811 protein-coding genes, 8 tRNA genes, 3 rRNA genes, 2 other RNA genes, 6 pseudogenes and 3 riboswitches (2 of these 833 cut by a window edge) are annotated in these 922,746 nt (G+C 40.3%); of the genes and pseudogenes, 348 read left to right on the top strand and 482 right to left on the bottom strand.

What is annotated here, in order from left to right; all coding sequences use genetic code 11:
• The 4 genes and pseudogenes from M1F14_RS10460 to M1F14_RS10445 form a co-directional block, all read left to right on the top strand.
• A pseudogene (locus tag M1F14_RS10460) lies at positions 1–694 on the top strand (GTPase family protein) (it extends 224 nt beyond the left edge of the window).
• Positions 684–1,022, top strand: a complete 339-nt coding sequence (locus tag M1F14_RS10455; protein WP_181468649.1) for a hypothetical protein — start codon at positions 684–686, stop codon at positions 1,020–1,022. The pseudogene M1F14_RS10460 and the gene M1F14_RS10455 overlap by 11 nt, the downstream one beginning before the upstream one ends.
• A gap of 1 nt (position 1,023) precedes the next feature.
• Positions 1,024–1,632, top strand: a complete 609-nt coding sequence (locus M1F14_RS10450) for a Tox-REase-5 domain-containing protein (protein WP_232370494.1) — start codon at positions 1,024–1,026, stop codon at positions 1,630–1,632.
• Between the two features lie 138 nt (positions 1,633–1,770).
• Positions 1,771–2,448 (top strand): Imm52 family immunity protein, encoded by a 678-nt coding sequence (locus M1F14_RS10445; protein ID WP_181468650.1) that lies wholly within the window; start codon positions 1,771–1,773, stop codon positions 2,446–2,448.
• 608 nt (positions 2,449–3,056) lie between these two features.
• On the opposite strand, the pseudogene M1F14_RS10440 reads toward M1F14_RS10445, so the two are convergent.
• Positions 3,057–3,268: pseudogene (locus M1F14_RS10440) on the bottom strand (IS1-like element transposase); the annotation flags it as partial.
• Positions 3,269–3,542: 274 nt separating this feature from the next.
• Between M1F14_RS10440 and M1F14_RS10435 the strand changes: the two are divergent.
• Positions 3,543–4,541, top strand: coding sequence for an FUSC family protein (locus M1F14_RS10435; protein ID WP_042844947.1), 999 nt, complete (start codon positions 3,543–3,545; stop codon positions 4,539–4,541).
• 345 nt (positions 4,542–4,886) lie between these two features.
• On the opposite strand, the gene M1F14_RS10430 is transcribed toward M1F14_RS10435, so the two are convergent.
• From M1F14_RS10430 to M1F14_RS10420, 3 genes are all read right to left on the bottom strand, one after another.
• Entirely contained in the window at positions 4,887–5,030 is a 144-nt protein-coding gene (locus tag M1F14_RS10430; RefSeq protein WP_181468651.1) for a hypothetical protein, read from the bottom strand.
• Between the two features lie 223 nt (positions 5,031–5,253).
• Positions 5,254–6,348, bottom strand: a complete 1,095-nt coding sequence (locus tag M1F14_RS10425) for a Zn-dependent alcohol dehydrogenase (RefSeq protein WP_197679462.1) — start codon at positions 6,346–6,348, stop codon at positions 5,254–5,256.
• Between the two features lie 92 nt (positions 6,349–6,440).
• Positions 6,441–6,941, bottom strand: a complete 501-nt coding sequence (locus tag M1F14_RS10420; protein WP_042844948.1) for a DUF4334 domain-containing protein — start codon at positions 6,939–6,941, stop codon at positions 6,441–6,443.
• A 300-nt stretch (positions 6,942–7,241) separates the two neighbouring features.
• Between M1F14_RS10420 and M1F14_RS10415 the strand changes: the two genes are divergently transcribed.
• Positions 7,242–8,117, top strand: coding sequence for a LysR family transcriptional regulator (locus tag M1F14_RS10415; protein ID WP_181468652.1), 876 nt, complete (start codon positions 7,242–7,244; stop codon positions 8,115–8,117).
• 428 nt (positions 8,118–8,545) lie between these two features.
• Positions 8,546–8,740: a hypothetical protein gene (locus tag M1F14_RS10410; protein ID WP_042844950.1), complete on the top strand. Its 195-nt coding sequence runs from the start codon at positions 8,546–8,548 to the stop codon at positions 8,738–8,740.
• Positions 8,741–9,355: 615 nt separating this feature from the next.
• Here M1F14_RS10410 and M1F14_RS10405 read toward each other — a convergent pair.
• The 23 genes from M1F14_RS10405 to M1F14_RS10295 all read right to left on the bottom strand — a co-directional run bounded on the left by M1F14_RS10405 (position 9,356) and on the right by M1F14_RS10295 (position 26,450).
• Positions 9,356–10,603, bottom strand: coding sequence for a phage baseplate protein (locus M1F14_RS10405; RefSeq protein ID WP_181468653.1), 1,248 nt, complete (start codon positions 10,601–10,603; stop codon positions 9,356–9,358).
• 5 nt (positions 10,604–10,608) lie between these two features.
• Entirely contained in the window at positions 10,609–11,268 is a 660-nt protein-coding gene (locus tag M1F14_RS10400) for a DUF2612 domain-containing protein (protein WP_071548252.1), read from the bottom strand.
• Complete coding sequence (locus M1F14_RS10395) at positions 11,265–12,452, bottom strand: baseplate J/gp47 family protein (RefSeq protein WP_181468654.1); 1,188 nt, start codon at positions 12,450–12,452, stop codon at positions 11,265–11,267. The genes M1F14_RS10400 and M1F14_RS10395 overlap by 4 nt, the downstream gene beginning before the upstream one ends.
• Entirely contained in the window at positions 12,445–12,789 is a 345-nt protein-coding gene (locus M1F14_RS10390; protein ID WP_181468655.1) for a hypothetical protein, read from the bottom strand. The genes M1F14_RS10395 and M1F14_RS10390 overlap by 8 nt, the downstream gene beginning before the upstream one ends.
• Positions 12,786–13,478 carry a Gp138 family membrane-puncturing spike protein gene (locus M1F14_RS10385; protein ID WP_071548255.1) on the bottom strand — a complete coding sequence of 231 codons (693 nt, stop codon included), beginning with the start codon at positions 13,476–13,478 and terminating at the stop codon, positions 12,786–12,788. The genes M1F14_RS10390 and M1F14_RS10385 overlap by 4 nt, the downstream gene beginning before the upstream one ends.
• A gap of 3 nt (positions 13,479–13,481) precedes the next feature.
• On the bottom strand, positions 13,482–14,297 hold the full coding sequence (locus tag M1F14_RS10380; RefSeq protein ID WP_166697058.1) for a baseplate hub protein: 816 nt from the start codon (positions 14,295–14,297) through the stop codon (positions 13,482–13,484).
• Positions 14,290–14,586 carry a phage baseplate plug protein gene (locus M1F14_RS10375; protein ID WP_071548257.1) on the bottom strand — a complete coding sequence of 99 codons (297 nt, stop codon included), beginning with the start codon at positions 14,584–14,586 and terminating at the stop codon, positions 14,290–14,292. The genes M1F14_RS10380 and M1F14_RS10375 overlap by 8 nt, the downstream gene beginning before the upstream one ends.
• On the bottom strand, positions 14,586–15,116 hold the full coding sequence (locus M1F14_RS10370) for a phage baseplate protein (RefSeq protein ID WP_071548258.1): 531 nt from the start codon (positions 15,114–15,116) through the stop codon (positions 14,586–14,588). The genes M1F14_RS10375 and M1F14_RS10370 overlap by 1 nt, the downstream gene beginning before the upstream one ends.
• Positions 15,113–17,176, bottom strand: coding sequence for a hypothetical protein (locus M1F14_RS10365; RefSeq protein ID WP_181469358.1), 2,064 nt, complete (start codon positions 17,174–17,176; stop codon positions 15,113–15,115). The genes M1F14_RS10370 and M1F14_RS10365 overlap by 4 nt, the downstream gene beginning before the upstream one ends.
• Before the next feature lie 64 nt (positions 17,177–17,240).
• Positions 17,241–17,927: a hypothetical protein gene (locus M1F14_RS10360; protein WP_181468656.1), complete on the bottom strand. Its 687-nt coding sequence runs from the start codon at positions 17,925–17,927 to the stop codon at positions 17,241–17,243.
• Positions 17,928–18,074: 147 nt separating this feature from the next.
• Positions 18,075–18,533 (bottom strand): hypothetical protein, encoded by a 459-nt coding sequence (locus M1F14_RS10355; RefSeq protein WP_071548261.1) that lies wholly within the window; start codon positions 18,531–18,533, stop codon positions 18,075–18,077.
• 51 nt (positions 18,534–18,584) lie between these two features.
• Positions 18,585–19,037: a phage tail fiber protein gene (locus tag M1F14_RS10350; RefSeq protein WP_071548262.1), complete on the bottom strand. Its 453-nt coding sequence runs from the start codon at positions 19,035–19,037 to the stop codon at positions 18,585–18,587.
• A gap of 10 nt (positions 19,038–19,047) precedes the next feature.
• Positions 19,048–20,535, bottom strand: coding sequence for a DUF3383 domain-containing protein (locus M1F14_RS10345; RefSeq protein ID WP_181468657.1), 1,488 nt, complete (start codon positions 20,533–20,535; stop codon positions 19,048–19,050).
• Positions 20,536–20,545: 10 nt separating this feature from the next.
• A complete protein-coding gene (locus M1F14_RS10340; RefSeq protein ID WP_166696615.1) occupies positions 20,546–21,061 on the bottom strand; it encodes a phage gateway protein in 516 nt (171 codons plus the stop codon).
• Between the two features lie 486 nt (positions 21,062–21,547).
• Entirely contained in the window at positions 21,548–22,003 is a 456-nt protein-coding gene (locus tag M1F14_RS10335; RefSeq protein WP_226619128.1) for a lysis system i-spanin subunit Rz, read from the bottom strand.
• A gap of 32 nt (positions 22,004–22,035) precedes the next feature.
• A complete protein-coding gene (locus tag M1F14_RS10330; protein WP_181468659.1) occupies positions 22,036–22,197 on the bottom strand; it encodes a hypothetical protein in 162 nt (53 codons plus the stop codon).
• Entirely contained in the window at positions 22,179–22,649 is a 471-nt protein-coding gene (locus M1F14_RS10325) for a lysozyme (protein ID WP_181468660.1), read from the bottom strand. Before M1F14_RS10325 ends, M1F14_RS10330 begins: the two co-directional genes overlap by 19 nt.
• The gene (locus M1F14_RS10320; protein ID WP_042844233.1) at positions 22,649–22,918 is read right to left on the bottom strand and encodes an HP1 family phage holin; all 270 of its coding nucleotides are present in this window, start codon (positions 22,916–22,918) and stop codon (positions 22,649–22,651) included. The genes M1F14_RS10325 and M1F14_RS10320 overlap by 1 nt, the downstream gene beginning before the upstream one ends.
• Positions 22,919–23,025: 107 nt before the next feature.
• A complete protein-coding gene (locus M1F14_RS10315) occupies positions 23,026–23,532 on the bottom strand; it encodes a hypothetical protein (RefSeq protein WP_181468661.1) in 507 nt (168 codons plus the stop codon).
• A gap of 320 nt (positions 23,533–23,852) precedes the next feature.
• Complete coding sequence (locus M1F14_RS10310; RefSeq protein ID WP_042844959.1) at positions 23,853–24,359, bottom strand: hypothetical protein; 507 nt, start codon at positions 24,357–24,359, stop codon at positions 23,853–23,855.
• Positions 24,360–24,609: 250 nt separating this feature from the next.
• The gene (locus M1F14_RS10305) at positions 24,610–25,413 is read right to left on the bottom strand and encodes an antitermination protein (RefSeq protein WP_048607795.1); all 804 of its coding nucleotides are present in this window, start codon (positions 25,411–25,413) and stop codon (positions 24,610–24,612) included.
• A gap of 11 nt (positions 25,414–25,424) precedes the next feature.
• The gene (locus M1F14_RS10300; RefSeq protein ID WP_042844962.1) at positions 25,425–25,886 is read right to left on the bottom strand and encodes a DUF1367 family protein; all 462 of its coding nucleotides are present in this window, start codon (positions 25,884–25,886) and stop codon (positions 25,425–25,427) included.
• 393 nt (positions 25,887–26,279) lie between these two features.
• Positions 26,280–26,450 (bottom strand): hypothetical protein, encoded by a 171-nt coding sequence (locus tag M1F14_RS10295; protein ID WP_164975505.1) that lies wholly within the window; start codon positions 26,448–26,450, stop codon positions 26,280–26,282.
• A 455-nt stretch (positions 26,451–26,905) separates the two neighbouring features.
• Between M1F14_RS10295 and M1F14_RS10290 the strand changes: the two genes are divergently transcribed.
• Positions 26,906–27,658: a LexA family transcriptional regulator gene (locus tag M1F14_RS10290; RefSeq protein WP_071548264.1), complete on the top strand. Its 753-nt coding sequence runs from the start codon at positions 26,906–26,908 to the stop codon at positions 27,656–27,658.
• A 957-nt stretch (positions 27,659–28,615) separates the two neighbouring features.
• Here M1F14_RS10290 and M1F14_RS10285 read toward each other — a convergent pair.
• From M1F14_RS10285 to M1F14_RS10270, 4 genes are read right to left on the bottom strand one after another with little or no spacing between them, the layout of a single operon-like run.
• The gene (locus M1F14_RS10285; protein ID WP_042844968.1) at positions 28,616–29,002 is read right to left on the bottom strand and encodes a hypothetical protein; all 387 of its coding nucleotides are present in this window, start codon (positions 29,000–29,002) and stop codon (positions 28,616–28,618) included.
• Positions 29,003–29,044: 42 nt separating this feature from the next.
• Positions 29,045–29,281, bottom strand: a complete 237-nt coding sequence (locus tag M1F14_RS10280) for a hypothetical protein (RefSeq protein WP_042844971.1) — start codon at positions 29,279–29,281, stop codon at positions 29,045–29,047.
• Between the two features lie 11 nt (positions 29,282–29,292).
• A complete protein-coding gene (locus tag M1F14_RS10275) occupies positions 29,293–30,081 on the bottom strand; it encodes a MipA/OmpV family protein (protein WP_071548266.1) in 789 nt (262 codons plus the stop codon).
• A 24-nt stretch (positions 30,082–30,105) separates the two neighbouring features.
• On the bottom strand, positions 30,106–30,984 hold the full coding sequence (locus M1F14_RS10270; RefSeq protein ID WP_129466191.1) for an HARLDQ motif MBL-fold protein: 879 nt from the start codon (positions 30,982–30,984) through the stop codon (positions 30,106–30,108).
• Between the two features lie 79 nt (positions 30,985–31,063).
• Between M1F14_RS10270 and M1F14_RS10265 the strand changes: the two genes are divergently transcribed.
• Positions 31,064–31,978, top strand: a complete 915-nt coding sequence (locus tag M1F14_RS10265) for a LysR family transcriptional regulator (protein WP_042844974.1) — start codon at positions 31,064–31,066, stop codon at positions 31,976–31,978.
• A gap of 124 nt (positions 31,979–32,102) precedes the next feature.
• Here the strand turns inward: M1F14_RS10265 and M1F14_RS10260 are convergent, their stop codons facing one another.
• The 6 genes from M1F14_RS10260 to galE all read right to left on the bottom strand — a co-directional run bounded on the left by M1F14_RS10260 (position 32,103) and on the right by galE (position 39,603).
• Entirely contained in the window at positions 32,103–33,734 is a 1,632-nt protein-coding gene (locus M1F14_RS10260; RefSeq protein WP_042844975.1) for a sodium/sugar symporter, read from the bottom strand.
• Positions 33,735–34,020: 286 nt separating this feature from the next.
• Positions 34,021–35,025, bottom strand: a complete 1,005-nt coding sequence (locus M1F14_RS10255) for a substrate-binding domain-containing protein (protein WP_042844978.1) — start codon at positions 35,023–35,025, stop codon at positions 34,021–34,023.
• Between the two features lie 163 nt (positions 35,026–35,188).
• Entirely contained in the window at positions 35,189–36,229 is a 1,041-nt protein-coding gene (galM, locus tag M1F14_RS10250) for a galactose-1-epimerase (RefSeq protein WP_129466193.1), read from the bottom strand.
• Positions 36,230–36,258: 29 nt separating this feature from the next.
• Positions 36,259–37,419: a galactokinase gene (galK, locus tag M1F14_RS10245; RefSeq protein ID WP_042844983.1), complete on the bottom strand. Its 1,161-nt coding sequence runs from the start codon at positions 37,417–37,419 to the stop codon at positions 36,259–36,261.
• 93 nt (positions 37,420–37,512) lie between these two features.
• Entirely contained in the window at positions 37,513–38,565 is a 1,053-nt protein-coding gene (locus M1F14_RS10240; protein ID WP_042844984.1) for a UDP-glucose--hexose-1-phosphate uridylyltransferase, read from the bottom strand.
• Positions 38,566–38,577: 12 nt separating this feature from the next.
• Entirely contained in the window at positions 38,578–39,603 is a 1,026-nt protein-coding gene (gene galE, locus M1F14_RS10235) for a UDP-glucose 4-epimerase GalE (RefSeq protein ID WP_131680639.1), read from the bottom strand.
• Positions 39,604–40,246: 643 nt separating this feature from the next.
• On the opposite strand from galE, the gene M1F14_RS10230 reads away from it, so the two are divergent.
• Genes M1F14_RS10230 through M1F14_RS10210 form a run of 5 tightly spaced genes read left to right on the top strand, consistent with a single transcriptional unit; the run spans position 40,247 to position 45,529 of the window.
• Complete coding sequence (locus M1F14_RS10230; RefSeq protein WP_048607806.1) at positions 40,247–40,960, top strand: IclR family transcriptional regulator; 714 nt, start codon at positions 40,247–40,249, stop codon at positions 40,958–40,960.
• Between the two features lie 53 nt (positions 40,961–41,013).
• The gene (locus M1F14_RS10225) at positions 41,014–42,642 is read left to right on the top strand and encodes an OPT/YSL family transporter (protein ID WP_042844990.1); all 1,629 of its coding nucleotides are present in this window, start codon (positions 41,014–41,016) and stop codon (positions 42,640–42,642) included.
• A gap of 20 nt (positions 42,643–42,662) precedes the next feature.
• The gene (locus tag M1F14_RS10220; RefSeq protein WP_181468662.1) at positions 42,663–43,856 is read left to right on the top strand and encodes an aminotransferase class V-fold PLP-dependent enzyme; all 1,194 of its coding nucleotides are present in this window, start codon (positions 42,663–42,665) and stop codon (positions 43,854–43,856) included.
• Positions 43,857–43,859: 3 nt separating this feature from the next.
• Positions 43,860–44,582 carry a dipeptidase PepE gene (gene pepE / locus M1F14_RS10215; RefSeq protein WP_042844993.1) on the top strand — a complete coding sequence of 241 codons (723 nt, stop codon included), beginning with the start codon at positions 43,860–43,862 and terminating at the stop codon, positions 44,580–44,582.
• A gap of 2 nt (positions 44,583–44,584) precedes the next feature.
• Complete coding sequence (locus tag M1F14_RS10210) at positions 44,585–45,529, top strand: DUF1177 domain-containing protein (RefSeq protein ID WP_048607809.1); 945 nt, start codon at positions 44,585–44,587, stop codon at positions 45,527–45,529.
• Between the two features lie 53 nt (positions 45,530–45,582).
• Here the strand turns inward: M1F14_RS10210 and uhpC are convergent, their stop codons facing one another.
• Both uhpC and M1F14_RS10200 read right to left on the bottom strand, forming a co-directional pair.
• On the bottom strand, positions 45,583–46,908 hold the full coding sequence (gene uhpC / locus M1F14_RS10205) for an MFS transporter family glucose-6-phosphate receptor UhpC (protein WP_042844996.1): 1,326 nt from the start codon (positions 46,906–46,908) through the stop codon (positions 45,583–45,585).
• A gap of 168 nt (positions 46,909–47,076) precedes the next feature.
• Positions 47,077–47,706: an NAD(P)H-binding protein gene (locus M1F14_RS10200; protein ID WP_042844998.1), complete on the bottom strand. Its 630-nt coding sequence runs from the start codon at positions 47,704–47,706 to the stop codon at positions 47,077–47,079.
• 225 nt (positions 47,707–47,931) lie between these two features.
• Here M1F14_RS10200 and hemP point away from each other — a divergent pair, with 225 nt between their 5' ends.
• From hemP to M1F14_RS10155, 9 genes are all read left to right on the top strand, one after another.
• A complete protein-coding gene (hemP, locus tag M1F14_RS10195; protein ID WP_094301214.1) occupies positions 47,932–48,105 on the top strand; it encodes a hemin uptake protein HemP in 174 nt (57 codons plus the stop codon).
• 82 nt (positions 48,106–48,187) lie between these two features.
• Positions 48,188–48,460, top strand: coding sequence for a hypothetical protein (locus M1F14_RS10190; RefSeq protein WP_129466200.1), 273 nt, complete (start codon positions 48,188–48,190; stop codon positions 48,458–48,460).
• A gap of 82 nt (positions 48,461–48,542) precedes the next feature.
• Positions 48,543–50,543: a TonB-dependent hemoglobin/transferrin/lactoferrin family receptor gene (locus M1F14_RS10185; protein WP_181468663.1), complete on the top strand. Its 2,001-nt coding sequence runs from the start codon at positions 48,543–48,545 to the stop codon at positions 50,541–50,543.
• Positions 50,544–50,567: 24 nt separating this feature from the next.
• Positions 50,568–51,617 (top strand): hemin-degrading factor, encoded by a 1,050-nt coding sequence (locus M1F14_RS10180; RefSeq protein WP_042845003.1) that lies wholly within the window; start codon positions 50,568–50,570, stop codon positions 51,615–51,617.
• Between the two features lie 16 nt (positions 51,618–51,633).
• Positions 51,634–52,455 carry a hemin ABC transporter substrate-binding protein gene (locus tag M1F14_RS10175; protein WP_042845005.1) on the top strand — a complete coding sequence of 274 codons (822 nt, stop codon included), beginning with the start codon at positions 51,634–51,636 and terminating at the stop codon, positions 52,453–52,455.
• A complete protein-coding gene (locus tag M1F14_RS10170; RefSeq protein ID WP_042845007.1) occupies positions 52,452–53,453 on the top strand; it encodes an iron ABC transporter permease in 1,002 nt (333 codons plus the stop codon). Before M1F14_RS10175 ends, M1F14_RS10170 begins: the two co-directional genes overlap by 4 nt.
• Positions 53,454–54,245 carry a heme ABC transporter ATP-binding protein gene (locus M1F14_RS10165; RefSeq protein ID WP_395347456.1) on the top strand — a complete coding sequence of 264 codons (792 nt, stop codon included), beginning with the start codon at positions 53,454–53,456 and terminating at the stop codon, positions 54,243–54,245.
• Positions 54,246–54,552: 307 nt separating this feature from the next.
• Positions 54,553–54,765, top strand: coding sequence for a HEAT repeat domain-containing protein (locus tag M1F14_RS10160; protein ID WP_042845008.1), 213 nt, complete (start codon positions 54,553–54,555; stop codon positions 54,763–54,765).
• Positions 54,766–55,092: 327 nt separating this feature from the next.
• A complete protein-coding gene (locus tag M1F14_RS10155; RefSeq protein ID WP_042845009.1) occupies positions 55,093–55,311 on the top strand; it encodes a HEAT repeat domain-containing protein in 219 nt (72 codons plus the stop codon).
• A 96-nt stretch (positions 55,312–55,407) separates the two neighbouring features.
• Here the strand turns inward: M1F14_RS10155 and fghA are convergent, their stop codons facing one another.
• From fghA to M1F14_RS10135, 4 genes are all read right to left on the bottom strand, one after another.
• On the bottom strand, positions 55,408–56,235 hold the full coding sequence (fghA, locus tag M1F14_RS10150; RefSeq protein ID WP_042845010.1) for an S-formylglutathione hydrolase: 828 nt from the start codon (positions 56,233–56,235) through the stop codon (positions 55,408–55,410).
• An 11-nt stretch (positions 56,236–56,246) separates the two neighbouring features.
• Positions 56,247–57,359 (bottom strand): S-(hydroxymethyl)glutathione dehydrogenase/class III alcohol dehydrogenase, encoded by a 1,113-nt coding sequence (locus M1F14_RS10145; RefSeq protein ID WP_042845011.1) that lies wholly within the window; start codon positions 57,357–57,359, stop codon positions 56,247–56,249.
• A 17-nt stretch (positions 57,360–57,376) separates the two neighbouring features.
• On the bottom strand, positions 57,377–57,649 hold the full coding sequence (gene frmR, locus M1F14_RS10140) for a formaldehyde-responsive transcriptional repressor FrmR (protein WP_042845012.1): 273 nt from the start codon (positions 57,647–57,649) through the stop codon (positions 57,377–57,379).
• Positions 57,650–57,951: 302 nt separating this feature from the next.
• Positions 57,952–58,278, bottom strand: coding sequence for a DUF1090 family protein (locus M1F14_RS10135; protein WP_042845013.1), 327 nt, complete (start codon positions 58,276–58,278; stop codon positions 57,952–57,954).
• Between the two features lie 576 nt (positions 58,279–58,854).
• Between M1F14_RS10135 and M1F14_RS10130 the strand changes: the two genes are divergently transcribed.
• Positions 58,855–59,952 carry an acyl-CoA desaturase gene (locus M1F14_RS10130; RefSeq protein WP_042845014.1) on the top strand — a complete coding sequence of 366 codons (1,098 nt, stop codon included), beginning with the start codon at positions 58,855–58,857 and terminating at the stop codon, positions 59,950–59,952.
• Positions 59,953–60,334: 382 nt separating this feature from the next.
• Positions 60,335–61,279, top strand: coding sequence for an ATP-grasp fold amidoligase family protein (locus M1F14_RS10125; protein WP_042845015.1), 945 nt, complete (start codon positions 60,335–60,337; stop codon positions 61,277–61,279).
• Between the two features lie 68 nt (positions 61,280–61,347).
• Here the strand turns inward: M1F14_RS10125 and M1F14_RS10120 are convergent, their stop codons facing one another.
• The 3 genes from M1F14_RS10120 to prpR all read right to left on the bottom strand — a co-directional run bounded on the left by M1F14_RS10120 (position 61,348) and on the right by prpR (position 64,679).
• Complete coding sequence (locus tag M1F14_RS10120; RefSeq protein WP_042845016.1) at positions 61,348–62,490, bottom strand: MFS transporter; 1,143 nt, start codon at positions 62,488–62,490, stop codon at positions 61,348–61,350.
• A gap of 360 nt (positions 62,491–62,850) precedes the next feature.
• Positions 62,851–63,051, bottom strand: a complete 201-nt coding sequence (locus tag M1F14_RS10115; RefSeq protein ID WP_164975507.1) for a hypothetical protein — start codon at positions 63,049–63,051, stop codon at positions 62,851–62,853.
• 47 nt (positions 63,052–63,098) lie between these two features.
• On the bottom strand, positions 63,099–64,679 hold the full coding sequence (gene prpR, locus M1F14_RS10110) for a propionate catabolism operon regulatory protein PrpR (protein WP_105881231.1): 1,581 nt from the start codon (positions 64,677–64,679) through the stop codon (positions 63,099–63,101).
• A gap of 244 nt (positions 64,680–64,923) precedes the next feature.
• Between prpR and prpB the strand changes: the two genes are divergently transcribed.
• From prpB to M1F14_RS10095, 3 genes are all read left to right on the top strand, one after another.
• Positions 64,924–65,811 carry a methylisocitrate lyase gene (prpB, locus tag M1F14_RS10105; RefSeq protein WP_181468664.1) on the top strand — a complete coding sequence of 296 codons (888 nt, stop codon included), beginning with the start codon at positions 64,924–64,926 and terminating at the stop codon, positions 65,809–65,811.
• A 62-nt stretch (positions 65,812–65,873) separates the two neighbouring features.
• Complete coding sequence (prpC, locus tag M1F14_RS10100) at positions 65,874–67,037, top strand: 2-methylcitrate synthase (RefSeq protein ID WP_042845018.1); 1,164 nt, start codon at positions 65,874–65,876, stop codon at positions 67,035–67,037.
• 13 nt (positions 67,038–67,050) lie between these two features.
• Positions 67,051–68,505, top strand: a complete 1,455-nt coding sequence (locus M1F14_RS10095) for a bifunctional 2-methylcitrate dehydratase/aconitate hydratase (RefSeq protein WP_071548271.1) — start codon at positions 67,051–67,053, stop codon at positions 68,503–68,505.
• A 129-nt stretch (positions 68,506–68,634) separates the two neighbouring features.
• Here the strand turns inward: M1F14_RS10095 and M1F14_RS10090 are convergent, their stop codons facing one another.
• Entirely contained in the window at positions 68,635–69,675 is a 1,041-nt protein-coding gene (locus tag M1F14_RS10090) for a galactose-1-epimerase (RefSeq protein ID WP_181468665.1), read from the bottom strand.
• A gap of 210 nt (positions 69,676–69,885) precedes the next feature.
• Positions 69,886–70,815: a cation diffusion facilitator family transporter gene (locus M1F14_RS10085; protein WP_042845021.1), complete on the bottom strand. Its 930-nt coding sequence runs from the start codon at positions 70,813–70,815 to the stop codon at positions 69,886–69,888.
• A 300-nt stretch (positions 70,816–71,115) separates the two neighbouring features.
• Here M1F14_RS10085 and M1F14_RS10080 point away from each other — a divergent pair, with 300 nt between their 5' ends.
• Positions 71,116–71,553, top strand: coding sequence for a universal stress protein (locus tag M1F14_RS10080; RefSeq protein ID WP_042845023.1), 438 nt, complete (start codon positions 71,116–71,118; stop codon positions 71,551–71,553).
• 44 nt (positions 71,554–71,597) lie between these two features.
• On the opposite strand, the gene eco is transcribed toward M1F14_RS10080, so the two are convergent.
• On the bottom strand, positions 71,598–72,074 hold the full coding sequence (gene eco, locus M1F14_RS10075; RefSeq protein WP_042845024.1) for a serine protease inhibitor ecotin: 477 nt from the start codon (positions 72,072–72,074) through the stop codon (positions 71,598–71,600).
• Positions 72,075–72,339: 265 nt separating this feature from the next.
• Between eco and M1F14_RS10070 the strand changes: the two genes are divergently transcribed.
• From M1F14_RS10070 to M1F14_RS10060, 3 genes are all read left to right on the top strand, one after another.
• Complete coding sequence (locus M1F14_RS10070; RefSeq protein ID WP_042845025.1) at positions 72,340–72,552, top strand: DUF465 domain-containing protein; 213 nt, start codon at positions 72,340–72,342, stop codon at positions 72,550–72,552.
• A gap of 296 nt (positions 72,553–72,848) precedes the next feature.
• On the top strand, positions 72,849–73,211 hold the full coding sequence (locus tag M1F14_RS10065; protein ID WP_042845026.1) for a nitrous oxide-stimulated promoter family protein: 363 nt from the start codon (positions 72,849–72,851) through the stop codon (positions 73,209–73,211).
• Between the two features lie 905 nt (positions 73,212–74,116).
• Entirely contained in the window at positions 74,117–74,938 is an 822-nt protein-coding gene (locus tag M1F14_RS10060; protein WP_042845028.1) for an AraC family transcriptional regulator, read from the top strand.
• A gap of 211 nt (positions 74,939–75,149) precedes the next feature.
• On the opposite strand, the gene M1F14_RS10055 is transcribed toward M1F14_RS10060, so the two are convergent.
• From M1F14_RS10055 to xerD, 7 genes are all read right to left on the bottom strand, one after another.
• A complete protein-coding gene (locus M1F14_RS10055) occupies positions 75,150–80,531 on the bottom strand; it encodes a hypothetical protein (protein WP_232370495.1) in 5,382 nt (1,793 codons plus the stop codon).
• A gap of 20 nt (positions 80,532–80,551) precedes the next feature.
• Entirely contained in the window at positions 80,552–81,100 is a 549-nt protein-coding gene (locus tag M1F14_RS10050) for a hypothetical protein (protein WP_042845030.1), read from the bottom strand.
• An 845-nt stretch (positions 81,101–81,945) separates the two neighbouring features.
• Positions 81,946–83,463 (bottom strand): lysine--tRNA ligase, encoded by a 1,518-nt coding sequence (gene lysS / locus M1F14_RS10045; RefSeq protein WP_042845032.1) that lies wholly within the window; start codon positions 83,461–83,463, stop codon positions 81,946–81,948.
• 7 nt (positions 83,464–83,470) lie between these two features.
• Positions 83,471–84,572, bottom strand: a protein-coding gene (prfB, locus tag M1F14_RS10040) for a peptide chain release factor 2 (RefSeq protein WP_105881210.1) whose coding sequence is annotated in 2 segments (ribosomal slippage) — positions 83,471–84,493 and positions 84,495–84,572 — 1,101 coding nt in all. Because the reading frame shifts where the segments join, the coding sequence is not laid out codon by codon here.
• A gap of 119 nt (positions 84,573–84,691) precedes the next feature.
• Positions 84,692–86,425 carry a single-stranded-DNA-specific exonuclease RecJ gene (recJ, locus tag M1F14_RS10035; RefSeq protein ID WP_181468666.1) on the bottom strand — a complete coding sequence of 578 codons (1,734 nt, stop codon included), beginning with the start codon at positions 86,423–86,425 and terminating at the stop codon, positions 84,692–84,694.
• A gap of 9 nt (positions 86,426–86,434) precedes the next feature.
• A complete protein-coding gene (gene dsbC, locus M1F14_RS10030; RefSeq protein WP_042845413.1) occupies positions 86,435–87,139 on the bottom strand; it encodes a bifunctional protein-disulfide isomerase/oxidoreductase DsbC in 705 nt (234 codons plus the stop codon).
• A gap of 21 nt (positions 87,140–87,160) precedes the next feature.
• Positions 87,161–88,063 carry a site-specific tyrosine recombinase XerD gene (xerD, locus tag M1F14_RS10025; RefSeq protein WP_129466206.1) on the bottom strand — a complete coding sequence of 301 codons (903 nt, stop codon included), beginning with the start codon at positions 88,061–88,063 and terminating at the stop codon, positions 87,161–87,163.
• A gap of 117 nt (positions 88,064–88,180) precedes the next feature.
• Between xerD and fldB the strand changes: the two genes are divergently transcribed.
• Positions 88,181–88,699: a flavodoxin FldB gene (fldB, locus tag M1F14_RS10020; protein WP_042845038.1), complete on the top strand. Its 519-nt coding sequence runs from the start codon at positions 88,181–88,183 to the stop codon at positions 88,697–88,699.
• Between the two features lie 53 nt (positions 88,700–88,752).
• On the opposite strand, the gene M1F14_RS10015 is transcribed toward fldB, so the two are convergent.
• Together M1F14_RS10015 and sdhE are read right to left on the bottom strand one after the other, a co-directional pair.
• Positions 88,753–89,163, bottom strand: a complete 411-nt coding sequence (locus M1F14_RS10015; RefSeq protein WP_042845040.1) for a protein YgfX — start codon at positions 89,161–89,163, stop codon at positions 88,753–88,755.
• Positions 89,144–89,410 (bottom strand): FAD assembly factor SdhE, encoded by a 267-nt coding sequence (gene sdhE / locus M1F14_RS10010; protein WP_042845042.1) that lies wholly within the window; start codon positions 89,408–89,410, stop codon positions 89,144–89,146. The genes M1F14_RS10015 and sdhE overlap by 20 nt, the downstream gene beginning before the upstream one ends.
• A 249-nt stretch (positions 89,411–89,659) precedes the next feature.
• Here sdhE and ygfZ point away from each other — a divergent pair, with 249 nt between their 5' ends.
• From ygfZ to M1F14_RS09995, 3 genes are all read left to right on the top strand, one after another.
• Entirely contained in the window at positions 89,660–90,649 is a 990-nt protein-coding gene (gene ygfZ / locus M1F14_RS10005; protein WP_181468667.1) for a tRNA-modifying protein YgfZ, read from the top strand.
• Between the two features lie 11 nt (positions 90,650–90,660).
• Positions 90,661–91,281 carry an HD family hydrolase gene (locus tag M1F14_RS10000; protein WP_042845046.1) on the top strand — a complete coding sequence of 207 codons (621 nt, stop codon included), beginning with the start codon at positions 90,661–90,663 and terminating at the stop codon, positions 91,279–91,281.
• A gap of 160 nt (positions 91,282–91,441) precedes the next feature.
• Positions 91,442–92,332, top strand: coding sequence for a hypothetical protein (locus M1F14_RS09995; protein WP_225832977.1), 891 nt, complete (start codon positions 91,442–91,444; stop codon positions 92,330–92,332).
• 115 nt (positions 92,333–92,447) lie between these two features.
• On the opposite strand, the gene gcvP is transcribed toward M1F14_RS09995, so the two are convergent.
• The 7 genes from gcvP to M1F14_RS09960 form a co-directional block, all read right to left on the bottom strand.
• Positions 92,448–95,324, bottom strand: coding sequence for an aminomethyl-transferring glycine dehydrogenase (gene gcvP / locus M1F14_RS09990; RefSeq protein ID WP_042845048.1), 2,877 nt, complete (start codon positions 95,322–95,324; stop codon positions 92,448–92,450).
• Between the two features lie 878 nt (positions 95,325–96,202).
• Positions 96,203–96,595: a glycine cleavage system protein GcvH gene (gene gcvH, locus M1F14_RS09985; protein WP_042845049.1), complete on the bottom strand. Its 393-nt coding sequence runs from the start codon at positions 96,593–96,595 to the stop codon at positions 96,203–96,205.
• 45 nt (positions 96,596–96,640) lie between these two features.
• Positions 96,641–97,735 (bottom strand): glycine cleavage system aminomethyltransferase GcvT, encoded by a 1,095-nt coding sequence (gene gcvT / locus M1F14_RS09980; RefSeq protein ID WP_042845051.1) that lies wholly within the window; start codon positions 97,733–97,735, stop codon positions 96,641–96,643.
• A 544-nt stretch (positions 97,736–98,279) separates the two neighbouring features.
• Positions 98,280–99,509, bottom strand: a complete 1,230-nt coding sequence (gene ubiI, locus M1F14_RS09975; protein WP_042845053.1) for an FAD-dependent 2-octaprenylphenol hydroxylase — start codon at positions 99,507–99,509, stop codon at positions 98,280–98,282.
• A gap of 27 nt (positions 99,510–99,536) precedes the next feature.
• Positions 99,537–100,715, bottom strand: a complete 1,179-nt coding sequence (gene ubiH, locus M1F14_RS09970) for a 2-octaprenyl-6-methoxyphenyl hydroxylase (RefSeq protein ID WP_042845054.1) — start codon at positions 100,713–100,715, stop codon at positions 99,537–99,539.
• Positions 100,716–100,747: 32 nt separating this feature from the next.
• A complete protein-coding gene (gene pepP / locus M1F14_RS09965) occupies positions 100,748–102,070 on the bottom strand; it encodes a Xaa-Pro aminopeptidase (RefSeq protein ID WP_042845055.1) in 1,323 nt (440 codons plus the stop codon).
• A 158-nt stretch (positions 102,071–102,228) separates the two neighbouring features.
• Complete coding sequence (locus tag M1F14_RS09960; protein WP_042845057.1) at positions 102,229–102,807, bottom strand: YecA family protein; 579 nt, start codon at positions 102,805–102,807, stop codon at positions 102,229–102,231.
• A gap of 139 nt (positions 102,808–102,946) precedes the next feature.
• Between M1F14_RS09960 and zapA the strand changes: the two genes are divergently transcribed.
• The 3 genes from zapA to M1F14_RS09945 all read left to right on the top strand — a co-directional run bounded on the left by zapA (position 102,947) and on the right by M1F14_RS09945 (position 104,308).
• A complete protein-coding gene (gene zapA, locus M1F14_RS09955; RefSeq protein WP_042845059.1) occupies positions 102,947–103,276 on the top strand; it encodes a cell division protein ZapA in 330 nt (109 codons plus the stop codon).
• A gap of 110 nt (positions 103,277–103,386) precedes the next feature.
• Positions 103,387–103,568, top strand: a non-coding RNA gene (gene ssrS / locus M1F14_RS09950) — 6S RNA.
• A 149-nt stretch (positions 103,569–103,717) separates the two neighbouring features.
• Positions 103,718–104,308: a 5-formyltetrahydrofolate cyclo-ligase gene (locus M1F14_RS09945; RefSeq protein WP_042845060.1), complete on the top strand. Its 591-nt coding sequence runs from the start codon at positions 103,718–103,720 to the stop codon at positions 104,306–104,308.
• Positions 104,309–104,354: 46 nt separating this feature from the next.
• Here M1F14_RS09945 and serA read toward each other — a convergent pair whose 3' ends face one another.
• Together serA and rpiA are read right to left on the bottom strand one after the other, a co-directional pair.
• Positions 104,355–105,605 carry a phosphoglycerate dehydrogenase gene (gene serA / locus M1F14_RS09940; RefSeq protein ID WP_042845062.1) on the bottom strand — a complete coding sequence of 417 codons (1,251 nt, stop codon included), beginning with the start codon at positions 105,603–105,605 and terminating at the stop codon, positions 104,355–104,357.
• Between the two features lie 471 nt (positions 105,606–106,076).
• Positions 106,077–106,739, bottom strand: coding sequence for a ribose-5-phosphate isomerase RpiA (gene rpiA / locus M1F14_RS09935; RefSeq protein ID WP_042845064.1), 663 nt, complete (start codon positions 106,737–106,739; stop codon positions 106,077–106,079).
• A 317-nt stretch (positions 106,740–107,056) separates the two neighbouring features.
• Between rpiA and M1F14_RS09930 the strand changes: the two genes are divergently transcribed.
• Positions 107,057–107,971 (top strand): LysR family transcriptional regulator ArgP, encoded by a 915-nt coding sequence (locus M1F14_RS09930; RefSeq protein ID WP_042845066.1) that lies wholly within the window; start codon positions 107,057–107,059, stop codon positions 107,969–107,971.
• Here M1F14_RS09930 and M1F14_RS09925 read toward each other — a convergent pair.
• The 4 genes from M1F14_RS09925 to M1F14_RS09910 all read right to left on the bottom strand — a co-directional run bounded on the left by M1F14_RS09925 (position 107,968) and on the right by M1F14_RS09910 (position 111,074).
• Positions 107,968–108,702: an oxidative stress defense protein gene (locus M1F14_RS09925; protein ID WP_042845068.1), complete on the bottom strand. Its 735-nt coding sequence runs from the start codon at positions 108,700–108,702 to the stop codon at positions 107,968–107,970. The genes M1F14_RS09930 and M1F14_RS09925 overlap by 4 nt on opposite strands.
• Positions 108,703–108,859: 157 nt before the next feature.
• Positions 108,860–109,480, bottom strand: coding sequence for an arginine exporter ArgO (gene argO, locus M1F14_RS09920; protein WP_042845070.1), 621 nt, complete (start codon positions 109,478–109,480; stop codon positions 108,860–108,862).
• A 212-nt stretch (positions 109,481–109,692) separates the two neighbouring features.
• Complete coding sequence (mscS, locus tag M1F14_RS09915; RefSeq protein WP_048607929.1) at positions 109,693–110,565, bottom strand: small-conductance mechanosensitive channel MscS; 873 nt, start codon at positions 110,563–110,565, stop codon at positions 109,693–109,695.
• Positions 110,566–110,702: 137 nt separating this feature from the next.
• Positions 110,703–111,074 (bottom strand): YacL family protein, encoded by a 372-nt coding sequence (locus M1F14_RS09910; RefSeq protein WP_042845072.1) that lies wholly within the window; start codon positions 111,072–111,074, stop codon positions 110,703–110,705.
• Positions 111,075–111,266: 192 nt separating this feature from the next.
• Here M1F14_RS09910 and M1F14_RS09905 point away from each other — a divergent pair, with 192 nt between their 5' ends.
• Positions 111,267–111,644, top strand: a complete 378-nt coding sequence (locus M1F14_RS09905) for a VOC family protein (protein WP_042845074.1) — start codon at positions 111,267–111,269, stop codon at positions 111,642–111,644.
• Between the two features lie 71 nt (positions 111,645–111,715).
• Here the strand turns inward: M1F14_RS09905 and acnB are convergent, their stop codons facing one another.
• From acnB to nadC, 6 genes are all read right to left on the bottom strand, one after another.
• Positions 111,716–114,313 (bottom strand): bifunctional aconitate hydratase 2/2-methylisocitrate dehydratase, encoded by a 2,598-nt coding sequence (acnB, locus tag M1F14_RS09900; RefSeq protein ID WP_042845076.1) that lies wholly within the window; start codon positions 114,311–114,313, stop codon positions 111,716–111,718.
• A 973-nt stretch (positions 114,314–115,286) separates the two neighbouring features.
• Positions 115,287–116,714, bottom strand: a complete 1,428-nt coding sequence (lpdA, locus tag M1F14_RS09895) for a dihydrolipoyl dehydrogenase (RefSeq protein ID WP_094301215.1) — start codon at positions 116,712–116,714, stop codon at positions 115,287–115,289.
• 204 nt (positions 116,715–116,918) lie between these two features.
• A complete protein-coding gene (gene aceF / locus M1F14_RS09890; RefSeq protein ID WP_181468668.1) occupies positions 116,919–118,778 on the bottom strand; it encodes a pyruvate dehydrogenase complex dihydrolipoyllysine-residue acetyltransferase in 1,860 nt (619 codons plus the stop codon).
• 13 nt (positions 118,779–118,791) lie between these two features.
• Entirely contained in the window at positions 118,792–121,458 is a 2,667-nt protein-coding gene (gene aceE, locus M1F14_RS09885; protein WP_042845081.1) for a pyruvate dehydrogenase (acetyl-transferring), homodimeric type, read from the bottom strand.
• Between the two features lie 172 nt (positions 121,459–121,630).
• Entirely contained in the window at positions 121,631–122,401 is a 771-nt protein-coding gene (pdhR, locus tag M1F14_RS09880; RefSeq protein WP_042845083.1) for a pyruvate dehydrogenase complex transcriptional repressor PdhR, read from the bottom strand.
• Positions 122,402–123,024: 623 nt separating this feature from the next.
• Positions 123,025–123,927 carry a carboxylating nicotinate-nucleotide diphosphorylase gene (nadC, locus tag M1F14_RS09875; protein WP_042845085.1) on the bottom strand — a complete coding sequence of 301 codons (903 nt, stop codon included), beginning with the start codon at positions 123,925–123,927 and terminating at the stop codon, positions 123,025–123,027.
• A 106-nt stretch (positions 123,928–124,033) separates the two neighbouring features.
• Here nadC and ampD point away from each other — a divergent pair, with 106 nt between their 5' ends.
• The 7 genes from ampD (at position 124,034) to yacG (ending at position 129,624) form a co-directional block, all read left to right on the top strand.
• Positions 124,034–124,576 (top strand): 1,6-anhydro-N-acetylmuramyl-L-alanine amidase AmpD, encoded by a 543-nt coding sequence (ampD, locus tag M1F14_RS09870; RefSeq protein WP_405127781.1) that lies wholly within the window; start codon positions 124,034–124,036, stop codon positions 124,574–124,576.
• 271 nt (positions 124,577–124,847) lie between these two features.
• Complete coding sequence (ppdD, locus tag M1F14_RS09865; RefSeq protein ID WP_042845088.1) at positions 124,848–125,273, top strand: prepilin peptidase-dependent pilin; 426 nt, start codon at positions 124,848–124,850, stop codon at positions 125,271–125,273.
• Between the two features lie 12 nt (positions 125,274–125,285).
• Positions 125,286–126,683 (top strand): ATPase, T2SS/T4P/T4SS family, encoded by a 1,398-nt coding sequence (locus M1F14_RS09860; RefSeq protein WP_042845090.1) that lies wholly within the window; start codon positions 125,286–125,288, stop codon positions 126,681–126,683.
• 2 nt (positions 126,684–126,685) lie between these two features.
• Positions 126,686–127,873, top strand: a complete 1,188-nt coding sequence (locus M1F14_RS09855; protein WP_071548281.1) for a type II secretion system F family protein — start codon at positions 126,686–126,688, stop codon at positions 127,871–127,873.
• 165 nt (positions 127,874–128,038) lie between these two features.
• Positions 128,039–128,644, top strand: coding sequence for a dephospho-CoA kinase (coaE, locus tag M1F14_RS09850; RefSeq protein WP_042845092.1), 606 nt, complete (start codon positions 128,039–128,041; stop codon positions 128,642–128,644).
• Positions 128,645–128,652: 8 nt separating this feature from the next.
• Positions 128,653–129,411 carry a cell division protein ZapD gene (gene zapD / locus M1F14_RS09845; RefSeq protein ID WP_042845094.1) on the top strand — a complete coding sequence of 253 codons (759 nt, stop codon included), beginning with the start codon at positions 128,653–128,655 and terminating at the stop codon, positions 129,409–129,411.
• Between the two features lie 15 nt (positions 129,412–129,426).
• The gene (yacG, locus tag M1F14_RS09840) at positions 129,427–129,624 is read left to right on the top strand and encodes a DNA gyrase inhibitor YacG (RefSeq protein ID WP_042845096.1); all 198 of its coding nucleotides are present in this window, start codon (positions 129,427–129,429) and stop codon (positions 129,622–129,624) included.
• Between the two features lie 130 nt (positions 129,625–129,754).
• Here yacG and mutT read toward each other — a convergent pair whose 3' ends face one another.
• From mutT to secM, 3 genes are all read right to left on the bottom strand, one after another.
• On the bottom strand, positions 129,755–130,144 hold the full coding sequence (mutT, locus tag M1F14_RS09835; RefSeq protein ID WP_042845097.1) for an 8-oxo-dGTP diphosphatase MutT: 390 nt from the start codon (positions 130,142–130,144) through the stop codon (positions 129,755–129,757).
• 65 nt (positions 130,145–130,209) lie between these two features.
• The gene (gene secA / locus M1F14_RS09830) at positions 130,210–132,921 is read right to left on the bottom strand and encodes a preprotein translocase subunit SecA (RefSeq protein ID WP_042845099.1); all 2,712 of its coding nucleotides are present in this window, start codon (positions 132,919–132,921) and stop codon (positions 130,210–130,212) included.
• Between the two features lie 99 nt (positions 132,922–133,020).
• On the bottom strand, positions 133,021–133,548 hold the full coding sequence (secM, locus tag M1F14_RS09825; protein ID WP_042845101.1) for a secA translation cis-regulator SecM: 528 nt from the start codon (positions 133,546–133,548) through the stop codon (positions 133,021–133,023).
• A gap of 83 nt (positions 133,549–133,631) precedes the next feature.
• Between secM and M1F14_RS09820 the strand changes: the two genes are divergently transcribed.
• Positions 133,632–134,153: a DUF721 domain-containing protein gene (locus M1F14_RS09820; RefSeq protein ID WP_048607937.1), complete on the top strand. Its 522-nt coding sequence runs from the start codon at positions 133,632–133,634 to the stop codon at positions 134,151–134,153.
• Positions 134,154–134,189: 36 nt separating this feature from the next.
• On the opposite strand, the gene lpxC is transcribed toward M1F14_RS09820, so the two are convergent.
• From lpxC to leuO, 21 genes are all read right to left on the bottom strand, one after another.
• Entirely contained in the window at positions 134,190–135,107 is a 918-nt protein-coding gene (gene lpxC / locus M1F14_RS09815; RefSeq protein WP_042845110.1) for a UDP-3-O-acyl-N-acetylglucosamine deacetylase, read from the bottom strand.
• 100 nt (positions 135,108–135,207) lie between these two features.
• Positions 135,208–136,365, bottom strand: coding sequence for a cell division protein FtsZ (gene ftsZ / locus M1F14_RS09810; RefSeq protein WP_042845111.1), 1,158 nt, complete (start codon positions 136,363–136,365; stop codon positions 135,208–135,210).
• A 60-nt stretch (positions 136,366–136,425) separates the two neighbouring features.
• Complete coding sequence (ftsA, locus tag M1F14_RS09805; protein WP_042845112.1) at positions 136,426–137,682, bottom strand: cell division protein FtsA; 1,257 nt, start codon at positions 137,680–137,682, stop codon at positions 136,426–136,428.
• 29 nt (positions 137,683–137,711) lie between these two features.
• Entirely contained in the window at positions 137,712–138,518 is an 807-nt protein-coding gene (gene ftsQ, locus M1F14_RS09800; RefSeq protein ID WP_042845113.1) for a cell division protein FtsQ, read from the bottom strand.
• Between the two features lies 1 nt (position 138,519).
• Positions 138,520–139,440, bottom strand: coding sequence for a D-alanine--D-alanine ligase (locus tag M1F14_RS09795; RefSeq protein ID WP_042845114.1), 921 nt, complete (start codon positions 139,438–139,440; stop codon positions 138,520–138,522).
• A 2-nt stretch (positions 139,441–139,442) separates the two neighbouring features.
• Positions 139,443–140,906: a UDP-N-acetylmuramate--L-alanine ligase gene (gene murC / locus M1F14_RS09790; protein ID WP_042845115.1), complete on the bottom strand. Its 1,464-nt coding sequence runs from the start codon at positions 140,904–140,906 to the stop codon at positions 139,443–139,445.
• Between the two features lie 46 nt (positions 140,907–140,952).
• Positions 140,953–142,026 carry an undecaprenyldiphospho-muramoylpentapeptide beta-N-acetylglucosaminyltransferase gene (gene murG / locus M1F14_RS09785; RefSeq protein WP_042845116.1) on the bottom strand — a complete coding sequence of 358 codons (1,074 nt, stop codon included), beginning with the start codon at positions 142,024–142,026 and terminating at the stop codon, positions 140,953–140,955.
• On the bottom strand, positions 142,023–143,216 hold the full coding sequence (gene ftsW / locus M1F14_RS09780) for a cell division protein FtsW (protein ID WP_042845117.1): 1,194 nt from the start codon (positions 143,214–143,216) through the stop codon (positions 142,023–142,025). Before ftsW ends, murG begins: the two co-directional genes overlap by 4 nt.
• Complete coding sequence (murD, locus tag M1F14_RS09775; RefSeq protein ID WP_042845118.1) at positions 143,216–144,526, bottom strand: UDP-N-acetylmuramoyl-L-alanine--D-glutamate ligase; 1,311 nt, start codon at positions 144,524–144,526, stop codon at positions 143,216–143,218. The genes ftsW and murD overlap by 1 nt, the downstream gene beginning before the upstream one ends.
• A 1-nt stretch (position 144,527) precedes the next feature.
• A complete protein-coding gene (gene mraY / locus M1F14_RS09770; RefSeq protein WP_042845119.1) occupies positions 144,528–145,610 on the bottom strand; it encodes a phospho-N-acetylmuramoyl-pentapeptide-transferase in 1,083 nt (360 codons plus the stop codon).
• Positions 145,604–146,968, bottom strand: coding sequence for a UDP-N-acetylmuramoyl-tripeptide--D-alanyl-D-alanine ligase (murF, locus tag M1F14_RS09765; protein WP_048607942.1), 1,365 nt, complete (start codon positions 146,966–146,968; stop codon positions 145,604–145,606). Before murF ends, mraY begins: the two co-directional genes overlap by 7 nt.
• Complete coding sequence (gene murE, locus M1F14_RS09760) at positions 146,965–148,452, bottom strand: UDP-N-acetylmuramoyl-L-alanyl-D-glutamate--2,6-diaminopimelate ligase (protein ID WP_048607943.1); 1,488 nt, start codon at positions 148,450–148,452, stop codon at positions 146,965–146,967. Before murE ends, murF begins: the two co-directional genes overlap by 4 nt.
• Positions 148,439–150,205 (bottom strand): peptidoglycan glycosyltransferase FtsI, encoded by a 1,767-nt coding sequence (ftsI, locus tag M1F14_RS09755; protein WP_181468670.1) that lies wholly within the window; start codon positions 150,203–150,205, stop codon positions 148,439–148,441. Before ftsI ends, murE begins: the two co-directional genes overlap by 14 nt.
• An 11-nt stretch (positions 150,206–150,216) precedes the next feature.
• Positions 150,217–150,537: a cell division protein FtsL gene (ftsL, locus tag M1F14_RS09750; protein ID WP_048607944.1), complete on the bottom strand. Its 321-nt coding sequence runs from the start codon at positions 150,535–150,537 to the stop codon at positions 150,217–150,219.
• A complete protein-coding gene (gene rsmH / locus M1F14_RS09745) occupies positions 150,537–151,490 on the bottom strand; it encodes a 16S rRNA (cytosine(1402)-N(4))-methyltransferase RsmH (RefSeq protein ID WP_042845125.1) in 954 nt (317 codons plus the stop codon). The genes ftsL and rsmH overlap by 1 nt, the downstream gene beginning before the upstream one ends.
• A 2-nt stretch (positions 151,491–151,492) precedes the next feature.
• Complete coding sequence (gene mraZ / locus M1F14_RS09740) at positions 151,493–151,951, bottom strand: division/cell wall cluster transcriptional repressor MraZ (protein ID WP_042845126.1); 459 nt, start codon at positions 151,949–151,951, stop codon at positions 151,493–151,495.
• A gap of 697 nt (positions 151,952–152,648) precedes the next feature.
• Positions 152,649–153,659 carry a catabolite repressor/activator gene (gene cra, locus M1F14_RS09735; RefSeq protein ID WP_042845417.1) on the bottom strand — a complete coding sequence of 337 codons (1,011 nt, stop codon included), beginning with the start codon at positions 153,657–153,659 and terminating at the stop codon, positions 152,649–152,651.
• An 84-nt stretch (positions 153,660–153,743) separates the two neighbouring features.
• The gene (gene ilvN / locus M1F14_RS09730) at positions 153,744–154,235 is read right to left on the bottom strand and encodes an acetolactate synthase small subunit (protein ID WP_042845128.1); all 492 of its coding nucleotides are present in this window, start codon (positions 154,233–154,235) and stop codon (positions 153,744–153,746) included.
• Between the two features lie 2 nt (positions 154,236–154,237).
• Complete coding sequence (gene ilvI, locus M1F14_RS09725) at positions 154,238–155,965, bottom strand: acetolactate synthase 3 large subunit (RefSeq protein ID WP_042845418.1); 1,728 nt, start codon at positions 155,963–155,965, stop codon at positions 154,238–154,240.
• Between the two features lie 341 nt (positions 155,966–156,306).
• Entirely contained in the window at positions 156,307–158,139 is a 1,833-nt protein-coding gene (locus M1F14_RS09720) for a long-chain fatty acid--CoA ligase (protein ID WP_181468671.1), read from the bottom strand.
• Between the two features lie 342 nt (positions 158,140–158,481).
• Positions 158,482–159,450, bottom strand: a complete 969-nt coding sequence (gene leuO / locus M1F14_RS09715; RefSeq protein WP_181468672.1) for a transcriptional regulator LeuO — start codon at positions 159,448–159,450, stop codon at positions 158,482–158,484.
• A 901-nt stretch (positions 159,451–160,351) separates the two neighbouring features.
• On the opposite strand from leuO, the gene leuA reads away from it, so the two are divergent.
• The 4 genes from leuA to leuD are packed head-to-tail and all read left to right on the top strand — an operon-like array spanning position 160,352 to position 165,039.
• Positions 160,352–161,929, top strand: coding sequence for a 2-isopropylmalate synthase (gene leuA / locus M1F14_RS09710; protein WP_071548286.1), 1,578 nt, complete (start codon positions 160,352–160,354; stop codon positions 161,927–161,929).
• Between the two features lie 2 nt (positions 161,930–161,931).
• Positions 161,932–163,020 (top strand): 3-isopropylmalate dehydrogenase, encoded by a 1,089-nt coding sequence (gene leuB, locus M1F14_RS09705; RefSeq protein ID WP_048607947.1) that lies wholly within the window; start codon positions 161,932–161,934, stop codon positions 163,018–163,020.
• Position 163,021: 1 nt separating this feature from the next.
• A complete protein-coding gene (gene leuC, locus M1F14_RS09700) occupies positions 163,022–164,425 on the top strand; it encodes a 3-isopropylmalate dehydratase large subunit (RefSeq protein ID WP_042845137.1) in 1,404 nt (467 codons plus the stop codon).
• An 11-nt stretch (positions 164,426–164,436) separates the two neighbouring features.
• The gene (gene leuD / locus M1F14_RS09695) at positions 164,437–165,039 is read left to right on the top strand and encodes a 3-isopropylmalate dehydratase small subunit (protein WP_042845138.1); all 603 of its coding nucleotides are present in this window, start codon (positions 164,437–164,439) and stop codon (positions 165,037–165,039) included.
• Between the two features lie 81 nt (positions 165,040–165,120).
• Here leuD and sgrR read toward each other — a convergent pair whose 3' ends face one another.
• Positions 165,121–166,800: an HTH-type transcriptional regulator SgrR gene (gene sgrR, locus M1F14_RS09690; protein WP_048607951.1), complete on the bottom strand. Its 1,680-nt coding sequence runs from the start codon at positions 166,798–166,800 to the stop codon at positions 165,121–165,123.
• Positions 166,801–167,739: 939 nt separating this feature from the next.
• Here sgrR and mutH point away from each other — a divergent pair.
• The gene (gene mutH, locus M1F14_RS09685) at positions 167,740–168,423 is read left to right on the top strand and encodes a DNA mismatch repair endonuclease MutH (RefSeq protein ID WP_042845420.1); all 684 of its coding nucleotides are present in this window, start codon (positions 167,740–167,742) and stop codon (positions 168,421–168,423) included.
• A gap of 76 nt (positions 168,424–168,499) precedes the next feature.
• Entirely contained in the window at positions 168,500–169,231 is a 732-nt protein-coding gene (locus M1F14_RS09680) for a TerC family protein (RefSeq protein WP_042845141.1), read from the top strand.
• Here the strand turns inward: M1F14_RS09680 and M1F14_RS09675 are convergent.
• The gene (locus tag M1F14_RS09675; RefSeq protein ID WP_042845143.1) at positions 169,228–169,476 is read right to left on the bottom strand and encodes a Pathogenicity locus; all 249 of its coding nucleotides are present in this window, start codon (positions 169,474–169,476) and stop codon (positions 169,228–169,230) included. The two genes, M1F14_RS09680 and M1F14_RS09675, sit on opposite strands and share 4 nt — an antisense overlap.
• Positions 169,477–169,639: 163 nt before the next feature.
• Between M1F14_RS09675 and M1F14_RS09670 the strand changes: the two genes are divergently transcribed.
• The gene (locus M1F14_RS09670; RefSeq protein ID WP_181468673.1) at positions 169,640–170,515 is read left to right on the top strand and encodes an alpha/beta fold hydrolase; all 876 of its coding nucleotides are present in this window, start codon (positions 169,640–169,642) and stop codon (positions 170,513–170,515) included.
• Positions 170,516–170,580: 65 nt separating this feature from the next.
• Here M1F14_RS09670 and M1F14_RS09665 read toward each other — a convergent pair whose 3' ends face one another.
• Positions 170,581–171,360 carry an acetoin reductase gene (locus M1F14_RS09665; protein WP_042845147.1) on the bottom strand — a complete coding sequence of 260 codons (780 nt, stop codon included), beginning with the start codon at positions 171,358–171,360 and terminating at the stop codon, positions 170,581–170,583.
• Between the two features lie 353 nt (positions 171,361–171,713).
• Between M1F14_RS09665 and M1F14_RS09660 the strand changes: the two genes are divergently transcribed.
• A complete protein-coding gene (locus M1F14_RS09660) occupies positions 171,714–171,968 on the top strand; it encodes an SDR family oxidoreductase (RefSeq protein WP_048607953.1) in 255 nt (84 codons plus the stop codon).
• Between the two features lie 159 nt (positions 171,969–172,127).
• Here the strand turns inward: M1F14_RS09660 and speB are convergent, their stop codons facing one another.
• Positions 172,128–173,048, bottom strand: a complete 921-nt coding sequence (gene speB / locus M1F14_RS09655; RefSeq protein WP_181468674.1) for an agmatinase — start codon at positions 173,046–173,048, stop codon at positions 172,128–172,130.
• Between the two features lie 850 nt (positions 173,049–173,898).
• Positions 173,899–175,803 carry a biosynthetic arginine decarboxylase gene (speA, locus tag M1F14_RS09650; protein WP_042845150.1) on the bottom strand — a complete coding sequence of 635 codons (1,905 nt, stop codon included), beginning with the start codon at positions 175,801–175,803 and terminating at the stop codon, positions 173,899–173,901.
• A gap of 715 nt (positions 175,804–176,518) precedes the next feature.
• Here speA and metK point away from each other — a divergent pair.
• Positions 176,519–177,670 carry a methionine adenosyltransferase gene (gene metK / locus M1F14_RS09645; protein ID WP_042845152.1) on the top strand — a complete coding sequence of 384 codons (1,152 nt, stop codon included), beginning with the start codon at positions 176,519–176,521 and terminating at the stop codon, positions 177,668–177,670.
• An 83-nt stretch (positions 177,671–177,753) separates the two neighbouring features.
• Here the strand turns inward: metK and M1F14_RS09640 are convergent, their stop codons facing one another.
• Genes M1F14_RS09640 through M1F14_RS09630 form a run of 3 tightly spaced genes read right to left on the bottom strand, consistent with a single transcriptional unit; the run spans position 177,754 to position 178,931 of the window.
• Positions 177,754–178,164, bottom strand: coding sequence for a DUF6691 family protein (locus tag M1F14_RS09640; protein ID WP_042845154.1), 411 nt, complete (start codon positions 178,162–178,164; stop codon positions 177,754–177,756).
• Between the two features lie 4 nt (positions 178,165–178,168).
• Positions 178,169–178,606 (bottom strand): YeeE/YedE family protein, encoded by a 438-nt coding sequence (locus M1F14_RS09635; protein WP_042845155.1) that lies wholly within the window; start codon positions 178,604–178,606, stop codon positions 178,169–178,171.
• Between the two features lies 1 nt (position 178,607).
• Entirely contained in the window at positions 178,608–178,931 is a 324-nt protein-coding gene (locus M1F14_RS09630) for a helix-turn-helix transcriptional regulator (RefSeq protein ID WP_042845157.1), read from the bottom strand.
• 108 nt (positions 178,932–179,039) lie between these two features.
• On the opposite strand from M1F14_RS09630, the gene M1F14_RS09625 reads away from it, so the two are divergent.
• Positions 179,040–179,573 carry a SprT family zinc-dependent metalloprotease gene (locus M1F14_RS09625; protein ID WP_042845158.1) on the top strand — a complete coding sequence of 178 codons (534 nt, stop codon included), beginning with the start codon at positions 179,040–179,042 and terminating at the stop codon, positions 179,571–179,573.
• Positions 179,574–179,603: 30 nt separating this feature from the next.
• Here the strand turns inward: M1F14_RS09625 and M1F14_RS09620 are convergent, their stop codons facing one another.
• Positions 179,604–180,674, bottom strand: coding sequence for a magnesium transporter (locus M1F14_RS09620; RefSeq protein WP_042845160.1), 1,071 nt, complete (start codon positions 180,672–180,674; stop codon positions 179,604–179,606).
• Positions 180,675–180,747: 73 nt separating this feature from the next.
• A riboswitch (M-box (ykoK) riboswitch) is annotated at positions 180,748–180,920 on the bottom strand.
• Between the two features lie 578 nt (positions 180,921–181,498).
• Between M1F14_RS09620 and M1F14_RS09615 the strand changes: the two genes are divergently transcribed.
• Positions 181,499–181,735: a HEAT repeat domain-containing protein gene (locus tag M1F14_RS09615; protein WP_042845162.1), complete on the top strand. Its 237-nt coding sequence runs from the start codon at positions 181,499–181,501 to the stop codon at positions 181,733–181,735.
• 99 nt (positions 181,736–181,834) lie between these two features.
• On the opposite strand, the gene hcr is transcribed toward M1F14_RS09615, so the two are convergent.
• Positions 181,835–182,839, bottom strand: coding sequence for an NADH oxidoreductase (gene hcr, locus M1F14_RS09610; protein WP_042845164.1), 1,005 nt, complete (start codon positions 182,837–182,839; stop codon positions 181,835–181,837).
• A 77-nt stretch (positions 182,840–182,916) separates the two neighbouring features.
• Positions 182,917–184,569 carry a hydroxylamine reductase gene (hcp, locus tag M1F14_RS09605; RefSeq protein WP_042845165.1) on the bottom strand — a complete coding sequence of 551 codons (1,653 nt, stop codon included), beginning with the start codon at positions 184,567–184,569 and terminating at the stop codon, positions 182,917–182,919.
• Positions 184,570–184,913: 344 nt separating this feature from the next.
• Here hcp and clcA point away from each other — a divergent pair, with 344 nt between their 5' ends.
• On the top strand, positions 184,914–186,320 hold the full coding sequence (gene clcA / locus M1F14_RS09600) for a H(+)/Cl(-) exchange transporter ClcA (protein ID WP_048607958.1): 1,407 nt from the start codon (positions 184,914–184,916) through the stop codon (positions 186,318–186,320).
• Between the two features lie 57 nt (positions 186,321–186,377).
• Here clcA and tehB read toward each other — a convergent pair whose 3' ends face one another.
• The 5 genes from tehB to M1F14_RS09575 form a co-directional block, all read right to left on the bottom strand.
• Positions 186,378–187,265 carry an SAM-dependent methyltransferase TehB gene (gene tehB / locus M1F14_RS09595; RefSeq protein WP_042845168.1) on the bottom strand — a complete coding sequence of 296 codons (888 nt, stop codon included), beginning with the start codon at positions 187,263–187,265 and terminating at the stop codon, positions 186,378–186,380.
• A 133-nt stretch (positions 187,266–187,398) separates the two neighbouring features.
• Entirely contained in the window at positions 187,399–188,478 is a 1,080-nt protein-coding gene (locus M1F14_RS09590) for a linear amide C-N hydrolase (protein WP_048607959.1), read from the bottom strand.
• A gap of 172 nt (positions 188,479–188,650) precedes the next feature.
• Positions 188,651–189,424: a hypothetical protein gene (locus M1F14_RS09585; protein ID WP_042845171.1), complete on the bottom strand. Its 774-nt coding sequence runs from the start codon at positions 189,422–189,424 to the stop codon at positions 188,651–188,653.
• Between the two features lie 282 nt (positions 189,425–189,706).
• Positions 189,707–190,285, bottom strand: coding sequence for a YceI family protein (locus M1F14_RS09580; protein WP_042845172.1), 579 nt, complete (start codon positions 190,283–190,285; stop codon positions 189,707–189,709).
• 13 nt (positions 190,286–190,298) lie between these two features.
• Positions 190,299–190,856, bottom strand: coding sequence for a cytochrome b (locus M1F14_RS09575; RefSeq protein ID WP_042845173.1), 558 nt, complete (start codon positions 190,854–190,856; stop codon positions 190,299–190,301).
• Positions 190,857–191,239: 383 nt separating this feature from the next.
• Between M1F14_RS09575 and M1F14_RS09570 the strand changes: the two genes are divergently transcribed.
• A complete protein-coding gene (locus tag M1F14_RS09570) occupies positions 191,240–191,869 on the top strand; it encodes a glutathione S-transferase family protein (RefSeq protein ID WP_181468675.1) in 630 nt (209 codons plus the stop codon).
• 138 nt (positions 191,870–192,007) lie between these two features.
• Here M1F14_RS09570 and M1F14_RS09565 read toward each other — a convergent pair whose 3' ends face one another.
• Positions 192,008–192,628: a malonate decarboxylase holo-ACP synthase gene (locus M1F14_RS09565; protein WP_042845176.1), complete on the bottom strand. Its 621-nt coding sequence runs from the start codon at positions 192,626–192,628 to the stop codon at positions 192,008–192,010.
• A 208-nt stretch (positions 192,629–192,836) separates the two neighbouring features.
• On the opposite strand from M1F14_RS09565, the gene M1F14_RS09560 reads away from it, so the two are divergent.
• Both M1F14_RS09560 and M1F14_RS09555 read left to right on the top strand, forming a co-directional pair.
• Positions 192,837–193,805, top strand: a complete 969-nt coding sequence (locus tag M1F14_RS09560) for an FUSC family protein (protein ID WP_042845178.1) — start codon at positions 192,837–192,839, stop codon at positions 193,803–193,805.
• A 197-nt stretch (positions 193,806–194,002) separates the two neighbouring features.
• Complete coding sequence (locus M1F14_RS09555; RefSeq protein WP_048607963.1) at positions 194,003–194,644, top strand: NAD(P)-dependent oxidoreductase; 642 nt, start codon at positions 194,003–194,005, stop codon at positions 194,642–194,644.
• A 91-nt stretch (positions 194,645–194,735) separates the two neighbouring features.
• On the opposite strand, the gene iolB is transcribed toward M1F14_RS09555, so the two are convergent.
• From iolB to M1F14_RS09510, 9 genes are all read right to left on the bottom strand, one after another.
• On the bottom strand, positions 194,736–195,566 hold the full coding sequence (gene iolB, locus M1F14_RS09550; protein WP_042845181.1) for a 5-deoxy-glucuronate isomerase: 831 nt from the start codon (positions 195,564–195,566) through the stop codon (positions 194,736–194,738).
• Between the two features lie 1,035 nt (positions 195,567–196,601).
• Positions 196,602–197,495 carry a myo-inosose-2 dehydratase gene (gene iolE / locus M1F14_RS09545; RefSeq protein WP_042845183.1) on the bottom strand — a complete coding sequence of 298 codons (894 nt, stop codon included), beginning with the start codon at positions 197,493–197,495 and terminating at the stop codon, positions 196,602–196,604.
• 30 nt (positions 197,496–197,525) lie between these two features.
• Positions 197,526–199,430, bottom strand: a complete 1,905-nt coding sequence (gene iolC / locus M1F14_RS09540; RefSeq protein ID WP_042845185.1) for a 5-dehydro-2-deoxygluconokinase — start codon at positions 199,428–199,430, stop codon at positions 197,526–197,528.
• Between the two features lie 25 nt (positions 199,431–199,455).
• Positions 199,456–200,589 (bottom strand): Gfo/Idh/MocA family protein, encoded by a 1,134-nt coding sequence (locus tag M1F14_RS09535; RefSeq protein ID WP_071548299.1) that lies wholly within the window; start codon positions 200,587–200,589, stop codon positions 199,456–199,458.
• 611 nt (positions 200,590–201,200) lie between these two features.
• Positions 201,201–201,629: a PTS sugar transporter subunit IIA gene (locus tag M1F14_RS09530; RefSeq protein ID WP_042845189.1), complete on the bottom strand. Its 429-nt coding sequence runs from the start codon at positions 201,627–201,629 to the stop codon at positions 201,201–201,203.
• A 54-nt stretch (positions 201,630–201,683) separates the two neighbouring features.
• The gene (locus M1F14_RS09525) at positions 201,684–203,090 is read right to left on the bottom strand and encodes a sugar porter family MFS transporter (protein ID WP_042845190.1); all 1,407 of its coding nucleotides are present in this window, start codon (positions 203,088–203,090) and stop codon (positions 201,684–201,686) included.
• A 391-nt stretch (positions 203,091–203,481) separates the two neighbouring features.
• Entirely contained in the window at positions 203,482–204,468 is a 987-nt protein-coding gene (iolG, locus tag M1F14_RS09520) for an inositol 2-dehydrogenase (protein ID WP_042845192.1), read from the bottom strand.
• 501 nt (positions 204,469–204,969) lie between these two features.
• Positions 204,970–206,907, bottom strand: coding sequence for a 3D-(3,5/4)-trihydroxycyclohexane-1,2-dione acylhydrolase (decyclizing) (iolD, locus tag M1F14_RS09515; RefSeq protein ID WP_094301216.1), 1,938 nt, complete (start codon positions 206,905–206,907; stop codon positions 204,970–204,972).
• Positions 206,908–206,919: 12 nt separating this feature from the next.
• Complete coding sequence (locus M1F14_RS09510) at positions 206,920–208,431, bottom strand: CoA-acylating methylmalonate-semialdehyde dehydrogenase (protein ID WP_042845196.1); 1,512 nt, start codon at positions 208,429–208,431, stop codon at positions 206,920–206,922.
• Between the two features lie 394 nt (positions 208,432–208,825).
• Between M1F14_RS09510 and M1F14_RS09505 the strand changes: the two genes are divergently transcribed.
• Positions 208,826–209,662, top strand: a complete 837-nt coding sequence (locus tag M1F14_RS09505; RefSeq protein ID WP_042845197.1) for a MurR/RpiR family transcriptional regulator — start codon at positions 208,826–208,828, stop codon at positions 209,660–209,662.
• A 250-nt stretch (positions 209,663–209,912) separates the two neighbouring features.
• Complete coding sequence (locus tag M1F14_RS09500; RefSeq protein ID WP_232370496.1) at positions 209,913–210,908, top strand: hypothetical protein; 996 nt, start codon at positions 209,913–209,915, stop codon at positions 210,906–210,908.
• Positions 210,909–211,050: 142 nt separating this feature from the next.
• On the opposite strand, the gene M1F14_RS09495 is transcribed toward M1F14_RS09500, so the two are convergent.
• The gene (locus M1F14_RS09495) at positions 211,051–211,305 is read right to left on the bottom strand and encodes a helix-turn-helix domain-containing protein (protein WP_042845200.1); all 255 of its coding nucleotides are present in this window, start codon (positions 211,303–211,305) and stop codon (positions 211,051–211,053) included.
• An 897-nt stretch (positions 211,306–212,202) separates the two neighbouring features.
• Between M1F14_RS09495 and M1F14_RS09490 the strand changes: the two genes are divergently transcribed.
• Positions 212,203–213,087: a helix-turn-helix domain-containing protein gene (locus tag M1F14_RS09490; protein ID WP_042845201.1), complete on the top strand. Its 885-nt coding sequence runs from the start codon at positions 212,203–212,205 to the stop codon at positions 213,085–213,087.
• 54 nt (positions 213,088–213,141) lie between these two features.
• On the opposite strand, the gene M1F14_RS09485 is transcribed toward M1F14_RS09490, so the two are convergent.
• The 15 genes from M1F14_RS09485 to napF form a co-directional block, all read right to left on the bottom strand.
• The gene (locus M1F14_RS09485; RefSeq protein WP_042845202.1) at positions 213,142–215,169 is read right to left on the bottom strand and encodes a TonB-dependent copper receptor; all 2,028 of its coding nucleotides are present in this window, start codon (positions 215,167–215,169) and stop codon (positions 213,142–213,144) included.
• A gap of 157 nt (positions 215,170–215,326) precedes the next feature.
• Positions 215,327–215,770: a DUF2946 domain-containing protein gene (locus tag M1F14_RS09480; RefSeq protein WP_042845422.1), complete on the bottom strand. Its 444-nt coding sequence runs from the start codon at positions 215,768–215,770 to the stop codon at positions 215,327–215,329.
• Positions 215,771–216,209: 439 nt separating this feature from the next.
• A complete protein-coding gene (locus M1F14_RS09475) occupies positions 216,210–217,280 on the bottom strand; it encodes a cytochrome c-type biogenesis protein CcmH (protein ID WP_042845203.1) in 1,071 nt (356 codons plus the stop codon).
• Entirely contained in the window at positions 217,277–217,834 is a 558-nt protein-coding gene (gene dsbE / locus M1F14_RS09470) for a thiol:disulfide interchange protein DsbE (protein WP_042845205.1), read from the bottom strand. Before dsbE ends, M1F14_RS09475 begins: the two co-directional genes overlap by 4 nt.
• Positions 217,831–219,762, bottom strand: a complete 1,932-nt coding sequence (locus tag M1F14_RS09465) for a heme lyase CcmF/NrfE family subunit (RefSeq protein ID WP_042845207.1) — start codon at positions 219,760–219,762, stop codon at positions 217,831–217,833. The genes dsbE and M1F14_RS09465 overlap by 4 nt, the downstream gene beginning before the upstream one ends.
• Positions 219,759–220,247, bottom strand: a complete 489-nt coding sequence (gene ccmE / locus M1F14_RS09460) for a cytochrome c maturation protein CcmE (RefSeq protein WP_042845209.1) — start codon at positions 220,245–220,247, stop codon at positions 219,759–219,761. The genes M1F14_RS09465 and ccmE overlap by 4 nt, the downstream gene beginning before the upstream one ends.
• Complete coding sequence (gene ccmD / locus M1F14_RS09455; RefSeq protein WP_048607973.1) at positions 220,244–220,456, bottom strand: heme exporter protein CcmD; 213 nt, start codon at positions 220,454–220,456, stop codon at positions 220,244–220,246. The genes ccmE and ccmD overlap by 4 nt, the downstream gene beginning before the upstream one ends.
• Complete coding sequence (locus M1F14_RS09450) at positions 220,453–221,193, bottom strand: heme ABC transporter permease (protein ID WP_042845213.1); 741 nt, start codon at positions 221,191–221,193, stop codon at positions 220,453–220,455. The genes ccmD and M1F14_RS09450 overlap by 4 nt, the downstream gene beginning before the upstream one ends.
• Positions 221,194–221,392: 199 nt before the next feature.
• Entirely contained in the window at positions 221,393–222,031 is a 639-nt protein-coding gene (napC, locus tag M1F14_RS09445) for a cytochrome c-type protein NapC (RefSeq protein ID WP_048607975.1), read from the bottom strand.
• 9 nt (positions 222,032–222,040) lie between these two features.
• On the bottom strand, positions 222,041–222,490 hold the full coding sequence (gene napB / locus M1F14_RS09440; RefSeq protein ID WP_042845215.1) for a nitrate reductase cytochrome c-type subunit: 450 nt from the start codon (positions 222,488–222,490) through the stop codon (positions 222,041–222,043).
• Complete coding sequence (gene napH / locus M1F14_RS09435; RefSeq protein ID WP_042845216.1) at positions 222,487–223,350, bottom strand: quinol dehydrogenase ferredoxin subunit NapH; 864 nt, start codon at positions 223,348–223,350, stop codon at positions 222,487–222,489. Before napH ends, napB begins: the two co-directional genes overlap by 4 nt.
• Positions 223,337–224,047: a ferredoxin-type protein NapG gene (gene napG / locus M1F14_RS09430; RefSeq protein ID WP_042845217.1), complete on the bottom strand. Its 711-nt coding sequence runs from the start codon at positions 224,045–224,047 to the stop codon at positions 223,337–223,339. Before napG ends, napH begins: the two co-directional genes overlap by 14 nt.
• A 6-nt stretch (positions 224,048–224,053) precedes the next feature.
• Entirely contained in the window at positions 224,054–226,540 is a 2,487-nt protein-coding gene (gene napA, locus M1F14_RS09425) for a nitrate reductase catalytic subunit NapA (RefSeq protein WP_048607977.1), read from the bottom strand.
• Positions 226,521–226,799 (bottom strand): chaperone NapD, encoded by a 279-nt coding sequence (napD, locus tag M1F14_RS09420; RefSeq protein ID WP_071548302.1) that lies wholly within the window; start codon positions 226,797–226,799, stop codon positions 226,521–226,523. Before napD ends, napA begins: the two co-directional genes overlap by 20 nt.
• Positions 226,789–227,280, bottom strand: a complete 492-nt coding sequence (gene napF, locus M1F14_RS09415) for a ferredoxin-type protein NapF (protein WP_181468676.1) — start codon at positions 227,278–227,280, stop codon at positions 226,789–226,791. Before napF ends, napD begins: the two co-directional genes overlap by 11 nt.
• 808 nt (positions 227,281–228,088) lie before the next feature.
• Between napF and nrfA the strand changes: the two genes are divergently transcribed.
• The 9 genes from nrfA (at position 228,089) to M1F14_RS09370 (ending at position 238,293) form a co-directional block, all read left to right on the top strand.
• A complete protein-coding gene (gene nrfA / locus M1F14_RS09410) occupies positions 228,089–229,525 on the top strand; it encodes an ammonia-forming nitrite reductase cytochrome c552 subunit (RefSeq protein WP_042845221.1) in 1,437 nt (478 codons plus the stop codon).
• Positions 229,526–229,572: 47 nt separating this feature from the next.
• Positions 229,573–230,142, top strand: coding sequence for a cytochrome c nitrite reductase pentaheme subunit (gene nrfB / locus M1F14_RS09405; RefSeq protein WP_042845222.1), 570 nt, complete (start codon positions 229,573–229,575; stop codon positions 230,140–230,142).
• A complete protein-coding gene (nrfC, locus tag M1F14_RS09400) occupies positions 230,139–230,810 on the top strand; it encodes a cytochrome c nitrite reductase Fe-S protein (protein WP_181468677.1) in 672 nt (223 codons plus the stop codon). Before nrfB ends, nrfC begins: the two co-directional genes overlap by 4 nt.
• Positions 230,807–231,763, top strand: coding sequence for a cytochrome c nitrite reductase subunit NrfD (gene nrfD, locus M1F14_RS09395; protein WP_071548303.1), 957 nt, complete (start codon positions 230,807–230,809; stop codon positions 231,761–231,763). The genes nrfC and nrfD overlap by 4 nt, the downstream gene beginning before the upstream one ends.
• A 24-nt stretch (positions 231,764–231,787) precedes the next feature.
• Positions 231,788–233,662, top strand: coding sequence for a heme lyase CcmF/NrfE family subunit (locus M1F14_RS09390; RefSeq protein WP_181468678.1), 1,875 nt, complete (start codon positions 231,788–231,790; stop codon positions 233,660–233,662).
• Positions 233,655–234,695, top strand: a complete 1,041-nt coding sequence (gene nrfF, locus M1F14_RS09385; protein ID WP_181468679.1) for a heme lyase NrfEFG subunit NrfF — start codon at positions 233,655–233,657, stop codon at positions 234,693–234,695. The genes M1F14_RS09390 and nrfF overlap by 8 nt, the downstream gene beginning before the upstream one ends.
• 321 nt (positions 234,696–235,016) lie before the next feature.
• Positions 235,017–235,415, top strand: coding sequence for a hypothetical protein (locus M1F14_RS09380; RefSeq protein WP_042845227.1), 399 nt, complete (start codon positions 235,017–235,019; stop codon positions 235,413–235,415).
• 490 nt (positions 235,416–235,905) lie between these two features.
• On the top strand, positions 235,906–237,258 hold the full coding sequence (yegD, locus tag M1F14_RS09375; RefSeq protein WP_048607984.1) for a molecular chaperone: 1,353 nt from the start codon (positions 235,906–235,908) through the stop codon (positions 237,256–237,258).
• A 90-nt stretch (positions 237,259–237,348) separates the two neighbouring features.
• Complete coding sequence (locus tag M1F14_RS09370) at positions 237,349–238,293, top strand: phosphotransferase (RefSeq protein ID WP_071548304.1); 945 nt, start codon at positions 237,349–237,351, stop codon at positions 238,291–238,293.
• Between the two features lie 60 nt (positions 238,294–238,353).
• Here M1F14_RS09370 and M1F14_RS09365 read toward each other — a convergent pair whose 3' ends face one another.
• The gene (locus tag M1F14_RS09365; protein ID WP_071548305.1) at positions 238,354–238,833 is read right to left on the bottom strand and encodes a DUF4822 domain-containing protein; all 480 of its coding nucleotides are present in this window, start codon (positions 238,831–238,833) and stop codon (positions 238,354–238,356) included.
• Between the two features lie 189 nt (positions 238,834–239,022).
• On the bottom strand, positions 239,023–239,877 hold the full coding sequence (locus M1F14_RS09360; protein ID WP_042845235.1) for a LysR family transcriptional regulator: 855 nt from the start codon (positions 239,875–239,877) through the stop codon (positions 239,023–239,025).
• A 109-nt stretch (positions 239,878–239,986) separates the two neighbouring features.
• On the opposite strand from M1F14_RS09360, the gene M1F14_RS09355 reads away from it, so the two are divergent.
• The 4 genes from M1F14_RS09355 (at position 239,987) to dmsD (ending at position 242,750) form a co-directional block, all read left to right on the top strand.
• Complete coding sequence (locus M1F14_RS09355; protein ID WP_042845237.1) at positions 239,987–240,457, top strand: multidrug/biocide efflux PACE transporter; 471 nt, start codon at positions 239,987–239,989, stop codon at positions 240,455–240,457.
• A 33-nt stretch (positions 240,458–240,490) separates the two neighbouring features.
• Positions 240,491–240,658, top strand: coding sequence for a hypothetical protein (locus M1F14_RS09350; protein ID WP_155405740.1), 168 nt, complete (start codon positions 240,491–240,493; stop codon positions 240,656–240,658).
• Positions 240,659–241,008: 350 nt separating this feature from the next.
• Positions 241,009–241,761, top strand: a complete 753-nt coding sequence (locus M1F14_RS09345) for an energy transducer TonB (RefSeq protein WP_042845239.1) — start codon at positions 241,009–241,011, stop codon at positions 241,759–241,761.
• 371 nt (positions 241,762–242,132) lie between these two features.
• Positions 242,133–242,750: a Tat proofreading chaperone DmsD gene (dmsD, locus tag M1F14_RS09340; protein ID WP_181468680.1), complete on the top strand. Its 618-nt coding sequence runs from the start codon at positions 242,133–242,135 to the stop codon at positions 242,748–242,750.
• 83 nt (positions 242,751–242,833) lie between these two features.
• Here dmsD and M1F14_RS09335 read toward each other — a convergent pair whose 3' ends face one another.
• From M1F14_RS09335 to M1F14_RS09315, 5 genes are all read right to left on the bottom strand, one after another.
• Positions 242,834–243,178 carry a DUF3088 family protein gene (locus M1F14_RS09335; RefSeq protein ID WP_052219313.1) on the bottom strand — a complete coding sequence of 115 codons (345 nt, stop codon included), beginning with the start codon at positions 243,176–243,178 and terminating at the stop codon, positions 242,834–242,836.
• Positions 243,179–243,233: 55 nt separating this feature from the next.
• Positions 243,234–244,340: a PLP-dependent aspartate aminotransferase family protein gene (locus tag M1F14_RS09330; RefSeq protein ID WP_220129031.1), complete on the bottom strand. Its 1,107-nt coding sequence runs from the start codon at positions 244,338–244,340 to the stop codon at positions 243,234–243,236.
• Between the two features lie 64 nt (positions 244,341–244,404).
• Positions 244,405–245,400 (bottom strand): D-cysteine desulfhydrase, encoded by a 996-nt coding sequence (locus M1F14_RS09325; RefSeq protein ID WP_071548307.1) that lies wholly within the window; start codon positions 245,398–245,400, stop codon positions 244,405–244,407.
• Positions 245,401–245,415: 15 nt separating this feature from the next.
• Positions 245,416–246,840 (bottom strand): Na+/H+ antiporter NhaC family protein, encoded by a 1,425-nt coding sequence (locus tag M1F14_RS09320; RefSeq protein WP_042845248.1) that lies wholly within the window; start codon positions 246,838–246,840, stop codon positions 245,416–245,418.
• A gap of 40 nt (positions 246,841–246,880) precedes the next feature.
• Positions 246,881–248,026, bottom strand: coding sequence for a PLP-dependent aspartate aminotransferase family protein (locus M1F14_RS09315; protein WP_042845250.1), 1,146 nt, complete (start codon positions 248,024–248,026; stop codon positions 246,881–246,883).
• Positions 248,027–248,577: 551 nt separating this feature from the next.
• Between M1F14_RS09315 and dbpA the strand changes: the two genes are divergently transcribed.
• Positions 248,578–249,951 carry an ATP-dependent RNA helicase DbpA gene (gene dbpA / locus M1F14_RS09310; RefSeq protein WP_181468682.1) on the top strand — a complete coding sequence of 458 codons (1,374 nt, stop codon included), beginning with the start codon at positions 248,578–248,580 and terminating at the stop codon, positions 249,949–249,951.
• A 58-nt stretch (positions 249,952–250,009) separates the two neighbouring features.
• Here the strand turns inward: dbpA and M1F14_RS09305 are convergent, their stop codons facing one another.
• Positions 250,010–250,453, bottom strand: a complete 444-nt coding sequence (locus tag M1F14_RS09305) for a PACE efflux transporter (protein WP_042845253.1) — start codon at positions 250,451–250,453, stop codon at positions 250,010–250,012.
• A 100-nt stretch (positions 250,454–250,553) separates the two neighbouring features.
• Here M1F14_RS09305 and M1F14_RS09300 point away from each other — a divergent pair, with 100 nt between their 5' ends.
• The 4 genes from M1F14_RS09300 (at position 250,554) to cfa (ending at position 255,741) form a co-directional block, all read left to right on the top strand.
• Positions 250,554–251,441, top strand: a complete 888-nt coding sequence (locus tag M1F14_RS09300) for a LysR family transcriptional regulator (RefSeq protein WP_042845255.1) — start codon at positions 250,554–250,556, stop codon at positions 251,439–251,441.
• A gap of 157 nt (positions 251,442–251,598) precedes the next feature.
• Positions 251,599–252,846: a cytosine permease gene (codB, locus tag M1F14_RS09295; protein ID WP_042845257.1), complete on the top strand. Its 1,248-nt coding sequence runs from the start codon at positions 251,599–251,601 to the stop codon at positions 252,844–252,846.
• Positions 252,839–254,134 carry a cytosine deaminase gene (locus M1F14_RS09290; RefSeq protein WP_042845259.1) on the top strand — a complete coding sequence of 432 codons (1,296 nt, stop codon included), beginning with the start codon at positions 252,839–252,841 and terminating at the stop codon, positions 254,132–254,134. The genes codB and M1F14_RS09290 overlap by 8 nt, the downstream gene beginning before the upstream one ends.
• 443 nt (positions 254,135–254,577) lie before the next feature.
• Entirely contained in the window at positions 254,578–255,741 is a 1,164-nt protein-coding gene (gene cfa, locus M1F14_RS09285; RefSeq protein ID WP_042845262.1) for a cyclopropane fatty acyl phospholipid synthase, read from the top strand.
• Between the two features lie 313 nt (positions 255,742–256,054).
• Here the strand turns inward: cfa and M1F14_RS09280 are convergent, their stop codons facing one another.
• Both M1F14_RS09280 and M1F14_RS09275 read right to left on the bottom strand, forming a co-directional pair.
• Entirely contained in the window at positions 256,055–256,246 is a 192-nt protein-coding gene (locus tag M1F14_RS09280; protein WP_225832987.1) for a hypothetical protein, read from the bottom strand.
• 17 nt (positions 256,247–256,263) lie between these two features.
• Entirely contained in the window at positions 256,264–256,887 is a 624-nt protein-coding gene (locus M1F14_RS09275) for an NAD(P)H-binding protein (protein WP_181468683.1), read from the bottom strand.
• 444 nt (positions 256,888–257,331) lie between these two features.
• Here M1F14_RS09275 and M1F14_RS09270 point away from each other — a divergent pair, with 444 nt between their 5' ends.
• The 5 genes from M1F14_RS09270 to M1F14_RS09250 all read left to right on the top strand — a co-directional run bounded on the left by M1F14_RS09270 (position 257,332) and on the right by M1F14_RS09250 (position 265,580).
• Positions 257,332–258,087 (top strand): Slam-dependent surface lipoprotein, encoded by a 756-nt coding sequence (locus M1F14_RS09270; RefSeq protein WP_042845264.1) that lies wholly within the window; start codon positions 257,332–257,334, stop codon positions 258,085–258,087.
• A 75-nt stretch (positions 258,088–258,162) separates the two neighbouring features.
• Complete coding sequence (locus M1F14_RS09265) at positions 258,163–259,617, top strand: porin family protein (protein WP_048608007.1); 1,455 nt, start codon at positions 258,163–258,165, stop codon at positions 259,615–259,617.
• A 25-nt stretch (positions 259,618–259,642) separates the two neighbouring features.
• Positions 259,643–262,606: a TonB-dependent receptor plug domain-containing protein gene (locus M1F14_RS09260; RefSeq protein WP_181468684.1), complete on the top strand. Its 2,964-nt coding sequence runs from the start codon at positions 259,643–259,645 to the stop codon at positions 262,604–262,606.
• Positions 262,607–263,178: 572 nt separating this feature from the next.
• The gene (locus M1F14_RS09255) at positions 263,179–264,738 is read left to right on the top strand and encodes a sulfatase-like hydrolase/transferase (protein WP_048608009.1); all 1,560 of its coding nucleotides are present in this window, start codon (positions 263,179–263,181) and stop codon (positions 264,736–264,738) included.
• Between the two features lie 122 nt (positions 264,739–264,860).
• Positions 264,861–265,580, top strand: a complete 720-nt coding sequence (locus tag M1F14_RS09250) for an oligogalacturonate-specific porin KdgM family protein (protein WP_042845267.1) — start codon at positions 264,861–264,863, stop codon at positions 265,578–265,580.
• Between the two features lie 216 nt (positions 265,581–265,796).
• Here the strand turns inward: M1F14_RS09250 and M1F14_RS09245 are convergent, their stop codons facing one another.
• The 11 genes from M1F14_RS09245 to agaR form a co-directional block, all read right to left on the bottom strand.
• Positions 265,797–266,864 (bottom strand): glycoside hydrolase family 105 protein, encoded by a 1,068-nt coding sequence (locus M1F14_RS09245; RefSeq protein ID WP_181468685.1) that lies wholly within the window; start codon positions 266,862–266,864, stop codon positions 265,797–265,799.
• 18 nt (positions 266,865–266,882) lie between these two features.
• Positions 266,883–267,638, bottom strand: a complete 756-nt coding sequence (gene kduD / locus M1F14_RS09240) for a 2-dehydro-3-deoxy-D-gluconate 5-dehydrogenase KduD (protein ID WP_042845271.1) — start codon at positions 267,636–267,638, stop codon at positions 266,883–266,885.
• 74 nt (positions 267,639–267,712) lie between these two features.
• Positions 267,713–268,543, bottom strand: a complete 831-nt coding sequence (gene kduI / locus M1F14_RS09235; RefSeq protein WP_042845272.1) for a 5-dehydro-4-deoxy-D-glucuronate isomerase — start codon at positions 268,541–268,543, stop codon at positions 267,713–267,715.
• 38 nt (positions 268,544–268,581) lie between these two features.
• Positions 268,582–269,754 carry an N-acetylglucosamine-6-phosphate deacetylase gene (gene nagA, locus M1F14_RS09230; protein ID WP_042845274.1) on the bottom strand — a complete coding sequence of 391 codons (1,173 nt, stop codon included), beginning with the start codon at positions 269,752–269,754 and terminating at the stop codon, positions 268,582–268,584.
• Positions 269,751–270,182 carry a PTS galactosamine/N-acetylgalactosamine transporter subunit IIA gene (gene agaF / locus M1F14_RS09225; RefSeq protein ID WP_048608013.1) on the bottom strand — a complete coding sequence of 144 codons (432 nt, stop codon included), beginning with the start codon at positions 270,180–270,182 and terminating at the stop codon, positions 269,751–269,753. The genes nagA and agaF overlap by 4 nt, the downstream gene beginning before the upstream one ends.
• Before the next feature lie 51 nt (positions 270,183–270,233).
• Positions 270,234–271,121 (bottom strand): PTS system mannose/fructose/sorbose family transporter subunit IID, encoded by an 888-nt coding sequence (locus tag M1F14_RS09220; protein WP_042845278.1) that lies wholly within the window; start codon positions 271,119–271,121, stop codon positions 270,234–270,236.
• Positions 271,111–271,881 (bottom strand): PTS N-acetylgalactosamine transporter subunit IIC, encoded by a 771-nt coding sequence (agaW, locus tag M1F14_RS09215; RefSeq protein WP_042845280.1) that lies wholly within the window; start codon positions 271,879–271,881, stop codon positions 271,111–271,113. Before agaW ends, M1F14_RS09220 begins: the two co-directional genes overlap by 11 nt.
• Positions 271,882–271,927: 46 nt before the next feature.
• Positions 271,928–272,422 carry a PTS N-acetylgalactosamine transporter subunit IIB gene (gene agaV, locus M1F14_RS09210; protein ID WP_181468686.1) on the bottom strand — a complete coding sequence of 165 codons (495 nt, stop codon included), beginning with the start codon at positions 272,420–272,422 and terminating at the stop codon, positions 271,928–271,930.
• Between the two features lie 32 nt (positions 272,423–272,454).
• Positions 272,455–273,639 (bottom strand): SIS domain-containing protein, encoded by a 1,185-nt coding sequence (locus M1F14_RS09205; protein ID WP_042845283.1) that lies wholly within the window; start codon positions 273,637–273,639, stop codon positions 272,455–272,457.
• An 8-nt stretch (positions 273,640–273,647) separates the two neighbouring features.
• Complete coding sequence (gene kbaZ, locus M1F14_RS09200) at positions 273,648–274,931, bottom strand: tagatose-bisphosphate aldolase subunit KbaZ (RefSeq protein ID WP_048608028.1); 1,284 nt, start codon at positions 274,929–274,931, stop codon at positions 273,648–273,650.
• 52 nt (positions 274,932–274,983) lie between these two features.
• Positions 274,984–275,760, bottom strand: a complete 777-nt coding sequence (agaR, locus tag M1F14_RS09195; RefSeq protein ID WP_042845288.1) for a transcriptional repressor AgaR — start codon at positions 275,758–275,760, stop codon at positions 274,984–274,986.
• Between the two features lie 524 nt (positions 275,761–276,284).
• Between agaR and M1F14_RS09190 the strand changes: the two genes are divergently transcribed.
• The 5 genes from M1F14_RS09190 to M1F14_RS09170 all read left to right on the top strand — a co-directional run bounded on the left by M1F14_RS09190 (position 276,285) and on the right by M1F14_RS09170 (position 282,266).
• Entirely contained in the window at positions 276,285–277,520 is a 1,236-nt protein-coding gene (locus M1F14_RS09190; protein ID WP_042845289.1) for an anaerobic sulfatase maturase, read from the top strand.
• Positions 277,521–277,544: 24 nt separating this feature from the next.
• The gene (locus M1F14_RS09185; RefSeq protein WP_181468687.1) at positions 277,545–279,152 is read left to right on the top strand and encodes a sulfatase; all 1,608 of its coding nucleotides are present in this window, start codon (positions 277,545–277,547) and stop codon (positions 279,150–279,152) included.
• Positions 279,153–279,216: 64 nt separating this feature from the next.
• The gene (locus M1F14_RS09180) at positions 279,217–280,692 is read left to right on the top strand and encodes a DUF2264 domain-containing protein (protein WP_042845291.1); all 1,476 of its coding nucleotides are present in this window, start codon (positions 279,217–279,219) and stop codon (positions 280,690–280,692) included.
• A gap of 111 nt (positions 280,693–280,803) precedes the next feature.
• The gene (locus tag M1F14_RS09175) at positions 280,804–281,658 is read left to right on the top strand and encodes a tagatose bisphosphate family class II aldolase (RefSeq protein ID WP_181468688.1); all 855 of its coding nucleotides are present in this window, start codon (positions 280,804–280,806) and stop codon (positions 281,656–281,658) included.
• Positions 281,659–281,687: 29 nt separating this feature from the next.
• Positions 281,688–282,266 carry a DJ-1/PfpI family protein gene (locus M1F14_RS09170; RefSeq protein WP_181468689.1) on the top strand — a complete coding sequence of 193 codons (579 nt, stop codon included), beginning with the start codon at positions 281,688–281,690 and terminating at the stop codon, positions 282,264–282,266.
• A gap of 217 nt (positions 282,267–282,483) precedes the next feature.
• On the opposite strand, the gene arsC is transcribed toward M1F14_RS09170, so the two are convergent.
• The 5 genes from arsC to M1F14_RS09145 are packed head-to-tail and all read right to left on the bottom strand — an operon-like array spanning position 282,484 to position 286,776.
• The gene (gene arsC, locus M1F14_RS09165; protein WP_181468690.1) at positions 282,484–282,909 is read right to left on the bottom strand and encodes a glutaredoxin-dependent arsenate reductase; all 426 of its coding nucleotides are present in this window, start codon (positions 282,907–282,909) and stop codon (positions 282,484–282,486) included.
• A gap of 10 nt (positions 282,910–282,919) precedes the next feature.
• Positions 282,920–284,209: an arsenic transporter gene (locus M1F14_RS09160; protein ID WP_181468691.1), complete on the bottom strand. Its 1,290-nt coding sequence runs from the start codon at positions 284,207–284,209 to the stop codon at positions 282,920–282,922.
• Between the two features lie 53 nt (positions 284,210–284,262).
• The gene (gene arsA / locus M1F14_RS09155) at positions 284,263–286,014 is read right to left on the bottom strand and encodes an arsenical pump-driving ATPase (RefSeq protein WP_048608035.1); all 1,752 of its coding nucleotides are present in this window, start codon (positions 286,012–286,014) and stop codon (positions 284,263–284,265) included.
• A gap of 13 nt (positions 286,015–286,027) precedes the next feature.
• Positions 286,028–286,393 carry an arsenite efflux transporter metallochaperone ArsD gene (gene arsD / locus M1F14_RS09150; RefSeq protein ID WP_048608037.1) on the bottom strand — a complete coding sequence of 122 codons (366 nt, stop codon included), beginning with the start codon at positions 286,391–286,393 and terminating at the stop codon, positions 286,028–286,030.
• A 47-nt stretch (positions 286,394–286,440) separates the two neighbouring features.
• Positions 286,441–286,776 carry a metalloregulator ArsR/SmtB family transcription factor gene (locus tag M1F14_RS09145; RefSeq protein ID WP_042845301.1) on the bottom strand — a complete coding sequence of 112 codons (336 nt, stop codon included), beginning with the start codon at positions 286,774–286,776 and terminating at the stop codon, positions 286,441–286,443.
• Between the two features lie 242 nt (positions 286,777–287,018).
• Here M1F14_RS09145 and M1F14_RS09140 point away from each other — a divergent pair, with 242 nt between their 5' ends.
• Positions 287,019–287,507 (top strand): isochorismatase family protein, encoded by a 489-nt coding sequence (locus tag M1F14_RS09140; protein WP_048608039.1) that lies wholly within the window; start codon positions 287,019–287,021, stop codon positions 287,505–287,507.
• Between the two features lie 203 nt (positions 287,508–287,710).
• Here M1F14_RS09140 and M1F14_RS09135 read toward each other — a convergent pair whose 3' ends face one another.
• The 3 genes from M1F14_RS09135 to M1F14_RS09125 form a co-directional block, all read right to left on the bottom strand.
• Positions 287,711–288,289, bottom strand: a complete 579-nt coding sequence (locus M1F14_RS09135; RefSeq protein ID WP_042845306.1) for a cytochrome b/b6 domain-containing protein — start codon at positions 288,287–288,289, stop codon at positions 287,711–287,713.
• A gap of 483 nt (positions 288,290–288,772) precedes the next feature.
• A complete protein-coding gene (locus M1F14_RS09130) occupies positions 288,773–289,456 on the bottom strand; it encodes a hypothetical protein (protein ID WP_071548316.1) in 684 nt (227 codons plus the stop codon).
• 522 nt (positions 289,457–289,978) lie between these two features.
• Entirely contained in the window at positions 289,979–290,416 is a 438-nt protein-coding gene (locus tag M1F14_RS09125; RefSeq protein WP_048608041.1) for a hypothetical protein, read from the bottom strand.
• Between the two features lie 1,537 nt (positions 290,417–291,953).
• Here M1F14_RS09125 and M1F14_RS09120 point away from each other — a divergent pair.
• Genes M1F14_RS09120 through M1F14_RS09110 form a run of 3 tightly spaced genes read left to right on the top strand, consistent with a single transcriptional unit; the run spans position 291,954 to position 295,121 of the window.
• Positions 291,954–292,802, top strand: coding sequence for an HlyD family secretion protein (locus M1F14_RS09120; RefSeq protein ID WP_042845314.1), 849 nt, complete (start codon positions 291,954–291,956; stop codon positions 292,800–292,802).
• 3 nt (positions 292,803–292,805) lie between these two features.
• Complete coding sequence (locus M1F14_RS09115) at positions 292,806–294,440, top strand: FUSC family protein (protein ID WP_181469347.1); 1,635 nt, start codon at positions 292,806–292,808, stop codon at positions 294,438–294,440.
• Positions 294,441–294,461: 21 nt separating this feature from the next.
• On the top strand, positions 294,462–295,121 hold the full coding sequence (locus M1F14_RS09110) for a MarC family NAAT transporter (protein ID WP_048608043.1): 660 nt from the start codon (positions 294,462–294,464) through the stop codon (positions 295,119–295,121).
• Between the two features lie 974 nt (positions 295,122–296,095).
• Here M1F14_RS09110 and M1F14_RS09105 read toward each other — a convergent pair.
• Positions 296,096–296,185: pseudogene (locus M1F14_RS09105) on the bottom strand (Arm DNA-binding domain-containing protein); the annotation flags it as partial.
• 577 nt (positions 296,186–296,762) lie between these two features.
• Here M1F14_RS09105 and M1F14_RS09100 point away from each other — a divergent pair.
• Together M1F14_RS09100 and M1F14_RS09095 are read left to right on the top strand one after the other, a co-directional pair.
• The gene (locus M1F14_RS09100) at positions 296,763–297,299 is read left to right on the top strand and encodes a GNAT family N-acetyltransferase (protein WP_042845323.1); all 537 of its coding nucleotides are present in this window, start codon (positions 296,763–296,765) and stop codon (positions 297,297–297,299) included.
• 38 nt (positions 297,300–297,337) lie between these two features.
• Positions 297,338–298,072 carry a bifunctional 2-polyprenyl-6-hydroxyphenol methylase/3-demethylubiquinol 3-O-methyltransferase UbiG gene (locus M1F14_RS09095; protein WP_042845325.1) on the top strand — a complete coding sequence of 245 codons (735 nt, stop codon included), beginning with the start codon at positions 297,338–297,340 and terminating at the stop codon, positions 298,070–298,072.
• Between the two features lie 484 nt (positions 298,073–298,556).
• Here the strand turns inward: M1F14_RS09095 and M1F14_RS09090 are convergent, their stop codons facing one another.
• Entirely contained in the window at positions 298,557–299,087 is a 531-nt protein-coding gene (locus M1F14_RS09090; protein WP_071548321.1) for a GNAT family N-acetyltransferase, read from the bottom strand.
• A gap of 394 nt (positions 299,088–299,481) precedes the next feature.
• Entirely contained in the window at positions 299,482–300,093 is a 612-nt protein-coding gene (locus M1F14_RS09085) for a hypothetical protein (protein ID WP_181468692.1), read from the bottom strand.
• Positions 300,094–300,382: 289 nt separating this feature from the next.
• On the opposite strand from M1F14_RS09085, the pseudogene M1F14_RS09080 reads away from it, so the two are divergent.
• A pseudogene (locus tag M1F14_RS09080) lies at positions 300,383–300,742 on the top strand (site-specific integrase); the annotation flags it as partial.
• A 15-nt stretch (positions 300,743–300,757) separates the two neighbouring features.
• On the opposite strand, the gene M1F14_RS09075 reads toward M1F14_RS09080, so the two are convergent.
• Positions 300,758–300,834, bottom strand: a tRNA-Arg gene (locus tag M1F14_RS09075).
• 187 nt (positions 300,835–301,021) lie between these two features.
• Here M1F14_RS09075 and folD point away from each other — a divergent pair.
• The 5 genes from folD to fruA all read left to right on the top strand — a co-directional run bounded on the left by folD (position 301,022) and on the right by fruA (position 306,334).
• Positions 301,022–301,879 carry a bifunctional methylenetetrahydrofolate dehydrogenase/methenyltetrahydrofolate cyclohydrolase FolD gene (folD, locus tag M1F14_RS09070; RefSeq protein WP_042845338.1) on the top strand — a complete coding sequence of 286 codons (858 nt, stop codon included), beginning with the start codon at positions 301,022–301,024 and terminating at the stop codon, positions 301,877–301,879.
• A gap of 17 nt (positions 301,880–301,896) precedes the next feature.
• Positions 301,897–302,109, top strand: coding sequence for a ribosome-associated protein YbcJ (gene ybcJ, locus M1F14_RS09065; RefSeq protein ID WP_042845339.1), 213 nt, complete (start codon positions 301,897–301,899; stop codon positions 302,107–302,109).
• A gap of 405 nt (positions 302,110–302,514) precedes the next feature.
• Complete coding sequence (gene fruB / locus M1F14_RS09060; RefSeq protein WP_166686108.1) at positions 302,515–303,687, top strand: fused PTS fructose transporter subunit IIA/HPr protein; 1,173 nt, start codon at positions 302,515–302,517, stop codon at positions 303,685–303,687.
• Positions 303,684–304,628, top strand: coding sequence for a 1-phosphofructokinase (gene fruK, locus M1F14_RS09055; RefSeq protein WP_042845343.1), 945 nt, complete (start codon positions 303,684–303,686; stop codon positions 304,626–304,628). The genes fruB and fruK overlap by 4 nt, the downstream gene beginning before the upstream one ends.
• A gap of 11 nt (positions 304,629–304,639) precedes the next feature.
• Positions 304,640–306,334 carry a PTS fructose transporter subunit IIBC gene (fruA, locus tag M1F14_RS09050; protein WP_048608053.1) on the top strand — a complete coding sequence of 565 codons (1,695 nt, stop codon included), beginning with the start codon at positions 304,640–304,642 and terminating at the stop codon, positions 306,332–306,334.
• Between the two features lie 672 nt (positions 306,335–307,006).
• On the opposite strand, the gene cysS is transcribed toward fruA, so the two are convergent.
• Positions 307,007–308,395: a cysteine--tRNA ligase gene (gene cysS / locus M1F14_RS09045; protein ID WP_042848089.1), complete on the bottom strand. Its 1,389-nt coding sequence runs from the start codon at positions 308,393–308,395 to the stop codon at positions 307,007–307,009.
• Between the two features lie 269 nt (positions 308,396–308,664).
• Between cysS and ppiB the strand changes: the two genes are divergently transcribed.
• From ppiB to M1F14_RS09020, 5 genes are all read left to right on the top strand, one after another.
• On the top strand, positions 308,665–309,159 hold the full coding sequence (ppiB, locus tag M1F14_RS09040) for a peptidylprolyl isomerase B (RefSeq protein ID WP_042848090.1): 495 nt from the start codon (positions 308,665–308,667) through the stop codon (positions 309,157–309,159).
• Between the two features lie 10 nt (positions 309,160–309,169).
• Positions 309,170–309,895, top strand: coding sequence for a UDP-2,3-diacylglucosamine diphosphatase (gene lpxH, locus M1F14_RS09035; RefSeq protein ID WP_042848091.1), 726 nt, complete (start codon positions 309,170–309,172; stop codon positions 309,893–309,895).
• 149 nt (positions 309,896–310,044) lie between these two features.
• Positions 310,045–310,560, top strand: a complete 516-nt coding sequence (gene purE / locus M1F14_RS09030; RefSeq protein ID WP_048608054.1) for a 5-(carboxyamino)imidazole ribonucleotide mutase — start codon at positions 310,045–310,047, stop codon at positions 310,558–310,560.
• Positions 310,560–311,642, top strand: a complete 1,083-nt coding sequence (gene purK / locus M1F14_RS09025) for a 5-(carboxyamino)imidazole ribonucleotide synthase (RefSeq protein WP_181468693.1) — start codon at positions 310,560–310,562, stop codon at positions 311,640–311,642. Before purE ends, purK begins: the two co-directional genes overlap by 1 nt.
• A gap of 119 nt (positions 311,643–311,761) precedes the next feature.
• Positions 311,762–313,000: a CynX/NimT family MFS transporter gene (locus M1F14_RS09020; protein ID WP_129466313.1), complete on the top strand. Its 1,239-nt coding sequence runs from the start codon at positions 311,762–311,764 to the stop codon at positions 312,998–313,000.
• A 129-nt stretch (positions 313,001–313,129) separates the two neighbouring features.
• Here the strand turns inward: M1F14_RS09020 and M1F14_RS09015 are convergent, their stop codons facing one another.
• The 3 genes from M1F14_RS09015 to ybbA form a co-directional block, all read right to left on the bottom strand.
• Positions 313,130–314,500: an esterase-like activity of phytase family protein gene (locus tag M1F14_RS09015; protein ID WP_181468694.1), complete on the bottom strand. Its 1,371-nt coding sequence runs from the start codon at positions 314,498–314,500 to the stop codon at positions 313,130–313,132.
• Between the two features lie 214 nt (positions 314,501–314,714).
• Entirely contained in the window at positions 314,715–317,162 is a 2,448-nt protein-coding gene (gene ybbP / locus M1F14_RS09010) for a putative ABC transporter permease subunit YbbP (protein WP_048608057.1), read from the bottom strand.
• Positions 317,159–317,845 (bottom strand): putative ABC transporter ATP-binding protein YbbA, encoded by a 687-nt coding sequence (gene ybbA / locus M1F14_RS09005; RefSeq protein ID WP_042848102.1) that lies wholly within the window; start codon positions 317,843–317,845, stop codon positions 317,159–317,161. The genes ybbP and ybbA overlap by 4 nt, the downstream gene beginning before the upstream one ends.
• Between ybbA and tesA the strand changes: the two genes are divergently transcribed.
• From tesA to M1F14_RS08980, 5 genes are all read left to right on the top strand, one after another.
• Positions 317,813–318,454 (top strand): multifunctional acyl-CoA thioesterase I/protease I/lysophospholipase L1, encoded by a 642-nt coding sequence (tesA, locus tag M1F14_RS09000; protein ID WP_042848104.1) that lies wholly within the window; start codon positions 317,813–317,815, stop codon positions 318,452–318,454. The genes ybbA and tesA overlap by 33 nt on opposite strands.
• Before the next feature lie 79 nt (positions 318,455–318,533).
• The gene (locus M1F14_RS08995) at positions 318,534–319,337 is read left to right on the top strand and encodes an SDR family oxidoreductase (protein WP_042848107.1); all 804 of its coding nucleotides are present in this window, start codon (positions 318,534–318,536) and stop codon (positions 319,335–319,337) included.
• 60 nt (positions 319,338–319,397) lie between these two features.
• Positions 319,398–320,255, top strand: coding sequence for a co-chaperone YbbN (locus M1F14_RS08990; protein WP_042848109.1), 858 nt, complete (start codon positions 319,398–319,400; stop codon positions 320,253–320,255).
• Between the two features lie 13 nt (positions 320,256–320,268).
• The gene (locus M1F14_RS08985) at positions 320,269–321,213 is read left to right on the top strand and encodes an SPFH domain-containing protein (RefSeq protein WP_042848111.1); all 945 of its coding nucleotides are present in this window, start codon (positions 320,269–320,271) and stop codon (positions 321,211–321,213) included.
• Complete coding sequence (locus tag M1F14_RS08980) at positions 321,210–321,689, top strand: NfeD family protein (protein WP_042848113.1); 480 nt, start codon at positions 321,210–321,212, stop codon at positions 321,687–321,689. Before M1F14_RS08985 ends, M1F14_RS08980 begins: the two co-directional genes overlap by 4 nt.
• Here M1F14_RS08980 and cueR read toward each other — a convergent pair.
• Positions 321,643–322,053 carry a Cu(I)-responsive transcriptional regulator gene (gene cueR / locus M1F14_RS08975; RefSeq protein WP_042848115.1) on the bottom strand — a complete coding sequence of 137 codons (411 nt, stop codon included), beginning with the start codon at positions 322,051–322,053 and terminating at the stop codon, positions 321,643–321,645. The two genes, M1F14_RS08980 and cueR, sit on opposite strands and share 47 nt — an antisense overlap.
• 117 nt (positions 322,054–322,170) lie before the next feature.
• On the opposite strand from cueR, the gene copA reads away from it, so the two are divergent.
• The 5 genes from copA (at position 322,171) to M1F14_RS08950 (ending at position 327,616) form a co-directional block, all read left to right on the top strand.
• Positions 322,171–325,113 (top strand): copper-exporting P-type ATPase CopA, encoded by a 2,943-nt coding sequence (gene copA, locus M1F14_RS08970; protein WP_181468695.1) that lies wholly within the window; start codon positions 322,171–322,173, stop codon positions 325,111–325,113.
• 151 nt (positions 325,114–325,264) lie between these two features.
• Positions 325,265–325,846, top strand: a complete 582-nt coding sequence (locus tag M1F14_RS08965) for an HdeD family acid-resistance protein (protein ID WP_042848118.1) — start codon at positions 325,265–325,267, stop codon at positions 325,844–325,846.
• A gap of 170 nt (positions 325,847–326,016) precedes the next feature.
• Entirely contained in the window at positions 326,017–326,814 is a 798-nt protein-coding gene (locus M1F14_RS08960) for a TraB/GumN family protein (RefSeq protein ID WP_048608060.1), read from the top strand.
• A 29-nt stretch (positions 326,815–326,843) separates the two neighbouring features.
• Positions 326,844–327,317: a Cys-tRNA(Pro)/Cys-tRNA(Cys) deacylase YbaK gene (ybaK, locus tag M1F14_RS08955; RefSeq protein WP_042848122.1), complete on the top strand. Its 474-nt coding sequence runs from the start codon at positions 326,844–326,846 to the stop codon at positions 327,315–327,317.
• Positions 327,318–327,328: 11 nt separating this feature from the next.
• A complete protein-coding gene (locus M1F14_RS08950; RefSeq protein WP_042848125.1) occupies positions 327,329–327,616 on the top strand; it encodes a hypothetical protein in 288 nt (95 codons plus the stop codon).
• A gap of 42 nt (positions 327,617–327,658) precedes the next feature.
• Here M1F14_RS08950 and ushA read toward each other — a convergent pair whose 3' ends face one another.
• Positions 327,659–329,329, bottom strand: a complete 1,671-nt coding sequence (gene ushA / locus M1F14_RS08945) for a bifunctional UDP-sugar hydrolase/5'-nucleotidase UshA (protein ID WP_042848127.1) — start codon at positions 329,327–329,329, stop codon at positions 327,659–327,661.
• Positions 329,330–329,585: 256 nt separating this feature from the next.
• Here ushA and M1F14_RS08940 point away from each other — a divergent pair, with 256 nt between their 5' ends.
• The 3 genes from M1F14_RS08940 (at position 329,586) to M1F14_RS08930 (ending at position 333,750) form a co-directional block, all read left to right on the top strand.
• Positions 329,586–330,809 (top strand): MFS transporter, encoded by a 1,224-nt coding sequence (locus M1F14_RS08940; protein ID WP_042848128.1) that lies wholly within the window; start codon positions 329,586–329,588, stop codon positions 330,807–330,809.
• Positions 330,810–331,095: 286 nt separating this feature from the next.
• Positions 331,096–332,847 (top strand): YbaL family putative K(+) efflux transporter, encoded by a 1,752-nt coding sequence (gene ybaL, locus M1F14_RS08935; RefSeq protein ID WP_042848129.1) that lies wholly within the window; start codon positions 331,096–331,098, stop codon positions 332,845–332,847.
• A gap of 111 nt (positions 332,848–332,958) precedes the next feature.
• On the top strand, positions 332,959–333,750 hold the full coding sequence (locus tag M1F14_RS08930) for a hypothetical protein (RefSeq protein WP_181468696.1): 792 nt from the start codon (positions 332,959–332,961) through the stop codon (positions 333,748–333,750).
• Positions 333,751–333,818: 68 nt separating this feature from the next.
• Here M1F14_RS08930 and M1F14_RS08925 read toward each other — a convergent pair whose 3' ends face one another.
• The 4 genes from M1F14_RS08925 to M1F14_RS08910 form a co-directional block, all read right to left on the bottom strand.
• Positions 333,819–334,169 (bottom strand): DUF1937 family protein, encoded by a 351-nt coding sequence (locus M1F14_RS08925; RefSeq protein ID WP_042848131.1) that lies wholly within the window; start codon positions 334,167–334,169, stop codon positions 333,819–333,821.
• Positions 334,170–334,277: 108 nt separating this feature from the next.
• On the bottom strand, positions 334,278–335,054 hold the full coding sequence (locus tag M1F14_RS08920) for a DeoR/GlpR family DNA-binding transcription regulator (RefSeq protein WP_042848132.1): 777 nt from the start codon (positions 335,052–335,054) through the stop codon (positions 334,278–334,280).
• Positions 335,055–335,089: 35 nt separating this feature from the next.
• Positions 335,090–336,319 (bottom strand): NAD(P)/FAD-dependent oxidoreductase, encoded by a 1,230-nt coding sequence (locus tag M1F14_RS08915; protein WP_042848135.1) that lies wholly within the window; start codon positions 336,317–336,319, stop codon positions 335,090–335,092.
• On the bottom strand, positions 336,316–337,716 hold the full coding sequence (locus M1F14_RS08910) for an NAD(P)/FAD-dependent oxidoreductase (RefSeq protein ID WP_181468697.1): 1,401 nt from the start codon (positions 337,714–337,716) through the stop codon (positions 336,316–336,318). The genes M1F14_RS08915 and M1F14_RS08910 overlap by 4 nt, the downstream gene beginning before the upstream one ends.
• 241 nt (positions 337,717–337,957) lie before the next feature.
• Here M1F14_RS08910 and M1F14_RS08905 point away from each other — a divergent pair, with 241 nt between their 5' ends.
• Together M1F14_RS08905 and eutH are read left to right on the top strand one after the other, a co-directional pair.
• Positions 337,958–339,397 (top strand): FGGY family carbohydrate kinase, encoded by a 1,440-nt coding sequence (locus M1F14_RS08905; protein ID WP_181468698.1) that lies wholly within the window; start codon positions 337,958–337,960, stop codon positions 339,395–339,397.
• Between the two features lie 20 nt (positions 339,398–339,417).
• Positions 339,418–340,662, top strand: a complete 1,245-nt coding sequence (eutH, locus tag M1F14_RS08900) for an ethanolamine utilization protein EutH (protein ID WP_042848141.1) — start codon at positions 339,418–339,420, stop codon at positions 340,660–340,662.
• A gap of 331 nt (positions 340,663–340,993) precedes the next feature.
• Here the strand turns inward: eutH and M1F14_RS08895 are convergent, their stop codons facing one another.
• From M1F14_RS08895 to apt, 9 genes are all read right to left on the bottom strand, one after another.
• Positions 340,994–342,307 carry an inosine/guanosine kinase gene (locus M1F14_RS08895; RefSeq protein ID WP_048608064.1) on the bottom strand — a complete coding sequence of 438 codons (1,314 nt, stop codon included), beginning with the start codon at positions 342,305–342,307 and terminating at the stop codon, positions 340,994–340,996.
• A gap of 105 nt (positions 342,308–342,412) precedes the next feature.
• On the bottom strand, positions 342,413–343,534 hold the full coding sequence (gene wzz(fepE) / locus M1F14_RS08890; protein ID WP_225832991.1) for an LPS O-antigen length regulator Wzz(fepE): 1,122 nt from the start codon (positions 343,532–343,534) through the stop codon (positions 342,413–342,415).
• 123 nt (positions 343,535–343,657) lie between these two features.
• Complete coding sequence (gene hemH / locus M1F14_RS08885; protein ID WP_071548528.1) at positions 343,658–344,623, bottom strand: ferrochelatase; 966 nt, start codon at positions 344,621–344,623, stop codon at positions 343,658–343,660.
• Between the two features lie 173 nt (positions 344,624–344,796).
• Positions 344,797–345,441, bottom strand: coding sequence for an adenylate kinase (gene adk / locus M1F14_RS08880; protein WP_004913624.1), 645 nt, complete (start codon positions 345,439–345,441; stop codon positions 344,797–344,799).
• Between the two features lie 192 nt (positions 345,442–345,633).
• Complete coding sequence (gene htpG, locus M1F14_RS08875; protein ID WP_071548871.1) at positions 345,634–347,502, bottom strand: molecular chaperone HtpG; 1,869 nt, start codon at positions 347,500–347,502, stop codon at positions 345,634–345,636.
• A gap of 1,116 nt (positions 347,503–348,618) precedes the next feature.
• Positions 348,619–349,218, bottom strand: coding sequence for a recombination mediator RecR (recR, locus tag M1F14_RS08870; RefSeq protein ID WP_042848149.1), 600 nt, complete (start codon positions 349,216–349,218; stop codon positions 348,619–348,621).
• Positions 349,218–349,547, bottom strand: coding sequence for a YbaB/EbfC family nucleoid-associated protein (locus M1F14_RS08865; protein ID WP_004260403.1), 330 nt, complete (start codon positions 349,545–349,547; stop codon positions 349,218–349,220). The genes recR and M1F14_RS08865 overlap by 1 nt, the downstream gene beginning before the upstream one ends.
• A 48-nt stretch (positions 349,548–349,595) precedes the next feature.
• Positions 349,596–351,518, bottom strand: a complete 1,923-nt coding sequence (gene dnaX, locus M1F14_RS08860) for a DNA polymerase III subunit gamma/tau (protein ID WP_042848152.1) — start codon at positions 351,516–351,518, stop codon at positions 349,596–349,598.
• Between the two features lie 111 nt (positions 351,519–351,629).
• On the bottom strand, positions 351,630–352,181 hold the full coding sequence (gene apt, locus M1F14_RS08855; RefSeq protein WP_042848155.1) for an adenine phosphoribosyltransferase: 552 nt from the start codon (positions 352,179–352,181) through the stop codon (positions 351,630–351,632).
• Positions 352,182–352,324: 143 nt separating this feature from the next.
• On the opposite strand from apt, the gene priC reads away from it, so the two are divergent.
• Together priC and M1F14_RS08845 are read left to right on the top strand one after the other, a co-directional pair.
• Positions 352,325–352,873 (top strand): primosomal replication protein PriC, encoded by a 549-nt coding sequence (priC, locus tag M1F14_RS08850; protein ID WP_042848158.1) that lies wholly within the window; start codon positions 352,325–352,327, stop codon positions 352,871–352,873.
• Positions 352,874–352,900: 27 nt separating this feature from the next.
• Positions 352,901–353,077, top strand: a complete 177-nt coding sequence (locus tag M1F14_RS08845; protein WP_042848160.1) for a DUF2496 domain-containing protein — start codon at positions 352,901–352,903, stop codon at positions 353,075–353,077.
• On the opposite strand, the gene mscK is transcribed toward M1F14_RS08845, so the two are convergent.
• The 3 genes from mscK to acrR form a co-directional block, all read right to left on the bottom strand.
• Positions 353,074–356,454, bottom strand: coding sequence for a mechanosensitive channel MscK (mscK, locus tag M1F14_RS08840; protein ID WP_048608072.1), 3,381 nt, complete (start codon positions 356,452–356,454; stop codon positions 353,074–353,076). The genes M1F14_RS08845 and mscK overlap by 4 nt on opposite strands.
• 106 nt (positions 356,455–356,560) lie before the next feature.
• Positions 356,561–356,914: a DsrE/DsrF/TusD sulfur relay family protein gene (locus tag M1F14_RS08835; protein WP_042848163.1), complete on the bottom strand. Its 354-nt coding sequence runs from the start codon at positions 356,912–356,914 to the stop codon at positions 356,561–356,563.
• 12 nt (positions 356,915–356,926) lie between these two features.
• Positions 356,927–357,577, bottom strand: coding sequence for a multidrug efflux transporter transcriptional repressor AcrR (acrR, locus tag M1F14_RS08830; protein ID WP_042848164.1), 651 nt, complete (start codon positions 357,575–357,577; stop codon positions 356,927–356,929).
• Positions 357,578–357,711: 134 nt separating this feature from the next.
• On the opposite strand from acrR, the gene M1F14_RS08825 reads away from it, so the two are divergent.
• Positions 357,712–358,899 carry an efflux RND transporter periplasmic adaptor subunit gene (locus tag M1F14_RS08825; protein WP_048608073.1) on the top strand — a complete coding sequence of 396 codons (1,188 nt, stop codon included), beginning with the start codon at positions 357,712–357,714 and terminating at the stop codon, positions 358,897–358,899.
• 15 nt (positions 358,900–358,914) lie between these two features.
• Positions 358,915–362,073: an efflux RND transporter permease subunit gene (locus M1F14_RS08820; RefSeq protein ID WP_042848167.1), complete on the top strand. Its 3,159-nt coding sequence runs from the start codon at positions 358,915–358,917 to the stop codon at positions 362,071–362,073.
• Positions 362,074–362,133: 60 nt separating this feature from the next.
• On the opposite strand, the gene M1F14_RS08815 is transcribed toward M1F14_RS08820, so the two are convergent.
• The gene (locus M1F14_RS08815) at positions 362,134–368,541 is read right to left on the bottom strand and encodes a TcdA/TcdB pore-forming domain-containing protein (protein WP_181468699.1); all 6,408 of its coding nucleotides are present in this window, start codon (positions 368,539–368,541) and stop codon (positions 362,134–362,136) included.
• 237 nt (positions 368,542–368,778) lie between these two features.
• On the opposite strand from M1F14_RS08815, the gene M1F14_RS08810 reads away from it, so the two are divergent.
• Positions 368,779–369,717, top strand: coding sequence for a filamentous hemagglutinin N-terminal domain-containing protein (locus tag M1F14_RS08810; protein ID WP_042848169.1), 939 nt, complete (start codon positions 368,779–368,781; stop codon positions 369,715–369,717).
• 75 nt (positions 369,718–369,792) lie between these two features.
• Here the strand turns inward: M1F14_RS08810 and M1F14_RS08805 are convergent, their stop codons facing one another.
• From M1F14_RS08805 to mazG, 5 genes are all read right to left on the bottom strand, one after another.
• Positions 369,793–371,178 carry a DASS family sodium-coupled anion symporter gene (locus tag M1F14_RS08805; protein WP_042848171.1) on the bottom strand — a complete coding sequence of 462 codons (1,386 nt, stop codon included), beginning with the start codon at positions 371,176–371,178 and terminating at the stop codon, positions 369,793–369,795.
• Positions 371,179–371,477: 299 nt separating this feature from the next.
• On the bottom strand, positions 371,478–377,432 hold the full coding sequence (locus M1F14_RS08800) for a TcdA/TcdB pore-forming domain-containing protein (RefSeq protein WP_181468700.1): 5,955 nt from the start codon (positions 377,430–377,432) through the stop codon (positions 371,478–371,480).
• Positions 377,433–377,662: 230 nt separating this feature from the next.
• Positions 377,663–378,964, bottom strand: a complete 1,302-nt coding sequence (gene eno, locus M1F14_RS08795; protein WP_042848174.1) for a phosphopyruvate hydratase — start codon at positions 378,962–378,964, stop codon at positions 377,663–377,665.
• Positions 378,965–379,029: 65 nt separating this feature from the next.
• Positions 379,030–380,667, bottom strand: coding sequence for a glutamine hydrolyzing CTP synthase (gene pyrG, locus M1F14_RS08790; RefSeq protein WP_042848176.1), 1,638 nt, complete (start codon positions 380,665–380,667; stop codon positions 379,030–379,032).
• Between the two features lie 569 nt (positions 380,668–381,236).
• A complete protein-coding gene (gene mazG, locus M1F14_RS08785) occupies positions 381,237–382,031 on the bottom strand; it encodes a nucleoside triphosphate pyrophosphohydrolase (protein ID WP_042848178.1) in 795 nt (264 codons plus the stop codon).
• Positions 382,032–382,393: 362 nt separating this feature from the next.
• Here mazG and M1F14_RS08780 point away from each other — a divergent pair, with 362 nt between their 5' ends.
• Positions 382,394–383,023: a hypothetical protein gene (locus tag M1F14_RS08780; protein WP_042848180.1), complete on the top strand. Its 630-nt coding sequence runs from the start codon at positions 382,394–382,396 to the stop codon at positions 383,021–383,023.
• Between the two features lie 60 nt (positions 383,024–383,083).
• Here the strand turns inward: M1F14_RS08780 and relA are convergent, their stop codons facing one another.
• From relA to dgt, 3 genes are all read right to left on the bottom strand, one after another.
• Positions 383,084–385,315, bottom strand: coding sequence for a GTP diphosphokinase (gene relA, locus M1F14_RS08775; protein WP_042848182.1), 2,232 nt, complete (start codon positions 385,313–385,315; stop codon positions 383,084–383,086).
• Between the two features lie 16 nt (positions 385,316–385,331).
• A complete protein-coding gene (rlmD, locus tag M1F14_RS08770) occupies positions 385,332–386,663 on the bottom strand; it encodes a 23S rRNA (uracil(1939)-C(5))-methyltransferase RlmD (RefSeq protein ID WP_166685760.1) in 1,332 nt (443 codons plus the stop codon).
• Positions 386,664–386,836: 173 nt separating this feature from the next.
• The gene (dgt, locus tag M1F14_RS08765) at positions 386,837–388,363 is read right to left on the bottom strand and encodes a dGTPase (protein ID WP_042848185.1); all 1,527 of its coding nucleotides are present in this window, start codon (positions 388,361–388,363) and stop codon (positions 386,837–386,839) included.
• A gap of 244 nt (positions 388,364–388,607) precedes the next feature.
• Here dgt and mtnN point away from each other — a divergent pair, with 244 nt between their 5' ends.
• Positions 388,608–389,300, top strand: coding sequence for a 5'-methylthioadenosine/S-adenosylhomocysteine nucleosidase (mtnN, locus tag M1F14_RS08760; protein WP_048608086.1), 693 nt, complete (start codon positions 388,608–388,610; stop codon positions 389,298–389,300).
• A gap of 71 nt (positions 389,301–389,371) precedes the next feature.
• Positions 389,372–390,202: a vitamin B12 ABC transporter substrate-binding protein BtuF gene (btuF, locus tag M1F14_RS08755; RefSeq protein ID WP_042848188.1), complete on the top strand. Its 831-nt coding sequence runs from the start codon at positions 389,372–389,374 to the stop codon at positions 390,200–390,202.
• Between the two features lie 580 nt (positions 390,203–390,782).
• On the opposite strand, the gene erpA is transcribed toward btuF, so the two are convergent.
• Positions 390,783–391,127, bottom strand: coding sequence for an iron-sulfur cluster insertion protein ErpA (gene erpA / locus M1F14_RS08750; RefSeq protein WP_042848258.1), 345 nt, complete (start codon positions 391,125–391,127; stop codon positions 390,783–390,785).
• Between the two features lie 212 nt (positions 391,128–391,339).
• On the opposite strand from erpA, the gene hemL reads away from it, so the two are divergent.
• Positions 391,340–392,629: a glutamate-1-semialdehyde 2,1-aminomutase gene (hemL, locus tag M1F14_RS08745; protein ID WP_042848260.1), complete on the top strand. Its 1,290-nt coding sequence runs from the start codon at positions 391,340–391,342 to the stop codon at positions 392,627–392,629.
• 473 nt (positions 392,630–393,102) lie between these two features.
• Here the strand turns inward: hemL and mrcB are convergent, their stop codons facing one another.
• Both mrcB and hrpB read right to left on the bottom strand, forming a co-directional pair.
• Positions 393,103–395,625, bottom strand: a complete 2,523-nt coding sequence (gene mrcB, locus M1F14_RS08740) for a bifunctional glycosyl transferase/transpeptidase (protein ID WP_181468701.1) — start codon at positions 395,623–395,625, stop codon at positions 393,103–393,105.
• A gap of 188 nt (positions 395,626–395,813) precedes the next feature.
• A complete protein-coding gene (hrpB, locus tag M1F14_RS08735; protein WP_181468702.1) occupies positions 395,814–398,273 on the bottom strand; it encodes an ATP-dependent helicase HrpB in 2,460 nt (819 codons plus the stop codon).
• 116 nt (positions 398,274–398,389) lie between these two features.
• Here hrpB and sfsA point away from each other — a divergent pair, with 116 nt between their 5' ends.
• From sfsA to panD, 7 genes are all read left to right on the top strand, one after another.
• Positions 398,390–399,100: a DNA/RNA nuclease SfsA gene (gene sfsA / locus M1F14_RS08730; RefSeq protein WP_042848192.1), complete on the top strand. Its 711-nt coding sequence runs from the start codon at positions 398,390–398,392 to the stop codon at positions 399,098–399,100.
• Between the two features lie 195 nt (positions 399,101–399,295).
• On the top strand, positions 399,296–399,751 hold the full coding sequence (gene dksA / locus M1F14_RS08725) for an RNA polymerase-binding protein DksA (RefSeq protein WP_042848193.1): 456 nt from the start codon (positions 399,296–399,298) through the stop codon (positions 399,749–399,751).
• A gap of 742 nt (positions 399,752–400,493) precedes the next feature.
• Positions 400,494–401,837: a polynucleotide adenylyltransferase PcnB gene (gene pcnB, locus M1F14_RS08720; protein WP_206074972.1), complete on the top strand. Its 1,344-nt coding sequence runs from the start codon at positions 400,494–400,496 to the stop codon at positions 401,835–401,837.
• A 20-nt stretch (positions 401,838–401,857) separates the two neighbouring features.
• On the top strand, positions 401,858–402,349 hold the full coding sequence (gene folK, locus M1F14_RS08715) for a 2-amino-4-hydroxy-6-hydroxymethyldihydropteridine diphosphokinase (protein ID WP_042848194.1): 492 nt from the start codon (positions 401,858–401,860) through the stop codon (positions 402,347–402,349).
• A gap of 58 nt (positions 402,350–402,407) precedes the next feature.
• Positions 402,408–403,199 (top strand): 3-methyl-2-oxobutanoate hydroxymethyltransferase, encoded by a 792-nt coding sequence (gene panB / locus M1F14_RS08710; protein WP_042848196.1) that lies wholly within the window; start codon positions 402,408–402,410, stop codon positions 403,197–403,199.
• Between the two features lie 31 nt (positions 403,200–403,230).
• A complete protein-coding gene (gene panC / locus M1F14_RS08705) occupies positions 403,231–404,094 on the top strand; it encodes a pantoate--beta-alanine ligase (protein ID WP_181468703.1) in 864 nt (287 codons plus the stop codon).
• A 140-nt stretch (positions 404,095–404,234) separates the two neighbouring features.
• Entirely contained in the window at positions 404,235–404,615 is a 381-nt protein-coding gene (panD, locus tag M1F14_RS08700; protein WP_042848200.1) for an aspartate 1-decarboxylase, read from the top strand.
• 57 nt (positions 404,616–404,672) lie between these two features.
• Here the strand turns inward: panD and M1F14_RS08695 are convergent, their stop codons facing one another.
• From M1F14_RS08695 to M1F14_RS08660, 8 genes are all read right to left on the bottom strand, one after another.
• Positions 404,673–405,212: a fimbrial protein gene (locus M1F14_RS08695; protein WP_042848202.1), complete on the bottom strand. Its 540-nt coding sequence runs from the start codon at positions 405,210–405,212 to the stop codon at positions 404,673–404,675.
• Between the two features lie 9 nt (positions 405,213–405,221).
• On the bottom strand, positions 405,222–405,767 hold the full coding sequence (locus M1F14_RS08690; RefSeq protein ID WP_042848204.1) for a fimbrial protein: 546 nt from the start codon (positions 405,765–405,767) through the stop codon (positions 405,222–405,224).
• A gap of 16 nt (positions 405,768–405,783) precedes the next feature.
• Positions 405,784–406,806 carry a fimbrial protein gene (locus tag M1F14_RS08685; RefSeq protein ID WP_042848207.1) on the bottom strand — a complete coding sequence of 341 codons (1,023 nt, stop codon included), beginning with the start codon at positions 406,804–406,806 and terminating at the stop codon, positions 405,784–405,786.
• Positions 406,807–406,821: 15 nt separating this feature from the next.
• Positions 406,822–409,296, bottom strand: coding sequence for a fimbria/pilus outer membrane usher protein (locus tag M1F14_RS08680; RefSeq protein WP_226619096.1), 2,475 nt, complete (start codon positions 409,294–409,296; stop codon positions 406,822–406,824).
• Positions 409,297–409,425: 129 nt separating this feature from the next.
• Positions 409,426–410,103, bottom strand: coding sequence for a molecular chaperone (locus M1F14_RS08675; RefSeq protein ID WP_042848213.1), 678 nt, complete (start codon positions 410,101–410,103; stop codon positions 409,426–409,428).
• Positions 410,104–410,152: 49 nt separating this feature from the next.
• On the bottom strand, positions 410,153–410,698 hold the full coding sequence (locus tag M1F14_RS08670) for a fimbrial protein (protein ID WP_042848214.1): 546 nt from the start codon (positions 410,696–410,698) through the stop codon (positions 410,153–410,155).
• A 710-nt stretch (positions 410,699–411,408) separates the two neighbouring features.
• Positions 411,409–412,179, bottom strand: coding sequence for an ABC transporter permease (locus M1F14_RS08665; RefSeq protein WP_042848215.1), 771 nt, complete (start codon positions 412,177–412,179; stop codon positions 411,409–411,411).
• Positions 412,176–413,117, bottom strand: a complete 942-nt coding sequence (locus M1F14_RS08660; protein WP_042848216.1) for an ABC transporter ATP-binding protein — start codon at positions 413,115–413,117, stop codon at positions 412,176–412,178. The genes M1F14_RS08665 and M1F14_RS08660 overlap by 4 nt, the downstream gene beginning before the upstream one ends.
• A gap of 257 nt (positions 413,118–413,374) precedes the next feature.
• Between M1F14_RS08660 and can the strand changes: the two genes are divergently transcribed.
• Positions 413,375–414,028, top strand: coding sequence for a carbonate dehydratase (gene can, locus M1F14_RS08655; protein WP_042848217.1), 654 nt, complete (start codon positions 413,375–413,377; stop codon positions 414,026–414,028).
• A 426-nt stretch (positions 414,029–414,454) separates the two neighbouring features.
• Positions 414,455–418,639 (top strand): filamentous hemagglutinin N-terminal domain-containing protein, encoded by a 4,185-nt coding sequence (locus tag M1F14_RS08650; protein ID WP_181468704.1) that lies wholly within the window; start codon positions 414,455–414,457, stop codon positions 418,637–418,639.
• A 79-nt stretch (positions 418,640–418,718) separates the two neighbouring features.
• On the opposite strand, the gene hpt is transcribed toward M1F14_RS08650, so the two are convergent.
• Both hpt and cueO read right to left on the bottom strand, forming a co-directional pair.
• Positions 418,719–419,255, bottom strand: a complete 537-nt coding sequence (gene hpt, locus M1F14_RS08645; RefSeq protein ID WP_042848219.1) for a hypoxanthine phosphoribosyltransferase — start codon at positions 419,253–419,255, stop codon at positions 418,719–418,721.
• Positions 419,256–419,382: 127 nt separating this feature from the next.
• Complete coding sequence (gene cueO, locus M1F14_RS08640) at positions 419,383–421,044, bottom strand: multicopper oxidase CueO (RefSeq protein ID WP_181468705.1); 1,662 nt, start codon at positions 421,042–421,044, stop codon at positions 419,383–419,385.
• Positions 421,045–421,284: 240 nt separating this feature from the next.
• Here cueO and M1F14_RS08635 point away from each other — a divergent pair, with 240 nt between their 5' ends.
• A complete protein-coding gene (locus M1F14_RS08635) occupies positions 421,285–421,632 on the top strand; it encodes a YacC family pilotin-like protein (protein WP_042848221.1) in 348 nt (115 codons plus the stop codon).
• 104 nt (positions 421,633–421,736) lie between these two features.
• Here M1F14_RS08635 and M1F14_RS08630 read toward each other — a convergent pair whose 3' ends face one another.
• Both M1F14_RS08630 and M1F14_RS08625 read right to left on the bottom strand, forming a co-directional pair.
• The gene (locus M1F14_RS08630) at positions 421,737–422,777 is read right to left on the bottom strand and encodes an AbrB family transcriptional regulator (protein ID WP_042848222.1); all 1,041 of its coding nucleotides are present in this window, start codon (positions 422,775–422,777) and stop codon (positions 421,737–421,739) included.
• Positions 422,778–422,962: 185 nt separating this feature from the next.
• Positions 422,963–423,589 (bottom strand): TetR/AcrR family transcriptional regulator, encoded by a 627-nt coding sequence (locus M1F14_RS08625; protein WP_042848223.1) that lies wholly within the window; start codon positions 423,587–423,589, stop codon positions 422,963–422,965.
• Between the two features lie 380 nt (positions 423,590–423,969).
• Between M1F14_RS08625 and M1F14_RS08620 the strand changes: the two genes are divergently transcribed.
• Positions 423,970–425,190: a Tm-1-like ATP-binding domain-containing protein gene (locus M1F14_RS08620; RefSeq protein WP_042848224.1), complete on the top strand. Its 1,221-nt coding sequence runs from the start codon at positions 423,970–423,972 to the stop codon at positions 425,188–425,190.
• A 12-nt stretch (positions 425,191–425,202) separates the two neighbouring features.
• Positions 425,203–426,030, top strand: a complete 828-nt coding sequence (locus M1F14_RS08615) for a phosphoenolpyruvate hydrolase family protein (RefSeq protein ID WP_042848226.1) — start codon at positions 425,203–425,205, stop codon at positions 426,028–426,030.
• Positions 426,031–426,086: 56 nt separating this feature from the next.
• Here M1F14_RS08615 and M1F14_RS08610 read toward each other — a convergent pair whose 3' ends face one another.
• The 3 genes from M1F14_RS08610 to M1F14_RS08600 all read right to left on the bottom strand — a co-directional run bounded on the left by M1F14_RS08610 (position 426,087) and on the right by M1F14_RS08600 (position 428,597).
• Positions 426,087–426,782 (bottom strand): hypothetical protein, encoded by a 696-nt coding sequence (locus tag M1F14_RS08610; RefSeq protein ID WP_181468706.1) that lies wholly within the window; start codon positions 426,780–426,782, stop codon positions 426,087–426,089.
• A 4-nt stretch (positions 426,783–426,786) separates the two neighbouring features.
• Entirely contained in the window at positions 426,787–427,524 is a 738-nt protein-coding gene (locus M1F14_RS08605; protein ID WP_042848231.1) for a hypothetical protein, read from the bottom strand.
• 176 nt (positions 427,525–427,700) lie between these two features.
• Complete coding sequence (locus M1F14_RS08600; protein WP_042848233.1) at positions 427,701–428,597, bottom strand: diaminopimelate dehydrogenase; 897 nt, start codon at positions 428,595–428,597, stop codon at positions 427,701–427,703.
• 197 nt (positions 428,598–428,794) lie between these two features.
• Between M1F14_RS08600 and M1F14_RS08595 the strand changes: the two genes are divergently transcribed.
• Both M1F14_RS08595 and M1F14_RS08590 read left to right on the top strand, forming a co-directional pair.
• A complete protein-coding gene (locus M1F14_RS08595) occupies positions 428,795–430,141 on the top strand; it encodes an MATE family efflux transporter (RefSeq protein WP_042848235.1) in 1,347 nt (448 codons plus the stop codon).
• Positions 430,142–430,351: 210 nt separating this feature from the next.
• Entirely contained in the window at positions 430,352–431,671 is a 1,320-nt protein-coding gene (locus M1F14_RS08590; protein ID WP_181468707.1) for a serine dehydratase subunit alpha family protein, read from the top strand.
• A gap of 106 nt (positions 431,672–431,777) precedes the next feature.
• On the opposite strand, the gene yjiA is transcribed toward M1F14_RS08590, so the two are convergent.
• From yjiA to M1F14_RS08570, 4 genes are all read right to left on the bottom strand, one after another.
• Positions 431,778–432,740 carry a GTPase gene (gene yjiA, locus M1F14_RS08585; protein ID WP_181468708.1) on the bottom strand — a complete coding sequence of 321 codons (963 nt, stop codon included), beginning with the start codon at positions 432,738–432,740 and terminating at the stop codon, positions 431,778–431,780.
• Between the two features lie 36 nt (positions 432,741–432,776).
• On the bottom strand, positions 432,777–432,980 hold the full coding sequence (locus M1F14_RS08580) for a YbdD/YjiX family protein (protein WP_042848243.1): 204 nt from the start codon (positions 432,978–432,980) through the stop codon (positions 432,777–432,779).
• Positions 432,981–433,082: 102 nt separating this feature from the next.
• The gene (locus tag M1F14_RS08575) at positions 433,083–435,236 is read right to left on the bottom strand and encodes a carbon starvation CstA family protein (protein ID WP_042848244.1); all 2,154 of its coding nucleotides are present in this window, start codon (positions 435,234–435,236) and stop codon (positions 433,083–433,085) included.
• A 430-nt stretch (positions 435,237–435,666) separates the two neighbouring features.
• Positions 435,667–436,116, bottom strand: coding sequence for a hypothetical protein (locus M1F14_RS08570; RefSeq protein WP_042848245.1), 450 nt, complete (start codon positions 436,114–436,116; stop codon positions 435,667–435,669).
• A gap of 862 nt (positions 436,117–436,978) precedes the next feature.
• Here M1F14_RS08570 and M1F14_RS08565 point away from each other — a divergent pair.
• The 6 genes from M1F14_RS08565 (at position 436,979) to M1F14_RS08540 (ending at position 442,245) form a co-directional block, all read left to right on the top strand.
• The gene (locus M1F14_RS08565; RefSeq protein WP_071548542.1) at positions 436,979–437,524 is read left to right on the top strand and encodes a fimbrial protein; all 546 of its coding nucleotides are present in this window, start codon (positions 436,979–436,981) and stop codon (positions 437,522–437,524) included.
• A gap of 77 nt (positions 437,525–437,601) precedes the next feature.
• Complete coding sequence (locus tag M1F14_RS08560; protein ID WP_048609192.1) at positions 437,602–438,276, top strand: molecular chaperone; 675 nt, start codon at positions 437,602–437,604, stop codon at positions 438,274–438,276.
• Positions 438,251–438,814, top strand: a complete 564-nt coding sequence (locus tag M1F14_RS08555) for a hypothetical protein (RefSeq protein WP_042848884.1) — start codon at positions 438,251–438,253, stop codon at positions 438,812–438,814. Before M1F14_RS08560 ends, M1F14_RS08555 begins: the two co-directional genes overlap by 26 nt.
• A gap of 5 nt (positions 438,815–438,819) precedes the next feature.
• On the top strand, positions 438,820–439,365 hold the full coding sequence (locus M1F14_RS08550; protein ID WP_071548544.1) for a fimbrial protein: 546 nt from the start codon (positions 438,820–438,822) through the stop codon (positions 439,363–439,365).
• A 335-nt stretch (positions 439,366–439,700) separates the two neighbouring features.
• Positions 439,701–441,071, top strand: coding sequence for a fimbria/pilus outer membrane usher protein (locus M1F14_RS08545; RefSeq protein WP_181468709.1), 1,371 nt, complete (start codon positions 439,701–439,703; stop codon positions 441,069–441,071).
• On the top strand, positions 441,049–442,245 hold the full coding sequence (locus tag M1F14_RS08540; protein WP_181468710.1) for a fimbria/pilus outer membrane usher protein: 1,197 nt from the start codon (positions 441,049–441,051) through the stop codon (positions 442,243–442,245). Before M1F14_RS08545 ends, M1F14_RS08540 begins: the two co-directional genes overlap by 23 nt.
• Positions 442,246–442,472: 227 nt before the next feature.
• On the opposite strand, the gene purT is transcribed toward M1F14_RS08540, so the two are convergent.
• From purT to M1F14_RS08525, 3 genes are all read right to left on the bottom strand, one after another.
• The gene (gene purT / locus M1F14_RS08535) at positions 442,473–443,651 is read right to left on the bottom strand and encodes a formate-dependent phosphoribosylglycinamide formyltransferase (RefSeq protein ID WP_042848889.1); all 1,179 of its coding nucleotides are present in this window, start codon (positions 443,649–443,651) and stop codon (positions 442,473–442,475) included.
• Positions 443,652–443,753: 102 nt separating this feature from the next.
• Complete coding sequence (rarD, locus tag M1F14_RS08530; RefSeq protein ID WP_042848890.1) at positions 443,754–444,680, bottom strand: EamA family transporter RarD; 927 nt, start codon at positions 444,678–444,680, stop codon at positions 443,754–443,756.
• A gap of 170 nt (positions 444,681–444,850) precedes the next feature.
• On the bottom strand, positions 444,851–445,798 hold the full coding sequence (locus M1F14_RS08525; RefSeq protein ID WP_181469348.1) for an aminoimidazole riboside kinase: 948 nt from the start codon (positions 445,796–445,798) through the stop codon (positions 444,851–444,853).
• 185 nt (positions 445,799–445,983) lie between these two features.
• Between M1F14_RS08525 and M1F14_RS08520 the strand changes: the two genes are divergently transcribed.
• Entirely contained in the window at positions 445,984–447,438 is a 1,455-nt protein-coding gene (locus tag M1F14_RS08520; protein WP_181468711.1) for a glycoside hydrolase family 32 protein, read from the top strand.
• Between the two features lie 84 nt (positions 447,439–447,522).
• Here the strand turns inward: M1F14_RS08520 and M1F14_RS08515 are convergent, their stop codons facing one another.
• The gene (locus M1F14_RS08515) at positions 447,523–448,518 is read right to left on the bottom strand and encodes a LacI family DNA-binding transcriptional regulator (protein WP_042848894.1); all 996 of its coding nucleotides are present in this window, start codon (positions 448,516–448,518) and stop codon (positions 447,523–447,525) included.
• 469 nt (positions 448,519–448,987) lie between these two features.
• Here M1F14_RS08515 and M1F14_RS08510 point away from each other — a divergent pair, with 469 nt between their 5' ends.
• Entirely contained in the window at positions 448,988–449,617 is a 630-nt protein-coding gene (locus tag M1F14_RS08510) for a response regulator transcription factor (protein ID WP_042848895.1), read from the top strand.
• 621 nt (positions 449,618–450,238) lie between these two features.
• Here M1F14_RS08510 and M1F14_RS08505 read toward each other — a convergent pair.
• The 3 genes from M1F14_RS08505 to M1F14_RS08495 form a co-directional block, all read right to left on the bottom strand.
• Positions 450,239–450,880 carry a helix-turn-helix domain-containing protein gene (locus tag M1F14_RS08505; protein ID WP_052219455.1) on the bottom strand — a complete coding sequence of 214 codons (642 nt, stop codon included), beginning with the start codon at positions 450,878–450,880 and terminating at the stop codon, positions 450,239–450,241.
• A 211-nt stretch (positions 450,881–451,091) separates the two neighbouring features.
• Positions 451,092–452,426: a 30S ribosomal protein S12 methylthiotransferase RimO gene (gene rimO, locus M1F14_RS08500; protein WP_042848896.1), complete on the bottom strand. Its 1,335-nt coding sequence runs from the start codon at positions 452,424–452,426 to the stop codon at positions 451,092–451,094.
• Positions 452,427–452,573: 147 nt separating this feature from the next.
• Positions 452,574–453,503 (bottom strand): PEP phosphonomutase, encoded by a 930-nt coding sequence (locus tag M1F14_RS08495; RefSeq protein ID WP_042848897.1) that lies wholly within the window; start codon positions 453,501–453,503, stop codon positions 452,574–452,576.
• Between the two features lie 287 nt (positions 453,504–453,790).
• On the opposite strand from M1F14_RS08495, the gene M1F14_RS08490 reads away from it, so the two are divergent.
• The 5 genes from M1F14_RS08490 (at position 453,791) to efeB (ending at position 457,796) form a co-directional block, all read left to right on the top strand.
• Entirely contained in the window at positions 453,791–454,348 is a 558-nt protein-coding gene (locus M1F14_RS08490; RefSeq protein ID WP_042848899.1) for an iron transporter, read from the top strand.
• 86 nt (positions 454,349–454,434) lie between these two features.
• Positions 454,435–454,770, top strand: coding sequence for a cupredoxin domain-containing protein (locus M1F14_RS08485; RefSeq protein ID WP_042848900.1), 336 nt, complete (start codon positions 454,435–454,437; stop codon positions 454,768–454,770).
• A gap of 11 nt (positions 454,771–454,781) precedes the next feature.
• Positions 454,782–455,630 carry an FTR1 family protein gene (locus tag M1F14_RS08480; RefSeq protein WP_042848952.1) on the top strand — a complete coding sequence of 283 codons (849 nt, stop codon included), beginning with the start codon at positions 454,782–454,784 and terminating at the stop codon, positions 455,628–455,630.
• Entirely contained in the window at positions 455,608–456,510 is a 903-nt protein-coding gene (locus M1F14_RS08475) for an EfeM/EfeO family lipoprotein (RefSeq protein ID WP_129467154.1), read from the top strand. The genes M1F14_RS08480 and M1F14_RS08475 overlap by 23 nt, the downstream gene beginning before the upstream one ends.
• 11 nt (positions 456,511–456,521) lie before the next feature.
• On the top strand, positions 456,522–457,796 hold the full coding sequence (gene efeB / locus M1F14_RS08470) for an iron uptake transporter deferrochelatase/peroxidase subunit (protein WP_181468712.1): 1,275 nt from the start codon (positions 456,522–456,524) through the stop codon (positions 457,794–457,796).
• A 163-nt stretch (positions 457,797–457,959) separates the two neighbouring features.
• Here the strand turns inward: efeB and M1F14_RS08465 are convergent, their stop codons facing one another.
• From M1F14_RS08465 to M1F14_RS08455, 3 genes are all read right to left on the bottom strand, one after another.
• Entirely contained in the window at positions 457,960–458,694 is a 735-nt protein-coding gene (locus M1F14_RS08465; protein ID WP_131680838.1) for a vWA domain-containing protein, read from the bottom strand.
• Between the two features lie 186 nt (positions 458,695–458,880).
• Positions 458,881–459,774 carry a hypothetical protein gene (locus M1F14_RS08460; protein ID WP_181468713.1) on the bottom strand — a complete coding sequence of 298 codons (894 nt, stop codon included), beginning with the start codon at positions 459,772–459,774 and terminating at the stop codon, positions 458,881–458,883.
• Between the two features lie 220 nt (positions 459,775–459,994).
• The gene (locus M1F14_RS08455; protein ID WP_181468714.1) at positions 459,995–460,921 is read right to left on the bottom strand and encodes a LysR family transcriptional regulator; all 927 of its coding nucleotides are present in this window, start codon (positions 460,919–460,921) and stop codon (positions 459,995–459,997) included.
• 145 nt (positions 460,922–461,066) lie between these two features.
• On the opposite strand from M1F14_RS08455, the gene M1F14_RS08450 reads away from it, so the two are divergent.
• A complete protein-coding gene (locus M1F14_RS08450; protein WP_105880874.1) occupies positions 461,067–462,839 on the top strand; it encodes an adenine deaminase in 1,773 nt (590 codons plus the stop codon).
• A 49-nt stretch (positions 462,840–462,888) separates the two neighbouring features.
• Positions 462,889–464,232: an NCS2 family permease gene (locus M1F14_RS08445; RefSeq protein WP_042848905.1), complete on the top strand. Its 1,344-nt coding sequence runs from the start codon at positions 462,889–462,891 to the stop codon at positions 464,230–464,232.
• 115 nt (positions 464,233–464,347) lie between these two features.
• Here the strand turns inward: M1F14_RS08445 and M1F14_RS08440 are convergent, their stop codons facing one another.
• From M1F14_RS08440 to mdlC, 3 genes are all read right to left on the bottom strand, one after another.
• Positions 464,348–464,752: a RidA family protein gene (locus M1F14_RS08440; RefSeq protein ID WP_181468715.1), complete on the bottom strand. Its 405-nt coding sequence runs from the start codon at positions 464,750–464,752 to the stop codon at positions 464,348–464,350.
• A 129-nt stretch (positions 464,753–464,881) separates the two neighbouring features.
• On the bottom strand, positions 464,882–465,646 hold the full coding sequence (locus M1F14_RS08435; protein WP_129467149.1) for an aminoglycoside adenylyltransferase family protein: 765 nt from the start codon (positions 465,644–465,646) through the stop codon (positions 464,882–464,884).
• Positions 465,647–465,764: 118 nt separating this feature from the next.
• Entirely contained in the window at positions 465,765–467,390 is a 1,626-nt protein-coding gene (gene mdlC / locus M1F14_RS08430; RefSeq protein WP_071548554.1) for a benzoylformate decarboxylase, read from the bottom strand.
• A gap of 774 nt (positions 467,391–468,164) precedes the next feature.
• Here mdlC and gltS point away from each other — a divergent pair.
• The 4 genes from gltS (at position 468,165) to M1F14_RS08410 (ending at position 472,180) form a co-directional block, all read left to right on the top strand.
• The gene (gene gltS, locus M1F14_RS08425) at positions 468,165–469,370 is read left to right on the top strand and encodes a sodium/glutamate symporter (RefSeq protein ID WP_042848909.1); all 1,206 of its coding nucleotides are present in this window, start codon (positions 468,165–468,167) and stop codon (positions 469,368–469,370) included.
• A 247-nt stretch (positions 469,371–469,617) separates the two neighbouring features.
• Positions 469,618–470,526, top strand: coding sequence for a LysR family transcriptional regulator (locus tag M1F14_RS08420; protein WP_129467147.1), 909 nt, complete (start codon positions 469,618–469,620; stop codon positions 470,524–470,526).
• Between the two features lie 56 nt (positions 470,527–470,582).
• Positions 470,583–471,824 (top strand): D-amino acid dehydrogenase, encoded by a 1,242-nt coding sequence (locus M1F14_RS08415; RefSeq protein WP_042848911.1) that lies wholly within the window; start codon positions 470,583–470,585, stop codon positions 471,822–471,824.
• Between the two features lie 2 nt (positions 471,825–471,826).
• Positions 471,827–472,180, top strand: coding sequence for a RidA family protein (locus tag M1F14_RS08410; protein ID WP_042848912.1), 354 nt, complete (start codon positions 471,827–471,829; stop codon positions 472,178–472,180).
• A 118-nt stretch (positions 472,181–472,298) separates the two neighbouring features.
• Here M1F14_RS08410 and M1F14_RS08405 read toward each other — a convergent pair whose 3' ends face one another.
• Together M1F14_RS08405 and M1F14_RS08400 are read right to left on the bottom strand one after the other, a co-directional pair.
• Complete coding sequence (locus M1F14_RS08405; protein WP_166687238.1) at positions 472,299–473,309, bottom strand: XdhC family protein; 1,011 nt, start codon at positions 473,307–473,309, stop codon at positions 472,299–472,301.
• A 9-nt stretch (positions 473,310–473,318) separates the two neighbouring features.
• Positions 473,319–473,882, bottom strand: coding sequence for an NTP transferase domain-containing protein (locus M1F14_RS08400; protein ID WP_042848914.1), 564 nt, complete (start codon positions 473,880–473,882; stop codon positions 473,319–473,321).
• Between the two features lie 195 nt (positions 473,883–474,077).
• On the opposite strand from M1F14_RS08400, the gene M1F14_RS08395 reads away from it, so the two are divergent.
• The 6 genes from M1F14_RS08395 (at position 474,078) to M1F14_RS08370 (ending at position 483,904) form a co-directional block, all read left to right on the top strand.
• Positions 474,078–476,873, top strand: a complete 2,796-nt coding sequence (locus M1F14_RS08395; RefSeq protein WP_181468716.1) for a xanthine dehydrogenase family protein molybdopterin-binding subunit — start codon at positions 474,078–474,080, stop codon at positions 476,871–476,873.
• Positions 476,870–477,421: a (2Fe-2S)-binding protein gene (locus M1F14_RS08390; protein ID WP_129467145.1), complete on the top strand. Its 552-nt coding sequence runs from the start codon at positions 476,870–476,872 to the stop codon at positions 477,419–477,421. Before M1F14_RS08395 ends, M1F14_RS08390 begins: the two co-directional genes overlap by 4 nt.
• Positions 477,418–478,653: a cytochrome c gene (locus tag M1F14_RS08385; protein WP_042848917.1), complete on the top strand. Its 1,236-nt coding sequence runs from the start codon at positions 477,418–477,420 to the stop codon at positions 478,651–478,653. The genes M1F14_RS08390 and M1F14_RS08385 overlap by 4 nt, the downstream gene beginning before the upstream one ends.
• A gap of 438 nt (positions 478,654–479,091) precedes the next feature.
• Positions 479,092–482,010, top strand: a complete 2,919-nt coding sequence (locus tag M1F14_RS08380; RefSeq protein ID WP_048608134.1) for a xanthine dehydrogenase family protein molybdopterin-binding subunit — start codon at positions 479,092–479,094, stop codon at positions 482,008–482,010.
• The gene (locus M1F14_RS08375; protein WP_042848919.1) at positions 482,007–482,573 is read left to right on the top strand and encodes a (2Fe-2S)-binding protein; all 567 of its coding nucleotides are present in this window, start codon (positions 482,007–482,009) and stop codon (positions 482,571–482,573) included. Before M1F14_RS08380 ends, M1F14_RS08375 begins: the two co-directional genes overlap by 4 nt.
• Before the next feature lie 11 nt (positions 482,574–482,584).
• On the top strand, positions 482,585–483,904 hold the full coding sequence (locus M1F14_RS08370; RefSeq protein ID WP_129467142.1) for a cytochrome c: 1,320 nt from the start codon (positions 482,585–482,587) through the stop codon (positions 483,902–483,904).
• A 162-nt stretch (positions 483,905–484,066) separates the two neighbouring features.
• Here M1F14_RS08370 and umoC read toward each other — a convergent pair whose 3' ends face one another.
• Complete coding sequence (gene umoC, locus M1F14_RS08365; RefSeq protein WP_048608137.1) at positions 484,067–484,492, bottom strand: lysozyme inhibitor LprI family protein; 426 nt, start codon at positions 484,490–484,492, stop codon at positions 484,067–484,069.
• Positions 484,493–485,032: 540 nt separating this feature from the next.
• On the opposite strand from umoC, the gene mutS reads away from it, so the two are divergent.
• Positions 485,033–487,600, top strand: coding sequence for a DNA mismatch repair protein MutS (gene mutS, locus M1F14_RS08360; RefSeq protein ID WP_042848921.1), 2,568 nt, complete (start codon positions 485,033–485,035; stop codon positions 487,598–487,600).
• 1 nt (position 487,601) lies between these two features.
• The gene (gene miaE, locus M1F14_RS08355; RefSeq protein WP_042848923.1) at positions 487,602–488,381 is read left to right on the top strand and encodes a tRNA isopentenyl-2-thiomethyl-A-37 hydroxylase MiaE; all 780 of its coding nucleotides are present in this window, start codon (positions 487,602–487,604) and stop codon (positions 488,379–488,381) included.
• Between the two features lie 63 nt (positions 488,382–488,444).
• Here miaE and rpoS read toward each other — a convergent pair whose 3' ends face one another.
• The 15 genes from rpoS to cysJ all read right to left on the bottom strand — a co-directional run bounded on the left by rpoS (position 488,445) and on the right by cysJ (position 504,864).
• Positions 488,445–489,431, bottom strand: coding sequence for an RNA polymerase sigma factor RpoS (gene rpoS / locus M1F14_RS08350; RefSeq protein ID WP_042848924.1), 987 nt, complete (start codon positions 489,429–489,431; stop codon positions 488,445–488,447).
• A 54-nt stretch (positions 489,432–489,485) separates the two neighbouring features.
• A complete protein-coding gene (nlpD, locus tag M1F14_RS08345) occupies positions 489,486–490,565 on the bottom strand; it encodes a murein hydrolase activator NlpD (protein WP_048608194.1) in 1,080 nt (359 codons plus the stop codon).
• Positions 490,566–490,877: 312 nt separating this feature from the next.
• Positions 490,878–491,504, bottom strand: a complete 627-nt coding sequence (locus M1F14_RS08340) for a protein-L-isoaspartate(D-aspartate) O-methyltransferase (RefSeq protein ID WP_042848927.1) — start codon at positions 491,502–491,504, stop codon at positions 490,878–490,880.
• The gene (surE, locus tag M1F14_RS08335; RefSeq protein ID WP_181468717.1) at positions 491,501–492,262 is read right to left on the bottom strand and encodes a 5'/3'-nucleotidase SurE; all 762 of its coding nucleotides are present in this window, start codon (positions 492,260–492,262) and stop codon (positions 491,501–491,503) included. The genes M1F14_RS08340 and surE overlap by 4 nt, the downstream gene beginning before the upstream one ends.
• Positions 492,240–493,298 (bottom strand): tRNA pseudouridine(13) synthase TruD, encoded by a 1,059-nt coding sequence (gene truD, locus M1F14_RS08330; RefSeq protein WP_181468718.1) that lies wholly within the window; start codon positions 493,296–493,298, stop codon positions 492,240–492,242. The genes surE and truD overlap by 23 nt, the downstream gene beginning before the upstream one ends.
• Positions 493,264–493,776, bottom strand: a complete 513-nt coding sequence (gene ispF, locus M1F14_RS08325) for a 2-C-methyl-D-erythritol 2,4-cyclodiphosphate synthase (RefSeq protein WP_042848930.1) — start codon at positions 493,774–493,776, stop codon at positions 493,264–493,266. Before ispF ends, truD begins: the two co-directional genes overlap by 35 nt.
• 9 nt (positions 493,777–493,785) lie before the next feature.
• Positions 493,786–494,538, bottom strand: a complete 753-nt coding sequence (gene ispD, locus M1F14_RS08320; RefSeq protein WP_071548561.1) for a 2-C-methyl-D-erythritol 4-phosphate cytidylyltransferase — start codon at positions 494,536–494,538, stop codon at positions 493,786–493,788.
• A 59-nt stretch (positions 494,539–494,597) separates the two neighbouring features.
• On the bottom strand, positions 494,598–494,894 hold the full coding sequence (gene ftsB, locus M1F14_RS08315) for a cell division protein FtsB (RefSeq protein ID WP_042848932.1): 297 nt from the start codon (positions 494,892–494,894) through the stop codon (positions 494,598–494,600).
• A gap of 161 nt (positions 494,895–495,055) precedes the next feature.
• Entirely contained in the window at positions 495,056–495,664 is a 609-nt protein-coding gene (gene cysC, locus M1F14_RS08310; protein WP_094301238.1) for an adenylyl-sulfate kinase, read from the bottom strand.
• A gap of 5 nt (positions 495,665–495,669) precedes the next feature.
• The gene (gene cysN, locus M1F14_RS08305) at positions 495,670–497,112 is read right to left on the bottom strand and encodes a sulfate adenylyltransferase subunit CysN (RefSeq protein ID WP_042848935.1); all 1,443 of its coding nucleotides are present in this window, start codon (positions 497,110–497,112) and stop codon (positions 495,670–495,672) included.
• A 61-nt stretch (positions 497,113–497,173) separates the two neighbouring features.
• Positions 497,174–498,082, bottom strand: coding sequence for a sulfate adenylyltransferase subunit CysD (gene cysD / locus M1F14_RS08300; protein WP_042848936.1), 909 nt, complete (start codon positions 498,080–498,082; stop codon positions 497,174–497,176).
• A gap of 14 nt (positions 498,083–498,096) precedes the next feature.
• On the bottom strand, positions 498,097–499,509 hold the full coding sequence (gene cysG / locus M1F14_RS08295) for a siroheme synthase CysG (RefSeq protein ID WP_131680846.1): 1,413 nt from the start codon (positions 499,507–499,509) through the stop codon (positions 498,097–498,099).
• 1,085 nt (positions 499,510–500,594) lie between these two features.
• Positions 500,595–501,329, bottom strand: a complete 735-nt coding sequence (locus M1F14_RS08290) for a phosphoadenylyl-sulfate reductase (RefSeq protein ID WP_181468719.1) — start codon at positions 501,327–501,329, stop codon at positions 500,595–500,597.
• On the bottom strand, positions 501,326–503,059 hold the full coding sequence (cysI, locus tag M1F14_RS08285) for an assimilatory sulfite reductase (NADPH) hemoprotein subunit (RefSeq protein ID WP_181468720.1): 1,734 nt from the start codon (positions 503,057–503,059) through the stop codon (positions 501,326–501,328). The genes M1F14_RS08290 and cysI overlap by 4 nt, the downstream gene beginning before the upstream one ends.
• Positions 503,059–504,864 (bottom strand): NADPH-dependent assimilatory sulfite reductase flavoprotein subunit, encoded by a 1,806-nt coding sequence (cysJ, locus tag M1F14_RS08280; protein WP_131680847.1) that lies wholly within the window; start codon positions 504,862–504,864, stop codon positions 503,059–503,061. The genes cysI and cysJ overlap by 1 nt, the downstream gene beginning before the upstream one ends.
• Before the next feature lie 345 nt (positions 504,865–505,209).
• Between cysJ and queD the strand changes: the two genes are divergently transcribed.
• Positions 505,210–505,575, top strand: a complete 366-nt coding sequence (gene queD / locus M1F14_RS08275; protein ID WP_042848941.1) for a 6-carboxytetrahydropterin synthase QueD — start codon at positions 505,210–505,212, stop codon at positions 505,573–505,575.
• A gap of 544 nt (positions 505,576–506,119) precedes the next feature.
• Complete coding sequence (locus tag M1F14_RS08270; protein ID WP_042848942.1) at positions 506,120–506,737, top strand: YagU family protein; 618 nt, start codon at positions 506,120–506,122, stop codon at positions 506,735–506,737.
• 67 nt (positions 506,738–506,804) lie between these two features.
• Here the strand turns inward: M1F14_RS08270 and queE are convergent, their stop codons facing one another.
• On the bottom strand, positions 506,805–507,476 hold the full coding sequence (queE, locus tag M1F14_RS08265; RefSeq protein ID WP_042848943.1) for a 7-carboxy-7-deazaguanine synthase QueE: 672 nt from the start codon (positions 507,474–507,476) through the stop codon (positions 506,805–506,807).
• 177 nt (positions 507,477–507,653) lie between these two features.
• Between queE and M1F14_RS08260 the strand changes: the two genes are divergently transcribed.
• On the top strand, positions 507,654–509,021 hold the full coding sequence (locus M1F14_RS08260; RefSeq protein WP_042848944.1) for an amino acid permease: 1,368 nt from the start codon (positions 507,654–507,656) through the stop codon (positions 509,019–509,021).
• 49 nt (positions 509,022–509,070) lie between these two features.
• Here M1F14_RS08260 and megL read toward each other — a convergent pair whose 3' ends face one another.
• The 11 genes from megL to gmhB form a co-directional block, all read right to left on the bottom strand.
• Entirely contained in the window at positions 509,071–510,258 is a 1,188-nt protein-coding gene (gene megL / locus M1F14_RS08255; RefSeq protein WP_071548563.1) for a methionine gamma-lyase, read from the bottom strand.
• Positions 510,259–510,273: 15 nt separating this feature from the next.
• Positions 510,274–510,666 (bottom strand): hypothetical protein, encoded by a 393-nt coding sequence (locus M1F14_RS08250; RefSeq protein WP_048608213.1) that lies wholly within the window; start codon positions 510,664–510,666, stop codon positions 510,274–510,276.
• A 13-nt stretch (positions 510,667–510,679) separates the two neighbouring features.
• The gene (locus M1F14_RS08245) at positions 510,680–511,867 is read right to left on the bottom strand and encodes an FAD/NAD(P)-binding oxidoreductase (RefSeq protein WP_042848947.1); all 1,188 of its coding nucleotides are present in this window, start codon (positions 511,865–511,867) and stop codon (positions 510,680–510,682) included.
• 250 nt (positions 511,868–512,117) lie between these two features.
• Positions 512,118–512,639, bottom strand: coding sequence for a DUF1287 domain-containing protein (locus M1F14_RS08240; protein WP_094301239.1), 522 nt, complete (start codon positions 512,637–512,639; stop codon positions 512,118–512,120).
• A 129-nt stretch (positions 512,640–512,768) separates the two neighbouring features.
• Complete coding sequence (locus M1F14_RS08235) at positions 512,769–513,560, bottom strand: endonuclease/exonuclease/phosphatase family protein (protein WP_042848949.1); 792 nt, start codon at positions 513,558–513,560, stop codon at positions 512,769–512,771.
• A 327-nt stretch (positions 513,561–513,887) separates the two neighbouring features.
• A 5S ribosomal RNA gene (gene rrf, locus M1F14_RS08230) occupies positions 513,888–514,003 on the bottom strand.
• A gap of 146 nt (positions 514,004–514,149) precedes the next feature.
• Positions 514,150–517,058: ribosomal RNA gene (locus tag M1F14_RS08225) — 23S ribosomal RNA — on the bottom strand.
• A gap of 336 nt (positions 517,059–517,394) precedes the next feature.
• Positions 517,395–517,470: transfer RNA gene (locus M1F14_RS08220), tRNA-Ala, on the bottom strand.
• Between the two features lie 155 nt (positions 517,471–517,625).
• Positions 517,626–517,702, bottom strand: a tRNA-Ile gene (locus M1F14_RS08215).
• 65 nt (positions 517,703–517,767) lie between these two features.
• Positions 517,768–519,307 (bottom strand): 16S ribosomal RNA (locus tag M1F14_RS08210).
• Together the 16S, 23S and 5S rRNA genes with 2 tRNA genes alongside form the textbook arrangement of a ribosomal RNA operon.
• Before the next feature lie 529 nt (positions 519,308–519,836).
• Positions 519,837–520,403, bottom strand: coding sequence for a D-glycero-beta-D-manno-heptose 1,7-bisphosphate 7-phosphatase (gmhB, locus tag M1F14_RS08205; protein WP_071548564.1), 567 nt, complete (start codon positions 520,401–520,403; stop codon positions 519,837–519,839).
• A 171-nt stretch (positions 520,404–520,574) separates the two neighbouring features.
• On the opposite strand from gmhB, the gene metN reads away from it, so the two are divergent.
• The 6 genes from metN to proS all read left to right on the top strand — a co-directional run bounded on the left by metN (position 520,575) and on the right by proS (position 526,219).
• Positions 520,575–521,606, top strand: a complete 1,032-nt coding sequence (gene metN, locus M1F14_RS08200) for a methionine ABC transporter ATP-binding protein MetN (RefSeq protein WP_042848958.1) — start codon at positions 520,575–520,577, stop codon at positions 521,604–521,606.
• The gene (gene metI / locus M1F14_RS08195; protein ID WP_042848959.1) at positions 521,599–522,252 is read left to right on the top strand and encodes a methionine ABC transporter permease MetI; all 654 of its coding nucleotides are present in this window, start codon (positions 521,599–521,601) and stop codon (positions 522,250–522,252) included. Before metN ends, metI begins: the two co-directional genes overlap by 8 nt.
• A 59-nt stretch (positions 522,253–522,311) precedes the next feature.
• On the top strand, positions 522,312–523,133 hold the full coding sequence (locus M1F14_RS08190; RefSeq protein ID WP_042848960.1) for a MetQ/NlpA family lipoprotein: 822 nt from the start codon (positions 522,312–522,314) through the stop codon (positions 523,131–523,133).
• 127 nt (positions 523,134–523,260) lie between these two features.
• Complete coding sequence (gene rcsF / locus M1F14_RS08185; protein WP_042848961.1) at positions 523,261–523,662, top strand: Rcs stress response system protein RcsF; 402 nt, start codon at positions 523,261–523,263, stop codon at positions 523,660–523,662.
• 7 nt (positions 523,663–523,669) lie between these two features.
• Positions 523,670–524,389, top strand: coding sequence for a tRNA (N6-threonylcarbamoyladenosine(37)-N6)-methyltransferase TrmO (gene tsaA / locus M1F14_RS08180; protein ID WP_042848962.1), 720 nt, complete (start codon positions 523,670–523,672; stop codon positions 524,387–524,389).
• Positions 524,390–524,488: 99 nt separating this feature from the next.
• Complete coding sequence (gene proS, locus M1F14_RS08175) at positions 524,489–526,219, top strand: proline--tRNA ligase (protein ID WP_181468721.1); 1,731 nt, start codon at positions 524,489–524,491, stop codon at positions 526,217–526,219.
• Positions 526,220–526,273: 54 nt separating this feature from the next.
• Here the strand turns inward: proS and chbG are convergent, their stop codons facing one another.
• The 7 genes from chbG to nlpE all read right to left on the bottom strand — a co-directional run bounded on the left by chbG (position 526,274) and on the right by nlpE (position 532,615).
• Positions 526,274–527,029: a chitin disaccharide deacetylase gene (gene chbG / locus M1F14_RS08170; protein ID WP_048606326.1), complete on the bottom strand. Its 756-nt coding sequence runs from the start codon at positions 527,027–527,029 to the stop codon at positions 526,274–526,276.
• 31 nt (positions 527,030–527,060) lie between these two features.
• Positions 527,061–528,416 (bottom strand): 6-phospho-beta-glucosidase, encoded by a 1,356-nt coding sequence (locus tag M1F14_RS08165; protein ID WP_042848966.1) that lies wholly within the window; start codon positions 528,414–528,416, stop codon positions 527,061–527,063.
• Positions 528,417–528,524: 108 nt separating this feature from the next.
• Complete coding sequence (chbR, locus tag M1F14_RS08160; protein ID WP_080750946.1) at positions 528,525–529,391, bottom strand: transcriptional regulator ChbR; 867 nt, start codon at positions 529,389–529,391, stop codon at positions 528,525–528,527.
• Between the two features lie 10 nt (positions 529,392–529,401).
• Positions 529,402–529,746 carry a PTS N,N'-diacetylchitobiose transporter subunit IIA gene (gene chbA, locus M1F14_RS08155; protein ID WP_048606324.1) on the bottom strand — a complete coding sequence of 115 codons (345 nt, stop codon included), beginning with the start codon at positions 529,744–529,746 and terminating at the stop codon, positions 529,402–529,404.
• 44 nt (positions 529,747–529,790) lie between these two features.
• Entirely contained in the window at positions 529,791–531,149 is a 1,359-nt protein-coding gene (gene chbC, locus M1F14_RS08150; protein WP_042849009.1) for a PTS N,N'-diacetylchitobiose transporter subunit IIC, read from the bottom strand.
• Between the two features lie 113 nt (positions 531,150–531,262).
• Complete coding sequence (locus tag M1F14_RS08145) at positions 531,263–531,583, bottom strand: PTS sugar transporter subunit IIB (protein WP_042848968.1); 321 nt, start codon at positions 531,581–531,583, stop codon at positions 531,263–531,265.
• Between the two features lie 375 nt (positions 531,584–531,958).
• A complete protein-coding gene (gene nlpE, locus M1F14_RS08140) occupies positions 531,959–532,615 on the bottom strand; it encodes an envelope stress response activation lipoprotein NlpE (RefSeq protein WP_181468722.1) in 657 nt (218 codons plus the stop codon).
• Positions 532,616–532,886: 271 nt separating this feature from the next.
• Between nlpE and rof the strand changes: the two genes are divergently transcribed.
• Positions 532,887–533,150 carry a Rho-binding antiterminator gene (gene rof / locus M1F14_RS08135; protein WP_042848970.1) on the top strand — a complete coding sequence of 88 codons (264 nt, stop codon included), beginning with the start codon at positions 532,887–532,889 and terminating at the stop codon, positions 533,148–533,150.
• 63 nt (positions 533,151–533,213) lie between these two features.
• Here rof and tilS read toward each other — a convergent pair whose 3' ends face one another.
• From tilS to rpsB, 19 genes are all read right to left on the bottom strand, one after another.
• Positions 533,214–534,563 (bottom strand): tRNA lysidine(34) synthetase TilS, encoded by a 1,350-nt coding sequence (tilS, locus tag M1F14_RS08130; protein ID WP_405127780.1) that lies wholly within the window; start codon positions 534,561–534,563, stop codon positions 533,214–533,216.
• 13 nt (positions 534,564–534,576) lie between these two features.
• Positions 534,577–535,467, bottom strand: coding sequence for a DMT family transporter (locus M1F14_RS08125; RefSeq protein WP_042848971.1), 891 nt, complete (start codon positions 535,465–535,467; stop codon positions 534,577–534,579).
• A gap of 139 nt (positions 535,468–535,606) precedes the next feature.
• Complete coding sequence (gene accA, locus M1F14_RS08120; protein WP_042848972.1) at positions 535,607–536,566, bottom strand: acetyl-CoA carboxylase carboxyl transferase subunit alpha; 960 nt, start codon at positions 536,564–536,566, stop codon at positions 535,607–535,609.
• Positions 536,567–536,578: 12 nt separating this feature from the next.
• A complete protein-coding gene (gene dnaE / locus M1F14_RS08115; protein WP_042848973.1) occupies positions 536,579–540,061 on the bottom strand; it encodes a DNA polymerase III subunit alpha in 3,483 nt (1,160 codons plus the stop codon).
• A gap of 11 nt (positions 540,062–540,072) precedes the next feature.
• Positions 540,073–540,666, bottom strand: coding sequence for a ribonuclease HII (rnhB, locus tag M1F14_RS08110; protein WP_042848974.1), 594 nt, complete (start codon positions 540,664–540,666; stop codon positions 540,073–540,075).
• Positions 540,666–541,823 carry a lipid-A-disaccharide synthase gene (gene lpxB, locus M1F14_RS08105; protein ID WP_071548570.1) on the bottom strand — a complete coding sequence of 386 codons (1,158 nt, stop codon included), beginning with the start codon at positions 541,821–541,823 and terminating at the stop codon, positions 540,666–540,668. The genes rnhB and lpxB overlap by 1 nt, the downstream gene beginning before the upstream one ends.
• 45 nt (positions 541,824–541,868) lie before the next feature.
• Positions 541,869–542,666, bottom strand: coding sequence for an acyl-ACP--UDP-N-acetylglucosamine O-acyltransferase (gene lpxA / locus M1F14_RS08100; protein ID WP_042848976.1), 798 nt, complete (start codon positions 542,664–542,666; stop codon positions 541,869–541,871).
• 1 nt (position 542,667) lies between these two features.
• Positions 542,668–543,120 carry a 3-hydroxyacyl-ACP dehydratase FabZ gene (fabZ, locus tag M1F14_RS08095; protein ID WP_042848977.1) on the bottom strand — a complete coding sequence of 151 codons (453 nt, stop codon included), beginning with the start codon at positions 543,118–543,120 and terminating at the stop codon, positions 542,668–542,670.
• 128 nt (positions 543,121–543,248) lie between these two features.
• The gene (gene lpxD, locus M1F14_RS08090; protein WP_042848978.1) at positions 543,249–544,286 is read right to left on the bottom strand and encodes a UDP-3-O-(3-hydroxymyristoyl)glucosamine N-acyltransferase; all 1,038 of its coding nucleotides are present in this window, start codon (positions 544,284–544,286) and stop codon (positions 543,249–543,251) included.
• Between the two features lie 3 nt (positions 544,287–544,289).
• Positions 544,290–544,784, bottom strand: coding sequence for a molecular chaperone Skp (skp, locus tag M1F14_RS08085; protein ID WP_042848979.1), 495 nt, complete (start codon positions 544,782–544,784; stop codon positions 544,290–544,292).
• Between the two features lie 89 nt (positions 544,785–544,873).
• Complete coding sequence (gene bamA / locus M1F14_RS08080) at positions 544,874–547,288, bottom strand: outer membrane protein assembly factor BamA (protein WP_042848980.1); 2,415 nt, start codon at positions 547,286–547,288, stop codon at positions 544,874–544,876.
• A gap of 42 nt (positions 547,289–547,330) precedes the next feature.
• Entirely contained in the window at positions 547,331–548,683 is a 1,353-nt protein-coding gene (gene rseP / locus M1F14_RS08075) for a sigma E protease regulator RseP (protein ID WP_042848981.1), read from the bottom strand.
• 8 nt (positions 548,684–548,691) lie between these two features.
• Positions 548,692–549,552 (bottom strand): phosphatidate cytidylyltransferase, encoded by an 861-nt coding sequence (cdsA, locus tag M1F14_RS08070; protein ID WP_042848982.1) that lies wholly within the window; start codon positions 549,550–549,552, stop codon positions 548,692–548,694.
• 12 nt (positions 549,553–549,564) lie between these two features.
• Positions 549,565–550,317, bottom strand: a complete 753-nt coding sequence (gene uppS / locus M1F14_RS08065) for a polyprenyl diphosphate synthase (protein ID WP_042848983.1) — start codon at positions 550,315–550,317, stop codon at positions 549,565–549,567.
• 186 nt (positions 550,318–550,503) lie between these two features.
• Entirely contained in the window at positions 550,504–551,697 is a 1,194-nt protein-coding gene (gene ispC / locus M1F14_RS08060; RefSeq protein WP_181468723.1) for a 1-deoxy-D-xylulose-5-phosphate reductoisomerase, read from the bottom strand.
• A 146-nt stretch (positions 551,698–551,843) separates the two neighbouring features.
• Entirely contained in the window at positions 551,844–552,401 is a 558-nt protein-coding gene (frr, locus tag M1F14_RS08055) for a ribosome recycling factor (protein ID WP_042848985.1), read from the bottom strand.
• A 108-nt stretch (positions 552,402–552,509) separates the two neighbouring features.
• Positions 552,510–553,238, bottom strand: coding sequence for a UMP kinase (gene pyrH, locus M1F14_RS08050; RefSeq protein ID WP_042848986.1), 729 nt, complete (start codon positions 553,236–553,238; stop codon positions 552,510–552,512).
• 243 nt (positions 553,239–553,481) lie between these two features.
• Entirely contained in the window at positions 553,482–554,333 is an 852-nt protein-coding gene (gene tsf, locus M1F14_RS08045) for a translation elongation factor Ts (RefSeq protein WP_042848987.1), read from the bottom strand.
• Between the two features lie 144 nt (positions 554,334–554,477).
• Positions 554,478–555,203 carry a 30S ribosomal protein S2 gene (gene rpsB / locus M1F14_RS08040; RefSeq protein WP_004257504.1) on the bottom strand — a complete coding sequence of 242 codons (726 nt, stop codon included), beginning with the start codon at positions 555,201–555,203 and terminating at the stop codon, positions 554,478–554,480.
• A 679-nt stretch (positions 555,204–555,882) separates the two neighbouring features.
• Between rpsB and map the strand changes: the two genes are divergently transcribed.
• From map to M1F14_RS08020, 4 genes are all read left to right on the top strand, one after another.
• Positions 555,883–556,680, top strand: a complete 798-nt coding sequence (map, locus tag M1F14_RS08035; RefSeq protein WP_181468724.1) for a type I methionyl aminopeptidase — start codon at positions 555,883–555,885, stop codon at positions 556,678–556,680.
• A 108-nt stretch (positions 556,681–556,788) separates the two neighbouring features.
• Positions 556,789–559,425 (top strand): bifunctional uridylyltransferase/uridylyl-removing protein GlnD, encoded by a 2,637-nt coding sequence (gene glnD, locus M1F14_RS08030; RefSeq protein ID WP_129466375.1) that lies wholly within the window; start codon positions 556,789–556,791, stop codon positions 559,423–559,425.
• Between the two features lie 62 nt (positions 559,426–559,487).
• Positions 559,488–560,315 carry a 2,3,4,5-tetrahydropyridine-2,6-dicarboxylate N-succinyltransferase gene (dapD, locus tag M1F14_RS08025; protein WP_042848990.1) on the top strand — a complete coding sequence of 276 codons (828 nt, stop codon included), beginning with the start codon at positions 559,488–559,490 and terminating at the stop codon, positions 560,313–560,315.
• Positions 560,316–560,747: 432 nt separating this feature from the next.
• Positions 560,748–561,128: a DUF3461 family protein gene (locus M1F14_RS08020; RefSeq protein WP_042848991.1), complete on the top strand. Its 381-nt coding sequence runs from the start codon at positions 560,748–560,750 to the stop codon at positions 561,126–561,128.
• 82 nt (positions 561,129–561,210) lie between these two features.
• On the opposite strand, the gene M1F14_RS08015 is transcribed toward M1F14_RS08020, so the two are convergent.
• Genes M1F14_RS08015 through M1F14_RS08005 form a run of 3 tightly spaced genes read right to left on the bottom strand, consistent with a single transcriptional unit; the run spans position 561,211 to position 562,785 of the window.
• Entirely contained in the window at positions 561,211–561,663 is a 453-nt protein-coding gene (locus tag M1F14_RS08015) for a flavodoxin (protein WP_042848992.1), read from the bottom strand.
• Between the two features lie 17 nt (positions 561,664–561,680).
• Positions 561,681–562,442 carry a tRNA pseudouridine(65) synthase TruC gene (gene truC, locus M1F14_RS08010; RefSeq protein WP_042848993.1) on the bottom strand — a complete coding sequence of 254 codons (762 nt, stop codon included), beginning with the start codon at positions 562,440–562,442 and terminating at the stop codon, positions 561,681–561,683.
• 7 nt (positions 562,443–562,449) lie between these two features.
• A complete protein-coding gene (locus M1F14_RS08005; protein ID WP_042848994.1) occupies positions 562,450–562,785 on the bottom strand; it encodes a YqcC family protein in 336 nt (111 codons plus the stop codon).
• Between the two features lie 248 nt (positions 562,786–563,033).
• Between M1F14_RS08005 and M1F14_RS08000 the strand changes: the two genes are divergently transcribed.
• Positions 563,034–563,930 carry a DUF535 family protein gene (locus tag M1F14_RS08000; RefSeq protein WP_042848995.1) on the top strand — a complete coding sequence of 299 codons (897 nt, stop codon included), beginning with the start codon at positions 563,034–563,036 and terminating at the stop codon, positions 563,928–563,930.
• Positions 563,931–564,457: 527 nt separating this feature from the next.
• On the opposite strand, the gene syd is transcribed toward M1F14_RS08000, so the two are convergent.
• The gene (syd, locus tag M1F14_RS07995) at positions 564,458–565,018 is read right to left on the bottom strand and encodes a SecY-interacting protein (RefSeq protein WP_042848996.1); all 561 of its coding nucleotides are present in this window, start codon (positions 565,016–565,018) and stop codon (positions 564,458–564,460) included.
• 144 nt (positions 565,019–565,162) lie between these two features.
• On the opposite strand from syd, the gene queF reads away from it, so the two are divergent.
• From queF to xni, 3 genes are all read left to right on the top strand, one after another.
• The gene (queF, locus tag M1F14_RS07990; protein WP_042848997.1) at positions 565,163–566,008 is read left to right on the top strand and encodes an NADPH-dependent 7-cyano-7-deazaguanine reductase QueF; all 846 of its coding nucleotides are present in this window, start codon (positions 565,163–565,165) and stop codon (positions 566,006–566,008) included.
• A 97-nt stretch (positions 566,009–566,105) separates the two neighbouring features.
• Positions 566,106–567,473 (top strand): nucleotide 5'-monophosphate nucleosidase PpnN, encoded by a 1,368-nt coding sequence (ppnN, locus tag M1F14_RS07985; RefSeq protein ID WP_042848998.1) that lies wholly within the window; start codon positions 566,106–566,108, stop codon positions 567,471–567,473.
• A 45-nt stretch (positions 567,474–567,518) separates the two neighbouring features.
• Positions 567,519–568,274, top strand: a complete 756-nt coding sequence (gene xni / locus M1F14_RS07980; RefSeq protein WP_042848999.1) for a flap endonuclease Xni — start codon at positions 567,519–567,521, stop codon at positions 568,272–568,274.
• Positions 568,275–568,324: 50 nt separating this feature from the next.
• Here xni and rlmM read toward each other — a convergent pair whose 3' ends face one another.
• The 3 genes from rlmM to M1F14_RS07965 are packed head-to-tail and all read right to left on the bottom strand — an operon-like array spanning position 568,325 to position 570,786.
• Positions 568,325–569,428: a 23S rRNA (cytidine(2498)-2'-O)-methyltransferase RlmM gene (rlmM, locus tag M1F14_RS07975; protein WP_048606315.1), complete on the bottom strand. Its 1,104-nt coding sequence runs from the start codon at positions 569,426–569,428 to the stop codon at positions 568,325–568,327.
• Positions 569,421–569,816, bottom strand: coding sequence for a DUF423 domain-containing protein (locus M1F14_RS07970; RefSeq protein ID WP_042849001.1), 396 nt, complete (start codon positions 569,814–569,816; stop codon positions 569,421–569,423). The genes rlmM and M1F14_RS07970 overlap by 8 nt, the downstream gene beginning before the upstream one ends.
• A gap of 28 nt (positions 569,817–569,844) precedes the next feature.
• Positions 569,845–570,786, bottom strand: a complete 942-nt coding sequence (locus tag M1F14_RS07965) for a transcriptional regulator GcvA (protein ID WP_042849002.1) — start codon at positions 570,784–570,786, stop codon at positions 569,845–569,847.
• A gap of 696 nt (positions 570,787–571,482) precedes the next feature.
• On the opposite strand from M1F14_RS07965, the gene csdA reads away from it, so the two are divergent.
• Both csdA and csdE read left to right on the top strand, forming a co-directional pair.
• Positions 571,483–572,688, top strand: coding sequence for a cysteine desulfurase CsdA (csdA, locus tag M1F14_RS07960; protein ID WP_042849003.1), 1,206 nt, complete (start codon positions 571,483–571,485; stop codon positions 572,686–572,688).
• A 30-nt stretch (positions 572,689–572,718) separates the two neighbouring features.
• Complete coding sequence (gene csdE / locus M1F14_RS07955) at positions 572,719–573,177, top strand: cysteine desulfurase sulfur acceptor subunit CsdE (RefSeq protein WP_048606312.1); 459 nt, start codon at positions 572,719–572,721, stop codon at positions 573,175–573,177.
• Positions 573,178–573,218: 41 nt separating this feature from the next.
• Here the strand turns inward: csdE and tcdA are convergent, their stop codons facing one another.
• Together tcdA and mltA are read right to left on the bottom strand one after the other, a co-directional pair.
• Positions 573,219–574,037, bottom strand: coding sequence for a tRNA cyclic N6-threonylcarbamoyladenosine(37) synthase TcdA (gene tcdA, locus M1F14_RS07950; protein ID WP_042849006.1), 819 nt, complete (start codon positions 574,035–574,037; stop codon positions 573,219–573,221).
• A 30-nt stretch (positions 574,038–574,067) separates the two neighbouring features.
• On the bottom strand, positions 574,068–575,189 hold the full coding sequence (gene mltA / locus M1F14_RS07945; RefSeq protein ID WP_048606311.1) for a murein transglycosylase A: 1,122 nt from the start codon (positions 575,187–575,189) through the stop codon (positions 574,068–574,070).
• A 232-nt stretch (positions 575,190–575,421) separates the two neighbouring features.
• Here mltA and M1F14_RS07940 point away from each other — a divergent pair.
• The 3 genes from M1F14_RS07940 (at position 575,422) to M1F14_RS07930 (ending at position 575,733) form a co-directional block, all read left to right on the top strand.
• Positions 575,422–575,498, top strand: a tRNA-Met gene (locus M1F14_RS07940).
• Positions 575,499–575,561: 63 nt separating this feature from the next.
• A tRNA-Met gene (locus M1F14_RS07935) sits at positions 575,562–575,638 on the top strand.
• Positions 575,639–575,656: 18 nt separating this feature from the next.
• Positions 575,657–575,733 (top strand) — tRNA-Met (locus M1F14_RS07930).
• 150 nt (positions 575,734–575,883) lie between these two features.
• Here M1F14_RS07930 and amiC read toward each other — a convergent pair.
• Positions 575,884–577,134 (bottom strand): N-acetylmuramoyl-L-alanine amidase AmiC, encoded by a 1,251-nt coding sequence (amiC, locus tag M1F14_RS07925; RefSeq protein WP_042845973.1) that lies wholly within the window; start codon positions 577,132–577,134, stop codon positions 575,884–575,886.
• Positions 577,135–577,495: 361 nt separating this feature from the next.
• Here amiC and argA point away from each other — a divergent pair, with 361 nt between their 5' ends.
• A complete protein-coding gene (argA, locus tag M1F14_RS07920; protein WP_071548571.1) occupies positions 577,496–578,839 on the top strand; it encodes an amino-acid N-acetyltransferase in 1,344 nt (447 codons plus the stop codon).
• Positions 578,840–578,961: 122 nt separating this feature from the next.
• Here the strand turns inward: argA and M1F14_RS07915 are convergent, their stop codons facing one another.
• The 13 genes from M1F14_RS07915 to rppH form a co-directional block, all read right to left on the bottom strand.
• Positions 578,962–579,531 (bottom strand): hypothetical protein, encoded by a 570-nt coding sequence (locus M1F14_RS07915; RefSeq protein ID WP_181468725.1) that lies wholly within the window; start codon positions 579,529–579,531, stop codon positions 578,962–578,964.
• A 64-nt stretch (positions 579,532–579,595) separates the two neighbouring features.
• Positions 579,596–581,443, bottom strand: coding sequence for an exodeoxyribonuclease V subunit alpha (gene recD / locus M1F14_RS07910; RefSeq protein WP_042845978.1), 1,848 nt, complete (start codon positions 581,441–581,443; stop codon positions 579,596–579,598).
• On the bottom strand, positions 581,427–585,056 hold the full coding sequence (recB, locus tag M1F14_RS07905) for an exodeoxyribonuclease V subunit beta (RefSeq protein ID WP_181468726.1): 3,630 nt from the start codon (positions 585,054–585,056) through the stop codon (positions 581,427–581,429). The genes recD and recB overlap by 17 nt, the downstream gene beginning before the upstream one ends.
• On the bottom strand, positions 585,053–587,950 hold the full coding sequence (gene ptrA / locus M1F14_RS07900) for a pitrilysin (RefSeq protein WP_181468727.1): 2,898 nt from the start codon (positions 587,948–587,950) through the stop codon (positions 585,053–585,055). Before ptrA ends, recB begins: the two co-directional genes overlap by 4 nt.
• A gap of 17 nt (positions 587,951–587,967) precedes the next feature.
• A complete protein-coding gene (recC, locus tag M1F14_RS07895) occupies positions 587,968–591,342 on the bottom strand; it encodes an exodeoxyribonuclease V subunit gamma (RefSeq protein WP_181468728.1) in 3,375 nt (1,124 codons plus the stop codon).
• Positions 591,320–591,706, bottom strand: a complete 387-nt coding sequence (locus M1F14_RS07890; RefSeq protein WP_129466383.1) for a prepilin-type N-terminal cleavage/methylation domain-containing protein — start codon at positions 591,704–591,706, stop codon at positions 591,320–591,322. The genes recC and M1F14_RS07890 overlap by 23 nt, the downstream gene beginning before the upstream one ends.
• Entirely contained in the window at positions 591,703–592,146 is a 444-nt protein-coding gene (locus M1F14_RS07885; protein ID WP_042845985.1) for a DUF2509 family protein, read from the bottom strand. The genes M1F14_RS07890 and M1F14_RS07885 overlap by 4 nt, the downstream gene beginning before the upstream one ends.
• Complete coding sequence (locus tag M1F14_RS07880) at positions 592,146–592,763, bottom strand: prepilin peptidase-dependent protein (protein ID WP_048606299.1); 618 nt, start codon at positions 592,761–592,763, stop codon at positions 592,146–592,148. The genes M1F14_RS07885 and M1F14_RS07880 overlap by 1 nt, the downstream gene beginning before the upstream one ends.
• On the bottom strand, positions 592,757–593,242 hold the full coding sequence (locus M1F14_RS07875; protein WP_225833046.1) for a prepilin-type N-terminal cleavage/methylation domain-containing protein: 486 nt from the start codon (positions 593,240–593,242) through the stop codon (positions 592,757–592,759). The genes M1F14_RS07880 and M1F14_RS07875 overlap by 7 nt, the downstream gene beginning before the upstream one ends.
• A gap of 316 nt (positions 593,243–593,558) precedes the next feature.
• The gene (locus tag M1F14_RS07870; protein WP_042845989.1) at positions 593,559–594,410 is read right to left on the bottom strand and encodes a thymidylate synthase; all 852 of its coding nucleotides are present in this window, start codon (positions 594,408–594,410) and stop codon (positions 593,559–593,561) included.
• 109 nt (positions 594,411–594,519) lie between these two features.
• A complete protein-coding gene (gene lgt, locus M1F14_RS07865) occupies positions 594,520–595,416 on the bottom strand; it encodes a prolipoprotein diacylglyceryl transferase (RefSeq protein ID WP_042845990.1) in 897 nt (298 codons plus the stop codon).
• 235 nt (positions 595,417–595,651) lie between these two features.
• Positions 595,652–597,898 carry a phosphoenolpyruvate--protein phosphotransferase gene (gene ptsP, locus M1F14_RS07860; RefSeq protein WP_181468729.1) on the bottom strand — a complete coding sequence of 749 codons (2,247 nt, stop codon included), beginning with the start codon at positions 597,896–597,898 and terminating at the stop codon, positions 595,652–595,654.
• A gap of 3 nt (positions 597,899–597,901) precedes the next feature.
• Positions 597,902–598,435 carry an RNA pyrophosphohydrolase gene (gene rppH / locus M1F14_RS07855; RefSeq protein WP_042845994.1) on the bottom strand — a complete coding sequence of 178 codons (534 nt, stop codon included), beginning with the start codon at positions 598,433–598,435 and terminating at the stop codon, positions 597,902–597,904.
• 112 nt (positions 598,436–598,547) lie between these two features.
• Positions 598,548–598,645, top strand: a riboswitch (TPP riboswitch).
• 52 nt (positions 598,646–598,697) lie between these two features.
• On the opposite strand from rppH, the gene thiB reads away from it, so the two are divergent.
• The 7 genes from thiB (at position 598,698) to M1F14_RS07820 (ending at position 611,691) form a co-directional block, all read left to right on the top strand.
• Positions 598,698–599,702 carry a thiamine ABC transporter substrate binding subunit gene (thiB, locus tag M1F14_RS07850; protein WP_048606295.1) on the top strand — a complete coding sequence of 335 codons (1,005 nt, stop codon included), beginning with the start codon at positions 598,698–598,700 and terminating at the stop codon, positions 599,700–599,702.
• Entirely contained in the window at positions 599,678–601,282 is a 1,605-nt protein-coding gene (gene thiP, locus M1F14_RS07845; RefSeq protein ID WP_181468730.1) for a thiamine/thiamine pyrophosphate ABC transporter permease ThiP, read from the top strand. The genes thiB and thiP overlap by 25 nt, the downstream gene beginning before the upstream one ends.
• Complete coding sequence (gene thiQ / locus M1F14_RS07840; RefSeq protein ID WP_042845998.1) at positions 601,275–601,985, top strand: thiamine ABC transporter ATP-binding protein ThiQ; 711 nt, start codon at positions 601,275–601,277, stop codon at positions 601,983–601,985. The genes thiP and thiQ overlap by 8 nt, the downstream gene beginning before the upstream one ends.
• Positions 601,986–602,047: 62 nt before the next feature.
• Positions 602,048–604,399, top strand: coding sequence for a DNA polymerase II (locus M1F14_RS07835; RefSeq protein WP_129466390.1), 2,352 nt, complete (start codon positions 602,048–602,050; stop codon positions 604,397–604,399).
• A gap of 389 nt (positions 604,400–604,788) precedes the next feature.
• Entirely contained in the window at positions 604,789–607,695 is a 2,907-nt protein-coding gene (gene rapA / locus M1F14_RS07830; protein ID WP_042846001.1) for an RNA polymerase-associated protein RapA, read from the top strand.
• Positions 607,696–607,830: 135 nt separating this feature from the next.
• Complete coding sequence (rluA, locus tag M1F14_RS07825) at positions 607,831–608,484, top strand: bifunctional tRNA pseudouridine(32) synthase/23S rRNA pseudouridine(746) synthase RluA (RefSeq protein ID WP_166685719.1); 654 nt, start codon at positions 607,831–607,833, stop codon at positions 608,482–608,484.
• A 468-nt stretch (positions 608,485–608,952) separates the two neighbouring features.
• Complete coding sequence (locus M1F14_RS07820; protein ID WP_181468731.1) at positions 608,953–611,691, top strand: winged helix-turn-helix domain-containing protein; 2,739 nt, start codon at positions 608,953–608,955, stop codon at positions 611,689–611,691.
• Here M1F14_RS07820 and M1F14_RS07815 read toward each other — a convergent pair.
• Positions 611,668–612,855: an MFS transporter gene (locus tag M1F14_RS07815; protein ID WP_181468732.1), complete on the bottom strand. Its 1,188-nt coding sequence runs from the start codon at positions 612,853–612,855 to the stop codon at positions 611,668–611,670. The two genes, M1F14_RS07820 and M1F14_RS07815, sit on opposite strands and share 24 nt — an antisense overlap.
• A gap of 192 nt (positions 612,856–613,047) precedes the next feature.
• Between M1F14_RS07815 and M1F14_RS07810 the strand changes: the two genes are divergently transcribed.
• Together M1F14_RS07810 and M1F14_RS07805 are read left to right on the top strand one after the other, a co-directional pair.
• The gene (locus M1F14_RS07810) at positions 613,048–613,830 is read left to right on the top strand and encodes an SDR family NAD(P)-dependent oxidoreductase (protein WP_232370497.1); all 783 of its coding nucleotides are present in this window, start codon (positions 613,048–613,050) and stop codon (positions 613,828–613,830) included.
• Between the two features lie 212 nt (positions 613,831–614,042).
• Positions 614,043–614,843, top strand: a complete 801-nt coding sequence (locus M1F14_RS07805; RefSeq protein ID WP_181468734.1) for a nucleotidyltransferase domain-containing protein — start codon at positions 614,043–614,045, stop codon at positions 614,841–614,843.
• 357 nt (positions 614,844–615,200) lie between these two features.
• Here the strand turns inward: M1F14_RS07805 and djlA are convergent, their stop codons facing one another.
• Positions 615,201–616,016, bottom strand: a complete 816-nt coding sequence (gene djlA / locus M1F14_RS07800) for a co-chaperone DjlA (protein ID WP_042846004.1) — start codon at positions 616,014–616,016, stop codon at positions 615,201–615,203.
• A gap of 181 nt (positions 616,017–616,197) precedes the next feature.
• Here djlA and lptD point away from each other — a divergent pair, with 181 nt between their 5' ends.
• The 6 genes from lptD (at position 616,198) to apaH (ending at position 623,050) form a co-directional block, all read left to right on the top strand.
• Entirely contained in the window at positions 616,198–618,570 is a 2,373-nt protein-coding gene (gene lptD / locus M1F14_RS07795) for an LPS assembly protein LptD (RefSeq protein ID WP_042846392.1), read from the top strand.
• A gap of 152 nt (positions 618,571–618,722) precedes the next feature.
• Positions 618,723–620,042 (top strand): peptidylprolyl isomerase SurA, encoded by a 1,320-nt coding sequence (surA, locus tag M1F14_RS07790; RefSeq protein ID WP_042846006.1) that lies wholly within the window; start codon positions 618,723–618,725, stop codon positions 620,040–620,042.
• Positions 620,023–621,018, top strand: a complete 996-nt coding sequence (gene pdxA, locus M1F14_RS07785) for a 4-hydroxythreonine-4-phosphate dehydrogenase PdxA (RefSeq protein WP_181468735.1) — start codon at positions 620,023–620,025, stop codon at positions 621,016–621,018. Before surA ends, pdxA begins: the two co-directional genes overlap by 20 nt.
• On the top strand, positions 621,015–621,824 hold the full coding sequence (gene rsmA / locus M1F14_RS07780) for a 16S rRNA (adenine(1518)-N(6)/adenine(1519)-N(6))-dimethyltransferase RsmA (RefSeq protein ID WP_042846010.1): 810 nt from the start codon (positions 621,015–621,017) through the stop codon (positions 621,822–621,824). The genes pdxA and rsmA overlap by 4 nt, the downstream gene beginning before the upstream one ends.
• Positions 621,825–621,842: 18 nt before the next feature.
• A complete protein-coding gene (apaG, locus tag M1F14_RS07775; RefSeq protein ID WP_042846012.1) occupies positions 621,843–622,220 on the top strand; it encodes a Co2+/Mg2+ efflux protein ApaG in 378 nt (125 codons plus the stop codon).
• 2 nt (positions 622,221–622,222) lie between these two features.
• Positions 622,223–623,050, top strand: a complete 828-nt coding sequence (apaH, locus tag M1F14_RS07770) for a bis(5'-nucleosyl)-tetraphosphatase (symmetrical) ApaH (protein WP_042846014.1) — start codon at positions 622,223–622,225, stop codon at positions 623,048–623,050.
• A 58-nt stretch (positions 623,051–623,108) separates the two neighbouring features.
• Here the strand turns inward: apaH and folA are convergent, their stop codons facing one another.
• A complete protein-coding gene (folA, locus tag M1F14_RS07765; protein ID WP_042846016.1) occupies positions 623,109–623,603 on the bottom strand; it encodes a type 3 dihydrofolate reductase in 495 nt (164 codons plus the stop codon).
• A gap of 248 nt (positions 623,604–623,851) precedes the next feature.
• On the opposite strand from folA, the gene M1F14_RS07760 reads away from it, so the two are divergent.
• Positions 623,852–624,466: a LysE family translocator gene (locus tag M1F14_RS07760; RefSeq protein WP_042846017.1), complete on the top strand. Its 615-nt coding sequence runs from the start codon at positions 623,852–623,854 to the stop codon at positions 624,464–624,466.
• A 253-nt stretch (positions 624,467–624,719) separates the two neighbouring features.
• Here the strand turns inward: M1F14_RS07760 and M1F14_RS07755 are convergent, their stop codons facing one another.
• From M1F14_RS07755 to nudF, 9 genes are all read right to left on the bottom strand, one after another.
• Complete coding sequence (locus M1F14_RS07755; protein WP_042846019.1) at positions 624,720–625,163, bottom strand: GNAT family N-acetyltransferase; 444 nt, start codon at positions 625,161–625,163, stop codon at positions 624,720–624,722.
• Between the two features lie 134 nt (positions 625,164–625,297).
• Positions 625,298–626,704, bottom strand: a complete 1,407-nt coding sequence (gene ftsP / locus M1F14_RS07750; protein WP_042846021.1) for a cell division protein FtsP — start codon at positions 626,702–626,704, stop codon at positions 625,298–625,300.
• 356 nt (positions 626,705–627,060) lie between these two features.
• Entirely contained in the window at positions 627,061–627,798 is a 738-nt protein-coding gene (locus tag M1F14_RS07745) for a 1-acylglycerol-3-phosphate O-acyltransferase (protein ID WP_042846393.1), read from the bottom strand.
• A 113-nt stretch (positions 627,799–627,911) separates the two neighbouring features.
• Positions 627,912–630,167 carry a DNA topoisomerase IV subunit A gene (gene parC / locus M1F14_RS07740; RefSeq protein WP_042846022.1) on the bottom strand — a complete coding sequence of 752 codons (2,256 nt, stop codon included), beginning with the start codon at positions 630,165–630,167 and terminating at the stop codon, positions 627,912–627,914.
• 39 nt (positions 630,168–630,206) lie between these two features.
• Positions 630,207–632,102: a DNA topoisomerase IV subunit B gene (parE, locus tag M1F14_RS07735; RefSeq protein ID WP_166696523.1), complete on the bottom strand. Its 1,896-nt coding sequence runs from the start codon at positions 632,100–632,102 to the stop codon at positions 630,207–630,209.
• 88 nt (positions 632,103–632,190) lie between these two features.
• Positions 632,191–632,772 (bottom strand): esterase YqiA, encoded by a 582-nt coding sequence (gene yqiA, locus M1F14_RS07730; RefSeq protein ID WP_042846025.1) that lies wholly within the window; start codon positions 632,770–632,772, stop codon positions 632,191–632,193.
• 7 nt (positions 632,773–632,779) lie between these two features.
• Positions 632,780–633,619, bottom strand: a complete 840-nt coding sequence (cpdA, locus tag M1F14_RS07725) for a 3',5'-cyclic-AMP phosphodiesterase (protein ID WP_042846027.1) — start codon at positions 633,617–633,619, stop codon at positions 632,780–632,782.
• A gap of 684 nt (positions 633,620–634,303) precedes the next feature.
• Positions 634,304–634,450: a hypothetical protein gene (locus M1F14_RS07720; protein ID WP_181468736.1), complete on the bottom strand. Its 147-nt coding sequence runs from the start codon at positions 634,448–634,450 to the stop codon at positions 634,304–634,306.
• A 204-nt stretch (positions 634,451–634,654) separates the two neighbouring features.
• Entirely contained in the window at positions 634,655–635,293 is a 639-nt protein-coding gene (gene nudF / locus M1F14_RS07715; protein ID WP_042846028.1) for an ADP-ribose diphosphatase, read from the bottom strand.
• A gap of 305 nt (positions 635,294–635,598) precedes the next feature.
• Here nudF and tolC point away from each other — a divergent pair, with 305 nt between their 5' ends.
• The 3 genes from tolC to M1F14_RS07700 all read left to right on the top strand — a co-directional run bounded on the left by tolC (position 635,599) and on the right by M1F14_RS07700 (position 639,281).
• On the top strand, positions 635,599–636,993 hold the full coding sequence (tolC, locus tag M1F14_RS07710) for an outer membrane channel protein TolC (protein WP_042846029.1): 1,395 nt from the start codon (positions 635,599–635,601) through the stop codon (positions 636,991–636,993).
• A gap of 413 nt (positions 636,994–637,406) precedes the next feature.
• Positions 637,407–638,111 (top strand): DUF1190 family protein, encoded by a 705-nt coding sequence (locus tag M1F14_RS07705; protein ID WP_042846030.1) that lies wholly within the window; start codon positions 637,407–637,409, stop codon positions 638,109–638,111.
• Positions 638,112–638,117: 6 nt separating this feature from the next.
• Positions 638,118–639,281, top strand: coding sequence for a glutathionylspermidine synthase family protein (locus M1F14_RS07700; RefSeq protein ID WP_042846031.1), 1,164 nt, complete (start codon positions 638,118–638,120; stop codon positions 639,279–639,281).
• Positions 639,282–639,365: 84 nt separating this feature from the next.
• On the opposite strand, the gene ygiD is transcribed toward M1F14_RS07700, so the two are convergent.
• Together ygiD and ribB are read right to left on the bottom strand one after the other, a co-directional pair.
• Positions 639,366–640,169 (bottom strand): 4,5-DOPA dioxygenase extradiol, encoded by an 804-nt coding sequence (gene ygiD / locus M1F14_RS07695; RefSeq protein WP_048606279.1) that lies wholly within the window; start codon positions 640,167–640,169, stop codon positions 639,366–639,368.
• A 236-nt stretch (positions 640,170–640,405) separates the two neighbouring features.
• On the bottom strand, positions 640,406–641,065 hold the full coding sequence (gene ribB, locus M1F14_RS07690) for a 3,4-dihydroxy-2-butanone-4-phosphate synthase (RefSeq protein ID WP_042846043.1): 660 nt from the start codon (positions 641,063–641,065) through the stop codon (positions 640,406–640,408).
• A gap of 157 nt (positions 641,066–641,222) precedes the next feature.
• Positions 641,223–641,372: riboswitch (FMN riboswitch) on the bottom strand.
• 321 nt (positions 641,373–641,693) lie between these two features.
• On the opposite strand from ribB, the gene M1F14_RS07685 reads away from it, so the two are divergent.
• The gene (locus M1F14_RS07685) at positions 641,694–641,954 is read left to right on the top strand and encodes a ubiquinone biosynthesis accessory factor UbiK (RefSeq protein WP_042846045.1); all 261 of its coding nucleotides are present in this window, start codon (positions 641,694–641,696) and stop codon (positions 641,952–641,954) included.
• A gap of 71 nt (positions 641,955–642,025) precedes the next feature.
• On the opposite strand, the gene hldE is transcribed toward M1F14_RS07685, so the two are convergent.
• From hldE to M1F14_RS07670, 3 genes are all read right to left on the bottom strand, one after another.
• A complete protein-coding gene (gene hldE, locus M1F14_RS07680; RefSeq protein WP_042846046.1) occupies positions 642,026–643,453 on the bottom strand; it encodes a bifunctional D-glycero-beta-D-manno-heptose-7-phosphate kinase/D-glycero-beta-D-manno-heptose 1-phosphate adenylyltransferase HldE in 1,428 nt (475 codons plus the stop codon).
• 99 nt (positions 643,454–643,552) lie between these two features.
• Positions 643,553–646,399 carry a bifunctional [glutamate--ammonia ligase]-adenylyl-L-tyrosine phosphorylase/[glutamate--ammonia-ligase] adenylyltransferase gene (gene glnE, locus M1F14_RS07675; RefSeq protein ID WP_042846048.1) on the bottom strand — a complete coding sequence of 949 codons (2,847 nt, stop codon included), beginning with the start codon at positions 646,397–646,399 and terminating at the stop codon, positions 643,553–643,555.
• Positions 646,400–646,411: 12 nt separating this feature from the next.
• Entirely contained in the window at positions 646,412–647,374 is a 963-nt protein-coding gene (locus M1F14_RS07670; protein ID WP_042846049.1) for an inorganic triphosphatase, read from the bottom strand.
• A 279-nt stretch (positions 647,375–647,653) separates the two neighbouring features.
• Between M1F14_RS07670 and M1F14_RS07665 the strand changes: the two genes are divergently transcribed.
• Both M1F14_RS07665 and M1F14_RS07660 read left to right on the top strand, forming a co-directional pair.
• On the top strand, positions 647,654–648,268 hold the full coding sequence (locus M1F14_RS07665) for a TIGR04211 family SH3 domain-containing protein (RefSeq protein ID WP_042846399.1): 615 nt from the start codon (positions 647,654–647,656) through the stop codon (positions 648,266–648,268).
• Between the two features lie 14 nt (positions 648,269–648,282).
• Complete coding sequence (locus M1F14_RS07660) at positions 648,283–649,524, top strand: multifunctional CCA addition/repair protein (protein ID WP_181468737.1); 1,242 nt, start codon at positions 648,283–648,285, stop codon at positions 649,522–649,524.
• Positions 649,525–649,567: 43 nt separating this feature from the next.
• On the opposite strand, the gene folB is transcribed toward M1F14_RS07660, so the two are convergent.
• Positions 649,568–649,927, bottom strand: a complete 360-nt coding sequence (folB, locus tag M1F14_RS07655; protein WP_042846051.1) for a bifunctional dihydroneopterin aldolase/7,8-dihydroneopterin epimerase — start codon at positions 649,925–649,927, stop codon at positions 649,568–649,570.
• Positions 649,928–650,035: 108 nt separating this feature from the next.
• Between folB and plsY the strand changes: the two genes are divergently transcribed.
• A complete protein-coding gene (gene plsY / locus M1F14_RS07650) occupies positions 650,036–650,692 on the top strand; it encodes a glycerol-3-phosphate 1-O-acyltransferase PlsY (protein WP_042846052.1) in 657 nt (218 codons plus the stop codon).
• Between the two features lie 279 nt (positions 650,693–650,971).
• A complete protein-coding gene (locus M1F14_RS07645) occupies positions 650,972–652,504 on the top strand; it encodes a PAS domain-containing methyl-accepting chemotaxis protein (protein WP_042846054.1) in 1,533 nt (510 codons plus the stop codon).
• A 41-nt stretch (positions 652,505–652,545) separates the two neighbouring features.
• Here the strand turns inward: M1F14_RS07645 and tsaD are convergent, their stop codons facing one another.
• Complete coding sequence (tsaD, locus tag M1F14_RS07640) at positions 652,546–653,565, bottom strand: tRNA (adenosine(37)-N6)-threonylcarbamoyltransferase complex transferase subunit TsaD (RefSeq protein ID WP_131680202.1); 1,020 nt, start codon at positions 653,563–653,565, stop codon at positions 652,546–652,548.
• A gap of 329 nt (positions 653,566–653,894) precedes the next feature.
• Between tsaD and rpsU the strand changes: the two genes are divergently transcribed.
• From rpsU to rpoD, 3 genes are all read left to right on the top strand, one after another.
• Positions 653,895–654,110 carry a 30S ribosomal protein S21 gene (gene rpsU, locus M1F14_RS07635; protein ID WP_001144069.1) on the top strand — a complete coding sequence of 72 codons (216 nt, stop codon included), beginning with the start codon at positions 653,895–653,897 and terminating at the stop codon, positions 654,108–654,110.
• Between the two features lie 170 nt (positions 654,111–654,280).
• Complete coding sequence (gene dnaG / locus M1F14_RS07630) at positions 654,281–656,026, top strand: DNA primase (RefSeq protein ID WP_042846057.1); 1,746 nt, start codon at positions 654,281–654,283, stop codon at positions 656,024–656,026.
• Positions 656,027–656,214: 188 nt separating this feature from the next.
• Positions 656,215–658,056, top strand: coding sequence for an RNA polymerase sigma factor RpoD (gene rpoD / locus M1F14_RS07625; RefSeq protein WP_042846059.1), 1,842 nt, complete (start codon positions 656,215–656,217; stop codon positions 658,054–658,056).
• A 60-nt stretch (positions 658,057–658,116) separates the two neighbouring features.
• On the opposite strand, the gene M1F14_RS07620 is transcribed toward rpoD, so the two are convergent.
• The 3 genes from M1F14_RS07620 to M1F14_RS07610 all read right to left on the bottom strand — a co-directional run bounded on the left by M1F14_RS07620 (position 658,117) and on the right by M1F14_RS07610 (position 661,455).
• Complete coding sequence (locus tag M1F14_RS07620; protein ID WP_042846060.1) at positions 658,117–659,577, bottom strand: MFS transporter; 1,461 nt, start codon at positions 659,575–659,577, stop codon at positions 658,117–658,119.
• A gap of 153 nt (positions 659,578–659,730) precedes the next feature.
• Positions 659,731–660,123 carry a hypothetical protein gene (locus tag M1F14_RS07615; RefSeq protein WP_048606243.1) on the bottom strand — a complete coding sequence of 131 codons (393 nt, stop codon included), beginning with the start codon at positions 660,121–660,123 and terminating at the stop codon, positions 659,731–659,733.
• Positions 660,124–661,455 (bottom strand): MFS transporter, encoded by a 1,332-nt coding sequence (locus tag M1F14_RS07610; RefSeq protein WP_042846065.1) that lies wholly within the window; start codon positions 661,453–661,455, stop codon positions 660,124–660,126.
• A gap of 99 nt (positions 661,456–661,554) precedes the next feature.
• Between M1F14_RS07610 and M1F14_RS07605 the strand changes: the two genes are divergently transcribed.
• Positions 661,555–662,454: a LysR family transcriptional regulator gene (locus M1F14_RS07605; RefSeq protein ID WP_048606242.1), complete on the top strand. Its 900-nt coding sequence runs from the start codon at positions 661,555–661,557 to the stop codon at positions 662,452–662,454.
• Between the two features lie 116 nt (positions 662,455–662,570).
• Here M1F14_RS07605 and M1F14_RS07600 read toward each other — a convergent pair whose 3' ends face one another.
• The 13 genes from M1F14_RS07600 to M1F14_RS07540 form a co-directional block, all read right to left on the bottom strand.
• Positions 662,571–662,870: an HdeA/HdeB family chaperone gene (locus M1F14_RS07600; RefSeq protein ID WP_042846068.1), complete on the bottom strand. Its 300-nt coding sequence runs from the start codon at positions 662,868–662,870 to the stop codon at positions 662,571–662,573.
• 233 nt (positions 662,871–663,103) lie between these two features.
• Complete coding sequence (locus M1F14_RS07595) at positions 663,104–664,399, bottom strand: MFS transporter (RefSeq protein ID WP_071548585.1); 1,296 nt, start codon at positions 664,397–664,399, stop codon at positions 663,104–663,106.
• Between the two features lie 94 nt (positions 664,400–664,493).
• A complete protein-coding gene (locus M1F14_RS07590; RefSeq protein ID WP_042846070.1) occupies positions 664,494–664,955 on the bottom strand; it encodes a RidA family protein in 462 nt (153 codons plus the stop codon).
• A gap of 9 nt (positions 664,956–664,964) precedes the next feature.
• A complete protein-coding gene (locus M1F14_RS07585) occupies positions 664,965–666,125 on the bottom strand; it encodes a M20 family metallopeptidase (RefSeq protein ID WP_042846071.1) in 1,161 nt (386 codons plus the stop codon).
• Between the two features lie 15 nt (positions 666,126–666,140).
• Complete coding sequence (locus M1F14_RS07580) at positions 666,141–667,208, bottom strand: alanine racemase (protein ID WP_071548586.1); 1,068 nt, start codon at positions 667,206–667,208, stop codon at positions 666,141–666,143.
• 11 nt (positions 667,209–667,219) lie between these two features.
• Positions 667,220–667,879, bottom strand: a complete 660-nt coding sequence (locus M1F14_RS07575; RefSeq protein ID WP_042846073.1) for a transcriptional regulator — start codon at positions 667,877–667,879, stop codon at positions 667,220–667,222.
• Positions 667,880–668,153: 274 nt separating this feature from the next.
• On the bottom strand, positions 668,154–669,254 hold the full coding sequence (locus M1F14_RS07570) for an ABC transporter substrate-binding protein (RefSeq protein ID WP_181468738.1): 1,101 nt from the start codon (positions 669,252–669,254) through the stop codon (positions 668,154–668,156).
• Between the two features lie 75 nt (positions 669,255–669,329).
• Complete coding sequence (locus M1F14_RS07565) at positions 669,330–671,531, bottom strand: TonB-dependent siderophore receptor (RefSeq protein ID WP_071548588.1); 2,202 nt, start codon at positions 671,529–671,531, stop codon at positions 669,330–669,332.
• Between the two features lie 228 nt (positions 671,532–671,759).
• Positions 671,760–672,530, bottom strand: a complete 771-nt coding sequence (locus M1F14_RS07560) for a class I SAM-dependent methyltransferase (protein WP_042846080.1) — start codon at positions 672,528–672,530, stop codon at positions 671,760–671,762.
• A gap of 13 nt (positions 672,531–672,543) precedes the next feature.
• Positions 672,544–672,894, bottom strand: coding sequence for a cupin domain-containing protein (locus M1F14_RS07555; RefSeq protein WP_042846082.1), 351 nt, complete (start codon positions 672,892–672,894; stop codon positions 672,544–672,546).
• Between the two features lie 47 nt (positions 672,895–672,941).
• Positions 672,942–673,682, bottom strand: coding sequence for an ABC transporter ATP-binding protein (locus tag M1F14_RS07550; RefSeq protein WP_042846084.1), 741 nt, complete (start codon positions 673,680–673,682; stop codon positions 672,942–672,944).
• Positions 673,679–674,698, bottom strand: a complete 1,020-nt coding sequence (locus tag M1F14_RS07545) for an iron ABC transporter permease (RefSeq protein ID WP_166685108.1) — start codon at positions 674,696–674,698, stop codon at positions 673,679–673,681. The genes M1F14_RS07550 and M1F14_RS07545 overlap by 4 nt, the downstream gene beginning before the upstream one ends.
• Positions 674,691–675,779 carry an ABC transporter substrate-binding protein gene (locus M1F14_RS07540; RefSeq protein ID WP_181468739.1) on the bottom strand — a complete coding sequence of 363 codons (1,089 nt, stop codon included), beginning with the start codon at positions 675,777–675,779 and terminating at the stop codon, positions 674,691–674,693. Before M1F14_RS07540 ends, M1F14_RS07545 begins: the two co-directional genes overlap by 8 nt.
• Positions 675,780–675,874: 95 nt before the next feature.
• Here M1F14_RS07540 and M1F14_RS07535 point away from each other — a divergent pair, with 95 nt between their 5' ends.
• A complete protein-coding gene (locus M1F14_RS07535) occupies positions 675,875–676,591 on the top strand; it encodes a Crp/Fnr family transcriptional regulator (RefSeq protein WP_071548590.1) in 717 nt (238 codons plus the stop codon).
• A 39-nt stretch (positions 676,592–676,630) separates the two neighbouring features.
• Here the strand turns inward: M1F14_RS07535 and M1F14_RS07530 are convergent, their stop codons facing one another.
• A complete protein-coding gene (locus M1F14_RS07530; RefSeq protein WP_181468740.1) occupies positions 676,631–678,691 on the bottom strand; it encodes a TonB-dependent receptor domain-containing protein in 2,061 nt (686 codons plus the stop codon).
• A 240-nt stretch (positions 678,692–678,931) separates the two neighbouring features.
• On the opposite strand from M1F14_RS07530, the gene M1F14_RS07525 reads away from it, so the two are divergent.
• Entirely contained in the window at positions 678,932–680,494 is a 1,563-nt protein-coding gene (locus M1F14_RS07525; RefSeq protein WP_181468741.1) for a S8 family serine peptidase, read from the top strand.
• A gap of 9 nt (positions 680,495–680,503) precedes the next feature.
• On the opposite strand, the gene M1F14_RS07520 is transcribed toward M1F14_RS07525, so the two are convergent.
• The 6 genes from M1F14_RS07520 to M1F14_RS07495 form a co-directional block, all read right to left on the bottom strand.
• Positions 680,504–681,124: an ATP-binding cassette domain-containing protein gene (locus tag M1F14_RS07520; RefSeq protein ID WP_048606227.1), complete on the bottom strand. Its 621-nt coding sequence runs from the start codon at positions 681,122–681,124 to the stop codon at positions 680,504–680,506.
• Positions 681,121–681,897 (bottom strand): ATP-binding cassette domain-containing protein, encoded by a 777-nt coding sequence (locus tag M1F14_RS07515; protein ID WP_042846095.1) that lies wholly within the window; start codon positions 681,895–681,897, stop codon positions 681,121–681,123. The genes M1F14_RS07520 and M1F14_RS07515 overlap by 4 nt, the downstream gene beginning before the upstream one ends.
• Positions 681,891–682,703: an ABC transporter permease gene (locus M1F14_RS07510; RefSeq protein ID WP_042846098.1), complete on the bottom strand. Its 813-nt coding sequence runs from the start codon at positions 682,701–682,703 to the stop codon at positions 681,891–681,893. The genes M1F14_RS07515 and M1F14_RS07510 overlap by 7 nt, the downstream gene beginning before the upstream one ends.
• On the bottom strand, positions 682,700–683,683 hold the full coding sequence (locus M1F14_RS07505) for an ABC transporter permease (protein WP_370661213.1): 984 nt from the start codon (positions 683,681–683,683) through the stop codon (positions 682,700–682,702). Before M1F14_RS07505 ends, M1F14_RS07510 begins: the two co-directional genes overlap by 4 nt.
• Positions 683,668–685,245: an ABC transporter substrate-binding protein gene (locus M1F14_RS07500; RefSeq protein WP_129466411.1), complete on the bottom strand. Its 1,578-nt coding sequence runs from the start codon at positions 685,243–685,245 to the stop codon at positions 683,668–683,670. The genes M1F14_RS07505 and M1F14_RS07500 overlap by 16 nt, the downstream gene beginning before the upstream one ends.
• 219 nt (positions 685,246–685,464) lie before the next feature.
• Positions 685,465–686,355, bottom strand: coding sequence for an AraC family transcriptional regulator (locus M1F14_RS07495; RefSeq protein ID WP_042846103.1), 891 nt, complete (start codon positions 686,353–686,355; stop codon positions 685,465–685,467).
• A gap of 564 nt (positions 686,356–686,919) precedes the next feature.
• On the opposite strand from M1F14_RS07495, the gene M1F14_RS07490 reads away from it, so the two are divergent.
• From M1F14_RS07490 to ureG, 7 genes are read left to right on the top strand one after another with little or no spacing between them, the layout of a single operon-like run.
• Entirely contained in the window at positions 686,920–687,756 is an 837-nt protein-coding gene (locus M1F14_RS07490) for an urease accessory protein UreD (RefSeq protein WP_042846104.1), read from the top strand.
• A 21-nt stretch (positions 687,757–687,777) separates the two neighbouring features.
• The gene (locus M1F14_RS07485) at positions 687,778–688,080 is read left to right on the top strand and encodes an urease subunit gamma (RefSeq protein ID WP_042846107.1); all 303 of its coding nucleotides are present in this window, start codon (positions 687,778–687,780) and stop codon (positions 688,078–688,080) included.
• A gap of 8 nt (positions 688,081–688,088) precedes the next feature.
• Positions 688,089–688,412, top strand: coding sequence for an urease subunit beta (locus M1F14_RS07480; RefSeq protein WP_042846109.1), 324 nt, complete (start codon positions 688,089–688,091; stop codon positions 688,410–688,412).
• 2 nt (positions 688,413–688,414) lie between these two features.
• Positions 688,415–690,118: an urease subunit alpha gene (gene ureC / locus M1F14_RS07475; protein ID WP_129466412.1), complete on the top strand. Its 1,704-nt coding sequence runs from the start codon at positions 688,415–688,417 to the stop codon at positions 690,116–690,118.
• Positions 690,119–690,140: 22 nt separating this feature from the next.
• Positions 690,141–690,629, top strand: a complete 489-nt coding sequence (ureE, locus tag M1F14_RS07470; protein WP_071548594.1) for an urease accessory protein UreE — start codon at positions 690,141–690,143, stop codon at positions 690,627–690,629.
• A gap of 21 nt (positions 690,630–690,650) precedes the next feature.
• The gene (locus tag M1F14_RS07465) at positions 690,651–691,316 is read left to right on the top strand and encodes an urease accessory protein UreF (protein WP_181468742.1); all 666 of its coding nucleotides are present in this window, start codon (positions 690,651–690,653) and stop codon (positions 691,314–691,316) included.
• Between the two features lie 10 nt (positions 691,317–691,326).
• Positions 691,327–691,944 carry an urease accessory protein UreG gene (ureG, locus tag M1F14_RS07460; protein ID WP_042846115.1) on the top strand — a complete coding sequence of 206 codons (618 nt, stop codon included), beginning with the start codon at positions 691,327–691,329 and terminating at the stop codon, positions 691,942–691,944.
• Positions 691,945–691,987: 43 nt separating this feature from the next.
• Here the strand turns inward: ureG and hypE are convergent, their stop codons facing one another.
• The 12 genes from hypE to hypF form a co-directional block, all read right to left on the bottom strand.
• Positions 691,988–693,013 (bottom strand): hydrogenase expression/formation protein HypE, encoded by a 1,026-nt coding sequence (hypE, locus tag M1F14_RS07455; protein ID WP_181468743.1) that lies wholly within the window; start codon positions 693,011–693,013, stop codon positions 691,988–691,990.
• A complete protein-coding gene (gene hypD, locus M1F14_RS07450) occupies positions 693,014–694,126 on the bottom strand; it encodes a hydrogenase formation protein HypD (protein WP_071548597.1) in 1,113 nt (370 codons plus the stop codon).
• Entirely contained in the window at positions 694,110–694,406 is a 297-nt protein-coding gene (gene hybG, locus M1F14_RS07445) for a hydrogenase maturation factor HybG (protein ID WP_042846117.1), read from the bottom strand. Before hybG ends, hypD begins: the two co-directional genes overlap by 17 nt.
• Entirely contained in the window at positions 694,397–695,449 is a 1,053-nt protein-coding gene (gene hypB / locus M1F14_RS07440) for a hydrogenase nickel incorporation protein HypB (protein WP_042846118.1), read from the bottom strand. Before hypB ends, hybG begins: the two co-directional genes overlap by 10 nt.
• Before the next feature lie 90 nt (positions 695,450–695,539).
• Positions 695,540–695,881, bottom strand: coding sequence for a hydrogenase maturation nickel metallochaperone HypA (gene hypA / locus M1F14_RS07435; protein ID WP_042846119.1), 342 nt, complete (start codon positions 695,879–695,881; stop codon positions 695,540–695,542).
• Positions 695,881–696,366 (bottom strand): hydrogenase-2 assembly chaperone, encoded by a 486-nt coding sequence (hybE, locus tag M1F14_RS07430; RefSeq protein ID WP_048606210.1) that lies wholly within the window; start codon positions 696,364–696,366, stop codon positions 695,881–695,883. Before hybE ends, hypA begins: the two co-directional genes overlap by 1 nt.
• Positions 696,359–696,853, bottom strand: a complete 495-nt coding sequence (locus M1F14_RS07425; protein WP_181468744.1) for a HyaD/HybD family hydrogenase maturation endopeptidase — start codon at positions 696,851–696,853, stop codon at positions 696,359–696,361. Before M1F14_RS07425 ends, hybE begins: the two co-directional genes overlap by 8 nt.
• Positions 696,853–698,556 (bottom strand): hydrogenase 2 large subunit, encoded by a 1,704-nt coding sequence (gene hybC / locus M1F14_RS07420; protein WP_181468745.1) that lies wholly within the window; start codon positions 698,554–698,556, stop codon positions 696,853–696,855. Before hybC ends, M1F14_RS07425 begins: the two co-directional genes overlap by 1 nt.
• Positions 698,553–699,740 carry a Ni/Fe-hydrogenase cytochrome b subunit gene (gene hybB / locus M1F14_RS07415; RefSeq protein WP_166685116.1) on the bottom strand — a complete coding sequence of 396 codons (1,188 nt, stop codon included), beginning with the start codon at positions 699,738–699,740 and terminating at the stop codon, positions 698,553–698,555. Before hybB ends, hybC begins: the two co-directional genes overlap by 4 nt.
• Positions 699,724–700,710, bottom strand: coding sequence for a hydrogenase 2 operon protein HybA (gene hybA / locus M1F14_RS07410; protein WP_131680188.1), 987 nt, complete (start codon positions 700,708–700,710; stop codon positions 699,724–699,726). Before hybA ends, hybB begins: the two co-directional genes overlap by 17 nt.
• Positions 700,711–700,712: 2 nt before the next feature.
• Positions 700,713–701,831 (bottom strand): hydrogenase 2 small subunit, encoded by a 1,119-nt coding sequence (hybO, locus tag M1F14_RS07405; RefSeq protein ID WP_042846126.1) that lies wholly within the window; start codon positions 701,829–701,831, stop codon positions 700,713–700,715.
• A gap of 605 nt (positions 701,832–702,436) precedes the next feature.
• On the bottom strand, positions 702,437–704,713 hold the full coding sequence (hypF, locus tag M1F14_RS07400) for a carbamoyltransferase HypF (protein ID WP_181468746.1): 2,277 nt from the start codon (positions 704,711–704,713) through the stop codon (positions 702,437–702,439).
• 417 nt (positions 704,714–705,130) lie between these two features.
• Between hypF and M1F14_RS07395 the strand changes: the two genes are divergently transcribed.
• A complete protein-coding gene (locus tag M1F14_RS07395; RefSeq protein ID WP_042846142.1) occupies positions 705,131–706,147 on the top strand; it encodes a linear amide C-N hydrolase in 1,017 nt (338 codons plus the stop codon).
• A 55-nt stretch (positions 706,148–706,202) separates the two neighbouring features.
• On the opposite strand, the gene M1F14_RS07390 is transcribed toward M1F14_RS07395, so the two are convergent.
• Genes M1F14_RS07390 through M1F14_RS07375 form a run of 4 tightly spaced genes read right to left on the bottom strand, consistent with a single transcriptional unit; the run spans position 706,203 to position 710,744 of the window.
• Entirely contained in the window at positions 706,203–707,684 is a 1,482-nt protein-coding gene (locus M1F14_RS07390; protein WP_042846143.1) for a TolC family protein, read from the bottom strand.
• 2 nt (positions 707,685–707,686) lie between these two features.
• Positions 707,687–709,555 carry an FUSC family protein gene (locus M1F14_RS07385; RefSeq protein ID WP_181468747.1) on the bottom strand — a complete coding sequence of 623 codons (1,869 nt, stop codon included), beginning with the start codon at positions 709,553–709,555 and terminating at the stop codon, positions 707,687–707,689.
• A complete protein-coding gene (gene mdtN, locus M1F14_RS07380; protein WP_042846146.1) occupies positions 709,542–710,582 on the bottom strand; it encodes a multidrug transporter subunit MdtN in 1,041 nt (346 codons plus the stop codon). Before mdtN ends, M1F14_RS07385 begins: the two co-directional genes overlap by 14 nt.
• A 3-nt stretch (positions 710,583–710,585) precedes the next feature.
• Entirely contained in the window at positions 710,586–710,744 is a 159-nt protein-coding gene (locus M1F14_RS07375; RefSeq protein ID WP_230233562.1) for a hypothetical protein, read from the bottom strand.
• Between the two features lie 670 nt (positions 710,745–711,414).
• On the opposite strand from M1F14_RS07375, the pseudogene M1F14_RS07370 reads away from it, so the two are divergent.
• The 6 genes and pseudogenes from M1F14_RS07370 to M1F14_RS07345 form a co-directional block, all read left to right on the top strand.
• Positions 711,415–711,558 (top strand): annotated as a pseudogene (locus M1F14_RS07370) (transposase); the annotation flags it as partial.
• Positions 711,559–712,320: 762 nt separating this feature from the next.
• On the top strand, positions 712,321–715,029 hold the full coding sequence (locus M1F14_RS07365) for a type VI secretion system tip protein VgrG (protein ID WP_181468748.1): 2,709 nt from the start codon (positions 712,321–712,323) through the stop codon (positions 715,027–715,029).
• A 1-nt stretch (position 715,030) separates the two neighbouring features.
• The gene (locus M1F14_RS07360) at positions 715,031–716,947 is read left to right on the top strand and encodes a phosphatidylserine/phosphatidylglycerophosphate/cardiolipin synthase family protein (RefSeq protein WP_181468749.1); all 1,917 of its coding nucleotides are present in this window, start codon (positions 715,031–715,033) and stop codon (positions 716,945–716,947) included.
• 3 nt (positions 716,948–716,950) lie between these two features.
• Positions 716,951–717,916, top strand: coding sequence for a DUF6396 domain-containing protein (locus tag M1F14_RS07355; protein WP_181468750.1), 966 nt, complete (start codon positions 716,951–716,953; stop codon positions 717,914–717,916).
• Positions 717,917–717,928: 12 nt separating this feature from the next.
• Positions 717,929–718,192, top strand: coding sequence for a PAAR domain-containing protein (locus M1F14_RS07350; RefSeq protein ID WP_006662121.1), 264 nt, complete (start codon positions 717,929–717,931; stop codon positions 718,190–718,192).
• Entirely contained in the window at positions 718,189–719,313 is a 1,125-nt protein-coding gene (locus M1F14_RS07345; RefSeq protein WP_181468751.1) for a hypothetical protein, read from the top strand. Before M1F14_RS07350 ends, M1F14_RS07345 begins: the two co-directional genes overlap by 4 nt.
• A gap of 370 nt (positions 719,314–719,683) precedes the next feature.
• Here M1F14_RS07345 and M1F14_RS07340 read toward each other — a convergent pair.
• A tRNA-Ile gene (locus M1F14_RS07340) sits at positions 719,684–719,760 on the bottom strand.
• Positions 719,761–720,119: 359 nt separating this feature from the next.
• Between M1F14_RS07340 and M1F14_RS07335 the strand changes: the two genes are divergently transcribed.
• Positions 720,120–721,193: a dihydrodipicolinate reductase gene (locus M1F14_RS07335; protein WP_042846160.1), complete on the top strand. Its 1,074-nt coding sequence runs from the start codon at positions 720,120–720,122 to the stop codon at positions 721,191–721,193.
• A gap of 60 nt (positions 721,194–721,253) precedes the next feature.
• Here M1F14_RS07335 and M1F14_RS07330 read toward each other — a convergent pair whose 3' ends face one another.
• Positions 721,254–721,850, bottom strand: a complete 597-nt coding sequence (locus tag M1F14_RS07330) for a GNAT family N-acetyltransferase (RefSeq protein ID WP_042846161.1) — start codon at positions 721,848–721,850, stop codon at positions 721,254–721,256.
• A 242-nt stretch (positions 721,851–722,092) separates the two neighbouring features.
• Between M1F14_RS07330 and M1F14_RS07325 the strand changes: the two genes are divergently transcribed.
• The 3 genes from M1F14_RS07325 to M1F14_RS07315 all read left to right on the top strand — a co-directional run bounded on the left by M1F14_RS07325 (position 722,093) and on the right by M1F14_RS07315 (position 725,732).
• Complete coding sequence (locus tag M1F14_RS07325) at positions 722,093–724,114, top strand: NADPH-dependent 2,4-dienoyl-CoA reductase (RefSeq protein WP_042846162.1); 2,022 nt, start codon at positions 722,093–722,095, stop codon at positions 724,112–724,114.
• A 150-nt stretch (positions 724,115–724,264) separates the two neighbouring features.
• Entirely contained in the window at positions 724,265–725,182 is a 918-nt protein-coding gene (folE2, locus tag M1F14_RS07320) for a GTP cyclohydrolase FolE2 (protein ID WP_042846163.1), read from the top strand.
• Positions 725,172–725,732: a carbonate dehydratase gene (locus M1F14_RS07315; protein WP_042846165.1), complete on the top strand. Its 561-nt coding sequence runs from the start codon at positions 725,172–725,174 to the stop codon at positions 725,730–725,732. Before folE2 ends, M1F14_RS07315 begins: the two co-directional genes overlap by 11 nt.
• Before the next feature lie 77 nt (positions 725,733–725,809).
• Here M1F14_RS07315 and sstT read toward each other — a convergent pair whose 3' ends face one another.
• Positions 725,810–727,063 (bottom strand): serine/threonine transporter SstT, encoded by a 1,254-nt coding sequence (gene sstT / locus M1F14_RS07310; RefSeq protein WP_048606197.1) that lies wholly within the window; start codon positions 727,061–727,063, stop codon positions 725,810–725,812.
• Between the two features lie 266 nt (positions 727,064–727,329).
• Complete coding sequence (locus tag M1F14_RS07305) at positions 727,330–728,289, bottom strand: TerC family protein (RefSeq protein ID WP_042846168.1); 960 nt, start codon at positions 728,287–728,289, stop codon at positions 727,330–727,332.
• A gap of 614 nt (positions 728,290–728,903) precedes the next feature.
• On the opposite strand from M1F14_RS07305, the gene M1F14_RS07300 reads away from it, so the two are divergent.
• The 5 genes from M1F14_RS07300 (at position 728,904) to M1F14_RS07280 (ending at position 731,465) form a co-directional block, all read left to right on the top strand.
• A complete protein-coding gene (locus M1F14_RS07300) occupies positions 728,904–729,572 on the top strand; it encodes a DedA family protein (RefSeq protein ID WP_042846170.1) in 669 nt (222 codons plus the stop codon).
• A gap of 236 nt (positions 729,573–729,808) precedes the next feature.
• Positions 729,809–730,114, top strand: coding sequence for a YqjD family protein (locus M1F14_RS07295; protein ID WP_042846171.1), 306 nt, complete (start codon positions 729,809–729,811; stop codon positions 730,112–730,114).
• A 6-nt stretch (positions 730,115–730,120) separates the two neighbouring features.
• Positions 730,121–730,528, top strand: a complete 408-nt coding sequence (locus M1F14_RS07290) for a phage holin family protein (protein ID WP_181468752.1) — start codon at positions 730,121–730,123, stop codon at positions 730,526–730,528.
• Complete coding sequence (locus tag M1F14_RS07285; protein WP_042846174.1) at positions 730,515–730,814, top strand: YqjK-like family protein; 300 nt, start codon at positions 730,515–730,517, stop codon at positions 730,812–730,814. The genes M1F14_RS07290 and M1F14_RS07285 overlap by 14 nt, the downstream gene beginning before the upstream one ends.
• Positions 730,815–731,069: 255 nt before the next feature.
• Positions 731,070–731,465, top strand: coding sequence for a DoxX family protein (locus tag M1F14_RS07280; RefSeq protein WP_042846175.1), 396 nt, complete (start codon positions 731,070–731,072; stop codon positions 731,463–731,465).
• 232 nt (positions 731,466–731,697) lie between these two features.
• Here the strand turns inward: M1F14_RS07280 and M1F14_RS07275 are convergent, their stop codons facing one another.
• Complete coding sequence (locus M1F14_RS07275; protein WP_042846177.1) at positions 731,698–732,591, bottom strand: LysR family transcriptional regulator; 894 nt, start codon at positions 732,589–732,591, stop codon at positions 731,698–731,700.
• A 123-nt stretch (positions 732,592–732,714) separates the two neighbouring features.
• Here M1F14_RS07275 and M1F14_RS07270 point away from each other — a divergent pair, with 123 nt between their 5' ends.
• The 10 genes from M1F14_RS07270 (at position 732,715) to M1F14_RS07225 (ending at position 741,758) form a co-directional block, all read left to right on the top strand.
• Positions 732,715–733,422: a pirin family protein gene (locus tag M1F14_RS07270; protein ID WP_042846179.1), complete on the top strand. Its 708-nt coding sequence runs from the start codon at positions 732,715–732,717 to the stop codon at positions 733,420–733,422.
• Positions 733,423–733,637: 215 nt separating this feature from the next.
• Positions 733,638–735,575, top strand: a complete 1,938-nt coding sequence (locus M1F14_RS07265) for a transcription antiterminator (RefSeq protein WP_042846181.1) — start codon at positions 733,638–733,640, stop codon at positions 735,573–735,575.
• A gap of 483 nt (positions 735,576–736,058) precedes the next feature.
• Positions 736,059–736,397: a transcriptional antiterminator gene (locus M1F14_RS07260; RefSeq protein WP_042846182.1), complete on the top strand. Its 339-nt coding sequence runs from the start codon at positions 736,059–736,061 to the stop codon at positions 736,395–736,397.
• A gap of 32 nt (positions 736,398–736,429) precedes the next feature.
• Complete coding sequence (locus tag M1F14_RS07255) at positions 736,430–736,795, top strand: SFCGS family glycine-rich protein (protein WP_042846184.1); 366 nt, start codon at positions 736,430–736,432, stop codon at positions 736,793–736,795.
• Positions 736,795–737,091 carry a DUF4312 family protein gene (locus M1F14_RS07250; RefSeq protein WP_042846186.1) on the top strand — a complete coding sequence of 99 codons (297 nt, stop codon included), beginning with the start codon at positions 736,795–736,797 and terminating at the stop codon, positions 737,089–737,091. The genes M1F14_RS07255 and M1F14_RS07250 overlap by 1 nt, the downstream gene beginning before the upstream one ends.
• A gap of 26 nt (positions 737,092–737,117) precedes the next feature.
• Positions 737,118–737,909, top strand: a complete 792-nt coding sequence (locus M1F14_RS07245; protein ID WP_042846187.1) for a DUF4311 domain-containing protein — start codon at positions 737,118–737,120, stop codon at positions 737,907–737,909.
• A 2-nt stretch (positions 737,910–737,911) separates the two neighbouring features.
• Positions 737,912–738,562, top strand: a complete 651-nt coding sequence (locus M1F14_RS07240) for a DUF4310 family protein (RefSeq protein ID WP_042846188.1) — start codon at positions 737,912–737,914, stop codon at positions 738,560–738,562.
• Positions 738,563–738,780: 218 nt separating this feature from the next.
• The gene (locus M1F14_RS07235; RefSeq protein ID WP_042846189.1) at positions 738,781–739,920 is read left to right on the top strand and encodes an amidohydrolase/deacetylase family metallohydrolase; all 1,140 of its coding nucleotides are present in this window, start codon (positions 738,781–738,783) and stop codon (positions 739,918–739,920) included.
• The gene (locus tag M1F14_RS07230) at positions 739,904–741,016 is read left to right on the top strand and encodes a DgaE family pyridoxal phosphate-dependent ammonia lyase (RefSeq protein ID WP_181468753.1); all 1,113 of its coding nucleotides are present in this window, start codon (positions 739,904–739,906) and stop codon (positions 741,014–741,016) included. The genes M1F14_RS07235 and M1F14_RS07230 overlap by 17 nt, the downstream gene beginning before the upstream one ends.
• 1 nt (position 741,017) lies before the next feature.
• Positions 741,018–741,758 carry a 2-dehydro-3-deoxy-phosphogluconate aldolase gene (locus M1F14_RS07225; protein WP_042846191.1) on the top strand — a complete coding sequence of 247 codons (741 nt, stop codon included), beginning with the start codon at positions 741,018–741,020 and terminating at the stop codon, positions 741,756–741,758.
• Between the two features lie 133 nt (positions 741,759–741,891).
• On the opposite strand, the gene M1F14_RS07220 is transcribed toward M1F14_RS07225, so the two are convergent.
• From M1F14_RS07220 to rsmI, 3 genes are all read right to left on the bottom strand, one after another.
• Positions 741,892–742,968, bottom strand: a complete 1,077-nt coding sequence (locus tag M1F14_RS07220; RefSeq protein WP_232370498.1) for a 4Fe-4S binding protein — start codon at positions 742,966–742,968, stop codon at positions 741,892–741,894.
• 410 nt (positions 742,969–743,378) lie between these two features.
• An RNA gene (rnpB, locus tag M1F14_RS07215) (RNase P RNA component class A) lies at positions 743,379–743,752 on the bottom strand.
• Positions 743,753–743,847: 95 nt separating this feature from the next.
• The gene (rsmI, locus tag M1F14_RS07210; RefSeq protein ID WP_042846193.1) at positions 743,848–744,720 is read right to left on the bottom strand and encodes a 16S rRNA (cytidine(1402)-2'-O)-methyltransferase; all 873 of its coding nucleotides are present in this window, start codon (positions 744,718–744,720) and stop codon (positions 743,848–743,850) included.
• Positions 744,721–744,781: 61 nt separating this feature from the next.
• On the opposite strand from rsmI, the gene M1F14_RS07205 reads away from it, so the two are divergent.
• From M1F14_RS07205 to dolP, 4 genes are all read left to right on the top strand, one after another.
• Positions 744,782–746,488 carry a penicillin-binding protein activator gene (locus M1F14_RS07205; RefSeq protein ID WP_042846194.1) on the top strand — a complete coding sequence of 569 codons (1,707 nt, stop codon included), beginning with the start codon at positions 744,782–744,784 and terminating at the stop codon, positions 746,486–746,488.
• Positions 746,489–746,534: 46 nt separating this feature from the next.
• Positions 746,535–746,909, top strand: a complete 375-nt coding sequence (locus M1F14_RS07200; RefSeq protein WP_042846196.1) for a YraN family protein — start codon at positions 746,535–746,537, stop codon at positions 746,907–746,909.
• A 282-nt stretch (positions 746,910–747,191) separates the two neighbouring features.
• Entirely contained in the window at positions 747,192–747,782 is a 591-nt protein-coding gene (gene diaA, locus M1F14_RS07195) for a DnaA initiator-associating protein DiaA (protein WP_004908326.1), read from the top strand.
• A gap of 9 nt (positions 747,783–747,791) precedes the next feature.
• A complete protein-coding gene (dolP, locus tag M1F14_RS07190; RefSeq protein ID WP_042846198.1) occupies positions 747,792–748,367 on the top strand; it encodes a division/outer membrane stress-associated lipid-binding lipoprotein in 576 nt (191 codons plus the stop codon).
• Between the two features lie 63 nt (positions 748,368–748,430).
• Here dolP and mtgA read toward each other — a convergent pair whose 3' ends face one another.
• The 3 genes from mtgA to arcB form a co-directional block, all read right to left on the bottom strand.
• Positions 748,431–749,153: a monofunctional biosynthetic peptidoglycan transglycosylase gene (mtgA, locus tag M1F14_RS07185; RefSeq protein WP_181468755.1), complete on the bottom strand. Its 723-nt coding sequence runs from the start codon at positions 749,151–749,153 to the stop codon at positions 748,431–748,433.
• An 8-nt stretch (positions 749,154–749,161) separates the two neighbouring features.
• Positions 749,162–749,812 (bottom strand): isoprenoid biosynthesis glyoxalase ElbB, encoded by a 651-nt coding sequence (gene elbB / locus M1F14_RS07180; RefSeq protein ID WP_048606189.1) that lies wholly within the window; start codon positions 749,810–749,812, stop codon positions 749,162–749,164.
• A gap of 232 nt (positions 749,813–750,044) precedes the next feature.
• Positions 750,045–752,390, bottom strand: coding sequence for an aerobic respiration two-component sensor histidine kinase ArcB (arcB, locus tag M1F14_RS07175; protein WP_042846202.1), 2,346 nt, complete (start codon positions 752,388–752,390; stop codon positions 750,045–750,047).
• Positions 752,391–752,690: 300 nt separating this feature from the next.
• On the opposite strand from arcB, the gene M1F14_RS07170 reads away from it, so the two are divergent.
• A complete protein-coding gene (locus M1F14_RS07170) occupies positions 752,691–754,097 on the top strand; it encodes an FAD-dependent oxidoreductase (RefSeq protein WP_042846203.1) in 1,407 nt (468 codons plus the stop codon).
• Positions 754,098–754,196: 99 nt separating this feature from the next.
• Here M1F14_RS07170 and sspB read toward each other — a convergent pair whose 3' ends face one another.
• The 5 genes from sspB to zapE all read right to left on the bottom strand — a co-directional run bounded on the left by sspB (position 754,197) and on the right by zapE (position 758,171).
• Entirely contained in the window at positions 754,197–754,688 is a 492-nt protein-coding gene (sspB, locus tag M1F14_RS07165; RefSeq protein ID WP_042846406.1) for a ClpXP protease specificity-enhancing factor, read from the bottom strand.
• 5 nt (positions 754,689–754,693) lie between these two features.
• Positions 754,694–755,347 (bottom strand): stringent starvation protein SspA, encoded by a 654-nt coding sequence (gene sspA, locus M1F14_RS07160; RefSeq protein WP_042846204.1) that lies wholly within the window; start codon positions 755,345–755,347, stop codon positions 754,694–754,696.
• Between the two features lie 536 nt (positions 755,348–755,883).
• The gene (gene rpsI, locus M1F14_RS07155; RefSeq protein WP_004258235.1) at positions 755,884–756,276 is read right to left on the bottom strand and encodes a 30S ribosomal protein S9; all 393 of its coding nucleotides are present in this window, start codon (positions 756,274–756,276) and stop codon (positions 755,884–755,886) included.
• A 14-nt stretch (positions 756,277–756,290) separates the two neighbouring features.
• Positions 756,291–756,719, bottom strand: a complete 429-nt coding sequence (rplM, locus tag M1F14_RS07150; RefSeq protein WP_004258237.1) for a 50S ribosomal protein L13 — start codon at positions 756,717–756,719, stop codon at positions 756,291–756,293.
• Between the two features lie 321 nt (positions 756,720–757,040).
• On the bottom strand, positions 757,041–758,171 hold the full coding sequence (gene zapE / locus M1F14_RS07145) for a cell division protein ZapE (RefSeq protein ID WP_181469350.1): 1,131 nt from the start codon (positions 758,169–758,171) through the stop codon (positions 757,041–757,043).
• 341 nt (positions 758,172–758,512) lie between these two features.
• Here zapE and zapG point away from each other — a divergent pair, with 341 nt between their 5' ends.
• The 3 genes from zapG to degS all read left to right on the top strand — a co-directional run bounded on the left by zapG (position 758,513) and on the right by degS (position 761,866).
• Entirely contained in the window at positions 758,513–758,917 is a 405-nt protein-coding gene (zapG, locus tag M1F14_RS07140; RefSeq protein WP_042846206.1) for a Z-ring associated protein ZapG, read from the top strand.
• Positions 758,918–759,290: 373 nt separating this feature from the next.
• Complete coding sequence (locus M1F14_RS07135) at positions 759,291–760,685, top strand: Do family serine endopeptidase (protein ID WP_042846207.1); 1,395 nt, start codon at positions 759,291–759,293, stop codon at positions 760,683–760,685.
• A 116-nt stretch (positions 760,686–760,801) separates the two neighbouring features.
• The gene (gene degS, locus M1F14_RS07130) at positions 760,802–761,866 is read left to right on the top strand and encodes an outer membrane-stress sensor serine endopeptidase DegS (RefSeq protein WP_042846208.1); all 1,065 of its coding nucleotides are present in this window, start codon (positions 760,802–760,804) and stop codon (positions 761,864–761,866) included.
• Between the two features lie 107 nt (positions 761,867–761,973).
• Here the strand turns inward: degS and murA are convergent, their stop codons facing one another.
• From murA to mlaF, 7 genes are all read right to left on the bottom strand, one after another.
• A complete protein-coding gene (gene murA / locus M1F14_RS07125; RefSeq protein WP_042846209.1) occupies positions 761,974–763,236 on the bottom strand; it encodes a UDP-N-acetylglucosamine 1-carboxyvinyltransferase in 1,263 nt (420 codons plus the stop codon).
• A gap of 52 nt (positions 763,237–763,288) precedes the next feature.
• Positions 763,289–763,543: a BolA family iron metabolism protein IbaG gene (gene ibaG, locus M1F14_RS07120; protein ID WP_042846210.1), complete on the bottom strand. Its 255-nt coding sequence runs from the start codon at positions 763,541–763,543 to the stop codon at positions 763,289–763,291.
• Positions 763,544–763,761: 218 nt separating this feature from the next.
• Entirely contained in the window at positions 763,762–764,052 is a 291-nt protein-coding gene (gene mlaB, locus M1F14_RS07115; RefSeq protein ID WP_042846211.1) for a lipid asymmetry maintenance protein MlaB, read from the bottom strand.
• A 1-nt stretch (position 764,053) separates the two neighbouring features.
• On the bottom strand, positions 764,054–764,683 hold the full coding sequence (gene mlaC, locus M1F14_RS07110) for a phospholipid-binding protein MlaC (protein ID WP_042846213.1): 630 nt from the start codon (positions 764,681–764,683) through the stop codon (positions 764,054–764,056).
• Positions 764,684–764,718: 35 nt separating this feature from the next.
• Positions 764,719–765,216, bottom strand: coding sequence for an outer membrane lipid asymmetry maintenance protein MlaD (gene mlaD / locus M1F14_RS07105; RefSeq protein ID WP_042846214.1), 498 nt, complete (start codon positions 765,214–765,216; stop codon positions 764,719–764,721).
• A 3-nt stretch (positions 765,217–765,219) separates the two neighbouring features.
• Positions 765,220–766,002, bottom strand: coding sequence for a lipid asymmetry maintenance ABC transporter permease subunit MlaE (mlaE, locus tag M1F14_RS07100; RefSeq protein ID WP_042846216.1), 783 nt, complete (start codon positions 766,000–766,002; stop codon positions 765,220–765,222).
• Positions 766,003–766,008: 6 nt separating this feature from the next.
• Positions 766,009–766,812, bottom strand: coding sequence for a phospholipid ABC transporter ATP-binding protein MlaF (gene mlaF / locus M1F14_RS07095; RefSeq protein WP_042846218.1), 804 nt, complete (start codon positions 766,810–766,812; stop codon positions 766,009–766,011).
• A 477-nt stretch (positions 766,813–767,289) separates the two neighbouring features.
• Between mlaF and kdsD the strand changes: the two genes are divergently transcribed.
• The 11 genes from kdsD to rnk all read left to right on the top strand — a co-directional run bounded on the left by kdsD (position 767,290) and on the right by rnk (position 774,933).
• Positions 767,290–768,258, top strand: coding sequence for an arabinose-5-phosphate isomerase KdsD (kdsD, locus tag M1F14_RS07090; protein ID WP_042846220.1), 969 nt, complete (start codon positions 767,290–767,292; stop codon positions 768,256–768,258).
• 14 nt (positions 768,259–768,272) lie between these two features.
• The gene (kdsC, locus tag M1F14_RS07085; RefSeq protein ID WP_048606186.1) at positions 768,273–768,833 is read left to right on the top strand and encodes a 3-deoxy-manno-octulosonate-8-phosphatase KdsC; all 561 of its coding nucleotides are present in this window, start codon (positions 768,273–768,275) and stop codon (positions 768,831–768,833) included.
• 16 nt (positions 768,834–768,849) lie between these two features.
• Positions 768,850–769,425, top strand: coding sequence for an LPS export ABC transporter periplasmic protein LptC (lptC, locus tag M1F14_RS07080; RefSeq protein WP_042846223.1), 576 nt, complete (start codon positions 768,850–768,852; stop codon positions 769,423–769,425).
• Position 769,426: 1 nt separating this feature from the next.
• Positions 769,427–769,990: a lipopolysaccharide ABC transporter substrate-binding protein LptA gene (lptA, locus tag M1F14_RS07075; RefSeq protein WP_042846225.1), complete on the top strand. Its 564-nt coding sequence runs from the start codon at positions 769,427–769,429 to the stop codon at positions 769,988–769,990.
• Positions 769,991–769,995: 5 nt separating this feature from the next.
• On the top strand, positions 769,996–770,721 hold the full coding sequence (gene lptB / locus M1F14_RS07070; protein ID WP_042846227.1) for an LPS export ABC transporter ATP-binding protein: 726 nt from the start codon (positions 769,996–769,998) through the stop codon (positions 770,719–770,721).
• A gap of 43 nt (positions 770,722–770,764) precedes the next feature.
• Positions 770,765–772,210, top strand: a complete 1,446-nt coding sequence (rpoN, locus tag M1F14_RS07065; protein ID WP_042846229.1) for an RNA polymerase factor sigma-54 — start codon at positions 770,765–770,767, stop codon at positions 772,208–772,210.
• A 22-nt stretch (positions 772,211–772,232) separates the two neighbouring features.
• A complete protein-coding gene (hpf, locus tag M1F14_RS07060) occupies positions 772,233–772,520 on the top strand; it encodes a ribosome hibernation promoting factor (RefSeq protein ID WP_042846231.1) in 288 nt (95 codons plus the stop codon).
• A gap of 93 nt (positions 772,521–772,613) precedes the next feature.
• On the top strand, positions 772,614–773,081 hold the full coding sequence (ptsN, locus tag M1F14_RS07055) for a PTS IIA-like nitrogen regulatory protein PtsN (RefSeq protein WP_042846232.1): 468 nt from the start codon (positions 772,614–772,616) through the stop codon (positions 773,079–773,081).
• Between the two features lie 117 nt (positions 773,082–773,198).
• Positions 773,199–774,050: an RNase adapter RapZ gene (gene rapZ, locus M1F14_RS07050; protein WP_042846233.1), complete on the top strand. Its 852-nt coding sequence runs from the start codon at positions 773,199–773,201 to the stop codon at positions 774,048–774,050.
• On the top strand, positions 774,051–774,323 hold the full coding sequence (npr, locus tag M1F14_RS07045) for a PTS phosphocarrier protein NPr (protein WP_042846234.1): 273 nt from the start codon (positions 774,051–774,053) through the stop codon (positions 774,321–774,323).
• 199 nt (positions 774,324–774,522) lie between these two features.
• Positions 774,523–774,933 (top strand): nucleoside diphosphate kinase regulator, encoded by a 411-nt coding sequence (gene rnk, locus M1F14_RS07040; protein ID WP_042846235.1) that lies wholly within the window; start codon positions 774,523–774,525, stop codon positions 774,931–774,933.
• Positions 774,934–775,272: 339 nt separating this feature from the next.
• Here rnk and pmbA read toward each other — a convergent pair whose 3' ends face one another.
• Complete coding sequence (gene pmbA / locus M1F14_RS07035; RefSeq protein ID WP_181468756.1) at positions 775,273–776,613, bottom strand: metalloprotease PmbA; 1,341 nt, start codon at positions 776,611–776,613, stop codon at positions 775,273–775,275.
• Positions 776,614–776,794: 181 nt separating this feature from the next.
• Here pmbA and yjgA point away from each other — a divergent pair, with 181 nt between their 5' ends.
• From yjgA to M1F14_RS07015, 4 genes are all read left to right on the top strand, one after another.
• Positions 776,795–777,340 (top strand): ribosome biogenesis factor YjgA, encoded by a 546-nt coding sequence (yjgA, locus tag M1F14_RS07030; RefSeq protein ID WP_042846237.1) that lies wholly within the window; start codon positions 776,795–776,797, stop codon positions 777,338–777,340.
• A 167-nt stretch (positions 777,341–777,507) separates the two neighbouring features.
• Positions 777,508–777,741, top strand: coding sequence for a hypothetical protein (locus tag M1F14_RS07025; protein WP_042846238.1), 234 nt, complete (start codon positions 777,508–777,510; stop codon positions 777,739–777,741).
• Positions 777,738–778,058, top strand: a complete 321-nt coding sequence (locus tag M1F14_RS07020) for a low molecular weight protein tyrosine phosphatase family protein (RefSeq protein ID WP_042846239.1) — start codon at positions 777,738–777,740, stop codon at positions 778,056–778,058. Before M1F14_RS07025 ends, M1F14_RS07020 begins: the two co-directional genes overlap by 4 nt.
• Before the next feature lie 88 nt (positions 778,059–778,146).
• Positions 778,147–779,736, top strand: coding sequence for a hypothetical protein (locus M1F14_RS07015; protein ID WP_232370499.1), 1,590 nt, complete (start codon positions 778,147–778,149; stop codon positions 779,734–779,736).
• A gap of 45 nt (positions 779,737–779,781) precedes the next feature.
• Here the strand turns inward: M1F14_RS07015 and M1F14_RS07010 are convergent, their stop codons facing one another.
• From M1F14_RS07010 to M1F14_RS06960, 11 genes are all read right to left on the bottom strand, one after another.
• Complete coding sequence (locus tag M1F14_RS07010; RefSeq protein ID WP_173424814.1) at positions 779,782–780,369, bottom strand: alpha/beta hydrolase; 588 nt, start codon at positions 780,367–780,369, stop codon at positions 779,782–779,784.
• A gap of 59 nt (positions 780,370–780,428) precedes the next feature.
• Positions 780,429–780,719, bottom strand: coding sequence for a barstar family protein (locus tag M1F14_RS07005; RefSeq protein ID WP_370661198.1), 291 nt, complete (start codon positions 780,717–780,719; stop codon positions 780,429–780,431).
• A gap of 12 nt (positions 780,720–780,731) precedes the next feature.
• Positions 780,732–781,220, bottom strand: coding sequence for a ribonuclease domain-containing protein (locus tag M1F14_RS07000; RefSeq protein ID WP_042846243.1), 489 nt, complete (start codon positions 781,218–781,220; stop codon positions 780,732–780,734).
• A gap of 101 nt (positions 781,221–781,321) precedes the next feature.
• Complete coding sequence (gene tldD / locus M1F14_RS06995; protein WP_071548617.1) at positions 781,322–782,767, bottom strand: metalloprotease TldD; 1,446 nt, start codon at positions 782,765–782,767, stop codon at positions 781,322–781,324.
• 5 nt (positions 782,768–782,772) lie between these two features.
• On the bottom strand, positions 782,773–783,624 hold the full coding sequence (gene nit1 / locus M1F14_RS06990) for a deaminated glutathione amidase (protein ID WP_048606184.1): 852 nt from the start codon (positions 783,622–783,624) through the stop codon (positions 782,773–782,775).
• Positions 783,624–787,415 (bottom strand): AsmA2 domain-containing protein YhdP, encoded by a 3,792-nt coding sequence (gene yhdP, locus M1F14_RS06985; protein WP_181468757.1) that lies wholly within the window; start codon positions 787,413–787,415, stop codon positions 783,624–783,626. The genes nit1 and yhdP overlap by 1 nt, the downstream gene beginning before the upstream one ends.
• A 24-nt stretch (positions 787,416–787,439) precedes the next feature.
• Positions 787,440–788,909 carry a ribonuclease G gene (gene rng, locus M1F14_RS06980; RefSeq protein ID WP_042846247.1) on the bottom strand — a complete coding sequence of 490 codons (1,470 nt, stop codon included), beginning with the start codon at positions 788,907–788,909 and terminating at the stop codon, positions 787,440–787,442.
• A complete protein-coding gene (locus tag M1F14_RS06975) occupies positions 788,906–789,493 on the bottom strand; it encodes a nucleoside triphosphate pyrophosphatase (protein WP_166685155.1) in 588 nt (195 codons plus the stop codon). Before M1F14_RS06975 ends, rng begins: the two co-directional genes overlap by 4 nt.
• 36 nt (positions 789,494–789,529) lie before the next feature.
• Complete coding sequence (gene mreD / locus M1F14_RS06970; RefSeq protein WP_042846252.1) at positions 789,530–790,018, bottom strand: rod shape-determining protein MreD; 489 nt, start codon at positions 790,016–790,018, stop codon at positions 789,530–789,532.
• 37 nt (positions 790,019–790,055) lie between these two features.
• Positions 790,056–791,024 carry a rod shape-determining protein MreC gene (gene mreC / locus M1F14_RS06965; protein ID WP_042846254.1) on the bottom strand — a complete coding sequence of 323 codons (969 nt, stop codon included), beginning with the start codon at positions 791,022–791,024 and terminating at the stop codon, positions 790,056–790,058.
• A gap of 81 nt (positions 791,025–791,105) precedes the next feature.
• Entirely contained in the window at positions 791,106–792,149 is a 1,044-nt protein-coding gene (locus tag M1F14_RS06960; RefSeq protein ID WP_004908213.1) for a rod shape-determining protein, read from the bottom strand.
• A 604-nt stretch (positions 792,150–792,753) separates the two neighbouring features.
• Here M1F14_RS06960 and M1F14_RS06955 point away from each other — a divergent pair.
• From M1F14_RS06955 to accC, 4 genes are all read left to right on the top strand, one after another.
• Positions 792,754–793,734: an oxidoreductase gene (locus M1F14_RS06955; protein WP_042846256.1), complete on the top strand. Its 981-nt coding sequence runs from the start codon at positions 792,754–792,756 to the stop codon at positions 793,732–793,734.
• 233 nt (positions 793,735–793,967) lie between these two features.
• A complete protein-coding gene (aroQ, locus tag M1F14_RS06950; protein ID WP_042846258.1) occupies positions 793,968–794,432 on the top strand; it encodes a type II 3-dehydroquinate dehydratase in 465 nt (154 codons plus the stop codon).
• An 18-nt stretch (positions 794,433–794,450) separates the two neighbouring features.
• Positions 794,451–794,921 (top strand): acetyl-CoA carboxylase biotin carboxyl carrier protein, encoded by a 471-nt coding sequence (gene accB, locus M1F14_RS06945; RefSeq protein WP_042846260.1) that lies wholly within the window; start codon positions 794,451–794,453, stop codon positions 794,919–794,921.
• Positions 794,922–794,933: 12 nt separating this feature from the next.
• A complete protein-coding gene (gene accC, locus M1F14_RS06940; RefSeq protein ID WP_042846261.1) occupies positions 794,934–796,280 on the top strand; it encodes an acetyl-CoA carboxylase biotin carboxylase subunit in 1,347 nt (448 codons plus the stop codon).
• Positions 796,281–796,355: 75 nt separating this feature from the next.
• On the opposite strand, the gene M1F14_RS06935 is transcribed toward accC, so the two are convergent.
• The 4 genes from M1F14_RS06935 to M1F14_RS06920 are packed head-to-tail and all read right to left on the bottom strand — an operon-like array spanning position 796,356 to position 801,607.
• Positions 796,356–797,606 (bottom strand): anaerobic sulfatase maturase, encoded by a 1,251-nt coding sequence (locus tag M1F14_RS06935; protein ID WP_181468758.1) that lies wholly within the window; start codon positions 797,604–797,606, stop codon positions 796,356–796,358.
• A gap of 31 nt (positions 797,607–797,637) precedes the next feature.
• Positions 797,638–798,354: a GntR family transcriptional regulator gene (locus tag M1F14_RS06930; RefSeq protein WP_181468759.1), complete on the bottom strand. Its 717-nt coding sequence runs from the start codon at positions 798,352–798,354 to the stop codon at positions 797,638–797,640.
• Positions 798,355–798,402: 48 nt separating this feature from the next.
• Positions 798,403–800,172 (bottom strand): sulfatase, encoded by a 1,770-nt coding sequence (locus M1F14_RS06925; RefSeq protein ID WP_181468760.1) that lies wholly within the window; start codon positions 800,170–800,172, stop codon positions 798,403–798,405.
• 13 nt (positions 800,173–800,185) lie between these two features.
• The gene (locus tag M1F14_RS06920; RefSeq protein WP_042846264.1) at positions 800,186–801,607 is read right to left on the bottom strand and encodes a PTS transporter subunit EIIC; all 1,422 of its coding nucleotides are present in this window, start codon (positions 801,605–801,607) and stop codon (positions 800,186–800,188) included.
• Positions 801,608–801,756: 149 nt separating this feature from the next.
• Here M1F14_RS06920 and M1F14_RS06915 point away from each other — a divergent pair, with 149 nt between their 5' ends.
• From M1F14_RS06915 to M1F14_RS06820, 20 genes are all read left to right on the top strand, one after another.
• The gene (locus M1F14_RS06915) at positions 801,757–802,113 is read left to right on the top strand and encodes a YidH family protein (RefSeq protein WP_042846266.1); all 357 of its coding nucleotides are present in this window, start codon (positions 801,757–801,759) and stop codon (positions 802,111–802,113) included.
• A gap of 8 nt (positions 802,114–802,121) precedes the next feature.
• The gene (locus tag M1F14_RS06910) at positions 802,122–802,421 is read left to right on the top strand and encodes a DUF202 domain-containing protein (RefSeq protein WP_042846268.1); all 300 of its coding nucleotides are present in this window, start codon (positions 802,122–802,124) and stop codon (positions 802,419–802,421) included.
• Between the two features lie 144 nt (positions 802,422–802,565).
• Complete coding sequence (locus tag M1F14_RS06905) at positions 802,566–802,808, top strand: YhdT family protein (RefSeq protein ID WP_042846269.1); 243 nt, start codon at positions 802,566–802,568, stop codon at positions 802,806–802,808.
• Positions 802,798–804,252, top strand: coding sequence for a sodium/pantothenate symporter (panF, locus tag M1F14_RS06900; RefSeq protein WP_181469351.1), 1,455 nt, complete (start codon positions 802,798–802,800; stop codon positions 804,250–804,252). The genes M1F14_RS06905 and panF overlap by 11 nt, the downstream gene beginning before the upstream one ends.
• Before the next feature lie 21 nt (positions 804,253–804,273).
• On the top strand, positions 804,274–805,158 hold the full coding sequence (gene prmA, locus M1F14_RS06895; protein WP_042846272.1) for a 50S ribosomal protein L11 methyltransferase: 885 nt from the start codon (positions 804,274–804,276) through the stop codon (positions 805,156–805,158).
• Positions 805,159–805,475: 317 nt separating this feature from the next.
• Positions 805,476–806,459 (top strand): tRNA dihydrouridine synthase DusB, encoded by a 984-nt coding sequence (gene dusB / locus M1F14_RS06890; protein ID WP_004908195.1) that lies wholly within the window; start codon positions 805,476–805,478, stop codon positions 806,457–806,459.
• A 7-nt stretch (positions 806,460–806,466) separates the two neighbouring features.
• Positions 806,467–806,763, top strand: a complete 297-nt coding sequence (gene fis, locus M1F14_RS06885; RefSeq protein WP_004258438.1) for a DNA-binding transcriptional regulator Fis — start codon at positions 806,467–806,469, stop codon at positions 806,761–806,763.
• A gap of 1,485 nt (positions 806,764–808,248) precedes the next feature.
• Positions 808,249–808,587, top strand: a complete 339-nt coding sequence (locus tag M1F14_RS06880; RefSeq protein ID WP_042846274.1) for a helix-turn-helix domain-containing protein — start codon at positions 808,249–808,251, stop codon at positions 808,585–808,587.
• A gap of 90 nt (positions 808,588–808,677) precedes the next feature.
• A complete protein-coding gene (locus tag M1F14_RS06875; RefSeq protein ID WP_042846276.1) occupies positions 808,678–809,199 on the top strand; it encodes a fimbrial protein in 522 nt (173 codons plus the stop codon).
• Positions 809,200–809,264: 65 nt separating this feature from the next.
• The gene (locus M1F14_RS06870; protein ID WP_155405707.1) at positions 809,265–809,792 is read left to right on the top strand and encodes a fimbrial protein; all 528 of its coding nucleotides are present in this window, start codon (positions 809,265–809,267) and stop codon (positions 809,790–809,792) included.
• 70 nt (positions 809,793–809,862) lie between these two features.
• Positions 809,863–812,430 (top strand): outer membrane usher protein, encoded by a 2,568-nt coding sequence (locus tag M1F14_RS06865; RefSeq protein WP_181468761.1) that lies wholly within the window; start codon positions 809,863–809,865, stop codon positions 812,428–812,430.
• Between the two features lie 181 nt (positions 812,431–812,611).
• The gene (locus M1F14_RS06860) at positions 812,612–813,397 is read left to right on the top strand and encodes a fimbria/pilus periplasmic chaperone (RefSeq protein WP_042846414.1); all 786 of its coding nucleotides are present in this window, start codon (positions 812,612–812,614) and stop codon (positions 813,395–813,397) included.
• 50 nt (positions 813,398–813,447) lie between these two features.
• The gene (locus tag M1F14_RS06855) at positions 813,448–814,059 is read left to right on the top strand and encodes a fimbrial protein (protein ID WP_042846278.1); all 612 of its coding nucleotides are present in this window, start codon (positions 813,448–813,450) and stop codon (positions 814,057–814,059) included.
• 16 nt (positions 814,060–814,075) lie between these two features.
• Positions 814,076–814,600 (top strand): fimbrial protein, encoded by a 525-nt coding sequence (locus tag M1F14_RS06850; protein ID WP_225833058.1) that lies wholly within the window; start codon positions 814,076–814,078, stop codon positions 814,598–814,600.
• Between the two features lie 9 nt (positions 814,601–814,609).
• Complete coding sequence (locus tag M1F14_RS06845) at positions 814,610–815,110, top strand: fimbrial protein (RefSeq protein WP_129466440.1); 501 nt, start codon at positions 814,610–814,612, stop codon at positions 815,108–815,110.
• Between the two features lie 10 nt (positions 815,111–815,120).
• Complete coding sequence (locus tag M1F14_RS06840; protein WP_181468762.1) at positions 815,121–815,618, top strand: fimbrial protein; 498 nt, start codon at positions 815,121–815,123, stop codon at positions 815,616–815,618.
• Positions 815,619–815,626: 8 nt separating this feature from the next.
• Positions 815,627–816,145, top strand: a complete 519-nt coding sequence (locus M1F14_RS06835) for a fimbrial protein (RefSeq protein ID WP_042846284.1) — start codon at positions 815,627–815,629, stop codon at positions 816,143–816,145.
• A gap of 19 nt (positions 816,146–816,164) precedes the next feature.
• Positions 816,165–816,695, top strand: coding sequence for a fimbrial protein (locus tag M1F14_RS06830; protein WP_181468763.1), 531 nt, complete (start codon positions 816,165–816,167; stop codon positions 816,693–816,695).
• A 34-nt stretch (positions 816,696–816,729) separates the two neighbouring features.
• On the top strand, positions 816,730–817,719 hold the full coding sequence (locus M1F14_RS06825) for a hypothetical protein (protein WP_181468764.1): 990 nt from the start codon (positions 816,730–816,732) through the stop codon (positions 817,717–817,719).
• A gap of 381 nt (positions 817,720–818,100) precedes the next feature.
• A complete protein-coding gene (locus M1F14_RS06820) occupies positions 818,101–818,592 on the top strand; it encodes a nucleoside deaminase (RefSeq protein WP_048606135.1) in 492 nt (163 codons plus the stop codon).
• Positions 818,593–818,717: 125 nt separating this feature from the next.
• Here M1F14_RS06820 and M1F14_RS06815 read toward each other — a convergent pair whose 3' ends face one another.
• The 8 genes from M1F14_RS06815 to M1F14_RS06780 all read right to left on the bottom strand — a co-directional run bounded on the left by M1F14_RS06815 (position 818,718) and on the right by M1F14_RS06780 (position 828,563).
• Positions 818,718–820,265: a methyl-accepting chemotaxis protein gene (locus M1F14_RS06815; protein ID WP_181468765.1), complete on the bottom strand. Its 1,548-nt coding sequence runs from the start codon at positions 820,263–820,265 to the stop codon at positions 818,718–818,720.
• Between the two features lie 370 nt (positions 820,266–820,635).
• Entirely contained in the window at positions 820,636–821,883 is a 1,248-nt protein-coding gene (locus tag M1F14_RS06810; RefSeq protein ID WP_042846290.1) for an aromatic amino acid transporter, read from the bottom strand.
• A 63-nt stretch (positions 821,884–821,946) separates the two neighbouring features.
• Positions 821,947–823,350, bottom strand: a complete 1,404-nt coding sequence (locus M1F14_RS06805; RefSeq protein WP_042846291.1) for a tryptophanase — start codon at positions 823,348–823,350, stop codon at positions 821,947–821,949.
• 543 nt (positions 823,351–823,893) lie between these two features.
• A complete protein-coding gene (locus tag M1F14_RS06800; protein WP_042846292.1) occupies positions 823,894–824,550 on the bottom strand; it encodes a DUF799 domain-containing protein in 657 nt (218 codons plus the stop codon).
• Complete coding sequence (locus tag M1F14_RS06795) at positions 824,547–824,900, bottom strand: DUF4810 domain-containing protein (protein ID WP_173424815.1); 354 nt, start codon at positions 824,898–824,900, stop codon at positions 824,547–824,549. Before M1F14_RS06795 ends, M1F14_RS06800 begins: the two co-directional genes overlap by 4 nt.
• A 9-nt stretch (positions 824,901–824,909) precedes the next feature.
• Entirely contained in the window at positions 824,910–825,584 is a 675-nt protein-coding gene (locus M1F14_RS06790; protein WP_042846294.1) for a CsgG/HfaB family protein, read from the bottom strand.
• A gap of 598 nt (positions 825,585–826,182) precedes the next feature.
• Positions 826,183–827,313, bottom strand: coding sequence for a hypothetical protein (locus M1F14_RS06785; RefSeq protein WP_042846295.1), 1,131 nt, complete (start codon positions 827,311–827,313; stop codon positions 826,183–826,185).
• Positions 827,310–828,563: a hypothetical protein gene (locus M1F14_RS06780; protein ID WP_042846296.1), complete on the bottom strand. Its 1,254-nt coding sequence runs from the start codon at positions 828,561–828,563 to the stop codon at positions 827,310–827,312. Before M1F14_RS06780 ends, M1F14_RS06785 begins: the two co-directional genes overlap by 4 nt.
• A 272-nt stretch (positions 828,564–828,835) precedes the next feature.
• Here M1F14_RS06780 and M1F14_RS06775 point away from each other — a divergent pair, with 272 nt between their 5' ends.
• Positions 828,836–829,555, top strand: a complete 720-nt coding sequence (locus M1F14_RS06775) for a UTRA domain-containing protein (protein ID WP_042846298.1) — start codon at positions 828,836–828,838, stop codon at positions 829,553–829,555.
• Between the two features lie 85 nt (positions 829,556–829,640).
• On the opposite strand, the gene M1F14_RS06770 is transcribed toward M1F14_RS06775, so the two are convergent.
• The 7 genes from M1F14_RS06770 to hutU all read right to left on the bottom strand — a co-directional run bounded on the left by M1F14_RS06770 (position 829,641) and on the right by hutU (position 838,976).
• The gene (locus M1F14_RS06770) at positions 829,641–831,323 is read right to left on the bottom strand and encodes an electron transfer flavoprotein-ubiquinone oxidoreductase (protein WP_042846300.1); all 1,683 of its coding nucleotides are present in this window, start codon (positions 831,321–831,323) and stop codon (positions 829,641–829,643) included.
• Between the two features lie 10 nt (positions 831,324–831,333).
• Positions 831,334–832,284: an electron transfer flavoprotein subunit alpha/FixB family protein gene (locus tag M1F14_RS06765; RefSeq protein WP_048606123.1), complete on the bottom strand. Its 951-nt coding sequence runs from the start codon at positions 832,282–832,284 to the stop codon at positions 831,334–831,336.
• A 15-nt stretch (positions 832,285–832,299) separates the two neighbouring features.
• On the bottom strand, positions 832,300–833,055 hold the full coding sequence (locus M1F14_RS06760; RefSeq protein ID WP_166685164.1) for an electron transfer flavoprotein subunit beta/FixA family protein: 756 nt from the start codon (positions 833,053–833,055) through the stop codon (positions 832,300–832,302).
• Between the two features lie 161 nt (positions 833,056–833,216).
• Positions 833,217–834,656, bottom strand: a complete 1,440-nt coding sequence (locus M1F14_RS06755; protein WP_042846304.1) for a cytosine permease — start codon at positions 834,654–834,656, stop codon at positions 833,217–833,219.
• Between the two features lie 274 nt (positions 834,657–834,930).
• Entirely contained in the window at positions 834,931–836,070 is a 1,140-nt protein-coding gene (locus tag M1F14_RS06750) for an acyl-CoA dehydrogenase family protein (protein WP_042846305.1), read from the bottom strand.
• Positions 836,067–837,251, bottom strand: coding sequence for a CaiB/BaiF CoA-transferase family protein (locus M1F14_RS06745; RefSeq protein ID WP_042846307.1), 1,185 nt, complete (start codon positions 837,249–837,251; stop codon positions 836,067–836,069). Before M1F14_RS06745 ends, M1F14_RS06750 begins: the two co-directional genes overlap by 4 nt.
• 57 nt (positions 837,252–837,308) lie before the next feature.
• Entirely contained in the window at positions 837,309–838,976 is a 1,668-nt protein-coding gene (hutU, locus tag M1F14_RS06740; protein WP_042846308.1) for a urocanate hydratase, read from the bottom strand.
• Positions 838,977–839,544: 568 nt separating this feature from the next.
• On the opposite strand from hutU, the gene M1F14_RS06735 reads away from it, so the two are divergent.
• Positions 839,545–840,444 (top strand): hypothetical protein, encoded by a 900-nt coding sequence (locus M1F14_RS06735; protein WP_181468766.1) that lies wholly within the window; start codon positions 839,545–839,547, stop codon positions 840,442–840,444.
• Positions 840,445–840,516: 72 nt separating this feature from the next.
• Here the strand turns inward: M1F14_RS06735 and livF are convergent, their stop codons facing one another.
• The 5 genes from livF to M1F14_RS06710 all read right to left on the bottom strand — a co-directional run bounded on the left by livF (position 840,517) and on the right by M1F14_RS06710 (position 845,400).
• Complete coding sequence (livF, locus tag M1F14_RS06730; RefSeq protein ID WP_042846311.1) at positions 840,517–841,218, bottom strand: high-affinity branched-chain amino acid ABC transporter ATP-binding protein LivF; 702 nt, start codon at positions 841,216–841,218, stop codon at positions 840,517–840,519.
• The gene (gene livG, locus M1F14_RS06725; protein ID WP_042846312.1) at positions 841,218–841,997 is read right to left on the bottom strand and encodes a high-affinity branched-chain amino acid ABC transporter ATP-binding protein LivG; all 780 of its coding nucleotides are present in this window, start codon (positions 841,995–841,997) and stop codon (positions 841,218–841,220) included. The genes livF and livG overlap by 1 nt, the downstream gene beginning before the upstream one ends.
• Positions 841,994–843,265, bottom strand: a complete 1,272-nt coding sequence (locus M1F14_RS06720; protein WP_042846314.1) for a high-affinity branched-chain amino acid ABC transporter permease LivM — start codon at positions 843,263–843,265, stop codon at positions 841,994–841,996. Before M1F14_RS06720 ends, livG begins: the two co-directional genes overlap by 4 nt.
• Positions 843,262–844,188: a high-affinity branched-chain amino acid ABC transporter permease LivH gene (gene livH / locus M1F14_RS06715; RefSeq protein ID WP_042846319.1), complete on the bottom strand. Its 927-nt coding sequence runs from the start codon at positions 844,186–844,188 to the stop codon at positions 843,262–843,264. The genes M1F14_RS06720 and livH overlap by 4 nt, the downstream gene beginning before the upstream one ends.
• A 102-nt stretch (positions 844,189–844,290) precedes the next feature.
• Positions 844,291–845,400 carry a branched-chain amino acid ABC transporter substrate-binding protein gene (locus M1F14_RS06710; protein WP_042846321.1) on the bottom strand — a complete coding sequence of 370 codons (1,110 nt, stop codon included), beginning with the start codon at positions 845,398–845,400 and terminating at the stop codon, positions 844,291–844,293.
• 379 nt (positions 845,401–845,779) lie between these two features.
• Between M1F14_RS06710 and panM the strand changes: the two genes are divergently transcribed.
• Positions 845,780–846,205 carry an aspartate 1-decarboxylase autocleavage activator PanM gene (panM, locus tag M1F14_RS06705; RefSeq protein WP_181468767.1) on the top strand — a complete coding sequence of 142 codons (426 nt, stop codon included), beginning with the start codon at positions 845,780–845,782 and terminating at the stop codon, positions 846,203–846,205.
• On the top strand, positions 846,192–846,578 hold the full coding sequence (locus M1F14_RS06700) for a VOC family protein (RefSeq protein WP_048606112.1): 387 nt from the start codon (positions 846,192–846,194) through the stop codon (positions 846,576–846,578). The genes panM and M1F14_RS06700 overlap by 14 nt, the downstream gene beginning before the upstream one ends.
• 131 nt (positions 846,579–846,709) lie before the next feature.
• Here M1F14_RS06700 and rpoH read toward each other — a convergent pair whose 3' ends face one another.
• The 4 genes from rpoH to ftsY all read right to left on the bottom strand — a co-directional run bounded on the left by rpoH (position 846,710) and on the right by ftsY (position 851,487).
• Positions 846,710–847,585, bottom strand: a complete 876-nt coding sequence (gene rpoH, locus M1F14_RS06695; RefSeq protein ID WP_042846326.1) for an RNA polymerase sigma factor RpoH — start codon at positions 847,583–847,585, stop codon at positions 846,710–846,712.
• 256 nt (positions 847,586–847,841) lie between these two features.
• Positions 847,842–848,819 carry a permease-like cell division protein FtsX gene (gene ftsX, locus M1F14_RS06690; RefSeq protein ID WP_042846328.1) on the bottom strand — a complete coding sequence of 326 codons (978 nt, stop codon included), beginning with the start codon at positions 848,817–848,819 and terminating at the stop codon, positions 847,842–847,844.
• On the bottom strand, positions 848,812–849,477 hold the full coding sequence (gene ftsE / locus M1F14_RS06685; protein WP_048606110.1) for a cell division ATP-binding protein FtsE: 666 nt from the start codon (positions 849,475–849,477) through the stop codon (positions 848,812–848,814). The genes ftsX and ftsE overlap by 8 nt, the downstream gene beginning before the upstream one ends.
• 6 nt (positions 849,478–849,483) lie before the next feature.
• Entirely contained in the window at positions 849,484–851,487 is a 2,004-nt protein-coding gene (gene ftsY, locus M1F14_RS06680) for a signal recognition particle-docking protein FtsY (RefSeq protein ID WP_181468768.1), read from the bottom strand.
• 276 nt (positions 851,488–851,763) lie between these two features.
• Between ftsY and rsmD the strand changes: the two genes are divergently transcribed.
• Both rsmD and M1F14_RS06670 read left to right on the top strand, forming a co-directional pair.
• The gene (gene rsmD / locus M1F14_RS06675; RefSeq protein WP_048606105.1) at positions 851,764–852,345 is read left to right on the top strand and encodes a 16S rRNA (guanine(966)-N(2))-methyltransferase; all 582 of its coding nucleotides are present in this window, start codon (positions 851,764–851,766) and stop codon (positions 852,343–852,345) included.
• A gap of 10 nt (positions 852,346–852,355) precedes the next feature.
• Complete coding sequence (locus tag M1F14_RS06670) at positions 852,356–852,652, top strand: DUF1145 family protein (RefSeq protein WP_181468769.1); 297 nt, start codon at positions 852,356–852,358, stop codon at positions 852,650–852,652.
• 4 nt (positions 852,653–852,656) lie between these two features.
• Here M1F14_RS06670 and M1F14_RS06665 read toward each other — a convergent pair whose 3' ends face one another.
• Complete coding sequence (locus M1F14_RS06665; protein WP_042846338.1) at positions 852,657–853,007, bottom strand: DUF2500 family protein; 351 nt, start codon at positions 853,005–853,007, stop codon at positions 852,657–852,659.
• 120 nt (positions 853,008–853,127) lie between these two features.
• On the opposite strand from M1F14_RS06665, the gene M1F14_RS06660 reads away from it, so the two are divergent.
• From M1F14_RS06660 to M1F14_RS06650, 3 genes are all read left to right on the top strand, one after another.
• Positions 853,128–853,757, top strand: coding sequence for a lysoplasmalogenase (locus M1F14_RS06660; protein ID WP_042846339.1), 630 nt, complete (start codon positions 853,128–853,130; stop codon positions 853,755–853,757).
• A 152-nt stretch (positions 853,758–853,909) separates the two neighbouring features.
• Positions 853,910–856,282: a zinc/cadmium/mercury/lead-transporting ATPase gene (locus M1F14_RS06655; RefSeq protein ID WP_071548626.1), complete on the top strand. Its 2,373-nt coding sequence runs from the start codon at positions 853,910–853,912 to the stop codon at positions 856,280–856,282.
• A gap of 195 nt (positions 856,283–856,477) precedes the next feature.
• The gene (locus M1F14_RS06650) at positions 856,478–857,437 is read left to right on the top strand and encodes an Rpn family recombination-promoting nuclease/putative transposase (protein WP_181468770.1); all 960 of its coding nucleotides are present in this window, start codon (positions 856,478–856,480) and stop codon (positions 857,435–857,437) included.
• A gap of 59 nt (positions 857,438–857,496) precedes the next feature.
• On the opposite strand, the gene tusA is transcribed toward M1F14_RS06650, so the two are convergent.
• On the bottom strand, positions 857,497–857,751 hold the full coding sequence (tusA, locus tag M1F14_RS06645) for a sulfurtransferase TusA (RefSeq protein ID WP_042846344.1): 255 nt from the start codon (positions 857,749–857,751) through the stop codon (positions 857,497–857,499).
• A 168-nt stretch (positions 857,752–857,919) separates the two neighbouring features.
• On the opposite strand from tusA, the gene M1F14_RS06640 reads away from it, so the two are divergent.
• The gene (locus tag M1F14_RS06640) at positions 857,920–858,588 is read left to right on the top strand and encodes a 7-cyano-7-deazaguanine/7-aminomethyl-7-deazaguanine transporter (RefSeq protein ID WP_048606101.1); all 669 of its coding nucleotides are present in this window, start codon (positions 857,920–857,922) and stop codon (positions 858,586–858,588) included.
• A gap of 318 nt (positions 858,589–858,906) precedes the next feature.
• Here the strand turns inward: M1F14_RS06640 and glpC are convergent, their stop codons facing one another.
• Genes glpC through glpA form a run of 3 tightly spaced genes read right to left on the bottom strand, consistent with a single transcriptional unit; the run spans position 858,907 to position 863,040 of the window.
• Positions 858,907–860,100: an anaerobic glycerol-3-phosphate dehydrogenase subunit GlpC gene (glpC, locus tag M1F14_RS06635; RefSeq protein ID WP_048606099.1), complete on the bottom strand. Its 1,194-nt coding sequence runs from the start codon at positions 860,098–860,100 to the stop codon at positions 858,907–858,909.
• Positions 860,097–861,392 carry a glycerol-3-phosphate dehydrogenase subunit GlpB gene (glpB, locus tag M1F14_RS06630; protein ID WP_181468771.1) on the bottom strand — a complete coding sequence of 432 codons (1,296 nt, stop codon included), beginning with the start codon at positions 861,390–861,392 and terminating at the stop codon, positions 860,097–860,099. Before glpB ends, glpC begins: the two co-directional genes overlap by 4 nt.
• Positions 861,382–863,040, bottom strand: coding sequence for an anaerobic glycerol-3-phosphate dehydrogenase subunit A (gene glpA, locus M1F14_RS06625; protein ID WP_042846352.1), 1,659 nt, complete (start codon positions 863,038–863,040; stop codon positions 861,382–861,384). Before glpA ends, glpB begins: the two co-directional genes overlap by 11 nt.
• A gap of 439 nt (positions 863,041–863,479) precedes the next feature.
• Between glpA and glpT the strand changes: the two genes are divergently transcribed.
• Both glpT and glpQ read left to right on the top strand, forming a co-directional pair.
• The gene (glpT, locus tag M1F14_RS06620; RefSeq protein WP_042846353.1) at positions 863,480–864,829 is read left to right on the top strand and encodes a glycerol-3-phosphate transporter; all 1,350 of its coding nucleotides are present in this window, start codon (positions 863,480–863,482) and stop codon (positions 864,827–864,829) included.
• 104 nt (positions 864,830–864,933) lie between these two features.
• The gene (gene glpQ, locus M1F14_RS06615; RefSeq protein ID WP_042846355.1) at positions 864,934–866,001 is read left to right on the top strand and encodes a glycerophosphodiester phosphodiesterase; all 1,068 of its coding nucleotides are present in this window, start codon (positions 864,934–864,936) and stop codon (positions 865,999–866,001) included.
• A gap of 67 nt (positions 866,002–866,068) precedes the next feature.
• On the opposite strand, the gene epmA is transcribed toward glpQ, so the two are convergent.
• Positions 866,069–867,046: an elongation factor P--(R)-beta-lysine ligase gene (gene epmA / locus M1F14_RS06610; protein ID WP_042846358.1), complete on the bottom strand. Its 978-nt coding sequence runs from the start codon at positions 867,044–867,046 to the stop codon at positions 866,069–866,071.
• Between the two features lie 821 nt (positions 867,047–867,867).
• Between epmA and frdA the strand changes: the two genes are divergently transcribed.
• The 5 genes from frdA (at position 867,868) to M1F14_RS06585 (ending at position 871,933) form a co-directional block, all read left to right on the top strand.
• Positions 867,868–869,664 carry a fumarate reductase (quinol) flavoprotein subunit gene (frdA, locus tag M1F14_RS06605; RefSeq protein ID WP_042846359.1) on the top strand — a complete coding sequence of 599 codons (1,797 nt, stop codon included), beginning with the start codon at positions 867,868–867,870 and terminating at the stop codon, positions 869,662–869,664.
• Positions 869,657–870,391: a succinate dehydrogenase/fumarate reductase iron-sulfur subunit gene (locus tag M1F14_RS06600; RefSeq protein WP_004258616.1), complete on the top strand. Its 735-nt coding sequence runs from the start codon at positions 869,657–869,659 to the stop codon at positions 870,389–870,391. Before frdA ends, M1F14_RS06600 begins: the two co-directional genes overlap by 8 nt.
• 14 nt (positions 870,392–870,405) lie before the next feature.
• Positions 870,406–870,801, top strand: a complete 396-nt coding sequence (gene frdC, locus M1F14_RS06595) for a fumarate reductase subunit FrdC (RefSeq protein ID WP_042846360.1) — start codon at positions 870,406–870,408, stop codon at positions 870,799–870,801.
• 15 nt (positions 870,802–870,816) lie between these two features.
• Positions 870,817–871,170: a fumarate reductase subunit FrdD gene (gene frdD, locus M1F14_RS06590; RefSeq protein WP_042846361.1), complete on the top strand. Its 354-nt coding sequence runs from the start codon at positions 870,817–870,819 to the stop codon at positions 871,168–871,170.
• 364 nt (positions 871,171–871,534) lie between these two features.
• The gene (locus M1F14_RS06585) at positions 871,535–871,933 is read left to right on the top strand and encodes a hypothetical protein (RefSeq protein WP_042846363.1); all 399 of its coding nucleotides are present in this window, start codon (positions 871,535–871,537) and stop codon (positions 871,931–871,933) included.
• Positions 871,934–871,990: 57 nt separating this feature from the next.
• Here M1F14_RS06585 and tetR read toward each other — a convergent pair whose 3' ends face one another.
• The gene (gene tetR, locus M1F14_RS06580) at positions 871,991–872,593 is read right to left on the bottom strand and encodes a tetracycline resistance transcriptional repressor TetR (RefSeq protein ID WP_000113092.1); all 603 of its coding nucleotides are present in this window, start codon (positions 872,591–872,593) and stop codon (positions 871,991–871,993) included.
• 80 nt (positions 872,594–872,673) lie between these two features.
• Between tetR and tet(59) the strand changes: the two genes are divergently transcribed.
• From tet(59) to M1F14_RS06555, 5 genes are all read left to right on the top strand, one after another.
• Positions 872,674–873,876, top strand: a complete 1,203-nt coding sequence (gene tet(59) / locus M1F14_RS06575) for a tetracycline efflux MFS transporter Tet(59) (RefSeq protein ID WP_048606094.1) — start codon at positions 872,674–872,676, stop codon at positions 873,874–873,876.
• A gap of 79 nt (positions 873,877–873,955) precedes the next feature.
• Positions 873,956–874,537, top strand: coding sequence for a TetR/AcrR family transcriptional regulator (locus tag M1F14_RS06570; RefSeq protein WP_048606093.1), 582 nt, complete (start codon positions 873,956–873,958; stop codon positions 874,535–874,537).
• A 227-nt stretch (positions 874,538–874,764) separates the two neighbouring features.
• Positions 874,765–876,912: a TonB-dependent siderophore receptor gene (locus tag M1F14_RS06565; protein ID WP_181468772.1), complete on the top strand. Its 2,148-nt coding sequence runs from the start codon at positions 874,765–874,767 to the stop codon at positions 876,910–876,912.
• An 18-nt stretch (positions 876,913–876,930) separates the two neighbouring features.
• Entirely contained in the window at positions 876,931–878,064 is a 1,134-nt protein-coding gene (locus M1F14_RS06560) for an ABC transporter substrate-binding protein (RefSeq protein WP_080750897.1), read from the top strand.
• Positions 878,064–879,179: a hypothetical protein gene (locus M1F14_RS06555; RefSeq protein ID WP_181468773.1), complete on the top strand. Its 1,116-nt coding sequence runs from the start codon at positions 878,064–878,066 to the stop codon at positions 879,177–879,179. The genes M1F14_RS06560 and M1F14_RS06555 overlap by 1 nt, the downstream gene beginning before the upstream one ends.
• 96 nt (positions 879,180–879,275) lie before the next feature.
• On the opposite strand, the gene sugE is transcribed toward M1F14_RS06555, so the two are convergent.
• On the bottom strand, positions 879,276–879,590 hold the full coding sequence (sugE, locus tag M1F14_RS06550; protein WP_004258648.1) for a quaternary ammonium compound efflux SMR transporter SugE: 315 nt from the start codon (positions 879,588–879,590) through the stop codon (positions 879,276–879,278).
• Between the two features lie 269 nt (positions 879,591–879,859).
• Between sugE and M1F14_RS06545 the strand changes: the two genes are divergently transcribed.
• The 3 genes from M1F14_RS06545 to M1F14_RS06535 all read left to right on the top strand — a co-directional run bounded on the left by M1F14_RS06545 (position 879,860) and on the right by M1F14_RS06535 (position 883,542).
• A complete protein-coding gene (locus M1F14_RS06545) occupies positions 879,860–880,768 on the top strand; it encodes an EamA family transporter (protein ID WP_048606088.1) in 909 nt (302 codons plus the stop codon).
• A gap of 361 nt (positions 880,769–881,129) precedes the next feature.
• On the top strand, positions 881,130–883,223 hold the full coding sequence (gene cstA, locus M1F14_RS06540; protein WP_094301223.1) for a pyruvate/proton symporter CstA: 2,094 nt from the start codon (positions 881,130–881,132) through the stop codon (positions 883,221–883,223).
• A 121-nt stretch (positions 883,224–883,344) separates the two neighbouring features.
• Positions 883,345–883,542, top strand: coding sequence for a YbdD/YjiX family protein (locus tag M1F14_RS06535; protein ID WP_004258665.1), 198 nt, complete (start codon positions 883,345–883,347; stop codon positions 883,540–883,542).
• An 84-nt stretch (positions 883,543–883,626) separates the two neighbouring features.
• On the opposite strand, the gene efp is transcribed toward M1F14_RS06535, so the two are convergent.
• Complete coding sequence (gene efp / locus M1F14_RS06530; RefSeq protein ID WP_042846375.1) at positions 883,627–884,193, bottom strand: elongation factor P; 567 nt, start codon at positions 884,191–884,193, stop codon at positions 883,627–883,629.
• Positions 884,194–884,236: 43 nt separating this feature from the next.
• On the opposite strand from efp, the gene epmB reads away from it, so the two are divergent.
• Positions 884,237–885,265 (top strand): EF-P beta-lysylation protein EpmB, encoded by a 1,029-nt coding sequence (gene epmB, locus M1F14_RS06525; RefSeq protein ID WP_042846377.1) that lies wholly within the window; start codon positions 884,237–884,239, stop codon positions 885,263–885,265.
• A gap of 47 nt (positions 885,266–885,312) precedes the next feature.
• Here the strand turns inward: epmB and M1F14_RS06520 are convergent, their stop codons facing one another.
• The 7 genes and pseudogenes from M1F14_RS06520 to M1F14_RS06490 all read right to left on the bottom strand — a co-directional run bounded on the left by M1F14_RS06520 (position 885,313) and on the right by M1F14_RS06490 (position 891,104).
• Positions 885,313–885,657, bottom strand: a complete 345-nt coding sequence (locus M1F14_RS06520) for a DUF4156 domain-containing protein (protein ID WP_042846381.1) — start codon at positions 885,655–885,657, stop codon at positions 885,313–885,315.
• Positions 885,658–886,075: 418 nt separating this feature from the next.
• A pseudogene (locus M1F14_RS06515) lies at positions 886,076–886,255 on the bottom strand (transposase); the annotation flags it as partial.
• Between the two features lie 326 nt (positions 886,256–886,581).
• Positions 886,582–886,839: a colicin E3-like toxin immunity protein gene (locus M1F14_RS06510; protein ID WP_166696485.1), complete on the bottom strand. Its 258-nt coding sequence runs from the start codon at positions 886,837–886,839 to the stop codon at positions 886,582–886,584.
• A 9-nt stretch (positions 886,840–886,848) separates the two neighbouring features.
• Positions 886,849–887,880, bottom strand: coding sequence for a colicin E3/pyocin S6 family cytotoxin (locus M1F14_RS06505; protein ID WP_226693188.1), 1,032 nt, complete (start codon positions 887,878–887,880; stop codon positions 886,849–886,851).
• A gap of 556 nt (positions 887,881–888,436) precedes the next feature.
• The gene (groL, locus tag M1F14_RS06500) at positions 888,437–890,080 is read right to left on the bottom strand and encodes a chaperonin GroEL (protein ID WP_042846383.1); all 1,644 of its coding nucleotides are present in this window, start codon (positions 890,078–890,080) and stop codon (positions 888,437–888,439) included.
• 51 nt (positions 890,081–890,131) lie between these two features.
• On the bottom strand, positions 890,132–890,425 hold the full coding sequence (locus M1F14_RS06495) for a co-chaperone GroES (protein WP_042846384.1): 294 nt from the start codon (positions 890,423–890,425) through the stop codon (positions 890,132–890,134).
• A gap of 163 nt (positions 890,426–890,588) precedes the next feature.
• A complete protein-coding gene (locus M1F14_RS06490) occupies positions 890,589–891,104 on the bottom strand; it encodes an FxsA family protein (RefSeq protein WP_181468774.1) in 516 nt (171 codons plus the stop codon).
• 440 nt (positions 891,105–891,544) lie between these two features.
• On the opposite strand from M1F14_RS06490, the gene aspA reads away from it, so the two are divergent.
• The 6 genes from aspA (at position 891,545) to M1F14_RS06460 (ending at position 896,834) form a co-directional block, all read left to right on the top strand.
• Positions 891,545–892,969: an aspartate ammonia-lyase gene (gene aspA / locus M1F14_RS06485; protein ID WP_042846386.1), complete on the top strand. Its 1,425-nt coding sequence runs from the start codon at positions 891,545–891,547 to the stop codon at positions 892,967–892,969.
• Positions 892,970–893,113: 144 nt separating this feature from the next.
• Positions 893,114–894,436 carry an anaerobic C4-dicarboxylate transporter gene (locus M1F14_RS06480; protein ID WP_048606083.1) on the top strand — a complete coding sequence of 441 codons (1,323 nt, stop codon included), beginning with the start codon at positions 893,114–893,116 and terminating at the stop codon, positions 894,434–894,436.
• A 673-nt stretch (positions 894,437–895,109) separates the two neighbouring features.
• Positions 895,110–895,403 carry a helix-turn-helix domain-containing protein gene (locus tag M1F14_RS06475; RefSeq protein ID WP_042846388.1) on the top strand — a complete coding sequence of 98 codons (294 nt, stop codon included), beginning with the start codon at positions 895,110–895,112 and terminating at the stop codon, positions 895,401–895,403.
• Between the two features lie 268 nt (positions 895,404–895,671).
• Complete coding sequence (locus M1F14_RS06470) at positions 895,672–896,250, top strand: transcriptional regulator (RefSeq protein WP_042845447.1); 579 nt, start codon at positions 895,672–895,674, stop codon at positions 896,248–896,250.
• A 126-nt stretch (positions 896,251–896,376) separates the two neighbouring features.
• Positions 896,377–896,452, top strand: a tRNA-Phe gene (locus tag M1F14_RS06465).
• Between the two features lie 130 nt (positions 896,453–896,582).
• Complete coding sequence (locus M1F14_RS06460) at positions 896,583–896,834, top strand: DUF6538 domain-containing protein (protein ID WP_181468775.1); 252 nt, start codon at positions 896,583–896,585, stop codon at positions 896,832–896,834.
• Between the two features lie 31 nt (positions 896,835–896,865).
• On the opposite strand, the gene M1F14_RS06455 is transcribed toward M1F14_RS06460, so the two are convergent.
• Positions 896,866–896,988: a hypothetical protein gene (locus M1F14_RS06455; RefSeq protein WP_257786029.1), complete on the bottom strand. Its 123-nt coding sequence runs from the start codon at positions 896,986–896,988 to the stop codon at positions 896,866–896,868.
• Between the two features lie 232 nt (positions 896,989–897,220).
• Between M1F14_RS06455 and M1F14_RS06450 the strand changes: the two genes are divergently transcribed.
• Positions 897,221–897,538 carry an MGMT family protein gene (locus M1F14_RS06450; RefSeq protein WP_042845448.1) on the top strand — a complete coding sequence of 106 codons (318 nt, stop codon included), beginning with the start codon at positions 897,221–897,223 and terminating at the stop codon, positions 897,536–897,538.
• Positions 897,539–897,685: 147 nt separating this feature from the next.
• On the opposite strand, the gene M1F14_RS06445 is transcribed toward M1F14_RS06450, so the two are convergent.
• Positions 897,686–899,257 (bottom strand): AbgT family transporter, encoded by a 1,572-nt coding sequence (locus M1F14_RS06445; RefSeq protein ID WP_042845449.1) that lies wholly within the window; start codon positions 899,255–899,257, stop codon positions 897,686–897,688.
• Between the two features lie 457 nt (positions 899,258–899,714).
• On the opposite strand from M1F14_RS06445, the gene M1F14_RS06440 reads away from it, so the two are divergent.
• Together M1F14_RS06440 and M1F14_RS06435 are read left to right on the top strand one after the other, a co-directional pair.
• A complete protein-coding gene (locus M1F14_RS06440; protein ID WP_042845917.1) occupies positions 899,715–900,095 on the top strand; it encodes a DUF1992 domain-containing protein in 381 nt (126 codons plus the stop codon).
• 192 nt (positions 900,096–900,287) lie between these two features.
• The gene (locus tag M1F14_RS06435; RefSeq protein ID WP_048606024.1) at positions 900,288–900,695 is read left to right on the top strand and encodes a DUF2628 domain-containing protein; all 408 of its coding nucleotides are present in this window, start codon (positions 900,288–900,290) and stop codon (positions 900,693–900,695) included.
• A 101-nt stretch (positions 900,696–900,796) separates the two neighbouring features.
• Here the strand turns inward: M1F14_RS06435 and M1F14_RS06430 are convergent, their stop codons facing one another.
• The 18 genes from M1F14_RS06430 to M1F14_RS06345 all read right to left on the bottom strand — a co-directional run bounded on the left by M1F14_RS06430 (position 900,797) and on the right by M1F14_RS06345 (position 916,013).
• A complete protein-coding gene (locus tag M1F14_RS06430) occupies positions 900,797–901,498 on the bottom strand; it encodes an AraC family transcriptional regulator (protein ID WP_042845451.1) in 702 nt (233 codons plus the stop codon).
• A 177-nt stretch (positions 901,499–901,675) separates the two neighbouring features.
• A complete protein-coding gene (locus tag M1F14_RS06425; RefSeq protein ID WP_042845453.1) occupies positions 901,676–902,011 on the bottom strand; it encodes a tRNA-binding protein in 336 nt (111 codons plus the stop codon).
• Positions 902,012–902,216: 205 nt separating this feature from the next.
• Entirely contained in the window at positions 902,217–902,543 is a 327-nt protein-coding gene (locus M1F14_RS06420) for a multidrug efflux SMR transporter (RefSeq protein WP_042845455.1), read from the bottom strand.
• Between the two features lie 21 nt (positions 902,544–902,564).
• Positions 902,565–902,981, bottom strand: a complete 417-nt coding sequence (locus tag M1F14_RS06415) for a multidrug efflux SMR transporter (protein WP_042845457.1) — start codon at positions 902,979–902,981, stop codon at positions 902,565–902,567.
• Between the two features lie 62 nt (positions 902,982–903,043).
• A complete protein-coding gene (locus M1F14_RS06410) occupies positions 903,044–903,706 on the bottom strand; it encodes a hypothetical protein (RefSeq protein ID WP_230683840.1) in 663 nt (220 codons plus the stop codon).
• Between the two features lie 41 nt (positions 903,707–903,747).
• Positions 903,748–904,392, bottom strand: coding sequence for a phosphate propanoyltransferase (gene pduL, locus M1F14_RS06405; RefSeq protein ID WP_048606020.1), 645 nt, complete (start codon positions 904,390–904,392; stop codon positions 903,748–903,750).
• Positions 904,389–904,826 carry a BMC domain-containing protein gene (locus M1F14_RS06400; protein ID WP_181468776.1) on the bottom strand — a complete coding sequence of 146 codons (438 nt, stop codon included), beginning with the start codon at positions 904,824–904,826 and terminating at the stop codon, positions 904,389–904,391. Before M1F14_RS06400 ends, pduL begins: the two co-directional genes overlap by 4 nt.
• 21 nt (positions 904,827–904,847) lie before the next feature.
• Complete coding sequence (cutD, locus tag M1F14_RS06395) at positions 904,848–905,798, bottom strand: choline TMA-lyase-activating enzyme (RefSeq protein ID WP_042845465.1); 951 nt, start codon at positions 905,796–905,798, stop codon at positions 904,848–904,850.
• Positions 905,799–905,876: 78 nt separating this feature from the next.
• Positions 905,877–909,308: a choline trimethylamine-lyase gene (gene cutC, locus M1F14_RS06390; protein WP_048606016.1), complete on the bottom strand. Its 3,432-nt coding sequence runs from the start codon at positions 909,306–909,308 to the stop codon at positions 905,877–905,879.
• A 57-nt stretch (positions 909,309–909,365) separates the two neighbouring features.
• Positions 909,366–910,496, bottom strand: a complete 1,131-nt coding sequence (locus tag M1F14_RS06385; RefSeq protein WP_071548630.1) for a 1-propanol dehydrogenase PduQ — start codon at positions 910,494–910,496, stop codon at positions 909,366–909,368.
• A gap of 7 nt (positions 910,497–910,503) precedes the next feature.
• Positions 910,504–910,761 (bottom strand): EutN/CcmL family microcompartment protein, encoded by a 258-nt coding sequence (locus tag M1F14_RS06380; RefSeq protein ID WP_004259057.1) that lies wholly within the window; start codon positions 910,759–910,761, stop codon positions 910,504–910,506.
• Positions 910,762–910,787: 26 nt separating this feature from the next.
• A complete protein-coding gene (locus tag M1F14_RS06375; protein WP_181468777.1) occupies positions 910,788–912,422 on the bottom strand; it encodes an acetaldehyde dehydrogenase (acetylating) in 1,635 nt (544 codons plus the stop codon).
• A 68-nt stretch (positions 912,423–912,490) separates the two neighbouring features.
• Positions 912,491–912,769 carry a BMC domain-containing protein gene (locus tag M1F14_RS06370; RefSeq protein WP_004259063.1) on the bottom strand — a complete coding sequence of 93 codons (279 nt, stop codon included), beginning with the start codon at positions 912,767–912,769 and terminating at the stop codon, positions 912,491–912,493.
• Positions 912,770–912,783: 14 nt separating this feature from the next.
• Complete coding sequence (locus M1F14_RS06365) at positions 912,784–913,068, bottom strand: BMC domain-containing protein (RefSeq protein WP_042845468.1); 285 nt, start codon at positions 913,066–913,068, stop codon at positions 912,784–912,786.
• 20 nt (positions 913,069–913,088) lie between these two features.
• Positions 913,089–913,367: a BMC domain-containing protein gene (locus tag M1F14_RS06360; protein ID WP_004249182.1), complete on the bottom strand. Its 279-nt coding sequence runs from the start codon at positions 913,365–913,367 to the stop codon at positions 913,089–913,091.
• A 657-nt stretch (positions 913,368–914,024) separates the two neighbouring features.
• Entirely contained in the window at positions 914,025–914,543 is a 519-nt protein-coding gene (locus M1F14_RS06355; protein ID WP_042845470.1) for a FidL-like protein, read from the bottom strand.
• Positions 914,540–915,382, bottom strand: coding sequence for a transcriptional regulator (locus tag M1F14_RS06350; protein WP_071548631.1), 843 nt, complete (start codon positions 915,380–915,382; stop codon positions 914,540–914,542). Before M1F14_RS06350 ends, M1F14_RS06355 begins: the two co-directional genes overlap by 4 nt.
• Positions 915,383–915,434: 52 nt before the next feature.
• Entirely contained in the window at positions 915,435–916,013 is a 579-nt protein-coding gene (locus M1F14_RS06345; protein WP_042845473.1) for a TetR/AcrR family transcriptional regulator, read from the bottom strand.
• A 308-nt stretch (positions 916,014–916,321) separates the two neighbouring features.
• Here M1F14_RS06345 and M1F14_RS06340 point away from each other — a divergent pair, with 308 nt between their 5' ends.
• Positions 916,322–916,882, top strand: coding sequence for an NADPH-dependent FMN reductase (locus M1F14_RS06340; RefSeq protein WP_042845475.1), 561 nt, complete (start codon positions 916,322–916,324; stop codon positions 916,880–916,882).
• A gap of 80 nt (positions 916,883–916,962) precedes the next feature.
• Here the strand turns inward: M1F14_RS06340 and potD are convergent, their stop codons facing one another.
• The 4 genes from potD to potA form a co-directional block, all read right to left on the bottom strand.
• On the bottom strand, positions 916,963–918,012 hold the full coding sequence (gene potD / locus M1F14_RS06335) for a spermidine/putrescine ABC transporter substrate-binding protein PotD (RefSeq protein ID WP_042845476.1): 1,050 nt from the start codon (positions 918,010–918,012) through the stop codon (positions 916,963–916,965).
• Positions 918,013–918,179: 167 nt separating this feature from the next.
• On the bottom strand, positions 918,180–918,965 hold the full coding sequence (gene potC, locus M1F14_RS06330; protein ID WP_181468778.1) for a spermidine/putrescine ABC transporter permease PotC: 786 nt from the start codon (positions 918,963–918,965) through the stop codon (positions 918,180–918,182).
• Positions 918,962–919,825: a spermidine/putrescine ABC transporter permease PotB gene (potB, locus tag M1F14_RS06325; RefSeq protein WP_042845478.1), complete on the bottom strand. Its 864-nt coding sequence runs from the start codon at positions 919,823–919,825 to the stop codon at positions 918,962–918,964. Before potB ends, potC begins: the two co-directional genes overlap by 4 nt.
• Positions 919,812–920,921, bottom strand: a complete 1,110-nt coding sequence (gene potA / locus M1F14_RS06320) for a spermidine/putrescine ABC transporter ATP-binding protein PotA (RefSeq protein ID WP_042845479.1) — start codon at positions 920,919–920,921, stop codon at positions 919,812–919,814. The genes potB and potA overlap by 14 nt, the downstream gene beginning before the upstream one ends.
• An 879-nt stretch (positions 920,922–921,800) precedes the next feature.
• On the opposite strand from potA, the gene M1F14_RS06315 reads away from it, so the two are divergent.
• Positions 921,801–922,746, top strand: partial view of a fumarate hydratase gene (locus M1F14_RS06315; RefSeq protein ID WP_042845480.1) — the 5' portion only. 701 nt of this gene lie beyond the right edge of the window; 946 of the gene's 1,647 nt are visible here — the first part of the coding sequence; its start codon is at positions 921,801–921,803; its stop codon lies beyond the right edge, outside the window.

The following is a 922,746-nucleotide window of genomic DNA, read 5'->3' as shown; positions in this document are numbered from 1 at the left end:
TATGACGATGAATAACCATACACTTACCTTTATTGATTTACCCGGTGTGGGGGAAAGCCTTGAGCGAGATAGAGAATATCACCAGCTCTATCGTAACTTATCGCCAGAACTGGATTTAATCATCTGGGTACTCAAGGCGGATGATAGAGCGTGATCTTCTGATGAACAGTGTTATCGCTTTCTCACTGAACAATGTGGTTATCAACCAAGTCGCTTTCTATTTGTGCTGAACCAAGCAGACAAGATAGAACCCTGTCGCCAGTGGAATGAACTGAGCCACCAGCCATCCCCAGAGCAAGCGGCTAACTTAGAATTGAAGCAGCAAGTCGTGATAACCGCATTTAAGCCGCATCATCCTGTGATGACAGTTTCTGCGATCGAAAACTATCAACTCACTGAATTGGCAGAGCAATTAATACAGGCGTTACCAGCCAAGGCCAGTAGCGGTGTCGCTAGGCAACTGAGCACCACTTACCGGACGCAACCCGTAGAAACTTCGGCACGTAACGATTTTGGGCAATGTGTCAGTGATATTGTGGATACCTTAATCGATATCATTCCCTTGCCACCACTGATAAAACATACGATCAGCACTGTCAAAAATAGCATCGTAACCACGCCGCTCATTGCATGGTATTACCGTTTTCAAGGACGATTTTATGCATTACAAGGAGGCGGCTTAAATGCAGTTTAGCGAAGAACAATTAAAGAAAATTCAAAATATTGAACAGAGTGATTATGTGACTCAAGTGAGTGCTGATTTTTATAAACACCATTTGAATAAACTCCAGAACCTCGAAACATTGAATAAACGTTTAGAAGATGCATTTCAATATGTTCTCTCCCTCGGTTTTACTCAAGAACCGTTAATTCGGTCATTTTTATTTTACGAAGCTTGCTGCCCCGACTTTTATTTAAAGCCAGAAATTAGAAATATGCTTGAGGAAAAAAATCGCGTGCCAGAGCAGCAGTATCAAGATTTTTTACGGATAGCCATGAAATTAATTGAATGGAGAACTTAACATGCCAATTCCATTAATAGTTGCCGGCGCAGGGTTAATGACTCTGGGCGGTCTAGCCGCAGTGACTCAAGAAGCCTCAAAAATCGGCTTTCCCTCTTCGTCAGGAAGCAGTGATGATGAATGTGGTAATGAAAGTATTGCGATTGGTGGAGGGATAGATGACGACGGTGTAAATGGTCAACGAGGGAGTGGACAAGGATCAGTGACAGGAGCCGTTGCTGGTTCATCGATTGGCGTTGCCGCAATTGAAGCTAGTAAAGGGTGCAAAGACTGCCCTGCTATCCCTTATATTATCCCTCATAAAAATTATATAACCAATACACGTTCTCCAAATGCTTATGAGTATCAGGCGAGAATATGTAATACGGTGATAGTAACGGCTGATTCTCCAGAAGGACAACTTAAATATATTGATGAATGGAAGTGCACAATCCCAGTTCCAACAAGAACCAAAAATCCTTTAGTGGAGTTTGACGGTTGGGTGCCCAGTGAATGTAACTTTATTGAAACGAAAGATAATTATGATTTTTTCTTCAATAGCCAAGGCGAGCCAAATATATTTATGGGTGAGCATAATAAAATCCTTAAGCAAGCCGGAGAACAAAATTGATTATGCTTTACCAGTTTAAAAAAAGGTCATTTATTGATTGGCATTTTTCACATAAAAAAATGTTTGAGCTTTGTGAGGAATTATTAGAACCATTACCACAAGTACGAACACACTTTTCACCATAATTTTGAGGTAGTTATGAATTTATCAATTAAATTAGATATCGAGCTACATGAAGAAATGTCAATCCCCCTATTAATTGATATTTTTAGTCATATGATTTTAACCTATGAGTCGATCACTCATGAAAATGAAGACGCATGGTATTTAACAGGCGATACTTTAGAAAAAGCATTACAAAAGAAAGCTTTTAACCAATATACACCAACCGATTTATTGAAGAATATTCCTTATTTTGATTGGGCAGAATCTATATGGGCTAATGAAAACAAAGCATTAGATATAAAACATACCAGTTGTGGGCTGATATATAATCTAGAGTTTAAGCTACGTAATATTAATGTACCTAGCCAAGCAGCTATAGTTAATGCACTAAATTATTATTTAGATGCATATAGAATAATTTGCATACGAATTGATACGAATAAATATAGATACAATAAAAAAAATGTATTCCCTGACAGATTACCTGTTGGTTGGATGCTTTTTCTGAATAAAAAAATAATACCAGAACAACTACCTATGGCGACTCAACTTATCGATATTGAAAATGATAAAAATAGTGGCACACTGATTATCAGTACTCACCACGTATTCGATGGTTCAGATAAAGACGATATCAGAAAAGCCAATGAGATAGAAATTCAATTAACAGCATTAGGGTTATTGCCTTTAGTCAAGGAAATTTATAGCTAATACTGTAAAGAGAAATAGAGTAGTTCTATAAACACTGAATCTACAAAATTCTCGTTAATCTCTTACTTTATGTTAAGATGGCAAGCTAGATTTTGAGCCTGCCATCAAAAAAAAGTAAAATAAACTTTAGGCCCAAATCAAAAGTTGAATTGAATTTTATTAATTTAAAATCAATTTGATACAAGCTTAATTCAGACTCCGCCAGCGCATAGAAGATTTCAAAAAATCTCAATGACCTCTCAATGATGGCGGGAATCTATTTCGCACACTATCAGCGATACGGGATCTTTATACGGGAATGCTTCTACTATTTAAATACAGAATCATCATATCCGTATATTCATAAAAAGATGCTTGTCAATTAATATACTCACCTCCACATAAAATATTACCTCATCCTAACGGGCGAGGCGGGTTATTTAGAAACCCGACGGAAAATTCAAACAACAATTTGAAAAATTTAAAATTGTTGTTAACACGGGTACGATTTTAAAATTACAAAAAAGTTGTAATGATTTATAGCATCTACACCCTAAAAACGGTCATGCATTCAATATGTAGACCATCATAATAGATCGTGTTCGCGTTCAATAAATATGCTGGGGGGTTCTGGCAGTATCACAAATACCTGCATTATTCACCGTGAGGTCAATAATTTTATCCTTTTTCCCAGATTGGCAAGCCCGATATTCATAATCTACTTGGAATCTTTGGCGCAGGCTTGGCAGCGATAGCATTGATGCTCAACAATTCGCTATCCATGTTTTTTAACTAAATGCGTTGATTGACAAAATGCGCATTTTACATCGACTTTGAGCATAAATATCTCTATCTTACAGACTGTTCACCGAATTGAATACGAGCTCCAAAAACACATCTCTCATAAAATACCAGTAATTCAATTATTCTCATTGAAACTGAAGAGTGAAAACTATAGTGTATGAAAAAAGTATTTACGCTATTTATTGGAAATAATAGAAAATATAGTACTATACCTTTTAACAGGCTCTTTTCATGTGTTTTTTGATTTAGTCATAATTTGAACATCGAGCAAACTGAGCCCTTGCTTTTTCATTTAGTAACTAGGTAAATCTATGATTAATTTTTTAGAGAGCTTTTATTTCACATTATGCCTCGTAGTAAGTTTTATTATTACTTATTACATTGCTGGCATTGATGCAACACTATGGAGTTCACTCTCAACCCTGCATGGCTACACGATATTTAATAAAGCTAGCCAATATAAAAATATCACCTATTCACTACTGTGTTCTTTTTTTGTCTTTATAGGTTCTGCCTTGGGCTATTTTTTGGGTTTCGGCAGCCTATTTTTGGTAATTCTCTTCATAGCACCTTTTATTTACTACCAGTTTTACAATATAGACTCCTCATTGGATATGTCATTTAAATACTTCATGATTTTTTATATCATAGGGGCGACACTCAACAAATCGAGCTTTGATGGCCTAGTAATAGGCTTACTGATAGGAACAATCATAACTCTTGTATTTTGCTACACCATCAGTAACCGTAAAAAAATTACGATGTTCCAAATAAAAAAGTATATATCACTAAAAAAAGACAAATTATCATATAGCCTTATTTTTCAGTCACTAATCTATTCTTTTGGGTTGCTTTTATGTGTTTTGACCTCTAGAGCAATTAATATTGACCATTTCTTCTGGGCACCACTGACATATATATTTGTGTTAAATCCTAAATTAACTAACATCATTAAGTTAACTAGAGATCGAGTTATTGGCACATTACTTGTTGTTTTTATTTTATATTTTACGTTTAATTTTACTGCCTTTATGCCGTATGTTGGCTTTGCTTTGATATATCTATTTGCTTTTCTAATCCCGATAAGTAACAGCAAAAAAAACAACGTTTTTGGCACATTTTGCCTTACAGGACTTGTTTTATCCTTAATAGAAATGTCAATTTACTTTAACCATATCGATTACCATCTTTTACTTGAAAGAATAATGGAAACATTGATTGGTGGTATATTTGCGATTATATGTAGCTATTTCCTTAAACTAGCAACACAAAAACAATCCGTTAGCCATATACGAAAAATACATAAATGAATATCTAAAAATGACTAAATTAAAATTACTCAATTTAAATTTAGAATTAAATTGCTATTATTAATAACTATGCCAAATTAAAACCCATTATTATAGACGCAAAGGTAATTGTTCAAGAATACTATAAAATAACAAATAAGTGCCTCGGTATAACAAGGTAATTTTAGAATTTAAAACAAAAATTCTTAGATTAGAGGAAGGTGACGCTCGTTAAACTAGATAGCAGGCAAGACGGTATAAATAGACATAAAAATAACCTATCGGTGCGTTGGGATTTACTTTAACGTTTTCGATAGTTGTTGAACCATCAGTCTTGGTAACCGTGGTGTACAGCACATATCAGATCTACAGACGTCGCCTTTTCTCCGGACCAACACAACCAGTTGGCTTTGTCACTATCACATTATCATCGGATGATTGAGCTTGTGCTGATAGTGTACCTGTGCCCAAAGCCAATGAAATCCCTATCGCGAAGTGGTGATTATTCATGAAGGGCACCTTAATATTTCATGCAGTAAGATAATACCTTACTGCATGATTTTATGTGATTTTAAGTTTTTCAGATCGTTTTAAAGGCCTTATAAACACAGGCTAGAAGCCGTGATTTACATTGCCCTTACAAGCCCCCTAAAATAACAATCTCATTGCCAATAAAGGTGCAGGATGTATCCGTTTGACTGAAATCTATGATGCGGCTTCCTTATGAGTTGGGTCAGAAGCGGGTGATTACACTTCGTGCAATGCCGCCATTTTTAAGCTCCTGATAAGCTTCGTTAATTTCATCGATATCGATCTGTTTGGAAATGAGGTCATCCAAGTTAAAACGTCCTTGTAAATAAAGATTGGCATACATAGGAATATCATGCTTAATATTCGAAGACCCCATGTAAACCCCTTTAATAGTTGCCTGATTAAGCAACACGTCCTCCAAGGCATCAACACTAATGGGGTTATCTGGCTTCGGCATACCAATCACATAGGTAGTACCTCCCTTTCTTAACATCTTGACAGACTGCTCAATGGTAGATTTTGCACCTACCACCTCGAAAGCATGTAAAACTCCGCCATTCGTCATGGTACGAACCGTTTCAACATGATCACCATCTCCCGCCAATACGAAATCAGTCGCACCAAACCGACGAGCGAGTTCCTCTTTAGCCGGTTGAGTATCAATGGCAATAATACGTGTAGCTCCAGCAAGCCGTGCGCCAGAGATGACGTTAAGACCCACGCCACCAACACCAATCACAGCGACCGTATCTCCTGGTCTGATCGCAGCGGTGTTAATCGCAGCTCCGGCTCCTGTTACGCAACCGCAGCCTAGAACTGAAGCTTGAGGAAAAGGTAACTCTTTGGGAACCTTGGCCAGCTGATTCTCATGTACCAAAGTGAATTCTGCAAAAGCAGCAGTACCAAACATCGGTAAGACTGGCTCACCATTAAGGGTTAGACGCTGTCCCTCCCCTGCACCTCGCATAGTTTCCTCAGGATGTTCGCATTGGTAAGTTCGTCCGTCCAAGCAGGCTTCGCAATGGCCGCAATATTGAACCAGAGAACCAACCACATGGTCACCAATAGCGAACTCTCTGACCTCAGGGCCTATCTCTTTGACAATTCCAGCTAGTTCATGCCCTAGTACGGCTGGCAGCGGAAAGCCGTAGTTATTCTCTGCAATATGTAAGTCCGTATGGCAAAGGCCAGATGCTTTGACCTCCACCAGAACCTCGCGCCCTTTCGGGTGGTCAATCTCAATATTCTCAATCGAAAAGAGCCCGTTAGGCGTATTGAGTACAGCGGCTTTCATCATGGATTCTCCTATCCAAATTTCAAATCACTCAACACTGCTTTTGAGCTTGTTCGCGGCGAGCAATAGCCGCGTTTGCCCACATAAACAGTTTTTCACTCTTCCACGTATTCGACTGGGAAACTATCTACCTTTTCAAGATAGAAAAAGTAGTACTTGCCGTTATCAACAATATCAGGGGAGCCCTCCAACGATTTACCATCCATGACGCCGAGCAGTGTGTTTTCATCAACTTTACGTAAATGATCGAAGATAGGTACACCATCGTAGATCATGGTAGTCGAGACTTTTCCACGGAATTCTACATCCCAAAGCGAGGCTTCACCCTTCATTGCCTGACTTGAAAATAGGCGATTTTGGTCGTCATAACAGATAAGTGGCACTGCGTCCATCTTGCTACGATACCACTTTCCGTACCATTTCCTTTCTATCAGAGCACGATTGCACCAGTGCCCTGTATTGAAATCACCGCCTTTCCAGCGCCCCAGAACTTCATCTGTAGAAACGGGTGAAAGCGAATCAAAGAATTCAAACAGAATTTCGTCATTGAGGCGTTCCGTATTCTTAAGTTGGTCGAACCTCTGTTTCGTGTCCATGCATTCCTCCAAATTTGTTTATTTCACACTAATGCTAACAATTGTGGCCGTACGCCAAACCAATTTACCAGTAGTGGATTAGTACAGATTTCGATGGAAGTATCCCTCTATCAAGAAGCCATGTCTAAGACGAATTTTCTCGTAATTAAGTCAAATTTCGTATAAATAACAATATACATGCTAACAGTATAGCGGTTAAGATTTCGTTATAATTCCAATAGGATTTAGTTAAAATGCGACGGTCATTAAACATTACGCTACAACATGCAGATCTCTGCGATATAAATGAGGAATTGCTCAATGAAGCTTGATCCGCGCCTTGTGGTGCAGTTTGCGATAATCGCTGAGGAAGGTTCATTCACTCGAGCAGCTGAGCGTTTACATGTAGCTCAACCGTGGCTGTCTGCCCGATTGAAAAAGTTTGAGGAGCAGTTAGGGTTTCCCCTATTTACTCGGAACACACGTAATATTGCCTTAACCAAACAGGGCTACGAGCTACTTCAAGCAGCACGCGGCGTACACGCATCAATGATGCTGACCGAAGCTCTTGCGTCCCAATTGCAACATCGAGATGAGCGTCACCTTAGGCTTGGTTCTCCTCCTTACGGCAACCACATTGTTCGCAGACAAGAGCTGGTCGAACAATTTGCGTTAATTTATCCCGATATCAGTGTTGAACTCGATATTGGCTGGAGCTCAGGGCTGATTGATCGGGTTCTGAAGGGGGGTTTAGACCTTGCTTTTGTGTTGGGTGAAGTACACCATTCTGAAATTGAGACAATGTTACTCTGTGAGCTCAAGCTTGAACTACTGATGTCTGCCAATCATCCCCTCGCGAAGGTCAATAATCTGAAGCCTGCGGATCTTAAGGGCCAGACTATCGCAGTGTTTACACGGGCACTCCATCCGGAACTGTTTGATTCTATTTTCACTGGATTAAAAGCCGCAGGTGCCACGCTCGTTCAGTTTATCGAGTTCAATCAAGCACTCTTAGATCGTACTCACTCAGCGGAACCTACTATGGTGGCCAGCTTTGGACTGAGATATGACTACCTAAATGCTGCTAATATTATCGGAAAGACTCTCGATGATAGTAACTCGATTCCTTTTTCCCTAATACGAAAGATTGGTCATGCGTCTGAGGAAAGTCAGCTTTTTTGGGATCTTTCACTTTAAGTCTGCAAAATCTAAAGGACAATCACAGTTTAATTTAGAAGAGTCTCAAAGTTTTACATAGTATTTATTTCTATTCTGGATCAGTTGAGTACTGTGTGATTAATGAAGGGCAGCCGAATAGTAGTACTAAACTAGCTTGGTTGCTGGATTTCAACATTTCGGTTCCCATCTCTATGCAATTGGCTGATCAGCCTGAGAGGCAGGTCAAACAAGAACATGTTAATGTGATATGTTAATAACGAACAGCCTTAACTGGCATCTTATAAGTAAGATAGGAAATGTTGACATTCAAAATAATTTAAACCGACTTGCTTAAATATTAAATCTTACGAGTTATATTATTACCATCAATTTTCTGCATTTTTTCTTATCGCATATAAAACCTAAATACCTTAGACTTAATCATATTAAATTTAAGGGGACTCAAAGTGGCATTCACTATTACTTATCTTTTGTTTTTTGCTTTTTTATTACTCGTTCTTGCTTATTGGAGTTTTTCAGCGCTACTCCCTAAATCGCCGCCAACCAGCCTTAGCTGCCTTTTTGCTAGGACAATCATTGGTGCTGTTTTGGTCATAGCTGCTTTATATGTGATTATTGTTGTTACCTCAATCTCTATCTAACCGATTATAATAAGGTTACTTTACCGAGAGTGTCGTTATTTCCAATAGCGCAGAATAGGAAAAAACAGGGTCTATAGGCATAAAGATAATAAATGTTAACCAACCTATGTTTACCATATCATAAGCAAAATTAATATACATAATATCTCCTTGTATTTGGCAACGGTATTTCACTGTATTAAAGTAATTAAAACAATAAGACAAACACTGAATTAATCATTTACATCTCGATTAATAGTCAATAATACGTAAAATTAAGGAGTGGGAAGTAGAAAATAATATTAACGACTGGATGCACTATGATGAAAAAAATTAATATTATATAAAGATGAAATATTCAGGCTATTTTAAAATATCGCACAATATTCTCTAATAGAAGAAAGTATACTAAATTTTATACGTTTTTAATCATTGATTCCTTACATGTGATAGAGCATCCCATATTAATATTTGTTCAGAATACAATTACGACAGTTTTAAGTTCATAGTTGATACAAATGTATTTGTATCTAAAATTAACAGTGAATGATTAGAATTATTTAGTCAACTAATTGATTTATATAAACAGCAATCAAAAAGTGGCACTGACTGCGCCACTTTAGCTTCAATAATTACTTATGAGATACGATACCAACCCATTAACATAATATAGGCGTTGGTTACTGTAATTACAGCAGCACTACCTTTATTACCTGTTGTTCCTGAGATTGTATGGGTATGGGCACCTATTGCGACGGTGTGGGTATGGGCGCCAGAAGAACCTGTTGTTTGTTCCTCTTGTACCCACGCAATTCTCCCTCCATTTGTAGCGTTAGGCATTGTTGTTAATCTTTTTACCCCTGTAAATGTATGAGTATGAGCTCCAGTACTATTTGTCGTTTTCGTCCCATAATCAAAACTACTGGTTGTTGCTGAGAAGCTATGATTATGTGCAGGTAATTGTGCTTCCGTTAACTTAATCGAATCACTACCACCACTATTTAACACGTTATTACCACTCGAATTGGCTAATCGAATCGTTTTATTTTCACCAATATATTGCCACTTCGTGCCAGGAAATAACGTATTTGGGTTTTTATTTTGAGCAAACCACACCACAATACCAACTGGGTAAATTGTATTAAGATTAACCGCATTTTGTAAGGCGTCAGTCACTGCTTTTTGACTCATGACCGCCGTTGTTGAACTGCCCGTTGCCTGAACAACACTGCTGATATTAAGCTTAGTATTTAGGCCGTTAGTTAAAGCACTATTCGTCGCATAATCCCCCGCAGGCTGATAACTGCCTTTGGGTTGATATCGCCCATCTGCTTCTGCTTTGGTGTAGCTTTCCCCCTTAAGTGCGTAGTTCCCAGCAGGGGCATAGTTACCTTTAGGTTGATAAAGAGTATCGGACTCCACTTTTGAATAGCTATAACCAGCAGGAAGATAATTACCTAATGGCTGGAAACGCTTGTCGGATTCGGTTTTATTATAAACATTGATATCGCTGGCAGTTAAATCTGCTTTTAATTCATGCCATGCTGCTCCAGCAGCTGGTTCATTGCTATTATTCTCAACTTTCGACTGCCATGCCTTATTTTTATGATAAACAATGGCGCGGATCGGGTATGGTTTAGCTTCTGCTGCCCATTTAGGCAGCCCCAAACTTTGCAGCTCACCAATCGCCTCCGTAATATCGTGAAACATACCGTTCATCTTTTCACGTTCAATATCTTTCGCCGCAGGGTCCGTTATTTGGTCGCGCTCATAATCATAACTATAGCCCTGCGTGTAAGATACTGCGCCATCCGCTTGTACATCATCAGGAATAGAAGTTCTGTCCCCTTGTGTTGCAAAGGGGATTTTAAATATTTTTGTCATGGATTTTATGCTCCGAAATTACTACTGAGGAAGTTTTTACGATGTTGGCCGTGACCGAACGATTTCTTCGTCACGATACGATATTTAACCCCAACCCCAGATGGGCGAGGCATTAGGTCAAAATTTTCAAGAAGCACCCGTAAACGTTCGTCAGGATTGAAACTAAACACATAATACAGATAACTCATATCCAGCGGGTCTAGCACGAACACTTTGCTATCTGCTTGCCAGAAAAACTGTTTAAGGAACTGATTTATATTGGTAACCGTTGGGCTTCGCGTCAGGTTAAAATAACGCATACGCACAACCAGACGCTTTTGCTCAACTGTCAGGGATAAGGTGTAATCGGTATTACGCCGAAAATTAGCGTTAAAATTGGCTTTCTTTTTGCCAAAACCAAAACCAATTTTCGTTATATCACTAGGAGAAACATCAATCCCCAGTGGTACATCAAGAATACGTGCCCAAATATTTAAACCTAACTCATTAGCGGTATCAATATTGAACACATCACGATACCAACCACTCCAAAACTGCGTTGTCGCACGTTCAAAGTAATTCGCTTTATATTGTGCTAATGCCTTAAGATTTTCAGCATCTTCATACTGCCAAAGAATGGCACGCAATAAATCTGAATGGAAATCAAACGATTGGATTTTCGTCATACCATCACCACTTGTACTGCACTGCGTTTGATTCTTGCCACCTCATTCATATTTATTTTATAGTTATTCGATGACCAAGCTTTGCCATCGGTTGAAAGCTCAACATGCGTAATAAATAAGCGAGGCTCAACCGCATTAATACCCGCTGATATTTCAAATGGCGAAACATCTCGCCCAACCACTAAACCCCCCTCACCATCGATATCCCCATTAGCCCATGACTCAACCGCAGCTGGGATAATGGTTTGTGCATCAACGGTAGCTTTTTTTACTGTCACACGACAAAACAACACAATCTCTTTCGCCCGATCAAACTTAACGGGATAAGTTTGGCCGCTGATTGTGTCTAAAACATTAACTTCTTCATTGCCATTAAAAGCTGCTCCGAGCGTTTTTGTACGTAATAGCGAACGAGCAATCGCATCTTTATCTCCCCCTTCAACACACACATAAATACTATGAGGCACTAGGGTGATCCCCTCAAAAACCATCGGCTGACTGGTATGATTTTCTCTATAAGCAAGGGAACGCACACCTTCTAGTTCATATAATGCAGAGGTAATCGCTTCACCCACGCTGACCGTGTTCTTAGCTAATGTCTGCTTACGCCGCCGCCTTGCCTGTAAGTCTGATTCCGCATTTCTCCCCAGTATTGCATTACTCGGGTTATAAACGGTTTCCCAACCTAATACGGAGCTAGCCACTTTATTCAGTTGCCCAATCCCACACTCAATCGCCCCCGTTTTAATGGCGCGCATATCCCCTGTAATAGTGCCATCCTTACCAATAATCAGAGTGTTGGTGGTTTCAAATAAATCACCACTCAGCGTTGCTGCTTGCGACCCTTTAGGGATCAAGGTGTCGGCAGTACCGGTGAATTTAACCTGTGTCAAAAATGAATGGGTCGCATCAAAACGCTGACCGCCCATTAACGCCCATATTGCATCGAGAAATATACCACCGGCTAAATCAGGGTTAATTTGATTGGCTAGCTCGGCATTATTTCGTGCGATTGCATCCCGATTCTCAACTTCCATGGTGATAAGTGTACCTTGCGGCGTTTCAGGTGACACATCGAGTTGTTGACCAAAGAGGTTTTTAAATTCATTTTCGACCTCATCACGTAAAGTGCTGGTATCAGGCACAATGACACCTTGTGATGTAATATATTGATAATCAGCCATTAAGTGTTATCTCCCCATAAATAGTTTGGATCACCGCGGTATAATTCAATGTGTTATCCGCCATCACTGCCGAAAATGACACCACGGAGGTCACATCATCCAGTTCCCCCATTCGGCTGCGAAAAGCAGACTCAAACAAAGGCACGTCCACTTGCCGCCCAAAGGTTGTTTTCCAATACGGGAGCCCCGAATTTAGCTTATGTAACATTTCACCGCGTATCGCTTTGGCGTAATGCTCGCAACGGTTTTGCGTTGCTTTTTCAGCGTTTGCTATCGCTAAGTTGCCACTACTGCCAATATAAATATCGTTATTGTCGTTAACATCGAAGGTCATCATATTGGGGCTCCTGTGTTGCTATTACCGCTTTGAATACCACTATGTTTATGCGTTGAGCCAATATCCTTACCATTATGTTTCATCGTGCCACCGTTTGAGTCGCTGTTTCCATTCACCGCCTGGTTACCATTGATCGTGACATTACCGTTAAAGGTGGTTTCAGGCACATTAACCTCAAAAATGGGTGAATCTAATACAGCTTTTCCTTCATGTAATGACAAACATACTGAGCCATCCATAGACTGAATGACTAGCGCATCGGTATTTTTTCCATCAATCAGCCAGCCTTTAAGTGTGTCCGGATAAAACATAGCATCACTAAAAGTATGTAAGCGCGCTGTATTCGGTTCATCTTCTAAACCGCCCCGTTGAAAGACTAAGCTGATATCGCGGTCATTGGCTTTGAGCCAACCAAAATCCCCTGCTTTAATGGGCATTCGGATAAAAAAACCTCCTCCTCCAAAGCGGAAAACCGGGATGTTCGCTACCGAAGCACGCCCAATTTTTTTCCCCTCGGTAGAAACCATCATCACTAACGGTTTGATAACAGCTCGATTGGTTTTATCGTTATAACTCACCACTGTAGCCGGTAGCATGTCATCAATATTCATCAATAAGTTACGAAACGCAGCCATAAACTGCCCTGCCAAGCTGCCTTCGCTAGCAATATCATTATTTGGTTGGTTCATGGTTTATACTCTTTTGCAGATCGCTTGATAAAAGAAAGGGTCGTCATGGGAAGCAATATCGAACTTGAGTTGCTCAATAATATAATCACCGTTTAAAGCAGGGTTAAACTGACTTTCAAGGCGTAACATTCCCCCCAATGTGGAGCCACTATCAATCAAATAAGTGACATCGACGCCTTTTTCATTAGCTTTAGGAATACCTACCATGCCTGTTTTTTGATTGAGAATACGCAGACGGCCGTTTAATGCTTTATCCCTATCTTTCACATAGAGAGTGTCATCATCAATAAACGCTTTAACATTCGCGGCATCTTGTAACCGCTCCACTTGCTTTAACGCGGAGCCACAAAAATACCAATTAGCAATATTCTTATCGGTAGCCTGGAAATCCAATTTAACGCCACAATCTTGGGCGATATTCTTGGCTAGTTCACTCATTTTGCTCATGGCACCGGCCGATGAAGACACGATATCCCGTGCGTTACCATTGTTAGTTTTCGCTTTTAAGGTGAGAGTTACCTCTGGCGGAGAGGCAATTTCTGCGCTGACGATATCCCCGACATAAATGCGAAATACCCCCGTACTAACGCGCCCTGCTTCTAAAATTAATCGGTGTGGTTTTTTCGCTTTAGCATATGGGCTGGTTTCCGTAAGTAACATATTGCGCGTATCCGCATTCAATCCGTCAATATTCACCGTACATTCATTTTGTAACGAATTAGCATACTTGGTGCCATTAGCACGAATACGCAGCCCTTCATACCACTGTAGTCGCTCATTGACTTCAATGCCGATACGAATACGGCGTAAATCAATCATCGTCATTCCCCCACCACACCAGATAGTGAGATTTTCCAAACTGTTCCCACCACGGGTATTCATCATTATCAGTGATAAACACAAAATTGCCGCCAGCAGATAGATAGCGATAAGGGATCAAAGGTTGATTAGGTATAGCTCGAATGCCTCGCAATAAAACGACATCATTGCGTTTAATATCACAACAGATTGTATTTCGTGCCACCTTGAAAGTGAGTTCCCATTCCTCTCCGCTAAGGCTAATGCGTACGCGTTGATTCGGTACAGTATTTAATGGAATTTCTTGCATTATCCTCCCCCTAGTTTTAAATCACCGTCGACCATTTTTGCCGCTGTCGATTTTTTCTTTTGGTCAGATACTGTGACCGTTTGAACTTTCCCTCGATTTACTGTGCTAGATTGCTCTTTTTTAGTCACTTTTCGTGGCGGTAAATCCCCATACTCAGGCTCAACCGTTCGCCACTCAGTAAAACGTAAAGTGAGCTTAATTGCGTCTGCCATATCTGGAATTTCAGTGTGATTGAAATTGACTAACAGCATGGGTTGATAAGTTTTAACGCGAGTCTGAACCCCCACTAATTGATGTTTATCATAAGCTTGCTGCATGATTTCAAAGGTGCTTTTCATCTCGCCAGTCAGTATGAGATCCATGCTAATCTCAACGGGTTGCTCCACAATATGGTCACTGCGTGTTTCTCCTGATTCAACCGCAAACTGTGTTGCTTTATGTCCATCGCTCACATTAATTTGCATTGGATTAACCGTTTCAAATAATGCCGTGAAATTATCTGTATTGAATATTTTAACTTCAGTGATCATTTGCCTAGCCCCGAATTCATTTGATGACCAAGGTCTTGGCAATGAGAGGCAATAGCATCCTTGCTATCTCTCGCCATACCTTGAGCATCTGTAGCTTGTGTTTCCACTTTAATCTCACCAATTGAGATGTTAGTTTCATTGGTCGAGTTGGATGTGTTATTTATAGCCTGACTGGTCATTGAGTTTAGTGGATTAGATGAAATGCTACTTATGTAGTGATTTGCCCCTTGCAGCAGTTTCATCGCATCCTCTTCCGATAACTGAGGCGATTCTGGCAGTCGGTGTTCAATCGTACCGTCCGCTGACATTTTACGTTCAACCGTTTGGGTGACTTCGGCATCATCAAAACCAAACCAACCTTTAACTGTGCTCCAACCTTTTTTAATGGCATCAAGACCGTCATTGATCCAGCCAAGGTACTGCTTAATTTGAGCCCAAAGCCATTTAAAAATCCCGACAACGGCATCAGAAGCAGTATCAAACACATCTTCAAACGCCTTACCCCAGACTGAAAGCCCATCAATAAATTCATTAAGCCATGTCCACAGTTGTTTAACACCACCAATAATCAAATTAAAGGCAGTAACAGCCGCATCGGAAACTGCGCTAGAGACAGCAATAATAAAGTCAAAACACGCTTTAAAGGCTTCCCATAACGCCATAATCACCGTTTTTAAGGCAGGGTATTTATCCAATATGCGACCTATCATGGAATCATTACCGTCAATAAAATTCATGATATCGTCATAAACCAGTGCGAAGGCAGCGGCAAGGAGCACGACAACTGCGCTAATCGCTAAGATAGGCCACATAGCGGCTAATATTGATATTCCTGCGGCAGATGCTGCGGTACCAATGGCAATAAAAAACCCCGTAACAAAACCTTGATTGTCACGGCAAAAATCTACAAAAGCTTCTCCCCAAGCAAGCACTTGGGTAAGTGCAGGTAAAGCCGCATTCATAATGCTGACCATCACACTATTAAATACCGTTTTTAACCCGCCAGTCACTTGCTTGTATTTTTGCGCTTGTAATACTAATTCCTTAGTTACGACGCCATTTTCTTTTTGCTTTTTGGTTAATGCTTCGAGTTCAGTCCGCCCTTTTAAGATGGATTCAATGATTTTATTATCGGTAATACCGACTTCTTTAATGCGCAATATGGCTTCTTTTTTGCTCAGTCCTTGTACGGCATCTGATAAACGATACACCCCTTCCATCGCATCAATAGAATCACCTTGCATATCTTTTAAGCTGATTTTTAAACTGTTAAATACCTCAGCTTTGCCCGACGACGTATCTTGTAAGGCTACACGGATACTGTTAGACATATCCATCAAGGTATCGCGGGCCCCTTGTGCATCTCCTCCCATCGACGTGACTACCTTGCCAAAAGCATCAACCACTTCAACGGGCAAATTTAATGCATCTGCTGATTGCGATAATAAATTAATGTCTTCAGCAGCCGACTGAATAAAGGAGGCAATATGACTAATGGTTAATCCCCCCCCAAACATATTGGCTATTTTGCCTAAAAACCCAGATAGTGAGTGGGCTGCTTTATCATAATGGTTCGCCACACCATCGGCTGATTTAGCAAGCTGATCATTGTTATTAGCAAGATTTTTCGCTTCGTTTGCCGCCTTACTCGTCACCATGACCTGATCAGCCAATGAACCTTCCGTGCGTTGAATATTAGATTCCAACGCTTGTATGCCGGTGACCAATTTCTTGTTGTTTTCAATAGAAAGCACATTTGATTGATGAAGTGATTTGACATATTCAAGATAGTTTTTCATTTCATCCAAATAGGCCACCATTTCTTTTTTAGGCGCATCAAGGTGGAGCTCTACTTTTGCACTCTGCGCCCCCACTTGCAGTGACAAAGTTACTTGGGAAAGAAAATCGGTTAACGAAGCGATCCCGCCTTTTGCATTTTCGCTGACTCGTTTCATATCGGCGATAATGTCATCCGTAGAACGCCGGATTTTTTCAAAGGCACTATCCGCTTGCTTTGTATCAAACTCAAAGACTTGAACAAACGTATCCATTAACGACATAAATCACCTTTTTTAGACATAAAAAAACCGCCTGAGAGGCGGTTTAAATTGTTATATATGGCAATTATTCCTTCAATTGTGTGAGCAGTTGTTCTAAATACTCTGCCTTCACTAAAACTGACGTAATCTTGCCACTTTCAATCATCGAATTAGAAACATCTGATAATCTGAGTTTAATCTCTTTGGCTTCAATTTTAACTCTGCCTATTGAGATCGGTGAATTTTTAGACTCTATACCGGTCATATATACACCGATTGCTGCAATGTTCGAAATGGGTTGTTTCCCTTTTTCCAAAACCAGCGTCATCGCAAGATTTAATTCGCCAGGAGAGGTTTTCTTTGCACTTGCTAATCTCTTTGCTGCATCATCGTCTAAAACAATACCTGCATAAGTAATTTTATTAGAGAAAACATAAATTTCAGTATCTACTGTTTTTGCTTCCCCAACAAAACTACCAATACCAACTGGTACAGAAAAACTAGCATAAGAATTAAACTTCTGCTTATAACATTCTTTAAATTCAACGGTTTTAAATATAGTGGGAAGCTTTTCCTTTATCTGGATTAAGCTCTTAGACTCTTTTCTCGAATCCTCAAAGTCATTACATGAAGGAACCTCTACATTAATATTTCCCTGCACTATTTTGTGATCTAAGGAAAGAAGATCGTCCGTATTAACTTTAGCTACCACATCCACTTTACAACCAGAAAGTAATACGATAGCCGCTAATACTGCAATAGACTTTTTCATATATTCACCAATAAGTTAATGACATATTAAGTAAAGCACACTATGGAGAACTTTAAAGTCATATCACTCATTTCTGTGATGTTGCTAAAGCTTCGTTATAACGATTCGTGATAGCAATTTCCCACAGATCCAGTGCTTCTTCTAAATCTACTGAGTTTTTGAGTTCGGTGAAGGTGGCGAGTCGCTCGCTGATGATGACGGCAAAGAAGCCATCAGCGTTTTTATAATCGACGGGAGTGAACCACTTACCTTGCTGAGTAGGTAATGGAGGAAACCTTGACTCCCGTCGTTGCCGAAAAAACTGGTGTTATATTTCAGCATTTCCAACTCTAGGCGGATCAACGACTCACCATCAGGTATATGGTTATCAATCAATGTTTGGGTTTTAAGCAGAATTTCCTCATCATCGATAACTACACACACATAAGCCATCATTTTTAACATGGCTTCTTTGCTGACCTCATAGTCACCAATTTTAGGGGCATTAGATAATGGGTATTTGGCTAGGATTTCACGACCAACCGTAGCAGGTAACCGACTAATCACAAAAATTTTTTCAACGCCATCAACATCTTTGATGGCCACTTCTTTAGGCTTTATTAACATGGTAAATACCGATAAAAAAGGCGGGATTCCCCGCCATAAATGGATGAAAAATTAACGTACGCGTGTACTGTCAAAATCCTGAAACACAAAGGTATAGGCTTTGGATTTCAAACGCCCTGCCGAGGCGGCTGAGTTGCCACGACTACCGTTCGTAATTTTGCCGTTACGCGCTGTCACCGTTGAACCATCACCATAAGATGCGACAAAAGTAATGACATCCCCTGCATGGCGACGACCTTTTTTGGCGATGTTGGCCTCGAACAAAATAGACAGGTTTTGGTCTTCTTCACTACCCGCTAATACGTTGATGGTGACCGTTTGTGGGGTCGGGGCAGACCAGCTCACCAAGTTGCCATTAATATCCATACCCGTTTGTGCAATATCCACCGCCGGTAAATCTAACGGGTCGGCATCATCCGCAAAAGAGGTAATTAAAATTCCCGCAGGAAAGGTTTTGCTCGCTTGAATAGTGAAACTCAAGCCTGTTGCAGAAATATCACTCATTATCAATTCCTTATACTAAGTTATGTGAGCCTTCGACTTTACGTACCCAATCACCTTTTCCGTAAATCAGCACGTATTTCATGACGTATTCAGGTAAACCATTTTCCCCTGTACTTTCAACAATCTGTGCGTTGTACCAATAACCTTTGTCCTGCACGTCATACCATGCAAGGTCATCCCCAGACGCATCAGCAATCGCCAATGTTTGTACTTCAGTCAGCGTTTTACCCGCTAAAATTGTGCCGTTATCCAATGCCTTAGTAACAGCCCCTGCAATAACCATCAGTGCACGAGCTTCACCATCTTTGTTGGCTGGTACACCGCGAGTCGCGAGTAACACACTAAACCATTGCTGCGCAATATAAGCTTTTAACCACTGCTCATTGGCATGCACACTCATATCCAGCGGGTTCGATGGCCCGCCACACAGAAAACCACGTTGATAAAAGCGAATCTGTGAACCAGCAACCGCGGTTTCACCGTAGTAGTTCACACGAAGCTTATCGTAGCGATCCGCATCTTTATCGGTAGTGACTTGGGCAGGAAACGCAATACTAAACTGGCGGAACATGTAATTTGTCGTCGCATTAGTGCGGTCGTAATCCGTTGCCGCCATAACTGCCATGGGTAGAGCTTGGATAAAGAAACTATCATCCGTTTTGAGGTTTAACCCAACAGAAGCCGTTCCCATCAAGGCTGCACTAAAATCTTCAACCTTATTTTTACTAACATTAAGGTGTAACTGGTACTTGACGTTTTCACCCGAAACATACTGAGCTAAAGCAACCGCTTGTTCTAATGGCATTTCGTCAAGGAATGTCGCGCTACCAAACGAATCTGAAACTTGCTCGGCAACAATGAAAGCCTCTAAAGGCGTTTGCGCGGGATTCCCCTCCGATGCCGTACCGGAAGAAAGCCCCATGGCTTCAGCCAGCGCAGAATACTCGACACTTATCGATGCACTTTCCTGAACACCGCCACTGAGTTCAAACGCGCTTTCCAGTGCATTAAACGTCAGATAGCTACTGGAAAACTGCGGTTCACTCTCAGCATTAAGCTTGCTTTGAATTGTAGACGCGATATCCGAATACGATTTTGCTTCTGATAAATCAATATCTTTATAGCTTTTAGTTACAGCCCCTATCGTGACCGATAGCGTGCCATCGGTAATGATTTTTAAATCCACTAATGCGGCCGCTTTTGCACCAAAGAGCGTAGGCGCACGCCCTACTGGCTCATAGGCGGCAATTTGTAATTCTTTGGGTTTACTGACTGGTGCAGGGCTGACATAGCTAAAATATTGCCGCGCAAAGTGAGCCTCTGGCGCATCAATACCTAATAGCTCATCGACTTGGCCACTGGTAAATTCCAATACTTTACCCGTAGGAATTTTCGGATTGGTGGAAAATAAACGTGCAGTCAGTTTGCGCATCGGAACAGCAGACGCACCAATGACCGCCGATGCAATATCAACGTATCGTGTTTGTTTAATTGGCATAGTAAAAACCTTATATGCGGTGGAGATTAGGATACAACGCACTAATGGCCGCTGTATCAGGGAAGAGAGAACGTTTAAACGTCACATTAAAATCAAATGAAATGGTTTGTTCATAGTCACCATGTTCGTTCACTATGTAAGGTTGGCGAATATCAGTTGCACGCTGCACACCAATGCCTTGCTTTCTCAATGCGGTGACAAAGGGAAGTGAATTGATGACCATTCGCACCATCGCGGCAATATCATTCGCTGTATACGACCCTAATTGAGTAATAACTGTCTGAACTTGGTATGTTTTTTCAGATAATAGGTTTTCTTGGTGATTGGCATTTTGCCCCTGAATATTGTAGTTGCGCCCCTGCCAACCATGACCTCTTTCATTAATAGAAAAGAACATCACCATATTGTCTTCACTGCCAGGCTTGATAGGTTGGAACCCCGCTTTTACAGGGATATCAAGCCCTATTTCTGTTAACTGCCGCACTAGCTGTTTGTAAATAGCACTATCAATATCATTGTCCGTCATCGTTACCGACCTCAATGCCAATGACCGATATCAAACCGCCCTGTTCATACCAGAGTGCATCACTGATTACAGCGTATTTTTATCGTTGAAAATAAGATAATTAGGTGATGTAGCGCACTGAATGCCTTTGGTATCGAGGGAAGTCTAAAATCGGCAATAAATTGAATATGAATCAACACCCATTGATTGGATATATGGGTTATCTATCGCTTGTTAGCTGCCACGAACTTCAATAGAAATGTGACGTGCCGCAACACGGTATCAATAACCAAATATTATTTGTCCTCCTCTGTAAAATTAACTGCCTGTCGCATCTGCTGCGTATCCCCCGTGGTTTAGCAGGTGATTTGTCTTGGCTGTACTGCCTGATACCGGCTTTTTCTATTGGACTATCCAAAGCCAGTGTGTTTAAAAATTTAACAGCAAGCTTTTTTTAAACATAAAAAACCTCGCTTTAGCATTTAATATATTGTTTTAAATCACTATTTAGTGATATTGAGCACACCCTAGTGTTACATAATCCTGTAACCCTTTAATAATTTGCTCTGACTGCGCAATTCGCTCTCTGAGTAACCAATAATTTCGGATAGCGGAGTCAGTAGGTCTGGCGGTTGTTCCATCATCCACGCGGGAGGTGGAATTGGTTTCGACTTTCGGACAACTGGCTCTGATGTACACCCGCTCAGGATTGCGCTCAGCAGCAATACGCAACTTATCAATTTCAGCATTTGCATTTGTTAGCTCTTGGATATGTTTAGTATCGAGTTTATGAAGCGCTTGAACGCGCTCTTGATAATCTTCATTGATTTTAACTTGCTCAGCTAGTTCAATGAGTAGCTTGGCATTCTTGGTGTTAAGTTCGCCTATCTTCTCGTACTGCTTCCACATTCCCCATATGGCCACCCATGCAGCGACAAATAACAATGCTCTGACTTTATTCATGACGGTTACCATAGAGAAGATTAAAAGTTAACTTATCGGCCCTTATAATGGTCGATAGCTTTTTGGCAACGCTTTTCTAAGCTGGCTTTATCAATGCCACAAGTGTTGCCTGTTAGACGATAAACACCGAACGCAATCATTGCTATCGCAAATAGCACAATGCAAATTGCAGCGGCTACAGGCTTCCATGACATATCACGGCCTCCGCTTCTCTGCGATTCACTAACCCACGCCATACCTTACCCCCCGCGTAAACCCATCTTTTTAGTTCTTCACAAGCACCGTATTGGTCACCTGCGTTAAGCTTTTTCAACATGGTCGACTTAGCAAATGCGCCAGTGCCAACATTAAAAGCAAATGAATAAAGCGCGGCTTTTGTATGCTCATCAACAGGGACTTTAACTAGGCGGTCTACCTGTAATTTGGTTCTCATAAAATCCAGCTCTAACAGCTCATTGCATTCTTCTTTGGTATAAGTTTTATTGGGAACAATATCTTTCCCTGTGTGCCCATAGCAGACCGTCAGTACACCAATAACATCCTCGTAGGGCTCATATCTAACCCCCTCATAATGCGCAATCACGGCTAAACCGATAGCCGAAGCCCCTGCACCAACAAGCACAGTGAGTTTTTGTTTGAGTGACATTAGATATCCTTAGGCGCTTTCGCCATAAGTTCGGCAGCTTTTCGTGCAGTGGCTGAGGGGTTTTGTGGGTCAGTTTTATTAACGAGTTCTTCAAATAAACGTGTTCGCTTTCGCTGCTCTCGTCGATTCATAAAAAAGGTAATAAGACCAAGAATAATGCTAAACGCCATCCCGATAATAAAGCCCCACTCATAAAGTGATAGACTTGCAAAGAATGCTGTAAGCCCAGCACTGCCGTAGGCTGCGTTGCTGTATTTATCCATACGCATGATTTCACCCCCTACGGAGTGCCTGAGGTTGAGTTAATAAAAAAGGCCACCTAAGTGACCTCGAAGAATTTAATAGAAAAGCAGCACACAATATACTAATTAAAATATTAGTTATACTCTGTCTCAATAATACCCGTTAAATTAAAGTCATAACTACCACCATTACCTTGTGTTTCTGCTAGCCTTATTAAACTAACTTCAACTGGGATTTCTGATGCTCCTGCTTTAGACTTAAACTCTAGTTTTTCATTGGGATTTAATATTTGACCATTTATTTTAGTTTTAACCCCAATATGGCTCGCTGTCGTTTGATATGCTGCACTAGAAAGTTTATGGGCAGCATCAGAAAAATAAACTTTAACATTAACATCCTGCATACATTGATAACTTACTCTGACAAACTCGGCTTGCGTTTCGTATCCAATATTTACATATGTTGGAATGGTATCAAAACATAAATTAAAGCTCGACTCGCTTGTCAAATTACACGGAGGAACAACCTCTTCAAAAGAACCGTGAATGTGAAATTGTAACGGTGGATTTGCAGCAAAGCTTGAAAATGAGCAAGAAAAGATAGTGATAGCCATTATTTTTTTAAATTTGAAAATACTCACAATAAAAACATCCTTTTTTAAATAAACAAGAAAGGAAATTATTACATTTAATAAATTAAAAGGCATGAATCTTAATATCAATTAAAAACTAACTATTAGAATAAAAAATTTAACCCACTCAATTTTAGCTTAATTTAAGAATTGCTATTTTATCCATAAAAAATTAACTAGAAATTAGCTTTTTACTATAGACAAAAAAAGCCGCACTAGGCGACCTCTTGAATATAAGCTATCCACAAGGCTAGATCACTGAACTTGTAAGGGTTACCTTACATATTAGTCGGTTAAACATAGAAAATGGCATCACTGTCCCCTTTAAATTATGAAGTTTCATTTAAATGTTTTTTAATTTCTAGTGAACACTGCTTAGTGTTATTAACTTCAACTATCTTATGCATAACAGCTGGGTTTGAATCAAAAAAAACATTTAATTGGTTATCAAATCGCTTTGCAAAGCGAAGTAATTCAATGGTATTTAGAATCGTTTCCTTATGTCTTGTTTTTGTTATTTTTGCAAGTAGGTAACGCTTTATTATTCTTAACACACATATCCGATATGGGATCTTCAATCTAATAATCAAAGAGCAGTCTTCAAAGAATGGGAGCATCCGACGATCATACGCGCCTTCAACTATCCAATCTCTTTCCGATTTTATGGCAGAAACAAGTGAATTAATTATCTCAGGAGTATTTTTAATATATTCTCCACTCCTTTTATTCCAATATATATCATCATACGCATAAGTAGGGACATTCAGTTCAATGGCTAATTTTTTAGCTAACGTTGTTTTCCCTGCGCCAGAAATGCCTATAATGCAGACTTTCACTTAAAACCTCACTTATCGTGCTAAACCACAGAAGATCACAAAATAAAACCCTGCCGAAGTGAGGTTCTACTCTTAAGAAAACGAAACACTTGTTGAGGTTTTTAGATATAAAAAAACCCCGCAATCGCGAGGTTTTGAATTGGTAAAATGAGACATCGATTTACTTAATTAGGTATAGAATGTCCATTGTGGAAAAATAATAAACCAGCTTCGGACAAAATGCAAGCTTTTTACTGTTTATTTGATCAGTTTATTTTATCGCTTTGCTAAACGCCTGCTCTGCAATACTTTCCTCAATGAAACATTTGCTGGCCAATGTTTCATAAAACGGTTTCCAATTTCGGCGCCATGTTCTTTCGTTAAGCTCTGGTACCAAGTGCTTTATTGCATTATATGCGACAGATGAGGGAACGCGCTTAAAACCGAGGCCTGCACACCGTGGGCAATCTTTGAATACTGGGACGCCCTGTCGTTCTGTTTGTGCTTCATCCAGTACTTTCCCCCGCCCCTTGCATCGACAGCGCTGTGTTAACTGGCCTTTTCCCTTACATGACTGGCAAATCACTTTTTCAGTTTCCACGATCTCACGCTCAGTATTTGTATATCGTTTGGGCTTGTCCTTGGTAAAGGAGGAAAAGACAGCGTCTCTTGTTGAATATTTTGTTGTAGTGACTTGTTTATCAATCATCCCTTTGCCGCTACAGGTTGAACATGGGAAAACGGAACCTGCCGAACGAGCGTAGTCCTCAAATGCGATTTTGGCCAATATGATTAAACAATGACCTAGTTTTTTACCTGCAGCTTTTGCTACCAGCTTTGGGGTCTGTTTTTTCGCATATTGCGTCAAGGCTTCTATGGTAGAAATTTTATCCTCTTCGCTGACATCATTTTTAGCGAGAAAAGCCGTCATGCCAAACTTAGCCTGAGGATCAATCATCCCCATAGCAGCTATGATATCCGTTCCAGTTAAACGGTCGGGTGATGTACTGCTCGCAGTATCGCTAAATATCGGTGATTTGGGGTGAAAGTTTTTCAGTGCATTTTCGAGTTTCATTGGTCTTGCCTCTAAATAAAATCTAATAACTGAGCTGCCACATTTTCAGCAACCTGCTGGGTGGGAATTTTACGAAATAAAATACAGTTCCAAAGTACATCGAGGGTGGCTTTGTAGAGTTCACCAAAAGCTAGGTCGTTCATTTTGGTAAAACTGATTAATTGGGTGATACGGCGTAGGCTGCCATCAGACATTTCAAAGGTTTCATAATGGCCCAATTGTTCTACTAACCAATAACGGAGAGCATTAAAGAATTTATCAATTGGAGTATTGTCGCCAATTGGCTGCCAATATTTATCCCCTAAATTGAGTATTGCGGAGTAGTTGCGATGGCGTCGTGAATCGCGGTCTTTCTTGAAATCAGCCGAAAGCACACCACCACACTTGATTTTGACGTGCATGAATTCCCTTGCTGGGCGGGAAGCCGAAACAAGAGAGCCGTTAGATATTTTGATAAAGCTATACTGTGCCATACTTTTTCTCTCAGTAGACACAGCGAGTATTTAGATTGGGTGTTCAAACCAATAAATGGATTATACACAAAACACTGTTTAAATAAACAGTGTTTTGTGTGTTTAACCTACCTATTCCACAGTCGTCTATGATAACAACTTAGATATCCTATTGTTTCGTTTAGAGCCGAATAGCATCACAGTATGTCATCCATTCGAATCAAATTCGCATTCTTACAAGGCTCTCTACTGGCTCTACGTAATGCACAATTTCTTTGAAGCATTTTTACCCCCCTGCTTACCAAGAAATAACTCAGCCTCAGTAATGCCTGATTCTTTTTGCCGCTTACGTTATTCAGCTTTACGTTCTGTTACTGTTTTTTGTCATTGGCCTGCCACTTCATCTTAGTTTGGTTAATGCACTGAGCAATAACGCTCGATAGATAGCTCATCGACTCGAGCGCCACCAAGATTTGCCCAAAATACGATTGTTGAAAGTACATCTTTTTCGCTTGTTGCGACAAAAAGAGTTATGAAAGATTCTTGGTTCCATAAACCACTTGCTTTATAAACCGATTTTTTCATTTTCACTCCAACTAACGACATCTAATAACCTTATGACAAGACGGCCTTATATCCGTTATAAAATATATAACCATATGATGGGAGCGATTTTCTTTTTTCCAAGTGCATATATTTCAACTTTTAAGCGATGTATTAAATGATTAAAAGATAAATCAAATCACTTCGGGTTATAAAGAAAGTGGTCTAATAACCCGCTTGTTTTTGATGCCCAGCCAATGCCTTTACAACATTTTGGAATGGAGTTACCTTTGATGACTTAGCTGATATAGCCCTGTATCACGCCAATGGTTTGAGCAAATTCAGACTGATTAAGTTACTGTTATTTTTTAGGTAAATATTTAATCTTATTTGTTAGCTCCTTTTTTACTTAACGATTCAACATTAGCAGTACTAATGACGAAAAATAATAGCAATACTAGTGGCATAATATTAGCAATACAAATAAAATAGATGATATGAATAGAAAAATTTCAGAATCAGACAAAATAGCAGCCCAAAATTTACGTAATATCTGGGAAAGCAAACGTGAATCTCTCAGCTTAACTCAAGAAAAAGCAGCTGAGGCACTTGGCTTTTCTACGCAAGGAGCCGTCAGCCAGTATCTCAATGGCCGTACTGCGTTAAATACAGATACCACATTAAAATTTGCCGCTTTACTTCGTGTTAAGCCTGAAGATATCAACCCCGAATTAAAAATTTTACTCGATTACGTCAGGTCAACAAATAGAAGTGAAGATACCACTCACCCACAACAATCGATTAGAAGCGATCACAACACATTGAGATTAATGGATATATATGCAAAAGCAGGTCCCGGTGGTTTTATTAATAATGACTTCCCTGACACCATAAAATCAATAGAATTCTCTTCCGAAAAAATTTTTGAGTTATTTGGTCGTAAAAGTCTTAAAGGAATTGAGATGATTAATATCAGCGGCGATAGCATGTCTCCGGCAATTAATCCTAGGGATGTTGTTTTCGTTGATACACACAGTGACTTTTTTGATGGGGATGGCGTCTATGTATTTAGTTTTGAAAGCTCCCTATTCATAAAACGATTACAGCGAGTTAAAGGCCGGAAGCTTGCGGTCAAATCTGATAATCCTGCCTATGAAACTTTTTATATTGAAGAAGCTGAGATGCATGATTTACGCGTAATAGGTAAAGTCATAAAGTCTCTTCCAATAAAAATGGTTGATTTTGCTTAACCAAAACAATCAATTAAATACTATCGCTAATATTTTCGGTTTTTTATCGCCCAGAGAAATTAGCAATGCTATTGAATGATAAAAATATCGATGCTAATATTATTTCTACTAATACAAACACAGCAAGTATTTAGATAAGTGTTCAAACCTAAAAATCAGCCTACCTAGGGAAAAGAGTTAGGCTAACGTAAGAGGCAAGACCAGCCAGTTAGGGCTGACAAGCGTTGATTGATAGGCGTAAAAAAACCCACCTAAATGGGTTTCTTTACCTCGGGTCGCCGACCAAAGCTAACCGAGTATTCTGCTAGCGCGACCAAACGCTAGAAGAGGCAAGACCAATGATAAATCACTGATCAACTTTATTTTAAAGGAGCCGCAATAAAAGCACAACCTAAACGGTCTATGCCCACGCTCTATATGGTGAATTTTAAATTTCATCGGTTTAGGGTAACATTTTAATTGCGTTAGAAAACGTTAGGATATATAGCAAGGATAATGAAAAATAGATTGATAAATGGTACAGTTATTACTGCTTATAGCCCTAGATATTCCCCCTCATCAACTAAATAAACTTGTGTTAAATACCACCTGTTACCCTTAAAATTAAATGATATTCATAAATAGATGAGCAACTTTCTGGCTCGATATATTACATAGTAACAATAATAGATAGCCCTATTGTCTATAATCAAAGCCTATAGGTAAGAAAAAGCCTTTGCAATTAGGCCGTTATGCAGGTTAGTTTTACTCCACCCAAATAAAAAAACGCACTTACCGTGTCATTTCATTGATATATAGTTACCTAAAACATGGTTGATAAGGGGTATCACTGATGCGCAACAAGTACATTAAGTAAAATTTATCAACATGCACAGAGAGATAATAGCCCCTTACTTAAGGTAAATAAGCATTCTTTTCTATATCGATACTTTTCCTACTGATAACCGCTTAACCCTATTATCTTTTTCTATTTTGACAAATGACTATAGATAAAAAATCTATAATATCAAATTTAAAGAAATAATTCCTTATGAAAATAGGCGTAACCCTATCTATAAAGTCGCCATGGCTTATATATAAACTTTCATTAATAAGTACTGCACGCAATTGTTTTCGTTTATTCCAATCAACATCGGATTGCACAGTGATTGTCACCCTATTTTCTTTATCATTTAATGTTGAAAGAGTGATTTTTATTTCTCTTTTTTCTTTATCACATCCATATATTACTCCCAACTTAGGGTATAAGTCATAGTTTATATTTTCAAACAAACCGCTGCTATTTAACTCTCTTAAAAACTTACTAAAAATAATAATCATAGTTATCCAATAAAAAGGTGCCATCAGTTAGCACCATAAATTACAATATAGAATATAAAGTTAAATTTAATAGCTATGTGAATAGTTTTTGTATCTATACCCTTGAGACTTCATACATTCAGCGATGAGTTCTGGCCTTTCATTTGAACTCACTAAAGCAATACCAATATCATATTTACATTTTGCCAAGACATTTTCAGAGTCTTCATAATTTACACCTTCTTTATACCAGCCTGGGCCTACAACACATCCACATAATAAAAACACTGATGCATATATAGTATATTTAATATTTATTTTCATTTGCATGTTCTTTAAAATGTATATGAGAGACCAATTATATTGACTAGCCCATATTTTTGTTTTGTAATTGGGCTATCAGCCGCATCACCAAATAGATAATAACCTCCAGATTTTAAATTAAGGAAAAAATTCTCACTCAACCTATAGTTCAACCCGATTAGAATACCTGCATCTTTAATACCTGCTTTGGGGGTATATACAGCGTAATCCGTCTTAAGAGACTGCTTTTCAGTCACGCCGAAGTAAGCTTGGTTATAATTTTTATTTACGTATCTTGTGGATATATTGGTATCAATAAACCAGTCATCATTTAATTCAAAATGCGAGTTAACCCCAAACTCAACCCTTGTTGCATTATCAACATCTACCCCGCCATAATCCCTATGTCCAAGTGCCGTCAATGAATTAATATAGATAGAATGCTCTTCTATACTATAACTCACTTCAAAACCCGCAGCTATAGCACCTTTAAGGTCTTCCATTCCCTTTAAGTCTTTATTTTTACTACCAGAAAAACCAATTTCCTCTTTTCGACCTTGCATATAAGCGCCAAGAACACCTATATGAAAATTATCAAACAGACTATATTGCCACTTTGCACCACTAGTGCCCAAACTAAATATACCAAAACTGTTTGTATCTACTGTGTATTGGATCGTCGCATCCGGTATTAAAATATATTTATCAGACCCTTCATAGGGTGATGACATTCCAACACCTGCACCTAATATTAATTCATCGGCAAAAGAATTAGTGCATAAAATAGCACCCAACATTGGGACTAAATATTTAACTGTCATGATTTTCACTCTTTATTTACAGGATTATAAATGTAATTGGCTTATTAAAGACATTTTGGATTTTTCAACATAACGTTTAAGGCCATTTTCATCATAAAATGCCTTATCATTTCCATTATTTAATTCTTTAAGTTTATCTATAAGGTCAAACTTATCTCCCTTACTTGCAATAAATATATCTACCTTTTGATCATACAAAACCTGATAGCTATACTGGAGGTCTTCAATAATTTCTGGATAATTCAGATTATTAATTAAATAATAGCCAGGAGTTGCTAGGCTATCTGCATATATCAGTGTGTCATTATTATTTAGTTTTATCTTCCATGACGTACTTCCCGGTAAATGCCCTGGCGTTAATAATATAGTAAAAGTTACACCATCAAGACTAAATGATTCATTATCATTTAAGAGTAAATCTGTTTTAACTGAAGGAAATAATAATGCATCACCTAATGCAAAATCATCTGCACCACCTAAAGCCAATTGCTCAGCATTGAGTTTATTCGAAACGACCTTTGCACCACTTATTTTTTTTAATTTAGCTATCCCACCCGCCTGATCCAACCTAGCATGGCTGTTCAAAATATATTTGATATCCCTAATATTAAACCCTAGTTTTTCAATATTACTTTGAATTAACTCTGCGCTTTCATTTAAGCCCGCATCAATGAGTACATGACCTTTATTTGTTGTGATCAATATAGACGTTAAATTTGTCGTTCCAACATACCAAACTTGAGGAGCTATTTTGAAAGGTGCAATAGGCTTTGCCCATTCCATAAAGACACTTTTAGGTGGAGCGACAGATAATGGTTGCTCAGGATGTAATGAAGCATAAGCCATAGGTTGCACGACTAACCCTTGCATGCAGAGCAATACTATTAATTTTAACTGTTTCATGAATACCGTTACTTGTTTATCATCGAAACAAGATGATAGTATAAGTAAATTGAATTCTGCTCATTAATATTGGTACAAAATGAACCTAGCTCAATTTGATTTTAATCTTCTCAAAGTTCTCTATGCATTACTTTTAACAGGAAGTACCAAGGAAGCAGCTTCTAAACTGGGTATTTCATCTTCCGCGGTCAGCCACGCATTGAGTCGGCTACGCTCAGCGTTGGGTGACCCGTTATTTAAACGAGAAAATAATCTTCAAGTTCCAACCCCATTTGCTTTAACACTTAAAGCGAAACTCGTTCCCCTTTTTATTTCCTTGAATGATGATTTATTTACAGATTCCATTGATGGCTCAAGAAGTTTCAAAATTGTCTGCCCCCCAGCATTGATGGATATTATGACCTCTCCTTTATCAGAACTGTCTTTCAAGTTAGATTTTTACGCGGAATGTATTCCATACCAAAGGCGGTCTTGGCGTGAAGAAGTGCTTGATGGCACCATTGATTTAGTCTTTGCTGTCGGTGGAGATCAAAGCCCTGTATCGTCGCTAAAATTTGAAACTATAGGTATTAGCCGATTAGTCATTATCTACGGAGCGCCATTAAGACCAGCTTTAGAGCACGTTAAAGAATTAAGCCTTGAACAACTCGTATCTTATAAACATGTCTATTGTTTACCTTGGCCCCAAGATGACAACGAACTAGATAGGCAATTACGTCGAAGAGGTTTATTTAGAACTATTGGCTTTAAATGCCCAGAATATTCGCAAGTGATATCAGCAATAAATAGCAGCCCATATTTAGCGATTGTGCCAGAACCTTGGCTAGAAAATCAGTCACTAAAACATACCATTTACCAAACGAAGCTTACTGATAGCCTTGCCATTGGTAATTTATTTATGATGCACAGAAAATCAATGCAACCTTGGAAGAAAAAAATTGTTGCGTCACTTAAATCCAAAATAGAATCGTATTATAAGACGACTAATTTATAACGATATCAGAGCATCTGTTAATAAAAGTATATAAAATCGCTATCCAAGCGAGTAAAAATAAGTAAGGCGGGAATATCCCGCCTTTTGTTATCATTTTAATGGTGAGTTTAATAATGCTATGGCGTTACCAGAAAAGTGCGTATAAAACACACAAAACAACCATAATAACGTAAGCGGAAATATTGAAACCTGTTGACGTTTTAAAGGTCTCGGAAGTTAAAATAATAGCGCCATCACAATCATCCCCTTTTGCCGTTGTAAGGCTAATCAACCCGATCACTACAGCAGTAAAGAAGAAGGTGTACATCATTTGATCAAGGAAAGGCATACCTAATGGCATTAATTTCAAGAATAAAGCAAATGGAATAGACAATAATACCCCGATGATCGCGCCTTTCGCATTTGTTTTCTTCCAGAATAAACCTAACAAGAATACCGCTAAGATCCCAGGACTCACTAAGCCTGTATATTCCTGTATATATTGGAAAGCTTGCCCGATATTACCCAGTAATGGTGCAATAAAGCAGGCGATGATCAATGCAACAACCGCACTGACTCGGCCAACATTAACCAATTTATGGTCCGTTGTTGCAGGTGCAATATATTCTTTATAGATATCCATGGTGAAGATAGTTGCTACAGAGTTCAACATAGAAGCTAAAGACGATACGATAGCGGCTGCTAATGCTGCGAATACCACCCCTTTCGCGCCTACAGGCAAGAACTGGGTTAGCCACGGATAAGCTTTATCCGCTTGCGCTAATGTCGGTATATGTTCTTGTGCCATAGTCCCCAAACCAGCAAGCAATGCAGGGTCTGAAACTATCACAAAAGCAGCGATACCAGGCACAACAACTAAAATCGGTACAATAAGTTTTAGAAACGCAGCAAATACTAACCCTTTTTGAGCTTCATTGATGGATTTAGCGGCTAATGCACGCTGAATGATATATTGGTTAAAGCCCCAATAGTATAAGTTGGCAACCCATAAGCCACCGATTAACACGGCTATCCCCGGTAAATTACTAAACTGAGGGTTATCTTGGCTTAGGATCATTTCAAAATGAGTAGGCGCTTCGCTTGCCATACGGCTCATTCCAGCAAACAAACCGGCGTCCCCACCAATATAACTCACAGCCATAATTGTCGTTAACAAGCCACCTAAAATCAGGAAGAATACTTGCACGACATCGGTCCATGCTACTGCGGATAAGCCACCATAGAGGGAGTAAATTACCGCAAATAATGCTAAACCAAAAATAGCATAATTCATTGGTATACCTAGGATTGTTTGTAACGCTAACGCACCTAAATATAGGACTGAGGTTAAGTTAACAAAGATAAATAATGCTAGCCAGAATACCGCTAAAATGGTTTTTAATGTTTTATTAAAGCGTTTTTCAACAAATTCAGGAATAGTATAAATACCTTTATCAATAAACACAGGCATAAAATACTTAGCGACAATAATCAAGGTAAGTGCCGCCATCCATTCGTAGGATGCAATTGCCAGACCAATCGAAAAGCCTGATCCAGACATGCCGATAAATTGTTCTGCGGATATATTTGCTGCAATTAATGATGAACCGATAGCCCACCAAGGCAATGTTTTACCTGCCAAAAAATAATCTTTAGTTCCTTTTTTTTGCCCATTTTTATCTCGTGATACCCAGAGCCCAACACTAATAATAACAAGCACGTACAGGATGAAGATCCCGTAGTCTAAAGTGCTTAGTCCAACCCCTTCTGTCTGCATAATAAAATTCCTTCGCCAAATGATAACGAAGTTAGTGTAAACGTTACCACAAATAATCACCGTTACTTAAATCACATATTTTCACAATATTCTTAAGAATATTCACTGAATTAGCTAAACGTTAGATTTAAACCTAAAAATCGCGTCATAAAGGGCATAAATAACAGAGAAAATCTGAAAGTCAGCAGGCTAAAATCTAAAATACGTGATGACCATCAAAAATAAATGATAACGTTTACATAAAAAGTGAATGAGTGCTCAATTCATGGCTCTAATGGCATTACCACTAAGAATGCAATGGTCGAACGGAATTGCGCTGAACTAAGGTCGGGGAGTAAATTAAGCTATCCCCTAAGATTTTTTCACCCCGAGCTAAAGAGAGGGCTAATTGCGTTGCTTTTTCAGCCATCATTTGAATAGGATAACGTACAGTGGTTAAACGCGGGTGAATATACCGAGCAATCAAAACATCATCAAAACCAATTACTGAAACCTGTTCTGGTGAGTGAATTTCATTTTCATCCAATACGGCAATCGCCCCTGCTGCCATAAAATCGTTATAGCCAACCACGGCGGTGATCTCCAATGACTTGGTTAGCAAATTAGTCATTGCTTGTTCCCCGCCTTCACCGTAAGGGACACCATATTCGACATAACTTTCTGAAAGAATAATACCATTATTTTTTAACGCATCGCGATAGCCCATTAAGCGCTGCACCGCATCCTCAATTTGATGATTTGAAGAAATATAAGCGATTTTAGTATGCCCATGACGAATTAGATGTTCAGTCGCTAAATATGCCCCTTTATAGTTATTTAATGAAATACAACGGTGAGCGATTTCATCAATATGCCGATTAATCAGCACCATACTCGGAACTTCTTTCGCGTATCCAATCAGTTCATCATCCGAAAGGGCTTTTGAATGAATAATCAATGCATCACAGCGGTTATTGATCAATAACTCAATAGATTGGCGCTCTTCTTTGGCATTATGATAACCATTGCAAATCAAAATATGTTTGCCATTTCGATGAGCAACGCCATCAACGGCTTTAACCATTACCCCAAAAAATGGGTCGGATACATCATTAACCAGTACACCTATTGTATTAGAACTTTGGTTCACTAATGCACGAGCAGCAGCATTTGGCCGGTAACCCAACTTATTCATTGCACTTTTTACTGATGCAATAGAAGCTTGACTCGCTTTCGGCGATTGGTTGATCACCCGTGAAACCGTTGCAACAGAAACGCCGGCTTCTTTTGCTACATCTTTGATTGTCGCCATCGTATACCTCTACAATTAGGATGGCTTATTAAACAATGAGCTAGGATTAAAAACAATGGCATAACGCATATTAAAATCATTTAAATGAAAACAACGGATTATTCATGCCTAAATAGCAAAACACCGCATCACTGCGGTGTTAATAATTATGCGAAATAATATATTAAAAAATAAATTGATAGCATGTTTCGCTAGTATAGCGTTGATTTGAGTATGAAATTGGGCTGTATTTAGCCCCCCATTCAGGGTGGTTTACCGCATCAGGTGGAAATTGAGTTTCAAATGCAACGCCAGAAAACGGGGTATATTCCTTTGTTTTTCCCGCGACAGAAGTCAAATAATTCCCTGTATATAATTGCATTGCTGGCATGGTTGTTGAAATATTCATCTGAACATCCCCCGCAGGTGCACGAAGTGAAGCGACCGTTTGCTTCCCATCAATACGAGTGCTATCAAGGATAAACGTATGGTCATATCCCCCAACCATTATTTGGTCTTCATCTTGTAAAAAACCACGGCCAATTGGCTTTCCTTGGCGAAAATCAAAATAGCTGCCAGTAACACCACGCCACGCCCCTGTTGGCACCCCGTCTTTGTTTGTCGGTACATAATCGTTACTGTGGATTTTAAGCTCGTGCTCAAATAACGTTTTTTCCGTATTTTCCCCAGCAAGGTTAAAGTAGGTATGGTTAGTCAAGTTCACAGGGCAAGTAGCAGATGTTTGGTACTGATAACGAATAATGACCTGATTTTCATCTGTTAATTCATAACTCGTATCGACTCGCAACTCACCGGGAAAGCCTTGGTCACCATGAGGGGAAATCAGAGTAAACACCACCTGTTGAGCATGACGCTGTGAAATAGCCCAAACCCGATAACTGAAATTATCTTCCCCCCCATGTAAACAATGCATTCCTTGATTACTAGACACTTTATAATTTTCGCCATCAATCGAAAATTGTGCGTTCGCGATTCGGTTGGCAACACGGCCCACTGTAGCCCCTAAATAAACCGTCTGCTGCATCTGCTGCGCAATATTTGGCGAACCTAAAATAACATCACGCTGACCACTTGCTAAGGGTAAGATACAGCTCATCCAGCTTGCCCCCAGGTTCGTCAAAGTAATTTTCATACCATTTTGATTGGTTAGCTCAATAATTTTAGCGGCTTGTAACGCAAGACGTTGCTCGTGAGTAAATTGCATTTTTTCCCTCAATTTGTCAGGTTCTATGATCAACTCAAACTCACTACGCCAGCGCCGGCACTTGGCTGACAAACATAAATATCCGCCTGTAAGCCTGTCATTTTAGAATATTGGGCTTCAACAGCCTCAATCACTGGTTGCACAAGTTGTTGTTGCATTAAGGCCACCACGCAGCCCCCAAAACCACCACCGGTCATACGCACACCACCTTGAGCCCCTAAAATAGATTTCACAATGTCGACTAATGTATCAATCTCTTTTACGGTGATTTCAAAATCATCGCGCATGGAAATATGTGATTGCTCCATCAATTGGCTTAACAAGGGCAAATCATTTTGTGTCAACGCGATTGCGGCTAACTGTGTACGCTCATTTTCACTAATCACATGCTTAGCCCGTTTGGCAACTAATGGCGGTAATTGATGTTGTTTTTGCAAAAACTCATCATAGGTCACGTCACGCAATGCCTTTACAGCCAAGCGCTCAGCAGCTTCTTCACATTGTTTACGCCGAGTATTGTATTCACTTCCCACTAGCCCCCGTTGTTTATTTGAATTGATTATCATCACAACTAGGTCGTCAGGGATAGAAATTGCCAGTAAATCCAAACTACGACAATCAATCAATAAGGCATGCCCCTCATCACCACAGGCTGAAATTAATTGGTCCATGATGCCACAGTTACAACCGACAAATTGGTTTTCCGCCTGTTGACCATTCAGCGCAATATCTTGCTGACTAATATCTAATTGATACAAGGCCTTCATTGTTTGCCCTATAACCACTTCTAATGAAGCTGAAGAACTTAACCCCGCTCCTTGCGGTACATTGCCACTGACTGCGATATCACATCCGTTAAACTTAAACCCACGTTGCAGCAAGAACTTAATTACACCGCGAATATAATTGGCCCACATTTTTTCAGGTAAAAATGTAATTTCTTGGTCTAGGCTAAACTCGTCACAATCATTATTATAATCGGCAGCAACTACTCGAATAATACGGTCATCACGTTTTGCCGCCGCAGTCATTGTTAGGTAATTAATGGCACACGGCAGCACAAAACCGTCATTATAGTCTGTGTGTTCACCAATCAGATTCACTCGCCCTGGAGCCTGAACATAAATATTCGCTGGATAACCAAAGGTTTTCTCGAATGAATTAGCAACCGTTTTTTTCAGCATTTCCATTGTTTGCTTTCCTTAATCGTAAAATTGATTTACTCGAACAATAAAATCCAAGCAAATATTAATTTGAATAATTCCTTAGCTATTTCGTTAGGTTTAGCGTTGTTTGTAATGTATTTCGCTAACCTCTCTTAAACGCTGGGCTGCCTGTTCTGGCGTTAGGTCACGCTGGGTTTCAGCTAACATTTCATAACCCACCATAAATTTTTTGACCGTTGCAGAACGCAATAGCGGCGGATAAAACAACGCATGTAATTGCCAATGTTCAATATCTTTATGTGGTTTAAAATAAGGGGCAAAGTGCCACCCCATCGAATAAGGGAAGGAACACTGAAATAAATTGTCGTAGCGGCAAGTCAGTTTTTTTAGCGCCAAACTCAAGTCTGTACGGACGGTCTCATTCATTTCATCCATGCGCCTAATCGGTTGTTTAGGTAACAGCATCGTTTCAAACGGCCAAGCGGCCCAATAAGGTACAACTGCTATCCAATACTCTGTTTCCACCACAGTACGCGCACCAGATTTTTGTTCTGCATTGACATAATCCATCAGTAGATTACTGCCATGGCGCTGATAGTATTGTGCTAAAAAATGGTCTTTTCGTTCGATTTCATTTGGCAGAAAATCACTCGCCCAAATCTGCCCATGAGGGTGCGGTTGAGAGCACCCCATGATTTCACCTTTATTTTCAAATACCTGAACCCAAGTAAATTGTTTACTGAGTTCCGTAACCTGCTGTTGCCATGTTTCCACCACCTTTTCAATTTCTGGAAGTGAAAGCTCAGGTAGCGTTTTACTGTGATCTGGTGAAAAACAAATGACTCGGCTAACGCCTCTGACTGATTGAGTTTGAAATAACGCTGACTGGTTTTCTGGCTGAACACAGGCTTGCTCTAACAAAGCACCGTGATCATTTTGAAAAACATAAGTACCTTGATAGTTAGGGTTTACCTCGCCTGAAACACGAGTATTTGTTGGGCACAGAAAACAATTTTTATCGTATTCAGGCAAGTCTGTTATTGACGGCTTTTCATCTTGACCACTCCATGGGCGCTTTGCTCGATGAGGTGAAACCAAAACCCATTGCCCCGTCAACGGGTTATAACGGCGATGAGGGCAATCTGAGGGGTTAAATGGCATCTTATTCATGCTATCAATCTCCTATTTATTGTATCCATTAGGGTTATTTACTTGCCAACGCCAACTGTCTGCGGCCATATCATCAAGGGTACGCACCGCTTGCCAACCTAATTCACGATACGCTTTTTCAGGGGTAGACCAATACTCTGCGATGTCCCCAGCACGACGAGGTTGGATAGTATAAGGAATAGGCTTCCCAACGGCTCTTTCAAACGCCTGCAACACTTGCAGTACACTGAAGCCATTTCCGGTTCCCAAGTTATAGATATGTAACCCTGCTTGCTGACCGACTCCTTGCAATGTAGCAACATGCCCATCGGCTAAATCCATTACATGAATGTAATCACGAACGCCAGTCCCATCAACAGTAGGGTAATCGTTTCCATAAATTGCTAGTTTATCCCTTTTTCCTACCGCAACCTGTGTAATATAAGGTGTTAAATTATTTGGCACACCTTGAGGGTCTTCCCCCATCAGGCCTGATGAATGTGCACCCACAGGGTTAAAATAGCGTAATAAGGAAATCGACCACGAATTATCGGCGTGATAAAGGTCAGATAAGCAACGCTCAACCATGTATTTACTGGTGCCATAAGGGCTTTGCGTGTTACCTGTTGGGAAGTTTTCTGTAATGGGTAATGTGCTAGGTTCCCCATAAACGGTAGCCGAAGAGCTGAAAATTAAGCTTTTTACGTTAGCTTCATTCATACAACGAGCTAAAACCAATGTGCCATTGACATTAACATCATAATATTCAATGGGTTTTTTAACTGATTCGCCAACCGCTTTTAACCCTGCAAAATGAATAACTGAACGAAATTGATGGGCGCTAAAAATAGATTTAATAGCCGGTTCATCTCGAATATCACAGTGATAAAAAACCGGCCTCACCCCAGTTAATTGTTCAATGCGATTAAGCACTTCCAATTTAGCATTATGTAAATTATCAACAATAACAGGAAGTAATCCAGCTTTTATTAATTGGACACAAGTATGACTACCAATATAACCCAATCCCCCAGTGACGAATATTTCACCCTGCTGCATGTTTCACTCCTTAGTACGCCTTCAATTTCATATTTGCCTTTCAGCTTGCCGTTGTGGGCGAGTATACCAACGAGTTGATATCCAATTCTGTGATCAAACTCGATTTAGTGTAAACGTTTACACAAAAATAGCAAAGAACCGATGAATATCATGTGAATTGAAAAAATAAGATGCCAATCGAGGATAATGATTTGGATAAAAAAAGCACAGAGTAACTTTGTGACTCTAATAAGTTACTTTATGAATATTATTATGACGAAAAAATATTCAACCGCGTCGAAATCAGTGTATTAGGGTTCCCCCCCAACCACATTATGAATAACATTTAGTCACCACCATTCTTGTTTGATGATTTATGCCATTCATCTCATATATCAACGCTACCACTCACTGTTTCGCTACTAGGAACAGTCTACAGCCATATAATTAAATATAAAAATCAACACATTACATCAAAATAACTCTTATTTTGATGAATGGTCACAATTGATTCAGTGACCGACTTAACACTGTGGCAACAAATCATTTACTTTGTATGTTATTTCATCTAAATATATTTACATCGATAAGCGGAACACTGTTCCTGATAAAGGAACGAAAAATAACAATAATACCGTTTAATTTAATGCACACAGGGGGAAGCATGAGTAATCAGTTACAATCTGCAGGGTTTGTTTTAACTCTGCTAGACCATTTTTCAATTGATAAACCAATATGGGGAGTGCGTGAACTGGCTCGTCATATCGGTAAAAGCCCCTCAATGGTGCAACGTGGGTTTAACCTTTTAGAGGAGCAAGGGTTTCTACAAAAAAATAACAGTAAAGAGTACTTATTGGGCTTACGCTGCATCGAAATTGGCCACATAGCAAATAATACACGGCAATTTTCTCAGTTGGCTAATGATTACCTCCAGCCATTAGCCAGCAAAACGCATGAAACTATTTTTATTTATCGTCGCTATAACGATATCGCCATTTGTAATTTTATTTTAGAAAGTGACCACCTAATACGCTTTACCTCAAAAGAAGGTGAGGCCTTGTCATTACACGAAGCGCCTTTTACACAAATTATCTTAAGTTCAATGGATGTGACTTATATTGAGGATTATCTTTTAAAACACAATTTACAAAATGATTTGGAATTAAAACATCAATTGAAACTTTACGCGGATGAAGGCTATGCCTATTCGAAAGAAGCTTACCTTGCAGGGACTCAAGGGCTATCAGTACCTATTTTTTCATTTGAAAAAGGGGTGTTAGGCTCTTTATGTATTGCTGCCTCAAGCCAAAGTAAAAATTTAACTGAATATTATCCATTATTAAAATCTACAGCAAGTAAGTTATCTGCCATATTTTAAATATGGAGAAATATAAAAAATAAATATAATTCAATATTAAAATAGGTAACTCTATGAATATATCTCATGATAAAAATGATACTGAGGTACGTGTATCTATTTTTTCTCCAGCACTGCTTATTGCAATAATTATATTATCATTTGTTGGTGCTATTATCGGTATACAAATTATTGTCACACTAGGAATATCGGCGAACACCTCAATTATTGGCGCTGTATTAGCTATATTATTATCAAGATTACCATTTTCAATTTTTTCTTCATTTAAATTTATAGATGCTCAAAATTTAATTCAAACCAGTATTTCAGCCGCCACCTTTGCCGCAGCGAATGGATTGATGGTCTCAATCGGTGTCCCTTGGGTGCTCGGTATGCCTGAATTAATTTACCCTATGATGGCTGGTGCATTTGTGGCTATTATTATTGATGGCACAATATTATACGGATTATTTAATACTCGCGCATACCCAGCGAGTGCCTCTTGGCCTGCTGGCGTTGCAACAGCAGAAACACTATGGGCAGGAAATAAAGGTGGCAAAAGACTAGGTGCTCTATTAACAGGCTTTGCTGCAGGCGCAATCGGTGCGGGATTTGGCATCCCTATGGCCTCTGCAGGTATCGCTTTAATCGGTAGTATCTTTGCATTATTCATGTTTGCTATTGGCTTACTTATTCGTGGTTTTTCTGAATCGGGTCTAATTAGTTATAATTTATATGAACACTATGTCCCTCACGGTGTAATGATTGGGGCAGGAATTGTCGCACTCATTCAAATAGGTGCCATTGTTTTTCGTAATAAAAAAGAAACGGATCAGCGAATTAAAGAAAGTGAAGAACTTATTCAAAGTAGCCGCCGTATTAAATCAACACTAATTAAAGGGGCTATTTTCTACTTTCTCACCGCCCTCGCCTTAACCTTTATTAGCCAAATTTTTGTGACGATGACATTGCCACAACTCATCGGATTCCTTATTTTTGCTACCCTAGCAGCTTTGATTCAAGAGATGATTGTGGGGATGGCTGCCATGCATTCAGGTTGGTTTCCAGCGACGGCAGCTGCGCTTATCTCATTAATGATAGGTATCCTTATTGGTTTTCCCCCTGAAGCATTAGCCGTATTAGTTGGGTTCTGTGTCGCCACTGGCCCTGCATTCGCAGATATGGGGTTTGACTTAAAGACTGGGTTTATGATCCGCGGTAACGGCAAAAACCCAAATGTTGAACGCTATGGCCGAAAACAACAATATTTTGCCTCTATTATTGGTTTTTCCTGTGCCTTAGTCGTTGTTGCACTGACTTATGATTTCTATTTTCAGCAAGACAAAATTGTCCCTGCCTCTCGACTCTATGCGGCAACAATTCAAGCAGGCAGTTCATCTGATGTCGCAATGATGTTGTTACTGTGGGCCATTCCTGGGGCTGTTATTCAATTAATTGGCGGGGCAAAAAACCAAATTGGTGTTCTTTTTTCAACAGGATTGATGATCAACTACCCCATTGCAGGTTGGACCGTTCTCGTAGCGCTCGCCGTGCGGGTCATCATACAACGCTTCTTTAATATTAGCTCAGATAAAATTTCAACTTTCGCTGGAGGACTCATTGCCGGTGATGCGCTCTATTCCACCGCCAAAGCCTTTCTTCCAACGATAAAAGCAAAACTGCTTTCCCTATGGGCTCGATAGTTTTCAATAGGAATATAATTATGATGAATATATGGCAACAAGCACAGCAAGATACCCTAGTCTCACAAAACTACGTCTATTTCGATACTGGAGCCGCAGCCCCCCCACCCAAACCGGTCATTGATGCGGTAAAGGCCTACCTAGACAAAACAGCAGAACAAGGTATCTATCTGCCAAGTTTTCGCAAAGCAACATACCAGCAGGTCGAAGTTTGCCGGAAAAAAATGGCCGCGTTTATTGGTGCTAAAGAAAGTGAAATTGCATTCACTAAAAATGGTACAGAGTCCATTTGCTTAATTGCTAGAGGTATTTCATGGCAAGCAGGTGATGAAGTTATTATCCCGGATACCGAAATGCTCAGTAATATTTCAATATGGCAATTGCTAGCAGAAGAAAAAGGAATAAAAATTGTTACTGTTCAAGCCGATAAGCAAGGGGTTATTTCTCCCGCATCCATAGAATGCGCCATTACCTCCAAAACGAAACTCATCAGTTTTGTGGCATTATCTAATATAACTGGCGTTATGCAACCTGTGCAGGCTATCTGTGAAATAGCCCAAAAGTATAGGGTATTAAGCCATGTCAGTGCCTCTCAGGCTATTGGAATGTATCGTGTTAATGTTCAAAATTGGCAATGTGATTTTATGTCCTTTTGTGGACGAAAAGGCTTAAGAGCAATCGAAGGCTGTGGGATATGTTTTGTCCGTGAGTCGTTAATCCCCTTATTAACCCCAATGCTAGTTGGTTGGTGGAATAGTAGCATCGACCCTAAAACAGGTACGGTGATATTACCCAAGACCGCTAAACGTTTTGAAGCAGGTTGCCCAAATATCCCTGCAATTATCAGTTTGAACTCTGCATTAGACTATGCATCCCAATTAGGTATTGAGCAAATTGAAATACGTAATCAAACCCTCACACAATATGCTATGCAGAAATTAGCCACAATTCCAAATATTGAAATATATGGTCCAGATAATAGCAATCAGCGTATAGGAATAATTCCATTTAACATTAAGGGTATTTCCTCTGATTTATTAATGCAAAAATTAGAAGCTAAAAATATCATTATTGAATCAGGGCATTTTATGGCAACGGCAATTTTGCAGTTCTATAACATAGAAAAAATGGCTCGATTATCATTGCATTATTTTAATACTGAAAAAGAAATAGATTTATTTATTAACGCAATTAATGATATTACAAAGGAATAAAAAATGACTAAAGCATTATTAATGAGTAGTTCACGCATGGGAAACATGAATTATTTAGAACATGCTGATGAGCAAATTCATCGATTATTACAACATAAAAAACAAAATATTTTATTTATTCCTTATGCCGCAGTGACTTTTAGCTTTGATAAGTTTGAAGCCATTGTACAACCTGTATTTAGGGCCTTAGGTTATGAATTAAAATCCATTCATCATTTTAGCGACCCGATTAGTGCAGTGCAGGAAGCACAAGCTATCGCAATTGGTGGGGGAAATACATTCGCTCTACTAAAACGCCTATACGATGCCAAAATTGTTGACGTAATTTCCCAGCGCGTCAAACAGGATGGAGTACCTTATATGGGGTGGAGTGCAGGAAGTAATGTTGCAACCCCTACGATCCGTACAACTAATGATATGCCTATTGTTCAACCACCTTCATTTAATTCACTGAACATATCACCATTTCAAATTAACCCACACTTTATTTCTGGCAAACCAGTTGGTCACAATGGGGAAAGCCGCGAAGAACGTTTAAATGAATTTTTGACGATTAACCCAACCGAAGAGTTAATTGCCCTCTACGAAGGTACCGCGTTATTTATTGAAAATGAACAAGGCACTATTTTAGGTGACCAAAATGCATTATGGCTACGTGGCCCCGATAAAATTGAAGAAATTACCACTAACCAACCTTTCCGATTAGATATGATTAAAGGAGCATAATAATGTCATTGAACTATGTTAGCCAAGTCTATGAGTTATTGGACAGCCCCCATGTTGATGGGGAAAAAATGTCCTCGTTATTAAGCTCTGTTAGCCCCGACCATGCTCAAATCACGGTGACCTCAGTCAACTACGAGGCTCCTGAAGATACTCGTCAATTATGCCATTTTATTAAGGTTGTCATTCCCGGTACAGAGGGAAAACTATCTGGTGGAAATTACCCAACACTTGGTATTATTGGCCGTTTAGGGGCACAACAAGCGCAACCTAATCGAATCGGGTTAGTGTCTGATGCTGATGGCTCTATTGTTGCCTTTGCAAGTGCGATGAAACTACTTGATATGGCAGCAAAAGGTAGCCGGCTTAAAGGGGATGTGATTATAACCTCCCATATTGCAACCCATGTTTCGATAACCCCTCATGACCCTGTCGACTTTATGGGGATGCCCGTTTCCTCAGCTACGATGAATAAATACGAAGTCGATAAACAGATGGATGCCATTTTATCTATCGATACATCCAAGGGAAATAGTATTATTAAACACCGAGGAATTGCGATTTCACCAACTGCCAAGCAAGGCTATATTTTGCGAGTTTCTCCAGATTTAGTGCGTTTAATGGAATATGCGACTGGTGATGTAGCAAAAACATTCCCAATTACCACGCAAGATATTTCCCCTTATGAAAACGGTGTTTATCATTTCAATTCCATTATGCAACCCCATGTTGCTACCCATGCTCCTGTAGTTGGCTTAGCCATCACAGCCAAAGCACTGGTCCCCGGTAGCGAAACCGGTGCAAGTTATGAAAGTGAACTTGTTGATGCTACAAGGTTTACTGTTGAAGTTGCGAAGCAGTTTTGTTGGAACAAAATACGTTTTTACCAACAAGACGAGTATGATGTGTTGTATAACTTGTACGGTTCCCTTGCACAAATTCAAGGTTAATTTAGCGAAAAAAGGTCACTATCAAAGTGACCTTTGGGTTTTATGATAAACCGTTATGCATCATTACTGATTTTCTTTTTTGTCATCGCCATCGCAATTATCAACAGTAGGATCAAGAAAATGGATAAGGTTAATAATAACGAATAGAAACCATTCCATTGGTATTTTTCAATCACCAACGATAGCGGATAACCTGCAATTGATGCCCCAATATAAGCAAATAAGCTAACAAAGCCTGTTGATGCACCCGCAGCATTTTTATGTGAATTTTCAGCAGCGGCCATCGCAATAAGGAACTGTGGACCAAAAATAAAGAAACCAGTCATAAAAAATAAGAATGAAAATACATATTCGTTATCAACTGGCACAATCCATAAACAGAATGACGTTATGATAATCCCTAGCGCATATATGACATTCATCTGCGCACGATTACCTTTAAAGATTAAGTCAGAACCCCATCCAGCTACGATAGCCCCAAAAAAGCCACCAATTTCAAACATCATAACGACGGCGTTCGCAGACAGTAGATTAAAACCATGATCTTCAATTAAGTAAAGATTAGCCCAGTCGTTGATCCCGGTTCTAATGATATATATTACGGCGTAAGACAGCGCTAATACCCACAATACCTTATTTTTAAAAATATACTGATTAAGGATCTGGCCTAGTGGTAACCCCGCCCCTTTGGCTTCATATTTTAATTCTTCAATGTCATTGCGCCATTCACCAACTGTCGGTAGCCCCATCGTACGCGGCCTATCACGTAGCAAAATACACAAACCAATACCAATCACAATAGCAATAACACCAGGGATAATCATTCCGTAGCGCCACCCTAATGCTAATGCAACACCACCAGACAAAATTGGAATTATGGCACCGCCAATATTATGCGAGGTATTCCAAATCGCCCACCATAGACCCCGCTCATTACGTGAGTACCATGTATTGAGGATTTTCGCACAAGGTGGCCATCCCCACCCTTGGAAGAATGCATTTACCATCCATAACACAATAAACATGGATATGGATGATGTTAAACCGAATAGAATATTCACGACCCCAGTGGCAATTAACCCAACCCCCATAAAGTAGCGTGGATTAGAGCGGTCACCGATGATCCCAGACAGAAACTTAGAAGCGCCGTAAGTTAGGTAAAAAGCTGTCCCAACCATTCCGATATCACCCTTTGTGATCCCCAAATCAGTTAGCATTTCAGGCATAACAAAGTTAAAACTTTTGCGTGTGAAATAAAAAACAGCATAACCAATATAACTAACAATCATTAAATGCAGACGCCAGTATTTATATTTTGCGTCGATTTCCGATTTTGACATCGTTACTGGCACATCTGGTTGTTCCTTAAATATTGACATATTGAATCCTACTAAAAGTATTAGCAGGCAAAAATATGACAATACATTGATAGCAACAATAAGTGAATTTACTTAAATGTTACAGTTTTATTACATTTTTATTTCAATTTGTTACCGACATCAAAAAAACTTAATCGATTAAGCTTCATTTTTTAATGAGTGAATTGGTTATGCCAATTGTTTTGATGACACAATATTCACACCCTGAATAGGATTGACTGCGCCTTCGAGTAGCGCTGAGGCTATATTAGTTGCAGGGCTAATTTGGCAACTTGCAGGAAGCAAACGAGATAAAAACGAAATAACCCGTATTACCACCACTTCACCAAGGCGTTCTTGGCTTCTGTGACCACTAATGACATTTGGACGCACTATTGTTAAAGAAGAAAACCCCAATGATATTAAACGCTTTTCAAGCTCCCCTTTCACTCGGCTATAGAAAAAAGGGGAATTAGCATTAGCGCCTAATGCCGAAGTCAAAACAAAGGTTGGACAATGCCATTTTTTAGCGAGCTCAGCACAGGCTAACGGGTAATCATAATCAACTCGGCGAAATGCAGCCTTTGAGCCTGCTACTTTCATTGTTGACCCTAAAGTACACACCACCGCATCAACTCCCCAAAGATCTGCCTCATCTGGCAAATGATTAAAATCAACCGTTGGCGCCCATAACTTAGCATGCTCAGGTAAATCACGGCGCGTAGGCGCAATAACCTGCGTGACTCGAGGGTCAGCTAAAGCTAATGATAATACATGGCTACCGACTAGCCCTGTTGCCCCAACAATGAGTAATTTCACTTTATTTCTCCATGAGTCAGCAGTGAACCCTAACTATAGCTTAGCATTGCATCGCGCTTATTGCCTTTGCTAGTTCTCCCATAATGAATAATTTTCTTCCCGACTCAAAGGTTTGTATCCCTTTTGTTGTTTGTTTGTGAAAAACGCTTGATATTGGCAATGATTCTAAAGATAATCATTCTCAATATCATTTCTATTATCAACAAATTTAGTGTGGTAAATAATATGACAGCGCCAGTTGCAGAACACAACGTCGAAACGGCAAAGCAAACCGTTAAAGCTGACGTAATAGAAAGCCAACAACTCTTGGGGCCTAATGGCAAGGTCTCAATTCAACATAATGGCGAACTTTATTTATTAAGACAAACACGTACAGGTAAATTGATTTTAACTAAGTAGTCTGTGCCAAAAATATAAATCGCAAGCCACCTAGGTTATTATCCAGGCAGCCAGCTTAACCTAAGCATAGGAAAGGTTTCTTATGGAGTTTAAACTGACGTCTGTATACCCTATTTTTGCCTCTGGGCACCCTGTATACATAAATAACTATTCGATCCACCAACATGGTTTTACACCATTCTATTTGCGTAAAATGACAGATAACGTTACTCCGTTATCACAACCAAACTACGCCTATCTCAGTGATCTACAGTCATTAACTCCCCTTTTTTCTTATGCTAGCGCACCACTTACACTCAATTTCCCCTGTGTGATACCAAAGTCAGTTCCCCCTGACCCACTCACTTTTATTTAGCCATAAGCTGCTAATTAATAAATATTTAACTCATTCTGTTTAATACAGCGAAAAATAAAATACGTTATGGAGTCTCACAATTATGTCCCATGTTTTACGAGTGTCAGTTATAACCAGTGCGATATTGGGGGTTATAGCCAGTGCACAGGCCCAAACCACTGAAATCTCATCCAAAAAGAATGCCAACGATGTTATGACCGTCTATGCCACAGGGACTGAGCGCGATAGCTTTGATACACCAATGATGGTGACTGTAATCAAAAATAATTCCCCAGAAACCGAAACTGCAAATAACGTGAATGATATTTTACGTAAAGTGCCTGGAATTGGTGTGACAGGAACCGCTCGCACCAATGGCCAAGATATTTATATGCGTGGTTTTGATCGCAATGGGATTTTGACGCTTGTTGACGGTGTACGACAAGGCACTGATACGGGCCATATTAATGGTACCTTTATTGACCCTGCCTTGATTAAGCAAGTGGAAATCATTCGAGGCCCTTCAGCTTTGCTATATGGTAGTGGTGCCATGGGGGGAGTCATCGCGTGGGAAACTGTTGATGCGAAAGATTTATTACGTGAAGGGCAAAACCACGGCTTCCGCGTATTTACCCAAGGCTCAACTGGAGACCATAGTATTGGTTTTGGTGGTACCGCTTTTGGTCGTAGCGACAACCTTGATGGCGTATTCAGTTTCGTGACCAAAGAGACTGGCGATATTCGCATGAGTAATGGCGATGACATGGATAACAAAGAGACCATTGGTAACCTATTAGCTAAAGGAACATGGCAAATAGACGATACGCAAAAATTATCAGGCCAACTCCGTTACTACAACAACGATGCTCACGAGCCCAAAAACCCTCAAGAGCTCACTAGTACACCTAAAAACTTAAAAGTTAACCGCACGACTCGTCAACGTGATGCACAAGCGACATACCATTTAAAACCGTCTTCACAGAATTGGCTCGACCTAAAAGTGACGCCTTATTATTCAGAGGTCAATATCACAGCCAAAGGGCAAGGCACCCCTTATGAGGGGCGTACGCAAAAAACCTCTGGTATAAAGATTGATAATAAAACTAATTTCTACGACTTACCTGTTGCTTCGCATAACTTAACCTATGGCAGCGAAGCTTATCAGCAAAAACAAACCCCTTACGCGGCAGCCACTCAATTCCCTGATGCTGAGATCACCTTTGCTTCTGGCTTTTTACAAGATGAGATCACCTTAAAAGATTTACCTGTTTCGTTCATTATCGGCACGCGTTATGACCATTATAAATCGAAAGCGAAAGGTAATGAAAAAGTCAAAGAAGGTAAATGGTCATCTAAAGGAGCAGTCAGTATTACGCCAACTGACTGGTCAATGCTGTTTGCTTCATATTCTGAAGCATTTCGCGCACCTACCATGATGGAAATGTATAACGATAGTATTCACTTCCCTATGGGACCGAATAAATTTAACAGATGGCGTCCTAACCCAAACTTAAAACCAGAAACAACTCGGACAGCTGAATATGGCTTTGGTTTGCGTTTTGATGACTTAATGATGGCTCGTGACAACCTACAGTTTAAAGCGAGCTACTTTGATACTAAAGCGAAAGACTACATCAATACCGACGTTAATATGGTGGAAAACTACACCACGTCTATCAATGCCAAGCGCGCCAAAATTTGGGGTTGGGATGCTTCTCTCGATTATACAAATGATTATGCCAAATGGAGTTTAGCTTACAACCGCACTGAAGGAATTAATGAATTCAATGGTGAGTCAATTACCTCCATCAAGCCAGAATCCGTCACAAGCAACCTGTCAATCCCTGTCGCCAATAGTGGGTTCTCTGTAGGCTGGTTAAGCGAATTTACACGCCACACCAATTTCAATAAGGCCTCAAAAGCCCGTAAACAAGCGGGGTATGCAGTTCATGACTTTTACGTCAGTTACCAAGGTGATGGGCAGCTCAAAGGGTTAGGAACGAGTGTGGTACTAGGCAATGCCTTCGACAAAGAATATTACTCATCGCAAGGCATTCCGCAAGATGGTCGTAATGCCAAGCTACTTGTCAGCTTCCAATGGTAATTCACACAATTTAAGGAGATACACGTGAATTCAACACTTTTCGAGCGTTACCAACAAGCTAAAGCAGAGAATAAAGCCAGATACGCTCGTGATCTTGCCGCTTATTTAAATGTTTCTGAAGCACAACTGCTACACAGTCGTGTGGGTCATGATAAAGCTGTGCGCTTAGATATTGATGCACCTACGCTTCTGACCGAATTGGCCAGTGTTGGGAAAGTCAAAGCTATTACTCGCAACGAATACGTGGTTCATGAGCAAGTTGGTCGCTATGACAATGCAACATTTAGCCCGCATGGTGGGTTAATTTTGAACCCTCGCGCACTTGATTTGCGGATGTTTTTTAGTCACTGGGATGCGATTTTTGCCCTGACTGAAGAAAGCAAACAAGGTGAACGCCACAGTATTCAGTTCTTTGACAAACATGGTGATGCTCTACATAAGGTCTATACCACTGAAGAAACGGATATGGCGGCTTGGTATGCGCTAATTGACAAATACACAACCCAAGATAATGCAGAATTAGTTCATCAGCCCATCGTTCCTTTTACCAGTCAACCTATTAGCGAGGAACTAAAGCGCCAGTTAGAACAACAATGGCGCGATATGACGGATGTCCATCAGTTTTTTGTATTGTTAAAGAAAAATAACTTAAGCCGCCAGCAAGTTTTTGCCGCTGTTAGCGATGATTTAGCTTGGAAAGTCCCTAATGATTCCTTCAATCAGCTGATTAATACTGCATTTAAGGATCAGAATGAAATCATGATTTTTGTGGGCAACCGCGGATGTGTGCAAATTTTTACTGGTGAAATAAAAAAAATCATGCCATACCAAAGCGAAGGTTCAGACTTAAAGTGGCTAAACATTTTCAACCCTGATTTCACCTTGCACATGATTGAAAATGGCATTGCCGAATGCTGGGTAACTCGTAAACCCACACAAGATGGCTTTGTAACTAGTCTTGAAGTCTTTGATAACCAAGGAAATCAAATCGCACAAATGTATGGGCAGCGTACCGAAGGGACTCCAGAGCAAGAGCAATGGCGCCAACAAGTCACCGCATTACCACGCATTTAAAACTAGGTAACTTATTATGAAACAATGGCTTCTAACAATTGCAACGCTGGTCATATCAATGAGTGCTTACGCAACAGAACGTATCGTCACTTTAGGTGGTGACGTCACTGAAATTGTGTATGCCCTAGGAGCGGAACAACAACTCGTTGCCCGCGATAGCACCAGCCTTCACCCCGAGCAAGCAACCAAACTTCCTGATGTTGGCTACATGCGGATGCTAAATGCGGAGGGCGTGTTATCCATGCGCCCAACACTCGTACTAGCGAGTGAGCTCGCAAAACCTTCGATGGCATTATCACAAATAGAAAAAAGTGGTGTAAAAATCATCAAGGTAACGGGGAAGCCTAATTTAGAAGCCATTCCCAAAAAAATTGAGACTATTGCTAACGCCGTGGGAAAAACGAGCCAAGGCGAGCAACTTATTAATCAATTTAATCAAGCACTAAGCCAGGTCAATACAACGCCTATTGATAAAAAAGTTCTATTTATCATGAGCCATGGCGGAGTCCTGCCCCTTGCAGCAGGGAAGCAGACTGCCGCAGATAGTGTTATCAGCGCCATCGGGGCAAAAAATGCGATGTCTAACTTTGAGAGTTACCGCCCTTTATCTCAAGAAGGGTTACTCTCAAGCCAACCTGATTTAATCGTGTTTACGGAAGAAGGCGTTAAGTCACTAGGGGGGATCGATAAAGTGTGGAAATTACAGGGAATGTCAATGACACCAGCAGGGAAAAACAAAGCTCTGCTCGTTGTTGACGATGTCGGTATGCTCACCTTTAGCTTAGGTACCCCTCAAGTCATGCAACAACTACGTGAGGCATTAGAAAAGTCCCAATGAGCCGTTTTAAAAACCCATTTTTGGTGATTATCGTTTTATTTCTAGTGCTTTGTGGCCTGACCGTTCTCGCATCTAATGCAGGTGCAATGAACTTTTCATTTAAAACGCTGTGGCAAGCTTCTGCCACAGATACCGACTGGCAAATTTGGTTAAACATTCGCCTGCCGCGTATTTTAATTGCAATCCTAGTCGGCCTTGCACTCGCTGTTTCAGGTGCAATTATGCAGGGCCTATTTCGTAATCCGCTTGCGGACCCAAGTTTATTGGGGATTAGTAGTGGTGCTGCTTTATCCGTTGCCGCTTTTATTGTTTTTTCCATTTCATTGCCGACGGTTATGCAGGGCTATGGTCACGTTGCTGCCGCATTCGTGGGTAGCCTGACCGTTTCTTTCATTATTTTTAGTTTGAATCGTTCATCAAATGGCAATCTAGCACGGCTTTTATTAGCCGGAATTGCCATTAATGCATTGTGTATGTCATTTATTGGGGTTCTTAGCTATATCAGTAATGACCAACAACTCAGAACATTTAGCTTATGGATGATGGGAACACTCGGGAATGTTGACTGGCCTTCATTGGCTATTGCCGCTTCCGTTATTTTGCCCATCAGTGTTGTCTGTTTAGCACAAGGGAACAAGCTTAATATCTTACAACTCGGCGATGAAGACGCTCATTATCTTGGCCTAAATGTTGAACGCGCTAAATTTATTTTACTCTTCCTTAGCGCCATGTTGGTCGGCTGTGCTGTTGCGATGAGCGGTGTCATTGGTTTTGTTGGCTTAGTCGTTCCGCATTTGATCCGCATGACACTTGGCCCTGATCACCGCTGGTTAATCCCAGGTTCTGCGATAGTCGGTGCTTCACTACTCTTAATTGCCGATACTATTGCGCGAACAGCTGTTGCCCCTGCAGAAATACCTGTTGGTTTACTCACTGGCCTTATTGGTGGCCCCTATTTCTTATGGTTGATTCTACGGCAACCCGCGGGGAAAATTTAAATGACGCAAATGAAACCAACATTGTTAGAAGCCAAAAATCTATCTTACAAAATCCACGACAAAACCTTGATCCAAGATATCAGTTTATCGATAGGACAAGGGGAAATGGTCGTTATTATTGGGCCTAATGGTGCAGGTAAATCCAGTTTATTGAAGTTACTCACCGGCTACAATACTCCAACTCAAGGTGCTTGCTTTTTAGAAGGCAAGGCACTATCCGATTGGGATCACAACCACTTAGCACGTAAACGCGCTGTCATGAAACAGCATAGTCACCTGCAATTTGCATTTACGGTTGAAGATGTAGTTGCTATGGGGAGAACACCTTATGGCTCTGAAAACAAGCACCTTGCCATTGATGAGGCGTTATCACAAACGCACTGCCAACCATTGCGCCAACGGGATTACCGGCAGCTTTCAGGGGGGGAACAACAGCGAGTCCAATTAGCGCGCGTGTTAGCCCAATTATGGCAGCCAACCCCACAACCGGCTTGTTTATTTCTTGATGAGCCAACCTCTGCTCTCGATTTATACCACCAACAGCATAGCCTACGGTTATTACACCAACTCACTCGTGAACAGCCACTAGCAGTTTGCTGCGTATTGCATGACCTTAACCTTACAGCATTATATGCGGATAAAGTCTTATTAATCCATGATGGTCAACTTGTGGCGAAAGGTTCTCCTACTGATGTATTAACCACCGAAAACCTAACGCGTTGGTATCAAGCAGATTTAGGCGTCACTCTACACCCTGAAAATAACACGCCATATATTTATTTACGCCATTGATTTATTTATAATATTAATTACCCCATAAGCACTTTAACTCATAACTTGCTAAAGTGCTTTTATTTACCCTTTAATCTAATTATCTGTCACTATTTAAAATAGCCCTACTCTTATAAGTTGTTGCTGTGATCATTTATTTCCTGCATAGCCTATTGATTTACCATTATTAAATATACAACGTGGTTATTATTCTAAAAATGAGTAGAATCAAAACAATACGTTAATAATAAGCCTAAATTAAAAAATAAATATCAAGTAATTTCACTTAGAATGCATGTGTGATTTAGTAAAGCTGACAAGGAAGCACATGGAAAATAATATCATAACAACATTAATAGAATTAACACACCGAGGAAATGATGATGTAAAAATAGCAGCCATATCTGCATTGGGGGATTATCGAGCCACAGTTGAGCAGCAGACGGCTATCACTCGGCTACTTGCATTATGCAAAGACCCAAATAAAGATGTTGCGGTATCTGCAATAAAAGCATTAAGTAAACTTTCTGACCACTTTTAATCTATGGGTAATACTATTTTTTCGAGTCATGCTATTGTATATAGCACTCACCTTCTAGCTTATTGTCATGAACTTTAACAGGCTTTCTTATTCCCTGAAAAATCACCATTGAACCTGATACCGACGAAGATAAACCCCTATGATTTATTAGGTAATTTGGTGATTAAACCCTCTCATAAAATAGCACACAGCAGCCGAGTTTTTTTAATATTATTTATAATTTTATTTTGCTAATATCAACGTTCCTGTACTTTAATAATTAGGAAATTAATAATATTAATATATTTTCCCATCTATTTTTAATAATAGTATTTTTTAGGATAAATTATGGATCATAGAGTGTTAGAAACATTTCTTCGTTTAACTAAACGAAAAAATGATGACGTCAAAATAGCCGCCATTTCAGCTTTAGGTAACTGTAAACTACCTATTGAGCAAAATAATACAATTAACCGATTACTTGAACTCTGTCATGACCCAAATAGAGATGTTGCAATAAGTGCAATCAATGCTGTGAGCAAATTATTAAACCAACACTTTGAATAGAATAATACTCTGAAATTTGTTATCTAAATATTTCTAATTTTTATAATAAAAAAGTGAAACTCATTATCGAGCCCCACTTTTTGTGTTTTAGCTATTTTATTTCAAATGTAATGCATGGAACGCAATGTGCTCACCAATAAAACTACTAATAAAATAGTAACTGTGGTCATAACCATCGCGTAAATTTAATGTATATGCATGCTGTTTTTTATCGCAAATATCAGCAAACAATTCAGGCTTTAACTGTTCTTTATAAAAAGGGTCCGCCGTACCCACATCGACTAATATTGGGGGAATAGAGTCCGCGTTTTCAAGCAAATTTACCGTATCGTATTGAGACCAACGCTCCCGTTCATCCCCTAAATATGCCGTAAATGCTTTTTGCCCCCATGGAACTTGAGATGGAGCCACAATAGGTGCAAACGCAGATAAACTACAATAACGGCCCGTATTACGTAAGCCAATCATCAGTGCCCCATGCCCACCCATGGAATGACCAAAAATGGAGCGCTTATCTGAAGCGGGTAAATGAGCTTCGACCAAAGTGGGTAATTCCGACACAATATAATCATACATTTGGTAATGGCTATTCCATGGAGCTTGCAGAGCATTAATGTAAAAACCCGCTCCTTGACCCAAGTCATAAGCCTCATCATCCGCCACTTTAGCCCCTCTAGGGCTTGTGTCAGGGGCTACCAAAATAACACCATGCTGAGCAGCAAACTGCTGCGCACCCGCCTTAGTAATAAAATTTTGCTCATCGCAGGTTAACCCTGACAACCAATAAATCACTGGGCAAGGCTGAATTTTTGCCTGAGGCGGTAAATAGGCAGCAAATTTCATTTCACAGCCAAGCACCGTAGATTGATGTTGATAAACATCTTGCCACCCCCCAAAAGAGGCATGGCGTTCAATTCTCTCCATGACTCCCTCCCTTAGTCGTAGTGAATAACTGTACGAATTGATTTACCTTCATGCATTAAATCAAATGCTTCATTAATGCTATCTAATGGTAAGGTATGTGTCACAAACGGCGCGAGTTCGATATCCCCTTTCATTGCATCTTCAACCATTTTTGGTAGTTGACTACGCCCTTTCACACCACCAAATGCAGTGCCTCGCCATGAACGACCTGTAACCAATTGGAATGGGCGAGTCGATATTTCCTGCCCTGCACCAGCAACACCAATAATAATTGATTGCCCCCAACCACGGTGGGCACTTTCCAATGCTGCTCGCATCACATTGACATTACCGATACATTCAAAAGTATGGTCAACCCCCCACTCCGTCATTTCAATTAATACCTGCTGGATGGGTTTATCATAATCTTTAGGGTTTAAACATTCCGTTGCACCAAACTGACGTGCTAATTCAAATTTTGCGGGATTAGTATCAATCGCAATAATGCGCCCAGCTTTTGCTTGTCTTGCCCCTTGAATGACAGCAAGGCCAATACCACCTAGACCAAATACAGCAACAGAATCACCTTCTTGTACTTTCGCCGTATTGTGAACTGCGCCAATGCCAGTTGTTACACCGCAACCTAGTAAGCAAACCTCTTCATGATTGGCTTGCGGATTAATTTTCGCTAAAGAAACTTCTGCAACCACAGTATATTCACTGAAGGTTGAGCACCCCATATAATGGTAAATAGGTTGCCCGTTATAGGAAAAACGCGTTGTACCGTCAGGCATTACGCCTTTACCTTGTGTTGCCCGTACAGACACACACAAATTGGTTTTACCTGATTCACAGAAAACACACTTCCCACACTCCGCAGTATAAAGAGGAATAACATGGTCACCTACCTCAACACTTGTTACCCCTTCACCAACTTCCACAACAACCCCAGCACCTTCATGCCCTAAGACAACGGGGAAAAGCCCTTCTGGGTCATCGCCTGACAAGGTGAAAGCATCCGTATGACAAACACCCGTGTGGCTAATCTTAATTAACACTTCCCCAGCTTGAGGAGGCATTACATCAATCTCTACAATTTTCAGTGGTTCGCCTGGACCAAATGCGACGGCTGCACGTGATTTCATCATTATTCCTTATTTATTTATCGCAAGTATGTTCGAATCAATGAAATAGCATCATCCACTGAATCTTTTTGCAATTGTGTTGTTGCTGACTCTTGAAGCCCTTCGCGTAAGTGACTTTCTAATACCCCAGCCATCAAACCATTAACTGCACCGCGAATTGCCGCTATTTGCTGTAAAATCGCGGCGCATTCAGCTTCATTTTCCAAAGCCGACTCTAGAGCTAATAACTGCCCCTTTATTTTCCTGACTCTCGTCAGTACCGCTTTTTTTTCTTTTGGTGAATGTGGCATATTCAAGCCCTTCATTATACATAGGGGGAGTATAGTATCTAAGAGATTATCTGTACAGGGCTTATCTATTTGTTAAAATAAAAACTCAAAATTTCCCTTAGGAAGAAAATAAGTTATCTATTTGGTTTATAGTTTATAATTAACTTATATGCAGAGAAAGAAAGGTATAAAAGGGTTAAATACAGGGCTGAAAAGTAATTTTCCTCGCCCACTTAGGCGTAAAAAATTTTCGATAAAAAAATGCAAAGTAAATATTCCAAAGATGGGTTATCTACTTTGCAAATTAATAACCGCTATTTAGATTAGTTGTTCAAGGCTTTTAATCGGTTAATTTCTTCGCGAAGAATATCTATTTCTCGCTCTAATTTCTCAGTATCATCAAAGTGATACTGATTATTCAACCTCGTAGGGCCTGTCGCACCCGAATAATGGTCATAACAATTATTTTGTACCTTAGTAATCGCACGTTCTAACCCAGCAACTCTATTTCTATTCCCATGCATTTTGGCATATTTTAATTGCTTTTCTAATTGGTAAATTTTATTTTCACAACCATAGTATTTATATCCTGCCGAAGAAGATAATGGGATAAATAATATTGATAAAAATATTAACAATACTTTTTTCATTCAAGACTCCTACATACAAAAATTTTAATCGCTAAAATATAATCATTTTTGTACATTATTAAATATAGGCAAACTCCTAATTTAACTTAATTCAGTATAATATTACAAACAAAATACTAAAACACCATAATGATGATAAAGATTATTTATCATAAATACTGAATGAAGCTAAAAACATTCTTTCTGATGCTTTATTACAGACAGACATACTTTTCTTTGTTACTTTATGTTCAACGGACTATTCTACAAGGATGTAGCTAAAAATTTGTTCCTTAACCTTATCAATTTTCTCTGGTTAAGCATTATCCACCCAATCAAATCGATTAGTTTAATTCAACTATTATCGTTATATAGTCGTTTCCTGCCCTGATTAAACTGGCTTCTTAAACTTCTCATCAATTAAGCACTATTGGCTAATAGCCAGCGAATTTAATAAAAAACAGGATATAACGAATACTTTTTCTTGATTAAGAATAGGTCGAAACCATCACTGCTTTTCATTTTTATTTTGCGGCTATTTACGGAGTAACGCTATAGTATAGATTCTAAAGAAAATTACCCCCACAGAGAGTAGTAATGCACCCTTCTGAATTCGAATTAATATTTGCAAATGCTGACGAGCAACGTTTTCATAACGCATTAAAACAGGCGAGCCAAGCGTACCTGCACGCAAAACAAGATCATGTGTATGCAGGGAAAGTTGACCTAATAGCTATAGTGACCTTGTTTGCTATTGCTCTATTGAGTTACCTGCCAACACTGTTTACCTCGTCCACTTTGGTTTACGTATCCGCTTACTTTATATTCGTTCTACTTATTATGTTATTAAATGTAATAGGCCAACATGACGCTTGCCACAATACCCTGTTTAAAACACGCTGGAAAAATCGTGTATTTGGGCGCTTCGTAACCTTACCTCTAGGGCTAGAGCCTGAATTTTGGCGTACACGGCACGTTCATTATCACCATCATTACGCCAATATTGAACACTATGATCTAGATACTGAAGAAAATGGGGTTTTTCGCCAAACGCCATTCCAGAAATGGCGTCCCTTTATGAAATATCAACATATTTATTGGCCTTTTGTTGCCTCACTCTCATTGACATGGATTGCATTAGTATTTGATTGGTCAGATAGAACTGGGAAAACACGCTTAAAAACTCAAAAAGTTTTAGAGGGTAAGTTAGGATGGAGCCTCTTTCTTGCTAGCAAATTAGGCCATTTAATCTTAATGATAGGGTTGCCGTTATTCTTTGCTCATAGCCATGGGATCAGTTATACCACAATATTTATTACTTATTTATTAAGCCAAATGGTCGCCTCTATTTTTGTCATTTACTTGCTCCTCGGTACTCATTGGGCAGAAGCACAATTTTTTACCGCTCCTGATGACAAACAAATAAAACATGGTTGGTACCATCATAATTTTGTGACGGCTTGTGATTGGGTCCCTTCACCTCATTATTTGTGGCGCTTAACCGGTGGGTTAAATTACCACCTCACTCACCACCTTTTCCCTAATTGGCACCACCGTCATTACCCTGCTCTCGCCAAGATTTTGGCAACGCTCGCACAACAACATAACATGCCGTATCGTTGCATTAATTACAAACAGCTTGTTGCTGCGCAGTTACGTTTCTTACGACAAATGGGGGAGCCTCCCTTATCATAATTCCCTAAACAATGTTGTCTTATTCCCCCTTACTTTCGCAATGCCAGGCATATCCTAAATAAATTAATTTAGGATATGTCACCATTAAAATAATTACTTAAGAGTAACACGTTAGACTTTTGCTATTTTATTACTAAAAAAACATTGTTAATAACAATCAATTAAAACAATTGATTTAATTATTGATATAAAAATAAGCAACCCATTATCCTTCATTACAACCAACACCTTTTATTTATCATTTATTTAGCATTAATTTATTAAGAAATTATTAAGTCGGACATTACGTTTATTGATGATTTATTTAAGTTATAAAAAATATAATCGAAGAAAAATTATATTTAAAACTACACACTACAATTTTAGAATGGTTAAAACTCGCATGAAAAAAGCAGAGTATTTTATAAAACAATTACGCACATTTGTTGTCAGTGATAAAACGTATCTGGCTAATAAATTCACTAAAAATCTTAATTATCGTCCTGATTTTAAAGCCCCGAAAAGCTTTAATGAGAAGGTGAATTTTAGGATGCTACGTGACAAAAACCCACTTTACACTCAGTTTGCAAATAAACTAGCCGTACGTGATTATGTTTCCCGTACAATAGGTAATGAATATTTAGTCCCTATTTTAGCGACCTATAAAAATGCCAATGAAATCATTATTGATGACCTACCGGAACGTTTTGTTTTAAAATGTAGTCATGATAGCGGCAGTAGCGTTATATGTAATAATAAAGCGGAATTTAATTGGCCTAAAGCAAAGGATAAATTGGCATTTCATTTAACCAAAAACCTTTATTACATTACTCGTGAACGTCATTATAAAAATATTCCAGCACGCATTATCTGCGAGGAATATATTGATTTATTTGCCAATAAAAACAAAAAACTCGTGCCTGAAACATGCCGTGTTCACTGTTTCTCTGGTAAACCTGTTTATGCTGAAATTGATTATACTGATGAGCTTGGTAATGAATTTATTAACATCTATGATGTTAATTGGCAGTTGCAGCCCGTTACCTTTGGCTACCCGAATATGTTGGACCCTGTTCCTGAACCACCATTGTTTAAAGAAATGTTACGTCTAGCGGAAATCCTGGTCACTCCTTTTGACTACTGTCGAGCCGACTTTTTAATGTCAGATGAAAATACACTTTATTTTAGTGAGTTGACCTTTGCACCAAATGCAGGCAGAACAGAAATATCGCCTCTTTCATGGGACTTTAAACTGGGGGAATTGTGGGAGCAGCGGATCACTCCAGCAAAAAATGATGTTCCTGTAGGGGCTAAACTCGCCACCCCTGCCGCTAACAAGAAAAAATAATACTAAATAAAACAAAAGGCTCTGTACTAAGTAACAGAGCCTTTTTGTTGTTGGCAAACTGAGTAAATTTAATTCGCCAAAACACTCGCTTTACGGCGTAAGCTAGCAATTAACATATAAATTGCCGTTACCAACAATACAAGGAAGAAGAAATCCACTAGCCCATTCTGCTGGTTTAAAAAAGTCCCAGCTGCTATCGGCCCCATTGCTGAGCCAATACTATAACTAAATAGCATAACCTGAGTTGCTGCAACAATATAGGACGAATCAAGGTTGTCACAAGCTAAGGTAATTGCAACAGGATATAGCGCAAATGTTGACATCCCTAATAATGCTAGAGCCACAATCATGACTAAATAATCGCTAGAGATATAAATCACCCCCATCGCGAAAACACCTAACAAAGAAACCATCGCCAATAATAATGTTTTACTCATCATAACAGATAACTTGCTGACGACTGGCTGAATTAACATCCCACCTAAAATAATTGAAGCCATCAAAACACCCACTTGGTCAGTGGTAAATTGATCTTTTTTCAATGATAGTGGCATTAACCCATAGATAGTGCCCATCGTCATACCCGAAACCATGCAACCAATAATTGCGGGTTTACTTAAACGAGATATTTTCTTTAATGATAATTTTTGGTGTGAGCCACTTTCAGGCTGGCCTCCACGCACAAATAATGGCGGCATAACAGCTAATAATAATAACCCTAAAACCACCATAAAAGGGTATGCACCATGCGTACCAATAACGCCAATCGCCAATTGACCGAGTGTTGTCCCGCCATATAATGAAGTCATATAAAAACTTAGGCGTTTTGCTCGTTCTTTAGGGTTATCACCAATCAATAACCAAGATTCAACAACGACAAAAATACCGGCGACAGCAACCCCTGCGATTAAGCGGTTCGGCAGCCAAGCTTCAATGGTAGGAACCCAAGGTAGTACAATCACCGTTGCCGCTAACATTAACAGAAAACCAATAAATGCTAAGCGATGGCCTATTTTTGCAATAACAGGTTCAATCAGCATTGAACCAATTAATAAGCCAATATAATAAGCGCTGGCTAACCACCCGGCATATTGTGTGTCAATGCCAAAACTCCCCATCGACAGAGGAATTAAGCTCATTAAATAACCCGATGCAATAGCAAAAATCGTTAACCCTGCAACAGGAACGAATGCATTGTCGCGTTTGCGCATGATAGTAGTGGACTGATTCACGCCCCACTCTCCAACTAACAAAGTAAATAATATGCGCTGCAACTACATCGTAGAATACGACAACGTTGTGTTCTTAAAAAAGGAACACAATTCGGCGATTAGTGCAGTAGTAAAATAACAAAGGTAAGACTAATTTGAGCGCAATATAGATCGTTCAATCGCTAAGTTAAAATGAGAAAATCTAATGGTGACTAGCAAAATAATTTATGTGAGAAAAATCACGTTTTTTACGAGGGATAACTTAGATAAAACACGGGTACAAAAAATAAATTATCACATTAAAAACAATAGGTTAAACAAAACCAAGCTTAAATAGTTTCTGTTACTTTTTGATACAACTTAAGTAATATTCCAAGTAGCGAAAAGTGCTATCCCACAAAATAATTCATTTATTAATTTATTCATTACAATATTGACTATATAAAGCCAATCACCCCCAACTATTTTATATTCAATAACCCCATCACTTTTTCTTTTTATATAAGCGTAGGCATTAGATGATTCGTTTCCAAAATAGCCAACACTTAACTTATAGCTCATAAAATAATTACGGAGTGTTTAATCAATGCCAATGATAACTGACCGACTTAAGTTGAAAGACGACGCCAAAGTGTTGTTCTACTAATCCCTAAATACTGAGCTACGGCTTTGCGGTCCCCATTAAACCGAGCCATCACTTGCTCTAATGACTCATCAAGTTTATTTTCCGTTACTATTTCAGTGCCGTCATCGATATGCCTTTCTGGTGACAAACTCATTAACATCGTTTTTGTAATTGCTTTTTCTGGATAAGCGCTGCAATACAATGCCACACGCTCCATTAAATTTCTCAATTCACGTACGTTACCAGGCCACGCATAATTGACAAAAAAATCACGGCTATCCAACAATTGCTGGACCCGAAATGAAGGTAATGGCAGCATCAAACCTGCAAATGCTAGCTTTAATAACCTTTCAGCTAGCACCAAAATATCGTCTCCGCGCTCATTGAGAGCAGGCACTCGCATTCTTAGCACCCCAAGTCGGTAAAAAAGATCAGCTCGAAAACGCCCTTCTTTTACCCAGCTATCTAAATCACAATGTGTCGCACAAATAACTCTCACATCCACCTGTAGAGGTTTATACCCCCCCACCCGTACCACAGAACGCTCTTCCAGAACCCTAAGTAACCGAGTTTGTAATGCAATTGGCATCTCACCTATTTCATCTAAAAACAGCGTTCCACCATTCGCGATCTCAAATAACCCAGCACGACCACCGCGTCGAGACCCTGTAAATGCCCCTTCTTCATAACCGAAGAGTTCAGCCTCTAGCAATGTTTCCGGAATTGCGCCACAGTTTACAGCCACAAATGGCATATGTTTTTTACTGCGCTTATGTTGATTAAATAAGGTAAACTCATGATGGATTGCTTGTGCAACCATTTCCTTCCCTGTTCCACTGTCCCCTTGAATAAGTACAGTCGCATCTGAACGGGCATACAGCATAATCGTTTGCCGCACATGTTCCATGGGGGATGAAGAGCCAATCAAGTCATTGATAGTATAGCGAACTTTTGTAGGGTTAACGGGCAAATACTTATCTTGGGAACGACTATTTTGCTGTGATAATCTGCTCAGTTCAATCGCATCAGAAAATGCTTGTCGTATCGTTTGCGTCGAGTAAACAAAAATCCCTGTCATGCCCATTTCATCGGCAAGGTCCATAATCAAACCCGCACCAACCACGACTGATATTCCCATCGCTTTTAGAGCTTTAAGCTGCGATCTCGCATCTTCCGCTGTCACATAACTTCGTTGCTCAATATGCAAACCGAAGCGGGATTGAAACTCATCCAATGAAGGAATGATATTTTTATAATTGATAATTCCTACTTTATCGCTTATTTCTCTGGCCTTTGCTAATGATTGCATCACATCAAAGCCGCTGATTTTGACAATAATAACCGGAACTGAAACATGACTTTTCAAATAAGCCCCATTCGAACCTGCGCTAATAATGGCATCACAATGCCCTTCTTTTAAACGCTCACGTACAGCTTCTGCCGCCTGCTCAAAGCCAAGGTTTAATGGGGTAATGTCAGCTTGTTCGCTAAACTCAGGGCTAATATCCCGAAAAAGCGTGAATAATCTCGATACTGAGACGGTCCAAATAATCGGTTTATCCATAAAAACGATACCTTTCTCATGTTTCATTTTATGTTTCATTTAACAATATAATGTTTCAATGAAACAAAATAGCCTATTATTTAAAATCTGCTCTTAATGTCACAATTTAAATAAATTCTTAATCAATTGATTTCTAATAATTTTATAAAAAATATTTTTTATTTTTCAAACTGGCATACCAATTGCTATATGACTACCACTACAATAAATTTATTACATATCATTAACAATTAATGAGGCTACTATGTCATCGATTTCTGCTGGACAAAAATTTCGTGATGCAGTCACGCAAGAATCTCCATTGCAATTAGTGGGAACAATTAATGCCAACCACGCCTTACTCGCTAAACAAGCAGGTTATAAAGCTATCTATTTATCTGGTGGAGGGGTCGCTGCTGGGTCATTAGGCATGCCTGATTTAGGTATTTCAACATTAGATGATGTACTGATTGATATTCGTCGCATCACAGATGTGTGTGATTTACCGCTACTGGTTGATGCAGATATTGGCTTTGGCCCTTCCGCTTTTAATGTGGCTCGTACAGTAAAATCGTTCTGTAAAGCAGGAGCCGCAGGCTTGCACATTGAAGATCAAGTTGGTGCAAAGCGCTGTGGTCATCGCCCTAATAAAGAAATTGTCTCGACACAAGAAATGGTTGACCGTATTAAAGCGGCAGTTGATGCACGTACAGATGATAGCTTTGTGATTATGGCACGAACAGACGCCTTAGCTGTTGAAGGAATAGATGCCGCGCTTGAGCGAGCACACGCCTATATAGAAGCCGGTGCTGATATGCTATTTCCAGAAGCCATTACTGAACTATCCATGTACCAGCGCTTTACGAGTAATACATCCGCCCCAGTGTTGGCTAATTTAACTGAATTTGGCCAAACCCCGCTGTTTACCCTTGATGAGCTGCGCAGTGTCGGCATCGCAATTGCGCTTTACCCGCTTTCTGCATTTCGCGCGATGAATAAAGCAGCAGAACAGGTTTATTCCACACTACGTAAAGAAGGCACCCAAGAAAGTGTTATTCCTCTTATGCAAACACGGGAAGAACTTTATCAAAGCATTCATTACTACGATTATGAACAAAAACTTGATGCTTTGTTTGCTCAGAAAAAACCTTAATTCGTTAGGCCATCATATTTAACACAAGTTGCACCTCCTCTATCCCCTACAAGGAATAAATGATGAATGAACAACTTAATCGCCCTGAAGCATCTCAATTTAAACCTAAAAAATCTGTTGCGCTTTCCGGTATCGCGGCTGGAAATACCGCTCTTTGTACTGTAGGCCGTAATGGCAATGACCTACATTACCGTGGATTTGATATTCATGACTTAGCAACTCAGTGTGAATTTGAAGAGGTCGCTTATTTGCTGATCCACGATAGGCTTCCTACCGCAACCGAACTAGTCGCTTATAAAGAAAAACTAAAATCTTTTCGTGGGTTACCTGCCGATGTAAAAAAAACGCTAGAGTCCATTCCAGCTAATGCACACCCAATGGATGTCATGCGTACAGGGGTTTCAATGATGGGCTGTGTCCTTCCAGAAAAAGAATCCCATTCCTTTTCTGCTGCTAGAGATATCGCTGACCGCTTACTGGCGTCGTTAGGCTCAATGTTACTGTATTGGTATCATTTTAGTCATCATGGACGCCGCATAGAGACCCAAACCGATGATGACTCTATTGGCGCACATTTTTTACATTTATTACACGGTAAAAAGCCCCCTGCACAGTGGGAAAAATACATGCATATTGCCTCTATTTTATACGCAGAGCATGAATTCAATGCATCCACTTTTGCAGCCAGAGTTATTGCAGGTACAGGGACAGACTTTTATTCCGCAATGACCGGTGCTATTGCTGCACTTCGAGGTCCTAAACACGGTGGAGCAAATGAAGTTTCATTAGAAATTCAGCAACGTTATGCATCGATGGATGAAGCTGAACAAGACATTATGTCTCGTGTAAAAAATAACGAGGTGATTATTGGTTTCGGTCATCCCGTTTATACCCTCGCCGACCCACGCCATCCCATTATTAAATCGGTGGCTTTACAGTTATCTGAACAAAACTTAAATCGTCATTTATACACGGTTGCTGACCGCATTGAATCCGTGATGAAACGCGAAAAAAATATGTTTCCTAATTTAGATTGGTTTTCCGCAGTGGTGTATCACTTGATGGGCATCCCAACCGCCATGTTTACCCCATTGTTTGTCATGGCACGTACTGCGGGCTGGTCTGCTCATATTCTTGAACAACGACAAGACAATAAAATTATTCGCCCTTCAGCCAACTACATTGGCCCTGAAAATCAACTATTTACTCCGATAGAACAGCGCTAATAAAGGTAAAATAATGACAACTCAAACCGTTAATTCGCAGAAAATTGAATTTGATAAAGTGATCAGCGACATTGTTGATTATGTAGTGAATTACCCCATTGTCTCTGATTTAGCTTACGATACGGCCTATCATTGCCTGTTAGATACATTAGGTTGTGGCATGGAGTCGCTCGAATACCCCGCTTGCAAAAAATTGCTGGGCCCTATCGTCCCCGGAACAATCGTACCTAATGGCACAAAAATTCCTGGTACACAGTTTCAATTAGATCCTGTTCAAGGCGCATTTAATCTCGGTACAATGTGTCGCTGGTTAGATTTTAACGATACTTGGCTTGCCGCTGAATGGGGGCACCCTTCTGATAACCTAGGGGGGATTTTAGCAACAGCAGATTGGTTATCGAGAGAGAACATCAGCAAAGGAAAACCGCCATTAGTGATTAGAGATGTTTTAACCGCAATGATTAAAGCCCATGAAATTCAAGGTTGTATTGCGCTAGAAAACGCCTTTAACAAAGTGGGGCTCGACCATGTTATTTTAGTTAAAGTAGCATCAACCGCCGTTGTTGCTCACATGTTAGGGTTAGAAAGAGAACAGATCCTAAATGCAGTTTCTCAAGCGTGGATTGATGGTCATAGCTTACGGACTTATCGACATGCGCCCAATACGGGCTCGCGTAAGTCATGGGCAGCCGGTGATGCCACATCACGAGCAGTTAGGCTTGCGTTAATGGCTCAAAAAGGTGAAATGGGCTACCCAACCGCTTTGACTGCTAAAACATGGGGCTTCTATGATGTTTTGTTTGATGGGAAACCACTGACTTTTCAACGTCCTTATGGTTCATATGTTATGGAAAATGTTTTATTTAAAATTTCCTTCCCAGCAGAATTTCACTCACAAACAGCAGTTGAAGCGGCTTTACAGCTCTACCAAACGCTACTGAAATTAGGCAAAACGGCGCAAGACATTGAGTCTATCGCTATCCGTACACATGAAGCATGCATCCGTATTATCGATAAAAAAGGCCCATTGCATAACCCTGCTGATCGCGATCATTGTATTCAATATATGGTGGCAGTCCCATTAATTTTTGGTCGCCTCACCGCTGCTGACTACGAAGACAATATTGCAAATGATAGTCGTATTGATGAACTACGGGCAAAAATGCACTGTTATGAGGACCCTAATTTCACGCAGGATTATCACGACCCAGAAAAACGTTCGATCAGTAATGGGGTAACCATCACCTTAAAAGATGGCCAAGTGCTAGAAGAGGTCGTAATCGAATACCCTGTCGGCCACAAACGTCGTCGTAAAGAGGGAATGCCATTATTATTACAGAAATTTAGAATAAACTTGGCAAGACAATTCCCTGAAGCCCAGCAACTACGTATTCTTAAAGCATCCCTTGATAAACCACTATTGGAAAAAATGCCGGTGAATGAATATATGGATTTATTTGTTATTTAATATTGTTTTTGTAACTGTTTCCGTCCTCTAATGTGAACAGCACCTCAAAAGTTGGACGCCATTAGTCTGGCTTTTGGGGTGTTTTTTTATCTATTAAATACCGTAAAATTAGGCTATTACGTATAAGTATCAAAATAAAAATTGGTAACAGGTTTGGCTGGTATAAATTTTGTTAGGTTGAACAAGTGAATCATATTGCTCCCCCCATTCTGGATGATTTACCGCATCTGGAGGAAACTGTGTAGCAAGTACCACACCTGAATAGGTTGTATAGGTCTGGCTTTTTCCTGATACTGCAACTAAATGATTGCCACTATAAAGCTGAAGTGCTGGCATAGTGGTCGCAATATTTAATTTCACATCCCCATTAGGTGACCCAAGTGTTGCGACAGTTTGCACTCCATCCGTAAGGGTTTTATTTAACACTAATGCGTGGTCATACCCTCCGACGTGCTGTTGTTCTTCATCTTGTAAAAAATGAAACCCAATACGCTTACCCTGACGAAAGTCAAAGCTGGTTTCTGTTACATCACGCCACTCCCCCGTAGTAATACCATCATGAGTGATTGGCAAATAGGCATCGGCATGCACTTGTAAATCATGTTCGAGTGCTGTTCTTAGCGAGTCTTCCCCTGCTAAATTAAAATAAGCATGGTTAGTGAGGTTAACAGGGCCATAATCTGTTGATTGATATTTATAGTCGATAATGACTTGATTTATTTCGGTTAATTCATAACTCACTTCAATATAGAGACGACCAGGAAAGCCTTGATCTCCCTCAGGAGAGGTCAACACAAAAATCGCTTTCTGTGGACTAGGTTGAAGAATTCCCCATATACGATAACTAAAATTATCTTTTCCACCATGCAAGCAGTGATTACCTTGATTATTCGATACTCGATAATGTTGCCCATTAATAGTGAACTGTGATGCACAAATCCGGTTAGCGACTCGCCCAACTGTGGCACCGAGGTATACACCTTGCTCCATATGCTTTGCCATATTGGGGGCTCCCAAGATGACATCCCTTTTCCCTGTCGCTAAAGGCACTATACAGCTAACCCAACTGGCACCGAGGCTCGTTAAGATAATTTTCATCCCATTTTTATTGGTTAGAGCGATAACTTTTGGCGTTCGGAGCATCTGACATTGTTCTTGAGTAAACTGCATTTTTCCCTCAATTATTCAGTATTAACCCGTATAGTTCGCTAGGCGGGTGTCATCATTAATGCATATTGTTTGGAAACAACTTGCTGATTTTCCATTTGTAACTCATAAAGTGCAATAACTTATTGTTAAGTTTCTAATTCATATTAGCAACAAAAAAGCCGAGCTATTAAAAGCTCGGCCTTATATAAAAATAGATTAATTCATGGTGGTTTAGTGCTTATGGTTTTTATCATATGGGTCAAGATGGGTCATAACATCTAATATTTGCGGGTTTTCCATCAATTTTTTCCGCACATTCACTGCAATATCATGGCCTGCGGTAATACTCATATTGCCATCAAGTTCTAGGTGAACATCCACTAATAAAAAATCACCTGATTTACGGGTTTTTAAATCATGATATCCAGATAACTCATTAATACCCTCTAAAACAGTGCGAATTTCTTGTAATGTTTCTTCATCAGCGCCTTTATCCATTAGGTCTTGCATCGATTGATTGGTGAATTTAAACCCCATACGAAAAACGAATGTCCCAACAATCAAAGCGGCTATTGGGTCAAGGATCCGCAACCCACATAAGCTACCAACAATACCAACTGCAACAACTAATGAAGAGGCAGCGTCAGAACGCGCATGCCATGCATTGGCAACTAACATATTAGAATTCACTTTTTTCGCCACATACAACATATAACGAAATAAGCCCTCTTTCGCGACTAAAGCCACTAAAGCTGCAACTAATGCAATCGTATGAACTTCAGGGATCAGTGCTGGGTTCAACATTTTTCCAATCGCTGACCACACCATTCCCACACCGACCACTAACAAAATAATCCCTAAAATTAATGAAGCTCCATTTTCATAACGAAAATGGCCATAAGGGTGGTCTTCATCCGGCTTTTTGTGGCTTTTTTTATTCGCAATAAGTACAACAAAATCTGCAACCAAGTCAGATAATGTATGAATACCATCAGCAATTAACCCCGAAGAGTGTGAAAAAATACCAATGATTATCTGCCAAATCGACAACAGCGTATTCACCACCACACTGATTAGTGTGCTTTTCTTTGCCGCTTTGAATTTTGCTTGTTGCGTTTCAAACTCACTCATTTTATTAGATGAAGTATTTTTTATATTCATAAAATATATTCTTTAATGAAAAACAAAATAATTATCATTCAGATAAACCTTTTAAATCAATAAGTTAAAAATGATTTCTCTGTATATTCTCACATTCTTCGTTTAAAGTCCCATTATTAATTGTAAATAAAGCTTTTAACTAATAATAATTACCCTTTCTTTTTATTAAGTTAATAATATTAAACTTGAAAAAACACGATAAATGCGCATTTAATAGCATTTGTTACTTTCTATTTAACTTATAGTATATTGTAGGTAAGCCACTATAATTAATTTTAAATGACACTAAATGAGGTAGCTATGTATCAAAAAATTCTAGTTCCTATTGATTTGTTAGAAGATGAATTGAATCAAGAGATCCTCAAACACGTAGAAGCGTTAGCGCAGCTAGGCTCACCTGAAATTCACTTTCTGTCTGTAATCCCTAGTGTCGAGTTGTTTTTTGGTATTGAAATCGCAGCACTACCTGAAAGCCATAAAGATTCCGCTGAACGTTCAATTCTGGCGATGCGCGCACTTGAAGAAGTCATAAAAGACATCAAAGTTTCCGATAAGCAAATTAACTGTAAAGTCAGTATCGGCTCAGCTAAAGATGAAATATTAGATTATGCGCAAGAAATTAACGCAGATTTAATTGTGGTCGGTTCACATCGCCCAAGCACTTCAACCTATCTATTGGGCTCTACTGCATCCGCTATTGTGCGCCATGCTAAAACTTCGGTATTTGTTATTCGTTAAATATTTTCTGATAAAAAATGCCGCAATATGCGGCATTCTTTTAATTATTTTTTGATGGAATCCATTAGCTTACCATCGGTTGACCAAACTCGGTATTTAACTTGCATATCTGATGGCGTATAAACCACGATTGGCAGCTTACTGTTATAACGCATAAAAGCGTCATCGCCTAATTGTGTGGAAACAAAACGGTCTTTCGCAGGTTCAGGGCAGCCCATCATAGTAGAGGCAGGGCCTTTGACTTCATCTAGTTTATAGTAATCATAACCCCAGCCTTCCAATGTTTTTTTATCCAGATCTCCCATAAACCATTGGCGGTTACAATCAGCTTTGATGGTTTTCCCAATGACTAATTCAACCATAAAGTCATTTTCATTTTGTTGATTGGCAAGTTGAATGACATGACGTGTCATACCTGATTCTGCTTTTGGATATGGCGCGATCTTTTCCAACTCTTCCGTTGCTACTGCACAAGATGAAATCAGTGCCGCTGCCATTACAGATAAAATCGCTTTCTTCATTATTTATTCCTATTTCAGAAGATAAAACCAATTAAAAAAACCATACTTGGCTATATGTTAAGTTATTTACACCATAATTATCACTATGGATGATTCTTAATTACAAAAAAATAAATCACCCCCAGTATTAACGTAATCATACTTAATTTTAGTAGAGTGATCATAAAAATGATAAAAATTATGTAAATTACCCCCTATTTTAATGCACAACAGCTAGGCACTGATTATACTGAACTTGAGGCTTAATACATTCTGAGGAGGTAGTATGTTATCAGCAGATCAAGATTTAGTTTCAAAATTAGTATCTACACATCCCCGTTTTCAAACTCTTTATGAAAAGCATCATCAACTCGACAAAGAAATCAGTAAGCTCGAGGGCCCTTCAGGCGCAGGTTATAATGAACACGTAGCCAAACTGAAAAAAGAAAAATTACATCTTAAAGATGAAATGCAAAAAATAATGTTGTCAAATAGGTGATCAGCCACTTCACCACAACGATACTAGCTCAGCTTTCTCTGCCGCTTTTATAAAAAAGTGGGACTTTAGCTAAGCAGTTAATATGACTTTATTTGGCTGATATTTTAAGCCGCCATTAAGTTATTAATACTTTCTTATTTAAGAGGGTAGCTTATTACCCTCTTTTTCAGCCCTCAGTAAAATCCACCGCTTTCTTGAACACCATCAATAAATTACTCAATAATTTATCGTTAACTATTCATTACACCAATAAAGTTGTATATTAAATGTATGTTTACTGTAATAGAGGACTTGTTATGGCTGGAAAACGTATTAATCGGGAAATTAAAACAATTGAAAAGATGATAAAAATCTATGAAAAAGCACACCCAGCAACCAATGATGCCCCCGATTATTATCAAAAACTCTATTTTTATGCCGTAAATCGACTAGAGAAATGCCGTTATGGTGAAATAAAGCCCGCCTGTAAACAATGCCCTATCCATTGTTACCAACCAAAAATGCGTGAACAAATGAAGCTAATCATGCGTTGGGCTGGCCCAAAAATGCTTATTCATCACCCAATACTCGCGATACGCCACCTTCTCGATGACCGTAAACCCGTCCCTGATTTGCCACCTAAGGTTAATAAGAGAGCAAACTCTAAAGAAAGTTCATAATAAGCGAATACAGTAGATTCCACTTCATTGCATTAAAAAAGCAATATAACCCCCATCGGCAGATTATCACTAATCTTCTTATAATGATTAAAGAGCCTTACCATTATCAGTTTGTATCTATAATCCCCCCTTTAGCAATATCCTACTGTAATTTTTGAAATTTCTTCAGTGGGCTATTTGTTGCTAAAAATCTCCTTAATAGGCCATGCCCTATGCAAAAATTTATAAAATGTATTTTTTTTCAGTAATGATGGATATCTAAAAAATAGTAACTCTTAAAAACTATTTATTAAAATCTATATTTATATAACCTATCAAACCTATCAGCTTTGCCTATTGATTAAAAAACAAGATTAATGTCTCAATTTCATCCCTTTTACCCCACTTTTAATAAAAAAAATCAATCATAATGATTAATGTTTTTAATAACTCAATGTAATAACATTAGTATTGATAAAATAAACTTATTAATGCTACTTTTGACGAGTTTTATAGTCATTATTAACATACCTATAATTAACACTAATTCCTATAAAATGACAAACAAGCATTAAATTGAAAAAAACTCACGTTACGCGTAACAAAACAACAAAATATTAACATCCAGATGACTTTAATAAATTAGAATAATATTTCAGATAAATAACAAAAATATAGAATATTATAAAATCTCCTCCCACAAAACAACGGAAATACCTTTCAAATAAAAGGAAAAGCTCGAAAAAACCATGTTTTGAAACATTTTTTAATATTTAAATTTACAGTGTGACATAAAAACAATCGATAAATATAATTTCAGCCTTACTAGTAGTAGCGACTTTAGATATCAATAGAAGAAATAGCGTGATGTTTAATTTCGCTAATTACATTTGGAATATTTAAATGAGATTAATAAGGTATCAATTATGCAAATTGAAAGTAACTTAAACCAACAGGTTATCAAACGAATAAGTGTAGATAGTAGTATGTCTCATAATATTATGGATTTTGCGACAAAAGGTATTTTTATTGTAGAGAAAGGTTCACTATTATTAGAAACTCCAGCTAACTTACAAACCTTAAACGAAGGGGATATCTTATATCATAAGCAAGGTTCATATTCCTTGCAAATGACTGATCCTTCAGTAGATTGCCAATTACTTTGGATAGCTTTAGATGATAAGTTTTTACGTGATTTTATTGCAACACATGGCTCTCAATTAAGCGAAATAGAGCGAAATGAGACATTCTCAAGTGACATCATTAAATTTACCTCATATTCATTAATTGATGATATTAAAAATAGCCTGAACTCATTTATCGATCATGAATATCCTGAAGTAATTGTTTCCCTTCGTGTAAGTGAATTACTCTTATTATTAAGCTACAGTGAGCAAGGCGCTTTATTATTATCTAATTTTAGGCAACTCAGTAGCCGACAAGCGGAACGTTTGCAATTATTTATGGAAGCCAATTACCTTAAAGAATGGAAATTAAGCGAGTTTGCACGAACGTTTGGTATGGGGTTAACGACCTTTAAAGAATTATTTCATACTGTATATGCTACATCACCACGCTCATGGATCAGCGAAAAACGAATTATGTATGCACACCAATTATTAGTTAACACTGCAATGAGTATTGTGGAAGTGTCAATGGAAGCTGGCTTTTCTAGTCAATCCTACTTTACACAAACTTATCGCAAGCGGTTTGGATATACGCCTAGCAGATCAAGAATAGCGGCTTAATATCGCAGCATATCGCGCATAGACACATGCCCTGTCAGTTATAGAAATTTCAGCTTTAACTATAAACTGGCAGAAAGGCACCCTCCGTCGTCCCTCTTTCTAATTAACATCTACTGACTAAATTCCCCCCTAGATTACTGATACCATAAAAAAAGTAGCCTGCCTTTTAATGACAAACTACTTCTCAAGATAATCTTAGGTAGCCGCTAAATTATTTAGCTTTAATAATTTTCAAATCAATAATAGACATTGAATTAGGTGGCACTTCGCCCGGTATCCCTTCAACGCCATAACCGCCTTCTGGTTTGATGTACACTTTAACCATTCCGCCTTCTCCAGCCCGTTCAACAAATGAGTTCAACGGTGTCGGTAACTGGTCATAAGGTAATGTGACTGGGTTTTGCTCAGTATACATTACAGTAACCTTACCATCCGTTAGTTGCTCCCTCATAATAAAAGTAACATCTTTACTCTTAACATTTTTTATCGGTGAGCCGGCCTGAATAATTTTATAATAGGTATTACTATCAAGTTTACTGTATTTTTGAGCGGTAATTTGCTCAATTATTTTCTGGTTTTTCTTCGCGTTTTCTGCAGCTATTACTTTTAAATCTTTACTAGGAAGGGCTCTTCCAGCTAAACCTGCTGTTGAACTTGTTCTTCCCTTCGCTTTTAACGCATCGTTTTCAACTTGTAACTGAGTAATGCGACGATTTAAATCCATTATTTGTGATTTTAATGCATTATCACCGGTTACAGAATTGAGCGAATCTAATTCTCTTTGCAGTTTTTTCAATTTTGTTTGGGCTGCAGCCAACTCTTTTTGTGAATCCACTTTCAAAGTACTGATAAGCTTATTTGCATCAGTGAGTTGCTGCTCAAGCTTTTTACTTTCATTTTGTTGAGTCGCCAATTCTCCCTGAATTGATTTTTTCTCTGCATCTAACTTCGTTAAAGCAACTTCCTTTTGTTTCAACAAGGTAATTTGTTTATTTAGATCAGCAGTTAACTCTTTAATCTGTTTATCATTTGCTTGACCGATCAAAGCGGTTTGTTTTTCCACGTTCGCTTGCAGTTTTTGCAGCTCTGCGTTGGCTTGTTTTAACTGCGCCTGTGCCGTGGCGTAATCCTGCTCATTTTTCTGCAAACGCGCTTGCAGCGCAAGTTGCTGCTTCTCGCTGTCAGTAAACTGTTTCGATAATGCATTTTGCGCCGCTTGGTGCTCTGCCAGCTGTTTCTTCGCTGCCGCCAATTCGCTTTCTAACGCCGCTTTCTGGGCTAATTTCGCGGTTTGTTCCGCCAATGACGCTTGGATTTTATCCGCTTGCTGCGCTTTGTCTTGCAACTGCTTCGCCAACTGCTGGTTCTGCTGCTCTAAAGCTTTCGCTGCTGCTTGTTGTTTGGCTAACGCTTCGCGCGTGGTTTGGCTTTCAGCTTGCGCTTTTTCCAACCCAGCTTCTTTTTGTTTCAATAACGCAATTTGTTTATTCAAATCCGCCGTCAGCGCTTTCACTTGCTCATCGCTGGCTTGGCTCATCAAGGCAGTTTGTTTTTCCACGTTCGCCTGCAGTTTTTGCAGCTCTGCGTTGGCTTGTTTTAACTGCGCCTGTGCCGTAGCGTAATCCTGTTCATTTTTCTGCAAACGCGCTTGCAGCGCAAGTTGCTGCTTCTCGCTGTCAGTAAACTGTTTCGATAATGCATTTTGCGCCGCTTGGTGCTCTGCCAGCTGTTTCTTCGCTGCCGCCAATTCGCTTTCTAACGCCGCTTTCTGGGCTAATTTCGCGGTTTGTTCCGCTAATGACGCTTGGATTTTATCGGCTTGCTGCGCTTTGTCTTGTAACTGCTTCGCCAACTGCTGGTTCTGCTGCTCTAAAGCTTTCGCTGCTGCTTGTTGCTTGGCTAACGCTTCGCGCGTGGTTTGGCTTTCTGCTTGCGCTTTTTCCAACCCAGCTTCTTTTTGTTTCAATAACGCAATTTGTTTATTCAAATCCGCCGTCAGCGCTTTCACTTGCTCATCGCTGGCTTGGCTCATCAAGGCAGTTTGTTTTTCCACGTTCGCCTGCAGTTTTTGCAGCTCTGCGTTGGCTTGTTTTAACTGCGCCTGTGCCGTAGCGTAATCCTGTTCATTTTTCTGCAAACGCGCTTGCAGCGCAAGTTGCTGCTTCTCGCTGTCAGTAAACTGTTTCGATAATGCATTTTGCGCCGCTTGGTGCTCTGCCAGCTGTTTCTTCGCTGCCGCCAATTCGCTTTCTAACGCCGCTTTCTGGGCTAATTTCGCGGTTTGATCCGCCAATGACGCTTGGATTTTATCCGCTTGCTGCGCTTTGTCTTGCAACTGCTTCGCCAACTGCTGGTTCTGCTGCTCTAAAGCTTTCGCCGCCGCTTGCTGTTTGGCTAACGCTTCGCGCGTGGTTTGGCTTTCTGCTTGCGCTTTTTCCAACCCAGCTTCTTTTTGTTTCAATAACGCAATTTGTTTATTCAAGTCTGCCGTCAGCGCTTTCACTTGCTCATCGCTGGCTTGGCTCATCATGGCGGTTTGTTTTTCCATGTTTGCTTGCAGTTTTTGCAGCTCTGCATTGGCTTGTTTTAACTGTGCCTGTGCCGTGGCGTAATCCTGTTCATTTTTCTGCAAACGCGCTTGCAGCGCAAGTTGCTGCTTCTCGCTGTCAGTAAACTGTTTCGATAATGCATTTTGCGCCGCTTGGTGCTCTGCCAGCTGTTTCTTCGCTGCCGCCAATTCGCTTTCTAACGCCGCTTTCTGGGCTAATTTCGCGGTTTGATCCGCCAATGACGCTTGGATTTTATCAGCTTGCTGCGCTTTGTCTTGCAACTGCTTCGCCAACTGCTGGTTCTGCTGCTCTAAAGCTTTCGCTGCTGCTTGTTGTTTGGCTAACGCTTCGCGCGTGGTTTGGCTCTCAGCTTGCGCTTTCTCCAACCCAGCTTCTTTTTGTTTCAATAACGCAATTTGTTTATTCAAGTCTGCCGTCAGCGCTTTCACTTGCTCATCGCTGGCTTGGCTCATCATGGCGGTTTGTTTTTCCATGTTTGCTTGCAGTTTTTGCAGCTCTGCATTGGCTTGTTTTAACTGTGCCTGTGCCGTGGCGTAATCCTGCTCATTTTTCTGCAAACGCGCTTGCAGCGCAAGTTGCTGCTTCTCGCTGTCAGTAAACTGTTTCGATAATGCATTTTGCGCCGCTTGGTGCTCTGCCAGCTGTTTCTTCGCTGCCGCCAATTCGCTTTCTAACGCCGCTTTCTGGGCTAATTTCGCGGTTTGTTCCGCCAATGACGCTTGGATTTTATCGGCTTGCTGCGCTTTGTCTTGTAACTGCTTCGCCAACTGCTGGTTCTGCTGCTCTAAAGCTTTCGCCGCCGCTTGCTGTTTAGCTAACGCTTCGCGCGTGGTTTGGCTTTCTGCTTGCGCTTTTTCCAACCCAGCTTCTTTTTGTTTCAATAACGCAATTTGTTTATTCAAATCCGCTGTCAGCGCTTTCACTTGCTCATCGCTGGCTTGGCTCATCAAGGCAGTTTGTTTTTCCACGTTCGCTTGCAGTTTTTGCAGCTCTGCGTTGGCTTGTTTTAACTGCGCCTGTGCCGTAGCGTAATCCTGTTCATTTTTCTGCAAACGCGCTTGCAGCGCAAGTTGCTGCTTCTCGCTGTCAGTAAACTGTTTCGATAATGCATTTTGCGCCGCTTGGTGCTCTGCCAGCTGTTTCTTCGCTGCCGCCAATTCGCTTTCTAACGCCGCTTTCTGGGCTAATTTCGCGGTTTGTTCCGCCAATGACGCTTGGATTTTATCGGCTTGCTGCGCTTTGTCTTGTAACTGCTTCGCCAACTGCTGGTTCTGCTGCTCTAAAGCTTTCGCTGCTGCTTGTTGTTTGGCTAACGCTTCACGCGTGGCTTGGTTTTCAGCTTGTGATTTTTCTAAGCCTTCTTCTTGTTGCTTGAGCAAAATAATTTGCTTATTCAAATCCGCCGTCAGCGCTTTCACTTGAGCATCGCTGGCTTGGTTCATCATGGCGGTTTGTTTTTCCACATTCGCTTGCAATTTTTGCAGTTCTGCGTTGGCTTGTTTTAACTGGGCCTGTGCAACTGAGTAATTCTGCTCATTTTGGCTTAATTGAGCCTGTAATCGTGCTTGTTGTTTTTCGCTATCTACTAATTGTTTTGCGAGTGTGTTTTGTGTGGTCTGGTGATTGTTAAGCTGTTCTTGAGCTTCTTTTAATGCAACTTCTAAAGCGGCTTTTTGTTCTGCTTGAAGTGTTTTTTCTGCTAATGATGCCTGGATTTTCTCAGCTAACTGTTCTTTCTCAACTAATTGCGACTGCAACTGTTGGTTTTGTTGTTCTAATAATTTCGCACTATCTTGCTGCGCCTTCAAAGCCACTTGAACATCATCTTTTTGGCTCTGTACTGCTGCTAATTCACTTTCTTTCTGCTTAAGCAACTCTTTTTGCTGCAACAGTTCAGCAGTGACTGATTTTATTTGCTCATCAGTATTACCTGCCATCTGTAATTGATTTTTCGCATCTAACTCTAATTTAGCAATATCCGCCGTAAGTTGTTCAATCTTCAGATTTGCTGCAACAAATAATTGTTCTTTCTCAGCCAATTGCTGTTTAAGTTTTGATTGCTCAGTAATACTATCATTCAGTTGATTTTCAAGTTGAGCAATGGTTTCTTGTGTTTGTTGGTTTTCTTGGCTTAATTGTTCAAGGCTATTTTGTTTTTGCTCAATAGCTTTTTGCGCTTCAGCTAATTTAGTATTCAAAGTATCAATTAGCGATTGATCATCTGATGAATCTAATACAGCCTGTAATTGTGCGATTTGCTCTTTATTTTTAAGCACCTCAGCATTCAGTTTATCAATCTCAAATTGTTTCTCAGTGATTGTATGCGTCAACTGAGCAATACTCTTATTATGATTAATAAGTTCTGCGACTAATTGATCATCGTTCAACAAGTTGTTATACGCAATTAATTGCCCTACCCCTTTCGCAATACCAAATTTATATAAATTGGTTAATTGCTGACGTTCAATAAGTTTAGCTAATTGCTCAAGGTAAGCTGAAGCATCAATACCCGTTGGTTTCGTATATTTAGATGAATACAAACCCAGTGGATCGAGGACAAGTTGATATTTCGCAAAGTCTTTCGCGAGATAGGCCGGATTCCATTGATTACTTTGGAAAAAATAAGGATAGGACGACAATAAAACAGGTGCAACCACATTTTCGGTTGTCACTGCACAAACTTCAGGAAAGGTTGTTGTATCTGAATTTTCAGCCTCAGTTTTCGCTACATCATTTTTCTTGTTTGATGCCGCAACTGATTTTTTCTTCCCTGAGTTCTTTCCTTTGGTCCCTTTGTTGGCTGCCGCAGATTTTTGTTTTTCATTTGGCGCAGGGACCGTAGATAGCGAAGAAAAGATATCATAACCTTGGTTTTGTGTATTAACTGGTAATTGTTGTTTTTGCTCTTGCACCTTACCTTCTTTTTCTAATTGAAGGTAAGTATCAAAATCATCAATAACATTGTTAAAGCGCTCTGCTTTTGGAGCATGACTAAAAAAAGTCGTAACAAGTGCCAGCGACACACAAAGCCTAAGGTTTATTCTCATAATCCACTAATTTTCTTCAACGTTGATTCGGTAGACAATACTGAGTTATAGCGAACTTTTGCGCACAACACTTTAGTTTTAGACTCTATTGCCATTTGTAATAGTTCAATTGTGTCGGGGCTAGCAGTACCTTCAACTTGTCGATATAGGCGGTTGATTTCGCTAACCTCTTTAAATGAACCTACTAAGCGATTGTAATCTTTAGGTGAGAGCGTTTTTAATGCGTTTAATTCTTTAACACACGTATTTAGATGAGCAAATGTTTGCTGGTTAGCCGCATTATCACCATAACTTGTGGATGCTATTGGTGTGCGGTCGATAGCATTATTTAGAACTTTTTGAGATTCAGGGTAAGAATCATCAACCTGCCCTTGAGTTGCGGTTGCATCCGCTACTGGTTGAGCGGTATTAGTATTGACTACCTGCTTACTTGGGGTGTTCGGTGTTGCTGTATTGTATGTGTCTGAGCCAAATGTACAACCTGAAAGAAGAGCTGTACTTGCTATAAGCAAAGATGCAACATAAAATTTATTTTTTAAAAACATATGGTTACCTTACCAGCACTTTTCTTCGCTATTATAATGATGTCCAAGAAACCTAGTGTAAGCTAAAAATTAGCTATTTTCTATAAGCCCGAATGTAGAAATAGAGTGTTCTCATAAATTTATGATTAAATTAATTTTAGTTTCAAAATAATTTTATCGCTACATTTTAGTTATTTTTATGAGCTTATTCTCATTAATACGCCAAATAAGTGATAACTCAACACCTATGAGTAGGCTTTTTAATTATATTATGTTAGCAAAAGATTATTTAAACCGTTAACCTAATCGTAAATCAAACAGTCTAATAACATCTTAGGTCAAACCTAATTCTAAGTATTTCTTTGTAACACTTGCTAACAAATAAAGCAGTCATCCACTTTGCAAAACAAATCTATTTTTCATTTTTATTACAAACAACGGGTTAAAGAATGCTTTAGCATAGCGAAGAGCTATCCATAATAAATGCAGTTCACTTTAAAACATTAGCTACAAACCTCGCAAAAAAAACAATAAAACTTATACTTAATCAATATGTTGCATAGAAGCACACATTAGTATAACAGTAATTTTGCGCCATCAATTATACCAGCTATCTGTCAGAATTACTTATATTAAATTGATACCATTCGTAACTCAAATTTATTTTTGATTTTAATATATGTTTCATTCGTCGTATTTAGCAGAGGCACAGCGATTAAATGTGCAAACTTAAACGAGACATTGCAATATAAAACAAACAAGGTAGTAATTTTACAACTAAAATGATGAGCTTGAATAAAGCATAAAAAGAGTATAAAGGATGGGGATAAATAAAATGCCCAGATTTAACTGGGCATATATAGTATTTAAGCTTTACTTGGACGTAATGCAGGGAACAAAATAACATCGCGAATTGTATGACTGTTAGTAAACAACATCACCATACGGTCAATACCAATACCAAGACCAGCTGTTGGCGGTAAACCATGTTCTAATGCAGTAACATAGTCCTCGTCATAGAACATCGCTTCGTCATCACCTTCATCTTTTTGACGAACTTGTTCGGCAAAGCGCTCTGCTTGGTCTTCCGCATCATTTAATTCCGAGAAACCATTACCGATTTCACGACCACCGATGAAGAATTCAAAACGGTCAGTGATGAATGGGTTATCATCATTGCGACGCGCTAATGGTGATACTTCAGCCGGATATTCGGTGATAAAAGTTGGTTGGATTAAATGACTTTCCGCAACTTCTTCAAAAATCTCACATTGAATGCGGCCAAGACCCCAGCTCTTCTCAATTTTGATACCAATTGATTGAGCAATCGCAACCGCTTTATCCATATCGTCTAAGTCAGCAACATTAGTTTCTGGACGATATTTACAGATAGCTTCTTTCATTGTTAATTTAGTAAATGGTTTACCAAAATCAAACTGCTGCTCACCATATTGAACAACCGTATTCCCTAACACTTTTTGTGTCAGTGTACGGAAGAGATCTTCAGTTAAAGCAATCAGATCACGGTAATCCGCATACGCCATATAGAGTTCCATCATAGTGAACTCTGGGTTATGGCGTGGAGATAGCCCTTCATTACGGAAGTTACGGTTAATCTCAAATACACGTTCAAAACCACCAACAACTAACCGTTTTAAGTACAGTTCTGGTGCAATACGTAAATACATATCAATATCTAACGCATTATGATGAGTAATGAACGGACGAGCAGATGCCCCGCCAGGGATAACTTGCATCATTGGTGTTTCGACTTCCATAAAGCCATTATCCACCATGAAATTACGGACTTCTGCAAGGATCTTCGAACGAACAATAAATGTATGACGTGACTCATCGTTAGCAATCAAATCAAGATAACGTTGACGATAACGTGTTTCTTGGTCTGCTAACCCATGAAATTTATCAGGCAAAGGGCGAAGCGCTTTAGTTAATAAACGCACTTCGTGACAATGAACCGTTAATTCACCTGTTTTGGTTTTAAATAAACGACCTTTTGCACCAAGGATGTCACCTAAGTCCCATTTTTTGAATTGCTCATTGTAGACGCCTTCGGCTAAATCATCGCGAGATACGTAAATCTGGATGCGCCCACCAACATCTTGTAACGTGGCAAATGACGCTTTACCCATAATACGGCGAGTCATCATACGACCTGCAATCGACACTTCAATATTTAAGTCTTCAAGCTCTTCTGATGTTTTATCATCATATTGAGCATGAATTTTGTCAGAAATATTTTCACGACGAAAATCATTGGGGAATGGAATACCCTTTTCACGCAATGCCACTAATTTTTCTTTGCGGGCTTTAAGTTCGTTATTCAAATCAGGTGCTTGTTCAGCGCCTTGTTGTTCCTGAGACATTTTTTCCTCACAGGCCAGCTTTTAAACTAGCTTCAATGAATTTATCCAAATCACCATCCAGTACGGCTTGCGTGTTACGCGTTTCCACACCAGTACGTAAATCTTTTATTCTTGCATCATCAAGGACATAAGAACGAATCTGGCTTCCCCAGCCAATATCGGATTTGTTCTCTTCCATCGCTTGCTTATCTGCATTTTTCTTCTGCATTTCCAGTTCGTATAACTTAGCTTTTAACTGGCGCATCGCTTGGTCTTTGTTTTTATGCTGCGAACGGTCATTCTGGCATTGAGTCACAATATTCGTTGGAATGTGTGTGATACGAACCGCTGACTCTGTTTTGTTAACGTGCTGACCACCAGCACCAGAAGCACGGTATACATCAATACGCAGATCCGCTGGATTAATGTCGATATCAATATCGTCATCCACTTCAGGGTAAATAAACGCAGAACTAAAAGAGGTGTGACGGCGCCCACCTGAGTCAAACGGGCTCTTACGCACTAAACGGTGAACCCCGGTTTCCGTTCTTAGCCACCCGTAGGCATAGTCACCAATAATTTTGACCGTTGCAGATTTCAGCCCAGCAACATCACCATCAGATTCTTCAATAATCTCGGTTTTAAAGCCCTTTGACTCTGCCCAGCGCAAATACATGCGTAACAGCATACTTGCCCAATCTTGCGCTTCAGTACCGCCAGAACCTGCTTGTAAGTCAATGTAGCAATCAGCGCTGTCATACTCACCTGAGAACATACGGCGGAATTCGAGCTGCTCTAACTTACCTTGTAGTAGCTCTAACTCAGCACCGGCTTCGTTGAAAGTATCTTCATCGTCGGCCTCAACAGCCAACTCCAATAAACCTTCTACGTCCTCAAGGCCTTGAACCATCTGGTCAATCGTTTCTACGATAACTTCAAGGGATGAGCGTTCTTTACCAAGTGCCTGAGCCCTTTCTGGTTCATTCCAGACATCTGGTTGCTCAAGTTCAGCGTTGACTTCTTCTAAGCGTTCTTTCTTGGCATCATAGTCAAAGATACCCCCTCAGAACCTCTGTCCGTTCAGACAGGTCCTGAATCTTACTTTTTACTGGGTTTATTTCAAACGTCATTTTTCAATATCTTATGGTTAGTCAAAAATAAAATTTTTATTTACAAACCGTTTAGTATAACGGAATTTATCTCAGGTTTATAGCAGCATCAAACGCTATTTCTCTGGCTATTTGTTAGCTCAATCCGGCCAAATATGTTCAACCATTAACTGGACATTTTTTTGCCCACGGTATTCATTTACATCAAGTTTAAACGCAATTTTTGCTTTCTTGATGCTGTTATCAGGCCACCGGCGAACATCAATATTAAACATGATGGCATCTAGCATAGGCCCACCACAAACAGGTTCTAACATCAATTTAAGGTGACGCTCCCCAACTAACCTTTGTTGTAGCAACTGGAAATGCCCGTCAAATACAGGTTCAGGGAATGCTTGCCCCCATGGGCCACTTTCGCGAAGAAGCTCAGCTGTTTCTAAACAAAATTCATGGCGCGATAACTCACCATCGCTCCAAACTACGCCTGAAAGCTGCTCGGGCTGAATGAGCTCACCCATTAATAGTTCAAAATGATGTTTAAAAATATCAAATTTATCGACGTCCAAAGTCAACCCAGCCGCCATGGCATGGCCACCAAATTTTTGCATCAGCCCAGGTTGTAAGGTATTTAGCCGCTCTAAAGCATCTCGCATATGTACACCTTGAATTGAACGCCCTGACCCTTTTAATATCCCATCCCCTGCCGGTGCAAAAGCAATAACCGGGCGATGGTATTGTTCTTTTATCCTTGAAGCCAAAATCCCAACAACACCTTGGTGCCATTCAGGATGGTAAATCGCTAAGCCATTAGGCAATGGGTTATTACCGTATTCAAGTTTATTAAACAGAACCAATGCTTCTTGTTGCATCCCTGCTTCAATATCGCGACGTGTTTGGTTTAAACCATCAAGTTCGTTAGCAAGCTCCCGAGCATAGGCCATATCATCTGTTAATAATAACTCAATACTCACGGACATATCGTCTAACCTACCCGCAGCATTTAGCCTTGGACCAAGTGCAAAACCGAAATCATTTGCGACTAACCTAGATAAGTCCCGTTTAGAAACTTCAATTAATGCTTTAATACCAACACAGCAACGGCCTGCTCTAACACGGTTTAAACCTTGATGAACTAAAATGCGATTATTGGTATCAAGGGGAACCACATCTGCCACAGTCCCTAATGCGACTAAATCAAGGTACTCTGCTAAATTAGGCTCACTAAGACCTTGTTGCGTAAACCACCCTTGTTGACGTAAATGTGCACGCAATGCAGACATCAAATAAAAGGTCACGCCAACACCAGCGAGTGATTTGGACGCAAAACGGCAATCATTTAGATTTGGGTTAATAATTGCATCAGCTGCAGGTAAAACTTCGCCGGGCAGATGGTGATCAGTAATAATGACATTTATTCCATATTGGTTAGCTACGGCAACTCCCTCATGAGATGAAATACCATTATCAACAGTAATAATTAAATTTGTCCCGCGTTTATAAGCTTCTTCAACAACAAGCGGCGTTAAACCATAGCCATTTTCAAAACGATTAGGAACAATATAATTAAGGTTTGCATAGCCCATCGCTTTTAAGGCGCGGATAGCTAATGCCGTGCTCGTTGCCCCATCTGCATCAAAATCACCAACGATAGTGATCGCCTGATGTTCAACCAATGCGCGATAAAGCAGTGATAACGCATCCCCAATACCAGCTAATGAACGATAGTCCAATAAATTAGACGCTTTACGTTCTAATTGCGTTATGTCCGTGATCCCCCGATGCCGATAAATGCGCTGTAACAGCTCCGGTAAACCAGGTAATTGGACAGCCGAGTTATCTTGGGTTCTTTGTTGTAATAACGTTTCTACATTCACAATAATTAACTATTTTTGGTCAAGTAACTGGATAAGAGCATCTGGCTTAAGAAAACCGGGTAACATTTGGCCGTCTGGTAATATGATGGCAGGCGTCCCTGTGACTTTAAATAAATTACCGACATTCATATGTTTGCTTAAGTCAATTTTGCAACCATCAATCATCGCAATTTCGTCCCCTTTAAATGCCTGAGTCAAGGCTTTTTGAGGGAGACCATTACACCATATTGATGCCATTTTTTTACCTACGTCGCTATCAGCGCCTTGACGCGGATATGCAAGATAACGAACCGTAACCCCTTTACTGTTTAACTCACCAACAGATTCATGCAATTTTTTACAGTAACCGCAGCTAATATCGGTAAAGACAGTAACAACATATTTTTCTCGAGGCGCTTTGAAAATAATCATTTCATTTTTTAGTGCTTCAATTTTTTTCATCAGTGGCTGATTACTAATATTGACTGGGTTTTTGCCACTCATGTCATAAATCGGCCCTTGCAGTAAATATTTACCGTCGTCAGTGATATAAACAATACCAGTTGTTGTTTCAACGACATTCAAGCCGACTATTGGTGAGGGTTTAATTGCCTCAACCGACATATCGTATTTTTCTAACGTATCGCGGATCACTTTTTCTTCGGTTGCGCCATATACTGTCGCTGTAAATGCCGTAATACACGCGGCAGCCAATAATAACAATTTGCGTTTCATAGATAATCCTTTAATCATACATCACCCCCTTGGGTGATGTTGCTCATGTAACATGCGTAACCGTTCTGTGGCAACATGGGTATAAATTTGTGTTGTGGATAAGTCACTATGACCTAATAACATTTGCACAACACGTAAATCCGCCCCGTGGTTCAATAAATGGGTTGCGAATGCATGCCTCAGTACGTGAGGTGAGAGTAGTTCAGTATCAATATGAGCAAGTACTGCATAATATTTTATCCGATGCCAAAAAGTTTGCCGTGTCATTTTAGTGCCACGCTTACTGGGAAATAAAATATCGCTGGTTTTGCCATTCAATAGTTCAGGACGACTTTCATCAATATATTTTTCTAGCCAGTATATTGCCTCTTCTCCCAATGGAATCAATCTTTCTTTATCACCCTTACCTACCACACGAATGACACCTTGACGTAAACTGATATCTGAAAATGTTAAGCCTATCAATTCAGATACTCGCAAACCACAAGCGTACAACACTTCTAACATCGCTTTATCTCGTAACTCAAGCGCATCCTCTGTTGCGGGTGCATTCAATAAATCTTCGACTTGCCGCTCACTTAAATCCTTAGGTAAACGCTGAGGAATTTTGGGTGCTGCAATAACCGCAGATGGGTCATCGAGACGTATTTTTTCACGATACAAATACTGAAATAACCTACGCATAGCACTTAATAGGCGAGCAGAGCTGGTCGCTTTATAACCGCCATCAATGCGTTCTGCTAAAAAAGATTGCAGGTCAATTGACTGAACACTTTCTAAATACAATTGGTGAGCATCAAGCCAGTTGTCTAACGACTGAAGGTCATTACGATAAGATGCCAAAGTGTTTTCGGCAAGATCTTGTTCTAGCCAAATGGTATCAAGAAATTGTTCAATTAATGGATTAAGTTGTTTTGTTTCCACGAAAAATGAGCTTCCTTAGGGTAAGACCACACAATTCTATTATGCCTGAATGTAGTTGCTTCTGTTACAATACATCTCTTGTGATGAAAACCATAGCTGGACATAGTAACAATATATATGAAAATAGGTCTTTTTTACGGTTCTAGTACCTGTTATACCGAAATGGTTGCAGAAAAAATACGTGATATTCTGGGCGATGATTTCGTCACACTGCATAACGTTAACGATACACCGCCAACTGAAATGGAACAGTATGATGTTCTTATTTTGGGAATACCAACGTGGGATTTTGGTGAAATACAAGAAGATTGGCTAGAAATTTGGGAAGCGCTTCCCACTCTTAACTTAGCAAATAAAATTGTTGCTATGTACGGGTTAGGAGATCAAATAGATTATAGCGAATGGTTTCTTGATGCCTTGGGCATGTTATACCACCAATTAAAACCAACAGGTGTCAAATTTGTCGGTTTTTGGCCTACTGATGGCTATGAATTCGAAAGCCCAAAACCCTTAAATGAACAGGGTGATAAATTTGTTGGGCTAGCATTAGATGAAGTTCATCAATTTGAGCAGACCGATGAGCGCATTGCGCAATGGTGTGTGCAAATTTTGCAAGAAATCGAAGCTTCCCTGTAATACATGAACATAAGTGACTAAGGTTCTTTACGGCTACTTGTTTTTCAGTAGCCTTAAATATCAGGGTATTGAAGTAATAATTGGTTCAAATTACGCCAACTTTCCTCAGAAACAGAGTCTTTAGCAACCCATAGGTGAATTTTTTGTTGCTTACCTTGTAAAGCTTCTAATGACAATAAGATGCCATAGCGGCTCAACCAAGGTGCTTTCACAATATTCCATTCATTCTTTTTCCATTGGACTTTATTACCATTAACCAACACAGCAACCCCTTTTATTTTGCTGATGTTCTTTTGGCTTTTTGCCCAACTAGCCACCACAACCGCAAGAAGTGGCAACCATATCATTGAATGAGCCGGTGCCCATGGTGCAACAAGCAAAAACATGCCTACTGCCCCATGAACACAGGTTGAAAAAAACTGTGTTTTCCATGAAATGGAAAGATTAGATTTCCACAGGACCACGATTTTTATTTTTTTCCTGAATCAGTTTTACCATACGAAATAGCTCGTCGTCATCTGGGCGACCGTGATTCATTAACCAGTTAAATAAATCAGGGTCCGCACACTCCAATAAACGGACAAACACCTGTTTATCATTGGTTGTCAGACTATCATATTCATACTCAAAAAATGGCATGATTGAAATATCTAGCTCACGCATACCGCGGCGACAAGCCCAATGAATTCGCGCCTTGTTCTCAATATCCATTCCACTACGACCTTTTGTTGCAGTTAACTGATAAGATTGATTATTTTCAATACTCTAACAGATTATCTACTGAGAAAACATGCCATAGGCTACATTGTTGTAATTTTAGTAGTAAAATGCCGTTTTTCTACAAACAGATAACAAAAAAATACTCAATAATACCCGTGGTATCATAATAACTACTTGCAATGTTATCTAGCTATTTTACCATTAAGCACCTTTATCTATCAAAGAACAACAGGTGAAATCATGACTACCCAAATTGATATTGATAGTACACAACAATTTCCCTTTGAATCACACTCTTTACCGCTCGTTTTGATTTCACTGGAAAACTGGGAACTTATCCACCTTCATGGCCTAGACGCAGAAAAATATTTACAAGGCCAAGTGACCGCAGATGTTGCCACACTCACTCAATCACATGCATTAACTGCCCATTGCGACCCAAAAGGTAAAATGTGGAGTGACCTGCGATTATTCCATCATTTAGAAGGGTTCTCTTATTTATTAAGAAGCAGTATTGCTGATACGCAACTCGCTGAACTCAAAAAATATGCGGTTTTTTCCAAAGTAACATTTGAGAAAAAAAATGAGCTTAAGCTACTTGGGGTAGCGGGTAAAGGAGCAAGACCAGCACTTTCAGCAGTCTTTAGCGTTTTACCTGACGAACAAAACCAAGTAGTCACTGACGGTGATTCGACTTTACTCTATTTTTCATTACCTACAGAACGTTTTTTAGTGGTTACAACAGAGGCAACAGCACAGACAATAGTGCAGACACTCGGTGCCCCACAAGTCAGTGATGAACAGTGGTTAGCACTCGATATCGAAGCAGGCTTTGCCGTTATAGACCAAGAAAATAGCGCTCAACACTTACCTCAAGCGGCTAATTTACAAGCTCTTCCTGATGGAATTAGCTTTAAAAAAGGCTGTTACACGGGTCAAGAAATGGTCGCTAGGGCCAAATTTCGTGGTGCCAATAAACGCGCAATGTATTTGTTAAAAGGAACAGGTTCAACACTCCCAAATATTGGTGAAGGCGTTGAATGGCAACTCGGCGATAAATGGCGCCGTACTGGGACAGTTCTTGCCACGGTTCGCTTAGGGGATGGCAAAATATATGTGCAAATCATTATGAATAACGATATGGAACCTGACAGTGTTTTTCGCGTTATGGGTGATGAGCAAAGCCATTTAACTATCGTACCGTTGCCATATTCATTAGAAGAAAAATAGTTGGGGTTTTTATGTCATCTGTATTAGGTAACGAGCCTATTGAGGTTATCAAGTTTGGGGCTTTTACCGAGGTCGTCCAATTTTTAATGGAATTAGATAAGCTCAAAAGTATTTACCGTAAAAATAAGTTATTGAATCGCGAACGCCAAGAAAATACTGCCGAACATAGCTGGCAGTTTGCAGTTGCAGCCATGAGCTTCGCCCCTTATGTTCAAGGTGTTAACATTGAGCATGCGATTAAATTAGCATTAGTTCACGACATAGTTGAAATTGACGCAGGTGATGTCATGGTATTCGATAATGCTGCTCGTGACGCTATCCATGAAGAAGAAGTTAAAGCGGCTAATCGTATTTTCAACCTATTGCCTAGCCCGCAAGCTGAAACGCTTTTAGCATTATGGAATGAATATGATGCGCTTGAAACTCCTGAGTCCATTTACGCCAATGCGATTGATAGGGCTATGCCAATGCTGATGAATTTACATAATCAAGGGCAAAGCTGGGTTGAAAACAACATCCGTCTTGAGCAAGTAATCAGTAAATGTGATTATATAGAGCAAATTCTTCCTGATTTTTATCAACAACTTAAATTACAGTTAGAGCAAGCCCAGCAAAAAGGCTGGTTACTGTAATTCCCGATAAGCGGCTTAACGGTCGCTTATAAAAATCCTATAACCTCCTTCAAAACTAATTTTTAATACATTTAATAGTTTGCTAATTAATAAGATGTTACCTATGGTTTAAACAAACATTCACGTGATGTATTGATTATCAATTAGGTGACATATGCCAATGAATAAAATTAGCTCATCCCCTTATCTATTGTTACTTGATGTCCATTCTCCAGCCATTATTCAGTTTAATAAATCAACCTATCAAATTACATGCCTAATAGAACAATTAGGTGGAACACCAGATGGTATCGCCGTCGACCCAACGAATAAATTAATTTATTGGAGTAATATGGGAGAGGATTATGACGCTGATGATGGTTCAATTAACGTAATGAACTTCGATGGTAGTGGGCGAAAAATGTTGTTAGGTCATGGAGATGTCAGAACACCAAAACAGCTACAACTCGATTTAATCAATCAAAGGCTATATTGGTGTGATCGCGAAGGGGGAAAAGTTGCTTCTTGCCATGTCGATGGCTCAAACTTGCAAACTCATGTGGCAAGGCCCAGAAATAAGCAAAACCAAGTTGATATTTTAGACCAGTGTGTCGGTATTTCTTTAGATATTCCCAACAATTGGGTTTATTGGACACAAAAAGGGACGCCAAAAGGTAATCTTGGTCGTATTTTCAGAGCACCACTAAAACCAAACATTCAGCAACCACCCGAGAACCGAACTGATATTGAACTATTACTTGATCGCCTACCTGAGCCTATTGACCTATTACTTGATGAAGAAGCCTGTCTTTTATATTGGACGGATAGAGGTGCCGAACCGGATGGTAATAGTTTAAATTGTGCAAATGTGACGGCGCATGGCGTCAATAATCACAAAGTTATCAGCCGTGGTTTCAAAGAAGCTATCGGTCTCACTTATGATAAACCTGCTCAATTAATGTATGTCGCAGACCTAAATGGTGGGGTTTATCGCGTAACAATACCGACCGGTGACGTTGAGAAAGTTTATCAAGGTAAAAACTATACGGGGATCACCCAGTATTCACCTTAATTTATCATGTGAATATATTAAAGAAAAAGGCCTGACTCAGTCTAATATTGAGTTCAAGCCTTATAACTAATTTATTGATAGTGCTCAACATGATATGAGCACTTTAAATTATATCTTACATATACTCTTCAATCGGAACACACGAGCAATGTAAATGACGGTCGCCATACACATCATCAAGACGTTTAACCGCTGGCCAATATTTATTAGCTTTGGTTTGCGCCGTCGGGAACACAGCCAATTCACGGCTATAACTGTGAGGCCATTCTTGCGTTAGCTCGGTTTGGACATGAGGAGAATTCACCAGAGGGTTATCCTCAAGCGTCCACTGCCCTTCAACCACTTGGTCAATCTCATCCCGTATTGCTAACATCGCCTCAATAAAACGGTCGATTTCAGTGATACATTCCGATTCCGTTGGTTCTATCATCAACGTGCCTGCCACAGGGAAAGACATGGTTGGGGCATGAAAACCATAGTCAATCAACCGTTTAGCTATATCAAGCTCACTGATGCCGGTATCCTTTTTAATTGGGCGTAAATCAACGATACATTCATGAGCAACGTAACCATCTTGCCCTGTATATAAAATGTCATAGCGGCTGGAAAGGCGTTTAGCAATATAGTTCGCATTCAAAATAGCCACTTGGCTCGCTTTGCGTAAGCCATAAGAGCCCATCATTCGGATATACATCCAGCTAATGGGCAAAATAGAAGCGCTACCAAATGGAGCAGCAGAAACTGCACCTTGGTCTGTGACCATTTCTTGTTCAACTACTGAATGCCCTGGTACAAACGGAGCTAAATGTTTTTTCACCCCAATTGGACCCATACCTGGACCGCCACCACCATGAGGAATACAGAATGTTTTATGTAAATTTAAGTGAGACACATCCGCGCCAATAAAGCCCGGTGTCGTTAACCCAACCTGAGCATTCATATTTGCTCCATCAAGGTAAACTTGCCCACCATATTGATGAATAATTTCACAGACTTCGCGAATACTTTCTTCATAAACCCCATGTGTAGATGGATAAGTCACCATGACACAAGAAAGTACATCACTATATTGCTGCGCTTTATCGCGTAAATCGTCTAAGTCGATATTCCCTTCATCATCACAACGTACAACCACGACTTCCATACCTGCCATATGGGCAGACGCTGGATTGGTTCCATGAGCGGAAGCTGGGATCAAACAAATATTCCGCCCCCCATCATTACGGCTTTCATGATAACGGCGGATAGCGAGCAGCCCTGCATATTCCCCTTGTGCACCTGAGTTAGGTTGCATACAAACCGCATCGTAACCCGTTAATTGCACCAACCAATGAGAAAGCTGTTCAATCATTTGATGATAGCCTTGTGCTTGGTCCACAGGGCAGAATGGATGTAGCTCCCCAAATTCTGGCCATGTAATCGGGATCATCTCCGCGGCTGCATTAAGCTTCATCGTACACGACCCCAGCGGGATCATCGCTTGGTTCAACGCTAAATCTTTACGCTCAAGGCTATGCATATAACGCATCATTTCTGTTTCGCTGTGATAGCGATGAAAATTCGGATGAACTAAGATTTCATCTGCCCGTTGCATAGATTTTGGAATGGCGTGTTCTTGATTTGCAACAGATTGGTCTAATTTTTCAAAATCCAATTTAGTGTCAATACCCGTGATCACCGTAAACAGCTCATTTAAGTCCTGGCGAGTGGTGACTTCACTAAAGGTGACCCCCACGGCTCCACGAATATCCGTCCGTAAATTGATGTTTGCTTTTTCTGCTCGGGCTAATACTGCGGTTTTATCTTCCACTTCAACTGCTAAAGTATCAAACCAAGTTTTATGGCGTGATGAGAACCCCGCTTCGGCTAAAGCTTTAGCAAAGATTGATGTGAAGCGATGAATACGCCCAGCAATCATTTTTAAACCTTCAGGACCATGATAAACCGCATACATAGCCGCAATATTGGCTAACAAAACTTGTGAGGTACAAATATTTGAATTCGCTTTTTCACGACGAATATGCTGCTCACGGGTTTGCATCGCCATACGCAATGCTGTATTCCCCGCGGCATCGCGTGACACACCGATAATACGCCCCGGCATTGCACGTTTAAACTCATCACGGCAAGCAAAGAAAGCTGCATGTGGACCACCATAGCCCATAGGTACACCAAAACGCTGCGCTGAGCCAAATACGATATCGGCCCCTTGTTTACCCGGTGCAGCTAATAACACTAATGCCATCATGTCTGCAGCAACACAGCTAACGATTTGGCGCTGTTTTAATGTTGCGAATAGTTCACTGTAATCATGGATATTACCGGTTGTGCCCACTTGTTGTAACAAGGCCCCAAACACCCCTTCATGTTCAAGAACTTTTTCTGCACTATCAACAATCACTTCAAAACCAAAGGTACCGGCTCGTGTTTTTACAACGTCAAGGGTTTGCGGGTGAATATCATCAGCAACGAAGAAACGTTCAGCATTCTTTAACTTACTAATTCGTTTTGCCATCGCCATGGCTTCAGCCGCCGCAGTCGCTTCATCTAATAATGAGGCTGATGCTAAGTCTAATCCGGTAAGGTCAATCGTTAACTGCTGGAAATTAAGTAATGATTCTAAGCGGCCTTGTGAAACTTCAGGTTGATATGGCGTGTAAGCTGTGTACCAACCGGGGTTTTCCAATAAGTTACGCAAAATAACAGGGGGAAGCACCGCGGGTGCATAACCCATCCCAATATAACTTTTAAAGCGTTTATTCAGTGATGCGATAGCTTTCAATTCAGCTAAAGCTTCCTGTTCAGTTGCCCCACCACCTACTCTTGGTGGCTCTGAAAGTAAAATTGCTTTAGGAACAATTTTGTCCATCAAAGCATCTAATGAGGTTGCACCCACAGTATCTAACATGGTTTTTATTTGTTGTTCTGATGAACCAATGTGGCGTGAAATAAATTCTGAACGGTTTTCTAATTGACTCAGTGACATCGACATATCTGTGTTCCCATCCTTTGTCTGCTATGCATAAGTTGTAGGGCGGTTATTACGGAACTTGCGAGGTAACGACTTGTTGCTTGCTAATTATGTTTTTCAACTCTCTAAATAGTTCATCTTGTGGCTAGGCGGCAAGCGGAGACAATCTTGGGGAGCATACACTAGTATGTGACCCGAGTTGTCGAGTGCAGTCAACACCCACAAAACAAACGTATTAATAAACCCTATAAATAATTCATCTTATAACTCATACTGAAAGTATTTATTCTAAATAGTTTGCGTTGTGGCTAGGCGGCAAGCGGAGACAATCTTGGGGAGCATACACTAGTATGTGACCCGAGTTGTCGAGTGCAGTCAACACCCACAAAACAAACGTATTAATAAACCCTATAAATAATTCATCTTATAACTCATACTGAAAGTATTTATTCTAAATAGTTTGCGTTGTGGCTAGGCGGCAAGCGGAGACAATCTTGGGGAGCATACACTAGTATGTGACCCGAGTTGTCAAGTGCAGCCAACACCCACAAAACAAACGTATTAATAAACCCTATAAATAATTCATCTTATAACTCATACTGAAAGTATTTATTCTAAATAGTTTGCGTTGTGGCTAGGCGGCAAGCGGAGACAATCTTGGGGAGCATACACTAGTATGTGACCCGAGTTGTCAAGTGCAGCCAACACCCACAAAACAAACGTATTAATAAACCCTATAAATAATTCATCTTATAACTCATACTGAAAGTATTTATTCTAAATAGTTTGCGTTGTGGCTAGGCGGCAAGCGGAGACAATCTTGGGGAGCATACACTAGTATGTGACCCGAGTTGTCGAGTGCAGCCAACACCGCCACAACACAAAATATGACGAATAAATTATTCTTCGACTTCAATCATTGAGATATAACCCGCCGCATCAATTAAGTCCGCCAGCTCAGAGGTATCCGACGCTTTAATTCGGAAAATCCAACCTTCTTGATAAGGCTGTTCATTTACTAGTTCAGGTGAATCATTCAGGTCGCTATTAACTGCAACAATTTCACCGCTCAAAGGTGCGTAGATATCAGATGCCGCTTTTACGGATTCCACAACAGCACAGTCATCACCTGCGCTAACCACGCTACCAACCTCAGGTAAATCAACAAACACCATATCACCCAGAGTTTCTTGCGCATGCTCAGTAATACCAACGGTATACTCACCGTTACCTTCATCACGCAGCCACTCATGTTCACGGGTATACAATAATTCTTTAGGTGTATTGCTCATTATTTGCCTCTCAATTTTAAAATTTGTTTATCGGGTTACCCCAAATTACACTAAGCAGTTACCTTCGCGGACAAAGCCCGGTTTAACCACTTCAACTGGCATTTCTCGATGTCGAATTTCAACAATCGCTTTGTCTTGAATTCCGTTAGGGACACGCGCCAACGCAATACTAAATCCGAGAGTTGGAGAGAAAGAACCACTCGTGATTACCCCCTCTTGTAATTTACCCAATTCATCAGTAAAGCGGACCACTTGCCCTGCTCGCAGTATACCTTTTTCACGCATCACAATACCGACGAGTTTTTCAGTTCCTTGTTCGCGTAATTGTTCTAATGCCTCACGCCCAATAAATTGGCGGTCTTCCGGTTTCCAAGCAACCGTCCACCCCATATTCGCGGCTAGAGGGGAAATACTTTCATCCATATCTTGGCCATAGAGATTCATACCTGCTTCTAAACGCAATGTATCACGTGCGCCAAGGCCAGCAGGATGGACACCCGCTTTTAATAACTTATGCCAAAAACCAACAACTTGATTTTTCGGCATCGCAATTTCATAACCTTTTTCACCGGTATACCCTGTCGTGGCGATAAATAAATCCCCTGTTTGGACACCATAGAAAGGTTTCATGCCAGCAATGGCTTTATTTTGCTCATCACTGAGCAAGGAGTGTACTTTTTGCTGAGCTTGAGGGCCTTGAACTGCCAATAAGGCTAAATCATCCCGTACACGAATTTCGACAGCATAACCCGCTGCGTGCTGCTCAATCCATGCGATGTCTTTATCCCTTGTCCCAGAGTTAACCACCAAACGATAGAAACCCTCTTCCAAATAATAAACAATCAGGTCATCAATAACCCCACCGGATGCATTTAACATACCCGTGTACAAGGCTTTACCTTTCTCTGTAAGTTTATTGATATCGTTAGCGAGTAGATAACGAAGAAAGTCACGACAACCTTCACCATGTAAATCGACAATAGTCATATGGGAAACATCAAACATCCCTGCATCGGTTCTGACGAAATTATGTTCATTGATTTGAGAACCATAATGCAACGGCATCATCCAGCCATGAAAATCCACCATCTTTGCGCCGCAGGCTATATGCTCTTCATATAGTGTTGTTTGCTTTACCATGAATACCCTCTTTACATTATTTATATGACAGGGTGATTGCGTGGTTAAGAATACCTATTATCGATTAATCAATTGGCATTACTAACCTGACGCAAACGATAACATTTTTAAAAACCTACCATTGTTCGCGGCTAGATTCTATAAAAAAAAATAGGGCTACTGCTCCACTGTATTACTGATTACATCCTACTTTTACCAGTGCTTTTTGTTAAATAATTGAGAATGATCACTCAAAATGCTTACAATCAAGGCAGAATAGATTAAAAAGCAACCAGATTATATTCTTTATGAATAAAATTGGAGAGCAAAACCCAACGAGCAAAATAAGTAAAACTAATGCGAAATGTGGCTGCAATTAGTTTTTTTCAGTCATACTGTGAAAATAATACTGCGCCCAAATAGCAAATTAAACGAAAGACCATGGCAGGATCAGGGATTAAACAATACGAGTTATTTCTGGCAACAGAATATGTATTAACAGACTTGGAATTTAATATGACAAGATAAAGGTATAACTGGCGCTATACCTTTACTGAACAAGAAATTAGAGCGACTCTTCTAATGATAGTTTTTCCAACCATTTAGGCATATCAGATAACCCCATAGCATGGTTCAATAACTGGGGTTTAACACCCGGCAAACTATCAGCCAAAACTAAACCAATATCACGCAGCAGTTTCTTCGCAGGGTTATTCCCCTCAAATAGCTCTCGGAAACCTTGCATCCCCGCTAGCATCAATGCAGCACTGTGTTTTCGACTACGCTCATAATCACGCAAGTAGAGATATTGGCCAAAGTCTTTACCCTCCCGATGTAAGCGTTTAATTTCACCAATTAACATCGCCACATCCATAAAACCAAGGTTAACGCCTTGACCAGCCAATGGGTGGATAGTATGTGCCGCATCACCTAATAAAGCTAAGCGTTGAGCGGCAAATTGCCTAGCATAACGCCCTATTAATGGTATTGTTAGCCTGTCACTTTCTAATTGGCAAAGACCAAGACGTAAATCAAACGCCACTGCGAGCTCTTTATCAAAACTTGCCTTATCTAACGTTTGTCGCCTTGCAGCCTCCGTTGCCCCTTGTGACCAAACAATAGAACAAAGGTGTGGGTCACTTAAAGGTAAAAACGCTAAAATGCCTTCACCATTAAAAGCTTGCCTTGCGATCCCCTCATGGGGTTTTTCGGTTCTGATCGTTGCAACAAGCGCAGTATGCTCGTAATCCCAAAAAGTCAGCGGGATATCAGCATGGCTACGTAACCATGAGTTTGCCCCATCAGCCCCAACTATTAGCCTTGCCGTCAGCATGTTTTCATCTTCTAATGTGATAAAAACATCATTTTCCCCCCAAGCCACTTTTTTTATCGCTGCAGGCGCTAATAACGTTACATCCCTTAGTTGAGACGCTTTATGCCATAAAGCATCTCGCACCACATTATTCTCAACAATATGACCTAAATGAGTCAAATTTTGTTCGTTAGCAGAAAATGTAATACGGCCAAAGCTGTCGTTATCCCAGACTTCCATACCACCGTAAGCTGAGGCTCGCATTTCTTTAATAGCTGACCAAACACCTAAGTGAGTAAGTAATTTCTCACTCGCTGCATTAATTGCCGACACTCTTAATGCGTAAGGTTCTACCGCTGAAAATGTGCATTTAGGGGGGGTATTTTCAACCACAGCGATACGTAGGCCACTGCCTTCTAAACCACAAGCCAGCGCAAGTCCAGCCATACCCCCGCCAGCGATAACCACATCAAATGATTGCATGTTATTAATTTCCTCTCTATTTCGTGGTTATTGGTGTGTAACCCAACCCAATGTTTGGCGCGCCAAAACATCGCGAGCGGGTGGCAACATTTCCATTGCCATTAAGCCTAAATTACGGCCAACAATCAGTGGTAAGCAACGGTTAGCAAATATGCGTACTAACCCATCGGTCATTGTGACGGTTTTGTCCCTATCGAGAGCCCGTATTTGTTGGTACTGACTTAACAACGAATAGCTGCCGATATCTTGATTATCAGCATGTGCATTCACCACCGTTTGAGCTAATTGCATAACATCACGGAGCCCTAAGTTAAAGCCTTGCCCTGCAATAGGGTGTAATGTTTGTGCTGCATTACCAACCAGTACCACTCGGTGGCTGACCGGTGTCAGTGCCTTGCGTAATACTAATGGGTAGCAATGACGCTTACCGGCCATCACAACCTCACCTAAACGCCAACCAAATGCTTGTTGTAGCCTGTGAATGAATGTTGCATCATCCCATGCATTAATGGCATCAGCTTGTTCTTGATGGTGGCACCAAACCAAAGAGCTACGCCCTTGTGACATAGGTAATAGTGCAAGGGGGCCAAATTCAGTAAAGCGTTCAAATGCTTGGCCTTTTGGGTCAACCGCCGTTTTCACATTAGCGATGATGGCTACTTGCCCATAATCATCCTGTTGCCATTGTATGTTACATGCTTTACCAATCGCAGAATGGCTACCATCAGCGGCAACCAATAATTGACCAGTTACTGTATCACCATTGTCCAAAGTCACGCTAACAGAGCCTTGTTCACGATGAACACTTTCGACTTTGGCGGGGCAGTATAATGTCACCCCCGGCGCTTTACGCAGAAGGGAGAATAAACGGGTTCCAGCCTCATGTAACTCAATCACATTACCCAATGCGGCAATATGATAATCTTTTGCGGCAATATTGACAAAACCCGCATGCCCTCTATCAGAAACATGAACGTGATTAATCGGTGTCACACAATCTGAGAATGCAGGCCACACCCCTATTTTTGATAAATACTGGCAAGTACCATGTGCTAATGCAATGGCTCTAGCATCAAACCCAGGGTGTTTGCCTTCCGGTAAAGCGGCCTCGATGAGTGAAACCGATAACTTTCCTTGGCTAAGGGAAGAAATAGCGAGTGCTAACGTCGCGCCCGCCATTCCGCCCCCCACGATAATCACATTCATGCGTTATTTCTTACCTTTATTAATAACTCTTTTTAAACCAAACGCTGTTTTGCTTGCAACATTAAAGCTTCTATTTCATCTGGGTCTTTCACGACCAGATCTGTCAGATTTTCGTTGCCCTCTGCAGTGATCACAATATCGTCTTCAATACGTATGCCGATACCACGGTATTGAGGAGGCACATCAGCATCTGGTGCAATATATAAACCAGGCTCGACGGTTAATACCATCCCAGGCTCAAGTATACGGTCTCTATCGGTCCCATAAAAACCGACATCATGCACATCTAGCCCTAACCAATGACTTAAACCATGCATAAAGAAAGCTTGATATGCTTTGTTTTCGATCAATTGATCGACATCGCCTTGTAAAATACCTAAGGCCACTAAGCCTTCGGTTTTGATACGCACAATCTGGCGAGTAACCTCATGCATACTCGTTCCCGGGCGATACAATTCTAATGCGGTATTTAGAGCTTTCAGCACGATATCGTAGACTTCGCGCTGAGCTTGGCTAAATTTGCCATTAACAGGAAATGTACGCGTAATATCCCCCGCATATCCCTCAAACTCTGCCCCTGCATCAATTAATACCAGCTCACCATCCTTCATTTGGCATTCATTTTCGGTGTAATGCAAAATACACGCGTTTTCACCGCTTCCAACAATAGAATTATAAGAAGGGAAACGTGCACCATGACGGGTAAATTCGTGCTCTAACTCACCGCATAACTGGTATTCATACATATTTGGCCGACAAGTTTCCATTGCTCGGATATGTGCAAGGGCTGAAATCCGCCCTGCCTCGCGCATCGTATTAATTTCTGCTTCCGATTTAAATAAACGCATTTCATGCACAATCGGACGCCAATCCACCATAGTTTCTGGCGCACGCAGATTACGACGGCTTCCCTTACGTAAAACATCTAGTGCATCAAAAACGAGTTTATCTGCGTAAGCAAATTCACCTTGAGCATGGTAAACCACATCTAATCCGTTGAGTAACTGATACAACTGCTCTTCAACTTCGTTAAATGGTAAGGCTTTATCAATGCCTAGCTTTTCAGGAGCGGCCTCTTGACCAAGACGACGCCCAAACCAAATTTCAGCTGTTAAATCGCGAACCCGATTAAAAAGAACAGTATGGCTATGTTTTTCATCACTTTTAATTAAGACTAATATAGCTTCAGGCTCGCTAAAACCGGTCAGATAAAGGAAATCACTGTGCTGACGATAAGGGTATTCACAATCCGCATTGCGCTGTGCAGGCGGGGCAGAAAAAATAATTGCTGCACTACCTGACTGCATTTTTGCCAATAATGCGTTACGACGAGAAATAAATTCCTGTTTATTCATACCGTTTTTGCCTTATTATCTGAATTATGATGTTGCTAATAGTATGCTAGCGAACAATACGCGCTGGCGACAATGACCCAAAGCTGGATAAGCCAGCTCTAAGTTCCCCTATTTTAGTGATAAAACAGAGCTCATGTGTAAAACTGACGCGATTAGAATTAATGAAGGATAGGCTTATTATTCTCAACCGCTGTTGGGCCTTTATTTGGCTCAACTAATGCGATATAACATAGCTGTACCGCAACCCTGACGTACTCAACCACTTCTTCTAGCGCTTGCTCAAGCTCTTCTTGGTCTTCGTCTTCGTCATACCCAAGCATTCCGATATTACGTAAATCTGTAATAACTTCTGCAATCTCTTTTTTATCCGCCAGTTTGGGTTGAGCCACCCCAACGCCTAATAAAAAGTGATTAACCCAACCCGCTAATGCGTCTGCATGGTCAAAAATAGAGGCGTCTTCATCAGGGAATAGCATAGTAAATGCAAATTCACTGTCATCTAGCGACTCAAAAGTGGTGTCAAATAAATCACGTAGTGGCTGTGAAATTGTTTGAGGAAATGCTAAACCATCGTTAGCAAGGTCATGGACTAATGTTTGCCAGCTATGATCACGGCTACCACCACAAATTAACCCCGTTATTAGACCATGGATTTCAGCTGCGGTAAGTGCTATTGAGTGCTGTTGTAACAGTTTGTCCAGTGTTTCATAGTTTGGTAAAGATTTTTGTATAGACATCTGAATTCGTCATGTTAGCTTATGATTCGTGATATGCTACCATCAAGGATAGCCGCTAGACCAGTATGCTTTTGTCTTATCTATTAATTGCGCCAAATATGTTGTATTTATGGCGAACATTATTCAGTATGGAGGTAACATGTCCGCACAACCTGTCGACATTCAAATTTTTGGGCGCTCACTGCGAGTCAACTGCCCTGCAGAACAAAAGGAAGCCCTTCTTGAGTCGGCTAAAGAATTAGAACAGCGCTTGCAGAACCTAAAAGATAGAAGCGGTGTCACCAATATGGAACAACTTATTTTTATCGTAGCATTGAACGTCTGTCACGAATTAGCACAAGAAAAGACAAAAACGCGTGATTATGCTTATAATATGGAAGAAAAGATAAAAATGTTGCAACATACTATTGAACAAGCGTTGCATGATCAGGTAAAAATTACTGAGAGGCAAGTATTGCCCCTAGAGTAAATTCGCTTATTAATCAGACACTAGTAGAAAAAAATATCCAAAATTAAGGTTGCATTTTAAATCTAGTTTTGTACAATGAAATCACTGGGTAACGAAAGTACTCAAACCAAATTTCTCTGAGATGCGCGTGAGTGGGCGAGTCCCCTGAGCCGATATTTCTACCAAACAGAATGTGGTTATTGCGCTGGTGAGCATGCCTGATTCGTTCAGGAAGCCTAAAGGTTGCTAAACTGCGTTCACCTTGAACCAAGGGTTCAAGGGTTACAGCCTACAACGGCATCTTGGAGACCCTCTACTGTATTCCTATTTACCTTTAATAACACACACCAATAATACAACGTCGTATTGATTCAGACGATTTACTTTTCTACAATAATTTTCGCCTTGCGATATACTCTAAATAGTTAATTATTTCCTATTGCTGATAGAGTAGGTTTTCATATGCAAGATGCCCTTTCCACACAACGCCAGCAAGTACGCCAATCCATCCGTCAGGCTCGTCGTCAATTAACCACGAAACAACAACAGTTAGCCGCTCAACTGGTCATGAAGAATGCCTTACAACACCCAAAGATTAACTCAGCGAAATGCATTGCTCTATTTCTCTCGTTTGATGGTGAAATTGATACTAGGCCATTAATTAGTGCACTGTGGGAACAAGGCAAACAGGTTTACCTTCCTGTTTTACACCCTTTCAGCCGCCATCATTTACTTTTTCTTCGCTATCACGCAAAAACACAGTTAGTCAAAAACCGCTTTAATATTGATGAACCCCCACTCAATGTACAAGATGTACTCCCTATAGAAAAACTGGATATCATGTTCATTCCCCTTGTGGCTTTTGATAGCCAAGGGCAGCGATTAGGAATGGGGGGTGGGTTTTATGATAGGACATTAGCTCATTGGCAACAAACCGGTTTTTACCCCATCGGCTTAGCCCATGATTGCCAGCAGGTCGAGGCACTTCCCGTAGCGCACTGGGATATTCCGTTACCTGAAATTATTACGCCACAAAAAATATGGCGCTGGTAATTAATACCTGCGCCATCATCATCAAGTAAAAGCAACCAATGCTAATTTAGAACAGCAAACGTGCTCGGATAGTGCCTGGCAGTGCTTTTAGCTTAGCTAAGGCATCATCTGTTTGACTTGGGCTCTGCGTTAACACATCGATCACCACATAGCCAACATTACCAGCTGTACGTAAATACTGCCCAACTACGTTGATATTATTCTCCGTAAATACTTGGTTAATGCTATTAAGAATACCTGGGCGGTTTTCATGAATATGCAAGAAACGGTTAGTATCCTCGGTATGTACTGGCAGTGAAACCTCAGGGAAGTTAACAGCAGATAACGTTGAACCATTATCTGAGTATTTTGCTAATTTACTTGCAACTTCTAACCCGATGTTTTCCTGAGCCTCTTCAGTCGAGCCACCAATGTGCGGTGTTAAAATCACATTGTCGAATTTAATTAATTCAGAGATAAACGGGTCGTTCGGGTCATTATTCGCCGCTGGCTCTGTTGGGAATACGTCAACGGCGGCACCTGATAAATGCTTGCTTTCCAGCGCAGCTGCCAATGCTGGGATATCCACCACTGTACCTCGAGAAGCATTAATAAAAATAGAACCCGGCTTCATACGGTCAAACTGCTCTTTAGCAAACATATTTTTGGTGCTTGCTGTTTCAGGTACATGTAAGCTCACGACATCACTCATATTAAGCAGTTCAGTTAAAGAACGGACCTGAGTTGCATTACCTAATGGCAATTTGTTTTCTATATCATAGAAGAAAACATTCATACCGATCCCTTCAGCTAAGATCCCCAACTGAGTACCAATATGACCATATCCAACAATTCCTAAACGCTTACCACGAGCTTCAAAGCAGCCTTTAGCTTGTTTTTCCCATATCCCACGGTGTGCTTGCATATTCGCTTCGGGAATACGGCGTAATAACAGTAATAGTTGACCTAACACCATTTCTGCAACGGAACGAGTATTGGAAAATGGCGCATTAAATACTGGAATACCGCGTTTTGCCGCAGCATCTAAATCAACTTGGTTAGTCCCGATACAAAAACAGCCGACTGCAACTAATTTCTCTGCTGCCGCAAAAACCTCTTCAGTAAGGTGAGTACGGGAACGGATACCAACAAAACGTGCATCTTTAATCGCTTTTTTTAATTCTTCGTCGGATAACGCGCTTTTGTGGTATTCAATATTGGTGTAACCTGCTGCTTTTAGGTTCTCAACCGCACTTTGATGCACACCTTCTAGCAGTAAAAATTTTATTTTGTCTTTTTGCAAAGATACCTTGACCATTTCCCCTACCCTATCATGAACGTACTAATAATTTATAACCGATGAATTTGCATGTTTGCTTCGCATTCTTCAAAGCACCTGTAAAAATCGACATCCACCCACCTTGAAGTATGCAGCTATACCAACATAACAAAAAACGGCGCAGTATCAATACAACCGTTTGCTTTATGGATACTAAAAATAGCAAAGAAAAAGAAGTTAAACGGTAGAAAATCAGGAGCAGTAACACAAAATAAGTTTTTTTCCTGCACAATGCGCATTAGTGTGAGATATATCACCAAAATAACGGGGTATTAAAAAAAATGAAATAAATTTCAAATCATCGATATTTATAAAACTGGTTAATTAATTTAGTGCTATCTCAGAAATAACACCCGCTCAATTCACAATCAAACATAAAAAAAGCCAGTAAATATGACATCTACTGACTTATTTTAAGACGCTGAATTTATCTATTTGTTATAACATAAATTATAACTTAATAGTTTTAACCCCTTCATCAGAGGTTCCCATTAATACGACGTCTGCACCACGGTTAGCAAATAGCCCAACAGTCACCACGCCAGCAATACCATTGATAGTATTTTCTAATGCAACAGGGTCTACAATGCTTAAATTATGGACATCTAAAATCACATTTCCGTTATCAGTTACGACATTTTGACGATATTCAGGGGTCCCCCCCAATTTCACCAACTCACGTGCCACATAGCTACGAGCCATAGGGATCACTTCAACGGGTAATGGGAACTTACCTAAAACATCAACTAATTTGGATTGGTCAACAATACAGACAAATGTTTTTGCAATAGCTGAAACAATTTTTTCTCTTGTTAAGGCTGCCCCGCCACCTTTAATCATATTCATATGATGGTCGACTTCATCAGCGCCATCGACATAAACATCTAATGAATCAACTTCATTACAGTCAAATACAGTGATCCCCAGTGATTTTAGCTTTTGGGTTGATGCTTCTGAACTGGATACCGCCCCTTCTATTTGCCCCTTCATCGTTGCCAAAGCATCAATGAAATGAGAAGCTGTTGAACCCGTTCCAACACCAACAATAGTACCCGGTTTAACGTAATCGAGTGCTGCCCAACCTACCGCTTTTTTTAATTCGTCCTGAGTCATGATCATGCCTTTTGCTAATTAATTGAGTCGTGATTAAGGTTATGAATAGCTAGTATATACCGGACACTGGCTAAGTTGCAGTATTGTTCTTTACATTTATGCCGTTGTTTTTGGGATTTATCTAGCAACAATAATATTTTCAAGTGTTATCACTAAAAATATGGCATAGTGATTTAAGGTTACTGCTCTTTGTTAATAACCCTAGCTGAGCTTTTACACTGAGTTGGAAATTCGCCTTGTGTGTTTTCCCCATCTATTTTTATGGAACAGCAAAGGTCAATAGCCTCGAATAGAATAACAATAAGGAGATCTTTTCGATGAAGCGCCCTGATTATCGCGCGTTACAAGCACTGGATGCCGTCATTCGTGAACGCGGCTTTGAGCGTGCGGCTCAGAAACTTTGCATCACACAATCTGCTGTTTCACAACGTATCAAGCAGCTAGAGAACCTGTTTGGGCAACCTTTACTTGTCCGCACTGTTCCGCCTCATCCAACAGAACAAGGGCAAAAACTGCTAGCGCTACTTCATCAAGTAGAACTATTAGAGGAACAATGGCTTGGCGATGAAAATGGGGGCTCAACACCACTTCTTCTGTCCCTTGCCGTTAACGCAGACAGCTTAGCAACTTGGTTGCTACCCGCGTTAAACCCAGTACTGGGTAATAGCCCTATTCGGCTAAATATACAAGTTGAAGACGAAACACGAACTCAGGAAAGGTTAAGGCGTGGTGAAGTCGTGGGTGCTATCAGTATTCAACCCCAAGCATTACCCGGCTGCTTAGTTGATAAACTCGGTGCTCTCGACTACATTTTTGTCGCTTCCCCTGACTTTGCCGCTAAATATTTCCCTGATGGTGTAACTCGTTCTTCATTACTTAAAGCCCCCGCGGTTGCATTTGACCATTTAGATGATATGCACCAAGCCTTTGTACAACAAAATTTTGGGCTATCACCGGGGAGTGTTCCTTGCCATATCGTAAATTCATCCGAAGCCTTTGTCCAACTGGCGAAACAAGGTTCAACTTGCTGCATGATCCCTCATTTGCAAATAGCAGATGAGCTGAAAAATGGTGAATTGGTTGATTTAACGCCGGGGTTATGCCAAAGGCGCATGCTGTATTGGCACCGGTTCGCACCTGAAAGCCGTACAATGAAGAGAGTAACCGACGCCCTATTGAAAACAGGGCGCCAAATGTTAAAACAAGAAGATGATATAGCCTCTGAAAATTAACGTTTCAACTCAAACACCACATCCACTTGGTCATTAAAATCAATACTCTGTTGTTCATAGGTCTCATCAACTTTGAGGTCTTGAGCAACAGAGGCTTTCATTGCCCCACCGTAATTTCTTGCAGCGATTGGATATGGCACCGCAGCTGGCGCATTATAGTTAATGCTATACACTGGGCCTAACTGAACATTAAAACCTTTCGCTAAGATATTGGCTTGTTCTGTCGCATTTTTAATCGCTTGAGACCGTGCTTCATCACGGTACTGTTGCGGGTTAGCAACACCAAACTGTACTGAGTTTATTTCATTAAGACCAGCTGCTAAAGCGCCATCTAATAAAGTATTCAGTTGATCAAGTTTTTTAACCTTAACTTCCACTGAGCGTGTTGCAGTATAACCTTCAATCGTCGATTTTTGCTTCACACTACTGTAATCGTATTTTGGCTGAGTACGCACATTAGCAGCATTAATATCTTGTTTTTCAATGCCATTTTTCTTCAAAAATTCAAAATACTCAGCGACTCGTTTATCAACACCCGCTTTAGCCGCAGCCGCATCTTTTGCTGTTACCTCGACCAAAATATTCAGTGTTGCCATATCAGGGGCTGCTTTTACGATTGCGTTCCCTGATGTCGTAATATGTGGGCCATTCGGTAGTGGATCGGCGAATGAGAAGCCCGGAACCGCAGCACCAGCTACCATAGTAGCAAAAACTAAAGACTTTAATTTCACAGAACCTCCCAATGATATTATTTATCGCTAAAAAAAGGATAGTTCATAACAAACTATCCCTCAATACAACTTAACAATATCACACTAAATAAAAAACGTAGTTCAGAATAATAAGAAACTGAAAGGCGTTTTCAATCTGTTGATGTAATATTGTCTTTTAAAACCCTTTTAAGCCTTGCAATGCTAACTGAACAGCAATAAACCACATAACACTACCAACAAATACGTTGATCAAGCGTTGTGAACGAGGTTTATTAAGTACAGGTGAAAACCATGCAGCTAATATAGCTAAAGCAAAAAACCAAACAAAGGATGCCGTCAGTGCACCTGCGGTAAACCAAGGCCGTAGCTGGCTTTCTAGTTGGCCACCTACGCTACCTAACACAACAAAAGTATCTAAGTACACGTGTGGGTTTAACCATGTCACGGCAAACAAAGTTACAATTACTTTCCACCGAGTAATCACTCGGTTTTCAACTTGAAGAATTGTCTCATCTGGGCTCATTGCAATACGGAATGCACCATAGCCATACCACAAAAGAAACAATACCCCAGCCCAAGTTATCAATTGCATTAATATTTCTGACTGACTCAGTAATGCACTACCACCAAAAACACCAGCACTAATTAAAACGGCATCACTTAAAGAGCATAACAATGCACTCATTAAATGAAACTGCTTACGACTTCCCTGCTGTAAAACAAATGCATTTTGTGGCCCTAATGGCAATATCATTGCTGCACCCAATAATATCCCCTGAAAATAAATCGTAATCATGCATAAATTCCAAATAGTTATTCAATTTATATGCGGAATATTAGCGAGAAACAATTATTAGCGGAAATGATTTACTCTAATGGGTCATAAGTCAGACTTATGGCATTTAACTTAATTAAGCTAGATTTTCTGTCATAAATGCCAATGCCATATTGGTATATTAAAAACAAAAATGGAGCCAAATTGGCTCCATTTTTAAATATTAATGCAAATTACTCTGCTGATACTTTATTCGTTGCTGTATCTTGTTTGTATAAATGGACATCCATTTGTGGGAATGGAATACCAATTTGGTGCTTATCTAAGGCACGCTTGAATTCTTCTAGCAGATCCCAATACACTGGCCATGCATCCCCATTTGTCGTCCAAAAACGCACTACGTAATTTAATGAAGATGGCGCCATATCATGTAAACGTATCGTGACCCCTTTGCTGTGCTGAATACGTTCATCAGCCGCAACAATATCACCTAATACTTTTTTCACGGTATCAATATCAGAGTCATAAGCCACCCCGACAATGATATCTTGACGACGGTTAGGTTCACGTGAGGTGTTAATTATGTTATCAGCAATTATTTTGCCATTTGGAATAACAATAATGCGGTCATCAACTGTTTTTAGTGTAGTTGAGAATATTTGCACATTTTGCACCGTGCCTTCAACCGCACCTATAGTGACATACTCCCCCGCTTTTAATGGCCTAAATATTACCAGTAATACACCAGCAGCAAAGTTACCGAGTGAATTTTGTAATGCCAAACCAACCGCTAAACCTGCCGCCCCCATTACCGCAATAACAGAAGCTGTCTGTACACCAATTTTGCCTAATACCGCGATTAAGGTAAACGCAACAATCGTATAGCGAACTATTGCAGATAAAAAATCACTCACTGTAGCGTCAATGCCTTTCATCGTCATTACGCGATGCAAACCGCGCCCGACTGCTTTTGCTACCATCATACCGACTATGAGGATAACAATAGCTGACACGATGTTCACCACATACTGAACTAACAGATCTTGGTTTGCCACAAACCAATTCGTTGCATTATTCAACGCCCCTGTAACATCATCAGTATTCATATATATATGCCCTTTTGGATCTCATTATCAATATCAACCCTAGCCATTTAAGTTTCTAATAAAAAGTTTAATAGCTAGCTATACCCTGAAAATAATAGCGATAATTTATAGAAATACAAAACAAATCACTAAAAAAATTATTTTTTCCCATTTTCAATAACAAAAACACGGTAATCTTTTAACATTAAAAGAAAGTCATCGATACCGCAAAATGCAATACTTTCATTATCGTAATAACTCATTCCCTCTTCTAGGCCATCTGTTTCAAAGAATAATTGATTAGCTCGGATCATCACCTCTTCATCATCAAGTAACAGTGTATATTCATGACCAATAAGCTCCCACTGCTTTTCACTGCCCTTGACTTTTTTATAATTATCTTCGATAGCATCTAACAGACTAAGGTTATTTTTAACCTCTTCATTAAGCCAATATCCAATAGCCTCATGATCCATCGAGAATTTAGCGGAGATAGCTCCGGTGATATCTTGGAAAAATTGGTAGTCCATATGCAATACCTCTACTCTTTGCGTCATTATGACCAGTATAACGTGAGACAATCACGTTTGTTGAGAGGTATTACCTGCTCGCTGAAAGAAAATTCGATAAAACACCAATTTCAACACTATAATTTTTATATTCACTTAATATTAAATGACTAAAAAATGATAATAACCTCTGTTTAGATTATAGGAGTTCCAATGATCAACCGCTTAGACCATTTAGTCCTAACAACCACTCACCTTGATGCCTGCCTTGATTTCTACCAGCGTGTATTAAAGATGTCAGTGATGACCTTTGGTGAACAACGCTATGCCCTGCAATTCGGTCAGCAAAAAATAAATATTCATCAATATGGAAAGGAATTTGAGCCGAAAGCACATTTACCCGTTCCCGGCGCATTAGACCTGTGTTTTATTAGCGATATCCCCCTTGAACAGGTACAGGCACACATCGAACAACAAGGTGTAAAAATTGTAGAAGGGCCAGTGAAACGTACTGGTGCAGTGGGGCCAATTATGTCAATTTATTTACGCGACCCTGACTTAAACCTAATTGAAATTTCACAATACATTTAACTCAATATTCTGCAATAGAGACAAAAAAGGCCCCTAAATTAGGAGCCTTTACGGTTAATATAAAAAGTGGCTTAAACCGCTGTTTGGAAAATCACGCCATCCGCTTTTTCGGTATATTGTGATAATTGGTCAAAGTTCAAGTAACGGTATGTATCCGCTGCTGTTTCGTCGACTTTATCCATAAATTGCTGGTACTCTGCAGGCGTTGGTAAACGGCCTAACAATGAAGCAACTGCAGCAAGCTCAGCTGATGCAAGATACACATTCGCCCCTGTTCCTAAACGGTTAGGGAAGTTACGGGTTGATGTCGAAACAACCGTTGCCCCATCCGCCACACGCGCTTGGTTACCCATACACAGTGAACAGCCTGGAACTTCAATCCTTGCACCACTCTTACCAAACACACTGTAATAACCTTCTTCGGTTAATTGTGCTGCATCCATCTTAGTGGGTGGAGCAACCCATAAGCGGGTTGGTAACTGGCCTTTGTGAGAATCCAATAATTTACCTGCTGCACGGAAGTGACCGATGTTTGTCATACAAGAACCGATAAACACTTCATCAATTTTCTCGTTTTGGACATCAGACAGTAAACGTGCATCATCAGGGTCATTTGGTGCACACAAAATTGGCTCTTTAATATCGTTTAAGTCAATTTCAATCACTGCAGCATATTCTGCATCTGCATCGCCTTCGAGCAGTTGCGGATCAGCTAACCAACTTTCCATACCTTTAATACGACGTTCGATAGTGCGGCGGTCGCCATAACCTTCAGCGATCATCCATTTCAATAAAACGATATTCGATTGCAAGTATTCAGTGATTGGCGCTTTATCTAATTTAATAGTACAACCCGCGGCTGAACGTTCTGCTGAAGCATCAGCTAATTCAAACGCTTGTTCAACTTTCAGTTCTGGCAAACCTTCGATTTCTAAAATACGACCTGAGAAAATATTTTTCTTACCTTTTTTCTCAACAGTCAGAAGGCCGTCTTTAATCGCATACAAAGGGATGGCATGAACAAGGTCACGTAATGTGATACCTGGTTGCATTTCACCTTTGAAACGAACTAAAACAGACTCAGGCATATCCAGAGGCATTACCCCTGTTGCCGCTGCGAACGCAACTAGCCCTGACCCTGCTGGGAATGAAATACCAATAGGGAAACGCGTATGTGAGTCACCACCTGTACCGACGGTATCAGGCAAGAGCATACGGTTTAACCAAGAGTGGATAATACCGTCGCCCGGACGCAGAGAAACACCACCACGGTTCATGATGAAATCCGGTAATGTATGGTGCGTAGTAACGTCAACAGGTTTTGGATACGCCGCAGTGTGACAGAATGACTGCATCACTAAGTCAGCAGAAAAACCAAGGCAAGCTAAGTCTTTTAGCTCATCACGTGTCATTGGGCCTGTTGTATCCTGTGAACCTACTGACGTCATTTTTGGCTCACAATACTCACCTGGGCGGATACCCGGGCGACCACAAGCACGACCAACCATTTTCTGTGCCAATGAGAAACCACGGTTGCTTTGAGCTACAGATTTCGCATGACGGAATACATCAGTTGCTTCTAAACCTAATGATTCGCGAGCCTTGTTAGTTAAACCACGGCCAATAATCAATGGAATACGGCCACCGGCACGGACTTCATCAATTAAAACATCCGTTTTTAATTCAAATGTTTCAAGCAGCTCACCTGTTTCATGGTTGCGTACTTCACCTTTAAATGGATAGATATCAATAACATCACCCATATTTAGTTTAGACACATCCACTTCAATCGGTAACGCACCAGCATCTTCCATCGTATTGAAGAAGATTGGGGCAATTTTGCCGCCTAATACTACCCCACCACCACGTTTATTTGGCACAAATGGGATATCATCACCCATAAACCACAGCACGGAGTTAGTGGCTGATTTACGAGAAGAACCGGTACCGACTACGTCACCCACGTAAGCTAATGGGAAGCCTTTCTTATTTAGCGCGTCGATTTGCTTGATTGGGCCAACATTGCCCGCATCGTCTGGTTCAATACCATCGCGCGCATTTTTCAGCATGGCTAAAGCGTGTAGAGGGATATCAGGACGTGACCATGCATCCGGAGCTGGAGATAAGTCATCAGTATTCGTTTCGCCAGTGACTTTAAAAACAGTCACGGTCATTTTTTCTGCTAATGCAGGGCGCTGTTTGAACCACTCAGCATCAGCCCATGATTCAATAACTTGTTTCGCATGCGCATTTCCAGCTTTCGCTTTTTCTTCTACGTCGTAGAAGTTATCAAACATTAATAATGTATGGGAAAGGGCTTTCGCTGCGATAGGCGCTAATTTAGCATCATCAAGAGCTTCAATTAGTGCATGGATGTTATATCCGCCCTGCATGGTACCTAGTAATTCAATGGCTTTTTCAGGGGAGATAAGAGAAGAGGAAGTTTCGCCTTTAGCAATTGCGGCTAAAAATCCAGCTTTTACGTACGCTGCTTCATCAACACCAGGGGGGACGCGGTTGGTTAGCAGGTCTAACAAGAAATCTTCTTCACCTTTGGGTGGGTTTTTTAGTAACTCTACCAGTGCAGCTACTTGTGACGCATCTAATGGCTTAGGGACAATCCCTTGAGCGGCACGCTCGGCTACGTGCTTACGGTATTCTTCTAGCACGACGTTCTCCTCGCTTCTTTGTTATTTATATACCCGGCTGTCTGCACCTTACTGATAAAAATATCATCCGGTGCCAGGTCAGAGGAATTTGCTCGCATAATCTCAATGGCGGTAAAATTATGTCCAGCTTCGGGCTCTCAGCATAGCAGAATTTAAACGCAATGTTAATTCATTCACAAGAAAGTAACATTTATCTACTAACTTCATGCCTTAACACTTAATTACGGGTTATTTTTTAGCTTAAGAGATTATAAATCTTTATAAAAAGCTGAAAAAACCATACTTTTTATAATGCATTTCGCTGATTAAAGCACCCTCTTTTATGGCTTTTTCCTTTGGGTATCACAAATTATATTTATTATCGTAATTTTATTTACATTACTAATTGATAAGGTAAATCATTACGATTGGTTTTAATCTATTTAAAGGATTTTATTGATTTTATTAACCTTTTATTCCAAGTAAATTTCCGAAGCGGTCAATAAACTGGCACATGTGGTTGTTATCATCGATTAACATTGGCCCTCGATATAATTTTGCTCCTAACTGAGTGAAATGTTCACAGGCCAAATTAAAATTATCGACTTGCCAATAAAGCACAGTGCCTTTACTGCTTAATTTCTACTTCTGATGCTCCATTAAAAACCTTTGCGTTACCTTTATTTGGCATTTCAATTAAAGTCCTATTTCCTATTTGAATGCCATTTTTATGTACAAGGATATTTTTGTGGGTCAATTAAAAATTTCCAGCCGAGCGGTTTTTCAATCTCCGCAATGTTTTTTCTGAAGGTAATTAAATTATTTTCAATTAATATTTGTTTAGATTTTAATAAATAATTGAACTGAAACATGTGACTAGTTGTTTATATTCACAAAAACAAAAAAAAGCCAACATGTTTCCACATTGGCTTCAATTCGCTTTGGTGATAAACAGCATACTAGAGATACTGTTTATCAGTGCAGTTAAAGAAAATTATTTTTTCTTTTTCGCTTTAGCGTTTGGTAAATCAGTAATGCTACCTTCGTAAATTTCAGCAGCCATACCGATTGATTCGTACAGTGTTGGGTGCGCGTGGATAGTTAATGCTAAATCTTCGGCATCACAACCCATCTCAATTGCTAGGCCGATTTCACCCAGTAATTCACCACCGTTGACACCGACAACAGCACCACCAATAACACGGTTAGATTGCTTGTCGAAAATCAGTTTAGTCATACCTTCTGAACAATCAGATGCGATTGCACGGCCTGATGCTGCCCATGGGAAAGTCGCAACTTCATAGCTGATATTTTGCTCTTTCGCTTCTTTCTCAGTTAAACCAACCCATGCAACTTCTGGCTCAGTATAGGCAATAGAAGGAATAACTTTCGGGTCAAAGTAATGTTTCAGACCAGAGATAACCTCAGCGGCAACGTGACCTTCATGCACACCTTTATGCGCTAACATTGGCTGACCAACGATATCACCGATAGCGAAAATATGTGGCACGTTAGTGCGCATTTGTTTATCCACATGGATAAAGCCACGATCATCAACTTCGACGCCTGCTTTGCCTGCATCCAAGTTTTTACCGTTAGGAACACGGCCGATAGCCACTAATACCGCATCATAACGTTGTGGTTCTGCGGAAGCTTTTTTACCTTCCATCGAAACGTAGATACCGTCTTCTTTCGCTTCAACTGCTGTTACTTTAGTTTCTAACAGTAGGTTGAATTTTTTACTGATTTGTTTGGTGAATACTTTAACCACATCTTTGTCAGCCGCTGGGATGACTTGGTCAAACATTTCAACCACATCGATTTGAGAACCCAGTGCATGATACACAGTCCCCATTTCTAAACCGATAATACCACCACCCATCACCAGCAGACGCTCAGGAACTTCAGTCAGTTCTAATGCATCTGTTGAATCCCAAATACGTGGGTCTTCATGTGGGATAAATGGTAATTGAATTGGACGGGAACCTGCAGCAATGATTGCGTTATCGAAATTGATAGTCGTACTACCATTTTCGCCTTCAACAACCAGAGTATTAGCGCCTGTAAATTTACCGAAGCCATTAACCACGTTAACTTTACGGCCTTTAGCCATACCAGCTAGACCGCCAGTCAGCTGATTAATCACTTTTTCTTTCCATAAACGAACTTTGGAAATGTCAGTTTTTGGCTCACCAAAAACAATACCGTGCTCAGCTAAAGCTTTTGCTTCTTCGATCACTTTTGCAACATGCAATAAAGCTTTTGAAGGGATACAGCCAACGTTTAAACAAACCCCACCAAGCGTTGAATAACGTTCTACTAAAACAGTTTCTAAACCTAAGTCAGCGCAACGGAAAGCCGCAGAATAACCTGCAGGGCCTGCACCAAGCACAACGACTTGGGCTTTAATTTCAGTACTCATCATGACCTCTTTTTGTTTTGTCCAGCGGTACTGCTGAATAAACGATTTTCCACTGGAAAAGTACACACCGAGAGCAGTTTACAGAATTGTTAACACCCTGAAAAGGCTCATTTCGTGATGTAACTCCCAACCTTTCGTAGCAGCAGCAAAAAATTCTGTCTCAGCCTAAATAAAGCAGACCGGCCTATAAGCCGGTCTTATTATTTACATCACTAAGCGGCGAATATCGCTCATTAATTGCCCTACTAAGGTAATGAAGCGAGCTCCATCAGCGCCATCAATAACACGATGGTCAAAGGACAGTGACATAGGCAGGATCAGGCGAGGAACAAACTCACTACCATTCCAAACTGGTTTCATTGCAGAACGTGACAGCCCCATAATCGCAACTTCTGGTGCATTCACAATTGGTGCAAAGCCGGTTGTTCCGATACCACCAAGGCTAGAAATAGTGAAACATCCGCCTTGCATATCAGATGCAGTCAGTTTACCTGCACGTGCTTTCTTAGAAACTTCCATCAGTTCGCGAGATAACTCTAAAATGCCTTTTTTGTTAACGTCTTTAAAGACAGGAACAACTAAGCCATTTGGTGTATCAACTGCAATACCGATGTTGATGTATTTTTTCAGGAATAAACGCTGCGCATCTTCAGAAATCGAGCTATTAAAGCGTGGCATTTCTTCCAGTGCGCGAGCAACGGCTTTCATGACAAATACCAGTGGGGTAATTTTCACGCCAAGCTGTTTTTTCTCTGCTTCTTTATTTTGTTGCTTACGGAATTCTTCAACTTCTGTGGTATCTACTTCTTCCATTAGCGTAACATGCGGGATCATCACCCAGTTACGGCTCAGGTTAGCACCAGAGATTTTTTGAATACGGCCCAGTTCAACTTCTTCGACTTCACCGAATTTGCTGTAATCCACTTTTGGCCACGGCAACATGCCTGGTAAACCACCACCAGCTGCTGCTGGAGACTCTGCGCGTTTAACCGCATCTTTCACGTAAGCTTGAACGTCTTCACGCAGGATACGACCTTTACGACCTGTACCTTTTACTTTCGCTAAGTTAACACCAAATTCACGCGCTAAGCGACGAATAACTGGCGTTGCATGTACATATGCATCGTTTTCAACGAATTCATTTTTGCTATCAGCGGCTTTAGCTGGAGTAGCCGCCGCAGGAGCTGGCGTTGCTGCTTGAGCAGGTGCTGATGCTTGAGGTGCTGGTGCCGCAGCACCCGCAACTTCAAAAGTCATAATCAGCGAGCCAGTTTTCACTTTGTCGCCAGTCGCAATTTTGATTTCTTTAACAGTTCCCGCAAATGGTGCAGGCACTTCCATTGATGCTTTGTCGCCTTCAACCGTAATGATTGATTGCTCAGCTTCAACGGTGTCACCCACTTTAACCATCACTTCGGTAACTTCAACTTCATCGCCACCAATATCTGGAACATTAACATCTTTAATTGCTGAAGCTGCTGGAGCAGCTGGTGCCGCCGTTTCAGAAGCTGGAGCTGCTGCTGGCGCTGCGCCTGCCACTTCAAAGACCATAATTAGCGAGCCAGTTTGTACTTTGTCGCCAGTCGAGATCTTGATTTCTTTAACAGTACCTGCAAATGGAGCAGGTACTTCCATCGAAGCTTTATCACCTTCAACAGTAATCAATGATTGCTCAGCTTCAACGGTGTCACCGACTTTTACCATGATTTCGGTAACTTCAACTTCATCACCACCGATATCTGGTACAGCAACGTCTTTTGACGCTGCTGCGCTTGGTGCTGCCGTTGGAGCCTCTGCAGGTGCTTCTGCTGGAGCAGGTGCTGCTGCACCCGCTTCTGCTTCAAACAGCATAATCAATTTACCGGTTGTGACTTTATCACCAACTGCAATTTTAATTTCTTTAACCACACCCGCTTGTGGAGATGGGACTTCCATAGAAGCTTTATCACCTTCAACGGTAATAAGCGATTGCTCAGCTTCTACTTTATCACCCACTTTAACCATCACTTCGGTGACTTCAACTTCATCAGCACCGATATCTGGCACTTTGATTTCAATAGACATTGATTTTTACCTCTTATGCCAAACGTGGGTTAACTTTATCTGGGTTGATGTTGTATTTTTTGATCGCTTCTTCAACGACCTTAACATCAATCTCACCACGTTTAGCTAATTCACCTAATGCTGCAACGATCACATAGCTAGTATCCACTTCAAAGTGGTGACGTAAGTTTTCACGGCTATCTGAACGACCGAAGCCATCTGTACCCAGAACACGGTAGTCACTTGCTGGTACATAAGTACGAACTTGTTCAGCAAACAGTTTCATGTAGTCAGTTGACGCTACTGCTGGTGCATCGTTCATCACTTGTGCGATATATGGAACACGTGGAGCTTCAGATGGGTGTAGCATATTCCAACGCTCACAGTCTTGGCCATCACGCGCCAATTCAGTAAATGAAGTCACGCTGTATACATCAGAGCCGATGCCATAATCTGCAGACAGAATATCCGCCGCTTCACGCACATGACGCATCATAGAACCTGAACCTAACAACTGAACTTTGCCTTTACTACCTTCAACTGAAGCCAGTTTATAGATACCTTTACGGATACCTTCTTCTACACCTTCTGGCATTGCGGGCATATGATAGTTTTCGTTCAGAGTCGTGATGTAGTAATACACGTTCTCTTGTTTTTCACCGTACATGCGCTCTAAACCGTTTTGCATGATTACAGCAACTTCATAAGCAAATGCTGGGTCATAAGAAATACAGTTAGGGATTGTCAGTGATTGAATATGGCTATGGCCATCTTCGTGTTGTAAACCTTCACCATTTAGCGTTGTACGACCTGAAGTACCACCAATCAAGAAGCCACGTGCTTGTTGGTCACCCGCTGCCCACATTAAGTCACCAATACGTTGGAAACCAAACATTGAGTAGTAGATATAGAATGGGATCATCGGCAAGTTGTTAGTGCTGTAAGATGTTGCAGCAGCTAACCAAGAAGAACCTGCGCCCAATTCATTGATACCTTCTTGCAGGATTTGGCCTTTCGAATCTTCTTTATAGTATGCGACTTGTTCTCTGTCTTGTGGTGTGTATTGCTGGCCTTTCGGGCTATAAATACCAATTTGACGGAATAGACCTTCCATACCAAAAGTACGCGCTTCATCAGCGATAATTGGCACTAAACGCTCTTTGATAGACTTGTTTTTCAACATAACGTTCAATGCACGAACGAAAGCGATCGTGGTCGAAATTTCTTTCGATTGTTCTTCTAATAATTGGCTGAAATCTTCCAGTGCAGGGATTTCCAGCTTCTCATCAAAAGTTGAACGACGAGCTGGTAAATAACCACCCAGCGCTTGACGGCGCTCGTGCAGATATTTGTATTCCTCTGAATCTTTTTCAAAAGTAACGTAAGGCAGTTTTTCGATTTGCTCATCAGCGACTGGAACATTGAATTGATCACGGAAATGACGAACGCCATCCATGTTCATTTTTTTCACTTGGTGCGCAATGTTTTTACCTTCTGCTGTTTCACCCATACCATAACCTTTAATGGTTTGAGCTAAGATAACAGTTGGTTTGCCTTTGGTTTCTTGTGCTTTTTTGAATGCTGCATACACTTTCTTCGGATCATGACCACCGCGGTTCAGTGCCCAAATCTCATCATCAGTCATATCTTTAACTAATGCAGCCGTTTCAGGGTAGCGGTTGAAGAAGTGCTCACGGACATATGCGCCATCACGTGATTTAAAGGTTTGGTAGTCACCGTCTAAGGTTTCGTTCATCAGTTGAACAAGTTTGCCACTCGTATCTTTACGCAGCAGTTCATCCCAACGGTCGCCCCACATCACTTTGATAACTTGCCAGCCAGCGCCACTAAAGACACCTTCTAATTCGTTAACAATTTTACCGTTACCTGTAACTGGGCCATCCAGACGTTGCAGGTTACAGTTAATAACGAAAACTAAGTTATCTAATTGATCACGTGTTGCAATAGTAATTGCACCTTTAGATTCTGGCTCATCCATCTCACCATCACCAAGGAATGCATACACACGCTGAGCGGATGTATCTTTCAGACCACGGTTGTTTAGGTATTTCAGGAATTTAGCTTGATAAATAGCATTAATTGGCCCCAGCCCCATTGATACGGTTGGGAACTGCCAGAAATCAGGCATTAATTTAGGGTGCGGGTAAGAAGACAGACCATTGCCGCCAATTTCTTGACGGAAATTGTTCATTTGCTCTTCAGTTAGACGACCTTCTAAGAAAGCACGTGCGTAGATCCCCGGAGAGATATGACCTTGGAAAAATACTAAGTCACCGCCATCATTGTTATTATGAGCGCGGAAGAAGTGGTTGAAGCATACTTCATATAAGGTTGCTGATGACTGGTAAGAAGCCATATGGCCACCCAGTTCTAAGTCTTTTTTAGAAGCCCGCAGAACAGTCATTACTGCGTTCCAGCGAATTGCCGAGCGAATACGGCGCTCTAAATCCATGTTACCAGGGTATGCCGGCTCATCTTCAACAGCAATTGTGTTGATGTAATCAGAACGACCAGATGCACCAGCGGCAATATTAACACCGCCTTTACGCGCTTCGCTTAATACCTGTTCGATAATAAACTGAGCACGATCAACACCTTCTTCACGGATGACCGATTCAATCGCCTGTAGCCAGTCGCGAGTTTCAATCGGATCCACGTCATTTTTTAGCATATCTGACATGGTGTATTCCTTATCTGTTATCTATTTTATATGGTTATATGGAGCCTATCTTCCTGCCATTTTCCCAATATGACTAAAAATAGCGGGAAGATAGGCCCTGATGTAGTTGCCGCTTTAACTCTCATTTAGAGTATTCACAATAATATAGACGCAGCAGTCAGGATCTATATTATTAATTTAAATCAGGATGTTGCTGTAACCGACGTAAAGAACGTTCTCGTCTTGTCTGTTCACGGCTGATATCCAATAACAAATCTTCGATAAAAGCTAAATGACGATGAGAAGCTTCACGCGCTTTTTCTGGCTCTCTTGCCATTATAGCTGCAAAAATCTGGGCTCTATGTTCACTAACTGCTTTATACATTTCTTTACGGGTATATAAGAACTCAAAATTCTGACGAATATTTTGTTCTAGCATTGGGATCATGCAACGCAATAGGTGTAATAGCACAACATTATGGGCAGCTTCCGTCACAATTAATTGATATTGCAATACGGCATCTGACTCAGCTTCTAGGCCGCCATTTTCTTGTGCTGTCTTAATTAGTTCATAGCTTTGCCGAATTCGTTCAAGATCCTCTTCTGTGCCGCGAAGTGCAGCATAATAAGCTGCAATACCTTCGAGAGCATGGCGAGTTTCAAGCAGATCGAATTGAGATTCGGGATTACCTTCAAGTAGTTGGGCTAAAGGATCACTGAAGCTTTGCCACATTTTCTTTTGAACGAAAGTGCCGCCACCTTGGCGACGAGATAGAAGCCCTTTAGCTTCTAACGTTTGAATTGCTTCACGCACTGATGGCCTAGATACGTCGAATTGCTTGGCAAGTTCACGCTCAGGAGGCAGCTTTTCGCCGGGCCGTAGTGTCCCTTCGAAAATAAGATGTTCGAGTCGTTGCTCTATCACATCTGATAACTTTGGTTGGCGAATTTTACCGTAAGTCATAATCTGCCATATTCATTAGTGAGTAATTATTGATTAGGTATTACCCAGTGTTAATTGGTAATACCAATTTTCTTATGGGGTAATAAAGTAACAAAGTATTCACTATCTGTCCATAAAGACCTTGCGCTAAATCATAAAATCCTGCAAATCTTAACAATTTTTTTTAATATTTAGCATGATTTGATAACTTAATAACCAATCACATATGAATATTTTTAACATTAAAACCGATTTTTTATGCTAAAAAACAAAAGCTGAAGCGTTAAAGTAAGTCATTCTTTAAATTTAAATTCATATTTTCTGAATAAGTAATCGACAATAAAAACCAACCTATATTCAGGCTCTAAAAAACACTATCTATTGTAATGAAAATGTTAACAAAAGAGTTAACCCTGACTTAAGTGAAACACAGTGTGTTGATAACACACTTTTTTTACCATAAAACTTCAGAATAAAATGGAAGTAATGAATAGAATAACACGCTAATATTTCAATATTGCGGATAGGCGCAAGCCTATTTATTTAGTTTAATCATGGGGCGACAAAAATAATGACATTTTACCGCCCTCCGATTCTACTAACCCTTTGATCTAATTAATTTTAACAGTAAAAGAAAGGCCAATTTATACTTTACTTTCAACAAAGCGCATTGATAAATCCATTGCTTTAATATGCTTAGTCAATGCCCCTACAGAAATAAAATCAACCCCTGTTTCCGCGAATTCCTTTATTGTATTTAATGTAACATCCCCTGAGACCTCAAGTGCTGCTTTCCCTGCGGTGAGTACTACGGCTTCTTTCATCATCATTGAAGTGAAGTTATCTAACATAATGATGTCAGCCTCTGCCTTCAAAGCACGTAATAGCTCAGCTAAACTTTCAACTTCGATCTCAATCGGTACATCAGGGTGAGCTTGGCGAGCTAACTCAACAGCGCGCTCAACAGACCCTGCGGAGATAATATGGTTCTCTTTTATTAGATAAGCGTCAGACAACCCTAGTCGATGGTTAAAACCACCGCCCATCAGCACAGCATACTTTAAAGCGGTTCTCAGCCCAGGTATGGTTTTACGGGTATCAAGCAGTTTAGCTTTCGTCCCCTCGATTTGTTTCACATACTGCGCGGTTACACTTGATACCGATGAAAGTGTTTGAATAAAGTTCAACGCAGTACGTTCGCCAGTTAATAAAATTTGTGATGGGCCATGCATCTCACACAATACTTGGTTTGGCGTAACAACTTCGCCATCTTGTACTTTCCAGTCAATTTTGACTTGCCCCCCTAGTTGAAGAAACACCTCTTCTAACCATTGTTTCCCGCAAAAGACCCCATTTTCACGAGTGATAATGCGTGCAGTCGCTTGAGTATCCGCATTCAATAACTGACCTGTTATATCCCTTTTATAATCAATGACCTGACCTAAATCTTCTTTCAGAGCAACACCAACCATAAATGGAATATCCGTATCCAATCTTGCCTGAAGAATTGTACGTCTTTGCTGTTCATCATAACGTCGTATAGGCATTTATAACTCCAAAATATGCACCCGTCTTATTTTATCTATGCTAATCTTTTCATTCGCAGATAACGAGTATTAACAAAAAAGAAAAGAGAATACTATGGATAACGATATGAAAATACATGATGGTTGGCTAAATAATGTGACTCATATCCCTTCCCCACACCACGACCAACGCCCTGAGAATGTTATTCCTTCTCTTTTGGTTATCCATAATATTAGCCTCCCCCCCGGTAGGTTTGGTGGACCTTATATTGATCAACTCTTTACAGGGAAGTTAAACCCTAAAGAACACCCCTTTTTTGAAGAAATCAAACACCTTCGTGTTTCTGTACACTGCTTAATACGCCGTGATGGTGCGATCGTTCAATATGTACCTTTTCATTTACGAGCTTGGCATGCAGGGCAATCTAGCTACCAAGGCAAAGAAAAATGTAATGATTTTTCAATTGGCATTGAGCTGGAAGGTACAGATTTTGAACCATTCACTGAAGCGCAATACCAGTCTCTTGCCCAACTAACCCAGTTGCTTATTTCTGTGTACCCATTAATTAAACATAATATTACTGGTCACAGTGATATAGCCCCTGAAAGGAAAACAGACCCAGGCCCATTTTTCGATTGGCAAAAATATAAAAATAAATTAAAACGTTAATAGTTATTATACTTAATTAACAGCTAATATTTTTATTTTAATATATATTAGCTGTTAATAGCACCGCACTTATCTTATATAACAATTCATTACCTAACACTGTTTTAAAAGCAATTCTTTTTTTATTGCGAAGCCACTCGAAAAAAATAATGTAACGCATCCTTTCACACTACAAAACTTACAAAACGCTTTCTATTTTTTTATTTATCGATAAGTTTATTAAAAAAAATTAATTATGATTAAACCTCACTAAACAAAAGAGGTTTTAATTATGAATCAGCAAGGTTTTTCTCTTATCGAAATAATGGTAGTCATCGCAATCATTTCTATACTTAGTGCTATTGCTATTCCTGGTTATCAAGGGTATATGCAAAAAGCTGCGATGACAGATGTACTACAAATGGTGCTCCCCTATAAAAGTAGTATAGAACTGTGTAGTTTTGAGCAAGGAAGTTTATCACAATGTAATAATGGAAATAATAACATACCTACTAATATAACAGGAAAGTACATTAGTAAAATAGAAGTAAAGTCTGGGGTTATTAAATTAACGGGTGATAAGTCACTATCAGCACTTAATATAACCTTAACACCGTCAATCCCAGCAAATAGCATGCCTTTTAAATGGTCAGTTCTTTGTGAAAGTAAAACTGATGCAAATTTAAAATCATTATGTGAAAAGACATTTGTATTTTAATTAGGAGTTTTCATGAACACACTCAAGGACAAGCAATATATTTTAAAAGAGTTAAAAAATATATGTGATAGAAACTATATGATCATAATTGATTATAATCACAAAAGGTTATCTATCGCTGTCGCAAAAAAGCCTAATGACAATTTAATTGCCACACTAAAATTTATTGCAAGTGTACCCGTTTGCTACGATATTTGGCCAAAAGAGAAAATCGACCATTATTTCAACAGTGAAATACATCAAATAAAAGAAGAAGAGACTCAATATCAACCTAAAGAGGCTGAGTCCCTTAATGTTAGCTCACCCGCTGTTGATTTTGTTGAGGACCTACTAAAAACCGCTGTTCATAAACGTTCATCGGACATCCATCTTGAACCTACCAAACAAGGGTTAAAGATTAGGTTGCGGGTTGATGGGAAATTATATTTTATCCCTTCCCCACCATATGAAATTAACAATGAAATCATTGCTCGTATAAAAATACTCGCAAAAATGAATATCGCAGAAAAACGGCGTCCACAAGATGGGCAAATGAGTTGGTATTTTGATGGGAAAAATTACAGTATCCGCCTATCAAGTATTCCAACTCTTCATGGTGAAAAACTAGTATTACGCATTTTGAATACACAGTTAAAATATTCTTTAGAGCACATTGGGATGTGCTCTTCCCTTCTTTCTTCACTACAAGACTATCTAAATCAGCCACAAGGGTTAATTTTAGTTACAGGCCCTACAGGTAGCGGTAAAACAGTAACGTTGTATAGTGCCCTTGAATATTTAAATAAGTCCTCTAGAAATATCTCAACCATCGAAGACCCAATTGAGATCCCTTTACAAGGGGTCAATCAAACTCAAGTCAATGAAAAATATGATCTTAGCTTCGCTTTTATTCTGAGAGCATTACTAAGACAAGACCCAGATATTATTATGATTGGGGAAATTAGAGATGAAGAAACCGCTAAAATTGCCACGCGTGCCGCACAAACAGGGCATTTAGTTTTATCAACATTACATACTAATTGTACCTTTAGTGCGATAGAGCGCATGAATCAGCTAGGCGTTAGTCATATTGAATTAAAATCGTGTTTAAAAATGGTAATAGCACAAAGGTTAGTAAGAAAGCTTTGCCCTTATTGTAAAGGAATTACAGCGCAGCCCGTTAAACTGAATGATGATCTAATTATTAATCAGTGGTCGTCTAAAGGGTGTGAGCTCTGCTTCTCTGGCTTTATGGGCAGAACCGCTATTTATGAGTATATCGATCAACCAAAGATAGGCAAATTATTTTCTGGTCAGCCCTCTAGCATAGAGGGTTTCGATAACTTATTTAAAGCAGGCCTAACTTTAGTTGAATCAGGTGAAACAACTCTGCAAGAAATTTATTCTGTTATTGGGCATGGAAAACTATAATTATGTTTATTTATTCATATATTGCTATTGACAGTAACAACAATTTAATTAAAAAAAACCTTTTAGCCAGTAGTAAGAAAAATGCTTTTTTGGCAATTACTAAAAATAACCTAACCCCATTAAAAATTAAATTTAAAATGATTTTTATTTTAAATCGTGAGAATATAGATTATCGAATACATTTCTTTCACCAATTAAGTATATTGGCATCTTCAGGTATTAACCTAGTTCAATGCCTAAAAATACTACTATCTAATTGCCACCTTCCTTATTGGCAAAACATGATAGAAAATTCAATTGAAAACCTAGAAAAAGGCGATAAGCTTTCACAGCATCTAAATAAGCACCCTCTTATTTTTAATAACACAATAGTCAGCCTAATAATTGTTGCCGAAAAAACAGGGCGTTACGATGAAAGCTTTCAAGTTATTAGCACAATGTTAGAACACAATGAAAAAAATGCATTACTTATCAAAAAAGCAATACGTTATCCAATCGCACTATCACTATTTTCAATCTTACTATTAATAATTATGATGTACTATGTTGTCCCTCAATTTGAAAATATATATGGTAATTTTCAACATGAATTACCTTTTGTTACTAAAGTTGTTATTTTTACCTCTGAATATATACAAGAAAAATCAATCATTCTGTTATTTATATTTTTCACTTTATCAGTATTAACAGTTAAATTTAAATTTACACTTAAATCTATTTTAAATAGAGTCATGATGCGCATACCATTACTCAAAGATTTAATACAAACCCATTACTTAAGCCTTTATTTTTTAACCATGCACTCAACATTAAGAGTCGGATTATCATTATCTGAATGCTTAAGTTGCACTATTCAAACTATCAGCAATTACCAATACAATAAAGATTGTAGGCAAATACAAACCTCTGTACACCAAGGGGAATTACTTTCTTATGCAATGAAGCACACTAAATTCTTCCCTGATTTATCTGTACAGCTACTCTCTATTGCTGAAGAGTCAGGAAAGCTTCAGTATTTCACCCAATATTTATTTAAATATTATTCAGAGCAATATCTATTTTTAACTGAAAAATCGCTCAAAAACCTAGAGCCTATTTTATTGGTTTTTATTGCAATTTTAGTCGGTACGATTATGTTAGCGATGTATTTGCCGATATTTAATTTAGGTAATGTAATAACTGGGTTATAACTTATTTTAATAAAGATACAATTGTTATATTTACAGAATATCAATATCATATGGCGTACTTTCACTAGTTATTTTTAACTAGTGAAATTAATACAAAATTGAGTAAAGACAAACTGATTGTTTCAGTGTAATCTATTTTTCTTCGATGAATAAATGAATAATTTTATGCCCTATATAGTAGCTTTGACAGGTGGTATTGGTAGCGGAAAGACAACGGTTGCAAACGAGTTTGCAAAATACGGTGTCCCTCTTGTCGATGCGGATGTCATCGCGCGTCAGGTCGTAGAGCCAAATACACCAGCATTAGAAACCATTAAATCTCATTTTGGTGAAGAGGTTATTCTCCCTAATGGCTCTCTCAACCGGCGTAAGCTCAGGGAAATTATTTTCTCTAACCCTAATGAAAAAAAATGGTTGAATGCACTGCTACACCCCCTTATTCAGCAAGAAACACAAAAGCAATTCCAACAAGCAAATTACCCTTACGTGCTCTGGGTTGTTCCATTATTAATTGAAAATAATATTTATCATTTGGCTAATAGAGTGTTAATTGTAGATGTAACACCCGAAGAACAAATTCAACGAACCCTGAAAAGAGATAATACCAGTCTTGAGCAAATAACGAATATACTAAATGCGCAGGTAAGCCGTGAAAAACGTCTATCTTATGCCGATGACATAATTACAAACCATACTAACGACACAGATATTTCAGATAAGGTAGCAATTCTACACAATCAATATTTAGCATTAGCAAAAATAAAAAAATAGGAATAAAAATGGGCGAATTAATTGCAACAAATTTTATTACTTATGAGTATCCGATGAATGAAAAGATCCGTTCATGGTTGCGCCTTGAAACACTTTTATCTCAAATTTATGAGCTTAGTAATATTACCTCTTATTCTTCAGGTATCGCTTTTTTTCGCTCTGTTTCAGAATTAATTGAAATTCTCGATAGAGGGGAAGTTCGTTCTGAGCTAATTAAAGAACTTGAAAAACAACGGACTCGGTTATCCAATTGGGCTGAAGCCCCTAACGCAGATAATGAATTGATTTCCTCATTATTAGAACAATTATCCGGTAAAATTTCCCATTTAATGTCTGCGCCTCGTTTTGGTCATCACTTACGTACAGATAAAATTATTAGTATGGTGCGCCAACGCCTAAGCATTCCTGGAGGATGCTGTAGTTTTGATCTTCCTACATTACAACTCTGGTTAAATATCCCTCAAGTTGAACGGGATAAAGCGATTAACGGCTGGCTACAAAGTATTGAGCCTCTAAATGACGCATTAAAAACTGTTCTTACTTTAATTCGGCAAAGTGGAAAATTCGAAGTCAGAGAGTCTAATAATGGCTTCTACCAAGATAATGTAGAAGGCAAAGAATTGTTGCGTATCAAGCTATCTACAGAATACCTGATTTACCCGCAAATCTCAGGGCACAAAACACGGTTTGCTCTACGTTTCCTGCATATTGACAGTGAGAATGGTATACTACCAGACGTAATTAATTTTGAATTATCCTGTTGCTAGCTAGAGTTATAATTTATGAGTGAAATTATTGAGGTAAATTGCCCCACATGCAAAAAAATAGTGGTCTGGGATGAAACTAGCCCTTATCGACCTTTTTGCAGTAAACGTTGCCAACTTATTGATCTTGGTGAATGGGCAAGTGAAGAAAAACGCATTGCGAGTCAAGGTGACATATCTGACAGCGATGATTGGAGTGAACAACCCGATAAGTAATATCTATAATTTAGGTGGAAAATACAAAATATGGTGATTATCCCCTTATGTATTTTCCACTTATTATGCTTTCAGGTACGATTCTTTATGTTTAGGCCTCAATTAGTACCGGGCTAAAAACTACCCGATTTTACCTTAGCATATCAACAATAACACGGTTTGCTGGTGGGAATTCATCCGCAACCAGATCTTGTTGAGCAACCCAACGTGAAACCTGCCCTTCTTTACCATAAGGTTCATTATCCCATTCGGAAACCATAAAGAAGTAAAGTGTAATAAACCGATCATCAAACTCATGGTCAACGCGGTGAAATAATTCACTTTGAGTGACAATAATGCCAACTTCTTCTTCAAGTTCACGGATTAATGCCGCTTCTGGTAATTCTCCTTTTTCAAGCTTGCCGCCCGGAAACTCCCAAAAACCAGCCATGTGAGTACCTTCTGGGCGTTTAGTAATAAAAATTTGCTGCTGTGAATTGCGTATAATCCCAGCTGCAATATGCAAATGTTTTTTTTCCATTATTTCTTCACCAAAAAGGCGGGTACCCCCGCCTTTTTTATAGTATTGATATTTTTAACAACGAATTAGTTTAAGCGGCCATGGCATTGCTTATACTTTTTACCTGAGCCACAAGGACATGGGTCATTACGACCGATTTTATGGCCTTGTGTTGCTATTTTGGCTTCAGTTTCAGTCATTAAAGATTCCGAACCTGCTTCGTGACTAAGTTGTTGTTTCTTCGCTAAACGCTCTGCTTCTTCACGGCGCTGTTGTTCTAAAGCTTCGACCTCTTCAGGTAAACGAACTTGTACTTTAGATAACGTACTGATCACCTCATATTTCAGTGCTTCAAGCATATTTGCAAACATGCTGAAAGACTCACGTTTATATTCTTGTTTCGGGTCTTTTTGGGCATAACCACGTAAATGAATACCTTGACGTAAATAATCCATTGAAGCTAAATGCTCTTTCCATAAGGTATCTAATGTTTGCAACATTACCCCTTTTTCAAAGTTACGCATTGCTTCTGCACCGACAATTTCTTCTTTGCGATCATAAACTTCAATGGCTTTTGCCATGATACGTTCACGCAATGTTTCCTCGTGCAGTTCTGGTTCTTTATCTAACCACTCTTTGATTGGTAAATCGAGGTCAAAATCATTAACTAAACGCTGATGTAGACCTTCAATATCCCACATTTCTTCTAATGATTGCGGAGGAATATATGCATCCATTGTTGTTGTGAATACATCTTCACGAATGCTATCAACGGTTTCCTTGATATCACCACCATCCAACAATTCATTACGCTGAGTATAGATAGCACGACGTTGGTCGCTCGCTACATCATCATACTCAAGTAATTGTTTACGAATATCAAAGTTACGGCTTTCAACTTTACGTTGCGCATTCGCAATCGCTTTAGTGACCCATGGATGCTCTATTGCTTCACCAGGTTTCATCCCCAGTTTTTTCATCATCCCAGTGACACGGTCAGAGGCGAAAATGCGCATAAGTGCATCTTCCATCGATAAATAGAAACGTGATGAACCTGCATCCCCTTGACGACCAGCACGGCCTCGTAACTGGTTATCAATACGGCGAGACTCATGACGCTCTGTACCAATGATATGTAAACCGCCGGATGCTAATACTGCATCATGACGAATTTTCCATTGGGCTTTGATTTCATCAATTTGTTCTTGAGTTGGGTCTTCCAAAGCGGCAATTTCAGATTGCCAGCTACCACCCAACATAATATCAGTACCACGCCCCGCCATGTTCGTTGCAATGGTGACAGCACCCGCTTGACCCGCATTGGCGATAATATCAGCTTCCATTGCGTGGAATTTAGCATTAAGAACATTGTGCGCAATCTTAGCTTTTTTCAATGCATTAGAAATTAGCTCTGATTTTTCAATCGAAATAGTACCGACCAGTACTGGCTGACCATTGGCAGTTCTTTCACGGATATCTTCAATAATTGCAGCGAATTTATCTGCTTCATTCATATAAACCAGATCAGGTAAATCTTTACGAACCATTGGGCGGTTAGTTGGAATAACGATGGTATCAAGTTTATAAATAGAGCTAAATTCAAACGCTTCTGTATCTGCGGTACCCGTCATACCGGCTAGTTTTTCATACAAACGGAAGTAATTTTGGAATGTTATAGACGCGAGTGTCTGGTTTTCATTTTGGATTTCAACACCTTCTTTCGCTTCAACAGCTTGGTGCAAACCATCAGACCAACGACGCCCTTCCATTGTACGACCTGTATGTTCGTCGACAATAACAATTTGGCCATCTTTTACAATATAATCAACGTCTAACGTAAATAAAGCATGCGCACGTAAGCCAGCCATAACATGGTGCATTAACATAATGTTAGATGGAGAATATAACGACTCTCCTTCAGCCATTAAGCCTTCTTTTGCCAATAACTCTTCGATTAATACTAGCCCACGCTCAGTAATGGTAACTTGACGTGCCTTTTCATCAACCGAAAAATGACCTTCCCCTTGGAAAGTATCGGAGTCTTCTTTTTCTTGGCGTTGCAGATGTGGAATTAGTTTATCCACTTTTTGGTACAATTCTGAGCTATCTTCAGCAGGACCTGAGATAATTAGAGGTGTACGAGCTTCATCGATAAGGATTGAGTCAACCTCATCCACTAAAGCATAATGAAGCTTACGTTGAACGCGTTCTTCAGGACTAAACGCCATGTTGTCACGTAAGTAGTCGAAGCCAAACTCGTTATTAGTTCCATAAGTAATATCCGCAGCATACGCTTCGCGTTTCGCTGGAGGAGCCATACCCGGTAAGTTAATACCCACCGTTAAGCCTAAGAACTCAAATAATGGGCGGTTATTTTCCGCATCTCGTTTTGCTAAGTAGTCGTTTACTGTTACAACATGGACACCTTTGCCACTTAATGCGTTAATATATGCAGGTAACGTTGCGGTAAGTGTTTTACCTTCACCTGTGCGCATTTCAGCGATACAGCGTTCATTCAGTACCATCCCACCAATTAACTGTACATCAAAGTGACGCATACCAAATACACGTCGACTCGCTTCACGTACCGTAGCGAACGCTTCAGGAATGATGCTTTCTAAGCTTTCGTTTTTCTCTAGACGCTCACGAAACTCAATTGTTTTAGCTTTTAGTTCATCATCCGATAACTTTTCGAAATCAGGCTCTAAACGGTTAATTTTTTCAACTTCTTTGCGTAAGCGGCGTAGTGTGCGGTCGTTACGGCTACCAAAAACTTTGGTTAGGATCTTTGTTAACATATCTTTAATCTCTAATATATCAATTAGTTATTTAATTTTTTATTCATTGTTATGCCATAAAATAATACAGCGATATCTGCTGATACTTTATGAGGGAGATTAAGAAGTTAACGGCCCTGCACGAATACCATGGACTTGTGCCACCCACATCGCAGGTTGGTAGGAAATAAAGTGAGGGTAATCATAATGATTAACTTGAACAATACGTTCATCCCACTGAAGTGAACGCTGAGCCAACATGGCATACAACGTATCTAACATCAATTGTGGTACAATAAGTTGTTCTGATTCTTTTTTGGCCGTACTTGCATCGTCATCTTCGGTTGCAGAAAAGGCAAAAGTTAACTGACGGATGACATTTCTTACCGCATGTTGCTGCCAATAATTAACCGAAAAAGAGGATGAGGATGAAGAACGTTGAGAATTTTGCTGAGCAAATAAATTATCAAACGCATTAACCGCCTGACTTTGGCGATTAACTGGTGAAGAGTTAATTTGTGTTAATTGAGACTCAGATAATGCATTTAAAATTGTAGGCAAGCCGACACCCGTGGCAACCACACCTAATAATAGGTGGGACCAAAAGTATTTTCTACCAAGTTGTCGCCAAAAATTTAAAATGCCCATTAAACTCTTATATCATCAATTCGTGACAATGCTATTATCTGTCTATACGTTTTATCATTGCACATTGTTAGCTGGAGCCAAAAATGAGAGATAGTCATCCCCAAGCACTTTTTGATGTTCTTGAAGGGTCATTGGCAACATCATCGAACACGTTGCAGACAATTCAGCGCAATGCAAAAGCCATTGTTAAACTGAACCGTGCAGTAAAAGGCTTACTTCCTAGTGAAATCAAACCAATGTGCCGTGTTGCAAACTACCGTAACAATGTTATGGTCCTCGAAGTGGCTAATGCCAGCTGGATGACCCGCCTTAATTATGAAAAAATAAACCTTCTTTCTGCATTAAGGACATCTATTCTACCATCTTTATCTTCTATCGACATCAGAATCAATCCCGATCTAATGCGAAAATCGAAGCAAAATAGTTCAGTAACTAAGCAAACAGACTCCGCAAGTCAAAAAATGAACAACCGTCAGATAAGCACGCAAACAGCACTAACATTATTAAAATTAGCGGAGAATAGCCCAAAAGGGTTAAAAGAAAGGTTTGAGCGGCTGGCTGCACTAGCCGGAGAGAGTACTAGCACAGCCAACAGAAAGGGCTAACCCCGATTATTTTCGGTGATAGCCGCATAACCAACGTTATGCGTATACAGCTGAAGGGGCTTTAAATGCCACTGGCAATTGAGCTTCATCTTCAAAGGTAACAAGATCCCAAGCGGACTCTTTCGCTAAAACCGCTTGTAGAAGTTTGTTATTCAGTGCATGACCAGATTTGAACGCAGTAAATGCGCCAATAATGTTATGCCCACACATGAATAAGTCACCTATTGCATCCAACATTTTGTGACGAACGAATTCATCTTCAAAACGTAAGCCATCTTCGTTAAGAACTTTATAGTCATCAACAACGATAGCGCAGTCGAAACTACCGCCTAAGCATAAGCCTTTTGATTGCAGATATTCAATATCACGCATAAAACCAAAAGTACGTGCTCGGCTGATTTGATTAACAAATGATTCCGCAGAGAAATCAAGTGAATAGCGTTGTGTGCTGCTATCAATAGCCGGGTGTTGGAAATCAATAGTGAAATCAAGACTAAACCCATTATAAGGTTTCATCTCTGCCCATTTATCACCATCTTCAACACGTACAGTTTCTTTAATACGCAAAAATTTCTTTGCACAATTTAACTCTTCGATACCGCCATCAAGCAGTAAGAAAACAAATGGTGCTGCACTGCCATCCATAATAGGGATTTCAGGCGCATTGACTTCAATAACAATGTTATCGATACCTAACCCTGCTAAGGCAGCATTCAAATGCTCAACAGTTGAAATACGTACGTTATCTTCGTTGACTAAGCAAGTACATAACATAGTATCGCGAACTGATTTCGCATCTGCCGGAAAATCAACCGGTGGATTAAGGTCAGTACGACGGTAGATGACCCCGGTATTGGCCGGCGCTGGACGTAAAGTAAGCGTAACTTTTTTGCCGGTATGTAAACCGACACCAGTCGCTGTAATTATACGTTTTAATGTCCTTTGTTTGATCATCGTATTTTTCTCGCAATGTTATAAGTCCTACTGATTATCTTACAGGATAACCAGTAGGAAATTTTAGCACAAAAAGCGGAGAAACCAATATAAATTAAAATTAATCGGCCTGCTTACGCAAGAACGCAGGAATATCAAGATAATCTGGTTCTTTATTTGTTTGCGTATTTTGGTCATTAACCGCTTTAGCTGCTGGTTTCTCTTCTGTTAATGAAGACATGCTATTTTGCATTTGCTGATAACGTTGCTCCATTGACGTCTGCTGAGACATCTTATTGCTGACTAAGGTAATTTCTGGACGTTTGTCCATACCAATACCCGTAGCAACAACAGTGACGCGCAGCTCTTCGTGCATTTCTGGGTCTAGAGAAGTACCGATTACTACCGTCGCATTATCAGATGCGAAAGCACGGATAGTATTACCTACCGTCTCAAACTCATCCAAGCGCAGGTCGAAACCAGCGGTGATGTTAACCAACACACCACGCGCACCAGACAGGTCGATATCTTCAAGTAGTGGGCTAGAAATGGCCATTTCAGCCGCTTCTTCTGCTCTATCTTCACCACGAGCGACACCTGAACCCATCATCGCGTAGCCCATTTCTGACATGACTGTACGTACGTCAGCGAAGTCTACGTTCATCAAACCTGGGCGTGTAATCAGTTCAGCGATACCTTGTACTGCACCTTTAAGTACGTCATTTGCCGCACCAAAAGCATCTAGTAACGAGATACCACGACCAAGTACTTTCAATAATTTATCATTTGGGATGGTGATCAGTGAGTCTACGTGTTTTGATAACTCAGTAATCCCCGCTTCTGCAAATGCCATGCGCTTTTTACCTTCAAAATTGAAAGGCTTAGTCACAACAGCAACTGTCAGAATACCCAGTTCTTTGGCTACCTCGGCAACAACTGGAGCAGCCCCAGTTCCTGTACCACCGCCCATACCTGCTGCGATAAAGACCATATCTGCGCCATCTAATGCATTACGCAGAGCTTCACGATCTTCTTCAGCGGCATTACGGCCGACTTCAGGGTTTGCGCCAGCACCCAGACCTTTGGTAATACCTGTACCGATCTGGATAGTTTGTCCAACTGCGGTTTTACGCAGTGCCTGTGCGTCTGTATTGACAGCGAAGAACTCAACGCCTTCAATACGTTCACGCACCATGTGTTCAACGGCATTACCGCCGCCGCCCCCAACGCCGATGACTTTAATCACCGCATCGTTGGTTAGCTCCATTGGTTCAAACATAATGTCTCTCCGTTTTGTGCTTACTACTTTTGAAGCTAATAATATGCTTCTTTATAAAAATTAAAATTCTTTTCTCAGCCAGCTAGTTATTTTACTAAACCACCCGCTCACTGATGCTCGTTTTTCTATTTCGGTATCATCGCCTAAATGGCTTTCTTTACCGTAGTGCAGAAGCCCAACCGCAGTTGAATAGTATGGCTCCTGTGCATAATCCGTTAATCCTGTGATGTTGAGCGGTGTACCAATTCGCACTTGCGTATGGAACACTTTTTGAGCACATTCGACTAAACCATCGATTTGAGCTGCTCCACCAGTCAACACGATACCAGCGGCCAAATGGTGTTTGACACCTTGTTGGCGTAACTGTTCCTGTAAATTTAAAATTTCTTCATTTACTAAGTTTAACAGCTCAGTATACCGTGGCTCGATAACTTCTGCTAAGGTTTGACGCTGTAAACTTCTAGGTGGACGACCACCCACACTAGGCACTTCTACGGTCTCATCTTTACTGACAATCGAACCTACTGCACAACCATGACGCACTTTGATTGCCTCTGCATCTGTTGGCGGTGTTCCGAAAGCATAAGCGATATCACTAGTCACCACATTACCTGCGTATGGAATAACCTTAGTGTGGCGTAAAGCGCCCCCCGTATAAACTGCCATATCCATTGTACCGCCACCAATATCGACGACACAAACGCCTAACTCACGCTCATCTTCAGTTAACACGCTATAGCTTGCAGCAAGACCCGCAAAAATAAGCTGATCGACTTTTAACCCACAACGCTCAACTGCTTTGACTATATTCTTCGCCATATCATTATGGCAGGTGATCAGATGTACTTTGGCTTGCATACGTACACCCGATAACCCAACCGGGTTTTTAATCCCTTCTTGGTAATCTATCGCGAACTCTTGTGGAATTACGTGCAATATTCTGTGTTCATCACGAACACGAACTGATTTTGCAGTATGTACCACACTATCAACATCTTCTTGTGTCACTTCTTCTTCTGAAACTGGCACCATACCAATTTCATTTTGGCAGCTAACATGCTTACCCGATAACGCAAGATATACTGAAGATATTTGGCAATCTGCCATTAATTCGGCCTGATCAATCGCTCTTTGGACACATTTTACCACTGATTCAAGGTCGTTTACGCCACCTTTGTCCATTCCGCGAGATGGACAACTTCCCACCCCAATAATATTAACCATACCATCGGGCAGAATTTCGCCAACAAGGGCTGATACCTTGGAAGTTCCAATTTCAAGGCCTACCACTAATTTTCTGTCCGTTGCTTTAATCATTTCTTCTGCCTAATTAGAGTTATTAGTCATTATTGTAAACTCGGTGGAGCATCGACCAATAGTGGTGCCCAACCCACCGCAGCACCACTGGTATAACGTAAGTCAACATAATCAACTCGTTTATCCGTCGTTTGCTGCAAAAGCGGATAAAGTTCAAGGAACCTGTTTAGCCGCTCTGAAACATCTTTTTTACCCAGTTCAATTCTGACATCGTTGTCTAAAATAATTTGCCATGCATGCCTAGCAGTCATAGAGAGTGACTTTAGCTTTAAGTTATGTGCAGCTAACGTATTCTTAAATACTGCAAATTCTTTAAGAACTTCTTTTTGGCTACCTTGTGGGCCATACAGCAACACATAGTCGCCTTTCCCATTTTCGCTGACCGGTAAACTAAATACCCGCCCCTCTCCATCTACCATGTTTTGATCATTCCACCTTGCAAATGGACGATACTCAACAATGTGAATCTTTAATTCGTCAGGCCATTGTTTGCGCACTGTAACTTGGCGTATCCAAGGCATCATGCTTATTTGATTTTGGATAGCATTGACATCAACTGTCATAAACGTACCCGGTTGCCCTAATGCTAAAATTGCCTTTCTAACATCATCATTTTTGGTGTAATGACGCTCCCCTGTTAGAACCAATTTAGACATTGGTAGCCTATCTGCATCTTTCATCCATGTCGTTACCATCCAACCACTCCAAATGATAGTACTTACAACAATTAGGAAGAAAAATAACCCACCTAAAAATGCACCATTACTTGGCCCTGAACTTGGGTCTTCATCGTTCTTATGGTTATGATGTTTAACGTTTAATGCTGCCTGCGACATATCAACGAGCCAATTTCAAAATTTGCACAACTAACTCAGAAAACCCCATACCTGCTTGACGTGCGGCCATTGGTACTAGGCTATGGCTAGTCATGCCTGGTGAGGTATTCACTTCTAATAAATAGAACTGACCGTCACTATCTTGCATTACATCCACTCGCCCCCAGCCTTCACATCCTACTGTCTGATATGCATTCATTGCTAACTCAGACAACTCAGATTCCGCTTGTTCATCTAAACCACTTGGGCAAAAATATTGCGTTTCATCTGACAGATATTTTGCTTCATAGTCATAAAAAATACCCGGTGGTTGAATACGGATGGACGGTAATGTCTTATCACCTAATATTGCAACCGTAAATTCTGGGCCACTAAGCCATTTTTCTATCAACACTGTATCGTCAAACTGAAATGCCAATTCTAGTGCTGAAGACAATGTCTCTAAACTGTCGACTTTACTCATCCCAACACTGGAACCTTCTAAACTTGGCTTAACAATAAGTGGTAAACCGAGTTGTTGAACCTTTTCGATAACTTGTTCATGGGAAGCTTGGGTATACTGCTGCTGAGTCAAGTATACATACGGAGACACACTTAACCCTGCCCCTTCCCATAATTGTTTTGTTCTTAGCTTGTCCATACTAAGTGCCGAGGCCATTACACCGCTACCAGTATAAGGTAGGTTTAAAAACTCCAATAACCCCTGTAATGTTCCGTCTTCACCGCCACGACCATGTAACGCAATAAATACTTTATCGAAACCTGCATTTCTCAGTGTTTCAACAGGAAAATCTTTGGTATCAATAGGATGAGCATCAATACCTGCTTGACGTAACCCTGTCAGCACAGCACTCCCTGACTGAAGTGAAACCTCACGTTCAGCGGATGTCCCTCCTAATAAAACCGCAACTTTCTCTGCCATATTTATTCCTCAACCATCGGCGGCTGTAATTTCGTTTCCGCTAGGTTTTTTGCTATTTTACCAATATTTCCTGCGCCTTGAACTAAAATTAAATCATTTTCATCAAGAGTTTGAGCTAGGATGTGTGGTATTTGTTCAACGTCGGCAACATAAATAGGATCAATCTGACCGCGACCACGAATTGTTCTACATAATGAGCGGCTATCAGCCCCCGGAACATGCTTCTCACCAGCAGAATACACATCTAACATCAGTAATATATCAACTTGCCCCAGCACATTAACAAAATCATCGTATAAATCACGCGTACGTGTATAGCGATGAGGCTGAAAAATCATAACAATACGTTTATCTGGCCAACCTGCTCTTGCTGCTTTAATGGTGGCGTCAACTTCTGTTGGATGATGACCGTAGTCATCAACTAACATCACTTCGCCTTCCTTACCATTCACATTGCGTAATGCGAAATTACCTAGGAAATCAAAACGACGCCCAGTGCCTTGGAACTCTACCAGCGCAGACAAAATATGTAAGTCATCAATGCCTTCCTCAGTTGCCACAGCAACCGCAGCCGTTGCATTCAATGCATTGTGACGCCCCGGCGCATTAAGTACGACAGTCAGTTCTGGCATCCCTTCACGCGCAATGGTGAAAAAACCTTGATTACCTTTTTGTTCATATTTTGTGATACGCACATCAGCATCTTCACTAAAACCATAAGTCGTTATATAACGACCAATTTTGGGTAATAATGAACGAATTACAGGGTCATCAATACACATGACTGCACGGCCATAAAATGGCAAATTATGTAAGAAGTTAATGAACGTATTGGTTAAATTATCAAAGTCACCTTGATAAGTATCCATATGGTCAGCTTCAATATTCGTGACGACCGCAACTAACGGTTGTAAGTGCAAAAATGAAGCATCGCTTTCATCAGCTTCAGCAATTAAGTAACGGCTACTGCCTAAGCGAGCATGTGTCCCTGCTGATTTAACTAAACCGCCATTCACAAAGGTTGGGTCTAAACCTGCTTGCGCATAAATCCCAGAAATCATTGCTGTCGTTGTTGTTTTGCCATGAGTCCCTGCAACAGCAATACCATGACGATAACGCATTAGTTCAGCTAACATTTCTGCACGGCGAATAACAGGAATACGTAACTCTTTTGCTGCTTGAATTTCAGGGTTCTCACTGGAAATAGCTGTAGAAACTACAACCACACTCGCATTTTCAACATTTTCGGGGCGATGGTTAAAATAAATTGTTGCGCCCAATTCGGTTAACTGTTGAGTCACTGCATTTGGTGCTAAATCAGAACCACTAATTTCATAACCTTCATTTGCCAACACTTCAGCGATACCACCCATGCCGGCACCACCGATGCCAACAAAATGGATGTGCCTAACTCTTCTCATTTCTGGCACTGATATTCTTAATTTCGCTAATTGTTGTGTATTCACTATATTTCTTCGCTTCTAATTAAATCGGTATCAATTATGGCTAAAATTATTTAGCCACTTCGCAAATAACAGCAGCAACGCGTTCCGTTGCATCAGTTATTGCACAATCATGGGCTTTTTGCGCCATCGACAGTAACGTTGCCCTATCCCACTGTTCAAGTAGGTTCGCCACAGCATCAGCCGTAAATTGCGGCTGTTCTAATATTTTAGCGGCCCCTGCTTTTTCTAGCGGCAGTGCATTCCAATATTGCTGGCGGTCTTTATGCTGAAAAGGAACAAAAATGGCAGGTAAACCTGCGGCTGCAACTTCACTTACTGTCAATGCACCTGAGCGGCAAACAACAATATCTGCCCAAGCATAAGCTTGCGCCATATCGTCAATAAATTCAGTAACTTTATACTCGGAATTACCCGAAACTTGCAGGTGTTCATTATACAATGCTTCAGTAGAACCTTTACTACCTTTTCCAGCCTGATGCCAAATATTTAACTGCTTGCTTGTTTTTTCAGCCACTAAAGGCATAACTTGGTTTAAAATTCGCGCCCCTTGGCTACCACCGATAACCAATACACGTATTGCGCCATCTCTACCCGCCAAACGGATTTGTGGGGCCGGTAAAGCTAAAACATCTTCACGGACGGGGTTGCCAACCACAGGTGCATTTGGAAATGCCCCCGGAAAAGCTTGTAATACACGCTTAGCTATTCGAGATAACCATTTATTCGTTAAACCAGCGATGCCATTTTGTTCGTGCAAAACAACCGGAACCCCACACTGCCATGCTGCAATTCCACCCGGACCGGAGACATAGCCCCCCATCCCTAAGACTGCATCGGGTTGATACTGTTTAATAATGGCCTTAGCTTGACGGATCGCTTTGTAAATCCGCCAAGGTGCACCGACCAATGCCGCAATCCCTTTTCCCCTTAAACCCGATATCTGAATAAACTCGATATCAATGCCATGTTTAGGTACTAATGTAGCTTCCATACGATCAGCGGTGCCTAACCAACGAATTTCCCAGCCCTGAGCCTGCAAATAATGCGCCACAGCTAGACCAGGAAAAACATGTCCCCCTGTTCCACCGGCCATGACGAGTAGTTTTTTTGCCTGACTCATTTAACGCTCCTTACAAACGCCTGTGCTTTTTCAAGACGTGTTTCAAAATCAATTCGTAATAATATTGCTATCGCAGCAGCCATAACCAGTAAACTTGAACCACCATAACTAATTAATGGTAATGTTAACCCTTTCGTTGGCAGCATACCGGATGCCGCACCGACGTTGACAAGTGCTTGGAAAGTAAACCAAATCCCAATTGAGCACGCTAAATAACCACCAAACAGTTGATTTGACATTAATGCGCGGCGACCAATCATCATCGCCCTGAATGCCAACATAAATACCATTAGCAGAACCAGTACCACGCCTAAATAACCCAGCTCTTCGGCTAAAACTGAAAAAATAAAATCCGTATGCGCTTCGGGCAAATATTCCAATTTTTGTACTGAATTACCTAACCCCTGACCAAACATTTCCCCACGACCAAAAGCCATCAAGGATTGCGTTAACTGATAACCACTACCAAACGGGTCATCCCATGGGTTTAAGAAAGAGGTAACACGTCGCAAACGATATGGTTCAAACCAAATCAATGCTAATACCCCAACTGCACAAGCAGCGATCCCAATAATAAATGGTGCGAGCCTTGCCCCAGCTAAAAACAATAAACCAAGTGTCGTGACCACTAAAACAATGACGGTTCCTAAATCAGGCTGTAATAACAATAAAGAGGCCATAACGACCAAAATACACATTGGTTTGATAAAACCGAGGAAGCGTGTACGTACCTCGTCTGATTTACGAACTAAATAACTAGATACATAGCAAAATAATGTAAATTTTGAGAGCTCCGCAGGCTGGATTTTTACCAACCCGATATCTATCCAGCGTGATGCACCATTAACCGAGCTGCCTGCGACAAGTACTACAACTAGCATAGCTAATGATGCCATCAGTAATATAAAGTTGTATTTTTCCCAAACTGCCATCGGAATACGCATTACACCTAGCGCTAAAATAAATGCAATGACGATATACACAACATCACGTTTAGCAAAATAGAATGGGTCTTCCGTTAAACGTTGCCCTACGGGCATCGACGCGGATGTCACCATAATGAAACCAACCGCAGCAAGACCGAATGCCAACCATACTAATGTACGGTCGTAAAGCGTTGAGCCTGAAATCACGCCATTTCTTTCACCAATGACCCAGTTTTTGATACGCAATGCACCCGGTATTGTCATTAACCTAACTCCTCGGCTAATTGAGCAAAGACAGCACCGCGCTGCTCAAAACTTTTAAATTGATCCAAACTTGCACAGGCAGGAGATAACAACACCATATCACCGGCTTTTAAATTTGGTGCAATTTGGCGTAAGCTTTGCTCCATGGTTTCTGTCAATACTGATTTTTCCGGCGCCAGCGCCGCCAATGTTTCACCATCGCGACCAAAACAATACAAACGGTAGTTATCCGCAGCAATATAAGGTTTGAGTGATGAAAAATCAGCAGACTTACCATCGCCACCTAATAATAAATACAAAGTGCCTTCAACATGTAACCCATTCAGCGCCGCTTCTGTACTACCAACATTAGTTGCTTTAGAGTCGTTAATCCAACGAACACCATGTTTAAATAGGACCAATTCAAAACGGTGTGCCAGCCCTGCATATTCTTTCAAGACTTGCACACTCGCTTTACGAGGAATATTAACTGCATCCGCCAAGGCTAATGCAGCTAACGCATTGAGGTAATTATGTTGGCCGGTCAGATGCATCTCGTTAACATCCAACAGTTGCTCACCTTTAGCCACTAACACACGTTTTTGGGTATCAAAGAAATAATCACCGTTATTTAAACCAAAACTGATGCATTCATCTTGTGTTAGGTTTTCGGGTAATGTCAGCGCATCTTGCCCATTCACAATGCAGTTTTCAGCTTGATGATAAATTTTCAATTTTGCTGCGCGATACTGCACTAGCCCCAATGGATAGCGATCCATATGGTCTTCACTAATATTCAATACCGTTGCAGCAGCCGCTTTTAAACTGGATGTCGTTTCCAGTTGAAAGCTTGATAGCTCTAAAACATAGAGAGCATGCCCTGCATTCAGTAATGAAAGTGCAGGAATACCTATATTGCCACCAACGCCGACTGAAACCCCGGCGGCTTTTGCCATTTCACCCACAAGTGAGGTAACCGTACTTTTACCATTCGACCCCGTAATAGCCACTATCGGAGCATCGGCTTCACGGCAAAAGAGTTCAATGTCACCCACAATTTCGATGCCGTTTTGTGCAGCTTGCTGCAATTGCGGTGTTGCTAAAGCAATACCAGGGCTTGCAACAATTAAATCCGCTTCTTGTAGCCATGAGTTATTCAAACTACCGCTATGGCACGCCACATTTACAGGAAGTTTATCAACACCGGGCGGTACGGTTCGGGTATCCATCACACGCGGCACAACGCCACGCTCAATGAAAAAATGAACGCAGGATAGGCCTGTTACCCCAAGACCTATAATAACTACATTCTTACCCTGATAATCGACCATGTTAACGCACCTTCAAGGTTGCTAGCCCGATCAGGACTAACATTAACGAAATAATCCAAAAGCGCACGATCACTCGTGGCTCTGGCCAGCCTTTCAATTCATAATGGTGGTGAATTGGTGCCATGCGGAAAATACGTTGACCGCGTAATTTAAACGAACCAACTTGTAAGATCACCGACAGTGTTTCAACCACAAACACACCACCCATAATCACTAATAAAAACTCTTGGCGTAGTAGCACCGCAATGGTACCGAGTGCACCACCTAGCGCTAATGAGCCAACATCGCCCATAAAGACTTGTGCTGGATAGGTGTTAAACCACAAGAAGCCCAAGCCAGCGCCAACAATGGCGGTACACACAATCACCAATTCACCTGCATGAGGTAAAAATGGGATATGCAAATAACCTGCAAAGTTGACGTTACCTGTCGCCCATGCCACTAAAGCAAACCCAGCAGCAACGAAAACAGTCGGCATAATCGCTAAGCCATCTAGGCCATCCGTTAAGTTAACCGCGTTGCTAGTCCCGACAATCACAAAGTAAGTCAATAAAATATACAGCACACCCAGTTGCGGCATAACATCTTTAAAGAATGGAACAACCAACAGTGTTGCTGGTGTGTCTTTACCAATCGCGTACATTGAAAATGCAACGACTAATGCGATAACGGATTGCCAGAAATATTTCCAACGCGCGATTAACCCCCGCGTATCTTTACGAACCACTTTGCGGTAATCATCAACAAAGCCAACAATACCGTAGCCGACTAACACCAGTAATACACACCAAACATACGGATTATCTAAGCGAGCCCATAACAGTGTTGAAACTGTAATTGAGAATAAAATCAATAAGCCGCCCATGGTTGGCGTGCCGCGTTTACTAAAGTGTGACTCAGGCCCTTCACTACGAACGACTTGACCAATTTGCATTTTTTGCAAGTAAGTAATTAGATGTGGACCCATCCATAAAGCAATAGCGAGTGCTGTCAGCAAACCGACAATGGCTCTGAACGTCAAATAAGAAAAGACGTTCAACACGGAAAACTTGTGGACCAACATTTCGGCAAGCCAGACTAACATTCAAAGCACTCCTTTAATGCATTCACTACATCTTCCATCGCGGAGCTGCGTGAACCTTTAACTAAAATGGAAACAACATCATTCTGCTGTGCTAGCGGAATTAGTCGGGACAATAAATCTGTTTTGGTGGTGAAGTGTTCACCGCACTCACTTAATTGGCTGATCAGCTCACTCAGTTCACCAACACTTAATACTTTTTCTAAACCTGCTTGCTTAGCTGCGATACCAACACGTTGGTGACAATCGTGAGCGTAATCGCCTAGCTCGCCCATATCGCCGACAACCAGAATGCGATATCCCGGCATTTGTGCTAGCACATTAATAGCAGCAATCATTGAGCCATCATTTGCATTATAGGTATCATCGAAAACCACTTTATGCTCAGCTAAACTGACAGGGTATAAGCGCCCCGGTACAGCTTGAGTTTTCGCCAAGCCATTTTTAATGTTTTCAAGGCTAGCCCCCACTGAAATGGCTAATGCACTCGCAGCAAGGACATTCGCAATATTATGCATCCCCGGAAGTGGCAATGTGATATCAGCACGCCCCACTGGTGTGTGTAAAACAAAATCCGTTGTCAGTTGCTTAACTTGAATATCTGAAGGGTAAAAATCCACGTTAGCTTCTGGCGCTAATGAATAATACCAAACCGTCTGGCGTGGCTGAAACCGCCATTTATCACTGTAGCTATCAAGATTAACAATCGCAGTGCCTTCTTCTGCCACACCTTGATAAATTTCACCTTTGGCCTTAGCAACCCCTTCAGGTGAACCAAAACCTGCTAAATGCGCCCCAAATAAATTATTCACTAGTGCCGCTTCAGGCTTCACTATATTCGTCGTATAAGCAATCTCATTGGGGTGATTGGCCCCCATTTCTATGACGGCAAAATCGTATTCGTCAGTCAAGCGAAATAACGTTAACGGAACACCAATATCATTATTCAAATTACCCGCGGTATATAGTGTTTTGCCCCGCTCTGACAAAATTGACGCCACCATTTCTTTCACCGACGTCTTGCCAGAAGAGCCCGTTAAGCCAACAACTTTCGCTCGGCTTTGTTGACGTACCCACGCAGCCAGTTGCCCCATAGCAATCCGAGTATCTTTCACGATGACTTGTGGGCAATCCACATTCAGTTTACGTGCTACCAATAAGGCTTTTGCACCCGCCTCAACCACCTGCTGTGCAAAATCATGGGCATCGAAACGCTCACCTTTTAAAGCAATAAACAAGCCGTTTTCTGGAATTTTCCGGCTATCCGTACTCACTGCGGTTAGCTGTAATTGGTTATCTGCCGTGCATTCAATCTGCCCAGCTGTAATTTGTGCTAATTGTGCAAGTGTTAGTGGGATCATGCGATTACCCCCAATAACCTTGCGACCGTTAAGCGGTCTGAATAATCCAATTTTCGCTGGCCGATAATTTGGTAGTCTTCATGGCCTTTACCCGCGATCACAATCACATCATCTGGTGAGGCTTGCAAAATTGTACTGGTCACCGCCTCTGGACGGCCAGGGATAGCTAATGCTCGGCTTGAATCTAACAAACCCGCCATAATGTCATTAATAATGTCAATCGGGTCTTCACTACGAGGGTTATCATCTGTAATGACTATTTTATCAGCCCATTCTTCCGCCGCAGCCCCCATTAGTGGGCGCTTGCCTTTATCACGGTCGCCGCCACAGCCAAACACGCACCAGAGTTGCCCTTTACAGTGTAAACGAGCCGCAGCTAATGCTTTTTCTAAGGCATCAGGTGTATGGGCATAATCAACCACCACTGTCGGTTTGTTAGGTGCACTAAATACTTCCATGCGACCACACACAGGCGATAATGAGGATGTTGTCGCCATCAGTTCGCCCAATGGGTAATCCATCATTAATAAAGTTGCCATCGCCACTAATAAGTTACTGACATTAAAAGCCCCCATTAGTGGGCTTTCGAACACCCCATTCCCCCACGAGGAAGCAAAGTGGATCGTCGCGCCTTTATCATGGTATTCCACCTCTGTCGCAGCTAACCATGGGCCCTGCCAACCATTAGGAATTCGATTTTCCATCGTTACCGCACAGGCCTGAGGTAAACGCTGTAACCATTTCAACCCGACATCATCATCTGCATTAATGATTTGCGATTTTGTATTATGAGTAGAAAATAATAACCATTTTGCGGCTTCGTAATTTTCCATATCACCATGATAATCAAGGTGATCACGGCTTAAGTTGGTAAATACTGCCGCATCAAATTGTAATGCAGCCACACGGCCTTGAATTAAGCCATGTGAAGATACTTCCATCGCGGTTAAACTCGCTTTTTTATTTAATAATTGTGTAAGTTCAAGCTGGATATCAACTGCTGAGCCAGTGGTGTTTTCACTTGGCGTAACCTGCCCTAATAGCCCATTACCCACAGTTCCCATTACGGCACTGGTTTCACCTAAGCCTTTTGCCCACTGCGCAATTAATTGTGTTGTCGTCGTTTTACCGTTTGTCCCAGTAACACCAACTAATTTCATTTTTGTTGATGGATGTTGGTAAAACTCACCAGCAAGTGCCGACAAGCGATTATTAAGGTCATGCAGATAAATAACAGGTACGCCGTGGATAAAACGCACTTCGCCTTCTGCCGCTTCTCCCTGTGCCTCAGCAATAACAGCGGAAACTCCTTGAGCAATTGCTTGAGGAATATAGTGTCGACCATCCGATTGATGACCTTTTATAGCAATGAACAGATCGCCCGAGGCAGCCTTTCGACTGTCTAGTGTCATCTCACGTAGTGAGACTGGAGCTATGCTCACACCAAAAGGTGAGAGAAGATCACAAAGATTACGATCTGCCACTTTTAACCTCTTTTTTGCTATTCACAATTTCGTTTTGTTCGTTCGGTTGTAATGCATCAGGTTCAATATTCATGAGTCGTAAGACCCCGCCCATAATTGAACCAAATATAGGTGCAGATACCGCACCACCATAATATTTGCCTGCACTTGGTTCGTTAATTAACACCACCAATGCATAACGCGGATTACTGGCTGGCGCAACGCCAGCGGCGTAGGCTAGATATTTTTCGACGTAACGCCCTTCAGGACCGACTTTTTTCGCGGTCCCTGTTTTGATTGCAATGCGATAGCCTTTAATGGCTGCACTTGCACCACCACCGCCTGGTAAAGCGACGCTTTCCATCATATGAACCACTGTTCGCATAATCGGCTCGGGAAATACACGAGTCCCTGGAACAGGAGGGTCTACCTTTGTGATAGATAATGGGCGATAAATACCAAAACTACCGATTGTTGCATAGGCCCGCGCAAGCTGTAACGGAGTTACCATTTGCCCGTAGCCAAAAGAAAAGGTGGCCCTTTCAAGATCAGACCACCGTGTTTTTTTACTTGGGAATATGCCACTACTTTCCCCGACTAACCCCAGATTAGTCGGTTTGCCAAACCCAAAGCGGTTATACACATCCACCAGCTCTGTGGCAGGCATCGCTAACGCCAGTTTAGAAACACCAACGTTACTCGACTTCTGTAAAATCCCAGTGATTGTTAACTCTGCATAACGCCCAACGTCTTTAATTTCATGACCGCCAACACGATATGGATAAGTATTTATCACTGAGTTTTCTTTAATAATTTTATTATGCAACGCGCTCATGACGACCATTGGTTTCACGGTCGAACCCGGTTCAAAAATATCGGTAATAGCACGATTACGCATTGCATCCATTGGTGTACCAGCAAGGTTATTAGGGTTGTAGGATGGGCTGTTAGCCATCGCTAAGATTTCCCCTGTATGCACATCCACTAAAATTGCCACACCAGATTCGGCTTTATTTTGTTGAACACCACGAGTTAACTCACGGTATACAATAGACTGAATTCGCTCATCAATACTCAACGTTAAGTTATGAGCTGCTTGGCTATCAACCGATGAGATAGTTTCGATAACGCGTCCATTACGGTCTTTACGCACGGTACGCTCACCCGGCGCCCCTTTTAACCAACGGTCAAAGCTTTTTTCGCCCCCTTCAATCCCTTCACCATCAATATTTGTCACACCAAGCAAATGCGCGGTAACTGGGCCTGATGGGTAATAGCGGCGGGATTCTTTACGTAAATAGATCCCTGGGATTTTTAATTTTTTAACGTAATCACCGATAGATGGATTAACTTGGCGCGCTAAATACACAAAACGGCCTCTTGGATTGGCCGATATTTTGTTGGTAATTTGTTCCAGTGGTATCTCAAGTGCATCAGCGAGTGCTTTCCAGTGCTCATCATTGCTGATCCCCCCTTTTTCAAACACTTCTTTTGGGTCAACCCAAATTGCATTAACAGGCACACTGACGGCGAGTTGGCGCCCTTCTCGGTCGCTAATCATTCCTCTTGAGGTTGCCACTTCTTGCACACGCAAAGAGCGCATGTCGCCTTCTTTTACCAGTTTTTCTGGCGCTATAATTTGTAGATAAGCCACACGCGCCAATAAACCAGCTAACGCTAAGACAATGCATCCACACAGCAAAATAAAACGCCAGCGGATAAAGCTGGTGCTTTCATCTTGTTTCTTATTTTTCGCTGTTTTCGGTGCTTTCATTAGGGACCTTTTTATTGTTTAGAAACAATAATTTTTTCTTGTGATGGTTCAACTTGTACCATCTGTAATTTATCAATAGACAAACGTTCTATCCGGCTATGGCTCGCTAATGCATTTTCCTCAAGGATCAGATTGCGCCATTCAATATCTAGCGAGTCTTTCTCTTCGTAGAGCCTGTCTTTCGCAGCAGTTAACAAACGTGTCTCATGTGCCGTGGTCACCACAAATATTGCACTAACAATAATTGCAGCTAATAAAATCAAAGGAACAACGCCATAACGGAATAAATCGCGCCCAATCACGCGTGCTAGGCTGTGCCTTTCAGGAACCATTATTGCCCCGCCTTCTCTGCAAAACGCAGCACAGAGCTACGTGCGCGTGGATTTTCGTTTATTTCCCTATCTGAAGGCTTCATTTTCCCTAAGTCGCGCAATTTCGCAGCACCGAGTTCCTTTATTTGACTCTCCGTGAGGGGTATCCCCGCAGGTACAGTAGGCCCTTTGCTATTTTTGCGAATGAATCGTTTAACTAGCCTATCTTCCAAAGAGTGGAAACTAATTACAGATAAACGCCCATTTGGAGCAAGTACATTCATCGCCCCCTCTAATGCCTGTTCAATTTCTTCCAATTCGCTATTGATATAAATACGAATCGCTTGAAAACTGCGGGTTGCTGGGTGCTTATGTCGGTCTTTCATTGGACTAACTTTGGCAATTAATTCAGCAAGGTGCCGCGTACGAGTTAATGGCTCTTCTTCTGGATTGTGATTACGTTCAACGATCGCCCTTGCGATACGCTTAGCAAAACGCTCTTCACCAAATGTTTTAAGTACCCAAGCAATGTCATCTGCCTCAGCGTTCATCAGCCATTGTTGTGCTGACTGGCCTTTCGTTGGGTCCATTCTCATGTCTAATGGCCCATCACGCATGAAGGAAAACCCCCTTTCTGGGTCATCTAATTGCGGCGAAGAAACACCTAAATCCAACAAGACCCCATCAACTTTACCCACTAAACCTTCTTCTTCTACGTAGGCTGCTATATCAGAAAACGGCCCATGTTTAATCATAAAACGAGGGTCATCAATACTTTGTGCTGCTTTTATGGCTTCTGGGTCACGGTCAATGGCTATCAATCGACCATGTTCACCCAGTTGGCTTAAAACCAGACGGGAGTGCCCACCGCGACCAAATGTGCCGTCGATGTATACCCCATTAGGCTGAATATTTAAGCCATTAACGGCTTCATCCAATAATACTGTTACGTGCTTAAATTGCTGTTGCGTCATTGTTATAGTGACAAATCCTGTAAGCGGGCTGAAAGTGGTTCATTGGTAAGGCGTTCAGCGGCAATATCGTCATCCACTTGCTGATACCAAGTTTGTTCATCCCAAAGTTCAAATTTATTAATCTGGCCAACCAACATGACCTCTTTGGTTAGCCCTGCGTGTTGACGCAATGTACTAGCTAACAAAAGACGCCCCGCATTGTCCATTTGGCATTCACTTGCATGGCCAAGCAAAAGCCTTTGTACGCGCCGTTCTGCAATGTTCATGGTCGATAACCGAGAAAGTTTTTCTTCGATGATCTCCCATTCGGGTAAGGTATAAAGCAGCAGGCATGGCTGGTGAAGGTCAATGGTACAAACCATTTGCCCTTTTGATTCCTCGTTCAGCATTCCTCGATAACGAGTAGGCACGGTTAAACGCCCTTTGCTGTCGAGATTAACCAGTGTTGCCCCACGAAACATACCCGATTAAACCCCTTTTATTTCCAAGCCACCCACTTTACCCCACAATTCACCACATATAAAGTTTACGAATGGTATGAAAACCTTGTCAAGCCAGTCAGATTGAGCTTTAGCTTTATTTACAGAACAATTCAGAAAAAATAATGGCGGGTAAAATCTTACTGGGAAAGAAAATAAGAAATAACAGATTGATATAATTGACATATTTTATAGAACACAGTCTAAATAAACTAAATTATGATAATTTGACTAAAAATCAAACAATTTGTTATAAGTCTGACCTATGTTTTATTTTTAATCCGTGCATCTCTCACCAATTTTTTGGGTTTACTTGGTCTTAAAACAACCACTAATATATAATCACAGCAAAAACACCCCTGTAAAAAAATAAAACCATTATATTTCAACCCAATAAATAACTGTTTTAATAAACAGTATTAATTAATAGAAGATTTACAAACTAATTTTTTATAAAACAGTCAGACTCGAATTCTCACTCTAATCCGCTAATTTAGCTTTCACTGTTAAATGGTTAATAAATATTTTAAGATAATTCCTAAAGTTAAATATTTACCTATTTTTGCATATAAAAAAAAGCCCCTACTGTGTAGGGGCCGTTATCTTACTCATTTTTGTGATTAACATCACTCATTATCGCATAAATAATTAACTGTTCGGCTAAAGTTAAAGCGAGTAATTATTGCTTACGACCTAAACTTCCACGACGACATAAATCACGACGAATACGGGTGACACCCGGTTCCGGTTTTTGTTTTTCATCTAGGCTGGCTAATACCAACTCTAAGATACGTTCTGCTATGTCTCTATGACGCTGAGCTAGGGAAAGCACAGGGCACCCCAGAAAATCTAACAGTTCGTTATCACCAAAGGTGGCAATGACCATGTGTTCCGGTAAACGACCGCTGCGTTTAAGCGCAATATCAAGTACCCCTTGTAGCAAGGAGAATGACGTCGTGAACAACGCATCAGGCATTTCATTACCACTATCAAGCCAGTGGGCAAAAACTTCCGCTGCTGAATCCCGTTCATAGCTATTTGCATATAAATAATCAACTTGGCGAGGGTCTTCGTTCCATGCTTTACGAAAACCTTGCTCACGCAAATAGCTGACAGATAACTCAGGTAATGCCCCTAAATACAATACCGATTCAGCTTTAAACTTACGCAATTCTGCTGAAATCATGAAAGCATCTTCTTGGTCATCCCCTACTACGCTAATAAAGTGCTCTTTTTCAAGGGCTCTATCGAGTGCAATAATAGGTAAAGAACGGTTTGCCCAGCGCTGGTAAAACGGGTGCTCTGGGGGTAATGCCGTTGAAACAATAATGGCATCAACTTGCCGTTGCAGAAGGTGTTCAACGCAGCGGATTTCGTTGTCTGGTTGGTCTTCTGAGCACGCAATGAGTAATTGGTAACCACGCTGACGTGCCTGCCTTTCAAGGTAGTTCGCTATACGGGTATAGCTGGTATTTTCCAGATCAGGGATCACTAACCCTATAGAACGGGTACGACCTGCACGTAAACCCGCCGCGACTGCATTTGGATGGTAATTGTGCTCTCTGACGACTGCCATCACTTTTTCTACAGTTTTATCGCTGACTCGATACTGCTTGGCCTTGCCGTTGATCACATAACTAGCCGTTGTGCGGGAAACACCCGCTAGACGGGCTATCTCATCCAGTTTCACGTTAACCTCTTTACAATTTTGGGAATAGCTCCGAGTCATTCGGAGCCTTAAACGCGAGTATTCTACCTTTGGAAGATAAATTTTTCATCGCATAATTTTATCACCACGTGAAACACCGACGATCCCTGAGCGCACAACTTCAACAATTTCAGCAACACCGCGTACAGATTCGATAAAAGCATCGAGTTTTTCGCTTGTTCCCGCTAGCTGAACGGTATAAAGCGTTGGAGTCACATCTACGATTTGCCCACGGAAAATATCAGCACAACGTTTCACTTCATCACGCCCATAACCGGAAGCTTGTAGCTTCACTAACATGACCTCGCGTTCAATATGTGCTGACGCTGTTAGCTCACTGACACGCAAAACATCAACCAGTTTATGCAATTGCTTTTCTATTTGCTCAAGCACCTTTGCATCACCTTTAGTTTGGATGGTCATCCGTGACAAGGTTGGGTCATCCGTTGGTGCGACGGTTAGGCTTTCAATATTATAACCACGTTGAGAAAACAGACCTATGACGCGGGACAAAGCACCTGATTCATTTTCTAATAAAACGGATAAAATACGACGCATGATCAGGTCCTCTCTGTTTTGCTCAACCACATTTCATCCATTGCCCCACCACGGATTTGCATTGGATAGACGTGCTCAGTTTCATCAATATTAATATCAACAAATACTAACCGTTGATTTTCGTTCACCTCAACGAGGGCTTGTTGCAACTTGGTTTCAAGTTCATCAGGTGAGGAGATTGAAATCCCCACATGACCATAAGCCTCTGCTAACTTAATAAAGTCAGGTAATGATTCCATATAAGATTGTGAATGGCGACCTTGGTAAATCATGTCCTGCCATTGTTTCACCATACCTAAGAAACCGTTATTTAAATTAAGTACGACAACTGGCAAACCATATTGCAGCGCGGTTGAAAGCTCTTGAATATTCATTTGGATGCTGCCATCGCCAGTCACACAAATAACCGTTGATTTAGGGTGTGCTAATTTCACCCCTAATGCAGCTGGCAAACCAAACCCCATCGTGCCTAAGCCACCTGAGTTAATCCAATGACGTGGTTTATCAAAAGGGTAATATAATGCAGCAAACATTTGATGTTGCCCTACATCAGACGTGACATAGGCTTCCCCATTCGTTAAACGATAGATCATTTCAATCGCCTGCTGGGGCTTAACTTTTGTTGAGTTAGTTTCATAACGCAAACATTGTTTAGTACGCCATTGCGCTATATCTTTCCACCAATCTTTGAGCGCTTGGCTGTCTTGTTGTGATGATGTTTGCTCTAACTGACCCAGCATTTGTTTTAGTGTTAATTTGGCATCTCCGACAATAGGAATGTCCGCATTAACCGTTTTTGAGATAGACGTTGGGTCAACATCAATTTGAATGACCGTCGCGTTTGGACAGTATTTTTCTAAATTGTTGGTTGTACGGTCATCAAAGCGCACACCAACTGCAAAAATAACATCCGAGTTATGCATAACCTTATTGGCTTCATAGGTACCATGCATACCTAGCATACCAACAGACTGCTGGTGAGTTTCAGGGAAAGCCCCTAACCCCATTAGTGTGGATACTACCGGCAATTGCAGTTTCTCAGCCAGTTCAATAATTTCTGCGGAGCAATTTGCATTGATGGCACCCCCACCAATATAAAAAACCGGTTTTTTTGCTGCGACTAGCTTAGATAGCGCTTTTTTTATTTGGCCTTTATGCCCTTGCAACGTTGGGTTATAAGAACGCAAAGAGACACTGTCTGGATAACGGTAAGCAAATTTTAAAGCCGGATTAACGGTATCTTTTGGAAAATCAATGACCACCGGACCCGGACGACCGCTAGCTGCAATATAAAAAGCTTTTTTGATTGTTTCAGGGATCTCTTGTGCATCTTTAATTAAAAAGCTGTGTTTAACTATTGGACGAGAAATCCCAACCATATCGCATTCTTGGAAAGCATCATTGCCAATTAGCGAACTAGCAACCTGCCCTGATAACACGACCATCGGAACAGAGTCCATATATGCTGTCGCTATCCCTGTGATTGCATTCGTTGCACCAGGACCCGATGTCACAAGCACCACGCCGACATCCCCTGTTGAACGAGCGTAACCATCTGCCATATGCACCGCAGCCTGTTCATGACGCACTAAAATATGTTCTACCCCACCAACAGTGTGAAGTGCGTCATAAATATCTAATACTGCACCGCCTGGATAACCAAACACGTGCTTTACTCCTTGGTCAATCAATGATTTGACGACCATTTCAGCTCCCGACAACATCTCCATGAGTTTGCCCCCAGACATTATTTGCAAGTTAAGAGGTATCAATTACCCCTTTATTTTTATCATTAAAATAGGTGAATTAGTGCTATTAACATATCGCTCCGGCTGAAACGAAGCAAACATCATTTTCAGCACCAAGTACATTAAACTTTCAGATAATCTTGAACATCAGTCGTTGGTAGGTAGATTGACTATATATGAAAAAAATAGGAGGTTGAATGACTAGTTTAGCTAAAAAAACAGTGGAATTTCCCTTCGCATTGTCAGTTGCAAAAATCACAAGGTTCATAAACAAAAAAGCCACCCAAGTAAGTTAGCTTGAGTGGCTTTAGTTTCTATATCTATTATTCTTTATACATAGTTTCAATTTCTAATTGGTAGCGCTCAGAAATAATTTTACGGCGCAACTTCAATGTGGGGGTTAATTCCCCTTGTTCCATCGTAAAAGTAGTCGGTAATAAGGTAAAACGTTTAACTTGATGAAAATGTTCTATATTCTTTTGTAAGTCTTTTAAGCGGGACTCAAACAACGCCACAATTTTTGAGTCTTTTAAGAGCTCTAAACGGTCACGATATTTCAAATTAATTGAATTAGCGTACTCTTCCAAACTGTCATAGCAAGGTACGATCAGCGCAGAAACAAATTTACGTGCATCAGCAATAACGGCTATATGTTCAATAAATTTGTCTTGCCCTAAAACGCCTTCAATCATTTGTGGAGCAATATACTTACCGTTAGACGTTTTCATTAAATCTTTCAGTCTATCTGTAATATAGAGGTTACCGTGGGCATCGATTTTCCCTGCATCCCCAGTTTTTAACCAACCATCAGATGTAAAAGTGTCTAAGGTCTCTATTGGCCGATTATAGTAGCCTTTCATGACGACAGGGCCTTTGACTTGAATTTCGTCATCTTTACCAATACGTACAGAGACTGCCGATAATGGTGTGCCAATAGACCCTAACGGGTATTTACCTTCTTCCCAGCAAGATACCGTGGCACAGGTTTCTGACATGCCGTATCCATACTTGATATCGACACCTGCTGAAAGAAAAAAGGCAATCACGTCATCATCTAGACGAGCACCTGCTGCTGGCATAAAGCGAATTCGCCCACCTAAACCAGCACGAATTTTACTCAATACTAGTTTATCTGCGAGAGGGAAAAGACCCCGGTTAAGCAATGAAGGTTGGCGACCTTTTGCTATGGCATTGACGCGGCTTTTACCTAGCGAAATTGCCCAGTTAAATAACCCCCTGCGTAACCACGGTTGTTTAGCCGCTTTACTTTGTACCGCGCTATACACTTTTTCATAGAAACGCGGTACCGCACACATGACGGTTGGTTTAACATCGGCGAGAGCTTCACGTACATTGTTGGTATCGGTTAGATAAACATTTAAAGCCCCCACGTGCATCACATAAAAGCTCCAAGCACGCTCAAACACATGGGAAAGCGGCAAGAAGCTCAAAGAAATATCATCCGCTGTTAATTTTAGCCGTTGGTCATGAAGGTACAATTGCGCCGCCATGTTGTAGTAGTCCAACATGACCCCCTTCGGCTCACCAGTGGTCCCTGATGTATAGATTATCGTAAATAAATCACTAAGATTATGCGCCGCAATACGGGCATCTAACTCAGTTTGAAATTCAGGCTTAGCTTGAGACATAAATGCCGACAAATGCATCGTTTCTACGGAGCTACTGATCAGCTCCACGCTCTCATTCATCACGACAATCATTTTTAACTGTGGACAAAGTGCTGGTAGCTGGCAAGCGACCTGATATTGAACGTCTTCCCCAACAAAAAGAATGTTGATATTTGCATCATTAACAATATAGGCTGCTTGCTCAACGCTACTGGTTGCATAAAGTGGAACGGTGACCGCCCTAATTTGCAAAGCCGCAAAGTCAACAAGCGACCAGTCCATACTGTTATGAGCAAAGAGACCAATATTACCTTGCGTTGCAACTTGTAACGCCAAAAGGCGGCGAGAAATCGCAGAAATGCGTTCACCAACCTCACTCCATGTTAACGAGCTTTGTTGCCCGCAATCCCATTGACTGAAAGCTATCCGGTTCGCTGACTCTTGTGCATTAATTCTGCTACGTAAGCGATTAACCAAGTGGTATGGATATAGATTTTCAGTAATCAAAGTTAATTTCCTATCGGCCATTATCAATATAAGTTGCTCGGTTTGCTCACAAGCACTTAGCTATCTTACAATTTCAGCTTACAACTGTTAGCTGAATATTCGAAGTGTATCGACTAAAGGGAAGCGTGGAAAGCATTTATATGTAAATTTTTTGCAAATGTTATATGCACTACAAAACTCATCATAGTTCTCACTATAATGAGTTAGTTATGCTGTTGTAGTGCCTATTCTGTTTTATAGGTAGTTTTTAGAAGGGAGATTAATCGTGCTTGTTAATACCCTTTAGCTGCATTGGCCTCACCCTGACAACTGACTGAAAACCATTACGTCTGTTCCTCTAGCTTTAGTTAACGCCCAAAATAATTATGCCGCTGCCGCCTGCTCAGTTAGCCCTGCAATCATTTGGTTGAATTGAGACTTCATCCATTGGTGGCCTTTATCCCTTGCCGTTGACTCGTGCCACGTTAAATAACAAGGGCGTGTGTTATTTTCCCACGGTAATGTTAGCGAACGTAATTTGAATTGACCTGAGTAATGTTCAACCAACCATTTTGGTGCAAATGCCACTAAATCAGTTTGAGCAACAATATTAAGCACGCTGTTTAAATCAGTTCCTTGATAACTCACGTTGTCAGATAATTCAGTATTATAATAATAAGGCTTACTGAATGAGCCAATATTATCCATAGCAACAATAGCATGACGCTCATTGTTTATTTCAATAGCAGAAATAGTATTTCCAATACGAGGGTGATGGTTTGATGCAACTAATACTAATTCATCATCAAATAAAATTTGTTGTTGATATTCGGTTTTTTCGAATTGGCTATAGCCAAGGAAAAAATCTATTTCTTGATATTTTAATTGATGAGCAATGTTGTTATCCATAAATGAATGAATAAAAATATTAATATTAGGTGATACTATTTTAAATTTCGCGACAATAATTGCAGCTAAGCGAATATCTAATGGAGAACAAATAGACAAATTAAACATTCGTTCGCTATCTTGTGGGTCAAACCCTGCGCCAGGTAATTCATTATGTACTAACTGCAACGCTTGCCTAACGGGGCCAAACAACTGTTTAGCACGAGATGTTGGTTGAATACCCCGACCATACCGAACAAACAGCTCATCATTAAACATGGATTTTAAACGAGAAACCGCATTACTTACAGCAGGTTGAGACATCCCTAAAACTTGAGCCGCTTTTGTCACGTTTTGCATCTGCATGACAACATCAAAAACCGTTAATAAGTTTAAATCAACATTACGCAAATGAATATCACCATTGTCTTTTTTGGCTGTTAAAATCGTATCAAAATCAGTCATTTTTTACTCCACTAAATATATTTATCATTTTTCATTAATGAAAAGGCTCATTCATCGAGAAAAAACCGACGAATATATAAATTCATTAAATATTATGTTTAAAACAACTTATAGATAATAAGTCATTTCGCTTTCCCTGCATTTATTAAAACGACGTTTATATTATTTTACCCATTAATTAGATTCACAGTATAAATATCATTATTAAAACGTAAATATTCACTAAAGTAATGAATGATGGTTACTTATTAAGCGAACAATCACTCTCAGTAAAAATAATAAAACAATTTGTGAAAGAAATCATAATAAATCGTGTGTGAATTCAAGAAATATTCGCATTATCAGATTATTTTTTAATTATATATTTATTAGATAATTAATTTAATTGAAAACCATCAGTGAACATGATTCATTTCCCTCTTTTAATCCATCACCCACATACAAAAACAAAGAAATAGTTAAAAAACAATAGATTACATGAATCAATCCGCACAACTATTTCACCAAAAGAATTTTACCCTTATTTCAGCCAGTAAATATAGGTAAAAACGTCATATAAATTATAAAATTTAGTCACAACCCCTAGTTTTTAGAGGTAATTCATGATTGGTAAAAATATGTGAAAAATCTAAGATTGACATTAACCATGAGATCACGTATCAATAAATACAGTTAATTAAGCAACACAAGAGAGACAGTTTAAAATGATGTTTTCTATCCGCCTACTAAGCCTACTACTACTCGCATTAAACTTGCGCGGTATGCTTATGGACGGAAAATAGCAAGACACTGTCCACAAACATTAAGAACCCGCGCAACCCGCGGGTTTTTTTATGCCTGCGGCTTTAAAAGAACATAACGATTGGTTTAATAAAATAAAATTCGAGATGAGGAACACAATATGAGCAACCAAGTTATTATTTTCGACACCACCTTACGGGACGGTGAGCAGGCATTGCAGGCAAGCTTGTCAGTCAAAGAAAAATTACAAATTGCCTTCGCCTTAGAGCGTTTAGGTGTTGATGTTATTGAAGCGGGTTTCCCTGTCTCCTCTCCAGGTGATTTCGAGTCAGTCCAAACCATCGCTCGTGAAATTAAAAATAGCCGAATCTGTGCATTAGCACGTTGTATTGAAAATGACATTGATGTTGCAGCCGAGTCATTAAAGGTTGCCGAAGCCTTTCGTATCCATATTTTCTTAGCCACCTCCAATTTGCATATGGAGAAAAAATTAAATAAATCCTTTGATGGCATAATGGATATGGCAATCAATTCCATCAAGCGCGCTAGACGCTATACCGATGACGTTGAATTCTCCTGTGAAGATGCGGGCCGTACTGACCCTGACAATTTATGTCGCATTGTAGAAACGGCTATTAATGCAGGTGCAACGACAATCAATATCCCAGATACTGTCGGTTACACAACGCCTTACCAGTTTGGCGGCATTATCACTGATTTGTATAACCGTGTGCCCAATATCGACAAAGCCGTAATTTCTGTTCATTGCCATGATGATTTAGGGATGTCCGTTGCTAACTCAATCAGTGCTGTGCAAGCCGGTGCCCGCCAAGTTGAAGGGACTATCAATGGCTTAGGCGAGCGTGCTGGCAACACAGCATTAGAAGAAGTGATTATGGCAATTAAATTGCGCGAACAAATGTTAAATGTGCATACCAATATTAATCACAAAGAAATTTACCGTACCAGCCAATTAGTTAGCCAATTATGTAATACGCCAATCCCAGCCAATAAAGCGGTTGTAGGTAGCAACGCATTTGCTCACTCATCAGGAATTCACCAAGACGGTGTCTTGAAAAACCGTGAAACCTACGAAATTATGACGCCAGAGTCTATCGGCTTAAAAGAACAACAATTGAATTTAACCTCGCGTTCAGGCCGTGCTGCCGTTAAACACCGTATGGAAGAAATGGGGTATCACGAAGGTAAAGACTTCAAATTGGATGAATTATATACTGCATTTTTGAATTTAGCCGATAAGAAAGGTCAAGTCTTTGACTATGACTTAGAAGCCTTAGCTTTCTTTACGAAACAACAAGATGAAACTGACCACTTCGTGATGGACTATTTCAGTACACAATCAGGCTCTAGCATTGTCGCAACAGCAACAGTCAAAATGCAGTGTGGCGATGAAGTGAAGTCTGAAGCGGCAACCGGCAATGGCCCCGTTGATGCCATCTACCAAGCCATCAGCAACATCACGAAATTCCCTATGAAATTAGTATCTTACCAGTTATCAGCTAAAGGCCACGGTGAAAATGCATTAGGCCAAGTGGATATCGTGGTTGAATGCCATAACCGTAAGTTCCACGGCATGGGGTTAGCGACAGATATCGTCGAATCTTCAGCGAAAGCCATGGTGCATGTGTTGAATAGCATTTGGCGTTCAGAACAAGTCGAAATAGAAAAACAAAAAATAAACCAAGAATCACAATCAAACACAAAGGAAGCTGTTTAACAATGTCTAGTTATAAAATTGCCGTATTACCGGGTGATGGCATCGGTCCTGAAGTTATGGCGCAAGCACACAAAGTTTTAGATGCCATTAGCAAACGCTTTGCTATCACTATTAATACTAAAGAGTATGACGTTGGTGGTGCGGCTATCGATAAACACGGAGAACCTTTACCACAAGCAACAGTACAAGGTTGCGAAGAAGCAGATGCGGTGTTATTTGGCTCTGTCGGTGGACCAAAATGGGAGCATTTACCACCCGATAGCCAACCTGAACGCGGTGCGTTATTACCTTTACGTAAACATTTTAAATTATTCAGCAACTTACGCCCTGCCCGTTTATATCAGGCACTGGAAGCATTCTGCCCTTTACGTGCTGATATCGCAGCCCAAGGTTTCGATATCCTTTGTGTCCGTGAATTAACAGGTGGTATTTACTTCGGTCAACCAAAGGGCCGTAAAGGTGAAGGCAGCGAAGAATATGCATTTGATACCGAGGTGTATCACCGCTATGAGATTGAGCGTATCGCACGTATTGCATTTGAATCAGCTCGTAAGCGAAATAAAAAAGTGACCTCTATTGATAAAGCTAACGTGTTACAAAGTTCAGTGTTATGGCGTGAAGTCGTTAATCAAATTGCAAAAGAATACCCAGATATTGAAATCAGCCATATGTATATCGATAACGCGGCAATGCAAATGATTAAAGCACCTTCACAATTTGATGTGGTGTTATGTTCTAACTTATTTGGCGACATTATTTCTGATGAATGCGCCATGATCACTGGTTCTATGGGTATGTTACCTTCTGCAAGTTTGAATGAATCTGGGTTTGGTTTGTATGAACCTGCTGGCGGCTCTGCCCCCGATATTGCAGGGAAAAATATCGCAAACCCAATTGCTCAGATCCTATCAGCCTCTATGCTGTTAAGATTTAGCTTAGACCAAGCTGACGCTGCAGATGCTATTGAGCGTGCAGTCAATAAAGCCTTAGAAGAAGGCTATAGAACATCAGATTTAGCTGGTACAGGTAAATCAATCAGTACCAGTGAAATGGGCGATACCATTGCTCGTTATATTGCAGAAGGGGTGTAACATGGCTAAGACTTTATATCAAAAATTATATGACGCGCACGTTATTCGGGAAGTCGAAAATGAAACCCCGTTAATTTATATCGACCGCCATCTGGTACATGAAGTGACTTCTCCTCAAGCTTTTGATGGGTTAAGAACTAAAAACCGCCCGTTACATCAGCCGAGTAAGACCTTTGCTACTATGGATCATAACGTTTCGACACAAACAAAAGATATCAATGCTTGTGGCGATATGGCTCGCATCCAAATGCAAGAATTAATGAAAAACTGCCAAGAGTTTGGTGTGACTTTATATGATTTAAATCACCCATATCAAGGTATTGTCCATGTGATGGGCCCTGAGCAAGGGATCACCCTGCCTGGAATGACAATTGTCTGCGGTGACTCCCATACGGCAACACATGGAGCATTTGGTGCGTTAGCTTTTGGGATTGGAACTTCTGAAGTTGAACACGTTATGGCAACTCAAACGCTGAAACAAGCGCGTGCCAAAACCATGAAAATTGAAGTTGTCGGTAAAGCCCCAGCAGGGATTACAGCAAAAGACATCGTATTAGCTATCATTGGGACGACGGGTAGCGCAGGTGGTACAGGCTATATTGTTGAATTTTGTGGTGAAACCATCGAAAATTTAAGCATGGAAGGCCGTATGACGGTGTGCAACATGGCTATCGAATTAGGTGCTAAAGCTGGGATCATCGCACCAGATGAAACCACCTTCAATTATATAAAAGGGCGCCAGTTTGCACCTAAAGGCCAACAATGGGATGACGCAGTCGAATATTGGAAAACGTTGAAAACAGATGATGATGCTAAATTTGATAAGGTCGTCACTATTCAAGCAAGTAGCATCGCACCACAAGTTACTTGGGGAACCAACCCAGGGCAAGTTATTGCTATCAATCAGCCTATCCCTGCACCTGAGTCATTTGCAGACCCAGTTGAACGCGCATCTGCAGAAAAAGCGTTGGCTTATATGGGGTTACAATCAGGCATTAAATTATCAGATGTAAAAATTGATAAAGTGTTTATTGGCTCATGTACCAACTCACGGATTGAAGATTTACGGGCAGCGGCTGCAATTGCTAAAGGTAAAAAAGTCGCAGACGGTGTTCAAGCGATTGTGGTTCCGGGTTCTGGTCCTGTTAAGGCACAAGCTGAACAAGAAGGTTTAGATAAAATTTTTATTGATGCCGGTTTTGAATGGCGCTTACCGGGCTGTTCAATGTGTTTAGCCATGAATAATGACCGTTTAAATCCAGGTGAACGCTGTGCATCAACCAGTAACCGTAACTTTGAAGGTCGCCAAGGTCGTGCTGGTCGTACACATTTAGTTAGCCCAGCGATGGCTGCTGCCGCAGCGATTAATGGCCATTTTGCTGACGTTCGCGACATTCAAATTTAAGGGGAAAAGCAATGGAAAAATTAATTACCCACGTAGGCATTGTTGCTCCTTTAGATGCCGCAAACGTTGATACTGATGCCATTATTCCTAAGCAATTTTTGCAGAAAGTTACTCGTACTGGTTTTGGTCAACATCTGTTTAATGACTGGCGTTTTTTAGATGAAAATGGCCAGCAACCCAACCCTGATTTTGTCTTGAACAAACCCGTGTTTAAAGGCGCAAGTATTTTACTGGCGCGTGAAAATTTCGGTTGCGGCTCTTCTCGTGAACATGCTCCATGGGCACTGACTGACTTTGGCATTCAAGTCGTTATCGCCCCAAGTTTCGCCGATATTTTTTATGGCAACTCGTTCAATAACCAATTGTTGCCAATCAAATTAAGCGAACAAGAAGTGGATGAAATGTTTAACTATGTGAACAGCCATGAAGGTTGCCAGTTCACTGTTGATTTAGAAGCGCAAACAGTCACAGCAGGCGATAAAACGTATCATTTTGAGATTGATAGTTTCCGCCGTCATTGCATGATGAATGGGTTGGACAGTATTGGGCTGACGCTGCAACACGTCGACCAAATTAAAGATTACGAGCAGAATATCCCCTCTTTTATGCAATAAACCCGTTTCTACGCCTACTTCAGTAGGCGTAGTTTCACGATATAAAGTGGAACATCCCCTCACTAACGCCGTAAAGCCTCATCATTCAAGACGAGGAACATCTTCAGAAGGCTTAAACCAAGCAGATTTAAAATCAAACCAGCCAAAGGTATTCATGCGAACGCCACGCATTGTGCGTTGACCTTGTAATTCAAGCCAATGATGAAAAATAGGATGGAAAATTTGTGAGTCAATTAAACTTTCACACCAAGATTCAACGTCTAATTGGTGAGTTCTCCATAAACAAAGTTCATTTTCCAGTGTATTTCCAAGACATTGGCGTAATAGCGGCATTTCATATAGGGTAGCAAAAATTGAAAACTCCAGTGGCTTAAAAAAGTTTGCCGTGGCTAACCAAATATCGCTTGGCGCATCCCCATTAAACCAATCATCATAATCAATAATATTGATGTTAAGCTCAACACCTTGTGTTTGTAGCACCCTTTTCATTATTTGGCTTATCGCATAAAACTCATGGTGATGATGATAAAAGGTGACTGTCAGTTCAGTTAGGTCAGCAGGTTTAGGAAATAAAGTCAGCATTTTGCTATGGTGCCAATGTAATAACAAACCATAAGCAGGCGCCCAGTGACGCTGGTAAAACGGCTCGCAATGAGCAAGTAAGTTTACTGGCGTTAAAAAGCTGCATAGCCACTTGCGGACATCTTCACGTTGAGCAATTTCTGAACGCTGATCCATCAGCAAGAAATAGCACCCCTCCTCCATGCGACTTTCCAATGAATCATTGTGATGTGTATCGCCATCCATTTTTAATGTGGTACACACCATTTGCTCTGATAGCTCAGGAACCACCCATATAGTCACTTCATCAAGTAGCGCTCGATAGCCAAAATAGCGGTCAAAAGCCGAAATAGTCAGTTTTTGTGGCAAGTTTTTTTCAACTTGGTAAGGGCCTGTACCGATAGGGCAACGACTAAAATTTTCTATACTTTCCCATTCTTTAGGTAGAATAGCGGCATGATGGCTACCTAATAACCAAGGCAACTGTTTATCGGGCTTGCTGAGGGTGATATCAATGACATAAGGCTGGGGAGACGACACAGATTGAATATGAGAAAAAAGCGGCCAGCAGCTTTTTAAGCGTAATAGTGACGAAATGATATCATCTACCACCATTTCTCTTCCATGGTGAAAGTAAATTGCGGGGCGTAGATAAAAGCGCCATCGAGTATCACTAATGCTCTGCCAGTGATGTGCTAAGCCATCTTCGACTTCCCCTTTTTCCTCATTTATATGGGTTAACCCATTAAAAATTTGGCTCATTAAGTGAATTTCTGAGCGACGCATTGGTGCACCAGGTAAAAGCGCCGGAAAATCACGATAATAGATAATGCGTAGTAAGTTTTTACCTTGCCGATAACTGCGCTCTAATTCAGATAGTACCATTTGACGAATAGTTTCTTTATCACCGACAAGAGCCACCAGCTTTTCTATACTTTCCTCTTTTAGTAATTGCTCAGCCTGCGCCTGCTGTAACTCTAAGCCATTTACATGGAAGATTAACGTAGAGCGTTTACCTCGGCCTGATTCTGCTCGCCAACTAAGCCAACCATTAGATTGCATATTATTAAGTAGTGTACGAACGTGACGTCTAGAGCAAAACAAGGTATCTGCAATATTTTGCAGAGTAGTTTCACTATCTTGCCCCTGAAAGTGTTGCCAAAGGCGGATGAATTGGTTTTGTAAGCGTGAATTAGACATAAAAGAGGAACTCCGGCAAAAAATGCATCAATTTTAATTTTCTAAAACCAAGCGATAATAGTTAGCAGTAAGTAGCTCGTTTGGTTTGCATATTGCTGACCAACTCCCCCATTTAGAGTAATGGTGTTTTATCACCAAGCCGGTTCGCCGGCTTTTTTTTGCCCTGTTTTTTCAGGCTTCACTCACTCTTCCAACCAGATACTTGTGTTCGCCCCCAAGCTACCTTCCCTCGTCGTCTCGCTATGGCGCAAACTATTTAGAGGTTAGCTATTTGCGTATTATTTATTATCGATATAGTCACAATTCTACACTTCACTTAAATAATTATACCGTAAGAAACTCACTGGCAAGTAGTCTTTAAAAAGTAAATCATTCATAGTTATAAACAGCCAAAGCCAATAATATGGATGTTATTCACTTTTTCTGTGGATATCTATGTTAACAACCCTATGGTAATCAGGGTATATCCCCAGCGCCTTTTTTTATCAAAAAAAAACAGAAACTAATAAACATTGGTAAATCAATCAAATAAAATCAAAAACACCACTTTATCCACTGGTTAATTTTTTAACTAAATCGCTTAGGAGTCTAACTGAACAAAGATCAAACAACGAGGTATTTATCCACAACATATGCGCTTAACTCACTCGTTTTTTGTGATAAACTTCAAAAAAAACGTTTCGTCAAGCCTGTAAATGCACACAGTGCTCCCTATTTTTAACAGTTATCCAGAAATCCTGTGGATAACCTAGTGCATGATCCTGTGATTATCTTGGGAGGAACTTTAATAACCTCTAAAATCGTTTTTAATATACGTAAATAACTAATGATATTATCATATATTTCATATAGTTAAAATTTATAGCTATAAAGTGTTATACTCACCTCATTCAGCAATTTATTTTTGTTCGTTTTTTACACACTAATACCCAAATCATGATGCCATTTATACCACCGCAACCACCTGAAAACGAAGCAACCCTTATGAATAGGGCTCAAGCACTCGCGGGCTATACACTGGGTCAGCTCGCTCAAATAGCCAATATCCCAATCCCCCCTAATCTTAAACGAGACAAAGGTTGGGTTGGGATGTTATTGGAGTATTTTTTAGGTGCCAGCGCAGGTAGCAAAGCAGAACAAGATTTCGCTCATATTGGTATTGAATTAAAAACCATCCCAATTGACCGCCACGGCGTTCCATTAGAAACCACCTTCGTTTCTGTAGCACCATTAACGGGCAACAGTGGTTTAACATGGGAAAATAGCCATGTACGCCGTAAGCTATCGCGAATTTTATGGTTCCCAATCGAGGGAGAAAGACAAATCCCTCTTGCCCAACGGCGCGTCGCTAACCCCTTAATTTGGAGCCCTTCTCCTTTTGAAGAACAATTGCTACGGCAAGATTGGGAGGAGTTAATGGACCTCATCGTGTTAGGTAAAGTAGAAACCATTACGGCACGGCATGGCCAAGTACTACAAATTCGCCCCAAAGCAGCAAATAATAAAGCACTAACTGAAGCGATTGGTGAATTTGGTCAACCAATCATGACATTACCACGTGGTTTTTACCTTAAGAAAGATTTCACTGCGCCTTTATTAGCGCGGCATTTTAATCTTGCTTAACAACCCCCATCGCCTGTACCAAAGCAGACGATAAACAATTATCACTGTTTATTTATTTGATTTAGAAGGTACAAAGATGTTTGAGTGGATATTGGACCCTAATGCGTGGATGGCACTGGCTACACTAACAATATTAGAAATTGTATTAGGCATAGATAATATTATTTTCCTCAGTATTGTCGTCAGCAAGCTCCCTGCCCACCAACAAAATAGTGCAAGGCGCACTGGGCTGATAGCAGCAATGGTAATGCGTCTTGCGTTACTTGCCTCAATAGCTTGGTTATCACGACTCACCACACCACTTTTTAGCATTGCTGAGCATATGGTATCTGCCCGCGATTTAATCTTGTGTGCAGGAGGCATTTTTCTCATTTGGAAAGCTAGCCAAGAGATTTTCGACACTATTGAAGGGGAAGATGAAAATAGTTTTGCCAGTAAGCGCATTAGCTCATTTTGGGGGGCTATCGTACAAATTGCTTTGTTAGATATTATTTTTAGTCTAGATTCTGTGATCACGGCCGTTGGGCTGTCAGATCACTTATTCATCATGATGGCGGCGGTAATTATTGCAGTATTAATTATGATGGTTGCCGCCAAACCTATTGGGGAGTTTGTTGACCGGTATCCGTCAGTGAAAATTTTAGCCTTATCCTTTTTAATATTAGTCGGTTTTACGCTGATACTCGAAAGCGTCCAAGTCCATGTATCAAAAGGCTATATTTACTTTGCTATGTTCTTTTCAATGGCAGTACAGGTACTTAATATTTTACGCAGTAAAAAATGGAAAACAAAACATCCCCCCCATTAACTTGATGTTCCAAGCGCTTGCTTTGCTGCCAAGATAGCCCCCTCAACGGCTTTCTTGGCCTGAGGGCTATTTTTCCAACAACTTGAGCCTGTTAATGCGGCTCCTGAAATTAAAATTTCATCATAAGAAGCTTCACTTAATTGAGCTAATGAGCTAAACCCCATTTGCTCTAAGCGGCTTATCACCATGGGACCAACCCCTTTAACAGCCAATAAAATTTGCTTTTCTGACTCGGAAAATGCCATATCACCCTCTTTATACTAATTACCCAATAATTATTTAAGCTAATATTTTGCAATTTACCTCTTTAATACTTTAAAATCGCAATTATAACAATGCCAGTTTGAATAATTATTAACTGACCTATCTTATCACCCAGCCCAAACTTGCTTTATCTTAGGAATTCATATGTATAACGTTCCAGTGACCAATCTACATCAACATACGATGACGTTAGCCGATGGTCGTCAATTGTGTTGGTTTGAATCAGGCCCCAAAACAGGTTTCCCCGTGATTTTTTGTACTGGAGCAGGTATGAGTGGCACATTGGGCTTTGGGTTAGATTTACTGCAACAATTAAATATTCGCTTAATTGTTCCTGAACGCGCAGGGCTTGGGGGCTCCACCTTCCAAACAAAAAAATCATTAAAAAGTTTTGCTATGGATATCCAAGCGCTTTTAAATGAGCAATCTATTGATACCTTTTCTGTAATTGGCTTTTCCCAAGGTGCGGTCTTTGCGATGGCCATTGCCTATTATTGCCAGCCAAATTCACTGTCTATTGTTTCTGGGCAAGACCAATTTGAATACCCAGATACTCGCGCAAAATTAACGGCCGATGTTGTGAATATGCAGGAACAAGCGCTTAATACGCCTGATAATTTATCCGATTGGCTACTTAAGAATGTAACAGGAGAGTGGCTATTAGCTTTTATCCTCAATTGCAGTGCAGAAATAGACCAACAACTGTACAATGAAGAACAATTTCTTGCAGCCTATACAAGTTGTATTCAGCGCGCTTTTACTCAAGGTAACCAAGGATATGTACAAGACTTATTAATCACCTTGCAAGAATGGGGCTTTACCCCTGAAAATATTCAATGTCCTACCTCCTTATGGTACGGCGAGTTGGATATGAGCACAGTACATTCCCCTGATTTTGGTGAAGTGTTGGCCAGCCGTTTTTTAAACTGCAACCGCTACTTATATCCTCAAGAAGGCGGTTCATTGCTTTGGACACAAGCAGACGCTATTTTAACTAATATTAAGAAGCAAGCCGCTTAATGAAAAAAGCCGCGCTGAATAAATCAACGCGGCTATCAGTTCAATTTTGATATCACATATGTGAATTAGCGATAAACAATCCCGCCATCAGTCAAAATTGATTGCCCTGTAATATAATCAGAGTCATCGCTGGCTAAGAATGCCACTAAACCTGCTACATCATCAGGGGTTTGAGCACGACCCAGTGCGATACCCTCAACATATTTTTTGTAGGTTTCGCCTTTTGGTGCCCCAGTGATTTCTGCAAAGCGTTCGTCAATCTCAACCCACATATCTGTACCCACAATACCTGGGCAATATGCATTCACCGTAATACCTGAACTTGCATATTCTTTTGCCGCCGTTTGAGTTAACGCACGAACCGCAAATTTAGTTGCTGAGTACACACCTAACATAGCGAAACCATCGTGGCCTGCAATCGAGGAAGCATTGATGATTTTACCTTTATGCTTACGCTCTTTGAATTTCTCGCTAGCCGCTTGGATGCCCCACATAGTGCCATCTACGTTAATTTTGAAGATTAAATCCATATCTTCTTGGCGAACATCAGCGATTGGCTTAACTTGAGCAATCCCTGCATTGTTGATCATTACATCGAAACCACCTAACTCAGCTTCTGCATGAGCTACCGCAGCAAATACTTGGTCACGTTGACTGATATCTGCGGCAAATGTTGTCACTTTACGACCTAAGGCTGCAATTTCTTTTGCAACATCTTCAAGTTTATCTTTTTTCAAATCCACCAGTGCGATATTGGCACCTTCTTTTGCTAAGCGTAATGCAATACCGCGACCAATTCCTTGTGCCGCACCAGTAACTAAAATGACTTTATTATTTAACGCCATACTGTTCTCCTACTGAATAATAGTCAAAATGACTAGTCCACCATTAACAATAAGTTAGCAATAATAACAATAAGTTACAAAGTAAAGATTTTCTTCTGTCATTCTCTATTTGTTAGATATATTTAACTATTAACTTGATAAATACTTTTGATTTTCCAAAGAAAAAGGGATAAATAATGAAATTCAAAGATGATTGTTAATAAAAATCATTATCAATATAATAAACAAAAAATGCGATTTCTTGTATTATGTTTAATTAATACACAATTAATTGAAATTTAAAATCGAATTGGGGCTCATACGTTTCAATTATTCTCTCAGTTCCACCCTGGCGTTTCCCTATATACCGATTAATGTTAACGATTTCAGTAACATTAATCTTCTCAGATAAGAATATTCGGGCAAACGTCATTCTACCCGGTGGGGTAAATACCGATATGGCAGGCAACCAACAACAACGTGAATGGGCAGCAAATTTACACGCGATGAAACGGTTAGCTGAACCTGAGGAAATCGCATCCTCCGCGTTATTTTTAGCATGTTCACTATCAAGTTTTATAACCGGAACATCATTATATGTGGATGGAGGCGTTTCCGTATGCAAATAAGACTTTTTAGGAGAAAAAAGTTAATCCGTTTTAGGAAAAAATGCAAAACCAAACCGCAGCGCCATTTTAAATAAAACCTCATACAAGCATAGCGTTGGTTCGCAACCTAAAAAAAGCCACCGAGTTGGTGGCTTTGATTCTAAAATAGAAATAAATACATTATTCTTTAGATGCTTGGATATATAACATTTCCAATGCAATGGATGCCGCCGCTAATGCAGTAATCTCAGATTGGTCATAAGCGGGAGCCACTTCCACTAAATCCATACCCACAATATTTAATGGCTGTAAACCACGCAGCAATTTCAATGCACGGTCTGAGGTTAAGCCACCCACAACAGGTGTCCCTGTTCCCGGTGCAAACGCTGGGTCAAGACAGTCAATATCGAATGTCAAATATACTGGCATGTCACCAACAATATCTTTAATCTGCGCGATCATGTCATCTACTCCACGATCGTTGACTTGCGCTGCATCTAACACTGTAAAACCGTTGTCACTATCGTGCTCAGTACGAATACCGATTTGCACTGAACGGGTTGGGTCAATTAGCCCTTCTTTCGGCGCATGATAGAACATAGTGCCATGATCATACTGGCTGCCATTACCATAAGTGTCAGTATGAGCGTCGAAATGCACTAATGCCATTTTACCAAAGTGTTTTGCATGAGCACGTAACAGCGGCAGTGTCACAAAATGGTCACCGCCAAATGTTAAGCAACGTTTACCCGATTCAAGTAGCTTTTCCGTATGAGCTTGCAGTTTATCGCACATGTCTTGAACATCACCGAAAGCAAACACAACATCCCCACAGTCAACCACCTTTAAACGCTCGGTTAATTTAAATTTCCACGGCCAACGATGGCTTTCCCATGCAAGATTAGTAGAAACTTGGCGAATTGCCGCAGGGCCATGACGACTTCCAGCACGCCCTGACGTCGCCATATCAAATGGTACACCTGTGATCACCCACTGGGCATCTGAACTATAAGGTTGAAAATTCAGCGGAAAACGTAAGAAACCAAATGCGTTAGAAACCAGTGAATTATCAACTTGATTGCCTAAAGTACTATTAATCATTTCTGTTCCTCAAAATGAACCTGCCTATTAGCAAGCCCTTTTAATATTCGATTCGAATGGTTTTTATCTAATTAACTTCGCACAGTATAAATAATAAACAAATCATGTTATTTGCACAAAGTTATTATCTGCAATACTCTCAACTCATGCGCTAAATAGTTCGAGCTGTCGCTAGGCGGCAAATGAGCCAAGCCCTAGGAGCATACACAAGTATGTGACTAGGGTTGGCAAATGCAGCCAACAACGCGACAGTGCGAAATATGACGCGCATACACAAGTATGTGACCCGAGTAGCCGAATGTAGCCAACACCACAACTCTACAAAATATAACGTGCATAATGCTCTAAATAGTTCGTGTTGTGGCTAGGCGGCAAACAAGAATATCTCGGGGAGCATACACAAGTATGTGACCCGAGTAATCGAGTGCAGCCAACACCGCCACTCTACAAAATATAACGTGCATAATGCTCTAAATAGTTCGTGTTGTGGCTAGGCGGCAAACAAGAATATCTCGGGGAGCATACACAAGTATGTGACCCGAGTAATCGAGTGCAGCCAACACCGCCACTCTACAAAATATAACGTGCATAATGCTCTAAATAGTTCGTGTTGTGGCTAGGCGGCAAACAAGGATATCTCGGGGAGCATACACAAGTATGTGACCCGAGTAATCGAGTGCAGCCAACACCGCCACTCTACAAAATATAACGTGCATAATGCTCTAAATAGTTCGTGTTGTGGCTAGGCGGCAAACAAGGATATCTCGGGGAGCATACACAAGTATGTGACCCGAGTAACCGAGTGCAGCCAACACCGCCACAGCACGAAATATGACGAGCATTAGATAACTTATTCGTCTTCGAGATAAGTATACCCATACAACCCGTTCTCGAACTCTTCCACAAAATCTTTCTGTAGCTGCTCACTCAGCCCCGTCCCTTTAACTTGCTCAGTAAAGCTTTCTAATAACACTTCAGGAACCAGTTTAACGTATTGCAGCATATCAGCCACGGAGTCGCCTTCTTCACTTTGTAAGTAACGCACATTACCTTGGCTATCAACCCATACATCTATCGCAGCGGTATCACCGAATAAATTATGCATGTTGCCTAAAATTTCCTGATACGCCCCAATCATAAAGAAACCAATCATTGGTGGGTTTTCTGGGTCATAAGCAGGCATTGGCATGGTGGTTTCAACCCCATCGCCATCGACATAATGGTCAATAATACCGTCAGAATCACATGTTATGTCTAACAATACAGCACGGCGGTCTAATGGTTTATCTAGCCCCTCAATCGGCAATACAGGGAAAACTTGGTCAATACCCCATGAGTCTGGTAATGACTGGAATAAGGAGAAATTAACATAGAACTTATCTGCCATACGTTCTTGAAGTTCATCGATTATTGGACGATGAGCACGGTTACTCGGGTCCAAATCTTGTTGAATACGGCGGCAAATATTAAGATACAACTCTTCAGCCCATGCACGTTGAGTTAAATCTAAAACACCATGTGCGTATTGGGTATGCGCTTCTTGTAAGTCAAACTGACTATCATGTAACCATTCACGCAACGAGCGGCTATTCCCTTGATGTTGCATCGATTCCCATGTGTCCCACAATGAAATAAGTGAGCGCGGGGCATCTTCATTTGGTGGTGATGTCTTAGTAAATTCGTTGCGCTCTACACCAATCACATTGGAAACTAAAACGGTATGATGCGCCGTTAACGCACGGCCAGATTCAGTGATAACCGTTGGGTGTGGTAACCCAAACTCTTCACAAGCATCACCAATAGCCCAAATCACGTTGTTAGCGTATTCATTTAAACCATAGTTAACTGAGCAATCAGATTGGGAGCGAGTCCCCTCATAGTCAACACCTAGACCACCGCCCACATCAAAACATTGAATATTGACGCCTATACGATGTAGTTCCACATAAAAACGCGCGGATTCACGAACACCCGTGGCAATATCACGAATATTTGCCATCTGAGAACCCAGATGAAAATGAAGCAGTTGCAAGCTGTCTAAACGACCTGCATTACGCAGGATTTCGACTAACTGTAATACTTGAGTCGCAGCCAAACCAAATTTGGATTTTTCACCACCACTAGCTTGCCATTTACCAGACCCTTGCGAAGCAAGACGGGCACGTACCCCTAAGCGTGGAGTGACATCAAGGCTTTTAGCTTCTGCGAGTACCATCTCAATTTCGGACATTTTTTCGATCACCAGATAAACTTTGTGACCTAATTTTTCCCCAATCAGAGCTAAGCGAATGTATTCACGGTCTTTATAACCGTTACAAACAATCACTGTCTGTGTTTTGCCTGCATTGGCTAAAACAGCCATTAACTCTGCTTTAGAGCCCGCTTCTAGCCCTAATGGTTCCCCCGAATTGACTAAAGATTCAATCACACGGCGTTGTTGGTTGACTTTGATAGGATAAACAAGGAAATAATCCCCCTTGTAGCCATAAGATTCACGAGCACGTCTAAACGCCGCATTTATTGAGCGAAGGCGATGCTGTAGAATTTGTGGGAAGCAAAACAAAGCAGGTAAACGTAAATGCTGTTGTTCTTCTTTGACCTCGTTTACAAGGTCAGCTAAATCAACAAAGGTGTCAGGGTTTTCAGGATTAGGGCAAACACAGACATTTCCGCGCTCATTCACCTGATAGTAACCACCACCCCAATACGCAATATTGTAAGTCTGGCGCATTTTGCGAGCGATATTATCATTCATAACAAACTCCTAATATGGAGGGGTGAGTGACGCGTTCTCCTTCCGATGCATGTAATTACGACATGGCACGACAAGACAGTTATGTCGGGGAAACGGCAATACTCAGATTTTAATAAAAAGTGCTTAGAACATCTAAACAGTGACAATATACGACCTTAAGCTGACAAATTAATGACTCAGCCTCAAAGGTGTATTAGAGATGTGACGGTAACTTCGTGATGAAGTAAAGAATGACAGGAAAGTAAACGCCAATGTCACGCGGCGATCCGCAAATGACGGTTGGATACTGTTATTCAGTAGATTATGGTTCATTCCCCATTAACCCCCAATATAACTGTTTAACCCTTTAAAATTTCAATGTTGTAGCACTATTTTGGCAGGTTGACCTGTTGATTTAAGCTATATCACCTTGTTTTTTATTGAAATTCAAAAGTTTATAAACATTCCTGATAGATAGCAGGGATTTTATTTTACCTGCTGGTATATAACGGGAAATAACAACCATCCGTTACGGTCGCTGTTTATACATCTATTACGCTCAAAAAGCAAAACCAAAATAACTAAATTGAGATAAAACTTTATGGGTCGTTGTTTTGTGCTCTAGCCGTTTTTTGTATAAATAGAGGTAGAAATTTTTGCTGTATGAGACTAAAATAGACGTCTAGATGTTAAAACATCCAATTATAAATCTGCGAATTCTTAAGGTATTAATCTCATGGCTACACATCTCTTTACTTCTGAGTCTGTATCAGAAGGGCATCCAGATAAAATTGCTGATCAAATCTCTGATGCAGTACTTGATGCTATTCTAGAACAAGACCCGAAAGCTCGCGTTGCCTGCGAAACCTACGTCAAAACAGGTATGGTGATGGTTGGGGGAGAAATCACCACCAGTGCTTGGGTTGATATTGAAGAAATCACACGCAAAACGGTTCGCGAAATCGGTTATACCAGCTCCGAAATGGGCTTTGATGCCAATTCATGTGCGGTCTTAAGTGCCATTGGTAAACAATCACCTGATATCAATCAAGGTGTTGATCGTATCGACCCATCAGAACAAGGTGCAGGTGACCAAGGTCTTATGTTTGGTTATGCCACTAATGAAACTGATGTATTAATGCCAGCGCCAATTACTTATGCACATCGCTTAGTTCAACGCCAAGCAGATGTACGTAAAAATGGCACCTTACCTTGGTTACGTCCAGATGCAAAAAGTCAGGTTACCTTTCAATATGACAACAATAAAATTGTCGGTATTGATGCGGTGGTTTTATCCACTCAGCATTCTGAAGAAATTCAACAAAAAGACCTGCACGAAGCCGTAATGGAAGAAATCATTAAACCTGTTCTTCCTGCTGAATGGTTAAGTTCTGCAACTAAATATTTTATTAACCCAACAGGTCGCTTTGTCATTGGGGGCCCAATGGGTGACTGTGGTTTGACTGGCCGTAAAATCATCGTTGATACATACGGTGGTATGGCTCGTCATGGTGGTGGTGCTTTTTCTGGTAAAGACCCTTCTAAAGTCGACCGCTCCGCGGCTTATGCTGCACGCTATGTTGCGAAAAATATTGTGGCTGCAGGGCTTGCAGACCGCTGCGAGATCCAAGTTTCTTATGCTATTGGTGTCGCTGAGCCAACCTCTATTATGGTCGAAACATTTGGTACGGCTAAAGTAGATGAATCGTTATTAATTAAATTAGTACGTGAATTCTTTGACTTACGCCCTTACGGTTTAATTAATATGCTTGACCTTCTACACCCAATTTATCAGCAAACTGCATCATATGGCCATTTTGGTCGTTCGCAATTCCCTTGGGAAAAAACGGATAAAGCTGAATTATTGCGCAGTGCCGCTGGCTTATAATTTATTTAGTTAATACCGTAAAGTAAAAAACCCATCTGCTAATGATGGGTTTTTATTGTCGATAATATCGTCATATAAATGGCTTAATTTTTTTGTGTAAATTGGAAAATTGCCATTCCTGCTATCATAGCTAATGTAAATATAACCCCTTGAGTAACCCCCATTCCTGTTAATAGCAAGGCAGGTCCTGGGCAAATACCTGCAAGCCCCCATCCAACACCAAATAACACGCTGCCCGTAATCAGCTTTTTATCAATTATTTGGTTAGTTGGTATTTGTAATGGACAACTCAGGATACTTACTCGTTTTCTTTTGATAAAAACATAGGAAACCCCACTAATCACCATTGCCACTGCCATTGTGACAAGTAAGGACGGGTCCCAATTCCCCGTAATATCAAGAAAGGATAGAATTTTAGCCGGGTTTCCCATCCCCGCTATCACCAAACCTAAACCAAATAATATTCCTGATATCAGTGCAATTATAATTGGCATTCACTTATCCCCTTAGCCCGTACTGGTTAGCAAGCGCTACGGTTACAAAAGCCACAAGCATAAAAATAATTACGGCAACAATGGAGCGACGAGAAAACCTCGACATACCGCAAATGCCATGGCCACTGGTACATCCCCCCCCTAAACGCGTGCCAAAGCCAACAAATAGACCTGCTAGAATTAAAACTGGTACGCTAGCCGTAATATTTACTTCTGGCGTATAAGCAAACCAAGTGAATAACAACGGGGCAATCATCAATCCAATGATAAAAGCCGCCTTCCATGCCGTATCACCTTTTATCGGTCTTAGTAAACCACCTAAAATGCCGCTAATCCCTGCTATTCGTCCGTTAAAAACTAATAAAATTGCCGCTGCCAACCCAATCAGCACGCCCCCTATCGCAGCGGATATCGGGGTAAAATTAGCCCAATCAATCACCATGTTAGTTCTCCTTTGCCGGGCAATAAAGTTGATATAACGTATTAAGTAGCGTGAATAGTTTTTCATCTGCTATTGCATAGTAAATGCGTTTACCCTCACGACGAGTTGTCACTAAGCCTTCATTTCGTAACACAGTCAGTTGTTGTGATAAGGTGGGCTGTTGGATACCCAGTTGTTCCTCTAATTCACTGACGCAAGCTTCCCCCTGTGTTAATTGGCAAAGTAGGATTAAGCGATCAGGATTCCCCAGTGTTTTTAATAATGATGCAGTTTGTGTTGCTGCTTGCTTCATCGCAAAAAGCAATTCTTCTGGTGTATTATTCATATAGTCACGTTAGTTATCTTTATTATGTATTATTATAATATATATTTTTATATAATAATCGTCAAATTTTACTTGTTTGCCTTGCTCACCTTCACGTATCCTTAACTTATGAAAACGATTAGAGTCCCTATTTTTTTACAGCAACGAGTCATGAGCACCCTACGGGAAAAGCTCGCGTTGGCGGAACAAAAACTTGAACAAGCTTTTCCAGAACCCAAACTCAATTACAAACAACGCGGCACAACAGCTGGTAGTGCTTACTTAAAAGAATGGGAAATTCGTATTAATCCAATATTACTAATTGAAAATACACATCTTTTCATCGATGAGGTTGTTCCTCATGAACTGGCTCACTTATTGGTTTTTAAGGTGTTCGGTCGACAGGGAATTGCGCCCCATGGCAAAGAATGGAAATGGATGATGCAACATGTGCTAGAAGTGGATGCAAACCGTACTCATCGTTTTTCAGTCGCAACAGTAAAAAGTAAAACCTTTAATTATACCTGTGCCTGTAAAACAACCCATGAATTAACAATACGTCGTCATAACAAAGTGATGAGAGGTGAAAACCAATATTTGTGTCGTCGATGTGGGGAAATTTTAAAACCGAAGGAAGTTAGTGCCGCTACGGCAGAAAATTAACCTTCCGCCGTAGCAAATTCAACATGTCTCTTAAGCAAACTCCGTCATCACTAATTTGGCAATTTCGAAGTAGATAATCAAACCTGTGCCGTCAATAAAAGTCGCAATAAACGGTGCCGATACGACTGCTGGGTCTACTTTTAGTTTCTTTAATACCATTGGTATAATTGAAGAAACAATCGCACTCCACATAGTGATAGCGACAATTGTTAAGCTTACAACAATCGTTACTTCGTGACCAACGCCTAAGATCCAAGCACGAATTAAAGCAGCCCCACCAATAGTGACAGCAACTAAAAATGAAGTAGAAACCTCTTTTTTCAGCACTGCACCAAGGTTACGTAAGCTAACTTCTCCCAACGCCATTGCACGAACTAGCGTTGACGTAATTTGAGTACCGCTGTTGCCACCAGTACCAATCAATAATGGGATAAAGAACGCAAGTGAAATTGCTGCTTCAAGTTGTTCTTCAAATGCTTTTAATACTGTCCCTGTATAGGCTTCAGCGACAAATAACATTAACAACCAAACTACACGTTTACGCCACAGTGTTACTGGACTAGTCGTTAAATAAGGCTCATCAAGCGGTGTCGTTGCGCCTTGTAACTGCGCATCAAGTGTATTCTCATCTTCAATCAGTTCTGCGATATCTTGCGGACGCAAAACACCCATTAATTTGCCAAATTGCACAACAGGGATCATATCTAGACCACTATGGTTAATCAGGTCATAGACATCATGACGAGATTGTTCTGGTGCAACCGAAAAATAATTGTGCCGCATAATATCAGACACTAATAAATCTTCTGGAGAAGCTAACAATGATTTAACTGAAAGAATCCCATTTAAATAATTGTCGCTATCAACAACAAATAAATAAGTCGGAATTTGTTCGCCATCAAGGTGTTCAATAAGGTTTTGTTTTACACAGGCGATTGAATCTGCGACAGAAACTGGTAGATATGATTGGCTCATATATGCACTAACAGTTGCGTCATCAATTTTAGGCTGCTGTGTATTGTGGTTTTTAAGGCGCGTGCCTTTCATCGCGGATTGAGCAATTGCAACTGCTCCCGCTTTGTTTTGAGATGTGAATGTCATTTTTTTAGTCCCTATTACTGTTGGTTACTCAAACAGTACTCAAATAGGGGCGAAACCAGATGAGAGAATGCAAAAGCTATCTCTTCGTCTCGGTTTTAGCACTATACAACGTATCCTGTATTGAGCAGGAAGTTACATGGGGATATACCTTCGGTCGATATATCCTGTCCTAATCTTGGGCGTCTCTCGACGTCGTCAGATCAGTAACCTATGTTTGTATAGGAGCCTCGCCTAACGAGATACTGCACTTTGGATGCGGCGCGAATTATACCCATTGATAAATTAATTACTAGTCTCTATCTACGTTTTTTTACGCATAGTAAACTTATTGTTTAGGGTTTGTTTAAGTTTATATTTAATATAAATTCATCAAGTAACAATTTGTAAAAAACAATAAATTATAATGTTTTTGTTATAAAAACATTATAATAAAACAGTAACCACATCAATAATAACCAAGAAAACAAAAATAACATTAAAGATATAATTTAATAAAATTAATTAAATTCACCCTTATTCCTTGCCTTACAGCATAAATATCAAAACCCATGACTCCAAGCATTATTAAATAAACCACTCACTCTTTATTGGTGTATCATAAATTACTAACACTAATTATTTGAGTGGTTTTTAAAACCAACAACAATCAAATTTAAAAATTAATTAGTAAGAAAATACACTTAAAGCGCTATTTAATTCGAATATATTAACAAAAAATGAATTATTAATTCTTAATAATAATTTTTAGCTGTCAATTCAGAATTAAATATCATTAGAATTATCTTAGAATATTTTTTAATTTATTTAACAGTGAAAGTTTTATTATGGATAAAGTAATTGTAGGTATGTTAACAAATTTAACATACAGAGTGAATGATGAAATAAAAATCGCAGCAATTTCAGCATTAGGCGATTTTAAAGCAACAATTGAATATCATGATGCCATCATACGCATCATAGATTTATGCCAAGACCCAAATAAAGAAGTCGCAGTTTCAGCAATTAATACATTGAGTAAATTGTCTGTTTATTTCATACATAGTCCAAAAATAGAACACTAAAAACCCTTATTATGCGTACGTTAAATTTATATTATTTCGTATTGTGTAGCACTGCCCCATTATTTTTATAATGAGACAGCCTAACGACGTTAAATAACCTTACTCGATTTCAGTGTCGCCTTGTAATTGGCAGCTACAGGCTAAAACATAACCTTCGGCAATCTCTGCTTCAGTCAATGTCATCGTACTGGATGTGGTGTAATTTCCTGATAATACCTTTGTTTTACAACTACCACAGACACCTGCACGGCACGCCGCGATAACCGGCTGTTTATTTTGTTCTAATGCAGACAATAAAGAGGTACCAACTGGTACTTTAAAATTCACTAAACGCTGACGAATTTTTAATGTCAGAACATCTTCGCTATCAATAGCCTCTGGTTCGGTAGAAAAGCGCTCCATAAAGAATTGCTCAGCAGGGACGCCTAAATTTGCAGCAAATTGCTGCGCATTTTTCATATATGGAACTGGGCCACATGTCATTACGATACGTGAATGAATATCGGGTACTAGTACTTTTAGTTTTTCTTCGGTTAAACGACCCTGTGCAACCTCCCCATTATCTGGAGTTTCAGCCATTACACACAGCTGTAGCCTATCTGGATATAATTGGGTTAATTGTTGCCATTCTTGTGCAAAAATGACTTGTTGGTTATCGCGAACATTGAATAATACTTTGACGTTTGCCTCAGGACGATTTGCCATTAGCCAACGAGTCATAGACATAATCGGCGTCACGCCACAACCTGCCGCCAGCATTAAATATTGTTGGTTTTCTACATTAGCGCAAGTGAATTCCCCTTGAGCGGCTGAAAGCCAAAGGTAATCACCCTCTTTAACAGAACGTGTGAGCCAATTTGACCCCATACCATCTGCTAATCGCCTGACTGTAATCGAAATAAAACGACTTTGCCCTGGTGATGATGAAAGAGTATAAGCACGCATGACCTCATCACTATTTTTAATACTAACCAAAGCATATTGCCCTGGTGAATACATATAGAAATCGTGATTAATAAGATTGATAGTCCAAACATCCGCTGTTTCTTGAATAATAGAATGAATTTGCATCCTATTTGGACATAAACTGCTTGGCATTGTCATTGCTTCACTCCTTTATAGGGGGTCACAGCCCCCTTCTCTCATATCGGTATTTTAAACGGGTTCAGTCGTCTTACTAATTATGCAGGTAAAATTTCAGCGAGATCTTGCTCTACCGTGGTGATGCTACGCATACCAAACTTCTCATTTAACACATTTAATAAGTTTTCGGTTAAGAAACCTGGGGCTGTTGGACCGGTATAAATATTTTTCACACCTAGCGCCAATAGTGTTAATAGAATAACAATCGCTTTTTGTTCAAACCAAGATAGAATCAAGCTTAGTGGTAAGTCATTGATACCACACCCAAGTTTCTCTGACAGATTGACCGCCAGCATGATTGCGGAATAAGCATCATTGCACTGACCAACATCCAATAAACGTGGTAAACCTTCTAATGTACCGAAGTCCAATTTATTAAAACGATACTTACCACACGCTAATGTTAGGATCAGGCAGTCCTCAGGTACGCTACGTGCAAAATCAGTGTAGTAACTTCTTTCACCACGGCTACCATCACAACCCCCTACTAAGAAGACATGACGCAGTTTTTTCTGTGCGACTAAATCAATCACCGCATCAGCAGCGCCTAATAAAGTTTGGCGTCCAAAACCAACCGTGATTTTGTGTTCAATTTCGGTATATGGGAACCCTGCTAGTGATTGTGCTTGCGCTATCATGTCAGAAAAATCATCACCAACTAAGTGTTTAGCTCCCGGCCAGCCGACAATGCTGCGCGTCCAAATTCTGTCTTTATATTGCCCAACATCAGGGTCAATAATACAGTTTGATGTCATCAAAACAGGCCCAGGGAATTTAGCAAATTCAACTTGCTGGTTTTGCCACCCACTGCCATAGTTACCGACGAGATGAGCATATTTTTTCAGTTCTGGATAACCATGTGCGGGTAACATTTCACCATGGGTATAAATATTGATCCCTGTACCTTCTGTTTGCTCGAGTAACATTTTCAGATCTTTTAAATCATGGCCTGAAATCAAGATACATTTACCTGCAACAGGGCGAACATTAACCTCAGTTGGCACTGGATGACCAAACTCACCGGTTTCACCCGCATCTAATATTTCCATGATTTTAAAATTCATCAAACCAATTGCCATTGAGTTATCAAGCAATTCATTCATGTCTGATGGCAACGTACCTAGCCAAGCCATAATGTTATGGTATTGGCCATAAACCTCATTATCGTATTGGCCTAGTACATGAGCATGTTCCATGTAGGCCGCAGCCCCTTTTAAGCCATAGAGGCATAACATGCGTAATCCATGGATATCTTCGCCTACTTCTGCCTTATCGATATCCAAAGAGAATTGTGCTGCTTGTGCCTGTAAGGTAGGAATATCGGTACCGGCTAACTGCAAGTGGATCAAGGGGTGATTAAATACCACAGCACTATTTACTGACTGGCAGTGTTTAATTAATTTATCACGTAAATAAATAGCTTCGCGTGCATAACCAATAATACGGTCTGAATCAAAATTGACGTTAGTTAATGTGGAGAAAAATGCGCGTGGAGCAAAACTATCAATATCATGATCGATAATACCGAGTTCACGAGCCGTAACTGCACTGGCCGATAAGCTTTGCAATACAGCAACTAATAAATCTTGTAGGTCAGAAGTTTCTGCTGTTTTACCGCACATACCCTGCGCGTATGCACAGCCATTACCAGCTGGAGTTCTAATTGTTTGTTCACATTGCACACAGTACATGTTATTCGCCTCTTAAAGTTGCATTTCAAATACAACATTAAGATTACGCTCTTTATTAGAATAAAAAAGTGGAATTGTTAGCTATCTAACCATTTATTGATCTACATTAATGTTTTGTATGAATGAGAACTATTATCAATACTGGAAGTATGATAAACCATCTGCTGCTGGCCTTAGTGTTTATTCATTATTTCAGAATGAATAAGCTGCCCTCATTTTATTTTTTGAAAAATAATCACTATTTATTCCAATATAATTTTCCTATGATAAGGTTTACTTTATCTCTTGCTATACTATGAATGTAAGTTATTGTTATGTAATCACAAAAAGAGAATCAAAAAAAGATGGCACAGGAAAAATTAACAAGTAAGTCCGTAATGAAATATCGTTTCGGTGTACTTAGACGGTTAAAAGAATCAGATAAGACTCCCATAAAGATCTTACTATTAGCCGCAATTATTGGCGCTGCCGTTGGGCTTATTGGCTCTCTATTTATGTTAGGCACCACTTGGATCAGTAACTACCGTACTCAATCTGTTGGCGACTTAGTCATAGATAAATGGTTAGTTATTCCGACTATGTTTGCTGTCTCAGCTATTCTTGCAATGATAGGTTATTATCTTGTTAAACGTTTTTCCCCTGAATCAGGGGGCTCTGGTATCCCCGAAATCGAAGGGGCTCTGCAAGATTTACGCCCTGTTAGATGGTGGAGAGTCATCCCCGTAAAATTTTTTGGTGGCTTAGGAACACTAGGCTCTGGGATGGTATTAGGGCGTGAAGGGCCAACAGTCCAATTAGGGGCTAATATTAGCCAGATGTTCTATGATATTTTTCGCTTAAAAGATAATGAATCTCGCCACACTTTATTAGCTGCGGGTGCAGCCGCTGGCTTATCAACTGCATTTAATGCGCCTCTTGCAGGGATATTATTTATTATTGAAGAGATGCGCCCTCAATTTAAGTACAGTTTAATCTCCATTAAAGCTGTATTCATAGGTGCAGTTACAGCCACTATTGTTTTTAGACTAATTAATGGGGAAGCCGCCTTATTAAATATCGGGCAATTTTCCTCAGCCCCCATGAACACACTTTGGCTCTATTTAGTTTTAGGGCTGTTATTTGGTATTGTAGGGATCTGCTTCAACCGTTTTTTATTATTTTTACAGGATAAATTTCTCGCCTTTTATCAAAATAAAATCTCTCGTTTCGTCTTAATGGGAGGGCTGATTGGTGGGGCTTTTGGTGCTATTGGTGTTTATACCCCTGAAATTGTTGGCGGTGGTTACTCGGTGATCCACCAAATGGTTGCAGGACAATTTACGATTACCTTAATATTCCTCTTTTTTGCATTACGCTTTTTAACCTCAACAATTAGTTTTAGCTCAGGCGCACCTGGAGGGATTTTTTCTCCCTTACTCGCTCTGGGAACGTTATTTGGTGGTGTTTTTGGCTATGCTGTACTCGAACTATTTCCCCATTACCAAATAGAAGTGGGGACTTTTGCCATCGCAGGCATGGGGGCTTTATTTGCTGCAACGGTAAGGGCCCCTTTAACGGGTATCGTATTAGTTTTAGAAATGACGAATAATTATCAACTTATCTTGCCTATGATTATTACTTGTATCGGTGCCACTATGATGGCCCAGTTTTTAGGTGGTAGGCCCCTTTACTCCGTTATATTAGAAAAAACACTTGAGCGTAGTGCAAAAGAAGAGTCAGCAGCGAAAGCGACCATCCCCCCTTCTGCTTAACGTTAGCCATAAAAAACGGGTTGTTGAAACAACCCGTTTTTTATCAATCAGATAGTTTTATCTTTTTTTTGCAATTAGCGTTGCGAAATTAAGCTTAATTCGGTTTCCTTGTGCATCTGTGCGATGCAGATGACCTGGGTTTTCATTATATTTTAAAATTTCCCAGTCTTGATAATAATGTTTTAATTCGCCTGGCTTCAAGAAACATTTAAAAGGAACTAAATCTAATGGAGCATCTGGTGTTTCAACAGCACAGACAATCACATTAATACCACCTGATAACGTATGCTGTTGCATGTTCGCCACCACATCCGCAATCTTTTCACGCTGCAAAAACATCAGTACCACAGTAGAAATAATTAATTGATAATCATCTTGAATTTGATGGCTATTAATATCGTAAATAGCAGTATGAATATTATCTATACCTGCTTGTTTTTTCACAAAATCAATCGCTTGAATATGTTGCGGATTGATATCGACGGAAGTAACGTCATAACCTTGTAATGCAAGGTAAAAACTGTTCCTTCCACGACCAGATCCTAAATCCAACGTTTTACAAGGGGCTGATAATTTATTTTCACATAAATACCGAACTTCTGAATGGGGGATCGTTAAACCATACTGCTTATAAAATTTAATTTCTGGTTGGCACAAAAAGGCGAGTTGGCATTCCATATCATCACTACAGTTGGAAATACGATGCCAAATTTGTGGTTCGATTATTGGCGGCTGGTTATGAACATCAAAGGTGAAGTGCTGTTCGCTGCCATCTTCATTAAAAATGATAAAATCAAGAGAGCCTTTCAATACCTTTAACTGGGCGTATGTATCCTCTTTTGTATTATGGCGCTCTTGAAACATGAGCGGTAAAGAGGTTTTATTCCAGACCGGCATGGTCTTGTAGCACACAAGTTCATTCATATCATCACCAATAAGTTGCATTTTAAATACATCTTATACCGATAGCTTGAACACTGCAAAGCTTTCATTAATAAAACAATCAGGGTTTTGATACAAATCAACCGCCAGTCAGCACTAGCGGTTGCCCTATGATTCATTACCTAATAATAGATAATTAATAACCTAATTGCTTAGCACTTAACCCTAAGAATTCAAATGGTTTTGTTACCACATAACTGTTGGTCGCATCCCCTGAATAGATATTGCTTTGCTCTACTCCTAAGTCAAGCTTTTTGACTTTCCCTGTTTCAGCAGAAAAATCAATTTTCTTTAAATCGGTCCAAAAAATATTTGGCGTTAATGCGGACTCGAAAAAGTAAAGTTGACGCTTATGATCCACCAAAGTACGCCAACGAGTTGATGATATCTCTGGTGAGTTTTCTGATGTCAAACCATATGGTACAGACACATTGCGAACGACACTAAAAACACTCGCTACCGCTTTGTTAGCTGTTGTTTTTTGAGGGATGGCATTGATATAGAATTGGGCCCGGGCAAACCTGTCTGCTGAGCGGTTAGTTCCTGGTAACATCACTGTACCACCAATCCCTTGCCAATATTCCTGCATTGCTAATTGCTTTTCATAAATTGGTGAATTAGTCATCACTTGATATTTTCGATTGTGATGAATAACTTGCTTACCATCGATATATTCAATAATAGCGCTATCGCCACTAGCATCTGATAAAGATAAATGTAAGGTCGCCAAACGATCTTGCCCTGGCACATTATCAGTAGCGACGACTAGCGGATTTTTTTCTAAATCAGCAACCGCTTCTTCGACCGTTGCATAGTTATCTAAAACATACTGTGCCCACAATGAAATAGACAATGCAGGTTGTTTATCGTCCACTTGAGGGTATTTTGATTCCGCTAGCCACAAGAGATTTGCTACTAAGCCTTTTTCATTGACCCCATCAGTCGTCGAAATATCATAACCTGAAGCGATCACGCTACCGTATTTTGACTTCCATTGTAGAGAATTTGGCCCAGCAACCCCATTACGCTCCATTCCCCGAGGGAAAACCCAAAGATTGGTACCAATATCGTATTTCCAATCCATTGTTCTACCAGTCATGATTTGCTCGTTGTCACCCAAGTAAAGTACCCGAGTACATGCTTGGCTCACCATAATAGGCATTGATATTGCTGCGATTGTCGCTAGTGCTACGATGCTTTTTTTAACAAACTGCATGCCATCTCCAAAATAATCAAATTAACGTACTATAAGCATAGTATACAGATGGATATTATTTAGTCTTACTAGATAAAAAATAAAATGAGATATGGATATAGTAAGAAATACAATAAATGATAAACGTTAATGGCACTTCTTTGTATCAGTGCCATTTTTTACAGTGAAAAAACTAGTTATTTACTGAAGAAAACAAAGAACGTAATAATGCTGCTTTTTGTTTGTTATCTGGGATAGCTAATATTTCATCATAGAAGCTAATCGAAATACGACAAGCTAATGCAGGCGATTTTTTACCCGCTTGTAAATTGCCAAGAATTGCTGTATCTGCACCATATTTTGTAGAAAGTTCGCTGGCTAGTTTAGTCAACATCTCAGTATATTCAGCAGGTGACATTAAAGCTTGCTTCGTACCCGCTTCACTCGAAATTAACAGTTCATTCGTTGCTTGAATTTGCTTTAATAATACTACTTGGCTTTTTTGGGGTGGGATAATTTCCGCCGTCTCTCTTAAATGTGGGAAAAGAGAATAAAAACATGTTTGCCCTGTTGGGTCTTCTTCTAATAAGATTTTAAGATAATCATTCACTTTACTGGTGAAATTAATAACAGAATCATCAGAGGCGTATTCCATACGCTCCAGCACCAGTTTCATTACGCTGCCAACAACCTGATCAAATAATTGACGACGCAGGTCTTCATTCGTCGGGTCATATTGTGTAATAAGGTGCTCAAAACTTTGGTAGGTCTCAGGGCTTATTTTCTTTACTGTGGCAATTATCGGCAATTCTTTTTCAACTTGAGCAAGTGCTTCTGAATGAATAGCACTATTATTTTCAGTTGATAACACGTCATTATCTTTACTTAACCAATAAAAACCGAGCGCAAATGCAATAAAAATAATGCATACAATTAATGCGGTTTTACGTGAGTTATTTGTTTTCAAAATTGCCCTGCCTTTTCTCTATAAAACGGATCACCACAAATGCCGTCAAACTTGCCTATATCACCTAAACAATGAGATATATTGCCATACACCAAATAATAGTGTTCAAGACGATAACGTCCTATGCCTACTATTTTAGCTTGCATCGAAGCTGTCTAGCTATAGGAATAAAGGAAATTGCGAAATAAAGATAAGAGGGATTTAGTACAGAAAATAATTTAGTTATTCATAAAATAAAAAACCTCCGGAGCTTAGCAGCCCGAAGGTTTTGAATAATAAAACTTATTTAGTTTGAACGCCTTCAACAGAAATCAGCAGTTGTGCTTCTTGAGATTTAGGCCCTAAATCAGATTTAATATTAAATTCTTTCAATTTAATATTACCTTGGGCTTCAAAACCTGCGCGATATCCACCCCATGGGTCTTTACCTTCACCCATCAGTTTTGCATCTAAGGTAATTGGTTTTGTCACACCATTTAAAGTAAAATCACCTGTAATTTTATAAGTTTCACCGTCTTTTTTCACTTCTGTTGAAACGAATTTCGCTTCAGGGAATTTAGCTGCATTTAAAAAGTCTGCGCTGCGTAAATGCTTATCACGCTCTGCATGGTTAGTATCAATGCTTCCCGTTTTAATCGTGACTTCTACTTTATCTTTTGATGGGTCTTTTGCATCATAAGTGAAATTGCCATCAAAATCTTTAAAGCTACCATATACCCAGCTATATCCTAAATGCTGAATACGGAATTCAATAAACGCATGTTGGCCTTGCTTATCAAATTGATATGTTTCTGCTAATGCAGAACCTGCGGTTAAAAATAAAGCACCAGTAGCCAGACCAAGAACCGTTTTCTTCAACATAATTATCTCCACGTTACTTATCGGGATTAAAACCCAACATTCTTTTTAATGTAATATCACGATCAAAAAAGTGATGTTTAAAAGCAGCAAAAGCATGTAAAACTGACAATAAAACTACAGCCCAAGCTAAATATAAGTGAATTTCACCTGCGGTATCCGCTTGTGTTGCAGCGCCAGTAAATATTGCGGGTACTTCAAACCAGCCAAATACACTAATAGGCTGTCCATCAGCAGTCGAAATTAAATAACCGCTAATCAAAATACTGAATAAAATAATATAAATCAGCACCTGTGCAATCAAAGAGCTTGCTCTCGTTAATTTGCTATAACTTGCTAATGGTTTCGGTGGGGGAGAAATAAATCGCCAAATCACACGAAATGCCATAACAATAAATAATAATATTCCTATACTCTTATGTATCTCAGGAGCTTGGTGGTACCAACTGTCATAATATCCCAGTGTCACCATCCATAAACCTAAAGCAAACATTCCATATACGACTATTGCGACCAACCAATGCACGAGCAACGAGATATGCCCATAACGGGTTGCACTATTTTTCCATTGCATGATAAAAAACCATTTAGAGGTGAAGGTGATATCGTATTAACTAAGCCGTAATAATCATAAGGTGAAACTAATATTATTCCTATCCCTAAGTTAAACAAATAATTTGTTGTAGATATTCAAATACAATCAACATAATTAAAAATAGTTTACTATTTTGTTTTGTCTATATTTAATAGTAAAAGTTGAATAAAGATTCTTCCAGTTTTGTAAGCAATCGTAACTGGATAATTATATTTCCATTTTGGTTAATTTCAATTTATTCTACCTTATAGCAAATAGATATAACCTTTTCTCATAAAAATAAAATTTGTCGGTCAGGCATTTTCCTTTTACATTGGTATTCTCCATTTTTACATTTTTAATTAACTAGCAGGTTAGACTCTATGTATAAACTTTGGATAGCGAATAAAAATTACTCTTCGTGGTCTTTACGTCCTTGGGTTTTATTAAAAGTATTGCAAATCCCGTTTGAAGAAAATCTGTGTTTTTTTGAAAATGGTAAAAGTAGCCATAACAAATTTAGTCGTTTCTCCCCAACGGGCTTAGTACCTTGTTTAGTTGATGACAAACTCACTGTTTGGGATTCTCTCGCTATTTGTGAATACATCGCTGAAACGCACCCTCAAGTATGGCCAAAAGATAACAAAGCAAGAGCTTGGGCTCGCAGCGCTAGTGCAGAAATGCATTCTGGGTTTACTTATCTACGCCAACAATGCCCAATGAATGTTGCGTTCAAAGCAACTACAGCGACGATTTCTTCCGAATTACAAACGGACCTAAACCGCCTTCAGCAATTATGGCAAGATGGGTTGAATCAATTCGGCGGGCCATGGCTTGCGGGCAATGAGTTTAGCGTTGTTGATGCTTTCTTCGCACCTGTAGCCTTTCGCATCCGTAGCTATCAGTTACCAATAAGCCCAGCAGCACAACATTGGGTAGCCCGCGTTTTAGATTTACCGGCAATGAAAGAATGGCACGAAGCAAGTCTACATGAACCGAATATCGACCACTAACCGATAAGATAGGGGCGCTTAGTTGTATTGCCCCCTAATTTATTGATTAGGAAAAAATCACCTGCACGAACATCAAAATTAAATATTAACCAATCTGATTAATATTCAAGCCATTACCCCTATTTTATAAATAAAAGATTACAATCTTTCATCCCAAGGGTTAGCAGTCATTACATCGCCTGTAGGAGTATGTAATGTAACTTGGTCGTTTTTAAACCATTCCGCTAACGAAAAGCCCCCTTTTGGGGTTTCAATGTGAATATCAATTGGGCAATACGGGGTATTTGCTTTAATGGCGAATTCGGCAAAATCTTCTTTTTGTTGAGGAGTTGAACAACGAATAACTACATCAAGGTCACAGTCAGATAACATACTTTGAATATCGGTTGCCAAGGTATAGGCACAACTCCCCGTGACGCCCCACTGCCAAGGCCATTTATCCTGTGAGATTATCCATAACACCTGAACAGGTGGTAACGCGATAAACATAGAGCGTTGTAATTCAACTGAATTTGCTACCAAAGACTCTACATTCATAATATGGGTTATCGCTGATTTCTCAATTTGAGTCGTGACGCGTTGATGTGGTTTAATTCCCCGAATTGCGACCGTCAATTTATTATTGTCCGCTTTATCTCTATAAACGGTCAGTGGCAGCTTACTATTCCACTGTGAGGCAACCCATTCAGGAAGCGATTCTACCGCAACATCATTATCATTGCCGACCCAAACAAAATCATGCGGATTAATTATTTGCATTTTATTACCTTTATGATTGCTATGAATGCTCCTTCTATTATGCCTTTTTTACTGCATAAAAACAGAATTTACCTTTTAACCATGAATATCGTGCCATTAATTAACAATCTAGCCAGATATTGTTTTCTATCCTTGAAACATCAATGAGATTGCTATCTAATTACCTTAATAATTAATAAGTTAAGCTTCTATTTATGAGCGTCGTATTATGAGAAACATCCCTGCTATTTACGATGGGTTCCTTTTTACCAGCTGCATGTTGTTTAGTGCAGTCGCGGCCTATCTGATTTTAGATGCGCAAGCAGCTATGTGGGCAGCATTTTCCACACTTTATTCTTTTAATCTGTTCAATGCTGCAAAAGAGTATAAAAATTATGCCTATACCGCTTTTTGGCTATTGATGATTTTAGTCGCCATATTTATAGGTGATACCCTGCGATTAAGCATGGCGTTTTATGTTTATCTCTTCGTGTTTTCTTTTATTTATTATCAGTTATATGGCACTGACCCTGTGATGGATTTAACCATGAAATTTATGATTATCATGTCAACCATAGGGACAATTTTACCTGATATTTCTAGAAGCTTAGCGTTGGGCTTTATTATTGGAAGCGGTGTTACTTTAGTAACTTACTATACCTTAAGCCACAAAATGACACGACATAGCATTATTACCGGTGCACTGGTTGAGAAAAATTTATTCACATTACATAAGAATATTATCCCGCGTTCCATGACTTATGCTGTGGGGCTTTTATTAACATTAGCCATTCCTAGAATGCTCGACCTAGGTCATTTTTATTGGACATTGCTCACATTTGTATTTGTTTTACACCCCAAAACTAAGGGTATCATTCATATTACAGGGCAACGCGTTTTAGGGAGCCTTATTTCCGTACTTTTACTGTACCTTTTATTTAACACCCCTCTGATGCCTTATATTGGCTTATTTGCAATGGTGGTGTTCGCATTTCTCATGCCTATGAGCTTTCATCATGGCTACACTTTCATGACTTTTGTCGTTACCAGTTTAATTTTATCCGTTCTTGAACAAGTCATTTATTGGCGACACCCTACCTATGAATTATTATTTGACCGAGTCTTAGAGACCGCCTTAGGAGGTGCTATCGCTATTATGACAAGTGTTATTTTAAAATTATTCAGGCAAGAAAAATAACTAAGGGGAATAAATCCTCAAAAAACAAGCATTGTTAAGTTTTGTCGAATCTCTAGGGTACTTCACGAAATAAAAACTAACTAGATTACGTAATGAATAAGTCTGTTCTATACTTTGATAAGGATAAAAAACACTCAAGTCAGTAATTTTGGGATCATTATTGATGCATTTCACATTCAAGTAACGCGAGGCTCAAAATGAAAATATCCATCATTGGCGCAACAGGGTTTGTGGGTAAGGCCATCGTAGCTGAGGCGTTACTCCGTCATCATCAAGTCACGGCTATTTCTCGTCACAGCAACCAATTGTCTCAACATGCGTATTTAATTACCGCATCTGGTGATATCACCGATGTTGCTTGGTTAACTTCTCGGCTCAAAGGGCAAGATGTCGTCATTAGTGCTTTTAATGGTGGCTGGCAAAACCCAAATTTATATCAAGATACCGTGGCAGGTAACCAAGCAATTTTACAAGCTGTACAAAAATCAATGGTAAAACGGTTTATCGTTGTCGGTGGTGCGGGGAGTTTAAAAACCTCTTCGGGTGTTGATTTAATTGATTCTCCTAATTTCCCAACTGAAATAAAACCTGGGGCTCAAGCCATGAGGGAACTCAAAAGCCACTTACAATCTATCGATTCTCTTGATTGGACCTATGTTTCCCCTGCTGCGGTACTTGAACCAGGAGAAAGAACCGAAACATTCCGTTTAGGTGGGAGCCAGTTACTCATGAATGGCCAACACCCCGCAAAGATTTCCGTTGAAGATCTCGCTGTCGCCATCCTTGATGAAGCTGAACATGCACAATTTATTCGCCAACAGTTTACCGTTGCATATTAAATTAAATAAAAAAGCCGGTAACTATATACTTACCGGCAAAATTGATAACAGATTTGGTGTTTACTTAACTTAATTCACATATAACTTTCACTTACTTTTCACGATGTTTTGCTGCATAAATCTCACTATTAACCCAATTGTGGTCTTTTTCCCACGTAAATAACCATTTACGTGTTGGGCCAGCCATCACATTAAGGTAATAGTTGTCATAACCTGCCATTGTTGCCATTGGGTGATACCCTTTTGGCACCATAACCACATCTTTGTTATACACCGCCATACACTCGTCTAATTCACGATCATCTGTATAAACACGCTGCATACAAAAACCTTGAGATGGATTTAATCGGTGATAATAGGTTTCTTCCAAATACGTTTCATTTGGCTCGTTATCAGTATCATGCTTGTGGCTTGGATAGGAACTAGTACAGCCTTCATCCGTATAAACTTCCACCACTAACAAGCTATCTGCCGCTTTATCATCGGGTAAAATATTATGTACATAGCGTTTATTGTTGCCATAACCCCGTTGCTCTGCCCCAATATCATCAGGGCCAATTAAGCGAGTTGGGTAAGTGCCCTTTCCTTTTGCACTGCAAACTGCGAGTTCCAATGCTGTTTCAGCTTTAACTTCAGCAAACTCTTGGGCTGTGACATAAACTGCATATGGTTTTTTACGTTCAAAAGGGTCCATGCGGTCGCCAATATTATCAAATGTTTGATTTGGCGTTTTAATCGTCGCTTTACCTGCCACTAGCACTAAGCACATTTCATTTTCACAAGCGGGTAAAGAAATCGACTCACCTTGTTTTAATTCATAAACATCAAAGTGAACATATCCCCAGTTAGCGATTTTCGGAGTGATATGCTGAGTTCGCTTATGTGCATCTGGAGCATGATATTTCGACAGTAATTTTGACATAATTTTCCTCTGACACTTTAAGATTGCCTACTAACACCTGCAATCTGTTTTATTGACCTGTGGCCATCACTCAAAATACAGCCATCTAACTTTTTAATTCTTTTGAGCCTTTCGCTCTAAATACACTAAATAGTTCAGTTTGTGGCTAGGCGGCAAACAAGAGCAACTCAGGGAGCATACATAAGTATGTGACCTGTGTGGTCGAGTCCAACCACCAACACCTCAGAGCCTCAGACTGAAATATAATGCCTAATCGTCTAAATAGTTCAGTTTGTGGCTAGGCGGCAAACAAGAGCAACGCAGGGAGCATACATAAGTATGTGACCTGTGTGGTCGAGTCCAACCACCAACACCTCAGAGCCTCAGACTGAAATTAATATCTAATCGTCTAAATAGTTCAGTTTGTGGCTAGGCGGCAAACAAGAGCAACGCAGGGAGCATACATAAGTATGTGACCTGTGTGGTCGAGTCCAACCACCAACACCTCAGAGCCTCAGACTGAAATATAATGCCTAATCGTCTAAATAGTTCAGTTTGTGGCTAGGCGGCAAACAAGAGCAACGCAGGGAGCATACATAAGTATGTGACCTGTGTGGTCGAGTCCAACCACCAACACCTCAGAGCCTCAGACTGAAATATAATGCCTAATCGTCTAAATAGTTCAGTTTGTGGCTAGGCGGCAAACAAGAGCAACGCAGGGAGCATACATAAGTATGTGACCTGTGTGGTCGAGTCCAACCACCAACACCTCAGAGCCTCAGACTGAAATATAATGCCTAATCGTCTAAATAGTTCAGTTTGTGGCTAGGCGGCAAACAAGAGCAACGCAGGGGCATACATAAGTATGTGACCTGTGTGGTCGAGTCCAACCACCAACACCTCAGAGCCTCAGACTGAAATATAATGCCTAATCGTCTAAATAGTTCAGTTTGTGGCTAGGCGGCAAACAAGAGCAACGCAGGGAGCATACATAAGTATGTGACCTGTGTGGTCGAGTGCAGCCAACAACGCCACAGACTGAAATATGACGACGATTTAGATTAGCCCGGCTTCTTTGGCTAACCTATGTAAATTGTTATAGCCCAGTGTCGCGTAAGTCAACGGGTGGGCAATCGCTGGGTCTTGCTCCGCTTCTACCACTAACCAACCATTTTCGTATTGGCTATTTTTTAATACTTTAAAGACTTCTGGGTAGTTAACACAGCCATCACCGGGTACTGTAAACACCCCAGCTAATACTGCATCTAAGAAACTTGTTTTGCGGTTTTTAACATCTTTTAATACATCTGCACGCACATCTTTGCAATGCACATGATTAATTCGTTTTGCCCAACGTTTAGCGACTTCTACTGGGTCCGCACCTGCAAATGTTAAGTGCCCTGTATCCAGTAATAAGCCTACTTCATCACCGGTATGTTTCATCAGGTTATCAACATCTTCTGCTGACTCGATAACCGTCCCCATATGGTGGTGATAGGCGATTTTAACCCCTTGAGATAAGGTATATTTCGCAAACTCAGTCAGCTTCCTGCCGTATTCTTCCCATTGGTCATTTGGAAATAGTGGTCGCATATGAACGGGTTTATTTTGATCGCCATGAATACAGTGAGTCACTTCGGCAAATACCATCACTTTCGCGCCTAAATCACGCAGTAATGCTAAGTGACCTTGTACCGCTTCAATTTCCTCTTCCACGCTGCGAGTCAACAATTCACCCGAATACCAGCCTGAAACCAGTTGTAAATCATGCTGTTTTAAAATTGGCCCTAAGATTTCCGCTTTACGTGGAAACTTATTTCCTAACTCAAAACCAGCAAACCCTGCTTGACGACCTTCAGTTAAACATGTTTCTAGAGACGTTTCTGCCCCTAAAGTGGGTAAATCATCATTGGTCCATGTCAAAGGGTTAATACCAAGTTGGATTGCCATGATGAAGCTCCTGTGTAGGTAAGAGTAATATTATTTACGCTGACGCCATAAGGCGATCAGATTTAAGTAATTGCTTTTTATTTTCTGAACCAGCTCGTCGTCATTGATTTCACCTTTCATCCACTCATAAGAAGGCTTACCAAATAAAGTACGACCAACGGCAAATCCTTTTACGATTGACTTCCCAGCAGCGGCATTAAAGCCCGCTTGTAATTCTGCTTGTGGCGCATCAAGCCCTAGTAATACAACACCACGACAATAAGGGTCACGCTCTTGGACCAATGCATCAACCTCATCCCAATTTTCTGCCTGTAGCGGTGGTAATTTCCACCAGTCTGGCTTGATGCCTAAGTTATAAAAACGTTTAATGGCTCGTAAATACAGCTCATCATTACGCTCCATATCAGCTGGTAATATTACTTCCAGTAATAATTCATGGCCTGATTGGCAGCATGCGCTATACACCTCTTGAACGGTTTTCTCTTGCTCTAAACGCAGCGGATGATTATCTTCAGGGTGGAAAAATACTAAGCATTTCACGATATGCTCTTTCGGCCAGCTAATCAGCTGCGAACCAATATTGCCATGCTCTAAACATAGTGGTCTGGACGCTGGTAGCTCAATGGGTCGCCCTATCCACCAACCACGCCCTGTCACATCATTCAAAACATCCTGACCAAAAGTGCTATCACACAATAAACCTGCTTTACCCTGTAAGTTTGCCTCTTCAGCTACTTCACGGCTGGCACGGAAAATCAATTTTTTCAAATAAGGGATACATGAAATATCTGCACCTGCATTACGTGCCATATCGACAAATTGGATCCGATGGTCAAACGCCATTACACATAATTCATCCCACTGAGTGCTACGTGATGTCACTCGGTGCAAGTGATTAAGCATCGGGTCGAGATCAGGACGCGGTACAGCCGCAGCGCGCTCAAGGTAGTTATCCAGTTCAACTTTCGTTGGCATCGCGGGCGCACAACCGTGGCGCGAAACAACTAATGCCCCACATGCGTTAGCAAAAGCGCAGGCTTTTTCCCAACCATCTCCATTCAAATAACCGCGTAATAGACCAGACATGAAGGCATCACCTGCACCTAATACATTAAGGACTTCCACCCTCACGCCATGTACTGTAATCCCTTCGTCTAAGGTCTCTGGGATCTCACCACTGAACACTGAGCACCCTAAAGAACCGCGTTTACACACTAGTTCAGCATTTGTTAATTGACGAATATTTTTAAGGGCTTGAACAGTATCCGTTGTCCCACCGGCAATATGAAACTCTTCTTCGGTTCCGACAATCAGATCAAACAGTGACAACACGTCTTGTAATTGCTGAGTTACGCTTTGAGAAGCAATAAAACGCGTTTCACCATCACCTAAGGAAGTTAGCCCCCATAAGACTGGGCGATAATCTATATCAATGGCAGTTTTTACATCATTACGTTTGGCATATTCCAATGCTTTTAGCACAGCGGCACGGGTTTTAGGGTTAGATAAATGCGTCCCTGTAATTGCCAGACAACGAGAGGATGCAATATATTCTTCCGTAAAATCGTCTGGACTAATTGCCATATCAGCACAATTATCACGATAGAAAATCAATGGAAAAGTGTCTTGATCTTTGATCCCTAATATTACCAATGCCGTTAATCTATCTTTATCAGTAATAAGATGACTGGTATCGCACCCTACACGCTTTAATTCCTCACGTAAAAAACGGCCCATATGCTCATCACCAACACGGGCAAGCATTGATGACCTTAATCCTTGTATCGCAGTTCCAAATGCCACATTCCCCGAAGAGCCACCTAAATATTTGGCAAATGTACTCATATCTTCTAAACGAGAACCTATCTGTTGTCCGTACAGGTCAACGGCAATACGGCCCATACAGATAACATCTAACTTCTTCTGCTTATCCATTAATCACCCCTTAACTACAACAGAATCAATTGATTTCTTTGACTTTAACCCAGCGCTGTTCTTCATATGAGCGCGCGATTGCATCTAAAATTCGCGATACTTTCCAGCCTTCTTCAAAATCAGGCCACATTGGTGTGCCTGTGGCTACCCCATTAATGAGATCGCGCACTTCTACGGTTTTTTGATCGTTAAAGCCAATACCATGGCCTGCACCACCACAAAACGGTGCATAATCTGGATGTTCAGGCCCAACTAAGATTGTTTTAAAACCTTGACGGTTACTTGGGTCGTCGTGACGATATAGTTTTAGTTCAGCCATTCTTTCTTGTGTGAAGGTTAATGTCCCTTTAGTACCCGTCACCACATAGGTCAGCCCCATTTTACGTCCAGCTGCAATGCGTGAAGTTTCGATAACCCCCATCGCTCCGCTTGAAAAACGTACCATCGCATGTGCTTGGTCTTCATTTTCAACAGGCACCATCACAGATGAGCCTTCTTTCTCTGGGCGTTGTTTAATAACAATTTCCATGTCGCCACAAACGGTTTCAATATCGCCAACTAAAAATTGTGCCATATTGATAATGTGTGCAGATAAGTCACCCAGCGCCCCTAAACCCGCTTTTTCTTTGAAACAATGCCAATGAATGGGGGCATTGGGATCTGCCATATAATCTTCATTATGGGTACCATAAAAATGGATAACCTCACCAATCTCACCATTAGCAATAATTTCTTTTGCGAGTTGTGATGTTGGGTTTTTCATGTAATTAAAACCCACCAAGGTTAAAACACCGGCTTTATTTGCCGCTTCTACCATTTTTTTTGCATCATCAGAGTTAAGCGCTAATGGCTTTTCACAATAAACATGTTTGCCATGTTTAATTGCTTCCATTGCCATTTCTTTATGCAGAAAATTAGGGGAACAAATATCCACCACATCAATATTTGGGTCAGCCACGAGTTTGCGCCAATCATTGGTTGAACGATTGAATCCCATTTCTTGAGCCCGAGCTTGAGCTAGCTCTGGTGTAATCTCGGCAATCATTTCGCGAACCAATTTTCCTTGTAGTGGAAAAACAGTAGGTGCCTGTGCATAAGCAATGGCATGAGCTCGCCCAATATAGCCAGTACCAATCATACCGATACGGATTTCCTTCATTTGTTCTTCCCCTCGCTCATTTTTAGTGGCGCACTGGCTAACCCAATGCGGGTCTGATTTATTCAGAAGTTGATAATAATGTTATACGGAATATTCATTTCATTTTCAATTAAATTAAGAACATTAGTTTCATTGTGTGATCTAGCGTTAATTTTTTATGTAATTAGCTAATATATAAAGAATTAACTCTATTACTCAGGAACCTAAAGAGGTAAGGCGGAGATAAATGATGAAATAAAAGAATAAAAAATGGAATGAAAAAGCAAAAAATGAAATGAAATGAAACATTGCACCTCAGTTGTTCATTGTTGTTTTACACAGCTAAGTAAATAAACAATGTGTTTATTCCCTGTATGTTTGCAGACCATACCGTTCCTTGGGCTCGTAAGTTATCATCGCTGGTTTGTTCTAGGTGTACATTAACTTAGTTAGTTGGTATATGAAATGACATCAATGACTTCCTATCAATTAAGGTAAAGGAGCAATATCATTTTATAAAAAGAGCGACTATCTTCCCAATATTGTCCCTATTGTTACTTTTTCAGTGAATATAAAAAACCGTCATGAGTATGTTATTGTTCTCATAACGGTTTAAGATGAAAACAGTATAATTAGCGATGTAAAATACTGAGAAATTCTTCTTTACTCGACGTTAAAGATAATGCATTAGCAATAAACTCATCACTGAAAATCAATGCAATCTCTTTGAGTACATCAATATGCTCCCTTGATTTAGCAATCACACCGATGGCAATGAACATCACATTGGTTCTATCCCAAATCACCCCATCAGGGAATTGAAAAATTTCCACTCCCGTATGTAAGATGATGTCATTCGCTGATTTAGGTAAATGTGGCAGAGTGATACCATTGCCTAAAAAAGTCGAGATTTGCTGCTCTCTTTCAGTTAGAAAATGGACACAGTCCCTATCTACGTAGCCTTTATTTTTAAACTCGGTACCTACCATCTTTAATACTTCAGCTTTATTTCTGGCCTGACACCCTAAATGCAGATTATTTGTGGTCAGTTGTTCAATCATATCTAACCCTCTTTTAAGTTAACTAGGTACATTCGTATCATGAATGGTTAACAACTACATTGATGACAACTCTTCTTCTAACTGCTCTAACGATTTATTCGATGTTTCAGGAAGTAGTTTCACCACAAAGACAATTGCTAAGTAGTTTATTACCGCGAAAATTAAGAATACAGGCCCTAAACCAAGTTCGGCTTGCAATACAGGGAACAAGTAACTCACGATCGCATTCATAATCCACATAAAGAACACAGAAATCCCCATCGATAACCCACGGATTTTTAATGGGAATAACTCGGCTAATACCACCCAAGTTAAAAAGCCCATTGTCCCTTGCATCACACCAACAAATACCGCACCAAGTAACCAGATCAACGTTGCTTTAATATCCCCAGTTAAGAAATAATCCGTTGCTGCGATTAATAAATGTAACGATGCCATTAAAGCAAAACCACCGACAATTAATGTCTTGCGCTTAAAACGGTCAACTAAGAACAGTACCCCGATAACCATTCCCCCAACAGAGAACACACCATTTAATACGTTAAAAACCAAAGAAGTTTGTTCAGAAAAACCAGCCGTTTTCAGTATTTCTGTACCATAGTACATAATTACGTTAACCCCTGTGGTTTGCTGTAAAGCAGCCCATACCATCCCAATCAAAACTAATTTAAAAATCCAAGGGGTATTGAAAATTAAAGCTAGATTTTGTTTTTTTCCATTTGGGTTTTTCTTTGCTTCTGCGGCTTCAACATCTAACAATGTGACAATATCTTCATATTCCTGAATAGCACGTTTTTCTGGGCGAATTTGTTTTAAAATGTTCAATGCTTCTTCACGACGATTTTTACTCATCAACCAACGCGGGCTTTCCGGAGCTTTCCACATACCAAAAAGTAAGCATAAAGCAGGTACAGCTTGCACTAACAACATATAACGCCAAACGTCTGGTAAATGCCCCCAAATAGAACCAATAATCGCATTAATCGCAAAGGCAGCAAGTTGACCTATCACAATTGCCACTTCGTTTAACCCGGTGAGTTTGCCTCGCATTTCTGTAGGCGCAACCTCTGAAATAAATGTTGGTGCAGTGACTGATGCACCACCAACAGCAAAACCGAGAATAAATCGAGCTACAAGGAGAATTTCAATATTCGGTGCAGCGGCAGATAAAAAAGCGCCAAATAGGAAAAGAAACGAAAGGTAAAGTAAATAGGTGCGTCGCCCGATAAAATCAGCCACTCGCCCGCCGCAAACACTTCCAAGTGCGGCACCAACCAACAAGACACTCATCACAAGGCCTTCAGTGGTCGGTGTTAACCCCATGTTTTCTTTCAGTGAGGAAAATGCCCCGTTGATTACACCAGTATCATAACCAAAAAGTAACCCACCAAAGGTTGCTACCAAGGTGATTTGGTGCAACCTTTTTCTCTGTTGTTCATTGAGATTCATTATTAATGACATATTATTACCTTATTATTTGAATCATTATGTCTACCAAAAAAGCAAATTTTCAGTATTTAAATAAATTCTTTACATGTTAAGTATTAAATAATGAAAAATTTTTGGCGCTCTTATTGAATCACTACTTGCAAGCTTCAAGACTATTTCATAAATCAAAATTCACAAATAAAAACAAATACTTATATTGAATTTAAAAATTAAACAGTAAAATAGCCACAAATTTTATAGAAGCATTACTGCTTGTAGGGTATTTAATTAATACGTAAGACAAATATTAATGTATATATTTATTAAATAATCGGATGAATATATCTGAATTCTATTGCGGGCGAAAAATCATTTTTTCGTCCGCATATTAATAATCAATTAAAATATAATTTAAAAATATAAATTAGAGTTTAACTTCTTTTCCTGTTTTTAATGATTCAAGTGCTTTGTCTGCAAGATATAATGCAAACTCACCATCGGTACCTGTGGTTTCTGATTCAGCACGTCCAGCTAAAATATCAACAAAATGTTCCCATTCAGCTTTGTATGCCTCATGATAGCGTTGTAAGAAGAAATATTCGGGTTTAGCAGACAAACAACCGACTTCGCTTAATAACGCAACGCTATTTTCTTTTATATTCCCAGCTGTCAGCAGCCCCTTCTCACCATGCAGTTCAATGCGCTGGTCATAACCATACCCTGAGCGGCGGCTATTCGATATGGTCGCCATGGCCCCTGAAGGGAACTTCAAAATAATGAATGCGGTATCGATATCACCCGCAAGGCCAATCGCAGGGTCTACTACATTACTTCCTTGGGCAAATACAGAGCAAGGTTCTTCACCAATCATAAAGCGCGCCATATCAAAGTCATGAATCGTCATATCTCTGAACATACCACCGGAGACTTTGACATACTCTGCTGGTGGCGGTGACGGGTCTCTAGATGTAATAATTAAAGACTCAGCTTTACCAATCGCCCCTTGCTGGAATAAATTTTTGAGATGGCGAAATTGCGGGTCATAACGGCGATTAAAACCAATAAACAATGGGACATTGTGTTGTTTAACACTTTTAAGGCATTGTCTTACTCGTTCAAGATCGAGATGAACTGGCTTCTCACAAAAAATGACTTTTTTATGTTGAGCCGCTAACTCAATTAAATCAGCATGTGTATCTGTGGCAGAAGCAATTAAAACGCCATGCACATTTGGGTCTTGCATCGCTTCTTCTGTGGTTTGTACTTTAGCTTGGTACTTTTCAGCCAACGCAGATGCATTAGCTTGGTACGGATCAATAACAGAATAAAGTGCGGTTTCTTTATGGCCGGCAATATTAACAGCATGAACCTGTCCAATACGTCCTGCGCCGAATAGTGCTATGTTGAACATTCAAATGCTCCTTGATACCTTAAATCCACTATTTGGATATTACGAAATATACCAAATAAAACATTCATTTCAATTTATAATTTTTTGGAAATTATGTTTTTGGGCTCTAGGTAACAAATGTTGCATTAAAGTGTATTTTTAGTGTTATTTAGATCACAAAATAATAATGTAACTCATCACTATCTGACAATAAAGTATGTACTTTACTGCAACTTTATTTTCTGTTTCTGTTTTATTAATTCCGACCAACTTAAATTTAAAACATACATTTCAACAAAAAGAAAATTAAACTATTAAAACCATAAAAAAACCCAGCAAACGCTGGGTTTAAAAATACACATGACGACAACTCATAAACACAATAAGTGAAATCCTTGCGGATATTCACAATAATACCCGACGAAATGAGGCCTACACCATCACTCAAAATAAAACACCTCCTCAATGGCATAACACCATCGAGTTATTTTGATGATACGTAAACCACCAATAACACGTTAATTAATAAAGCCGTACCTTATGTTCAACTTTATGTTTAATTTCCTCAGCCGCCGCAACAATTTCAGGCTTTTTAGCAACTTGAGCTGTTCCTGTACGCCACCACGCTTCATAACCATTAGTCATGGTTTTTGGAAGCACTTTAATATCAATCAATACACAACCTGAATGCGTTTTAGCATCCTCCAAAGCAGAGATCAGCTGAGCTTCATCATGAACTCGATAACTTTTACAACCATAGCTTTCTGCATTTTTAGCGAAATCCACTTTCACTAATGGCCCATCCAGTAGGCCTGTTTGTGGATTGCGTTGGCGATTTTCAGTCCCAAAACTCCCCATGCCTTGGCTCATTTGTAAATTATTGATGCAACCAAAGCCCGCATTATCAAATAATAAAATAGTGATTTTAATATTTTCTTGAATTGCCGTTTGCAACTCACTGTGTAGCATTAAATAGGAGCCATCCCCGACCATGGCATATACTGGTTGTTCTGGAGCCGCAATTTTCGCGCCAACAGCCGCAGCAATTTCATACCCCATACATGAATAACCATATTCTAGATGGTAAGTATCCCGCTGCTTTGGTAGCCAAATACGCTGTAAGTCCCCCGGTAATGACCCCGCTGCCCCCACAATAATCGCGTCACTCTCCATGTGCTGCTGCATCAAACCTAGAACCCGAGTTTGCGCAAGTTCAGTGCCGAGTGTTTTACTGTATTCTTCAAGTTTATCATCAAGGTGGCCTGCAATTTCTGGGATAAAATCCAACGGCCGATACTGAATGCTAAACAACCGGTCTAATTCGTTCTTCCATTGTTGCTTCGCCAGTTGAATTTCATGCCCCCATTGGGCCTGATAGCCTGACCCCTTCATTTTTGCATCAAGAGCTTGCAAAGCTTCTTTTGCATCTGCTACCACTTTTAATGCATCTAACTTACTGGCATCGAATTCAGCAACGTTAATATTTAAAAACCGCACACCTTCCTTACTAAACAATGACTTAGATGCCGTGGTAAAATCAGTAAAACGAGTCCCAACACCAATAACCAAATCAGCTTCTTTTGCAAGTAAGTTTGCCGCAAGCCCACCTGTCGTGCCTATTCCCCCTACATTTAAAGGATGGTTGGCAACAACAGCACTTTTACCCGCTTGAGTTTCACCAAACGGAATACCGTAAGCCTCCGCAAATTGAACGAAATCATTATGTGCTTCTGAATAACGCACACCACCACCACATATCAGAAGCGGCTTTTGCTTACTTTGAATAAGATGAGCGGCTTCCTCTAGACTTACACTTGTTGGCGGCCGGCGTTCAATGCGATGAATTCGCTTTTCAAAGAAGTAATCAGGGTATTCCCATGCTTCCCCTTGAACATCCTGAGGTAAGCAAATGGTAACGGCCCCCGTATCAGCAGGGTCAGTTAATACACGCATTGCATTAATCATCGCTGCCATTAGCTGTTCAGGCCGCGAAATCCGGTCCCAATAACGAGATACAGGGCGGAAACAATCATTCGTGCTGATTGTCCCATCACCATATTGTTCGACTTGCTGCAAAACAGGGTCTGGTTGACGAGTGGCAAAGGTGTCTCCTGGTAGTAATAACAACGGAATACGGTTGGCTGTGGCTGTTGCCGCCGCCGTTACCATATTAGCTGCCCCCGGCCCTACCGAAGAAGTCACTGCAAAAATTTGTTTCCGTTTTTTCTGTTTGGCAAAGCCAGTCGCAATATGCGCCATACCTTGCTCATTACAACCTTGATAAACTCGCAGATGTCCAGGCGCTTCTTCAAGCGCCTGACCCAAACCGACAACGTTACCATGGCCAAAAATCGTAAATATTCCCTGAATAAACGGATACTGCTCACCATCGACATCAACATATTGTTGGTTAAGAAACTTTACCAATGCTTGGGCTGTAGTCATTTTCTGCTTATTCATATGGGTCTCCATTTATTCCATGGTTGGCATTGTGAAACTACTTTCATGATGTTCTAAACGTACGCTAGCAGGCCAACGACTAGTCACTGTTTTCATGCGAGTATAGAAGCGAACACCATCATTTCCATGAACATTGAGAGGCCCAAAAATTGAACGTTTCCAACCACCAAAACTGTGGAAAGCCATTGGTACTGGGATTGGGATATTAATTCCGACCATTCCAGCTTGAACATTTTCTTGGAACTCACGGGCTGTTTCACCATCACGTGTAAAAATTGCGGTTCCATTGCCGTATTCGTGTTGGTTAATTAGTTTCAACCCTGTTTCAAAATCAGGTACTCGTACAACAGCTAATACAGGCCCAAAAATTTCTTCTTTATAAATATCCATTTCAGGAGTCACATTATCAAATAATGTTGGCCCAACAAAATAACCCTTTTCAAAACCCGTTACTTTGAAATCACGACCATCAACCAATAATGTCGCCCCTTGTTTTTCACCACTCGCAATATAGTCGCAGATTTTCGCTTTATGCTGTGCTGAGATTACTGGCCCCATATCATTTTCTTTGCCATCTGTAATACCGGGTCCCACGGTCATTTTGGCTATCTGAGCTTTCAAATTAGCAATTAATGTATCTGCCGTTTCATCCCCTACGGCTAATACAACAGAAAGTGCCATACAACGCTCACCCGCAGCCCCAAATGCAGCGCCCATTATTGCATTCGTAGCCTGCCCCATATCCGCATCAGGCATTAAAATACAATGGTTTTTTGCTCCACCTAACGCTTGGCAACGCTTACCATGCTGAGACGCTGTGGTATAAATATATTCGGCAATCGGAGTTGAACCAACAAAGCTTACCGCTTGAACTTCTGGTGCAGTTAGCAGCGTATCAACAGATTCTTTATCCCCTTGAACGACGTTAAATACACCGTCAGGTAAACCAGCTTGCTTTAACAATTTAGCCAATTCAAGAGCCAAAGACGGGTCTTTCTCAGATGGTTTTAAAACAAAAGTATTACCGGTAGCAATTGCCACTGGGAACATCCACATCGGTACCATAGCAGGGAAGTTAAACGGGGTAATACCAGCACAAACACCTAGTGGTTGCATTAATGAATGACTGTCCACACCTGTGGCGACATTGGCCGAGTGTTCACCTTTTTGTAAGTGAGGAATGCCACAAGCAAATTCAACAACCTCTAGGCCTCGTGTAATCTCACCCACCGCATCAGAAAACACTTTACCGTGTTCTTTAGAAATAAGGCGCGCTAAATCATCCATGTTATCTTCAAGTAACGCTTTAAATTTAAATAAGATTCGAGAGCGCTTTAATGGCGAAAGTTTCGACCATTTTGGAAATGCTTTATGAGCAATCGCTATGGCGTGTTTCGTTTCATCAGCACTGCTTAATACCACCTGTGCAATTTGCTCGCCCGTTGCTGGGTTGAATACAGGTGCAAATCGACCGCTTTTGCTCAAAACTATTTCACCACCGATGAAATTATTAATCTGTTCCATGTTGCCTCTCTTTAACTGACAGGATTACGTTGTTACCCAATGTATATGAAATATTTGTTTCATTTGCAATGAAATTTGAAATAACATTCAATTTATGTGATCTAGACAAAGTTTTTATGAAATTTCTAATTCAAGATAGAAAATGCCATTTTAAAAAGTCTCCTAATCACTTATTTAATTAGGTATACACGTCTATTGCAGTGCAGACAGAAGCACTTACCAACTAGGCACAATAAGAAAAGCAATCAATGTAACTCATTCAATTTGCTAACCGAAATTCAAATTATTTTAGATATATAAAGATAGAGAATGTAGAAATATGAACTAACCGTTTCAAAATAATTCGACTAACCGTGCAAAACAACTACAATTAGAGCCAAATCATGGAGGTTATATGTCAAGTGCATCAAATTTAAATGAGTTTCAAGAGCAAGTTCGCTCTCGTTATGATGAGCTAAGTAAACGCTTGCAACAGGTGGCTAGGTACGTACTCGATAATACAAATAGTGTCGCATTTGATACCGTTGCCGTTATTGCAAAAGAAGCCAATGTTCCACCATCAACATTAATTCGTTTTGCAAATGCGTTTAATTTCAGTGGCTTTAATGAAATGAAACAATTGTTTCGTATGAACCTTGTTGAAGAAACAGCAAGCTACACTGATAGAGCAAGGCTATTTCGCGAAATGGATAGTGCTCAAGAATTGAGTGATGACCCCGCTCAAATTTTAAAAGAATTTGCTCACTCCAATGCACAAGCCTTGCAGCAAATGGCAGCTAGGACCTCTGCCGAAGATTTAGAAAAAGCAGTTTCATTATTAGCTAATGCACAAAATGTCTACATAATTGGCTTGCGTCGCTCATTTAGTGTCGCGACCTACCTCAGTTATGCATTAAGCCATTTGGAGTGCCGCCCTGTTCTGATAGATGGTCTTGGGGGAATGTTTAAAGAACAGATCAGTAAAATTAGTGAAAACGATGTGGTTATTTCAATTAGTTTCACCCCCTATGCATCAGAAACAGTAATGGTTAGTGAAAAAGCAGCACAGTCTGGTGCTAAACAAATCGTAATTACTGACAGCCAGATTAGCCCACTCGCCAGTTTTAGTGACGTTTGCTTTGTGATTAAAGAAGCGCAAGTGGATGCATTTCGTTCCCAGTCAGCAACGTTATGTTTAGCTCAATCATTGACAGTCGCCTTAGCCTACCGTCAAGGAAGTAAGTTAGTTTAACGCTACTTTGGCTCGAAAACTAAATACCTCCATTAGTTTAGAGCCCCTATTTGGCCGTTTCCATTACTAAATTGATTTCTCTTTGCTACATACCGCCGCTCAAGTGGGTTTACATAAATGATTTCTTTAATTTGTGAGTTTCATCAGAAAATACAAATTTCGACAACACATTAATATGAAATTATTATTTCATCCTGTTATGTTGGGAGCACATGAATTTCTGATTTAAAACCGATAATAAGGAACGACCATGTTAAATACACACTTTCTTTATTTACTGGGCCATCTTCGATTGCTTGAAGAGCAGCACTCTGTCACTTCTCTTCATCGCTCAGGGATTGGTTTAATCGGAACGTCCATTCATAATCAACCTTATATTCATGCAGTAAAATGCAGTGCTCATCATAGTGAGTTGGTATCTGTTTGTGATATCGCTCCCCCACTTCCCTCTATGTCTTATTTTATGTATCAAAAACAACAAATAGAGGCACTGGTCAATAACGATGACGTTGATTGCATCATCATGACAGCAGTCTGTAGTGATGAGCTATTGAAATTTACAATCAATGCCGCAATTGCAGCAGGAAAAGATATCTTACTCAATAATATCCCAAGCTTTAATGAAAAAGAGCTTGAAGAATTATTCATAAAAGCAATACGAAACGATGTTTTAATTGACTACAGTCAAGCACTCACTTTTGAGGACTCATTTAATCAAATAAAGCATGTCTTGCACACTCAAAACAAATTAGAAACAGGGTTATTACGCTTATCCGCTCACCGGGTCATTGAGCCAGAAAATAGGTTACCATTCAATATACTAAGAGGTACGATTACACAAAAAATTGAACTGTTATTAACCTTACTCCCTGATTTTTCATTTTCTACAGCGTCAATTCAGTTTTCACACCCTTTCGCAAAAATGGAAGATGGGGATGTGCTAATAATCAATTTGCGTCATAAAGGGGGGTTGTTAATTTCATTTGAGCTATTTTTTAATACGGGGAATATTTCAGACAAATTATCTCTAAAACAGTGCAATCAAAGTTATGAGGTTGAAAATAAAGTACTATTTAACCCACCAAGACAACAACTTAATGAAAAAAATACTATTTTTAAACAAATAGACCAATTCATTCTAAAACTGCACGGCGGTACTAAACTTACACAACCAGCTCATTGGGCACGTACTAATGAACTTACCAATGAAATATTAAAACAATTATACGATGAGGGGTTTATTTAAGTACGATAATGACAAATTAAGAGATACAGCAGCTCTGTTAACCTATTTTTTAACTTACAGAGTTAAGTTTTCCAACATTATCGTGTGGATACGTTTAACCAATTGATCATTAAGTTTTTTATTCAGCCAATACTAAACAATGTTAGTGTAGAGTACTGCGCATCCCGCTGTTAACATTCACTACGCCATATAAGAAAGAGGCTGGCTCAATATTGAATAAGTAGGCAAACTGAAATAATGAATCTACATCAATACAACTTTCACCGTTTTCGAAACGTCTCATTTCATCTTCAGTTACCCCAATTAAATTCGCAGTTTGTTTAACGGTCATTTTATGACTTTCTCGTTGATTACGAATTTTTATCCCCAACATCTTAGCGATACTGTCTTTACTCATAATACCCCCCTGGGTTACATACGTATAAGCTATCTAATTAAGCGACGCGTAAATTAACACCACTTTTCAATTTATAAATTGACTTAAAATAACTAAATTCCGATTAAACCAATCATTAAAAGACTATTTCTATCGAAGGAAAACACAATAAAAACATAACATTATGATATTATTATTTTTTATTATTTCATTGTTGCAGATAAGATTCGATTGGTACTACATTACCCCCCCAATGAAGAATGGGTTAATTTACTCACCTATCCCTAATCGTGAACAATGTATCTATCAGATTACAATAATATTTTAGCTTATTTTTTAAATTTGATGAAATAAACTCTATACATTTAATGTTATTTACTTATGGAAATCGTGACAATTTGTAGTTAAGCGTATCAATAAGTTTCCATACGGCTATTGTATAAAAAAAATAATATTTGTGGTTATAAAAAATAGCCCTATTTTTTATAACTAATCATCGTTTCAGCAACCCATTAAAGATAAACGGCTTATATTTTCATTATAAATCACAACAATCCAAGCTGGATCTGTTTTTTATATCAATCCATTTACAATCATCTCAAAAGGATTATCGGCATTTAGCAATAATAATATTAACTGTTCTTTATCTATTTCTATAGTTGTACGTTTATTTACTTTAAACTTAAATAGTTATTAATACATATTTAATGTTAAATTAACAACAAATAATTGTATTTCAATCGGTAACAACAATACTTTTAGAAGAAAAACTTACTTAACTTCACATCTTTTTAATCAAACTGTCTGTAGACATGGTATTCTATTGCGAGCATCCATGAATTCTTATCTAGTATCATTGTCAGTATTAAGCATTATTTACTTTATTGATCTAGGTAATAGCAACTTGAAAGGATAATCATGCTACAAGAAAGCGTTATCAGGGAAATTATTCTCTGGATAGAACAAAATTTAGAATCTCGCCTATCCCTAGATACTGTTGCCGATAAATCAGGATACACTAAATGGCATTTTCAGCGCCTATTTAAAAACCAAACTGGCTTGGCACTTGGCTCGTATATCCGAGCAAGGCGCCTTTCCTGTTCAGCGGTAGCATTACGATTAACTAACGACAGCATTATGGATATCTCACTGAGATACCGATTTGATTCGCAACAAACATTTTGTCGCGCTTTCAAAAAGCAATTTAACCTTACCCCTTCTGAATATAGAAAACGCAAAGGTTGGAAGGTCGATGGGTTCTGTCTGCCACTTCGTGAAAATAAAGAACTTCAATTCCAAGTCAGACTTACTCAATTGCCCGCAATAAATTTACTTGGTATTAAGCATCGATATACCAAAGATATAAATGGTTGGAACCTTAAAACCGATGAATTACGCAGACAATATTGGAAAAAATTTCTTGATAAAAACCAATATGTGACGCAGCACCTATATGCTATTCATGGTGTAGACTTGAGCTCTAATGAAGAAGGGACTTTCTTATATATTACTGCATTAGATGAAAAAGATGTTGATATCACCCCACCACAAGCAACAAACTTTCAACTACCGAGTGGAAATTATTTGGAAATTAAATTAGATGGTAGTCTGCAGGGGATTGATTACAACGATATTATCTATACTGCTTATGGTAAAGTTCTAGCTGAAATGGATATTGTCCGTGGAACTGGTTCGGATATAGAAATGTATGTTTTAAACTCCAAACCTACTTACGAAGCATTTATAAATAACCCCCATCACTACATCCAAGAATTGAATTATTATATTCCAGTGCTTGTTTAACTACTCACAAACAACCCGCATTACTCTGCGGGTTGTTTGCAAATTTAATTGAAATTAAAAGGTCACATTAACTTTTGCCCAAAAAGTTCTTCCTGGCTCATTAACAGGCTGGTTTGATGAATAACCAAATCCACTGTTACCCGCTAAATTCAAATGCTCGCTATATGTTTTATCAAATAGATTATCAACCCCTGCACTTAATTTCATATTTTGATTGACAACATACGCTGTATTTAATGAGAAAATAGTGAAACCCGCACTCTGACTAAAATCTTTTCCAACAACATTACCATCATTAATCGCAACACGGTTTTGACGACTCACAACACGTAATAGACCAGTTGTTGTCCAATCCCCTTTTTCCCATGACAACCCTAAACGCCCTTCTAATGGGGGCATTTGTGGCAATGCTTTACCATCTGTACGGTTTTCTCCCCATGAATAAGCGAGACTCGCATCTGCTTTCCATTCATCATTCAGTTTTTGGGCAATACCGAGCTCCCCGCCCATAATAAGCGCATTTACATTTTCTATCTGGCTCATGCGTGGGTTTGTTGGGCTATAACGAAACAAAATAAAATCATCCACATGACCAATATATGCAGAAACCCATGCATTTGTATTTTCATGTGCATATTTAGCTCCAATATCTAACTGGGTTGTTTTTTCAGTTTTCACCTTATCAAATACATTATTGGTACCATCCGGTCCCAGTTTAGGTGAAAATAACTCCCAATAATCTGGGAAACGCTCGGTATATCCTACACCGGCATACAGCATAACAGGGGTATCAGATAACGAATGTTCATAACGAGCAAAGCCTGCTGGCATTACTGTATTACGCCCAGAAGCCCCTATACCTGTATTATTATCAACGATCACACGATCTAACCGTGCTCCACTGACCATTTTGCCTTGTGTGGTTGCATGCCAAGTCAACTCACTAAATACCCCATAGTCTTGGAATTGAGCATCCTTTTTCCAACTATTATTCTGATTTTTTCGGTGCTTATTTGTTTGCATATCCGCACCGCTACGTAGCTCATAGTCAGTCCATAACCATGTACCCATAACACGCCCACCCATGGTTTCACGGTCAACTCGCATTTTCATTGGCATATTCATCATGCCATGACCGCCATGTCCCATATGCCCCATTCCCCCACCTGAAGGTGAACGCAAAGAGTAATTATCCATAATATGATCAGCGTAATTGTAATAAACATTCGCTTCAACCTTATCAAGAACATCACCAATATTGCTCTTTTCAAAGCGCAAACCTAAACTTTCCCGTTTAAATTGAGAACCATCCATCCCTCTTCCAGCATAACGGGCCTCCCCGTCACCTTTCCCTGCGGTTAATTCTAATAAAGTATACTCATCTGGCGTCCAACCCACTGCGACATCAGCATTCCATTTATCCCATTTAGAGGGCACTTTATGCCCATTACCATCTTTATAATCATTAGAACGGGATTTATTACCAATGACTCGAATGTAACCTACTTCATTACCTAAACTGATATCTGCATTACCATCCCAGCGGTTATTTGATGCAGTTAATGCACTTGCATTCCCTTTTATACCAGCTTCAGTAAACAAAGGTTTTTCTCGTTCAAAACGGATCGTGCCAGCAGAATTCCCTGGTCCCCATAAAACGGTTTGTGGACCTTTAATCATATTAAGAACATCGAAGTTTTCTGGCGAAATATAGGATGTTGGAGCATCCATACGGGAAGGACAGGCGCCTAACATTTCACTATCGTTAGTTAAAATACGTAAACGCGAGCCAAACATCCCGCGAAAAACAGGGTCGCCATTTGTCCCACCATTACGAATTTGCGAAAAACCAGGGATAGTTTTTAGGTAATCTGAACCATCACTTGCGGGAACTGGCTGCCTTGGGGTTTTAGGCGATGTAGTGATAGTTAATGGAGAATCAACAGGTGCAGTAACAATCATCACTGAGCTATCTGTAATGAGACTCTGATTAGCCTCATTTTTAGCTGCTGTAGATTCGCTAATAACCGCACTAACCACCAACGCTGCAACGGGGGCAATTTTAAAAAATTGAGTATTCATTTGCTACCTATGTATCGATATCAACACTAATATTTCTGCTATTCACCTTTGTGTCTAAAAATTTGCAACAGGAATACCAATCCTGAAAATAGTAAAAATCCAAGATGATGAAAAACCTTCTGTGCAAAAAAACACAAAATAACAGTCTGAAAAATAATTAATTTTTAGATAAGCATAGGAATTGAGGAGGGGCTCTAGCTAAATGTAATGACCATGGCCTATACAGCCAAAATTGAATACAACGCTCAAAGGGGATAAAAATTGCCAGGGTTGCCAGTTGACGGATTACCGCAGCAACAAACAGAATTAGAAATGGGAAATGAATCAATAACTGGCAGTAACCACAGGCTATGTCTTCCATAGGCGACTGACCAACCCCTGTCATTAACATATGATTCATGGGTACCGATAGCTCACAATTTTCAGGCATTACTTCCCCCTGATGCTTATGCATCAAAGGCGCAGCCGTCTCACTATGTGCTTCTGTGCAAGCGGTTGCATGTTCCATTGATTTTGAAACCAAAGGAGCAATAAACAGCATTGCGACAGCAAGTAAAGCAAGATAAGCAGCTAACTGTCTGATAAAAGGACGCAGGTGCAACGTTTTTCCGTTATTTTCAATACCCATTTTTATAGGGCGAAAGTGTATCTTATTTGGATGCCTAATGTTATTGATTTTCACCATTAATGTTAAATCGCACGACAATTTTGTACTATTTGTACAGTGAAAGGAGGCTTTTCGCTTTTATACAACTGTTTGTTTTAGGATTTACCTATCCTATTGGCATCATTTGTTGGATGAATATTATTTGAAAGCGGTAAATGAAAACTAGCAGATAGAAAAGACATGATTGCAATCATAAAATAATAAGTAAAAATATAAATAAGTTACCTTTAATATAATTAAAAGCTAAAACCATATTAAAATAATGATTATTAGCTTTCTTTAATAAGCAACTGAAATTAGAAAAAACTGAAGTGAACGATAAGAAATGAATGTTATACAGACTTTCGCCTGTATAACATTATCAAGAAGGATATTACTTACCTGTCGGCGTCCCTTTCTTTTCATGTACCATCATCAAAGCCTGCTCAACACTGCGCTCGATAATCGGCCGACGCTGATCATTTTCAGGTAATAATTTTAACATCATTTGCCAAGCTGAAATTGCCTCTGCATAGCGCTCTTGTTCAAATGCATTGAAAGCAAAAATGCTCAGCGCTTTCACATTCGTGCGATCTTTAGCAATTAATTTTTTGAGCAATTCAGCACCTTGGCGGTTATCTTCAGGGTCAGACGAGCGAGTAAGAACCTCGGCATACCCTATAATGACGTTTTCATCTTTAGGCGCAAGACGATAAGCTCTGCCATAAGCATCTGTCGCCATGGTCGCATTATTGAGTACCATGCCAATTCGCCCTAACATCACCCATGCCTCGATATTTTGAGGGTCTTCTTGTAAACGTGTCCGTAAGCCTAAAGCTAAGTGTTCCATTTCCGCATTGTTCAACGGGGGTTCAGAAGGGTCTAATGCTCTATCTAGTAAAGCTGGGGCTTGTTGGTAAGCATTATTCCAATCCGTGACTTTAGCGTAACTACCCACTTGATAATAGGCGCCGCCAGCTACACCTAAAGCAATCACTAACCCTGGAAGGTAAACCCAATTACTGGCACGGGAGGCTTCTGGTAATACGCCATCATTACCCTGTTCCACCTGCTTGATGCGCACCCGTTTTCTCGAACGGGCAAAAATAATCCATCCCCCCAAAGCGATGGCGGCAAAAGGTAAGCCCCATAACATCATGGTGAGTGGCGTTAATGGCGGGTTATAAGTCACAAAATAACCATAGCGGGCAACCATGTAATCAACAATCTCGTCCCGGCTTTTACCTTCTTTCATCAACTCATACACTTTTTGACGTAAGTCCAGCGCAATCATTGAGTTAGAGTCCGCAATACTGTTATTTTGGCACTTTGGACACCGTAATTCTTCCGTTAACTTGCGAAATTGTTGTTCCTGCTGTTCGCTATCAAAAGTAAACACTTCAGTAGCCGCATATGTGACTGTTGAGCTGAGTACTAACATGAATAAACCGAGTAAATACCTCATTGGTTCGCCTCCTGATTATAGCGTTCCCAAAGGGGTTTAAACTCTTTTTCCCAAACACGTTCGTCCATTGCCCCTGCATGGCGATAGCGGATCACACCATTGCCATCGATTAAAAAGGTTTCTGGTGCGCCATAGACACCGAGATCAAGGCCCAACATCCCCTCCCCATCAAATAAACTCAGTGCATAAGGGTTACCAAGCTCTCGCAGCCACACAATCGCTTTATCACGCTTATCTTTATAGTTTAGCCCCACAACCCGTACACCTTGTGCAGACAGTTTATTGAGATACTGATGTTCTGCACGACAAGTCGGGCACCATGTCGCCCATACATTAAGTAAAATCGGTTGCCCCTGTGTTAATACATCAGATTCATAATGTTTCCCGGGGTTTTCTAATGATTCGAGCCTAAATACAGGAACAGGTTTACCAATTAGAGCAGATTCAAGTAAACGAGGATCATCCCCCTCCGCATTACGCATTAGCTGCCATAATAAGACGGCGGCTATCCCTGCAAAGATAATAAAAGGGATTAAAAAGACTTTGCGATTCATGCCGTTTCCCTCTGTAATTTACGACGACGGTAGCGTGGGTCAAACATGCAAAACAACGCACCAACTGCCATCAATACACCACCTGACCAAATCCAGCGTACAAAGGGTTTATAATACAAGCGCATGCTCCATGTACTTTTTGATATTTCTTCCCCCAAAGCTGCGTATAAATCACGGGTAAAACCACCATCAATAGCCGCTTCTGTCATTACAGCACGACTAACGTTATAAAAACGTTTTTCAGGCATCAAAATACTAACCACTTTGCCTTTTTCTGTTACAGAGATGCTACCTATAACGCCTTGATAATTAGGACCATCGGCTTCTCTGACGCCATTAAACGTAAAGGTGTAAGCCCGAATATTAATGCTATCCCCTGGCTTCATTTTGACATCGCGCTCAACACTGTAGTTTTGGCTGAAGGCTATCCCAACTATCGTGACGGCTAAGCCTAAATGCGCCAAAACCATGCCCCAATAACTCGGCGTTAGTTTGATTTTTTTGCTTATACGAACTTTCATTTCAGCAAAAGCTAAAATTGCAATCCAGCACGCCATCATCAAGCCAACAACGGTTAACGCCTCAATACGATCTTCCATTAATAGCGGTAAAACAAATGACAACACTAATGTCATTATCGTTGCAATAATAAGCATTTTTTTGATAGCAGCAGGGCGATCTCGCCCCCAGCGTACTAACGGCCCAATCCCCAATAGCAAGGCAAACGGCACCATCAAGGCGATAAACATAGTATTAAAGAACGGCTCACCAATCGAAATCGTCCCCAAACCAATTTGTTTATGCACTAAAGGTAATAATGTCCCTAATAAAACAACCAACATTGCTGCCGTTAAAATAACGTTATTCCCTAATAGCATGGACTCACGTGACCACAATGCGTTGTTGACCCTTGAACGAACCTTATGCCCCCTTAATGCGAACACTAATAAAGAGCCACCGACCACCAGTACCATGAAGGCAAGGATAAATAGTCCTCGGGATGGGTCTGAGGCAAAGGCGTGTACAGAAACTAGAACCCCAGAACGCACTAAAAATGTGCCAAGCAAGCACAAGGAAAAAGCAAAAATCGACAATAATAATGACCATGCTTTAAATGTAGCTCGCTGCTCAGTGACAGATAATGAGTGGATCAGAGCTGTCCCCACTAGCCATGGCATGAATGAGGCATTCTCAACTGGGTCCCAGAACCACCAGCCGCCCCAACCTAATTCATAGTAGGCCCAAGCCGAACCTAGCATAATGCCAAGGGTTAAAAAGAACCATGCCGCCATCGTCCATGGGCGTGCAAAGCGAGTGAAAGAGCTATCTAAACGCCCGCTAAGCAATGCCGCAATGGCAAAGGCAAATGCCACAGAGAAACCAACATACCCCATATACAACAATGGAGGGTGAAAAATTAGCCCAGGGTCTTGTAATAACGGGTTGAGGTCTCGCCCTTCAATCGGGAAAGCCGGCAACGTACGTGAAAATGGGTTTGAGGTGAAGATAATAAATAACAAAAAGCCAACACTGACCATCCCCATTACCGCGAGTACTCTAGCCACAATATCAAGTGGCATACGATAACTTCCTATTGCTACGGCAAAAGTCCAACCGCTCATCAACAATACCCATAGCAATAAAGAACCTTCATGAGCCCCCCATGTTGCGGCTATGCGGTACCAAATGGGTAGTTGTGTGTTGGAATTATTAGCAACATAAGTCACAGAGAAGTCGTTAACAATAAAGGCATTGACTAATACTAAAAATGCCCCTGTGACACATAAGAAAAGTAACCATGCTAATGGACGAGATGATGACATTAAGCGTGCGTCATTACGTGCCACTCCCCATAAAGGGTAAAACGACAGTAAAACCGCAATACCTAATGCTAAGCAAAGCAGAATGCTACCAATTTCAGGGATCATGATGCATTGTCCTTATAGGCAGCTGCTGGCCTGCGGTGATTTTCTTGCATCGCTTTTTCAACTTCTGGTGGAGTGTAGTTTTCATCGTGTTTCGCCAAGACTTCTTTGGCTAAAACATGGTTGTTCGCTTGTAATTCGCCTTGAACAACAACCCCCTGCCCTTCTTTAAATAAATCGGGCAAAATACCGTCATAGCTCACATCTACCTCACCTTCAGCATCATAAACCGTAAAGGTGATTTTTAATGAGTTTGGGTTTGAGTCATCGCGTACAACACTGCCTGGCATTACCATTCCACCCACACGTAAACGCTGCCCAACCTCTGGAATTTGATGGGTTTCCCGTTTACCATAAATAATTTCACCGGGTGTATAGAAGAGGTCAATACTGGAGCGTAGCGCATATAGGATCAACGCCAATGTTAAACCGACACCGACAAGTATGGAACAAATTAACCAAAGCCGGTTACGACGACGAATATTCACATCCCCTCCCTACGCGCTCTTGCCGCTTTTTGCCTTACTTCACGAGCTTGCTGTTTAAGAATTGCGTTTATAATCATTTTTCTTTGAAAAAATGTATGCAAACAGAGTAACAGAATCGGTATTAAGGTTAGCGCAACAGCCAGCCATACATAAAAACCATAGCCCCCCATCGCAAAAAAATCACTCCAAGATGCAAATGCGGATGTCATGACTTGCGGCCTCCCTTATTAACTATGTCTAATACCCATGGGCGATTGCGTTCTAGAATCAATAATTGATTACGTAAACGAATTAATGTCAAAGAAATAAATAAAAATAAGTAACCCAAGATAGCTAAACGGAGTGGTGTGCGCATTGCAGGGTTAATACTTTCTTGCATACGAGTAGAAGGCTGATGCAGCGTTTGCCACCATTCAACAGAGTAATGAATGATAGGTAAATTTATCACCCCGATTAACACTAAAATAGCCGCTGCTTTGCCCGCCATACGACGATCATCAAACGCATGCCATAAAGCAATAATCCCCACATATAGAAAAAGTAAAATCAGCTCTGAGGTTAAACGTGCATCCCATACCCACCACGCGCCCCACATTGGTTTACCCCATGTTGCACCTGTCACTAATGCAATAAACGTAAACACTGCTCCTATGGGAGCCATTGCTGCTATGGCCAATTCCGACACTTTCATTTGCCAAACTAAACCCACAAAGGCCGTGATCGCCATGGCTGCGTAAATCCCCATTGACCACATTGCAGCTGGAACATGGATATACATAATGCGATAACTTTCACTTTGAACTTTATCTGTTGGTGCGAAACCAAAACCCCAAATCCAACCGACAGCTAAACAGACTACACTCAATATAATAAACCACGGTACTAGACGGCCGCATAACCGGTAAAGGTTGACTGGAATGGCAAGTTGATGAAGCTTTTTCCACATAGTTTAGTTACCTTGATTTTTTATATTGTTAGTAAATTCTGCATAACAGCACATCATACAATACACGTTAAAAAAGCAAATATATTGATTTAACACAAATATAACTTAGGCTGATCATACTCAGATGTATAACCAGCCTATTTGTTAACCATTGTTTACAAATCATAGTTATAAGCAATGGTAAAACGACTCTCTAAGGTTAAAAGCCCGGTTCAACTTCACGCATATCCGGTAATTTATGTGCGATCCCTTTATGGCAATCAATACAGGTTTTACCTTCAGTTAAAGCTTGGTCATGCATTTTTGCCGCGACCCCTTTTTGCGCAGTAAAATCCATATACTCAAAGTTGTGACAGTTACGACATTCCTGAGAGTCATTATTTTTCATCCGGCGCCATTCGCTTTGTGCCATTGCCAAACGGTGGTCTTCAAATTTTTGTGGTGTATCAATAATGCCAAAAATCTTACCGTATAATTCTTTACTGGCTTGAATTTTGCGTACCATTTTGGGGCCAAATTCATGGGGTACGTGGCAGTCTGGACAAGTCGCCCTCACACCACTACGGTTCGTATAGTGAATGGTATCCATATATTCTTCATAGACATTTTCACGCATCTCATGGCAACTAATACAAAACTCTTCTGTATTCGCCATTTCCATCCCCGTATTAAAGCCTCCCCAGAAAATCACGCCACCCACAAAACCGATCAGCAATAAGGTGCCTAACGCTAAGCGACTTGGTCTACGCCACCAACGCCATATTCGTCCAATTAAGCCAAAGAGCCCTTTACGCGGCTGTTTTTCGCCATTGACCTGCTTATCATTGTTATTTGCCATGTCTCCCCCTTATTTCCCAAAGCCTTTGGATGGGGTAAATGTGTTATCAATGATAGGTGCCGTATCTGACTGCGGCACATGGCACTGTAAACAAAAATAGCGATTTGGTGCGACTTCACCAAGCACTTTACCTGTTGCATCCATAAAGTGTGTTGGACTCACTCTTGGCGCACCTGTTGTCCGGTAATTCTCAACACCATGGCACTGTAAACAGCGGTTAGTATTCGTCGTAATTTGGTAACCTTCAACGCTATGTGGGATCATCGGCGGTTGGTTCACATAGTTTAGCGCCATTCTTTCCTGTTCTTTCGGAATATGAATGCTTCCCTCTGTCGTACCAGACACTTCCGGTGATTGAGACAAATCGACACCATTAGCAGCCCAAACAAGACTACTAACAACAAGGGCCATACCTGCAATTGCGCGGCTTAGCGTCTTTTTCAGGACAGGATTTTTCATGATTTAGCTCCCGAGCTCCATCGTAGTGTTATTTTAAAAACATCCTCAGAACAGACATCGATACAACGACCGCAAGTAATGCAGTCTTTATCTGTAATCTGCGCTGGGGCTTGCTTATCTAAGACCGGGGCACGCAGTACTTGCGGCTCCGGACAAATGTGGAAACAATCCATACAGCGGCTACAATTTTGTTTATTTTCCGCTGTAACAACTAATGCGCCTTTACAACCCGCGATGCCATACAGGGCACCCAGAGGGCAAAGGTGACCACACCATCCATGTTCCACAACCAATAAATCGAATAAAAACAGTGCAACGAGGACTAATGCACCGCTACCAAAACCAAAAATTAAACTGCGCCCCATTAATGAAACTGGATTTAACCATTCCCAAAGAAGAGTCCCTGTCACCGCTGAACCAATGAGGATCACTCCGAGCAATACATAGCGGATATAACGCGGTATTGTTGCGGACTGGTTTAACTCAAACTTACGGCGCAACCAAGCTGCCGCATCCGTGATCGGATTCACAGGACAGACCCAACTACAGAAAATACGCTTACCTAATAGTGCATATACCCCGAACACAATAACTGCACCTACCAGTGCCGAAATACCGGGTAAATATCCACTTGCTAAGCTTTCTAAGGTAATGAGTGGGTCAGTCAAAGGCACAGTATCTAGCAATAAGCTGCTACTGTAGTTCCCATGTAAAACCCAAACACCGAACCATGGCCCACTGAGAAACATAGCTAGCACAAGCAATTGGCTCACACGTCGAAATACCAACCACTTATGGCTATGCCACCAGCCCTTTTTAGCCTGAGCTTCACGTCCGGCATCACGCTTACGATTTGCCATTGTTGCCCTCCAGCCAGCCAAAACGGTAATGATGACCTAATTCACCTTTCGCTAGCGACCTTGGTAATACCTTGATAGCAGCTTCTTCCAGTACACAAGCCTGTTCACACTTACCGCACCCTGTACAGTAATTGCTATTGACTGTTGGTAAGAACCTCGCATGTTTACCTGTTCGGTGGTTTTGTTCCAATTCCAAGGTGATTGCTTCATCAATAAGTGGACATACTCGGTAACAGACGTCACACCTTAACCCTTGAAAATTAAGACAGTTTTCCTGATCTAACAAAACTGCCAATCCCATTCGTGCATCATTAATTGATTCAATGTCTTTATCCAGCGCACCACTTGGACATACCTTGGCGCACGGAATGTCTTCACACATTTCACATGGGTTTTCACGGGCGATGAAGTACGGGGTTCCTGCTGCTAAGCCTGATGCTAATGTTGCTAGTTTCAACATGTCATAAGGGCAAGCTTGCACGCACTGACCACAACGTACACAAGCACTTGAAAATGCCTTTTCATCAAGAGCGCCCGGTGGGCGGAGCCTAACTCCGCTGGCCCGAGACGTTTGTTGCTGAAGCCCCAGTACCACACCAACAGCCGCTAACCCGCCCGCTGCGCGAGCAACATCACGCAAAAAACGACGGCGACTGTTCTGGGACTTAGCCTTTTGAGCTTTCGCTTTCTGGGGCATTAGCTATTACACCTTTTCTAATTTAACGGCACATTTTTTGTAATCCGTTTCTTTTGAAAGTGGGTCCGTTGCATCCAGTGTTAAGTTATTCACTAGCTGCGCAGCATCGAAGAACGCCATGTACACTAAGCCTTTCGGTGGTCTGTTACGGCCACGTGTCTCCACAATCGTCGTCACATCACCACGGCGTGAAACCACTTTGACTTTGTCTCCACGACGTAACCCTCTGTCTTTCGCATCTAATGGATGTATAAAGACTAATGATTCAGGGAAAGCTCGATGTAATTCGGGAACACGGCGAGTCATACTTCCAGTATGCCAATGTTCTAATACACGTCCGGTTGATAGCCACAGGTCATATTCTTTATCTGGAGACTCTGCCGCAGGTTCAAATGGCAATGCAAAAATAACCGCTTTACCATCTGGCTTACCGTAAAATTGATAACCAGCACCAGCTTTAACGTATGGGTCGTTCCCTTCGCTATAACGCCACATGGTTTCTTTGCCATCGACAACAGGCCAACGAATACCACGTGCTTTATGATATTCATCGAAATCAGCAAGGTCGTGACCATGACCGCGTCCAAAGCCTGCATATTCTTCAAACAAGCCTTTTTGCAAATAAAAACCAAGTTCACGAGATTCGTCGTTTAACTGGTCTTCAGCGAGTTCGCTAACAGGGAATTTAGTCACCGCTTCATTGGCAAATAACACGTCATATAAGGTTTTTCCACGTAGCTCCGGTTTTTTCGCCAATAGCTCTTCAGACCAAACCTCATCCGTTTTAAAACGACGAGAGAACAACACCATCTGCATTAAATCTGACTTTGCTTCACCCGGTGCTTTAACTTGTTGGCGCCAAAATTGAGTGCGACGCTCTGCGTTACCATACGCCCCTTCTTTTTCTACCCACATCGCCGTTGGCAAGATCAGATCGGCGGCTAACGCACTGACTGTTGGATAGGGGTCAGAAACAACAATAAAATTACGCGGATCACGCCAGCCTGGCATGCGTTCTTCATTAATATTTGGGCCTGCTTGCATATTGTTGTTGCACATTACCCAATAGAAGTTCAGCTTACCGTCTTTGAGCGCTCGGTCTTGAGCAACAGCATGTAAACCGACTTTTTCAGGAATAGTACCAGCAGGTAAGCCCCAAACACCTTCCACTTTTTCACGGTGTTTTTCGTTAGTAACCACCATGTCAGCAGGTAAACGGTGAGAGAATGTCCCAACCTCACGCGCAGTACCGCATGCTGAAGGCTGGCCAGTTAAAGAGAAAGGACCGCAACCAGGCTGAGAGATTTTGCCGGTCAATAAATGTAGGTTATACGCTAAGTTATTTGCCCAAACGCCACGAGTATGCTGGTTAAAGCCCATCGTCCAGTAAGATACCACTTTGGTATTCGGGTCAGCGTAAAGTTTCGCTAACTCTTCTAATTGATCTTTTGGCACACCGGTCATTTCTGCCGTTTTATCTAACGTATATTCTGCGACAAATGCCTTATACTCATCCCATGTCATTGGCTCTGATGCATCGGAACCCGCATTTTTTGCACTTTTTTCTAATGGGTGAGTTGGGCGTAATCCATAACCGATATCTGTTGCACCACGACGTAAATTCACGTGTTTATCGAGGAATTCCTGATTAACTGCATTATTTTGAATAATGTAGTTTGCGATATAGTTCAGGATCACAAGGTCAGATTGCGGCGTAAATACAATCCCGTTATCCGCCAATTCAAAACTACGATGCTTAAATGTGGAGAGTACCGCAACACGTACATCTGGATTAGATAGACGGCGGTTAGTAATGCGTGACCATAAAATTGGGTGCATTTCTGCCATATTCGAGCCCCACAGAACAAATGCATCTGCGTGCTCAATATCATCATAACAACCCATAGGCTCATCCATACCAAAAGTACGCATGAAGCCAACAACCGCAGACGCCATACAGTGGCGAGCATTCGGGTCTAAATTATTCGAGCGGAAGCCCCCTTTAAACAGTTTCGACGCTGCATAGCCTTCCCAAACTGTCCATTGACCTGAACCGAACATTCCGATGCCTTCAGGGCCTTTATCCTTCAATGTGGTTTTGACTTTTTCTTCCATAACATCAAAGGCTTGTTCCCAAGTGATTGGAGTAAACTCACCATTTTTGTCATATTCACCGTCTTTCATACGCAACATCGGCTGTGTTAAACGGTCTTTTCCATACATGATCTTCGGTAAGAAATACCCTTTGATACAGTTCAGACCACGGTTAACAGGAGCCTCAGGGTCACCTTGACTTGCTACAATACGGCCATTTTGCGTTCCCACCAGAACGCCACAGCCTGTACCGCAAAAACGGCAAGGCGCTTTGTCCCATTTGATACTTTCCTGTTGACCAACAACAGCTTTCGCAATGCTGGGTGCACCAATACCGGCCGCCGCAGCAGCGGCCGCTATCGCATTGGCTTTCATAAAGCTACGACGACTGAGTTTCATAATCTTCCTCACCTTGCTCATCCTGCTGGTGATACACCAGCGAAACATCTAGTACACCATCAATATCGCGTACTAAATCAATAGTATCTAACAATGCTCTGCTATCTTGACCTTCAACCACAACGATCAGTTTTCCGTTGTCTGGAGAACTTAACGCAACTTCACAATTCGAAAATTGTTCTATTTTTTCGGTCACAGCAGACATTCGTTCACTTTTTACTTGTACGATTAAACTGCACACTTGATAGTTACTGTGCATGTTCATGCTCCACGGTAATGGCTGATACTGGGCAACTTGCAACACAAGCTCCGCAGCCTGTACAGCCTTGCGTTTCTATTTTTGGCTGGTAAATACCTGCCAGTGACGGACGAAAAGAGATGATTTCTGGCTCACAACTGTCTTGGCAACGACGACACTCGATCGAAAGATACGCAAGGCAATTCTGGCCAATCGAAATTGAGATATCCCAAGGTTGGGAATGTTTTGATAGGAAAATAGGTTCAGGGCATGATGCCGCACACGCGTAACAGAAAGTACATTCTCCGCGTTTAAAATCAACAACGGGATAGCCGCCCGCGCCTGGTCGCAAAATTGCAGTTTCACAACTTCCCACACACGCGTTGCAACGGGTGCACAATTCGATAAATTGCACTTCACTACCACTCCATGGCGGCCGAACCACTGGAGCTGCGTTACGCCACGCACCAGTTAATACTCCCCGACGGGTGAGATCAACCATGTTTTTTCCTTTACATTGCCAACAAGAAAACTAAAAAGTACTAATAAACCGCATTTTTTATATGTGTATTTATGAGAAATATTAACGAGAGAGGTTATAAAAATACATACTACCTAGGAGGTAACAGGAGTAATAACACGACTTACGCCCTAAAATGATGACATTGGTTTTATTGATGGAATTGACCCTCAAAATAGAGCCAAAAGAGGTAATTAAGACAATTTATTAATTATTTTTTAACAATCATTCAATATGATTTTTTAAATTAAACCTAACTTTTAATGTTATGGGTTTAAATTAACACCAAAAACTACTACTAAAGTGGTATATGCAATGTCATTTTGCAAAAAAATATATGCAATATTTTTGATATTACGCACATTTTACTTTTACTCTTTTATTATAAAAATAATACAAGAGTAAATAAAATTTAAAAAAACACATAAAATCAACAAATTAAATTAAAATTAATTTTATTTTAAAAAATAAGAATCATTACGATCCATTTCATTTAAAACAGTTTGAAAACTAGTGACTAATAACTATATCAGATTTAACAGTACCTCATTTTTATTATTTCTCTGCATTCTATTCCTTTAATACAAATTATCTTTTGATCAAAAACAATATTTTTAGTGTGGTTTTTTGTTACACATATAGGCTGGCAATGTCTTGATAGCATCTGTGCGCTTACTATCAAACTTATATAACAAAAATATATCCAAATTCGTCCGAGTTACAGGCTACATGCAAAAAAAACAACTCGAACAATGAAGGGATGGCTGGCTAACATTACTCGAGGCCCTTTATGGCAAACATAAGAAATAATGCACTATACTTATTGAGTTTGGTGGCAGGAATATTTCTATTTACCTCTGTGCATGCACAAACCCCTACCACTAAAGATACGACTTCCACTATTAATGCTCGAAATGAAACTTTCGAGGCGGCTCACCCAGATCAATACCATTCATGGAGAGCAACTTCAGAGCAATCCAACCGCGAAGATGCGCTCGCTGAAGATCCTCGCTTAGTGGTACTTTGGGCAGGATACCCATTCTCTCGCGACTATAACAAGCCACGAGGCCATGCTTATGCAATTATCGACGTTCGTGAAACGTTACGAACTGGTGCGCCAAAAGATGCTCAAGATGGCCCATTGCCTATGGCATGCTGGAGCTGTAAAAGCCCAGATGTTGCTAGGTTAATCCAAGAACATGGCGAAGATGGCTACTTTGAAGGCAAATGGGCAAAAGGCGGTCCTGAAGTTGTGAATGTTTTAGGTTGTGCCGACTGCCACAAAACAGATTCACCCGATTTTGCTAAAGGCAAACCGGAGTTAACTCTCTCACGCCCATATGCAGAACGGGCAATGGAAGCCATTGGTAAACCATTTGCTACAGCCAGTCGCTTCGACCAGCAATCCATGGTCTGTGGTCAATGTCACGTTGAGTATTATTTCTCTGGCGATAAAAAATCAGTGAAATTCCCATGGGATAACGGGACAAAAGTCGAGGATATGGAAGTTTACTACGATAATATCGGTTTTTCTGATTGGACAAACTCCTTATCAAAAGCCCCCATGTTAAAAGCACAGCACCCTGAGTATGAAACCTGGAGTGCGGGTATTCATGGTAAAAATAATGTGACCTGTATTGACTGCCATATGCCTAAACTGCAAAACGACAAAGGTGAGCTGTATACCAGTCATAAAATCGGTAACCCATTCGATAATTTCGAACAAACCTGTAGTACTTGCCATACTCAAAGTAAACAACAACTGCAAGATGTTGTCGCTGAACGTAAACACGCTATCCAAGAAATGAAAATCAAAGTTGAAGACCAGTTAGTTCGTGCTCACTTTGAAGCAAAAGCAGCTTGGGATGCAGGTGCAACCGAAGATGAAATGAAACCAATTTTAACCGATATTCGTCATGCGCAATGGCGCTGGGATTTATCTATTGCCTCTCACGGTATTCATATGCACGCACCAGATGAAGGTTTGCGTATGTTAGGTGGCGCGATGGATAAGGCTGCGGATGCACGGACTAAATTAGCTCGCTTGCTAGGTTCGAAAGGGATCACCCATGAAATAGCTATTCCCGATATTTCGACTAAAGAAAAAGCACAGCAAGCTATTGGTTTAGATATGCAAAAAATTAATGCAGAAAAACAAGAGTTCTTAAAAACAGTCGTGCCACAGTGGGATGACCAAGCTCGTAAAAATAACCTATTAGCCAAATAAACTAGATTCGCCCGCAACCTAAGGGCGATTTAACCAATGGAGTGAATATGAGCGTACTACGTTCGTTATTAACTGCTGGGGTGCTGGCAACAGGCTTATTATGGGCAGCGGCTGCATCCGCGACACCTCAGATTGCACAAGAAAATGCAGAAGGCCGTTGGGTTGTTACACCGCAGCGTAGCGCAGATAGCGCTTGCATCGACTGCCATAAACCTGACAAAGAAGGCATGCACGGCACGCACGCAGAAGTTATTAACCCCAATAATAACTTACCGGTAACTTGTACCAATTGTCACGGGAACCCTGGACCAAAACACCGCGAAGGCGTTAAAGATGTTATGCGTTTTAACGACCCAATGTACGGTGTGGAACAGCAAAATAGTGTGTGTTTGTCCTGTCACTTACCCGAACAGCTACAAAAAGCGTTTTGGCCACATGATGTCCACGTCACCAAAGTAGCCTGTGCTAGCTGCCATGACCTTCATCCTAAACAAGACACTATGAAGGTACTGACAGATAAAGGGAAAGTGAAAATTTGTGTCGACTGCCACTCTGATCAACGCAATAACCCTGACTTTAACCCAGCAGCGGTAAAATTGCGTAAGGAGCAACCATGAGTTGTTCTCGTCGTCAATTCATCATCTACTCAGGCGCACTGGCGGCGGTGGGGGGGATAGCGAGTCATACTCTAGCGAATACAATGAAAATAGACGGGGTTCGCTACGGCATGATCCACGATGAAAACTTGTGTATCGGCTGTACGGCGTGTATGGATGCGTGTAGAGAAGTTAACCAAGTACCCGAAGGTGTTTCTCGGTTAACGATTATTCGTAGTGAACCTATTGGTCAGTTTCCTGATGTTAAATATCGTTTTTTTCGCCATTCCTGCCAACATTGTGAGAGCGCCCCTTGTGTTGATGTATGCCCTACAGGGGCCTCTTTTATCGATAAAACAACTGGAATTGTAGATGTAAACCCTGACTTATGCGTAGGTTGTCAATATTGTATTGCAGCCTGTCCTTACCGTGTCAGGTTTATTCACCCCGTGAGTAAAACCGCCGATAAATGCGATTTTTGTCGTAAAACCAATCTAAAAAAGGGTAAACAACCCGCTTGTGTCGAGTCTTGCCCAACCAAAGCACTGACATTTGGTAATTTAGATGATCCTAATAGCAATATTTCGTTAATGCTAAAAGAAAAACCAACATACCGGTTCAAAATAGCGCTCGGCACACACCCCAAAATGTATCGAGTTCCCTTCAAATATGGGGAGGTTAGCCAATGACAACAGCTTCAGCTTTCCATTTTGAATCTCTCGTTTGGGATTGGCCAATTGCTGTTTATCTATTCTTAATTGGTATTTCGGCAGGGCTAGTCGTACTGGCGGTATTACTACGTCAGTATTACCCCAAAGCGGCAGGCAGTGACAGTACTCTAATGAGAACGACACTGATACTTGCGCCAACAACCATCATATTTGGGCTACTGATTTTGATCCTCCACTTAACTCGTCCGTGGACGTTTTGGAAACTGATGTTCCACTACAGCCTAACTTCAGTGATGTCGATGGGGGTCATGCTATTTCAGCTATATATGGTAGTTCTGGTTATTTGGTTAGCAAAAATATATGAAAAAGAGGTGATTACATTACAACAAAAGTGGCTCCCTAAATTCAGTTTTGTTCCTCGTATATTAAGCTTATTTAATCGCGTTGTACGCTTTCTCGATATCATCATGTTAGTACTCGCGGTACTACTTGGAGCCTATACTGGCTTTTTACTCTCAGCGCTAAAATCGTACCCTTTCTTAAATAACCCGATTTTACCCGCTTTATTCCTATTTTCAGGGATATCGTCGGGGATCGCAGTCGCGCTAATTGCTATCGCCCTACGTTATCGTAAAAATGTTCATAACCCTGAAAGTGCATTTCTACATAAAGTTGAAGGCTATGTGATTTGGTTAGAAATATTCCTATTAGCTGCATTTTTTGTTGGGTTAGCACTTGGCGATGACGGGAAGATACGTTCCTTAACTGCGGCGCTGGGTGGCGGTTTCTGGACCACTTGGTTCTGGATTGGTGTCGTCGGTTTCGGCTTCATTATTCCTTTAACATTAAAAAAATGGGCTGATAAAGGACTAGGGGCATCTCGAGTGTTGATTATCAGTGGTGCCAGCTTATTAGGTGTATTTTGCTTACGCTTTTTTGTGTTATATGCGGGGCAATTAACAGTTGCATAACTCATTCAATCATAAAGGTGATAATTGGAACTAATACTCCCTGAAATCGGCTTTCTCTGCCTTGTATTGGCTTTATGTATCGCTAGCTTTCAGGCTTTGAGTGGAGTTATTGGTCTCATCCAACACGTTCCGAGGCAAATGCCTCAGAACGTGCTTTGGACTTATTCACAGTTTTTTCTGCTACTTACTGCCTATATTTGTTTGACCGTCAGCTTTATCCAAAGTGACTTTTCCGTAGTATATGTTGCACAGCATAGTCATCGTTTATCCCCTTTATATATCAAGATTGCCGCAGTATGGGGAGGACATGAAGGGTCAATTTTCCTTTGGTTACTGTTTATATCGGCTTGGAGCGCATTATTTGCTTGGCGCTATCGCCAGCAAAATCATCTTGTCTTCCCACTGACATTAACCTTTCTTGCCATGATCAGTGGCGCTTTATTATGGTTCATTATTTTTTATTCCGACCCTTTTGAGCGGATTTTCCCACCCGCAATTGAAGGGCGTGATCTCAACCCAATGTTGCAGCATTGGGGGCTTATTTTACATCCTCCATTGCTGTATTTAGGCTATAGTGGGTTAATGGTTGTGACCGCCTTAATTCTCGCATCAATACTCACAGGCCAATTTAATCAAATCACGGCTTGGTTGTGTTGGCGTTTCACCGTACCAAGTTGGTGTATACTGACTCTCGGAATTACGCTGGGTTCATGGTGGGCATATAACGAATTAGGCTGGGGGGGTTGGTGGTTTTGGGACCCTGTTGAAAATGCATCACTACTTCCTTGGCTAAGTGCCACTGCCCTGCTTCATAGCTTATCCGCATCGAGGAAAACTGAAGGATATCGGCACTGGTCAATATTACTTGCCATTCTTACCTTCATCTTATCTTTATTGGGTACATTAATTGTACGCTCTGGCATTTTAATGTCTGTACATGCTTTTGCCCTTGATAATGTGAGAGCCGTTCCCCTATTTTTACTATTTAGTATCTTAAGCCTTATCGCTTTGTTTATTTATGGCTGGAAAGCAAAAAATGTAGAAAGTAAAACCGCTAAGGTGAATAAACGTGATACTTACTTATTATTAACATTAGTCCTATTTGCTACAGTATTATTTATTGTTCTTACTGGTACGCTTTATCCAATGATTTATGCCCTCTTTGGTTGGGGGAAAATTTCTGTTGGTGCGCCATATTTTAATCAAGCATTACTCCCATTCGGCATTTTAATGTTACTTATTATGGCATTAAGCGTGCTTAATCTACCGAAGAAAATCCCTTTCATCACCCAATGGCGATTTCCGGTTATATTGCTCCTCAGTACATTACTCAGTATTGTTCTATGGTCACACGGAATAATTATCGCCATTTCGTGTGGGTTTTTAATGGCTATTTTATGCATTTTTTGGTTACGTCCAATTCGTGTAATTAACCAACAATTACCCTCTCTTCTTGCCCATACTGGGGTAATTATTTTTGCTGCGGGTATTGCCCTTTCCGTTGGTAGCCGGCAAGAAATTAGTGTCAACCTTTCCATTGGGCAGTCTGTTTCTTTAGCAGATTATCAGTTCCAATTTAAACAGCTTAAACTCCTTGCTAAGGGGAATTACACAACTGAAAAAGCCGTTATACAAGTTGCCCAAGCCAACCACCCCTTACACCAATTAATTACTGAACGCCGTTTTTATACGGCACGTCAGCAATTAATGATTGAGCCAGGAACCTATTGGGGCTGGGTACGTAATTGGTATGCTGTTTTAGGGGAGAAAACAGGTGTAAATAGCTACGCAATACGCTTTTATGTGCAAGATGGCATTCAATGGATTTGGGGAGGTGCGTTATTTATGTGTTTTGGGCTGCTAATTGGTTGGGTAAAAGGAAGAACAAAGCATGAATAAAGCTTTAGTCACTTTCATTTTCTTATTTGCTTCGTTTATGGCTAAAGCACAAATTGTAGACGTGTGGCAATTTAATTCGCAGGAAGAACAAGACTATTCTTTGCAAATTGCCTCATCACTACGTTGCCCACAATGTCAAAATCAAAATTTATTAGAGTCAAATGCCCCTACTGCGGTCAGTATGCGGCATCAAGTATTCAAAATGGTAGCTGAAGGTAAAAATAAGAGCCAAATCCAACAATATATGACTGATAGATATGGCGAGTTTGTTCTTTATAACCCATCGCTAACGCTAGGAACTGCTTTATTATGGGGATTGCCCATCATTGCTCTGGCGGGGATTTTAAGTTTAACATTCTACTTAACTCGCCGACAAAAATATCATTATCGCCATGATAGCGCCGAAGTAACCCAAACTACAAAACAACTTTTAGTCTCCGTGACTGATGAATCTCCTTCTCAACAGAAACGAAACACGGTGTTTATCATTGTATTATTCTTCGCCATTATTGGTTATTTCTTTATACCCCGCTTTGAACTGACGTATCGCGAATATTTACGTATCTCTGATCCTCTTTTATCATTCACTCCGTTACAACAAGAACAAAATGACTTGTTACGTTTACAAAATGATATTCGTCAGTCACCTGAAAATAGTGAACTATGGGCAACACTTGGTGAATATTATTTATATCAAAACAGCTATGACAACGCACTAATCGCTTATTATCGAGCACTAAAATATGGCGATGAGAATGCACAAATATACTCCGCAATTGCAACTGTATTATATTATCAAGCAGGGCAGCACCTGACTCCAGATGCCCATGCTGTAATTAATAAAGCCCTAGCTCTTGATAACAATGAGGTCACAGCCTTAATGCTAGTTGCTTCTGATGCATTTATGAATGCAAATTACGAGCAAGCAATTGATATTTGGCAAAAACTATTAGATAGCAATAGCTCCCGTATTAATCGTTCACAACTAATTGAAGCCATCCATATGGCAAAAATAATGGGAAATAAAAAATAATTAAAATATATAAAATTAATATCTTTACATTAAGTGTTAATACATACTAAATTATCACTATAGTAACAAATATACCCCCCTAATTAATGTCAATTCATTTTAATATGTAATTTTTCGTTTCTTACTGCTCATCATTATTTCATCTCTATATTACATTAAATAATTTTATGCTACATTCGCTATATTAAACTCCTAAAATTAAACCTGTGTATAATAACGTAAGTAAAATTAACGCTCTTAATCTTACTTATATACGATTAAACATTTTTCTTTTACGATGTTATTTTAGGAATGTAAAACAATCACATAAGAAATAAAAACATGAAAAATAAAATATTTTCATTCTTGGTTGTTGGCCTTATTGCTGGCGCGTCCTTTATTGGCGGTGTCGCAAGTAACTATACACCTGATCTAGATATTATTGAAAAATCACAAAAAGCAGTTGAGGATTTTTTAGTTGACCCTAAAACAGCAGAGTATAAAAATGTTAAATATCATGAGATAAGAGAAACTCTTGACCACGGAATGTTAGGTTATGTTTGTGGAGAAGTACTCATTTTTACCAGTCAAACACCATATTCATTTAAACGTTTTATCGTCAAAACATATCGTCATGACGATGGTCGTAATGTTGTCTCTATCCCAATTATTGATGATAAAGACAAAGAGTTCCCTAATGATGATTTTAATATAATATGGGGTAAATATTGTAATAATTAATCCGCCGGATAAAAATACAATCAAGGTTAAATTTAACACATTAATAATATAAAAATAATATTTAAATTACGTCTAAAACCATCACTCAATCTTACACATTTCAAACGAAATAAAGTATGTTGTTTTTATATTGATTCAATTACATATAATAAAAATATAATAAATGGTCGAATAAACCAGCATAAACAATATTCTCATATTCTCAACTTGTTTATTTCTGCATTCAAGATAAGTTAGAATTAAGATGAGCACTATATGTTAATTTTCTATCTACCTCCATATACTATAGTGCATACATCTGCTTAAGAAAGGTTAAAAATAGTTCCATAACCTTAATCACACAACTGACTTTGAGAAAAGCGAAGTCATGCCTATCTTATGATTTTCTAATCTTGCAACGTTAAATTAACTAGCTATTTTGGTAGTAATTCTTGATTGCTTGATATAAAGTCACAACCCTTTTTTTCAAGGTTACTATTTTGGAGGCGAGATGTTTATAGGCTTTGATTACGGTACATCCAACTGCGCTGTCGCAATCATGAAGGACGGAATACCGACACTATTACCATTAGAGGGCCATAGTAAATATATTCCATCAACACTGTGTGCGCCAACAAGAGAATCTGTATCTGAACACCTATTTCGTCATTGCAAAATCACACCTTCAGATGAAATTGGGCAGCAAATATTAAGAAGGTCGATAACTTTTAATCAAGATGAAGGGGTCGATTTAATGCCTGAAGATATTGTTTTCGGGCAAGCTGCCTTAGATTTATATTTAAGTGACCCAAGAGATGTTTATTATGTAAAATCACCTAAGTCGTTTTTAGGCGCTTCCGGGCTTCATGAAACACAAATTAGTTTTTTCGAAGACCTTGTTTGCGCCATGATGAAAAATATCAAAGATACTGCTGAACATACCTTACAACAAGTTATAGACGATACAGTGATTGGACGGCCAATTAACTTCCATGGTCGCGGTGGAGAATTAGCTAACCAGCAAGCAGAATCCATATTATATCGAGCCGCAAAACGTGCAGGCTTTCATCATATTACATTTCAATTTGAACCTGTCGCTGCTGGCCTTGAATATGAATCAACTTTAAATAGTGACCAAATAATCCTAGTTGTTGATATTGGTGGCGGAACAACTGATTGCTCATTAATTCAAATGGGGCCAAGTTACCGAACCGCACAAGATAGAACCCCTTCCTTATTAGCCCATAGTGGCCAAAGAGTGGGTGGAAATGATCTTGATATCTATATTGCGCTAAAACAATTGATGCAACTTTTTGGGATGGAAAGCCAGTCGCTTTCAGGTATTAAAATGCCATTTTTACAGTTTTGGAACCCAATTGCGATAAATAATGTTGAAGCCCAAAAAGAATTTTATTCGCGGCAAAACCTTTCAGCGCTGACTCGATTAAAACAAGAAGCAAAAGAGCCTAAAAAATTGGCTCGCTTACTAGAAGTATATAACGAAACCCTTGGGTATAGCCTTGTCCGTAAAGCTGAAGAGGCGAAAATTGCCTTATCTGAAGATGCTAATTATTTAGCTAAAATTGCGCTATTGAATGAAACGCTTGAAGTTAATATTCAACGAGAACATTTAATTGAATCAATAGAATCACCAAAGAATAAAATGATTGAACTAGTTAAAGAGGCTGTCAATCAAGGGGGAGTGCAACCTGATGCTATTTACATTACGGGGGGAAGTGCTCGCTCACCCATATTGCATCAAGCTATCTCCCAAGAATTACCTAATATCCCTATCGTACGCGGAGATGATTTTGGTTCCGTTACCGCAGGGCTAACTCGCTGGGCTGAAACCTGTTTTAAATAAAAACACATTATTTTCTAAGTGACTACTTACAATAAAAGGTAATGTTTAACATTGCCTTTTAACCTTACTTCTTCAGTTGCTGGTAGTCACATGAAAATTAATAATATTCTCAAAAAATTTAAGCTAACAGATATTAGTCAGATCGAAAGCATCTATCCTTATTCACCAGTATATAAAATACATAAGAATAATCATGACTATGTACTAAAACAGACTTGCTCTAATATTGATGATGCCAACAGATTAGCAAGCTATTTATCCAATTTAAATAATAAGAAAATAAATATTGTCACACCAATTTCAGTAGTTACCCCAAATCCACAAGAAATAAATAATGATGTTTGGGTGCTCTATCCGTTTATTAAGGGAAGTAAATATAGCGCTTCTACACATGAAATTATTGAAGCAGGCCGTTTACTGGGGAAAATACACTCGGTTTCCTCTATCAATAATCAAGAAAAACTCAGTGAGTATAATGAATATGAGCTTGAGGATAGCGATATAATCAATGATATCAATATCATACATGACCATTGTATAAAGCATAAATTAGCTATAGATATAAATCAGTTTAAAAGATTAATGCTAGAGACTATTGAAAACCAATCGGTTTTAAGAAAATATAATTTACCCGCTGTTGCTACGCCTTATGACTACAAAGCTGATAATTTAATTTATTTAGAGTGCAACCAAGCCTTTATTATAGACCCCGATAATGCAACTTATATTCCTAGGATTTTCGATTTAGCCTTAACATTGTTACTTTTCCATAATGTATTAGAAACAGCACCAAATCGTATTTTTACTGTAGATGAATGGGAATTGTTTAAACTCGGTTATTCTGAATTCATTACAGTTACCCCTTTTGAAAAGTCTTGTTGGCAACAAGCTATCAAACATTTATTTTTAGATGAAGTGATTTGGTTAATGTCTGATTTTGAACAAGGATGGGAAAATACACGGCAACGAAATTTATTTATTTCATTGTTATCATTAATATTAGATGAAAAATTGTTAAAAAAATACACGCTATAATTTAAAACAGCACGTTGCTAGATAATATGGATGCCGCTCAAAGCGGCATCCATAAGAAAATTATTTTTTAACTTTATGTACAATATCAAAGTACTTATCTTTGTTATCTTGCTCTGGATAAATACGATAAGTATATTCTTCAGGTGTTACAGTGACATTTTCTACAACACGAGTAAATAACACTTCCCCTTGATCATTTTTTGCAGTTAATGAACGGGTTTTTCCATTCTCATCAAATGACCAATCACCTTTCATTTTTGGTTTCCCATCAAATGTAGTCATATTAAAGGTGCCATCTGGATAATATTCAGCTAAGCCAAAGAAGTTAGAAACTTGCTTATCATCGGCACTGACTTCTTTTTTGTTTTGGTCTAAAGCTTCCGTTGTTGTCCAGACTTTACCAACCATGATTTCTTCGTAAGCATTTAATTTATGCTCAGCATTTTGTGATTGCGTTGCTGCTGGAGCCGTAGCGGCTTGAATACCAAATGACATTGTAGATACAACAGCAAATAATGTAGGTACTAATAGTCTTTTCATTTTATTTCCTTTAACTAACAAGCTCAAACAAGCATTTGATTTAACTTAAGGGTAACTACATAAGACTTATTATCATAATGTTATTACGTTTATTTACATGGAAATGTTTTGTTACATACGAGGAGGAGTTCTAAATAAATTACAGTTATACTAACAATTACAAATTAATTAGAATAAATATATTCAATCCTAACTATTTAACAATTTATTGATCAACCAATATCCCGCTTTACCCGGTGGATTATGCTTAGACCACACTAAATCTACATTAATTTTACGCGGCCATAGGTCATAATTAAGGCTCACCAATAGGCCATGACCGAATTGCTTGACTAACCAAGTGGGTAGTATTGCCCAGCCAGTCCCTTGTTCAGCCATTTCTAGTAACAACAAATAATTGGGAGCCAGCCAGTTTTTTTCGCTGTTAATGACGGTTTCACTGCTGCTACTTAACCGTAGTTGACGTGTCGTCGTGAGATGTTGATAGGTAATTTGTTTTTCTTTTGCTAACGGATGGCTAGCTAACACATACAACCCTAGCTCCCCTTGAACAGGTAAACGTGAAAATGAAATATCAGCAGGATATTCGATTCGTGACTCCATCATGCCAACATGAGCCTGCTGATTTTGGATCATTTCAATGACATCATTGTTTTCGGCTATTAAGAATTCAAATTCAATATGAGGAAATTGTCTATCTAATATTGTTAATACATGCTCTGCGTGTGGAGGTTGATAAATATCTGAAAAAGCACAACTTAACCGTGGTTCAATATCAGGTGACAATTCAACTCTCAAGGCTTGTAATCGTTCATCAGCTGATAAGATATCCTCAACTAGACTTAATACCTTTCTTCCAGCAAAAGTCAGTGTTGATTCACGCCCTTGCCTATCAAATAAAGCAAACCCCATATCATCTTCAAAACCACTAATAGTCGTACTCACTGTCGATTGGCTTTTATTAAGCTTTCTCGCTGCCGCAGAGAACGATTTCAGTGCAGCGGCTTCCACAAAGGTACGCAATGTTTCTATAGAATAGTTCATAAGGTATCGATTTTTCCGATGGCTGCCATTTTGTATATATATATAAAATAGCAAATAATTGCACCTGTTTTTTTATAACATATTAGATAGCTATATATTTGAGGTAGTTATGAGCAAGCAGACAAAAACATTAACTGAACGAATTTTTCATGCAGTTTCATTTGAAATCATCGCAATCGCGATAACTGCTCCGGTCAGTGCATGGATTTTAGGACGCTCAATTTTCCAAATGGGTACCGTCGCGATTATATTATCGACACTCGCCATGTTATTAAACCTATTCTATAACATGCTATTTGACCTCTACTGGCCTCTTTCTAAAGGGCTACGCCCAACTAAAGTACGTATTGCCCATGCTGTTGGTTTCGAATTAAGTTTTGTGATCCTCGGCCTACCGATACTGGCAGTACTCCTAAAAATGACTTTATGGGATGCATTTTTACTTGAGATTGGCTTCTTTGCTTTTTTCTTATTTTACACTTATGCATTTAACCTACTCTATGACATTTTGCGTGACCGTTGGTTTACTAACCAAGAAAACCAATCAAACTCGATTAAGCCAGCCATAAAACGTACATAGTTCAGCAACGACACAGAACACGAAGCATGTTCTGTGTCGTTGTCAAATAGTGACCCGATATTAGCTATCATTGCAAAAAACTTTGGAGAAATGGATAGCCATGAGAAAGCAGCGGTAGCGCTTAGTTTTACACAGAATAACCAATCCTCTGCAACAATTTATGCCATGGAACAACATTTAATCCGGAGTAAAACTAAATAAGATACTATTAACAGTCATAATTTATCATATAAGTCATTTCATCAAGGTTTAGTTATTTGCTAAGCCTTTTTGTTTTAATAGAGAAATAAATCCCCCCACTTTATCTGCTGTTAATTACTTTAATGACACTATAAAACTGAGAAACCACGACGCACCTCACGATAATGACAATAACTTGCATTTGCAATTGATAATCATTAACATAAAATAAAACATCATATTATCTTATGATTTATAACCAAATGAATTCTTTTACCCTTTATAACCTTAAAGCAATGTTAGCAATTACTTATCTTAAACACGTTTAGCCGTTACCTTTTTGGCTTTAACTGAAAGAATACCGAGGTCTTATGATGAGTCAAAAACTACTTACTTTTATTCTGTCGATAACATTGCATATTTTAGTTATCGGGTATTTTATTTATATAACGACTCAATCATTATCTCAATCTCAGAAAAACCAAGCGTTGCAGGATGCTCCAGTTATTTCTATTGCACTTACTCAGGCCGCTCAAGAAACTCAACCTGAAGAAATAGCACAAGCCCACGCTATCCTTAGTAAAATAAAGTTAGACACTGTGGTGGAAAAAGCCACTATTGTCGTCCCTAAAAAACAAAAAGAAATAAAAAAAACCGTCAAAGAACCGGTTAAACCAACAACATCTACAATGGTTAAAAATACAGAGACGCCTAAGAAGCCAGTAGAGAAAAAAACACCTCTACACACTGAAATTGCCCAACAGCAAAAAGCAGGTGGTCAAGTGACGTCCTTATCCTTGGGAAATAAAAGCCACAAAACACAACAAGCCCCTAGTAATATAGACAGTCAATTAATAAGTTCCTATCGTGAAAAATTACGTCAAGAAATTGAACGCAATAAACAATATCCACGTAGAGCTAAAAAAATGAAAAGTCGAGGTGTCAGCACAGTTCAGTTCCAATTAAGCCAAACGGGAGAAATTAGTTTAGTACGCTTAGCGAGTAGTTCTGGAAACGAATTATTAGACAATGCCGCATTAACAGCGGTACAAAAAAGCCGCTCAGTAGGTAAGCCACCAGCGGGCTTTGCTCAATCAATTACCCTTAATATTGAATTTAATTAACGCTAAATAAAGCTAATAACCCGCTATCGTGATATGAGTTACTATGCTGTTAATGCCTGCAATATATTGAATAGTGAACAGCCTGATTATCATTGGGTTTAGCTGTTTGGCTTTACTATACATAAAAATGAAAAAACCGTTGAGAATAGGCTTTCTAATGCTGTTTTATTAATCGTGTATGATGAACTAATCAGTAGTGAAATTCTCTACAGGCTACAGATGATTGTTGCCAAGGCTATTGCGGGGTAATCATTACCTAATACTGTTTATATAGGACGAGAAAAAGCTTATTTCTTGTTATCATCGACAAAAGCCCGATGTTTGGTTACGATCGGCTTAAAAAGCGAAATCAATATATCAAGTGGATCAATATGGAACAAAAACTACTGGCGGATTTTTCACTTTGCGCACAAACTCTTGGCGCATTATTTAGTTATAACCCTTCTGATGCCCGTGTAAATAAATTAATTCACTTATTTAACTCAAGTGAATGGCAATCTGAGTGGCCTTTCAATAATATCTATGATTGCCAACGTATTGATAAACGCTTTCAAGATAGCTTAAATGAGCAAGAAACATTACAAGAAGCTTATCAGCGCTTATTTATTGGCCCTGATGCGCTTCCCGTACCACCTTGGGGCTCTGTTTACCTTGATAAGGAAAATAGTGTTTTTGGTATATCCACCCTTGAACTAAGGGCTTGGCTACGCAACAACCAAATTAATATTGAATTAAATCAAAATGAACCAGAAGATCATATTGGTTTATTATTGTTACTCACTGCTTGGGTTGTTGAAAATAAACCCGAGCTATTACGGGGCCTACTAGAAATGCATTTGTTACCCTGGGCTTATCGTTATTTAGAGAAAATGCAATTACAAAGTGGCCATGCTTTTTATGAAGCAACTGCACTATTAGCGAATGAAACTTTAAAATACATACAGCAAGCTATCCAATTAAATCCGATAAATAAAGAAATTTACCTTTAGTTGTTTCAATAGCTATTTGAATAGAAAATAAATACGTGTGAATAATAGCCCTAAATCAGGGTATATTTAGGGCTATTATTATACTATGGGTGTTTTTTAGGTATATGGTAGGCATCATTTAAGAACAGGATAATTTTGTCCAAGTCAGAAATATAAGCAGTATTATTGTAAACCCCCGTTTGATGTACCGAACTAATCCCTTCAGGCAATACCAGCACAGGCAAAGATTGGTTCACATCCCCGATAACAGTGATCAGTTCTTGTCTAGGTTTTTCAAAACCAATATAGACCACATCAATAAATTCCCTTAAATTAGTGTTCTTAGCAAGAATGCCTTCTAACATTGTGCAATCAGGGCAATAAAATACTTCACCTTCATAATTTTTATCTGAAAAACCCATATTTAAAAGATATAATTTACATTTCATAATGTTACCTAATTGAACTGATGAGTAAACCAAAATAAACTATTAGGCATTATTGTTACTTTATTTGAGCAAGTGCAATATCAACATCTGCAATAATGTCTTCAATATCTTCACAACCTAATGAGAAACGCAAAAGCCCTTCAGTAACACCTTGTAATAGGCGTTCTTCTTCAGGTATGCAAGCATGAGACATGATCCTAGGATAAGAAACGATAGATTCTATCCCCCCTAAACTCACGGCAACTAATGGTATGCGAATTGTATCTAAAAATAATTTCACATTCTCATAACTGCCTAAATCAAAAGAAACAACCATTCCCCCATTTTTAGATTGCCGCATATGAATATCATAATTTGGATGAGAGGGTAGACCTGGATAAAATACTTGCTCAACTTTAGGATGTTCATGCAAATATTCAGCAAGCTTTTGTGCGTTTTCACTAGATCTTTCAACTCGCATCGCCATCGATTTCAACCCACGCATGGTTAACCAGCTATCAAAAGGTGCAGCAATACTACCAATAGCTACCGCAGATTTATATAGCAATTTAGCATATTCGGGGTTGTTTGTTGCTGCCGTTCCTAAAATCACATCGCTATGGCCATTAATAAACTTTGTAGCGCTATTAATCGAATAATCAATACCTAATGAAATCACATCAGACAATAACGGTGTCATAAACGTATTATCACAAATTGTGATGAGTTGCTTTTCTTTTGCAATACGGATCACTGAGATTAAATCTGTCACCTGTAATGTTGGGTTTGATGGAGTTTCAATATAAAAAGCCTTGGTATTCTTTTTAATTGCATCCGCATAATTTTGCGGATTTGTTGCATCAACAAATGTCACTGAAATACCATATCTTGGTAAAAATTCAGTCATTAATTGAAACGACCCGCCATAAATACTTTTGCAAGCAACAATATGGTCACCATGGCTAAAACTCAACAAAATAGCACTAATTGCTGCCATTCCGGAGGAAAAAATTTCAGCATACTTGGCATTTTCAATCGCACAGATAGCATCACTTAATGCATCTCTAGTAGGGTTAGAAAAACGTGAATAAATATAGGAATAATTTTCTTCAATATCCGATTGAGAATAAGTCGATGATTGATATAACGGAATAGACGAACTTCCAGTATATTTATCTGTCATCGGGTAACCATGTATAACTTTGGTATTAATTTTCATAAGTAAATCGCATTATTAATAAGTATATTTAAATACTTGCCACATTAATTTCAGAGTAAGCAAACATAGCGGGTGAACCGCCAGTATGAATAAAGAGTAATGGCTGATTGCCACCAATCGTTTCTTTTAAAATATTATCAATTAACCCTGCCATTGCTTTGCCTGTATAAACAGGGTCAAGTAAAATCCCTTCTTTTCTCGCCAATAGTTCAACTGCTTGTTGGCCTTTATCATTAGGCATTCCATAACAAGGGGCAAAATATTGATCCCATAATTTAATTTCAGGTAATGCTGAAAGATTAAATTGCACGGCAAGTTGATTAAGTAAATATTCAACTTTAGGCTTTTGTTGTTCTACCGTGCGAGAAACTGTAACCCCTATGACTGGGGTATGTGGTAAAAACGCTTGTAAACCAACTGCCAACCCCGCATGTGTTCCAGCACTCCCTGAGGCCACAATTACAGCCGCAAACTCGATTTCTTTTGGTTTTTGCTGCACAATTTCTAAAGCACAATTGACATAACCTATTGACCCTAATACGTTTGAACCACCTACAGGAATAATATAACTACCTTGCAAATTTAGTTTTTCAATAAGTTCCTGCAGTTGTGTATTTGGGTCTGTCAGTTCATCACAAAAATAACAATCCGCATTAAATAAGTCGGTTAGCAGCTTATTTCCATTATTCAAAAATAGTGAATTATGGCTTCGTATTGGGTTTTCTAATAGTGCAACACACTGTAAGCCATACATTGCAGCAATAGCTGCTGTTTGGCGAACATGATTAGATTGAATAGCCCCCGCGGTAACGATAACCTTGGCTTTTTTACTCAATGCATCTGCAAAAAGATATTCTAATTTACGAAGTTTATTTCCCCCCATAGCAAGGGGGGTCATGTCATCACGTTTAATATAAATATCACGGCCTAGATACTCTGAAATATTATGTAATTTCATTAAGGGAGTTACCCCATGAAGTAAATCTATTTTGGTAATAGCCGAGATTTTTTCTTGAAAATTCATTTTTAACGTATCCCGCTAATAAGTAAAACCTAAATAGAGATAAACCATTAACGCAAAGACAGCTGTTACGGTGGCATAAGGCATTTGAGTACGAATATGTTCAATATGGTCGCAATCCGTTGCCATTGAAGCCACAATCGCATCACTGGATATTGGAGAAGTCATATCGCCATAAATAGAACCCGCAATAGCTGCACCAATCATATATTCAATAGGCATACCGACGGAAATCCCTAGTTGAACGCCAATCGGGATCATAATGGCAAATGTTCCCCATGATGTTCCCGTTGCAAGAGACATCACCGCACTAATTAAGAAAATAAACCCTATTGAAAATGCAGGTGAAATAACTCCTGATGTAATTTCTGCAATATAGGCCCCGGTATTTAAATCTGAAGATACGGTCCCCATTAAAAATGCCAAAATCATCACAGAGCTAATTTTGACCATGCTGGCATAGCCGATATACAGTTCTTTAAAAAAAGTCTCAATGTTCAATACACGACGAGCTAAGAACCAAACAAAAGAAACTAAAGTTCCAAACATGACGCCCCAATATACCGAAGTTGAGCCACTACCTTTGCTAAAATCGCCATTACCAGTGATATAAAGCGCAAGAGGTACCATTAATACTGTAGATAGAATAGGAATAAAGAAATTAAGGGATGTATGGCAGTTAGGGTGGTCAATAATATCTTCATCATCCTGTTCTGTTTCTTCTGCCGCCAACATTGTCAAAGCCTGTTCTTGCGCACGTAAATCGGCTTTTTTCATTGGCCCCCAAGATGTATTAGAGAAGATATAAAACAATACTGATGCTAAAGAAAACCACGCCATGATATTAAATACCATTGAGCTCGCTAAAATTTCAAATGGTTCTCCTGTGATGAAACCTTTGGATATTTGTACGCCAATCACCCCCATCATTGCCGCCCCCCAACCGTTAATCATGGCTGAAGAACAAACTGAAACACAGGATGTTTGAACAATATATGACATTTTCTCAGGCGATACGCCGTATTTTTTAGCTAGTGTTTTAGTTGAAGCCCCTGCGATTAATTGATTAATCGAACTTTCGATAAAAATTAATGAGGTTATAATCATCGCCATTAATTGAACGGCTTTTTTATTTTTAATTAATTTTGTTTTATTCGTTAATAACCTAACCAGTGATTTTACGCCCCCAGTAACAACAACCAGTCGCATAATACCGCCAATCATTACCATAAATAGAATTGTTTTTGTATTCCCTGGTGAAGCAAACGTATTAATAATACCATCAAGTGTCCCATTCACACCTAATAATATATTGTGATCATGTATAACGGTAAAACCGACTAATATTCCCAGTAATAATGATAATATAACTTGTCGTGTAAAAATGGCTAAAAGTATTGTCACCATTGGCGTGACAATAGTCCAAATCCCATAATCATTCATTAGATGCTCTCTTATTATATTTTATTGTGATTTTAATAAATTAAGATAATGCGTTTTCTAAATCATTTAATAAGTCAGTAATATCTTCAATGCCTACAGATAAACGTAATGTCGTATCATAAACACCAATACTTTCTCTTTCTTCTTTTGTCATTGAGCCATGGGACATAGTTGCAGAATGATTCACCATACTTTCTACACCACCAAGAGACTCAGCTAATACAAAGTACTTCACTTTAGATAAGAAATACTTTGTATCTTCAATATCGCCTTTTAATTTAATCGTGACGACCGCCCCACCAGTACGCATTTGTTTTTTACATAGTTCATATTGTGGATGCGAAGACAGCCCTGGGTAATAAACTTGTTCAACCTTTGGGTGTGTAGATAAATATTTTGCAACTTGTTCTGCGTTACAGCATTGTGCTGACATGCGAAGTGCTAATGTTTTAAGTCCACGTAAAGCTAGATACGCATCAAAAGGAGAAGCAATCGCGCCTAGTGTGGTTTTCAAAAAATCTAGACGATTCGCTAGCTCATCACTCTGAGTAATCACTGCACCACCAATTAAATCAGAGTGGCCACCTATATATTTACTCGCCGATAGCATCACTAAATCAGCACCTAATTCCAACGGTTTTTGATTCCATGCCGTAGCGAATGTATTATCAACACAAGTTAAAATATGATGCTTTTTAGCTAATGAACAAATTGCTTTAATATCAACTAATTCTAATAATGGGTTTGTTGGGCTTTCTATCCAAATTAAACGGGTGTTTTCTTTTATTTTTGCTTTAACTTCTTCCAGATTATTAAGGTCAACATAGTCTATTTGGTGCCCACAATTTAATGTTGAGACGCGTTCAAATAACCTAAACGTTCCACCATAAACCCCTTTCATCGCAATAATATGCGAATCTTTAGGTAATAAGTTTAATACTAAGCTCGAAGCGGCAACACCTGAGGCGGTTGCTGTTGCATAAACCCCACCTTCAATTTCAGCTAGTAAGGTTTCATATGCATAACGTGTTGGGTTACTACAACGTGAATAACAATATTCTCCATGATCTGTTAAGCTTTGTTGAACAAAAGTACTGGCCGTTGTAATTGCAGGGAAAATAGCGTGATTAACTGCATCTTGCTGCTTTCCACCATGAATTAAAATTGTAGCGATATTCTTAGTCATTATCTAAACCCAGTAATAGTAAAATAAAGAACGATATATTTATATTTGTTGCTAAAAGGAATATGCCACAGAGAAATAGAAAATTTTTTCTAAAAATTGATGACATGTTGCAAATTAAGAGAAAATTTTTCTAAACTGAGTTTAATAACATTAAAAATCAATAAATTACTATAATTACAATAAATGAGTTCAGCGTCACAATATTATTATTTAGTCACTTAACGAATAGAAAAAAGGCAGCAAAGAAGCTATAACCAATTAAAAACAAACAATAAATGTATGTGAGAAGTTAAATATATCAGTGTCACATGTAATCAATCAGTATCAATATTTAAATAAATTTAACTTATTTCTTAGGGGATTTGCTTATTCCCCCTCTATCAATACTACTGAACATGGGTTTAAGAGAATTTTATTCTCTTTGCTTTAAAATTAAAATAGATCATTGGATTAACTATTCTAGTTAAGTATTCAGAATTAAAAACAGACAGCGCAACGCTAGGATAGTATCATTAGCATCATTAGCCTTTTATTCTATTTGAGATTTTATAGTGACTTCATTTGCTGACCTTAACGCTCTTTCTGCTGAACAACTTTCTAACCTACAAGAATTAGGTTATCTCAGTATGACCCCTATCCAAGCCGCCGCCCTTCCGCCAATCCTTGCCGGAAAAGATATTCGAGCACAGGCTAAAACGGGGAGTGGCAAAACCGCAGCGTTTGGTCTGGGGTTATTGCAACATATCGATGCTAAGTTGTTTAAAACACAATCATTAGTCTTATGCCCTACTCGTGAACTCGCAGAGCAAGTGGCAAACGAACTACGTCGGCTAGCACGTGCAATTCCTAATATTAAGATTTTAACCCTGTGTGGTGGCGTCCCATTTAGCATACAACGGGATTCCCTCGCCCATGCTGCACATATCATTGTCGCAACGCCGGGCCGTTTACTTGACCATTTAAACCGTGAAACCGTTCAGTTAGATGCTTTGCAGACTCTAGTGTTAGATGAAGCTGATAGAATGTTAGATATGGGTTTTATGCCTGACATAGAAACCGTGATTGATTACTCCCCAGTGAATCGTCAAACCTTATTATTTTCAGCAACTTGGCCAGATGAAATCGCACGTATCAGTCAGCAAATCCAGCACGAACCACAAACTATTGAAATTAATAGCATTGACGAATTACCCGCTGTCGAACAACAGTTCTATGAAGTTTCACGTCATGGGAAGATAGCCCTATTGCAAAAATTATTAAGCCGTGAGAAACCTGCATCCTGCGTAATTTTTTGCAATACTAAAAAAGATTGCCAAGCCGTATTTGACGCTCTAACAGAGAGTAAACAGAGTGTTTTAGTACTACATGGTGACATGGAACAACGTGACCGCGACCAGACTCTAATACGTTTTGCCAATAGCAGTAGCCGCGTTTTAGTCGCAACAGATGTTGCTTCCCGTGGGTTAGATATCAAAGCACTAGAAATGGTGATTAACTATGAATTGTCATGGGACCCAGAAGTGCATATTCACCGCATTGGCCGAACTGCAAGAGCAGGAGAAAGCGGCCTAGCAATTAGCTTATGTGCACCTGAAGAAGCTCAACGCGCTAACGTGCTCGAAGAAATGCTAAATATGAAGCTCAATTGGCACGCTGAGCCTGAGGGGCTTCATATCACACCATTAGAAGCAACAATGGCAACATTGTGTATTGATGGCGGCAAAAAGGCCAAAATGCGCCCAGGCGATATTTTAGGAGCACTAACTGGTGATGTCGGTTTAGTAAGCGATGATATTGGTAAAATTGTTATCCATCCTACCCATGCCTATGTTGCCGTCAAACGCTCTGTTGCTCAACAAGCATGGAAACAATTGCAACAAGGGAAAATTAAAGGCAAAGCGGTTAAGGTTAGGTTACTAAAATAATATTGGGCAATCTGTGTTTCCTTCCGCAATAAAAAAGGAAGGAAACACGCTATTTGTTTTATGATACGGCTTTATTATCTTGTGGCAGAGCTGATTTAGGCAACCCAAAAATTTTATCGAAAGCCCAATTAAAAAAGAAAGTATAAATTGGGATAAAAATAATTAATGCAAAATCAAGTATTAACGCCTGTAAAAGACTAATCGAGAGCCACCATGCAATTAACGGTATTAAAAAAATTACCAGTGTTAATTGAAATAATATGGCATGCACAAACCGGCGCCTAAAGGTTCTAATTCGTGATTTTTGTTTTGACTCCCAATATTCAAACCCTGTATTAAAAATAAAATTCCAACTAACAGCAATCGTAGTTATCACCAATGCTAATGGCCCTGTTGTTCCCGCTGAATTCCCTGAAAGAAAGGCCAGTGCTAGCGCTGAAATCACCCACCCAACAACTTCATAGATAGTAACAAACACAATTTTCCGTTTAATTCCCTGCATATCTCCACCTCTAAATATATCGTCATCAATAGGTGGTAAAATAAATATAATTCAATGATAATAAAAGTCAGCTACTATCAATTTTATTGAAAGGTCTACCATGTCATTCAATAGTGACAATCTTATTATTTTCCTCACTGTTCTAGACAAAGGCTCATTTTCTGCCGCTGCAAGATCATTACAACGAGTCCCCTCGGCAGTCAGTATGGCAATAGCTAATCTTGAAGCAGAATTGGGTTTTGAGCTATTTGATCGTCACTCCCGTGAGCCCAAACCGACAGAGAAAGCCCTTTCATTAGCCCCCTATGCACGCCATATTATTGAAAACTTATCACAACTTAATACATTTTCCAGAGAGTTGACCCAAGGGGTAGAAAGCACTCTGGCTATAGGTGTTGCGGCAGGTATTAATTCAAATATACTCTTTGATGCTCTACGTGTTTTGAGCCAACGATATCCCTTGTTACATATTGAACTTGTTACCGCGCCCCAAGATGACCTATTACCACTACTACATAAAAAACAACTCCAGCTCGCTATTGTATTTGGTGGAATACATGTTAACTCTCAAGAACAATTTCATTATATTGGCGAGGAGTCTATTATTGCGACTATTTCGACAAAGCACCCTTCTTTGCAAGAAAGAACTTCACTTTATATTGAAGACCTCGTCGAAAGCCGACAAATTATTATTGGTAGCCGGCAGCACGAGCTCAGTGATATGCGCATTGTTGTTTCCAGCAACTATTGGAAAACAGATAGCTTTTCCCTAGCACTAGGCTTAGTCGAAGGGGGCATGGGCTGGGGGAATTTTCCCTTGTCCCTGATTAAAGATAAGCTAGCGACAGGGACTTTAAAGCCGTTACAGTTTAAAAATACGCCTAATGGTTTGAAGCTCCCTATTCATGTGGTTAGCTTAAAGAGCCATGCACTTAAACGCGGCGCACAAGAATGCATTGAATTACTGAAAAAAACACATCTTACATAAAAATTTTCATGACCCCTTCTGACTTATTTCCTTAAATTAAATTGCTTTTTAATAGATTAATTATTTTAATACCACCAACGAAAACGTTTGCTTTTTATTTTTCTGGCTATAAAATGCGTCGGATTTTTTTGCCCTGAAAAAATAATTGGAGACTATCGTGAGCGAAGATAAAAATTATAGTCATGGCCCCGTGCCCATATCCGCGCGAAAAGGCGGGCTAGCATTAACCTTTGTAATGCTAGGATTAACCTTCTTTTCCGCCAGTATGTGGACCGGAGGCGCTCTTGGTACCGGTCTTGATTTTCATGATTTCTTCCTCGCAGTACTCATCGGTAATCTTCTTCTTGGTATCTACACCGCATTTCTTGGTTTTATCGGTTCTAAAACTGGCTTAACAACCCACCTCCTTGCACGCTATTCTTTTGGTATCAAAGGTTCTTGGCTTCCTTCTTTCTTATTAGGCGGCACCCAAGTCGGCTGGTTTGGTGTTGGAGTTGCTATGTTTGCAATTCCTGTCGGGAAAGCTACTGGTTGGGATATTAATTGGCTAATTGGTATTTCAGGAGTCTTAATGACGGTGACTGTTATTTTCGGTATTTCTGCACTTACAGTTCTTTCTGTCGTTGCTGTCCCTGCTATCGCCATACTGGGCAGCTATTCCGTTTATCTTGCGGTTACTGATATGGGGGGCATGAATGCTTTACAATCAATTACCCCGACAAAACCAATTGATTTTAACCTTGCATTAGCCATGGTCGTAGGGTCTTTTGTGAGTGCAGGCACATTAACTGCTGATTTTGTTCGCTTTGGTCGTAGGCCAAAAATCGCCGTCCTCGTCGCCATTGTTGCCTTTTTCCTTGGTAATTCATTAATGTTTATCTTTGGCGCGGCAGGAGCCGCTTCATTGGGTATGGCAGACATTTCTGATGTTATGATTGCTCAAGGACTTTTATTACCCGCAATTATTGTTTTAGGGCTAAATATATGGACTACCAATGATAATGCCCTCTACGCATCTGGCTTAGGCTTTGCAAATATTACGGGGCTATCCAGCAAAACCTTATCTATCATCAACGGCTTAATAGGTACTTTATGTGCTTTATGGCTATATAATAATTTTGTTGGTTGGCTCACTTTCTTATCTGCCGCTATTCCTCCAATTGGGGGAATTATCATTGCAGATTTCTTAATGTATCGTCACCGTTATAGCACCTTCGATAGCAATAAAATGCGTGATGTTAACGTTAGTGCATTATTGGCCGTTGCTGCTGGTGTCATTGCAGGTAATTATTTACCTGGGATTGTCCCAGTTAATGCCGTGCTCGGTGGCGCATTATGTTACGCTGTTCTTAACCCATTATTAAATCGCCGCCGCACAACAGACTCGGAGATGACACGTGCTTAATCAAACTTTCAAACATATTCATAATGCCCATTTAGCAGAACGTGATGGACTATGGCGCATTGATATCGAAAACAAAAAAATTCAAGCCATTGTGCCACAACCCGCCGGGGAAATATTGCCTGAAAGCTTGGATGCTGAAGGTGGTTTAGTGACTGCTCCCTTTGTTGAGCCACATATCCATTTAGATACAACGCAAACTGCTGGGCAACCTAGCTGGAACCAATCAGGCACCTTATTTGAAGGTATTGAGCGCTGGGCTGAACGTAAAGCAATGTTGACTCACAATGATGTTAAAAGCCGAGCGTGGCAAACATTAAAATGGCAAATTGCTAATGGAATTCAACATGTTCGTACCCATGTGGATGTTTCTGACCCCACATTAACAGCCCTGAAAGCCATGTTAGAAGTTAAGCAAGAAATCGCCCCTTGGGTCGACTTACAAATTGTCGCCTTTCCACAAGAAGGGATTTTGTCATATCCAAATGGCGAAGCCCTATTAGAGGAAGCATTACGCTTAGGCGCAGATGTGGTAGGAGCAATTCCACATTTTGAGTTTACCCGCGAGTATGGTGTTGAGTCGTTACATAAAACCTTTGCACTGGCTCAGAAATACGACCGCTTAATTGATGTGCATTGTGACGAAATCGATGACGAACAATCACGCTTTGTGGAAACCGTAGCCGCATTAGCGCATGCACAAGGGATGGGGGCTCGTGTGACTGCTAGTCATACAACTGCCATGCATTCCTATAATGGCGCTTACACTTCGCGTTTATTCCGTTTATTGAAAATGTCAGGGATTAACTTTGTCGCGAACCCACTCGTCAATATTCACTTACAAGGCCGATTTGATACTTACCCTAAGCGCCGTGGTATTACACGTGTTAAAGAGATGCTAGCAGCAGATATTAATGTTTGCTTCGGTCACGATGATGTATTTGACCCTTGGTATCCTCTCGGTACAGCAAATATGCTGCAAGTGCTACATATGGGGTTACATGTTTGCCAGTTAATGGGTTATCAACAAATCAATGATGGGCTGAAGTTAATTAGTGAATACAGTGCGCGTACATTGGCTTTAGCTGACTATGGTATTGGTGAAGGGAAGCGGGCTAACCTGCTAGTTTTACCTGCCGAAAATGGTTTTGATGCGGTACGCCGACAAGTCCCTGTTCGCTATTCTATCCGTGATGGGCGTGTGATAGCCAATACTCAACCTGCGGTAACACAAATCCAGCTTGAGCAAGCCGAAATTATCAATTACGGTTATTCAGATCGAACTAAATAAGTTATTTAGCCGTTTAAATGGTTCTCTGTGGCCAACAGGTGAACCATTTAAGCTGTCTTCCTATATTTCATTCCCCCCATTTTAAATTTGCTGTTCATCTTTCATACCATTGCCATATTTATATACTAAGCTTATTATTTACATAGTTGATTTCTATAAAATATTGACAATTTTTGATAAGCAATAAACGTCTAGTTACCCCTTATTTTTGGTTATAAGTGCCATTTATAAAAATTAAGTGCAATTTTTATTGAAATTAAACCTGAAGGTTTTATATTTTTTAAAGAGTTATCTAAAACTGGATTTGAGCTTTATTTATAGCAACAATAACGCTAATACACTGACTGTCATACCGTGGTGGTCAATATTCCTGTTTTGCTGTACCGCGAATACGTCACAAATAAAGTTCTCTGAATCCCACTTTGACAAAAATTGGAGATCAGATGAGTACTGAAAATGTAGTTAACCAGAAAGCCTCTATCGACTCTTGGCGGCGTATTGCTTCAGAGCTATTAAATGAAGCAGGCATTGAAATTAATGGTTCCCGCCCTTTCGATATACAAGTTCATAATAACCAATTCTTTAAACGTGTCCTACAACACGGTTCAATAGGGTTGGGTGAAAGCTATATGGATGGCTGGTGGGATTGCGAGCGGTTGGATATGTTTTTTCAGCGCGTTTTACGCCATGGGCTTGATAACAAATTACCCCATCATTTCAGTGATACGTTGAAAGTCGCTGTAGCACGAGTGCGAAATTTACAAACCCTAAAACGGGCTCGTATCGTTGGTGAAGAGCATTACGATCTAGGTAACGATTTATTTTCTTTGATGCTAGACCCTTACATGCAATATTCCTGTGGTTACTGGAAAGGCTTAGACCATAGCCCTGAAAACCTCCCTCTAGCTCAAGAACAAAAATTAAATTTAATTTGTGAAAAATTACAATTAAAACCAGGTATGCGGTTACTTGATATTGGCTGTGGTTGGGGGGGTCTTGCTGCCTATGCAGCTAAACATTTTGGCGTTTCCGTCACTGGTGTCACAATTTCAGCTGAACAGCAAAAATATGCACAGGCTCGTTGTGCTGATATGGATGTCAAAATTTTATTAGAAGATTATCGAAACCTTAATGACCAATTCGACCGTATTGTTTCAGTGGGTATGTTTGAACATGTTGGGCCAAAAAACTACGCAACCTATTTTGATGTTGTCCAACGTAATTTAGCCTCCAATGGTTTATTTCTCCTTCACACCATTGGGTCTAATCGCAATAAAGTTAATGTTGATGCGTGGATCAATAAATATATCTTTCCAAACGGCTGTTTACCCTCAATACAAAATATTGGCGAAAGTAGTGAAGGCAAATTAGTGATGGAGGATTGGCACAATTTTGGTGCGGATTACGACCATACACTGATGGCGTGGTATGCTCGTTTTCAATCAGCTTGGCCTGAGCTTGAAGCTAATTATACACCTCGTTTTAAGCGTATGTTTTCTTATTACCTCAATGCGTGTGCTGGTGCATTCCGAGCTCGCGATATTCAATTATGGCAAATTCTCTGGAGCCCACAGGGTGTTGAAGGTGGCTTACGTGTTGCCCGCTAAATGTTGAAATTGAATTAGGATTGCAAAAATAAGCTAAAAGAAAGTTCTGTCATCAGAGCTTTCTGGCTTATACCTATTTTACCCATTCAACCATTGTTCAACCAGTTGCAAGCTTTGTTGTATATTCTTCCTTATCATGTTGCACTTTAATGACCAGTAATGCCTAAAACCCTACTGTAATGAAACCAGTACTTGACAGCTTAACCCCGTGCTTTCCATAATAATTTCTAGGCTAATGCCTTGTTTAAGTAGCTTACTTGCCAAAACAATTGTTGCCTCTTGTCGTTCTTTTTTCTCGCCCTCGCTCAATGCCTTAAAGTAGACCTTCTTGGCGACCTTTATCCTGTAACCGCTGTGCAATATTCATTATAGTTTCCTTATGTTTTTCGGTTTGCTCCCCCAATGCCTGCACAATATGTTCGAAATTAGTGGAGTCCAACACAATGAACAAATAATTCACGATAGTCACGATATCATTATCGCTATTACAGTGTTGAGTGACCAAGCAAGGCCACTATCTGTTTAAGCTAATGCCAGCTCTGGCTGAATTATGCTATAGATTTGATTTTTAAGCGTAGTTTGTTGGGCTAGAAGATAAACATGTTCTGCTACGTCTGCCCGCATCACTAAACCGTGAACATCATCTACTTGTTGTAATATCGCTTTTCCTGTTGCTTGTCCGTGCAGTAAACCACCAGGGCGAACGATGACATAATCGAGAGAGCTCGTTTGTAACCATGATTCAGCAAGGGATTTTTCACGCACGGCTTGACCAAAAACGGTACGTGCCCGTAAAGACAAATATTGCCATGAATCACCGCATCCAAGCGATGTCACGAGAACCATGCGAGATATACCAGCCTGCTCGGCACAATCAATTACAGTGCGGTGAGCTAAATAATCCTGTGTTCCCCCCATCGTAGAAATAACCGTTGCTGAGGCGCCAGCTGCTTGGCAAGCTGCCGAAACGACGGCCTTATCACAAGCATCACCCCTAAACACCTGTATGCCTTGATCTTCTAGCATTTCGGCTGATTGAGAATTACGCACTATTGCGATAACAGGACGTTTATCCGTAACTGCCAGTTTAGCAACCATATTACCGACGCCTTTACCACCAGCGCCCAAAATTAACCAAGGACTCATTCTTGTACCCCTATCAATCTTTATGCCTGTAACTCATTAATATGCAACTTTGATTTAATCAAATTATCAATCTACTGCTCCTAGCCCGTCTATTTCATCCTACCCCCACAATAAAACATTACTTATTTTAATGTTTTATTGTGAAATACTATTTTTTACATTCATTAAAATGTGACTAATCTAACTTTTTTATTAAAAATTTTTTAAGTGAAAAATAAATAAAACAACAATTAATTTACAAAAAAATTTTTAATATCAATAGCTAACACACCAAATACCGAGCCTATCATATTGATACCCATAATAATATCAATGTTAATGCGAAGAATTATCATTTGCATTTATATTTTTATTTGATTTAATGACACCCGTTATATATCAGAAAAATGATAATTACCATACTAGTAATATCATTATTATCTTTAATTAAAATGGAGTATTCCGATGAAAAAGTTAAATGTTATTGCTCTAGCATTCGCAGCATGCGGAATGTCTTTTAGTACCTTCGCCGCTGTCGGTTCTGATCAAAGCCAGCCTTTTGATCCATCGGGCCCTTCCGTACAAGTAGGTGCCACAGAAGGTACTGCTGGAGGCCATGGTGGCGCAATTGGTGACCCTGGGATAGGAGTTCAAGCTGTCTATGGCGGCAAAACTATTTCTTTTTCTGGTTTAACAAAAATGGCTCCAAAACAAGCTGGAAATGAAGCCCATGTGATTTCAATGCCTAATACTCCTGGCAATCCAGCTACACACAACAAAATGGGCGTATTCAATTTTGCACAAGTTGCCAACGCTGAAATTTACTTTGGTGAATGGTCATCAACAGGCCAAGTCAATGACACCACACATACTGCTTATTACTCAGGTAAAGATGTTACTAGCAATATGCCAACGGCAGGAACTGCGGAATATTCAGTGAAAGGGATTAGCCAATACAACGGCGGTGCACTAGCGACGGGAACTTTGACGGCTAACTTTGGTAGCAAATCATTAGCAGGGAATATCGGTAGCACAAATATCGATGCCAAAATTAAAAATAACGCAACCTTCGCAGGGGATGCAACGCTAAATGGCGCTGTCGGTGAAGCTCGCGGTCACTTCTTTGGCGACCAAGCGAAACATATAGCGGGTGTGACTAAATTTAACGACCAAAGTAAAGATATGGCCTTTGGTGGGAGCCGAGGAGATATCTCCCAGTAACGTGTAAATCAATTTAGGTGGTCAACAAAGCATGATTGACAGTTGGCTGCCTACCTTTAATGCCGAAAACAACCTATGCAATATTTTTTACTTTTTTCCGTCACAACTATATTAGTACTTTCTTTCCCTACATTCTCAGCAAGTCTGGATACAGACCGAGAACAATTATTATGGCAGAAAGACAAACAAAACTATCGTGATAAAAGCGCCGTTGTTCCCGGCAAAGACCAACAGTTACTCCCTGATGACATGTCTATTAATCTTAGCGGTAAAACTTACACGCTGAGAAACAATGCCCAAGATTTAGGGCAAGCAATTTATTTAGCCATTAACCATCGGCAATTTCAGGATGTACAGCGTTTATTAAAACGCTATCAGGCTTTGTCTGACGCTGATCCGTTATTGATTTTATTTGCTAAAGCCGAAATAGAAAAATCGCAAAATCACTACCCTCAGGCCATTGCGTATTATCAACAGATATTAGCGTTATCCCCCCAATTTCTACGAGTCAAGTTGGAATTGGCTCGTGCCTATTTTGAAGACAACCAAAATAAAGAATCATTAGCGTTATTCCAAAGCCTAATTAACGATGAGACCCTCGCTTTGCCTGCTGGGGTTCAACAAACTATTCAACAGTTTATTGGCGCGATTGAAAACCGTACGGCTTGGACAGGAAGTTTATCTTTTGGATATAAATACAACAGTAATATTAATCAAGCCCCTAATAAAGATAAAGTTTGGCAAACGCCGGGCGGCACATGGAAAATGGCCAACCCAATCGCGTCTTCAGGGCTTACTTATGATGCTAGCCTCAGTAAAATTATCCCAATAACAGGAAACCATTCCCTTCAAATCAAGGGAACATCCTATGGTGATCGCTATCCACATTATGCTGAGTATAGTGAAAACACCTCATCTTTCGCTGCCTTATATCGCTTTAATAATGCAAATACAACCGTATCTTTGGGCCCGCAACTCGAACTAAAAACCGTCAATGAAAAGCGTCGATATTTAGGAATGGGGGGACGAATAGACGCAGATTATCAATTCACCCCTCAAGTGATCCTGACAACTTCAGCTGATTATCAACAACTTCATTATCAGAAACCCTATGACAGCGCTGATGGCTCGCGAACAGCACTTCATATGACGGGGATTTACGGTATTACACCTAATAGTTCCATATTTTTAGGTGCTGATGCCACTCGCGTAACCACTGAAGTTCGCAGTGACAACTATGACCAACTTGGCGCACGGGCTGGCTTTTATACGGTATTAACACCCGATATTCATTTCTTAGCATTAGCAACTTATCGAGAAAGCCAATTTGGTGCCTTCAACTATTTGCTAAATGTTAAGCGTCATGACCGTGAAACTATGTATTTTGCGCGATTAAATTTTCCAAATTACACACTACTGACCTTCACGCCTTATACCAGTTACCGCTTTCGAAATAATAAAAGCTCGGCAGATGGGATCTATTCCTACCATCAGCACGAGGTTTCAGTTGGGTTAGAAACCCGCTTTTAAGTGTTATGGCATAGAGAAAAACAAAATGTACAAATACAAATTAAAACCTATTACTACTGCAATTATTACCACCCTCTTTTTCCCAGCAACGACTCAAGCGGAAAAGAAAGAACATATTGGCACTATTACTGTTCAGGATTCCGCAAAAACTATCAAGGAACGAGACCAACAAGGCTACGATGATCAATATGATGCCAAGGGTTCTAAGGTATATTTAGGTAAAGATCTAGTTGAACGCTATAAAGGAACCAGCACCGCTGACGTACTAAATAGTGCAATTGGTGTATACAGTGGCGATGCGCGTAATAGTGGTGCATTAGACCCTAATGTCCGAGGTATTCAAGGTCAAGAGCGCGTCCCCGTCACAGTCGATGGCACAGAACAATCTTTAACCGTCTATCGTGGTTATAATGGCGCCAATAACCGTAATTATGTAGACCCTAACCTCATTAGCAGTATTGATATTGAAAAAAGTGGTTCACTGGTTAGCGATATCAAAACATCCGTTGGTGGTGGGATAGCAATTAGAACTATAGGAATAGATGATGTTGTCGCCCCCGATGAAAAATTTGGCTTTAGTTTAAAGCTAGAAACCAGTAGTAACTCGACACGAGAACGAGTACCAAACTTTGGATATGGTAGCGATTATCGAGATCACCCTGAGATCTATAAAAACAATAACTATGTTTTTTCAGACCCCGTCGTTAATATCACCCCAAAATCTCGCGGTAATGCGCAATTTTTCAATTTTAAAGATAACGGTGGGAGAATAGCAGTAGGTACCCGCCAAGAAAAATTTGATGTTATGGCGGCCTATGCATACCGCCGACAAGGCAACTATTTTGCTGGCAAAAAAGGCGCTCATCGCTACCAAGAAGCAATTCAGCTCAACGAACAACAAACAGTGCAACAGCAGCTAGGCCCAGACCCATACCTCCCTTTCGCAGCCAAAATATATGGTCCCGGGAAAGAGGTCACAAATACATCTAATGAATTAGAATCTTATTTAGTTAAAACAAATTTGTATCTCACTGAAAACCAAACATTACATTTAAGTTTTAGGCGCAGCGAAAGTACCTATGGTGAAATTATGCCTTCGCGTATCGGCTTTAAAGAAATTGAAGGGAAACAAGTGCTTCCTCAATGGCCATTAGCCCACTTTACGGTAAATGCCTATAATGCAGAATATGCATGGAAACCTGATGACAATCCATGGATTGATCTAAATGCCAATATCTGGATGACACACTCTGTTGGTGATACAAATACCTCAGGGGGTTACCCTCGTGAACCTAAAGAACGTGATTGGGGGTTTGAATACGGCTATGGAAACGGTAAAGACCCTAATATTGACGGTTCTTTAATTAATACTGCCGCAACAAACTCTGAAAATGACCGCATCGGTTTCAACTTGCGAAATACAATGGCACTTACACCAGATCTGGACTTAACGCTACGCGGGTCAATGCTTAAAGAAAAATTAGACTCTAATGATGTGCCCCCCTCCCAATCAGCTAGCCCCTTTATTGCTCTCCCCCGAAAAGGGCATCGGCAAGAGACAACCATTGCTTTTAACTTTAACTATAGGCCAACAACATGGTTAGAGCTTGATGCAGGCGCAAAATATATTGATGGTTGGACAGAAGATGATTACTTAAAAGAGCAAATGAGAAAACGCACCAATGGTTTTCAAAACCCTGATGAACGCCTTGCTAGAAGGATCAACTACAACCGAATTTTGACACAAGAAGAATATGACAAAGCCGTCGCTAAAGGTTATCAACCCTTTGGCGGTTCTTATCGTAATAAACAAATTTTAACTGAGGTATTAGGGCTTGATGATGTAGATTACCATGTTTATATCACCGAGAGAAAAGACCCTCAGCGACCAAACGAAAATGGCGTTTTAGACGTCAGTTTCCGTACTGACTGGAAATCGGATAAAGATGGCCGTTACACAACAAAAACGAACCCTTTCCACAATGGCACTATCGACCCACAAGCACGCGCAATTGACCCCGTCACAGGTAAGGAAGTGTTTGTTTATAATAAAGCGTATGAACATCCAGCAAGCGAACTTAAGCGAAAACTCACAGAGGAAGAAAAATGGCAGTTTCCCGGCAAACAAAAAAGTCATGGCTGGGCCCCTGCTTTTGGTGCAAATATCTGGTTATCGGATAATGACCGAGTTTATGCACGCTATATCGAAACAATACGTTTACCAAGTATTTTTGAAAACAGTATCGGCTTTGCAGGCTCAAGTGAAGCCCGCAAAGAAAAAATGGTTTTTAAACCAGAACGAGCTAAAACCATGGAATTTGGCTATTCTCGTAACCTTCAAAGCTTATTAGGCGCTGAACGCCATGCAGATATAAAAATAGGTTACTACCACACTGTAATCGAAAATGCGTTTGACCGTGATGGTCGCCTTAACTTTATTCAAGTAAAAGAACATAAAACCGCAGGGATTGAAGCCCTCGCTCGTTATGATAATGGCGGGGTATTTATGGATATAGGTATTGATTACCGCTTGAAAAATGAAGTTTGCGATGACTCCGAGCCTGCAAAAGTAGACATTGGTAATCAATATAATATTTCCCAATGTACAACAGCTGGATTTCCCGGCGGCTTCTTGAGAACGCAGTTACAGCCCAAATATGCGATTAACTCGAACCTTGGGATGCGTTTTATGGATGAAAGCCTTGAAGTAGGAACTCGTTTACGTTACACCAGCAGCGTGCAAAATAAAGATGAAAAGAAAATGATGCAGCGTTACCCCGGTAGTTATTCAATGGCGAATAATAGCCCTATGCACTGGACTCCAACATTAACCGCCGATGCCTACGCTCGCTACCAAATAGATAAAAACATCAATGTTGAGTTTTTAGTTACCAATTTAACTGACCGTTATTATATCGACCCATTGACTCGTAGTATGATGCCAGCGCCTGGGCGCACATTACGCTTAGAATTAAATGCACAATTTTAATATTGGTTAGTTATTTATCATAAAAGGATACCCGTATTAATATGTAACGGATATCCTTAACTTATTTAAACGCCTTAACTCAAGTATCAATCTTTTTATCAAAGACCTGATATACCTTACCGCTCTATTATTTCTCTTATTCTAAAACGCATCATGATTCGACAGTAAGCCAAAGCCATCTTTACTTATTATTCTCGATCACCTAGGCGTTATTTAGTCTCTATAACCTTGAATAAACACACCTCATACTCCCCTCACCAGAACCAATGAAAGCAAATGAAAAATAAAAAGCTCACCTTATGCCAAATGAAAGTAAAAATGTAAAATTTGCAACCCTTATCACAAAATATCAATTAATAGTTCTAAATCATATAGATAAATATAAATCACCACACTTACACTATTTTGTTTTTCTTTCGAAACAAATCACAGTAGCTTTCGATTGGTCATTTTTTGTGATCATGACTTCAATTTCAACATTTTCGATCACTTACTTTTTGATATTATGCAAAAGTATAAATAATATATAAAAACACAAAACGAAAGAAAACGTAAACAAAGAGGAAGAAGCAATGACTGTTTCGCGCAGAAGCTTTATCAAAGGATTAGCAGCCAGCGGTGCAGCAATGTCGGTTTCTAGTCCCATTTTAGCCAACTCAGGGAAACCTTCTAATGGCATGCCAGCCCGTCCTGATAATGCTCCAAATTTATTGATCATTTTCCCAGATGAAATGCGTGCACATGCATTGCAATTTATGGGAGAAGATCCTTCGATTACACCTAACCTAAATAAGTTTGCCAAACAAGCTAAAGTAATGACACAAATGGCGTCTAACTACCCATTATGTTCACCATTTCGCGGCATGTTTATGACGGGTCAATATCCTGTTCGTAACGGCATAACAGGTAATGCTCATGACTATGGCGGTAAGGTCGGTATTGATTTATCTCCTTATTCGAAATGTTGGTCCGATGTATTGAAATCACTCGATTATAGTACAGGCTATATTGGAAAATGGCATTTGGATGCACCTTATGCCCCTTTTATTGAAAGTTATAATAACCCGATGGAAGGCCGTTATTGGAATGAATGGGCAGCACCTGATCGCCGCCATGGCTTTGATTTTTGGTACTCCTATGGCACTTATGACCTGCATATGAAGCCTATGTATTGGGGAAATGATACACCACGTGAGAAGCCAATTTATGTCGACCAGTGGGGGCCTGAACATGAAGCTGATATGGCTATCAAATTTCTACGCAATGAAGAGGGTAAATACCGAGATACATCGAAGCCATTTGCTTTAGTGGTTTCCATGAACCCTCCTCACTCCCCTTATGACCAAGTGCCACAAAAATATTTAGACGCTTACAAAGGAAAAACCTCACAAGAACTTAATACCAGACCAAATGTAAAATGGGATACTGAATATCAAGAAGGCTATGGTCCCCAATACTTTAAAGAGTATTTAGCGATGGTAAACGGCGTTGACGACCAATTTGGTCGCATCGTTGACGAACTAGAAAAACAAGGTCTTGCAGACAATACGTTAGTCGTCTTTTTCTCTGACCATGGTAGTTGTCTTGGTGCTAATGGGCAGGCAACTAAGAACAACCCTTATGAAGAGTCTATGCGCGTACCAATGATGTTCCGTTTACCCGGAAAAATCAAAGTAGGACAAGATGATGCATTGATGTCTGCGCCAGATATATACCCAACAATATTAGGGCTACTAGGGTTAGAACACTGGATCCCCGGCTCAGTTGAAGGGAGTAATTTAGCGGAGCGTATAGCAACAGGTGAAGGCGATACCGCTAATTCACAGCTATACCTGTTTATTCCTTATGGCGAACCTTCATTTGGTAAACGGGGGGTAAGAACTAAAACCCATACATTAGTTATTGATCGCCAAGATGGCCAGCCTCTGAAATATACTCTTTACGATAACGTAAATGACCCTTATCAAATGAAAAATGTCGCTGATGAGAATAAACCGCTTATCGATAAATTAATTAAAGAAGAGCTAGTTCCTTGGTTAGAAAAGACAGGTGATTCTTGGAGACCAAGTGAATTTATTACAGCAACAACAAATAAATTAAACAAAAAAGTCACAGAATGTGAAACTAAATAATTAATATTAATTTGCCACCTCTCCTTAGGTGGCAATTTCATAAAAAATAAAACAATAAATTCTCTAATAAAACAGGGAACTACTACCATCATGCTTAAAGCATACAGCTTGGAATAAAGATAATGAAAAAACTATTTATCACTAGTGCCGTATTATTTGCAGTTTCTTCACAATATGCACTCGCTAATAACTATAAAACGACAATTGAATACCGTCATCAATATTTAGATGCTTCTGGGAAAAGTGGCGACCGTATTAAAGCCTTTTTGGATACTGGGAAAAATATTGGCTTTGAGTTAGATGCTCGCTATGGAAATAAAGATGGCGCATATGATGCAATGAAAATTGATGGTTCTGAGTTTTCTGCATTTTATTATAAAAAACTCAATCCAAACCTCGTTGGCCTTGTTGGTGCATCTCTTGATTTTGATAAGCTCGGTCTAGTTTATGTTCCTTACGTCCGCTTAAACTATACGTTTGATAACGGTATTCGCTTACAAGGTCGTTATAAATGGAAGGTTTGGGATTATGGGCAAGTTGGTGAAAACGGCAGCAACTACCACTCTAAAGTTCAAGAATTTGATAGCTGGATTGGTTATAAATGGAATAATTTAGACTTACAATATCAATTAGACTTAATGTGGGAAATGGCTGATAACGCACAACCTATGTATAACAATAAGAAATTTGATTATCAACATAACGTGCGCCTACGTTATGATATTAAAGCTGATGATGGCGCATTATGGCGACCATTTGTTGAAGTAGGTAACGTGAAAGAAAATCGTTTCTCAAGCGACCGTCAAACCCGTTTCCGCGTTGGTATTCAATATACTTGGTAATTAAGCAGCGGTTATTATTAATCTAAAAACATTAAGACCTATTTCTGAAATATTGAATAGGTCTTTTTATTTAAAAAAACATTGAGCACCCTACATTCTACAGTAATAACAATAAAAAAAACCGGTTATGTTTTATTACTAAAAACATAACCGGTGAAATAACAAATATAGTATTAAAAAGTAATAACAATGAGCAATGCTAAATGAATTTATAACCTAACAAAATAAATTGATAACTTCACTACCCGCTAATAAATAAGCTCCCGCACCATAATCCATATTATGTTCAAAATTAACATCTCTCGGGTTAAATGCAGGTAATTGTACATAACCTAACATACCATTAGGGTGAATACAGCCGCGTAATGCGACCCAAGCCTTTTCTAATACTGGGTAAAAAGTCTTTTCATCTAAAATATTATGATTAATTCCCCATGCTATTCCATAACAAAATAACGCTGCCGCACTACTTTCAGGCGCCGGGAAACTTTGTGGGTCAAGCAAACTCGTACGCCAAAAACCATCTTCTTGCTGATAAGGAATGATTGCAGCCAATAATTCTGTAAACAAATCAATATAACGTTGACGATCGGGATGGTCACTCGGTAAGTGTGGTAAAATCCGAGGAATTGATGCGATAACCCAACCGATCCCTCTGCTCCAAAACACTTTCTCGCCATTCGCCTCACGTAGCTCACTACCTTGGCCATCTGGGATATAACGATAATCACGATAAACAAGCCCAGTCTCAATATCGCGTAAATGCTCAATTGCATCCCAATAAGCTTGATTCATGTAGTTTAAATAACGTACATCTTTTATTTTTGCCGAAAGCGCGGCAAATGCTGGGGGCGCCATAAATAAGGCATCACACCACCACCAATCTTCGCGACCCACTTTGGGCTCTGCTAACATCAAATCAAACGCTTTAATCGTCGGCTCAAGAACTTCCGGTTGTAAAAATTGGCTACTCGCCACTAAATAAGCTTGCGTACAAACATGGTCATCCGCAAAGCGTGCATTAGGGCCTGGGCGAAACCCAGTATAAAGTGTGTAATTCATCACACCATCAAGGTATTCCTTATCTTGTGTCGCTTGCCATGCCGCAGCAACACAAGACCACAGAACGCCACGCTCCCAATCCGTATCTTTAATAAAACGGGTTTTTCCACTACGGCGGATCACACTACGTACCTGATTCGCAGACTGAAAACGGTATACTCGTTTCATATCCTGCAAAACAGTATTTCGTTGTAGCGATTGAGGTAATAATGATTGTTCCATTCTTATTCTCCTGATGGATTAACGGGCCAACCATCCACCATCTACCGCAATGGTATAACCATTAATATAGTCACTGGCTTTTGAAGCTAAGAAAATGGCAGGCCCTGCGAGATCATCTGGAGTTCCCCAACGGCCGGCAGGTATGCGCTCCACGATTGCTGCATTACGAGCCGCATCAGCGCGCAGTGCCGCCGTATTATCTGTTGCCATATAACCAGGTGCAATGGCATTAACATTAATATTATATTGAGATAACTCTGTTGCCAGTGCGCGAGTCAGCCCCATTACCGCGGACTTACTGGCCGTATAAGATGGCACCCGAATACCACCTTGGAAAGATAGCATTGACGCAATATTAATGATTTTGCCACCATTGCCTTGTTTTACAAACTGACGGGCAACGCGTTGTGATAGGAAGAATAATGTTTTTTGGTTAATGTTGATCACATCATCCCAATCTTTTTCACTAAACTCTAATAAGTCTTCACGGCGAATAATTCCCGCATTATTAACTAATATATCAATATGACCCATTGCCGATACTGCTTCGTCAACTAAATCTTGTAAGCCTGATTGTTCCATTAAGTTCATGGTAATGTAATGAAATTTGCGCCCTAATGCTTCTATCTGCTGTCGTGTTTCAGGTGCATCTTGTACACCAACCCCAACAATATCAGCTCCTGCTTGTGCCAAACCAATAGCCATACCTTGCCCTAACCCAGTGTTACACCCCGTAACGATGGCAACTTTCCCAGTTAAATCAAATAAATTCATGATGAGTTCCTCTAACGATGTGGGAATATCCCACATCGTTTTACTGTATAAGAAAAAAAGAGTGAAAGGAGTAACTATTTCAGATCTTTCATTGCGACATGGTCCATATCATGGAAAACTTGATTTTCCCCAACCATGCCCCAGATAAAGGTATAAGCCGCGGTACCTACACCGGAGTGAATCGACCAGCTAGGGCTAATCACCGCTTGTTCGTTGCGGACCACAATATGGCGAGTTTCTGTTGGTTCACCCATATAGTGGAAAACCACATTATCTTCTTTCATATCGAAATACAGATAAACTTCCATACGGCGCTCATGGGTATGACATGGCATGGTATTCCACAAACTTCCCGGCTCTAATACCGTCATCCCCATTGATAACTGACATGTTGGTAGGATTGACGGGTGCAAAAATTTATAAATAGTACGGACATTGCAGTTTTCAGCATTACCCAGTTTCTCAGGCGATGCTTGGTCAATCGTAATTTTACGGCTTGGATAAGCATGGTGAGCCGGTGCACAATTGATATAAAAACGAGCAGGTTCTTTCGCATCAATACTCATAAATTCAACTGTTCGAGTCCCCATACCAATATAAATGGCTTCACGCGGGGCTATCTCAAACACATCGCCATCGATAATAACTTTACCTGCCCCACCAATATTGATTGCGCCTAATTCACGCCTTTCTAGAAAAAAATCAACACCTAAGGCTTTCCCCGCCATTAACGCTAATGGCGCACTTGTTGGAACAATACCACCGACAATAATACGGTCGATATGGCTATAAGTGAGATTCATTTCCCCTTCACGGAACAGATCCTCAATCAGAAACTGTTGACGTAACCCTTCGGTATCGAGCGTTTTAGCATGCTCACTGTGAATTGGTTGACGAATTTCCATTATAAATACCTCATAAATTTACTGATGGGTTAACCATCTTAGTGATCGGCTTTCCCGAATACAGAGTGAACGTGTTCACCTCTGATGAATGTGTCTGTTAAATAAAAATTGTTATCAACAACAGCAAAATTGGCTTGAGCACCTTTACGGATATAACCAAATTGCTCGCTAATACCGAGATATTCAGCCGGTATTGCGGTTGCCATCTGAACGGCTTCCCATTCAGGTATGTGAGCTAAGCGCACCATATTGCGCAATGCACTATCCAAGCTACATGTACTCCCCGCTAAAGAACCATCGACAGTTCGAGCTTGGCCATTCGTGACTTTGACCATTTGTGCGCCAAGTGCGTAGTCACCATCAGGGAGCCCCCCTGCCCGCATGCAATCAGTAATCAATGCAATCTGTTGGTAACCTTTTAGGCGATAAGCCAGTTCCATCATGACAGGGTGGACATGAATACCATCGGCTATCAATTCAGCGAGTACATTGTGATATAACACGGCACCACAGCAGCCAGGTTCACGGTGATGTAACCCCGTCATCCCGTTATAAAGATGCACGCCACAATCTGCGCCACGCGCAAAAGCTTGGCTAGTCTGCTCATAATCCGCCGCAGTATGTGCAACACTGGTTTTAATTTTATGTTCAACAAGCCAATCAATAGCTGAAGTGGCGCCTTCGGCTTCAGGGGCTATCGCAACACGCAGTAAAGAACCTTCTGCACATCGATAAAGCTCATCAAGCTCAGCAACTGTAGGCGCTTTAAGGTATTTCACTGGATGCGACCCACGATGCCTTTCTGTGAAATAAGGGCCTTCAAGGAAGCTTCCTAGCAGTTGTGCTCCGGATGTTTGTGGTTTGGAGGTAAAGTCTCGGATGCTGGTTAACGCTTGCTGGATATCATCCATTGGGGCTGTGACCGTCGTACCGACCCATGCCACAACTCCCGTTTGGACTAATTCATCTGAGATGGTTTGCAAAGCAGATTGACTTGCATCCATCACATCACAGCCGGCTCGTCCATGAATATGAATATCGACGAATCCGGGTAGCAAACTGCGGTCTTTAAGGTGGATAATCGGGCAGTTTTCAGGCGCAATATTCGTAACTTCCTGTACAATGCCATCATTTATCACCACATACTGCTGGTAACGGATGCCCTCTGGAGTGAACGTCCTATCCGCTAAAATTGCATATTGCTGGTTCATAAACCATCTTCTTCATTTTCAGGTTCAGACGACATAGCAAGCTGCTCACGGAGGTCTTGGATACTTGTCATACCAATCTCTCTCAGAACCGACAGTAACTCACTGGCGGTGGTATCTTCACGTTCAAATGCAGCATTAACTATCATAGGAAGGTTGACGCCAGCTAAGACTTCAACAGAGGGGTTTTCCATCATAATTGCCATGGCACGATTACATGGAGTGCCACCCGGAAGGTCGGTGAGGAAAACAACTTGCTCACAAGACATCGATTGAATAGCGGCACGCATTTGCTGCTCTAATTCATCGGGCGATATTGATTCAATGAAATCAATAAACACCATATTCTCCTGTTCACCTGCGATAGCTTTTACTGCCGATGCCATACCACTTGCAAAATTGAGGTGACCCGAAATAATCAAACCAATCATTCGTATACTCCTAAGCGGGCAAACCCATTTGCCCGCAAATATCTAACTTACTTACAGAACACCCAATACGTGACCAATCACACCGAATGCCAACATTGAAAAAATAAGTACAGGAGGTTTAGCCCAAAAGCCTGTGCCCTTGACCATTTTGAACATCAGGAAAACCAAGCCTAGCGGTAGTAAATTCGGCATAATTTTGTCGAATAATGCACTTTGCAGCTCAACAACCTTGCCACCTAATTCAATCGAGGCCGTTGTTTGCACCTTTATGAAAGTAGCGGATAACGCACCGATAACAAAAATCCCCATAATGTTGGCGGCTTTCGCTAATTTTTCAGTCGCATCACTCATATTGACCATCGCTGCTGTACCTGCGCGATAGCCCATAAACATCAAACCGAAATACACAAAGAAGTGGATTATTTGATAGAGAAAGAAAAAGACAAACGGCCCTGCAATAGACCCTTCCATTGCAATAGAAGCGCCTAATGCTAACGTCAATGGCATTAATGTCATGTGGTCGATAGCATCACCAATCCCACCAGTAGGCCCCATACCTGCAACTTTCATCACGTTGACCGTTGAAGGCTTCTCTTTGTTTTCCTCCATAGCAACCGCTGTGCCGAGCAAAAACGTAAACAACTTTGGACTCGCATTGAAAAATTGCAGATGGTTTTTTAGTGATGTCGCATAGTCCCGCTTGTTGTTTCCATGGATTTTGCGCAAAGCAGGGATAATTGAAAAAGCAAATCCACCACCTTGCATGCGTTCGAAGTTAAAATTACCTTCCATAAATAAACCACGAAACGCACATTTCCAAAGATCGCCTTTCGTTATTACCTTACGAACCGTTGTATCCTGATACTCATCAACACCATCAACATAGGACTCAACAGGGAGGTTTTTCGTTTGTTCGATTGCTTTGTTATCAGATACCATCTTCAAAATCCTCATTTTTCTGTGAGTTATTGTTGTTACTGTTACCGCTGAAGAAGTAATACAGTGCTGCTGCGGATGCGCCAAGTATTGCTACCGCCATGATGGGAAGCTTCAAGTAAGTTGTCATAACAAATCCAACGAAGAACACGCCCGCCACTTCTTTTGACCACATGATTTTTAACAACATAGCAAAGCCAATTGCTGGTACCATTTTCGCGCCAATACCTAAACCTTCTAGCAATACTTTTGGCGTGTTTTGATCTATCCATTCCGCAGCATGTTCACCAAAATAAACCGTGACGAATGCAACAATGGAATACAGTAATGAACGAACAGTAATAGTGGCTATCAACAGTCGAGAAATACCCGATGCATCGGCTTTTTCTGCATAACGGTCTGCTTTACCCATAGTAAATGCAGTCATGGCGAAGAAACCGATAATGATCATTTGCATTAGCACTGCGATAGGCATCCCAATCCCCATCGCAACTGCAGGTGATTGATTAGTCATGATGGCAAAAGCAACGGCCGCTATAGTCCCTAATGTGACATCTGGTGGCTGAGCCCCTGCATTAGGAACTAACCCTAACCATGCAAGTTCCAGCGTAGCGCCTGCAATCAAACCGACTTGCATATCACCCATAATCAACCCAACAACAGGGCCTGTAATGAGTGGCCTGTGAATGTTTAGCGCAACATCATACTTATCTATACCGCAAAAGAAGGCCCATAAAGCCACAAGAGAAGCTTCATAAATCATAATAATTCCTTAAACACAGTTGTTTTAAGTTATGCCTCAAGCAGCCTTAAGCCGTTGCAAGCGCTAACACATCCACTGGAGATTGGTCAGGTGTATTTTGCACGGTACAGGTGACGCCTTTATCCACCAAACGGCGAAATGCATCCAAATCACGTTCATCAACAGACACCGTCTTCGCAATCTGTCTTTTCCCTTCATGGAAATGCATATTGCCAACATTACAGTGCGTTATAGGAACACCACCTTCAACTAAACGAGCAACGTCAGTTGGGTTATTGCAAAGTACAAAAATTTTCTGGCGAGGAGATGCTTTACTAATCACATCAATGGTTTTTTGAATAGAGAAAAAGCGGACCGCATATTCTCCACCTGCTGATGCTTTCATGCCAGCTTGCATAAAAGCAGAATTGGGTCCATCAGCAGCGTCATCATTCGCAACAAGAATTAAATTTGCTTCCGTGTGTTTACCCCATGTAATACGAATTTGCCCATGTAATAAACGTTCATCGATTCGGGTCCAGACAATATTTGGTGTGTGCATAACTTGCTCTCTTATTATTTGTTGTGTTTATCTCAAGATAGCGATTCGCCATCTTTTTGATATGAGAACGGGTAAATAGTAACACCTTGAACAACCCGGTTAATTTCTCCTGTTGGAGAAGGGTTATCCGGTGTATTCCCCAGTGCAATAGAGCTATGAAAAGCAAATGCTTGCGCTAACATTAGATAAGGAAATAGTAACGCTGCGTCAGAACAATGCTCCAGTTTTGAAATATAAATGAAATTATCTTTCAAAAAAATATCTTCAGAGGACGCAGTGATCCCGATCACCTTGGATGATGCATTATCGTGAATTACCTCTCGTAATAAGTCAGTTTCATACTGTCTGGTATACGGGTCATTCGAAAGAAATAAAACGACTAGCGTGTCTTTGTTAACGATTGATTTAGGGCCATGACGAAATCCTAATGGGGTATCAAAACTAGCCACTACTTTACCTGCGGTAAGCTCTAACATTTTCAAAGCCGCTTCCTGTGCAAGCCCCTGAAGCCCCCCACTACCTAAATAAATCACACGTTTGAATTTACCTGCATAGCTCTCACGAATTATTCGGTTAAACTGCTGATAATTCTCATGATATTGAGTGAAAAATGGTAAGATTTGTTTATTAAAGAAAGTATCATCTAAGAAAATGGATAGTGCGGCCATCATCATAGATGAAAAACTTGATGTCATGGCTAAAGAGCGGTCATTCGACTCTTCTGGCATCAAAAGTGCCAATGCATTAGGGTTATTTTGGCAATATTGGAATAATTGCCCCTGTGAATTGCAAGTCAGCACTAAGTGGTAACATTGAGATAAACACTTTTCAGCGACATCAAGAGCTGCAACACTTTCAGGGCTATTTCCAGAGCGAGCAAAAGAAACTAACAAGGTCGGCACATCTTCAGCTAAATACTCTTTCGGGTCAGAAACCAAATCTGTTGTTGCTATTGCATCAACACGACGCTTAAGATGCCCAGTTAATATAGGGGCCAGTGCACGTCCGGCAAATGCAGAAGTGCCTGCTCCAGTCATAATAATACGAGCATCTGGTGCTGATAAAACTTTAGCTAAAAACGCATCAATTTCAGTACGTAATGCTTTCACTGATAACGCCGTTTTTTGCCAACATTCAGGTTGCTGCTCAATTTCTTTTGCTGTCCAGAACGCATTAAGTTGTTCTAGTTCAGCCGGTTGATAACTTAAATATTCCATGTCAAACCTCAGTGACTGAATTTACACGCATCGGCGTACACCGATAACACATCGCGAATTTTTGCGAAAACAAACGACTTAGGTGAGCTATCAATCAGACCCTCTCTCAATTGTTTAAATTGATGTGGCAGATATTGGCTAAGTAAAGGTAATGGGATTGGTTTAGCAGATAAATTATTCATTAGCTTATCTATTGCATCGCTAATTTCTTTATCCGGCCAATAGTAACGAATGCGGTCGCTGAAGCTATATACCCGAGCAAATGCTTGTTGGTGAATATCGCCATGATAATACTTCTGCCAGAAATGCGGCTCGCTACACATCAAGCGCTCCATTTTTTCTTTTAAATGAGAACATTGCTTGGCAGGAAACATTTCATTCTCAATTTCGCACAATGAATACAGCGCTTCGCGCATTGCAAACGTCAATGCGGGGCCTACTTTCAAAATAGCAAAATGGTCACGAACCAATTGTTTATAAGCATCTTCTGTTTGGTAATCAGTTGAGTGAGCTTCGAAAACCAGATGTGAATAATCATCAACTACTTTACTCAATGCCTGTGCTTTTTCGGGTTGATAATCAATCACACCGGTATGATCAAATTCCACTCCAGGTTGAACGACCAATCCGATAACCCGTTGCCAACAATCCCCCACACCTGCTTTTTCGAATGCTTTCGCATGACACTCTAAGGTTTTGCGAGCGGCATCAGGAGAAGTGACCTCCACACCCTCTAAAGCTTCTGTGGCTCCGCCGGGAACAGGAACTTCAGTACCAATGACATACACAATATCGCTACGACCGAATTGTTGTTTTGCTGTTTTTTCTGCGATAACCGCAAGGCGAGCCGCCCGCTCAGCAACAATTTCATCGGTTAAAGGAACAGGGTCATCAGCGCAAGACATGCTGCAATCTAAATGAATTTTTTTAAATCCAGCGGCAACATAAGCTGCGATTAAAACATCGGCATTATCCATAGCATCTGCAGCAGGGAGGTCTTGCCAACGGTTAGGGCCTAAATGGTCACCACCAAGAATTAGCTGATTGAGAGGAAAGCCAACTTTCTCTGCTTTTTCAGTAACATAATGATAAAAATCAGCAGGTGTCATACCGGTATAACCACCGAATTGATCAACCTGATTAGAAGTGGCTTCAATAAGAAGAAAGGAATTATTGTCCAACGCTTGCTGCAATGATGCTTCAATAACAAAAGGATGAGCAGAACAAACAGAATAAATACCGTTCTGTTGACCTAACTTATTTTGCTGAACAATTTTTTCTAAAGGATGCATTAATACTAACTCCACAATCAACACCGGCAGTGCTGTTAATGGAGTTAGTCAGCTATAAATCTTTATCGACGATAATGACTTCGATTTTATGGTCCTTTAACTCTTGGACATATTCATCAGGAATACCAGAGTCTGTTACCAAAATATCAATATCACCAAACTCACGGATCATATGACAGCTGCGTTTACCGAATTTCGTAGAATCAGCAACTGCAATAATAGTCTCTGAGATATCACACATTAAACGGTTGAGGCTCGCCTCTTGTTCATTGTGTGTCGTGATACCAACACGTAAATCGAATCCGTCAACCCCAAGAAAAACCTTATCAAATCGGTAATTTCTTAGGCTGCTTTCTGCTTGAGAGCCAGAAAACGATAAAGCATTCTTTCGCAATGCACCGCCTGTCATTAATACATCAACGCCTGCGGTATTCGCCAACTCCATTGCAACATCTAAACCGTTAGTCATGACCACTACGTTTTCACGCGATTTTAAATGTGTCGCGATTTCACGCGTAGTTGTCCCCGAGTCTAAAATAACGGTATCCCCATCCTTAATTAGCGTGGCGGCAGCTTTCCCTATTAACGTTTTTGTTCCCGCATTTTGCCCACGTTTTTCGTGGATACTCAGTTCTGCAATAAACCCTGTATTCGGTATTGCAGCGCCATGAGAGCGAATAACATAACCATTTTTTTCAAGAAAACTTAAATCGCTGCGAATGGTGACACTTGAAACTTTAAAAATTTCGGCTAGATCCTCAACTCTGGCTTTACCATGTTGGTTAACCATGTCGAGTATTTCCATACGCCGCTCAACTGCCGCTTTCACTTTCGTCTCCTTACGAAACCAAACAAAATACTTTCATTTGATTTCGAAATTAGTTTACTACGCCAAAAATTACCGACAACGTAAAAAAACAAAACTTTTGATCTCTTTCACAAAGTTTCGATTTGTTCACTATTTGCTTACGGATATTTTCATAATTGAAATATCATAGCTTCGAATGAGAAACTATCCAATATATAAAGTGTTAATCAGTGTATTTTAATTAATCTAATCGTCAGACTGTCGTCTCTAAGCCCAGATTCGTGAAATTTTAGTAATGAAATGACTCTAAAATTAGCAAAACGTGCTGAAAAAACTTTTTCTATTCGAAAGATGTCGGGTTCCGTTTAATTAAAAAGTATATTTTGGAATTTTAACGACAAAATACTTTATCGTGAATCCCCCATTTATTCCCCTCCCCACCTTTCAAAATCTTTCATTTTCCATTTTTGTGATTTCAATCTCTTTTGATTTTACGAAAATTGCGTAATGCTATAAAAATAACCTGACTTCTTTCGGATAAAAAAATGGCTTCTAACCAACCAACTAACTTTCATATGATGGCGAAACCCACTAGCTATCGCTGTAATATCAAGTGTGAATACTGTTTTTATCTCGAAAAAGAGAATGTATTTAACGAAGAAGTAGCAGATAACCATCATGACGTGATGCCTGACAATGTATTACGTCGTTACATTAAAGACTATATTCAGTCTAACGCGAGTGACCAAATTGATTTTTCATGGCAAGGCGGAGAACCAACACTCGCTGGGTTAGCGTTTTTTGAGCGTGTTGTGAAGTATCAAAAACAATACGCACAAGGAAAAACGATCACAAATAGTGTCCAAACCAATGCAATTGCAATAAACCGTCAATGGGCACAATTTTTTGCCGATCACCAGTTTTTACTCGGGGTTTCTATTGATGGACTTGAAGCGGTGCATGATAAATATCGTATTTCAGTCAATGGTAACCCAACCTTCGAACGCGTTAAAAAATCAATTCAGTTACTCAACGAATATGGTGTTCAATTTAATACACTTACCGTCGTGAACGATCAGAATTGGCGTAAAGGAAAAGAAACGTATCAAGCACTAAAAGATATCGGCTCGACATTCTTTCAATTTATTCCAATTGTTGAAGTAGACCGACGTTTTCCACATATGCAAGGGGGGCACTATGCGCCCGGTCCGAATGCTGTTATGGCGTCTTTCTCAGTTTCAAGTGAAGGATACGGACAATTTATGGCTGATATTTTCGACGAATGGATACGCCAAGGTGATGTAGGAAAAGTATACATCCGTTTGTTCGATAGCTTACTTGGTACATGGATGGGTTATCCTGCGTCCACTTGTATTCAATCCAAAACCTGTGGACAAGCATTAATCATTGAATCTAATGGTGATGTTTACTCCTGTGACCACTACGTTTACCCTGCAAACCGCTTAGGTAGCGTCCAAGAAAACACCTTAGCTCGTTTAGTTTCTTCTAAGCAACAGACACGCTTTGGTCAAAATAAATACGACAAACTCACCAGTATTTGCCAACGTTGTGAAGTCCAAAGCTTATGCTACGGTGGCTGCCCTAAACACCGAATTGTGGCAATTGATGGAGAAAAATATCGCCACAATTACTTGTGCCGTTCTTATAAAAAAATATTTCATCATACCGCACTAGGCATGCAGTTAATGCAGCAAGCTATTTCCCGCGGGGGATTGGCTAGCGATGCACTCCCTGCCTTAAAAAAAGCTTATTTTCAATAAATTAACCTTTCTGGAGAGACTTTTGTGATCTTACCTACTGTAAAAAAAAGCCTACTTGCTGGCCTTATAGCCACTAGTTGCTTAAGTTTTCCCTTAGCTGCAACTGCTGGAGGGACCCCTGAAAAACCCAATGTTTTACTTATTGTTATGGATGATTTAGGGACTGGTCAGCTTGATTTTGTGTTAGACAATCTTGATGTTAACGAGCTAGCAAAACGCCCTACCGCCCAACGTTATGATGGCGACATAAATAAAATGGTCGAAGCCGCGAAAATTGCGATGCCAAATGTCACTGAAATGGCAGCCGGCGGAATTAAAATGACTAACGCCTTTGTTGCTCACCCAGTTTGTGGGCCATCTAGAGCAGGGATTTTTACTGGTCGCTCCCCTGCAAGCTTCGGTACCTATAGTAATGATGATGCTATGTTAGGCATTCCAGAGGAGATTAAATTATTACCCGCTTTATTCCAAGCCGATGGTTATGCAACTGCCAGCATTGGGAAGTGGCATAATGCGAAAGTGATCAAAAAGCCCAAGATAGCTGAAGATAAACAAACTCGTGATTATCATGACAACATGATATCAACACCAGAACCTGGGTTTGCCCCCCATGAAAGGGGTTTTGATTATGCCTACAGTTATTATGCCTCTGGCGCAGCGTTGTGGAATTCACCAGCGATTTGGCGTAATGGGGAAAATGTCCCTGCTTCTGGCTACCTGACTCATTTATTGACGGATGAAACTGTCAAATTCATAGACAGTCATAAAGATAAGCCTTTCTTTATTAATTTGTCGTATAGCGTGCCTCATATCCCACTTGAGGAGGCTTCACCTGCCAAATATATGGATAAATTTAATACAGGTAATGTTGAAGCTGATAAGTATTTTGCCGCTCTGAATGCCGCAGATGAAGGGATCGGAAAAATAATTGCCACGTTGAAAGAAAATGGAGAATTACAAAATACGTTAATTTTCTTTATTTCAGATAACGGGGCTGTTCATGAATCCCCAATGCCAATGAACGCAATGGATAAAGGCTTCAAAGGCCAAATGTTTAATGGCGGAGTGCGTGTCCCTTTTGTTGCTTATTGGCCGGGCCATATCCCAGCAGGTAAACAGAGTGACATCATGGTTTCAGCTATCGATATCCTGCCGACGGCGCTGAAAAGTGCAGGAATAACTATCCCAGATACCCTGAAAGTAGAAGGGAAAGATATTATGCCCGTACTAACAGGCAAAGACGATAAATCTCCACATCAATACCTTTATTGGACAGGTCCAGGGACTAAACACTACAGCGAAGAAAATCAGGCATTCTGGCACGGTTACCATGAATGGATAACATACCAACGTAAAGAAATCCCTAATAACCCTAACCTAGAAAAACTATCAAAAGGCTCATGGGCGATCCGTGATGGCGAATGGGCTCTGTATTTTTATGACGATGGCTCAAACCAACCTAAGCTATTCAATGATAAACAAGACCCTGCTGAATCAATTGATTTAGCACGTCAGTATCCAGAAAAAGTTAAACAGCTAAAATCTGCTTATTATCATTGGGTTAAAGACAAACCAAAACCTGTTGTATGGGGACAAGACCGTTACCAAATACTTGTTGATTCTGCACGATAGAATCGGATCTTTGGCCAATTAAGTGAGCATGGAGGCTCGCTTTTTCTAACAATCGAGAATAAATATGACTACACCTATTATTCCTACTGAACGTCCAAAACTCCCCTATGAACACCCTAATATAGCCATCTATCAACGACTGTTTAAAGAAAATATTATTAGAAGATGTATCCGAAAACGGGCTTACCACCACCATGACCAACTTATTGCCGATACCTTTCGCGATAATCAAAAGCCATTATTATTTCTTTGCGAAACACTCACTCGCTATGTCACGGAGGCTTTTCATCATTATCAAGTTTGGGATTATACCCATGCTTATTACCCCGGAAGCCCCGGACAACAAACCGTCAAGACAGATGCTATGGAAGGTGTTAGCCGAGTATTACCCCTGCTTGCAGCATGGTTAGTTCATCATCAGCAACCGATAATCAAAGGGCTAAACCAACAACCATTTAATATTGCAGAGATGATTAAAAGCGCATTTGTGAATGGGACAAACCCTTCCCATAAAGGCTATTGGGGGAAGCTTGAAAACTACGACCAAAAAATATGTGAATCTGCAGACTTAGCTCTCACCCTTTGGCTCAGTCGTAAATGGGTATGGGATCAGCTTGATATTAGCTTACAACACCAAATTATCACGTGGTTCGAACAAGTTAATCACTGCGAAATCGTTGATAATAACTGGCATTTATTCCCACTCACCGTCCAATTTGTTATCAAAGCATTGACGGGAACTGACCATATTGCCCATTGGCGTTATAACAGAATTAAACAATTTTATGCTGGCGACGGTTGGTTCCGTGATGGTGCAAAAGGGAATTTTGATTATTACAATGCTTGGGGTTTTTACTATGGGCTTTACTGGCTAAACCAAATTATTCCAGGCTTCGATCATGAATTTATAAAGCAATCCCTTAACCAGTTTAATCGCAGCTATCTACCATTTATTACAACCAAAGGTATTCCATTTTTTGGGCGCAGTGCATGTTACCGTTTAGCGGTGTCAACTCCATTAATCGCAGGCGTTGATTTAGGTTGTGATTCCGTCAGTATCGGTCAAGCCAAACATGCCTTAGAAAGCACACTTCGCTACTTTATTAGTAATGGTGCATTAAAAGCAGGAGCTCCAACGCAAGGCTTATTCGCGCAAGACTCTCGTCTTGTCGATAATTACAGCGGACCTGCAAGCAGTTTCTGGTCATTGCGGTCTGTGGTCATCGCTTTATATTGTGGTGAACGGCTACAGCTTTGGCAAACTCCCACCAGCGAACTTCCAATCGAAAAGGCCGATTTTCGTTTCGAAATTCCATCGATTCATGCTTCGGTAATAGGAGTTAAAGATACGCAGGAAGTTACGGTGATATTTCGGCAGGAGTATACTCAACAGCAGTCTCCTTTAAGTCGCCGCTTAGATAAACAACCTCTCACTCAAAAGGTAATTGAAACAATTATAGGTCAATCAAAACGTCCTAAAAACAACCTATTACGTAAAGGTGTGACAACTTATAGTTCTAAAATGAGTCATTTTTTTTAGTTTTCTTTCATTACCTTTCGGTGTGAAACAAATAAAATGTGATTTAGATCTTTTACCTTTCTTTATCTTTCGATTATTATAAATCGAAATTAAATGAAAGAAGAGGCAACTATGTTTCTCGTATCGACCCGTAGTATGTTAAATAAAGCCCAACAAGGTGGCTATGCTGTGCCTGCATTCAACATCCACAATCTCGAGACTATTCAAGTTGTGATGGAAACTGCCGCAGAAATGGGGTCTCCAGTGATCCTCGCAGGAACACCAAGTACCTTTGCCTATGCGGGGAGTGATTATCTTATTGCTATCTGCCAGCAAGCGGCTGAACACTATCATATTCCTGTCGCATTACACCTAGACCATCATGAAGATATTCCTGATATTTTCCAGAAGGTGGTCTCAGGAGTGCGTTCCGCAATGATAGATGCATCCCACTTTCCTTTCGAAGAAAATATTCAAATTGTTAAACAAGTTGTTGATTACTGTCACCAATGGGATTGTACCGTAGAAGCGGAACTTGGACGCTTAGGGGGCCAAGAAGATGATTTGGTCGTTGATGCTGCAGATGCTTTATTTACAGACCCAGAGTCTGCCGTAAAATTTATCCAACGCACTGGTATTGACTCACTTGCGGTCGCAATTGGTACAGCTCATGGTATGTATAAAAGCGAGCCGCACTTAGATTTTGACCGTTTACAAGCAATCCGTCAAAAAACAGAAATACCACTAGTATTACATGGTGCATCAGGGATACCCGATGCAGATGTACGCCATTGTATTGATCTAGGTATTTGTAAGGTAAATGTGGCAACTGAACTGAAAATAGCCTTTTCCGATGCCATCAAACACTACTTTCTTGAAAACCCAGATGCTACTGACCCTCGTCACTATTTAGTTCCAGGCAAAGCTGCAATGAAATCGGTTGTCATGGATAAAATTCGCGTTTGTAAAAGTGATGGAAAGTTATAATTCATTGAAATAAATAATAAAGGAATGACATGAAACAAGTTGCTGTATTACTCGCAGATGGCTTCGAAGAAGGTGAAGCCGTCGTTTTCATTGATATTATGCGTCGATTAGATATTCATGTTGATGTTCTTTCATGTATGGATACCCTGACACTAAATACTTATTTTGAAACTAAAATTAGTGCTGACTACTTGTTAACAGAAAAACTATCTCACAGTTATGACGCAGTAATGATGCCTGGCGGCCCAAAAGGCACCGATCGCCTTAGTAGCTCACCACAAGTTATTGAGTTTCTTCGCCGTCATATTTCTGAAGATAAATATATTTGTGCCCTATGTTCCTCTGGTGCCAAAGTACTCGCAGCTCATCAGTTACTTGAAGGTAGACATTATAGTACTGGTGATAAACTTGCTGAAAAATATAATGATGGGCACTACGTTGATCAAGACGTTGTTGTGGATGGTAAATTTATTAGTGCAAAAGGGCTAGGTGTCAGCTTTGAATTTGCATTTACTGTCGCTCACTATTTACTTGCAGACAATACTGAGAAAGTAGATTGGCAAGCAAAGCATATCTACTTTAAGCACTGGCCATTGCCTTATTTGTAATCCCTTAATTAACGGGATAGTGCGCTGTAACCTCAACTCGCACTAAAGGCGGCCTTCAGCCTTTAGTGCTTTTTAAGACCGAGCAATATAAAAAACCGTTTTCACTGGTAATCGCAGGGGGTTTTATCGCCCATTTCATTGAAATAGAGCTTATTTTTCTCATTATTTCAGACGTATTCACGTAAAAGAAAACATAATAAAACCACTAAATAGTTACCTACTTTAGTCTGTTCCCCAGTTTATCAACGATAACCTCACCATCTTCTTTGATAAACACCTTTTGCTGCGGATTTGGCAATATGTCTAATACCACTTCAGATGGCCTGCATAATTTCACACCTAATGGCGTTACCACAATCGGCCTATTAATCAATATTGGGTACTGCAACATAAAATCAATTAATTGGTCATCGGTATAAATCGTTTTTTCTAAGCTTAGTTGCTCATACGGTTCCACATTTTTGCGTAATAGCTCTCTTACCGTAATGTTCATATCTATAATCAGTCGAACTAATACATTTTTAGTGGGTGGCGTTTCTAAATAATAAATAATCGTCGGTTCAATGCCACTATTGCGGATCATCGCTAGAGTGTTGCGTGAAGTACCACAATCTGGGTTATGGTAAATTGTAATTTCATTCATGGAGTTGCCCTTAATTTAGCAGTGAAAGCCTTAGCACTAAAGCAATCAATGTGACGGTGAGTACAGGAATAGTCATAATGATCCCCGTTTTAAAATAATATCCCCATGTAATGGTCATATTTTTTTGTGATAACACATGCAGCCACAGCAATGTTGCTAAACTCCCTATAGGGGTAATTTTCGGGCCTAAATCAGCACCAATGACATTGGCATACACCATCGCCTGTTGAATAACTCCCGTTGCTTGGCTACCTTCAATGGAAAGAGCGCCGATTAATACTGTTGGCATGTTATTCATGATGGATGATAAAAACGCAGTGATAAACCCTGTTCCTAGTGTTGCTACCCATAACCCTTTATCGGCAAGGTAATCAAGCGTTTCAGAGAGGTAATCAGTTAACCCTGCATTTCTTAAACCATACACGACCAAGTACATACCTAACGAGAAAATAACAATTTGCCACGGCGCACCACGCAACACTTTTTTGGTATTAATCGTATGACCTCTAGCTGCAATTCCCCATAAAATTAAAGCACCAATCGCAGCAATCACACTAACAGGAATACCTAATGGTTCTAAGACAAAAAAACCGATGAGTAATAGCGCTAGCACAAACCAGCCTACTTTAAACGTCGTCATGTCCTTGATAGCTAAAGCTGGTTCACTCAGTTTAGTGACATCATATTGTTTAGGAATATCTTTACGGAAAAACCAATGTAACATCACCAGTGTCGCAATAATCGCAGCAATATCCACCGGCACCATAATTGACGCATACTCAGTAAAACCAATATTAAAAAAGTCAGCTGAAACAATATTAACGAGGTTAGAAACAATAAGTGGCAGGCTCGCTGTATCTGCAATAAAACCAGCAGCCATAACAAATGCTAATGTCGTGCCTTTGTTAAAGCCAAGTGCAAGTAACATTGCAATCACAATCGGCGTTAATATCAATGCCGCACCATCATTGGCAAATAAAGCCGCAACAGTCGCACCGAGTAACACAATATAGCTAAATAATAGTTTTCCTTGGCCACCACCCCACTTGGCAACATGTAATGCCGCCCATTCAAAAAAGCCACTTTCATCTAACAGCAAACTGATAATAATCACGGCAACAAATGTCGCGGTGGCATTCCACACAATATTCCAAACAACGGGAATATCTTGAAAACTAATCACCCCAAAAATAAGGGCTAATACCGCCCCTGCCGTTGCACTCCAGCCAATACCTAGCCCTTTGGGTTGCCAAATAACGAACGTAATGGTCAAAATAAAAATTAATGCGGCAATAAACATAACAACCTCGTTTAAAAGGTGCTTTTCTATGCACCTTTTTCCAAAAGTAGAACTTATCCTGCGAGCTGACTTAATGCGGATATCCCCACAGGCTCTGTCTCAAGTAAAGGGACAATAGCAACACGCTTTGCCAATGTTGATACCACCTTTTCAATCTGAGAAACCTCCTGCTCTGCCCTTGAAAGTAACAATGGTGAGGTTGTTTCTGTGATAGATAGGCTATTATTAATCACCCATGCCCACGGGTGTATATCTGCACGTATTAAATCATTTTGTAAGTTTTCCGCCTCAAGCACAGGTGTTGTTTCAGCAAGTGTCGTAATAATCACTTTTGTCCTTTCAGGATCTTGCAATTGCATCATAGGGGTTAAGAAGTGGCCCTTCCCTCCCATTTTCTTAGCAATTTCTTTATGGTATGCCCCAGTTGCATCAAGGAGTAATAATGTATGCCCTGTTGGAGCTGTATCCATCACAACAAAACGTTTTCCAGCATCCCTAATAATGCGAGAAAAGGCCTGAAATACCGCAATTTCTTCAGTACATGGGGAGCGCAAATCTTCCTCTAGTAATGCCCGCCCCTCTGCATCTAAATCTTTCCCTTTTGTTTCTAAAACATAACTACGATAACGTTCAGTTTCGGCGATAGGGTCAATTCGACTAACTTGAAGGTTGGGTAAAACACCATCGAGTGTTGACTCAATATGAGCAGCAGGGTCGGATGTGGTCAGATGAACATCTAACCCTTTTTCTGCCAGTTTCACCGCTATTGATGCTGCAATCGTTGTTTTCCCTACACCGCCTTTTCCCATTAACATAATCAACCCATGCTGTTGTTGAGATATTTCGCCAACCAGTTCTGACAAAGTAGGTAAAGAAATAGGTTGTTTTGTCGGGGTAGTAGTTGGAACTTGTGGCATGTCATTAGATAACAACTGCTTCAGTGCATCGACTCCAACCATATTGATATTTTGTAAATAAAGAATATCGACAGGTAACGAGCGTAGTGCTTCAGGCATAGACGCTAATGCGGCTTGTTCACGAGAGTAGAGCGCATGGGATAACTTATCATTGTCAGTTATCGCCGTTTCGGGGAAAACACCATTAACGATCAATTGCTGATTTTTAATCCCCAGAGAAGATAACTCATTGTAGGTTCTCGCAACTTCTCTTAACGCAGCTGACTGAGGACGTGCAACTAATAGTAACCTTGTTAGCGAGTTATCACTCAGCGCTTCCACAGCCATGCTGTACTGCTCGCGCTGTTTTTCAAGGCCAGACATTGGCCCTAAACATGTCGCTCCGTCAGGGTTATCGCTGATAAAATCACTCCATGCACTCGGGAGTTGTAGTAAACGAATGGTATGCCCCGTTGGTGCAGTATCGAAAATGATATGGTCAAACTGACGGGTAATCTGTGTATTAGTCAACAACCCAGTAAATTCATCGAAAGCAGCAATCTCTGTTGTACAGGCACCTGATAGCTGCTCCGTAATACTTTGAATTACCGCTTCAGGTAAACTTTCTTTGATGGGATTAATAATTTTATTTCGATATTCTTCGGCAGCGGCTTGCGGGTCTATTTCAATCGCAAATAGGTTTGGCACTAATGTTATTGGCTTAATGTGGTTTCCAATTGATTGAGAAAATACTTGCCCCACATTAGAAGCCGGGTCAGTACTTACCAATAAAACTTTTTTTCCTTCCTCTGCCAATTTGATTGCTGTTGCGCATGAAATCGAGGTTTTACCGACCCCACCTTTTCCTGTAAAAAATAAATAGTTAGGTGCGTTATCTAAAAATTTCATTGTATATCCCTCGTTAACAACATGTTTTATCGTTACCACAGCACGGCTTAATGACCTCAACCTTCTCAATATTCATACGAATTCCAAACCATCTAGCAAGCTCATGGCGTTTAGGATATCGACCAGTCAACACAATCTCACCATCAAGAATAAATAGAGGAAGTGATTCCGCCCCCGCGGTTTCCAAAAATGTTTTCACTTTTGTATTGTCAACAAACGCTATAGGTTCTTGTGCTAAGTTAAAACGCTTTACATTCGCCCCTTGTTTTTTTAACCAATCTACATCTGTTGCGAAGTCTACTAATACTTGGTCGACTTCTGTTCCACAAACACCAGTGTTACAGCATAGCGCTGGGTCAAATACTTCTAATCTTTTCATATCTCAACCTTATATATGTTTTTTCGAATATGTTAATTTAAAAAATTTTATGCCGAACAATGACCCACTGACACTTTTGTCTCTAGGCTCTTGAGCAAATCTGCGATTCTATTTTTCTCGGTTGCATAGGTGACATCAATGATATTTTTTACCCATGGAAGTAATGTTGGAGATAAGCGATAGTGAACCCATTTACCCTGTTTAGAATCAAGCAAAAGACCGTATTCTCTAAGCATCGCTAAGTGACGAGATGTCTTGGGCTGTGATAAATTTAATGCGGTATAGATATCACAAACACACAATTCACCTGATGCTTTTAAAAGCAACACGATATTTAGCCTTGTTTGATCGCCTAAAATTTTAAACAGTTGTAATGGTTCCATACATGCTCCTTTACTCTCTACTATGTATAATATATACACGCCAAACACATACGTCAAAGCATATGTGTTTTTTAACTATAGGTTATCCTAATCCCCCCCTTCAGGCGATGAGCCACCACGCTATGGCAATATTTCATACAGAATATGATTAGCATCATTGAGAGTTAATACTAAAAGTTGTTGTAATTCTTTTTACTTTATTTCACACTCAACTCTAATCTAACCTAAATTAACGAGATATTATGAAAAAGGCATTAATCGTTATAGATGCACAAAATGACTATCTTACTGATGGGCGGTTTCCTTTATGGGATATTGAAACGACCTTAATGCGTATATCTGATAAAATTTTAGAATTCAAAAAAAATGACTGTGCCATTATTTTTATACAACATCTATCACCTCTAGGCTCGGCCTTTTTTGACGAAACAACAAAAGGTTGTGAACTTATATCTCAACTGACTAACCTGTCCCAAGATCATTTCGTTGTAACTAAAAGACATGGCAACTCATTTGATGAAACGCACCTTGATGATTTGCTTATAACGCATAATATAGAACATATTGAATTATGCGGAATGATGACTCAAAACTGCGTACTATTTACCACGATTGCTGAACAAGCAAAGAAATATAAAATAACAGTATTAGGGAATTGCTGTACAAGTGTTTCACCCGTGATTCATGCTGTTGCACTAAAAGGCTTATCGAGAATAACAAATGTGATTTAAAGCGGTAATTGGGTTATTTTTTCTATAGATATTATTGCTAGCAAAAGTGTCAAAAGTAATAACCTATACCTATGATTTATTTAACTTTATTAAATATCATAGGGAATAAAAATAACCTTCACCAACTTCATTTAAAATGAAATTGTTTGTTTTTATTAGTATTTAGAGATTCATAAAAAATCATTAAATACATAGGAGCAAAACTAACCACCCATTTTATTATTTTTTTTCCAAATTATAAAATGGATAACCCCTAAACCACCATGACCATAAATATAAATCTCAATTAAAATAGTGAGTGACTTATGAATACTCCTAGCCTCTAAAGCAAATGGAGACTGCTGTAGCCATAAAATAAACCATGTTATACCTGACAAAATAACAATTGATAAAGCCCCCAACCCCAACCCTTGAACTGTTGCAGCAAGTCCTTTAGGAGAGCTATCTGGTAGCTTTTTAGCTAAAAGAGAATTTATATCTTCTTTGATTTGTTTAAAATCCCCCCAGAGATAGGGATAAAAATATCTAAAACCGCGTTGATTAAAACAAGATACGACTAAAAAGAACGTTAAAAAAAAGAGCACAAAACCAGAAATAATATGAATCCAAGTGAATAAATAAGCCATATCAAAAAAAGGAGGAACGACTGACTTTGTTCCTGTCATCCAATTACTAACAATGATTTGCGATATCACTAAAACTAAAATTAATAAATGTAAAATTCTTATTTTTTTAGTCTGATACAGGCCAAAAAAATCCCAAATCGATTTAAATATGCTCACAGTATCTCACTTTTATTTTTATAATATTTCATTTACACAAAATTTATTAGTTTATAACTCGACTACCTCGTACTACCAAACCTTGACTGCAGAATATTATATATGAAAAATAACATACATATACTGTTCAATTATGACTCTCTTTTTGTGATAATTATATTTATCATTATAAGGGTGATTCAATTAGACAAGGGTTTACAGACTTTTTACTAAAATTTCAGAAGATAATAAATTACAGAGAAAGGTGTCATTCGCTCAACAAAAAAACACCTTATCTTATTGAAATTTCATTGAAATATATTTTCACCATAACTATTTTTTATAGTAAAACTATAAACAGTTTACGATTTAAATTATTACAAGATTTTTATGCGCGGGAACTATTAGCTTTGATATTTCAAAGTTACGATAGTAGCGTTAAACAAAGAATGACTTTATATGTTTAACGCTATATTTTGGAAAAACCATCCATTTCCGATAGTTTTAATTACCCGAGAAATTACTTATAACTTCATACGTCAATGAATCATTAGAACTATTTATAATTTTTAGTTTTACATTCCCATAAGAAATAACATTGCTTTTTTTAAGGTTATATTGAAGGTTGTTTCCAAACCCTTGATTTTCAATGTTTGAGCCTATTTTTCTGTAGCTAATATCTACTATTTGATTATTTATCCCATTAAAAATCAAAGCCTGCTCAAATGAATTACCATCAGGGTTATTTAACTCAAGATATTCAATTTGGGCTTTATCACTACAAACAGCAACATTTAAGTCAGTTACAATACAAATTTCATTAGCATTGGCTCCTTTCTTTATTAAAATTGAACTCCATGGCTGACCAAGAGCCTCAACGACAACAGAACCGGAGTCAATGGTTTGAGCTGGCATATAGAAATCACCTTTGTCACTTGAACCAACTTTTTTGAACACACCAGGAATAATTTTATAAGCCAAGTCTATTTGTATTGGGTTCAATACCTTAATCGCTTTCAGCTCGCTTATATCACCTTCCCTAACTAAACTTTGACCTATGATGGCACGATTAACACTACCTACTTTCGGCTCACTTATTTTATGTGAATCTGGCGTGTAATTATATTCGGTCACTGCACACCCAGATAATGAAAGAATACAACTAACAGAAACTAACAAATTTTTCATTTAATAAGACCCGTGGAAAAAAACATATGTGGACATCAAAGGTTACATTTATAAACAAATTCTAACAAGCAATTCTCTGCGCTCCTGTTAGCGGATAACCACTAAATCACTCATAGTAACCTGTAACTTTCTTCCTTTCTGGCAGGTCACCCGCTACAACGCGTTAATTTAGAGGTGGCTTGACTTTTTCAGCATCCTGAATAGCTCTGATTCTTTCCATTTGAGTCATTATTACCATTACAGGTTTTAAAAATTACTGGTAAGAAGTTATCCCACCTTATACCTATAATGAGTCTGTCGTCGTTTCAGTGATCAATTTAGTACTATCATAAGGCATAGATAACGGGCGCATTATCGCTGTACGAATTCATGGGCTTAGCTATCAAGCTAAAGGCGGTAAAGTATGGGATAAGGATATTGTAGGTAAGCTTATTTAATTATAAAACAGGTAGAGGGGCGGTTTTAGCTAACTAACTCGCCCTTCTAACAAAAAAGGATTAGGAGAAACTATATTAGCTATGTTTAATAAAGGCAGTTAGAAGATGACCAGTCTTTAATTAATCCATTTTTATCGGTAATAAAGTTATCTACGCATAAGCGAGGGTTATTAAGGTACGGGTCATTAGAACTGTTTTGGGTTTTCTTAAAGGTATACTGAGATCCCCCATCCTGTCTCTTATGAACCCCAAAAGGGCTGCCCCTTTGCATTATTAGGTCATCTATAGATTTACCAATCCAACTTTGGCGGCGATTTTTGAATTCATACTCCTCTTTTTCTCTTTCTAATTGTGCTTTTGATTTCATTGCAGTGGTGTTATTTCCATTGTTTTTGTGCTTTGCACCAGGGACACCCGTTAATGCATAAGTTATATCTGATATGGTATCTCTATGTTTCTGAGTACAACCACTTAATATGATCAGTGAAACTAAAATTATACTTAAATTGAATTTTTTATTCATCGAAGATAGCTCAAAATTAATAATTAGTAATTAGTAATTATTTCATGTAGATATGAAATTTAAGTGTATCTTATACTAACTATAGTAATTATTAGACATATGAGAATCATCCGATATTGAAATAAACACAACCTAACCCCCAAATATTGCGCCGTTCAAAACGGTACGAAAGATATCGCATGGCTATTTTTTCGCTCTACCAATTACAATCTCTTACTAAAACTTTTGTATCATAATAATCTATTGACCTAATCATTTTTATACATCTGATATTGTGAACAATAATTAATTTCAATCTGAAGTTTTCTGTGGTAGTAAACTGAGAACAACAATTAATAGTAGGCAATTATTGGATAAATACAGCCATTAATAGGCTTCAATACTCTATTCCCCTTCAAGGCCAACTACGAATTCACTCTTTTTCTCGCGATTTAAGCACGGTTTTTCTTGGTGATATTCACGATCACATACTGTGATTACTCAATCCTGAACGCTGTGTCAGTCGGTCTATTCTTATCCACGTTTTGTGGTTACGAGAACCATTCAGGATAGTCGGTTATCTCCATGAGATATCCATAAAAAAGCCCCCTATATGTTGAATGATATGTCCAACTTTTTGGGTGCAATTCATAAGCGGGTTAGTTTTTGATGGCTACTGAGCTCTTCCTAAATGAAACCCATCAACCCTATCAATACGTATTCTCCATAAGAATAGTGGCATATCTGCGGATGGGTGGCTTAGTATTTTAACGTCTTTCATGTGTAGTATTGTTACTATTTTTAATGGATTTGCGTCAAAGTCAGCAATTAAATGGTTGTAATAAAACTGAATAATTTCACCACATTAAGAGGTAGCTTATCCATAGGATATATTATCATTACCAATTTAAATTGTATTTCTGATTAATTGCACCAATGTAAATATCTATTTAGTAAATTATATCGTGTTCTATTTAGTTGTCTTGTTATTAAAATAGTACAGACTTAATTAATAAAAATGCATGAGATTACTAGTTACAATGCACATAATTAAGATAAATTCATTTATCTGCACAATAACCAATCATGATTAATTTTGGCATTTAACTCTGACAAGTTAACTTTTGATGCTTTCAAGTTTTACATCGGTATTTATTGGTAATATAATCGGCTAAATTCATTATTCCTATCATGTAGTAAAGTGGAAATAAGAAAATCGTAATATTTTACAGTTTATATAATTAAAGCAATTGTTTGGGTTTGTTATATTTTAAAAACTATACTGCGATGTAAATTTACTACCTACAATAGTTAATGTCGCCAAATATCTCTTTATAATGGGATAGTCGTATGAAAGATTTAATTCTAGGGGGTACGGTTTTTATACCCGGTATTGCTTTGGTATTTTTTTTAGGTTTCTTTTTTTGGTTATTGATTAGGGTGGTTTACGCAAATTTAGTGTGCAAATATGAATATGCGGGGAGTTTATTCGATATTTCCATACTATTTTTCTGCGTTTTGGCCGTTCATTCATTATTAATTTATAGTTGGTAATATAATGAATATAAAGAAATACTTATTAATTATTATATCTGTTTTTATCATCATTTCGTCTATATATTTATTATGGAACCATTATGCATTAAGTCCATGGACTCGTGATGGTAGAGTGCGCGCTGAAATCAACCAAGTGACAGCTGAGGTTTCAGGGAAAATTGAACAATTGATGGTCATTGACAACCAAGAGGTCAAACAAGGTGAATTGTTACTCATCGTTGACCCTACTGATTATGAAATTAAACTACGTCAATCTGAATTAGAACTTAATGATTTAGTAGTTCAATACAATTTTGCAAAGAACCAATTAGCAAGGCGGACTAAATTAAGTCAAGTTGCAATATCTAAGGAAGAGCTAGATGATGCTAGAGCCCGCCAGGAAAGCTTAGCTAAGAAAATTGAATTAGCAAAAGTGAAGATTGAAAAAGCTAAACTTGACCTATCAAGAACACAAATTCATTCACCAGTAAATGGTTTTATTACTAATTTGAATTTACGTTCAGGGAATTATATTAATGCAGGTTCCCCTTTATTTGCGATCGTTGATAAAGACTCTTTCTATGTGATTGCTTATTTAGAAGAAACTAAAATGACCAATGTTGTGGTTGGTGATAGTGCAAGTATAAAGTTATACAGTAACAATCATGAATTAAAAGGCAAAGTACAAAGCATTGGTAGAGCAATTGATGATAACAATTCCACGACAGGGAGTCTGTTACTTGAAAATATACAGCCTAACTACCCGTGGGTTCGATTAGCGCAAAGAGTACCAATTAAAATATCATTAAATGGCACTCAAGGAGTTACACTTATACCGGGTACGACTTGCACTGTATTTATTGAAGACTAAGTGATGAAACTAAACTGGATATTCGCAGTTAAATATATGCTAGCGATTTTATTGGCTTGGTATATATCTTCATATTTTGGTTTTGATAAGCCCTATTGGTCAATGATGACGGTCGCAATCATTGGCTATCCAGACCCATCATTAAGCTTGGCTAAAATGGTGGCACGGCTTGCGGGAAGTTTTATTGGCGTTATAGCAGTAACATTAATCGCTAATATTAGTATCAGTGACCACTGGCTGTTTACCGCCCTGATTATTATTTGGCTGTCAGTATGTTTATTTATGGCGCTGACCTCACGTTATATGATGCCTTATATGTTTTCACTTTCGGGGTATACTTCTGCAATTATTGCTTTTGGTACTTCAGTTTATCCATTGCCTATGACTATATTTAATTTGTCTCAAGAAAGGCTAATGGAGGTCATGATAGGTATCATTATTTATACATTTATTAGTTATGCTTTGCCAAATAGAACGAATAATCTACAAACAGTTCTACTGAAAAGAAAAATAAGTACGGATAGAAAAGATGTGTTATCAAGTGTGTTCAAAGGAAACTATGATAATACGATGAAAAATCTATCTATTATCATTGCTGATAGTATTGCCCATGATGAAGTGAGTAAATATGAAAGTCATTTTTTATCTTTTAAAAAGGCACACAGTAAGGTATTAAAATTACCTATGCTGGTCACTATATCTATTATTGGTTTAGTCGATCGAGCATTTTTACAGTATGAAAAATATAATCAAATATTAAGCTTGAAGAACAAGGTTGATAATCCCTCCACCTCTCAGTTTTATGTTTTTTTTGATTGGAAAGATGCTTTTTTAAATACATTAAGGTTAGTTGTAAGCCTAGTGATTAGTGTCATTTTTTGGCTTAATACTGGTTGGGAATATGGCTACATATTGCCTGTGCTAGTGAGTATTTCTTTTACTTTTGGGGTTACTATTCCCAATGCGAATAAGCTTGCTTTTATTGTATTTATTGTTGCTCTCTTGGTTATCGCACTTAGCTATGTATTGAAGTTTTTCTTTTTAATACAAGCATCAAGCTTTATGCAAGCAGCTTTGATTATGACCCCTGTTTTCATCCTTTTAGGTGTCCTGAAAACAGTCGGTAAATTAGCATTTTTGATTTCACATATTATGTGTATTTCATTAATATTTTTAATTAATTTTACTAATCCAATGAGCTTTGATTTTGTCTTTTTTGCTAATACAGCCATAGCACTTATTTTTTCTATCATTATAGTGATCTTGATGTTGTATATCATCCCATTGAGTAATACACAGCAAATAGAATCTCGTAAAGTTAATTTCATTTTACAGAAGATAAATACAATACCGTTAAATGAATTGGCTCTCATAAAAATCCGTAATACCTTACTAATGAATGTGAATTCATTATATGAACATAAAAATATTAACCAATTTTACGTGTTAATTGCATTGATTAGCCTATATGAATTATCCGAATCTGAGCAGGTAAGAAAGCTGATAGTAAGTATCATTAATGCAGTATCAATAAAAGATAATAAAGATAATATATTGAAATTTCTTAATGGTACTGAAAAATTTTATTCTGATATTAATGTAAAGTATGCCAAAGACGTTATTGGCTTGTTGTTATAACCATAAATATATGAGGTGGTCATGTTTGAATTATTAACTGCAATAGGTATTGGGTTAGTGGTATTGTTGCCATTATCAAATCCACTAACTACAGTTGCATTGTTTCTTGGTTTATCAGGTGGAATGACAATTGAGGCTCGTAAAAAAACTATAAAAATGACGCCTGTATATGTCTTTTTTATTATGTTGGCCTCATGGTATTCAGGGCAAGCGATCATGAATACCTTTGGTGTTACTATTCCTGGTTTGAGGATTGCAGGTGGTTTTATTGTTGCCTACATTGGTTTTCGTATGTTGTTTCCTATCGCTGAAAATAGCCGTAATGTTGAAGAGGGAAAAGCGGTAGATAATACATCTAGTATTGCATTTGTTCCTTTAGCTATGCCAAGTACTGCAGGGCCAGGTACTATAGCGATGATTATTAGTATGGCTTCATCAGTAATCACCAATGAAAGCGCTTACCCACATTGGGTTGTTATTGTCGCGCCACCGCTGGTATTTTTAATTTTTTCTGTGATCCTGTGGGCCAGTCTAAAAAGCTCAAATCTTATTATGAAGTTTTTTGGTAAAAGCGGTATTGATGCAATATCTAGGCTGATGGGATTTTTACTGGTTTGTATGGGCGTGCAGTTTATCATTACGGGTATAGGAGAACTCACACGTTCTGGTTTTTTTAGCTAGTTTTGATCAATGTTATCGTGTATTGCTCTGATTTAATATATAAATAACACCTTATTCAGCTCTTACTCCTCAACTGAATAAGGTGTTATAGCGTTTTATTTTTCATCGCCAGTCAACAAAGGTGATAAATTAATATCGAATAGTATTAATTATCTTTACCATCTCTAAATCCTTTTAGAATATACAAAAAATACATTAGTGAATATGTTATTACTTAATTTTTAAATATAGTTACTAACTATTTGAAATTACAACGCCTTTTCATATTTACATGAGAAGTGGATATAATTTAAATATAATGTTAAAAAACTATCTAACTACCTTTGTTAACGAGCCCGAAAATCATCATTCTTATTCCCCTACCAATAATCAACTATTCCCCATAAAAACTAATTACTTTTAGGTTTGTATTTAGCCCTGTAAACCCGTTTTTCATCATTAACACACTCCAAGGTAAACACTTCATCTATTGATCCGACTCTTACTTTAAAGTGTGTGCTGCTATCAACATCAATTACTGTTGGGTAGGCGTTACTGAAATTAGAAATTACAATCTTTGCTTATTGATTTACATTCATTAAATAGCATTTTAGAGCTATCAGACTTATCCAAAACGGGGGGCCGCTATTCGGGATTTTATTGGTAACGGTCATCTCTAATAGCTCTAAGGGAGTATAAACAACGGTAGGCTTCTCCTTAGCGATACCAAAAACTGGAATTAACATACATAACCATATTATTTTCTTTATATTTTTATATCCATTAATATTACCAATAAATGATTTAATCAAAATCGCTATCATGTTGAACGGACCTATTTTTTGTCTTATAAAAAGATATGGTCGACACTACTCGATTGTTATCCACTAGAAAACAGAAAGCACTGCGCCCTATGGTGTGTAAGAATCTCACGCTATCAGCTCTAATGTGAATATCTACCATATCAATGACTGGCTTCTCACACATTACAATTATACATATAAAGCCAGCCTTTTATCTTTACCAGCATATCTATATTTTATACGCCAATACTTAGAGCCATTCGGGGTAACTTCTAAATACATGGCTAAAGCCGCGACAGAAAAACCCATCAATTATCTACAAATATCTTTTCAGCAAGACTGATACAGTAAGTATTGATATCGTATTTGAAAGAGCACTAATTCACCACACTAATGATTACAATGGTAATTATAATGAAATCCATAGAATTCTAAATGATTATGGGTATTTTATTATTCAGGATAGAAGCATGAAAATGTTGCCCTATCGGGTGGAGAACAACACTTACGTGGTTTCCTCTTTGAATGCTTTCCAAACTGATTGAAATTGGAGCTATACGCAGTCCAATTCAGCAACAAATTGAAACTGTATTACAGCAATATGGCTTCAAACTTGTTTCCTCACAGTTTTTTTGTGAGGCACAACGTGTTTATGAAAACTTTTCTTCCCTAGAGCGAGATATTAGCGCTCGTACAAACCGCTCCATTTGCATGAGTTAGATAATAATGAAATTACCTTTTTAATGAATACATTAACCCCACTTATCCAGAATTATTAAATAATATTATTGGTATATTTGGGGCGCCAAAAAAATTATTGATTCTATTTACTTTTATTTCTAGCACTTCAAGAGACTCTATGACTATCCAATATTTCAGTCGCCATACATCGCAGTTATCTAATGACCAAAAAGAGGTTATCTACACTTTGTTATATCAAAGCTTTGACTGTGATTTTTCTCGAGATGACTTTCAGCATGCTTTAGGCGGCATGCATATTTTAGCTTACGACCAAAAACATGTTGTTGGCCACGTATCCATTGTTCAGCGCAATATGGCATTAGGTCATCACCCAGTCACTGTCGGTTATGTTGAAGCCATGGCAGTATTAGAAAGTTATCGCCGCCAAGGTATTGGTCGACAGCTCATGCAGGAAACCAACAAAATTATAGAAAACTGTTATCAACTCGGCTTACTTTCTGCATCTGAAGAGGGTTTTCCTCTATATCAATCAGCAGGATGGCATGTTTGGGAAGGAAAGCTGTATGAACTTAAACAAGGCTCTTATATTCATTCCATTGATGAAGAAGGCGGCGTTCTTGGGTGGACAAAAGATAAAACGATTGATTTTTCCCAACCACTCTATTGCGATTTTCGCAGTGGTGATCAGTGGTAACAGCTTGAAGATAATTTATAACGATACTGAGACTATCTATGAAAGAACAGAATATTTATGATAACCCCATTTTTTTTAAAAATTATCAAACATTAAGGGTCAATGATACGGGCCTTAATGGCATCATAGAAGAACCTGCATTAAGGGCTCTATTACCTGATTTAAAAGGTAAAATAATTCTCGATTTGGGATCTGGCTTTGGTGATTTTGCACGGTACGCACACAGCAAAGGGGCGAAAAAAGTTTACGGTATTGAGCTTTCAAGTAACATGATAGAACAAGCCAGAAAACTGACCCAAACCGATGATATTGAATATATTCATGCGTCAATGACTGACCCTATGACTTTCGATGAACGTTTTGACTTTATTATTTCCTCCCTCGCAATCCACTATATCGAAAACTTTAATCAGCTCGCAAGCGAAGCATATTCTCACCTCAAAGAGGGTGGGAAATTTGTATTCTCTGTGGAACATCCGATGTGTACCGCACATGCTTCTTCATTTATGAAAAATGAATCTGGTGAATTTATCTGTATGCCTGTCGATAATTATCAGAATGAGTCTATACGTCATACCTCATGGTTTGTCGATGACGTTATTAAATATCACCGAACAGTCGAAAGTTATATTATGGGATTACTCAATGTGGGATTTGTGATTGATGCTCTTAAAGAGCCTAAAGTCATCAATGAAGCCCTATTGGAAAAACCGGAAGCTGAAATTTTTAATCGATATTCACCTTTTTTAATTATTAGTGCACACCGTTTGTAATAGCAAAGTTGTAATATCCGCTCTGAGTTAAGTTAAGGTGTCCATCACGTAGGATCACCATCAAGGGGTTCACATGACGGCTTATAGAGCGGAGTTTTTTACATTGGAAGATGAACAAAGAAAGCGTAAAATCAGTTAACCCACTGAATTTTAGGCATAAAAATAGACATAATTTGAAGTCTACAGGATTCAATATAAAGACATACCTCATTAATTATAAACATTTTATATTCATTCAATTTCGTATCATGCTTCCAATTATGTCCCCTTTTTATTTTGTGACTCAAAAATTAAGAGGTTCAGGCTTCAGTTTTCCCAAAGCCACCAGCATTGCAAAATATCATCAATTGGTAATTTCATTGCAGATAATGAAATACCAACCGGAAATAGTTCTACTCGTGTTTTCCACGACTTCGTTTCAAACGGAACTGTAAAATTAACACCGGTACGACTTCAAATTTAATCAGCTATTAATCAATCTTATTTAAACTTTACTTTCAGGGTTTAGCTTGAACATGATGGTTGTTGATTCAAGGTCGCCATGAATTGATTGAGCGAATTCAGGGATTTCACCACTAACCTGCCATCCTAGAGAGGTATATAAGCTAACAGTTATTCCTTTGGTATTTGTATCTAATGTTAGAAGTGTCAATCCTGTTTCCCATGCTATTTGCTCAGCCGCTAGCATTAATCTCCTTGCGAGACCTTTGCGCCTGTAATCAGGTAATACCAATAATTTACAAATTTCTCCTCGGTGTTTGCCATTTGGCTTTGTACACAAATCAAGTCCAACAACACCAACGATTTTATTATCTACCTCTACTGAGATAAGTTTAAAATTGTTTGTTGATAAAGAGTGATTGACACCAACCCAATAATTTTTCATATCACCTATTTGATCTTTTGCGTCAGTATATCCAACACTAGCCCCACCAAGGACGCATCTATACAATAAATTGGTCAGCTCATCTATTTTGTTATCGCTTATTTTGTCACTATAACAACGTATAATCATATTTGCGCCTCAATAAGGGTCTCATTGCACAATAAGTTAGTAGATTAACTATGAATTAATTGAGCACACAAGTAACTAAAATTTTATAGATATATTTGAAACTCCTCGGTAACTTCGGAGCAGCTGAACTGGTCATCTTAAAGAGGAACAATGAAAGGTAGGTAACTAATTTGTGGGTTAGTCTAAAGATGTGAAATGTCCTCTTTAGATTTTCCGATTTCAAATCGGCTTATGATACTAACTTTTACTAAGCAGTAACTATCTGCGCCCCTGTTAGCTGATAGCCATTAAACCTCTGTAGCTTTATGAGTAAATTATTAAAATAATAGTTCGTAATTAATTGTTAAATATCAGGCTAAGAGGATATTATAATTTTAATTACGAACTATAGTAACTATTCTAAGAAAAATGAAACATCAATACTCCCTCGATAGCTTCCCGCTTTGATATTTCCATTATGACAAAGGTTGAAATATAATGTTTCTTTAGTGCTACTATTTGACATATTCCCTAACTTAATACGGTCATAATATGGAATAGCATTACCATTTCCATTTCTACAAATATCTGGGGTAGATGCTGCTCTTGAGGTTACAATATATGGCCTTTCTGTTGAATCCGCTGTATTGACACTAAGTGAGTCCAAGGCCATTCCAGCCAAATTTGTGCCTGAATTATTTCCCGAACTTGTTTCCCTATGTAATTGCTGATTAGCTGAAACTACCATTAAAAGCTTACCTGCTGTTACACAATTAATATGCATACTCGCAAGTTTAGTTTCAAGCAATTGATTCTGTTTTCTCCCCGCAAGTTGATTACCAAATTTAATATCAGTCGAGCTAAGAGGAGCCACGGTACAAGAATCTAATGCCTCAACACTTAAACACTCGTTATCTAAAAAGTAGGGGAATAAATGTGCCCACCCTGAGATTTTTCTATATAAATCAATTTTATATCCAAAAGCAATAGACTCACCAGGCAATAATTTATATCTGCCTTTAACCACTGAGGCATCTCCATTTATCGAATGCTATACGTGTAAACTCTTTAGCGCTTATTCATGAACTATAATCACGAAAATCTGAAAATTGACAGATATTTGCTACTCCATCATGCCAATTAGATATCATAGAATTCAGTTCTTTGTCATTTTCGATTGCGCCATTATCAATCTTGCTAGTTTTTTTATTTTATGGAAACGGTTATTAGGTAACTTATTGATATTTAAAAAGAGTGCTTGTTTTCACTGTGGAATTAATTCCCAGAGGACAAATTTGTCTTGCGGTTACTTTTGGTGGTTATTTGTTCACCCTGAATCCAAAAAGAGACCAGACGGAACATTAACGCCAAGCGTTAGAAAAATGCGAGTTGATTCTAACACAGCATGGAGAGCCGCACTTAAAAGAGCAGGAATAGAAAACTTCCGCTTTCATGATTTGCGGCATACATGGGCTAGCTGGTTAATTCTGTCTGGCGTCCCGCTTTCAGCACTTCAAGAAATGGGCGGATGGGAAAGCATAGAAATGGTCAGAAGATATGCACATCTTGCACCTAATCATTTAAGTGAACACGCTAGACATATTGATACTATTTTTGATGATAACGGCACAATTACGACACAAGGAGGAAATCAAGCAGGATTCAAATTGGCATAACTCATTGATTTTAAATGGTACGCCCTACAGGATTCGAACCTGTGACCTACGGCTTAGAAGGCCGTTGCTCTATCCAACTGAGCTAAGGGCGCATTGATAATGCAGGTAGCCTATATGGCTGATGGCGTTGAATTATACGGTTGCTGAGCGCCGAGTCAATGGCTTTTCGCTACTAAAATTACTAGATGCTCAATTTATGTAACAGTTTGAACTGACAATAGTGTGAAGTTCTGACAAAATAGAGATATTACCGTGTCTCATATATGGATTAAGTTACAGATGTTAGCAAAAATTATTGATGGGAAAACGATTGCGCAGACAATTAGGCAAGAAGTTGCCCAAAAAGTACAGTTACGTTTAGAACAAGGAAAACGTGCTCCAGGGCTTGCCGTTATTTTAGTCGGTGCCAACCCTGCCTCGCAAATCTATGTTGGCAGTAAGCGTCGTGCTTGTGAAGAAGTCGGTTTTATTTCGCGTTCCTATGATTTACCTGATACAACGTCAGAAGCGGAATTACTAAAACTGATTGACGATTTAAACCAAGATACCCAAATTGATGGGATCTTAGTTCAATTGCCATTACCTGCGGGCATTGATAACGTTAAAGTTATTGAACGCATTCATCCAGACAAAGATGTTGATGGCTTCCACCCCTACAATGTCGGTCGCCTTTGCCAGCGAGCACCTCGCTTACGCCCTTGCACACCAAGGGGCATCGTTACGTTGCTAGAACGCTATAATATCAATACACACGGTTTAAATGCCGTTATTATTGGCGCATCTAACATCGTTGGTCGCCCAATGAGCCTAGAGCTACTATTAGCAGGTTGCACCACAACCGTTACCCATCGTTTTACCCAAGACTTAGAACAACATGTGCGCAATGCGGACTTACTTGTTGTTGCGGTTGGTAAGCCTAATTTTATTCCAGGAGAGTGGATTAAACCTGGTGCTATCGTTGTTGATGTTGGTATTAACCGTTTAGAAAATGGTAAAGTAACAGGGGATATTGATTTTGATGAGGCGTCAAAACGCGCATCTTGGATAACCCCCGTTCCCGGTGGAGTTGGGCCAATGACCGTAGCAACCCTGATTCAAAACACGTTACAAGCGTGTGAAGAGTACCACGATATTTAATGTAATCTGGAGCAACAATGGAAATTTTCAATCTTGATGGGCATCCGCACGTCGAACTGTGCGATTTGCTAAAAATTCAAGGCTGGGCTGAAAGTGGCGCAATGGCTAAGGCAATGATTGCTGATGGCTTAGTACAAGTCGACGGCCTCGTTGAAACACGTAAACGCTGCAAAATTTTGGCTGGAAAAACCGTTTCAATGGGTAGTGAAACAGTCAGAGTTGAAGAATAGTTTATTTGGGTAAGCTGAGCCAGTCAGCTTACCCACCTCCCTCTTTACCCCCCATCATAACACCCCTTTATCTGTTAGCTCATTTCCAAGTAAACCATCAACAATTTATTTTGAGATATTTTTTATCCCCTGCCTTTTTAAAAAAACATTATTCTTTGTTTTTGATAAGAAAACAATTTCAGCAACACTTCAGCTCGCAATAAAACTCTCCTTATAAAACGTATTTATTTAAGTTAAAAAGTTTAACTTAGATCTCAATTTCAACATAATTTTCTTCTATTCCATAGACAAGACTAAACGATTCAGCTATCGTTGTTAACGATAACATGATTAACAAGCAATCAGATCTGCTCGTAAGCATTCTTTCTGGCTGGTCCGGTTATCACTAAATAATCAGGAGAAATTATGTTTAGCCTATCAATTAATGATATCCATCTTGCTGCATCAGCAACTGACAAAAAGAGTGCCATTGAACAAGTGGCTCTAGCATTAGAAAACTCAGGTTATGTTAAAAGTGGTTATGTACAAGGGATGCTTAATCGAGAACTGCAAGCCCCCACTTTTTTAGGCAATGGGATTGCTATTCCTCATGGGACAACAGACACTCGAGACCAAGTATTAAAAACGGGTTTCTCTGTATTCCAATTTCCTCATGGTGTTGAATGGGGCGATGGGCAAACTGCTTACATTGTCATTGGTATTGCAGCTCAATCTAATGAACATTTAGAATTGCTTCGCCAATTGACCCACGTTATTAGTGATGAAAATATTGCGCAAGCAATGGTAAAGGCAAATACACCTAAAGCACTAAAGCAATTATTAATGGGAGAAAGCCAAATTCAGCCATTAAAATTTGACGATACGATGGTTACTATTAATGCCCATGCAGATAATATTAATACACTGAAAATACAAAATATTATTAACCTACAAAATGCCCAAATAGTGAGTACTGACTTTATTACGCAAGTGCTCACTGAAACACCTTATTACCTTGGACAAGGTATTTGGCTAAGTGATAGCCCTGTTGGGAACATTCAAAATGGTATTGCGTTATCGGTCGCCAAAAACACCTTTCATTTTCAAGAGCATCCAGTCAAAGCCTTAATCACCATTTCTTATGCGAATAACCAAGTTGAGTCATTTCTATCAAAAGTAAGTCAGTTATTACAAAACCAACAAATCAGTCATATTTTAAAAAATGATAACGTTAACTCTTTAGTTTCACGCTTTACAAATGAACAAAACACAAACTCCCCTTCCCCCTCCGATTCACTTATAGAACCAAGCCAGTCTGGGATCACTCAAGATTTTACCATTATGAATCCACATGGCTTGCATACTCGTCCAAGTACCCTGTTAGTCAGCACTATTAAAAAATTCGAAAGCACAATCACCGTCAGTAACCTTGATGGGACAGCAGTACCTGTTAATGGGCGTAGTTTAATGAAAATAGTCAGTTTAGGCGCTAAATGTGGCCATCGTTTACGAATTCACGCAGAAGGAGTTGATGCACAGCAAGCGATAAGCACGATTGGCGAAGCCATTAATTCCGGACTTGGAGAACAAATTCCATGAGTAGAAGAGTTGCAACTATCACTTTAAACCCAGCTTATGACTTAGTTGGTCTGTTAACTGATATCCATCGTGGTGATGTGAATTTAGTTAAAACTGCAGGTCTTCACGCAGCAGGAAAAGGGATCAATGTCGCCAAAGTACTTAAAAATTTAGATATTGATGTCACCGTCGGTGGTTTTTTAGGAAAAGAAAACCAAGATGGCTTTCAAAAAGTCTTTAGTGAAACGGGTATCGCGAATCGCTTCCAAGTCGTTGAAGGACGTACACGAATTAATGTGAAACTCACAGAGCAAGCTGGGTCTGTGACTGATTTCAATTTTTCAGGTTTTAGCATTACCAAAGCAGATTGGCAGCGTTTCGTAACAGACTCACTAAGCTGGGCTGGGCAATTCGATATGATTTGTGTTAGCGGAAGTTTACCTCAAGGCGTCGACTTAAATGATTTTACCCAATGGATGCGCCGCCTGCGTGAACAATGCATGTGTGTGATTTTTGATAGTAGCCGCGAAGCCTTTGTCGCAGGCTTAAAAGCATTACCTTGGCTAGTCAAACCCAATCACCGTGAATTAGAAATTTGGGCAGGCAGAGCACTATCTACCCATCAAGAAATTGTTGAGGCCGCGAATCAGCTCCGGCAGCAAGGTATTGCCCATGTTGTCGTTTCTTTAGGTGAAGAAGGTGCTATGTGGGTTAACGCATCAGGGGCTTGGTTTGCAAAACCACCTAAATGCGAAGTTATCAGTACTGTTGGTGCCGGAGACTCCATGGTTGGCGGGCTAATCTATGGCTTATTAATGAGCCAAACTAGTGAACATACCTTACGTCTTGCTACAGCGGTATCCGCACTCGCAGTCTCACAACCTAATGTCGGTGTTACTAACAGAGCTCAACTTGCACGCATGATGGCTCAAATTGACTTACAGCCGTTTACAGTAGAATAAGGGTAAACATGATGAAAATACTAATCGCTCCGAGTCATCAACAAGGTCCTGCTATTGTCTGGCTGGCTATTGATGCCTTAAAAAAAATATCTGCTAGCCAAAATATTACGTTTACAGAACAACTTTCAGATGCCGATATTATCATTTGTTTTGAAAATCAACTACCTGATAACTTTACTTGCATTGATAAAAAAGTTTATTTTGGCCTTCCTGAACACGCAATTAGGCAACCTGCTGAATTTCTTTCAGCAGCTCTTAGCCAAGCTATATTCTTAACAGAAAATGCTTCAGCACCTTCTCATTCATCTCCTCTATCTGTTCTGGCAGTTACCGCCTGCCCTACAGGGGTTGCACATACCTATATGTCAGCAGAAGCTCTTGAAACTGAAGCCAAAAAACGTGGCTGGCATATAAAAGTAGAAACTCGAGGTTCCGTCGGTGTAGGAAACGAAATTACACCAGAAGAAATAGAACGAGCCGATCTTGTTATCGTCGCGGCAGACATTGAAGTCAATGTTGATAAATTTGCGGGGAAAAAAATGTACCGCACCTCCACCAGTGCGGCATTGAAAAAAACAGCTCAAGTAATGGATAAAGCTATAGAAGAAGCGAGTCTATTCACGCCACAATGTGGAACCCCCTCCTCGCAATCACATAAAACCAATGAAAAACGTGGAATATATAAACACTTACTCACTGGAGTGTCTTATATGCTTCCGATGGTTGTTGCCGGAGGTCTGTGCACCGCACTGTCATTTGCTTTTGGTTTGGACGCTTCCAACATTGAAGGGTCACTGGCTTGGGCACTTAGCCTAATTGGTGGACAAACAGCTCTCGCGTTGATGGTGCCAGTGCTATCCGGTTATATCGCCTACTCTATTGCTGATAGGACTGGTTTAACGCCAGGTCTAGTCGGCGGTGTACTTGCAACCACTTTAGGTGCTGGGTTCTTAGGTGGGATTATTTCTGGCTTCCTTGCGGGTTACAGTGCTCATTTTATTAGTACTCGATTAAAATTACCGCAAACAATGGAGGCACTAAAACCAATTTTAATCGTGCCACTAATTTCTACCTTAGTGACCGGCCTAGCCATGATCTATGTAATAGGGCATCCCGTCGCTTGGTTAATGGATTGGCTAACAAACTGGCTAAATACGATGGGAACCACCAATGCCGTGATCTTAGGGGCGATTCTCGGTGCAATGATGTGCACTGACATGGGAGGCCCGGTCAATAAAGCTGCCTATGCTTTTGGTGTGGGACTGTTAAGTTCACAAACTTATGCGCCAATGGCAGCGATTATGGCAGCAGGAATGGTTCCCCCTCTAGCAATGGGTATTGCAACCTTTTTGGCTCGTCATAAATTTGTTCCAGCAGAACGTGAGGCAGGCAAAGCTTCATTTGTTCTAGGATTATGCTTTATTTCTGAAGGAGCCATTCCCTTTGCAGCAAAAGACCCTATCCGTGTTCTCCCTGTTTGTATCATTGGTGGCGCAATAACTGGAGCGTTATCCATGTACTTTGGTATTCAGTTGATGGCACCTCACGGGGGTCTATTTGTGCTGTTAATACCCGGAGCCATTAATCATGTATTGATGTATTTATTCGCGATAGTAGTTGGCACAGTGGTTTCAGGTGTGCTTTATGCCATTGTCAAAAAAGCAACCCCTAAAGAAGCTCAACAAGAAATGGCAAGTATCGCTTAGTCATACCAATTTAAGTTCCATTCCTAGTCCCTGTTGGTAGTCTTATTCCCCCCTTAATTGGGGGGCTTTTATCTAGAACAAAATAAAAACGGTTAGATATCACTACCTAACCGCTTAAATATCTAACGCTTTATTTTTAACTCAATTTATATTTGAAATTAACACTTATTAATACACTAAATAGTTCGTGTTGTGGCTAGGCGCCGAACGCGGATAACTTGGGGAGCACACAAAAGTATGTGACCCAAGTAGCCAAGTGATGGCAACACCGCTACAGCGTGAAGTTGACTCTTATTAATACGCTAAATAGTTCGTGTTGTGGCTAGGCACCGAACGCGGATAACTTGGGGAGCATACAAAGGTATGTGACCCAAGTAGCCAAGTGATGGCAACACCGCCACAGCGTGAAATTAACACTTATTAATACGCTAAATAGTTCGTATTGTGGCTAGGCACCGAAAGCGGATAACTCGGGGAGCATACAAAGGTATGTGACCCAAGTAGCCAAGTGATGGCAACACCGCCACAGCGTGAAATTAACACTTATTAATACGCTAAATAGTTCGCGTTGTGGCTAGGCGCCGAACGCGGATAACTTGGGGAGCATACAAAAGTATGTGACCCAAGTAGCCAAGTGTGGCAACACCGCCACAGCGCGAAATATGACGCGTATTATTTGCGACGCCACGTAGTGCCAGCCGCACCATCCTCCAACACTACCCCCATTGCAGTAAGTTCATCACGCGCCGCATCCGCTTGTGCCCAATCTTTATTCTGACGCGCATCTAAACGTTGTTGAATTAATGCCTCAATTTTTGCCACTTCCCCATCATCTTCAGTCTGTGCGCCACCTTTTAGGAAGCTTTCTGGGTCTTGTTCTAACAAACCTAGAACACCGGCTAGCTCACGAAGTTGTGCCGCCATCCCATTGGCCGCTGACATATCTTCTGATTTCAAGCGGTTTACTTCACGCACCATATCAAACAATACAGAATAGGCTTCTGGAGTATTAAAATCGTCATTCATCGCTTCAATAAAACGAGCTTTAAATTCTTCACCGCCAGCTGGTACAGCTGATTTATCGGTGCCTCGTAATGCGGTATACATGCGCTCAAGTGCTGTACGAGCCTGCTTTAAATTTTCTTCGGTATAATTGAGTTGGCTACGATAATGACCAGATAACAAGAAATAACGTACCGTTTCTGCATCGTAATACTCAAGCACATCACGAATAGTAAAAAAGTTATTGAGAGATTTAGACATTTTCTCTCTATCAACCATCACCATCCCTGAGTGCATCCAATAATTAACATATGGGCCATCATGGGCACAGGTAGATTGTGCAATTTCGTTTTCATGGTGTGGGAACATTAAGTCAGAGCCCCCACCGTGAATATCAAAATGGTTACCTAACGTTTTGCTATTCATCGCGGAACATTCAATATGCCAGCCTGGGCGACCTAAACCCCAAGGTGACTCCCAACTAGGTTCACCTTGTTTGGACATTTTCCACAACACAAAATCCATTGGATTTCGTTTAACATCCGCAACTTCAACGCGTGCACCCGCTTGCAGTTGTTCTAAATCTTGGCGCGACAATAAGCCATAATTCGGGTCAGTTTTTACCTCAAACATGACATCGCCATTACCTGCAACATACGCGTGTCCACGTTCAATTAAACTTTGGGTTAATTCAATAATTTCACTAATATGACGTGTTGCACGTGGCTCGCTGTCTGGGCGCAAGATATTTAAAGCATCGAAATCTTTATGCATTTCAGCCAGCATACGCGTTGTCAGCGCTTCAACGCTTTCATTATTTTCCGCCGCACGTTTAATGATTTTATCGTCAATATCAGTCACATTACGAACATAATTCAAGTCATAACCTAAATAACGTAAATAACGGCTAATTGCATCAAACGCTACAAATGTACGGCCATGACCGATATGACACAAGTCGTAGATAGTGATGCCACACACATACATCCCAATCTTACCTGCGTGGATGGGCTTAAACTCTTCTTTTTGGCGACTTAGTGTATTAAAAATTTGCAGCATCTGAACTTTTCCATTTTATTTGAAAAATGATTATCGATTTCTATCGATAAAATATCATGTTATTGAACCCCGTTCACCTTAAGAATGCAAGGGTTTAACCTACCTTTACTATCGGTTTTTTCATTGTATTTAAGACGCACCTATTATGCTATAAAACAGCTACAATGCGTACTGCTGCTTCAAGTCAGGTTTTATCTGTGATATAAACTTGCTGATCTCAACGCTTTCGCAAGATAGCGCATAAAAAACAATTATTCAGGATAGCTATTATGGTTACATTTCATACCAATCACGGTGACATTGTTATCAAAACCTTTGACGATAAAGCCCCCGTCACAGTCGAAAACTTTTTAACTTATTGTCGTGAAGGTTTCTACAATAATACCATTTTCCATCGTGTTATTAATGGTTTCATGATCCAAGGTGGTGGTTTTGAGCCCGGCATGGAACAAAAAAACACTAAAGCTCCTATCAAAAATGAAGCTAACAACGGTGTCAAAAACAGCCGTGGTACATTAGCAATGGCTCGTACCAACGACCCACATTCTGCAACCGCACAATTTTTTATTAACGTTGTTGATAATGACTTCTTAAACTTCCGCTCAGAGCGCCCTGATGGCTGGGGTTACTGCGTATTTGCAGAGGTTGTTGAAGGCATGGACGTTGTCGACAAAATCAAAGGGGTATCGACTGGTCGCAGTGGGTTCCACCAAGACGTTCCTCGTGAAGATGTAATCATTGAGAAAGTGACAGTTAGCGAGTAAGCCTGAGCGCATGTCCACTTATATCATTGCAGATTTGCATTTGAGTGAAGATGAACCGGCGATCACCGCCGGTTTTATTAATTTTATTCAACAGCAAGCCATCCACGCCGATAGCCTGTATATCCTCGGTGATTTTTTTAATTATTGGGTGGGTGATGATGATCAAGGCCCGCTTCATCAACTTGTTGCTAACGAATTAAAAACACTGACAAGTCAGGGAGTCCCTTGCTATTTCATTCACGGAAATCGGGATTTTTTGATGGGTAAACGTTACGCCAAACAATGTGGCATGACTATTTTGCCCCAAGAAACATTGCTGGAACTTTATGGTAATCGCATTTTGATTTTACACGGTGATACTTTATGCACTGATGACGCCGCTTATCAAAACTACCGTAAAAAAGTCCATACTCCATGGGTTCAACGTATTTTTCTTGCACTTCCCTTATTTATTCGCCGCCGCATTGCCCAAAAAATGCGCCAAAATAGCCAGTATGCAAGCAGTATGAAAGCAGAATCCATCATGGATGTTAATCCTCAAGCGGTTATTGACGCACTAAAAAGGCACCAAGCCCAATGGATGATCCACGGTCATACCCACCGCCCTGCTATTCATGAAATCAATATTGGTGGTAAAGTTCATTTTCGTGGCGTGTTAGGTGCATGGCATCATGAAGGTTCTGCCTTTGTTATCAATCAACAAGGTATCGAACTCATTTTCTTCCCATTCGAATAACGCTTCTGCAACTTCTTGGTTGTAAACACAACTGATTGCCTATTTATTAATCACGCAAACGTTTTCCTTGCTGCTTTGTCGTGATATGATCGGCACAATTCAATTCTCCGCCTTCGGGTGACGTTTTTTTCAATACAGGAAAGCACCAAATGACCGCCCAAGCTTCTGATCAATCTGCGGCAAAAATCGCCATTGTTATGGGTTCGAAAAGTGACTGGACAACCATGCAGCATGCTGCTGATGTGTTAACCGAGCTCCAACTCCCTTTTCATGTCGAAATAGTCTCAGCACACCGCACCCCAGACAAACTGTTTTCTTTCGCTGAAAATGCGAAAGAAAATGGCTTTGATGTGATTATTGCCGGTGCTGGCGGAGCCGCTCATTTACCGGGTATGTTAGCAGCGAAAACCTTAGTTCCTGTATTTGGCGTTCCTGTACAAAGTGCTGCACTCAGTGGCGTCGATAGCCTCTATTCTATCGTACAAATGCCCAAAGGGGTCCCCGTTGGGACCTTAGCTATAGGCAAAGCAGGCGCTGCCAATGCGGCTTTATTAGCCGCTCAAGTACTCGCAATCAGTGACTCCGTCGTTTTCAATCGCCTCGCTGCATGGCGTGCGACGCAAACTGATGATGTGTTAAACAACCCAGATCCGAGGGAAGCCTAATGAAGCCCGTCTGCGTTCTTGGTAATGGCCAATTAGGCCGAATGCTTCGCCAAGCGGGCGAGCCATTAGGTATCGCTGTTTTTCCTGTTGGCCTTGATGCGGAACCTGAGGCGGTTCCTTATCAACAAAGCGTGATCACTGCGGAAATTGAACGCTGGCCTGAAACCCCATTAACAAAAGAACTCGCACGTCATAACGCTTTTATTAATCGTGATATTTTTCCACGCCTAGCGGATAGGTTCCCACAAAAAAGCCTATTTGATAGCTTGCAGCTTGCAACGGCGCCTTGGGCACGGCTTGAGTCACCAGAACAATGGCCTGAGCTATTCGCTACGTTAGGGGACTTTCTCATCGTCAAGCGTAGAACTGGCGGTTACGATGGCCGAGGGCAATGGAGAGTGCGCCCCGGCGATGAAACTCAATTGCCCGCAGAAATTTATGGTGAGTGCATCGTTGAGCAAGGCATTCCCTTTGATGGCGAAGTGTCTGTGATTGGCTCACGCAACCAAGCAGGGGAGTCCGTTTTCTACCCAATCACCCATAACCTTCATCAAGAAGGGATCTTGCGTACCAGCGTCGCTTTCCCTAAATCTGCTACTCCATTACAAGCGCAAGCGCAGGCGATGTTAAGTGCAGTCATGGATGAATTAGGTTATATCGGTGTCATGGCAATGGAATGTTTCGTGGTTGGCGATAACTTACTTATCAATGAGATTGCCCCTCGCGTTCATAATAGTGGGCATTGGACTCAAAACGGTGCCTCCATTAGCCAATTCGAATTACATTTAAGGGCAATTTTAAACTTGCCGATGCCATCCCCTGAGGTTTATAGCCCTGCGGTTATGGTCAACCTTATTGGCACTAATATCAACCTTGACTGGCTTAAACTACCGCTTATTCACCTACACTGGTATGAAAAAGAAGTACGCCCTGCCCGTAAAGTTGGTCATTTAAATTTAGCCCATAATGATTACCAGCAACTTATTTCAACCCTTAATAGCCTAATTCCGCTTTTACCAAATGAGTACAAAAGTGGCATTGAGTGGGCAAATGCAAAATTAGACTGGCACTCTCAGCAATAAATAGCGAAAATAACGCTTAATCGATGCCCGAACATGTTTTCGGGCATTCTGCTATTTTTGGCCGTCACCCAATCAATACGTATCCTGGTTTCAAGGTGTGCGGCATTACCGGAGTTAATATGTCCTCGCAGCCTTTTAGTCCGCTTTATCAATGGTGCATTCTCATCCTTTTAGGGCTGGTTTACTTTTTAGCCACCGCAACAACCTTTACCTCTTTGGGTGTGGTACTACCGGAGATGATAAGCGAACTTAAATGGAGCTGGAGCGAAGCAGGCTTCGGTTTTACTTTACTCGGGTTAACCTGTGGTCTCGCCAGTTTTCTCCCTTCACTTCTTATCCGTAAAATGGGGGTACGCACCACTTTACTGTTGGGAACATTGGTCTTTATCACGGGTTTTTATAACTTATACTCCACACATACCATCAGTACTTATTTTCTTGGCACTGCACTAATTGGGATAGGTTTTACCCTACTGGCTACCGTTCCAGGGACTTATGTCCTCTCACGGTTATTTGAAAAACAATCTCTCGCCTTTGGGATGTATTTCACCATAGGCGGGTTAGGTGGCGTAGCAGGCCCATGGATCTACTTTTATGCCTCTAATCAGCTCGGCTCATGGCGTATGCATTGGGTACTTTGCGCCGTTTACCTGAGCATTGTTACTTTAATCACGATTTTTATGTTGCGCGAAGGCAAACAAGAACAAGCTCATGCAAAAAAAGTGATGCAAAAACAAGTGAGTGATGCCAATAAACCCATTTATCGTACTGCTGAAGTATGGACTGTCGGCAGAGCACTGCGTACATGGCAATTTTATTTAATTGCAGCAACCTACACCTCTTTTTTATGGTGTGGCATTACTGTCAACAGCTTTGCCGTGGCACATATTGAAGAGCGCGGGTTTGGTATGACCGTTGCAGTTTCATTACTTAGTACAATGGCATTTGTTAATGCATTCTCAAGGTTTATTGGTGGAGCTGCTGGTGAATGGTTAGAACCTAAAAAACTATTAATTGGTAGTCTAATCATTATGGTACTTGGCGTGGTTTTCCTAAGCATTGCGACATCTTGGTTATGGCTCATTTTATTCGTACTGTGTGTCGGTGTTGGGTATGGTATGACCTTCCTTGCATCGAGTGTTCTGCTGTCTAACTATTTTGGTCGTGGCCCTTATTTAGAATTGTTTTCCGTGGTAAATTTAATTTCTACTATTGCCTGTTTGGCCCCTTTTATCGCCGGCGCAATAAAAGATTTTACAGGCAGCTTCACCCCAGCATTTTTAATTATTGCTGCCCCTGTTGTCGTTATTTTACTGCTAACATTGATGATGAAGCCCCCTGTACTCAATACCCAATAAAAAATCCCGAGACTCTAGCTCGGGAAAGATTAAAACCAAGGGAAAATAAGCTAAAAGACCAGATATTGGATCAACACATGCGTATCAGTTTATGCCACCCAACATCGTGTTAAAGTGGCATAAAATAAATTAAGGTTTTAGTAACTCAGGGACTTTCAGTAAAATAAATTCGTTGTCATCCGCTTTATTAGGGTCACGGCTCGATGAGAATGGGAAATTATTGTCATTCCCCACAATAATATGTTCATCATCCACAATATCCACATTTTCAATAGTAAAGAATGGGAAGGTAAATACGCCCTCGTTTAACGCCTTTCTTGCTTGGTTATTCGGGTCTTTAATCTGCATCAAATCTATATATGCTTGCTTATCGACCGCACCGCCTACATTTTTATCCGAGAACTCAATGCGATATACGCGTTTAAATTTCGCTAAATGACTAAAACAATTTTCAGTCTTACTACTACCCGCTGCACATGCCTTGTCAGCTGTCCCTTCGCCATTATCACGCTCAATAATTAAACCGTGGGTATCATCAATTAAATTGAAATCACCAATCGCATTTTGGTTATCTTCAAAGACATACAACCAACTTCTGCCTGTCCAACCTTGTTTCTTGACATCAAATTCCAAAATGCGAGCGGCTCGCTTACCATCCACACTTTCATAGTCTTGCTTTTTATCGTCCCAAATTGCCCCTTCTAGCATCGGATATAATTTTGAGCCATCCGGTGATGATGCCATCCCTTCGAAACCTTTTGAGCGATTAACTTGAAAAGCCACTGTATCAGATGGTTTGCCTGGTGTTGTTACTTGGTAGTGATCTGGAGAAATCACTTTTCCCCCATTCACTTGGGTTTCAAACAATGCCAAGACTTTACCATCAAGGTCCATCTTGATTAAATAAGGGCCAAATTCATCACCTACCCATAACGCACCATCAGCAAACTGAAAGCTTTCTGGGTCGAAATCACTCCCCGTCAAATAACGTTCTTTTGAGTCTTCATTAATAATATGAAAAGGAATAATTTTATTTGGGTCATGGAAGAAAACGGTTTTCAATGGTGTCGTTTTACCTGATTTAAAATCAATATCATATTGCGTGATATATAACATAGAATCTGGTGAATTTACTTTGTTACCAAAGCCGTTATCAGTCAAAACCCAATAAGTACCATCAGCCATATGCTTGATACCTGAATGACCTTGCCGCGGTTGACCTTTAATTGGAATAGACATCCCTGTTGGTCGATCAGCAGATTTACCTTCGACTTTACCGAGAGTATCAACACGAGTCCCCGTAGTAAATTTACCGCTAACTTGTAAACCTGAAGGCGCATTGTGTGGCGCTGAAACCGTTGAATCAACAGGCAAAATAGAATGCCCAGCCAGCGTTGCTGGTACTTCCTGTTGAGCGAACCCTGAAATGCTAAAAGTAATTAAACTTGCCAACAAAGATAAAGAACCGAACTTACGCTTAATAGAATTGTTATATTGCATTGTTATATTTCCACTGTATGACCATCAATAATAGACAGCGGAATCATAACTATAGTGAATGACAATTTTGTGATGAATTAAAGACAGTTATTTGACTAGAGACACCAACAAACGGCCTGCTATGATTAAGGGCAAGCAAACAGCACTCATACTTGCCCCTTTATTTAAGTTAACTTTTAGCATTACAGACCGCCTAACGCTAAAAATCACCCTGTTAACTATTTGGTAGCCGCCTGTGCTGGTTTCCTGTTCCAACCAGACGCAGCCCCAGCCACCCGCCACAAATAGATAACAATAAGGCGGCACTTAAAGGGAGTAATACCCACATACGCCACTCGGGTTGCCATGGAAAATCAAATACTTTACTTTGCAGTAACCATAACGCGATTTCTGCGCCAAATGCAGCCGCAAGACCCGCCATTAAACCAAGTAAAGCAAATTCACTCCACAGTGTTCTTCGCATCAGTTTTTTACTTGCACCGAGGGTGCGATAAACAACCAACTCACGTTCGCGCTGACTCATTCCCACTTGGATCTGCGCTAATAGCAACAGTATTCCACAGAAGATAACCAACACAACCATTACTTCAAGAGCTTGGCTGACTTGCTGAAGAATTTGCTGGATCTGTGTGATAATCGCCCCAGTATCAAGGACATTAATAGTTGGATACTGACGACTAAGTTGTGTCAATAACTGACCATCGCCTTCGTAATGGAAGCTACTTAGCCAAGTTGCTGGCATGGCCGATAACGTTTCTTCTGAAAAAATAAAATAGAAGTTTGGCCGTAAACTTTCCCAATCAACAGTACGAATACTGCTTACTGTTGCCGAAAACACCTGAGCACCTGCGTTAAAAGTAAGTTTATCGCCGATTTTTAAACCTAGCTCTTTAACCACCGTCTGTTCAATTGAAACTTCACCCGCTTTAGGTGGCCACGTCCCTTCATCAACTACATTCGCAGGGGCTAATTCCGATTGCCATGTTAAACTTAATTCACGCCTAACCGTATTATTATTGGGATCTCGCTCATCTGCCCATTCAATAGCAGATTGATCGTTAATATCCGTTAAGCGTGCAAGTACCACAGGGTTAAACTCTGTCGGTTTAACTTGGTACTGTGCAAGTAATTTTGTCACAGGCTCAAGCTGTGAGTGATTCATGTTGATCAAAAAATAATTAGGGCTATCCGCAGGAAGTTGCTGCTGCCAACGATCAAGAAGATCACCGCGCACTAAGATCAATAACGCCAATAACATAAACGATAATGAAAATGCACTCATCTGAGTAATCGTTTGTAGTGGTTGCCTTAGTAACCGGCTCACAGAAAGACGTAAGCTAAGCTGGCGGAATTTAATATGTCGAAGCCCCCATAGCCCTAGCCAACCAATTAAAGCCAATAAAATAGCAACAACCACAATCCCTGCTAGAATCGACCATAACAGTGGGTTTACCCCCGCAAAGATAAATAAACCACCAACAACAATGAATACTACGATAGGTAAATAATAATATAGTGGCCAAACAGGAGACTGAGCATCATCCCGTAATACCCTTGAAGGCTGAGTTGCCATAAGTTGGTAATAAGGCCGGCTACCAACAATAATAGCAATAATAAATAGGGTACCTACAGCCCAAACCCAAGGCATTAAGCTTGCTGATGGAAGTTCTTTCGGTAACATGGCCCCAAGGATTTGCATTAAAATGCCTTCAAAAGCCAACCCTAATAATGAGCCGAGTAGTGCCGCAGCAATTAAGATCACCAACCATTGGCCAATAATCCATTTCCGTAACGCATTTCGCCCTGCACCTAAGGTTTTAAGCACTGCTATTAACTGGTGACGGCTGCGACAATAATGGGTCATAGAAACCACTACCGCGGCAATGGCTAACAATAAGGTTAATAAAACTGACAGTAACAAGAACTGTTGCGCCCGCTGGAAGGTTTTTCCGACCGCCCCGTTATTCTCACTTAAAGTATACCAACGTTGGTCACTTCGGAGCTGTTGATCAAATTTTTGTTGAAAACTGCTGACCATGTCGGTATCACCAGCAAACATATCGCGATATGTTAAACGGCTCCCCAATTGAATTGCCCCTGTTAATGGTGCATCTTCAATCGCAATTAATACCCTTGGCGCTATTTGAAATGGATTAAAACCGCTATCAGGTTCTTGGAGCAATTTACCTGAAATTTTAAGTGTGGCATCACCAATATCGAGGCTATCTCCAACTTTAAGTCCCAATAACTCAAGTAGCCGTGGTGCAACTAAAACCTGCCCTTGTCTAGGCTGTAAGCCTTCAGGTTCAGTTACTAACCCACCATAGAGTGGGTAAGCGTTATCTGCGGCTTTGACTAGTACCAGTTGCGGCCTTGCATCTTCATCTTCGGTTGCATATGCCATCGTCGAAAATGAAATCTGCTGGCTCAGCTGTAGCCCTGTATTTTTCGCTTCTTGCAACCATTTTGGGTCAGCGGGGTGTGAAGAACGTAAAACTAAATCACCAGCCAGTAACTCACGGCTTTGGTAACTCATACTATTTTCAATACGATCACTAATGCGCCCCAACGCTAATACGCAGGCAACAGCAAGCGTCAATGCAAGCCAAACAATAAGTAGCGATGGTGTTTTCCATTCACGCCAAAACCAACGCCAAATCATATTTCTTCCCTCAATTGCCCATCAACTAACCGTAAACGACGCTGGCAACGAGCGGCTAATTCGTTATCATGAGTGACTAAAATTAAGGTTGTGCCATGGTCTTTATTCATAGCAAATAATAAATCAGCAATTTTATCCCCAGTATGGCGGTCTAAATTCCCCGTTGGCTCATCTGCAAACAAAATTTTCGGGCGCCCATTAAAAGCGCGAGCTAATGCAACCCGTTGCTGCTCCCCTCCTGAAAGCTGAGCCGGCATATGATTAAGGCGTTTCCCTAGCCCTAATTCAGCCAGTAAATCAGCGGCTTGTTGGTAGCTTTTTGATTCAGATTCACCACGTAATAAGGCAGGTAGCTGCACGTTTTCAACCGCATTTAATGTTGGAATAAGCATAAAAGACTGGAAAACAAAACCGACACTTTCAGCACGTAAACGCGCACGTTGTTCTTCATCCATACGGGTTAGCTCTTGCCCTAGTAAACTAACCGTGCCACTAGAACCATCATCTAAGCCTGCGATGATCCCCAATAGGGTCGATTTTCCAGATCCAGACTCGCCAATTAAAGCAATTGTTTGACCGGGCTCGACAATTAGCTCAACACCTTGCAATATAGTCAGTTCATGTTCACCTTGACCAACACGTTTAATGAGATGATGAACTTCAAGAATATTATTCGCCGACATATATTGGTTTTTCTCCTGTTACTAACCGCGAGTGGACACGCACTGGCGTCAACTAAGTTATTGATCTTAGGGGATAGCCTGAGTGCAGGCTACCGTTTACCGGCTGAGCAGGCTTGGGCCTCGCTACTTGCCGACCGTTGGCAGAAACTGTCACCGCCCATTGCAGTTATTAATGGCAGCATCAGTGGGAATACCTCAGCACAAGGGCTTGAACGCCTTTCTACCTTACTTACACAAAACAAACCAAACTGGGTTCTGATTGAATTAGGTGCCAATGATGGCTTACAAGGCCTCCCTGTTGAGGATCTCGAAACTAATTTACAGCAAATTATCGACCAAATAGAGCAATCTGGTGCAAAACCGCTCTTAATGCAAATTCGTATTCCACCCAATTATGGAAAACGTTATACAACAAGCTTTGAAAAAGTTTATCCCAAACTTGCTGAAAATAATAAAATACCTTTATTACCATTTTATATGGAAACGGTGATTACAAAGCCTGAATGGATACAACAAGATGGTATTCATCCTACAGTAGAAGCCCAACCATCAATTGCTGATTTTATGGAAAAGCAACTTTCTGCGCATATTTTACCGCCTAAGCAGTAAAATAATGGCTAAACTCAGAGTATAAAAGCCCTCTTTTATACTCGAAATAATTTAAATTGCATGGAATCAAGGTAAAGTTATGCAAACATCAGCACGAAACAAAAAATCAATCTTGGTTACCGGAGCATCGAGTGGTATTGGCTTTTGTGCTGCACAAACCCTACGCCAGCGTGGTTACCATGTTATTGCCGCTTGTCGAAAAGAAAGCGATATTTTACGCCTTCAAGCACTTGGCTATGACACGGTCTCCCTTGATCTTAATGATAACAATAGCATAGATGCTGCGGCACAAACTGTATTATCTCTCTGTAACCATCGGCTTTTCGGATTATTCAATAACGCAGGGTTTGGCGTATATGGGCCTTTAAGTAGCATTAGTCGCGAGCAACTCGAAGCGCAATTTTCCACCAATTTTTTTGGTGTCCACCAGCTTACCTTACAATTACTCCCTTCCATGCTAGAGCACCATGAAGGCCGAATAATTCAAACTAGCTCCGTAATGGGCATTATTTCGACCCCTGGCCGCGGGGCCTATGCAGCCAGTAAATATGCCCTTGAAGCTTGGTCAGATGCATTACGATTAGAGCTAAAAGGTAGCGGTGTATTTATCAGCTTAATTGAACCCGGCCCTATTCATACTGCATTTACCCAAAATGTCGAACAAACTCAAAAAGATAAACCCATTCAAAACCCAGGGATTGCTTCTCGCTTTACATTAACGCCAGAGCATGTGGTTGAGAAACTAATCCATGCTTTAGAAAGCCCACGCCCCAAAGTACGCTATTCAGTCACATTATTAACCGTTGCCGTGCGTATACTTAAACGTATTCTACCCGACAAATTAATGGATAAAATACTGGCAAATCAGGGGAAAAAGGCTTGAAAAAAGCAAAATCAGCCCCACTCTACTATTAATGTTAAAAAAATTCTAAAGAGATACCTTATGTTTGCTAACGCTCAAATTATCGATATCAACGAAACTAACCTGCATCAAGTCATTGAACAATCAATGAACTTACCTGTCATGTTTTATTTTTGGTCCCCTCGCAGCCCACACTGCCAAGATTTTGGTACCCTGTTGGAAAAAATCACCAATGACTATGCAGGTTTATTTATTTTAGCTAAAGTTAATTGTGATGAAGAACAAATGATTGCAGGTCAATTTGGCTTAAAAGCAATCCCAACCGTCTATGTATTGCAAAATGGTCGCCCCGTCGATGGCTTTGAAGGGCCACAACCTGAAGAGGTTGTGCTAGAAATTTTATCTCGGGTACTCCCTAGCCCAGAAGAAATGAAAGCGGCGCAAGCCGCGGAGCTAATCGCGGAAGGTAAAGCACAAGAAGCATTACCATTATTAAAAGAAGCTAACCAACTTAACCCTAAAAATAGTGACATCACACTATTATTGGCAGAAACACAAATTAGCTTAAACTTAGTTGATGATGCCCAAATCACCCTGAATAGTGTTCCATTACAAGATAAAGACAGCCGTTATCAAGGTTTAGTTGCTCAGATTGAATTGCTGAAACAAGCTGCAGATACCCCAGAAATTCAACAATTGCAGGATGAATTTAACCAAGAACCACAAAATACAAATTTAGCGGTACAATTGGCATTAAAACTCCATGAAGTGAACCGTAATGAAGAAGCACTGGAATTATTATTTGGCTTCTTACGTAAAGATTTGGGTGCTGGTGAAGGTGCCGTTAAAAAAACTATGATGGATATCATGTCAGCAATGGGTACTGGCGATGCGTTAGCAAGTAAATATCGCCGCCAAGTTTATTCATTACTTTATTAATTAAGAGGTCGATATGGACTTGTTCGCCTATGGTGCAATACCGATTATCATTTTTGTCGCTATCGTTATTGTTTTTACCTGTGTTAAAACAGTGCCTCAAGGTTTCCAATGGACTGTAGAGCGCTTTGGTCGTTACACCCGTACCTTACAACCAGGCTTACATATCATCGTGCCATTTATGGATAAAATAGGCCGTCGTATTAATATGATGGAACAAGTCCTTGATATCCCATCTCAAGAAGTCATTTCTCGGGATAACGCCAACGTCACTATCGATGCCGTGTGCTTTATTCAGGTCGTAGACCCTGTTCGTGCAGCTTATGAGGTCAGTAATCTAGAGTTATCCGTACTGAATTTAACCATGACCAATATTCGTACTGTATTAGGTTCAATGGAACTTGACGAAATGCTGTCTCAACGTGATTCTATCAATACTCGCTTATTACATGTCGTTGATGAAGCAACTAACCCTTGGGGGGTTAAAATCACCCGTATTGAAATTCGTGATGTCAAACCACCAAAAGAACTTATCAGCGCGATGAATGCACAAATGAAGGCTGAACGGACTAAGCGTGCTGATATTTTGGAAGCTGAAGGGGTTCGTCAAGCGGCTATTTTAAAAGCCGAAGGTGAAAAACAATCCCAAATCCTAAAAGCAGAAGGTGAACGCCAGTCTGCTTTCTTACAAGCAGAAGCGCGGGAAAGAGCCGCGGAAGCCGAAGCGAAAGCGACTCAAATGGTGTCCGATGCTATAGCCGCAGGGGATATGCAAGCGATTAACTATTTCGTTGCCCAGAAGTACACTGATGCGCTAACCAGTATTGGTTCCGCTGAAAATAGCAAAGTGATTATGATGCCATTAGAAGCTAGCAATCTAATGGGAGCAATCGGCGGAATTACAGAGCTGATCGGCGAAAGTAAAAAAGCCAACAATACCAAAAAACAGGTCGCAGAATGATAGAGCTTATCAGTGCTCAGCCGGCATGGTTTTGGCTGTGTCTTGGTGGGCTATTGCTAATTGCCGAACTACTTGGTACTGGCGGTTATCTACTATGGTCAGGAATTGCCGCTGTTGCCGTCGGGTTACTCACTTGGTTACTGCCATTTCTTGGTTGGGAATGGCAAGGAATTTTATTCGCCGTATTAACGGTTGTGTCTGCCGTTTTATGGCGTAAGTGGTTAAGTGGGCGAAAGAAAACGACTGCCGATGACGTCAATCAAATTAGTCACCAACTGGTTGGCTTCAAAGCACGTTTATTAACCGATACTGAAGAGGGCTATAGCCGCATACGCCTTGCCGATGGCAGTTGGCGTGTTTATAGCGACGTCCCTCTTTCTGTAAACACTGAAGTGGTCGTCGTTGCCGTTGATGGTATCACTTTGAAAGTTAAGCCTTCTGAAGGTGACAACAACTACGCGCCAAATGGTCAATAATTGGGCAGTCAGCACCATCATCCCCGGGGCACACATCGACAAGCTCTTGTAATGTATCTCGAATAGCAGACAATTTTACGATTGTCTGCTCTATTTCATTTATCTTAGCAATAGTTGTGCTTTTTACATCCGCACTATGTCTGCTGGGGTTACGGAATAACCCTAACAGCTCGCCACATTCATCCAGTGTAAAGCCAACATCTTTTGCTTGTTTGAGTAACACAAGTTCATTCAAGTGCCTCTCTTGATAATAGCGGTAGCTATTCTCCCCCCTTTCTGGTGGAGTAATTAGCCCTTTCTCTTCATAAAAACGAATCGCTTTTGCAGTTAGGCCAGTTTTTTTGGCAATTTCACTAATATTCATAATTCCTCTTGACCTTAACCTTGCTGGAAGGTGTAACCTTTGCATATCGACGAATTATAGACCAAATTAAAGATAAAATTATAGACCCATTTACTAAAAGGGTTTGGAGGCTGGAAAATGAGTAATAAAGTTATATTGAAATTACAAGGGCTAAGCTGCATGCATTGCGTCAGTTCAGTCACTAAAGCATTGGAAAGTCGTGATGATGTGGCTAACCTTAAAGTTACCATCGACTATGCTGTTTTTGACAGTGATACCGATGCAACTGATTTTATTCCTACAATCACCGACGCTGGCTATGAAGCTACAGTCGCAACAACCCCTGACGTACAATTACAGCTTTCCGGTCTAAACTGCATGAAATGTGCAGGTAAAACCCAGCAAGCACTTGAATCCGTTGATGGTGTTGCCGTCGCAATTGTTGATACCACGCATGCAAAAGTCTATGGAACCGCTGATCCACAAGCTTTAATTAGCGCGGTTCAGCAAGCCGGTTATCATGCGGAGCTTGCACTACCTAATACAACAACACTAGCTCTTTCTGGCTTAAGTTGCATGAAATGTGCAGCGAAAACGCAACAAGCTTTAGAAGCCGTTGAGGGGGTTGAACGTGCTGAAGTTGATACTAAATCGGCTGTTGTTCACGGTCATGCTTCCGTTGATGCACTAATTAGTGCAATTGAAGGAGCAGGATATCAAGCATCCCTCAGTCAAGAAGGTTCTGAATCCCCAAAAACTGAGCCGCTGACGATAGAAACTGAACAGCCGGAAGCTGATTCAGCGGCAATATGTGATATTCCGGCACAGCAGTCTGATTTAGATGAACAACCTGACATAACACCAACCGATGACAGTGTTCAATTATTATTAGACGGGATGACTTGTGCCAGTTGTGTCAGTAAAGTGCAAAAAGCATTAAATAGCGTCCCAGGTGTTGAGAATGCACGTGTAAATTTAGCTGAACGCAGTGCGTTAGTTACAGGAACCGCAGTCCCTGAAGACCTGATTAACGCCGTCATAAAAGCCGGTTATGGCGCTGAAATTATTCAAGATGAAGCAAAACGCCGCGAACGACAGCAAGAAGTGGCGCAGGGAAATATGCGTCGTTTTCGCTGGCAATCAGCGTTAGCACTCTCTCTTGGTATCCCAGTGATGGTCTGGGGGATGATGGGCGATAATATGGTGCTCACTGAGCAAAACCATACTATTTGGCTAACCATTGGTCTGTTAACCCTTGCCGTCATGGTGTTTGCAGGCGGCCACTTTTACCGTAATGCATGGCAAAGCCTAAAAAATGGCAGTGCCACAATGGATACCCTAGTTGCACTAGGAACAGGTGCAGCTTGGCTTTACTCTATCGTCGTCAATATTTGGCCAGAGTGGTTTCCTGATCAGGCAAGGCACCTTTATTACGAAGCCAGTGCAATGATTATCGGTCTGATTAACCTAGGCCATGCGCTAGAGCAACGTGCTCGTCAGCGTTCATCAAAAGCTCTCGAAAGGCTATTGGATTTAACGCCCCCCACTGCCCGTGTCGTCACAGAGCAAGGCGAAGTGGATATGCCATTAGAGCAGGTGACAAAAGGGATGGTGTTACGCTTAGCGACGGGCGACCGCGTACCTGTCGATGGTGAAATCATTGAAGGAGAAGTCTGGCTAGATGAAGCAATGCTAACTGGTGAGCCAATCCCTCAGCAAAAAAGCAAGGGTGACCAAGTCCATGCAGGTACTGTAGTTCAGGATGGAACTGTGCTATTTCGCGCAGCAGCTGTGGGGAGTCAAACTACCTTAGCTCGTATTATTTATCTTGTTCGCCAAGCACAAAGCAGCAAACCACAAATCGGCCAACTTGCTGACCGTATTTCTGCGGTGTTTGTGCCTATCGTCGTGGCTATTGCTTTGATTTCAGGTGCCATCTGGTACTTTGTTGGCCCTGCCCCACAAATTACCTACGCACTGGTCATTACCACCACGGTACTTATTATTGCTTGTCCTTGTGCCTTAGGTTTAGCGACGCCTATGTCCATTATTTCAGGCGTAGGTCGAGCTGCTGAATTTGGTGTCTTAGTGCGTGATGCAGATGCGTTACAACAAGCCAGTGAATTAGATACCATAGTATTCGATAAGACAGGTACATTGACTGAGGGTATGCCACAAGTTACCGATATCCATGTATTTAATGGTTATGAACAAGATACCGCCTTACAACTGGCGGCCTCATTGGAAAATGGTTCTAATCACCCATTAGCACGTGCGGTATTAGCCCGAGCAAAAGGCTTAACATTACCAACCAATGAGCAATTTAGGACTCTCGCAGGCCTTGGTGTCAGCGCCATCATTAATGGGCAAACCATTTTATTAGGCAACCAAAAGCTGTTAACACAAAATAATATCGACACCCGCGATATTGAAGAGACATTGCATCAACAAGCAACTCAAGGTGTAACACCTGTCATGTTAGCGGTGGATGGCAAAGTCGCTGCACTATTATCTATCCGTGACCCATTACGTGAAGACAGCATAAGTGCGCTGGCGCGTTTACATAAACAAGGTTTCCGTTTAGTCATGTTAACTGGCGACAACCCAGTAACCGCCAATGCGATAGCCAAAGAAGCGGGTATTGATGAAGTTATCGCCGGCGTAATGCCTGACGGTAAATCAGCAGCAATCGAAGCCTTACAAGCCAAAGGCCACAAAGTGGCGATGGTCGGTGATGGTATCAATGATGCCCCTGCTCTAGCCCGAGCTGACGTTGGTATTGCGATGGGTGGCGGTAGTGATATCGCGATTGAGACCGCATCCATTACCTTAATGCGCCAAAGCTTACATGGCGTTGCCGATGCAGTGTCTATTTCAAAAGGAACACTGCGTAACATGAAACAAAACCTGTTTGGTGCCTTTGTTTATAACACATTAGGCATTCCAATCGCGGCGGGTATTTTATACCCAATTACGGGGACTTTACTTAACCCTGTCGTTGCAGGTGCAGCAATGGCCTTATCATCCATTACCGTGGTCAGTAACGCCAACCGCTTATTACGCTTTAAACCTGAGAAATAACCCTGTAAGGAGAGGAAATTGATTTCCTCTCCTTTTATCCATTCTCACAGAAAATGCTTTATGCAGTAAAATCTTATTATCTTATATGTTATTAATTGAAAGCGAAGTCTATAATGTTAAATATCCCGTTATTTAATATTTGGAGTACAAAATGCTTAATATTGATAGTGATAAGCTCGCAAAACTCGCTAGTGAAGAGTTTAAAAAACAGCGCACCATTTTGTTAATATTATCTTTTTTACTATTAGCAGGTGGGATTTTTTGTATTATTAACCCAATGATATCTGGTATCGCCGTCAGTACAGTACTAGGTGTTTTGCTTATTATTGGTGGTGTTGGCGCAATTGTGAGCATCTTAAGCACCGTTATTTACACGGGGTGGTCACGCTTATTTGGCTTTATTATTGGGCTAATCTATATCATTGTTGGCTATTCCTTTATCAAAGACCCGCTCCAAAGTCTAATTGCTCTCGCCATTTTTGTAGCCGCTCTTTTTATTATTGGTGGTGTTATTCGGCTATATGTTGGCTTCCAACAAATCAGCTCCGCTAGCGGTTGGTTGCAAATTATTATTGGTCTTTTAGATTTCTTTATCGCCTATCTACTCATCGGAAACGGCCCAATTACGTCAATCACTTTACTGACAACATTGATTGGTATTGAAATGGTATTTAGTTCCTTTAGCTTATTTACGTTGTTAAGCGTGTTTAAAAATATCAATAAGCAAAGTTAATCACTGATAATGCCTCTATTATAGAGGCATTATTTCCTCGGTTTTATCCACCCTTTATTTAATCACTTTTAATGACAAACACACTAAAAATGCGCAATTGACGTTCAACATTCGCAAAATGACCAAAGATTGTTTAACCTAGTTGTCTAACTAAGAATTGGGTAGGGAACATGGGAAAACTTATCGAAAATTTAAAAAATTGGCTCCATATGGAAACTGCGCCAGTCTATCCTTATCCCGCCATTGATGTTCGACTATCAAAGCACCTCAAACTGCACATAGTGGGCAGTATTCATATGGGAACAGAAAATATGTTTCCCTTATCTAGCGTACTATTAGACAAACTTAACCAAGCAGATGCATTGATTGTTGAAGCGGATATTACTGATACCCACTCACCTTTTTCTGACGGTAATACTGAGCTACCTCCAGTCCAACAGCGGTTAACTGATAAAGAGTTCAGTCTTTTCTTACAGTCTTGCCAAGAAATACACCAATCACCTGAACGCTTTGATGCACTACCTTCATGGCAAATCGCATTGATCTTACAAGCAACACAAGCCCAAGAACTGGGTTTGCGCGGTCATTATGGCATAGACTATCAATTACTCCGCAGTGCCCAATCGCAGAATAAACCTATTATCGAGCTTGAGGGAACCCATTCCCAAGTTGAATTGTTGCTTTCCTTGCCTAATAATGGGCTTACGTTATTACAAGACTCACTGGTTCACTGGCGAGAAAACGCACGTTTACTGCAAACCATGATAGGTTGGTGGCTAGATTACCAACCCAATAATCGAACGATTCTCCCAAATACCTTTAGCGAAGGGACATATCAAGTATTAATGAATCAACGTAATGCAGATTGGGGAAAGAAGCTCAAAGCGCTCCCTGATGGAAATTATGTTGTCGCCGTGGGCGCATTGCATTTATTTGGTGAAAATAGTCTTGTTGAATATTTGCGTTAGTAAGTCATAACTCAATAAAAGGCAAAAGAATGACTCCAGCCGTTAAATTACTCGAAAAACAAAAAATTCAATTTACACTGCATCCCTATGAACATGACCCCAATGAAAGTAACTTTGGTGATGAAGCAGTGCGTAAGCTCGGGTTAGATGCCAAACAGGTATTTAAAACACTCTTAGTCGCCTTAAATGGTGACCAAAAAACATTAGCCGTTGCTGTCACCCCTGTTTCAGGTCAATTAGATTTAAAGTTAGTCGCCAAAGTATTTAAAGTAAAAAAAGTTGAAATGGCCGACCCTCAGATAGCCCAAAAAACAACGGGGTATTTGCTTGGGGGGATTAGCCCATTAGGCCAAAAGAAGCGTCTGCCCACCGTTATCGATGACCAAGCACAACAATATGCGACGATGTTTATTTCTGGGGGAAAACGTGGATTAGATATTGAACTCGCCCCCACAGACCTCGCTAACGTACTGAATGCCACCTTTGCTGAAATTCGCAAGTAGCTGCTGATTTAATGTTTCCCGTTACTATTGAATGGGTATTAACTAAAAATGGTGGTAGAAAACAACTACCGCCAATCGGGCTCTATTATGCAGTCGCTCACTTCGATATCCCTAACAGTAAAAATTGGAGTGTAGTATTTCAACTTGAAATCCACTTAATAAATAGCCATCAGTTGTGGTTAACACAAGGAAAAGTTCGTTTCCTTGTTGACCATGCACCTAATGACTATTTTAAGCACTTATCTACTTTCAAGATCTTTGAAGGACCACGTTTAGTGGCAAATGTATTTTTGCGATAAAAAAGCCCCATATAAATGGAGCTTTTCTACTGGTTTTATGAATTATTTATTGTTGTAAATAATTTCACCTTTAGGTTCATAGTCCGCGGCCTTCAGAGGGGAATGTTTTTCAATATACCCCTTGAGGACTTCTGCATCGACAAAACCTGTATTGACGTAGTTTGGATGGTTGTCGATCTTCGGATAACCATCTCCACCGATAGCATTGAAGTTTAATGTTGCCATGCGATAAGTTTTGCTAGGGTCAACAGGCTGACCATCAATTTTAACATCACTGATAGTGCCATCTTTATTCAGTGTTAAATTCACATTATAAAACTGACCATACGCACCCGCATCAGGCTTCATATTTGCCACAGCTGTCAAATAAGGGATCACTTCATCCCCTTTAAAATCAACATACACTAGCTCATTAGCAAACGGTTGAACTTTAAGGACATCTTTGTAGGTAATATCACCACTTTCAATAGAATCACGAACACCACCACCGCTCATGATGGCGAAATCGGCCCCTGCTCGCTCTTTTTGTGCAGCTAACAGAAGATGCCCCATATTGGTTTGAACAAAACGAACTTTACTGCGGTCACCTTCAAGTTTACCTTCAACTGACCCCACCTTCACACTAAGTTGCTTATCACCTTTTTCTTGGTAAGGCGTCAGAAGCTTGGTCATTTCAGGGTTGTGAGCTATTTCTTGCGTATAATAAACGCGCTCACTCGTGCCGTCTTCTTTCGTGATTTTTTTCTTTAAGTTAATTGGAATTAACTGGTAATGTTTCAGGGTAAACTTACCATTTTTAAATTCAAAATCAGCACGTCCGACATATTTACCCCATTCGTGTGCTTGAACAATCCAAGTCCCATTTTGGTTATCTGGCGCACAAGGCGTGCCTGGCACATAATCAGCTTGCTTGTAGTTTTTATTTTCTTGAGACATACAAACAGGGTCTTGTGAATGCCCCCCAACAATCATATCTAAATAACCCGCGGGTAAACTACGAGCCATTTCTACATCACCCGGCGCATTTGAACCATGATTGCCATCATCATAGTGCCCCATGTGGGTTGCGGCGATGATGATGTCTGGTTTTTCTGTTTCTCGTAACTCTTCGACGACTTTTTTCGCTTCATCAGCAGGTACGCGAAACTCAACGTCAGGGAAGTTTGCTGGGTTACCGATACGAACTGTATCATCGGTTGTTAGCCCCATCACGGCGATTTTTACGCCTTGCTTATCGAAAACTTGGTAAGGCTTAAATAAACGCTTACCTGTGCTTGCCTGATAAATATTGGCAGATAAGAAAGGAAACGTTGCCCATTTTTCTTGCTGGCGCAGAGTTTCCAAAGGATTATCAAATTCATGGTTACCCAATGCCATTGCATCGTAACCTACAAGGTTCATACCTTTGAAGTCAGGCTCTGCATCTTGCAGATCTGATTCAGGAACACCTGTGTTTATATCACCACCAGATAGCAATAAAACGCTACCACCCTGCTTTGCTACTTCATCGCGAATTTCATCAACCACTGTTTTCTGAGCTGCTAGCCCGTATTCGCCATGGTCATTATGCCAAAAGTGCCCATGATGGTCATTGGTATGCAAAATAGTGATATTATAGGTTTTATCTTTTTCCCACGCATTTGCCATAGTGGCGGGTATTAACGCTAATGATACCGTCAATGCACATGCGGATGCCTTAAATGTAAACCTCATACATTTCTCCCTGCTGGTATAGGAATTTTAATTGACTAATATTAGATTATAGCTTGTCATGACCCTCAGTTTTATAGCACAAAAATATGAACAGGATTTGATACCTATTGCAGAATAAGAAATTCGTTTCATAAAAATGAGATCGCCATCAAATAAATCACTGGTGTTATTTTTTCATGTGACTTATTTATTCATTTAAATAAATTGTATTTCAGCTATATTGATAACAATTATGTAACACAGAAAGTTGATAATTATGAGTGAGCAAACCACAACCCCAAATAACACGAATCCATCAAAACCACTGAATAAAACTGGGAAAACTGTTTTTAGTATTCTAACTGCTATCAGTGTTTCTCATTTACTCAATGATATGATCCAATCGTTGATATTAGCGATTTACCCTTTGTTGCAAGCTGATTTCTCATTGAGTTTTGCCCAAATAGGGATGATCACCTTGACCTATCAGATTACGGCTTCATTATTGCAGCCTATCATTGGGTACTATACCGATAAGCACCCACAGCCGTATTCATTGCCGATTGGAATGACCTTTACCCTAACGGGGCTTATTTTGCTCGCAATGGCTGAAACTTTCCCTACCATTTTGCTCGCTGCCGCTTTAGTCGGAACCGGCTCTTCGGTCTTTCACCCTGAGTCTTCGCGTGTTGCTCGTATGGCATCAGGGGGGCGTCATGGCCTCGCTCAGTCCTTTTTCCAAGTTGGCGGCAATTTAGGCGCTTCTTTAGGACCATTACTCGCGGCTTTAATTATAGAGCCTTATGGGAAAGGGAATATTGGCTGGTTTTCATTAGCGGCATTACTCGCCATCGTCATTTTATTACAAGTCAGTAATTGGTATAAGCAACAGCACCGTGCTGCAAGTAAAAAACCCGCTTCTACCGCTGATATTAACGTGTTACCACGTAAAGCGATTATTGGTTCACTAGCAGTATTGTTAGTGTTGATTTTTTCCAAATATTTCTATTTGGCCAGTATTAGCAGCTATTACACTTTTTATCTGATCGATAAGTTTGGTGTTTCTGTGCAAAACGCCCAGATCCACTTATTTGTTTTCTTATTCGCAGTTGCAGCAGGCACCATGATTGGCGGCCCTATTGGTGACAAAATAGGGCGTAAATACGTTATTTGGTTCTCAATCCTCGGAGTTGCACCTTTTACCTTAATTTTACCTTATGCCTCACTGTATTGGACTGGTATCCTTACCGTGATTATCGGGATGATTTTAGCCTCCGCTTTTTCTGCTATTTTGGTCTATGCGCAAGAACTAATCCCCGGTAAAACAGGCATGGTGTCAGGGTTATTCTTTGGTCTCGCTTTTGGAATGGGAGGCGTCGGTGCTGCCGTCTTAGGGCATATCGCTGACTTAACCAGTATAGAACAAGTTTATCATTATTGTGCTTTCCTACCATTACTTGGCATTTTTACAGTATTGCTGCCGAATATCGGTCACAAATAGATTTATTTTGTTATATTTCCCACACTTACCTAAAAATAAGTGTGGGTCTTTCTCACCACATTAGAGATAAATTCCAGATAAAAATCCCATAATCTTATCGTTTGTAACGATTTAGCACCCTTAAAGCGTCTTTTTTTTAAAAACATTTCATTTTTTTAAGGAAATTTTTCTCAAAAAAAGTTAAAATATAAAAACATCGCATTTGCATTTTAAAATGAAGGCCTCATTTTAAAAGTCAACGGCATGTACCCACCTATTATTATTTATACTAATCAGAGGAGACTAAATGGAGCATTCAACGCCCTTAATCACAACCATTGTTGGTGGTCTCGCCCTTGCATATGTGTTAGGTATGATCGCACAGCGATTAAAAATCTCCCCTTTAGTTGGTTACCTTGCAGCAGGTGTTCTCGCAGGCCCATTTACGCCAGGGTTTGTTGCGGATGCGGCTCTTGCACCCGAGTTAGCTGAAATCGGTGTTATTTTACTGATGTTTGGGGTTGGCCTACATTTTTCACTGAAAGATTTACTCGCCGTTAAATCCATCGCCATTCCTGGGGCAATTGCACAAATCGCAGTAGCCACCTTACTTGGTCTTGGGTTATCCCTATTGTTCGGCTGGGGGATCTTTACGGGTATTGTTTTTGGTCTTTGTCTTTCGACCGCCAGTACTGTGGTATTACTTCGTGCATTAGAAGAACGGCAACTGATTGAAAGTCAACGTGGGCAAATTGCGATTGGCTGGCTGATTGTGGAAGACTTAGCCATGGTATTAACCTTGGTCCTACTCCCCGCAGCCGCTGCCATCATGAATACCGATGACGCAAGCTTTAGTGAATTAGCATTAGGCCTAGCTTGGACTATCGGGAAAGTTGTTCTATTCATCTTCATTATGATAGTGATTGGCAGAAAGGTCATTCCATGGATTTTATCGCGCACCGCTTCTACGGGGTCTCGTGAACTATTTACCCTTGCAGTACTTGCGCTAGCATTAGGTATTGCCTACGCAGCAGTCGCGATTTTCGACGCTTCATTCGCTCTTGGTGCTTTCTTTGCTGGGATGGTATTAAACGAATCAGAATTGAGCCACCGCGCAGCACAGGATACCTTACCATTACGTGATGCATTTGCTGTTCTGTTCTTTGTCTCCGTCGGGATGCTATTTGACCCAGTCGTACTTATTGAACAACCTTTAGGCATTCTTGGTGTACTCGCCATTATTATCATTGGTAAATCTGCGGCAGCATTAGCACTAGTCAGGATGTTTGGCCATTCACGGCGAACCGCCTTAACCATATCAGTTAGCCTTGCACAAATCGGTGAGTTTGCATTTATCTTAGCAGGTATGGGCTTAACACTCGGTGTCATGGATAAAGACGCGCAGAACCTTGTGTTAGCAGGGGCAATTGTCTCTATTATGCTTAACCCTGTGTTATTTACTTTATTAGATAAATACCTCGAAAGTACCGAAACCATTGAAGAACAACTTCTGGAAGAAACGCTGGAAGAAGAAACTCAAGTGCCTGTCGATATTTGTGGCCATGCCATCATTGTCGGTTATGGGCGTGTAGGCGGTATGCTAGCAGACAAACTACGTAGAAAAGAAATCCCTGTTGTTGTCGTTGAAGATACTCGAGCAAGGTTTGAAGAGCTGGCCGAAAATGGCTTTAGTGCGATTTTAGGTAATGGCGCGAATAAAGACATTATTAGCCTTGCCCGCATCGAATGTGCCAAAACGTTACTGCTAACCATTCCTAATGGTTATGAAGCAGGTGAAATTGTGGCAACAGCTAAAGAAATGAACCCTAACATTACTGTGATTGTTCGTGCTCACTATGATGACGAAGTCAGCTTTATCAAAGAACGCGGTGCTGACCATATCATTATTGGTGAACATGAAATTGCCAAATCAATGGCGACACTCATGTGCCACGATGTAGAGGAATTTGGCTGTTCTGTCGATGATTTTATTGATGGTGACAACGATAAAAAAGGTGAAGGCAAGAATTTAGCGGAATACCTAAAACCTAGCCACTAGAGCCTTATTCCCCCTTTAAAGCCGTAACTCGAGTTACGGCTTTTTTACACAAACTTTTTGATTACACCTTCTATATTATTTCCTACTCGTTAAAATTCAGGAAAATAATAAATGAAAAAAAACCACCTGCTTTGCTTATTGTCATTATTTATTTCATCGGCTTATGCAGTAGATGACTGTCGTGATGAGTTACGAAACACACATCGTGAAAACTTGCATTTAATGACTCAAAAGATAGTCTATGGCCCTATTAAATCAATAAAGTCAGTAAGCTATGCATCAACTCCCACAGGCTCGCCTCTAGATACAAAAACGCTACAAATGCAGTTTTCAACTTGTAGTGCTTTAGAAAGCTATCAAAGTGAGTCAAAATGGTTTTTAGACAAAGAACTAAACTCATCACTAAAGAGAACCATCCAAAAAAATCCAACCTATGAAATGGTAAATATTATTTCATTCGGCCAGCCAATACAGAGTATCGAAGGTAAGTTCACCTTTGAGCAAGACCCATCCGGGAAAATATCCACAATCAAAACCCATGACCAAGCAGGTAATGACTATACAGTCAGTACCACGTACAAAAATGGCAAAATAGATTCCACAAAGGGCTTTACTGAAGGAGTCGAGGTATTTTACCAATATTCCTATGATGACCAAGGAAAACTTGTCTCAATGGTCGGTAATTCAGGGCAAGATATCCGCCAGTTTAGTTATGACACTCACGGTTTTTTTAAACAAGAAATACGTAAAATCAAACTCAATAATGAGGAAGTCTCCACCACTATTGAGTGTTTAGAAACTGATAAATTTGGTAACTGCCTAACAGAAAAGTTAACGAATTCACGTAGTAATCTACCTGATACTTTAATTGAAACGTTCAAATATCAGTACGAATATTATTAAATAATTGGCATAAATAAAAAGTCCATAACAACAATAGGTTATGGACCGATTTATTTTATGGCTGGAAATTATTTTTCCATTTGAGCCTTAAACTCGTCGCCAGTCCAAACAGGCAAGCCTTTATCTTTAAAAAATTGAATTTCTGCCGCAACACCACCACTCTTTTCCCAGCCGGGTAACGTCAATACAATTAACCCATCACAACGTTTCAAGAATTCCATATCGATGGAAGACCAAGCCACTTTTTGTCCTTGTGTTGCAAGAAATTGATTTATTGGATGAGTCATTGTGATCTGGCTATAAGTTGCAATCCCTTGAAGGGCGAGTTCAGCGGCAAATTTTGTACACTCCTGAAAGCGCATTTCCACAACATTGCTATCAGGGTCTGAGTAAGGGCAAGCAATAAAATAAAGGCTCATAATAATTCCTAGTGTTGGCAATAACGTATTTTGGATAAAGTAACCCTATAAAAAATAATTCATTATTTTCCATAGGGAGAACTAAAATTTAATTTTTAAAACTACAGCTTATTCAAGCTCTGCAATAATAATCTTTGTTTTTGGTCGTTTTTTATTTTCAGGTAATTTAAAGTCTTTGCTGGTTGTCACTAAATAATCAATATTATCCCAACCTGTAACAAAATTAATGGCATGCTTATTGGCTTTTGTGCCGTCCGCTAATACCATTAATTTGTCACTATTTTCCATCATTTTTTGCGCAATAGCAGCCTCATCAACGTGTTGATCCATAACCCCATGTAATGAATGAATAGCCCCTGCACCTATAACCGCATAATCAGCAAAAAATTCAGCAATATTCTTTAGCGCAATAGCCCCTAAGCAGGCATTTTGCGCTGCATTAAATTGCCCACCAATTAAAATAGTTTCAATTGTTGGGTTTTCCTGCAATATATTCGCTAATAGCGGTGAGTTAGTAATTATTGTTAGGTTATCAATTAGCTTTACTCGCTGGCTAAATTCAAATGTTGTTGTACCAAAATCGATAAACAACGTATCACCCGGTTTAATAAATTCAGCCGCTTTCGCTGCAATCGCTTTTTTTTCATCAACCGCGGCTTGAGCCCTTTCAGTAAAATTACGTTCAAACTTTGACTGAATATTAACTGCGCCACCATGAATTTTCTTAAGTAATTTTTGAGTTTCGAGCTTACTCAGATCTCGACGGATAGTTTCTTGCGCGACATTAAAATGCTTTGCGAGCTCTTGTACATACACCTGACCCTGAGTAGAAAGTAACTCAATGATGGTTTGATGACGTACTTTTGAGGAACGCCCTTCACACATAGTTTAACCCTTCTTGACCATTTACATTTCTAGCACTATACAACAGCGATACTAATTTCAGTAGCATCTCGTTGTATTTTTGTTAAATCGATATTTTTCAGCAAAATACGCCTAGTTGGCAAACCTCGATGGTGCTTTTCATATAATAATGTACTGCCAGCCATAACCTTAATAGTGCCATTCACCGCGTGCTCGACTTTAATATTAAAATTAATTTTATTTATTGAATTATCATTAATATCAATGCAAGCAGGCACACTAAAGCAAATTTTATCATCCAGATGCACTGGGAGCCGTTGAGTCTCTTTTAGTTGCTGTTGGTGATGATTCGCCAGTAGGTCATCTGCAATCTGTTCACCTACCCAAAGCCCCTCTTGGTAACACTGATCACCCATATCTGCAGGGTGTAACATATTACCAGCAGCATAGTAGCTCGTATCAGAGCAACGACCCCGTTGGTCCGTTACAGGTTTGCCTGTCGCCGCATCATAATCAAGGTGGCTTTTGCGAATTAATGTATTTTCCCCAACAAATTGCCCAGTAAAAATGACCGAATCACACATAATTTTGTGAGTTTTACCGGCACTTTCAACTACCACATACTCTACACGCTCTAATCCACCAATTTCAGTAATTTGGCTATTAAGAAACACTGGCGTTCCCATTGCTTTGGCAAATAATGTGGCTGGCTTAAAGGCCAAAATGCGATCACCACTTTCAATCATAGCCTGCGCTTTAACGCCTGCATTTTTTAGTGTCCATAAAGCAGAAAAGCTTACCAGTTCGCTCCCCACAATAACTGGGTTACGACACGGTTTTTTACCATTAAGATACACAAATTGCTGTAATGCCCCCGCAGTGATAATACCTTGGGGACGCAACCCTGATACCAAGCGTGGATGCCTTGGTGTCTCCCGCACTCCTGTTGCAATTAAAACACGTTTTGCTTGCGCCTCTACAAGCCCATCAGGAGTAGAAATGGTTAAATGCCCATTAGGGTGAAGCTGAGTCACCGTACTACGGGTAAAGATAGGCGTGTCTCCCAGTTGAGCTACAATCTTTTTAGCGAACTGGTTCCCTTTCATTGGGCGCTTAAAGGCAAGTACCCCAAACGTTGGGTGCTGGCAATGACGCGGAACCCCGCCAGCATCAGCTTCACGTTCAATGATAGCAACACGTTGAATACCGCGACGGCGCAACGAATACGCAGCAGCAACCCCAGCAGGCCCTGAGCCTATGATAACCACATCATAATTCAAACTCATTTTACTGACTCCACTGCTAATGTATGGTCAAACCGGCCATTGATTATTTCTGCTACCTGACTGCTACAATAAAACCCATTACAACGCCCCATCATCACGCGCGTTCTACGTCGCAATGCCCCTAAGCATTCAGGCGGAATATCGGAGTCAAACGCAGCTTCAATTTCTCGCTGCGTAACAAGCTCACAGTGACATACGATGCCACCATTACTTTTACACTGATAATCCCGTTGGTGATATTCGGATATCATTGGCATTGTTGGCCAAATTAGCGTTTCTGGAGGAGAAAGCTCAAATAATGGCGTAAAGTGTTGTTGGTATAGTTTTGCCAAGTAGTTAGCAACACCTAAAGCAGAGGTTAACCCCGTTGAACGGATCCCGCCTGCGCATATCCAGTGTTTTTCAGGATAATCATTTATACGATAATGTTTTTCTTCTGTTGCAGGGCGCAGTCCCGCATAAGTTGCCGTTACACTATAATTATGTAATGAAGGTAACATCTGAGAGCCTTGGGCGATTAACCCCTCTAGCACTTCTTGTTTCACTTCCGCTTTCCAACGGTCATCCTGTTCTTCTGCTGTTGGGCCTAATAATAAGTTACCAAAAATAGTTTTTGATAATAGTACGCCTTTAGTTATTGCGGTTGGCACTGGTAAAATGATCGCATTAATATCGGCAGCGGCGGCTTTGTCATAAACCAAAAACTGCCCTTTGCGTGGTTTTATTTGGAATGGTGATGGGTGGCAGATCGACTCCACAATATCACCGTTAATACCAGCACAATTAATTACCAAACGGGCAGAAAACTCACCTTTTGATGTGGTTAAATCCCACACCCCATTGTTTAGCGAACCGTTTTTTACTTCACAATGAAAACGATATTCAGCACCATGTTTCACTGCTTGAGTTAAATAAGACAGTGGCGTACTCCAAGGGTCGATAACCGCTTCACCGGGGACATGAACCGCAGCCAGCGCGCCCTGAGCCAAATGTGGTTCTCGGCGATATAACTCCTCTTTATCGATGATTGCCACATCTAATACATTGTTAGTGTGTGCTTGCTCAACAATCGCAGGGAGTTTACTCAATTGCTCTTCATTCCATGCAACAACTAATGCTCCGGTTTCGAGTAACGGTAAATTCATTTTTTCTCTGATTTCAATGAATTCACGATACCCATCTTGCATACATTCAAGTTCCAGACTCCCTGGTGTGGCGTCAAAACCCGTATGTAATAGTGCACTATTTGCCTTACTTGCTCCCGAAAGAATGTCTCCACCACGCTCTAACAGCAGTGTTTTGGCACCCATTAGTGTAAATTTACGTGTCACAGCACAGCCAATGACACCACCGCCGATGACAATGACATCCCAAATTTTTTTATTATTAATATCCATGGCTGAGATCCTTAATTTCTAACTTGCACACATAAAACCACATAATTCCCACAACCACAACAAATAAAACAACACAAACCACAACATTAACAAAAATATTATTCACATTGTTACAATATTGTGAGTTTTATCACATTAGTGAAACTTATTGTGAGTTTTTTGTGGATTTTATTTCCGATTAAACGATAGTAAGCAAAAAAACAGACTAATTTACAACATTTACAACACTGGGAATATTGCGATGCTCAATCAACGTTATGCGGCTATCGATCAGGGAACAACGGGAACCCGGGTCGTTGTCTTTGAAGAAGGCGGCCATTATCACTCCCCAATGAGCATTCCTCATAAACAAATCACGTTGAACAGTGGTTGGGTAGAACATGACCCTGAGGAAATCTTGGCAAATATTATTAAATGCTTAAATAGCTGCGAGGTTGTTGATGCGATTGGTCTTTGTCATCAAGGTGAAAGCATTGTCGCATGGGATGCTCAAAGTAAGCGCCCTTTATACAATGCGATCGTTTGGCAAGATTTACGCACTGAAAAAACCATTTCACGACTGAAAGAAGCAGGCTTGGAACCACTAGTGCAATCTAAATCAGGTTTGCCACTAGACCCTTATTTTTCCGCCAGCAAAATGGGATGGATTATTGAGAATGTGGTGGGAGCGAAAACGCTAGCGGATAAAAACCAGCTACGGATAGGCACAATGGATGCTTTTTTCCTCGACCGTTTATGTGGTGTATTTGTCACTGACTATAATTCCGCATCACGAACCTCACTACTCAATATTCACACTTTAGAGTGGGATCAACAACTATGTGACATTTTTGGTGTGCCTATTCATTGTTTGCCACCTATTAAAGACAATATTGGTGATTTTGGTGCCATCAACCTCGATGGGCATTTAACCCCTGTCACGGCAATCATTGTTGACCAGTTTGCCGGCACATACGGTCATGGCTGCCGTGAAAAAGGGGATGCAAAAATTACTTTCGGTACAGGCGCTTTTTTACAAGCACTGACAGGGGCTGATATTCCTAAAACTCACGAAAGTGGATTATTACCAACCTTGTGCTGGAAATTTCCGGGTACACCTGCCGTTTTCGGATTAGATGGAGGGGTATATAACGCAGCATCAGCCATTAATTGGGCGCGTAAAATTGGCCTTTTCGACTCATTCGATGAACTCACCGATTTTAGAACTGAACCAGCAATTAAACGCGGCCTTGCATTCGTACCTGCATTATCTGGCTTAGGCTGCCCTTACTGGGATCGGAGTGCCGCGGGGTTATGGGCGGGGCTTTCTCTAGATACCGATAAAAAAGATATGATGCAGTCCGTTCTTGAAGGAATAGCAGCTCGTTCAGCGGAAGTTATTTTTGCAATGGAGCAAGTTTCACCTTTAGGTCAGTCAATTTCAGTCGATGGAGGGTTATCTTCAAATCAATACTTTAAGCAGTTTTTAGCCAATTTATTACAAAAAAATATTGAAGCACCAGCAAACCGTCAAGTAACAGCATTAGGCGCAGCCTTATTGGCTCGTAAAGGCCTAGGTATCACTCACGAAATGGCAGTTAGACGCAATGCAACCATAACACGCCCAGATGGAACCAACATGCAAGGCGTGATGGAACAGTATCGCGACATCATTGCCCGTTCTCGCCAATTAAGACACTAAAATAATAAAAGGACCCTACCATGGCTGAATTCGGAAATTACATTATCTATTTAATCATGTGTGGTGCGATTATAGGCGCAGTCGCATCTATTGTTAGACCAACAAGTGACCTCGGAAAAGAGTTTGTTAATGGTATATTCTCTATTGGTCCCGTTTTCCTTGCACAAGCAGGGATTATGGCAGCCGTACCATTACTATCACAGTTAATATCCTATGTGCTTGGCCCTGTTTTTTCATCTGTAGGGTCAGATGTTTCAATTGCTGCATTGTCAATTATTGCAGTCGATATGGGTGGCTATCAATTAGCTGATGCACTCACAACAAACCGCGATATGTGGATCACGGCCATGTTGATCGGCTATACCTCTGGTGCCACCATTGTTTATTTGATCCCTGTTGGTTTAACCATGTTAAATCGTAAAGATCATAAATATCTAGCACTGGGTGCGATGGCAGGTCTGATCTCGATCCCCTTTGGCGTACTCGCATCCCTGTTGTTAATTACATTCAATAATATTCCAGTTAGAGACATTATTTCGACTAACTCACCCGCAGCGCATCAATTAACCTTAGACTTCTTCACGATGTTGCAATACTTGATGCCACTGTTTGTATTCTGTTTCTTACTCGCTGCTGGGTTAAAATATCGCCCAATGCTAATGGTTACCGGTTTTTTAATTTTCGGTAAGATTATGGATGCATTTGTGAAATTAGTCTTAGCATTCTCTATTGTTGAGCATTTTACTGGCGTATTTAGTAAAGTCTTCGGTGCATGGGGCTTTGACCCACTGTTTGCAGATCAAAATGAGCTATTCCGTGCAATCGAAATTGCAGGTTATATTGGTATCATGCTGGCAGGGACATTCCCAATTTGTTACCTGTTCCAACGTTACTGTAAACCATTAGTTCGCGCATTAAGTAACCGTTTAAAATTGAGTGATACCGGTTCGTTAGGTTTTATTATGGTAATGGCAAACATCATTGCAACTTATCACTTATTCAAAGATATGCGTGCAAGAGATAAAGTATTATGTGTTGCATTCGGTGTTTGTGCACAGGCTACCATTGGTGATCACTTAGCCTTTACCGCAAATTTCCAACCCACGCTTGTTCTCCCCATTTTACTTGGTAAATTGGTCGGTGGGGCCTTAGCCGTATTTATTGCAATCAAAATATCAGTCCCTCAAGCTATGCGCTATGAAGAGGAAGATGCAAAAGAATCTGAAAAGGTGGAGGTAGAGCACCAACTTGCTACCACTAAATAAAAATAATTCACATTAGTTATGTTTATATAATTATTATTAGAGATTAGCTGCATTTGAAATGTCTATACCCATAAAGTAGGATGCAGCTTTTATTTATTCGTCGCTTTTAAATGCCAAAATTCATCCATTAACTACATTTAGTTAATGCCCCATAATTTATTTCTTGTCATCATTATTCACAATTTATCTCATAATTTGTTACTAATTAATTAATATATTAATCAATTAATATATAGATGTTATATATTGATATAAAAAACCCCAATATTTATATTGGGGTCAATTAACTTAACATACTTCAATAATATAAATATTGAATATCATTTTTAACTTAGCGATCCCAGTAGGATTCTTCCAAACTATCTTCTTTTTCAGGTAACCCGCGAGTTAACCGTGGTGAATGCTGTGTTAACACTTGATAACTAACACGATTAGCATACTTACACACTTGAGCTAAAGATGAATATGTTAAGTATTGGCGTTCATGTTTACTGGAGTTTGGGACGTTTGAACGGTGATAAGAATTTGCTGTGATATCATGGAGTAATGCAGATAATGCGCCGTCTCCTGCACCATTCGTATTCATTATTTTTTCCGGCCCCCCCATATAAGGTTCAATATGAGAAAAAATCCGTAATGGTACTTGGCAATCTTGCTGGCGCATTGCACGACTAAACTCATACAAATTAAACTCTGCAATCGCCCCTGGTAACAATGGGTGCTGTGTTGTACGTTTATAGCTTTCTTCTGTGTACCCAGCCATATACAACCCTGACGGCCCAGCGGTACAAAGCACTAAATCAACCCAATCTAAAGCCATATTCGAGGCTAATAGAGGATCACTTAAACCGGTTAGTTCTTGTGCTTCATCTTCGTTCATCGCGACTACTGAAATATGTTCGGCGAGAAAATCACGCCAAAACTGTGGGTCCTGAGCAATAACGAATTTAGTCCCCAAAGTTAATACCACTGGCACATTATGTTTTTTCGCATATGTAATGGCTTGCATCGTCGCTTCAGGCATAGTCTCACCTGGCTTACAACGTACTAAATAGGCCGTTAATACTAATGCAGAAGCCCCTGCAATAATATCTTCAGGGATACTACTAGGCTGTAAGCGGTTCATATGGCCAGGGCTAATAGCAAACGTCCGCTCACCATTTTCAGTAATTAGCGTGAAACAACGCCCAATAGGGCCATCAACACCTTGCAAGAAATTTAAATCCATACGGCTAGAGGTATGACATAAATAACGATAAGCATAACTGCCAATTTGGATATTGTTACACATTGTGCCTAACAGGACAGAGCGATCATCCGCTAAGACAGAATAATTATGCAATGTATTACCAATCGTACCACCCGCAAATTCATGTGTAATCAATGCGTTATCTGTTAATTCTTTATATAACGCCTCAGCAATAGCATCTTCTATAACCAGTGAGTGCCCTTTGCTTAATTGATAGCGTTGAATAAACTCATCATCCACTTTTGCTTCGATGTCGACCAAAGTTTGGTCGATACCAACAATATAGGATTTACAGTTTTCTTCATCAGCCAACGTTTCTTTTAGGGGCTGTAAAAGCGGATCTCTGAGACTAACAGGGAAGTAATGTTTTGACTTACGCTGACCGGGGAATTTCATAATTAGGAGATTAAAAATGGAACATCTCCCTATTCTAACACGATAAAGCTAAGCCAGCACCTCAAAAGAAAGTGCTGGCTTGATTACTATCATCTAGCTGAATAATTACACATTTTGCTGTTTATAATCACGATATAACTGGCGACTCAATACAAATGAACAGCTCAATATAAAGCCGAGAACTGCGCTCAATGCCACAATAAGCGATGATTTAGGTGAATCTTTTTGTAGTGGGAAATCCGGTGTCAAAATAAACATCACGGGTGCAAAGTCTAACTCCTTGCTCGTTAACGCATTAAGTTCATCAATATAAATTTGACGGTTCTGCAAGGTTTCGCTCATTAAAGCTAAATCACGGTTTTGTGTCTCAATGAGTAATTTCTTTTCTAAGGCTTCTGTACCAAGCGCAATTGGGTAGTCAGGGTCATCGTTGATCGTTACAGAATCACTCGCAATCGGTTTTTCTATCCCAGCAGCTTTCGCGATGTCAACAGCTCGCTTTAAGCGTTCAACTTTAACATCATATTCCGTTTGGATTTTACTGACTTCGCGTTTCAGTGATTCGCTAGCAAAGATCAACCGCTGAGAAACAGTGTTATCTATCTCAACTTTAATTTGCTGCCTCACTTTTGATGCACTATAGCGAATATACCCCTCAAGTAAGTCTTGTGCTTCGATAGGTAAAGACGCCGTAAACTTTAAAACAATGTCATTGGAGGTACTGTTTTTTTCTTTCGATTGGTCTTGAATTTGGATATCGTTGGTAATGATTTGATTCACTAACCGTTGTTGACTAGCAACATCATCTTTCGGTTCGATATTTTGCGCTAACTGCTGAAAATACCGTGTACTTTTTACATATTCGCTCTGGTTAACTTTTGAACGAAACTGATCAACAAACACGCTAAAAATGCGCTGAGCACTTAAATCAATAGGGATTTCTAGTGCGTCTAATTGCGCTTTTAATTTGTTTACTTCTTGGATGTTTTCAGATGTAGGAGGAATAACAATTGCTGTACTACTCCATTTTTGGGGTAAAAAGCTGACAATCCCCGCGCTCAACACAATACAGAAAGCAGTAAAAATAATAATTAAGAGCTTATGCTTTAATAAAATCGAAAATAATGCCATGAGGTCAATTTCATCATTCTGCTGTAAATGAAACTGAGGAGCAGTATTTGATTTCTGCTCTATATTATTGCCTCGTGGCGGTTGCTCATTGCTCATATTAATTCCAAAAGACATAAAATTTGTTTAATCGTTTTTAATTTCAGATAAGTTATTATAGTCTATAATCGAATTTTTGATATATCGATAAGCTAACTTTTTTGTATTAATTGTATGCATTGACTACTTTAATGCATCTTCAATTATTAAATTAATCATGCTAATACTATCTTGATTATCATTTAAAGCCGATATGTAATTATATTTATGACCACCACTGCTAATAAAGAACTCTTTATTTTGTTCGCTTATCTCTTCTAATGTTTCCAAACAATCAACTGAAAACCCAGGACAAATAACCTGAACTGATTTTACACCTTGGCTGGGTAATTCATGCATTGTTTTATCCATGTAGGGCATGAGCCAAGGCTCTCGTCCAAAACGTGACTGGTAAGTGAGTAACACGTTATCACTTGGATAATTTAAGGCTTCACGCAATGCCTGAGCGGTTTTTTCACATTCTTGCTGATAGATATCACCTGTATCACAATAACGCTTAGGAATGCCGTGGAAAGACAATACCAGCCTATCTGGTTCACCGTGCTTGGCAAAACTAGCTTCAATAGAAGTTACCAGTGCTTTAATGTACGCAGGATGAGTGGCATAACTCCGAATAAATTGAACTGACGGAATAGTACGTCGACCTTGAAATGCCCTTGTAACTGCATCATAAACCGCAGCAGTTGTGGTACATGAATATTGTGGATATAAAGGTAAGACCACTAAATCAGTAACCCCTTGCTCCATCAGGTTATCAATCGCAGTTTTAATTGATGGTGAACCGTAGCTCATCCCTATATCTACTGGAATATTAGGCAACAAAGCGGCTAATTTTTGCTTTTGGCGTAAAGAGTAAACCAATAATGGGGAGCCGTCTTCTAACCAAATAGATTGATATAATTTCGCGACTTTCGACGACCGAATAGGCAAAATTGCACCATATAGAATAGGTTTCCAAATTAGACGAGGTACATCAATAACGCGAGTATCACTAAGAAATTCTGCTAAATAGCGTCTAACTGCTGAGGTTGTTGGGGCATCAGGTGTTCCTAGGTTAGCCAATAAAATGCCGTATTTTTTTTCTGACATGAAACAACTCCTAATTGATAATCATTCCCAACATTAACATAGTTAAATAACTATTTTTATCACCAAGTGGTATAACAATAAAGGCAGCGATCTCGCTGCCTTATACTTGGCTTACACCCTTAATAATGCAAGTTACTGTTATACAGTAATAAGAAGCATAAGGAGTGCCAATATTAACCTAAAATTTTTGCTAATTCTTCACTAACTTCAGAAACTTTACGTGTACCATCCAATTTGAAGTACTTCGTATTACCTTGTTTTGCTTCATTTTGATAATAAGCAATTAAAGGAGCCGTTAATGCATGGTACTCAACTAAACGTTTACGTACGGTATCTTCTTGGTCATCTTTACGTATCGTTAATTCTTCACCGGTTACATCGTCTTTACCTTCCACTTTCGGTGGATTAAAGTTGATGTGGTAAACACGACCAGATGGTGCATGTACACGACGGCCAATGATGCGCTCAACGATGATTTCGTCTGGTACATCAAATTCAAGGACGTTATCAACGGTAATACCCGCTTCTTTCATGGCATCCGCTTGCGGAATTGTGCGAGGGAACCCATCTAACAAGAACCCATTACGGCAATCATCTTGTTTGATACGCTCTTTAACTAATGCGATAACCAATTCGTCAGTCACTAATTTACCGTTATCCATTAATTCTTTAGCTTGCAAACCAAGTTCGCTCCCTGACTTAACAGCTGCACGTAGCATGTCACCTGTTGAAATTTGAGGGATCCCAAACTTTTCCATAATAAATTGAGCTTGAGTGCCCTTACCAGCGCCTGGAGCGCCAAGCAGAATGATACGCATTGCGTAAACCCCTTGCTATTTAGATTTTTATAATTTGAAAAGAAAACAAGCTACCATACCATTAGCATGGCGCTTTACTCAAGAACACACGTAAACGTTTTCGCATTTATCTTTTTTCGCAAAAGAAAAAAACCACGCTAAAGCACAAGCAAAAGCGTGGTTTATGTTCAAAAACGAAAGTACAAAATTAACTTATTTTAAAAGCAATTCGTTGATTTTTCGTATAAATAAATTTGGATCTTCCAATGTACCACGCTCGGCCAATAATGCTTGATCCAATAACACATCAACCCAATCAGCAAATACAGACTCATCTGACACTTCAGACGCTTTTTTCACCAATGGGTGTGCTGGGTTTAATTCGAAGTTGTATTTCACTTCTGGCGCAGCTTGACCAGCCGCAGCGAATAATTTCGCCATCTGAGTGCTCATTTCATCAGCATTTGTGGTGACAATCGCTGGAGTATCGGTTAAACGATGCGTCAGTTTGACGTCTTTAACCCTTTCACCCAAGAATGATTTTACACGCTCAACAAATGGTGCTAATTGTTTATCCGCTTCTTCTTGTTCAGCTTTGTTTTCATCCGCAAGTTTATCTAATGACTCATCAGCTTTACTGACTGATTGGAATTGTTTGCCATCAAACTCAGACAAATAGTTCATCATCCATTCGTCAATACGGTCGGATAACAACAATACCTCAATACCTTTTTTACGGAATAACTCGAGGTGTGGGCTACCTTTTGCCGCCGCATAGCTATCTGCGGTGATATAGTAAATTTTATCCTGCCCTTCCACCATACGGCTAACGTAGTCTTCTAAAGAAACATTTTGCACGCTGCTATCTGTTTGAGTGGTCGCGAAACGCAGAAGTTTAGCAATGGTTTCACCATTTGCCATATCTTCCGCAGGGCCCTCTTTCATCACTAAACCAAATTGTTGCCAGAAAGTTTGATATTTTTCCGCATCTGTTTTCGCCAATTTTTCAAGCATTTGTAGAACACGTTTAGTCAATGCACTACGTAAACTGCGTGTTAATGCGCTATCTTGCAATATTTCACGAGAAACGTTCAATGGCAAATCATTGGAATCTAATACACCACGAATAAACCGTAGGTAATTTGGCATAAACTGTTCAGCGTCATCCATAATAAATACGCGTTGAACGTATAATTTCAGGCCATGCTGTTGGTCACGATTCCATAAGTCGAATGGTGCTTGAGAAGGAACATACAGTAAACTGGTATACTCTTGTTTACCTTCAACACGGTTGTGCGTCCAAGTCAAAGGGTCAGCATAGTCGTGGGAAATATGTTTATAGAATTCAACATACTCTTCATCAGAGATCTCAGACTTACTACGTGTCCATAGTGCTTTAGCTTGGTTAATCTTTTCCCACGTTACCGTACCGTCTTCTTCATTTTTATCTTCAATTTCAACAGGTAAAGCAATATGGTCTGAATATTTACTAATTACTGAGCGTAGACGCCAGTTATCAAGGAATTCTTTTTCATCGTCACGTAAATGCAACGTAATTTCTGTACCGCGTTCCGCTTTTTCAATATCGGCAATAGTATACTCACCTTCACCCGCAGATTCCCAAAAAACACCTTCACCCGCAGGGGCTCCTGCTGCACGGCTACGTACTGTGACTTTATCTGCGACAATAAAAGCTGAATAGAAACCAACACCAAATTGACCAATCATTTGGCTATCTTTTGCCTGATCAGTACCTAAAGATTCTAAAAATGCTTTCGTACCTGATTTTGCGATAGTCCCCAAGTTATCAATAACTTCTTCACGGCTCATACCAATACCGTTATCACTAATCGTTAATGTACCTTGGTCTTTATCTGCGCTAATACGTACACGCAATTCACCATCATTCTCATACAGTTCTGGTTTAGATAACGCACGAAAACGCAGTTTATCCGCCGCATCTGATGCGTTGGAGATCAATTCGCGTAAGAAAATCTCTTTATTCGAATAAAGAGAGTGGATCATTAATTGGAGGAGTTGCTTAACTTCTGATTGGAAACCACGCGTTTCCTGTCCTTTCATACTCATTAATCGCCTCTATTTCATCAATCTAATTGGATAGGTTTGACTTATCGATGCAGATTAGTTGGGGGCGAAAAACAAAAATTCAAGCGATAAAGACAAAAAAATTTACTGAAGAAAAAACCAAAACCAATGATTAGAAAGGAAATAATAACAACCGCAATCATTTTAAAGATAGTTAATGAAAGGAATAATTCTACTCATCTCCAATCATATACTCTAAATAATTTGTGCTGTAGCTAGGCGTCAAATACGTTAATCCCTAGGAACATACACCAGTATGTGACCCAAGTCACCGAGTGTAGCCCCCACGACTCAAATTAGTAACTGAATTCTGTAGGGTGATTTTAGAAAAACGAAATCAATACTACCCTCTAAATAGTTCAAGTTGTAGGTAGGCGGCAAATGAGGAGATCTCGGGGAGCATACACCAGTATGTGACCCGAGTCGCCGAGTGTAGCCCCCACGACTCAAATTAGTAACTGAATTCTGTAGGGTGATTTTAGAAAAACGAAATCAATACTACCCTCTAAATAGTTCAAGTTGTAGGTAGGCGGCAAATGAGGAGATCTCGGGGAGCATACATCAGTATGTGACCCGAGTCGCCGAGTGTAGCCCCCACGACTCAAATTAGTAACTGAATTCTGTAGGGTGATTTTAGAAAAACGAAATCAATACTATCCTCTAAATAGTTCAAGTTGTAGGTAGGCGGCAAATGAGGAGATCTCGGGGAGCATACATCAGTATGTGACCCGAGTCGCCGAGTGTAGCCCCCACGACTCAAATTAGTAACTGAATTCTGTAGGGTGATTTTAGAAAAACGAAATCAATACTACCCTCTAAATAGTTCAAGTTGTAGGTAGGCGGCAAATGAGGAGATCTCGGGGGAGCATACATCAGTATGTGACTCGAGTCGCCGAGTGCAACCCCCACGACTCAAATTAGTAACTGAATTCTGTAGGGTGATTTTAGAAAAACGAAATCAATACTATCCTCTAAATAGTTCAAGTTGTAGGTAGGCGGCAAATGAGGAGATCTCGGGGAGCATACATCAGTATGTGACCCGAGTCGCCGAGTGCAGCCAACACCCCTACAGCTTGAAATATGACGAGGATATTACAATCGAGAGCGGCCGGAGAGCGAATGAGACAGCGTCGTACTATCGACTAACTCTAATTCCCCACCCACAGGCACCCCATGAGCAATTCGGCTCGCTGCCACCCCATATTGTGCGCACATTTCCCCAATATAGTTTGCTGTTGCTTCACCTTCTACCGTCGGGTTTGTCGCTAAAATCACTTCTGTGATCGTCTCTACCGCTAAGCGTTCTTCTAACCTATCAAGGCCAATATCTATCGGACCAATACCGTCCAATGGCGATAAATGCCCCATAAGAACAAAATAGCGCCCTGAAAATTGCCCAGTTTGTTCAATGGCATAGATATCTGCTGGGCTTTCGACAACACAAACTAAACCATTTTGCTGACGACGCGGATTCGCACAAATATTACAAACCTCTTGTTCGGTAAACGTTCTGCAATCACGGCAATGACCAATTTCAGACATTGCACTTGTGAGAGATTGCGCTAAACGCATCCCACCGCTCCGGTCACGCTGTAGAAGATGGAAAGCCATACGCTGCGCTGACTTTGGCCCAACGCCGGGAAGACAGCGCAACGCTTCCATTAATGATTCAAGAAGCGGACTTGTTTGCATTAGAATGGCATCTTAAAGCCTGGTGGTAATTGCATACCACTAGAAACGCTCGCCATTTTCTCTTTTTGTGTCTCTTCAATGCGTCGAGCCGCATCGTTAAATGCCGCTGCAATCAAGTCTTCTAACATTTCTTTGTCATCTTCTAACAAGCTAGGGTCGATCTCAACACGGCGGCAATTATGCGAACCATTAATTGTCACTTTCACTAAGCCAGCACCAGACTCGCCTGTAGCTTCAAGTTGAGCGATTTCTTCCTGAACTTTTTGCATTTTATCTTGCATTTGCTGGGCCTGTTTCATCAGGTTACCCAATCCACCTTTACCAAACATAGTTTTCTCTCACAACTGAGGCTACAGATTAACCAATATACTGTAGCGTTAAACGGGGCGAATACTTTCTTCATCCAACTGCGCATCAAACATAGAGCGAAGTTTTTGAATCGTCTTATCCGCAATAATTGACTGACGAGCTTGCGCCAGTTTCTCTTCATAAATCGCCTGTCGCCATTCTAGTGGTGTTTTCACATCACTATTATCATCATGAACGATTTTCAGTTCAACAGAACGACCATACTGCTCGCTCAGAGCTTCCTCTAGCGCTTTATGCGCTTGGGGCTTATCGAGGTGCTTCTGAGATGAACGCAAATGTAAAACAATTTGCGACTCACTTAATTCTTCTATATATGAATTCAAAGCTAATTGTTCAACCAGCTTAGGAATATTTAATTTTGCTATTGTCCCGGACCAGCTGTCTCGCTCCCGCCCTTCTTCAATAATTTTTACTGCTAATTCAGGGGTTTTCTCATATTCTAACGCTTCTTTGATCTCACTTGGCGTCGTAACGGCATCTTTTTGAGCCATTGTTTCTTTGTTCTGAGCTTTCCACTGATACGGCTTTGGTTTCTGAGCTTTCACCCCTTGTGAAGCTTTGTTTTCCACATTTTGTTGGTGTTTGCTGGTCACGGCGGCCAGCCTTTCTAGTGCTGATACCGCCGGCTTAGCCTTTTCAGACGTCGCCGGTTTAGCCTTTTTTAGGCCAGGGTCCTCGCTTTGGGGTGATTGCAGGGTCTGCCTAGCTTTTAATAACTGCAAGGTTGGGCTATTTTCTGGCAAATTCTCTGCACGAGTTTGTGGCGGCGCTCCCCTTTGAGGTGCACTCTGTGTTACCGTTTGTGTGATTACCCGAGGAGGCGCTTCAATTTCTTCGATTACACTTTTAGGGTGAAATGCCAGTGCTCGCAATAAGGCCATTTCTACCCCCATACGCCGCTCAGGTGCATAGGGCAATTCTTTTCTTCCTACCAACAAGGTTTGGTAGAAAAGCTGTAAATCTGCTGGAGAAATAACCCTTGCAACTTGCCGCAAGCGCCCGTCTATCGAAGATGGGTCTGTTTCTTGCTCCGCAGGAAGAAGTTGGATCATCGCGATGCGGTGTAACTGGGTTAAAATTTCAACCAGTAAATTCTCCCAGTCCGCACCTCGGCTAGCCGCTTGCTCCACTTGGCTCATCACGGCGATGCTATCAGCACGGACTAATGCCTCAATGATAGCTAATGGTTGCTCATCATCCAGTGTGCCAAGCATTTGACTCACTATGTCAGCAGTTACCTTGCCTTGCCCCATCGCGATGGCTTGGTCTGTTAAACTTAATGCATCACGTAAACTACCATCAGCGGCTCTCGCTATCAGCTGGCGAGCACGCAGGTCATGTTCAATATTTTCAGCATTAAGAATTAATTCAAGTTGTTCGCTAATTTGAGTGACATCTAACGCTTTTAGATGGAACTGCAAGCAACGTGACAAAATAGTCACGGGAAGTTTTTGTGGGTCAGTCGTCGCCAAAAGAAATTTTACGTGTTCTGGCGGCTCTTCAAGGGTTTTCAACAAGGCATTAAAGCTATGACGTGACAGCATGTGGACTTCATCAATCAAGTAGACTTTGAAGCGACCGCGTGCTGGTGCGTATTGGACGTTATCGAGTAATTCGCGGGTATCTTCCACTTTAGTTCGTGAAGCTGCGTCAATCTCAATTAGGTCGACAAACCTGCCCTGTTCAATTTCCAAGCAGTTGACACATTGACCACAAGGGGATGCCGTGATCCCTTTTTCGCAATTAAGACCTTTGGCAAAAAGGCGAGCAATCGTCGTTTTCCCTACGCCTCGTGTGCCCGAGAAAAGATAGGCGTGATGAAGCCGCTGGTGCTCCAGCCCATTAGCAAGTGCAGTCAAGACGTGTTGTTGGCCAACAACGTCTGAAAATTTTTGAGGTCGCCACTTACGGGCAAGTACCTGATAGCTCATGGTTCCCACAGTAATTTAACATGATACGTGAATAAATATAATCTTAGTACATGCTACCACAGCCTCAACCCTTACGGCGAGGTTGTGATAAAAATAGAGGGAAAATAAAGATTAGTGCCCAGGGAATTCAACTAAGCTGTAAGAAGATACGCCTTCTTTTTGTAGCCGCTCCACACCACCAAGGTCAGGTAAGCTAATGATAAATGCGGCTTCAACCACATTAGCACCGAGCTGCTTGATCATTTTAACTGTTGCTTCGACAGTGCCACCAGTTGCTAATAGGTCATCAACAACCAATACATTATCATTTGGGGTAATGCTGTCTTTGTGGATTTCAAGGGTATCGGTACCGTATTCAAGGTCATAAGTCATACTTAATACTTCACGCGGTAGTTTCCCTTTTTTACGTACAGGAACAAAACCAACACCTAAACGTAATGCGACAGGTGCACCGAATAGAAAACCACGTGCTTCAGTCCCTACAATTTTAGTAACCCCTTTATTTTGGTAATGCTCAACTAACATATCAATGGTTGCTTGGTATGCTGCTGGGGTGTTTAACAAAGTCGTGATATCACGAAAAATCACACCTTCGATTGGATAATCTTGAATAGATGCGATACTTTCTTTAATCAATTGCAGTTGTTGCTCTTTAGCGGTCATAATAAAAGCCAATATAGTAAACACGAAAGTGTAGAATTTATGTAAAGTACCATAAAAATGCAACAAGAAGCCGACTATTTGCAGTTGCTTTTGTTGCTGAATATCAATATTACGCTATTTTTCACATTTAATGAGAATAAAAAATGAAAATCCCCGCTCTTTTAGATGCGTTAAAAAAGCAGATTGATGAATTAGAGACGCGAGTGAGCCCAATAAAGGACCTTGAGTTTTCGCATTCCCGCTTTGATGTGCAATTATTTAATCGTAAGTCGACGCGCCTTGGTGATTGCCAAAACGAGTTAAAAGCGCTTTATCTACAGCTTTGCCATAGTGTCACGCTAAACCATGCAGAGCAGGTCAATTTCCTCACAGAAAAAATCGTTCACCAGATACAGGCAATTTCTCGTGAGATTTCGACACAACCCTTGCGAGAGAAAGAATCAACATTTACCAAGAAGAAAGAGCAGATTGATTTATATGAACGTTTATCACAACATCAAGACTACGAACGCCGTTTGCAGTCAATGGTCAGTGAAAAAGAACTTCACCTAAGCCAACTAACGGATCATCGTTTACAGCACCAATGCCAAAAAGAACTTGCCGTATTGGCAGGCCGTTTATACCGTTGCCGACAAGCACTGTTACGGATAGAAAAAGCTATTGAGCACCAAGAAAACCAATATTTTGATTAATCAACATTAACGACAAAAGGAATTGCCATGTCTTCGCTTAAAGATGCACCGCTAGAAATACAGCTTGCCGTTGATTTGATTTATTTATTAGAAACCTCAGAAATAGACACAGATATCGTACTAAAAGCCCTTGATATTGTTAGAAATGACTATATTTCGAAGCAAATGCAGGCGGCCCAAGCCACCTGCACGAAAGACCGCTAATTAGCTAAGTTGCCATCACCGTCTTTTAATGTACGCTTGACTTCTTGCACTTCATCCCCTTGGCTATTATGCAAATGAACTTCTAGTTGGTTGAAGGCAATATCAATATCATTTTCTCTACATAGTTTGTCTATCGCTCGGTTTATTTCATCATTCGTTACAGACCGATCACCAATTTGGCGTACGTAAAAACGCAATTCGTGATCTAAAGTACTCGCGCCAAAACTAGTAAAATAAACATTAGGCGCAGGTTCTGTCATTACTTTGCTGTTACTGGTCGCCGCAGATAATAAAACTTGCTTAACTTTGTCGAGATCTGACCCATAAGCAACACCAATTGCTATCGTTACCCGTGTGACGGTGTCTGAAAGCGACCAGTTGATCAACCTTTCAGTCACAAAAGCCTTATTGGGAATAATGACCTCTTTACGATCAAAATCAACAATGGTAGTCGCTCGGATGCGGATCTTACTCACCGTCCCTGAATATTCGCCGATCGTCACCGTATCACCAATACGAATTGGCCTTTCAAATAATAAGATGATCCCAGAAACAAAGTTAGCAAAAATTTCTTGTAAACCAAACCCTAAGCCAACAGTTAAAGCAGCGGCTAACCACTGTAATTTATTCCAAGTTACGCCAATCATCCCCAGCGAAGCAATCGCTCCTATACCAATAATACTGTAAGTTAATATGGCTTTAATGGCGTAGGTTGAGCCCTGACGCAACTTCAAACGAGATAATACCAGAACTTCCAATAACCCAGGTAAGTTATGCGTCATCACCCATGACACAACAATAATCACTAACGCTAAAATTAAATTGGCAAGCGTCACGTATTGTAAAATATTGCCACCTTCCGCCGAAGTCGCCGTGTAGCCCCACAAATTCACGCTGTCTAAGAAGGAAAAAATCGTAATAAAGTCAGACCAAATAGCATAGAACGCTAGTGCAAAGATAATAAATAAGACCATTGTCATTAAGCGCAACGACTGTTGGCTAATTAAATCAATGGCCATAGGGGGTTCTTTAATTGGCTCATTTTCTGTCTCTTCTTGCTTAGACATCGCACGTCGTTCAATAGCTCGTTGATACGCAAGCTTTCGAGCGACTAATGTCAACCCCCTCAAGCAGGCATTATAAGTGATATGCCACAGCAACAATAAATATAAGCTGTCTATCCAACGATTCGTCAAACGTAATGTGGTGTAGTAGTACCCCGCCATCATCAACCCCACTAAAATCAATGGTGAAAATGTCAGTAGTGCCACAACAATACTCCGAGTTAAATGACTGCCCCTTTCTTGCCAAACCCGCTTACAAAATGGAGTGGTAAAAATACACAGTAGCACTAAGGAAATTAACACTACTAGCTGACCAATCACATCTTCTGACACTTTTAATGGATTGCTAATTCCGTAAGTCGAAAAGAAAATAAGCGGTAACAAAGGGATAGATAATCTGAACAGACCACGTCGAGCAAGTGTTATTTTCTCTTTTTCGATAGCAAAGTGTTTTTGCGCGATACCTTGGGGTTTAAGTACCCGATAAGTTAGCTCAAATAACACCCAGAAGATGGCTAATTGCTGACAAAATTTCCAAACAAAGGGCCCTTGAGCATTACCTGTTTTCAAAAACCAATAACCAATAGCTAATAAAAACAATGATACTGGCAAGGTCTGCATTAACGTTAATAATAAGGCAAATGGTGTACTTAATACGCTGTCACTACGTAAACTTGAAAGGTGCTGGTCGATATCCTGTAATCGTCGATTAATCTTACGGTTAAACCAAATAAAAATTAGCGCGACTAACACTAACGGAATAACCACCAGCAAAGAGTTACTGACGCCCTTCATAATGCTACGGCTTGAAATGGATAAATCAACATTGTCGAATTGTGCAGTCGCCGCTTCGGGAAAGGCTTTCAGCCATTCTAAATCAATCGGTTTATTACTGTTCACCCAAAATATTTGCTGTGCCAATATGTTTTCAAGAGAACTCACAACACTCAATAATTGGTTTTGATCTAACTCTAAATTAATTGCTTGTGAAATTTGCCCTCCGAGTTGTTGATTCAGCTCATCTAACAACCCTCGGCGAACTTCCAACAGTTTTATTAAAACCGCTTTGTCTTCCTCTGATAATAAGGTTGACGCTTCTGGGTCATCCCCCGTTTTAACCTCTAATTGCTGTTCTAATTTAGTGATGTAATCACTGGGTTGGTATAGTTCATCACGCTGCTGATTAATATCAAATTGTTCAAGGCGCAAATCAGCAATTGTCGTAGGTAAGTTTTTAGTTAAAATATTAGCGGGTAAATCAATTTGTTGTTGAAATAAAATTCGAGATAACAACAAACTACCTCGTAATACATTGATCTGTTCTTTTAAGTTTCGCTCTGATTGTGTCGCTCTTTCAAGCCACGTTTTAACTCGTATACCATTTTGTACTAATTTATTACTGTCTTCTGTCACCGCAATAAGCCGATCACTTAATGTATTATTAATCGCAATTTCTTTTTGAATAATCGGGTTTTGTTGAACGTTAATATCTGTTTCAGAGGTACTCAATGCTTCACGTACCGTCGATTGGGAATCATTAAGCCGCCGGTGGCTAATTTCAGCTTGGATCTGTTGAATGTAGACTTCGAGCTGTTCAATATAAGCCGCGGTATAATCGCGTTGTTTTTGCAATACATCTTGCAATTGGGTATTGCTTTGTAGAATGCGTTTTTGATACTCATTTTGCTGCTGTAATAGATATTGTTCTACCAGTAGCATATTGATTTGGGTTGGCCTTAAGCTCACCACATCGTCTTGTGTATTATTTAATTCATTACGAATATCTTGCAAACGCTTCGCATTTTCTAGCATCAGCGCTTGGGCTCGTTCAGGTTGAGTTTGTAACCCTATCAATTGACTACTGTAGGTAGCGAGGTCACTGTGTTCAACTTGAAGGTTTTCTAGGTAAGATGATTTCAATGCTTCTAATTGGGAAAGTGTGCTTTTTTGAATTTGTTCAGCGAAGTTTGCTGCAAGTTGTTTATTTTCTTTTTTTATTTGCTGTAAACCTTGAACCGCTTTTCTCGAATCTTCACTGGTATTGTTGAGTTTTTCTTGTAGTTCTTCAGTTCGTTGTTCTAATTTACTCAGTTCCTCATAAAAATCAGATGTTTTTTCTAAATCCGCTAACGCTAATTTATCATCTTCATTCAAGGCACTTTTTTTATTCAATGCATCGAGTGCACTTTTAATCTCATTTTTACTCGGTAAATGACTCGTGGTTAATGCGTTAACAGGATAGGAAAAAAGCACTGTGGCAAATAATGAGATTATGCTAATTAAATGTAGCCAATTCCGTTGTTGTTTCATCATAACAACATCCCTATATACTCATAATAAGCTTTCACATATTGTTTTATTACACAAAGTGCTGATAAAGAACTATCAGCACACTAGGTAAATATTGCACGACCCCAGACTAGAACGTTAATACTTTCTCAGCACTTAATGTCCAACTGGCGAGTTCAACAAGCGTCCCAACTTCAACACCGTCCGCTAAAGCAAGTTCGCTAATTCCTCGTGCATCCGTACATGTTTTACACAATTTCACGGGAACATTTTGTGCGGTTAAAATTTCTAACATCTGTTGAAGATTATAACCTTCTTTGGGTTTTTGCGCAGCCAAGCCCGCAGCCACTGCATCTGACATTAAGAAAACTTTTAAATCCAACTGTGAATTTTGCTCTTTTAAGGTGATCGCCAAACGCAATGAGTTAAATAATGTTTCACTGCCGTAAGGTGCGCCATTGGCAATAATCAGGATAGATGACATTTTACACTCCAATTATTCAGTTTGAATTGGTTTAAGCCGTATTGCGGCATTACTTTTTAAAGTCTCTAATAGTGTATCAACCAATGTAATGGTGTGTTGATTTATATTGAAGTTTTCTGTCTGGAGTAGCCAGTTTTCCAATAAACCTGACATCAAAGAACGGATCATAATAGCAGCGCAGTCGACATTTAGGTCTGCCGGTAATTGCCCTGCCGCAATACACGAGTGTAAGTTTTCAACAATTCGACATTGGCTAGCAACATAATTAGCCCGTTTAAAATCAACTAGCGCCGCCATTTCACCGACTAATTCGCACTTCAAAAAAAATATTTCCATCAGAGCGCGGTTTTTAGGGCTTTCAATGAAATCAGTTAAAATAAAAACTAACAATTCTCTTAGTATTGAAAGTGGATCATTGGTATATTTAGAACGATAATATTCTTCAGCTTGTACAATTTGGTTATCACCAAACTCACAGGCTTGATAAAAAAGATCAACTTTATTTTTGAAATGCCAATATATCGCCCCACGGGTAACCCCGGCGGCTTTTGCAATATCGGCTAATGATGTGGCAGAAACGCCTCGTTCAGAGAATGTTTTGATAGCAGCATCTAATATTTCCTGACGAGTTTCTTCAGCCTGTTGTTTAGTTTTTCGTGCCATTGTGACCCGTTTCTATCGAAAGCTGATTTACATACAATCGTGTATGTTTGTACTATAGCACAGTGATAAATCATATTGTTTACCATTTTTCTTATTTTTGTTTTGAACTCATATTGATTAATTGAGGTTAACTTATGCGAAAAAACAGAGGGGTGTTACCTCTGGCTCTGTTGGTTCTTTCAGGTGGCTTAGCTTTATCCGGTTGTAACGACGAACAACAAGGTGGCGGAGAACGCCCGGCGCCTGAAGTAGGAATTGTTACGCTTAAAGCCGAACCTCTGACGCTCAAAACCGAGTTACCAGGCCGTACATCTGCATTTCGTATTGCTGAGGTTCGTCCTCAAGTTAGTGGCATCATTTTGAAGCGCAACTATAAAGAAGGTAGCGATGTCGAAGCTGGCACATCTTTGTACCAGATTGACCCTGCACCATTCCAAGCAACCTATGACAGTGCAAAAGCTGAATTAGCGAAAGCGCAAGCAAATGCAAATTTAGCAGGATTGACAGTTAAACGTTATAAACCATTGTTAGGCACTAATTACATTAGCCGTCAGGAATACGACCAAGCAACATCAACTTATGCACAAGCTCTTGCTGCTGTTAAAGCGGCTGAAGCCGCAGTTGAAACTGCACGTATTAACCTGAACTATACCAAAGTAACTGCGCCAATCAGTGGTCGTACTGGTAAATCGAATGTCACTGAAGGGGCATTAGTTTCTACTGGTCAAGCAACTGAGTTAATGCGTGTTCAGCAACTGGACCCTATCTATGTAGACGTCACTCAATCAAGCGATGATTTTTTACGTCTAAAAAATGAGATAGCCAAAGGTGCTGTCCAAAGAGAATCTGGTCAAGCCCCTGTAAGCTTAATCAGTAATGATGGCCTAGAATATGCACAAAAAGGTGTTCTCGAGTTCTCTGATGTGACTGTTGATGAAACAACAGGTTCTATCACAATGAGAGCCGTTTTCCCTAATCCGAACAAAGAGTTACTTCCAGGTATGTTTGTTCGTGCAGTATTAGAAGATGGCATAATTGAAAAAGCGATTTTGGTGCCACAACAAGGGTTATCCCGTACAGCTCAAGGGACCTCTCAAGTTATGGTCGTCAACGCTGAGAATAAAGTTGAAGTCAGGGCGGTTAAAGCTGGTCAAGCTATTGGCAATAAATGGCTGATAACTGATGGCTTACAAGAAGGTGATCGCATCATTGTCATCGGCTTACAAAAAATCAAACCAGGAATTGTTGTGAATCCTAAGGAAGCTAACTTAGAAACGCAATCCATAGACAATCAGGCAAAACCTGAAGAAAAGTCTAAATAAGGGAGCGGCTGATTAATGCCTAAGTTTTTTATAGAAAGACCAATTTTTGCGTGGGTAATTGCAATTATCACCATGCTTGCTGGTCTGTTGGCAATTATCCAGTTACCTGTTTCACAGTACCCAACCATCGCGCCACCGGCTGTTTCTATTTCAGCTAACTATCCGGGAGCGGATGCTGAGACTGTACAGAACACCGTAACTCAGGTTATCGAACAAAATATGAACGGTATCGATAACTTGGTATATATGTCATCGAGCAGTGATTCATCAGGTTCTGCTAGCATCACAATAACGTTTGAAGCAGGTACTGATGGTGATATAGCGCAAGTACAGGTACAAAATAAATTGCAACTGGCAATGCCATTGCTGCCACAAGAGGTTCAGCAGCAAGGTATTAGTGTTGATAAATCAACTAGTTCCTTCTTAATGGTTGCCGGTTTCGTTTCTAATGATGGCTCAATGGGGCAATACGACATTGCTGACTATGTTGGGTCAAATATTAAAGACCCACTTAGCCGAGTAAATGGTGTCGGTGAAACGCAACTATTTGGTACGCAATATGCGATGCGTATCTGGTTAAAACCAGAACAGCTCGTTAAATACAACATGACCACAACGGATGTCATTAATGCTATCAAGGTTCAAAACAACCAAGTAGCAGCAGGGCAACTCGGTGGTTCACCTTCAATTGCTAACCAGCGTTTAAACGTTTCTATCATTGCACAAACACGTTTAAATAATGCTGAAGAATTTAGCAATATTTTGCTGCGTGTAAACCAAGATGGTTCACAAGTACGCATTAAAGATGTTGCTGATGTCGAATTAGGTGCAGAAAACTACAGCACGATTGCCCGTTTTAATGGTAAACCTGCTGCTGGTATTGGTATTAAGTTGGCGACAGGTGCAAACGCATTAGATACCTCTAATAACGTGCGCGCAGCTCTTGAAGATATGAAACCTTTCTTCCCTCAAGGGTTAGAAATTGTTTATCCATACGATACAACCCCATTCGTTAAAATTTCGATTAACGAAGTGGTTAAAACGTTGGTTGAAGCAATCATGCTAGTTGTTGTGGTAATGTATTTGTTCCTACAAAACATTCGTGCAACCTTAATACCTACAATTGCCGTTCCAGTCGTATTATTGGGTACTTTTGCTATTTTATCGGCATTCGGATACTCGATAAATACCCTGACGATGTTCGCCATGGTTCTTGCCATCGGTCTTCTGGTCGATGATGCCATCGTTGTTGTTGAAAACGTTGAGCGGGTAATGCAAGAAGAAGGCTTGTCACCAAAAGAAGCGACCAAAAAATCAATGGGTCAAATCCAAGGTGCATTAGTCGGTATCGCAATGGTACTTTCGGCAGTATTTATCCCAATGGCTTTCTTTGGAGGGTCTACGGGGGCTATTTATCGTCAGTTCTCAATCACGATTGTATCATCAATGGTATTCTCAGTTCTGGTGGCAATGATTTTAACGCCAGCACTGTGCGCAACCATGTTGAAGCCGATTGAAAAAGGCAGTCACGGTAGCCAGAAAGGGTTCTTCGGTTGGTTTAACCGAATGTTTGAAAAGCAAGCTCACCATTATACTGACAGTGTAAGCCGCATGCTTAACGGTACAGGCCGTTATCTTGTCATCTACCTGATATTAGTGGCGGGCATGGCCTTTATGTTTGTGCGTTTGCCGTCTTCTTTCTTACCAGCAGAAGACCAAGGGGTATTCCTGTCAATGATCCAATTACCACCTGGATCAACCCAAGAACAAACGCAAGCGGTATTGGATGAAGTTAACAACTACTACCTTACCGAAGAAAAAGCAAACGTTGAGTCAGTCTTTACCGTTGGGGGCTTTAGCTTCGCAGGTCAAGGACAAAATATGGGTCTAGCCTTTATCGTTCTGAAAAACTGGAGCGAGCGTAAAGGTGATGAAAACCACGTCGATGCGATTGTACAACGCGCTAATATCGCGCTGTCACAAAAACAAGAAGCGCTAATCTACGCATTTAACCTACCGGCAATTGTTGAGTTAGGTACCGCCGACGGGTTCGACTTCGAGCTTGTAGATAAAGCTAACTTAGGGCATGAAAAATTAATGGAAGCCCGTAATCAGTTACTTGGATTAGCAGCTCAGCACCCAGAAATGCTGCAAGGTGTCCGTCCAAATGGTCAGGATGATACCTCACAGTACCGTATTTATATCGACCAACAAAAAGCACAGGCACAAGGTGTTGCGATTAGTGATATTAACGCAACATTAAGCTCGATCTTCGGTGGAGCCTACGTGAATGACTTTATCGACCGCGGTCGTGTGAAGAAAGTTTACGTACAAGGTGACGCAGAAAGCCGTATGCTGCCAAAAAATATCAGTAACCTGTATGTTCGTAACAACCAAGGTAAAATGGTTCCATTCTCTGCATTTTTGGACACATCCCAAGACCCTTGGAAGTTTGGTTCACCACGTTTAGAGCGTTATAACGGTGTCCCATCAATGAACATTCAAGGTCAGGCTGCCCCAGGTAAAAGTACCGGGGATGCTATGCTGCTAATGGAAAAACTCACGACTGAAAACCTGCCAAAAGGAATTGGTTATGAGTGGACGGGGATGTCTTATCAAGAACGTTTAGCAGGTAACCAAGCCCCTGCTCTATATGCGATTTCCTTGATAGTCGTCTTCCTATGCTTGGCAGCACTGTATGAAAGTTGGTCAGTTCCGTTCTCTGTTATGTTAGTCGTTCCGCTAGGTATTATCGGGGCATTAATCTTCACCTCAGTTCGAGGCTTAGATAACGACGTTTACTTTAAAGTAGGTCTACTAACAACCATTGGGCTCTCGGCGAAAAACGCAATATTGATTGTTGAATTCGCCAAAGACTTAATGGAAAAAGAAGGGAAAGGGTTAGTCGAGGCAACACTTGACGCAGTTAAGATGCGTTTACGACCAATCCTGATGACATCACTGGCATTTATGCTAGGTGTTATTCCACTGGTATTTAGTAATGGTGCAGGTTCTGCATCTCAGAACTCAGTAGGTACGGGTGTTCTGGGTGGTATGTTCGCAGCAACTTCACTGGCTATTTTCTTTGTCCCAGTCTTCTTCGTGGTGATCCGTCGCCGTTTCTCTAAGAAGTCTGAAGATATTGAACACAGCCATCCACCAGCTTCGCATTAATTACCTATAAGACTTAAAAAGAGCCACTTACGTGGCTCTTTTTTTTAACCTGATCACTATTTAATGTTGATTCACTGTATCGAATAATAATGTATCGGAATAACGTTGCCCTTGCCCTAAGGCTAATTTCTGCAACGTATTGACTCCATCATCCACAGCCATTTGAGTTGTAAATCCCCCTAATAGCGCGATTTCGTCATTTATTCTTAGCTGCTCATTAAAATAAGCGGATAAATACATTAAGCCATGACGAACCTGAGGACGTTCAGCAAGAATACTAATATCAATAAATTGTTCAGTTTCACCAATTTGAATTTGTAGATGACGGTAGGAGTCAGCCTGTGAGCTATAAGCTTTATATATACATAACGATGTATTGTTTATTGGGTCCGTAATGATTAAATCCTCCCCTTGGCGACTAGCATATATATCCCCCAGTTGAGCTTCTATGGGGAGAACTAGCCGATCAACAACCCGATCTGCCGAATAATTATTGATAATAATCGCTTTATAATACTGCCAATCTGCTTTCTCGAAATTATACGTATCTGAGCCTTCACCTAAGCTAATAATCAAAACAAATGTATTTCTGAATTCCTCTAACTTTAAATTATCATCGCCCCTTGTTCCTTTTATAATTAACGATGAACTTAGCTGTTTATTATTCTGCAAAATTGGGTGATATATAATTTCATCACTATCTATTTGTAGCATTAAACCACCAGCTATTTTTTTTACGGACTTAAAGCTGATGTTTGGGTATAAATCCATATATTCAGGTAGGTTCTCAGGGTGTATCATAACCCTATTCTGATCAAAAATGCGGTCAAATTGAGCAGAGTCAATTGCCTTTACTTGATATAATTTCTTTGATTTTGTATCAAAAATTATGCCCTGCTGTTTAGCATCATCAAACCCCATGATTTGTAATTCACTCTCCGATGAAAATGATGGTGATATGATAATTTTACCTTTTAAATACCATGCAGGTAATATACGTTTCCCATCAGCACCTTTTAACCCAAATAACGCAATAGGGTGTTTTTCATTTGAAAATTGGTTGAAATTACTCCACTTAAAAATTGACTTATTAAACCAATTTTTATTAAGGGCAACTGTATCAGCAGTGCCATCAGCATTAAGTTGCTTTACTGTGCCATCATCTTGAATAATTAAAATATTATTCTGCCAGTTAATAACGTTCTCTATCTGGCGGAAATTTAAACGTAAAGCCGTTGGGTTATTTGGTTCAATAATATCTTGCCCAAGCCCCTCTTGGTAAAAAACTACATCTTCTTTTCGACTATAAAAAAAGAATACTTCCTGTCCACTTTGATTAAACAGGCTACCAACCAATATTAAATCTTCAGGTGATTGCCATACCCACTGGTCGCTTCTCAAGTCATAGAGATCATGAACTACCCCCAAAACCTTGGCTAAGGTTGCTTTCTTTCCACTAATTTTAAATAAATTCTCAGCTCGTATTAAGTGTTCTTGTGATATACCCAAATGAGAACTTTCCATAATTGTTTTTAGTGGTATACCTGGTTTAGCTAATAGCAAATCAATTTCGACTTGTTTTTCTGCCGTTATGGAATATCGCCGTAATAACTGTGAACTTAGCTGGCTATCATAATTATCAGGTCTGGCTAAATTACACTTAATTAATGTCCCACTCTCACTTCGTAACCAATAACGGTAAGTAAAACCTTTGTCTGTCCCTATTAGCTTTACGATTTTCCCAACGGAAGTTTCGGCCTGTGAACTAGGGTTTCCAATATGTTCAGGATGATAAGTAAAACCTTGTTCCCTTTCGTGGTTTTGCTCCTGTTCTGTGAGTATGACGACTTTCCTAACATTTGGCTCAATAGGCATGTATAAATCTGAACTAGAGTTTATTACTTCATCAGAAAAAACTAAGTAGTCATGTTGTAACAGTTTTTGACGTTGTTCTTGAGATAATATAGTCGGGGTATTATGAAGCATATTAATTAACTTTCTATTATTAAATACCTTTGTTAGCTCTAATTTATCTCTAAGCACTCGATAAGTGCTATCTATTTTCTGCCCCAGATAATTTTGACGTAATGTAATATTAAATTGATTATATTCTAATGAAGCATGAACAATTTCTGCTCCACTACCTAAAACTGATGAAGCCTCTATTTTATGGGTAATATTGCCGGTCTTAACATTTGCTTGCCAAGCTATCGCTTTTTCTCTCGAATAGAAATAAACCACATCACCAATAACGCCGATTAATTCTGCTGTTTGGTTTTCTTCTGATAATGAATTCGTAAATAACATACGTTTTGTTGCAACGTCATAAAAAGCACGCCCAACATCTAAGCCATTATGCTGATAACTATTAACTACTACATATTGCCCATGTAATTCATGTTTATCCGCTAATTCATTAAGGTGTTGTTCAATAGATTGGCCTTTTACACTCCATCGGTGTCCATCTAAACTAATGGGTTCAATTGTTTGAGCACTAAAGTTAATTATATTAAGCTCATTCTTACTATTAATAACTTTTATCAGGCTTGATTTAGCTGTAGCATCAATTCCAATCGTAAACCCATTTATTTTAATATGGTCATCATAAAATGAAACGTTAAGTTCTTTACCATCATCAATCAGACTTGTATCAAGTATCCATTGGGATAGCTTATCACTGCTTAAGTCTTCCATTAGCCGCAAGGAAGCACCATGGTTAACTGTAATTTGATATTCCCCGCCATTCCCTTTAACAACATGTTCTATATGACCTCGCCATGGTTCAGGCATTAGTGGAACAACCAAATGTTTATTTTCAGTGTTAAGCGTAACTTGGATTTTAGTATTGACATACTCATGCACTAATTCTGAGATTATGTACTCGGCACTACAATAGAGAAAATCAAAATAAAATTGGTAGTCTTCCTCCATTTTCCGCAATATTGAAAAGCCATTATCATTACGTACTGTTCCCCCGAAAAGAACACTGTAGTTATAACGAATATAAGATTGCGGAACGACGGGCAACACAATAATATGAGACTGTCCCCCATCAAAGCTGACCTGATTATCTACAACGCCAACCGCTTCCCTAATATTAATGGCATTCTTTCTATCAATATCTGCTCGTGGCGCTGACTGAAAATCACTCATACAACAATGCGGAATAGTCCATGTCATGTTTTCACCACGGTAGATATATTGACTCCCCAGTTTAAAAAAACCTCTTTGAAAGTTAATTTCTTCTATTACTACTCCATAAGTTGGGATTAAAAGTTTTTTTTCATCATCATAAGCTATTGCCGCACTCTGGTAACTTTGCTGATAAGCCGTAAATTCCAGACCAACAGCAGTTGCTTTTTGTGCGTGGCGTTCATTAATATTGATTAAAGCAGTAAAACCAACCCCTACCCCCATAATCGGTACAGATAATGGCCCAGTAATACCTGCGACGGTTTCAGCACCGAGTATAGAGGCACCTATACCGACAAGACCAGCTCCGAGTGACGCTGAGTCAAAAGCCAATTGCGTTCCGAACACGGCTCTTTGTGCTTCATTTTGTGCATTAGCTAACTCATAAATATCAAATACAACCATTGCTCCTTGGAAAAGAATACCAAGCCCTTCATTTGCCATACGTACTAGCGATAAAGAAAAGTTGTTCATCATTGTTTTAGCCGCTACGCTTCCTTCTCGCCACAATGAGTAAGCTATTTTCCCTACTTTAGCAGCATCATTGATCACCCCATGTGCCATCATTGAATAACTAATGTAAGTATGAATACGTAATGCTGTTTCTAGATTTGATGGCTGTTCCGAAGAAGCCGCTGCCTTGCGATTTCGATTTGCAGACCATTGAATTATTGCTTGTATACCCATTGCTATATTGAGGCCATCTACATGTTCCGCTTCCCCAATACCACTTTTTCTTTGTAACTCCTTACCATTAAAAGAATAATTTTTCTTTAGTATTGCTATCTGTTTATGAAAATATTCTTTAAATTCAAAAAATGTTGCGTTTTCTGTTTCAATCCACCGTGTTTTTGCTTCTACGTCTTGGTGAATAAATTGAATGCGGTATCGGTCATCGCTCAATTTCTCAACATTTTCAAAAACGGGTAACCACTTTTCATCTAATTGATGTTTATTAATCACTTCATAAAGAGCCGATTCAAGGCGTTCTCCCAACCACTCTGACTCTAAAATGGCTAAGGAAGCCTGTATTTGCTTGTCTCTTGCGATTAAGTCTTGACGAGCAATTATCTCTGCTACCTCCTCGCTTTGGTGAATAGACTCCGTTAAATCATCCGACTGAACTAAATCGGCAACAGTTAAACGGCTACCAATTTGAACATCAGACATTTGCTCTGTGTCAATTGATACCATTTCAAATTGACCACCGACAACTGAATAGTGCTGAGCCATGTTATTTTCAAACATAAATTTATTCAAAGCAGAAAATAATTTATCAGGATCATCAAAAACATAAATACCAAAGTTAGGATCATAAAAATAATAATTTGTTTCATCATTAATTATCGTTTTCCCTAATAGCATCGAGTGTGTAACACTATTAAGTGCATACATATTTGATCCTTTAGAATCAACCAGAATTTCTTTTACCTTATTTAATTCAAATGTACCAAGAACTGTTGATGCCTGAGCCGCCTCTATATTTAAATGGAGATTCTCCAGTGCAAATTTTAATAAAATTGAGTTTTTATCTTCAGGTGATGCTGCTGCAAAAAACATTTTATTAAGAAATTTATTTGCACCTATCATCCCCTCTGACTTTAATGCAACAGACATCGTCCTAACTAAAGGATAACAACGCCCCCCCGAATTATCCCCCATTAAAGGCAAGTAAAAATCTTGGGGAGCAATTCGTTGGTCAATCCCCCCCGCGTCTCGAAACAATGAATTAGATTTCAAAGTGAAGCTTAAAATATTACTTTCAAACTCTGCTTTCTCCTTTCTAATTATATGTTGGTATAAAGCCCCCCTCTTTTCAATACTTAATTCACTCTTAATATATAACTCTTTCATTTCTAATGATGACATATCATCATTAAAACCATCAATAACTATCTGATCATATTGTTCAATACCCTCATTAAATTTAACATTATATTTTACTATGTCATTATATAACACCAGCTCATAAAGCTTTTCAATTGGCTGGGTTTTAAAATTAATTCCACTCTGGATACTCGGGTCTTCCATTTGAATAATTGAAGATTCCCCATGTTGTTTTTTTATTTGTAACCATAACCAATTGCGTTCAACGACTAATGCTTCTGCCAAAATAGAACCATACTTCTGCCTATAGTATCCACGTGTAATCTTATGTTCCTCAATAGATTTTTTAAATTGTGCAATTCTAATCGAATCCTCATTACTATGTGTTTCTTTTCTATTTAACGCTGTCAATTCTAAATTTATTTCTTCTATTTTATTATTTAGTATATTAATATTTTTAGCAATTTGAATTTTTATCTCATCACGTAAATTTAACCAAGGCGTAATAGCAGGATGCTGTAATGAAAACTCCCCTTCAAAATACACGCCATCTAAAATATTATCAGTATCAATACCAAATTCACTTGCAATTTGTTTTAATTTTTTATGTATTTCATTACGATGAAGGTTAAATTTATCTAAAACATCATGAGAAAGCCGCTCATTTGGGTATAAAGCACTAATCGAGGCACTATTTCTACGCAATATGGGGGTAGGAGTGCCATTAATGACTTCATATTCTTGGCGTTGTAGTAATAATTGCCACCCACCATGATTAAACTGCATATAAGCAACGGCAAGCCCTTCTTCAGTGCCAGATATTTGATAATCTTTAAAATCAAATGCCATTACTACGTTATCATATAATACTGAACTGTTTACTCGGCCATCATGATAAACACGGTATGTTGTCTCGTTTAACTTTGTGACAATAACAGAGCACCCTGTCAAAGACCCTGTAAATAAAAAGCTATTTTCAGTTGCTTGTATAGGTATATCAACATAAGCAGGTGTTTTAATTGACTGATTAGCCCCATTATAGCCTAAAAAATAGGCTTCAACGGCTAATTTAGGGTCCATTCTTGAAGGCTCATACAGATATTCAGCTGCATAACTGTTTGGTGCTAGCTTGACTAATTGAGCACGGCCGTGTGGAGGAAGCTTCCCCATTTTTGTCATGTTATCGCCACTAATGGCATTCAGCCTAATAAAGGATAATGGGTCTGTGGCTAATTGCTGAATATCATGGCTTGCAAGACCATTTTTTGTTTGTATCCTTCGCCCCAAAAGGCCCGTTTTTAAAGATCTATCCCGCAATACTTGAGCTATTAATTCGGGGCTAACTTGCATTATTTTCTGCGCTAATACATTCCCTACATATATTAGCTTAATCCCAAAATGTTTTTTTATAATTAAAAAATCTAGCAAACTACATTTATCATTCAACATTTATATCATTCCTTTGATGTAATAATCTATTAATTAAATAATCATTTATTAATTAACACTATAAATTTAAATAATTTAACTAAAAAACAAAAATAAACAAATAAACCCCATACAGTCACCATGGGAAATAACTGATATTTTTTATTATAATGGTGTTTTTTTTGTTATTTTAAAAACCTTACTTTTAAGTATAATCAACACTGTTCAGGAGTCATTATAATAGCAAGGAAGTTATATATGAAATTAATAATTGTAAAAACCGCCACATATCTAAGTTTATTTCTACCTTTTATTTCTAACTCAACCCCTCCCAACATCGATAAAGCAAAAGTCATTAACATTGAAGCTCCACTTAAAAACCATATTTCATTCAATACTTTTGAGAGTTTATCTTCCAATGAAGACGGTTTAGTTTTTAACAATGATATAAACAGCAATAGCAATCTTAATAATAAAGCTGCCAAGCTTATATTTGCTGAAGTAACAGGAAATGAAGAAAGCCAATTACAAGGAGTTTTAGGCATAAAAGGCCAACGGGCTAACCTAGTTATCGCAAACCCAAATGGTATTTCATGGAAGAATGGCATAACTAATAATATAAATAGTTTGTCATTAGTAGCAGGAAAGTTTGAAAGGCAATATATCAAAAATAAAGAAAAAGATAACCAACTTGAACCAAAAAAATTAGAGGACTACAGCCAACTAAAGTTTTCAACCCAGCCAGATAGCCTTGTCACCATTACTCAACAACAAGGTAACCCTATATTATTGTCAAAAATAAATGTATTCGCTGACCAAATAAAACTACAAAACACTCTCAATATCAATGCAGCTATACAAAATTATATTAGTGCATCCGGTATCGGTACACTGTCACCTAGTGAAGCAGTCATTAAATATAGCTCAAAGTTTAAAACAGACATTCCTTACATCCAAGGAAATCAATTTGAACTGGACGAACAAGCAAAATTAACTGGGAGAAATATTACACTTGAGAGCCATCAGTACCAATGCCAAGATAACTTCCTTTGCCCACAAAATAAAATTGATATTAAAGGCCTTATCAGTGCAATGAGTCTTTCAGTACGTGGAGACGGTGATATTATGCTTTCAGATAAAGGTGCTATAAAGATAGGTAAAAACCAACAAATACTCATCGCTCAGCCACCCCAGTAATACCAATCTTACGAAGTAACAAACAAAACGGCCTCCGAATAAGAGGCCGTGTGTTAATTCAAATTTGGGCTTAAGTTACATCCAAACGAACCATGCAAACAGTGAAATCACTATGATACAAGCAACGTTCAACACTGCCCCAACCCGCACCATTTCGATTTGCCTAATATAGCCAGAACCGAACACAATCGCATTTGGTGGTGTCGCAACTGGTAACATAAATGCACAAGATGCACCAATACCAATGATCATTGTTAATACAATAACTGGCATACCTAATGCCTCAGCAACTGTCGCAAAAATAGGCACTAATAATGCCGCACTCGCTGTATTACTGGTAAATTCGGTTAAAATGATGATAAAGGCTGTGACGGCGATAATAATCACAAACCAGTGACTTTGGCCAAATGTTAATTGCATCCAATCTGCCATGATGCGGCTCGCACCTGAAGAGCTTAAAATTGCGCTCAGGGTCAAACCTCCACCAAATAACATTAGCACGCCCCATTCAGTATTCTTTTGAATTTGCGCCCAACTAGCTACGCCAGAAATACCAATTAGGATCGCGGCACTGACTGCAATAATAGTATCTAAGTCTTTAACACCACCGAATGCATCACTGATAAATGTACTGGTGATCCAACATACAACAGCTAATAAGAAAATAACCATTGTTGTTATGCGTTTACCATTCCATTCCACGTGTTCTAATTCAATTTCAAAACGGTGTTTAAGATTAGGACGCAGCATCATATACATCAATACAAACATCATTGGCAGTAATACCACCATGATAGGAATACCGTATTTCATCCATGATAAGAAATCTAACCCTAATGCAGCGGCTGCGATCGCATTAGGTGGGCTACCAACAATGGTTCCCAAACCACCAATACTGGCACTATACGCAACACCCAATAATACAAATACAAAAGTGTTACGTTCATGGCGAACATCTAGGTTAGATAAAATACCCAACACTAACGGTAGCATCATAGCAGCAGTTGCAGTGTTACTGATCCACATCGACAGTAAAGCTGTAACGCCAAATAATAATAAAACAGCAACAGACAAGCGACCGCGAGCTGCCATCAGTAAACGATTAGCAATCAGCCTGTCAAGACCTTGAATGTGCAATGCTGTTGCTAATGCAAACCCACCAAAAAATAAAAAGATAATTGGGTTCGCAAAAGATTTCAGCGCATCACCTGTATTCATTAACCCAAGCACTACAGCGAGAATTGGAATACATAAAGCAGTGATTGTAACGTGAATAGCTTCGGTCAACCAAAGCACGCCAATAAAGACCATCATAGCGAGGCCTGCATTAGCTTTGTCATCAAATGGCAAGTATTTCAACAGTAACAGCAATAGTACGATATCAACCGCTAAGATTATCCAACCCCGCTTGTTTGATGGACCAGGCCCTACTGCTGGTGTTAAAGATTCAGAAGCATCCATGTAAACTCCATAGCTCGGAAGCAAATTCAGTTTCGAGTTTTATTGTTAATATTTATTTACGAGAAGTGAAATATAGAGTTAATTTATTAGGATGAAAATGTGGATACTCCAAAATTGCGATCTATGTTGTGTAATTTAGCTATTTTTTCATTGTAATGACAATAAATAATCGACTTTATCGATTAAAGTAGCTTAGATATGCTGTCCTAAGTCCCCGATAGAAACAAGCCTCGCTAAGCTTAGCATCTTATGTCAGCCAGCCTAACAACACTGGCTGTATTTTAATCCATAATTAACAATTACTGTTTTTCATTAAATAAAGAAAAAACCTGTTCAGATGTATGTTTTTGAAGATGTTGATTTTTTGCGTCACTGGTTAAAAATGATTTCTCACTGCTAAAAGGCGCCATCACTTCAGTTAACCTAGATATACTAAGATCACTAAACTCCCCTTTATAAGGGGCACTCTCAAGCTTTTTTCTTAAACTAACTTCAGTACTCAATCGACTTTCAAATGATGCTTTCTGAATCAGTTCATCCACGTTGTACGAAGCAAACTTATTAATACAGTTTATCTGTAAATGTTTATGAGTTTGAGATTGTTCTCCGAAAACTTGGCGTAACATTAATATTGTCCCCGTACTGGGGTCAGTTAAAAGCAGATCATCATTGTACTGATTTACTAGTAAAGAATCTAAATCATCAACAGGCAAAGAGATTGTATCTATTAAAGAGTCATTTGCGTAATTATCAATAACAATTACCTTATAGTGCCGCCAAACAGATCTGATTAATACATACCTACCTAGTCCCTCACCTCCGCTCAATACTAAATTTTTAACATTAGAAATGACTGGAGGAATAAGTATTCCATTCTCTTTTTTTGCTTGGATAATTAATGATGTCCCCACAGGGCTAGGTTTATCCTCACCATTTAAAATTACATCATGATAAAGTATTTCATCATTTTCTGTAAAAAGAAGCACCCCTGAATTGACTCTTTTGACACTTTTAAACTTAGTATTAGGATGTAATTCAATAATAGAAGGCAAGCTAGAAACCTCCTTAATTTGGTAACCGGAACCAAACGAGTCTCTTAACTGCTCAGGAGTTGCGTACTTTTGTATGTAAATTTTACGACTAACTGTATCAAAAATAAGTACACCGGAGTCGTCCTTATTTCTACCTAATAATTTTAGTGTGTTTCCTGTTAACAATTCTTGGGCGATAACAACTTTGTTATCTACATACCATGCAGGTACCGTATCCTTACCATTTGACGATTTAATACCGAATAATGTCAGTATAGGCAAGTCACTGAATAATTCATTCAAACTATCCCACCAAAAAGGGTGCTGCTCAAACCAAAAAGTATTAAGTGCGACTTGATGTGATTTCCCATCTGCATTTATTTGATAGACTATTCCATAAACATCTATGGCTAAAATACTTTTTTTCCAAAAAATAACATTTTTTAAATCAGGTATCTCAATACTCTCCATGACTGATGACGTTGAGTTTAAATTTTGTTTTTCAAAACTTTCTTGGCGATAGATTATTTTATTCTTATCATTATAAAAATAAAATACTTCATTTCCTTTTTCATCTAACAAGCCCCCCACTAAAAATAAATTAGAAAGTAGAGATGTATCTTCTTTAGTCGGATTTAATGATAAACCACCTCTTTCTCTTATAGAATTATAATTAGGAATTATTATTTTATCATTTTCTATAAAATACCAATAACGCTGTGATACCTTACCTTCACTTTCTTCTGATATCATAACTACTTTTGCTAATTCAGAAGTAGTAGAGTTTGATACCCGACCATTGTCTGTAATACCTACCATATGTTCAGCTAAAAAAGACACCGTTTTATTTGATGATATCTTATCAAATAATTCAGAGGGATTTTCTTGTGATATCACATCAATGGTAATACTCAACAATTGTATTTTATTATTATAAAATAAGTGAGTAGTTTTAACTAAATTACCTTTTACCATTATTTCACATGAAATATAAATACTTTCATCCTCTTGCCATATATCAATAATTTCAATTGAAGCAGTTTCCGGATAGGTCATTTTATACTCAGACAGAATATCTCCGGAGCTAATATCAACCCCCAACATTACATTACTTTTTAATACATAAAAATATGCCACTTCGTCAAGTGCCGTTCCAAGAACCATATTATTATTTTTATATTTTTCTGAATTAATGAATATAAATCGTTCTTTATCCATTTCAAAAAAAGCACGCCCGACGTTTATCTCATTGTGTTTATAATTTTCTATAACTATATATTTTTCATATAATTTATTTTCATGAGATAATTGCCTAAGATGACTAACAAGCGTTTGCTGACTATTTACCCATTGACTCGCATCTTCACTGACAACACTCACTGTTAATGCTTCAAAATTTACTTTGCTCAACTCATTATTTTTATCTAATACAAAAATATTATCTTTATTTAAATAAGATGAAATTTCTATTTCAACACCACCGATATTCAGGCCATTTTCCAGAACCTTAATGCTTGGGTTATTCAGTTGCTCTGTATTTATCACCCAACGAGATGCCTTCCCATCATCATCCATTAACTTAATTTTAACGCCTTCTTGTATGCTTATTTGATATTCACCCCCACCACCTTGGATTTCATATTTTATATATCCATGCCATTCCTTGGCTAATTTTGGAACAAATAAATACCTATATTGTTTATCTAACCTAACTTCAATTGATGTATCAACATATTCATGGTAAATTTGTGTAATTGTATTCTCACTCGGGAATATATAAAAATCATAATCAAAGTTATCTTCATTTTCTAGGCGCCTAATCACATCAAAACCGCAATCATGGCGCATTGTTGCTCCTGGCCATAAGTTATAATTATATTTAATATACGACTTAGGTATGACTGGCAAAATTAGCGCTTCTACATTTTCGGTCTCTAATTTATGTACCTTATTTTGATAGCCTATCCCATCACGAATATTAATCGCCTTATCTTTATCAATTACCATTGTAGGGAAATTGCCACCCCAAAAAATATAATTTCGCCTTCCACCACCGGCTGATACTGAACTGGTTCGATAAATATATTGGCTATCAAACTCAATTTGCTTCGACCTTAAATCAATTTTTCTAAATACCGCACCAAAACGAGGCACTAACGCTTTTTTGTCACTTAAATAATCATATCCATTACCTTTATAAGCTTGATCAAGAGCATAAAAATAACGACCAACTGCTTTTGCATTATCACCTATAATAGCAAAATTACGTGCTAGCCCCGCAAACCCAATGCCAAGCCCTGCGAATATAACACTCGCATCTCCCAAAGCCATCGAGGTACTCGCTGCACCTAAAAAACCTGCCCCCGCACTACCAGCCCCTGCAATTAGCCCTACTGAATCAAAAGATAATTGAGTACCAAACACCACTTTTTGAGATTCATTTTCTGCATGTTCTAGTTCATAAATATCAAAGCCAACAACTGCACCATTAAAAATTAGCCCTACACCTTCATTTGCTACATTAGCTAAAGAAAAAGAAAAATCACTAATTACCATCGCCGATGTATCGGATTCTTCGATTAATACTGTTTTAACTAATTCCGTTATTTTCACTGCATCGGTCATTGTCCCATGAGCCGTCATCGTATAGTTAACATAGCTATGCAATTTAAGTGCTAATGATAAATTAGAGGAGTTCTCGTTATCTTCACTCAACTTTTTCGTTCTATTTTCAGCCCATTGAATTATAGATTGTATTGCTATTCCCGCATTTAAGCCTTCAATAGGTACTGTATTGATATCCCCCCCTTTTGGAACCACTTTATTTTCATTAATATAATAATATTGCTCAAATGCCAGCATATTTTTTTCATAGTAATTTTTAAATGCCATTAACGAGCTGTCTGTTGTTTCAGCCCAATAGGTTGATTGTGGATCATCTTTATTAATGAATTGAATCCGATAGTGGTTATCTTCAATTTCCTCGATATTTGAAAATAAAGGAAGCCAACTTTTCCCTAACCGATGTTCAGATGATATTTTTTCTATCGATTTACTTAGTGATTTCCCCCACTGCTGTGCATCTAAAATAGTAAGTGATGTTTTTAACTGAATATCTACTTCGACTATATCCTGTCGTTCAATTAGTTGAACAACCGATTGTTGGCGCTCTGAAGCTGTACTGAGAGACTCTACATCACTTAAATTGTCAACATTTAAATAATTACCAACAGGAACTAATGCCATATCATCATTGACAATTGTCAGCACTGAAAAAGTAGGCGTACTATCTGTACCAAAGGCAGAATAATACTTCGCCATTTGGTTATCTATCATAAACTTATTTACCGCAGAAAAAAGAGATTTACTTTTATCAAAAGAGAATAACCCAAAGTTAGGGTCATAAAAATAATATAGTGTATAACCATCCGTAACTGTTTTACCAATCAACATGGAATGTGTTCTTGTATTTACTGCAAACATCATGTTTTTTTCTTTTAAAGTTAATAAATTTTTTATGTCATTTAAGTCCATATATCCATGGGGAATTGAAGCCTCTACTGCACTAATATTAGAATGTAATTTAGCTAATGCTGATTTAAACAAAACAGAATCCGTTTCGTTGGGGGTTGCTGAAGCAAAAAATAACCTATCAATTAATAAATTAGCGCCCTTTGTTCCTCGGTTTGATAATGCAACTGACATGGCTCTAACTAATGGATAACACCGCCCATTAGATGTATCATCAGCTAGCATCAAATAGAAATCTTGTGGTGCAAGGCGATTTGTTATACTACCATTTAAATAAAAAAGCTCGCTAATTTTTTCCGTTTTATTTAATATATTATCGATATATTCTTTATGCTCAGACTCTTCTATTTTTTTATATAACGCCCCTCTATTTAATGCAGTTAAATTTTGATTTACATATATTTCTTTCATTTGTAGAGATGTCATATCATCCCTAACTAAAGCTATGCTAATCTCACTAAATTTTTGCATCCCATTATTAAAATCTATTTTGAATTTTATATTAGCTGAGTTTTTGTGGATATAAACCAAGTTATGATAACGGTTTGTAATTAAAAGATCAGACTCGATATTTCGTCGTTTAATTGACTTACGTTCAATAACCCAATCCATCCCTTTTTTTTCTTTGACTTGATACCATAGCCAACTCCGCTCCGCATCCCTAGTTTCTAAAAGAAGCGATTCATATTGTTCTGTTATAAATAATAAATACATTCTATTTTTGGCTGTTTTTGTTTTTAAAACATTAATTCTATTTCTTTCTTTTACCTTGTTAAGACTTAATGATTCTAAATGTTTTAATTCAGATTCCCATTTTTTTAAAAGCTGTTTAAGTAAGATTGAGTCCGACTTAATTTTATTGCTTATATTGTTTATTATTACCACCCAAGGATTAGATGCTAAGTTATCTAATGAAAAATCGTCAAATTCAAAATTACCTTTATTTATATCATTTGTAGGAACATTATATAGCTTTGCTAAATTCAATATTCTCTTGTGTAACCTACCCCTATATTCTATAAATTTTCGCTTTTTGTATGATAGAAAATTAACACTTGCATGATAGCTATCTAATGGTTTGTTTTCATCTCGAAAAATAGGGATAGCAATATTGCCCTCTATTTTATATTTTTGCTTTTGTAATAAAAGTTGCCATTTACCGTTAATATATTGCATATATGCTGCGGCAATTCCTCCGTGACTCCCTTCTACTCTATAGTCATTATAGTCAATAGCCATAACGACATTATCATAGAGGATAGAACTATTAGTTCGCCTATCTTGATAAACCCGATAACTCTCTGAATTTAAGTCAGTTACTATTATTGAGTGACCTGAAAGCGTTCCTGTAAATAAAAACTTTATTTCTTTTGCATTTTTAGGGATATCTATATAAATAGGTCGCTTATTATTATCGTTTATTCTGTTACACCCTAAAAAATAACTTTCAATACTTTCTCCATCCCTAAGTACGTCAGAACCACTGGCATATTCCATACTATAAGCGCCATCCGCAACCTTAATGAATTGTATTCGACCTTCTGTAAATGGCTGCTCAAAATGTGTTATGCTATCAGTATTAATGACATTTCTTTGAGTAAACTCGATAAAATTAGACGTAATTAAATTAATATCATTACTTTTAATTAGTTCTTTTCCTATTTTTTTTTGCGCATCATTTATTACAATCATTAAATACCCATCCCTATTGAATACAGGTTAAAATTAATATAAAAACAGTTAAACACTATTAGTTATAAAAAATTTAAGCAATAACTCATTAGGTAATAGAACTAAAATAAGAACTAATTCAGCTGGTAGAAAATAATATATTAATTATTTAAATTTATTATCTATGAATAGTAGATAAAAAAGGGAAGCCTAAGCTTCCCATGTAATAATATTATTAAGGTCAAACTAAATTAAGCTTGGCCTTTCACTTCTTTCAGGCCATTGAATGGCGCATTTTTGCCTAATGCTTCTTCAATACGAATCAGCTGGTTGTATTTAGCAACACGGTCAGAGCGGCTCATAGAACCGGTTTTGATTTGGCCTGCTGCTGTACCTACAGCTAAATCTGCAATAGTTGCATCTTCAGTTTCACCTGAACGGTGAGAAATAACCGCAGTATAACCGGCATCTTTCGCCATTTTAATTGCAGCCAAAGTTTCAGTTAACGAACCGATTTGGTTGAATTTGATCAGAATAGAGTTAGCAATACCTTTATCGATACCTTCTTTTAAGATCTTAGTGTTCGTTACAAATAGGTCGTCACCAACCAATTGGATTTTGTCACCAAGTACTTTAGTTTGGTATGCGAAACCGTCCCAGTCAGATTCGTTCAGGCCGTCTTCGATAGAAACGATTGGATACTGTTTAGTCAGTTCTTCTAAATAGTGAGTAAACTCTTGTGAAGTAAAGGTTTTGCCTTCACCTTTTAACTCGTAGTTACCCGTTTCTGCGTTATAGAACTCAGATGCTGCACAGTCCATCGCTAGAGTAACGTCTTTACCTAATACATAACCAGCTTGTTCAACGGCTTCTTTAATTGCGGCTAAAGCTGCTGCGTTTGATTCCAAGTTAGGAGCATAACCACCTTCATCACCAACTGCTGTATTCATACCTTTAGATTTAAGTACTTTAGCTAAGTGATGGAAGATTTCAGAACCCATACGAACCGCTTCTTTCAGTGTTGGTGCACCAACAGGCTGGATCATAAATTCTTGGATATCAACGTTGTTATCTGCATGCTCACCACCATTGATGATGTTCATCATAGGTAAAGGCATAGAATATTGACCATGAGTACCATTCAGATCAGAGATATGCTCATACAGAGGCATGCCTTTTGCTGCTGCTGCTGCTTTTGCGCTTGCTAAAGAAACAGCCAGAATTGCGTTTGCACCAAATTTAGATTTGTTTTCTGTGCCATCAAGGTCAATCATGATTTGGTCGATATTGGCTTGATCTTTTGCATCTTTACCAGTTAGGGCTTCTGCGATTGGGCCATTTACAGCGGCAACTGCTTTCAGAACACCTTTACCCAGAAAACGTGCTTTATCACCGTCACGCAGTTCCAGTGCTTCACGAGAACCTGTAGATGCACCTGATGGTGCAGCTGCTAAACCAACAAAGCCGCCTTCTAAATGAACTTCAGCTTCTACAGTTGGGTTACCACGAGAGTCAATGATTTCACGGCCGATCACTTTAACAATTTTGGACATTAGGTTTTCCTCAGTACAAGTTAAATTTCGGGAAGCTGGCACACCTGCACCGACTTCCCCATATCTTATTTCAACTCACCTTTCTGGTACTTACCAGCGGCTTTAACAAAACCTGCAAACAATGGGTGACCATCTCTTGGAGTAGAAGTAAATTCAGGATGGAACTGACATGCCACAAACCATGGATGATTTGGATTTTCAATAATTTCCACCAATTTGTTATCTACTGAACGACCTGCAATTTTCAAGCCTGCATTTTCAATGCGTTTCAACAGTAAATTATTTACTTCGTAACGATGGCGGTGGCGTTCAATAATGGTTTCTGAACCATACATATCACGCACTAAGCTACCATTCACTAAGTGACATGGCTGACCGCCTACTCGCATGGTACCCCCAAGGTCACTCTCCTCAGAGCGAACTTCAAGGTTACCCTCTTCGTCACGCCATTCTGTAATCAACGCAACAACTGGGTATTTACAATCTGCTTTAAATTCTGTTGAGTTTGCATCTTCCATATTGGCAACGTTACGAGCAAATTCAATCAACGCAACTTGCATTCCCAAACAAATACCTAAATAAGGGATGTTATTTTCACGTGCATATTTTGCCGTCAGAATTTTCCCTTCAATGCCACGTTCACCAAAACCACCTGGAACTAAAATAGCATCCAAGCCTTTTAGTAATTCAACACCACGAGTTTCAATATCTTGTGAATCAATTAATTTAATGTTCACTGTTAAACGGTTTTTCAAACCACCGTGTTTTAGTGCTTCAATAACTGACTTATATGCATCTGGTAACTCAACATATTTACCTACCATCCCAATAGTGACTTCACCTGCAGGATTAGCTTCTTCGTAAATAACTTGTTCCCATTCAGATAAATTCGCTTCTGGGCATTCGATACGGAAACGGTTACAAATATATTCATCCAAACCTTGTGATTTTAACAATGCTGGGATTTTATAAATAGAATCAACGTCTTTTAAGGAAATAACCGCTTTTTCTGGTACATTACAGAATAACGCAATTTTTGCACGCTCATTCGCAGGGATAACACGGTCTGAACGACAAATTAATACGTCAGGCTGAATTCCAATTGATAGTAACTCTTTCACAGAATGCTGCGTTGGCTTAGTTTTCACTTCACCCGCTGCTGCAAGGTATGGCACTAAAGTTAAGTGTAAGTATAAAGTACGCTCACGACCTACTTCTGCCGCCATTTGACGAATAGCTTCTAAGAATGGCAATGATTCAATATCACCAACAGTACCACCAATCTCGACAAGAACGACATCATGGCCTTCGCCACCACGGATAATTCGGTCTTTGATTTCATTAGTGATATGCGGGATAACTTGAATTGTCGCACCTAAGTAATCACCACGGCGCTCTTTGCGCAGAACTTCGGAATAAACACGCCCAGTCGTAAAGTTATTGCGACGTGTCATTTTGGTACGGATAAAACGCTCATAATGACCTAAATCTAAGTCAGTTTCAGCGCCGTCTTCTGTAACGAAAACTTCCCCGTGTTGGGTAGGGCTCATTGTACCTGGATCTACGTTGATGTAGGGGTCCAGTTTCATAATCGTCACATTGAGTCCACGGGCTTCGAGTATAGCCGCCAAAGAGGCTGCGGCAATGCCTTTACCCAGAGAGGATACGACCCCGCCGGTCACAAAAATATAATTAGTTTTCATGCTGAACCTGAAAGTTTAGGTTTAAAAGATGATGGATATAACAGGACGGGAAAACAGTATACCCGAACCTTAATTTCGCTACAAATGTTCTAAGCATAATAAGGCTAAATTTCATCAATACTCTAATATTATCAGCAAGTTAAAAACGAAAATTATTTATCGCTTTAAAAGTAGTCATCTATGTCTGTTTTTATAGATTAACACAGTTTAAAGGCAAAAGCTAAATCCTTTCAGCTGATTATATGGCGTAAAAAATGCGATTCTGCACTAACTTTGATTTTGAATAACTATTTACTCTATCACCCGCTATTTAACGCCCAAAAATGCCACGTTATTCATTGTTTTTGAAGCTTTGTTTGGGAATGTTGAATAAATTACTTTTAGAATAAACCAACAATATCCAAATCTTAAAACGACAGATAGTTTCAATACTTACATATAATGGCTCTAAATAGTTCGCATTACAGCTAGGCAGCAAGAGAGGATATCTCGGGGAGCATACATAAGTATGTGACCTGTGTAGCCGAACGCAGCCAACAACGCTGTAGTGCGAAATATGACGAGACATTTTATTCTTGGCTTTTAACCTGCAGCCAGAGCGCTTCCATCTCCTCAAGTGTAGCACTTTCTGTAGATTTACCACTTTCAGCTAAACATTTTTCAATTTGACGAAAACGAGATTCAAATTTGTTGCATGCTTTTTGTAGCGCTATTTCAGGTTTATGCCCCAAATGGCGAGATAAATTTACTGTGGCAAATAATAAATCACCAATTTCTTCTTCAAGGCGCGTTTCATCGACAACAACCTGAGTTGCTTCCTCCATAACCTCTTCTAATTCTTCATGAACTTTACCAACTACAGGACCCAGTGTATCCCAATCGAAACCCACTGATGCACATCGTTTTTGAATTTTATACGCTTTCATCAGCGCGGGTAATGAGCTTGGAATATCATCCAGTACAGAAAACTGGGATTTCTCAGCTCTCTCTTTCGATTTACGTTTTTCCCACCCGTCAATCACCTCTGTACTGCTCAGCGTATTATCGGCATCAAAGATATGGGGATGGCGGTGCTCAAGCTTATCACTCACGGCTTGGCAGACATCATTAAAATCAAACAATGACTTTTCATTCGCCATTTGTGCATAGAAAACCACCTGAAATAATAAGTCCCCTAATTCACTTTTTAAGTCAGCAAAATCTTCGCGCTCTATTGCATCTAACACTTCATAAGTTTCTTCAAGTGTGTATGGTGCGATAGTTTTAAACGTCTGTACTTTATCCCATGGACAACCGCTTTGAGGGTCGCGTAGCTGTGCCATAATAGACAATAAGCGTTCTATCTGAGGATTGGCCTGACTCATTTTTATTCCCTTTTTTCTTTGATTTTGTACGCGTTGGCTTTTTATCACTGACTGATTACAAGATAGAACCAACTGAAACGATTTTTACAATGGCAGTTTTATACTTTAATTAATGCAAATTGCATGTAGACGACAAACAAAAATAGTCTGATAGGCATACACCAATGCGTAATGCAGTTACCTGAATGCCCGTTCCATGCAACTTGAAGTATGACGAGTATAATATGGGAATTCAATAAGCTATCTCCCCTTCATCAACTATCAATGACGATAAAAAACAAATTCGACATTTTTACCTTTATTTATGAAAAATACTGTCCAAAAAATAAGTATGGTAAGAAAAACATTAAAGAGCTAATAGCATGTTTAATAAAATTACGTATCCAGTCAGTGAACTAAACACAACGGATATCACACCAAAAAATCGCCTTAAATCTTTGTTTTCAAAAAAAGTAAAATTAATTAGCAACTCTTCAATCAACCTTCATCCGAAAGGAGTTGGTAAAGGGTATGAAACTTGCAAAGCCTTTAGCTTTGAGAAAAGTACTCGATCAGATATCTACTTTAAAATCGGTTATATCAGTGATTTTAAAGGAATGAAGGAAGAGGCTTTAACCATACACGGAACTCCTAATGGACAAGTTTCAATGTATTCGAATAATACGGCCAATAGAAAATACTTAACGGTAAAAGAGGCGATATCTCATATAAAATCAGTTCACAATGTTGACCTTACGGTTTCCCAAAAACCACTGCATGTCCTATCATGCTTTGGTGTTACTAATGGTGTCTATCAATCATTTGCAAATGAATTAAACAGAGAAGTCATAGGATATGGGGATGGAGGTGTGCTAAGAGGTAATGATACCTCTGAATATTTATCTAATCCCAATGTTGACCCTCTACTTTCGGTCATTGACCACAATACACCACAAGAAAAAACGATGATCGCGAGTGTTCATAAGTATTACCCTGCTCACGCAAAAAAATAGTATTTGGCTAAAGTAAAAGACCGCAGCCAACAACGCTGCGGCTCAATATCTGACGACAACCTATGATGAATGGCGTTTTGCTTCTATCACATCAGGTAACTGATTTAATTTTGCGAGTACCCTGCTTAGTACCTCAATGTTATAAAGCTCAATTGTCATATCTATTGTCGCTAGTTGCTGTTTAACATCACTACGACTACTGACACCAAGGACATTAACTTTTTCGTTCGCTAAAATTGTCGTAATATCGCGTAATAACCCACTACGATCGTTTGCGACTACCCTGACGACTAAAGAATAACCACTTGAATAGTTTTCCCCCCATACGGCATCAATAACACGCTCAGGGGCATGGCTTTGCAATTCAGCCAACTGTTCACAATCCGCACTGTGAATGGAAATCCCTCGCCCTTTGGTAATAAAACCGACAATTTCATCACCCGGGATTGGCTGGCAACAACGCGCAATATGGTGCATCAGGTTACCCACCCCTTCGACGACCACACGACCACTTCCATGAGATGGTGCCCTTGGAACTGAAGACTTACTTTCCAGCGTCTTCATCGCTGCACGGTCTTCTTCTTCTGCTGTCGCCTTATTAAACTTACTTTGTAGGAAGTTAACTAATTGGTTGATACGAATATCACCACCACCAATACCCGCTAAAACTTCATCTAATGAATGAACGTTATACCGCGCTATCAACAGCTTTTCTGCTTCTCTAAGACTAATATCGAGGTGAGATAACTCGCTATCCAATATTTGGCGACCCGCAAGGATATTTTTGTCTCTATCTTGCTTACGGAACCAGTTTTGTATTTTCGCTCGTCCACGGCTAGTGGTAACATAGCCAAGGTTAGGGTTTAACCAGTCACGACTAGGATTTGGATGCTTTTGCGTAATAATTTCAATTTGATCCCCCATTTGTAGTTGGTAACTAAATGGCACGATGCGACCACCAATCTTAGCCCCTATACAACGGTGACCCACATCACTGTGGATATGATATGCAAAATCAAGTGGCGTCGAACCCGTTGGCAAATCAACGACATCACCTTTAGGTGTAAAGACATAGACTCGGTCATCAAATACTTGGCTACGCACCTCATCCAGCATTTCACCAGAATCGGCCATTTCTTCTTGCCATGCAATTAACTTACGCAGCCATGCAATGCGGTTTTCATAGCTACTGCCCTTGCCAACACCCGTTGCGCCTTCTTTATACTTCCAGTGCGCTGCAACCCCTAACTCTGCATCTTCATGCATTTGACGAGTTCGTATTTGAATTTCAAGGGTTTTACCATTTGGCCCAAGTACCACCGTGTGAATCGATTGATAACCATTTGGTTTTGGATTCGCCACATAATCGTCAAACTCATCCGGCAAATGACGAAAGTGGGTGTGTACAATCCCTAGAGCAGCATAACAATCTTGCAAGCGTTCGACGACAATACGCACTGCACGCACATCGAACAGTTCATCAAACGCTAAAGATTTTTTCTTCATTTTGCGCCAGATACTGTAAATATGCTTAGGGCGACCGTAGATATCAGCTTGAATACTCTCTTTTAACATATACTTTCGTAATGTCCCTACGAAGTTATCAATGTATTCTTCACGATCGATACGGCGCTCATGGAGTAATTTAGCAATTTTTTTATACTCATCAGGGTGCAAATAACGGAAACAAAAATCTTCTAGTTCCCATTTTAGCTGGCCTATCCCCAAACGATTTGCTAAAGGCGCATAGATATTTGAACATTCTTTAGCGGCTAATACGCGCTCATCTTCTGTTGCATCTTTTACCTCACGTAAATGTGCGATGCGTTCAGCTAATTTTATGACAACACAGCGGAAATCCTCTACCATCGACAGTAACATACGACGGATATTATCCACTTGTATCGAGCTTGTTTCACTCGACTGCGTGGCTTTGAGCTGGCGAATTGCGTCCATTTCCAACACGCCCTTAACAAGTTCGTTAATAGAATTACCAAACTCATCAATCACATCTTGCTCTTTTAGCTCCCCTTCTTCGACTAAAGGGAAAAGCAAAGCTGCTTGTAAGCTACCGATATCCATACTCAATGTAGAGAGTATCTCGGTCATTTCAATGCCGCGCCATAGCAATAAAGGCGCTTTTTCTTGTCCAGCTAATTTGTCATGACAGTATTGCCAGGTATGGATGAGCTTTTCTTCTGATTGCTTATTGCCCAAACCTAAACCATTAACCCAATTTTCTGGGGCAAACTCACCTGCTGGGGTAAGATGTGCACTTCTTACTGCAACCATATATTCTCCCTACCGATTAAACCTCTGGGCGACGGATAAATAATGCCATTGACTCTAAATGGCTAGTGTGCGGAAACATATCCAACATCCGCAAATGTAATAATTGATAACCCCCACCAAGCAAAACCTTGCTGTCCCTAGCTAATGTTGTGGGGTTACATGAAACATAGACAATTTTTTCTGGCATCAGTTTAATTAAATGTTCCATTACACCAGCAGCTCCGGCCCTTGCAGGGTCTAATAACACTTTATTAAACCCTTGAGCTGCCCATGGCTGTGTATGAATTTGTGCTTCTAAGTTCTCATTATAGAATGCTACATTATAAATAGTATTGAGCTGAGCGTTGTTTCGTGCTTGTTCGACTAAATTTTCAACACCTTCAACCCCAACGACAGATTTCGCTAGCCGAGCAATAGGCAGTGTAAAATTACCCATTCCACAAAACAGGTCTAATACCCTGTCTTCACTGTTGATATCCAACCATGCTAACGCCTGCTCGACCATTTGTTGGTTAACTTGCGCATTAACTTGAATAAAGTTTGACGGATTAAATCTCAACCTTTCCCCTGCGACTTGATATTCAGGTAATGGGGAAGCCTCAGTCAGCGTATGTAAGTTTTCATCATTACCTGCTAACCAGATAGACACTCCGTGCTGATTTTCAAAATCAATGAGTTTTTGCTTATCTGAAGATAGCAAAGGAGCCAAATGCCGGATCAATACAACTTTGCAGTTATCCGCATAAATTAATTCAACATGCCCCAGTTTCGCGGCAATACTGAGCTGGTTGAGACATTGTGAAAGCGGCTCAAGCAATATGTCTAGATCGGGTGATAAAACAGGACAATGTTTTATATCAACCAAAGTATTCGATTGAGTTTTTCGAAAGCCCATGACTAACCGATGGCTTTTAGAATGGTATTGCAAACCCAAGCGTGCTCGTCGACGGTAGCCATATGACTCACCGCTGATAACCGGGGTTGCTGGTTTATCTACCCCCGTTTCGCGTAACATTACATACTGTAAAGCAAGGGCTTTACTTTCCCTTTGTAGTTCAATATCAACATGCTGTTGTTGGCAACCACCGCATTGTTCAAAGTAACCGCAGCGTGGCTTAACCCTTTGTGGATTGGTACTCAACCGCCTAATAACCTTCGCTTTTGCAAAATGACGTTTATCTTCTGTTAATTCAATCTGAGCTTCTTCATTAGGCAATAAACCTGCCACAAAAATCGTTTTGCCATCGACACGAGCGACACCTTGCCCAGCAGCATCAAGGCTTTCAGCAATAACCGTTATTTGACGGCGTGAAGTAGTACGGCGGTTCGGAGAGTAAAATTGAGCCATAAGTAGTCACTACGGAGTATTAAGTTATAAAAATAATGATTGCCGTTTTTCCCGTTTCAACACGTTGCTTTTTCCGCCTATTAATAAGGAAAAACCTGTCCCCTTAGTATACCTGTTTTTCCTATCATTTTATTGAATACTTTGCGAATTTATTACATAACATCAATATAATGTTAGTTGCTGACCATAAATTTTCTATATTCTTCATAGGCATAGTGATCTGTCATCCCACTAATATAGTCTTGTATTAAACGTGCCCGGTAATAAAACTCGAGGATTGAGCGGTCAGACTCATTGGTCGCAGAAATTTTTTCAAGCGCTTCAGTATAAGATAAGCGGTGCTTATTAGATAACTTATGGAATAAACGAGTTTCAATAAAAAAATGCTTATGATAGTTTTTGTCCACTAGTTCCGCAAAATCTGTTCTGCTCATCATTAATAATGGGCTATAGAAATCGAGTAACCCACTAATAATGCGATACCCTTGAAGTTCTAGTTCCTCAACTTCATGGTGGTTAAAAACATGCTTAAATGCCACTGTTTTTAATACTTTCAATAACCTATGCTCAGGGCTTTTATCTTCCAGTAATGCGCTATTAAAATTACCATGGTAAATTTCAGGTAAGTTTTTTATAAACTGTTGAGCACTGTAATGGCATAATTTACTCGTAATATTGACGCGTAAGTACATAAAAAACTGATCTTGTTGAATGCGCCTTGTGTGATTATCACTAATATTGTTATAAGCACGCATAATGGTTTGGTCAAACAAATCGTTTGGTTCAATAGGACCCCATTCTGCCTTTAAATAATCGATTAATTTTTCGACGGTAAAAATACCTTTTTCAGCAGCGTCATCCAGATCAGCAATGCAATATGAAATATCATCAGCCGCTTCCATAATATAAGAGAGAGGGAAGCGACAATATTTCTCCATATCGAGTTTTTTTGTCAATTCACTGACAAAATCTGATTCAGACCAATAATAACCCGGTTTTTTCATTAAATAGTCAAATTCTGCAGGGATCGGAGCTAAATCATAAGCCCCGCGAGTATATTTCAAAATTGAACCAATCTGTGCGTAGGTCAAATTTAATTTGAGCAACCGATGAGCCATACGCAACCCTTGAGCATTGCCTTCAAATGAACACAAATCGTGCTTCAATTGACGACGAAAAAGGTCTTGCTTTTCATTACCTGTCAATTGTAAGGCGTGTATTTGGCATGGATCAGGAGAGTCTGGTGTATAAAGATAGCCGGGAGCCAATAATTTACTGAACCAACGCTGTATTGCAGCTTCACCAAAATGACCAAAAGGTGGGTTGCCGATATCATGCATTAAGCAAGCCATTTCAACGAGGCTTTCAAAGGCGTCACACCTTTCATCTAACCCATAGGTTTCTAATAACTTTCTCTTTTTTAATTCACCCAAAACGGTTTTACTAATGTAACGCCCCACTTGCTGAACCTCTAGTGAGTGAGTCAATCGGCTACGTACAGCAGAATTTTGTTCTAACGGAAAAACTTGTGTTTTTTGTTGTAAGCGACGAATGGCAGCAGAATTAATGATACGCCCCCGATCACTTTCAAATAAGCGATTAACGGCGTCTTCATCTTTTTCCGAAACTTTTTGATTCTTTGCGCTACTCGTATAATTACGCTGAAAGCTTAGCTTTTTAAGAAAGTTAATCTCCCCCATTCTTTCCTCTCCCTTATCTAAATTTATTAGTCATTATATAACCAAAGTGCAGGAAAAATACTTCACGCCTCAACTTTCAATGCTACACTTCGTACAGCTTTGTAATTTCATTGCTTAAACATGAGATATTGCAATATTAGTTGCGATAGCGCTCGAAGATCAAAGCAATAACACAACAAAATTCTATTTTCCCTAAATAATGTGTTGTAAACACTAAGTAGGGGAATATGGTGAAGGAGACAAAATGAAAGTTGGGGTCATTGGTGCAATGGAGCAAGAAGTTGCTATTTTGCGCTCACAAATTGAAAATTGCCAAACGATCAGCCGCGCAGGCTGTGAAATTTATACCGGAAAAATTAATGGTGTTGACGTTGCTTTATTAAAATCAGGTATTGGTAAAGTTGCGGCTGCAATCGGTACAACATTATTACTAGAACATTGCCAACCTGATGTAGTTATCAACACTGGGTCCGCAGGTGGGTTAGATCCTCGTTTAAATGTTGGTGATATTGTTGTCTCTACTGAAGTTCGTTATCACGATGCCGACGTCACCGCGTTTGGCTATGAGCCAGGCCAAATGGCACAATGCCCACCAGCTTTTGTCGCGGATAGCAACCTGATAAACGTTGCGGAACAGTGCATTAATTTATTGGATATGAATGCAGTACGTGGTTTAGTCTGTAGTGGTGATGCTTTTATTAATGGAGCAGAACCATTAGCTCGTATCAAAGCCATGTTCCCTCAAGTTGCTGCAGTTGAGATGGAAGCGACTGCGATAGGGCAAGTTTGCCACCAGTTTGGCGTACCATTTGTTGTCGTTCGCGCCATTTCTGATGTAGCCGATAAAGAGTCTCATACCAGTTTTGATGAGTTTTTACCTATTGCTGCTCGCCAATCTTCACTGATGATCAACGCGATTTTAACAAAACTCGCTTAATTTTCTCCTATGAAAAAGCATAACTAACATTCCGTTATGCTTTTTCATTGCAGCTAAGATAAATGATAGTCATGAAAAGAATTCCTCATTTTTATTCCTTCACTGTTACCTTGTTATGTACCTTGTTGGTTACTTTTTCTGCTCTAGCTACCCCCAAACAACGGGTTATTAGTTTATCACCAGCAAACACCGAACTCGCCTACGCGGCTGGATTAGGTGATAATTTAGTTGCAGTTAGTGCTTACTCCGACTATCCAGAACAAGCAAAAAAAATAGAACAAGTTGCTGATTGGCAAGGGCTAAATGTGGAGCGTATTATCGCACTTAAACCGGATTTAATTCTTGCATGGCGAGGAGGAAACCCACAGCGCCCTCTCGAACAACTCGCATCTTTTGGTATTCCTATTATTTATTTCGACCCGCAAAGCATCGATGAAGTGATTAATTCAGTAACTGAATTAGCACAATACAGTCCTAACCCCAAAATTGCACAACACAATATTGAAATGATGCGGGCAACCTTAGCCTCTTATCAAAATAAAAAAGCCTTAATCAACAAACCAAAACGTGTGTTTATTCAATTAGGTATCCAGCCTTTATTTAGTACTGGTAATCAGACATTGCAAAATGATGTTGTGGAATTTTGTGGTGGTGAAAATATTTTTGCTAATAGTACAGTGCAATGGCCGCAAGTCAGCCGTGAGCAAGTACTCACCCGCAAACCAGATGTGATTATCATGACAGGTTCAGCAGAACAGGAAAAAGCAGTGAAAGAATTTTGGCATCCCCAACTCAATGTCCCTGTTATTCGGTTAAACGAAGATTGGTTTCATCGAGCAGGCCCAAGGATTGTGAATGCAACCGAACAACTGTGCGAACAGCTAAACTCACTATATAATTGATAATTAGGAACTAAAATCCGAGAATTATAGGTTATAGGTTACAGATTACAGGTTACAGGTTACAGGTTACAGGTTACAGGTTACAGGTTACAGGTTACAGGTTACAGATTACAGATTGCAGATTACAGATTACAGATTACAGAAATTTTCTAAATAGTTCGAGTTGTGGCAAGGCGGCAAATGAAGATATCTCGGGGAGCATACACAAGTATGTGACCCGAGTAGCTGAATGAAGCCAACACCGCCACAGCTCGAAATATGACGAAAATTTGGCAAGGCGGCAAATGAAGATACCTCGGGGAGCGCACACAAGTATGTGACACGAGTAGCTGAATGAAGCCAACACCGCCACAGCTCGAAATATGACGAAAATTTGGCAAGGCGGCAAATGAAGATACCTCGGGGAGCACACACAAGTATGTGACCCGAGTAGCTGAATGAAGCCAACACCGCCACAGCTCGAAATATGACGAAAATTTGGCAAGGCGGCAAATGAAGATACCTCGGGGAGCACACACAAGTATGTGACCCGAGTAGCTGAATGAAGCCAACACCGCCACAGCTCGAAATATGACGAAAATTAGACGCTAAAGGACGACCCACACCCACAAGTAGACTTAGCATTCGGGTTCGTCACAATAAAGCGCGAGCCTTCTAAACCTTCAGTATAGTCAACACTTCCGCCAACTAAATATTGTAAGCTCATTGGGTCAACCACAAGAGCAACACCTTGCTTCTCAATGGTCATATCACCTTCATTGATTTGGTCATCAAATGTGAAACCATACTGGAAACCACTGCATCCGCCACCGGTAATATAAACACGTAAACGCAGATTTGGGTTATCCTCGTCAGAAACTAGATCTTTAACTTTTATTGCTGCCGCATCAGTAAATTGTAAGGGCAGAGCTGAATCATCACTCATTTTTAGCTCCAAACCGGTAACCGGTAAATTCATGGGAAGCAAAAGCCGCCCCAGATCAATTAATCTAATTATCCGCCACTTGACTAAATCGTTCAAGTGTTGTTACACAATTAGACACATTGTGCATATCTTAGGATCAACATTTGGTTTAATTGAGACAGTGCTTTAGAATGGAGGCAAATTTCTATTTAGCCTCTTTTTGGAGCCCTGCCATGTCGCAATCTGAAAAACTTTATGCACTAGCAAAAGAACAAATTCCTGGTGGTGTAAACTCACCAGTTCGTGCCTTTAATGGTGTTGGCGGAACCCCTTTGTTTATAGAAAAGGCTGACGGTTCATATATTTATGACGTCGATGGCAAAGCCTATGTGGATTACGTTGGCTCATGGGGGCCGATGGTCTTAGGGCATAATCACCCAGTTATTCGTGATGCAGTAATTAAAGCTGTGCATAAAGGTTTAAGTTTTGGAGCGCCAACCGCAGCGGAAGTTGAAATGGCTGAACTCGTCTGTGAACTAGTGCCCTCTATGGATATGGTACGTATGGTGAATTCAGGAACAGAAGCTACCATGAGCGCTATCCGCCTTGCTCGGGGCTACACTGGACGTGATAAAATTATCAAATTTGAAGGTTGTTACCACGGCCATGCAGACTGCTTATTAGTAAAAGCAGGGTCAGGGGCACTCACTATGGGGGAGCCGAATTCTCCAGGAGTCCCTGAAGATTTTGTTAAACACACCTTAACCTGTACTTATAACGATCTTGCCTCAGTTCGCCAAGCATTTGAAAACTACCCTGAAGATATTGCTTGTGTGATTGTTGAACCTGTTGCTGGCAATATGAACTGCGTCCCTCCTACTGCTGAGTTTTTACCGGGTTTACGTGAGCTTTGTGATGAATTCAATGCTGTATTAATCATTGATGAAGTCATGACAGGCTTTCGCGTAGCTCTGGGCGGCGCACAAGACTATTACGATGTTCAACCTGACTTAACTTGTTTAGGTAAAATTATCGGTGGCGGTATGCCTGTTGGCGCGTTTGGTGGCCGACTTGAGATCATGGAAAAACTCGCGCCAATTGGCCCTGTTTACCAAGCTGGTACATTATCGGGTAACCCTGTCGCGATGGCAGCGGGTCTCGCTTGCTTAAAAGAAGTCGCTCAGCCAGGCGTCCACTCACGTTTAAATGAGCTAACAGAAAAATTAGCCCGTGGTTTAAAACGCGTATCCCAAGAACAAGGTATCCCGATGGTAATCAACCATGTGGGCGGTATGTTTGGGGTTTTCTTTACTGATGCACCGACTGTAACTTGCTACCAAGACGTGATGAAGTGCGATGTAGAACGGTTTAAGAAATTCTTCCATTATATGTTAGAACAAGGCATTTACCTTGCACCTTCGGCTTTTGAAGCTGGTTTTATGTCTATCGCTCACAGTGATGAAGACATTGAAAAAACGATCAAAGCCGCCGAAACTGCACTGATGAAAATTAAAAACAATTAATTTACACTAACATTATAGAGGTGAAGCTATCTCCACTTTCACCTCTATTCTTCTTATAGTTAACGATATCCTCATGCAATAACTCAAACTGTACTTAGTAATTCTCTAAATAATTCAGCCTGTAGCTAGTTGGTTAGTGAGCTAGAACTTAAGGTATACAACTGTGTGGGGCTAAATCTAGTGAATACAGCCAACAACGCTAAAAAGTGAAACGTTACGCGGTAATTCTCTAAATAATTCAGCCTGTAGCTAGGCGGTAAGTGAACTAGAACTTAAGGTATACAACCGTGTGGGGCTAAATCTAGTGAATACAGCCAACAACGCTAAAAAGTGAAACGTTACGCGGTAATTCTCTAAATAATTCAGCCTGTAGCTAGGCGGTAAGTGAGCTAGAACCTAGGAGCATACAATAGTATGTGACTAGGTCTAGCGAGTGCAACCAACAACGCTACAGGTTGAAGTATGACGAGAATTTAGGGATTATTGCCAAACATATCCTTAACCCAATCCGGTGCATCATTTTGTGGCTCATCGTTATTGCCATTTAGGTTCAAAACTGGGTCTTGGTTTTCTGATGCTTGGCATAAAGCATCGGGGTTATCCGTCCAGATTGGTAGCATTCTACCCCCACCAAAATTTGAACAGCTTAATTGCCCATCGGCAGTCACTTGCATATCTACAACCCCTTCTGGGGCACGATTGATTAATGCCAAAGGTGTTTGATTATCAAGATAACGTTGATATACCTTCAGTGCTCCTGTTGCGCCTGTTAATTGCGTAGGGCCATTGTTATCACGACCTACCCATACAATCGCGACTTCCTTACCGTCAATGCCGGCGTACCAGCTATCGCGCAAATCGTTAGTTGTCCCTGTTTTACCTGCTAAGTTATATTTGCCATATTTAGACAATAATACACGGCCAGTCCCTTGCTTAACCACTTGTTGCATACCGTATAACGCTAAGTAGGCAGCTTGTGAAGGTACAGCACGCTCTGCAGATGGATAGCTTTGATAAATCTCTTTACCATCACCATCAATCACTGAACGCAGCGCAGATAATTTAGCGCGATTACCGCCGCCGCCAATGGTTTGATAAACTTGTGCGACTTCAGCTGGTGTCAAATTTACCGCCCCTAGTAGCATCGCAGGCACTTTTTCCATTGCTGCAGCTGGGGCTCCTAGACGTACAAAGGTATTAAATACCTGATCTAGACCAACTTCCAACCCTAAGTTTACTGTTGGGATATTCTGTGAGCGAGCAAGTGCATCGACTAACATCATACGTCCATTAAAATTACGGCTATAATTCCTTGGGCTCCAATTTTGATTACCCACCTTAACAGTGAGTGGTTCATCTTTTAACCATGTATTTAAACGATAGCGATCAGGCTCACTCAGTGCAGCAAGGTAAACAGGAGGTTTCGCTAACGAACCAATACTACGGCGTGCATTCAATGCTCGATTGAAGCCAGAAAACTGAGGTTGAGAGCCACCAACCATGGCACGAACTTCACCATTAATACGGTCAACGACCACCATTGCGCCTTCGATATCGTCTAACTTACGAGCCTTACGTAAATCAGCGACTCCATTTTCCACCGCATTTTCCGCAGCCGTTTGAGCGACAGGGTCTAAGGTTGTAAAGATTTTTGCACCGGATAACTCTTTAACTTGATCACCCAGTTTTTGATTTAACTCTAAACGTACCATTTGCATAAAGGCAGGCTGAGAAGCCACCAACCCTTCTTTATTTTTCACGCCAAGAGGCCTTGCACTGAGCACTTGGTACATTTCTTGGTCGATTACGCCACGTGTTTCCAAGATTTTCAACACAATGTTACGGCGTTTAATTGCATTTTGTGGCTTAGTCCATGGGTTATAAGTTGATGCCCCTTGTACCATACCCACTAACAGTGCCTGCTGGTCAAAACTTAACTCATTAATTGGGCGACCGAAATAATACAAACTTGCTAGCGGGAAGCCACGAATTTCATCATTACCATTTTGGCCTAAGAACACTTCGTTTAGATACAGCTCTAAAATACGTTCTTTGCTGTAGTTATAATCCAGCAAAATAGCCATGTAAGCTTCATTGGCTTTACGTTTTAATGTGCGTTCATTAGTTAAAAATAAGTTTTTTACTAACTGCTGCGTCAGGGTACTGCCCCCCTGAACCGAACGCCCAGCCGTTAAGTTGGCAACAACAGCACGGCCAATAGAGTATAAACTGACCCCATCGTGCTCATAGAAGTTGCGATCTTCGGTTTCCAGTAAAATTTTGACCAACGATTCGGGGAAATCAGACAATGGCAATACTAAACGTTGTTCATTATTCGCCGATTGCATCATCGTGATCAGTTTAGGGTCTAATCGGAAAAAGCCAAATGAACGGCCATTTTCCATATTTTCAATTTTACTTAACCCATTATTTTCAAACACCATACGCGCTAATATTTGCCCTTCTTTTTGGTCAGGGAAATTAAAAGGACGGCGTAAAATTTCAATGCTATTACCGCGAACCACAAATTCGCCGGAGGTGGTGATTTTACTCACTTTTCGGTATTGCATACCTTCGAGCAGGCGAACCATTTCAGCTTGGCTATAGTCCATTCCCGGTTCAAGGTTAACCATCCTGCCATATACTGCCGCAGGTAAATCCCACACCTTACCATCGAGACGTTCTTTAATTTGTTGATTTAAATAAAAACCGTATGCTGCTAATAAAACAGCAAACACAATCATTAGTTTGACTAACAGCCAGAACCAACGCCATTTGCTTTTCACTTTACGTGGTTTGTTATTTTTCGAGCCTTTTTTAGCCATTTGCTCTTCTTCGTCTTCATCATCGAGATATTGTTGGTCAATATCATCATTTTCGAATAAATCTTCATCGTCATAATCATCGCGGTCTCTGCGACGGCGGGATGAAGATTGTTTTTTCCCAGCAGATTTTTTGTTGCGTCTGCCTATTGGTTCAAAATCTTTACCTGACATGGTCGCTCCATATCACCTTACAAAATAACTTAACAACATAATCATTCACTATTTGAATAGCTTAGTGGTTAATTTTGGCTCATAACCTTAGAGATTTCACCAAAGAAAGCTCTTAATTACATTTCCTTACTCACATTAAGCAGGGATAAGCCATTTTTATGAACCTGCTATTAGAGCATAAAAATAGTTTATTTCGCACCCATCATCGCTTTTTTTGTTTGCCGCGTTGGTGCTGTATTTGCTGGGTCATCGGGCCATAAATGTTTTGGGTAGCGGCCTTTCATTTCTTTTTGTATTTCTTTGTAGCTTCCATGCCAAAATGCGCCGAGATCTTGTGTAATTTGTAATGGGCGCATCGCAGGGGAAAGCAAACAAACCGTTAACGTCATTTTCCCTTGCGCAACAGTTGGATTCGTTTTCTCACCATACATTTCTTGCATACGAATTTCTATGACAGGCGGCTTATCCAATGCATAGTGAATACTCACATCATGTGAAGAAGGTGCGCGGTAAGTTGTAGGGAACATGTTCGCTAGCCACTGCTGTTGTTGCCAATCTAACCGGTTTATTAGTAACTCTGCTAAATTAATTTGCTGCAACTTTTGTTTATTGGTTACCTCAATAAGATAAGGCTCAAGCCATTCATCTAATGTTGATAACAATGTACTTTCATCAAAGGATGGTAATTCAAACTCAGGGAAATATTGCTGTGCTAACGTACAACGAATACACAGTTGCAACGCATCCTCTTGCCAATTCAATTGTTGCAGCCCATTTTGTTTTAGCCAATAAACCAACGCTTTACTGATATCAGCTTTATCTGGGTTACTCATGCGTTCTGATTTCACCACTAACTGGCCGCACTGCAAGCGCTTCCATGCTAGCAATGTCCCTTTTTGCTCATCCCATTCAACGGTTTCTTGCTCATTAAATAGTTCAGTACAATCTTTTTGCAATTCTTGTATATCAATGGGGTACGCAAGTGCCACTCGTGCATCTGCGCTATTTTCTGGTTGCCACAACAATGGCACGATTAACCAAGAAGTTCCCAATAGCCTATCCGTTTCGTGTAGCGATGCTCCAAGCCCACTGGATAACTGATAACGCAATTGATTGTCCCTCGTTTTTGCTATTTGGTCGGGAAAACCGGCTGCTAATAAGGTTGGTAACCACTTACTTATCAGTGCGGTTTGCTGCCCTATACTCGCGTTAACTTTTCGCCCACTTAAAATGGTCGCACGCCGGCACCAGCTTTCGCTTGGCCGGTCTAAGTAATAACGTAAGTCGCACTCACCACCTCTTGGCGGCTCTTCAATAATAGCCACTAATAATGCGGCTAATTGCAAAACTGACTCATCTTTAGCGACTTGTGCTTTATACAATATCGCGGCAGTACGTACTGAGCTACCTAGTTCTGCCATCTTCTGTCCCATGATAGACAGTTTCCCTTGTGCATCAATCGCGCCAAGTTTAGCAAGTAGATTTTTTGCCGCCCCAATCGCGGGGGCTGGGGGTAAGGTGAGCCATGATAATTGTGTCACATCATGGCAGCCCCACTGTAGTAAAGAAAGCCATAGCCCACTGAGGTCACTTTGGTTGATTTGTGCTTCACTAAATTGAGCCGCACGCTCCGCTTGCTCTTCACTAAATAGATGCCAACATACCCCAGCTTCTAAGCGCCCCGCTCGTCCAGCTCGCTGTGTCATTGATGCTTGGCTAATGCGTTGCTTAACTAATTTTGTTATCCCTGAACGAGGGTTAAACTGCCCTACTCGCTCCAGGCCGCTATCCATCACTAAGCGAATACCTTCTATAGTTAAGCTGGTCTCCGCAATATTAGTCGCTAGCACAACTTTACGTTTCCCTTCGGGGGCTATTTGGATTGCTTGCTGCTGTGCTTTAAGAGGTAAAGCCCCATATAAAGGACACAAAAGTATGTCCTCACTCACTATCGAAGCTAATTCAGCTCTTACTTTTTCTATTTCCCCCACGCCCGGGAGAAATAATAATAGTGACCCTTTCTCTTGCTGCAAAAACAGCCATGCTGCCGCCGCGACTTCTTTATGAAATAATTTATTAGGATTTATGGGATGATATTCACGAATAACGGGGAAACTGCGTCCTTGTGAAGTGATCACTGGAGCATTAGGGAACAACTGGGAGAGCCCTTGGTTATCAAGGGTAGCAGACATCAATAACACCCGCAGGTCATCCCGTAGAGCTTGTTGTGAATCAAGTAATAATGCAAGGCCAAGGTCTGCTTGTAAGTTGCGTTCATGAAATTCATCTAAAATCACCAACCCAACCCCTTCAAGCATAGGGTCATTTTGTAATAGTCGTGTTAAGACGCCTTCCGTTACGATTTCTAACTGAGTATCACGACTAACTTTAGTTTCTGAACGCATACGTAAACCAATGGTATGGCCAATTTCTTCCCCAAGTTGCTCCGCTAAACGCGCGGCAACTGCTCTAGCCGCAAGACGCCTAGGTTCCAACATAATAATCCGCCCATTAACCACCCCGCTTTTTAAGATTTCCAATGGCAAAACGGTGGATTTACCGGCTCCCGTCGGTGCATGTAATAGCACTTGAGGGGATGATTTTAATGCGGTAATTAGTGATTCTCTGACGTCTAATATGGGGAACACTTTGGTTATCACTCCATGCATTTAACTTTTACTATCAGACATTGTAGCATTAGCCACTTTCAATCATATTAAAATCAGTGTATTGACAACTCACCTCGTATGACAGCGGAGAATATATGGAGTTTAATCCTTGTTTAAAATCGGCCACGCTAATTAAGCGCTATAAACGCTTTTTGGCTGATGTCACCCTGCCTAATGGTGAAGAAATCACTATTCATTGTGCTAACACCGGCGCAATGACTGGCTGTGCGACACCGGGTGATACTATTTGGTATTCCACATCTGATAACCCAAAACGTAAATATCCCTACAGCTGGGAACTTACCCAAACAGCTAATGGCGATTTTATTTGTATTAATACGCTGCGTGCGAACCAATTAGTTGCTCAAGCTTTAGCCGAAAAACACATTCCAGAATTATCCGAGTACAGCGTAATAAAGCCAGAAATGAAATATGGTTCAGAAAATAGCCGAATTGACTTTTTTCTCTCAAACAGTGAATTACCAGATTGCTTTATTGAAGTTAAATCAGTAACTTTACTTGAAAATGGCCACGGTTTTTTCCCTGATGCCGTCACGCTAAGAGGGCAAAAACATTTACGCGAGCTATCACAGATTGCTAAAGAAGGAAAAAGAGCCATACTATTGTTTGTTGCTTTACACACAGGTATTCACGTAGCATCTGCGGCTGCACATATTGATAAAAAATATGCGCAGTTATTAGAGGAGGCACGGCAAAGTGGTGTTGAAGTACTTTGTTATCAAGCTGATATAACTGTTCAACAAATGGCGTTAGGGAAGCAGATTCGCTTTAACTCTATTAAATAAAGTTTTTTTAACCAATTTTTATACGAGGCCGCTGAGTTCTGGGCGCTAGAAAGGGAATAAACACGCTCGCCCTCACAGCATTACAAAACTCATTGCAGGAACGATTGCCAAGAGAGCTCTCTTCTGCTATTTATAGCGACCTTAATTTTTCCCCTTTGGGGTTTTTGTAAAATTTGCGTGTGTAGGAGAAGCATTATGCAAGAAGGGCAAAAACGTAAGACATCGTCCTTAAGCATTCTCGCCATTGCTGGGGTTGAACCCTATCATGAAAAAGCTGGCGAAGAGTACATGAACGAGGCCCAGTTGGCGCATTTTAAGCTCATTCTCGAAGCATGGCGCAATCAACTCAGAGATGAAGTGGACCGGACTGTTACTCATATGCAAGATGAGGCAGCTAACTTTCCAGACCCCGTTGATAGAGCCGCTCAGGAAGAGGAGTTCAGCCTTGAATTACGTAACCGGGATCGTGAGCGTAAACTGATCAAGAAAATAGAAAAAACCCTGAAAAAAGTTGAAGATGATGACTTTGGCTTTTGTGAATCATGTGGCGTAGAAATTGGTATCCGCCGTTTGGAAGCCCGTCCTACTGCTGATTTATGTATCGACTGTAAAACATTAGCTGAAATTCGCGAAAAGCAAATGGCAGGCTAATAGCTCAGATGGAGTCCTAAACGGCGCATATTACGTGCGCCGTTATAAGGTTTTGTCACCGTGAAAACATGCTCTCCCAGCATTCTCCTCCCCGTTAGTCATGGTTTATATTGGTTACCCCCTGCATTTTTATGGTGTTTTTAAGCTATCTTGCTGTTTTATCTAAATTTAGTATTATCATTAATACTAAATAATACTCATCCATTACACCTAAAATTTTAGAGGGCTTAAAATTAGCCATTTTTTTGGCCAATGATTAAAAAAAACAAATAACCTAACGCCCTAAAATAGCTTAAAATAAGGCATTGCAGGTCATATCTTACGAAAGCAAAAATAAATTATGCTATTTTTTGAGTTAATTTTATTGGTAAAATTAATGATTAGACATGACTTTTATGCGTTTAACCATTCTCAAAGAAACTTCTGTGAGCTATGATTAGCCGCTTATTTTGTTTAATGAATATTGGTAATCACATCGAGGTGTACTATTTTTAACCGTGTAGCAAATTTCTGCCGTAATATTTTATCTCGCAATACAAATGCATCAGATGAAGATGCATCACAGCATCGTGACATTTTACGAGATACTCAGGCAGCCGGTAAAAGGCCAGTCACTCATTCTGCTGATGCGCAAACTGCATCAAAAGAACAGAACACTAAGCAAACTCATAAAACAGCGCCTATTAAAAAAACGGTTCGTCAATCTCAACGTGCCGACCCTACGCCTGAGAAACACACCATAATGACAACCGTTAACGACGAAAACATTACTGTTATTCCCCGTGCGGAGCACTCTATTTCCCGTAGTGATATTAGTGATAATGCTCTAAAAGTCCTCTATCGATTAAATAAAAGTGGCTTTGAAGCCTATTTAGTCGGCGGAGGGGTTCGCGATTTACTTTTAGGTCAAAAACCTAAAGACTTCGATATCACCACCAATGCAACACCGGAACAAATTCGTAAGCTATTTCGTAATTGTCGCCTAGTCGGCCGCCGATTCCGTTTGGCTCATATCATGTTCGGTCCTGAAATTATTGAGGTGGCAACGTTCCGGGGGAATCATGACCAAAATGCTTCAGAAGATAAAAACCTGTCTTCTCAAGCACAAAACGGCATGTTGCTGCGTGATAATATCTTCGGCTCTATTGAAGAAGATGCGATTCGTCGTGACTTCACAGTGAATAGTCTCTATTACAATATTGATGATTTCTCCGTACGTGACTACGTTAATGGGTTAAAAGACTTAAAGGATGGGGTTATTCGCTTAATTGGCGACCCTGAAACCCGTTACCGTGAAGACCCAGTTAGGATGCTAAGAGCGGTACGCTTCGCATGCAAACTCAATATGAGTATCGAGCCAAAAACCGCAGATCCTATTTATTCACTCGCTCATTTATTAAAAGAGATACCATCGGCAAGGCTGTTTGAAGAATCACTTAAGTTGCTACAAGCTGGGCAAGGTTATACCACTTATATGATGCTCAAAAAATATGGTTTATTTGAGCAGCTATTCCCTGTTGTTGCCAGCCGTTTCACTGAAAACGGTGACTCACCAATGGAAAAAATCATTGAGCAAGTCCTGAAAAATACCGATTTCAGGCTTAAAAATGATAAACGCGTTAACCCTGCTTTTTTATTTGCGGTTATGTTATGGTACCCCGTAACCGAGCATGCTGAAAAGCTTACTCAGGAGGGTGGATTGGCTTATTATGATGCCTTTGCGCTGGCCATGAATGACATTTTAGACGAACAATGTCGGTCGATTGCAATACCGAAACGTATCACAACCACAATGCGTGATATTTGGTTATTACAACTTCGATTACCTCGTCGTCAAGGCCGCCGTGCAAATAAACTAATGGAGCACCCTAAATTCCGTGCTGCGTTTGATTTATTAGAACTAAGAGCCAATGTCGAAAACCGGAATGAACTACAAGAATTAACATTGTGGTGGGCGGATTTCCAACAAGCTAATAATAGCAAGCAGCGTGAGATGATTTCCGAATTAGGCAATATGCCAACGCGTCGGCGTCACCGCCCACAACGCTCATCAAACGCTGGGGCTCGCAAGCCTAATAAGTCATAGTAATACATAGAGAGAGTACCATGGAACAAGTCTATATTGCTGTAGGAAGTAACCTTGGTAAGCCACTACAACAGGCTCAGCAAGCTATTGCAGCATTAGATGCGATCCCTAACAGTCGTGTCGTTTCAATCTCTTCTATTTATCGAACTAAGCCTTTAGGGCCACAGGATCAGCCAGATTTTCTCAATCTGGCTGTATTACTAGAAACAGATCTCGAGCCCGAAGAGCTACTTGATCACACACAAAAAATCGAATTAGATCTTGGACGAGTGCGTAAAGAAGAACGTTGGGGTCCTCGCACTCTTGACCTTGATATCATGCTTTTTGGTAACCGAGTTATCCATACCCCCCGGTTAACCATTCCACATTACGGGCTAAAAGAGCGGGAATTTATGTTGTATCCGCTCAGTGAAATTGCCCCCACCCTAGTTTTTCCTGATGGCGAAACGCTTTTGGAAAGACTCACACAAGTTCCTCGCAATGGCCTGACGCTTTGGGACATTACCCCTTAAAGTGTGCAACCTCTTATGAGGTATGGTCGCAAGGAGATCATTTCCGGAGGTTATTATAATGAAACCAATTTCTCTGGCTGATTTATGTCAGTTTAAACAAGACAAACGCAAGTTCGCAACCATGACAGCCTATGATGCTAGTTTTGCTCAATTATTTTATGAGCAAGGAATTCAAGTCATGCTCGTTGGCGACTCACTTGGCATGACTATTCAGGGCGAGTCTTCCACGTTACCCGTTACCGTTGAACAAATTGCTTATCACACACGTTGTGTTCGTAAAGGGGCTCCAAACGCCTTTATCATCGCTGATATGCCTTTTATGAGCTACGCCACACCAGAACAAGCTTGTGCAAATGCCGCTATTTTAATGCAAGCAGGCGCCAATATGGTAAAAATTGAAGGCGGCAGTTGGTTGTGTGACACCGTAAAAATGCTATGTGAACGCTCTGTTCCTGTTTGTGGCCATCTTGGTTTAACACCGCAAGCCGTCAATATACTCGGGGGCTATAAAGTCCAAGGGCGTGATGAAGTGACTGCTAATCAAGTCTTGAAAGATGCAATCGCCCTCGAAAATGCAGGAATGCAATTATTAGTACTTGAATGTGTTCCTACTTCATTAGCGAGTCATATCACTGAAGAATTGCTGCTCCCCGTTATTGGTATTGGCGCAGGAAATGAAACTGATGGTCAGATTCTCGTTATGCATGATGCACTTGGTATTACAGCCCGCCCACCAAAATTCGCTAAAAACTTTTTAGCGCAAGCGGGTAATATCAATGATGCTATCCGCATGTATATTCAAGAAGTGGAAGATGGGATTTACCCAAGTGAAGCTCACTCCTTTTCCTAATTGACTACAAAAAACCATAAGGAACACACGTATGCTTATCGTTGAAACGGCACTTATACTACGCCGTGAAATCCGTCGCTGGAAACAAGAAGGCAAACGTATTGCACTTGTGCCAACAATGGGCAATTTGCATGATGGTCACTTAACACTCATTGACCAAGCTAAACAGCAAGCTGATATTGTTATTGCCAGTATCTTTGTTAACCCAATGCAATTTGATAGGCAGTCTGATTTAGCAAATTACCCGCGAACGTTGCAAGAAGACTGTGAGAAATTAAAACGTCTTGGTATCAATTTAGTTTTTGCACCTTCTCCTCTCGAATTTTACCCTGACGGGAAGGAAAAGCAGACATATGTTGAAGTCCCTGAACTATCAACGATACTAGAAGGCGCAAGTCGTCCGGGGCATTTCCGTGGTGTCGCAACTGTTATTACTAAGCTGTTCAACTTAGTACAACCTGATATTGCGCTGTTTGGTAAAAAAGATTATCAGCAATTACAATTGATTCGTAAATTAGTTAATGATTTATCATTCGATACCCAAATCATCAGTATTCCAACAGTTAGAGCAAAAAATGGGCTAGCCTTAAGTTCTCGCAATAATAATTTATCTGCTGAAGAGCAAAAAATAGCCCCCCAGCTTTATCAAATTATGTTACAAGCCGGGCAAAAATTAGCAGAAACCCCTAGCATTGCAAATGACCTTGTCAATGAAATGGAAGAGTCTTTACGCCAAGCTGGTTTTACACCAGATGAGCTATTTATTCGTGATGCAGAAACCTTGTTACCCCTTAGTGGGTCGAGTAAACGAGCCGTCATCCTGATGGCAGCATGGTTAGGGCAGACTCGACTAATTGACAATTTGCAAGTTGACCTTCCCGTCGATATTGCATAGAAACAAAGTACTTATAACAATAAAACAACACACTGCAATTACAGAGTTTACAGCTAGGCGTTCAATAAACAAATCTCTAGGAGCCTAAGACTAGGGAGGGAAAACGCCAACAACGCTGTGGGCCGAATGAGGAAGAAAAAATGTTAAGAAGAATGTTGCAAGGAAAACTACACCGCGTCACTGTTACTCAGGCTGACTTACACTACGAGGGCTCCTGTGCTATCGATCAAGACTTTATGGATGCAGCCGGTATCCTTGAATACGAAGCGATTGATATTTATAACGTTGATAACGGGGAACGCTTTTCAACTTACGCGATTTCAGGTGAACGAGGTTCGAAGATTATCTCTGTGAATGGCGCGGCTGCACGTCGTGCCGCTGTTGGGGATAAACTTATTATTTGTTCTTATGTACAAATTGAAGATGAAGATGCTCGCCTTCATAAGCCTAAAGTCGCTTACTTTGATGAAAATAACGTTATGAGTCGTGTGGCAAAAGCGGTCCCCGTACAAGTGGCTTAACATAAGACTAAAGCGTCATCATATTAATGGCGCTTTAGTTTATTCAATATCTATTATTTATTGGTAAGTCACGTCTATATCCATCGAAGCATTCGCGATACCAGGAGTAACTACACTATCTGTTTGTACATAATACGATCTAAGTATAAGTGTTCTTTTTCCTTCAACGCCACTATATGATGCCAATATACTGCTATAAAATCCTATGGTTACACTGCTAGTTCCGAAATCCAATTCCGTCTTTATTCCGACCCCTTTAGCACTTCCAGGCAAAGGACTCAACATTAGTAATTCACGATCTCTACTAGAATTATTTCCCCGAAAATTAAAGTAAATGGTAGCATCTTTATCGCAGTTAAAATCAATCCGCCAATCTACCTTTTTAGATTTCGTATTGATACCAGAACCAAAACCACTCCAACCAATTATGTTGTCACCAAGATTAACATTGAATGTTTTCGCAGATTGAACTGAACACGTGTTTGCAGATACTCGCCCTGTAATATTAAAAATAGCATCATAACTCATAGATTTTGTAGAAAAAAAGAGCAGTGCTATTGCAAAAACATAAGTCGCATATCTAATATTTTGATTCATTGCTTTTCCTTAGTTATTTCGCACAACAAATGTAATAGAGGCATTTGCATCTCCTCCTGTTGCGCTGTCTGCTAGTTGCTTATAACGTGCGCGCAATTGAACCGTATTCATTCCTGATGTTGTTCCCGCAAAACTAATTAATGTGCTCACTTCATTCGCATTTTTTTCTTCCCAACGCTTATTCTCTGGTGAATAAGCTTCAATTTGAATGGCCATTCCGCTTGCTGAACCAGCTGATTTATCTAACTCAAATAGTTTATTATCTAACTCGGCTGGCGTACCTTCTAATACACCGACCACTTGCCGCTTGTCCGGTGAACAATTAAACGCCAAATCAAATTCCACCCAATCAGTGACTGAATCGCGAGCAAAGTTACGCCCATTTCCCTCTAAAAACCAAGTCCCTAAATCAATATTCTGTGCTGCAGAGAACACGGTACACGACTTAGCTTTGATTGAGCCGCTAAAATTCACCTTGATATATTCGTCCGCGACAAGAACATTCATATAGGTTAAAGAAAATAAAAAAACGAGCAAATTAATTATATAATTCATTGATAATTTACCTTTTCTATTTATACACAAGGGTAACCGTGACCTGTGCATTACCATTAGTCGCTTTCACTTCATTAGACGTTTTGACGTACTTGAATTCAAATGTCTTTGTAATAATCGGGCTTAGACTCGTTTTATCTAGCAGAGAATATACATAACTATTAGATAATGAGCGATCTCCCCCCAACCTCAACGGAGATGACTTCCCAGATTCATATACACGTACAGCAAATCCTGGGTTCTCATTGTTATTTTCCAAATAAATGATATCTGTATTGATGTTACTGGGGTGCAAATTATCTGCGATCGTATAGGCAACAGACATTATTTTTGGACAATTAATCGTGATCGACTGCTGAGCATGACCAAAAGTATCACCTATATTAAGTGAACGAACTTTAGCAATATCGTGAACTCCAAGATCAACAGATTGACGAACAGATGAAATAGAGCAAGTACGCTGTGCCCATGAAATTAAAGTTGATGCAGGTAATATTTCGCCAACTGATGATATCCAATTCATATCACCAGTGCATTGCACTTTAATTGTGCTAAAATGTGTAGCAACTTTTTCTGACCCTTCAATATCCCCTTGAACCGTTTTGATATACATCATCCGCGTTTCAAGTTGTAGTGCCGATGAGCCATCAACTGCATTAATTTCGCTATTACTTCCCGTTAATGGATACCATTGACTCGTTCCTTTTTGCCTTACACCAACCACATAACCAACACCATCAATCCCAGTACTAAAAACAGGGTAACTACCTGAACCATCATTAATAGTCATTCCGGTCGGCTGACTATTAGCTTGTAACATAAATTTAAAATTTCCCGCATTTTCTGCAACACATAATTCATGGTTAGCGCTAGGTTCAAATTGCTTCCATCCATTACCGAGTATAGATTCACGGGGAAGTTTATGTGCCGCTGAATCAATTTCTAAATCCCCTAAATTGACACGAAATTGCCCAATACTGCATGCACTAAATGAAAACAATGTAATACCAATCGAAGTAATAATCTGTTTTATATTCATATTAAAAACCTATTCTCAGTGGCAATTAACAGGCAATATAGGTAAATGCTGTTTTAATTGTTCCGCGGTTAATTGGTATTCTGCAATGCATTGTTCTTGTAAACTTTTACCCCATTTTATCTGTAATTGCCCTTGTTCCGGCATTCCACTGAGATAAACATCACCATTATCGCCCACAATACCTGTACTTATATTTTGATCATCACTTTGAGAGAATTGTGCCATTGCACCAAAAGGCACAGGTTTGCCATTATGCGTTACAGTAAATAATAGTCTGTAACCCACATGCGTTTGATAACTTGCCAGAATCGCTGCACCTTTCGTTGGTACGACACTCACGGTATTCGTTTTTAATTCAACATTATCTGGTAATGAATCTATGTTGAGCGTAATTTCATTTTTCGTATAAGGGTTTAAATAAGGAATAATTGCATAACCACGAGAGTCCGTTGAAATATTTGCTCGGTTTGAAACTTGTACATTTTTCGCCCCAGGAGCACGGACAATAGCAAAAGTATCATTGATTGGCTGAGACAATGTGATTCCATGTGGATGAGCGACAACGGCCCCCGTTAGACCATAGTTCGCTCGTTGTGAATATTTATCATATCCATAAGCCGCATTTGCAACCCCATAGCTTCCCCGATAAGATGCTGATGCATTTCCGCTCGCACGTGTTTCTTTATTCCCATAGGATTGTTGAATAGCATAATTAAAATTATTACTCTCACCTAAAGTACCACTTATCCCCATCATTGCATCCGTATTACCACTGTTATCAGCTGTAACGCTGCTGTTTATCGATGTGTAGTTGCCTGATGAATCATTCAAAGGAATAGTCATTGAAAAAGAAAAATAGTTATCCGCTTTACGTTGATAAGCACTATCAGTATAACTGTAGCTAAAATTGTAAGTGATCCCGCCAATATTATTATTATAACCTGCATTCAATGAGCGTTCTTTACCTGAACGGTTCCAATAATCTTGCTGATAACTCGAAAAATAGACATTACCGAATTCATTTAGTGATTGGTTAAGCGAAACCTGAAAACGATTTTTTTTATTATTACGATAGATTTTAGGCTGATTGCTATTTGCTTCACTAAATGTATAAAACCCTTCAGTTGAATAACGATAGTTTGCTAACGTTACTGAAGTACCTGTAGACGTGACATTTTTAGAATATTGAAAACGATATGACTGCCCGCTATCAGTATTGTCTTTCCCTAATAAGTTTTGGCTATTAGCTTGTGTTATATCTGCCGATAATGCCCCAAAACTTCCTAAGTTAATCCCCATTCCTGCCGCATAAGACTGGTAGTTTTTGGATAATAAAGTCCCTGCATACCCCGTAATACTTTTGGGTAATCCATAAATAAATGTACTTTGCAAAAAGTTTGGCTCAACCTCACCTGAAGTATTAGACTTATATTTCCCTCCAGTTAGTGAATATTTGAGCTGTCCTTCACGTTGCATTATGGCAATTGATGAAAAAGGAACTACAAATGAACGTTCAGAACCATCTGCTTCTTTAATCAAAACAGTCAAATCACCGCTGGTTCCTGTTGGGTATAAATCATCAATTTCAAATGCTCCGGGCGAAACATAAGATTGGTAAATAACATAGTTATTTTGTTTAACTGTAACTTCTGCATTACTTTGTGCTATACCACGAATAACGGGTGCAAATCCCCTCATTGAACTAGGTAGCATAGATTCATCACTTCGTAACTGTACGCCTCGAAATTGAAATCCTTCAAATATTTCACTTGGTGTAGCAGTATCACCTATTGTTAATTGTGATTTTAAATAATTAATTCCTCTTTCTAAACTGGTTTCAATGTTCTCCCACTCACGCTTCCCATTATTATCTGTATAGGTTGAGTAGTTTTTTAAACGCCACGGACCTAGGTTTCCAGTACTTCGCAAATTAAAGTAATGAGAATTGGAGTCTTTAGACTTATTGCGGCTCCAATTATTTGAACCACTATAATAATAATTTAAGACCAAAGCGGGAACACCGTTTTCCCACTGACTTGTTGGCACAGTACCTAATGCTTGCTTGTCCATCGCAATTTGAGGGATCGAAATATTTAACTTTTGTTGATTCAATTCCAATATAGATTTTGCATCAGGTATATATTCGCTGATAGGAACAATTTCTTGTTTTTCAGGAAGAGCTTTTAACGCAGGAATTGCATCAACTTTAACACCCCAAAGTGCTAATTCTTCTTTCGTTAATAGGGGAATTAGCTGATTTGACGACTTATCCTTAATGAACTCAACGACCTTCGATTCCATTAAAATACCATTTACAATTACATCAACATGGTATTCCCCTGCAAGCTGGCCACCCGGATTAGCAAATTGATTTAAATTCGGTAAATCTGCAATATTTTGACCATCAACCACACTTAATGAGCTTGGGCTAAAATAGTCATCAGCAAATGCATAATTAACATTCATACCAGTGAAAATAATTGCAGCCACTGCCTGACATACTTTCTTTAACCGAAAATACATTACCCAATTATGCGAACAGGTTATAGCATTAGCACAACAAATTGATAAGAGTTGTTTTCTTGGAATACAACGCATAATGTATATTCTTCCAACGAATTATTTTAATGTCTGAGTTTTTGTTTTTGTTATCGTTCCATGATCATTAACAGCACTCCAAGTCACCTGATTTGCTTGGATTTCTGAAATATTCCAAGTTGCTTCTCCCATTGGAGGCACCATGCCAGGATCAGTAATTTTTTTATTGCCAATTTTTAGTTCACCAAATGACACATAATAAGGTGTTGGGTTTTTAGATTTTAAGCTATTTCCTTTCTTTTCAAAGGTGAGCTTTTCATAGGCAGTAAATGCATCTGCTGTTGGTAAATCCACTGGGCGATAAATTAACTTAATTTTATTATTAATTGAGATAGTTAAATTATTTGTTGCATTAGGGTCAGACGGCGGTATTGATTTAACATTTAACCAATAAATAGACTCTTTATCTGATGGTAATTTAGGATCCGTTAATACAATTCGAATTGCATTTACTGATTCAGGCTCAATACGAAAAAGAGGCGGTGTTACTGTAAATGGTATTTTCTGTTTTTCACTATCATCAAAACTATTCACCCACGACTGAACAAGAAAAGGGATTTTTTCATCGTTCCGAACTGATATAGAGGCTTCTTTTTTATTACCTTCATAAATGACGCGCGTACCACCTAAAACCACACTAGCATTTACGTTAACTGCTGTCATACATAGAAGTACTAGCAAAATAAGAGATTTTTTCAAAATTTTCCCCTATCAAAAAGAGGGAACAATCGTTCCCTAATTAAGTTAATTATTGGTTGTATTGAATAGTTACTGTGACATCAGCATTCGCTTTACCTGCTGTAACTTCATTCGCAGTTGTAACGTAGCGTGCGTAATAGGTTTTCTCACCGCCATTACTCGTTAAATCAATACCATCAGCTTCAGTGTCTGGAGTATAAAAATTTGTTCCATTTACATCACCAGAAATACCAATACCAACACCTGTTGCTTCACTAACCGCATATAGTTTGTTGTCATCAGCATGTGCCGTCCCACCGAAAGTAACTCGTGCCCGAGTTAATGTTGCAGGGCAGCCACTTAAGCCTATTGTTAAAGGAACAGCTTCTGTTAATTCACCGATTTTATCAAAGGTATTTGTCATCCAAGTACCCAGTTGCACAGTACCTTCATTTTTATTTGTATTATTAACTTCAATAGTGCAAGTTGTATCAATAAATTGCCCTTTAAAATTTATCGTACCTCTAGCATTACCACTATCAACCGCTGCATGTGCCATGCCCGATAATGACACAATAATAATTGATGTCATTAATACAGATTTTTTTAAAATCATATAAACCTCTTATATACCAGTAAATAATTATTAATTATGTACAAGACTAGTAGTTAAATTACTTTTAAATACTTAATACCCCATATATTTAATTCACAAAAAGTATATTAGCTTTTTTAGATAAAATCCATATTAAGAGTAAACTCGCAAATTTAATTTAAGGAAAGAATTAAATCCATAATTAAACTTATTGACAATGATCATTTAGAGAAATATATCAAAAAATAAAGAAAAACCATTTGTTAACGATAACAAAACAAGCTAATTAAGTTAAAATATAATTATAACCAGCTATAACAACTACTTTGTCTACTTATAATAAGCACGAGTTAATAATATAAATACTTTAATTGTATTTTGAGTCTTTAACTCTAAATTTTAATTACATCAGAGATAAATAACTATATATTTTGAAGGGGGTGTTATAAATAACCGTTTATTTATTGAAAAAAGCTATAGATTTAGTTCGGAATATTCCGAATGAGATGTTATAAACCTTGCAGTTTCCCAATAAAACTATTTCATATGTAAATAATCGCTAAATTTATTCCAAAATTTATACTACCAAACTTAATCTCTAATAAACTAAGTATTTTTACCAGTTAATTTAATTTTAAATCACCTGCGTATTTATACTTAAAAACTGACCATATCTAATTAATTAAATAACAAATTTAGATATGGCCTTAAGAAAAATAAAATATGCTAAGTTAGCTGCGTAACCCTCTACCTTGCTCAATTAAATACCAAGTCAGCAAATAGAAAACAACCAAGAAAATCATAAGCACCCCAAGGGTAATTCCGATAGAAACATCAGCAATACCTAAGAAACCGTATCTAAAACCACTAATCATATAAACGATGGGATTCAGCTTGGATACTGCTTGCCAAAATGGCGGTAGTAATGACAATGAATAAAAAACACCCCCCAAATAAGTTAGTGGTGTTAATACAAAGGTAGGAACAATGCTAATATCATCAAATGTCTTGGCAAAAATAGCATTCAATAACCCAGCTAATGAAAACACAATTGCAGTTAATAGAAGTGTCACTATGACCATAACCCATGAGTGAACCTGTAATGGAATAAAAAATAGTGATACTAAAGTAACCAAGAAGCCAACTAAAATCCCTCTTGCAACCCCCCCACCAACAAAACCAGCAATAATAATATGGGTTGGAACTGGAGCAACAAGTAATTCCTCAATGTTTTTCTGAAATTTAGACCCAAAAAATGAAGAACATACATTTGAGTATGAGTTCGTGATCACTGCCATCATTATCAGACCTGGTACTATAAATTGCATATAGTCCACGCCCCCCATATCACCAATTCTAGAACCTATCAGGTTACCAAAAATGACAAAATACAATGACATTGTAATAACTGGTGGTAACAAGGTTTGTACCCATATACGACCAAATCGAGTAACTTCTTTTATCCAAATGGTTTTCAATGCAACCCAATATAATGAGATCATGACACTATCCCCTTTTCAGTCACATTATTTTCTTTTTTAACCAAGTTCACAAATAACTCTTCTAAACGGTTAGCTTTATTACGCATACTTAAAATCTGAATACCTTGCTCACTAAGTTGACTAAAAACACTGTTCAGCCCTTGTTCCCTTTTGACATCAACTTCAAGAGTTGATGTATCAATTAAACGGGACTCATACCCCAATAACTGAGGGATAGGACTTTTGGGTACTAAATCGAAAATGAAAGTTTCTGATTCCAGTTGGCTTAACAATTGTTTCATACTGGTATTTTCAACTAATTCGCCATGTTGAATAATACCAATATTACGGCACAACATTTCAGCTTCTTCCAAATAATGTGTCGTTAAAATAATGGTTGTCCCTTGCGCATTTAAACTTTTTAAAAATGTCCACATTGAGCGGCGTAATTCGATATCAACTCCAGCGGTTGGTTCATCCAAAATTAACAGTTTCGGTTGGTGCATTAATGCTCTAGCAATCATTAAACGGCGTTTCATACCCCCAGACAAATTACGCGCACGCTCGTTACGCTTCTCCCATAAATCAAGCTGCGACAAATATTGCTCGGCACGTTGTACAGCCACGGGCCGAGCTACGCCATAGTAACCCGCTTGGTTAAGCACTATTTGTAATACTGTTTCAAATGGGTTGAAATTAAATTCCTGAGGGACTAAACCAAGTTGCTGCTTAGCTTGAACAACTTGTTTTTCTAAATCGTAGCCAAAAACTTTTACAGAACCACTAGTTTTATTAACTAATGAACTGATGATGCCAATTGTTGTAGATTTACCCGCGCCATTTGGCCCTAACAAAGCATAAAAGTCTCCATCTTCAACGCTTAGGTCTATTCCTCTTAGGGCTCTCACTCCACCAGGGTAGGTTTTGGTTAACTGTGATAACTCAAGTGCATATGTCATATGTAAAAAAAACCTTTATTCTTAAGACGGTTTACAGGCAATATAATCTTATGATGCCACTTTTTTCTGTTCTATGTTATGCAGAAAAGAGATAATTGATTTATTTAAAATAATTCAATGAGTTAGTAATTAATGGTTGTCTTGTCTAAAAGAGAGGTTCATCATAAGGATACTGTAATTAGTATAACTAATTATTATTTAATCAATAAATGTTGTATAAGATTTTATCGCAAAGTAACACAACTAGGCTATAAGTCATGATGAGAAAAATCGAAGAGCTGTTTGCTAACAATGAAGCATGGTCAGCATCAGTAAAAGAACAAGATCCTGAATTCTTCAAAGAATTATCAAAAGCGCAAAAGCCGAGATTCTTATGGATAGGCTGCTCAGACAGTCGAGTACCTGCAGAAAAATTAATTAACGCAGCCCCTGGTGATCTATTTGTTCACCGTAACGTCGCTAACTTGGTTATACACACAGACCTCAATTGCTTGTCAGTTATACAGTATGCGGTTGATGTGCTTCAAGTCGAACATATTATTATCTGCGGTCACTACGGCTGTGGTGGGATTGAAGCTGCTGTTGATAACACCGAGCTCGGTTTAATTAATAACTGGTTGCTGCATATACGTGATATTTGGTATCGCCACAGCTCAATGTTAGGTGAACTCAAACCATGCGAGCGCCTTAACCGCTTATGCGAACTAAACGTAGTTGAACAAGTTTATAATTTAGGCCATTCAACAATTATGCAATCAGCTTGGAAGCGTGGACAAAATGTTATGATCCACGGTTGGGTTTACGGGATTAATAATGGTCGTTTACAAGATTTACATATCACTGCAGACAGCAGAGAAAAACTTGAACTCTGTTATAGAGAAGCTATTGCAACATTAACTCAAAAAAAATAATTTAAATTCAAAGCTCTCATATGAGGGCTTTTTTATTTAATCCAAAATTAGAGTAATATAAAAATAAAATAAAATAGAGATTCATTAAAGGTAATAAATAACAAAACAAAATATATATATTCAATGAAACTTAACATTAACTCCAAATAAGAAAAATTATGTAAGTATAGACATTTAAGTATTAACACATAATTATCCTGCCGCAGAGTAAACCTTATTCATTGATACTAAAGGACTTAGTAAAAAAAACTACATTTTAATCCATATTTAGTTTATTAATGGTATTTAATTTTATCAAATAAAAAACAAAGTCAGTTAAACACTTTTAAATATACTTATTTTTTAATTCTATCATAATTTACTGGCTATAATGGAATATTATTAGTTTATAAATATCAATCTCCAATTATATTTAGGGATATTTCTATGAGTTTGCCTATTAAAAGTGGGTCATCAACCCCCACGTTAAAACTAAAACCAATCGTTTTATGCGTTTCAGCAATTTTAGGAGTTACCTCTATTGCTCACGCAGAAATAATCAATACTAACGGTGCTGGTGTCATGAATCAAAACAATGGTCCTACCATTGTTCATATTAACAAACCTAGTGATAAAGGTGTTTCTCACAATATATACAGTAAGTTCGATGTTGATAAAAACGGCGCTATTCTAAATAACAGTAAAGATAATGTTAATACACAATTAGGCGGTTTAATTAACGGGAACCTTAATCTATCAGGTGGTGAAGCAAAAGTTATCCTAAATGAGGTTAACTCTAATAATGCAACTACCCTGAATGGTATGGTTGAAGTTGCGGGTAAGAAAGCTCAAGTTATTGTCGCTAACCCATCAGGTATTACTTGTAACTCATGTGGTTTTATTAATACTGAAAGTACAACATTGACGACTGGTAAGCCTTTGGTTTCAAATGGTGAACTCCTTGGCTATAATGTTGCCAAAGGGCAAATCATTGTCAATAATAGTTTAAATTCAGACTCACCAACAGAGCTTATTTCTCGTTCTGCGCTCATCAATGGGCGGTTAAAAGCTGAAGAAATTAAAGTGGTTACCGGCAATAATTTTGTTGATGCGAATGGAACTGCAGTAACGTCTGTTGCGGGTACAGGAAGTCGTCCATCTGTCGGTATTGATGTCTCTGCGTTAGGTGGTATGTATGCGGATAAAATTACCTTAATTACCACAGAAGGTGGAGTGGGTGTAAAAAACCAAGGAACTATCTTAGCCGGAGATCAAGGGCTATCCGTTAACACGGCAGGTGGGTTGACTAACTATAAGAGAATTGAATCTTCTGGTAATATTAATATCAATGCTGACACCTTGGATAACAGTGAAGCTGCTATTACTGCCAAACAAGATCTTAATATAATCGCTAGAAAACCTGGTGAAATTGATACGACTTTTAATAATCAGGGAGGCCGCCTTACTTCAACCTCTGGTGATATCAATTTAACATCCCATAGCCTGATATCAAATACCAGGGGTGGCATAATTAATGCTAAAAATAATGTTGGCATTAAGTCCAATGTTATTCAGAATGGTGGTGATTTAATTAAAACTGAAACAGGCGATATTAATGTCGATACTAGAGACACTCTTTATCAATGGCGTGATACTTCAAGATCTGAAGATAGAATTATTGCAGGCAGAGATGTCAATATTAATGCTGGCCGTATTTATAACGAAAATGCAAAAATTAAAGCAGGTAGAGATGTCAATATAACTGTAGGTTATAGTGAAATTACTAACTCATCCATTACTGCCAATCGTAAACTAGCACTTAATGCTTATACACTAAAAAATAAAGCATCATCAATTACTGCGAAGAATGCTAAATTAGATTTAATCGTTTCAGATGAAATTAGTAATGATGCAAACTCAATTATTAGTAGTGGAAGAGGATTAAATATTACCGCTAATAAGCTTACCAATAAAGGAAAAATAGTTTCTGCGACAAATACAGCTAGCACCACACCAACCTATATATCCAATATTAAGGTCAATAATATTCAGAATAACGGTGGGCATATCTCAGGTGACCAGCTAAATATTGAGTCAAACACCATTGATAATGGACTGGGTTTTATTAATGCAAACAAACTCAATGTTGATGCTAACTCACTAAGCAACAGTGGCGGATATATTCGTTCATATAATGATATAACGCTTAATGTTAATCAGTTATATAACACATACTCGAATAATTTCAATCAAGTTGCATACAAATTTGGATTAGCTAATAACGTTGGTGGGATTGAAACTTTAGATGGCGGTATCACTGTCAATGGTGATATAATATCCAGCGACTATGGTTTCTTTAAAAGCGAAATAAGAGAAAGAGCTGCTAGCAAAGGTGGAATAGAGTTTAATTTAACAGGAAACTTTGATAATAGAAGAGGTGAACTAAACAGCGATAGAGATATCGTTATTAATGCCAAAGAGATATATAACTATGATGCTAAAATAAATTCAGGTGCAAAAATAAAACTGAAAGGCTCTGATGGAATCTATCACCGCTATAGTGAGCTTAATTCTAAAGATGTAACAGAGTTATACACTCCTTATTTTTCATCTACTGATTACAATCAAACTTATAGTCTAGATGGTACAGGTATCATTTATAATACTAATGGCCCTAATATTATTCACATTAAAAAACCAACTGATAAAGGTATTTCACATAATACTTTTGACAGCTTCAATGTGAGTGAAAAGGGTGTTATTTTCAATAACAGTAGTTCAACGACTAACACTCAATTAGCAGGAAGCATCTTCGGTAATAGTAACTTAACTGCTGGTAATGAAGCTAAAGTTATTTTAAATGAAGTAGTTTCTAACAAAACTAGTGTTATAAATGGGATGATGGAAGTTGCAGGCAAAACAGCGCAAGTGATTGTAGCTAATGCTTCCGGTATTACCTGTAATAGCTGTGGGTTTATTAATGCATCACGTGGTGCCTTTGTAGCAGGCACCCCTCTTATGGCTGGTGATAACTTAATTGGATATAACGTCAATAAAGGCAAAATCACAGTTAATAACCACCTAACATCCAATAATACTATTGACCTTATTTCCTCTGCTGTATTGGTTAAGGGTAAGGTCGAAGCCAATGAGCTAAATATATCAGCAGGCGCGAGTCTGTTTGACCCAAATGGTAAGACACTTTCTAGCTTGTCGGAAGCTTCTTATGATCCAAATTTCAATGGTATCACTGTTGACTCTAAAGGCAGCTTAAATGCCAACAAAATAAACCTGAATGTTAATGTTAAACACAATTATTTAAAGAATAAAGGGTTAATCAATGCTGGAAACGGTGGGTTAACTGTGGATTCTTATTCGATAAATAATACAGGAACCATAAAAAGTAAAGGGGATATTAATATAACTGGCACCCCAGATGTCAACTACCTTCATGGAACTGAAATGGCGCTTCTGAATGATAAAGGAACCATTATTTCAACTGATGGAAGCATCACTATTACCGCTATTACTGGTTACATAGCTAATATGTATGATGGCTTAATCAGTGCAAAGAAAAACGTCAACCTGAATCTTCACTCCACCTCCACCATTAACAATACAGGCGGTTTAGTTTTAGCTGAACAAGGCGATATTAATGTTAAGAACGGTCTTGTTTATAATAGGCAAAATAGCAATAGTAAATACGGAAAAAATAGGCTGATCGCAGGCCGAGATATCAATATTACTGATGCTCGGATAATAAATGAACATTCAGCTATAACAGCTGGGAGGGACTTTAGCTTTACGGGCACTGAATTAGAGAATCGTTCTAGTGCCATTAATGCTAATCGTCGTGTGAATATTGACGGTACTTACCTATCAAACAAAGAATCGGTAATTAAAGCGGAAACGGGTCGAATGGACATCACCGCCAGCAGAGAAATCATCAACGATACTGTATCGACTATTAGTAGCGACAAATTGATGAATATCACATCACCGAAGCTAACCAATGTTAAGAGTAGTACTATTGTTTCTAACAATGGTAAGTCCACATTCAACATTGGTAATTTGGTAAACAATTTAAGCTATATTAAAGGTTTTGATCTTAACTTTATCTCTAAGTATCTAGATAATAGTAGTGGATTAATTAAAGCTGACAATAATATAGTGATGAATGCTGAATACGTTAGCAATACCAATGCTGCCGACTTTAAAAGAGGTACCTTCCACCTTGGCTTATCATCATCTCAAAAAGGCGGAATTATCGCTAATGATGGTAGCATTAATATCAAAGGTTATCAGCTGAATAATAAGTCAGGGATTATTCAGACAAATGCTATCTTCCCCGCAGCAGGGCAAGCTGACATTGATATTACAATGGGCAACGAAATCATTAATAACTATGCTCAAATTAATAGTGCAGGAAATCTAAATGCGAGTGCGAACGAGATTTCTAACTATGACGGTATTATGAGTGCAGGTCTTGATTTAACGGCTAAAGCAGACTATTCTATTTCTAATTATTATGGAAAAATCAGTTCAGGAGATATCACTACACTGATTACGCCTTACCTTGATAATAAGAATGGAAAGATTACTGGTTATCCTGTAATTATCGAGAATAACTAAAAATAATTCATTGAAATTTCAATGAGAATAAACAAAAGGACAGCATTGCTGTCCTTTTTAGTTATTCGTTGTTTATACCTTAATCTTCAAGTAAGGTTACATGACCAATATAAGGTAAATGACGGTACTGTTGAGCGTAATCGATACCATAACCAACCACAAATTTGTCTTCAATTGAATAGCCAATCCACTCGACAGGGACATCCACTTCTCGACGTGAAGGCTTATCAAGTAATGTACAAATTGCGACTGATTTAGGGCCACGTAATTCGAAAATCTCACGGACTTTATTTAAGGTATTGCCTGAATCGATAATATCTTCCACGATCAAGACATGTTTGTCACGAATATCTTCATCCAAATCTTTGACAATTTTCACATCACGACTCGATGTCATTGCATTGCCATAACTTGAAACAGTCATAAAATCGACTTCATGGGGAACATTAATTTTACGGCACAAATCAGCCATAAAAATAAAGGAACCTTTTAGCAGACCAACAAGGACTAACTCACCATCAACTTGTTGATAATGAGTGCTAATTTTATCTGCTAATTCACTGATTCGTTGTGCAATCTCTTCTTCAGAGATCATGACTTCAAGGGTATGTTTCATCTTCAATTACGCATCTATGGAAATGGAAAGCGCGTAATTTTAGCATAGGCAGAACCTAGATACTAATAAAGGAAAATGCAGTACTAAAATTTAGTACTGCATTTTGTCCTAAAAATTAGGATATCGCTTAACTTACAGTAAAGCCCATCATCATGCCGGTGTCTTCATGCTCAAGTAGATGACAGTGAGCCATAAAAGGATGCTGCTGTGTTGCAGGGTGATTAAATTCCACCAAAATTTCACTCACTTGCCCTTCAACTTTAACGATGTCTTTCCAACCTTGCCGGTGTGGCGCTACCGCTTGGCCATTTTCTTTCAAAATACGAAAACGCGTTCCATGCACATGGAATGGGTGTAACATCATGTCACCACGCCCTGAAACAACCCAAATCTCTTGCTTACCTATTGGGGCATTAAATGCAGGATGCGTCATTGAGAAAACTTGTCCATTAATAGTATTTGCATTGTGAATGTCTAAATCACCTGAATTAGTTCCACAATGGCCTCCATTTCCCATCCCACCACGTTTATTTCCTTGTCCCATGTTCCCATGGTTCATTTCTCCATTATTCATCATCGCCCCATGACCCATATTTCCCATCATAGCGCCATGACCCATATTTCCCATCATAGCGCCATGTCCGCCCATATTGCCCATCGCTTGCGGACCATATTTTTCACGTAACATCATCATACCTTGCATATCCAAACGCATATCCATCATTAAATGGAACCGGCGGCGATTTAAACCAGCAAGAGAAGGGATAGCCGGTATTGCAGCAAGCGTTGAAGGCAGTTTTCCTTCACTCGGTGTTAATGTTGTTTCGATACGTAAAACAGGTAATGGCTGGTCAAAAGGTGCGATAGTCATACCCATTTGCCCAACAGGTAAGGTCACAAGATCAAAAGCGCGACCATCTGAAGCATCAATAAGTACTTCGAAGCGTTCGCCCATTAAAATAGGTAATTCAGTTAGAGCAACTGGCTCAGCGAGTAAACCGCCATCACTGGCAACAACATACATTTTACGCCCATCACTGGTCGAAATATTTAAGCTACGAGCATTACAGCCATTCAGTAATCTCAAGCGTAGCCAGCCTTTAGGTGCCACATGTTTTGGATAAACAGCCCCGTTAGTTAGCATCATATCGCCAAACCAACCCACCGCAGCACTCATCACATCGAGTTGATAATCAATCTGACCATCATCTTTTAAACGTTTATCTTGTAAAATAACAGGAATATCATCCACTCCCCAAGAACTTGGCAGCCCCTGCTTGGTGCTATCATCGTCTTTAATTATCACTAAGCCCGCTAACCCCATCGCCACTTGGTGGCCTGTTTTTCCATGAGTATGAGGATGGAACCAGCAAGTTGCTTCGCTTTGATTAACCGTAAAATTGACTTTACGGCTTGCTCCTGGTTGGATAATCGCTTGCGGACCACCATCTTGTTCACCTGAGATTTCTAAACCATGCCAATGAACAGTGGTTTCTTCCGGTAGCTGGTTAATAATATTCACATTCACACTTTGCCCGTTTTTCAAACTAACCGCAGGCCCCAGTAAATTTCCGTTATAGCCCCATGTTGTCGTTTTCTTTCCAGGGACAAATTGAGAAACACCTTGCTGAATTGCTAACTGAATATTTCCCTGCTCATCAGGCTCTAGTAATGGCGGAATAGCAAGAGTTGGGTAATTTTCGGCTGCGACCGCGATGCGGCTCCAAATAGGCAGCGCACTTGCAGCGTATGTGATAGCACTTAACTTAAGAAAATCGCGACGTAGCATTGATAACCTTCCTTTTGTTTATCAAATAAATAATCATTATCAGAGTAATTTATGGCAAATTACCCTTTCTATGCAAAACATGGTTTAATAAAGGAATGATAAAGCCTCCCCTTACAGGAAGGTCAATAAATCCACTCTATAATTGTGGGTTTATTACATGGATTTAAGAAAAATATAGTTGACTAACAATTCTATTCTTATGCTAACGTAACTTGACATAGAAAACAGATAGAATAACGAATGCGCAAATTTATATTGATGTCATGCCTGATGACTCTGTTAGGGATAACCAATTCTTCCAGAGCACTTTCTAACAATGAAGCTGAAGATCTCGCTGATCTGACGGCTGTTTTCATTTATCTAAAATATGACTGTGGGTACTCCCAAATCCCTGACAGGGAAATCGAACGGGCTATTGTTTACTTCGCTAAAAGTAATAAATGGGATCTGAGCAATTATAATTCTGAAAAAATGACCGTTCTCAATAAAGAAAGTTATAAAGACTTAAAAGGAATACCACTGACAACCGAGTTTAAATGCCAATCACTTGCTCGGGATTCCCTCGGCCTTTTTGCTTACGTTAAATAACCCTAAAATGAATTAATACAGGTTGTTTAAAACCAAGTATAACAAAAGAAAGAAAACACACCCGTACCTTTTCTGTCTGTTTTCTTTCTTTTTACCACGCTACATTAACCTTGCCTTTTAGCCTTTTTTTCCTGCCAAAATAAAGCAATCGATGGAATACTTTGGATAATAACCATTCTGATAATATGGTTTGACATAACAAAGCCAGCATCAAGGTTCATCGTAATCGCAGCAAAGGTCATTGCTTCCATACTACCTGGAGCCCAAGCCAGTAAGAGTACAGAAATATCATAACCCGTTACCCAAGAGGCAAATACAGTAATCAGGAAAGTTAATGCGATATTAATGATAACCACTTGTGCAGAGGAGTAAATATTTTTAATCAATGAGGAAAGTGGGAAAACAATAAAATGATTACCAATGTTCATCCCAATTAATACCATACTCAGTTCAGTTAACATCAATGGGAAACTTAATGGGATATCTAGAAAACTTTGAATCAACGTTGCTGCAGCTAATGACGTTAGCATAAAAGGGGCTGGAACCCTTAAACGCTGCAAAATAAGCCCTGCCCCCAAACCAACCGCTATAATCACCAATAACCATAGCGTTGAGGTTAAAGTTAGTACTGGTAATTCTATGATAGGTTGCGGATCACCATCACTACCTACAACAATCCCTGCTAATAGAATCAGGATAATTAAGCGAATTGTATGTGAAATAACAATTTTTTGTGGTGGCGTATGGGTATGGTCAGTTAAGGCTAAAATAGCGGCCATTGCCCCAGGCACTGAGCCAAGCATTGCTTCTTGTTTCGTCCAACCAACTTTTCGATAAAACCAAAAAAAACTAAATGAAAATTGTACCGCTAAACATACAACTAACATTAATAATAAAAGAAATAAATTATCTGCCTCATTAAGGGAAACCTGATTAAACATCAAGCCAACAGAAGTCCCTAAGGTAACTTGAACGAAAGTAATCGTATGCTTAGGTACAGCAAAAGAAACACCAAAACGATGAAAAATAATAACAGCGATAATCGGCCCAAACATAAGTGCAAGTGGGATACCTAGGTAAGTAAGCCCACCGCCGATCAATGAACAGATGGCAATCCCACCTATCATTTTCAATAACTTCATCATATGGCATTAACCGTTCAGATTATTTATAGCCTTAGTTTATATCATATTAACGATGCCATATGGGGCTAGTATCGATTTAATTATCACCATAGTAATTATTCACTACTAATTGATTATTTATCAGACTTTGATTTTATCTTTTTGACTTCAGTCGATAAAAACCAGTTAAGTCCGTTAACGAATATTTACTTATTCGCATTATCTGCAACGGCTTGGTTCATGATCGCTTTTGCCATCCACTGCGCTAATTCGGTGACTTGGGAATCTTCCATTTTCCAAATATCTTTCAACACTAAAAATATTTCAGAGCCGTAAATAACAGAAAAAGCACGGATCACTTTATCAATAATTTCTTGCGGAAATTCTGATTTCATTGGTGACGTCACCATCGTTAGGATATCTTTACGGTTACCTCTTTCCAGCCGTTTGTCTTTTATACTGAGTGGGGTAGACCGACCTTGAGCCCATTGTTGTAATGATGCTTGTAACGCCGCTCGCAATACTCCTTCATGTTCAAACATTCGAGGAAAAGCATATGTTAATAGCTCATCAATGCGCTCTTCCGTTTTTACGCTTTGTGGGCGCCAAGTTAAAATAGGCCCTAAACTCTCATTAACTACTGCGGTAATTAAATCAGTTTGTGTTGGAAAGTATCGATATGCAGTTGCACGAGAAACTCCTGCTTCTAAAGCGAGTTCCGAAACAGAAGGCATAGCTCCCTTTTCAAATAAATCTAAAGCCGTAGTGACCAATAGTACATAGGTACGTTTTCGAGTGCCCTTATATTGTAGTTCTGAATTAATCTTCGGCATTATTTACCCTTAAAATACTGTTTCTTACCACAAGTTTAGTCAATGTCACTAATAAAGCACAACAACAAGCAAGTAACCATCTCTATTAAAAAGATGAATTTACGCTGTCACCTCGAGCTTTTCCCTGCTCTCCATAAAACAAATTATCATTCATGATAAATTATACTGTAACTTTGTATTACCAACCTAATCATTGATTCACCATCATAAAAAACAATTACTAATATTTATCAATAAGATATAGATACTAACAACTATTTACCTCTACAACAAACCTAAAAATGAGACGACAGTCTCATTTTACATTTATCCAAAATGATACTATAGTCTCATTGTGATGGGAAATTCAACGACCCGCTTCTATCTGAAAGGATTTTTCAATGAAAAAAAATCAGGGTTTTATCTATGTTGCAACAACACTTGATACCAAAAGCGCTGAAGTTTTTTATGTCAGTGAATTAATAAAAAGTGCCGGATTAGCTGTGCGTACTGTTGACCTGACAACACAAAAGACTCAATTAGAAAAAAATGCAGATGTCAGTGCAAGTACTGTAGCAAGTTTTCACCCTCTTGGTGCAAACGCCGTATTCTGTGGCGATAGAGGTAAAGCAATAGAAGCGATGGCACAAGCCTTTAGCTTATATCTTTCAGCCCAAACAGATGTAGCTGCAATTCTTGGTTTAGGCGGCTCAGGCGGTACTGCGCTAATCACACCAGCAATGCAAGTATTACCCGTTGGTATTCCTAAGCTCATGGTATCCACTATGGCCTCAGGAGATATTTCTGGCTATATCGGAGCCAGTGATATTTCTATGATGTACTCCGTAACAGATGTATCAGGATTAAATGTAATTTCCCGTAAGGTATTAAAAAATGCCGCGAACCAAATCGCTGGGGCTGTTTGGTTTGATCAAGACACCGAAGAAAACATTGATTTGAAACCAGCAATTGCCTTAACTATGTTTGGTGTCACCACCCCATGTGTTCAGCAATTAACCGCGCAATTAGAAGAACAATATGACTGCCTTGTATTCCATGCAACGGGCAGTGGCGGTAAAGCGATGGAAAAACTGATTGATAGTAAGCTACTTCATTCCGTATTAGATATCACGACGACTGAGGTTTGTGATTACCTTTTTGGCGGCGTGTTAGCCTGTGATGAAGATCGTTTTGGCGCTATCGAACGCACTCAGACACCTTGCGTTATGTCCTGTGGCGCTTTGGATATGGTCAATTTTGGCCGCCCTTCTACGGTTCCCGAACATTACCAAGACCGCTTATTTTATCATCATAATGCCCAAGTCACATTGATGAGAACAACAAAAGAAGAAAACCAACAGATGGGCCGCTGGATCGCCGAAAAATTAAATCGTTGTGAGGGAGAGATCCGTTTTATTGTTCCAACAGCAGGGTTTTCAGCATTAGATATCGATGGGGCTCCTTTCTGGGACCCAATTGCTGACCAAGCCTTTATTGATGCGCTCAATGAAAATTTAATTAAAACAGAAAAAAGACAGCTTATTTTGAGTCCTTATCACATTAACTCCCAAGAGTTTTGTGAGCAGGTTATTCAACTACACCAGGATATTTTGAACAAATAATAGAGGTTAATTATGAAACATAACCGCGCAGATTTATTAAAAAAATTCAGAGCAATGATTGCTCGTGGCGAACCAATTATCGGCGGTGGTGCTGGTACGGGTCTATCTGCTAAGTGTGAAGAGGCTGGCGGTATTGATTTAATTGTTATTTATAATTCAGGCCGTTACCGTATGGCGGGTCGTGGGTCACTCGCAGGCTTACTCGCTTACGGCAATGCCAATGAAATTGTCATGGATATGGCAAAAGAAGTATTACCAGTAGTTAAGCACACCCCTGTTCTTGCTGGTGTAAACGGTACTGACCCATTCTGCCAATTTGATAAGTTTTTAGATGACATCAAAACAACAGGCTTTGCGGGCGTACAAAACTTCCCAACAGTTGGCTTAATCGATGGTAATTTCCGTGCTAATTTGGAAGAAACGGGAATGGGTTATGACCTAGAGGTCGATATGATCCGTATGGCACATGAAAAAGACCTCCTGACAACGCCATACGTATTTAGCGCTGAAGATGCTGTAGCGATGACTGAAGCAGGCGCTGATATCATCGTGCCACACATGGGGCTAACAACAGGTGGTAATATTGGTGCAGAAACCGCACTGACACTGAAAGATTGTGTGCCACTAATCAATGAATGGGCTAAAGCCGCTAAAGCAGTACGTGATGATGTTATTGTGCTTTGTCACGGTGGCCCTATCGCAACACCTGAAGATGCCGAATATATTTTAGCAAACTGCCCTGACTGCCATGGTTTTTATGGCGCAAGTTCAATGGAACGTTTGCCTACCGAAGTCGCACTCACAAAGACTACACAGCAATTTAAAACAATAACACGTTAATTTTTATTATTTTTTTGTTTTGCCAACACCAGGCGCCTATTTCGATAGGCGCTTTTTTATTTTTTATGCCGTTTTAAAAAACGCCACAACACCCAAAGCAGAGAAGTAGAATAGTACAAAATGCCAAATTGAATAATGATTAATGGGTTTTCTGTCATGCCTGTCATTTTTAACATGCCATAATAATTATTCTCTTCAAGGTATTGCTCAGTGAGCCCCCCTTGGGGTAAATAATGCGTTAGAAATACAGCAATGATAAAACACGCAACATAATGGCGTAATTTTGCAAGCCCTTCATCGAAAGCATTAAAATTATCAAATTGGCTCCCTTGTTGGCGTCCAATGATAATTCGATTAATTAACGTAGCAGCGTAAATATAAAGAATAGCAGAAGAATTAATCTGTGTTGTATGAAAAATATAGGCCACACCGCCTAAAATAGCAGCCACAAAAACAAAGAAAAAACCACGTTGTAACACTGCCATCATCGTGCCCATATGCACTAAAATAAATTCGAACAGCAGAATCAACACCATATTGTAAACAACTTCAACCCCCGACCAATCGGGGAAAAACCATAAAGACAATAAAAAACCGATATAAAAAATAGTTAAGCCGTGATCCACTAACTCAGGTAAAAAACTCATCATTCCTTGCTGTTTGTCTGATGCAACAAAATGACGTTTCCCTTTCGCTGTAAATGATGTCGAGCGTTTATTGGCATGTTTTCTATTTCTGATCTTCCTTGCCACAATATTACTTCTCTTTTTTTTGGTAAATAGAGTGCCCTTTACACAAAAAATGCATTAGGCAGGCCATAAATAACGGCATTCCAAAGTAAAGAACACCAAAAGCAAAAGCCACATGAGGTTTTTCTGGAAATTCACCGCCTGAAGAAATACTGGAATAATAATCAATGGACCTTAAATACTCTGGCGTTAATCCACCATAAGGAACAAGAAAAGACAAAATAATTACAAAGAAAATACAAAACATAAAATTTAATGCCATCAAAGCCGAATAGCCCATATTTTCTCCGCGTTCTTGTTCTGTACGACTACTGATACCAAAAAGCATTCGGTTCGCCACAGTAGCACTATACAAGTATAAGATTAGCGGAGAGTCACCTAATACTGCCATATTAATTGCTAATGCAAATAAACCATATAGCAACGCAAATAGCATTAATATCCGCCAATCACGAAATACCGCCATAAATACACCGGAGTGAACTAAAATAAATTCAAAGATCAGGATCAGCGTTAGGTTATAGATAATTTCCACCGTGTAATACTCAGGAAAAAACCACACTGATAAAATAAAGCCAACATAGAAAAGAGAGAAACCATAATTAATTAGCTTTGAAAAAACGCGAATAAGACTAAAAGAATGTGAACTTTCTTGCACACTTTTTACTGCTGGTTCTTTTGGGAAAAAACCTTGGTTTTTATTTGTTTTGGTTTCCACTTGTCCATTCCCTGACGACTTCGCCATTATCTTACTCCGTTTTCAACAATATATTTTTTCTTTATAAGCTACTTGATAATACAAATAATAAACAGTGCCTTAAATCTGAATAACAAATTTAGCGTAAGAACAACTGTAATAAATTAAGACAAGATGACATGGAATGAACCTCCATGCCATTAATGAAAAATTACCTATTGTGATTAAACCAATTTGGCAATTAATGTATCTAAGTCACCTTGCAGGAAATTCACTGGTGGGATTTCAATCACAGTATAAGCACCCGCAGCTTGCTTCATGGTAGCTCGAGCAGCAGAAACCATAAACTGTGAGGTTAACGCCGGGTTATTAATGCGCATTGAGTATTCAAATAACTGATTATGTGTTGCCCCTGAAACCCCTTTGTGGGTCATATGAACGCCATGACCAACATCTTTTAGTGCATCAATACTATCGACTTGGCGAATATGCGTCTCATCTGATGAAAAATAACTATCCGCTTTAATGGCTTGAGCCACATCATCAAACTTTGCACCCGCTTCAAGTTCAATGTATACCATGCGGCGGTGAACCCCTGTTCCCAACGGAATAGTCACAGATAGAGCATCTTTTACCCCATCAATGGCTTTGGCTGCCACACTGTGCCCCATGCTCATACCGGGACCAAAGTTAGTATAAGTCACACCTTTTGGCGCCATAGCTAACATTAAAGTACGCATGATAGAATCTGAGCCGGGGTCCCAGCCAGCAGAGACAACCGCCACACTATTATGCTGTTTAGCCACGTCATCTAAACGATGTTTTAACGCCACAATATCTGAGTGAACATCAAAGCTATCAACAGTATTAATCCCCTTGGCCAGTATTTTTTCTGCTAATGGCGCGATCGCACGCGTTGGCGAACACAGTAGAGCAACATCTACCTTCCCTAGCTTTTCAATATCATCAACCACTTTATAAGCGGAAAGTTCAGCAGGAATATCTTGTGTATTACGACGCACGATGCCAACCAGCTCAAAATCTTCAGCGGCTAGAACAGCTTCTAGTGCATAGCGACCAATATTGCCATAGCCCACTATTGCTGCTTTAATTTTTGTCATTTTTACTCCTATACAGTTCTGATGTTGCTTATTAATTAATTTATAGCGAAATTAAATCTAACAGAATAAGTAAAAGTAAACAAAACATTAGCTTTATTCAGATGGAAGCATTTTAACCCTATTTTCATTGTTGGAATCCATGTAGAATTAGCGGTTCAGAATACTTTCCCAAATACTTATGAATATAAAGGTTCTCAATGCATCAATCCGATGTGACTGAGCGATCACTCTTTTCGCTCAGCTGGCCAATTTTTATCGATATTTTTCTCCATTTGGCCACTTTATTAATTAATACCTATATGGTCAGCCACGTTTCTACTGCCTATTTAGCTGCAATGGGTGTAGGTAACCAAGTGTTTGACCTTTTTATTACTATTTTTAACTTTATTAGTGTGGGGTGCAGTGTTGTTATTGCTCAATATTTAGGGGCTGGACGCCGTGAAAAGGCAAGCCAAGCGATCCATATTTCTATCGCATTTAACTTTATTCTTGGCTTTTCTAGTGCCCTCGTCGCTTTATTTTTTGGTTACAGTATTTTAACCATTATGAATATGCCATCACATTTGATGGCTGACGGTTATACTTATTTACGTATTTTAGGTATTTGCTTAATTCCTGAAGCCATTTCCATTATTTTAGCCGCATGCTTGCGGGTTTATGGAAAGGCTCAGCCAGCCATGTGGGTTACATTGATTGCCAACGTAATTACTGTTTTTGGAAATATTATTGTACTTTATGGTTTCTTTGGCTTACCTCAATACGGTCTTGAAGGCGTTGCATGGTCGACAGTTGTCGGTCGTGTTGTTGCCGTGATCCTACTCTTTTGCCTGCTGTTTTATGGCCTACGTATCAAATTTGTGCCGATAATGTTGGTCCACTGGTCACGTAAAATGCTGGGCAAAATCTTGCATATTGGTCTCCCCTCTGCAGGGGAAAACCTTGTCTGGATCCTACACTTTATGACGGCTTCTGCCTTTATTGGTTTAATGGGCGAAACCTCACTAGCAGCGCAGACACTCTATTTTCAATTATCCTTATTTATCATGCTATTTGGTATTTCTATCAGTATTGGTAATGAAATTATGGTTGGTCACCTTGTTGGTGCAAAACGTTTTGAAGATGCCTTTAATCGGGGAGTGAAAAGCCTCAAGATGGGGTTCTACGTCACTATTGGTGTGGTGATCGCCTTTTGGTTATTACGTGACCCTATCCTAAATAACATTACTGATGACCAAGGTATTATTGAACTACTATTGCCACTGTTCTTACTGTCTGTCTTTTTAGAACCAGGTAGGACCATTAATATTGTGATGGTGAATGCATTACGCGCATCAGGAGATGCCCGTTTTCCACTGTGCACTGCAATTATCTTTATGTGGGGTGTCGCCATTCCGTTAGGTTATTTCTTAGGCATTAAAATGGAAATGGGCTTACTCGGTATTTGGCTCGGTTTCTTCGCCGATGAATGGTTACGTGGTTTAACCAATGCATGGCGCTGGCGTTCACGCAAATGGCAAAGCAAACGCCTAGACCTTGAAAGTTAGTAACCTACTATGATCACTTTGTCTTGCTCATTTTTAAGCAGCAAGGCAAAGTGACCGAGTTCAACATTGGGAAAATTTATTCTTTATAAATTAAATTAGGGAAAATTTTTCTCTTTGCATCTTATATCCCCCCAAACATAGCGAAGTTTTTCTCCAGCTTGTTGTTTAAAATAACAAAATCAAAAAAGATTTTATTAAGGGGGACTTGCCATGCATGCTCAATCACAACCATTACTTTGGCAATATTTTATCAATGCGGTAAAACAAGAAGTCAAACCAGCCTTAGGTTGTACTGAGCCAATTTCATTGGCATATGCAGCCGCTAAAGCGGCGTCCCTCCTTGATGGGCAAGTTATTCGTGTTTGTGCCTTTGTTTCACCAAACTTAATGAAAAATGGTATGGGTGTCACCGTTCCTGGAACCGGTATGGTGGGTTTGCCTATCGCAGCAGCATTAGGCGCCATTGGAGGTGATGCAGAAGCGGGTTTAGAAGTTCTAAAATCCGCATCAGCGCAGGCCATTGCACTAAGTAAAACGATGTTAGAACAAGGAGCTATCACCGTTGATATTAAACATCCATGCAATGACGTTATATATTCAGAAGCAACGGTGTATACACAAACGGGTTCAGCTACCGTTATTATTGCGGGTTCTCACACAAATATCGTTAAAATCATTCATAACCAGCAAATATGCTTCGATGCTACATTAAACAAACCTCAATCCGATGATGCTGCTGACTGTGCAGCAGATGTTGCCCTTCCCCCTGTCACCGCGAAGTCAGTTTATCAATTTGCGACCCAAGCACCACTGGAAGATATTCGTTTCATCTTAGAAGCCGCACATTTAAATGAAGCGTTATCTCAAGAAGGGCTACGTAATGTCTATGGTTTACATATTGGTAAAACACTGCAAACTCAACGTGACCGTGGCTTGCTGTCAAAAGATCTAATGTCAGAAATTATGATCCGCACCTCCGCTGCCTCTGATGCGCGAATGGGAGGGGCCGTTTTACCCGCGATGAGCAACTCAGGTTCGGGTAACCAAGGTATTGCCGCAACCATGCCTGTTGTTGTCACCGCCGATTATTTACAGTCCTCTGAGGAGCAACTGGCTCGTGCATTAATGTTGTCGCACCTAATGGCAATTTACATCCATAATCAACTCCCAGCCCTGTCGGCGCTATGTGCAGCAACTACCGCTGCAATGGGTGCTGCCGCGGGGATAGCCTGGTTATTAGAATCCCGCTATGAAGTTGTCGCTATGGCAATTTCTAGCATGATTGGCGATGTCAGTGGGATGATTTGCGACGGTGCATCAAACAGTTGTGCAATGAAAGTTTCCACGGGTGCAAGTGCAGCCTATAAAGCCGTACTCATGGCGTTAGATAATAGCTGTGTCAAAGGGTCTGATGGGATTGTTTCTGACGATGTTGACCAATCTATCGCTAATTTATGCTCACTTGCTGCTGGTTCAATGAAATATACGGATGTGCAAATCATTGAGATTATGGCGGCTAAAGCACGTTAACTCTTCGTCTTGAACGCTGATGGTACCTTAAAATTCATTGCTCCCCATCAGCGCTAATGACTTTTCGTTGAAATAAACCGCTTTAAATCCGTTTTTCAGCCATGCTTTATTTGGCTTCTAATGCCGCAAATTTTTCACGGATCATCGCTTCAGGAAGGTCGATGCCAATAAAGACTAACACACTGCTACGTTGTTCACCCTCTTCCCAATCTCTATCCCAATCTGCACTATAAAGACGCTGAACCCCTTGAAATAAGAGCCGCTTAGGTTCATCCTTAATGGATAAAATACCTTTATACCGCAATAGATTATCAGCAAAACTGAGCAACAAATCTTCCATCACTTGGGAAACTTCCATCAGTTCAACAGGGTAATCAAATTCAAGTACAATCGACCCCACCTCGTTTTGTTGTTTAGGTGCAAAACGGAAAGTAGGTTGTTTCACATTCAGTGTTGAATCGAGTAAAAAACCTTCAATATCTAATAATAAATTTAAATTGATGTCCCCATGAATAACAGGGTAAATCGGAGCTCTCGCATTGATCCGTTGTAGGCGTTCAATTAAAGCTTCAGTATTCGGCTTAATATCTGTTTTGGTGAGTAAAATGCGGTCAGCATAACCAATTTGCGCTTGAGCAATAGCAAAATCATTCAGTTGTTTCTCTGCATGAACGGCATCCACTAAAGTAATAATACCATCTAACAAATAACGTTCACACAATACCTCATGGGAAAAAAACGTCTGAGTAATTGGCCCTGGATCTGCCATGCCAGTACATTCAATCACTAAACGGTCAAAGTCTAATTTCCCACTATCCAACCCATCTAATAGGTCTAATAATGCATTTTCTAATTCATTGGAACGACTGCAACAAATACATCCATTACTTAATGTGGTAATTTGTGTCGCTCGATCGCCAATTAATGCATTATCGATAGGCACTTCGCCAAATTCATTTTCAATCACCGCTATTTTATGGCCATGCTCTGTATGAAGAATATGACTAAGGAGTGTCGTTTTACCTGCACCGAGAAAACCGGTTAAAATTGTGACATTAATTGGTTTCATTATTACCCCCACCGCATTCATTTACCGAAGTAATCATTAACAGCAGCGAAACCCGCCTTTGCCACTGCCACCATATCGTGCATCCTGCCTTTCACGAAAAAACTCGTTATACGTCATCACCGGTTTATCGGAATGATTATCTTTCATATGCTGCACATAAGTATCATAGTCTGGGATACCGATTAACATACGCGCAGCTTGCCCAAGGTACTTACCTGTTTTGCCGAGGTTTCCAAACATCAGCCTCTCCAATGTAAATGCCCTACATTATGAATACACAATGTAGGGCGACCTTTCAGTTGCCGAGTACCTTTCGGTAACTCAGCATGATTGAAGGGTGACTTAATGTGAAGATGAAACTTTCACGCCCTCTTTCGGTACAGGAACATAAGGTGTTTCTTTATCTGTACGCTGCGGATTTTTGTGTGCTTTCATCCCGACGCGGATACCATAGAAAATGATACCGTAAACAACCACTAAGAATAGAACACTCAAGCCAGCATTGGTGTAGTTATTAATAATAATGTGATTCATATTAGTAATTTCTTGTGCCGTTAATTCCGCACCACCCGCTGCAATCTTATCTTTATAAGATTTAGCTAAATACATGAAGCCTTCTAATTGTGGATTATCACTGAATAGTTTCAGACCTAGCGCCCAAGTAGTACAGATTAATAACCATACTGCTGGTAATACGGTAACCATTATATATTTACTGCGCTTCATCTTAATCAGAACAACTGTACTTAAGACTAATGCAACCGCAGCTAACATCTGGTTGGAGATACCGAACAATGGCCATAAGCTCTTAACACCACCCAGAGGGTCAACAACACCTTGATACAGTAAGTAACCCCATAGACCAACACACCCTGCGGTACCGATAATACCCGCAACCAATGAGTCCGTTTTCTTCAGGAATGGAACAAAGTTACCTAACAAATCTTGCAGCATAAAGCGGCCAGAACGAGTTCCTGCATCAAGTGCAGTTAAGATAAACAGCGCTTCAAACAAGATCCCAAAGTGATACCAGAAGCCCATATTTGCCGCTGGCATAATTTCATGGAATACAAATGCAATACCGACAGCTAAAGTTGGCGCACCACCCGCACGGTTCAAAACAGACGGCTCACCAATATCTTTCGCCGTTTGCATAATTTGTTCAGGTGAAATTACGAAGCCCCAAGAGCTGACTGTTGCCGCCGCATGAACAGAAACATCTTTCAGTTGAGCCATAATAGCTGCGCCGTCAGGCCCACCGAGTTCGTGCAAGTTAGGCATTGTAATACCTAAAGCCGCTGGCGGTGTATTCATAGCAAAATACAGACCAGGCTCGATAATTGAAGCAGCAACCAGCGCCATAACAGCAACGAAAGATTCCATTAACATGGCACCATAACCGATATAGCGCGCATCTTTTTCGTTTGCTAATAATTTCGGAGTTGTTCCCGAAGAAATTAATGCGTGGAAACCAGATACGGCACCACATGCAATGGTAATGAACAAGAATGGGAATAATGTCCCTTTCCAAACTGGGCCAGTTCCATCAACGAATTGTGTTACTGCTGGCATTTTCAGTTCAGGGTTAAGAATAACAATACCGATGGCTAAACCCACGATGACCCCAATTTTTAAGAAGGTCGCTAAATAGTCACGTGGCGCTAAAATTAACCAAACAGGTAATAATGCAGAAATGAATGCATAGCCAACTAATGCGTAGGTAATAGTTGTATCTTTAAAGGTCAGTGCAGGTCCCCAATATGGGTCATGAGCAATCACCCCACCGAACCAGATTGATGCGACAAGTAATACAATACCAATAACCGAAACTTCACCCACACGTCCCGGCCGGATATATCGCATATATATCCCCATAAACAATGCGATTGGTACTGTAGAACAAACAGTGAATACCCCCCATGGACTTTCCGCTAGAGCTTTCACCACAATCAATGCTAATACAGCAAGAATAATGATCATAATAAGGAAGCAACCAAAAAGTGCTAGAGTACCTGGGATTGGCCCCAACTCTTCCTTAACGATCTCCCCTAATGATGCCCCATTACGGCGTGAAGAAATAAACAACACCATAAAGTCTTGCACCGCGCCCGCAAGCACAACCCCGGCCAATAACCATAACGTACCGGGTAAATAACCAACTTGAGCAGCAAGCACCGGTCCAACTAATGGCCCCGCCCCTGCAATTGCAGCAAAGTGGTGACCAAAAAGAACGTTTTTATTTGTTGGTACATAATTTAATCCATCATTATTAATGACGGCGGGTGTTGCACGAGTTTCATCCAACTTCATCACTTTTTTAGCGATGTATAAACTGTAATATCGATATGCAATGAGATAGACCGCTACAGAAGCAACAACTATCCATAGCGCACTGATGTGCTCGCCACGTCTAAGCGCGACTACACCTAAACAGACTGCACCAATAATTCCAAGGATCATCCACGGAATATGCTTTAAAATGCCATTTTTGTTCATAGAACACCCTTCTGAGGTAAAACGAACATGCCTTTGATTTTGTATTTACCATCAGTGAAAAATGGATAACTATTTATTGCTAGCGTGTCATTCATCACTGATGATTTTTTATTGGCAGTGGTTGAACGGTAAAAATAAAAATGAGTTCTGCCATGGGGTCTATGGTAATAAATTATACGCCGTCATTGTTTAAAGTTATGCTAAGCGGTGTTATACAGACTTAAGCGGTTTATTTTTTGCTGTGAATGGTTTTTAGGGGGGTTAAACAAGATAAAAACTGTGATCTAAATAACAATTACAATTAGTTTTCAATTAGTTAATTACTATAAATTAATTAACTAAAATGAGTATTATTGTAAATAAATGGCAAATAAAACGTAAAAACAGCCAATCATTCGTAATTAATGTGTTTAAATATCAAAACACGTTACTAGTGAGTAATTGTTGTCCATTTACCACCTGCCCACCAACTGTGCTCGCCATCCGTTTGTGTTTCACAACCAATACCGACTTTCGCTTTCCCACCTTTAAAAGGGTAAGCACAATCATAAATAGCATCGAATACAATTTTCCCTGTGACTTCGTCTGCAAAACCTATTTTGTTCCCTTTACGAAACCGATATAACCCCTCTTGAGGTTCATCAGGCCAATTATCAAAATAATAAAGTTGATAAACCTCATCCCCCTTCTTATCGACCACAACTAACCCCTTATTCGGTAGTTTGCGTAAGCAATATTGAAAATAAGATTGGTTGTCAAAACACTGAATATTGTCTTTCTCACCAGAAACCCATAAACGAAATTGTTCATCAAGGCCTTGCCCAACAGACAAAAAAGAGACAAAAACTAATGAAAGAACACTTATAAAATAATGCATCATGGTTTTCCCTTGTTTTAAGTCAGCCTGTATCAATTGTTCTTTATGATAATCAGACACTATCGCTTAGTGATTTCACTTATACACTAGATACTATAACGAGTATCTCCCCGTGTGAAACTCAGAATAAACAGAAATAGCAAATTTTTATAAGAATAATCCCAGAGAAAAAATAGAAAAACATTGTTTTCACATTTCCCTCTATTTCGATGAGGCTAACAACTATCTTCTTTTAATTAATGGTGTTCTATGTAAGTTACCAAAAAAATGATCAAGATTAATTTAAGTGTTAATAGAAAATAAATAATAGGCATTTTTATCACACCTCGTAGTTATTCGTAACATTTAGCCTGCATACGCATCTTGTGTGTTATTTTTAGCGACAAATTGTGTGTAAATGTTAATTTCAACATTTATGTCTGAATTAACATGTTAATTAAATTATTTTTAGAATATATGACTGAATCACAACTCGAAATATTAGTTAAGCTACATATAAAAAACATAACCTATTGATATTAACTGAAAATAACAATTTGAAAACTATTTAAAAACCATAAAAATGGATTTCCCACCAGTTTGACAACCTATATGAGTAGAATTAATATTATCCACGAACTCTGGTAGACAAGAGTTAATTAAATAGACATGAAGATATTTTAAAGTTAAGTTTTTACTTATAAGCTAGTTTAATTTTCATTAAATGGCCGAATAAATATATTTATTTGTTTGGATTTAATAATGAGATAAATCATATTAAATCTACATTAATAAAATAAAAACTTAATCTGTAATTCTAAAATTTATATACCCATTAATTTAATCTTTAAATTAAGGCGTTCTCACATACTTAGGAATGATTATTATGAAATTGAATAAACTTGCTTTAGTTGGTGCATTCGCGGTTGCTACTCTTTCTTCTCAAGCTTTTGCTGCACAAGATGCAACTGTTAACTTTAATGCACGTTTAGTTGCTGCAACTTGTGATATCAGCGCTTCTAAAGATTTAGTTAGCTTAGGTACACACTCAACTGAAAACCTAGACACTACTAAAGCATTATCTGAAGCAAACTTTAACTTAGTTTTAAATAACTGTACTAAAGTTTATGACGATTCTACAAACCAAACTGCTGATGCAACGACTGTTTCTATCTTAGCAACTGGTGAAGCATTAACTGGTCACTCAGATATGTTTGCTGACGCTCAAGCATCACAAATCGGTGTTAAATTAGCTGCTGGTAAAGCAAAAACTGAAGTTAAACCTAACATCGCAACTGAAATTACTGACCTGAAAGTAACGGGTAAAAATGACTACGTCATCCCAGTTGTTGCTGGTCTGTACGCAACGGCTTCTGATGCTGTCGCACAAAACTTAAATGTGCCAGTAACATTCAGCGTAGCATACGACTAATCACCGTCGTGCGTTAATTTAGCTAGTAAAGCAGGCAGTGATTTATTGCTGCCTGCAAATTATAAGAGAAAAAAAGAATGCTAAAATTAAAATCCTTACTTTTTATCTTATTTGCTTTTTCGTTTTCTTCTCAAGCGGGTGTCGGTTTAAGTCAAACGCGTATTGTTATTGATGAAGCAACAAACTCTGCTGCAATTACTGCACGAAATGAAGACAGTAAATCGTATTTAGTCGCCAGTTTTATTACACAAAAATTAGACAGCAAAACACCTTCTGAAGGCTACTTTGTCATTACACCTTCTATTTTTAAATTAGCGCCAAAACAACGTAATATTATTAAAATAAAAGCGCTCACACACAAGTTTCCAAAAGATCGTGAAAGTATGTATTACTTTCACTCAAGAAATGTCCCTGAATCCGATAAAGCGGATGGGGTAAAAGTCGGGTTAGAAAGTGTTATTAAAATTTTCTATCGACCGGCTAATCTGCCGATGCAGCAAGAAGAAGCATTTAAAGGCATCAAAACTAAAAGTACCTCCAATGGCGTTAAGGTAGTCAATAACTCGCCTTACTATATCAATTTGGCTGGTTTATCTGTTAATAACAAAGCGATTAAGCTTAATAAACAAAATAATGTTATTGCCCCATTTGCTGAAATGAACTTTGTTTCTCAATCAAAAGTGGGCGCTGTTAAGTGGGCTGTTATCAACGACCTTGGAGGATACAATGAATATCATGGGACTGTTGAGTAAAGGGATATTAGCGCTAAGTGTCATTGTATTCTCAGGCTCAATTATTGCTCAGAATGGGCAAATACAGTTCAAAACCAAAATCATAAAAGGAACTTGTGAGTTTGATGATAACAGTGAGTTAGATAAATATATTGATTTTAATAAAAGTGGAATGCTAACAGCATCTGATGTTGACGAAAGCCCAATTAATCAACCGATAAAAACTGAAAGTTTTTCTTATACCATTACTTGTCAGAATTTCCCAGCAGGTACTGAAAAGAAAATTAAAATAAAATCTAAATCGGCCGCATCAACAACATTTAATAATGGTATTTTTTTTGGATTAGCGGATACAACTAAAACGGGTTTTTTACTTGAATCCTGCGACAATAACAACCAAAATTGTCAGGCGGTGAAAGATGAAGGGATTTCCACATTTCCTTCCACAACCAGCGATTCAATTGTTGTGAATTACCAAGTTAGCCTTGTCAAACGAGAGAATAACGTTAAGCCAGGCGATGCTAATGCTGCGGTTACTTTTGAATATTATCAGGATTAAGAGCCATGAAAAAAATAAAACAGGGGTTACTGACTTTTTTAATGCTCCTCATGCATTACCCCGTGATGGCGGCAGATGATTACAAAGTAGAATACCAATTTTCTGTTTTATTTTTAGCTAAGACCTGTGAAATCGATGTCCCAAATGAAATTATATTTGGTAATGCATCTGGTGTCACAACCGTCAGTGAAATTAAAAAGGATACGGTGGCAAAGAACTTCTCGATTGGTTTAAGAAATTGTACTACGACGGATCAAAAAACGGCGGCGGTTTATTTAGCATCAGGTAATACATTAAATGGCAGCAAAAACTTCTTCAATGATGACCCAAATGGTGTCATCGGTGTTCAGTTATTAGAAGGAAATCGGGTTATTGATGTTAATCAGAGCTCATTATTAAAGCCAGATGCAGCCTCAATAATTTGGGATAATATTCAAAGTGTCAGTGAAACAAAAATGGTGACAGCCAAATTACGTTGCGCTGAAAGCAATTGTAGCCCTAGCGATGGTGATTTCTCTGCAACATTAACTATTGGCTATTATGCCGATTGATATATAGATAATATTTATTGAACATAACCATTTATAATTATATTTCATTATAAATTTCCATTAAGAAATAATCTTGTTATTGATAATAAATTAAAATAGAAAATAGATTTCAACTCGCTATTAATTTCTATTTTAAATATCTATATCGCCTTAAATCGATTAAATAAACAAAAAACTATTTAGCGAAACAAATGAAGTTCACTCGCAAACTGGAAAAATCGAATGGCGATTTACCGATGAAAATTTAATGGAGTTACCTCCTCAATCCATAGAATAAACATCGATTGAAACATAAATAACAAGAATAAATAACGAAAGGTGATGCAGTGAAAGGGATGAAAATAAAATTAATTGCATTAGAGGTCTTTATTTGTTGCTATGCAATGGCCCCCTCTTTTATGCATGCCGAATCGTATTTTGACCCCGGCCTATTAATGCACGGCAGTGGGATAGACGTTTCTCAACTCGATTTAAATGACTTTGCGGATAACAATACATTAACGCCCGGCGTCTATGACGTGGTCGTTAATGTTAACATGATCCCGTCAGGGGAATTTAATCTCGCATTTGAAAAACAGCAAGATGGTCATGTTGCCCCCGTCTTTACAGTCGGCGAACTGAAAAAACTGGGTGTTAATACGGCATCTCTGCCCAAGTTAAGAGATTTGAGTGAAGACACGAAGATTGAAAACTTATCCAGTTACATTGCCGATGCTGCCATCACCTTTGATGTACAAACGCTGACGGTGAATTTATCCGTTCCTCAAATTGCCATGGTGCCAAACTTTGCTGGCTATGTACCGCCTGAATTACGCGATGATGGTGTTACCGCGTTAGTGATGGACTATGTCTTTAACTACAGTAATAACCGCCAACTGGGCAAATATCACCAAAAAGCAGGTACCAGTGATTCTCTGTTTAGTAATATCAATGCAGGGATTAACATGGGGCCATGGCGCCTGAGAACGAGCTATTTATATAACTACAGTAAAAGCAGTGGGTCTTCCAGCACAAGTGACTCCAACTTTTCCAATACTTATATCTATCGCACCATTAATGCGATTAAATCAACGCTAAAAGCCGGGGAAATCTCGACCGGTGGGAATATTTTTGACGCCATTCCTATGAAAGGCGCCACGCTAAAATCAAACCCTCAGCTTGACCCTAGCAGCATGCAAGGGTTTGCACCTATAGTGGAAGGGGTGGCGAACACCAATGCGACTGTCACTGTGCGCCAGAACGGCAGTGTGGTCTACCAAACTTTTGTGGCGCCAGGGCGTTTTATTATTCGTGACATCCCTGCCAGCGGCTTAGCCGGGGATATGGAAGTCACGGTTGAAGAAGAAAATGGCAAACAAACTGTTTTCACTCAGGCTTATTCCTCGCTGCCAATGATGGAGCGCCAAGGCGCTTATAATTATGAAATTTCCGCGGGTCGCTACAATGGCGGAATTGCCGTGGACTCTGAGCGAAAAAACTTTACGCTTGGTTCCTTCAGCATCGGGCTACCACATAACATTACCACCTATGGTGGGGTGTTAGTTTCTAATGGGTATAACTCCTTTGTGGGTGGGGTCGGCTTATCGTTGGGTGTATTAGGGGCGTTATCTACCGATATTAGCTCGGTTTTCAGGGAAAAGCCTCAAAGGGCAATCCTATCGTATCCGTTACTCAAAAAGTTTGTTGTCAACGGGGACCTCATTTGACTTAACGGCATTACGTTATACCTCTGAGAACTTCTATTCGTTCTCAGATTACAATAATGCCGGTTATGCGATTAAAGATGACTTAGCGCCTTGGACGGGAGCGCGTCAACGTTATAGTTTCCAAACCTCAATTAACCAATCTTTTGACTCTTATGGTTCCCTTTCTTTAAGAGCGTCAAAAAATACTTATTGGGGCGGCCAAAACTCAAATACCTCGGTTGGGGTGTCTTATAACAATAACTATAAAGGGGTTTCTTATAGTCTCAGTTATATGGTTGACCGCGTGAAGAGCTATAACAATACTTGGCCTGAGAACCGCGTGGTTTCCTTTGATGTGTCTGTGCCGCTCAGCTTATTAACGAACAGTGAAATGGCACAAACCATGAGCGCGCGTTATGGGGTCAGTGTAGATCAGCACGGTGAAACTCGTCATCAAGCAGGGTTAACTGGTAGCGCGATGAAGAGTCGCTTTAGTTATGGTATCTACCAGAACTATGACAGTTACAATAACAACTACGGGGGAAGCCTGAATGGGACTTACTCCGCGAACAACGCAACATTATCAGCCGGTTACAGCTATTCAGATATGAGCCGCTCAATGAACGGTACCCTAAGTGGCGGTGTAGTTGCGCATTCAGATGGGGTCACATTATCGCCAAACGTGGGGGATACGATTGCGATTATCACCGCAGAGGGGGCAAAAGGGGCGTCATTATCCTCTGGCGCGCAATTTGACCGCTTTGGGAATGCCATTATTCCTCAGTTATCCAGTAACACGGCTAACCAAATTGCGGTTAATGTGAACACATTACCGGATGATACGACCTTTAAAGACACCTCGATGATGGTATATCCAACGGAAGGGGCGGTTATTAAGCGTAAGTTTAAAACCAAAATTGGTTATCAAGCGATTATTAATCTGAAAGCTACGGGGAAAATCCCACCTTTTGGGGCGATCGCGACGTTAGTATCAGAAGACGATGAAAACGATATCAATACCGGAATTGTGGGTTCAAATGGCCAACTTTACATGAGTGGGTTACCAAATACTGGTCGTATTAACGTTAAATGGGGTGGTCAATCGGGTCAGTGTACCATTAACTATTCTGCATTAGACACGATTGCAGTTACTGCAGATTCGCCAGTAAGAACTTTAACGGCGGAATGCCAGTAGTCGCCTAAAATAAAAAAGTATAACCTAATGCAACAATTAAATTCTTTTTTAAAATTATGCAGGTACCGTCATATTAGTGCAAGCTTATGACTTATACCATTTATCAGAGAGATAACCACTGCTGCTTTACAACAAAATTTTTCCTTGAATAACCCTTCGTTATCATTTTAATTCTTAATAGTTAAAAGCTCATTCATATAATGTGAATGAGCTCTTTTTATTAGAAATCAACCTGATACTTTAACTTTATCAGCCGCAGTCTTAGCCATTTCCAATGCTTGTTCAATAGAATCAGCAACAGCTAAAGCAACCCCGAGTCGACGAGTTCCTGCTATTTCAGGTTTACCAAATAAACGTAACTGGATATCCGACCCAAATGCAGTATCAATATGACCAAATACTACATCGCTGCTATGCAATTCAGGTAAAATAACCGCAGAAGCACTTGGCCCATATTGACGAATTGCGCCTATTGGGTACCCTAGGAAAGCCCGAACATGTAAGGCAAATTCAGATAAATTTTGTGAAATTAACGTCACCATTCCTGTATCGTGAGGGCGGGGTGAGACTTCATTAAAAATGATCTCATCTGCGCACACAAATAACTCAACACCAAATACCCCATAGCCTCCCAATGCGCTAACTATTTTTTGGGCAACCTCTTGTGCTTTCCTCAATGCAATATCACTCATTTGTTGCGGTTGCCAAGACTCACGATAATCCCCTTTCTCTTGGCGATGACCAACAGGAGCACAAAAATGAATGCCATCAACTGCACTGACTGTTAACAAGGTGATCTCAAAATCAAAATTAACCATTTTTTCAACAATAACGCGGCCCTGTCCCGTGCGCCCACCTTGTTGAGAATATTCCCATGCTTGTTCTAATTCTGCTGCCGAGCGGATAACACTCTGCCCTTTCCCTGACGAACTCATGACTGGTTTTACAATACAAGGAAAACCGATTTTCTCTGCTGCAGTAATAAAATCCGCTTTATTTTCAACAAATTGGTAATTAGAGGTCGGTAAATGAAGCGTTTCCGCTGCCAAGCGACGTATCCCTTCTCTGTCCATGGTAAGAAAAACGGCTTTCGCAGATGGCACGACTCTTTGCCCTTTTTCTTCCAGTTCAACTAAGGTTTTTGTCGCAATAGCTTCAATTTCAGGGACAATAAAATCAGGTTTTTCTAAGGCAACAAGCTGTTTTAATGCTTCGCCATTAAGCATGTTAATTGTGTAACTGCGGTGAGCAATGTGCATAGCTGGCGCATTATCGTATCTATCAACAGCAATCACCTCAATGCCTAAACGTTGGCATTCAATAGCGACTTCCTTACCCAGTTCACCCGCCCCAAGCAACATGACTTTGGTTGCTGAAGCGCACAGCGCAGTACCCAATTGATTCATGATTAATGACCTTATCCGCAAAAATAATAAATGTGATTATATACGCAATCGTTTGCTTTTACTATCAAAGGAAACAAAGTTCATGAATGCTGAGCCTAGTATCTAGCCTAATGGTGTCTTATCACGCCCAGTAATAAAGGGATCTTTATGAGAGAACTTAGTATATTGCTTGCGCAAAATCGCTAAAATACAGAACATCAAACCAATCCATATTAATGAGAAGCTGACACCTTTTACCCAATCAAATAGCTCATTAAATAAAAATACCGCAAGTAAAAATTGGATTGTGGGTTCTATATACTGTGCTAAACCAATTACAGTCAATGAAGTTCTTTTAATTGCAGCCGTGAAAAATAGCAATGGGATAATCGTTACCGGAGCCGCTAGCATATAAAGAATTTTAACTTGCCAATCCCCTTCTGCTACCGCACTTAAACCATTTGAGTTTAACCACCAAGTTATTCCTATTGCTATTGGCAATAACCAAAGAGCTTCTAAAAATAAAGAAGTAATGACATCAAACCGAATAAATTTACGTATTAATCCATATATCGCAAATGCGCTCCCCATCACTAACGCTAGAATAGGTAGTTCGCCATACTGCCATATTTGATAACCGACACCGGCACATATAAAAATAACGGCCATTTTTTCAGAAAATACAAGTCGCTCTCTGAGAAAGATAACCCCGAGTAAAATTGAAAATAAAGGGTTAATAAAATAGCCCAAACTTGCCGCTAGAACTTGTCCATGAGTTAACGCATAAGTGAATGCAGTCCATGAAATAGCCATAATCGATGAGCTAAAGAAACATAAAACAATTGATTTTTTGTCAGCCCAGACTTGGCCCCATAAAGATTTATTCTTAATAATTAAACGAATAAAAAAAAGTATTGGTACTGACCAAATAAGACGTTCAGCAAGTAGTTCTAAAGGTTCGGCGCCAGGAAGTAAACGGTAAAATAACGGTGTTATACCCCATAGAATATAAGAAAAAATGGCAAGAGCCACTCCTGAACGCAGCAACATAGTTTACCCGCAATAAAAACTAATTAAGTGAAATTAGCTTCGTATCATACGCCAAAATATAGAAAATAAAACTGATTGCACCTCCAATATTGGTCGATTTATATCGAAGTAAATATAAATAAAAGAGGATTAGACAACCATCTTCTATTTACCTTCCATATAGATACTTTTCAAAGGATTTCTCTTTGGGATAATAGTGGTTGCTGTTGTATAAATTCGATTAATTCTTGTTGCGTTGGCGCTGCTGAAATCGCCCCTTTTTTAGTCGTTGCCAAAGCTCCACAAGCTGACGCTTGAGAAATAATTTTCATTAAGCTGTCGCCAGTATTTGACAAACCATATTGAGAAACTCCCGCAAGTAAACCCGCCATAAAAGCATCGCCAGCCCCTGTTGTATCAATGCTATCAACGAAATATGCACTAACCGCTATAGATGTGTAGGACGTAAATACTTGACAACCTTTAGCGCCTTGAGTGACTATTTTTAAACTGGCAGGATACTTTTGTAATTTAGAAATCGCATCATCAAAACAGCTCTCCTTTGTTAGCCACAATAATTCATCATCCGATAGTTTTAAAATATCTGCTTGCGTTGCAAAAGTATCGATAACACAATGCATTTCATCGGGATCAGCCCACATTTGTTGGCGAATATTGATATCAAAACTCAGTAATCCCCCTGTTTGCTGTATATTTTTTATTGCTGTTGATAACGATGCCCGACAGGTTTCATGTACCAATGCTAATGAGCAAAAGTGCAAAATATCATTACCAAATTTAGGTAAGTTTTTTGCAGTTAAAAATTGATCTGCTGAAGGGGAAACTAAAAAAGAAAATTCACGTTCACCATTTTCATGTAATGAGACTAAAACGGTACTCGTTTTATATTTGTCATCAAACTCCATCGCACTGGTATCCACTCCTAGTTCAAATAAGGTTTTCTGCATAAAATGCCCAAAAGCCTCTTCCCCTACCCTGCCAATAAAACCACTGTTTTGCCCTAAACGTGCAACGCCAGCGGCGACATTAACGGGGGCTCCACCAGCACAAGCTTCATATTGCATCCCTTTAAGGGGGAGCAAATCAATTACTGCATCGCCTAAAGCCCAGACTTTCATCATATCTCCTTTACTGACTACGTGTTTTTATTATCTATTAATGAATATATACATTACCTACTAATGAAATTTTCACTAGCAAACTGTTAACGTTAACATTAGTATAAATACATCATTAAAGAAACGCACGAGTTATCTCATCTTATTTATCCATTTCGGTATGGGGAAATAACTAAGGAAGCACAATGAAAAATCAACTTGAATTAGCGAATAACACCATTCAAACATCAAGAAAAAACCTAGATTTTCAATTCTATCCTCAATATCATCTCGCTCCTTTTGCTGGCTGGATGAATGACCCAAATGGGTTGATTTATCACCAAGGTCAATATCATGCTTTTTATCAACATCATCCATTTAGCGCTAGCTGGGGGCCTATGCATTGGGGGCATGCAACAAGTACTGATATGGTCCACTGGCAGCACCAACCTATTGCATTAGCACCTAGTGAAGAGTATGACCGTGATGGCTGTTTTTCGGGTTCCGCAGTTAGCCATAACGGTGAACTCTATCTGTTCTACACGGGTCATATTTGGTTGGGTAATCAAGGTGATGACAGCCAAATTATTCAGTCTCAATGCGTTGCGATTAGTACAGATGGTATTCATTTTGAAAAAAAAGGAGTTGTCATTCCGCCAATTGAAGGGTTTATGCATTTCCGTGATCCAAAAGTTTGGCAGCAAAACAATAAGTGGTGGATGGTGGTCGGTGCAAGAGATCCCCATAATCATGGTCAAATACTCTTATTTAGCACTTCAGACTTATTAAATTGGGATCAAAACTACCAAGTGCTGGCTAAAACTGATGATAAGGGTGTTTATATGTGGGAATGCCCTGATTTTTTTCCTCTAGGGAAACATTTTATTGCTTTATTTTCACCTCAAGGGAAAAAAGCTGAAAAGTACCAATATCGTAATCTTTTTCAAAATGGTTATTTAGTCGGGAATTGGTCACCAAACTCCCCTTATACAATTACTCACCAATTTACCGAATTAGATTTTGGGCAGGATTTTTACGCACCACAAACTTTTTTATCGAAAGATGGTCGCCGTATTGCAATAGCTTGGATGGATATGTGGGAAAGTCATATGCCATCCCAAAAAGATGGGTGGTCAGGTTGTTTTACTTTACCCAGAGAGCTTACTCTTAATGAACAAGGCAAAATTATTTCTAGACCTATTGAAGAATTAAAGTCTTTACGGCAATCCACTACGCACTTACCCACAATAAATTTAGAAAAGAACACAACGGTTTTAGTGAATGAAGATGCCTCCTGTTGTGAACTAGAACTTATTTGGGATTTACAACAGAGCCCCGCGGAGAAATTTGGTTTTTGGATTGGTTACGGAGTGCAATTTTATATTGATAACCAAAACCAACGATTAACCTTAATGCGCCATTATCCTGAATATACAATTAGTGATAGCCGCAGTGTTCCATTACCTGAAACCCAGCAGCTAAAAATACATGCTTTTGTTGATCGCTCCAGTCTTGAAATATTCATTAACGATGGTGACGTTAATTTTAGTTGCCGTATCTACCCACATGAAGGGGAGCGAGATTTAAAACTATTTGCAATAAATAACCAAGCAAAGTTAGAAAAAGCAACCTATTGGCATCTCGAAAAAGCTATCGTATAAGTAGAGAAGTTCTGTTGGGAATATTAAGAAGCTGTTACTACACCAGTGGCCAACAACCTCTTGAAATAATTAAATATTCATATATTAAAATGAGTTACGTTCTAACAAGTCGCATGCAACGTATTGAACCCCATCTAACTGGCGTTCTTCTATAATATGTAAAGCGGCTTGTTGCCCCAATTGATAATGCGGTAATACCACAGTGCTTAATGGCGGGTAAAATAATTCCCCAACACCAATCATATTATCATAACCAAGCACCGCAATATCTTGAGGGATGCGTAATCCATGGCTAAGCAACACTTGATATGCTAAGAATGCAATGCGGTCGTTTCCACAAATGACGACATCAAAATCTGGTTTCTTATTTTTAAAGTGACGATTGATTAAATTTATAACATCCAAATAATGTTCATCACCTAGTTCTAAATGATATTGTTTTAAAGATTGTTTAGGTAAATTAGCATTATTCCACGCCGCCTCAACTGCTTCACTGCGAATTTTCCCAGCCAATGTTTCTTGTGGGATATAAAGACACAATGGATGGCGATATCCCTTATCAATTAAACGTTCAACTGCATTATATTGGCCATTAAAATCATCTGGTATGTAGGCCGGAAATTTATTTTCTTTATCTACACAATTAGCTAAAACAAGACGGTTATTATGTAGCGTTTCTGGAATAGAGACTTCTCGAAGCCCCATTGTGGTATAAATAATACCATCAGGACGTTGGGACAATAGTTGGCGAACCGCTCTTTCGCTGTCTTCACTTGATGTGATATTAACCACAAAACTGCTCCAACCAAATTGCCTTGCTGTTTGTTCTATTGAAAGGATCATTTCTACTGAAAATGGAGTTGTCGCTGTGTCGAGCGCTAAAACACCTACTGTAGAAATTTTTGAACTTTTCCCCCTTATCTTCCGAGCAGAAAAATCTGGGACATAATTAAGTGACTCAATAGCTTGTTGAACCTGTTTCAATGTTTCAGGTTTGAGCAAGCCAGGGCTATTAATTGCCCTTGATACCGTCATCAATGAAACATTTGCTAGTCGCGCTACATCTTTTAAAGAAGCCATTAAGTATATTCACTCATTAAAAAAGGTCGAGGATAAATTTTAGCATGTTAGATATAAAAAGCACCCACTGTTAATCAATCTAAAACAAGTATAAATACTTAACAAAACTTCGCTCAGCCCCACATTTTAGACTTTTTATGATTAGCTATTTGCGATATTATTGGAAGAACTTATAAATTTTTTATATATTTTGTTAGGGAAAAAACTCGTTAAACAAGTAAAACCACCTAATATGTTACATAACATTAATCGAATCTTACGCATTGACACAAACTTTAACCATTGTTTCTATTTTTATATTAAATTTAACTAGATGATATTTTTAATATAAATTAAGGTCAGTAATACATTAATAAAAAGAACAACGATCAGTAGAAAATATTACCGTCAAATTCATTTTTCGGTTTATTTACCTACGTATTTTATCAAATTAATATGAATATCAAATCAGTTTAACAGGAGTATGGTGATGAATAACACCATTCACGTAATCATAGATAGTGATAATGTCTTTAAGAATAAGCTGAAATTAATGATGGAATCTTTTGGTTTCCTCTTTAAATTTTATAATAACGAAGAAACATTTATGAGTAATTATACTTACCCTTTCGAGAACAATGTGAAAGAATGTATTTTATTATTCTTAAATAATGATGAGAACCGTATTAATAGATTAAACAATATAAGTAGCAATTTCGGCATTGTACCATTTATTGTACTTGCTGAAGAGCCTTCTATCAATCTGTGTCGCGAAAGCTTTAAATCTGGAGCTTTTGATTTTTTTCCTTTTCCTTTCAAAGACACTGAAATTTTGAATGCTATTAGTAATGCAACAGAACTGTTCGTCTCTATGCATGAAGAGCACAAAAAATATACCTATCTATCTGATAAGTTTGCTCGCCTCTCGACTAGAGAAAGAGAAATCATGGATATGATATTAGAAGGTAATACGAGTAAAGAAACGGCAGAAAAACTCTCTTTATCACCTAGAACTGTAGAGGTTCATCGCTCTAATATTTATACAAAACTAGGTATTAAATCACTTCCTCAGCTTATTCAAGAATACGACTATATCAATACCTATCCTAAACATATTTAATCTATATGATATGTTTCCTTTCTTATGTAAATTATTATTTCTGATGGTTTGATATTAAACCATCAGAAATTCTCTCCCTTAAAAATGATTAATCTATATAATCTAAGATAAATATAGATTAAAATCCTGTATATTTAAAAATAATAACTAAAATTTATAAATTACAGAAAAAATATAAATACACTATATTTGACTAAAGAGCCACTTAAGTTAATTAATAATTTCAGTCGTAATGATAACCTTCCGAATTTATCTAATAAGATGATAGAATTAAGCTTTATTAAGCTACTGTTCAAAAATATTTTATACAACATATTTTTATGAAATCTGTTGCTTTTTTGCTAACAATTCCTTCGAGCGAAAATATAAAAAAATAAAGCTTTTTACAACATACATACCTCAACTACTTCGTCATAATGAGCTTACTTTTTCATTTCTCTTTATCCCAATACATCTGATAGCAGTACAGGGAGGTAAGCTAAATCTGCCTTTCCATACGACCGATCACAATATTGGCTAATTCTTTTGCGCTTCACTATTTTTATGGCTCATGACTGGCCATAAGAGTAGTCAGAAGCGCACTCTTTTTGGCTTTATGCAGTGATACAACTAGGCTATAGATTACTTATATTCTTTAATATTGATCTCATATTGTTTTAGCTTACGCCACAGCGTTGTTCTCCCCATATTGAGCACCTGATGCATCTGTTGGATTTTACCTTTACAGGCTTGCGCGACTTCAATAATCAATTCTTTTTCAACAGATTGAATATCCATGTTAGCAAAACGTTGTTCCCCTTTCGCTTCATACGGTATTTTCTGCAAATAATAGTGACACTTTAGTTTTTCACTTGCTTCTCTAGCAAGAGATTGAGCTAGCGCGAGCAGAAGATTACCGTTATCTCCAACGGTTGAAAAAGCCACGATCAGGAATAGTTCATCGGTAGGCCAATATACAGGGGCTAAATAATAGAATGTACCATGTAACTCAATTGGGCTGGCAAATAACCTTGTTCTCGCACCTTCAGTCATATCCCCTAATAATAGGTTTGCAATTTCAAAAGCGCCTTTCGATTCATTACTTAGCCATAGCGTTTCGCCCTGCGTGCTAATGCATGAAACATCGATGTTGAAATTATATAATGGCGATAATCCATCCATGATGGTCCCACTAACAAGGTTCATCATAAAATCATAATCAATTGAATTATAATGATTAAATTTATTCGATATTGCTGTTGGAAATATTAAATGAGCCGACATAGTCATCCTTATTCTTCGATAAGAGTTATTTGATTATGTCAATTTCCCATTTAATTTTTATATTCTAGATCAAGTTATTTATTGATAGTTTTTTCACCATTGATCTACATCAATTTACCACACGCAATCGAATAGCTCGCCATCAATGAATAAAAATAGCCTGCTTTTTTTATCTTTAAGCAGGCTATAAAATGTACTAATCAATAAGTTATTAATCGGTAACTATCGAGCCCCATAAATCATATTCATCAGCATGTTCGACCTTAACTTTAACAATATCACCGGCCTTAACATTAAACTCACCATTTAGATAAACCATACCATCGATTTCAGGTGCATCTGCCATACTACGCCCAACAGCCCCTTCATCATCAACTTCGTCAATAATCACTAAAATTGTACTGTCAATTTTATCTTGTAAACGCTGCGTTGAAATCTGTTGTTGTAATTGCATAAAACGATGGTAGCGCTCTTCTTTAATTTCTTCAGGTACTTGATCCTCAAGCTCATTCGCTTTCGCACCTTCTACTGGGCTATATTTAAAGCACCCGACTCTATCTAGCTTAGCTTCAGCTAAGAAATCCAATAGCATTTGGAAATCTTCCTCGGTTTCCCCTGGAAAGCCAACAATAAAAGTCGAACGCAACGTTAACTCAGGGCAAACTTCTCGCCAACGCTTAATCCGTTCCAATGTCCTTTCCACTGCCCCAGGACGTTTCATTAATTTGAGGATTTTTGGACTAGCATGTTGCAAAGGTATATCCAAATAAGGTAATACTTTTCCTTCAGCCATCAATGGGATCACGTCATCAACATGTGGATATGGATACACATAATGTAAACGCACCCATACCCCCATAGAAGCAAGTTGTTCACATAAACCAACCATGCTGGTTTTTACTGGCTGCCCATCCCAAAACCCCGTTCTATGTTTAACATCAACACCGTACGCAGAAGTATCTTGTGAAATCACGAGTAATTCTTTTACGCCAGATGCAACTAAACGCTTCGCTTCATTTAATACATCACCAATTGGACGACTATCTAAATCCCCTCTCATTGAAGGAATAATACAAAAAGTACAGCGATGATTGCACCCTTCCGAAATTTTTAAATAAGCATAATGTTTAGGCGTTAGTTTAACCCCTTGTTCGGGAACTAAGCTAAAGAAAGGGTCATGTTCTGGTTTAGGGACATAGTGATGAACATGGTTTAGTACTTGTTCATAGCTATGTGGGCCTGTGATTTCTAAGACTTTTGGATGAACTTCACGAATTTGATTTTCTTTTGCGCCGAGGCACCCAGTCACTATAACTTTGCCGTTTTCGTTTAACGCCTCACCAATCGCCTCTAACGATTCTTGTACTGCGCTATCGATAAAACCACAGGTATTGACGATGACTAAATCTGCATCATCGTAACTTGGCACCACTTGGTAGCCATCTGTGCGTAACTCAGTCAAAATACGTTCTGAATCAACTAGGTTTTTCGGGCAACCAAGGGAAACGAAGCCAATTTTAGGCACCGAATTAGTATTTTGCGACATAACTCACTTCTTTTATTATTTTAGAAAAATGGGCGAAATTTTACCTGAAGAAGAAAAGGAATTGTATAAATTTTTAGCGATAATAATGAATTTTTAAAGCTAAAAGAGCCAATCAGAATAGCCCTTTTAACTAGAAAATAAATTGCACTAACGATTGATTGAACGGGCAATTCGCGAGTAAGTATGCCTAACACCACGGATCACAATACCATAATTTAAAATATTTTCTGGTAATGCAATTCCGTTGTAGCCCGAATCGCCAATATGATGTAAATCAGTCCCTGCCATTTTACACATTAACGCAATTTGCCTAATCGTTTGTAAGTCAGCTCCCTCTTGGGAGGTTCCAATTGCTGTCATTGTCATAACCCCTTGAGAATGACAATAACCAACCATTTTTTGTACAAATTCTAATGAAATCCCAGGGACGGTACCGGGCGCTGGTAATAAAATAATGTCAGCACCACTGGCAATAAATGCCCGAATATCATCTTCCGTAATTAATTGTTCAGCAGAAGCATTCAAAACACCCGCTGCATGCATTTTCCCTGTAATAAGAACAATATCTTCGCCTACCACGGCTTTAAGCTCTTTAAGGCTTTGGTTAATTTCTTCATTAGTAACACCGTTCCCGGGGTTGCCCGTTAGAACAATAATATCAGCCCCCATTTCTTTTAATTTCAGTGCATTTTTTACTGTTGCCAAGCGCCCTTCCGATATTTTCCACTGTGCATCTTGCGTTGGGTTATTAAACCCTGCTGGAACTGGTTCGAGGTTCACACCGATCGCCCGACCCGTTAAATGCTTAAGAGTGCGAATCACCGCCTCAGGAGCCGTTCCTTCTGGTAACCCTTGTAGAATAGGTTGATTAACATCAAAAACATTTAACAGCAAAATATCAGCACCTTGACTCGCGGCTAGCTCCGCATTCGTGACTGTCATTAATACGGGTTGAATAGTACCAATGGTTTCAGAAACCAATAGCCGCCCCTCACTGGCCTTAATTGACTCTAATAGCGTCTTTTTACTTAGCTTGGCAATCTCTGAGGCTGAACAATCAAGATAACGTTTTTGCATAGTTGTCCCTTTCTTTATCAATCAAAAGAATTTATTAAAAGAACTTTAACTAATTTCATAACAATCAGCGAAATATATCATGTATAAAATTATAAACTGCCTAATAGAACACATTATGAATAAGTTATTTTTTTAAGAATAATAACTTTTTCTAACATATAGATTTTTATAAAAAAAGTGTATTTTTACCCTTTTAATGCCTATTCCATTAAAAATTACTGCTTGTTTTTTACCAATAGTAATGATTATCATTACGACTCAATATTACTTATGGTAAGGACGAAATAATGAAACTCGCATACAAAGCTGCTGTTTCGGGTCTCACGCTATTTTCAATCGCTGCATTCGCTCAAGAATATCCACTTGGCCACCCAGTGATCAAAAATGGAATGGAAATCCAAGGGGTCTATTTACAACCCATCACAATGGATACTGAAGAAGGTCACCATGCAATGTCTCATTTACCCGCAGACAAAGCAGATGTTCATTTAGAAGCTGATATCCATGCTGTTGAAGATAATCCAAATGGCTTCGCCGAAGGCGATTGGGTCCCTTACCTAACAATTGAATATTCCGTTACAAAACTTGGTGATAAACCACAAACGCAAACAGGTACGTTTATGCCAATGGTAGCGAGTGATGGCCCTCACTATGGGGAAAACATCAAATTAGACGGCAATGGTAAATATCGTGTGGTCTACAAAATTTATCCACCTTCACACAATAAAGATGTTGCCTTTGGTCGCCATATTGATAAAGAAACAGGTGTCGCTCCTTGGTTCCAGCCTTTTGAAGTCTCTTGGGACTTTGACTACGCGGGTATTGGTCGTAAAGGTAGTTACTAATTTCTCACCAAATTAGTTAAGGGCTTAACCGGGGAATCTTTCCACGCAAGCCCTTTTTTATTTGCGCTTAAAATGGATAAGCCAAGATGAAAACAATACTGAGCTTTATACTGCTTATTGCTTGCACTATTACGCCGCAATATTCACTTGCGGCAGAAAAATTCACAGTCGAATTAGAAATGAAAAATGGAGACCTCATTCCTCGAGTGCTCGAAGTCCCCGCCAAAACAATTATTCGCATTAAAATCACAAATACGGGTACAGAACCTGCTGAATTTGAAAGTATTCAATTGAGAAAAGAAAAAGTTTTAGCGCCAGGCGCAAGTTCTGTTGTTGTCATTGCGCCGCTAAAACCAGGTACTTATAGCTTCTTCGATGACTTTCACCTTTCTCACCCGAAAGGCGAGATCATTGCTAAATAAAAGGATGTAACATGGGGCAAGTTCTCTTTGTTGTGTGGCGAGAAAGTTTTGAAGCGCTTTTAGTTATCGGTATCATCTATGCGTGGATAAAACGTCACCCTGATGCTCGTAATGGCATGAAATACCTATGGGGGGGCGTTGCCCTTGGGCTAGCAATGTCCATATTGCTTGCACTGCTTATCTATGGCGTATTTAACGTCCTCGATGATACAGGCCAATCATTGTTTATGATCTTTATGGAATTACTTGCCTGTGTTCTTATCGTCCAAATGGTTTATTGGATGAATAAACACGGTAGTTCTATGAAAGCAGAAATTGAGTCGGGGATTAACCGCAATGCTGCACACCATAACTGGTGGGGAGCTTCACTCATTATCGCCATCGCAATTGCCCGTGAAGGGAGTGAAATTGTGGTATTCCTTTCTAGTTTTATTATGTCATTAACAACCAATAATGCATCTGAATTCTTTATCGAAGTCGCTGGCGGAATAGCAATTGCTGCCCTGACCCTTTACGCTTTTTTATTGACCAATCGCTTAATCTCTTGGGCTATATTTTTCAAAGTTACAGGGGTGATCCTACTTTTCCTTGCATTATCACTTCTACTAAAAGGGGTGGAAGAAAGTGCTAACCTGCTGATTGAGTATGATTTTGCTATCCCCGAGTTTTTAATTTATCCCGCTTGGGATACTACCGCTTTACTGGATGATTCAGGTATTGCGGGGAATTTTATTTCCTCTTTCTTTGCCTATCGCTCACAACCGATATGGCTAAGTGTAATAACCTTTATTCTCTATTGGGTAATTGTGATACCGCTATTTGCAAGGAGCAAAAAAAATGTGCAGCTTGCTAAGGTATAAATTCAAATGGTTATTTTTTAGCTTAATATTAGGGGTCGTTGTTCCTTCATTAAGTTATGGCAAAGCACTAAGGTCCCCAGTACAGACTGGGGATAACATCATTATTGCTAAAGGGGATATCCCCACTCCAGAGAAATACCAAGATTCAATCCATACCTACATGAATTTTATCACCGCTGAATTAGCAGAAATGGTTATCCAGCTAGAGTTACTACAGCAAAATTTACAACAAGGGAAGCTATCGGCAGCTCAACACGCTTACATCATAGCCCATCAACACTACGAGACTGTTCGTCCAATTATAGTGTTATTCGGTAACACAGATAGAACCATTAACCCTAGGGCAGATTATTTTCTCGATAAAGAAAAAGACTATCGCTTTACTGGGTTTCATCTTGTTGAATACCAATTATTTGCTGCAAAAAATCCAACACAAGCATTAGCGGCTAATGAAGAGTTACTCATTAAAGGGCGCGATTTGCATAAACGAGTCACAACAGAAACTATTGAGATCCCTAAATTAGTACAGGCTTCCGCTGACTTTATTGAAATGATCCTAGAAACAAAATTAGAGGGTAAAGAAAATATCTACAGCTTATCTGATTTAACCGATATTGCTGCTAACTTAAAAGGTTCGCAAGAAATCATCAACGTTATTCAACCTTTTATTGAAAAGAATACACTTAAACAATTACAAGAAAATACTCTACGGATCAATAAAATCATGCAGCCATATTATATGGCTGATAGCACATATCAACCTTATAGCCAGCTAAAACAACAAGACAAAATGGCACTTTATTCATTACTCACTCAACAAGCCGAAACTTTAGCAAAGTTACGGGCTCAGCTCGATGTTGATGTTTACTATAAATATTAAGGCATAAATTTATGCAAGCTAAACCTAGAAGTATTTTGCAAGCAACAGGAATGTCACGAAGAAATGCATTAAAAGCTTTCGCTATTGGTAGCGCGGTTTTAACTATTCCAACTTTAAAAGCTAAAGAAAAATTCGCTGATTGCCAACCCACTTACAATAAAGCGGTTAATTATCTTGGAGAACACCAAGCCGGTGTATTAACACCCGAGCCTAAAAATGCCTCATTTATCGCTTTCAATATTACGTCGAATACTGTTGAAGAACTACAAACTATTTTCGCTTTGTTAACCGAGCGCATTGCATACCTTACCCAACCACAAATAATGCCTTCAACAAAAAATGATAAAATGCCTCCAGCTGAGTCCGGTATTCTCGGGACACATTTGCAACCTGACCTACTCACTATCACTGTGGCACTAGGAAACTCCCTTTTTGATAACCGATTTGGTCTCAACAAAATTAAACCTAAATACCTCAGTGAAATGACGAGTTTTCCTAACGATAGGCTAGAGAAAAAATGGTGTGGTGGGGACTTTTTACTACAAATATGTGCCAACAGCCAAGAAAGTGTTATTTATGCATTAAGGGATATTTTACGCCATGTATCTCCCTATTGCTTCCCATTATGGAAAATTGACGGTTTCTTACCTGCACGAGATATCGACAATCACTCGACTCCAATTAACTTGTTCGGTTTTAAGGATGGAACGGGCAATGCCCCCTCTTCTGACACATCATTGATGAATAAACTGATTTGGATAACAGATGGAAGTAAAGAACCTTCTTGGTGTGATGGCGGTACATACCAAGCCGTGCGCTTAATACGCTTCAATCTTGAATTTTGGGATAGAACGCCATTAGAAGATCAAGAAAACGATTTTGGACGTCATAAAGACTCCGGAGCACCAATAGGGATGAAAAATGAACATGATGACCCAGCCTTTGAAAAAGACCCACATGGCGATCGTATATTGTTTGACTCTCATATGCGCCGTGCTGAGCCTCGTAATCCTGAACGTTATACTGCCAAGCTTAGGCGCAGAAGTTACAGCTATTCTTTAGGCTTAACAGAGTCTGGTGCTCTAGATATGGGGCTAATCTTTGTATCTTTTCAACAAAATTTAAAAACGGGTTTTATTGATACTCAAAAACGTCTCAATGGTGAACCCCTAGAGAGATACATAAAGCCTTTCGGTGGTGGGTACTACTTCGTCTTGCCGGGGGTAAAAAATTCACAAGGTTATCTTGCTGAAAAAATGTTTACAGCATTAAAACAAACCAAATAAAGTGATTTAACTCTCCTATCATGTAAAAGGCCCCTCAGTAGTTAGACAATCAATTACTGAGGGGCTTTTACCATTTACAATTAATATTCTTAATCACTAGCCATTGGCTATATCACCTAAATATTATCTATTCATCACTGTTGTTTAGGCTTTACTGCATTTATTATTTTTGGCGTTCCTTCACATCCGCTTCAACTTCCTGTTTCCAATCCTCTGATATTGGTGCAGACATCTGCTTTGATTCAACCGCTTTATTGACAGCACGATAAGCTTTATCATATCCCGTACCATCTTGGACATACCCCGTCGCATTAGCACCTTTAATGCCAATGTTTTCAGCTTCAGAAATTGCGTCAATATTTGCACCTAAGAAAATAAAATCCCATTTATCTTCCGTTTCCGCTGATTTAATCATCGCTTTAATTTTAGCTTGAGAATATTTACGACTGCTATTTTCTTGACCATCCGTAATAATGATAAATAGAACATTATTATTTTTAGTCACTTTTCTATTTTCACGCATTTTTTCGATGCCTTCCCCAATTGCGTCTAATAGTGCGGTATAACCGCCAACTGGGTAATCATCCAGCGTTAAATTAGCTACTTTATCAATAGGTTCCCTATTGTAGAGCAGGCTTGTTTTATCATTAAATAGCAGTGTCGTAATGTAAGTTTTGGCTTTTTTGTCTCTATTTTCAGCAAGAACACTGTTATAGCCGCCAATAGTATCTGATTCGAAACCAGACATTGATCCACTTTTATCGAGAATAAAAACGAGATCTAAAACATCAGGTTCTTTCTTAATTTCGACAACTGATTTGCTACTTGCAACAGTAGTGAACAACAATAAAAATGCTGCTGATATAACAGCAAAAACAGATTGCTTTGATAGGTTCATTGCCGAGTTCCTTGGTATGGTTGATATAAAGACTTCCATATCCAATGTCTCTTTTCCTACTATTATTTCAAATAAGATTACTCTGCTTACTTAATAAGCTTTTTCTTAATTAAGAATGAGACGAACCATTACTAAATAATTAGCTCTTATGTGTAGAAATATCACTGTAATTAGAATAAGTTAAATTTACCTTACCCAAATACCATTTTCCCTGAGTAAATTAATTTGTTGGATAAATTCATTATATTTCACATTTTCAGAAACGGTATTAGATGCAGAACTCTGCGCATATTCATGAACTAATTCAGTTGTCGCTTGATAGAATTCTTCATTCAGCTTTTTATGTATATCAGCATCATCAGAATCTTTCAGCTTTCTAACCAATTTTACTAGTTTTTCTGCTTTTAATTGCACATTAGCATTAGCAAAATCAGCAGTGGGTTCTACATACATAAAATCTATATTCACGGAATCTAAAAAACCATGATGATTTTTCTGAGGTAATAGGTTTTTGTTATATTCATTTTTTATATATTGAATTAATTCAAGCTTATCAAAGCACTTAGATTTAATATTCCCATCTAAATTATCGTCATAAAGGGTAATTGACTCAGGAAATGCTTCCCCTACAGGGTAACTACATCTAAATATATTTGCATCAATGATCGTGGCATTTGAGCTTCGAATAGGCATTTCTAACTCATGACCATTAATGGTCACAGGGTAACTAGCAGGCTGAAACCTATTTTCTTTACCATCAACCGCATACACTTCAGATAAAGTATAATAAACAAACTGATTTGGGTTAATAATCCCACCTGAATTATTTTCAAAAACAAAAAAGTCAGTTATATGCCCTTTTTCATCTTCTAAGTGATGTAACCCACTAGAAATTAGAATAACCCCTTTCCCATCCGGTAAAATATCATAACTTTTACCATCTAACTTAAAGGTCATTGTATCTGTACTAGGGTTAGTGTAATAGAATTTACCTTTTCCATCTAACGCCTGAAAATCATCACAAGCAGAAATAGATATGACTGCGGCAATAAACCAAATAATTTTTAGGATGATTTTCATAATATTATTTCCAAATGATAATTTTATAGTTATTCTAAATAATCAGAATGTTACACCTGAATGAGGGGGGTTATCTCTCACTTTAAATATTACCAGCAATGCTAACAGTATATTATTAATTGATATTGATAAAAATAACTTTACGATAAGTGCTTTAACTAACTAATTTACTGTTAACTATCTATTTTGTTGCAATCAACACTCTAAAATAGTTTAAATATTATCCATTATGACCACGTAATACTTTTAATAATACTTGATAAACATCCTCCATCATTGGTGTAAGAGGCTGATTATTACGTATTAAAGCGACTGTACGAGTTAATTCAGGTTGCTGAAGTTGTAATACTTTCAGTTCAGGGTCACGTAAATGAACAGTATAAAGTTGAGGTAGGATGGCAATAGCTAGTTTAGAACGAACTAAACCATATAGAGTTTCAATATAATCAACTTGATAACGAATATTTAATTTGAGCCGATGGCTTTCTACTGTTGCAGCAACTAAACGTTGAATATTCCCTTTAGAAAATACAGCAATGTCGCGATTATTCAGTAATTTCCAAGGTAAATGAAATTCATTGTTCGCTAACCTGTCATCATGATGAATAACAGCAACAAAAGGGTCATCTTGTAATGGGGAAATACTCAGCTCTTGTGGAACTGAACTGTCTAGAACCCCTATGCCAAAATCAACTTCATGATTAATTATCTGGTTCACGAGTGAGTCATTAGTTTGATCATAAAACTCGGTTTTTAATCTAGGAAATAATTGGTTTAATTGTTCAGGAACAGATGGAAATACTAATGAACTCACAGAAGGAACAAGCCCTATACGCACTATACCATCACCACCATCCTCGATGATTTTTTGAATATCACTAAATGCACGATGCGACACACTGAGGATTTGCTGTGCATGAGGTAAAATAGCAGCACCTAGTTCCGTTAATGTGACTGATGATGCCGTTCGATTAATTAGCTTTCCACCTAAAACAGATTCAATTTGCCGTAAAGCACTACTAAGTGCAGGCTGACTTACAGCTAAACGATTAGCTGTTTCAGTAAAATGACGCAGCTTTGCCAAAGTGACAAAATACTGTAATTGTTTGAGCGTCAGTGCCGGCAGCCGTTGCCAAGGTTCTGTCATAATCGTTAATTGTCTGCAGATTGAATAATCATGGAATATTCATCCTATCATAACCTTCTCTTATAGCCTGATAAATTTTATCATCTTGGCAAACGTTTGCCTTGCTCATAAAGTAGCAACCATAAATCATATAAATGGTATTTTTATGAACATAACAGAGCAAACTCGGCGTAATGCTATTCAAGCCGCAAAAGGCAATATTCCTTTTGACCTTTTACTCACACAAGCCAATATCGTTGATATGGTAACAGGCGAGATACGCTCCGCAGATATCGGTATCGTAGATAATTTGATTGCAAGTGTCCACCCAACAGGTTCACGCACTGATGCAAAAGAAGTTCATGATTTATCGGGTTATTTTATTTCACCTGGGTTAATTGACACTCACGTCCATTTAGAAAGTTCTCACCTTCCACCAGCTCGTTATGCAGAAATCGTTCTAACTCAAGGGACAACTGCCGTCTTTTGGGACCCCCATGAACTTGCTAATGTATTAGGATTAGAGGGAGTCCGCTATGCAATTGACTCTAGTCGTAATTTACCTTTAGACGTTATGGTTGCTGCACCATCATCCGTCCCATCTACGCCAGGGTTGGAAATGTCGGGGGCAGATTTCGCAGGCAAAGAAATGTCAACTATGCTTAGTTGGCCTGAAGTGCGGGGGGTCGCCGAGGTTATGGATATGCATGGCGTACTCAATGGCAGCGAAAAAATGGAGGAAGTGCTGAATGCAGGGCTCCAATCCGGTAAATTAATAGAAGGGCATGCTCGAGGGTTAAAAGGTGCCGAATTGCAGGCTTACCTCGCAGCAGGCGTTACTTCAGACCATGAGTTAACTTCCGCAGATGACGCGCTGGAAAAACTCAGAGCGGGCCTTACTTTAGAAATTCGAGGCTCCCATCCCTACTTACTCCCTGACATTGTGAATGCACTGAGATCATTGCCCCATTTATCATCGCAAATCACAGTCTGTACCGACGATGTTCCACCCGATATGCTGATAGAAAAAGGTGGTATTATCGCTTTACTCAACCTACTGATTGAATATGGCATGCCAGCAACTGATGCACTGCGCTTTGCAACACTCAATGCGGCTATTCGCTTACAACGTAATGACCTTGGTTTAATTGCCGCTGGCAGAAAAGCTAACTTCGTACTCTTTGACTCACTGACAACGTTAAAAGCACAAGCCGTTTATGTAGCAGGTAAAAAAATTGCAGAAAAAGGCAAATTAATACATGCCATTAGTTCTCCATCAGATATTTTACCACCTCGAGATACTATGCATCTTTCCCCAATTACCGCGGATGATTGCCAACTTAAAATTGATGGAGTGAATAATGGAATAGCTAGATTGCGGCATATCCATGGCGCCCGCTTTACTCAATGGGGAGAAGTTGATGTGCAAGTTACTAATGGCATAGTACAACTTCCTGATAATTTTAGTTTTATTCGCGTTCAGCACCGCCATGGACGTCATGATGCACGACCACAGATTGCCCTGCTCGAAGGTTGGGGTGAATTACGCGGCGCCATCGCTACTAGCTATTCACATGACTCTCATAACCTTGTCGTGCTCGGTCGTGACCCACAGGATATGGCGATTGCCGCCAATTTATTGATAGAAAGCGGTGGAGGCATGGCCTTAGTCCAAAATGGACAAATTTTAGCCCATGTAGCTATGCCAATTGCGGGCATGTTATCGGATTTACCCGCCTCAGAACTCGCCGAGCAGTTCCGTCAATTACGTGAGTTAAGCCATAAAATTGCTGACTGGGAACCGCCTTATCGTGTTTTCAAAGCGATAGAAGGAACTTGTCTAGCCTGTAATGCAGGGCCACATTTAACCGACTTAGGATTAACAGATGGAACAACACGTCAACTTGTTGATGCCGTTCTTCATTTTTCCGAGCACTAATGACCTAAAAATACGAATATACCAAAAATAATGACAGGAGAGCCTATTAATGGCTGAAAATTCAATAAATACGCCAACATCAGGGAGTTGGTTAGAAAAACGCTTCGCATTAAAAGAACGCGGAAGTTCAATTAAAACTGAGTGTTTATCGGGTATCACGGGCTTTTTAGCTGCCGCTTATCTATTGGTGGTAATTCCTGGTTTATTAGCCGCGGGTGGAATGGATAAAGGCGCTGCAACAACAGGGACCATTATTGTCTTTGTGCTTGCCAGCTTATTAATGGCTTTTTATGCAAATTTACCTTTTATTGTGGGTCCTGGAATTGGCGGGTCGGTACTCGTTGGTATTACCCTAGCGGGCAGCGAAGGAATAGATTGGCAAATAGGGTTAGGTATTGCGTGCTGGTCTGGTATTTTATTTTTTCTGTTAACCAAATTCGGCTTACGTGAAGTAGTAACTCGTTCAGTACCCCAATCAATTAAACTCGGATTAACTGCATCAATTGGGCTTTTTGTTGCTGTATTAGGCTTTCGCAATGCTGGGCTAGTATTAGCCAATCCAAAAACTAATGCATTAATGTTAGGTGATTTCCTTTCACCGGGTGCTTTAGTTGCCCTTGCAGGTTTTTTTGTCGCTATCGCATTACAAGCGCGTAAAATTCCCGGTGGAATATTATGGGCCATTTTATTTGCGACTATTTTAGGTATTCCATTTGGTGTCACAAAACTACCTGAAAGTTTTATTGGTGTTCCTCATTCTATCGCACCAGTTCTTGGGCAAGTTGATTTAATTGGTGCGTTGAATATTGCATTTTTACCCTTCTTATTTGTCTTTTTTGCTGCTGAGTTTTTCTCTACCATGGGAACAACATTAGCCGTTGGCGGCGAAGCAGGTCTATTAGATAAAGAAGGTAATATGCCGAATATAAACCGCCCATTTATCGTTGACTCAATCGCAGCAGCATTAGGACCAATGGTCGGCATTCCAGCTGCAACAGCATTAATAGAGTCGTCGGCAGCCGCTGAAGCGGGTGGTAAAACAGGAATGACAGCTCTTGCCGCAGCATTTATGTTTTTATTAATGTTATTATTTACCCCTATTGCATTAATGATCCCAGCACAAGCCACCGCGCCCGCATTAATTTTGATTGGTCTAAATATGTTTAGTGGTCTACGTAAAGTTGATTTAGGCAACTTTACTGATGGGTTACCTGTTTTAATGATGGTGATGATCACCTTAATTGCCAATAGCTTTGGAACAGGGATTGCTGGCGGGTTGTTATTCTATATTTTAATTAAAGCTGTTGCTGGTAAATGGCGCGAGATCCCTATCAGTTTATGGATTCTAGCAGTCCCTCTCGTGTATTATTTCTCAACACTAGTAAAACACTAATACTCACTGAATGATAAAAAGGCCAGAGTTTAAATAATGACGTGAACCCCAGAAATTGGTTACCCAATGACTGGGGTCAGCTCATAATCAGCGGCCTTTTTTAATTAAGCTAACACTAATTTAATACCGCTTGTGCTTCTATTTCTATTAGCCATTCTGGCAATGAAAGGCCTGTCACAATAATCCAAGAAGAGGCGGGAGGCATTTCACCAAACTTTTCTTTTAATGCATTTGTAATAGCAAGCTGCTCTTCGTCACCATCATAACCTGCTTTAATATAGATACGTAACATCACGACATGGGATAAATCCCCACCCGCTTCACGTAATACATGCTCAATATTAATCAGTGACTGAACTGTTTGTTCATACATCCCACCAGTTACAGTCTCTTGTCCAGCATTTACACCAACCTGCCCCGATAAAAATAATTGGCGTGTTCCACTCGTTTCTATTGCTTGGCTAAAGCCATACTGCAAAGAGTTAAATACCGTTTTAGGGTTAATTAATTTTTTTGTCATTTTTTATCCGTTTTAAAATATCAACCAACTGTAAATTATAAAGAAAATTCTATTAAAGTATCTAAGTATCAGACAAATTCTATCTGTTGAAACAAATAACGTATTTAAAGCTACATATATTGATAAAGTTTATTTAAAACTATTCATGACACCGAGTTCCATAAACTTTGCTAGCTTCTGTATTTCAATTTTTTTCTTTATCCAATCAGTTGGGATGCCATTTAAGTAAGCCATTTTGGCACCTATTAGGATGGGTTGTAGTTCATCCGGAACCCGGTTTATGACCCAATCAACGGCTTTATCTTTTGTCACAAACTGCCCAGTTTCCATGGTTTTCCACATTCTAGCCAATGTCAGTAAAACATTTCTCTCATCACTGTCTAAAGATGACAATAAATTAGGGAGAGAATCTAACATCGCTTGCTTTATTTGCTGTTCATTAACAACAGGGAGTTGATATTCTTTTGATTGCCATAAACTAACAGCTTCTTGCTGTGCTTGCGCTAACATCAAAGTAAATTCAGGATCGTAAACTTGACCTTCCAACTGCCCTTGCTCAATACTTTGCCGTAACCATTCCCCATACATTAGTTCACATTTTGCTGGGTATGAAAGAGAGGCTAACTCGCCTGAAACAAAAACAGCTATTTCTAATGGCCGACGCCCTTGAGGATCGCTAGGATAAAGCCCAGAAATTACCATAAAATCAGAAACTAGTAGCGTTCTCTGGTCATGAGTCATTTCTTTATCAATGACAACTAATATATCAATATCACTTGCCGGCTTTAAACCGCCAGACACGCCTGAACCATGAAGGTAAACGGCAATCAATGAATCGCAAAGATGCCGTTGTAAAATCGACAATGTTTGCGCTACCTGATATGAATTTTTCATAACGCTCTAAAAACCTTTTTATAATGTTTTCTAACTCCACATGAGTGACGCTAATTTAGCTATTATTACAATAAAAGATAGGCAAAAATAGCCCCATTCTAGGGACTATTTTTGTTAATTAGATAAGTGGAGGAATAGACGGTAAAATAGGAACTTCAATCACCGTGGGTCCATTACGATTAAATGCTTCTTGGCAGGCTTTTTTGACTTCATCAACGGTTTGAGCCCTTACCGCGCTGCAACCGTATCCTTTACCCAATGCAACTATATCCAGGTTTGGAATATCAAGCCCCGGTACCCCCGGTGTTTTCTCGAGTACCGCAAATGATTTTAAAATCGCATACTCATTATTTTTAGGTATCACAAAAACAATCGGTAAATTATGTTGAGCTGCGCTCCATAAACCCTGAATAGAATATTGCATTGAACCATCACCAATAATTGCCATCACAGGACGATGCCGCCCACTGTCTCTCTCTGCTAGTGCAATACCAACACTCGCGGGTAAATTCCAACCTAACGAACCACTCGCAAATGTATAAAAAGAGTCGGGTAACGTTATCGGCCATTCTTGGTGTAACTCGCCTAAGTTAGACGGGGATTCTTCAACAAGTACAGTATCTTCTGGGGAAACCTCTCTCAGAGCGCGGAATAACTGAGAGGCACTTAATATTTCCGAAGTGTTCTGAGTCTCTGCTGTAGAATGAGGAGCCATACCATGCGGTTGCTTAACCACTGTTTTAGCCATTTTTCTTGGCATCACCAATTGATGCAACCCTTCCAGCGCTAAAACGGCATCACTTAATAAACTATCACCAACAGGGGCTCTCCCCGCCTCAATAGGGTCATCTGTAATATGCAATAAGCGCATACCATCAGGGATATAGCTTCCCGCAACATAAGGGTAGTAGCGAAAAACGGGTGCACCGACCACAATAGCTAAATCATGACCTTTCAGTTTTTCTGATAATGGCTTTGTCGCAAAAGGCAATCCACCAGCATATAAAGGATGATCCTCAGGAAATGGAGGCCGTTCGGATGCAGGAGCAGACCAGACTGGTACATTGATTTTTTCAGCCAATTGAATAGCCACATCCCACCCTTGTCCCCTTGCAATTGCTGAACCGTAAATCAAAACGGGGTTTTCAGCGTTAGATAAAGCAGTTGCAAATTCCTGTAAACGAAGAGGATCATAACCAATACGCTCCGAAACTGAACGAACAGTTGGCATAGTCATTTGTGTCTCTTTATCCCAGTCATCCAGCGGAATTGATAAAAACACAGGCCCTGCGGGTGGTTGCAACGCCATAGCATAAGCCCGCATAAATGCAGCAGGGACATCTTCAGCACGTACAGGCTGATAGCTCCATTTCACCCACGGTTTCGGAAGTGTTTCGGGTTCGATATTTGTCAGCCAAGGTTCCATTAATAACATTTCTCTCGTTTGGTTGCCGGCAGTAATAATCAATGGTGTCCGGTTCATATAGGCGGTTAATATATTACTCATCGCATTACTTAAACCTGCTGATGTATGTACATTCACCATAGCAACCTTACGCATACCTTGAGCATAACCATCAGCTGCGGCAACAGCCGAAGACTCATGTAAAGTTTGGATGTAACGAAAATCACTCGGGAAATCTTTTAAAAATGTTTCTTCTGTTGAGCCTGGATTACCAAAAACGGTTGTTACACCTAATTTACGTAATAATTCGAATGTTACTTGCCGAATAGTTTTTTTCATTTAAAACACTCCATAAAAATCATCATAACTAAGTGGGCTACCGAGTAATCTTATAAGCCTTGATCAAACTACATTCCCCATTGATTTACATAAGCTATAGTAATACATCATAGCAAAAATTTTATTCTCACTATATTAAGGAAAAATAAGACTTTAAAATAAAAATGAGTGTCAATAATCTCTTATTAGCTTTAAAAAACAAATAGTTAAATTATTAACCTATTATGATAATAATAAAAAGATGCTGAAAAACACTAAATAACAATATACAAACAAAATTAAACTGTGATTTTTGTTAATAATAATGTTATTTATTTAATTCTAAGCCATAAATTTAAAATCGGTATTGTCACTATTTAAAATGCTAATTTTTTGATACAAACCTTATATTATTCATACAGATTACTATTTTGTTTTCTTACTAGTGGCGGTTTTCTTTTATGTCACACATCACACTTCTTATCATTCCTTTCGATTATCTCTTTACCTTTCTCAGATAAAAAAACACCTCATTTACACCATTATCATTACGATATAAAAACGGCACAAAAACAAAAAAAACCATAAAAACAAATAATTAGTGATATTCTCACAAAAATACTCAACGACGAAAAAAACAATATCTAAATAGTGTTATAGATCATGGTTAACTAAAAGTTATAGATACCCAAACAAAACTCATTGTTAAACAAAAGTTAAGCAAAGTAATTTAATTTGTCGCTAATGTTAAATAACAACAGTGAAAGTTCTGGTAAACTAACTTGAGGTAAAATAATGATCCTAGATGCCAGCTACACTTTATTAGTCGCTTGTTTGGCGCTATTGATTGGTATGTTTGTCGTTAAATACACACCATTTCTTCAAAAAAACCATATTCCTGAAGCCGTTGTCGGTGGGTTTATTGTTGCCATAATTTTATTAATCGTTGATAAAACAGTAGGTTATTCATTTACTTTCGATGCTTCACTACAAAGCATTCTAATGATCACCTTCTTCTCATCAATTGGGTTAAGTTCAGATTTTTCTCGATTAATAAAAGGAGGGAAACCTCTCGTTTTATTAACCATCGCAGTAACCATTTTGATTACCATTCAAAATACAGTAGGAATGGGAATGGCGGTTTTATTAAATGAAAGCCCATTTATTGGTTTAATTGCGGGGTCAGTGACGTTAACCGGTGGGCATGGTAATGCAGGAGCTTGGGGGCCAATACTGGCTGATAAATACGGTGTCACAGGTGCAGTTGAATTAGCGATGGCTTGCGCTACCCTCGGTTTAGTCTTAGGTGGGTTAATTGGTGGTCCTGTTGCTCGTCACTTATTGAAAAAAGTCACTATTCCAAAAGCCACTGAACTTGAAAAAGAAACAATTATTGAGGCTTTTGAACAACCTAGCGTTAAGCGGAAAATTAATGCAAATAATGTGATTGAGACCATTTCGATGTTAATTATCTGCATCGTCGCTGGTGGATATATCAGTGAATTATTTAAAGATACCGTGTTGCATTTACCTACTTTTGTGTGGTGTTTATTTGTTGGTATTATTATCCGTAATGTATTAACCCATGTATTTAAACATGAGGTTTTTGAGCCAACCGTTGATGTATTAGGCAGTGTCGCATTATCACTATTTTTAGCCATGGCATTAATGTCACTCAAATTTGGTCAATTAGCGAGTATGGCTGGGCCTGTTTTAATCATCGTTGCCGTACAAACTATGGTTATGGTGCTATTCGCTTGTTTTGTTACCTTTAAGATGATGGGTAAAGATTATGATGCTGTCGTTATTAGTGCAGGGCATTGTGGCTTTGGTATGGGGGCAACCCCTACAGCTATTGCCAATATGCAAACAGTTACCAAAGCTTTTAGCCCATCACATAAAGCCTTTTTAGTTGTTCCAATGGTTGGAGCCTTTATTGTTGATATTGCAAATAGCATCATAATTAAGATCTTTATTGAAATCGGTACTTACTTTACTTAACACGATAGTATAACTTGCGAGCCTATAACAAAAAGCTATAGGCTCGCTTCTCTGTTTCTTTTCAGTTACCCACGTTTCCCCTCAAAGACTATTGAACTTTACTGGTTCCTTTGCGCTAAGAAAAACTTGATTAGCGAAAAATAGAGTAATCGCTCACATTCATCGTAACAACGTGATGACTTATCCGGATTAATTTAAATGATTTCGCTAACATAGTGATATAGCGAAAAATAGTAGGTTTTATACAATGAAATTAAGGCATCTTGATATTTTTTATGCAGTCATGACCTGTGGGTCTTTAACTCGTGCAGCAGAAGTTTTACATATTTCACAACCAGCAGCCAGTAAAGCCTTAAAACATGCAGAGCAACAACTTGGGCTAGTGTTATTTCAGCGGATAAGAGGGAAATTGCTCCCTACTGATGAAGCCAATTTGCTGTTTGAAGAAGCCAAAGAAGTTTATCACAACTTAGAAAAGCTAAGAATTTTAGCACAAAACTTATCACGTAACCCTCAAGGTAAACTTGCTGTAGGGTGTCTCCCCAGCTTGGGGTTAAACCTCGTTCCCGAAGTAACGGCTCTGTTTATAAAAAAACATCCCAATATTAAACTGACCATAGGAACACATCACACAACAGATATTATGCAGTTATTAACTCAGCAAGACTTAGATATTGGCATAGGCTTCAACCTAAGTATTGAAGGTGGGATCACAATGCTGCCGATTGCTAATATTCCGTTGGTCTATGTAGACAGTAAACCACCATCACACTCACCTGTTTCTCTTATCGATATTGATCAACAGCGTTGGATACACCCTGGCTCAGATTCATTGGCTCAATTATTACAAGAACGCCATGAGTTTTTAGAGTCAAACATTAGCGTTCATACTTATCATATGGCAGCTGAATTCGTCCAAGCTGGGTTGGGGTGTAGCATCACCGATATTTTCTCAGCTGAGCATACCTTACCCGAATCAATGATTTACCCTCTCAAAGAAGATTTACAGCTCGCAGTCTCCGTCTTTCATCGCGCGGATAGACCATTAACGAAAGCGGCACAAAATTACGTCAATACATTGGCGTTAACTTTGGAAAAAAGGAATAAAACAGTTAACCAAAAGTTATACTCTGGTAATGAAAACTCAATTGTTTAGTTAACCTATTCACCGTTAAATAATAACTCCTTAGTGATTATTGGTTATAGAATATTATGGCTAAACATGTGGTGATTATCGGTGCCGGTGTGATTGGACTAAGTACCGCATATGCATTAATTAAAGCGGGGCAAACTGTCACGTTAATTGAGTCTGAAACAGATGTTGGAATGCACACCAGTTTTGCAAATGGTGGTCAGCTTAGTTATCGCTATGTGTCCCCACTCGCCGATGCTGGTGTGCCTTTACAAGGTTTGCGTTGGATGGGGAAAAACGACTCGCCTTTAAATTTAAAGATAACCCCGTCTGTGCACCAATGGTCTTGGTTAGCACAATTCACATTAGCTTGTAACCGAAAAACCAATAGAATCAATGGAGACCATCTTTTACGCTTATCATTATTAAGCCAAAATATGATGAATTTATGGCGTCAAAAAGGTGATTTAGGCGATTTTGCGTGGGAAAAATCAGGCAAACTGATTATCCACCGTGATTCGAAAAGCTTTCTAAAAGCCAGCGAAACCGCCGATAAACAATTCCAAAAAACATTAACACCCGCTGAAATCATCGAACTGGAACCCTCTTTAAAACATATACAGTCCCAATTAGTCGGTGCCATCTATGCCCCTGATGATGAAAGTGCTGATTGTTATTTGTTCTGTAAAAATCTCTTGCAATATTTGCAAACTCAACCGCAATTTAATCTTTGTTTACAGCAATCAGTCCAATATTTCATTAAACAAGATAACCGTATTACAGGCGTAGCGACACACCAGGGAATAATTCAAGCCGATGATTTTATTGTTTGTGCAGGTAACGGCAGTCGTGAATTATTGAAGTCGCTCAAAATTAATGTGCCAATATTAGGTCTTAAAGGGTATAGCTTAAGTGTGAAATATCCACAAACAGAAAATACAGTACCTAAAATTAACGTGACTGATTACGGAAATAAGATTGTCTATGCCAAACTTAATGACCAACTCCGTATTGCTGCCATGGTCGATATTGGATATGACACGGCTGGCTTACGCGAAAATAGAATAAAAGCGCTCAAAAAAATCATAAAAAAAACCTTTCCTGAGCTACCACAAGTTGATAGCGCCGAAAGTTGGTTTGGTTTACGTCCATCAACACCTAAAGGCCCCCCAATTTTAGGAAAAACTGCATACCACAATTTGTGGCTAAATATTGGTCACGGCAGTTTAGGTTTCACACTCGCTGCTGGTAGTGCAGAAATATTAACTAAACTTATTACAGAACAAAAATCACCTATTTCTTTAACTGGATTCACGAGGTAACTATGCCCATTAAACGTAATAACCCAAAACCACGCTTAGCTGATAGTGTTGAACATGCAGGCATTGTTTATTTATCAGGGCAGGTACCGAATGATTTAACTGGCGATATTACGCAACAAACTGAAGAAGTTTTTGCGAAAATAGATGCTTTATTAGCAGCAAGCAACAGTGATAAAACCCGTATTTTATCTGCTCAAGTTTGGATTAAAAATATGGCGAGAGACTTTTCCGCCTTTAATGCAGCATGGGAAAATTGGATGCCTGTAGAAAATAGCCCTGCGCGTGCAGCGGTTGAAGCTAATATGGCTCGTGACCAAGTACTTGTTGAGATTATGGTTATTGCTTCCCAGTCCTAATATACTTTAACTGTATACCTCGCTATCAATAAAAACAGTGAGGCCTAAAATTAAAGGCTCACTGTTTTTTCATCCAAGCCATGGTTAGGAAACTTTAGTTTTCAATATCACATGCTATTTAAGCTGTCGTCATCAACTTTTTCTTATCACATACCTGATTAGACAAATTCACCCCATTTTTATAAGCAACAATATCCGCCATAATAGCTAATGCTATCTCAGGGGGGGTTTTGCTCCCAATAGGAATACCAATAGGTGCATGAATACGCTTAATTTCATCGACTGACATACCGCCCGTCTCAACTAAACGCTCTCTTCGACGAGCGCTTGTTCTTACAGAGCCCATTGCACCAATATAGAATGCATCTGTATTTACCGCTTCCATTAATGTCAAATCATCGATCCGCGGGTCATGAGTTAATGAAACTATTGCACTATTAGGAGAACACCCCTTTTCTTCTAAATAACGGGCAGGAAATACAGGTATAGTTTCTATCTGAGAGGGAATTTGCTGCGAAAAACGTGATAACTCATCATTTCTATGATCACAAATAATCACTTCAAAGCCTAAAGTGAGTGCAAAATTAGCACAATAAGCGCCAACTGTTGAAATGCCAGCAATAATCAGTTTTGGGGGAGCTGCAATGTATAATTGAATATCGTGACCATCTCGTTCTATCTGTGTTGAAAACTCAATATCCTTTACCGTATTAATCACTCCGGGCTGCGGCAATGTCACTTTTTTGATAATTGCAGAATAACCCAATAATGCATTTTGAATTTCGATTAGATAATTAAGTGATTTTTCATTATTTGGTAAATATTCTATTAAAACATCTAAACTCCCCTCACAGGGTAAATTTACTTTGGCTTCGATGCCACCTCGCCCATAACGTACGACTTGGCTGCTATCCGTATATTCAGTCTGTTTAATTCGTTGAATAAAGTCTTCCTCAATACAACCTCCAGAAAGCGAGCCTGAATACTGACCATCACTTCTTGCAACCAAAAGAGAACCAGGGCTTCTAGGTGAAGAGCCATAAGTATTCAATACGGTACATAGCCAGATAGGCCCTTCTTTTATCCAAACAACCGCTTGAGAGATAACAGAAACATCTTCACGCAACATATTTGCTCCCTATTTGTTATCAAAACTTGGATAGTCAATGTCCTTAATAACATTTTTATCATTTATATCCATTTCATAAACAACATTATGGTGTAATAGCGATTTTGCACCTTCATCCCCCGTCAATCTAATTAAATCTAAATAGTATTTAGCAGATATCCCCACAGGATGACCAGGGCACCCCTGATATATAGGTCTTACTAATGAATGATATTTTAATTCATTAGCTACACATACAAATAACTCACTATTTATATATGGCATATCCGCCAAATGAATCAACCACCCATCTAAGTGCCATGTTTCTTTAACACCTAATGCGATAGAATCACCCAGCCCATCACTATTTAACAATGAAAATGAAATGTTAAACTGTAAGCAATTATTAATAACATCAACATTATTTGGGCGAGTAACCACATGAATCGGAAGCCCACTACCCATTGAATTATATAAAGTTTTCTCAAAAACTGTTTGCTTATCAAGCACGAGATTTAATTTACTTCCTTTACCTCCAGCCTTTTGAAAACGTTCACTTTTTCCTGCTGCTAATATTAAAATGCCAATATTCATAGGTTACGTTATGTGTATATATATTTATTGCGTATCTCATAGATAAGGTATATTCAATAAGATAACAAGCTTTAGTTTTCATTAATTTGCTAATTATTAGTAGTTGAACAATAGTTAAATGGATATAGAATAAATATCAATGCAATTATAAAAATAAAAACACTGATACAGTAAAAATAAGTGTAAGGGTGTATTATGAGCAAAAGCAATGTCGAACTCTCCCGCAGACACTTTCTAAAATGTGCCGTTATTGCTGGGATATCTGTTTATTTAGCGCCTTTGTATAGCCGTGCCTTTGACGTGCTATTCGAGGAAAAAATCCTTCAATCTCCAGATTGGAATCCCATAGATAAGCAAATAAAATTTCGAATTGATGGTTTTTCCAAAGTTCAAGGAGAAAAAGTATTTGCTCGAGATATACGCGCTCGCGATATCCCTCACTGGCCCAAAAAACAGGGTCATGCATTTCTACTTCGAGTTACTCAAGCCGATAAAATCTATCAAGGTTTTGACCTCAGTCGTCTTAAAGATGGGTTAATGCCTGATCGCCTTGTGACGGCAGCAGATTTAGAAAAAGATGGTGTCGCCTTCCCTGACTTTTATGGTGATGACATGTTGTTACCTACAGGGAAAACCCCCGCATATCTAGGTCAAGCGGTCGCTTTATTGATTTATCATGACTTCGCTAGATTTAACTTCGCGAAAGAAACGCTAAAATTCCGTGATGATATCATTCAATATGGCGCTTATACTGGCCCTCTCGAACGCAATCCTTGGGGAACTTACCGCGGTGTAAGAATTGGCGGAGAAACGCCTTATTCACCAGATGTATACTCTAGTCTAAAAGACATGCCAATTTCCCCTATCGGGATGAAAAAACATCTACCAGTTTGGCCCGAAGGGCGTGAAGGCGGAAAACTGGACGAAGAAGGCATGTTTTATGCTGATGAACTCGCCAAGCAGTTAGAAAACCCACCTGAAGATTGGCTAATTATTAAACGTAACTATTTCTCACAATCTATTGATACTGCAGCACTTGAGCCAGATAATGCTAATGGTTGGTATGATGCAAAAAACCAATCATTCCATTTAGTTATTCCAACTCAATCTCCTCAAGAAGTCGCAGCTTCGCTACCTGAGATGTTGGCAAAATCAAAATTTCCGATTAAACAAATTTTCTTACATCCTTGTTTTACCGTGGGTTATGGTTCCAAAGACCATGCACCATTTCCATACTATGGTGCTATGGCAACACTCTATGGTGATGGTGTACCAATTCGGTTAGCCAATGACCGCTATGAGCAATTTCAATCCAGTATTAAACGCCATGCTTTTGATATGGATTACACGTTAGCCGTTAATAAAAAAACCCACAAAATCGAAGCGTTTTCTGCATCATTCATTGGCGATGGTGGCGGGCGCTGTAACTTTACCCCTTCGGTTGTTATGGTCGGGGCAACTGGCGCCCAAGCAATCTACTACGTCCCTCGTAGTGATCTCTCAGCAGTCGGGATTGCGTCAAGGGCTGTAGATGCTGGCTCAGCTCGTGGCTATGGGACTTTGCAAGCAATGGCTGCCACCGATATGTTGATGGAAGAAGCCGCAAAATTACTGAATGCAGACCCTATAGAGTTTCGAATGAAAAACCTGATTAAATCAGGTATGAAAAATACCCAAGGCGCTATCCCTGGCGGCGCAATTCGTGCCGATGAAGTGCTATCCCGTTGCGCTGAGCACCCCATGTGGCTAGAAAGAGCCAAACGTAAAGCCGACTTTGAAGCAAAAAATAGTGGAAAACTATTTGGCACAGGTATTTCATGCGTACAAAAAGACTTTGGTACAGGAGCTGAATCTTCATTTGCCCGCGTCGAGCTAACTCCTGAAGGTAAAATTGCTATCTATCACAGTGGAGCGGAAATTGGCACAGGTATGTCAACCTCTCAGTCGGTGGTTTGCGCTAAATGGCTAGGTAAACCTGCAGAAGAAGCTCATTTTTCTGTCGTTGATTGGTCTGTATTACCGATGGTTTCGAGTGGTAATCCATTCGCTATGTCACAAGAAGAACAGGAACGCTTAGCACAGAACCCTCTTTGGACACCTAATTATTGTTCACCAGCAAGTGCGAGTAATTCCGCTTATTACTTCACTCAAAGTACGAATGAAGCCGCTCGATTAATATTCGAATATGGTTTATGGCCTGCTGCGATGTCTATTTGGCAAGAAGGTATTGGTAATGGACAAGCCGCTCCTCTCGTTGTTCGACGTGAAGATGCGCGTTGGGTTGAAAATGGCTTAACCGCTAATGGATTAGAAGTACTGAGTTTATCTCGCTTAGTTGAACGAACTTTCCAAATGGGTGGGGTTACAGGCGCCGTTTGCCACGTATTTAACCGCTGGCAATGGGCTGAAGCTGACTTCAAAATTAATGGTGAGACACGTCGTTTATACATTGATGGTCTTTCTTTACGCTTTGCAGATCAAGATTACCAAGTTTGGCATCGTGAAAAAGCCTATTATCCTGACACACAACGTAATAATGCAGGTGTCACCTACTACAGTGCTGTTGCTACACTTTCTGAGCTCTCAATTGATAAGGCAACGGGGCATGTTGAACTTCTAGATCATCATACTGTTGTTGAATGTGGCAACCTTATTGTACCTCAGCTTGTCTCAGGGCAGATCCAAGGTGGACTCGCGATGGGGATAGGCCACGCATTACACGAATATTTACCTCTCTATGAAGATGGACCGGGTAACGGAACATGGAATTTCAACCGTTATCATATGCCGTTAGCCAGTGATGTTGCCGTCTGGAAGCAGACAAATGAAATCCTACCGGGGCTTTCAGAAACAGATCCCCCTAAAGGTGTCGCAGAGGTCGTAATGATCCCTGTCGTTTCATCCATCGTTAACGCCATTGCTGACGCAACAGGACATCACTTCCTGCGCCTGCCAGTTCGCCCTGAAGACATCATAGAGGTAATATCATGAGCATAAATTTCCTTCCTCTCACCCTAACTATCAATGGCCAATCCTATGGACCGATAGATGTCCCTGCTGGCCTAATGATGATTGATTTCTTACATGAATACCTAGACCTAACGGGCTCAAGGCTCGGCTGTGGGCAAGGTATTTGTCACGCTTGTGTCGTGATATTAGACAACCCATCCGGTACAAGTGAAGAAATACGAACCTGCATCACAGGGGCTCATTTTTTTAATAATAAAAGTATTCGCACAATTGAAGGCGCTGCAACTAAAGAAGAAAACGGCGACATTACTTTATCCCCAGTGCAACAAGCTTTTGTTGAACACTTTAGTTTTCAATGCGGTTATTGCACCCCCGGCTTTGTTAATGCTGCAACTATTTTTATTGAGCAACTGCAGAAAAACCCAATTGCCGAAGAAGATTTAGAAGAAGCGATTAAACAAGCCCTTAATAATCATATCTGCCGCTGTACCGGTTATGTGCGTTATTACGAAGCCGTACGCGATGTGGTCCTCAGTACTCCAGGGTTACTCAAGGAGGCCATAAAATGATTAAACGCATTCTATTATGGCTTATAGCCATCATTGTTATCGTTTGGGCTGTGCTGTATTGGTACGAAAGCCGTACATTAGATGGCCCAGTGCAAAAAGTTACCGCGACAGCACAAGAAATCGAACGAGGCCATTACCTTACCCTTGCGAGTGACTGCGCTGCATGCCATACAAGTGCCAATGGCGCACCACTGGCAGGCGGTTTCCCTCTGGATACGCCATTCGGGACAATTTACAGCAGTAACTTAACGCCATCCGCTGATTTCGGTATTGGTCGTTGGACAAAAGACGAGTTCTATACCGCTTTGACTCAGGGTATTTCTCCCCCTAGCAAGCACCTTTATCCGGCCATGCCTTATACCTCTTATAAAGGAATAACGCGTGAAGATTCTGATGCTATTTACAGCTACCTCATGAGCCAACCTGCTGTCGATGTCGCTCCTCCTGAGAACGAACTGCCCTTTCCACTAAACCAACGTATGGCAATGATTGGCTGGAATTTATTGTTTTTTAACGATAAGCCCCTACCAAATAGTTCACAAGGTAGCTCTCCTGAATGGTTGCGAGGAAAGTATTTAGTCAATGTGTTAGAGCACTGCGCTGAATGTCATACTCCAAGAGGAAAACTTGGTGAAATGGATTTAGATAACTTTATGAAAGGTGGGTCTTTAGGCCGTTTTATGGCGCCAGATATTACACCTGAAGCTCTCGCAGCTCGCGGTTGGACAACAAAGGACTTGCAACAATTTTTTATGACCGGTATCGCTCCGCAAGGGTCTGCTTTCAGTGATATGCACCCGGTGATTTATCTTAGCTCACAACATCTCACACCTGAAGATAACAAAGCCATTGCGACCTATTTAATGGGCGACAACCCCCCCGCAACTTCACCATTAAATATAGGTGAGGGTTCTCCACAGGGCCACCAAATTTACTTGGAAACTTGCTCTGGCTGCCATTCATACGATGGAGAAGGAAAACCTAATGTCGCTGTTGCGCTAAAAGGTAATTCAACGCTTCGTGATGTAGATAGTACTAATTTAATTAATACCATTTTGGATGGTTTACCTGAACAACCATTCCCAAATAACCAAAACATGCAAAGTATGCCTGGATTTGCAGGCCAACTTACAGATGAGCAAATCAGTGATTTGGTAAATTTCCTTCGGGTCCAATGGGGGGGACAACCCGCAGATGTCACCCCAGATAAAATTAAAGCATTACGTCAGTAACAACTAAAAAGCAGCTATCGAGCTTGTAGCAATATTAACAAGCTCGATAGTTCGCCACCAAATCAGCGCATAACAACTGATTCTATATCATTAAATACATGTTGATTTTATGTATTTATTAATAATATTTCATTTGATTTAATTAAATCATACCCTGATAAAACTCAGTGACTTTATTCAATACTGTCATATTAAGATGACTCTAACAATATTATTCACTTTCTTGAATAAATCCCTTTACTCATTCTTGATATACCTCTATAGATAACCTTACTATTTACATAATTTCTTATCTAACTTACTGAGCAATCTGATATTAATCATCAATTTTAGAATAGATATCATCGAAACAAAATAATATTACTATTAACAATTAAGATGAATTATTTATCTCCATCACTAATAAAATCTCCTAAGAATATAATCAGGGAGCACTAAATGTCGGGACAAATTTCTAGACGCAATTTTATCAAACTCGGAACCATTGCAGGTATTGCTGTTATGGTCGGTAAATTACCTTTTGCTAGTGCAATGGAGCTTGATTCAGATTCTCCCCCAACAGATTGGATCGGTCAAAATGGTAAAGCTCGTTTTCGTTGGGACGGTGTGGAGAAGGTAACAGGACGCAAAAACTTTGCACGCGATTACCGAGCAAAAGATATTCCTGGCTGGCCTAAAAAACAAAGTTATGCCTTTATGTTAAAAGCAACAGAAGCGAATAAAACCTTTGAAGGCATCGACATTTCAATGCTAGGGCCAAATCTACAACCCGATAAAATTGTTTTGCAAGAAGACCTTATACGAGATGGTTTAAATATTCCTCAAGATACTAGTATGGGAAAAGGGTTCTATGGCACCAATATTTTAGTCCCTCTTGGTGAGACGCCCCCTATTATCGGCCACCCTGTTGCCATCTTAATTTATCAGGATTTTGATCATTTTAGTGCTGCACAACGAATGCTACGGTTTGCAACGAACACGGTAAAATACGGTGCCGTCACCGGCCCCAAACCGCCAGCTAACTATGGAGCAGCCCGTTACGTTCGCATTGGGGGTGAAACACCACTTTCCCCTTCCATTTTTTCTCCTTACCAAGATTCAGGAATTAAAGGCGGTTTTGATGGTAATACCCCCATTTGGCCCCCTTATGACCCTAAACATGCACTAACCATTCCACCTGTCATTCGAAAAGATCGCGGGGGTGGTTTTATTCAAGCCTTACACCAAGCAGAAAAACACCCCGATAAACAAGAAAAAGCCATGGATTACGCACGGCAAATTGAGCAAGAGGTCGAAGCTGCAAAACAGGACCCCAATAAATTTGTCATTGAACGCCACGGTTTTTCTCAGTCTATCGACCCCTGTGCTATGGAGCCAGATAACTGTAACACTTGGTATGATGCACAAACCAAAACACTGCATATTTTAACCGCGACACAATCACCTGCTGGTGTAGTAAATGCAGCAGCAGAGTTATCTAAAAACAATAAACACTTTTCAGTCGAGAATATTGTGCTATTAACTGGCTCTACGGTAGGTTATGGCTCAAAAGACTATTCGGTTTTCCCGTTCTATTCTATGGTGGCAAGTTTCTATGCCGATGGGCTACCAGTACGTATGGCAAACGACCGCTATGAACAATTTCAAATGGGGATGAAACGCCATTCCATTGAAATGGATGTCACCATTGTGGGTGATAAAAAAACGGGTAAATTTGATGTATTAAAAGGTACTTATAACTGTAATGGCGGAGGTCGTGAAAACCTTTCCGTTGCCGTATCTCACGTTGCTGTCCGTGGAGCCCAATCGATTTATTATTTCCCTAAATCGGACTTAACAGCCTTAGCAATGGCGACCCCTGCAGTTGAAGCCGGCTCTATGCGTGGTTTTGGGTCATTACAATCTATGGCGGTCACCGAGTTAATGGTCGATGAAATCGCCCATGATCTTAACATTGACCCTATCGAGTTACGCCGCCGTAACGCTATTTTAGAAGGTTATCCAAATACTCAAGGTGGTGTTATTGCAGGCGATCCTCGCAATGTAGAAATGTTAAACCTAGCAGAAAACCACCCAATTTGGGTCGAACGTAATAAAAATAAAGCAGAATATGAAGCAAAAAACCCGGGGAAACTCTACGGTGTTGGTTTTGCTCAAGTACAACAAGTTTACGGCTCAAGTGGCGTTCCTACTATCCTCTCCCTAGAATTTGACGCCAATGGCAAACTCACCATGCGCCATTGTATGCAAGAAATTGGTACTGGCGGCACAACCGCACAACAAGTGATGGTATGGCAGGCGCTGAGTAAAGCCCCTGATGTTGTCGAGTTTGGCGTCACTGAATTTGAGGAGTTACCCCTTAAAACCAGTTGGGCAGACCAGAAAAAACAAGATGAGTTATCTAAAACTGATCCTTATTGGACGCCCGCTCTTATCCCTGATATGAGCTCATCTAGTGGCGTTTACTACATTGGTTTCGGTACTCGCCAAGCCGGGCATTTTCTATTGGAAAACACACTCTGGCCTGCCGCAAAAAGTATTTGGAGTGAAGGTCCTGGTGGTGGAGCTTTCAATGGCTTAAATGTCGAATTCGCAGATATCCGAGTAGGGCCTGAAGGTATTGGCGGCGGAGGCATGAAACCAATTCCCTTCGACAAACTTGCAAAAAGAGCCCATGAAATGGGGTTAATTACAGGCGTCGCCGTACATGGATACTCAAGCTGGCAATGGGCTCGTGCAGAATTTGATATTCCTACTGTTGGCTTAAAAAACCTCCCTCTTGATGCGATATCTGTACGTTATGGTGATGGTGCATCACAAAAATTGAAAAAACAAATGACAACAGGCGGTTATCATTTCATTAAACGTAATATTGCCTACTACCCGCCGACACAGCGCGCAAAAGCCGACCCGACTACAGTGACGCCCGCATCCTGTTTAGTTGAGCTCAATGTCAATACCATGACTGGCGAAGTCGAGATCATGCGTCACCATATGATTATGGACCCCGGCACTATGATTGTACCTGAATTAGTATCTGGGCAAATCCAAGGTGGCACCGCAATGGGGATTGGTCACGCATTAATGGAAGAGCTCCCGTTATATGAAGATGGCCCCGGTAATGGAACATGGAATTTTAACCGCTATGTTCTGCCTCGAGCTAAAGATGTCGCCGTATGGCAGCAAACCATTGATTACTTACCGCCCCTTTCTGAGACCTCACCACCAAAAGGTATGGCTGAACTTGGAATGATCCCCATCTTACCAGCGACTAGTAATGCATTAACCCACGCTACAGGCAAGCGTTTCTACGAATTCCCGATTACGGTTGATAAAATTAAAAAGGCCCTCTCATGAATATCAAAAATGCCGTTCCGATTATTGAGCGCAAGCCATTAACACTGACCATTAACGGCAAAAAAATTGGTCCTATTGATGTCCCTGTTGGTATGCCAATGATTGAATTTTTACATGAATATTTAGACCTCACTGGTACTCACTTCGGCTGTGGGCAAGGGATCTGCCACGCTTGCACCATCATGGAAATTCAACCCGATGGCTCAACGATTGAAAGCCGCACCTGCATCTTTGGTGCTCATTACTTTAATCATAAAAATATTGTCACCATCGAGGGGCAAGCTAAACTTGATGAACAAGGCAACGTCATTGAATTAACACCAATCCAGCAAGCCTTTATCGAAAACTTCTCTTTCCAATGTGGGTATTGTGCCCCTGGTTTTGTCACTGGCGCGACGGTATTTCTTGATAAGCTCAAGAAACACCCAATTAAACGCGCAGAGCTAGAACATGCAATAGAAGAAGCTCTCAACGAACATATTTGCCGTTGTACCGGCTATGTACGTTATTATGAAGCGGTGAGAAAAGTTGCTCTCGACACCCCCGGCTGTGTAATAGACTAAGGGGAAAGACAATGACTAAATCTAGCTCCATACGTAAAACGTTCTATATCATCATCGTAATATTCATAGCGCTTATTCTTGCTATCCTATTCGGTGCATTTCGAACCTCAAGTATCGCAACTAATATCGATAAACCACTGACCTCAGAAGAAATCGCAAAATTACTGCCTAGAGGCCAAGAATTGGCAACAGCAGGAGACTGTTTTGGTTGTCATTCTTTGCCTGAGGGGCCGCTAGCGGCAGGAGGACGAGCCATTGAAACGCCATTTGGGACCATTTATTCCACCAATATCACCCCCGACAAACAATTCGGCATCGGTAACTATACGCGTGCCGATTTCCATCGAGCATTAAAAGACGGTATTGGCAAAGAAAGAGGGAACCTCTATCCTGCGATGCCTTTTGTCTTTACACATATGACAACATCAGAAGATATTGATGCCTTATATGCTTATGTGATGTCACTTCCTCCCATGGCGGTGCCAAACAAAGAAAATACAGGGGTTTTTGTCCTCCCAGTTCGTCCGTTTATGAACTTTTGGACACTACTGAACTTCCCGAAACGAAATGCACCACATGACCCGCAACGTTCTGCCGAATGGAACCGCGGCGCTTATCTTGTCGAAGGGTTAGCTCACTGTGGCGCCTGTCATTCACCACGTAACCTTATGATGGGCGTAGAGTTTTCACGTTCACTTCAAGGTGGAGAGGAAGCAGGTTTGGCAATTCCTAATATTACTGCCGCAGCACTGTCTAAGCATGGTTATGATACTGCCTCACTAAGCCAATTTTTACTCACAGGTAACGCACCACAAGGCTCTGCTTTTGCAGATATGAGCACTGTCACACACTTTTCCACTAGTCAGATGAAAAAAAGTGATGTCGATGATATGGCTATTTATTTAATGACCGATAAACAAGGAAAAGTACTTGGCAAAAAAGAGCCGCCAGCTCCACTTCCCGAAGCTAATAGCCAACAAATGGCTGATACCGCAGGGACTATGGAGCAAGGGCATCTGATGTATATGTCGACCTGCGCAGGCTGTCACGGCATCACAGGGGAAGGCGTTCCTAATGGCATTCCAGCCTTAAAAGGTAACGCTATTTTAGCAATGGATAGCCCCGAGACTTTTATAAGTGTGGTATTAACCGGTATCCCGACAACAACGTTCCCTAATGGCCAACGTATGTACGCCATGCCAAGTTTTGCAGATGATTTAACATCACAAGAGATAGCCGATTTAATTTCATGGGCGCGAGCCGAATGGGGAGGACAAAGTACCCCTGTTACCGTTGAGCAAGTTGAAAAGCTGAAAAAGGCAGCGCAATAACCAACAAAGCCCCTTAATACGAACTTAAGGGGCTCAAATTGCCAGTCATAAGGGTGAATTCCCATATTGGATACATTTCTTATCTTGTTTATCGCAACCATGACGAAAGCAATTTACTGCCATATGCATAAAAAACTTAAGGCACCCCGATAAGAACAACCTTTATGGGTTAAGCGCTTCAATTCGTGAGTAAGTTAGCTGCACTTTACACGCTAGCATTACATCCCCCATTCCGGTTCCACCGAGTAATGCATCTGCCTGACGTTGGCACTCACTAACTCTAAATGCAAGGAAATCATCCTGCGATTTTTTTAATGATGTAATCGCCTGTGTCGTCGCAGATGAATTCAACTGTTTTAGATGTGTTTCATTGTCGGTAAGTGCTTGCTTCATTAGCTCATCGGCTTTATCTAATTTACTTTGCAAACAAGCTTGAACCGCAGTTCGTGGAGCATCTGCAATTTGCTCATAGCATTCTTTGAGAGGGCCCTCTGTGACTTTAGTATCTGGGGTAGCATCAGCATAAGAGAATGCCGGTATAGCAATTGCCGTAGCGATAATTAGCGCTTTTGATGTGCTAAATTTCATGAAAACCTCTCAATTCGTATATGAATTAACTTTTTAACCCATTCTAATATTAAGGTCTACACAAGTACCTGATTTATGGATTAGTCTTAGTTATTTTTGTGAACCTATATTTAAGCGATTCTTCGTAATAAATCCATTCTGGATAAAGGTCAGCGCCCATCCATAACCAGTTGATTAACATTAATAAAAAAATATTAACTGAGATTTATCGTCTACAAATAACCATATACATTAAATTAATTTAGCTAGCAAAGCTAACTCCTTCCTCTAATATAATTCTAAACTAAATTGTTCTTGAATATAAAACAATCATAAGATATTCACCGGATCAACATCCCGAGAGAATACACACATTTCAGAGCTTTTATTTCCCTATACTGTTGCCCCTGCTCATAACCACGTCATACTATAGCGAATTATGCGACATGTACTTTTATCTACACTCATTTATTACGATCTGTGGTATTTTATTACCTGAATACAATCTTCGAATAAACTCACAGAATTTAGTTAACTCAATACGTTAGAACAGACAATATTATGACTGATAAGCAAAGTTTCGAATCCCACACCCCCATGATGCAGCAGTATTTAAAACTAAAAGCACAACATTCAGACATACTGCTGTTTTATCGTATGGGTGATTTTTACGAACTCTTCTTCGATGATGCAAAAAAAGCCTCTCAATTATTGGACATCTCGCTCACTAAACGCGGGCAATCTGCGGGGCAACCTATACCAATGGCTGGGGTTCCTCACCATGCCGCCGAAGGCTACTTAGCCAAATTGGTGCAAATGGGTGAGTCTGTCGCAATTTGCGAACAAATTGGCGACCCAGCAACAAGCAAAGGGCCGGTAGAGCGCCAAGTCGTACGCATTGTCACCCCCGGCACCATTACTGATGAAGCTCTTTTAAATGAGCGGCAAGACAACTTACTGGCCGCGGTTTGGCAAGACCCACAAGGTTTTGGTTATGCCACTTTAGATATTACCTCTGGGCGTTTTATTATTAGCGAAATTGCCGACGAAGAAGCACTGCAAGCTGAACTTCAGCGCACTCGCCCTGCTGAGTTACTGTACCCAGAAGACTTCGCTAGCATGTCACTTATTGAACATAATAAAGGGTTACGTCGTCGCCCATTATGGGAATATGAACTCGATACGGCAAAACAGCAGCTTGGCTTACAGTTTGGTACCAAAGACTTAGTCGGGTTTGGCGTCGAAAATGCCCACAAAGCCCTTCGTGCAGCAGGCTGTTTACTGCAATATGTGAAAGATACACAACGTACTTCGTTACCCCACATTCGCAGTATTGTGATGGAAAAACAAAATGATAATGTCATTTTGGATGCAGCAACTCGTCGAAATTTAGAGATCACACAAAACCTAGCCGGCGGTACAGAAAATACCCTTGCCGCAATTTTAGATATGTGTGTCACCCCAATGGGTAGCCGCATGTTAAAACGCTGGCTGCATACACCTTTAAGAAACATTCAAGTCTTGAATAACCGCCAGCAAGCTATTGGGGCTCTACAGGAATGTGGTTTTGAACTGCAACCTTTTTTACGTCAAATTGGGGATTTAGAACGTGTATTGGCCCGTCTTGCGTTACGTTCTGCACGGCCTCGTGACTTAACGCGCATGCGCCATGCTTTCCAACAATACCAAGATATTCATCAAATCTTGGGGCAATCCAATAGCGCCTACTTGCAAGATTTACAACAACGGATTGGCCAATTTGACGAACTACAAGCGTTACTTGAAAGAGCCATTATCGATGCTCCGCCAGTCTTAGTTCGTGATGGCGGCGTCATCGCCCCAGGGTATAACAGTGAACTCGATGAATGGCGTGCACTCGCAGATGGTGCTACAGATTACCTAGATAAACTGGAAATTCGCGAAAGGGAAAAACTGGGGATAGACACACTTAAAGTTGGTTATAACGCGGTGCACGGGTACTATATCCAAGTCAGCCGAGGTCAAAGCCACCTAACTCCAATCCACTATGTTCGTCGTCAAACCCTAAAAAATGCAGAACGCTATATTATTCCTGAATTAAAAGAATATGAAGATAAAGTACTGACATCAAAAGGGAAAGCGTTAGCAATTGAAAAAGCATTATATGATGAGCTATTTGATATGTTACTTCCTCATCTTGCTGAATTACAAACCAGTGCAGAAGCACTAGCTGAGCTAGACGTATTAGCAAACCTTGCTGAACGCGCAGATACTTTAGGCTATGCTTGCCCACAACTCACTGAAAAAGCAGGTATTCAGATTACTGAAGGCCGCCACCCAGTTGTTGAGCAAGTACTGAGTGAACCCTTTATATCTAACCCTCTATCACTGTCACCGCAGCGTCGCCTACTGATCATCACAGGGCCAAATATGGGTGGTAAAAGTACTTATATGCGCCAAACTGCATTGATCACATTGCTAGCCTATATCGGTAGCTTTGTGCCTGCGAGTAAAGCGGTTATTGGTCCAATTGACCGGATCTTTACCCGTGTTGGGGCTTCCGATGACCTTGCTTCTGGCCGCTCAACCTTCATGGTTGAAATGACTGAAACAGCGAATATTCTCCATAATGCAACTGAACATAGTTTAGTATTAATGGATGAAATAGGACGAGGGACTTCCACCTATGATGGGCTTTCACTCGCTTGGGCTTGTGCTGAAAACTTAGTGAATAAAATCAAAGCAATGACATTATTTGCTACCCACTATTTTGAGTTAACTACACTGCCAGAAAAGCTCGAAGGTGCTGTCAACATCCACCTTGATGCCATTGAACACGGTGATACTATTGCCTTTATGCATAATGTCCAAGATGGTGCCGCCAGTAAAAGTTATGGCCTAGCAGTAGCCTCTCTTGCTGGTGTTCCTAAGGATGTCATCAAGCGAGCTAAACAGAAATTGAAAGAACTTGAGGTTATCTCCAATAATGCCAATACCAGCCATGTTGATAGTGCGCAACTTAGCTTCTTAACCACAGAAGAAGCCGAGCCCTCACCCGCACTAGCGGCATTAGACAGTATTGACCCGGATAAACTCACACCTCGCCAAGCCCTTGATTGGATTTATCGTTTAAAGGACATGAATATATAACATGAATGAGTATCAACAATTACTGGCGCCAATCCGCCAGTTTTTGCAATGTGAAACACCCGATGCTTGGGTGCAAAAAGCATGTTTACCTGAAAGCTTACCCATTATTTTAAAAGACCACCTATTATGCGAACTAAAAGCCGCGCAAAGTGCCATGTTTTTAATTCGCAAATATGCGGTAGATAAGCAAAGTGCTACTGTATTACTTGAATGGTTTAAACCCTATGAAGCATTCGCTTATGATCGAATTGGCGATATATATACGTTAAAAAATAAAAACCAAATTTCCAAGCAAATACTCGCGAAAAAACAATCGCCTTATAGCCAAGACTTAATTGATAAAATGGTATTGCTTATCAAAGAAGAGCTTCACCATTTTTATCAAGTTCTTGAAATTATGCACCAAAGGAATATTCCCTATGATGGGATAACCGCAGGGCGTTATGCAAAAAGCTTATTTAGCTATATTAGCCCTCATGACCCTAAAACCTTGGTTGATAAACTCATTATTGGTGCTTATATTGAAGCCCGTTCATGTGAACGCTTTGCGAAACTGGCACCTTATTTAGATGAGCAACTGGCTAACTTTTATATTTCATTATTGCGTTCTGAGGCACGTCATTACCAAGATTATTTACACTTAGCGCAATTAATTAGCAAACAGGATATCACTGAACGTATTAATTACTTTGGTATTATTGAAGCTGAACTAATTTCTACCCCTGATGATGATTTTAAGTTTCATAGTGGTGTACCAATCACTTTAACTCGTGCATATTGATATAAAAAAATCCCTATAAACTTTCATCTATAGGGATTTTGAATAACTAACCTAGTTAGTGCTCTACATGTTGAATAATGCTTCTAATGTCAGCTCTTCACCATGTAAAATATCTTTTAACCGCCTTAAACCTTCGACTTGGATCTGACGAACCCTTTCTCGAGTGAGCCCAATTTCGCGCCCAACCTCTTCCAGAGTTTCTGCTTCATAACCTAAAAGCCCAAAACGTCGTGCTAAAACCTCCCTTTGTTTTGGGTTCAATTCAAATAACCATTTAACAATATTCTCTTTTAAATCATTATCTTGAATTGTATTTTCTGGACCTGAATCATTATCATCAGACAATACCTCAAGCAAAGATTTTTCTGAATCCCCTGCAATTGGAGTGTCAACAGACGTAATACGTTCATTTAAGCGCAACATCCGGCTGACATCTTCGACAGGTTTATCTAACTGTTCAGCGATTTCTTCAGGGCTTGGCTCATGGTCCAGCTTTTGGGCTAATTCACGTGCAGTACGAAGGTAAATATTGAGTTCTTTAACGATATGAATAGGAAGGCGAATTGTACGAGTTTGGTTCATGATAGCACGTTCTATCGTTTGACGTATCCACCATGTTGCATACGTCGAAAATCGAAACCCTTTTTCAGGATCGAATTTCTCAACAGCACGGATTAACCCAAGATTCCCTTCCTCGATCAAGTCGAGTAAAGCAAGACCTCGATTATTATAACGGCGAGATATTTTTACAACTAAACGAAGATTACTTTCAATCATGCGTTGACGCGACGCAAGATCACCGCGCAATGCACGCCTTGCATAAAAGACTTCTTCTTCAGCTGTAAGGAGCGGTGAGAATCCAATTTCACTGAGATAAATTTGGGTGGCATCCAGAACACGTTGGTTTGTGTTCTGGAGTAAATCCATTTCTTCATCCTGCTCTGAAACTAGATCCTCTTCTTTAAACTGACTCTCATCAAATGCATCATCTAAATTGCTTTCGTCGAGGTCATTATATAACTCGTTAACTTTCAGCGAACTTTGGCTCATCAGTGACTCCTACCCTTGATAATGCGGACAGAATGTCAAAGCATTCCGCCCAGTTTATCGCTGCGGCAAATAGCGCAACGGGTTTACTGATTTTCCCTTGTAACGAATTTCAAAGTGTAATCTAACCGAACTTGTTCCAGTACTACCCATGGTGGCTATTTTTTGACCTTCAGTGACATCCTGTTGATCACGCACAAGCAACGTATCGTTGTGTGCATAGGCACTCAAGTAGTCATCGTTATGTTTTATAATTATTAGATTTCCATATCCACGCAAAGCATTACCTGCGTAAACGACTTTTCCTGGAGCAGCAGCAAGTACAGCTTGACCACGAGAACCTGCAATATCTATCCCTTTGTTCCCGCCTTGAGCATCTGAGAAACTTTCAATCATTTTCCCATCTGCCGGCCAACGCCATTTTATTGACGAATTATTTGTACTACTAGCTGCGGTTGAAGCAGTTGTGGTCGTCGGAGCTGTTGTCGTCGTTGAAACTTGCGTTGCAGGTTTCTTATTATTAGGCAACATCTTACCCGTAGTTTGACCACCACTATTTTCAGGATACGCATTAGTTGTTCGAAGATCAACCGGTTGCTGATGACTATTTGATGAATTTGAGGCTAATTGAGTGCTCGAGTTCACATTTGTGTTACCAATATTAATAACTTGCCCTACATTTAAGCTGTATGGCTCAGGAATATTGTTTCGAGATGCTAACTCACGGAAATCATTACCCGTTATATAAGCAATGTAAAATAGCGTATCACCGCGCTGAACAGTATAACTATTACCGCTATAACTGCCTTTTGGTATATTGCCGTAGTCACGGTTATACACAATACGCCCTTCTCCATTGGTCGTAACAGGCCCTGAAGATGAAGTACGACTAACCGGTTGTGTATTGGTATTACTTGATAAATTTGGGCGTGCAGACGGCATTGCCGTACTCACCCCCGTATTTGATGACGATACGGGTGCCACTCTTTGCGTCGTTGGCTGGCGAGATTGGCTATCATTCACACTGGAAATAGGTGCTGCCGTATGATAAGGCGTGGAACAGCCTGCCAATAGTGCTCCGCTAAATGAAAAGATGACTGCCCATCGAATTCTGCTTATAGGGCTAACAATTTTCATGCTTCTTCTCCCGTGAAGAAAAATCTGACGTGACAATGCAAAATAATGTCAGTAATAGAGATACCATAAAATATTTCACTTATTAAAACAGAAATACAAAATAGTGAACAAGTTAAATATATCAAAAATATAACAATTTGAGATTATGACTCAATAGTTTGAGCCTATTATCCAATTTAAGAGGGTTAAACTATCATATTTAGAATAGTTTTACTGCTATTTGAGTTAATGAAGTATTCGCAATAGTATTTATGTAGACTAATGATACAAAATTACCCAGTGCGGTGATGGATAAATACCATTGCAAATAGATTAAAGAAGGTCACCCGCAACTAATGGAACAAAACGCACTTTCTCGATGACATTAGCATGGTAATCATTACCACGACGGGTAATGAGCTTTAAAGATTGTTCTTTATCTCCAACAGGTAAAACCATCCGCCCACCATCTTTCAATTGCTCCAGTAACATGGTTGGCACTTCAGTCGGCGCAGCTGTCACAATGATAGCATCGAAAGGGCCCTTTGATTGCCACCCTTCCCAACCATCACCATGGCGAGTTGACACATTATGTAAATCAAGCTGTTTTAAACGCCGCTTTGCGGACCATTGCAAACTTTTCACTCGTTCAACAGAGAAAACATGCTCAACTAAATGAGCAAGTACTGCCGTTTGATAGCCAGACCCTGTCCCTATTTCAAGCACCTTGTCATTCGGTGACAAAGACAGCAAGGCGGTCATTTTAGCCACTATGTATGGTTGCGAAATAGTCTGACCATAGCCTATCGGCAATGGAATATTATCGTAGGCTTTATGTGAAAGAGCTTCATCCACAAAGCGTTCTCGAGGCACGAGTGAAATTGCGTCTAATAGGCGCTCATCGTGAATTCCCTGTTGGCGTAATTGAGCCAAAAGATCTTTCATGAGCCCTGTTATCATTTTACTAGCACTCCTGATTTTTCTAGCCATTCTTCCACTAACGTGTGCGTTTTATAGGCTGTTAAGTCAACTTGCAATGGGGTTATCGAAACATAGCCATGTTGTACAGCTTCAAAATCGGTCCCCGGACCAGCATCTCGAATTTCACCAACAGGGCCTAGCCAATACAGCATATTACCTTTCGGGTCTTCTAAGCTATATACCTCAGATGCAGCATGCCGGCTTCCACAGCGAGTCACTTTGATACCTTTAATATCCTTATAAGGAATATCAGGTACGTTGATATTTAAAATATTACCCGCACGCAGAGGGCTCTTTTGCAGCAACATCAAGATATCACATGTTACCCTTGCCGCACTTTCATAATGAGTATCTCCATCTAATGACACGGCAATCGACGGTAAGCCTAAGTGACGCCCCTCAGTAGCCGCAGCGACTGTACCTGAGTAAATCACGTCATCCCCCAAGTTCGGCCCACAATTGATACCTGAGACCACAATATCAGGCCGTGGGCGCACCACTTTATTTACCCCGATATACACACAATCTGTTGGCGTGCCTTCTTGTACCGAAAGGTCACCATTACTTAACGTTTGAATTCTCAAAGGCTTATCTAATGTTAGTGCATTCGACGCACCACTGCGATTGCGGTCTGGGGCAATCACTTGAACATGATAATATTGGCGTAGCGCAGCCGCTAGGGTTTGGATACCCGGTGCATTTACGCCATCGTCATTACTCAATAAAATCTTTAGCATCGGCATTATCCTGCCCATTTTGATTGATAATTTCTCTTACTACACTTGTCGCAAAACTACCTGAGTTTAAGAAAAATGTTAGCTTTACTGTCGTGTTATCTAACCATTGCCATTGCAATCCCTGTGGCTTGATAATAACGGCTCTTCTCACCAAAGATGCGCGTTCACTTTTCATTAAAGCCATAAATGGCTGATAATCTTCTAAGCAATGAATTTCAAACCCTAATGCGTCATCTTGCGAACCTAACTCGCCATCACCAGGAAGAGGGGCAGTAATACTTAACTCTGTTGATAACACACGTTCTTGCAGTGTTAATAACTCATCCGAAGTTGCAACAAACCAACTCCCCCGCCCCGTTAGTTGTAATGCATCCCCTAATAGCACTTGATGTACCGTATTATTCGCAATACGTTCACTCGCGATATGGTTAAACATTACACTGCGAGCCGCAGAAAGATAAAAACTGCGTTTATTCCGCTCACGAACATGAATCTCTTGGTTTGCCCAACGTAATGCTTGGGTCAGATTCTGCCCACCACGACCAAAGCGTTGCTCACCAAAATAATTAGGTACTCCAGATAATGCGACTTTTTCTAAGCGTTGTTCAACATCTTTCGCATCTGAAATATCACGCAAAGTGATTTCAAATTGATTTCCTTTCAAGGAACCAATACGTAATTTCCGTTTTTGCCGTGTAGTGGCAAGCACGCGGCATCCTTCAAGCTGCCATGCAGAAAAATCTGGCGTTTCCTTACCCGGCATTTGTAAGCAAAACCACTGCTCAGTCACCGCATGCCTATCTTTTAAACCTGCATAGCTGACAGCTCTAGCTGAAATTTTAGCAAACTTTGCTAATTGCTCAGCAACAAACAGCGTATTACACCCTGTTTTTTCGACACGAACCATGACATGTTCGCCTTCACCATCGAGCTCAAAGCCTAAATCTTCTTTGACAATAAAATCTTCAGGAACACTTTTTAGCGTGCCAGAAGACAACGGCTTACCATGCAGGTACTGAACATTCATTGCTTTCATTACTATTATCTTTGACTAAAAGAACAACCGCGGCGCAGGCAATGCCTTCTTTACGCCCCACAAACCCCAACTGCTCCGTCGTCGTGGCTTTCGCATTAACATCATCCATATGACACTCAAGGTCTTCAGCAATATTGACCCGCATTTGAGCAATATGCGGCAACATTTTAGGCGCCTGAGCCATAATGGTAATATCAATATTACCAATACGATAACCTTTAGCACGTACATGACAAAAGGCTTCCCTTAGTAACACACGGCTATCAGCCCCTTTAAATGCAGGGTCAGTATCTGGAAATAATTTACCGATATCTCCTAACGCAGCAGCACCGAGTACTGCGTCAGTTAGTGCATGCAATACAACATCACCATCTGAGTGCGCGAGTAGGCCTTGCTCGTAAGGGATGCGCACGCCACCAATGATGATAGGGCCTTCACCACCAAATTTGTGTACGTCAAAACCGTGTCCGATTCTCATTTTTTTTCCTTAATTGTTCATTCTTGAAAGATAAAACTCCGCCAAGGTGAGATCTTCTGGGCGTGTCACTTTTAGATTATCTGCGCGCCCCGGAACTAATACCGGTTGATAACCGCAATATTCAAGTGCAGAGGCTTCGTCTGTGATCACTGCATTTTCTTTCAAGGCTTTACTTAGACAGTCCCGTAATAATAATAGCGGGAAAAATTGTGGTGTCAGCGCATGCCATAGAGCCTCACGTTCAACAGTATGGTCGATTAACTGGCTGGCTTTTAAACTGCGTTTCATGGTGTCACGAACAGGCGCCGCGAGTATCCCACCACAGCAGTTTTGTTCTGTTGTTAATTGAATAATTTTATTTAAATCTGACTGGTGGAGGCAAGGACGAGCAGCATCATGGACTAACACCCAACAATTTGAGAGTTCAGGTTGCGCCGCTAAAAAATTGACACCGGCAAGGACCGAATCTGCACGTTCCTTTCCACCAATAACCGCAGTAATTCGAGGGTTTGTTGAAATAGCTAGCTGCTGAAAATATTCATCTTCTGAGCTTAGTGCAATGATAATATGTTTAACATTATTATTTGCTAGCAATGCACTCAGTGTATGTTCAATGATCGTTTTGCCAGCCACCCGTAGATATTGTTTGGGGCAATCGGCATTCATGCGGCTCCCTATCCCTGCTGCAGGAATTAGCGCAACAATTTGAGGGTCATTGTTTTGTAGGGCTCGGGTTTGTGGGGTATTGTCTGGATTTATCATTATTAGATTCTTACATCAGAAATAATCAGGCTAATGGGCATACCATTTTTGCATCGTTATTATTGTGTGGATTTTTGGTTATTACTTTCTTTAACCACCCGATAAAAAGATTCCCCAGGCTTGATCATCCCAAGCTCACTACGAGCTCGTTCTTCAATCGCATCCTGCCCATCATTTAAATCATTAATTTCCGCAAATAGCTGTTCATTACGCATTTTCAAGCGCGAGTTAACAATTTCCTGAGCAGCAACATCATCTTTGACCTGTACGTAATCATGTATGCCGTTCTTACCTAACCATAAGGAATATTGTAACCATGCTAATATCGCGATTAATAGTAGCGTTAATTTACCCATCTTGCCCCCTGAAATGATTTGCTAATCATCCCATAACTCAACGAATGACGCTACTGTGATACTAAAATAGTGATAAAAAGTCAGAATAAGTCTGGTTTAAATGCACTAAATATTCCCTCTTATTTTACCATTTAATAAAAAAGAGGGATATTTAAAGGCAATTAATAATCCACTTGAATGATTTGATTGCGCAATAATAACGCAATAATTTGAGAAAGGGAGTCTGAAATCGGTTGTTGACCATTAAGCTGTAGCTCCGGATATTGCGGGGCTTCATAGGGGGAGTCAACCCCTGTAAACTGCTTGATTTTACCTTCTCGGGCTTGTTGATATAAACCTTTTGGGTCGCGCTGTTCACAAATACTGACAGGAGTATCAACATACAATTCAAAAAATTGGTTCGGCTCAAATAAATCGCGCACCTTTTGCCGATCATGTTGAAACGGGGAAATAAATGCAGTAGCAACAATTAAGCCTGCATCTACCATTAATTTAGCCACTTCCCCGATCCGCCGGATATTTTCTTGCCGATCCGCTTCGCTAAAACCTAAATCACGACATAACCCGTGGCGAACATTATCACCGTCCAATAAATAGGTTTTATTCCCCATTGAAGCTAATTGATGTTCTATCGCCCCTGCAAGGGTAGATTTCCCTGAACCCGATAACCCTGTAAACCACAATACTGCACCTTTGTGCCCATTATTGCTTTCCCGTAGCTGTCGAGTCACAGCATGTTGATGCCAAACTATATTATTTGCTTTTGTCATCATAGTTATTTTCCACCAAGAACATCACGAGCGCCCCAATGCGGAAAATGACGACGAACTAATTTATTTAATTCAATTTCAAATTCACTAAATTCACTAGTTGGCTCAAAAATAGGGGCTTGTGTCTCGCGAACTAGCCCTGCTCCTACGGTGACATTAGTTAACCGGTCAATCAGGATCATACCGCCAGTATCCGCATTACGCTGATAATTTTCTAACAATAGCGGCTCATCAAAAGAAAACTCCACTAAACCTATTCCATTTAGAGGTAACTCTGTGGCAACTTTTTGCGTTAAATTATTCACATCAACTTGATATTGAATATTTTCAACCTTGGCTCGACTACGCTTACCAGCCACTTTTATATCGAGTTGCTGCCCTTGGACTAAAGGCTGCTCAGACATCCACACAACATCAACTGACGCATGTTGTGTCGCTTGTAAGGTTTCATTTTCTGCAACCAATAAATCACCGCGGCTAATATCAATTTCGTCCGCTAAAACGAGCGTGATAGCTTCCCCCGGAATAGCAAACTCTTGTGGACCAGAAAAAGTCACAATCTGTTTAATTTGAGATGTCGCCCCCGACGGTAAGACTTTAATGTTTTGCCCTACCCGTACAATACCTGACGATAACGTTCCACTGTAGCCTCGAAAATCTAAGTTTGGACGATTAACATACTGCACTGGAAAACGCATTGCCTGTTCTACGGCCTTTTGTTCCACTTGAACATTTTCTAAAATCGATAATAGTGTTTCGCCTTGATACCAAGGTAAGTGATGGCTGCTATTCACAATATTGTCGCCATCAAGCGCTGAAATTGGCACAAACCATACATTCAATTCAACGGGTAATTCTGTTGCAAACTGTTGATAATCCTGTTTAATTTTCTCAAATACAGCTTCGCTGTAACCCACCAGATCCATTTTATTTACGGCGACAACAAGATGGCGTATCCCCAACAAAGTACTGATAAAGCTATGGCGTCGAGTTTGCTCTTGTACCCCTTTTCTCGCATCGATCAACAAAATAGAAAGTGAACATGTTGATGCGCCTGTCGCCATATTACGCGTGTATTGCTCATGACCAGGTGTATCGGCAATAATAAATTTGCGTTTTTCCGTGGAAAAATAGCGATAAGCAACGTCGATGGTGATCCCTTGCTCACGCTCTGCTGCGAGCCCATCAACCAATAACGCAAGATCCAGTTTTTCGCCTTGCGTACCTATACGCTTACTATCACTTTGCAGTGTTGAGAGCTGATCTTGATAAATTTGGCGGGTATCATGCAGTAAACGGCCAATTAAAGTACTTTTGCCATCATCTACATTGCCACAAGTTAAAAAACGTAATAACCCTTTTTGCTGCTGAGCCAGTAAATAAGGTTCCACACCACCTTGCTGCTCAATTTGATGTGCAATTGATTCGTTATAAACGGCCTGTGCCATGATTTTTCTCCTGACCTTACGTATTGACCCTGACGTTATGTATTAACCTTCCCCACAGGCCTTAAAAATAGCCTTGGCGTTTTTTCAGTTCCATCGATGCTGACTGGTCGCTATCGATTAACCGCCCTTGCCGTTCACTGGTAGTAGAAACCAACATTTCTTCAATAATTTCAGGCAGGGTTTGCGCATTTGATGGTACGGCTCCCGTAAGAGGCCAGCAGCCAAGAGTTCGAAAACGTACTGTTTGCTGGCGAATAACTTCCCCCGTTTGTAAATCAATACGGTCATCATCAACCATCAACAAGGCCCCTTCTCGTTGAATAACAGGCCGCTCTTTTGCAAAATACAATGGAACAATATCGATATTTTCCAAATAGATATATTGCCAAATATCGAGTTCAGTCCAATTTGACAGTGGAAATACACGGATACTTTCACCTTTGTTTATTTGCCCATTGTAATTATGCCAAAGTTCTGGGCGTTGGTTTTTCGGGTCCCAACGGTGAGATCGGTCACGAAAAGAATAGATCCGCTCTTTTGCTCGGGATTTTTCCTCGTCTCGTCGTGCCCCTCCAAATGCCGCATCAAAGCCATATTTATCTAAAGCCTGCTTTAGCCCCTCGGTTTTCATGATATCGGTATGTTTTGCACTGCCATGTACAAATGGGTTAATCCCTAATCTTTCCCCTTCAGGGTTACGATACACCAATAATTCAAAGCCATATTTCTGTGCTGTTGCATCACGAAACTCATACATTTCGCGAAATTTCCATCCTGTATCTACATGCAACAAAGGAAAAGGTAATTTCCCAGGGTAAAAAGCTTTCCGAGCTAAATGCAGCATGACAGACGAATCTTTTCCAATAGAATACAGCATCACTGGGTTAGCAAATTCGGCGGCAACCTCTCGAATAATATGAATACTTTCTGCCTCTAACTGCTGTAAATGAGTCAATGTTTTTTCGTTCACAAGCGCCTCCTAAATTAAGCCAATTCCAGTACAGCACTGCGCCAACTGATATCTTCAGTTTGTGTGCCAAACCATGCTAATTGTTTATGTAATGCCGCAACTTCACCTATCACGATCAAAGCGGGTGATGGTGCTTGCTGTGCCAATGTTTCCAGCTCAGATAAACTACCTGTAACCACTTTTTGCTCACGCCTTGTCCCACAACCTACAACAGCGACAGGGGTATCACTCGCTCGCCCAAATTTAATCAGTTGTTCACTAATATTGGCTGCTTTTACTGTGCCCATATAAATTGCTAAGGTTTGTTGACCACGAGCAAGTGCCTGCCAATCCAAATCAGCGCCATTTTCACGACAATGCCCAGTAATAAATGTAATACTCTGAGAGTATTCCCGATGCGTCAGCGGGATCCCTGCATAAGCAGTTGCACCAATCGCCGCGGTCACCCCTGGTACCACTTGAAATGGGACCCCTGCCTGAACAGCAACTTGTAGCTCTTCACCTCCGCGACCAAAAACAAACGGGTCCCCCCCTTTAAGGCGAACAACTTTTTTGCCTTGCTGAGCAAATTTCACGATCAATGCGTTAGTTTCTTCTTGAGAAACACTGTGATTGCCAGCTCGTTTACCCACACAAATTTTGTCGGCATCACGACGTACCAATTCCAGAATTTCCTCACTAACAAGGTGATCATATAAAACCACCTCGGCACTTTGTAAAACACGCAACCCTTTTAACGTAAGTAACCCCGCATCACCGGGCCCGGCTCCTACAAGAATTAACTCACCATGGTTATCGGGTTCATAAAGTTGGCGTTCTAATTGCAACTCTGCTTCGCTTAATTGGCCTTTTTCAACTAGTGATGCAAAGCGCCCACTAAAACTTTTTTCCCAAAAGCGCTTTCTTTCCCGCATATTGACCAGCGTTTCTTTGACTTTACCGCGCCAACGCCCAGCAATTTCAGCCATTTTCCCCAAAGAAGCAGGAAGCATTGTTTCCAATTTTTCTCTCAATAAACGGGCTAAAACGGGTGCTGTTCCCCCAGAGGAAACCGCCACAATCACCGGAGAACGGTCAATAATTGAAGGAACAATAAACGAGCATAAAGGTTGATCATCCACTACATTGACAAAAATTTTTCGCTCATTAGCATCGTAAAAAACGGTTTCATTAAGTTTCGTGTCATCCGTCGCCGCAATCACTAAAAAAGCGTCATCCAATAAAGAAGAGCGATATTCCTCAGCTAACCAAATAACATGGTTTTGTTGGCACTGAGCTTGTAATTGAGGACATAACGACGGGGAGATAACCACAAGTTGAGCTTGTGCTTTGATGAGCAATTCAGCTTTGCGTGCAGCCACTACGCCACCGCCAATCAACACTACTTTGCGCGTACGCACATCGACAAATAACGGTAAATAATCCATCTTGCTCACCCATCTTTATATAAACTTATTATATGAAATATAAAATTGACTATATGGTGTAAAAGTTAAGGTTTGAAATGCTAAAAAAACATGACTTGTAACTGAAAGGAATAAGCCAAATATTCATTAACTAGCAAAAAATAAAGACCAAAAGTATCAAATCAACCAAACTTAACTAAAACTTTATTTTAAATTTAGTTTTATAAAAATTAAGGGATATCTATTTTTTAAATAAAAGTATCCCTTTGTAATTAAACAAATATTTTATTAAATCTATAACTATTTAAACCCTAAACTAAAACCACGAATTGGGTTACGAATAACCCATACTCTAAATAATTCATGTTGTCGCTAGGCGGCAAGTAAATGAGTCGCTAGGAGCATACATAAGTATGTGACTAGTGCGAATGCACGCAGCCAACAACCTTACCGCTTGAATTATGACCAACCCATACTCTAAATAATTCATATTGTCGCTAGGCGGCAAGTAAATGAGTCGCTAGGAGCATACATAAGTATGTGACTAGTGCGAATGCACGCAGCCAACAACCTTACCGCTTGAATTATGACCAACCCATACTCTAAATAATTCATGTTGTCGCTAGGCGGCAAGTAAATGAGTCGCTAGGAGCATACATAAGTATGTGACTAGTGCGAATGCACGCAGCCAACAACCTTACCGCTTGAATTATGACCAACCCATACTCTAAATAATTCATGTTGTCGCTAGGCGGCAAGTAAATGAGTCGCTAGGAGCATACATAAGTATGTGACTAGTGCGAATGCACGCAGCCAACAACCTTACCGCTTGAATTATGACCAACCCATACTCTAAATAATTCATGTTGTCGCTAGGCGGCAAGTAAATGAGCCGCTAGGAGCATACATAAGTATGTGACTAGTGCGAATGCACGCAGCCAACAACCTTACCGCTTGAATTATGACCAACCCATACTCTAAATAATTCATGTTGTCGCTAGGCGGCAAGTAAATGAGTCGCTAGGAGCATACATAAGTATGTGACTAGTGCGAATGCACGCAGCCAACAACGCGACAGCTTGAATTATGACGAGTATGACGAGTATTTAGTTTTCATGAAGCCCACACTCACGCTTTAAACCAAAGAAACGAGTGTCTTCCTCACTCATCCCTTCCTCCCATTTACGGGTTGTATGGGTATCACCGACTGATAGATATCCCTTTTCCCATAATGGATGGTAAGGTAACTTATACTTTATTAAGTATTCATAAACTTGCTTATTATTCCAATCAATGACAGGTAGGATTTTAAAAATGCCTTTACCAACCCCCAACACTGATAAATTGGCTCGGCTCGTTGATTGCTCACGCCTTAACCCGGAAAACCAACTCTGAGCCTGTAATTCATGTAATGCTCTTTCCATCGGTTCAACTTTATTAAGTTGATTATAACGTTCAATCCCTTCAATACCTTGCGTCCAAAGCTGCCCATAAATCGCTTCTTGCCACGCAGGGGTTCGCTGAGCTCGATATACTTGTAAATTCAAATTTAGTGTACTGCTTAGGTGCTCAATAAATTGATAGGTCTCGGGAAACAAATAGCCTGTATCCGTTAAAATGACAGGGATATCAGGTACAATTTGTGTCACCATATGCAGCGTTAACGCTGCTTGTATTCCAAAACTGGAAGACAACACAAATTCTGCTGGCAAATGTTCAAGCGCCCATTCAATACGCTGTATTGCACTCATTTTTTCTAACTGCACGTTGAAGTCAGATAAATACGCCGTTTGCTGAGCTTTATCTAAATTTAATACTGTCGCTAGTTGAAGCTGACTCATACTGCCTCCTGAACCTCATAAAAATCGACAGCAGAATTTACAACTGGCTTTACAACGTCAGTACGGACTAAAAAGTCTCCAAAACCTTCTTGAGCTAAGCGGTTTTTCGACCAATTACCAATTAATTCATCCAAAATAGCCAAAATTTCAGCACTGCTGATATTTTCGCGGTACATGCGTGGAATTCGCGTTCCAATACGGTTACCACCCAAGTGTAAATTATACCTATCAAGCGCTTTTCCAACTAACCCCACTTCCGCCAGCATTGCTCGACCACATCCGTTTGGGCAGCCTGTAACGCGCAAAACGATATGCTCATCAGCCACTTGATGTGATGCCATAATATTTTCAACGTGGCTAACAAACTCAGGGAGAAAACGTTCCGCTTCAGCCATCGCTAACGGGCAAGTTGGAAAAGAAACACAACCCATTGAATTTTCACGCTGTGGCGTGATTGCATCACTCATTAACCCATGGGCTTTCGCTATCGCTTCAATCGCCTCTTTTTCACTTTCAGGCACACCAGCAACGATCAGATTTTGGTTCGCTGTTAAACGAAAATCACCTTGGTGAATACGCGCTATTTCCGCAACCCCAGTTTTTAATGGTTTATCCGCTAAATCAATCAACCGGCCATTTTCAATAAACAACGTTAAGTGCCAACGATTATCAACCCCTTTAAGCCAACCAATTTTGTCACCGCGTTCCGTGAATTGATAAGGTCGGATTGGTTCGAAATCCACGCCGGAGCGCCTTTCAACTTCCGCCTTAAAGGTATCGACCCCCACTCGCTCTAAAGTATATTTAGTTTTCGCGTTTTTACGGTCAGTCCGATTCCCCCAATCACGCTGAGTTGTCACTATCGCTTCTGCAATGGCCAATGTTTTATCTAATGGAATAAAACCAAATTCACTGGCTAAACGTGGAAAGGTCGCAGTATCACCATGAGTCATAGCTAAACCACCACCAACCAACACATTAAAACCAATGAGCTCATCATTTTCAGCAATAGCGATAAAATTCATATCATTAGCATGTAAATCCACATCATTGAGAGGAGGAATAACCACCGATGTTTTAAACTTTCTTGGTAAATAAGTTTGCCCTAAAATAGGTTCTTCATCGGTTGTCACAATTTTTTCTTTATCTAGCCAAATTTCAGCATATGCGCTGGTTCTAGGTAAAAGGTGCTCAGAAATTTTCTTTGCCCATTCATAGGCTTGCTGATGTAACTCCGATTGCACTGGGTTAGATGTACATAGCACATTACGGTTAACATCATTTGCCGTTGCTAATGCGTCCAAACCGACATGGCTTAACATTTGGTGTGCAGGTTTCACATCCCCTTTAAGGATGCCGTGGAACTGAAATGTTTGCCGGTTAGTTATGCGCACACTGCCATACAGCGTGTGCTCAGTAGCAAATTTATCAATATCTAACCATTGTTTTGGGGTGATAATTCCCCCCGGTAAGCGGCAACGCAACATCATTGCATGACGTGGCTCAAGTTTTTGTTCTGCACGCTCTGCTCGAATATCACGGTCATCTTGTTGGTACATGCCATGGAAACGGATCAATAAAAAGTTGTCCCCATTAAAACCACCGGTTAAGCCGTTTTTCAAATCTTCCTTAATGGTACCGCGCAAATAGTTACTGTCTTGCTTCATGCGTTCGCTGTCAGCAAGTTTGCCTTCGACGATTAAGGGTTTTTGTTGTTGTTCATTGCTCATTAATAAACATCCCTCTGATAACGGCGCATTACGCGCAGCTCACTTAAAAATTCATCGGCCTCCTCACTATCCATGTTGCCGTATTGACCGATGATATCCAATAATGCCTGCTCTACATCTTTTGCCATACGATTTGCATCACCGCAGACATACAGGTGTGCACCTTCTTGTAACCATTGCCAAACAGCTTCGCCTTGTTCACGAAGTTTGTCCTGCACGTAAACTTTTTCTTTCTGATCTCGCGACCAAGCTAATGAAATTTGGGTTAATAAACCGTCTTTAACATAACGCTGCCATTCAACTTGATAGAGAAAGTCATCAACAAAGTGAGGGTTACCAAAAAACAACCAGTTTTTACCTGTTGCACCGTCGTTATCCCGTTGCTGTAAAAAAGCGCGGAATGGGGCGATGCCTGTCCCAGGACCAATCATAATCACAGGTGTTGTTGGGTCAGCAGGTAGGCGGAAGTTATCATTGTGCTCAATGAAAATGCGCAGTTCATCCCCTTCTTTGAGTCTATCTGCTAAAAAACCCGACGCCCCACCAGTGCGAGGACGCCCATCGATGTCATAACGAACAACACCAACGGTAGCATGTACTTCGTCTTCTGATTCCGCTTGAGATGAGGAAATTGAGTACAATCGAGGCGTTAGTGGGCGTAGTAAATCAACAAATTCTTGAGCACTTGGCTGCGCTGCGGCTTGGCGCACCATATCAACGATCGGCGTCGTTTGCGCGTATTGCAAAATAGCCTGTTTATCGCTAATTAATGACAGCAACTCATCATCTTTAGATAGTTGTGCATATTTCTCGACAATTACGTGAGTATTTTGTGTCAGTTCTAATTGATAAATCAGTGCATCACGTAAAGAGTGCCGCTGCGAGCCAATAAAGACCTCTTCATCCCCTTGTAACCAAAGTAAAGCCACCAGCTCATCAACTAATTCGGGGTCATTATCAAACCACACCCCCAGTGAATCCCCCGGTAGATAACGTAAACCAGAGTCACCTAAATCAATTTCAATATGACGAACATCTTTTTGTGAATCCCGCCCTGTAATTTTTTGATTACTGAGTAACGTGGCGGTTAAAGGTGCTGTTTTGGTATAAGGCGATGAGTGAATTTCATTCACACTTCCCGCTTGAGCTGTTAATAATTGACTATCAGTTTGTGCCGGAACTCGTGCCTTTAAGATTTGAGTGAGGTTTTCAACCCATTCATCTGCAATGGATTGATATTCGACATCTGCATCGACTCTCTCAATCAATGACGTTGCGCCTAATAATGCCAATTGGGAATCAAAGTCTTTGCCCGCTTGGCAAAATTTTTCATACGATGAATCGCCTAAAGCAAAAACGGCATAACTGGTTTGTGCCAAATTCGGTGCTTTTTTCGAATAAAGGTATTTATATAATGCGACAGCTTCTTCTGCTGGCTCCCCTTCCCCTTGAGTTGATGCCACAACAACCAGCACTTTCTCTTGGTTTATTTGCTTAAACTTATAGTCACCCGCATTCACTAGATTCACGTTAATTTTTTCGCTAATTAAACGTTCTCTGAGTTGCTCTGATAGGCGGCGTGCATTACCCGTTTGTGAGGCTGAAATAATCGTAACGGTTTCCTGCGCAGCGACTGGCGCACTCGTTGACATGTCAACAGGGGCATTTTGATTTACCATCCCCCATAAATAACCGGAAAGCCAAGCGAGTTGATGTGATGAAAAATCATCAACAACTGTCTGCAAACGTGTTAATTGCTCAACAGATATTGGCAGCGCCGCTAATGGCGGCTGTTTTTTTGTCATTATCCTGTAACCCCAGCGTAGTTCATTTTTGAATTTTAAAAAACAATGCTATGTCACTCACCCAGAAAATACCCACAACAGACTGTTCGCTCATTTACCTAAATAATTAAACTAGTAAAGCAAAAAATACCGCTGTACTTAGAATAAGTAGGGTATGCGATTAGGTTATAACAACCATCAATAGCGGGATAAGAAACTATAGCCATAAATAATAACTAAAAAGCCTAAAGCAATTAGCAGATGGATCATATCCATAAAAGCGGTTAGTAATAATTTGGCAAATAAAGACATTTTTAGCTAAAAATACAGTACAATGCGCTGTTTATTAACAATAAGGAATGATATATGAGCACAACAATCTATAAGGATTTTACGTTCGAAGCTGCACACAAACTTCCCCATGTCCCCGCTGGTCATAAGTGTGGTCGTCTGCATGGGCATTCTTTCATGGTGCGTTTAGAAATTACTGGGGAAGTTGATAAACAGAGTGGTTGGATTATTGATTTTGCTGATGTGAAAGCGGTATTTAAGCCTATTTGGGAACAACTAGACCATCATTATTTAAATGAGATCAAAGGGCTAGAAAACCCAACAAGTGAAGTATTAGCACAATGGATTTGGCAACAAACTAAACCACATTTACCTTTATTAAGTGCAGTCACCGTTAAAGAAACTTGCAATGCAGGCTGCGTTTATCGCGGGCAGGCTTAAAAATACAAGTTCTAAAAAGGTAATAGTATTTCCCGTAACTATTTTGATAGCTGGGTAAAAATAAAATTCATTTATATAGGGATACAAGCCCCTCAGGCTGCTGGTTTAGTGGCAAGCCTAATCGGTTTTGAAAATAAATGAGGGGCAAAAATCTCTATATCCTTCTCTTCGACTTATCGCTAATTATGCAGTAAATAATAATCCCCCCTCAGATAAAGCACTCCCTAACACACCATATGAAAAGCTTTCCAACCGCTATCAAGTGGCAGTGGTTAATCTGGTATCAAGACCTAAGATTAAGGTAAGAAGAGTTGCCGCTAAAGTATAAGCAAGAAGTGAAGCAACCACGGGCATTTTCTATCTTCGTAAAAATGAAGTCACTGAAAAGTTTACATTTTTGCAACAATATAAATAAAAAGAGGCCATTGACGACTATTTTAAGTTTTCTGGCATAAAGAACATAAAAACTTTAATTTGACATAGTGCATCAAATTATAACCTGATCTATTATTTACCATTATTTACTTTTAATAAGGCAGGGAAAATGAATCTATTTCAACAAACACCCAAATCCAGAAGACGTTATGGATTAGCAGCATTTATCGGTTTAATCGCAGGTATTGTCTCATCGTTTGTCAAATGGGGCGCTGAAGTTCCATTACCGCCAAGAAGCCCAACAGATATGTTCAACGCGGCTTGCTCGCCTGAAACTCTGATCCGCGCAGCAGAACAAATTGACTGCTCACGTAATTTTCTAAATCCACCTTATATTTTCTTAAGAGATTGGTTAGGAATTGCAGACCCTAATTCTGCGGTTTACACCTTTGCAGGGCACGTGTTTAATTCAGTGGGTGTTACTCACATCCTATTTTCTATCGTGTTTGCTGTCGGATATTGCATTGTTGCTGAAATATTCCCTAAAATTAAGCTATGGCAAGGGTTATTAGCGGGTGCACTGGCGCAATTATTTGTCCATATGATTTCATTCCCTCTTATGGGGCTCACCCCTCCACTTTTCGACCTCCCATGGTACGAGAATGTTTCAGAAATATTTGGCCATTTAATTTGGTTTTGGTCTATTGAGATTATTCGTCGTGACTTACGTAACCGTATTACTCACGAGCCCGATCCTGAAGTGCCGTTAAACCAACCATTTAGATAATGTTAAAGCCCCCAATGATTGTTTTTCAACTATTGGGGGTCGATGCAAAGTCATCGTTATTTTTTTATTATTGAATATCCAAATACTTATGCGTTTGAATCGATAAACGCCAATTACGCTGTATACAAGTGTCAATACACAATTTCGTTGCTGTCGCCTTTTGGCTAATCGGTTGTAATGCAACGATAGGTGGAGCATCCACAGTACGTAATGCTAAAATTCTTTCAAGCGCTTCAATATCTTTTTCTCGCGCAACTGGGTGCTTAATTTCATTAGCCCTATCCACCGCTTGGCTAAGTACTTTCAATCCGCCTTTCATACCTACTTTTGGTGATACCGTCACCCAAGTCTCTTCTGTACATTGAACTGGGTAAGTCCCACTCGTTTCAATTTGGCATTGATACCCTTGCTTCTCCAAAGCCTCGGTCAATGATGTTAAATCATAAATACAAGGTTCTCCGCCCGTGATCACAATATGTTTCGCGGTAAAACCACTTTTTTGCATCAATTGGACCAACCCATCCGCATCAGACATCGCCCACCAATCACTATCTTGTGTTTTCAATGCAATATCGCCCAAAGTGGTTTCTTTTGCAGGTTCCTTATCCCAAGTTTGTTTAGTGTCACACCAACTGCAACCAACAGGGCAGCCCTGCAAACGAATAAATACTGCTGGGACACCAGTGAAAACACCTTCCCCCTGTATTGTTTGGAAGATTTCATTAATTGGGTACTTCATACTGCTCCTAGAATAATCCATTTAGCGCATATTATATTGCAGATATCTATCTCACGGGCAATGCACTTTGTGATAATGTAATCACCTTGCGTTCAGGAAAGTACATCAATTAAATCAACGAAACCGAAACTATATTCGGTACAATATATTAAAACAAAGTCAATGACAGGAAAAGACATGCAAAGTAGTGAACAAAATCAACTCAGAAAGGGGCTGAGTGTTCGGCACATTCGCTTTATGGCCTTAGGCTCAGCGATTGGTACAGGGCTGTTTTACGGTTCAGCATCAGCCATTCAGGCTGCTGGGCCTGCAGTATTACTTGCCTATATGTTAGGCGGTGCAGCCGTGTTTATGGTAATGCGTGCCCTCGGTGAAATGGCGGTGCATAACCCCGTCCCAGGCTCTTTCTCTCACTATGCAAGTCATTATATGGGCCCTCTAGCTGGCTTTCTCACTGGCTGGAACTATGTATTTGAAATGCTGGTTGTCTGCTTAGCTGATATTACCGCCTTCGGGATGTACATGGGGTTCTGGTTCCCACATGTCGACCAGTGGGTATGGGTATTAAGTATCGTACTATTTATTAGTGCGCTCAATTTATGTCATGTCAAAATCTTTGGCGAAATGGAATTCTGGCTTTCTATCATAAAAGTCAGTGCCATCATTGGTATGATAGTTGGTGGTGCATTCTTAATGTTCTATGGTTTTGGTCAAGAAACCAACCACGAAGTTGGGCTACAAAATCTGTGGGAACACGGTGGTTTCATGCCAAACGGCATTGAGGGAGTCATCGCCTCTTTAGCTATCGTCATGTTTGCGTTTGGCGGTATTGAAGTCATTGGTATTACCGCAAGTGAAGCCCAGAATCCAGAAAAAACCATTCCTAAAGCCATCAATGCTGTACCTATTCGCATATTACTATTTTATGGTTTAACACTATTTATCCTGATGTGTATTTACCCATGGAATCAAATCGGCCAAAACGGTAGTCCATTTGTACAAATTTTCGATAGCTTAGGTATTCAATCAGCAGCCAATATCTTGAATATTGTCGTTATCACCGCCGCAATTTCTGCGATTAACAGTGATATTTTTGGTGCTGGCCGCATGATGTACGGCATGGCTCAAGATGGGCAAGCGCCAAAAGTCTTTACCAAACTAACAAAAAGTGGTGTTCCATGGGTAACTGTACTGGTTATGTCTGTCGTAATGTTATTGGGCGTTTACCTTAACTACCTATTACCAGAAAAAATCTTCGTGATTATTGCATCTATTGCAACCTTCGCGACCGTCTGGGTATGGCTTATGATCTTACTATCTCATGTTGCTATGCGCCGAAAAATGAGCCAAGAAGAAGTAAAACAACTAAAATTTCCAGTACCTTTCTGGCCTGTAGGCCCTGCTCTCACTATTGCATTCATGGTGTTTGTTATCGCATTGCTAGGCTTCTTTAAAGATACTCAGGTCGCATTAATCGTCGGCTTTGTTTGGGTTGCTTTACTCAGTATTGCTTTCTTTATTATGCGTTCTTACCAAAAGCGCTAACCTAAAAATATAATAGCCCTATATTTATTCCATATAGGGCTATTTTTTATTATGGCTCAATAGCTTGACGAATATCGTCTATTAACTCATCCACGTTTTCTAAACCAATAGAAAGCCGAATCAACCCATCGCTAATACCATATTTCAACCTTTCTTCTCGAGTATAGGTCGAGTGGGTCATGCTAGCAGGGTGTTGAGCTAATGACTCACAATCTCCCAAACTCACCGCTCTTGAAAATAGCTTGAGGCGGTTCAAAAACAGTTTGCCGGCTTCGATTCCGCCTTTTAACTCGCAGGCAATAATCCCCCCAGCTAACTTCATTTGTCTTTGAGCTAATTGGTATTGTTCAAAGTTCGGTAATCCTGGATACATTATTGACTTTATCTGCGGATGAGACTGCAAATATTCAGCAATTTTATGCGTATTTTGAACAATCCGTTCCATGCGAACAGGTAGCGTTTTCACCCCTCTAAGAATTAAATTCGCATCATGAGGAGATAAGCATGCCCCCGTCATGTCTTTCAATCCAACTAACCTTACTTGTTTCGCATACTCTGCGGAAGTCGCTATTGCCCCACCCATTGCATCCCCATGACCATTCATATATTTAGTCAAAGAATGAATAACAATATCAGCACCAAGTGTAATTGGCTTTTGGATATAAGGCGTACAGTATGTATTATCGACAGCCACCAATACTTTTTTTCGATGAGCAATTTCACTCACGGCTGCAATATCAACTAAGCGCATATTTGGGTTAGCCGGTGATTCGAAAAATATTATCCGAGTTTTATCAGTGATCGCTTTAGCCACATTATTTGGATCGCTCATATCAATATGACGCACTTTTACACCAAATCGAGCTAATCCATGATGAAAAAAAGCATAGGTACAACCGTAAACGGTTAAGTCCACTAGTAGTTCATCACCAGGGTTTAACAATGTCCAAAAAGTCGCTGTAATCGCCCCCATACCTGAAGAGAACACAACAGCAGCCTCTGCCTCCTCAAGAGAAGCGATCCTATTTTCTAGTAAAGTTAGCGTCGGGTTATTAATCCGAGTATAAATATACCCCTCTTTTTCACCACTAAAATAGGCACCTCCCTCTTCCACACTTTTAAATACATAAGTTGATGTTTGATAAATGGGTGCTGCTAATGAACCTAAATGTTGGTTTGCATCATAATGGCTATGAATTGCCCGTGTATCAAAAGAACTTTTTATATCTAAACTCATACCACCTCCTAAAAATCACCCTCCTTGGGATTGAGATAATCGAGATCCGACAATTTGCAAAGTCCGTAAAACCGTACTAATTCCACGTAATGTGTCAGGATCTTTTAATAAAGCATACACTGAACGAAAATTTGGGTTTTTACTATCATATACACCTTCCATTTTAGCCATGTTATATGCTGTACCTAATTCCCATACAGGAACCAAAGTATCTTCAAATGAATTTGACAATCTTTCTACTGTACTGTTATCTAAGATATCAATAAGGTCAGAAACTAATGACAGTAAATCAACAATATTATCTAAGCGATTTAATTGTAATAATGGTGCTAATTTTTCAGCAAGATGATTACCTGATTCTGAGCTAAGTAGCTCAACAAGCTTACTTTGAGTTTCATTATTCGACATTTTAAATTCCTCATTAAACTAAGCCACGAATAGCTGCCCAATAGATACCCCTATTGAAGCCATTTCTCAGTAACCCTCCTAATTTAGTTGGAGGAGTCGGAATAACATCGTGTTTATAATCATATTGCAAAGGCATTCCTGCTGTTAACCCCATTTGAGCAACTGCCTGAACTCGTCCATCATATATAGCCGCCGGATAACCATAAATTAATTCACCACAAATGTTATCTGCAATAATTGCAGCTTGGTTATGGCAACTGCCTCCTGCTTTACTAATCGGTAAATCAACGGTATCCCCTATAACATAAACACCGTCTATACCATATACTTGCATAGTTTCATGGTCTGTAGGTAACCATCCCTCACCATTATTGTGTTCACTTAATCCTGTATTAATTACTGCTTCTACTGCGGTGATTGGCGGCGTACTAATCAATAAATCAAAAGGCTGTTCATCCCCTTCTTTTGAGTATGCAATTTTTTTATCGGGATCGACTTTATTTAATGTAAATCCCCTCTGTGCTTGAATATTTTTAATAGTAAATATTTCTGGAATAACTTCACAAACAGGCTGCTGCATAAATAAACAGTTACGTAATAATTGTGACACGGTTGGGTAGGTATAAACTATTTCAATATTATCCCTAACCCGGCGTTTACGTAAGAACTCATCAATCATCAGTGTTGTCTCCATAGGAGCAATGCCACACTGGTGAGGTACATTCGGCGTTTCAGGAAAAGAAACTGTAATAAAAATACGACCTTTTTCAATTTTACTAAGTTGGTCTGCTAATTTACGAGAAGCATCATAGGCATAAAAGTGATTACCAATATCTTTTAGCCCTTCAATTCGTTCAGGTTTAGGTACACAACCTGTCGCAACCACTAAATAATCATAATGGTATTTTTTATTATTTATCGAATATAATTCTTTATCTTTAAAATTAAATGAATCTACTTTATCAATAACTAATTCAATTTCAGGCCTCAATAATTCACGCTCTGGACGACTTAACTCATCTTTAAAAAACATATTGAAAGCCACATACATAAATGCCGGCTTATAATAGTGTATAGGGTTATCTGTTATTAAGGTTATTTTTATTTTTTTCGAAAAAATTTCTTTATTAAGTTTTCTAGCTAAAATATTAGCTAGCATGGTACCACCTGTACCACCACCCACAATAACTATATTTTTCATGGCATTTAATCCTTAAGAAATAAAACAACTCGACAAATAAATCGCTTATCACCGTGCTTTACACTTAATAAATATAGTTTAATTCCAATAATAACTTATACAATAAATTGCATATAATTGAAAAAACAACAAGAAAAACTAATTACTTTCATATATTAAATAATTTTATCCGATAAATTCAAATGTTATTAATTGACTGTTTATTTAAATAAACAGTCATCAGTGTCACTAACCATTTGATAAAAAGATGCTAATACGAGTAGTGCCCTACAATCTTCCACTTAAATAGCACGTCTTCTGCCACCTGCCCATAACCAATGTTATGCATTACCAAATACCGTTGGCTATCAGGTAGCTTAATAGTGGTCACAATTCCAATATGCGGTCGACCATCATCTAAACGCCACGAAACAATATCACCTGGAAAGTAATCTTGCCCATTATTGGTAATTTGTTTTACAGTAGCTTTTCGTGTAAAAAAACGTTCTAAATTAGGGACTCGTCGATGATCAATATTTCTATCTGGCTTGCGTAAACCCCAAATACGCTGACTTGGATATTGATTAAAATTAGTTTTAATATCTTCATGTAATAATTTTTGTAAATCAATTCCGATCTTCCGATAACTACGGATAATCACATCAGAACACACCCCATAATTTTCAGGGACATCACCATTAGGATATTCAATCTGACGATAAGCCGGATCATAAATAACCAAACGGGGTAGTAGTTCTGCTTGTTTCGCTAGCTCGATATTATTTTTTCCCATAACATGGTATGCACAAAATAATAAGGCTATAGGTAATAATCGCTTCAATGAACTATCTCCAGCTATAGTTGATAATAAAATCTACAATAGTTTCAGAGATAAATAAGGTGGGAAACTCTTAAAAAGATCTTACTTAAGCAAATCAAATTGAGTGATGATTGGATTATGGTCAGAAGCATCTGTTTGTAACACTCGACTTTCTTTAAGCTTCAAACCTCTATAAAACATAAAATCTAATGGCCGACCAAAAGCTTTTGTCCGTAAATCTAAATTATAGGTAACTTCTTTTAAGCCAACAGAACGAATAAAGCGTTTTAGTGCATTAATTCGCTGACGACTCCATGCGTTAAAATCACCAGCAAGGAGTACCGGCCCCATATGCTTACTAATATGCGTTCCAAGCTTATTTAGTTGCTTAGTGTAGACATCTACCCCAAAACTAAAATTAATTGCGTGCACATTCGCTACCATCAATTGCTTACCATTCGGTAATGGATAAACCGTAATCAAAGCTGATTTTGCTAAACGTAATAAAGGCTCTTTCTCCCTCAATGGGCAGCAATAAATTGGATGTGATGTTGCCAATGTCATTACACCCGCAGGATGAGGAGAAAAAGGTAAAGCAGGGACTTGGTCAGCGATCAATTGATGTGAAGCAGCAAAAGAAATTAACTCTGGGGACATTTGAGCTTCTTGCAGTAAGATTAGTTTTCTATCGACCACTAACTCACGTAGCATTATTTTCCAATTTGGACGCTGCTGTTTATATATGTTCCAAGTAACGACATCTAAGGTTTCCCCAGCAGCAAATAACGGCATACCAATTGGAAGGGATTCCCCTAACATATGTACAGGTGTAGGTTGAATACGTTTTGCAGGTTCACCTGCAATATATCGAACAGAATAAGTTCTTTTCGCCACGTCTCATATCCCTACATTGCAATGAAATAATCAATACCCTATTACAGCTTGATAAGATATCGCCTACCAGTATATCAAATCAGGTGCATCTTATCTTATCAAATTTGTAGTTTGTGCTATTGCGAGGGGGCAACTCGAGACTAAACAATAATACTTATCGCAATCAGGCTATACCGCCTACTAGCTCAACCCCTCAGTGGACTACTGATTACCTTATCACCTTTAACGATAAACACACGATGTAGGCCTCTCTCCCTAAATTGCGTGATTTCGGTTTCCCCAAACACAAAAAAGCCACCCAATGGGTGGCTTTCTCACTAATTTAATGTCTGGCAGTTCCCTACTCTCACATGGGGAGACCCCACACTACCATCGGCGCTACGGCGTTTCACTGCTGAGTTCGGCATGGGGTCAGGTGGGACCACCGCGCTATTGCCGCCAGACAAATTCGGTTTGTTCCCGTTTAGTACATTTCGTCACTAAACCAGAACTGTAATCTTGAACAAGCTGCTGTGTCCCTCGCCTCTCGGCTTCTCACGCTCATTGAATCAACCTCATCTCTCAATCTCTAAAACACCTTCGGTGTTGTCAGGTTAAGCCTCACGGTTCATTAGTATTGGTTAGCTCAACATATCGCTATGCTTACACACCCAACCTATCAACGTCTTAGTCTTAAACGTTCCTTTAGGACCCTTAAAGGGTCAGGGAAGACTCATCTCAAGGCAAGTTTCCCGCTTAGATGCTTTCAGCGGTTATCTCTTCCGCACTTAGCTACCGGGCAATGCCATTGGCATGACAACCCGAACACCAGTGGTGCGTCCACTCCGGTCCTCTCGTACTAGGAGCAGCCCCTTTCAATCTTCCAACGCCCACGGCAGATAGGGACCGAACTGTCTCACGACGTTCTAAACCCAGCTCGCGTACCACTTTAAACGGCGAACAGCCGTACCCTTGGGACCTACTTCAGCCCCAGGATGTGATGAGCCGACATCGAGGTGCCAAACACCGCCGTCGATATGAACTCTTGGGCGGTATCAGCCTGTTATCCCCGGAGTACCTTTTATCCGTTGAGCGATGGCCCTTCCATTCAGAACCACCGGATCACTAAGACCTACTTTCGTACCTGCTCGAGCCGTCACTCTCGCAGTCAAGCTGGCTTATGCCTTTGCACTAACCGCATGATGTCCGACCATGCTTAGCCAACCTTCGTGCTCCTCCGTTACTCTTTGGGAGGAGACCGCCCCAGTCAAACTACCCACCAGACACTGTCCGCACCCCGGATAACGGGGCAACGTTAGAACATCAAACATTAAAGGGTGGTATTTCAAGGTTGGCTCCATGCAGACTGGCGTCCACACTTCAAAGCCTCCCACCTATCCTACACATCAAGGCTCAATGTTCAGTGTCAAGCTATAGTAAAGGTTCACGGGGTCTTTCCGTCTTGCCGCGGGTACACTGCATCTTCACAGCGAGTTCAATTTCACTGAGTCTCGGGTGGAGACAGCCTGGCCATCATTACGCCATTCGTGCAGGTCGGAACTTACCCGACAAGGAATTTCGCTACCTTAGGACCGTTATAGTTACGGCCGCCGTTTACTGGGGCTTCGATCAAGAGCTTCTCCTTACGGATAACCCCATCAATTAACCTTCCAGCACCGGGCAGGCGTCACACCGTATACGTCCACTTTCGTGTTTGCACAGTGCTGTGTTTTTAATAAACAGTTGCAGCCAGCTGGTATCTGCGACTGGCTTCAGCTCCATGGGTAAACCACTTCACCTAGCGCCAGCGTGCCTTCTCCCGAAGTTACGGCACCATTTTGCCTAGTTCCTTCACCCGAGTTCTCTCAAGCGCCTGAGTATTCTCTACCTGACCACCTGTGTCGGTTTGGGGTACGATTAATGATAATCTAGAGCTTAGAGGCTTTTCCTGGAAGCGGGGCATGAGCTACTTCGCCACCGTAGTGACTCGTCATCAGACCTCAGCATATAGTGAACCGGATTTGCCTAATTCACCTGCCTACATCCTTAAACCGGGACAACCGTCGCCCGGCCAGCCTAGCCTTCTCCGTCCCCCCATCGCAATTATCACCAGTACGGGAATATTAACCCGTTTCCCATCGACTACGCATTTCTGCCTCGCCTTAGGGGTCGACTCACCCTGCCCCGATTAACGTTGGACAGGAACCCTTGGTCTTCCGGCGTGCGGGTTTTTCACCCGCATTATCGTTACTTATGTCAGCATTCGCACTTCTGATACCTCCAGCATACCTCACAGTACACCTTCACAGGCTTACAGAACGCTCCCCTACCCAACAATATTTACATATCGCTGCCGCAGCTTCGGTGCATAGTTTAGCCCCGTTACATCTTCCGCGCAGGCCGACTCGACCAGTGAGCTATTACGCTTTCTTTAAATGATGGCTGCTTCTAAGCCAACATCCTGGCTGTCTGAGCCTTCCCACTTCGTTTCCCACTTAACTATGACTTTGGGACCTTAGCTGGCGGTCTGGGTTGTTTCCCTCTTCACGACGAACGTTAGCACCCGCCGTGTGTCTCCCGTGATAACATTCTTCGGTATTCGTAGTTTGCATCGAGTTGGTAAGTCGGGATGACCCCCTAGTCGAAACAGTGCTCTACCCCCGAAGATGAGTTCACGAGGCGCTACCTAAATAGCTTTCGGGGAGAACCAGCTATCTCCCGGTTTGATTGGCCTTTCACCCCCAGCCACAAGTCATCCGCTAATTTTTCAACATTAGTCGGTTCGGTCCTCCAGTTAGTGTTACCCAACCTTCAACCTGCCCATGGCTAGATCACCGGGTTTCGGGTCTATACCCTGCAACTCATTCGCCCAGTTAAGACTCGGTTTCCCTACGGCTCCCCTATACGGTTAACCTTGCTACAGAATATAAGTCGCTGACCCATTATACAAAAGGTACGCAGTCACCCTGATAAATCAAGGCTCCCACTGCTTGTACGTACACGGTTTCAGGTTCTATTTCACTCCCCTCGCCGGGGTTCTTTTCGCCTTTCCCTCACGGTACTGGTTCACTATCGGTCAATCAGGAGTATTTAGCCTTGGAGGATGGTCCCCCCATATTCAGACAGGATAACACGTGTCCCGCCCTACTCGTCGAGTTCACAACACTAATATCTTCAGATACGGGGCTATCACCCTTTACTGCCGGACTTTCCAGACCGTTCTCCTGATACTAATGCTGATTAAGACTCTGGGCTGCTCCCCGTTCGCTCGCCGCTACTAGGGGAATCTCGGTTGATTTCTTTTCCTCGGGGTACTGAGATGTTTCAGTTCCCCCGGTTCGCTTCGTTTGACTATGTATTCATCAAACGATAGTGCAACGAATTGCACTGGGTTTCCCCATTCGGAAATCGTCGGGTATAACGGTTCATATCACCTTACCGACGCTTATCGCAGATTAGCACGTCCTTCATCGCCTCTGATTGCCTAGGCATCCACCGTGTACGCTTAGTCGCTTAACCTCACAACCCGAAGGTGTCTTCTTATCAGACGACACTTAACGTCATGGCTGTGCGTGGTGAACTTCTTCGTTGGGTAGTGCTCGCAATGCTCACGTACTATTGTACGCTGCGCTTGCTGCGCGCTAGCCGCCTTGAATTTCACACTGCTCGCTCATGCCACTCGTTTGTGTGTTTGAAAAACACTTCAAGTTGAGATTTTTGAGAGACTCTCACATTGTTTAAGCGATAAACAATGTGCGTTGTTTTCAATTTTCAGCTTGTTCCAGATTGTTAAAGAGCATAATTATTCGCAATAGACTATTTGACTAATCTATTCTGAATAATCAGAAAAATTTATGGTGGAGCTAAGCGGGATCGAACCGCTGACCTCCTGCGTGCAAGGCAGGCGCTCTCCCAGCTGAGCTATAGCCCCATAAAGGTAATTTCAGTATCAATGATAAATAATAAAATTTATACTTCTCGCTTTTAGTATGCTTAAAGTTACCAATTTTGTTTAGTCTAGGCGCGGATTGGCGAAGTTTACTTTTGGGTAAACGAGCTAATCTGCAACAACGAATAAACAAAATTTGGTAGGCCTGAGTGGACTTGAACCACCGACCTCACCCTTATCAGGGGTGCGCTCTAACCACCTGAGCTACAAGCCTATTGATACTGCTACTCTATTTCATCAGACAATCTGTGTGAGCACTTCACAAAAACACTTCAATGGTAAGGAGGTGATCCAACCGCAGGTTCCCCTACGGTTACCTTGTTACGACTTCACCCCAGTCATGAATCACAAAGTGGTAAGCGCCCTCCCGAAGGTTAAGCTACCTACTTCTTTTGCAACCCACTCCCATGGTGTGACGGGCGGTGTGTACAAGGCCCGGGAACGTATTCACCGTAGCATTCTGATCTACGATTACTAGCGATTCCGACTTCATGGAGTCGAGTTGCAGACTCCAATCCGGACTACGACGTACTTTATGAGTTCCGCTTGCTCTCGCGAGGTCGCTTCTCTTTGTATACGCCATTGTAGCACGTGTGTAGCCCTACTCGTAAGGGCCATGATGACTTGACGTCATCCCCACCTTCCTCCGGTTTATCACCGGCAGTCTCCTTTGAGTTCCCGACCGAATCGCTGGCAACAAAGGATAAGGGTTGCGCTCGTTGCGGGACTTAACCCAACATTTCACAACACGAGCTGACGACAGCCATGCAGCACCTGTCTCAGAGTTCCCGAAGGCACCAAAGCATCTCTGCTAAGTTCTCTGGATGTCAAGAGTAGGTAAGGTTCTTCGCGTTGCATCGAATTAAACCACATGCTCCACCGCTTGTGCGGGCCCCCGTCAATTCATTTGAGTTTTAACCTTGCGGCCGTACTCCCCAGGCGGTCGATTTAACGCGTTAGCTCCGAAAGCCACTCCTCAAGGGAACAACCTTCAAATCGACATCGTTTACAGCGTGGACTACCAGGGTATCTAATCCTGTTTGCTCCCCACGCTTTCGCACCTGAGCGTCAGTCTTTGTCCAGGGGGCCGCCTTCGCCACCGGTATTCCTCCACATCTCTACGCATTTCACCGCTACACATGGAATTCTACCCCCCTCTACAAGACTCTAGCTGACCAGTCTTAGATGCCATTCCCAGGTTAAGCCCGGGGATTTCACATCTAACTTAATCAACCGCCTGCGTGCGCTTTACGCCCAGTAATTCCGATTAACGCTTGCACCCTCCGTATTACCGCGGCTGCTGGCACGGAGTTAGCCGGTGCTTCTTCTGTCGGTAACGTCAATCGTTGATGATATTAGCATCAACGCCTTCCTCCCGACTGAAAGTACTTTACAACCCTAGGGCCTTCTTCATACACGCGGCATGGCTGCATCAGGCTTGCGCCCATTGTGCAATATTCCCCACTGCTGCCTCCCGTAGGAGTCTGGGCCGTGTCTCAGTCCCAGTGTGGCTGATCATCCTCTCAGACCAGCTAGGGATCGTCGCCTAGGTGAGCCATTACCCCACCTACTAGCTAATCCCATATGGGTTCATCCGATAGCGCAAGGACCGAAGTTCCCCTGCTTTGCTCCTAAGAGATTATGCGGTATTAGCCACCGTTTCCAGTGGTTATCCCCCTCTATCGGGCAGATCCCCATACATTACTCACCCGTCCGCCGCTCGTCAGCGAGAAGCAAGCTTCCCCTGTTACCGCTCGACTTGCATGTGTTAGGCCTGCCGCCAGCGTTCAATCTGAGCCATGATCAAACTCTTCAATTAAAAGTAGCTTGATGCTCAAAGAATGTCTTACTGACCGTAACGTTCTTTTGTTCGGCTAACGTTGTCGGCTTCACATCGCTTCCCCTCGCCGTACCTAAGTACTGTCTCGGGTTATCTCTGCTTGCCTTCGCGTTATCCTTCCAAAATAAGCGTTACTACCTTATTTCATATATATGAATTAACGTGTTAGTCACTCTTCAAGACTTAAAATCAAATATTTTTTTGATAGTGTCCTGTGAGTGCCCACACAGATTGTCTGATAAATTGTTAAAGAGCGTTGCGACTAAATCTGTTTGATTTTCGACTTCGAGGTCGTTGTCGCGAGGAGCCGTATAATACGTTTTCCTCTGTGAGAGTCAAGCAATTTTTTGCTTTTTCTTTTCAGAATCTCTCGCTACCGTTTCAGTGTTCATCGCGCTTTGCGTTGTCTTGTTCCCGGTCAGTGGTGGCGCATTATAGGGAGTCAGAAAAATCTGGCAACCCTTTTTTTGCATTTTTTTTCTGACTGCTTACTTAACACTCAAAACGACTATTTTTTGATTCTTTTTAGGGCTTCTGGTAACTCAGCAATACTATTAATGACAATATCTGCATTCTCCATAGCCTCATCAGTGACCTGCTCACCACTTTTCACTAACACAGTGGTACCAACTTTAGCCGCTTTTCCCGCTAGTATATCCGCGAGTTTGTCGCCAACCATAATAGAAGCAGCCATATCTATATTTAAGAATGATTGCGCATCTAGTAACATCCCTGGCTTTGGTTTGCGGCAGTTGCAGTCTTGGCGATACTCTTCAATTTTCGCATCGATATGATGAGGGCAAAAATAGATACCATCTAAGTCAACACCGCGGTCGGCTAACGACCAATCCATCCACTCTGTTAGCTGCATAAACTGGTTCTCGGTATAAATACCACGACCTATGCCAGATTGATTAGTTACAATGACTAATGCATAACCCATTTTTTTTAATTCTAACATCGCTTCAATCGAGCCTTCGATAAATTCAAAGTCATCGATTTTATGAACATAGCCATGATCGATATTGATTGTTCCATCTCTGTCTAAAAAGACTGCGGGGGTCCCGTTACTCACCGATTTGCTCCTCAAATTTAATATCTTTTTAGTATCTCATGAAAAGAAAAGAAATGAGAATAGAATAAATAGAACAATCTTTATTGACTTAGACGTCTAGACGCCTTAACATCCAACAATATTAGATACACTATCTAAAAAAACAATTCAGATAAAAGTTAGAAAATATAAATGATAAAGCTCTCAAATATTAATAAGGTTTTCCAGCAAGGAAACCGTAACATTCAAGCGCTGACTGACATTAGCTTGCATGTTCCTGCTGGTCAGATATATGGCGTAATAGGCGCATCAGGTGCAGGTAAAAGTACACTTATACGTTGCGTAAACATGCTCGAACGCCCTACTTCAGGCCAAGTCGTCGTTGATGGGCAAGATTTAACAGCAATGACAGAAAAAACGTTGACGAGAGCACGCCGTGGCATCGGCATGATTTTCCAACATTTTAACTTATTATCTTCACGTACTGTTTTTGATAATGTGGCGCTTCCTTTAGAGCTTGATAATACGCCTAAGGAAAAAATTAATGAGCGCGTTAATGAATTACTCGAACTGGTTGGTTTAACCGACAAGAAAGATAGTTATCCTGCTAATCTTTCTGGAGGGCAAAAACAACGCGTTGCTATTGCGCGAGCCTTAGCAAACTCACCCAAAGTTCTATTGTGTGATGAAGCGACCAGTGCATTAGACCCTGCGACAACACGCTCTATCCTTGAGTTATTAAAGGATATTAATCGTCGTTTAGGATTAACTATCTTATTAATTACCCATGAAATGGATGTGGTAAAACGCATCTGTGACCAAGTTGCAGTCATCAGCGGTGGTCAGTTAATCGAGAAAGATAAAGTCAGTGAAGTGTTTTCTCATCCGAAAACACCGGTTGCCCAAGCATTTATTCAGTCAACATTAGTGATTGATATTCCAGATGACTATAAAGCTCGTTTAAAAGCTGAATCAGGCAGTGATTTATCGCCATTAGTGAAATTAGAATTTACAGGGCAATCTGTTGATGCTCCTTTAATTTCCATGGCTGTACGCAAGTTCGATATAGATATTAATATATTGAGCTCCCAAATCGACTACGCAGGCGGCGTTAAGTTTGGTGTAATGTTAGCTGAACTACATGGCATCAATGGTGGAGTAGAGTCCACAATTACATTTTTAAAAGAACACCATGTCAAAGTAGAGGTTTTGGGTTATGTCTGAGGGAATGATTTCACTACTTATAACAGGAACGATTGATACTATCATTATGACTTTCGTATCAGCGATCCTCGGTTTTTTATTAGGTGTACCGACAGGTGTTTTACTTTATGTCACTCGCCGTGGGCAAGTGATGGAAAATACAGCTCTTTATAGTGTAATTTCAGCGGTAGTGAACGTATTTCGTTCAATCCCGTTTATCATTCTATTAGTATGGATTAGCCCATTCACTAAATTCTTGGTTGGTTCGGCCATTGGTATTGAAGGCGCTATTGTTCCATTGACAGTTGGCGCAATTCCCTTTATTGCTCGTATGGTTGAAAATACATTATTAGAAGTACCAAGTGGTTTGATTGAAGCTTCAAGGGCTATGGGGGCAACACCGCTACAGATTATTCGTAAAATATTGTTACCTGAATCATTACCGGGGATTATCAACGCAGCAACTATCACATTAATTATGTTAGTCGGCTACTCAGCAATGGGCGGTGCTGTGGGTTCTGGTGGTTTAGGGCAAATTGCAATGCAATATGGGTATTACACCTACAATCCATTAGTGATGAATACCGTACTTGTTTTGTTAATCATTTTAGTTTTCATCATTCAATACACTGGTGAATACTTAATGAAAAAAGTATCACATCGATAGTAAGTAAAATAGCTGCGCCGTTAGGGTGCTTATAAAGTCCGTTTTAAAGGGGTATATCAATGTCTATTAAATTAAAATCTATCGCAGTTGTCGGCGCGCTATTAGGCACTCTAGTTCTCACAGGTTGTGGTGAGAAAGAAAAAGATGCCAACAGCATTAAAGTTGGTGTGATCATGGGCAAAGAATTAGAAGTTGCTGAGGTTGCACAAAAAGTTGCTAAAGAAAAGTATGGCTTAAATGTTGAATTAGTTTCATTTAATGACTTCGTTTTACCTAATGAAGCATTAAGCAAAGGCGATATTGATGCTAACGCATTTCAACACAAACCGTACCTTGATCAACAAATTAAAGATCGTAACTATAAATTAGTTCCTGTGGGCAATACTTTTATTTACCCAATTGCAGCTTATTCTAAAAAAATTAAATCAGTTGATGAATTAGCCGATGGTTCACAAATTGCGCTACCTAATGACCCGACTAACTTAGGCCGCTCTCTACTATTGTTACAACAGCAAGGTTTGATCAAATTAAAAGAGGGCACAGGTTTAATGCCTACTGTTCTGGATGTGGTTGAGAACCCAAAAAACCTGAAATTTGTTGAATTAGAAGCACCTCAATTACCACGAGCTTTGGATGACCAAAAAATTGCTCTAGCCATTATCAATACCACTTGGGCAAGTAGCGCAACACCAAAATTAACACCAGCAAAAGATGGTTTATTCGTTGAAGACAAAGATTCTCCATATGTGAATGTTATTGTTGCCCGTGAAGATAATAAAGATAACGAAAATGTGAAGAAATTTATCCAAGCATATCAATCGGATGAAGTATCTAACAAAGCTAATGAAGTCTTTGATGGTGGTGCAGTTAAAGGCTGGTAATCTTTTTTATTATTAAAAAAACGATTAAAATACTAGGTGGCGTAATGCCATCTAGTATTTTTTGCAATTTATAGACTACAAAACATAGCAACTTAATTTTAGTAACCATATAAGAAAGGTATAACTTATGAGACTGTTATTGCTCACCTTGGTGGCTTTTACGCTAGCCGGGTGTGGAATTAACCAATACACAAGTCCAGGGCAAAACAAAGGTTTCACTAGTATGAAATTGTCTAAACCTGTACCTCGTGTCACAGAACCAGACACCGCAAATGTCAAATTAATGAATAGCCCTGAAGAGCTGTTAGGCATGCCTTTCAAAGACTTAGGTGTTGTTTCTGGGGAATCTTGCCGTGAAAGTGTTCAAAGCCCTCCGGCAAATCTAAACACAGCAAAAAACAGCATGTTAACCCAAGCTGCTTATATTGCCGCCGATGCAGTGCTTTTACATCAATGCCAAACAATGACCTCACCGGGCTGTTATCAGGCAACCATTTGTGAAGGCAGTGCATTACAAATTGTTGAATAATAAATCAATGCAATCTTTTCAATTTAATGTTATTGGCCATATTGAATCACCTTATAAAGAAAAGTTTGCCATCCCGCGCCAGCCTGGACTCGTTCTAGGCGGTGTAGGACGCCTACATTTACACCCGCCTTATAATGACCCAAACACTGTTCGAGGGCTCAAGCAATTTAGCCATATTTGGGTTTTATTTATTTTTCATCAAACGATGGAAGGCGGTTGGAAGCCTTTAGTTCGTCCGCCGCGCCTTGGTGGCAACCAGAAAATGGGGGTTTTTGCGACGCGTTCAACTTTTAGACCAAACCCTATCGGTATGTCACTTGTTGAATTAAAAGGGATAACGGAAAAAGATAATCAAGTTATCCTTGACCTAGGTAGCCTTGATTTACTTGATGGTACGCCAGTGATTGATATTAAGCCTTATTTGCCCTTCGCTGAAGCGTTACCAGAAGCCATTGCAGGATACGCACAAGAGGCGCCTACAGACGATATGCAGGTTATATTTACTGTACAAGCCCAACAGGAATTAAATCTCTATCAAAGACAATACCCTAAATTGAAGCAATTTATTGAACAAGTACTAATGCAAGACCCTCGTCCTGCTTATAAAAAACAATCTACTGAAATTCGTGACTACGCTGTCCATTTATTAGATTTTAATATTCGCTGGCGAGTAATTCGTGGTGTGACTGAAGTATTCGCTATTGAACCGTATGAAAAAACGCGTTAACCCCTTTTGGCAAATGTCAGTCACTGGTAGACTAGCTCTCTATATACCTTGGTAAGCAAACGACTTATCATAATTTGTTGTTCTAATGGAACCTATACAATGCGTACTAGCAAATATCTGCTCTCAACTCTAAAAGAGACCCCTGCGGATGCAGAAGTTATCAGCCATCAGCTGATGCTGCGTGCAGGAATGATCCGTAAACTTGCTTCTGGTCTGTATGACTGGTTACCCACTGGCGTGCGTGTACTACGAAAAGTAGAAACCATTGTTCGTGAAGAAATGGAAAATGCAGGTGCTATCGAGGTATCTTTACCCGTAGTTCAACCGGCAGATTTATGGCAAGAAAGTGGGCGTTGGGAACAGTATGGTCCTGAATTGCTACGTTTTGTTGACCGTGGTGAACGGCCTTTCGTTCTAGGCCCAACTCATGAAGAAGTCATTACTGATTTAATACGTAATGAAATCACCTCTTATAAACAACTGCCTTTGAATTTATTCCAAATTCAAACTAAATTCCGTGACGAAGTTCGCCCACGCTTTGGTGTCATGCGTTCACGTGAATTTATCATGAAAGATGCATATTCGTTCCACATCAATCAAGAATCGTTACAAGAAACTTACGATGCGATGTACGAAGCGTATAGCAAAATTTTCACTCGCATTGGCTTTGACTTCCGTGCAGTCCAAGCGGATACCGGCTCAATTGGTGGTAGCGCTTCTCACGAATTCCAAGTACTTGCGAAAAGTGGTGAAGACGACGTTGTTTTCTCAACGGAATCTGATTTTGCTGCAAACATTGAATTTGCTGAAGCAGTTGCACCTACGGCACCACGTGGAGCAGCAACAGAAGAAATGCGTTTAGTCGATACTCCAAATGCAAAAACTATTGCTGAGCTGGTCGAACAATTCCATTTACCTATTGAAAAGACAGTTAAAACATTAATTGTTCACGCCAAAAAAGATTCTGGTCATACATTGGTCGCGTTGTTAATCCGTGGTGATCATGAGCTTAATGAAATTAAAGCGGAAAAACACCCCTTAGTTGCGAGCCCACTTGAGTTCGCTTCTGAAGAAGAAATTAGAAATGCGGTAAATGCAGGTCCGGGTTCTTTAGGCCCTGTTAATATGCCATTACCTATCGTTATCGACCGTAGTGTTGCAATAATGAGCGACTTTGGCGCGGGTGCGAATATTGATGGTAAACACTATTTCGGTATTAACTGGGAACGTGATCTACCGACCCCTGACACTTTTGATCTGCGTAATGTCGTTAATGGTGACCCAAGCCCAGATGGTAAAGGGGTACTACAAATTAAACGTGGTATCGAGGTCGGTCATATTTTCCAATTAGGGACTAAATACTCTGAAGCGATGAAAGCTTCTGTCCAAAATGAAGAAGGCCATAATCAAATCGTGACAATGGGTTGTTATGGTATTGGTGTAACTCGTATCGTTGCAGCAGCTATTGAACAAAGCCACGATGAGCGTGGGATCATTTGGCCGGATGCGATTGCACCATTCCAAGTTGCAATTTTGCCAATGAATATGCATAAATCTTACCGCGTTAAAGAAGTTGCAGAAAAACTGTATGCTGATTTAAAAGCCAACGGTATTGATGTTATTTTTGATGACCGTAAAGAGCGCCCTGGTGTGATGTTTGCCGATATGGAATTAATTGGTGTGCCATACACCATTGTTATTGGTGATCGTAATTTAGATAATAACCAAGTTGAATACAAATCTCGTCGCAGTGATGACAAAGACTTGGTTGGTCTAGACAATGTGGTTAGCTTCTTAAAAGAAAAGTTAGCAGCTTGTTTAGTTAAATAACCAAAACAATAAAAAGCCCCCAGCCATTGGTTCTCCAACTATTGGGGGCTTTTTTTAAATATCTCGATATGAACCAATTTTAAAGCCACGCTCTAAGATCCGCATCTTTAAATTCTCTGAGGTCAGCACTTCTAATTCATTCAACCGTGGATAGGCATAATTGCTTTTTAATAAAGCATTATCAATAAATGCAGGATGACTCATTATCTCAATGGAGCGATTTCCATGTAGTTTCGCTTCGTCTAAAATCTGCAAAAATAATGACTCACTAATTTTATCACCATAAAACTCACTACTAAAAGAATCAGTGCTAGCAACTTGATATGACAAAGGCGGCCAATTTTTTTCTAATTGACGATCAACTCGCAATGCAATACCTTTTTCCTGTGCAAAGTTAACAATGATAGGAAAGACCCCTTCTATCATATGCACATGGTGATGGCTATCTATGTGACTTGGCTTTCGACCGAAAACCTCAATAAATTTCTGGTATTGCTGATTTAGCTCTTCTTCAATTTCATTTAATGGCAATTCATTTGTGTCTATATCCCACAACCATTTACCAAGCAAACCATCACGACACAAAGATGGCATCGATGAAAAAGGTTTGCCCGCGGTTAAAACAAAATGCATACCTACCGCTAAATTAGGGTAATCATGACTTAATTTTGCGGCATCCGATATCGCAGGCATATTCATCATAGCCGTAGTTGAATGAACAACTCCATTTCGATGGGATTCAATGATCCCATAGTTTACAGCGCGACATAATCCAAAATCATCAGCATTAACAATAAGTAATGAAGACATAGTATTTCCCTTAACCCTGTATATAATCGCCCTATTTACTTTCCTGCTCTAATTTTTTTATCACTTCATCAAAGTTAGGCAGGTATTTTTTATGAGCAATTAACAATTCTTTTGAAATTAAACGAGCATCTTTATCAGAGTGAATTAATGGATTTAGATTCATAGCCAATAAGACATCATTAAAATCACCATTGGTTGCAGCTCTACTTGTTGCTATTTCAAAATTTTTCAATGTATAAATTAACCCTAGTACCTTATCATCGAAATGCGTAATTCTTGGATGAGGCATAGCACCATCACGTCCAAGTATACAGGTCATTTCTACAGTCCAATCGCTTGGAATATTATCAATATGGCCATGGTGTGGGATATTTACATAGTGCTCTGTCTTTTTATCATTGTAGATTGCATTTATCACTTCACAGGCAGCATCCGAATAATATGCTCCCCCCCGCAGCTCTAATTCCTTAGGTTTAACATCGAGGGATGGGTTTTTATAAAGCTCGAAAAGTTGATGCTCAACTTTTTGCACAATTTGTGCTCGAGCCCCACCTTTATAATATTCGCCAAGCTCTATTGCTAACATTTCTTTAGGTTTAAAATAGTATAATAAATACGAGCAAGGGATTAGATTTAAGCCTCTAATTAACCCTTCTTCAAAGGCTAGGTCAGTAATGTTTTTTACTGAATTTGCGCTTAATGTCCCTGCGGCAATTCCTTCTAATAGTTCATCAAAGCGTGATACACCATTTACAATAACATCTTTGATAAAAACCATATGGTTTAAACCAAATAGATCTATTGATAACTCATCTTTTTCAGATAGTTGCAAAACATCTGTAATAAACATTTTCATACCTATTGGAATATTACAGACACCAATGAAGCGTTTAAAATCAGTATGACGATATACTGCTTCTGTCACCATACCTGCTGGGTTGGTAAAATTAATCACCCATGCATTTGGGCAAATCTCTTCAACATCTTTAATAATATCGAAAATAACAGGAATGGTACGTAACCCTTTAAATAACCCACCAGCACCGTTAGTTTCTTGCCCTAAATAACCATGTTTTAACGGAATTGACTCATCCAGCTCACGCGCTTTTAATTGACCAACCCTTAATTGAGTCGTAACAAAATCAGCATCTATTAATGCTTCTCTTCGATCTAATGTTTTATATAATTTTAAAGGGACTCCTGCATGTTTAACCATACGCTCACATAAGTTAAAAATAATATCTAACTTTTCTTTCCCTTCTTCAACATCAACTAACCATAATTCCGTAATAGGTAATTCGTGATACCGCTTAATAAAACCTTCTAACAATTCAGGTGTATAGCTACTACCACCGCCAATAGTGACAACTTTTAATTTCTGAGTCATATTAACCTCATTGAACCTTATAAAATGAATATAGAAAAGCACACCATCTTTATCAAAAGATGGTTATGCTTGAGTTTTCTTAAAAGAAAAATTAACTTAAATAAAAAATTAACCCACCATTTTTTGCTCAACACTAAATAGATTTTTTCTATAATCACTTGGTGTTAATGATGTTAACTCTTTAAATTTTTTCACAAATAAACTGGGGCTACTATACCCTGATTCAAATGCAATATCGGTAATTGAATAATTAGTTATTTCAAGCTGTTTTTTAGCAAAATTAATTCTTATATCATTAATAATTTGCATCGGCGTTTTGCCATAATATCGTTTTGTTGCGCGAGTTAAATACTCTTGTGATTTGCCAGTAATTGTTATCATATTTTGCAACGCACTTTCACTAAACATCGCGATATCATGCATTTCTTCCAATGTACTTTTTAACCATTGGGGGGCATCATCCCGCATACTTTTCTCACGAAAATGGCGTAACCGATTAACTACGTTAAATGTAACTAATTCAATAAATTCATTAAATTCACTATCGCGGAAGTTCAATGATGCGATTACCGATTCGATATAAGCCATAAATTCATTTTTTAATTGGTAGCTTTGTGATGCAACAAAGCAATTTGGTAATAATGGCAAATAATGCTTATCGAAAAATGCTTTGCTAATTCCGACATTTAATATCCGTGTAGGACCAAAGTCATAAGCACTTTCATGGTAGGAGCCAATTGGTAGAAATACAAAATCCCCACGCTCTAATAAAACTTTTTTTCCATTTATAATTTGATAACAACGACCAGTTAGAACAATCATATATTCATAATAATCGTGTTGATGCAGTCCACTTGCACTCTCAACTTTATTATAAATAAAGACATGAAAGGTTTTATTATTAAAAAGTTCACTTTCTTGAACCAATTTAATCTCAGCATTAGTGTCGGTTCTATTCATCAGTGTCTGCATCATGAGCCTCTCTCTAATGATTTATTTTTTCATGTAACTCAATTAATTCTGTAATTAATTCACGGGCTAACATAGCATTCATTAAGTGATCTTGAGCATGAACAAGAACTAAACTCACTTTGATTCTCCCTTCTCCCATATCACTTTCAATCAATTGAGTTTGTACTTTATGAGCTTCATTTAATGAAGAATGAGACTGCTCCATTAAATTTTTCGCTGTCACGAAATCACCCGCTTTGGCTTTTTTCAGCGCAGTGTAGGCTAAACTTCGAGCTTGCCCCGCATTAATAATTAACCCCATGACAACTTCTTCTAGTTCATTGCTTGCGTCTTCTTGGATATCATCAAGTTCAAACATATTTTTATCTCGACTTAAATGGGAGGAGCAAGCTCCTCCATATTTTAAAACTTCAGTGCATTCGCAATATCTTCTTCACTTTCTTCTTCATCTATCGTGTTTTGGGCTTTATTCGAAATGACCACAAACGGTAGATAAACAAGAACAGCAACACCAAGGTTGAATAAGGCAAGTAATAAGGCAGCAATACTTCCATTAGTGTTAAAGAAAGCAGCCAAACCTGTTGGCATCGTCCACGGAGCAATATTTGTTACCGGTGGGATGATCCCTAAAGAATATGCTGCCACCATTATTCCTGCCAATAATGGCTGAATCAAAATAAAGGGGATAAACATCACAGGATTCATAATGATCGGTAAACCAAAAATAATAGGCTCATTAATTTGGAAGATACCTGCAGGTAAAGCTAACTTAGCAACTTGGCGATGATCAGCACGACGTGAAGCAATAAAAATTGCAATAATCAGACCTAATGTCGCCCCTGTTCCACCTAAAAACACATAGGAGTCAAGCATAGGCTTCGCCCACATATGGAAGGATTTACCAGCTGCAATTGCTGCGTCAACTGAGCCATACTCTGCATATAAAGAAACGTTTTCTAATGCCCAAGGCGTCATAATACCGCTATCTAACGCCGTTAATGCTAATGAACCATGGATACCAAAAAACCACAGCAGCGACGTAAAGACCACATAAGCCCATCCAACCACATTTCCCATCGATGCTAAAGGCGTTGAAACACTATCCATGATAATTTGATGAAAATTAGTGCTAATCCCCGTTAGCGCCCATGACACTATTCCCATAATAGATAAGATAATAAAACCAGGAATAAGTGCAGAAAACGAACGTGAAACTGATGGCGGAACGCTATCTGGTAATTTGATAACCCAATTACGGCGGACAATAAAAGTGAACATTTCAGCGACGACTAACCCTAAAATAATCCCTGAAATGATATTTGCTCCACCCAACCAATTCGCCCCAACGGCATAGGCACCATTTACATCATAAGGTGTTACTGTCATAAAAGAAGCTATAGCAAGTAACCCTGCAGCTAGCGGGTCAACTTTGCGTTCTTCTGCTAATGCCATGGCAATAAAGAAAGGGGCCATTAGAGACATAATACCTAGTGTCCCATTATAAACATTTCCCCCTATCACTTTAAAACCGTTTAATGTTTCGATTGTTGAAGGTTCTAATCGAACACCTAAAGAATAAAAAAACGACCCTGTATCAAAACTAAGAAAAACATTATTAATTAGTACAAACATAGCCCCAACGAGTGTTAGAGGCATTATTCTAATAAAACCATTCTTTATTGCATTAACATGAGGCTGCTTTCCCAATCGAACCGCGAATGGAAGGAGTACCTTTTCAAGCGAAGTGATAACAAGACTCATAAAAATACCCTCAATTTTTTGAGTATGCTCCATTCTTAATTAGCTAAAGATCGTATTAGCACCAATATCGATGGAGTTATTATGTAATAGAGGTAGTTAGTAGCGCTCTAATATTAACCTGCTGTTTGGTTTTTAATGATTGCCACGGCCGCTTTTAACACTCCTAATCCATCAACCTTGCCGTACAAAAGTGAGTCAATCACCTCAACGGGTTTGTTCGGCAATAATTTTTGAATATCAGATTGCATCCAAGCAATTTGCGGCCCAAGTAATACCAAATCAGCATCGACACCTTTTTCTGCTGCTAAGCTTTCAGGGAAAGCTTCAATGTTGACTGGTACATCATATTTCTCTGCCTGTTGCCTCATTTTGTTAACTAGCAGTGAGGTAGACATCCCCGCAGAACAAAATAAATAGATATTTTTTTTCTTCATTCCTTATCCTTAGATTCGTTCTATCTTTTAATTACCGCTGTAATTTATAAGTTTTTTTGCAGACTTACAGCATTTACTAACACTACAAACTAAAAATAAAAATTCTTTCTAGTTGAATGAAGTATACGTACTTCCCCTAGTTTTCGATATTTCAATGTCATCAAGAATTGTCTCTCATTGACTAATCGTTATGACCCCCCTCACATTTATACAAATATTTTGCGTTAATAAAAAAGTTATATTGATACCAAAAAAGCAAAGGCTGGTGAATATATTGATAAATCGAAGGGATTTTGGCTGATATTTTAGATAGTTAATAAAAGAAAAAGGCTCAATATAACTATTGAGCCTTTAATAGAAATGGATGTACTAAGATTAGTTACAAGAAGCAGATTTATCGAAATTGATGTTACCTGTAGGAACTAATGCAGGATCAAATTGACCTTCTTCCATTGATGGACGAACAGTATAATAACCTTCTAACTCAACATACACCGGTGTTCCACCATCAACACCTGTTTCACTATATGCTTTTTCTAATTCAATACCTGATGCTGAATATTGGCGCCCACTTTCACATTCAGTGAACACAGCAGCGTCCGCCATATAACGGTACTGACCTATTTTTTTGCTTGGCTTAACTTTCTCTAACGTATAATTCATTTGCGATTCAATCGGATTACCTTCTAAATCAAGTAAAGTAACCGACTTCCCATCCGCAGCTTGAGAGAAATAAGTATTCTCACCTTTTGGGTTAGTTGTGCGTAATTTGTTATCTTCAATAGCCCATTTACCTGAATCATGGAAAGCACTATCGCCATCCTTTGTTCCTAAATAGATCAATTGCTCAACATAGCTGCCATCTTGGTTAACTAATAAGGTTGCTTCAATACCAGAACAGTCTGCACAAGGTAGTACACCTGTGTAAACATTATCTACTGGTGATGATTCTGTATTTTTTGCAACTGTCTGACAGCCAGCTAACGTGACAGCCCCAACAGCCATTAATACTAACATTAGTGATTTTTTCATTATAATACCCTTAAAATCATACATTTTTATTCGTTAACCGATTTCTCAATCATAACATTTCAAAACTTAAAAAAACGGCAGGGATAAGAAAATTCGGACATTACTGATAAAATACGTTATGAATTAATTTAATGAATAAGAATTGTCTTTTTCCTCTAGCTACGATTATAGTTATTAAATTTACTGTGCTATTATCGTAGCAAGCGCTTTTTTGCTTGATACAACATGTTCAAGGCGGCAATAACCGCCACTAACACAGTGGTGAGGGAATATGTCTACAGATACTGAATATCAACCTATCAATTGTGATGATTACGAATATCTAGAAATTGCATGCCAACGTCAATTAAAGTTACAGATAAAACTTAATGACGGCGAGAATATTGAAGGGCAGGCCAGTGATTTGCTCCTGCGAAAAAAAGTCGAGTACCTGATTGTTGAAACGCATGAAGGAACCAAGGAACTACGACTGGATTGCATAAACTCCTTCAGTCATCCAGAAATCGGCACAATTGTTGTCGACCACTCTCACTAATACTCACATTATTGAGTCCTTCTATCCCCCCTTATGATAATCACAGTCATAAGGGGTTTCTCTTTATAACAGCGCCTTAAATACACAGCCTTGCTGCCAATCAATCGCTATCCCTAATTGTGTCTCATCAGCCAGCCCTTCAGGCGTAATAAAACAACCTACAGCCGTGATAAGCTGGTCATTATAATAAACTAGAGGCACTCGCTCACGCATCCACGGAGCAACCCCCAGTTCTTGCCATAGCTTTTTGCTACTTCTTGAACGATGGCGACCCACGATATTCAATGTGCCTTGCAACCCAAAGCGAATAGTTGCTGTTTCATGAGGCAACGGAGGGCGTATTTGCCCTTGCCCAGCCATAACATGAAGTACACCAAGAGATTCTGGCAATTCAAATGGTTTTGGATAATGCCATTGAAACTGCTTGTTCGCTAAACTATTAATACGCTTAATAACCCATAATGCCCCTTGGTACCGACGAACTTCAAATTGGCCTAATCGGCAAATTGGGTCGGCATCTTGTCGAGCTAAAGCAACTTCTTGCCAAATTCGTTCTAATTGGTTAAAAGGTGGCATCGGGAGTTGATGCAAACCTATCCAACGGCGGATTAATGCATTACGCTTTGATAATGAACAATCTTGTAGGTCATCAATAAATAGCCCACCTCGATAATCCATCATGCCTTCTAGCGTTTCCTTCAATAATTCATCAAGTAACGTTTCTTGTTCAGCACATAAAGCTGCGCTGCGAGCAACAGCATGCGGAAAGTGCGGCCAACGTTCTGTTAATGCAGGCATGATATGTAGACGAAGAAAATTCCTATCATAGCGATCATCTTGGTTACTATCGTCCTCAACCCACGCAAGTTGGTTTTCCTGCATGTAAGTTTCTAACTCAACACGTGGCGTTGAAAGTAACGGGCGCAATAGCCACGTAGCCCCACTCAAAGCAAGAAATGGTAACGATTCAGGCATAGATGATAACCCTGCGGGGCCACTGCCTCTCTTAAGCGCCAACATAAATGTTTCTGCTTGGTCATCAAGATGCTGTGCCGTCACTAGGATTTCATTTGCCATTAACTCTTCACGGTAAGCTTGATACCGCGCATCGCGTGCGGCTGCTTCAACCCCTTTTTGGCTGGGGTCAACCGTCACATGTCGGCAAATAAAAGGGATATCCCACTGTGAGCATAACTGAGCACAATGTTGTTCCCACGCATCCGCTTTATGGTTTAGCCCATGATGAATATGTATTGCGCGGATACTCAATGTAGGAAGGTGAGTTTGCCGAATTTGAAAAAGGGCATGCAATAACACCGTTGAGTCAATGCCGCCACTAAAGCCCACCAATAGCTGCTCAAAACCCTGTATTTTATTTAAAATACGCTCAATGATGATATTTGATTGCTGCACTATTAGCCTACCCTTATTCACGATTTCTGACTTTCCCTTTTATACCAACACATAAAACACCTGAAATGATCACAAGCAACACCCCTATGATATAGGCGATTTCAAACGGATCACTTAAAATTAATACCAACCACAGCACCGATAGTACAGGGGACAAAAACACGACAGAGGCGATTTTTGCCGAATGGCCCGTATTCATTGCTTTAAACCATAGAATATACGAAACGCCGTTGATTAAAATACCATTAATCAGTGTTGGCCAAAAAGCAGCTTTTGAGGGTAACTGTACTTCGCTAAACAGTAGCAGTAGCACAAGCGAGGTCAGTGTGGAGAAGATAAATAGCCATACTGTACTGATATAAGGGTCGATCGAATATTGCCGAGAAAAAACGGACATTAGCGCAAAACAAAAAGCACCACTAAAGACTAATAATAGCGCCGTTGGGTTTTCTACATGCAGCTGAGTAATTTGCCCCTTGGTAAAGGTAATTATCACGGCAATAAACCCAATAATAATGCCAACTATTTGCCTACCCGCTAACTTATCCTTTAATAATACCACTGACAGCAAAATAATAATTAATGGCCAACTGTACTGAATAACTAAGACTGCAATTCCATTTTCGATGGAATAACCGTAATACAATAGTAAGTAGAACAAACAATCCAAAAAACCAAGAATAAACACTTTTTTTATCGTGTTTCTAGGTAAAATAAACAGCTTACTCACTTTATAGCCAGAACCTAAAGCAACAATCACGACAGATATTGCTGATATCAAATTAGACCAAAATAGAAACTGAAAACTATCCATTCCTGCTTGCCCTAAACGGGAAACAATAGGAATAAAGCTCCATATCAATACACAAGCCAAAGCGTACATTAGGTAATTATATTGTCTCACTTTAGTTCCTATCTATTGTTCTTCTTAGCAGATAACCGAATGGCAATTTAGACCTTAACTTATCGGTTATATTAGAAAATAAAAAACGGGAGCAAGCAAAAGCAAACTCCCGTTTTTTTAACTAATTAACGACTCGCAATTAGCAGTAACCGTATTCCATTAAACGTTGGTAACGACGGTTTTTCAACGCTTCCGCGTCTAATAACTCTAATTCGTTAAGGTCTTCAGTGAGGCGAGCTTTTAAATGCTCTGCAATCTCATCATAATTACGATGAGCACCACCTAAAGGTTCAGCCACAACATTATCAATTAGTTTCAATTCTTTCAGACGAGGTGCGGTGATCCCCATCGCCTCAGCCGCTAATGGGGCTTTATCAGCGCTTTTCCACAGAATGGATGCGCAGCCTTCCGGCGAAATAACAGAATAAGTACTGTATTGCAACATGTTGACTTTATCGCCAACACCGATTGCCAGTGCCCCACCTGAACCACCTTCACCAATAACGGTACAAATAACCGGAACGGAGAGGCGTGACATCTCACGTAAGTTACGAGCAATAGCTTCTGATTGACCGCGCTCTTCAGCACCAACACCAGGGTATGCGCCTGGAGTATCAATGAATGTAATAATCGGTAGATTAAAGCGTTCAGCCAATTCCATCAAACGCAAAGCCTTGCGATAACCTTCAGGAGCTGGCATACCAAAATTACGACGGATTTTTTCTTTTGTTTCACGCCCTTTTTGGTGACCAATAATCATCACTGGACGACCATCTAAACGTGCCATTCCGCCCACAATAGCTTTATCATCCGCATAGGCACGGTCGCCCGCTAATTCTTGGAAATCGGTAAAAATGCGCGGGATATAATCCAAAGTATAAGGACGACGTGGATGACGAGCAAGTTTAGCAATTTGCCAAGCACCCAGATCAGAGAAAATTTTACGTGTCAGTTCAACACTCTTTTCACGTAAACGAGCAACCTCTTCATCTAGGTTGACTTCTAAGTTGTTATCTTGACGGCTAACCGCTGTTAGAGAATCAATTTTCGCCTCTAATTCCGCAATTGGCTGTTCAAAATCAAGAAAATCCAGACTCATAATATTCCTATTTTAGTCAAATTCTAATTCTACCTGCTCACTACCCAGCAGAGTTCGAAGATCGTTCAGAAGGGGATCTACGGGTGTCACACGCCAAACAACGCCAAATTTAAGCTTAGCTCTGGCATCATCCTTCTGGTAATACAAATGAACCGGGATCGTTCCTGAACGGTGAGGTTCAAGAGTACTACGAAGCCGATTCAGTAATTGATCGTTAATTTGTTTGTCTGACAGTGAAATTGCAAGCCCTCGTGCATATTTTTCCCTTGCTTCACCAATATCCATTAACTCACGCACTGTCATTTTATTACCACCATTGAAATCATCAAAGCTGACCTGACCGGTGGCTATCAGGATATTGTCTTTTTCCAGCAGGTGCTGGTACTTATCGAGTGCATCTGAAAATAGCATAATATCCAGACGACCGGAACGATCATCAAGCGTACAAATACCTATTCTATTACCACGCTTGGTTGTAATCACTTTAGCTGAAAGTACTAAACCTACCACAGTTGTCACTTGACCACGAGGGGTTGGGTTCACATCTTTTAATCTAAGACCGTTAGTATAGCGTTCTATTTCGCTCAAGTATCGTGTTATTGGATGCCCTGTTAAATATAAACCAAGCGTTTCCCTTTCACCATCCAAAACCACTTGCTCGGGCCATTTCGGTACGCTAGCGTAAGAACTTTCCACCTGTTCTGGCGCATCCGCTAATACGCCAAACATATCAGCTTGGCCAATAGCTTCTGCTTTCGCATGTTGATCGGCAGCTTTTAATGCATCTTCTAATGAAGACATTAATGCCGCACGATGAGGGCCTAATCGGTCAAAGGCCCCCGCCATAATCAGTTTTTCCATCACCCGTCGGTTAATTTTTTTTATATCAACACGGGCACAGAGATCAAAAATTTCTTTAAAGAAGCCACCTTGTTGACGAGCTTCAACAATCGCCTCAATCGGGCCTTCACCAACCCCTTTAATCGCGCCAATACCGTAAACTATCTCACCCTCGTCATTGACATGGAAATGATAAAGCCCACTATTGATATCCGGTGGCAATACTTTTAATCCCATTCGCCAACATTCGTCAACTAAACCAACCACTTTTTCTGTATTATCCATATCAGCGGTCATTACTGCGGCCATAAATTCGGCTGGATAATGGGCTTTTAACCATAAAGTTTGATATGAAACTAATGCATATGCAGCTGAGTGAGATTTATTAAACCCATAACCGGCAAATTTCTCTACCAAGTCAAAGATTTTCATTGATAGTTCGCCGTCAACACCATTTTTGATTGCGCCTTCTTCAAAAATGGACCGTTGCTTGGCCATCTCTTCTGGTTTCTTTTTCCCCATAGCTCGACGCAGCATATCTGCACCGCCAAGTGTGTAACCAGCCAAAACTTGCGCAATCTGCATAACCTGTTCTTGGTACAGAATAATGCCATAAGTTGGTTCTAGAACAGGTTTTAATGACTCATGTTGCCACTGTACATCAGGGTAAGAAATTTCTTCGCGACCATGCTTACGGTCAATAAAGTTATCTACCATCCCTGATTGCAAAGGGCCGGGACGAAAAAGAGCAACTAAGGCGATCATATCCTCAAAACAGTCTGGACGTAACCGCTTGATCAAATCTTTCATTCCACGGGATTCTAACTGGAATACCGCCGTGGTTTCTGAGCGTTGTAACATATCGAAGCTTTTTTGATCATGCAATGGGATCGCTGCGATATCAATCGGATCTAAATTTTTCTTGGCTCGACGTGCGTTGATCATTTCCAACGCCCAGTTGATGATTGTCAGTGTGCGTAAACCAAGGAAGTCAAACTTCACTAACCCTGCGTATTCAACATCGTTTTTATCGAATTGAGTAACAGGGTTATTTCCTTCTGCATCACAATACAGCGGCGCAAAATCAGTAATTTTCGTGGGGGCAATAACGACACCACCCGCATGTTTCCCTGCGTTTCGGGTCACACCTTCAAGCTTACGCGCCATATCAATAAGCGCTTTAACTTCTTCATCAGCTTCGTATATTTCTGGCAATTGGGGTTCAGCTTCAAAAGCTTTTTCCAATGTCATACCTGGATCAGGTGGCACTAATTTCGAAATTCTGTCAACAAAACCATAAGGGTGACCAAGCACGCGCCCTACATCTCGGATAACCGCTTTTGCAGCCATCGTACCGAAAGTGATGATTTGCGAAACAGCATCGCGCCCATACATATGAGCAACGTGTTCAATCACTTGGTCACGTTTTTCCATACAGAAATCGACGTCAAAGTCTGGCATCGAAACACGTTCAGGGTTAAGAAACCGCTCAAACAGTAAGTCAAATTCCAAAGGGTCAAGATCAGTAATTTTTAAAGCATAAGCGACAAGTGAGCCCGCGCCTGACCCCCTGCCCGGCCCTACAGGGACACCATTATCTTTTGACCACTGGATAAATTCCATTACGATCAAGAAGTAACCGGGAAACCCCATTTGGTTAATAACGTTTAGCTCAATATCTAAACGCTCATCATACTCGGGCCTCTTTTCTGCCCTAACTTTTTCATCTGGAAAGAGAAATTCTAAGCGCTCTTCAAGCCCTTCTTTTGAGCGTAAAACCAGAAAATCTTCCGTTTTCATATCCCCAGTAGGGAATTGTGGTAAGAAATATTCACCAAGACGGATGGTCACGTTACAACGCTTAGCAATCTCTACACTGTTTTCTAACGCTTCAGGGATGTCAGCAAATAGCTCACACATCTCTTCTTCAGAACGTAAATATTGCTGAGGGCTATAATTTTTAGGCCTTTTAGGGTCGACAAGTGTAAACCCATCATGGATGGCAACCCGGATCTCGTGAGCATCGAAATCACTACTTTCAATAAAACAAACGTCATTGGTAGCAACAACAGGTAAGCCTTTTTTAGTGGCTAGCTCAACGGCTGCGTGTAAGTAGCTTTCTTCATCCGGTCGACCAGTTCTTATTAACTCTAAATAATAACTGTCTGGGAAATGGGTTTCATAAAATTCAAGACATTCATCGACAAGCGCCTGATTACCTCTTAAAAGAAATTGACCGACATCTCCTTTGCGCCCACCTGAAAGTAAAATCAGGCCTTCTTTATGTTTTGCTAACCAATCACGGTGGATTGTTGGGCCTATTGCCCCATAACCTTTTTGATAGGCTTCAGAAATCAGCAAGGTTAGGTTCTGATAGCCTTCATTATTACGCGCTAAAATAGTTAAATGTGAAATTTCATCGCCTAATAATTCACTTTCAACATAAAAATCTGCACCAATAATTGGCTTAATCCCTGCACTATGGGCAGCCCCATAGAACCTAACTAACCCACAAAGGTTAGTAAAGTCTGTGATTGCAAATGCGGGCATTCCCATAGCGGCCACTTTTTTAACTAATGGACCCGTTTTAGCTAACCCATCAATCATGGAATAGTCACTATGGACACGCAAATGAATAAAACGAGGAGATGCCATCGAATTTCTACCTACTGTGTTATATCTAAAGCTCGTCTCACTGGAGCAAAGCTTTTGCGATGGAATTCGGTTGCGCCATATTGCGCTAATTTTTCTAAATGGTAAGCCGTAGGATAACCTTTGTGCTTAGCAAAGCCATATTCAGGGAAGGTTTTATCTAGTTCGACCATTTCGCGATCTCTAATAACCTTCGCCAATATAGAGGCGGCACTAATTTCCTGTACAAGGCTATCCCCTTTGACAACCGCCTGTGCTGGCATCGGTAATTCAGGGCAACGATTGCCATCGATCAAAACAAACTCAGGAACAATTGCTAACCCTGCGACTGCACGTTGCATGGCTAACATAGTTGCATGCAGAATATTTATTTTATCAATTTCTTCAGGTTCTGCACGACCAATGCACCAACACAACGCTTTTTCCTGGATTTCATCAAATAGTTTTTCACGTTTTCTTTCCGTGAGCTTTTTTGAATCAGCGAGACCAATAATTGGATTGTTAGGATCGAGGATCACGGCAGCAGTTACCACAGCCCCGACTAATGGACCACGACCTACTTCATCCACACCAGCAATCAAATTGGCTTTTGGATAGATAAATTCCATTAATTTTTAACCAAATCTAGTACTGCCTCAGCAGCTTGTTTATCTGCATCACAACGAATACGTTGATGCAATTGCAAAAAGGTTTGTTTCAAGCTATCAACCTGCTCTCCGCCATCTAATAATGGAATAAGCTGTTGTGCTAATTGTTCAGGTTGACACTCTTCTTGTAGTAATTCTTTTACTATCTCTTTTTCGGCCAGTAAGTTAGGCAAAGAAACATAGGGTGTTTTTACTAAGCGTTTTGCTAACCAAAAAGTAAAAGGTTTCATACGATAACCCACAACCATTGGGCATTTTGTCAGCATACATTCAAGCGCAGCAGTGCCAGAGGCTAATAAAGTTGCATCTGCAGCTATCATTGCATCGCGTGCTTGACCATCAAGAATATGAACCTGTAATTCAGGCGCAGTACTTTGCTTGATAGCATCAAATTGCTGACGGCGTTTTTCATTCACCAACGGAACGACCACATGCAAGTCAGGAAACCGCTGCTGTAAAATTTTAGCTGTATTGAGAAAGTCTGCGCTGAGCATTTCCACTTCTGAATGGCGACTCCCCGGCAATAATGCTAAACATTTTACACTTTCAGGGATATTTAGACGAACTCTAGCTGCGTGCTTATCTGGATGTAATGGGATTGCATCTGCCATTGTATGACCGATAAAGCGACAAGGGACATTGAAACGATCGTAAAACGCTTTTTCAAATGGTAAAAATGCTAATACTAAATCAGTGGAACGACCGATTTTAAATACCCGTTTTTGGCGCCATGCCCAAACCGACGGGCTTACGTAATGGATCGTTTTGACCCCTTTTGACTTTAAACGACCTTCTAAGGTGATATTAAAATCAGGCGCATCAATACCAACAAAAACGTCAGGTTGCAACTGAGTAAAACGCTGAGTTAAATCTTTACGAATGGATAATAAGCGAGGTAAACGACCAAGGACTTCAACCACGCCCATCACAGCAAGCTCTTCCATTTCATACCAAGCTTCACAACCTTCAGCTTGCATAAGCGGCCCTGCAACACCGACAAAACGTGCATTAGGGACTTGCTCTTTAAGCGCTCGTATAAGGCCAGCGCCAAGAATATCACCAGAAGTTTCTCCGGCAACAAGGCCAATAGTAAGTGGACGGTTGCTATTCACCGAAATTCGCTCCTTAATAAAGGCCTAAGCTCGTTAACCCCAAAGTAGGGATTAACGGATAATACCACGTTTAGATTGCGCGGAATCTTCCAAGAAATCGCTGAATACTTTAACGTACTCATTAAGCTTTGCAGCTTCCGCGATTTCTTCACGAGCTTCCTCTAACGATTTCCCTGAACGATATAACGTTTTGTATGCATTACGAATTGCATGCAACGAGTCTTTTTCAAAACCGCGACGTTTTAAACCCTCAAGGTTTAAACCAAATGGGGTCGCATGATTCCCTTGCGCAATAACATAAGGAGGAACATCTTGTGCAACACCAGAGCAGCCACCGACCATAACATGTGCACCAATTTTACAAAACTGATGTACAGCTGTCATCCCACCAATTATGGCGTAATCACCTAATGTAACATGACCACCTAATGTCCCATTATTGGCAATGATGCATCGATTGCCAATCAGGCAATCATGAGCAACATGGACGTTAACCATTAACAGGTTATCATCACCGATTTTGGTCAGCCCTACGTCTTGGACAGTGCCTCGGTGAATAGTTACGCTTTCTCTAATACGGTTTCTATCACCAATTTCAACACGTGTTGGTTCACCTTGGTATTTAAGGTCTTGGTTTATTTCGCCAATTGATGCGAATTGAAAAATGACATTATCACAGCCGATCTTTGTATGGCCATTGACCACAACGTGGGATTTCAGCTCTGTACCTTCGCCAATTTCAACATTCGCGCCAATATAACAAAAAGGGCCAATTCTAACATTGGCTCCAATACTAGCCCCATCTTCTACAATAGATGAGGGATGGACATAGGCTGTTTTGTCAATCATATCAGACCTCACGACGACGGGCGCACATCATTTCTGCTTCGCAGGCCACTTCTCCATCAACTTTTGCAACACCTTTAAAACGTGCTACACCACGACGTTCTTTAATGAATTCAACCTCTAAGACCATTTGGTCTCCAGGTAGAACCGGACGTTTAAAACGTGCATTATCAATCGCAGCAAAATAGTACAGTTCACCAGGTTCTAATTTACCGGCGCTTTTAAACGCAAGAATACCTGTGGCTTGAGCCATTGCTTCTAAAATTAACACGCCAGGAAAAATAGGTTTGCCTGGAAAATGGCCTTGGAAAAATGGCTCATTAAATGAGACATTTTTTACTGCGCGCAAAGATTTGCCTTCTTCGAAATCTAATACACGGTCAACCAAAAGAAATGGATAACGGTGCGGAAGCAGTTCTAAAATTTCTTCTATATTCAGAGTATGATTATCACTCATCGAAATACTCTTCCTGTCTATTAATACGGTTTAATTAATGAATCGGCCCGCTTTAACCATAAATTAGGTTAACTGGCAGGCCGGAAAACGTAACTCAGATGACTATTTTAGCCTGAATTACAAAATGATTACTGATTTTTTTGATTTTGGCTATCTAATTCACGCTCAACATGTTTCAGTCGCTTATTCATCTCATTGATATTTAAGACTAAAGCAGCTGTTTTACGCCAAGCTTTATTAGGCTGTAAAGGAATACCTGAAGAGTAAACTCCCGGCTCAGTGATTGGTCTCATGACCATACCCATTCCCGTTACCGTTACCTTATCGCAAATTTCCATATGGCCATTGATTACACTGGCACCACCAATCATACAATAACGGCCAATTTTTAAACTGCCCGCCATGATGACACCACCAGCAACTGCTGTATTATCACCAATAATGACATTGTGTGCAATTTGACACTGATTATCGATGATAACCCCATTGCCAATTATTGTGTTATCCAATGCACCACGATCAATCGTTGTATTTGCGCCGATTTCTACTCGTGAACCAATAATTACGGTACCTAATTGGGGGATTTTGACCCAATTACCACGATCATTTGCATAGCCGAACCCATCGGAACCAATCACTGTTCCGGATTGAACCAAGCATTGCTCGCCAATTTCAATATTGTGGTACACACTCACATTTGCCCACAAGCGGGTCTCTGCACCTATACGTGTGTTTTTACCCACAAAGCAACCTGCGCCAATCACCACGTTATCGCCTAGGATTACACCACTTTCGATAACGGCATTTGCACCTATTGCCACATTCTCACCGAGTTTTGCGTCTTCTGCAATCACTGCGGAGGGATGGATATTTTCAGCTGGGCTCGGAGTTGTATCCATAATTTGAGCCATGTGCGCATAAGCAAGGTATGGGTTATCCACAACCAATGCTGCGACTTTACAGGCTGCAAGATCTTTTGCTGTGAGAACAACCGCTGCAGCTTGGCAATCAGCCAATTTATCACTATAACGGCTATCAGATAGAAAAGTAATCTGTTGATTATTCGCTGAATGCATTGGAGCAATACTGGTGATGACAATATCGCCATCACCATGTAGTTGCGCATTCAACTGCTGAGCAAGGTCAGCCAATCGAATTGAAGACATCTATTATTTAACCTGTTTTTGAACCTGACTGGTGATGTCTACGCTATCTTTTGCATAAGCAACTGCATTTGCATCGATAACAACATCATAGCCTTCTTTAGCAGCTACAGATTTAATAGAATCCTGAATACGTGTTAAAATTTTAGTACGCTCTTCACCTTGACGACGACGGTTGTCTTCTTCAAATTTTTGAGCTTTTTCAGCGAACTGGTCACGTTTAGTCATGAGTTCTGCTTCAAGTTTTTCACGTTCAGTTTTCTTCATAGTTGCACCATCACGGCGCAATTTATCAACTCGAGCTTGTAAATCTTTCTCTAGATTTTGTAACTCAGTTGCGCGACTTTTGAACTCACTCTCAAGCTGTTTAGCAACGGCTTCACGTGCAGGCATTTTTTGGAAAATTTCACCAACATTTACAATAGCGATTTTCTCAGCATAAGCACCCGCAGACATTGCTAAAGCAATACTAACACCCGCTGCACACAACAATTTTTTCACACTAAACTCCTTAACCCATATGTATGGCTGGAAATTTTGGTTGCTCCCACAAAATTATGGGAGCCTTCATAGATAGAAACTAGAGTAGATTACCACGTTCTACCAATATTAAATTGGAACTGTTCTGATTTATCCCCTTCGTAGTCCTTAATTGGCTGCGCATAAGAGAATACCAATGGCCCAAGAGGAGACATCCATTGTAAAGCAATACCCGCAGAAGCACGGACATTACTTGCTTTACCATAGTCAGGCATACCTGCACGCCAAGCAGCGGGAATACTGTTCCAATTTGTGTCCCATACCGTACCAGCATCGACAAACAAAGAAGTACGAACAGAATTCGAATATTTCTCGTCAATAAATGGTGTAGGGGTAATTAACTCAAATGATGCTGCGTACATAGCATTACCACCGACCGCATCACTTGATGGACTTCCAGGTTCAGGTTGATCTTTACCATTAATTTTCTTCAGGTAAACCGCTTTCGGACCGATATTGTTCGAGCGGAAACCACGAATGGTGCTAGAACCACCCGCATAGAAGTTTTCATAGAATGGCATTTGCTTACTACCGATACCATCCCCATAACCCGCTTGTGCACGGCCAAGAACCACCCACGATTCGTCTTCATCCAATGGGTAATACTGTGCTGTATCAAAACGCAGTTTATAGTATTCGTTATCAGAACCAGGAATAGTCACTTTAGCAGACAAGTTAGTTTTATTACCTGATGTCGGGAAGAAACCGCGGTTTAACGAGTTGTAAGTCCAACCTAAGTTAAGCGTGAAGTCATCTGCATCAAAACTTTCTTTATTACGCCCATTTTCTGTGACTGGTGGATTTTTACCCATAGAATCAAGGTAATCCCACATCGCAGCTTGTGCACGCATATCAGAAAGTCGGTTATGTACATAACCGGCACCAACACGGAAAGAGTTATTCTCATTGAATGGGAAACTTAAGAAACTATCTAAACCATACGTTTTGTTGTTATAGCCTGATAGATCTGCATCTTTCGCACTAAAATCATTATAGAAAATGCGCCCACCTAAACTCACACCGTTAACGGTGAAGTAAGGATCAGTAAATGAGAATTCAACGTTTGTTGAATAGTCATTCTTACTTGCGTTAATACCAACCGCATTCCCCGTTCCTAACCAGTTATCTTGTGTTACACCGACTTGGAAACTTACACCACTCTCAGTACCAAAACCGATACCAAAGTTCATAGAACCCGTATTACGTTCTTTAACTTTGTAGATAACGTCAACTTGGTCAGGGCTTCCTGGTACACGTTGAGTTTCAACATCAACAGTTTCAAAGAAACCAGTACGATTGAGGCGTTCTTTACCTAATTCGACAAGGTCATTACCAAGCCAAGCGCCTTCCATCTGACGCATTTCACGGCGCAGAACAGTATCTTTACTGGTATCATTCCCTTGGAAACGAATTTCACGTACATAGAAACGGTTACCAGCATCAATGTTGAGATGCAACTTAACTGTTTTATCTTCATCATTGATTTCAGGTTGAGTCATAACCCGAGGATAAGCATAGCCATAGCGACCAAACATTTCTTTAATTTGGTTTTCCATGCGTGTCACTTGCGCACCGTTATACAGCTCACCCGGAGTGATAGTGATTAGCTCTTGGATTTCAGCTAAGTGTTCTGCTGTATTACCATTAACCTCAACACCAGAAATTTTATACTGGTCGCCTTCGGTAATGTTAATCGTAATATAAATTCCTTTTTTGTCTGGTGTCAGACTAACTTGGGTTGAATCTATATTGAAACGAGCGTAACCGCGATCAAGGTAAAAACTGCGAAGTGTTTCTAAGTCACCCGCCAATTTTTGTTTCTGATATTTTTGGTCAGCAGCAAGGTTCCACCATGGTACATCATCACGCAATTGCAGTTTATTGACTAATTCTGCAGTCGTGTAATTTTTATTACCAACAATGTTAATTTGCTGAATTTGCGCAGAAACACCTTCAGAGAAAACAAATTTTAGGTCAACACGATTACGTGGTAAAGGCGTTACAACCGCTTTTACTGTCGCGTTATATTTACCTACACTGTAGTAAAAGTCTTCTAAGCCTTTTTCAATATTCGCAATTGTTGTGCGGTCAAGCGCCTCACCAACACGGATATTTGAAGCTTCCAAGTTCTGCTTAAGCATGTCATCTTTGACAGATTTATTACCTGTAAAAGTGATACTTGCGATAGTTGGGCGCTCTTTAACTTGAACGATCAGCGTGTTTCCATCACGCAGGACCCTAACATCTTCGAAGTTACCGGTTGAAAATAGGGAACGAATCGAACGACTGATATCTTCGTTATCAACCGAATCACCGACCCTAACTGGCATGTTCAATAATGCTGCACCAACGGCGACGCGTTGTAGACCTTCGAAACGAATGTCTTTAACTACGAATCCGTCTGAACTGTATGCAGTGGCGCTGCTGAAAAGCAGCGACGCTATGAGCAACTTTTTCATCGCCATCGTTGTTATGCGTATTCCTTACTGGTCCCCAGCTTATAAAAATTAGAAGCGAGAGAAATCATTAAAAAGTGCAAGTCCCATTAACAGAATCAATGCCATTGCACCTATCCGAAAACTAAAGTCTTGTACTCGCTCAGACACTGGACTTCCTTTAATTTTTTCAATTAACAAGAAGAGCAAGTGCCCCCCATCTAAAACAGGCAGTGGAAACAGATTGATGATACCTAAATTGACGCTAATAAGCGCAATAAACATCAAATAATACACCAAGCCTGATTCGGCTGATACCCCCGCACCTTTTGCGATAGATATCGGACCGCTTAAGTTATTGAGTTTGACATCCCCAACAACCAGTTTACCCATCATGTTGACCGTTAATTTCATTAATTGCCACGTTTTATCACTGGCTTGGTAAAACGCAGAAAATGGCCCATACTGCTGTACCATTTTATATTCATCTGCTAACGGTAACACTGAAAGTTCAACGCCCGCAAACCCAATTTTTTCACCACGCTGACCATTTTGGCTGTCAGGGGTTAGAGTGAGAGGGATCAAATGTTGTGACCGCTCTACCTCAAGTTTCAATGGTATTCCAGGGTTATTACGAATAATACGCGTCACTGGATTCCAAAGACCCAATGCCTCCCCGTTAACACTAACAATTCTATCACCCGGCTGTAAACCCGCACGTTCACCAGCCAAACCTTCAGTGACTTTTTGAATAACAGGGTCAATTCTCACAGATACTGGCATAATGCCAATAGACAGTATCGGGTCTTGTTTTTCTGGATCAAATTGCCAATTGGTTAAATCAACCGTTTTTGTAATCGGCTCACTGTAGCCCTGTGGCAATACTTGAGCCGTTAATTCACGGTCACCAATTTTACCGACCAATGCCAAACGCACTGAATTCCAATCAGGTGTTTCGATACCATCAATGGCTTTTAGTTCCATTTTTGGTTCAAAATTTGCTATGGCGGCGATAGAACCGCTTTTTACATCCTCAATAATTGGTTTCACCGAAGGAACACCAATCATAAATACTACCCAGTAGACAACAATAGCAAGTAAAAAGTTCGCAATTGGCCCTGCACTAACAATGGCAGCCCGCTGCCCAACAGTTTTATTGTTAAATGCTTGGTGCCGACGCTCAGGAGAAACTTCGCCAACTCGCTCATCAAGCATTTTGACATAGCCCCCTAGCGGGATCATTGCTAATACAAACTCAGTACCCTGTTTATCTACCTTACGCCATAACGTTTTCCCAAAACCAATGGAGAAACGCTCAACATAAACACCACAACGGCGAGCAACCCAAAAGTGCCCAAATTCATGTACTGTAATCAGCACACCAATCGCAATAATAAACGCCGCTAAGCTCCAAATAAATCCCATTTATCTTCCTAAAGACCAAAACCGTTAAAAACTAACAAATTTAGCCCAGCAAAAACTGGAATCGCTGCTGTCAGGCTATCAATTCGGTCAAGAATACCGCCATGCCCCGGAATTAAGTGGCTACTGTCTTTAATACCTGATTGACGTTTAAACATACTTTCTGTTAGGTCACCAAACACAGATACTACAACAACAATAATCGAAGTCACTAGCAAATAATCAGGCATCACAGGGATTGGTGCAAATGTGCTAAACAACCACGATATCACCCCTGCGGTAATCAATCCCCCAATTAAACCTTCCCATGTTTTCCCAGGAGAAACTTTCGGCGCCATTTTATTCCGCCCAATGGTGCGGCCAAATGCATAAGCACCTGAATCAGCCCCCCAAACAAGTAACATAACGTACAATAACCACCATGCACCAAAGGATGTATCACTTTGATAACCAATAGTTCTAAGTACCATCATGCCGCAATAAAATGGAATAATAGTTAATGCACCGAACAGCAAGCGGACAATGACCGATTTACCCCACGATGCCGATGCAGGATAAGTCACGACTAAAAGAATTGCGACAACCCACCATGCCAGACCGGCCCACAAGCCGTAGAGGATCATCGGCTCAGAGGAAAATGATGTTATATCAGGAACAGCTAATTGAACCGCAAGCAATATTATTGCAAAAACAATAGCTAGCCCTATACGTTTAACTTGCGAATGCCAGCCTGCGAACTGCGCCCATTCCCAAGCACCTAATGCACAAACTGCAATCACGACAAAACCAAAATTTGCTGGAGAAAGCAAAAACAAAGCTGCAATAACGATTGGTATTAATACTATTGCAGTAAGTAAACGGTATTTCAGCACATCTTTCCCCTATTATTTGACGAGTTCATCATCTGATTCAGCTCCACCATAACGACGCTCGCGCTTACTAAAAGCATCAACTGCATCCTGAAACACCATTTCATCAAAATCTGGCCACAAAACGTTGGTGAAATAAAATTCCGCATAAGCGACTTGCCATAACAGGAAGTTGCTGATGCGATGCTCCCCTCCTGTTCTTATAACCAAATCGACATTTTCTTGGTCATGCATACAAATTTCACTATTAATGGTTTCTTCATTGATATCATCAATAGAGAGTTCACCATTTTGTACTTTCGAAAATACCTGTTTCACACTGTTGGTTATGTCCCAACGGCCACCGTAATTTGCGGCAATATTCAGTTTCAAACCTGTATTGTTTTGCGTGAGTGCCTCTGCCTTATCGATTCTTTTTTTGAGACGATCACTAAAACGACTTACATCACCGATAACCTTTAATTTTACATTATTTTTATGCAGGTTTTTAACTTCATTGTCGAGAGCAAAAACAAATAATTCCATCAAAGAACTCACTTCTTTTTCTGGCCGTCTCCAGTTTTCACTACTAAATGCATACAGTGTAAGGGAGCTAATTTTATTTTTTACCGCAAAACGCACTGAATTACGAACAGATTCAACACCTGCCTTATGACCTGTAATTCTGAGTTTTCCTCTCTGTTTAGCCCATCGCCCATTACCATCCATAATGATAGCGACATGCTTAGGTATCATCGAATCAGAGAGATTTTCACCACTAGAGTTCATTAAATGTTAATCCTTGTGAGTACTGCTTTAAAAATACAGCCCAATAATAACCACTATTATTAAGTTTGCTGATAAGACACATCCTTAATTCGCTACAAAATACTATGTTATCTTTCTTTTTTTAAACACATCACATATTAAAGATATAATGTGGCTATCAGCAACTAAATAAATCACATACTGAGGTTAAACTGCCTGAGCGATTATTTTTACCGCATTTTTGCGGGCTTGCTCATCGATTTCTAAGACCTCATCAATAGAAACTGGTTCAGAAAAAACTTGTGCATCTAGTACTTTGTGGTTAATTTTTGCTATATCTGTAAAACGAATTTTACCGTTAAGGAAAGCGGCAACGGCCACTTCATTTGCTGCATTTAATGCAGTTGTTGCCGCTTGGCCTTCATGGCAAGCATCTATAGCTAACTTCAAACAAGGATAACGTTGATAGTCTGGCTGAACAAACGTTAATGATGAAAGAGTGGCAAAATCGAGAGGTTCTGCACCAGACATTATACGTTGAGGATAAGCCATACTATATGAAATTGGTGTGCGCATATCAGGCGTACCCAATTGAGCAATCACACTGCCATCTTTATACCGTACCATTGAATGGATAACTGACTGAGGGTGAATAATGACCTCCATCTGCTCAGCACTCGCATTGAAGAAATAACAAGCTTCAATATATTCTAGCCCTTTATTCATCATTGTCGCCGAATCTACTGAAATTTTTCTTCCCATCGACCAATTCGGGTGATTGCAGGCTTCATCAGGTGTCACGTTATCAAAATGAGATAATGGGGTATCTCTAAAAGGGCCGCCTGAGCCAGTTAAAACAATACTTGATATACCAGAAGCAGATAAATCAGCAAACCCTAAATTAAGCTGAATAACTTCAGGTAAGCTTTGAAAAATAGCGTTATGCTCACTATCAATAGGAAAAACTGTCGCATTGTGTTGACGAATCTCATTAAAGAATAAACGGCCACTCGTAATCAGAGACTCTTTATTCGCTAATAATATTCTTTTGCCTTTTCTGATCGCGGCTAAAGTAGGAAGTAAGCCCGCCACACCAGTAATCGCTGACATAACTTGGTCAGCATCGTCAAGCCCTGCGAGCTCAATTGCAGCTTGGTTTCCTGACAACACTTCCGTTTTATTGTTATTTTCAGTCAAAATAGCCCGTAATGCTTTGGCTGAAGACTCATCCGCCATTGATACATATTTCGGATTAAACTCAAGGCATTGTTTAGCCATTTCAGAAACGTTTTGCCCTGCGACTAAAGCAAGAATTTGAAATTTTTCGGGATTTTGGCGAACAACAGAAAGTGTATTTGTACCAATTGAGCCTGTGGAACCTAGGATTGTCAGACGTTTCATAGTGATTGGTTACTCTGTATTAAATCAATACTGAGATTATATCAGCTTAGAGGTTAGAAAGGATTTTTTAATAGATATGAAAACAATAAAGCCACACTAACACATACTTTTTACGGTATGCTTTGGTGGCTTTATATCAAGATGGATTAAAACTCCATCAATTCCGTTTCTTTTTGCGCTAATGACTCATCAACTTTCTTGATGTAGCTATCAGTCAGCTTTTGGATTTCATCCTGTGAACGGCGCTCGTCATCTTCACTAATTTCTTTATCTTTCAGTAAAGCTTTGACTTTATCGTTAGCATCACGGCGAACGTTGCGAACTGCGATACGGCCTTGTTCTGCTTCACCACGAACCACTTTGATTAAGTCTTTACGGCGTTCTTCCGTTAATGGAGGAAGTGGAACACGGATAACTGTACCTGCCGATGAAGGGTTCAAACCTAAATCAGAAGCCATAATCGCTTTTTCAATAGCCGGTGACATGCTACGGTCAAAAACAGAAATTGCTAATGTACGGGAGTCCTCAACCGTCACGTTAGCTAACTGACGTAGAGGTGTTGCTGAACCGTAATATTCAACAGTGATGCCATCTAAGAGGCTTGGGGATGCACGGCCTGTACGGACTTTGCTAATTTGGTTTTTAAATGCTTCTAGGCTCTTTTCCATACGGTCTTGAGCATCTTTTTGGATTTCATTAATCACGTTTTCAACCCTTAAGAACTGGTTATTAAAGGCCGCGATGCGACCTCGCTTAAATAGTCTGAATTTATGTTAGATAATACATTTAAACTCAGGTTATGTCTCTGAGTATTAATTGTGAGAAATCAGGGTACCTTCATTTTCACCCATTACGGCACGGCGTAAAGCGCCCGGCTTATTCATGTTAAAAACACGAATAGGTAAGTTATGATCGCGCGCCAGAGTGAAGGCAGCTAAGTCCATCACTTTAAGTTCACGTTCCAGAACATCTTGATAGCTCAGGGTTTCATAAAGAACTGCTTCAGGGTCTTTAGCTGGATCTGCTGAATATACACCATCAACTTTAGTGGCTTTTAATACCACATCCGCTTCAATTTCAATCCCACGTAGACATGCAGCTGAGTCCGTTGTAAAAAATGGATTCCCTGTTCCGGCAGAAAAAATAACAACACGGCCGTGGCGTAATAAGCTGATTGCTTCTGCCCAGCTATAATTATCACAGACACCGTTTAGTGGAATTGCAGACATTAACCTTGCATTCACATATGCACGGTGTAACGCATCACGCATAGCGAGCCCGTTCATCACTGTCGCTAACATCCCCATGTGGTCGCCGACAACACGGTTCATGCCAGCTTGTGCCAAACCAGCACCACGAAACAGGTTACCACCGCCAATAACCACACCGACCTGTATACCCAGTTCTATGAGTTCTTTAATTTCCTGAGCCATACGATCTAAAACGCTAGCATCGATACCAAAACCTTCTGCACCTTGTAAGGCTTCGCCACTTAATTTAAGCAGAATACGTTGATAAACGGGTTTTGCATTGGTTGCCATGGTGTTCTGTCCTAACAGATTATTTATTGGGGTAACACACGTAGAATAATGGTTTTCTACGTACCTAAATTTAAAATTAGAATACGACAGTTATACACTAAATAGTTCGAGCTACATGTTGCTGTTATGTCAACGGCTCCGAGGGCGGAGTTATTCTCCGTTTGCAGTCGTAAAACAAGGCTAATACAGCTTGAAATATAACGTGTATAAAACAGAGCCGCCAATCGGCGGCCCTTAAGTTGCTTACTTGCTCATTGCAGCAACTTCTGCTGCAAAGTCAGTTTCAACTTTTTCGATACCTTCACCAACTTCATAACGGATGAAGTTAGAAACAGTAGCACCTTTTTCTTTCAGTAAGTCACCAACAGATTTGCTTGGATCCATTACGAAAGGCTGGCCAGTCAAAGAGATTTCGCCAGTGAATTTGTTCATGCGACCAGTAACCATTTTTTCAGCGATTTCGCGTGGTTTACCAGATTGCATTGCGATGTCTAACTGGATTTGATGCTCATGAGCAACAACATCCGCAGGTACATCATCTGGAGTCACATATTCAGGTTTGCTTGCAGCGATGTGCATAGCAATGTGTTTTAGTAATTCTTCGTCTGCGCCTTCGCCAGCGACTAAAACACCAATACGAGCACCGTGCAGGTAGCTACCTACTTGTGCGCCTTCCAGAATATCAACACGACGGATATTGATATTTTCACCGATTTTAGCAACTAAAGTTGTACGAGCTTCTTCGAATTTTGCTTTCAGCGCTTCGATATCTGCATTTTTGTCCGCAACAACAGATGCTAAAACTTCTTTACCAAATGCTAAGAAACCAGCATCTTTAGCAACGAAGTCAGTTTCACAGTTCAGCTCGATCAGAGCGCCTGTTTTGCCATCGTTGAAAACTTCGGTCAGGATAACACCTTCAGCTGCAACACGACCTGCTTTTTTAGCCGCTTTTGCTTGACCTGATTTACGCATGTTATCGATCGCTAATTCGATGTCGCCATTAGCTTCAACAAGTGCTTTTTTACATTCCATCATACCTGCGCCAGTACGTTCACGCAGTTCTTTTACCAATGCAGCGGTAATTCCAGACATGTGATTTATTCCTCGATATTCCCCGTGAGAGTCTTCCTCACGTGGATAGTTCTGATTCATATATAAAAGGGGCCTTTATCAGGCCCCTTCTAACATATAGCAGTACCTGTATAGCAATACCTATAAATAAGGACTTAAGCCTTATTATTCAGCTTCTACTAAGCTTTCTTCTGCTTGAACAGCCAGATCTTGTGAACGGCCTTCACGAACGGTGCTTGCTACAGCGCCCAGATACAGTTTGATTGCACGGATTGCATCATCGTTACCAGGGATAACGAAATCGATACCATCTGGATCAGAGTTAGTATCTACGATAGCAAATACTGGGATACCCAGATTGTTTGCTTCTTTGATAGCAATGTGTTCGTGGTCTGCATCGATAACGAACAGAGCGTCAGGTAAACCGCCCATATCTTTGATACCGCCTAAGCTGTTTTCTAACTTACCAAGTTCACGAGTACGCATCAGCGCTTCTTTCTTGGTCAGTTTATCGAAAGTACCGTCTTGCGACTGAACTTCTAAATCTTTCAGACGTTTGATTGACTGACGAACAGTTTTCCAGTTAGTCAGCATCCCACCTAACCAACGGTGGTTAACGAAATACTGATCACAGCTGTTAGCAGCTTCTTGAACGGCTTCGCTTGCAGCACGTTTAGTACCGACAAACAGAATTTTGCCTTTACGAGAAGCAATTTTAGTTAACTCAGCCAAAGCTTCGTTGAACATTGGAACAGTCTTTTCCAGGTTGATGATATGAACTTTGTTACGAGCGCCGAAAATGAAAGGTTTCATTTTTGGGTTCCAGTAACGAGTCTGGTGACCAAAGTGTACGCCCGCTTGTAACATATCGCGCATGGAAACAGTTGCCATTTAATACCTCTGTATATAAGTAATTGGGGTTATGCCTCCACAAATCCCATGCTACCGACTCTATGGCTGCGTTTAAACGCATAAGAGCACCCCGGAGCACGTGTCGATTTGTGTGTGTTATTACACAATTGAGTTTAAGTTTATCGCATATCCAATTTTCTATCCGACTAACAACATTTGAGCAGCATTCATTGATGCACAAAAAAGTGAGAAGAAATAATATGGATTGCCGGCGCGCTTTATACCATAAATCCAACTTAGAAGCCAACTTTTGTTGTTTTTTTCGCTAACAGAAATGACAAAAAAGCAGATTGATTAAAAAGCGGTTCACTCGGGAAATATGATATTCCCATTAATCAATTATAGACGCTATTTGGGCAGGGTAAAAACGCTGGTAGAGTAAAAATCTTATTTTCTATCGGTGTTATTTCTCCGTTCAAGATATCTTCATCATTACTGTGCATTTTGTGCTATAAAACACTTAGGTTCGTATAGCCTCAGCGCCCTACTCACCTATCTAAAAAACACTTAATCTATCGGTTCCTATCGATAGCTAGTTGGCAGGAAATGCGGTGGCTGTTACCATAAGTGTTATTGATGTAAAAAAGGTACCAAACCTATTTTCACCCCCCTTTATTAAACATGCCATTAATATATGTGGCATGAATGGATTAAACTCATGGCTATTATTATCAAAACTGAAGAAGATATTCAGAAAATGCGTGTTGCGGGTAGGCTAGCAGCGGAAGTGTTAGAAATGATTGCGCCACATGTTGTGCCGGGCGTCAGCACTGGTGAATTGGACCGCCTCTGTCATCAACACATCGTTGAAACGCAGCAAGCTATCCCTGCCTGTCTTAACTATCACGGTTTCCCTAAATCCGTTTGTATTTCCGTCAATGATGTCATTTGTCATGGAATTCCTAGTGAAGATAAAATTTTAAAAGATGGTGATATCGTTAATATCGATGTTACGGTGATCAAAAATGGTTTCCACGGTGATACGTCTAAAATGTTCATTGTTGGGAAACCGACTATCCAAGGCGAGCGTCTTTGCAAAGTCACATTAGATAGCCTGTACTTAGCCCTACGTCTGGTTAAACCGGGTATTCGCTTACGCACCCTAGGAAAGGCCATCCAAGAGTTTGTTGAAAAACAAGACTTTTCAGTTGTACGTGAATATTGTGGCCATGGTATTGGCGAAGGGTTCCATGAAGAACCACAAGTTCTACATTATGATGCTGATGATAGTGGAGTGGTGCTACAAAAAGGCATGGCATTTACCATCGAACCTATGGTTAATACTGGCGATCACCGCATCCGTACCATGAAAGATGGTTGGACAGTCAAAACCAAAGACCGAGGTTGGTCAGCACAGTATGAACACACTTTAGTCGTTACTGATAACGGTTGTGAAATCTTAACATTACGTAAAGAAGAAGAGCCATTTATCTCAGCGGTTCTGGTTAACGCCTAATTCCAAGAAGACCCCCTCACATTAGGGGGTTCTTTTTCTGTTCATTTTTACTAAAAAACCGTAAGCTGATATAAGTTTTTCTATCGATATCACTACGGAAAGATAAAGATGACGGCACTTCCTACTCCCTATCTCTCACCAAACCAATTTGGTCCCCACGACCTTGAACTCAGTGCCTTAAGGCAACATGTCGATGATTTTGACCATTGGCTAGAGGAAGCATTCAACCAAGGTAAAGATGTCGTTGACCTAGTTCATATTCGCAGTGACTACCTCGATGCTTTACTGACTCGTCTCTGGCAATCATTTAAATTTGAAAAACAGTCAGGGATGTCACTGATTGCGGTTGGTGGCTATGGCCGTCATGAGCTGCACCCACTTTCTGATATTGATATCTTAGTGTTAAGTAAAGAGCCACTACCTGAGACATTAGCAGCTCAAATTGGGCAATTTATTACTTTATTGTGGGATCTTCGCTTTGATATTGGTCATAGCGTTCGTTCTTTATCTGAATGTATTGAAGCCGGCAATGCAGACCTCACAACCGCAACAAATTTAATTGAATCAAGGCTAATTTGTGGTGACATCGCCCTCTTTTTACAGTTACAAAAAACGATTTTCAGTGATGAATTTTGGCCTTCCGCTGTCTTTTTTGCCGCTAAAATTGAAGAGCAACAAGAACGCCATCAACGCTACCATAGCACTAGCTACAACTTAGAACCTGATATTAAAAGCAGCCCTGGTGGCTTGCGGGATATACATACCTTACTATGGGTAGGTAGGCGTCACTTTGGGGCAACAACCGTCGATGAAATGGTGGGTTTTGGTTTTTTAACCGAAGAGGAACACCAAGAACTCAAAGAATGTTTAGTCTTTTTATGGAAAATTCGCTTCGCCTTACACTTAGTGGTTAAACGCCATGATAATAGACTGTTATTTGACCGCCAGTTTAGTGTAGCCAATCTATTGGGTTATCAAGGTGATAAAAACCAACCTGTTGAGCGAATGATGAAAGATTTTTATCGCGTCACTCGGCGCGTTAGAGAACTAAATCAAATGTTATTACAACTATTTGATGAAGCCATTTTGACCCTCAACCCCGATGAAAAGCCTCGTCCTATTGATTCTCAATTCCAGCTTCGTGGCTCGTTAATTGATATGATTGATGATGACCTATTCATTAACCAGCCTGCCACTATCTTAAAAATGTTCTACCAAATGGCCCGCTATCCCAATATTACAGGGATTTACTCAACCACTTTACGGCAATTACGTTTTGCGCGACGAAATCTTGTGAAGCCGCTCTGTGAACTGCCAGAAGCACGAAAACTATTCCTAAAAATATTATGCCATCCAAGAGCAATCAAAGGTGCGTTTGTCCCTATGCACCTTCACAGTGTCCTAAGCGCTTATACGCCTCTTTGGAGCAATATTGTTGGCCAAATGCAATTCGACCTATTCCATGCTTATACCGTCGATGAACACACAATTCGCGTCTTGCAAAAAATTGATAGTTTTACCCTAGAAGAAAATCGCCGCGATCACCCGCTTTGTGTCAGTGTTTACCCTAAATTACTTCAACCTGAGATTTTACGGCTAGCCGCTATTTTCCATGATATTGCTAAAGGGCGTTCAGGAGATCATTCTGATCTTGGAGCCGAATTTGTGTATGACTTCGCCTTATTACATGGTTTTTCGAGCAAAGAAGCAGGTCTTGCCGCTTGGTTAGTAAAAAACCACTTACTGATGTCAGTAACCGCTCAAAGGCGTGACATTCAAGACCCCGATATCATTAAGCAGTTTGCAGCTGAAGTAAAAACAGTTTCGCGTCTTAATTATTTAATGTGTTTGACCGTCGCTGATATTTGCGCGACCAACAGCACATTATGGAATAGCTGGAAACAAAGTTTAATCCGCGAGTTATTTTTATCCACTGAACACCAGTTAAATCAAGGGATGCAAAGCACGCCTGATTTGCGCCAACGTATCCGCCATCACCGTTATCAAGCTTTATCATTATTACGGCAGTCCCCTACTAACGAAGAAAAATTGCAAGCGCTTTGGTCCCGTTGTCACGCCGACTATTTTTTGCGTCACACCCCATCACAACTGGCTTGGCACGCCAAACATTTGCTAGCGCATGATTTAAGCCAACCGCTTGTCCTGATAAGCACCCAACCTAAACATGGTGGCACTGAAATTTTTATTTGGTGCCATGATAAACCCCATTTATTTGCAGCTGTTGCTAGTGAACTTGATAGGCGTAATTTAAGTATTCACAGTGCGCAGATCTTTACTAATAAAGATAATATGGCAATGGATACTTTTGTGGTGTTAGAGCCTAACGGGAATGCATTGTCGAAAGATAGATATGAACATATCCGTAAAATGTTGTTGCTAGCGGTGCAACAACCTGAAATTTCGCTACCAAAACCACGCACTATTCCATCTAAATTACGTCATTTTACGGTTCCAACAAAAGTCAATTTTTTACATTCAACGAATGATCGCCGTACCTATATGGAATTATTTGCCTTAGATCAACCAGGGTTATTAGCGCGAATTGGGCATGTTTTTGCTCAAATGGAAATTTCGCTATATGGCGCACGGATCACCACTATTGGCGAAAAAGTTGAAGATTTCTTTGTGTTAGCAGATAAAGAGCACCAAGCCTTAAGTAAAAATATGCAACAAGAGTTATCAGAAAGGTTGACAGAAGCCCTAAAATCGAAGGATAAAATATAGCGCTCATCGCATTATTGCGGTCAACGCTTACTTTCATGTCATTCAAGAGGGAAATACAATCAATGCAGCATTTACAGGCGATCATTGAACAAGCATTCGAAGATAGAAGCAGTATTACACCAAATACCGTCTCTATCCCAGTAAAACAAGCCGTTTTAGAGACTATTGCATTACTTGATAGCGGTAAATTACGTGTCGCAGAAAAAATTGCTGGTGTTTGGGTTACACATCAGTGGCTCAAAAAAGCCGTGTTGTTATCATTTCGTATTCAAGATAACCAAGTCATTGATGGCGCTGAAAGCCGTTATTTCGATAAAGTCCCAATGAAATTTGCCGACTACGACCAAGCTCGCTTCGAAAAAGAAGGTTTTCGCGTTGTTCCACCAGCCGCTGTACGTAAAGGGGCTTACATTGCTAAAAATAGCGTCTTAATGCCATCATACGTCAACATAGGGGCTTATGTTGATGAAGGCACCATGGTTGATACATGGGCGACAGTCGGCTCTTGTGCGCAAATTGGTAAAAATGTTCACTTATCTGGCGGCGTTGGCATTGGTGGTGTTTTAGAACCATTACAAGCAAACCCGACAATAATTGAAGATAACTGCTTTATTGGTGCTCGCTCAGAAGTGGTTGAGGGTGTGATTGTTGAAGAAGGCTCCGTTATTTCAATGGGGGTTTATCTGGGACAAAGCACAAAAATTTATGATCGCGAAACTGGCGAAATCTTTTACGGTCGTGTACCTGCGGGGTCTGTCGTTGTTTCCGGTAACTTGCCTTCCAAAGACGGTAGCTATAGCCTTTACTGTGCTGTTATTGTTAAAAAGGTCGACGAGAAAACACGGGGTAAAGTAGGGATCAATGAATTATTAAGAAGTATTGATGAATAATTCCTATCAGCCACTACTTACCATCTAAAAACCTATTACTCAGTTTTTGTAATCATTTCATAGTAATTAGGTTAAACATGAAGCTATCCCGAAGCGCATACCTTGTATGCAAATCGGGTGGCCATATTCAATACACTTTCGTTAATATTTCATTTTGTGGTTCATCTGAGCGCATTAATTGCAAAGAGAAGTTTGTCAATTTCAAGAAATCGCGCATAATATGTCCGTGACTTTTGCCGTTTACCATCAATAAAACTGTATTATTTTATTTTTCATTATAATGATGCTATTGCAAAATGACGTAATAGGGTATTTCCAACCTACGTCTTTAAACCAGTAGTACCATAAAGGGAAATAGACCGATATTGTTACGGCCTTGCTCACACTATCACTTTGTTTACCGACTCTGTTCCTACAGTAAAGCGAGCTAACATGTACGATAATTTGAAAAGTTTAGGCATCAGTAACCCCCAAGACATTGACCGCTATTCCTTGCGTCAAGAAGCGAATAATGACATTTTAAAAATCTATTTTCGCAAAGATAAAGGGGAGTTTTTCGCTAAAAGCGTAAAATTCAAATACCCACGCCAACGTAAAACGATTGCCGATGGCGGTAATAATTTCAAAGAAATTAACGAGATCAATACTAACCTACGTTATGCGATTGAAGAACTAGACCAAATTTGCCAAACAGAGCAAACTGATATTGATTTAAAACACAAAATTCTTGATGACTTACGCCATTTAGAACATGTTGTTTCAAATAAAATTGCAGAAATTGAAGCTGACCTCGAAAAACTTACCCGTAAATAATTTACAGGCGAAGTGATTATATACTGCGCCGTAGCATTACCGCTATTTATTATAAATATGGGTAATCCCACGGTGCAGGCATTTAAAGTAGCTCAGCCCAAGCTTCAATCCAACTCTTCGCATATTCTTCTGGCGTGTCCACTTCAATTGCATCAATAAATAAAATATCACCAATACGTGTAGCTGATTGTTCGGCTAATAGTTCATCAAAACGGACCCCAGCCCCGCAAAAACTTTCATAACTGCTATCACCTAAAGCAATTAGGCCGTAACGTAAATCAGGTTGATAACCAACAACATCGTTAATTTCACTAAACAACGGCGCTATAGTATCGGGCAAATCCCCTTGGCCTGTAGATGAAGTCACAATTAAGGCAATTTCTTCACCTGAATTGTAGTGTTGCCAATCATTCAAGGTAGGTTCGTCAAAGACAACCACTTCATGCCCTTGCTGTTCTAAAATTTCTTGTGCCGTTTCTGCAACAGCCAAAGAGTTACCATAGACAGTTCCAACAAAAATGCCTATTTTTGACATAACACCCCCTCTATTTCTTATTCATTTGACGAATTAATAACGTTTATTCCTAACTTTACAACCTTATCTGACCACCCAAATTGTTCAATTAATGACAACCATTGTGTGTCCCACGGCGCAACTAGTGATATATTTTCTTTTGTTATCGGGTGATTTAAATTTAATAAACTGGCATGCAACATCAGTCGTGATACTGAAAAATTCGCATTAACTCCCCGGTTCTGCCGCAAATCACCATGTTTACTATCGCCAATAATAGGATGACGAAGGTGAGACATGTGCCTTCTTAGTTGATGCTTACGGCCTGTTTCCGGCCTTAATTCAACCAAGCTGAACCTAGATGTGTCGTAGCGCCCGATAGCAATAGGGCATTCAACGGTGGCGATTGGCTTACAATGAGTAATACATTCCTGTAAAACGGGCTCACGAGACGCGTGTTTATCCGCAATTTTATCTAACTCTTCTAAGAGTGGATAATCGATGGTTTGCTCTTCGGTTAAATAGCCACGAACGATAGCATGATATACTTTTTCTAACTGGTGGCTTTCAAACTGTGCAGCTAACAGCCTTGCAACCTCACTCGACAACGCAAAAAGCAATATACCTGATGTAGGCCTATCAAGCCGATGAATGGGATACACATATTGCCCAATTTGATCTCGCAGCGTTTGCATGACAAACACCGTTTCTTTGCTATCTAACCAACTGCGATGCACTAGCATACCTGCCGGTTTATTCACCGCAACCATATACTCATCGTGATAAATGATTTCCAGCATTAATTATTCACCCGCTCGTTTTCGCTGAAAAAAGGCCGTCTAGCTCACGCAAGTGATGAATAACCAATGTATAACGCTCTTCTTCGTCATGCTTATAAGCCTCTTCAAAATAAGGGGCAACTGCAAAGCTTGTCGGCAATACCGCTTTTTGCTCAATCAGTATCTGCAAGCGAGGGATCAAAACCCATTGTAACCATTCCGAAGCTTCCATTGTATCAATACAAAAGGGTTCAACACTTTTAAAAGCTTCAGGACTTGGTGGCTGTTCATTCCAAAGGGATTTTAATTTCATTTCCTCTTCTAGATGACAAAGTTTTTCAATAATGCGTTGTTCAATATTCATGCTTAAACCTATTTAATTATCACAAAGCAAATATACTTTATTTTTCATCACAATTCTGTCGGATAAATGGGGTTAAAAACGAGGAAATACAAGTTTATTGATATCTCTATACCATTATTTTCTGCTTAATTATCTGCTCGACTTAACTTGATAAGTTTCGTTGATGATTTGTTTCGATTGATAAAAGTAAAATCAAATGTTTTTCAATTTAATACAAACAAAATAATTAACAATAAAATGGTTTATCTATGGGATTACTAAAGCAGTGGCGTAAGGAAAATAAAGTTTGGCGAGCTTTTAACTCAAAATATGTTGAATTAAAAAGAAAAATTCGTATTACTAAACTTCCTACTGAGCAATATAAACACTATCAGGTAATGTGCCAAAACTACCGTTGTGCTCAATTTTCGGCGGCAATTGAAGGTGTTCCTCATTTCATTGAACGACCGATTAATAAATACCTTCATAAGGCTTGGACTGGAAAGCAAAAGTTGCTTACGGCTAGCTATACACTTAATTTAGTTGAAACAACATTTAAACCTGAAGCTATCGAAGCCATGTTTTGTGATAAACGTGAAGGGCTTGTTGTGGCTAATATTGAGTTAAAATCAGGGGATTTTGCTCAATTAACCTTAATATATTCACAATACCCAAGAGAAGGTGACCTCACTCTACACCTGAAAAATGAAACAGGTGATGAGATCTATTTAATGAGTTTTTCTTTCGGCCCTGAAGGCCAACTTTATGTATGCTCCTTACAAGGGCCTTCAACCGAGCAAAGTGTTGACCAAGTTAGGTTAATTACTAAACAAATGCACGGTATGAGACCTAAGAATTTATTAATGTCCGCAGTTTATGCTGTCGCTACTTTTTTCCATGTAAAATCAATATTAGGCGTTTCTAACCAATGCCATATTAAGAGCCAACATTTAAAATCAAGTTATGATACTTTTTGGTTAGAGTGCAATGGGACGCAAACCGCAGACGGCTGGTTCCAATTGCCAATTCAAGAGCCTGTACGCGATATCGAATCAGTCAAAAGCCAACGCCGAGCTGAGTTTCGCCGTCGCGAAGCGCTGCGCGATGCAATGACCCAAGAAATTATTATGTCATTAACTAAAAACTCCCAGCATAACAGCCATTAATATTTCGTTCGCAGGCCTTGCGTTAGCAAGAATGTAAATGATAACTAGCCGTTAATAAAAATGCCTTGAAGAACCATAACCAATAAAGCCTATTATTAACTCTATAATATTTATCAGGAAAAAAGCCAGTCAACCTTGGTTGACTGGCTTACGCTTTAGGACTTATGCATCCTGCAAAATGACATCCTGTCACTCAACATCCTGTTGAATAAAAGCATGTTAATAGGTGTTTTAACCTATTTAGCAATCCCTCGCTTTACTTTTAAAAATTTTTACACCCTATAATTAGGTATAAAAAGCTAAACTGACTTACCCTGTCCAGCGAGATAAGAATGTATGAAACCGCTTACTAAAACAACCTAGTATGGCTTGCAATAATTCAATAATATTAAATGAAATATCACGTACGGTAGTAACGCCATGAAATAAAAAGTTAAATAATTATCATTCTTATAAAAGAAGAAAACTTTAAGATATTGCTTAACTTAATTGTAAGCTTTTACCTACACCAAGTTGTAATAAAATGCTTACCCCTTTGGCTCCACAATGACAGTCAGCTCTTCAAGAAAACAGGTTAAATTCGAAGAAAGTACTCGTCTTTCTTTACTACCAAATTTTTCTAGGATTATTTCACCACTAAGATTACACATTGATATCATTTCAAGTTCAGAATCTAAGGTTGCAATAAACAACGTTGGCGGCAGCTTTAAACGCTTTTGAGTGACCAAATGGCCAATTAAATTTTCCTGTAAGCGAATAAAGTCATCCTCATTCCAAACTTGCACTAAATTAAGGGTAATATCACGAAATGTCGCTTTCATATCACCAGCTAACTGAGTGGTATAAAAAGTGTGGATATCACTTTGCAAATTGATATCTAATGCAGTAGCGACTTTATCCAGGGTTGCACCCTTAATTGGAAATGTTTGAGGCTCCCAATACACCCAGTTTTCGCCAGTGCGAACAATACAAGGGGATGGAATACCATATAAATCCGTTGAAGCGGGCGGTAAACCAGTTTGTTGTTGCCATTGAGAAACATATTTCTCAGTAAAGTTATGCAATGCGACAGAAAGTGTTGTATTCATATTTATATGGTTTTATAGCTGCGTTAAATTGAAAGACGTCAACAAGGTGGATAAATGGTATTATGGCAGAAGTTTACGGGCGAATAAAATGTACCAGTTTCTGCCTTTTAACCTCATTCTCGTTTATGAAGTACAAGGACCAATATGTCACACTACCAGAATAATCCCGCACTTGATAATTTAACGTTAGGGAAAAAAACGGCTTATCATGACCAATATGATGCAACATTACTCCAAGCCGTTCCTCGCAGCCTAAATCGCTCTCCTTTAGCGATCTACGCTGATGCTCTTCCCTTTCATGGTGCAGATATCTGGACAATGTACGAGCTTTCTTGGCTAAACCAACGTGGTGTCCCTCAAGTTGCGATTGGTTCAATCAGTGTTGATGCCCATAGTGAAAACCTTATTGAATCCAAAAGTTTTAAGCTATATCTCAACAGCTTTAACCAAACATGCTTTGAAACTTGGGAAAATGTGCGAAGCGTTTTGCAAAATGATTTAAGCCGCTGTGCTAATGGTAAGGTTAGCGTTACACTTTATAAATTAGATGATTTTTCCCATCAACCTATCCAACCATTGCAAGGGATATGTATTGATGATCAGGAAATTGATATCAATAATTATGAATTTAACCGTGACTACTTAGCAAATAGTACGCAAGAAGATATCGTCGAAGAAACCTTAGTTAGCCATTTGTTAAAATCAAATTGTTTAATTACTAATCAACCAGATTGGGGCTCCGTACAAATTCACTATTGCGGTGCGAAAATTAATCGTGAAGCCCTATTACGTTATTTAATTTCATTTCGCCATCATAATGAGTTTCATGAACAATGTGTTGAACGTATATTTAATGATATTACACAACTGTGTAAACCCGATAAATTAAGTGTTTATGCACGTTATACTCGCCGTGGAGGGCTTGATATTAACCCATGGCGAAGTAATGAGGATTTTACGCCTGAATTAGGTCGTTTAGCACGGCAATAAGTATCCATGTAGTTGAAAAACAATTGAAAGTAAATGTTACCCATGCATTTACAGTACAATTCACATATCAAGAACCCACTGGGTAAAGGAGTACTACTTGATTACTCATATCAGTCCATTAGGATCTATGGATCTACTATCTCAACTTGAAGTTGATATGCTAAAACGTACGGCCAGTAGCGATTTGTACCAATTATTTAGAAATTGCTCTTTAGCCGTTCTACACTCAGGCAGCCTTACTGATAGCAGTAAAGAGCTATTAGAAAAAAGCAAAGATTTTGATATCAATGTATTACGTCGTGAGCGCGGTGTTAAACTAGAACTTATAGACCCGCCAGAAAAAGCCTTTGTTGACGGTAAAATCATCCGTACATTGCAAGCAAACCTATTCTCAGTATTACGTGATATCCTGTTCGTTCATGCACAAATTACCTACGCAAAAGAACAATTCCATTTAGACCTTGAAAATGGAGCTCATATTACTAATATGATTTTCTCCATTTTGCGTAATGCCCGCGCATTACATATTGATGAAGACCCAAGCATGATTGTGTGCTGGGGCGGTCACTCCATTAATGAAATCGAATACCAGTATGGTCGTAAAGTTGGTAACGAACTTGGCTTACGTGAGCTCAATATTTGTACTGGCTGTGGGCCAGGAGCAATGGAAGCACCAATGAAAGGTGCTGCTGTAGGGCATGCTCAACAACAGTATAAAAATAGCCGTTTTATTGGTTTAACAGAGCCATCAATTATTGCCGCAGAGCCACCTAACCCACTGGTAAATGAGCTGATTATTATGCCTGACATTGAAAAACGCTTAGAAGCGTTTGTTCGATTAGGCCACGGCATTATTATTTTCCCTGGGGGGGTAGGAACTGCTGAAGAGCTACTTTACTTACTGGGTATCTTAATGGACCCAGCCAACAGCGAACAAGTTCTGCCGCTTATCTTAACGGGTCCAAAAGAAAGTGCTGAATATTTTACCGTTTTAGATGATTTTATCCGTCATACCTTAGGTGAAGATGCCAGTAAGCATTACCAAATCATTATTGACGATGCCCAAGAAGTCGCCCGAGTAATGAAGCAAAGCATGCCAAAAGTTAAAGAGAACCGCCGTAGCACCGGTGATGCCTATAGCTTCAACTGGTCAATTAAAATTGCTCAAGATTTACAACACCCATTCGAACCAACGCATGAAAATATGGCTTCATTGAACCTTCATCCTGGTCAAGAACCTGAAAAACTGGCCTCTGATTTACGCCGCGCTTTCTCTGGGATTGTTGCTGGTAACGTAAAAGAGTTTGGTATGAAGGCAATAGAAAAGCACGGGCCATTTAAAATCCACGGTGATACCGAACTCATGAAACGAATGGATATTTTACTGCAAGGCTTCGTAGAACAGCACCGCATGAAGCTACCAGGTGGTACAGCTTATGAGCCTTGCTACGAAATTGTAAAATAAGTATGGTCTACAAGTAAGGATAAACATTTTAAGTATGGCGTATTTATGATCCATTTATTAATTATTGATGCACTAAACTTAATACGCCGCATCCATGCGGTGCAAGGAAGCCCGTGTGGTGAAACCTGCTTATCTGCCATATCCCAATTATTAAATCATACCGCTGCAACTCATATTGTGGCGGTATTTGATGAGGAAGGGCGGCATCAAAGTTGGCGTCATGAAAAACTACCCGATTACAAAGCGGGTCGACAGCCTATGCCTGAGGATTTACAAGCTGAACTGCCAACTCTCATTGCTCTTTTCCAAGAAAAGGGGATACATTGCTGGCAATCTGAAGGAGATGAAGCAGATGATTTAGCGGCGACCTTAGCAACACGCATTGCTGGGTCGGGGCATACAGTTACCATCGTATCCACAGACAAAGGTTATTGCCAATTATTATCTCCGAATATTCGAATTCGTGATTATTTTCAAAAACGCTGGCTCGATGTTCCGTTTATTGAGAAGGAATTTGGCGTTACACCTGAGCAACTCCCTGATTACTGGGGGCTTGCCGGTATTAGCAGTAGTAAAGTGCCTGGGGTTGCAGGGATTGGCCCTAAAAGTGCAACGCAGCTTTTACAACAATATCATTCAATTGAAAATTTATTTGCTCATTTATCGGAACTAGAAGAAAAATGGCAAAAAAAGTTAGTCGATCAGCAGCAAATTGCATTGATTTGCCGTGATATTGCAACATTAAAAACAGATATAGCTTTGCAAGGTAATTTAAATCAACTACGTTACTACACTAAATAAACACACAAAAAAGGCCACACTTGGCGGCCTTTAGAATGGCAGTACACTAACTAGTAATATTCACGCGCCATTGGGTTGGCAGACCAAATTCTCATCACATGTACAGTGACTTCTTCTCGGTCATGATAAAGTTGCTTAGCTTGAATTAACACATTCACACCTTGCTCTTTTAGCTGTGTTTTCATCTTTTCCAGAATATGTGAAACTTCTTCATAACGCTTTTTCATTGGCAACTTGAGATTGAAAATAGCTTCCCGACACCAACCTTGTGCTAGCCAATCAGTCATCAGTGCAGCCACCTTCGCCGGTTTTTCAACCATATCACATACTAACCAAGTAATGTTTTGTGAACTTGGCTGAAACTTAAAACCATCAGCTCGGTGGTGTTTAACTTGCCCAGTATCCATTAAGCTTTCTGCCATTGGGCCATTATCTACGGCATGGACCATCATACTGCGCTTCACTAATTGGTATGTCCAACCTCCCGGACATGCCCCTAAATCAACTGCGTTCATACCGCTTGCTAACCGCTCTTCCCACTCTTCATACGGAATAAATACATGAAAAGCTTCTTCGAGTTTTAATGTTGAGCGACTTGGCGCATCTGATGGAAATTTTAATCGCGGGATACCCATATAAAAATTCGAACTGTTATTGGTATAGGAATACCCTGTATAACAGCAACCCGGAGCAATAAAAAATACATGGATCACTGGGCGCTTAAAATTTTCAAGAGGAAGTAAAATTTTCTCTTTACGTAACGCATTACGTAAAGGCACCGTAAACTTACGGCAGAACTTCATTAACTCTTTAGATTCATTCGTGTCTGCCACTTCAACACGAATATCACCCGCTCGAGCAACTTGCTGGCTCAGCGCTTTTATAATCGGGGTAATACGATCCTCTGGCGGCAGATCTTTTAGTAAATCCCCCACCACAATCATTTGACGAGCAAAAATTAACTCTCGAAAAGGCAACGTCCGCGCGAGTGTATCTGCATCTTCTGCTTGGTAACACTCAAAAATAACATAACCACTATTTTCTTTTACCCGAGCAAAACCATAAATTTCTTTTTGCCCGGCTTTGTCTGTAATCTCTGCTGCACACTCTTTCTCAAAGCCTGGACGGCAATATAGTGCAATTTTATTACTCATTACGTGACGCCGATTTCCTTAGACGCATAGCGCCAATTACTACTAACAGCCAGCCAATCAGGAAACATACTCCCCCTATTGGCGTAAAATAAGAAAAGTATTTTACCTGCAATAGGGCCATACAATAAAGACTACCGCTAAAAAGAAGTATGCCAACTGAAAAAAATACCCCTGACCAGTAAAACCATAGAACCACTTTACGCAATAAAACTGCACCTAACACCATAAGCGCAACAGTATGTAACATCTGATAACGTAAGCCTGTTTCAATCCAGTCCATTTGGTGGACACTCATGATTGACGACAACGCATGAGAGCCTATAGCCCCAAAAGCAACAGTAAAGAAGCCACTAATCCCAGCAAAAATTAACATCAAACGACTATTCACAGTAACACCTTTTTATTTAACTACTTGATTACTGAATAAGCGCCACATCTTGGTCACCCGTAATAAAGCCTAATTTTTCTTGTTCACTCGCTGCTTGCCCTAAGATCCACTGGCGAAATGCCGCTATTTTGCCCAAATCTGCTTGGCTTTCTTGGCAGACTAAATAAAATGCATTTTTACTCACCAATACTTCACTGAAGGGGCAAACTAAACGCCCTGCATCAATTTCATTTTTGGCCATCACATTATTTGTTAATGCAATACCTTGCCCATGTACAGCAGCTTGGATAACCATAGCACTATGACTAAAAATAGGCCCTTGCTGTACATTGACCACATTCTGTAACTCTAGTTGTTTAACATACGCTTGCCAGTCTCTTCGAGAAGAATCGTGAAGTAACGTATGTTTTGCTAAATCTTCGGGATTTTTAAGTTGGTTATCACCTGTTAATAACGATGGTGAACATACTGGCATTAGATATTCAGCATACAGCCGATCCGTTCTTAACCCTGACCAATTTCCTCTACCGTAGAAAATAGCGACATCAACATCATCTGCCAATTTATCTTCTTCTCTATCCACAGCCTGTATTCTTACATCAATACCAGGATAAGCTTGGTTAAAGCCTGAAAGCCTTGGTACAAGCCATTGGATAGCAAAGCTTGGTGACAAACTTACTGTTAGAGCCCCTTTCGCGCTTCGCGCTTGAAGCTTGCGTGTCGCCTCATTTAAAGAAGAGAAAATTTCTTTAATATCAAGATAATAGCTCTGACCTTCTTCCGTTAATAATAATGAACGATTACGTCGGCGAAACAGCTTGAGCCCAAGAAAATCCTCCAAACTTTTCATTTGGTGACTAACAGCAGCTTGCGTTACAAATAATTCTTCTGCAGCCTTAGTAAAACTTAAATGACGAGCTGCTGCATCAAAGACTCTCAGTGCATTCAGAGGCGGTAATCTTTTAGACATAATCACTTCTACTTGGCATATTGTTATTCATTAGTTTTTTTCATCCGAAGCATTATAATTTGTCCCTTGAGGATACGCCAGTAAATACCTATAGTATGCACACTTCCTAAGCCGGAACGAAAAGTTACAGAGTTTAGTTACTTTGGAACTTTTGGCTTTGTGGTTGTGATGTTGTGTTTGCAAGTTGTCTGGTTCAGCCAGACTTTGTAGCTTTGCTACTGTTTTTTCACTTCCTGTACATTTACCCTGTCTGTCCATAGTGATTTTTATAGTGCACCGCCAACGCGCGGTGCTTTTTTTTGCTATTTATTTAAACCACTAACAATAAATACCTAAGCAATTTAACGTAATAAATACAATAATCTATAGATAACTACTAGTGTACCGAAAAAACTTTCAGTTAGATATTTAAGATAATTCTTGAAATATGTTCGTAAAGGATATCAATAAAATAATTTCTGAATAAAAAGGATTGCATTGTAATGCAAAACGCTAAATCATTTTAAAAAACACACTCTAGATAATTGATAACAATTAATACCAAACGTAACAAAATATTTCAATGCTTAGGTTGAAAATGATATGTTTAAATTAATCAAAAAAATAACTATAAATGTACTAATAAATGTACAATCAAATTACACCACACTCAGCAATAGCCAATAACAGATAAATTTTGACTAAAAGAAAGAACTCATGGACCATTTTAGCGCCGCTTCATTTCGTCTCGCATTTCCTGCTTTAGACTCATCGACTCTATTTTTTGATAGCGCAGCTACCGCATTAAAACCCATAGCCATGATCGATGCTTCAAATAATTATTACCGTTTATCAGGTAGTTCTGTTTATCGGGGCCAATCCCCTGACGCCTTAAAATTAACTCGTGACTATGAACAAGGCCGTGTCCGCACTGCCAAATTGATTAATGCCCCCAGCGAAAAAAATATTATCTGGACGCGTGGAACTACTGAATCAATCAATTTAATTGCTCAGTGTTATTTTCGCTCAAGATTACAACCCGGTGATGAAATTATTGTAAGTGAAATCGAACATCACTCAAATTTATTACCTTGGATTATGCTAGCTCAACAAACTGGCGCTAAAATAATTAAATGGCCTGTTGAAAAAGACTTAACATTAAGCCTTGATGTGCTCAAATCAAAGCTCTCCACAAAAAGCAAACTTGTTGCTATCACACAAATGTCCAATGTAACGGGATATCAAACTGATTTACATGCTATAACTCAGTTGGCTCACCAAGTTGGGGCACTTGTTCTGGTTGATGGAGCACAAGGTGTAGTACATAGCCCAATAAATGTAAAAAAGCTGAATATTGATTTTTACGCATTTTCAGCCCACAAATTGTATGGCCCTACAGGGCTTGGGGTTTGTTATGCGAAAACTGAGCTATTAGAACAAATGAGCCCTTGGCACGGAGGAGGTAAAATGCTGACTGATGTCACATTTGACCATTTTACCCCTGCGCCTATCCCACAGCGTTTTGAGGCTGGAACACCAAATATTGCTGGCGTCATTGCCTTTTCTGCTGTCCTTAAGTGGCTAGAAGGTGTCGATTTAACTTCTGCTGAAGCTTATGCATGTTCCTTGGTGGAATACGCCTACGAGAAGCTGTCATTACTCCCCAACTTTATGAGTTATCACCCTTCTCACTCCCCTTTATTATCATTTAATTTTAAAGATATTCATCATAGCGATTTAGGTACCCTCTTGACCGAGCAAAATATTGCATTACGCTATGGTCAGCATTGTGCCCAACCCTTAATGGATGCATTGAATATTAGTGGGTGTTTGCGCATTTCAGTAATGCCTTATAACAACCAGCAAGACATCAATAAGTTTATCGATGCAGTCACACTCTCACTTTCTATACTAAATGATTAAATGAAGACTAAAGATACAGAAGGAAGCCTAATGACTTCGACTAAACATGATTTTGCTCCGCACCCTTTTGGTACAGAGATTGGAATTCAAGAAATAGTTGAACAATTTTCAACGTACAAAGCATGGGAAGATAAGTATCGTTTGCTCATCCAGCTTGCTAAAAAGTTACCACCATTAACTGACGATGAAAAGCAACAAACTCAAGAGGTTAAAGGCTGTGAAAACCGCGTCTGGATAGGTGCACTGCTCAATGATAATAATACGTTCCACTTTTATGGTGATAGTGAGGGGCGTGTAGTAAAAGGTTTATTTACCATTTTACTCGCGGCGGTAGAACAAAAAACAGCGCAGGAAATCATAGATATTAATTTTAATGATTTACTCACCCAAACTGGCTTACCGGCACAGCTAAGTGAATCCCGCCAAAATGGCATTCAATCACTCATTAGTGCAATTCAAAATATTGCCAGTGAAATGACGCCAGCATAATCAATGCTAGAAAGAGGCTATTTTATGGCCTCTTCCTATTCTTACTCACTTTGACTTGCCTGCCTTTGTGCTTTTGCAACCATTTTTTTGAGTGCATGAGAAACTGCGATAAAGCCAAAGCTCGCAGTTACCATGGTTACTGCGCCAAAACCTGCTGCGCAATCCATACGCTTAGAACCCTCGGCGGTGCTTTTAGCGGCACACACCGTCCCATCACTTTGCGGGTAAACTAATTGCTCAGTTGAGAAAACGCAATCAATACCAAGCTTGCCTTTGCCATTTTTCACGACATTAAAATCAGATTTCAAACGTTCACGTAGTTTGGCAGCTAATGGGTCCTGTATAGTTTTTGCGAGATCTGAAACTTGGATTTGCGTGGGGTCAATCTGCCCCCCGGCTCCCCCGGTCGTTACCACAGGGACTTTAAAGCGCCTGCAATACGCTAGCAGTGCAGCTTTTGGCCTAACACTATCAATCGCATCAATAACATAGTCAAACCCCGTACTAAGGTATTGAGCAGCATTATCAACAGTGATGAAATCATCAATCACATTCACTACACATTCAGGGTTTATTTCCAAAATGCGATTTTTCATGACTTCAACTTTGGGTAAGCCCACTGTCGATTTTATTGCATGTAATTGGCGGTTTGTATTGGTTACACAAATATCATCCATATCAATCAAAGTAATATAACCAATACCTGAACGAGCTAGCGCCTCAGCTGCCCATACACCAACCCCACCGACACCAATAACACAAATGTGAGATCGTGCAAAAAGATGAAGGGCTTGTTGCCCATATAAACGCCCGATCCCAGCAAAACGCTGCATCCAAGCATCTGAAAGCTTAGCTTGCATAATAACAAACAACCTTAGTTAAAACGTTAACTACATTGTACCAAAAAGCGGTTGGCTTTTTTTCAACACCCAAACTCGCCCATAATGATTATAAAAACCTGCCATTTTCCCAGCTTCATGGCCCGTTCCATGGTAAATATCAAAATGATGTCCTTTAATTGCCCCTCCGACATCTAAGGCAACCATCATACGCATTTCATACTGCCCCGTAAATTTACCATTACCGTCTAATACGGGGATTTCTGCAAGTAATGCGGTCCCAGGCGGAATTAATGTTTTATCTGATGCCACTGAAGCTTTAGCAATTAAAGGTACTGCACTCGCCCCCCTAACAGGGACAAATGATTGAGGCTTAAAGAAAACAAACGATGGGTTTTCTTCTAATAATTGGCGAACTTCTTGCTCACTGTGGTTATTTGTCCAATCATGGATAGCTTGCAAAGACATTTGGTTTAATGGTACTTCTCCACGATCAACAAGCACTTTACCGATACTTTTGTATGCATGACCGTTTTTACCTGCGTAACCAAAGAAATTCAGTGGGCTGCCATCACCAAAGTCAACATAACCACTTCCTTGTACCTCCATCATAAAATTATCAACGACAGAGTTACTATAAGCTAAAATTAAATTATCACTCAATGCACCATTGTAAATAGCTGCTCGGCTAGGTAAGCGGGATTTTCTTTTCGGTGGCATACCATATAGAGGGTAACGAAATTCACCTTGTGGGACGCGTCTAGCCTCGATAACAGGCGTGTAATAACCAGTAAATTGCACATTCCCATAATTATCAGCTCCTTCCATTTGAAAAGCTGTTAAATTGAAATTAGCTAATTTCGCAGGTTCTCCCCCCGCCATTAACCAATTCTCGATAGCATGGTAGGTATCGCTGTTATTTTGAAATAAACGGGGGGATGCATTTTTGATCTCAACAACTTGTTGATTAAAATCAGGTGCATTAATAGGCCGACCTTGAACATTCACTTGGTTAACTTTTTGCAGGTCTTGTACTAAACGCCCATCTTTATATTGTTGGCCTTTATCCGTTGGATGAGTTTGGCATCCTGCCAATAAAGAAAAAAACACACTGATTACCAACCCATTTTTTACTGCTCGCTTATTTACAATTTTTGTCAGTCCTAAATTCATTCTCCACCACCCAAGCGCATCCAACAATCCAATATGAAACGCACAATAGCAAACCCAAATTGGGAATGAAACGAGTAAACATATTTAGTTCAGTTATTTTTCTCAATACTCCCACCAAAGATTAAAAAGTAGACATTCAGTGCGGATTTTGTTCTGTAGATGCTGAAATTTGAAAAAAAAACACGAAAAAACTTGCATCAGATCTCATCCCGAGTATAGTGCCCGAATCGGACGCGGGGTGGAGCAGCTTGGTAGCTCGTCGGGCTCATAACCCGAAGGTCGTTGGTTCAAATCCAGCCCCCGCAACCAATTACTGATTTTATCAGTAAAGTATTAAAAGTAGTCAGCAGTATAAAGATGTAAAAATTCAGTCGCGGGATGGAGCAGCATGGTAGCTCGTCGGGCTCATAACCCGAAGGTCGTTGGTTCAAATCCAGCTCCCGCAACCAATTTTTTACTTCTTCAGTCGCGGGGTGGAGCAGCATGGTAGCTCGTCGGGCTCATAACCCGAAGGTCGTTGGTTCAAATCCAGCCCCCGCAACCAATTCTTTCTTAGTTTCTTTCCTTGAATAGCAAATCACCTTTAGTCTTTATCCTGTATAAACCCTTATTTTTTTATTTATGCAAATAAAAAAGGCGACTCACAAATTAGTTCATCACCTTTATATCAACATATACCTAATAGCTCACTCGATTAGTTACGAATAGCTAGCTCTCCACCATTGCGGAAATAGGCTTTAACCCCTTCAAAAATAGATTCAGCCATTTGTTGCTGGAACTTAGCTGTTTTAAGCTTTCGCTCTTCTTCTAAATTACTAATGAATGCGGTTTCAACTAGAATTGATGGTATTTCAGGCGCTTTAAGTACCGCAAACCCGGCTTGGTCAACTTTGTTCTTATGCAATTTATTGACTTTACCCATGAGTTTTAATACTTCATCACCAAACTTCAAACTATCATTGATCGTTGCCGTTTGGACCAAGTCAAGCATTGTATGGTCAAGATATACATCTCCACTCTTACTTACCCCACCAATTAAGTCAGCTTCATTCTGAGTTTGCGCAAGATAGCGAGCCGTATTACTGGTAGCCCCTTTCGTTGATAAAGCAAAGACAGAGGAACCGCGTGCTGAACGATTAGTAAATGCATCAGCATGAATAGAAACAAATAAATCTGCTTGCATCTTTCTTGCTTTCGCAACACGAACCTTCAACGGAATAAAAACGTCTTCATTTCGTGTCATATAAGCCCGCATTTTAGGGTCTTTATCAATTAATGCTTTTAAACGACGTGCGATTTGCAGGACGACATCTTTTTCTCGCGTTTTATATTTCCCTATCGCACCTGGGTCTTCACCACCGTGTCCCGGGTCTATCATAATAATAATCGGGCGATCCCTTCCCGCCTTCCCTGGTTTTTTAGCTTGAGCTGGCATGTTTTCTTCGAGATCACCTTTATTGTAATCCTCAAGTAATGCCAACAGTGGGTCATCATTGGTATCGACACCTTTGCCCGGATAAAAATCAAGCACTAAACGATGTTTAAATTCACCAACAGGCGTTATCGTAAAGAACTGAGGGCTAACTCTATTTTTTACTTCAAAAACTAAACGAACCGTTTGAGGATCAAACTGCCCTACCCGAACCAACTTCAAATACGGGTCACGAGTTTGGATCTGAGTCCCCATCTGTTTAAGCACATTATTTAACTGCACCCCTTCAAGATCGACAACAATGCGCTCAGGGTTATTAAGCACAAACTGGCGATACTTTAACGGGACGCTGGATTCTAGCGTAACTCGGGTATAGCTTGATGCAGGCCAAATACGCACAGCGATGACGCTGCTATTTGCAGAAAAACCGAATGGGCTGACGCTCAGTAACATAACTGCAGCTGCGCCCTGTATAAAACGGCGCTTCGATGGGCTGTGATCTTGATGACTCATCAATAATTCCGAACCTAGAACTGAGAAATAAAGTGATTTAAGAATAACTGCCAATAGCTTGACCAGAAATAAGCACTCTAACTAATCATTTGTGCTCTGTCATTAAGAATATACAAGACATCTATAGAGTTACCACTATAAGCATAACTTAATCATACCTAGAGAAAATGTTTTTGAGTGACTTTCTGTGTCAATTTTAAGCAATTTAATTTCCGTAGAGTATATATAGTTAAATTTAGAGATATGTAAACGTCAAAAATAAAATTGTTACTTTTTTTATACCATCTTTTACTTGATATTCTGCGCCAAAAAGAATAAAAATACATTATTAGCGAATAAAAATTCATTTAAGAGGGTCGTTATGAAAGAGCGCAGTACCGAATTGGTTGATGAGTTTCGCCATTCGGTCCCTTATATAAACGCCCACCGCGGCAAAACTTTTATTATTATGCTTGGTGGTGAAGCAATTGCCCATGAAAATTTCCCTAGTATTGTCAATGACATAGGGTTATTACATAGTTTAGGCATAAGGATTATCGTCGTTTATGGCGCTCGGCCTCAAATCGAAGATATCCTAGCAGAGCATAACTATGACGCTGTTTATCACAAACATACTCGCGTAACTGATGCCAATACACTTGAATATGTCAAACAAGCCTCAGGAGCTTTACAATTAGATATTACAGCTCGGTTATCCATGAGCTTAGGTAACACTCCGTTACAAGGCGCGCATATTAATGTAGTTAGTGGTAATTTTGTTATTGCTCAACCATTAGGTGTCGATGACGGTATTGATTATTGCCATAGTGGTAGGATACGCCGTATTAATGAAGAAGCGATTAATAACCAACTTGATAACGGTTCCATTGTACTCATTGGCCCTGTTGCCGTTTCTGTTACTGGGGAAAGCTTTAATCTCACCTCAGAAGAGATAGCCACCCAACTCGCTGTAAAAATGAAGGCTGAGAAACTTATCGGTTTTTGCTCTTCGCAAGGGGTTGCTGATAAGAACGGTAATATCCTGTCTGAGTTATTCCCAAATGAAGCGGAAAACCTCATTCAACAGCTGGAATCTGAAGGGGATTATTACTCAGGAACTGTACGCTTTTTACGCGGTGCAGCAAAAGCTTGCCGTCGTGGTGTTCGCCGTAGCCACTTATTGAGCTACCAAGAAAATGGGTCTTTAATCCAAGAGCTGTTCTCCCGCGATGGTATTGGTACCCAAATAGTAATGGAAAGTGCAGAGCAAATCCGCCGCGCAAATATTAACGATATTGGGGGCATTTTAGAACTTATTCGCCCACTCGAGCAGCAAGGCATTTTAGTACGGCGTTCACGTGAGCAGCTTGAAATGGAAATCGACAAATTTACCATTATTGAACGTGATAGCTTGGTGATTGCTTGTGCGGCTCTCTACCCATACCCAGAAGAAAAACTTGGAGAAATGGCATGTGTTGCAGTTCACCCTGACTACCGCAGCTCTGCCAGAGGGGAAGAACTACTTAATCGAGTGGCAGCTCAAGCAAAACAATTTGGCTTAGACAAATTGTTTGTATTAACAACACGCAGCATTCATTGGTTCCAAGAACGTGGCTTTACCCCTGCTGAAATTGAAATGCTACCATTGAAGAAACAAGCATTATATAACTACCAGCGGCGTTCTAAGATTTTAATATTAGATTTAAAAACCCAATCAGATAAATAACTATTTCGACACTATTTGAAACCATAGCTGGTTAATTATCCTCTCCCACCCAAATCATATGGATGTATAATTTGGGTGGGCACTTTTACAACTTTAACTCTAGCTAGGAATAAATTACACAGTTAAGCTATTTGTACAACCCTTGCCTTTTGGCATAATGGGATTGTATCTAAATGGGGTTTTAATGCAGCTTCCATTTCAGCAAAAGAAGTGCCGTAAAAGTAAAATGCTGTTTCTGTTGGCCCATCCCAAACACCATGGATACTACCAATATCTTCAACTGCTTCATCAAGTATGTCAAAGACCTCATTGATATCTCCGTTTTCATAAACCTCATCGGCTAATTCTGTTCCATTAAAATAAATTGCCAGCCCTTCATCTGTACCAAAATCAATCCGGACATCTTCACCATGAATAAATAAACGAGAGCCCTTCGGCGCTAACATTGAAGTAAATAGCTGGATAATTAAGCTGATATTTTCGTCACTAGCATCCGCAATAGCGATTTCTATATCGCATTCTTGTGCCTCACCATTATCATCAAGTGACGTACCACCACCAGTAACATGGATATCTTTCCCCATGATTTTCATGACTTCATCAAATGCATCTTCTAAATCTGCACGCCTAATCGGCTCAAGCCTTGCATTTAATGTTAGGGTTATTGCGGTCATTTCTTGCTGGTTATCCATCTTATTACCTTTAATCTATGGTTATAAATTATTTAAATATAACTGTCACTTAAGTATATCTTAGTCACATTAATTGTATCGCCAAACCACTGCGCCGTTTTGTCGGCGTTTCAATTGCTCGACGTAATACTTTTGGGCTCCCATAAAGGGACAATTCTTTTTTTGCTCGGGTTATTGCGGTATAGACGAGTTCACGTGTAATAACAGGTGAATATACCTGCGGTAACACTAATGCGGTATGAGCAAACTCCGAACCTTGTGATTTATGAACCGTCATCACATAAGCGGTTTCATGCTGTGGTAGACGGTTCGGTTGTATTCCACGAATAGTGCCATCTGGAAATTGAAAGTAAGCTCTCAGGCTATTATTTTCATCAGGTAATATGACACCAATATCCCCATTGAATAAACCTAGTGGACTATCGTTGCGGCTAATCATGATTGGCCGGCCAGCATAGTGTTTATTTAATAAATTATAGGGACGGTTTATTAACCCTTGCCGATGTAATAATTTTTCTAATTTATCATTCAGGCCTACTACCCCAAAAGGGCCTTCCCGTAAAGCGGTTAATAAACGATATTGATTAAACTTTTTTAAAACCTGAGCCGGCGTTTTCTTTGATTTTACAGCCAATAAATAATCTTTATAATTTTCAGAGGCATTTAATAAAATTTGTGCATAATCATCTGCCGTTTCTTGCACATAATTATGCACATCAAAACAGCCTTGCTTTAATAACTTTTGAACACCAAGTACATTTCCCGCATTTACAGCAAAAGCAAGTTTCCCAATTCCTGAATCAGCAGAAAAACGGTAGCTTTTGCGCAATAAACACAAACTATCGCGAATTATCGGACCTGTTGTCGAAGAGTATTGATCGATAGAATAACCCGATATTTCAGAAAGCTGAGCCGCTCGTTCAAGGCTGTAGCCATTATCTGCAAACTGGCAAATATCCCCGAGTACAGCCCCTGCTTCAACAGATGCAAGTTGGTCCTTATCACCAAGAAAAATAAGTTTTGCATTTTCAGGCAGCGACTCAAGTAATTTACCCATCATCGGTAAATCGACCATTGATGCCTCATCAACAATTAAAATGTCTAGCGATAATCGGTTATCTCGGTTATAGCGAAATTTTTGGCTTTCAGGCTGAGCACCAAGTAAACGATGAAGTGTTTTCGCTTGATGTGGTAATAACGCCCTCTCATCATCGGTTAAAGGCATATGTTTCATTGCCTCTCCTAAAGATTCGGTTAACCTTGCAGCCGCTTTACCTGTAGGCGCCGCAAGCTCAATTCTGACCCTATACTCATGCTTAGTTTCCAGTTTAATTAATGCAGCGAGGATACGCGCGACCGTTGTTGTTTTCCCTGTTCCCGGCCCCCCAGAAATTATGGAGACTTTACTCGTCACGGCAACAGCAGCTGCAATTTTCTGCCAATCAATCTCATCTGAGATCGGAAATAAATTATCTAAAACCACCTTGATTTGTTGGTTATTTTTATCATCTATTGGGGTGTTAGAAAAATAATGCGCAACATACTGCTCATATTGCCACATTCGTTGAAAATATAAGTAATCTCCCGACAGAACCAACGGGGACGTTTTATTTTCATTTCCTAACGAAACTGCATTTGCTTGCAGCAAAGTTTGATAAACCGTTTGCTCATCTGGCTGCCCCATTTTGTGCCAAAACTCCGCGGCCAGTTCAGGATGCCGACCTGCAAATAACTTTTCAGGCATGATGTCAGATAACGCTAAGCAAACATGCCCTGCCATCGTTTCCGCACTAAGAATAGCAGTAACCATCAGTAGTATTGGGTTTTCATCCTCTGATAGGCTATAGGCAAATTGCACATCAAGTGGAGTAAAAATACGTTCTTCAATTCCCCGATTAAATAGTGCTTTCATTCAGCACCTCCCCTTGTTGCCTACCTTGAAAAAGGAGATCCAATTCCCCAATAAAAGCTTCTAAAGGCCGATAAAAAAAGACCCCATTATGCGAATTTACCTTATCAATCCCTCTTAAGAATAAGTAATACACACCACCAAAATGCGTTTCGTAATCATAATCAGGTAACCTTTGTTTTAAATAGCGGTGTAGTGCCAAGGAATATAATTGATATTGTAAATCATATCGGTGATCGATCATGGCTTCGGCCATTGCTTCTTGAGTATAAAAGCTAGCATCCTCACCCAGGTAATTTGATTTATAATCAAGAAGATAAAATTTGCCACCCCAAAAAAAAGTCAAATCAATAAACCCTTTTAAAATCCCTTGTACCTTTTCAAAATTCAACGGAGGGCAACGCTGAGATAGCGGGTCATATTGATGGGCAATTTTATCAAAATGATTAGCCGTGAGTTCCGATTCTATAGGGATATAAAATTGCATTTCATCTAACTGATCTTGTGGCTGTAATGCAGATAAACATAAGCCATCATCTGCTAACGGAGCCTGAACAATCGCATTTAACCACTCTTGCAACATAGGTGCCCATTGAATACCAAACCCTGCCGCTTCTAATTTTTCAGTTAACCATTCAACCGAAATTGCTTCAGAGAAATCAATCTCTTCCATCAGAGTATGTAAAAAGGTCCCCGGCAATGCCCCTCTAGGGAATTGATGTGGCGTTAAAAATTCAGCCGAATTTTCACCTTCTTGTTGCTCAACATCAACGCTGACTTCAGTATCCATATTTGGTGCTAGTGAATTTGCAAATTGTAGAGCGGATACCGCTTGCCCGTCTTCTGAATGGCTAGAACCATAACTTAGCCCCGAATAGCTGGTAACACGCCAGTGGTCATCAAAATAGCGAGTGACTTCCCTTGCCGCTAAGTTTTCATCATGATTTGACTCAAGAGTTAAACGTTCAAATTCAGGTACATCAATGACAGTAACATTAATTACATCGTTACTGAGTTCATCGAGCATCTCATTTAACAGTTGGCTATCTCCTGCCTGCCCTTTTTGTATGACGTATCCAAGCGCAGATAAATGTAAGTCCGTTTCACCACTTTTCTTTCTATTCCCTTTAATCAGCGGCGCAACCCCCACACTACAGTGATAGATAGCCCGAGTTAAGGCTACGTATAATAAACGCAAATCTTCAGCTAATCGCTCTTCATCAGCCAAGGCCACGGTATCTTCACCATCAGACAAGTCTAGCCTTGTACCGAAATCTGTTCTGTCGTGATATAACCCTTTGGACTGAGGTAAAAAATTACTGGCAAAAGGTAACCAAACAATTTTGTATTCAAGACCTTTAGATTTATGAATTGTACTAATTTGAACCAGATGTTTATCACTTTCAAGGCGCATTTGTTGCGCATCTGATTGATGGTCTGGGTGTGCAATCTGCTGCGCTAACCATCGAGTAAGTGTGTGCTCACCTTCAAGTTGTAGTGACATTTCTTGCAACAGTTCACCAATATGCATTACATCCATCAATCGGCGTTCGCCATCAATTCCAGATAATAATGTTTCAGCGATATGCCTCTGAGCCATCACCATGCGAAGCATTGGGAGTACACCACGTTTTTGCCACACTTGTGCATAACGAGCGAATTCATCTACTAATTGTTCCCACGCTTTCTCATCGTGATTAAGGTCATCTATTTGCTTTGCTGATAAACCTAATATCCCTGTGGCTAATGCACTACGCAAAACGCGTTCTTTTTCAGGGGATAATACCGCCTGCAATAACCACAACAGATCCCTAGCTTCGGGGGTGGAAAATACGCTTTCCCTATTGGATTGAAAAACAGAAGCTATATTCAGTTGATTTAAAGCATCGCGAATTAATACGGCCTCTCGCCGGCTACGTACCAAGACGGTAATATCTGAAGCTGCAACAGGAGTACACTTACCTTTATTATCAAAATAAGTATCCCCTCGCAGCCCACCTAGTAAATACTGAGCTATTTGTGCCGCACATTGTGACGCTATTGCTTGCTCATATTCCGCGACAGAAACCCCCTCAGCACCCAATTGCCAAAAAGTGAGAGCGTTAACTTCATCACCATTATGGACCAATTTTTTCCCACTATTTTGTGGGGCAAAGTTAACTGGTTGAAAAGGTATTTGATCAAATATGAACGGAGATTCGCAATGACTAAAGATATGGTTAACGGCCTCAACCATACTTTGAGATGAACGGTAATTAGTCTCTAATGTGTAGTGAGCACTAACTTCTTTTTTGGCTTCAATATAAGTAAAAATATCTGCACCACGAAAGGCATAAATAGCCTGTTTAGGGTCACCGATAAAAAGTAAGGCGCTGTTTTCAACACCTTGGTAAATCCGTTGAAAAATACGGTATTGTTGTGCATCTGTATCTTGAAACTCATCAATCATTGCCACAGGAAAACGCAGGCTAATAGCATGAGCTAAAAATTTCCCACTCTCTTGGCTAAGAGCACTATCTAAACGAGTTAATAGGTCATCAAACCCCATTTCTCCCCGATTGTGTTTTTCTCGAGTAATAGTTTGCCTAACTTCAGAAATCGCGAGTGGAATAATAAGGTCTTTAAGTGTTAATGATTGAGAAAGTAGGTTGTCTATATGTTGAAAAACAATATGTTCTGGCCCAGAACCGCTTTTAGATTTTTCATGCAATGTAGTTTGCGAAAAACGAACGAGATCCTTTGGTAACTGATAATCCTCAGTAGGCTCTTGCGTCCACTGAGCTATTTTTGTCAACCAAGAAGGTAAGAAACGGGAACTATAACTTCGTTTATCAACATCAGAATCTGTAATCAGCTTTTCGAAATCAGCGGAATGTTCTAGCCAAGATGCTTTAACTGAATCAATTAATGAGATTAACCGCTGGTGTCGTTCCTCTAGTGTTTCTATTTGTTGAGGCTGATTAATAATAACTGGAATATCACCTTGCAAAAAAGGTTTTATCTCTGTTAACAATGACTCAGGGCTGTTCCACAATGACTGAATGACTTTCGTCATCGAATAATTTAACGGATAAAAATGACGACGCCAGAAATCTGCACAAGCTTGCTTTTGAATTGGAAATTCGTCTTGAACCATTGTTTGCTCAAATAACACACCTGATTCAAATGCATTATGAACCAACATTCTTTGGCAAAAACCATGAATAGTGTAGATAGCAGCTTCATCCATTTGCCTTTCTGCCGCCAATAGCCATTCTTGGGCAAATTCCCTTTGTAAACCCTCGGGAAGTTCACTTAATAGTTCAAGATATTCTGGCTGTGATTCAAAACCAACGCCATTTCTTAAACACACTAAGCGCATTTCATGTATCCGCTGACGAATACGACCGCGTAGCTCATTCGTTGCTGCTTCAGTAAAGGTTACAACTAAAATTTCCTCAACACTCAAAGGCCTAGAGAAAGCATTCGCCCCCCCTAAACCTAATAAAAGACGCAGATAAAGTATACCTATTGTGTATGTTTTACCGGTTCCTGCCGATGCTTCAATTAAACGCTGCCCTTGCAACGGTAATGAAAAAACATTCAGTAATTGGGACCCTATCTGCGCGTTATTCACTCAGCATCTTCCTTTATTGGTAAACTCTTTTGTAATTCTGAAGCTGTTGGGTACAGCCGCCAATTTTTCAATTTAGCGTACCCTGCTTTTCCATCAACACCATGCCCTATAACCTGAGAGCTAAGTGCTAACCCTTTGTGTTTGATAACTGCATCTTCATAGTATTTGATTACCTGTTGTTTAGTCGCAGAACCAAGCGTAGCTATTACTTTTTCTCGAGTATCAAAGCTGAAAATATTACGTGAGAAATCGGAAGAATAGCGACCAACCTCCTCATAGAACGTTTGTGGTGGTTGTTTCATTTCAGTAATCATCGATTGTTTATACTGATTAAACTCATCTGTTGGTAATTTTTTCAACCTTTCCAAGGCATTGGTATAAAATTCCTGATAACGAGTATTCAGGTAGTTCGGCGTTTTAGCATTACTTTGCAATAAAAAGCCAATTCCCCACTGATCGCCCAGGCCCGCTTTAAAAGCAAACACGGCATAACCAAGCTGTTCGTTTGTCCTCAGTTGGTCATAAAACCAAGGTTGGATCACCTTCGCGAGAATGCCACCAAAAACAGCGCCATCAATGCGATTATAACCATCTGGAATAAAGATCTCCGCTAATGCATTATCGGAGCTATTCCCTTGTTTATGAAAATCAGCTAAATAGCTTTTATCAATAACAACGATATCCCCACGCCACCAGTTTGTTCCTTCGCTTTTGAGTAGCTGTTGAGCATCTTTAATGGTCTCAATACTTTTTTCTTCCGTGATATTACCGAAAACAAGTGCTTGTAATGCAGCACTCTTAACCAGCATCTCACGATAATCAGTAATTTCTTTAAGCGTAATTTTATCTAATTCAGCAAGACGCTGTTCTTGCTCAAAATATGGTACGCTATTGATGCGCTGCAGGGGCTGCATTGCCAGTTCATAAGCTTTAGCATTGTTAGCAACCGCAATTTGCTCTTTGTACCAAGATTTTGCTTGAGCTAATTCCTGCTCAGTCGGTTCAAAGCTAAGATACAGCTTAGTCATTGACAAAAAGAGTTCAGGTAGGTGTTGCGTATAGCCACTTGCATTTAACTGCAATCCAACGCCCTGAGAAACAGAGACAGACATACCTGCAACAGACGCCTGATATTGCAGTTCATCCATTTTTAATGATGAAATATATTGCAACAAGGCCCCTGTAACTTGTTCTTTAGCATCCTTGTCACCTTGGTTTGAGCGTAATGATAAGGTAATGCTCGCTTTGGGTTCATCTGCAAAATATTGACTTGGCATATATAAAACACGCGTATTCCCATCCTGATAAATAAACTCAGGGTGTTTATAGGCTTTATCTGTTTTTATTAGCGTCAATTTATCCGCAATATATGGGTTTAAAACCGGTAATTTAAAACCCATTTTAGATTCTAAATTAGACCAATGATTAAATTGTTTTTGTGTGATTTTATCAACTTGATAAGGCGCATCAACAAAGTAAGCCTTTTTGTTACTAGGCTCATCCGGGCCAATAAACCAAACTCGTGCATTTTGTGCAGTTAACTCCGATAAGCGTTGTTTAATCGCTTCTGGATCATATTTGTCTGCAATATAGTCTGAATCAAGAACATGTTTAACTGGAACATCAATCATCTGGTCAGAGAGCCATTCAATATAATTCATATCCCTTACAATCGACCCATACTTAAATGACAAATTGAGCACGTTTGCTATTTCGTCAAAGTAATTTTTATTGACCCCCTCTTTCTTGATCAGATCAAGATAGGCAAAAATAGCGGCAATAATTTCGTCTCTGTTCTCTAAGCCTTTATCAGTCAATGTGACATATATGGAAAAAGAACCATAATTTCTATCTGCATTTGGTGAGGCTGATGCACTAATACCCTCAGCAAAGCCTTGTGATATCAACCAGTCCGCTAATGTCCCAGGGCTTCTATTCCCGATCAAGTAACTAATATAGCTATCACTTTTGCTACGAAAGTCTGCCATATTATTTTTGATGCTAAATTCAATTTGTAGCGCTTTTTGTGGTTGTGCGGGGACATAATGAATAATGATGCCCTTTTCTTTATCTGTTACTGCTGGAATATCAAGAACCGGTACGCTCGCATTAAAATTAGGGATACGACCAAATGTGTCTTGGGCAATTTTAGCTAATGATTCAATAGATTGATCACCGTAAAGAACACCATTCATTAAATTTGCAGAATAATAGTGCTTATAAAAGCCCACTAATTCGTCTTGTAATTTACTATTCGCTTTATCTTTTAATGTATCAAGATTCCCCCCAGAAAAGCGTGAATTTGGGTGTTGGGGATTTAATGTTTCCGAGCGCACTTGCCATAGACGCATGCCATCACGAGAACGCGCCATTGTAAGCTCTGCATTGACCGCATTACGTTCTCTATCGGCATTTATAGGGTCTAAAAGTGGTTCTGCTAAAGCATTAGCTAGTCTATCTGTCGCTTCCTGCAATGCCCCATTTTCAACTTCAAAATAATACGCAGTACGGTGAGGTGCGGTACTCGCATTGTGGCTGCCACCATGCTTTTGTAAAAACTCCGAGAAACTACTTGGCTCTGGGTATTTTTTAGACCCCATTAAGACCATGTGCTCTAAATAATGAGCTAGCCCTAACTGGCTATCTGGGTTTTCAATACTACCAACAGGTATCGATACAGCAGCTAGCGATTTCGTTGCTTTGGCATCTGAAACCAACAAGACAGTCATGTCATTGCTTAGTTTTATTGCTTTATATTCCCTAGGATCACTTTCACTCTTATTAATCGTTTCTGGTAGTAATTCCCAGAGTGGTTGCGCTGCTAATGCACTACCACACACCAAGATGGTGAATAATAAGAACAAATGAGCGATTTTTTTGGATAAATGTTGCATCCTATGGTGCTCTCCCGTTATTTCAAGTATTTTGTCATCGGCAATAAGAACCGCTGAGTGTTTAATAAAAGCGATTGGATCATAGCGCTATCAATATTTCTGCATGCTCGCAACACATAATCATCTTCCATCTCACCTTTTTTCATTTGGCTTCCTTGCAAACTTTGAAGCAAAGCCGACAGTGCTTTTTGTTGTGTTTCTTCATTTGAAAAATCATACTGCTTTGTCTTTTTATCAAAACAAGCCGTTATCCAATTCCAACCACTTTGATTTAGAAGGATTAGGGGCGAATCAAAACCCTCACAGTACCCTGTTATTAGGTCTTGTAGATACCCCAAGGCATCCTCTTTGCTAATAGATGAAAATTGCCAAATACTATTATCCCTACCTAGTGATAGGCTGTCCCCTTCACCAATTTGCGAGTTAAATAATAAATGCTCAATCCATAACTGGACCCCATCATTAGCGGTTAAGTAAGCTGGTCGATAGCGTAATAAACCTGTCTCGTGAACATTTTTAAGTACCCCAGTAATTTTTACCCTATTTATTTCAAAATCAATAGGGTAGTCAAAAAGTTGCCTGTCATATTCTTTAACCTTTTCAGCTAATGGTAAAATCTCAGTTAACTGCTGCTCCCAAAAAAGCTGGCCAAATTGCTTAGCCGGTAACTGACCTGAAGCTTTCAAAGCGAAATAAAATGGATCTGGGCTTTCATCTTTGACAAGCAAATCTAAAATTTGATCATTAATTTTATAACGTTGTAACCGACCAAGGGTAAATGGCTCTTCTTCTGGCAACTCTGTTTCTTCAATTGAAAAATGCACTTTTAACCGTTGTTGGAAAAACGCCCGAATTGGGTGACGATAAAATCGTAACAATTGTTCGAGAGAAATATCCGTAATAGATTCTCGAGTTTCAAGTACAGAGCAAAATGGTTCATCAACTCTATTGGCTGTTTTTGCTGCGAGTAACCACTCACTAGCAAAGCTTTGGTAAGGTGTTTTAGGGAGGAAATTTTCTTTTGCGAATGGTACTCTATTATGTTGAATAACTAACCTTTGATTTAAACGCTTAGCACTTTCATCGATGGTAAGCGACTCATCGCCTACCAAACAAAAACTTTGGCAAATATAATCAAGCAATTCCGTCACTAATACTGATGGATTACAAGGTTGATTATCACGAATAGATAGCCCTATATAACTAATATAGAGTTGTTTAGCTGCTGAGTTCAATGCCTCTAAAAATAGATAACGGTCATCGTCCCTCCGTTTTCTATCCCCTCGGACTGATTTTTCAGCCATTAAATCAAAGCCTAGCGGTGGAATATTTCTAGGATAAGCACCATCATTCATGCCTAATAAGCAAACAACTTTAAATGGGACTGAGCGCATTGGCATCAAAGTACAAAAGTTAACCGAACCTGCTAAAAAACGCTGGCTTATCTTCTCGTCATCAAAACGCACTGAGAGTTCATCACGGATTAAACGAAGTGGAATGAGCTTGTCGTATCCTGATGTTATCGCATTATCAATAATTTGATGCCATTGTTCTGTTAATAACGTTAATACCAACTCAGTTTCGCTATCAACCATAAAACAGCTATCCAGTAATGGCTGACAAAGCTCCTTCCATTCACTCAGTGCACGTTCTTGCTCTAATAAGGTTCGCCATTCCCTTAATGTATTTATTAATAATGCGAGTTTGCCAGCAAGTTGCGCGGCTAATCCACTACATTCATCATATGGTAAAATACCATTCCAAGGACCATTTCGGCTATCCATTGCATAACCAAGCAACATCCTGCTTAAGCCAAATTCCCAAGTATTCTGGCCAATAACAGGGAGAGCAAAAGAGCGTACATTATCATCATCAAGCCCCCAGCGGATCCCCGATTCATTAACCCATCGACGCAATAAACTTAACTCGCCTTCATCGATCCCAAATCGGCGGGAAAAAGAGGAGACTTCAAGCAAAGAAAGCACCTGTTCCGTCGAAAAACGGCTTTGAGGTAAATCGAGTAGCGTAATAAATGCTTGTAAGATTGGGTGAGCTTGTAGTGCTTTTCTATCTGAAATTGAAAATGGAATATAGCGAGAGGATGCCGTATTACCAAAAACAGCCTGAATATAAGGTGCGTAGCTATCGATATCCGCAACCATCACAATAATATCACGCGGAGTTAATGTCGGATCTTGCTCAAAAAGTGCTAATAACCGGTCTTGTAATACTTCAACTTCCCGCTGCGCACTATGGCACGAATGAAATGTTATAGATTCATCCAGCTCACTTATTGGACGTTTGCCTGAACTCGTTTCATAACTTTCTAATGTTGTTCCTAGCTGTGCATGATTTTCCAGATCTAAGATATCTTGCTGTATATTTTCTAATAAATTTGCACGCTTTGTATCTACATACGCAGAAATTTCATTGGCGTTATCAAGTTGGGCAATAAAATATAAATTGTCTCTACCAAGTTTCCCCCACGACGCTAACAATGGGTTAGCAATATTTTGCTCACCATTTTCATTAAATAAGGTCGGGCTATGTTCTTCGGCCTTAAACCGAGAAATTTCATGTTTATCAAGATAATGACGTAGCTTACGCTGTTGTAACTTAGCTAAAAATGATGCACTTTGAATATCCCCCCAATAATAGCGGCAGGGGTTATTAAACATTAAATGAACGTCCGTATGTTCTGCAATAGCATTAAGAGCCTGCAAATACGTAGGTGGAAGTGATGAAATGCCACAAATAAAAATACGTTTTGGTAGCATTTTTCCTAAATCAGGCACTTCTAACAGCTTATTAATGAAGCTTTGGTATAAATTTGCCCTGTGCCAAGGCGGTTGCTTTAATTCGTTTGAATAATCAACAAGGCATTGCCACAAGCGCTTTTGCCATAATTGATTCGAGCTTAACCCTTCAATCTCTTCATTTTGCTGCCATTTTTCAATCCATTGAGGACGATAAACTAAATACTGGTCAAATAAATCAGCAATTCTCCCTGCAAGCTGATGCAGCTTGCGTTTGTCTGTATCTTGCTGAAGATAATGCCTTAAAGGTTCAAAATCTTCTTCATCAATCACGGTTGGCAATATTGTCATCAATTTCCATGTCATTGCTTGTTTCGTATATGCACTTTCTTTAGGAATATCAGGGAGTACCCGCCTAAACATGTCCCAAATAAATGTTGCTGGCAATGGATAATTAATATTTGCAGCAATGCCAAATTGCTTTGCTAACTCGATTTGTAGCCACTGAGACATACCAGGGCTTTGCACCAAAATAATTTCTTGCTCAAAAGGGTGAGGAAGTGGTTCATTTTTCATTAAATGAGCAATTAACTCTTTTAATAAATCTAATTGATTAGAATGATAAACCTGAAACATGATGCTCTCCTATTGAGCAGTACCAGCGGCTTAACGAAAATCGCTGCCTTGAAATTAGTAGTGAAGCCATCGACTCTGTACAATATTTAACAGGGTGCGTAAGAGTTTGCTCTATTTTCCATTCAGGGTAACGTAAAACCGCCCCAATGGAAGAGATTTCCTCAGAATAGGTTTCATCACCGACTGCCCCCTGCTTTTCTAATCGACTATGCAAGACCCTTACCGCCGTTGAATCTTTATATAATTGATTAAAATTCAATACGATATATTGCGTATAGTTTAGCAAAGCTATTAATAAGATAGCAAAAACTGCGGTTGCAATGATTGATTGTATTAATGCAAAGCCTTGCTGTTCTATTTTCACTGGCAAAACCCTTTTTTTGTCACAGGGCAATAGTCTAACCAGCCCTTCGAACGCGGTATAACTTGCTGCTTATTAACATCCAATATAACCCAACGATAAACTTTTATTTCTAAACCAAACTGATAATCACTTTGCCCCGATAAAATAAAATTTGAACCTTTGTAATGTTTTAGGCAAGTTTTCCATTTCCGGTTTGTATTTTGCTGGCAAAACCAAGTTTTATAGTTACGTGAATGGATATCCCACAATAGTGTAGCTCCCCAAGCAAGTGCCGATTCTGCTCGATTAAACCCGCTAAAATACCGAACTTCTTTGCGCCATTCTTCGAAAGCCCGCTCTTGGTAAAAATGCAGTGATTTAATGAGTATCAACCCCATGGTCATTAGCACAACCACCATCACTAAAGCGACACTCCCATTTTGCTGCTTTATTAGCCCCATTATAGATTCCTAAGAAATACAGCAAACTGGTAATTAAATACTTGATTAGGTAACAACCGAGTTTCTACTGCTAAAAACACTTCTAATATTCGCTTGTTTTTCAACAAATTGAACGATAGCCGTTTGACCTTAACAACATTAGGGTCGAACAATGATTGCCAACGAGTTCCATCACAGTTTCTAACATTTCGGTTAGATTCTAATTTCTCACCATTAAAACGATAGCTAAAATAATCAGTCTCTGTCTTTTTTGATTTAATATTTTCCCACTGCCCAGACAGGTCTTGGTCATAAGCAAAAATTATGCACGAGTTATTAATTTTACTCAGGAACTTAGCACTAATTTTTATTGGCTCACCAGTACAATGAGCACTGCTACAGTAACCAATACGCCTGAAGTCTTTTTCCATATTCAGCAAGACCTGCCTAACTTCTCTATCAAGTTGATATTGGAAATAAGCGCGATAAGTTTGCTTAAAAATGGCGGGGATACTATTCATAGCAGCAACACATACAAAGCTACTTATTACTATTGCTATTAACATTTCAATTAATGTAAAACCACCTTGGTTTTTATCTGGTGTTTTATTTCCATCAATGCTAGCCCTGTTTAACATTTGGGTAACCCAACAATATTTTTCTTACTGCAAGCCCTAATCCGCCCTAAGGCCGAAATATAAATAGAAATATCAGTATCTTTATTTCTTAATTCGAAGCTAAACGCGCGGCTTGTACCTTGCTTGCCATATAAATCGACTGAGTGACGACTAGCCCTAATAAGTTCAATTCCTTGATACTTATCCGCTGTTATTTTCCCTATTTCTTGGCGGGTATTCGCATCCTTTACAGATATCCCCCAGCCCTCCTTACCAATCTTGATTGATAACAACTGATGCCTATTTAAGTAAACACCTTCCATCATATGACTATAAATAAACTCAGATAGTTGCCTTGCAGCATCAATTAACCGTTGCTTTTCTAGATGCTGTTTCCACTGATGCATACCAGATAAAGTTGTTAAAGAACAAATAAATAACACTGAGAGGATTTCAATTAAAGTGAACCCATGTTGGGTATGACTTTGCTTCTGTTTCATCGCCTTTTCTTCCATGTTTTATACACAAAGTGGATATTGGCGAAAAAAAACTATATAGCGAGTTAGGTTGATCCATCTTGCGTAGAGCTTCGCAACCTCATATGGAATTCACACAATGTTTAGCCATGTTTGCGAAGCTTTTCGCAAAAAAGTAGTCATGTAGAAATAAACACAAGAAAAAATTTTGATTGCCAGACAAGATTGGATTCAACGAAAGGATAGAAACAACCAAAGGAGGGAAATGTGGTATGCACGAATAAAAACACTAAGGTGACTTTTACTTTCAGGCCACCTTAGCTATCAAACAATTTATTTATTACACAGTGAAAGGGTATTTAATTGCTTCATGGCATTGGTACCCTTCCAAAGTAAAATCATTTGTGGTTACCCAAGTTTCAATATCATCCAATGACTTAATTTGAGGGTTAATGACCAATGAAGGAGACGCAAAAGGTTCACGTTTTAGCTGAACATCTCGCATTAAAGGCAACTGATTTTCGTAAATATGTGCGTTTACAATTTTATGGTAAGCCTTACCTGCTTTATGACCAGTAATACGAGCCATTAATGCAAGTAAAACAAAGCATTGAACTTGATTAAAATTAAGACCAAGCGGAACATCACAACTACGTTGATAGGATGTCAAATAAAGGGTGTCACCTAACAGTGAAAACGTATGAGTGTGCATACAAGGACGCAGGCAACCCATTTCAAATTCGCCGGGGTTATAAAAAGTGATGATTTCCGCGCGGTCATCAATGCCATTTTTTAAATTATTAACGACTTTTTTCAGTTGGTCTAAATACGTACCATCGGGACGTTGCCATGAGCGACCTTGAACACCATATACTCGCCCCATGTCATCTTCCCCTTTACGATGGGGGTTATTTAACCATGCTTGGTTTTCATTGGCATTAGCATTCCAAGTATTGCAACCAATTTCGCGGAATTGAGCTGCATTATCATAACCGCGTAGATACCCAAGGAGCTCAGCAATTGCAGCCTTATAAAAGCTTTTACGAGTCGTAATCAAAGGAAACTGGTTATTGCCAACATCGTATTCAAGGTCAGCATTGATAACCGTTAAGCAGCGAACACCTGTCCGCTCGTTTTCAACCCACTGTCCTTTATCAATAATACGTTGGCATAACTCAAGATACGGCTTCATAGTCACTCTCTTATTCAAAATAACTTAAGTGGCTAGCTAGCCCCCTACCCTTTTCCTTTAATAAAAGAGTCGTTTTAAGGTGTACAGCTAGCCCTTACAATCGGGTTAATTAACTGTTTTTAGGCTCTTTTAATGGCTTGTGTGCTGGGATGTTTTTACCATATTTATAAGCCCATACAATCATCAAAATACCAACAATAATCATTGGGACTGATAGAATTTGCCCCATACTGATCCCACTAAATAACCCTAATTGGGCATCTGGTTGCCTAAAGAACTCAACTATGATCCTAAATGCACCATAACCAATTAAAAATAGCCCGGAAACACTCCCCATTGGGCGAGGTTTACGAACAAATAAATTAAGAATAAGGAATAGGACAATACCTTCTAAGAACATCTCATAGAGCTGAGACGGGTGCCTTGGTAGCACACCATACTGTTCAAGAATAGGTAATAATGACGGGTCTTGGGCTGCAAGTTGAATATCTTCACTGCGCGAATGAGGGAATAAAAATGCCCATGGCGTATCCAGTGTCACTCGTCCCCATAGCTCCCCATTAATAAAGTTACCTATACGGCCCATACCTAAACCAAATGGGATCAATGGAGCAACAAAGTCTGAAACTTGTAAAAAACGGCGGCGTGTACGGTGGGCAAACCACATCATGGCGCATATTACACCAATTAAACCGCCATGGAATGACATCCCGCCATCCCAAACTTTAAACAGATAAAGGGGATCATCAAGAAAAACAGGAAGATTATAAAAGAAAACGTAACCAAGTCGGCCACCGACGAATACACCTACGAACCCAACATAGAGTAAATTTTCAACCTCATTTTTTGTCCATCCACTATTAGGCTTTGCAGCACGTCGCCCAGCCAACCATAGTGCAAAAACAAAACCCACAAGGTACATAAAACCATACCAGTGCAGCGATACTGGCCCAATTGAGAACATAACAGGATCAATTTCCGGAAATGCTAAGTAGCTGTTACTCATCGTTCCCCACTTTTAATAATTAAGCCAATCAGTCATCGGCTATAAAATATTCAATAGACTTCAATTTATTCGAAGCACACGAAAGCATACAATAAAAAGTATAGTAATTTATACTCAAAATTATTTGCTCCCACCTAATTTAAACACTTAATTAAAATAGCGCTCCCTTGGCTTCATAAGCGCCAATAGCAGAGAGGCACTCATCATTGACGTTAGTCCAGACATGATGACTGAATTAAATTCCACCACGTACAAAGCCACCTAAACGATGTTTCTCCATAAACTCACTTGCCTCCTGTCTGATGCTATCACAGGTTTCTGCGGCCAATAGTTTTGGCACTAGCTCAGACATCAAGGCTGGGTCTAGCTGACGGATTAAGTATTTCATACGAGGAACGCTACGCCCGCTCATACTTAAAGAACGATACCCCAGCGCAATCAATATCATGGCACTAAGTGGCTGCCCCGCCATTTCACCGCAAACACATACAGGCAGCTGAATACGTTGACATTCTTCACTCACTTTCGCTAAAAAACGCACAACCGCGGGATGAAGATTATCATATAGTGCCGCCACATGTGTGTTGTTGCGGTCAACAGCAAGTAAATATTGTGTAAAGTCATTGGTACCAATCGAAATAAAATCAACCCGCTTTTTTATTTCTGGTAGTAAAAATAATAGGGAGGGAACTTCCAGCATTACCCCTATTTGCGGCATATTGATAGGTGTTCCTAGCAACAGGCTCACTTCTTCTTTTGCTCTTTTGATCAAGACAATAGCTTCATCAATTTCATTTATACTGGTTACCATCGGCAATAAAATACGCAAATTGCCTGAAAGCGCGTTAGCTCGCAGCATCGCCCTTAATTGGATCAAAAATATTTCTGGCTGGTCTAGCATGATCCGGATCCCTCGCCAACCTAAGCTCGGGTTCTCTTCACTAATTGGCATATAAGGTAACTGTTTATCTGCACCAATATCCAAAGTTCTTAGTACCACAGGCTTTGAGGGAAACAGTTGTAGTACTTCCTTATACAGCTGTTTTTGTTCATCTTCTGAAGGAAACCCATTATGTAGCATAAAAGGAAGTTCAGTACGATATAAGCCAATACCATCAACACCAGTATTAATTTGTTGCTCATAACGGGGGCTTAAACCTGCATTGAGATAAATACAGACCTGTTCACCATCTTTCAGTGTTGCATCTTGCTCAAGGGTGCCTTCCGCCAATCGGCTAATAACATTTTCTTCCTCAATGATTTGCTGATATTCCTGAATAATCAGGTTTTCCGGCTCAATGAATACTTCACCACGATAACCATCTAAAATTAAATGGCGATTGTGCAATAACGAAGGCTCAATATCTGCCCCCATAATCGCAGGTATCCCCATTGCGCGGATCAAAATAGCAGAGTGTGAGTGTGTTGCCCCATCACGCACTATTACACCCATTAGTTGCTCAATCGGTAATTCAGCAAGTACGCTAGCACTGAGTTCATCCGCAACTAAAATAAAACGTTCTGGCCACTGTTCGTTCAGTGTTAATGAGTCATCAAGGTGGAATAATAAACGCTGGCCTAACGCTTTCAGGTCTGCGCCTCGCTCTCTTAAGTACAGATCACGTAAGCGAGAAAATTGCTCGACATAATTTTCAATGACTGTTTTTACGGCCCATTCTGCGGTTGCTTTATCTTCAATAGCTGCAAAGAGATGTTTTTTAAGTTGAGGATCACTTAACAAGTGATTATAAAGATCAAATATTGCAGCGCTTTCTTTTGCAGAGCTAGCCATAAAACGTTTACTAATACGACGGCATTCCGCAGTTGCACTTTCTAAGGCAGTAATAAGGCGCTGTTTTTCCCCTTCAATATCAATAGCACTAGCTTGACTGATACTTTCAAAAGATGGCTGAGAGTTATCTTGCCAACCATAAGCCATTGAAATCCCCTGTGAGACGGGTATGGCTTTAATTCTATTTTGTCGATATTGCCCAAAAACACCTTTTGTTTGAGCTTGCGATAGGATCACCGCGAGTTGCATCGACAACGTCACCATGAAAGATTCTTCAGTTTCGTTAAATAGCCTTTTCTCTCTCTGTTGCACGACGAGAACGCCTAATAGTTGACGCCGATAGACCACAGGTACACCTAAAAAAGCTTTGAGCTGTTCTTCTTTGAGTTGAGGAAGGAATTTATATTGGGGGTGCTCGCGGATATCAGCCAAATTGAGCATTTCAGATTGACGCCCGACAGCGCCAACCACGCCTTCATCAAAACCAAGGCGTATAGCAATCCCGCTAGGTTTTTTTAACCCGCGGGTTGCCATTAAGTAATAACATTGGCGAGGGTGATCAGCTAAGTAAATTGAACAAACATCCGTCCGCATCGCTTTGCAAGTTTCATTCACCAATATTTCTAGTGCATCTGCCAAACTAGTTGCCATAGCAACTTTTTCGACAATGTCACGTAAACGCATCAACATCGGCTACTTTGCCCCACGCCTACGATTATTAAAAACAGGCCGTTGCGGTAATTTTTGTTCCTGTAGAGGCATAACAACTGGCGCAAACTCTTTCATCACACGGCGATAAACTTCCCGCTTGAAAGAAACTACCTGCCTGACAGGATACCAATAACTGACCCATCGCCAGCCATCAAATTCTGGCGATTTACTGCGCTGCACGTTTATATCTGCATCATTGCATTGAAGTTGAAGTAAAAACCAACGCTGTTTCTGCCCGATACAAACAGGTTTTGTATCCCAACGCACCAAACGCTTGGGTAATTTGTAACGTAACCAATTACGGGTAGATGCCAATAACCTGACATCTTTACGCTGTAGCCCGACTTCTTCGTATAACTCACGATACATCGCCTGTTCTGGCGATTCCCCTGGATTGATGCCTCCTTGAGGAAACTGCCAGGAATGCTGACCATAGCGGCGGGCCCATAGAACTTGCCCTTGCCGATTACAAATTACAATTCCTACATTCGGGCGGTAGCCATCATCATCAATCACAGACTACCTCAATAACCAAATTTGAAAGATGCCTAATTGTTTCACACATACCCAAACTGGTAAACCTATATCAATACAGTTTGCAGATATGTCTGAAGTCTCTACAATAGTGAACGTCTCAACGGGGTGCCAAATATGTTTAGGCTGAGAAATAACCCGTAGAACCTGATCCGGTTAATACCGGCGTAGGGATTTGAGCTACCGATATGCATCGGTTTCCCCTCAAATCCTGTGTCACTATCTTTTTAGCGCAGGAAAAAGCATGTTAAAAAACAAAATTATAGCATCAGTTTTTACGCTTAGTGCACTTAGTTTTAGCCAACTCGCTTGGGCCGAAAAACCTACACTCACTGTCTATACCTATGATTCCTTTGCTGCGCAGTGGGGGCCGGGCCCACAGATTAAGAAGAATTTTGAAGCACAGTGTGACTGTGATTTAAAAATAGTCGCATTGGGTGATGGTGTTGCTTTACTCAATCGCCTAAGAATGGAAGGCAAAAAAAGTAAAGCTGACGTCATTTTAGGCTTAGATAACAACTTGTTAGATTCTGCGGAAAAAACAGGTTTATTCGCACCCGCTGACATCAATACCAACGCCTTAAAACTGCCTATTGAATGGGATAGCTCAACCTTTATTCCTTATGATTATGGCTATTTCGCATTCATATACGACACAAATAAAATAAAACAACCACCAACCAGTATGGATGATCTGCTAACTAGCGATAATAATTGGAAAATTATTTACCAAGACCCACGCACCAGTACGCCAGGGCTTGGGTTAATGCTATGGATAGAAAAATTATATGGTGATAAATCTGCCGATGCATGGCAAAAAATGGCGGCTAAAACGTTAACGGTCACTAAAGGCTGGAGTGAAGCTTACGGTTTGTTTTTAAAAGGGGAAGGTGACTTTGTCCTAAGTTATACTTCATCTCCCGGTTATCAAATGCTAAATGATAAAAAAGACAATTATGCAGCGGCATTATTTAGCGAAGGCCACTATATGCAAGTTGAGGTGGCAGCAAGGCTTAAAAACAGCCCTCAACCTGAACTAGCTAAGCAATTCTTACAGTTTATTTTAACACCTGAATTCCAAGATACATTACCAACCACAAACTGGATGTATCCGGTTATTGATACCCCATTACCTGAAGTGTATAACCAATTACCACTCCCTAATAAGGCGCTGCAATTTAGTTCACAAGAAGTTGCCAAACAACGTCAGACATGGACTCGTTTATGGCAAGCCGCCGTCAGTCGTTAATGAATCAGTCCTTACTGCCGGGGGCACTCGCCTCCGGCTTATTAATCACTGTTGCACTTCTTAGTCTTGGTGCACTTTGGTTTTTCGCGCCTGAAGTATCGATTAATGAAATTATTAGCGATAGCTATTTATGGCATGTGATTGGCTTCACCTTCTGGCAGGCTTTTTTATCTGCCGTTCTTTCGGTGACCCCTGCTATTTTTTTGGCTAGAGCCCTTTATCGCCGCCGCTTTGTAGGAAGAACTTTATTCCTACGTTTGTGTGCGATGACTTTAGTATTACCAGTTTTAGTTGCAGTATTTGGTATTTTATCGGTCTATGGGCAAACTGGTTGGTTAGGAAAATTAGCCCAATTATTCGGTATCAACTACCAATTCTCCCCTTATGGCTTAAAAGGCATCCTGTTGGCTCACATATTCTTTAATATGCCCCTAGCTACTCGTATGCTATTACAATCATTAGAAAATATAGCTATTGAGCAGCGGCAAATTGCTGCACAACTTAGGTTTAATGAATGGCGGCAATTTACGATTTTAGAATGGCCTTATTTGCGTCGGCAAATTCTGCCTACTGCAGCCTTAATTTTTATGTTGTGCTTTGCCAGTTTTGCTACAGTTCTTGCCCTCGGCGGTGGCCCCGCTGCCACAACCATTGAACTCGCGATTTACCAAGCACTCAACTACGATTTTGACTTAGGAAGAGCCGCTATTTTAGCGCTTATCCAGCTTTTTTTCTGTGTCGGCCTGATGTTTATTTGCCAAAAAATTAATGGTTTATTTTCAGTTGGTTTTAGTCAACAAGCTCAATGGGTTGACCCAACAGATAATTGGTTTCGCCGTATTCGTGATGCATTGTTTATCATTGCGGCCATGCTATTGCTACTCCCCCCGCTTTTAGCCGTTATTTTAGATGGCTTAAATGGGCAACTTTGGTCTGTTTTACAACAATCAGCGCTTTGGCAAGCCACCAGCACTTCCTTATTCATCGCTCTATGTGCCGGCTTTGTTTGCGTTATATTGACCTTAATGCTGCTATGGAGCAGCCGTGAATTGCGTTTACGTCAAGCCTTACGCCTTGGTCAAGCTATCGAACTGAGTGGGCTAATTATTCTGGCTATGCCAGGGATCGTATTAGCAACAGGCTTCTTCATTTTTTTCAATGAAACGATTGGGTTACCAGAAACACCCTACCCTTTAGTTATTATGACAAATGCCTTACTCGCTATTCCTTACGCATTAAAGGTTCTCGAAAACCCTATGCGGGATATGGCAGAACGTTATAATCCTTTATGCCAGTCATTGGGTCTTTCAGGCATCAACCGCTTTAAAATCATTGAATTAAAAGCATTACGCAAAACTATTGCACAAGCTCTCGCATTCGCTTGTGTTATTTCCATCGGTGATTTCGGTGTTGTCGCCTTATTTGGTAATGAAAACTTCCTTACCCTGCCTTATTACCTGTATCAACAAATTGGTGCTTATCGAACAAATGATGGTGCAGTCACTGCGATGTTACTATTACTGCTCTGTTTTTGCTTATTTAGCTTGCTAGAACGCATTTCAGGAAAACATTATGATTAAACTGACCCAACTGAACTACCAATACGATAACCTAACTATGTTATTTGATTTTTCAGTAAAATCAGGGGAATGCGTCGCTATTATGGGGCCCAGTGGCGCAGGGAAAAGTACGTTATTAAGTTTAATCAGTGGGTTTCAATTTGCTAAAACTGGGGCTATTGAATTAAATGGCGAAAACCATACCTTTACCCCCCCTGCAAAACGCCCTGTTTCCATGTTATTTCAAGAAAATAATTTATTTGCACATTTAACCGTTAGGCAAAATATTGGTTTGGGGCTACACCCTAGCTTGCGGCTTACTCAAGCACAAATGCAACAAGTAGAGCTGATGGCTGATCATGTTAGCCTGCGCGATTGTTTAGATAGATTACCAGCACAGCTTTCCGGAGGGCAGCGTCAGCGTGCTGCCCTTGCCCGTTGCCTTATCCGCAATCAACCAATCTTACTGCTTGATGAGCCCTTTTCTGCTTTAGACCCTGCCCTACGCAGTGAAATGCTCTTGTTGCTTAAATCAGTTTGTGAAGAAAAATCAATCACCTTATTAATGGTTTCACATAATATTGATGATGCGCTACAAATAGCACCACGCTCATTGGTCATTGCTGATGGTGTGATTGCCTACGATGGTACGACTCAACAGTTATTGCAGGGTAAAAGTCCTGCCTCAACCTTACTTAACATCTCGACACGAACTCACAATTAATACTGTATAAATTCACACTATTCGCGTATATTTATAGGATATTTTGTCACGCGAGTAGCTAAATGTCTCAACTTATGACCTCCGCAGAAAAAGGCTTTATTCTTAGCCGCCACTGGCGAGACACCCGTCAAGGTGTCGAGGTCACTTATTGGTTGCTTACCGACACACGCCCTCAAAAAATTACTATTCCTTATCAAAAAGCGATTGGTTTTTTACCCGAATCTAAACTTTCTATTGTAAAGCCTTTGCTAGATAGCCAACCTAATGTCACCTATCGGCGGGTTGAATTGGCCGATTTTCAACGGGAAAAAGTGTATGCCATTTATTGTCATCAATACCGCCAATTACAAAATCTCAGCAAAAATTGCAGTGAATTAGGCGTCGAATTATTAGAAACAGACATTCGCCCTTGTGAACGCTACTTAATGGAGCGCTTTATTACTGCGCCAGTCTGGTTTTCTCAGACTCAACAAGGTGAGTATCAACTTAAACCCTGTGAAGGTTATCGTCCCGCTATCAAAGCAGTATCTCTTGATATAGAAACGAGCCAACATGGTGAGCTATATTCAATCGGCTTATCAGGGTGCAATGACAACGTCGTATTTATGTTAGGCCCAGTTCAAGGGCCAGCGCGAGGGGGGGATCACCGCCTAGTCTATGTGAATAGCCGGCCTCAATTAATTGAGAAACTTAATGAATGGCTGAAACAATACGACCCTGATGCCATTATCGGCTGGAACTTAATCCAATTCGACCTACAAGTTTTACAAAAACATGCTGAGCGTTATGGCATTCCACTATTACTTGGCCGGCAAGGTAAAAAACTCGAATGGCGGGAACATGGTTTTAAACAAGGGGTATTTTTCGCTTCCGCTGAAGGCCGGTTAATTATTGATGGCATTGATGCCTTAAAAGCAGCCACTTGGAGCTTTTCGTCATTTAGCTTAGAATTTGTTGCCCAAGAATTGCTTGGTGAAGGTAAAGCGATTGATACTCCATACGACAGAATGGATGAAATTAACCGCCGCTTCGCCCATGATAAACCCGCTTTGGCTCACTACAATATTCAAGACTGCATTTTAGTGCATCGCATCTTTGCAAAAACAGATTTAATGGCATTCTTGCAAGAACGCTCAACTGTAACAGGCCTTGCCGTGGATAAAATGGGCGGTTCAGTGGCTGCATTCTCTCACCTGTATATTCCACGTTTACACCGCCTTGGTTTTGTTGCTCCAAATTTGATGGAACAAAAATCCCAGCTAAACCCCGGGGGCTTTGTCATGGATTCTCAACCTGGGTTATATGACTCCGTATTAGTTTTGGATTTTAAAAGCCTATACCCTTCAATTATTAGGACTTTTTTAATTGACCCCGCAGGGATGATCGAAGGGTTAGCACACCCAGACCCACAACATTCGGTTCCGGGTTTCCGCCAAGCATGGTTTTCCCGTAAAACACATTGTTTGCCTGATATTGTTAGCCATATTTGGCAAGAACGCGATAAAGCCAAACAAGAACATAACGCTCCGTTATCTCAAGCGCTTAAAATTATTATGAATGCCTTTGCTGGGGTATTGGGCGCAGAAGGTTGCCGTTTCTTCGACCCAAGGCTAACAGCGTCGATTACCATGCGTGGGCATGAAATTATGCGTACCACAAAACGCCTGATTGAGTCCCAAGGTTATCAAGTTATTTATGGTGATACCGACTCCACATTTGTCTGGCTACGTGAGGCTCACAATGAAGAACAAGCGCAAAAAATAGGGTTTGCCTTACGTGATTACGTGAATAACTGGTGGAAAAACCATTTAAGGGATGAGTTGCAATTAAATGGTGTTTTAGAACTGGAATATGAAACCCACTATCGCCGATTCTTAATGCCAACTGTACGTGGTGCGGAAATGGGCAGTAAAAAACGCTATGCGGGGTTGAGTAAAGACACTATGGTATTTAGGGGGCTGGAAACTATCCGCTCTGACTGGACGCCATTAGCCCAGATATTCCAAAAAGAGCTGTACACCCTCATTTTCCATCGTCAGCCATACCATGAGTATATTCGCGAATATATAAAAAACATTCGAACAGGGAAGTATGACGACCGGTTAATTTACCGTAAACGCCTACGGCGCAAACTAACCGATTACCAAAAAAATGTGCCCCCCCATGTTCGAGCAGCCCGCGCTGCGGATGACTATAATTTAAAATTGCAACGCCCTTTACAGTACCAAAATGGTGGCTGGATCAGCTATATCATTACCCAAGCAGGGCCAGAACCCCTCGAAAAAATCACTGCAAAGCCAGATTACGAACACTATATTTTGAAACAAATTAAGCCAATAGCTGATGCCATTCTCCCCTTCTTACAAGATGACTTTGATGCCTTACTCACTGGGCAAATTACACTTTTGTTTTAAAATTTAATATCGCTTTGGTGTTTTTTTAACAGGTGACGATAAGCTCTGGTTGAATTAATATATCGCCCCTTTGATGTATCGCACATCTGACTGCACAAATAATGCGCGATAATCAACGATACTCGTTATAATTCAAATGGTATGCCTTGTGATAAACCCACAACAGCCTTTCCACTTAACGATATGGGTCTATTCACTCACATTGCTGCAATTTGAATTATTAAATGTGTATAATTAATCATCAGGTACTGACTTTTTTTAAAAATAACTCGAACTCTTCCTTGTGTGACTCATAACGGGTTATACCAATAATGAGCGAAGATACCGATAAAAATTGTCTTAAAAAATCTAAAAATAAACTCTCAATTTTATGGAATTAAATTAAATCTATGCCATTTACTCTTGGTCAACGCTGGATCAGCGATACAGAAAGCGAACTTGGATTAGGTGCCGTTGTGGCGATTGATGCCCGTATGGTCACGTTACTTTTCCCTGCAAGTGGAGAAAACCGCCTCTACTCACGCAGCGATGCCCCTATTACCCGAGTAATGTTTAATGAAGGTGATACCATAACTAGCCATGAAGGCTGGCAGCTTCAAGTTGAAAGCATTGAAGAAGACAAGGGATTATTAACTTACATCGGCACTCGCTTAGATACACAAGAAAAAGATGTAAGTCTTAGGGAAGTGTTTCTTGACAGTAAGCTCACGTTTAATAAACCGCAAGACCGCTTATTCGCTGGCCAAATTGACCGTATGGATCGCTTTGCCTTGCGTTATCGTGCGCGTAAATTCCAAAGTGAGCAAGTTAAGCACCAAGCGACAGGGTTACGTGGCATTCGAGCCAGTTTGATCCCACACCAATTACATATCGCAAATGAAGTGGGTAAACGCCACCACCCTCGTGTGTTATTAGCCGATGAAGTTGGCTTAGGAAAAACCATCGAAGCAGGGATGATTATCCACCAGCAATTAATCGCTGGGCGTGCTGAGCGTGTATTAATTATTGTACCAGATAGCTTACAGCACCAATGGTTAGTCGAAATGCTACGCCGCTTTAACCTACGTTTTTCTTTATTTGATGATAGCCGTTATAGCGAAGCACAACACGATAGTGATAACCCATTTGAAACTGAACAACTGGTGCTTTGTTCACTCGATTTCGTGCGTCGCAGTAAGCAACGCTTTGACCAACTCGTTGAAGCTGGCTGGGATATGATGGTTGTTGATGAAGCACACCACTTACAGTGGAGTGAATCAGCCCCTAGTCGTGAATATCAGGTTATTGAAACATTAGCTGAAAATGTTCCTTCTATTCTGCTACTTACCGCCACACCTGAACAACTAGGCCAAGAAAGCCACTTTGCGCGTTTGCGTTTGCTGGACCCTAGTCGTTTCCATGACTATCAAGAATTTATTGCAGAACAAGAAAATTATCGCCCTGTTGCCGATGCCGTTTCATTACTGCTATCTGGTGAAAAACTGACAAACGACCAGCAAAACTTGCTCAATGAATTAATTAAAGAGCAAGACATCGAACCGCTATTAAAAGCGGCAAATGTTGAGAGTGAAGATGGTACGGCTGCGCGCCAAGAGCTAATTAACATGTTAATGGACCGTCATGGGACTAGCCGGCTGCTATTTCGCAATACGCGTAACGGAGTAAAAGGCTTTCCTCGCCGCGAATTGCATTCTTTAAAAATGCCATTGCCAACCCAATACCAAACAGCGATTAAAGTTGCAGGTATTATGGGAGCAAAAAAAGACACCGAAACACGCGCCAAAGAAATGCTTTATCCAGAGCAAATCTACCAAGAATTTGAAGGTGAAAATGCAACTTGGTGGAACTTCGATCCACGCGTTGAATGGTTGATGGGCTTTTTAACCGCTAACCGCCATGAAAAAGTATTAGTAATCTGCGCGAAAGCTGCAACCGCACTTCAATTAGAACAAGTCTTACGCGAACGCGAAGGTATCCGTGCAGCCGTATTCCATGAAGGGTTATCACTATTAGAGCGCGACCGTGCAGCAGCTTACTTTGCTTCCGAAGAAGAAGGCGCACAAGTGTTACTCTGCTCTGAAATTGGTTCTGAAGGCCGCAATTTCCAATTTGCAAACCAATTAGTGATGTTTGATTTACCCTTCAACCCGGACCTATTAGAACAGCGTATCGGCCGCTTAGATAGGATTGGCCAAAACCGTGATATCACCATCAACGTCCCGTATTTAGAAAATACGGCACAATCCGTTCTACTGCGCTGGTATCACGAGGGTTTAGATGCCTTTGAGCATACCTGCCCAACGGGTCGAGCAATTTACGATAAGTACTATCAGCCATTATTACAATTTATGGCCGACCCAACGGTAACCGACGGTTTCGATGAGTTTATCAAAACCTGTCGTGAAGAACATGACAGCTTAAAATTACAATTGGAACAAGGGCGCGACCGTTTACTGGAAATGCATTCCAACGGCGGGGAGTCTGGTAACCAATTGGCTCAAGAAATTGGTGAAGGTGATAATGACACTGAATTAGTCAATTTCTCACTAAACTTATTTGATATCGTTGGAATTAACCAAGAAGATAAGAGTGATAACTTAATTATTCTGACGCCTTCTGACCATATGTTAGTCCCTGATTTCCCTGGCCTTCCTCAAGATGGCTGTACCATTACTTTTGATAGGGAACAGGCACTTTCACGCGAAGATACGCAATTTATCAGTTGGGAGCACCCAATTATCCGTAACGGCTTGGATTTAGTATTATCCAGCGATACAGGTAGCTGCGCGGTTTCTTTATTAAAAAATAAAGCTCTCCCCGTAGGTACTTTGCTGACAGAGTTAATTTACGTTGTGGAAGCTCAAGCGCCTAAGCACCTGCAAATTAGCCGTTTCTTACCCGCTACGCCTGTGCGTTTATTAATTGACCTAAAAGGCAATAACTTATCGTCTCAAGTTGAGTTTGAAAGTTTTAACCGTCAATTAAATGCGATTAACCGCCATATGGCGAGCAAATTGGTCAATGCGGTGCAAAATGAAGTGCATTCTGTACTGCGTTTATCTGAACCTATGGTGGAAACAGAAGCCAAAGCCTTGATAGAGAGCGCTAAAGAAGCCGCCGACAAAGCACTAACGTTGGAGTTTTCTCGTTTAGAAGCCCTTAAAGCGGTTAACCCTAATATTCGTGATGAAGAACTGGATATTATCGAGGAAGAGCGCCAACAACTGATCACTAATATTGACCAAGCAACATGGCGTTTAGATGCTATTCGCTTAGTTGTGGTGACGCATCAGTAAGATGTATACACGGCAGCCCATTCATATCGATTATTATTAACGGTTTGAATTATAGCTAACCTAATTTAAAATCATGACTGACTTCTCCCTCATCTGAGGGAGAATTTTTTAAGAGCTTTGGGAGCTACATATTTTATGATGGAACCCTATCATCCCGCCATTGAACCTTGGCTATTTGTGTTATACCAAGATGACCACATTATTGTGGTGAATAAGCCAAGCGGGCTACTCTCTGTGCCGGGAAAAGCGCCAGAGCACCATGACAGCATTATGAGTCGTATTCAGCGTGATTTTCCTACGGCAGAATCTGTCCACCGTCTGGATATGGCGACGAGTGGCGTAATGGTTGTTGCCCTGCATAAAGCCGCAGAACGGGAGCTTAAACGCCAATTTAGGGAACGGGAGCCGAAAAAAGTCTATATTGCTCGAGTATGGGGCCATTTAGAAAAAGAAGAAGGCTTAATTGATTTACCACTAATTTGTGATTGGCCAAACCGCCCTAAGCAAAAGGTGTGTTTTGAAACGGGGAAATCAGCTCAAACGCAATACCAAGTTTTGCAATATGAAGAGCAAGCAACTCGCGTTAAGCTTTCACCAATTACAGGCCGCTCCCATCAATTACGGGTACATATGTTGGCTTTAGGGCACCCTATCCTTGGTGATCGCTTCTATGCTCACGATGAGGCAAAATCCCTAGCACCACGCTTACAGTTACATGCTCAGGAGTTATATATCACTCATCCTGAATATGGCACACCAATGCATTTTACCTGCCAACCCGATTTTTAATATTATTTAATCGGTTGATTACCCCCTATCCTTGACTTGTTTGCCCCGCAGCCAATAATGCTGCGGCGTAAAACATCAAGGTTTTTTGTTACGCCCCTGATATGACATTATGCTAAAGCCCTCTGCGGATAACCGTTTACGTAACGTTCAATAAGCTACACTATTTCAACTTTGTTCGAAGATAACTTAGGTTCTGCGATAAGATTTCATTATTTTGCAATGCCTAATTTTGTAGGCCTTTTAAGCTTTTCAGTTCTCTATACAAGCCGTTTAGTGCCTAATGTGGGCATGGTTTCTCCACATGCTTCTATTCAATGATATGGTACTTTATATAACTCATCTGGATGTGATGAAAAATCCCCCATGTTATCATTGTTGAATTAACTACTGCGCAATACGACAGGTTGCCCCTGATTTTATACTACCACTGCTCTACAACAGAGGCTCCTGACAAAAGAGAGTGACGCCATGAAATCTACCGATGAAATCCGCTTCGCTGAGTGGCAAATCTGGCCTCAATTAAGGGTCCTACTGCACCGCGGTAAGCCGGTTAAAATTTCGGCCAGAGCCTTTGATGTACTGATTGTTCTGGTCAGTGCAGAAGGTCAAGTGGTCAGTAAAGACAGGTTGCTTACTCAGGTATGGGGGAATGAAATTGTTGAGGAAAATAATCTTCAGGCGCAAATTTCTGCGATCCGTCGCGTACTTGGTGACGATCGTAATCTTCTAACGACTGAATTTGGTTCCGGATACCGTTTTAAACGTTTGCCCAGCCCCGAAGTAATATTGCCAGAGCACTCCAGAAAATCACCCGTTGTATTCCCTTTTCTGACATCAATTTTAGGGCGAGACCAAGCAGTGCAGGAGATCTGCAACTTAATCCGTCAGCACCCTCTAGTAACCATCACCGGTCCAGGCGGCGTGGGTAAGACGCGTCTTGCTTGGGAAGTCGTTAACCTCGTCCGGACAAGGTACCCAGATGGCGTTTGTGTGGCTGAACTGGCACACATTTCCGATGCCTCCAGTCTTCTTTCTGTTTTCTCACAGGCCTTACATTTGCCACTGACCGCAGCTCATAATAGTTGTGATTTATCTCACCAACTTGCCCAACGCCAATGTTTGCTGATGATTGATAATGGTGAGCATGTTATTAAAGAATTAAAACCAGTAATTACTCGGCTACTGAATGCAGCGCCACATATTACCATGTTGCTTACCAGTCAGGAGGCAACAGAGATTGCGGGTGAGCAACAGTACCGCCTACCGCCACTCCAAGTTCCGCAAAAAGAAGAGTCCAACTTACAACGCCTACTAACATTTCCCAGTATCCGCCTGTTTATTGAACGAGCTCAGGCTCAGCAATTTGGTTTTCATCCGTCAGATGCTGACCTGCCGGTGATAGGTGAATTATGCCGTCACCTTGACGGTCTCCCCCTAGCAATTGAACTTGCAGCCTCTCGGTTACCCATTATGAGTGTCAGCGAGATTTATCATTGTCTGGAAGATCGTTTTCAGCTTCTGAATCACAGTCAAAGCGTTCGAGTATCCCGACATCAAAAAATCAAGACTACACTGGAGTGGACTTATCAATTACTCAATCCACGAGAACAGACATTATTCTGCTCTTTGGGGATCTTCACCGATATGTTCACAGTAAACGCTGTTATCGATTTCTTGCAGACTGCTAAAGAAAATAGTTGGCAGGTTGTCGATGACCTCCAACGGTTGCTCTCCCTGTCACTGATTCAGGTCAGCACTCAGGTACCTGTTACTCATTTTCGTTTACTGGAAACCCTCCGTCAGTTCGCCTGTGATAAACTCAGGCAGCAAGGAGAATACCCAAGGCTTGTGGCTCGGTTTGCTGACTATTGCCACCATCAAGCGGAGCAAGCTCAGCACGATTGGTATAGACTGCCAACAGAACAGTGGCGAACACGTTATGATCCTATCCTTAATGATTTACGCAGTGCTTTGCAGCGCACCTTAACTGAAGGAGCTGATCCTGCCAAAGGACTTAAAATATTACAGGCCATGACGCCATTCTGGATTGAATATTCACTTTATAATGAATGCCAGCGTCATATTTATCCGCTGCTTAGTGAAGTACGTTTGCAGGAGGTTTTAACATTACATCAAAGAATGAATCTCAGCGCAGCAGCGGGTAAAGCATCCACTTGGGCAAAAGGCCCCACACCTGAAACGCGCGTCACTTGGCAAACAGCGTTGTCACTAGCAGAACAACTCAACGATAACGAAATCCGCTTACAAGCTTATTACGGGCTATGGTTGTATTACTTACGAACTGGAAAATTGGACCTGTCGCTTCATCATGCGCAGTCAATGTGTACACTCGCTCGTGCAATTAATGATACTAACGCACTGGCTACAGGGTTGCGAATTTTGGGTGTATCTTGGCATTTTTTGGGTCAGCATGCCCTCGGTCGCGATTATCTGCAACAATCACTGGACAGATTTGCCATTGACGGTTCCAACCACGCTTTTCGTTTTGGACTCGATCAAGAGACCGCCGGTGAGGCATTTTTATCCCGTGTACTATGGGTGCAAGGTGAGTATAGAGCAGCTAAACAGGTTGCATGGCGAGCCGTGAAAAAAGCGGCGCGTTTACAACATGTTTGTTCGCTGTGCTGTGCTCTGGCTGAGGGTGCCTGCATGACAGCAGCGTTAAATCGCAACCCACGCTGGGTAAGAAAAGCCGCTATCTGGCTTATTGAACTGGCTGAAAAACATGATCTCTATTTTTGGAAAACCTACGGTGAGTTGTTTCTCCATTGGGCTGAGCAATTCAGGCATACCAATATCAAGCAAACGACATTATTTAGCTCATTGCGTGCCGTGGGATTAGACTGGCAGTACTCCCCTTTATTATCCGAAATAGATGCCAGACTTTCGCAACAAACTCCGCATGAAAACTGGTGTACTCCCGAATTAATACGTCTTGCCACAATACATCTTCCCCCCTACGCCCAGCGCCAGAAACTGGAGCTGGCACTGAATAAAGCATACCAGCAACAGGCATATGGCTGGGCTTTACGCATTGTTTGCTCACTAGCGACGCTACTGATTGAAACTGATGACAACGTGGCGGCAAAACAGTTAATCACGGAGGTGTTAAGCCATATCGATGATTCTCAACACTCAGCAGATATTAGAAATGCTGTCGTGCTATGTGCCCGTCTGAAAGGATGACAGTTTACGTCTGATAGCGATTAACATACCCAGCATCACAAGCCCGGCCCCAGCAGTAACGATCAAAGTCCAGTTATGCGTGGTCTCCCATAGCCAAGTGGCTGTCAGTGATCCGCATGCCCCACCAATAAACATGACACACATAAAGAGTGTATTAAGGCGGTTTCGTGCATCGGGGCTCAAAGAATAAATAGTGTGCTGATTTGCAATCAGGACACATTGTTCCCCCGCATCCAATAGCAAAACCCCCACTGCCATACCCGCTATGCTGTTCCAACCCCAGAAAACAACCCAAGCCAGCAGCATGAGTACTACGCCTAAAATGACCATTCGAAAAGGTCCTTGACGGTCACTGACACTTCCTGCCAGAGGCGCGCACAGAATTCCGATTAACCCCAACGCTGCCAGAGACCCAGTAATACCCGCACCGTAATGGTAGCGGTGGGCTAGCCAGAAAGGAAGCACCGTCCATAGCATGCTGAAGGAAGCAAATAACAGTGCCTGTGTCAGCGTGGCATTCCGCAGTTGTGGCTCATTTTTCCACATCAGCCCTAAGGAGCGCAGTACAGCGAGATAGTTAAATTTTTGAGTGGGTAACTCCTGAGAAGGCAAAATACGAGCGATGAAAAATATCGCCAGCAATGTCATGATCGCACCCGATAAAAAGACCCCTCGCCAATCAAAATACTGACCGATAAAGCCGCCAATAGCCCGCCCCGCTAAAATCCCTGCTAGCACACCACTCATTACCATACCCACCGTTTTCCCGCGTGAGGAGCTTCTCGATAGTGAAGCTGCAAGCGGCACTATCTGTTGGGCGACGGTTGCAGCAATGCCCGTTATAAAGGAGAAGAATACCAGTACTGATGCCGTTGGAGACAATATCATGCCAATCAGCGCCAAAAACAGCACTTGTGCCTGACGCAGGATAAGTCGTTGACGCTCGATATAATCGCCCAGCGGGATCAGCAAGAACAAGCCTACCGCGTAACCTAACTGGGTAGCCATAGGGATCAAAGAAACCGCTTTCCATTCTTTAGGAAAAGAACCGGCGATCAGATTTAGAACAGATTGATTAAAATAAATATTAGCGACTACGATACAGCAAATAATCGCCAACATTAGGGTCTTGCCCGAAGAAAGCTCGTGGCTATCAGCGCACATGTTCACACCTCATTCTAAACTCAGTGCTACCTACTCTATGCAATGCCAATTCTCGATTCTTTGACCTCTTTTTTCAGACGTCTGAATTTTGTTCCCCAAGTCTCTGAAACAAAAAGTTGCTACTAATGTTGTTCACTTAATCACTAGGAATAATGTAAGGAGCTAAAAATGGATTTAAAACTGGCTGGAAAAGTGGCTCTAGTAACTGGGGCTCGAACTGGTATTGGTTTCAGCATTTGCGAAGAACTGGCAGCGAATGGTGTGCATCTGGTCATGGTTGCTAGACAAAAAGCAGAATTGATATTGGCAGCGCAAAAAATCACAGATAAATACGGTGTAACAGCTTTACCTATTGCTGGGGACGTGACCGATCCTGAATTGCCAGAATTGGTGGTAAAACAAGCCGAAAGTATTTTTCAGCACATTGATTTGCTCGTAAATAATGCAGGAAGAGCCCATGCGGGCACGCTGCTAACCACATCAGAAGAAGAATGGCAGTCGATGACGGAGACTAAGTTTTCCGCAATGCGACGTTTTTGTAAGGCAGTCATACCCAGAATGCAGGCCCGAAACTGGGGCCGCATTGTGAATATCTCATCTATCGGCGGAATATATCCAAACTCCCAACTGACTGTTTCACATGCCCTGAGCGCGGCAATCAATAACCTGACCCGTAGCTTGGCACTGAGTGTTGCGCCTGATGGAATTTTGGTCAACGCGGTGGGGGTGGGCGCTGTCACTACAGATAACTGGGCCCAGAATATGCTGCCGAATGTCCGTAATCGTCGCCCTGAGCTGGCTGACAAAACTGATAAAGAGGTCATGGCATTACTAGGTAAAGAAAAAACGCCTGTAGGCCGTTTTGGATTACCAGAAGATATTGCGGCAATAACCGCATTCTTACTTTCTGATCGAAATCAGTTTGTTACCGGTCAGACCATTGAAGCTTCAGGTGGAGCTGACCGATTTATGTAATATGCAGGATATCCCTTGCAAACACTGGCTGATTCATGAGTATTTTCAGGTCAGCCAGCGTGACAAAATAAACAGTGTAGGGCTATACAGAAGAATTTATCGCTTAAGAAAAACTCTCCAAAGAGATGACTACGCCTTACAAAATATCTAGCCTAAATATATAGAACTCGTTAAGCTGTAATGCTTTGTGTTTTTTGTGAACAGGAAAAAATATGCTAAGTATGTTACCCGATTTACACAGAATTTTTACAGAGCAGCTCAAGCTAAAATTACAGTCTGACTCGCGGATCCACTCCCTTCTCGCTGGTGGCTCGATTATCCATGGCGGATTTGATAAATACTCCGACTTGGATTTTGTCGTTGTGGTAGACACTCTCTACTACGACGAAATAATGGCACAGCGCTTTGTGTTCGCTGGGACACTGGGGCATCTGCTGCATGCTTTCACTGGGGAGCATGTCGGAGAACCTCGCCTACTTATATGCCTGTATGGCCCTGAACTCCTCCATGTCGACCTAAAATTTGTCACAATGGAAATGCTCACTCAACGTGTCGAAGAGCCAGCGGTATTATTTACCCGTGATAACCGCGCTTTAGAGCGACAGCTAGCAAAATGTAGTGCTCACTGGCCTAATATGACGCCAGAGTGGTTTGAGTCCCGAGCTTGGATCTGGCTTCATTATGCAGTGACTAAACTGGGAAGGGGCGAACTCTTTGAAGCGATTGGTATGCTGTCATTTTTCCGGGAGCAAGTGCTGGGGCCTATGCTGAACCGCCGTGCTAATCTACCTCAACGTGGGGTTCGCCGCATTGAGCTCCACAATATTGATCCTGAAAATCTGCTACCGCCCACGCTGGCAACGCACGACCATAACGCCGTTAGCATTGCAATAAAAAAGGCTATTAACGCTTACATCAATCTGCGAGCTGATGCTCTGCCTGAAAATATCGCAGATGATGCAGCACGACACGCGCTCCTTGCCATGCTGGAAGAGTACTCTAATATAGTTTAAGTCCATACTTCCTGTCTCTTACACTTTAATCACGTAAGCGACCAGAAAGTGTAATCACTATCCAAATCACGGGATGGACGTCTAGACCTTAAATGGTTCTATAAGGACAAATCCATCCTGATTCAAATGCAACGTTTGCACCTCGCTCAAAGTGGCTATCACACCAACTGAAAAATGGGCTTAACATAGGATGTTTTCCGTTTTCTAGGCGAACCTTGTTAATGGCTTTTACGAGTTATACGTTTGAAAATACTAAAAAACTTGCCAGCGCTGCTATATTAGATGCCCCTGTGGGATACCTAGTAACACTATCTGCCGCAGCCAACAATGCTGCGACGCAAAATATAACGGGGAAATTTATTTGAAGCCCAGCTCCTTCTTGACTAGGTCATAAGCCGCTTGAATTGATTGGGCTTTTTGTTTAGCAATTTCCATCATTTCAGGGGGTAAACCTTTCGCCACCAGCTTATCTGGGTGATGTTCACTCATTAATTTACGGTAAGCACGTTTAATTTTTGTAGGGTCATCGCTAGGAGACACACCAAGCACTTTACAGGCATCTTCTAAGGTTGGGCCATTAGATTGTTGATAATAGCCCCCAGATTGCTGCTGAGAGTACCCTTGGCCAAATTGGCGACCACTTTGAATCATATCTAAGAACTGCTCAAATTGGGCTTTTGAAATCCCTAACTCTTCCGCGATAATAAACAACACTTTTCTTTCATTCGGATGCAACTGCCCATCCGCAAAAGCGGCTTGTAATTGAATTTCCAGAAACATCTGAATTAAGTCAAAACGACCATAGCAGGCCATACGTAATTGCTTTAATACATCACGTAATGGGAAGTCAGGAGATTTACCTTCTCTAAATGCCTGTTGGGCAGCTTTTCGGGTCTCTCCATGCAATTGCATTCTATCCATCAAATTTGATGCAAGCTGAATATCTGTCTCAGTTACACGGCCTTTCGACTTCGTTAAATGACCTAAAATTTGGAAGGTACTCGCAAAGAAAATGATTTGCCGATCACGTTTGTTCATCGCCCCAGCGAACTTACGTTGTATCGATGCTTTATCAAAACCGTGCCCAATAATTAGCCCTACTAGCGCCCCCCAAAAGCCCAATCCAGAGACGATTGCGAGTACAACGCCAATAATTTTACCCCAATAGTGCATATATCCCTCAATTCTTCAATGCTCAGAATGCAATTTTGCATTATCATACTATTCATTCTGCTCTATGCATAACTACCCGCGCGTAAAGTTTTTTACATTATACTGGCGCAAAGTGGTTGGCTAAGTTAGTCTTTGAGCGTTTGCTGGCTGTGCCAATTATGACGGAACCGCATATTTAATGATGAAAAAAAGCTATCCAACACTACTTGCCACCATGGTATGGGCGGCAATTTATAGTCAGCAAGCACATGCTGACCTTGCACAGCAGTGTATGCTGGGTGTCCCTGTATATACAAAACCTATTGTAAAGGGTGACCCCAACAACCTGCCTATTCACATAACTGCTGAAGATGTCCGTGGCGAATACCCTAATTTTGTTGAATATGACGGTAATGTCGATATTCAACAAGGGAACCAGACATTAACCGCCGATAACGTCAAACTCACCCAAACAGAAACGGCGGGTGAGCCTCCTGTACGTGAAGTGACCGCAACCGGTAATGTTCATTACGATGATCCGCAAATTATCTTAAAAGGCCCTTCAGCATGGTCGAATTTAGATAACAAAAATACCGATGTAAATGATGGTAACTACATGATGGTAGGCCGTCAGGGACGTGGTGACGCAACAAAAATGAAGATGCGTGATGAAAACCGTTATTCCATTATGGAAAATGGGACTTTCACCACCTGCTTACCCGGCAATAATAGCTGGAGCGTTGCTGGTTCAGAAGTAATTATCGACCGAGAAGAAGAAGTCGCTGAAATTTGGCATGCGCGCTTTAAAGTTGGTGATGTGCCAATTTTTTATAGCCCATATATGCAGTTGCCTATTGGTAACAAGCGTCGTTCCGGTTTCTTAATTCCAACAGGTAGCTATTCAACTAATGACGGTTTAGAGTTTTCTTTACCTTATTATTGGAATATTGCACCGAACTACGATGCAACTATCACCCCACAGTTTATGACACACCGTGGTGTTAAGTTAAATAATGAATTCCGTTATCTAATAACACCAGGAACAGGTACCGTTGCATTTGACTTTCTGAAGCATGACAGAGCCTACAGTAAAGATAAAGAACGTGGTAAACGTGAAAAGCGTGACAGCGATGACCGCTGGTTATTCTACTGGCGCCATTCAGGTACCTATGCAGGGCATTGGAATTTTAGCTCAGACTATACCAAAGTAAGCGACCCAAGCTACTTTACAGATTTTAGTTCCCAATACGGTAGTACCACTGATGGTTATGCCACCCAAAAATTCAGTGCCGGTTATTCAGATACTAACTGGAATGCTAAAGTCACCCACAAGCAGTTCCAGATCTTTGCTGATAACCCAAACAAACGCGCATATAAAGCGGAGCCGCAAGTTGACTTTAATTATTATAAAAATAATTTAGGCGCTTTCGATTTTCATACCTATGCGCAAGCGGCTCGTTTTACTAGTGTGGGTAAAAACAACCCTGATGCAACACGTTTACACTTCGAACCTGAGGTGAACCTGCCATTATCAAATGGCTGGGCAAATATGAACAATAGCATTAAATTGTATGCTACCCATTACGACCAAGACATACCCCGCTCTAATACTGATAAAAATTTAGAGAAAAATGTAAGCCGTGTTCTCCCAATGTTCAAAAGTGACGCAAAAGTCGTTTTTGAGCGCGACCTCTACCAAGGAAGCGATTTTATACAAACATTAGAGCCACGCGTACAGTACCTGTATATTCCGTATAAAGATCAGGACAATATCAATAACTTCGATTCCTCATTATTACAATCGGATTACAGCGGTTTGTTCCGTGACAGAATATACAGTGGTCTTGACCGTATAGCCTCAGCAAATCAGCTTACTACGGGTGTTACAACTCGCCTCTATGATGATAGTTTAGCTGAGCGCTTTAATTTCTCCGTTGGGCAAATTTATTATTTCGAACGCCCTCGTGCGGGTGACTCTAACCGCCCAATTGATGATAAAAGTAATACCGGTTCCTTATTATGGGCCACTGATACCATGTGGCGCATCGATGATAATTGGGGAATGCGCGGTGGTTTACAGTATGACCGTCGTCTAGGCAATGTCACTATGGGGAACGCTGTTGCAGAATATCGTTTAGATGCAGATAGATTAGTTCAGTTGAACTACCGTTTTGTTGACCGCGATTATATTCAAGCAACCTTCCGCCGTGATGATGTGGCAAATGGTGGCTACACCTATACCCTACCTGAATATCAACAAGGTATTTCACAGGTAGGTACGGTTGTTAGTTGGCCATTGAATGATCGCTGGGGTTTTGTCGGCTCATATTATTATGATACAAAACAAAAACAATCCGCGAGCCAACTGGTTGGGTTGCAATATAATACCTGTTGTTGGGCAGTCAACCTTGGCTATGAACGTAAGATTGTCGGTTGGCAAAAAGAAAAGTTCAGCAGCGAATATGATAATAAATGGTCAATCAATGTGGAACTTAGAGGCCTAAATAACAATCATAGTTTAGGTAGTCAGGAAATGTTGAGCCGAGGTATTATGCCTTATCAACGTGCTTTCTGATAACAAATAGCATCGTTTATTCTGAATAATTTGAGATGCATTTACTCTAAATACTTCGAGGTGCAGTCAACAACACTGCAACTCGAAGTATGGCGAGTAAACACGTATTAGCCCGCATTTTGCGGAATCAAAGTCAATATTATAGGACCATTATGAAGAATTGGAGAACGCTTATTCTGGGACTGATGTTCGCAAGCTCTGCTGCCTTGGCTGCGCCGCAGCAAATGGATAAAGTAGCTGCGGTCGTCAACAACGGAGTTGTGCTGGAAAGTGACGTCCAGAATATGATCAATACGGTAAAAGTGAACGCTCAGAACGCACGCCAACAGGTGCCTGATGATCAAACCCTGCGTCATCAGATCCTTGAGCGTCTAGTTATGGATAACATCATCTTGCAGATGGCTAACCAGATGCAGATAAACATTCCAGAAGAAGCCGTGAATGCGACCATCGCTGATATTGCTCGCCAGAACGGTTTAACTCTGGAGCAAATGCAAAAGCGTTTAACTGCTGATGGCATCAATATGGCTCAATATCGCAGTGAAATTCGTAAAGAGATGCTGATCGCTGAAGTGCGTAATAATGAAGTACGCCGCCGTGTGACAATTTTACCGCAAGAAGTTGATTCTCTTGCTGAACAAATGAGCTCACAAGCAAACTACGAAATGGGGGTTAATCTCAGCCATATCTTAATCCCATTATCCGAAAACCCAACTCAAGAACAGTTAAAAACAGCGGAAGCGTTAGTAGACAAAATCTTAACTGAACTGAAAAAAGGTGGGGATTTTGGTAAATTAGCGATTGCCTACTCAGCAGACCCGCAAGCGCTGAAAGGCGGCAATATGGGTTGGTCACGTTTACAAGAATTGCCAGTTGTCTTTGCTGAACAATTAAAAAATGCGAAAAAAGGCAATATTGTCGGCCCAATTCGCTCTGGTGTTGGTTTCCATATTTTGCGCGTAAATGATGTCAGTGGTGGTAGCCAACCGATTTCTGTAACAGAAGTAAAAGCACGCCATATTTTGATTAAATCATCTCCAATTATGGATGATACTCAAGCTAGACAGAAACTAGTGAAAATAGCCCAAGATATCCGTTCTGGCGCAATCACATTTGAAGATGCGGCAAAAGAGAATTCAGAAGACCCAGGTAGCGCCTTAAAAGGCGGTGAATTGGGTTGGAACATGCCGGATATCTATGACCCAGCATTCCGTGATGCTCTGATGAAATTAAACAAAGGTGAATTAAGCCAACCTGTTCCTTCAAGTTTTGGCTGGCACTTAATTCAATTAGAAGATACACGTAAGGTAGATAAAACAGATGCGGCACAAAAAGACCAAGCGTACCGCCTACTGTTTAACCGTAAATTTAATGAAGAAGCGCAAAGCTGGATGCAAGAGCAGCGGGCTTCTGCTTACGTAAAAGTCATCGATGGTCGTGACAACCAATCTAATGATGAAAAATCTAATTAAGCCTATTGTTATCACCCCCGGTGAACCTGCCGGGGTTGGTCCAGATTTGCTAATCCAACTCGCTCAGCAGGCATGGCCTGTTGAGTTAGTTGCATGCGCTGATCCAAACTTACTTATTGAACGCGCTAAAACGTTAAACTTACCACTCACTCTGACCGAATATGAATCAAGTAAGGCAGTAAAAGCCCATACTCCAGGTCATCTATCCATTATACCCGTTGACTTAAATACCCCGGCGAAAGCAGGCGTACTCAATGTGGCCAATGGTAGTTATGTGGTTGACACATTAGCACAAGCCTGTGATGGCTGTTTAAAGGGTGAATTTTCAGCGATTGTAACGGGGCCAGTGCATAAGGGCATTATTAATGATGCCGGTGTTCCCTTTAGTGGTCACACCGAGTTTTTTGCAGAACGTAGTGGTTGTGAGCGGGTCGTTATGATGCTAGCAACCGAAGAGCTTCGTGTTGCCTTAGCCACCACACACCTACCACTTAAAGATGTTTCAGGTGCCATCACGCAACAAAGTCTACGTGAAGTGATCACCATCTTACATCATGATTTACAAACAAAATTCGGTATTGAAAAACCTACAATCTATGTTTGTGGCTTAAACCCACATGCAGGTGAAGGTGGCCATATGGGTACCGAAGAAATTGACACCATCGAACCCGCACTTGAAAGCTTACGTGTAGAGGGGGTTCATCTCGTTGGGCCATTACCCGCGGATACCCTTTTCCAACCTAAGTATTTAGATCACGCAGATGCAGTTTTAGCAATGTATCATGATCAGGGTCTTCCTGTGTTAAAATACCAAGGTTTCGGCAGAGCGGTGAATATTACCCTCGGTCTGTCTTTTATCCGTACCTCTGTCGATCATGGCACTGCGCTTGAACTCGCGGGGACGGGTCATGCTGATGCGGGGAGTTTTATCACCGCATTAAAGTTAGCTATCCAAATGACATCTAAAAATACATGAATAATCGAGTCCATCAGGGGCACTTTGCCCGCAAACGTTTCGGGCAGAACTTTTTAACTGACCAGTTTATTATTGACAGCATCGTAGATGCAATGAACCCGAAACCGGGCCAATCCATTGTCGAAATTGGCCCTGGCTTAGGTGCCTTAACAGAACCGGTTGGTAGCCGAATCGACAAAATGACCGTCGTTGAACTCGACCGTGACCTCGCGGCACGGTTACACGTCCATCCGCAACTAAAAGATAAACTCACTATCATTCAGCAAGATGCGATGACTGTGGATTTCGGCGAGCTAGCAAAACAAGCAGGTCAACCCCTGCGGGTATTTGGTAACTTACCCTACAATATTTCTACCCCATTGATGTTCCACCTATTTACCTTTACTAACTCGATTGCAGATATGAATTTCATGCTGCAAAAAGAAGTGGTTAATCGGCTGGTAGCAGGCCCTGGGAGTAAGGCTTATGGTCGTTTAAGTGTCATGGCGCAATATTATTGCCATGTGGTTCCAGTACTCGAAGTGCCGCCAACAGCATTTACTCCAGCACCAAAAGTAGATTCTGCGATTGTGAGGTTAATCCCTCATCGTGAAAACCCTTATCCAGTAAAAGATATTAAATTCTTAAGTCGTATTACTACCCAAGCTTTTAACCAACGCCGTAAAACGATCCGCAATAGCTTAGGGGATTTATTTAGTGTTGAAGAGTTAACCAATTTGGGTGTTGACTTAGGTACCCGTGCAGAAAATATTTCTGTTGAACAATATTGCAAAATGGCAAACTATCTTTCTAACCGGTCAGAATAGTCTGTTGAAGGAGGCACTATGCTTAATGAACCAAATGTAAGCATCCAAGTTCAGAGTGTCTACATCGAAAGCCAATCTCAACCCGATATTGCAAGGTATGTGTTCGCTTATACCATCTGTATTCGCAATTTAGGGCGAGAACCCATCCAATTAATGAGCCGCTATTGGCTCATTACTAACAGTGATGGCCATAAAACTGAAGTTCAAGGTGAAGGCGTGGTGGGTGAACAACCCGTCATTCCTCCTGGAAAAGAATATCGTTACACCAGTGGTGCAATTCTTGAAACACCAATGGGAACGATGGAAGGTTATTACGTGATGCTAAGCACTCAAGGGGACCATTTTCACGTTGATATCCCCGCTTTTCGTCTTGCAATTCCAACATTGATTAATTAATTATGTCGACATATTTAGTAGGTGATATCCACGGTTGCTATCGTGAACTTCGTGAACTAATGGACAGGGTCAATTTTGATCCAAACCAAGACACATTATGGCTTACTGGTGACTTGGTTGCCCGAGGTTCTGGGTCACTGCAAGTTTTACGTTATGTTAAAAGTTTAGGTCCCGCGGTGCGTTTGGTTCTCGGTAACCATGATCTCCATCTTCTCGGGATCTACTGTAAAATTAGTCGTAATAAACCTAAAGATCACCTTGATGAATTATTGCATGCCCCTGATCTAGACGAACTAATCAATTGGCTACGTCGTCAACCTTTATTGCAAATTGATGAAGAAAGAAAAATAGTGATGACGCATGCAGGTATAACGCCACAGTGGGATATTGAAACCGCACGGATGTGCGCTAGGGAAGTCGAAGCCGTCCTTTCCAGTGATGCTTACCCGCTATTTATCGATTCAATGTATGGCGATATGCCAAATAATTGGTCGAGTAGTTTAATGGGGTTAGCACGCTTACGTTTTAGTACCAATGCTCTCACACGTTTACGCTACTGCTTCCCGAATGGGCAGCTTGATATGATTTGCAAAGAAAACCCTAAAAAAGCGCCCGCACCATTAAAACCTTGGTTTGATTTACCAAGTCAAATTCCTGAGGATTATTCGGTGTTCTTTGGCCATTGGGCATCCCTTGAAGGGAAATGTACACCAGATAACGTTTATGCTTTAGATACTGGCTGCTGCTGGGGTGGTGACCTAACCTTATACCACTGGGAAACAAAACAATTTTATCGCCAAAAATCACACCAAAAAAGCCGTAAAGAATAGTTTTGGCTCTATTAAAAACAAAATGGCGCATTAAGCGCCATTTTTGTGAAATGAAAATTTAAACTCTTTTGGTTAGTATCTCAAAACAATAGCCGTGCGTATTGTTTTCATCCGCTTCGTGATATTCGGTAAAAATCGAATCCCATTCATCTGGCTCATAAACTGGGAAATGAGTATCCCCAATGACTTCTGCATCAACATGAGTCAGGTATAATTTATTCGCTAGAGGTAAAAACTGCTGGTAAACCTTACCGCCACCAATCACCATGATTTCCTCAACATTCTCTACCGCTTGTGCAGCAGCTAGCGCTTCTTCCATAGAGGTCACCCAAACAACGTTAGAGTCTGCCCCTGGCTGGCTAGTTAATACGATGTTGACGCGTTGTGGTAATGGACGCCCGATTGATTCATAGGTGACACGCCCCATAATAACAGGCCTATTTAACGTATTTCGTTTGAACCACGCAAGATCACCGGGCAAATTCCAAGGCATCGCTTTTTCCATGCCGATAACCTGATCGATCGCCATTGCTGCGATTAAGCTAATATTCATCTACTCACCTTAGAAACTAATATAAAAATTGAGCACACTATACGGAAAGAGAATTGCTTCGTCGACTAAATTTAAGCTTCCTTAAACAGGTTTGAATCACTTATACTCGAATTGATAAATTTAGGACTAAAAATAACATTTAAAAACAAAAGAGATACCTCATCCTGCCTCAATTTACGGGTATTTAGCAAGGTATTGCAAATTCTAAAAATTGGGTTAGTAAGGGGCTATAGAAAAGAGAATATCCCATGTACGAAACCAGTATTATGATTGCCACCATAGCAACCCTAGGGATGCTATCGCCAGGTCCTGACTTCTTTTTAATTGTTAAAAATGCCGCACGATACCAACGTTCAGCGGCTCTCATGACAGCCTTTGGTGTTATTGCTGCAATTGCATTACATATGACTTACTGTGTCGCAGGCCTTGCAGTGCTCATTACCACCACCCCTTGGTTATTTAACATTTTAAAGTATGCAGGTGCAGCGTACTTAATTTGGATTGGTATTAAAAGCCTACTGCCACATTCAAGTCATTTAGTTGATTTAAATACTCGTAAACATGAGATTGTCTCGTTCAAAAAAGCCTTTATGCAAGGCTTTCTCTGTAATGTCCTGAACCCGAAAGCAACCCTTTTCTTCCTTGCTGTGTTTACTCAAGTATTGGACATCAATTCAACTGTTGGCGAAAAACTATGGTTTGCTTTTATTATTTGGGGGCTCGCCGTTATTTATTGGCCAATTTTAGTCTTTTTAATTCAAAGTGCCCCAGTTAGAAAAGGGTTAGCGAAAGTGCAAAAATATGTTGATAAAGTGCTGGGAGTTATTTTAATTGCTTTTGGAGTTCGCGTAGCGCTTAGTTAGTTCATTAAGATAAAATGCAAAAAACAATAGCCTAATTTATCTGTCTATACTGTTTATTGATTAACGATAGCTTATAAATTCCTTTCCTTTTTCAAAGGAACACAAATTCAATTTCTGATGACTTCCACTCTATTTAATAGGGTGGGAGACCCTTCGTACTATTAAAACGGCATAACTTTGTGTTACCGAATAAATTATTCTTTGATAGTTCAAGATAAAAAAGAGCCGCAATTTCCATGCGGCTCGCTGATTTTTAAACTAAGCAATATTGAGCTAAATTCTCCCCCCAATCTGCTAAGCCTTGGGAAACAAACCCTGTGCTTTGATAAAAATAGTGCGCAGTATTATTTTCTGAATGATAACCAACCATCAAAAAGGGAATATTCGCTGTATTTTCCTGCTGAATATCCGCTATCAACAAAGCCATTGCCTGCTTTGCATAGCCCTTACCTTGATGTTTTTCATCAATCATAAAACGATAAATCCAGTAATTACCATCATCGGTGTCAATACCATACATTAACATCCCAATCATCTCATCACGATGGCATATCCCTTTCACGACAAACCCCGTTAGAAATTGCACTTCAGCAATAGAATAAAGGTTCGACGCAATAAATGCGGATTGCGCTGGTGAAACCTGTAAATCTGCGCACTCTTCCCAATTTTCAGGGGTTAAAACAACCAATGTTACCATTAACTTCTCCTAGTGTTAGAGAAGCAAATACCTCTCTAACTAATGATTATTATACAATTTAACGCTCTAGCTCTTGTGTTTGGCATAATAACCTCCTTAATAGTTCTTATTGATGACATTGCTATTTCATTTAACTACTCTTGTGGTGAAACCACCAACTGACCCGCTGAACCTAAATCCGCTTTTTCCAAATTTTGGCTATAGAATAAGAATGGAAAATGGTTATACGAAGGTTGCATCATTTGAACTAACAACTCGGTACGACCATCTACCCATACGGTGTCTTTCCAACCATAATCTTCAGGCGGAGTCGGTTGACCATTGCGGTTCAGCACTTTAAACCTCACACCTTCAATATGAAACGCTTGCGGAACATTTGTTGTAATAACCCAACGTTCCCAATTTCCTTGACGGCTTGTCATATCGACTCTATTAGTATCAAGAACCGCATTATTAATACCAAAGCCGTCATTAAGGTGGATTTCACGTTGCATTATACTGGATGTAACTTGCGTTTTGTCTTCAGCTAATTGCGTTGGTAAGCCATCAGTCACTAACGACATCAAGCCTGTGGCTTTAATCGTCAACACATTAGTAGATATTAGGCTATTTGACGGCTCAAATAGACCTTTTACCCTGTCCATAAATGTTGCAGACTCGCCTGCTGTGATGGTTAACTCTTGAGTTTTCGCCATGTCAATCAGCACTTCTCGCCTTTCACCTGGGGCGAGTGGTAATGCTTGAACATTAACAGGCACAGTGAGTAAGCCTTGGTCTGATGCTATCATCGAAAATGGGCGACCATCACTAATTTTCATTACATAATGACGTGAATTCGATGCATTTAGCAACCGTAAACGCACCCATCCGCGAGAAACTTCGACATACGGGTCCTGAACACCATTAACTAATAAGGTATCGCCAAGAAAACCGTCTTCACTCGCTTTATATTCAGGCACACCAAAGTTATCTAGCCGCTTGTCTTGAATAATAATAGGAAAATCATCGACACCGTAGTGCTTAGGCAAACGCAAATTTTTAGTCACATCATCTTCTATAATCCACATGCCTAATAACCCATTGTGGACTTGTTCACCCATTTTTCCTTGGGTATTTGCATGATACCAAAGTGTCGCTGCATTTTGACGAATAGGGATCACGGGGGACCAATCTGCATTCGGTGAAATCAACCTTGCAGCCCCACCGATCTGGGTCCCCGGGATTTGTAACCCACTGATGGTCATTGAAACAGCTTCAGGCAATCTATTGCTATAAATTAGCTTTAAATCATCACCATTTTTGACTCTTACCGTTGGTCCTGGTGAAGAACCATTGATTCCCCAAATATCGGCTGAGTATTTCCCATCAAAAGACCAATGGATTTTTTGTAATGTCAAAAAGAGTGGCTGACCAGACCGAGATTCTAATAACGGTGGCACAGGTAAAGCTATCGCCCCCTCTGCGCTTACATTCATTGGCACATAGGACATACATAGAGCCAACCCTGCCGCTACAAGGGTTTGGCATCGATTGAATGACATAAATTCTCCGCTAAACAAAAATTCCAGCGCATTTTATTATTTAATATTAGAAACTTTCAGCCAATAACGCGGCTAATTTTGAATTGGCGCTAGCAAAATAACTACTTAGATACAACAATAAAGTACCGTAATATTATGTCAGCCATGATATCGCGAAAAAAGAGTAAATTCTAAAAATATCTTTCTAAAAATATAAAAATATAATTAATAGCTTTACAAGTAGTAGGGTTAATTAATTAAAAAGAAAAAATTATACGAAATGTGATTCAAATTTGATGGGCAAACTCGTTTTTGGATAATAATGCGGACAATAATTTTTACTGACCGCATTATTGAATATTAGGCTTAATAACGCATTATTTTTGGGATTGCTTCGCCATTTCAGCGACTTCTAAATCTAACTCTTTTATTTTAGCTTCCATTAAGGAATGGCAGAGTTCCGACAGTTCGCGGACCTGTTCACGGCTATACACTGACGTATCGATAGGATCTAGCATCTCAATGATCACATTACCGTTGTTCCAACGGTTTAGTTTAATCTTGCCTTGCGTACTAGAAACACAGACTGGCACGATAGGTACCCCAGCAGCGATAGCAGCATGAAATGCCCCCGTTTTAAAAGGCAATAGACCGCGCCCACGGCTGCGCGTCCCTTCTGGAAACATCCACACTGAAATTTTACGTTTTTTTATCTGATCCGCCACTTGAGTAATCGTATTATGTGCTTTAGAACGATTAGCGCGGTCAATTAGAATATTGCCAGTGATCCAATATAAAAAACCGAAAAATGGAATATAAACTAAACTTTTTTTGCCCACTGTTACCGTTCTTGGCTGCACACCATTTGACATGGTCACCATATCGTAATTGTTTTGGTGATTACCAATATAAATGCTTGGGCCATAGCTTTTGGCTTTTTCAGGGACACGGTTGATCACGTTAATCCCAAAAACTACAGATAACCGACCAAACATATGGCCAAACGTCATCACATGTTTTGGATTGCGTGGGCTAAATAGACAGTAAATACCGCCCCCGATACAAACAGCAAGCGTGTAGATAATAACTATAATCGCTCTAATCAGCGCTAACATACTAACCCCAAATTCAACGGGGCCATACAGCCCCAATCTATTAATATCACCCACTTATTCACCAATCAAATCTGACTGAGCAGTGAATAAATAGGAATTTATTACTTAACTAATTATTCAGCACCTAAAGGCTCAATATCAATACGTTCAATATTGTGCATTCCTCGCGGCAAGGAGGTCCCTTTGCGGCCGCGCTCTGAACGATATTTTTGCAGATCTTCAGCTTTAAATTTCAATTTTCGCTTACCAAAATGCAAAGTCATTGATGCACCTGTAGGTAAAATCATAAGCCAAGTCAACAAATCATCACCACTTGCAGCTTGAGCGCCAGCTATGTTGATAATTTTATTCCCTTTACCTTTCGACAGCTGTGGTAAATCTGAAACAGGGAATATTAACATACGCCCTGCTTTGGTTATTGCCAACAGCAAATCTTCTTGTTCATTATGTAGCTCAATGGGGGCTAACACTTTTGCGTTATCTGGTAACGAAATTAAAGCCTTACCTGCTTTGTTTTTGGTTACTAGGTCATTGAAAGTACAAATAAAGCCGTAACCAGCATCAGACGCCATCAAATATTTTTGCTCTTCAGGTGCCATTAACACATGTTCAATGGTTGCACCTGGTGGCAATGACAGTTTTCCTGTTAATGGCTCGCCTTGACTACGCGCTGATGGTAGTTCAAGCGGGTCAACAGAATAACTACGCCCTGTTGAATCAAGGAATACTGCGGCTTGGTTCGATTTGCCTCGAGCTGCGTCTTTAAAACCATCGCCAGCTTTGTAATTGAGGTTCGTCGGCTCTATATCATGGCCCTTAGCACTACGTACCCAGCCCATATCAGAAAGCACAACGGTAATAGGCTCTGAAGGGAGAATTTCATGCTCACTCATGGCCTTAGCTTCTTCACGCTCATGTAATGGTGAGCGGCGATCATCGCCATAAGCTTTAGCATCAGCCTGAATTTCTTTTTTAATTAAGGTATTTAATTTACGCTCTGACCCTAAGATACCTTGTAACTCATCACGTTCTTTTGCTAATTCATCTTGCTCACCACGGATCTTCATTTCTTCAAGCTTCGCTAAATGACGTAGTTTTAACTCTAAAATAGCTTCTGCTTGTGTATCCGTAATATTAAAGCGAGACATTAGGACAGCCTTTGGCTCGTCCTCTGTACGAATAATTTCAATAACTTCATCAATGTTAAGGTAAGCGATTAATAAACCATCTAAAATATGTAAACGCCTTAACACTTTGTCTAAACGGTGATTTAATCGATTACGAACTGTTTGGCGACGATAAGTAATCCACTCAGTTAAAATTTCAACTAACCCTTTAACTGAAGGACGATTGTCTAAGCCAATCATATTCAGGTTAACACGATAACTTCTTTCTAAGTCGGTAGTCGCAAATAAATGCGTCATCACTTGGTCAATATCAACACGATTACTACGCGGAACAATAACCAAACGAGTTGGGTTTTCGTGGTCAGATTCATCACGTAAATCTTCAACCATGGGTAGCTTTTTCGCGCGCATTTGGCTAGCAATTTGCTCTAATACTTTCGCGCCAGAAACTTGATGAGGCAACGCTGTTATCACTGCATTGCCGTCTTCTTTTTCCCACACAGCACGCATACGAACAGAACCACGGCCGTTTTGGTAAATTTTACGGATATCACTTTGTGAAGAAATAATTTCAGCTTCGGTCGGGTAATCAGGACCAGGAACAAACGCCATGATATCGTCAAGACCCAGTGTTGGTTTCTCCAACAATGCCACTAGCGCATTTGCCACTTCTCGGGCGTTATGAGGCGGAATATCTGTCGCCATCCCAACTGCAATGCCCGTTGTGCCATTTAATAAAATATTTGGCAGACGCGCCGGTAACATTTTAGGTTCGTTTAACGTACCATCAAAGTTAGGTACCCAATCAACCGTGCCATGAGCTAACTCGCTCAGCAAAACTTCCGCATACTTTGATAAGCGCGATTCGGTATAACGCATTGCTGCAAACGATTTAGGGTCATCCGGTGCTCCCCAGTTCCCTTGCCCGTCCACTAGTGGGTAACGGTAAGAAAACGGTTGAGCCATTAATACCATCGCTTCATAACACGCAATGTCACCATGTGGATGGTATTTACCTAGTACGTCACCGACAGTTCTTGCTGATTTCTTATATTTTGCTGTGTTGCTCAAACCAAGTTCTGACATGGCATACACAATGCGGCGCTGAACAGGTTTAAGCCCATCGCCAATAAAAGGTAATGCCCTATCCATGATGACGTACATCGAATAGTTTAGATAGGCATTTTCAGTAAAGGCATGAAGCGGTAGGCGCTCCACACCATCATGAGTAATTTCACTCATTTAATTAATTCCTTACGCTTTCTCATCGCAATTCGGATGTTAGACATCAATTTCAGCCATATCGCCTTTTTCTTGTAACCAATTACGGCGGTCTTCAGAGCGTTTCTTCGCTAGAAGCATATCCATAACGGCAAGCGTTTCTTGGTAGTTTTCATCATCGATGGTTAACTGAACAAGGCGACGAGTATTTGGATCTAATGTGGTTTCGCGTAATTGTGGTGGGTTCATTTCACCCAACCCTTTAAACCGTTGAACATTCGGTTTACCACGCTTACGGCTAAGACGCTCTAGCACCGCATTTTTTTCGCTTTCATCAAGGGCATAGAAAGTTTCTTTGCCTAAATCGATACGGTACAACGGCGGCATAGCCATATATACATGCCCCGCTTTGACTAAAGTCGGGAAATGGCGCACAAATAAAGCACACAATAACGTTGCGATATGTAAACCGTCGGAATCCGCATCCGCAAGAATACAAATTTTACCGTAACGTAGTTGGCTGAGGTCTTCGCTATCAGGGTCAATACCAATTGCCACGGAGATATCATGTACCTCTTGGGAAGCTAAAACTTCGTCAGAAGACACTTCCCATGTGTTTAGGATTTTACCACGTAATGGCATGATAGCTTGGTATTCACGGTCGCGGGCTTGTTTTGCTGACCCGCCCGCCGAATCCCCTTCGACAAGGAAGAGTTCTGTCATGTTAAGGTCTTGCGAGCTGCAATCTGCCAGTTTACCCGGCAATGCAGGGCCACTGGTTAGCTTCTTACGCACTACTTTTTTCGCCGCACGCATCCGGCGTTGTGCGCTCGATATTGCCATTTCCGCCAGTTGCTCAGCCACTTGCACATTTTGGTTTAACCACAGGCTAAAGGCATCTTTAACAACACCGGAAACAAATGCAGAACATTGACGCGATGAAAGGCGTTCTTTCGTTTGCCCTGCAAATTGAGGGTCTTGCATTTTTACGGAAAGTACATACGTACAGCGTTCCCAGATATCATCCGCCGAAAGCTTAACACCACGAGGTAAAATATTGCGGAATTCACAAAATTCACGCATCGCGTCCAATAACCCTTGGCGTAAACCATTAACGTGGGTTCCACCTTGCGCGGTTGGAATAAGGTTTACATAGCTTTCAGTTAACAATTCACCGCCTTCAGGTAACCATAACAGCGCCCACTGAGCACCTTCAGTTTCCCCTGAGAACTCCCCAGTGAAAGGTTTTGCGGGTAATGCTTCTAGCCCGTCTATGGATTCCATTAAGTAATCAGTTAACCCATCACTGTAACACCAGCTTTGCTCTGTATTATTGAGCTTGTCCTTAAACGTGATTTTCACGCCAGGACATAAAACGGCTTTGGCTTTTAAATTATGAGTTAAACGCGAAACTGAAAATTTTGGGCTATCAAAATAGCTTTCATCTGGCCAAAAATGCACGCTAGTCCCTGTGTTACGCTTGCCACAGGTACCGATTACATGCAAATCTTCTACTTTATCGCCGTTTTCAAAGGCAATTTGATACACTTGGCTATCGCGACGCACTGTAACTTCAATACGTTTTGATAACGCATTGACTACGGAAATACCTACCCCGTGTAGGCCCCCGGAAAACTGGTAACTTTTATTGGAGAATTTCCCCCCTGCGTGCAGCTGCCCTAAAATTAACTCTACGGCTGGCACTTTCATTTCAGGGTGGATATCAACAGGCATACCACGCCCATCATCGATCACCTCAAGGGATTGATCGGCATGTAAAATAACTTCGATGTGCCCCGCATGCCCAGCAAGGGCTTCGTCGACACTATTATCAATTACTTCTTGAGCCAAATGGTTCGGTCGGCTGGTATCAGTATACATCCCCGGACGACGGCGAACAGGCTCCAAACCACTGAGGACTTCAATGGCCTCTGCGTTATAACTAGATTGAGTCATGTTGTCATTCTGCGGTAAATAGGTGGCTAATTGAACTATTCAATCAGTGAGTTACTGTTGATAATAACAGTGTTCATGTGTTTTGACACTATTTCTCTGCCAATTGTAAAAAATGAACAATTTGAGGAAAGTATGCTTCAAAACCAACAAATGCATGATTACCGTCAGGTTCTACAGTCTGTTTACACTTAGAAAGATAGGTAACAGCTTCACGATAATCAAGTACCTCATCCCCCATTTGCTGTAGTAACCAAATAAGATGAGGAGATGTTAACTTTTCAATGTATAAGGATTTTAGCTCATGAATATGTTTGTTTTCCAACACATATTTTTCGTAAGTATAGGGGTTTGTATTCTCCCCTAAATAGTCTTGTAGTAAGTCAAAGGGTCTTACAGCAGGGTTGACCACCACTGCAGGAAGTTGATAACGCTCACTGAGCCAAAGAGAAAAATACCCTCCAAGGGAGGAACCTACTAGGCCAATCTTCCCCTGTTTATGTTGTAAGACAATATCTTCTAACATGGCTTGAGCTTGCCGAGGAAAATTCGGTAATTGCGGCACAACCATATTGATATGTGGGTAGTTTGCATCAACCCATTTCTTTAAGCTATTTGCTTTAGCTGATAAAGGTGAGCTATTAAAACCGTGAATATAAAGTAAAGTAGACATAAGGTGATTAATAACCGTCGGAGTCTAAATCAGGGCTGAATTCTCTCGTCTCTAAACGATGCACACTCGTTTTGATATGCCTATGCCCTTGTTCATCCACACTGAGTTCCAAATAGCGCCAACCGGGTGCTACGGTATCTAGCGCAAAGTTAGTACAATGTGGTTTGAATTGCACGCAAGTTGAAGGCGTGGCTAACAAACGTATTCCATGCCAAAGCACATCCATTTCTTGATGAATATGCCCACACAGCATGGTTTTAACATTTGGATAGCTTTTTAGGTAATCCGCTAATATGTGCGAATTTCTTAAGCTGTGTTGATCTAGCCATGTACAGCCCGAAGGCAATGGATGATGGTGTAGCATTACTAACGTTGTACGGTCAGGTTGCGCATCTAAGCTCTGCTTCATCCATTCTAATTGTTGCTCAGAAAGTTCACCATGGGGGACGTCTTGCAATTGGCTATCTAACATTAGAATTTGCCATTCATCGCCAATTAAAATTTGTTTAGCGCTTGAGATACCAGCCACCCTAAGGGTTTCAACCATGGCTGGCGGATAATCATGGTTTCCAGGAAGCCAAACACAAGGCGCAGGAATACGCTCAATACCATCTGCAAAATGTTGATAAGCTTGTGGCGATTGGTCTTGAACCAGATCCCCTGTCGCAACAATCAAATCAATTGGGAGATTTTCTTTTGCAATAGCGCCAAGCACTGCTTGATAGCTATCATAAGTATTTACACCTAAAAGGGTGTTCTCAGTGTTAGCAAAAAGATGCGTATCCGTAACTTGTAAAATTCTCACGATCTTCGAGTTCTTTGCAGTCACTTCAAGCTGGCTGTCCAAAAGTATTCCTTATCCGTAAATATTATTTATGCCTAATTAATTATATTCATTACAACTATACACAAACTCAACACACTGCCGCTTGCTGTAAAATACACCGTAATTATTCTAAAGGGTAATTTGCCAACGCGCCAACTTAGCGCTGTATTACTTTAAATAATTCGAGTGGCAAGCTGAGCTACCCCAAGGAGCATACACCAGTATGTGACTTGGGTGGCGAAGCGCGGCCAACACACTTGCAGCTTGTTGTACTCCTTGCTTTAGTGCGCCTTGCCTCGCTGCAATCACCTTAAAGCATAATTTTTAACTTACTCGAATTACTCTAAATAATTCGAGTTGCAAGAAGGCGGCAAGCTGAGCTATCCCAAGGAGCATACACCAGTATGTGACTTGGGTAGCGAAACGCGGCCAACACACTTGCAGCTTGTTGTACTCCTTGCTTTAGTGCGCCTTGCCTCGCTGCAATCACCTTAAAGCATAATTTTTAACTTACTCGAATTACTCTAAATAATTCGAGTTGCAAGAAGGCGGCAAGCTGAGCTATCCCAAGGAGCATACATCAGTATGTGACTTGGGTAGCGAAGCGCGGCCAACACACTTGCAGCTTGTTGTACTCCTTGCTTTAGTGCGCCTTGCCTCGCTGCAATCACCTTAAAGCATAATTTTTAACTTACTCGAATTACTCTAAATAATTCGAGTTGCAAGAAGGCGGCAAGCTGAGCTATCCCAAGGAGCATACACCAGTAGGTGACTTGGGTGGCGAAGCGCGGCCAACACACTTGCAGCTTGTTGTACTCCTTGCTTTAGTGCGCCTTGCCTCGCTGCAATCACCTTAAAGCATAATTTTTAACTTACTCGAATTACTCTAAATAATTCGAGTTGCAAGAAGGCGGCAAGCTGAGCTATCCCAAGGAGCATACACCAGTATGTGACTTGGGTGGCGAAGCGCGGCCAACACACTTGCAGCTTGAAGTATGACGAGTAATTAGTTAAATATCTGCTAATTAGCACACACTTCACTAGATTAATTGTTATTTAAAACTGTTTCATCCATTTTCCACGAAGCTTGTGATAATTAAGCTGCAACCATTGAATGGCGATTACTGTCGCCGCATTATCAATAACCCCGTCTTCCACCCACTGATAAGCTTGTTCTCGGCTTACCACATGCACTTGAATATCTTCATTTTCTGATGCTAGCCCATGGACACCTTTTGCTTGGCGGCTATCTACTTCGCCAATAAATACATGCATACGCTCAGTTGTACCGCCTGGGCTAGAAAGGTAGCTTAGCGCTTTTTCGGCGCGGCCAATCACTAACCCTGCCTCTTCCATGGCTTCTCGACGAATAACATCTTCGGGTGATTCGTTTTCCTCAATCATCCCTGCGACAGCCTCAAGTAACCAAGGTGTTGCGCTGGTTTCTATGGCAGGGAAACGAATTTGTTCAATTAAAACGATATTATCCGTTTGTGGATCATAAGGTAAAACAACCCCTGCATGGCCACGCTCAAATACTTCGCGACGGATTTCATTGCTCCACGTGCCTGCAAAAAGACGATGACGAAATCGGTACTCAATCATTTGAAAAAAACCATTAAATAATTTACGCTTGGATATAATTTCGACATCATTTTTGCCATATTTAATTGGCTGTTTTATTTTATTTGTCATTGCATTTCCCAAAACTATTAATTTCCATATTAAGGAAATAATTGTGGATTAAAACTGTTTTTAAGGCTTTTTAACCTCAGATGAGGTAATGTTTAATGAAATTAAGACAAAATGGCACAAAAGGCTACCGTTAACACAAGTGATACTCTGTTACAATGTGCGCCATTATTCAAATCGAAGAGCAACAATAGGGTCTGTTTTATTGGCTCTCTAAAACGCATAATTTGATACCTACGACTCATTTAGGCATGGTACGTTTTAGACCGCAGACTCAACTTAATTTGCTGTTTAATCAAGGAATCAAAATGAAGAAACTGCTTCCCCTTTTTATTGCGATGAGTTTTGTGGGTCTCAGTACCAATAGCTACGCAGAAGATTTACTGCAGGTTTACAAAAAATCTAAAGAAAGTAACCCCGAATTAAGAAAATCATTAGCTGAACGTAACCAAGCTTTTGAAAAAATTAATGAATCTCGTAGCCCATTACTACCACAATTAGGGTTAGATGCTGGTGCTAGCTACGGAAGCGGTTACCGCGATGCGCGAAATACTGAAAGTACGGGCTTAAATGCGACGTTAAAATTAACGCAAGTCGTCTTTGATATGTCGATATGGCGTCAATTGTCGATTCAAGAAAAAACAGCGGGTATTTCCGATGTGACGTATCAAACCAGCCAGCAACAACTGATCTTAGATACCGCAACCGCCTATTTTAATGTGTTGAAAGCGATTGACGCATTATCATACATCGAAGCAAATAAAGAAGCTGTTTACCGTCAATTAGATCAAGTAACACAACGTTTTAATGTTGGGTTAGTGGCGATTACGGATGTACAAAACGCTCGTGCAAACTACGACAGCGTGATTGCACAAGAAGTTGCAGGCCGTAACGACTTAGAAAATGCGATTGAAAAACTGCGTCAAGTCAGCGGCGTATATTATAGCCAACTTGCCTCTTTGAATATTGATCGCTTTAAAACCACTGAATTAGGCGATATCAACGCGATTTTAAAAGAAGCAGAAGAACGTAACCTTAATCTGCTAAGTGCACGTTTAGCACAAGATGTTTCGCGTGAAAATATTCGCTTAGCAGAAACTGGTCATATGCCTACAGTTGGTCTGAGCGCATCAACCAGTGTGACGAATAACTACCAACATGGTAGTGGCTATAGCGACCCATACACAGGTCTTTCTGGTGCACGTAATAGTTATAACGGGCAAAACAGCGTTGGTTTAACCTTGAGTATCCCACTGTATAAAGGTGGTGCGACTAGTTCACAAGTTGAACAAGCGCAATATGGTTTCCAAGGTGCGAGTGAACAACTCGAAACAGTATACCGTAACGTCGTTCAATTAGTTCGCTCATCATTTAACAACGTATCTTCATCAATCAGTAGCATCAATGCATATAAACAAGTCGTTGTTTCTGCACAAAGCTCATTAGATGCGATGGAAGCTGGGTATCAGGTTGGTACGCGTACTATCGTTGATGTATTAACAGCCACCACGGCCCTATACCAAGCAAAACAGAATCTATCTAATGCACGCTATGATTATATGATTAACCAACTCAACATTGAATTTGCTCGTGGTACTTTAAATGAAGATGATATTGCGCGTCTAAATGCAAATTTAGGCAAAGAAATATCAACTGCGCCAAGTAGTATCATCCGTAATACCAATGCGCCAGCTATTAACTAAATTTTTGGTTGGTGCTTAAGTGGTACAATGACCCGCTATTTTAGCGGGTTATTTTTTATCTGCAAAAGGCCATATATTTCCGGTACTAATCTGTTAAATTGCCCGTTTTAGCCAGCTTAGGTGATTTATAACTACTTTTAAATTACCTTAATTAGAAATTTCAGCCTATTCTCACTAGGGTTATTGCACAATAGCACAAAAAACAAACAGTAATTAATGTACTGATATTTAATGAAATTAGCTAATTATTACTGTAACTGTGTATATTCAATCCTCAAAAAATAGAGGGGAAGCGACAAAAATGATAAAATCAGCTTATTTCCCCTGTATTTCTGCTTTAATTTTCAGCGGTTATCCCCTATCCTAGAGGTAACCTAAATACATCTTACTTAATTATATTCAGGGTAATTACCATGACCATGAAGCGTACCAAAAATATTAATCAAAGCGCATTCCGTAAGTCTTGGCGCTCATATCGTATGGCACCAGTTGCCGTTGCCGTCAGTGCGGTATTTATGCTTTCAGCTTGTGAAGAAAGTGATGAAACCGTATCACTGTATACCAATGCACAGGATTGCAGCCAAGCTAATCCATCACAAGCAGAACAATGTACTCTTGCTTACAACAATGCCCTACAAGAAGCAGCCAAAACAGCGCCAAAATATGAAACCCAAGCTGATTGTATTGCTGAGTTTGGTGAGTCAATGTGTACCCAAGCTCCTGCTCAAGCAGGTATAGCAGGGACGGGTTCTACTAATGGTGAACAAACCGCACAAGCACAAAGCAGCGGTGGCAGCATGTGGATGCCATTAATGATGGGTTACATGATGGGCCGTATGATGGGTGGTAGCGCGGCTTCCCAACCATTGTTTAGTTCAAAAAACCCAGCTAGCCCAGCTAACGGTAAGTTTGTTGATGCCACGGGTAAAAGTTACGGCCCAGCCGTTGCTGGTGGTCGTTCAATGAGCGTACCTAAAACGGCCATGGCACCTAAGCCACCAACAACATCAACCGTCACACGCGGTGGTTTTGGTGATACAGTGAATAAACAAGCAATGGCACAACGTTCATCTTCTTCTGCGAAATCAACTTCATCTTCCCGTTCAATGGGTGGTTGATAAGTAATGAAACGAGTTCCTATTGTCGAACGCCCGAATTGGCGTGAAAAAGCCTCTGAGTTTGGTTTCGAATTCCATACTATGTATGGTGAACCTTACTGGTCAGAAGATGCCTACTATCAATTCACAATGGCACAAATTGAAGAAATCGAAGATGCAACGGCAGAGTTGCATCAAATGTGCTTAAAAGTTGTCGAACGCGTAGTAGAAAGTGATGAATTAATGGCTCGCTTTCAAATTCCCAAACATTGTTGGGAGTTTGTTCGTAGCTCTTGGAAAAGTGAACAACCGTCCTTGTACTCAAGGTTAGACCTTGCTTACGATGGGGTTAACCCACCAAAGCTACTTGAAAATAACGCAGATACGCCAACTTCATTATATGAATCTGCATTTTTCCAATGGATTTGGCTTGAAGATCAAATCGAAGCTGGCAAGTTACCAGAAAATGCAGATCAATTTAATAGTATTCAAGAACAGTTGATCGAGCGTTTTACTCAACTTAAAGATCAATACGGTTTCCGTCTACTGCATATGTCTTGCTGTCGTGATACCGAAGAAGACAGAGGTACTGTTCAGTATCTTCAAGACTGTGCTAACGAAGCTGGCGTAGCCACTGAATTCTTATATATTGATGAAATTGGCCTAGGTGAAAAAGGTGAGTTTTCGGATACTCAAGATCAGGTTATTAGTAATCTGTTCAAATTATATCCGTGGGAATTTATGCTAAGAGAAATTTTCTCAACCAAACTACAGGATGCAGGTGTTCGTTGGTTAGAGCCTGCATGGAAAAGCATTATTTCCAACAAAGCCTTACTCCCAATGTTATGGGAAATGTTCCCTGATCACCCTAATTTACTACCGGCTTATTTTGCCGATGGTAAAACACAACCTGAACTCGATAAATACGTTATTAAACCGCTTTTTTCTCGTGAAGGAGCCAATATTCGTATCATCGAAAATGGCAAAGAAATTGCTGCTGCTGATGGCCCATATGGTGAAGAAGGTATGATTATTCAGCAGTTCCACCCTCTTCCACAATTTGAAGGTAGCTATACCTTAGTGGGCAGTTGGCTAGTGAATGACCAACCTGCGGGGATCTGCATCCGTGAAGATAAAGAACTGATCACTCAAGATCTATCGCGTTTTTACCCACATACGATCATCGATTAGTTATCATCAATCACTAAAACGCAAAAAGCTCAAACTTTCTAATATAGTTTGAGCTTTTTTATTATGCGAAGATATAACAACAAGTTAACCAATTTGAATTGACATCATACTCAATGATCCAGAAACAATCCCTTCTATAGGTATACTAATTTTTTCTTTTCCATCCCATGTTCCCAGTATTGGCAAAATAGGTAAATAATGTTCTGGCGAGGGATTAGATAGCTTACCGTCCTCCCGCTCTAAACCATTTGTTAATGGATGTGGCAGCTCACGGCTTTGTAGGTTGTCATAGACAAACTGCTCAAAAGAAATAGCCCATGGATACGGCTCTGCTTGTGCATTCTGCCAATTCATTGCTCGTAAGTTATGGACAATATTACCGCTTCCCATAATTAGCACCCCATGCTCCCTTAAAACAGACAGTTTTCTGCCTAATTCATGGTGCCAAGCCATAGGTTTAGTTGCATCGATACTCAGTTGAACCACAGGAATATCTGCTTTTGGATACATACGCACTAAGATTTCCCATGTCCCGTGATCCAGTCCCCACTCTTGGGTATCAAGGTAAACAGGTTCAGGGGATAATAAGTCAGCAACCTGCTGCGCCAATTCAGGTGAACCCGGAGCAGGATATTCAACCTGATAGAGCTCTTCAGGAAAACCGCCAAAATCATGAATCGTTTTAGGTTTTAACATCGAAGTAATTGCTGTCCCTCGTGTATACCAATGCGCTGAAATCACCAATATCGCAGTGGGCCGCGGTAAAGTTTTACCAAGATGTTCCCATTTTTGAGTATAAGGGTTGTCTTCAATCGCATTCATTGGACTGCCATGACCAATAAAAATAGCAGGGAGCTTAGTTTGTACGACAGACGTATTTACCGACATGATGATTTGACTCCACCTCAATTAGTTTCTTATTACAGCATACGCCGTTTAGTAAAAAACACAGTGGGCTAATTATGAGGATGATCATCAAAAAATTTGAAAAGGCCATCAAGGTGTGCAACTCAATGGCCTCAATATGATTCTATATGCTTAACAGACTACTTATTACCTAAATAACCAATATCGCTATTTAGGTGATATTCGAAATTTACCTACTCCTCGAAATATGATGAGGATTAGCTAGCTTTCTTTTTTTGCTCTTGCTGCAAACGGTACTGAACTAAATCTTCAATCGTCACAACGGTTAAACCATGCTGCCTACCAAAGACGACAACATCTGGTGTACGTGCCATAGAACCATCGTCATTAGTTAACTCACACAGAACACCCGCGGGTTTGAAACCAGCCATAGTGGCTAAGTCAATAGATGCTTCTGTATGACCACGGCGAGTTAATACGCCGCCTTCTCGACCGCGTAATGGGAATACATGGCCTGGATGATTTAAGTCTGAAGGTACTGCTTTATCTGCAATTGCTGCGCGGATAGTTGTGATACGGTCTGCGGCAGAAACCCCAGTGGTAACCCCTTTGGCAGCTTCAATTGTTACAGTAAAACCGGTTTGATTTTGGCTTGTGTTATTTTCCACCATCATTGGCAGCTCAAGCTGCTTGCGACGTTCTTCAGTGATACAAAGGCAAACAATCCCACTGCTATAGCGAATGGTAAATGCCATTTGTTCTGTTGTCATAGTTTCTGCGGCAAACACTAAGTCCCCTTCATTCTCACGATCTTCATCGTCAAGAACAAGGACACCTTTACCTTGGCGCAGAGCCTCGATAGCGTTTTCAACACGTTCGATAGGATTACCGAATTCGGAAAGTAGCGTATGATCCATGGTAAAAAACCTCTTAAATAGTTATTAACTAGTTACCAGAATCAAGGCAGTCTTAGGAGTACGAGAAATGATGAATAAACAAATAGCCAAGATGGCTATCAACTCATTCAGGTATGCAGAACAATATTGTGCAACACCGCACAAACATGCAGATACAGTTAATTCTCTCCCATCCGGACTATAACCGTCGGCTCCAGATTCACACTGGATCTGCTGACCTTTACCACAAAATGATAAAGCGCTCGCGGGCTTCATGCGCGTTGCATGTTACCGCCGGTGGGGACTTACACCCCGCCCTGAGATAAACGCAATTAATATAACGCCAATAATTCAAGTGCGCAACGATGAAGATCAAAATTGGCGAACAACTCACACTTTTAGTCAAAAAACATGAATAAAAACTTAGCGTTATAAAGGTTAATTTCACTGCTCTATTTATTTTTCCATTCTCTGTGACTAAAAGAGAAAAGGGCATTATCACTTGGGGGTAGAGATTGTTTGTGTTTAGGGTCGCAGAAAGTGACCAACACAGTGATAGCTCTCAGTATGGCGTGGAAAAAGGTTTATTACCGCGACAAGAGGCATTACACTACTAATAATTATTTTTTGATTAATTAAGGACCCGCGAATGCTCGATCCGAAAAAACTGGAACAGGTGGCACGCCAAATCCAAGGTGCATTACCACAAGGCGTACGTGATCTAGGCGAAGACTTTGATAAAAAGCTGCGTTCTCTTTTACAGTCACAGCTCGGTAAACTGGATTTAGTCAGCCGAGAAGAATTTGATATTCAAACTCAAGTTTTATTACGCACCCGTGAAAAATTAGCCAAAATGGAACAGCGCGTCAGCGCATTAGAAGCCCATTTTAGCGAAGACAAAAACGAATAATCATTAAAAAACAAAAAAACCTCACTGGGTTTCAAACACCCAAGTGAGGTTTATCACTCGTAAATAATCAATTAGCTGGTTTTCATAATATTTTTAATGATATTGGTTGTTGAGATACCATCTTCAAAATTAAGCACTTTAACTTCACCTCCCGCAGCCCACACCTCAGCACTGCCCGCAATATCTTCTGGTTGATAATCACCACCCTTGACTAAGATATCCGGCAATACCTCTGCAATTAAGCGTTGTGGTGTATCTTCTTCGAAGGGAACCACCCAATCAACGGCGCCTAATGCTCCAAGTACTGCCATGCGTTGCTCTAATGGGTTTACAGGCCGAGTCTCCCCTTTTAAACGACGAGTAGATGCATCGCTATTTACTGCAACAATCAATCTATCACCTAATTTACGTGCATTTGCTAAATAAGATACATGCCCCGCATGTAAAATATCAAAGCAGCCATTGGTCATAACAACCCGTTCACCACGCTGCCTTGCGTTAGCAACTGCTTGTTTTAATTCGCTTTCGGTCATTACGCCAAAACCAGTATCCGCACGACCACGGATAGCATTTTCCAATTCAATTGGTGAAACGGTTGAAGTCCCTAATTTCCCGACTACAACACCTGCCGCAGCATTAGCGAGTGCGCACGCTTCATGTAACGGACGACCAGAAGCAATTGAAGCAGCTAATACCCCAATCACTGTGTCACCCGCCCCCGTGACATCAAACACTTCTTGCGCTTGGGTTGGTAAATGCAATGGGGCTTCATCACGACGAATTAAGCTCATCCCTTGCTCTGAACGAGTGATTAATAAAGCCGTTAGATCCAGAGATTGAAGCAACTTCATACCTTTTTCTTCAACATCTTGATTGTTCTTACAAGGCCCTACGATGGCCTCAAATTCTGACATATTTGGTGTCAGTAACGTGGCACCTCGATAACGCTCAAAGTTATTTCCTTTTGGGTCAATCAAGACAGGCACGCCTGCTTTATTTGCTAAAGCAATCATCTTTTCGACATGGGTTAAAGCCCCTTTTGCGTAGTCTGATAACACAAGCGCCCCAATATGCGGTAGCGCCTGTTCAATACGCTCTAACATCGGCTGAGCATCAACATTGTCAAAACCTTCTTCGAAATCAAGGCGGATCAATTGCTGATTACGCGATAATACACGCAATTTGGTGATCGTCGGATGCGTTGGGATCGCAACAAAATCACAACGTACTTGCACTGCATTTAAATTTTCAGTGAGTGCTTTCGCAGCATCATCAATACCCGTCAAGCCAACAAGACGGGAATTTGCGCCTAATGACGCAATATTCATAGCAACGTTAGCTGCACCACCAGGGCGCTCTTCTACCATGGTCACTTTAACTACAGGAACAGGGGCTTCAGGTGAAATTCGGTTTGCAGGACCATGCCAATAACGGTCTAACATCACATCACCCACTACTAGCACACCGGCTTGTTTATAATCCGGAAGAGTTACTTTCATCCTGCACTCCAGTTTTCAAAAAGTCTGATAATAATTTGCAACAATACTAGCATATTGCGCTGTTTAGCTAAATAAAATGCCGTAAACTGCTGTCAGTGTTTACTCACCTAACCATTTTTGCCAACTGACTAAAACTTGCTGGCGTTCTTCAGCAAACTGGCTGATGTTGACTCGGCTTGGCAATGACTGCAAGGCTAAATGGTGTAATTCATTACGCATTGTGACATAGGCATAAGTTAACGCCGCCGCTTCATCTTCTGACATAATGTTATATTGGGTCATTAGTTCGAAAATACGGACGTTATCCGACCAACGCGTCAATGCTGCATTTTGCGAAGCAAACCGTAAGACTAAATACTGAGCAATAAACTCAATATCGGTGATCCCTCCAGGGTCCGCTTTTAAATCAAATTCATCGTCTTGGTGGCTACCTAAGTGTTGGTGCATTTTCAATCGCATATCACGTACTTGCTGTTGCAAGACTTGTGGTTCCCTAGGCATACAAAGAGTTTCATGGCGAGTTAACGCGAATTGTTGCTGTAAATTAGCATCACCAAATACCATTCTAGCGCGTATTAATGCTTGATGTTCCCACGTCCAAGCATCATTTTTTTGGTAATCATCAAAAGATTGGATTGTGCTTACCAACATCCCTGACTCACCAGACGGCCTTAAGCGCGCATCAACTTCATATAAAACACCTGAAGCGGTTCTAGTACTAAATAGGTGAATAATGCATTGGGCAACACGTAAATAAAACTGCCGTGCATCAATGGAACGATCACCATTTGTGACCACATTTAATGGGCAGTCAAATAAGAAAACCAAGTCTAAGTCAGAGCTATAGCCTAATTCCCATCCCCCTAACTTCCCATAACCTAACACAGCAAAACCATATTGTTTTTTATCTTGCTGCGCTAAATGCGCAGGTTCGCCATAGCGCCTTACCATCTTTTGCCAAGCTTGATGAACAACCGCATCAATAATCGCTTCAGCTAAGTAAGTTAAGTGATCACTCACTTTCATGACTGGCAATACACCTGAAATATCTTCGGCTGCGATACGTAATAACTGTGCTTGCTTAAATTGGCGTAGCGCTTCGAGTTGCTGTTCCTCATCTTCTTCAGGAATTCGCATTAAATATTGGCGCAATTCATCACGATAAGCGGTTAATGGTAGGGGTTGATATAAAGATTGTGGGTCAAGTAGTTCATCCAGTAATAATGGGTGACGAGCAAGTTGTTCTGCTATCATCGGCGATGCTGCGCATAAGCGAATGACATGCGTCAAAACTTCATCAAATTCAAGCATTAGTTCAAGGTAAGTAGTACGGCTGACAATACTTAATAGTAATGGTGTCATCCGTTCGATCACCTGACCTGCATCGTCACGCTCACCAACTTTAGCTAATAATTTAGGCATTAAATCATCAAGCACATCACGCCCTCGAGGGCCAATGGTGCGCTTGTTAAGATCATGACGAAACATTAAAATGCCATGGATTATTTTTTGCGCGACATCTTCATTTTTAGATGGCAAATATGTCGCTAACTCTTCTTTCGATAACTCGCTTTGCCAAAGTGTAATATAAATCTCATTGAAGGTATCTGAACCTTCATCTTCATCGTCCTGACCGATTTGCTCGGCAAATATGAGATGGACGGCGGCCATTTTTTGGCTCAACACATGATAAAATGTTTGCCAATCGCTGTAACCCATTCCCCATGATAAACGCGCTTGGTTTAAATCATCATCAGGAAGTGTTTGAGTTTGTTGGTCATCAATACTTTGCAGTAAATTTTCGACTCTACGCAAAAAAAGGTAGCTATCTTGCAGAGTATCGACTTGATCGTCGGTTAATAGTGCTAATTCGCGTATACCTTGCAAAGTCGTAAATAAGGATTGCGACTGCAAAACAGGCTCTCGCCCTCCGCGAATAAGCTGAAAAACTTGTGAGATAAATTCAACTTCACGTATCCCCCCTGCACCTAATTTGATGTTATTCACCAACCCGCGACGCCGAACTTCCCGTTCAATCATATTTTTCATATTACGCAGCGATTGGATCACACTAAAATCAATATAGCGGCGATAGACAAAAGGACGCAAAAGCTTACGTAAACTTTGAGCATAATGAAGGCTGTCAGCCCCCATAATCCGAGCTTTGACCATCGCATAGCGTTCCCAATCTCGCCCTTGTTCTTGATAATAATCTTCAAGGGCTGAGAAACTGAAAACTAACGGGCCACTCTCACCAAATGGCCGCAAACGCATATCAACCCGATACACAAAACCCTGTGCGGTGACTTGGTCAAGTACCCGAATTAATTTTTGCCCTAAACGCGTAAAAAACTGTGCATTGTCTAGCTCTTTTCGGCCACCTTGGGTTACACCGTTTTCAGGATACGCAAAAATCAGGTCAATATCAGATGAAAAATTAAGTTCCCCGCCACCTAATTTACCCATGCCTAGCACTAATAATGGCTGCGGCTTTCCTTCAAGGTTACAAGGCGTTCCCCAAGATTGGCTATATTCCCGATACAGCCAATCCCTAGCAGCAACAACCAGTGTTTCTGCTAATACACTTAATTGATAAATTGTCTCTTTTTGGGTGCTTATCTCTAATATTTGCATCCATGCGCAACGCACTAACATATGATGACGAAATGTGCGTAACACCTGCATCAAATGCTCTTCCTCCGTGACGGGCAACATTTCTTGCGCTAACCATGTTGCGTAACTTTTCCATTCATCGGCTTTCGGAGGTTGAGAACGAATTTCAAGTAAAAAGCGCGAATGCGCTAAAACCTGCTGAAATACAAAATCACTGAACGTAAGCACTTGGGTTTCTTGCTCATTTAAGGGCAGTAACTCATGAGCTTGTTCGGCTATTTGACTTAAAACACGTTCACTTTGGGCTCGCAGCAAATTAGGAAAAGAGAGCATTTTATCAATACCTTATTGAGCTTCTTGATAAGTTAAAGCACTTAGCCATTGAATAAAGGCTAATTTGCACTTTAACCATTGGCTACTATAGCAAAAATCCTCAGCACTGATGGCTTCATTCGCAATATCTAAACGCAACTGTTCTAACGGCGTATCGTGCACAAAGTGAGGCGCAGAATTTTGATAATGAACTAAAAAGGCTTGCACAAAACGCAAAAACTCAGAAAAACCCTGCCGAGCATCACTTTCACCAGCTAACCAATATGCTTCGTGTTGCTGGCAAAGTAACTGCATATGAGTCAATGATTTTTCAATAGGTTGTTCTTCGTAATCAAATATGGCATCCGGCCGTGTTAATGGTGTAGTAGTCGGGTTAATCAATGAGTAACCTCGGGCTGCTTTGCTGACAGATGAGAGGTGAAGGCCATCAATATCGGCAATTTTTTTGGCTAGATTGAGTACGTCTGCGATAAAGCCTTTTTTAAGTTCCAATTCAAACTCTTGAATGGGTAGATCTTTTGCCCCAGCAGAAATCTCACCTTGGTCTAAAACAACCTCAATTTCACTATCTTCAAACGTGACAAGCCACTTTTCACGGGTAAAATTAGTACTAAAAAGTATACTAAGTTCAGATTGTAGCTGAGCGACATCCGTCCCTTCCGGCCAAATTTCCGTTGGAAATGCCGCTAAGTTAAGCTCTGGCGAATCAATATCAACATTAAATTCAGGGCGTTGATGTAGCCCACCAATTGCCTGCCCCGCTGTTTTAATCGTCATTTCGTAGCGACCATCACAACCGCGGATGCGTAACCCCATATCCCATTGACGCAATTGTCTTTTTTCTGTATCAAAATAGATATTGGTTAACTTAGTTGGCTCACTGTATTGGTGGGAAAGTGTAGAAATACACTGGCGAACAGCCTCGATTGCACACCCTTTTGCGGCTAATTTGAGTTCAACCTCTACGTGGCTCATACATATCCTTAATTGATTATTTCACTGCCATCATATTACCCCAATCAAGCCAAGCAGAGAAAAGAAACTATCTATAAATCAAAAATTCTACCTATTACATTTCTTTCAGAGAGTTATATTGTAAATGAGATAAAAAGAAGTGTAATTTAGACAGTTAGGATAGTTCTCATTATCCTTTAGAGCATGAATACATCGATGTTTAGAGTTTGCACCTACACACTTTACTTATTAGTATTCAATGAATATAAAATTCACTCACCACAAAAGACTGTAAATACCATGCGAAAAATTCCATTATTATTAATTTCACTCATGGGGCTAGGCCTTTCCTTAAATGCACACGCAGCAGAAAAACGTTATGTATCAGATGACCTATCAACTTACGTTCATAGTGGCCCTGGTACAAATTACCGCATTGTTGGCACACTTAATGCGGGAGAAACGGTTGAGCTGATCTCCACAGATAATAAATTTGCGCAAATCAAAGATCAAAAAGGCAGAACTGTTTGGCTACCTGTAGACCAATTAAGTAATACCCCAAGCATGAAAACGCGTATTCCTGAATTAGAGGCTGAAAATCAAAAACTACGTCAACAATTAGATAGCATTGACAATACATGGAATACCCGTACCGCAGAAATGCAACAAAAAGTGGCGGATAACGACAATATCGTTAACCAGCTAAAAGCTGAAAATGAAAAACTAAAAAATGAATTAATTAAATCAGGTAAAAAACTGGAAATAGCAGAGGTCAACTTGGATGATCGCCGCCGTGAGTTGATTTTACAATGGTTTATGTATGGTGGAGGCGTTGCTGGAGCGGGGTTAGTTTTTGGTTTGATTTTACCTCACATCATCCCTCGTCGTAAAAAACGTAATAATGGTTGGATGTAACAAAGGTCATTAATATGCAAGTTTATCTCGTTGGTGGCGCCGTGCGGGACCAACTCCTTGGTCTTCCTATTTCTGATAGGGATTTTGTGGTAGTTGGTACAACCCCAGAAGCTATGCTTGAGCAAGGTTTTCAACAAGTAGGGAAAGATTTCCCCGTTTTTTTGCATCCGAAAACTCATGAGGAATATGCGCTAGCCAGAACTGAGCGTAAAACCGGCGCTGGCTATACTGGCTTTAGTTGTTATAGCGCCCCGGATGTCACCATTGAAGATGACTTATTACGACGAGACCTAACCATTAATGCAATGGCACAAAGTGATTCTGGCGAAATTATTGACCCGTTTAACGGTATCAAAGACTTAGAAAACCGGTTATTACGTCATGTATCTAGTGCATTTTCAGAAGACCCGTTACGGGTATTGCGTGTAGCCCGTTTTGCTGCACGCTATTTCGAATATGGTTTCTCTATCGCACCTGAAACTTTAGCACTAATGCAATCTATGGCAGGAACGGGGGAATTAAGCCACCTAACCGCTGAACGTGTTTGGGCAGAAACAGAAAAAGCACTGAAATCAAGCTCACCCCAAGTTTATTTCGACGTATTGCGTCAATGCGGTGCACTTCACGTCCTTTTTCCGGAAATTGATGGCTTATTTGGTGTTCCCGCCCCCGAAAAATGGCATCCAGAAATTGATACAGGGGTTCATACCTTGATGGTCATGAAGGTTATCGCAACCTTATCTGATGATATCGATATTCGCTTTGCTGCGCTCTGCCATGATGTAGGTAAAGCATTAACGCCCCCTTCCGTTTGGCCCAGTCATCCTAATCATGGGGAAAATGGAGTCGTACTCATTGAAAAACTTTGTGATAGATTGAGGGTGCCTAGTAGCGCCCGTGATCTGGCTCGCCTTGCTGCTCGCTACCATGATAAAATTCATATTATCAATAAGCTACCTGCAAATGATTTAATTGCGGTTATGGACGGATTAGATAGTTGGCGCAAACCTGAACGAATTACGCAATTAAGTTTAATCAGTGAAGCCGATGCAAGAGGCAGATTAGGCCTTGAGCAACAAGCCTATCCACAAGGGGAATTTCTTAGACAAGCATTTGCCATTGCGCGTGCTGTTGAGGTCAAACCGATTATTGAACAGGGGTTTACAGGGCCGGAAATTCGCCAAGAACTAACACGGCAGCGTATTCAAGCTGTGCAAGATTGGCAGAAACAACAGCAAATAATGGTAATAGCTTAGTAAGCCATGGTCATACTGGCGGTATAACACCGCCAGTCGCCGTTTAAGCGGTTTTAATTCCCCTTTCGATTACTACCCCCACTTGGCGTGCGCGAGCGACTGCGCCCGGCTTAGCCACCCTGATTCGTACCCATGGGCTTTTAAACTGAGTCAATAAGAGCTGAGCGACTTCTTCAGCCACTCGCTCGACTAAACCAAATTTATTTTCCTCTACATAGCTGATAATGGCTTGGCTGACTTGTGCATAATCCAAGCAGTACTCAACATTATCGCTCATAGACGCGCGTTGGTTGTCCCATCCCATTTCGATATCGAGCACTAATTTTTGTTCAATATCTTGTTCCCAGTCATATACACCTATCGTGGTGATGACTGATAATTGTTCAATAAATACGATATCCATCACGTCATTTTCTCATTTATGTACTGAATTGATACCACTTCGGCAAAAATATGCGTATTATCCAAGGCTGAAGTGAATATATGGCCTTAACCGTTTTTGGAGTTAGCTATGAGTGCAACCGCGCTTGGCATGATAATCTTCGCCTATCTATGTGGATCAGTTTCGAGTGCGATACTGATCTGCCGTTTGGCGAGACTACCCGACCCCCGTCAACACGGCTCTGGTAACCCCGGTGCAACTAACGTATTACGTGTCGGTGGCAAAGCTGCCGCTGCTGCTGTTCTTATTTGCGATGTATTAAAAGGTATGGTCCCAGTTTGGCTTGCTTATTATTTAAATGTGCAACCATTCTATCTTGGGTTTGTCGCAATTGCAGCTTGCCTTGGGCATATTTATCCTGTTTTCTTCCATTTTAAAGGCGGGAAAGGCGTTGCTACCGCTTTTGGCTCAATTGCTGCTATTGGTTGGGACTTATCTGGGTTAGTCGCTGGTACATGGTTACTCACTGTACTGCTAAGCGGCTATTCCTCATTAGGGGCAATTGTGAGTGCGCTACTGGCACCATTTTACGTATGGTGGTTTAAGCCTGAATTTACTTTCCCTGTCGCAATGTTATCTTGCTTAGTCCTTGTGCGCCATCATGGCAACATACAACGTCTTTGGCGCGGTCAAGAAAGCCGGATTTGGCAAAAACTAAAAAATAAAAAGCAAAAAACCAATAAAGAAATTGCCCAAGAAGCCAAAGAACAAGAACTCGACGATTAATCCCCCCTCTTTTCTATCATGATAAAAACGAGCTGAAAATTCAGCTCTTTTTTTATCGTTTCATTTTCATCACAGACTGCCTAAAACACCGAATAATAACAGCAGGGTTATATCTCACCTTAAAACTGTACTGGCAGCAATTTGTGCTGCGTTACATTTTTGCCATAACTAGCGCACACTTTTAATAAAAAGTTAATTTATTGCAAATTTATTACTAAGGAATATTTAAAAAGTGTCGACTATATAAAAGCAAAATTAAACAATAATAATGGTATTTATATGAGCAGAACCCCTTATATCACTCAAAATGAACATATGTTAGACGAAAACATCACGTTAATGACTACTAGCGATTTACAAGGCAACATTGTTAGTGCTAATGATTTTTTTGTGCAAGTCAGTGGCTATGAATTAGATGAATTATTAACACGTCCTCACAATATTATTCGTCATCCCGATATGCCTAAAGAAGCTTTTGCTGATATGTGGGCCACATTAAAAAAAGGAGAACCTTGGACCGGCATTGTCAAAAACCGACGTAAAAATGGCGATCACTACTGGGTTAGAGCCAATATCGTCCCGATTAAACGTCAAGGCAAAATTACAGGTTATATGTCGATCCGAACACGCGCGACTCGCCAAGAAATTGCGACTGTTGAACCGCTCTATGCCGCAATGAATCGAAATAAATGTCAGCGTAAAATAGTTAAGGGGCTTGTGCTTTCCAAAAAAATGCCGTTTCACTTCTCCACTTTTTCTACACGTTGGCGCATTCGATTAACCATGAGTTTACTATTGATATTTTGGCTAGTCATGGCGAGCTTAGCTGGGTTACAAGCGCTGCCATTTACCATCGCCAGTGCTTGTACACTTATTACGCTAATTATTGGCAATATTGCCTTTGAAAGAATGCTCGCTAAACCACTGGAAAACATTGCGACACAGGCTTTAAGTATTGCTCGAGGCGAACGCCATAGCATTCACCATATGCAACGTACCGATGAAATAGGGCTGGTTTTACGCTCAATCGGCCAATTGGGGCTAATATGTCGCTGGTTAATCAAAGATGTCTCTGCACAAGTGGATAGTGTACGAAAAGGCAGTGAATCTTTAGTTTCCGATTGCCATGAGCTAGATACCCATACCCAGCAAACAGTCGGTTATATGCAACAAACTGTTGCTACTATGAACCAAATGGCAGTTTCCGTAAAAATGAATGCAGACAACACGGTTCAAGTTGATCAGCTTTCTAATGCAACCAGCGAAACCGCAGTTAGCGGTGGCGCGATGATGGAAGCTGTTGTTGATACCATGGATGAAATTGTCCGCAGTACAAGTAAAATTAATTCAATCACCGATGTCATCAAAGATATCGCTTTTCAAACCAACATATTAGCACTAAATGCCGCTGTAGAAGCCGCTCGTGCAGGTGAGCAAGGCAAAGGCTTTGCTGTGGTTGCTAATGAAGTACGTAGCCTAGCAAGCCGCAGTGCTAGCGCAGTGAATGATATTCGTGAACTCATTAACGATTGCGAAAAGAAAGTTAACTCAGGGAAAGAACAAGTGCACACCGCTGGTGACACGATGAAAGATATCGTCGACCAGATACAAAATGTCACTCAATTAATTACGCATATTAGCCAAGCCACTTCTGAACAAGCCGCTGGCATTGCTGACATTACACAAGCCGTTAGTGAACTAGAAACCATTACGCAGCAAAGCACATTGTTAGTTGAACAAAGCACAGAAACGTCGAACATGGTCAAAGGGCGTTCAATTCGATTAGAAGAAGCGGTTACTGTCTTACATTGATATTTGAGGGATAACAAATGGGCTGCACAGCAGCCCTAATATTATTTTTCTAGCGGAGGTAGTTCAGCAAGTGGCCAACGTGGGCGCACTGTAATACCTAACCCTGTGCTTGCCCCCCCTTTCAAGCGGATAAGACCGGCTAGTGCAATCATCGCGCCGTTATCGGTGCAAAACTCAGGACGTGCATAAAACACTTCGCCCCCACGCTGCTTCAAGACCTCGTCCATTTTTGCTCTTAACGCTCGGTTGGCACTCACCCCACCGGCCATCACTAAACGTTTGAACCCCGTTTGCTCCAGCGCGCGTTTGCATTTGATTGCGAGAGTGTCGACTACCGCATCTTCAAAAGCCCTAGCAATATCAGCTCGGGTTTGGTCGTCATCCGAATTTTCACGGATCGTATTTGCTGCAAAGGTCTTTAAACCTGAAAAGCTGAAATCAAGCCCAGGCCTATCCGTCATTGGTCTTGGAAACACAAAACGCCCTGCGGTTCCTTGTTGTGCCATACGAGATAAAACGGGGCCACCAGGATAGTCTAAACCTAGTAATTTAGCTGTTTTATCAAACGCTTCACCTGCTGCATCATCAATAGATTCACCAAGAAGCGCATATTCACCGACCCCTGTCACGCTTATTAATTGGGTATGCCCACCAGAAACAAGGAGTGCTACAAAGGGAAATTCTGGGCTTTTTTCTTCTAGCATTGGCGCTAGCAAATGGCCTTCCATATGATGAACGGCTACCGCAGGCACATTCCATGCAAAAGCCAATGACCGGCCAACCGTTGCCCCCACCATTAAAGCACCAACCAGCCCTGGTCCAGCAGTATAAGCTACCGCATCGATATCTTCACGAGTCAGGTTAGCTTCTTTCAGCGCGGCCTGAATCAGAGGGACTGTTTTACGGATATGATCACGGGAAGCCAACTCCGGTACTACGCCACCATAATCGGCATGCACTTTAATTTGGCTGTATAATTGATTAGCCATTAGGCCAAGCTCATCATCATAGATTGCGATACCAGTTTCATCGCAAGAGGTTTCGATACCTAAAACACGCATTGCACTACCCTTGTTTATTGCATGACCGCAAGTCTATCACTATTTTCGCTCAATCGCGTAATTAATGTTGTCAAAAGGCTGACTTTCATTGCTGTATAGTCTATAATCAGCCCCCTGTAATAAAAATTTCGTGTGGCTAATTCTCATTATTATCTGGTTTTGTTTACTTTTTCATCGAACAAGCAACAAATCAGGTGATCTTGTGTGATTCAATTTTATACGGCACTTTACAAACCCGTACTCATTGAAGTAAAATTCCGCACCATTTTAAATGAAGGCTGGTGAATCAATACCAGCAACAAACCGATTTCTATTGAGGTGAGAGGCACATGCCGGTAATTAAAGTACGTGAAAACGAGCCATTCGACGTTGCACTACGTCGTTTCAAACGTTCCTGTGAAAAAGCAGGGGTTTTAGCTGAAGTTCGTCGTCGTGAATTCTATGAAAAACCAACGACTGAACGTAAACGCGCTAAAGCATCTGCTGTAAAGCGTCACGCTAAGAAACTGGCTCGCGAAAACGCACGCCGTACTCGTCTGTACTAGTTGATTGCGGTGAAAACCGCATTCATAAGTAGACGATAGCTAATACAAAACTTTAGTTTCTCTCGTAGTCACTCAGTTTCGTAGTAGTAAATAGCTAAGCAGTTAAAGGCCGTGCTTTCCTCAAGGAAGCGCGGCTTATTATCGTTCATCAACAGGCGAAAAAGAGGCTTATGGCTGGACGAATTCCGCGTTCATTTATCAATGACTTGTTAGCAAGAACAGACATCATTGATTTAGTCGATGCAAAAGTCCCGTTAAAAAAACAGGGTAAAAATCATCACGCTTGTTGTCCGTTCCATAATGAGAAAACCCCTTCTTTTACTGTTAACAGTGAAAGGCAGTTTTATTATTGTTTTGGTTGTGGAGCCCACGGCAACGCTATCGATTTTTTAATGAATTATGACAAACTTGATTTTGTCGAAGCAATTGAAGAACTATCAGCACTGCATGGTCTTGATGTACCTTATGAAAAAGGGACTGGAGCAAGCCAAATAGAACTACATCAACGGCAAAACCTGTATCAGTTGATGGAGAAAATTAATCAATTTTACTGCGCTGCCTTAAATCATCCCTCGGCTAGTAAAGCCATAGATTATTTAAGCCAACGTGGTTTAAGTGCCGAAATTATTGAGCATTTTTCAATTGGTTTCGCCCCTGCGGGGTGGGATAATTTACTCAAGAAATTCGCAGTAAACCCAGAAAGTCGCAAACAGCTTGATGATGCAGGCATGTTAGTGACCAATGATAACGGTCGAATCTATGACCGCTTTAGAGAGCGGGTCATGTTCCCAATTAGGGATAGGCGCGGTCGAGTGATTGCATTTGGTGGGCGGGTTTTAGGGGATGCATTACCTAAATACTTAAACTCCCCCGAAACAGATATTTTCCATAAAGGCCGTCAGTTATTTGGCCTATATGAAGCGACACAAAATAATAATGAATTAGCTAAGTTGTTGGTTGTTGAAGGTTATATGGATGTTGTTGCCCTTGCCCAGTATGATATCCGCTACGCGGTTGCCTCATTGGGAACATCGACAACATCAGAACATATTCAGCTACTTTATCGTTCTACAGATACTGTTATCTGCTGTTATGATGGAGACCGAGCTGGCCGAGAAGCTGCATGGCGGGCGCTGGAAACAGCTCTTCCTTATCTAACTGACGGCCGCCAACTTCGTTTTATGTTTTTACCCGATGGTGAAGACCCCGATTCATTAGTACGCAAAGAAGGTAAAGAGTCTTTTGAGCAACGCATGAAAGATGCTCAAACACTTTCTGCATTTTTATTTGATTCACTTGTGCCACAAGTTGACCTGAAAACTCAAGAAGGGAAAGCAAAATTTAGTAAACTTGCTATCCCATTGATTAAACAGATACCGGGCGAAACTCTGCGCCTTTATATGGCTCAAGAGCTAGGAAATTTTATTGGTATACCGGATATTTCTCAGGTTCTTGCTATGATTGATAGAGAGAGCAAAGAACCAGTTAACTATCAGGCACCAAAATTAAAACCAACCACAATGCGAATATTAATCGCGCTGTTGGTACAAAATCCGAACTTTTCGGAACTCGTTCCCTCATTGGAGGGAATTGCCCATATTCAAATGCCGGGGCTTTCTCTATTTCAGGAATTGGTTGATGTATGCCGTTCCACCCCCGGGATGACTACTGGGCAGTTGCTAGAGCGTTATCGTGATAATAAATTTTCGAAACAGCTTGAAAAACTAGCAACATGGAACGATATAGAAATAGAGGAGATAGCGGAAAATACCTTTATAGATGCCTTAAATCATCTATTTAATAGCGCTCTTGACGAACGTTTCGACTATTTAATAGCAAAAGAACGAACTGAAGGGCTGACCCCAGAAGAGCGCGAAGAAGTCCGCTTAATCACTCTCTCAAGAGTGAAAACATAATATAACCAAGACAGAATTAATATTTAAAACGGCTTAAGTGCCGATAAACACAAGGCAGATGCCTGTAAAACGCTACGAAAAATAAAGGGCGTAGCGAAATAATAAATGTTCCCTTTGTATGTTCTTGTTGGCCGAATGTTTCGCCGACCGACACCAATCTAAATACTCAGAAGTGTGGATACCGTCTTATGGAGCAAAACCCGCAGTCGCAGCTTAAGCTACTCGTAACCAAGGGTAAAGAGCAAGGTTACTTAACCTATGCCGAGGTCAACGACCATCTGCCGGAAGATATCGTCGATTCAGATCAAATCGAAGATATCATTCAGATGATTAATGACATGGGCATCCAGGTCATGGAAGAAGCACCTGATGCCGATGATTTAATTTTGGCTGAGAATACTTCCGATACTGATGAAGATGCAGCAGAAGCCGCTGCACAAGTGCTGTCCAGTGTTGAAAGTGAAATTGGCCGTACAACTGACCCAGTGCGCATGTATATGCGTGAAATGGGGACTGTCGAGCTTCTCACCAGAGAAGGCGAAATCGACATCGCAAAACGTATTGAAGATGGGATTAATCAGGTTCAGTGCTCTGTGGCTGAATATCCTGAAGCTATCACTTATCTTCTTGAGCAATACGACCGCGTTGAAGCAGGTGAAAGTCGTTTATCTGACTTAATCACTGGCTTTGTTGACCCTAATGCGGAAGAAGACCTCGCACCAACAGCAACACATGTTGGTTCTGAATTGCCACAAGAAGAATTAGATAAAGACGAAGAAGACGAAGAAGAGGAAGAGGAAGAAGAAGAGGACGATAACAGCATCGACCCTGAATTAGCTCGCCAAAAATTCTCTGACCTTCGTGAGCAATACGAAAAAACGCGTCAACATATTAAGCAATATGGTCGTAGTGATGCGAAAACAGCGGCAGCCATTGAACAGCTTTCAGAGGTGTTCAAAGAATTCCGCTTAGTACCAAAACAATTTGACTACTTAGTCAATAACATGCGTGAAATGATGGATAGAGTTCGTACTCAAGAACGTACCATCATGAAACTGTGTGTTGAACAATGCAAAATGCCAAAGAAAAACTTCATCACTTTATTCAGCGGCAATGAAACAAGTGAGACTTGGTTAACCGCTGCAAAAGCGATGAACAAACCTTGGTCTGAAAAACTGATTGAAGTTGAAGAAGAAATTCTGCGTTGTTTACAAAGATTGCGTCATATTGAAGAAGAAACAGGCCTGACGATTGAACAGGTGAAAGATATCAACCGTCGTATGTCTATCGGTGAGGCAAAAGCGCGCCGTGCGAAAAAAGAGATGGTTGAAGCGAACTTGCGTTTGGTTATTTCTATCGCGAAGAAATATACCAACCGTGGCTTGCAGTTCCTTGACCTCATTCAAGAAGGTAACATCGGTCTGATGAAAGCCGTTGATAAGTTTGAATATCGCCGTGGTTATAAGTTCTCAACTTATGCAACTTGGTGGATACGTCAGGCTATCACGCGTTCAATCGCTGACCAAGCACGTACTATCCGTATCCCGGTTCATATGATTGAAACTATCAATAAACTGAACCGTATCTCTCGTCAAATGCTGCAAGAAATGGGCCGTGAGCCATCGCCAGAAGAACTGGCAGAACGCATGCTAATGCCGGAAGATAAAATTCGTAAAGTCCTGAAGATTGCTAAAGAGCCAATCTCAATGGAAACGCCTATCGGTGATGATGAAGATTCACATTTAGGTGATTTTATTGAAGATACCACTTTAGAACTGCCTTTAGACTCTGCGACATCGGAAAGCTTACGCTCTGCAACTCATGAAGTATTAGCAGGTTTAACTGCTCGTGAAGCGAAAGTTCTACGTATGCGTTTTGGTATCGATATGAATACCGATCACACCCTTGAGGAAGTCGGTAAACAGTTTGACGTTACCCGTGAGCGTATTCGTCAGATTGAAGCAAAAGCATTACGTAAATTACGTCATCCAAGCCGCTCAGAAGTGCTACGCAGCTTCCTTGATGAATAATTTATTATTTAACACCTGCTTCGGCAGGTGTTTTTTTATGCATACTAATTCACCATAAAACTATTTAGCCCACCTCACTTTTACCATTAGGCATAATGTTGCCAGAATAGCCATTGCTCCGCCTAACATCGCCAAATTAAAACCGGACACAAAGGCTGACCGAGTAATTTGCTCAATAAACAAAGATGGAACGCGAGAGGAAGTTTGAATCAACTGTTCGATTTCCTGTACCGATAGGATACCAACTAGCCTGTCATCATGGCGTAATTTACCAATGGCATGCTGGGTCATTAATGTCCCTAACAAAGCAATTCCTAACGTCATACCAGTTTGCCGCAATGCATTCATAACCGCGGATGCAATTCCCGAATAGGCTTTTTCAACACTAGCCATCACTAATGCACCAATTGCAGGCGTCGACATTCCCATCCCTGCACCTAATATAAATAATATCACCGCAATCGGAGGATAGGCTGTTTCAGAATTAACACGCGTGAATAATAAGGAAGCGAAAGCAATAAAAATAAAGCCTAGGATCATCAGATTTCTGACGCTCATATAGCGCGAGAGTTTACTAAATGAGAATGAAAAAATAGCCATAGCAATAAACTCTGGCGCCATTCTTATCCCCGCATCAAACGCTCCCCACCCCTGTCCTTTTTGTAAAAATAGGGCGATAAAAAATACATTGCTATAAGTCGCAAAACCGAGCGCAAAAGAAGCCATATTATATTGAAAGAAAAAAGGGTTCTGTTTGAATAGAAAAATCGGCAATAATGGCCTCTCTATGCGACGTTCAACATAGATAAACCCGATACTCGCTATTACTGAGATAATTAATCCGCTAAGTGTTATATAATTTCCCCAGCCTTGCTCACCAGCTTCTATCAAAGCAAAAGTTAATCCACCTAAAGCCACAATGCTCAAACTTTGCCCTATTGGGTCTAATGCAGCTTTGTCAGGGTCAGCACTTTCTTGAATACCTAACCAGCCTAATAATAATGTCAGCAACCCGATTGGAATATTGATCCAAAAGATCGTTGTCCAATTGAAGCTATCAACTAAAAAACCACCTAAAATTGGGCCAATGATCAGAGACAGTGCACTCACTGCTGACCAAATGCCAATAATTCTTATCCGTTCAATATCATTGGTAAATGCTTGGGAAATTATAGAAAGAGCCCCGGGAATTAACGCAGCGGCTGCTATCCCTTGTATTGCCCTACCTGTAATCAATATTTCAGGGGATGTTGACAATGCACAGATAGCCGAGCCTAAAGTAAAAATGACAATACCTATTAACCATACTTTCTTTCGCCCATAACGATCACTTATTGGCCCTACAGAAAGAAGTAATGCCGATAAACATAGTGCATAAGCATCAATAACCCATTGTAGCATCGACATGCTCACGTTTAATTCACGCCCAATAGCTGGTAATGCAACATTCACGATACTGATATCTAGCGTTGCCATAAAGGTGCCTAAACAAACTGCTAAGATCAAAAAAAGCCGTCTCATTTTATTTTCCTCGTCCCGATCATGGCAACATGATAATACTCGACCGACCGACGGTCAATCAAAATGAGAACAAATATCATTTGAATGTTTTTATCTTTTTTACTTATAAAAAACGACCTTAAGGTCGTTTGATGTGAACATGAGTTTTAATCTTTATGCTACTGGTGTTTCATGAAGATAAACCCAATAGCATTTCTCTGCTTCAACTCTAATACATGCAGTTGAAATTCTTAATGTTTCAACCCCATCATTAAGCTGTTTTTCTTGATATTGCACCCAGCAATACTGGTTATCTTCGTGTAACGGAAGCATATTAAGGCACCTTGTACTAAATGAAGTTTTGTTGCCTATATTACTGCTAAATAATGTGTTCACTTTATCAAGCCCAATACTTTGCCCTTGAATTGTGACCATTTTAAAGTTGTCATCAAAACTGGCTAATAGAGGGGCTAAACTTTTATCGTCATCACGGCCAGTAAATACATTTTCAATTAAAGTATGCAGGTCAACCACGCTTTGCAGCGCTTTTTTCATTGTTTCGCTCATTTATTTTTCCTTTATGACTGAAATTAACGAGAATAGCCCAAGTATTGAAGCAATTAAAAATGTATATTGGTAACGTAGTAAATCACTAGAAAAAGTAGTTAAACTAAATATAGAAATTAATACCACCGCCCCAACACTAAACGCCACTTGGCGATTAATATTCCATAACACACTGCCTTGTAGTAAATCTTTATCTTTAAAGTCCATCAATGAGCTAATTTGTGCGGTATTCGTGCATAAACCTCCACCTGTTCCCATTAATAGATAAGCAATAACAAGTAAGCTTAATTGATCTAAATTCGATACCCAGTAGAGAAAAAATATTCCCAAACTGTGTAGTAAAATTCCAATAACAAATAACTGCTTTTTCCCGATACGCTGATACAGTTTCCCGCCACTAGTCATTGAAACTAAAGCGCCTACAGCATACAGCACCATAAATAGCCCTGTCTGCCCCGCACTAAACCCAAGGTTCACTTGTAAGTTAAATATATTCAGTAAATTTACGCCTGTAAAAACCCCCGGTACTGCATAATAAACAATAAAAGCAGTACGTAGGTTCGCATTCTTTAATAACTGAAAATTTAGAATAGGTTCACGGCATTTCTTTGCGTATTGTAGGTAAAAAATAAATACTAATACTGAAACCGTAAAGCTCAATATGGCTAATGAAATACTGTGATAATCGTTGTAGAACGAAAATGACAATAATAAACATAATAAACTGATACTCACCATTAATAGACCTAAAATATCAGGTTTTTCTCTGGTTTTCTTACTCTCATTTTTTACCCATATCCAAGCAAGAAATGCAGTTAATAATGAAAAAGGAAGATTCGAATAAAAAATCCAATTCCACGATAAAGAATCAATAATTAAGCCACCTATTGCAGGTGAAAATGCAGGTGCTATTAACGCAACCGTCATTATCAAGGTAGAGATCCGTTGGCGATCATTATTTGGAAATAATGCAAAAACTAATGCCTGACCGACCGGTATTAATAATCCCCCTGCCATTCCTTGCGTAAAACGCCAAAAAATTAATTGATAAATTGATCCACTCGCCCCACTTAACCACACAGCTAAAGAAAAAAGCAGCATTGAATAACACAATAATTTTCGGTGACCTAGCCTACCCGCAAGCCACAAACTCATTGGCATCACCAAAACGAGTCCTAAAATATAAGCATTTGCTACCCAAGCCACCTGAGATTGGCTGGCTGAAAATGAAAATGCGATATCAGGTAAGGCAATAGCCGACATAAAAATGTTAATACAATCAATAAAGAAACCAAGTAAAAAGACTGTCGCTATTTTGTATCGATAAGTCATACACTTCCTCCGGTGGCAAAGAATAGAGTTAGGGTCTTTCTTTGTCGATGCAAAGGAAGTAAAATCATTGTTTAATAAAAACAAACAATCGACTCTATTATGCAAAAAAATTTCAAGCAGATTATTAGCTTTCTACAAGTGGTTGATTCCGGTTCATTCACTAAAGCCGCAGATATTTTAGGGCTAAGCCGTTCTATGGTTAGTGTCGATATCAAGCAATTAGAAGCTCAGCTTAATGTCAGCTTGTTAACACGAAATACACGAAATATTGCATTAACAGAGGTGGGAAAACATTTTTATGACGACTTTAAACGTATTCAAAGCCAAATAGATGAAGCTTTCGAAAGAAGCCAAAATTTAGGCACTAATATTGCGGGTCTACTGCGTTTTTCATCAACGAGTGAATTTGGCCAACGTTTTATTTTACCGCTACTCCCTGAGTTTTGCCGTCTTTATCCTAAACTAAGGTTACAATATTCATTTAACTCATCCTTAGACGACCTCATCACAGAAAAACTCGATTTATCCATTCGATTAGGTAATTTAAAAAACTCATCCCTTAAAATGAAAAAATTAGGTGAATATGAGATTTTCTTAGTCGCCACCTCTGAATTTCTAAAAAAATATCCGATCAAACAACTTACGGATTTAGCCAATGTTCCATGGATTAACCATGCATTATTAAACTGGCAAGATCCTCAATATTTTTTACAGAATTCAAAAAATGAAAAATATTACTTACCTTTAATTAAAAATCAGTATGAGTCTAATTCTGCAGCTGTTATTCACCATATGGTGTTAGCTTCTTTAGGTATCGCAATATGCCCTGCTTGGATGGTTGATGATGACTTACAGCATGGTCGTTTAGTCCATGTATTACCCGAATACCGCTTACCGAAACAAAATATTCAATTACTTTATCCAAATACTTTTGTTTTACCTGCTAAGACACGGGCATTTATCGATTTTTTAGCCGATAAATTAGCCGTAAATAAATAAAAGTATAAAGATCGATTCGATATTTCGAAAATATAGTTTCTAATCTACCACAGTATCAAAACTCATTTTTCTGGTTGGTAATAGCTATTATGCCCTCCATGGCATAATAGTTTGCTTTATTTCTTAGATGCTAAATAATCTTGCAGAGTGCCTTCCGGTTTTTTCTTACAAAACTCAACAATTTGAGGGACTTCAGCAACACTTTGCTCTGTTAACGCAACATAATCTCCACCTTTAAATTGCGTTTCTTGGTTTGTTACCCATAACGCAACAGGTGCCCAGCTTTGAGGGTCTAAATTAATAAATTGCTGACAAGTCATATTTTCAGGTGTAACTGTATTGTTGTCTGCTGCCATTGAGTTAAATGAAATTGTAGACACTGCAAATAATACGCTAGATATAATAACCTTTCTCATTTTGAACTCCTTTAAAAAATTTAAAATACAGAATTATGTGGCAAGGTATTATTAGCATATTATTTATGAAAATTACATATTCTAATTTTGATAGTTAAAATAATACTGGATTAAAAATTCAAACAATAAATAATAAAAACAAATAATCACGAAGGTAAATCTTAATTAGAGCATCTGTATAAGATTTATTTTTTATAAAAAAGCCACTTATAAAAAGTGGCTATAATATTGCATTATGCTGTTTTTACCTCCATTTCCGCGGGGTCTTTAATAGGTTCGTTTACAAAGAAGAAATAAACCAATGAAGCAAGAAATGCGACAGTTGCACAAACCACAAGCGCTAAAGTGAATGAATGGGTTTGGTCAATAATAATACCGGTAATAATCGGAGCAAATGACCCCCCAATAAAACCACCGAAGTTTTGAATGCCGCTTACAGAGGTGATTAAGCGAGAAGGAACTGAAACTAAAATCAGTCCCCAAGCAGAAGTCCCTGCAAAGTGAATAGAAAACAATGCCATACTAATACAAGCAACTGCAGAGAATGTGCTGTCTGTATAAGCCGCTGGCAATGTAAAGATTGCCGCAAATAATAACCCTAAGCAGATCATCCATTTACGACTTTTCATTTTATCTGCGCCGCGTTTCACAACATAATCTGCAACAACGCCATTAATTAACATTCCCAACGCACCAAATAAAAATGGTATGGCAGCTACCCACCCAGTTTTCTCTAAACTTAAACCACGAGAATTCTCAAGGTACGCTGGCAACCATGTTAGGTATAACCAGACCATATAGCCAACACCATTAAACCCAATAATCATGCCCCATAAAGAACGCTGTTTAAATAATGATGCCCATTCCTTAAAAGAGACTTTATTAGTGGATGACGGCGGTGCTCCATCATTTAAATATGCTAATTCATCGTCTGTTAGTTCTAATTGTTCACGATTACGATAGAAAATAAACCATAGAATTGAAAGAATAATACCGCTAATACCAATAATGATAAACATCGTACGCCAGCCAAATGCTAACATTAACGCAATTAATAATGGTGGTGCTAATGCTTGAGCCAATGTTGAGGACATATTAACAATCCCCATAGGTAAACCTCGCTCACGGATGTTATACCAATCATTAACAACTTTAACGCCTGTCGGTAAGTGAGGAGCCTCACCAATTCCTAAAATAACTCGGGCGATAATTAAATGAGTAAATGAAGATAATAACCCTGTTACTGTTTGAGCTAATGACCATAAAAATAGCCCAAAGCCATAAATCTTTTTAACGCCAAAGCGCTCCATAACCATACCAATAGGTAATTGGCATAAAGCATAACCAAATGAGAATACAGATAATAACAACCCCATTTGTGTCGCACTAAACCCTAATTCTTTACTTATGGTTGAGTTAGCAATTGAAAGTGATGCCCTATCTAAAAAATTAATAATACCTGCTATCAGCAAGAATGTGAGCGCAATGAACTGCCAGCGCTTTAGTCTTTTACTCGCGTGTAGTGACATAGTTAAGTACCTTTAAGACGTAACAGGACCCTGCGGAATAATATTCACTCCGCAGCTTTATTTTATTAATAATCTTTAATTTTTTATCTATTACTTATGATTTTAATTTTACTATTAGTTCTATTTCCACCGGTGTATTAAAAGGCAGTGTGTTAGTACCTATAGCTGAACGCGCGTGCTTTCCTTTTTCTCCAAGTATTTCAATTAAAAAATCTGAAGCCCCATTCATAACTTGTGGCTGGTTTTTAAAGTCATCTGTACTTTGTACAAACCCGAGTAATTTAATGCACTCATCAATTTTATCTAGATCACCTAAATAAGCTTTAAGTGTCGAAAGTATATTGATAATACATTGTTTAGCCGCTTCCTTTCCTTCTTCTACCGAAAGCTCCTTTCCTAGTGTTCCTGTATAGAGTAATTCACCATCTTTTTGGCAATCATGCCCTGATGTATAAAGTAAATCACCATATTGCTTAATTGAAACATATGAAAATTTAGGAGCCCCTGGTGTAGCTAATTTAATTCCCTTTTCTTCTAATTTTTTTTCAATATTCATTGGTTATTCCTATTTATTTAGCAATGTATTTGCCATGTCATAATAAATTTCTGCTGCGAGGTATAACTCACTTATTTCAACAAACTCATCCTTCACATGCGCTTGAGCTAACCCCCCGGGCCCCATAATTAATGTTGGGATTTTGCTAGTAACAGAGAAAAAAGGCGCTTCACATGTTGCTTCAAATATCTGAGGTTGTGATGTTTTCTCTGTAAAACGGCTTACTGTTTCTAAGGCCACCTGAGTAAGTTCATGGCCAACAGGAATATCTGAAGCAGGAATAAATAAGTAATTATCTAAGTGATATTCAATTTCTTCGCCTTGGTTATATTCAGCTATTACCTGGTGAATTTTTTGCTCAATATCTTGTTTATCTTCCCCAGGAACTAAACGCCTATCAATTTCAATATCACAATGTTGAGGAACAATATTTGGAGCTGTACCACCATTAATAGTGGTAATAATCATGGAAGCATTGCCTAATAATTGATGCTCTATTTCTTCAACAGAAGAACGATGCAGCTCTAATGCCGGTAATATTTTTGCCATTTTGGATATTGCACTATCTGGGTAACGGGTTTTTGCTGCATGCCCTGCTGTTCCTTTTGTACTCAGGTTATAACGGCTTACCCCTTTGTGTGCAATACAAACATCAAGGGAAGTAGGCTCACCAATAATGGCATAATCAGCACTGATTCCATCTTTAATATAGTGCAACATTCCCAGATTAATTCGTTCTTCATCAACGTTAAAAACTAATGTTAAATCCCCTGAAAATGTATCTTGATTACGCTTTAATAACGTCGCCGCATACATCATAGCGGCAACCCCTGATTTCATATCTGCAGCACCACGACCAAATACTTTTCCATCTTTAATCACTGGGTCAAAAGGTTCAGTACTCCAACCACAACCGCAAGGAACCACATCAATATGCCCATTAAATAAAAGATGTTTTCCTTTCCCTGTTCCTTTTAAATAAGCAATCACATTTGGTCGACCTGAAGCAACCTCTTGCATTTCAACATCAATATTTTCTTTTTTAAAATAACGATATATATATTCAGCAACTTGTTGCTCCTCCCCTGGAGGATTTTCTGATTTATGCCGAATTAAGGCACAAAGAAGCTCTAGCAACTCATTTTGTTGCTGTTTATTTAATTTATACATTTTATTCTCCGATAATTAATATCGTGCGTCTGGTATAATGATATGGTCTATTTCATTATTATTTAATGCGTATATTTTATTAGTTAAATTCGGAATAACACAGCTATGGTTGGGAATAATATTTAATACATCACCAATATTTAGTTTTATTTTTTCAGGATCATAACGGAGATAACCATGTTCTTCATTTAACTTAACCAGTTTGATATTTGGTTCTTCAACAATATAACCAAATCCTGATTCAGCAGATTGGTCTGATGTTAATGTTTTAGTCCCTGCATCCACAGTCGCATACCCAGCAATTGGAATACTTACCACTGTCGTTCTAATCGTTAAGGCACAATCTATTGGCGTATAAATACCACCATAGATTGCATTCATATCCCCAAAAATAAAATTGCCCGCACGGGACTCCGTAATACCCTTTAATTCATCTGCATAAAAGGATGAAAGTGTTGAGCCTCCTGATGTACGTTGTACCTTAATGCCAATATTCGCTAAACGTTGCTGGCAAGATAATAAAAGATCGGCTTCTGCTTTAGCTGCTTTACGTATTTCAGGTTCAGTTCGATATTGGTATATTGTCCCTGCATAAGTAAATACACCAATAATTTTTAAGTTAGGTAGCTCTTGCACATTAAGAGCAAATTGCTCTAAATCGTCTAATTGAATACCTTCTCGGTGAGCGCCATAATCAACTGCAATATATATTTCAATTATTTGGTTTTCATTCACTGCTGCCGTTGATAATTGCTTAGCCCCTTGCAAACTATCAACAATCGTCCTTAAGTTAACTTGTTTAGCCAATGCGACAAATTGTTGGCATTTTTGTTCACCAATCATAGGATAGGCTAGGAGAATATGATTAATCCCCCCTTGTGCCATTACAGTAGCTTCCTGTAATGTCGCGCAAGTAATCCCTTTTGCGCCACATTCGATTTCGAATTTAGCCAACTCCACCGATTTATGTGTCTTAATATGTGGCCAATGTTCAATTCCCTGCTGAGTTAACCTGCCTGTCATGCCCCTGACATTTTTTTCAAGTTGCTGTAAGTCTAATGCAACATAAGGCGTTATTGGCATAAAAACCTCTCTTAATCTTCATTATTGTCATCCCCTTTTAATTCCGCTAAATAGGTATAAAGGGTATATTTGGAAATATTTAAAAACTCACAGATTTTCTCACCTGCTTTTTTAATTAAAAAAGCCCCACGGTCATCGAAAAATTTAATGGCATCCATTTTTTCTTTTTTAGCCATATTAATGACGGGCACTTTAATAACTTGCATACATTCTTGAATAAGATGATCTAAGATTTCATTTACATCAGTGACAAAAACTTCTTTAACTGTATCTTGCTCAATATTATTGCGTTGTGTAATACCTTGAATCGCCTTTTCTGCTGCAATAAATTCTGAAATATCTTGATTGATACAAAGTGCGCCTGACACTTTACCGTTTTCATCCCGTAAATAAATAGAGGTTGAGCGCAGCATTTTCCCATCTTTAGTTTGGGTAAAATAATTATATTTATCGCCATCGACATCTGTACCACGTAACACTTCAAGCCCTAAATTACTACTTGGATCACCAACCTTTCTTTTTGTCACATGACCGTTAATAATAGCCACGATACTACTTTCTAAACCTTTGCTATGGTCATGTAACACCACCTCACAGTTCTCTCCAAATTGGCCAGCAATGCCTTTCATTACAGCTAATAACATTTCAAAATTATCTTGAATTATTTTCATTTTTTACCAAACTTATTTTAAGCCTAACTAAATATTAGTTAGATCATGAAGGAGACTCAATCAAGATTTGAACAATTTGTGATCTATATCTTGATTATAGCTAACAAAAATTTTGCTACTATCATAATAACAATCATCATAGCATTTTATAAAACAATGAATGAGCCCGATATAACAAGGCTTAGAGGTATGTCACTTGATTTTATAATGATAAAAAATGACCAAACTTTTTGTTAGCTATCCTTGCTAACAAAAAGTCAGATGTGATGATAAGTTATAATGTAACCCAGAAAACGCCTTCCGAGCGCAATTGAGTAAACTGCTTTTGAAAATCCGTTAAGTTCTGCTCTGGGTTTAACTTAGTAAATATCTCAGGGTGCATAAATTTTGCCATTGCTTCAATAGCAAATATATTCATCGGGTTATTGTAAAAGTTGTGGTAAATCGCCATCACCCGTTTTTCTTTTACCGATGTTAATGAGGAGATGCCTTGCCTATCGACTAATACCACCAATTGCTTTTGTGCATCAGATTTATTTGCACGGTATCCTAAGCTGACTGCAATTGAACGGCGGTTAAAATTATGCCAATCCGCCCCTGTTAAGAGATAAAAATCAGGGTTTAATGTAATAATATTCTCAATGGAACTTTCTGCCCCTTTAGCTGGAAAGCTATCAGCAACGAGGTTATTTCCCCCCGCTAACGACGCCAAAACGCCATAGCCTGAACGACCATATAGCTGACAGCAGTTCTCTGCAAATAGCCCTGCATTCGCTTCAATTAACACGGAAGGAAACGGCTGAACCAACTGAGACTCTATCGCCTTTAATTTTTCTTGGTACAACGTTGCAAACTGCTCTGCTCTTTCTTGCGTACCTAACAATTGCCCTAATAATAAGATACTTTTCGGGGTGTTTTTCGCAATATCCATTCGAAAATCAATAAAAATAACCTTAATACCCGCGGCTTCTAATTGTGGTAAGAATTGGCTATCACGCATCGACCCATAATTAGCCTTATGCATAATCACGACTTCAGGCGCGAGTTCTATTAATTTCTCAATTTGGATGCCCGCTTCTCGTGTTTTTTTCAATGTTGGGATATTTTCGAGCTCAGGAACCGCCGCAAAATAAGCTTGTTTTAAGTCTGGCGCATATTGTGTTAATGAATCACTCCACCCCGAAATACGTGAAATGCCCTCCTTACCACCAGCAATATCAATTGGCAAAATATCGCGACCATCAACTAGAAATAATTTTTCAACCGGAAGATTTACCATCACCTCTCGGCCTTGTAGATCGGTGATCAGCGTTGGCGTTTTAGCCTGTACCCAAACGCTAAATAAGCACAATAACCCTGCCAGAAATAATTTCATAGGATATCTCTTTACCTTAAATCTGCATCATTCTATAAGCATAAAGCCACTCTAAAGTGGCTTTATGTCAATCATTTAAAATGTCACGCTATAATTAAGCGCAAAGGTTCTACCGCGACCTTTATAATCATAAAGGTTCGGAGCTCCGTATTTAGGGCTATACAATCCTTGAGCACGCTGCCCCCAAATTGTAGAGTAATTTTTGTCGAGTAAGTTCTCTACAGCAAAGCTGACCTTACCGACTGGCAACATATAACTTCCTAATAAATCAACGGTATTATAACCATCTAATTTTTTGCCTGCTGCATCCGTTAAGTTAAATGTCTGCTGGCTTTGTAAACGTAATGCCCAGTCATTTGGCTCCCAGCCAACGTAAGCGTTAACCTTAGATGGGCTAGCAAAATCAACACTCCATTTTTCCCAACTACCATTAACTTTCGATTCTGATTTTTGTAGATTGAAGTTGCTTCCTACACTCCAATCTGAATCATCAAAGAAGTAATCAACGGCACCTTCTACCCCATAAATACGACGTTTATCGGTCTTCATATAGATGGTCATATCATCTTTATTGATACCATAGCTTCTATCAGATAGGGAATAATAGGTGGCTATTTGCGTGCGTAAGTTTTCACCGGTATAGCGCCAACCTAACTCAAAGGAGTTAACCTTGATACCTTTAACTTTGGTATCATTAATATTCACACTATTCTTTAAATTCCAATGGCCATTTGCATCTGGAGTAGATGAATAGGTACCTGTACCATAATATTTAGCAATATCAGGAATTTCAAAACCTTGTGAGAAGTTAAACCATGTTTGTTGCTCTTCCGTTAGGTTAACTAAAACCCCCGCATTAAACAGTAAGTTGTTATAATCCGTTTTCCCGCCCGGAACCGTATCTGCGGATTTACCGTTACCATTCGCAATAGCTTCTTGCTGTGAATAACCAATAAAATCATCCACTTTATTTTCAGTATATTGGTAACGCACGCCACCGCTTAATGTAAACATTGGCGAAATGTCATAGCTGCTTTGTAAAAATGTCGCCATGTTCGTGGTGGTATAACTCGGATATCGGCCAATTTGGAAAGCTTTGGTTAAATCCATTCCCCCCGATTCTTTGGCTTTGTCTAAATCAAAGAACATTTGATTGGCACGGAATTGCTCATGTTCTGCATCCACACCATAAGTTAACGTTAGCTCATCCATTGGTTGGCTATTAAATGTCAGCTTAGTTCCATAGAAATTGGTTTGCTGGTCGGATGAACTAATGCTTGTCACCTCTTTCCCTTTGAGGGTTGGGAATGGATAAAACTTTTGTGATTCATCACGATAATAAACTTGCGCTACAAAATCTTGCCCGAATACATCTGCATTTGAATATTGCAAATTAAGTAAGTTACGCTCAGTACCCGGTAAACGGTCAGAATTTAATTTACCGCTATTGTAGGCATCACTTTGCCCTTTTACCGCAGAAAAATCTTTCCCTAAATATAGGCCATGTTTACCATCAGACTCACTTTTATAATGTTGATATACAGCTTGAATCTGCTGTTTTTCATCCACATTAATCGTACCTGATGCCATGATATCTAGACGGTCAGAAAATTGCAGACCTGTTTGCGTATTATCGATATTGATCGCATTCCCTTTTCCATCATACCAACCACCATAACGTTGATAAGCTACAGCAACACGTCCATGAGCGTTTTCATTACCACCGCTGACAGCCGCTGCAACATTTTCATCATGATCTTTGCCATTGTTAAAGCCTGTTTTTCCACCTAACTGAAGAGAAACTTGTTTTTCTTCTTGGCCTTTTTTCGTGACAATATTAATCAAACCACCGCTGCTACCACCGCCGTACATCGCAGTAGCGCCAGAGATCACTTCAATATGATTGATATTAAAAGGGTCGATAGAGTCTAGTTGGCGGCTATCACTACGAGAAGAGTTTAAACGCACGCCATCTACCATGACAATCATCGAACGACCACGCATGTTCATACCATAATTCGTACGACCTTGGCCACTAACACTCATCCCAGGGATTAACTGAGCTAAAATATCTTTTAACTCCTTCCCGCCCTCCGCTTGTTGCTCAATTTCAGCATTATCAATCACCCAAGTGGTTTGTGCCATTTCAGAAACAGCCTTATAACCACGAGTTGCAGATACCGTAATTTGTTCTTCTTTTTTATCGGCGGCGAATACTGAGGGGGAAACGAAAGGGAGTAAACATGGTGAAAGAATGAAAAGGTGTTTTATTTTCATTAAATTAGGCCTTTAAATGTGGTCATAAAAGTCAGCGTGATCAATTTACAAACAATTCACAAAGCATGATTAAATCATTGCTTATTATTTTGTATAAAAACTATCATCAATTATAACTAATAATAAAGATGTATATAAGTATTATTATCATTACCAATACTTAATAAGAGAGAGAATGATGACGGAAGGGGTTAATCACGCATCCTTGCGCTTAACGGCTCCTTTTAATTATTTCATGCTAACCACGGCAACGTAGTTTAACTTTCCACGGTTTCGACGAAAATGGCGGAACATCTGCAAAAATTGTGGGCGGTTTTCTTTTTTTAACGCATTTCTAATAATTTTCATCGCCCCTAATAGCCCTTCATCATAGATTAGCCCCTTCGGAGACAATAATGTCATTGGCCCCGTTATCGACGTCACATTTTGAAAGCCTGTTTGTTTGAATAAGTTAACCCACTGAGTTTGTGGCAAAGGTTGCGCTTTAACATGAATAACTTGCTGCATTTGAGCTGCTACTTGCTGGACATCCTGTTCATCTTTCAAAGCAATATCATGGGTTAATAAACGGCCCCCCGGCTTTAATACACGATAGTATTCTTGTAATAGCTTTGTTTTTGCTTTATCACCATACATCGTTAGCATTGCCTCATTAATCACCACATCGAAGCTGTTATCTGCAAATGGTAATTTTGAGGCATCTGCCATTTGAATGGTAATCAAATCAGTTAAACCATGATCCGCAACATTTTTTTTAGCTTGTGCCAAAGCTTGTTTGTCCATATCAATACCAGTGATGTGGCAACGAAATTGTGAAGCAATTTCAATAGCAGTTGTCCCCATATTACAGGCAATTTCAAGGACGTGGCTTTCTGCATGTAAGCCAGACTGACTAAGTAGCCATTCAGTTGCTATTTTCCCGCCGGGCCGCAAGCGTTTTTTCCCTAGGCGAGCTAAAAATTTATGTCCAGCCTCATGAGCTGTAAATGATTTATCCATAATCGCCTCTAAGTTAATGTGTACAATCAGTATTAGGTTCGCGTAGCATTACCAGCAACATTTTTGCAGGCTCAGGTGCATCAACTGCATGGGGAATATTTGCTGGCATTCTGACAATTTCCCCCGGCTTTGCGGTGACAGGCTTCCCTTCTATGGTTAATAATAAACTTCCTTCCACAACCATGACGATGGCATCAAAGGGAGCGCTATGTTCTGAAAGTGCTTGGCCTTTATCAAAAGCAAACAAGGTCATATTGCCCCCAGTATTTTTAGCCAGAACACGACTGGCAATCCCCTGTTCTGTATAATTAATTAATGTGCTGATGGTAAGCGCTTCTGATGGAGTTATTGTGTTATCACTCATTGTTTTATATTCCTCAATTTAATAATTTTATTTATCTTCGAAAATAATCACCTAAATAACGGAATGACCCCATGTGTCTGTCGACCTTGGTCATTAATAGCCGTTATAGCCACCGGTAATTGGTAAAGCTTTGCGAGGTTTTCTTCCGTTAGAATGGTTTGAGAACCGCCAAATAAAAAACTGCCATTGTTAAACAGTAGTAAGGAATGGTCGGCAATATGCAGGGCATGCTGAGGGTAATGGCTGGTAAATAAGATGGTCATTCCTCGGTGCGCGGCTAAATCACGCAATACGCTAAGCACATTGTCTTGATTTGCTAGGTCTAAAGCCGATGTAGGCTCATCAAGAATGAGAATTTCTGGCTCACTGGCTAACGCTCTAGCAATCATCACCATTTGTTTCTCGCCCCCACTAAGGCGGTTAAACGGTTGATCAGCAAAGTGATTCAATTCTAAATAGGTTAAACATTGCTCAACTATCTGATGGTCTTTTTTGCTGGGCGAGGAATACCAAGGTAAGTGGCGAATGCGCCCAAGACTCACCATAGTCCGCACTGAATAATGAAACAATGAACTACTAAGTTGTGGCACATAAGCAACAGGAGCATTTATCCGTACTTTCCCTGTCGCACCTTGTTGTAAACTGAGTAATAACCTCAATAACGTGGTTTTCCCGCGGCCATTTGGCCCCAAAATTGCACCAATACTGCCTTTTGGCTGTTTAAAGCTTAAATCAGTAAATAGTTGGCGTTGACCTATCGTGAAATTGAGCTGTTCAACATCGATCATAAGTCAGCCACCCTTTTATTTAGCGTGTGAATAAGTAAGGCAAAAATAGGGGCTCCAATTAATGCAGTGATCACACTGAGCGGGATCTCCGCATTGGTAATACTTCGAGCAAAGGTATCAACACCAACCATATATACCCCACCAATCACTGCACTCGCCGGAAGTAAGATACGATGATCATGCCCCACCACAATCCGAGCAATATGTGGAACAATTAGGCCTACCCAACCAATCGTTCCAGATACCGCAACGGTTGCACTGGTGATCAAGGCTACACAAAGTAAAACCGCCCAGCGTGTACGGTTAATTTTCATCCCCAAAGCCTGTGCATTTTCCTCACCAAGAGACAACACATTGATGCGAAAACGAAGAGCAAAAATGACCAGAACAGCAACTAGAACTACTGGAAAGATGATGGATAGTTTTAAATAGGACGCGCTAGCAAAGCTGCCCATTAGCCAAAAAACAATTGTTTGTAAGGTATTATTTGGGTCGGCAAAATACGTAATTAATGAGATCAAAGCAGCAAAAAAAGCGTTAATAATCACACCAGCTAAAATCAACATTAATAACTGGCTACCTTGGCGATTCAACCCTAACAAGAAAACCAATACAATCGCCAATAACCCCCCCACAAAAGCAAAGGAAATAGTTATAAATAATGAAGAAAACAGCAAGATAGCTAAGGCACCACCTAACGCCGCACCCGATGACACCCCGATAATTTGCGGGCCAACTAATGGGTTGCGGAAAATACCTTGTAGCGCAGCCCCTGCCACAGCAAGACCTGCTCCTGCGACCCCCGCAATCAAAACCCGAGGTAAACGGACATTTAATACCACATTCTGTTCCGTGCGACTGTATGCTAAACCAGTGTCATTGCCTAAAATGGTGTCATAGAAAATATGAAAAACAGCAGAAAACGAAACAGGATAACGCCCACAACTCAGCGCCAATAAAAAAGTGAGTAATAAACAAATAACTAAGCCACCCCACAGAATTTGCGAATTACGCATCAGGTTTCCCCATCAAAGAAAGGTAGTGCAGGCTTTTTTTGTTCATTCCCATTTGCAAAATACCATCGATTTGTTGCTCTGAAACGTTATAACCGTAAAGTTGCTGATAACGTTGACGAATTTCCTCTCGTATTGGTACTTTTACGGTTTCTGGATGGAAGATCATTGCTAGCCACTGCCAATACAAAGGCGTTTCTTGGTTAGGCGCATCCCAAATGAACCCACCAATCGGTAATTTATAGACTCGTTGGTTTTTCACCGCAGTCACTTCGCTTAGCATCGGATTTTGATACACATCCTCAGGGGATAAACCCTCTTCAAAATTGCCCAATAAAATGATATCTGGGTTCCAAACTAAGATTTGCTCTATATTTAAGGTTCTTGGCCCAGTGAGGTCGCGGTTTAAACTCACACCACCTGCTAAAGCAAAATCTGCATTATTATGTGAAGTTGAGCCAAAGGTTTGAATACTCTGCTTAAAATGAGATAGATATAAAACGCGAGGCTGTTCGGATTCTGGAATTTTGGCGGTGGTTGAGGAAAGCAATGCGATGACGTGTTGGCGCCACTCGATCATCTTTTGCGCTTTTTCATTATGGCCTAACGTTTGCCCCATTAGGCGGACCCATTCTTGGGTATAACTTTCTTGCCCATAATCAAGTGTAGCAACCGTCAACCCTGCATTTCGCATTGGTGAAATAATGTCATCCCCTCGATGCCCCCATTGCCATACTAAATCTGGTTCAACATTCAACAATGCCTCAATATTTGGTGTAAAATTATTCCCCACCACATTAGAGTTCACCTGTAAGACCGGTGAAAACATTTGACCCAGCATGCCCTCTCGTGCGGCGACCTTCGCAAACGGGTGCATCCCCACCAGCTTCTCACTACTTTCGTCCATCCCCACTAGCATCGAAGCGGCAGGGATCGGGATCACCACAATACGTTTTGCAGGGGCAGATAAATGAACTTTATCACCTGACATATCGGTAAAATCAATTGATTGGGAAGTGGCTGGGCTTAGCATCCCCAAAAAAGTTACGAAGACTGTCACTATTCTAAAAGCATTATTTATCATAAGGTTATTCAATTCCCCGCCAATATCTTAATTGATAATGTGTATGATTATCATTTATACTCTGACTATTCTAAGGCGGCAAAAGAGGAAGACCTATGACATTTGTCAAAAATATTTTCCCCCATACACAATCTTTAGACTCGCTAAAAATATGTTCTTTATTTCAATCAGTTGAAGATGAAAAATTATCTTTATTGCTGGAAAATTGTGGCTATATACGGTTTAAAAGTAGTGAAATAATTAACCACGAAGGGGAACCATTCAAACATTGCCCTTTGATGATCAGTGGCCAAATAGAGGTATATCGGCACACCTATTTAGGCGAAGAGAAAGTTTTTGGTTTGTTTGATGTCGGGGAAATCGTCGCAATTGCTGCCGTGTTTATGCCTCACAACCGTTACCCTATGAGCTTACGAGCCAAAACTGATGGGGAAGCTTTATTACTAGATAAACGTGATATTCTGCGCCTTTGCCATGCATGCCCACACATCATGGAAAAGTTACTCATGCGTTTTAGCAGTAAGCTTTATGAAAATATCAATCATATTGATTGGCTGACTTCCAGCTCAGCAGAGCAAAGGCTTGCCGCTTATCTTATTGATTTAAAACACAAACAATTAAGCCTAAATATTGTTCTGCCATTATCTCGAGGGCAATTAGCAGCAAAATTAGGAATACGTTATGAAACACTGAGCCGTTTAGTCTCTGGCTGGCGTCAAAAAGGGTTTATTGGTATCGAAAAAGATACGGTGCACATTTATAACGAAAATTACCTGACACAGTTATCTATTTCTGCGCAGCGCCCATTTTAAGGAAAACGCATTAACTTGCGCTAATGCGTTTATTAATTATCAGAAATTAAAGGTCACTCCACCATTCACATTAAAGCCCATTCCGGGGAATAATGTGCTGTCTCTCGCTGTTACCGTTTGGTTAGCAACTGATGTTGTTGCATAGCGTTCATCCGTCAAATTATCCATTGATAAGTAAAGGGACCATTGTTCGGTTGGTTTATAGCTCCCTTTGAGCCCCAATATCGCATAGTGCTTGCGTTTTTGAATATCAAGATTGTTTTGATGATCAACTGCCATATCCGTAGGCGCCCAATGGATATTCGGGCCTACGCTCCAATCGCCTATCTCATACAAAACCTCGGCAGCAATGATATTACGGGGAATACCTGCGATATAATTGCCATTATATTCTCCCCCCATAAAACGAAAATCATTGTAAGTCCAAGAAACTCGGTAATTAAAATCGCCAGGCCCTGCTCCAATGCGCCCAGCCAAGCCGGCTTCTAAACCTTGATGACGTGTTTTAGCTGCATAGTTGAATACCCCCACAACCGTCCCTGCACTGTCATAGGTTGTTATATATTCATCCTTAATTTGGCTACGATATAGCGCAAGGTTCCACTTCAAGGCTTCTGTTATATCGCCCTCACCACCAATCTCATAAGTAACCGCTTTTTGTGGCGAAAGTTTGGTTAGCTTTCCATTACCCGAGTTGATAATCTCCCAGAACGTCGCAGGCTCTTCGCTAGCACTAATATTCGCAAAATAGCGCTGACTTTCCGTTGGACGCCAAACAATACCGGCCTTTGGTGTCCAAAATGTCCAGTTTTGATCAAGTGAAAGATGGCTTTGCCGCTTTTCAACATCACGACGTGCATGTGTCCCTTTCATATCTAAATTCACTGTCACGGCTGGTGTAATATGAATATCGACACCAACACTGCCATAGATATTTTGCGCACGTCCGTCATATTTACCTATTTTTTTCTTATCCGCTGGCGTACCTTTTCGATTTTGCATCAGTTCTGTTTGCAGCGTCATTTGATCCCACGCTAATGCCGTGCGATAGGTAACAGGCTCAGTTTCAATATTATACGTTAGCTGTAAACCTTCACTGTGACTACGGCTAAAACGGTAATATGCAGGCGTAGTGAAGTTATCATGAGTACGAATATGCCATAGCCCTGCCCCTATGGCTTGGTTACCTACCTGCCAATCGGAACGGTTAGCAACCCGAAATTGTTCAACATTACGATGCGGATCACGTAGCCATACCATCGGGTAGACCTCGGTAGGGTTATCGTTTAGTACTTCTTCAGAAACAGGCCCAGCAACATCAAAACGTAAGTCCGTCCAATTTAACCACGTTCTATTCTCAAAATTATCAGTAATATAGCCAAAATTACTACGTAATGTTTTTCGTTGAGAGGAGGAATGTTTACGATAACCATCAAAATGGTCATAGGTAAAATTAACACGCCCATCAAATAACCCATTATCAGATACACCACCAAAAGCCGTTTGTAGCGCTTCACGCCCATGAGAGCCGTACTCATAGCGTAAACGACCTTGTTCATTTCTTCCGGTATAAGACAGAACATCTAGTTCCCCCCCAAGGCTATTACTTTGAGGGTTAAGGCTATTTGCTCCTCGACGTACACTGACCATGCGTGCATCCCGCATTTCTAGTGTACTAATATGGAAACTACCATCTGCATCAGTTGCTGGTAAGCCGTCTTGTAATAATAAAACACCGCGAGCAAGAGGAGCACTCTGTACCCCAGACCCCCGGATATTTAGTCTTGGCTGATCAATCCCACCGAAAAAATTTTGAATAATTAACCCTGGCTGGTAATCAAGCGCATCCTGTAATGTGGCAAGGCGGGAGTCTTTCTCTATCATCACGAGGTTTGTTCCCCCAGCAACTTTTTCAAGTTTCTCTTTCTCTTGCTGTTCGCTTGGGGTTAAGCGGCTGTGCTGCGTAGAAGAATTGACAATTATTACCTCTGGTTTTGTCGGTTGCTGAGCAGCCACCACTTTAGTAGTCGCTAACGTGCTGATACTGAAGGTTAAAGCAATATAGTACGTTAATTTATGCTGTTTTAATGGATAAGGCATATATTCACCCCATAAATAGTAATGATTATCATTTTCATTTGTGATGGGTAAAATAATTGAAGGAGGAAGATATCCCTATGACATTTGTCAAAAATAAAAATAAATAAAGCATAATTAATATTGTGAATTTTTTTTCATTAATAACTAGTAAATTATTAATATTGCAACAAGTAAAAAACAAACCTTAAATAGAATACCAATTCAATGAACAACCAATAACTATTAATATAAAGAGATACGATGAGTATAAAAATTTATAAATATATAGACTTTAATTTAAGTGGGATTTTAGTTAATTTTAACAATGCAGAAGAAACTAATGTTGAGGTTGGTTTATTTTTAAATAATAATAAAATAGACTCTATAATTACCAAAGAAAATCACCACCTATTTAACATAGATAAATCAGGAGATTACCATGCTGAGGTTACATATGAAACGCTAAGTGAAAGTAAGCAAAAACTTAATTCAAAAGCGATCACTTTCAATATAAACAATATTCAAACTCAAGTTAAGGAATATAACAGCCCAGTAAAGACAAAAACAATTAATCAAAAAGTAGCGGGGGTAAATAATTACAAGTTAGATATCAAAGTACTAAAAGGCAAGTATACTTTACTTGAAACTAAATTGTTAATAGACTTAATACCTATTAATATTGCCCCAGTTAATTCAACTAATAGCCAGCCCATCAGCCAATATGATTATGTAACTTATGACAAGGAAACTGATTTTGAGAGCCTATTACAACTTGCTAATCTAATTGAAACTTTTGAATATGTTGAATATTGTTGTGTTACCCCAAATACGGCGTTATATACACCTCCGCAGTTACCATTTAATCAGAATCCCCCAGAAAATACCGAGCAGGTAGATAATGTTGATGACATAACACCAAATTTTAATCACTTACAAACTTATTTAGATGCCCCAAAAGGCATGAATATTCGCAACGCATGGAATAAACATGTCAATGGTTCAAAAGCGGTAGTTCGACATTTAGATTTTGGCGTATATAAAAACCATGAAGATCTAAAAGATTCAAAAATAACAGTAGTCTATAGCCGCCCTGAAACTGAAGACTGCAACCATGGAACTGCATCAACAGGTTGTATTGTCGCCGCCAATAATGCATTCGGTGTGACGGGGATCGCCTATGATTGCCAATACTACTTTTACGATACTGGAGACCTCGATATATTAACTAAACACGTCGCCCCCGGAGACATTGTTAGCCTAGATATACAATTTAAAATTAATGAGAAATTGCTTCCGGCAACAGCCATTCGAAGTTGGTGGGAACGCATTAAAATCATGGTTGATAAAGGAGCAGTTGTAATCCTTGCTGCTGGTAACGGTGGTTTAGACTTAAATTTACCGGGCGTGATGGCTGACTATGGGGATAGCGGCAGCATGTTAGTGGGCGCTTGTAATCATCTTTCGGGGACACGCGCTTATTTCTCAAACTACAACCAAAAAACCTCATTGATAAATTCATGGGGAGACTGGAGTGTCACCACCACGGGGTATAGCTCATTGCAGAAATTACCCGGTAATAATCGTAATTATTCAAAAGATTACTCAGGGACCTCAAGTGCAACACCTTTGTGTTCTGGCGCCCTTGCATTAATCCAAGACTACGCCAAACAAAATGAAATCGTTTTATCTGCGTGGGGAATGCGAGAAATTATCAAAAAGTCGACATATACCGAGGGGGTTGATTATGGGATCGGTTATCGCCCTAATGTAGATGATTTATTAGCAGAAATTGATAAGCTTAGCCAAATCACTGGGGCCAATTAAATTAACCCATCATTTTGATAATTGACCTAATGTGATAACACGGCAGCAAACTTTCTCTAATAGCGCTCTGTTATGGCTAAAAATAATCATAGCTAATGGGCGCTCTTGCGATAATGTGATTAAACGCTGCCAAATCTGTTTTTGTAAATTGGCATCTAATTGAGCCGTTATTTCATCTGCGATTAAAATTTTAGTTCGAGGGTCTAAAGCACGTAATAGTGCAATCCGAGCAAGCTCCCCACCAGAAAGCTCGTTTGGCCGCCTGTCTAGCCATTCGGGCTTTATTGAAAATTGTGCCAACCAATCAGCTTCTGGTCGCCATGCATCATATAAACTGGCACCGACAGTACGGTAAGGATTAAAACTTTTTTCAGGGTGTTGAGGGACTAGCTGGATTGGGCAATACCCCTGGTTATTTAATGGCTTGCCTTCAAATAGAATATGCCCTTGGGTTGGCTTTTGCCACTTCGCTAATACCCGCCCTAATGTCGTTTTTCCAAAACCACTTGGCGCTGAAATCCCAAGGCGTTCATGATGGCCAAGTGAAAAGCTAAAGTTATCCCATAATACTTGGTTACCTTGCTCAATACATAAGTTTTTAACATCTAAAACGCTTTCAATTACACTCATTTCATTGCCATAAATTGGTGTTCAGGTAGTGCATTCCATAGTGATTGCAACCACTTGCCACCACCACCTTGCTTTAATTTTTGGCTACTCAATACTTCTTCCATCTCCCCATTGCGCAATAGTGCAATGCGGTCTGCAAAACGTACTGCCATGGAGAGATCATGAGTGACCCATAAAACACCTCGCCCATCGTGACAAAGCGTTTGTATATTTTCAAGAAGTTGAACAGCATGTTCATCATCCAGCCACGATGAAATTTCATCAGCTAAAATATATTCCGCACAAGATAGCGTGGCGCTGCTCGCTAACACTCGCTTTGCCATTCCACCTGATAATTGGCTTGGATAATGGCCGACTAACGAGCTTTGTAAGTTATATTTCTGTAGATGGCGTGCCACATCATGCATTTTAATATGCTGCCCACTGAGTATAGCTGCACGCTCTAACTGAGGGCCAATTCTGATCAACGGGTTAAGGGCACTCACCCCCTGAGGTATATAACATAAGGAACTCCCACGATGTTGTGGCTTATTTTTTTCTGTTAGCCGTTTGCCATTAAGATTAATATCGCCACGACAACGCATATTTTCAGGGAGTAACCCTAAAACACTTTGCAATAACAGGCTTTTCCCTTCCCCACTCCCACCAACCAGTGCCACCATTTCACCCGGTTGAATATCTAATGAAATGCCTTTTAATAAAGGTGACCAGCGCTTACGCCCTAACCAACGGAATTGAGCCACATCAATCGTTAAATTGTCTAAACTCAACATGCAACCCCCTTTAACCATAACTGCTGCACGGCTTTAGCGAACTGGTCAAATAACAGTACCAACCCCATTAAAGCAACACCAGGGAATACCACCAACCACCATGCTCCAGTGCTCAAATAACGCAGTGCATCAGAAAGTAAAATGCCAAGAGAAGGCTCGTGGGGGGATAAACCAAACCCTAAAAAGCTCAATGCCGCACTGTGCAACACCGCATGAGGAAACATCAGTAGAGTCCCAACTATCCACTGAGGTAAAATCATAGGTAAATAGTGATAACGCCAGCGGTAAATAGCGCTGTTACCAATACGTTGAGAGAGCATAATGTAGTCTGATTGGCTTACACGCTGCAATTCAGCACGTAAAATTAGCGTCAGTTTTGGCCAATGTGTCAGAGCCACCGCCCAAATCACCCCCATTTTACCGCCACCTAATGTAAAACAAATTAATACCAATAGGAGTAAATGAGGCAAAGCAAGTAAGGCATCAATTATGCCTCGGACAGCGTAATCCATTGTTTTATTTAAAGAGGATAAACCTGCCATCACCACAGCAATTAACCCACTTGAAAAAGCGGCAATCAAACCAATTTGCAAGCTTGTAGCAACACCTTGAAAAGTTCTCTCGAATAAATCACGCCCTAAATTATCCGTTCCAAAGACATGTTGCCAAGAAGGTGCTTGCCGCCTATCGAGTAAGCTCATTTCAACATCATTGATGGAAAACCCAAAAGCGTAAATAGCCAAAATAGACAATAAAAGCAAAGAAATGACCAACTTAAACAAAGCACGATTTGGGTTATATGTCATGAGGTTCTCATCACTCCCTTATTCACCTTTTTTAGCAGTACATCAGCAATCGTGTTACTAAAGAAAATCAGTGCTGCACATAACATAACTATCCCCATCAGCAAGGGGATATCCCCCCGTAACCCAGCGTCGATGGTTGCCTGACCAAGCCCTGGATAAGCAAAAACTTTTTCTGCTAATAGTGCTCCGCTAAGTAACTCCCCTACGGAAGCGAACTGTAAACAAATTGCTGGGGTAATCGCATGTTTTAACACATGAAAGCCGATCATTGACCAACCTTTATCACCCTGTGCCTGTGCATAATGAATAAACTCACTATTCAATACTTCAACAACTTTCGCACGCGTATGTAGAGCTATGTTACCAATGCCTAGCATACCCAAAGCAATAACAGGTAAAACTAGGTGATGAAGCTTCTGTGTAAAAGTGGCAGTTTGTTCATCCAACCCTATCGGCCATGCACAACAAATTGGCGCCCATTGTAGTGAAACCGCAAATAAAGAAAGTAATAAAAGACCAACCCAAAAAACAGGTAGTGACGCAAGCAAGTAACATAAGGTTGAAATCAGCTTATCAGGCCAACGGTTTAAATAACGCCCTGCAATAACCCCTAAAGCAAAACCCACAACCCCAGAAAAAAGCCAAGCACAAATTAGAAGGGCAAGGGAAGGCACAAGGCGGTCTGATATCACTTGGACAACAGGGGTATTATAAAGCATGGAATACCCCATATCTCCTTGTAACATTTGCGAAAACCAGCGCCAAAATTGCAGCCATAATGGTTGGTCTAGCCCCCAACGAGCTGCAATTAACGCATATTGTTCAGGGGGGACATGCATCAAATCATTGCCAATATAGGCTTTTATTGGGTCAATAGGCGAGTAACTCAGTAGGATAAAAATCCCCGCTGCAGTGACGGTTAACAAACAAATAAACCGCAATAAAAGCCCAAGTGTGGTTCGCATTACTGGCAAGTCCATGCCCATTCATCAACGTTATTTAATACTGACCAAGAACCGTGAATTTCGGGTGCACTCGCGCCTAAATCCACACAATTATTCAGCAAGTAAATATGTTGTAGATTCATTAACCAAGCCCAAGCTGCGTCCCCTTTAACCCCCACGCCTGTCGTGCCATTCCAGTCAACTTTTTGCCAAAGAGGGATAGCGGCTGTTTGGTCAGGTTGACGAAGCGCGTCTTCAATCAGCTCATCAACTGCGCTGTTTTTATAATAACCTGGGTTATAAAACCCAACACCCGCCGCTTTACTGCTGTAATTATGCACCAATTCCATAGGGTCTAAACTCCCCCACCCAAATAAAGTCGGGTTAGCGTGCATATAACGTTCAACAGTTTCCCAGCTACCTGATTTTAAATCCATTTCAATACCGAGTGGTTTCAAACTTGAACGAATAGCCTGCGCTAAATCACGGCGTGTGGTATCGCCACTGGCATACCATAAAGTCAATTTCGCAACCTTACCGTCTTTTTCTCTTAAGCCATCTTTATTTAGTGACCAACCTGCGGCTTCTAGAATCGACTTAGCCTTTGCTAAATCACCGTCTTTAAATGCTGAGTCTGGGTTATTCCAAGGTAAACCCGCAACACCGGTATAAGCCGGCACAGCAAACCCTTCAAGTACAGACTCTGCTAATAATTTACGATCAAGGGCATAGTTTATAGCCCTACGAATTGCGATATCTGACGTAATATCGTTACCTATAGGGTTACCTTGGGCATCTTTTGCACCTGCTGGTGGAATTGGGAAGGAAATCCCCCTATTTTCCACACTATAGCGCTCAATCAGTTTCATGTTTTTAACGTTATTCGCATTCGTAGCAACCGCAGCAGGAATACGGACAATGTCTAATTGATTACTTTGTGCAGCAGCAAACGCAGCATCTTCATCAAGGAACACAAATACCATTTTGCCAAAATCATTTTTTGGCCCCGCATAGTATGGGTTTCGTTCAACAATCAACTGCTGACCCGGTTGGAACGCAACCAAGCGATAAGGACCTGCCCCAATTGGGTTATGAGCATAGGTTTTCGCATCATATTTATCGGCACAAACAATCCCTAATGAACCGAGGACGTTAATAAAAGTGCTTTGGGGAGAAGATAAGGTAATTTTGACGGTTAATGGGTCAATTTCTTCTGCTTGAGCAAAATTCCCCATATCCACCTTACCCCCACTTGCCGCCGCATTATTATAGGTAAATACCACATCTTTAGCTGTTAACGGTGAGCCATCAGAAAATTTTAAATCTTTTTTTAGTTTTAGCGTCCATTGTTTACCATCAGCATTATGTTGATAGCTTTCAAGCATATAGCTATGCCATGAAAGGTCTGCTTTTTGTTTTAATAACGGGCTATGCAGTAAGAGGTAGCTACCGTGACTCCACCCCAACATTGGGTCAAAACCTTCTGTGGGTTCAGCACCGATTGCTAAACGTAAGGTTTGCGAGTGAATAGGTTCTGCGGCTTGGACTTGCAGGCTTAGCCCCATAAGGCACATTGCTGCAATGATATTTTTAATCATACATCCCTCTATAGACTGGTTTTATTTTTTATTTCATACAATTAATGAGCTTTATTTCATTAATTATTGCTATTGGTGAGATATTCACTGTGTGTAGTGAGTCATATTAAATTTAAAGCCATTATTTTCTACGTTCTATATCAAGAGAACTTCGAATTTAATGAAAAACTTATTAAAACGGTAACACACCTTGGCTATGCCGAATAAATTCGGTAATGGCTATTCTTCAATTTCTTTATCAAATTCAATAGGATTTGAACTCGACAATAAGGTAGTAATAAAAGCTGGGTCATTAGATTGCCTTGATTGCAAACGAAATTGAGAAGGCGTCATATTATATTTTCTCTTAAATACATCACAAAAATAGGCATTACTACCAAACCCGCAACGATGGCTAATTTGATATACAGAGTAATTCGAAAACGTTAAATAATTAAGAGCCATCCCCATTCGAACATCTAATAATAATTGGCGAAATGACACACCTTCACGGTTTAAATGACGGCGTAAAGTTGAAGGGGTTGTAAATAACGCCTTTGCAACATCATCCAAACTCCATTTCTTCTGGGGTTCTTGGGTGATCAAATGGGTAATTGCTTGGTTTTTCGGTTCATCATAATTGAAACGAAAAATAGTAAGGATATCAACACCCTCTTGATATATCGCCATTAAAATAAAATATAGGCTTTGCTTCATCAACAGCGCTTCTTGAGATTCACTTTGTTTTTTCAATGGTAAGCATTGTTTTAATAAACTAAAGTTATCTCTGACAGTTTCAGGGGGTGAAACATGGTAAATTGGCTGATGGCTCGTCAACGGTGCACTAGACTTCATCAAGGTGATCAGTAATAAAAAAACGGCTTGTAACTCAAACTCTGTCATCGATAGAGTATGGATTTCAATCGGTTGATTCACAGTGTTACAAACAATATTACAAGAAACTTGGCTGTATTTAGGCATAATTAATGTGATATCCGATGAAATATCAATAGATTGCCCATTGATCACCACATTCCCTTTCGCGCCACACAGCATGGCAATCATCGCGCTTTCAATATAAAACGCTTTTAGCACCATTTGGCTCTCTGAAAGAAAATATTTGTATTCCATAATCTCAATACACTGCAGTCAACATGTGAAAAATATCCCTAGAAAAAGGGGCGATTGAATAAGTCAGAACATAACATTTTTGATGAACAGTAAAACGCCATAAATTGATTGTACACATACCCTACCTGCTTGCGGCTCAGAATATAGTCCTGTTGCTGAAAAATCGCAATATAGATATACGTTCATTTTTTACTGTTATTTTTATGCTTGTTACTTTTTCTAAATAAATTGCTATTTAATTGAAAGGTAATTTTCACTATAAGGTGTAAAATCGCGCGGCAGATGAATCTACTCCGGTTTAAAGAATCACTTTTCTGGCGTTTATTCACACCCTACCCTACTTGCATTAGCTTATATTCTTAATGATCCAAGTTGTAGCCAGATGACAAGCGAACAGGCTTTTCGTCGCATACTTAAGTGTGTGACAAGGGCAAAAGTACCTCGTTAACGACGCTCAGGCTTGCAGTATCACGAGTATATACTTCATATACACCAATCCTTGAGATTAGGGGTATAGCTAAACATGTTCGCGTATTTTTAGTTGGCTGATTTGCAGGAGAAAGTATGTCTGATTTTTCAGGATCAGGCTGGTTAGCTGAAATTTTTTTACGATATGAATTAAAACGTGGAATAACCCGTTTAACGGATAAACAACATATCGGCCCTTTAATGGTACAGCGGCCATTCTATCCCGAGCAAGGGATTGCACACACGTATTTACTTCATCCCCCAGGAGGTGTCGTCGGGGGGGATAAACTACTTATCAATATTGATGTTCAACCCAATGCTCATGCACTACTTACAACACCTGGAGCGACAAAATTTTACCGTAGTGCTGGTGGCGTTGCGCGTCAAGTACAGACGCTAACTGTCGCCAACGATGGTTTTCTTGAATGGTTACCGCAGGAAAATATTTTTTTCCCGAAAGCCCAAGCTCGGCTAGAAACCCATATTCACCTTGGTTTACAGGCAAGGTTTATTGGTTGGGAAATGCAATGCCTAGGGCGACCAGTATTAAATGAGTGGTTTGAAGATGGCGATATCAGAGGGCGACTAAATTTCTATATTGATAACAAACTAACGCTAACTGAATCCTTATGGATCAATGGCCTACAAAACCAATTAGCGATAATGCATGAATATCCAATGCTCGGTTCATTATATATATACCCCGCAACGGATGAATTGAAAGAAGTTATTCATCAAAGTTTAAACCCGCTTTTCGTTTCAAAGAATAAACCTATCGAATATGGCTTAACGGATGTTGATGGCATTTTAGTATTGCGGTTATTAGGTTCTCAAACTGAACCTATGATGGCTTGCTTTGTGCAAATTTGGCAAGCAACAAGGCAGCACTGGCTAGGTTATTGCCCTGAACCACCACGAATTTGGGCAACTTAAACGTTATTTTTAGGAGCAAAAATGGAACTAACACCAAGAGAGAAAGATAAATTATTGCTTTTTACCGCCGGGCTTGTTGCGCAAAAGCGCTTAGATCGTGGATTAAAACTCAACTATCCAGAAGCGGTTGCGTTGATCAGTTGTGAGATTATGGAAGGCGCTCGCGATGGTAAAACCGTCGCACAATTAATGAGTGAAGGCCGTACCATCTTAACCGCCGATCAAGTCATGGAAGGAGTCCCCGAAATGATCAAAGACGTCCAAGTGGAATGCACATTCCCTGACGGTACTAAACTTGTTTCCATTCATGACCCAATTGTATAGGTAGCAATATGATCCCCGGTGAAATTAAAGTTAACTCAGCTTTAGGTGACATCGTACTCAATGCAGGTCGAGAAACCCAAACCGTCCAAGTCGCTAACCATGGTGATCGCCCTATTCAGATTGGCTCTCATTACCATTTTTATGAAGTGAACGACGCCCTTAAATTTGAGCGGGAAGCGACGTTAGGCTTTCGTTTAAATATCCCTGCGGGTATGGCCGTTCGTTTTGAACCAGGCCAAAGCCGTACGGTTGAGTTAGTCGCATTTAGTGGCAAAAGAGAAATTTATGGCTTCCATGGCAAAGTCATGGGCAAGTTAAAGAGTGAGAATTAATAATGAAAACTATCTCACGGCAAGCTTACGCTGATATGTTTGGTCCAACAACAGGTGACCGCTTACGCTTAGCAGATACCGAGTTATTTTTAGAGATCGAAAAAGATTTCACCACTTACGGTGAGGAAGTTAAATTTGGCGGTGGTAAAGTCATCCGTGACGGCATGGGGCAAAGCCAAGTCACGAGTGACCAATGTGTTGATGTCCTAATCACCAACGCCATTATTTTAGACCATTGGGGGATCGTCAAAGCAGATATCGGTATTAAAAATGGCCGTATTACCGGTATTGGTAAAGCAGGTAACCCTGACGTTCAACCCAACGTAGATATTGTTATTGGCCCGGGAACAGAAGTGGTTGCCGGTGAAGGTAAAATTATTACCGCAGGCGGTGTCGATACCCATATTCACTTCATTTGCCCACAGCAAGCAGAAGAAGGTTTGGTATCTGGAGTTACTACATTTATAGGCGGTGGAACGGGCCCTGTAGCTGGTACCAATGCGACGACAGTAACGCCCGGTATCTGGAACATGTACCGCATGTTAGAAGCAGTAGACGAGTTACCCATCAATGTGGGCCTGTTTGGTAAAGGCTGCGTAAGCAAACCTGAAGCTATCCGCGAACAAATCGAAGCAGGTGCAATTGGCCTTAAAATCCATGAGGACTGGGGCGCAACCCCAATGGCAATTGATAACTGCCTAAATGTCGCAGATGAAATGGATGTGCAAGTCGCTATCCACTCAGATACCTTAAATGAAGGTGGGTTTTATGAGGAAACCGTCAAAGCCATTGCTGGACGAGTGATCCACGTATTCCATACTGAAGGTGCTGGGGGTGGTCATGCCCCTGATGTGATCAAATCTGTGGGTGAGCCCAATATTCTACCCGCTTCAACCAACCCAACTATGCCGTATACCATCAACACGGTGGACGAACATTTGGATATGTTGATGGTTTGCCATCATCTCGACCCTTCTATTCCTGAAGATGTCGCTTTTGCCGAGTCGCGAATTCGGCGTGAAACCATTGCAGCAGAAGATATTTTGCATGACATGGGAGCAATTTCTGTCATGTCCTCTGATTCGCAAGCAATGGGGCGTGTTGGCGAGGTTATCATTCGCACTTGGCAATGCGCTCATAAAATGAAATTGCAGCGTGGCACCCTAGAAGGGGATACACCGGAAAGTGACAATAACCGAATTAAACGCTATGTCGCTAAATACACAATTAACCCCGCTATCGCCCATGGCATTGCCCATGAAGTCGGGTCGATTGAAAAAGGTAAACTCGCGGATATCGTGTTGTGGGACCCTGCCTTTTTTGCCATTAAACCGGCCTTGATTATGAAGGGTGGCATGGTGGCTTATGCCCCTATGGGGGATATTAATGCGGCTATTCCAACGCCTCAACCTGTCCATTACCGCCCAATGTTTGGCGCATTAGGTAAAGCCAAATACCACACTTCGATGATTTTTATGTCGAAAGCCGGTATCGATGCAGGCGTGCCTGAGAAACTAGGCTTACAAAGTCAAATTGGCCGAGTTGAGGGCTGCCGTAACATCACCAAAGCATCCATGATCCACAATAACTATGTGCCTCATATTGAGCTCGACCCACAAACTTACATTGTCAAAGCTGATGGTATTCCATTGGTTTGTGAGCCAGCCACTGAACTCCCCATGGCACAACGTTACTTTTTATTCTGATCCCTAATTGAAGAGCCAGTGCATGAAAAAATTTATTAAAGTTATAGATAACCATGAGGCACCTGATATGCATTTATTATCATTGTGTTTAACCATGGATGAGCGCACTAAGAGCCGTTTAAAAGTCACCTTAAGTGATGGACAAGAAGCGGGGTTGTTCCTTCCCCGTGGAACAATACTTAAGGAAGGTGATGTATTAGCCACGGAAACTGGGGAATTCGTCACTATCGAAGCCGCAAAAGAGCAAGTTTCGACGGTTTACAGTGATGACCCACTGCTGTTGGCGCGTGTTTGCTATCACTTAGGCAACCGCCACGTTCCTCTGCAAATTGAAGCGGGTTGGTGCCGTTATTTTCACGACCATGTGTTAGATGATATGGCCCGTGGATTAGGTGCAACGGTCAGTGTGGGGCTGGAAAAATACCAACCTGAGCCGGGGGCTTATGGTGGGTCATCCGGTGGGCATCATCATCACCATCAACATGACCACGATGAACATCACCACCATTAATAACACTGGAGAAGTTTATCCATGTTAGCAGATTTGCGCTTATATCAACTTGTCAGTCCCTCTTTACCTGTTGGGTCATTCACTTATTCCCAAGGCTTGGAATGGGCGATTGAAAACGGCTGGGTCACCACGCCGGATACTCTTGCAAGCTGGTTAACAGCACAAATGACCCACGCAATTGCGGCATTAGAACTTCCTGTTTTGCGGCAAATTCATACACATTTGCTATGTTCCGATATAGAAAAAGTCACCTATTGGTGTGATTTTATGATCGCCAGCCGTGAAACGAAGGAGCTACGCTTAGAGGAGCGCCAGCGAGGTATTGCTTTCGCCCGCTTGCTACCTCAGCTAGGGATTGAGCTTGATACAACCACACAGACCTGCGTTAAGCAAACACAGTTAATGGCGTTTGCTCTTGCGGCAGTCAGTTGGAATATTGATATTGAAAAGCTGTGCAGTGCCTATGCATGGGGTTGGCTGGAAAACACCGTCATGTCTGGTGTTAAGCTAATCCCTCTTGGGCAAAGTGCTGGACAGAACATCCTATTTACCCTGACAGAACGCATCCCAACCATTGTCGCGCAATCAGCCACTTGGCCTTTAGAAGATATCGGCAGTTTTACTCCTGCCCAAATTATTGCCAGTAGTCGGCATGAAACCCAATACACACGACTTTTTCGTTCATGAGAAATATACAATGCAAGAATATAACCAACCCCTACGAATTGGTGTCGGTGGGCCAGTAGGCTCAGGAAAAACGGCATTACTCGAAGTTTTATGCAAAGCGATGCGCGATACCTACCAAATTGCGGTCGTCACCAATGATATTTATACCCAAGAAGATGCAAAAATACTCACGCGTGCAGAAGCCTTAGACGCTGACCGCATTATCGGCGTAGAAACAGGCGGTTGCCCTCACACTGCCATTCGTGAAGATGCCTCCATGAACCTTGCGGCAGTTGAGGAACTGGCAATGCGCCACAAAAACCTCGATGTCGTATTTGTGGAAAGCGGTGGCGACAATCTAAGTGCAACTTTTAGCCCTGAGCTCGCCGATTTAACGATCTATGTTATTGATGTCGCTGAAGGGGAAAAAATCCCACGTAAGGGCGGCCCGGGTATTACCCATTCTGATTTATTGGTGATCAATAAAATAGACCTCGCTCCGTATGTTGGGGCATCATTAGAGGTTATGGAAGCAGATACCGCAAGAATGCGCCCAATCAAACCTTATGTTTTCACCAACTTGAAGAAAAAAGTAGGCTTAGAGACCATTATCGAGTTTATTATCGATAAAGGTATGCTAAGGCGTTAGTCTGTTAGTTTGCCCTATAGTTTTTTGCCTATAGGGCATCTGATTAACAAATACGTGGTAATGGCTCACTGTGTGGTAAATCTAACAGCCTTGAGGCACCAAAAACCCCGACTAATTTCACTGGTTTTTGCTCTGTGACACAACCAATGGTAGCAGCATTTTCGCCTAATGGATGGCTGCGCAACGCGCCGAGTACTGCACTTTCTGCGTCAGGTTTAACCACAATCACCAATTTACCTTCATTAGCGAAGTTAAGTGGCTCTAAACCTAATAGCTCACAAACCCCTCTAACAGCAGAAGAAACGGGTAAATCCCCTTCATTCACCGCGATTCCGCACCCACTGGCCTGTGAAAATTCATGCAAAATAGCAGTAACCCCGCCACGGGTGGCATCCCGTAATGCACGAACCCCCTCAATATTGCGCAGTGGTTCAATCAATGGCGTTAATACCGCGCAATCACTATTTAGCTCAGCTTCCAAACCAAGCTGTTCTCGTAAGTTTAAGATGGTTGCGCCGTGATCGCCCAAAGTGCCACTCACTATTACCTTGTCACCCGCTTGAATTTGCTGGGCCCCCCAACGGATCTCACTTGGGATCACCCCAATACCAGCAGTGTTAATAAAGACTTTATCGGCAGCTCCACGCTGCACCACTTTAGTATCTCCGGTCACAATCTCTACGCCTGCGGCGGCAGCTGTTGCTGCCATGGATTCAACAATAGTTTGTAATTCAGATAGAAGGAAACCTTCTTCCAATATAAAACCGCAAGAAAGATATTTAGGAATAGCGCCACTCACCGCTACGTCATTAACCGTACCACACACGGCAAGCTTACCAATATTGCCACCAGGGAAAAATATAGGATCAATCACATAGCTGTCAGTACTAAAAGCTAAACGGTCACCTAAAGCCGTTAACTCCGCCAATGATAACCGCGCTTGGTCCTCCCTTTCATTAAGTGCTTGATTGGCAAATGCCTGCAAAAACAACTGTTCTATCAGTTGCTGCATAGCCTGCCCGCCGCTCCCATGTGCCATCGTCACCACATTGTTAGCATCACGACTCATTTATGCCTCCCGACGATATTGATAATAAGCCGCACAAGCGCCTTCTGAAGAAACCATTAATGCACCAAATGCTGTTTGAGGCGTGCAACGTTTGCCAAATAGAGCACATTCATTCGGTTTACAACGCCCCGTTAAGACATCACCACAACGAGCTTGCGGGTCATCAGCCACTTGATGAGGCTGTATTTGGAAACGTAATTCTGCATCAAAACTTTGATAAGCTTTCGAGAGCTGAACACCTGAACCCGCAATCTCCCCAAGTCCACGCCATTCGCTCGTTGTTTTTAATTCAAAAACATCACCCAATGCTTTTAATGCCAACATATTGCCATGATCAGATACAATACGCTTATATTGGTTTTCTACTTCACAGCGGCCATCTGCAAGTTGGTCAACAAGCATCGCTATGGATTGCAGAATATCAAGTGGTTCAAACCCCGTTACCACCAGCGGTTTATGAAAGTCATCCGTAATAAATTGATAAGGCTGAGAGCCAATCACCATGCTGACATGCCCCGGTGCTAAAAAGCCATCAATACGTACATCAGGTTGTTCTAACAGGCTTTTAAGCGTTGGGATAATAGTAATATGTTGACAAAATACCGTAAAATTATTGAGCTGACGGCGTTTTGCCTGCTGCAAGGTGATCGCCGTACTCGGCATGGTGGTTTCAAAGCCTAAGCCAAAGAAAACCACTTGGCGTTCAGGCTGCTGTTCAGCTAACGCTAGCGCATCAAGAGGAGAATAAACAATACGTACATCAGCCCCACGTCTTTTGGCATCTAATAATGAGCCTTTTTGACCAGGCACTCGCATGGCATCCCCATAAGTACAAAAAATCACTTCTGGGCGCTCCGCAATTTCAATGCAGCCATCGATACGCCCCATCGGTAATACGCAGACAGGGCAGCCCGGCCCATGCACAAATTCAATTTCATCAGGTAAAAGTTGGTCAATACCAAATTTGAAAATAGCATGGGTATGGCCGCCGCACACTTCCATGAGTTGTAATGGGCGGAACTTCGCTTGTGGAATGTCACTCACTCGTTTACGGATATGGCTTAATAATGCCTGCGCTAACGTTGGGTCTCGAAACTCATCGACGTACTGCATCAGAGTCTCCTACTGTTAACCCACTAAAATCGCTCACTTCATGATCTAATTGGCTCATTGCCGTTAACGCATCTAACGTCGATTGTGCTTCTTCTTCATTAATGATACTCATGGCAAAGCCGACGTGTACTAATACCCATTGGCCTAATAAATCTGAAGTTTCCCCTTCACAAATTAAACCAATATTAACGTCCCGCTTTACACCACACACATCCACTTGCGCCAATTGGTGAATATCTTCACCCACTGCGACAATTTTTCCCGGAATGCCTAAGCACATAACTGAGTCTCCAGCCACGCTAGCCATGCGTCCATACCATCTCCTTGCGTCGCAGAGACTTGGATCACTTGGATGTTTGGATTCACTTGTTTGGCATTGGCAATACAAGCGTCCACATCAAAATGTAAATAAGGCAGTAAGTCGATTTTATTCAGTAACATAATGTCTGCAGCCGCAAACATATGTGGGTATTTTAAGGGTTTATCTTCCCCTTCCGTTACCGAAAGCACTGCGACTTTATGACGTTCCCCTAAATCAAAACTTGCAGGGCATACTAAATTCCCCACATTTTCAATAAATAACAAACTATTATCTTCTAGACCTAAACGTGCGGCCGCATCATGCACCATTTGTGCATCTAAATGGCAACCTTTACCTGTATTCACTTGAATAGCAGGTACTCCCGTTTCACGGATACGCTGCGCATCATTGGTGGTTTGCTGATCCCCCTCGATGACTGCGCAATTTACTTTACCCCGCATTTTTAATAGGGTTTCAGTTAATAACGTTGTTTTACCCGAACCGGGGCTGGAAACTAAATTTAACGCTAAAATATTTTTTTGGTTAAACCCATCACGGTTATGCTCTGCAAGATGATTGTTTTTATCTAATACATCCATTTCGATTTGCAGCATGCGTTTTTGACTAATCCCCGGTGCATGAGTCCCTGCCTCCCCGTGGCCATAATCCAGATCGTGATGCTCCCCCGCAGGTTTAAAGCTTGATTCTAGAGTTTGATAAACATGTTTGTGCTTATGCTTATGTTTATGTTTTTTTGATTTCGCCTCGACGGGAGCCGGTTCATATTGGTGATAGTGATTATGCACATCACCTTGATGGTAATAATGATGATGGATAATAACCGTTTGCCCTTGGTTATCGTCTTGGTGCGAAAGCCCATGATCATGATGATCGTGTCCATGATGGTGATCATTGTCGTGATGATGATCATGAGGGTGGTCATGGTGATGATTATGGTCGTGATGAGGGTCATCGCCCTCGATCTTGCGCTCCCCTGAAGCACACCCACAAGTACTACACATAAGTTTCACTCCCAACAATGAGATTGTTAAATTAGGTTAATACATAATCCATTGAGACTGGTTGATGCACCTCAAGCCCAACCTGAAAAACTATTCAACTTCGAGCTCTTTGATGCGTAAACTGTCGCCATTCTCAACCTTTAAATTAAAACTCTGACATTGCGGGCAGCCTGATTGGTGGCTTTCGACTTCCACCATTTTACTGCAATCCCAACACCAAGCCTGCGCAGGAGTATGGATAACATGAAGTTGACACCCCTCCGCCACCGTACCGCGGCAAGCAATATCAAAACAAAAGCGAAAAGCCCCCTCTTCAATACAAGAGAGCGCTCCAATTTCTAACCAAACCCCTGAAACTCGTGTTACCGCATTTAGCTTGGCTTGCTGCTCAATAATGTCTACTGTGCTTTGGCACAGAGCAACCTCATGCATTATGCCCCCTTCAAATGACGAGCAAATAAAGCGCGACGTGCAGGTGATTGCGGAATATTTGGGTCGCTAACAGGCAATGACAGCAAAATCCGGCGGCAATCATCCACAAGGTGAATACCTTGCTCAATGCTCAAGCCTTTATCTAATGGTGACATTAAAGAGCAAGCCAAATATTGCGTTAACCCCTCAAGTTCCCCTACGGTGTAAGTCATTTCACCGTAAGGCAGAATTAACCCTAATTTGTCCCCCACACTACGCCGCTGCCAATATTGTTCAGGGCCGGGCAAAATAACAGCGCTTAACATCCATGGAGTGATAACAACGCCTACCCATTGATGTTCAAACAAGACAAAATCACTGGCGTAAACAGGCATAGTCGGATGTAAAAAAGATAAATCATGCATCGATTGCTCTACAACACGCTGAAATGCGGCCTCAACAAGAGGCCGGGGATTGGCTTCATAGCCTTTAATATCATCAGACATGTAAACTCTCTTCTTTGGCAATCACCTCTAGGCCTTCGCTGCGCAGCACTTCAACCACTTTTCTCAACGCGGGCTCAAGGGCAGCTTGCCCCGTTAACGTTAAGCCAATATGCGGTTCAAGGGATTCAGGTACCACACCGACTAAGATTAGACGTTGGGGGAATTCATCCGTTAAATGCAAAGCCGATAGCACATCTGATAGACCAAGTTGATGAGGGGAAATTTTTCGGGTAAATAATGCGGGCACTTCGTCATCGCGTAGTACTAAAATTGAGCCAGCCTGCTGGCTCGATAACACCACATCCGCAATAATCAAATGGTCACGGTCGGCCATTGGGCCGATCAATTCCATACCAGCAGTACCACCATCTAGCACTTCTACACATTCGGGCAAGTGATAACGTTCTTCTAACGCTTCCACTATACGCACACCTATCCCTTCGTCACTCAATAAGATATTGCCAACACCCAAGACTAAAATACGCATTACAGCACCTTAACCTTAGTGACTTCACCACCTTCAGTGTCCACAATATGTACAGCACAAGACATACAAGGGTCAAAGGAGTGAATGGTCCTGACTACTTCTAAAGGTTTTGTTGGGTCAGCAACGGGGGTTCCCACAAGGGCTTGTTCGTACGGACCCGGTTCATCGTTAAAGTTACGTGGGCCTGAGTTCCATGTCGATGGCACAACGGCTTGGTAATTTTCAATTTTACCGTCTTTGATAACCACCCAGTGGGAAAGTAGCCCACGAGGTACTTCCCCAAAGCCAACCCCTTTGATGGTGGCATTTTCTGGGAAGTTCGGTTTAACAAAGGTGGTAAAGTCCCCTTTGCCGATGTTATCCACCAGCGCTTGCCACTGAATCGACAACATTTCATTCAATACACAGCAACGCACGCTACGACCAATAATACGACCTAATGTGGAATGCAGTTGGTCGATGCTAATACTGTTACCTGACAGAGTTTGGTACAGGTTCACTACATCGTTAAAATGTTTTTCCGTTGGCTCATGTTTTGCTGCCAGTTTGCACAATAAGTCTGCCAACGGTCCCACTTCAACAGTTTTATCGTAGAAAGTCGGTGCTTTTACCCATGAATATTTACCGTCATCATCCCAACCAGTGTAGTCAGGGTTAGTGGTTCCTTCCCATGGCGCTTGTGGTTCGTTTTCTTTGTACCATGCATGTTTGCTACTTTCTTTAATACCATTGATCAAATACTCATCTGTATGGCTGGTAATTGGGCGATAAGTACTAAAGTCACTATTTTCTAAGTAACCACCGGGCAATAAGAAGCTACCATTTTTACCATCCATTGGCATTTCAGGCATACACATATAATTTTGAGCACCTTGACCAACTTCTAACCACTCTGGATAACCCGCAGCAATAACAGCCGCATCGATTTTGTACACTTGCTCAATAAAATCCCCCAAACGATCGATAAAAGATTTCACATACATCAAGCGTTCAAGGTTAAGTACACCAACCCCATCAAGGTTGATTGGGTTTGCCACACCACCAACAGCAAGGTTTTGAATATGCGGTGTTTTCCCCCCTAACAATGCCACAATACGGTTTGCATCCCTTTGGCACTCAAGGGCTTGTAAATAGTGAGCCACCGCAATTAAGTTTACCTCTGGCGACAATTTCATCGCTGGGTGCCCCCAATAACCATTAGCAAAAATGCCTAATTGACCACTTGCGACTAATTTTTTAATTTTATCTTGCACGCGTGTAAATTCTGCGGCGCTATTGAGCGGCCAAGTTGAAATACCGCTTAAGATTTCAGCGGCTTTATTTGGGTCGGCATTTAATGCGGAGGTGATATCCACCCAATCTAATGCAGATAACTGATAAAAATGGACAATATGGTCTTGAATAGTATGCGCGGCTAAAATCATATTACGGATGTACTGCGCATTAACAGGTACATCAATATTCAAAGCGCTTTCAATCGTGCGGACAGATACAATACCGTGGACAGTCGTACAAACCCCGCAAATACGCTGCATGATCATCCATGCATCACGAGGGTCTTTCCCTTTGACGATTTCCTCCATACCGCGCCACATAGTGCCTGAAGCCCAAGCCTTAGTGACCTTTCCATCTTCAATTTCACAATCAATGCGTAAGTGACCTTCGATACGAGTGACTGGATCTATTGTTATACGTTGGCTCATGCTTTACCTCGGGCCTGTGAATGGCTCATCGTTGTTTTTTTCAATGCTGGGATAACAGGTAGTAAGCGGACCAATAAGATATAAGCGCATACCTCAATTGCCACAAAACCTATTGAAATTAAAAGTTCTTCTGTTGTTGGGAAATAGTCGTAACCGCCCCCCGGATTGAACGCGACAAGGGAGTAGCTCATCCGCCACATTGCCGCCCCGATTAACATGCTCAACCCACTGATATATAACCAACGCGAGTCATTTCTCAGCGATGGAATACGGAAAATAACCAGAGGGATCACCATTAACACGGTTTCTATCCAGAACATCATGGCGTAAAAATCACCATTAAAAATGTGATGTAATTTTTCGCGGTAAATCAACTCACCAAATCGGCAGGCTAAGAACAATATCAAGAGCACTTGCAGAATTTGCGTTAATCGCACAAATAATGGTCGTTCGTCAGCTCCCTGCCCCTTTAAGGCAGCTTGCAGCAATGAACCTTCAAAAATAACAATCGAGAAACCCATAATGAACGCGGTCAACAGCGAGAGCAGCGGCAGCATTTCATAACTTTGCCAAATAGGATGAACTTTATATCCCGCAGAAATCATCAATGACCCCATTGAGGATTGGTGCATCATGGGTAACAAGGCTCCTAATGCAATAATGAAAAACATGGCTTTATTCAAGCGTTTTAACGAGACCTTCCAACCAAAACGCTCACACAATGCTGGGGCAAACTCTAAGGCCATGACCCCGATATAAATCGTCATGCATACTGCCGTTTCAAACAGCACCGAATTGGTATTGAAGAAGCCGGGAATATAGAAATAAGGTAAGTTCCAGTAACGCCCCACATCGATAGTTATCGATAAACCACCAAGCGAATAACCGAACAAACTAGCGAGTAATGCAGGACGTACCAACGGATGATATTCTCCGCGATTAAATACGTACACTGCCCAAGCCAGTGCCCAACCGCCACAAGCAAACCCTGTACCAATCAGCAGATCAAAAGCAATCCAAATTCCCCATGGATAGCCGCCATTTAAGTCAGAAACGGAACCGAGTCCAAAAACCAGACGTTTTATAATCAGAATGACACAAATTAGAACCAACGGCCCAAAGACCATTATTGGCCAACTGACTAAACGCCCACCGAGCGGCTGTTCTTTATGATGCGTCGTCATTTGAGTCATCTCCTTCGTGTTTGTCATTCTTGGTATTGCGGTATACCAAGAAGCTCAGCCCTGCTAGTGCGGCTAATGGCAACACCATGCCTTTATAAAGGGTATGCTGCACATATTCAGAGCGAGCGCCGGTAGAAAGCTGGTCTAGTTCAGGTAACCCAAGATTCTGATAAGGCACCCCTGAAAGCACTATCACCTGCGTACCGCCACCTTCAAGCTCGCCATATATGTGCGACTCATATTTAGGTACTTTAATGACATTCGGGTCATTACTATGCAAAGTTTGGCGAGGGTAACCGTATTCATCCCCTGCTTTGAGTGTTAAACGTTTTTTTGCTTCTGCCAGCAGTTCTTCACGCGTACCGAAAATCACTGCTCCTGTAGGGCAAACCTCTACACACCCCGGTAACCCCCCTTTATCTAAGCGCTCTACACCTTTTTGGTTACATAGCTCACATTTATGAATTGCACCAAATTTGTCATCGTAAGCATATTTAGGAATATTGAATGGACATGCCACCATGCAATAACGGCAACCGGTACACACACTAGCGTCGTAATGGATAATGCCTGTTTTCGGATCTTTCTTTAATGCTTGAACAGGACAAACCGACACACAGTTAGGGTCAACGCAATGCATGCATTGTTTTTTGATGTAAGCGTAGCCGTCTTTTTCCTGATCTTTATTAACCCCAGTCCCGCTACTCCAGACCTGAATAATATTATTGGTATAAGGGGTCAGTTTGTCGTTATTTGACCACGTTTGCTCCCCAACAGGGTTGCGCTCAGGGTGGTTAATATCTTGGCACTTAGTGACACAAGCCTGACAACCAATGCATAGCGTCGAGTCATACAGCATGCCAAGAGAATTCGGAATTGGCGGCCGGTTCTCTGCCCCAGCTAAACTAGGCGAGCTACCAGCTAATAGTGCTCCCCCAGCGGAGAGTTTAAGAAAATTTCGTCTATTCACGGTTATTCTCCCCGTGAGTCAGTATCTTGTTGGCGTTTTTGACGACCTAATTCACGCACAGCCATCACACTCACACCAGCCACTAGCCCTACAACGCCACCAATTAACCCCACTGCGGTTGATGATATTTGCCCACCTTCACGGTTATTCACATCAGGCTTGTCCGCACGCGGTGTTGGGTTTTCAACACTCGCAAGTTGGTGGATAGCTTTATGAAAACCCACATTTTCCTCATTACAACCATAGCAAGGATGACCAATTGCCACTGGCCACACGCCACCGACATCACAAAATTGTAATGTGGAGCAATTACCGTAAGTTTCGGGCCCTTTACAACCTAAATGGTATAAACACCAACCTTCACGGTGACCATCATCCCCGAACTCTTTTGCGAAGCGTCCCGCATCAAAGTGAGGACGACGTTCACAGTGTTCATGAATTAATCGACCGTACGCGAACATTGGGCGATTTTTACTGTCTAGTTTTGGAGGTCTGTTAAAGGTAATTAAATGAGCAACTGTCGCAAGGAAGTTATGTGGGTTTGGTGGGCAACCAGGGATATTAATAACCGTTTTATCTTTAATTACTTGGTTGAGGCCAACTGCACCTGTTGGGTTATCCCCAGCAGCCGCAACACCGCCCCATGATGCACAAGAACCAATAGCAATTACCGCCGCCGCATGTTCAGCCACTTCACGGATATGCTCAACAATCGGTTTTCCTGCAACCATGCAGTAAATACCACCATCTTTCAATGGGATAGAACCATCAACGACTAATACATACTTGCCTTTATACTTCTCTATCGCAGCATGCTTGTTCTGTTCGACCTGTTCTCCAAAAGCGGCGGACAATACCTCATGGTATTCCAGTGAAATCGTATCAAGAATTAAGTTTTCCAAGGTGGGGTGAGTAGAACACAGCAAAGACTCTGTGCAGCCCGTACACTCTTGAGCCCCAATCCAAATAACGGGGGGACGTGATGGGTCACTAATAGATTCAGCAATTTGAGCGGCCGCATTCGCGCTTAGCCCCATTGTTGCTGCCAATGCTGTACATAACTTCATAAAATCACGGCGGTTTATACCATGAGAAGAAATAATAGAGTTATCTCCTATCATTCTTTTTTCCTATTATTATGGGTGGCTTAGAACCTATTCATTAGGCAAATTTTGTTTATTATCTTGAGGTTATAAATACCACCACGCCTATGCCCTAATGTGCATACGCCTTTGGCTAGTATTGTTACCGTAAGATTGAAAATAAAACCATGCCTAATGAAATAAGTTCTTATTTAAGTAACCTGATGCATAAATATAAAACAAGATCCTATTCCTACTTGCTTTTTATCGCTTGATCTTTATCAAGAGGTAATAAGAAAATTTATCTTTTTTATATATTTGTTAGAAAAATCGATTCAGTTCGTGAGGATTAAAAAATATAACCATAGAAACAAATAGTCTGTTTAATTCAATATTGCGCTACATATCACATTAATTTAAATATAAAATTTATTTATTTTCATAAGGATAATGAAAACCATTATTTTAAATTAAATTAATTAACCGAAATTTGCGTATTAATAAAAAGCCTATTTTTAATACAGGGAAATAAAGTAAATAAGAATCAATATCAAAAAATAATAAAGATAATAATAGAATATGGGTGTATAAGAAGATATTACCATCCACTTATATAATTTCATTATCATCGTATCTATATTCAATTAAACTTTTAATCTTGCTGCTGCAATAGCTACTTGCCCTAATGATAACCCCCCATCCCCCATGGGTAATTGTTTAGCATACAGTACATCAAATTCGTTCAAATTACTGACCAGCAACCGCCTTAATAACTGATTATGAATAACCCCTCCAGACAGCACTATCCGGTGAATACCATATTGGTGAGCTGACTTTCTAGCAAGTTCGGCAAAACCTTGTGCTAGAGCAACATGAAATGCATAGGCACGCTGCACTTTAGGGGCTTGATAAGCAACCCATTGTTGCCAAAACGTTTTTAAATCCAATTGCTGGCCAATTAAAGGCATACTGACTGGGTGCGTCATAACATCACATTGCGAAGCTAATGCTTCGAGCTGACACGCAGCTTCCCCTTCCCAACTGGTCGCCGCCGTACAAATCCCTAACGCAGCGGCAACTGCATCAAACAACCGACCTACCGATGAAGCTACGGGGCTGTTAACTCCTCGTTGAATCGCTTTTTGCAAACCCTGCCAAGGAAATTCCTTTAACTGCAATGCCATTTCCTGTTGCTGCCACTGTGGAACAAACTGTAACCAATGGGCCAATAAATTGCGCCAAGGCTGCCGCGATGCTAATTCACCTCCGGGTAGCGCTACTGCCGGTAGCCCCCCTAAATGCTGGCTAGTGTTGTAATCGACTAATAAACATTCCCCTCCCCATAGTCGATTATCATCGCCATAACCTAAGCCATCTAGGGCTAAGCCAATCACTTTACTACCATCTAACGGCAAGCCATGTTCTACCATTACAGCAGCGATATGAGCATGGTGATGCTGTACCTTAATGAAGGGAATTTGTCGTTGTTGCGCCAATGTTTCTCCGTAACGGTAACTCACATAGTTTGGGTGCATATCCCCCACAATGACACTCGGTATAAAGCGATAAATTGACTCAAATAAAGTAATCGTATCTTGATATTGTTGGCAAATATCCATGTCATCAAGATCGCCAAAATGCTGGCTCATCACTGCACTATTGCCCCGCAACAAGCAAAAAGTATTTTTTAGATCCGCACCTAAACCGAGTATTGAGGGCGCATTTTCAAACCCTTTAGGTAAGGCCAATGCATCAGGGACATAACCCCTTGCACGCCTTAACATTTCAGCCTGCCCATCGTGGTAACGGACTAAGGAGTCATCAGCTCGCTGCACAATGTCTCGGTTATGTGTCAACCAAAAGTCAGCGACATTCGCTAAATCAGTAAATGCGTCAGCCTCAGTTAATACGGGGGGTTTTCCAGAGGCATTACCAGAAGTCATAATTAATGGCCGTTTCACTTTTGCCATCAATAGGTGCTGTAAAGGGTTGGAAGGTAACATCACACCTAACTCTGTCAGTTCAGGAGCAACCGCTGCACTCAGTGAGTTATTCGCCCATTTATGAATTAAGACAATAGGTGCCGCAGGACTTTTTAATAATGCCTTTAACCCATTGTTAACCTTTATATTTTCATCCTCTAGCCAACCTATGGACGGAACCATCACTGCAAACGGTTTTGTAGGCCGCCGCTTACGTCGGCGTAATTGTTTCACCGCGTCATCGTTCGTCGCATCACAAGCTAGATGAAAGCCGCCTAACCCCTTTATTGCAATAATTTTGCCAAGCAATATTTGCTCCGTTGCCAATAACAGAGCATCCTCTTTTTGCGCTAAAGTTTGCCCTAAACCATCGCAAAGCTTAATTTCTGGACCACACTGCGCACAAGCATTGGGTTGAGCATGAAAGCGCCTATCGGCTGGTGATTGATATTCAGATAAACAATGTGCGCATAATGGGAAGTTAGCCATTGCCGTGTTTGGTCGGTCGTACGGCATATGGCAGATAATGGTAAACCTTGGACCACAATGGGTGCAGTTAGTAAATGGGTAATGAAAACGCCTATTTGAGGGAGTAAAAAGTTCTTGCAAGCACGCATCACAAGTTGCCGCATCGGGGATCACTTGTGTATCCATTCGGCCTTCGCCACTACGGCGAATAGTAAAGCTCTCAGGTAATATCTGCCATTGAAATGAACTTGATTGTACGCTTTCAATGTGTGCTAAAGGCGGGCAGTGTTGATGTAGTAATTGTATGAACTCGCTTAAATTAGTGCCTGCACATAAACGAACTAGCACCCCTTCACCATCATTACAAACGTCACCATAAAGATGGCATTGATGAGCAAGTTGCCAAATATATGGCCGAAACCCTACCCCCTGAACCTTACCTTTTATACGAAGCTGTATTCCGTTTTCCACTTACACACCCTCTTTATTACTAAGGGTATATTTTCACGCTAATAGTTAAAGAAAACTTCACTTAAGATCAAAAAAGTATGAGAAATGACGCAATGATGTATCAAACTTTAATTCAGCAACTTAACCACTGATAAATCCATCTTTCATTCGATTAAAGTGACCCGAAAGGTTATTCTGCTAATACCCGTATTTGATGGCATCTAATCCCCCCAATTAACCTCAGTGATTAAGCGAAAATAATAGCGCCACAAAGAATTAATTACATAAAAAATCAGAATTACCAACCGATATTTATTAGATAAAACAACATTAAATTATATTCGTTATTGTTTATTCAGTGAAGCTAATATAAGTTTATAGTATACGTCATTATTATTTACTAATTTACTGACATGTTATCAATAAGAGACTAATAAAATGTGCACAAGCTTATCAATAGTAGATAGTCAAAATCATATTTACCAAGGACGAACACTAGAATTAACTGAAAACTTACCTTCTTGGATAACATATTACCCAGTAAATACCTTCTTTCAGAAAAAATCACCTGATGGTCAAAATGGTATTAGTTATACATCTAAATTCGACATTCTTGCTATAACAACTGAAATTTATTTTGATGGTGATAACCATAATATGTTTCAAGGTTTAAATAGTGAGGGGTTAACTTTTAGTGCCAATATGATCACAGAAGCAGAACTCTCACCGATTGAACCTGAAAATTATTCCAAGTCATTACCTGTCACCTCGATAGGTGAATGGGCTTTATCTAGTTTTAGCAATGTTAACGAAGTGAAAAAAGCTATTGAAAGTGGCTTCTTTTGGTCCCCAATCCTCGTCAACTTTAGGAATTTAAAATCACCATTCCATTATGCTTTTTATGATAAACAAGGTGGCAGTATCGTCGTTGAAGCTGTTAACGGCAAATTACAAGTCTTTGATAACCCAACTCGTGTAATGACTAATGGGCCTGATTTTCAATGGCATTTAAAAAACCTCAATAATTATAGCCAATTATCTAACCTTGATAAGTCAACCAATCTATTAGGTAATATCCGAGTGACTCAGCCAGATAGCGGAATTGCAACTGCAAACCTCCCTTCTTCAGATACCTCGGTTGGGCGTTTTGTTCGTGCCGTTTTTTATAGTACTTACGCACCGCAAGCTGATAATGCAAAAGAGGCAATAAATACCCTTGCCCATATAATGAATAACTTTGACCGCACTAAAAATATCACTGTTGATAATATCGGAGAAGGTGAAGGGAAAGGTGATATTTTACTGTCTGAATATACTGTCTGGACTTGCTTATCTGATTTGTCTAATGGAACTATCTATATTAGAGGGTATGGTGAAATGAATTATACTCAATATTCGATTGACCAATTTAGCCATGAAGGTAAAGCTATTTTTAAACAACTCGATATTTATTAATTTAATCACCAATTGTAGAAGATAGTAATCCCTATCTTCTACAATTTAAAACTATTTATTTAGCTTTAGCCTGTTCATAACGAGGTAATGCTTTTTCTATTTCCCCTAATGAAAAAGCTAAATCAACAGCAGCAATAACTGAGCCAGTATAAGCATCAATACGGGCAAGTTCTGCTGTAAATAATGCTATTTCTGCCGCATTAATTTCAGTCACCGTGCCTAGCCCATTATGATAAAAATCAACGCTTGCGGTATAACTTAACTGAGTTGTTTCAACTAAATTTTTTGCCGCTTTATGCGCTTCCAATGCTGATTTTAACGCGTTCTCAGTTAAGCTCATTTCTCGGATCGCTAACTCTTGGCTTTTTCGTAAATTTTCTTGAGCAATCAGAATATCTGATTGTGCATTCTTCATACGGGCTTGCCTGATCCCCCCTTCATAAAGCGGAATACTCACTCCAAGTAAAATATTTGAAGAGGAAGTACTTTGATTGATACCGGGTAACCCCTGTACATCTAAGCTACTATTTCCCCCAGCAACAGCGCCGGCCAAATAGACTTTAGGAAAATAATCAGACTCAACGGATTGAGTCGTTTTCATCGCTGCTTGCATAAGCTCATAATTAGAAAGTACATCAGGGCGTTGAGCTAATGCATTCCTGATCCTTTCATGGGTCAATGGCGCGATATCATCAGGGAGAACATCTTTGTCGCTATATTGGATGTTGATAGACTGAAGTGGAGACATACCAATGGATGATAGCAATAATTGGTACTGGTCTTTTTCTTTCCCTGCGGCTAATACGCTTTGGAATTCTAATTGAGCAACCTGTTGCTTAGCTAATGCAACATCAAGCACGGTCGCAAGACCTCGCGCCTTTTTCTGTTCCACCGCATAAAGGACATTTTTACTGCGCGCTAAGGATTCAGCAGTAATTTTGTTTTTTTTCTGTGCGGCTCCGTAAGTATAGTAAGCCGTAGTAACATCATGAATGACCTTTTGATGAAGTAAATTAAAGTTCAAATCGGAAGCTAGAGCCGCATGTTTTGCTGCATTCGCGAGAGATTCACGCTTACCGAAATCAAACAACAACCACTGAAACGTCACCGCTGGGATAAAAACATGGTTAGAAACATCGATTTTATCAACAAGATCATTATGCGGAAGCTTTACAGTCCCTCGTTGATAACCACTTAATGCTGTTGCTGTAATAACAGGCAAATAGGTGCTTTCAACCATTCCAACATCAACCGCCGCCTTTTTGGCTAATTCCCAAGCAATACGTGTTTCAGGGTTATTTTTTTGCGCAACATCGATAAGATCAGCCAAGTCATACTGCTCTTTAAGTGTTTCATTATGTTCGGCATACAAATTCTCTTCAGGAGAAGAAAGGTATTTTTCGGATTCATATCGTAGCGGCTGCTGGGCTTTTTCCATAAATGAGCGGCTGGTATCGACACATCCGACAAGAAATACGCTCAGAAAAGTAGTGAGCAAATACTGTTTGTTTTTACTTTTTGTTAATTGTGCCGTCATTATTACTTCTCACTAATGAGTTCTTGCATGACTTGCTCTTTTTCTTGAGCTGATAATATTATCGGTAGCGAATTTAATACATCACGTTTAAAGTCACTAATTGATTTAGCGCATGCATGGGGAGCTAAATTATCTTTATGATTAAAATAGATAAATTTAGAAGCATAATTTTGATAACTGTCCACTGAGGCTTCAGCTAACAGCTGTTTAAAGAAGCGAGTTAAAGCATCACCTTTATCTTTAGAGTGAGTTTCAAAGATTAACAAGTCTATATCATCTTTTGCTTTTATTACGCCTTCATTAATTGTTGAGACTAAACTGAGCGCTTGCACATTATTCTCATAATTGCCTAATTTAAGTGCCGCATAACTATCTAAGATATTCTTAATTTGCTTATTAATCGTGGTCATGATGGATACGGGCCACACTTTAGTGAACATAATATACATCACTATATTGCCTAATAAGATGCCTAAAATCCTATCGGAAGCGACATCCATATCAAAACTAGGTTTAAACCCATGTAATACCGTTAGCAAAAATGCAAGTCCAACTTGGACTCCTGCATAGGAAATACGCTCATTACCGGCAGCCACCCATGCCGCGGGTAAAATACAGAAGAAAATCAATACCATTAAGCTAAAAATATCGGATAAATGAGGAATAATATAAAGTAACGAAATGATCCCAATCAGTGCACCAATTAAACACCCCGTGATACGCAGTGTCAGTTTATGCACAGTTTCACCAACTGATGTTAATGCGACAACATAGCAAGTGATCATCGCCGTATGGATGCCTTGCCATTCAAAAAAGTCATAAAGAACGTAACATATCAGTGCTGCGCAAGTGGTTTTTATTGCAAAATATTTATGATTAGGATTAGTAAAAGCATCCTCAACAAAAAACGGCATTTTCGTTTTTGGGTCACTGAATGTTTTATTCTTAAATAAAATATTTAGGAAATCATCCAATAACTGTTGATTGCTCTTATTAGTTGGTTTGCTATCTTTAAGGTTTTCTAACTGTTCAAGTTGATTTGTAGATAAACACTGTGCAATAAATTGGCATTTTTCTGATAGCTCAATACGCACTGCTGATGATGTATCATCCGGTAAATTCAAAGACATGATCAGTATTTCATAGGAATTATCAATCATGCTATCTAGCCATTGTATTTCTTTTTTCCCTTTTAGGAAAAAAAGCTTAATAAACATTAAATAACGTTTGCATTCAGACTGAGTAGCTAAAGCTTCGGTTATTTTAATTGGCTGGAGCTTACCCCCTAAAAAAAATTGATGCGCACTTAAAAAGCGCTCTGACAATTTATTGAGTAATAATTTTCTTGGGCTAATACCAAAAAAATAATTAAAGATAATAACCAGTAACATAGGTGATACTGCCATTAAGAGAGCATACAGCAGCCCCCTAGTTGCAGCATCGCCAAAAGGAATATCATCAATTAATGTCATTAAAAATGCGATCACAAGCGCGATTAAATTACCAATATCGCCCAAACTACTGGCAGAAGATAAATACATAAATAAGCCAGAAAATAACGCCATAAAGAAAAAGCGTAACATCACATTTTGAATGGTTAAGTTAAATAATATAAAAATCACACAAACAGCAATACTGCATAAGACTATGACACCGATACACAATAGTATGTTTTCAACTGCGTCAGACTTAACAAGGTAAATAATCAGGTAACAACTGATCGCCGACTCTGGTATTTCGTATAACATGGCAATACCTGCCATTAATGCGCAGAGTAGAGAAATACGCCACGCCGTCGAAAACCGAAACTCGAATGGCAACAAATCCTGCTTTATTTGTTGAAAAACTAGTGAAGTTTTAGCAGTCATCATCTTTAGATACTATATTAACAGTAGCTGTGGCACCTATTCGCATTAATTCCTTAGGTGGATTATTTAAAATCACCCTGACAGGAAAACGTTGTTCGACTCGTACCCAATTTAGTGATTTAGGCACATAAGGCAAATCCCTAGGAATATTGAGCAAATCAGTAGACATAACCCCCCAACCTGTACCTTGCACTTTACCTTTAATTGGCTGCTTATTATTGATCATAGAGTAAACTACTGCACAGCTCCCCATCTGAATATTGCCTAACTCCGTTTCTTTAAAGTAAGCAGATGCAAACCATGTATCAGTATCTATTAATGTAAATATAGACTGGCCTGATAACACAAACTCACCAGCAGACATGGTTAACCCGACGATATAACCATTACTCGGTGCTTTGATTTCCGTATTACTTAATTCCCACTCCGCCATAGCCAATGACATTTTTAATGACTGAACGAGAGCCTCTTCGGATTTGGTATTATTAATTAATGCTTCAGAAGCTACATTTTGTTTTTGGGCTTGTTTTAAGCTGACTTCTGCATCACGTTTTAAAGTACGTGCATCATCAACCTGTTGAGCAGTCACGAAACCTTTAGCTAATAAAGGCTCTAAACGTTTTAATGACTGTGTGGCAAGAGCAAGATTAACTTGTGCACGTTTGATTTGTTCTTCTGCTACTTCAGAATTTGAAGTTTCAGCAACGATGATCCTCTTTTTATTACTGAGGGCTGCTTCTGCAACAAGTAATTCAGCTCGAGCTTGATCCACTCGCAACTGGTACATGGTAGGGTCGATCGTAAATAATAGGTCACCTTCCTTGACCTCCATGTTTTCTTTAACATGAAATTGGCTGATCCGCCCAGGTACCACAGAAGATATATTGATTTTATTTGCCTCAATCACCGCATCTTCACTTAATGGGTTCAAAACTGATGATTGCAGGCTTTTCCATAGCAAAAGCAATAGAGCCACAAACACACCGATTGTGATAATGATTGCGAGCTTTTTTTTATTTTCTGTATTCATAATTTAATGAGAGAAATAAAGTAAAGATATTGTAATGGCAATCGATAGCAAGACACCAAAGTAAAACAGCAAGGGCAACGGTAACTTATCATCGATTTCTAAGCGGACCAGAAGAACACGTAATAACACTGCGCCTATTAGTCCAATTAAGACACACAACATCCAATAAGGAAAATAAGCACCTAGCATGGGAAATAGTGGAGAGTTTCCCTGTGTACAGCCTACTAATAAAAAAGCTAGCAAGCTAATGCTAAAATGATGACAATATTTTTTAAGCAAGTTCACATCAATATTACCTATCATTATATGATTATTAATTGATTGCTTATTACTATAGCGTTTTTTTTATGATTATAAAATAAATAAATTTCAACTAGATAAACATTGGTTTTATTTTTTATTAACTGAGTTTCACCGACACCCCACCCGTCAAAAAAAAGCTTAATAACAACCCAACACATTGATTAATAAACATATATATTAATCAAATCAGTATAAGACCATACTGGTTATAATGTTGAACAAGTACAATATTATGCAAAGTTCAATATCAAATTAACCGCTTAAACTGATTAACTAAGCCTATTAAACGGAAATATGAACTAATTTAACTATCTCGATATGATTTAACACTAGAAATTTAAAACAATTTTACTCTTGGCCTATTTCAGGTAACAATTAGACTGTCTTATTATGACAATCAAAAATAACCGCTCCAAAAATTAACTTTAAAACTTTATTAAAACGAAAGTCGACCACATCAATTTATATATCATCGGTATATATTCCCCCTAAAAATTTAATTCATATAGTCGAATTAGATAGTTATATTAATACCATCGAGTCATTAAACAGCGTTATCCGTCATGCTATAAAGAAACGTAAGGTCTTCCCCAGCGATGACTCTGTGCCGAAAGTGATTTATTTAGCAATTGAATCTACCTCTAAAAAATGGAGTATGCCAATTAAAAGCTGAAAATAGGTAATGAGGCGTTTTATTAGTTGTAAAAATTAACTGGCTAAAACTAAAAAGGCAAAATAAAGCAATATGGGTCTCACGTTGCCTGCCTTGGTACTTCTACAGCATAACAAGCCTTAAATAATAAAAATCCAACTCAGAATGCTTCCATCACACAAGCAAGGCTTTCAATCATCAGCACCATGTTGGTTGATTTGATAATCACTACGTTTCACAAATACTCGCTCAACCATAGTAAATGTTATACTTAATAGCCATGATGATGGATCGCCCTGCCATGAGAAGGCCCCACGATTAATCAAAGAGTAATGATGAAACGTATTAAGATCATTATTAAATGTTTCCACTCAATATCTATAAAATTTTTCCGACAGGGATCTCACGGTTAAAAGGACACCAGCTTACCTTAGAATTTCTTCTGGACTCGGTTATCGGAACAATATGTCTTTTCTAAACGACTCTGAACACCTAGCGCTAATACCCCAAGTATAAGCCACAGCCAAAAGTAAAGCATTAAGACAAACGGTTAGTTAAACCCGCCATATGCATATAATTTAACTCCCAAAAAAACTTATTATGCGTGTAAAACCATTCAGATAAATCTATTTTATGCTAAATGCGTCAAAATTTTTAAATAATAAATTTGTTTTTATTTATAACAATCGGTTAGCTTAAGGTAAATAAATTGGCATTAGCGTGGATAACCTTACTCTAGCATTTCATTTTCGGTTGCCACAAAGCATCTGAAAGGAATACGTCATGAGCTTGTTCGACATTGTCATTAAGCCGTTTCAATCCCATAATCGCTACCAGCTTGCTGTACAAGGTTGCCAGACCCACTTAGACGTTGAGCACTTCACGGGACGTGAAGCCATTAGTGAAACTTATCGTTATCAGATTACCTTTACCTCCCCAAACAAAAACCTGCAAGCGCAACAATTTCTACGCCGCAGTGCTGATTTTACCTTTTCATCGCCTACCCTGCCATTGGCTATGCTGAACACATTGAATGAGCCGCAAAAACGTGTTCATGGCGTGATCACCCACTTCAAGCGGCTGTCTGGCTCCGCTGATGAAACACAATACCAAATTGTGATAGAACCGTTTGTCTCCTTATTACGCCACCAAATGCGCACTCACCGCTTCTTCTTAAATAAATCCGTGCCAGACGTCATTGACCTCATCTTACGTGAGCATGACATGAAAGGCTGGGAATTTGAGTTTCATTTGCAGCGCCAATACCCCAAGCGAGAGCAAATTAACCAAATCAATGAGAGTGATTGGCAGTTTATTGAACGCCTGCTAAGTGAAGTGGGGATTTTCTATTCGTTCAGTTTGCAACCGGATACCAAAACCGAAGTTATTCATTTTGGGGATAGCCAACGAGCCTATGTGTATGACCTCAAGCTACCTCTCAATAGCCCATCAGGGATGAATGACGAGGGTGTAGAAAGTGTCTGGGGGTTATCACTACGTCATCAAGTGGTTGAGCGCAGTGTCACCACCAAAGATTACAATCACCGCCAAGCGATGCAAACTCTGCAATCGATTGAAACGGATATGACTCGAGGTGAGGGAGAGGACATCCACTACGGCGATGTCTACCATTATAAACCTCGTCACCTTGAGCGCGGTGAGAAGTACCAACCTGAAACGGAAACCGCTCACTTTTGGTCACGCCTTGACCATGAACGCTTTTTGGTTCGTCAAACTCAACTGTACGGTAAAAGTAATTCACCGATGCTAACGCCGCTATTGGTGCTCAAAATTACCGATAACCAACTGCCTTCAACATTACCGTCTGACTTTCAATCTGAAATCCTCCTGAGCCGCCTGCGATTTTCAGGTAGCCGCAGCAGTGCCTTAGTCGTGCAGTTTGAAGCAACGTCGTACACCGAAGCTTTGTGCTGGCGACCAGCTCTTAAACCTCGCCCCGTGATTGCAGGTACGTTAATGGCGCGGATTACTAGCGCCAAGCCACATGATATCTATGCCCATCAAAATGAACATGGATTTTATTGGGTTAAATTCGATGCCGACCGTGATGAAAAGCCCACTGGGTATGAAAGCATGCCTGTGCGGCTGGCGAAACCCTACGCAGGCGATACCTACGGCATGCACTTCCCCTTAATCCAAGGGACAGAAGTTGCCATTGGGTTCCATCAGGGCGACCCGGATAGGCCGTATATCGCTCATGCGTTGCATGACTCGCATCGTCCCGACCACATCACCGACAAAAATAATACCCGCAATGTCATTCGTACTCCGGCAAATAATAAGCTACGCATGGAAGACAAACGCGGGGAAGAACACATCAAATTCAGCACCGAATACGGGGGGAAATCGCAACTCAATTTAGGGCATCTGGTTAATCAAGGGCGTGAAAAGCGCGGTGATGGCTTTGAGCTGCGAACCGACAGCTGGGGCGCTATTCGAGCAGGAAAAGGGCTGTTTATCAGCACAGATTTACGCACAAAAGCCTCGTCTGAACAACTGGATATGCGCGAAGCCAAGCAGCAATTGGATGATGCGTTGAACCTTGTGAGCTCCCTACGGGAAGCAGCCGAAGTCGCAAAAGCAGAGCTGGCAGACATGAAGGCTCAACAACGCTTATTAACTGAGTCCATCAACGAATTGCAGCAGGCAGCGTTATTGCTTAGTGCACCAGCAGGTATTGCCTTAACCTCACCCAAAACCGTACAGGCTCACAGCGGTGAAAACATTACCCTGACGGCCAATAAACAGGCAGATATCTCAGTAGGTAAAAAAATCACCTTAGCCGCAGGTCAAGCTATCAGCTTATTTGCTCATACCCTAGGAATCAAAGCCTTTGCAGCAAAAGGTAAAGTGGAAATTCAAGCTCAAAGTGATGAAATGCATCTCACCTCACTCAAAGACATGACCGTCACTAGTACCGGCGGTAAAACCGTCGTTGCCGCTAAAGATGAACTGCTATTGACCTGTGGTGGCGCCTATATTCGATTAAAAGGTGGGCAGATAGAGTACGGTAGCCCCAATAACCAAACGGTGAAAGCCACTAATTGGGTGGTTGAAGGACCGGCGTCTATGGATGTCACTCACCCGCAATTCCCGCAATCGATGCCAAAACAAACCTTGCGTTTTCAACTGAGCTCCTCACCGCAGAGTCCGATGAAGGCGCGTGCGTTTGAGCCGTATGAACTGTATGCCAACGGAGCGCTTATTTTAAAAGGTATAAGTGATGCGCAAGGTAATGTCCAAATTGACCATGATATTCCCACAGATAGCTATCAACTATACCTACTCAGTGGCGATCGTTATGACATTACAGTGCCACCACCTGCTGAAGATGATGACAGTAACGAGCCTACAGTCAATATTGGATTTAGACCAAGCGCACCTAGCCAAGAGCGTGAAAATGCACGTATTGGCGATGCTTGGGGTCAAAACCTTTCAGAGTTTTTAACCGCATTCAAAAAGGATAAGTAATATGTCTGGAGGTAATTGGAGTCAATTCCCGCTAGGAGTTCAACTCCCAACATCAGCAACGCCACCGATGATTGATATACCAGTATCAAGTTGCATGGTGGCACATATGACGCCAAGCTGGATACCTGAACGCACGAAATACCCCATGAGTTTATTTACCTATGCACCATTAATTAATGGACAACAAACCTTTGCCGCCGTTGCGGAAGCCATTCGAAAATCGAAAAAAAGTATTGATATTATTACATGGGGCTTTCAACCCTCTATGTATTTTGAACGTAGTTCGAATGCCCGAGAAGGTCAATATCCGATGATTGGCGAGTTGTTAGAGCAAAAGGCCAATGAAGGTGTGCAAGTGCGTGTACTTGTGTGGTTTGATCATGTGGGAAAACATTTTGAGAAAAGCTTTCCCGGTTGGGGGAAACAAGTGATATCGCCATCCCAACTCAATGATTTTCTTGTCTTTGGTGCAAAGCTCGATTATCAAACCCAAAAACAATATCAGTTTGATATCGCTTGGAACCGTAAAGTTCATATGGGCCTTGTCAAAAACTTGTCAGTACGGACTCGTGATATTGCAATGAGTATACCTGATTCGCGATTAAAAGATGTTACGGCGCGAACCAATCATCAATTTTCGAGTCAAGAAACTGAGCTAAGTGCTCGCTGGGCTGCTTTAGCGGCTGGTTCAACGCATCATCAAAAAGCGGTTTTAATCGATTATGAAGAGCCTGAAAATGCGATTGGTTTTGTGATGGGGCACAATATGCACTCGGAATATTGGGATCAAGATGCACATGCCATCACTCGTTATAAGGAAGAGTCATGGCTTGGTCGCGATGGCGTAACTGCGTGGCAGGATACCTCAAACTGTGTGTATGGTGAGCTACTGTATGATTTAAATGATAACTTTGTGTCGGCGTGGAAAAAAACTGATGGTTTTTTCGCCAGCAAAGGTGACGATGTAGAGCAACTTGCACAGAGAGAAAGTCGTTCACGATGTGACTATATCCCGACACCTGAGCATATCAAAAACCTCAACGCTCATTACACCTTTTTAGCGAATAATCCTTTAGTTCCCACGGGCGGAAAAATTTGCCGAACCCAGCCACAACACGATGAATACGATATATTAAAAGCCTATGATCATGGTGTTAAACATGCCCGTAACTACATCTATTTTGAAAACCAATATTTTCGTTTGTCATCTATAGCGACCAATTTACGGGATATGGTTGAAGAACGAAACCGACGTTTTTTACAAGCTGCTGAAACTGACAGCAAATTACAAAGCATTAAACCACCTCCGTTCTATCTTTTTGTTGTCACTAATTCAACGGAAAAACCCTCTGTCGGGAGTTCGAATGAGGTAGGCGGCTATCAAACTTATAAGATGTTAGAACAACTTGGTCGTCGAGATTTGATGAAAGAATATGTGTATGAAAATGAGTACAAACCCAAATGGTTTGGTCTGCATATTCCAGATGAAAACATCAAAAGCCCTGATGACATCCAGCCTGAAAAAATTGAGGGGCTAGAGACAATGATTTGCACCCTCGTCTCTCCTGATTCCGATAGATGGCAGCAAGTGTATGTACACAGTAAATTAACTTTAGTCGATGATACCTTTTTAATTCAAGGCTCTGCCAATATTAATTTACGCAGCATGGCATTCGACAGTGAAATCGCTGTGATATTGCAAGATAGCGATGATTTTCCAATTGTGAAGCCGTTAAGAGAAAAATTATGGGGATTGCATAAGAGGACGGGGAGTGTTTCAAGTGATTTTACATCGGAGTTTAAAGACTGGACAAATCTTATCAAAGAAAATGTTATCAAAAAGAAAAATAAAATAAAACCGATTAGTTCCCTAATTTTTTTTCAAGACAAAAGTATTAGTCTAAAGAATTCGGATTAATTTATGAAAATCCAAACAAAGATTGCATTGTTGCTAGGCTCTATTTTACTTGTTAGTTGCAAGCCAATCGATAAAAAGGATGTCACTGTGAACCAAAAAACAGAACCTGATTTAACCTTCACCTGCGTGTATGAAAAAGACACGCTACCGCCCGTTGATCCGGAAGCGGATATTTGGTTTAAACAAGCGCGTGAGCTTGAAAAAATCAATAAACACCAACGGGATTATAAGCGAATTGGTGTTCTATACCGTAAAGCCGCGGAGCGTAATCACCCCAAGGCCATGTTGAATCTCAGTAACTTAATCAGTTATGGAAAAGTCCCCCCGATTGAAGGTAAAGGCCCTGCCCAAGAGGTCTGGGATATTATCCGAAAAATGGCTAAATTAAACATCAGTTATGGTTATTACCAAATGGGACATTATCTAGACACGGGTTATGGCGTAGCTGCTGACCGCACAAAAGCTTTGGCTTATTTTCGCCAAGCGGCTGATTTAGGTAATCCAGAAGCGCAGTATTTCATTGGTGATATTTTTATATCACAGCGAGTTTCAGATAGCGATAATCCAGCTTATCATCCCGATATTGGTAAAAAAATGCTTACTTGTGCCGCGCAACAAGGACATGGTGAAGCCAGTTATAACTTAGCTGCATACTCAAGAGATGTAGAAAAAAATATTGATAATACTTTAAAGTTTTTTCAAATTTCCGCAAGGAACGGGTATCGAATGGGGGCTTCTATGCTAAGTAAAGCATTTTCTCCAAATTCAACACCTAAAGATTATTATTATTTACCAATTAAACCTGATGCAGTTCGTTCAGCCCGTTATGAAGCAATTGTCAAAGAAATGGATGCTTCTGACGAAACCGCCAAGTTCCCCGATATCGATAAAATCGTTCCACTTCCCCCTGCCGAACTCCCTGAATGGGATGGTACGTTTGAATATAAAAAACAACAGGATAACCAATAAAAGGATCTTAACATGCGCGCACTTGTTCGATTAGGTGACAAAACTACTCATTGCGGCGAAGTGATTTCCGCTTCTGGCTCGATGATGTACGGTAAGCCCATTGCCTTAGTGGGAGATAAAGTCAGTTGTCCTAAAAAAGGACATGGTGTCAATGCCATTTTACCCGGCTCAACGCGCATTTTAATATCCGGTCGCCAAGCGGCATTGAACGGCTTTCAAACCGAATGTGGCTGTACCCTCATTGCGAGCCTTTCCTCGTCAGGTGAACAGTCATGATAAGCTGGAAAATTCCCTCTTTAGAGCACCCACCTAAGCCTAAATTACCTCGCTTGATGCTTTGGTTGTTTTTAGTCGTGATTATTGGTGTTATCGGATTTGGCATAGGTGCTTATTTATCTTCAATTGGGGTATTGTCTAGTGAAGTCAGTAACAACCAAATAATTGCTTTATTTGTTGTTCTTCCGGTGATCATTATCCTGTTCGTCCGATTACTTGTTTATTCAATCACGGCTTATCGTCATCAACTTTTTACGAATATGTTAGATGACGCTCGCAGAGAATGGCGTTATTGGGCAGGCAAGCACCTTGGAATATTAGCGCATGCTCGATTAACTCAAGCCGATGAAGTGATGCCGGAAGGCATTGCATTATCTTCTTTACCAATTAATAAAGATAATATATTGACACTAAACGCCTTGAAATCCCTTTCGTTATGGGAAAAACAAGAAACAGCGATACAAAAATTGCTTATCCCAATCGCGACGTTTTATCATCAACACGCCCTCACCCAGCCGATAACACTGTATTGGCAAGCAGAAGAAAGTGGTACTAATTGGACGGAACTTATTGAGCAGGAAGCTGCTCGCCTATCATTGCCACTTGAATCTGTTGAAATATTACCATACATGTCTCTCAGTGAATGGCTATTGGCACTGTATGAAAACTCCTTTGAACCTAAGTTATACGCTATTTTAGCATTTCAATTAGACTCAACGGCGAGTGAAGAAGCCGCGAGTCTATTACTCGCCCCTCAAGGATTCTACGAGAGTCTAAGAGCACCTATCAAAGCGAAGCTATTACGCCCGATATCCACCGAGGTAAAATCCTTCGATGATGCATTGAAAGCACAATGTGAATTTCAATTACTGGGTCACCAATTAAATTCAGTGTGGCATAGCGGGGTCACAGATAAAAACAAAAGCCAATGTATTGAAAGCTATGTACAACAAGATATTCATTGTCTCTTAAACCAATTTTATAATGCCGATGCCTTTTTCGGTACGAGTGGGATTGCTCGGCATAGCACAATCTTGTCATTGGTCAGCGATAATCACGAAAACCAACTAATTGTATGCCAAGAAAACGATAACTTATTGTTACAACAAGTAATATGTTAATAAATGAATAAGAGGTGCCTGTTATGAGTGATAAAATTATTCATGCCATTGAGTGCTAGGCTAACCACCCTACATGGTTTAGTTCCCACCCTATTGGATGCCAATACAAAAACAAATAAAAGCCAATACATTTATTTGGATCATAATACAGGTATAGTCAACCTATCCAAAAATAAGACTGGCGTTCTGGTAATTTCTAGGGAAGACGAAACCGATCGTATCATGTCTGATGAAGAGGTCAGCATGGATGTGTTGAATTAGGTAACTTGAGCCATTCTGACCCAAAACCTTACCTGACCCATTACCTGACCCAAAATCAGGTAAAAACAAAAAGGAGTTAGATGATTAACACCTAACTCCTTAATAAATTTGGTGGCCCCTACTGGACTTGAACCAGTGACCAATCGATTATGAGTCGACTGCTCTAACCAACTGAGCTAAGGGGCCAAAGTGGAAAGGATTATACGTGCAGTTTTCTCTTAGGTCTAGTGTTTCAAAACTGTATGGCGAAATTGTGTTCAAATCAATCGCATCACTTATAATTCAAAGTGATAGCATCACCAAAAACTATCATTCTTTCATACTTGCCATAAAGCCTCGTTTATTTTTGTCATTTTTAATTCAACCAATGCTCATAGTATCCATGACATTAAAAATCAATCTATATCAAATTAAAAATATAAACCACAGCATAAACACAATCAGGCTTATTAAACATTCTTCCCCCAATCATTTGATATAGAACAACAATTTTCTCATCAAGATCTCACAATATGATTTATAGATAATTCGCTGATAGGACAAAAATGATGAAAAAAGTACGTGCAGTTCAATATGGTTGCGGAAAAATGGGTAAATACCTAATCCGTTACTTACAAGAACATGGCGCTGAAGTTGTGGCAGCTTTTGATATCAATGAAGCTGTAATCGGCAAAGATATAGGCGAAATTGCAGGAACCGCACTAACTGGAGTCAAAGTCCAAGCACTCCATGAAGCAGATAAAACACTCGAAACCTTAAAACCTGATGTTGGGATCATTGCCACACTGAGCACGATGGCTGATTTAGAAGATGCATTTTCCTTATTTGCCCGCCACGGTGTTAATGCCATTTCAACCGGAGAGGAAGCGCTTTACCCTTGGAATTCATCACCAGAAATAACCCAAAAACTTGATATATTGGCCAAAGAAAATAATTGTACCTTAGCAGGGAGTGGCTACCCAGATATGTATTGGGGAGTGTTGATCGACACCTTAGCAGGTTCAATGCATAAATTAGTAAAAGTTAAAGGCTCTAGTTGCTATAACGTTGAAGATTACGGTATTGCCTTAGCTGTTGGTCATGGCGCAGGGTTAACTGTTAATGAATTTAATCAACAAATCGGTAACTACAATGATTTACCATATGACGTTATCTCACAAAAAATTGAAAGCGGTGAATATGCACCGCCGTACATGTGGACGCAAAATGGTTGGTTATGTAGCCGCCTAGGGTTAACCATTACAAGCCAAATTCAGCGCTGTGTTCCACAAATCGCCAAGCAAGATACCTATTCAGACACCTTAAAAATGACCGTCAAAAAAGGGGATGTACTCGGTTTATCTGCTGTTGTGATCACCGAAACAGCAGAAGGCGTTACCCTTGAAACAGAATGTATTGGTAAAATTTTGACCGCTGATGAATGCGATAAAAATAGTTGGCAATTAATTGGTGAGCCAGATACGTCTATTGAAGTGAATAACCCAGCGACAGTTGAGTTAACTTGTGCCAATTTAGTCAACCGCATCCCTGCACTGATTAATAGCCCAGCGGGATATACTACGACGGAAAAAATGCCAAATAACGTCTATATGACCAAACCAATGCACGAATATTTATAAGCCTATTTAGCCCACCCCAAAACACAGTGGTGGGCTTTTTGGCCGATTTAATGGCAATCGTTAACGGGGCTTGACCATTTGCCACTCTAAATGCCGTTTTATCGCGGGCCATTCTGACTCAATAATGCTGTAAATACAGCTATCACGCAGTTCCCCTGTACGAGTGAGCATATGGTTTCTGAGGACCCCATCAAGTTTTGCTCCCAGACGTTCAATCGCTCTGCGACTTTGTTGATTTAAAAAGTGCGTTCTTAACTCCACAGCAACACAATTTAATTGTTCAAAAGCATACTGTAATAACAGGTATTTAGCCTCAGTATTAATCGCTGTACGCTGCACTTCTTTACCGTACCATGTCGCGCCAATTTCAACTCGCCTAACCACACTATCAATACGCAGATAGGAAGTCATACCAACTGCATTACCTGTTTTTTTATCAATAACAACAAAAGGCAACATTTCTTTTTGTTGAAACCGCTTAAGACGGTTATCCACATCTTTAGCGACATTTTCAGGTTCAGGGACAGAGGTATACCATAACTTATGTAGCCCATCCTTTTGGATCATAGCAGACAACGCTTGATCGTATTGATGAGATAAAAACTCCAAGCGAACGTGTGAACCTTCTAAAGTGATAGTTTGGCAAATTTCTTTCATAGGCTGTGAGTTCCTGACAAGTAAATGTTGATTGTGCGTGAATATTAATTTGAATGTTATTGATAATTTATTTTTATGACAAAATAATAAATTTCTCCGCTATATTTAGATTAACTCCGCACTTTTAATTAAAAGTCATGATAAAAATCACAAAAAATTAACATTATTACCAATTCATCATCCCATTAGGCTACAGTTAACTCATCTGACCTGTTAATAGAGCCCGAAATGGGAGTATAATAATGAGCAATTTTCCACACCTTTTTACCCCTCTAGATTTAGGCCATACCGTTCTAAAAAATAGAATATTAATGGGCTCAATGCATACTGGGCTCGAAGAGCATCCTGAAGGAAGTGAAAGACTCGCACATTTTTATCGTTTACGTGCAGAAAATGGGGTCAGTCTTATTATTACTGGGGGAATAGCGCCAAGCCCAGAAGGGGCACTAACTGCTCATGGGGCTGTACTCAATAACCAAGAGCAGCTCCCCTTCCATCAGCATATTACAAACGAAGTTCATCAAGCAGGCGGAAAAATTGCTTTACAAATCCTACATGCAGGCCGTTATGGCTTGCACCCCGCATTAGTTGCCCCCAGTGCTATTCAAGCTGAAATTATTCCATTTCCCCCTAAAGCACTGACATCTGATGAAGTAAAAAAAACCATACAAGATTTTGTCACTACTGCAAAATTAGCCCAACGAGCGGGATATGATGGTGTTGAAATCATGGGTTCTGAAGGTTACTTAATCAACCAGTTTATTACCAAGCGCACTAACCATAGGGACGATGAGTGGGGAGGAAGCTATGCAAACCGCATTCGTTTTCCCATTGAAATTGTTCGTCAAGTACGAGAAGCCGTTGGGGATAATTTTATTATTATTTACCGGCTTTCCATGCTTGATCTCGTCGAGGATGGCTCCACTTGGGAAGAAATAGAGTTACTAGCAAAACAAATTGAGCTTGCCGGCGCGAGCTTAATTAATACAGGGATTGGTTGGCATGAGGCCAGAGTTCCCACAATTGCAACTCAAGTCCCTCGCAGTGCATTTAGCTGGGTTACTCAAAAGTTAATGGGTAAAGTTAATATTCCATTGATCACAACTAACCGTATCAATGACCCGTATGTAGCTGAGCAAATTATCGCTAATCAACAAGCGGATATGGTTTCCATGGCTCGCCCTTTTCTTGCTGACGAGTCATTTGTTCGCAAAGCTGCGGAAAACCGAGCAGATGAAATAAACACCTGCATTGGCTGTAATCAAGCCTGTCTAGACCTCATTTTTAGCGGAAAATTAGCCAGTTGCCTAGTTAACCCTCAAGCCGTCAGGGAGTTTGATTATCCTAACGAAAAAGCCACGATTAGCAAATCAGTGGCAATAGTCGGTGCAGGCCCCGCAGGGCTTTCTTGTGCTATTTATGCCGCTAAACGTGGGCATCGAGTCACCCTATTTGAAAAATCTAATCATATTGGTGGGCAATTTAACCTCGCAAAGCAAATTCCCGGTAAAGAAGAATTCCATGAAACGATCCGTTATTTTTGCCGACAGCTACAATTATTGAATGTGGATGTACGCCTTGAACAGCAAGCCGATGTAGACAACTTGTCAGGCTTTGATGATGTGATTATTGCAACGGGTGTTGTACCACGCCAAATTCAGCTTGAGGGGATAGACCATCATAAGGTCATTTCCTATATAGATGTTATTACCCAACAACGCCCTGTAGGGAAAAATGTCGCTATCATTGGTGCTGGGGGGATTGGTTTTGATGTCGCAGAGCTATTAACCCAAACAGGAAAAAGTAGCAGTTTAGATACTTCGTTATTTAACGAAGAATGGAATATTGATACTTCAATTCACTCTAAAGGTGGTATATACCCTCCACAAAAACGGCCAATAGAGCCTGCTCGTCACCTCTATTTATTGCAACGTAAAAATAGTAAAGTTGGCGCTAATTTAGGGAAAACAACTGGTTGGGTACATCGTTTGTCTCTTATGAAGCGCGGTGTAAAAATGCTGAATGGCGTTGAATACATGCGAGTTGATGACAACGGGCTACATATTCGTTATCAAGATAAAATACAGTGCCTTCCCGTTGATAATGTCATTCTTTGCGCAGGGCAAGAGCCTTATCGCCCGTTGAAAATACAGTTAGCAAAACTCGGCATTAATGCGCATGTTATTGGTGGTGCAGATATAGCAGCAGAACTCGATGCACGCCGAGCCATCGAGCAAGGCATGAAAATAGCTTACCAACTTTAACTTCTTCCCCCTTGTGCTAAGCTGTTAGCTTAAGGGGCTTTTCTGTGCCCCAACTTTAAGCTCAACCTGACTATCTACTCTTATCTGACTTTAATAATTCAAATTGTTATGTTATAACATCTCATTATTTCATGGATAATTTGAGGCTTTATGACACTTTCAACTGAATTACCCTCTTCTGTTTTGCCTGACGCACAAGCACAAAATGACACTCACAGTAATATCAAGCTTGACTGGGTTGGAATGACAGGGATTGCTTTGCCCATTGAAATTGAAAGCCGCCCAGTTAATGCGACTATCGATATTGGCGTTGATCTACAAGGGCAAAAAGGGGTCCACATGTCTCGTCTCTATCAAATATTGGATGGCCTAACACAAAATGAACTGACGCCAGATTTAATAAAGCAAACATTAGAACAAGTATTATTGTCGCATCAAACTATTTCATCGAAGGCTCATATCCGATTTTATGGTGATATTTTATTATCGCGCCGTTCGTTAGTATCAGCTCAATTTGGTTGGAAAGCCTATCCGTTTGAGATTTCAGCATCATTTGATAAGTCACTATCCCTTTATTTGAAAGTCGGAGTCCCCTATTCATCAACTTGCCCAAGCTCTGCCGCACTCAGCAGCCAAGTTATGCAACAACAGTTTGCGATTGATTTTGATGATACAGAACAAACATTAACTCAATCTCAAGTCCTTGATTGGTTGATTAAACAAGGGGTCCCAGCAATACCACACAGTCAACGCAGTTGGGCATGGGTAACCATCAAGCTAAAAACAACTTATAAAGAGCTTCCTATTATTGAGTTAATCAACCAAATCGAAAATATTCTTTCCACCCCAGTACAAACGGTGGTGAAACGTAAAGATGAACAAGCTTTTGCTATTGTTAATGGGCAGAACTTGATGTTTTGTGAAGATGCCGCTCGTAAACTAGTGAATGCCTTTCGCCATCAATGCCAATTTGACGAAGCGACGATCCACATTGATCACCAAGAAAGCTTACATGCCCATAATGCGATTGCCCACACACAATGGAAACGGAGTCTGTATGTTGCGTAAAAACCCATCGGGGCACTCGCCTGTTGTATCGGAAAAAGCATATATTGACCCTACCGCCATTATCTGCGGTAAAGTGATTATTGAAGATTATGTTTACGTTGGTCCATATGCCGTGATCCGTGCTGATGAACTCAATGAAAATGCAGATATGTCCCCCATCGTGATCGGCTCACACTCAAATATTCAAGATGGGGTGGTAATTCACTCAAAAAGTGGCGCGGGTGTACAAATTGGCTCACACACATCGATTGCGCACCGAGCAATTGTCCATGGCCCTTGTGAAATTGCTGAGCGCGTGTTTATTGGCTTTAATAGCGTTTTATTTAACTGCAAAATTGGTAAAAACAGTGTGATCCGCTATAACGCAGTCGTCGATGGCTTAACACTGCCGGATGGTTTATATATTCCGTCATGCATACATGTGAACGCATACAGTGATTTATCGGCATTCAACCAAGTTGATCACGCTTCATTGCAATTCTCTGAAGAGGTCGCAACTACGAACATTCAACTTGTTGAAGGCTACCGTCGTCTACGTAATGAGTTTTAAATCTATAAGCTGTTAAAACAATAAGGGTAGAGTTTGCTTTCGCAGCCTCTACCCTATTTATCTAAATTCAGGAACACTTAATCACGATGAGATAACTGCGCTTCTGAATTTGCCAGTCTATCATCTTCGGCTAAGCAGACTGCAGCTGTGAAAAGGACATCAGTTGAAGAGTTAAGCCCCGTTTCCACTGAGTCTTGCAATACCCCAATCATCACACCAACAGCAACGACTTGCATGGCAACTTCATTCGAAATCCCAAACATATTACATGCTAATGGGATAAGCAATAACGACCCGCCAGCAACCCCAGAAGCACCGCAAGCACAGACAGCAGCAACAACACTTAGCAACAGAGCTGTTGGAATATCAACAGGGATACCGAGTGTATGTACAGCGGCTAAAGTCAATACAGTGATTGTCACTGCAGCACCCGCCATATTAATGGTTGCACCTAATGGGATCGAAACAGAATAGGTATCTTCGTGAAGGTTCATACGGCGACACATTGCCATATTAACAGGTATATTGGCTGCAGAACTACGCGTAAAGAAGGCAGTTACACCACTTTCACGCAGGCAGGCAAATACCAAGGGGAATGGGTTACGCCTAATTTTCCAATAAACAATCAATGGGTTAACAACAAGTGCCACAACTAACATACAACCAACTAATACCGCTAGGACATGGATATAACCTTTTAAGGTTTCAAAACCAGTTGTTGCGATGGTAGAAGCGACCAAACCAAAAATCCCCACAGGTGCTAAACGGATCACAACGCGTACTAACTGAGTCACCGCATTAGAGAAATCATGCACTAAATTCTTTGTTGTATCGTTGGCATGACGCAATGCAATACCAAGCCCAATCGCCCATGCCAAAATACCAACATAGTTACCTTTAATTAATGCATCGATAGGGTTAGCAAAGATATTGATCAGTAAGCCTTTTAAAACTTCAGCAATATTACTTGGGGGGTTTAATTGAGAGTCTCCCACCACTAAAACTAAGTTAGATGGGAAAATGAAAGAACCAATGACTGCGACAACCGCGGCAAAAAAAGTCCCCAAGATATACAGAACCAGTATCGGTTTTATATTGGTTTTTTGCCCTTGACGATGATTCGCAATTGACGACATGACTAATACCCAGACCAGCACGGGAGCGACTGCTTTCAACGCGCTAACAAATAGGTCGCCTAGTAGGGCAACATTTTTCGCCGCTGAAGGCCATAACCATGCCAGTAAGATACCTGCGATCAAACCAACCAGTATCTGCTTGACTAGACTACCTTGGCTAATTACTCGCCATAACCCTGTTTTATTTGTATCCATAGTAGACCTATATTAGTTATCTTTATTAGGAATTAAATGTGTTTGCACAGCAAGTATAAGGAATAATAGTCGCCTGAAAAGGCAATTATTCAAAATATACACAATGATTGACTTTATTTAACAAACATTTTACACATCTGTGATCTCAATAGAGTTTTGTTTCTTAAAGTAGAATAGAGAATTTTAAAATGAGTGAATACTTTCAGAAGGTTAAAACAAAAAAAGCCCCCAACTTTCCAGCGGAGGCTTCAACTAAAACCACTAAATTAACTTTTGGCTTCGTTTCGTTTATTAACAATTGTATTAATAATTAACGTTATAACTAGTATGGACGCAATAACCCCAAGAGAAATAGCCGTTGGAATATGAAAAATATCAATTAACAGCATTTTTATACCGATAAAGCTTAAAATAACCGCTAAACCGTATTTGAGCATTGAGAACTTTTCTGCCACACCAGCTAATAAAAAGTACATCGCACGTAGCCCTAAAATAGCAAATAGGTTCGATGTTAAGACAATGAACGGGTCAGTTGTTACCGCAAAAATAGCGGGTATGCTATCAACCGCAAATATCACATCACTAATTTCAACTAAAATTAGCACTAAAATTAATGGGGTTGCGAACAATATCCCATTCTTTTTAATAAAGAATTTTTCCCCATGTAATTCATCGGTCATACGTAAATGTGAGCGCACCCATTTGACCAGAGGCTTATCCGTAATAGGGGAATCGTCCTCTTTAGCAAATGCCATTTTAAGCCCGGTAAATAATAAAAACAGGCCAAATACATATAAAATCCAGCTAAATTGCGTAACTAACCAACTACCAGCAAAAATCATAATCGTACGCAATACGATGGCACCCAGTACACCGTACACAAGGACACGACGTTGTAAATTTGCTGGAATAGCAAAATAACTAAAGAGCATTAACCAGACAAATACATTATCTATCGCTAATGCTTTTTCTAATAAATAACCGGTTAAAAATGCGATAGTTTGGTTATCAGCAAACTCACGCCCCACGTTATCATTAAGATACCACCAAAACCCTGCGGCAAAGAGTAATGAAAGTGTCACCCATACAATACTCCAAGCAGCCGCTTGCTTCATCGACATGGCTTGGCCTTTATGTTTTCCCTGCCAAAACAAATCGATAAGTAACATGAGTAAAATAATAACTGCAAAACTACCCCATAAAACAGGGTTACCGACTGAATGCATTTTCCTATCCCTTAAAAACAAAAAACGGCTGATATCCAGAAGACATCAGCCGCTTAAAATTGTTTAACCTCAAGGAGTTATCTATTGGTTGTAAATTATGAGCAAACCTCGCCTTCTGGCAAGGTCTCACTTACAACACAAATTACCTGAGATTAGGAAACTGTGGTGCTCGGCTACCGGGTGTAATTTGTACACCGTAATGACGATAAACCGACAAGAAGAAGTTACTCCCCTTTGCTATGGCGATAAGATACGGTAAATAATCTTAAAATGCAATAATTAGCAACGAGGGTTTTATCACTCTTTTTTCACATTAAAAAATGAAAGAACAATCATATTTCACATTTATCATCTAAAAAATAGGCTAAAAGCGGGTTTTAAGCACTTTAAACCTGTATACAATGAGCGATAAATTGTAAAAATAAGCCAAAACTTAAATGAATTCTAAAAATAAGCTTAAAATTTACTGTTTAGTTATTTTCTGTTTTGTTAAAGTGAGCGTGCTTTACACTAACAGCCTGAGGAAACAACACTTTCACTTTGGCATTCACTTAATCCATTTCTCCCTGCCCAACAACAAGTTTGTTGCTGTTATTGCCGTTTAGGAAACATTAATGGAATTAGTTAAAGAACTTTTTTTTGCCCTTTGGCACCAAGATTATGTCACCCTGTCTAACCCCGCGTTAGTCTGGTCGATTTACTTCATGCTGTTCGCTATCTTGTTTCTTGAAAACGGGGTTTTGCCTGCGGCTTTTTTACCTGGCGATAGCTTATTGATTCTAGTCGGTGTGCTCATCGCTAAAGGTACGCTAAGTTATCCACTGACGATCGCAATTTTAACTGCCGGGGCAAGCTTAGGCTGCTGGGTTGGTTATATACAAGGGCGATGGTTAGGGAATACACGCTTAGTTAAAGGGTGGCTTGCACATTTACCAGAACACTACCACCAGCGCGCATATGGGCTTTTCCATCGCCATGGCCTCGCTGCATTATTAGTTGGCCGTTTTTTAGCCTTCGTCAGAACATTATTACCCACCATCGCGGGCCTTGCAGGTTTGCAGAATGGCCGTTTCCAAGTCTTTAACTGGCTAAGTGGTCTACTATGGGTTCTGATTTTAACCGCTATTGGCTATGGGTTTGGTAAAAGCCCTATTTTCCTGCAGTATGAACATCATATTATGAATGTCTTGATGTTAATCCCTGTGGGTCTGCTGATTATAGGTTTAATCGGTAGTATTGCTGTTGTTGTAAAGAAAAAACTCTCAAGCAAAAAAGCAAACTAAATCTACGATGGGGGTCTATTAGCCCCCATATTTTTAGTTTTACTTTTATTTACCCTCTGTTAATTTATCAAAGAGTTACCTCCTTAACTCCTTGATAAAAAACTATTCTTAATCATTTCATTATGTAAATTTTCCTTTGTTACATACACTTGGCCTAAATAATCCATTGCACTTAGTACAAAAAAAGCTATTGTTAATACAGCAATTACGATTTTTCTATTAACAGGAGGTTGTACATGTCAGCTAACCATTCATCAGAAGACTTACGTGCGGAATTACGGGCTTTAGCAGATTCTCTGGAAGCGGTACTCAATGATACCGGTGAAAAATCGAAAGAAGAGATTGAAAGCCTAAAATCCAAGGCAAAAGATGCATTGTGTTCATCACGCGCTAAACTCAGCCAAACCACTGAGCGGATCACAGAACAAACCAAGGAAATCGCGGGACGAGCGGATAACTATGTGAAGGAAAACCCGTGGACAGGCATCGGTATTGGTGCAGCCGTCGGGGTTGTTCTTGGCGTATTACTCGCTAAACGTTAATCGTATATGGAACAAAACCAACAACGTCAGGGCCCCGGGAAAGGGGTCCTTGAAATATTGCAACGTATCGCAAGTATCACTGTGAATATTGTTGAAACTCGTCTTCAGCTTATTGCCGTTGAGCTTGAAGAGGAGAAAATCAACTTTATTCAACTATTACTGTTAGTTGGGCTAGCTCTCCTATTTACTGCTTTTGGTTTGATGTGTTTAATCGGTTTAATCTTTTGGTCAGTCGACCCCGTCTATCGCTATCAAGCACTGGCAATGACAACAGGGAGTCTGATCATACTCGCTATTATTTTTGCCCTTTGGGCATTAAAAAAAGCGAAGCAATCAACGTTATTGGGTTCTACTCGAGAGCAGTTAAGCCAAGATGCTAATGCTTTAGCGGGAAAGGATAATGAGCAGAAATAAGCGCCAATTATTAGCCACCAAAAAACAAATGTTAATCAAAAGGATTGAGCAGCAACGGAGTGACCTTGCTGCTTCTTCTAAAGATTGGCTACAAACCACTGAACGCTACGACCGCACATGGAAATTTTTTATTACCTTCCGCCCTCTGTTTATTGCCGCAACAGGAATACTGTCAATCTACTCATTGAAAAAGCCTCAAAAACTTTTACGGTTAGGTAAAAAAGCACTCACAATTTGGAGTTTGGCTCGAACAGTACAAAGCACCCTCAACGCAAGTAAAAAATAATCCTCTATTTTGAAATCAATTAATCGCTATAGGTTAATAAAAACCCCCTTTCCTGAAATCAACTCCAACAATTTATTTATCATTCAATTTTTTTGTACTTGTTTGTTAATAAGCTTTGCTTTTTATTGAATAAATAAATCACTACTATAAGTGCATCAAATGTTTTCTTACCTATTAATGCTGAAAACAACACTACAAAGCGACATATATCGCAATTTAATAAAATTTAATAGCTTATTAGTCTGGAGAGTCTCGATGAAAAATTTAGAAAATGGTGCGATATTATTGGCTCGTATCATGATGCCAATCCTATTTATTGTCGCTGGGTACGGGAAACTAGGTGATGCTTATGCAGGAACACAACAATATATGCAAGCAATGGGCGTCCCTGGGTTTTTATTACCTTTAACCATTTTATTAGAATTTGGCGGCGGCTTAGCAATCCTATTTGGTTTCTTAACCAGAACTGTTGCCTTGTTTACAGCAGGCTTTACTGTACTAACAGCATTGCTGTTCCACATTGACTTTAGTGTTGCACCAAACAGCCTAATGTTTATGAAGAACTTCACGATTGCGGGCGGCTTCTTACTGTTAGCAGTCACTGGTCCGGGTAAATTTAGTATCGACCATTTATTAAATAAAAAATGGTAACTCCGATTTCATTATCACCCTTGTGAATTTATTTGATTTTTTTGTCCAATTTATACCTCCTTCGGGAGGTATTTTTTTATCTAAAATAAAGGTATTGAATCAGTGAAGAGAAAATCACTTAGTGAGGTGTCCTCGGTAGGCAGCAAATTGAGTCATCCCGTGAGCATACATAAGTATGTGACTCGGGTGACTCAATGAAACCAACACCCCTACGGCTCAAAATATAACGAGTTTACACCCTAAATAATTTGGGGATTTCTCGGAGACACCACGACTTAGCCTCCCCCATACTATCTCTGCGCCACGCCATAATAATATTCGTCTCATGACTAAATTCAGCCCCGACAACTTTTAAGCGCCCTTCTCGAATATCTTGCTCAACCATTGGATATGGCATAGTTGCCACCCCTAACCCTGCCAGCAATGCATTTCGTTTATCTTCAATTGTCGATACTGTTAATCGCTGCTGTTTATCCAATAATTGTACGGTGATCACTGGGCGTTCTCGCGCAGTATCTGCAACCGCGATCCCTCGATATTTCACTCGTACCGCATCTGAAAGCGGCTCGGGTTCTTGGTGAATAGGATGATCAGGGCTCGCAACATAAATATGGTTAATGGTATATAACGATTTCGAGTTAATTTCAGATGAAGAACGAAAATGCATATCAGGGGCAATCACAATATCCGCTTTACCACTTTCAAGGCGTTCCCATGCCCCTGCTAACACCTCAGTAATTAATGATAATTGTGTTTCTGATTTCTCAGCCAAACGTTCAACCAGAGGAAATAATGACTGAGCTGGAATTAATGCTTCACACACTATTGTCAGGTGTGTTTCCCACCCTTTTGCTAAGGCCTCAGCATCCGAAGTCAATTTATCGGCCGCCTCAAGTAGAATCCGTCCTCTATCCAGCAACATTCTACCGACATTGGTAAATTTGGTTCTATGTCCTGAACGGTCGAATAAAATGACATCGAGCTCTTCTTCTAATTTTTGCATGGTATAACTAAGCGCGGAAGGTACTCGACCTAACTCTTCTGCCGCTGCTGCAAAGCTACCACGCCGGTCGATTGCATCCATCACCCTTAATGATTCAAGCGTTAATGCTCTCTCTTTACTCATGACGTATCTCTTTCAGGAAATTTGAATAAAGGAAACAGATTAACTGGCTAACAATTCAACGTCCAGCTATTTATTATAACAATATAGTATTAATTTATTAATTTTAGCTGAGGGGCAACCATTATGATGACACTTAGACCCGCTAACCATTGTGGAAAAGCAGACTATGGTTGGCTACAAGCGCGTTACGCCTTCTCATTTGGCCACTACTTTGACCCTGACTTTATGGGTTTTAAAACCCTACGAGTGTTAAATCAAGAAGTTATTGCGCCACAAAACGCCTTACAACCTAGAATGTACCCTCATGTTGATATATTAAACATTATTCTTAAAGGGCATGCGCAATACCGTGATAGTCAAGGTAATACAATACAAGCCAGTGAAGGGGAATGTGTGCGTTTCTCACCCCGTTCAGACCTCAGCTATAGCGAGCAAAACATTTGCCCACAAACACCATTAACTCGCTTACAGCTTTGGTTAAATGCTTGCCCGCAACAAGAATCGCTTCCGTTACAAAAAATAGCGATTCAACAGGATGAAAACAAGCTCATTGCGTCACCTGATGGTCAAAATCAAAGCATTCAATTACGTCAACAAATTTGGATAAACCATATCCATCTAGAGCCCCAAGAATCAGCTTCCATGACATTAAAAGGTAACAATGCATTCCTGCAATCCATACATGGCGGCGCAACTATACGCAGTCAGCAAGGTGAGAGTTTAATTATGGACTGTAATGATGGCGTTTTTATCCAAAATGATAATGAAATCGTTATTACAGCAGATAAATATTTTCGAGGGTTATTGATTGACCTCGGCGACCAAAGCTAAACCGTTTTTTATAGCTATCTCAACATCATATTCTTTCCTTTAAGACTCAATTTTTTTCAATATCATGATTAAATTTGCGAACGGATTCGCAAATTTAATCATTTACATGTCCTACATATTGACACCCTTATGATAGAGTCCTGCCATTAGAGAGAAAGAAAATACGTTCTTTTCTAACTCAAATACTTTTTGATTTTGATTTTAAAGGTGTTTTAGTGGCCCTATTTACGCAGCAGCGACACAACCAAATTTTTGCACAAATACTCAATGAGGTCGTTCCTCAAGATGAGCTAGCAAAACTTTGCTCAGTTTCAACACGAACCATTCGTTCAGATATCAATGAAATCAATGAATTGATTCAGGAATATAGCGCACACATTGTGTATGAGCGTGGTCATGGTTATCGGTTAAAAATTGAGGATGAAGCCCTGTTTGCCACTTTCACCAAGCAAACTGAAGAGGAAAATAGCATTCCTCGTACGAGCAAAGAACGCATTGACGCCTTGCTTCTCAAATTACTAATGCAATCCCTGCCAGTAAAGCTTGATGATATCGCTGAAGAATGGTTTATCAGTCGAGGTACTTTACAGCAAGACATGGGAGCGGTCAGGGAACAATTACATAAATATCAAATTTCATTAGAAAGTATTCCCCATCAAGGTATTCGGTTAAATGGTAGTGAATGGGCCGTTCGTGCTTGCATGACCGAAACGTTATGGCGCCGATATTCCGCACAGTTAACCCCAGACTTAACATCTTTCCGCCCTGATTGCCTTGATAATTTAGACCTAACATATATTGACAAAGTCCTACATAACAGTATGAATCGGTTCGATATTCGTATTAGCAATGAAGGCCATTTGTACCTTGTTTTTAATTGTGCTGTAACTATTTTGCGTATTACTCGCGGCCATGAACTAACGACAACGGTAAAAAATGATGATAGCGAAGAAGTGATCCGCAAGGCATGTGATGAAATATCGAAAGGCCTAATTTACTTTCTTGGTAATGACCTTTCAGGGGCTGAGCTCAGTTACCTACACGATCAAATCATAGCTCAACGCATTAGCAATCAAGACCCGAGCAGCCAAAAAGTAGGGAGCCACAATGAATTATCCGAATATATTTTAAGCTATATCAACGAGTTATATAACTACGATTTGCGTAATGATGAAAAACTTAAAAAAGACCTCAACACTCATCTTGCTGCGCTAATCACCCGCCTGCAATACCATATTTCTACGCCAAACCCATTACTCTCTGATATTAAACAATATTATCCTTTTGCTTACGATGTCACCTTAAGTGCTTTAACGAGTGCAAGTAAGCAATTACTTCCCCACCCTATTAACGAAGACGAATTAGGTTATTTAGCCGTACATATTGGGGTTAGCCTTGAGCGAAATTACGGTGCAGGTTCAATTCGCCAGACCGAGGTACTCGTAGTCACTGATGCAGGGAACTCAACCTTCCGAGTCGTTGAATCAAAAATTATGCGTGAATTTCCACAACTTAAATTTAGTCGCGGCTTAACACTGCAAGAATATGAATCGCTAAATGAAGTTACGGAAGATTTTGTCATTACTACAGTTCGTGTTTCGGAAAAAAATAAACCCGTCATCAAAATCGCGCCTTTTCCTACACCTTACCAGCTAGAGCAAGTGGGTCGCCTTGCCATGGTAGACCAAACACGCCCCTACATCATTGAACGCTTCTTTGATGAACGCTTTTTTATGGTCGTTAACGAAAAAATTAGCCAAGCAGAGTTATTTCAAACCGTGTGCCATAAATTACAACGGGAAGGTTATGTCACTTCAGATTTCTATCCTTCTTTGCAAGAACGCGAATCCATTGTTTCCACGTTACTTGGGGAAGGGATTGCACTGCCGCATTCATTAGGGTTATTGGCGAATAAAACCGTCGTTGCCACTGTCGTTGCTCCACAAGGTATTGAATGGAATAAAGAAACGAAAGAAAACGCTTATGTCATTTTTCTATTGGCTATCAGCAAAGCGGATTATGAAGAAGCCATGGCAATCTATGATTTATTCGTCACCTTTGTGAAGGAAAAAACCACTCGCCGCCTAATAGGCGTCAAAAACTTTAATGAATTCCAAGTGATCGCTAAAGATAGCCTAGCGCGAATTCTTTAAGTTAAGAGCAACTTCCACTTAGTAATGGAAAAATGATGATTGATAGTTTTTACGTGATCCTAACCACAACTCCATCAAATGTTTTCCTATCCAAAACTGGTGATTTTACACGCTAAATGGCTAAGTGGAAGTCATTATCAGATACATTAGATGGCTTCCATTTAGAGCTTCCACTTTACCCTCCAATTCTATTTTCCATTTCCACTTGTTTATAAAAAATCATATCTATTTGATAGATATAAAATTTTAAAGAAAACCCCATAATTTAATTATTCAACAATAGTTGATAAACATCCGTTTTTTCCACTTATTTTCCAAATAGTCTAAAAAATAAACCATTCTTGTAAGTTCTAACTTCCAAATAATTTCCACTTATAAGTGGAAATTCATTGCCTGCAAAAATGAGTATGGACGTATTAAGGTATTAAGCATGAAGGAACAGAGTGGTCTAACTTGCAATATTACTTTGGATTTTAAATAGTTATGAGTGAATCAGTTGTAGTTTTTAAGATGTTAGAACATAACCTCGATATCGATGAGGTGACACAAAAACTGCTGGCAGTGATTACTGACTGGCTCAAGCAGGAGGACTGCTACACTACAGATGTACAACAACAAATGTTGCAATCTCACTTACGAGCCATGGTGGCAAGAGCAAAAACGGGTGAAGCCTTACCAGAAATCGATATCAGCCTGTTTGACGAAATATCAGCACATTCAATTGCACTAGCACAACGCGTTGTCGACACGTTACCCGGCTTGGCACAAGAAGAGACCTATTTACTCTCTGTTCACTTTGAAGTCGCTCGCGCGAATGATTAATTTTTAACATTGTAGAATTTGGAGAATATTTTATGAAACAGATGGTTGTTGTTATCGGAGATCGCTTAGGTAAAGGCCAAAAAGTGGCTGCAGGTGTGGAAGCTGCGGGTGGTAAAGCCATTGTCGTTCCTGGTGTTGCTGCGGATATGAAACTCGGTGATGTTATGAATGCAGAGCAAGCCGATTTAGGTATCTCTTTTTGTGGTAGCGGCGGCGCAGGCGCTATTACCGCTCAAACTAAATATGGTTACAAAGCTCGTTATGGGATGCGTTCTATCGAAGAGGGAGAGACCGCCATTGCGGATGGTTGCAACGTGCTAGGTTTTGGTTTTATGGACAAGGAAGAGTTAGGTGAGCGCTTAGTTAAAGCTTTTAATAAAAAATACGGCAACGCTTAATGAAAAAATCTATCGAAACGGTTGTACGGGTAACAGGGCAAGGCGATACCAAACAAAAAGCCATTGCTGACGCCTTAAATTCAATTCAAAAAACCGTACTGAAAAACAATACAGATATCATCCTGCGGATAGAACCAAAGGATGTTGAGGTTGTTAGTGCTCACTCACAATCGCGAACAGAAAAGTTTCTTTTTATCTTTTTGCCACGCAAGCGTGAACATTTTCGTGTTGTACTCGACGTTTCGCTGGATGTCACCTTACTTTCTGTCAACGAAATACCATTTACAGAACAATAATAGCAATCAGGTCTGGAGTTAATTCCATGAGTGAAACTGCATCTTTTTTAGAAATATTGGGCATGTCCCTAATTATCGGTGGGCTCTGCGGCTTCGGTTTAGGAGCCGGGGCAGCGCGGATGTTCCACGCACCAACCGTACAAGGTATGGGGGCATTTCGTACTTTGGGTGAACTTAACGCCTGTGAAGGCGACCCAGCTTCACACTTTTCTTTCGGCTTAGGGTTCTTCTTTAACGCATGGGCTTCATCTGTTGCAGCTGGTGCATTTACCCAAGATGTCGACCACCGCATCATCCCAAACTGGGGCGCGGCCGCATTGTTAACCAAAAACCGCAGCGTAGCAGACACACTGCATAACCCGAAAAAAATGGCGATTGCTTGTGCCATTATCGGTGCGGTCGTGGTTGCGTTCTTAAATACCACCGCCTCTGCTGTTCCAGCGGCATTACAAACCACGGCGGTCAATGTATTAGTCCCCGCCGCTAACTTACTCGTCAACACCGTAATGCCAGTCATTTTCTGGTTAGCTGCGATGGATGCGGGCCGTCGTTCCGGTTTCTGGGCCACCCTATTTGGAGGCTGCGCACAGTTAATTATGGGTAACGCTATCCCTGGTTTAGTTTTAGGTATCTTGATTGGTAAAGGTGTTGATGACAACGGTTGGAACCGTATCACTCGTACTATGATGATCACTGTCGTGTTGTTGTTTGTATTAAGTGGTTTCTTCCGTGAGTTTGACCTGAAGATGATCACCTCCTTCAACCTAGATAAACCATTATGGCTTGAATACGTCCACGGACTGCTAAGCGGGAAATAATCATGACAACTGAAATTAACAAACAAGATTTTTGGTACGCTGAATGGTCCTTCCCAATCTTTGTTGGGCTGTTATCCGCAGGGATCTTTGCAGGTACTCACATGTATGTCGTCTATGGCTTCGGAGCGTTTAACGAAGTGGCCTTCGTAGCCATGCTGCGTGCAGGGTTAGATACTGGTGTTTACGGTGCAGTAGCGGCTTTCGGTGCTAGCTTCCTATTCGCTCGGATCATTGAAGGCTCATTAGTCGGTATCTTAGATATCGGTGGCGCATTACAAACGGGGATTGGTCTAGGTGTTCCTGCTCTATTCTTAGCCGCGGGCTGGGATATTTTAGTGACCAACTTCTGGATGTCACTGCTTACGGGTTTACTCCTTGGCGTGTTAATCGGTCTGTTAATCGTATTTGCACGTAAATTCACAATTGCCCAAGCCAACTCAACCTTCGGGGCTGATGTCATGATGGGTGCAGGTAACACATCAGGTCGATTCCTTGGGCCATTGATTATCCTTGCTGCAATGGCTGCATCCATCCCAATTGGTATTGGTTCTTTAATCGGCGCATTGGTTTTCTATGTATGGCAAAAACCTGTTGCAGGCGGTGCAATTTTAGGTGCGATGTTATTCGGTTATTTCTTCCCAATCGCCGCTTAATCCGCATTCTCTCGGAATATAGGTTAACGAAAACGCTACGGTTTATATCATTTAGAACAAACAGTTAGACATACTCTAAATAATTCAAATTGCAGCAAACGACGATATCCCTAGGAGCATACACCAGTATGTGACTAGGGTAGTGAAACAACAGGCAACAACGCTGCGGTTTGAAGTATGACGAGTATGACAAGCATCGAGTATGAAGAAGGCAACTTATGTACACTCTAATCATCAAACAAGCTAAACGTATCGATGGTGCAATTATCGATATTCTTATCAAAGATGGAAAAATCGACGCCGCAGGCCCAGAGCTGGCCAACAATCAACAAGCAGACAAAGTTATTGACCTGAAAGGAAAATGCTATGTAAGTGCGGGGTGGATCGACTCTCACGCACATTGTTTTGTTGAATCGCCTATCTACTTCGATGACCCCGACTTAGCAGGTGCTGCGGGTGGAGTCACCTCACTGGTTGATGCAGGTAGTGTAGGCGCTGATGATGTTGATAAATTTTATCAACTCACCCAAAAATCGAAAACCAATGTCTTTTCTTTATTGAATATCTCTCGTATTGGCATCATTGCACAAAATGAATTGTCAGATATGAACAATATCAATGAAACTTGCTTCCAAGAGGCCATTGAGCGCCATAATGGCTTCATTGTTGGTATGAAAGCGCGTATGAGCAAAAGCGTGGTGGGTGAAAACGGAATTACCCCTTTAATCAAAGCAAAAGAAATGCAGAAAAAACATCATCTCCCGCTAATGGTGCATATTGGTAATAACCCCCCAAATATTGATGAAGTTGCCGATTTACTCACCCGTGGGGATATCATTACTCACTGCTTTAATGGCAAGCCAAATAAAATTTTAGGTGATGATGGCTACCTAAAACCCTCAATTGCCAGAGCACTGGCGCGTGGTGTTATTTTAGACGTTGGTCATGGCGGCGAAAGCTTTAGCTTTAAAGTTGCAGAGCAAGCCATGCGTATTGGGACTTATCCAGACATCATCAGTTCAGATATCTATCACCGAAACCGCGTAAATGGGCCAGTGTATAGCCTTGCTTTTGTAATGACGAAATTCCTCTGCATGGGCTTTAGTGCTGAGCAAGTTTTACGTTGTGTCACAGAAAAAGCTGCTGACTTGCTGTCACTTCCAGCGAAAGGCTATCTAAAACCGGGCTTCGATGCAGATATTACGCTATTTGATTTAAAAGAAGAACCGACTGAACTCACTGATGCAGAAGGTGAACATCGCATAGGGACTCACCGCTTTGTTCCTATTGCCGCAATTGTCGGTGGAAAACATATTATTCATGCAGAAGGCGAATCTGAACATGCAATCAATCTATGATAAATATCAGTTAAAACACGTTATTAATGCTTCTGGCCGTATGACCGCCCTTGGTGTATCGACCCCAACACCTGAAGTGGTTGAGCGAGTGGCTTATGGGTTAAATCACTATTTTGAAATTAAAGATTTAGTCAATAAAACAGGCGAATACATTGCAAGTTTATTAGATGTTGAAGCTGCAGTTGTGGTGTCTTGTGCATCTGCCGGTATTGCCCAAGCTGTTGCCGCGGTGATCGTGCAAGACGACGATGATTTACTACTCAACCTGCATTCATCCGACAAAGTGGTTCCTCGCGAAATTATTTTACCTAAAGGCCATAATGTTAACTTTGGCGCCCCCGTCGACACCATGGTGACACTCGGCGGAGGTAAAGTCATTGAAGCTGGTTTTGCTAATGAATGCAATGCTGCACAACTCGCGGCAAAAATCACCCCTCAAACCGCAGCCATCTTATATATCAAATCACATCATACCGTACAAAAAAGCATGTTAACTGTGGAGCAAGCGGCCAAAGTCGCTCATGACCACCAGCTACCGCTGATTGTTGATGCTGCGGCAGAAGAGGAATTAACGGCTTATTATCACGCTGGTGGCGATATTGTTATTTACAGTGGTGCCAAAGCTATTGAAGGCCCAACCAGCGGTCTCGTTATTGGTAAAAAACAATATATCGAGTGGGTTAAACGCCAAAGCCAAGGTATCGGCCGAGCAATGAAAGTCGGTAAAGAAGGTATTTTAGGGCTCACACTTGCTATCGAACAATATCTGAGTGCGACAAAAGAAACTGGCGCTGAAATGGTTAATCGAATGAGTAAATTTATCAGTGACCTAAATGATATCAACGGCATCTCTGCGCAAGTGGTATGGGATGGCGCAGGACGCGATATTGCACGTACTGAAATTAGCTTCGATGAAAATGTTATTGGCAAAACGACCTATCAGATTATGGCTGAGTTGAAACAGGGGAATACCGCCATTTATTTCCGTGAATACAAAGCTAATGAAGGAAAAGTTGAAGCGGATATCCGTAGTGTAAGCAATGAACAACTTGATGTCATTTCAAAGAATATTCGTTTGCTAGTAGAAGGATTTTAAAATGAAATTGTCACCGAATTTTTACCGTGACCGTGTCTGTTTAAATGTGTTGGCTGGTAGCCACCAAAATGCTAAAGACATTTATGTCGCAGCGGAAACCTTTGTCGTTGTCGGTGTATTATCCAAAAATTACCCTGACTTAGAAAGTGCCATAGCTGATATGCGCATCTACGCGCAAGAGACGGATAATGCGTTATCGGTTGGTCTTGGGGCTGGCGATCCAAACCAATCAACCATGGTGTCTTTAATTTCACAGGAAATTCAACCACAGCATGTAAATCAAGTATTTACAGGTGCTCCCATTAGCCGAGCCTTATTAGGCCAAACCGAGACATTCGTTAACGCATTAATCTCACCGACAGGTACGGTTGGCATGGTAAAAATCTCTACAGGCCCATTAAGCTCACAAGCCCCAGATGGCATTGTCCCCATTGAAACCGCAATCATGATGCTTAAAGATATGGGCGCTGACTCTGTTAAGTTCTTTAATATGAAAGGGTTAAAATATATTGAAGAATATAAAGCCATTGCTAAAGCTTGTGCTGAATTTGATTTTTCTTTAGAGCCTACTGGCGGTATTGATTTAGATAACTTTGCGGAAATTTTGCAAATAGCCCTTGATGCAGGCGTGAAGAAAATCATTCCTCATATTTATAGCTCAATCATTGATAAAAATACGGGCAATACTCGCCCAGAAGAAGTTCGTCAATTATTGCAGATGGTTAAGCAAGCGGTTAATTGATGCGTTAAAGCAGTAAAAAGAAGTCGGAAAATAAATATAAGCGAGATGTTATAAAAAACAGTCATTGTGACAAATGACAAAACAACAAATGCCCCACTCATCTAGTATGTAGTGGGGCTTTTTTCATTATATATTAATGACCTATCATTCGTGCATTCGGTATAATATGAAACCAATAATTATCGGGGACAGGGCTATCCCACACACCAAAGTAAGCAGCAACCCCGATGACACTAAATAACATTCCCAGAGTTAAAACTAACATAATTACCCCAGACAATGGGATTTGGCGTTTTTTTCTTGGCACTTGTAATGAAAAATTTAGGGTTGAAGAAACAGGGCAGGACTCCACGCACGTCATACACCCTGTACATTCCACCGTTCTTACCTTAATGAGCTTGTCGACTGGAATACGCGACGGGCAGTTCTTGGCACATTTTCCGCAATCAATGCAGCTTTCCACATCTCGACGAATTTTTACGGGGGAAAATAACGAAAATAGCCCCAACAATGCACCATAAGGGCACAAATAACGGCACCAAGCATTGCGAATAAACAAACTAATCACCACAAGAACAATAACACTCACCAAGGTAACACCGCTAATGTAGCGAAAGAAATCGAGCATTTTAACATCAATGATGATCCCATAAGGCGACATCATAAAATACTGGATCATCTGTGCAGGCATGGATAATGCTATATAGAGAAAAAAAGCTAATAGTAAATATTTTAAGCCTTTTAGAGGAATATCTAACCATTTAGGTAAATCGATTTGGTTTTGATAACGAAACAGTTTTTGCCCTATTTTCCCCGTGTATTCAGAAATTGTCCCTATTGGGCACATCCACGAACAAAAGGCTTTTTTCAATAATAAGCTAATAATTATGAAAGAAATCAAAAGAAACATTGAGGCCGCATGGATTACCGGAAAACTGCCTGTTTCTAATGTGTATTTTAAATTCATTAACCCAGCAATAGGTAGCCAACCCTCAATCCCACCCGGACGAGGAAGATAAAGCGTTGCCCCACCAGTTTCGTAGTAACGAACCCAGTAATAGAAAGTAATACCGATATAAAGGTTTATCGCCAAGAGTGTGAATTGTACAACTTTCCGCCAAGTTGATGCGTTCCGCCAATCATTCCAAGGAAGCTTTCCCCCTGTCGTACCGGGGCGGCGTTGATACCTTATACGTGGTTTTTTGGTCATATACGCCCATCTCTTTAACATGCATTTTAAATACCATTATTGTATTTACATATTCAGAAAGCATATTGATTTGCATCAGGGGGTTGTGACGTTGATGGTTTGATACAACAAAATGGTGAAGGTTGACCAGAAAAATAGAAAAATATTATCGTTGGTTTTTGCTAAATAATTCGAGTTGTGCCAAGGCGGCAAAATGAGGAAATCCCTAGGAGCATACAAAAGTATGTGACTCGAGTTGACGAGCAACGCCAACATAGGACAGCTTAAAGCACTACAAACTGAGATTTTTTCTAAATAGTTAGTGCTGTAACAAGGCAGCGATGTGAAGACAGCACGGGGAGCATACAAAAGTATGTGACCCGTGTGGCTGAATGAAGCTAACGCCGTGACAGCGCTAAGTATGACGAAAAAATGGGAGTTGGCCGATAAGCCGGGTTCTGTCGTGGACAACCATTCATCTAGGCCAGCACTTGCGCACTGGCTCCAGCAACCTACCCGAGTTCAATGCGGGCCGCACCATATGAACCCCTATTTGGTCTTGCTCCGGGTGGAGTTTACCGTGCCACGAACTGTTGCCAGTCGCGCGGTGCGCTCTTACCGCACCCTTTCACCCTTACCTGATCCTGTAAACAGGCCATCGGCGGTTTGCTCTCTGTTGCACTAGTCGTAGGCTTGCGCCTCCCAGACGTTATCTGGCACCCTGCCCTATGGAGCCCGGACTTTCCTCCCCTTTACCCGTCTCCCGAAGGGACAACGATAAAGCAGCGGTTGTCTGGCCAACTCCGCGGCGAATTATAGGCACTTTGTTGTAGCTTGTACAGACTCTAGCACCTGCAATTTACCACTTATATTAATGTAACCGTTTTATTTGCCTAAAAATCATTCATTGCTTTGATTATCAAGCATCAATTTATACAACATATTTTTCTTTAACCCATAAATTTCGGCTGTAATCGCTGCCGCTTTTTTAGGGGGAAGCTCTTTTTGTAATAAATTTAACGTGCGAACCACATCAGGAGAAATAGCCGAATCATCCTCTGGCTTCTTATAGCCTTCAACAATTAACACCATTTCGCCGCGATGGCGGTTTTCATCCTCTTTTACCCACGCCAACAATTCACCTACTGGACGGCCTTCAATTGACTCCCACGTTTTAGTCAATTCCCGAGCTAAAACAACATGACGTTCTGGTCCCCAGACTTCTACCATATCTGCTAAACTATCTAACAAACGGTGGGTTGACTCATAGAAAATCAGTGTCCGAGTTTCTTGTTCAAGTGATTGTAAAACGTCTTTACGGCCTTTTGTTTTAGCAGGTAAAAAACCTTCATAACAAAAACGGTCTGAAGGCAAACCGGCAGCAGACAGCGCAGTAATCGCTGCACAGGCGCCGGGTAAAGGCACAACACGGATACCAGCCTCACGACAACGATTGACTAAATGATAACCTGGATCATTAATTAAAGGTGTACCTGCATCAGAGACTAATGCGATACTATCGCCTTGTTGAAGTTTGCTAATTAATTGATCTGCCTTTTGCTGTTCATTATGATCATGTAGAGCGAACAGTCGTGCATTAATCGCAAAATTCTGTAAAAGAATGCCTGAATGCCGAGTGTCCTCTGCCGCAATAAGGTCAACATGTTTAAGAACATCCAACGCACGTTGCGTGATATCACCCATATTACCAATTGGGGTTGGGACGATATACAGCGTGGATGCCATAACCACAGCTTGATTAGGTTGGTTCATTGTTTCATCCGAATAGCCGGTTTAAAATTAAGCAATTGAAAAATACACCATTGGATACAGTATGCGTCCTTCAATTTTTTTGCATTTGAAAAAAGGGTTAATCTGCACAGCAATGCTATCTATATTTGCATTGTCAGGGTGCCAAATGGTATCGGATTACTTCCCGCCCACCCAAAAAACACCTGAGCAAAGTACGTCTGATGTCAGCAGCTACCAAGCCATCATTGATGCTGCTCAAGGCAAGCCCTCAATGGAAGCCCTGCGAGCTTATATTAGCCAAGAGCCTTTATTAAAAACAGCTGCTGAGCGCCAAGCCAATATTGATGGCCTCTGGAAGATGTTAACACAGTTAACGCCAGAACAAGTCCACGGAATTGAGGCTGATGAATATATTCTCCAAGGTTGGGTCGATCTTTTAGATATTTATCAAAACAACCAAGATGACCCTGATGCGCTACGCACCGGTTTCAACGACTGGAAAATGCGTTATTCAAATAACCCAGGGGCCACAATTCCCCCGACCCAGTTGCTCCAAGCAATGTTACCGCGTGTTGGCACAACCCCGAAAATAGCCCTATTTTTACCGATGAGTGGGCAAGGTCAGGTTTTCGGTCAAGCCATCATGCAAGGGTTTATGGATGCTCAAAAAGGGCTCCCGCAAACCACATCTCTTCCGGCTAACACAGCGAACGCTCAAAGTAGCGGTAATGATATACTCGACCAAATTTATGCAGAAGTCGCAGCGACCACGGGTGAAGCGCCTGCCACCACCGATAATGACTTGGTAACCTCCGCTTTACGTATTGATGCTACTCCGACAAATACACAAACGATCAAAGTCTTTGATACCACCAATCAACAAATGCCTCAACTGCTTGAACAAGCTAAAAATGAAGGCTTTAACCTTGTTGTCGGGCCGCTGCTGAAAACAGATGTAAATGTGATAGCACAAATGGGTGCTCCTGTTAGCGTTCTTGCGCTTAACGAACTCGATAGCAACCAATTACAACCTCGTCCAAACCTCTGTTATTTTTCGTTATCTCCAGAAGATGAAGCGCAAAATGCAGCCGCTTATATGAGGTCTGAAGGCAAACAAATGCCTCTCGTATTAGTGCCAGCAAATGCCTTTGGCGATAGAATTGCCAAAGCCTTCGCTAAAGGTTGGCAAGAGAAAGGCGGCTCGACCGTGTTAATGCAAACCTTTGGTTCAGTACCTTCGCTAAAAGAATCCATTAACCGCGGTGCTGGTATCCGTATGACTGGAACACCTGTTAATACAGGGGAAACAGTTAGCCCACAATTAAGCCCTCAAATTGAAGATTCAACAGGTGCTATTGATGGTGTTTATATTGTGGCGACACGTGACGAGCTGACGCTTATCAAACCGATGATAGAAATGGCAATTAGCACCCGTTCACGTCCAGCACTTTATACGAGCTCACGTAGTAACCAAGCAGGTTCAGGGGCTGATTACCGCTTCGAAATGGACGGTGTTAAGTTCAGCGAGGTCCCTTTATTAGCTGGTGCAAACAATAGTTTACGCAAACAGGCTCAACAAAAGTTAAATAATGACTACTCACTATTTCGCTTATATGCAATGGGTATTGATGCATGGTCATTAGCTAATAATTTCGATAAATTACAGCAACCAGAACAATTACGTATTAATGGTGCATCCGGAGTACTCACAACAACACCTAATTGTGTTGTTTTCCGCGAATTACCTTGGTTACAGTTCAAGCAAGGGAAGATCCTTCCTGCTCAATAGGGTATAAACAAGTCATCGAGAAGGTGACTTTTCAGACAAGGACGTCATGAAAACAATCCAGAAACCCTTAAAATGGTTAACAGGTCGGTACTATGAACACCAAGTACTCACTTTCCTGAAACAACAAGGGCTAACGTTTGTCGAACGTAATGCAAGAAATCGAGCCGGTGAGATCGATTTAATAATGCGCGATAATACTGGTTGGGTATTTATCGAGGTACGTTTTCGTAAAAATGGTGATTACGGTAATGCACTTTTATCAGTAAACTGGCATAAACGTAGAAAATTATTAGCCGCTGCAAAATTATGGCTTGCGCAAAGGCAAGAAAGTTTCGATACCAGCTCGTGCCGTTTTGATATCTGCGCAATAACGGGTAACCAATTTGAATGGATACAAAACGCATTTAACGAAGATGGCTAGTATTCGTAATCTGAATGACAAATAAGCTACCTGAATAAATTAGCGAGTATAATCAACAACGCTACAAATATTACTTTTCGTTGTAGCAAGGCTGCAAGAGTGTAGCCAACGCCGCTACAGCATGGGATATGACGGGATTACCCTAAATAATTCGTGTTGTAGCAAGGCGGCAAGTAAGCTAATCCCTATGAGCATACATAAGTATGTGATTAGGGTTAGCGAGCGTAGCCAACACCGCTACAGCACGAAGTATGACGGGTAAATTTTGATAGGAAAAAACCAGTGCTAGACCGTATAAAAGTTTGTTTCACTGAAAGTATTCAAACTCAAATAGCAGCTGCTGAAGCGCTGCCGGATGCTATATCCAGAGCTGCAATGATGATGGTTCAATCATTGCTAAATGGTAACAAAATTTTATGTTGTGGTAATGGTGCTTCTGCTGCCACAGCACAACGTTTCGCCGCGAGTATGATCCACCGTTTCGAAACTGAACGTCCTAGCCTGCCTGCATTGGCACTTAATACCGATAATGCTGTATTAACCGCTATCTCAGGCAGCAAACAACCGTCCGAAATTTATGCTAAACAAGTTAGGGCATTGGGGCAGCATGGTGATGTTCTAATGGCAATATCTACTCATGGTAATAGCAGTGATATAATTAAAGCTGTTGAAGCGGCGGTAACGCGAGATATGACCATTGTCGCTCTCACTGGCTATGACGGTGGAGAGCTCGCAGGGTTACTTGGCCCACAAGATGTTGAAATTAGGATCCCATCTCAAAGAAGTGTTCGTATCCAAGAAGTTCATTTACTTACTGTAAATTGTCTGTGCGACCTCATAGATAATACCCTTTTCCCTCATCAGGACGATTAAGGAGACAAAATGCGATTAATACCAGTTTTTGCCATAATCATGAGTACTATTCTTTTACAAGGTTGTATTGGTGCTGCTGTTGTCGGCTCTGCTGCTGTTGCAACGAAAAGCGCTACAGATCCTCGCACAGTTGGTCAGCAAGTTGACGATGGCACCTTAGAAGCACGTGTTAGTGGACAACTTAATAAAGATAAGGAAATAACAGGTAAAGCACGCATTATCGCGACTGCGTATAAAGGAAATGTGTTATTAACGGGGCAAAGCCCTGACATGGCTTGGGCTGAGCGTGCGAAACAAATCGCCTCGAATGTTGAAGGAACTACTGCTGTTTATAATGAGGTTCGTAGTGGTGAACCTGTTGATTTAGGCACAGCCTCAAAAGACACTTGGTTAACAACCAAAGTAAAATCCAAAATTCTTGCCAGTGACAGTGTTAAATCGGGCAGTGTAAAAGTCATCACAGAAAATGGTGAAGTCTTTTTATTGGGGGTATTAACAAGGCAAGAAGGTGATGCAGCAGCAAAAATTGCGAGCGAAACAGACGGTGTTCGCCGAGTAACCACAGCATTCACTTATCTCAATTAATCATAAACAATAATATATTGGTATAAAAATAAAAGCCATGAGTTAAAAACCATGGCTTTTATCTTATTCCGAAGCCAATTGGTTTATTTTCAGAAAATTCTTACCGCCTAATAAGCGCATCTGATTCAAGATCCACGCTTGCCTTTTTAAAACATAAGAAGAGGGTGATTTTACGCTATACCTATGAGGATTAGGTAAAACTGCTGCTAATAATGCAGATTCATTCATTGTAAGCTTGCTAGCAGGCTTATTAAAGAATTTATTTGCAGCCTCTTCTACCCCAAAAACCCCCTCTCCGAACTCAGCAACATTCAAATAAACAGTGAGTATTCTTTTTTTAGACCAGAAGAGCTCCATAACTGGAGTCATTGCTGTTTCAAACCCCTTTCTTATCCAGCTTCTTCCATCCCATAACCATACGTTTTTTACAGTTTGTTGAGAAATGGTAGATGCCCCTCTGACTGACTGTTTATTGATCATATTATGTTGATAAGCCCTCTCAATTGCATCAAGATCAAAACCCCAGTGATGAGGGAAATTTTGATCTTCAGCGGCAATTACAGCCAAATAAACATACGGAGAAATACGATTTTCATCTACCCATTTAGAATGAGATACATAAGAAAAGTTTAAGTTTAACCATGCGGTAATTTGTCTTTCTGCCATTACTGCTGAAAATGGCACTGGTACATATTTAAAAAGAATGACGGAAAAAAGCCACACCACAAGTAATGAAATTGTGATCTTCTTTAACCAGTGCCACAATCTAGAAACAAAAGTTAGCATTTAAATAATCACGCCATTTCTAATACTTTCTTAACGAGCTTGTTAATACCTATATTTGCTTCAGAAATTGATTGAGCCAGCATATAAGCAGGTGTTGTAACAACTCGATTAACCTCATCAACTACAATGTCATCTACAGTACATTTGACGTGCTTCCCTCCCATGCTCTCTATCTGAGCAATCGTTTCACTATCATCACCAATAGTTAGTTCTACTGATGTATTTAACATTTTAGGAAGCATGACAGGAGCAATACACATCAGCCCTAGTGGCTTTTTCTGCTGATGCATTTCTCGTACTAAACTTAATAGTTCTTTATTAATTTCACACTCACTTCCTTTAACTGCGAAATTACATAAGTTTTTTGCAGCACCAAAACCACCAGGAATTATGAGGGCATCTAGCTTTGATGCATCAGCTGACGACAAAGGCGATATTTTCCCACGTGTAATACGAGAAGATTCTTCTAATTGGTTACGTTTCTCTGATTTTTCTTCACCAGTTATATGATTAATAACAGTAGGTTGATTATCATCAGGAGCGAAAAAATGAACTTCAGCATTATTTTGACTCAAAGCCAACATAGTTAATACAGACTCATGGATCTCGCTTCCATCAAAAACACCACAGCCACTTAAAATAACCGCAATTGATTTCATATCTTCCTCCATTTGTAGTAAATTATCTCTCAAGCGCTAAAGGGTAGAAACATCAATCTTCATCACAGATTTTAATGAATCTTGTAACAGATTCGCTAAATTTTGGTATCTTGATGTTGCCCTTTACGGTGATATACCTAATTTAATGATTTGCCAAGAACAAAAAATACATGCAGATCAACGATTTCCCTGGTGTTGGCGCAGTATTCGCGCACCCCAACTTCGGTTGGGGTTATTTTTTTGTACGCTCATCAACCCAGTTTCTTAAAGTTTCTATATCTGCTTTCCAGTCTTGTTTTAATTCATCAACCCATTCCTGAACATTATCCCACCATGCTGGTAAATCAGGAGATTGAATTTGCTGTGCGATTTTCTGTAAATTCTTTAAACCAACAGAGCCAGCGGCACCTTTAATTTTATGGGCCTCTTCAACAATACCTTTTTGGTCCTTAGCCACCATATTCGAATCAAGAATAGCTAAATAACCCGGCAACATTTTTTCAAAAACATCTAACCCATCATAAATCAGTTTGGGGCCGACTAATTCAATGTACTGCTCTAACATGTCACAATCTAATATAGACTCATCAACTTGTGATGTGACATCGCGGTTTTCAACTTCCTCATTTTGGGAAGTATGCTCCCCCCAAAATTGTTCTATAACTTGAGTTAAAGCAGGAACCGACAACGGTTTACTCAATACGCCATCCATTCCCGCATCAAAATATTCTTTTTTATCCTTAAGGACATTTGCCGTTAAGGCTATTAATGGCGGTAAATCTTCTTTGTCATACTGTTGTTTAAGCTGCCTAGAAATATCTAAACCTGTCATATCTGGTAATTGAATGTCTAATAACACTAAATCATATTCACCGGGAGCAAACATTGCTAATGCATCTTTACCATTCATCGCTACATCAACTGTATTGCCAAGGTTTTCTAATACAGAACACGCAACAACAACATTGAGTTCAATGTCTTCCACTAATAAAATATGCAAGGCTGGTAGTGGGTAATCATCATCACTGTCTTGATGTTCAGCGACTTCTTCTTCAACCACAGGCGCTGTAATTGATAAAGTAAAAGTAGAACCTTGGCCTATTTCACTCTCAACCTGTATGTCGCCCCCCATATTTTGTGCTAACCGACGTGATACAGAAAGACCAATCCCCGTCCCTGTTGCAGGTTTACCACCAGCAGAATCTGTTACTTGATAGTACATCGCAAAGATTTTATCTAACTCATCCTGAGGTATGCCAATACCACTGTCTTTTACCCTAAAAAAGATTTTGTTTTCAGGCTCTTGCCAAATACTTACTTTGACCTCACCTTGTTGCGTGAACTTAACCGCATTCCCAATTAAATTCCATAATACCTGCCGTAAACGCGTCCCATCAGTTAACACCGTTTTTGGCAAAGTAGGTGCCACATCCATAACAAATTTAAGCCCTTTAGGCTGAACTAATAACCCACTTAGATTCTCTAAATCATTCACAAACTCAGGTAATGCGACGGGTTGGTTATCTAGTTGGACTTTACGACGCTCAATTTTATCCATCTCAATGACATCATTAAAAATATTCCCTAATGTCACTGCACTGACATGAATCGTTTTTAAATAGCTAGATTGTTCTGAAGTTAAATTCGTATCGAGTAAAATACGACTAAGACCAACGATGCCATTAAGCGGCGTACGAAGCTCGTGGCTTATCGTTGAGATAAAGGTCGTCTTTTCCCTGCTCGCGTTCTCTAACGCCTCCTGGTAGCGTTTACGCTCTGTTATATCGCGACCAAAGCCCATAAGGCCATGTCGTTTACCTACTCGGTCATAAAATGGGACTTTTCGTAACTCAAAACAGGCTTTTCTGCCATCAGGGTAAACCAGCCACTGTTCATAAGTGAGGGAAACATTATGGCGGAAAACTTTTTCATCGGTCTCCATTACTTTAGACGCAATTTCGACATCATAAATATCTAGAGGTGTTAACCCAACTAAGTGTTTTTCACTTTTACCAGTCAACAGTTCCATTGCTCTGTTACAACCTGAAAACTCGTTATTTTCGTTGCGGTAATAAACTAAATCCGGTGATGCATCAAGGAATGAGCGCAGCAACACCGATTGTTGTTCAAGTTCAACCTGTGTTTGCTCTCGATATTTCATTTCTTGTTTGAGTTGTTCAAGCAGTTCCAAGTGCGCTCTTTCAGCTTTTTCGCGCTCTTGTATTTCAAGATTTAGCTGCTCAATATTGCCATGTAATTGAATGTTTAATTCCGCATCGCGCTTACGCATGACTTCAAGTTTATCGACCATGCGCGACAAACGTTGCCGCGACTCTTCTAACTGCTCAACGACAACCGAAAGAAAATAAACCGCTAAAGGGGTAATGATTAAGCCAAAGAAAATCGACCCGACCATATCGAGGCTATCAACATGCCCTCGCAAAAAGATTGTCACGGCCATCTGCATTATCATGGCAAGAACAACCAGCGCGGATGCTAGTAATAGTGAAAACCGCACCAGCCCTAGTTTCATCATCAAATCGACATAGTATTGCGCAAGGCCGCGAAGTACTTTCATAACCACCCCTTAGTTAAATTCTCTTTGAATCATATATCAAACAGGACAGTTTCGGATGTTTATTAATACAAAATGTCGATCCTGCTCATTCAATAGCCATTTTTTATTATTAATGATAAATAACAATCAGGAATTTTCTTTGCTTCTACTCGGGTAAAAACTCATTCTGAGTAAATCTTAATCACAATCAATTGAAAAACAAAATATTAATGCTGTTTATCTTTAAATATGGGCGATAAACTTAAAAGAAAACGCCAAGTTTTACCAAGTGAAATCAGACAAAGTTCATTAAGGAACACCATGAATTCTAACAGTTTCAACCTCCAACGCCGCGAGCCACACAAAAAAGCACTGGCAACCCGTAAAATAGAGTTTGTTGAAATTTATGAGCCTGATAACGTTTCTGATATTCAACAACAATCAAGTCGTTGTCTGTCTTGTGGTAGCCCTTTTTGTGAATGGAAGTGCCCTTTACATAACCCAATCTCTAGTTGGCTTAAACTTGCAGCTGAAGGGCGTATCATTGAAGCCGCTGAATTGTCCCATCACACCAATAGTTTACCCGAAATATGTGGTCGTGTTTGCCCCCAAGATAAGTTATGCGAAGTCGCTTGTGTACTACATGACGACCATGGTGCAGTGACTATTGGCCACATTGAACGCTATATTAATGATACTGCCTTTGCATTAGGCTGGCGCCCCGACCTTTCTCATGTTTCTCCAGTCAATAAGCGTGTTGCTATTATCGGGGCTGGCCCCGCTGGGCTAGCTTGTGCCGATGTTCTTGTTCGTAATGGTGTCGAGGCTATCGTTTTTGATAAACATCCCGAGATTGGGGGACTACTGACATTTGGTATCCCAGCATTTAAGTTAGAAAAACACGTTATGATGCAGCGACATGAAATTTTGGCAGAAATGGGGGTACAGTTTCAGCTTAATACTGAAATAGGTGTTGACCTCTCGTTAGATGCGCTTCTTAGCACCTATGACGCTATTTTTATTGCTACAGGTGCCTATCAGTCAATTAAAGGGAACCTCTCAACTGAATCAATTCAAGGCGTGTATGAGGCTCTGCCCTATTTAATCGCGAATACCCGTCATTTAATGGCACTACCTGCATCTACAGACCAACCCTACATTGATTTACATAAAAAACGCGTGGTTGTTTTAGGTGGGGGGGATACCGCGATGGATTGCACTCGGAGTGCTATTCGTCAAGGCGCTGCACAGGTTAATTGTGTCTATCGTAGAGATAAAGCAAGCATGCCCGGGTCGCAAAAAGAAATAACGAATGCATTAGACGAAGGTGTTCAATTTTATTTTAATACCCAAGCGACCAAAGTAGCCACCAATGAAAATGGTCAGATTACTGGCATTTATGCTTCTCGAACCCAAAAAGGTGAACTCAAAGATGGGCGTTATCAAGTAGAACTCATTGAAAATTCAAATACTTTTATCGAAGCTGATGTGGTTATTGTTGCTTTTGGTTTTCACCCATACACTCAATCTTGGTTAGCAGAGCAAGATGTTAAGCATAATCAGCACGGTCATATCTTAGCTAGTCATCATACGGGTTTTCCATACCAAACATCCAATCAAAAGATATTTGCAGGGGGAGATGCCATTAGGGGTTCTGACCTTGTAGTCACTGCGATTGCTGATGGCCGCGGAGCAGCTGAAGGAATTTTGCTTTTTCTCGGTGTTTAATTACCGAATAATACTTTAAAGAAAAGAAAAACAGAGGGATTATCCCCTCTGTTGATCGTTATTACTTGATTTCTAAAGTAATGAAAACTGATAAGCCTGTTATTTGACAACTCTTAGTGCAGGTCTACCTTTCGGAGGCCTAGGTGGCTCATCACCGGATGGTTCTTGCGAACTTTCATCAGGAAGGTCAGCTTCATGAACTAAAGTAATATTATCTTCTGGTTCTTCAATATCTTCGACCCCTGAGGATAACTCTGCATCATAAGCAGTCTCAGGTTCAAACATCATACCAGCCCCATTTTCACGTGCATATACCGCCATAATTGCTGACATTGGAACATACACTTGACGCGGCACACCACCAAAACGGGCATTGAAACGCACTTCTTCGTTGGTGATTTCGAAATTACCGACGGCTCGAGGCGCTACATTCAAAACAATTTGCCCATCCCGAGCAAACTCCATAGGAACGTTTACATCGGGAACGGTGACATCAACCACCAAATGCGGAGTCATATCGTTATCAAGTAACCACTCGTAGTGGGCACGTAACAAATAAGGACGACGTGGTGACATTGGTGTCATTTCCATCATTTTTAGCCTCTTCTAATAGGCTGTCTAGACTCGCGCATTTCTTTTTCAGCATCCGTCAATGACGCGCTGAATCCGTCACGGTCAAAAACGCGATCCATATAAAAATGTAAGTATTTGCTGATTGATGGGTTAATTTCAATACCGAGTACAGGTAAGCGCCACAGCAATGGAGCCAAATAGCAATCGACGATGCTAAATTCTTCGCTCATGAAGAAGTCCATTTCAGCAAAAACAGGAGAAACTGCGATCAGCTCTTCAGATAATTGACGGCGGGCATTTGCAGCTTCTTGTGCCGTGCCTTTCTCAATTTTGTCCATCAATGAATACCAGTCATTTTTAATGCGATACATTAATTGACGGCTTGTACCACGTGCAACTGGATAAACAGGCATTAATGGTGGATGAGGAAAACGCTCATCAAGGTATTCCATGATAATATGTGGGTCATAAAGCGTTAGATCACGATCAACCAACGTTGGAACGCTATGGTATGGGTTGAGGTCAATCAAATCTTTATGTTGCTGACCAGGTTCAACATATTCAATTTGAACACTAACTCCTTTTTCAGCCAGAACAATACGTACCTGATGGCTAAAAATGTCAGTTGGGCTAGAGAACAATGTCATTACCGAACGTTTATTAGGAGCGACAGCCATTAAAACCTCCAAAATACAAAATGGACGAAATGTAATTAAGTATTTAATTACCGATTACCCATTTTAAAATCCCCAGTGTCCGTCTTTCATTTATCCATACTGAAAGCCAACACAACCCTCCCGCACAATAAAGGCGAGAAATCCGAAATAAAAAACAGGCACATATTCTAACAGATTTTGTACAGCTTAGGGGGGAAGCATCGAAAAAATCATAAGTATATTTCAATGACAGGTTAAATCACAAAAAAAATAGTTTTATTAACTAAAAATATACTTATATATGGATTTAAATCCTTGGAGTTGAATCCATACTTTGGTTATTTAATAATAAATAAATGAACTAAATAACACCCAACTAATAATAATTTTAAATTCTAAACTAAATAATTCTTTTTTCTACAAATTATATCAATTTCTTTTTAATCGCTATATTTAATCAAGTATTACCAATATTAATTAATCAAAAACAACAGACAATAAAAAACCCGCCATAAAGGCGGGTTTTTTCATTAATTTCATGCCCAAAGGGCAATAAATTAACGTTTGGAGAACTGCGGACGACGACGTGCTTTGCGCAGACCCACTTTTTTACGTTCAACAGAACGCGCATCACGGGTAACAAAACCAGCTTTACGCAGATCAGAACGAAGAGTCTCGTCGTAAGCCATCAGTGCACGTGTAATACCGTGACGGATTGCGCCTGCTTGACCTGAAATACCACCACCTTTAACAGTGATGTACAGATCCAGTTTTTCTAACATTTCAACCAGCTCTAACGGCTGACGAACAACCATGCGCGCAGTTTCGCGACCAAAGTATTGTTCCAGTGTACGTTGATTGATTGTGATGTTACCGCTACCCGGCTTAATAAAGACACGAGCAGATGAGCTTTTGCGGCGACCAGTGCCGTAGTATTGATTTTCAGCCATTGCTATAATCCCGATTAAATGTCAAGAACTTGCGGTTGTTGAGCCGCGTGGTTGTGCTCATTACCTGCGTAAACTTTCAGTTTACGGTACATTGCACGACCCAGAGGTCCTTTTGGCAACATGCCTTTAACCGCGATTTCAAGCACACGCTCAGGACTGCGAGCAATCATTTCTTCGAAAGTTGCTTGCTTGATTCCACCTACATGGCCAGTGTGGCGATAGTAGATTTTGTCTTCGCGTTTATTGCCGGTAACAGCAATTTTCTCTGCATTCAGAACGATGATGTAATCACCAGTATCCACGTGCGGAGTGTATTCCGCTTTATGCTTACCGCGTAAACGGCTAGCAATTTCAGTTGCAAGACGGCCTAAAGTTTTGCCATCTGCATCAACAACATACCAGTCGCGTTTTACGGTCTCTGGTTTAGCTGTAAAAGTTTTCATTAAAACTTACCCAATATTGAAGTTACACGTTGGTGAACACTCATGTTCATAAGCTTTCTGAGGTTCACACGACTCTTTGTCCAGTAAACCTACCCCTTCGAGCAGCCTAACTGGCATTAATGCATTATTTTTTGGGAAATAAAAAACAATGCTGTAACGTGGGGTCGCAAGATTATAGAGAAGTCAGCAACAAAAATCGACCCCAAATGCATTTTTTTTACGTTTATTCGAATAAACACCCTAATTTGTACTTAAATTGTGCATTCCAAGGCGTTTGCTCGATAAAATACCAATGGTTTATCGACTTAAGGGTTTGTCCACTTAAGCCAAATGTGGGATTTTAAGGTATTCTTCACTTTGCATTTCTTGTAAACGGGACAAACAACGTTGGTATTCAAACGCCAGTAATTGCCCTTGATAAAGCGATTCCATCGGTACTGCTGCATTAATAATTAATTTAACTTTACGCTCATAAAACTCATCAATTAAGGCCAAAAACCTGCGAGCGGAGTTTTCATCGTTCGTACCCATGGCGGGTACATTATATAACAAGATAGTATGGTAACAGTTCGATAAATAGATATAGTCGTTTTGGCTACGAGGCTCTTCGCAAAGCACCTTAAACTCTATTGCTAAAACCCCTTCCGCGGTACGGATCGCCTGCATTTTGCGGTGATTAACTTCTAACACCGGTGATTGTTCACCTTGCTTCCCGGCCAATTTAACAAAAATGTCATCCAAATGTTGACGATTTTCACTATTAATTGGCGACAAGAATAGGTGAGCTTGAGTTAGAGTCCGTAAGCGATAGTCAATCCCTGCATCGACGTTCATTACATCGCAATACTTTTTAATTTGCTCGATCGCAGGTAAAAAACGAGCACGCTGCAAACCATTACGATACAAATCATCAGGAATAATATTCGAGGTAGCCACTAACGTTATACCCCGAGCAAATAACCCCTCAAGTAAAGTACCTAAAATCATTGCATCAGTAATATCAGAGACAAAAAACTCATCAAAGCACAACACGTCAGTGTGTTTTTTAAATTCATCGGCAATAATATCTAACGGGTTTTCTTGCCCCTGTAACGCCATTAAATCTTCTTGTACTTTTTTCATAAAACGATGAAAATGCAAACGAAGTTTACGTGTTCCTGGTAAACTTTCGTAAAACATATCCATTAGCCATGTTTTTCCACGGCCCACTCCCCCCCACATATATAACCCTTGTACAGGCACTATCGATGTAGCCGGAGCTTTGCCTAATAAGCGGCTAAAACGTTGCTTTAAACCAGAAGGTTTTTCACTAGGAACAATTGAAGGTGCATTAACGAGGTTCTGATAAATTTTATCTAGGCGTTCGACAGCAAGCTTTTGTACGTCATCAGGCTGATAATTCCCATCAGCTAACGCTTGTTGATAACGCATTGTAGGGCTCATTGGTGACATTAACTGAATAATCCTTAAAAATTTCGGTTTTTTTACCGTTATTTGATATACACTGCCTTTATTATAACCAGATTCAGTTATCATTTAACTTTCGGTTAACGAATCGATATAGAGTAAGGAAATTCAACTTAAGATTCTACCTTTAAGTTCTGAATAACTTTAGTTTAGCTAGTTCAAGTTTTGTGGGTTTTCTCATCACTTAATTGTCAAATTACAATATGTTGAAATGCTTTACTTGACGCTTACATGCAACTTGAATTATTTAAGGTATAGTAACGGTAACGACACTTAATTTCTGCGAACATTGAATCTGTGAACATTGAAGTAATGAAGGAGTCAGCATGACCTGGGAGTATGCATTAATAGGATTAATTGTTGGTTTTATCATCGGCGCACTAGTTGTCCGTTATGGTAACCCAAAACTTCGCCAACAAAAAACAGCGCAAGCTGAGTTAGACAAAAAAAGCACTGAACTTGAAGAGTACCGTAAAGAGCTTGTTAGCCATTTTGCTCGCAGCGCAGAACTATTGGATAAAATGGCGCGTGACTACCGTCAACTGTATCAACACATGGCACAAAGTTCGTCTGAATTGATGCCTGATATGCCTGCACAAGATAACCCATTTAACTATCGCTTAACGGAATCTGAGGCAGATAACGACCAAGCACCAGTTAAAATGCCACCAAGAGATTACTCTGATGGCGCATCAGGCTTGTTCCGCCCTCTTGAAGAGAAAGAAAAGTAATTTTCTTCGTTTATCACCAGTAAGTGCCACTTACTGGTGATTCCTTATAACATTCACTGAATTTTATTATTCCACCTGTATCTTCTGCTTTTAAATACTCATTTAATAAATCTGAACAAAATTTCCATCTAAATGTAACTTAATGATTTATTTAGCAACTGTATAGAAGTTAAAGTTTCACTTAAGTTGCATGTAAATAGATGTAAAAGAATGGATATTCGCTACCCGTAAAGGGAACTTTTGCGCATAATCTATAGTCATAGTCTTCAGTAAAATTGAATCTGATACCAACCAATATCTCAACTCATTGTGTTACCCCCAAAAATGTATCCACAGTGAATTGATAATTATTTTTGAGAGAATCGACTAAATTATGAAAAGAAAAAACTTTTTTCTTACCGCTGTAGCAATGAGCCTAGGGTTATCATTAGCCGCTATTCCTGCCGTTAGCAGTGCAGCATTACCCGCTTCATTACCCGTAACAGCACAAAGTCAAAATTTACCAAGCCTAGCCCCAATGCTTGAAAAAGTATTACCCGCAGTGGTTAATATTCATGTATCAGGGACTCGTGTACAAAATCAACAAATCCCTGAAGAGCTAAAATTCTTTTTTGGCCCAAATGTTCCATCACAACAACAAAGCGTGCGCCCATTTGAAGGGCTTGGTTCCGGTGTAATTATTGATGCAGAACAAGGGTATATTTTAACTAATAACCATGTAATTGATGGTGCGGACAAAATTCAAATCCAATTAAATGATGGCCGTGAAATCGCGGTAAAATTGATTGGTAAAGACCCACAAACAGATATCGCATTACTGAAAATCACGAATAACAAAGATATTAAAAACTTAACGGCTGTTAGCATTGCAGATTCAGATAAACTACGTGTTGGTGATTTTGCTGTCGCAGTTGGTAACCCATTTGGGTTAGGCCAAACGGCAACTTCAGGGATTATCTCAGCATTAGGTCGTAGTGGATTAAATCTTGAAGGTTTGGAAAACTTTATCCAAACAGATGCCTCAATTAACCGTGGTAACTCAGGTGGTGCATTAGTTAACCTAAATGGTGAGCTAATCGGTATTAATACTGCAATATTAGCCCCTGGTGGCGGTAATATCGGTATCGGTTTTGCTATCCCAAGTAATATGGCTAAAAACCTAAGTGAACAACTGATTAAACATGGGGAAGTTAAACGCGGTATTTTAGGAATTAAAGGTACGGAGATGAACTCCGATATCGCAAAAGCATTTAACATTGATGCACAACGCGGTGCCTTTGTAAGTGAAGTTATTCCTAAATCATCTGCGGCTAAAGCGGGTATTAAATCTGGTGACGTCTTAGTCTCAGTTGATGGTAAACGTATTAACAGTTTCGCTGAGTTGAGAGCTAAAATTGGTACTAGCCAAATAGGTAAAGAAATTACCATTGGCTTAATCCGCTCTGGTAAACCAATTGATGTCAAAGTGGTATTAGAGAACGATGAAGGTACGGCAACTAAAGCAGAAAAACTAAGTGAATCCTTATTAGGTGCAACTATTTCTAATGCAATTATCAGTAATACCAAAGGTGTCCAAGTAGATAGCGTGGCTCCAAAATCACCTGCGGCTGCAATTGGCCTAATGAAAGGTGACTTAATCTTTGGTGTCAATGACTCACGTGTGGAGACCATTGACCAATTCCGTAAAATTATTGACGGTAAGCCACCAGTGCTGGCAATGAAAGTATTGCGTGATGGGGAAACCTTGTATCTATTAATGAAAAATTAATTTATTAAACTCCATCTTAAAATCAATAAAACAGGTACAGTATCACTCTGCTGTGCCTGTTTTTTTATGTTATGCTCAAGGGTACGTTGAAAAAATAACTGAATGTTCGATATTTTATGGTTAAGAAGCTAACTTTATCCGTCATGCTTGGCCTGTTAACTGCATTGATTATTATCGTTGCGGTTCCTTCGTTGCGTCCTCAAGGCTTAGCTGACTTACTGTATGGTAAAACAAATAGCGAACCCGTCAGTTATAATAAAGCTGTGCGCCGTGCGGCTCCAGCTGTAGTGTATGTGTATAGTAGTTCCAAGGGCAGTTTTTCCCAATCTGGTCGTGAACTAAAATCTCTCGGTTCTGGCGTAATCATGAGCCCAAATGGCTATATCATTACGAATAAACATGTTGTTGATAACCCAGACCAAATCCTTGTAGCCTTACAAGATGGCGCTATCTTTGATGCCTTGTTAGTCGGTTCGGATTCATTAACTGACCTCGCTGTGCTTAAGATAGACGCAGACAACCTGCCTGTAATCCCCATTAACACCAAGCGTGTTACCCATGTTGGTGACGTCGTTCTTGCTATTGGTAACCCCTATAATATTGGTCAAACCGTCACCCAAGGTATTATTAGCGCAACTGGCCGTGTAGGGCTAAGCTCAACACGTCGACAAAACTTCCTACAAACTGATGCTTCAATTAATTCAGGTAACTCAGGTGGTGCATTAATCAATACTGAAGGGGAATTAGTTGGTATTAACACGCTTTCATTTACCGCAGGCCAAGGTATTAGCTCTGAAGGGCTAAGTTTTGCTATTCCAACGGCACTAGCGACTAAAATCATGGATAAACTAATCCGTGATGGTCGGGTGATCCGCGGTTACATTGGGATCACCGCCCGCGAACTACCACAAATTAGGTCAAACAATAATAATATCAATCAAATACAAGGTTTACGTGTTTTCCAAGTGGCTCCGAATGGGCCTGCCGCCAAAGCGGGGATTTTGCAAGGTGATATTGTTTTATCCGTTGATGGTAAGCCTGCCATTTCGGCGGCAGAAACCATGGATTTAGTTGCTGAAATTCGCCCCGGAAGTAAAGCCGCAGTACAAATATTACGGGATGGCGAAGTCAAAAATATTGATGTTATTATTGAGGAAATCCCTGAAGGCCAAGCGGGTTAATTTATTCATTCTCTTTGTAATAAAAAAGGTTGTTCCATTCGAAGAACAACCTTTTTTTGGGTTTAACTAAGTCAATAGGTTTACTACCGACCTGTCTAACAATATGACTAATCGTCAGAATGTACTCGCTGAATATCGGCACCTAAACCACGTAATTTATCTTCAATGTGCTCATAGCCGCGGTCAATATGGTAGATACGGTCAACCGTCGTAGTCCCCTCGGCTATACAACCCGCAATAACTAAACTTGCTGAAGCGCGTAAATCTGTTGCCATCACTTGGGCGCTGGTCAGTTTTTCAACGCCATGGCACAACACAGTATTACTTTCAATTTCAGCATGAGCGCCCATTCGGATCAACTCTGGAATATGCATGAAACGGTTTTCAAAAATCGTTTCGGTGATCATCCCTGCACCATCAGCAACAAGGTTGAGCAAACTAAATTGTGCCTGCATATCCGTTGGGAAACCTGGGTGTGGTGCTGTACGTAAAGTAACTGCTTTCGGGCGTTTACCTTCCATATCTAAGCTAATCCAGTCATCCCCTAATTCGATTTTCGCACCAGCTTCACGTAATTTAGCTAATACAGCATCAAGTGTATCTGGGCGTGCATTACGACAAATCACTTTCCCACGAGAAACTGCGGCGGCGATTAAAAATGTCCCTGTTTCGATACGATCAGGTAGAACTTGGTAGACACCGCCACCTAAGCGCTTAACCCCCTCAATCACAATACGGTCAGTACCTGCACCTGTAATTTTGGCACCAAGGGTATTAAGGAAATTAGCAGTATCTTCAATTTCTGGCTCACGAGCCGCATTTTCAATCGTTGTCGTACCTTCAGCCAACGTTGCTGCTGTCATAATAGAAACAGTCGCACCCACACTGACTTTGTCCATCACAATGCATGCGCCTTTCAAACGGCCGTCTACTGTTGCTTTTACATAACCATCTTCTAGAACAATATTTGCGCCTAATTGTTCTAAACCAGAGATATGTAAATCAACAGGGCGCGCACCGATAGCACAACCACCTGGTAAAGAAACTTCACCATGACCAAAACGCGCGACTAATGGTGCCAATGCCCAAATAGAAGCACGCATCGTTTTAACCAAATCATAAGGTGCACAATAAGTTGTCACAGTGCTAGCATCGACATACACAGAACCATTACGCTTAACTTTCGTACCAAGCTGATTCAGTAATTTAATGGTGGTATCAATGTCCCTTAAATGAGGGACATTCTGAATTTCTACTGGCTCTTCAGCCAATAAAGCAGCGAACAAGATTGGTAATGCCGCATTTTTTGCGCCAGATATAGTCACCTCACCCTCTAACCGGGTTGGCCCTTTAACTAAAAACTTATCCATTCAAGTGTTCTCGTATGTCGAATTTTACAGGCTGTTCGCTTAGGCTTTTAAATCAAAGACCACTAAGTTTACGATCGCGCTCCCATTGCGCAGGGGTGTACGCTTTAATTGATAAAGCATGAATGCGGTTATCCGCAATATACTCCATCAAAGGCGCATAAATTGCTTGCTGTTGCTTAACACGGCTCATGCCGTCAAACATGTCACCGACGGCAATAACCTGAAAGTGGCTGCCATCACCAGTAACAATAGCCTCATCCAGAGACAGCTTATCCATCAATACTTGCTTAATTTCGTTGGTATCCATAATGACTCAATTTTATTAATTATTTGTGATTTATAATATTACCCTAACTCACCATGTTTCGTTGCCTATATCAAAACATCGTAATCGGAGCAGTCAAGGCAAGACCCTATCCTAAAGGATTAAGCTTAACACTTAAACCAAAGAAAACGCCTCTCGAGCTGAAAAGCACATAGAGGCGCTTATTTTTACATAACTTGACTTAGTTTAGGACATTTAACCTAACTCGCAATCACCGTTTGAACCCCATATAGTTCAATCAATGTTTTCAAGTTCTCACTAATACCAGTAATACTCAGCGAGCGGTTCTTAGCTTGGAACTCGCCTTTTAAACGAACTAGCATCGCAAGACCTGCAGAGTCAACATGTGTTAAACCGGATACATTGATATTACCTATGCTTTCTAGTAATACCGTCTTTTTATCCCAAAACACCATTAAAGAATCGCGGTCTAACGTCCCCGTTAGATGCAATGTCATTTCTGTTTGTTCCCATGCTAACGGGTGGCTCATATTACTTTTTCTCTTCTAAAGTAATCGGGGCTTTTGCGCTAGCTTCTAACTGTTTTGTTAGACCATCAACGCCTTGCTTACGTAAAATATCACCCCATTCGTTTTGTTTGGTGGTGATCATGCTCACACCTTCTGCAATCATGTCGTACGCTTGCCAGTAACCTGTTTTACTATTTTTACGCCATTGGAAATCTAGACGTACAGGTGGGCGACCATTGGTGTCAACGATTGTTACACGGATAGCAACAATGTTTTTATCCCCGATAGGTTGCTCTGGTGCAATCTGATAAGTTTGCCCATGATACATCGCTAATGCCTGGCCATAAACCTGTTCTAGATAAGCTTCGAATGCTTTGAAGTAAGCTTCACGCTGCGCTGGGGTTGCACCTTTATAGTAGGTGCCTAACACTAAAGCGCCCGCATATTTAATTTGAACATAAGGCAAAAGCTCTTCACGAACAATCGTTCTTAAATACTCAGGATCTTGCTTAATTTTCGGCTGTTCTGCTTTTAATCGATTAAAAGTTTTCGCTGCCGCTTCATCCATTAATTTATAAGGGTTGGTTTGGTCTACCGCCATAGCAAATGGAGCAATAACAAGCATGGCAACCATCATTAAACGTTTAAACATAATTAATTCCTTTACTATTCAAAGAGAGCTTCAAATTACTCTGTCGCTGGCTCTGTACCTTGACTATCACCACTCTTATACAAGAACTGTCCGATGAGATCCTCTAGCACCATGGCAGGCTTAGTGTCTTCTAGACGCCCGCCATTTTTCAATATTGCAATACCTAACTCTTCATCATCTGGGCCAATATTCATTGCGATATATTGCTCCCCTAGTAACCCAGAAGTACGAATTGAAAGTGAGCTAGAGTCAGGAATATTGTCGTACTCGCTCAATAAATCAATTTTAACTTCGGGAATATAGTTTTTTTTGTCTAAAGTGATACTGGCAACTCGACCAATAACCACCCCACCGACTTTAATTGGTGAGCCTTCTTTTAAACCTCCAATGTTTTCAAAAGAGGCAGAAATTTGGTAGGTAGATTGGCTCCCAATCGACTTCAAATCAGCAACTTTTAAACACAAAAAAATGATTGCGGCTATCGCCAGCAACATAAAACAACCCACCCATATTTCACTTTTTTTACTTTGCATGACTTAGTTCCCAAACATCAGTGCGGTAAGTACGAAATCCAGTCCTAAAACAGACAATGATGCATGCACAACGGTTCGTGTTGTTGCTTGACTTATCCCTTCAGAAGTGGGGATTGCATCATAGCCATTAAATAGCGCTATCCAAGTTACTGTTAAAGCAAAAACTAAGCTTTTAATCACACAGTTAACCAAATCTAGCCGCCAATCAATTGAGGATTGCATTGACGCCCAGAAAAAACCTTCATCGATACCCTTCCAATCAACACCAACCAATGCGCCGCCTAAGATACCGACAGCAACAAAAATCAGTGATAACAATGGCATACTAATAAAACCAGCCCAAAAACGCGGAGCAATGACTCGCCTTAAAGGGTCAACTGCCATCATTTCAAGGCTAGAGATTTGTTCAGTTGCTTTCATTAGACCAATTTCGGCCGTTAATGCTGACCCTGCCCGCCCAGCAAATAATAGAGCTGTCACAACAGGACCAAGTTCACGTAATAGGGAAAGCGCCACCATCATCCCTAAGCTTGCCTCTGCACTAAATGTTGTCAGGACAAGGTAACCTTGTAACCCAAGAACCATTCCAATAAACAAACCTGAAACAGCAACTATCAGTAAAGACTGTACGCCAATGGCATACAATTGTTTCATCAATAATGGCCACTGTTTACGAAACTCTGGTTTGCCAAGTAAAGCACGAAACAGCATATAACCAGCTCGACCAAACGCAGAAAAAATATCAATCCATCGGCGTCCGAAGGCTGCGATCGCCTTTATTATCATCTTATTTTACCCTAATAAATCAGCCAGATAATCATTGGCGGGAAAACGGAATGGTACCGGACCATCGGCAATACCATCAAGGAATTGCCGCACACGGGGATCTCGATTTTCACGTAATTCATCCCCTGAGCCATGTGCAATAACATGCTGCTGCGCAACAATATATGCTTTATCAGCGATGCTCAACACTTCTGGAACATCATGGGATACAACGACACATGTTACCCCAAGTGCTTGATTAAGCTCATCGATCAGTTTGACTAAAACCCCCATTGTTATCGGGTCTTGCCCCACAAAAGGTTCATCAAACATAATTAAATCAGGATCAAGAGCAATTGCCCGAGCTAAAGCCGCACGTCGCGCCATACCACCAGATAACTCAGACGGCATTAGCTTTGCTGCGCCACGTAACCCGACGGCTTCTAATTTCATCATTACCGTAGTATGAATCAAAGATTCCGATAAATTAGTATGTTCACGCAGTGGAAAAGCGACGTTATTAAATACGTCCATATCCGTAAATAAAGCACCTGACTGGAATAACATGCTCATTTTTTTACGTGATTGGTACAGCTTTGAACGTGACAAACTAGGAATGTTGTCACCATCAAACCAAATTTCACCTTCATTTGGTCTTAATTGACCACCAATCAAGCGCAGCAGTGTGGTTTTACCGATCCCTGATGGCCCCATAATCGCCGTAATTTTCCCACGAGGAACTGTTAGGTTAATATTTTCAAATATTTTCCGACTTCCTCGAGTAAAGGACATGTTCCGAACTTCAATTAAGTTGTCTGTCTGTGCTTGCATTGTTAAATAACTCGTTATACATCGTGCTTGAATATTTTTTATCCGTTCAGATGTTACCGAAAGATAAACTGAAAATCGTCAAATATCACAACCAAATAGAATTTATAGTATTATAGCGTCGAAAATGTGACTTTTAGTGTTACAACTGTATATTTATATAAATGAAACAGGCTATAAACAATAGTATTTACTTATAATCAGTAAAAATTATCAGTAAAAACAGCCGACAGCTCTTAGAATTCCGTAATTTATTGTACTTAAGAATACGCGAATTTACCCATGTTTTTTTGGTCCAAGATGCTATGGGATCTCACTTTACATACCAATTAAACATCGTCTCGCAATGAAATAACAATTAGACGCAAAACTATCCTTAAAGATAGCTTAACAGACAAAATACTTACTGATACTAAGTATTCGTTATACAATTTAATTCCGCTTATCCGATTAACTTAAAAGCTACGCATGGAACTAGAAATGTCAAACTTCGATTTTCAGAAAGTAGGTAAAGAAGTTCTCCATATCGAACACGAAGGTATAAAAAACCTTGAGCAATACATCAATACAGACTTTGACCGCGCTTGCCAGCTTATTTTTGGCTGTGAAGGGAAAGTCGTCGTTATGGGGATGGGAAAATCGGGGCATATTGGCCGTAAAATTGCCGCTACACTCGCAAGTACAGGGACACCTTCGTTTTTTGTTCACCCCGGAGAGGCCAGCCATGGTGACCTCGGGATGATTACCCATAAAGATGTCGTGTTAGCTATTTCCAACTCCGGTGAATCAGGGGAGATTTTAGCTTTACTTCCTGTTTTAAAAAGAATTAAGGTTCCCTTAATCTGTATGACCAACAACCCTGATAGTAATATGGGGAAATATGCTGATGTCCATTTGTGTATAAAAGTGCCACAAGAAGCGTGCCCTCTAGGACTTGCACCAACCACGAGTACGACTGCAACACTGGTCATGGGTGATGCACTCGCGATAGCCTTGTTAACCGCTCGAGGTTTTACAGCTAATGACTTTGCACTTTCTCACCCAGGCGGCGCACTAGGGCGCAAACTTTTACTCTTAGTTCGTGATTTAATGAATACGGGTGATGATATCCCCCATATTCCTAAAAGCGCGTCTTTGCGTGAGGCTTTAGTCGAAATTACACGCAAAAAACTTGGAATGACCGTTATTTGTGATGACAACATGAATATTGAAGGCATTTTCACTGATGGGGATTTACGCCGTATATTTGATATGGGTATTGACTTAAATAATGCTAAAATTGCCGACTTGATGACCCCTGGAGGTATCCGCGTTTCTCCAAATCTGTTGGCTGTTGAAGCCCTTAATTTAATGCAATCTAAACATGTTACATCTTTATTAGTTGCCGATGGTAATCAATTAGTGGGTGTGCTACATATGCATGATTTGCTTCAAGCGGGTGTTGTATAACATAAGGAAATACAATGAATTCGGGAAATATAGAAACCTGCTATGGCCCTGTTGCCAACGCCATACTCACAAAAGCAGCAAAAGTGAAATTACTGATCTGCGATGTGGATGGTGTAATGTCTGATGGTTTGATTTATATGGGAAATAATGGCGAAGAGCTTAAAGCTTTTAATGTTCGTGATGGCTATGGTATCCGCTGCCTATTAACATCAAATATTGAAGTTGCCATTATCACAGGTAGAAAAGCCAAACTCCTTGAAGATAGAGCACAAACACTAGGCATTACATATCTTTACCAAGGGCAAAGCGATAAGCTTTTGGCGTATCAGCAACTGTTAGATACACTACAACTATCAGATGAACAAATAGCTTATATTGGGGACGATCTGATCGACTGGCCAGTTATGGCAAAAGTAGGCTTATCTGTCGCCGTAGCGGATGCACATCCGTTGTTACTGCCAAAAGCTGATTACATCACCCGACTTGGTGGTGGCAAAGGTGCAGTCCGCGAACTTTGTGACCTTATTCTTCTTTCTCAAGGTAAATTAGAAGAAGCGAAAGGTTTATCAATATAACGAATAGATTAAATTCATGAGCAATGCGAAGAAGTGGTTAATCATTATTTTATCCTTGATTGCATTAGGGCTTATTGGCTGGAACTTAGCCGGTAATGATGCTATTAACCCAGAGGATAAAGTAATTAATGATGGGCAACCTAATTATCAAACTGATGATTCGGTGACTTTTGTCTATAATCCAGCGGGAAATTTAGCTTATAAGCTCGTATCAGATAAAATAGATAACTACACTGAAGGGAAAATCACTTGGTTTTCAAAACCTGTTTTAACCACTTATAACGAGGCTGGTCAGCCTACATGGACGGTCAAAGCCTTCAAAGCCAGATTAACAAACGATAGAATTCTCTATCTATATAGTGATGTTCAGGTCGATAGCTTAACTAAAGAGTCACAGATACAACGAATTACAACTGAAAGTGCAGTTGTCAATTTGACAACACAAGACGTTTCATCTGACGATAAAGTGACCATTATTGGACACGGTCTAAATTCAACGGGCTTGAAAATGAAGGGGAACCTTCGTACAAGAACGGCAGAATTAATCGAAGATGTAAAAACTCATTATGTGTTACAACCAGAAGAGCATTAAAATGAATCAAGTAACTAAGAAGCGTTTTATTCAAGGGGCTGTTGCCAGTGCAATGTTAGCTCTTAGCCTACCTGCGGTAGCACTGAAAAGCGATACACAGCAGCCAATGACGATTAATTCGGTCAAACAATCTCTTGATTTAGAAAAAAACGTCACCACCTTTACAGATGACGTGATCATTAAACAAGGCTCAATTGATATTCGAGCCAATAAAGTGGTTGTGACTCGTCCAAGCAGTGACTCTGATAAAATAATTGTTGAAGCATTTGGTAGCCCAGTCACGTTTTATCAATTACAAGATGATGGTAAACCAATTAAAGGGCATGCAAGTAAGGCACGCTATGAGGTTGATAAGCAGCTCGTTACACTAACGGGTAATGCATACCTCGAGCAGTTAGATAGCAATATCCAAGGTGATAAAATCACCTATTTGGTGCCGACGCAACAAATGGAAGCATTTAGTGATAAGGGCAAACGCGTAACAACCGTGTTACTCCCAGCACAATTGCAAGAAAAAGGCCCAGCGGCGAAAAATTCATCAGCAACTACGAGTAAGAGTAAATAATCGTTATGGCGACACTAACCGCGGAAAATCTGGCAAAAGCCTATAAAAAACGCAAGGTTGTTGAAGATGTAAGCCTTGAAGTTAAATCAGGCGAAATTGTTGGCTTACTAGGGCCAAATGGTGCTGGTAAAACAACAACCTTTTATATGGTGGTCGGCATTGTTCAGCGGGATGCAGGCAAAATTTTGATTGATGGCGAAGACATCAGCCTCCTACCGCTACATGAACGTGCGCGTCGCGGTATTGGCTACCTTCCTCAGGAAGCCTCTATTTTCCGTCGCCTAAGCGTTTATGATAACCTGATGGCTGTATTAGAGATCCGCGAAGATTTGAATTCACAGCAACGCAAACAGCGTGCTGAAGAACTGATGGAAGAATTCAGTATCACCCATCTTCGTGACAGCCTAGGGCAGTCTCTATCAGGAGGTGAGCGCCGTCGTGTAGAAATAGCGCGTGCACTGGCAGCGAACCCCAAATTTATTTTATTAGATGAGCCCTTCGCTGGGGTTGACCCAATTTCAGTGCTCGATATCAAAAAGATTATTCAGCACTTAAGGGATTATGGCCTTGGCGTTCTAATTACAGACCATAACGTACGCGAAACATTAGATGTCTGCGAAAGAGCTTACATTGTGAGCCAAGGGCACCTGATTGCTCATGGTACGCCAACCATGATCTTAGAAAATGAACAAGTGAAACGGGTATACTTAGGTGAAGGTTTCCGGTTATAAATTACGTGTCAGCTTTCTTTTTCAAGGAGAATAAAACACTTTCATGAAGCAAAGTTTGCAGCTTAGAGTTAGTCAACAACTTGCAATGACACCCCAATTGCAGCAGGCTATTCGCCTGTTGCAACTGTCTACACTTGAGCTGCAACAAGAAATCCAACTAGCGTTAGAAACTAACCCGCTTCTTGAACAAGAAGAATTAAATTCTGAAACCGAATCTATTGAATCTCTGAGTGATAATACTGACAGCAGTGAACTTGATACCAAAGACGCACTTGAAAACCAAGACATGCCTAATGAGCTTCCTTTGGATGCTGATTGGGATGAAATCTACACAGCGGGTACGCCTTCAGGCACCACTAATGATTACAGTTATGATGAATTACCCGTTTATCAAGGTGAAACCACACAGACTTTACAAGATTACCTAATATGGCAGTCTGAGCTGACGCCCTTTACTGATACAGACCGTGCGATAGCCACCTCAATTATTGATTCAATTGATGATTCAGGTTATCTCACCACTACAATTTCTGATATACATGAAGGAATTGCTAACCCTGAAATTAGCTTAGAAGAAGTTGTCGCTGTTTTAAAACGAATTCAACATTTCGACCCATTAGGCGTCGCCGCTCAAGATTTAAAAGAATGTTTACTGATTCAGCTTTCGTTATACCCCAAAGAAACCAACGGGCTACAAGAAGCCAAACTAATTATTAGCAACCACATTGATTTGCTTGCAAATCGTGACTTTAGGCAACTCAGTAAATTAACGCGTCTAAAAGAAGATGCGTTAAAAACCGCCATCGATTTGATCTTAACGCTTAACCCTAAACCAGGCCAATCCATTAATACTGGGGAATCAGAATACGTAATTCCTGATGTTTTAGTGAAAAAAATAGCAGGACACTGGCAAGTTGAGCTAAATACAGATAGCATCCCTAAACTGAGTATTAATAATCATTATGCTTCTATGGCTAATAATTCAGCGAATGAGGGTGACACACAATATATTCGTAGCCATCTTCAAGAAGCAAAATGGTTAATAAAAAGCCTAGAAAGCCGTCATGAAACACTATTAAAAGTGGCGACTTGTATTGTGGAACAGCAACAAGAATTCTTTGAGCTGGGTGAAGAGTATATGAAACCAATGATATTGGCTGATATTGCCTATCAGGTCGATATGCACGAATCAACCATCTCTCGAGTGACAACTCAAAAGTTTCTCCATAGCCCGCGAGGCATTTTTGAGTTGAAATATTTTTTCTCCAGCCATGTCAGTACGGATACAGGTGGCGAAGCCTCCTCAACCGCAATTCGAGCGTTGGTGAAAAAATTGGTTGCTGCAGAAAACCCTGCAAAACCATTGAGTGACAGTAAATTGACGAGTATGCTGGCCGAACAAGGCATTCAAGTGGCTCGCAGAACTGTCGCTAAGTATCGTGAATCGTTATCTATTCCGCCCTCAAACCAGCGTAAACAACTGGTTTAATTGATAAAATAAGGAAGGTTGTATGGAATTTCAGATTACTGGACACAATATTGAAGTTACTCCAGCATTGCGCGAAACTGTTGAGAAAAAACTCAAAAAATTAGAGCAATTGTTTGATCGTATTAATAGTATCCAAGTTGTCTTGAAAGTTGAAAAGGTTCAGCAAATTGCTGAAGCAACCGTGCAAGTCAATGGAGCGGATCTCCATGCATCAGCGGAAGAAAACGACATGTACGCAGCTATCGACTTACTTGTCGATAAACTGTCGCGCCAATTAACTAAGCACAAAGAAAAACTGAGACAACACTAATACATTTATCCGGCTAGCAACTGAGCCGATGAATGTTTCGAACCAGATGGTGGCATACACCATCTGGTTTTGTAGTCCTAAGTGAACAATAAAATGAATAGTGATATAGAAATCCAGTTAAGCGTTGTTTTATCATCAGCCTGTACACGTAATAATGTTGTGTGCACGAGTAAAAAAAGAGCCTTAGAAATTATTAGTGAGCTGGCTGCCGTTGAATTGGAATTACCTGAAAATACGGTATTTGAAGCATTATTAACCAGAGAAAAAGTAGGTACGACAGGTATTGGCGGTGGAATTGCCATTCCTCATGGAAAGCTAAGCGAAGGTGATAGCGCACGCGCTGTCGGTGTATTTTTACACTTAGAGGAACCAATTGCTTTTGATGCAATTGATAATCAGCCTGTAGACCTGCTTTTCGCGTTACTGGTGCCATCTGACCAATGTAAAACGCACCTACATACATTGTCACTTATCGCTAAAAAACTAGCAGATAAAACATTGTGCAAGCGCTTACGCAGCGCACAAAGCGATGATGAGCTATACAGTATAATTATAGAGTAAATGATAAATTATGTTTCTTGTCATAGCTAAATGATATTATTATGATTTCTAATGTAGAAATGGCAAGATACCGCTTATCAAGAAACACATCATTAGGAAACAAAAGGGAGTAAGCTCATGGTGCTGATGATTGTCAGCGGCCGTTCCGGTTCGGGAAAATCCGTTGCCTTACGTGCGCTGGAAGATATGGGTTTCTATTGTGTGGATAACCTACCGGTTGTATTACTACCGGAGCTAGCTAATTCATTGGCTGATCGTAATATTTCAGCAGCAGTGAGCATTGACGTGCGTAATATGCCCGACAATCCAGAAATCTTCGAAGAGGCTATTGATAAACTACCATCAAGCTTCTCTCCTCAGCTATTGTTTCTGGATGCCGATCGCAACACCCTTATTCGCCGTTACAGTGATACTCGCAGGTTGCATCCTCTTTCGAGTAAAAACCTTTCTCTTGAAAGCGCGATAGATGAAGAAAATGAATTGCTAGAGCCACTGCGCTCTCGTGCAGACTTAGTTATTGATACCTCTGAGATGTCAGTTCATGAGTTAGCTGAGATGCTAAGAACACGTTTAATGGGCAAACGTGAGCGTGAGCTAACCATGGTGTTTGAGTCTTTTGGCTTCAAGCACGGTATTCCTATCGATGCTGACTATGTGTTTGACGTGCGCTTTTTACCAAACCCACACTGGGACCCCAAATTGCGCCCAATGACAGGTCTTGACCGCCCTGTTGCCGCATTTTTAGATAGGCATACTGAAGTGCATAACTTTATTTATCAGACTCGTAGCTACTTGGAGTTATGGTTACCTATGCTCGAAACCAATAACCGCAGTTATTTGACCGTGGCGATTGGCTGTACGGGCGGTAAGCACCGTTCTGTTTATGTTGCAGAGCAACTTGCCGATTATTTCCGTTCCCGTGGCAAAAATGTACAATCTCGCCACAGAACACTGGAAAAACGTAAATAAATGGCAGTAAAAGCCACTATTACACTAAAAAATCGGCTCGGTATGCATGCAAGGCCGGCTATGTTACTCTATGATTTAGTTAAACAATTTAACTCAAAGGTTATTTTGCGTAATAATAGCCAAATTGAGGCTGAGGCCGATAGCGTTATTGCGATGTTGATGTTAGACTCGGAACAAGGTAGTAAGATTGATATTGAGGTTAGCGGCCCCGATGAAAATCAGGCTTTATCCGCAATTATTAACCTGTTCGAAAGCGGGTTTGATGAAATTTGAGAAACAATAGTCAAGCTAAGCTGTAACAATAAAATTTCAATCTGCGTATTTTTACAAAGGCAGGCTTAGAGATCGTGATCGCGATCTCTTCCCTTTAAAGCGTATAGCGCCTAATATTTTAAACAAATTTATTTACAGCGACACCCCCTACCTTTTGGGTGGGGGGTGTTTGCTTTGTACGTCTCTATTGGAGTGTGGTATGACAAAGCCAACAATTATTATCAATGATTTAGATGCTGAACGCTTGGATGCACTGATGGAACAGCCGGCTTATGCGGGCACACCTGTTGCAGAAGCACTCAATGATGAACTTGACCGTGCGGATATTCTTAGCCCACAAGAAATCCCAGCAGATGTCGTCACAATGAACAGTACCGTTCGCTTTTTAGATTTAATCAGTAATGAAGAGCATACGCGTACACTCGTTTACCCGGCTTCCTTAAAAGATAGCGCTGAACAATTATCAGTAATGGCGCCTATCGGTGCTGCACTGTTAGGTTTACATGTTAATGATGAAATCAGCTGGGAATTACCTAACGGCGTGCAAACCCGAGTTCGAGTACTAGAAATCGTTTATCAGCCAGAAGCAGCCGGTGAATTTCATCGTTAATGTTTATGGCAATAGAATTAAGGGGAGTTTAGCGGAACACACTGTTGGCTAAAGCCTCTGACCTATTCAAGCACTCATCTGAGTGCTTTTTTTGTACTGACTACTTTGCAGAGCAAGTTACACTTGTAACCCCCCTTTCCTACTTTAACCACTAAACCTATATAGCTAAACAGTGATAAAAATAGGCGCTGAGAATAGCGACTGCAATATGACACGCTGATGCTATTCAAATAATAAATTTAAAATCAACTAATTAACAGAATTCTTTATACTAAAATAAAACGCCTAATAAAATATATTAGGCGTTTTATTGTCAAACCGTTAGTAATAAGAGGCGTGTTACTCCCCAGCAATGCTCATTTCGGGGATCAAGACTGAACCACACTGAATATTGCTACGAGTTTCGATATCATCCGCAATAGTCACCATATTTGCCCACATATCTTTTAGATTACCGGCGATAGTGATCTCGCTTACAGGATATTGGATTTCCCCATTTTCTACCCAAAAACCTGAAGCACCACGCGAATAATCACCGGTAATGCCGCTCACACCTTGCCCCATTAACTCGGTCACGATTAAGCCTGTCCCCATTTGCCTGAGTAGCCCATCAAAAGAAAGACCTTGCCCTGCTATGCGCCAGTTATGAATTCCCCCCGCATGCCCGGTACTTTGTAAGCCCAGTTTTCTTGCTGAATAGCTAGTCAGTAACCAAGTTTGCAGAACGCCATCTTCCACAATATTGCGCTCAACGGTGCGTACCCCTTCACTATCAAATGGCGAAGAGGCTAACCCACCAATTAAATGCGGCTGCTCATTAATGGTTAACCAACTAGGCAGAATCTGCTTTCCTAGGCTGTCTAACAAAAATGACGACTTACGATAAATGCTACTGCCACTAATCGCCCCAACGAGGTGACCAAATAACCCTGTGGCGACTTCTGCAGCAAAAATCACGGGAGCCTTCATTGTTGGTAATTTTCTTGGTGATAAACGTGACAATGTGCGACGGGCGCATTCTTGACCTACCCATTCAGGGGATTGCAGTGCATCTATGCTACGGCCAATCGTATAAGCGTAATCCCGTTCCATCTGACCATTTTGTTCCGCAATTACACAGCTAGACATCGAATAACGGCTCGAACAATAGCTTTGCAGCATACCATGGGAATTACCAAATACACGGACACCGTAGTGACCATTAAAACTTCCACCTTCGGTATTTACAATGCGCGAGTCTGCATTTAGCGCTGACATTTCTGCCACAGAGGCTAAGCGAATAGCTTCTTCAGGTGAAAATTCAGTAGCTTGAAATAGCTTGAGATCAGGTGCATCAAAGGCCAATAATGACTTTTCAGCAGGCCCCGCACATAAATCTTCCGAGGTAAAACTTGCGATATCAATTGCTGCCTGTACGGTACGCTCAATCGCTTCAGGGCTTAAATCGGTTGAAGACGCGCTCCCTTTGCATTGTTGATGATAAACGGTGATCCCTAATGCGCCATCACTGTTAAATTCAACATTTTCAACTTCACCTTGACGAGTGCTTACACTGATCCCTGTACTTTTATTCACTGCCACTTCAGCAGCATCGCAACGTGTTTGTGCAAATTCTAATGCGCGTGCGACCGCTTCTTCGAGTTTTTTACGTTGTTCAGTGACTTGTTCAGTTATACTCATGCAATTAATCCAATAATGTGGGGAAAAGTGATTTTCTACCCTAACAAGCAAATGCTAGGTAGTCATAAAGGGGTTTTCCCAGTTACAATAGATAATAGTCAAATGTTAACACTCACAACGCAGTAAATCATGCTAATTACTCGTAATTACATTACTGTGTTTGGTAAAAAGGAAAATTGATATGGCCAAACAGCCTGATGACTGGCTGGATGATATCCCAGCGCCGCAAGACGAAGAAGAAGAGGAAATCATTTGGGTCAGTAAAAGCGAAATCAAACGCGATGCTGAGATCCTCAAAAAACTGGGTGCTGAGCTAGTCGATTTAAGTAAAAGCGAATTAGAGCGCATCCCATTAGATACTCAACTCCTTGAAGCAATTGAGCTTGCTCAAAAAATTAAGCGTGAGGGACGCCGCCGTCAATTACAACTTATTGGCAAATTACTGCGTTCACGAGAAGTTGAGCCGATTACCGAGGCGCTAGATAAACTTAAAAATCGTCATAACCAGCAGATCGTGATCTTACATAAAATAGAAGATCTACGCACCCGCTTGTTAGAAGGCGGTGATGAAGTGATTGAAGATGTTGTTGCGCTTTTCCCGAGTACTGATAGGCAACAACTGCGTGCATTAGTCCGTAATGCTAAAAAAGAACGCGAAACCAATAAACCACCAAAAGCGTTTCGCCAAATATTTCAATATTTGAAAGAGCAATCTGAAATTTCTTAACCCCTTTTCCCCTAGCCTACCTTATAGCTAGGGGAAATTAAGCAATAGTCTGAAAGTCCCTTCCTTGCTATTGATAGCGTGCCGAATGCCACGTATTATCCCCCTGTTAGTCATACTCTGACCCGTATTATCGCGGCTGCTGAACCACGATAAATAATGAGGAAGATATGGATAATACCCGAGATAGAGCATGGCGCAGAGCCAAAGCTCGCATCAATAAATCACGTGATCAACTTAACGCACGCTTAGTTGACTGTTATACCCCAGAAAAAAACTGGAAACAAATGTACGGTCGAAGTGAAAAAATGGTCCGTGCAGCTCAACTAGGCATGGCTTACCCGCAAGTTAGTCGTAGCCAACTTGTACGTAACAGCCTTGAAGAGATACAAAATAACCAGTGAATATTCTATTCATTTGCAGTAAAAATCAATGGCGTAGTCCAACCGCTGAACAGATCTGGCGCAACCATGAGAGTTGGGTCACCCGTTCAGCGGGAACAAGCCGTAATGCACGGTGCCCTGTAAATGCGGATTTGATCCGCTGGGCAGATGTGATTTTTGTCATGGAACAAAAACATAAAAACCGCTTACAAGCTGATTTTTCACGCTTACTTGAATACAAGCCACTTCATATTCTTGATATCCCTGACAATTATCAATATATGGACCCTGAATTGGTTCAAATATTACAAGACACTGTTCCGAGCTATCTTTCTTAGTAGCGTAAACTTAGCCAATTATTTTTTTGCAAGTTTTGCACTATTTCAACAATATATTATGAATATAATCAATGAAATGGTTGATATTATGAAAAAATGGTTGTCCTCAATTTTTGGCCAAAAACAATCTGGTTACCCATGTGTATGGGATACAAATAAGCCGTCGATTTACCAACAATTACTCCCGTGGCAAGAGCAACTTTCTCCCTTACCTGAATCCCTCTCTGAGCTTCCTAATACACCAAGTGTGGATGATAACCAAGTTCGCTGGGCAAATGGGGCAGAAGATGGGGTATTAGGGCATCATGGCGGCTTCGGTAACAGTGAAACCGATATACATGAACTCTATTCGCTATTAAAGGCAGCCGTTGAAAAAGGGGATAAACCTTCTGTTAATCAATTTTATCAATATGTGGCTCAAAACACGCCAATTTCTTATATTGATGATTTAATTGAGCTTATCGTCAAGAAACAAGACTTGCCTGCCGCTAAATTAGCCGAATTTACCGACTGGCTGTTACACAATAGCCCCGATAAAAATACAGTGAAACTGGCGATTGCCTTTTGTGTATTTTTTCCTAGCCACGAGCGGCTAAACACGCTGTATACCCTTGCAGCACACGATGAATTTACCCTTTATGCTATCTTTCCCATTCACACCATCATTGAGTCACCTGAAGAATATGAAGTAATGTGGATAAAAATGGCTAAGCGAGTTGAAGGTTGGGGACGAGTGCAGCTTATTGAACGCCTGCCCGAACAGTTAAGTGAAGAAACGCGGCAGTGGATACTCACTGACGGTTATATGAATCAGGTAATGATTGAATACACAGCTTGGCAATGTGCGACTTACTGTCATCTTGCAGATGAACTTGAGACATTGAGCAATATAACATTGCTAACCGCGGCGACTCATATCATCCAAGCTCTACTCGATGGTGGTCCAGCCCGTGATATCCATGATTATGAAGATGCACCACGCTGCTGCTTAAATTATTTACAGCAAGTCAAAAAGCATGATTATTCATTAGAATACTATTTTACTGTTCAAGGAATTCTTGAGTTCTTCCAAAAACATAATAACCAATATGACAACAGTTCTGACATTATTTCATTAGCACAATTAATTTTAGATAATCCATATTGGGATACCTTAATCAATCATGGTCTAAACAGTCATGACAGTTCACTATTTCGCCAAGCCACTTATGTTGCAAAGTCACGCAAACAAGACGTTTTTCCATACCTCTATGAAAAACAATATACTCAACCAGAAAACAATCTATGGTATGAGTTAATGCAAACTGATGATATTGAAAAAGTTAAGCAAGTAGCTGCACTCGCTGAAGAGCAGTTTGCTTTAGATGAAATTGCTACAGGCCCTCGTGATGACTTAGGAATTGGGTCCAACTACCTGCCACACGGTCAACTGGATTTTATTCTACAAGAACTGCATCGCTTTCCAGGTATTGGCTTCCCACTCATTCAGTGCGCTTTGCAAAGCCCCGTTGTACGTAACCGTAATATGGCGTTAAAGGCTTTATTCAGTTGGAAAAGAGAAACATGGCCGGAAGGTTTAGAGGCATTTTTAGCTAATTGCTACGAGGTTGAACCAAATCAGGAAACTAAACAACGATTTGATTCATTGCTAAAAGGCTTGCCATTTGATGACACCTAATTAGGTTAGCAAAGCAAGCACAACACCGTCTGCTTTGCTTTCCCTTTAGCTGAAATGGCGTTTGATTGTCTCTAATAGCGTTGGAAACTTTGTATAACCTTCCCTATCAAGGAAATGGCCTGCATTTTGCTCAAAAATCACCTGCGTTTTTAACAGTTCCGCCAGCGCTTTTGATGACTGAGGTGACACTATTTCATCATTGGTTGATATGATTGAAACACGTTTATCAGCCACGCCAATCAATGAAGCGTAATTGAGCGGGCTGGTAGTATGACTGCGCAGTTCAGGAAGCGTCTGCTGCTCTTCATCAAAACCCGACACTAAAATATAGCCGGCAACAGCTTGGTTTTGGCTATCAATAAATTGTAATGCCGTCACACAACCAAGGCTATGACCAATAAAGATAGTATTCTCATCAATATCAAAAGGTAAGCTTTGCAATTTTTGCTGCCATTTTAGCGGATCAGGTGATAATGGCTCAGGCATAGCAGGAACATGAACAAAAGCGCCCAAATTTTCAAGTTCAGATTTTAGCCACGGAAACCAATTCTTTTTAGGTGAAGCAGTATAACCATGCACAATAACAAATTTTTTGTTTTGCAGTGGTAATGGTGTTGATGTGAAATCACTCATTCTAAAATCCCTATCAACTCAGTTATCTTACTTAAACTTTACCATGAGTAATGGGTAGATCAGTTAGAGCTTTTTGTTATATCTAAAGCAAAAATAAACTCTTCTTCCCACATATCTTGCGCATCATTCATAACGTCAATAATGTCTGAAAATTGAATACGCTGTTCAGATGTCATATGTGAAAATGTAATCGTTACAGGTAATTCAATACCTGCGGAAACCATGTCCCATAAGGCATCAAGGTTATATCCAAACCAATCTGGTAACGAAAATTGCTGGGCAAACTGATGATAAAAATCGTCAAATGTATTAATGTGCCTAAAGTCAAAACTGACATTTTTACTCATCATTCGCCCCTTGTCTTATTTTACTTGTTTAAAGCTTTTATAATGATCTTGGGTGATAAAAATCATCCCATCTGACGAGTATAACAAACGGTCAGCCCCTCTATGCCCACAACGGTAATTAATATCGGCTTCAAACCACTGGCGTTCTTGTGCAATAGGTAACCTTTTCTCACGATTAGAAAAACGATCTCCCCCGATTGCCCTGCCGGGTAGAACCTCGCAGAGATTACCTTTTTTCGCATTCCACCCTGCTTCACGAGCCTGTTTCTTCGTCATATAAAAGGCTGGAAGCTTTTGGTATTTTTCCATAAAACTGACTACATTATCTTGCGCAGTGAGTTTATCGATGGTTTGCGGAGCTTCCTTTGGCGTTATCGCTTCACGAGAAGGCGGGTTATTTTGAGTCGCCGGTGGTTCCGGTGCCGTTTTGTCCCCGCCATTAAAATAGAGGCTAATCACAATCAAAATAGCCATTAACACTACGGATAAAAGACGTTTATTCATAACACCTCTGTTATTTTGTGCTTTGCAAAGACACAATCGCCCCAGTCACAATAGCGTCACTAGGGCGAACAAAGCCTATTTTATATTATAGTCCTGAAAAATTACGCGGTACCACCAACGGTAAGTTTATCCAGTTTTAATGTGGGTTGACCGACACCAACAGGGACACTTTGCCCTTCTTTACCGCAAACCCCGACACCTTTATCAAGGGCTAAGTCATTACCGACCATTGAGATTTGTTGCATAGCCTCAACACCAGAGCCAATTAATGTCGCCCCTTTCACTGGAGAAGTAATTTTCCCATTTTCAATCAGATAAGCTTCTGATGTAGAAAATACAAATTTACCCGAGGTAATATCCACCTGACCACCACCAAAGTTCGGTGCATAGATACCTTTGTCAACACTCGCAATAATTTCTTCAGGTGTTGAAGACCCCGCTAACATATAGGTGTTAGTCATTCGAGGCATTGGTAAGTGCGCATAAGACTCACGACGTGCATTGCCCGTTGGAGAGACTCCCATCAGGCGTGCATTCAGTTTATCTTGAATATAATTACGCAAAATACCATTTTCTATTAGAACGTTATACTGACCCGGTACACCTTCGTCATCGATTGCAAGAGAGCCACGACGACCAACAAGAGTGCCATCATCTACAACAGTACACAGTGACGACGCCACCTGCTCACCAATTTGGCCAGAAAAAACAGAGGTACCACGGCGATTAAAGTCACCTTCTAAGCCATGCCCTACCGCTTCGTGCAGTAAGACACCCGGCCAGCCAGCGCCAAGAACAACAGGCATCATACCCGCTGGTGCGGCAACCGCAGATAAATTCACCAAGGCCATACGCACAGCTTCGCGTGCATATTGCTCAGCAACAACTTGCCCTTGATGGATCTCCAAGAAGTACTCATAGCCATAACGGCCACCACCACCACTTGCGCCACGCTCACGTTTACCATCATGCTCAACAAGTACACTGACCGATAAACGAACTAGCGGGCGAATATCTGCTGCCAGTGTACCGTCTGTTGCAGCCACCAGCACTTGCTCATAAACCCCCGTTAAACTTGCATTGACTTCAATTACACGAGGATCTTCTGCACGAGCGACCTGATCTACACGGTGCAACAAATCAATTTTTTGCTCTCGAGATAGGCTCTGTAGCGGGTCGGTCACTGAATACAGTTTTTTATACTCAACACCCGTTAAAATTTGTGATTTGCCAGAGCCCTGTTCATTGACAATGCTGCGTGCCGCTTTCGCACTTTGTGCCAGCGCTTGCAGTGAAATTTGGTCAGCGTAAGCAAAACCTGTTTTTTCACCACTCACTGCTCTGACTCCAACACCTTGGTCAATATTGTAAGAGCCATCTTTAATGATCCTATCTTCAAGAACCCACGACTCATGGAAACTTGACTGGAAGAAGAGATCTGCGTAATCCAGATGGCGTTCAGATAACATCCCTAAGATGTCATACAGATTTTCTTGTTCAAGGCGATTGGCGGCCAGCAAATGTTCGCTGACAGAAACTAAACTCATATTCGTTACTCTTTGGTTTCTTTTTTAATTAATGATGTCAGTTGCGGCCTAAAGCGGTTATGTTTTACCACTCTGATTTGCTCACGCATGACACCTAAGCTGTCCGTTTTTATATTCAAGACGGTAGATGCGACCGCATCCACATTCTTTTTGATAACTTTACCCCAACCATCGACTGCGAGGCTATGCCCCCATGTGCGACGTGTACCATGAACCCCAACTTGGGCTGGCGCTAGAATGTAGCACTGGTTTTCAATCGCACGAGCACGTAACAAAGGTTCCCAATGCGCCTGACCGGTATAACGAGTAAATGCCGCTGGAACTGAAATAATTTCAGCGCCTTGCTCACGTAACGCTTGGAACAAACCTGGGAAACGCAAATCATAACAAATCGTCATGCCAAGGCGACCCACCGGGGTATCAACAACCGTAATATGTTCGCCACGTTGATAAATTACGGATTCGTTATAATTACCTTGCTCATCTTCAATGTTCACATCAAACATATGAATTTTATCGTAGCGTGCTTTAATATTTCCTTCGGAATCAAATAATAAACTGCTGCTGGTAATACGCTCAGGGTCTTCACGGCTAATCAATGGCATAGACCCAACTAAAATCCAAACATTATAACGCTTAGCCATTGCAATGACGGCATCTTGAAGCGGGCCTTTCCCCTGAACTTCAGCTTGTTTACGGTAAGCCGCTGCATCTGCAAATAATAATGCATTCTCAGGTGTCAGTACTAACTTAACAGTGTCAGGTAACTGTTTGATTTGTTGCTCTATTTGTGCCAAATTGTGTTTAGTATTATTTCCGCTACATAACTGCAAAAGTGCAACATTACCATTTTTCATTACTCTTGAGTCTCCTTCAGTTGGCGTAATACTTCATCAATTTTTGGCTCGTCCAAGCTACCTGTCACGCGATAACGAATAACAGAAACTTTACTCCATAATGGACCGAGCACTTTTGTCGCTGCGAAAACAGCAGCGCCTGCAAAAGGGTTTAACACAAATGCGGTTGCTACACCTACTGTAGCAGAAATTTCAGGAGTGATGACCGCTTCTAAGTTAATTTGCCGTTTAACGAGGTTGATTTCCCCACTCAGCGCAATATCTGCGACCAACCCATCAACATAAGTATTTTTGGATGCCATCACACCATTATGAATAGTGGCATCACCTTTAATAGAGTCAAAATTAAAGTCATCACTGAACGTATCGCGAAAATCGAGTTGTAACTTACGCAATAACGCATCAAAACTCACTAGACGTAGAATTTGCCCAGCTCGACCTCCGCCCATTTGTGCTATTGCACCTTTACCTAATTTCGCTGACAACTTACCATTTAAGGTAGCAATATCCGGTGACCATGGAAGGTTCGCCCAGTCTAAATCGAATTGTATGGTATAAGGTGATTCAATAATGGGCACTAATATCCCGAAATAGGCTGCTGTTTCATCAAATGCGGCCCCCGTCAGAGAACCCGCGATTTCTGTTTTATTACCGTTCTGACTGTGCCAAATTGCATCTAATTTTAACTGTGTCGCACTATTATTTAATGTACCACCCGTTAAGCGTAGTGAGTGCCCCATAGGCTGAATATTGGCGCTGATTTCCCCCAATTTCTGCCCTGCAACCCAGCACTCTTTACAATTAAAGTGCAATTGTGGCCATTGGCTAAAATCAAACTGAGCAGGCCCCGCTAAGCTATCTTGATTACCTGCAAGTGAACTTGGGTTGTAATACAAATAATCAATAGCGACCTGCCATGGTTGATTAGCAAAAATTTGTAGTGACCCTTTTAAATTTTCGCTATCAATGTTGACTTGCTGCTCTGCACGCTGCAAATCATAGGTAAAATTGACATTTTTCCAATCTTGCCCGCCAAGGTTAATTGTTGGAATATGAATATCAAGTGATTCAGGTAAACGGATACTCATATCCCCTTGGCCGCGATTAGATGACATTAATAGCCCTGCAAGGCTCTGCCAATTCTCATCGGTCATAGGCGGTAAATCCACCGCAAAAACTGACTGTTTTGGTAGCTCTGGGAGCTTATTTTGCCATGGTGCAACATGCGCTTTTAATAACTTTAATGGCTCATCACCCAAACTCCACAGCGTGTTAAAACCAAGACGCTTGCCAATATCACCACCTACCGTCAATTGCTCTGTTGTTCCTTTAGCTTGTACATTTATTTCCCCAAGCTCAGCCAGTAATTGGTTATTCAATGCAGGTAACTGGCTTTTGAGTTGTTTTAAGCCCGCGGTGACATCAATTTGTAAACCGACCTGTTGTTTCGCCGACTCGGGTATTGTGATAGCAACATGGCTTTTCCAATCACTATTACCAGAAACCCGTTGTTTTATTTCCTCAGGTAGCATTGATAACTTATTCAGTGCCCAATTCCCCGCAATATCAACGTTTACCTGATAATCTTTAGCCCCGTCTGATGTGTTAAAATCTACGGAAATAGGTTGACCAAACCACTGCCCCTGGAGTTTCTCACCTCGTAAGTCACCATTATCAAAGACGAAACTTCCTGTGAGAGAAGAAATTGTGCTATCAATCGGCTGAATGAATAAATCATTTTTATTAAGGTTAACGCTTCCTGTTGCTACAACATCTTTCCCGGCCACCAGTGGGATAGATAGCCCCAACTGGCCATTCACCGTACCACCTATTTGTAACTCTTCTAGAGTGTCACCAATTGAGTGCTTCATCGGCGTATGGGTAAAATATTGTTGGATTTGTTTTCCAGTTCCACTGACATCAGCATTGATATACAGCATTTCTTTCGTGTAATCAGGGATATTGGCATCAAGGTTAGTTGCAGTCGCATCGGCGAGTTTGACGCTTGGCACATGCATGAATAACCCAGCACGCCTAAAGTCCAAATCGATATCTAAATCCAATAAGGCTGGCCATTCATGATCGTACTCAAACGTTGCATCACGTAACGGGACATAAACTTGGAATTGACCATCATTATTATCATAAGGGAAATTTGCTGGGTCACCTTTATACACTAAGGTTGCATTATCCACCTTTCCTGCAATAACCGCCTTTGTTAGGTAATCAGCAACATCTTGCCCCATCAGTTTTTGTGGAAAATAACGCCATGCGTCTCCCGCATCATCCAAACGTAAGCCAGCTAAAATAGCTAAATCTGCATAATTCCCTTTCTTCGCTTTGGCATAACGAAACTCCCCGTTTGCCCAAAGTGATTTGGCTTGTACATCTAAAGATGGGCTCCAGAGCTTAAACTCACTGTCATTATCCAACCAATAAAGCTGCCCATTAGCCGTTTTTATCTCAAAAGGAGCTTTAAATTCGTCACGATAATCCACCCGACTATCTTGTAAGCTGACTGAGGCTCCCCCACTTTGCATACTACCCGCTAAGACCCCCGAAAAATGATTAATCGAAGGAAGCGCTTTCCATTTTTTCCAGCTAACATCCTGCCAATCCATACTAATTTGCATGTGTTCTGGCATATTCTGTGTGAGATCAAGGGCAAACTCACTGACGACACCCGTTGGTTGGCGATGCTGCCAATCCTGTACCATCTCGGGCGTTAGAAATGAAAAAGTGGGTAATACTTCACTTAAGCGTTCTAATTCAATATTTTTTGCTCGTATACGCCAGTGGTCGTTATCCTGATATTTTTTTGAAGCGGGTAAATACAAAACAGAAACATTACCTTGCGGCCAAATATATTCATTGGTTTTCAACGTATCAAGTTCAGGGATATTAAATAGCCAGCCATTCCCCTGCCTTTTCATGCGTAGCAATAAATCATTCACTTGCAGGTTTTGCGATAAACTGCCGGTTCCCCAGTTAGCTTCCCCTTGACGCAATTGAACTAGCCCACTTTCAATTTGCTGGTTTTTCAAGCTAATCCATGAAGAGAGGCTAAAGTTAGCATCTCGTAATGACGTGTTTTCTCGTAGCCAGCGACTAAGCCAAGGTTGCATATCAATATTATCGGCTTGCAGGTAAAAAATACCGTCACTTAAGACACCGTTTTTATCCGATACGTCTAATTTAACTTGCAAATAACCATGTTGTTTATTGATTGTTTCGAGGCTGACAAAACCTTGAGCCCTATGACGTTCATTTTCATTTAGCCAAGAGAGTTCAGGTAAAATTAGGGTGGTTTTTTGCCCTGAGGGCGTGAGAAAAGTTAACTGACTTTCTTTTAAGATAAAGTGGTCGAATTGACGTAAAAACAATTCTTCAATGCTGTCTAATGACTCCCCCTCAGAGGAACCTTCGAAATTAAAAGGGACCTTATAATCGACATTGAGCTGATAGAAGGTTAAATCACGAAAGCGCCAACGCAACGATAATATTGAACTCCAAATATCTAATTCGACGTCAATCACGCTCGCGGTTATATCTGTGGTTTCATTTTGTAATTCCACATTAGATAACATGAAGGTTGGGCCAAAATACTGCCAAGCCCCTTCAATTTTGCCAATTTGCACTGTGACATCATTATTTTTTTCAATATAAGCAATGATATCTTGGCGGTAGCTATCAATATTCGGCAAGAGGAAACGCAAGCCTGCCAGCACTAGTGCGCACAGCAATAAGATAACCGCAGTGGTTACTAGTACTACACGTGGTAGTCGTTTCACTCATTTCTCCTTCAAACAATAATGCTACATCATGACAACATCAAAACGTTCCTGACTGTATAGCGGTTCAATCTGGACTTTAACCTGCTTACCAACAAAAATTTCAACTTCGGCAAGTGCGTGAGATTCGTCCCCTTTAAGTACATCCACAACCGCTTGAGATGCATAAACAAGGAACCTATCTGCATCGATAGTGCGATGAACTCGGACTATTTCCCGTAAAATTTCATAGCACACAGTTTCTACTGACTTAACTGTACCTCGACCTTGGCAAGTTGGGCAATCATCACACAAAACATGTTCAAGGCTCTCTCTTGTCCGTTTACGCGTCATTTCGACTAAACCAAGCTGAGAAAAGCCATTAATGGTCGTTTTAACTTTATCTTTAACCAGTGCTTGTTCTAATGATGCTAACACACGGCGGCGATGTTCTGGATCAACCATATCGATAAAATCGATAATAATTATACCACCAAGGTTTCGTAAACGAAGTTGCCTTGCTATTGCTTGAGTAGCTTCAATATTAGTATTGAAAATGGTTTCTTCTAGGTTACGATGCCCAACAAACGCCCCAGTATTAATATCAATGGTCGTCATCGCTTCAGTTTGATCGATAATTAAATAACCACCTGATTTTAACTCGACCTTTCTATCCATCGCGCGTTGGATTTCATTTTCGACATCAAACAAATCAAAAATGGGTTGATTTCCCTGATAGAGTTCCAATTTTGCCGTCATTTCAGGTACGTATTCTGCAATAAACTCTTGTAATTGAGTATAAGTCAAACGGGAATCAACGCGAATACGATCAAGATGAGCACCTGCAAAATCACGAATAATACGAAAAGCGAGAGCCAGTTCACCGTAGATTTTAGTCCGAGTAACATTACGTTTTTTACGCTCAATCACTTTAGCCCAAAGCCGTTTTAGGAAGGCGGCATCTTGTTTAACTTCTTCCTCGCCCACCCCTTCCGCTGCGGTACGGATAATAAAACCGCCATTTTCATCACAATATTGAGAAACGCACTGTTTTAGCCGTTCTCTTTCTTCTTCACTTTCAATGCGTTGTGAAACACCAACATGGGATGCCCCAGGCATAAAAACCAAATAGCGCGATGGCAATGTAATATCTGTCGTCAAACGAGCCCCCTTGGTTCCTAGAGGGTCCTTAACAACTTGGACAATCAAGTCCTGCCCTTGTTTTACTAATTCAGCAATGTCTCTGACATGAAAGTTTTTTTGCTCATCGCCAGCAATACATTCAGTGTGCGGCATAATATCAGAGGCATGCAAAAAGGCAGCTTTATCTAGACCAATATCAACAAAGGCCGCCTGCATACCGGGTAACACGCGGCTCACACGGCCTTTGTAAATATTCCCTACTAGCCCTCTTTTGGCTTCCCGTTCAACATGTATTTCTTGTAAGATCCCACCATCAATATAAGCAACACGCGTTTCAGATGGTGTAATATTTACTAATAGTTCCGCAGTCATGACTTCCCCTTACCATCACCTAACGCTAAAAATCGCTGAATGAGTTCATCTGTTTCAACCAGTGGTAAACCAACAACTCCATGGTAACTACCGTTAATTTTCCGTATAAAACGCCCACCAATTCCTTGTATTGCATATGCTCCCGCCTTATCCATAGGCTCGCCTGACTGTATATAATCCCGTATTTCAAGTAAAGATAACTCGCGAAAGGTCACATCTGTCACAATCAGTGACTGTATAGTCTGTTGGCGGTTAGATAATGCGATACCCGTCATTACTTGGTGTGTTTTCCCCGATAGCGCGCTTAGCATGGCTTCCGCATGTTTGTCATCTTGAGGTTTTTCCAATATTTCCCCATCAAGCACCACAATCGTATCTGCACCTAATACCGGACAATCTTCAGGGGCAATTGCAACACCAGCCAATGATTTATCGCGCGCAAGGCGTTGGACATAATCTTGAGGGGACTCACCCTGCTGCCACTGTTCTTCTACCTCTGGGCGTAAAATCTCAAAGGTATAGTTAAGTTGCTGAACTAGTTCACGCCTACGGGGTGAGCCAGATGCAAGATAAATTAAATTCATAAACTGTATTCCCTGTCAGAACGGATACCTAAAGCCTTAACACACTGAAAATTGTCGGCGAATTTTTCGTAGAAGCAAAAATAGCCATGGCCACAGAATACCATTCACTAGGCTATTCCAGAATACTTGTGGGTGAAATAATACTTGTGAAGACAGAAACTCAGCCCAAAAAACAGCTAAATCCTGAATGACTGTCAGTAACATAATCACTAAAGCTTGCTGCCACAGAGCCATATTACGCAATAACTGGTGCTTATAAGCAACAAGATAGCAAATTATACTAAAAGAAAGGGCATGAACCCCCAGAGCAGAACCTTGAATGGAATCAACGATAATTCCCAAAATAAAACTTGTGCCTACGCTAACACGATGCGGCAATGCCATGACCCAATAAGTGAGGATCAATAATAACCATGTAGGGCGGTAAAAACTTAGTTGTTCAGGCCAAGGCATGACTTGCAAAATTAAGGCAATAAAAAAAGATAACCAAATGATGGCTCGCCCGTTACCACGATACTCATCCATTCTATTTTCCCCTCCTCACCATACTCAATTCCCCTCTCTATGGTTCTGATACTGGAGACATTGACGGCGGCAGTGGAGGCCCCTGAATTTCACTTGGATTAGGTAATACTTGAGGCAGTACTTTCATTAAGCGTTCATTAGCCGCACGATATACCTCTGACGGCTTTAACGGAGTTTTAGGGTCGTTATCATTTCCCCATAAAAGGAGCAGATAACGTAAACGTTGTAGTTCTGCACTCGGCTTGGCACTAATAATCGTATAAGCGCGTTGTGTATCGTGTTTAACCGCAGAAACAACGGCAACTGGGTAACCTTCAGGGAAACGCCCCCCTAACCCAGAAGTCACTAATACATCCCCTATGCGAATATCGGTATTTTCAGGTAATGGCTCTAATTGTATGTCATCCGTACAACCAGACCCAGCAGCAATAACACGCACATCATTTCGTAGTACTTGTACGGGCAATGCATGAGTTGTATCACAAATGAGTAAAACACGACTATTGAAGTTACTGACGCCGACAACTTGGCCTACAACACCTTTATCACTAATAACAGGCTGCCCTTCGTAAACCCCTTCGTTACTGCCTTTATCTATCACAACTTGGTCGCGATATGGTGTATTCGCCCCTGAGATAACTTGCGTTACCATCATGTGTTCATCTTGACGAAGTGGCGAACCTAGCAACTCTCTTAAACGTGCATTTTCTTGTTTAAGTTGCTCTAGTAAAAGATTATCCGCTTTTTTCAGCAACAATTCTTGACGTAATGCCCTGTTTTCAAACTGTAATTGTTCGCGAGAGGTGAAACTTTCAGAGATGTTATCCAAAAATTGACGTGGCCCATTTGCTAAAAAATAGAATGGGCTAACCGCCGTGTCTAAGTAGGTACGGATTTTATTGAAAGGCTCAAATCGATGGTCAATCACCACCAGCACAAGTGCAATGATTACCGCAAAAATAATGCGTAACTGTAGGGATGGACCTCGCCTAAAAATTGGCTTCATGTGTGGCTAAGTTTCGCTAATGTCAGAGGATCAAAAATAGTCAAAGCAGCTAGGGTTTACTAGCTGCTTATAGCTGGCCATTTAGTCTTCGCTAAACAGGTCACCACCGTGCATATCGATCATTTCTAATGCTTTCCCGCCACCACGAGCGACGCAAGTTAGCGGATCTTCTGCAACAATAACTGGGATACCAGTCTCTTCCATCAATAAGCGATCTAAATTACGAAGCAGCGCGCCACCACCAGTTAATACCATACCGCGCTCTGAGATATCAGATGCTAGTTCAGGTGGGCACTGTTCAAGCGCTAGCATTACCGCGCTGACAATCCCAGTCAGTGGCTCTTGTAATGCTTCTAAAATTTCATTTGAATTCATTTTGAAACCACGAGGTACGCCCTCTGCAAGGTTACGACCACGGACTTCAATTTCATAAACTTCATCCGTTGGGAATGCAGAGCCAATCCCGTGTTTAATACGTTCTGCGGTTGCCTCACCAATCAGTGAACCGTAATTACGGCGCACATAGTTAATGATGGACTCATCAAAACGGTCACCACCAATACGTACTGAAGATGAATAAACAACACCATTTAAAGAAATAACCGCCACTTCAGTGGTACCACCACCGATATCAACAACCATAGAACCCGTTGCTTCAGATACAGGTAAACCTGCGCCAATTGCTGCTGCCATTGGTTCTTCAATTAAGAATACTTCACGTGCCCCTGCACTCAGTGCGGATTCACGGATAGCTTTACGTTCAACTTGCGTTGCCCCAACTGGTACACAAACTAATACTCGTGGACTTGGACGTAAAAAACTGTTGCTATGAACTTGTTTGATGAAGTGTTGTAACATTTTTTCTGTCAGGAAGAAGTCGGCGATTACGCCATCTTTCATTGGTCTGATTGCAGAAATATTACCAGGTGTACGTCCCAGCATCTGCTTGGCTTCACCACCGACCGCCGCAACACTTTTTGGCGAACCGGAGCGGTCTTGACGAATAGCAACTACAGAGGGTTCATTTAATTTGACGCCTTGTCCTTTAACATAAATAAGGGTATTGGCCGTACCCAAGTCAATAGACAAGTCATTAGAAAACATGCCACGAAATTTTTTAAACATAATGAAAGAGTTATCCTGCAAGCTGGGGACGAATATAAACCCGTCTACTCTACCAACCACTTGAAGCTGCCTCAAGGCGTTAATGGGCGACTTCTAAAAATATGGTTAATTCATCTATTATCACGTACTGTACTGTACATGCTTCTCATCAAAACGAAGCAGATAAAAGCCCCAAAAATAGATATTTATTTTACTTTTTCCATCATTAGATGAAATTACGTAAAAAAACCTATTCTTTGGCTGTTATATACTCCATTGTTTGTATTCCCAGTGTGACAAGTAATTATAACTACAAGTTCAAATAATATTGATATCTTTTTATTATTGCTACTCACTGGTTATTTTCACTACAAATTAGATGAATTTCACGAGTGTTAGCTCTATTATCTACCAAAAATAAGGCAAATTTGTATCAGTACGCAAAATGAATTAGTCGCGATGCGTTATTTTGCATGATAAAAGCCTATGTATGCCAGAAAAAAATAAATTTTTACAAAATAATTACATTATTAATAGCTTAAGAACCGTTATTACGTCAATGAAATACCGTTAAATTTTCGGCATTTTTACATGACATATTTAATCATTTTACTAGGAGTGAACGATGAAAGCTCTCGTCCTAAATCAAGCAGATGAAAAAATTGTCGCAAATATTCAATCTCTGACAACAGAAATGCTGCCAGCCGGAGACATTATAGTCGATATTCACTGGTCAACGTTAAATTATAAAGATGCTTTGGCCATTTGTGGGAAAGCAGGCGTAGTACGCCAGTATCCGATGGTCCCTGGTATTGATTTTTCAGGGGTAGTCCACCACAGTGAAGACCCAAGGTTTCAAGTTGGTCAGCATGTGTTATTAACAGGGTGGGGAGTCGGTGAAACTCATTGGGGCGGGTTAGCCTCCCAAGCGAGAGTTCCTGCGAAGTATTTAACCCCATTACCTGAAAATTTATCCTTGAAGCAAGCCATGGTCATTGGTACGGCAGGCTTCACTGCCATGCTATGTGTTAATGCGTTAGAAGAAGCAGGCATCACTCCAGATAAAGGCGAAGTGATTGTTAGTGGGGCAAGTGGTGGCGTAGGGAGCACTGCCGTGCAATTACTCTCCCTTTTAGGCTATGACGTTGTCGCAATTTCAGGGCGCGAAGAGAATAACGCTTACTTGCAAAGCTTAGGGGCTAAAAGGGTATTACCTCGCAGCGATTTCACCCACGCGGCCAAACCGTTAGATAAACAACTGTGGGCTGGCGCCATTGATACTGTAGGCGGGGAATTGCTAGCCAACCTTCTTGCTCAAACCAATTACAACGGGGCAGTAGCAGCTTGTGGTTTAGCCGGTGGGTTTAACTTACCAACCAGTGTGATGCCTTTTATCTTACGTAATGTGCGTTTACAAGGCGTTGATTCTGTTTACTACCCAGCGGCAAACCGCCCTAAAGTGTGGGAACGGCTTTCTCAAATACTGCCAGCCTCATTCTATGAGCACGTCAGTTCAGAGATTAAACTGGAAGATTCTGCTGAATTTGCACAAAAACTCTTAAAAAATGAAGTAACAGGGCGTACCCTTGTCAATCTACGCACCTAATCACAAATTTGCTGCGGTATTCTCCAAAAATAAGGATTACCGCACAATTCACAAAATAAATTCGGGTAATTTCTCTGATAAGACCAGTATTTTGCTGCTAAATGCCACGAAATAATTATAATGGCTCCCCTTGTCAGCCAAAAAAACATTTATTTTTATGATAAATGATGACAAACCCTCAACATCGGGTTATGTTGTCGGGCTATTGATATATCGTCGGAGTTAGCAGCATAATGACAGAAGATATTCACATTTTGCTCCTGAATGGGCCAAACCTGAACCTGCTAGGAACGCGTGAGCCAGGTACCTATGGCAGCAAAACCCTATCAGACATTGTTTCCAAACTGACGCAGGAAGCCAATGAGTTAGGGGTAAAATTGAGCCATTTTCAGTCAAATGCAGAACATGAGTTAATCGATAAAATTCATGCTTCCCGCAATGATGTTGATTTTATTCTAATCAACCCGGCTGCATTCACACATACCAGTGTAGCTCTGCGTGATGCGTTACTGGCAGTTTGTCTTCCATTTATCGAGATCCATATCTCGAATGTGCATGCCAGAGAACCATTTCGCCAACATTCTTATTTATCCGACCAAGCTGTCGGTGTAATTTGTGGTCTAGGCGCGGATGGCTACAGTTTTGCTTTGCAGGCTGCAGTTAACCGTGTGCGTCTAATTAATTCAATCCAAATATAAGAGTACGGAATCATATCCATGGATATTCGTAAAATTAAAAAGCTGATCGAGCTGGTCGAAGAGTCTGGCATTTCTGAACTGGAAATTTCTGAAGGTGAAGAGTCAGTACGTATCAGCCGCATTTCTGCCGCTTCTCAGGCTATGGCAGCACCGCAACAATATTACTCAGCACCTGTCGCACAACAGCCTGCATTAGCAAATGCTGTTGCTCCATCAGAAGCAATGGCTGCACCAGCGGCTCCAGCTGCAGTTGCAGGTCACCAAGTCCGTTCACCAATGGTAGGGACTTTCTACCGTGCACCAAGCCCAGAAGCACAACCGTTTGTTGAAGTTGGCCAAACTGTCAGCGTTGGTGATCCTCTTTGCATCGTTGAAGCGATGAAAATGATGAACCAAATAGAAGCAGATAAAGCAGGCGTAGTTAAAGCTATTCTGCTGCAAAACGGTGATGCAGTAGAATTTGACGAGCCACTAGTTGTTATCGAATAACGAGGCGTCTCCATGCTGGAAAAAATTGTTATCGCTAACCGTGGGGAAATCGCACTACGTATTTTGCGTGCCTGTAAAGAACTTGGCATCAAAACTGTAGCGGTTCACTCAACGGCTGATAGCGATCTAAAACACGTGTTGCTGGCTGATGAAACCATTTGTATCGGTCCTGCAGCATCCGCGAAAAGTTACTTAAATATCCCTGCGATTATTTCAGCAGCGGAAATTTCAGGCGCGCAAGCGATCCATCCGGGATATGGTTTCTTGGCTGAAAACGCTGATTTCGCAGAACAAGTTGAAAACTCAGGCTTTATTTTTATCGGTCCAAAAGCTGAAACCATCCGCCTAATGGGCGACAAAGTTTCTGCTATTAACGCGATGAAAAAAGCAGGTGTTCCTTGCGTTCCGGGTTCAGATGGCCCGCTAGGCAATGATGCAGAAAAGAATAAATCCATCGCAAAACGTATTGGCTACCCTGTAATCATCAAAGCATCAGGTGGTGGTGGTGGTCGTGGTATGCGTGTGGTTCGTAACGAAAAAGATTTAGAATCATCGATTAACCTCACACGCGCAGAAGCCAAATCTGCATTCAATAATGACATGGTTTACATGGAAAAATTCCTTGAAAACCCACGTCATATTGAAATTCAAGTGATGGCGGATGGTCAGGGTCACGCTGTTTACTTAGCAGAGCGTGATTGTTCAATGCAACGCCGTCACCAAAAAGTGGTAGAAGAAGCTCCAGCACCAGGTATCACGCCTGAAATTCGCCGTAATATCGGTGAGCGCTGTGCAAATGCATGTATTGAAATTGGTTATCGCGGTGCGGGTACCTTCGAATTCTTATTCGAAAACGGTGAATTCTATTTCATCGAGATGAATACCCGTATTCAAGTTGAACATCCAGTTACTGAAATGATTACTGGTGTCGACTTAATTAAAGAACAGTTACGTGTCGCATCTGGTTTACCGCTATCTGTAAAACAAGAAGACATTATTGTTCACGGTCATGCTGTTGAGTGCCGTATTAACGCTGAAGACCCGAATACATTCATTCCAAGTCCAGGTAAAATCACCCGTTTCCACTCTCCTGGTGGTTTTGGTGTGCGTTGGGAGTCGCATATTTACGCAGGTTATACTGTACCTCCTTATTACGACTCAATGATTGGTAAATTAATTACTTACGGTGAAACTCGTGAAATTGCCATTTCTCGTATGAAAAATGCATTAAACGAGCTGATCGTCGATGGTATTAAAACCAATATTGAATTGCACCAGATGATTATGAATGATGAAAACTTCCAAAAAGGTGGGACTAATATCCACTATCTGGAGAAAAAACTGGGTATTTCTGAATAATTTTTTGAAATAGCCCTTTTTATTTATCGTCAAAAAATACCGCGAAGCTCAGCTGCGCGGTATTTTTTATTGAATTTAATTAATATGGCGAATTGGGATTGTATTTTCGATAGGTGCAGCACGCTGGAATAAGTGTAAATTATCCATCACCGAGGCTGGAGGGCGACGAAAACGTAGCTCATTCGCCATATATTGCATATAGGGGTCAATGTGGCTAAAAATTGCCTTATAACCCTCACATAAATGATTATGCCATTTATTCTCAACTTTTTCTGTCCTATGCTTTGGGCATCCCCCATGACAAGCAAACTTAAATTCACATTTTTGGCACAATGAAGAAAGGTTGAGTTTTTGTTGGCCAAAACGTTGCTGCTGCTTACTATAAACTAGCTTATTGAGAGGCTTACTTAATAAATTACCCAGTTTAAATTCAGGATAGACAAAATGGTCGCAACTATAAATATCCCCATTTTGCTCAGCCACTAAACCGTATCCACACGCCGGCTGCATAACACAAAAACTAGGCATATCACCAGACCAAGCCGCAAGCGAGTTATCAAACAACTGGACAAAGACCTTCCCAACATCTTTTCTTACCCAAATATCAAAGACTTTATTAATAAAATCGCCGTATTGCTTCCCTGTTATTGACCATGAGGTTAGCGTTTTCTCTCCCGCTTCTTGTGGGTAGCTCAAATGTTGAAATTTACTATTGTTCATTTCATATTCGACAACAGGAATAAACTGCAGGTAATTAGCTTGAAGTTCTTCGGTAATAAAACGGTAGATTTCTTCTGGATATTTTGCCGTCTCATTATTAATCACCGTCAAAATATTAAAATCAATTTGATACTCTTTGAGTAGGCGAATTGCATTGATAACTTTATCAAAAACCGAATTACCTGAATTGGATTTTCGATAAATATCATGTAGCCATTGTGGGCCATCAAGGGAAATTCCGACTAAGAAATGATGTTCTTTTAAAAACTTAGCCCACTCAGCGGTTAACAATACCCCATTTGTTTGTATGCTATTGTAGATTTGCTTTCCTTTTCCATACCGCTTTTGGTATTGGATCACTCGTTGGAAAAAATCCATCCCCGCCATTAACGGTTCACCCCCTTGCCAAGTAAAATCAATTTCATGGCTTGGTGATAATTCAATGTACTGACGAATATATTCACGTAATGTATTGTCGTCCATACATTTTAATTTTTTACTATTAAAATCAGTTTGGTGTTGTTTTTCTAGATAAAAGCAGTAATCACACTTTAAATTGCACTGATAACTTGTTGGCTTAGCCATTATGTGAAACGCTTTTTTCATAGTAACCTCTTAAGTTTTGGCAACGGACATCTTAGCTGCCATTCACTTTATACTCGTAATAGTTGCTTAAATAACTACCTTCCATATATAAAATGGCTTCATTATCTTTGTTGTAGTCAATACGGCAACGAGAAAATATGGGGGTTTTCTCATCGATATCTAATAATTCCATTTCTTGTTTTGTTGGAACAAGTGCTGATAATTTTTCAGTATAATGGTTTGAATTTAGCCCTTTGGATTCTAAAAAAAGATAAATAGACTCTTCTAAATCCTCTGCTGTAATGCTTTCAATACAAGGTGGAAAATAAAAACAATTGTATTGAATCGGTTTATTTCCTTTTGTAATAACCCTTTCCACTTTGGTCAGAACTGAGCCTTCCGGCAATTTCATAATTTCACTGATATCTTTATTTGCCGTAACTTTGTTTATCGAAATAATATTACGTTTTACTCTTTGTGTTGCAGCCCCCAATACTTGGGTATGGATTGTTGCATAGGCTTTTTTAGAATTTCGAATAACGAGAGTGCCAACCCCTCGAGATCGTTTTACATACCCTTCTTTTTCTAATTCCGAAAGTGCCCTTCTTGCCGTGATCCTGCTGATCCCAAACATTTCTTGAAATTCAGCTTCTGTCGGAAAAGTGTCGTTTTTCCTATATTCACCTTTATTTAGCTTATCTACTAAAATATCATACACTTGCGCGTATAACGGTTTTGAATGCGTACTATAATCTAGTTGTTTTTTCATATATTAATCACAATTACCCGATGTTAGCCCACCGGGTAATGCTCTTATTTATTTTAATCGCATTTCCAGAGCTACCCGGTATAAAAGCTCATTATGGTTTTCTACTGGAAAATTATCAATAATGAAATCAACTAGCTGTTTTTGTGTTAACCCACCTTCTAATTGTTTGATAAACCTGTCCTTTATCGTCTTTAAATGACGGGTTTCGATATATTGTAATAATGACATCGCACCATATTTAACTTCCTGTGTGAGCGGATATTGGTCAAATGCAGTTTTCGCTGCTCCAGCCTGCTTATGCTCTTGTTCAATTTGCTCAAGGGAAACTGGTTGCTCTTTCGATAAACCATAACGAGCATACAACTCTTCAGGAGCATCATTTTGTAACATCATTAAACGAATATTTTCGAGTAAACGCTGTTCTATTACCACATTGAGGATTGGTGACGTTTGTGCCGGGTCTTGCTTAACATGGTATAAACGATGTCCAAAACGGTCTGAGTCTGTTGTCATCACACTCGTTGCAGGGATTTTTAATACTGAGCAACCTTGTGTGAAATCAAACCCCTCATATAACTCTGTTCCTTGTAACTCTTTAGGCGTAAACCGCCGGTTTATACGTGTTGGCATCAAAGTATAATCATGAAGCCCCTCGGTTCCTTGAACAACAGGAGAGCGCATATAAACATACTCACCATCTGTGATATTAATCTGACAGCCATGGTAGCCAAACAGCGCATATTCGCGAATAGGTTCATCTTTAGCAAGCCCAGCTAATATGCTTTTTCCTTGCATATTTTTAGGGATTGGTGCATTAAAATAATCAAGTAACGTAGCCGGTATATCAATAGTTTGAGCCAACATCTGCCTTGATACCCCATTGGTATCCAAATCAGGGTGGCAAATAAAAAATGGTGTATTCGCGATTTCGTTATAAAGTGGCATGATATTTTTCCCCCACCAATCATGTTCACCTAATAAGAAACCGTGATCCGTATTTACAATTAATAGCGTATCTTCCCATAAATTGTATTTATCAAATATATCAAGAACCTGACCAACATATGCATCGACCATCGTTACTAGTGCTTGATAAAAACCACGGATCACTTTTTGCCTAGACTCATCCTCAGTGACAAAATAATACGGCGGCCAGCCATCAAAATGAGCATTGGATAAACCATAAAGTTGTAGGTATTTTTCAGGTACATAAAACGGTTCATGAGGATCAAAACACTCGAGCTGTAAAAACCAATTATCATCCGAGTGATTAGTTTCAATAAATTCAATACCGTGACTAATTGTTTGTACCAGTGGATGATCTTTTTCATCCTGCATATATTGCTGATTAATCAGGTGCTGGGTACGACTGGCTATTTTACGCTGTTTATTTTCATCAGGTTCACCTGATTCATAATGAACAACTGGCTTATTCACAACACCTTTCCAGTTATCCCCCTCTTGCCCCCGAATAAATTCATATGTTGAGAAACGCGAGTGGTAGGTTGCACCACCATCTCGCCAGTAATGTTTGTGATCCGTAACTAAATGAGTATGAATACCTTGTTTTTTCAGTATTTCAGGCATCGACTCATCAAATGGCTCAATCGGGCCCCAGCTACGATGAAGAAAATTATATCTCCCGGTATGCAATTCTCTCCTTGCAGGCATACAAGGCATACTGCCAACATAAAAATTATCAAACTTCAGTGCGCGTTTACGTAATCGCTCAAAATTAGGAGTAATGGTTGTTTGGCAGCCATAAGCCGACAACATATGTTTATTCAATGAATCAAACATTAACATTACAGCTTTCATTGTTATTTCCTTTTTACTGGTACTTTCTGATACGTCCAACAACATAAGTCAATACGAAAGCAATACTCGCACCGACTAACCAACTAAAAATGTATTGGAGATATTTACCATCCGCTATCAGTGGTAGTGCGGATAGCCCTGCGGCTCCGACCCCATTGGCTGTTACATCCAATAAGACGATCATCATTCCCCCAAAACCAGCACCTATCGATCCTGTGATAAATGCAAAGCCTGCTGGGATGTTTACCCCAAAGATAGTCGGTTCACCTACGGCTAAAATACTGGTCGGGATAGCCCCTTTAGCGACACGTTTCATTACCGGATCTTTTGTCATTATCAAGACGGCAATTGCAGCGCCGACCATACCGGAATTACTCATGATTTGAATCGCAAATAACTGCGAACTTCCTGTTGCTTGAATTAATTCTAAATGGATAGGAATTAACCCTTGGTGTAAACCAAGAGAAATTAAAAATGGGAATAAAGAAGATAAGATAAAACCAGCCGCTAAGCCACCATGCTGTAAAATTCCGGACAATGAGCCTAAAATACCATTAGATACAACGCCAGCTACTGGCATAATACCAAATAGCAAAAGCGCAGTCATAATGATGATTGTCAACGTTGGGGTTGCAATAACATCTATCATACTCGGGATATAGCGGCGTAATCGCTTTTCTAACCAACAGCTAATCCAAACCGCAAAAATAACCCCAATTAACCCACCTTGTCCCGGAGTTAGTCCCAAAATAGCAACTTGAGGCGCAATCGTAATTGCCCCTAAAATCCCCCCTAAGATTTCAGTTCCCTTAAACTCTTTAGCAGCAAAAATACCGGTGAATACAGCTAGTAAGCTAAACAAGCCACTCGCAATAATCCCCATAATAGTACTTATTTCTAACAACCCTTGTTGTTGCAAAACCACTTGGGCTGCTGACATATTAGCGGTTGCTTGAATTCCCTGAGCTAGCGCCTCGGCATGTGCCGAGTTAACAATAATGTTATTGATCCCCATTAAAGTACCAGCAGCAATTAAGCCGGGTAATAATGGAACAAAAATATTCGCTATACTTCTTAGCACGGCTTTAACTGGCGTTTTTTTCTTTGCTTTATTTCTAGCGATTTCAGCTTTAGCTAATACATCGCTTTCAGGTTTATCATCCTGCAATACAGTGCTTTCAGAGTCCCCGTTAGATAGTAGTTGATTAATTGCGTCAGCAATATTGTTACATTTTCCCGGTCCGACAATCACTTGCAATGTTTCATCACTCACCACTCCTAGCACGCCAGGTAGTGCTTTCAAACCTGCAATATCCGCCTTTTCTTCATTTTTTAATGTCATTCTCACTCGAGTCATACAATTTGTGACGTGAATGAAATTTTCAGAACCGCCTGATAATTCTATAATTTTTTTTGATATTTTATCGAGATCCATAGATCCTCTCTTACGGTATAGTAAGGCAAAATGCTTTGTCATATTGTTATAACATTTAGATTAATATATCATCAGAAAAAGAAAGCCCACACTTACATTAATGTTTTGTGATTTTCTTCTCACTTTTTCTAAAAAAGATAGGAATTCCAATGACGATAAAAAAAGAAAACTGGAAAATACTTGGGAAAGCGCCGGATTACCGATTCACATTAGCTAACGAAAGAACATTTTTAGCCTGGATTAGAACAGCGTTGGCTTTTTTAGCTGGTGCAATTGCCATCGAACAACTATTTCAATCTATCGAATTTCCATGGATAAAAATGGCACTGGCATTAGTGCTCGCTGTGGCGGGTGGGCTGACTGCGGCGATGGCATTGTATCGCTGGAAACAAAACGAATTAGCAATGCGGCAAGATAAACCCCTTCAATACACTTCTTTTTTATTGTTAATTACATTGTTTATCATGACCGCAGCCTCTTTCGCACTCTTATATATTTTACTATAGGCAGTGCAATGCGAGACCCCGGACTACAACCAGAAAGAACACAGCAAGCTTGGAGCCGAACGCTACTCGTTTTAGCACTAAATATATTGCTATTTCTGCGTTCTGGGTTACTCAATCATTCATACCTAATGCTAACCGCAGCTGCGGCTGGCGCATTATTATTTTTGATCATTACATTCAAAAGACATAATGCATCTACCTCCCCTAAAATAGGATTAAAAATAAACAATTCTATATTCTTATTTTTTGCGTCATACACCCTTATTTTTATGTCTTTTATGCTGGTTATTAAGATTTTATCTACTTAATTTGACTTTATCTCTCAATATTTAACTAAGTTCATCTTAAATAAATCACTGCCTTTAATCGCTTTTCTCTGAATTTTTCACACTCCACTCCCAGATTATCGTACAATCCCCGATTATTTTTGTGAGAATGAGGAGGAATAACGGATGGACAAACGTTTTCTTCAATCAAATAAAGAGGCCCGTTGGTCACTCTATTTAACGATAGCCTATATGATAGGCTGGGTTATTTGTGCATACCTTCCTAGCAATACGATGGGAGTTACTGGGTTACCATTATGGTTTGAATGGTCATGCCTAATTTTGCCCGTCATCTTTATTCTACTGTGTATTATGATGGTTAAGCTCATATTCAAAGATATCTCTCTGGAGGAGAATGATGCAGATTGAAGTTCTCCTACCATTAATCGGTTACCTTGCCCTCGTCTTTCTGTTATCAATTTATGCCTATAAAAAGCGGAAAACAGGCGAATTTCTGAATGAGTATTTCTTAGGTAATCGTTCCATGGGCGGTTTCGTCCTTGCAATGACAATTACCGCAACCTATATCAGTGCGAGTTCATTTATTGGAGGCCCTGGAGCCGCCTATAAATATGGTCTAGGTTGGGTACTTTTAGCGATGATCCAGCTACCGGCAATCTGGCTTTCCCTTGGCGTACTGGGTAAGAAATTTGCTATTTTAGCGCGCCGCTATAATGCAGTGACCCTTAACGATATGCTCTACGCTCGCTATCAAAGCCGCTTCTTAGTTTGGTTTGCAAGTGTTAGCCTACTCATTGCTTTTTTTGGCGCCATGACAGTGCAATTTATTGGCGGCGCAAGGCTATTAGAAACAGCAGCTGGTATCCCATATACCTATGGTTTGATAATTTTTGGGGTATCTATCGCCCTCTATACAGCTATTGGTGGCTTCAGAGCCAGCGTATTGAATGATGCATTGCAAGGGCTAGTCATGCTTATCGGGACAGTGATCCTACTTGTTGCCATCATTTACCATGCTGGTGGGCTCCCTACAGCCATCGAAAAAATACATGCCATTGACCCTAAATTAGTGTCGCCCGAAGGGGCTGACGATATTCTGAGTGGGCCTTTCTTAGCTTCTTTTTGGGTTCTAGTCTGTTTTGGCGTGATTGGTTTACCCCACACCGCGGTGCGTTGTATTTCATACAAGGACAGCAAAGCTGTTCACCGAGGAATTATTTTAGGCACTATCGTGATGGCAATATTGATGTTTGGTATGCACTTTGCGGGTGCATTAGGGCGCGCAATTTTGCCTGATCTGACCATCCCTGACCAAGTGATACCAACATTGATGGTACAAGTCCTTCCTCCATTTGCCGCTGGGATTTTCTTAGCAGCACCGATGGCAGCAATTATGTCGACTATTAATGCTCAGCTCTTGCAGTCCTCAGCCACTATCGTAAAAGATATTTACCTCAATGCAGTGCCCACGCAAATTAAAAATGAGAAAAAACTGGCTCGGATCTCTAGCTGTTCTAGTTTGATCTTAGGGGCTTTGCTTTTGATCGCTGCGTGGAACCCACCTCAAATGATTATTTGGCTGAATTTATTAGCGTTTGGTGGTCTTGAAGCGGTTTTCTTGTGGCCATTAGTTCTTGGGCTATATTGGGAAAAAGCCAATGGTACAGGGGCAATTTGCGGTATGGTTGTCGGTGGCGTATGTTATGCCATTTTTGCTTCCTTTAAGATAGAACTTATGGGCTTTCACGCTATCGTTCCATCGCTAATTTTCAGCCTCATAGCCTTCTTGATAGGTAACTTTTTTGGCAAAAATCCAGTACAATTGCCCACAATTAAGACATCAACAAATTAGATTTTAACATAAGAGATAAATATGCCTTGGATACAGATCCGCATCAACTCAACAGGTCCACAAGCAGAAGCTCTTGGCGATGAACTCATCGAAACTGGGGCGGTATCCGTCACTTTTCAAGATAGCCATGATACCCCTGTTTTTGAGCCCCTACCTGGAGAAACTCGTCTTTGGGGTGATACTGACGTCATTGGTTTATATGATGCAGAAACCGACATGAAATGGGTGGTTTCTCAATTGGAAAATAGCCCTCTTCTTGGAACTGGGTTCATTCATAAAATCGAACAATTAGAAGATAAAGACTGGGAAAGAGAATGGATGGATAACTTCCACCCAATGCGCTTTGGTGAGCGTTTATGGATCTGCCCAAGTTGGCGCGATGTTCCGGACCCAACTGCCGTTAATGTCATGTTAGACCCAGGCTTAGCCTTCGGAACAGGGACCCACCCAACAACATCACTGTGTCTTCAATGGTTAGATAGCCTTGATCTCGAAGGGAAAACGGTAATCGACTTCGGATGCGGTTCGGGCATTTTGGCGATCGCAGCATTGAAACTAGGTGCCGCTCATGCCATTGGTATCGATATCGACCCTCAAGCTATTACTGCAAGTCGCGATAATGCGCAACGTAACGGCGTCTCCGAGCGTTTATCTCTCTACTTATCTAAAGACCAACCGGAAGCGCTACAAGCTGATGTCGTAGTTGCTAACATCCTTGCTGGCCCTCTACGTGAATTAGCCCCAATGATAAGCGTATTGCCTCGTGCAGGTGGTTTACTGGGTCTTTCTGGGGTATTAGCCACTCAAGCAGAAGGGGTTGCTGATGCTTATCGACCCATGTTTGAAATTGACCCTGTGGCTGAAAAAGATGAGTGGTGCCGTATTACCGGTGTCAAGCACTTTTGATGGCTTTTTTTATCAAAATTAGGGAATAATTCCTTTGAAAATAACGCCAGAATAGATTATCTTATAGCTCAAATATTGCTCAATAGCTGGTGATAATCTGTTCTGCATGAGATTTGAACAACGCAACAGTTATTTTAATAAATCGTTATCGAGTACGCTTAACTATTTGTTAAATATAACTAATTTTTTAGTTGCTAGAATGCAAGATAAAAAAATTAGTGATAAATAACCGTTTGCTCAAAGTTTGTCCTTTCATATCTCGTAAAAAATGCGTAATATACGCGCCCTTGCAGTCACAGTATGGCCCCCATTTAGTTATGCGAATCGGACAATATCAGTTGAGAAACTGTCTTATTGCTGCCCCAATGGCTGGCATTACAGATAAACCTTTTAGGTCACTCTGTTATGACATGGGCGCAGGTATGACGGTATCAGAAATGCTTTCTTCTAACCCTCAGGTTTGGAAGACAGACAAATCTAGGCTCAGAATGGTTCATCGTGATGAACTTGGGGTACGTTCCGTTCAAATAGCTGGCAATGATCCCGATGAGATGGCTGCTGCTGCTCAAATTAATGTTGAGAGTGGCGCTCAAATTATCGATATCAATATGGGCTGTCCAGCTAAAAAAGTGAATCGTAAGCTTGCAGGTTCTGCACTGCTGCGTTATCCAGAAATCGTTAAGTCGATTCTAGAAGGTGTCGTAAAAGCAGTGGATGTACCTGTTACTCTTAAGATCCGCACAGGTTGGTCACCTGAAGAGCGAAACTGCATAGAAATTGCCAAATTGGCCGAAGATTGCGGCATTCAAGCACTCACCATTCACGGCAGAACTAGAGCCTGTCTGTTTAATGGGGAAGCTGAATATGACAATATTCGGGCAGTTAAGCAGACTGTTACCATTCCGGTTATTGCCAATGGCGACATTACTGACCCGCTAAAAGCCAGGGCTGTTTTGGACTACACAGGGGCTGATGCCTTGATGGTAGGACGAGCGGCTCAGGGAAGACCATGGATCTTCCGGGAAATCCAGCATTATCTGGACACAGGTGAAATATTGCCACCGATGCCAATGGCAGAGGTACAACGCATTATGCTAGCGCATGTACAGGAATTGCACGACTTTTATGGTCAAGGCAAAGGAGCCCGTATAGCGCGCAAACATGTTTCTTGGTACTTAAAGGAACATGCACCTGATGACCAGTTTCGGCGCTCATTCAACACCATTGAGGATGCCAGCGAACAGCTGGAGGTGTTGGAAGCATTTTTTGAAAATTTTTGCGTAAATAAAGATAAGAGCTGACAGAACTATGTTCGAACAACGCGTAAATTCTGACGTACTAACCGTTGCTACTGTAAATTCACAAGATCAAGTAACTCAAAAACCGTTACGTGATTCAGTCAAGCAAGCACTGAAGAACTATTTTGCTCAATTAAATAATCAAGATGTTAACGATTTATATGAGCTGGTATTGGCTGAGGTAGAACAGCCTTTGTTGGACATGGTTATGCAATATACCCGTGGAAACCAGACCCGTGCAGCCCTGATGATGGGTATCAACCGCGGTACTCTGCGTAAGAAACTGAAAAAATACGGCATGAACTAATCCTAGTCGGTTAATGCAGTGTTTTTACAGGCACCTTCTATATTTTAGAAGGTGCCTTTTTGTTTAAATGACTGGGCACCAGAAACGCCACAGTACTGCGACGCATGCAGCTAGTATATTTTACTCTTCTATTGCAGGTATTTAGTATTTCTCATTAAATACACAAAATGTACTGCTCTAGACTAACCTAGCTTTACTCCCTACCAGTTAAATTACCATTCCCCCCAATGCCCTTTCAATCCCTAAAAGCCCCTATAAACTTATACTTCACTCACCTATTTTATTAGATAACCTATTTTATTCCCTGTTAACCCTAGGTTGATTTAACTTAAATATAATAAATTTAAATAGCCTCAATAAATCACATCATCTAAAATATAATAATAAATACTATATTCAGTAAATAAAATTCACAGTGCGCTTACCATCACAGCAAACACATCAAAAAATTTAATTATTAATAATAAGCTATTAAAACAGAAGGAAATTTAATATTTAAAGTACTCAGTCATTATTAATAGTTCGCTAAAACACAAAAAATATTAATCACTCACTGAGTTTAAAATATTATTATTTCACCATTCTCAAAATAGTAAATAAAACTATAGCCCAACCTAATAACCCTTGTTCAACTTACATAAGTCTACGCTGATTAAAAATCACATAACTGACTAACACCCTTCCATTTGACTTTATATAATAAATTCTGAACTCATTGTTATACAAGAATTTAAATTATTTTATTAGTAAAGATAGCATTTATTACAGTACCTACTTTTCATAATAGGTCAATGTCATTTCCTGATGTATATACAGATTTATATACCTTAAAAAGAATTAGTTGAACAAGAAAAAACAATGAACAACTTATTGAGGAAAAACTGAATGAAAATTATTACCATAGCGGTTTACTCATAGGATATTTGGTGATGTTAAGTACCTATGCGTTTATTATTATCTGATAATTATGTTAGTTAATATTTATTTTTCACTCACGATGAGAGTTTTCTTTACTCAAACTAAACCCCATGATATTTAAGTATTTTTCACTATATATACCACGTTTTGATTACTCACATTATGTGTTTTCTTTGCTTTTTACACACTTAAACGTTACAAATAAAGATAAAGTATGAAAAAATGTTAATATCGAGTTAATATTCTGTTTTTATCTTTAGAATTGCTTTTTTGTATTGTCATTGATTTATCAGTTTTTGATAAATTAAAAAACACACATCTCGCAGAAAATCACAACACATTGATTTATATATAATTATAAAAACTGTAAAAAGTGTAAATTTATGGTTATTCATTAAAAACTTCAAATTAGTGAGTTTGCTTTTAAATTTCTCACTCTTTATAATTGTAGGAAATCAAGGCAACGATGAATATTATTAGCTTTCTCTTTAATTAAAGAACTAATATTAATAATAAGTTACTAATTTATTAATTTAAATTAGTAGTTTTCTTTTGGAAAATAGTTGTATGAACTTACAAGAACATAAAGATGCTCCAAGTGAGAATTCTGCCAATTGTTTTTCTTCTTATTGTGGAGTTGTAATAAAAAGAATAAGAAAAGAAACTGGTATTACTGGAGCTCAATTAGCAACAAAATTAAATATTTCACAACAGCAAATGTCTCGCTATGAAAGAGGTGTCAATAAGCTAACAGTCGATATGTTATTTAATATTTCAGTAGCTTTAAACATCTCATTTGAAAGTTTAATCAAGAACATTATTATTGAAATAAACAAATCAAATTATGATGACGTGGTAACTTTAAGAAAAAGCATCACGGCATCTGATACCATCTACTTTTATTAAGTAACTTTATTAAGTTTAATAATTAAAGTGGCTTTAAACATTTTCAAACAAAAACACATCAAATATTTATTATGATTCTCTGAGGAATATATGAATAAAGTTATTTTTGCAGTTTTAGTATCGAGTGCAATGAGCGCTTCTGTATTAGCCGCTGATATGGGGCACGGTAAAGTTACATTTAAAGGAGCTATTATTACAGCACCTTGTTCAATATCGCCTAATTCTATCGATCAAACTATTGAGTTAGGACAAATTGCAGATTCAACATTAATGGGCGGAGGTAGATCAACCCCACGTACATTTGATGTTTCATTAGAAAACTGCAAATCCGAAAACTTAAAAAGTGGAGTCCAATTGACTTTCAGTGGTGCAGCTGCAGCATTTGATACAACAAATAAGACATTAGGACTTGTCGGTACAGCTTCCGGAGCAGGTGTTCAAATTACTAACCCAGCTGGCCAAGTAATCACACTGGGCAAACCCTCTCCATTCCAAATAATCCAAAATGGCAGCAACACTCTACGTTTTGCCGCATATTTGATTGGTGATGGTGATAAAGCAAAAACAGGTGAATTTAGCTCTATAGCTGACTTTACACTGAACTACGAGTAAACGAATAAATGGCCTGATGAGATAAGGATATCGCTCAGGCTTTTAAAATTCGGTGAGAGGTACGCATGATAAATAAAATGAGAATTATCAAAGGTACATTTGGATTGCATTGTATCGTCTTGGCCTTTTCAGCGAATGCTGGAGCGAGCATCAAAATGCAAGGCTCTATTATTGAAACAGCTTGTTCTATTGATGTTGGAAGCCGAAATCAAACTATTGATATGGGAAGTTTACCTTTAGCCGCCATTCATAGAGATGGCCAAGGACCTGCTCGTACTTTTCATATTCGTTTAGTTAATTGTGTTTTAGCTCGGCAAAACCCCGCTAAGCCAAATTGGCAATACTTTCAAGTCACCTTTGACGGCTCACAATCGCAAGGGTTATTTCAAGTAGATGGCCAGGCGAGCGGTGTTGGACTACAGATTCAACGCGAAGACGGTGAAATTGCCATCCCAGGAAAAAGTTTATCGCACCAAACACTTTCAATTGGTGAACGCGACCTGTCATACAATTTACGGTTAGTAGCAAATAAAAATGCGTTGATAGCAGGGCAATACTCTAGCCACATACGTTTTAAATTAGATTACGAATAGACCGCATAAGTCGTTGTTCATTTCGGTTATTAAATAAACATCATAGATAAAAATAAGAGAAGGTGGGGCAATGACCTCGGATTTCATTCGCACCCCGTTACTTGGGTGGTTTCATCCAAGTGTAGTGGGGCTATGTATTACACTGGTAGTAAGCTTTGCTGGGCAGGCGAAAGAGATTGAGTTTAATACCGATATTTTGGATGTAAACGACCGAGCTAACATTGACTTGAGCCAGTTTTCAAAATCCGGTTATTTAATGCCAGGTGAATATAGTTTTGCTATTTATGTGAATAAGCAGACGTTACCAGAACAACCTATTTATTACTACACCTCGCCTATAGATGAAGGTGATAGTTTAGTGTGCTTAACGCCAAGTATTGTCGAACAATTTGGTCTGAAACCCGAGGTGATGAACAAACTGTCATGGTGGCATGAAGGAGAATGTTTGTCACTTGATAGCTTAAAGGGAACCGATGTTAAAGCTGATTTAGCTAGTTCAACATTATATATCAATATGCCGCAAGCATATTTGGAATATACCGCTGAAAATTGGGACCCTCCTGCACGTTGGGAAGATGGCGTATCAGGGATGGTCTTTGATTATAACGTCAATACACAAGTATCACAGCAAACACGCGGTGGCGAGCAAACTAATTACAACACCAGTGGAAATGGCGTAGTTGGAGTAAACCTAGGCGCATGGCGTGCTCGTGCTGATTGGCAAATGCGATTAGATAAACAACAAAGCCAAAGCGTAACACATTCGTTAGATTGGTCTCGTTATTATATTTACCGAGCCATTAAATCTTTGGGTGCAAAATTAACCTTAGGTGAAGATTATCTGGTGTCAGATATTTTCGATAGCTTCCGATTTACGGGAATGAGTTTAATTACCGATATTAATATGCTCCCTCCTAATTTAAGAGGGTATGCTCCTGAAATTACTGGGGTTGCCACTAGTAACGCGACAGTAATAGTGAGCCAGCAAGGCCGTATTATTTATCAAACACAAGTTGCGGCTGGTCCCTTTCGTATTCAGGACTTAAATGATGCCATGTCAGGTGAATTAAATGTTGAAGTTAAAGAACAAGATGGCTCAATCCAAACTTTCACAATAAATACAGCTACGGTCCCTTACCTAACTCGTCCGGGGCAATTACGTTACAAGTTAGCAGTAGGACGTCCTACTGATTGGCAACACCATGTAAATGGTGAAACTTTTGCGAGCGGTGAGTTTTCTTGGGGAGTCAACAACGGTTGGTCATTATTTGGTGGCGCAATTGGCGCTGAAAATTATGCTTCTGCAGCACTCGGTATCGGACGTGATTTAATGATGTTTGGAGCATTATCGTTCGATATTACACATGCACGCTCTAATTTAAAAGGAATGACTGATGTTGGAAATAAAACCTATAAAGGCAACTCATACCGCCTAAGTTATTCAAAACACTTTGATGCTTATAACAGCCAAGTAACCTTTGCAGGTTATCGTTTCGCGGAAAAAGGTTTTATGAGTATGTCAGAGTACTTAAATGCGCAAATGAGTGGGGTTCAGCAATATAGCAGCAAAGAAATGTATACCGTTTCATATAACCAACAATTTCCGAGTGTCGGATTAAGTGCATATCTTAATTATTATCACCAAACCTATTGGGATCAGCCAGATAATGACCGCTATAGCCTATCTATAGCCAAGTATTTTGACATGGATAAGCTAAAAAATTTAAGCATTAACCTGACGGCGTATCGTAATAGTTATCAAAATACGAATGATGATGGGGTATATGTCTCTTTATCAGTGCCATGGGGAAATTCTGGTTCTCTCAATATGAATAGTAGTTGGAATAAAAATGATAACACTCAAAGGATCGGGTATTACGACCGTTTGGATGAGCGCAGTAATTACCAACTAAGCACAGGGATTTCTCGTACTGGTGCTTTAGTCAGTGGTTTTTATTCTCATCAAGGTGATATTGCATCATTAAATGCAAATGCTACTTATCAACAAAACCGCTACCGCTCTGCTGGATTGTCTTTACAAGGTGGGATCACCGCAATACGAGACGGTGTTGTATTCCACAGAAATAACCAAATGGGGGGAACACGTATTTTTGTCGATACTGATGGCATAGCTGGCATTCCCTTACGAGGGTACGGCGCAACAGTTGACTCTAATCGTTTTGGGCAAGCAATCTTAACTGATGTGAATAGCTATTACCGTAATCAAGTGAGCGTAGACTTAAATGCCCTACCCAATGATGCACAAGTAACACAATCGGTTAAACAAGGAACATTAACGGAAGGTGCTATAGGTTATCGTCAATTTGAAGTCGTTGCTGGTGCAAGTGCCATGGCCATATTACGGCTCGCTGATAACAGTTACCCACCGTTTGGTGCTTTGGTATTTAATCGACGAGGCCAACAGGTAGGAATGATTGGTGATGAAGGAAGCGCCTATTTAACTGGATTAAACCCAAATGATATTTTGCAGATACGTTGGGATGAGAGAACTCAATGTGAAGTGACATTACCGGAAACTTTACCAACAGGAGAAGCATTGTTTTCTAGCTGGTTATTACCGTGTCTCTCTGCTGGTAATAAAAACTCAATCAACACAACCTTCGAGGAAATGAATTGAGTAAATATCAATACAATTACAGGCACTTTTTTCATCAAATATGAAATTGTCAATTCAAGACAGCCTACTTTTCTAGTAAATCAATGCGAATGAATAATTTTATTCGTTCGATATTTATGAATGCAGCGTAAATAAAAGACACTGCTTTTACAGAATGAGAAAATAAATAATGAAATTATTAATGACAAATAAATTATGCCATAAATTATTTGGCTCGGTATTACCCTATTCTTCTATTTGGTTATTAGGAAGCATACTCAGCATAATTGGAGTATCTCCAGTTCAAGCTGCAATAGCACTAGATAGAACACGGGCTATTATTACAGAAAATGATAAATCAATTAGCCTAAACATCAGTAACGAAAATAAACAACTGCCTTATTTAGCGCAAGGGTGGATTGAAAATGAAAAAGGGGAAAAGATCAGCGAACCATTTACAGTTCTTCCCCCAGTTCAGCGACTAGAGCCTAGCGCTAAGAGTCAGGTGAAAATACAATCACTTCCTGGTACAGCTGTGTTACCACAAGACAGAGAGTCGGTGTTTTACTTTAACTTGCGTGAGATCCCACCTAAAAGTGATAAGCCAAACACGTTACAACTCGCATTACAAACACGAATTAAATTGTTCTATCGCCCGAAAACGATTATTCCGACACGTGAACAAATGAACACCCCGTGGCAAGAAAAGCTGACATTAACGCGCAAAGATAACCAATATACAGTGACCAACCCAACGCCTTACTACGTCACTATAGTAGATGCAGCACCGAGCACAGAAGGTAAAACCGTTGATGGCTTTGAACCTATTATGATTGCCCCCAAAAGTAGTCAAACGATAAGTGGAGCAGCTGATGCATTGGGTAACAAGCCAGTTTTAACTTATATCAATGATTACGGCGGGCGCCCGGTACTATCTTTCCAGTGTCAATCTCAGAGTTGTTATGTCGTCCCTTCACAAAAACCTTAAAACGAGACGATATCAATCGCAATTACTGTGTTTGAGTAGGAGAAATCACCATGAATATAGTACTGGAATTAGAACGATATCGTCATGCGTTAGGAGGGATGCTGCTAGTGTTACTAGCCACTACTGTTAACGCCACGGAATTGGACAAAGTGGATAATTGGGATGTAGATGGGGCAAATGGCACTCTATATGTTCACGGAGCTTTAACTGAAAGTGCTTGCCGATTAGCGATGACTTCTGCAAATCAAACAATCGACCTAGGTACAATCGGGACGGGTCAACTTCAGCAAGTCGGGCAATCAGGCCCCCCCATAGCTGTCGTGTTACGTTTAGAAGATTGTTTAAGTGGGGAAAGCCGTAATCGAAACCAATTGGGTGACTTACTTTGGAGCCCCGATATGCCTGCAATGAAAATCCGTTTTTTAGCACCAGCTGATAAACAAAATCCATCTTTAGCGGCAGTTATTGGAGCAAAAGGAATAGCATTAGAATTCAGTGATGCAACTCACTCTCCCATTGCATTAGGGCAGTATAGCTCGCCTCATTTAGTATCACCTGGGCAAAATCAGTTGACGTATTACGTGACTCCAGTGAGAACAACCATGGGGTTAAATGCAGGCGCCTACTCCGCCTTAATTCGATTTCAATTGAATTATGATTAACAGAAAGGCAATGCACATGTCATTAAAAAACAAACAAGAATTCCGCCTTGCCATATTCAAAGGGATGATGGTAATTGGAATATTGTCAGGAGTACTTAATCAAACACAGGCAGATACTGCAAATTTAAATTTAAAACTAACAATTATTACGCCACCCCAGTGCACCATCAGTAATGGTGATGAAATAACGGTTTCATTTGGGCAAGTTCAACAGGGGTTAATAGATGGCGTCAGCTATAAACGCACTCCAATTGACTATAGGTTAGCGTGTACTAGTGTTGCAACAAATGCTTTGAAAATGTCACTTTCTTGGAGTGCGGTGACTTTCAATGGGTTATCAGCTATTCAAACCAATCGTACTAATTTAGGAATAGCAATATACCAAGATGCAACTCGATTAAGTAATGGAGACAGCCTAAATTTCAACCTACTTGGCGCTCATCCCGCATTGTATGCCGTACCAGTCAAACCGACAGGCACTATGTTATCAGACGCGGGGGCATTTTCTGGTGCCATGACCATGACCTTAAATTATCAATAGGATGAAAAAATGAGGGCAAAAATCCACAGCTGGTTATACATGTTTATCACATTCAATATAGTGTCATTTCCAGCATCAGCCGCGTTTACGGTGAATTTTAATGGTACATTAGTTGTCACACCGCCAGAATGTACAGTTAATGGAGGCTCAACAACCGATGTACAATTTGGCGATGTACATGAAACATTGATTAATAATAGCAGTTATAAACGCACGCCAATTATGTATGCATTAAATTGCACACAGGTATACAACAACGCGCTAAAAATGACCTTAACGTGGAATGCCATCACGTTAAATGGCCAAAATGTAGTGCGCACTAATCGAAGTAATTTAGGAATAGCTATTTATCAAGATAATACTCGCTTGAATAATGGAACATCATTGAACTTCACCTATGGTGGGAGCATGCCCGCATTGTATGCCGTCCCAGTAAAACCAACAGGAACAGTACTCACTGACGGTGGTGAATTTAATGGTGTATTAACGATGGTTGTTGATTACCGCTGAGGAAATCTTTATGAAATTAAATCGGTGCTTAAAGTCAATTTTAACTTTCGTTATTCTGATTAATTCTGGTATGGCATTCGGTATCGGAGCTAATTTATCCGGAAACCTAATAGTAACACCTCCAGAATGTATTTTAAATAATGGACAACAGCAGGCTGTGCATTTTAACGATATTTTATTAACGCGTATCGATGGAATTAACTACCAGCAGACATTGGTATTTAAATTGACATGCACACAGTTGGCGAAGAATGCAATTAAACTTACGATTCAAGGTGATGTAACTAGTTTTAATAGCAATGGAGCGCTAAAAACTAGTCACTCTAAACTGGGTATAGCATTTTATCTAAATGATGTACGCCAAGCAATTAATGAGACTATAAACGTGAATTATACTGCATTACCTACAATTAAAGTGGCCCCCATAAAAAATCTAACTGCGAGCTACAGTAATACGGATGGAGGTGTATTTACTGCGTTAGCAACCCTGAAAGTAGATTATCAATGAGGGACATAATGGGAACATTATTACAAAAAATTTGCTTCTTACGTAACGGGCTAGGAGTAATACTCCTCACTATTGTCTCATGGAACTCACAAGCTAATTGGCTATTTGATGGGACATTGATTATTCCGCCAGTCTGTCAGTTAGGACATGAAGACCCGATCAGAGTTTCTTTTGGGAAGGTGGGAGTGCGAAAAGTTGATGGGCATTTATTTAAGCAAAATATTCCTTATCAACTTAATTGCCAAGGAGATTTAAATCAACCTTGGGATATCACTTTATCTTTTAATGCAACTTTAGCAGGTTCAGGATTTGATAATGCAACATTGCGTACATCTAGCTTACTGAATGTAAACAAGCTAGGCATCCAAATACAAAAAGATGGTGTACCGCTGGAGTTAAATAAGGCATTTGCTATTGATACAGGGCATTTACCAGTACTATCTGCAGTTCCGATTAAGCGAACTGGCGTTGATTTAGTGGGAGATGATTTTACAGCACAAGGTACATTAGCGATTGCATTTCAATAAATACACCATGGACTAAGAGATGAAAATACAACTAGGCCGCTGGCTTCCTTGGGTAATATTAAGTATATCATTCCCAATATTTGCAGATGACGTACTTTTTGATGGCACGCTGGTAGAGGATGCCTGCGAAGTATACCCAGGGGATGAAAATATTGAACTCGATTTTGGGACTGTAATTGATGAATATCTATATCTCAATACACGTACGCATAGTCAGCCTTTTACTATTCGCTTAATTAATTGTGATTTGGTATTAGGAAAAGAAGTTCAAGTTACCTTTACAGGTAATGAAAGCATAACTTTACCTGGATTATTAGCTTTAAATAATGTAAGTCACGCAAAAGGTATTGCTGTGGGATTAGAATCAGCTAATGGTACGCCAATAAAACTGAACAAAATGAAAGGTCACATTCAAGGATTGCATTCTGGTAATGGTAATAATTTGAATTTTAAAGCATATATTCAAGGTGAGCCTAAAGCACTACAAGAAAAAAATATTATTCTGGGTGATTTCGTAGCTACAACTACTTTTACACTAGAATATGAATAAAATTTTTTTATAAAGATAAATATGGAAAGCAATAATGAATAGACTATTATTTCTGTTTTTTTTATTTTCAGGGCAATGCTTATCGGAAGAACTTACCGAATTGCCTGCAGGCAGTTCATTTATTTACCCTAAACAAATATCAACAAAATGGCTTCATTACACACTTTCAAATTGTATTGGCCCAAGCAATCCACATGCAAACTGTAGAGATAATAATGATATTGTTTTAGATGGTGAAATTGAAATAACGATACGCCTTACCCAGGGTACTTTAAACCAAGCGATTAATAATAGAATTAATGCGACAAATAATTCAACCACTATTTCTCGTCAAGGTAAATTTGACTGGGTAGGAGGTGGATATGGTCTGAGGATTGAATGGACTGAAACAGTACCGGGTTTAATCTGTACACCAAATGATAATGCTAGTTATCAAAAATGTCTAAGTCGATATTTGGGAAATACGTATACTGTGAAACATAACTTTATGACTTCACAAGGTGCAGCTGTGTGGAAACATTTAAGTAAATATCCGCTATGCAATAGAGGCATTCTCTTTCAAAACCAGTTATCTACAACAGGTGTTTCTGATATTTATTCGACAGATTTTGAATCAACATGCACAAAAGGAGGGCCAAATGATATAACTCCTCCAGAATTAGAAGATTCTGCAGTGTGTAGCTTAAATAGTCAAAACTTAAATTTAAATTACTCATCAACAAACTTTAATGTTACTGGCCTCACTCAAAATGTAAATTTAATGATTTCGTGTACCTCGGGTAGTGCAAAAAATTACAAACTTAAGTTGACGGGAAGTAATGTAACAAACGGTCGTCTTAATTTTGGTAATGGAGTTTCTGCCCAAGTATCATTGAATGGTACACAAGTTCAAGCTAATGGAATGGGGATCCAATTAGATAACTTAACGAGTAAATCGATTCCAGTAAGTGCGACTCTAATGGGATCTGCTTCGTCTGCTGGAGTCAGCAATGCAACGGGGGTTTTAATATTGGAGGCTCTATAAATAAAAAGTTTTTGAATTCATGTAACTTTAAAAAATAACAGTTAGTCTTAATCTTTTTTCAATAATAGGTGAGCATAAAATATTAATTAATGTGTAAACACCCCAATCACCTTAGACTAAATGATTTTTATTAATAATCTCATGAGCTATTGTGCTAATAAGATTAGCTTATTAGCATAAACTACTGATTCATCAATGGCTTTTAATATATCAAACGTTTAAATCAGTATTTGTCTATAAAGGAGCCATCAAAAATGGACAATTAAATTATTATAATTTCATTAAGATAATTTAAAATCAAGAAACGACAAATATAAATAGCATTAACATGTTAATATGTAAATAGAATGAAATAAACTAGCTCGATAAAGGAATATAAATATGGTCATTAATTCGAAAAAAGAAGTTCAACAGCACGAATTGGATATTCAATTTATGACGAGAACTTTAGCTGTTGCAACTGATGCTGCTAAAAAAGGCAATGAACCTTTTGGGGCAATATTAGTGAAAGCTAACCAAATTGTGATGATAGGAGAAAACCATATTCATACCGAGAGCGACCCCACCTATCATGCAGAAATAGGTCTTATACGAAAGTTTTGTTCAGAGCATAAAATTACAGACTTGTCAGAGTATACTCTTTATACTAGCTGTGAACCTTGCTGCATGTGTTCGGGAGCAATGGTTTGGAGCCAATTAGGACGAATGGTTTATAGCCTTTCACATGATGAATTAGCTGAAATTGCGGGCTTTAATATCATGCTCGGCAGTGATGAAATATTCGCAAAAAGCCCATTTAAGCCCACTGTAGTTAAAGGTATTTTAAAAGAACACGCGACTACGATTTATAAACAATATTTTAAACGAAGCTAATAATATTAGGCCTACTGCTGACTTATAATAATAATCTTAGCTCCTAAATACTGTGCTTTTGTGAGCCCTCATTGTAATACAGTGAGGGCTTTTTATTCTCTACAAAATGGCGCAATCTCACCTTACTATGCGGATAAATTAAACTGTTGCACAGACTGCTGTAGCTCTCGGGTTTGCTGGCTTAATGAATTAGCTGCCGTAGCAACTTGTTCAACTAAAGACGCATTTTGCTGGGTAACGCTATCCATCTGCGTAATAGCGACACCGACTTGTGCAATCCCTTTACTTTGCTCCTCTGAAGCTACCGTAATTTGCTTCATAATAGCAGTGACCTCGTTAATACCTCGCAGGATACTTTCCATCGTTTTTCCCATCTCATTAACTAGCCCCGTTCCTTTTTCCACACAAGCACCTGAACTAGCAATTAACTTTTCAATCTCCATAGCGGCATCTGCACTGTGACTTGCCAATTTACGAACTTCAGCCGCAACCACCATAAAACCTCGACCATGCACACCAGCACGAGCCGCTTCAATAGATGCATTCAAAGCTAAGATATTTGTTTGAAAACTAATGTCATTCATCATGCTGATGATATCTGAGATTTTTTGTGAACTTTGTGAAATTTCACTCATCGTTGTAACGACAGAGTAAACAATTTCATTGCCTTTATTCGCAACCACAGAAGCTTCGCTAGCTAAATGGTTTGCGTGAAGTGTATTTTCCATATTCAACTGAACTGCGGCGGTGATTTGTTCCATACTCGCAGCGGTTTCTTCTAAGGCAGCCGCTTGTTCTTCAGTACGCGATGAAAGGTCATTATTACCATTAGAAATCTCACTCGCCCCCAGATAAATATTCTCACTTCCTTGCCTGATCGAGCCTACTGATTCATGCAGATCTTTTCTCATTTCTTCAAGGATCGGAAATAATCTCCCCACACAGTTGTTACCAAACGGTAGCACTGGCTGGCTTAAATTCCCTTTTGCAATTTCAATAAAGTGCTGTCTCAACACCCCTAATGGCTTTTGCATCATAGTCGCCATATAGCGATCCGTAAAAATGAGCATCAATATTCCTAGTATTGCCGTAATAATCATGACGATACGCGTAATATCCATCACATTATCAACATGTTGCCGAGTATGACTAATCAATGCATCAGCCGTCTGATTAAACTTTTGAATTGAAGCACCAAAAGCGCGGCTCAAAGCAGGAGTAATGTTGTGAGCATGGGCTAAATATTTATTCGGATCATTGTCCATGCTTAGCATAAGTTGAGGTGTTACCCCATCATCGAATAGCGCCTGCCAACTATAAATTACCTGCTCTGATATTTCAGGGTCCATTGGTCCTGGAGAGATAGACTTCATCTGTTCTAAATATTTTTCCATATTCGACAGAGCCTCTTTTACAGGGGCATAATCTACTATTTTTCCTTCACTTTTACTTTCCATTACCCGAGTCAGTCGTGTGACAAATCGAAAATATTGATCGTTTCCCTGACTAAGTACTGTCATTTGCTGGACTAATTGTCTATCGATATCATTTCCATCTGCAATACGTGATAGTGACCAACCACTGTAAACATTTGTCCCCCCCAAAATCAGGCATAAAATACTTAATAATACGAAGACCGCAGTACGAATTGAGTAATCGCGAAGTTTCTGCATAGAATTTCTCTTTCGGTGAGATAAAATGACGATATTTAACTTTATCGGCGATAAAGAGAATAATTTTAGGGTTAACTGAAGTAGATAATCACAGAATCAGGCTAAGACTAAGTAAAAACACTTATAATTCAAAGGGGTTACTATTTGGTTATGAGAATTATCGAATATCGATATTGGAATTTAATTCCAGAAACTTGATACAAGTCTCAAAATAATACAATCATTGAAAAAACAAACTGATATAAGAAATTATTTATTTTTGCATAAAAAGAGTTAGTGAATAATATTAAAATTACATACAGTTATAAAAAAGGTACAGCAAACCCTCACTGTACCTTTGCAGTTATTCTACAACTTGTATTTTGAAAAATTAACGGTATATCGGTAACAAATTAAACTGCGCTAACAATTGGCAAATAATGCCAACGACTCCAAAGGCGATAACGGCATAGATTAGCCCTTTTCCGCCCCATACTTTGAATCTAGAATCAGGGAAACGCTCTCTTACTTTTAATGCCATAACTGCCGGGCAAATAATCGCCCAGATACATGCGGCCATACCTGCATATGCAATTGCAATGAGAAAACCATTTGGGAATAACATGCAAAGAACAAGTGGTGGCAAGAAGCATAATAAGGCGGATTTCATTCTACCTGATGGGTTATCTTTAAAGTTTAATGAAGCAAGAATATAATCAAACAACCCAATAGCAACACCTAAAAATGAACAAAATACTGCACTTATTGAAAACCATAGTAAGAATGTCGCAATATTCTTACTATTGAGGACCGCATAAAGCGACTCAATAAACGCATCTAAATTACCACCTTTATTAATAATTGTTAAAAATTCTGTTCTTGGTAAATTCCCCATTGTTCCTAATATCCATAAGAAATAAAGAACAAGGGCTAATACACACCCAATCACACAGCTTTTAACCACTTTCCTTTCATTTTCATGATACAATTTATATAAGCTGCATACATTGCCATGATAACCAAAAGAAGTAATTGCATATGGAATAATAATAAAGATAAAGGGCAATAGTGATGTGTTTCCACCTTCAACTGGTGATGTTAATAACAAATCTGTTTTTACAATGAAAAATAACCCTGAGAAAGCCAAAATAAATAAAACTATTTTAATAAATAAAAATAAAGATGTTAACCGGCTTGCTCCTACCCCACTCCACCAAATACTTGCTCCTAATATCAATGTAAATACAATAAATATTAATCTTAAATTAACATTATAGCCATAAATAGCCGCAGCCTCTTTTATGACTGATCCTGCTGCTGATATATAGGCGTAAATTAATATATAAAGAACAAATATTAGTGCTATATTAGCAATATAGCATGCCCACTTTGGTAATAATTCTTTAGAAATAAAAAAATAATTCGTTCCCGCCCCATACTTAGATATACATTCTAAAATATAAATTCCTGAATGAAACATGAAGAAACAAACGATTAATAAAACAACTACAGAGTTAATAAACCAAGCTCCTGCCATAATAGTTGGCAAGCTAAACATCCCTGCCCCTATCATTGCACCGCCTAGCACAAAACCCCCTACCAATATGGAGGGTTCTTTTTTGGCTGCCAAATTATTCATGGTGTTCACCTTAAGAATAAGGATAAGGTTCCCGCATTGCACGGGAACCATAAGAGCGACCTATTATTTGATTGGTTTTAATCTTGCAGTAAAGTGCCTTAATACTGGAGGTTCATATTCAAAATCAAGCCCTTTCAAAGTAGCAAATTTGTCTTTTAACCCAATCAGAGCATCTGCAATGTAATCCATGTGGTCGTTGGTATAAACGCGTCTTGCAATAGTTAACCGCATAAACTCCATATCTGCATGTTTTTGTTTGCCTGTTTCGGGATCGCGCCCTAATAAGAATGAGCCTATTTCAACCGCACGAACACCAGATTCTAAATATAATGCATTAATAACCGCTTGTGCTGGGAACTGGTCGCCAGGAATATGCGGTACTAGTTTCTTACAATCCACAAATACCGCATGACCACCAGTAGGGTATTGAATTGAAATCCCTCCCTCACGTAAACGGTCTCCTAAATATTTAACTTGACCGATACGATAGTGTAAATATTCTTCCCCAGCCCCTTCTTCAAGGCCTTGAACCATGGCAGCCATATCACGACCAGCAAGACCGCCATAAGTAACAAACCCTTCCATTGGTACACAGCGCTGTCTAGCTAACGTAAATATCTTTTCATCATTCTTAATACAAACTAATCCACCAATATTCAATAATGGGTCTTTCTTAGCTGACATAGTTAATGCATCAGCATATTTGTACATATCCAGAATAATTTCTTTAATTGTTGAATTTTTATATTTAGGATCACGTTCTTTTATAAAATACGCATTTTCACAGAAACGCGCTGAATCCATAACAACAAAGATATTATGTTGTTTTGCTATTTCATAGACTTCTTTTAAGTTAGCCATTGATACTGGCTGGCCGCCGGCACTATTACAAGTAATAGTAGATACAATCGCCACAACATTTTCAGCGCCATGTTGTGCAATGTTATCCTTTAATTTTTGAATATCAAAGTTACCTTTCCAGTCATCATAGGTATCTGAGTCATAAGCTTTTTCTGTAACAATATTAACTGCTTTACAGCCATTTAATTCAACATGAGCAGCGGTAGTATCAAAGTGGAAATTAGAAATAAAGACAGGTTTTTTAGCACCACCTTGTTCCTGTTTTACTTTCAATAATACAGGAAATAACATGTTTTCAGCACCACGACCTTGGTGAGCAGGGATCACATAGTCATAATCGAACATCTCTTTAACTTTATCTTTTAAATCATAATAGTTACGAGATCCTGCATAGGCTTCATCACCAGTGATCATTGCTGCCCATTGATGATCACTCATGGCATTAGTACCTGAGTCGGTCAATAAATCAATATACACAGCACTGCTTGGTAGCAAGAATGGATTGTATCCAGCTTCTTTTAACGCAGCTTCACGCTCTTCTCTACTTGGAATACGGATATTTTCTACCATTTTAATACGGAATGGTTCTACAATTCTTTTAGCCATGATAATACCTTTAATTTTTCATTAAATAATAAATACAAAGGATCGTACTTATAAAAAATAAGCTATAACGAAACTTTTAGTTTAGAAAAACAAAAAAGGTTATTTATTTGGGAAAAAGAAGGCTAAAGAAATATCAATATTGAACCATTTCTTCATATAGAAGAAATGCCTTGATATGAGAGACTTGCTTAACGAAAACATACTATGACTCCTATCAAAAAGGAATTAGTACAACCAACAGCATCATATATATAACAGTTAAAAATATAAAGTAATAGAGATTGTCATATAATTATACCTATATCACATAATCATTAGATAATACTAAGACAAATTGACTCAAGTCACACATTTAATTTTATTCGTTATTTTTTATAAGATTGTAAATATTAAAACATAAAAAAAACAAAAAATAATTATTATTCATATCTGTAATTTAATAATTATAAAGAGTAATTTGGCTTTATTTAAATAACGCTTAACAAAAATAAAATGGGTAAAGTATGATTAGAATACTTTACCCATGATTCAAATAATTAACAATTACTGAGCATCTTTCCCATATTTAGGAGATCTAGGCCCATATAATATACCATTAGGCGTACCTGCAGATAATAACCTTGCACTTGTTATACCTGCAATTGTGTAACTTTTATCTGTCATGGTATCAACAATTTGATTAACAACCGCCGAAACTAAAACACCAATAATGCCATTGGAAGAAGAGTTATTTTCAGCACTCGATGCAGATGCCGAACCGCTCCATAATAATGCCCCTGTCCTCGCATCAACAAGTTTTGCATCCGCTGTGACACGTGTATCACTGGAAATAACCTGATAGCTAGTACCGTACTCTGTTATATTAAGATATAACACAGCATCATTACCGAAAATTTCTCGGGTTTTGGCGGGCGGAACAGATTGGATATCCCCTGCATTTATTAAACCATTTTGCTTAAATGTTTCTTCCACTACCGCTACAGGAAAAACATAGTAGCCAGCCTCCGCTAAAGGCAGGGCTGTTTGTGATAATAAACCATGACTAGCCTGTACTTCTGGAGAGCTATTCTGAGGTAATAACACTAAAATGCTTTTTGGCTTACTTTGATTAAACGCAGTATAATCAACTTTTGTTGGCTGTGCACAACCAGTTAATAACCAAGCCATCACCAGCCCGCTGAGTATGAATAAACGCCTCATTTTGCTTTCCCTTTATTTTTCATTAGAAAATCCATATACGCCGCAGATTCTGGATATAATTCTTTTTCAGCGTTGAACTCTTGCATTGCAAGGTCGATGGCTCCGGTTGTGGAATACAATAACCCTAAATGGGCGTGTAACCCCGGAGGGGTAGCAAGACCGTTTGCCTTACTCATTTCAAGGTTTTTTTTCAATGCTTGAATTTGTTCTTGAGGGCCAGTATCTGTTTGCTGGTAATATTGATAAATTGTAGTTTGATAACCATCCCAGTTATATAATGGTTTTGGCTCGTTAGCACAACCATTTAATAAAATGGCTCCAGCAAAAATAAGAAGTAATTTAAATTTCATCATATTCCCTTATTTAGCTGGCTGCCATGCACCACTTTCAATACCAACTACGAGATCATTCACAGCTTCCCTTATTGCTAAATCTAGCACCTTACCGTTTAGCGTAGAGTCATAACTTGCAGTTCCACCAAAACCGACAATTTCCCTATTTGATAATTCATACTCGCCTGCTCCCTGAGCTGAGAATACCACCTCGGAAGTTTGGACATTCACAACATTTAAATTAACTTTTGCATATGCGACTTGTGATTTACCACGGCCTAAAATACCAAATAGCTGTCTATCACCGACTTCTTTTCGACCAAATTCAGTGACATCACCGGTAATAACATATGTTGCGCCTTTTAATTGCTGGGACTGGCCTTTAATTCCAGCTTCTTCTTTTAACTCTTGCATATTAGCCCGGTCTAATACATTAAAGCGCCCAGTTTGCTGAAGATGCGTCATCAAAATTGTTTTTGACTGATTACCTAAGCGGTCAACGCCATCTGAAAAAATGCCATTCATATAACTCGAACGGTTATCAAATTTGCCAATTGATATTGGGCTTTTAGGACCCGAGTAATTAGTATTATAAGTCGCAACTTTCTCTACTGCTAAAGAACGGGAAGATTCCTTTGCACAACCACTTAATAATGCACTAGCAATAAAAATAGATGCGATGCTGATTTTAGATATATTCATTTAGCTGTCTCAATTAAAATTTAATTAGAATTAATTATTGCAGCTTTATTTTGCATCAAATATAAAACAGGGTCTAGTCAATATCACCTATTCAGTGATTTTATCTTTATTTCTATTTCATCCAATTGATAATATTCATAAAGTAACTCAGGTTTATTAGATGAAATCAACTGTTTGATTAAAAAATGGAGGTAACATAAATTATTTAATCAGTAATCTTTAATGATGTAATATTTCATATCATCACTATTATTCTATCCCAATAAAAACATCCAACTGAATTATTCTAAATTATCTACCATTTATATAGCCAAATGGTAGGTAATAATATAACCAATCACTGTTGTTTATTTTTCACTCAAATAGTAGATTATTATAAACATGCAGCTAACCAAAGTATAAAAAACAATCACATTCTATATATCGTTAGCTTATTTCCTTGTCGTACATCATAGCTCTTTTAATTTAACCCAATATATTACTTTATTGGTAGGTTTTGTATGAATTTGCAATAGATCATGACCAAAAAAGGATAAGAGGAATCTTATCCTTTTTTATTAACTATATTATTAATAATCAATAATATATTACAATAGCATTAATGTACTGATTGATAAGAAACAGATGCACCTTTTTCTATGGTGCTTTCATCTGAATAAATACTGCCTATATCAATAAAAGACTGGTCGCTATCATTATAGACTTTGTTATACAGTGATAATTCCGGACGATGACGCAGCGTTTTTGTCGTTAAATCCATCATTAGATATTGCTGAGAACCCCTAACCCACTCTGAAACAATGACACCTTTATGACCAACTTTTAGCTCATGCATATTATTATAACCATTTTCGGCGATCAGTTCGAAAGTCCCATTGGTATGAAATTGCATTAAAGAAAATAACCGGCGAGAAGGCTCTTGAGCAATAACAAAAATATCACCATTAAGGTTTTGTGCTGCTTCATTGATGCGAACAGGTAACCATTTACTACTAACCACCTGTTTCGTTGGTATATCCATAATAACCTCAAGTGACCCCATCTGATTACCGTAGCTGTACCACATCACCACTTTATCTCGATACGTTGCATAGGAAAAATTTGAATTACCTTCAATTTCCTCAGGAAATAACGACTTGGCTAAATTTCTCACATTCATAAAGTGTTCCCAAGTTATACCTTTATCTTGGCTGATAAAGATATTCTCATTACTCGCAACAATATATGCAGGTAGGCCTTTAGATTGGTAGATTTTCCCCGTGATCAACGCAGAGAATAACTCTCCAGATTTATCTTGCCAAGGTATTAACTCACTGATTGAGAAATCAATTAAATTAATTTTTCGGTAGCCATCTCTTAAAATAATTAAACACTCTTTTCTTTCACAGACTGCATTGTAAAAACTATCATCAGCACGAGTAATAAAACGCACACCTTGGTTATCTGCAAACAAAACTTGATAGCTATGCTCACTAAAATTTGTATAGTTGTTATACAACGAATAATAGTAACTTTGGTTATTACTTTTTTGAGCAATAATCAACATGCCATTCTCAGCAGGAAAAGTAGTCGCCCAGTCATAATTTGCGATAACAGGCCCATTTTCATTATGTTTTTCCCACTGCCAATCAACTGTACCATCACGCACAAATACGAATACAATAAAAATAAAACTTAGCGCAAAAGCCAACGTTAATAAGATAAAATGCCTACTGAGAAATGGATTCATGACCGAACCTCCGTGACATAATCAGTTTTGCCTTGCTGTCGACGTAAATGCTTCAATAAATACTGAGCTTGATAATACGCATTACCGCGCTTAGATATTTTAAAATAGACCGCCACACACAAACCGATAAGAAAACTAATTCCCAACACAATTGAAACTGCAAAACTGATATATAACCCACCCGTATCAACAAGATTTATCCAATCCCAGTAGTCCCAGTACCCTCCTTTTTCCATAGTTTCAGCAATAGATAGTCCGAGAGCCATTAATACTAAGAAAATAAGAATCAAACCAGTGAATCCCCATAAGCCGTAATAAAACCCTCGTTCTTGGGGCGCACCTTTACCAATAAGGCTATATGCTAAACCATCTTGATGATTGTAGATGCCAAAGACGACTTGCTCTTTTGAGTTCTCTTGGAGATTTTTATGATAAACCTCAAGCTCATCCCCTTGAGCGATAAACAAACTATGGTTATTAAAGAGTGGCTCATTCGCCGACACTAAGACATCCAGATGTTCTTTATTTATTTGTAAGCTGATTTGATTAAGCTTTTGTTCTGTATCTCCTGCTGCAATGGTGACACTGAGGTTAGCAGTAATATTGGTTTTACCACGCGTAGAAGATAAAGAGGTTTGCTCTATGCCAATATTAGTGGCTTTATGTAATTTGGCAGGCTTAGTTTTCGTTTTTTTTATACCTAAAATATCAATTTGCTGGTCTTGGCCATTAGTTTTATATTGTTCATCAATGACTAAATCCAGTGCCTTCAAAATTAATTTACGCTTCGAACTTAAAATATGTTTTATTTCTGCAAGCACTAACACAAATAATACAATACCAGTAAAAGCTGCGCAGCCTAACACTGCCACAAGTATTATCATTAAAAAATTATCATCAGCTTCAATAAAACAGTAATACACTGCAGGTATTAGTGCCATTAAAAACAATGAAATTAAAAATTGTATTCCAAGCTTACGAGTAAAACCGACCGTTCTATCTGGCTCTAAGCGTCCTTTGGTTTCATGGTATACCCAGTTTATCCAATAACTGCCATCATTCATCTGTTCTGCACAAATAATCAGTACATCACCCTTTTTCAACCTATCCAAAAATATTTGGCTGTTTTTAAAGTCATCTTGATTGAAAAAAAACACTTTATCTGATGCTAACAACCTCACCATACCTATCGGGGTGACATTTTTATAATCACACTGTGTTAAAGTCGTTTGGAAATACTGAACGCCCATAAATGATGCCTATTTGTTATAGTAAATTTAACATTATGATATTAAATAAAGGTATATTGCCCTAGAAAAACTTACACTATAATAAAATAATTCAGACAATGACGAGCATCTGTAAATAACAATTACTCGGGGCCTTCCCCTATAAATAGGCGACTCCTACTAGTAAAGCCAATAATTACTGATAAACTTGCATTCAATACAAAATTGGTGGGTAAAATGTAGCAAGAGCGCCATTTTCTCCCTTCTTCTAACAATAATTTTGAATAAAAGCGATGACATCACAACCTGCATACAAGCAAATTCAGTCTTACATTTTACGCAGTATTGATTTAGGGGTTTTTAAGCCAGAAACTCAAATCCCTACCGAACTTGAACTCTGTGCACAGTTCAATGTAAGCCGTATGACGGTAAATAAAGCTATTTCAGAATTAAGTCAGAAAGGTATCCTAAATCGTATTGCAGGAAAGGGCACTTTTGTTGCAACTCAAAAACATGAGCTTCCTGTTACCAAGGCGTTTGATATTTTTGATGAAATATCTGTAAGTGGTAATAAATATAGTGGTCACCAATTGCAACTGAAAGTCATCCTTGCTTCCGCAGAAATTGCATTACAACTTGGTATTACAGAAGGAAGTGAAGTCGGATATTGTAAAGTGCTCCACTTTGAAAATGATATCCCTTTAATGTTAGAAGAACGCTACGTGAACCATGCTATTGCACCTGAATTTGTAAAACAAAAATACGGCGATACGGAAACACCAAGCGGCTATTTACAACGCCATTTTCCTGTCAGTGAAATGGAACATACCATTGAAGCGGCACTTGCGACAAAATCAATTGCACAATCGTTATCAGTAAAAGAAAATTCCCCTTGTTTACAGCTCAGTCGACGCACTTGGACTGGCAATACATTAATTAGCTACGTCAACATGACCTCTGCAGGCTCTCGTTATAAATTAAAATTACATACCCGTATTGATAATAATCTATAAAAAAATGGGGCAATAATGCCCCAAAACGACTGATAAAAATAAAAAAACATCAAGCACATCTACATCACAAACAATAATTTCCCCCTTACATTCCTTGGTAAATTGGCCCCTCTCCCCCTTGTGGTGCAGTCCAAGTTATATTTTGTAATGGGTCTTTAATATCGCAAGCCTTACAATGTAGGCAGTTTTGCGCATTAATTTGCAGTTTTTCTTGGTTAATTTCCCCCAAGACTTCATATACACCTGCGGGGCAATAACGCGTTTCTGGAGCCGCATATTTAGCTAAATTAATTTGGATTGGCACTGTGATATCCGCCAATTTTAAATGGCAAGGCTGGTCTTCTTCATGGTTAGTATTTGATAAAAATACAGATGAAGCCTTATCAAAAGTCAGCACACCATCCGGTTTTGGATATATTATTGGTTGAAATTTACTCGCTTCTTTTATATTTTCATGATCAGCTTGCTTGAGCTTCAGTGTCCAAGGGCTTTTCCCCTTCAACAGTAGCTGTTCAGCCCCAAATAACATTGAGCCAATAACTAACCCTTTTTTCATATATGGCTTAAAATTGCGTGTTTGATAAAGTTCTTGATATAGCCAACTATCCTCAAATAGCTGGCGAAATAATGATTTAAATCGCGAATAATCTACCGTTTCATGATGTAAAGAACCAAACAATGCCTCAGCTGCTAATGACCCACTTTTAACTGCACAATGAGTTCCTTTTATGCGTGCAGCATTTAAAAAGCCTGCATCATCACCAATTAATGCACCACCAGGAAAACTTAGCTCAGGTAATGCAGCAAGGCCTCCTGCTACCATACTTCTTGCTCCGTAGCTAATCCGTTTACCACCAGACAAAAAACCACTAAAAGCAGGATGCGTTTTTAAACGCTGAAACTCTTCAAAGGGAGATAAATATGGGTTTTCATAATTCAGACCAACAACTAACCCAACAGCCACGAGATCTTCACCGTAATGGTAAGCAAAACCACCTCCATAAGTGTGATTATCTAATGGCCACCCTACTGAATGGATCACAACCCCTGGCTGATGCTGTTCTTTTGGGATCTGCCAAATTTCTTTGATCCCTAACCCATAAGTTTGCTTACCGCTGTTTGCAGCTAAATCAAAACGTTCAATTAATTGCTTACCTAGTTGCCCCCGACACCCTTCGGCAAAAAAGGTCATTTTAGCAACTAAATTCATCCCAGCTTGGTACATCGCGGTGGGCGAGCCAGCTTTATCTAATCCCATATCCCCTGTCGTCACGCCAATCACGCTTCCTGCGTCATCAAATAGCACCTCAGTAGCCGCAAACCCAGCGAAAACATCTACACCTAACGCCTCTGCTTCAACCGCCAAAGCCGCGCTAATTTGACCTAGACTCCCAATTAAATTGCCATTATTTTTTAAACTACTTGGTAATAAAGATAACGGTAACTGATTGAATTTATTTTCTTTTAGCCATAAAAAACGGTCTTGGGTTACTGCAGTTAAAGGGGCTGTTACCTTTTGCTGCCAATCTGGTAGTAATTCATCTAAAGCGCGAGGGTCAATTACGGCTCCTGATAAAATATGCGCCCCTATTTCTACCCCTTTATCAATTAAACAAACGGAGAGCTCAGCCCCTTTTTCTGCGGCTAGCTGTTTTAAACGAATTGCTGCCGATAACCCTGCAGGCCCACCACCGACAATCAGGACATCGAACTCCATCGATTCCCGCTCGGGAGCCTCGTTTATATTCTCAATGTTGTCGATAGCCATATGCCCTCTCTTACGCCAATGCTTTATCAAATTCAGGTAAGATCTCAAATAGATCGCCAACAATGCCATAATCCGCCACTTGGAAAATAGGCGCGTCAGGATCGCTATTAATGGCGACGATCACTTTACTTTCTTTCATACCTGCAACATGTTGAATTGCGCCAGAAATTCCAACTGCGATATACAAATCGGGCGCCACAATTTTCCCTGTTTGCCCAACCTGATAATCGTTAGGAACATAACCGGCATCGACTGCCGCGCGCGAAGCCCCTACTGCGGCACCCAGTTTGTCAGCAATGGTTTCTAATAAAGCAAAATTCTCACCAGAACTTAAACCGCGACCACCAGAAATCACGACTTTAGCGGAACTCAATTCTGCACGGCTTACTTGCGTTAACGATTGGCTCTTTAATAGTGCTCGCTGGGGGAGTTGTGCAAGGGTAACATTTTCAATTTGAGCGCTATTTTGCGTTTCTTTTGCGCCAGAAAATGCAGAGCTTCGCACGGTGATCACGACTTGTTGACCATTATTCTGCACTGTTGCCAATGCATTCCCCGCATAAATAGGACGAATGAATGTTTGTGAGTCAATGACTTGAGTAATATCTGAAATTTGAGCAACACCTAGTGTTGCGGCGACACGCGGAGCAATATTTTTCCCAAATGTTGTCGCAGGAAACAACAAATGTGTATAGCCTTTAGCAACCGCAACAATCGCACTGGTGATTGGCTCAGCTAATTGCCCTTCAAGCTCATCAGATTGAATTTCTAGAACTTTATTAACACCTTTGATGCTCGCAGCTAATTGAGCAACTGAAGCTGTCTGGCTCCCAGCAACGAATAAGTGTAGTTCACCACCAGCAGCAAGAATTTCATGAGCAGCGGTAATATTATGATAAGTTGATGATTTTATTGTTTGATTATCATGTTCGACAATCACTAACACTGATGTTTGGCTCATATTCATTTCCCTCTGTTAAATCACTTCTTTCGCTTGCAGTTCACTGACTAATGCGGTTGCACTACTTAGTAATGTACATTGCCCAACACGCTTTTTCGGCTCACTGACCTTGAGCGTTTTAACTTGCCCCAATGGTGAAAAATTCATATCAGCAATATCAATGATATCTAGAGGTTTTTTCTTTGCTTTCATAATATTAGGTAAAGTTGCATAGCGAGGTTCATTTAACCGTAAGTCTGTTGTCACGACTGCTGGCAATGGCATTTCTAACGTTTCTAACCCCCCATCAATTTCCCGTGTCACTTGCAGTGTTCCACCGTCGATTTTAATTTGTGAAGCAAATGTCGCTTGTGGGTAATCTAATAATGCCGATAACATTTGACCTGTTTGGTTACAGTCATCATCAATTGCCTGTTTACCTAACAAAATCAGGTCAGCATGTTCTTTATCGACAATTTGTTGTAGTAAGCGAGCAATATCCAACGGCTCTAACGCTAACTCAGCGGGTCGCTGAATTAAAATGGCGCGGTCGGCACCAATTGCCATCGCACTACGCAGCGTTTCTTGGTAACTAATATCCCCCACAGAAACAGCGATCACTTCAGTCGCTTTGCCGGATTCTTTTAAACGTACTGCTTCTTCTACAGCAATTTCATCAAATGGGTTAATTGCCATTTTGACATTAGCCAATTCCACCCCAGAGCCATCAGCTTTAACTCTCACTTTAACGTTATGGTCAATCACTCGCTTCACTGCGACTAAAATTTTCATCGTAACTCCTATCCAATTCTTCAACGATTGGCTTATATAAAGAGGATTCAAAATCGTTTTTAGGTTGAGAGAAGCCCTAGCAGTGAAAAATTCACTACTATTGGCTTTCTCAATTATCTTTTAAATAAATCTGTTAATAATTAAATAAGGGGTATTTCACATTATTTTGTTGTAGGTAATATCAATTTATCAGCAACAGACATTGGCCATTTTTTTATCGCGATATAATAAATAATACTGGTTGCAACTAAACCGACAATCCATGAAATATCAACACCACCCAGTTTTTCAACTAAAGGACCGGTATAGAAACCTGTTGAAATAAAAGGTAATTGGATCAATACCCCAACAACATAGGTCACGATCCCTACTTTATTCCAGCGACCATAACGGCCATCAGGGTTTGCAAGTTCAGGTACATCGTAGCGACCTTTTGTCACCCAATAATAATCCACTAGGTTTATCGCACTCCAAGGAGTGAAAAATGCCAGTAAAAATAATAAGAAAGAAGAGAACAGTTTTAGAAAAGAATGTTGCCCTGCCAACCCTAAAGCTGTCGAAAAACTCACCATCAGAATAATGAAAAATAACCGCTGCCCACGAGAAATTTGGCTTTTACCACGGAAGCCACACCAAATCGCAGCCATCGACATAAAACTACCGTAAGCATTTAGAGCCGTTATTGTGACCTTACCAAAGAAAATACTGATATATAACAACGCCGCAATTAACCCTGTACTACCTAAGCCCACAATATAAGCAACTTCATTACCCGCAAATTTATTCCCTGCAAGGGCCGCCGCAAATACACCTAAAATCATAGAGGCTTGCGTACCAATAACAGTCCCTGCACCTACTGCCATAAATGCTTTAATTGTTGGCGTTTTTGTCGGTAAATAACGCGAGTAGTCCGCAACATAAGGGCCAAATGCAATTTGCCAAGATGCTGATAATGACATGGCTAATAAAAAGTGCGTCCAATCAAAATGACGATTTTCCAGTAATACCGAAACATCATTCATATAAAACAGACGGAAAAATAGATAAAAGAACGTAATCACTCCAATCACGCTCGCTGCTTTTCCGAGAATATGAATAATTCGGTAGCCACAAATGGTGATCCCAATAATCACGGCACCAAATATTAAAATCCCCATCCAGTCACTTACATGCATAAGCTGACCAACCGCTTGCCCCGCTAATACCGTGCCACTGGCAGAGAACCCAACATACATCATGCATACTAATAAAATAGGGATAACGGCACCGTATACCCCAAACTGCACACGGCTAGAAATCATTTGTGGTAACCCCAGCTTTGGCCCTTGCACTGCATGCAAAGCCATTACTGAACCACCTAGCAATTGGCCAATAAATAAGCCGATTAATGACCAGAACACGTCCCCACCAAGTACTACAGCTAATGCACCGGTTACAATTGCTGTTATCTGCAAATTAGAACCGAACCAAAGTGTAAATTGACTCGATAAGGTGCCATGGCGTTCAGACTCAGGAATGTAATCGATGGAACGAGCTTCGATTAGTGGTACATTCTCCTGCCGACTTTTTTGCCCTGTCGCGATGTCGTTTGATACTGTCATGGTAACTCCTCTTTAAGCAAGGCTGGCCTAAAGAATGAACCAATTAATCGTAATGAACCCGCAATAACTACAATCGTAAGGTACAGTTATTAACCATTACGCTGGATGATGTTTTATCTATTATTCATCCACAGTAACTAATTGAAATACATTCTTAAACCTGATTGTTGTTGTGTTTTAATTCCATGATCCTGTTGTCAGGTAGTGCTCCTATGCTGCCTTATGAACGAGTAGCCGCCTGTCCCGCCTACTCGCTCATTATTTTTAAAATGAATTAAATCGCATCTAAAACCGCACGAGAAATAATGATCTTTTGGATCTCCGAAGTACCTTCAAAAATCCGTAAAATTCGTGCATCACGTACATAACGTTCTAATGGAAGGTCACGAATATAACCATACCCACCATGAAGCTGTAATGCAGCATCAGTCACGAAACCAGCACATTCAGCAGCAAATAATTTTGCTGTGGCTGACTGCAAGCTAAAGCGCTCTCCTGAATCACGTAACTCAGCGGCGCGCCATGTCAACATACGTGCGGCTTCAAGTTGCGTGTGCATATCGGCGATACGCCATTGTGTCCCTTGGTATGCAGCTAATGGTTTTTTACCAATTTGACGTTCTTTGACCCAACCTAAAGCACTTTCCATCGCTGCCCGAGCAATACCGAGCGAGGTTGCTGCCACTTCGACACGGCCTTTATCTAGTACTTCCATTGCCGTATGGAACCCTTTATTTTCCTCACCTAATAAGGCAGATTCAGGTAGCCAACAATTTAAAGCTAATTCATAAATCGTACTGCCACGTAGCCCCATGGTTTTCTCTGGCTGTGAAAAGGCTACGCCTTCTGTGCCTTTTGGGATCATAAAAGCGCTGATCCCGCGGGCTCCTGCCTCAACATCTGTTTTGGCATACAACACGATAAAATCGGCTTCTTTAGCATTGGTAATATAGTGTTTGTTACCTCGGATACGCCAGCCGCTGTTTTCACGTGTAGCGACTGTTCGCATATCGGCTGGGTTAGAGCCAGCAGCTGGTTCTGTTAAACCGAATGCTCCTAACATTTCACCTGTTGCCGCTTTCGGTAGCCAATATGCTTTTTGTTCTTCCGTTCCCCCCACTAAAATTGAATCTGTTGCTAGGAAATGGGCTGTTAATGCAGATGAGGTAGATGCACAAGCTGCCGCCACAGCCTCAACAACCCTACTCATCGCAATACTACCAATACCAAAACCACCATACTGTTCAGGTAAATTAATCCCCCAGCACCCCATTTCTCCCAACGCTTGTAGACTTTCAGCACAGAACGTTTCGGTTTCATCATAGCGTTGTGCATTAGGTTGCAAAATGTCGTGACATACTTTTTCTACTGCATCAACAATTGCCTGTTCAGTTTCATTAATTTCAAAGCTCATAACATTGTCTCCGCATTTTTAGTTGTTGTTTTCGCTGGCTTATAAATAGCATTTGCCTCACCTAATACAGGGGCTCGTAATGTTGAATGTGGCTTATTACCATTGAAAAAAACGGGCTGAGAAATCAACGGGGTACCACCATCATTTAAATAAGTGAGTACTTGACGTACTTGTGCATGCTCGCTCTGTGTTGCTTGCTGTAAATCATGGATTGGTGAAGCCGGTACCCCTGCGTTTAACAATAAATCACACACTTCTTCAACGGTTTTTTGGCAAGTCCAGCTTTCGATCTCTTTTCTTAAATCCGCTTGGTGTTGCGTTCTGGTGGGGTCATCAAAATAGCGGGGGTCCTGACAAAGCTCAGTTTTCCCCATGCACTCGCAAAAACGTTGAAATAGTTTTTCACTGGCAATCGCTATTACCACTAAACCATCTTTTGCATGGTAAGTATCAAATGGCGTAGAAACAGGATGGCGATTCCCAACTAAACTTGGTGCTTTATTATGAGCAAATAAGTTTGAAAGCCCGGTTAATTGCATACTCAGTAACACATCAACCATAGCAACATCAATGTATTGTGCCGCCTCATTGTGTCGTTCTCGGGCAAATAACGCGCTGCTGATCGCCCATGAAGCAAACATACCAGCACAGACATCTCCGATAGATTCGCCACTACGCGTTGGCCCCGTTTCAGGGAACCCTGTGACACTCATTAAACCTGACATCGCTTGTGCCACAATGTCATACGCAGGGTAACTTGCTAATGGGCTGTTTTGACCAAACCCTGAAATACTGGCATAGATTAATTTAGGGTTATGATTTTTTAAGCTATCAAAATCAATACCGAGCCTTTTAGTTACACCGGGGCGGAAGTTTTCAACAACAACATCGCTTTCTTTAACTAATCGAAAAAGAATAGCGCGGTCTTCATCCGCTTTAAGATCCAGCTCAATGCTACGTTTCCCACGATTAATTAAGCCGTAATAAACGCTTTCACCATCAATAAAAGGCCCTAAATGGCGGCTATCATCACCATGATTAGGCACTTCAATTTTAATGACTTCAGCACCAAGATCAGCCATCATACCGGTGCAATAAGGACCCGCTAATACACGGCTTAAATCGATCACTTTGATCCCTGCCAGTGGCCCTTGTTTTTTCTGAATTGATGCAGCATTCATACTGAATTCCTTATTATTCCAGAATGTTGCCGGCTCAACAGTCGCCGGCAAACAACATTACTTAACCATTGGCAAATTAAGCCCTTGCTGTTTGGCGCAGTTAATTGCAATGTCATAACCTGCATCCGCATGGCGCATAACCCCCGTTGCTGGGTCATTATGTAAGACACGAGCTAAACGCTTATCGGCAGCATCTGTTCCATCACAGACAATGACTACGCCTGAATGCTGAGAAAAGCCCATACCCACACCACCACCATGGTGTAAGCTAACCCATGTAGCGCCTCCCGCAGTATTTAATAATGCGTTCAATAGCGGCCAGTCAGAAACGGCATCAGAACCATCTTTCATTGATTCTGTTTCACGGTGCGGGCTTGCCACTGAACCTGAATCTAAATGATCACGCCCAATCACAATAGGTCCTTTTAATTCGCCACTTTTCACCATTTCATTAAAAGCTCGGCCTAACCTTTCTCTATCTTTTAACCCTACCCAACAGATGCGTGCTGGCAGACCTTGAAAAGCAATGCGCTCACGGGCCATGTCTAGCCAATTATGTAAGTGCTTGTCGTCAGGCAATAACTCTTTGACTTTTTGATCGGTTTTATAAATATCTTCGGGGTCTCCCGATAAAGCGACCCAACGGAATGGACCGATCCCTTCACAAAATAATGGTCGAATATAAGCAGGAACAAACCCAGGAAAATCAAAGGCATTACTGATACCTTCATCCTTAGCCATTTGTCGAATATTGTTTCCATAGTCAAAAGCAGCAGAGCCACGTTTTTGCATTGTCAACATGGCATCCACTTGAACCGCCATACTTTTCTTAGCAGCTTTCGTGACCTCAGTTGGAGCGGTTTCTTGTTTTTCTCGCCATTGATTTAATGACCAGCCTTGAGGTAAATAGCCATGAACAGGGTCATGAGCACTCGTTTGGTCAGTCACAGAATCAGGGGTTATATTGCGCTTGACTAACTCACTGTAAATATCTGCGGCGTTACCTAATAGCCCCACAGATACCGGCTTACCTGTCGCTTTTGCTTCTTCAATGTATTGCAATGCTTCATCGAGTGAAGTGGCTTTTTTATCCACATAACGGGTTCTTAAACGGAAGTCGATACGGCTTTCATCACATTCAACCGCAATCATGCTAAAACCAGCCATCGTCGCGGCTAAAGGTTGCGCTCCTCCCATTCCACCGAGCCCTCCCGTTAAAATCCAACGACCCGCAGCATTGCCATCAAAATGTTGTTTTGCAAGTGAAACAAAAGTCTCATAGGTACCTTGAACTATCCCCTGAGAACCAATATAGATCCATGAACCCGCGGTCATCTGCCCATACATCATCAAACCTTTGCGATCTAACTCATTAAAGTGCTCCCAATTCGCCCAATGTGGAACAATATTTGAGTTGGCAATTAGTACACGTGGAGCATCTGGATGAGTAGGAAATACTCCGACAGGTTTACCTGACTGAACTAACAAGGTTTGGTCGTCTTCCAATGTTTTTAATACTTCTAAAATTTTGTCATAACATTCCCAATCACGGGCTGCACGACCGATACCACCATAAACCACTAAGCTTTGAGGGTGCTCAGCAACATCGGGGTCTAAATTATTTTGGATCATCCGGTACGCGGCTTCAGTCAGCCAGCTTTTACAGGCTTTTTCACTGCCTCGTGGAGCGCGGATCACTCGAGTTAAGTCTGTACGGTTTTGCATGGTTGTATCCCCTATCATCCATTTTCAATTAACTTTAAATTAACAATTTTCTACGGTGATAATCTACGAGATACCTTGTTAGCGACAATTCACCTTTATTTTCAGGTCAGTTAACTGATTTAAAATCAATACATTAAATCAATATCAACGTGCTCGAGACTATCTATTCATTGAAATCATTTATCTTGCATTCAAATATATATACATTTAATTCACAAAGTATATACATTTAAATTTGAATTTTTATACGAACAGTGGAAAAAGGGGAGTCAGAAAAGTTATACAACAACAAGTAGCTCTCTGTTTCTATGGAAAAAGTTGTATATACATTTAATTTTATACATAGAAACAAGCAAATAGCTGAAATGGGAGATACTTCACATTCCGTAAAAATAGAAAAATGAACAGATAACACGGCTAGAACTCACTCTAATGAGATAAGCTCTTCACAAAACAGGTCACTTATAAAAGATAAATACCAAATTAATAGTTATCTATTTTTGCAATACATTAAATTTAGGGTGGGATAATCTACCCTAAATTTAAATATATTACTAAGTGACCCTTTATGACTAAAATTACTAAGAATATTGTCTATTCCCCCGAAAATACTCACTGTATAAAAAATAACAGCTCGAATAAAAAATCACTCCCAAGTTCTATTCACAGAATTAAAATAGCGTTAGGATCAATTTTAGAATCATTCAGGTTATCAATAATAAATAAAAGAAAACAGACATTAAATAATAAAAGTAAAATAATTTCCCTTAAGCAACACTTTCAGAATCTTAGTAAATATAAAAAAGAAATTATTCATGATAAAAATTCAACTTCAATTATATTAAAAACTAAAATAGAAAGATTTACTCCAAATAGTGATGATAAAACGACATCTACCGCTCTGGGTCACATTCTTGAATCTGATGGATTTACTTTTGATAGGGAACTATCTGATAAATTCAACAAAGATTTCAATAGAATGAATGTTTATTTACACACCCCATATCGCCAAGAAAACACAGTAAATATTAAAGATGCAAGAGTTCTTACTGCAAAATTCGGTTCAAAAAACGCACAAATAATATCACAAATCACTCATCAAGGCTTTCTTGCCGACCCGCTCACTCGTTTACATAAAATAAACAAAGATGATAATTATATTATAGGAAATAACGCTATAGATACAATCCAAAATGATGAATCAATTGATGATATGAGAACTAGTTTTACGATTAAAGAAACAGAAAATGGCGATTGTATCATTACGGCTAATAAAAAATTTAAATATATAAATGTAACTACTAGTTTTGGTCGTGAATTGCCAAACTTATTAATCTCAGTCGAAAGAAAAACCTATTTAACTAAACGTGACGACGGCACACTTGAATTAATGAATAATAATAATGGTGTTTTAAAACATATTAATGATAATAAAGATAAGCTTAAAATTACTATTATAAAAAAATAATACAGAAAGCATTGGTATTAAATACTTCGAGCTATTGCACTCCCACAGCCCGAAGTATTTAATATATTCTCACTAACCGCCTAAATAAGCATTTCTGACAGCCTCATTGGCTAACAAGGCTTTTCCACTGTCTTCCAAGACAATACGCCCATTTTCCAGTACATACCCGCGATCAGCGAGTTTCAAAGCTTGATTAGCATTTTGCTCAACAAGGAAAATGGTCATGCCTTCTTCCCGTAGCTGTTGAATCGTATCAAAAATTTGCATAATAATAATCGGAGCCAACCCTAGTGACGGCTCATCGAGTAACAACAATTCAGGCTGACTCATTAAAGCACGCCCTATGGCAAGCATCTGTTGTTCCCCACCTGACATCGTCCCCGAGCGTTGGTTTCGACGTTCATAGAGCCTTGGAAATAGCGTATATACTCGTTCAATACGTTCTTGATACTCTTGGCGATTAGCGAAAAATCCCCCCATGGCGAGGTTTTCTTCTACCGTCATACGAGAAAATACACGCCGCCCTTCTGGCACTAATGCAATATCTTCACGCATAATTTTCGATGTAGGTAATTGAGTAATATCCACACCTCGGTAGATAACTTGGCCTTCAGATGCTCGAGGGTCGCCACACAAGGTGCTTAATAAGGTTGTTTTCCCTGCACCATTAGCACCAATTAGGGTCACAATTTCACCCTTTTGAATATTTAAGCTGATCCCATGCAGTGCTTGTATCTTCCCATAGTGAGTAGAAACTTTTTTAAACTCTAACATCAGTAAGCTTCCCCCAAATAGGCCTTAATCACATCTGGATGTTGGCGAATTTCATTTGGTGTACCATTGGCTAATGGCGTACCTTGATTCACAACATAAATACGGTCTGAAATCCCCATCACTAATTTCATATCATGTTCAATTAATAAGATAGAAACATTATGATGGCTGCGTAATTCAGCAATTAATTCATCTAAGTCGTTAGTTTCTTTAGGGTTAAGTCCTGCTGCGGGTTCGTCTAACATCAAAATTTCAGGGCGAGTCACCATACAGCGTGCGATCTCTAAACGTCGTTGTTGCCCATACGCTAAATTACCTGCTTGCCGATTAGCAAACGGTAATAGGTCAACTCGCTCCAACCATTTTACCGCATTATCAAGAGCTTCTGACTCTGCACGGCGAAAACCTGGAGTCTTTAAAAGACCAGAAAAAATACCACTTTTCAAATGTTGATGTTGCGCAACAAGTAGGTTCTCAATGACAGTCATTTCTTTGAACAACCGCACGTGTTGAAAAGTTCGGATAACCCCTAAACGCGCGATAGCTTGCCCTGATAGGCCTTCAAGGTGTTTATCATGGTATAAGATAGTGCCACTAGTCGGCTTATAAAAGCCAGTTAAGCAGTTAAAAATGGTTGTTTTCCCTGCGCCGTTAGGCCCAATTAAGGACACTATTTCACCCTGATTAATCCCTAGTTCGACATCATTAACCGCAAGTAAGCCACCAAAACGCATGGTTAAGCCACTGACCTGTAATAAAGGGGGAGTTAATTGACTCATGCGCCCTCCCCTTCAGGTACTTTTTTAACCTGCATTTGTCGACGTTTCATTGGTAATAAGCCTTGTGGCCGCCAAATCATCATCAATACCATCAATGCCCCCAATAACAACATGCTGTATTGGTTAAGGTCACGCATCATTTCCCTTGATACAACTAAGATAATAGCGGCTAAAATCACCGATGTTTGCGAGCCCATTCCCCCAAGTACAACAATAGCCAGTACAAATGCAGACTCAACAAAGGTAAATGACTCTGGGCTAATAAACCCTTGTCTTGCGGCAAATAATGTCCCCGCAAACCCCGCAAAAGCGGCACTAATAGTAAAAGCGGTTAATTTAATTCGCGTTGGACTCAAGCCTAGTGAGCGACATGCAATTTCATCTTCACGCAACGCTTCCCACGCACGGCCTAACGGCATTCGAAGCAGCCGATTAATGATAAACAGCGTCAATACAACTAGCAGTAGCGCGACAAAATAGAGAAAAATAATCCGATCACCAGGGCTATAATCTAACCCAAAAAAGTTATGGAATGTGTCCCATCCCTCTTTTGCTGTACGGCTAAACTCAAGACCAAACAATGTAGGTTTAGGTAACTGGCTAATCCCATTCGGCCCACCTGTGATCTCAGTATTATTGAGTAATAAAATACGCACAATTTCCCCAAAACCGAGCGTCACAATCGCAAGATAGTCACCTCTTAATCTCAGAACAGGGAAGCCTAGTAAAAAACCGGCTAATGCCGCGGTTAACCCTGCAATCGGTAAACTTTCCCAGAAACCAAAACCATAGTAATGATTTAATAACCCGAAAGTATAAGCGCCGATCGCATAGAAGCCTGCATAACCTAAAACCAGTAAACCAGAAAGGCCAACAACAACGTTTAACCCCAACCCTAACATCACATAAATTAGTGTTAAAGTCGCAATATCAACACTTCCACGTGAAACTAGAAATGGCCAAATAATTGCAGCAATAATGATTATGACCGCTAAGATTTTCTGTTTTGTTGTGGAACCATCAAAATCAGGAATAGACCAAGCTTTCTTAGGAACGCCTTTCCATACTTTACTTAACGTTGGGCGGACAAGCTGGTACACAAAAATGACGACAATCCCTGCAAGAATCCAATTCCAACGAACAGAATCCCCCATTGTGACAACCAGTTTTGTTCCATCAAGTGTAAGTTGCATCCCCATCATAAATAACGCCAGCACAAAAAAAGTGGCTGAGGCTACAATGGCGTTAATCCAATTTTCTTTTCTCATACTTTTTCGACCTCCGGGCGTCCCAGAATGCCGGTAGGCATGATTAATAACACACCGATTAATAAACCAAATGACACGACATCTTTGTATTCAGTGCTCAAATATGCAGAAGTCATCGCTTCAGCCACACCAAGAATTAAACCACCTAGCATGGCGCCAGGAATACTGCCTATTCCACCTAATACTGCTGCCGTAAAGGCTTTCATCCCAGCCATAAAGCCAATATATGGGTTAATAACACCATAAAATTGCCCTAACAAAACACCGGCTACTGCGGCCATTGCAGCGCCAATAACAAAAGTTAACGAAATGACTCGGTCGGTATTAATGCCAAGTAAACTCGCCATTTTTAAGTCTTCAGCACAAGCGCGACAGGCTCTTCCCATCTTTGAATAACGAATAAATACGGTTAACGCCAGCATCGCTAGCAGTGTTACCACCCATATTGTTAACTGCATTTTCGTAACTGTTGCTGCAAAACCATCACTTTCACCGAGCACCCATTGCCCTGTAATTAGGCTTGGTAACGCTAAGTCCCGTGAACCTTGTGACAAACTGACATAGTTTTGTAGAAAAATAGACATCCCGATCGCCGAGATCAATGCAATTAAACGTTTAGAATGACGTACAGGCCGATAAGCAACACGCTCAATACTCCAACCATAAGCACTGGAAACAACGATCGCGGCAACAAATGCCGCAGCGACTAAGATCCAGCCAACGTCAATCCCAAGCATCATTAAGCCTGCGATCACAATAAAAGAAACATAGCTGCCTATCATATACACTTCGCCATGGGCAAAGTTAATCATACCAATGATGCCGTACACCATGGTATAACCTATAGCGATGAGTGCGTAGGTGCTGCCAAGAGTCAATCCATTAAGGAATTGCTGAATAAAATAAAGAATTTGATCTGACATAAGACTATCCTTTCGAACTGCTTGTCCTATATAGAGAACAGAAGCCGGAAGAAAGTGACTCTCTTCCGGTTCTTATTCACTACTTTGGAACACGACTCGCGACTATTTTACAGAGGTGGAAGTCCCATCTTTGTGCCATTCAAATACACCAAACTCGAAACCTTTCAAGTCCCCGTTTGGCTGCCAGCTTAGCGTTCCCATTACAGTTTCAACTGGATTTGCTTTCAAATCTTTGACTAAATCTTCAGGCTCAACACTACCTGTACGCTCCATTGCCGTAGTTAAACCTTGGATAGCAGCATAAGTTGTCCACACAAATGGCCCTGTTGGATCTTCTTTTTTCGCTTTAATTGCATCAACAATAGGTTGGTTAGTGGCAACTTGGTCATAGCGCTTTGGTAATGTGACTAGCATCCCTTCCGAAGCATCACCAGCGATATTCGATAATGACGAGTTACCAACACCTTCAGGCCCCATAAAACGGATGTTTAGACCAGATTGCTTCGCTTGGCGTAAAATTTGCCCCATTTCTGGGTAATAACCACCGAAGTAAACAAAATCTACGTTTTCTTTTTTCAGCTTCGCCACTAATGCTGAAAAATCTTTGTCACCAGCGGTAACCCCTTCAAACATCACTTCTTTTACACCAGCTTTATTGAGGTTTTCACGAACAGAGCGCGCTAAACCTTCACCATACTGCTGTTTATCGTGTACCACAGCGATACGAGTTGGCTTAACCTCATCTAAAATATATTTAACTGCGGTAGGCCCTTGGTCAGAGTCTAAACCCGTCGTACGCAATACCATTTGGTAACCACGGGTAGTGAGGTCGGCGTTCGTTGCCGCAGGGGTGATCATAATCACGCCTTCATCTTCATAGATATCCGATGCAGGCTGAGTAGAAGAAGAGCACAGATGACCAATAACATGGCGAATACCATCATTGATTACTTTATTGGCAACTGCAACTGCTTGCTTCGGGTCACAAGCGTCATCGTATTCAACTGCAACTAGTGTATTACCATTAATGCCACCTTTTGCATTAATATCTGCAATAGCTTGACGCGCTCCTGTAAATTCCATATCACCATATTGAGCCACTGGCCCTGACATTGCGCCAACAACCGCAATTTTAATTTCCTTTGCCCATCCCGCAGAGCTGAATGCCATCGCGATACAGCCCGCTAATAATGCTTTATTCATATTCTTCATTTTATCGTCCCCGTCTTCATGGTTCTGAGTGTTTGTATTTGATTTGTAGTAGATTATTATGGTTGACAGGTACAATGCCTGATATTTCAAAATACAGCGAATAAGGCTATATATTTCATAACATTAAACAAGATAATTATGCTAAATAGCAAATGGATATGGTAGGTAATTACATTAGATGCAGAATAAAAAACTAATGTGTTTAAGTGGTTTTTATGTAAATACCAGTGTTATATTCTAGTTAAATTTAAATTAATCCGAGCTAAACTCGGAAAATTAAGTCGTACCAAATTTTTCTCTCTAAAACCTAAAAATCAGTTGTAGATCACTCTGGCAGGATCAGTGACTGCAACCCTTACAGGGAAACGGACAAAACATCATGAGACTCACTATTATCCCTTTGGTCATTCCTACTGAACAGCAATACCTAGACTTACATAAAATCTGGCCTGACCAGAGCCAACATGAACTTACTGAAATACTTAAAACTGGGGAACAGTTTTATGCTGCTCGCTTTAATGAAAGGTTACTTGCAGCCGCTAAAGTGAGCGTTGACCATCATCATGCCATTATTCGTGATTTTTGTGTTCGTGAGGCGACTCGTCGCAGAGGTGTTGGCTTATATTTAATGCAAGAAATTTTCCGAGCTCATCCTGATGTAGAACACTGGCAGTTCAATTTCAATCATGTTTTGCCACAAGAAAAACAACACACGCAATTATTTTTAACCGCCTGCGGGTTTAATGCGACAATACAACCAGACGTATGGGAAAAACAGATAGGCTACCTACATGAAGTTAAATAAAATCCATCATGTTGCGATCATCGCCTCAAATTTTGAAGTCAGTAAAGATTTTTACTGCCGTATTTTAGGTTTAAACTTACTAGCACAATACTACCGTGCTGAAAGCCATTCATGGAAAGCAGACTTAGCTTTTGGGGAACATTATCAAATTGAATTATTCAGTTTTATTGATCCACCAGCAAGGTTGAGCTACCCCGAAGCAGCAGGGCTTCGCCACCTTGCTTTTAGTGTTGATAACTTAGATAAATGGGTCGCTTATTTAGCAAAACAAGGGGTGACTTGTGAAGAAATACGGATTGACCCTTACACTCAAAAAAGATTCACGTTTTTTGCTGACCCTGATGGCCTTCCATTAGAGTTGTATAGCGACTAAGAGTAGGTTGTTTGCCTATTTATAAGGCCAGAAATAAAAACAGAATATAAGATGTGATTATCTGCATTTATACTCCATTTTATTGAAGACAAATGCAGATAATTATTTACCGCAGTTTATTTAACAACAAATTACATCTCGTCGTCATCTTCTTCCATGGCTAAACGCAGTTTTTTCATGGCATTTTTTTCTAACTGACGAACACGCTCAGCTGATACACCGTACTTATCAGCCAGTTCTTGCAACGTCGTTTTGTTGTCATCATCAAGCCAGCGTGCCCGAATAATGTCTTGGCTGCGCTCATCTAAGGAATCTAATGCATCAGATAGCCGATCAGTCGCGTGACTTTCCCAGTTATCATCTTCAATGGAACCTGCAAAATCCGATGATTTATCCTGCAAAAATAAGACTGGCGCAATTGGACCGCCGAAATCACCGCTATCGTCGTCATCTGACATATCAAATGCCATATCCTGTGCGGCCATGCGAGATTCCATTTCGCGGACATCTTTCGTGCTTACTCCAAGTTCTTCAGCAACCATATCCACTTCTTCTTGATTAAACCAACCAAGACGCTTTTTATTTTTTCTTAGATTAAAGAATAGCTTACGCTGAGATTTAGTTGTTGCAACTTTTACGATACGCCAATTGCGTAACACATATTCATGAATTTCTGCTTTGATCCAGTGAACCGCAAAGGAAACTAGGCGAACACCAACCTCAGGATTAAAACGACGCACCGCTTTCATCAAGCCGATATTTCCTTCCTGAATTAAATCCGCTTGCGGCAAACCATACCCCGCATAACTACGAGCAACATGAATAACAAAGCGCAAATGCGACAAAATAAGTTGCTTGGCAGCATCCAGATCACCGTGGTAATGCAGCCGTTCAGCAAGTTCCTTTTCTTCCTCAGCGGTAAGCATCGGGTAAGCATTAGCCGCCCTAACATAGGCTTCAATACTTCCTTGTGGAACAAGAGCTAAGGATTGCATATCTTTGGTCATTCAGATCCTCTATAAACAAAATGGAAAACAGATTGGTTTGATGTCGATAACCGTATTGGTTAATCATGAAGTAAACATAGAGTTTAGCAGTTTAACGGCATTAAATAAATTATATACAGGAATTGTCAACAGTAGGTCAATATAAGACAAAACAATCCAGACTAAGTTCACTTTTAAAATAAAGACCTAATAAAATCAAGGGCTAATAAGCATTCATTACCCATAGCCCTCGATAAAAGCCACTAAAAACAATCTATTACTCTGGTGTAAAATGACGTAAATGTTGAAGTGTCGCCAACCATGCTGCAACCCAACCTACCATTGCAGATAATAAGAGGATCAATAATGACTCTTCCCACAATAGCCCTTCAATATTAAATTGAGTCCCAAACACACTTGCGACTTGCGCAACACCAGCCGATAACTGCCAAACCAGTAAGAAGGTCATAATTAAGGAGATTATGGCGCCTAAAGCCCCTAAAAAAAGCCCCCCATTTAAAAATGGCCTCATGATAAAACCATCAGTTGCGCCGATCAACTTCATCACATTGATCGTATCTCGTCGAGCAAAAATATTTAGCCGCACACTGTTACCAATTACAAGGAACAATGACACAATCATTAAAATACCAATCACGGAAGCAATGCTCCCCACCAAATTGGTTAATGATGCTAAACGCGCAAACCAGCTATCATCCATGCGAACTTCTTCAATACCATTCACTTGACTGACCCGGTCTCGAAGTGTGGTCAGTACCGTTGACCCTTCAAAGTCAATTTTTGGCGTTATGATCGCCACCGCAGGCAATGGGTTTTCTTCAAGCATATCAAGTGCGGTACTAAAACCAGACCAGCTACGAAATTCGCTCATTGCTTGGTCCCTTGAAAGGTAATTAACGTTTTCCACACCTTCAAGAGCCTGTAATTGAGTCACCACATTTTGACCACCTTGTTCATCAAGAGATTTATCCAGATAAACTGTGAGTTGTGGTGTTGGATACCACTGTGCTGCTGCTTGTGAGACGTTTTTCCACACAATATAACAAAGGCTTGGTAAAGCGAGTGAAATCGCTATCACCATCACCGTTAAAAAGGTGGCTAAAGGTTGCCTAAGCATATCGGCAAGTGCATTAAGCCACGAATAACGCCATTGCTCACGCCACCCGCCCTTTAGTGCTTTACTTTTCGATTGCATGGTGCGTTCTGGCCTGCCTTTACGGACATTCTTAGCCATGTTGACCTCCAAGCATGCGGCCTTCACTAAGTGTAAGAACACGATAGTTACGACGTTTAATCAATGCAATATCGTGTGTTGCCATTAATACCGTCACGCCAACGCGGTTAAACTCTTCAAATAAACGCATAATACCTTCCGATAGCTCGCCATCAAGGTTACCGGTTGGTTCATCCGCGAGTAACATCGTTGGTTTATTCACCACGGCTCGTGCAATACCCACTCGCTGCTGTTCCCCACCAGATAATTGGATAGGGAAATTTTTCGCTTTATCCAATAACCCAACTTTATCCAATGCAGCAGAAACGCGCCTACGAATATCTTCTGTACTCGCCCCAGAGATAATCAATGGCATCGCTACGTTATCATAAACAGTTCGATCAAATAGCAGGTGGTGATCCTGAAAAATCATGCCGATCTGCCTGCGCAGAAATGGGATCTCCCGATTCTTCAAGCGGCTAATATCGTGACCATTAAACAAAATGTGGCCCGCACTTGGGCGCTCAATGCCACATATTAGTTTAAGTAACGTACTTTTACCTGCGCCTGAGTGGCCTGTTAAAAATGCCATTTCCCCAGGTTGAATATGAAAATCAACCCCTTGGAGAGCTTGGCGGCCACCGCGATAAGCTTTACTAACGTGTTCAAAGCGGATCATCGAAAATTATTCCTCTCGGGCAAATAGAGCCTCGATAAAGTCATCTGCTTTAAATGGACGTAAATCTTCAATACCTTCACCAATACCAATGTAACGAATTGGAATACCAAATTGGTCTGCAATAGAGAAAATTACCCCACCTTTTGCTGTGCCATCGAGCTTAGTCAATGTGATACCAGTCAAACCAACAGCTTCATCAAAAAGTTTGGCCTGACTTACCGCGTTTTGTCCAGTACTCGCATCTAGCGTTAACATAATTTCATGCGGTGCGTTTTCATCCAATTTTTTCATCACGCGAACAATTTTCTTCAGTTCTTCCATTAAGTGTGATTTATTTTGTAAACGCCCTGCAGTATCAGCAATTAAGACATCAGCACCTTTAGCTTGCGCTGATTGAATTGCATCAAAAATAACTGAGGCTGGGTCTGCACCGGTGTGTTGAGCAACCACAGGGATTTTATTACGTTCACCCCACACTTGGAGTTGTTCAACCGCTGCGGCACGGAAAGTATCCCCCGCAGCTAACATGACGCTTTTCCCTTCCGACTGGTATTGACGTGCTAATTTACCAATCGTGGTTGTTTTACCCACTCCATTAACCCCAACCATTAGAATAACATAGGGTTTTTTATCTTCGATCACGAGTGGTTTATCCACTTTCGCTAAAATATCAGACATTTCCTCACGCAATTTGCCATATAAAGCCTCAGCATCTTTCAGGTCTTTACGGCTAGCATGCGCGGTGAGGTTATTAATAATTTTACGAGTGGTATCTACACCAACATCTGCAATTAATAATTGTTCTTCAAGTTCATCAAATAGGTCATCATCAATTTTCTTACCAGAAAATAACCCCAAAAAGCCTGAACCTAAATTTTGACGGGTCTTCAATAACCCTTTCTTTAGCCTAGCAAAGAAACCCTCTTTTTTGGGTTTTTCTTGTTCTGTTGGCGAATTATTTTTTTCTTCTTCTAAACGTAAGCGCTCGGCTTCGGCTTCTTGGCGTTCACGTTCTGCTTGCTCTTCCGCTAACCGTGCCGCTTCGGCTTCTTGGCGTTCACGCTCTGCTTGTTCTTCCGCTAACCGTGCCGCTTCGGCTTCTTGACGTTCACGCTCTGCTTGTTCTTCTGCTAACCGTGCTGCTTCGGCTTCTTGACGTTCACGCTCTGCTTGCTCTTCCGCTAACCGTGCTGCTTCGGCTTCTTGGCGTTCACGCTCTGCTTGCTCTTCTGCTAACCGTGCTGCTTCGGCTTCTTGGCGTTCACGCTCTGCTTGTTCTTCCGCTAACCGTGCTGCTTCGGCTTCTTGACGTTCACGCTCTGCTTGTTCTTCTGCTAACCGTGCTGCTTCGGCTTCTTGACGTTCACGCTCTGCTTGCTCTTCCGCTAACCGTGCTGCTTCGGCTTCTTGGCGTTCACGCTCTGCTTGTTCTTCCGCTAACCGTGCCGCTTCGGCTTCTTGGCGTTCACGTTCTGCTTGTTCTTCCGCTGCTTTAATCGTCGCTAAATCAGCTTGACGCTGTTGTTCTAAAGCCTCTTCTGCAGCCTGAATAGCGGCTAATTCTGCTTGGCGCTGGCGCTCCATTTCGACTTCAGCCACACGCATTGCCTCAGCTTCCAAACGCTCACGCTCCGCCTGCTCTGCTATGAGCCGTACTTCTTCTGCCTTTTGGCGTTCAAGTTCAGCTTGTTCTTGGGCTGCCTGAATCGCCGCTATTTGTGCTTCACGCTCTTTTTCTGCTTGCTCAGTTGCTGTTTCAATTGCAGCTTGCTGTTCCTCATACTGACGCTGAGCTTCATCTTCAGCCGCTTTAATGGCGGCCTGCTCGGCTTGATGTTGTCGTTCTGCTTCTGCGGTTGCGATATCTATTGCAACTTCTTGCTCTTGCGGCTGTTTTTCAGCTTCGTCAGCCGTATTTGTTTGTTGATGGTCTGTTTTCTGAGTATCTTCTTCATTTTTACGACCAAACCCCAACCATGAAAAGAACCCTTTTTTCTTGTCTTTAGCCATTTGCCACTACACTCCTCGCGGTAAAAATATGGCACTCGATAATTAAATCGCGATAAAATTACATCCAGTCTACCATTTCATCGCTCAGCAACACATATCTGAAAGAAAAATCCTGAAAATTTAATCTAAATTTGGGTGTTAAAACTGTGAAAATAAAACGCTATAATTGAAATCCAACCAATAAGGAATAACAACACTGCAACTTATCGTCTGACAGGTATACAATAGTAACAATCAATTTTAAGTACATAAACCAGCTAAGTAGCAATAAATATTATGGCAAAAAAACCACAATCAGCCCCTTTAGGGCAAATTCGAATTATTGGTGGAAAATGGCGAGGCAGAAAACTACCTGTTCGCGATAGTGAAGGCTTACGCCCAACAACAGATAGAATAAAAGAAACCTTATTTAACTGGTTAATGCCTGTTATTCGTGATGCTCGCTGCTTAGATTGCTTTGCAGGAAGCGGGGCTTTAGGCTTTGAGGCTCTTTCTCGCTTTGCCCAGACTGTAACCTTTATTGAGCTTGATAAACAAAACGCACAGCTATTAGCCGAAAATAAAACCCGCTTGCAAGCCGATAATGCCTCTGTTGTCAATAATAATACCCTTAATATACTAAACCAATCAGGGGCCCCTTTTGATGTGGTTTTTATTGACCCACCATTTCGAAAAGGGTTACTTAATGAAACCATTCAATTATTAGAAAAAAACCAATGGTTAGCAGAAGAAAGCTGGGTATACATTGAGTCAGAAGCGGAGTCACCACTTACTGACATTCCAGCGAATTGGCAACTTCACCGCGAAAAAATAGCTGGGCAAGTTGCTTATCGTCTTTTCATCCGAACTTTACTTTAGGGAAAAAAACATGTTTATTAACATTGGACGCCTGCTGATGATTTGTGTTTGGGGCTTTATGGTATTTAACCTTATTCACCCATTCCCTAAGCCACTGAAATACTTTATGGATATTGCAATGGTGTTTATGGTTTTCATGCATGCACTGCAAACTATCTTTCTTAAAGCGACCCTCCCTAAAGGGGAGAAAATCTCAGGTTTAGTTCAACTACGAATTTTCTTTTTTGGGTTTTTTGAAATGCTAGCTATGCAGAAAAAAACCAAAGCCGCGTTGGAAGAAGCAAAGAAAAAACAGTCCGGCCAATAAGGCCCTAGGCTGGCTCAAAACGAACAAACCGCGTACCTTGCATAATAAGTTTACCTTCGCGGCCTAACTCAACGTCTTGGTATTGTTCTTCCGTTACAATAGTTTTGATTATTTCACCACTTGATAGCGTTTTGAAATAAATTTCATAACGAAAAGTTTCTGGAGAGACAACATCTCGCTCTCTAGAACGCATGTTAGGGTAAGGGTAATCTTTTTTATTATCGACTTTAACTAAATAAGTCACAGGCAAAGAGTTATCATTAATTTCATTTTGCTTGCGTTGGTCAAAAAAGCGCTTTGTTGCTAAAACAGCAATGATCGCAAGAACGATAATCAGTAATATTGGCTTATTCATAATGTGAATTTTGTTTAAAAAGTCAGTAACTGTAGTTTATCTTATTTATATAAATAGGACACGTTATCTAAGTAACCTAATCACTGTAGTTTCACTCATTGAACTTATAAGGATATGTGTATGATTAGTTGGCCATTCCTCGCTGTACTCTTTTCCGGTTGGTTGTATGTCGATGCAGCCTATCGAGGACCAGGGTGGCAACGTTGGTTATTTCGCCCTATTACACTGCTACTCTTACTACTCTGGGGGTGGAGTTCTGAGGATTTAAATATTCAAAACTACCTGATTTTAGCAGGCCTATTAGTTTCTCTAGTAGCGGATCTTTCTCGCATGTTATCTAGTGAACGCTTACTAACTTCAGTCGCATTGATGTTCTTGAGTTACCTGATTTATACCATTAGCTTTGGGATGCAATTAAATTTTGGCCTATTCTTACCTTGGCTAGCTGTCCCTCTGATTATTGCAGCCGTTACTCTTGTTTTCATTTGGGGAAAGCTCGAAAATCTACAGGCTATTGTTTTTGCGTCGTTAATCATGTGTATGATTATGGCATGGGTCGCAGGTGACCAGTACTTTGGGCTAGCTCGTGAATATAATTTTTCCATTATGATAGGGGCATCACTACTGTTCTTATCTAACTGTGTTTGGCTAATAGCACATTTCCGTATTCCATTTAAAGCCTCAAAAGCCGTTGTTGCCGCGCTCTATTTTATTGGACAATTCTTCATTGTTCGTGCCATTTATCTGTAACAACAACTCATTCAAGTCTCACGCCAATTGATAAAAAATGCTATTTGAGAATTTTATCAATTGGCACCTCTCTTTTAGTTTGACTCTGGAGTAGACTCCAAAGTGTAAGCTTATCTGCAATGATAGAATATCTTGTTTGATAAGGGGCACTTATGCACACACATACACATAAAGATACCCATGCGCATACGAGCAGTTGCTGCTCAAGCAATAGCAGCTGTTCATCCTCTATTGCGAATAACAGCAAAAAAGTTAGTAATGACTCACATACTCATGAACATAATAATGTGAAGGAATATCCTGACGATGACGAAGAATCTCATCAGCATTCTTCACATCAACACACAAGTCATGACCACCAACACGGCACCAGCTGTGGGCTTAACACACAAACAATTAACGACGTTGAACCAACTCTAGAAGCGAAACAACGCTTTAGTTGGATCATCCGTGGTATGGATTGCCCAAGTTGTGCAAATAAAATTGAAACCGCAGTAAGACAAATTAGTGAAGTTAAACAAGCTAAGGTGTTGTTTGCCACAGAAAAATTAGTTGTTGATGCAAATACTGACATCAGCACGGCAGTACGTTCTACTGTTGAAGCTGCGGGTTATGAATTACTTGAAGTTGGTAATAACAGTGCTGCGTCCCTTGCTCCTCAACAGAGTTTATTGAGTGAAGCTAAACCCGTCATTATCTTAGCCATTTTAATGGCCATTAGTTGGGGGATTGAGTCTTTCAATCCGCAAATTGGTAACATTGCTTTTATTTTAACTACCCTTTTTGGGCTATACCCTATTGCCCGTAAATCGTTACGTTTAATTCGTACAGGCTCCCCCTTTGCTATTGAAACATTAATGACCGTTGCAGCTGTCGGTGCAATATTCATTCAAGCAACTGAAGAAGCCGCGATGGTTATCTTGCTCTTCATGTTAGGTGAAATGCTGGAATCATATTCTGCAGGTAGAGCACGACGCGGTGTTAGCGCATTAATGGCTTTAGTGCCAGAAGATGCGGTCTTAATCAAAGATGGGGAAAAATCCACTATCCCTGTTGCGCAATTACGACCAGGCGACATTATTGAAATAGCCCCAGGTGGTCGTCTACCAACAGATGCTGTTTTGGTTTCGGGTTTTGCTAGCTTCGATGAAAGTGCACTAACAGGGGAGTCCGTTCCGGTTGAACGCAATGTTGGTGAGAAAGTTGCGGCGGGTTGTTTGTCTGTTGATAGAGCTGTTCAAATGGAAGTGGTGTCAGAACAGGGGCAAAATGCTATCGACCGCATTTTACAACTGATCGAGGAAGCAGAAGAACGCCGAGCACCTATAGAACGTTTTATTGACCGCTTTAGTCGTATATACACGCCAATCATTATGTTGATTTCAGCGTTAGTGATTGTCATTCCACCTATTTTCTTTGGTGCATTGTGGGAAACGTGGATATATCGAGGCTTAACATTGCTGTTGATCGGTTGTCCATGTGCTTTAGTCATCTCAACCCCAGCAGCTATAACCTCGGCACTCGCCACTGCAACTCGTCGTGGAGCATTAATTAAAGGTGGTGCAGCACTTGAGCAACTAGGTACTATAACAACAATTGCTTTGGACAAAACAGGTACACTGACAGAAGGTAAGCCTCATGTCACTAACTTAGTGCCAGCAGAAGGCATGACTGAAGGTGAATTAGTGCAAATTACCGCTTCTGTAGAAGTTGGCTCTCACCATCCTCTCGCCAAAGCTGTAGTTAATAAAGCAGAAGAATTATCTTTAACAGTTCTAGAAGCTCAAGAGCGCAAAGCATTAGCAGGGAAAGGGGTTGAAGGTTTCCTTAACAACAAGCATATTCTTGTTAGCGCACCGAATCGCCTTGATATCCCGTTAAATAGTGAGTGGCAAGGTAAAGTTGAAGCCCTAGAGGCCGAAGGGAAAACTGTCGTTGTCACGCTTGAAGATAGCCGTGTCATCGGTTTAACCGCTTTGCAAGATACGCTGCGTAATGATGCAACTGATGCAATGCATATGCTTAAAGCGCTTAATGTGAACGCCGTGATGCTAACCGGTGATAACCCACGCGCTGCTAGTGCAATTGCAAATCAGTTAGGTATGGAATACCGAGCAGGGCTATTGCCAGAAGATAAAGTCACTGCAGTCATGGAGCTTAACCGTAACCATAGTACCATGATGGTCGGCGATGGCATCAATGATGCGCCAGCAATGAAAGCGTCAAGCATTGGGGTGGCTATGGGAAGCGGAACTGATGTGGCTCTTGAAACCGCGGATGCGGCGTTAACCCACAACCGCTTAACCGGATTAGCTGAAATCATTGCGTTATCCCGTGCGACACGAAAAATCATTCGTGAAAACATCGCTATCGCACTTGGGTTAAAAGGTGTTTTCTTAGTAACCAGTTTATTAGGGATCACTGGGCTTTGGGTTGCAGTACTGGCCGACTCAGGTGCAACTGCACTGGTCACTGCAAATGCTGTACGGTTACTTCGAGTAAAATTACCTCAAGTGAAAAAATAGTGTTTCATCAACTAATCAAAGCGCCCTTAGGGGCGTTTTTCTTTTGTAGAAGAAAAAATAACTCTAACCATTACAATATGTTAATTGCCATCTTGACTAAATATTTAGGACTAACTTCACCCCCATTCCATCCCAAACCCCGCTAGAATATCCCCTGAAAATAAGTCATGGTCATCACATTTTGGGAAGGTTAATATGGTAAAAAGTCACAGCTCAACACCTCATGACTCTGCATTTAAAGGCTTTATGTCTAAAATTGAGAACGCTCGTGATTTTTTTGATATTCACCTACCAATGCATATTAAACAGTTATGTAATTTTGATACCTTGGCCATCACCAATTCTTCATTTATTGATAAGCAACTTCGCTCTCGGTTATCAGATGTTTTATACACTGTGGAAACACTACAAGGCGAAGGCTATCTTTATATGCTAGTTGAGCATCAATCAACACCCGATAAATTTATGGGATGGAGGATGATGTATTATGCATTTTCAGCAATGAATCAGCACTTACAACAAGGGCATCGTCATTTACCCTTAGTCGTCCCTATCTTGTTCTACCATGGGAAAGTCACTCCCTACCCGTATTCACAGCCATGGACCCATTGCTTTCCTTGGCCTGACATAGCCAATGATTTATATAGCCAACCATTTCCTGTCGTTGATATTACCGTTATTGATGACAATGAACTGGTGAATCACCGCAAGGTTGCCGTGATGGAATTAGCAATGAAGCATAAAGATTTACGAGAAAATGTTGAGAAAGTGACTACACTATTAGCTCAAGCGATGAACAATAATTATCATAACAATGATGACATTATCACAATTTTCAATTACTTATTTCTTACAATGGATTCACCTCATTTTAAAATTGTTGTCAGTCAACTTATCAATCAAATTGAAAATAACCAAGAGGCAATTATGAACATTGCACAACGCTTAAAAAATCAAGGAATGCAAGAAGGAATTGATATTGGTGTAAACCGAGGAATTGATATTGGTGTAAACCGAGGAATTGACATCGGTACAAATAGAAAACAACATGAAGTTGCCCTTAAAGGCTTAGAACTCGGGACCAGTATTGAACTAATTAGCCAACTCACTGGGTTAAGCTACCAAGAAATATTGGACTTACAGCATACTTCATAAGTTAAATTTCAGTGATATTCTCAATCCCTGCCTTATGGCAGGAATTGGCATACTTAATATTACAACCCGCCCGCCTTTTTACGCAATAAATAACGGTAAGGTGTCGTTTCAGCTTCAACAGCCAATAATTCATGTTCCATAAAGCGGCAAAAACCTGGGATATCGCGGGTTGTTGCAGGGTCGTCAGCAATAATTAACAATGTTTCACCCTCAGCCATATTACGGACTGTTTTACGCACTAACATAACAGGCTCAGGGCAACGTAAGCCAAGTGTGTCAAGGGTTTTGCTCGCATTTGCAAATAAGTCAGACATAAAAACGCTTCTACTCAAAGTAATCAATGAGCCAATTATATAATAAAATTGCTCGCGATGAGTGAACAGTTTTGCTTTTGTTGCGCAACAAGCGTATGATGCGCAATTCCCGATTTAGGGATGTATTTCATGGGTTCCCTCACCCCATTGCGACTAAAAAGGTACAATATGTTTGATTTTACTGTGCGGCAAAAAGCCACCGCCTTAATCTGGCTATCTTTATTTCATGTACTAATTATCACTTCAAGTAATTACCTAGTGCAGTTGCCAATTAATATTTTGGGCTTCCATACCACTTGGGGTGCATTTACTTTTCCATTTATTTTTCTTGCTACAGACCTAACCGTTCGTATTTATGGCGCACCACTTGCCCGTAGAATTATTACTGCTGTAATGTTACCTGCATTACTGATTTCATACGTTATTTCAGCGTTATTTTTCCAAGGTGAATGGCAAGGTTTTGCATCTTTATTTGAATTTAACTTATTCGTTGCGCGTATTGCTGCAGCAAGCTTTATGGCTTATGTCCTTGGGCAAATATTAGATGTTGGTGTATTCAACCGGTTACGGCAAAATGCACGCTGGTATGTAGCGCCTGCTTGTGCCATGTTTTTTGGTAACCTGATTGATACTATTGCATTCTTCTTTATTGCATTTTTCCGCAGTAGCGACCCATTTATGGCCGCAAATTGGGTTGAAATTGCTTTGGTTGATTATGTATTTAAACTACTTATTTGTATGCTGTTTTTCTTACCTGCTTATGGGGTTCTGTTAAACCTAATCTTAAAGTACTTCTTTAATAATGCAGATAAAAAGCAATTAATTCGTCAACATTGAAAATAAAAAAGGAGATAGCTAAATGCTATCTCCAAAAGGGTTAAACTGAGCTAAAACAAAGAATAACACCCCTACAATTCAATAAATTCCGTGAATATTCCGTATAATTTTTAATTATTGAATATTCTCAATATTTCAATTCACAGTTAAATCACCAACGAAGCCAACACCACACAAGCCTCATTCCTCTTAATTCTCTAAATAATTCGTGTTGTGGCTAGGCGGCAAATGAGCGAAACCCTAGGGGCATACACAAGTATATGACTAGGGGTCGCGAATGAAGCTAACAACGCCACAGCGCGAAGTATGACGAGAATTTTATAATGCGCGTGCTAAGAGCGAAATAGGATGCTCACACTTTTTGCTTGTCGACATTTCAATCTGCCATTTACATGTTTCACAGTCAGTGATCACCATATCGACACCACTGTCTTCAATTTGGCGGAACAGGCCTGCCCCAATACCTTGAGAAACTTCATAGTTTTCTTTTTTAAAACCATAAGTCCCAGCAATACCGCAACACTGTGAATCCAGTACAATCAACTCAACACCGGGTACTCGTTTAATCAGCTCTAATGTGTAGGAAGTCCAGCCCATTTTTTCCATATGACAAGGTGTATGATAGGCTACTTTTAATGGGGTATGTTTCAACTTAAGTTCACGCCCCTCTTCCAGTAGGCGATAAATATAGCGTGTTGCCAGCTCAATATTGTCACGCATCTTAGAAGTATCAACATCAAGAACATGGGTATATTCATCGCGAATAGTAAACGTACAGGTGGAGGATGTTGCAACGACTGGAATATGCTTTTCAAGGATAGTTTCTTGCAATGATTCCAAATTCACATTAGCTTGGCGTTTCGCTTGTTTCATAAAGCCATTAGCAATCAATGCGACACCGCAGCATTTTTCACGTTTAAGAAGCTGTACCCCAATGTTCATACCATTAAACACTTTAATCAGGTCTTTACCTAATTGAGGATGGTTGTAATTTACATAGCAACCATGAAAAAATGCCACCTGTTCTTCAAATTTTGCTTGCTCCGCAGCCTGTTTGGAATACCAACGACGGAAAGTCCCAAAAGAGTATTTTGGTAACTCGCGACGATGGTCGATTTTCAATGCCTTATCTAATATTTGGCGTACAGGTTTCAGGCCAGTGATCGTATTCACAACAGGTGCAAATGGCGTTGATAACGACCCCATTAAATCAGTATGGCTGAGGATAGCATCCCGGATTTTCGGTTTTTGCTGGCTATAAGTGTTGCGCGCACGTGCAATAATGTCACCAATTTTAACATCTGAAGGGCAAGCAACCTCACAACGCTTACAGTTAGTACAATATTTCAGCGCTTCATCATAAAGCATTGGGTCTTTTAAGCGTAAACGCTCGCCATCTGGACCTGCTTGTTTTGGCCCTGGGTACAATGGATTAACTTTTGCAACAGGGCAATAAGTAGTACACACCGTGCATTTAATACAGCTTTCAAAGCTCGTATCGAGAATACTCATTGTGCCACCTCCGCCTGCATGGCTTCATTTTTACTTATTTCTCCAATAATTTCATTTGCAGCAAATAATGCGCTAATCATTGAAACCCCAGCGCCACATCCTTGGGTTAGTGGATCAAAAACACCTAATACAGCACCAGCAACATAAAGGTTGTTAATGGTTACGCCCCCTTTTTGAGCGCGCAATTTACCATCTGTTTTTACACCAAAGGCCATATATGGCTGAGAGGCAAAAAACTGTTTATTTGTCCATTTGGCACGTTCAGAAATATCACACAAATCTAATTCCATAAGTGGCTCATAAACGCGGTCAAACTCAGCTACCAAGCCATTATTAAAAAAGCTGCCGGTGGCTAAAACAAAGTGTTTTGCCTTTAAAGATATATCGCCGTGATTGCGTGTTTGAATAGATTCAACTCTTCCATTAATACAATTCACTGACGTTACCTTGTCCCCAGGCATAACGATACCGCCTTGACGACGAAATTGACGTAATAAGCATTCATGCAAGCGAATCCCCAACAAGGATGGTGGCAATGTTGGCAATAAATACAGGGGCTTACCTAACCTTCTTTGTAGCTCTAATACTGGTTCCTCACTATCAAGACCTATGCAAGCGGGCAAAAATACGGCTTCCGCATCAACAACTAAAGGCGAAATCTCCTCAATAATTTGCGTCATATTTTCGGTTCTATCTAACCAACGAGCAACATTGACGGCTCGAAATTCGCTTGGGTTTTCTCTTAAACGATCCAATAGTGGCAAGTGCACATAATGAGCGCTTGCTGATAGCCCTTCACGCTGCAATTCATCAGCCACCATCTGTGGTTGAAAATCCAAAAAACCTTCAATCCCCACAACCGCAATTTTGCCTATATCCATTTTTTGATGTAAAGAAGCTGTAGGAACAACCTCAGGGCTTAACCACGTCATACGTTTATGACCCAATGGTGTGATGCGATAATGATTTTCTTCACAAGAGCCTTTTAAACGAATACCAGTTTGTTGCAGGATAGACTCTGCCATTTGCGCTAATACAGCAACTTGCGCCTCCCCTATCAGACTATAAGGGTGTGTTGGCGCTTGTGCTTTCAGTGCGCTTAACATCGATAAGGGTTTTTCAGCGACTTGTCCATCAGGTAAATGGGTTAATAAATCGAGTGAACCGGAGGAAAAATGTAAGGCATTTTGCCCTGCGCTCACAATGGCGCATGACAAACCTGATTGAGTGAGGCGAATACCACAAAGTAACCCAGCAAGGCCTCCCCCCATAACAACAGCATCATATTTCATTATCCGCCTCCTCCTTCTGAGGTGCTTTAGCCAGCGTTGCCTCATTCATACCGCACAAACCGTGATAAACCCAACTGGTAAACTCGCTTTCACGTAATGCATCACCCCACGCAATTGGACGAATGCCTTTCCAACGTTCATTTAAGAAATGACCTAACTGTTGCTCAGTTTCATGGGGCGTTGTGACATTAAAGCGATTTAACAGCCCTGCGGCACGACAGGCGCATAATTCTCCTTGGCAAGTTCCCATTCCCACACGAGTACGGCGTCGTAAATCAAGTAGATTATTTACTGTTAGTGAATTAACAGCATAACGAACTTCGCCAGCAGTCACCGCCTCACATTCACAAACTAAACTTTTATCTAACCTATCAGTGCTTAAAATCGCAGAAGCACGATCTCCATGACGATAAACTGCAGAGCCGCGAATAGGAGCTGGAATTGAAACAACATTGCGTAATGCTTCTTCCGCGCTATGTTGTGAGCCTGGAAGCGCCGCTTCAGCAGTCGTACACTTCTCATTATGACCTAACTTTTCACAAACCTTATCGGTAGCCCATTCAGCCATCAACCGATAAGTCATTAATTTACCGCCAGTAATAGTGATAAACCCTTCCAAGCCATCACGTTTTGCATGGTCTAACAATACGATCCCTCGGCTTACATTACGCCCTGAAGGGTCATCATCACTAGCAACTAATGGGCGAACGCCTGCATAAGCACGCAAAATGCGCGTTTTCGCCAGTGCGGGGGATAACATAGAGCCTTCGCGGATCAAAATATCCACTTCTTCAGGCGTGACATACATGTTATCAATTTGGTCATATTCAATATGAGTTGAGGTGGTGCCGATCAAGGAAATAGTATCACCAGGCACAAGAATATCGGCGTCCGCAGGCTTGCGGCAACGGTTTATTACCATATTGTTTAATCGATGACCTAAAATCAATAAAGCCCCTTTTGCGGGGAACATTTTAATTTTTAGATCGCCATATTCTGCAATTTTTTGCCCCCAAATTCCCCCCGCATTAACAACAATTTCCGCATAAATATCGTATTGTTTTTTTGCTTGATGGTCATAAACGGTAACACCGCGCACAGTATCCCCGTTACGAATGAGGCCAATAACCTCATGATAAGTTAATACCTTAGCGCCATGCTCTCTAGCATCAAGCATATTCGCTGCGGTTAAACGAAATGGGTCAACAGTTCCATCTGGTACACGAACTGCCCCAATAAGCTGAGGGTTAACTGAAGGTTCAAGACGGATGGCTTGAGCAGGGTCAATTGCTGTTGCATCGATTCCGGCTGCTTGGCAGGCTGTAATAAACTTTTGCTGATAGTCTAAACTATCCTCAGGTAACGTAATGAACAAACCATCTGTGCGCTCAATACAATGATGCGCAATGCGTTTCAATATTTTGTTTTCTTCAATACATTCTTTAGCTGATTCACTGTCCGTTACTGCATAACGTGCACCGCTATGTAGTAAACCGTGGTTACGTCCTGTCGCCCCCGTTGCAATATCATGCCGCTCAAGTAAAACCGTTCTTAGACCTCGGCGAGCGCAGTCACGAGCGACTCCTGCACCTGTTGCGCCACCACCAATTATGATGACATCCGTTTCAGTCACAGATGAGCCATTCATGTCGCATTCCTCACATTAATAAACATTTCTATAATCAGTACAAGTATAGATTCTATTTTTATAATCTATTACTAAATATAGACCAGAAATGCGACCAATGTTTGATAAGGAACAAAAACGAAAGTGATTGGTACATTTTTAGCGTTGAAAACAACAAATACGTGATGTAAATCACAAAATAATTAACAATTATGGTTCCATTCTATTCACAAATGTCATTTACTATGCAACTTCATAAACAAAATCAATAATTGTGCGTTGGATTACAGATAAATTGTTTTCTAACGACTACAATTTAGAGCAATTAAGAAAATAAAAACTCTTAAATTACTCGATTATTTTCGTTTTTGTTACTTCACCAATAATAAACACTCAATGATTTTCTTAAAAAGAGAAGGAATGAGTGAATAAATAATTTAGCATGCCATCGGAGGCGTATATGTTAAGCATTTTTAAACCAGCACCTCACATACAGAGGCTGCCAGCTGACAAGATAGACCCTGTCTATCGTAAGCTTCGCTGGCAGATCTTCATGGGTATTTTCTTTGGTTACGCAGCGTATTATCTAGTCCGAAAGAACTTTGCGTTAGCGATGCCATATCTTGTTGAACAGGGGTTTTCAAAAGGTGACCTTGGTTTCGCATTATCCGGTATTTCAATTGCCTACGGCTTTTCTAAATTTATCATGGGGTCATTCTCTGACCGTGCGAACCCGCGCTACTTCTTACCCGCAGGTCTGATCCTAGCCTCTTTAGTCATGTTAGTTATGGGCTTTGTACCATGGGCGACTTCTAGCATCATGGTCATGTTCGTTCTATTGTTCCTTTGTGGTTGGTTCCAAGGTATGGGTTGGCCTCCATGTGGGCGTACAATGGTTCACTGGTGGTCACAAAAAGAACGCGGTGGTATCGTTTCTGTTTGGAACTGTGCCCACAACGTTGGTGGTGGTATCCCGCCATTGCTATTCATGTTAGGTATGGCATGGTTTAACGACTGGAAAGCTGCTCTGTATATGCCTGCATTGGCTGCTATCCTTGTTGCGATTATCGCATTTGCATTAATGCGCGATACACCACAATCTTGTGGTCTTCCACCTATCGAAGAATACAAAAACGACTATCCAACAGACTATAAAGAGTCTGATGAACAAGAGCTAACCGCAAAAGAAATCTTCATGAAGTATGTCTTCCCTAACAAACTGTTATGGATGATTGCGATTGCCAACGTATTTGTTTACTTATTACGTTACGGTGTTTTGGACTGGTCTCCGACTTATCTGCGTGAAGTAAAACACTTCGCTATGGATAAATCTTCATGGGCCTACTTCTTATATGAATACGCAGGTATCCCAGGAACACTTCTGTGTGGTTGGATGTCGGATAAAGTTTTCCGCGGTAACCGTGGTGCAACAGGTGTGTTCTTTATGACCTTAGTAACCATCGCAACTATCGTATTCTGGATGAACCCAGCGGGTAACCCAAATATTGATATGGCCTGTATGTTGGTCATCGGTTTCTTAATTTATGGCCCGGTGATGTTAATTGGTTTACACGCACTTGAACTGGCTCCGAAAAAAGCGGCAGGTACAGCAGCAGGCTTTACTGGCTTGTTCGGTTACCTCGGGGGTTCAGTTGCGGCAAGTGCTATCGTCGGTTATACCGTTGACTTCTTCGGTTGGGACGGTGGCTTCGCTGTCATGATTGGTGGTTCAGCATTAGCGGTTGTTCTACTGTTTATCGTGATGTTAAGCGAAAGCAAACATAAACGTGAATTAGCAAACTCACAATAAGCATTCATCAAATGTTCATTGTTAATCGCTAGACTCGTGGGCTATATCAAAAAATGATGTAGCCCATTTTTTTTATCCAATTAAAGTGCCAAGGAGATATAATCATGAACTTTCCATTAAAAACATTGGTGGCAAGTATGGTTTTAGTGATGTCAGTGTCTGCCGTAGCTCAAGCTTCAGGTAAAGTCGTCATTGCACATCGTGGTGCAAGTGGTTATTTACCCGAACATACTCTACCCGCTAAAGCAATGGCTTACGCACAAGGTGCAGACTTTCTTGAACAAGATTTAGTCATGACAAAGGATAACGAGCTTGTGGTGTTACACGACCACTATCTTGATCGGGTTACAGATGTTGCCGAACGTTTTCCAGATCGTGCTCGCAAAGATGGCCGTTACTATGCGATAGACTTTACGCTGGATGAAATTAAATCTCTTAAATTCACTGAAGGATTTGATATTGTTGATGGCAAGAAAGTCCAGAGTTACCCGAATCGTTTCCCAATGGGTAAATCAGACTTTCGTGTTCATACATTTCAAGAAGAAATTGAGTTTGTTCAGGGCTTAAACAAATCCACAGGTAAAAATATTGGTATTTACCCAGAAATTAAAGCACCTTGGTTCCATCAACAAGAAGGGAAAGATATCACTAAAAAAACACTAGAGGTGCTAAAAGCATATGGCTATACCAACAAAGACTCTAATGTTTACCTACAATCGTTTGACCCAAATGATCTAAAACGGATTAAAAACACATTGATGCCTGAAATGGGGATGGATCTTAAGTTAATTCAGTTGATCGCTTACACGGACTGGAATGAAACTCAAGAACAAAAACCAGATGGTACTTGGGTTAACTATAATTACGACTGGATGATGAAACCTGGTGCAATGAAAGAAATTGCCACATACGCTGATGGTATTGGCCCTGATTACCATATGCTAATCGATGAAGAGTCTACCCCAACTAATATCAAAGTGAATGATATGGTAAAAGAAGCCCATGAAAACAAAATGGCAGTTCACCCATTCACCATTCGTGTCGACAAGCTACCTAAATATGCAAAAGATGGGCAGCAGCTTTATGACATCATCTATAACCAAGCAAATGTTGATGGTGCCTTTACCGACTTCCCTGATTTAGGCGTTAAATTTCTAGAACAACAAAAATAGCTTTTATTGGTTGTAAAACAATAATGCAGCCATCTGGCTGCATTATTAGAAACGGTTTATTTCGCTGTTACGCAATAGTAACGGGAAACGCGATGACATCGCTAATCTTTTCTGCATTTAATGCCATCATGATTAACCTATCAACCCCAACAGCAACGCCTGAGCAATCAGGTAAGCCGTGCTCAAGCGCTGACAATAAATGCTCATCAATAGGCTGAATAGCTAACCCCATTGCCGCACGCTTACGGTTATCTTGCTCAAAGCGTTGGCGCTGTTCACTGGCATCGGTTAATTCATGGAAGCCATTCGCTAATTCCATCCCTTTGTAATACACCTCAAAACGCTCTGCTACCCGGTGATCTTCTGTGCTAATCACAGCTAACGAAGCTTGAGTCGCCGGAAAATGATAAACCACTGCCGGCCTTTCTTTACCAATATGAGGTTCAACCCCCATAGTAAATAACAACTGCAATAAGGTATCTTTATCTTCTTCGTTATCAGCGATATTGCTTAAATCTAAGCGTGCAGCGACTTCTCGTAACTCACTTTTCTCTGCTGAAAGTGGGTCAATATCCAGATAACGTAAAAATGCTTGCTGATAAGAAAGCAGCTCGGCACTTTCGCATTCTAAAACCTGTTGTAATAAGTCATCAACTTCATTGATTAAACGGTACATATCGAAATGTGGGCGATACCATTCAAGCATGGTAAATTCAGGGTTATGGTGCCTCCCCGCCTCTTCATTTCTAAAGCTTCGACCTAATTGGTAGATAGGCCCACTACCCGCAGCGAGTAAGCGTTTCATATGATATTCAGGGCTTGTCATCAAATATAAATTCAGCCCCTGTGCGGCTCCAGGGCCAACAAAACGCGTTTCAAATGGAACAAGATGAATGTCAGTTACAGTTGCCTGACTCATTGCTGGTGTTTCGACCTCAAGTACACAGCGATCAGTAAAAAAACGCCTGATTTCCGCAATAATTTTTGCGCGCTGTAGCAGGTTAGCGATGGGGGCGGTTGGCTGCCAGTTCGCTATATCACTCATGAAGATGACTCCAAAATAAACTTAGTCGTGCAGTGTACCCACCTCACCTGCAACACACAATGAATTTACACTGATAAAGCATAATTATCTGGGTAAAAAAACATGATTGCTTACGGGCCGTGTTAGACACTAAAGGTGAGTAAAGAGATGCTGATTATCACCTGCTTTACACGATTAGGCAAAGTCTTTACTTTTTAGTAGAAATGGTACCGCTTGTACTAGAATGAACAAAAGAATAAAAAGAACACAAAACATGATTATTTCTTATGTTATGTGACACAACTGTTAATAAAAAAACGAAACGATTCGCTTTCTCAACTTATTTTAGAAATTAAACAATAAAATAAAATTTATCTGCAAAATAAATAGTGAAGCCGCTCGCAAATAAATATTCAATATGAATTAAAATATTCAGCGATAATAACAATATTATTCACTTAAAGTTGATAAAACCCGAGTATTCTACTTGGTTTTATATACTATAATAGTATGTAAATTTAATGATAATTATTTGAAATTCCTTTTTATTCACTGTTAACAAACTAAAAAAACATAAAATGTAAAAACAATTTATAAAAAGAAGATCAATATCACACTTTATTGCTAATTTTGGCTAAAACCCCCCTCTATATCAAATTTATCTTGGGGACTATTCGTTATAATTCACAGCATGATAAGTCATTATTAGCTATTATATTATTTACTATTAAAAAACAGATATTTTGTCGTTTAGCCCAAAGTTAAATGACAAATGACATAGCTAATTATCAAAAGTATTTAAAAGAATTTATCAATTTACACTTGAACAATGGAGAAGCGCAGTGCAAACCTTCAATGCCGATTTAGCGATTATCGGGGCCGGGGGCGCAGGCTTACGTGCAGCAATTGCTGCCGCTGAAGCAAATCCCAATATCAAGATTGCTCTGGTCTCAAAAGTATACCCAATGCGTAGCCACACAGTGGCCGCAGAGGGGGGATCAGCTGCAGTTACTCAGGCTCATGACTCCTATGACTATCATTTTAATGATACTGTTGCTGGTGGGGACTGGCTGTGTGAGCAAGATGTCGTCGATTATTTCGTCGAACATTGCCCTACAGAAATGACCCAACTAGAACTATGGGGTTGCCCGTGGAGCCGTAAACCAGATGGTTCAGTTAACGTCCGCCGCTTTGGTGGGATGAAAATTGAACGTACATGGTTTGCTGCCGATAAAACCGGCTTCCACATGCTCCATACGTTATTCCAGACATCATTAAAATATCCGCAAATTCAACGTTTTGACGAGCATTTTGTTCTAGATATCATTGTCGATGAAGGTCAAGCTCGTGGCCTTGTTGCACTTAACATGATGGAAGGCACCAAAGTTCAAATCCGTGCGAACTCTATCGTTATGGCAACAGGTGGGGCTGGTCGTGTTTATCGTTACAATACCAACGGTGGTATCGTAACAGGCGATGGTATGGGGATGGCATTTCGCCATGGGGTTCCACTACGAGACATGGAATTCGTGCAATATCACCCAACGGGTCTGCCAGGTTCAGGTATCTTAATGACCGAAGGTTGCCGTGGTGAAGGTGGTATCCTTGTTAATAAAGATGGCTACCGTTACTTGCAAGATTATGGAATGGGGCCAGAAACACCGCTCGGCAAGCCTGAAAATAAATATATGGAACTGGGCCCTCGTGACAAAGTTTCTCAAGCCTTCTGGCACGAATGGCGTGCAGGTCGCACCATTAGCACACACCGTGGTGATGTTGTGTATCTGGATCTTCGCCACCTTGGTGCAGAAAAACTGCATGAGCGTTTACCATTTATTTGTGAATTGGCGAAAGCCTACGTGGGTGTTGACCCAGTCACAGACCCTATTCCTGTTCGCCCAACGGCTCACTACACCATGGGTGGTATCGAAACAGATCACAATACTGAAACCCGTATTAAAGGCCTGTTTGCAGTGGGTGAATGTTCGTCTGTCGGCTTACACGGCGCAAACCGTTTAGGCTCTAACTCACTCGCTGAGCTAGTAGTATTTGGTCGCTTAGCCGGTGAACAAGCTGCCCGCCATGCTGCTGAGGCAACGCCAGCCAATGCAAATGCTATCGAAGCCCGTACTCGTGATATCGAAGCTGACCTCAGCAAGCTCATGAACCAAAAAGGGAAAGAGAGCTGGTCGAAAATCCGTGATGAAATGGGAATTTCGATGGAAGAAGGCTGCGGTATCTACCGTACTCCTGAATTAATGCAAAAAACGGTTGATAAGATTGCTGAACTGAAAGAACGCTTCAAAAATGTCGAAATTACCGACCATAGCAGCGTCTTTAATACTGACCTACTGTACACCATTGAATTAGGCTTTGGCCTTGATGTGGCGGAATGTATGGCTCACTCTGCAATCAACCGTAAAGAATCACGTGGTGCACACCAACGTTTAGATGAAGGCTGTACTGAGCGTGATGATGTGAATTTCCTTAAACATACTTTGGCATTCTATAACCCTGAGGGCTCCCCTCGTTTAGAATACAGTGATGTGAAAATCACGAAATCTCAGCCAGCTAAACGTGTTTACGGTGCCGAAGCTGAAGCTCAAGATAAGGCGAAGAAGGAGCAAGCTAATGGATGATATGAAACACCTAAAAATGGAGATCATGCGTTACAATCCGGAAACGGATAGTGAACCCCATTTGGTGACGTATGATGTCCCTTACGATGAGCAAACTTCTTTGTTAGATGCGTTAGGCTATATCAAAGATAACCTTGCTCCAGACCTGTCTTATCGTTGGTCTTGTCGTATGGCTATCTGTGGTTCTTGTGGCATGATGGTAGATAAAGTCCCTAAACTGGCTTGTAAAACCTTCCTGCGTGAATACCCACAAGGTATGAAAGTTGAGCCGTTAGGTAACTTCCCAATCGAGCGTGACCTTGTTGTTGATATGACTCACTTTATTGAGCGTTTAGAAGCAATCAAACCCTATATTATTGGGAATGATCGCAAACCATCTGAAGGCCCAAATAAACAAACGCCTGCACAGATGGCTAAATACCATCAGTTCTCAGGTTGTATCAACTGTGGTCTGTGCTATGCAGCTTGCCCACAATTTGGACTGAACCCAGAGTTCATCGGACCAGCCGCGATCACATTGGCAGAGCGCTACAATTTAGATAACCGAGACCATGGTGCGAAAGAGCGCATGACCTTGTTAAATGGTGACAACGGTGTCTGGAGCTGTACGTTTGTAGGCTACTGCTCTGAAGTCTGTCCTAAGCATGTCGACCCTGCAGGCGCTATCCAGCAAGGTAAAGTTGCCAGTGCGCAAGACTTTGTTATCGCCATGCTGAAGCCACGATAAGGAGAATTGAAGTCATGACTACGAAACGTAAACCCTATGTCAGAGAAATGAAGGGCGACTGGTGGCAAAAGCTCGGTTTTTACCGCTTTTACATCATGCGTGAAAGCACCTCCGTTCTTCAGGTCTGGTTCAGTATTTTAGTCCTGTATGGGGTGTTTGCGCTTAAAAGCGGTCCTGAGTCTTGGGCTGGCTTTGTTGGTTTTTTAAGTAACCCAATTATTCTTATTATTAACATCATTACGTTAGCTGCAACGCTGCTACATACCACAACGTGGTTCAACCTTGCACCTAAAGCTGTCAGTATTATTGTTAAAGATAAGAAAATGTCTGATGAGCCTATCGTTAAAGGCTTTTGGGCTGTCACGATTGTCGTCACTGCGGCAATTTTAGCTATCGCATTGTTATTTTAATCGAAGGAGAATCTGATGAATCTAACGCCTAAACGTTCCGATGAGCCGATTTTCTGGGGGTTATTTGGTGCTGGTGGTATGTGGAGTGCTGTAATTGGCCCCGCAATTATCATCCTGTTAGGGATTTTAATTCCACTGGGTGTCGCACCAGAAATGCTTAGCTATGAACGCATTATGGCATTTTGCCAAAGCTTTATCGGCCGCGTTTTCTTATTACTGATGATTATTCTGCCAGTATGGTGTGGTATGCACCGTATTCACCATACACTGCACGATTTTAAAATCCATGTCCCTGCAACTAAATGGGTTTTCTATGGCGGCTCAGCGATCATTAGTGTGATCGCAGTTATCGGTGTTTTCACTCTGTAATTGCGAACCTAACAAAATATACATACCCCATTAGCTATTGAGTAATGGGGTATTTTTTATTTAAATAGTGGCATTTTTAAATAATAGATGAATATATTTATCCATCGCTTATAAACAAGAAAACCTTCTATTTTTACGCCAATACACCCTTTTAGCCACCCTAAACTGCATAATTCCCAAGCTAAAAAACATTCAGAATAACCTGAAGTTAAATCAAAACCTTACTTGCTATGATCAATAATGCCTTTTAGAAAAGTCATTAATTATCAAATATCAATGTATTAATCATACCCCTCTAAGAATAAAGGGTAGCATTCACACATTCTTTATTTTTATCAATATTCTTATGTTAGGAGAAATTTAAATGGAATTTAAAACTCTATTTGTTGCACTATTAATTTCGAGTGCATTCGTATTACCCGCACAGGCTGATTCCTTTTCTGTTAAAAAAGAATCTTCCAACCAAATGCCAACCGAAACAGAGTTGTATAATGATTGCATAAAGTCTAATACTTACAGTTACTTACCAACGCCTGGTGAACCCCAGTCTTCCGTAAATAAAAAACGTGCAAAAAGAAAAGCAGCCGTAGAGAAAAAATGTAAATGTGTGGCTCCACGCGAATATAAGCTGTTAAAAGATATAGTAGGAAATGACCTCAATTCTTTTACGGCAAAAATGCAAGCCGATGAACAACTCGCGATGGCAACAGCTAAAAAATTGGTAGAACAAAAACGCCAAATTGAAAAACAATGTTCTAAATAAATCCACCACTCGCACAAATCCCCCCTATTGTGCGAGCCTAAAAACACAGACACCTTATCACTGCTTTTCGAAACCATTAATCAATGCTTCTAAACCAAATAAAAAAGCCTCTGTGCCATCATCTTGATCCATAATTTGCAAAGCATCTTTTAATAGTCGAGGCATCGTATCATCTGCTATTTGTTGCCTATCATTAAGTGCTGCGATATGTTCTTGCTGCTCTAACACAGAACCTAACGTAAAATGACCAACCGCGCTTATGGCATATAACCCACATTTTAATGAAAAACCATTGTCCACCATAAACTGCAACTGCATTTCTACGGTGTCATATTGGTCTGAACTCGGGCGAGTCCCTAAATGCACTTTTGCGCCATCACGGTAACTTAATAATGCATCACGAAAGCTCAATGCATTATTACGTAAAAATTGTTGCCACGTTTCCCCAACTGCGGGTAATGAATGACGATGATTACGCTTTAGCATTTCAACAGATAATGCATCCAACAATGTGCGCTTGTTCTTCACATGCCAATATAGTGTAGGCTGCTCTACGCCCAGTTTTTGAGCTAGTTTTCGCGTTGTCAGCCCTTCCATTCCCACTTCATTTAGCAACTCTAATGCCACTGTGATGATGGTTTCTTTATCTAATCGCGCCATACTGCCCTCTCTTTTTTTCTATTGACACTCTATCACTGATAGGGATATATTCCAACTCTATCAATGATAGAGAAAAAACGATGAATAAATTTGCGATCACCGCTTTAACGATCACCGCCCTAGATGCTATGGGGATCGGCTTGATCATGCCTGTATTGCCTACATTGTTACGTGAATACGTGTCGGCTGAAAATTTAGCAAATCATTACGGTATCCTGCTGGCACTGTATGCCATCATGCAGGTTTTTTTTGCTCCTCTACTTGGCAAATGGTCTGATAAATTCGGGCGCCGACCAATATTACTACTATCTCTTGCAGGCGCTGCTGTGGATTACACTTTGCTTGCATTATCTAGCTCACTTTGGATGCTATACGTTGGGCGATTAATTTCTGGAGTTACTGGCGCAACAGGTGCGGTCGCCGCTTCTGTTATTGCTGACAATACTGCTTCACAAGAGCGTACTAAGTGGTTTGGACGCTTAGGGGCGGCTTTTGGTATCGGGTTAATCGCTGGCCCTGCAATTGGCGGCTTTACAGGGCAATTCTCAGCTCACCTTCCTTTTATTATTGCTGCCATTTTAAATGCGCTCTCTTTTTTAGTTATTATGTTGATATTTAAAGATAATAAAATCAAAAATACTGAAAAAAACACCACAGAAACAGCAGAAAATTCGCGACCTTTCCTGCAAGTGATCAAGCCAGTCATACTATTGTTATTTATCTTTTTTATGACTCAAATGATAGGGCAAATTCCAGCAACGACATGGGTGTTATTTACGGAACATCGTTTTCAATGGGGCAGTATGGAGGTCGGCCTATCTTTAGCGGGGTTAGGCATCATGCATGCCTTGTTCCAAGCATTTGTAGCGGGCGCAATCGCCAAGAAATTCAATGAAAAAGTGACGATTATTGTGGGCTTTGTTGTTGATGGAGCAGCATTCATTATTTTGTCATTATTGACAAAGGGTTGGATGATTTACCCTACATTAATCTTACTCGCCGGCGGCAGTATTGCGCTACCAGCCTTACAGGGGTTAATGTCAGCTCAAGTCAATCAAACTAACCAAGGTAAGCTACAAGGCATTCTAGTCAGCTTAACCAATACGACGGGGGTGATCGGCCCATTATTATTTAGCTTTATTTTTGGTCAAACACTGGCAAGTTGGGATGGCTGGATATGGATGATTGGTGCGATAATGTATGTTTTATTGATTGTATTTATTTTATCTTTTTATAGAAGCACCAAAAAGATAGTTAAAATAGCGAAGCTACCAGCGAGCTAAGTTTTAGCATATCAATATTAAGTGCTATGATACCCCTATCAGATTTGCTTTTAGCACAAGATATTAAGAGACAAACCCTATGACATTACCCCCTAAAAAACCAAGAACAAAACCTGCGGAAGAAAGGCTAGATGACCTAATGAATGCAGCGGAAAAACTGTTTCTTTCTAAAGGGTTTGTGAGTACCACCGTCAGCGAAATTGTTTTATCAGCTGATGTAGCAAAAGGGACCTTTTATCATTATTTTCAATCTAAAAATGATATCATGGAAGCCCTGCGCACACGCTATATGGACTGGTATTTAGGCCATATTCAAACGGCTTTAGATAGCCAAACAAGCGCCTGTGAAAAATTAAAAGCATGGTGCGAAAATAGCGTCAAATACTATGTCGAAAAACAAAATATTCACGACATGTTATTTCATGACGAATACCACGGCCGCAGCAATGATCATGAAACCCGTGCCGTTGAGCAGATTAAAACTATTTTAGCTTTCGGTGAACAAAACAAAGCGTGGCCAGAGTTGCCTAATGAATTGATGTCGACAATGATTTACCATTCGATGCATGCTGCGGTTGATAATTTATCGACTAGCACCGAATACAATCAACATAATTTAGGCCAAATCCTCTACCAGCGCTTTAGCCAACTTCTAAAATAATTTAGCCATCCATGCAGTGATACCTCGCTGCATTTCTCATATTTTTCCTTCTCTTACATTATCTATTTTTATTTAGATATCAAACTATTACTTAACTCCCTTTTTTATAGGCTCATTACACCTCATCATTTAAATGCAAATGATTATTAATTATATTGACCGACGGTCGGTTTACGATCTATGCTAACGAAATTAAAATTTCACATTAACCCATTGGCTTGGATTGTATGAACAACTTTGTCTCCAAAAACAGTACCCTATCAACGGTTAGCATGCTCGTTTGTACGCTACTTTACTCAAACACTGCGTGTATGGCCGCTAAAACCGATGTATTGGTCGTCACTTCCAGTGAAAATAATAATGATTCTCCCAGAGGATATGCCAACAAAACACAATTCACGGCAACTAAAGGTTCTGCATCCTTATTGGAAACTCCACAATTTGTTTCAGTTATCAAACGTGAACAAATGGATACATTACCTTCAGAATCAATCAGCCAAGCCCTACGCTATAGCGCCGGAGTGACTAGTGAGAAGTTTGGTGCGTTTGGTAACGGTATCGATTTTTCAAAAATTCGAGGGTTCGATGCTGACTATTATTTAGATGGGCTACGTGTCATAGGTAACAGCGGAATTTGGGGGCCACAAATCGATTCATGGACCTTAAATAGTATTGAAGCCGTTCATGGGCCTTCATCTGCACTGTATGGTCAAGGGGGAGCAGGTGGAGTCATCAATATGCAATCTCGCCGACCAAGTGCCAACGAATCACATCAAATTCAGTTCCAAAAAGGTAATTTTGATAACGATTCAATAAAATTTGATACAACAGGCGCATTAAATGATAGCGAAACTTTGCTTTATAGAATGGATGGGTTAGCGCTATCCACTGATTCGCAAATCAATTCTTCCAAGCAATCTCGCTATTTGCTCGCGCCATCCCTCACGTGGCAACCCAATGAAAAACTCAGTTTGACTGTCTTAAGCCAATACCAACGCGACCCCCATATTGGCCACTATAATACACTACCCGCTCAAGCGATTGGTTTATTACCGAATCGAAACGGAAAACTGGATTTTACACAAAACTACAGCGACCCTAGACATGAGCAATCTGAGCGAACTCAATGGTCTATCACTTCTTTGATCGACTATCAAATCACGCCATTTATTACTTTTAAACAAAATATACGCTATTCCGATGTTGATACGCATATTAAACGTGACTTCACTCGTGGTTTTTTAGCCGGCGATCAGCGACTCACAGCGGTTTATCAAGACTCGCCAAGCCATTCAAAAACTTGGGTTGCTGATAACCAACTCATTTATCAACTTGATACTGGCCCTATTCGTCATCAACTGCTCTTTGGTTTTGATTACCAAACTGGAAAGCTCGATAAAGACTGGTGGGGATCACAAACTGTGAGCTTTGACCCATGGGTAAAACCTCATCACCCTGAGTTTAGGCCTTATCCGGTATCTCGCACATCAACAACTCAACGCTTTGATCGCTATGGTGTTTATCTACAAGATCAACTCAGTTGGCAACAATGGGATCTGCTACTTAACGGTCGCTATGATTGGTCGTATCTCAATACCGATAATAACCTGACAAACACCACGCAAAAAAATGATACCTCCGCATGGAGCCAACGCGTTGGGCTAACATATTCCTTTGAAAGTGGGTTTTCACCGTGGGTTAGTGTATCTGACAGCTTTGACCCTGTTTTAGGTACCGACGCAGAGGGGAAACCCTTTATTCCAACTGAATCAAAACAAACAGAATTAGGGATAAAATACCAAAACCAATCTGGTGATTTGATGGTAAGCCTTGCCGCCTATGAGCTTGAGCAAAAAAATGTCACCACTCATAACCCACTAAACCCTGATTACTATAATCAAACGGGTAAAATTCGTTCTCGAGGCATCGATTTTGAAAGCCGGTTTGCTATTACTACTTCGCTAAATATGATGCTCAATTATGCCTATACGGATAACAAAATTACACAAAGCCAAGACCTTTCGGTGCTAAATAAGCACCCTGTTCAAGTTCCTAAACACAGCGGTTCTGCATGGGTAGATTACCGCTTTCATTCCCCTTATTTAGAAGGTGCGTTAGTCGGAGTAGGAGTACGTTATTTAGGTGCAACATGGGGTGACAATACCAACACCTTTAAAGTCCCTGCAGTCTGGCTAGGAGATGTTAGCGCTAGGTACCAAATGGATGCGCTTATCCCTGAATTAACAGGAATGGAACTCGGGGTCACCGTAAGTAACATTACCAATAACCCCTATGTTGCTAGCTGCACCAGTTCTACCTATTGCAGCATAGGTACCAATAGAACGTTATTTGCCACGCTCAATTACTATTTTTAATAGGTTAGTTAAACAGTTATGACCGTTTCCAAAAGGGACTTCATCAAAGCAGGGTTGGCGACCATGGCACTTACCTTAGTGTCATCCCCTTCCTTGGCAGAAAAAAAACGCAGCATCACAGATATCCTTGGGCGCTCCGTCGATTTTTCCAAAAAACCTGAACGCATCTATTTGGCTGATCCTTCACTAATTTTTCTTTACGCTGTGCTAAATAAGAAAAATTTTGTCGAAAAATTAGTCGCCATCCCAAGCAACTTCCGTTCCGCTGATTTGCGTAGTTATCAGCAGTATTGTAAGGCTTTCCCAGCTCTGCAAACTCTCCCTCACCTTCCCCCAATTGGCGGAGCTCAAGCCAATTTAGAAATAATTTTAACGCTAAAACCAGAGATGATTTTCACAACGACAGGGACATTTGCAGGGTTACAAGCGAATGGATTACTGGCGATATTACAACGTGCAAATATACCCGTGATTGCCCTCGATATGAGTATTGATCCTATCGGTAATACACCCAAAAGTGTTGCCATTATGGCAGAGGTTTTTCAACAGCAAGATAGCGCCAAACGTATTAATCAATTTATTAAAACGCAGTTGGAAATGGTCGAAAACCGTTTACGAGACGCAAAACCTAACATGCCTAGCGTCCTTCTGGAGCGAGCAGCGGGTTTTACTGACGAGTGTTGTTTCGCTTATGGAAATGGGAATTTTGCCCAATTTCTCACGTTCGCAGGCGGCGTAAATATTTCTGAACAATATATTCATGGGACTTATGGCATTCTTAATCAAGAAACCATTATCCATACCGAAGCGCAAATGGTGATTGTGACAGGAACGGATTGGAGTGGCTATAACCCAAAAGGTGGCTGGGTTGGATTAGGCCCGGGGGCTGATTTAGCCATTGCGAAGCAAAAGCTAAAACAACTAATGGTACGTAATGCATTTAAGACACTAAGTGCCGTGAAACGGCAACAGGTTCATGCCATTTGGCATACCTTTTATGACAGTCCTTTTGGCTTTATCGCAGTGTTAAAGTTCGCCAGTTGGCTCCACCCAACGTTATTCGCTGACCTTGATGCCGATAAGGTTTTTAAATCCTTCACTGAACAATTCTTACCCATCAAATGGGAAGAAGGCTATTGGGTTTCACTTTAATGAAAAAGGCTAATATGACCATGATTTATTCTCCTGATCCATTACGTCAACAAGTTGAAAAACAAAGTAATGGCCAACGCACCATTATTTATAGCCCCAAGGGGCAACCTAATTATGTTTTTATCGTTCCTCGTTTTAACTTAGAAGATATCGATAAACGTCTGGGCAATGGCCCCCACCCTGCATTTATTATCAATAACCATCTTATTGATGCCTTTTTCTATTCTTGCTACGCCGCCAGCTTACATGATGGCGAATTAGTGAGTCAGCCGAATCAAATACCTGCATGTAATTTTGATTTACTACAATTTCAATTATTAGCTAAACAAAGTGGCAAAGGCTGTCATGTCAGTAGCAATGCAGAATGGTGCGCCATTTCAGCATTAACCAATCAACATAATGGCATTGTTCAAGGCAATACCGATTATGGTCGTAATTATTATTCCCATAATGAATTCACTCCGCGAATAGATGGCCTTGCCACGGGTGATTTACATGGAACGCCAACAACCCGAACCAATGCACAGTGGGAAAACTGGCACCACAATAACCAACTAACAGGGATCAGCGATTTAGTCGGTAACCTTTGGGAATGGCAAACTGGCGTTCGGTTACATGCAGGGGAAATCCAAGTGATCCCAAATAATGATGCCGCCATCACCTTAGAGTGCTCATCAACAAATTGGCGTGCTATCAACATGACTACAGGTGAGTATATCCCGATAAACCATTCAACAAGTGCCAAATATGATTCACCTAACTCTAAAACTGATGGTAATGCAGGAACCCCGATCATTTCACAGAATATTTTGAATTTTAACGGCGAGCCAAGTGATTCCAGTTATCCCGCGGGTCTACTCGATAGCCCTTTTCGTTTACTTGATAGAGCAAGCCAAGAGCAAATCCCTACTTTACTGAAAGTACTAGGCCTTGCTCCTTATAAAGCGAAACTAACAGATGACCAAATTTATCTACGCAACTACGGTAAGCGTGCCCTAATGCGTGGAGGTGCATGGTATTCACAAACTAGTGCAGGTATTGATTCCCTGTGCCTTAGCCACACTGAACACCATAAAAGTACGACGGTAGGAGCTAGAACAGCTTGGATACTCTAGTCTGTAAATTAATATTGCTAGCCCCCATAGGGGAACTAGCAATATATAACAATAATAAAGCAGGTAAGATGAAAACCACCCGCTTGTTTTAAATAGTTAACTCGACACTTTTAAGCCAATTAAACCCGTAATAATCAAAGCTAGGCTTAATAAACGGAACATATTCGCTGATTCACCCAGGAAAATAATCCCAACAATTGCAGTACCAACAGCACCTATACCCGTCCAAATTGCATAGGCAGTTCCTACTGGTAGGTCACGCATGGCGTAAGCTAATAACCCCATACTGGCGATAATCGCAATAATGGTAATAATACTGGGTGTTAAACGCGTGAAACCATGAGTGTATTTTAACCCTACAGCCCATACTACTTCTAATAAGCCTGCAAATAAAAGAACGATCCAAGCCATGATTGCTTGCTCCCGTTAATTACTCGGGGCCGTCCCCATATTTGAATGACGTTTATTCAGGTCGTCCTGAATACGTGTGATGTGTGAATACATTATAAACCTTCGTTAGCGCTGACTCAAGCCACGAAAAATAACAAATAAGCGCAAATCAACCATAAAATTCAACATTTTTATACCGTTTTTTATTATTAAGCATCATAACCATCGCACTCAAAATTATACACATGTAAAGTAGATGTTTAATCTGGCAAGTTAATCGAGAAAATAGCATGAGTCTCAGAGACATCTTACTCGCCCTTTGTGTGGTGGTTATTTGGGGTGTTAACTTCGTTATCATTAAACTCGGCGTTACCGCACTTCCGCCGTTATTATTAGGTGCATTACGCTTCATGTTTGTGGCCTTCCCTGCTATTTTTATTTTTAAGCGCCCCAAAATTCCGCTCAAATTATTACTTCTCTATGGACTTACCATCAGCTTCGGTCAATTTGCCTTCTTATTTTGCGCGATTAGAGTGGGTATGCCTGCGGGTATAACCTCTGTCATATTGCAATCCCAAGCTTTCTTTACCCTATTACTTGGCGCAATGATTTTAAAAGAATCATTGCAACCGACTCACTTCATCGGCATGTTTATTGCCATAATAGGGTTAACCATATTAGCCAATGGGGCAACCGCTGGTGGATTAGATGATATACCGCTACTTGGGCTAGCCTTTACACTGATCGCGGGGCTTTCTTGGGCTTGCGGTAACATTACTAATAGGATCATTATGCAACATAAAGGGGCTGAAAAATGCAGTGCCTTGTCCTTAGTAAGTTGGAGCGCGCTAATCCCTATTATTCCATTCTTAATAAGTTCTTGGGTTTTAGAAGGGGAAGATGCCATCGTAGACGGACTTACTGGTTTTAATTGGTCCATATTTGGCGTTATTTTATATCTTGCTTATTTATCTACTTTTGTTGGCTATGGGCTATGGGGGATCTTACTTGGCCGCTATGAAGCGTGGCGAGTTGCGCCATTCTCTTTGCTCGTTCCTGTATTTGGTTTAAGCAGTAGTGCTTTATTCCTTGATGAACATATTAATGGCATACAAATCGCCGGGCTTATTTTAATTATGTTTGGCTTAATTATAACGCTTTTTGGTAAAAAAATTATTCTCAGCCTAAGGCATGCTTAAAGTAGCCGATTTAATTACCGAGAGTTTTATCTTTCGGTAATTAAATCCCCCCTCATAAAGCATTTTATTTCTGACTATTATTTAGTTCAAAAATCCACACTAAATAAAACTTATGGTTTAATTAAAAAAAATAGCAAGCCTTTAGCTTAAAATCCGATAAAATCCAGTCGCTAATGATAAATTAGTGAAGCTCACTGCAATTATAGAATTGTTCTCACAATTTCCAATAGGTGTCTCGTTTTAGCTACTTTTCCTTTAACTTAAATTAGCTATATCTTCCTTGTTCTACTTAAATAAATAGTAATTAAGTAACATTTAAATAGATAACAAAGCGCTGTTAACTGAATAAATGGGGATGGCTATGGGTAAACAATTAATTTGGATTGTACTCGCTTTACTTGGTGCATTTTCACTAGGTTATATTGCCTTAAATCGTGGTGAACAGATCAATGCTCTGTGGATTGTTGTTGCTGCAGTATGTATTTATCTCATTGCATACCGCTACTACGGGCTATTTATTGCGAAAAAAGTATTACAAGTCGATTCAACACGTATGACGCCTGCAATTCGTCATAATGATGGGCTTGACTACGTACCAACAGATAAAAAAGTATTATTTGGTCACCATTTTGCCGCTATTGCTGGAGCAGGCCCTCTTGTTGGTCCGGTTCTTGCTGCCCAAATGGGGTACTTACCGGGTATGCTCTGGTTGTTAGCAGGAGTAGTACTGGCAGGGGCTGTACAAGACTTTATGGTGTTATTTGTTTCGACGCGACGAGATGGGCGCTCTCTTGGAGAGCTAGTTAAGGAAGAAATGGGTAATACAGCAGGTGTGCTGGCATTAATTGCATGCTTTATGATCATGGTGATTATCTTAGCGGTACTGGCCATGATTGTCGTTAAAGCGCTAACCCATAGCCCATGGGGAACTTACACTGTTGCTTTCACTATCCCATTAGCCATTTTCATGGGGATTTATACTCGTTATATCCGTCCTGGGCGTATTGGCGAAGTATCGATTATTGGGTTAATTTTCCTTGTCTTTGCCATTATTTCTGGAGGATGGGTTGCTGAAAGTGAAACGTGGGCACCTTATTTTGATTATACTGGTGTCCAATTAACGTGGATGTTAGTGGGGTATGGCTTTGTTGCTGCGGTACTTCCTGTTTGGTTACTCCTTGCTCCACGAGACTACCTTTCTACCTTCTTAAAAATCGGTACTATTATTGGCCTTGCTATTGGTATTTTGATTTTAAATCCTAATCTACAAATGCCATCACTAACGAAATATATTGATGGTACAGGCCCCGTTTGGGCAGGGGATTTGTTCCCATTCTTATTTATCACTATTGCCTGTGGTGCTGTTTCTGGCTTCCATGCACTGATTTCTTCAGGCACAACGCCGAAAATGTTAGCAAATGAAAACCAAGCCTGCTTTATCGGTTACGGCGGTATGTTAATGGAATCATTTGTTGCCATCATGGCGCTAGTCGCAGCTTGTGTGATTGACCCTGGTGTGTATTTTGCCATGAATAGTCCAATGGCAATGTTAGCCCCCGCCGGTACACAAGATGTTGTTGCCTCTGCGGCTCAAGTTGTAAGTAGTTGGGGTTTCCAAATTACGCCTGAGCAGTTAAATACAATAGCTCATGAAGTCGGTGAGAGCAGTATTATCTCACGGGCAGGAGGAGCACCGACGCTTGCTGTCGGAATGGCCTATATTTTACACGGTGCACTTGGTGGGTTGATGAATGTCGCCTTCTGGTACCACTTTGCTATTTTATTTGAGGCGTTATTTATTTTAACTGCAGTTGATGCAGGAACACGTGCCGCACGTTTTATGCTGCAAGACTTGCTTGGGGTGGTGTCACCGTCACTAAAACGAACAGACTCACTGCCTGCAAACTTAATAGCAACCGCACTATGCGTACTGGCATGGGGATATTTCCTGCATCAAGGTGTTGTCGACCCTCTGGGCGGGATTAACACACTATGGCCACTATTCGGTATCGCAAATCAAATGCTAGCAGGTATGGCATTAATGCTCTGTGCTGTGGTACTGTTCAAAATGAAGCGTCAACGATACGCATGGGTTGCATTGATACCAACAGCTTGGTTATTGATTTGTACTATGACAGCTGGTTGGGAAAAAACCTTTAGTGAAGATGCCCGTGTTGGCTTCTTAGCTGTTGCAAATAAATTCCAAGCAATGATTGATAGTGGAAATATTCCAGTTCAGTACACCGAATCTCAACTCACGCAGTTGATTTTCAATAACCGTTTAGACGCTGGCTTAACTATTTTCTTTATGATTGTTGTGGTATTACTAGCTCTTTTCTCCATCCGTACTGCGTTGAAGGCCTTAAAATCTGACCAACCAACTGCGAATGAAGTACCCTACGAGCCAATGCCAGCCAACTATGAAGAAATCGTGGCAAATACACGACATCATTAATACACCGGAGATTGAAAGTTGAGCAGTTTTGTTTTAAATATTTAGTTTTTAAGTATTTATCAAGATTCACTCTCTTTCTCCAAAATAATTGAAGCTACAACACAAAATATGACGAGGATTTATGTTTGGAGAACTGGGAAAAGCAGCCCGCTACCTCGGCCAAGCGGCAAAAATGATGGTTGGCGTCCCTGACTATGACAACTATGTTGCTCACATGCAAAAAACGCATCCTGATCAAACGCCAATGACCTATGAAGAGTTTTTCAAAGAACGTCAAGACGCACGCTATGGTGGTAAAGGTGGGTTTAAGTGCTGTTAGCGACTTAAAATAGACAAAAAAGCCGGGGTCAGTTCACATCGACCACGGCTTTTTATTTTTAGCGATTCCGTATAGGATACGCTATTATTTTACGCGTGAAACGTATTCGCCTGAGCGAGTATCGACACGGATAACTTCACCGATCTGAACAAACAGCGGAACCTTAACAACTGCGCCAGTGCTCAGTGTCGCTGGTTTACCACCTGTACCAGCAGTATCACCTTTCAAGCCTGGATCAGTATCGGTAATTTCTAACTCAACAAAGTTAGGTGGAGTTACCGCGATAGGACGACCGTCCCACAAAGTTAAAATACACTCTGCTTGGTCAACTAACCATTTGGCGTTATCGCCAACGGTTTTTTCGTCTGCTGCTAATTGTTCGAAAGTTTCGTTGTTCATGAAATGCCAGAACTCACCATCTGTATATAGGTAAGTTAAGTTCATATCCATGACATCAGCACCTTCAACGGAGTCAGTAGACTTAAATGTTTTTTCCAACAGCTTGTTAGAAATCAGTTTACGGATACGCACACGTGCAAATGCTTGACCTTTACCTGGTTTTACGAATTCACTTTCTAAAACGACACAAGGCTCGCCATCTAACATGATTTTAAGACCTGAGCGGAATTCATTGGTACTATAAGTAGCCATGGTGATCCTCTAATTTATAAACTAAAAATGGCATAGCCAAAAAATGGTCGATATTGTAACTCAAAATACCTCATCCAGAGAAGTCTGGATACAACAACTTGCTGAAGCAATCACTAATCCAGATGAATTGCTGCAAATGCTTAACTTAGAAAACCACCTTTTTTCGAAAGAAGGCAATGAAGCGCGTAAATTATTTCCTTTGCGTGTGCCAATGCCGTTTATCTCGCGGATGAAAAAAGGCGATCCACTAGACCCTCTGTTATTGCAAGTATTAACGGCAAAAGCAGAGTTTGATATACATCCAGGTTTTTCTACAGACCCGCTAGAAGAGCAAGATAACGCAATTCCCAGTTTGCTGCATAAATACCACAACCGCGCATTACTGCTGGTAAAAGGTGGTTGCGCAGTCAACTGTCGCTACTGTTTTCGCCGGCATTTTCCTTATGAAGATAACAAAGGAAATAAAAATAACTGGTTGATGGCTGTGGATTATATAAAAAACCACACCGAACTCAATGAAATCATCTTCTCAGGTGGTGACCCACTAATGGCAAAAGACCATGAACTCGACTGGTTAATTAGCCAACTAGAGGCAATCCCACATATAAAACGCCTTAGAATTCATACTCGTTTACCCGTTGTTATTCCAGAACGTATTACCGACACACTATGCAACAGACTTGCGCGTTCGCGGCTTCAAGTGATTATGGTTACACATATTAACCATGCAAATGAAATTGATAAACCATTAACTGCCGCCATGTTTAAACTAAAGTCATCAGGTGTTACCTTACTGAATCAAAGCGTATTATTACGCCAAGTTAATGACAATGTAAGCGCATTAGCTAATTTAAGTAATGCCTTATTTGACGCAGGGATTTTACCTTATTACTTACATGTATTGGATAAAGTCCAAGGAGCAGCACACTTTTTAGTCAGTGATTTAGAAGCTCGACAATTAATACAGCAGTTATTAAGTCAGGTATCCGGATACCTCGTACCAAAATTGGCACGGGAAATTGGCGGAGAGCCAAGCAAAACATTGCTTGACCTAAATTTAAGGCAGATTTAAAAAGCAAAACGCCCAAATTACTGTAATTTGGGCGCTATGAAATCATATTAGGGACATTTATATACTTGGCCAACCATTTTGCTATCTAGCGGAATAAAGCTAGATAATACTGTTTCGCTTGGACTTGTTGCGCCAAAAATAACATTACCACCCATTGCAGCAGCTTTATTTCGCAAGTCATTCGCTGCACTGCGCATTGAGCTGGATTCATTATTCACACCGCTCAACCAGTTGCTTTGTGTCCCTGCAACCTGCCCCAGAAGCTGGCAATCACTTCCTGGTTGATTCTCAACAAAACGAACTTGTGAGCCTGCCGCAGTCAAATTAGTTGTTGTAGAACAACCCGCTAAAAGCAGTAATGCAGCAGCACCAATCAAGACTTTAATTCGCATGTTTTCCCTCATTTTTCATTGTGTTTTTTTTGCAACTGGTTTGAAAATCGTTTTAGTCCCAATACCATATTGATAGCAATATATCATGAAATATCTAGGAGGTGATTAACATACTGCGTCAAAATTACCGTGTAAATACCACAGTTCACCAGCCAAATAGAGTCTATCACAAAACAATCAAGACAACCGCCCTGTTGTTTATTTCTTCAAACCATTTTGCCTTACGCTAAATATAACCTTTTGATGGACCTTTACGCAAAAATAAGTTCGAATTAATTCTATGGTAATAATTCATTGGCAATCATAACCACCCGCATAGGAGGGTTTGCTCCATCCCTATAAGGGCTTATTACCGACTGAGTCTTAATGACGCTGCTTTCTCTTCGTTCAAGCTTGGTATCTTTGCTACTTTGACCTCCCCCTTGAAGAGGTCTATATGCTCTTTCGTACTGAGTTTATCTGTGATTAAATCTGGCTTTTCTTGCTCTCTGATATACTTCTGAATTGTCGCTTCGTTTAGCCCTACCGTACTTACATAGTAGCCTTCCTACCAAAATTTCCTATTACCAAATTTATATTTTAAATTCGCATGTCTATCACTAGATGGGTAAAGTACAAAAACATTTTTCCCAGCATACTCAGCTAAAAAATGAGCCAATTGTAGTGATCAATAAAATTTGGCCACTACAATTCATTCGACAGTTAAGATCTGTTAGCTTTACGTGTAAGACTGTGTTAAAGGTAATACAAATGCACAATTTAAATTACAGTCTCTTAGAGCAGTCTCAATGTTCTAGTCGCTTCTACAACCTCTACCGATTATTGCTAAGCATAATATGTTTAACAATAATCTGAACTCACTGAGTATTGATAAATCTATGATTCAATCTTCCAAACCAAACTCTTGGAATCTATTATGAAAAACTACCAGTTGTCCCGATAATCAAATGACACTTGATAATCGTATTTATCTAGCTCAATTTTATGGTTTAGATATTTTTGTAAATTAGAAACCCAAGCGGAGACCACATCAAAACTACCTGCATTAATAATATTTTCTTCTCGTGGATTAATAGTTTGTTCGATAACAGTATCATCATCCCCCAAGTCTACTGAATATTCATCACCAATAAAATCTTCCGTTTTTTTATCAAACCACTTCATATACACTCTTAATCCCATGATCTTTCCTTACAAGTATTTTTTAATATTACGTTTTGGATCAGCAGGTTTTATCTGTTTACCTGTTTTCGGGTCAAAAGCCCCAAGATGCTGACCATCACTGCCCCGGTAACCTTCTATTTCACCATGTTGATAGTCCCATTCATAGATTTTTCGCCCTTTATCTCCAATCCAACGTCTTCGTGTTCCAGACCCGCCTTGCTTAGGTGTTTTATCCTTACCTGGTTTTAACTCGCCCAACCCCTTAATCTCTTCAGTGTTAGGTGCTGGATGGTAATCATGCCCCTTTTCTTTTACGCCTTTACGTTTTTTTTCCGGTTCATCCTTAGCCTTGCCTTCTTTTCTCTTACTCGAAGAAACATAAATAGGTTTAACACCAATCTCCCAAGGGAATACAATGACTAATGGGCTTTGGCTTTTATCGAACTTAGAAAATGAAGGTGGGTCTAATGGTATATTATTAAATCGACTAATATCATTAACATTACCAGGTAGTTCTTTAAGCCTTTTAGGTGGAGAAACCGGATTACCAGCAAGCACATTAGGCTTACCAATTTGAATTTGCCTCTCTTTTGATTCATTAGGAACAGAATAACTAAATACACCTTTCTGATTTGTAGGCCTAGCTTCTACGACCATTGCTTTAATCGGTGTACTTATTGGTGATAACTCCAGCGTTTTAACACCATTATTGACTCGTTCAGCTGTTACTGCGAAAGTATCAACTGTTCCTTTACTTTTAGCAATATCACGCAGCTTATGTTCACTGGGGAGCCCAAGCGTTTTACCTATTGAAGTGAATGATGAATCGGTATTGCTCGTTAGATGATTAAAATCATGTTTAGAAAACCCATGTAGTGTATCTAATCCTGGCGATCCAGCAGGAGGGGAATGAGTTAGTAGCCCAACCCCGATCCCTAAAGAACGCCCAATAATCGTTCCCAATGATTCAGATTTCGAACCTGCTATTGCACTTAAGTTGAATGAGGAAACAGGTGCTATATTACCGATTAATGAATTCGAAGGCTTTAATGTAGACATTGCTGCTGTAATTGCAGAATTAAAAACAGGTGAAATATTTAGTGGTGAATTACTGTTATTTCCTCGAGTCAAACTCTGAGTCACTGCATCATGCAACTTGACAGCATCTCTATACTGTTCATTATTCATTCCTGCATATTGCGCATAATTTTTAACATAAATTTTATTGGCAGTGTCCATGTCACCATTACGGTATGCATCCATCATTGCCTTGGCTTTTTTATTCTCAGTTAAATAAGGGCAATCCTGCTTGCCGCAAACTGGGCAAATATTTCTGTCTAATACCTCTTTAATATCGACTCTGTCCTTCATGATGATATCCTTGTAGTCTACTTTATCGCTGTAATTACATACAGAAATCCAAGTATAAAAACCTACATTCAACACTTCAAATGATATTGATTATCATTAAATGTACTCTTATAAGCATTTTTGTATAATGTGACTAATTCATTGGCAATAAAAAAACCGGCACCGCTAGTTAAACTAACGGTGCCGGTCTTATATCGGCTAGTAACAACCAACTAAGTTAGCTGTTACCTAAGCTTGATGTCTTTTACATCATGCCGCCCATTCCACCCATGCCGCCCATACCAGCAGCACCTAAGTCAGGTGCATCTGATTTTGGCAGTTCAGTGATCATCGCTTCTGTCGTGATCATTAAACCTGCGATAGATGCTGCAAATTGCAGAGCAGAACGCGTTACTTTAGTTGGGTCTAAGATACCCATATCGATCATATCGCCGTATGCATCAGTCGCTGCGTTATAACCTTCGTTGCCTTGGCCTGATTTAACTTTATTCACAACAACAGAGGCTTCTTCGCCTGCGTTAGTCACGATTTGGCGCATAGGTGATTCCATTGCGCGCAGAGCAACACGGATACCCACGGTTTGATCTTCGTTGTCGCCTTTTAAACCTTCCAGTTTAGCAGCAACACGAACCAGTGCAGTACCACCACCAGCTACAACACCTTCTTCAACAGCTGCGCGAGTTGCATGCAGAGCATCGTCAACGCGAGCACGTTTTTCTTTCATTTCAACTTCAGTTGCTGCACCAACTTTAATAACAGCAACACCGCCTGCTAATTTAGCAACACGCTCTTGTAATTTTTCACGGTCATAATCAGAAGAAGACTCTTCGATTTGCTGACGAATTTGAGCAACACGGCCTGAAATCGTCGCTTCATCACCAACACCATCAATAATGGTTGTAGTATCTTTGTTGATAACAATGCGTTTTGCTTGACCTAAGTCTTCTAACGTTGCTTTTTCTAGCTCCATACCGATCTCTTCAGAGATAACAGTACCGTTAGTCAGAACAGCGATATCCTGTAGCATTGCTTTACGACGATCACCAAAGCCAGGAGCTTTAACAGCCGCAACTTTAACAATACCACGCATCGTGTTGACAACTAGTGTTGCCAGCGCTTCGCCTTCAACATCTTCTGCAATAATTAACAGTGGTTTGCTAGCTTTAGCTACGCCTTCTAATACAGGCAGTAATTCACGGATGTTAGAAACTTTTTTATCAACTAATAAAATAAATGGGTTTTCTAACTCAACAGCACCTGTTTCTGGTTTGTTGATGAAATAAGGGGACAGGTAACCGCGGTCAAACTGCATACCTTCAACCACATCCAATTCATCTTCTAGGCCTGTACCTTCTTCAACAGTGATAACGCCTTCTTTACCGACTTTATCCATTGCTTCTGCGATCAGTTTACCCACGGTTTCGTCGGAGTTTGCAGAAATAGTACCAACCTGTGCGATTGATTTAGAGTCTGAACATGGAACAGAAAGTGTTTTCAGCTCTTCAACTGCAGCAATAACGGCTTTATCGATACCACGTTTAAGATCCATTGGGTTCATACCCGCTGCAACGGCTTTTAAACCTTCAGTGATGATAGCTTGAGCCAAAACTGTTGCTGTAGTTGTACCGTCACCCGCAGCATCGTTAGCTTTAGAGGCAACTTCTTTCACCATCTGTGCACCCATGTTTTCGAATTTATCTTCTAATTCGATTTCACGTGCTACAGAAACACCATCTTTGGTGATAACTGGTGAGCCGAAAGATTTATCTAAAACTACATTACGGCCTTTAGGACCTAAAGTTACTTTTACTGCATCTGCCAGAACATTCACACCACGAAGCATTTTCGTACGTGCATCACTACCAAATTTAACGTCTTTAGCTGCCATTATCTCTTTCCTTCAAATTCTTTTCGTTAGTTGAGAAGTTTTAAGTGAAAATTACGCTTCAACAATTGCCAGAATGTCACTTTCAGACATGATCAGGACTTCTTCATTGTCGATTTTTTCAGCTTTCACACCATAACCGTCGTTAAAAATCACGATATCACCAACTTTCACATCCAGTGCTTTGATTTCACCATTTTCTAGGATGCGACCGTTGCCTACAGCAAGTACTTCACCACGAGTTGATTTAGCTGCAGCAGTACCAGTCAGAACGATCCCGCCAGCAGATTTTGATTCAACTTCTTTACGTTTAACGATAACACGGTCATGCAATGGACGAATTTTCATTAATAGTTCTCCTATAAATAAAGTCCACACTAGGTAAAAGGACGATACCAGTATGTCTCAAATAAACTAGTACCATGTTTGAGCAGATTGGGGCGAAACAGAGGGACTTCAAGGGGGGAGATAAAAAATTTTTCATTTTTATCTCCCTACAAAAAGAATGGATTTACGACTTGGGGCGGTCGTCTTTATCAGATGAGTCCGTTTTATCTGAGTTATCAATTGTAAAAGAAGGGTCATCTTGTTTACGTTGGAATTCCCCCTCAAAAGTGTCTCCAGTTTGGTATTTCCCGCCCCCCGTTTGGCCAAAACCATTCCCCGGTTGATAAAAACGGATGTGAGGAATTAAACGCATTACAATGAGTTTTTGAATTGGCGGAAGTAACAACAATAAACCAATGAAGTCAGTAAAAAAGCCTGGAACGATAAGTAAAAAGCCAGCTAAAACCAACGCAACACTTTTGATCATTTCTGCTGCGGGACTTTCACCTGACACTAATTTTTGTTGGATTTGCAGTACATTTTTCATGCCTTGGTTCTTGACGAGTGAAACACCTAGACAAGAAGTTAGAACAACTAAAATCAAAGTCATTAATACGCCAACTTCGGACGCAACTCGCACAAAAATGACAGATTCAATGTAAACGAGAATACCTATCAGAATGAGTGGTAACCAGCGCACAAGTTCTCCTTTATTTCAATAAGCTATCAACTATTTTACGCCCCTTGGAAAACCTTTGTGAACTGTATCTAAGAGACAACTATCAATATTCGCTTTTTTCTTTAGTATAGCCATAATAATTGGGGCAGATATAACGCTTTTCAACTCACAGATTTTTCTCATTAATGATACTTATCTGTGATGAATGTCACACAACGTAAAATCTGTTGCATAAATCAAACTATATAGTGATCTAGGTTCAAGGCAGTACATGATTAAAAGCTTATCATCTACCCATAAATCAGTAGATCATAATGCTGACAACGTAGTAGTTGGTGTTAATCGCTTGTGAAGTTTTATTTCACAATATTAATCACCTGTGAATTTTGCTTTACGATATATTACTTTTTTTGCAAGCGCATAAACGGACAGTAAACTGTAATCTAATTAAGAAGGTTCTCATGTCAAACAATACTCGTATCGAAGAAGACCTGTTAGGTAAAAAAGAAGTTCCAGCTGATGCCTATTATGGTGTTCATACTCTGCGTGCGATTGAAAACTTTTATATCAGCGACCGCACTATTAACGATGTCCCAGAATTTATTCGAGGCATGGTTATGGTCAAAAAAGCGGCAGCTTTAGCCAATAAAGAACTGAAAACTATCCCACGTAATATCGCGGATACTATCATTAAAGCCTGTGATGTTGTATTAAATGAAGGCAAATGTATGGATCAGTTCCCTGTTGACGTATTCCAAGGTGGTGCGGGCACATCACTCAATATGAATACCAACGAAGTTCTGGCAAATATCGGTTTAGAGCTGATGGGCCATAAAAAAGGGGAATATGATTATTTAAACCCGAATGATCACCTTAATAAAAGCCAGTCAACTAACGATGCTTACCCTACAGGGTTCCGTATCGCAGTATATAACTCTGTACTGAAATTAATTGATTCTGTTGAATACCTGAAAAAAGGCTTTGAAGCTAAAGCTGAAGAATATAAAGACATTCTGAAAATGGGCCGTACCCAATTGCAGGATGCTGTTCCAATGACCGTCGGTCAAGAGTTCCATGCTTTCGCGACTCTTTTAAAAGAAGAAGAGAAAAATCTAAAACGTAGCATCGAATTACTGCTCGAAGTTAACTTAGGTGCAACTGCTATCGGTACTGGTCTGAATACCGCACCGGGCTATTCAGAAATAGCCGTTAAAAAATTAGCAGAGGTCACAGGCTTAGCTTGTGTACCAGCAGAAGACTTAATCGAAGCAACTTCAGACTGTGGTGCTTATATCACTGTACATGCAGGCCTAAAACGTCTGGCGATGAAACTGTCTAAGATTTGTAACGACTTACGTCTACTGTCTTCTGGGCCTCGTGCAGGTCTTAAAGAAATCAACTTACCTGAGTTACAAGCTGGTTCTTCTATCATGCCAGCAAAAGTTAACCCTGTTATCCCTGAAGTTGTTAACCAAGCTTGTTTCAAAGTCATCGGTAATGATATTTGCGTGACTATGGCTGCAGAAGCAGGTCAATTACAATTAAACGTAATGGAACCTGCAATCGGTCAAGCTATGTTCGAATCGATTTCCCTGATGAACAACGCCTGTCGTAATCTGCAAGAAAAATGCATTAGCGGCATTACAGTGAACAAAGAGATCTGTGAAGCGTTTGTATTTAACTCCATCGGTATCGTCACTTACCTGAACCCATTCATTGGTCACCATAATGGTGATATCGTCGGTAAGATTTGCGCAGAAACAGGTAAGAGCGTACGTGAAGTTGTTCTTGAACGTGGTTTACTAACAGAAGCTGAGCTGGATGATATTTTCTCTGTTGAGAACTTAAAACACCCTGCTTATAAAGCAAAACGTTTTGATGACTAAAAATTTATGTTTATCATAAATAATACTTAAAAATAAAGGCACGCCTCTCACCAGAAAGCGTGCCTTTTTTGATTCATACACACACAAAAAATTAACATAACAGTTTCATAATTTTAATTTTCATTTTGTCGAGGAGTAAACACTATGTTAGCCGTAGAATTTATTATTGTTCTGCTGGCCATCTTTTTGGGGGCCCGTTTAGGTGGGATAGGTATCGGCTTTGCCGGTGGCCTTGGGGTACTGGTACTCGCTGCAATTGGCGTGAAACCGGGTACGATTCCATTTGACGTTATCTCAATCATCATGGCTGTTATCGCCGCTATCTCAGCAATGCAAATTGCAGGGGGTTTAGATTACTTAGTTGCCCAAACAGAAAAATTACTGCGCCGCAACCCAAAATACATCACCATACTTGCCCCAATCGTCACCTATTTTCTGACCCTTTTTGCAGGAACTGGTAATATTTCTTTAGCGACATTACCTGTTATTGCAGAAGTCGCAAAAGAGCAAGGTGTTAAACCCTGTCGTCCACTTTCAACCGCGGTTGTTGCGGCACAGATTGGTATCACTGCATCACCAATTTCAGCCGCAGTGGTTTACATGGCATCAGTCATGGAAAACCCAGCAATGGTTGGCGCAGGAAATACTGTAAGTTACATCACGCTGCTGAGTATTTTATTACCGGCCACCTTCCTCGCTATCATTTTAATGTCATTCATCATTTCTTGGACATTTAATTCCAAGTTGTCTGATGACCCTATTTATCAAAAACGTTTAGCAGAAGGATTAGTCGAATTACGTGGAAGCCAAGTAAAAGAAATCAAAGCGGGTGCTAAATCTTCCGTCTTGTTATTTTTGTTTGGTGTTATCGGCGTTGTTTGTTATGCCATCATCAATAGCCCTAGCCTTGGTATTGTTGAAACACCATTAATGAACACCACTAACGCAATTTTAATTATCATGCTAACAGTGGCAACATTAATTACTGTACTATGCCGTGTAAACACCGATGCAATCTTGAATTCAAGTACCTTTAAAGCGGGTATGAGTGCATGTATTTGTATCTTAGGTGTGGCGTGGTTAGGTGATACTTTCGTACAGCACAACATTGACTGGATCAAAGCAACTGCAGGTGACTTAATCCACGAACATTCATGGATGTTAGCGGTAATTTTCTTCTTCTGCTCTGCACTACTTTATTCACAAGCTGCAACAGCAAAAGCACTGATGCCAATGGCATTAGCCTTGAATGTAAGCCCATTAACCGCTATTGCGTCATTCTCTGCGGTATCTGGTTTATTCATTCTACCAACTTACCCAACTCTGGTTGCTGCGGTACAAATGGATGACACAGGGACAACACGCATTGGCCGTTTCGTCTTTAACCACCCATTCTTCATCCCAGGCACTATTGGTGTTGCATTAGCCGTTTCATTCGGCTTCCTGTTTGGTGGTATGATCCTGTAGTTTTACTAATCATAATTAAATACACTTAAAACCCGTTGCGATTTGCGCGGGTTTTTTATATCTATACACAACAGTATGTTATTCTCTCTTATCAAAATAAAGTTACATACGTGACTATAAAAATAATAGGTCTCTTATAGGTTATCTATTATTTTTATTTAATATGTATAAAAATAATACCAATATACATATTTAAAGTGCATTACCCTCTTATTTTAATCGTTAAAATAAAAACTAATTATAATAATTTTACTGGCGTTACATTTATATTAATACTCTCAATATAAGTGTAACAAACAATGACTGATTACATAAAATGATAAATAAAAAAGACATTTTTACGCTAATTTAGCTATAAAATTAAATGCTAAAAATAAAGAGAAAATAACAACAAATTAAAAGTTAACTCCAAACAAATTAAAAATCACAAAACTAAACACCAATAAATCCATATCCTGCACTCATATATCGTGTATTGAATATAGAAATAACCTATTGAATCATTAAAACCAATTCGCCATAAATATTGGTAATAACTAATTAATCCTAGTTAAATAGACCGCGGAATTTATTACGATTACCTTTTATTAACCATCATCGTAATAGACGATAACAAAGAATATTTTTGATAATTAAATAGTGTACTATTTGTATCTATTTATTTGGAGGAGGAATGTTAAACGCTCAACGAAATGAAAATACTAATGTGACTATTTATATTGGAACATATTTAAAGCACCGCAGAAAAGCGGTTGGCTTAACGGGGGCGCAGTTAGCTTCCCGCTTAAATATTAGTCAACAGCAAGTTTCTCGTTATGAAAGAGGCAAAAATTCCATTACTATTCAAGGTCTTTTGGATATTTTACAAGCTCTTGAACTAAGAAAACACGATATAGATGATTTTATGAAAAATATTTTTCAGTTCTATTATATCGATGCTGCACTAGAAGCTAAGTTGATTAACTAATGTTTTAATATAAATTAAAAACAATCAGTCAATATCAGGGGGGTTCTCCCCCTCCTGTTGCCCACTTTTTCAGTTTATTTGTTCTCTTCTAATCGACTAAATCATTCCCCCCTCATAAGCCCTAGCCATAACATGTGGGCGACTCACATTCTTAAGGCTGTATTATCTATTTTTCTCAATTGGTTGGGGGTAAAACAAACAGCTATAATTCAGAATTGAACATTGTTATGATGGGAGAAAATCAGACTTTACTGTGATGGAGTTAACAATGCCTATCCAACGTGACACTATTCTAAGTCATGCTTTAAACCAACTTGAAATCCAGGGTTTATCTGCATCCACAGAAAATTTACTGCATGAAATTGAATCTGATTTCTCTACTATACGCCAATTTTGGCCCGACGATGAAGCGCTTGTTTATGATTGCCTACGCTATCATGGTCAGCAAATTGAAGTGTGGCAGCGCCAAACACTCCTAGATGAATCATTAAACCCTCAGCAGAAGCTTATGGCCCGTTACCAGCAGTTATCCGAGAAAGTCCGTGAAGGGCGTTTCCCTGGCTGCTTGTTCATCTCTGCTTGTAATTATTATCCTGAATCAGAGCACCCTATTCACCAACTTAGCCGTCTGCAAAAAGAGAACTCCTTTAAATTTACCAAAGATTTGTTAGATGAGCTTGATATAGAGGACTCTGAGCTGGTTGCCAACCAAATGGAATTAGTACTAGAGGGTTGCTTGAACCGCTTGTTAGTTCAGCGAGATATTCAAGATGTTGAAATTGCTCAGCACTTATCCGAAGACATTTTAGCCATTGCTTTATGTCGTAAAAAAGGCGCCTTAAGTTAAAAAACCAACAACCGTTTATTAAACACACATCTTTTGCTGAAAAAGAAAACACTCAGTCGAAAAATATGTTTTTTTTATAAAAACTCATTGACGTAAACGGCCTAATACGGTTTAATGCGCCCCGTTGCCCGGATAGCTCAGTCGGTAGAGCAGGGGATTGAAAATCCCCGTGTCCTTGGTTCGATTCCGAGTCCGGGCACCACGCATTTATAACCCTCGCTTCGGCGGGGGTTTTTGCTTTCTATATCATCAACTTATTGGTTTGTCAGTGAATTCTATCTTTCACTTATCACCGTATCCGCTTCGCGGTGGTACAGAATGGTGGTACATTCATGAGTACGATGATACAGCCAACTAAGAACCGGCACGGGGTTTACCCCCTCAGAATGGCAGTACCTGCCGAACTTAAAGACACCCTCGGAAAAGGTGAGCTTAAACGTTCACTAAAAACTAAAGATCTTGCAGAGGCAAAACGTAAAGCTCCAGCCATTACTGCCTTAATGCGTTGTTCAGGCGTTTGTTGTTCAGAAGATTGGGTCATAACTGAACCTCTACAAAGAGTATTAAGGGTACCGCCCAACTAATTTAACCTACCATGCTTACAGTAGAGCAACCTTATACGTCATAGTGCTCTTGGACTTGTTTATACTTCATTTCGCCTTTTTCAACTTGGTCAACAACCTGCAATTTAAAGACAAGGGAATAATCGCGTTGAGTTCGTTTATTGATTGTTTTCATTACGTTATCCAATTTTAGATTGGAAAAGTGTCTACTTTATTTAGGATGGGTCATCTGTTATAAATATAAAGGAATGATATTAGTTATTTTTTTAATTAGAAATACAATAAAAAATAAACACTCGATTAATCACCAGCTTTGTTAGTTTAAAATTTAACATAGGATTAATCACCCCGTTAAATTACATCCACACAACTGAAACCCAACACTCATCGTAATTGAGACCATAACCATGAACAATGCGCCATCTTTTCGAGACATCATTTATAGCCTCATAGGAAGCATCCCTAAAGGTAGGGTCGTGACTTACGGAACGCTGGCGAAAATGGCGGGTTACCCAGCCCATGTACGCCAAGTTTGCCAAGCAATTCGAACCATTCCGGCGGGCAGTACTTTACCTTGCCACCGTATCATTAATGGTCAGGGGAAATTATCCGTTAAGGGCGAGTGCTATCTGCGCCATAAACAAGCACTGATAGATGAAGGTATTATTTTTGGTTTGAACGATAAGATAAAATTGAAAGACTATTTATGGGAAGGGCTTGATTAATTCCTAAACAAAAACCTACACGCTGAAATTCACATCCTCCTCACCATAAATTGACTGCACTGGCTAAGCCAAACGCGTATTGTAGCCTATCGCTTAAAAGTAAAAAGGTATAACCCTCTTTAAGACAGGTTATACCTAATAAAAAGACTAACTACCCGGAGTAAAATAAATTGGAGAGCCCGGTCCGACTGGAATACCTAATACAAATACCCAGACAATGAAGAATATTGACCATCCGATAAAAAAGATAATAGAGTATGGCAACATCATTGAAACCAATGTCCCTATACCTGCATCCTTTTTATATTTCACGACAATCGCCATAATCAACCCAAAATAGCTCATCATTGGGGTGATAATATTAGTGACTGAGTCCCCAATACGATATGCCGCTTGGATAGTTTCTGGCGCATAACCCGCCAACATCAACATCGGTACGAAGATAGGCGCAGTAACAGCCCATTGAGCGGATGCAGAGCCAATCATTAAGTTAATAAATGCACAGATAAGAATAAAGCCAATAAATAGAACACCACCGTGAAGGTCGATACTATTTAAGAAGTTAGCACCTTTAACCGCAATAACTTGCCCAATGTTTGTCCAGCCAAAGAAAGCGACGAATTGTGCTGCAAAGAAAATAATAACAAGGTATAAACCAAGTGTACTCATTGCCCCTGCCATTGCGTCAACAATATCCTTGTCTGAGCGCATGGTTTTAGCAATATAGCCGTACACAATCCCTGGAACCGCGAAGAAAACAAAGATAAAGACCACAATTCCTTTCAAGAAAGGAGAGTTACTAACTAACCCAGTATCTTGGTTACGTAATATTCCGTTTTCTGGTACTACCATTAACGCCAGAATCGCCGCCAATCCCCAAAAAGTCACAGAGGCCCAAAATAATGCTTTTTTCTCTAGTGGGGTGACATTTGCCGAAGCATAGAGGCTATTTTCATCCTCATCAACCGCACCACCGGTATAGGGACCGAGTTGCGGCTCAACAATTTTTTCAGTGATCAAATAACCTAAAATAGTAATTAAAAACGTACTGGCAAACATAAAGTACCAGTTTGCTTCTGCACCCACGATATACGTTGGGTCAATGATTTGTGCAGCCTGCTGAGTGATACCAGAAAGTAACGGGTCAACTGTACCCAATAATAAGTTTGCTGAATAGCCGCCTGAAACCCCAGCAAATGCAGCAGCAAGACCCGCTAAAGGGTGACGACCTAATGAATGGAAAATAATGGCAGCCAGTGGAATAAGAACCACATAGCCCAACTCTGCAGCGGTGTTTGACATGATCCCGGCAAACACAATCGCCATAGTGGTTAATTTTCGTGGAGCTTTGGTCACAACTAAGCGCATAGCGGCAGATAGTAAGCCTGCCCGTTCTGCAATCCCAACCCCTAATAGTGCGACAAGCACCGTCCCTAATGGTGCAAACCCTGTAAAGTTTGTGACAACATTGGCAATAATTTTTCGGATCCCTTCGGCATCCAATAGACTCACAATGTGAATAATACCATCTTCCGCGCGCCCTTTTGCGCCTTCTGGACGAGGATCAACCACACTGACACCAAAGTACTGACCAATTGCTGAAGAAACTAATAAAATGGCAATCAAAATAATAAATAAAATAACGGGATGTGGTAAAGCATTACCTAACCACTCTACCGTTCGCAAAAAACGGCTTCCCTCTTGCTTTTTTTGTTCCATATTTTCTCCTTATAAACAAGAAAAACGGACATTACACAATGTTTTTCTTTTTTGCTATTTACAAATAGATAATTGCAAATCAACAAAATTTATACAAATTAGACATAAGATTCATAAAAATCAGGAGTGCAATCACTTAATCAGCTATTAAAACTATTAATTTAATTAAACTAGAGATATAACACCAAAGAAAGCCTCGTAAATTAATTTCTATAAATGTGCTCAACATAACAATTTACACATTATTAATAACCATTTTTCATCATTTATCACTAAATATATATCAATTTTTAGCAGTTTTATTTTATATAAATAGTTAAAACTCCATTTATCAATACTCGATAAAACCTTATTGATTATTCGTAATAACAACGCTAATGAAGCATAATATACCAGCCTTCATTCAGCGAATATGAAAGGCTATAATGGTATAAAATCAATTTTCGGGGTCACTATTATGTCAGTTATCGATCTTTGGGCTGAACGCCATATTCAAGAAGCGTTAAACAAAGGTGAACTATCGAGTTTAAAGGGAGAAGGCCAGCCGTTGCAGCTTGAAGATGATAGTTTGGTTCCACCAGAGCTTAAGGCTGGGTATCGGCTCTTGAAAAATTCGGGGTATTTACCCCCAGAATTACAGCAAAGAAAAGATGCTCTGACATTAAGTAATATGTTGCAAAGTCTTTCAACCGACGACCCCAATTATTCAAGCATTAGCAAACAACTTGCTTTACTTGAATTAAAACTTAGACAAGCCAATGTAAATACTGACTTCTTGCACGGTAATTACTCAAACTCTATTTCTGAGAAAATAACCAATAATTCAGAAACAAAGTAACTTTACGTAAATAGATTAGTAAATAGCCACTAGCCTTTTATCTTCTTAATATCTTTTCTATTTATAGCTTCTGCATACTGTATTAAGAAAGCTCTGCAATAGTCATATTAAGACTATTTCCCACTGTTTTTATATAAACATATAAGTATTATCAATCCCTATTTTATATTATATATCAACAAGGAATGGGAAATGGAACAAAAACAATACTCTAATAAATGGCAAAAACGTTTCGACTTTTTTGAAAAGTATGGCTCACCGAGTACACCTGAATTTAAAACTGCATTAAAAGCAGCGTCCTTTGGCGAGCGCCTTTTAATTAACATGAATTTTTTTGCTTTTTTCTTCGGTATTATTTACTTCCTAATATTAGGGCTTTGGAAGAAAGGTCTGGTGATGCTTGGTATTTCTATAGCGATAGGCCTTGTCTTAAATATTATTGATTTTATGGTAGGTGGAACTATCCCTAATGGTGCTTATACTGGGTTATCGGTAGGTATTTCAGTGATGTGGGCGATGGTTGCTAACTATGCTTACTATATTAAAGAAACTAAAGGGCTAGATGGTTGGAACCCATTCGAAGGGATACGCATGGTATAGCGGCAGAAAAATAAAATGGCGGCTTAAAAGTAGCTAATTTTTATCATCGTGTTGTGATAATTCGATTTCTAAATAGTTAACCTAAGCCGCTGAGTCGTAACCTACCGTAAGTGAAATTTCTGTATACGATATTCATTCGGCGTTTTACCATAAAATTTACGAAATGCATGACTAAATGCGGAATGTGAATCATAGCCGACTGTTAATGCGATTTGTTCTATCGGAATATTTGTTAGCAATAAGCTCCCCGCAGCTTCCATCCGTTTATGTAATAAAAACTGCATCGCCGTTAATTGTGTTTCAGCCTTTATTTTGCGTTGGAGCGTACTTATCGACATACAAAAAGCTGTCGCCATATCTTCACAGCTAATAGGGTGATGTAAGCGTAGTTCAACCCACTGAGAAACTTCATCAATCCATTTATTTTCAGGCTTTAGTTGAGCCAATAATAAGCGGGCAACCGTAAAATTATGTTCAGGTGCTTGCGGGAAACTTTGCAACCAATTCAAAAGACCGACAGCGGCAGGAGTCAAAGTGAACTGCGTCATTTTCTCACTCAATGCCCACTGAGCTGTAGCGGGCATTTCTAATACATAATTTTGATTGCCGACTTGCCCACTAAAAGCGTGATTAACACTTGGCGGGATCACTACCCCATTGCCTGCATTAAGTAAAAAATGTTGGCGATGCATATTGATTTCCATTTGCCCAGATAACGACAAAACGACTTGCCACTGCCCATCATGTTGATGAGAAATGACTTCGTCTGAATATTGGCGAAAATGAAGTTCAGGCAATAGCAAAAGGTCACACTCCTACTGATACAGATGATAGTAGTATAACCTTTTTACTGATAAATGGCAGCGATGGCGCCGACTATGCTAGGCGGCAAGCAAACGAGCCCCTAGGGGCATACAAAAGTATGTGACTAGGGCGAGTGAGCGAAGCCAACAACGCGATAACACAAAGAATGACGAGCATTATGCTAAAAGCGCACCATTCGGTAGAGGCAGGTTAAATTCTGCAAGAACAATCGCCCCTGTTTCATCCGGTGCCCCCGTGATTAATACCTCGGATTTGATCCCTGCTATCCGTTTCACCTCAAAATTACAGACACATAGCACCTGCTTACCAATCAAATCTTCTGGTGTATAGTTGACGGTAATTTGTGCGCTGGAACGTTTAATTCCCAACTCGCCTAAATCCACGTCCATTACGTAAGCTGGCTTTTTAGCTTTACTATTCACTTCGGCACGAATAATCGTACCGACTCGCATTTCTACCCGAGTAAAATCATCCCACTCAATAATTTGCATAAATCTATTCCTGAATTAATTCACTTATCTTCTGTAAAGTAACATAGAACGGATTTAGCTTTTTATCGCTAGGCAATCATTTTATGTTGTAGAAGCATCAATAGCTTCGGTTACTTAAAAAAAAGCCCTCACACTAAAATGAAGGCAACGTAATGAGCAAAATAATAATAAAGTTCTGAGAGTAGCAATTAAACTAATGTATTAATTACATAGTGGAGAATGTATTCATAATTATCCCGCCAGAGATAATTAACCCCATCGCAAAGACAGCAGGAAAATCAGGCTTTTGTTTATATAACACCATAGAAACTAACGTTACACCGACAATCCCAAACCCACACCATAATGAGTAAGCGACTCCGACAGGGATATACCCCATTGCGCGAGTCAATGCAAAATAGCATAAGCAATATGCAATAATGACTAATACTGAAGGCCCCAACTTACTAAAGCTGTTGGTCTTTTTAATCATGGATGTGCCTGTTATTTCTGAGCCAATAGAAAGCGCTAACCATAAAAATCCAGTAAACATAATATTCCCCTTAAATTTAAATTAGTGAGCTGCTTTATTTTTTGCTGATAATAATGAAGCTTCAGCTTTAGGCTCTTCGGCTTCTTCATCAGAACCCATTTTGGAAAATAGATTCATAATTACAATACCACTTGCTATTACAGCCATACCTATCATTGCGGCTGTATCTGGATGCTGACCATAAAATAACATGCCAAGAGTAGAAACCATTAATATCCCTGTTCCTGACCATGTTGCGTAAGCTAAACCCACCGGAATATATTTAACAGCGCGAGAAAGTGAATAATAACAAATAACATACAGTACGACGATTAATGCCAATAATAACGATTTTGTCATTCCTTCACTATTATCAAACATTTTTAGCGTTGATGTTGCTGAGGTTTCAGAAATAATAACCGCCAACATCCAAAGCCATGATTTTGCTTTAGGGGACATAGATAATACTCCTACAATAAATAGAAAATTAAGATGATTTTTAATACGCTAAATTTATTTTATTATTTCAATGATTTTAAATAATCAATTGCAGAATCTGTTAATTTATTTTCATTCGCGCAATACCCCCTAGGGTTATTCATTACTTCTTTTAAAGTAATATAGCGACTTGGAGTTTCATTAGTTATTTCAGGTTTTAAATATTTAGAAATATCATGAGTTAGTAACTTTTTTTCAATTTCATTTAATGGAAAAAACTGAATACCTAATTTAATTACTTTACTGATATTTTCTTTAATAAGATGATTATAATTTTCATTTTTATTTAAACCTAAGATATGGCTTAATTCACTTTCTGGGCAGCAATGGTATTTCAATGCCAATATAGGAATATTTTGTGATAGTGCGTGTAAAGTTAATTCACTTTCCTCACTAACAAATAAACCACTGGCAATTTCACCGACAACTTTTGCATCAATAAAAGGTAAAAATAGGCAGCTATAGCGGCTTAACTTATTTATTGATAACGTATTTTTGTCTATAACATGTCCTAGCTCAGCCCATTTCTCCATATTCGAAGACTGAAGCATTGATGCGGTGGCATAAAAGGAAAAACAAACAGAATCTAGCTGCGCTAACCTTTGGTAAATAGCTTGCTGATAGCCCTCAACCGGTGATAACACAACCAAAACTTGTCGTTTTAACTGACGTAAAACTTGTTGCACAATTTGCTCGATCAGTTTTTCGTTCATTTTGCCACCGTTCCTTAACCCGCAATAAATACGCTATCGTTATTACGTAAACCCGCAGCATTCGCTTCATCTGTATCAATATGAAATTCAAGAGAAAACCGCTCATCCACTCTCACGATAACCTCATCAAATACTAAGCTACGCTCACCCTCAGTACGGATATTTACCTTTTGCCCATTCACCACATTGAGTGACCTCGCATCCATCACACTCATATGAATATGACGCTGAGCACAAATAACTTGCGACTCAAGGTTGACGTGCCCAGCAGGGCCGATCAATAAAGCGTTACCTGAGCCCGTTAAATCTCCTGACTCTCTCACTGGCGCTTTAATACCCAGTGCAAAACAATCCGCTTTGGACACTTCAAGTTGCGTTTTTGGACGAACAGGCCCTAAGACTCTCACTTTGCTTATCGACCCTTTTGGCCCAACCACCATGACACATTCCTTGGCTGCAAATTGCCCTGGCTGCTTTAAATCTTTGAATGGTGTCAGTTGATATCCTTGACCAAACAACGCTTCAACATCTTGCTGTGACAGGTGAACATGACGATTTGAAATACCGACAGGAATTGCAATGTTCGGTTGTATTCCTTGAGCAAAGCTATTGGTTGAAAGACGGGATAAAATTTTGCCCATCAACTGCTCATTAATCATGATTTTTTACCTTTGCGTAGGTCATTTTTGGTCTCTTTTACACTGGTATCCTCTTTTACTTCAGGCGCAGTATGTTGAGGTTTTGCTTCAACCATTTCACTTTCTGATGAACTTTGTCCTTTTTCTGTCTTTTCAATGCTTTTTTCTAATTCACCCTTTTTACTTTTCACCGTTAACAATTTAGCCGTCACACTTTCTTCTGGGCGAGCAATCACTAATGAGCCGACAAGCAGTTGGCTATTCGCTATCACGTCAATGCCATGGTCAACCGCAGTGCGAACTGCACTAATTTCACCTTGAAAACAAACTGATACCAACCCAGAACCTATTTTCCGATAACCTATAATTTCTACACTAGCGGCTTTACATGCTGCATCTGCGGCTTGTATGGCGGATGTCAGCCCCCGAGTTTCAATCACACCTAAACTTTTCATCTGTCTCTCCTACTTTGTGACTTAGTGACGAACCAGTCGAATATCGAAATCGAATTGCTTAAAGAACGCTTCAAGTTGATCTAACTCTTCAGCACTATAGGTTGGGTCTTGTTTAACCGGGTAAATCATCTCTAACTTGTCGTATTTGCCACGACCCAACTGGTGATAAGGTAAAATATCGATGCGCTTTACATTGCCGCGTTTGGATAATTCCATCGCATAATTAATCGCACCAGTAATGGCATCAAATGAATCGTTGTATCCACGGACTAACGGCATACGAACGACGATGTTAGCGCCAAGTTCCACCAACCTTTCAAGATTACGGCGAACATTTTCATTCCCAATACCGAATAAGTTTTTATGCTGTACCGTATCGATATGTTTAATGTCATACAAAAATAGGTCGACAACTTCAGCTAGCTTTTCATAGTTGGCTAATGAGGTTGTTCCTTGTGTTTCTACGGCGGTGTTGATCATCATTTTTTTACACTCACGCAGTAGGGCAACAGCAAAGTCGGTTTGTAGGCTCATTTCGCCACCACCGATTGTTACACCACCACCGGAAGAGATATAAAAATCATAATCTTGCATAATGATTTCCATCATTTCGGCTACCGTGACATCTTTGCCCATAATGTCTAACGCACCGCCAATACACACTTCTTCGCATTTACGACAACCAATACAGTCAATACTGCGATTGACACGGTGAATCTGTTCACCTTGTTCATTAATGGTTTTGTAATGGATACCGGTAGGGCAAACATCGACACATTTCCCACAATTCACACATTTGTCGTGAGAAAACATCACTTGAAACTGGCTACTTAGTCCTTCTGGATTAGCACACCATGGGCAGCGAATATTGCACCCTTTTAAGAAAATCAGCGTTCGAATGCCATCGCCATCATAAATTGAGTATTTTTGGATATTAAATATCCGACCTTTAATCTCTGCTGCGCTCATCATTACACCTCTAAAATCAGTTCAAATTTATTATTGTTATTATGAAATGGCAGGTATGAAGCCATACCTGCCAACGCTGGTTTAGAACTTCTCAATTACAGTACGGCTGATAATCTCATCTTGAACCTCTTTACAAAGCTCAACGAAATATGCGCTGTAACCTGCAACACGAACGATTAAATCTCGGTATTTTTCAGGCTCTTGCTGTGCTTTTTTCAGCATTTCGTTATCTACATAACTAAACTGCATTTGCCCGTTACCTAAAATAGAGGCGGTTCTCAGTAACGTGATTAAGCCATGACGCCCTTCCGGTGTATCCAATAAGCCTTTTAAGAACTTAAAGTTATGCACCATACCGATGTTCATCGTCTCAACATTCATCTTGCTGATTGATTTGATGATGGCAGTAGGGCCTTGTTTGTCCGCACCTTGTGTTGGGCTGATACCATCCGAGAGTGGCATCCACGCTAAACGGCCGTTAGCACTTGCTGCGGTCAATTCACCAATTGGGGTATTGTTGGAAATGGATAAGGTTCCGTGACTCAATGTTGAATACAACATGTCATATTTACGGCACTCACGCTCTGTCCACTCGGTGATATCCAGCGCATATTGGTCAACATAGTCATCATCGTTACCAAACTTAGGCGCATTTAAGCAGTCACGACGTAATTCGTCATAGCCTTCAAAGTTTGCGAGTAAGCCATCGCGGATTTGCTCAAGCGTGTAGCGGCCCTCTTCATAAACCAATTTACGAATAGCAACAATCGAGTCAACATAGGTGGCAAGGCCTGAGAAAATCAGCCCTGGGCCGTGGTTGATCATCGCCCCGCCAGCTGCAACGTCCTTCCCTTTTTCCATACAACCTTCTACCAGTAAAGACATCAAGGGTTTTGGAGCTACATCGCGATGTACACGCTGGCTGATAACAGTCCCGATAGCCGATAAACGAACAATGTGGCCAATCTGTGCTTTTACTGCATTATCAAAGTCTTCGAAAGTTTTCAGCTCACGTAAGTCACCCGTATCTAAGCCTTGATAGCTATCAAATAACACCATGCGACCACGGTTTAGCACAAATTCAATCGCAATTGGCCACTGGGTATAACCTGTTGATGTCCATTGATAAATACGGCCTGATTTTTGTGGCTCTACACACCCCATTAAGCAGTAGTCACGCGCATCTTCAAAATCAAAGCCTTTACGTAGCATCATTTTGATGTGGGAATCATCGAAGTGACAGGCTGGAAAGCCCATACCGGCTTTCACCACATCAACGATTTTTTCCATGTATTTCTGTGGTGATTGGTTATGAATACGGCATGCCAGAGATGGCTGATACACTTTCACAAAGCGAACCGCATCCATTATTAAATAGGTCAAATCGTTACAAGCATCACCACCAGAACGTTTTTGTCCACCAACAGTTAAGTTGATAAATGGCTGATAACCTGCGAAGTATTTCGCACCTAGCTCACTCGACATCCACATTAACTCAGCACACTTGATGATAAATGCCTGCATCATCTCTAATGCTTGGTCTTCAGTTAAACGGCCTGTTTTGATGTCGTTTTCATACATTGGTAAGCAATATTGGTCGAGACGCCCTAAAGAAAGACCGGTTTGGTTTTCTTCAATTTCAAATAATGACTCAACCGTCCAAATGCTTTGTAATGCTTCTTGTAATGTCACCGGCGGATTAGCAGGTACATTTTCATTCACCTGCGCGATAGTCAGTAATTCTTCACGGCGTTTTTGGTCTGATTCAAGTACGGCTAATTCACGCGCATGTGCAGCAATACGATGTGAATAAGCAACAACCCCTTCACAGGTTTCAATTGACGCTTTATAGAAATAAATGCGGTCAATGTCATCTGGGTTTTCCATGCTCAACTCAGCTAATTTCGCCTGAGCATCCGCTTTAATGCCATTCATTCCTTTGGTGAATAATAAAACGTCATAGCCTGGGCAGGTATCACCACCACCGTTGATTTGGTGATAAGACAAGTCACTGACAAATGTTTCACCACTGAATTCCCATACCCCCGCTTCACGATATTGTGCTTCACAAATTTCATCCAGAGAGCGCCCTTCCCAGAACGGGGCAATTTCCTCGCGGATCACTTTTTTGTCTTCTTCTGAGATAACAAATGGGTCTTGTGGACGCGTGCTCATGGTATCGAGTTCTTCGACTACCCAACGCCATGCGATATCCGGTGAGAATGCACCCGCACGGGCTTTACCACATGGATGACCCACAATCAGCTCTTCGGGTTGAATTAGGATTGGTGCCGTTTCACAAGCTCGGCGGAACGCTTTCGCACGCAATAAAATTGGCGGTAAACCTGGGTTATTTTTGACAACTTCAGTGAAGGCGAGTGCGCGGTAGATAGATACACTTGGACGCGCTTCTAAGTAGCGATTGCGCAAGCGTTGTAAGCGGGGCGTTAAACCTTCCATAACTTTGAATTCAGTTTCCGCTTGTGCTGTTGGAGCAATATAATTCGCATTTGGCGCTGCGTATTGCGGCTGAACACTGTTTTTACCGCAATATAAACGGACTTTTAACCCATTATTGATAGCACTGATATTTTCATTAGCGGATAACATCATGCCAGACAACTCGTTAATGCAAACACGAGGATCATTCAGATAGATACCGTCTTTTAATGCATCGAACATTGGGTAGCCATCAACTTGCTTGGTTGAGCGAACTTCAGAAAGCTCAGCCAGTTTCAGCCATAAACTTTCTACAATTTCATAAGCTTGCGCCTGAGTTAAACGGCCTTGTTCAATATCGCGTTGGTAGAATGGATAAACGGCTTTATCAAATCCCATTGGATTAACCGCATAGCTGCCATTTTCTAAGTGCAAGATCAGCTGTAATAAATAAAAGGCTTGGCAAGCTTCCTTGAAAGTTTGCGCAGGTTTAGCAGGCACATTGCGCAAAATTGCTGCGCTTTCTTGCAGCTCCGCACGGCGATATTGGTTCGATTCGATTGCTGCCATGCTTTCAGCTTTCGTCGCTAAAGATTGCGCAAAGTGGATTGCTGCATCACACGCATAAATCGCAGAGCGGCAATTATTTGCCTCATCAATGCTATTGCGGCTCACTGCGCTACCAATATTTCTCACTTTATTTTCTAGCTGCGCTTTGATAGCTAAAAAGCCTACGTTTAATACTGCTAAGTAATCTGGCGCATCGACGTTACTGTCGCCTGCTAAAAAGGTATAAATACTGTGGCTATTAATTTCATTTTCAGTATGGAAAATAGCACCACGTGGGGTTGATGATTGGCTACCAATAATCAACTCGTCTTGCCCGATAAAGGCTGGAAAATGGCGGATAAACTCATAAAAACGTTGAGCAGGTTTAATCGCCTGCGGCGCACCGGATAATTGGTTACCCAATGCTTCTAAAATATTAGCTCGTTCAGTAATAATTGAACTGTTGCGGGCACTTAAGCGTTCAGCCAGCATTTTTACGCGTGGGGTCAAAGCATATTTATTCATGTTAGCCTATCCTGATGTTCTTTCTAGTTTGTTGTTCATCACATAAAGCGTTAACTGTTAAAAAGACTGTCTATACAGCGCTTCCAGTTGCACCTTGCTCACATCCCGTGGATTGGTCGGCGTGCAACTATCGCGCAGTGCTTGCCCAACCATTTCCCCTAAACGGGCGTTAAAATCGAATTCATTGATACCTGTTGCTTGAATGCCTTTTGGCAGGTTCATTTCATCTTTCAATACGTTGATCGCCACCATCAGGCTTTCAACGCCTTCACGTATTGATGACGCGGGTAAATCTAAATTTTTCGCAAGATTGGCGTAGCGTTTCGCTGCCTCAGTGTCACAACGGCCTTCTAAATCTGCATTGAAAGCAACCACTTGTGCCATTAACAGAGCGTTGGCGCGGCCATGTGGGATATGGAACACACCACCTAATGCATGAGCCAAACTGTGCGTTATCCCAAGGGAGGCATTAGTGAAAGCCATTCCTGCAATACATGACGCGTTGTGCATTTTTTCGCGAGCCACTAAATTGCTTCCTTCACGGTAGCAATCAATTAAATGACCAAAGACTAATTGCACGGCTTTTTCTGCCAATGCATCGGAAAAATCAGAAGCGGTACGCGAAACATACGCTTCCAATGCATGGCACAGCACATCCATTCCTGTATCCGCAGTAATAGAAGCTGGCACAGATTTCACTAGTGCGGGGTCTAAAATAGCTACATCTGGCAACATAAACTCATCAACCAAAACCAGTTTTTCAGACTGAGACTTGATCACGGAAAATGATGTCACTTCAGAGCCTGTTCCACTGGTGGTTGGAATAGCGATAAACTGCGGTTTAACTCGATTGGGGTCTTTTTTCGTGTGCCAAAGGGAGTAAATAACAGCTTTCGCAGCATCAATCACCGACCCACCACCGAGTGCAATCACCACATCTGGGTATTGCCTATCCATTATTTTCATGCCGTTAACGATGGCTGAAATGTCTGGATCTGGCACAACATCATCGTAAATCGAAAAGGTGATGCCACTTTGGGTTAGCCTGCGAGTGACTTCATCAGCTAAGCCAAACTTCACCATCGCTTTGTCAGTGACGATAAATGCATGGTGAGCACTCATTTGTGAGATAAAATCCAATGCGTTAGCACCGAATTGGACTTTAGGTTTAATCAAAAACTGGTTCATGCTGTTTTTACTCCTTGGTATAAACCTTTTCCACAATGGCAACCACTGACATGGCTTTGTAATTGTCTTTATTCAAAGCGAAGTAAGCTTCAGCTAAAACAATGTCATTGATACCAGCACCAACACTGTCGACTGCCACATACGTTTTGTTTTTCAACGGTTCAAGGTCATCCCCTAGCTTTGTTACCATCAGTAAGTTACTGCCGCTAAGTTCTTGGCATTTCTGCGTTGCAACAACATGCCCGACTACCTTTGCAAGGATCATGGTTTATACCGCCTTATTCCAATGAGTTACTTATTTAGGCGTCCGAGAACGGCCTTGATGATCTGCTCAACATTTTCTTCACTGATATCACCGTGAGAAACGACAGCCTCAGTAACCGCAGCCGTTGTCACCGCACCGCCAAATCGGTCATCACCTATTGGATGGACAGCTACGGGTGATGTTGTCGCCGCAATAGGGTTACGGAAGCGGTTATCATCAAAAATACTGACTTGCGGTTGAGTTACCGTTGCTGACACCGCAGGTTGTGCAGTTGTACAAGGCTGAGTGGGTTGCCTTAAATCTTCAATTGAACGTACGCCATAACCCACTTTGCGGATGTTCAGTAGATTCATTGGCCCTACATTATCTGAGCTAGAACCCCCACCCACTGCGCCACACCCCAATGTTAATGCAGGCGTAATATTGGTGGTTGCCCCGATACCACCAAGCGCCGCTGGTGTGTTAATTAAAATGCGGTTAACGGGTTTTTCGAGAGAGAACTGGCGAATAACATCTTCGTTTTGAGTGTGAATAACCAAGGTATGGCCTAAGCCCTCGTTGGTCAGTAAGTCAACCACACGATGACAAGCTGATTGCCAGTCTTCTTCGATATACATCCCTAAAATTGGGCACAATTTTTCACGGGAGTACGGGTTTTTAGGGGAAACGGTATCTTGTAATGCAATTAATACACGGGTATTCGCAGGGACAGCGAAACCTGCTCGTTGGCTTAAAGTAATCGCATCTTTACCTACCACTTCAGGGTTGATAGTGCCGTTCGCTCTAAGCAACATGGATGCCATACGCTTCGCTTCTTCTTCGTTCATGAAGTAAGCACCTTGGGCAAGGAGTTCACGATGGACTTCGTTATAGATACAACGCTCAACAATAATGGATTGTTCGGATGCGCAGATCACACCATTATCGAAAGTTTTACTGGTGATAATGTCACTGACCGCTTGCTTGATATTAGCACTACGTTCAATAAATGCAGGGCCATTACCCGGGCCGCCACTAATGGTTGGTGTGCCTGATGCATAGGCTGCACGTACCATGCCTTCACCACCCGTTGCCAAAATTAATGAAACGTCTTTGCTGTGCATCAGTTCTTTCGTTGCTTCAAGAGTCAACATAGTGACTGCATCAACGATACCTGCTGGTGCGCCCGCTTCTAGTGCGGCTTTTTTGACTATTTCTAACGTACGGAAACTGCATGCTTTAGCATTTGGATGAGGGGAGAAGACGATTGCGTTACCAGCCTTCAAGGCAATCAACGTTTTGTAGATGATGGTTGATGTCGGATTAGTAGAAGGTACTAACGCTGTGATAACACCAAGAGGTACCCCCACATCCATAACTTTGTTGACTTTGTCATCATTAATGATGCCAACGGTTTTTAGATCTTTGATGTGCTCATAAACACGCATTGAAGCGAAGGTATTCTTCAGGACTTTATCTTGCCACTTCCCAAACCCTGTCTCTTCATTGGCCATTTTTGCCAACTCTTCTGCATGAAGTGCAGACTCAATAGCAATGTGTTTAACAATACTGTCGATTTTTTCCTGCGAAAATGTCGCGAATTCTTTCTGCGCTTGTTTCGCGTTTCGAACTAGCTCTCTTGCTAGCTGTCTGGATTGCAGATCTTTGTCTAATGCAACCATGTCTTCCCCCGTATCGGAGTCAAAATTAACTCATTAACTTGTTGTTTTATTGATTTATTAGCCAATAATTACGCTTTGTGTTGCTGCGCAATTTTGCCAATATCGTTGTGTGGTCTTGCGATAACGCGTGAAGTCACCACTGTTCCGATACGTTTTGCAGCCTCAACACCGGATTCAACAGCAGCATTAACGGCACCCACATCACCTTTAACCATTGCTGTCACGAGCCCTGAACCAACATTTTCATAACCGATTAGCTCGACATTCGCCGCTTTGCACATCGCATCAGCCGCTTCAATACAAGCCACTAAACCTTTGGTTTCAATTAGACCAAGTGCTTCTTTCATAAGTGATTTCCTTTTTATTCCGTGACTTTATACTGGGCGACGATTTTTTGAATATCGCTATGAGGACGCGCGATAACCAAAGATGTCACGACGGTGCCAACGCGAGAGGCGGATTCAACACCTGAATCCACTGCAGCTTTCACTGCACCTACATCGCCTTTGACCATGGCGGTAACTAACCCTGACCCAACATTTTCATAACCAATCAGCACAACGTTTGCGGCTTTGCACATCGAGTCTGCGGCTTCAATACAGGCCACTAACCCTTGAGTTTCAATAAGACCTAATGCGTCACCCATGTTTTTTCCTCCGGAAAAAGTTATGCTTTATGTTTAATAACAATTTTGTTGATGTCATTGTGTGGACGCGCAATCACCAAAGAGGTCACAACTTCCCCAACACGCTGAGCAGACTCAACACCGGAATCGACAGCCGCTTTAACCGCGCCTACATCCCCTTTAACCATTGCAGTTACCAAACCGGAACCGACATTTTCATAACCAATTAGCTCAACATTCGCCGCTTTGCACATGGCATCCGCTGCTTCGATGCAAGCCACCAAACCTTTAGTTTCAATAAGACCTAATGCATCACCCATTGTTATTTCCTCCGAGAAACCTTCTTTGTTTTTCTTTACCGCTGATAATTCAAATTGATGTGTCCGAGTACATGTCCTTTGAAATATCGGGGTAATCATTTGCGCCAAGGGTGTCTGCGCGGTGATTTATTGAACGCAGCCTTTGGCTTCAAACTCACTATAGAGCCTAAAAAACAAAACAAAATATAAATCCATGAATGATTAATACTTAGTGTTTTACTCTAAAAATTAGCGTGATTTATTTGATTTTTTATGTAACCTCACTAAAAAAACCAAAAATTCACGTTTCTATCTGGAGATGAAAAAAGGGCTAAAAGTTGATTTACGATTAATCAAAGGAATTGTTAACAAGATATTATTGAGCTGATAAGGCGGGGTAATTTAGGGAGTGATAACTGTGGAAGGGCTCACTTGCTTATAAGCTTAGCTAAGTATTTATTTGTGAGATAGCGATTGGGCAACTGCCAACTTCAATACCAACTTGGCTAATCTCATTCACGAAACCACTATGAGGAACCCTGCATAGGCATAATTAGTTTAAACTAAGTAAAGCTCCAATGAGCTATTGGATAAAACGCGGGGGAGCATCTCTATACGCATAAAATACCGAAAGAAAAGAGCCCATAGCGCCCTTTTCTTTAAGCTATTTTCAGACCATTAATCAAATTTACTGCCAGGTTTAAGTGTGCAGATATAAAGCGGGGAATTTATTGAGCTTAACAATAATGCTTTGTCATTGAGCTTTTGGGCATTAAGAAATAAACCGTCATGGCTATCTGACATCTCTCGCATAAAGTAATCGAAAATAACATCGGGGGATTCATCAATAGAAGATGCTCGTGATTCCCATTGGCTGATATTATAATGCCTTTCTGTTGGGGATACTCGTTGGGTAGTATAACTAAATTTTACGTAACGTTGTAAATATAGCCACCCTGCTTTGGAGTCTGTATAACCTTCCACAACAATCGAGCCCTTGCCATTAGAACCAAAATTGAAATGAATGTTGCCATTAACATTTTCATCTATCATATTTTCAAAGCGCATAATGCCTTTAGTCGAACAGACCATCAAACCATCTTGTTGATTTGAAAATAACACTGACTGAGTATAAACCGCTACTATGATAAATAGTAAACCACTCAGTAAGCATAATACCTTGCCTGAAATCTTCATGATGGATTCCATGAATAGTAGAAGTAATTATCACAATAACTAAATGGGTTATCTTCATTCACAGCACAATGGGCCAGAAAAACTCGCCCTAATCCATTCGTTTGTAACTTATCACCATAGAAAAAAACAAATCGCTCCTTTTCTATGCAGTCTAGTTTCAAGTTATTTCTTACCTTGTCAAAATTTTGTATATAGTTGAGGGCAACAGTGCCATTAATCATTTTCTCATTTGACAAGACATCGCAATTATTGTGTTCCAACACCGTCATACTAATTGGTGATGATGGTTGCTTGGATAGATAAGCCATCACGGCTAATAAAATTGAGCAAAGCAATAAGGCTGCACTAGCTAAATACCAACAAATTTCTTTTTTTTCTGGGGTTAGTGAAGTAATAATCTGTGGTTCTTCAAGGGGATGTGGGGCTGAATTCGCAACAGAAGATAAAACGATCTCTGCGCCATCAATTTCATTAAGATTACTAATTAACTCAAGAGGGTTGATTTTAATATCATCAATTAATTCTAAGGAGACTTCAGAATTGAATTCTAATAAGCCTCTCCCAACAGTAACGATAATATTTTCAATACCATATTGACGGAATGCTTTTCTTAAAATACTTAAGTATTGATTTAAATTACTGTTCGATGACACTAAGCCATTATCATCCCATACAGATTTCAATATATCGTCTCGGGATAAAACACCATTATGTTGTATAAAATAAAATAATAATGCATTAGCAGTGATAGACAATTGCGTGTCCACCTCACCTTCTTTCAAAGATAAAGTGCCATCAACTGCATCATATATAATGAAGGCATTGATTTTATATTTCACTATCGCCTCATGTGCTTATTATATTAATAAAATTACACTGCTGGTATTACCGTTACTCCTCAGGTAGTTTTTCAAATGATATTTGTGTCAACCGACTTACAATAGCAGCGCGTTCTTGTTGTAATAATGTTTCCCCTTCAGTCAATGACGAAAGCCATAACCCATCAGCGGCATACCTGACTAATGCCCCTAAATAACTATTATCAAATTCATCCCCATTTGCTAAATGGCCTAACACCCAATCTCGCCAACATTGACGTAATACCGGCTCTGTTGGCATAGCTAAAGACAACAAAGCAAGTTGAAAACTTTCATCCGATTCTTTAAGTTCACCAATATAGTGCAAATATGCACGAGAGAAACGCCCATACGGATTCGGATCATTCTCCATAATCAAATGAATTCGCTCATCCATAATTCCCAATAATTGGAGAAACAACGCATGGATGAGTTCCTGTTTGCTTGGGAAGTGGTGCATCAACCCGCCTTTACTGACACCCGCTTCTCTTGCCACAGCATTAAGAGATAACGAAGAAATCCCTTCTCTACCAGCAATAATGCGAGCCGCTTTGAGTAACTCAACTTGGAGTTTGGCGGGATCTTTTTTTCTATGCTGTGCCGTTTTATTCATGAAACGAATGATACCGACCAGTCGGTATGTTTCATTTTGACTAAAATCAAGTAACTATGATTTGTCAGTGGGTAAATAGAAATACTGGAAGAGGACTCACAATATCCCATCGTAATAATTCATATCACTATAATTAATTTAAAAAATTCAATTTTTTTTGATATTTATTTCACTTATTCTGTCGTTTTAATTTAACTTAGATTTTGCACCTGTTCATATTATGATGTTTAATAAAAGAAACAACGTTCTGACAAAATACAAATCATATGAAGTATTAATGATCAACTGTCGATAGAAGAGGTTTTATCATGTCAAATCAATATAGTATTGGTGTTATTGTTGGTAGCTTACGTGCAGATTCTTACAACTTAACCGTGGCTAAGGCCATTACCAAGTTGTTCCCAGCAAACTTTACCTTTAAGTTTATCAACATCGGTGACTTACCTCTCTACAACCAAGATGCAGACCAAAGTGTGCCAACTGTGGTCGCAAATTTTAAATCGCAGATTAAAGCTTGTGACGGAATTATTTTTGCTACCCCAGAATATAACCGCTCAATCCCTGGCGTGTTGAAAAATGCCATTGACCAAGGTTCCCGCCCTTGGGGTGATAATTCATGGGATGGCATTCCAGCAGGCATTTTAGGTGTTTCTATTGGTAATATCAGTACCGCAATAGCCCAACAGCACCTACGCAATAGCCTTGCATTCTTAAATATGCCTACCATGAACCAACCCGAATGTTACTTGAAATGGTATGACGGCATGGTGGATGAGCAGGGAAATATCTCACCAAAAAGCAAAGATTTCTTACAACCTTGGGCCGATACCTTTGCAAAGTTTGTGGCACATAATATTGTGAGTAAATAAGTGGGTTGGCAATATGCCGCCCATAAAAAAGGGCACTCAACCAGTGCCCTTTACATAAAATAAACCTAATAATCAGATTATTAACGGCCTGCTTTTAGCTTTTGGAAATACTCTTCATACAGAATATTGGTATTCCCGACATCGCTTTGCCACTCGCCTTTTTTCAGCACCTCTTCACTTGGGTAAAGGGATGGGTCGTTAGCAATTTCCGCAGGTAACATTTTCTTAGCTTCTAAATTTGGTGTTGGGTAACCAATAGATTCAGCAACTTGTGCCGCAATTTCAGGGCGCAGTAAGAAATTAATTAGCTTATGGGCACCTTCAACGTTTTTTGCATTGGCTGGGATGGCTAAGCTATCCATCCAGAAAATCCCACCCTCTTTTGGCCATACGACCTCAATAGGTAGACCTGCTTGCCTTGCCACAAATGCAGAGCCATTCCATAACATACCCACATCCACTTCACCTTCGATAAATGGTGTCGCTGGGTTGTCAGAGTTAAAGGCTAAAATATTCGGACGAAGTTTTTGTAGCTCTTTATAAGCTTCTTCAATTTGTTTCGGGTCGGTCGTGTTCCCTGAATAGCCCAGTTTAGTCAACGCGACTTGGAATACTTCGCGCGCATCATCCATCATTAGTAGGCTATTTTTATACTCAGGTTTCCAAAAATCAGCCCACGAAGTCACCGAGCCTGGATCAACCGCTTCACCGTTAATCCCGATCCCCGTAGCACCCCAAATATAAGGCACGGAATAATCGTTATTTGGATCGAATTCTTTATGAATTAAATTTGGATCAAGGTTTTTGAAATTACTTAATTTACTTTGATCGATCTTTTGCAGCATCCCTTCTTTGCTCATTTTGGCGATAAAGTAAGTAGATGGTACAACCAAATCATAAGCACCTTCTTTATAGGTCTTTAATTTGGTATACATACTTTCGTTTGATTCATAGGTGGAGTAAATTACCTTGATACCCGTTTCTTTGGTAAATTGCTCTAATAAACCGGGGGGAACATATTCTGTCCAGTTATAGAAATACAGTACGTCTTTATTATCGTCAGCGGCGGTTGCCGTGCCAATACTTGCAGCCATTAAGCCTGCCGCCAGTAGATAGGACCATTTTTTCATGACTGAGCTTCCCTCAACAACGTGTTTTTACCCCCGCATATCTCAAGCAATAACTTGAATTATTTAGGGTATGTATCTTATGGACTCAATTGGAGCCCACCCTCTCGCCTAATGGCATTAAAAAAAATGCTGCAATACAACAAAACACAGCACCATCGTTTAACTTATTACTTGGCTTTTTTTGAGTATTTATCCCGCATCACCCACTGACTTAAACAGACAAGCAATAGGGACATTATCAGCAACACGGTTGCCAATGCATTCACTTCAGGAGAAACACCCACTTTCACCATCGAATAAATTTTTAATGGCAAAATTTCATAACTCGGCCCCGTAACAAATGACGAAACCACCACATCATCCATCGATAATGTGAAACTCAGTAACCACCCAGCAACAACGGCAGGTAATGCTAAAGGCAGTATGATTTTACGTAAGATAGTAAATTCACCCGCACCGAGGTCACGTGCCGCTTCGAGCATCTTCACATCAAAGTCTTTGAGCCTTGCGTATACGGTAACAACCACAAACGGCAGGCAGAAAGTAATGTGAGAAAACAGCAATGACCAAAAGCCCAGTGAAACACCTAGTATCATAAATAGCACTAATAAGGAAATGGCCATCACGATATCGGGGGACATCACCACCACAAACAGCATTCCCCCCACAAAAGGCTTTCCTCTAAAACGGTAGCGAAACAAAGCAACCGCCGTTAATGTGCCAATAACTGTGGCAAAAGTTGCTGACAAGATAGCCATTGTCAACGAATGCCCTGCTGCTTCCAATAAGCTGTCATTATTACTGAGTAATTCATACCATTTTGTTGAAAACCCTTGCCACTGAATACCAAAACGAGATTCATTGAAAGAGTTAATAATCAAAATAATAATTGGAATATAAAGATAAGCGTAAATGATGGCCATAAAGCCACCACGCAAAGTACGTCCGATCATTCTTCATATGCCTTTTTATTCAGAAGCTTAGCCGCTCGATAATACACATACAGCAATAACCCCATCATCACAGTTAGGAAAATGCTGGTTGCTGCCCCGAATGGCCAATCACGAATATTCAAGAACTGGCTCTTAATCACATTACCAATTAACAGGTTTTTTGCTCCGCCCATTAAATCTGCAACATAAAATAACCCCATTGCAGGCAGCAGAACTAATAGACAGCCCGCAATAATCCCAGGCATCGTTAATGGAATGATAATTTTTACAAACCGCTGGAATTTATTCGCACCAAGATCCCTTGCCGCTTCTAAATATGATTTATCCAGTTTTTCGATACTTGAATAAAGCGGCATTACCATAAACGGCAGTAATATATAGATAAGCCCCAATATTACCGCTTCTGGCGTGTACATAATTCTCAAAGGTTTATCAACAATGCCAACCCAAAGTAAAAAGTCATTCAAGTACCCTTTGGTACTAAGAAAAACTTTCAAACCATAGATACGGATTAGTGAGTTAGTCCAAAAAGGTACAATCAACAAAAATAGCATCAGGGGTTGGATACGCTTTGGTAACTTAGCCAATATAAAAGCAAACGGGTACCCAATGACTAAGCAGAAGAAGGTCGCAATCAGCGCCATATTAAGCGAATGAAGCATCACTTCTGCATACATTGGGTCAGATAAGCGAATGTAGTTATCCCATGTGAAAACGAGGTCAACTAAATTAGTATCACTACGTGTCAAAAAACTGGTGCCAATAATCATGACATTTGGCAAAAAGACAAATAGGACTAACCAAGCAACGACACCGGTGATGATGACATTCTGCAAAATTTTATGTTTACGAATGATCATCCAGAACTACCTCCCAGCTTTCGACCCAAGTCACAGCAACTTTTTGGTTAAGGGAGTGGTCAACATCAGGGTCATCTTCATTGAAGAATTCGCTTACCATGATAATTTTGCCATCTTCCATCTCAACCACTGAGTCTAACGTCATGCCTTTGTAGTTACGCTCACGCACGTAGCCAATCAGCCCTGGGTAATTATCGGCATCATTCACTTCTTCAACTCGTAGGTCTTCTGGGCGTAATAACACATTAACATGCTGCCCTTCCTCGACAGAAAGTTCGGTGAAAATATCACATTCATGGCCTTCGACATTGGCACGAATGCGTTTGTCATCAAGGCGATACAAGACTTTTGCATCGAAAATGTTAATTTCGCCAATAAATTGAGCAACAAATAAGTTTTTGGGCTCCTCATAAATTTCACGAGGCGTACCATCTTGCTCAATCTTCCCTTCACGCATAACGATGATCCGATCAGACATCGCTAAAGCTTCTTCTTGATCATGGGTAACAAAAATAAACGTGATCCCCAATTTCCGCTGAAGGGCTTTTAGCTCATTTTGCATTTGTTTGCGTAGTTTATAATCTAGCGCGGACAATGATTCATCCAGCAGCAAGACTTTCGGCCGATTAACAACGGCACGAGCAATTGCCACGCGCTGTTGTTGACCACCAGACAGTTGGTTGGGTCTACGCTCAGCAAAATCTTCCAATTGAACCATACGCAAGGCTTGGTCAACGCGCTTTTGAATTTCAGCCGCAGGTGTTTTCTGCATGCGTAAACCAAAGGCTACGTTTTCAAACACGGTCATATGAGGAAATAAAGCATAGCTTTGGAATACGGTATTCACAAAGCGCTGCTCTGCGGGAATATCCGTAATATCTTGACCATCAAGAATAATTTTCCCATCATCGACGTCTTCTAGCCCAGCAATAAGACGTAAAACCGTCGTTTTGCCGCAACCTGAAGGCCCAAGAATGGTTAAAAACTCACCATTTTGAATAGTTAAGTCAAGTTCAGAAATAATTTGTTTGCCATCAAAACCTTTATTCAAAGATTTTAATTCGACGAGTGGTGTCAGAGAGGTTGTCTCAGTCATTTATTATACACTCTATCCCTAGGAATAATGCAGATAGAACCGCCACCGTTAAAGACTGTATAAGCTTGTCGGAGATATACTCTTCATCCTTCCCCAGCAAAGCCCAAAACCAGTAGCGCCATTTTATAGTTCATAAGCCCTGCATGATAAACACAGTTTTTGTAAATTGAAAGCCATTTTCGCCATTTCGTTTGCCTTTCATTATGAATTATCAATAAATAAATCAGATTTCTGATAAAAATAAGCAACATAGAGGTATATGCTATCAATTTATCGATATCTATAGATTTTCTTAGTATATTCACACACTAAACTTAAGTTAAATTCAATGCTTTTCATATGCTTAAAATATCTAATAGGAAATAGAACTTAATTATGTAAATAATCATTTTCATTTATTTAAAACCCTTGGATTATAAATACCGTATGATTTTAAATCACATATTCCTGCAAAAAATAAAATGAAAATAAGCATTGGATTAACTGAATCGTTTTAATTGAAAAAATGTAGCCATAGCTATTTATCATGATTAAGCACTTAAATAGTCAATAATCGATAACATCTATAACAAATGGTTAAAACCTTAGTTATTAATAATATTATGTGATTTGAATCTAATTTTTATTAATCAATGACTTTTATCCCTATAAATTTAATCCGCGTCATATAATCTCATGCATCCCTTTGAATATAAGGGCCAAATTGATATAATATCAGCTTAAATTGTAACCTTTAGTAACTTGTTTTGTAAGCTTAGTTTTATTATTACACCTATAAATTTTACTTTGTGTCTTTCAAATTGAATTAATTAAGAATAAACATAAGCCTACGGGTGATTTTTTGGATATTCCACTGAAATTAATATGTGAGTGATCAAAATGGCTAATAAAGAGTTTTTTTATCAAGAACCATATCCTTTATCTGAGGATAAAACTGAATATACCCAAGTTTCTGATAAATATGTTTCTGTCGAGCAATTCGCGGGTAAACAAATTTTAAAAATAGAGCCTGAAGCACTAACACTTCTTGCTGAACGCGCAATTTATGAATCACAATTTTTTCTAAGGGCTGCTCACCAAAAGCAAGTTGCAGCTATATTGCATGACCCAGAAGCCAGTGAAAATGATAAATACGTAGCACTACAATTGCTGCGTAACGCTGATATCTCTGCAAAAGGCATTTTACCAAACTGCCAAGATACCGGAACAGTTGCTGTTGTTGGTAAAAAAGGCCAGCAAGTTTGGACGGGCTGCGATGACGAAGAATACCTCTCTCGAGGGATTTATAACGTATTCCAACATGAAAACCTACGTTTTTCTCAAAATGCCCCACTTGATATGTTCAATGAAGTCAACACAGGCACGAACCTACCTGCACAATTTGATATTTTTGCGACTACAGGTGATGAATACCACTTCCTGTTCGTCAACAAAGGCGGCGGCTCTGCTAATAAGTCAGCCCTTTATCAAGAAACCAAAGCAACACTAACTCCTGCTAAATTAAAAGACTTCTTAATTGATAAAATGCGTAATTTGGGGACAACCGCTTGCCCTCCATATCATATCGCATTCGTTATTGGCGGTACTTCTGCTGAAACTACGCTGAAAACAGCCAAATTGGCTTCTGCTAAATACTACGATAACTTACCGACAACAGGTAATGAGTACGGCCGTGCTTTCCGTGATATTGAGTTAGAAAATGAGTTATTAGAAGCCTCACGTCACCTTGGCTTTGGTGCACAATTTGGCGGTAAATATTTTGCTCATGATGTCCGTGTTATTCGCTTACCACGCCACGGAGCCTCTTGCCCAATCGGGTTAGCCA

Source organism: Providencia sp. PROV003 (assembly GCF_045040775.1).
Taxonomy (GTDB): Bacteria; Pseudomonadota; Gammaproteobacteria; order Enterobacterales; family Enterobacteriaceae; genus Providencia; species Providencia huashanensis.
This window is presented reverse-complemented; position numbering and strand designations above follow the sequence as displayed.

Excerpts from the sequence above, each read along its gene's own strand:
- M1F14_RS10290 (WP_071548264.1), top strand. The coding sequence starts at position 26,906 with ATGAATAGAAAAATTTCAGAATCAGACAAAATAGCAGCCCAAAATTTA.
- M1F14_RS08290 (WP_181468719.1), bottom strand. The coding sequence starts at position 501,329 with ATGAGTCAGCTTCAACTAGCGACAGTATTAAATTTAGATAAAGCTCAG.
- tesA (WP_042848104.1), top strand. The coding sequence starts at position 317,813 with ATGATGAACTTCAAGAATATTATTCGCCGACATATATTGGTTTTTCTC.
- accC (WP_042846261.1), top strand. The coding sequence starts at position 794,934 with ATGCTGGAAAAAATTGTTATCGCTAACCGTGGGGAAATCGCACTACGT.
- M1F14_RS08895 (WP_048608064.1), bottom strand. The coding sequence starts at position 342,307 with ATGAAATTCCCCGGTCAGCGTAAGTCAAAACATTACTTCCCTGTTAGT.
- M1F14_RS07550 (WP_042846084.1), bottom strand. The coding sequence starts at position 673,682 with ATGATCGATGTTGAACAGCTCAATTTCACGATAGGTCAACGCCAACTA.
- M1F14_RS09465 (WP_042845207.1), bottom strand. The coding sequence starts at position 219,762 with ATGATCCCTGAAATTGGTAGCATTCTGCTTTGCTTAGCATTAGGTATT.
- M1F14_RS10295 (WP_164975505.1), bottom strand. The coding sequence starts at position 26,450 with ATGAAAAAATCGGTTTATAAAGCAAGTGGTTTATGGAACCAAGAATCT.
- M1F14_RS10390 (WP_181468655.1), bottom strand. The coding sequence starts at position 12,789 with ATGATGACCTTCGATGTTAACGACAATAACGATATTTATATTGGCAGT.
- nit1 (WP_048606184.1), bottom strand. The coding sequence starts at position 783,624 with ATGAAAAATGGTAATGTTGCACTTTTGCAGTTATGTAGCGGAAATAAT.
- M1F14_RS10435 (WP_042844947.1), top strand. The coding sequence starts at position 3,543 with ATGATTAATTTTTTAGAGAGCTTTTATTTCACATTATGCCTCGTAGTA.
- hemP (WP_094301214.1), top strand. The coding sequence starts at position 47,932 with ATGACAGCGCCAGTTGCAGAACACAACGTCGAAACGGCAAAGCAAACC.
- napD (WP_071548302.1), bottom strand. The coding sequence starts at position 226,799 with ATGCACAGTAACTATCAAGTGTGCAGTTTAATCGTACAAGTAAAAAGT.
- M1F14_RS09300 (WP_042845255.1), top strand. The coding sequence starts at position 250,554 with ATGTCATTCAATAGTGACAATCTTATTATTTTCCTCACTGTTCTAGAC.
- M1F14_RS10415 (WP_181468652.1), top strand. The coding sequence starts at position 7,242 with ATGAAGCTTGATCCGCGCCTTGTGGTGCAGTTTGCGATAATCGCTGAG.
- prpC (WP_042845018.1), top strand. The coding sequence starts at position 65,874 with ATGAATGAACAACTTAATCGCCCTGAAGCATCTCAATTTAAACCTAAA.
- accB (WP_042846260.1), top strand. The coding sequence starts at position 794,451 with ATGGATATTCGTAAAATTAAAAAGCTGATCGAGCTGGTCGAAGAGTCT.
- chbG (WP_048606326.1), bottom strand. The coding sequence starts at position 527,029 with ATGTCTTCATTACTTATTGTTAATGCTGATGATTTTGGATTATGTCGC.
- M1F14_RS07360 (WP_181468749.1), top strand. The coding sequence starts at position 715,031 with ATGTCTGGAGGTAATTGGAGTCAATTCCCGCTAGGAGTTCAACTCCCA.
- M1F14_RS09320 (WP_042845248.1), bottom strand. The coding sequence starts at position 246,840 with ATGAATGATTATGGGATTTGGACTATTGTCACGCCAATGGTGACAATA.
- potA (WP_042845479.1), bottom strand. The coding sequence starts at position 920,921 with ATGACTGAGACAACCTCTCTGACACCACTCGTCGAATTAAAATCTTTG.
- M1F14_RS09855 (WP_071548281.1), top strand. The coding sequence starts at position 126,686 with ATGTTTATTTATTCATATATTGCTATTGACAGTAACAACAATTTAATT.
- prmA (WP_042846272.1), top strand. The coding sequence starts at position 804,274 with ATGCCTTGGATACAGATCCGCATCAACTCAACAGGTCCACAAGCAGAA.
- M1F14_RS08165 (WP_042848966.1), bottom strand. The coding sequence starts at position 528,416 with ATGACTCAGAAATTAAAAGTTGTCACTATTGGCGGTGGTAGTAGCTAT.
- M1F14_RS07350 (WP_006662121.1), top strand. The coding sequence starts at position 717,929 with ATGCGCGCACTTGTTCGATTAGGTGACAAAACTACTCATTGCGGCGAA.
- napB (WP_042845215.1), bottom strand. The coding sequence starts at position 222,490 with ATGAAAAATCCTGTCCTGAAAAAGACGCTAAGCCGCGCAATTGCAGGT.
- murF (WP_048607942.1), bottom strand. The coding sequence starts at position 146,968 with ATGATCCCACTAACACTTGCACAATTAGCACAAATTACAGCTGGGCAG.
- M1F14_RS07575 (WP_042846073.1), bottom strand. The coding sequence starts at position 667,879 with ATGAAAATAATTCAAGATAATTTTGAAATGTTATTAGCTGTAATGAAA.
- tusA (WP_042846344.1), bottom strand. The coding sequence starts at position 857,751 with ATGTCTGACTTATTTGCAAATGCGAGCAAAACCCTTGACACACTTGGC.
- M1F14_RS08395 (WP_181468716.1), top strand. The coding sequence starts at position 474,078 with ATGAGCAAAAGCAATGTCGAACTCTCCCGCAGACACTTTCTAAAATGT.
- M1F14_RS07200 (WP_042846196.1), top strand. The coding sequence starts at position 746,535 with ATGAAAACAATCCAGAAACCCTTAAAATGGTTAACAGGTCGGTACTAT.
- ispC (WP_181468723.1), bottom strand. The coding sequence starts at position 551,697 with ATGAAACGTCTGACAATCCTAGGTTCCACAGGCTCAATTGGTACAAAT.
- mscK (WP_048608072.1), bottom strand. The coding sequence starts at position 356,454 with ATGATGAAACAACAACGGAATTGGCTACATTTAATTAGCATAATCTCA.
- thiQ (WP_042845998.1), top strand. The coding sequence starts at position 601,275 with ATGATTAAACTGACCCAACTGAACTACCAATACGATAACCTAACTATG.
- pyrG (WP_042848176.1), bottom strand. The coding sequence starts at position 380,667 with ATGAAAACTAATTATATTTTTGTGACCGGCGGGGTCGTATCCTCTCTG.
- iolD (WP_094301216.1), bottom strand. The coding sequence starts at position 206,907 with ATGAATAAGCAGAAAATGACTACAGCCCAAGCATTGGTAAAGTTTCTT.
- M1F14_RS06785 (WP_042846295.1), bottom strand. The coding sequence starts at position 827,313 with ATGAATCCATTTCTCAGTAGGCATTTTATCTTATTAACGTTGGCTTTT.
- rpsU (WP_001144069.1), top strand. The coding sequence starts at position 653,895 with ATGCCGGTAATTAAAGTACGTGAAAACGAGCCATTCGACGTTGCACTA.
- queD (WP_042848941.1), top strand. The coding sequence starts at position 505,210 with ATGAGCACAACAATCTATAAGGATTTTACGTTCGAAGCTGCACACAAA.
- M1F14_RS08485 (WP_042848900.1), top strand. The coding sequence starts at position 454,435 with ATGAAAACAATACTGAGCTTTATACTGCTTATTGCTTGCACTATTACG.
- M1F14_RS09555 (WP_048607963.1), top strand. The coding sequence starts at position 194,003 with ATGAAAATATCCATCATTGGCGCAACAGGGTTTGTGGGTAAGGCCATC.
- M1F14_RS09995 (WP_225832977.1), top strand. The coding sequence starts at position 91,442 with ATGAATAAAATTAGCTCATCCCCTTATCTATTGTTACTTGATGTCCAT.
- ubiI (WP_042845053.1), bottom strand. The coding sequence starts at position 99,509 with ATGCAATCATTTGATGTGGTTATCGCTGGCGGGGGTATGGCTGGACTT.
- ybaL (WP_042848129.1), top strand. The coding sequence starts at position 331,096 with ATGGAGCATTCAACGCCCTTAATCACAACCATTGTTGGTGGTCTCGCC.
- M1F14_RS09575 (WP_042845173.1), bottom strand. The coding sequence starts at position 190,856 with ATGCAATGGAAAAATAGTGCAACCCGTTATGGGCATATCTCGTTGCTC.
- pepP (WP_042845055.1), bottom strand. The coding sequence starts at position 102,070 with ATGAATAAACAGGAATTTATTTCTCGTCGTAACGCATTATTGGCAAAA.
- M1F14_RS08420 (WP_129467147.1), top strand. The coding sequence starts at position 469,618 with ATGAAATTAAGGCATCTTGATATTTTTTATGCAGTCATGACCTGTGGG.
- M1F14_RS10350 (WP_071548262.1), bottom strand. The coding sequence starts at position 19,037 with ATGAGTGATATTTCTGCAACAGGCTTGAGTTTCACTATTCAAGCGAGC.
- M1F14_RS10080 (WP_042845023.1), top strand. The coding sequence starts at position 71,116 with ATGTATCAAAAAATTCTAGTTCCTATTGATTTGTTAGAAGATGAATTG.
- M1F14_RS10370 (WP_071548258.1), bottom strand. The coding sequence starts at position 15,116 with ATGATCACTGAAGTTAAAATATTCAATACAGATAATTTCACGGCATTA.
- M1F14_RS08820 (WP_042848167.1), top strand. The coding sequence starts at position 358,915 with ATGCCTAAGTTTTTTATAGAAAGACCAATTTTTGCGTGGGTAATTGCA.
- M1F14_RS09660 (WP_048607953.1), top strand. The coding sequence starts at position 171,714 with ATGTTAACGATTTCAGTAACATTAATCTTCTCAGATAAGAATATTCGG.
- M1F14_RS07555 (WP_042846082.1), bottom strand. The coding sequence starts at position 672,894 with ATGAGTGATAACACAATAACTCCATCAGAAGCGCTTACCATCAGCACA.
- ftsP (WP_042846021.1), bottom strand. The coding sequence starts at position 626,704 with ATGTCATTCAATCGATGCCAAACCCTTGTAGCGGCAGGGTTGGCTCTA.
- galM (WP_129466193.1), bottom strand. The coding sequence starts at position 36,229 with ATGCAATTTACTCACGAGCAACGTCTTGCGTTACAAGCCGCTAAAATT.
- M1F14_RS09635 (WP_042845155.1), bottom strand. The coding sequence starts at position 178,606 with ATGGTGATTGATTGGGCTAATTTTACCCCGATATCCGCTGCGATAGGG.
- M1F14_RS06790 (WP_042846294.1), bottom strand. The coding sequence starts at position 825,584 with ATGAATATATCTAAAATCAGCATCGCATCTATTTTTATTGCTAGTGCA.
- M1F14_RS06640 (WP_048606101.1), top strand. The coding sequence starts at position 857,920 with ATGTTTGATTTTACTGTGCGGCAAAAAGCCACCGCCTTAATCTGGCTA.
- M1F14_RS07820 (WP_181468731.1), top strand. The coding sequence starts at position 608,953 with ATGAAATCTACCGATGAAATCCGCTTCGCTGAGTGGCAAATCTGGCCT.
- M1F14_RS09565 (WP_042845176.1), bottom strand. The coding sequence starts at position 192,628 with ATGCAAATAATTAATCCGCATGATTTTGTTTGGGTCGGCAATGATAAT.
- M1F14_RS06815 (WP_181468765.1), bottom strand. The coding sequence starts at position 820,265 with ATGCAGAAACTTCGCGATTACTCAATTCGTACTGCGGTCTTCGTATTA.
- M1F14_RS07515 (WP_042846095.1), bottom strand. The coding sequence starts at position 681,897 with ATGTTGAGTTTAGACAATTTAACGATTGATGTGGCTCAATTCCGTTGG.
- iolE (WP_042845183.1), bottom strand. The coding sequence starts at position 197,495 with ATGGCAATCCAACTTGGTATTAACCCTTTGACATGGACCAATGATGAT.
- argO (WP_042845070.1), bottom strand. The coding sequence starts at position 109,480 with ATGATTACGATTTATTTTCAGGGGATATTATTGGGTGCAGCAATGATA.
- M1F14_RS08985 (WP_042848111.1), top strand. The coding sequence starts at position 320,269 with ATGGACTTGTTCGCCTATGGTGCAATACCGATTATCATTTTTGTCGCT.
- rseP (WP_042848981.1), bottom strand. The coding sequence starts at position 548,683 with ATGGGATTTATTTGGAGCTTAGCGGCGTTTATTATTGCGATTGGTGTG.
- M1F14_RS10420 (WP_042844948.1), bottom strand. The coding sequence starts at position 6,941 with ATGGACACGAAACAGAGGTTCGACCAACTTAAGAATACGGAACGCCTC.
- M1F14_RS06770 (WP_042846300.1), bottom strand. The coding sequence starts at position 831,323 with ATGGCTATCGACAACATTGAGAATATAAACGAGGCTCCCGAGCGGGAA.
- M1F14_RS09220 (WP_042845278.1), bottom strand. The coding sequence starts at position 271,121 with ATGGTATCTGATAACAAAGCAATCGAACAAACGAAAAACCTCCCTGTT.
- ccmD (WP_048607973.1), bottom strand. The coding sequence starts at position 220,456 with ATGACATCCGCATTTGCATCTTGGAGTGATTTTTTTGCGATGGGGGGC.
- M1F14_RS06420 (WP_042845455.1), bottom strand. The coding sequence starts at position 902,543 with ATGTTTACTGGATTTTTATGGTTAGCGCTTTCTATTGGCTCAGAAATA.
- tldD (WP_071548617.1), bottom strand. The coding sequence starts at position 782,767 with ATGAGTTTAGTTTCTGTCAGCGAACATTTGCTGGCCGCCAATCGCCTT.
- aceE (WP_042845081.1), bottom strand. The coding sequence starts at position 121,458 with ATGTCAGATATGCTAAAAAATGACGTGGATCCGATTGAAACTCGCGAC.
- M1F14_RS07235 (WP_042846189.1), top strand. The coding sequence starts at position 738,781 with ATGTACACTCTAATCATCAAACAAGCTAAACGTATCGATGGTGCAATT.
- M1F14_RS09930 (WP_042845066.1), top strand. The coding sequence starts at position 107,057 with ATGAAGCGCCCTGATTATCGCGCGTTACAAGCACTGGATGCCGTCATT.
- M1F14_RS08480 (WP_042848952.1), top strand. The coding sequence starts at position 454,782 with ATGGGGCAAGTTCTCTTTGTTGTGTGGCGAGAAAGTTTTGAAGCGCTT.
- surA (WP_042846006.1), top strand. The coding sequence starts at position 618,723 with ATGAAGAATTGGAGAACGCTTATTCTGGGACTGATGTTCGCAAGCTCT.
- M1F14_RS10090 (WP_181468665.1), bottom strand. The coding sequence starts at position 69,675 with ATGCAGTTTACTCAAGAACAATGTCAGATGCTCCGAACGCCAAAAGTT.
- rpoH (WP_042846326.1), bottom strand. The coding sequence starts at position 847,585 with ATGACCAAAGATATGCAATCCTTAGCTCTTGTTCCACAAGGAAGTATT.
- M1F14_RS08625 (WP_042848223.1), bottom strand. The coding sequence starts at position 423,589 with ATGCCGAAGATTAATTCAGAACTACAATATAAGGGCACTCGAAAACGT.
- M1F14_RS09490 (WP_042845201.1), top strand. The coding sequence starts at position 212,203 with ATGCTACAAGAAAGCGTTATCAGGGAAATTATTCTCTGGATAGAACAA.
- M1F14_RS07535 (WP_071548590.1), top strand. The coding sequence starts at position 675,875 with ATGACATTTGTCAAAAATATTTTCCCCCATACACAATCTTTAGACTCG.
- fruK (WP_042845343.1), top strand. The coding sequence starts at position 303,684 with ATGAGTAGAAGAGTTGCAACTATCACTTTAAACCCAGCTTATGACTTA.
- M1F14_RS09180 (WP_042845291.1), top strand. The coding sequence starts at position 279,217 with ATGACTACACCTATTATTCCTACTGAACGTCCAAAACTCCCCTATGAA.
- panB (WP_042848196.1), top strand. The coding sequence starts at position 402,408 with ATGAAACCAATTTCTCTGGCTGATTTATGTCAGTTTAAACAAGACAAA.
- sspA (WP_042846204.1), bottom strand. The coding sequence starts at position 755,347 with ATGGCTGTCGCTCCTAATAAACGTTCGGTAATGACATTGTTCTCTAGC.
- M1F14_RS08815 (WP_181468699.1), bottom strand. The coding sequence starts at position 368,541 with ATGTTGAATGATAAATGTAGTTTGCTAGATTTTTTAATTATAAAAAAA.
- leuB (WP_048607947.1), top strand. The coding sequence starts at position 161,932 with ATGTCTAGTTATAAAATTGCCGTATTACCGGGTGATGGCATCGGTCCT.
- parC (WP_042846022.1), bottom strand. The coding sequence starts at position 630,167 with ATGAGTGAAATTACTCATGATGGTGTGGAGCGCCTACCGCTTCATGCC.
- napG (WP_042845217.1), bottom strand. The coding sequence starts at position 224,047 with ATGCCCCAGAAAGCGAAAGCTCAAAAGGCTAAGTCCCAGAACAGTCGC.
- sgrR (WP_048607951.1), bottom strand. The coding sequence starts at position 166,800 with ATGTCTAATTCACGCTTACAAAACCAATTCATCCGCCTTTGGCAACAC.
- M1F14_RS09355 (WP_042845237.1), top strand. The coding sequence starts at position 239,987 with ATGAGCAAGCAGACAAAAACATTAACTGAACGAATTTTTCATGCAGTT.
- M1F14_RS06905 (WP_042846269.1), top strand. The coding sequence starts at position 802,566 with ATGGACAAACGTTTTCTTCAATCAAATAAAGAGGCCCGTTGGTCACTC.
- mlaB (WP_042846211.1), bottom strand. The coding sequence starts at position 764,052 with ATGAGCCACCCGTTAGCATGGGAACAAACAGAAATGACATTGCATCTA.
- M1F14_RS09500 (WP_232370496.1), top strand. The coding sequence starts at position 209,913 with ATGTTAAATACACACTTTCTTTATTTACTGGGCCATCTTCGATTGCTT.
- fabZ (WP_042848977.1), bottom strand. The coding sequence starts at position 543,120 with ATGAGTGATAATCATACTCTGAATATAGAAGAAATTTTAGAACTGCTT.
- rapZ (WP_042846233.1), top strand. The coding sequence starts at position 773,199 with ATGGTGCTGATGATTGTCAGCGGCCGTTCCGGTTCGGGAAAATCCGTT.
- M1F14_RS10190 (WP_129466200.1), top strand. The coding sequence starts at position 48,188 with ATGGAGTTTAAACTGACGTCTGTATACCCTATTTTTGCCTCTGGGCAC.
- napA (WP_048607977.1), bottom strand. The coding sequence starts at position 226,540 with ATGAAACTCAGTCGTCGTAGCTTTATGAAAGCCAATGCGATAGCGGCC.
- glnE (WP_042846048.1), bottom strand. The coding sequence starts at position 646,399 with ATGCTCTCTTTTCCTAATTTGCTGCGAGCCCAAAGTGAACGTGTTTTA.
- rluA (WP_166685719.1), top strand. The coding sequence starts at position 607,831 with ATGATGGAACCCTATCATCCCGCCATTGAACCTTGGCTATTTGTGTTA.
- lptB (WP_042846227.1), top strand. The coding sequence starts at position 769,996 with ATGGCGACACTAACCGCGGAAAATCTGGCAAAAGCCTATAAAAAACGC.
- M1F14_RS08865 (WP_004260403.1), bottom strand. The coding sequence starts at position 349,547 with ATGTTTGGTAAAGGTGGATTGGGTAACCTGATGAAACAGGCCCAGCAA.
- M1F14_RS07585 (WP_042846071.1), bottom strand. The coding sequence starts at position 666,125 with ATGTATAAATTAAATAAACAGCAACAAAATGAGTTGCTAGAGCTTCTT.
- M1F14_RS08605 (WP_042848231.1), bottom strand. The coding sequence starts at position 427,524 with ATGGCGAAGTCGTCAGGGAATGGACAAGTGGAAACCAAAACAAATAAA.
- cysI (WP_181468720.1), bottom strand. The coding sequence starts at position 503,059 with ATGAGCAATGAACAACAACAAAAACCCTTAATCGTCGAAGGCAAACTT.
- M1F14_RS08270 (WP_042848942.1), top strand. The coding sequence starts at position 506,120 with ATGAATCTATTTCAACAAACACCCAAATCCAGAAGACGTTATGGATTA.
- queE (WP_042848943.1), bottom strand. The coding sequence starts at position 507,476 with ATGAAGTACCCAATTAATGAAATCTTCCAAACAATACAGGGGGAAGGT.
- sspB (WP_042846406.1), bottom strand. The coding sequence starts at position 754,688 with ATGGAAATGACACCAATGTCACCACGTCGTCCTTATTTGTTACGTGCC.
- M1F14_RS09270 (WP_042845264.1), top strand. The coding sequence starts at position 257,332 with ATGAAAAAGTTAAATGTTATTGCTCTAGCATTCGCAGCATGCGGAATG.
- M1F14_RS06385 (WP_071548630.1), bottom strand. The coding sequence starts at position 910,496 with ATGAACCAGTTTTTGATTAAACCTAAAGTCCAATTCGGTGCTAACGCA.
- ftsA (WP_042845112.1), bottom strand. The coding sequence starts at position 137,682 with ATGATTAAAGCAACGGACAGAAAATTAGTGGTAGGCCTTGAAATTGGA.
- M1F14_RS09335 (WP_052219313.1), bottom strand. The coding sequence starts at position 243,178 with ATGAAATGTAAATTATATCTTTTAAATATGGGTTTTTCAGATAAAAAT.
- M1F14_RS08495 (WP_042848897.1), bottom strand. The coding sequence starts at position 453,503 with ATGCAAAAACGTTATCTTGATTGTTCAGCCTCAGAGATTGCCAAGCTA.
- M1F14_RS08925 (WP_042848131.1), bottom strand. The coding sequence starts at position 334,169 with ATGAGCCTTTATTTTATTGCTTGCCCTTACTCAGACCCTGATAGCAAT.
- epmA (WP_042846358.1), bottom strand. The coding sequence starts at position 867,046 with ATGAGTGATATAGCGAACTGGCAGCCAACCGCCCCCATCGCTAACCTG.
- megL (WP_071548563.1), bottom strand. The coding sequence starts at position 510,258 with ATGAGTTTAGATATAAAAAGTTCTTTTGATACACGGGCAATTCATAGC.
- M1F14_RS07275 (WP_042846177.1), bottom strand. The coding sequence starts at position 732,591 with ATGAGTAAAGAGAGAGCATTAACGCTTGAATCATTAAGGGTGATGGAT.
- csdE (WP_048606312.1), top strand. The coding sequence starts at position 572,719 with ATGACTTCGACTAAACATGATTTTGCTCCGCACCCTTTTGGTACAGAG.
- M1F14_RS07705 (WP_042846030.1), top strand. The coding sequence starts at position 637,407 with ATGACCATGAAGCGTACCAAAAATATTAATCAAAGCGCATTCCGTAAG.
- glpB (WP_181468771.1), bottom strand. The coding sequence starts at position 861,392 with ATGAAATATGATGCTGTTGTTATGGGGGGAGGCCTTGCTGGGTTACTT.
- murA (WP_042846209.1), bottom strand. The coding sequence starts at position 763,236 with ATGGATAAGTTTTTAGTTAAAGGGCCAACCCGGTTAGAGGGTGAGGTG.
- M1F14_RS09090 (WP_071548321.1), bottom strand. The coding sequence starts at position 299,087 with ATGATTATACGTTGTTATAGTGACAAAATAAGCGATAACAAAATAGAT.
- M1F14_RS09910 (WP_042845072.1), bottom strand. The coding sequence starts at position 111,074 with ATGGACTACCAATTTTTCCAAGATATCACCGGAGCTATCTCCGCTAAA.
- M1F14_RS09275 (WP_181468683.1), bottom strand. The coding sequence starts at position 256,887 with ATGAGTCCTTGGTTAATTTTGGGCGCTGGTGGTAAAGGCGTCGGTAAT.
- dgt (WP_042848185.1), bottom strand. The coding sequence starts at position 388,363 with ATGGGGGAGATTAACTTTCTTAAAAAGCTAAGCTTTCAGCGTAATTAT.
- kbaZ (WP_048608028.1), bottom strand. The coding sequence starts at position 274,931 with ATGCATCCTTTAGAAAAAATTGTTCAGCAAAATAAGTTAGGTCAACAG.
- iolG (WP_042845192.1), bottom strand. The coding sequence starts at position 204,468 with ATGTTCAACATAGCACTATTCGGCGCAGGACGTATTGGACAGGTTCAT.
- M1F14_RS10160 (WP_042845008.1), top strand. The coding sequence starts at position 54,553 with ATGGAAAATAATATCATAACAACATTAATAGAATTAACACACCGAGGA.
- frmR (WP_042845012.1), bottom strand. The coding sequence starts at position 57,649 with ATGCCACATTCACCAAAAGAAAAAAAAGCGGTACTGACGAGAGTCAGG.
- M1F14_RS09495 (WP_042845200.1), bottom strand. The coding sequence starts at position 211,305 with ATGAGTAAAGACAGTATCGCTAAGATGTTGGGGATAAAAATTCGTAAT.
- hypD (WP_071548597.1), bottom strand. The coding sequence starts at position 694,126 with ATGCAGTACGTCGATGAGTTTCGAGACCCAACGTTAGCGCAGGCATTA.
- M1F14_RS06380 (WP_004259057.1), bottom strand. The coding sequence starts at position 910,761 with ATGATCCTTGCAAAGGTAGTCGGGCATGTTGTTGCAACGCAGAAATGC.
- purE (WP_048608054.1), top strand. The coding sequence starts at position 310,045 with ATGACCGCCCAAGCTTCTGATCAATCTGCGGCAAAAATCGCCATTGTT.
- M1F14_RS08460 (WP_181468713.1), bottom strand. The coding sequence starts at position 459,774 with ATGAAAATCATCCTAAAAATTATTTGGTTTATTGCCGCAGTCATATCT.
- M1F14_RS06510 (WP_166696485.1), bottom strand. The coding sequence starts at position 886,839 with ATGGGATTAAGAGTGTATATGAAGTGGTTTGATAAAAAAACGGAAGAT.
- rpsB (WP_004257504.1), bottom strand. The coding sequence starts at position 555,203 with ATGGCAACTGTTTCCATGCGCGATATGTTACAAGCGGGCGTACACTTT.
- napH (WP_042845216.1), bottom strand. The coding sequence starts at position 223,350 with ATGGCAAATCGTAAGCGTGATGCCGGACGTGAAGCTCAGGCTAAAAAG.
- M1F14_RS09380 (WP_042845227.1), top strand. The coding sequence starts at position 235,017 with ATGAAAAATAAAATATTTTCATTCTTGGTTGTTGGCCTTATTGCTGGC.
- hemH (WP_071548528.1), bottom strand. The coding sequence starts at position 344,623 with ATGTCAGAAAAAAAATACGGCATTTTATTGGCTAACCTAGGAACACCT.
- M1F14_RS07025 (WP_042846238.1), top strand. The coding sequence starts at position 777,508 with ATGGATAATACCCGAGATAGAGCATGGCGCAGAGCCAAAGCTCGCATC.
- panF (WP_181469351.1), top strand. The coding sequence starts at position 802,798 with ATGCAGATTGAAGTTCTCCTACCATTAATCGGTTACCTTGCCCTCGTC.
- rpoD (WP_042846059.1), top strand. The coding sequence starts at position 656,215 with ATGGAGCAAAACCCGCAGTCGCAGCTTAAGCTACTCGTAACCAAGGGT.
- hypE (WP_181468743.1), bottom strand. The coding sequence starts at position 693,013 with ATGAGTCGTGATGCTAACAATGTGGTGACGATGGCACATGGGAGCGGC.
- rof (WP_042848970.1), top strand. The coding sequence starts at position 532,887 with ATGTCTACAGATACTGAATATCAACCTATCAATTGTGATGATTACGAA.
- rpsI (WP_004258235.1), bottom strand. The coding sequence starts at position 756,276 with ATGGCTGAAAATCAATACTACGGCACTGGTCGCCGCAAAAGCTCATCT.
- M1F14_RS07490 (WP_042846104.1), top strand. The coding sequence starts at position 686,920 with ATGTCTGATTTTTCAGGATCAGGCTGGTTAGCTGAAATTTTTTTACGA.
- M1F14_RS08405 (WP_166687238.1), bottom strand. The coding sequence starts at position 473,309 with ATGTTGCGTGAAGATGTTTCTGTTATCTCTCAAGCGGTTGTTTGGATA.
- truC (WP_042848993.1), bottom strand. The coding sequence starts at position 562,442 with ATGCTGGAAATCATTTATCACGATGAGTATATGGTTGCGGTGAATAAA.
- gcvP (WP_042845048.1), bottom strand. The coding sequence starts at position 95,324 with ATGTCGATGTCACTGAGTCAATTAGAAAACCGTTCAGAATTTATTTCA.
- M1F14_RS06535 (WP_004258665.1), top strand. The coding sequence starts at position 883,345 with ATGTTTGGAGAACTGGGAAAAGCAGCCCGCTACCTCGGCCAAGCGGCA.
- M1F14_RS06445 (WP_042845449.1), bottom strand. The coding sequence starts at position 899,257 with ATGGAACAAAAAAAGCAAGAGGGAAGCCGTTTTTTGCGAACGGTAGAG.
- M1F14_RS10085 (WP_042845021.1), bottom strand. The coding sequence starts at position 70,815 with ATGAATATAAAAAATACTTCATCTAATAAAATGAGTGAGTTTGAAACG.
- M1F14_RS06835 (WP_042846284.1), top strand. The coding sequence starts at position 815,627 with ATGGGAACATTATTACAAAAAATTTGCTTCTTACGTAACGGGCTAGGA.
- M1F14_RS09145 (WP_042845301.1), bottom strand. The coding sequence starts at position 286,776 with ATGGAACCATTACAACTGTTTAAAATTTTAGGCGATCAAACAAGGCTA.
- M1F14_RS06435 (WP_048606024.1), top strand. The coding sequence starts at position 900,288 with ATGGAACAAAAACAATACTCTAATAAATGGCAAAAACGTTTCGACTTT.
- M1F14_RS09795 (WP_042845114.1), bottom strand. The coding sequence starts at position 139,440 with ATGGCAGAGAAAGTTGCGGTTTTATTAGGAGGGACATCCGCTGAACGT.
- M1F14_RS08600 (WP_042848233.1), bottom strand. The coding sequence starts at position 428,597 with ATGACAAAAATTAAAGCAGCAATAGTGGGCTATGGCAATATTGGTCGC.
- nrfA (WP_042845221.1), top strand. The coding sequence starts at position 228,089 with ATGGCAAACATAAGAAATAATGCACTATACTTATTGAGTTTGGTGGCA.
- M1F14_RS07510 (WP_042846098.1), bottom strand. The coding sequence starts at position 682,703 with ATGACATATAACCCAAATCGTGCTTTGTTTAAGTTGGTCATTTCTTTG.
- lysS (WP_042845032.1), bottom strand. The coding sequence starts at position 83,463 with ATGTCTCAGGAACAACAAGGCGCTGAACAAGCACCTGATTTGAATAAC.
- ushA (WP_042848127.1), bottom strand. The coding sequence starts at position 329,329 with ATGAGGTTTACATTTAAGGCATCCGCATGTGCATTGACGGTATCATTA.
- lpxD (WP_042848978.1), bottom strand. The coding sequence starts at position 544,286 with ATGTCTTCAATTCGATTGGCTGACCTTGCTCAGCAGTTGAATGCGCAA.
- M1F14_RS10285 (WP_042844968.1), bottom strand. The coding sequence starts at position 29,002 with ATGGCACCTTTTTATTGGATAACTATGATTATTATTTTTAGTAAGTTT.
- nadC (WP_042845085.1), bottom strand. The coding sequence starts at position 123,927 with ATGCCTATACGACGTTATGATGAACAGCAAAGACGTACAATTCTTCAG.
- M1F14_RS10165 (WP_395347456.1), top strand. The coding sequence starts at position 53,454 with ATGACGCAAATGAAACCAACATTGTTAGAAGCCAAAAATCTATCTTAC.
- M1F14_RS10120 (WP_042845016.1), bottom strand. The coding sequence starts at position 62,490 with ATGCGCAAACGCGACAATGCATTCGTTCCTGTTGCAGGGTTAACGATT.
- pdxA (WP_181468735.1), top strand. The coding sequence starts at position 620,023 with ATGATGAAAAATCTAATTAAGCCTATTGTTATCACCCCCGGTGAACCT.
- M1F14_RS08990 (WP_042848109.1), top strand. The coding sequence starts at position 319,398 with ATGTTTGCTAACGCTCAAATTATCGATATCAACGAAACTAACCTGCAT.
- M1F14_RS07480 (WP_042846109.1), top strand. The coding sequence starts at position 688,089 with ATGATCCCCGGTGAAATTAAAGTTAACTCAGCTTTAGGTGACATCGTA.
- ampD (WP_405127781.1), top strand. The coding sequence starts at position 124,034 with ATGAAAATACATGATGGTTGGCTAAATAATGTGACTCATATCCCTTCC.
- M1F14_RS10360 (WP_181468656.1), bottom strand. The coding sequence starts at position 17,927 with ATGAAAAAGTCTATTGCAGTATTAGCGGCTATCGTATTACTTTCTGGT.
- tolC (WP_042846029.1), top strand. The coding sequence starts at position 635,599 with ATGAAGAAACTGCTTCCCCTTTTTATTGCGATGAGTTTTGTGGGTCTC.
- M1F14_RS09620 (WP_042845160.1), bottom strand. The coding sequence starts at position 180,674 with ATGACATTCACATCTCAAAACAAAGCGGGAGCAGTTGCAATTGCTCAA.
- mscS (WP_048607929.1), bottom strand. The coding sequence starts at position 110,565 with ATGAATACTGATGATGTTACAGGGGCGTTGAATAATGCAACGAATTGG.
- accA (WP_042848972.1), bottom strand. The coding sequence starts at position 536,566 with ATGAGTCTGGATTTTCTTGATTTTGAACAGCCAATTGCGGAATTAGAG.
- M1F14_RS08670 (WP_042848214.1), bottom strand. The coding sequence starts at position 410,698 with ATGATTTTAAAAAAATCTGTATTAATGACATCAATTATTATTGTGTCA.
- rapA (WP_042846001.1), top strand. The coding sequence starts at position 604,789 with ATGCCATTTACTCTTGGTCAACGCTGGATCAGCGATACAGAAAGCGAA.
- livF (WP_042846311.1), bottom strand. The coding sequence starts at position 841,218 with ATGTTAGAGTTTAAAAAAGTTTCTACTCACTATGGGAAGATACAAGCA.
- M1F14_RS08965 (WP_042848118.1), top strand. The coding sequence starts at position 325,265 with ATGCTTAATATTGATAGTGATAAGCTCGCAAAACTCGCTAGTGAAGAG.
- M1F14_RS09505 (WP_042845197.1), top strand. The coding sequence starts at position 208,826 with ATGTCAAGTGCATCAAATTTAAATGAGTTTCAAGAGCAAGTTCGCTCT.
- thiB (WP_048606295.1), top strand. The coding sequence starts at position 598,698 with ATGTTAAAAAACAAAATTATAGCATCAGTTTTTACGCTTAGTGCACTT.
- M1F14_RS09125 (WP_048608041.1), bottom strand. The coding sequence starts at position 290,416 with ATGAATAAAAAATTCAATTTAAGTATAATTTTAGTTTCACTGATCATA.
- M1F14_RS10220 (WP_181468662.1), top strand. The coding sequence starts at position 42,663 with ATGATGAATATATGGCAACAAGCACAGCAAGATACCCTAGTCTCACAA.
- cutC (WP_048606016.1), bottom strand. The coding sequence starts at position 909,308 with ATGAATAAATATGCTTTGACCCCACGCGTAAAAATGCTGGCTGAACGC.
- M1F14_RS06975 (WP_166685155.1), bottom strand. The coding sequence starts at position 789,493 with ATGAATTTAATTTATCTTGCATCTGGCTCACCCCGTAGGCGTGAACTA.
- M1F14_RS07965 (WP_042849002.1), bottom strand. The coding sequence starts at position 570,786 with ATGTCTAAAAGATTACCGCCTCTGAATGCACTGAGAGTCTTTGATGCA.
- M1F14_RS08695 (WP_042848202.1), bottom strand. The coding sequence starts at position 405,212 with ATGAATCAAAATATTAGATATGCGACTTATGTTTTTGCAATAGCACTG.
- M1F14_RS06555 (WP_181468773.1), top strand. The coding sequence starts at position 878,064 with ATGAAAAAGGCTAATATGACCATGATTTATTCTCCTGATCCATTACGT.
- rimO (WP_042848896.1), bottom strand. The coding sequence starts at position 452,426 with ATGTCGCAAAATACTAATTCGGTGCCTAAAATTGGCTTCGTTTCCCTT.
- mutT (WP_042845097.1), bottom strand. The coding sequence starts at position 130,144 with ATGGAAAAAAAACATTTGCATATTGCAGCTGGGATTATACGCAATTCA.
- ftsW (WP_042845117.1), bottom strand. The coding sequence starts at position 143,216 with ATGACAATACCGGGTGCATTGCGTATCAAAAACTGGGTCATTGGTGAA.
- M1F14_RS07330 (WP_042846161.1), bottom strand. The coding sequence starts at position 721,850 with ATGAAAGAAATTTGCCAAACTATCACTTTAGAAGGTTCACACGTTCGC.
- M1F14_RS08995 (WP_042848107.1), top strand. The coding sequence starts at position 318,534 with ATGCAAACATCAGCACGAAACAAAAAATCAATCTTGGTTACCGGAGCA.
- M1F14_RS07545 (WP_166685108.1), bottom strand. The coding sequence starts at position 674,698 with ATGCGTAATTCGCAAATTCTGTGGGGTGGCTTAGTTATTTGTTTATTA.
- M1F14_RS10225 (WP_042844990.1), top strand. The coding sequence starts at position 41,014 with ATGAATATATCTCATGATAAAAATGATACTGAGGTACGTGTATCTATT.
- kdsC (WP_048606186.1), top strand. The coding sequence starts at position 768,273 with ATGAATTCGGGAAATATAGAAACCTGCTATGGCCCTGTTGCCAACGCC.
- M1F14_RS08400 (WP_042848914.1), bottom strand. The coding sequence starts at position 473,882 with ATGAATATTGGCATTTTAATATTAGCAGCAGGAAAAAGTGAACGTTTT.
- cueO (WP_181468705.1), bottom strand. The coding sequence starts at position 421,044 with ATGCTACGTCGCGATTTTCTTAAGTTAAGTGCTATCACATACGCTGCA.
- M1F14_RS07390 (WP_042846143.1), bottom strand. The coding sequence starts at position 707,684 with ATGACGGCACAATTAACAAAAAGTAAAAACAAACAGTATTTGCTCACT.
- rpoS (WP_042848924.1), bottom strand. The coding sequence starts at position 489,431 with ATGAGCCAAAGTTCGCTGAAAGTTAACGAGTTATATAATGACCTCGAC.
- mtnN (WP_048608086.1), top strand. The coding sequence starts at position 388,608 with ATGAAAGTTGGGGTCATTGGTGCAATGGAGCAAGAAGTTGCTATTTTG.
- M1F14_RS09205 (WP_042845283.1), bottom strand. The coding sequence starts at position 273,639 with ATGGAATATTTAAGTTATCAACCGGCTGAACTAGAACAACTTAATGCG.
- panD (WP_042848200.1), top strand. The coding sequence starts at position 404,235 with ATGTTAAGAAGAATGTTGCAAGGAAAACTACACCGCGTCACTGTTACT.
- tetR (WP_000113092.1), bottom strand. The coding sequence starts at position 872,593 with ATGGCGCGATTAGATAAAGAAACCATCATCACAGTGGCATTAGAGTTG.
- M1F14_RS07345 (WP_181468751.1), top strand. The coding sequence starts at position 718,189 with ATGATAAGCTGGAAAATTCCCTCTTTAGAGCACCCACCTAAGCCTAAA.
- M1F14_RS06665 (WP_042846338.1), bottom strand. The coding sequence starts at position 853,007 with ATGAATAAGCCAATATTACTGATTATCGTTCTTGCGATCATTGCTGTT.
- folK (WP_042848194.1), top strand. The coding sequence starts at position 401,858 with ATGGAACAAGTCTATATTGCTGTAGGAAGTAACCTTGGTAAGCCACTA.
- M1F14_RS09580 (WP_042845172.1), bottom strand. The coding sequence starts at position 190,285 with ATGTTGAAGAAAACGGTTCTTGGTCTGGCTACTGGTGCTTTATTTTTA.
- cutD (WP_042845465.1), bottom strand. The coding sequence starts at position 905,798 with ATGATGAGCGCAGCAGAGATTAAAGGTCGGATATTTAATATCCAAAAA.
- ftsI (WP_181468670.1), bottom strand. The coding sequence starts at position 150,205 with ATGAAAGCACCGAAAACAGCGAAAAATAAGAAACAAGATGAAAGCACC.
- hcp (WP_042845165.1), bottom strand. The coding sequence starts at position 184,569 with ATGTACTGTGTGCAATGTGAACAAACAATTAGAACTCCAGCTGGTAAT.
- M1F14_RS08370 (WP_129467142.1), top strand. The coding sequence starts at position 482,585 with ATGACTAAATCTAGCTCCATACGTAAAACGTTCTATATCATCATCGTA.
- ybcJ (WP_042845339.1), top strand. The coding sequence starts at position 301,897 with ATGGAAATTTTCAATCTTGATGGGCATCCGCACGTCGAACTGTGCGAT.
- cstA (WP_094301223.1), top strand. The coding sequence starts at position 881,130 with ATGGGTAAACAATTAATTTGGATTGTACTCGCTTTACTTGGTGCATTT.
- M1F14_RS09015 (WP_181468694.1), bottom strand. The coding sequence starts at position 314,500 with ATGCAATATAACAATTCTATTAAGCGTAAGTTCGGTTCTTTATCTTTG.
- M1F14_RS06775 (WP_042846298.1), top strand. The coding sequence starts at position 828,836 with ATGACATCACAACCTGCATACAAGCAAATTCAGTCTTACATTTTACGC.
- M1F14_RS08940 (WP_042848128.1), top strand. The coding sequence starts at position 329,586 with ATGAGTGAGCAAACCACAACCCCAAATAACACGAATCCATCAAAACCA.
- M1F14_RS06660 (WP_042846339.1), top strand. The coding sequence starts at position 853,128 with ATGATTAGTTGGCCATTCCTCGCTGTACTCTTTTCCGGTTGGTTGTAT.
- priC (WP_042848158.1), top strand. The coding sequence starts at position 352,325 with ATGAAAATCCCCGCTCTTTTAGATGCGTTAAAAAAGCAGATTGATGAA.
- adk (WP_004913624.1), bottom strand. The coding sequence starts at position 345,441 with ATGCGTATCATTCTGCTTGGCGCTCCAGGCGCTGGTAAGGGCACTCAA.
- dnaX (WP_042848152.1), bottom strand. The coding sequence starts at position 351,518 with ATGAGCTATCAGGTACTTGCCCGTAAGTGGCGACCTCAAAAATTTTCA.
- efp (WP_042846375.1), bottom strand. The coding sequence starts at position 884,193 with ATGGCTACTTATAGTACCAATGAATTCCGCTCAGGTCTTAAAATCATG.
- aceF (WP_181468668.1), bottom strand. The coding sequence starts at position 118,778 with ATGTCTATTGAAATCAAAGTGCCAGATATCGGTGCTGATGAAGTTGAA.
- M1F14_RS09325 (WP_071548307.1), bottom strand. The coding sequence starts at position 245,400 with ATGAATTTTCAAGAAAAAATCTCGGCTATTACCAAAATAGATTTACTT.
- M1F14_RS07230 (WP_181468753.1), top strand. The coding sequence starts at position 739,904 with ATGCAATCAATCTATGATAAATATCAGTTAAAACACGTTATTAATGCT.
- leuO (WP_181468672.1), bottom strand. The coding sequence starts at position 159,450 with ATGACTGATTTTGATACGATTTTAACAGCCAAAAAAGACAATGGTGAT.
- nudF (WP_042846028.1), bottom strand. The coding sequence starts at position 635,293 with ATGACAAATAAAATAAAACAGCCAATTAAATATGGCAAAAATGATGTC.
- mrcB (WP_181468701.1), bottom strand. The coding sequence starts at position 395,625 with ATGTCAGGTAAAGATTTTGAACCAATAGGCAGACGCAACAAAAAATCT.
- umoC (WP_048608137.1), bottom strand. The coding sequence starts at position 484,492 with ATGAAATTTAGCACATCAAAAGCGCTAATTATCGCTACGGCAATTGCT.
- argA (WP_071548571.1), top strand. The coding sequence starts at position 577,496 with ATGAAAGAGCGCAGTACCGAATTGGTTGATGAGTTTCGCCATTCGGTC.
- sugE (WP_004258648.1), bottom strand. The coding sequence starts at position 879,590 with ATGGCTTGGATCGTTCTTTTATTTGCAGGCTTATTAGAAGTAGTATGG.
- M1F14_RS06735 (WP_181468766.1), top strand. The coding sequence starts at position 839,545 with ATGACTAAAATTACTAAGAATATTGTCTATTCCCCCGAAAATACTCAC.
- queF (WP_042848997.1), top strand. The coding sequence starts at position 565,163 with ATGTCACACTACCAGAATAATCCCGCACTTGATAATTTAACGTTAGGG.
- ureG (WP_042846115.1), top strand. The coding sequence starts at position 691,327 with ATGCAAGAATATAACCAACCCCTACGAATTGGTGTCGGTGGGCCAGTA.
- M1F14_RS06935 (WP_181468758.1), bottom strand. The coding sequence starts at position 797,606 with ATGAAAAAAGCGTTTCACATAATGGCTAAGCCAACAAGTTATCAGTGC.
- M1F14_RS07425 (WP_181468744.1), bottom strand. The coding sequence starts at position 696,853 with ATGCGTATTTTAGTCTTGGGTGTTGGCAATATCTTATTGAGTGACGAA.
- M1F14_RS09905 (WP_042845074.1), top strand. The coding sequence starts at position 111,267 with ATGATCAACCGCTTAGACCATTTAGTCCTAACAACCACTCACCTTGAT.
- livG (WP_042846312.1), bottom strand. The coding sequence starts at position 841,997 with ATGAGTCAATTAACTCCCCCTTTATTACAGGTCAGTGGCTTAACCATG.
- degS (WP_042846208.1), top strand. The coding sequence starts at position 760,802 with ATGGTTAAGAAGCTAACTTTATCCGTCATGCTTGGCCTGTTAACTGCA.
- M1F14_RS10175 (WP_042845005.1), top strand. The coding sequence starts at position 51,634 with ATGAAACAATGGCTTCTAACAATTGCAACGCTGGTCATATCAATGAGT.
- M1F14_RS09665 (WP_042845147.1), bottom strand. The coding sequence starts at position 171,360 with ATGGCGTTAAATAATAAAGTCATTTTAGTTACTGGTGCGGCACAAGGA.
- dmsD (WP_181468680.1), top strand. The coding sequence starts at position 242,133 with ATGGAACAAAAACTACTGGCGGATTTTTCACTTTGCGCACAAACTCTT.
- M1F14_RS09860 (WP_042845090.1), top strand. The coding sequence starts at position 125,286 with ATGAACACACTCAAGGACAAGCAATATATTTTAAAAGAGTTAAAAAAT.
- M1F14_RS07500 (WP_129466411.1), bottom strand. The coding sequence starts at position 685,245 with ATGATTAAAAATATCATTGCAGCAATGTGCCTTATGGGGCTAAGCCTG.
- M1F14_RS06345 (WP_042845473.1), bottom strand. The coding sequence starts at position 916,013 with ATGAATAAAACGGCACAGCATAGAAAAAAAGATCCCGCCAAACTCCAA.
- zapA (WP_042845059.1), top strand. The coding sequence starts at position 102,947 with ATGTCCGCACAACCTGTCGACATTCAAATTTTTGGGCGCTCACTGCGA.
- speA (WP_042845150.1), bottom strand. The coding sequence starts at position 175,803 with ATGAATGATAATATCGCTCGCAAAATGCGCCAGACTTACAATATTGCG.
- glpA (WP_042846352.1), bottom strand. The coding sequence starts at position 863,040 with ATGAATGGCTCATCTGTGACTGAAACGGATGTCATCATAATTGGTGGT.
- M1F14_RS09190 (WP_042845289.1), top strand. The coding sequence starts at position 276,285 with ATGGCTTCTAACCAACCAACTAACTTTCATATGATGGCGAAACCCACT.
- M1F14_RS06855 (WP_042846278.1), top strand. The coding sequence starts at position 813,448 with ATGAATATAGTACTGGAATTAGAACGATATCGTCATGCGTTAGGAGGG.
- ibaG (WP_042846210.1), bottom strand. The coding sequence starts at position 763,543 with ATGGATACCAACGAAATTAAGCAAGTATTGATGGATAAGCTGTCTCTG.
- ftsZ (WP_042845111.1), bottom strand. The coding sequence starts at position 136,365 with ATGTTTGAACCAATGGAGCTAACCAACGATGCGGTGATTAAAGTCATC.
- M1F14_RS10070 (WP_042845025.1), top strand. The coding sequence starts at position 72,340 with ATGTTATCAGCAGATCAAGATTTAGTTTCAAAATTAGTATCTACACAT.
- M1F14_RS06820 (WP_048606135.1), top strand. The coding sequence starts at position 818,101 with ATGGTCATTAATTCGAAAAAAGAAGTTCAACAGCACGAATTGGATATT.
- M1F14_RS08380 (WP_048608134.1), top strand. The coding sequence starts at position 479,092 with ATGTCGGGACAAATTTCTAGACGCAATTTTATCAAACTCGGAACCATT.
- M1F14_RS08390 (WP_129467145.1), top strand. The coding sequence starts at position 476,870 with ATGAGCATAAATTTCCTTCCTCTCACCCTAACTATCAATGGCCAATCC.
- mdlC (WP_071548554.1), bottom strand. The coding sequence starts at position 467,390 with ATGAAAAAAACTATTCGGCAAGTAACATTCGAATTATTACGTAAATTA.
- chbC (WP_042849009.1), bottom strand. The coding sequence starts at position 531,149 with ATGAGTCTTGTTATCACTTCGCTTGAAAAGGTACTCCTTCCATTCGCG.
- M1F14_RS10425 (WP_197679462.1), bottom strand. The coding sequence starts at position 6,348 with ATGATGAAAGCCGCTGTACTCAATACGCCTAACGGGCTCTTTTCGATT.
- M1F14_RS10000 (WP_042845046.1), top strand. The coding sequence starts at position 90,661 with ATGTCATCTGTATTAGGTAACGAGCCTATTGAGGTTATCAAGTTTGGG.
- M1F14_RS07315 (WP_042846165.1), top strand. The coding sequence starts at position 725,172 with ATGTTGCGTAAAAACCCATCGGGGCACTCGCCTGTTGTATCGGAAAAA.
- dnaE (WP_042848973.1), bottom strand. The coding sequence starts at position 540,061 with ATGGCATCTCCTCGTTTTATTCATTTGCGTGTCCATAGTGACTATTCC.
- dapD (WP_042848990.1), top strand. The coding sequence starts at position 559,488 with ATGCAGCATTTACAGGCGATCATTGAACAAGCATTCGAAGATAGAAGC.
- M1F14_RS08565 (WP_071548542.1), top strand. The coding sequence starts at position 436,979 with ATGAAATTGAATAAACTTGCTTTAGTTGGTGCATTCGCGGTTGCTACT.
- epmB (WP_042846377.1), top strand. The coding sequence starts at position 884,237 with ATGGTCGATATTGTAACTCAAAATACCTCATCCAGAGAAGTCTGGATA.
- hemL (WP_042848260.1), top strand. The coding sequence starts at position 391,340 with ATGTCGCAATCTGAAAAACTTTATGCACTAGCAAAAGAACAAATTCCT.
- M1F14_RS09095 (WP_042845325.1), top strand. The coding sequence starts at position 297,338 with ATGAAAGAACAGAATATTTATGATAACCCCATTTTTTTTAAAAATTAT.
- M1F14_RS09100 (WP_042845323.1), top strand. The coding sequence starts at position 296,763 with ATGACTATCCAATATTTCAGTCGCCATACATCGCAGTTATCTAATGAC.
- M1F14_RS08780 (WP_042848180.1), top strand. The coding sequence starts at position 382,394 with ATGTTTAATAAAATTACGTATCCAGTCAGTGAACTAAACACAACGGAT.
- bamA (WP_042848980.1), bottom strand. The coding sequence starts at position 547,288 with ATGGCGATGAAAAAGTTGCTCATAGCGTCGCTGCTTTTCAGCAGCGCC.
- mtgA (WP_181468755.1), bottom strand. The coding sequence starts at position 749,153 with ATGCTAACTTTTGTTTCTAGATTGTGGCACTGGTTAAAGAAGATCACA.
- nlpE (WP_181468722.1), bottom strand. The coding sequence starts at position 532,615 with ATGAAAAAATCACTAATGTTAGTATTAATGGCTGTTGGGGCTGTCACG.
- M1F14_RS07615 (WP_048606243.1), bottom strand. The coding sequence starts at position 660,123 with ATGAGCGAAACAATGAAAAAAGCGCTGCAAAGCGTGGTTGACCTGCAT.
- coaE (WP_042845092.1), top strand. The coding sequence starts at position 128,039 with ATGCCCTATATAGTAGCTTTGACAGGTGGTATTGGTAGCGGAAAGACA.
- gltS (WP_042848909.1), top strand. The coding sequence starts at position 468,165 with ATGATCCTAGATGCCAGCTACACTTTATTAGTCGCTTGTTTGGCGCTA.
- hpt (WP_042848219.1), bottom strand. The coding sequence starts at position 419,255 with ATGAAACATACCCTTGAAGTCATGATCTCTGAAGAAGAGATTGCACAA.
- M1F14_RS07280 (WP_042846175.1), top strand. The coding sequence starts at position 731,070 with ATGAAAAATTTAGAAAATGGTGCGATATTATTGGCTCGTATCATGATG.
- M1F14_RS10185 (WP_181468663.1), top strand. The coding sequence starts at position 48,543 with ATGTCCCATGTTTTACGAGTGTCAGTTATAACCAGTGCGATATTGGGG.
- thiP (WP_181468730.1), top strand. The coding sequence starts at position 599,678 with ATGGCAAGCCGCCGTCAGTCGTTAATGAATCAGTCCTTACTGCCGGGG.
- M1F14_RS06570 (WP_048606093.1), top strand. The coding sequence starts at position 873,956 with ATGACATTACCCCCTAAAAAACCAAGAACAAAACCTGCGGAAGAAAGG.
- M1F14_RS06765 (WP_048606123.1), bottom strand. The coding sequence starts at position 832,284 with ATGAGCCAAACATCAGTGTTAGTGATTGTCGAACATGATAATCAAACA.
- ptsN (WP_042846232.1), top strand. The coding sequence starts at position 772,614 with ATGAATAGTGATATAGAAATCCAGTTAAGCGTTGTTTTATCATCAGCC.
- M1F14_RS10280 (WP_042844971.1), bottom strand. The coding sequence starts at position 29,281 with ATGAAAATAAATATTAAATATACTATATATGCATCAGTGTTTTTATTA.
- iolB (WP_042845181.1), bottom strand. The coding sequence starts at position 195,566 with ATGTCAAAATTACTGTCGAAATATCATGCTCCAGATGCACATAAGCGA.
- M1F14_RS08465 (WP_131680838.1), bottom strand. The coding sequence starts at position 458,694 with ATGAACCTATCAAAGCAATCTGTTTTTGCTGTTATATCAGCAGCATTT.
- M1F14_RS07875 (WP_225833046.1), bottom strand. The coding sequence starts at position 593,242 with ATGAAACAGAAGCAAAGTCATACCCAACATGGGTTCACTTTAATTGAA.
- M1F14_RS10095 (WP_071548271.1), top strand. The coding sequence starts at position 67,051 with ATGACAACTCAAACCGTTAATTCGCAGAAAATTGAATTTGATAAAGTG.
- M1F14_RS08445 (WP_042848905.1), top strand. The coding sequence starts at position 462,889 with ATGGCTGAAAATTCAATAAATACGCCAACATCAGGGAGTTGGTTAGAA.
- ftsX (WP_042846328.1), bottom strand. The coding sequence starts at position 848,819 with ATGGCTAAGAATGTCCGTAAAGGCAGGCCAGAACGCACCATGCAATCG.
- M1F14_RS07000 (WP_042846243.1), bottom strand. The coding sequence starts at position 781,220 with ATGAATAAACGTCTTTTATCCGTAGTGTTAATGGCTATTTTGATTGTG.
- M1F14_RS07755 (WP_042846019.1), bottom strand. The coding sequence starts at position 625,163 with ATGGTAACATTGGTTGTTTTAACCCCTGAAAATTGGGAAGAGTGCGCA.
- glpQ (WP_042846355.1), top strand. The coding sequence starts at position 864,934 with ATGAACTTTCCATTAAAAACATTGGTGGCAAGTATGGTTTTAGTGATG.
- M1F14_RS10400 (WP_071548252.1), bottom strand. The coding sequence starts at position 11,268 with ATGACGAAAATCCAATCGTTTGATTTCCATTCAGATTTATTGCGTGCC.
- M1F14_RS06845 (WP_129466440.1), top strand. The coding sequence starts at position 814,610 with ATGAGGGCAAAAATCCACAGCTGGTTATACATGTTTATCACATTCAAT.
- M1F14_RS09175 (WP_181468688.1), top strand. The coding sequence starts at position 280,804 with ATGTTTCTCGTATCGACCCGTAGTATGTTAAATAAAGCCCAACAAGGT.
- nlpD (WP_048608194.1), bottom strand. The coding sequence starts at position 490,565 with ATGAAAATTGTTAGCCCTATAAGCAGAATTCGATGGGCAGTCATCTTT.
- M1F14_RS09945 (WP_042845060.1), top strand. The coding sequence starts at position 103,718 with ATGCAAGATGCCCTTTCCACACAACGCCAGCAAGTACGCCAATCCATC.
- M1F14_RS06795 (WP_173424815.1), bottom strand. The coding sequence starts at position 824,900 with ATGAAATTTAAATTACTTCTTATTTTTGCTGGAGCCATTTTATTAAAT.
- M1F14_RS07595 (WP_071548585.1), bottom strand. The coding sequence starts at position 664,399 with ATGTCACTACACGCGAGTAAAAGACTAAAGCGCTGGCAGTTCATTGCG.
- ispD (WP_071548561.1), bottom strand. The coding sequence starts at position 494,538 with ATGATAAATCCAGACAATACCCCACAAACCCGAGCCCTACAAAACAAT.
- M1F14_RS06560 (WP_080750897.1), top strand. The coding sequence starts at position 876,931 with ATGACCGTTTCCAAAAGGGACTTCATCAAAGCAGGGTTGGCGACCATG.
- M1F14_RS10260 (WP_042844975.1), bottom strand. The coding sequence starts at position 33,734 with ATGCAGACAGAAGGGGTTGGACTAAGCACTTTAGACTACGGGATCTTC.
- M1F14_RS10275 (WP_071548266.1), bottom strand. The coding sequence starts at position 30,081 with ATGACAGTTAAATATTTAGTCCCAATGTTGGGTGCTATTTTATGCACT.
- M1F14_RS10050 (WP_042845030.1), bottom strand. The coding sequence starts at position 81,100 with ATGTTTTTAAAAAATAAATTTTATGTTGCATCTTTGCTTATAGCAAGT.
- M1F14_RS06460 (WP_181468775.1), top strand. The coding sequence starts at position 896,583 with ATGAGTACGATGATACAGCCAACTAAGAACCGGCACGGGGTTTACCCC.
- M1F14_RS08190 (WP_042848960.1), top strand. The coding sequence starts at position 522,312 with ATGTCTATTAAATTAAAATCTATCGCAGTTGTCGGCGCGCTATTAGGC.
- M1F14_RS06650 (WP_181468770.1), top strand. The coding sequence starts at position 856,478 with ATGGTAAAAAGTCACAGCTCAACACCTCATGACTCTGCATTTAAAGGC.
- galK (WP_042844983.1), bottom strand. The coding sequence starts at position 37,419 with ATGGAAATGCTGAAAAAAACGGTTGCTAATTCATTCGAGAAAACCTTT.
- ftsY (WP_181468768.1), bottom strand. The coding sequence starts at position 851,487 with ATGGCTAAAGACAAGAAAAAAGGGTTCTTTTCATGGTTGGGGTTTGGT.
- tcdA (WP_042849006.1), bottom strand. The coding sequence starts at position 574,037 with ATGCAAGCTAAGCTTTCAGATGCTTGGATGCAGCGTTTTGCTGGGATC.
- M1F14_RS10060 (WP_042845028.1), top strand. The coding sequence starts at position 74,117 with ATGCAAATTGAAAGTAACTTAAACCAACAGGTTATCAAACGAATAAGT.
- uhpC (WP_042844996.1), bottom strand. The coding sequence starts at position 46,908 with ATGTCAATATTTAAGGAACAACCAGATGTGCCAGTAACGATGTCAAAA.
- prpR (WP_105881231.1), bottom strand. The coding sequence starts at position 64,679 with ATGGATAAACCGATTATTTGGACCGTCTCAGTATCGAGATTATTCACG.
- lptD (WP_042846392.1), top strand. The coding sequence starts at position 616,198 with ATGAAAAAAAGCTATCCAACACTACTTGCCACCATGGTATGGGCGGCA.
- M1F14_RS08020 (WP_042848991.1), top strand. The coding sequence starts at position 560,748 with ATGTACGATAATTTGAAAAGTTTAGGCATCAGTAACCCCCAAGACATT.
- ppdD (WP_042845088.1), top strand. The coding sequence starts at position 124,848 with ATGAATCAGCAAGGTTTTTCTCTTATCGAAATAATGGTAGTCATCGCA.
- M1F14_RS08560 (WP_048609192.1), top strand. The coding sequence starts at position 437,602 with ATGCTAAAATTAAAATCCTTACTTTTTATCTTATTTGCTTTTTCGTTT.
- M1F14_RS10445 (WP_181468650.1), top strand. The coding sequence starts at position 1,771 with ATGAATTTATCAATTAAATTAGATATCGAGCTACATGAAGAAATGTCA.
- M1F14_RS09450 (WP_042845213.1), bottom strand. The coding sequence starts at position 221,193 with ATGTGGAAAAAGCTTCATCAACTTGCCATTCCAGTCAACCTTTACCGG.
- M1F14_RS06780 (WP_042846296.1), bottom strand. The coding sequence starts at position 828,563 with ATGGGCGTTCAGTATTTCCAAACGACTTTAACACAGTGTGATTATAAA.
- apaH (WP_042846014.1), top strand. The coding sequence starts at position 622,223 with ATGTCGACATATTTAGTAGGTGATATCCACGGTTGCTATCGTGAACTT.
- cysS (WP_042848089.1), bottom strand. The coding sequence starts at position 308,395 with ATGCTGCAAATTTTTAATACACTAAGTCGCCAAAAAGAAGAGTTTAAG.
- nrfD (WP_071548303.1), top strand. The coding sequence starts at position 230,807 with ATGACAACAGCTTCAGCTTTCCATTTTGAATCTCTCGTTTGGGATTGG.
- M1F14_RS10345 (WP_181468657.1), bottom strand. The coding sequence starts at position 20,535 with ATGCCAATTAAACAAACACGATACGTTGATATTGCATCGGCGGTCATT.
- apt (WP_042848155.1), bottom strand. The coding sequence starts at position 352,181 with ATGACCGCTAAAGAGCAACAACTGCAATTGATTAAAGAAAGTATCGCA.
- M1F14_RS08555 (WP_042848884.1), top strand. The coding sequence starts at position 438,251 with ATGAATATCATGGGACTGTTGAGTAAAGGGATATTAGCGCTAAGTGTC.
- M1F14_RS08660 (WP_042848216.1), bottom strand. The coding sequence starts at position 413,117 with ATGACATATGCACTTGAGTTATCACAGTTAACCAAAACCTACCCTGGT.
- pdhR (WP_042845083.1), bottom strand. The coding sequence starts at position 122,401 with ATGACTTACGGTAAAATTCGCCAACCAAAGTTATCAGATGTGATAGAG.
- M1F14_RS09625 (WP_042845158.1), top strand. The coding sequence starts at position 179,040 with ATGAAAACGATTAGAGTCCCTATTTTTTTACAGCAACGAGTCATGAGC.
- M1F14_RS09590 (WP_048607959.1), bottom strand. The coding sequence starts at position 188,478 with ATGCAGTTTGTTAAAAAAAGCATCGTAGCACTAGCGACAATCGCAGCA.
- M1F14_RS06800 (WP_042846292.1), bottom strand. The coding sequence starts at position 824,550 with ATGAGGCGTTTATTCATACTCAGCGGGCTGGTGATGGCTTGGTTATTA.
- galE (WP_131680639.1), bottom strand. The coding sequence starts at position 39,603 with ATGCAGCAGGGTGAAATATTCGTCACTGGGGGATTGGGTTATATTGGT.
- M1F14_RS06870 (WP_155405707.1), top strand. The coding sequence starts at position 809,265 with ATGATAAATAAAATGAGAATTATCAAAGGTACATTTGGATTGCATTGT.
- ygfZ (WP_181468667.1), top strand. The coding sequence starts at position 89,660 with ATGACTACCCAAATTGATATTGATAGTACACAACAATTTCCCTTTGAA.
- M1F14_RS06810 (WP_042846290.1), bottom strand. The coding sequence starts at position 821,883 with ATGAATAATTTGGCAGCCAAAAAAGAACCCTCCATATTGGTAGGGGGT.
- M1F14_RS10340 (WP_166696615.1), bottom strand. The coding sequence starts at position 21,061 with ATGACGGACAATGATATTGATAGTGCTATTTACAAACAGCTAGTGCGG.
- M1F14_RS08845 (WP_042848160.1), top strand. The coding sequence starts at position 352,901 with ATGTCTTCGCTTAAAGATGCACCGCTAGAAATACAGCTTGCCGTTGAT.
- amiC (WP_042845973.1), bottom strand. The coding sequence starts at position 577,134 with ATGAGTCATCAAGATCACAGCCCATCGAAGCGCCGTTTTATACAGGGC.
- M1F14_RS07010 (WP_173424814.1), bottom strand. The coding sequence starts at position 780,369 with ATGAGTGATTTCACATCAACACCATTACCACTGCAAAACAAAAAATTT.
- M1F14_RS09260 (WP_181468684.1), top strand. The coding sequence starts at position 259,643 with ATGTACAAATACAAATTAAAACCTATTACTACTGCAATTATTACCACC.
- fruA (WP_048608053.1), top strand. The coding sequence starts at position 304,640 with ATGAAAATACTAATCGCTCCGAGTCATCAACAAGGTCCTGCTATTGTC.
- gcvH (WP_042845049.1), bottom strand. The coding sequence starts at position 96,595 with ATGAGCAATACACCTAAAGAATTATTGTATACCCGTGAACATGAGTGG.
- pmbA (WP_181468756.1), bottom strand. The coding sequence starts at position 776,613 with ATGAGTATAACTGAACAAGTCACTGAACAACGTAAAAAACTCGAAGAA.
- M1F14_RS07560 (WP_042846080.1), bottom strand. The coding sequence starts at position 672,530 with ATGGATAAATCATTTACAGCTCATGAGGCTGGACATAAATTTTTAGCT.
- napC (WP_048607975.1), bottom strand. The coding sequence starts at position 222,031 with ATGGCAAATAACAATGATAAGCAGGTCAATGGCGAAAAACAGCCGCGT.
- M1F14_RS08410 (WP_042848912.1), top strand. The coding sequence starts at position 471,827 with ATGCCCATTAAACGTAATAACCCAAAACCACGCTTAGCTGATAGTGTT.
- M1F14_RS09265 (WP_048608007.1), top strand. The coding sequence starts at position 258,163 with ATGCAATATTTTTTACTTTTTTCCGTCACAACTATATTAGTACTTTCT.
- M1F14_RS08525 (WP_181469348.1), bottom strand. The coding sequence starts at position 445,798 with ATGAAAGTCTGGGCTTTAGGCGATGCAGTAATTGATTTGCTCCCCCTT.
- cueR (WP_042848115.1), bottom strand. The coding sequence starts at position 322,053 with ATGAATATTAGTGAAATTGCCAAAAAAACTGGCCTAACTGCAAAAGCG.
- metN (WP_042848958.1), top strand. The coding sequence starts at position 520,575 with ATGATAAAGCTCTCAAATATTAATAAGGTTTTCCAGCAAGGAAACCGT.
- M1F14_RS08580 (WP_042848243.1), bottom strand. The coding sequence starts at position 432,980 with ATGTTTGGAAACCTCGGCAAAACAGGTAAGTACCTTGGGCAAGCTGCG.
- M1F14_RS08615 (WP_042848226.1), top strand. The coding sequence starts at position 425,203 with ATGAAACATAACCGCGCAGATTTATTAAAAAAATTCAGAGCAATGATT.
- ppiB (WP_042848090.1), top strand. The coding sequence starts at position 308,665 with ATGGTTACATTTCATACCAATCACGGTGACATTGTTATCAAAACCTTT.
- dusB (WP_004908195.1), top strand. The coding sequence starts at position 805,476 with ATGCGAATCGGACAATATCAGTTGAGAAACTGTCTTATTGCTGCCCCA.
- arcB (WP_042846202.1), bottom strand. The coding sequence starts at position 752,390 with ATGAAAGTACTTCGCGGCCTTGCGCAATACTATGTCGATTTGATGATG.
- cysJ (WP_131680847.1), bottom strand. The coding sequence starts at position 504,864 with ATGACAAAAAAACAGCCGCCATTAGCGGCGCTGCCAATATCTGTTGAG.
- purT (WP_042848889.1), bottom strand. The coding sequence starts at position 443,651 with ATGAATCAATTGGGTACTGCGCTGTGCGCTTCAGCAACCAAAGTCATG.
- M1F14_RS07760 (WP_042846017.1), top strand. The coding sequence starts at position 623,852 with ATGTACGAAACCAGTATTATGATTGCCACCATAGCAACCCTAGGGATG.
- M1F14_RS06840 (WP_181468762.1), top strand. The coding sequence starts at position 815,121 with ATGAAATTAAATCGGTGCTTAAAGTCAATTTTAACTTTCGTTATTCTG.
- M1F14_RS08905 (WP_181468698.1), top strand. The coding sequence starts at position 337,958 with ATGCTCAATCAACGTTATGCGGCTATCGATCAGGGAACAACGGGAACC.
- nrfB (WP_042845222.1), top strand. The coding sequence starts at position 229,573 with ATGAGCGTACTACGTTCGTTATTAACTGCTGGGGTGCTGGCAACAGGC.
- arsA (WP_048608035.1), bottom strand. The coding sequence starts at position 286,014 with ATGAAATTTTTAGATAACGCACCTAACTATTTATTTTTTACAGGAAAA.
- yqiA (WP_042846025.1), bottom strand. The coding sequence starts at position 632,772 with ATGTCTACTTTACTTTATATTCACGGTTTTAATAGCTCACCTTTATCA.
- fis (WP_004258438.1), top strand. The coding sequence starts at position 806,467 with ATGTTCGAACAACGCGTAAATTCTGACGTACTAACCGTTGCTACTGTA.
- M1F14_RS06565 (WP_181468772.1), top strand. The coding sequence starts at position 874,765 with ATGAACAACTTTGTCTCCAAAAACAGTACCCTATCAACGGTTAGCATG.
- M1F14_RS06880 (WP_042846274.1), top strand. The coding sequence starts at position 808,249 with ATGAACTTACAAGAACATAAAGATGCTCCAAGTGAGAATTCTGCCAAT.
- M1F14_RS09640 (WP_042845154.1), bottom strand. The coding sequence starts at position 178,164 with ATGCCAATTATAATTGCACTGATATCAGGAATATTATTTGGTTTAGGT.
- mraY (WP_042845119.1), bottom strand. The coding sequence starts at position 145,610 with ATGTTAGTCTGGCTTGCCGAAATGTTGGTCCACAAGTTTTCCGTGTTG.
- apaG (WP_042846012.1), top strand. The coding sequence starts at position 621,843 with ATGCTTAATGAACCAAATGTAAGCATCCAAGTTCAGAGTGTCTACATC.
- M1F14_RS08505 (WP_052219455.1), bottom strand. The coding sequence starts at position 450,880 with ATGTCGGCTCATTTAATATTTCCAACAGCAATATCGAATAAATTTAAT.
- M1F14_RS08435 (WP_129467149.1), bottom strand. The coding sequence starts at position 465,646 with ATGAAAAATTCATATCAGGTAGCGCAAACATTGTCGATTTTACAACGG.
- btuF (WP_042848188.1), top strand. The coding sequence starts at position 389,372 with ATGAAAAGAATTCCTCATTTTTATTCCTTCACTGTTACCTTGTTATGT.
- M1F14_RS09570 (WP_181468675.1), top strand. The coding sequence starts at position 191,240 with ATGTATAAACTTTGGATAGCGAATAAAAATTACTCTTCGTGGTCTTTA.
- lpxH (WP_042848091.1), top strand. The coding sequence starts at position 309,170 with ATGTCCACTTATATCATTGCAGATTTGCATTTGAGTGAAGATGAACCG.
- rplM (WP_004258237.1), bottom strand. The coding sequence starts at position 756,719 with ATGAAAACTTTTACAGCTAAACCAGAGACCGTAAAACGCGACTGGTAT.
- M1F14_RS09160 (WP_181468691.1), bottom strand. The coding sequence starts at position 284,209 with ATGTTTATTGCCGCATTAATTTTTATTTTGACCATTACGTTCGTTATT.
- cysC (WP_094301238.1), bottom strand. The coding sequence starts at position 495,664 with ATGACAAAAGCAAATAATATAGTTTGGCATCAACATGCTGTGACTCGA.
- mdtN (WP_042846146.1), bottom strand. The coding sequence starts at position 710,582 with ATGAATACAGAAAATAAAAAAAAGCTCGCAATCATTATCACAATCGGT.
- hybB (WP_166685116.1), bottom strand. The coding sequence starts at position 699,740 with ATGACGACGCATCATAAAGAACAGCCGCTCGGTGGGCGTTTAGTCAGT.
- M1F14_RS09170 (WP_181468689.1), top strand. The coding sequence starts at position 281,688 with ATGAAACAAGTTGCTGTATTACTCGCAGATGGCTTCGAAGAAGGTGAA.
- M1F14_RS10375 (WP_071548257.1), bottom strand. The coding sequence starts at position 14,586 with ATGCAAGAAATTCCATTAAATACTGTACCGAATCAACGCGTACGCATT.
- M1F14_RS07530 (WP_181468740.1), bottom strand. The coding sequence starts at position 678,691 with ATGCCTTATCCATTAAAACAGCATAAATTAACGTACTATATTGCTTTA.
- M1F14_RS09720 (WP_181468671.1), bottom strand. The coding sequence starts at position 158,139 with ATGGCCGATAGGAAATTAACTTTGATTACTGAAAATCTATATCCATAC.
- M1F14_RS09365 (WP_071548305.1), bottom strand. The coding sequence starts at position 238,833 with ATGAAAAGACTATTAGTACCTACATTATTTGCTGTTGTATCTACAATG.
- lptC (WP_042846223.1), top strand. The coding sequence starts at position 768,850 with ATGAGCAATGCGAAGAAGTGGTTAATCATTATTTTATCCTTGATTGCA.
- iolC (WP_042845185.1), bottom strand. The coding sequence starts at position 199,430 with ATGGATAAGCAGAAGAAGTTAGATGTTATCTGTATGGGCCGTATTGCC.
- M1F14_RS10430 (WP_181468651.1), bottom strand. The coding sequence starts at position 5,030 with ATGAATAATCACCACTTCGCGATAGGGATTTCATTGGCTTTGGGCACA.
- M1F14_RS08635 (WP_042848221.1), top strand. The coding sequence starts at position 421,285 with ATGCGCAAATTTATATTGATGTCATGCCTGATGACTCTGTTAGGGATA.
- efeB (WP_181468712.1), top strand. The coding sequence starts at position 456,522 with ATGCAAGCTAAACCTAGAAGTATTTTGCAAGCAACAGGAATGTCACGA.
- M1F14_RS09485 (WP_042845202.1), bottom strand. The coding sequence starts at position 215,169 with ATGAATACTCAATTTTTTAAAATTGCCCCCGTTGCAGCGTTGGTGGTT.
- M1F14_RS09525 (WP_042845190.1), bottom strand. The coding sequence starts at position 203,090 with ATGTCATTAATAATGAATCTCAATGAACAACAGAGAAAAAGGTTGCAC.
- rlmM (WP_048606315.1), bottom strand. The coding sequence starts at position 569,428 with ATGAGTAATAAAATTGCACTATATTGCCGTCCAGGCTTTGAGAAAGAG.
- rsmD (WP_048606105.1), top strand. The coding sequence starts at position 851,764 with ATGGCAAAAAAACCACAATCAGCCCCTTTAGGGCAAATTCGAATTATT.
- M1F14_RS10330 (WP_181468659.1), bottom strand. The coding sequence starts at position 22,197 with ATGTCATGGAAGCCTGTAGCCGCTGCAATTTGCATTGTGCTATTTGCG.
- ptrA (WP_181468727.1), bottom strand. The coding sequence starts at position 587,950 with ATGCAACATTTATCCAAAAAAATCGCTCATTTGTTCTTATTATTCACC.
- M1F14_RS08340 (WP_042848927.1), bottom strand. The coding sequence starts at position 491,504 with ATGATAACAGGGCTCATGAAAGATCTTTTGGCTCAATTACGCCAACAG.
- M1F14_RS06925 (WP_181468760.1), bottom strand. The coding sequence starts at position 800,172 with ATGAAAGCTGTAATGTTAATGTTTGATTCATTGAATAAACATATGTTG.
- leuD (WP_042845138.1), top strand. The coding sequence starts at position 164,437 with ATGGAAAAATTAATTACCCACGTAGGCATTGTTGCTCCTTTAGATGCC.
- M1F14_RS10300 (WP_042844962.1), bottom strand. The coding sequence starts at position 25,886 with ATGGCACAGTATAGCTTTATCAAAATATCTAACGGCTCTCTTGTTTCG.
- M1F14_RS07570 (WP_181468738.1), bottom strand. The coding sequence starts at position 669,254 with ATGAAATTATTTCTGGCAGGGTTATTGTGCTTATTTAGCGTTTGGGTA.
- M1F14_RS08245 (WP_042848947.1), bottom strand. The coding sequence starts at position 511,867 with ATGAAAAATATAGTTATTGTGGGTGGTGGTACAGGTGGTACCATGCTA.
- M1F14_RS07375 (WP_230233562.1), bottom strand. The coding sequence starts at position 710,744 with ATGTTGTGTGTCTTAATTGGACTAATAGGCGCAGTGTTATTACGTGTT.
- chbA (WP_048606324.1), bottom strand. The coding sequence starts at position 529,746 with ATGTTTGAACTTGATGATATCCAAGAAGACGCAAGCAATGAACTAGAA.
- hpf (WP_042846231.1), top strand. The coding sequence starts at position 772,233 with ATGGAATTTCAGATTACTGGACACAATATTGAAGTTACTCCAGCATTG.
- kduI (WP_042845272.1), bottom strand. The coding sequence starts at position 268,543 with ATGGAAATTCGTCAACCAATTCACAGTGAGCATGCTAAAACGCTCGAT.
- M1F14_RS07325 (WP_042846162.1), top strand. The coding sequence starts at position 722,093 with ATGAGCAATTTTCCACACCTTTTTACCCCTCTAGATTTAGGCCATACC.
- M1F14_RS07520 (WP_048606227.1), bottom strand. The coding sequence starts at position 681,124 with ATGAGTGTAATTGAAAGCGTTTTAGATGTTAAAAACTTATGTATTGAG.
- rarD (WP_042848890.1), bottom strand. The coding sequence starts at position 444,680 with ATGTTGCTGCGTTCAGGAGTGGCTCTTGCCATTTTTTCTTATATTCTA.
- M1F14_RS07565 (WP_071548588.1), bottom strand. The coding sequence starts at position 671,531 with ATGAAAATAAAACACCTTTTCATTCTTTCACCATGTTTACTCCCTTTC.
- leuC (WP_042845137.1), top strand. The coding sequence starts at position 163,022 with ATGGCTAAGACTTTATATCAAAAATTATATGACGCGCACGTTATTCGG.
- M1F14_RS10230 (WP_048607806.1), top strand. The coding sequence starts at position 40,247 with ATGAGTAATCAGTTACAATCTGCAGGGTTTGTTTTAACTCTGCTAGAC.
- M1F14_RS06960 (WP_004908213.1), bottom strand. The coding sequence starts at position 792,149 with ATGTTTAAAAAATTTCGTGGCATGTTTTCTAATGACTTGTCTATTGAC.
- yegD (WP_048607984.1), top strand. The coding sequence starts at position 235,906 with ATGTTTATAGGCTTTGATTACGGTACATCCAACTGCGCTGTCGCAATC.
- relA (WP_042848182.1), bottom strand. The coding sequence starts at position 385,315 with ATGGTTGCAGTAAGAAGTGCACATCTTACCCCAGCAGGTGAGTTTGCC.
- panM (WP_181468767.1), top strand. The coding sequence starts at position 845,780 with ATGAGACTCACTATTATCCCTTTGGTCATTCCTACTGAACAGCAATAC.
- M1F14_RS08950 (WP_042848125.1), top strand. The coding sequence starts at position 327,329 with ATGTTTCCCGTTACTATTGAATGGGTATTAACTAAAAATGGTGGTAGA.
- lpxC (WP_042845110.1), bottom strand. The coding sequence starts at position 135,107 with ATGATCAAACAAAGGACATTAAAACGTATAATTACAGCGACTGGTGTC.
- M1F14_RS07365 (WP_181468748.1), top strand. The coding sequence starts at position 712,321 with ATGAGCTTGTTCGACATTGTCATTAAGCCGTTTCAATCCCATAATCGC.
- tehB (WP_042845168.1), bottom strand. The coding sequence starts at position 187,265 with ATGCAACTTATTGGTGATGATATGAATGAACTTGTGTGCTACAAGACC.
- M1F14_RS06355 (WP_042845470.1), bottom strand. The coding sequence starts at position 914,543 with ATGAAGATTTCAGGCAAGGTATTATGCTTACTGAGTGGTTTACTATTT.
- cfa (WP_042845262.1), top strand. The coding sequence starts at position 254,578 with ATGAGTACTGAAAATGTAGTTAACCAGAAAGCCTCTATCGACTCTTGG.
- leuA (WP_071548286.1), top strand. The coding sequence starts at position 160,352 with ATGAGCAACCAAGTTATTATTTTCGACACCACCTTACGGGACGGTGAG.
- serA (WP_042845062.1), bottom strand. The coding sequence starts at position 105,605 with ATGGTCAAGGTATCTTTGCAAAAAGACAAAATAAAATTTTTACTGCTA.
- M1F14_RS08810 (WP_042848169.1), top strand. The coding sequence starts at position 368,779 with ATGAAATTAATAATTGTAAAAACCGCCACATATCTAAGTTTATTTCTA.
- M1F14_RS06600 (WP_004258616.1), top strand. The coding sequence starts at position 869,657 with ATGGATGATATGAAACACCTAAAAATGGAGATCATGCGTTACAATCCG.
- M1F14_RS08490 (WP_042848899.1), top strand. The coding sequence starts at position 453,791 with ATGAAACTCGCATACAAAGCTGCTGTTTCGGGTCTCACGCTATTTTCA.
- M1F14_RS08620 (WP_042848224.1), top strand. The coding sequence starts at position 423,970 with ATGAAAAAAAATCAGGGTTTTATCTATGTTGCAACAACACTTGATACC.
- djlA (WP_042846004.1), bottom strand. The coding sequence starts at position 616,016 with ATGCACTATTGGGGTAAAATTATTGGCGTTGTACTCGCAATCGTCTCT.
- folA (WP_042846016.1), bottom strand. The coding sequence starts at position 623,603 with ATGAATATTAGCTTAATCGCAGCAATGGCGATCGATCAGGTTATCGGC.
- M1F14_RS08665 (WP_042848215.1), bottom strand. The coding sequence starts at position 412,179 with ATGATCTCATTATATTGGGTTGCATTGAAAACCATTTGGATAAAAGAA.
- M1F14_RS07505 (WP_370661213.1), bottom strand. The coding sequence starts at position 683,683 with ATGGACTTGCCAGTAATGCGAACCACACTTGGGCTTTTATTGCGGTTT.
- M1F14_RS06340 (WP_042845475.1), top strand. The coding sequence starts at position 916,322 with ATGTCAAATCAATATAGTATTGGTGTTATTGTTGGTAGCTTACGTGCA.
- aroQ (WP_042846258.1), top strand. The coding sequence starts at position 793,968 with ATGACAGAAGATATTCACATTTTGCTCCTGAATGGGCCAAACCTGAAC.
- M1F14_RS09475 (WP_042845203.1), bottom strand. The coding sequence starts at position 217,280 with ATGAGGTATTTACTCGGTTTATTCATGTTAGTACTCAGCTCAACAGTC.
- nagA (WP_042845274.1), bottom strand. The coding sequence starts at position 269,754 with ATGAACCAGCAATATGCAATTTTAGCGGATAGGACGTTCACTCCAGAG.
- eco (WP_042845024.1), bottom strand. The coding sequence starts at position 72,074 with ATGAAGAAAGCGATTTTATCTGTAATGGCAGCGGCACTGATTTCATCT.
- fldB (WP_042845038.1), top strand. The coding sequence starts at position 88,181 with ATGAAAATAGGTCTTTTTTACGGTTCTAGTACCTGTTATACCGAAATG.
- glpT (WP_042846353.1), top strand. The coding sequence starts at position 863,480 with ATGTTAAGCATTTTTAAACCAGCACCTCACATACAGAGGCTGCCAGCT.
- sfsA (WP_042848192.1), top strand. The coding sequence starts at position 398,390 with ATGGAGTTTAATCCTTGTTTAAAATCGGCCACGCTAATTAAGCGCTAT.
- M1F14_RS08930 (WP_181468696.1), top strand. The coding sequence starts at position 332,959 with ATGAAAAAAAACCACCTGCTTTGCTTATTGTCATTATTTATTTCATCG.
- metI (WP_042848959.1), top strand. The coding sequence starts at position 521,599 with ATGTCTGAGGGAATGATTTCACTACTTATAACAGGAACGATTGATACT.
- npr (WP_042846234.1), top strand. The coding sequence starts at position 774,051 with ATGGCAGTAAAAGCCACTATTACACTAAAAAATCGGCTCGGTATGCAT.
- M1F14_RS06955 (WP_042846256.1), top strand. The coding sequence starts at position 792,754 with ATGAAAGCTCTCGTCCTAAATCAAGCAGATGAAAAAATTGTCGCAAAT.
- M1F14_RS08510 (WP_042848895.1), top strand. The coding sequence starts at position 448,988 with ATGAATAACACCATTCACGTAATCATAGATAGTGATAATGTCTTTAAG.
- M1F14_RS06860 (WP_042846414.1), top strand. The coding sequence starts at position 812,612 with ATGACAAATAAATTATGCCATAAATTATTTGGCTCGGTATTACCCTAT.
- murG (WP_042845116.1), bottom strand. The coding sequence starts at position 142,026 with ATGAGTCAGGCAAAAAAACTACTCGTCATGGCCGGTGGAACAGGGGGA.
- M1F14_RS08980 (WP_042848113.1), top strand. The coding sequence starts at position 321,210 with ATGATAGAGCTTATCAGTGCTCAGCCGGCATGGTTTTGGCTGTGTCTT.
- M1F14_RS09245 (WP_181468685.1), bottom strand. The coding sequence starts at position 266,864 with ATGGAACAATCATTATTACCTCAATCGCTACAACGAAATACTGTTTTG.
- prpB (WP_181468664.1), top strand. The coding sequence starts at position 64,924 with ATGTCATCGATTTCTGCTGGACAAAAATTTCGTGATGCAGTCACGCAA.
- M1F14_RS09110 (WP_048608043.1), top strand. The coding sequence starts at position 294,462 with ATGTTTGAATTATTAACTGCAATAGGTATTGGGTTAGTGGTATTGTTG.
- dsbE (WP_042845205.1), bottom strand. The coding sequence starts at position 217,834 with ATGAATCGCAAAGTCTTTTTAATCCCTTTTATTATCTTTGCAGGGATA.
- mlaC (WP_042846213.1), bottom strand. The coding sequence starts at position 764,683 with ATGTTTAAACGTTTAATGATGGTTGCCATGCTTGTTATTGCTCCATTT.
- hypA (WP_042846119.1), bottom strand. The coding sequence starts at position 695,881 with ATGCATGAGGTTGCTCTGTGCCAAAGCACAGTAGACATTATTGAGCAG.
- M1F14_RS06930 (WP_181468759.1), bottom strand. The coding sequence starts at position 798,354 with ATGAAAAAACAACTAGATTATAGTACGCATTCAAAACCGTTATACGCG.
- tsf (WP_042848987.1), bottom strand. The coding sequence starts at position 554,333 with ATGTCTGGAATTACCGCTGCATTGGTAAAAGAACTGCGTGAACGTACT.
- M1F14_RS06495 (WP_042846384.1), bottom strand. The coding sequence starts at position 890,425 with ATGAAAATTCGTCCATTGCATGACCGTGTTATCGTTAAACGTAAAGAA.
- nrfF (WP_181468679.1), top strand. The coding sequence starts at position 233,655 with ATGAATAAAGCTTTAGTCACTTTCATTTTCTTATTTGCTTCGTTTATG.
- dksA (WP_042848193.1), top strand. The coding sequence starts at position 399,296 with ATGCAAGAAGGGCAAAAACGTAAGACATCGTCCTTAAGCATTCTCGCC.
- M1F14_RS10145 (WP_042845011.1), bottom strand. The coding sequence starts at position 57,359 with ATGAAATCACGTGCAGCCGTCGCATTTGGTCCAGGCGAACCACTGAAA.
- M1F14_RS08250 (WP_048608213.1), bottom strand. The coding sequence starts at position 510,666 with ATGTCGAATAATGAAACTCAAAGTAAGCTTGTTGAGCTACTTAGCTCA.
- M1F14_RS07260 (WP_042846182.1), top strand. The coding sequence starts at position 736,059 with ATGAGTGAATCAGTTGTAGTTTTTAAGATGTTAGAACATAACCTCGAT.
- fghA (WP_042845010.1), bottom strand. The coding sequence starts at position 56,235 with ATGGAGAGAATTGAACGCCATGCCTCTTTTGGGGGGTGGCAAGATGTT.
- rsmH (WP_042845125.1), bottom strand. The coding sequence starts at position 151,490 with ATGACGCAACAGCAATTTAAGCACGTAACAGTATTATTGGATGAAGCC.
- folD (WP_042845338.1), top strand. The coding sequence starts at position 301,022 with ATGTTAGCAAAAATTATTGATGGGAAAACGATTGCGCAGACAATTAGG.
- M1F14_RS09305 (WP_042845253.1), bottom strand. The coding sequence starts at position 250,453 with ATGCAGGGAATTAAACGGAAAATTGTGTTTGTTACTATCTATGAAGTT.
- ureC (WP_129466412.1), top strand. The coding sequence starts at position 688,415 with ATGAAAACTATCTCACGGCAAGCTTACGCTGATATGTTTGGTCCAACA.
- M1F14_RS07835 (WP_129466390.1), top strand. The coding sequence starts at position 602,048 with ATGTCTCAACTTATGACCTCCGCAGAAAAAGGCTTTATTCTTAGCCGC.
- M1F14_RS06475 (WP_042846388.1), top strand. The coding sequence starts at position 895,110 with ATGTTAAACGCTCAACGAAATGAAAATACTAATGTGACTATTTATATT.
- M1F14_RS06805 (WP_042846291.1), bottom strand. The coding sequence starts at position 823,350 with ATGGCTAAAAGAATTGTAGAACCATTCCGTATTAAAATGGTAGAAAAT.
- M1F14_RS07540 (WP_181468739.1), bottom strand. The coding sequence starts at position 675,779 with ATGATAAATAATGCTTTTAGAATAGTGACAGTCTTCGTAACTTTTTTG.
- M1F14_RS07255 (WP_042846184.1), top strand. The coding sequence starts at position 736,430 with ATGAAACAGATGGTTGTTGTTATCGGAGATCGCTTAGGTAAAGGCCAA.
- M1F14_RS09020 (WP_129466313.1), top strand. The coding sequence starts at position 311,762 with ATGTCCTCGCAGCCTTTTAGTCCGCTTTATCAATGGTGCATTCTCATC.
- agaW (WP_042845280.1), bottom strand. The coding sequence starts at position 271,881 with ATGATTTATGAAGCTTCTCTTGTGGCTTTATGGGCCTTCTTTTGCGGT.
- M1F14_RS07685 (WP_042846045.1), top strand. The coding sequence starts at position 641,694 with ATGCTCGATCCGAAAAAACTGGAACAGGTGGCACGCCAAATCCAAGGT.
- eno (WP_042848174.1), bottom strand. The coding sequence starts at position 378,964 with ATGTCCAAAATTGTTAAAGTGATCGGCCGTGAAATCATTGACTCTCGT.
- panC (WP_181468703.1), top strand. The coding sequence starts at position 403,231 with ATGCTTATCGTTGAAACGGCACTTATACTACGCCGTGAAATCCGTCGC.
- M1F14_RS09535 (WP_071548299.1), bottom strand. The coding sequence starts at position 200,589 with ATGAAGGAAATCCGTATCGGTATGATTGGTACTGGCTATATTGGGCGA.
- M1F14_RS10115 (WP_164975507.1), bottom strand. The coding sequence starts at position 63,051 with ATGAGCTATAAGTTAAGTGTTGGCTATTTTGGAAACGAATCATCTAAT.
- M1F14_RS07495 (WP_042846103.1), bottom strand. The coding sequence starts at position 686,355 with ATGGAATACAAATATTTTCTTTCAGAGAGCCAAATGGTGCTAAAAGCG.
- M1F14_RS06655 (WP_071548626.1), top strand. The coding sequence starts at position 853,910 with ATGCACACACATACACATAAAGATACCCATGCGCATACGAGCAGTTGC.
- recR (WP_042848149.1), bottom strand. The coding sequence starts at position 349,218 with ATGCAAACAAGTCCGCTTCTTGAATCATTAATGGAAGCGTTGCGCTGT.
- M1F14_RS07645 (WP_042846054.1), top strand. The coding sequence starts at position 650,972 with ATGAGCAGAACCCCTTATATCACTCAAAATGAACATATGTTAGACGAA.
- pepE (WP_042844993.1), top strand. The coding sequence starts at position 43,860 with ATGACTAAAGCATTATTAATGAGTAGTTCACGCATGGGAAACATGAAT.
- M1F14_RS07225 (WP_042846191.1), top strand. The coding sequence starts at position 741,018 with ATGAAATTGTCACCGAATTTTTACCGTGACCGTGTCTGTTTAAATGTG.
- M1F14_RS07305 (WP_042846168.1), bottom strand. The coding sequence starts at position 728,289 with ATGCATTCAGTCGGTAACCCTGTTTTATGGGGTAGTTTTGCAGTTATT.
- mreD (WP_042846252.1), bottom strand. The coding sequence starts at position 790,018 with ATGGATGAGTATCGTGGTAACGGGCGAGCCATCATTTGGTTATCTTTT.
- M1F14_RS08630 (WP_042848222.1), bottom strand. The coding sequence starts at position 422,777 with ATGATGAAGTTATTGAAAATGATAGGTGGGATTGCCATCTGTTCATTG.
- mreC (WP_042846254.1), bottom strand. The coding sequence starts at position 791,024 with ATGAAGCCAATTTTTAGGCGAGGTCCATCCCTACAGTTACGCATTATT.
- pcnB (WP_206074972.1), top strand. The coding sequence starts at position 400,494 with ATGACAACCGTTAACGACGAAAACATTACTGTTATTCCCCGTGCGGAG.
- sdhE (WP_042845042.1), bottom strand. The coding sequence starts at position 89,410 with ATGGATATTGAGAACAAGGCGCGAATTCATTGGGCTTGTCGCCGCGGT.
- M1F14_RS10395 (WP_181468654.1), bottom strand. The coding sequence starts at position 12,452 with ATGGCTGATTATCAATATATTACATCACAAGGTGTCATTGTGCCTGAT.
- recD (WP_042845978.1), bottom strand. The coding sequence starts at position 581,443 with ATGAAAGCACTATTTAATCGGGGAATTGAAGAACGTATTTTTACTCCA.
- M1F14_RS06755 (WP_042846304.1), bottom strand. The coding sequence starts at position 834,656 with ATGACAGTATCAAACGACATCGCGACAGGGCAAAAAAGTCGGCAGGAG.
- hypB (WP_042846118.1), bottom strand. The coding sequence starts at position 695,449 with ATGTGTAGTACTTGTGGGTGTGCTTCAGGGGAGCGCAAGATCGAGGGC.
- M1F14_RS08920 (WP_042848132.1), bottom strand. The coding sequence starts at position 335,054 with ATGTGTGAAGGGCGTTCCTCAAAAGTACGTCATCAAACCATCATTGAG.
- zapD (WP_042845094.1), top strand. The coding sequence starts at position 128,653 with ATGGGCGAATTAATTGCAACAAATTTTATTACTTATGAGTATCCGATG.
- M1F14_RS10335 (WP_226619128.1), bottom strand. The coding sequence starts at position 22,003 with ATGAATAAAGTCAGAGCATTGTTATTTGTCGCTGCATGGGTGGCCATA.
- mltA (WP_048606311.1), bottom strand. The coding sequence starts at position 575,189 with ATGAATTTAGGACTGACAAAAATTGTAAATAAGCGAGCAGTAAAAAAT.
- ilvI (WP_042845418.1), bottom strand. The coding sequence starts at position 155,965 with ATGGAGATGTTGTCGGGAGCTGAAATGGTCGTCAAATCATTGATTGAC.
- folB (WP_042846051.1), bottom strand. The coding sequence starts at position 649,927 with ATGGATATCGTATTTATTGAACAATTATCAGTCATCACCACGATAGGT.
- M1F14_RS10170 (WP_042845007.1), top strand. The coding sequence starts at position 52,452 with ATGAGCCGTTTTAAAAACCCATTTTTGGTGATTATCGTTTTATTTCTA.
- map (WP_181468724.1), top strand. The coding sequence starts at position 555,883 with ATGGCTATTATTATCAAAACTGAAGAAGATATTCAGAAAATGCGTGTT.
- fruB (WP_166686108.1), top strand. The coding sequence starts at position 302,515 with ATGTTTAGCCTATCAATTAATGATATCCATCTTGCTGCATCAGCAACT.
- M1F14_RS07465 (WP_181468742.1), top strand. The coding sequence starts at position 690,651 with ATGTTAGCAGATTTGCGCTTATATCAACTTGTCAGTCCCTCTTTACCT.
- M1F14_RS06505 (WP_226693188.1), bottom strand. The coding sequence starts at position 887,880 with ATGTCTACATTAAAGCCTTCGAATTCATTAATCGGTAATATAGCACCT.
- yjiA (WP_181468708.1), bottom strand. The coding sequence starts at position 432,740 with ATGAAACCAATTAATGTCACAATTTTAACCGGTTTTCTCGGTGCAGGT.
- M1F14_RS07915 (WP_181468725.1), bottom strand. The coding sequence starts at position 579,531 with ATGGATAACCAGCAAGAAATGACCGCAATAACCCTAACATTAAATGCA.
- M1F14_RS06425 (WP_042845453.1), bottom strand. The coding sequence starts at position 902,011 with ATGCAAATTATTGAGTGGGATGATTTTACTCGGGTAGAAATGCGAGTC.
- kdsD (WP_042846220.1), top strand. The coding sequence starts at position 767,290 with ATGTCAAACTTCGATTTTCAGAAAGTAGGTAAAGAAGTTCTCCATATC.
- M1F14_RS08590 (WP_181468707.1), top strand. The coding sequence starts at position 430,352 with ATGCATGCTCAATCACAACCATTACTTTGGCAATATTTTATCAATGCG.
- M1F14_RS08440 (WP_181468715.1), bottom strand. The coding sequence starts at position 464,752 with ATGACAAAAAAATTAATTAACCCTAAAACGGTATTTAACTCTTTGCAG.
- htpG (WP_071548871.1), bottom strand. The coding sequence starts at position 347,502 with ATGAAAGGACAGGAAACGCGTGGTTTCCAATCAGAAGTTAAGCAACTC.
- M1F14_RS09680 (WP_042845141.1), top strand. The coding sequence starts at position 168,500 with ATGTTTGAGTGGATATTGGACCCTAATGCGTGGATGGCACTGGCTACA.
- ilvN (WP_042845128.1), bottom strand. The coding sequence starts at position 154,235 with ATGCGTCGTATTTTATCCGTTTTATTAGAAAATGAATCAGGTGCTTTG.
- M1F14_RS10405 (WP_181468653.1), bottom strand. The coding sequence starts at position 10,603 with ATGACAAAAATATTTAAAATCCCCTTTGCAACACAAGGGGACAGAACT.
- tsaA (WP_042848962.1), top strand. The coding sequence starts at position 523,670 with ATGCAATCTTTTCAATTTAATGTTATTGGCCATATTGAATCACCTTAT.
- eutH (WP_042848141.1), top strand. The coding sequence starts at position 339,418 with ATGGCTGAATTCGGAAATTACATTATCTATTTAATCATGTGTGGTGCG.
- M1F14_RS08570 (WP_042848245.1), bottom strand. The coding sequence starts at position 436,116 with ATGATGCATTATTTTATAAGTGTTCTTTCATTAGTTTTTGTCTCTTTT.
- kduD (WP_042845271.1), bottom strand. The coding sequence starts at position 267,638 with ATGAATTTATTTGATTTAACTGGGAAAGTTGCCATCGTTACGGGGTGT.
- hybC (WP_181468745.1), bottom strand. The coding sequence starts at position 698,556 with ATGAGCCAACGTATAACAATAGATCCAGTCACTCGTATCGAAGGTCAC.
- M1F14_RS06920 (WP_042846264.1), bottom strand. The coding sequence starts at position 801,607 with ATGGATCTCGATAAAATATCAAAAAAAATTATAGAATTATCAGGCGGT.
- metK (WP_042845152.1), top strand. The coding sequence starts at position 176,519 with ATGGCTACACATCTCTTTACTTCTGAGTCTGTATCAGAAGGGCATCCA.
- hybG (WP_042846117.1), bottom strand. The coding sequence starts at position 694,406 with ATGTGCTTAGGCATTCCGGGAAAAATTGTCGCAGTGGGTGAAGATATT.
- frdD (WP_042846361.1), top strand. The coding sequence starts at position 870,817 with ATGAATCTAACGCCTAAACGTTCCGATGAGCCGATTTTCTGGGGGTTA.
- hybE (WP_048606210.1), bottom strand. The coding sequence starts at position 696,366 with ATGTCTGATGATATTAAAGGCTATGAAGCCAATCCCCGGCCTCTTGTT.
- M1F14_RS08450 (WP_105880874.1), top strand. The coding sequence starts at position 461,067 with ATGAACATAACAGAGCAAACTCGGCGTAATGCTATTCAAGCCGCAAAA.
- tsaD (WP_131680202.1), bottom strand. The coding sequence starts at position 653,565 with ATGCGTGTTTTAGGTATCGAAACCTCTTGCGATGAAACTGGTATCGCA.
- recC (WP_181468728.1), bottom strand. The coding sequence starts at position 591,342 with ATGTTTCAGGTTTATCATTCTAATCAATTAGATTTATTAAAAGAGTTA.
- gcvT (WP_042845051.1), bottom strand. The coding sequence starts at position 97,735 with ATGGTAAAGCAAACAACACTATATGAAGAGCATATAGCCTGCGGCGCA.
- M1F14_RS06520 (WP_042846381.1), bottom strand. The coding sequence starts at position 885,657 with ATGCGAATTAAAGTCTTGATTGGTGCTGCTGCATTACTGCTTTTAGCG.
- yjgA (WP_042846237.1), top strand. The coding sequence starts at position 776,795 with ATGGCCAAACAGCCTGATGACTGGCTGGATGATATCCCAGCGCCGCAA.
- M1F14_RS06545 (WP_048606088.1), top strand. The coding sequence starts at position 879,860 with ATGAGTCTCAGAGACATCTTACTCGCCCTTTGTGTGGTGGTTATTTGG.
- aspA (WP_042846386.1), top strand. The coding sequence starts at position 891,545 with ATGTCAAACAATACTCGTATCGAAGAAGACCTGTTAGGTAAAAAAGAA.
- M1F14_RS07005 (WP_370661198.1), bottom strand. The coding sequence starts at position 780,719 with ATGATGAGTAAAAATGTCAGTTTTGACTTTAGGCACATTAATACATTT.
- yacG (WP_042845096.1), top strand. The coding sequence starts at position 129,427 with ATGAGTGAAATTATTGAGGTAAATTGCCCCACATGCAAAAAAATAGTG.
- mlaD (WP_042846214.1), bottom strand. The coding sequence starts at position 765,216 with ATGCAAAGTAAAAAAAGTGAAATATGGGTGGGTTGTTTTATGTTGCTG.
- lpdA (WP_094301215.1), bottom strand. The coding sequence starts at position 116,714 with ATGAGTACTGAAATTAAAGCCCAAGTCGTTGTGCTTGGTGCAGGCCCT.
- arsC (WP_181468690.1), bottom strand. The coding sequence starts at position 282,909 with ATGAATGAAATTACAATTTACCATAACCCAGATTGTGGTACTTCACGC.
- can (WP_042848217.1), top strand. The coding sequence starts at position 413,375 with ATGATGAGAAAAATCGAAGAGCTGTTTGCTAACAATGAAGCATGGTCA.
- M1F14_RS08550 (WP_071548544.1), top strand. The coding sequence starts at position 438,820 with ATGAAAAAAATAAAACAGGGGTTACTGACTTTTTTAATGCTCCTCATG.
- M1F14_RS09120 (WP_042845314.1), top strand. The coding sequence starts at position 291,954 with ATGAATATAAAGAAATACTTATTAATTATTATATCTGTTTTTATCATC.
- erpA (WP_042848258.1), bottom strand. The coding sequence starts at position 391,127 with ATGAGTGATGATTCAGCTCTGCCCTTACAATTTACTGATGCGGCAGCA.
- agaV (WP_181468686.1), bottom strand. The coding sequence starts at position 272,422 with ATGCACACACCAAATATTGTCTGGACCCGAATCGATGAACGTTTATTA.
- M1F14_RS07300 (WP_042846170.1), top strand. The coding sequence starts at position 728,904 with ATGGAATTAGTTAAAGAACTTTTTTTTGCCCTTTGGCACCAAGATTAT.
- M1F14_RS07805 (WP_181468734.1), top strand. The coding sequence starts at position 614,043 with ATGCTAAGTATGTTACCCGATTTACACAGAATTTTTACAGAGCAGCTC.
- rcsF (WP_042848961.1), top strand. The coding sequence starts at position 523,261 with ATGAGACTGTTATTGCTCACCTTGGTGGCTTTTACGCTAGCCGGGTGT.
- M1F14_RS08825 (WP_048608073.1), top strand. The coding sequence starts at position 357,712 with ATGCGAAAAAACAGAGGGGTGTTACCTCTGGCTCTGTTGGTTCTTTCA.
- M1F14_RS10270 (WP_129466191.1), bottom strand. The coding sequence starts at position 30,984 with ATGAAACAGTTAAAATTAATAGTATTGCTCTGCATGCAAGGGTTAGTC.
- M1F14_RS07745 (WP_042846393.1), bottom strand. The coding sequence starts at position 627,798 with ATGTTAGCGCTGATTAGAGCGATTATAGTTATTATCTACACGCTTGCT.
- M1F14_RS08650 (WP_181468704.1), top strand. The coding sequence starts at position 414,455 with ATGAGTTTGCCTATTAAAAGTGGGTCATCAACCCCCACGTTAAAACTA.
- secA (WP_042845099.1), bottom strand. The coding sequence starts at position 132,921 with ATGTTAACAAAGATCCTAACCAAAGTTTTTGGTAGCCGTAACGACCGC.
- M1F14_RS10320 (WP_042844233.1), bottom strand. The coding sequence starts at position 22,918 with ATGCGTATGGATAAATACAGCAACGCAGCCTACGGCAGTGCTGGGCTT.
- ftsQ (WP_042845113.1), bottom strand. The coding sequence starts at position 138,518 with ATGTCGCAGGCAGCATTAAACGTTAAACATCATAACCATAAGAACGAT.
- M1F14_RS07660 (WP_181468737.1), top strand. The coding sequence starts at position 648,283 with ATGCAAGTTTATCTCGTTGGTGGCGCCGTGCGGGACCAACTCCTTGGT.
- M1F14_RS06875 (WP_042846276.1), top strand. The coding sequence starts at position 808,678 with ATGAATAAAGTTATTTTTGCAGTTTTAGTATCGAGTGCAATGAGCGCT.
- clcA (WP_048607958.1), top strand. The coding sequence starts at position 184,914 with ATGGCACAGGAAAAATTAACAAGTAAGTCCGTAATGAAATATCGTTTC.
- ribB (WP_042846043.1), bottom strand. The coding sequence starts at position 641,065 with ATGGATCATACGCTACTTTCCGAATTCGGTAATCCTATCGAACGTGTT.
- M1F14_RS08515 (WP_042848894.1), bottom strand. The coding sequence starts at position 448,518 with ATGGCTTCTTTAAAAGATGTAGCGCGACTAGCAAATGTTTCATTGATG.
- M1F14_RS06370 (WP_004259063.1), bottom strand. The coding sequence starts at position 912,769 with ATGAAAGAAGCACTTGGTCTAATTGAAACCAAAGGTTTAGTGGCTTGT.
- M1F14_RS10130 (WP_042845014.1), top strand. The coding sequence starts at position 58,855 with ATGCACCCTTCTGAATTCGAATTAATATTTGCAAATGCTGACGAGCAA.
- M1F14_RS08690 (WP_042848204.1), bottom strand. The coding sequence starts at position 405,767 with ATGAATTATATAATTAATTTGCTCGTTTTTTTATTTTCTTTAACCTAT.
- livH (WP_042846319.1), bottom strand. The coding sequence starts at position 844,188 with ATGTCAGATCAAATTCTTTATTTTATTCAGCAATTCCTTAATGGATTG.
- M1F14_RS07270 (WP_042846179.1), top strand. The coding sequence starts at position 732,715 with ATGATGACACTTAGACCCGCTAACCATTGTGGAAAAGCAGACTATGGT.
- M1F14_RS06400 (WP_181468776.1), bottom strand. The coding sequence starts at position 904,826 with ATGAAAAGTTTAGGTGTGATTGAAACTCGGGGGCTGACATCCGCCATA.
- M1F14_RS07290 (WP_181468752.1), top strand. The coding sequence starts at position 730,121 with ATGGAACAAAACCAACAACGTCAGGGCCCCGGGAAAGGGGTCCTTGAA.
- chbR (WP_080750946.1), bottom strand. The coding sequence starts at position 529,391 with ATGATGCAGACACTGATGAATAGAACCGACACTAATGCTGAGATTAAA.
- M1F14_RS07525 (WP_181468741.1), top strand. The coding sequence starts at position 678,932 with ATGAGTATAAAAATTTATAAATATATAGACTTTAATTTAAGTGGGATT.
- mutH (WP_042845420.1), top strand. The coding sequence starts at position 167,740 with ATGCCATTTATACCACCGCAACCACCTGAAAACGAAGCAACCCTTATG.
- M1F14_RS10125 (WP_042845015.1), top strand. The coding sequence starts at position 60,335 with ATGAAAAAAGCAGAGTATTTTATAAAACAATTACGCACATTTGTTGTC.
- ureE (WP_071548594.1), top strand. The coding sequence starts at position 690,141 with ATGAAAAAATTTATTAAAGTTATAGATAACCATGAGGCACCTGATATG.
- ftsE (WP_048606110.1), bottom strand. The coding sequence starts at position 849,477 with ATGATCCGCTTTGAACACGTTAGTAAAGCTTATCGCGGTGGCCGCCAA.
- parE (WP_166696523.1), bottom strand. The coding sequence starts at position 632,102 with ATGACTCAATCTAGTTATAACGCAGAGGCCATTGAAGTCCTCAGTGGT.
- M1F14_RS08385 (WP_042848917.1), top strand. The coding sequence starts at position 477,418 with ATGATTAAACGCATTCTATTATGGCTTATAGCCATCATTGTTATCGTT.
- M1F14_RS08005 (WP_042848994.1), bottom strand. The coding sequence starts at position 562,785 with ATGAATATTGAACAACGCATTATTGAAAAACTTTGTCATCTAGAAGAG.
- M1F14_RS07135 (WP_042846207.1), top strand. The coding sequence starts at position 759,291 with ATGAAAAGAAAAAACTTTTTTCTTACCGCTGTAGCAATGAGCCTAGGG.
- M1F14_RS10385 (WP_071548255.1), bottom strand. The coding sequence starts at position 13,478 with ATGAACCAACCAAATAATGATATTGCTAGCGAAGGCAGCTTGGCAGGG.
- M1F14_RS06850 (WP_225833058.1), top strand. The coding sequence starts at position 814,076 with ATGTCATTAAAAAACAAACAAGAATTCCGCCTTGCCATATTCAAAGGG.
- M1F14_RS06700 (WP_048606112.1), top strand. The coding sequence starts at position 846,192 with ATGAAGTTAAATAAAATCCATCATGTTGCGATCATCGCCTCAAATTTT.
- mutS (WP_042848921.1), top strand. The coding sequence starts at position 485,033 with ATGACTGATAAGCAAAGTTTCGAATCCCACACCCCCATGATGCAGCAG.
- uppS (WP_042848983.1), bottom strand. The coding sequence starts at position 550,317 with ATGAACTCTAGTGGTGAAAATCTCTCTGATTCGATGATACCTAAGCAT.
- M1F14_RS09130 (WP_071548316.1), bottom strand. The coding sequence starts at position 289,456 with ATGAAAAATTTGTTAGTTTCTGTTAGTTGTATTCTTTCATTATCTGGG.
- dnaG (WP_042846057.1), top strand. The coding sequence starts at position 654,281 with ATGGCTGGACGAATTCCGCGTTCATTTATCAATGACTTGTTAGCAAGA.
- glnD (WP_129466375.1), top strand. The coding sequence starts at position 556,789 with ATGACGGCACTTCCTACTCCCTATCTCTCACCAAACCAATTTGGTCCC.
- M1F14_RS09960 (WP_042845057.1), bottom strand. The coding sequence starts at position 102,807 with ATGTCTATACAAAAATCTTTACCAAACTATGAAACACTGGACAAACTG.
- M1F14_RS06745 (WP_042846307.1), bottom strand. The coding sequence starts at position 837,251 with ATGAATGCTGCATCAATTCAGAAAAAACAAGGGCCACTGGCAGGGATC.
- M1F14_RS09115 (WP_181469347.1), top strand. The coding sequence starts at position 292,806 with ATGAAACTAAACTGGATATTCGCAGTTAAATATATGCTAGCGATTTTA.
- nrfC (WP_181468677.1), top strand. The coding sequence starts at position 230,139 with ATGAGTTGTTCTCGTCGTCAATTCATCATCTACTCAGGCGCACTGGCG.
- M1F14_RS08145 (WP_042848968.1), bottom strand. The coding sequence starts at position 531,583 with ATGAAGAAAAAAAATATCTATTTATTTTGTTCTGCGGGGATGTCTACC.
- M1F14_RS08000 (WP_042848995.1), top strand. The coding sequence starts at position 563,034 with ATGGGATTACTAAAGCAGTGGCGTAAGGAAAATAAAGTTTGGCGAGCT.
- M1F14_RS07250 (WP_042846186.1), top strand. The coding sequence starts at position 736,795 with ATGAAAAAATCTATCGAAACGGTTGTACGGGTAACAGGGCAAGGCGAT.
- M1F14_RS07665 (WP_042846399.1), top strand. The coding sequence starts at position 647,654 with ATGCGAAAAATTCCATTATTATTAATTTCACTCATGGGGCTAGGCCTT.
- M1F14_RS06455 (WP_257786029.1), bottom strand. The coding sequence starts at position 896,988 with ATGAAAACAATCAATAAACGAACTCAACGCGATTATTCCCTTGTCTTT.
- M1F14_RS07620 (WP_042846060.1), bottom strand. The coding sequence starts at position 659,577 with ATGAGACGGCTTTTTTTGATCTTAGCAGTTTGTTTAGGCACCTTTATG.
- M1F14_RS07880 (WP_048606299.1), bottom strand. The coding sequence starts at position 592,763 with ATGTTAAACAGGGCTAGCATTGATGGAAATAAAACACCAGATAAAAAC.
- M1F14_RS09615 (WP_042845162.1), top strand. The coding sequence starts at position 181,499 with ATGGATAAAGTAATTGTAGGTATGTTAACAAATTTAACATACAGAGTG.
- M1F14_RS07295 (WP_042846171.1), top strand. The coding sequence starts at position 729,809 with ATGTCAGCTAACCATTCATCAGAAGACTTACGTGCGGAATTACGGGCT.
- frdC (WP_042846360.1), top strand. The coding sequence starts at position 870,406 with ATGACTACGAAACGTAAACCCTATGTCAGAGAAATGAAGGGCGACTGG.
- M1F14_RS09360 (WP_042845235.1), bottom strand. The coding sequence starts at position 239,877 with ATGAACTATTCTATAGAAACATTGCGTACCTTTGTGGAAGCCGCTGCA.
- M1F14_RS07395 (WP_042846142.1), top strand. The coding sequence starts at position 705,131 with ATGTGCACAAGCTTATCAATAGTAGATAGTCAAAATCATATTTACCAA.
- M1F14_RS08545 (WP_181468709.1), top strand. The coding sequence starts at position 439,701 with ATGAAAATAAAATTAATTGCATTAGAGGTCTTTATTTGTTGCTATGCA.
- rnk (WP_042846235.1), top strand. The coding sequence starts at position 774,523 with ATGACAAAGCCAACAATTATTATCAATGATTTAGATGCTGAACGCTTG.
- M1F14_RS08415 (WP_042848911.1), top strand. The coding sequence starts at position 470,583 with ATGGCTAAACATGTGGTGATTATCGGTGCCGGTGTGATTGGACTAAGT.
- M1F14_RS08800 (WP_181468700.1), bottom strand. The coding sequence starts at position 377,432 with ATGATTGTAATAAATGATGCGCAAAAAAAAATAGGAAAAGAACTAATT.
- M1F14_RS08240 (WP_094301239.1), bottom strand. The coding sequence starts at position 512,639 with ATGGGAAAAAATAATATCGAGCTAGCGAAACAAGCAGAACTACTACCC.
- M1F14_RS10305 (WP_048607795.1), bottom strand. The coding sequence starts at position 25,413 with ATGAAACTCGAAAATGCACTGAAAAACTTTCACCCCAAATCACCGATA.
- M1F14_RS07205 (WP_042846194.1), top strand. The coding sequence starts at position 744,782 with ATGCGTCCTTCAATTTTTTTGCATTTGAAAAAAGGGTTAATCTGCACA.
- M1F14_RS06365 (WP_042845468.1), bottom strand. The coding sequence starts at position 913,068 with ATGGGTGACGCATTAGGTCTTATTGAAACTCAAGGGTTAGTGGCCTGT.
- hutU (WP_042846308.1), bottom strand. The coding sequence starts at position 838,976 with ATGCAAAACCGTACAGACTTAACTCGAGTGATCCGCGCTCCACGAGGC.
- M1F14_RS06825 (WP_181468764.1), top strand. The coding sequence starts at position 816,730 with ATGAATAGACTATTATTTCTGTTTTTTTTATTTTCAGGGCAATGCTTA.
- ygiD (WP_048606279.1), bottom strand. The coding sequence starts at position 640,169 with ATGTCGGTAAATACGTCTGTCGTACAAACTAAGCTCCCTGCTATTTTT.
- M1F14_RS10265 (WP_042844974.1), top strand. The coding sequence starts at position 31,064 with ATGAACCTAGCTCAATTTGATTTTAATCTTCTCAAAGTTCTCTATGCA.
- surE (WP_181468717.1), bottom strand. The coding sequence starts at position 492,262 with ATGCTAAAGATTTTATTGAGTAATGACGATGGCGTAAATGCACCGGGT.
- ptsP (WP_181468729.1), bottom strand. The coding sequence starts at position 597,898 with ATGTTGATGCGTTTACGTGACATTGTCGAAAAAGTTGCTATGGCAACT.
- M1F14_RS09255 (WP_048608009.1), top strand. The coding sequence starts at position 263,179 with ATGACTGTTTCGCGCAGAAGCTTTATCAAAGGATTAGCAGCCAGCGGT.
- M1F14_RS07220 (WP_232370498.1), bottom strand. The coding sequence starts at position 742,968 with ATGACCAAAAAACCACGTATAAGGTATCAACGCCGCCCCGGTACGACA.
- M1F14_RS06710 (WP_042846321.1), bottom strand. The coding sequence starts at position 845,400 with ATGAAGAATATGAATAAAGCATTATTAGCGGGCTGTATCGCGATGGCA.
- M1F14_RS10210 (WP_048607809.1), top strand. The coding sequence starts at position 44,585 with ATGTCATTGAACTATGTTAGCCAAGTCTATGAGTTATTGGACAGCCCC.
- csdA (WP_042849003.1), top strand. The coding sequence starts at position 571,483 with ATGGACCATTTTAGCGCCGCTTCATTTCGTCTCGCATTTCCTGCTTTA.
- pyrH (WP_042848986.1), bottom strand. The coding sequence starts at position 553,238 with ATGGCAACCAATGCAAAACCCGTTTATCAACGTATTCTGCTTAAATTA.
- M1F14_RS09315 (WP_042845250.1), bottom strand. The coding sequence starts at position 248,026 with ATGACTAAGAATATCGCTACAATTTTAATTCATGGTGGAAAGCAGCAA.
- rpiA (WP_042845064.1), bottom strand. The coding sequence starts at position 106,739 with ATGACTCAGGACGAATTAAAAAAAGCGGTAGGTTGGGCAGCACTCGAT.
- M1F14_RS08475 (WP_129467154.1), top strand. The coding sequence starts at position 455,608 with ATGTGCAGCTTGCTAAGGTATAAATTCAAATGGTTATTTTTTAGCTTA.
- M1F14_RS06360 (WP_004249182.1), bottom strand. The coding sequence starts at position 913,367 with ATGGGTGATGCATTAGGTCTTATTGAAACTAAAGGTTTGGTGGCTTGC.
- M1F14_RS06760 (WP_166685164.1), bottom strand. The coding sequence starts at position 833,055 with ATGAAAATTTTAGTCGCAGTGAAGCGAGTGATTGACCATAACGTTAAA.
- M1F14_RS10155 (WP_042845009.1), top strand. The coding sequence starts at position 55,093 with ATGGATCATAGAGTGTTAGAAACATTTCTTCGTTTAACTAAACGAAAA.
- M1F14_RS07245 (WP_042846187.1), top strand. The coding sequence starts at position 737,118 with ATGAGTGAAACTGCATCTTTTTTAGAAATATTGGGCATGTCCCTAATT.
- plsY (WP_042846052.1), top strand. The coding sequence starts at position 650,036 with ATGAGTGCAACCGCGCTTGGCATGATAATCTTCGCCTATCTATGTGGA.
- mazG (WP_042848178.1), bottom strand. The coding sequence starts at position 382,031 with ATGAGTCAGGCCAATCCTCAGATAGAACGCTTATTGTCTATTATGGCA.
- M1F14_RS07590 (WP_042846070.1), bottom strand. The coding sequence starts at position 664,955 with ATGAATATTGAAAAAAAATTAGAAGAAAAGGGAATTAAATTAGCTACA.
- M1F14_RS09510 (WP_042845196.1), bottom strand. The coding sequence starts at position 208,431 with ATGGAACAGATTAATAATTTCATCGGTGGTGAAATAGTTTTGAGCAAA.
- copA (WP_181468695.1), top strand. The coding sequence starts at position 322,171 with ATGAGTAATAAAGTTATATTGAAATTACAAGGGCTAAGCTGCATGCAT.
- M1F14_RS07355 (WP_181468750.1), top strand. The coding sequence starts at position 716,951 with ATGAAAATCCAAACAAAGATTGCATTGTTGCTAGGCTCTATTTTACTT.
- M1F14_RS10255 (WP_042844978.1), bottom strand. The coding sequence starts at position 35,025 with ATGGCGACAATCAAAGATGTAGCAAAAGAAGCCGGCGTTTCTGTTGCA.
- M1F14_RS07240 (WP_042846188.1), top strand. The coding sequence starts at position 737,912 with ATGACAACTGAAATTAACAAACAAGATTTTTGGTACGCTGAATGGTCC.
- lptA (WP_042846225.1), top strand. The coding sequence starts at position 769,427 with ATGAATCAAGTAACTAAGAAGCGTTTTATTCAAGGGGCTGTTGCCAGT.
- M1F14_RS06470 (WP_042845447.1), top strand. The coding sequence starts at position 895,672 with ATGCCTATCCAACGTGACACTATTCTAAGTCATGCTTTAAACCAACTT.
- M1F14_RS09675 (WP_042845143.1), bottom strand. The coding sequence starts at position 169,476 with ATGGCATTTTCCGAGTCAGAAAAGCAAATTTTATTGGCTGTTAAAGGG.
- M1F14_RS10065 (WP_042845026.1), top strand. The coding sequence starts at position 72,849 with ATGGCTGGAAAACGTATTAATCGGGAAATTAAAACAATTGAAAAGATG.
- potC (WP_181468778.1), bottom strand. The coding sequence starts at position 918,965 with ATGATCGGACGTACTTTGCGTGGTGGCTTTATGGCCATCATTTACGCT.
- napF (WP_181468676.1), bottom strand. The coding sequence starts at position 227,280 with ATGGTTGATCTCACCCGTCGGGGAGTATTAACTGGTGCGTGGCGTAAC.
- ftsB (WP_042848932.1), bottom strand. The coding sequence starts at position 494,894 with ATGGGTAAATTAACGCTACTATTAATCGCGATATTAGCATGGTTACAA.
- M1F14_RS08575 (WP_042848244.1), bottom strand. The coding sequence starts at position 435,236 with ATGAACAAAAATGGCATTTTAAAGCATATTCCGTGGATGATCCTTGGA.
- cysG (WP_131680846.1), bottom strand. The coding sequence starts at position 499,509 with ATGGATTATTTACCGTTATTTGTCGATGTGCGTACGCGCAAAGTAGTG.
- folE2 (WP_042846163.1), top strand. The coding sequence starts at position 724,265 with ATGACACTTTCAACTGAATTACCCTCTTCTGTTTTGCCTGACGCACAA.
- M1F14_RS07335 (WP_042846160.1), top strand. The coding sequence starts at position 720,120 with ATGATGAAAAAAGTACGTGCAGTTCAATATGGTTGCGGAAAAATGGGT.
- M1F14_RS09630 (WP_042845157.1), bottom strand. The coding sequence starts at position 178,931 with ATGAATAATACACCAGAAGAATTGCTTTTTGCGATGAAGCAAGCAGCA.
- M1F14_RS07605 (WP_048606242.1), top strand. The coding sequence starts at position 661,555 with ATGCAAAAAAATTTCAAGCAGATTATTAGCTTTCTACAAGTGGTTGAT.
- M1F14_RS06865 (WP_181468761.1), top strand. The coding sequence starts at position 809,863 with ATGACCTCGGATTTCATTCGCACCCCGTTACTTGGGTGGTTTCATCCA.
- M1F14_RS08835 (WP_042848163.1), bottom strand. The coding sequence starts at position 356,914 with ATGTCATCTATCCTGATTATTGCCAATGGCGCACCTTACGGCAGTGAA.
- dsbC (WP_042845413.1), bottom strand. The coding sequence starts at position 87,139 with ATGAAACGCAAATTGTTATTATTGGCTGCCGCGTGTATTACGGCATTT.
- M1F14_RS08375 (WP_042848919.1), top strand. The coding sequence starts at position 482,007 with ATGAATATCAAAAATGCCGTTCCGATTATTGAGCGCAAGCCATTAACA.
- arsD (WP_048608037.1), bottom strand. The coding sequence starts at position 286,393 with ATGAAAAGATTAGAAGTATTTGACCCAGCGCTATGCTGTAACACTGGT.
- M1F14_RS08595 (WP_042848235.1), top strand. The coding sequence starts at position 428,795 with ATGCATCAATCCGATGTGACTGAGCGATCACTCTTTTCGCTCAGCTGG.
- M1F14_RS08015 (WP_042848992.1), bottom strand. The coding sequence starts at position 561,663 with ATGTCAAAAATAGGCATTTTTGTTGGAACTGTCTATGGTAACTCTTTG.
- purK (WP_181468693.1), top strand. The coding sequence starts at position 310,560 with ATGAAGCCCGTCTGCGTTCTTGGTAATGGCCAATTAGGCCGAATGCTT.
- M1F14_RS07700 (WP_042846031.1), top strand. The coding sequence starts at position 638,118 with ATGAAACGAGTTCCTATTGTCGAACGCCCGAATTGGCGTGAAAAAGCC.
- M1F14_RS08805 (WP_042848171.1), bottom strand. The coding sequence starts at position 371,178 with ATGGATGCTTCTGAATCTTTAACACCAGCAGTAGGGCCTGGTCCATCA.
- lpxA (WP_042848976.1), bottom strand. The coding sequence starts at position 542,666 with ATGATTGACAAAACAGCCTATGTCCATCCCTCATCTATTGTAGAAGAT.
- M1F14_RS07580 (WP_071548586.1), bottom strand. The coding sequence starts at position 667,208 with ATGCCAATAACGCCTTATGTTGCATTAGACTTACAGCAACTTGAAAAA.
- M1F14_RS07015 (WP_232370499.1), top strand. The coding sequence starts at position 778,147 with ATGAAAAAATGGTTGTCCTCAATTTTTGGCCAAAAACAATCTGGTTAC.
- M1F14_RS06720 (WP_042846314.1), bottom strand. The coding sequence starts at position 843,265 with ATGAGAAAAGAAAATTGGATTAACGCCATTGTAGCCTCAGCCACTTTT.
- murD (WP_042845118.1), bottom strand. The coding sequence starts at position 144,526 with ATGGTCGATTATCAGGGTAAGAATGTAGTTATTATAGGTCTTGGGGTA.
- mlaF (WP_042846218.1), bottom strand. The coding sequence starts at position 766,812 with ATGCAAGCACAGACAGACAACTTAATTGAAGTTCGGAACATGTCCTTT.
- glpC (WP_048606099.1), bottom strand. The coding sequence starts at position 860,100 with ATGAGTATTCTCGATACGAGCTTTGAAAGCTGTATTAAATGCACGGTG.
- potD (WP_042845476.1), bottom strand. The coding sequence starts at position 918,012 with ATGAAAAAATGGTCCTATCTACTGGCGGCAGGCTTAATGGCTGCAAGT.
- potB (WP_042845478.1), bottom strand. The coding sequence starts at position 919,825 with ATGATCATTCGTAAACATAAAATTTTGCAGAATGTCATCATCACCGGT.
- M1F14_RS09330 (WP_220129031.1), bottom strand. The coding sequence starts at position 244,340 with ATGACAGATAAATATACTGGAAGTTCGTCTATTCCGTTATATCAATCA.
- M1F14_RS07285 (WP_042846174.1), top strand. The coding sequence starts at position 730,515 with ATGAGCAGAAATAAGCGCCAATTATTAGCCACCAAAAAACAAATGTTA.
- M1F14_RS06440 (WP_042845917.1), top strand. The coding sequence starts at position 899,715 with ATGTCAGTTATCGATCTTTGGGCTGAACGCCATATTCAAGAAGCGTTA.
- hybO (WP_042846126.1), bottom strand. The coding sequence starts at position 701,831 with ATGATAGGAGATAACTCTATTATTTCTTCTCATGGTATAAACCGCCGT.
- sstT (WP_048606197.1), bottom strand. The coding sequence starts at position 727,063 with ATGGATACAAATAAAACAGGGTTATGGCGAGTAATTAGCCAAGGTAGT.
- M1F14_RS07485 (WP_042846107.1), top strand. The coding sequence starts at position 687,778 with ATGGAACTAACACCAAGAGAGAAAGATAAATTATTGCTTTTTACCGCC.
- ispF (WP_042848930.1), bottom strand. The coding sequence starts at position 493,776 with ATGAGAATCGGACACGGTTTTGACGTACACAAATTTGGTGGTGAAGGC.
- lgt (WP_042845990.1), bottom strand. The coding sequence starts at position 595,416 with ATGAGTAACAGCTACTTAGCATTTCCGGAAATTGATCCTGTTATGTTC.
- M1F14_RS09140 (WP_048608039.1), top strand. The coding sequence starts at position 287,019 with ATGAAAAAGGCATTAATCGTTATAGATGCACAAAATGACTATCTTACT.
- hcr (WP_042845164.1), bottom strand. The coding sequence starts at position 182,839 with ATGACAATGCCAAGCAGTTTATGTCCAAATAGGATGCAAATTCATTCT.
- M1F14_RS09250 (WP_042845267.1), top strand. The coding sequence starts at position 264,861 with ATGAAAAAACTATTTATCACTAGTGCCGTATTATTTGCAGTTTCTTCA.
- M1F14_RS06750 (WP_042846305.1), bottom strand. The coding sequence starts at position 836,070 with ATGAGCTTTGAAATTAATGAAACTGAACAGGCAATTGTTGATGCAGTA.
- speB (WP_181468674.1), bottom strand. The coding sequence starts at position 173,048 with ATGATTAATAGTACTTTAGGCAATCAAGTTGATAATTCACTGGTTTCT.
- ubiH (WP_042845054.1), bottom strand. The coding sequence starts at position 100,715 with ATGAATGTGATTATCGTGGGGGGCGGAATGGCGGGCGCGACGTTAGCA.
- M1F14_RS07885 (WP_042845985.1), bottom strand. The coding sequence starts at position 592,146 with ATGGGGCTAATAAAGCAGCAAAATGGGAGTGTCGCTTTAGTGATGGTG.
- secM (WP_042845101.1), bottom strand. The coding sequence starts at position 133,548 with ATGGGCATTTTAAATTTTTGGCGACAACTTGGTAGAAAATACTTTTGG.
- dolP (WP_042846198.1), top strand. The coding sequence starts at position 747,792 with ATGCGATTAATACCAGTTTTTGCCATAATCATGAGTACTATTCTTTTA.
- M1F14_RS06915 (WP_042846266.1), top strand. The coding sequence starts at position 801,757 with ATGACGATAAAAAAAGAAAACTGGAAAATACTTGGGAAAGCGCCGGAT.
- M1F14_RS06480 (WP_048606083.1), top strand. The coding sequence starts at position 893,114 with ATGTTAGCCGTAGAATTTATTATTGTTCTGCTGGCCATCTTTTTGGGG.
- M1F14_RS08685 (WP_042848207.1), bottom strand. The coding sequence starts at position 406,806 with ATGAATATAAAACAGATTATTACTTCGATTGGTATTACATTGTTTTCA.
- rnhB (WP_042848974.1), bottom strand. The coding sequence starts at position 540,666 with ATGGAATTTATCTATCCAAAAGCCAATTTGATTGCTGGTGTGGATGAA.
- M1F14_RS08960 (WP_048608060.1), top strand. The coding sequence starts at position 326,017 with ATGGGAAAACTTATCGAAAATTTAAAAAATTGGCTCCATATGGAAACT.
- mraZ (WP_042845126.1), bottom strand. The coding sequence starts at position 151,951 with ATGTTTCGTGGGGCAACACTGGTTAATCTCGACAGCAAAGGGCGTTTA.
- groL (WP_042846383.1), bottom strand. The coding sequence starts at position 890,080 with ATGGCAGCTAAAGACGTTAAATTTGGTAGTGATGCACGTACGAAAATG.
- M1F14_RS09560 (WP_042845178.1), top strand. The coding sequence starts at position 192,837 with ATGAGAAACATCCCTGCTATTTACGATGGGTTCCTTTTTACCAGCTGC.
- M1F14_RS08915 (WP_042848135.1), bottom strand. The coding sequence starts at position 336,319 with ATGAGTTTGAATTATGATGTGGTTATCATAGGCTCAGGGCCTGCTGGG.
- M1F14_RS09370 (WP_071548304.1), top strand. The coding sequence starts at position 237,349 with ATGAAAATTAATAATATTCTCAAAAAATTTAAGCTAACAGATATTAGT.
- cysN (WP_042848935.1), bottom strand. The coding sequence starts at position 497,112 with ATGGCACAGGCCGTTTATAACGAATCAATTGCACATCAAATTGAGCAG.
- elbB (WP_048606189.1), bottom strand. The coding sequence starts at position 749,812 with ATGAAATCAATTGCGGTTATTTTAAGTGGCTGTGGTGTTTTTGATGGA.
- M1F14_RS07385 (WP_181468747.1), bottom strand. The coding sequence starts at position 709,555 with ATGATGACTGCTAAAACTTCACTAGTTTTTCAACAAATAAAGCAGGAT.
- M1F14_RS10365 (WP_181469358.1), bottom strand. The coding sequence starts at position 17,176 with ATGTCGTTAATGGATACGTTTGTTCAAGTCTTTGAGTTTGATACAAAG.
- agaF (WP_048608013.1), bottom strand. The coding sequence starts at position 270,182 with ATGATTGGTTTGATTATTTCGGGTCACCTCAATTTTGCAAGTGGTATG.
- truD (WP_181468718.1), bottom strand. The coding sequence starts at position 493,298 with ATGAAAGCAATGAATGTTCAGTACCTGCATGGTAAGCCGTTGTCTTCT.
- M1F14_RS06910 (WP_042846268.1), top strand. The coding sequence starts at position 802,122 with ATGCGAGACCCCGGACTACAACCAGAAAGAACACAGCAAGCTTGGAGC.
- M1F14_RS10135 (WP_042845013.1), bottom strand. The coding sequence starts at position 58,278 with ATGAAAAAAGTATTGTTAATATTTTTATCAATATTATTTATCCCATTA.
- M1F14_RS06830 (WP_181468763.1), top strand. The coding sequence starts at position 816,165 with ATGAAAATACAACTAGGCCGCTGGCTTCCTTGGGTAATATTAAGTATA.
- M1F14_RS08520 (WP_181468711.1), top strand. The coding sequence starts at position 445,984 with ATGAAAAATCAACTTGAATTAGCGAATAACACCATTCAAACATCAAGA.
- rsmA (WP_042846010.1), top strand. The coding sequence starts at position 621,015 with ATGAATAATCGAGTCCATCAGGGGCACTTTGCCCGCAAACGTTTCGGG.
- acrR (WP_042848164.1), bottom strand. The coding sequence starts at position 357,577 with ATGGCACGAAAAACTAAACAACAGGCTGAAGAAACTCGTCAGGAAATA.
- M1F14_RS09530 (WP_042845189.1), bottom strand. The coding sequence starts at position 201,629 with ATGATTGAACAACTGACCACAAATAATCTGCATTTAGGGTGTCAGGCC.
- M1F14_RS10450 (WP_232370494.1), top strand. The coding sequence starts at position 1,024 with ATGCCAATTCCATTAATAGTTGCCGGCGCAGGGTTAATGACTCTGGGC.
- M1F14_RS06415 (WP_042845457.1), bottom strand. The coding sequence starts at position 902,981 with ATGTCCCCTAAAGCAAAATCATGGCTTTGGATGTTGGCGGTTATTATT.
- M1F14_RS07610 (WP_042846065.1), bottom strand. The coding sequence starts at position 661,455 with ATGACTTATCGATACAAAATAGCGACAGTCTTTTTACTTGGTTTCTTT.
- xni (WP_042848999.1), top strand. The coding sequence starts at position 567,519 with ATGATCCATTTATTAATTATTGATGCACTAAACTTAATACGCCGCATC.
- M1F14_RS09670 (WP_181468673.1), top strand. The coding sequence starts at position 169,640 with ATGTATAACGTTCCAGTGACCAATCTACATCAACATACGATGACGTTA.
- M1F14_RS10240 (WP_042844984.1), bottom strand. The coding sequence starts at position 38,565 with ATGAATAAGATGCCATTTAACCCCTCAGATTGCCCTCATCGCCGTTAT.
- pduL (WP_048606020.1), bottom strand. The coding sequence starts at position 904,392 with ATGATTAATGAGCAGTTGATGGGCAAAATTTTATCCCGTCTTTCAACC.
- proS (WP_181468721.1), top strand. The coding sequence starts at position 524,489 with ATGCGTACTAGCAAATATCTGCTCTCAACTCTAAAAGAGACCCCTGCG.
- M1F14_RS07815 (WP_181468732.1), bottom strand. The coding sequence starts at position 612,855 with ATGTGCGCTGATAGCCACGAGCTTTCTTCGGGCAAGACCCTAATGTTG.
- rng (WP_042846247.1), bottom strand. The coding sequence starts at position 788,909 with ATGACTGCGGAACTATTAGTAAATATTACACCATCTGAAACGCGTGTT.
- M1F14_RS06585 (WP_042846363.1), top strand. The coding sequence starts at position 871,535 with ATGGAATTTAAAACTCTATTTGTTGCACTATTAATTTCGAGTGCATTC.
- M1F14_RS06670 (WP_181468769.1), top strand. The coding sequence starts at position 852,356 with ATGTTTATTAACATTGGACGCCTGCTGATGATTTGTGTTTGGGGCTTT.
- M1F14_RS07870 (WP_042845989.1), bottom strand. The coding sequence starts at position 594,410 with ATGAAGCCGTATCTTGAGTTATGCCAACGTATTATTGATAAAGGACAG.
- zapG (WP_042846206.1), top strand. The coding sequence starts at position 758,513 with ATGACCTGGGAGTATGCATTAATAGGATTAATTGTTGGTTTTATCATC.
- syd (WP_042848996.1), bottom strand. The coding sequence starts at position 565,018 with ATGAATACAACACTTTCTGTCGCATTGCATAACTTTACTGAGAAATAT.
- M1F14_RS08455 (WP_181468714.1), bottom strand. The coding sequence starts at position 460,921 with ATGACAGAACCTTGGCAACGGCTGCCGGCACTGACGCTCAAACAATTA.
- M1F14_RS10380 (WP_166697058.1), bottom strand. The coding sequence starts at position 14,297 with ATGATTGATTTACGCCGTATTCGTATCGGCATTGAAGTCAATGAGCGA.
- mlaE (WP_042846216.1), bottom strand. The coding sequence starts at position 766,002 with ATGATAATAAAGGCGATCGCAGCCTTCGGACGCCGATGGATTGATATT.
- rlmD (WP_166685760.1), bottom strand. The coding sequence starts at position 386,663 with ATGGCTCAATTTTACTCTCCGAACCGCCGTACTACTTCACGCCGTCAA.
- rsmI (WP_042846193.1), bottom strand. The coding sequence starts at position 744,720 with ATGAACCAACCTAATCAAGCTGTGGTTATGGCATCCACGCTGTATATC.
- rpoN (WP_042846229.1), top strand. The coding sequence starts at position 770,765 with ATGAAGCAAAGTTTGCAGCTTAGAGTTAGTCAACAACTTGCAATGACA.
- M1F14_RS08260 (WP_042848944.1), top strand. The coding sequence starts at position 507,654 with ATGCAAAGTAGTGAACAAAATCAACTCAGAAAGGGGCTGAGTGTTCGG.
- ybaK (WP_042848122.1), top strand. The coding sequence starts at position 326,844 with ATGACTCCAGCCGTTAAATTACTCGAAAAACAAAAAATTCAATTTACA.
- M1F14_RS10325 (WP_181468660.1), bottom strand. The coding sequence starts at position 22,649 with ATGTCACTCAAACAAAAACTCACTGTGCTTGTTGGTGCAGGGGCTTCG.
- M1F14_RS08910 (WP_181468697.1), bottom strand. The coding sequence starts at position 337,716 with ATGGATATTAATAATAAAAAAATTTGGGATGTCATTGTCATCGGCGGT.
- M1F14_RS07600 (WP_042846068.1), bottom strand. The coding sequence starts at position 662,870 with ATGAGAAAGGTTATTATATCTAGCGTATTATTTGCAGTGTCTACAATT.
- ftsL (WP_048607944.1), bottom strand. The coding sequence starts at position 150,537 with ATGGTTCCTGAAAGGCACAGCCTAGCACGCGTGATTGGGCGCGATTTA.
- M1F14_RS06375 (WP_181468777.1), bottom strand. The coding sequence starts at position 912,422 with ATGGTTGCATTAGACAAAGATCTGCAATCCAGACAGCTAGCAAGAGAG.
- M1F14_RS10455 (WP_181468649.1), top strand. The coding sequence starts at position 684 with ATGCAGTTTAGCGAAGAACAATTAAAGAAAATTCAAAATATTGAACAG.
- ybbA (WP_042848102.1), bottom strand. The coding sequence starts at position 317,845 with ATGTCGGCGAATAATATTCTTGAAGTTCATCATCTCATTAAACGTGTT.
- M1F14_RS09820 (WP_048607937.1), top strand. The coding sequence starts at position 133,632 with ATGAGAGATAGTCATCCCCAAGCACTTTTTGATGTTCTTGAAGGGTCA.
- miaE (WP_042848923.1), top strand. The coding sequence starts at position 487,602 with ATGAATGAGTATCAACAATTACTGGCGCCAATCCGCCAGTTTTTGCAA.
- zapE (WP_181469350.1), bottom strand. The coding sequence starts at position 758,171 with ATGTCACCAATGAGCCCTACAATGCGTTATCAACAAGCGTTAGCTGAT.
- hldE (WP_042846046.1), bottom strand. The coding sequence starts at position 643,453 with ATGAAAGTAACTCTTCCGGATTATAAACAAGCCGGTGTGCTAGTAGTG.
- M1F14_RS07170 (WP_042846203.1), top strand. The coding sequence starts at position 752,691 with ATGAATTCTAACAGTTTCAACCTCCAACGCCGCGAGCCACACAAAAAA.
- ybbP (WP_048608057.1), bottom strand. The coding sequence starts at position 317,162 with ATGATTTGGCGTTGGTTTTGGCGTGAATGGAAAACACCATCGCTACTT.
- M1F14_RS10355 (WP_071548261.1), bottom strand. The coding sequence starts at position 18,533 with ATGTTAATAAAGCCTAAAGAAGTGGCCATCAAAGATGTTGATGGCGTT.
- M1F14_RS09345 (WP_042845239.1), top strand. The coding sequence starts at position 241,009 with ATGATGAGTCAAAAACTACTTACTTTTATTCTGTCGATAACATTGCAT.
- M1F14_RS07670 (WP_042846049.1), bottom strand. The coding sequence starts at position 647,374 with ATGAGCCACGTAGAGGTTGAACTCAAATTAGCCGCAAAAGGGTGTGCA.
- M1F14_RS06450 (WP_042845448.1), top strand. The coding sequence starts at position 897,221 with ATGAACAATGCGCCATCTTTTCGAGACATCATTTATAGCCTCATAGGA.